614 protein-coding genes, 3 tRNA genes, 5 pseudogenes and 1 riboswitch (1 of these 623 cut by a window edge) are annotated in these 678,588 nt (G+C 70.7%); of the genes and pseudogenes, 349 read left to right on the forward strand and 273 right to left on the reverse strand.

The genetic code is table 11. The features are described 5' to 3' along the window. The 5 genes from ACH442_RS04250 to ACH442_RS04270 form a co-directional block, all read left to right on the forward strand. A protein-coding gene (locus ACH442_RS04250; RefSeq protein WP_396121127.1) for a hypothetical protein crosses the window boundary here: on the forward strand, nucleotides 1-496 show its 3' portion. It extends 329 nt beyond the left edge of the window; 496 of the gene's 825 nt are visible here — the last part of the coding sequence; its start codon lies beyond the left edge, outside the window; it ends in the stop codon at nucleotides 494-496. A gap of 192 nt (nucleotides 497-688) precedes the next feature. Then, nucleotides 689-762: transfer RNA gene (locus tag ACH442_RS04255), tRNA-Leu, on the forward strand. 19 nt (nucleotides 763-781) lie between these two features. Next, nucleotides 782-862 (forward strand) — tRNA-Tyr (locus tag ACH442_RS04260). An 18-nt stretch (nucleotides 863-880) separates the two neighbouring features. Further along, nucleotides 881-951, forward strand: a tRNA-Cys gene (locus tag ACH442_RS04265). 70 nt (nucleotides 952-1,021) lie between these two features. Then, nucleotides 1,022-2,365: a ferric reductase-like transmembrane domain-containing protein gene (locus tag ACH442_RS04270; protein WP_396121128.1), complete on the forward strand. Its 1,344-nt coding sequence runs from the start codon at nucleotides 1,022-1,024 to the stop codon at nucleotides 2,363-2,365. 354 nt (nucleotides 2,366-2,719) lie between these two features. On the opposite strand, the gene ACH442_RS04275 is transcribed toward ACH442_RS04270, so the two are convergent. Next, nucleotides 2,720-3,424 carry an SDR family oxidoreductase gene (locus ACH442_RS04275; RefSeq protein ID WP_396121129.1) on the reverse strand — a complete coding sequence of 235 codons (705 nt, stop codon included), beginning with the start codon at nucleotides 3,422-3,424 and terminating at the stop codon, nucleotides 2,720-2,722. A 101-nt stretch (nucleotides 3,425-3,525) separates the two neighbouring features. Between ACH442_RS04275 and ACH442_RS04280 the strand changes: the two genes are divergently transcribed. Continuing rightward, nucleotides 3,526-4,380, forward strand: a complete 855-nt coding sequence (locus tag ACH442_RS04280) for a LysR family transcriptional regulator (RefSeq protein ID WP_396121130.1) — start codon at nucleotides 3,526-3,528, stop codon at nucleotides 4,378-4,380. On the opposite strand, the gene ACH442_RS04285 is transcribed toward ACH442_RS04280, so the two are convergent. Beyond that, complete coding sequence (locus tag ACH442_RS04285) at nucleotides 4,381-4,701, reverse strand: hypothetical protein (RefSeq protein ID WP_396121131.1); 321 nt, start codon at nucleotides 4,699-4,701, stop codon at nucleotides 4,381-4,383. It lies immediately after the preceding gene. Between the two features lie 110 nt (nucleotides 4,702-4,811). Here ACH442_RS04285 and ACH442_RS04290 point away from each other — a divergent pair, with 110 nt between their 5' ends. The 5 genes from ACH442_RS04290 to ACH442_RS04310 all read left to right on the forward strand — a co-directional run bounded on the left by ACH442_RS04290 (nucleotide 4,812) and on the right by ACH442_RS04310 (nucleotide 10,060). Next, complete coding sequence (locus tag ACH442_RS04290; protein ID WP_396121132.1) at nucleotides 4,812-5,597, forward strand: TIGR02452 family protein; 786 nt, start codon at nucleotides 4,812-4,814, stop codon at nucleotides 5,595-5,597. 135 nt (nucleotides 5,598-5,732) lie between these two features. Beyond that, entirely contained in the window at nucleotides 5,733-6,188 is a 456-nt protein-coding gene (locus tag ACH442_RS04295) for a MarR family winged helix-turn-helix transcriptional regulator (protein WP_396121133.1), read from the forward strand. Between the two features lie 58 nt (nucleotides 6,189-6,246). Then, entirely contained in the window at nucleotides 6,247-7,827 is a 1,581-nt protein-coding gene (locus ACH442_RS04300) for an MFS transporter (protein ID WP_396121134.1), read from the forward strand. A gap of 68 nt (nucleotides 7,828-7,895) precedes the next feature. Further along, nucleotides 7,896-9,485 carry a methyl-accepting chemotaxis protein gene (locus ACH442_RS04305; RefSeq protein WP_396121135.1) on the forward strand — a complete coding sequence of 530 codons (1,590 nt, stop codon included), beginning with the start codon at nucleotides 7,896-7,898 and terminating at the stop codon, nucleotides 9,483-9,485. A 68-nt stretch (nucleotides 9,486-9,553) separates the two neighbouring features. Further along, a complete protein-coding gene (locus ACH442_RS04310; RefSeq protein WP_396121136.1) occupies nucleotides 9,554-10,060 on the forward strand; it encodes a GAF domain-containing protein in 507 nt (168 codons plus the stop codon). A gap of 163 nt (nucleotides 10,061-10,223) precedes the next feature. Here the strand turns inward: ACH442_RS04310 and ACH442_RS04315 are convergent, their stop codons facing one another. After that, on the reverse strand, nucleotides 10,224-10,844 hold the full coding sequence (locus ACH442_RS04315) for a hypothetical protein (protein WP_396121137.1): 621 nt from the start codon (nucleotides 10,842-10,844) through the stop codon (nucleotides 10,224-10,226). A gap of 66 nt (nucleotides 10,845-10,910) precedes the next feature. Between ACH442_RS04315 and ACH442_RS04320 the strand changes: the two genes are divergently transcribed. The 6 genes from ACH442_RS04320 (at nucleotide 10,911) to ACH442_RS04345 (ending at nucleotide 16,863) form a co-directional block, all read left to right on the forward strand. Then, entirely contained in the window at nucleotides 10,911-11,300 is a 390-nt protein-coding gene (locus tag ACH442_RS04320) for a hypothetical protein (RefSeq protein WP_396121138.1), read from the forward strand. A gap of 43 nt (nucleotides 11,301-11,343) precedes the next feature. Then, nucleotides 11,344-12,408 (forward strand): PfkB family carbohydrate kinase, encoded by a 1,065-nt coding sequence (locus ACH442_RS04325; RefSeq protein ID WP_396121139.1) that lies wholly within the window; start codon nucleotides 11,344-11,346, stop codon nucleotides 12,406-12,408. A gap of 145 nt (nucleotides 12,409-12,553) precedes the next feature. Continuing rightward, the gene (locus ACH442_RS04330) at nucleotides 12,554-13,447 is read left to right on the forward strand and encodes a carbohydrate ABC transporter permease (RefSeq protein WP_396121140.1); all 894 of its coding nucleotides are present in this window, start codon (nucleotides 12,554-12,556) and stop codon (nucleotides 13,445-13,447) included. Between the two features lie 3 nt (nucleotides 13,448-13,450). Then, on the forward strand, nucleotides 13,451-14,266 hold the full coding sequence (locus ACH442_RS04335; RefSeq protein ID WP_396121141.1) for a carbohydrate ABC transporter permease: 816 nt from the start codon (nucleotides 13,451-13,453) through the stop codon (nucleotides 14,264-14,266). Nucleotides 14,267-14,270: 4 nt separating this feature from the next. After that, nucleotides 14,271-15,548, forward strand: coding sequence for an ABC transporter substrate-binding protein (locus tag ACH442_RS04340; protein WP_396121142.1), 1,278 nt, complete (start codon nucleotides 14,271-14,273; stop codon nucleotides 15,546-15,548). Nucleotide 15,549: 1 nt separating this feature from the next. Then, on the forward strand, nucleotides 15,550-16,863 hold the full coding sequence (locus ACH442_RS04345; protein ID WP_396121143.1) for a 6-phospho-beta-glucosidase: 1,314 nt from the start codon (nucleotides 15,550-15,552) through the stop codon (nucleotides 16,861-16,863). Between the two features lie 168 nt (nucleotides 16,864-17,031). Here ACH442_RS04345 and ACH442_RS04350 read toward each other — a convergent pair whose 3' ends face one another. The 3 genes from ACH442_RS04350 to ACH442_RS04360 form a co-directional block, all read right to left on the reverse strand. After that, nucleotides 17,032-17,397 (reverse strand): hypothetical protein, encoded by a 366-nt coding sequence (locus tag ACH442_RS04350; RefSeq protein WP_396121144.1) that lies wholly within the window; start codon nucleotides 17,395-17,397, stop codon nucleotides 17,032-17,034. Nucleotides 17,398-17,572: 175 nt separating this feature from the next. Then, nucleotides 17,573-18,727, reverse strand: coding sequence for a fatty acid desaturase family protein (locus tag ACH442_RS04355; RefSeq protein WP_396121145.1), 1,155 nt, complete (start codon nucleotides 18,725-18,727; stop codon nucleotides 17,573-17,575). A gap of 42 nt (nucleotides 18,728-18,769) precedes the next feature. Then, a complete protein-coding gene (locus ACH442_RS04360) occupies nucleotides 18,770-19,876 on the reverse strand; it encodes a ferredoxin reductase (protein ID WP_396121146.1) in 1,107 nt (368 codons plus the stop codon). A 77-nt stretch (nucleotides 19,877-19,953) separates the two neighbouring features. On the opposite strand from ACH442_RS04360, the gene ACH442_RS04365 reads away from it, so the two are divergent. The 5 genes from ACH442_RS04365 (at nucleotide 19,954) to ACH442_RS04385 (ending at nucleotide 24,535) form a co-directional block, all read left to right on the forward strand. Then, nucleotides 19,954-21,147 carry a PucR family transcriptional regulator gene (locus ACH442_RS04365; protein WP_396121147.1) on the forward strand — a complete coding sequence of 398 codons (1,194 nt, stop codon included), beginning with the start codon at nucleotides 19,954-19,956 and terminating at the stop codon, nucleotides 21,145-21,147. Between the two features lie 90 nt (nucleotides 21,148-21,237). After that, on the forward strand, nucleotides 21,238-21,903 hold the full coding sequence (locus ACH442_RS04370; protein ID WP_396121148.1) for a hypothetical protein: 666 nt from the start codon (nucleotides 21,238-21,240) through the stop codon (nucleotides 21,901-21,903). Then, nucleotides 21,900-23,075: a sensor histidine kinase gene (locus ACH442_RS04375; protein WP_396121149.1), complete on the forward strand. Its 1,176-nt coding sequence runs from the start codon at nucleotides 21,900-21,902 to the stop codon at nucleotides 23,073-23,075. The genes ACH442_RS04370 and ACH442_RS04375 overlap by 4 nt, the downstream gene beginning before the upstream one ends. A 28-nt stretch (nucleotides 23,076-23,103) precedes the next feature. Beyond that, on the forward strand, nucleotides 23,104-23,763 hold the full coding sequence (locus ACH442_RS04380; protein ID WP_396121150.1) for a response regulator: 660 nt from the start codon (nucleotides 23,104-23,106) through the stop codon (nucleotides 23,761-23,763). Nucleotides 23,764-23,869: 106 nt separating this feature from the next. Continuing rightward, nucleotides 23,870-24,535 (forward strand): hypothetical protein, encoded by a 666-nt coding sequence (locus tag ACH442_RS04385; RefSeq protein ID WP_396121151.1) that lies wholly within the window; start codon nucleotides 23,870-23,872, stop codon nucleotides 24,533-24,535. A 59-nt stretch (nucleotides 24,536-24,594) separates the two neighbouring features. Here ACH442_RS04385 and ald read toward each other — a convergent pair whose 3' ends face one another. Continuing rightward, complete coding sequence (ald, locus tag ACH442_RS04390) at nucleotides 24,595-25,713, reverse strand: alanine dehydrogenase (protein WP_396121152.1); 1,119 nt, start codon at nucleotides 25,711-25,713, stop codon at nucleotides 24,595-24,597. A gap of 142 nt (nucleotides 25,714-25,855) precedes the next feature. On the opposite strand from ald, the gene ACH442_RS04395 reads away from it, so the two are divergent. Next, a complete protein-coding gene (locus ACH442_RS04395) occupies nucleotides 25,856-26,323 on the forward strand; it encodes an Lrp/AsnC family transcriptional regulator (protein ID WP_396121153.1) in 468 nt (155 codons plus the stop codon). 448 nt (nucleotides 26,324-26,771) lie between these two features. On the opposite strand, the gene ACH442_RS04400 is transcribed toward ACH442_RS04395, so the two are convergent. The 5 genes from ACH442_RS04400 to ACH442_RS04420 are packed head-to-tail and all read right to left on the reverse strand — an operon-like array spanning nucleotide 26,772 to nucleotide 31,562. After that, complete coding sequence (locus ACH442_RS04400) at nucleotides 26,772-27,410, reverse strand: hypothetical protein (protein ID WP_396121154.1); 639 nt, start codon at nucleotides 27,408-27,410, stop codon at nucleotides 26,772-26,774. After that, the gene (locus ACH442_RS04405; protein WP_396121155.1) at nucleotides 27,407-28,264 is read right to left on the reverse strand and encodes a carbohydrate ABC transporter permease; all 858 of its coding nucleotides are present in this window, start codon (nucleotides 28,262-28,264) and stop codon (nucleotides 27,407-27,409) included. The genes ACH442_RS04400 and ACH442_RS04405 overlap by 4 nt, the downstream gene beginning before the upstream one ends. Then, nucleotides 28,264-29,238 carry a carbohydrate ABC transporter permease gene (locus ACH442_RS04410; RefSeq protein ID WP_396337072.1) on the reverse strand — a complete coding sequence of 325 codons (975 nt, stop codon included), beginning with the start codon at nucleotides 29,236-29,238 and terminating at the stop codon, nucleotides 28,264-28,266. Before ACH442_RS04410 ends, ACH442_RS04405 begins: the two co-directional genes overlap by 1 nt. Nucleotides 29,239-29,243: 5 nt before the next feature. Next, nucleotides 29,244-30,527 (reverse strand): ABC transporter substrate-binding protein, encoded by a 1,284-nt coding sequence (locus tag ACH442_RS04415; RefSeq protein ID WP_396121156.1) that lies wholly within the window; start codon nucleotides 30,525-30,527, stop codon nucleotides 29,244-29,246. Between the two features lie 9 nt (nucleotides 30,528-30,536). Continuing rightward, nucleotides 30,537-31,562 (reverse strand): LacI family DNA-binding transcriptional regulator, encoded by a 1,026-nt coding sequence (locus ACH442_RS04420; protein WP_396121157.1) that lies wholly within the window; start codon nucleotides 31,560-31,562, stop codon nucleotides 30,537-30,539. A 207-nt stretch (nucleotides 31,563-31,769) separates the two neighbouring features. Here ACH442_RS04420 and ACH442_RS04425 point away from each other — a divergent pair, with 207 nt between their 5' ends. From ACH442_RS04425 to ACH442_RS04450, 6 genes are read left to right on the forward strand one after another with little or no spacing between them, the layout of a single operon-like run. Continuing rightward, nucleotides 31,770-33,059, forward strand: a complete 1,290-nt coding sequence (locus tag ACH442_RS04425) for a Gfo/Idh/MocA family protein (protein ID WP_396121158.1) — start codon at nucleotides 31,770-31,772, stop codon at nucleotides 33,057-33,059. Between the two features lie 35 nt (nucleotides 33,060-33,094). Continuing rightward, nucleotides 33,095-34,507 (forward strand): glucuronate isomerase, encoded by a 1,413-nt coding sequence (gene uxaC / locus ACH442_RS04430; RefSeq protein WP_396121159.1) that lies wholly within the window; start codon nucleotides 33,095-33,097, stop codon nucleotides 34,505-34,507. Further along, entirely contained in the window at nucleotides 34,504-35,958 is a 1,455-nt protein-coding gene (locus ACH442_RS04435; RefSeq protein ID WP_396121160.1) for a mannitol dehydrogenase family protein, read from the forward strand. The genes uxaC and ACH442_RS04435 overlap by 4 nt, the downstream gene beginning before the upstream one ends. Continuing rightward, nucleotides 35,955-37,046 carry a Gfo/Idh/MocA family protein gene (locus ACH442_RS04440; protein WP_396121161.1) on the forward strand — a complete coding sequence of 364 codons (1,092 nt, stop codon included), beginning with the start codon at nucleotides 35,955-35,957 and terminating at the stop codon, nucleotides 37,044-37,046. Before ACH442_RS04435 ends, ACH442_RS04440 begins: the two co-directional genes overlap by 4 nt. Continuing rightward, the gene (locus ACH442_RS04445) at nucleotides 37,024-37,359 is read left to right on the forward strand and encodes a cupin domain-containing protein (RefSeq protein ID WP_396121162.1); all 336 of its coding nucleotides are present in this window, start codon (nucleotides 37,024-37,026) and stop codon (nucleotides 37,357-37,359) included. The genes ACH442_RS04440 and ACH442_RS04445 overlap by 23 nt, the downstream gene beginning before the upstream one ends. Nucleotides 37,360-37,405: 46 nt before the next feature. Further along, entirely contained in the window at nucleotides 37,406-38,665 is a 1,260-nt protein-coding gene (locus ACH442_RS04450; protein ID WP_396121163.1) for a polysaccharide lyase family 1 protein, read from the forward strand. Nucleotides 38,666-39,115: 450 nt separating this feature from the next. Here the strand turns inward: ACH442_RS04450 and ACH442_RS04455 are convergent, their stop codons facing one another. Beyond that, nucleotides 39,116-39,829: a DUF1963 domain-containing protein gene (locus ACH442_RS04455; RefSeq protein WP_396121164.1), complete on the reverse strand. Its 714-nt coding sequence runs from the start codon at nucleotides 39,827-39,829 to the stop codon at nucleotides 39,116-39,118. 299 nt (nucleotides 39,830-40,128) lie between these two features. Between ACH442_RS04455 and ACH442_RS04460 the strand changes: the two genes are divergently transcribed. From ACH442_RS04460 to ACH442_RS04470, 3 genes are all read left to right on the forward strand, one after another. Continuing rightward, complete coding sequence (locus ACH442_RS04460) at nucleotides 40,129-41,316, forward strand: hypothetical protein (RefSeq protein ID WP_396121165.1); 1,188 nt, start codon at nucleotides 40,129-40,131, stop codon at nucleotides 41,314-41,316. A 421-nt stretch (nucleotides 41,317-41,737) separates the two neighbouring features. Then, nucleotides 41,738-42,121 carry a hypothetical protein gene (locus ACH442_RS04465; RefSeq protein ID WP_396121166.1) on the forward strand — a complete coding sequence of 128 codons (384 nt, stop codon included), beginning with the start codon at nucleotides 41,738-41,740 and terminating at the stop codon, nucleotides 42,119-42,121. Continuing rightward, a complete protein-coding gene (locus ACH442_RS04470) occupies nucleotides 42,118-44,415 on the forward strand; it encodes an MFS transporter (RefSeq protein WP_396121167.1) in 2,298 nt (765 codons plus the stop codon). Before ACH442_RS04465 ends, ACH442_RS04470 begins: the two co-directional genes overlap by 4 nt. A gap of 51 nt (nucleotides 44,416-44,466) precedes the next feature. Here the strand turns inward: ACH442_RS04470 and ACH442_RS04475 are convergent, their stop codons facing one another. The 4 genes from ACH442_RS04475 to ACH442_RS04490 all read right to left on the reverse strand — a co-directional run bounded on the left by ACH442_RS04475 (nucleotide 44,467) and on the right by ACH442_RS04490 (nucleotide 48,492). Next, a complete protein-coding gene (locus ACH442_RS04475) occupies nucleotides 44,467-44,910 on the reverse strand; it encodes a hypothetical protein (RefSeq protein ID WP_396121168.1) in 444 nt (147 codons plus the stop codon). A 346-nt stretch (nucleotides 44,911-45,256) separates the two neighbouring features. Then, the gene (locus ACH442_RS04480) at nucleotides 45,257-46,264 is read right to left on the reverse strand and encodes a LacI family DNA-binding transcriptional regulator (RefSeq protein WP_396121169.1); all 1,008 of its coding nucleotides are present in this window, start codon (nucleotides 46,262-46,264) and stop codon (nucleotides 45,257-45,259) included. A 256-nt stretch (nucleotides 46,265-46,520) separates the two neighbouring features. Further along, a complete protein-coding gene (gene gap, locus ACH442_RS04485) occupies nucleotides 46,521-47,513 on the reverse strand; it encodes a type I glyceraldehyde-3-phosphate dehydrogenase (protein WP_396121170.1) in 993 nt (330 codons plus the stop codon). Nucleotides 47,514-47,538: 25 nt separating this feature from the next. Continuing rightward, complete coding sequence (locus ACH442_RS04490) at nucleotides 47,539-48,492, reverse strand: GlxA family transcriptional regulator (RefSeq protein ID WP_396337073.1); 954 nt, start codon at nucleotides 48,490-48,492, stop codon at nucleotides 47,539-47,541. A gap of 209 nt (nucleotides 48,493-48,701) precedes the next feature. Between ACH442_RS04490 and ACH442_RS04495 the strand changes: the two genes are divergently transcribed. After that, the gene (locus ACH442_RS04495) at nucleotides 48,702-49,709 is read left to right on the forward strand and encodes a LacI family DNA-binding transcriptional regulator (protein WP_396121171.1); all 1,008 of its coding nucleotides are present in this window, start codon (nucleotides 48,702-48,704) and stop codon (nucleotides 49,707-49,709) included. Between the two features lie 141 nt (nucleotides 49,710-49,850). On the opposite strand, the gene ACH442_RS04500 is transcribed toward ACH442_RS04495, so the two are convergent. Next, complete coding sequence (locus ACH442_RS04500) at nucleotides 49,851-51,242, reverse strand: serine/threonine-protein kinase (RefSeq protein ID WP_396121172.1); 1,392 nt, start codon at nucleotides 51,240-51,242, stop codon at nucleotides 49,851-49,853. 127 nt (nucleotides 51,243-51,369) lie between these two features. On the opposite strand from ACH442_RS04500, the gene ACH442_RS04505 reads away from it, so the two are divergent. From ACH442_RS04505 to ACH442_RS04535, 7 genes are all read left to right on the forward strand, one after another. After that, a complete protein-coding gene (locus ACH442_RS04505; protein WP_396121173.1) occupies nucleotides 51,370-52,068 on the forward strand; it encodes a hypothetical protein in 699 nt (232 codons plus the stop codon). 366 nt (nucleotides 52,069-52,434) lie between these two features. Further along, nucleotides 52,435-54,279, forward strand: a complete 1,845-nt coding sequence (locus ACH442_RS04510; protein ID WP_396121174.1) for a diguanylate cyclase domain-containing protein — start codon at nucleotides 52,435-52,437, stop codon at nucleotides 54,277-54,279. Further along, on the forward strand, nucleotides 54,276-56,564 hold the full coding sequence (locus tag ACH442_RS04515) for a putative bifunctional diguanylate cyclase/phosphodiesterase (protein WP_396121175.1): 2,289 nt from the start codon (nucleotides 54,276-54,278) through the stop codon (nucleotides 56,562-56,564). Before ACH442_RS04510 ends, ACH442_RS04515 begins: the two co-directional genes overlap by 4 nt. 86 nt (nucleotides 56,565-56,650) lie before the next feature. Next, nucleotides 56,651-57,157, forward strand: coding sequence for a hypothetical protein (locus ACH442_RS04520; RefSeq protein ID WP_396121176.1), 507 nt, complete (start codon nucleotides 56,651-56,653; stop codon nucleotides 57,155-57,157). Between the two features lie 136 nt (nucleotides 57,158-57,293). Beyond that, complete coding sequence (locus tag ACH442_RS04525; RefSeq protein ID WP_396121177.1) at nucleotides 57,294-58,169, forward strand: hypothetical protein; 876 nt, start codon at nucleotides 57,294-57,296, stop codon at nucleotides 58,167-58,169. A gap of 48 nt (nucleotides 58,170-58,217) precedes the next feature. Beyond that, nucleotides 58,218-58,991 carry a hypothetical protein gene (locus tag ACH442_RS04530; protein WP_396121178.1) on the forward strand — a complete coding sequence of 258 codons (774 nt, stop codon included), beginning with the start codon at nucleotides 58,218-58,220 and terminating at the stop codon, nucleotides 58,989-58,991. A gap of 245 nt (nucleotides 58,992-59,236) precedes the next feature. Continuing rightward, nucleotides 59,237-59,509, forward strand: coding sequence for a hypothetical protein (locus ACH442_RS04535; protein WP_396121179.1), 273 nt, complete (start codon nucleotides 59,237-59,239; stop codon nucleotides 59,507-59,509). 11 nt (nucleotides 59,510-59,520) lie between these two features. On the opposite strand, the gene ACH442_RS04540 is transcribed toward ACH442_RS04535, so the two are convergent. Continuing rightward, nucleotides 59,521-60,681, reverse strand: a complete 1,161-nt coding sequence (locus ACH442_RS04540; protein ID WP_396121180.1) for a tetratricopeptide repeat protein — start codon at nucleotides 60,679-60,681, stop codon at nucleotides 59,521-59,523. A 216-nt stretch (nucleotides 60,682-60,897) separates the two neighbouring features. Between ACH442_RS04540 and ACH442_RS04545 the strand changes: the two genes are divergently transcribed. Then, nucleotides 60,898-61,509 carry a hypothetical protein gene (locus tag ACH442_RS04545; RefSeq protein ID WP_396121181.1) on the forward strand — a complete coding sequence of 204 codons (612 nt, stop codon included), beginning with the start codon at nucleotides 60,898-60,900 and terminating at the stop codon, nucleotides 61,507-61,509. Between the two features lies 1 nt (nucleotide 61,510). On the opposite strand, the gene ACH442_RS04550 is transcribed toward ACH442_RS04545, so the two are convergent. From ACH442_RS04550 to ACH442_RS04580, 7 genes are all read right to left on the reverse strand, one after another. After that, complete coding sequence (locus ACH442_RS04550) at nucleotides 61,511-62,638, reverse strand: ABC transporter substrate-binding protein (protein ID WP_396121182.1); 1,128 nt, start codon at nucleotides 62,636-62,638, stop codon at nucleotides 61,511-61,513. Between the two features lie 13 nt (nucleotides 62,639-62,651). Continuing rightward, the gene (locus tag ACH442_RS04555; RefSeq protein WP_396121183.1) at nucleotides 62,652-63,407 is read right to left on the reverse strand and encodes an ABC transporter permease; all 756 of its coding nucleotides are present in this window, start codon (nucleotides 63,405-63,407) and stop codon (nucleotides 62,652-62,654) included. After that, a complete protein-coding gene (locus ACH442_RS04560; protein ID WP_396121184.1) occupies nucleotides 63,404-64,177 on the reverse strand; it encodes an ABC transporter ATP-binding protein in 774 nt (257 codons plus the stop codon). The genes ACH442_RS04555 and ACH442_RS04560 overlap by 4 nt, the downstream gene beginning before the upstream one ends. Continuing rightward, nucleotides 64,174-65,016 (reverse strand): ABC transporter permease, encoded by an 843-nt coding sequence (locus ACH442_RS04565; RefSeq protein WP_396121185.1) that lies wholly within the window; start codon nucleotides 65,014-65,016, stop codon nucleotides 64,174-64,176. Before ACH442_RS04565 ends, ACH442_RS04560 begins: the two co-directional genes overlap by 4 nt. Further along, nucleotides 65,013-66,008, reverse strand: coding sequence for a TIGR03842 family LLM class F420-dependent oxidoreductase (locus ACH442_RS04570; RefSeq protein ID WP_396121186.1), 996 nt, complete (start codon nucleotides 66,006-66,008; stop codon nucleotides 65,013-65,015). The genes ACH442_RS04565 and ACH442_RS04570 overlap by 4 nt, the downstream gene beginning before the upstream one ends. 11 nt (nucleotides 66,009-66,019) lie before the next feature. Next, nucleotides 66,020-67,420, reverse strand: a complete 1,401-nt coding sequence (gene hydA / locus ACH442_RS04575; RefSeq protein WP_396121187.1) for a dihydropyrimidinase — start codon at nucleotides 67,418-67,420, stop codon at nucleotides 66,020-66,022. An 85-nt stretch (nucleotides 67,421-67,505) separates the two neighbouring features. After that, nucleotides 67,506-68,348, reverse strand: a complete 843-nt coding sequence (locus tag ACH442_RS04580; RefSeq protein ID WP_396121188.1) for a nitrilase-related carbon-nitrogen hydrolase — start codon at nucleotides 68,346-68,348, stop codon at nucleotides 67,506-67,508. A 200-nt stretch (nucleotides 68,349-68,548) separates the two neighbouring features. Here ACH442_RS04580 and ACH442_RS04585 point away from each other — a divergent pair, with 200 nt between their 5' ends. From ACH442_RS04585 to ACH442_RS04600, 4 genes are all read left to right on the forward strand, one after another. Then, nucleotides 68,549-69,913 (forward strand): PLP-dependent aminotransferase family protein, encoded by a 1,365-nt coding sequence (locus tag ACH442_RS04585; protein ID WP_396121189.1) that lies wholly within the window; start codon nucleotides 68,549-68,551, stop codon nucleotides 69,911-69,913. Nucleotides 69,914-69,923: 10 nt separating this feature from the next. Then, nucleotides 69,924-71,219, forward strand: coding sequence for an aspartate aminotransferase family protein (locus ACH442_RS04590; RefSeq protein WP_396121190.1), 1,296 nt, complete (start codon nucleotides 69,924-69,926; stop codon nucleotides 71,217-71,219). A 452-nt stretch (nucleotides 71,220-71,671) separates the two neighbouring features. Beyond that, nucleotides 71,672-72,916, forward strand: coding sequence for an anion permease (locus ACH442_RS04595; RefSeq protein ID WP_396121191.1), 1,245 nt, complete (start codon nucleotides 71,672-71,674; stop codon nucleotides 72,914-72,916). 11 nt (nucleotides 72,917-72,927) lie between these two features. Next, nucleotides 72,928-73,236: a hypothetical protein gene (locus tag ACH442_RS04600; protein WP_396121192.1), complete on the forward strand. Its 309-nt coding sequence runs from the start codon at nucleotides 72,928-72,930 to the stop codon at nucleotides 73,234-73,236. Between the two features lie 346 nt (nucleotides 73,237-73,582). On the opposite strand, the gene ACH442_RS04605 is transcribed toward ACH442_RS04600, so the two are convergent. Continuing rightward, complete coding sequence (locus ACH442_RS04605) at nucleotides 73,583-74,686, reverse strand: glycerophosphodiester phosphodiesterase (RefSeq protein WP_396121193.1); 1,104 nt, start codon at nucleotides 74,684-74,686, stop codon at nucleotides 73,583-73,585. A gap of 257 nt (nucleotides 74,687-74,943) precedes the next feature. On the opposite strand from ACH442_RS04605, the gene ACH442_RS04610 reads away from it, so the two are divergent. The 3 genes from ACH442_RS04610 to ACH442_RS04620 all read left to right on the forward strand — a co-directional run bounded on the left by ACH442_RS04610 (nucleotide 74,944) and on the right by ACH442_RS04620 (nucleotide 77,448). Beyond that, nucleotides 74,944-76,044 carry a sensor histidine kinase gene (locus tag ACH442_RS04610; RefSeq protein ID WP_396121194.1) on the forward strand — a complete coding sequence of 367 codons (1,101 nt, stop codon included), beginning with the start codon at nucleotides 74,944-74,946 and terminating at the stop codon, nucleotides 76,042-76,044. Next, the gene (locus ACH442_RS04615) at nucleotides 76,041-76,691 is read left to right on the forward strand and encodes a response regulator (RefSeq protein ID WP_396121195.1); all 651 of its coding nucleotides are present in this window, start codon (nucleotides 76,041-76,043) and stop codon (nucleotides 76,689-76,691) included. The genes ACH442_RS04610 and ACH442_RS04615 overlap by 4 nt, the downstream gene beginning before the upstream one ends. Nucleotides 76,692-76,788: 97 nt before the next feature. Then, nucleotides 76,789-77,448 carry a DUF2306 domain-containing protein gene (locus ACH442_RS04620; protein ID WP_396121196.1) on the forward strand — a complete coding sequence of 220 codons (660 nt, stop codon included), beginning with the start codon at nucleotides 76,789-76,791 and terminating at the stop codon, nucleotides 77,446-77,448. Between the two features lie 110 nt (nucleotides 77,449-77,558). Here ACH442_RS04620 and ACH442_RS04625 read toward each other — a convergent pair whose 3' ends face one another. After that, entirely contained in the window at nucleotides 77,559-80,492 is a 2,934-nt protein-coding gene (locus ACH442_RS04625; RefSeq protein ID WP_396121197.1) for a glycine--tRNA ligase, read from the reverse strand. A gap of 367 nt (nucleotides 80,493-80,859) precedes the next feature. Between ACH442_RS04625 and ACH442_RS04630 the strand changes: the two genes are divergently transcribed. Further along, a complete protein-coding gene (locus tag ACH442_RS04630; protein ID WP_396121198.1) occupies nucleotides 80,860-82,002 on the forward strand; it encodes an acyl-CoA dehydrogenase family protein in 1,143 nt (380 codons plus the stop codon). Nucleotides 82,003-82,107: 105 nt separating this feature from the next. Here ACH442_RS04630 and ACH442_RS04635 read toward each other — a convergent pair whose 3' ends face one another. Beyond that, a complete protein-coding gene (locus tag ACH442_RS04635; protein ID WP_396121199.1) occupies nucleotides 82,108-82,623 on the reverse strand; it encodes a hypothetical protein in 516 nt (171 codons plus the stop codon). 147 nt (nucleotides 82,624-82,770) lie between these two features. Between ACH442_RS04635 and ACH442_RS04640 the strand changes: the two genes are divergently transcribed. Both ACH442_RS04640 and ACH442_RS04645 read left to right on the forward strand, forming a co-directional pair. Further along, nucleotides 82,771-84,294: a diguanylate cyclase domain-containing protein gene (locus ACH442_RS04640; RefSeq protein ID WP_396121200.1), complete on the forward strand. Its 1,524-nt coding sequence runs from the start codon at nucleotides 82,771-82,773 to the stop codon at nucleotides 84,292-84,294. A gap of 187 nt (nucleotides 84,295-84,481) precedes the next feature. Next, nucleotides 84,482-86,260 carry a glycoside hydrolase family 6 protein gene (locus ACH442_RS04645; protein WP_396121201.1) on the forward strand — a complete coding sequence of 593 codons (1,779 nt, stop codon included), beginning with the start codon at nucleotides 84,482-84,484 and terminating at the stop codon, nucleotides 86,258-86,260. Nucleotides 86,261-86,826: 566 nt separating this feature from the next. Here ACH442_RS04645 and ACH442_RS04650 read toward each other — a convergent pair. Next, nucleotides 86,827-87,375, reverse strand: a complete 549-nt coding sequence (locus ACH442_RS04650; RefSeq protein ID WP_396121202.1) for a DUF3455 domain-containing protein — start codon at nucleotides 87,373-87,375, stop codon at nucleotides 86,827-86,829. A 63-nt stretch (nucleotides 87,376-87,438) separates the two neighbouring features. Next, entirely contained in the window at nucleotides 87,439-88,242 is an 804-nt protein-coding gene (locus ACH442_RS04655) for a hypothetical protein (RefSeq protein ID WP_396121203.1), read from the reverse strand. A gap of 375 nt (nucleotides 88,243-88,617) precedes the next feature. Here ACH442_RS04655 and ACH442_RS04660 point away from each other — a divergent pair, with 375 nt between their 5' ends. From ACH442_RS04660 to ACH442_RS04670, 3 genes are read left to right on the forward strand one after another with little or no spacing between them, the layout of a single operon-like run. Beyond that, nucleotides 88,618-90,315, forward strand: a complete 1,698-nt coding sequence (locus tag ACH442_RS04660; protein WP_396121204.1) for a translation initiation factor III — start codon at nucleotides 88,618-88,620, stop codon at nucleotides 90,313-90,315. Further along, nucleotides 90,312-91,790, forward strand: a complete 1,479-nt coding sequence (locus ACH442_RS04665) for an NADH-ubiquinone oxidoreductase-F iron-sulfur binding region domain-containing protein (RefSeq protein ID WP_396121205.1) — start codon at nucleotides 90,312-90,314, stop codon at nucleotides 91,788-91,790. The genes ACH442_RS04660 and ACH442_RS04665 overlap by 4 nt, the downstream gene beginning before the upstream one ends. Before the next feature lie 59 nt (nucleotides 91,791-91,849). Beyond that, nucleotides 91,850-92,371: a redoxin domain-containing protein gene (locus ACH442_RS04670; RefSeq protein ID WP_396121206.1), complete on the forward strand. Its 522-nt coding sequence runs from the start codon at nucleotides 91,850-91,852 to the stop codon at nucleotides 92,369-92,371. A 75-nt stretch (nucleotides 92,372-92,446) separates the two neighbouring features. On the opposite strand, the gene ACH442_RS04675 is transcribed toward ACH442_RS04670, so the two are convergent. Together ACH442_RS04675 and ACH442_RS04680 are read right to left on the reverse strand one after the other, a co-directional pair. After that, nucleotides 92,447-92,719 (reverse strand): hypothetical protein, encoded by a 273-nt coding sequence (locus ACH442_RS04675; RefSeq protein WP_396121207.1) that lies wholly within the window; start codon nucleotides 92,717-92,719, stop codon nucleotides 92,447-92,449. Nucleotides 92,720-92,729: 10 nt separating this feature from the next. After that, a complete protein-coding gene (locus ACH442_RS04680; RefSeq protein WP_396121208.1) occupies nucleotides 92,730-92,987 on the reverse strand; it encodes a PspC domain-containing protein in 258 nt (85 codons plus the stop codon). A 224-nt stretch (nucleotides 92,988-93,211) separates the two neighbouring features. Between ACH442_RS04680 and ACH442_RS04685 the strand changes: the two genes are divergently transcribed. Continuing rightward, nucleotides 93,212-95,047, forward strand: a complete 1,836-nt coding sequence (locus ACH442_RS04685; RefSeq protein WP_396121209.1) for a serine/threonine protein kinase — start codon at nucleotides 93,212-93,214, stop codon at nucleotides 95,045-95,047. A 245-nt stretch (nucleotides 95,048-95,292) separates the two neighbouring features. Here the strand turns inward: ACH442_RS04685 and ACH442_RS04690 are convergent, their stop codons facing one another. Continuing rightward, a complete protein-coding gene (locus ACH442_RS04690) occupies nucleotides 95,293-97,737 on the reverse strand; it encodes a Tex family protein (protein WP_396121210.1) in 2,445 nt (814 codons plus the stop codon). Between the two features lie 234 nt (nucleotides 97,738-97,971). Here ACH442_RS04690 and ACH442_RS04695 point away from each other — a divergent pair, with 234 nt between their 5' ends. The 3 genes from ACH442_RS04695 to ACH442_RS04705 all read left to right on the forward strand — a co-directional run bounded on the left by ACH442_RS04695 (nucleotide 97,972) and on the right by ACH442_RS04705 (nucleotide 101,640). Further along, a complete protein-coding gene (locus ACH442_RS04695) occupies nucleotides 97,972-98,691 on the forward strand; it encodes a PP2C family protein-serine/threonine phosphatase (RefSeq protein ID WP_396121211.1) in 720 nt (239 codons plus the stop codon). A gap of 50 nt (nucleotides 98,692-98,741) precedes the next feature. Further along, nucleotides 98,742-101,021, forward strand: a complete 2,280-nt coding sequence (locus ACH442_RS04700; protein ID WP_396121212.1) for a discoidin domain-containing protein — start codon at nucleotides 98,742-98,744, stop codon at nucleotides 101,019-101,021. Nucleotides 101,022-101,100: 79 nt separating this feature from the next. Further along, nucleotides 101,101-101,640: a GNAT family N-acetyltransferase gene (locus ACH442_RS04705; protein WP_396337074.1), complete on the forward strand. Its 540-nt coding sequence runs from the start codon at nucleotides 101,101-101,103 to the stop codon at nucleotides 101,638-101,640. A gap of 199 nt (nucleotides 101,641-101,839) precedes the next feature. Here the strand turns inward: ACH442_RS04705 and glgB are convergent, their stop codons facing one another. The 5 genes from glgB to ACH442_RS04730 form a co-directional block, all read right to left on the reverse strand. Beyond that, complete coding sequence (glgB, locus tag ACH442_RS04710) at nucleotides 101,840-103,990, reverse strand: 1,4-alpha-glucan branching protein GlgB (RefSeq protein ID WP_396121213.1); 2,151 nt, start codon at nucleotides 103,988-103,990, stop codon at nucleotides 101,840-101,842. Nucleotides 103,991-104,015: 25 nt separating this feature from the next. Continuing rightward, nucleotides 104,016-105,329, reverse strand: coding sequence for a maltokinase (locus tag ACH442_RS04715; protein WP_396121214.1), 1,314 nt, complete (start codon nucleotides 105,327-105,329; stop codon nucleotides 104,016-104,018). Continuing rightward, complete coding sequence (treS, locus tag ACH442_RS04720; protein WP_396121215.1) at nucleotides 105,326-107,083, reverse strand: maltose alpha-D-glucosyltransferase; 1,758 nt, start codon at nucleotides 107,081-107,083, stop codon at nucleotides 105,326-105,328. The genes ACH442_RS04715 and treS overlap by 4 nt, the downstream gene beginning before the upstream one ends. An 11-nt stretch (nucleotides 107,084-107,094) precedes the next feature. Beyond that, nucleotides 107,095-109,059 carry an alpha-1,4-glucan--maltose-1-phosphate maltosyltransferase gene (locus ACH442_RS04725; RefSeq protein WP_396121216.1) on the reverse strand — a complete coding sequence of 655 codons (1,965 nt, stop codon included), beginning with the start codon at nucleotides 109,057-109,059 and terminating at the stop codon, nucleotides 107,095-107,097. A 153-nt stretch (nucleotides 109,060-109,212) separates the two neighbouring features. Next, nucleotides 109,213-109,968: a spermidine synthase gene (locus tag ACH442_RS04730; RefSeq protein WP_396121217.1), complete on the reverse strand. Its 756-nt coding sequence runs from the start codon at nucleotides 109,966-109,968 to the stop codon at nucleotides 109,213-109,215. 93 nt (nucleotides 109,969-110,061) lie between these two features. On the opposite strand from ACH442_RS04730, the gene ACH442_RS04735 reads away from it, so the two are divergent. Further along, a complete protein-coding gene (locus tag ACH442_RS04735; RefSeq protein WP_396121218.1) occupies nucleotides 110,062-110,718 on the forward strand; it encodes a hypothetical protein in 657 nt (218 codons plus the stop codon). Nucleotides 110,719-110,989: 271 nt separating this feature from the next. Here ACH442_RS04735 and ACH442_RS04740 read toward each other — a convergent pair whose 3' ends face one another. Together ACH442_RS04740 and ppgK are read right to left on the reverse strand one after the other, a co-directional pair. Further along, nucleotides 110,990-111,457, reverse strand: coding sequence for a PPOX class F420-dependent oxidoreductase (locus ACH442_RS04740; protein WP_396121219.1), 468 nt, complete (start codon nucleotides 111,455-111,457; stop codon nucleotides 110,990-110,992). Then, nucleotides 111,457-112,299 (reverse strand): polyphosphate--glucose phosphotransferase, encoded by an 843-nt coding sequence (gene ppgK, locus ACH442_RS04745; protein WP_396121220.1) that lies wholly within the window; start codon nucleotides 112,297-112,299, stop codon nucleotides 111,457-111,459. Before ppgK ends, ACH442_RS04740 begins: the two co-directional genes overlap by 1 nt. A 241-nt stretch (nucleotides 112,300-112,540) precedes the next feature. On the opposite strand from ppgK, the gene ACH442_RS04750 reads away from it, so the two are divergent. After that, nucleotides 112,541-113,329, forward strand: a complete 789-nt coding sequence (locus ACH442_RS04750; RefSeq protein WP_396121221.1) for an RNA polymerase sigma factor SigF — start codon at nucleotides 112,541-112,543, stop codon at nucleotides 113,327-113,329. Nucleotides 113,330-113,741: 412 nt separating this feature from the next. On the opposite strand, the gene ACH442_RS04755 is transcribed toward ACH442_RS04750, so the two are convergent. Then, nucleotides 113,742-114,329, reverse strand: coding sequence for a general stress protein (locus tag ACH442_RS04755; RefSeq protein WP_396121222.1), 588 nt, complete (start codon nucleotides 114,327-114,329; stop codon nucleotides 113,742-113,744). Continuing rightward, nucleotides 114,326-115,231, reverse strand: a complete 906-nt coding sequence (locus ACH442_RS04760; RefSeq protein WP_396121223.1) for a phosphatase PAP2 family protein — start codon at nucleotides 115,229-115,231, stop codon at nucleotides 114,326-114,328. The genes ACH442_RS04755 and ACH442_RS04760 overlap by 4 nt, the downstream gene beginning before the upstream one ends. Before the next feature lie 165 nt (nucleotides 115,232-115,396). Between ACH442_RS04760 and gsmA the strand changes: the two genes are divergently transcribed. Continuing rightward, a complete protein-coding gene (gene gsmA / locus ACH442_RS04765; protein ID WP_396121224.1) occupies nucleotides 115,397-116,542 on the forward strand; it encodes a sporangiospore maturation cell wall hydrolase GsmA in 1,146 nt (381 codons plus the stop codon). 60 nt (nucleotides 116,543-116,602) lie between these two features. After that, entirely contained in the window at nucleotides 116,603-118,939 is a 2,337-nt protein-coding gene (locus ACH442_RS04770; RefSeq protein WP_396121225.1) for an ATP-binding protein, read from the forward strand. Between the two features lie 143 nt (nucleotides 118,940-119,082). Here ACH442_RS04770 and ACH442_RS04775 read toward each other — a convergent pair whose 3' ends face one another. Then, nucleotides 119,083-119,457 (reverse strand): response regulator, encoded by a 375-nt coding sequence (locus ACH442_RS04775; RefSeq protein WP_396121226.1) that lies wholly within the window; start codon nucleotides 119,455-119,457, stop codon nucleotides 119,083-119,085. 123 nt (nucleotides 119,458-119,580) lie between these two features. On the opposite strand from ACH442_RS04775, the gene ACH442_RS04780 reads away from it, so the two are divergent. The 5 genes from ACH442_RS04780 (at nucleotide 119,581) to ACH442_RS04800 (ending at nucleotide 126,633) form a co-directional block, all read left to right on the forward strand. Further along, on the forward strand, nucleotides 119,581-120,630 hold the full coding sequence (locus ACH442_RS04780; protein WP_396121227.1) for an LCP family protein: 1,050 nt from the start codon (nucleotides 119,581-119,583) through the stop codon (nucleotides 120,628-120,630). A 60-nt stretch (nucleotides 120,631-120,690) separates the two neighbouring features. Further along, nucleotides 120,691-124,605 carry an ATP-dependent RNA helicase HrpA gene (gene hrpA / locus ACH442_RS04785; protein ID WP_396121228.1) on the forward strand — a complete coding sequence of 1,305 codons (3,915 nt, stop codon included), beginning with the start codon at nucleotides 120,691-120,693 and terminating at the stop codon, nucleotides 124,603-124,605. An 82-nt stretch (nucleotides 124,606-124,687) separates the two neighbouring features. Continuing rightward, on the forward strand, nucleotides 124,688-125,056 hold the full coding sequence (locus tag ACH442_RS04790) for a DUF6401 family natural product biosynthesis protein (protein WP_396121229.1): 369 nt from the start codon (nucleotides 124,688-124,690) through the stop codon (nucleotides 125,054-125,056). Nucleotides 125,057-125,121: 65 nt separating this feature from the next. After that, on the forward strand, nucleotides 125,122-125,862 hold the full coding sequence (locus tag ACH442_RS04795; RefSeq protein WP_396121230.1) for a LamG-like jellyroll fold domain-containing protein: 741 nt from the start codon (nucleotides 125,122-125,124) through the stop codon (nucleotides 125,860-125,862). 522 nt (nucleotides 125,863-126,384) lie between these two features. Next, entirely contained in the window at nucleotides 126,385-126,633 is a 249-nt protein-coding gene (locus ACH442_RS04800; protein WP_396121231.1) for a hypothetical protein, read from the forward strand. A 540-nt stretch (nucleotides 126,634-127,173) separates the two neighbouring features. Here the strand turns inward: ACH442_RS04800 and ACH442_RS04805 are convergent. The 6 genes from ACH442_RS04805 to ACH442_RS04830 form a co-directional block, all read right to left on the reverse strand. Beyond that, entirely contained in the window at nucleotides 127,174-128,214 is a 1,041-nt protein-coding gene (locus tag ACH442_RS04805) for a B12-binding domain-containing protein (protein WP_396121232.1), read from the reverse strand. A gap of 16 nt (nucleotides 128,215-128,230) precedes the next feature. Next, on the reverse strand, nucleotides 128,231-129,913 hold the full coding sequence (locus ACH442_RS04810) for a PP2C family protein-serine/threonine phosphatase (RefSeq protein ID WP_396121233.1): 1,683 nt from the start codon (nucleotides 129,911-129,913) through the stop codon (nucleotides 128,231-128,233). Nucleotides 129,914-130,010: 97 nt separating this feature from the next. Beyond that, a complete protein-coding gene (locus ACH442_RS04815) occupies nucleotides 130,011-130,784 on the reverse strand; it encodes an exodeoxyribonuclease III (protein ID WP_396121234.1) in 774 nt (257 codons plus the stop codon). A 7-nt stretch (nucleotides 130,785-130,791) separates the two neighbouring features. Further along, nucleotides 130,792-130,917, reverse strand: coding sequence for a hypothetical protein (locus ACH442_RS04820; RefSeq protein WP_396121235.1), 126 nt, complete (start codon nucleotides 130,915-130,917; stop codon nucleotides 130,792-130,794). A gap of 305 nt (nucleotides 130,918-131,222) precedes the next feature. After that, entirely contained in the window at nucleotides 131,223-133,559 is a 2,337-nt protein-coding gene (locus ACH442_RS04825; protein ID WP_396121236.1) for a putative bifunctional diguanylate cyclase/phosphodiesterase, read from the reverse strand. Between the two features lie 40 nt (nucleotides 133,560-133,599). Then, a complete protein-coding gene (locus ACH442_RS04830; RefSeq protein ID WP_396121237.1) occupies nucleotides 133,600-134,427 on the reverse strand; it encodes a universal stress protein in 828 nt (275 codons plus the stop codon). Nucleotides 134,428-134,610: 183 nt separating this feature from the next. Here ACH442_RS04830 and ACH442_RS04835 point away from each other — a divergent pair, with 183 nt between their 5' ends. From ACH442_RS04835 to ACH442_RS04870, 8 genes are all read left to right on the forward strand, one after another. Further along, nucleotides 134,611-135,894, forward strand: coding sequence for a citrate synthase (locus tag ACH442_RS04835; protein WP_396121238.1), 1,284 nt, complete (start codon nucleotides 134,611-134,613; stop codon nucleotides 135,892-135,894). A 167-nt stretch (nucleotides 135,895-136,061) separates the two neighbouring features. Beyond that, entirely contained in the window at nucleotides 136,062-136,370 is a 309-nt protein-coding gene (locus ACH442_RS04840; protein WP_396121239.1) for an ArsR/SmtB family transcription factor, read from the forward strand. Beyond that, nucleotides 136,367-136,873 (forward strand): SRPBCC family protein, encoded by a 507-nt coding sequence (locus ACH442_RS04845; protein ID WP_396121240.1) that lies wholly within the window; start codon nucleotides 136,367-136,369, stop codon nucleotides 136,871-136,873. Before ACH442_RS04840 ends, ACH442_RS04845 begins: the two co-directional genes overlap by 4 nt. Nucleotides 136,874-137,187: 314 nt before the next feature. Continuing rightward, nucleotides 137,188-137,538: a VOC family protein gene (locus ACH442_RS04850; protein ID WP_396121241.1), complete on the forward strand. Its 351-nt coding sequence runs from the start codon at nucleotides 137,188-137,190 to the stop codon at nucleotides 137,536-137,538. Nucleotides 137,539-137,582: 44 nt separating this feature from the next. Further along, nucleotides 137,583-137,695, forward strand: a riboswitch (cobalamin riboswitch). Nucleotides 137,696-137,753: 58 nt separating this feature from the next. After that, on the forward strand, nucleotides 137,754-139,904 hold the full coding sequence (locus ACH442_RS04855; protein WP_396121242.1) for a VWA domain-containing protein: 2,151 nt from the start codon (nucleotides 137,754-137,756) through the stop codon (nucleotides 139,902-139,904). Between the two features lie 202 nt (nucleotides 139,905-140,106). Then, a complete protein-coding gene (cobO, locus tag ACH442_RS04860) occupies nucleotides 140,107-140,706 on the forward strand; it encodes a cob(I)yrinic acid a,c-diamide adenosyltransferase (RefSeq protein ID WP_396121243.1) in 600 nt (199 codons plus the stop codon). Further along, the gene (locus ACH442_RS04865) at nucleotides 140,700-142,070 is read left to right on the forward strand and encodes a cobyrinate a,c-diamide synthase (RefSeq protein WP_396121244.1); all 1,371 of its coding nucleotides are present in this window, start codon (nucleotides 140,700-140,702) and stop codon (nucleotides 142,068-142,070) included. The genes cobO and ACH442_RS04865 overlap by 7 nt, the downstream gene beginning before the upstream one ends. Then, nucleotides 142,067-142,561 carry a cobalamin biosynthesis protein gene (locus tag ACH442_RS04870; RefSeq protein ID WP_396121245.1) on the forward strand — a complete coding sequence of 165 codons (495 nt, stop codon included), beginning with the start codon at nucleotides 142,067-142,069 and terminating at the stop codon, nucleotides 142,559-142,561. The genes ACH442_RS04865 and ACH442_RS04870 overlap by 4 nt, the downstream gene beginning before the upstream one ends. 252 nt (nucleotides 142,562-142,813) lie before the next feature. On the opposite strand, the gene ACH442_RS04875 is transcribed toward ACH442_RS04870, so the two are convergent. The 3 genes from ACH442_RS04875 to ACH442_RS04885 form a co-directional block, all read right to left on the reverse strand. Next, entirely contained in the window at nucleotides 142,814-144,292 is a 1,479-nt protein-coding gene (locus tag ACH442_RS04875; protein WP_396121246.1) for a glutamate--cysteine ligase, read from the reverse strand. 196 nt (nucleotides 144,293-144,488) lie between these two features. Continuing rightward, nucleotides 144,489-145,010 carry a hypothetical protein gene (locus ACH442_RS04880; protein ID WP_396121247.1) on the reverse strand — a complete coding sequence of 174 codons (522 nt, stop codon included), beginning with the start codon at nucleotides 145,008-145,010 and terminating at the stop codon, nucleotides 144,489-144,491. Between the two features lie 3,894 nt (nucleotides 145,011-148,904). Beyond that, nucleotides 148,905-149,642, reverse strand: a complete 738-nt coding sequence (locus tag ACH442_RS04885; protein WP_396121248.1) for an ATP-binding protein — start codon at nucleotides 149,640-149,642, stop codon at nucleotides 148,905-148,907. Nucleotides 149,643-149,789: 147 nt separating this feature from the next. On the opposite strand from ACH442_RS04885, the gene secA2 reads away from it, so the two are divergent. The 5 genes from secA2 (at nucleotide 149,790) to ACH442_RS04910 (ending at nucleotide 155,131) form a co-directional block, all read left to right on the forward strand. After that, nucleotides 149,790-152,081 (forward strand): accessory Sec system translocase SecA2, encoded by a 2,292-nt coding sequence (secA2, locus tag ACH442_RS04890; protein WP_396121249.1) that lies wholly within the window; start codon nucleotides 149,790-149,792, stop codon nucleotides 152,079-152,081. Between the two features lie 376 nt (nucleotides 152,082-152,457). Next, complete coding sequence (locus tag ACH442_RS04895; RefSeq protein ID WP_396121250.1) at nucleotides 152,458-152,919, forward strand: winged helix-turn-helix domain-containing protein; 462 nt, start codon at nucleotides 152,458-152,460, stop codon at nucleotides 152,917-152,919. Nucleotides 152,920-152,922: 3 nt separating this feature from the next. Further along, on the forward strand, nucleotides 152,923-153,555 hold the full coding sequence (locus ACH442_RS04900) for a uridine kinase (RefSeq protein WP_396121251.1): 633 nt from the start codon (nucleotides 152,923-152,925) through the stop codon (nucleotides 153,553-153,555). Between the two features lie 187 nt (nucleotides 153,556-153,742). Further along, on the forward strand, nucleotides 153,743-154,165 hold the full coding sequence (locus ACH442_RS04905) for a TraR/DksA family transcriptional regulator (protein ID WP_396121252.1): 423 nt from the start codon (nucleotides 153,743-153,745) through the stop codon (nucleotides 154,163-154,165). A gap of 72 nt (nucleotides 154,166-154,237) precedes the next feature. Next, entirely contained in the window at nucleotides 154,238-155,131 is an 894-nt protein-coding gene (locus ACH442_RS04910) for a DUF72 domain-containing protein (protein WP_396121253.1), read from the forward strand. A gap of 23 nt (nucleotides 155,132-155,154) precedes the next feature. On the opposite strand, the gene ACH442_RS04915 is transcribed toward ACH442_RS04910, so the two are convergent. Further along, a complete protein-coding gene (locus ACH442_RS04915) occupies nucleotides 155,155-155,985 on the reverse strand; it encodes a DUF72 domain-containing protein (protein WP_396121254.1) in 831 nt (276 codons plus the stop codon). 293 nt (nucleotides 155,986-156,278) lie between these two features. On the opposite strand from ACH442_RS04915, the gene ACH442_RS04920 reads away from it, so the two are divergent. Continuing rightward, nucleotides 156,279-156,464: a hypothetical protein gene (locus ACH442_RS04920; protein WP_396121255.1), complete on the forward strand. Its 186-nt coding sequence runs from the start codon at nucleotides 156,279-156,281 to the stop codon at nucleotides 156,462-156,464. 5 nt (nucleotides 156,465-156,469) lie between these two features. On the opposite strand, the gene ACH442_RS04925 is transcribed toward ACH442_RS04920, so the two are convergent. The 5 genes from ACH442_RS04925 to ACH442_RS04945 form a co-directional block, all read right to left on the reverse strand. Further along, the gene (locus ACH442_RS04925; RefSeq protein ID WP_396121256.1) at nucleotides 156,470-157,171 is read right to left on the reverse strand and encodes a hypothetical protein; all 702 of its coding nucleotides are present in this window, start codon (nucleotides 157,169-157,171) and stop codon (nucleotides 156,470-156,472) included. 37 nt (nucleotides 157,172-157,208) lie between these two features. Next, entirely contained in the window at nucleotides 157,209-159,917 is a 2,709-nt protein-coding gene (locus tag ACH442_RS04930; RefSeq protein WP_396121257.1) for an FtsK/SpoIIIE domain-containing protein, read from the reverse strand. Between the two features lie 42 nt (nucleotides 159,918-159,959). Then, nucleotides 159,960-160,856 (reverse strand): hypothetical protein, encoded by an 897-nt coding sequence (locus ACH442_RS04935; protein ID WP_396121258.1) that lies wholly within the window; start codon nucleotides 160,854-160,856, stop codon nucleotides 159,960-159,962. A gap of 4 nt (nucleotides 160,857-160,860) precedes the next feature. Beyond that, nucleotides 160,861-161,121 (reverse strand): hypothetical protein, encoded by a 261-nt coding sequence (locus tag ACH442_RS04940; RefSeq protein WP_203738241.1) that lies wholly within the window; start codon nucleotides 161,119-161,121, stop codon nucleotides 160,861-160,863. Between the two features lie 592 nt (nucleotides 161,122-161,713). Next, nucleotides 161,714-162,088: a hypothetical protein gene (locus ACH442_RS04945; protein ID WP_396121259.1), complete on the reverse strand. Its 375-nt coding sequence runs from the start codon at nucleotides 162,086-162,088 to the stop codon at nucleotides 161,714-161,716. Nucleotides 162,089-162,355: 267 nt separating this feature from the next. Here ACH442_RS04945 and ACH442_RS04950 point away from each other — a divergent pair, with 267 nt between their 5' ends. Next, nucleotides 162,356-164,956, forward strand: a complete 2,601-nt coding sequence (locus ACH442_RS04950) for an ATP-dependent Clp protease ATP-binding subunit (protein ID WP_396337075.1) — start codon at nucleotides 162,356-162,358, stop codon at nucleotides 164,954-164,956. Nucleotides 164,957-165,191: 235 nt separating this feature from the next. On the opposite strand, the gene ACH442_RS04955 is transcribed toward ACH442_RS04950, so the two are convergent. Further along, nucleotides 165,192-166,166: a LysR family transcriptional regulator gene (locus ACH442_RS04955; protein WP_396121260.1), complete on the reverse strand. Its 975-nt coding sequence runs from the start codon at nucleotides 166,164-166,166 to the stop codon at nucleotides 165,192-165,194. Between the two features lie 128 nt (nucleotides 166,167-166,294). Then, the gene (locus tag ACH442_RS04960; protein ID WP_396121261.1) at nucleotides 166,295-166,852 is read right to left on the reverse strand and encodes a hemerythrin domain-containing protein; all 558 of its coding nucleotides are present in this window, start codon (nucleotides 166,850-166,852) and stop codon (nucleotides 166,295-166,297) included. 68 nt (nucleotides 166,853-166,920) lie between these two features. On the opposite strand from ACH442_RS04960, the gene ACH442_RS04965 reads away from it, so the two are divergent. Together ACH442_RS04965 and ACH442_RS04970 are read left to right on the forward strand one after the other, a co-directional pair. Beyond that, nucleotides 166,921-168,228, forward strand: a complete 1,308-nt coding sequence (locus tag ACH442_RS04965) for a M20/M25/M40 family metallo-hydrolase (protein ID WP_396121262.1) — start codon at nucleotides 166,921-166,923, stop codon at nucleotides 168,226-168,228. Between the two features lie 23 nt (nucleotides 168,229-168,251). Beyond that, on the forward strand, nucleotides 168,252-168,920 hold the full coding sequence (locus ACH442_RS04970; protein ID WP_396121263.1) for a hypothetical protein: 669 nt from the start codon (nucleotides 168,252-168,254) through the stop codon (nucleotides 168,918-168,920). A gap of 161 nt (nucleotides 168,921-169,081) precedes the next feature. Here the strand turns inward: ACH442_RS04970 and ACH442_RS04975 are convergent, their stop codons facing one another. Next, the gene (locus ACH442_RS04975) at nucleotides 169,082-169,273 is read right to left on the reverse strand and encodes a DUF5703 family protein (RefSeq protein WP_203379912.1); all 192 of its coding nucleotides are present in this window, start codon (nucleotides 169,271-169,273) and stop codon (nucleotides 169,082-169,084) included. A gap of 715 nt (nucleotides 169,274-169,988) precedes the next feature. Continuing rightward, a complete protein-coding gene (locus ACH442_RS04980; RefSeq protein WP_396121264.1) occupies nucleotides 169,989-170,984 on the reverse strand; it encodes an aldo/keto reductase in 996 nt (331 codons plus the stop codon). Nucleotides 170,985-171,121: 137 nt separating this feature from the next. Between ACH442_RS04980 and ACH442_RS04985 the strand changes: the two genes are divergently transcribed. The 6 genes from ACH442_RS04985 (at nucleotide 171,122) to ACH442_RS05010 (ending at nucleotide 176,383) form a co-directional block, all read left to right on the forward strand. Then, nucleotides 171,122-172,174, forward strand: a complete 1,053-nt coding sequence (locus ACH442_RS04985; protein WP_396121265.1) for an LLM class F420-dependent oxidoreductase — start codon at nucleotides 171,122-171,124, stop codon at nucleotides 172,172-172,174. Then, on the forward strand, nucleotides 172,174-172,866 hold the full coding sequence (locus ACH442_RS04990; protein WP_396121266.1) for a histidine phosphatase family protein: 693 nt from the start codon (nucleotides 172,174-172,176) through the stop codon (nucleotides 172,864-172,866). The genes ACH442_RS04985 and ACH442_RS04990 overlap by 1 nt, the downstream gene beginning before the upstream one ends. A 109-nt stretch (nucleotides 172,867-172,975) precedes the next feature. Further along, a complete protein-coding gene (locus ACH442_RS04995; protein ID WP_396121267.1) occupies nucleotides 172,976-173,566 on the forward strand; it encodes a DUF3090 domain-containing protein in 591 nt (196 codons plus the stop codon). After that, a complete protein-coding gene (locus tag ACH442_RS05000; protein WP_396121268.1) occupies nucleotides 173,563-174,378 on the forward strand; it encodes an SCO1664 family protein in 816 nt (271 codons plus the stop codon). Before ACH442_RS04995 ends, ACH442_RS05000 begins: the two co-directional genes overlap by 4 nt. A 178-nt stretch (nucleotides 174,379-174,556) precedes the next feature. Continuing rightward, nucleotides 174,557-175,795 carry a cysteine--1-D-myo-inosityl 2-amino-2-deoxy-alpha-D-glucopyranoside ligase gene (gene mshC, locus ACH442_RS05005; RefSeq protein ID WP_396121269.1) on the forward strand — a complete coding sequence of 413 codons (1,239 nt, stop codon included), beginning with the start codon at nucleotides 174,557-174,559 and terminating at the stop codon, nucleotides 175,793-175,795. Nucleotides 175,796-176,017: 222 nt separating this feature from the next. Continuing rightward, nucleotides 176,018-176,383, forward strand: coding sequence for a hypothetical protein (locus ACH442_RS05010; protein ID WP_396121270.1), 366 nt, complete (start codon nucleotides 176,018-176,020; stop codon nucleotides 176,381-176,383). Between the two features lie 321 nt (nucleotides 176,384-176,704). Here the strand turns inward: ACH442_RS05010 and ACH442_RS05015 are convergent, their stop codons facing one another. Beyond that, entirely contained in the window at nucleotides 176,705-177,211 is a 507-nt protein-coding gene (locus ACH442_RS05015; RefSeq protein WP_396121271.1) for a GNAT family N-acetyltransferase, read from the reverse strand. Nucleotides 177,212-177,260: 49 nt separating this feature from the next. On the opposite strand from ACH442_RS05015, the gene ACH442_RS05020 reads away from it, so the two are divergent. Then, nucleotides 177,261-177,833 (forward strand): TetR/AcrR family transcriptional regulator, encoded by a 573-nt coding sequence (locus ACH442_RS05020; RefSeq protein ID WP_396121272.1) that lies wholly within the window; start codon nucleotides 177,261-177,263, stop codon nucleotides 177,831-177,833. Nucleotides 177,834-177,852: 19 nt separating this feature from the next. On the opposite strand, the gene ACH442_RS05025 is transcribed toward ACH442_RS05020, so the two are convergent. Beyond that, the gene (locus tag ACH442_RS05025) at nucleotides 177,853-178,557 is read right to left on the reverse strand and encodes a response regulator (protein ID WP_396337076.1); all 705 of its coding nucleotides are present in this window, start codon (nucleotides 178,555-178,557) and stop codon (nucleotides 177,853-177,855) included. Between the two features lie 182 nt (nucleotides 178,558-178,739). Then, nucleotides 178,740-179,900 (reverse strand): sensor histidine kinase, encoded by a 1,161-nt coding sequence (locus ACH442_RS05030; RefSeq protein WP_396121273.1) that lies wholly within the window; start codon nucleotides 179,898-179,900, stop codon nucleotides 178,740-178,742. Between the two features lie 111 nt (nucleotides 179,901-180,011). Here ACH442_RS05030 and ACH442_RS05035 point away from each other — a divergent pair, with 111 nt between their 5' ends. After that, a complete protein-coding gene (locus ACH442_RS05035; protein ID WP_396121274.1) occupies nucleotides 180,012-181,397 on the forward strand; it encodes an alpha/beta fold hydrolase in 1,386 nt (461 codons plus the stop codon). Between the two features lie 123 nt (nucleotides 181,398-181,520). Here the strand turns inward: ACH442_RS05035 and ACH442_RS05040 are convergent, their stop codons facing one another. Beyond that, nucleotides 181,521-182,312 (reverse strand): GntR family transcriptional regulator, encoded by a 792-nt coding sequence (locus tag ACH442_RS05040; RefSeq protein WP_396121275.1) that lies wholly within the window; start codon nucleotides 182,310-182,312, stop codon nucleotides 181,521-181,523. A gap of 422 nt (nucleotides 182,313-182,734) precedes the next feature. Between ACH442_RS05040 and ACH442_RS05045 the strand changes: the two genes are divergently transcribed. From ACH442_RS05045 to ACH442_RS05060, 4 genes are all read left to right on the forward strand, one after another. Next, nucleotides 182,735-183,151, forward strand: coding sequence for a DUF6232 family protein (locus tag ACH442_RS05045; RefSeq protein ID WP_396121276.1), 417 nt, complete (start codon nucleotides 182,735-182,737; stop codon nucleotides 183,149-183,151). 138 nt (nucleotides 183,152-183,289) lie between these two features. Continuing rightward, nucleotides 183,290-184,222, forward strand: a complete 933-nt coding sequence (locus ACH442_RS05050; protein WP_396121277.1) for a helix-turn-helix domain-containing protein — start codon at nucleotides 183,290-183,292, stop codon at nucleotides 184,220-184,222. Between the two features lie 66 nt (nucleotides 184,223-184,288). Next, entirely contained in the window at nucleotides 184,289-184,483 is a 195-nt protein-coding gene (locus ACH442_RS05055; RefSeq protein ID WP_396121278.1) for a DUF397 domain-containing protein, read from the forward strand. Between the two features lie 73 nt (nucleotides 184,484-184,556). Continuing rightward, nucleotides 184,557-184,757, forward strand: coding sequence for a DUF397 domain-containing protein (locus ACH442_RS05060; RefSeq protein ID WP_396121279.1), 201 nt, complete (start codon nucleotides 184,557-184,559; stop codon nucleotides 184,755-184,757). 3 nt (nucleotides 184,758-184,760) lie between these two features. Here ACH442_RS05060 and ACH442_RS05065 read toward each other — a convergent pair whose 3' ends face one another. Beyond that, nucleotides 184,761-185,630, reverse strand: coding sequence for a PAC2 family protein (locus ACH442_RS05065; protein WP_396121280.1), 870 nt, complete (start codon nucleotides 185,628-185,630; stop codon nucleotides 184,761-184,763). Nucleotides 185,631-185,744: 114 nt separating this feature from the next. Between ACH442_RS05065 and ACH442_RS05070 the strand changes: the two genes are divergently transcribed. Genes ACH442_RS05070 through ACH442_RS05080 form a run of 3 tightly spaced genes read left to right on the forward strand, consistent with a single transcriptional unit; the run spans nucleotide 185,745 to nucleotide 187,127 of the window. Continuing rightward, nucleotides 185,745-186,299 (forward strand): hypothetical protein, encoded by a 555-nt coding sequence (locus ACH442_RS05070; RefSeq protein WP_396121281.1) that lies wholly within the window; start codon nucleotides 185,745-185,747, stop codon nucleotides 186,297-186,299. A 58-nt stretch (nucleotides 186,300-186,357) separates the two neighbouring features. Next, entirely contained in the window at nucleotides 186,358-186,687 is a 330-nt protein-coding gene (locus tag ACH442_RS05075) for a helix-turn-helix transcriptional regulator (protein WP_203738215.1), read from the forward strand. Next, nucleotides 186,684-187,127: an SRPBCC domain-containing protein gene (locus ACH442_RS05080; protein ID WP_396121282.1), complete on the forward strand. Its 444-nt coding sequence runs from the start codon at nucleotides 186,684-186,686 to the stop codon at nucleotides 187,125-187,127. Before ACH442_RS05075 ends, ACH442_RS05080 begins: the two co-directional genes overlap by 4 nt. 239 nt (nucleotides 187,128-187,366) lie before the next feature. Here ACH442_RS05080 and ACH442_RS05085 read toward each other — a convergent pair whose 3' ends face one another. Both ACH442_RS05085 and ACH442_RS05090 read right to left on the reverse strand, forming a co-directional pair. Further along, complete coding sequence (locus ACH442_RS05085) at nucleotides 187,367-189,901, reverse strand: ABC transporter permease (RefSeq protein ID WP_396121283.1); 2,535 nt, start codon at nucleotides 189,899-189,901, stop codon at nucleotides 187,367-187,369. After that, nucleotides 189,901-190,668 (reverse strand): ABC transporter ATP-binding protein, encoded by a 768-nt coding sequence (locus ACH442_RS05090; RefSeq protein WP_396121284.1) that lies wholly within the window; start codon nucleotides 190,666-190,668, stop codon nucleotides 189,901-189,903. Before ACH442_RS05090 ends, ACH442_RS05085 begins: the two co-directional genes overlap by 1 nt. Before the next feature lie 217 nt (nucleotides 190,669-190,885). Here ACH442_RS05090 and ACH442_RS05095 point away from each other — a divergent pair, with 217 nt between their 5' ends. Then, nucleotides 190,886-191,581: a neutral zinc metallopeptidase gene (locus ACH442_RS05095; protein WP_396121285.1), complete on the forward strand. Its 696-nt coding sequence runs from the start codon at nucleotides 190,886-190,888 to the stop codon at nucleotides 191,579-191,581. A gap of 97 nt (nucleotides 191,582-191,678) precedes the next feature. Next, nucleotides 191,679-192,311: an HAD family hydrolase gene (locus ACH442_RS05100; RefSeq protein WP_396121286.1), complete on the forward strand. Its 633-nt coding sequence runs from the start codon at nucleotides 191,679-191,681 to the stop codon at nucleotides 192,309-192,311. Between the two features lie 96 nt (nucleotides 192,312-192,407). Here the strand turns inward: ACH442_RS05100 and ACH442_RS05105 are convergent, their stop codons facing one another. The 4 genes from ACH442_RS05105 to ACH442_RS05120 form a co-directional block, all read right to left on the reverse strand. Continuing rightward, nucleotides 192,408-193,247 (reverse strand): DUF4097 family beta strand repeat-containing protein, encoded by an 840-nt coding sequence (locus tag ACH442_RS05105; protein ID WP_396121287.1) that lies wholly within the window; start codon nucleotides 193,245-193,247, stop codon nucleotides 192,408-192,410. Between the two features lie 32 nt (nucleotides 193,248-193,279). Then, nucleotides 193,280-193,795 (reverse strand): hypothetical protein, encoded by a 516-nt coding sequence (locus tag ACH442_RS05110; protein ID WP_396121288.1) that lies wholly within the window; start codon nucleotides 193,793-193,795, stop codon nucleotides 193,280-193,282. Nucleotides 193,796-194,119: 324 nt separating this feature from the next. Then, nucleotides 194,120-194,740, reverse strand: a complete 621-nt coding sequence (locus tag ACH442_RS05115; protein WP_396121289.1) for a LuxR C-terminal-related transcriptional regulator — start codon at nucleotides 194,738-194,740, stop codon at nucleotides 194,120-194,122. A 594-nt stretch (nucleotides 194,741-195,334) separates the two neighbouring features. Next, nucleotides 195,335-196,387, reverse strand: coding sequence for a RecB family exonuclease (locus tag ACH442_RS05120; RefSeq protein WP_396121290.1), 1,053 nt, complete (start codon nucleotides 196,385-196,387; stop codon nucleotides 195,335-195,337). Between the two features lie 99 nt (nucleotides 196,388-196,486). Between ACH442_RS05120 and ACH442_RS05125 the strand changes: the two genes are divergently transcribed. The 3 genes from ACH442_RS05125 to ACH442_RS05135 all read left to right on the forward strand — a co-directional run bounded on the left by ACH442_RS05125 (nucleotide 196,487) and on the right by ACH442_RS05135 (nucleotide 199,269). After that, nucleotides 196,487-197,638: a site-2 protease family protein gene (locus ACH442_RS05125; RefSeq protein ID WP_396121291.1), complete on the forward strand. Its 1,152-nt coding sequence runs from the start codon at nucleotides 196,487-196,489 to the stop codon at nucleotides 197,636-197,638. A 27-nt stretch (nucleotides 197,639-197,665) separates the two neighbouring features. Then, nucleotides 197,666-198,613: a tRNA (adenine-N1)-methyltransferase gene (locus ACH442_RS05130; protein ID WP_396121292.1), complete on the forward strand. Its 948-nt coding sequence runs from the start codon at nucleotides 197,666-197,668 to the stop codon at nucleotides 198,611-198,613. Nucleotides 198,614-198,678: 65 nt separating this feature from the next. After that, on the forward strand, nucleotides 198,679-199,269 hold the full coding sequence (locus tag ACH442_RS05135) for a hypothetical protein (protein ID WP_396121293.1): 591 nt from the start codon (nucleotides 198,679-198,681) through the stop codon (nucleotides 199,267-199,269). 14 nt (nucleotides 199,270-199,283) lie between these two features. Here ACH442_RS05135 and ACH442_RS05140 read toward each other — a convergent pair whose 3' ends face one another. Then, entirely contained in the window at nucleotides 199,284-199,571 is a 288-nt protein-coding gene (locus tag ACH442_RS05140) for a ferredoxin (RefSeq protein WP_396121294.1), read from the reverse strand. Between the two features lie 174 nt (nucleotides 199,572-199,745). Between ACH442_RS05140 and arc the strand changes: the two genes are divergently transcribed. From arc to ACH442_RS05190, 10 genes are all read left to right on the forward strand, one after another. Next, nucleotides 199,746-201,527, forward strand: a complete 1,782-nt coding sequence (gene arc / locus ACH442_RS05145) for a proteasome ATPase (RefSeq protein ID WP_396121295.1) — start codon at nucleotides 199,746-199,748, stop codon at nucleotides 201,525-201,527. Nucleotides 201,528-201,588: 61 nt separating this feature from the next. Beyond that, entirely contained in the window at nucleotides 201,589-202,842 is a 1,254-nt protein-coding gene (locus tag ACH442_RS05150; protein ID WP_396121296.1) for an acyltransferase family protein, read from the forward strand. A gap of 47 nt (nucleotides 202,843-202,889) precedes the next feature. Then, nucleotides 202,890-204,407 (forward strand): depupylase/deamidase Dop, encoded by a 1,518-nt coding sequence (gene dop, locus ACH442_RS05155; RefSeq protein WP_396121297.1) that lies wholly within the window; start codon nucleotides 202,890-202,892, stop codon nucleotides 204,405-204,407. A gap of 80 nt (nucleotides 204,408-204,487) precedes the next feature. Next, a complete protein-coding gene (locus ACH442_RS05160) occupies nucleotides 204,488-204,703 on the forward strand; it encodes a ubiquitin-like protein Pup (RefSeq protein WP_396121298.1) in 216 nt (71 codons plus the stop codon). 168 nt (nucleotides 204,704-204,871) lie between these two features. Continuing rightward, the gene (gene prcB / locus ACH442_RS05165; RefSeq protein ID WP_396121299.1) at nucleotides 204,872-205,714 is read left to right on the forward strand and encodes a proteasome subunit beta; all 843 of its coding nucleotides are present in this window, start codon (nucleotides 204,872-204,874) and stop codon (nucleotides 205,712-205,714) included. Between the two features lie 32 nt (nucleotides 205,715-205,746). Continuing rightward, nucleotides 205,747-206,541, forward strand: a complete 795-nt coding sequence (gene prcA, locus ACH442_RS05170; protein WP_396121300.1) for a proteasome subunit alpha — start codon at nucleotides 205,747-205,749, stop codon at nucleotides 206,539-206,541. A 339-nt stretch (nucleotides 206,542-206,880) separates the two neighbouring features. Continuing rightward, nucleotides 206,881-208,239 carry a Pup--protein ligase gene (gene pafA, locus ACH442_RS05175; protein WP_396121301.1) on the forward strand — a complete coding sequence of 453 codons (1,359 nt, stop codon included), beginning with the start codon at nucleotides 206,881-206,883 and terminating at the stop codon, nucleotides 208,237-208,239. 27 nt (nucleotides 208,240-208,266) lie between these two features. Beyond that, a complete protein-coding gene (locus ACH442_RS05180) occupies nucleotides 208,267-208,461 on the forward strand; it encodes a hypothetical protein (RefSeq protein WP_396121302.1) in 195 nt (64 codons plus the stop codon). 714 nt (nucleotides 208,462-209,175) lie between these two features. After that, nucleotides 209,176-209,826 (forward strand): O-methyltransferase, encoded by a 651-nt coding sequence (locus ACH442_RS05185; protein ID WP_396121303.1) that lies wholly within the window; start codon nucleotides 209,176-209,178, stop codon nucleotides 209,824-209,826. Between the two features lie 36 nt (nucleotides 209,827-209,862). After that, nucleotides 209,863-211,302 carry a GGDEF domain-containing protein gene (locus tag ACH442_RS05190; protein WP_396121304.1) on the forward strand — a complete coding sequence of 480 codons (1,440 nt, stop codon included), beginning with the start codon at nucleotides 209,863-209,865 and terminating at the stop codon, nucleotides 211,300-211,302. Here the strand turns inward: ACH442_RS05190 and ACH442_RS05195 are convergent. Then, nucleotides 211,299-212,405 carry a DUF3866 family protein gene (locus ACH442_RS05195; RefSeq protein ID WP_396121305.1) on the reverse strand — a complete coding sequence of 369 codons (1,107 nt, stop codon included), beginning with the start codon at nucleotides 212,403-212,405 and terminating at the stop codon, nucleotides 211,299-211,301. The two genes, ACH442_RS05190 and ACH442_RS05195, sit on opposite strands and share 4 nt — an antisense overlap. Nucleotides 212,406-212,416: 11 nt before the next feature. Beyond that, a complete protein-coding gene (locus ACH442_RS05200) occupies nucleotides 212,417-213,424 on the reverse strand; it encodes a cation diffusion facilitator family transporter (protein WP_396121306.1) in 1,008 nt (335 codons plus the stop codon). A gap of 68 nt (nucleotides 213,425-213,492) precedes the next feature. Between ACH442_RS05200 and ACH442_RS05205 the strand changes: the two genes are divergently transcribed. The 7 genes from ACH442_RS05205 to ACH442_RS05235 all read left to right on the forward strand — a co-directional run bounded on the left by ACH442_RS05205 (nucleotide 213,493) and on the right by ACH442_RS05235 (nucleotide 218,384). Beyond that, nucleotides 213,493-214,488: a helix-turn-helix transcriptional regulator gene (locus ACH442_RS05205; protein ID WP_396121307.1), complete on the forward strand. Its 996-nt coding sequence runs from the start codon at nucleotides 213,493-213,495 to the stop codon at nucleotides 214,486-214,488. Then, nucleotides 214,485-215,435: a helix-turn-helix transcriptional regulator gene (locus ACH442_RS05210; RefSeq protein WP_396121308.1), complete on the forward strand. Its 951-nt coding sequence runs from the start codon at nucleotides 214,485-214,487 to the stop codon at nucleotides 215,433-215,435. Before ACH442_RS05205 ends, ACH442_RS05210 begins: the two co-directional genes overlap by 4 nt. A gap of 30 nt (nucleotides 215,436-215,465) precedes the next feature. Beyond that, nucleotides 215,466-215,708, forward strand: a complete 243-nt coding sequence (locus tag ACH442_RS05215) for a hypothetical protein (RefSeq protein WP_396337077.1) — start codon at nucleotides 215,466-215,468, stop codon at nucleotides 215,706-215,708. A gap of 137 nt (nucleotides 215,709-215,845) precedes the next feature. Beyond that, on the forward strand, nucleotides 215,846-216,241 hold the full coding sequence (gene tatA, locus ACH442_RS05220) for a Sec-independent protein translocase subunit TatA (RefSeq protein ID WP_396121309.1): 396 nt from the start codon (nucleotides 215,846-215,848) through the stop codon (nucleotides 216,239-216,241). Nucleotides 216,242-216,250: 9 nt separating this feature from the next. Beyond that, complete coding sequence (tatC, locus tag ACH442_RS05225) at nucleotides 216,251-217,207, forward strand: twin-arginine translocase subunit TatC (RefSeq protein WP_396121310.1); 957 nt, start codon at nucleotides 216,251-216,253, stop codon at nucleotides 217,205-217,207. A gap of 37 nt (nucleotides 217,208-217,244) precedes the next feature. Beyond that, nucleotides 217,245-218,144 (forward strand): diacylglycerol/lipid kinase family protein, encoded by a 900-nt coding sequence (locus ACH442_RS05230; protein WP_396121311.1) that lies wholly within the window; start codon nucleotides 217,245-217,247, stop codon nucleotides 218,142-218,144. A 42-nt stretch (nucleotides 218,145-218,186) separates the two neighbouring features. Further along, on the forward strand, nucleotides 218,187-218,384 hold the full coding sequence (locus ACH442_RS05235; RefSeq protein WP_396121312.1) for a hypothetical protein: 198 nt from the start codon (nucleotides 218,187-218,189) through the stop codon (nucleotides 218,382-218,384). 249 nt (nucleotides 218,385-218,633) lie between these two features. Here the strand turns inward: ACH442_RS05235 and ACH442_RS05240 are convergent, their stop codons facing one another. Next, on the reverse strand, nucleotides 218,634-219,359 hold the full coding sequence (locus ACH442_RS05240; protein ID WP_396336648.1) for an HAD family hydrolase: 726 nt from the start codon (nucleotides 219,357-219,359) through the stop codon (nucleotides 218,634-218,636). Between the two features lie 86 nt (nucleotides 219,360-219,445). Here ACH442_RS05240 and ACH442_RS05245 point away from each other — a divergent pair, with 86 nt between their 5' ends. From ACH442_RS05245 to ACH442_RS05260, 4 genes are all read left to right on the forward strand, one after another. Then, nucleotides 219,446-222,205 carry a DEAD/DEAH box helicase gene (locus ACH442_RS05245; RefSeq protein ID WP_396336649.1) on the forward strand — a complete coding sequence of 920 codons (2,760 nt, stop codon included), beginning with the start codon at nucleotides 219,446-219,448 and terminating at the stop codon, nucleotides 222,203-222,205. A gap of 229 nt (nucleotides 222,206-222,434) precedes the next feature. Then, nucleotides 222,435-223,265, forward strand: a complete 831-nt coding sequence (locus tag ACH442_RS05250; protein ID WP_396336650.1) for an ATP-binding protein — start codon at nucleotides 222,435-222,437, stop codon at nucleotides 223,263-223,265. Next, nucleotides 223,262-223,615 carry an STAS domain-containing protein gene (locus ACH442_RS05255; protein WP_396336651.1) on the forward strand — a complete coding sequence of 118 codons (354 nt, stop codon included), beginning with the start codon at nucleotides 223,262-223,264 and terminating at the stop codon, nucleotides 223,613-223,615. The genes ACH442_RS05250 and ACH442_RS05255 overlap by 4 nt, the downstream gene beginning before the upstream one ends. Nucleotides 223,616-223,729: 114 nt before the next feature. After that, complete coding sequence (locus ACH442_RS05260; RefSeq protein WP_396336652.1) at nucleotides 223,730-225,670, forward strand: alpha amylase C-terminal domain-containing protein; 1,941 nt, start codon at nucleotides 223,730-223,732, stop codon at nucleotides 225,668-225,670. A 389-nt stretch (nucleotides 225,671-226,059) separates the two neighbouring features. Here the strand turns inward: ACH442_RS05260 and ACH442_RS05265 are convergent, their stop codons facing one another. Next, nucleotides 226,060-226,440, reverse strand: a complete 381-nt coding sequence (locus ACH442_RS05265; RefSeq protein ID WP_396336653.1) for a VOC family protein — start codon at nucleotides 226,438-226,440, stop codon at nucleotides 226,060-226,062. Between the two features lie 10 nt (nucleotides 226,441-226,450). Beyond that, nucleotides 226,451-228,217, reverse strand: coding sequence for an AMP-dependent synthetase/ligase (locus tag ACH442_RS05270; protein ID WP_396336654.1), 1,767 nt, complete (start codon nucleotides 228,215-228,217; stop codon nucleotides 226,451-226,453). A gap of 217 nt (nucleotides 228,218-228,434) precedes the next feature. On the opposite strand from ACH442_RS05270, the gene ACH442_RS05275 reads away from it, so the two are divergent. Then, the gene (locus tag ACH442_RS05275) at nucleotides 228,435-229,232 is read left to right on the forward strand and encodes an inositol monophosphatase family protein (RefSeq protein ID WP_396336655.1); all 798 of its coding nucleotides are present in this window, start codon (nucleotides 228,435-228,437) and stop codon (nucleotides 229,230-229,232) included. Between the two features lie 212 nt (nucleotides 229,233-229,444). Here ACH442_RS05275 and ACH442_RS05280 read toward each other — a convergent pair whose 3' ends face one another. The 11 genes from ACH442_RS05280 to ACH442_RS05330 all read right to left on the reverse strand — a co-directional run bounded on the left by ACH442_RS05280 (nucleotide 229,445) and on the right by ACH442_RS05330 (nucleotide 245,063). After that, nucleotides 229,445-230,791 (reverse strand): MFS transporter, encoded by a 1,347-nt coding sequence (locus ACH442_RS05280; RefSeq protein WP_396336656.1) that lies wholly within the window; start codon nucleotides 230,789-230,791, stop codon nucleotides 229,445-229,447. A 194-nt stretch (nucleotides 230,792-230,985) separates the two neighbouring features. Further along, a complete protein-coding gene (locus tag ACH442_RS05285) occupies nucleotides 230,986-231,819 on the reverse strand; it encodes an alpha/beta fold hydrolase (RefSeq protein ID WP_396336657.1) in 834 nt (277 codons plus the stop codon). Between the two features lie 99 nt (nucleotides 231,820-231,918). Beyond that, nucleotides 231,919-234,150 (reverse strand): ATP-binding protein, encoded by a 2,232-nt coding sequence (locus tag ACH442_RS05290; RefSeq protein ID WP_396336658.1) that lies wholly within the window; start codon nucleotides 234,148-234,150, stop codon nucleotides 231,919-231,921. A 98-nt stretch (nucleotides 234,151-234,248) separates the two neighbouring features. Further along, nucleotides 234,249-234,899, reverse strand: coding sequence for an FHA domain-containing protein (locus ACH442_RS05295; protein ID WP_396336659.1), 651 nt, complete (start codon nucleotides 234,897-234,899; stop codon nucleotides 234,249-234,251). Further along, nucleotides 234,896-236,161: a VWA domain-containing protein gene (locus ACH442_RS05300; RefSeq protein WP_396336660.1), complete on the reverse strand. Its 1,266-nt coding sequence runs from the start codon at nucleotides 236,159-236,161 to the stop codon at nucleotides 234,896-234,898. The genes ACH442_RS05295 and ACH442_RS05300 overlap by 4 nt, the downstream gene beginning before the upstream one ends. A 10-nt stretch (nucleotides 236,162-236,171) precedes the next feature. Continuing rightward, entirely contained in the window at nucleotides 236,172-237,470 is a 1,299-nt protein-coding gene (locus ACH442_RS05305) for a PP2C family protein-serine/threonine phosphatase (RefSeq protein ID WP_396336661.1), read from the reverse strand. Nucleotides 237,471-237,505: 35 nt separating this feature from the next. After that, entirely contained in the window at nucleotides 237,506-239,878 is a 2,373-nt protein-coding gene (locus ACH442_RS05310) for a tetratricopeptide repeat protein (protein WP_396336662.1), read from the reverse strand. Beyond that, nucleotides 239,875-241,056, reverse strand: coding sequence for a hypothetical protein (locus ACH442_RS05315; RefSeq protein WP_396336663.1), 1,182 nt, complete (start codon nucleotides 241,054-241,056; stop codon nucleotides 239,875-239,877). The genes ACH442_RS05310 and ACH442_RS05315 overlap by 4 nt, the downstream gene beginning before the upstream one ends. Continuing rightward, complete coding sequence (locus ACH442_RS05320) at nucleotides 241,053-242,015, reverse strand: glutamate ABC transporter substrate-binding protein (protein WP_396336664.1); 963 nt, start codon at nucleotides 242,013-242,015, stop codon at nucleotides 241,053-241,055. Before ACH442_RS05320 ends, ACH442_RS05315 begins: the two co-directional genes overlap by 4 nt. 26 nt (nucleotides 242,016-242,041) lie before the next feature. Next, a complete protein-coding gene (locus ACH442_RS05325; protein WP_396336665.1) occupies nucleotides 242,042-243,349 on the reverse strand; it encodes a hypothetical protein in 1,308 nt (435 codons plus the stop codon). Nucleotides 243,350-243,515: 166 nt separating this feature from the next. Further along, nucleotides 243,516-245,063 (reverse strand): long-chain fatty acid--CoA ligase, encoded by a 1,548-nt coding sequence (locus ACH442_RS05330; RefSeq protein ID WP_396336666.1) that lies wholly within the window; start codon nucleotides 245,061-245,063, stop codon nucleotides 243,516-243,518. Between the two features lie 160 nt (nucleotides 245,064-245,223). On the opposite strand from ACH442_RS05330, the gene ACH442_RS05335 reads away from it, so the two are divergent. After that, nucleotides 245,224-246,441 carry an EAL and HDOD domain-containing protein gene (locus ACH442_RS05335; RefSeq protein ID WP_396336667.1) on the forward strand — a complete coding sequence of 406 codons (1,218 nt, stop codon included), beginning with the start codon at nucleotides 245,224-245,226 and terminating at the stop codon, nucleotides 246,439-246,441. Between the two features lie 44 nt (nucleotides 246,442-246,485). On the opposite strand, the gene ACH442_RS05340 is transcribed toward ACH442_RS05335, so the two are convergent. Both ACH442_RS05340 and ACH442_RS05345 read right to left on the reverse strand, forming a co-directional pair. Next, a complete protein-coding gene (locus ACH442_RS05340; RefSeq protein ID WP_396336668.1) occupies nucleotides 246,486-247,064 on the reverse strand; it encodes a hypothetical protein in 579 nt (192 codons plus the stop codon). A 69-nt stretch (nucleotides 247,065-247,133) separates the two neighbouring features. After that, the gene (locus ACH442_RS05345) at nucleotides 247,134-247,979 is read right to left on the reverse strand and encodes a DUF1028 domain-containing protein (RefSeq protein WP_396336669.1); all 846 of its coding nucleotides are present in this window, start codon (nucleotides 247,977-247,979) and stop codon (nucleotides 247,134-247,136) included. Between the two features lie 121 nt (nucleotides 247,980-248,100). Between ACH442_RS05345 and ACH442_RS05350 the strand changes: the two genes are divergently transcribed. The 3 genes from ACH442_RS05350 to ACH442_RS05360 are packed head-to-tail and all read left to right on the forward strand — an operon-like array spanning nucleotide 248,101 to nucleotide 250,055. After that, nucleotides 248,101-248,427 (forward strand): ArsR/SmtB family transcription factor, encoded by a 327-nt coding sequence (locus ACH442_RS05350; protein WP_396336670.1) that lies wholly within the window; start codon nucleotides 248,101-248,103, stop codon nucleotides 248,425-248,427. 2 nt (nucleotides 248,428-248,429) lie between these two features. Beyond that, complete coding sequence (locus ACH442_RS05355; RefSeq protein WP_396336671.1) at nucleotides 248,430-248,918, forward strand: SRPBCC domain-containing protein; 489 nt, start codon at nucleotides 248,430-248,432, stop codon at nucleotides 248,916-248,918. A 21-nt stretch (nucleotides 248,919-248,939) separates the two neighbouring features. After that, nucleotides 248,940-250,055: a 5-methyltetrahydropteroyltriglutamate--homocysteine S-methyltransferase gene (locus ACH442_RS05360; protein ID WP_396336672.1), complete on the forward strand. Its 1,116-nt coding sequence runs from the start codon at nucleotides 248,940-248,942 to the stop codon at nucleotides 250,053-250,055. A 414-nt stretch (nucleotides 250,056-250,469) separates the two neighbouring features. Here the strand turns inward: ACH442_RS05360 and ACH442_RS05365 are convergent, their stop codons facing one another. Together ACH442_RS05365 and ACH442_RS05370 are read right to left on the reverse strand one after the other, a co-directional pair. Further along, nucleotides 250,470-251,936, reverse strand: coding sequence for a diguanylate cyclase (locus ACH442_RS05365; RefSeq protein WP_396336673.1), 1,467 nt, complete (start codon nucleotides 251,934-251,936; stop codon nucleotides 250,470-250,472). A 52-nt stretch (nucleotides 251,937-251,988) separates the two neighbouring features. Further along, nucleotides 251,989-252,567 carry a TetR/AcrR family transcriptional regulator gene (locus ACH442_RS05370; protein WP_396336674.1) on the reverse strand — a complete coding sequence of 193 codons (579 nt, stop codon included), beginning with the start codon at nucleotides 252,565-252,567 and terminating at the stop codon, nucleotides 251,989-251,991. A gap of 91 nt (nucleotides 252,568-252,658) precedes the next feature. Between ACH442_RS05370 and ACH442_RS05375 the strand changes: the two genes are divergently transcribed. The 4 genes from ACH442_RS05375 (at nucleotide 252,659) to ACH442_RS05390 (ending at nucleotide 256,715) form a co-directional block, all read left to right on the forward strand. After that, nucleotides 252,659-254,104 (forward strand): MFS transporter, encoded by a 1,446-nt coding sequence (locus tag ACH442_RS05375; protein ID WP_396336675.1) that lies wholly within the window; start codon nucleotides 252,659-252,661, stop codon nucleotides 254,102-254,104. 312 nt (nucleotides 254,105-254,416) lie between these two features. Then, nucleotides 254,417-254,890 (forward strand): hypothetical protein, encoded by a 474-nt coding sequence (locus ACH442_RS05380; RefSeq protein ID WP_396336676.1) that lies wholly within the window; start codon nucleotides 254,417-254,419, stop codon nucleotides 254,888-254,890. Between the two features lie 71 nt (nucleotides 254,891-254,961). After that, nucleotides 254,962-255,579: an MBL fold metallo-hydrolase gene (locus tag ACH442_RS05385; protein WP_396336677.1), complete on the forward strand. Its 618-nt coding sequence runs from the start codon at nucleotides 254,962-254,964 to the stop codon at nucleotides 255,577-255,579. 119 nt (nucleotides 255,580-255,698) lie between these two features. Continuing rightward, complete coding sequence (locus ACH442_RS05390) at nucleotides 255,699-256,715, forward strand: LCP family protein (protein WP_396336678.1); 1,017 nt, start codon at nucleotides 255,699-255,701, stop codon at nucleotides 256,713-256,715. Here ACH442_RS05390 and ACH442_RS05395 read toward each other — a convergent pair. Then, on the reverse strand, nucleotides 256,699-257,037 hold the full coding sequence (locus tag ACH442_RS05395) for a hypothetical protein (protein ID WP_396336679.1): 339 nt from the start codon (nucleotides 257,035-257,037) through the stop codon (nucleotides 256,699-256,701). The two genes, ACH442_RS05390 and ACH442_RS05395, sit on opposite strands and share 17 nt — an antisense overlap. Before the next feature lie 94 nt (nucleotides 257,038-257,131). On the opposite strand from ACH442_RS05395, the gene ACH442_RS05400 reads away from it, so the two are divergent. Genes ACH442_RS05400 through ACH442_RS05415 form a run of 4 tightly spaced genes read left to right on the forward strand, consistent with a single transcriptional unit; the run spans nucleotide 257,132 to nucleotide 261,133 of the window. Next, nucleotides 257,132-258,499: a ferric reductase-like transmembrane domain-containing protein gene (locus ACH442_RS05400; RefSeq protein WP_396336680.1), complete on the forward strand. Its 1,368-nt coding sequence runs from the start codon at nucleotides 257,132-257,134 to the stop codon at nucleotides 258,497-258,499. Between the two features lie 10 nt (nucleotides 258,500-258,509). Next, nucleotides 258,510-258,965, forward strand: coding sequence for an FMN-binding protein (locus ACH442_RS05405; protein ID WP_396336681.1), 456 nt, complete (start codon nucleotides 258,510-258,512; stop codon nucleotides 258,963-258,965). A 30-nt stretch (nucleotides 258,966-258,995) separates the two neighbouring features. After that, nucleotides 258,996-259,694 (forward strand): response regulator transcription factor, encoded by a 699-nt coding sequence (locus tag ACH442_RS05410; RefSeq protein WP_396336682.1) that lies wholly within the window; start codon nucleotides 258,996-258,998, stop codon nucleotides 259,692-259,694. After that, nucleotides 259,691-261,133: an ATP-binding protein gene (locus ACH442_RS05415; protein WP_396336683.1), complete on the forward strand. Its 1,443-nt coding sequence runs from the start codon at nucleotides 259,691-259,693 to the stop codon at nucleotides 261,131-261,133. The genes ACH442_RS05410 and ACH442_RS05415 overlap by 4 nt, the downstream gene beginning before the upstream one ends. Nucleotides 261,134-261,462: 329 nt before the next feature. On the opposite strand, the gene ACH442_RS05420 is transcribed toward ACH442_RS05415, so the two are convergent. Further along, nucleotides 261,463-262,152, reverse strand: a complete 690-nt coding sequence (locus ACH442_RS05420; RefSeq protein ID WP_396336684.1) for a GntR family transcriptional regulator — start codon at nucleotides 262,150-262,152, stop codon at nucleotides 261,463-261,465. Nucleotides 262,153-262,347: 195 nt separating this feature from the next. Here ACH442_RS05420 and ACH442_RS05425 point away from each other — a divergent pair, with 195 nt between their 5' ends. Together ACH442_RS05425 and lhgO are read left to right on the forward strand one after the other, a co-directional pair. Continuing rightward, the gene (locus ACH442_RS05425; RefSeq protein WP_396336685.1) at nucleotides 262,348-262,593 is read left to right on the forward strand and encodes a hypothetical protein; all 246 of its coding nucleotides are present in this window, start codon (nucleotides 262,348-262,350) and stop codon (nucleotides 262,591-262,593) included. 106 nt (nucleotides 262,594-262,699) lie between these two features. Continuing rightward, entirely contained in the window at nucleotides 262,700-263,893 is a 1,194-nt protein-coding gene (gene lhgO / locus ACH442_RS05430; RefSeq protein ID WP_396336686.1) for an L-2-hydroxyglutarate oxidase, read from the forward strand. 260 nt (nucleotides 263,894-264,153) lie between these two features. Here lhgO and ACH442_RS05435 read toward each other — a convergent pair whose 3' ends face one another. Genes ACH442_RS05435 through ACH442_RS05450 form a run of 4 tightly spaced genes read right to left on the reverse strand, consistent with a single transcriptional unit; the run spans nucleotide 264,154 to nucleotide 268,650 of the window. Continuing rightward, the gene (locus ACH442_RS05435) at nucleotides 264,154-265,755 is read right to left on the reverse strand and encodes a methyl-accepting chemotaxis protein (RefSeq protein ID WP_396336687.1); all 1,602 of its coding nucleotides are present in this window, start codon (nucleotides 265,753-265,755) and stop codon (nucleotides 264,154-264,156) included. A gap of 48 nt (nucleotides 265,756-265,803) precedes the next feature. Then, a complete protein-coding gene (locus ACH442_RS05440) occupies nucleotides 265,804-266,610 on the reverse strand; it encodes an ABC transporter ATP-binding protein (protein WP_396336688.1) in 807 nt (268 codons plus the stop codon). A gap of 28 nt (nucleotides 266,611-266,638) precedes the next feature. Continuing rightward, complete coding sequence (locus tag ACH442_RS05445) at nucleotides 266,639-267,628, reverse strand: FecCD family ABC transporter permease (RefSeq protein WP_396336689.1); 990 nt, start codon at nucleotides 267,626-267,628, stop codon at nucleotides 266,639-266,641. A 2-nt stretch (nucleotides 267,629-267,630) separates the two neighbouring features. Beyond that, nucleotides 267,631-268,650, reverse strand: coding sequence for a FecCD family ABC transporter permease (locus ACH442_RS05450; RefSeq protein WP_396336691.1), 1,020 nt, complete (start codon nucleotides 268,648-268,650; stop codon nucleotides 267,631-267,633). A 93-nt stretch (nucleotides 268,651-268,743) separates the two neighbouring features. On the opposite strand from ACH442_RS05450, the gene ACH442_RS05455 reads away from it, so the two are divergent. Beyond that, nucleotides 268,744-269,784 carry an ABC transporter substrate-binding protein gene (locus tag ACH442_RS05455; protein ID WP_396336692.1) on the forward strand — a complete coding sequence of 347 codons (1,041 nt, stop codon included), beginning with the start codon at nucleotides 268,744-268,746 and terminating at the stop codon, nucleotides 269,782-269,784. 71 nt (nucleotides 269,785-269,855) lie between these two features. Here the strand turns inward: ACH442_RS05455 and ACH442_RS05460 are convergent, their stop codons facing one another. From ACH442_RS05460 to ACH442_RS05505, 10 genes are all read right to left on the reverse strand, one after another. After that, entirely contained in the window at nucleotides 269,856-271,076 is a 1,221-nt protein-coding gene (locus tag ACH442_RS05460) for an MBL fold metallo-hydrolase (RefSeq protein ID WP_396336693.1), read from the reverse strand. Nucleotides 271,077-271,163: 87 nt separating this feature from the next. Further along, nucleotides 271,164-271,514, reverse strand: a complete 351-nt coding sequence (locus tag ACH442_RS05465; protein ID WP_396336694.1) for an MmcQ/YjbR family DNA-binding protein — start codon at nucleotides 271,512-271,514, stop codon at nucleotides 271,164-271,166. A gap of 113 nt (nucleotides 271,515-271,627) precedes the next feature. Then, nucleotides 271,628-272,257, reverse strand: a complete 630-nt coding sequence (locus ACH442_RS05470) for an SRPBCC family protein (protein WP_396336695.1) — start codon at nucleotides 272,255-272,257, stop codon at nucleotides 271,628-271,630. Further along, a complete protein-coding gene (locus ACH442_RS05475) occupies nucleotides 272,254-272,610 on the reverse strand; it encodes an ArsR/SmtB family transcription factor (RefSeq protein WP_396336696.1) in 357 nt (118 codons plus the stop codon). The genes ACH442_RS05470 and ACH442_RS05475 overlap by 4 nt, the downstream gene beginning before the upstream one ends. A gap of 128 nt (nucleotides 272,611-272,738) precedes the next feature. Continuing rightward, nucleotides 272,739-274,232, reverse strand: a complete 1,494-nt coding sequence (locus ACH442_RS05480) for a cellulase family glycosylhydrolase (RefSeq protein WP_396336697.1) — start codon at nucleotides 274,230-274,232, stop codon at nucleotides 272,739-272,741. Between the two features lie 96 nt (nucleotides 274,233-274,328). Beyond that, complete coding sequence (locus ACH442_RS05485; RefSeq protein ID WP_396336698.1) at nucleotides 274,329-274,775, reverse strand: hypothetical protein; 447 nt, start codon at nucleotides 274,773-274,775, stop codon at nucleotides 274,329-274,331. A 47-nt stretch (nucleotides 274,776-274,822) separates the two neighbouring features. Next, entirely contained in the window at nucleotides 274,823-275,842 is a 1,020-nt protein-coding gene (locus tag ACH442_RS05490; RefSeq protein ID WP_396336699.1) for an ABC transporter ATP-binding protein, read from the reverse strand. A gap of 73 nt (nucleotides 275,843-275,915) precedes the next feature. Beyond that, on the reverse strand, nucleotides 275,916-276,725 hold the full coding sequence (locus ACH442_RS05495; RefSeq protein WP_396336700.1) for an ABC transporter permease: 810 nt from the start codon (nucleotides 276,723-276,725) through the stop codon (nucleotides 275,916-275,918). Continuing rightward, nucleotides 276,695-277,615: an ABC transporter permease gene (locus ACH442_RS05500; RefSeq protein ID WP_396336701.1), complete on the reverse strand. Its 921-nt coding sequence runs from the start codon at nucleotides 277,613-277,615 to the stop codon at nucleotides 276,695-276,697. Before ACH442_RS05500 ends, ACH442_RS05495 begins: the two co-directional genes overlap by 31 nt. Beyond that, nucleotides 277,608-278,735 (reverse strand): ABC transporter substrate-binding protein, encoded by a 1,128-nt coding sequence (locus ACH442_RS05505; RefSeq protein WP_396336702.1) that lies wholly within the window; start codon nucleotides 278,733-278,735, stop codon nucleotides 277,608-277,610. The genes ACH442_RS05500 and ACH442_RS05505 overlap by 8 nt, the downstream gene beginning before the upstream one ends. 240 nt (nucleotides 278,736-278,975) lie before the next feature. Here ACH442_RS05505 and ACH442_RS05510 point away from each other — a divergent pair, with 240 nt between their 5' ends. Next, nucleotides 278,976-279,905 carry a hypothetical protein gene (locus ACH442_RS05510; protein ID WP_396336703.1) on the forward strand — a complete coding sequence of 310 codons (930 nt, stop codon included), beginning with the start codon at nucleotides 278,976-278,978 and terminating at the stop codon, nucleotides 279,903-279,905. A 47-nt stretch (nucleotides 279,906-279,952) separates the two neighbouring features. After that, nucleotides 279,953-280,486, forward strand: coding sequence for a GNAT family N-acetyltransferase (locus ACH442_RS05515; RefSeq protein ID WP_396336704.1), 534 nt, complete (start codon nucleotides 279,953-279,955; stop codon nucleotides 280,484-280,486). A gap of 164 nt (nucleotides 280,487-280,650) precedes the next feature. Here the strand turns inward: ACH442_RS05515 and ACH442_RS05520 are convergent, their stop codons facing one another. Then, entirely contained in the window at nucleotides 280,651-281,052 is a 402-nt protein-coding gene (locus ACH442_RS05520) for an SRPBCC family protein (protein ID WP_396336705.1), read from the reverse strand. A gap of 79 nt (nucleotides 281,053-281,131) precedes the next feature. On the opposite strand from ACH442_RS05520, the gene ACH442_RS05525 reads away from it, so the two are divergent. Continuing rightward, nucleotides 281,132-281,689, forward strand: a complete 558-nt coding sequence (locus ACH442_RS05525) for a hypothetical protein (protein WP_396336706.1) — start codon at nucleotides 281,132-281,134, stop codon at nucleotides 281,687-281,689. Nucleotides 281,690-281,903: 214 nt separating this feature from the next. Here ACH442_RS05525 and ACH442_RS05530 read toward each other — a convergent pair whose 3' ends face one another. Next, the gene (locus ACH442_RS05530) at nucleotides 281,904-282,701 is read right to left on the reverse strand and encodes a class I SAM-dependent methyltransferase (protein WP_396336707.1); all 798 of its coding nucleotides are present in this window, start codon (nucleotides 282,699-282,701) and stop codon (nucleotides 281,904-281,906) included. A gap of 84 nt (nucleotides 282,702-282,785) precedes the next feature. Here ACH442_RS05530 and ACH442_RS05535 point away from each other — a divergent pair, with 84 nt between their 5' ends. Continuing rightward, the gene (locus ACH442_RS05535) at nucleotides 282,786-283,193 is read left to right on the forward strand and encodes an FUSC family protein (protein WP_396336708.1); all 408 of its coding nucleotides are present in this window, start codon (nucleotides 282,786-282,788) and stop codon (nucleotides 283,191-283,193) included. Here ACH442_RS05535 and ACH442_RS05540 read toward each other — a convergent pair. Together ACH442_RS05540 and ACH442_RS05545 are read right to left on the reverse strand one after the other, a co-directional pair. Continuing rightward, nucleotides 283,094-283,549, reverse strand: a complete 456-nt coding sequence (locus tag ACH442_RS05540; RefSeq protein WP_396336709.1) for a hypothetical protein — start codon at nucleotides 283,547-283,549, stop codon at nucleotides 283,094-283,096. The genes ACH442_RS05535 and ACH442_RS05540 overlap by 100 nt on opposite strands. A 102-nt stretch (nucleotides 283,550-283,651) precedes the next feature. Further along, a complete protein-coding gene (locus ACH442_RS05545; RefSeq protein ID WP_396336710.1) occupies nucleotides 283,652-285,178 on the reverse strand; it encodes a M28 family metallopeptidase in 1,527 nt (508 codons plus the stop codon). 169 nt (nucleotides 285,179-285,347) lie between these two features. Here ACH442_RS05545 and ACH442_RS05550 point away from each other — a divergent pair, with 169 nt between their 5' ends. Next, a complete protein-coding gene (locus tag ACH442_RS05550) occupies nucleotides 285,348-286,793 on the forward strand; it encodes an ATP-binding protein (protein WP_396336711.1) in 1,446 nt (481 codons plus the stop codon). A 41-nt stretch (nucleotides 286,794-286,834) separates the two neighbouring features. Here ACH442_RS05550 and ACH442_RS05555 read toward each other — a convergent pair whose 3' ends face one another. Together ACH442_RS05555 and ACH442_RS05560 are read right to left on the reverse strand one after the other, a co-directional pair. Next, nucleotides 286,835-289,069, reverse strand: a complete 2,235-nt coding sequence (locus tag ACH442_RS05555) for a putative bifunctional diguanylate cyclase/phosphodiesterase (RefSeq protein ID WP_396336712.1) — start codon at nucleotides 289,067-289,069, stop codon at nucleotides 286,835-286,837. A gap of 30 nt (nucleotides 289,070-289,099) precedes the next feature. After that, complete coding sequence (locus tag ACH442_RS05560; RefSeq protein ID WP_396336713.1) at nucleotides 289,100-290,704, reverse strand: acyl-CoA dehydrogenase family protein; 1,605 nt, start codon at nucleotides 290,702-290,704, stop codon at nucleotides 289,100-289,102. Between the two features lie 84 nt (nucleotides 290,705-290,788). Here ACH442_RS05560 and ACH442_RS05565 point away from each other — a divergent pair, with 84 nt between their 5' ends. Then, entirely contained in the window at nucleotides 290,789-292,540 is a 1,752-nt protein-coding gene (locus ACH442_RS05565) for a methyl-accepting chemotaxis protein (RefSeq protein ID WP_396336714.1), read from the forward strand. Here ACH442_RS05565 and ACH442_RS05570 read toward each other — a convergent pair. Continuing rightward, nucleotides 292,537-293,034, reverse strand: a complete 498-nt coding sequence (locus ACH442_RS05570; protein ID WP_396336715.1) for a MarR family winged helix-turn-helix transcriptional regulator — start codon at nucleotides 293,032-293,034, stop codon at nucleotides 292,537-292,539. The two genes, ACH442_RS05565 and ACH442_RS05570, sit on opposite strands and share 4 nt — an antisense overlap. Before the next feature lie 142 nt (nucleotides 293,035-293,176). Here ACH442_RS05570 and ACH442_RS05575 point away from each other — a divergent pair, with 142 nt between their 5' ends. From ACH442_RS05575 to ACH442_RS05590, 4 genes are all read left to right on the forward strand, one after another. Further along, on the forward strand, nucleotides 293,177-293,812 hold the full coding sequence (locus ACH442_RS05575; RefSeq protein WP_396336716.1) for an FMN-dependent NADH-azoreductase: 636 nt from the start codon (nucleotides 293,177-293,179) through the stop codon (nucleotides 293,810-293,812). A gap of 314 nt (nucleotides 293,813-294,126) precedes the next feature. Next, nucleotides 294,127-294,816: a phosphatase PAP2 family protein gene (locus ACH442_RS05580; RefSeq protein WP_396336717.1), complete on the forward strand. Its 690-nt coding sequence runs from the start codon at nucleotides 294,127-294,129 to the stop codon at nucleotides 294,814-294,816. Then, the gene (locus tag ACH442_RS05585; RefSeq protein WP_396336718.1) at nucleotides 294,800-295,531 is read left to right on the forward strand and encodes a phosphatase PAP2 family protein; all 732 of its coding nucleotides are present in this window, start codon (nucleotides 294,800-294,802) and stop codon (nucleotides 295,529-295,531) included. Before ACH442_RS05580 ends, ACH442_RS05585 begins: the two co-directional genes overlap by 17 nt. Beyond that, nucleotides 295,528-295,854, forward strand: a complete 327-nt coding sequence (locus ACH442_RS05590) for a RidA family protein (RefSeq protein ID WP_396336719.1) — start codon at nucleotides 295,528-295,530, stop codon at nucleotides 295,852-295,854. Before ACH442_RS05585 ends, ACH442_RS05590 begins: the two co-directional genes overlap by 4 nt. A 128-nt stretch (nucleotides 295,855-295,982) precedes the next feature. Here ACH442_RS05590 and ACH442_RS05595 read toward each other — a convergent pair whose 3' ends face one another. Beyond that, nucleotides 295,983-296,600, reverse strand: coding sequence for a flavodoxin family protein (locus tag ACH442_RS05595; protein WP_396336720.1), 618 nt, complete (start codon nucleotides 296,598-296,600; stop codon nucleotides 295,983-295,985). 282 nt (nucleotides 296,601-296,882) lie between these two features. Here ACH442_RS05595 and ACH442_RS05600 point away from each other — a divergent pair, with 282 nt between their 5' ends. From ACH442_RS05600 to ACH442_RS05610, 3 genes are all read left to right on the forward strand, one after another. Beyond that, the gene (locus ACH442_RS05600) at nucleotides 296,883-297,398 is read left to right on the forward strand and encodes a MarR family winged helix-turn-helix transcriptional regulator (RefSeq protein WP_396336722.1); all 516 of its coding nucleotides are present in this window, start codon (nucleotides 296,883-296,885) and stop codon (nucleotides 297,396-297,398) included. 99 nt (nucleotides 297,399-297,497) lie between these two features. Then, nucleotides 297,498-297,686: a hypothetical protein gene (locus ACH442_RS05605; RefSeq protein ID WP_396336723.1), complete on the forward strand. Its 189-nt coding sequence runs from the start codon at nucleotides 297,498-297,500 to the stop codon at nucleotides 297,684-297,686. 110 nt (nucleotides 297,687-297,796) lie between these two features. Then, nucleotides 297,797-298,426 carry a VOC family protein gene (locus ACH442_RS05610; protein WP_396336724.1) on the forward strand — a complete coding sequence of 210 codons (630 nt, stop codon included), beginning with the start codon at nucleotides 297,797-297,799 and terminating at the stop codon, nucleotides 298,424-298,426. 222 nt (nucleotides 298,427-298,648) lie between these two features. On the opposite strand, the gene aceB is transcribed toward ACH442_RS05610, so the two are convergent. Further along, nucleotides 298,649-300,271 carry a malate synthase A gene (aceB, locus tag ACH442_RS05615; RefSeq protein WP_396336725.1) on the reverse strand — a complete coding sequence of 541 codons (1,623 nt, stop codon included), beginning with the start codon at nucleotides 300,269-300,271 and terminating at the stop codon, nucleotides 298,649-298,651. A gap of 33 nt (nucleotides 300,272-300,304) precedes the next feature. After that, nucleotides 300,305-301,591, reverse strand: a complete 1,287-nt coding sequence (aceA, locus tag ACH442_RS05620) for an isocitrate lyase (RefSeq protein WP_396336726.1) — start codon at nucleotides 301,589-301,591, stop codon at nucleotides 300,305-300,307. A 128-nt stretch (nucleotides 301,592-301,719) separates the two neighbouring features. On the opposite strand from aceA, the gene ACH442_RS05625 reads away from it, so the two are divergent. From ACH442_RS05625 to ACH442_RS05660, 8 genes are all read left to right on the forward strand, one after another. Next, the gene (locus ACH442_RS05625) at nucleotides 301,720-303,165 is read left to right on the forward strand and encodes a helix-turn-helix domain-containing protein (RefSeq protein ID WP_396336728.1); all 1,446 of its coding nucleotides are present in this window, start codon (nucleotides 301,720-301,722) and stop codon (nucleotides 303,163-303,165) included. A gap of 204 nt (nucleotides 303,166-303,369) precedes the next feature. Then, nucleotides 303,370-304,038, forward strand: coding sequence for a response regulator transcription factor (locus ACH442_RS05630; RefSeq protein ID WP_396336729.1), 669 nt, complete (start codon nucleotides 303,370-303,372; stop codon nucleotides 304,036-304,038). Beyond that, entirely contained in the window at nucleotides 304,035-305,528 is a 1,494-nt protein-coding gene (locus ACH442_RS05635; protein WP_396336730.1) for an ATP-binding protein, read from the forward strand. Before ACH442_RS05630 ends, ACH442_RS05635 begins: the two co-directional genes overlap by 4 nt. Nucleotides 305,529-305,613: 85 nt before the next feature. Beyond that, a complete protein-coding gene (locus tag ACH442_RS05640; RefSeq protein WP_396336731.1) occupies nucleotides 305,614-306,525 on the forward strand; it encodes an ATP-binding cassette domain-containing protein in 912 nt (303 codons plus the stop codon). Next, nucleotides 306,522-307,256, forward strand: a complete 735-nt coding sequence (locus tag ACH442_RS05645; protein ID WP_396336732.1) for an ABC transporter permease — start codon at nucleotides 306,522-306,524, stop codon at nucleotides 307,254-307,256. The genes ACH442_RS05640 and ACH442_RS05645 overlap by 4 nt, the downstream gene beginning before the upstream one ends. Nucleotides 307,257-307,514: 258 nt before the next feature. Beyond that, nucleotides 307,515-308,261: a lytic polysaccharide monooxygenase gene (locus ACH442_RS05650; protein WP_396336733.1), complete on the forward strand. Its 747-nt coding sequence runs from the start codon at nucleotides 307,515-307,517 to the stop codon at nucleotides 308,259-308,261. Between the two features lie 178 nt (nucleotides 308,262-308,439). Further along, nucleotides 308,440-308,565 (forward strand): hypothetical protein, encoded by a 126-nt coding sequence (locus ACH442_RS05655; protein WP_396336734.1) that lies wholly within the window; start codon nucleotides 308,440-308,442, stop codon nucleotides 308,563-308,565. Between the two features lie 72 nt (nucleotides 308,566-308,637). Beyond that, nucleotides 308,638-309,099 (forward strand): GNAT family N-acetyltransferase, encoded by a 462-nt coding sequence (locus ACH442_RS05660; RefSeq protein ID WP_396336735.1) that lies wholly within the window; start codon nucleotides 308,638-308,640, stop codon nucleotides 309,097-309,099. 173 nt (nucleotides 309,100-309,272) lie between these two features. Here ACH442_RS05660 and ACH442_RS05665 read toward each other — a convergent pair whose 3' ends face one another. Continuing rightward, nucleotides 309,273-310,199, reverse strand: a complete 927-nt coding sequence (locus tag ACH442_RS05665; protein WP_396336736.1) for a LysR family transcriptional regulator — start codon at nucleotides 310,197-310,199, stop codon at nucleotides 309,273-309,275. 71 nt (nucleotides 310,200-310,270) lie between these two features. Here ACH442_RS05665 and ACH442_RS05670 point away from each other — a divergent pair, with 71 nt between their 5' ends. Beyond that, the gene (locus tag ACH442_RS05670; RefSeq protein WP_396336737.1) at nucleotides 310,271-311,149 is read left to right on the forward strand and encodes a DMT family transporter; all 879 of its coding nucleotides are present in this window, start codon (nucleotides 310,271-310,273) and stop codon (nucleotides 311,147-311,149) included. A 170-nt stretch (nucleotides 311,150-311,319) separates the two neighbouring features. Here ACH442_RS05670 and ACH442_RS05675 read toward each other — a convergent pair whose 3' ends face one another. Together ACH442_RS05675 and ACH442_RS05680 are read right to left on the reverse strand one after the other, a co-directional pair. Next, nucleotides 311,320-311,958 (reverse strand): response regulator, encoded by a 639-nt coding sequence (locus ACH442_RS05675; RefSeq protein WP_396336738.1) that lies wholly within the window; start codon nucleotides 311,956-311,958, stop codon nucleotides 311,320-311,322. Between the two features lie 15 nt (nucleotides 311,959-311,973). After that, nucleotides 311,974-313,107 (reverse strand): sensor histidine kinase, encoded by a 1,134-nt coding sequence (locus tag ACH442_RS05680; protein ID WP_396336739.1) that lies wholly within the window; start codon nucleotides 313,105-313,107, stop codon nucleotides 311,974-311,976. A 149-nt stretch (nucleotides 313,108-313,256) separates the two neighbouring features. Between ACH442_RS05680 and ACH442_RS05685 the strand changes: the two genes are divergently transcribed. From ACH442_RS05685 to ACH442_RS05695, 3 genes are read left to right on the forward strand one after another with little or no spacing between them, the layout of a single operon-like run. After that, a complete protein-coding gene (locus tag ACH442_RS05685) occupies nucleotides 313,257-314,021 on the forward strand; it encodes an ABC transporter ATP-binding protein (RefSeq protein ID WP_396336740.1) in 765 nt (254 codons plus the stop codon). After that, a complete protein-coding gene (locus ACH442_RS05690) occupies nucleotides 314,018-316,525 on the forward strand; it encodes an FtsX-like permease family protein (RefSeq protein WP_396336741.1) in 2,508 nt (835 codons plus the stop codon). The genes ACH442_RS05685 and ACH442_RS05690 overlap by 4 nt, the downstream gene beginning before the upstream one ends. A 57-nt stretch (nucleotides 316,526-316,582) precedes the next feature. Then, nucleotides 316,583-318,898, forward strand: coding sequence for an N-acetylmuramoyl-L-alanine amidase (locus tag ACH442_RS05695; protein WP_396336742.1), 2,316 nt, complete (start codon nucleotides 316,583-316,585; stop codon nucleotides 318,896-318,898). Between the two features lie 7 nt (nucleotides 318,899-318,905). On the opposite strand, the gene ACH442_RS05700 is transcribed toward ACH442_RS05695, so the two are convergent. From ACH442_RS05700 to ACH442_RS05735, 8 genes are all read right to left on the reverse strand, one after another. Then, on the reverse strand, nucleotides 318,906-320,897 hold the full coding sequence (locus ACH442_RS05700) for a response regulator (protein WP_396336743.1): 1,992 nt from the start codon (nucleotides 320,895-320,897) through the stop codon (nucleotides 318,906-318,908). Then, complete coding sequence (gene cheB / locus ACH442_RS05705; protein ID WP_396336744.1) at nucleotides 320,894-321,961, reverse strand: chemotaxis-specific protein-glutamate methyltransferase CheB; 1,068 nt, start codon at nucleotides 321,959-321,961, stop codon at nucleotides 320,894-320,896. The genes ACH442_RS05700 and cheB overlap by 4 nt, the downstream gene beginning before the upstream one ends. Continuing rightward, the gene (locus ACH442_RS05710) at nucleotides 321,958-324,021 is read right to left on the reverse strand and encodes a response regulator (protein ID WP_396336745.1); all 2,064 of its coding nucleotides are present in this window, start codon (nucleotides 324,019-324,021) and stop codon (nucleotides 321,958-321,960) included. Before ACH442_RS05710 ends, cheB begins: the two co-directional genes overlap by 4 nt. Before the next feature lies 1 nt (nucleotide 324,022). Then, the gene (locus ACH442_RS05715) at nucleotides 324,023-325,477 is read right to left on the reverse strand and encodes a methyl-accepting chemotaxis protein (RefSeq protein ID WP_396336746.1); all 1,455 of its coding nucleotides are present in this window, start codon (nucleotides 325,475-325,477) and stop codon (nucleotides 324,023-324,025) included. After that, a complete protein-coding gene (locus tag ACH442_RS05720) occupies nucleotides 325,474-326,007 on the reverse strand; it encodes a chemotaxis protein CheW (protein WP_396336747.1) in 534 nt (177 codons plus the stop codon). Before ACH442_RS05720 ends, ACH442_RS05715 begins: the two co-directional genes overlap by 4 nt. Continuing rightward, a complete protein-coding gene (locus tag ACH442_RS05725; RefSeq protein WP_396336748.1) occupies nucleotides 326,004-327,377 on the reverse strand; it encodes a CheR family methyltransferase in 1,374 nt (457 codons plus the stop codon). Before ACH442_RS05725 ends, ACH442_RS05720 begins: the two co-directional genes overlap by 4 nt. Further along, nucleotides 327,374-327,850: a chemotaxis protein CheW gene (locus ACH442_RS05730; protein WP_396336750.1), complete on the reverse strand. Its 477-nt coding sequence runs from the start codon at nucleotides 327,848-327,850 to the stop codon at nucleotides 327,374-327,376. Before ACH442_RS05730 ends, ACH442_RS05725 begins: the two co-directional genes overlap by 4 nt. Nucleotides 327,851-327,987: 137 nt before the next feature. Continuing rightward, nucleotides 327,988-329,304 (reverse strand): acyltransferase, encoded by a 1,317-nt coding sequence (locus ACH442_RS05735; RefSeq protein WP_396336751.1) that lies wholly within the window; start codon nucleotides 329,302-329,304, stop codon nucleotides 327,988-327,990. A 301-nt stretch (nucleotides 329,305-329,605) separates the two neighbouring features. Here ACH442_RS05735 and ACH442_RS05740 point away from each other — a divergent pair, with 301 nt between their 5' ends. Next, complete coding sequence (locus tag ACH442_RS05740) at nucleotides 329,606-330,142, forward strand: CAP domain-containing protein (RefSeq protein ID WP_396336753.1); 537 nt, start codon at nucleotides 329,606-329,608, stop codon at nucleotides 330,140-330,142. 10 nt (nucleotides 330,143-330,152) lie between these two features. Here ACH442_RS05740 and ACH442_RS05745 read toward each other — a convergent pair whose 3' ends face one another. Further along, complete coding sequence (locus tag ACH442_RS05745) at nucleotides 330,153-330,605, reverse strand: SRPBCC domain-containing protein (protein ID WP_396336754.1); 453 nt, start codon at nucleotides 330,603-330,605, stop codon at nucleotides 330,153-330,155. Between the two features lie 95 nt (nucleotides 330,606-330,700). Here ACH442_RS05745 and ACH442_RS05750 point away from each other — a divergent pair, with 95 nt between their 5' ends. From ACH442_RS05750 to ACH442_RS05775, 6 genes are all read left to right on the forward strand, one after another. Continuing rightward, entirely contained in the window at nucleotides 330,701-331,306 is a 606-nt protein-coding gene (locus ACH442_RS05750) for a TetR/AcrR family transcriptional regulator (RefSeq protein ID WP_396336755.1), read from the forward strand. Nucleotides 331,307-331,520: 214 nt separating this feature from the next. Further along, entirely contained in the window at nucleotides 331,521-332,231 is a 711-nt protein-coding gene (locus tag ACH442_RS05755; protein ID WP_396337078.1) for a L,D-transpeptidase family protein, read from the forward strand. A 72-nt stretch (nucleotides 332,232-332,303) separates the two neighbouring features. After that, entirely contained in the window at nucleotides 332,304-333,635 is a 1,332-nt protein-coding gene (locus tag ACH442_RS05760) for an efflux RND transporter periplasmic adaptor subunit (RefSeq protein ID WP_396336756.1), read from the forward strand. Continuing rightward, nucleotides 333,632-334,306, forward strand: a complete 675-nt coding sequence (locus ACH442_RS05765; RefSeq protein WP_396336757.1) for an ABC transporter ATP-binding protein — start codon at nucleotides 333,632-333,634, stop codon at nucleotides 334,304-334,306. Before ACH442_RS05760 ends, ACH442_RS05765 begins: the two co-directional genes overlap by 4 nt. After that, a complete protein-coding gene (locus ACH442_RS05770; RefSeq protein ID WP_396336758.1) occupies nucleotides 334,303-335,487 on the forward strand; it encodes an ABC transporter permease in 1,185 nt (394 codons plus the stop codon). The genes ACH442_RS05765 and ACH442_RS05770 overlap by 4 nt, the downstream gene beginning before the upstream one ends. 3 nt (nucleotides 335,488-335,490) lie before the next feature. After that, a complete protein-coding gene (locus ACH442_RS05775; RefSeq protein WP_396336759.1) occupies nucleotides 335,491-336,375 on the forward strand; it encodes an EamA family transporter in 885 nt (294 codons plus the stop codon). A 156-nt stretch (nucleotides 336,376-336,531) separates the two neighbouring features. On the opposite strand, the gene ACH442_RS05780 is transcribed toward ACH442_RS05775, so the two are convergent. From ACH442_RS05780 to ACH442_RS05795, 4 genes are all read right to left on the reverse strand, one after another. After that, nucleotides 336,532-342,192 (reverse strand): hypothetical protein, encoded by a 5,661-nt coding sequence (locus ACH442_RS05780; RefSeq protein WP_396336760.1) that lies wholly within the window; start codon nucleotides 342,190-342,192, stop codon nucleotides 336,532-336,534. Between the two features lie 841 nt (nucleotides 342,193-343,033). Then, nucleotides 343,034-343,471: a hypothetical protein gene (locus ACH442_RS05785; RefSeq protein ID WP_396336761.1), complete on the reverse strand. Its 438-nt coding sequence runs from the start codon at nucleotides 343,469-343,471 to the stop codon at nucleotides 343,034-343,036. Continuing rightward, nucleotides 343,468-343,839, reverse strand: a complete 372-nt coding sequence (locus tag ACH442_RS05790; protein WP_396336762.1) for a DUF6292 family protein — start codon at nucleotides 343,837-343,839, stop codon at nucleotides 343,468-343,470. Before ACH442_RS05790 ends, ACH442_RS05785 begins: the two co-directional genes overlap by 4 nt. 4 nt (nucleotides 343,840-343,843) lie before the next feature. After that, nucleotides 343,844-344,359: a hypothetical protein gene (locus tag ACH442_RS05795; protein ID WP_396336763.1), complete on the reverse strand. Its 516-nt coding sequence runs from the start codon at nucleotides 344,357-344,359 to the stop codon at nucleotides 343,844-343,846. Between the two features lie 415 nt (nucleotides 344,360-344,774). On the opposite strand from ACH442_RS05795, the gene ACH442_RS05800 reads away from it, so the two are divergent. Both ACH442_RS05800 and mptB read left to right on the forward strand, forming a co-directional pair. After that, nucleotides 344,775-345,929 (forward strand): glycosyltransferase family 4 protein, encoded by a 1,155-nt coding sequence (locus ACH442_RS05800; protein WP_396336764.1) that lies wholly within the window; start codon nucleotides 344,775-344,777, stop codon nucleotides 345,927-345,929. A 160-nt stretch (nucleotides 345,930-346,089) separates the two neighbouring features. Further along, a complete protein-coding gene (gene mptB, locus ACH442_RS05805; RefSeq protein WP_396336765.1) occupies nucleotides 346,090-347,697 on the forward strand; it encodes a polyprenol phosphomannose-dependent alpha 1,6 mannosyltransferase MptB in 1,608 nt (535 codons plus the stop codon). Here the strand turns inward: mptB and ACH442_RS05810 are convergent. Further along, nucleotides 347,592-348,014 (reverse strand): pyridoxamine 5'-phosphate oxidase family protein, encoded by a 423-nt coding sequence (locus ACH442_RS05810; protein ID WP_396336766.1) that lies wholly within the window; start codon nucleotides 348,012-348,014, stop codon nucleotides 347,592-347,594. The genes mptB and ACH442_RS05810 overlap by 106 nt on opposite strands. Nucleotides 348,015-348,125: 111 nt before the next feature. Continuing rightward, nucleotides 348,126-349,547, reverse strand: a complete 1,422-nt coding sequence (locus ACH442_RS05815) for a DUF2252 domain-containing protein (protein WP_396336767.1) — start codon at nucleotides 349,545-349,547, stop codon at nucleotides 348,126-348,128. A 171-nt stretch (nucleotides 349,548-349,718) separates the two neighbouring features. On the opposite strand from ACH442_RS05815, the gene ACH442_RS05820 reads away from it, so the two are divergent. The 5 genes from ACH442_RS05820 (at nucleotide 349,719) to mmsB (ending at nucleotide 356,530) form a co-directional block, all read left to right on the forward strand. Continuing rightward, nucleotides 349,719-350,702: a LacI family DNA-binding transcriptional regulator gene (locus tag ACH442_RS05820; RefSeq protein WP_396337079.1), complete on the forward strand. Its 984-nt coding sequence runs from the start codon at nucleotides 349,719-349,721 to the stop codon at nucleotides 350,700-350,702. Nucleotides 350,703-351,042: 340 nt separating this feature from the next. Further along, nucleotides 351,043-352,530, forward strand: a complete 1,488-nt coding sequence (gene araA / locus ACH442_RS05825) for an L-arabinose isomerase (RefSeq protein WP_396336768.1) — start codon at nucleotides 351,043-351,045, stop codon at nucleotides 352,528-352,530. 26 nt (nucleotides 352,531-352,556) lie between these two features. Further along, nucleotides 352,557-353,681, forward strand: coding sequence for a multiple monosaccharide ABC transporter substrate-binding protein (chvE, locus tag ACH442_RS05830; RefSeq protein WP_396336769.1), 1,125 nt, complete (start codon nucleotides 352,557-352,559; stop codon nucleotides 353,679-353,681). Between the two features lie 69 nt (nucleotides 353,682-353,750). Further along, nucleotides 353,751-355,286, forward strand: a complete 1,536-nt coding sequence (gene mmsA, locus ACH442_RS05835; RefSeq protein WP_396336770.1) for a multiple monosaccharide ABC transporter ATP-binding protein — start codon at nucleotides 353,751-353,753, stop codon at nucleotides 355,284-355,286. After that, a complete protein-coding gene (gene mmsB / locus ACH442_RS05840) occupies nucleotides 355,283-356,530 on the forward strand; it encodes a multiple monosaccharide ABC transporter permease (protein WP_396336771.1) in 1,248 nt (415 codons plus the stop codon). The genes mmsA and mmsB overlap by 4 nt, the downstream gene beginning before the upstream one ends. A gap of 80 nt (nucleotides 356,531-356,610) precedes the next feature. On the opposite strand, the gene ACH442_RS05845 is transcribed toward mmsB, so the two are convergent. Both ACH442_RS05845 and ACH442_RS05850 read right to left on the reverse strand, forming a co-directional pair. Further along, nucleotides 356,611-357,804 carry a DUF1501 domain-containing protein gene (locus ACH442_RS05845; RefSeq protein WP_396336772.1) on the reverse strand — a complete coding sequence of 398 codons (1,194 nt, stop codon included), beginning with the start codon at nucleotides 357,802-357,804 and terminating at the stop codon, nucleotides 356,611-356,613. Nucleotides 357,805-357,806: 2 nt separating this feature from the next. Beyond that, nucleotides 357,807-359,198: a DUF1800 domain-containing protein gene (locus ACH442_RS05850; protein WP_396336773.1), complete on the reverse strand. Its 1,392-nt coding sequence runs from the start codon at nucleotides 359,196-359,198 to the stop codon at nucleotides 357,807-357,809. 115 nt (nucleotides 359,199-359,313) lie between these two features. Between ACH442_RS05850 and ACH442_RS05855 the strand changes: the two genes are divergently transcribed. Continuing rightward, on the forward strand, nucleotides 359,314-360,363 hold the full coding sequence (locus ACH442_RS05855) for an ROK family protein (protein ID WP_396336774.1): 1,050 nt from the start codon (nucleotides 359,314-359,316) through the stop codon (nucleotides 360,361-360,363). Nucleotides 360,364-360,751: 388 nt separating this feature from the next. Here ACH442_RS05855 and ACH442_RS05860 read toward each other — a convergent pair whose 3' ends face one another. Next, nucleotides 360,752-361,690 (reverse strand): exopolyphosphatase, encoded by a 939-nt coding sequence (locus ACH442_RS05860; protein WP_396336775.1) that lies wholly within the window; start codon nucleotides 361,688-361,690, stop codon nucleotides 360,752-360,754. Between the two features lie 184 nt (nucleotides 361,691-361,874). Here ACH442_RS05860 and zwf point away from each other — a divergent pair, with 184 nt between their 5' ends. Beyond that, nucleotides 361,875-363,365, forward strand: coding sequence for a glucose-6-phosphate dehydrogenase (gene zwf, locus ACH442_RS05865; protein WP_396336776.1), 1,491 nt, complete (start codon nucleotides 361,875-361,877; stop codon nucleotides 363,363-363,365). Nucleotides 363,366-363,440: 75 nt separating this feature from the next. After that, nucleotides 363,441-363,776, forward strand: a complete 336-nt coding sequence (locus ACH442_RS05870) for an STAS domain-containing protein (RefSeq protein ID WP_396336777.1) — start codon at nucleotides 363,441-363,443, stop codon at nucleotides 363,774-363,776. 411 nt (nucleotides 363,777-364,187) lie between these two features. On the opposite strand, the gene ACH442_RS05875 is transcribed toward ACH442_RS05870, so the two are convergent. Then, nucleotides 364,188-365,036 (reverse strand): DUF1775 domain-containing protein, encoded by an 849-nt coding sequence (locus ACH442_RS05875; protein WP_396336778.1) that lies wholly within the window; start codon nucleotides 365,034-365,036, stop codon nucleotides 364,188-364,190. A gap of 119 nt (nucleotides 365,037-365,155) precedes the next feature. Here ACH442_RS05875 and ACH442_RS05880 point away from each other — a divergent pair, with 119 nt between their 5' ends. The 3 genes from ACH442_RS05880 to ACH442_RS05890 all read left to right on the forward strand — a co-directional run bounded on the left by ACH442_RS05880 (nucleotide 365,156) and on the right by ACH442_RS05890 (nucleotide 367,107). After that, nucleotides 365,156-365,365, forward strand: a complete 210-nt coding sequence (locus tag ACH442_RS05880) for an RNA-binding S4 domain-containing protein (RefSeq protein WP_396336779.1) — start codon at nucleotides 365,156-365,158, stop codon at nucleotides 365,363-365,365. 117 nt (nucleotides 365,366-365,482) lie between these two features. After that, a complete protein-coding gene (locus tag ACH442_RS05885) occupies nucleotides 365,483-366,355 on the forward strand; it encodes a hypothetical protein (RefSeq protein ID WP_396336780.1) in 873 nt (290 codons plus the stop codon). 92 nt (nucleotides 366,356-366,447) lie between these two features. After that, a complete protein-coding gene (locus ACH442_RS05890; protein ID WP_396336782.1) occupies nucleotides 366,448-367,107 on the forward strand; it encodes a hypothetical protein in 660 nt (219 codons plus the stop codon). On the opposite strand, the gene ACH442_RS05895 is transcribed toward ACH442_RS05890, so the two are convergent. Next, nucleotides 367,101-367,469: an FKBP-type peptidyl-prolyl cis-trans isomerase gene (locus ACH442_RS05895; RefSeq protein WP_396336783.1), complete on the reverse strand. Its 369-nt coding sequence runs from the start codon at nucleotides 367,467-367,469 to the stop codon at nucleotides 367,101-367,103. The genes ACH442_RS05890 and ACH442_RS05895 overlap by 7 nt on opposite strands. Nucleotides 367,470-367,685: 216 nt before the next feature. Between ACH442_RS05895 and ACH442_RS05900 the strand changes: the two genes are divergently transcribed. The 5 genes from ACH442_RS05900 to ACH442_RS05920 all read left to right on the forward strand — a co-directional run bounded on the left by ACH442_RS05900 (nucleotide 367,686) and on the right by ACH442_RS05920 (nucleotide 371,782). After that, nucleotides 367,686-368,579 (forward strand): lytic polysaccharide monooxygenase, encoded by an 894-nt coding sequence (locus tag ACH442_RS05900; protein ID WP_396336784.1) that lies wholly within the window; start codon nucleotides 367,686-367,688, stop codon nucleotides 368,577-368,579. 140 nt (nucleotides 368,580-368,719) lie between these two features. Continuing rightward, nucleotides 368,720-368,995 (forward strand): hypothetical protein, encoded by a 276-nt coding sequence (locus ACH442_RS05905; RefSeq protein ID WP_396336786.1) that lies wholly within the window; start codon nucleotides 368,720-368,722, stop codon nucleotides 368,993-368,995. A 19-nt stretch (nucleotides 368,996-369,014) separates the two neighbouring features. Continuing rightward, complete coding sequence (locus ACH442_RS05910; protein WP_396336787.1) at nucleotides 369,015-370,409, forward strand: DUF4331 domain-containing protein; 1,395 nt, start codon at nucleotides 369,015-369,017, stop codon at nucleotides 370,407-370,409. A 68-nt stretch (nucleotides 370,410-370,477) separates the two neighbouring features. Then, complete coding sequence (locus ACH442_RS05915; protein ID WP_396336788.1) at nucleotides 370,478-370,783, forward strand: phospholipase; 306 nt, start codon at nucleotides 370,478-370,480, stop codon at nucleotides 370,781-370,783. A gap of 9 nt (nucleotides 370,784-370,792) precedes the next feature. After that, a complete protein-coding gene (locus tag ACH442_RS05920) occupies nucleotides 370,793-371,782 on the forward strand; it encodes an AraC family transcriptional regulator (RefSeq protein WP_396336789.1) in 990 nt (329 codons plus the stop codon). On the opposite strand, the gene ACH442_RS05925 is transcribed toward ACH442_RS05920, so the two are convergent. From ACH442_RS05925 to ACH442_RS05950, 6 genes are all read right to left on the reverse strand, one after another. After that, nucleotides 371,728-372,156 carry a hypothetical protein gene (locus ACH442_RS05925; RefSeq protein WP_396336790.1) on the reverse strand — a complete coding sequence of 143 codons (429 nt, stop codon included), beginning with the start codon at nucleotides 372,154-372,156 and terminating at the stop codon, nucleotides 371,728-371,730. The genes ACH442_RS05920 and ACH442_RS05925 overlap by 55 nt on opposite strands. Before the next feature lie 33 nt (nucleotides 372,157-372,189). Further along, on the reverse strand, nucleotides 372,190-372,876 hold the full coding sequence (locus ACH442_RS05930; protein ID WP_396336791.1) for an NUDIX hydrolase: 687 nt from the start codon (nucleotides 372,874-372,876) through the stop codon (nucleotides 372,190-372,192). Nucleotides 372,877-372,891: 15 nt separating this feature from the next. After that, nucleotides 372,892-373,776, reverse strand: coding sequence for a hypothetical protein (locus ACH442_RS05935; protein WP_396336792.1), 885 nt, complete (start codon nucleotides 373,774-373,776; stop codon nucleotides 372,892-372,894). Continuing rightward, nucleotides 373,773-375,494, reverse strand: a complete 1,722-nt coding sequence (locus ACH442_RS05940; protein WP_396336793.1) for a hypothetical protein — start codon at nucleotides 375,492-375,494, stop codon at nucleotides 373,773-373,775. Before ACH442_RS05940 ends, ACH442_RS05935 begins: the two co-directional genes overlap by 4 nt. Before the next feature lie 99 nt (nucleotides 375,495-375,593). After that, the gene (glgC, locus tag ACH442_RS05945; RefSeq protein WP_396336794.1) at nucleotides 375,594-376,826 is read right to left on the reverse strand and encodes a glucose-1-phosphate adenylyltransferase; all 1,233 of its coding nucleotides are present in this window, start codon (nucleotides 376,824-376,826) and stop codon (nucleotides 375,594-375,596) included. A gap of 58 nt (nucleotides 376,827-376,884) precedes the next feature. Next, complete coding sequence (locus tag ACH442_RS05950) at nucleotides 376,885-379,101, reverse strand: putative bifunctional diguanylate cyclase/phosphodiesterase (RefSeq protein ID WP_396336795.1); 2,217 nt, start codon at nucleotides 379,099-379,101, stop codon at nucleotides 376,885-376,887. An 81-nt stretch (nucleotides 379,102-379,182) separates the two neighbouring features. Here ACH442_RS05950 and glgA point away from each other — a divergent pair, with 81 nt between their 5' ends. Beyond that, nucleotides 379,183-380,376 carry a glycogen synthase gene (gene glgA, locus ACH442_RS05955; protein WP_396336796.1) on the forward strand — a complete coding sequence of 398 codons (1,194 nt, stop codon included), beginning with the start codon at nucleotides 379,183-379,185 and terminating at the stop codon, nucleotides 380,374-380,376. Beyond that, on the forward strand, nucleotides 380,373-382,004 hold the full coding sequence (locus ACH442_RS05960; RefSeq protein WP_396336797.1) for a glycoside hydrolase family 10 protein: 1,632 nt from the start codon (nucleotides 380,373-380,375) through the stop codon (nucleotides 382,002-382,004). Before glgA ends, ACH442_RS05960 begins: the two co-directional genes overlap by 4 nt. Before the next feature lie 81 nt (nucleotides 382,005-382,085). Here the strand turns inward: ACH442_RS05960 and ACH442_RS05965 are convergent, their stop codons facing one another. Further along, nucleotides 382,086-382,478, reverse strand: coding sequence for a hypothetical protein (locus ACH442_RS05965; protein WP_396336798.1), 393 nt, complete (start codon nucleotides 382,476-382,478; stop codon nucleotides 382,086-382,088). A 2-nt stretch (nucleotides 382,479-382,480) separates the two neighbouring features. After that, nucleotides 382,481-384,109 (reverse strand): ABC-F family ATP-binding cassette domain-containing protein, encoded by a 1,629-nt coding sequence (locus tag ACH442_RS05970; RefSeq protein WP_396336799.1) that lies wholly within the window; start codon nucleotides 384,107-384,109, stop codon nucleotides 382,481-382,483. A gap of 71 nt (nucleotides 384,110-384,180) precedes the next feature. Between ACH442_RS05970 and ACH442_RS05975 the strand changes: the two genes are divergently transcribed. Then, the gene (locus tag ACH442_RS05975) at nucleotides 384,181-385,743 is read left to right on the forward strand and encodes a diguanylate cyclase domain-containing protein (RefSeq protein ID WP_396336800.1); all 1,563 of its coding nucleotides are present in this window, start codon (nucleotides 384,181-384,183) and stop codon (nucleotides 385,741-385,743) included. Here ACH442_RS05975 and ACH442_RS05980 read toward each other — a convergent pair. Next, nucleotides 385,736-386,545 carry a PhzF family phenazine biosynthesis protein gene (locus ACH442_RS05980; protein ID WP_396336801.1) on the reverse strand — a complete coding sequence of 270 codons (810 nt, stop codon included), beginning with the start codon at nucleotides 386,543-386,545 and terminating at the stop codon, nucleotides 385,736-385,738. The genes ACH442_RS05975 and ACH442_RS05980 overlap by 8 nt on opposite strands. 113 nt (nucleotides 386,546-386,658) lie before the next feature. On the opposite strand from ACH442_RS05980, the gene ACH442_RS05985 reads away from it, so the two are divergent. Further along, nucleotides 386,659-388,083 carry a sigma 54-interacting transcriptional regulator gene (locus ACH442_RS05985; RefSeq protein ID WP_396336802.1) on the forward strand — a complete coding sequence of 475 codons (1,425 nt, stop codon included), beginning with the start codon at nucleotides 386,659-386,661 and terminating at the stop codon, nucleotides 388,081-388,083. A 2-nt stretch (nucleotides 388,084-388,085) separates the two neighbouring features. Continuing rightward, complete coding sequence (locus ACH442_RS05990; protein ID WP_396336803.1) at nucleotides 388,086-390,041, forward strand: VWA domain-containing protein; 1,956 nt, start codon at nucleotides 388,086-388,088, stop codon at nucleotides 390,039-390,041. A 4-nt stretch (nucleotides 390,042-390,045) separates the two neighbouring features. Here the strand turns inward: ACH442_RS05990 and ACH442_RS05995 are convergent, their stop codons facing one another. Continuing rightward, on the reverse strand, nucleotides 390,046-391,011 hold the full coding sequence (locus ACH442_RS05995) for an AraC family transcriptional regulator (protein WP_396336805.1): 966 nt from the start codon (nucleotides 391,009-391,011) through the stop codon (nucleotides 390,046-390,048). 86 nt (nucleotides 391,012-391,097) lie between these two features. After that, complete coding sequence (locus ACH442_RS06000; protein ID WP_396336807.1) at nucleotides 391,098-391,718, reverse strand: maleylpyruvate isomerase family mycothiol-dependent enzyme; 621 nt, start codon at nucleotides 391,716-391,718, stop codon at nucleotides 391,098-391,100. Nucleotides 391,719-392,028: 310 nt separating this feature from the next. On the opposite strand from ACH442_RS06000, the gene ACH442_RS06005 reads away from it, so the two are divergent. The 11 genes from ACH442_RS06005 to ACH442_RS06055 all read left to right on the forward strand — a co-directional run bounded on the left by ACH442_RS06005 (nucleotide 392,029) and on the right by ACH442_RS06055 (nucleotide 401,710). Then, nucleotides 392,029-392,973, forward strand: coding sequence for an RNA polymerase subunit sigma-70 (locus tag ACH442_RS06005; protein ID WP_396336808.1), 945 nt, complete (start codon nucleotides 392,029-392,031; stop codon nucleotides 392,971-392,973). 146 nt (nucleotides 392,974-393,119) lie between these two features. After that, a complete protein-coding gene (locus ACH442_RS06010; protein ID WP_396336809.1) occupies nucleotides 393,120-393,743 on the forward strand; it encodes a CDP-alcohol phosphatidyltransferase family protein in 624 nt (207 codons plus the stop codon). Next, on the forward strand, nucleotides 393,740-394,864 hold the full coding sequence (locus ACH442_RS06015) for a DUF881 domain-containing protein (RefSeq protein ID WP_396336810.1): 1,125 nt from the start codon (nucleotides 393,740-393,742) through the stop codon (nucleotides 394,862-394,864). The genes ACH442_RS06010 and ACH442_RS06015 overlap by 4 nt, the downstream gene beginning before the upstream one ends. After that, nucleotides 394,861-395,193 (forward strand): small basic family protein, encoded by a 333-nt coding sequence (locus ACH442_RS06020; RefSeq protein ID WP_203738020.1) that lies wholly within the window; start codon nucleotides 394,861-394,863, stop codon nucleotides 395,191-395,193. Before ACH442_RS06015 ends, ACH442_RS06020 begins: the two co-directional genes overlap by 4 nt. Before the next feature lie 34 nt (nucleotides 395,194-395,227). Then, on the forward strand, nucleotides 395,228-396,214 hold the full coding sequence (locus ACH442_RS06025; RefSeq protein WP_396336811.1) for a DUF881 domain-containing protein: 987 nt from the start codon (nucleotides 395,228-395,230) through the stop codon (nucleotides 396,212-396,214). A 14-nt stretch (nucleotides 396,215-396,228) separates the two neighbouring features. After that, nucleotides 396,229-396,609: a glycine cleavage system protein GcvH gene (gcvH, locus tag ACH442_RS06030; protein ID WP_396336812.1), complete on the forward strand. Its 381-nt coding sequence runs from the start codon at nucleotides 396,229-396,231 to the stop codon at nucleotides 396,607-396,609. 189 nt (nucleotides 396,610-396,798) lie between these two features. Further along, nucleotides 396,799-397,251 (forward strand): FHA domain-containing protein, encoded by a 453-nt coding sequence (locus tag ACH442_RS06035; protein ID WP_396336813.1) that lies wholly within the window; start codon nucleotides 396,799-396,801, stop codon nucleotides 397,249-397,251. A 68-nt stretch (nucleotides 397,252-397,319) separates the two neighbouring features. Then, nucleotides 397,320-397,988, forward strand: a complete 669-nt coding sequence (locus tag ACH442_RS06040) for a MerR family transcriptional regulator (protein ID WP_396336814.1) — start codon at nucleotides 397,320-397,322, stop codon at nucleotides 397,986-397,988. A gap of 124 nt (nucleotides 397,989-398,112) precedes the next feature. Then, nucleotides 398,113-398,577: a bifunctional nuclease family protein gene (locus tag ACH442_RS06045; RefSeq protein WP_189330985.1), complete on the forward strand. Its 465-nt coding sequence runs from the start codon at nucleotides 398,113-398,115 to the stop codon at nucleotides 398,575-398,577. Nucleotides 398,578-398,916: 339 nt separating this feature from the next. Next, a complete protein-coding gene (locus tag ACH442_RS06050; protein ID WP_396336815.1) occupies nucleotides 398,917-399,465 on the forward strand; it encodes a MerR family transcriptional regulator in 549 nt (182 codons plus the stop codon). Continuing rightward, nucleotides 399,455-401,710 carry an ATP-binding cassette domain-containing protein gene (locus ACH442_RS06055; protein ID WP_396336816.1) on the forward strand — a complete coding sequence of 752 codons (2,256 nt, stop codon included), beginning with the start codon at nucleotides 399,455-399,457 and terminating at the stop codon, nucleotides 401,708-401,710. The genes ACH442_RS06050 and ACH442_RS06055 overlap by 11 nt, the downstream gene beginning before the upstream one ends. Here ACH442_RS06055 and asnB read toward each other — a convergent pair. The 3 genes from asnB to ACH442_RS06070 all read right to left on the reverse strand — a co-directional run bounded on the left by asnB (nucleotide 401,698) and on the right by ACH442_RS06070 (nucleotide 407,178). Continuing rightward, nucleotides 401,698-403,698 carry an asparagine synthase (glutamine-hydrolyzing) gene (gene asnB, locus ACH442_RS06060; RefSeq protein WP_396336817.1) on the reverse strand — a complete coding sequence of 667 codons (2,001 nt, stop codon included), beginning with the start codon at nucleotides 403,696-403,698 and terminating at the stop codon, nucleotides 401,698-401,700. The genes ACH442_RS06055 and asnB overlap by 13 nt on opposite strands. Nucleotides 403,699-403,850: 152 nt before the next feature. Continuing rightward, nucleotides 403,851-406,685, reverse strand: a complete 2,835-nt coding sequence (locus ACH442_RS06065; protein ID WP_396336818.1) for a tetratricopeptide repeat protein — start codon at nucleotides 406,683-406,685, stop codon at nucleotides 403,851-403,853. A gap of 4 nt (nucleotides 406,686-406,689) precedes the next feature. Beyond that, nucleotides 406,690-407,178, reverse strand: coding sequence for a hypothetical protein (locus tag ACH442_RS06070; protein WP_396336819.1), 489 nt, complete (start codon nucleotides 407,176-407,178; stop codon nucleotides 406,690-406,692). Between the two features lie 39 nt (nucleotides 407,179-407,217). Between ACH442_RS06070 and ACH442_RS06075 the strand changes: the two genes are divergently transcribed. The 3 genes from ACH442_RS06075 to ACH442_RS06085 all read left to right on the forward strand — a co-directional run bounded on the left by ACH442_RS06075 (nucleotide 407,218) and on the right by ACH442_RS06085 (nucleotide 410,214). Then, nucleotides 407,218-407,649 carry a MarR family winged helix-turn-helix transcriptional regulator gene (locus tag ACH442_RS06075; protein WP_396336821.1) on the forward strand — a complete coding sequence of 144 codons (432 nt, stop codon included), beginning with the start codon at nucleotides 407,218-407,220 and terminating at the stop codon, nucleotides 407,647-407,649. A 70-nt stretch (nucleotides 407,650-407,719) separates the two neighbouring features. Next, on the forward strand, nucleotides 407,720-408,424 hold the full coding sequence (locus ACH442_RS06080; protein WP_396336822.1) for a response regulator transcription factor: 705 nt from the start codon (nucleotides 407,720-407,722) through the stop codon (nucleotides 408,422-408,424). Then, the gene (locus ACH442_RS06085) at nucleotides 408,421-410,214 is read left to right on the forward strand and encodes an ATP-binding protein (RefSeq protein WP_396336823.1); all 1,794 of its coding nucleotides are present in this window, start codon (nucleotides 408,421-408,423) and stop codon (nucleotides 410,212-410,214) included. Before ACH442_RS06080 ends, ACH442_RS06085 begins: the two co-directional genes overlap by 4 nt. A 250-nt stretch (nucleotides 410,215-410,464) precedes the next feature. Here the strand turns inward: ACH442_RS06085 and ACH442_RS06090 are convergent, their stop codons facing one another. Then, a complete protein-coding gene (locus ACH442_RS06090; RefSeq protein ID WP_396336824.1) occupies nucleotides 410,465-411,310 on the reverse strand; it encodes an aminoglycoside phosphotransferase family protein in 846 nt (281 codons plus the stop codon). Then, nucleotides 411,307-412,209 carry an alpha/beta hydrolase-fold protein gene (locus tag ACH442_RS06095; RefSeq protein WP_396336825.1) on the reverse strand — a complete coding sequence of 301 codons (903 nt, stop codon included), beginning with the start codon at nucleotides 412,207-412,209 and terminating at the stop codon, nucleotides 411,307-411,309. The genes ACH442_RS06090 and ACH442_RS06095 overlap by 4 nt, the downstream gene beginning before the upstream one ends. 94 nt (nucleotides 412,210-412,303) lie before the next feature. Here ACH442_RS06095 and ACH442_RS06100 point away from each other — a divergent pair, with 94 nt between their 5' ends. Then, a complete protein-coding gene (locus tag ACH442_RS06100; protein ID WP_396336826.1) occupies nucleotides 412,304-412,798 on the forward strand; it encodes a GtrA family protein in 495 nt (164 codons plus the stop codon). Here ACH442_RS06100 and ACH442_RS06105 read toward each other — a convergent pair. From ACH442_RS06105 to ACH442_RS06115, 3 genes are all read right to left on the reverse strand, one after another. Beyond that, entirely contained in the window at nucleotides 412,765-414,186 is a 1,422-nt protein-coding gene (locus ACH442_RS06105; RefSeq protein WP_396336827.1) for a B12-binding domain-containing radical SAM protein, read from the reverse strand. The genes ACH442_RS06100 and ACH442_RS06105 overlap by 34 nt on opposite strands. 93 nt (nucleotides 414,187-414,279) lie before the next feature. After that, nucleotides 414,280-415,065: a hypothetical protein gene (locus ACH442_RS06110; protein ID WP_396336828.1), complete on the reverse strand. Its 786-nt coding sequence runs from the start codon at nucleotides 415,063-415,065 to the stop codon at nucleotides 414,280-414,282. Further along, on the reverse strand, nucleotides 415,062-415,694 hold the full coding sequence (locus tag ACH442_RS06115; RefSeq protein ID WP_396336829.1) for a TetR/AcrR family transcriptional regulator: 633 nt from the start codon (nucleotides 415,692-415,694) through the stop codon (nucleotides 415,062-415,064). The genes ACH442_RS06110 and ACH442_RS06115 overlap by 4 nt, the downstream gene beginning before the upstream one ends. A gap of 53 nt (nucleotides 415,695-415,747) precedes the next feature. Here ACH442_RS06115 and ACH442_RS06120 point away from each other — a divergent pair, with 53 nt between their 5' ends. Then, complete coding sequence (locus ACH442_RS06120) at nucleotides 415,748-416,551, forward strand: ABC transporter ATP-binding protein (RefSeq protein WP_396336830.1); 804 nt, start codon at nucleotides 415,748-415,750, stop codon at nucleotides 416,549-416,551. After that, the gene (locus ACH442_RS06125; RefSeq protein WP_396336831.1) at nucleotides 416,548-417,291 is read left to right on the forward strand and encodes an ABC transporter permease; all 744 of its coding nucleotides are present in this window, start codon (nucleotides 416,548-416,550) and stop codon (nucleotides 417,289-417,291) included. Before ACH442_RS06120 ends, ACH442_RS06125 begins: the two co-directional genes overlap by 4 nt. 74 nt (nucleotides 417,292-417,365) lie before the next feature. Here the strand turns inward: ACH442_RS06125 and ACH442_RS06130 are convergent, their stop codons facing one another. Further along, entirely contained in the window at nucleotides 417,366-418,139 is a 774-nt protein-coding gene (locus ACH442_RS06130) for a carbon-nitrogen hydrolase family protein (protein ID WP_396336832.1), read from the reverse strand. A 509-nt stretch (nucleotides 418,140-418,648) separates the two neighbouring features. Here ACH442_RS06130 and ACH442_RS06135 point away from each other — a divergent pair. Continuing rightward, nucleotides 418,649-418,834: a hypothetical protein gene (locus ACH442_RS06135; protein WP_396336833.1), complete on the forward strand. Its 186-nt coding sequence runs from the start codon at nucleotides 418,649-418,651 to the stop codon at nucleotides 418,832-418,834. Nucleotides 418,835-419,031: 197 nt separating this feature from the next. Further along, a complete protein-coding gene (gene ileS, locus ACH442_RS06140) occupies nucleotides 419,032-422,118 on the forward strand; it encodes an isoleucine--tRNA ligase (protein ID WP_396336834.1) in 3,087 nt (1,028 codons plus the stop codon). Between the two features lie 77 nt (nucleotides 422,119-422,195). Here ileS and ACH442_RS06145 read toward each other — a convergent pair whose 3' ends face one another. Next, nucleotides 422,196-422,414 carry a hypothetical protein gene (locus ACH442_RS06145; RefSeq protein WP_396336835.1) on the reverse strand — a complete coding sequence of 73 codons (219 nt, stop codon included), beginning with the start codon at nucleotides 422,412-422,414 and terminating at the stop codon, nucleotides 422,196-422,198. Nucleotides 422,415-422,438: 24 nt separating this feature from the next. Here ACH442_RS06145 and ACH442_RS06150 point away from each other — a divergent pair, with 24 nt between their 5' ends. Further along, complete coding sequence (locus ACH442_RS06150; RefSeq protein WP_396336836.1) at nucleotides 422,439-423,596, forward strand: glycoside hydrolase family 27 protein; 1,158 nt, start codon at nucleotides 422,439-422,441, stop codon at nucleotides 423,594-423,596. 415 nt (nucleotides 423,597-424,011) lie between these two features. On the opposite strand, the gene ACH442_RS06155 is transcribed toward ACH442_RS06150, so the two are convergent. Then, nucleotides 424,012-424,449: a DoxX family protein gene (locus tag ACH442_RS06155; RefSeq protein WP_396336837.1), complete on the reverse strand. Its 438-nt coding sequence runs from the start codon at nucleotides 424,447-424,449 to the stop codon at nucleotides 424,012-424,014. A gap of 233 nt (nucleotides 424,450-424,682) precedes the next feature. Further along, complete coding sequence (locus ACH442_RS06160) at nucleotides 424,683-425,603, reverse strand: DUF6282 family protein (RefSeq protein ID WP_396336839.1); 921 nt, start codon at nucleotides 425,601-425,603, stop codon at nucleotides 424,683-424,685. Between the two features lie 95 nt (nucleotides 425,604-425,698). Between ACH442_RS06160 and ACH442_RS06165 the strand changes: the two genes are divergently transcribed. Both ACH442_RS06165 and ACH442_RS06170 read left to right on the forward strand, forming a co-directional pair. Beyond that, nucleotides 425,699-426,460 (forward strand): arylamine N-acetyltransferase, encoded by a 762-nt coding sequence (locus tag ACH442_RS06165; protein ID WP_396336840.1) that lies wholly within the window; start codon nucleotides 425,699-425,701, stop codon nucleotides 426,458-426,460. Nucleotides 426,461-426,488: 28 nt separating this feature from the next. Beyond that, nucleotides 426,489-427,112 (forward strand): alpha/beta hydrolase, encoded by a 624-nt coding sequence (locus tag ACH442_RS06170; protein ID WP_396336841.1) that lies wholly within the window; start codon nucleotides 426,489-426,491, stop codon nucleotides 427,110-427,112. Here ACH442_RS06170 and ACH442_RS06175 read toward each other — a convergent pair. Next, nucleotides 427,098-427,595 (reverse strand): flavoprotein, encoded by a 498-nt coding sequence (locus ACH442_RS06175; RefSeq protein WP_396336842.1) that lies wholly within the window; start codon nucleotides 427,593-427,595, stop codon nucleotides 427,098-427,100. The genes ACH442_RS06170 and ACH442_RS06175 overlap by 15 nt on opposite strands. Nucleotides 427,596-427,900: 305 nt before the next feature. On the opposite strand from ACH442_RS06175, the gene ACH442_RS06180 reads away from it, so the two are divergent. The 10 genes and pseudogenes from ACH442_RS06180 (at nucleotide 427,901) to ACH442_RS06225 (ending at nucleotide 438,000) form a co-directional block, all read left to right on the forward strand. Then, complete coding sequence (locus ACH442_RS06180; RefSeq protein ID WP_396336843.1) at nucleotides 427,901-428,626, forward strand: hypothetical protein; 726 nt, start codon at nucleotides 427,901-427,903, stop codon at nucleotides 428,624-428,626. 10 nt (nucleotides 428,627-428,636) lie between these two features. After that, nucleotides 428,637-429,977, forward strand: a complete 1,341-nt coding sequence (locus tag ACH442_RS06185; RefSeq protein WP_396336844.1) for a bifunctional 3-(3-hydroxy-phenyl)propionate/3-hydroxycinnamic acid hydroxylase — start codon at nucleotides 428,637-428,639, stop codon at nucleotides 429,975-429,977. Nucleotides 429,978-430,085: 108 nt separating this feature from the next. Next, a complete protein-coding gene (locus ACH442_RS06190) occupies nucleotides 430,086-430,586 on the forward strand; it encodes a hypothetical protein (protein WP_396336845.1) in 501 nt (166 codons plus the stop codon). Further along, entirely contained in the window at nucleotides 430,586-431,950 is a 1,365-nt protein-coding gene (locus ACH442_RS06195) for a hypothetical protein (RefSeq protein WP_396336846.1), read from the forward strand. The genes ACH442_RS06190 and ACH442_RS06195 overlap by 1 nt, the downstream gene beginning before the upstream one ends. After that, complete coding sequence (locus ACH442_RS06200; RefSeq protein WP_396336847.1) at nucleotides 431,947-433,257, forward strand: VWA domain-containing protein; 1,311 nt, start codon at nucleotides 431,947-431,949, stop codon at nucleotides 433,255-433,257. Before ACH442_RS06195 ends, ACH442_RS06200 begins: the two co-directional genes overlap by 4 nt. Nucleotides 433,258-433,280: 23 nt before the next feature. Then, entirely contained in the window at nucleotides 433,281-434,393 is a 1,113-nt protein-coding gene (locus ACH442_RS06205) for an AAA family ATPase (RefSeq protein WP_396336848.1), read from the forward strand. Beyond that, nucleotides 434,390-437,143 (forward strand): DUF5682 family protein, encoded by a 2,754-nt coding sequence (locus ACH442_RS06210; RefSeq protein WP_396336849.1) that lies wholly within the window; start codon nucleotides 434,390-434,392, stop codon nucleotides 437,141-437,143. Before ACH442_RS06205 ends, ACH442_RS06210 begins: the two co-directional genes overlap by 4 nt. A 374-nt stretch (nucleotides 437,144-437,517) precedes the next feature. Beyond that, nucleotides 437,518-437,745 (forward strand): GGDEF domain-containing protein, encoded by a 228-nt coding sequence (locus ACH442_RS06215; RefSeq protein WP_396337080.1) that lies wholly within the window; start codon nucleotides 437,518-437,520, stop codon nucleotides 437,743-437,745. After that, a pseudogene (locus ACH442_RS06220) lies at nucleotides 437,733-437,777 on the forward strand (hypothetical protein); the annotation flags it as partial. The gene ACH442_RS06215 and the pseudogene ACH442_RS06220, both read left to right, overlap by 13 nt. A gap of 76 nt (nucleotides 437,778-437,853) precedes the next feature. Continuing rightward, nucleotides 437,854-438,000 (forward strand): hypothetical protein, encoded by a 147-nt coding sequence (locus tag ACH442_RS06225; RefSeq protein ID WP_396336850.1) that lies wholly within the window; start codon nucleotides 437,854-437,856, stop codon nucleotides 437,998-438,000. Nucleotides 438,001-438,041: 41 nt separating this feature from the next. Here ACH442_RS06225 and ACH442_RS06230 read toward each other — a convergent pair whose 3' ends face one another. The 4 genes from ACH442_RS06230 to ACH442_RS06245 all read right to left on the reverse strand — a co-directional run bounded on the left by ACH442_RS06230 (nucleotide 438,042) and on the right by ACH442_RS06245 (nucleotide 440,845). After that, the gene (locus tag ACH442_RS06230; protein ID WP_396336851.1) at nucleotides 438,042-438,404 is read right to left on the reverse strand and encodes a DUF2203 domain-containing protein; all 363 of its coding nucleotides are present in this window, start codon (nucleotides 438,402-438,404) and stop codon (nucleotides 438,042-438,044) included. 37 nt (nucleotides 438,405-438,441) lie between these two features. Then, nucleotides 438,442-438,642 carry a DNA-binding protein gene (locus ACH442_RS06235; protein ID WP_396336852.1) on the reverse strand — a complete coding sequence of 67 codons (201 nt, stop codon included), beginning with the start codon at nucleotides 438,640-438,642 and terminating at the stop codon, nucleotides 438,442-438,444. Nucleotides 438,643-438,707: 65 nt separating this feature from the next. Beyond that, entirely contained in the window at nucleotides 438,708-438,836 is a 129-nt protein-coding gene (locus tag ACH442_RS06240; protein ID WP_396336853.1) for a DUF1203 domain-containing protein, read from the reverse strand. A gap of 155 nt (nucleotides 438,837-438,991) precedes the next feature. Continuing rightward, a complete protein-coding gene (locus ACH442_RS06245) occupies nucleotides 438,992-440,845 on the reverse strand; it encodes an FtsK/SpoIIIE domain-containing protein (protein WP_396336854.1) in 1,854 nt (617 codons plus the stop codon). 432 nt (nucleotides 440,846-441,277) lie between these two features. On the opposite strand from ACH442_RS06245, the gene ACH442_RS06250 reads away from it, so the two are divergent. The 5 genes from ACH442_RS06250 (at nucleotide 441,278) to ACH442_RS06270 (ending at nucleotide 447,534) form a co-directional block, all read left to right on the forward strand. Further along, nucleotides 441,278-442,678: a hypothetical protein gene (locus tag ACH442_RS06250; protein ID WP_396336855.1), complete on the forward strand. Its 1,401-nt coding sequence runs from the start codon at nucleotides 441,278-441,280 to the stop codon at nucleotides 442,676-442,678. After that, nucleotides 442,675-443,838, forward strand: a complete 1,164-nt coding sequence (locus ACH442_RS06255; protein ID WP_396336856.1) for an AAA family ATPase — start codon at nucleotides 442,675-442,677, stop codon at nucleotides 443,836-443,838. The genes ACH442_RS06250 and ACH442_RS06255 overlap by 4 nt, the downstream gene beginning before the upstream one ends. Then, nucleotides 443,835-445,025, forward strand: a complete 1,191-nt coding sequence (locus ACH442_RS06260) for a VWA-like domain-containing protein (protein WP_396336857.1) — start codon at nucleotides 443,835-443,837, stop codon at nucleotides 445,023-445,025. The genes ACH442_RS06255 and ACH442_RS06260 overlap by 4 nt, the downstream gene beginning before the upstream one ends. A 183-nt stretch (nucleotides 445,026-445,208) precedes the next feature. Continuing rightward, a complete protein-coding gene (gene murJ / locus ACH442_RS06265; protein WP_396336859.1) occupies nucleotides 445,209-446,729 on the forward strand; it encodes a murein biosynthesis integral membrane protein MurJ in 1,521 nt (506 codons plus the stop codon). Between the two features lie 28 nt (nucleotides 446,730-446,757). After that, entirely contained in the window at nucleotides 446,758-447,534 is a 777-nt protein-coding gene (locus ACH442_RS06270; RefSeq protein ID WP_396336860.1) for a hypothetical protein, read from the forward strand. A 43-nt stretch (nucleotides 447,535-447,577) separates the two neighbouring features. Here ACH442_RS06270 and ACH442_RS06275 read toward each other — a convergent pair whose 3' ends face one another. Both ACH442_RS06275 and ACH442_RS06280 read right to left on the reverse strand, forming a co-directional pair. Next, nucleotides 447,578-448,933 (reverse strand): FAD/NAD(P)-binding protein, encoded by a 1,356-nt coding sequence (locus tag ACH442_RS06275; RefSeq protein ID WP_396336861.1) that lies wholly within the window; start codon nucleotides 448,931-448,933, stop codon nucleotides 447,578-447,580. 233 nt (nucleotides 448,934-449,166) lie between these two features. Then, a complete protein-coding gene (locus tag ACH442_RS06280; protein WP_396336862.1) occupies nucleotides 449,167-450,402 on the reverse strand; it encodes a beta-ketoacyl-[acyl-carrier-protein] synthase family protein in 1,236 nt (411 codons plus the stop codon). Nucleotides 450,403-450,925: 523 nt separating this feature from the next. Here ACH442_RS06280 and ACH442_RS06285 point away from each other — a divergent pair. Beyond that, entirely contained in the window at nucleotides 450,926-452,236 is a 1,311-nt protein-coding gene (locus tag ACH442_RS06285) for a D-alanyl-D-alanine carboxypeptidase family protein (protein ID WP_396336863.1), read from the forward strand. On the opposite strand, the gene ACH442_RS06290 is transcribed toward ACH442_RS06285, so the two are convergent. Further along, on the reverse strand, nucleotides 452,149-453,117 hold the full coding sequence (locus tag ACH442_RS06290) for a DMT family transporter (protein ID WP_396336864.1): 969 nt from the start codon (nucleotides 453,115-453,117) through the stop codon (nucleotides 452,149-452,151). The two genes, ACH442_RS06285 and ACH442_RS06290, sit on opposite strands and share 88 nt — an antisense overlap. Between ACH442_RS06290 and ACH442_RS06295 the strand changes: the two genes are divergently transcribed. Further along, nucleotides 453,116-454,507, forward strand: coding sequence for a PLP-dependent aminotransferase family protein (locus ACH442_RS06295; protein ID WP_396336865.1), 1,392 nt, complete (start codon nucleotides 453,116-453,118; stop codon nucleotides 454,505-454,507). The two genes, ACH442_RS06290 and ACH442_RS06295, sit on opposite strands and share 2 nt — an antisense overlap. A gap of 50 nt (nucleotides 454,508-454,557) precedes the next feature. Next, nucleotides 454,558-455,946 carry a serine/threonine-protein kinase gene (locus ACH442_RS06300; RefSeq protein ID WP_396336866.1) on the forward strand — a complete coding sequence of 463 codons (1,389 nt, stop codon included), beginning with the start codon at nucleotides 454,558-454,560 and terminating at the stop codon, nucleotides 455,944-455,946. A gap of 478 nt (nucleotides 455,947-456,424) precedes the next feature. Here the strand turns inward: ACH442_RS06300 and ACH442_RS06305 are convergent, their stop codons facing one another. Continuing rightward, on the reverse strand, nucleotides 456,425-457,387 hold the full coding sequence (locus tag ACH442_RS06305; protein ID WP_396336867.1) for a polysaccharide lyase family 1 protein: 963 nt from the start codon (nucleotides 457,385-457,387) through the stop codon (nucleotides 456,425-456,427). Nucleotides 457,388-457,583: 196 nt separating this feature from the next. Here ACH442_RS06305 and ACH442_RS06310 point away from each other — a divergent pair, with 196 nt between their 5' ends. Beyond that, nucleotides 457,584-458,489: a nucleoside hydrolase gene (locus ACH442_RS06310; RefSeq protein ID WP_396336868.1), complete on the forward strand. Its 906-nt coding sequence runs from the start codon at nucleotides 457,584-457,586 to the stop codon at nucleotides 458,487-458,489. Here ACH442_RS06310 and ACH442_RS06315 read toward each other — a convergent pair. The 5 genes from ACH442_RS06315 to ACH442_RS06335 all read right to left on the reverse strand — a co-directional run bounded on the left by ACH442_RS06315 (nucleotide 458,464) and on the right by ACH442_RS06335 (nucleotide 464,132). Beyond that, the gene (locus ACH442_RS06315; protein WP_396336869.1) at nucleotides 458,464-458,619 is read right to left on the reverse strand and encodes a hypothetical protein; all 156 of its coding nucleotides are present in this window, start codon (nucleotides 458,617-458,619) and stop codon (nucleotides 458,464-458,466) included. The genes ACH442_RS06310 and ACH442_RS06315 overlap by 26 nt on opposite strands. Before the next feature lie 3 nt (nucleotides 458,620-458,622). Further along, entirely contained in the window at nucleotides 458,623-460,230 is a 1,608-nt protein-coding gene (locus tag ACH442_RS06320) for a diguanylate cyclase (protein WP_396336870.1), read from the reverse strand. A gap of 270 nt (nucleotides 460,231-460,500) precedes the next feature. Next, entirely contained in the window at nucleotides 460,501-461,490 is a 990-nt protein-coding gene (locus ACH442_RS06325) for an NADPH:quinone reductase (protein WP_396336871.1), read from the reverse strand. Between the two features lie 109 nt (nucleotides 461,491-461,599). After that, the gene (locus ACH442_RS06330) at nucleotides 461,600-463,369 is read right to left on the reverse strand and encodes a flavin-containing monooxygenase (protein WP_396336872.1); all 1,770 of its coding nucleotides are present in this window, start codon (nucleotides 463,367-463,369) and stop codon (nucleotides 461,600-461,602) included. A 91-nt stretch (nucleotides 463,370-463,460) separates the two neighbouring features. After that, nucleotides 463,461-464,132, reverse strand: a complete 672-nt coding sequence (locus ACH442_RS06335; protein WP_396336873.1) for a TetR/AcrR family transcriptional regulator — start codon at nucleotides 464,130-464,132, stop codon at nucleotides 463,461-463,463. Nucleotides 464,133-464,187: 55 nt separating this feature from the next. Between ACH442_RS06335 and ACH442_RS06340 the strand changes: the two genes are divergently transcribed. After that, nucleotides 464,188-465,138 (forward strand): hypothetical protein, encoded by a 951-nt coding sequence (locus ACH442_RS06340; protein ID WP_396336874.1) that lies wholly within the window; start codon nucleotides 464,188-464,190, stop codon nucleotides 465,136-465,138. Here the strand turns inward: ACH442_RS06340 and ACH442_RS06345 are convergent. The 3 genes from ACH442_RS06345 to ACH442_RS06355 are packed head-to-tail and all read right to left on the reverse strand — an operon-like array spanning nucleotide 465,052 to nucleotide 467,658. Beyond that, a complete protein-coding gene (locus tag ACH442_RS06345) occupies nucleotides 465,052-465,864 on the reverse strand; it encodes an ABC transporter permease (RefSeq protein ID WP_396336875.1) in 813 nt (270 codons plus the stop codon). The genes ACH442_RS06340 and ACH442_RS06345 overlap by 87 nt on opposite strands. Next, nucleotides 465,857-466,657, reverse strand: coding sequence for an ABC transporter permease (locus ACH442_RS06350; RefSeq protein ID WP_396336876.1), 801 nt, complete (start codon nucleotides 466,655-466,657; stop codon nucleotides 465,857-465,859). The genes ACH442_RS06345 and ACH442_RS06350 overlap by 8 nt, the downstream gene beginning before the upstream one ends. Next, nucleotides 466,654-467,658 (reverse strand): ATP-binding cassette domain-containing protein, encoded by a 1,005-nt coding sequence (locus ACH442_RS06355; protein WP_396336877.1) that lies wholly within the window; start codon nucleotides 467,656-467,658, stop codon nucleotides 466,654-466,656. The genes ACH442_RS06350 and ACH442_RS06355 overlap by 4 nt, the downstream gene beginning before the upstream one ends. Before the next feature lie 66 nt (nucleotides 467,659-467,724). Between ACH442_RS06355 and ACH442_RS06360 the strand changes: the two genes are divergently transcribed. Then, nucleotides 467,725-468,120, forward strand: a complete 396-nt coding sequence (locus ACH442_RS06360; protein WP_396336878.1) for a hypothetical protein — start codon at nucleotides 467,725-467,727, stop codon at nucleotides 468,118-468,120. 27 nt (nucleotides 468,121-468,147) lie between these two features. Here ACH442_RS06360 and ACH442_RS06365 read toward each other — a convergent pair whose 3' ends face one another. The 3 genes from ACH442_RS06365 to ACH442_RS06375 form a co-directional block, all read right to left on the reverse strand. Continuing rightward, a complete protein-coding gene (locus tag ACH442_RS06365; RefSeq protein ID WP_396336879.1) occupies nucleotides 468,148-469,128 on the reverse strand; it encodes a phosphotransferase in 981 nt (326 codons plus the stop codon). A 7-nt stretch (nucleotides 469,129-469,135) separates the two neighbouring features. Next, on the reverse strand, nucleotides 469,136-469,552 hold the full coding sequence (locus ACH442_RS06370; protein ID WP_396336880.1) for an integrase: 417 nt from the start codon (nucleotides 469,550-469,552) through the stop codon (nucleotides 469,136-469,138). Between the two features lie 73 nt (nucleotides 469,553-469,625). Further along, nucleotides 469,626-471,230: a methyl-accepting chemotaxis protein gene (locus ACH442_RS06375; protein WP_396336882.1), complete on the reverse strand. Its 1,605-nt coding sequence runs from the start codon at nucleotides 471,228-471,230 to the stop codon at nucleotides 469,626-469,628. A gap of 53 nt (nucleotides 471,231-471,283) precedes the next feature. Between ACH442_RS06375 and ACH442_RS06380 the strand changes: the two genes are divergently transcribed. After that, nucleotides 471,284-472,156 (forward strand): phosphotransferase family protein, encoded by an 873-nt coding sequence (locus ACH442_RS06380; RefSeq protein ID WP_396336883.1) that lies wholly within the window; start codon nucleotides 471,284-471,286, stop codon nucleotides 472,154-472,156. Here ACH442_RS06380 and ACH442_RS06385 read toward each other — a convergent pair. Both ACH442_RS06385 and ACH442_RS06390 read right to left on the reverse strand, forming a co-directional pair. Further along, nucleotides 472,089-473,342, reverse strand: a complete 1,254-nt coding sequence (locus ACH442_RS06385; RefSeq protein ID WP_396336884.1) for an MFS transporter — start codon at nucleotides 473,340-473,342, stop codon at nucleotides 472,089-472,091. The genes ACH442_RS06380 and ACH442_RS06385 overlap by 68 nt on opposite strands. Further along, nucleotides 473,339-473,875, reverse strand: a complete 537-nt coding sequence (locus ACH442_RS06390; protein WP_396336885.1) for a helix-turn-helix domain-containing protein — start codon at nucleotides 473,873-473,875, stop codon at nucleotides 473,339-473,341. The genes ACH442_RS06385 and ACH442_RS06390 overlap by 4 nt, the downstream gene beginning before the upstream one ends. Nucleotides 473,876-474,004: 129 nt before the next feature. On the opposite strand from ACH442_RS06390, the gene ACH442_RS06395 reads away from it, so the two are divergent. From ACH442_RS06395 to ACH442_RS06405, 3 genes are all read left to right on the forward strand, one after another. Then, nucleotides 474,005-474,616: a hypothetical protein gene (locus tag ACH442_RS06395; protein ID WP_396336886.1), complete on the forward strand. Its 612-nt coding sequence runs from the start codon at nucleotides 474,005-474,007 to the stop codon at nucleotides 474,614-474,616. A gap of 66 nt (nucleotides 474,617-474,682) precedes the next feature. Next, nucleotides 474,683-476,104, forward strand: coding sequence for a WGR domain-containing protein (locus ACH442_RS06400; RefSeq protein ID WP_396336887.1), 1,422 nt, complete (start codon nucleotides 474,683-474,685; stop codon nucleotides 476,102-476,104). Between the two features lie 16 nt (nucleotides 476,105-476,120). Continuing rightward, nucleotides 476,121-476,396, forward strand: coding sequence for a hypothetical protein (locus ACH442_RS06405; RefSeq protein ID WP_396336888.1), 276 nt, complete (start codon nucleotides 476,121-476,123; stop codon nucleotides 476,394-476,396). Between the two features lie 170 nt (nucleotides 476,397-476,566). Here ACH442_RS06405 and ACH442_RS06410 read toward each other — a convergent pair whose 3' ends face one another. Continuing rightward, entirely contained in the window at nucleotides 476,567-477,199 is a 633-nt protein-coding gene (locus tag ACH442_RS06410; RefSeq protein ID WP_396336890.1) for an AbfB domain-containing protein, read from the reverse strand. A gap of 354 nt (nucleotides 477,200-477,553) precedes the next feature. Continuing rightward, on the reverse strand, nucleotides 477,554-477,775 hold the full coding sequence (locus ACH442_RS06415) for a hypothetical protein (protein ID WP_396336891.1): 222 nt from the start codon (nucleotides 477,773-477,775) through the stop codon (nucleotides 477,554-477,556). 503 nt (nucleotides 477,776-478,278) lie between these two features. Here ACH442_RS06415 and ACH442_RS06420 point away from each other — a divergent pair. Next, nucleotides 478,279-479,514 (forward strand): PQQ-dependent sugar dehydrogenase, encoded by a 1,236-nt coding sequence (locus ACH442_RS06420; protein ID WP_396336892.1) that lies wholly within the window; start codon nucleotides 478,279-478,281, stop codon nucleotides 479,512-479,514. Here the strand turns inward: ACH442_RS06420 and ACH442_RS06425 are convergent. Continuing rightward, entirely contained in the window at nucleotides 479,487-480,971 is a 1,485-nt protein-coding gene (locus ACH442_RS06425) for a glycosyl hydrolase (RefSeq protein ID WP_396336893.1), read from the reverse strand. The two genes, ACH442_RS06420 and ACH442_RS06425, sit on opposite strands and share 28 nt — an antisense overlap. 202 nt (nucleotides 480,972-481,173) lie before the next feature. Beyond that, the gene (locus ACH442_RS06430) at nucleotides 481,174-481,614 is read right to left on the reverse strand and encodes a universal stress protein (RefSeq protein ID WP_396336894.1); all 441 of its coding nucleotides are present in this window, start codon (nucleotides 481,612-481,614) and stop codon (nucleotides 481,174-481,176) included. A 166-nt stretch (nucleotides 481,615-481,780) separates the two neighbouring features. On the opposite strand from ACH442_RS06430, the gene ACH442_RS06435 reads away from it, so the two are divergent. The 3 genes from ACH442_RS06435 (at nucleotide 481,781) to ACH442_RS06445 (ending at nucleotide 484,478) form a co-directional block, all read left to right on the forward strand. Beyond that, a complete protein-coding gene (locus ACH442_RS06435; RefSeq protein ID WP_396336895.1) occupies nucleotides 481,781-483,088 on the forward strand; it encodes a radical SAM protein in 1,308 nt (435 codons plus the stop codon). A 464-nt stretch (nucleotides 483,089-483,552) separates the two neighbouring features. Then, complete coding sequence (locus ACH442_RS06440; RefSeq protein WP_396336897.1) at nucleotides 483,553-483,864, forward strand: MazG-like family protein; 312 nt, start codon at nucleotides 483,553-483,555, stop codon at nucleotides 483,862-483,864. Further along, nucleotides 483,861-484,478, forward strand: coding sequence for a pentapeptide repeat-containing protein (locus tag ACH442_RS06445; protein ID WP_396336898.1), 618 nt, complete (start codon nucleotides 483,861-483,863; stop codon nucleotides 484,476-484,478). Before ACH442_RS06440 ends, ACH442_RS06445 begins: the two co-directional genes overlap by 4 nt. Before the next feature lie 306 nt (nucleotides 484,479-484,784). On the opposite strand, the gene ACH442_RS06450 is transcribed toward ACH442_RS06445, so the two are convergent. The 3 genes from ACH442_RS06450 to ACH442_RS06460 form a co-directional block, all read right to left on the reverse strand. Next, a complete protein-coding gene (locus ACH442_RS06450) occupies nucleotides 484,785-485,765 on the reverse strand; it encodes an AraC family transcriptional regulator (protein ID WP_396336899.1) in 981 nt (326 codons plus the stop codon). After that, nucleotides 485,753-486,229: a DUF1772 domain-containing protein gene (locus ACH442_RS06455; protein ID WP_396336900.1), complete on the reverse strand. Its 477-nt coding sequence runs from the start codon at nucleotides 486,227-486,229 to the stop codon at nucleotides 485,753-485,755. The genes ACH442_RS06450 and ACH442_RS06455 overlap by 13 nt, the downstream gene beginning before the upstream one ends. A gap of 77 nt (nucleotides 486,230-486,306) precedes the next feature. After that, nucleotides 486,307-487,788 (reverse strand): MFS transporter, encoded by a 1,482-nt coding sequence (locus tag ACH442_RS06460; RefSeq protein WP_396336901.1) that lies wholly within the window; start codon nucleotides 487,786-487,788, stop codon nucleotides 486,307-486,309. 13 nt (nucleotides 487,789-487,801) lie between these two features. Here ACH442_RS06460 and ACH442_RS06465 point away from each other — a divergent pair, with 13 nt between their 5' ends. The 8 genes from ACH442_RS06465 (at nucleotide 487,802) to ACH442_RS06500 (ending at nucleotide 494,595) form a co-directional block, all read left to right on the forward strand. Continuing rightward, entirely contained in the window at nucleotides 487,802-489,427 is a 1,626-nt protein-coding gene (locus tag ACH442_RS06465; protein WP_396336902.1) for a hypothetical protein, read from the forward strand. Between the two features lie 134 nt (nucleotides 489,428-489,561). Next, on the forward strand, nucleotides 489,562-490,260 hold the full coding sequence (locus ACH442_RS06470) for a hypothetical protein (RefSeq protein WP_396336903.1): 699 nt from the start codon (nucleotides 489,562-489,564) through the stop codon (nucleotides 490,258-490,260). Beyond that, nucleotides 490,257-490,673: a phage holin family protein gene (locus ACH442_RS06475; protein WP_396336904.1), complete on the forward strand. Its 417-nt coding sequence runs from the start codon at nucleotides 490,257-490,259 to the stop codon at nucleotides 490,671-490,673. The genes ACH442_RS06470 and ACH442_RS06475 overlap by 4 nt, the downstream gene beginning before the upstream one ends. Next, a complete protein-coding gene (locus ACH442_RS06480; protein WP_396336905.1) occupies nucleotides 490,649-491,275 on the forward strand; it encodes a DUF3618 domain-containing protein in 627 nt (208 codons plus the stop codon). The genes ACH442_RS06475 and ACH442_RS06480 overlap by 25 nt, the downstream gene beginning before the upstream one ends. A 71-nt stretch (nucleotides 491,276-491,346) precedes the next feature. Then, the gene (locus ACH442_RS06485) at nucleotides 491,347-492,396 is read left to right on the forward strand and encodes a YihY/virulence factor BrkB family protein (protein ID WP_396336906.1); all 1,050 of its coding nucleotides are present in this window, start codon (nucleotides 491,347-491,349) and stop codon (nucleotides 492,394-492,396) included. A gap of 113 nt (nucleotides 492,397-492,509) precedes the next feature. After that, entirely contained in the window at nucleotides 492,510-492,905 is a 396-nt protein-coding gene (locus ACH442_RS06490; RefSeq protein WP_396336907.1) for a hypothetical protein, read from the forward strand. A gap of 82 nt (nucleotides 492,906-492,987) precedes the next feature. Continuing rightward, nucleotides 492,988-493,662 (forward strand): DUF6766 family protein, encoded by a 675-nt coding sequence (locus ACH442_RS06495; protein ID WP_396336908.1) that lies wholly within the window; start codon nucleotides 492,988-492,990, stop codon nucleotides 493,660-493,662. 450 nt (nucleotides 493,663-494,112) lie between these two features. Then, a complete protein-coding gene (locus ACH442_RS06500; RefSeq protein ID WP_396336909.1) occupies nucleotides 494,113-494,595 on the forward strand; it encodes a DUF2267 domain-containing protein in 483 nt (160 codons plus the stop codon). 96 nt (nucleotides 494,596-494,691) lie between these two features. Here ACH442_RS06500 and ACH442_RS06505 read toward each other — a convergent pair whose 3' ends face one another. Both ACH442_RS06505 and ACH442_RS06510 read right to left on the reverse strand, forming a co-directional pair. Continuing rightward, entirely contained in the window at nucleotides 494,692-495,222 is a 531-nt protein-coding gene (locus tag ACH442_RS06505; protein WP_396336910.1) for a flavin reductase family protein, read from the reverse strand. Between the two features lie 87 nt (nucleotides 495,223-495,309). Then, nucleotides 495,310-496,335, reverse strand: a complete 1,026-nt coding sequence (locus ACH442_RS06510; protein WP_396336911.1) for a LacI family DNA-binding transcriptional regulator — start codon at nucleotides 496,333-496,335, stop codon at nucleotides 495,310-495,312. A 163-nt stretch (nucleotides 496,336-496,498) separates the two neighbouring features. On the opposite strand from ACH442_RS06510, the gene ACH442_RS06515 reads away from it, so the two are divergent. Further along, nucleotides 496,499-497,884 carry a DUF1996 domain-containing protein gene (locus tag ACH442_RS06515; protein WP_396336912.1) on the forward strand — a complete coding sequence of 462 codons (1,386 nt, stop codon included), beginning with the start codon at nucleotides 496,499-496,501 and terminating at the stop codon, nucleotides 497,882-497,884. 416 nt (nucleotides 497,885-498,300) lie between these two features. On the opposite strand, the gene ACH442_RS06520 is transcribed toward ACH442_RS06515, so the two are convergent. Continuing rightward, on the reverse strand, nucleotides 498,301-498,843 hold the full coding sequence (locus ACH442_RS06520; protein WP_396336913.1) for a DUF305 domain-containing protein: 543 nt from the start codon (nucleotides 498,841-498,843) through the stop codon (nucleotides 498,301-498,303). A gap of 137 nt (nucleotides 498,844-498,980) precedes the next feature. On the opposite strand from ACH442_RS06520, the gene ACH442_RS06525 reads away from it, so the two are divergent. From ACH442_RS06525 to ACH442_RS06535, 3 genes are all read left to right on the forward strand, one after another. After that, nucleotides 498,981-499,238 (forward strand): discoidin domain-containing protein, encoded by a 258-nt coding sequence (locus ACH442_RS06525; protein WP_396336914.1) that lies wholly within the window; start codon nucleotides 498,981-498,983, stop codon nucleotides 499,236-499,238. 468 nt (nucleotides 499,239-499,706) lie between these two features. Continuing rightward, complete coding sequence (locus tag ACH442_RS06530; RefSeq protein ID WP_396336915.1) at nucleotides 499,707-500,762, forward strand: spore photoproduct lyase family protein; 1,056 nt, start codon at nucleotides 499,707-499,709, stop codon at nucleotides 500,760-500,762. Between the two features lies 1 nt (nucleotide 500,763). Beyond that, a complete protein-coding gene (locus tag ACH442_RS06535) occupies nucleotides 500,764-501,216 on the forward strand; it encodes a 2'-5' RNA ligase family protein (RefSeq protein ID WP_396336916.1) in 453 nt (150 codons plus the stop codon). Here ACH442_RS06535 and ACH442_RS06540 read toward each other — a convergent pair. Beyond that, nucleotides 501,213-502,730 carry an MDR family MFS transporter gene (locus ACH442_RS06540; RefSeq protein ID WP_396337081.1) on the reverse strand — a complete coding sequence of 506 codons (1,518 nt, stop codon included), beginning with the start codon at nucleotides 502,728-502,730 and terminating at the stop codon, nucleotides 501,213-501,215. The two genes, ACH442_RS06535 and ACH442_RS06540, sit on opposite strands and share 4 nt — an antisense overlap. A gap of 127 nt (nucleotides 502,731-502,857) precedes the next feature. Here ACH442_RS06540 and ACH442_RS06545 point away from each other — a divergent pair, with 127 nt between their 5' ends. Together ACH442_RS06545 and ACH442_RS06550 are read left to right on the forward strand one after the other, a co-directional pair. After that, entirely contained in the window at nucleotides 502,858-503,439 is a 582-nt protein-coding gene (locus ACH442_RS06545; protein ID WP_396336917.1) for a TetR/AcrR family transcriptional regulator, read from the forward strand. Between the two features lie 86 nt (nucleotides 503,440-503,525). Further along, nucleotides 503,526-504,824, forward strand: a complete 1,299-nt coding sequence (locus tag ACH442_RS06550) for an FAD-dependent oxidoreductase (protein ID WP_396336918.1) — start codon at nucleotides 503,526-503,528, stop codon at nucleotides 504,822-504,824. A gap of 116 nt (nucleotides 504,825-504,940) precedes the next feature. Here ACH442_RS06550 and ACH442_RS06555 read toward each other — a convergent pair whose 3' ends face one another. Both ACH442_RS06555 and ACH442_RS06560 read right to left on the reverse strand, forming a co-directional pair. Further along, complete coding sequence (locus tag ACH442_RS06555; RefSeq protein ID WP_396336919.1) at nucleotides 504,941-505,519, reverse strand: hypothetical protein; 579 nt, start codon at nucleotides 505,517-505,519, stop codon at nucleotides 504,941-504,943. Nucleotides 505,520-505,589: 70 nt separating this feature from the next. After that, entirely contained in the window at nucleotides 505,590-506,381 is a 792-nt protein-coding gene (locus ACH442_RS06560; protein ID WP_396336920.1) for a PaaX family transcriptional regulator C-terminal domain-containing protein, read from the reverse strand. A gap of 135 nt (nucleotides 506,382-506,516) precedes the next feature. Between ACH442_RS06560 and ACH442_RS06565 the strand changes: the two genes are divergently transcribed. The 8 genes from ACH442_RS06565 (at nucleotide 506,517) to ACH442_RS06600 (ending at nucleotide 513,891) form a co-directional block, all read left to right on the forward strand. Then, nucleotides 506,517-507,686 (forward strand): ABC transporter substrate-binding protein, encoded by a 1,170-nt coding sequence (locus ACH442_RS06565; protein WP_396336921.1) that lies wholly within the window; start codon nucleotides 506,517-506,519, stop codon nucleotides 507,684-507,686. After that, nucleotides 507,683-508,447: an ABC transporter ATP-binding protein gene (locus ACH442_RS06570; RefSeq protein ID WP_396336922.1), complete on the forward strand. Its 765-nt coding sequence runs from the start codon at nucleotides 507,683-507,685 to the stop codon at nucleotides 508,445-508,447. Before ACH442_RS06565 ends, ACH442_RS06570 begins: the two co-directional genes overlap by 4 nt. After that, the gene (locus ACH442_RS06575) at nucleotides 508,444-509,103 is read left to right on the forward strand and encodes an ABC transporter ATP-binding protein (protein ID WP_396336923.1); all 660 of its coding nucleotides are present in this window, start codon (nucleotides 508,444-508,446) and stop codon (nucleotides 509,101-509,103) included. The genes ACH442_RS06570 and ACH442_RS06575 overlap by 4 nt, the downstream gene beginning before the upstream one ends. Next, nucleotides 509,103-509,942: a branched-chain amino acid ABC transporter permease gene (locus ACH442_RS06580; protein WP_396336924.1), complete on the forward strand. Its 840-nt coding sequence runs from the start codon at nucleotides 509,103-509,105 to the stop codon at nucleotides 509,940-509,942. Before ACH442_RS06575 ends, ACH442_RS06580 begins: the two co-directional genes overlap by 1 nt. Further along, the gene (locus tag ACH442_RS06585; RefSeq protein WP_396336925.1) at nucleotides 509,939-510,943 is read left to right on the forward strand and encodes a branched-chain amino acid ABC transporter permease; all 1,005 of its coding nucleotides are present in this window, start codon (nucleotides 509,939-509,941) and stop codon (nucleotides 510,941-510,943) included. Before ACH442_RS06580 ends, ACH442_RS06585 begins: the two co-directional genes overlap by 4 nt. Continuing rightward, a complete protein-coding gene (locus tag ACH442_RS06590; protein ID WP_396336926.1) occupies nucleotides 510,870-512,198 on the forward strand; it encodes a hypothetical protein in 1,329 nt (442 codons plus the stop codon). Before ACH442_RS06585 ends, ACH442_RS06590 begins: the two co-directional genes overlap by 74 nt. 84 nt (nucleotides 512,199-512,282) lie before the next feature. Continuing rightward, the gene (locus tag ACH442_RS06595; RefSeq protein ID WP_396336927.1) at nucleotides 512,283-512,600 is read left to right on the forward strand and encodes a hypothetical protein; all 318 of its coding nucleotides are present in this window, start codon (nucleotides 512,283-512,285) and stop codon (nucleotides 512,598-512,600) included. Nucleotides 512,601-512,613: 13 nt separating this feature from the next. Continuing rightward, the gene (locus ACH442_RS06600) at nucleotides 512,614-513,891 is read left to right on the forward strand and encodes an aminotransferase class V-fold PLP-dependent enzyme (protein ID WP_396336928.1); all 1,278 of its coding nucleotides are present in this window, start codon (nucleotides 512,614-512,616) and stop codon (nucleotides 513,889-513,891) included. Nucleotides 513,892-514,056: 165 nt separating this feature from the next. On the opposite strand, the gene ACH442_RS06605 is transcribed toward ACH442_RS06600, so the two are convergent. Next, nucleotides 514,057-515,232: an MFS transporter gene (locus ACH442_RS06605; RefSeq protein ID WP_396336929.1), complete on the reverse strand. Its 1,176-nt coding sequence runs from the start codon at nucleotides 515,230-515,232 to the stop codon at nucleotides 514,057-514,059. Nucleotides 515,233-515,290: 58 nt separating this feature from the next. Between ACH442_RS06605 and ACH442_RS06610 the strand changes: the two genes are divergently transcribed. Next, entirely contained in the window at nucleotides 515,291-515,974 is a 684-nt protein-coding gene (locus ACH442_RS06610) for a GntR family transcriptional regulator (RefSeq protein WP_396336930.1), read from the forward strand. 129 nt (nucleotides 515,975-516,103) lie between these two features. Here the strand turns inward: ACH442_RS06610 and ACH442_RS06615 are convergent, their stop codons facing one another. Continuing rightward, nucleotides 516,104-516,475: a hypothetical protein gene (locus ACH442_RS06615; protein WP_396336931.1), complete on the reverse strand. Its 372-nt coding sequence runs from the start codon at nucleotides 516,473-516,475 to the stop codon at nucleotides 516,104-516,106. 128 nt (nucleotides 516,476-516,603) lie between these two features. Between ACH442_RS06615 and ACH442_RS06620 the strand changes: the two genes are divergently transcribed. Both ACH442_RS06620 and ACH442_RS06625 read left to right on the forward strand, forming a co-directional pair. Continuing rightward, entirely contained in the window at nucleotides 516,604-517,347 is a 744-nt protein-coding gene (locus ACH442_RS06620; RefSeq protein WP_396336932.1) for an alpha/beta fold hydrolase, read from the forward strand. 287 nt (nucleotides 517,348-517,634) lie between these two features. After that, nucleotides 517,635-517,898: a hypothetical protein gene (locus ACH442_RS06625; protein WP_396336933.1), complete on the forward strand. Its 264-nt coding sequence runs from the start codon at nucleotides 517,635-517,637 to the stop codon at nucleotides 517,896-517,898. Between the two features lie 362 nt (nucleotides 517,899-518,260). On the opposite strand, the gene ACH442_RS06630 is transcribed toward ACH442_RS06625, so the two are convergent. After that, nucleotides 518,261-518,797, reverse strand: a complete 537-nt coding sequence (locus tag ACH442_RS06630; RefSeq protein WP_396336934.1) for a DUF1990 family protein — start codon at nucleotides 518,795-518,797, stop codon at nucleotides 518,261-518,263. Nucleotides 518,798-518,846: 49 nt separating this feature from the next. Further along, on the reverse strand, nucleotides 518,847-519,485 hold the full coding sequence (locus ACH442_RS06635) for a TetR family transcriptional regulator (RefSeq protein WP_396336935.1): 639 nt from the start codon (nucleotides 519,483-519,485) through the stop codon (nucleotides 518,847-518,849). Nucleotides 519,486-519,643: 158 nt separating this feature from the next. Here ACH442_RS06635 and ACH442_RS06640 point away from each other — a divergent pair, with 158 nt between their 5' ends. After that, nucleotides 519,644-521,551 (forward strand): HelD family protein, encoded by a 1,908-nt coding sequence (locus ACH442_RS06640; RefSeq protein ID WP_396337082.1) that lies wholly within the window; start codon nucleotides 519,644-519,646, stop codon nucleotides 521,549-521,551. 78 nt (nucleotides 521,552-521,629) lie between these two features. Here the strand turns inward: ACH442_RS06640 and ACH442_RS06645 are convergent, their stop codons facing one another. Next, complete coding sequence (locus ACH442_RS06645) at nucleotides 521,630-522,625, reverse strand: zinc-binding dehydrogenase (RefSeq protein ID WP_396336936.1); 996 nt, start codon at nucleotides 522,623-522,625, stop codon at nucleotides 521,630-521,632. A gap of 49 nt (nucleotides 522,626-522,674) precedes the next feature. Between ACH442_RS06645 and ACH442_RS06650 the strand changes: the two genes are divergently transcribed. Then, a complete protein-coding gene (locus ACH442_RS06650) occupies nucleotides 522,675-523,715 on the forward strand; it encodes an aldose epimerase family protein (RefSeq protein ID WP_396336937.1) in 1,041 nt (346 codons plus the stop codon). Beyond that, complete coding sequence (locus ACH442_RS06655; protein ID WP_396336938.1) at nucleotides 523,712-524,092, forward strand: TIGR03668 family PPOX class F420-dependent oxidoreductase; 381 nt, start codon at nucleotides 523,712-523,714, stop codon at nucleotides 524,090-524,092. Before ACH442_RS06650 ends, ACH442_RS06655 begins: the two co-directional genes overlap by 4 nt. 305 nt (nucleotides 524,093-524,397) lie before the next feature. Here ACH442_RS06655 and ACH442_RS06660 read toward each other — a convergent pair whose 3' ends face one another. Further along, nucleotides 524,398-524,520 carry a hypothetical protein gene (locus ACH442_RS06660; RefSeq protein ID WP_396336939.1) on the reverse strand — a complete coding sequence of 41 codons (123 nt, stop codon included), beginning with the start codon at nucleotides 524,518-524,520 and terminating at the stop codon, nucleotides 524,398-524,400. Between the two features lie 115 nt (nucleotides 524,521-524,635). Here ACH442_RS06660 and ACH442_RS06665 point away from each other — a divergent pair, with 115 nt between their 5' ends. Then, nucleotides 524,636-527,383, forward strand: coding sequence for a M14 family zinc carboxypeptidase (locus ACH442_RS06665; RefSeq protein ID WP_396336940.1), 2,748 nt, complete (start codon nucleotides 524,636-524,638; stop codon nucleotides 527,381-527,383). Nucleotides 527,384-527,428: 45 nt separating this feature from the next. Here ACH442_RS06665 and ACH442_RS06670 read toward each other — a convergent pair whose 3' ends face one another. Genes ACH442_RS06670 through ACH442_RS06680 form a run of 3 tightly spaced genes read right to left on the reverse strand, consistent with a single transcriptional unit; the run spans nucleotide 527,429 to nucleotide 530,514 of the window. Continuing rightward, nucleotides 527,429-528,175, reverse strand: coding sequence for a DUF429 domain-containing protein (locus ACH442_RS06670; RefSeq protein ID WP_396336941.1), 747 nt, complete (start codon nucleotides 528,173-528,175; stop codon nucleotides 527,429-527,431). Then, entirely contained in the window at nucleotides 528,156-529,544 is a 1,389-nt protein-coding gene (locus tag ACH442_RS06675) for a hypothetical protein (protein WP_396336942.1), read from the reverse strand. The genes ACH442_RS06670 and ACH442_RS06675 overlap by 20 nt, the downstream gene beginning before the upstream one ends. Then, nucleotides 529,510-530,514, reverse strand: a complete 1,005-nt coding sequence (locus ACH442_RS06680) for a hypothetical protein (protein WP_396336943.1) — start codon at nucleotides 530,512-530,514, stop codon at nucleotides 529,510-529,512. Before ACH442_RS06680 ends, ACH442_RS06675 begins: the two co-directional genes overlap by 35 nt. A 106-nt stretch (nucleotides 530,515-530,620) precedes the next feature. On the opposite strand from ACH442_RS06680, the gene ACH442_RS06685 reads away from it, so the two are divergent. Together ACH442_RS06685 and ACH442_RS06690 are read left to right on the forward strand one after the other, a co-directional pair. Further along, the gene (locus ACH442_RS06685) at nucleotides 530,621-531,220 is read left to right on the forward strand and encodes a TetR/AcrR family transcriptional regulator (RefSeq protein ID WP_396336944.1); all 600 of its coding nucleotides are present in this window, start codon (nucleotides 530,621-530,623) and stop codon (nucleotides 531,218-531,220) included. After that, nucleotides 531,217-531,585: a hypothetical protein gene (locus ACH442_RS06690; protein ID WP_396336945.1), complete on the forward strand. Its 369-nt coding sequence runs from the start codon at nucleotides 531,217-531,219 to the stop codon at nucleotides 531,583-531,585. The genes ACH442_RS06685 and ACH442_RS06690 overlap by 4 nt, the downstream gene beginning before the upstream one ends. A gap of 120 nt (nucleotides 531,586-531,705) precedes the next feature. Here the strand turns inward: ACH442_RS06690 and ACH442_RS06695 are convergent, their stop codons facing one another. Then, nucleotides 531,706-533,121, reverse strand: coding sequence for an NAD(P)/FAD-dependent oxidoreductase (locus ACH442_RS06695; protein ID WP_396336946.1), 1,416 nt, complete (start codon nucleotides 533,119-533,121; stop codon nucleotides 531,706-531,708). Between the two features lie 101 nt (nucleotides 533,122-533,222). On the opposite strand from ACH442_RS06695, the gene ACH442_RS06700 reads away from it, so the two are divergent. Further along, nucleotides 533,223-533,933: a TetR/AcrR family transcriptional regulator gene (locus tag ACH442_RS06700; RefSeq protein WP_396336947.1), complete on the forward strand. Its 711-nt coding sequence runs from the start codon at nucleotides 533,223-533,225 to the stop codon at nucleotides 533,931-533,933. 54 nt (nucleotides 533,934-533,987) lie between these two features. Further along, a complete protein-coding gene (locus ACH442_RS06705; RefSeq protein WP_396336948.1) occupies nucleotides 533,988-534,944 on the forward strand; it encodes an ABC transporter substrate-binding protein in 957 nt (318 codons plus the stop codon). A gap of 9 nt (nucleotides 534,945-534,953) precedes the next feature. Here the strand turns inward: ACH442_RS06705 and ACH442_RS06710 are convergent, their stop codons facing one another. After that, nucleotides 534,954-536,144, reverse strand: a complete 1,191-nt coding sequence (locus tag ACH442_RS06710) for an SGNH/GDSL hydrolase family protein (RefSeq protein WP_396336949.1) — start codon at nucleotides 536,142-536,144, stop codon at nucleotides 534,954-534,956. Between the two features lie 178 nt (nucleotides 536,145-536,322). Between ACH442_RS06710 and ACH442_RS06715 the strand changes: the two genes are divergently transcribed. Next, complete coding sequence (locus ACH442_RS06715; RefSeq protein ID WP_396336950.1) at nucleotides 536,323-537,339, forward strand: hypothetical protein; 1,017 nt, start codon at nucleotides 536,323-536,325, stop codon at nucleotides 537,337-537,339. Nucleotides 537,340-537,525: 186 nt separating this feature from the next. Here ACH442_RS06715 and ACH442_RS06720 read toward each other — a convergent pair. From ACH442_RS06720 to ACH442_RS06745, 6 genes and pseudogenes are all read right to left on the reverse strand, one after another. Then, nucleotides 537,526-537,807, reverse strand: a pseudogene (locus tag ACH442_RS06720) (ATP-binding cassette domain-containing protein); the annotation flags it as partial. Further along, complete coding sequence (locus ACH442_RS06725; RefSeq protein ID WP_396336951.1) at nucleotides 537,716-538,375, reverse strand: ThuA domain-containing protein; 660 nt, start codon at nucleotides 538,373-538,375, stop codon at nucleotides 537,716-537,718. The gene ACH442_RS06725 and the pseudogene ACH442_RS06720, both read right to left, overlap by 92 nt. Before the next feature lie 28 nt (nucleotides 538,376-538,403). Beyond that, nucleotides 538,404-539,675, reverse strand: a complete 1,272-nt coding sequence (locus ACH442_RS06730; RefSeq protein WP_396336952.1) for a phosphatidylserine/phosphatidylglycerophosphate/cardiolipin synthase family protein — start codon at nucleotides 539,673-539,675, stop codon at nucleotides 538,404-538,406. Nucleotides 539,676-539,803: 128 nt separating this feature from the next. Beyond that, entirely contained in the window at nucleotides 539,804-540,772 is a 969-nt protein-coding gene (locus ACH442_RS06735) for an SEC-C metal-binding domain-containing protein (RefSeq protein ID WP_396336953.1), read from the reverse strand. A 183-nt stretch (nucleotides 540,773-540,955) separates the two neighbouring features. Beyond that, entirely contained in the window at nucleotides 540,956-541,369 is a 414-nt protein-coding gene (locus ACH442_RS06740) for a VOC family protein (RefSeq protein ID WP_396336954.1), read from the reverse strand. A gap of 10 nt (nucleotides 541,370-541,379) precedes the next feature. Continuing rightward, nucleotides 541,380-541,859: a hypothetical protein gene (locus ACH442_RS06745; RefSeq protein ID WP_396336955.1), complete on the reverse strand. Its 480-nt coding sequence runs from the start codon at nucleotides 541,857-541,859 to the stop codon at nucleotides 541,380-541,382. A gap of 135 nt (nucleotides 541,860-541,994) precedes the next feature. Here ACH442_RS06745 and ACH442_RS06750 point away from each other — a divergent pair, with 135 nt between their 5' ends. Continuing rightward, a complete protein-coding gene (locus ACH442_RS06750) occupies nucleotides 541,995-542,873 on the forward strand; it encodes an alpha/beta fold hydrolase (RefSeq protein WP_396336956.1) in 879 nt (292 codons plus the stop codon). On the opposite strand, the gene ACH442_RS06755 is transcribed toward ACH442_RS06750, so the two are convergent. Further along, nucleotides 542,868-543,326, reverse strand: a complete 459-nt coding sequence (locus ACH442_RS06755; protein ID WP_396337083.1) for an NUDIX domain-containing protein — start codon at nucleotides 543,324-543,326, stop codon at nucleotides 542,868-542,870. The genes ACH442_RS06750 and ACH442_RS06755 overlap by 6 nt on opposite strands. A gap of 19 nt (nucleotides 543,327-543,345) precedes the next feature. Further along, nucleotides 543,346-545,619 (reverse strand): putative bifunctional diguanylate cyclase/phosphodiesterase, encoded by a 2,274-nt coding sequence (locus ACH442_RS06760; RefSeq protein WP_396336957.1) that lies wholly within the window; start codon nucleotides 545,617-545,619, stop codon nucleotides 543,346-543,348. Between the two features lie 210 nt (nucleotides 545,620-545,829). Between ACH442_RS06760 and ACH442_RS06765 the strand changes: the two genes are divergently transcribed. Together ACH442_RS06765 and ACH442_RS06770 are read left to right on the forward strand one after the other, a co-directional pair. Further along, on the forward strand, nucleotides 545,830-547,740 hold the full coding sequence (locus ACH442_RS06765) for a helix-turn-helix domain-containing protein (RefSeq protein ID WP_396336958.1): 1,911 nt from the start codon (nucleotides 545,830-545,832) through the stop codon (nucleotides 547,738-547,740). A gap of 95 nt (nucleotides 547,741-547,835) precedes the next feature. Continuing rightward, nucleotides 547,836-549,176, forward strand: a complete 1,341-nt coding sequence (locus tag ACH442_RS06770; RefSeq protein WP_396336959.1) for an MFS transporter — start codon at nucleotides 547,836-547,838, stop codon at nucleotides 549,174-549,176. Nucleotides 549,177-549,467: 291 nt separating this feature from the next. Here ACH442_RS06770 and ACH442_RS06775 read toward each other — a convergent pair whose 3' ends face one another. From ACH442_RS06775 to ACH442_RS06790, 4 genes are all read right to left on the reverse strand, one after another. Then, nucleotides 549,468-550,277 carry a hypothetical protein gene (locus ACH442_RS06775; protein WP_396336960.1) on the reverse strand — a complete coding sequence of 270 codons (810 nt, stop codon included), beginning with the start codon at nucleotides 550,275-550,277 and terminating at the stop codon, nucleotides 549,468-549,470. 56 nt (nucleotides 550,278-550,333) lie between these two features. Beyond that, entirely contained in the window at nucleotides 550,334-552,271 is a 1,938-nt protein-coding gene (locus ACH442_RS06780; protein ID WP_396336961.1) for an acyl-CoA dehydrogenase family protein, read from the reverse strand. A 251-nt stretch (nucleotides 552,272-552,522) separates the two neighbouring features. After that, nucleotides 552,523-553,443 carry a hypothetical protein gene (locus tag ACH442_RS06785; RefSeq protein ID WP_396336962.1) on the reverse strand — a complete coding sequence of 307 codons (921 nt, stop codon included), beginning with the start codon at nucleotides 553,441-553,443 and terminating at the stop codon, nucleotides 552,523-552,525. Beyond that, the gene (locus ACH442_RS06790; protein WP_396336963.1) at nucleotides 553,440-554,207 is read right to left on the reverse strand and encodes a TetR/AcrR family transcriptional regulator; all 768 of its coding nucleotides are present in this window, start codon (nucleotides 554,205-554,207) and stop codon (nucleotides 553,440-553,442) included. Before ACH442_RS06790 ends, ACH442_RS06785 begins: the two co-directional genes overlap by 4 nt. A 114-nt stretch (nucleotides 554,208-554,321) precedes the next feature. On the opposite strand from ACH442_RS06790, the gene ACH442_RS06795 reads away from it, so the two are divergent. From ACH442_RS06795 to ACH442_RS06810, 4 genes are all read left to right on the forward strand, one after another. Continuing rightward, on the forward strand, nucleotides 554,322-555,554 hold the full coding sequence (locus ACH442_RS06795; protein WP_396336964.1) for a saccharopine dehydrogenase family protein: 1,233 nt from the start codon (nucleotides 554,322-554,324) through the stop codon (nucleotides 555,552-555,554). Nucleotides 555,555-555,575: 21 nt separating this feature from the next. Then, entirely contained in the window at nucleotides 555,576-556,742 is a 1,167-nt protein-coding gene (locus ACH442_RS06800; protein WP_396336965.1) for a class I SAM-dependent methyltransferase, read from the forward strand. Nucleotides 556,743-556,850: 108 nt separating this feature from the next. Then, nucleotides 556,851-557,510 (forward strand): class I SAM-dependent methyltransferase, encoded by a 660-nt coding sequence (locus tag ACH442_RS06805; RefSeq protein WP_396336966.1) that lies wholly within the window; start codon nucleotides 556,851-556,853, stop codon nucleotides 557,508-557,510. Nucleotides 557,511-557,621: 111 nt separating this feature from the next. Continuing rightward, nucleotides 557,622-557,825: a cold-shock protein gene (locus ACH442_RS06810; RefSeq protein ID WP_396336967.1), complete on the forward strand. Its 204-nt coding sequence runs from the start codon at nucleotides 557,622-557,624 to the stop codon at nucleotides 557,823-557,825. A gap of 26 nt (nucleotides 557,826-557,851) precedes the next feature. Here ACH442_RS06810 and ACH442_RS06815 read toward each other — a convergent pair whose 3' ends face one another. The 3 genes from ACH442_RS06815 to ACH442_RS06825 form a co-directional block, all read right to left on the reverse strand. Further along, nucleotides 557,852-559,198 (reverse strand): FAD-dependent oxidoreductase, encoded by a 1,347-nt coding sequence (locus ACH442_RS06815; protein WP_396336968.1) that lies wholly within the window; start codon nucleotides 559,196-559,198, stop codon nucleotides 557,852-557,854. A 196-nt stretch (nucleotides 559,199-559,394) separates the two neighbouring features. Then, nucleotides 559,395-559,844: a response regulator gene (locus ACH442_RS06820; RefSeq protein WP_396336969.1), complete on the reverse strand. Its 450-nt coding sequence runs from the start codon at nucleotides 559,842-559,844 to the stop codon at nucleotides 559,395-559,397. A 20-nt stretch (nucleotides 559,845-559,864) separates the two neighbouring features. Next, the gene (locus ACH442_RS06825; protein WP_396336970.1) at nucleotides 559,865-560,545 is read right to left on the reverse strand and encodes an NUDIX domain-containing protein; all 681 of its coding nucleotides are present in this window, start codon (nucleotides 560,543-560,545) and stop codon (nucleotides 559,865-559,867) included. A gap of 57 nt (nucleotides 560,546-560,602) precedes the next feature. Between ACH442_RS06825 and ACH442_RS06830 the strand changes: the two genes are divergently transcribed. Then, complete coding sequence (locus tag ACH442_RS06830; protein ID WP_396336971.1) at nucleotides 560,603-561,358, forward strand: DeoR/GlpR family DNA-binding transcription regulator; 756 nt, start codon at nucleotides 560,603-560,605, stop codon at nucleotides 561,356-561,358. A 308-nt stretch (nucleotides 561,359-561,666) separates the two neighbouring features. Here ACH442_RS06830 and ACH442_RS06835 read toward each other — a convergent pair whose 3' ends face one another. After that, on the reverse strand, nucleotides 561,667-562,971 hold the full coding sequence (locus tag ACH442_RS06835; protein WP_396336972.1) for a hypothetical protein: 1,305 nt from the start codon (nucleotides 562,969-562,971) through the stop codon (nucleotides 561,667-561,669). A gap of 169 nt (nucleotides 562,972-563,140) precedes the next feature. Between ACH442_RS06835 and ACH442_RS06840 the strand changes: the two genes are divergently transcribed. Further along, nucleotides 563,141-564,130 carry a LacI family DNA-binding transcriptional regulator gene (locus ACH442_RS06840; RefSeq protein WP_396336973.1) on the forward strand — a complete coding sequence of 330 codons (990 nt, stop codon included), beginning with the start codon at nucleotides 563,141-563,143 and terminating at the stop codon, nucleotides 564,128-564,130. 26 nt (nucleotides 564,131-564,156) lie between these two features. Beyond that, the gene (locus tag ACH442_RS06845; protein WP_396336974.1) at nucleotides 564,157-565,344 is read left to right on the forward strand and encodes a hypothetical protein; all 1,188 of its coding nucleotides are present in this window, start codon (nucleotides 564,157-564,159) and stop codon (nucleotides 565,342-565,344) included. Between the two features lie 51 nt (nucleotides 565,345-565,395). Here ACH442_RS06845 and ACH442_RS06850 read toward each other — a convergent pair whose 3' ends face one another. The 3 genes from ACH442_RS06850 to ACH442_RS06860 all read right to left on the reverse strand — a co-directional run bounded on the left by ACH442_RS06850 (nucleotide 565,396) and on the right by ACH442_RS06860 (nucleotide 569,306). After that, on the reverse strand, nucleotides 565,396-566,274 hold the full coding sequence (locus ACH442_RS06850) for a HEAT repeat domain-containing protein (RefSeq protein WP_396336975.1): 879 nt from the start codon (nucleotides 566,272-566,274) through the stop codon (nucleotides 565,396-565,398). Between the two features lie 10 nt (nucleotides 566,275-566,284). Beyond that, nucleotides 566,285-567,931, reverse strand: a complete 1,647-nt coding sequence (locus ACH442_RS06855) for a UxaA family hydrolase (RefSeq protein WP_396336976.1) — start codon at nucleotides 567,929-567,931, stop codon at nucleotides 566,285-566,287. Between the two features lie 346 nt (nucleotides 567,932-568,277). Further along, entirely contained in the window at nucleotides 568,278-569,306 is a 1,029-nt protein-coding gene (locus ACH442_RS06860) for a LacI family DNA-binding transcriptional regulator (protein ID WP_396336977.1), read from the reverse strand. A 260-nt stretch (nucleotides 569,307-569,566) separates the two neighbouring features. Here ACH442_RS06860 and ACH442_RS06865 point away from each other — a divergent pair, with 260 nt between their 5' ends. From ACH442_RS06865 to ACH442_RS06905, 9 genes are all read left to right on the forward strand, one after another. After that, nucleotides 569,567-570,571: a LacI family DNA-binding transcriptional regulator gene (locus ACH442_RS06865; protein ID WP_396336978.1), complete on the forward strand. Its 1,005-nt coding sequence runs from the start codon at nucleotides 569,567-569,569 to the stop codon at nucleotides 570,569-570,571. Nucleotides 570,572-570,853: 282 nt separating this feature from the next. Continuing rightward, nucleotides 570,854-571,780, forward strand: a complete 927-nt coding sequence (locus tag ACH442_RS06870; RefSeq protein ID WP_396336979.1) for a carbohydrate ABC transporter permease — start codon at nucleotides 570,854-570,856, stop codon at nucleotides 571,778-571,780. Then, a complete protein-coding gene (locus tag ACH442_RS06875) occupies nucleotides 571,773-572,660 on the forward strand; it encodes a carbohydrate ABC transporter permease (RefSeq protein WP_396336980.1) in 888 nt (295 codons plus the stop codon). The genes ACH442_RS06870 and ACH442_RS06875 overlap by 8 nt, the downstream gene beginning before the upstream one ends. Before the next feature lie 38 nt (nucleotides 572,661-572,698). Next, nucleotides 572,699-574,009 (forward strand): ABC transporter substrate-binding protein, encoded by a 1,311-nt coding sequence (locus tag ACH442_RS06880; protein ID WP_396336981.1) that lies wholly within the window; start codon nucleotides 572,699-572,701, stop codon nucleotides 574,007-574,009. Next, a complete protein-coding gene (locus tag ACH442_RS06885; protein WP_396336982.1) occupies nucleotides 574,006-575,100 on the forward strand; it encodes a Gfo/Idh/MocA family protein in 1,095 nt (364 codons plus the stop codon). The genes ACH442_RS06880 and ACH442_RS06885 overlap by 4 nt, the downstream gene beginning before the upstream one ends. Next, on the forward strand, nucleotides 575,058-575,960 hold the full coding sequence (locus tag ACH442_RS06890; RefSeq protein ID WP_396336983.1) for a PmoA family protein: 903 nt from the start codon (nucleotides 575,058-575,060) through the stop codon (nucleotides 575,958-575,960). Before ACH442_RS06885 ends, ACH442_RS06890 begins: the two co-directional genes overlap by 43 nt. Beyond that, entirely contained in the window at nucleotides 575,957-576,622 is a 666-nt protein-coding gene (locus ACH442_RS06895; protein ID WP_396336984.1) for a cupin domain-containing protein, read from the forward strand. The genes ACH442_RS06890 and ACH442_RS06895 overlap by 4 nt, the downstream gene beginning before the upstream one ends. After that, nucleotides 576,619-577,842, forward strand: coding sequence for a Gfo/Idh/MocA family protein (locus ACH442_RS06900; protein ID WP_396336985.1), 1,224 nt, complete (start codon nucleotides 576,619-576,621; stop codon nucleotides 577,840-577,842). Before ACH442_RS06895 ends, ACH442_RS06900 begins: the two co-directional genes overlap by 4 nt. Before the next feature lie 52 nt (nucleotides 577,843-577,894). Continuing rightward, a complete protein-coding gene (locus tag ACH442_RS06905; RefSeq protein WP_396336986.1) occupies nucleotides 577,895-578,398 on the forward strand; it encodes a hypothetical protein in 504 nt (167 codons plus the stop codon). Between the two features lies 1 nt (nucleotide 578,399). Here ACH442_RS06905 and ACH442_RS06910 read toward each other — a convergent pair whose 3' ends face one another. After that, entirely contained in the window at nucleotides 578,400-579,563 is a 1,164-nt protein-coding gene (locus ACH442_RS06910) for an MFS transporter (RefSeq protein WP_396336987.1), read from the reverse strand. A gap of 849 nt (nucleotides 579,564-580,412) precedes the next feature. On the opposite strand from ACH442_RS06910, the gene ACH442_RS06915 reads away from it, so the two are divergent. From ACH442_RS06915 to ACH442_RS06940, 6 genes are all read left to right on the forward strand, one after another. Next, complete coding sequence (locus ACH442_RS06915) at nucleotides 580,413-582,059, forward strand: hypothetical protein (protein WP_396336988.1); 1,647 nt, start codon at nucleotides 580,413-580,415, stop codon at nucleotides 582,057-582,059. Between the two features lie 247 nt (nucleotides 582,060-582,306). Beyond that, nucleotides 582,307-583,218: a hypothetical protein gene (locus tag ACH442_RS06920; RefSeq protein ID WP_396336989.1), complete on the forward strand. Its 912-nt coding sequence runs from the start codon at nucleotides 582,307-582,309 to the stop codon at nucleotides 583,216-583,218. Between the two features lie 26 nt (nucleotides 583,219-583,244). Then, complete coding sequence (locus ACH442_RS06925; protein WP_396336990.1) at nucleotides 583,245-584,513, forward strand: hypothetical protein; 1,269 nt, start codon at nucleotides 583,245-583,247, stop codon at nucleotides 584,511-584,513. Then, nucleotides 584,510-585,079 carry a hypothetical protein gene (locus tag ACH442_RS06930; protein WP_396336991.1) on the forward strand — a complete coding sequence of 190 codons (570 nt, stop codon included), beginning with the start codon at nucleotides 584,510-584,512 and terminating at the stop codon, nucleotides 585,077-585,079. Before ACH442_RS06925 ends, ACH442_RS06930 begins: the two co-directional genes overlap by 4 nt. Nucleotides 585,080-585,196: 117 nt before the next feature. Beyond that, on the forward strand, nucleotides 585,197-586,063 hold the full coding sequence (locus ACH442_RS06935) for a hypothetical protein (protein WP_396336992.1): 867 nt from the start codon (nucleotides 585,197-585,199) through the stop codon (nucleotides 586,061-586,063). Continuing rightward, nucleotides 586,056-587,456, forward strand: coding sequence for a hypothetical protein (locus ACH442_RS06940; protein WP_396336993.1), 1,401 nt, complete (start codon nucleotides 586,056-586,058; stop codon nucleotides 587,454-587,456). Before ACH442_RS06935 ends, ACH442_RS06940 begins: the two co-directional genes overlap by 8 nt. Nucleotides 587,457-587,562: 106 nt before the next feature. On the opposite strand, the gene ACH442_RS06945 is transcribed toward ACH442_RS06940, so the two are convergent. Together ACH442_RS06945 and ACH442_RS06950 are read right to left on the reverse strand one after the other, a co-directional pair. Beyond that, nucleotides 587,563-589,068 (reverse strand): zinc-ribbon domain-containing protein, encoded by a 1,506-nt coding sequence (locus ACH442_RS06945; RefSeq protein WP_396336994.1) that lies wholly within the window; start codon nucleotides 589,066-589,068, stop codon nucleotides 587,563-587,565. Between the two features lie 708 nt (nucleotides 589,069-589,776). After that, a complete protein-coding gene (locus ACH442_RS06950; RefSeq protein WP_396336995.1) occupies nucleotides 589,777-590,979 on the reverse strand; it encodes a hypothetical protein in 1,203 nt (400 codons plus the stop codon). Nucleotides 590,980-591,122: 143 nt separating this feature from the next. Between ACH442_RS06950 and ACH442_RS06955 the strand changes: the two genes are divergently transcribed. Continuing rightward, nucleotides 591,123-591,263: a hypothetical protein gene (locus tag ACH442_RS06955; protein WP_396336996.1), complete on the forward strand. Its 141-nt coding sequence runs from the start codon at nucleotides 591,123-591,125 to the stop codon at nucleotides 591,261-591,263. 708 nt (nucleotides 591,264-591,971) lie between these two features. Beyond that, nucleotides 591,972-592,664 carry a hypothetical protein gene (locus ACH442_RS06960; RefSeq protein ID WP_396336997.1) on the forward strand — a complete coding sequence of 231 codons (693 nt, stop codon included), beginning with the start codon at nucleotides 591,972-591,974 and terminating at the stop codon, nucleotides 592,662-592,664. Nucleotides 592,665-592,828: 164 nt separating this feature from the next. On the opposite strand, the gene ACH442_RS06965 is transcribed toward ACH442_RS06960, so the two are convergent. Together ACH442_RS06965 and ACH442_RS06970 are read right to left on the reverse strand one after the other, a co-directional pair. After that, nucleotides 592,829-593,314: an HNH endonuclease gene (locus ACH442_RS06965; RefSeq protein ID WP_396336998.1), complete on the reverse strand. Its 486-nt coding sequence runs from the start codon at nucleotides 593,312-593,314 to the stop codon at nucleotides 592,829-592,831. 589 nt (nucleotides 593,315-593,903) lie between these two features. Next, nucleotides 593,904-594,050 carry a hypothetical protein gene (locus ACH442_RS06970; RefSeq protein ID WP_396336999.1) on the reverse strand — a complete coding sequence of 49 codons (147 nt, stop codon included), beginning with the start codon at nucleotides 594,048-594,050 and terminating at the stop codon, nucleotides 593,904-593,906. Nucleotides 594,051-594,925: 875 nt separating this feature from the next. Here ACH442_RS06970 and ACH442_RS06975 point away from each other — a divergent pair. Continuing rightward, the gene (locus ACH442_RS06975; protein ID WP_396337000.1) at nucleotides 594,926-596,395 is read left to right on the forward strand and encodes an ISL3 family transposase; all 1,470 of its coding nucleotides are present in this window, start codon (nucleotides 594,926-594,928) and stop codon (nucleotides 596,393-596,395) included. 20 nt (nucleotides 596,396-596,415) lie between these two features. Here the strand turns inward: ACH442_RS06975 and ACH442_RS06980 are convergent, their stop codons facing one another. The 3 genes from ACH442_RS06980 to ACH442_RS06990 all read right to left on the reverse strand — a co-directional run bounded on the left by ACH442_RS06980 (nucleotide 596,416) and on the right by ACH442_RS06990 (nucleotide 598,540). Further along, on the reverse strand, nucleotides 596,416-596,751 hold the full coding sequence (locus ACH442_RS06980) for a hypothetical protein (protein ID WP_396337001.1): 336 nt from the start codon (nucleotides 596,749-596,751) through the stop codon (nucleotides 596,416-596,418). Between the two features lie 284 nt (nucleotides 596,752-597,035). Next, nucleotides 597,036-597,815, reverse strand: a complete 780-nt coding sequence (locus ACH442_RS06985) for a DUF6551 family protein (RefSeq protein ID WP_396337002.1) — start codon at nucleotides 597,813-597,815, stop codon at nucleotides 597,036-597,038. A 104-nt stretch (nucleotides 597,816-597,919) separates the two neighbouring features. Further along, a complete protein-coding gene (locus tag ACH442_RS06990; RefSeq protein WP_396337003.1) occupies nucleotides 597,920-598,540 on the reverse strand; it encodes a hypothetical protein in 621 nt (206 codons plus the stop codon). A 399-nt stretch (nucleotides 598,541-598,939) separates the two neighbouring features. Here ACH442_RS06990 and ACH442_RS06995 point away from each other — a divergent pair, with 399 nt between their 5' ends. Continuing rightward, nucleotides 598,940-599,251 carry a transposase gene (locus tag ACH442_RS06995; RefSeq protein ID WP_396337004.1) on the forward strand — a complete coding sequence of 104 codons (312 nt, stop codon included), beginning with the start codon at nucleotides 598,940-598,942 and terminating at the stop codon, nucleotides 599,249-599,251. After that, nucleotides 599,248-600,162 carry an IS3 family transposase gene (locus tag ACH442_RS07000; protein WP_396337005.1) on the forward strand — a complete coding sequence of 305 codons (915 nt, stop codon included), beginning with the start codon at nucleotides 599,248-599,250 and terminating at the stop codon, nucleotides 600,160-600,162. Before ACH442_RS06995 ends, ACH442_RS07000 begins: the two co-directional genes overlap by 4 nt. Before the next feature lie 247 nt (nucleotides 600,163-600,409). Here ACH442_RS07000 and ACH442_RS07005 read toward each other — a convergent pair whose 3' ends face one another. Genes ACH442_RS07005 through ACH442_RS07020 form a run of 4 tightly spaced genes read right to left on the reverse strand, consistent with a single transcriptional unit; the run spans nucleotide 600,410 to nucleotide 603,308 of the window. After that, on the reverse strand, nucleotides 600,410-601,483 hold the full coding sequence (locus ACH442_RS07005; protein ID WP_396337006.1) for a hypothetical protein: 1,074 nt from the start codon (nucleotides 601,481-601,483) through the stop codon (nucleotides 600,410-600,412). Nucleotides 601,484-601,512: 29 nt separating this feature from the next. After that, nucleotides 601,513-601,917 carry a hypothetical protein gene (locus ACH442_RS07010; protein ID WP_396337007.1) on the reverse strand — a complete coding sequence of 135 codons (405 nt, stop codon included), beginning with the start codon at nucleotides 601,915-601,917 and terminating at the stop codon, nucleotides 601,513-601,515. 18 nt (nucleotides 601,918-601,935) lie between these two features. Beyond that, entirely contained in the window at nucleotides 601,936-602,712 is a 777-nt protein-coding gene (locus tag ACH442_RS07015) for a hypothetical protein (RefSeq protein ID WP_396337008.1), read from the reverse strand. Between the two features lie 47 nt (nucleotides 602,713-602,759). Next, nucleotides 602,760-603,308: a hypothetical protein gene (locus ACH442_RS07020; RefSeq protein ID WP_396337009.1), complete on the reverse strand. Its 549-nt coding sequence runs from the start codon at nucleotides 603,306-603,308 to the stop codon at nucleotides 602,760-602,762. Between the two features lie 974 nt (nucleotides 603,309-604,282). Between ACH442_RS07020 and ACH442_RS07025 the strand changes: the two genes are divergently transcribed. From ACH442_RS07025 to ACH442_RS07040, 4 genes are all read left to right on the forward strand, one after another. After that, nucleotides 604,283-604,984 (forward strand): hypothetical protein, encoded by a 702-nt coding sequence (locus ACH442_RS07025; protein ID WP_396337010.1) that lies wholly within the window; start codon nucleotides 604,283-604,285, stop codon nucleotides 604,982-604,984. After that, on the forward strand, nucleotides 604,981-607,014 hold the full coding sequence (locus ACH442_RS07030; protein ID WP_396337011.1) for a hypothetical protein: 2,034 nt from the start codon (nucleotides 604,981-604,983) through the stop codon (nucleotides 607,012-607,014). The genes ACH442_RS07025 and ACH442_RS07030 overlap by 4 nt, the downstream gene beginning before the upstream one ends. 82 nt (nucleotides 607,015-607,096) lie before the next feature. Continuing rightward, on the forward strand, nucleotides 607,097-609,250 hold the full coding sequence (locus ACH442_RS07035) for a hypothetical protein (protein ID WP_396337012.1): 2,154 nt from the start codon (nucleotides 607,097-607,099) through the stop codon (nucleotides 609,248-609,250). 383 nt (nucleotides 609,251-609,633) lie between these two features. After that, on the forward strand, nucleotides 609,634-609,894 hold the full coding sequence (locus tag ACH442_RS07040; protein WP_396337013.1) for a hypothetical protein: 261 nt from the start codon (nucleotides 609,634-609,636) through the stop codon (nucleotides 609,892-609,894). A gap of 62 nt (nucleotides 609,895-609,956) precedes the next feature. Here ACH442_RS07040 and ACH442_RS07045 read toward each other — a convergent pair whose 3' ends face one another. Next, nucleotides 609,957-610,403 carry a hypothetical protein gene (locus ACH442_RS07045; protein ID WP_396337014.1) on the reverse strand — a complete coding sequence of 149 codons (447 nt, stop codon included), beginning with the start codon at nucleotides 610,401-610,403 and terminating at the stop codon, nucleotides 609,957-609,959. Nucleotides 610,404-610,577: 174 nt separating this feature from the next. Here ACH442_RS07045 and ACH442_RS07050 point away from each other — a divergent pair, with 174 nt between their 5' ends. From ACH442_RS07050 to ACH442_RS07090, 9 genes are all read left to right on the forward strand, one after another. Beyond that, nucleotides 610,578-611,198, forward strand: a complete 621-nt coding sequence (locus ACH442_RS07050; protein ID WP_396337015.1) for a hypothetical protein — start codon at nucleotides 610,578-610,580, stop codon at nucleotides 611,196-611,198. Between the two features lie 67 nt (nucleotides 611,199-611,265). Further along, on the forward strand, nucleotides 611,266-611,856 hold the full coding sequence (locus ACH442_RS07055; RefSeq protein WP_396337016.1) for a hypothetical protein: 591 nt from the start codon (nucleotides 611,266-611,268) through the stop codon (nucleotides 611,854-611,856). Then, nucleotides 611,841-612,236: a hypothetical protein gene (locus tag ACH442_RS07060; RefSeq protein ID WP_396337017.1), complete on the forward strand. Its 396-nt coding sequence runs from the start codon at nucleotides 611,841-611,843 to the stop codon at nucleotides 612,234-612,236. The genes ACH442_RS07055 and ACH442_RS07060 overlap by 16 nt, the downstream gene beginning before the upstream one ends. Before the next feature lie 147 nt (nucleotides 612,237-612,383). Beyond that, nucleotides 612,384-612,899: an SLOG family protein gene (locus tag ACH442_RS07065; protein ID WP_396337084.1), complete on the forward strand. Its 516-nt coding sequence runs from the start codon at nucleotides 612,384-612,386 to the stop codon at nucleotides 612,897-612,899. Between the two features lie 487 nt (nucleotides 612,900-613,386). Next, the gene (locus tag ACH442_RS07070) at nucleotides 613,387-613,668 is read left to right on the forward strand and encodes a helix-turn-helix domain-containing protein (protein WP_396337018.1); all 282 of its coding nucleotides are present in this window, start codon (nucleotides 613,387-613,389) and stop codon (nucleotides 613,666-613,668) included. Nucleotides 613,669-613,797: 129 nt separating this feature from the next. Beyond that, nucleotides 613,798-614,100 carry a helix-turn-helix domain-containing protein gene (locus ACH442_RS07075; protein WP_396337019.1) on the forward strand — a complete coding sequence of 101 codons (303 nt, stop codon included), beginning with the start codon at nucleotides 613,798-613,800 and terminating at the stop codon, nucleotides 614,098-614,100. Nucleotides 614,101-614,316: 216 nt separating this feature from the next. Continuing rightward, nucleotides 614,317-615,150, forward strand: a complete 834-nt coding sequence (locus ACH442_RS07080; RefSeq protein WP_396337020.1) for a hypothetical protein — start codon at nucleotides 614,317-614,319, stop codon at nucleotides 615,148-615,150. Between the two features lie 156 nt (nucleotides 615,151-615,306). Next, the gene (locus ACH442_RS07085; protein WP_396337021.1) at nucleotides 615,307-617,124 is read left to right on the forward strand and encodes an ATP-dependent nuclease; all 1,818 of its coding nucleotides are present in this window, start codon (nucleotides 615,307-615,309) and stop codon (nucleotides 617,122-617,124) included. Further along, nucleotides 617,121-618,839 (forward strand): UvrD-helicase domain-containing protein, encoded by a 1,719-nt coding sequence (locus ACH442_RS07090; protein WP_396337022.1) that lies wholly within the window; start codon nucleotides 617,121-617,123, stop codon nucleotides 618,837-618,839. The genes ACH442_RS07085 and ACH442_RS07090 overlap by 4 nt, the downstream gene beginning before the upstream one ends. Before the next feature lie 151 nt (nucleotides 618,840-618,990). On the opposite strand, the gene ACH442_RS07095 is transcribed toward ACH442_RS07090, so the two are convergent. Next, complete coding sequence (locus tag ACH442_RS07095) at nucleotides 618,991-620,241, reverse strand: helix-turn-helix domain-containing protein (RefSeq protein ID WP_396337023.1); 1,251 nt, start codon at nucleotides 620,239-620,241, stop codon at nucleotides 618,991-618,993. 276 nt (nucleotides 620,242-620,517) lie between these two features. Between ACH442_RS07095 and ACH442_RS07100 the strand changes: the two genes are divergently transcribed. Beyond that, complete coding sequence (locus ACH442_RS07100) at nucleotides 620,518-623,199, forward strand: tetratricopeptide repeat protein (protein WP_396337024.1); 2,682 nt, start codon at nucleotides 620,518-620,520, stop codon at nucleotides 623,197-623,199. On the opposite strand, the gene ACH442_RS07105 is transcribed toward ACH442_RS07100, so the two are convergent. Further along, a complete protein-coding gene (locus tag ACH442_RS07105) occupies nucleotides 623,181-623,792 on the reverse strand; it encodes a DNA-binding response regulator (RefSeq protein WP_396337025.1) in 612 nt (203 codons plus the stop codon). The two genes, ACH442_RS07100 and ACH442_RS07105, sit on opposite strands and share 19 nt — an antisense overlap. 175 nt (nucleotides 623,793-623,967) lie before the next feature. Between ACH442_RS07105 and ACH442_RS07110 the strand changes: the two genes are divergently transcribed. After that, a complete protein-coding gene (locus ACH442_RS07110; RefSeq protein WP_396337026.1) occupies nucleotides 623,968-624,261 on the forward strand; it encodes a hypothetical protein in 294 nt (97 codons plus the stop codon). Nucleotides 624,262-624,543: 282 nt separating this feature from the next. Here the strand turns inward: ACH442_RS07110 and ACH442_RS07115 are convergent, their stop codons facing one another. Continuing rightward, nucleotides 624,544-624,792: a hypothetical protein gene (locus tag ACH442_RS07115; protein ID WP_396337027.1), complete on the reverse strand. Its 249-nt coding sequence runs from the start codon at nucleotides 624,790-624,792 to the stop codon at nucleotides 624,544-624,546. Between the two features lie 67 nt (nucleotides 624,793-624,859). On the opposite strand from ACH442_RS07115, the gene ACH442_RS07120 reads away from it, so the two are divergent. From ACH442_RS07120 to ACH442_RS07155, 8 genes and pseudogenes are all read left to right on the forward strand, one after another. Next, nucleotides 624,860-625,222, forward strand: a complete 363-nt coding sequence (locus ACH442_RS07120) for a hypothetical protein (protein WP_396337028.1) — start codon at nucleotides 624,860-624,862, stop codon at nucleotides 625,220-625,222. Nucleotides 625,223-626,067: 845 nt separating this feature from the next. Next, entirely contained in the window at nucleotides 626,068-626,802 is a 735-nt protein-coding gene (locus ACH442_RS07125; RefSeq protein WP_396337029.1) for a TnsA-like heteromeric transposase endonuclease subunit, read from the forward strand. Nucleotide 626,803: 1 nt separating this feature from the next. Beyond that, nucleotides 626,804-628,873, forward strand: coding sequence for a hypothetical protein (locus ACH442_RS07130; protein WP_396337030.1), 2,070 nt, complete (start codon nucleotides 626,804-626,806; stop codon nucleotides 628,871-628,873). 29 nt (nucleotides 628,874-628,902) lie between these two features. After that, a complete protein-coding gene (locus ACH442_RS07135; RefSeq protein WP_396337031.1) occupies nucleotides 628,903-629,994 on the forward strand; it encodes a TniB family NTP-binding protein in 1,092 nt (363 codons plus the stop codon). Continuing rightward, nucleotides 629,994-630,419, forward strand: a pseudogene (locus ACH442_RS07140) (TniQ family protein); the annotation flags it as partial. The gene ACH442_RS07135 and the pseudogene ACH442_RS07140, both read left to right, overlap by 1 nt. A gap of 720 nt (nucleotides 630,420-631,139) precedes the next feature. Further along, entirely contained in the window at nucleotides 631,140-632,705 is a 1,566-nt protein-coding gene (locus ACH442_RS07145; RefSeq protein WP_396337085.1) for a LysR family transcriptional regulator, read from the forward strand. 450 nt (nucleotides 632,706-633,155) lie between these two features. Continuing rightward, nucleotides 633,156-633,254 (forward strand): annotated as a pseudogene (locus tag ACH442_RS07150) (LysR family transcriptional regulator); the annotation flags it as partial. 81 nt (nucleotides 633,255-633,335) lie between these two features. Next, nucleotides 633,336-633,959 carry a LysR substrate-binding domain-containing protein gene (locus ACH442_RS07155; RefSeq protein WP_396337086.1) on the forward strand — a complete coding sequence of 208 codons (624 nt, stop codon included), beginning with the start codon at nucleotides 633,336-633,338 and terminating at the stop codon, nucleotides 633,957-633,959. Between the two features lie 342 nt (nucleotides 633,960-634,301). Here the strand turns inward: ACH442_RS07155 and ACH442_RS07160 are convergent, their stop codons facing one another. Beyond that, nucleotides 634,302-634,907, reverse strand: coding sequence for a hypothetical protein (locus ACH442_RS07160; protein WP_396337032.1), 606 nt, complete (start codon nucleotides 634,905-634,907; stop codon nucleotides 634,302-634,304). 64 nt (nucleotides 634,908-634,971) lie between these two features. After that, the gene (locus ACH442_RS07165) at nucleotides 634,972-635,661 is read right to left on the reverse strand and encodes a hypothetical protein (RefSeq protein ID WP_396337033.1); all 690 of its coding nucleotides are present in this window, start codon (nucleotides 635,659-635,661) and stop codon (nucleotides 634,972-634,974) included. A gap of 166 nt (nucleotides 635,662-635,827) precedes the next feature. Here ACH442_RS07165 and ACH442_RS07170 point away from each other — a divergent pair, with 166 nt between their 5' ends. After that, complete coding sequence (locus ACH442_RS07170) at nucleotides 635,828-636,007, forward strand: antitoxin (protein ID WP_396337034.1); 180 nt, start codon at nucleotides 635,828-635,830, stop codon at nucleotides 636,005-636,007. Between the two features lie 228 nt (nucleotides 636,008-636,235). After that, a complete protein-coding gene (locus ACH442_RS07175) occupies nucleotides 636,236-636,688 on the forward strand; it encodes an SRPBCC family protein (RefSeq protein WP_396337035.1) in 453 nt (150 codons plus the stop codon). Here the strand turns inward: ACH442_RS07175 and ACH442_RS07180 are convergent. The 4 genes from ACH442_RS07180 to ACH442_RS07195 all read right to left on the reverse strand — a co-directional run bounded on the left by ACH442_RS07180 (nucleotide 636,678) and on the right by ACH442_RS07195 (nucleotide 642,730). Continuing rightward, on the reverse strand, nucleotides 636,678-637,448 hold the full coding sequence (locus ACH442_RS07180) for a hypothetical protein (protein ID WP_396337036.1): 771 nt from the start codon (nucleotides 637,446-637,448) through the stop codon (nucleotides 636,678-636,680). The genes ACH442_RS07175 and ACH442_RS07180 overlap by 11 nt on opposite strands. A 250-nt stretch (nucleotides 637,449-637,698) precedes the next feature. Beyond that, entirely contained in the window at nucleotides 637,699-637,998 is a 300-nt protein-coding gene (locus ACH442_RS07185) for an STAS domain-containing protein (protein ID WP_396337037.1), read from the reverse strand. Then, complete coding sequence (locus tag ACH442_RS07190; RefSeq protein WP_396337038.1) at nucleotides 637,995-641,996, reverse strand: SpoIIE family protein phosphatase; 4,002 nt, start codon at nucleotides 641,994-641,996, stop codon at nucleotides 637,995-637,997. Before ACH442_RS07190 ends, ACH442_RS07185 begins: the two co-directional genes overlap by 4 nt. Nucleotides 641,997-642,070: 74 nt before the next feature. Next, a complete protein-coding gene (locus ACH442_RS07195; protein ID WP_396337039.1) occupies nucleotides 642,071-642,730 on the reverse strand; it encodes a LacI family DNA-binding transcriptional regulator in 660 nt (219 codons plus the stop codon). Nucleotides 642,731-643,265: 535 nt separating this feature from the next. Between ACH442_RS07195 and ACH442_RS07200 the strand changes: the two genes are divergently transcribed. Beyond that, nucleotides 643,266-643,769, forward strand: coding sequence for a hypothetical protein (locus ACH442_RS07200; RefSeq protein WP_396337040.1), 504 nt, complete (start codon nucleotides 643,266-643,268; stop codon nucleotides 643,767-643,769). Between the two features lie 107 nt (nucleotides 643,770-643,876). Here ACH442_RS07200 and ACH442_RS07205 read toward each other — a convergent pair whose 3' ends face one another. Together ACH442_RS07205 and ACH442_RS07210 are read right to left on the reverse strand one after the other, a co-directional pair. Beyond that, nucleotides 643,877-644,008, reverse strand: coding sequence for a 2Fe-2S iron-sulfur cluster-binding protein (locus tag ACH442_RS07205; protein WP_396337087.1), 132 nt, complete (start codon nucleotides 644,006-644,008; stop codon nucleotides 643,877-643,879). An 88-nt stretch (nucleotides 644,009-644,096) separates the two neighbouring features. Further along, on the reverse strand, nucleotides 644,097-644,807 hold the full coding sequence (locus tag ACH442_RS07210; protein ID WP_396337041.1) for a hypothetical protein: 711 nt from the start codon (nucleotides 644,805-644,807) through the stop codon (nucleotides 644,097-644,099). Nucleotides 644,808-644,961: 154 nt separating this feature from the next. On the opposite strand from ACH442_RS07210, the gene ACH442_RS07215 reads away from it, so the two are divergent. Both ACH442_RS07215 and ACH442_RS07220 read left to right on the forward strand, forming a co-directional pair. Next, nucleotides 644,962-645,288: a PCC domain-containing protein gene (locus ACH442_RS07215; protein ID WP_396337042.1), complete on the forward strand. Its 327-nt coding sequence runs from the start codon at nucleotides 644,962-644,964 to the stop codon at nucleotides 645,286-645,288. A gap of 429 nt (nucleotides 645,289-645,717) precedes the next feature. Further along, complete coding sequence (locus ACH442_RS07220) at nucleotides 645,718-647,028, forward strand: MATE family efflux transporter (protein WP_396337043.1); 1,311 nt, start codon at nucleotides 645,718-645,720, stop codon at nucleotides 647,026-647,028. A gap of 116 nt (nucleotides 647,029-647,144) precedes the next feature. Here the strand turns inward: ACH442_RS07220 and ACH442_RS07225 are convergent, their stop codons facing one another. Then, on the reverse strand, nucleotides 647,145-647,477 hold the full coding sequence (locus tag ACH442_RS07225) for a nuclear transport factor 2 family protein (protein WP_396337044.1): 333 nt from the start codon (nucleotides 647,475-647,477) through the stop codon (nucleotides 647,145-647,147). 99 nt (nucleotides 647,478-647,576) lie between these two features. On the opposite strand from ACH442_RS07225, the gene ACH442_RS07230 reads away from it, so the two are divergent. Further along, the gene (locus ACH442_RS07230) at nucleotides 647,577-648,008 is read left to right on the forward strand and encodes a PPOX class F420-dependent oxidoreductase (RefSeq protein WP_396337045.1); all 432 of its coding nucleotides are present in this window, start codon (nucleotides 647,577-647,579) and stop codon (nucleotides 648,006-648,008) included. A 42-nt stretch (nucleotides 648,009-648,050) separates the two neighbouring features. Next, on the forward strand, nucleotides 648,051-648,950 hold the full coding sequence (locus ACH442_RS07235; RefSeq protein WP_396337046.1) for a MerR family transcriptional regulator: 900 nt from the start codon (nucleotides 648,051-648,053) through the stop codon (nucleotides 648,948-648,950). A 35-nt stretch (nucleotides 648,951-648,985) separates the two neighbouring features. On the opposite strand, the gene ACH442_RS07240 is transcribed toward ACH442_RS07235, so the two are convergent. The 7 genes from ACH442_RS07240 to ACH442_RS07270 all read right to left on the reverse strand — a co-directional run bounded on the left by ACH442_RS07240 (nucleotide 648,986) and on the right by ACH442_RS07270 (nucleotide 656,509). Continuing rightward, nucleotides 648,986-649,678: an HAD family hydrolase gene (locus tag ACH442_RS07240; protein ID WP_396337047.1), complete on the reverse strand. Its 693-nt coding sequence runs from the start codon at nucleotides 649,676-649,678 to the stop codon at nucleotides 648,986-648,988. Between the two features lie 24 nt (nucleotides 649,679-649,702). Then, complete coding sequence (gene wecB, locus ACH442_RS07245) at nucleotides 649,703-650,848, reverse strand: non-hydrolyzing UDP-N-acetylglucosamine 2-epimerase (protein ID WP_396337048.1); 1,146 nt, start codon at nucleotides 650,846-650,848, stop codon at nucleotides 649,703-649,705. After that, nucleotides 650,845-653,115, reverse strand: coding sequence for an ATP-grasp domain-containing protein (locus tag ACH442_RS07250; RefSeq protein WP_396337049.1), 2,271 nt, complete (start codon nucleotides 653,113-653,115; stop codon nucleotides 650,845-650,847). The genes wecB and ACH442_RS07250 overlap by 4 nt, the downstream gene beginning before the upstream one ends. Beyond that, a complete protein-coding gene (locus tag ACH442_RS07255) occupies nucleotides 653,112-654,395 on the reverse strand; it encodes a glycosyltransferase (protein WP_396337050.1) in 1,284 nt (427 codons plus the stop codon). Before ACH442_RS07255 ends, ACH442_RS07250 begins: the two co-directional genes overlap by 4 nt. A gap of 41 nt (nucleotides 654,396-654,436) precedes the next feature. Continuing rightward, nucleotides 654,437-655,174, reverse strand: coding sequence for a PIG-L deacetylase family protein (locus tag ACH442_RS07260; protein ID WP_396337051.1), 738 nt, complete (start codon nucleotides 655,172-655,174; stop codon nucleotides 654,437-654,439). 6 nt (nucleotides 655,175-655,180) lie between these two features. Then, entirely contained in the window at nucleotides 655,181-655,723 is a 543-nt protein-coding gene (locus ACH442_RS07265; RefSeq protein ID WP_396337052.1) for an LPXTG cell wall anchor domain-containing protein, read from the reverse strand. A gap of 378 nt (nucleotides 655,724-656,101) precedes the next feature. Then, nucleotides 656,102-656,509 (reverse strand): hypothetical protein, encoded by a 408-nt coding sequence (locus ACH442_RS07270; RefSeq protein ID WP_396337053.1) that lies wholly within the window; start codon nucleotides 656,507-656,509, stop codon nucleotides 656,102-656,104. Between the two features lie 605 nt (nucleotides 656,510-657,114). Between ACH442_RS07270 and ACH442_RS07275 the strand changes: the two genes are divergently transcribed. Beyond that, entirely contained in the window at nucleotides 657,115-658,461 is a 1,347-nt protein-coding gene (locus ACH442_RS07275; RefSeq protein ID WP_396337054.1) for a PHB depolymerase family esterase, read from the forward strand. 196 nt (nucleotides 658,462-658,657) lie between these two features. On the opposite strand, the gene ACH442_RS07280 is transcribed toward ACH442_RS07275, so the two are convergent. Beyond that, nucleotides 658,658-659,677: a 5'-3' exonuclease H3TH domain-containing protein gene (locus ACH442_RS07280; protein WP_396337055.1), complete on the reverse strand. Its 1,020-nt coding sequence runs from the start codon at nucleotides 659,675-659,677 to the stop codon at nucleotides 658,658-658,660. Between the two features lie 9 nt (nucleotides 659,678-659,686). Beyond that, nucleotides 659,687-660,484: an SDR family oxidoreductase gene (locus tag ACH442_RS07285; protein WP_396337056.1), complete on the reverse strand. Its 798-nt coding sequence runs from the start codon at nucleotides 660,482-660,484 to the stop codon at nucleotides 659,687-659,689. Nucleotides 660,485-660,746: 262 nt separating this feature from the next. Between ACH442_RS07285 and ACH442_RS07290 the strand changes: the two genes are divergently transcribed. Then, nucleotides 660,747-661,475, forward strand: coding sequence for a hypothetical protein (locus ACH442_RS07290; protein ID WP_396337057.1), 729 nt, complete (start codon nucleotides 660,747-660,749; stop codon nucleotides 661,473-661,475). 50 nt (nucleotides 661,476-661,525) lie between these two features. Here ACH442_RS07290 and ACH442_RS07295 read toward each other — a convergent pair whose 3' ends face one another. Then, nucleotides 661,526-663,349 (reverse strand): family 16 glycoside hydrolase, encoded by a 1,824-nt coding sequence (locus tag ACH442_RS07295; RefSeq protein WP_396337058.1) that lies wholly within the window; start codon nucleotides 663,347-663,349, stop codon nucleotides 661,526-661,528. 373 nt (nucleotides 663,350-663,722) lie between these two features. On the opposite strand from ACH442_RS07295, the gene ACH442_RS07300 reads away from it, so the two are divergent. Next, nucleotides 663,723-665,687, forward strand: a complete 1,965-nt coding sequence (locus ACH442_RS07300; RefSeq protein WP_396337059.1) for a LysM peptidoglycan-binding domain-containing protein — start codon at nucleotides 663,723-663,725, stop codon at nucleotides 665,685-665,687. Here the strand turns inward: ACH442_RS07300 and ACH442_RS07305 are convergent. The 3 genes from ACH442_RS07305 to ACH442_RS07315 form a co-directional block, all read right to left on the reverse strand. Further along, nucleotides 665,650-668,748, reverse strand: coding sequence for a PAS domain S-box protein (locus tag ACH442_RS07305; protein WP_396337060.1), 3,099 nt, complete (start codon nucleotides 668,746-668,748; stop codon nucleotides 665,650-665,652). The two genes, ACH442_RS07300 and ACH442_RS07305, sit on opposite strands and share 38 nt — an antisense overlap. A 78-nt stretch (nucleotides 668,749-668,826) precedes the next feature. Next, nucleotides 668,827-670,158, reverse strand: a complete 1,332-nt coding sequence (locus ACH442_RS07310) for a hypothetical protein (RefSeq protein WP_396337061.1) — start codon at nucleotides 670,156-670,158, stop codon at nucleotides 668,827-668,829. Between the two features lie 31 nt (nucleotides 670,159-670,189). Then, a complete protein-coding gene (locus tag ACH442_RS07315) occupies nucleotides 670,190-670,852 on the reverse strand; it encodes a hypothetical protein (protein WP_396337062.1) in 663 nt (220 codons plus the stop codon). Nucleotides 670,853-670,917: 65 nt separating this feature from the next. On the opposite strand from ACH442_RS07315, the gene ACH442_RS07320 reads away from it, so the two are divergent. Beyond that, nucleotides 670,918-671,784 carry a dihydrodipicolinate synthase family protein gene (locus ACH442_RS07320; protein WP_396337063.1) on the forward strand — a complete coding sequence of 289 codons (867 nt, stop codon included), beginning with the start codon at nucleotides 670,918-670,920 and terminating at the stop codon, nucleotides 671,782-671,784. Between the two features lie 439 nt (nucleotides 671,785-672,223). Here the strand turns inward: ACH442_RS07320 and ACH442_RS07325 are convergent, their stop codons facing one another. After that, nucleotides 672,224-672,796, reverse strand: a complete 573-nt coding sequence (locus ACH442_RS07325; RefSeq protein WP_396337064.1) for a TetR/AcrR family transcriptional regulator — start codon at nucleotides 672,794-672,796, stop codon at nucleotides 672,224-672,226. A 115-nt stretch (nucleotides 672,797-672,911) separates the two neighbouring features. Here ACH442_RS07325 and ACH442_RS07330 point away from each other — a divergent pair, with 115 nt between their 5' ends. Continuing rightward, nucleotides 672,912-675,044 (forward strand): 2Fe-2S iron-sulfur cluster-binding protein, encoded by a 2,133-nt coding sequence (locus ACH442_RS07330; RefSeq protein ID WP_396337065.1) that lies wholly within the window; start codon nucleotides 672,912-672,914, stop codon nucleotides 675,042-675,044. A 375-nt stretch (nucleotides 675,045-675,419) separates the two neighbouring features. On the opposite strand, the gene ACH442_RS07335 is transcribed toward ACH442_RS07330, so the two are convergent. Beyond that, nucleotides 675,420-675,863 (reverse strand): hypothetical protein, encoded by a 444-nt coding sequence (locus ACH442_RS07335; protein ID WP_396337066.1) that lies wholly within the window; start codon nucleotides 675,861-675,863, stop codon nucleotides 675,420-675,422. A 269-nt stretch (nucleotides 675,864-676,132) separates the two neighbouring features. On the opposite strand from ACH442_RS07335, the gene ACH442_RS07340 reads away from it, so the two are divergent. Next, on the forward strand, nucleotides 676,133-676,588 hold the full coding sequence (locus ACH442_RS07340) for an HIT family protein (protein WP_396337067.1): 456 nt from the start codon (nucleotides 676,133-676,135) through the stop codon (nucleotides 676,586-676,588). A 27-nt stretch (nucleotides 676,589-676,615) separates the two neighbouring features. After that, nucleotides 676,616-676,882 (forward strand): hypothetical protein, encoded by a 267-nt coding sequence (locus tag ACH442_RS07345; protein ID WP_396337068.1) that lies wholly within the window; start codon nucleotides 676,616-676,618, stop codon nucleotides 676,880-676,882. A gap of 563 nt (nucleotides 676,883-677,445) precedes the next feature. On the opposite strand, the pseudogene ACH442_RS07350 reads toward ACH442_RS07345, so the two are convergent. After that, a pseudogene (locus ACH442_RS07350) lies at nucleotides 677,446-677,577 on the reverse strand (transposase family protein); the annotation flags it as partial. Nucleotides 677,578-677,743: 166 nt separating this feature from the next. Between ACH442_RS07350 and ACH442_RS07355 the strand changes: the two are divergent. After that, nucleotides 677,744-678,463 (forward strand): hypothetical protein, encoded by a 720-nt coding sequence (locus ACH442_RS07355; protein ID WP_396337069.1) that lies wholly within the window; start codon nucleotides 677,744-677,746, stop codon nucleotides 678,461-678,463. The last annotated feature ends 125 nt before the right edge of the window (nucleotides 678,464-678,588 follow it).

Raw genomic sequence — 678,588 nt, forward strand, 5'->3', positions numbered from 1 at the left:
CACCGCGGACAGCGGACCGCGCTACCAGAAGGGCAAGGAGCTGCTGAACACGCTGCTCGCGACGGTGCCCGGCGGTTACGACACGCCGACCGGGAAGGGCGCGAACGACGACGACCTCCAGTCGCACCAGGCGGCGATCGAGGATCCGGAGTGGACCTACCAGGCGCGCGTGACGCTCACGAAGGCCTCGGCGGCCGGCGAACTCGTCGTCGAGGTGCACGAGCCGGACAACGGGCTCCCGGAGGATCCGTGCGCGCTGGCGAAGTCGTTCTGGGAGATCGGGGGCCAGTGCCAGGTGGCCGACGCCGGTGGCAAGAAGGTGGGAGTCACGACGACCTCCGGTAGTCAGGGGTTGAACCAGGCCGCGGCCTACCGGTACGCCGACGGCACGGTCGTCTTCGTGGCGCAGGCCAGGAACTCGCTCGCCGCGCTGCCGTTCACCACCCAGGAGCTGGCGAGCCTGACGGTGAAGGAGTCCTTCCACATCCGCGCGTAAATGCGTTGCCGGTCCGGGGCGGACGGCATAGGTTCATGCACAGCTTCGAGCGATCAGGAGATCACCACCATGCTGTGTACGTATCTGTGTCTCACCCCGGACCGGTGGCGCGGCTGACAGTCGCTCGTGCTCTTGCGCCGCTGCTCCCGACGTACGGGAAAAGCGGCTTTTTTGTTCTCCGGATCTTGAGATGCCCTCGTAGCCCAATTGGCAGAGGCCTGGCGTTGAGGACGCCAGCGGTGCGCGTTCGAGTCGCGCCGAGGGCACTGCGTGGATGCACGCCACGCGGGCGCGCCGACGTCGGAGAGTCGGGCCCGGCTGTAAACCGGGTGCTTCGCTGAGCAGGTTCGAATCCTGCCGCCCGCACGAAGTCGTGACAAGCACGATCGCATGCCCGAGTGGTCAGGGAGCCGCCTGCAAAGCGGTGTACGCCGGTTCGAATCCGGCTGCGATCTCGTTGAACCGGGTTCGCCCGGTGCTGGTACACCCGGGTGACAGCAGCTCCCAGCCGGGGAGGAGACCGGGATGACCGCCGTGACCCAGCCTCGAGTCCTCACCTTCCGACGATCCGTCCGCGTCGCGCGCGTCGCGATCGTGGTCTTCATAGTGGTGAACCTGGTCGCCGTCCAGCTCATGTTCGTCGCCGCCGGCCCGGGAAAGAACTTCGCCGGTACGCTCGGACGTCTGCTCGGCCTCTACCTGGCGCTCGCGATGGCGCTGCAACTGCTGCTGGTCGCCCGCCTCGCGACGGTCGACCGGGCGTTCGGCATGGACCGCCTCACCACCTGGCACCGCTGGACCGGTCAGGCGATCTTCTGGCTCGTGCTCGCGCACCCCGCGTTCGTGCTGCTCGGCTTCGCCCGGCTGGACGGCATCTCGTTCCTGGCCGAGACCGCCGACCTGGCGAAACAGCTCCCGGTCCGGCTCGGCATGATCGCGGCCGTCCTGATCCTGGTGATCGTCGTGCTGTCGATCCGGGTCGCCCGGCGCCGGCTCTCCTACGAGACGTGGCACGCGATCCACCTGCTGCTCTACGTGGTCGTGCTGCTCGGCGTGCTGCACCAGGTCTACGAAGGCACCGCGTTCAAGGCCACCCTGTTCACCCAGATCTACTGGTGGGGGCTCTGGGCGTTCGCGATCGGCGCGCTGATCACCGGCCGGCTGCTCGTGCCGATGATCCGTAACGCGCGGCACCGGCTGCGGGTCGCCGCGGTCGTCGAGGAGTCCGCGGACACCGTCTCCGTCCACGTCACCGGCCGTTCCGTCGACCGGCTCGGTGCGCAGGCCGGGCAGTTCTTCCTGTGGCGGTTCCCCGGGCACAACGGGTGGTGGCAGGTGAACCCGTTCTCGCTGTCGGCCGCGCCGAACAGCCGGTCGCTGCGGCTCACCGCGAAAGGCGTCGGGGCGACCAGCGCCGGGCTGCGGGACCTGCCGATCGGCACACGCGTCTACGCCGAGGGACCCTACGGCGCGTTCACCGCGGCGCACCGCGTCCGGGCCGCATCGGTGCTGGTCGCGGGCGGGATCGGCGTCACCCCGATCCGGTCACTGCTGGAGGATCCCGCGCTGACCGGTCACGTCGTCGTCCTCTACCGGGTGCGCGACGCGCATGACGCGGTCCTTCTCGGGGAATTGAAGAACCTGGCTGACGTACGGCACGCGCGGCTGCACCTGCTCACCGGCCGCACCGGGAGCGACAACCAGCCGTTCGCGCCGGAACGGATGCTGGCGCTGGTCCCGGACATCACCGCGCGCGACGTGTACGTGTGCGGCCCGGAAGCGATGACGTCGTCGGTGCTGGACAGTCTGCGGCGGCTGCGGGTGCCGCGGCGGCAGGTCCACGCCGAACGGTTCCGGCTCGCCGGCTAGCTCATCGAGCCTTTGTTCGCCGGCTTCGAGTTCCGGTCGCCACCCGCGCGACCGGCAGGGACGGGGACCGTCCGGAAGATGCCCCCGGACGGTCCCTGACCGGAGGGTCCCGGGCGCTGCCTCGGTATGGGGGAGGCCGCACCCGGGACCTGTCCATTCCGGAACCTCGGTTCCCGCCGGCCGAACCCCCTTCGGACCTCGCGGCGGTGCGCTCGATCGCGCCGCCGGCCCGGATCTGGCCGGGGGACACGAGCCACCGGCTGGACCGCGCCCACCGACGCGAGTCCGGGGCGGCCGAGTGGAGATGCGTCCCGGTATGCCGGGTCCGGGCGGCGGGCCAGGGAGGGGCGGCGGTCAGGCGAGGCGGGCGCCCCCGTCGACGTGCAGGACCGTGCCCGTGACGTAGGGGCTGGTCATCACATACGAGACCGCACCTACCAGGTCGCCGGTCGTCCCCACCCGTCGCACCGGGTTGCGTTCGGCGACGTCGCGCAGGAACGCGGCTTTGCCGTCGCCGAGCCCGTCCCAGGCGCCGCTGTCGACGATCCCGGGCGAGACCGCGTTGACCCGCACGGGTGCCAGTTCGACCGCGAGCGCCTGCACCAGGAACGCCAGGGCCCCGTTGGTAGTGGCCATCACCACCCGTCCCGGTGCGGGCCGCCATGCCGCCACCCCGGAGAAGAACGTCATCGATTCGCGCGGCCGCAGGTGTTTGGCCAGCAGCATCGGCCCGATCACCTTCGCGGCGAACGCCCGTTCCACGGCGGCGCGTTCCAGTTCGCGGACGGGCCCGTTGGCGGGCATCGCCGCGGTCGACACCAGGTGATCGAATTCGCCCGCTTCCTTGGCGAGCCGCGCGATCGACTCCTCATCGGTGAGGTCGGCGTGGACCACCCTGGGAGCCACGGCCAAGGTCGACGCTGTCCGCTGGAGACGGTCCAGGTCGGGCCCGGTGAGCACCAGGTCGGCCCCCGCGGCGGAGGCGTCCCGCGCCAGCGCCGCACCCACGTGTGCTCCGGCGCCGACGATCACCAGGCGTTTTCCGGCAAGATCTTTCATGACAACTTCCTTCGTGTGAGACGAGAACCTGCCCCCATTGATCCCTCACCGGCTCGCATAGAGCCAAGACATACTTCTGATCGCTTCGATAAAATTTGTTCATGTCCACGCTGCGGCAGTTCGAGTACCTGGTCACCGTCATCGACACGGGGTCGTTCACCCGGGCCGCCGAGTTGTTGCACGTGAGCCAGCCCGCCCTGTCGCATCAGATCCGCGCGTTGGAGCGGGCCACCGGAGCGACCCTGCTCGAGCGGTCCCCGGTGCGTCCGACCCCGATGGGCCGCGCGATGCTGCCGCACGCGCGGGCCGCTCTGGCCGCCGCCGAGACCGCCCGGCTCGCCGCCCGGCGCGCCGGCGCCCTGGACGAGGGCGAGTTGCGGCTGGCCGCGGTCTATTCGGTCACGCTGGGTCTGCTTCCCGGGGTGCTGCGCGCGTGGCGGCAACGGCATCCGCGCGTGCGGGTCCGGGTCTTCGAGCACCGCCACGCCGACGAGTTGACCGCCGCGATGGCCGCCGGCCAGGCCGATCTGGCAATCGGCCCGCGACCGCCCGCGTCGTGGCCGGGGCGGGTGTTCACCGTCCGGCGGGAGGACTTCCTGCTGGTCAAGGCCCACGAACCGGATGCCGGCGCAACCACGATGGCGGCCTACGCCGAGGTGGACTGGGTGCTCTACGCCCCCGGTAACGGCTTGGCCGACGTGGTCGTGCAGGCGTGCGCCGCGGCCGGCTTCACCCCGCGCGCCGCCGTCCACATCGAGCAGACCGCGGCCGTCCCGCTGCTGGCCGCCGCCGGCCTCGGGGTCGCCCTGGTCCCGGCCGGCGCCGTCCCACCCGGTCTGGACGCGGAGCTGATCCGCCCCGATCCGCCGATCGTCCGTGACCTGGTCGCGTACGCCCGCGACGAGCCCGACCCGCTCGCCGCCGCTTTCGTAGCACTGCTCACGTCCGGGAGATGATCACCGCGATCGCCGTGGCCAGGAGGTAGCGCCAGGTGGCGATCGCGACCGCGTGAAGATCCCCAGCAGCCAGGCCCGCAGCCGTGGGCTCATCACGAGACAGCCCGTCACCCCGGCGACCGTGATCAGCGTGAGCCCGAAGGACAGCCCGAACGTCGTCGGCTTGCGCCACGAGACCGGGCCCTCCCACGGGCTGTCGTCGGCCAGGAACACCCCGAAGTGGATCACGCCGGAGAGCATCAGCACTGCCCCGACCAGGTGGGCGGCACGCTCCACCGGGCGTAGTGCGCCGATGCGGACGGCGGCGAGAACCTCGATCATGCCGAGGATCCTGCCGCGCCGTCGAGGCCCCTGTCGTCGGACCCGGGGAGTAGATGCCGGCGCCGTAAATGGTTCGCCCGGGGGATGCGCGACGCTGGATGATCACCGGCATGAGTGCCAGACTGCGGGCGATCGCCCAGGAGACGGTCGCGATCACCGAGCAGGGTCACTACGCGGGCCCGGCCGGTCGCGTCGACATCGCCGCGCAGGTCGCGCAGTCCGTCGAGGGCACCCGGCTCTACCTGCCGGACGACCCGCTGCCCGAGATCACCGTCGAGACGAGTCCGCGGATCGAGGTGACGCCGGAGTCCACGCTCTGGGCCGCCCGGCGACTGGGCAACAACCCGGCCGTGCTGAACTTCGCCTCGGCCCGCAACCCCGGCGGCGGCTTCCGCACCGGAGCCCAGGCGCAGGAGGAGAGCCTGGCCCGGGCCTCGGCCATGTACCCGTGCTTGCTGAAGGCCGGCGACTTCTACGCCTACCACCGCGCCGATCCGTCGCTGCTCTACACCGACCGGGTCATCTACGCCCCGTCCGTCCCGGTGTTCCGCGACGACAAGGGCCGGCTGCTCCCCGCGCCGTACCCCGCGTCGTTCCTGGTCTCGGCGGCGCCGAACCGGTCCGCGATCACCCGCAACCAGCCCGCGGCGATCCCGGGGATCAGGCCGAGCCTGGAGAGCAGGGCCGCCCGCGTCCTCCGGGTCGCCGCCGCGCACGGCCACCGCGTGCTGGTTCTCGGCGCCTGGGGCTGCGGTGTCTTCGGCAACGACCCGGCCGAGGTGGCCCAGGTCTTCGCGCGGACGCTGGCCGTGAGTCCATGGTTCGACCTGGTTGTCTTCGCCGTCCTGGATCGTGGCGGCAACATCCGGAAGGCGTTCGAGGACGCCCTGGGCTGACGCCGGGGTGAAAGTCACCATCGCAAAGATCAAGGGCCCTTTCCCGTACGCCGGGAGGGGCCCTTCGCGTAAGCGGAAGTGACCGAACTCCCTCCGGCTTGCGATAGGTATGCGCTCATACCTAATAATCGTCACGTGACCGACGACGCGATCGCCCTCATGCACCTGGCCCATCAGTTGCACCGCAGCCTGGACCGTCGGCTGCAGGGCGATTTCGTCCACCCCAAGCCGCCCGAAGCGCAGATCGTCGCGCTCTGGCAGGTGCGGCAGTCTCCGGGGATGACCGTGCGGGAGCTCGCCGACGAGTTGCAGATGCAGCCGAACAACGCGAGTGCCCTGGTCACCGCCATGGTCAAGAACGGGCTGCTGACCCGCGAGCCGGATCAGCGGGACCGCCGGGTGGTGCGTCTGCACGTCACCGAGCAGGCGCGCGAGCGCACCGACGAGGTGCAGGCGCTGTTCAGCGGCTACCTCGAGGCGGCGCTCGGCGAGCTCGGCGACGACGAGCGTGCGGCCGTGCACGCCGCGATCCCGGCACTGACCCGGATCGCCCGGCACGTCCGCGACGGCCGTCCACCCCGGGACGAATGACGCACGCGGTCGCGCGCTCACGACGTACCACAGCAATCGAAGCAAGGATGGAGCACAGATGACCTCGACCGTTTCCGCGGACGTCCCCACCCCGGCGCATTCGCCGCCGCCGACGGCGGCCGCAGGCCGGCGCGGCAACCCGTGGCTGAGTCTGATCGCCGTCGCGTTCGGCCTGTTCATGGTCGGGCTGGACGGCAGCGTGGTGTCGATCGCGAACCCAGAGATCGGCCGTGACCTGGGCGCCAGTACCGCCGAGCTGCAGTGGGTGACCAACTCCTATCTGCTCGCCCTGGCCGCCGCGCTGATCCTCGGTGGCAAACTCGGTGACCGATTCGGCCGGCGGACCTACTACCTGGTCGGGGTCGCCGGCTTCACGATCGCGTCGGTGGCGATCGGGCTGGCCGGGTCGATCGAGGGTGTCATCGCGTTCCGCGCGGCGCAGGGCCTGTTCGGCGCGCTGCTGATGCCGAACACGCTGGGCATCCTGCGCGCGGTCTTCCCGCCGAAGAAGTTCGGCATGGCGGTCGGCATCTGGGCGATGGTCTCCTCGGTGTCCACCGCGCTCGGCCCGATCGTCGGCGGCCTGCTCGTCCAGCACGTGGGCTGGGAATCCGTCTTCTACATCAATGCGCCGGTCGGCGTGATCGCGCTGCTCGTCAGCGCGTTCGTGCTGCCGGAGAGCAAGAGTTCCACCGGCCGGCACCGGTTCGACGTGACCGGGGTGCTGCTGCTCGCGGTCGGGCTCCTCGTCCTGGTGTTCGCCGTGGTCAAGGGCGAGACGTGGGGCTGGGGCTCGGCGCGGACGCTGGTCACGGCGGCCGCCGGTCTACTGATTCTGATCATCTTCGGCTGGTTCGAGACCCGGCTGGAACATCCACTGCTCCCGATGCGGCTCTTCCGCAGCCCGGCGCTCACCATCGGTGCGATCATCACCGCGATCAACTTCTTCACGCTGCTCGGATCGATCTTCTACATCATGCTGTACCTGCAGAACGTACGCGGGTACAGCCCGGTCTGGTCCGGGGTCCTGACCCTGCCGCTGAGCCTCGCCTCGGTGGTCGCCTCGCCGCTCGGCGCGGCGCTCACTGACCGATTCGGCCCACGACTCTCGATGCCGCTCGGCATGGTGCTGCAGGGCGCGGCGTCGTTCGGCCTGATGCTGCTCGGCACGCACTCCGGCTACGGGGCGATGTGGCCGTCGTTCATCGGCCTCGGCCTGGGCGTGGGCATGGTGATGTCCGCGTCGAGCGAGGCGATCGTCGGCAACGCCCCGGTCAAGGACGGTGGGGTGGCCGGTGGCCTGCAGGCGACCATGCTGCAGATCGGTGGCGCGCTCGGCACCTCGGTGCTGATCTCGATCATCAGCGGCCGGGCCGGCAGCACCCTTGTGAGCTCCCTGACCGGAGCCGGCGTACCCGCGCCGCTGGCCGGGGGTCTGACCGCGGCGAAGGACGCGGTGGCGATGGGCATCGCGCCGGTCAACGCCGACATGACCGAAAATGTTCGCGCCGCGGTGATCGAGGGCGCGGGCACCGCGTTCCTGCACGGCGTGCACGCCGCGGCATTGGTCTCCGGTGTGCTCTGCCTGCTCGGGGCGGTCGTCGCGATGGCCGGCATCCGGCGCGGCCGGCCCCACTGACCGCACGTCCGAGTGGCGGGGATCACCCCGCCACTCAGACAATCGGATCACCTGCCGAACACTTGGACATGAAGAGGTTCTGGGCGGATCTCAGCGTAAACATCAAGGTGATGACCGCGATCGCGGTCGCCGCCGTGGTGGCGTTGGTGATCGGGGTCATGGGGCTGCGGTCGCTCGGCGAGGCGAGCGCGTCGGCCAACCGGATCTACGAGGACAATGTGACCAGCTCGGTGGCGCTCGGCGAGGCGCAGAACGCGATGACGCAGTCCCGCCTCGACCTGACCAATCAGGCCGTCTACACGGACGCCGCCAGCGAGATGAAGTACGAGCAGCTGTTCACCGCCGACCTCGCCGCCGTCGGCGCCGCGATGCAGGCGTACGAGGCGACCGACCCGGCCGGGGTCGAGGCCACCGTCGAAAGTCTCAAGAGCGCCTGGGCGACGTACGTCGACGTGGCCCAGCACAGCCTCATCCCGCTGTCGCGGGCCAACGAGCTCACCGAGTGGCAGAGCGTCCGCACCCAGCAGGTCGCACCACTGGTCACGACGATGAAGGAAGTCTTCGCCGAACTCGGGGAGGCGGAACGCGCCGACGCGGCCCTGGCCGCCCGGACGTCCGCCGACAGCTACCGGGACAACCGCGTCGAGTCGATCCTGTTGCTGGTCATCGGGATTCTCGCCGCCGTCGGCCTGGGTGTCGTCGTCGCCCGCGGCATCGTCCGGTCGCTGCGCCGGGTGACCACGGTCTGCGAGAGCCTCGCGGCCGGCGACCTGACCCGGAGCACCGGCATCACCTCGGCCGACGAGCCGGGCCGGATGAGCCGCGCGCTGGACGCCGCGATCCTGCGGCTGCGCGAGACGGTCAGCACCATCGGCGACTCGGCGGCGACCCTGGCCGGCGCGTCCGAGGAGCTCACCACGGTCAGCTCACAGCTGGAGCGGGGCGCCGGCGACGTCGCCGAGCGGGCCGGGTCGGCGAGCGCGGCCAGCGAGTCGGTCAACGTCGGCGTGCAGTCGATCGCGGCCGGCGCCGAGGAGATGAGCGCCTCGATCACCGAGATCGCCTCGAACGCGGCCGAGGCGGCCCGGGTCGCCGGCGAGGGCATGACCGTCGCCGAACGCACCAACCGTCAGGTCGCCGAGCTGGGTGCGGCCAGCGCGGAGATCAGCGACGTGGTCCGGCTGATCACCACCATCGCCGAGCAGACGAATCTGCTCGCCCTGAACGCGACGATCGAGGCGGCCCGCGCCGGTGAGCTGGGCAAGGGCTTCGCCGTGGTGGCCGGGGAGGTCAAGGAGCTGTCCCAGCAGACCGCGAAGGCGACCGAGGAGATCACCGCCCGGATCACCGCGATCCAGGCGTCGAGCACGTCGGCCACCTCGGCGATCAGCGAGATCACCGAGGTGATCCAGCGGATCGGGGACTACACCACGACGATCGCGTCGGCGGTCGAGGAGCAGACCGCGACCACGGGGGAGATGAGCCGCTCGGTCGCCGAGGCCGCCTCCAGCAGCGGCGAAGTGGCCGCCACCGTGACGGGTGTGGCGGAAGTCGCTGCCGCGACGGCTGAGGGAGCGCGCACGGCGCAGCAGGCCGCGGCAGACTTGACGAGGCTGGCGGGTGACCTCACCGACCTGGTGGGTGGCTTCCGTCACTGAAGCTCAGATCAGGACCTGCCGTGTCGTCGTTACGGGGTAACGGCGCTTCATCCCCCGGGGAGGTACCGATGAAGACCGATTTCTACGACCGCCTGGCCGAGCCCGCGCGGCTGACCGAGCTGGCCCGCTACGACCTCGCCGATCCCACGCTGCGCGCCACCCTCGACCAGGTGGCCGAGCGCAGCGCCAAGCTTCTCGAGGCGCCCGTCTCGCTGGTCTCGGTGCTCGGCGCCGACGCGCAGCAGATCGTCGGCTCCTACGGCCTGCGCGACTGGGTGGCCACGCCACAGGGCGCCCCGGCCGAGTGGGCGGTGTGCAGCCGCACCGTGCTCAACGGTGAGCCGTACTGCGTGGCCGACTTCAGCGACGACCCGGTCCATGCGGCGAACCCGTTCCTGGCCAGCACCGGGCTGCGCAGTTACCTGGGTGTGCCGCTGGTGGCGCCGGGCGCGGTGATGCTCGGGGCGCACTGCGTGGTGGACACCCGGCGGCGCATCTACACCGACGTGGACCTGGCCGTGCTGACGGACAGCGCGGAGGAGGCGATGGAGGCGCTGCTCGCCTGCCGGCGTTGATCACCCAGCGTCGGCGACGCTGCCGGGGCTGATCATCCGGGGTCGGCGACGCTGCCGGGGCTGATCACCCAGCGTCGGCGACGCTGCCGGGCTGATCATCCGAGGTCGGGGACGCTGCCGGGGCTGATCATCCGGGTCGGCGACGCTGCCGGCGCTGACGGGCTCAGCCCTGCCAGCGCCAGGACGTCTGCCGCGGGTGGCCGGGCAGCTCCGTGCGGCCGGTCGCCCAGAGCAGCGTCGGCCACGGCTCGTCGCCCTCCGGCGCGTCCGGGAAGAGCCGGCGCAGGACCCGCGCGCACACGTCCGGCTCCGGCGACCACGGGAAGCCCAGTGTCCGTTGCAGGTCGTGCAGGTGGACCAGCATCTCGACGATGCCCATCGCGGCGAAACCACAGGCATCCGAGATCCCGTACGGATGAAAGCCCCGCCGCTGCGCCGGACTCACCTGCACCGTGGCGGCGAGCAGGCCCCCGGACGCCTCCAGCACCTGGAGCAGCCCGTCGGGGCCCCGCTCGGCATCGACGTGGACGGTGAGCGCGGGCGCGCCCTCGCGGGCGCGCGTGAAGCCCCACGGCACGTAACGGTCGAGGGGCGGCTGCTCGGCGGCGAGCTGACCCGCGTACGCGAAAAGGTCGTCGGCGACGTGCTCGACCGTTTCCCAGCAGGACCACTCCAGGTCGCCGGCCGGGGCCTGCCAGTCCAGCCCGGCGACCCCGCGCAGGGCCGTCACGGCCTGCGTGACCACGGTGCGAACGTCCCCGGAATCCACAAGCGAGTCACCCATGGCGCGGAAGCTATCGCAAAGTTGTCGTACCCCGCGCGCATTATCGGCGGTATGGGAGAAGCAGCCATGCCGATCCGACGCCGGATCGAGTTGTCCATCGCCGAGACCCGCCTGCGTTTCCAGCAGCTGGTCCGGCTCACCGGGCTGACCGGCCAGGTCACCGTCGTGGTCGACGACGGCCGGCCGATCGCCGCGATCGTCCCCGCCGCCGATGTCCTGGAGCCGCCGCCGGCCCCGCCGCCACCCCGTTCCGCGCCGGAGAGCAGCGCCGGCTGGCTGCGCCGCATCGAGAAGGTGCGGGAGGACGTGCGCCGTCAGCACGCCGGCCGGGTCCACGAGTTGTCCCAGGCGCTGGACGAGGCGTGGCACCTGCTGGACCAGCTCCATCCGCCCGGCACCGACCGGCACGTCGACACCCTGCGTGCGGCCCACGGAGACGTGCGCCGCGCTCGGTGATCAATCTCCACTTGACCTATCGGAGCGGAGGTAAGATCGCCGCATGGCGCGCCAGCTCGATCTGTTCGTCCCCGGGGTGGTGTTCCTCGACGTCATCTTCACCGGGCTGCGGGAGCTGCCCGGGCCCGGCACCGAGGTGCGGGCCTCCGGCATGGGGTCGTGTCCCGGCGGGGTGGCCAATCTCGCCGTCGCCGCGGCCCGCCTCGGCCTGCGCACCGGGCTCGGCACCGCGCTGAGCACGGATGCCTACGGCGAATTCTGCCATCAGGTGCTCAGCCGGCAGGAGGGAATCGACCTTTCCGCGTCCCGGCGGCTCGACGACTGGCACTCACCGGTCACCGTCTCGCTGGCCTACGACCGCGACCGCAGCATGATCACCCACGGGCATCCGCTCCCCGCCGACGACGAGGGCCTGGTCAACGGGCTGCCCGCGGCGCGTGCAGCCGCCGTCAGCCTGGGCGGCTCCGGCACCGCCTGGGTGCCCCGCGCCGGCCGCAACGGCACGATGATCTTCGCCGACGTCGGCTGGGACGAGACCGACCAGTGGGATTTCGACGCCCTCGCCGTGCTGCCCGACTGCCACGCGTTCCTGCCCAACGCCGTCGAGGCGATGCGCTACACCCGGACGGGCACGCCGGGCGCCGCGCTCGACAAGCTGGCCGGCCTGGTCCCGATCGTCGTGGTCACCGACGGCGGTGACGGCGCGCTCGCCATCGACTCGGCCACCGGTGAGGTGGCGACCGTGCCGGGTGTGCCGGTGGAGGCGCTCGACCCGACCGGCGCCGGGGATGTGTTCACCGCCGGCTTCATCGCCGGGACCGTCGGCGGGTGGCCGCTCGCCGACCGGGTCGCGTTCGCCAACCTCGTGGCCGCGCTCTCCGTGCAGCACTTCGGCGGGTCGCTGTCGGCGCCGGGCTGGGGCGACATCGCCGACTGGTGGCAGGCCACGCTGCGGGCCGCCGAGCAGCGGCATCCGGAGTCGAGCGAGGGCGAGCTGGCCCGGCGTTACGCGTTCCTGCCCGAGGTGATCCCGCCGGGCAAGCGGCACGCGGTGCACCGGGCGACGGCGACGATCGCCCAGCTGTCCGACGCGCACGCCGAGCGGTGACGGCGCGTTCCGTCCGCGCGCGGCGGTGGGGGCCGGCGGCGGCTTCCACCGGCGCGCGACGGCATGGGCCGGCGGCGGTTCCTGGCTGCGCGCGGCGGCGTGGAGTCACGGCGGCCTTTGCCGGCGCGCGGCGTGAGGTGGCGGGGTGACGGCGGCCGGCACGCGGGGGCGCGGGGCGCGGCGGCGGGACACGGTTGCGGGTTATGTGTTGCTGGCGCCGAGTCTGGTCGGGGTCGGCGGGTTTCTGCTGCTGCCGGTCGTGGTCGTGCTCGGCATCAGCCTGTTCCGGTGGGATCTGATCGCGCCCGCGCGCTGGACCGGCCTCGACAACTACGCGTCGATCCTCAGTGACCCCGCGTTCGGCCGGACGCTCGCCGTCACCGCGGTCTTCGTGCTGCTGGTCGTCCCGCTGCAGACCGCTCTCGGCCTGGCCGCCGCCCTGCTGCTGGACCAGCGGCTGCCCGGCTCCACCTGGTTCCGCGCGATCCTGGTCCTGCCGTGGATCAGCGCCCCGCAGGCGCTCGGCGTGGTGTGGCGCTGGCTCCTCGACCCGTCCGACGGCGCGGTCGACGCGCTGCTCGGGCGCCGCGTCGAGTGGCTGACCAGCCCCACGCTGGCGCTCCCGTCGGTCGCCGCGGTCACGATCTGGGCCAATGCGGGCTTCGTGGCGTTGTTCTTCCTGGCCGGGCTGGCCGGTATCCCGCCGCAGTTCACCGAGGCGGCCCGCATCGACGGCGCCGGGCCGTGGCAGGGACTGTGGCGGATCACGCTGCCGCTGTTGCGCCCGACCACGTTCTTCATCCTCACCACCGGCGTGCTCAGCAGCTTCCAGGTGTTCGACACGGTGTACGCGATGACCCGGGGCGGCCCGGCCGGGCGGACGGAGGTGGTGGCCTACGCGATCTACCGGGAGGCGTTCGTCGACTTCCGGATGGGCCGGGCCGCGGCCATGTCCGTCGTGCTGTTCCTGCTGTTGATCACGGTGACGATCGCGCAGCAGTCGTATTTCCGCAGGCGGACGACGTACGAGGTGGGGTGAGCCATGCGCCGTGCCGTGTTCACCTATCTCGCGCTGGGGCTCGGTGCGCTGGTGATCCTGGCGCCCTATCTGATGAGCGTCCAGACGTCGCTGACCACACCGCGGCAGTTCGCGCAGCAGCCGCCGCTGACCCCGCCCCACCCGCTGACCGGGGAGAACTACGCGCAGCTGACCGTCGGCGGGCACACCCTGGTCCCGCCGCTGATGATCACCGTGCAGGTCGTGCTGGTGGTCGTTCTCGGTCAGCTGGCCTGTTCGGTGCTGGCCGCCTACGCGTTCGCGCGCCTCGACTTCCCGGGGCGGGACGCGCTCTTCCGGATCTACCTGACGACCCTGATGGTGCCGGTCGCGGCCGTGCTCGTGCCCCGGTTCGTGCTGCTCGCCGAGGCAGGGCTGGTCAACACGTTCTGGGGGATCGTGCTGCCGTCGATGTTCGGCTCGCCGTATGCGATCTTCCTGCTCCGCCAGTTCTTCCGGGCCGTCCCGCAGGAACTGCTGGACGCGGCGCGGATCGACGGCGCCGGTCATCTGCGGGTGCTGCGCCACGTGATGCTGCCGCTGAGCCGTCCGGTTCTGGCCACTCTGCTGATCATCACGACGGTCACCCACTGGAACGACTTCCTCTGGCCGCTCGTGGTCACCAGCGGCGTGCGCTGGCAGGTGCTGACCGTCGCGGTGGCCGGGCTGCAGAGTCAGTACCAGGGCAATTGGACTCTCGTCACGGCCGCCACGACGCTCGCGACGATGCCGCTGCTGGTGCTCTTCACGGTCGTCCAGAAGCACCTCGTCACGTCGATCGCCCTCACCGGGATGCGGTGAGCTCGTGCGACGGGCGGCACTTCTGATCATCCTGCTGCTGGCCGGCTGCTCGATCGCCGGTCACGACGACGTGGACGGGACGACCACGGTCACGTTCCGGCTGTGGGACGAGGAGGTCGCCACGGCGTACGCGCAATCGTTCTCGGTCTTTGCGAGGGACCACCCCGGGATCACCGTCGACGTGCAGGTGGTGCCGTGGGCCGACTACTGGACGAAACTGCCGGCCGATGTCGTGGCGGGGACGACCGCCGACATCTTCTGGACGAACTCGTCGAATCTCGGCCTCTACGCGGACAACGGCAAACTGCTGCCGGTCGACGACACCGGGGAGTGGACAAAATCGGTCGTCGAGCTCTACACACGCGGCGGGAAACTGTGGGGCGTGCCGCAGCTGTGGGACTCGATCGCGCTCTACTACAACAAGGATCTGGTCACTGCGGCCGGCGTCGATCCCGCCGCGCTGAGCTGGGACCCGTCACTTCCCTCCGACCGGTTCCGGGCCGCGCTGCGGCGGCTGACGGTCGACAGCGCGGGCAAACACCCGGGTGAGGCCGGTTTCAACCCCCAGCGCATCACGACGTACGGGTTCAACGCCGCCCTCGACCAGCAGGCGATCCTGTGGGACTTCGTCGGGTCGAACGGCGGGGTGTGGCAGTCCGGTGACGCGTTCACGTTCGCCGGCGAGCCGAGGACCGCTCAGGCCGTACAGTATGTGGTTGATCTGATCAACAAAGACCACGTGGCGCCGTCCGCGGCGGACACGAACACCCGTGGCGACAAGGCGTTGCAGTTGTTCACCCAGGGCCGGATCGCGCTGTTCCAGTCGGGGCCCTACCACTTGAGGGCCGTCCACGACGGCGCCGGTTTCCGGTGGGGGATCGCGCCGCTGATCCAGGGCCCGGCCGGGCGGGTCAGTGTGGTGCACGGGGTGGCCGCGGTCGCGTCGGCGCGGACCCGGCACCCGGCCGCGACCCGCGAGGTGCTGAAGTGGATCGGCTCGGCCGCCGGGCAGCGGCCGATCGCCGCCGGTGGCTACGCGTTCCCGGCCGTCACCTCGGTGCAACCGGTGTTCGTGGACCATTGGCGGCGGCAGGGCGTCGATCCGCAGCCGTTCCTCGACGCGGCGGGCGGGGCGACGTTCCCGGCGCCGGTCGGCCCACGGGTCGGTGCCGGCGCCACGGCGTATGCGCCGGTGCTGGAGCAGGTGTTTCTGGGGCAACTCGGCGTTGCCGACGGTCTGCGGCAGGCGCAGGCGGCCGGCAACGAGGCGATGAGAGGGTGACATGCGGCTGACGATCCTCGGCGGGGGCGGGTTCCGCGTTCCGCTGGTCTACAAGGCGCTGCTGGCCGATCCGGAGCGGACCGTCAGCGAGGTCGTCCTGCACGACGTCGACCCGGCGCGGCTCGACGCGATCCGGCGGGTGCTGGCGGCGCTCGGCTCGCTGCCCGTGCGGGCCACCACCGACCTGCGCGAGGCCCTGACCGGGGCGGCGTTCGTGTTCTCGGCGATCCGGGTCGGCGGCCTGCGCGGGCGGGTCGTGGACGAGCGGGTCGCGCTGGCAGCCGGGGTGCTCGGGCAGGAGACGGTGGGAGCCGGCGGGATCGCGTACGGGCTGCGGTCCGTCCCCGAGTCCCTCCGGATCGCCGCCCTGACCGCCGAGGTCGCGCCGGACGCCTGGCTGATCAACTTCACCAACCCGGCCGGGCTGGTCACCGAGGCGATGTCCGGGCTGCTCGGCGACCGGGTCATCGGGATCTGCGACTCGCCGACCGGGCTGATCGACCGGGTGCTGCGGGCCCTCGGCGTCACGGCGGGCGAGGTGCGCGTCGACTATGCGGGGCTGAACCATCTCGGCTGGCTCTACGGGGTGCACGACAAGACCGGGCGGGACCTGCTGCCCGGGCTGCTCGCCGACGAGAAGCGGCTGCAGACGATCGAGGAGGGGCGCCTCTTCGACAACCTGCGCGAGCTGGGTGCGGTGCCGAACGAGTACCTGCACTACTACTACGACCCGGCCGGAACCCTCGACGCGGTGCGGTCGGCGCGGCAGACGCGCGGCGCGTTCCTCCTCGACCAGCAGTTACGGTGCTATCACGAGATCGCCGCACGGGAACCGCTGGAGGCGTGGCTGGACGCGTGGCGGGAGCGAGAGGCGACGTACATGGCGGAGAACCGTTCGCTGACCGGGGCGGACGAGCGGGAACACGACGAGTCCCGCCCGGCCGGCTACGAAGGGGTGGCACTGGCCGTCATGCGGGCGCTGGCCCGGGACGAGCCGGCGACGCTGATCCTCGACGTGCGCAACTGGGGGACACTGCCGGTCCTCGACGACGACGCGGTGGTCGAGGTGCCGTGCCGGGTCGACGCGCGCGGTGCCGTGCCGCTGCCGGTCGGGCCGCTGCCGGAGCACGCGGTGGGGCTGGTGCGGGCGGTCAAGGCCACTGACCGGCTGATCCTGTCGGCGGCCGCGACCGGGTCGCGGGAGGCGGCGGTCCGGGCGATGGCCACCCACCCGCTGGTCGGTGACCCGGCGCTGGCGGCCCGGCTGGTCGACGCCTATCGTGCCGAGCTGCCGGAACTCGCCTACCTGGCCTGAGCCCGGGGCGGAACTCGCCTACCTGGCCTGAGCCCGGGGCGGAACTCGCCTACCTGGCCTGAGCCCGGGGCTGTCCACCTGGCCTTCAGGCCGGCGCGTGCTCGTCCGGCGGGGCTGAAGGCCGGCGCGTGCTCGTCCGGCGGGGCTGAAGGCCGGCGTGGTGCCGGCTTACCTGGCTTCAAGGCCGGCGCGGGTCACCAGGGCGTAGACCTGGCTGCCGGCCGCCGCGCCGAGCAGCGCCCGCGCCACGTGGCCGGGCACGCCGGCGTCCACGATCGGCGCGGTGCCGAGCCACAGCAGCAGCGCCGTCACCGCCGCGGCCGTGACGGCGATCCGGCTGTGCCGCTCGTCGGCGCTGAACAGGGCGATGGTCGACCAGGTCAGCACGGTCACGTCGGCGAAGGCGCCGGTGGGGTGCCCGGCCAGGCTGATCACGACGCACGCCGCCGCGGCCAGGCCGGCACCGACGGCGGCCCGGCGCAGAGCGACCCGTCCGGAGACGGCGGACGCGACCGGGACGACATCGGAGAGCATCGGTTGATCCTGGTGCCTGGGGGTTTCCGCCAGATGTCCGGAAGTTGAACACGACTCACGAATGTCCGGGGCGGTCCGCCGCCGTGACCCCCGGGCGCTGCCGGGAACGCGGAGCTGAGCCGGAAACACGTCAGGCCGCGACCCGGTGTGGGGCGCGGCCTGGACGGGAGAGCGGTCAGGCGGTGGCGGGCTCGGTGGCCGGGATGCGGGGCGGACGCGCGTGGTCCGGCGCGGCGGTCGGTTTGCGGTTCGGCAGGGAGAGGCGGATGACCTTCGCCCACGCCGACGCCACCTGGACCGGGAGCGGCCCCGTCACGTACGGCAGATCGTATTTCTCGAAGAGTGCTCGCACCTTGACCGCGACCTCGGCGTAACGGCTGCTCGGGAGGTCGGGGAAGAGGTGGTGCTCGATCTGGTGGGACAGGTTGCCGGTCATGATGTGCATCAGCTTGCTGCCGGAGATGTTGGCCGAGCCGAGCATCTGCCGCAGGTACCACTCGCCGCGGGTCTCGCCCTTGATCGAGGTGCGCTCGAAGGTGGAGACGCCGTTCGGGAAGTGACCGCACATGATCACCGAGTGGCTCCACACGTTGCGAACGATGTTCGCGGTGAAGTTCGCGGCGATGGTGTGCAGGAACGACGGGCCGGACAGGGCCGGGTGGATGATGTAGTCCTTCAGCACCTGGCGGCGGATCTTGCGGCCGACGGCGCGCACGTTCGCCCGGAACTCGGGGTTGCTGCGGCGCTTCTTGGTCTTCAGGTTCTTGCCGAGCTCGAGGTCGTAGGCGGCGATCCCGTACTCGAAGAAGAGCGCGTTGATGAAGTTCCACAGCGGCTGGGCCAGGTAGAACGGGTGCCAGCGCTGGTTCTCGTCGACCCGCATGATGCCGTAGCCGAGGTCGTTGTCCTTGCCGATCACGTTCGTGTACTTGTGGTGGACCTCGTTGTGCGAGTGCTTCCACTGGTCGGCCGGCGTGACGTGGTCCCACTCCCAGGTCGTGGAGTGGATCTTCGGGTCACGCATGAAGTCGTACTGCCCGTGCAGGATGTTGTGGCCGACCTCCATGTTCTCGAGGATCTTCGCCACCGAGAGGCCGGCCGTGCCGACGATCCAGGCCGGCGGGAAGAGCGAGAACAGCAGGACGGCCCGGCTGCCCATCTCCAGGCTGCGCTGAACCTTGATCACCTTGCGGATGTAGGCGGCGTCGCGTTCCCCCCGGTTCGCGAGCACCTCGTCCCGGATCGCGTCCAGCTCACGGCCGATCGTCTCGATGTCCTCGGCGGTCAGGTGGCCGATCGGGTTGACTTCCTGGCGTTGCAGTGTCGTCACGAGTTCCTCTGTTCTCTGCTGGGGGGTCGTGATCAGAAAAGGTCAGGCGTCCAGGTGGCACGGCCCGGCGGCAGCCGAGATGCACGTCTGGACCAGAACGTTGTCGCCTTCGACGGCGGTGGTGATGGTGCCGTCCCGCATGTCGCGGACGATGCCCTCGCGCATCGGGAGCACGCACGAGTAACAGATGCCCATCCGGCAGCCGGACGGCATGAGCTGCCCGGCGGCCTCGCCGGCATCGAGGATCGACACGCCGCCGGGCGCCTCGACCGTCGCACCGGAACGTTCGAACGTGACCGTGCCGCCCTCGCCGGCGACCAGCACGGTCGGCCGGAAGCGCTCGACGTGCAGCCGCTCGCCGGCACCGGCCTCGGCCCAGTTCCCGGCCAGCGCGTCCAGCATCTCGCCGGGGCCGCACGCCCAGGTCTCCCGCTCGAAACGGTCGGGGACCAGCGTGTCCAGGTCGGCCGGCTTGAGGCGCCCGTCGGCGGCGGTGTGCCGCTCGATCAGCGTGATCCGGCCCTGCTCGGCCAGAGCCCGCAGGTCGGCGCCGAAGACCACGTCCTCCGCGGTGCGGGCGGAGTGCACGACGACCACGTCGCTGAGCTCGTGCACGAGGCTGCGCAGGATGCCCATGACCGGCGTGATCCCGCTGCCGGCGGTCAGGAACAGGCTCTTCGCCGGCCGCCGGCGCGGCACGACGAAATCGCCGGCCGGCAGGTCCAGGTTCAGCACCATGCCACGGCGGGCATTCTTCAACAGATAAGAGCTGACAACCCCATCCCGTACGGCGTTGACAGTCACGCTGATCCGCCCGGAAGGGTGGCCCGCCGGGCTGCTCACCGAGTAGGAGCGCCACAGGCGGATGCCGTCCACGTCGACACCGAGACGCACATACTGCCCCGGCTCGTGCGGCCGCCAGCCGCGACCCGGGCGGAGCTCCAGGGTCACCGCGTTCGCGGTCTCCCGGTGAACCGCCTCGACCCGGGCGCGCAGGACGTTCGGATTGCGCAGCGGAGCGATCACGTCGAGGTAATCGGTCGGCACCACCGGGGTGGTGATCAACTCGACGACGCGCCACGCACCGTTGCGGAATGTCTGTGTAACGGCCACGTGAACAAGCCTGCTGGGTCCGCCCGGCGAAAGCATGACCGGGAGAAGTGAATCGCAGGCACCATAATTGTTCGGCGGGGACAAGAATGGCGCTTCAAACGAGGGAGTCGTAGGTGATCGAGCCGCTGCGGGACGTTCGGTCGTACCATCTGCCGGTCGAGGTGGTCGCGCCGTTGCGGCAGGGCCTGCCCGAGGTCGCCGTGCAGACCATCGCGGCGATCACGATGGAGGTGCCCGCTTACGCCGAGGCCTTCGCCGGGGTGCTCGGCCACAAGATCGAGCGAGCGGTGCAGGCCGCGCTCGGAACCTTCCTGAGCCTGGTGGCCCGGCCCAGCGGCGCCCCCGGAACCCCGCTGGCGTCGGCGCTGGAGGGAGCGTACGCGCTGGGGCGCGGCGAGGCACGATCGGGCCGCAGCCTCGACGCGCTGCTCTCGGCCTACCGGGTGGGCGCCCGCGTGGCCTGGCGCGAGCTGGCCGCCATCAGCGTGCGCTCCGGGCAATCGGCCGGAACCATCGCCGACTTCGCCGAGCTCGTCTTCGCCTACATCGACGAGCTGTCCGCGGCGAGCGTCGCCGGGCACGCCGACGAGCTCGCCACGACGAGCCGGCAGCGGCTGCGCCACCTGCAGCAACTCGCCCAGGCCCTGGTCGCCGGGGAGGCCGCGGACGTGCTCCAGTCGGCCGCCGAGCGCGCCGAGTGGACGCCGCCGCAGACCCTCACCGCGATCCTGCTGCCGGAACGGTCGTCGCGTTCGCTGATCGACCTGCTCGACCCGCGCACGCTGCTGCTGGCCGGGGCGCTGACGGATCTCCCCGACACGGCCGTCCTGCTCGTGCCGGATCCGCAGGGTGCCTCCCGGCCGCACCTGAACCGGCTGCTGACCGGGCACAACGCGGTGATCGGGCCGGCCCGGCCGTGGCTGCGGGCGCAGTGCTCGGTCGAGCGGGCGGTGCGCGTGCATCAACTGCACACGCCGGCCGCGGGCGTGGTCGTCGACACCGAGGAACACCTGGCCGAGCTGGTCGTCACGGCCGACCCCGGAGCGCTCGCCGACCTGCGGGACCGGGCGCTCGCGCCGCTCGCCGGGGAACGAGGGTCGGCCGCGGCGAAGCTGGTCGAGACGCTGCGCAGCTGGCTGCTGCATCAGGGGCGGCGGGACGACGTGGCGGCGGAGCTGTTCGTGCACCCGCAGACGGTGCGGTATCGGATGGCGCGGCTGCGGGAGTTGTACGGGGAGAAGCTGAAGGATCCGCAGTGGGTGCTGGCGTTGACGATCGCGCTGTCCGTGCCGGTCCCGGAGGCGTAGCCGGCGTCTCCTGAAGCCCGATAGACCAAAGTCGGCGGGACCCTACTTTCGGCCGGTGGCAGGCGGACGGGTGCGGGCTAGCGTCGGGGCATGCACAGGGAGCTGGGCTTCACCCCACGGGACAGGGCGCTGGTCGCGGCCGGGCCGGCGGTTGCCGGGCTGCTGCTCGCCGGCGGGCTGCCGATCGCCGCGCGGTGGCTGCTCGGGCTGGACACGGCGTTGCCGTTCCGGCAGATCATCCGGCTGATCGGGGCGATCGACCGGCCGTGGGAGCTGGCGATCGAGGCGGCCGTGCTGGCGCTGGCCGGGCTCCTCGTCACCGTGGTGCTGTTCGAGCGGCTGATCACGATCGCGGTCGCGCCGGCCGAGGCCCGGTTCGGCGAGACGGTGATGTCGCGCAACGACGTGGCCGCGCTCTACCCGGAAGGGGACACGCTGGTCGTGCTGGACCGGGAGTCCCGGCAGGCGGTCCGGTGCATGCCACGGGCGCGGCGCAAAGCGCTGGCCGAGGCGTTCCAGCAGTTCGGCTATCCGTGGCGCGACGCCGATCCGTATGCGGATCTCTACCGCCCCTGGATCGCCGCGGCGGACGCCCTTCCACCGGCCGTCGATGCCGTCCTCTCGGCCCGGGCCGTCGCCGTGCGCAAGAAGGCCGCCAAGGAGGCCGGCGAGCTGCGGGCGACCCTGGAGAAGCTGGGATATGCCGTGCGCGACGAGGGGGAGAAGCAGTTCTGGCGTCCCCTGGTCCGGTCATGAACCGCGTCGAGCGGACGTTGACCGCGTCCGGCGAGCGGGTGTTCGACCTGGTGGCGATCGCGGCGTGCGGGTTCGGTGCGCTGCTGATCGCGTCGGACGCCGAGGCCAGCGGGCGGATCAGCGGGGACGCGACCTTCTTCTGCCTGCTCCTCGCGATCCCGGCGACGCTGTCGCTGTGGTGGCGACGGTCCCATCCGGTGACGATCGCCGCGCTGTCCGTGCCGGTCCTGGTGGTGACCGACTTCGCCGCCCTGGCCGCGCTGGTCGCGCTCTACACGCTGATCGTCCGGCGGCGCGGCCGGATCATCCCGGGGATGGTGGCGCTGCAGTTGCTCGCCACGGTGGCGTACAGCGTGATCCGGCCCGACCCGAGCCTGCCCCCGCCCTTGGAGCTGCTGTTCACGCTGGCGTTCCTCACCGCGACCGTGGCCGTCGGGATCGCGATGCGGGCCCGGCGGGATCTGATCGCCGTGCTGCGCGAGCGCGCGTCCCGCGCCGAGGAGGAGTCGCTGATCCGCGCCGAGCGGCTGCGCGCCCTGGAGCGGGAGCGGATCGCGCGGGAGATGCACGACGCGCTCGCCCACCGGATCTCCATGGTCAGCCTGCACGCCGGTGCGCTGGTGATCCGGCCGGACCTGACGCCGGAGGAGGTGGCGAAGGCGGCGACGACCATTCGCGACAGCGCCCACCAGGCCTTGGAGGACCTGCGGGAGATCCTCGGCGTGCTGCGTGTCGGCGACGGCGACGGGTTGCGCCCGCAACCGGGGCTCGAGCGGCTGGGTGAGCTGGTCGCGGACGCGAAGGCGGCCGGGGTGCCGGTGGAGTGGGCCGACGAGCTGGGCGGCGCCGCGACCGGGGCGGCGGTCGGGCGCACCGTCTACCGCCTGGTCCAGGAAGGCCTGACCAATGCCGGAAAACACGCTTCGGGTACGCCGGTCCGGCTCACCCTGGCCCGCTGCGGCGACGACACGGTGCACGTGCTGGTCGCGAACCCGTTGCCGCCGGCGCCCCCTCCGGACACGACCGTGCCGCCGGGTGCGGGCGCCGGGCTCGTCGGTCTCGCCGAGCGCGTCGCGTTGGCCGGGGGCCGCTTCGAGCACGGCATCCACCGCGGGCCGGACGGTGCCCTGACGTTCCGGCTGGAGGCCTGGTTACCCTGGCCGGCGACGTGATGAGGTGCGGTGGGGGAGGACGGCCGGCGTGGGCGGGGTGATCCGGGTGCTGCTCGTGGACGACGATCCGCTGGTCCGGGTCGGGCTCGGGATGGTGCTCGGCGCCGGGCGGGACCTGATGATCGTCGGCGAGGCCGGGGACGGCGCCGAGGCCGTCGAGCTGACCCGGCGGCTGCGGCCCGACGTGGTGCTGATGGACATCCGCATGCCGCGGATGGACGGGCTCGCCGCGACCCGGGAGATCCGGCGCGCCGGCCCGGAGCCGGCGGTGATCGTGCTGACCACGTTCGACACCGACGAGCACCTGCTCGGGGCGCTACGCCTCGGGGCGAACGGGTTCCTGCTCAAGGACATTGCGCCGGAATCGATCCTCGACGCGGTGCGGCGCGCGGCGGCCGGCGAGTCGATCCTCGCCCCGTCGGTGGTGCCGCGGCTGATCAGCCACGCGGTCGGCCGCGAGGAGGAGCCCCGGCCGCCTCGCGTGACGCCGGCCGCTCTGGACCGGCTCAGCGAGCGGGAACGTGAGGTCGCCGAGGCGGTCGCGACCGGCAGCTCGAATGCGGAGATCGGCGCCGAGCTGCACATGAGCGTGGCGACCGTGAAGGCGTACGTGTCCCGCCTGCTGGAGAAACTCGGCTGCGCCAACCGGGTGCAGGTCGCGATCCTCGTCCACGAGTCCCGCCGCTGAGACGGTGTGGCACGAAGACGTGACGTAGCGTCCGCAGGATCTTCATAGAGTCCTGTGCAGACAGGCCGCGACGGACGGCCGCGACAGACTCACGGGGACTGCCACCATGCGTACCAAAATCGTGTTCTTTGCCGGTGCTGCTGCCTTCGCCCTGCTCACCGCGGGGTGCGGCGACAAGACCACGCCGGCGGCAGCCCCCTCCGCGCCCGCTCCGGCCACCACCACGGCGGCCGCCCCGGCTCCGGCCGAGTCGGCGTCGGTCCCGGCCGCCGCTCCGACCACCTCCAAGCCGGCCGTGACCCCGGTGAAGACCACGAAGCCGAAGCCGACGAGCGATGCCGGTGACGGCGGGAACTGGCTCGCCGCGCTCAAGCCCTGCCCGAACAAGGGCCAGGAGGTCGACATCGAGAAGATGGCCACCGGCGACGTGACCGGCGACGGCCTCAACGACGTGATCATCGCCCGCAGCTGCACCGCGATCACGTCGTACTGGCCGAGCACCGTGGAGATCTTCGACGGCGCCGCCGGCGGCGAGAAGCCGAAGCGGATCGGCACCCTGCTCGGCGACCTCGGCGCCACGGACGGCCCGGCGGTGCAGACGGTGAAGGTCGACGGACGAGTCCTGACGATCACCGCGTACGGACTGAGCCCGAAAGCCGCTGTCGGGTGCCCCGACCTGAAGCTGACCTACCAGTACAAGTACAGCGGCGGCGGGTTCACCCGGACCAGCCGCAAGGCTGTCACCTCCGCGGACTGCCTGCCGATCCAGTGACCGCGCACCGATGCGCGCCCCCCATCAGGACGTGACGGAGGGCGCGCGGGGAGGTCGGATCAGGCCGCGAGGACCGAGCTGACGGACTCGGTGGGGAGGCCGAGCGCTGAGCCGACGAGGTCGTTGGTGAGCGAGCCGGCGTGCACGTTCAGGCCGAGGGCGAGCGCCGGGTCGGCCCGCAGCGCGTCCTTCCAGCCGAGATCGGCGAGGCGCAGCACGTACGGCAGGGTCGCGTTCGTCAGCGCGTACGTCGAGGTGTTCGGCACCGCGCCGGGCATGTTCGCCACGCAGTAGAAGACCGAGTCGTGCACGCGGTAGACCGGGTCCTGATGGGTCGTCGGGTGCGAGTCCTCGAAGCAGCCACCCTGGTCGATCGCGATGTCGACCAGTACCGAGCCCGGCTTCATCCGCTTCACCAGGGCGTTGCTGACCAGGGTCGGGGCCTTGGCGCCGGGCACCAGAACCGCCCCGATGACCATGTCGGCTGCGAGGACGGACTGCTCGATCGCGTACGAGCTGGACACCAGCGTCTTGATCCGGCCGCCGAACTGGGCGTCGATCTGCCGCAGTCGCGGGATGCTCAGATCAAGAACGGTCACCTCGGCGCCGAGCCCCAGTGCGATCGTCGCCGCGTTGACACCGGAGACGCCACCACCGATCACCGTGATCTTGGCGGGGGCGACGCCGGGCACCCCGCCCGGGAGGACGCCCCGGCCGCCGCTGTTGCGCATCAGGCTGTACGCGCCGACCTGCGGGGCGAGCCGTCCGGCCACCTCCGACATCGGGGCCAGGAGCGGAAGGGAACCGTCGGCGAGCTGCACCGTCTCGTACGCGATCGCGGTCGTCCCGCTGTGCAGCAGCGCCTTCGTGCCCTCGGCGTCGGCGGCCAGGTGCAGGTAGGTGAAGAGCATCTGCCCGGCGCGCAGCCGGTGATACTCCTCGGCGATCGGCTCCTTCACCTTGAGGATCATGTCGGCGGCGTCCCAGACGGCATCCGCGTCCGGCACGATCCGGGCGCCGGCCGCCACGTAGTCGTCGTCGGTGATCGCCGAGCCCACCCCGGCGCCGGCCTGCACGAGAACCTCGTGCCCGTGGCGCACGGCCTCCACCACACCCGCGGGCGTTATCGCCACCCGGTACTCGTGGTTCTTGACCTCTGTCGGCACACCGATGTGCATGGGGATGTCCTCTCGCCCGGCGCCGTGAGGATGACGCCTGATGCGGTTAGAGTGAAACGATGTGCAGTGAGCGGGCAAGTCGAGCGAAGAAGATTCTGCTCGCGCCCGCGAGCATGCAGATCCTTCGGATGAACGGTGCCTCATGACGGATCTGCCGAAGGATGTTCGAGGCCTGGATCACATCGACCTGGAGCTGCTGAGCCTGCTCCGCGCCGACGGCCGCATGCCCAACAACGCCCTGGCCGAACGGGTCGGCATCGCGCCGTCGACCTGTCTGACCCGGATCCGCCGCTTACGCGAACTCGGCGCGATCCGCGGCTTTCACGCCGATGTCGACCCGGCATGGATCGGCCGCCCCATCCAGGCGATGATCGCCGTCCGGATCCGCTCCGACGCCCGCGACGCCATCGGCAAGTTCGCGGAATCGCTCGCCGGGATCCCGGCCGTCCGCGACGTCTACTTCGTCTCCGGCAACTACGACTTCCTGCTGCACGTCGCGGCGGCCGACGTCGACGACCTGCGCTCGGTCATCACCGAGCGCCTCAGCGGCACCCGTCTGATCGCCGGCACCGAGACCTACCTGATCTTCGAACACCGCCGCGGCAACTGATCGGCGCCAGGCCGCCACGCGACTCCGGCTCTCCGGGCGCTTCGCGCGATTCGGCAGTACGGCGATGAGCACCCGGCCGGGCGCACCGTGTGAAGTCCCGGGCCCGGCCGGTCGCCGGGGCGGCGGAGGTGGACGCCGTGGAGGCCGTGGTGGGTAGGGACGCTGCGGGCGGGGAGCTGAAGGTATGCGCACCGGTCTCGTCGTTGCTCGTCGTGAGGGGGACGCCGGTCAGTGGCCGTCCCGCCCGCCCAAGTTGTCCGAAGTGGCCGCCGTCACCGGCTGACCCCGGCGGCCCGGGCCGCCCGGGCCATGCCGACGTTCTTCCTCCCGTGCGCCACGGCAGCTCCCGGGCCGCGTCGACCAGGGCGTCGCGGAGCCGGGTCCGGCCGGTCTCACGGTTCGTCGCGGCGGGCCCCATGGAAGCGGCGGGCCCCATGGAATCGGGATCCTATGTCAGGCGGTCGGTGATCATGTGGATGGCGAAGAGGTGGAAGCCGATCACCAGCGGGACGGTGACCGGGACGGCCAGGGCCAGGACGAACGAGAGCAGGTTGACCAGGGCCAGGGCCGTGGCGCACGCCGGCCGGTCCAGGGCTCGGCGGGCGGCCTCGCGCCAGGACGGCTCCGGCTCGCGGCCGAGCGCGGCCAGGGTCAGCGCCGCGACGCCGGAGAGCCAGACCGTGGCCGCTGCGGTGACCGCCAGAAGCGGCACGCCGCCCGGGACCCAGCCGCCGCGCACCGCGGCCAGATCCAGGATCAGGGCGAACGCGGCGAGCAGGGCCGGAAGTCCGGGCAGGACACCATGGCGGTACGTGCGCAGCGAGCGTCGCCAGGACGGGAGGCGGCCCTCCGCGTAGCGCGAACGGACCGCCGCCGAGCCGGTGGCCAGCGCCGCGGGGGCGGTCACCACCGGCAGGGCGAGGACTGTCACGGCGATCCCGATGAGCGCGAGATCGGTGGCCAGGGCGAACCGGTCACGCCAGTCCGCGCGGGCCGGCGGCGCTTCCTCCACCGGCCAGGCGGGCGGCTTCACCGCCGTACGGGAAAGGGGAATCGGCACTTGAATTTCCCGGTGCGGAGTCGTCATCCCTTCAATCCTGTCGTGTTGATGCCCTCCACCAGAAGGCGCTGGAAGGCGACGAAGAACAGGAAGACCGGCGCCAGGGAGAGCACTGACATGGCGAACATCGGGCCGACCGCGGATTGTCCGGTCGAGTCGATGAACAGGGTCAACGCCACCGGAGCGGTGTATTTCTCCAGGTCGGAAAGGTAGACCAGCTGGCGGAAGAAGTCGTTCCAGGTCCAGATGAAGGAGAAGATCGCCGTCGATACCAGTGCTGGGCGGGAGAGCGGCAGGACGACGTAGCGGAAGATCGAGTAGGCGCTGCAGCCGTCGATTTTCGCGGCGTCGTCGAGTTCGCGGGGGATGCCGCGCATGAACTGGACCATCAGGAAGACGAAGAACGCGTCCGTCGCCAGCAGGTGGGGCACGATCAGCGGGAGGTACGGCCACGGCCCGCCCACCCAGCCGAACGTGCGGAACAGGACGAACTGCGGCACGATCAGCACGTGGCTGGGAAGCAGCAGCGTCCCGATCATGATGGCGAACCAGAAGCCGCGCATCCGGAAGCGCAGGCGGGCGAAGGCGTACGCCGCCAGCAGGCACGACGTGCAGTTCGCGAGCACGGTCAGCCCGGCCACCATGAGACTGTTGAGGAAGAAGCGCCCGAAGGCCACGTCGAAGTGGGTCCAGCCGTCCGGATAGTTGGCCGGCGTCCACGTGCCCGGCAGCACCGAGACGTTGTTGAGGATCTCCTCGGGTGCCTTGAACGAGCTGCCCAGCATCCACAGCAGTGGGTAGAGCACGATCGCGGTGAGCACGGCCAGCACCACGGCGCGCGGGGTGATGAACGGCCTGCGGCCGGCGGTCACGGTGACCATCAGTCGTCTCCGTCCGAGTAGTGGACCCAGAACCGGCCGGTGCGGAACAGCACGACGGTGACCAGGCCGATGGTGAGCAGGAAGACCCAGGCCATCGCCGAGGCGTAGCCCATCTCGAAGTTCGCGAAGCCCTTGAGGTAGAGCTGCAGCGTGTACATCAGCGTCGAGTCGACCGGGCCGCCGGTGCCGCCGGAGAGCACGAACGCCGAGGTGAAGCCCTGGAAGCCGTGGATCGTCTCGAGGACCAGGTTGAAGAAGATGACCGGCGAGAGCATCGGCAGGGTGACGCTGAGGAACTTGCGGAAGCTGTTCGCGCCGTCGACCTCGGCCGCCTCGTAGAGCTCGGTCGGCACCTGCTTGAGCCCGGCCAGGAAGATCACCATCGGGGCTCCGAACTGCCACACGGCCAGCAGGATCAGGGTGCCGAGGGCGGTGCTCGGGTCGTTGACCCAGGCCTTGCCCTCGATGCCGAACCAGCCGAGGAACGCGTTGAGCGCACCGGTCCGGTCGAAGATGGCGCGCCAGATCATGGCGACCGCGACGCTGCCGCCGAGCAGTGACGGCAGGTAGAACAGGCCGCGGAACAGCCCGGAGCCGCGGAACGACTTGTTCAGCAGCAGCGCCACGCCGAGGGCCGCACCCAGTTTGAGCGGGGTGGCGATCAGCGCGAACACCAGCGTCACCTTGACCGCGTGCCAGAACGCCGGGTCCTCGGTGAACATCGTGCGGTAGTTGTCCAGCCCGACCCACTTGATGTCGGACCACTGGCTGAGGATGTCGTAGTCCGTGAAGCTCAGGTAGAGCGACACCAGCATCGGGATCGCCGTGACCAGCGCGAGCCCGAGCAGCCAGGGCGAGAGGAAGACGTATCCGGCGCGCCCGTCGTCTCGGTGCCGGGCGGGCCGGCCCCGCCGCTGGTGAGCGGCGGGACCGGAGCGCGGCCGGGGCTGGGCCGGCCGGGTGGTGACGGACACGCTGCTCACCCGGAGACCGCGGCCTGGGCGGCGCTGAAGAACTGCTCGGCGGCCGCGGCGGTGGTCGCCGTGCCGAACTGCGCGGCCTCGGCGGCCTTGATCAGCTCGGTCTTGACCTTGCTGTGGCCCTTCGGCGGGACGCTCGGCGACGGGCCGAACTTCTTGACCAGCTCGTCCTCCAGCGCGATGGACGCCTTCATGGCCGGGTCGGTCGTGGACGCCGCCACCTGCGAACGGATGTCCAGGTTGGACGGGAGGCCGCGGTCGGTGCCGAGGATCTTGCCGGCCTCCGGGTCGTTGGCCAGGAAGTTGATCACGTCGACCGCGGTGTCCTTCTTCTTGCTGCCGCGGTAGACCGAGAAGTACATCGAGGCGCGGGCCCACTGCGCGGACGGGTCACCGGGGTAGGCGACGACGCCGAGCTCGTCCTTGGTGTTCTTCTGGATGTCCGGCATCTGGTTGGCCCACACCCACGAGGTGAGCGCCTTGTTGGTGACGACCAGCTGCTTGGTGATGTCGGTGGCGTTGCCCTCGTGGATCACGTCCGCGCTCGGGGTGGCCTTCCCGTCGCGGGCGCCCTTCCACAGGTCGAACCACTTCTGCACGTCGCCGGAGGTGAAGCCGAGCTGGTTGCCGTTGTAGAACTGCTTGCCGTTCTGCCGCAGCCACACCCAGAACGCCTTGTAGTCGGCGCTCGGGTCCTGGGTGCCGGGGATCTTGGTCGCGGGGCCGGCCTTCTGCGCCCAGGCGATCAGGTCCTCCCAGCTCATGCCGGTCTTCGGCAGTTCCTGCTTGGCCGCTTCGAGCTTGGCCTTGTTGAAGACCAGACCCTGGGTGTTCTCCCCGAACGCGAGGCCGGCGAGCTTGTTGTCGACCACGCCGTACTTCCAGAGGCTCTCGGGGAACTTCGTGACGTCGAGCTTGCCCGAGTCCTTGTACTTGGTGAGGTCCTCGGTGACGTTACGGGTCGCGTACTCCGCCAGGTAGTTGTCGTCGATCTGGAAGATGTCGGGTGCGTCCGAACCGGCGGTCAGCGTCGCGAGCTTGTCGAAGTATCCCTGGTTGGCCTGCCAGGTGGTCTTGAACGTGACGTCTGGGTGCTTGGACGTGTAGAGGTCGAGCGCCTGCTGGGTCAGCTTGGCCCGGGCCTCGCCGCCCCACCAGAAGAAGGTGAGCTCGGTCTTGCCGTCCTTGCTACCGGAGTCGTCGCCACCGCAGCCGGCGAGGGCCAGCGGCAGGGCAAGAGCGGCGGCCATCAGGCCGCGCAACAACATTCGGGGTGCGGTCATGGGGATGGGTCACTCCTTGGCGTATGCGGCGACCGGTGTGGTGGTCGCGCCGGCCGGGGCGTAAGGCCCGGGCCCGGTGGAGTTACGGATGACCAGATCGGTCCGGAGCGTGACCTGTCCGGTGGCGCCGTCGTCGCCCTGTTGAAGCAGCATGTCGACGGCGGCGCGTCCGGCGGCCGCGGTCGGGTTCGCCACGGTGGTGAGGGTGGGGCGGACCAGCGCGCTGGTCGCGATGTCGTCGAAACCGACGACGCTGATCTGCTCCGGGACGGCGACCCCGCGGTCCTGCAACGCCTGGAGCAGGCCGATGGCCATCAGGTCGTTGTAGGCGAGCACCGCGGTGGCGCCGGTGGCGAGCACCGCCTCGGTCGCCTCCGCGCCGGCCTGGGAGACCGGCACGTGCGGACCGAGGACGGTGAATTCCGCACCGCCGGCCCGGGCGGCTGCCCCGGCGGCCTTGCGGATCTCCCGGTTGGTCCACGACCCGCGCGGACCGGACAGGTAGAGCAGGTGGCGGTGGCCCAGGTCGACGAGATGACGTACGGCCGAGCGTGCGCCCGTACCGACGTCCATCACCACCGCCGGAAGCCCGTCGATCAAGCGGTTCACGACGACCAGTGGCACCTCACGGCGCACCTGTTCGATCTGGTCGTCGCTCATCCGGGGACTGCAGAGCAGAATCCCGTCGACCTGCTTGGCCAGGGCCCGGACGAGGTCGGTCTCCACAACCGGGTCCTCGTCGGTGTCGGCGACGAACACGTGGTAGTCACGCCGCCGCGCATAGGTCTCGGCCGCCTTGATCATGGGCGGGAAGAAAGGGTTGGCGATGTCGGCCACGATCAGGCCGATGTTGTGGGTCCGTCCGGTGATGAGCGCCCGGGCGGCCCGGTTCGGGCGGTAGCCCAGTTCCTCCGCGGTGGCCAGCACCCGCGTACGTGTCTCGGGGTTGACCAGGTGCGGCGCCGAGAAGGTGCGCGAGACCGTGGAGATGTGCACTCCGGACGCCTTGGCGACGTCCCGGATGGTCACGGCCACTCTGCCTCCTCGGGCGAATGTGATCCGGCTCTCTCTGGTGGAGCCATTAATGCAAACGGTTGCTGAAGTGTCAACGCCCTTCGATGTCGCTTCTGTTGCCGTGGCATGACCCAGACGGTGTAAAAGTGGACATACTTGATACATGTATTGACTCGCGTCGTCATCTGATCCCTAATCTGTTGCAAACGTTTGCTGAATGGAGGCGCCTTGACTCGCTTCGCCCTCGTGGGGGCCGGCTCCCGGGCCGGAATGTTCGTCCGGGCGCTCACCACCGACCACGCCGACGTCGCGCAGCTGGTCGCCCTGGCCGACACCAATCCGGCGCGACCGGCGGTGTGGAAGAAACGATGCGACCTCGACCTTCCCGTGTACGACGCGGCCGACTTCACCGAGATGCTCAAGCGCGAGCGCGTCGACGTCGTGCTGGTCACCACCGTGGACCGCTACCACGAGAAATACCTGGTCGCGGCCATGGAAGCGGGCTGCGACGCGATCACCGAGAAGCCGATGACGACCGACGCCGCGAGTGCGCGTCGGATCCTGGAGACGCAGCGACGAACCGGCCGGGACGTCCGGGTCACGTTCAACTATCGCTACAACCCTTTGCACGAGGCGGTCAAGCGCGAACTCGCCCAGATCGGCGAGATCGGCTCGGTGCACTTCGAGTGGCTGCTCGACGTACGGCACGGCGCCGACTACTTCCGCCGCTGGCACCGCGAGAAGGAGAACTCCGGCGGCCTGCTCGTGCACAAGGCCGGTCACCACTTCGACCTGGTCAACTGGTGGCTCGACGACGCGCCCGACACGGTCTTCGCGGCCGGGCGGCTGTTCTTCTACGGCGAGCAGGGCCGGCGCCACGGCTACGCCCGGGACTACGAGCGCGCGCACGGCTCGGCCGCGGCCGAGGGCGACCCGTTCGCGCTGCGGCTGGCCGACGAGCCGGCGATGCGCGAGCTGTACCTCGAGGCCGAGCAGCACGACGGCTACCTGCGCGACCGCAACGTCTTCGCGCCCGGCGTGACCATCGAGGACGACATGGCGGTGCTGGTCCGCTTCGCCAAGGGCGCCTCGATGAGTTACCACCTCACGGCGTACGCGCCCTGGGAGGGCTACCGGGTGATGTTCAACGGCAGCAGGGGCCGCCTCGAACTCGAGGTCGTCGAGACCGACCACGTCGCGCCGGCCGCGGCCGCCGGGGTGAAGGGCGAGCCCGGCTCGGTCTCCACCGCCGAGCGCGGCTGGCGGCGGCTGCTGGTCCGCCCGTTCTGGGCCCCGCCGCGTGAGATCGAGGTGGACGGGTACTCCCGGCAGGGGCACGGTGGAGCCGATGTGCGAATGCTCGCCGACCTGCTCCGGCCGGACGCGCCCGCCGACCCGCTCGGGCGCACCGCGAACGCCGTGGACGGCGCCCGTGCCCTGCTCACCGGTCTGGCCGCCAACGAAAGCCTGGCAACCGGACAGGCCGTCCGCGTGCAGGACCTCCTGGAGCTGGGCTGATCCACCGGCCCCGCCCCTGATCCCGAGGAGATCAAGTGACACACCTGTTCCCGGCTGAGGCGACTCAGCGTGAGATCGCGCGTGAGCTCTACGCCCACGCCCGCGACCTACCGATCATCAGCCCGCACGGGCACGTCGACCCGGCGCTGCTGGCGAACGACGAACCGTTCCCCGACCCGGCCCGGCTGTTCGTGGTCCCCGACCACTACGTCACCCGGATGCTGGCCAGCCAGGGCATTCCGCCGGCGCGGCTGGGCGTGCCGAGCGTCGACGGCAGCGAGGTGGAGACCGACGGGCGCGCCGTCTGGCGACTGCTGGCGGCGAACTGGCACCTGTTCCGCGGTACGCCGTCGCGGCTGTGGACCGAGAAGGTCTTCGCCGACGTGTTCGGCGTCGAGAAGCGCTTCTCCGCCGGCACCGCCGACGAGATCTACGACCAGATCTCGGCGCGGCTGGCCGAGCCCGAGTACCGGCCGCGGGCGCTGTTCACCCGGTTCAACATCGAGGTCCTGGCCACCACCGAGAGCCCGATCGACGACCTCGCGGTGCACGCGAAACTCGCCGCCGACGGCTGGGGCGGCCCCGGCGGGCGGGTGATCACCACGTTCCGGCCGGACAACCTGGTCGATCTCGAGTGGGCCGGCTGGGCCGACCGGGTCGCCGCGCTCGGCGAGCTGACCGGGCACGACGTGGGCACGTACGCCGGATTCCTCGCCGCCCTCAAGGCGCGCCGCGAGCTGTTCGTCGCGGCCGGTGCCACCAGCTCCGACCACGGGCACCCGAGCGCCACCACCGCGGATCTCAGCGACGCCGAGGCGGCCCTGCTCTACCGCAAGGGGCTCGGCGGCGCCGCCGACGCCGGTGACGCCGAGACGTTCCGCGGGCACATGCTGGTCGAGTTCGCCAAGATGTCCCTGGAGGACGGCCTGGTGATGCAGCTGCACCCGGGCTCGGTCCGCAACCACAACCGGGCACTGCACGCGCGGCACGGGCGCGACGTCGGCGGCGACATCCCCTCGGCGACCGAATACGTTCAGGCGCTACGGCCGCTGCTGGACCGGTACGGCGACGACCCTCGTCTGCGGATCGTGCTCTACACGCTCGACGAGACCGCGTTCACCCGCGAGCTCGCCCCGCTCGCCGGTGGCTACGCCGCGCTCTACCTCGGTGCGCCGTGGTGGTTCCTGGACAGCCCCGAGGGCCTGCGCCGATTCCGGGAGACGGTCACCGAGACGGCCGGCTTCTACAACACGGCCGGGTTCGTCGACGACACCCGGGCGTTCTGCTCGATCCCGGCCCGGCACGACGTGGCCCGCCGGATCGACGCCGGATTCCTCGCACGCCTGGTCGCCGAGGACCGGCTGCCGCTCGACGAGGCCGCCGAGACCATCGCCGACCTGGCCTACCACCTTCCGAAGAAGGTCTTCCGGCTGGACGGCCGGGCATGACCGTGACCGCCACCCTCGGCCTCGCCGCCCTCGACGGGCTCGCCCCCGAGAACCGTCCCGCGGTGCGCCCCGGCGACGTCCGTCCCGGCATCCTGCACCTCGGGCTCGGCGCGTTCCACCGCGCCCACCAGGCCGTCTACACCGAGACCGCGGTGGCCGCGGCCGGCGGCGACTGGGGCATCCTCGGCGTCGCCCCACGCTCCCGCGACGTCCTGGACAAGCTGCAGGCGCAGGACCGGCTCTACAGCGTGCTCACGGTCGGCGGGGACGGCGGCGACCACGCCCGGACGGTCGGCATCCTGTCCGGATTGGATCACGCCGCGTCGAACCCGTACGGCGTCGTCGCGTCGATCGCCGACCCCGCGATCCGGATCGTGTCGCTGACCGTCACGGAGAAGGCGTACCGGATGGGGCCGGACGGGAAACTGCTGCTCGACGACGACCTGCGGGCCGAGCTGACCGGGCAGGCACCGCCGGTGAGCATCCCCGCGTTGCTCGCCCGGGCCCTGCTCACCCGGCAGGCGCCGCTGACCGTGCTCTGCTGCGACAACCTGCAGAACAACGGGCCGCGGATCCGGGGCATGGTCGAGCAGGCCCTCGAAGTCGCCGGCGCGTCACTGCCGGACGGGGTCGAGTTCCCGGCCACCATGGTCGACCGGATCGTGCCCGCGACCAGCGCGAACCATCTCCGCCGGGCGGCCATGGCGCTGGGCGCCTTCGACAGCGTTCCGGTGGTGGCCGAGCCGTTCCACCAGTGGGTGATCGAGGACCGGTTCCCCGGCGGGCGCCCGGACTGGGCCGCGGCCGGGGCCATCATGACGACCGACGTCGCGCCGTGGGAGATGCTCAAACTGCGGGCGCTGAACTCGGTGCACTCCGCCTGCGCCTACCTCGGTGCCCTGGCCGGCCGCGAGATGATCGCGGAGGCGCTGGAACTGCCCGGGATGGGCGGGTTCTTGCGGCGTTTCCTCGCCGACGACATCGCGCCCACGATCACCCCGCCGCCGGGCGTGACCGTTCTTGAATACGGCGAGACCGCGCTGCAACGCTTTTCCAATCAAGAGCTGGGCCACCGTACGCATCAGGTGGCGATGGACGGCACCCAGAAGTTGCCGCATCGGCTCCTCGGCACGATCGCCGACCGGCGCCGCGACGGTGACCTGCCGGTCTGGGGTGCGCTGGTGCTCGCCGGGTGGATGCGGTTCGCCCGCGGCTACGCGGACGACGGGGCGGCGCTGCCCCTCGACGACCCGCTGGCCGGGCGGATCAGGGCCGTGCTGGCGGCCGCGCCGGACACCCCGGAAGGGCTCGTCGACGCGCTGCTCGGGCTCTCCGAGGTCTTCCCGGCCTCGCTCGCGGACGACGCCGAGCTGCGGAAAGAGCTGATCCGCTGGTCGGGCGAGCTGGCTCGGCACGGCGCCGCGGCAACGATTGCGGCGGCGGGACTATGAGTCGCCGGGTTGCGCTCATCGGCGCGGGGGGACACGGGCACTCCCACCGCCGTACGCTCAAGGATCTTGCTGGTCGTGGGGTTCTGGAGATCGCGGCGCTGTGCGATCGCAACCCGGTCGAGCCCGAACCCGGTGTCCCGTTCTACGGTGATCACCAGGCGATGCTCGCCGCGGAACGCCCGGACGCGGTGATCATCTGCACGCCGCCGCACACACACCTGCCGCTCGCGCTGGACTGTCTCGCCGCCGGGGCCGACCTGCTGCTGGAGAAACCGCCGGTCACGACTCTCGCCGAGCATGATCGGCTGGCGGCGGCGATCGAGGCGAGCGGGCGCCGGGTCCAGGTCGGTTTCCAGGCGCTCGGCTCGGCGGCGCTCGCGGCCTTCCGGGCGGCGGTCGGGCCGGATGCGGCGCTGGTCTCGGCGGCCGGGGCGTGGTGGCGGCCGGACACCTACTACCGGCGGGCGCCGTGGGCCGGTAAGCAGGCCGCGTTCGACGGGGCACTGGTCAACCCGTTCGCGCATGCGCTGATGCAGGCGCTCGCGGTGGCCGACGGGTTCGCGCCGTCGCGGATGGCGATCGAACGGTACCGGACCCGGGACATTCAGACCGACGACTGCGCTTTCCTGCGGCTGACCGATGCCGGCGGGCGGCGGGTGGTGGCCGCGGTGTCCCTGGCGTCGGCCGTCTTCGTCCCGGGCGAGATCCGGGTCGGGGACGCCGTGCTGGAGTACCCGACGGACCGCGTGCAGCTGTCCGGGACGTTCACCGAGATACCCGGGCGAATCGGGCTCCTGTCCAACCTGCTCAGCGACGAACCCCTGGTCGTGCCGCTGGAACGGACCCGGACCTTCACCGCCGTCGCCGAGGCGATCGTGGCCTCGCCGCCCCCGGCGCGGATCCCCGTCACGACGCCGCACCCCGACGGCGGCGGCCTGACCCTGCCCGATATCGATCAACTCGTCCGGCAGGTCGCCGCCACCGGCCTCCTGCCGTCCGAAAGCGACATTCCGTGGGCGGTCCCGCCGCACGTCGTGCCGCTGTCACCACTGAAAGGAGCGACCCATGCGCAAGCTGAGCATCGCTGAACTCGAAGCCCACCACCGCGGGGCGACCTTCACCAGCGTTCTGCCCGGACACGTCGTGCAGAAAGGCGGTTTCCGGGTCTATGCGGAGCCGAACTTCCGGACCCACGACGAACCGGGACGCCACGTCCACACCGTTCCCGAGATCTTCGTGATCGTGCAGGGAAACGGCGCGATCGAGGTCGACGGGAACGAGGTGGAGAGATTCCGGGCGGGCGAGGCGGTGCTCTTCGAACCGGGCGAGGACCACCACCTGATCAGCCGGGGTGACGAGCCGCTGATCTTCGTGTGGATGCATCTGGAGCCCGTTCCCTGACCCTGTGGCTTTTGGAGTTACGTTGCTTCGAAGAACCGCTCTCGCGGTGACGTCCGGCCTCCTCCTCGCCGGCGTCGCCACCATTCCCGCATCCGCCGCGACGACCACCACCATTCCCGCGATCGCCCGGCAAGTGCTGCCCGCCGACGACGGGTGGGGCGCCGGGACCACCGGCGGATCGGCCGCCGCGGACGACCACGTCTACGTCGTCCGCACCCGCGACGAGCTCGCCACCGCGCTCGCCGCGACCGGCACCGCGCCCAGGATCGTGCTGGTCGCGGGCACCCTCCGGCCCGACGGCGACTGTGCGTCCTACGCCGACCCGGGGTACTCGCTCGACGCGTTCCTCGCCGCCTACCAGGGCACGACCACCAAACCGGCCGGCCCGCTCGAGGACGCCCGGGTCCGCTCGGCCAAGAACCAGGCCCTCGACGTGCAGCTCAAAGTGCCGTCCAACACGACCATTCTCGGATTGGCCAACGCCCGGCTCGTCGGGCTCAACCTGCTGGTCTCCGGTGCCGACAACGTCATCATCCGGAATCTGCGCCTCGAGGACGCCGCCGACTGCTTCCCGCTGTGGGATCCGACCGACGGCGCGAACGGTAACTGGAATTCCGCTTACGACCTGATCACACTGACCGGGGCCACGCACGTGTGGGCCGACCACAACACGTTCAGCGACGGCAACAATGTGGACTCGCTGCAGCCGGAATACTACGGGCGGCCCTATCAGGTGCACGACGGCGCGCTCGACGTGATCCGGGCCTCCGACCTGGTCACCATTTCCTACAACGTCTTCCAGGAACACGACAAGACGATGCTGATCGGCTCCACCAACACGGTCGGCGCGGACGTCGGAAAACTCCGGGTGACGCTGCACCACAACAAGTTCGCCAATGTCGGCCAGCGCGCGCCGCGCGTGCGATTCGGGCAGGTCGACGTCTATGACAACTACTACTACGAGACCGACGAGGACTTCTATCAGTACTCGTGGGGCGCCGGCGTCTACTCGGCGATCTACGCGGAGAACAATTTCTTCCTCCGCAGCGCCGACATTCCGCTCGACGCGGTCGTCTACAACTGGGGCGGCACCGCACTGACCGAGAAAGGCACCCTGACCCGGATCGGCACCGGCCCGGTCACCACGGTCGGCCTGCTCGCCGAGTACAACGCCACCCACGAGCCCGACCTGGGCACCGACGCCGGCTGGACGCCGACGCTGCGGCCCGGCCCGCTCACCCCCACCGCGCAGGTCCCGGCCGTCGTCAACGCCAATTCCGGCGCCGGGCGCCTCGGCCTGGAATAACGGAGAAGGACCGCCTGTCTGCCGCGGCGCAGGCGGTCCGCTTCCGCTTCCTTTTCCCGGTACGGCATCACCACCGCCCCACCGCAAAAGCGACGCCCGCCGTCCGGTCCGCGACGATTCCCGGTGCCGGCCCGCCCCGGCGCCGCCGCCATTCCGGTCGCGGCCGCCCGGCATCAACGAGTCCCGCACCGACCACTCGCGCGAGCTTCGCTGTGATCGGCATCGCGGCCGCGGTCACCGTTCCGGCTGGGGCTCGCGGACGGCAGCGCCACCGGCGCTCGGCGGCGGTGGGGCGGCGCCGGGGTGCGGTGAGGTCGGCGGGACGTTGCTCGGTGAGATGATGCCGCATTGGTGCGGCTGGGTGCGGTGATGTCGCATTGGTGCCGCTGGGTGCGGTGATGTCGCATTGGTGCCGCCGGGTGCGGTGATGCCGCGGCGGCGGGGTGGGATCTAGGCGACCTCGTAGGTGCGGCGGACGTCGGTGAGGACGCCGGCTCGCAGATCGGCGTCGGTGATCCAGAACGTCACGCTGACCACCTCGCCCCAATGCGTGCCCTCCTCGGCTTCGAGCTGCAGCAAGGGGCGGTGGCCGGTGACCTCGGGGCCCTGGTTGTCGTGGTGGCCGAGGAGGCGGTGGCGCGGGGCGCGGAGGAGCGGGGCGAGGTCCTCCCACAGGTCGATCAGGTCGGGGACGGGCAGGCCGAGCGCGTCGGCGTCGACGTGCTGCCAGCTGGGCAGGGCGGCCAGCGGGGTGGGGGTGAGGGGGAGGGGCGGGATCGTGCGGCGGTGGGCCGGGAGCGGGGCGACCGGGGAGTTCGCGACGTGCAGGACGCGGCAGCCGTCGTCACCCTGTGTTCCCGAGTACGGCGCGGCGAAGTCCTCGTCGTGGAAGAAGAGCAGTCGGCCGTCGTCAGTGAACGGCCAGGCGTCGCCCAATAGCTCGGCGGCTTCGGCGCAGTCGATCTGGGCCAGCATCAGCATGGGTGTGCCCTGGTAGGCGGGCCACTCGAACGCCGCGACGGACGGGTCGCCGCCGAACGCGCTCCAGCCTTCGTCGGCCAGGACGTAGCCGACCGACGGGCGGGTCATGTCCAGGTAGGCCGTCGCGGTCTCCGGGCTGAGACGGGTGCGGACGATCGCGCGGACCTCGGCGGGCAGATTCATGGTCGAGGAGTCTGACACAGAGTCACCGGGGGAGCGGTCGGTTCGGTGACCACGGCCACAGAGATGGCGGCGGCGCCGGGGCGGACCGGCACCGGCTGGACGTCGCGGATGCGGTGGCGGGCGGCGCTTCTGTGGTTGCCGGAGTTCCACGTCGTACCAGCGAAAGGGTTTTGTTAATAAGCCTTTGCTTAAGATCGCAAGACTCTTGATCCTTAAGTTTTCCTTTAGTTCGATCCGCGCTGGGAGCGTTCCCGTAAGGACGGGTTGAGAACGGCGATCCGAGCGAGAGGTCACACACAATGAAGCGCTACCGGAGTAACGCGGGGGGATCCAACATCCGGCGCTGGCGGGTTGCCGGCATCGCGGGTGTCGCGGTCGCCCTGGTCGGCGTGGGTCTTGGCGTCGCGAACGCGGCCACCTCCGACGCGGTGCCCACGGTGAACTGCCCGCAGGTCGCGCCGCAGCTGCCGGCCATCCCGGCCTCGGCCAAGGCCGAGGTCGAGCGCAATCTGGCGCTGCTGAACACCCAGATCCAGGAAGCTGACAAGCGGCTGGCCACCAGTCAGGGCCAGGGCGGCGCGAACTTCATCCAGAACGCGATCCTCGGCCCGCTGAAGGACAAGCGCGCGTCCACGATCGACCGGATCGCGATCTCGATCGGCCGGACCGCGGCCAAGCCCGACCTGCCCGTCGACTCGCTCGCCACCTGTGGCCTGAACCAGAACGGCGGCGGTAACGCGGCGCCGGAGCCGACCGTCGTGGCCGGTGCCACCGCGACCGCCTCGCCCGCCGCCGGTGGCGGTTCGACCGGGGGCGCGACCGGCGTCCCGACGGTGAACTGCCCGAACGTCGGCAACACCATCGGCGCCGTCCCGGCCCAGGCCCAGGCTGAGGTCGAGCGGAACCTGGCGCTGCTGAACACCCAGATCCAGGAAGCGAACAAGCGCCTGGTCGACACGGTCGGTCAGGGTGGCGCGAACTTCATCCAGAACGCGATCCTCGGCCCGCTGAAGGACAAGCGGTTCGCCACGATCAACCGGATCGAGACCGCGATCGGTCGCCGGGCCGCGAAGCCGGACCTGAACGCCGAGGGCCTCTCCACCTGCTCGCTCAACCAGAACGGCGGCGGCAACGCGGCGCCCGAGGCGACCGGTTCCGTGCAGACCCAGGACCCGGCCGCGGTCGCGGCGGCGGCCGGCAAGATCGTCTGCCCGGACGTGAAGATCGGCGTGGCGATCCCGGCGTCGGCGCAGGCCGAGATCGACCGGAACCTGGCCCTGCTGCAGACCCAGATCGACGAGGCGAACAAGCGCCTGGCCGGCTCGGTCGGCCAGGGTGGCGCGAACTTCGTGCAGAACGCGATCCTCGGCCCGCTGAAGGACAAGCGGTTCTCGACGATCAACCGGATGGAGACCGCGATCGGTCGCACCGCGGCCAAGCCGGACCTGCACGCCGAGGGACTGTCCACGTGCGCGCTCCAGAAGTGAAGTAGTACCTCGCAGTGAGAGAGGGGCCCTTCGGGGCCCCTTTTCCGTTTCGGCCCGTGAACAGCACATCGTGGGCGGACGGCTGCCGGCGGTGATCGCGTGCTGGGGCGCTGGTGGATCGCCACGACCGCGGCTGTGGCGGCCGCCACCTCACTGACTCATGAGTCGGTCAACCGGGAGCGGGGCCGGGACCGTCTTGAGGGGTGGCGGCGCGGTGGGCCCGGGGACGGGCGCTGAGGGTGAAAGCGGTGGTGCGCAGGGGTGAGGACGGCCTTGCGGCAGAGAGATTGCGGGAAGTGCGGGAGAGCATGCGGATAGCTATCGGATAGCACTGTGGTCGCGTGGCTTTTCGCGTGCGACCCCGGCTACGTGATAGAAATCCGCGTTCGCAAGAATGCTCCGACGACGAGGAGGGCCCGCCGTGCCCGGCAGCGCACGCACGATCACCGCCGGCAGCGTGATCGTGTACCTCGCGGTCAGTGTGCGGTCCCGGCTGCGGGCGCACGCCGCCGCGACCGGGCGGTCGCACACCCAGATCGTGTTCGACGCGCTGAACGACACGCACCCCCGTCTGGCCGAACTCACCGGCACCCCCATGCCCGAGGACGGTCTTTTCGTGGCCCAGCGTCCCGGCCGCCGCCAGCACCTGGAGGACCAGGTGCAGGTGTCGATCCGCCCGAACCAGGAGAACCTCGCCGTGATCGACGGACTGGCCGGCCGGCACACCGGCGGCAACCGGTCCGCGCTGATCGCGGCCGCACTCGACGCGTACCTTCCGGTTCCGATGAAGGGCCTCCCCGCATGAAGCAGTTGAACGAACAGATCGCCAACTTCTGGACGGACTACGCGGCGATAGCGTCGCTGGCCCTCGGTCTGCTCGGCGTCCTCCTCCTGATCAGCTTCGGGATCTGGGCGAAACGGTCGGGCAAGCCGCTGCGCCCGATCGCGCTGTCGTTCAGCATGAACCTGGCGCTGCTGCTCAACGCCGAGGGCATGTGGGTGATCGCCACCGAACAGCTGCATCTGCCGCGGCTGTTCGCCGTCCTGGTCTTCGCGGTCTTCGAGATCTGCTTCCTGACCGCCACGTCGCTCGCCGCCGAGCAGTACCGGAACACCACCGTGTACGGGCCGGACGGCAAGATCGAGACGCCGGGTCACCCCGGCCCGATGCTGTGGATCGCCGCCCTGATCGCGGGGGTCTCCGGCATCATCGTGGCCAGCAACGCGGTCACCGGCACCGAGAAGCTGCTGCGTCTGGCCGTGCCGTGCGTCATCTTCCTGATGTGGTGGGCGGCGCTGACCGCGGCCGGGCAGAAGGTGCGTCGCGGCCGGTTCGCGTACAGCCCGCGGCGGCTCGCCGAGCGGTGGGGCTGGTTGATCCCGGACGACGACCCCGACCTGGAGCGGATGGCGGCCGAGCGGCAGATGCGGCGCATGGTCGTCAACCACCACCGGGTGAGTTCGGGTCGCTGGCCCAAGTCGTGGTGGCGCAGCCGCCTGCTCAAGGACGCGCGGACCGCCGGGGAGCCGGTGGTGGGTGACGTGGTCGAGCAGCTGGCGCGGATCCAGCGGGTGATGGACCTGCTGGTGCCCGGCAGCAAGCCGGCCGTCGCGGTGGCCGTCCCGGTGGCCGCGGCCCCGGTCGAGGCGGCTCCGGTGGCGCCCGCAATCACCGCGGCGGCCGCTCCGGGCGGTGCCGAGTCGGTGATCCAGAACGGTCAGGGGCGTCCGGCGCAGCCGGTTCAGCCGGTGCAGTTCGTGCCGCCGGCCGCGCCGGAGACGCCGGTGTCGCCCACGGTGGCGCAGCTGGCGGCGTGGGTGAACTCGACGGCGGAGTCGCCGGTGGTGAACCAGGCTTCGCTGGGGGAGCGGCTGGCAGCGGCGGTCACCCCGGAGGAGATGCTGGGGATGCCGGTGCCGGGGCAGCAGAACGGCAGTCCGGTTGCGGCACCGCAGAACGGCGCTCCGGCTCCGGGTTCGCAGAACGGTGCTCCGGTTGCGGCGCCGCGGAACGGTGTGGTTTCCGGGGCGGAGGTTCCCGGGCCGCGGCGCTCGATCGAGGACCAGGTTCCGGGGATCTCCGGACAGATCCCGGTGGGAGGGAACGGCGCCGGCGGGCGGCACTCGACGGCCGGCAACGGTCAGCCCGAAGCCGCTGGTAACGGTCAGCCCCGCCAGCAAGTGTCCGGGAATGGTCACCCTCCGGCTGTCCCGGACGGCGGCGTCCCCGGTCAGAACCCGGTGCCGAACGGCGGCGTGCCCGGCGCGGTCCCCGCGGTGCTCGGCTCGATCGGTGCTGTCCCGGCACCGCGCCCCTTCGTCGCCCCGCAGACCAACGGCGGCAACGGCGCGAGTCCGCAGCCCTCGGTCCCGTCCTGGGCCGCCACCCCCACCGGCGCCCAGCGCGCCGTCACCATCGTCGGCTCCCCGTGGTGGCGTCTCGCCGTCGAGCGCCTGGCCCGCCTGGTCGCCGCCGAGATCACCCCGGACAACCTGCCCGAGATGACGTACAACCGGGTCGCCGAACTGGTCAAGAACCTCGCCCCGCGGGTCCCGGACCTCGGCGAGGGCGTCGTCCGCTCGTTCGTCAACGACTACGTCCGGGAGATGAACGGCGAGCCCGGCGACGCCGCGTTCCCGTGGCGTGACCTGCTGCCCGAGCCGGTGACCGTGCAGGTCGGCACGGCACAGTGGATGCAGGAGATCGAGGACCTGCGCGCGGCTCTCGTCGAGGAGATGGAGAGCAGCGACGAGACCGACCCGCGCGAGCTGGCGATCATGCTGAAGCCGAACTTCTCGCGGCTCGACGACGAGAGCGTGCGCGAGTTCGTCAACGACTACGTCTCCGCGCTCGGTGGTCAGCCGACCGGTTCTGATCAGCCGTGGCAGCACCTGCTGCCCCGGCCGCAGGGCGGTCGCGGGCCCCGCGACGAGGAGATCGTCGAGCAGTTCGGCCCGCAACTGCACGAGCACCTGCGCACCAACGGGAAGCTGACCCGCTACCGGGTCACCGCGGTGACGGGGGTCAAGAGTCCCGCACGGGCGGACCGCATCAAGGCGATCATCGAGGACCAGGCGGCCGAGAGCACACCCGCCTGAGAACCCGTACGGGAAGAGCGGCTCGGGAGAATGTCTCCCGGGCCGCTCTTCTCAATCCAGGAGCCAGGTGGTCAGGCCGGTGCCGTAAGGCGATGCCGCGAGAATGATCAGAATCAGCCAGATCGCGGTGAGGACGGCGATCCGGGTGAACGTGCGGCGATCACCGAGCCCCCACGTGTGCACCAGCGTCGCCGCGCCGAAGAGCAGCATCGCGAAGCCGAGCGGGTAGACGAACCAGGCGATCAACCGGCAGATCCCGACGATCCAGACCAGTGGATTCCATACCGAATCGGGCCCGATGAGCATCGAGTCCTTCGGATCGCCGAGCCGGTCGAGACCCGGGTGCAGCACCGCGCCGAGATCACCCGCGTGCACGGCGGCCAGGATCACAATCCCGAAACTGCCGATCAAGTACGCGATGAGCAGCGCAAACTGCGTCCAGAACACCGCCCGCCCGGTCGCCGGGGCACGGGGGACCTGCTCCACGTCAGTCACCCGCGCCAATGTACCGGTCCACCGATCGGTGGGGGCCACCTCCACCCGTCGCTCGTCGGATCGGGCGAGCCGCGCCGATCGTCGCGATCCCGGGCAGGTTCCCGCTCTGGTTCACCCTCGAGCAGGCCGCGTCCGGGCTGCTCCTGCTCCCGGCGGTGATCGGGGTCAACCGGCGCCCGGCAGTGCGCTTCCGGTGAGGCGCGGCCGGGCCCGGTTCCGCAAGTGCGGTTTCAGCGAGGCGCGGCCGGGCGGGGTTCCGCAAGTGCGGTTTCAGCGAGGCGCGGCCGGGCGGGGTTCCGGCAAGGGCGGTTTCAGCGGGGCGGGCCGATCGCGGGGGAGTGCGACCTCAGGCCGGTGCGGCGCAGCTCTCCCGCCAGACCAGCTCGGCCGGGGCGGGCTCGGAGACCGGCACCGCGTCGTCCCCGAGGGCGAGCGCCATCGCGCGCTCGCCCATCCCGACCAGCGGCAGCCGGACCGTGGTCAGTGTCGGCGTCATGTCCCGCGCGATCGGCATGTCGTCGAAACCGGTCACCGAGATCTGCCCCGGCACGGAGATGCCGCGCTCGCGCAGGGTCGCCAGGGTGCCGACGGCCATCGAGTCGTTCAGCGCCAGGATGGCGGTCAGGCCGGGGGCGGTGGCCAGCAGTTCAGCGGCTGCGGCGGCCCCGCCGTCCCGGGTGAAGTCGGCGTAGATCACGTGCTCCAGCGTCACGTTCGTCTCGGCGGCCGCGCGCCGGATCCCCGACAGCCGGTCGGTCGTGGTCGTCAGGCTGCGCGGACCGGCGATCACGCCGATCCGGCGGTGGCCCTGGGTGAGGACACGACAGCCCAGCTCGTACGCCCCCGCCTCGTTCGCCGGGAGCACGGCGCTGCCCACCAGCTCGTGCCGGCCGATCACGGCGACCCGGCCGCCGCCCTGCTGATACGCGTTGAGCTCGCCGTTCAGCCGGGCCGTGAACTCGTCGTCGTGGTAACCCGAACCGGCCAGGATCAGCGCGTGCACCTGCTGGGCGCGCAGCAGCGCCACGTAGGCCAGCTCACGCTCCGGCTCGCGATAGCTGTTGCAGATCACCAGCAGCCGGTCGTGCGCCGCCGCCTGCCGTTGCAGACCGCGCGTGATCTCGGCGAAGTAGGGGTCCGACACGTCGTGCACGATCACGCCGACCGCGGACTTGCGCGGGCGCGCGACGTTCTGCGCATGCGCGTTCGGCACGTAGTGCAACTGCGCGACAGCAGCCAGCACCCGCTCCCGGAGCTCCGGCGCGACCTTCTTGGCGCTGTCGTTGATCACGCGCGAGACCGTAGCGGGGGAGACCCCGGCCAGCCGGGCCACATCTGCCAGGGTGACCGCCATCCGCACAGCATAGAGAAAGCTTCGGCCCGGCGTGGCAGCGCCACTTCCGGTCACGATCTTTTTGCCCGTACGTCCGCGAGCCCCGCCCGATCGGCCCCCAGCCGCGCCCTCTCACCCCGCGCCCCGCGCCGCCCCCTCACCCCGCGCCCCGCGCCGCCCACTCACGCCGGCCGCGGCGCGGGGCCGAAGCCGGAACCAGGGCGGGGCTCGCGGAGGAGGCGACGGGCGGGCGGCTCACGACGTACCGGGGAAGGGGTCAGCGGCCGAGCAGGGAAAGCGTGTCGATGACGCGGTTGGCGAAGCCCCACTCGTTGTCATACCAGGCGACTACCTTGACGAGGCGGCCGTTGGCGCTGGTCAGGAGGGAGTCGAAGATGGACGATGCCGGGTTGCCGGTGATGTCGGAGGAGACCAGCGGGTCGGCGGTGAACTCCAGGACGCCGCGCAGCGGGCCGGCCGCCGCGGCCTCGAACGCGCTGTTGATCTCCTCGGCGGTGACCGGGCGTTCGACGATCGCGTTGAGTTCGACGAGTGAGCCGACCGGGACCGGCACGCGCACGGAGTAACCGGTGAGCTTGCCCGCGAGGCGGGGCAGGACGTGACCGATAGCGGTCGCGGCACCGGTCGTCGTCGGGGCGATGTTGATCGCCGCGTTGCGGGCCCGGCGCAGGTCGCGGTGCGGCCCGTCCTGCAGGTTCTGCTCCTGGGTGTAGGCGTGGATCGTGGTCATCGAGCCGGTCTCGATCGTGGCGAGGTCGTCGAGGACCGACGCGATCGGGGCGAGACCGTTGGTGGTGCACGACGCGTTCGACACGACGTCGTGCGCGGCCGGGTCGTAGTCACCGTGGTTCAGGCCGTACGCGATGGTGATGTCGGCCCCCTTGGACGGCGCGCTGACCAGCACTTTCCGGGCGCCTGCGGCGAGGTGGGCGCGAGCGTCGCCGGCGGCGGTGAAGCGCCCGGTCGACTCCAGCGCCACGTCCACGCCGAGATCTTTCCAGGGCAGATCATCCGGCGTACGGACCTTGGTGACCTCGATCCGGCGTCCGTCGACGACGAGGTGATCCTCGTGGGCCTCGACCGTCCCGGCGAACCGCCCGAGCGTGCTGTCGTAGCGCAGCAGGTGCGCGAGGGTGCCGGAATCGGTCAGGTCGTTGATCGCGACGATCTCGACGTCGCTGCCGGCGGCCGCGCGCAGGACGTTGCGGCCGATGCGTCCGAATCCGTTGATGGCAACTCGTGTGCTCATGCCTCCAGCCTGCTGTTTCGTTCCATCAGGCGGCAGGTGCGGGAGCGCCTGCTTCCGCAAGCTTGCCGCCAAACGATTTGCGGTACTCGCTCGGCGCCGTGCCGAGGATCCGCTGGAAGTGCATGCGCAGGTTCGCGCCGGTGCCGACCCCGACCCGCGCCGCGATCTGGTCGATCCCGAGGCCGGTGCGTTCCAGCATTTCCCGGGCCAGGTCGACGCGCGCCCGCAGCACCCACTGCATCGGGGTGTAGCCGGTGTCCTCGACGAACCGCCGCCCGAACGTGCGCGCCGACACGCCCGCGTGCCGGGCCATCGTCGTCACGGTCAGCGGCTCCTCCAGGTGGGCGAGGGCCCACTCCCGGGTCGCGGCGAAGACGTCGCCGAGCGGCTCGGGGATGCTGCGCGGCACGAACTGGGACTGGCCGCCGCTGCGGTACGGCGCGGCGACGATCACCCGGGCGATCGCGTTCGACGCCTGGACGCCGTGGTCGCGCCGCACCAGATGCAGGCACACGTCGATCCCGGCGCACACCCCGGCCGACGTCAGCACCTGGCCCTCGTCGACGAAGAGCACCCGGCCGTCGACGGTCACCTTCGGGTATTCCCGGGCGAGTCGCGCGGCCATCTGCCAGTGCGTGGTCGCCCGCAGCCCGTCCAGCAGGCCGGCCTGGGCCAGCGCGAACGCGCCACCGCAGATGGAGACCATCCGGGCGCCCCGGAACGCCGCCTCGCGCAACGCCTCCAGCGCCCGCGGGTCGACCGGTTCGGCGCAGTTGTGGTACCCCGGCACGATGATCGTGTCGGCCGTCTCCAGCGCCTCGAGCCCCGCCTCGACGTGGTAGCCGAGCCCGTCGCGCCCCGGGACCGGACCGGCCTGGAGCGCGCACGGGACGAAGCGGTAGTTCAGTTTGTGCCGCGGCGCGAAGATCTGCGCCGGGATGCCGACGTCCAGGGGCGCGGCCCCCGGGAGAAGAATCATTGCCACCGTATGTCCCCGCATGGGACCACTCTGCCGTCCGTCCCCGGGCACCCGGAAGTGGCGCCCGAGCCCGTATCCGCAAGGATTCAGCCACCGGTGAAGGCGAGAGCGCTCCCGCCGTAAGAAAGTCGACCACTAGAATCACTGGCCCGGCGGCGTGGCGGTTGTACTTTGTCTCCAGCCGGTGACCGTGGAAAGGACGGCTGGCGATGAGGGACAACAGCAACCGTTCGGCCGGGCGGCCGACCTTGGAAGAGGTCGCGGCCCGGGCCGGCGTCGGCCGTGGCACGGTCTCCCGGGTCGTCAACGGCTCGGCGCAGGTCAGCCCCAAGGCTCGCAAGCTGGTGCAGGACGCGATCGACGAGCTTGGTTACGTTCCCAATCGGGCCGCGCGGGCGCTCGTCACCCAGCGAACCGATTCGATAGCCCTGGTCGTCTTCGAGTCCGGGGAGCGGTTCTTCGCCGAGCCGTTCTTCGGGCGGATCGTCCAGTCCGTGTCGTCGGTGCTGGTCTCACGCAACCTGCAGCTGGTCCTGATGATCGCGCAGGCCCCGGAGGAGCGCCGCCAGCTGGAGGGATACCTGACCCGCCAGCACGTGGACGGCGCGCTGCTGCTCTCGCTGCACGGCGACGACCCGCTGCCGATGATCCTCGAGGAGCGCGGCGTCCCCACCGTCCGGGCCGGCCGCCCGGCGCACCCCGGGCCGTCCAGCCTCGTCGACGCGGACAACCGGGGCGGGGCCCGGGCCGCCGTCAGCTACCTGCAGGAGCAGGGGCGGCGTTGCATCGCGACGATCACCGGGCCGATGGACACGGCTCCCGGCGTCGACCGCTACCAGGGCTATCGGGACGTGGTCGGGGACGGGCCGGCCGCGGCCGGTGACTTCGGCGAGATCAGCGGCGCGATGGCGATGGAGTGGCTGCTGGCGAACTATCCGCAGCTCGACGCGGTGTTCGCCGCCTCCGACATGATGGCCGCGGGTGCGCTGCGGGTGCTGCGGCGGGCCGGACGGCGGGTGCCGGAGGACGTGGCGGTGGTCGGGTTCGACGACTCCGTCATCGCCCGGCACACCGATCCGCCGCTGACCAGCGTCTACCAGCCGATCGAGCAGATGGGGCAGGAGATGGTGCGGCTGCTGCTGGCGAAGCTGGACGGGGAGCCGGTCGAGCACGAGACCGTTCTGCCCACGCGCCTGATCCTCCGCGGCTCCGCCTGATCCTCCGCGGCTCCGCCTGACCCGGCGCGGGTGCCGACTGGTTCCGAGGGGTGTTTCCGGGCTCCGGAAGCACCCCTGAGGACCAGCCGAAGGCCCGGTGCCGGCGGGCGAGGCCTGAGGGCGCCCTCGCCGGGCGGCGGGTCAGGCCTGGGCTTTGCTGAGGTCGGTGAGGCGGTTCTGGAGGATGCTCGCCTGGTCGGACGTCAGCGCCCGCTCACTGAGCCGCTGCCGCACCTTCTTCCGCAACAACTCCACCTGCCGCTGAATGTCGGGATTGTCCTGTGTGGCCAACTGGCTGAGGATGTTCCGGAAGTCCTGCGCCACGTCGGAGCGGATCCCACCCGACTTCTCGCCCTGCTCGACCGCGCTCTGCACCCGCCCGAGAGCGGCCTCCACGGTGAGCGTCACCGCCGGCGGCGTGGTCACCTTCTTCGGCACCGGCGCCGGCGCGGCCGAGGAGACGGCCGGAGCGGGCGCGGAACTGGCCGCCACGCTGGACGGCGGGACCGCCCCGGGCGGCGGCGCGGCCAGATCGTCACCGGACCGCGTCACCACGTGGACCAGTGCCAGGAACGCGATCGCGGTGGCCCCGAGCGCCACCCCGACCGCGATCTTCCGGCCGCGCGTGGCCCGGCTCGGAGGATCGGGCGCCGTGACCCGGGCCTGTCCCGCGGGCCGCGCCCCGGGCAGCGGCACAGTCGGCGCCTTGTTCTCCTCGGACGGCGCCAGCTCGGCCAGGATCTTCCACGCCTGTGCCGCGGACGGCCGCCGTTCCGGGTCGTCGTCGAGGCAGTGATGGATCAGCCCGGTCAGCGTCCCCGGCAGCCCGGGCGGCAGGGGCGCCGGCCCGTGCCGGCGGGCGACGGCCAGTTCCTCCCAGGTGTCCACGCTGTACGGCGGCTCCCCGTGCACCATCTCGAAGAGCAGCACGCCCAGCCCGTACAGATCGGTCGCGGGCTCGGCCGGTTTCCCGTCGAGGCGCTCGGGGGCCGCGTACGCCGGAGTCCCGAACGTCGCCCCGGTGTCGTCGTCGTCGGGTTCGCCGACCCCGGCGCTGATCCCGAAGTCGAGCAGTTTCACCCCGCCCCGGCAGAGCATCACGTTGCCGGGTTTGATGTCGCGGTGCACCACCCCGGCGGCGTGCGCGGCGGCGAGCGCCCCGGCGACGGCGGCACCCACCGCGGCGGCGGCCGGCCACGGCATCGGCCCGTCGCAGAGCCGCGCCGCCACGGTTTCCCCGGCGAGCAGTTCCATCACCACGAACGGGACCACCGAGCCGTCCGGCCGGACCGCCTCCCGGTAGTCGTGGACGGCCGCGATGCCGGGGTGCGACAGGCGCGCGGCGAGACGTGCCTCACGCCAGGCCAGGTGCGCGGCCCGGATGTCGCCGGCCGGGAGCTTGACCGCGACGGGACGGTCGAGCAGTTCGTCGGTGGCCCGCCAGACCTGCGCCATGCCGCCCGTCTCCAGCAAGGTGACGAGGCGGTACCGCGAGACCAGAAGGGCACCCGGCGCCGGCCAAACATCGTGCATGCCCGGAACATTCGCCCAGCACGGGCCTGCGTGTCAACCGGCAACCGATCCGCACCCGGCCGAGCAGCCCGGCGGCAACCGTGACTGTCGACAGTAAGAACTCCCCCGATCACGAGGAGTTCCGCAGATGCGCATGCGTCGTATCGCTGTAGCCGTTGCCGTGGCCGCCGCCGTCACGGTTCCGGTCGCGACCACCGGTGTGGCCGCCTTCGCCGCCAAGCCGGCCTCGTCGCCGGCCAAGGGCAAGCCCGCTGCCCCCGTCTCCTCGCCTGCCGAGGGCAAGCCCGCTGTCCCCGTCTCCTCGCCGGCTCCCTCCCCGGCGCCCGCCAAGAAGAACCCGCCGAAGAAGGTGGTGAAGGTCGCCTTCGCGGCGAACGGCACGGTCACCGCCGTCGCCGCGGGCTCGGTCACCGTGGCGGTCAAGAGCGGCACCAAGGACGTGAAGGGAAAGACCGTCACGATCACGGTGCCGTCGGCCGTCCGGGTCTCGCTGAACGGCAAGCGGGTCGCGGTGACCGCGCTCGCCGCGGGCAACCAGGTCACGATCACGGGCACCCGGGTCGACGCCGTCTACACCGCGGCGAAGGTGGAGGCGCGGGGCAAGGCGGCTCCGTCCCCGGCCCCGTCCACTTCCCCGACCCCGGCTCCGTCCACCAGCACGACCCCGGCCCCGGCGCCGTCCACCAGCACGACCCCGGCGCCGTCGACCAGCACGACCCCGGCGCCGTCGGTCTCGCCCACCACGCCGCCGGCGGTCGACCCGAGCGAGACCGAGTCGCCGGCCCCGGACGACTCGGTCAGCCCGTCGGACGCCCCGACCGACTAGTCGACGGTCCTCGGCAGGGTTGCGGCGGCCTCGCGCAGCGCGGCCGCCGCGACGGCGTACCCGTTGCTGGGGTACGTCCGTGACAGCGTCCCCGGGGTCGTGAAGTACGCCGCCGACAGCTTCGCCGGGTCGGTCGCGAGTCCCCCGCGCGCAGGACGCCGTGGTCGCTGCCGTCCTTCTCGATCACCTCGAGCAGTCCTTCGCCGTCGTTCTCGTGCTGCGTCGCATCGGCTGTCCCCTTTGTTCAACATTCAGATACGTGAATCACAGGGGTGCTGGGTGAAACGATGGCCGCGGAAAACCTAAACGCGAGTGGCGACCCGCCGAACGATGGTCAGACGGAATCTTGTACTCAGCGGGGGAGTGATGGTGCTCTGGCGTGACCGGGTGCTGGCCCCGCTGCTCCTGATGACCGTGGCGGTGTGCGGCTTCTACGCGCTGGACCTGGGCGGCGACCGGCAGAAGCTGGTGCTGTGCTGGGTCGTCGCGCCCCTCACCGACCTCGGTACCTTCCTGCTCTCCCGGCGGCTCTACCGCAACCCGGACCTGCCCCCGGCGAACCGCCGCTTCTGGCGGGCGATGGGTGTGGCCGGGCTGCTCTTCGCGACCGGCGACAGCTACCAGCTGGGCTGGGTGCTGAGCCACCCCGGGCACGCCGGCTTCACGCTGACCGCGCCGCAGAGCCTGCTCGGCGTTCTCGGCGTGGTGCTGGTCTGCGGCGTCGGGCTGATGCACCCGAGCCGCTGGTGGTCGCGTGACGCGCGGATCCGGGTCGCGCTGGACGCCGCGATCATCCTGAGCGCCGCCGGGTCGGCGATCTGGTGCGTGCTGACCCGGTCGAGCATGGCTCACGCCGGCTTGGCCGGTTACGCGACCTCGATCTTCGGATGCGGGATCCTGCTGATCGGTGGGTTCCTCGCGGTCAAGCTCGGGCTGAGCGGCTCCAGCCCGATCGCCTGGCAGGCGGCCGTACCGCTGGTCGTCTGCTGTCTGGTGCAGGCGGTCGGCAACGCCCTGCTGCCCAGCGTCGGCCTGCACGGGCTGGTCCTGCCGTCGCTGCTGATCCTGATCCCGTGCGTGCTCACGCTCGTGGCGCCGCGACTGCAGACGCTGGCCGTCCGGTCCCGCGGCCGCGTGCCCGGCCGGGCCGCGGGGGCCGGCCGCCGCTACAGCCTGCTGCCCTACCTGGGCACGGTGATCTGCGCCGCCGCCCTGATCGCGGTGCTGGCCGGCCAAGGTCTCGGGGTGTCCGCCTGGGGCGCGCTGGCCGGGCTGCTCCTCAACGTGGCGCTGGTCGTCGCGCGCCAGATGCTCGCCCTGGCCGAGAACACCACGCTGCTCGACCAGCTCGACGAGAGCCTGGCCGAGATCCGCCGCCGGGAGCGCCGCCAGGAGGCGCTGCTGCGGCATGCCTCCGACATCACCGCGATCATCGGCACCGACGGCATCGTCAAGTACATGAACCCGGCCGTCGAGCGGATCATCGGCGGCTCGCTCGACGAGTTCGTCGACCGCAACTGGCTGGACCTGATCCACCCGGACGACGTCGAGCGCGTCGCCGCGGAGATGGACGGTGTGTTCGCCGAGCCCGGCGCCAAGGCCGCGTTCGAGCTGCGCGCCCAGCACGAGGACGAGAGCTGGCGCTGGCTGTCCGTGGTCGCGGTCAACCTCGTCGAGGAACGCGGCATCGGCGGTGTCGTGATGAACGCCCGGGACGTGACCGAGGAGCGGGAACTGCGCGAACGCCTGCGGTTCCAGGCCGGCCACGACGCGCTGACCGGGCTGGCCAACCGGCGCCAGTTCACCGATCGCATCCGTGCGGCCGGTGCCGCCGAGGTCACGGTGCTCCTGGTCGACCTCAACGGCTTCAAACAGATCAACGACACGTACGGCCACGCCACCGGCGACGCGGTGCTCCGGCACGTCGCCGAGCAGCTGCTGGCCGCCACCGGCGACGGCGACCTGTCCGCCCGGCTGGGCGGCGACGAGTTCGCGGTGCTGGTCGGCTCCGGAACTCAGGAGGCGCACGACATCGCCGAGCGGCTACGATCCGCGCTGGCCCGGCCGGTCGAGATCGGCGGGCAGCGTCTCGCGGCCGGCGCCAGCATCGGCGTCGCGGCTGGCCGCGCGGACCACCCGGACAACCTCCTGCACCTGGCCGACCTCCGGATGTATGCCGACAAGCAGCGCTCCCGGGAGTTCGCGTCTTGACCAGATCCTGGCGTCATGTCGCGCTCACCGGTGCGTTCGTCCTGCTCAGCACCCTCTGGTACGTGCTCTGGACGATCACCGGCCTCGGCCCGGTCTCCGTCGGTTACCTGTTCATGCCGCTCGCCAGCGGTGTCTCCGTCCTCGCGGTGCGCGCGCTGCGCCGGGCGACCACCGACCCGGTCGGCCGCCGGTTCTGGCGGGCCCTGGAGATCGGCTGCCTGCTGGTGACGGCCGGCTTCACGGTCCTCGCCGTGGCGGCCGTCGTCTCCACCCCGGCGCTGCCGGACATGCCGCCGGCCGGTGCCGTGCTCGCCGGGTCCGGCCTGCTCGCCGCGATCTGGGCGGTGGGCCGCGTGCCGCTGGGTGTGCACAGCCGCCGGCACCGGATCCGGCAGTGGCTGGACCGCACCATCGCGTTCCTCGGCTGCGTCACCGTGCTCTGGCACTTCGGTCTGCTCCCGATGATCGACTCGGACGATCAGTGGACCTCGTCGAGCCTGACCATCCTGATCCTCGCGTTCGCGTTCGCGGCCGGGGCGATCACCAAGGTCTCCTACATCGCGGGCGGCCCGATCGACCGGATCGCGGTCCGCACGGTCGCGGCCACGGGCCTGGCCGTCGGCGGGGTCGCGCTGCTCGACGGCAAGTTCGGTTACGACGGCATCCTGCCCGGCCAGGCGCTGTGCCTGCCGCTGATCCCGCTGCTGGTGACGCTCGGCGTGAACCTGCAGCGCCGCGCCGCCGGCCGGCCACCGCGCCGCCGGGGCAACGTCTGGCTGCCGTATCTGGCGGTGCTCGCCGTCGACCTGCCACTCGCCGACGTGCTCGTCCGCCCGGTGGTCCAGGACGGGATCCCGGAGGGCCGGCTCGTCGTCGGCTCGGCCGCCGCCGTCACCGTGCTCGTCCTGGGCCGCCAGTTCCTGGTCAACCGCGACAACGTCCGGCTGTTGCGCGAGCGGGAGGCCTCCGAGGCCCGCCTGCAGTACGAGGCGACCCACGACGCCCTCACCGGCCTCGGCAACCGCGTCCTGTTCAAGCAGCGCCTGGAGCAGGTCCTCACCGGCGGCGACGCCACGGTCCTGCTCGTCGACCTCGACGACTTCAACACGGTCAACGACTCGCTCGGCCACGACGTCGGCGACGAGCTGCTGATCGCGTTCGCCGACACGCTGCGCGCGGCCGCCGGCGAGGACGGCGAACCCGCCCGCCTGGCCGGCGACGAGTTCGCGGTGCTGATCACCACGCCCGGGCAGGACCGGGCCGTGGTCGAACGGATCATGACGGCGATCGCCGTCCCGATCAGCGGGCACCGGCTGCTGGTGCACGCCAGCGCCGGCATCGCGTCGGCGCCGGCCGGCACCCCGGCCAGCCACCTGCTGCGTGACGCGGACGCCGCGATGTTCACCGCCAAGCAACGCGGCAAGGCCAACTGGGTCCGTTACGCCCCCGGCATGGAGAAACCCGCCCAGGCCCACGCCCAGCTCGGCGGCGACCTGCGCCGCGCCCTCGACGCCGGCGAGTTCATGCTGGTCTACCAGCCGATCGTGCACCTGGCCACCGGCCGGGTGGCCGGCGTCGAGGCGCTGGTGCGCTGGTTCCACCCCGAACGCGGCATGGTGTCCCCGGCCGATTTCATCCCCGCCGCCGAACGCACCGGCCTGATCGTGCCGCTCGGCCGCTGGGTGCTGCGCGAGACGTGCCGCCAGGCCGCCGCGTGGATCGCCGAGTTCGGCCCCGACGTCCTGGAGAAGGCCGCTCCCAACGTCTCCGTCCGGCAGCTGCACGACCCGGATTTCGTGGCCGACGTGCGTGCCGCTCTCGCCGACAGCGGCCTGCCTGCCTGTCGCCTCGTCCTCGAACTCACCGAGTCCGCGGTCCTGCGCGGCCACCAGGTGCTGCGTGTGCTGCACGAACTGCACGACATGGGCGTCCGCCTCGCGCTCGACGACTTCGGCACCGGCGAGTCGTCCCTCAGCCTGCTGCGCGCGTTCCCGGCCGCGGTCGTCAAACTGGACAAGTCGTTCGTCGATCACATCGAACTGGACGAAATGGGCAGCGCCGCTGCCAACGCCCGCCAGGCCGTGGCCCGTGCGGTCGTCCAGCTCGCCGACGCGCTCGGCCTCGACACGGTCGCCGAGGGCATCGAGAACCAGGAGCAGGCGGATCGGCTGCTGAAGCTCGGCTACACCGTCGGCCAGGGCTACCACCTGGGCCGCCCGGTCAGCGCCGCCGAACTCACCGCCCGCCTCGCCGCTCAGCAGGACTCCCTCCCCGCCGCCGCCTGAAGATCAACTTCAAGGGCCTTCTGTCCCGCTGCGGACGTGGGACATGAAGAATTTGATCTTGATCGGGAACCGATAAGGTACCTGCGATGGACACCGCGGACGACGGCACGAGTACGGCGAACTCCCTGGCGGCGTGGCTGGCCGGGGTCGCGTTCGGGGAGCTGACCGAGGCGGAGGCGACCGGGCGGATCGTCGACGCGGTCGAGGAGTGGGCGAGTTCGCGGGGGTGGCGGGTCTACCGGCGGGCGCCGAGCGTGTTCCCGCTGCCGCCGCCGCTGCGGGGGAACTCGGTGCTGGACGTGGCGTGTGCGCGCCCGGCCGGGGCGGCGCCGATCGCGATCGAGGTGGACCGTACGGATCGGCAGCGCACCGTCGACAAGCTGCTCGCCGAGGCGGCCGCGGGCCGGCTGGCGATCTGGGTGCGCTGGGGGCCGGGGCCGTTCCCGCCGCCGCCGCTGCCGGTGCACATGGTGACCAGGGAGGTCGCGCGGCGTTCGGGTAAGTGGCATACGGTATCCGAACGGCCCGCTCCGGAACATTCCGGCGCCGCGCCCGTCGCCGTCGAAGCCGAGGAGCTGCCGTGGGAACCGTGACCGTGTCCGGCCGGGCCGCAGAGCCGCCCGCCGTGGGAACCGTGACCGTGTCCGGCCGGGCCGCGGAGCCGCCCGCCGTGGGAACCGTGAGCGTCTCGGCACCGTGCCGGGGAGCCGGGGAGCTGTGGTGGGAAGCGTGAGCGAGAGCCCGTCCCGGCTGGCCTGGCGGGTGACCGAGCCGCTGCACGCCCTGGCCTACCTGGTGCCGGAGGCCTCGGAGGTCTACGCCGGGCTCGGCCTCGACCCGATGGCGGGGTATTTCGCGGCGCGTGGCGCGGCGTTCGGGGAGGCCGGGCCGGCCCTGGTGGCGGCCACGTTCTACAACTTCAACCCGGCGATGGTCGCCCGGGCGCTGCCCGCCGCCTGGCAGGTGGTGACCCCCGATCGGATGGTCGCGGCGCGGCTGGAGATCGCCGACGGCGCGCTTACCCGTGCGCTGGGCGCCGAGACGTGCGCGTCCCGGGAGGTTGCCGAGGCGGCCGAGCTGGCCCGGGCGGCGGCGCTGGACGCGGCGACGATGCCGCACGGGCGGCCACTGTTCGCCGCGCACACCGAGCTGCCGTGGCCGGACGCGCCGCACCTGCGCCTGTTCCACGCGCAGACGCTGCTGCGTGAGTTCCGTGGTGACGGGCACATCGCGGCCCTGGTCGAGGCCGGGATCAGCGGCTTGGAGTCGATCGTCCTGCACGTCGCGACGGGCGCGATCGACGGACGGTTCCTGAAGATCACCCGGGGGTGGAGCGCCGATCAGTGGGCGGCGGCCACCGAGGGGCTGCGGTCCCGCGGGCTGATGGCCGGGGACGAGCTGTCCGAGGAGGGGCGGCGGCTGCGCGAGTCGCTGGAGGCGGCGACGGACCGGCTGGCCGAGCCGGCGTACCGGATGCTGGGCGAGCCGGGTTGCCTGCGGCTGGCCGAGCTGACCCGGCCGCTGAGCCGTACGGTCGTGAAGGCCGGAATGTTGAACCCGGCGAGCCTCACCGACGCTGCCAGTGAGCGTCAGCACGCCGCGTGATGCCCGAATCACTTGTCGTGACGTAGCTGTGGGGTCACTCTTGGTAGCGTGATTCGACAGCAGCGGCACCCGGCATCGTGGTGGGATCAGTTCCAGCAGGCCTCGGAGAAGTTCGATCTCGCCATCCTCACCGAGAATCTGGGCGACGAGATCGCCCCGAAGATCTCCTCACCGCTGCTGCGCCGGGAGGCGGAGATCGCCTTGGAGGTGATGGTCCGTCACCTGAACAAACCGAACAGCGAGGAGCTCGCCGAGCGGGCCCGCAAGGGCGTCGAGCGACTGATCGAGACCGTCGCGCGGCTGGAGGAACGCTCCGGCGACGGGTTCGAGCTGCGTGAGGCCCACGCCCTGATCCATCTGCTGGAGGGCAAGGCCGGCGACGCGGCGCACGAGGCCGAGGATTTCGTGAAGACCCAGGCGATCCTGAAATGCTTCGTCCGAGCGCTGCGGCTGGAGCGGTTCGACAGCAACCTCGCGGTGAAGCTGCTCGCGGCGGGGCAGGATCCGGCGATCGCGCTGCATTCGGGTCAGGTGATCGGGAAGTATGCGTGGTGGCCCAGCTGGCTCCTCAAGGTCGTGACCGAGCGTGCGCTGAACGGCCGGCTCGACGAGGAGACGGTGGTGGCCCTCGATCGCTGTGCGTATGCGGAGTTGAGCCCGGCCCAGGCGCGGATCGCGAAGCGTCTGCTCGACGGCGAGGAGGCGCTGATCAACGCGTCCGCGGTCCGGCTGGAAGGTCTGGGGGAGGCGCACGCCGCCGACAAGCTCCGCAGCGGCGACCTGGCCACCGTTGCGCTGGCCGCGCGGCTGATCCCGATCTAGTGCGGTGACGGGACCCATGGTGATCTCCTGGCCGGGTGACGTTGCCGGGCTTTCGCTTGCCGCCGGCGGTGGCAAGCGTGACCAGGCGATGGTGTGGTCGTCGTCCGGTCGGTGGCCGGGCCGGCGTGGTCCATGAGTGCCGTCCCCGCGGGACAACCGCCGCCATGCGGGGCGCGCCGACGCGAAGCTGGAAGTTATGCCGCTTCGGCTATCGTCGATCGGAGACGGGATCGAGGGGAGGCCGGATGCTCTACCGGAGCCCTGCCGATTTCTGCGCGGCATACACCGAAGCGCACCGCGGCGACAGATCCGGCGAGGCGGGCGAGATGACGACACTGGACGCGGTGACCGTCGTCAGCCAGACCCCGGATACGGCGCAGGTCGAGGCGAGGTGGTTCACGTACGGTCACTATCCGGACGCCGGGTACTACGACGTTTTTCACCGCACCGCTTTTTCCCTGATCAAGCAGGACGACGGGTGGTGCCTGCAGTCCGAGGAAGACCTCGGATACGAGTGACCGCGGCAGTATCAGCGCTGAGAGTGATCCCGTAGGCGCCAGTCGTCGGACAACTCGTCCACGCACCGGAGCACCACCTGCGGCCAGTACTCGGCCAGCACCGGCAACGGCACCTCCCATGATGACGCCACCGCCAGCACCTCAGCCAGCAGCCGACCGGCCCGGCCACGGTCGCCGGCGGCCGCGAAAGCCCGGGCCACCACGGTCAGCGCCTCTTCCCGCTCGCCCGGGTGGGTGATCGCGCGGGCCATGATCTCGGCCCGGCCGGGGTCGCCGATGGCCGCGACGACCTCGTCCACCGCAGCCGGGGACGGCGGCGGCCCGTACCGGTCGGCGATCGGGCGGGCCACGATTTCGGCGCGGTCGGCGAACTGCCGGGCCCGGCCGGTGTCACCGGCGGCCGCGACAGCTCGGGCCAGTGTGGTCAGTGCCCGCGCCTGCTCGTCCGGGGAGCTGGCCGAGCGAGCCGCGGCCCCGGCCTGTTCGGCGAGCTGCCGGGCCCGGCCGGTGTCACCGGCGGCCGCGACCGCCTCGGCCATCAGGATCAGCACCTCCGCCGTCCGGCTCGTGGGGACGATCGAGCGAACCACGGTTTCGGCCCGGTCATGGTCGCCGGCGAAGGTGAAGGCCAGGGCCACCCCGCGCAGCAACGACGACTGATGCTCCGGGACCGGGACCGCGCGGGCCACGGTTTCGGCCCGGTCGGCGAGCTGCCGGGCCTGGTCGAGGTCGCCGGTGGGCACCCGGTCCCGCCGGTCCGGACGGGTGATCGAGCCGGTGACCGCCTCGGCCACCCCGGCCAGCGCGTGCTTCCGCCGGTACGGGGAGATCGAGCGGACGAGGACCTCGGCGCGGGCGGGTTCGCCGAGAACCGTCCAGACCGCGGGCAGTCTGAGCGGGATGTACCGGTTGCGAGTGGTGAGACAGGTGCGACGGCTGCACAGCCGCAGCATCGCCTCGAGGTCGGGCTCGGCCGCTGCCAGGACGAGATCCTGGCAGGCGGTGATCTCGGCGAGGGCGGCGATGTCGCCGCCGGTCAGGGCCAGCATCCGGTCATGACGGGCCGGATCGACGACCAGGTCGACCAGGCGAGGCAGGTCGCTGGGGCCGATGAGCGCGCGACCGCCGTCGGCGGCGAGCAGGCCGAGCAGCTCCTGATCGGAGGGGTCCATCCGGCAAGAATGCCAGCACCGCCATCGCGCCCACCACGATGGCGATCCCCACGAGGACCCGCTCCTGGATCGCGTTGGCGGCGGCCCCGAAGACCGCCACGCCGACGGCGCTGCCGAGCGAGTGCGGGAAGGCCGTGCCGTGAACGCCGGCGCGTTCTTCGCGGTACGCCGTGGACCCCGGTAACACGTCGGAAACATGGGCCCTAGGCTCGACGGGTGACGTGGATTGATGTGGTCGGGTGGGCCGGGTCGGCGCTGCTCGTGTGGTCGCTGCTGCAGGCGCGCCTGCTCCGCCTGCGGGCGTTGAACCTGGCCGGCTGCCTGGTGCTGATCGGGTTCAACGCGTCGGTCGGGGTGTGGCCGATGGTCGGGCTGAACGTGGTGCTCGCCGTGATCAACGTCTGGTATCTGTGGCGGATGCTGGTGACCCGGCACGACGACAAGGCGTATCAGGTGGTCGAGGTGCGCGCCGACGACGGGTTCCTGGCGCACACGCTGCGGCTGCACCGCGACGACATCGTGCGGTTCAACCCGGGGTTCACCGCCATCGAGCCCGGTGCGGCCGCGTTTCTCGTGGTCAACGGGGACGAGGTGGTCGGGGTCGTGGTGTTCCGTGGGGACGGCGACGGTGTGGCCCGGGTCGAGCTCGACTACGTCACCCAGCGCTATCGGGATTTCACGCCGGGGGAGTTCGTCTACCGGCAGAGCCGGTATTTTGCCGACCGCGGGTGCCACACCGTCATCACGCCGCCCGGGATGAAGGCGCCGTACTACGACCGTCTCGGTTTCCGGCGCGAGGGCGAGTCGTACGTGATGGAGCTGGTCTGACTCAGGCGCCGCCCTCGGTGAGGGTGACGGTGGCGGGCTGGAAGCCGGACCCGGTGACGTCGACGCCACCGGCCTTGGCCTGCTCGATCGCCTGCTTGATGTAGTCGTTGGTGTAGGCCGGGCCCTCGGGCGCCTTCTTCAGCACGGTGTCCCCGGTCTGGTTCTTCGTGGTCAGCGAGATGTCGACGGTCTGCTTCCAGGCCGTCTCGTCGACCACGCCGATCCCGCCCGTGGACGGCCAGATCAGCTTGTTGACCTCGTTCATCTGCCACAGCTGGTGGCTCTTGCCGAGCTTGGAGCCCTTGGCGACGACCAGGTCACGGCACTTCTCGGCGTTGTCGCGGCAGAACGCCCAGCCCTTGATGGTGGCGGTCAGGAACTTCACGGTCTGCTGCTGATAGGCCGGGTCGTCGAGCTTCTCGGTGTTGGCCCAGACCGCGTCCTGCAGCATCGAGCTGCCCTCGGTCTTCCAGTCGATGATCGAGAAGTCGTCGGCGGTGTAGAGCTTGCCGGTCGCCGGGTTCTTCGCTTCGAGCAGCTGGGCGTACTCGTTGTAGCTCATCGCCTGGGCCGCGTCGATCTCCCTCTTCAGCAGCGCCTGCATGTCGAACTGCTGCTGGACCAGGGTGACGTCCTTGCCGGGGTCGATCCCCGCCTTGGTCATGCCGGCGAACAGCTCGAACTCGTTGCCGAAGCCCCAGTTGCCGGCCTTCTTGCCTTTCAGGTCGGCGGCGGTCTTGATCCCGCTGTCCTTCCAGGCCACCTGGTACGTCCCGGAGCGCGCGAAGATCTGCCCGACATCGGTGATCCCGGCGCCCTGCTCACGCGAGGCCAGCGCTTTCGGCACCCAGGCGACCGCGTAGTCGGCCTTGCCCTGCGCGAGCACGGTCTGCGGCACGATGTCCACGCCGCCCTCGAGCAACTGCACGTCGAGGCCCTGCTCCTTGTAGAAGCCCTGGTCCACCGCGGCGATGTAACCGGCGAACTGGGCCTGGTAGAACCACTGCAGCTGCAGCTTGATCGGGGTCAGGGCGCCGCTCGCGCCCGGAGTGGCGGTGGTGGGAGCGTCGGCGGTGCCGCAGGCGGCGAGGACGAGAAGGGAGGCGACGGCTATGCGGGAGATCTTCAATGCGGACTCCTGACTAGCTGATCAAACTTCGTTTCCATGGCATGGCCAGCCGCTCCAACAGGAGCGTGACCAGGTAAAAGGTCAAACCCAAAAGGCAGGCCCCGACGACAAAGGCCCAGGCCCGGGGGTACGCCGTGAAAGCCGCCGCCGAGGTGATCCGGGACCCGAGTCCGTCCTGCAGCCCGCCGAAGTACTCGGCCACGACGGCTGCGATCACGGCGAGGGACGACGCCTGCCGCAGCCCGGTGAACAGGTGGGACAACGCGCCCGGCAGCCGCACCTTGAGCGCGAAGGTCCAGCCGCTCGCGGCGTACGTCCGCATCAGCTCTTGATGTGTGGGGTTGATCTCCCGCAGACCGCGGAGCGTGTTCAGGAAGATCGGGAAGAACACGACGATCGCGGTGACGAGCCGGCGCGGGATGCTGCTGGTCGACTCGAACATGTTGTTGAGGATCGGGGCGAGCGCGATGATCGGCAGCGCGTTGAACAGCGCCGCGAACGGCACCGAGATCTCGCCGAGCGCGGCGAAGCGGCTGGCGGCGAGCGCGGCGAGGATCGCCATGAGCGTCCCGGCGATCAGGCCGATCAGCGCGTTCGTGCCGCTGGCCAGGGCGGCCTCGGCGATGTTGTCGCGCTGCTCGACCAGTTGCCCCCAGATCGCCGAGGGCGCCGGGAGGATGAACGGCGCGACCCGCCCGAGCTTGACGAACAGTTCCCAGAGCAGCAGCGCGAGGACACCTGTGATCACGGGCGGCAGGAGGCGTCTCATCCGCGCAGCGCCTTCCGTACCTCGGTGATCTTGTCGAAGAACGCGGGGGACTGGCGGCCGGCGTCGTCCCGGGAGGGCAGCTCCACGTCGATCGACGCGGTGATCCGGCCGGGGCGGGCTGACATCACCACGACGCGGTCGGAGAGGAACACCGCCTCAGAAATAGAATGTGTGACGAAGACTGTGCTGGTCCGTGTGTTGCTGGTCCCGGTCTTGGCGCAGATCGACAGCAGCTCGGACTGCAGGCGTTCGCGGGTCATCTCGTCGAGCGCGCCGAACGGCTCGTCCATCAGCAGCAGCGGCGGCTGGACGGCCAGGGCACGGGCGATGGCGACGCGCTGCTGCATGCCGCCGGAGAGCTGACCGGGGTAGTGGCCGGCGAAGTCGGCCAGCCCGACCAGCGCCAGCATCTCCTCGGCCCGGGCCCGGCGCTCCGATGCGGACACGCCCCGCAGTTCGAGGGGGAGTTCGACGTTCTTGCGGACGGTGCGCCACTCGAAGAGGCCGGCCTGCTGGAAGGCGAGGCCGTAAGCCTGCTCGCGGCGCGCCTGGCCGGCCGGCTTCCCGGCGACGGTGACCGTGCCGGAGCTCGGTGGGATCAGGTCGGCGATCAGCCGCAGCAGGGTGCTCTTGCCGCAGCCGGACGGCCCGATCAGTGACACGAACTCGCCGTCGCCGATGGTGAGATCGACGTCAGTCAACGCCGTGACCTCACCGGCCTTGCCTTGATTGAAGATTTTGTCCAGCTTTTCTATGACAACGGCGGTCATAGCGTCACCACCTCCACGTGGCGGCGGTGGCGCATCAGCGGCACCTCCAGCAGACTCACGGCGCCCGCGACGAGCAGGCCGAGCAGCGCCGCCCCGAGCATCGCGGTGTAGACCTTGGCGGGATCCGAGGTGGCCTCCCGGGAGTACTCGATGATCAGCCGGCCGATCCCGCCGCGGGTGCCGGTGGAGATCTCGCCGACCACCGCACCGACCACGGCGGCCGCCCCGGCCAGGCGCAGCGCCGGGAACAGATACGGCAGCGCGGCCGGGAAGCGCAGTTTCACCAGCGTGCGCCACCAGCCGGCGGCGTAGCTGCGCATCAGCTCCTCGCCGCCGGCCGACGGCGACTGCAACCCGCGCAGCATGCCGACCGCGATCGGGAAGAACGCCAGGTACGCCGCGATCACCGCGACCGTCGCCCAGGCCGGCATGATGCTCCCGCCCCAGCCGGCCACCAGCGGCGCGAGCGCCACCAGCGGCACGGTCTGGGACAGGATCACGTACGGCAGCAGCCCGCGCTCGACGATCCGGAACCGTTGCATGGCCACGGCCAGGAGCAGCCCGACCACGGCGCCGGCCACGAACCCGGCGGCGGTGATGCCGAGCGTGAACAGGCAGGCGCGCAGCACCACCGTCCACACCGGGTCACCGCCGGTCAGCTCGGGACGGCCGAGGCGTTGCGCGATGGTCCACAGGTGGGGCATGGACAGGTCGTCGGCGCGCGGCAGGATCCGTACGCCGAGGAGCACCGTCCCGTCGGGACTGCCGACCGCCTTGTAGCCCTCCCACAGCGCCGCCGTCACGATCAGGCCGGCCAGGATCGCGAGCGCGCGCCTCACGAGAAGGCCGGGATGATGTGCTCGCCGTAGGCGGCGAGGGTCTCGGCCTTGTCGTCGTGCTGCAGGTAGACCGCGAACTGGTCCACGCCCAGCGACTTGAGTTCCTCGAGACGCTTGAGGTGGTTCGACACCGGGCCCAGGATGCAGAAACGGTCGACGATCTCGTCCGGGACGAACGTGGTGTGGCTGTTGCCGGCCCGCCCGTGCTCGGCGTAGTCGTAGCTCTGCCGCGCCTTGATGTAGTCCGTCAGCGCCTGCGGGACCGCGCCCGACGACCCGTAACGCGCCACGATGTCGGCCACGTGGTTGCCGACCATGCCGCCGAACCAGCGGGTCTGTTCGCGCTGGTGAGCGAGGTCGTCACCGACGTAGGCGGGTGCGGCGACGCAGAACTTGATCGCGTCGGGGTCCCTGCCCTTGTCGGCGGCGGCCTTCCGGACCGCTTTGATCATCCACTCGGCGATGTCCGGGTCGGCGAGCTGAAGGATGTAACCGTCGCCGACCTCGCCGGTGACGGCGAGCGCCTTCGGGCCGTACGCGGCGACCCACACCTCCAGGCGGCTCTCCGCGGCCCAGGCGAACTGGATCTCGTTGCCGCGGACGTTCACCTTCTCGCCGTTGCCCAGCCCTTTGATCACCTGCACGCTCTCGCGCAGCTGGCCGAGGGTCTGCGGGGTGAGCCCGAGCACGCGGAGTGCGGAGTCACCCCGGCCGATGCCGCAGACGGTCCGGTTGCCGTACATCTCGTTGAGGGTGGCGAAAAGTGACGCCGTGACCGTCCAGTCCCGGGTGCCGGGATTGGTCACCATCGGACCGACCACGATGCGCTCGGTGGCGCCCAGGATCGCCGAGTAGACGACGTAGGGCTCCTGCCAGAGCACGTGCGAGTCGAATGTCCAGAAGTGACTGAAGCCGGCCGCCTCGGCCTTCTTCGCCCAGTCCACCAGCGCGAGCGCCGGTGGGTCGTTCTGCAGAACCACTCCGATGTCCATGTGCGCCCGCCTCAGACCAGGTAGTCCGAGAGGCCGCGCGGCACGTACTTCCCGCGCCCCGGACGCCCGGTGTACTCGCCGTTCCGGGAGATCACCTCGCCGCGGGAGATGACCGTGTCGACCTTGCCGTCGATCTCCCAGCCCTCCCAGGCGGAGTAGTCCATGTTCATGTGGTGTGTCTCGACGCTGATCCGGGTGCGCCCGTTCGGGTCGTAGAGCACGATGTCGGCGTCCGAGCCCGGCGCGATGATGCCCTTCTTCGGGTAGAGGCCGAACATCCGGGCCGGCGTCGTCGCGATCGTCTCCACCCAGCGGGCCAGCGACAGCTTCCCGTCGACCACGCCTTGATAGAGCAGGTCGACGCGGTGTTCCACGCTGCCGATGCCGTTCGGGATCTTGGAGAAGTCGCCGATGCCCATCTCCTTCTGGTCCTTCATGCAGAACGGGCAGTGGTCGGTCGAGACCACGGAGAGGTCGTTGGTGCGCAGGCCCTGCCACAGGTCGGCGCGGTGACTCTCCTTGCCGCTGCGCAGCGGCGTCGAGCAGACCCACTTGGCGCCGTCGAAGCCGGGCGCGCCGAGCTGGTCCTCCAGGGTCAGGTAGAGGTACTGCGGGCAGGTCTCGGCGAACACGTTGCGGCCCAGGTCACGGGCGTTGCGCACCTGTTCCAGGGCCTTCGACGCGGACAGGTGCACGATGTAGAGCGGACAGTCCGCGGCGACACTGGCCAGCCAGATGGCCCGGCTGGTGGCTTCCGCCTCCAACTCCTGCGGGCGCGTCAGCCCGTGAAAGACCGGGTCGGTTTCCCCGCGCTGGAGCGCCTGCTTCACCAGTACGTCGATGGCCGGCCCGTTCTCGGCATGCATCATGATCATCGCGCCGTTGTCGCGGGCCTTCTGCATCGCGCGCAGGATCTGCCCGTCGTCGGAGTAGAAGACCCCCGGGTACGCCATGAACAGCTTGAAGCTGGTGATCCCCTCGCCGGCCACGAGCTGGTCCATGGCCTTGAGCGAGTCGTCGTCGACGCCACCGACGATCATGTGGAAGCCGTAGTCGACGTGGCACTGGCCGGCCGTCTTGCCGTGCCACGCGGCCAGGCCGTCCTGCACCACCTCGCCGTACCGCTGGATGGCGAAGTCGATGATCGTGGTGGTGCCACCGATCGCCGCGGCCTTGGTTCCGGTGTCGAACGTGTCGCTGGCCTCGGTGCCGCCGAACGGCATCTGCATGTGGGTGTGCGCGTCGATCGCGCCCGGGATCACGTACTTCCCGGCCGCGTCGATGACCTCGGGGCCGTCCGGCGCACTGCCCGGCGCGAACAGCGCGACGATCTTCTCGCCGTCGATCAGCACGTCAGCGGCCACCGGACCGGTCGGGCTCACCACCGTCCCGCCCTTGATCAGCGTGCTCATGACAGTGCCTCCGTTGCCATGCTCTTCCGGCCCTCACGGATCAGGCCGCGGTCACCACGCGGTTCGCTCAGTTCGGTGCAGGCGATCATGGCTGCACCAGGCGGTCGTAGCTGTCCGGCCGGCGGTCGCGGTAGAACTGCCAGCGGTCGCGCACCGTCTTGAGCAGGCTCAGGTCCAGGTCTCGGACGATCAATTCGGGGTTGTGGGTGTCCGCGACGTCGCCGACGAACTTGCCCTCCGGGTCGACGAAGTAGGTCTGGCCGTAGAAGTCGTTGTCGCCCAGCTCCTCGACGCCGACCCGGTTGATCGCGCCGATGAAGTACTCGTTGGCCACCGCGCTCGCCGGCTGTTCCAGCTGCCAGAGGTACGACGACAGGCCGCGGCTGGTGGCCGACGGGTTGAAGACGATCTGCGCCCCGTTGAGGCCCAGCGCCCGCCAGCCCTCCGGGAAGTGCCGGTCGTAGCAGATGTAGACCCCGACCCGGCCGACCGCGGTGTCGAAGACCGGGTAACCGAGGTTGCCGGGGCGGAAGTAGAACTTCTCCCAGAAGCCCTTGACCTGCGGAATGTGGTTCTTGCGGTACTTGCCGAGGTACCGGCCGTCGGCGTCGATCACCGCGGCGGTGTTGTAGAGGACGCCCTCCTGCTCCTGCTCGTACATCGGCAGGACCATCACCATGCCCAGCTCGGCCGCGAGCGCCTGGAACCGCTCGGTCGTCGGGCCCGGGATCGACTCGGCGTACTCGTAGAACTGAGCGTCCTGGACCTGGCAGAAATACGGCCCGTAGAACAGCTCCTGGAAGCAGATCACCTTTGCGCCCTGGGCGGCGGCGTCACGGGCGTAATCCTCGTGCGCCTTGATCATCGATTCCTTGTCGCCGGTCCAATTCGTTTGGACCAAGGCGGCGCGGACGACTCCGGTCGTCATTTGCGGCCCCTCTCATGTGATCTTTCTCGGATGGCCAGCACGCGCAGTGCGCCACGACAGCGCCTGTGATCGTGTGTCTACTCCCTGCGATAACCCCAGCGCTAGACCTTGCCTCGAAGCGCCTGATGCCGTAGGACCTTAACGACACACATTCAAGCGAACAATTGCTGATACGTAACCGATTGTTTCGGAGAGGTAATTTGCTTCCGCTGATCACGGGGGCGGTCGAGGACCGCAGCGCCCGGGGAATCGCCGCGGCCATGAGCCGATTGATCACCGCCGGTCGATTGCCGCCCGGCGAGCGGCTGCCGACCGTGCGCGCCGTCGCCGGGTCGCTCGGCGTGAGCCCGACGACGGTCAGTGAGGCCTGGCGCAACCTCACCCTGGCCGGCGCGATCCACACCAGAGGCAGATCCGGCACGTACGTCGCGGGCCCGTCCCCGCCGCGCTTCACCCGCCTCGGAAGATCGCCCGTCACGCTCGCGCTCGACCTGTCCACCGGCGTGCCCGACCCGGCGCTGCTGCCCGACCTGAGCGACGCGTTACGTCGCGCCGGCGACGGCCGCTGGGCCGGCAGCTACCTCGACGAACCGGTCCTGCCCCGGCTGGAGGAGGTGCTCCGCGAGCGCTGGCCGTTCCCGCCCGAACGCCTCACCGTGGTCGACGGCGCCCTCGACGCGCTGGACCGGATCATCACGGCGACCCTGCGTTACGGCGACCACGTGCTCGTCGAGAACCCCACCTTCCCGCCCCTGCTCGACCTGCTGCAGTCCGTCGGCGCGACCGTGCTCGGCGTGCCGCTCGACGAGTCCGGGATGGACCCCGCCGTGCTGCGCACGCTGATCGCCGACCGGCGTCCGGTCGCGCTGTTCCTGCAGCCCCGGGCCCAGAACCCGACCGGCGTGAGCATGACCCCGAAACGGGCCGCGGCGATCGCCCGGATCCTGCGGGACGCCCCGCACCTGCTCGTCGTCGAGGACGACCACGCCGGGGACATCGCCGGCGCGCCGCCGATCAGCCTCGGGGCGTACCTGCCGCGGCGGGTCGTGCACGTGGCCAGCTTCTCCAAGTCGCACGGCCCCGACCTGCGCCTCGCCGCGATGGGCGGGCCGGCCGCCGTGGTCGAGCAGGTGATCGAGCGGCGGCTGCTCGGGCCCGGCTGGTCCAGCCGGCTCCTGCAGGGCGTGCTGCTCGACCTGCTCACCTCGGCGAAGGTGGCGGACCGGGTGGCGGCGGCCCGCAACACCTACGCGGAGCGACGGGTCGCGCTGCTCCACGCGCTGCGCGAGCGCGGCGTGACGGCCTCCGCAGCCGACGGGATCAACCTGTGGATGTCCGTTCCGGATCAGCAGAACGCGATGGTGACCCTGGCCGCGCACGGCATCGGGGCCGCACCCGGGACGCCGTTCCTGGTCACCCCGCTCGGCCGCGACCACCTGCGGCTCACCGCCGGACTGGTCGCCGGCGGGTACGACGACCTGGCCGGGGCGCTCGCGTCGGCCGCCATCCAACTCGGTCGCGGCAGCGGACCCCGTGGTCGCGGCCACCCCCGTGGACTGATGTGAGGTGTTTGCGATGTCCCTTCTGGATCGTCACCGCGCCGTCATGCCGGCCTGGATGCCGGTGTACTACGGCGACGACGCGCTGGAGATCGTCTCCGGCTCGGGCCGCCGGGTCACCGACGCGAACGGTCGCTCCTACCTGGACTTCTTCGGCGGCGTACTGACCACGATGATCGGTTACGACATCGCCGAGATCAGCGACGCGGTCCGGGCGCAGCTCGGCACCGGCGTCGCCCACACCTCGACGCTCTACCTGATCCGGCAGCAGGTCGAGCTGGCCGAGAAGATCGCCCGGCTCTCCGGGATCCCCGACGCGCGCGTGTTCTTCACCAACTCCGGGACCGAGGCCAACGAGTCGGCGCTGCTCTTCGCGACGAACGCGCGCCGATCCAACGAGGTCCTGGCGATCAAGAACGGCTACCACGGGCGTACGTTCGCGACGATGGCCGTCACCGGTCACCGCGGCTGGTCGTCGAGCTCGCTGAGCCCGCTCACCGTGCACTGGCTCGCCTCGGCCGACCGGCTGCGCGGACGAATGACCGGTATGTCCGACAGTGATCTGCTCGACGCGGCCGTCGACGATCTGCGGGAGGTGCTCGCGACGGTCACCGCGGGTGACGTGGCCGGGCTGATCGCCGAGCCGGTCCAGGGCGTCGGTGGGTTCGTCGCCGGGCCGGACGGGCTGCTCGGGGCGTACCGGAAAATCCTCGACGAACACGGCATCCTGCTGATCGCCGACGAGGTGCAGACCGGCTGGGGGCGGACCGGCGATCACTTCTGGGGCTATCAGGCGCACGGCGTCACCCCGGACCTGATCACGTTCGCCAAGGGGATCGGCAACGGGTTCGCGCTCGGCGGCGTCGTCGGCCGCGCCGAGATCATGAACGCGGTGGCGGCGAACAGCTTCTCCACGTTCGGCGGCAACCCGATCAGCGCCGCCGCGGGCAATGCCGTCCTCGACTACGTCCTCTCGCACGACCTGCAGGAGAACGCCCGCCGGACGGGCGCGATCCTGCTCGCCGGGCTGCGCGGCCTGACCTGCGACGTGGTCGGCGAGGTCCGCGGGCGTGGCCTGATGATCGGCGTCGAGTTCGTCCGCCCCGGCACCACCGAACCCGACCCGGCGACCACGGTCCGCGTCTTCGACCTGTGCCGGCGGGGCGGCCTGCTCGTCGGCAAGGGTGGTCTCTACGGCAACGTCCTGAGGATGGGCCCGCCGTTGACGCTCACCGAGGAGGAGGCCCGTGAGGGGCTGGCGATCCTGCGCGACGCGATAGCCGCAGCGGACGCGGAGTCCCGCATCGCCTGACCGATTCGGCCCGGCGCCCGGCCTGGTGCCGGGCGCCGGTGCGCATCCACGAGCCGTCCACCGGCCGTAACGTCCTGGCCGCGAAGATCCCCGTCCATCTGCACGACGAGGAGGGCGTCCAGGGCGTCGCCCACCGACCGCGGCAGGTGCTGCCACGCCGGCGGCGAGATCGATTCGACCGCTCGGGGAACCTGTTCCTCTCCACCGGCGACGACACCCGGGAGCCTCTCCGCTCCCGGCGCACGACCATGGCGGTGCCAGATTTGTCGGGATTCAGTGATGTCTATTATCCAGCGATTGTTCACCAATCCTTTGTTGACACACACGCAGAGTAGTTTGATCAACACTTAGAGTGACTGATTGGGAAACGCCAGGTTAACGACGGCGGAACCTTGTACATGTTCCGTTCGTGCTATGGCCGTGGGGTGGGTGGATCATTCACGATCACGCACGTGACTGAAACATCCGTGATCCTCGCACTGGTGGTCGTGACGGCACTCGCCTTCGACTTCACCAACGGGTTCCACGACACGGCGAACGCGATGGCCACCTCCATCGCCACCAAGGCCCTACGGCCCAAAACCGCCGTAGCCCTCTCCGGTGTTCTCAACCTGATCGGCGCGTTCCTCTCCGTGGAGGTCGCCCTCACCGTCACCAACGCGGTGGTGAAGATCCAGGACAAGTCCGGCGCGCCCAAAGCCGAACTGCTCGCCCACGGTGGGTCCGGGCTCCTGCTGATCGTGCTGGCCGGCCTCGTCGGCGGCATCGTGTGGAACCTGCTGACCTGGCTCATCGGCCTGCCCTCCAGCTCCTCGCACGCCCTGTTCGGCGGGCTGATCGGCGCGACCGTCGCCGGGCTCGGCTGGGCCGGCGTCAACTGGAACGGCGACGGGTCGAAGCTCGACGGAGTCGTCGGCAAGGTGCTGCTCCCCGCCGTCCTGTCACCGGTCATCGCAGCCGTCGTCGCGGCCGGCGGCACCTGGCTGATCTTCAAGGTCACCAACGGGATCGCGGCCCGCTTCACCGACCGTGGCTTCAAATGGGGTCAGATCGGCTCGGCCTCGCTGGTCTCGCTCGCCCACGGCACCAACGACGCGCAGAAGACGATGGGCGTGATCACGCTCGCCCTGATCGCCAGCGGCGACTGGAGCGACACCAAGAACATCCCGCTCTGGGTCAAGGTGGCGTGCGCCGTGGCGATCGCGGCCGGCACCTACCTCGGGGGCTGGCGGATCATCCGAACCCTCGGCAAAGGTCTGACCGACATCAACCCGGCGCAGGGCACCGCCGCCCAGTCCGGTGCGGCCGCCGTCATCCTCGCCTCCAGCCAGCTCGGCTTCGCGCTCTCCACCACACACGTCGCCACCGGCTCGGTGCTCGGCTCCGGCCTCGGCCGGCCCGGCGCCACGGTCCGCTGGGCCGTCGCCGGCCGGATGGTCGCCGCCTGGCTGATCACGCTGCCCGCGGCCGGCCTGATCGGCGCCGGGATGTGGTGGATCGGACACCTGATCGGCGGCCCGGCCGGAGCGATCGTGGTGTTCCTGCTGCTGGTCGCCGCGTCCGTGGCGATGTGGCTGCGCTCCCGCACTCAGCAGGTCTCCGCGGAGAACGTCAACGACGACTGGGAACCCGCGCCGGCCCCGACGGCCATCGACCCGGCCGTCACCGAAGCCGTCCGCGTCGTCGCGGCGAAGTGAACGGAGGCGACATGCACAACCTCGGATTCGCGCTGGACGGCGCGTGGCGCGTCCTGCTCGCCGGACTGGTCCTCGGCGCCGGGCTGCCGGTGCTGTTCGCGCTCGGCATCAGGTCCCTGGCCTGGGGCGCGGGCGAAGCGTCGGTCAACGCCAGCGGGGTCACGGCCGGGACACGGCGGCCGCTCGGGACCGCCCTCGGGTATCTCCTGTTCGCGGTCGTGGTCGTCGGCGTGCTGCTGGGGCTGACCTTCATCGTGGCCAGCGGTTTCGGCAACAAGCTCAGCTTCGACCACATCTACCCGACGATCGTCGCCAAGTAGGCGGGACACCTCAGCGCCGCGTGTCGCGGCCCGGGGCGGCGGCTCAGGTCGCTCTCCCCGGGCCGGGCGCGCGGCGTTCGTCGTTGCTCGCGGTGGCTGCCGCGCCCGGCCGGGGGCGTGAGGCGCGCCGGGGATGAGACCCGGCGCGGCGATCACGCTCGGCACGGGCTGGACTCGCCGCGGGCGGTCGGGAGGCTGCTCGGGCCGGGCTTGTCCGGGCATGGGCGGTCGGGTTGCCCCGGCGGGTGGGGCTTTCTCGGGCGGGTGGGTGGAAGGCCGTACCCGAGCCAGGGTTTGATCTTGGAATGGGGCCCGGCGGCGGACCGCCGGGCCGTGGGGGTGCGGGTCAGGCGAGGCTGCGGGCGAGCACGCCGATGTCGGTCTGGTCGGTGAAGAGGCCGTCGATGCCGGTGCGCAGGAACGTGATCTGCTCGTCGATCGCCTTGCCGTAGGCGTTCGGGTCGGTGCCGACCTTCAGCTCCGTCGGCAGGAACGTGTTCTCGGCGCGGAACGTGTACGGGATGACCTTGAGACCGGCCCGGTGCGCGTCCTCGACCAGGCTCGTCGGCGCGGCCAAGGTGCCGTCGGCGTTGCGCGGGATGATCTGGGACTTGTCCGGGCCGAGGCCGTCGACGTACTCCGACAGCTCCTTGAGACCGGCCGGGGTCAGGTAGTCCGCGTACGTGCGGGTGTCGTTGAACGGCGTGCCGGACGCGCTGCTCAGGAACACCAGCGGCACCTCGACGCGGTACTGGTCGGCGAGCGTCCTCAGGTTCTTCGCCTCGAACGACTGGATGAAGACCTTCGCGCCCCGGCGGTCCAGCCCGTTACGGCGCAGGATCTTGACGAGCGGGGTCTCCAGTTCCAGGCCGAGGTTGCGGAAGAACGTCGGGTGCTTCGTCTCCGGGAAGACGCCGATGTCCCGGCCCAGCTCCTTGTTCAGGCGCTTGCGTAGGTCCAGCAACTCCTGGAAGGTCGGCACCTCGAACCGGCCGTCGAAAAGCGTGTTGTGCTGCCGGGTGCCGGGGATCCGCTCGACGGCGCGCAGCGTCTTCAGCTCGGCGAGCGTGAAATCCTGCGTCCACCAGCCGGTGACGCTGACACCGTCGAGGACGACGGTGCGCTTACGGTCGGCGAACTCCGGGTGCGAGGCGACGTTCGTGGTGCCGCCGATCTCCGGCTCGTGGCGGCAGACCAGGACGCCGTCCTTCGTGCTGACCAGGTCCGGCTCCATGTAGTCGGCGCCCATGCGGGCGGCCAGCTCGTACGACGCCAGGGTGTGCTCGGGACGGTAACCCGAGGCGCCCCGGTGCCCGACGACCAGCGTGGTCCCCGGCTTGCGGCCGCCCGGCTCCTCGTGCGCGAGCGCGGGGGAGGCGAGGGCCCCACCCAGCGCGGGAGCGGCGGCGGCCACCGCGCCGAAGCGCAGCACCTGACGGCGATCTGCCACTGTTCCTCCACGGATTCCTGGGTCCGGCCTCGGTGGCCGGATTCACCGAGAGGAAGTCCAGGTGACGCATTCGTCGCCCGGGCGACGATCTCGTGGCGTGTCCACTAACGGCCGGCCAATGGTCGTTCGCAGTCACCCGCGATGCCTCGAGGAGATCATGACGGGTTCAGCACCACGGCATCCCGGCCGCGCTCGGTGACGGGAGCAACCTGGACAGCCGGTACGACAAGAACCGGCGCGATCGTACGATCGGGGGCGTGCCCGGCTCCCTGCGTTCGCTGCTCGCGGAACCACGTCCCCCCGGCGCCCCTCCCGCCGGGCCGCGGGACTGGTTCCTCGCGGCGGCATGCGCGCTCATCGCCGTACTGGAAGGAATTGCTCGTCCTGACCTTCCGGGTGGCCTGGTCGCGCCGGTGGTCGCGGTCGTGCTCGCACCCACCCTGCTGATCCGGCGCAGCCACCCGCTGCTCGCGGTGGTCATCGCGTTCAGTGCCACCCTCCTCGCGCCGATCGCCACCGGCAACGTGCCGCCGGAGGAGTATTCGCTGGTCTACCTGCTGTTGCTGCTCTACGCGCTGTTCCGCTGGGGATCCGGCCGGGAGGCGGCGCTCGGGCTCGCGGTGATCGTCGTCAAGCAGGTCGTGTCGTTCGTGTCCGGGCAGGTCGACGCCAGTGACACGATCGGCGGGACGGCGTTGGCGCTCGCCGTGCTGGCGATCGGCGCGGCGGTGCGCTTCCGGACCGGCGCGCGGGCCCGTGAGCTGGAGCAGGTGCGTCTGCGCGAGCGTGAGCGCCTGGCCCGTGACCTGCACGACACGGTGGCGCACCACGTCTCGGCGATGGCGATCCGCGCGCAGGCGGGCCTGGCCACGGCAGCGTCGGATCCGGACGCGGCGGTCGACGCACTGCGCCTGATCGAGAACGAGGCGAAGGAGGCGCTGACCGAGATGCGCACGGTGGTTCGCGCGCTGCGCACCGACGAGCAGGACGCGCCGAGGCTCGCCGACCTGCCCGGTCTGACGGTCGGCGCTGGGCCGAAGGTCGCGGTCGACGTCCACGGTGACCTGGACTCAGTTCCTCCCGCCGTGGGCGCCGCGATCTATCGGATCGCTCAGGAGGCCGTCACCAACGCGCGGCGTCACGCGCGGGGTGCGACCCGCATCCTGATCCACGTGATGTCCGATGATGATCAGGTGCGCCTTTCTGTCACCGACGACGGCACGACGGTCAACGACAAACCGATCAGGGGGTACGGCATCAGCGGCATGAGGGAGCGCGCCGAGCTGCTCGGCGGCACGTGCACGGCCGGCCCGGGCGCCGAGCACGGCTGGCACGTGGAGGCGGTGCTGCCGGCGTGACCGTGCGTGTTCTCGTCGCGGACGATCAGGAGATCGTCCGTAGCGGCTTGACCATGATCCTGAACGCCCAGCCGGACATCCGGGTGGTGGGCGAGGCGGCGAACGGTCATCAGGCCGTGGAGCTGGCCCGGCGCCTGCGCCCGGACGTGTGCCTGCTCGACATCCGGATGCCGGGCGTCGACGGCATCCAGGCCACCCGTGAGCTGGCCGGACCCGGCGTCGCCGACCCCGTCGCGGTCGTCGTGATCACGACGTTCGACCTCGACGAGCACGTGTACGGGGCGTTGCGTGCGGGCGCCCGCGGCTTCCTGCTCAAGGAGGCCGGCTCCGAGCTGCTCGGGCAGGCGGTCCGGGCCGCCGCGGCCGGGGACGCGCTGATCGCGCCGGTGGTGACCGCGCGTCTGCTGCAGACGTTCGCGCGAGGCGGTGCGGGCGGCGGCCTGCGGCAGCCGTCCGACGGGCTGACCGAGCGGGAGGAGGAGGTGCTGCTCGCCGTCGCCGGTGGACGGACGAACAGCGAGATCGCCGCCGACCTCTACATCAGCCTCAGCACCGTGAAGACGCACGTGGCCAGCCTGATGTCCAAGCTCGGCGCCCGGAACCGGGTCGAGATCGCGATGTGGGCATACGAGAGCGGCCGGCGGTAACCGGCCGGAAGTACGGTTTCGAAAACCGTTCCAAAGAACGGTGCCGGCCCTTCTTCCGGCCGGTGTCAGCGGCCTTTCCAGCCGTCACCATCGACGCATGACGACGAATGCGGTCCACTACCGGCGCGGCACCTGGCGGATCCCGGCGGCCCTGATCGCCCTCAGCCTGGTGCCCTCGATCGCCGGGGTGTTCCGGCTCGGCCAACTGGCCACGAACGCCCCGGTCACCGCGGAGAACGCGCGCTTCTTCGCCATGCCGCTGCCGGTCGTCGCGCACATCGTGGGCGCGATCCTCTACGCCGTCGTCGGGGCGCTCCAGTTCGCGCCGGCGTTCCGGCGACGACGACCGCGCTGGCACCGGCTCGCCGGCCGGGTCCTGGTCGGGGCCGGCGTCATCGTGGCCGTCAGCGGGCTGTGGATGGCGGTCTTCTACGACGTGCCGCCGGTCGACGGCCCGGCCGTGGAGATCGAGCGCCTGATCGTCGGCACAGCGATGCTCGTCTCGCTGGTCCTGGCCGTGGCGGCGATCCGCCGACGGGACATCGCGCGCCACCGGGCTTGGATGATCCGCGCCTACGCGCTCGCCCTGGGGGCAGGCACGCAGGTGCTCACGCACCTTCCGTTCGCGATCGCCGGCGTTGCCCCCGGGGTGACCGGCCGCGCGGTCGCGATGGGCGCCGGCTGGGCCGTCAACGTCGTCGTGGCCGAGTGGATCATTCGTGGCCGCCCGGGCCTCCGCGCTCCCCGCCCGGCGTGACCCGATGAGCGAGCTCGCGAGCCGATCGAAAAGAACAAGTTCTCCGGCTCATCGCGACGCCGGAGAGCAACGGAGGCGGCGCGACGAGCCGGGCGGAGAACATGCGAAGGTCAGAGGCGCAGCTGCGGCCAGTCGAGCAAGCCTTCACCCAGGTCCCGGACGGTGGCGAGCAACCCCAGCCGAGCCCCCCGGATGTCCGGGTCCTCAGCCATCACCAGCACGTCGTCGAAGAACGTGCCGATCGGCTCGACCAGCCCGGCGGTCGCCGCCACGAACCGCGGCAGGTTCGGGTCGGACGGCAGGGCAACGGCGCTGACCGCCTCGTGCAGCGCCAGCTCGGCCGGCTCCTTGAGCAGGCTCACGTCGTACCCCGCCGGGGTTCCGTCGGGGACGATGCGCCGTGCCCGCTGGATCGCCGCGGCGACCGAGGTGAACGCCGGGTCGGTGACCGCGTCGGCCAGTTGGGCGAGCAGCGTGTCCGCCACCGACGGCCGGGCGTAGTGCGGCAGTACGGCCCGCACCCGGTCGACCGGCCGGCCCTCCTCGGTCAGCGCTTGTTCCAGCCGCTTGGCCAGGAAGTCGCCGACCGCGGTCAGCACTTCCGCGCTGACCGGCACCGGCTGGGTGGCCAGGGCCAGCGCGTCGACCAGTGACAGGGCGGCGAATTCCGGCGTGGACCGGTGCACCGCGAGCAGGCCGAGCACCGCGCGCCGGACCGCGAACGGGTCGCTGGACCCGGTCGGCAGCCCGACGGTCGCGGCCAGGCCGGCCACCAGGTCGAGCCGGTCGGCCAGGGACAGCAGGGCGCCCGGGAGCGTACGCGGCAGCGAGTCCCCGGTGTTGCGCGGCAGTTCCGCCTCGAAGATCGCCTCGGCGACCGCCCGTGACTCCCCGGCATGCAGCGCGTACTCCCGCGCCATCACCCCGGCCAGGCTGGTCATCTCGGTCACCAGCTGGGAGCCGAGGTCGAACTTGACCAGCTCGGCGGCGCGGGTCAGGGTCGGGGACGAGAGGCCGAGCCGTTCACCGAGGGTGAGCGCGAGCGCGGCGATCCGGCCCGCACGGTCGGCCATCGACCCGAGTCTGTCGGTGAACGTGAGCCGGCTCAGCCGGGCTTTCAGGTCGGCGAGCGGCGTGTCCAGGTCGGCGCGGTAGAAGAAGCGCGCGTCCTCGTACCGCGCGCGCAGCACCGCCTCGTTGCCGGAGCGGACCAGCTCGACGTCGACCGGTCCGTTCGCCACCGTGACGAACATCGGCAGCAGCTTGCCGTCCTCGTCGCGCACCGGCAGGTACCGCTGGTGTTTGCGCATCACCGTGGTCAGCACCGCGTCGGGCAGCGTCAGGTAGCCCTCGTCGAACGTGCCGAGCAGCGGCAGCGGCTGCTCCACCAGGTCGGTGATCTGGTCGATCAGCGCCGCCTCGCCGGTCACGTCGACCTTGCCGTCCGGGTAGACCAGGTCCTGCGCGCCGATCACGATCAGTTCGCGGCGGTCCTCGTGGTCGGCGACGATCCCGTTGACGCCGAGCGTCTCCAGGAACGTCTCGGCCGACGCGATGTCGACGACCGGCGGGTTCGCGGTGCGCAGCAGCCGGGTCCGCCGCCCGGCGGCGAGCGTGGAGACCGCGACCGGCACCACGTCGTCGCCCCAGAGCGCGGTCAGCCAGCGCAGCGGGCGGCTGAAGGTCAGCTTCGGGTCGTTCCACCGCATGTTCTTGGCCGAGCGCAGGCCGCCCGCGACCTTCGCCAGGACCTCGGCCAGCACCTGCGGCGCGGCCTGCCCGGTCTCCTGCTTGCGCAGCACGTGGTGCTCGGCGCCGTTGATCTCCTCGGTCGCCAGTTCCTCGACGGTGACGCCCTGCCCGCGCGCGAAGCCCTCGACCGCCTTCGCCGGGGCCTGCGTCTTCGGCCCGCGCACGGTCCGGACGTAGTCCTCCTCGCGCGCCGCGACCTCGTGCACGACGGCGATCAGCCGGCGCGGCGTGCCGAACACCCGGACGTCGCCGTGCGCCAGCCGCGTCCCGGCCAGCCCCTCGGTGACCAGGCGCAGCAGTTGCTCGCGGGCGTTACGCAGCTCGGCCGGCGGCAGTTCCTCGGCACCGATCTCGAACACCAGCGTCCGCGGCCGGTCCCCGGTCTGCACGGCCGCCGCCGGCCGGGCCGGCGTCTTCTCGGCGGCCAGGCCGAGCGGATGTTCGAGCTCGGCGCGCCGGGACACCCACAGTTTCGCGACCTCACCGGCGAGCCGGCGCATCCGGCCGAACTCGGCGGCCCGCTCGGCGGTGGAGACCGCGCCGCGCGAGTCGAGCACGTTGAACGCCTGCGAGCACTTCAGCACGTAGCTGTGCGCGGGCACCGGCAGCCCGGCGTCGATCATCCGCTGCGCCTCGCCGGCGTAGAGGTCGAGCAGCTTGCGGTTCGCCTCGATGTCGGCGTCGTCCAGGTAGTAGCGGGACATCTCGTACTCCGCCTGGCCGAACACCTCGCCGTAGCTGACGCCCGGCGCGTACTCGATCTCCTTGAAGTGCTGCTTGTCCTGCAGCGCCATGATGATCCGCTCGATCCCGTAGGTGATCTCCACGGACACCGGGTCGAGGTTGATCCCACCGGCCTGCTGGAAGTAGGTGAACTGGGTGATCTCCAGCCCGTCCAGCCAGACCTCCCAGCCCAGACCCCAGGCGCCGAGCGCCGGCGAGGCCCAGTTGTCCTCGACGAACCGCACGTCGTGCGCCGCCACGTCGATGCCGATCGCGGCCAGGCTGCCGAGGTACAGTTCCTGCGGGTTGCCCGGGTCGGGCTTCAGGATCACCTGCAGCTGCGTGTGCGTCTGCAGCCGGTTCGGGTTCTCGCCGTAACGGGAGTCGTCGGGCCGCACGGACGGCTCGACGTAAACGACCCGCCACGGCTCGGGACCGAGCACGCGCAGGAAGGTGGCCGGGTTCAGGGTCCCCGCTCCGACCTCGGTGTTCATCGGCTGGACGATCAGAGCGCCGTGCTCCGTCCAGTAAGCCGTCAACCGGGCCAGAGCCTCCTGCATGGTGAGCATGCCGCGAAGTCTAGGGGGCGCGTGTCGACGCACGGTAAGCGATTACCTCCGGCGAGTCCGTGATCACCCCCAAGATCAAATTCAAGGGCCTTTTGTCCCCTCTCCGCTGAAGTCACCCTCCGCCGCTCCCGCGGGGACCCTTCCGGGCCTCGCAGGGCCGCGGGCGGCCCGGAACGCGAGGCCCGGAATGGCGGCCTCCGTGGCGGGTCGGGCTCAGGGCGGCAAACCGGCCCCACGGCGCCCGCCACCCGCAAGGCCGGCCCGTCGAAGCCCGCGAGCCGGGAGAGCGGGCCGCGCCGAGGAGTCTCCCGCGCCGGACATCGCGGACGGGCAATAAAGTTCCGCCTTCCGGGGAATACAGGCGGCCATGCTCGCCGGAGATCTTTACGCGTTTCAGGGACTGCTGTCCGACGACGAGGCCGCGACCGTGCAGCGGGTCCGCGACTTCCTCGAGGCCGAGGTCGTGCCGATCGCCAACGACTACTGGGCGCGGGCCGAGTTCCCGTCGCAGCTGGTCAAACGGTTCGCCGGGCTGGAACTGGCCGGGCGGGAACGGTCCTCGCTGCTCAACGGCTGGCTCGCGCTGGAGATGGCCCGCGCCGACGCGTCGATGGCCACGTTCTACGGCGTGCACGCCGGGCTCGCGATGGGCAGCATCCAGACGTGCGGCTCGCCCGAGCAGCGGGAACGCTGGCTGCCGGAGATGGCGGCGTTCGACCGGATCGGGGCGTTCGCGCTGACCGAGCCGACCGGTGGCTCCGACGTCGCCGCCGGGCTGCGCACCACCGCCCGGCGCGACGGCGACACCTGGATCCTCGACGGGCAGAAACGCTGGATCGGCAACGCCACCTTCGCCGACCTGATCGTCGTGTGGGCCCGCGACGTCGAGGACAACCAGGTCAAAGGCTTCGTGGTGCCCGGGGACGCGCCCGGCTTCACGGCCACCAAGATCGAGAACAAGATCGCGCTGCGGATCGTGCAGAACGCCGACCTCACGCTCACCGGCGTACGCGTCCCCGAAGCCGACCGGCTGCAGAACGCCAACTCGTTCAAGGACACCGCCAAGATCCTGCGCCAGACCCGCAGCGGCGTAGCGTGGGAGGCGGTCGGGGTGATGCTCGCGGCCTACGAGATCGCCCTGAAGTACGCCGGCGAGCGCGAACAGTTCGGCCGCCCGATCGCGAAGTTCCAGCTGGTCCAGGACCTGCTCGTGCGGATGCTCGGCAACGTGACCGGCGCGCTCGGCATGTGCGTCCGGCTGGCCCAGCTGCAGGACGCCGGCCAGTACCGTGACGAGCACTCGGCGCTGGCCAAGGCGTACTGCACCACCCGCATGCGCGAGGTCGTCGGCTGGGCCCGCGAGTTGCTCGCCGGCAACGGCATCGTCCTCGACTACGACATCGGCCGTTTCGTCGCCGACGCCGAGGCCCTCTACTCCTACGAGGGCACCCGCGAGATCAACACCCTGATCGTGGGCCGCGCGGTAACCGGCCACAGCGCCTTCGTCTGACCGTCCGCGACCCCGCAGCGCGGGCGGGGGTTCCGCCGGGCGTGGCCGGCCGCCCGGTCGACGTCGAAGATCAGTGCCTCGATCGGCGCCGGCGCAGTATCCCGGTCAGCGGGGTGGGTCGAGGCGGCGGGGGACGCAGTGGGGCGCCGGCACCGTCGCGCACCAGGCGGTCACCTCGGCCGGGCCGGCGAAGTCACCCAGCGCGACCGTCAGCCAGCTGCCTGCCTCGCCGGCCGGGTGTTTCAGGTCGGTGCTGCGGAGCAGGACCACCGGGTGCTCGTCGCTGGCCAGGGCCCGGCGCAGCTGCTGGTGCTCGGCGAGGACGGCGGCCGCGGCGGCCCGGGTGTCGGCCAGCTCGGCCGCGTATTGCCCGGTCAGGTCGATGCTCGCCAGGTCGTCACGGTGGGTGAACTCCAGCTCGGCCTGCGGGCCGGCGGCGTCGGGCCAGGGCTCGGGCCGCTGACCGAGGCCGGTGCGCGGCACGGCCGGCGGGGGCGCGAGCGACGCGGCGGCCGGCGCGCGGCCGAGCCGGGGCAGGACGACGGCGGCCACGGCGGCCGAGAAGAAGAGCGTGACCGCGGCGACGGTCAAATTTTTCCGGTACGCGATCACGGCGCTCACCTCGCCACCGACGGTAACCGCCCATCCGGTGGATCACCAGGACATACGCCGTTTTCAGTCGCACGGGAACCGGCTCGCACCCGAACTGCGACCACGCCCACCGCCGCCACGGCTCAACCCGGTCCGCTTCGTGCCGAACCTGGGGCCATGAGCGTGGGCAGCGGATTGGACACCGCGGGACCTCTGACCGAGGCCCCGGGTGGCATCGTCATGGAGCCGGATCGGCAGGTGCTGCTGCTGGCGGAACTGGTCGGCTTCATGACCAAGGACACCCCGTCGGTGCAGCACGTTCTCGACCTGATGACCCCGCATCTGCGGGAGATCGCCGGGCTGACCGCCGCCACGGTGTTCGAGCTCGACTCGGAGAGCGGCCTGATGGCCGCGACCGCCCAGTTCGGCGAGCCGGGCCGGCGTGACCAGATGGTCGCCGGCAAGGTGTTCCGCGCCGCCGCCGGTGGCCCGCCGGTGATCAGCGGGCAGCAGATGGCGATCCGGCTGCGCATCGGCGGCCAGACCGTCGGTGTGCTGCTGCTGACCGGGGACGCCCTGGCCGGGCTGCGCCCGGAGACCACCTCCACGGTCGCGCTGCACTTCGCCACCACGCTGCAGGGCCTCTTCGCCGAGAAGGCCCGCCAGTTCGTGGCGCACACCAGCGCGACGATCCAGGAGCTGTTCGAGAAGGGCATGACCGCGGGCAGTGTGGAGGAGGCGGCCGAGCTGCTGACCCACTCGTGCGCCACGGCGTTCCGCACCGAGCACGCCAGCCTGCACCTGATCGACAACGACGGGCGGATCCGGTACGTGTACGGCGTCGGCTGCCCCGACGAGCTCCTCGACCAGCTGCGGTCGAACCTGGTCGGCAGCCCGGCGATCGAGTCGGCGATCTGGCGCAGCACGATCGAGTCGGGTGAGCCGGTGCTGGTCAACGACGCGTCGACGGCGAAGACCCGGCCGGGTGGCGTGGCGAGGACGCTCGGGCTGGGTTCGTTCATCGCGATGCCGCTGATGACCGGGTTCGGAGCGGTCGGCATGGTGATGTGCGGTGACTCGTCGGGCCCCCGGGAGTGGAGCGGCCGGGACCGGATCCTGGCGCAGCAGCTCGCCGCCGAGGGCGCGCTGATCATGGACAGCGCCCGGATGCGTCAGGCCAACCAGCAGCACATGCAGGAGCTGACCCGGCAGGCGTTCCACGACTCGCTGACCGGGCTGCCGAACCGCAAGGCGCTGCTGGACCGCGGCGAGCAGGCGGTGGAGATCGCCATGGCGACCGGCACCCGGATGGCGTTGCTGCTGCTCGACCTGAACGGGTTCAAGCAGGTCAACGACACGATCGGGCATCACGCCGGCGACGTGCTGCTGCAGCTGGTGGCCAAGCGCCTGGACGCGCTGATCCGCAGGCCGGACCTGGTGGCGCGGCTCGGCGGTGACGAGTTCTCGGTGCTGGTCACCGCGAACCCGGACGACGAGGGCGCGGTGCGGGTCGGTGAGCGGATCTGTGAGCTGCTGCGCGAGCCGTTCGAGATCGACGGGCGCCCGGTGCGGATCGGGGCGAGCATCGGGGTGGCGTCGTTCCCGCGGCACGCGATCGAGTTCGGCGCGCTGATGAAGGACGCGGACGCCTCGATGTACCAGGCGAAGCGGGGCGGCGGGGGAGTACACCTGACCGCGTGAGACCCAGGTGAGGAACAGGGCCCGGCCGGCTGGCCGGGCCCTGTTGCGTTCCTGTTTCAGGCTCATTGCGCTGGGAGCGCTCCCATGTAATGCTGTCCGCGTCGGCCAACGATCCCCACCGATGTATACGGCCGTCGCTCCCATTGGCGCCGATCATTGGCGCCGCCGTACGTCTCGAGGAGTCCTGATGAGACCCATCTCCACCCGCGCCCGGGCGTTCACGGCAGCCGCCGTCGTGAGCGTCGTGGCCGGTGCCGGCGCGGTCGCGATGTCGACCGAGGCCAGCGCGGCCGCCGGCTGTCGTGTCGACTATTCGGTGAACCAGTGGTCGACCGGCTTCACCGGCAACGTGACCGTCACCAACCTCGGTGAACCGATCTCCGGTGGCTGGAACCTGACCTGGGCCTGGTCCGGAAACCAGACGATCACCCAGGGCTGGAGCGCCACCATCACCCAGTCCGGGACGAACGTCACCGCGGCGAACCCGTCATGGGCGGCCTCACTCGGCACCGGGGCCAACGCCAACTTCGGCTTCAACGCCAACTACTCGGGGACGAACACCGCGCCCGCGACGTTCAAGCTGAACGGCACCGCCTGCACCGGCACCGTGCCGAGCGGCTCGGCGTCCCCGTCGGCCTCGGCCTCGGTGTCCACCTCGCCGTCGACCTCGGTCAGCCCGTCGGTCAGCCCGTCGACCTCGACGAACCCGGGCGTGAAGGTGGACAACCCGTACGCGGGGGCCAAGGGCTACGTCAACCCGGAGTGGAAGGCGAAGGCCGACGCCGAGCCCGGCGGCAGCCGCGTGTCCAACAACCCGACCGCCGTCTGGCTGGACCGGATCGCCGCCATCGAGGGCACCGACGACAGCTCCTCGAACGGCTCGATGGGTCTGCGGGACCACCTGGACGCCGCCGTCGCCCAGGGCGCCGGCTACATCCAGCTGGTCATCTACAACCTGCCCGGCCGTGACTGCGCCGCGCTCGCCTCCAACGGTGAGCTCGGGCCGGACGACCTGCCGCGCTACAAGAGCGAGTACATCGACCCGATCGCCGCGATCGAGGGCGACGCGAAGTACAAGAACCTGCGGATCATCAACATCGTCGAGATCGACTCGCTGCCGAACCTCGTCACCAACACCTCCGGCCAGGCCGGCGGCACGGCGATGTGCGACACGATGAAGGCCAACGGCGGATACGTCCAGGGCATCGGTTACGCCTTGAACAAGCTGGGCGCGCTCAGCAACTCGTACAACTACGTCGACGCCGCGCACCACGGCTGGATCGGCTGGGACTCCAACTTCGGCCCGACCGCGGACATCATGCTGCAGGCGGCGAAGGCGTCCGGCAGCGTCAACAACGTCACCGGCTTCATCACCAACACGGCGAACTACTCGGCTCTGCAGGAGCCGTACATCCAGCCGACCGTGACCGTCGGCGGCCAGAACATCCGGCAGTCGAAGTGGCTCGACTGGAACCAGTACTCCGACGAGCTGACCTTCGCCCAGGCGTTCCGGACCAAGCTGGTCTCGATCGGCTTCAACAGCAACATCGGCATGCTGATCGACACCTCCCGCAACGGCTGGGGCGGCTCGGCCCGGCCCACCGCGGCCAGCACCTCCACGAACGTCGACACGTACGTCAACGAGTCGCGGATCGACCGCCGCATCCACGCCGGTAACTGGTGCAACCAGGCCGGTGCGGGCCTCGGCGAGCGCCCGAAGGCCGCCCCGGCCGCCGGGATCGACGCCTACGTCTGGGTCAAGCCCCCGGGCGAGTCGGACGGCTCCTCCTCGCTCATCCCGAACGACGAGGGCAAGGGCTTCGACCGGATGTGCGACCCGACCTACACCGGTAACGCCCGCAACGGCAACAGCATGAGCGGCGCCCTGCCGAACGCGCCGATCTCCGGCGCCTGGTTCTCGGCGCAGTTCCAGCAGCTGATGGCGAACGCCTACCCGGCGCTCTGATCAGCGGCAACTGAAAAAGACCGGACCCCCGCCCCGATCATGCCCGGGGCGGGGGTTCCTTTCTGCGTCGTCCCGGGCGTGCGACATCGGGGTGATGGGCGTCGAACGGCGGATCGGGGCACGCACCATCCGGGCGCGGCCGGGAGGGTGACCGGCCGCACCCTGACCGCGCTGACCGGGGCCGCCGGCGACGGGGAGGCGGCCGTGCGGATCACCCGGCCCGGCGACTCCCGGGCGTACCGTCTCCGCGGTGGCCTGCTCGAACTGCTCACCATGGAGCACACCATCGCCTGGCTCGGCCTGGTCCACGGCCGGTACGCGGCCGGCGACCCCGGCCGGCAAGCGCACGACGAACACCACCCCGCCGGTGGCCGGCTTCGCTGCGGCACCGGGTGGCGTGTGCGGGTTTGCTGCCTTGACCGTGCCCACCCACGGGCGTCGCCCTTCCGGGCTGAGCGTCCAGGGGCGCCCCGCGCCCCTGCTCGGCCCGGAAGGGTCCCCGCGGGAGCGACGGTCGTGACCACAGCGGAGACGGGCAATGATGAAGGTGATCTTGAAGCGGAGCGCTATGACGGCTTTTTCGTGAAAAATCGGAAGACGGCGCGGAACGGGACGGCGACCGGGTCGTTGCCGCCGCAGGAGGTGGACGGCGCGGCGCCGCCGGTCGTGTCGAGGCGCTGGATGTAGGTGACCGCGCCGAACAGGCCGCCGCCGCGGTTGCCGGTGGCCTTGTAGAGGATCTGCGGCGCGCCCGCGGTGGACGGCACGGTGACCGGGTCGATGCCCTGGACCATCGAGCCGTCCTGGTCGGAGACCCAGGCCGGCCCGCGGAAGTGGACGGCGGTGACCTTGCGGGCCGGGTCGACGGTGGTGCCGGTCAGGGACGCGGCCGGTTCGAGGGGCTGCCACATGCTGCGCTTGCACTCGTAGAGCTGGACGCCGCGGGCCTTGAGGACGGCGTGCAGCACGTTGCCGGGTGGCGGCTGGAGCGCGGCCGGGACCGGTGGTGCGCCGCCCGGAAGCGTGTCGTCGGCGGGGCCGGCGGACGACGCCGAGGCCGGTGCGGTGACGAGGACCAGGGCGAGCGCGCCCGCGAGGGGGGCGGTTCGAGGCACGGAGTTCTCCCGGTGGGCGGCGATGTCACCCGCACTCTAGCCCATCACGGTGCAAAACGCCCATCAGCGTGGCATCGTGTAGAAACCGGTCGGCAGGGTTTGGGCCTCGCGACGGGCCTCCTTCGTCCGGGAGCGCAGTCGCAGCAACAGGAGCAGGCCGAGGAAGAAGAACACCCCGCCGACGATCAGGCCCGGGCCCAGCAGGTTGCTCTGGTCGGTCGAGGCCGGGACGAGCGCGGTGGCGCTGGTCCGGTTCACCGGCGGTTCGGGGGTCGCCTCGGTCGGTTCGTCCTCGGCGGTGTCGTCCACGGTGGGTTTCGGCGACGGGGAGGCCGTGGTCCGGCTCGGGGCCGGCGACGGAGAGGCGGTGGCCACCTTCGTGGTCACCTCGGTGGTCGCGGTGTTCGAGGTCAGCTGCGTGTTCTGCTCGTCGGCGGCGCGGACCTCGAGGCGGATCTCGCCGCCGTCGTTGCCGCTGAAACGCATCTGCCACTTGCCGGTGACGGTCCGGTTGCGGCACAGCGTGCCCGGGTCGAGCTGCTGGTCGACGAGGGTGGCGGTGTTGCCGTTGACGCTGACCTGGGTCGGGAACTCGCCGGAGTCCTCGACCCGGGTGACCTGGATCCGGTTCAGCGGGACGTCGCCGGCGCGCACCACGAGCGTCCAGCGCACCTTGCGGCAGCGCACCTGCTCCGAGGTGGCGACCGCGGTCACCGTCTTGGCGTTGCCCCCGGCCTGGAACGTGGCGGGTGCGGTGATGGTGACACCGAATCCCTGCACGTCGGCCCGGGCCGGTGTGGTCAAGCTGCTCGCGCCCAGCGCGGCGCCGGCGAGCGTGACCCCGAGCAGCGCGGTGAGATGCCGCACGTCGATCCCCCTTCTCGTACGTCCCCTTCACCAGTAAGTTCGCCGCGCCGGGCCGAATGGTTCACCGGGTGGCGGCGGTCACTCCACCGCGCACCTTATTTCTTGCTTAAGAACCCGGGAAAAACGTCATTCTTGCAGGTCAGAAGGCATGTGCGAACGGTAGCGGGGCGATCACTGAAAAGAGTCGCCGAGAAATTTCGCACGCGTTCATCCGAAGCCCCGTCCGCCACGTAATCCGGGGAGGACACGGCCGGGGCAACGCAGGGGAAAGCACGCCACGGACGGGTCCGGAAGAACTTGAGCACGGGGCGTTCCCCACGAACGCCGGCGTCCCACCGCCCACGGGACGTGACCGTTGCGGAAAAAGAGGAGTCAATGGCCCGGTCGAAGAACAAAGAAGGTGCCGCGAGTAGGGTCGCGGTCGACATCGGCTCCACCGGCAGCCGGAACGTGCCCACCGGCGCGGTGATCCTGCTGGTGGTCAGCGTCCTGGCGGCAGTCTGGGCGGTCGCGATGATGACCGCTCCCGGCCGCGTGGGATACGTCTACTTCTTCATGTACGCGGAGTACTACATGGGTGTTCTCACCCTTGTCTCGCTCTCGATCACCATCATGGTCGGCCTGGTCTCCACCGACCGCCTGGTCCTCTCCATCAGGCAGCGGGTCTTCCTGCAGTCCACCCACCGGACGACCGGCGTGATGGCGATCTCGTCGCTGGCGTTCCACCTGTGGACGAAGACCGTCGAGTCCCACATCCGGGTGATCGACATCTTCATCCCGTTCATCACCCCGACCAACACGCTCTTCATCGGCCTGGGACAGCTCTCCGGGTACGTCATGGTGCTGGTCACCTGGAGCGGCATCGTCCGGGCCAAGTTCATCGGCCGCGGCAAGCCGTGGATGTGGCGCGCGATCCACTCGGTGTCGTACCTGATCTGGCCGCTCGCCCTGATCCACGGCCTCAGCGCCGGCCGCCCGGCGAAGACCTGGGTCATCGTCAGCTACGTCGTCTGCGTGCTGCTCGTGCTCATCGGCCTCGCCGTCCGGCTCTCGGTCAGCCTCAACCGCCGCAAGGACTTCTCCTCCGCGGCCGGGGTCGGCGCGGCCAAGTCGCAGACCAGCGCCGTCGTGCCGACCACCAGCGCGCCCCGCAACCGGTGGGGTGGCGGCGGCCAGAACCGCGAGCAGCTCGGCGCCGACCTGGTGCAGGCCGCTCCTCCGGTGAGCAACTGGGTCCCGGCCGCACCGCCGGCCGCCGCCCCGGTCAGCCCGGCCGTGGCGCCGATCCCGGAGCCCGAGCCCCGGGCGATGCGGGAGCTGGAGGCGCCGGCCCCGCGCCAGCGCCGCTCCGACGAGGACCGGTTCGACGAGCCGACCCGCGCGGTGTCGCGTCGTGAGCCCGACGACGACTTGTACGACGAGCCGGCCCCGCGCTCGCGCCGCCGCGACGAGGAGTACTACGACGACGGGCCGCGCCCGCGTGGCCGCCGGTTCGCCGACGACGAGGCCGAGGAGCCGCGCAGCCGCCGGTCCCGCTCGTCGATGGAGGACACCGGTGCCCGCCTGTCCCGCTCGTCGATGGAGGACACCAGCACGCGGATGCGCCGGGACGAGCTGACCGAGACCGGCACCCGGATGCGCCGGGACGAGGTCACCGAGACCGGCACCCGGATGCGCCGGGACGAGGTCACCGAGACCGGCACCCGGCTGCGGCTGGACGACACCCAGACCCGCATGCGCCGGTACGCCGACGACGACTACTACGAGGACGACCGCCCCCGTGGCGGTGGCCGCCGTCGCGCCGACGACGAGCCCCGCTACGAGGACGTCCCGCGGCAGCGCGCCCCGCGCTACGAGGACGACGACGAGCCGCGCAGCGGTGGCCGCCGCCGCGCCGACGACGGCCGGCACAGCCGCAGCCAGTTCGTCGACCTCGCCGACGGGCAGTACGCGGACGACGACACCCTGGTCGACGCCCGCCGTTCCCGCCGCGCCGCGGCCGAGGCCCCGCGGGGCCTCGGCCGTGACGACGACGACGCCTACTTCTCGCAGCTGCGTGGTGACCGGAATTGAGCACGGCACAGGTTCCCCCGGTCACGGCGATCGGCGTCCCGCGGATCACCGCGGGCTATGACGAGTACGGCCGTCTCGACCTGGCCGCGCACCAGGAGGTGCACGGCGGGTTCGCGGCGCTCTCCTCCGGTGAGCTGATCGGTCTCACCGACCGCATCGAGCTGCGCGGACGTGGCGGCGCCGGTTTCCCGTTCGCCCGCAAGGTGCGCGCGGTGATCGACTCCTGCAAGCGTCAGGACCTGCCCCCGGTGATCGTGGTCAACGCCACCGAGGGTGAGCCGCCGTCCTGGAAGGACAAGGCGATCCTGACCCGCAGCCCGCACCTGATCCTGGACGGCGCCGCGCTCGCGGCCGCGGCCCTGGACGCCGAGGAGATCGTCATCGGTGTCGCCGACGACGGCATCGGGCAGAACTCGCTGATGGCGGCGCTCGCCGAGCGGAAGATGCCCTGCCCGGCCCGGATCGTCACGGTCCCGCACCGGTTCATCTCCGGTGAGGGTGGCGCGCTGGTCCGCGGCATCAACGGCGAGGCGCACATCCCGCCCGGCCGCAAGGTCCGGTCCAGCGACAACGGCGTGATGGGTCTGCCCACCCTGCTCTCCAACGCCGAGACGTACTCGCAGCTGGCGATCGCGGCCCGGCTCGGCCCGTGGGAGTACAACTCGGTCGGCATCCCCGAGGAGCCGGGCACGGTCATGCTCACCGTCGGCGGCTCGGCCAGCTCGCCCGCCGTCGTCGAGGCGCCCACCGGCACCCCGCTGATGGACGTGCTCAACATGTGCGGCGCCGACATCGGGGCCGGCCTGCTCGTCGGTGGATACCACGGCAAGTGGATCACCAAGGCGCAGGCGGAGACCGTGATGGTCTCCCGCAAGGGCTTCGCCAAGGTCGGCGGCACGCTCGGCGCCGGCATGCTGATCTCGATCGGCTCGAAGACCTGCCCGATCGGTGAGGCCGCCCAGGTCGTGCAGTACCTGGCCGGCGAGTCCGCCGGTCAGTGCGGCCCGTGCCGGCTCGGCCTGCCCGACCTGGCCCGGGCGGTCACCCTGGTGTCGCTCGGCGGCAACGCGCTGGAGAACGTGCGCCAGGCCGCCGGCCTGGTCAAGGGCCGCGGCGCGTGCAGCCACCCGGACGGCACGTCGCGGTTCGCGCTCTCCGCGCTGGAGGTGTTCGCCAAGGACGTCGAGGCGCACGCCAACGGCGAGGGCTGCGGCAAACCGGTCCGCGGTGTGCTGCCGCTGCCGTACACCGCGGAGACCGGCGCCCGCAAGCTCGCCCTGGACTGGTCGCGCTGCGACGGGCACGGGCTCTGCTCGGCGGTCGCCCCGGAGATCATCCGGCTGGACCACAACGGCTTCCCGGCGTTCCCGCAGACGCCGCTGCCGCCGTGGCTCGAGGAGGGCGCCCGCAAGGCGGTCAACGTGTGCCCGGCGCTCGCGCTGCGCCTGATCGACCCGGCCACGTCCGCGCACTGACGATGTCGGCCGGCGGTCCCGCCCGGGGCCGCCGGCACCTTCCCGGCGAAGAGGTGGTCGTGAGCACACGTCGCGCGCTGCTGACGTTCCCGCTGGCCCTGGCCGCGCTGGCCGCCTGCGGCTCGCCGCCTCCGGCGGCCTCGCCCGCTGCTGCTGCCGCCGCCGGGCCCGCCCCGGTGCCGGCTTCGCTCGATTTCTCCGGTACGACGCTGGACGGCGCCCCCTACGACGCGGCGGCGCTCGCCGGGAAGCCGGCGGTGCTGTGGTTCTGGGCGCCGTGGTGCGCGACCTGCGCCGGGCAGGCGCAGTCGGTGCGCGACTTCGACGAGGAGTACGCGGGGCGGATCGCGTTCCTCGGGGTGGCCGGGATGGGCACGGCCACGGCGATGCGCGAGTTCGTGTCCGACATGGAGGTGGGCGCGGTGACCCACCTCAACGACCCGAAGCTCAAGATCTGGACGAAGTTCACGATCGTCGAGCAGAGCACGTATGTGCTGCTGGACGCCGCGGGGACGATCGTGACCCGCAGTTACCTCGACGACCTGGCGCTGACCGGGGCGTTGAAGAAACTGGCCGGTTGAGCGCGGGCGCTGCTCCTGCCGGCTGGTGGCGGGCGGCTTTCCCGGTTCGGGGCGGGTGGCTCACGACCGTACGCCTCAATCGGGGTTGATCTCCGTGAGGTGCAGCTGGCCGGCGGCGTCCCGCTCGACCCGGACCCGGGTGGTCAGACCCGGCCCGAGCCGGACCGGCAGCACCGGACCGCCGGCCGCCTGAACCCGGTGCGAGCCCGGCGCGAGGGCCAGCGAGAGCCGCTTGCCCGCCCGGACCTGGCCCTTGACCGCGCCGTCCACGGTGATCGGGACGGCGCGGATCAGGGTGGTGAGGGACCGTGGGGGTCCCTCGACGACGAGTGTCCCGACGATCGTCATGATGCCGGGGTCACCAGGTGGTCGGCGGGGCCGGCGGGGTGTGCTCGCTGTAGACGGTCTCCTCGGACGGCATCAGGACCCAGAGGACCGGGTAGATCAGGATCTGGCTGCCCGGGATCACGAACAGGATCAGCACGAAGAGCAGGCGGGCGATCCAGGGGTCGAGCCCGAATCGGCGGCCGAGCCCGGCACAGACGCCACCGAGCATGCGGCCGTCACGCGGGCGGACCAGGCCTTGGCGGGCCATCGTGTCGTGCACGGCGTTCATGGCGGGTCTCCCACTTTCCTTGGTTGCCCTCCTCGGTGAGGAGGTGATGACTCAAGAGTGCTACCCGGGTACGACACTTTCCATCCGGAGACGCCCGGATCCGACCCCGATCCAGGTTCTCAGGGTTGACCATGACGGTTACGTTCCAACCCGGCACCGGGACTGCTCCGGGTCGAAGCTCCCCGATACAGTTCTGCGAGCGCGAACCTGGGGGGCAGGAAAGCATGGTCGACAGCACGGTGCCGGGCGAACGGACGCAGCCGCTGCGTCCGCACGATCCGCGCGAGCTCGGCGACTACGACGTGCTCGGCCGGCTCGGCGAGGGCGGCATGGGCACGGTCTATCTGGGCCGGAAGAAGAAGAGCGAGACCCTGGTCGCGGTGAAGGTGGTGCGCCTCGACCTGGCGCACGACGACGAGTTCCGCCGCCGGTTCCGCAGCGAGGTGGAACGGGCCCGGCAGGTGCCGCCGTTCTGCACCGCCGAGGTGCTCGACGCCGACCCCGACCACGACCAGCCGTACCTGGTGGTCGAGTTCGTCGACGGGCCCACCCTGGCCGACGTGGTCGAGCAGCGCGGCCCGCTGACCTCGGCGAACCTGCACAGTGTGGCGATCGGGGTGGCCACCGCGCTCACCGCGATCCACGGGGCCGGCGTGATCCACCGCGACCTCAAGCCGCGCAACGTGCTGCTCGCGCCGGGCAGCCCCAAGGTGATCGACTTCGGGATCGCCCGGGCCATGTCGGCGACCAGCGGCAACACGCGGCCCGACCAGATGGTCGGCACGGTGGCGTACATGGCGCCGGAACGCTTCGACACCGACGCGGATGTGCCGGTGGTCACCCCGGCCGCGGACGTGTTCGCGTGGGGCGGCGTGGTGACGTACGCGGGGACGGGCAAGACCCCGTTCTACGCCGACTCGCCGACGGCCACCGCGGCCCGCATCCTCACCAAGCCACCCCGCCTCGACGGTCTCTCCCAGCCGCTGCGTGACCTGGTCGCGCACGCCCTGGAGAAGGACCCGGCGAACCGGCCCAGCGCCCGGGAACTGCTCGACCTGCTGCTCTCCGGCGACCGGCCGGTGGCCATCGCGGACGCCCTGGCCGACCAGCCCGCCCTGAAGGCCGCCGCCACCGAGGCGCAGGCCGTCACCGGTTTCGCCCCCGTCGAGAGGACCCGCGTCGCGGCGGCCGCCCTCGCCCCGGCGTCCGCGCTGGACATCCCGCCCGGCCTGGTCGGCTACAGCGAGAACGCGATCGTCACGATCCCGATCGAGGCGGTGCCGGAGACGGCGGCGCCCGCCGTCCCGCCCGCCGGCCGGCCGCGCCGCTCGGTGGTGCCGACGCTGCTCGCCGCCGTGACCGTCCTGATCATCGCGGCCGGGGTGGCGATGATCGGCTTCCTGCTGCGGGACAGGTTCGGCCACAGCACCGCGGCCGCGCCCTCGGCGAGCGCCTCGGCGCCCTCGGCCGAGGCGACGACGGCCCCGCCGAAGATCGCCGACAAGCTCGCCGGGACCGGCAGCCTCTGGCAGCCGACGGCACAGCCCGACGAGGAGGCGAGCTGCGCGTTCGCCGGGGGAGCGCTGGTCGCCCGCCGGGAGAGCGCCGGGACGTTCCGCTGCCGCGGCCCGAAGGAGACGATGGGCGGCGACCTGACCGCCGAGGTCGGGGTGCGGCTGGACACCGTGCGCAGCTGCGCCGCGATCTGGTTCCACTTCGACGACAAGGCGTTCGGCGGCAAACCGGGCGGCTACCAGCTGCGGGTCTGCGAGAAGTCGGCCTACCTGAGCGTGCACACCGACGACGACGTGGTCCTCAAGGACACCCTGCCGCTGGCCCGGCCGATCGGGACGTACGCGGCACCGGTCCGGATCGGGCTGCGCGTCACCGGGAACTCGCTCGAGGTCAGCCAGGACGGGCAGCGGGTCGGGACGCTGGCGCTGACCGAGCCGGCGCTGACCGAGGGACGGATCGTGCTCGGCGTCTACAACGACCAGAACGCGGCGAGCGAGACCGGGCCGTTCGAGGTCGCCTACACCGACATCAAGATCTGGTATTGAGGCTGGGTTCGATGGCCTCGCTGCGCTCGGCGGGCATTGCGCCCGGACAAGCTGAGTTCGATGGCCTCGCTCCGCTCGGCGGGCATTGCGCCCCCACAAGCTGAGTTCGATGGCCTCGCTCCGCTCGGCGGGCATTGCGCCCCCACAAGCCGATGGCGAGGCCACCGAAAACGACAACGGCTTCGCCTGGTCGTTTTCGGCGGCCTCGCCATCGGCGGGCGCAATGCGCTTCGGCTGCGGTTACGTCAGTCCTTGGCGAGGCCGGCCCGGCGCAGCGCGTCGGCCATCGCGCTGTTGCCGAAGCTGTTGCCGCCGCCGCCGGCACCGCGCTGGCCGCCGCCTTGGCGTGGCTGACCACCGCGCTGGCCGCCGCCCTGACCGCGCTGACCACCTTGGCCCCCGCGCTGGCCGCCGCCCTGACCGCCCTGGCTACCGCGCTGGCCGCCGCCGCCCTGACCGCCCTGACCGCTGCCCTGGCCACCGCGCTGACCGCCACGGTCCTCGCGCGGCGGCCGGTTCTTGTTCGGCTCGTCGGACAGGCGCATGGTCAGCGAGATCCGCTTGCGGACCGGGTCGACCTCCAGGACGCGGACCTTCACCACGTCACCGGACTTGACCACCTCGCGCGGGTCCTGCACGAACTTCTCGGAGAGCGCCGAGACGTGCACCAGCCCGTCCTGGTGGACGCCGATGTCGACGAACGCGCCGAACGCGGCCACGTTGGTGACCTGGCCCTCCAGGATCATGCCGGGTTTGAGGTCGGCGATCTTCTCGACGCCCTCGGCGAACGTGGCGGTGGTGAACGCCGGGCGCGGGTCACGCCCGGGCTTCTCCAGCTCCTTGAGGATGTCGGTGATCGTGGGCAGGCCGACCGTGTCGGTGACGAACTTGTCCGGCCGGATGCCCTTGAGCAGCGGGCTGTTGCCGATCATGTGCTTGACGTCCGTGCCGGCGTCCGCCGCGATCGTCCGGACCAGCGGGTACGACTCGGGGTGCACGCTGGAGAAGTCCAGCGGGTCCTCGCCGTCACGGATCCGGAGGAAGCCGGCGCACTGCTCGAACGCCTTCGGGCCGAGCCGCGCGACCTTCTTGATCTCGTTGCGGTTCTTGAACGGGCCGTTCTGGTCGCGGTGCAGCACGATGTTCTCGGCCAGGCCGGCGGTGATCCCGGAGACCCGGGTGAGCAGCGGCGCGGACGCGGTGTTGACGTCGACGCCGACCCCGTTCACACAGTCCTCGACGACCGCGTCGAGCGAGCGGGCCAGCTTCACCTCGGAGATGTCGTGCTGGTACTGCCCGACACCGATCGACTTCGGGTCGATCTTGACGAGTTCGGCGAGGGGGTCCTGCAGACGGCGGGCGATCGACACCGCGCCGCGCAGCGACACGTCCATGCCGGGCAGCTCCTGCGACGCGTACGCCGAGGCGGAGTAGACCGACGCGCCGGCTTCCGAGACGACCACCTTGGTCAGCTTCGCGTCCGGGTGCTTCTTGATCAGCTCGGTGGCGAGCTTGTCGGTCTCCCGGGACGCGGTGCCGTTGCCGATCGCGATCAGCTCGACGTTGTGCTTGCCGGCCAGCGCGGCCAGCCGGTGGATCGACTCGTCCCACTTGTTCTGCGGCACGTGCGGGTAGATCGTGTCGGTGGCGACCACCTTGCCGGTCGCGTCGACGACCGCGACCTTCACGCCCGTACGGAATCCGGGGTCGAGCCCCATCGTCGTGCGCGTGCCGGCCGGGGCGGCGAGCAGCAGGTCCCGGAGGTTGGCGGCGAACACGCGGACGGCCTCGTCCTCGGCCGCCTCGCGCAGCCGGACCCGCAGGTCGGCGCCGAGGTGGATGAGGATGCGGGTGCGCCACGCCCAGCGGACCGTGTCGACCAGCCACTTGTCGCCGGGACGCTTCAGGTCGGTGATGCCGTTGCGCCCGGCGATGCGGCCCTCGAAGTAGCCCTCGTCCTCCTCCGGGTGCGGCTCCATGGTGAGGTCGAGGACGTCCTCCTTCTCGCCGCGGAGCATGGCCAGGATGCGGTGCGAGGGCAGCTTCGAGTACGGCTCGGAGAAGTCGAAGTAGTCGGAGAACTTCGCCCCGTCGGTCTGCTTGCCGTCGCGCACCTTCGCGACCAGCCGGCCCCGCGTCCACATCTGCTCGCGCAGCTCACCGATCAGGTCCGCGTCCTCGGCGAACCGCTCGATCAGGATGGCCCGCGCGCCGTCCAGTGCGGCCTGCGCGTCGGCGACCCCCTTCTCGGCGTCCACGAACGCCTCAGCGGCCGCTTTCGGGTCGACGGTGGGGTCACCCAGGAGCCCGTCGGCCAACGGCTCCAGGCCCGCTTCGCGGGCGATCTGCGCCTTGGTGCGCCGTTTCGGCTTGAACGGGAGGTAGATGTCCTCCAGCCGGGCCTTGGTGTCGGCCTCCAGGATCTGCCGCTCCAACGCGTCGTCCAGCTTGCCCTGCGCGCGGATCGACTCCAGCACGGCGGCCCGGCGGTCCTCCAGCTCCCGCAGGTAGCCCAGGCGCTCCTCGAGCGTGCGCAGCTGGGCGTCGTCGAGCGTGCCGGTCACCTCCTTGCGGTAGCGGGCGATGAACGGGACGGTGGCCCCGCCGTCGAGCAGCTCGACCGCGGCGGTGACCTGCCCTTCACGGACTCCGAGCTCGGAGGCAATGCGCTGATGGATCGCTGTCGTCACGCCGACGATTGTTACCGAGGCCGCCGTGCGTTGTCGCGCCGCCCCGCACACACCGCCGTAGACGATCACCCGGGGGCCGCGTGCGACGCTCCCGGCCGATCTTCGGGTCCCGGGTGAACCGCCCGGCCGGGTGGACCGCTCCGACCTGCGGAAACGCGTTTGTTTTCCGCGCCGCGCGTGTCGAGGTGGACGTTTACTAGAGACAACCCTTGGTGGCTTTGGCATTGTTGCTACATGACGCTTGCTGTCCGGGCGGTCGCCGCCACTGATCAGGGCCTGGTCCGGTCCAACAACGAAGACTCGGTTTTCGTCGGAAATCGCCTCTTCGTGGTCGCGGACGGCATGGGCGGTTTGCCCGCCGGTGAGCTGGCGAGCGACATCCTCGTGCAGGTTCTCGGCGAGGTCGACCAGAAACCGGACAACGGCGAGCCGCTGCAGGATCTGATCGAGGCGCTCCAGGTCGCCAACAAGCAGATCGAGAAGTCCGTCGCCGAGGACGACGCCCGGGACGGCATGGGCACGACGGTGACCGCGCTGCTGCTCTCCGGCGACCGGCTGGCCGCCCTCAACGTCGGCGACTCCCGTTGCTACCTGCTCCGCGACGGCGAGTTCCAGCAGCTGACGCGCGACGACACGTACGTGCAGGCCTTGGTTGATCAAGGGGTTCTGACTCCGGACGACGCCCGGCGGCACCCGCAGCGCGCACTGGTCACCCAGGCCGTGCAGGGTGGCCCGTTCCGGCCCGCCGGGCGGATGATCCCGGCCCGGGTCGCCGACCGTTACCTGCTCTGCAGCGACGGCCTCTCCGACTACGTGGAGGACGCGGTGATCGCGCAGACGTTGCGCGACAACCCGGACCGGCGGACGTGCGCGGCCGAGCTGATCAACCGCACGCTGGAGAACGGCGCTCCCGACAACGTCACGGTGATCATCGCGGATGTGGTCGAGGTGTAAGTCATCCACCGGGCGCACGCTGTTTGATCGACTCCCGTAGATTCTGCGCCATGTCACGCAGAATCACGGGAGCTCTGACTGCCGGGGTCGTCGCGGCGGTGTCCGGCTGGATGACGTTGTCACCCGGCCCGGCCCAGGCGGCGCCCTCGAACGACACGACCTGCAAGACCCCTGTCAACAGTTCGCCCACCACCGACGTCGGCCCCAGCGCCACCGGCTACGTGCTGAACGTCGGCGACCTCGGCACGGTGTTCAGCGACGGCGCTCAGGCCGCGTTCCCCAAGGTCAGCGCACGCGACGAGGTGAACGCCGACGGCAGCCCGCGCCGGACGGTGACCACCACCTTCAGCCGGGGTCTCGACAAGGGTTCCGACCACACGCCGCCGGCCCAGGTCACCTCGGCCGACGGGGGCCAGACCTTCGCCGCCTCGACGCTCACCACGACGCCGGGCGTGCCCACCACGCAGCTGCGCGACGGCTCGCTGCTCGGCATCGACTTCGCCCCCACGTCGACCACCACGAGCTCCGCGACCTTCCAGGTCTACCGCTCCACCGACGGCACCAACTGGGTCACCTTCCCGACGATCATCCAGCTCAGCATTCCGCTCGACGGCGGCATCCGCACCCACGGCGCGCCGTTCCAGCTCGGTGACGGCACGGTGCTGATCAGCTACTACATCCAGTTCGGTGGCAGCCACCAGGCTCCCGGGCGGGCCGCCCAGATCTCCTCGTACGTGGCCGCGAGCACCGACGGCGGGGCGAGCTTCACCACCCGGGGCACGATCGCCTACGACAGCACCGGCGCCAACAGTTACCCCGAGGCGGCCGTCGCCGCGCTGCCCAGCGGCAAGCTGCTCTCGGTCATCCGCCACCACGTGTGGGACGGCAGCGACTTCGAAAGCCTCGACACCCCGCGCTGGACCACCTCCACCGACGGAGGGGCCCACTGGGCGGCCCTGCAGGATCTGACCGTCTCCTTCCCGAACGGCTACGACCAGTTCGACGAGGCGAAACCGAAGCTGATGGGCGTCTTCCCGCAACTGCAGCTGATGCCGAACGGTGTCATGGTGCTCAGCGCCGGGCGGCCCGACAACTGGGTGGCGATCTCCACCAACGGGCAGGGCACCGGGTGGGTCGGCCAGCTCACCTATCGCAACTGCCCGACCACCGGGTACCGCCTGCACGGTTCCACCGGCAACACCGCGCTGGCCTCGGTGGAGAGCAACCGCGTGCTGCAGGTCGGCGACAACTGTGAGAACACCTGGTCCTGCCCGGTCGGGGACAGCGGCTACACCGTCGACTCCGGGCGCCGCATCTGGCGCCGCTTCGCCGACGTGCTCACCCCGGACGTCGGCAAGATCGACCTGGCCACCAAGTACCGGCTCGGTCAGATCCAGGTCAGCACCGACATGACGGCCACCCCCGACGGGCACCCGCGCACCGGCCCGGCCGGCGCGTTCGACGGCAGCACCGACTACTGGTCCAGCGCCGCCCGGCTCGACGGCGCCGGCACGTACACGATCACCCTCGACCGGGAGTACCAGCTGACCCGGCTCGGTCTGAGCCTGCGCAACGGGACGCTCGCCTCGGGTCGCGTCTACGCCTCGGCCGACGGCGTCAACTGGGGCAACCCGATCGTCGACGCGGCGAACCGGACCCACCTGGCCCTGGAGTACTTCACGGTCACGGCCAAGGCCCGCTACCTGAAGGTGGTCGCCGACGCCGGCGCCGACGGGGCTGCGTTCCTCAACGAGCTGGAGCTCTACTCGAACATCAACTCGTTCGAGAACGACCCGGTCAACAACCGGCCGCGCGGCTTCACCGGACTCTCCCAGACCTGGGTGACGCGCAGCGGCGTGGACGGCAGCAGCCGGGCGCTGCGCCTCAACGACACGGCCAAGGACGCGATGGCCAGGGCGGTGTGGCCGGTGTCGGCGACCAGCCCGACCCGGACGCTGGAATTCCGGGCCGACCCGGTCACGCTGCCCAACGCCTTCCTCTTCGACGTGCAGGGCAGAGCCGCGGACGGTACGACCGTGGACGCCTACCACTTCGCGGCGCGTGCCGACGGCAGCCTGGCCCGCTTCAACGGCTCGGACTGGGTCGCGCTCACCGGGGCGGGCGTCGTCCCGGCCGGCAAGTGGAGCACGATCAAGGTGCAGGCCGGCACGACCAGTGCCACGGTCAGCGTCGGCGGCACCGTCGTCGCCGCCTCGGTCCCGCCGACCAGGGCGGGCACGACCGGGCTGCTCGGCTACTCGTTCGCCAGCAGCGGCACCGCCTCCGTCGGCGACCAGGTGGTCTTCGACGACGTCCTGTTCAGCTCCTGACCGCTCACCCGCGGGCCGGGGCATCCCCGTCCCGGCCCGCGGGCCTCAACGCCGTCTGACATATCCTCGGCGGGTGCTGATGGCGACGGAACGGCTGATCCTGCGGCGCTTCCGGGCGTCCGACGCGCCGGCCCTGGCGGAGTACCGGTCGGATCCTGACGTGGCCCGCTACCAGTCCTGGGATGCGCCGTTCGCACTGCAGAAAGCCGAGATTGCCGTCCGTAACTTCGCCGCCAGTTCGCCCGACGCGCCCGGCTGGTTCCAGTACGCGATCGAGCACTCCACCGAGCGCCGGCTCATCGGCGATGTCGGGGTCCGGCTGCACGACAACCTCAAGCAGGCCGAGATCGGGTTCACGCTGGCCACGGCGTACCAGGGGAAGGGTTTGGCGACCGAGGCCGTGAGTGCCGTGCTGGACCGCTTGTTCCGCCTGCAGGGCCTGCACCGGGTGATGGGCGAGTGCGACGCGCGCAACACGCGGTCGGCGGCACTGATGGAGCGGCTCGGGTTCACGCGTGAGGGCCTGCTGCGGCAGCAGACCTTCATCAAGGGCGAGTGGACCGACGACCTGTTGTTCGGTCTCCTCGCCCCGGAGTGGCCGGCCCGCGAGACCCCCTGACCGGTCCCGCCGCGAAGCGCCCCCGGCCGTCGGCCGCGCGAGCCCGGCCCGGTCCCGGAGGTGCTTCGGATGCGGCGAGGCATCCCCCGGGCGCCGGCCGCGCGAGCCCGGCCCGGTCCCGGAGGTGCCTCGGATGCGGCAAGGCACCCCGGGCGCCGGCCGCGCGAGGCTGGCCGGCGCCCAGAGGTGCCTCAGAGCGTCACTTCTCGAGTTTGAGCCAGAGCGTGCCGAGCGGCGGCACCCGCAGCGCCGCCGAGTGGTCGAAGCCGTGCCACGGGATGTCCTCGGCGTGGACCGCTCCCATGTTGCCGACGCCCGAGCCGCCGTAGAGCTCGCTGTCCGTGTTGATCGCTTCCTGCCAGCGGCCGCCGCGGGGCAGGCCGATGCGGTAGTTCTCGTGCGGTACGGCGGCGAAGTTGACGACGCACGCCATCGGGTCGCCGTTCGGGGCGAAACGGACGAACGAGAACGTGTTGTGCTGCGAGTCGTCGCTGGTGATCCAGCGGAAGCCGGACGGCTGGGTGTCCTGCGTCCAGATCGCCGGCGTGTCCTTGTAGACCCGGTTGAGGTCGGTGATCAGGCCTTTGACGCCGCCGAACTGCGGGTCGTCGAGCAGCGCCCAGTCGAGGCCACGTTCCTCGCTCCACTCCCGCAGGTCGCCCATCTCGGCGCCCATGAAGAGCAGCTGCTTGCCGGTGAACGCCCACATGAAGCCGAGCAGCGCCCGCGTGTTGGCCAGTTTCTGCCAGAGGTCGCCGGGCATCTTGCCGGTCAGCGAGCCCTTGCCGTGCACCACTTCGTCGTGGCTGATCGGCAGGACGTAGTTCTCGCTCCAGGCGTACACGGTGGCGAAGGTCATCTGGTGGTGGTGCCACTGCCGGTAGATCGGCTCCTTCTCCATGTAGGAGAGGGTGTCGTTCATCCAGCCCATGTTCCACTTGAAGCCGAATCCGAGCCCGCCGAGGTGGGTCGGCCGGGTGACGCCGGGCCAGGCCGTGGACTCCTCGGCGATGGTGACGACGCCCGGGTGGTTCTTGTAGACGGTCGCGTTCATCTCCTGCAGGAAGCTGATCGCGTCGAGGTTCTCCCGGCCGCCGTACTGGTTCGGCGTCCACTCCCCGTCCTTGCGGGAGTAGTCGAGGTAGAGCATCGACGCGACCGCGTCGACGCGCAGGCCGTCGGCGTGGAACTCCTCGCACCAGTAGAGCGCGTTGGCGACCAGGAAGTTGCGCACCTCGGTGCGGCCGAAGTCGAAGACGTACGTACCCCAGTCGGGGTGTTCGCCGCGACGCCAGTCGCCGTGCTCGTAGAGCGGGGTGCCGTCGAAACGGGCCAGGGCCCACGCGTCCTTGGGGAAGTGGGCCGGCACCCAGTCGAGGATCACGCCGATCCCGGCCTGGTGCAGCTTGTCGACCAGGTGACGGAACTCGTCCGGGCTGCCGAAGCGGGAGGTCGGGGCGAAGTAGCCGGTGACCTGGTAACCCCACGAGCCGCCGAACGGGTGCTCCATCACCGGCATCAGCTCGACGTGCGTGAAGCCGGTCTCGACGACGTAGTCGACCAGTTGCTCGGCCAGCTCGACGTAGGAGAGGCCGGGCCGCCACGAGCCCAGGTGCACCTCGTAGCAGCTGACCGGCTCCTGGTGCCACGCCTTGGTGGCTCGCGCCCGCATCCACGGCTCGTCGTGCCACTCGTACGAGGACTGGAAGACGACCGACGCGGTGGCCGGTGGCACCTCGGTGTGCTGGGCGAGCGGGTCGGCGTGCTCACGCCACTGCCCGTCCCGCCCGAGGATCTTGAACTTGTACTTCGTGCCGACGTGCGCCGACGGGACGTAGATCTCCCACACCCCGCTGGAGCCGAGCGAGCGCATCGGCCACCCGTCGTACGGCCCCCAGCCGGCGAAGTCACCGATCACCTGCACGCCGCGGGCGCCCGGGGCCCACACCGCGAACGCCACGCCGGTGCCACGCGGCTGGGCGCCGAGCACCTTCCACAGCTTCTCGTGCCGGCCCTCGCCGATCAGGTGCAGGTCGAGTTCGCCCAGAGTGGGCAGATGACGGTACGGGTCGTCGCACTGCGTCCCGTCCACGTCGAGCCGGTAGTCGAGAACCGTCCCGGGCAGCTCGGCCGCGAAGATCCCGTCCGGGTGGACCTGGGTCATCTCGTACCGCTGCTCCTCGTGCAGCACGGTCACCTGCTTGGCGCCCTTGCGCAGCGTGCGGATGACGGTGTGCCCCCCGCCCGGGTGCGCCCCGAGGACGGCGTGCGGATCGTGCGTGTCGCCGGCGATCACGGCGTTCATGGCCCGCTCGTCGGCGGCCAGGCGAGAGGTGGTGTGCCCGATCATCTTCGCTTCCTCTGACATTAGGGGGTCAGCCGACCAGCCGGGCGATGGAGCGGAGGGGGATCCGCAGCCACCCGGGCCGATGCCGGGCTTCGTAGGCGGTCTCGTATACCGCTTTGTCGAGTTCATATGCCGCCAGCAGCGCGTCTTCCGTGCGCGGGTCGAGGCCGGAGGCGTTCGCGTACCCGTCGCAGAAGGCCGACCGGTTGCGGTCGACCCACTCGCGGGCCCGGGCGGCCAGGTGCTCGTCGTCGTCCTGGTCGACCAGCAGCTGGTACGCCGCGTACTCGTAGGACCGCAGCACCCCGGCCACGTCCCGCAGCGGGGAGTCGGGCAGGCGTCGTTCGTCCAGCGGCTGGCCGGGCTCACCCTCGAAGTCGATCAGCAGCCAGGCCTCCGGGGTGCGCAGCACCTGCCCGAGGTGCAGATCCCCGTGTACGCGCTGGACCGTCACCTCCCGCCCGGTCAGCGACTCGAACCGCTCGGTGATGGCCGGCACGTACTGCTGCAGCTCGGGCACCGCGTTCGCGGCCGTCCGGAGCCGGGCGAGCACGGCGTCGACCGGGAACGGCGAGGGCCCGGCGCCCAGTTCCTGCGCGAGCGTCAGGTGCACCGACGCGACCGCCTCGCCGAGCCGGTACGACTCGCCCTGGAAGTCCCCACCGGCCTCGTCGGCCCGGAATTCCGCGTCGGCGAAGAGGTCCCGGGCCGACGCGGTCGCCATCGCCCAGCCCTCGGCCGAGTTCGCCGCGTAGGCCGTGACCATGCCGAGCGAGCACTGCCCGGAGTCGTCGGTCGTCTCGAACGAGCCGAGCAAGCGGGCCACGTGCGGGTTCCCCGCCCGCCCGAGCACCCGGTTCAGCTCGATGTCCGGGTTGATCCCGCAGGTGACCCGGCGGAACACCTTGAGGATGGCGTCCTGCTCGAAGATCACACTGGTGTTGCTCTGCTCGGCGTCGAACACCCGGGGCCACAAGTCCAGCGGCAGGTCGGCGCCCGGCTCCTTCTGGAAGGTCAGGTCACCGACCGGCTCGGACGCGTCCACCAGGCCGAGCAGGTACCGCGCGGCCTCGGGGGAGTAGAGGGCGTCGTACGCCGGCCGGCCGTCGTCGTCGGTGCCGATGGTGGCGACCGTGCTGTACTCCGGCAGCAGTTCCGCGCCCCGGCCGACGATCAGCTGGTAGCGCTCGGAACTGCCGTCGGTGTACGAGACGTCCAGCAGGACGAGCTCCAGATTCTCTCCCAGCGGGGTGCTGGACGCCTCCTTCAAGGAAGCGAGCACCCGGCTACGACCCGCGTACCAGCGTTGTTTCGGTAACCACTCGGCATAGGGCAGCGTCATTGCTTCTCCTCGGACCCGCACAACTGGAACCAATAGAAGCCGTGGCCCGGAAGCGTCAACAGGTACGGGAGCTGGCCGATCCGCGGGAAGTTCACGTGGCCGGTCAGTTCCACCGGGGTGTACCCGTTCCAGTGCTGCAGGTTGAGCTCGATGGGCTGCGGGAACCGCGACAGGTTGTTGACGCAGAGCACCACGTCGTCGCCGTACTCCCGCAGGTAGGCCAGCACCGAGGGGTTCGAGCCGCCGAGCTCGCGGAACGTGCCGACGGCGAAGGCCTCGTGCCGGCGGCGCACCGCGAGCATCGTCCTGGTCCAGTTCAGCAGGGAGGTCGCGCTGTCCCGCTGCGCCTCCACGTTGACCGCCTGGTACCCGTAGACCGGGTCCTGATTGACCGGCAGGTAGAGCCGGCCCGGGGTCGCGGTGGAGAAGCCGGCGTTGCGGTCCGGGGTCCACTGCATCGGGGTGCGCACACCGTCCCGGTCACCGAGCCAGATGTTGTCGCCCATGCCGATCTCGTCGCCGTAGTAGAGCACCGGCGAACCGGGCAGCGACAGCAGCAGGGCGGTGAACAGCTCGATCTGGTTCCGGTCGTTCTCCAGCAGCGGGGCCAGCCGGCGGCGGATGCCGACGTTGGCCTTCATCCGGGGATCCTTGGCGTACTCCGAGTACATGTAGTCGCGCTCTTCGTCGGTGACCATCTCGAGCGTGAGCTCGTCATGGTTCCGCAGGAAGATGCCCCACTGGGTGTTCTCCGGGATGGCCGGCGTCTGTGCCAGGATCTCCGAGATCGGAAAACGCGATTCCCGCCGTACGGCCATGAAGATGCGCGGCATCAACGGGAAGTGGAACGCCATGTGGCACTCGTCGCCGCCGGACTTCGGGTCGCCGAAGTACTCCACCACGTCGGCCGGCCACTGGTTCGCCTCGGCCAGCAGCACGCGCCCGGGGAACTCGTCGTCGATCACCTTGCGGCAGTGCTTGAGGAACGCGTGGGTCTGCGGCAGGTTCTCGCAGTTGGTGCCCTGCTCCTCGAAGAGGTAGGGGACCGCGTCGAGCCGGAAGCCGTCGATGCCCAGGTCCAGCCAGAAGCGCAGGACGTCGAGCATCGCCTCCTGCACCTTCGGGTTCTCGTAGTTGAGATCCGGCTGGTGGGAGAAGAACCGGTGCCAGTAGAACTGCCGCCGGACCGGGTCGAACGTCCAGTTCGACTCCTCGGTGTCGACGAAGATGATCCGCGCGTCCTGGTACTTCTCGCTGGTGTCGTTCCAGACGTAGAAGTCCCCGTACGGCCCCTCGGGGTCGTGCCGCGACGCCTGGAACCACGGGTGCGAGTCCGACGTGTGGTTCATGACCAGGTCGGTGATCACCCGGATGCCGCGCTTGTGCGCCGCGTCGAGCAGCGCCACGAAGTCGTCGACCGTGCCGAACTCGGGCAGCACCTTGTAGAAGTCGCGGATGTCGTAGCCGCCGTCGCGCAGCGGCGAGTCGTAGAACGGCGGCAGCCAGAGGCAGTCGACGCCCAGCCACTGCAGGTAGTCCAGCCGCTCGATCAGGCCGCGCAGGTCGCCGCCGCCGTCCGAGCCCGAGTCGTAGAACGCCCGGACCAGCACCTCGTAGAAGACGGCGCGCTGGAACCAGGTGCGGTCCGCCGGGAGGGCCCGGGCGTGGCCGAAGTCCTCCGAGGACGGGTGCTCCACCACGCCGTCCTCGTTGTGACTTCCCTCAGCCGGGTCGTGCTCGCTTGCCAAGTCCATCAGGTGTCCCCTTACCCCGCCTGCACCACGAAGATGTGCGCCGGTTCGACGTACGGGTCGATCCGGACCGCGTTGTACTGCCCCCACTCGTACGTCGCCCCGGAGATCTGGTCGACCACGGTGAAGCGGTCGTGCCAGTCGAGCCCGAGGGCCGGCATGTCGAGCGTGGTGTTGCCCCACTGCACGTTGCTGGAGTCGAACGAGACGATCACCAGCACGGTGTTGCCGGTGTCGGCGTCGCGCTTGGAGAAGCACAGCAGCGCACCGTTGTCGATCTCGTGGAAGCGCAGATTGCGGAGCCAGTGCAGGGCGGGGTTCTGCTCGCGGATCCGGTTCAGCTTGGTGAGGTACGGCGCGAGCGACCGGCCGGCCCGCTCGGCGGCGGCGTAGTCGCGGGGTTTGAGCTCGAACTTCTCGTTGTCGATGTACTCCTCCGAGCCCGGCCGCGGCACGTGCTCGAACAGTTCGTAACCGGAGTACATCCCCCAGGACGGGGTGAGCATCGACGCCAGCACCGCGCGGATCTTGAACATCGGCGGGCCGCCGTGCTGCAGCGACTCGTGCAGGATGTCCGGGGTGTTGGGCCAGAAGTTGGGCCGCATCCAGTCCACCGAGGTGAGCAGCTGCTCCATGTACTCGCGCATCTCCTGCGCGGTGGTGCGCCAGGTGAAGTACGTGTACGACTGCGTGAAGCCGATCTTGCCGAGCCCGTTCATCATCGCCGGGCGGGTGAACGCCTCGGCCAGGAACAGCACGTCCGGGTGGGTCTCCTTGACCTTGGGGATCAGCCACTGCCAGAAGTTGACGGCCTTGGTGTGCGGGTTGTCGACGCGGAAGATCCGCACGCCGTTGTTCACCCAGTGCATCACCACGCGGTAGACCTCGTCGCGCAGCGTGCGATAGTCGTTGTCCCAGTTGATCGGGTAGATGTCCTGGTACTTCTTGGGCGGGTTCTCGGCGTAGGCGATCGTGCCGTCGGCCTTCGTGGTGAAGAACTCCGGGTGCTCGGCGACCCACGGGTGGTCCGGCGCGGCCTGCAGCGCGAGGTCGAGCGCGACCTCCATGCCCAGCTCCTCGGTGCGCTCCCGGAACGCGATGAAGTCCTCGAGGGTGCCCAGCTGCGGGTGGATCGCGTCGTGGCCGCCCTCGTCCGAGCCGATGGCCCACGGGGAGCCGACGTCCTCCGGCCGGGCCACGAGGGTGTTGTTGCGGCCCTTGCGGTTGATCTTGCCGATCGGGTGGATCGGCGGCAGGTAGACGACGTTGAAGCCCATCTCGGCGATTGCCGGGAGACGGTCCATCGCCGTACGGAAATTGCCGTGTTTGATCGGGGTGGCGTCCGGACCGATCTCGGCGCCCTCGGAGCGCGGGAAGAACTCATACCACGCCGAGTAGAGGGCACGTGCGCGATCGACCCAGACGGCGAACGACCGCGTGGTGGTGACCAGCTGTCGCACCGGGTGGTGCCAGAGCAGTTCCTCCAGGTCGAGCGCCGGGGTGACCCGCGAGAACAGTGACCGCTGCTGATCACGCAGCGCACCGGCCGCGGCGCGGACCCGCTCCTCGTCCTCGGCCGGCACGATCTTGGTCGCCAGGTCCAGGATGTCGGCGCCCTCGGCGAGATCGTTGGCCAGGTCCTCGGCGCCTTGCCCGGCGCCGATCTTCTTGACCACGGCGTCCCGCCATGTCCGGTACGGATCGTCGAACGCCTCGACGGTGAACGTCCAGCGGCCCACCTGGTCGGGCCGGATCGTGGCGTGCCACTGGTCCAGCCCGGGCGAACCGGGGGTCATCCGGGTGAACGGCTTGGTCTCGCCGTCGGGGCCACGCCATACCACGTTCACGCCGAGCGCGTGGTGTCCTTCGCGATAGGACACCGCGGAAACCGGTACGAGTTCGCCGACCACCGCCTTGGCGGGGTAGCGGCCACCGGAAACGGCCGGCGTCACGTCTTCGATGGGGAAGCGACCGGTCATGATCTCCACCGTAGTCAGAGGGGCTCAGGAGGACTCGGCGACCGGAAAAACCACCGCCGTCGTCCTATGACTTCTCCGCTGTGGAGACTCTGAAACTTAGGGGCGCCGCGAAACGGCCGATCGCCGAAGCTTCTTCAACCTACCGGAAGTGCCCTATGACTCCGCATCCGTACGGGGCCGCGCGCCGCCGGAAAACACGACAAGTTCACCTTCCCGCAACAGGCGCTCCCCGCGACTCACCCTCAGCGAGGGAACGGCTCCGGCGAGCAAGATCAGGTTGCCGGCCCGGCGTCCTTTCAGCACCGCCGTCTCACCGAACACTGCGACCTCGTCGAACGCTGCCGCCACCGTGGCCACCCGGATCCTGGTGAATGCCGTCGGGGGCACATCGGTCACGTTCATCACGGCCAGCCCACCCGGCCGCAACACCCGTCGCAGATGTCGTGAGAACTCCACCGTGCCGAGATGTGCGGGCATCGCGGCGCCGTGGAAGACGTCCACGACGATCACGTCGTACCGCCGATCCGGTGTCGTCTCCAGAGCGTGCCGCGCGTCGCCGACGACGATCTCCACCGGGAACGCCGGCGGGATCCGCTCCATGACGACGTCGATCAGCTCACCGCTGATCTCCACCACGGTCTGCGCCACCCCCGGCCACCACCGGGCCGCCAGGCGCGGGACGGTCATCCCGCCCGCGCCCAGATGCAGGATCCTTCCCGGTACGGCGTGACGCGCCCGCAGAGCGCGTGCGATCAACCGGACGTAGGCGAGTTGCAGGTGCTCCGGGTCCGTCACGTCGACGTACGACTGCGGCACCCCGGCCATCATGAGCGTCCAGCCGCCCGGCCGGGCCGGATCGGGAACCAGCTCCAGGCCCTCGGGTGTCCCTCGGTTGCCGTGCGTTGCCATCGAGGAACCTTACTCAAGGGGCCGTCCGCGCGACCGAGTTATCCCTTCGACGCCAGCCGAACACCGGCCGGCGCCTGAGGCAAGGAGAACGTTGTGGCCGGACCGTCGACCGCCCTGTCCCCGGTGATCGCCGCCAGCACCCACTGGCTGGCCCGGGCGTACCCCGGTGGGGAGTCGAACACGGTCGCGCACACCCTCTCCGAGCTGCAGGCCCGGCAGGCCGTCACGGTCGCCGCGTGGCTGCGCTACCCGACCGAGATCGACGCCGCGCTGGTCGCCATCGCCGGGCCCGGCGGCTCCGCGCTGCTGGACTGGAAGGCCGGCAGCGAGCCCGAGGACGAGTTCGCCGAGGGCGAGGGCTGGCGCACCTGGGTCGACGAGGTCGTCGTCAGCTGGGCCGCGTGCCTGCTCGCCGACCCGATGCTGGCCCGCCGCGGCGTCGACGCGGTGATCGCCGCGATCCCGGCGCCCGCGCCCGCCCCGGAACCCCGCCCGCGCCCGCACGCCCGTCGGACCGGTGGCCTGCCCAGCGAGTTCCGCCGGCTGCTCTCGCCGGACGCCCGCGACCGCGAGGCCGCCACGCTGCTGCGCCACCCCGACCTGCTGGAGCCGGTCGCCGCGATGCACCGCGACACGCTCCTGTACCTGCTGGACGCGGAGACTGGGTCTGATGGCCTCGCTCCGCTCGGCGGGATCGCGCCCCTTGGGGTCGTTGTCGAGGACACCGGCATCGACCACGGCTTCGCCTAGCCGATTTCGGCGTCCCCGGCGACGACGGGCGCGATCCGCTGCGGTTCCGCTCAGACCACCCTCAGACCACCCTCAGCCCTCTTCGCCCGGTGCGCTGGGGCGTCCCCCGACGCCCGCCGGACAGCGCGCCTGACCCCCTGCGAAGAGGGATGGAACCGTACGGCCGGCACCCCGTTGTCCTCCTCGGGGTGCCGGCCGTACGGCCTTGCGCCATGGCCTCGCTCCGCTCGGCGCCCTCGGCGACGACTGGCACGATCCGCGCCGGCTGCCCTCAGCCCTCGGCGAGTCGCGCCGGGAAGCCGCCGGTGGCGATCGGGCCCCACGCGTCGATCGTGATGCGGATCAGGCACTTGCCCTGGTCGATCATCGCCTGCCGGTACTCGTCCCAGTTCGAGTGCTCGCCCGCGATCACGCGGAAGTACTCCACCAGGGGCTCGACCGCGTCGGGCAGGTCGATCACCTCGGCCGTGCCGTCGACCTGGACCCACGCGCCGTTCCACTCGTCGGAGAGCACGCAGACCGTGACCCGCGGGTTGCGCCGGATGTTGGCGACCTTCGCCCGCTCCGGGTAACTGGAGATCACGATCCGGCCCTCGGTGTCGACGCCGCACGTGTTCGGCGAGGACTGCGGGCGCCCGTCCTTGCGGACCGTCATCAGGATCGCGTGGTGCCGCGGCCGCAGGAACTCCAGCAGCTCCTCCCGGCTCGCCCTGGTGTTCGTGGCGATCGTGCGGGCCATCAGCGCGCCTCCCCGGCGTTCACGGAGTGTGCCTCGGCGGCCTCCGGCGTGCCGGGCCGGCTCGCGTCCACCGGGATCGAACCCGGGTGCTGCCCGCCGCGCCCGGTCGTGGCCTGCTCGGCCGAGACGGCCGCGCCGATGATGCCGGCGTTGTTCAGCAGCGTCGCCGCGACGACCGGGGTGCGGATCTCCAGCAGCGGGAAGTACTTGTCGGCCTTCTTGCTGACGCCGCCGCCGATGATGAACAGCCGGGGCGAGAGCAGCATCTCGACGTGACGCAGGTACTTGGTCACTCGATGCGCATACTTCTCCCAGCTCAGATCCTCCGCCTCCCGGATCCGGTCGGCGGCGATCAGCTCCGCGTCCTTGCCGTCGATCTCCAGGTGGCCGAGCTCGGTGTTCGGCAGCAGCACCCCGTCGAGGAACAGGGCGGTGCCGATGCCGGTGCCCAGCGTCACCATCATGATCAGGCCGGACTGGTCCTTCCCGGCGCCGAACGCGACCTCGGCCGCGCCCGCCGCGTCCGCGTCGTTGAGCACCGTCACCGGCTTGCCCAGCCGCTCGGAGAACAGCCGCGCGGCCGGCGCGTCGATCCACGACTTGTGCACGTTCGCCGCCGTGCGCGTCACGCCGTCGACGACCACACCGGGGAACGTCACCCCGACGCTGTCGAAGCCGTCGAACTTGGCCGCCACCTCGGCGACCGCGTCCACCACGCTCTCCACGTCGGCCGGCTGCGGGGTGGGCACGCGGAAGCGCTCGTCGAGCAGCTCGCCGCCCACCGTGTCGACCGGCGCGCCCTTGACGCCCGAACCGCCGATGTCGATGCCGAGGATGGTCATCCGTCTTCCCGTCTTCCTGCTGGTCACTACTGGCGTGCTGTCTATCACGAGGGTGCGACACCGCAACCCGGCGCACACCCCCGGGTGAATTCGATCGGTAGTTCCCCTATTTACGTAGAGTCACTCATACTTTCGGCTAGGCACGGCTAGTCTTGTCGGCTAGCGTGGCAAGTCAGGACGGATTTACCGAACGGTCGCCGAGCGCGGGCACGGCTCTCTGCCCGCTGATGGAGGACCACCCATGACAGTGATCGAGGTTCACGACAGGCAGTCGCTCAGCAGCACCCAGACCGCCGCGAGCGACCTGCTCAACACTTTGGCGGTGACCGCACCGGGCCACGAGCGGTCGCGGCTGCGCGACAAGGCGATCGAGGCGTGGCTGCCTCTCGCCCGCCACCTGGCCAACCGTTACTCCGGCCGGGGCGAGCCCACCGACGACCTGGTCCAGACCGCCACCGTCGGTCTGATCAAGGCGGTCGACAAGTTCGATCCCGAGCGCGGGGTCGACTTCGCGGGCTACGCGATCCCGACGATCATCGGCGAGATCAAAAGACACTTCCGCGACCGTACGTGGTCGGTGCGCGTCCCTCGTCGCCTGCAGGAGCTGCGTCTGGCGATCACGGAGGCCAACAGCACGCTCACGCACCAGCTGGGCCGTTCCCCGACCGTTCCGGACATCGCCCGGCACCTCGGCATCAGCGAGGAGGACGTGCTCGAGGGCCTCGAAGGCGCCCGTGCCTACAACGCCACTTCGCTGTCCACGCCGATCAGCGCGGACGGCAGCACCGAGCTGGGCGACACCCTGGGCGGCGAGGACCACGAGTACGAGCTGGCCGAGACCCGGGTCGCTCTCGGCCCGGCCCTGGCCACCCTGGACGACCGCGAGCAGCGCATCCTGACCCTGCGCTTCTACGGCAACTTGACGCAGTCGCAGATCGCCGACCAGATCGGCATCTCCCAGATGCACGTCTCCCGCCTGCTCACCAGGGCTCTCTCCAAGCTCCGTTCCCACCTCGCCACCGACCTCTGACCACCCGCGCCCAGCCCGCTGTTCCCGGCTGGGCCCCGGGGGTGTTCCGGCGGACCGGAAGCACCTCGGGAGGCCGGCCGGACAGCGGGGGCGCGCCGTTCCCGTGACCGAACGCCGACCTTGCGCCCCGACCGGCGAGCGCACGACGAACACCACCCCGCCCGCTGCCGGCCCTGCTGCAGCACCGGGCGTCGTGGGCGGGTTTGTTGCTCTGAGCGGGACCACCCACGGACGTCGCCCTTCCGGGCCGAGCAGGGGCGCCCCGCGCCCCTGCTCGGCCCGGAAGGGTCCCCGCGGGAGCGGCGGAGAGGGACCACGGCGGACGTGGGACAAGAAGCTCTTGAACTTGATCTTGACGTTGAGACGCCCACCGCAGGATCCTGCGGTGGGCGGCATCTCCGTGCGGGACGGGCTACTGGGCGCCGCTCGTCTGCCAGTTGAGGCGGACCAGCAGCGCCTTGGCCTCGTCGGCGACCTCGGCGTCGGCGAGGACCGCGTACTGCGCGGCCTGCAGCGAACTGCGGGACGTGAAGTCGCGGCGCCCGCCGGTCGCGGCGTGGGCGATGGCGCCGAAGATCGCGCCCCAGACCGCGCCGATCAGGACCGTGGTCAGGATGACCGCGAACCAGTTGGAGTCGCTGAACAGGCCGAACAGCACGCCGATGAACAGGCCGAACCAGGCGCCGCTGGCCGCTCCGGCGAGGGCGGCGCGGCCGGTGGTGAGGCGGCCGAGGACGTTCTCGACGAGGCGCAGGTCGGTGCCGATGATCGAGGTGCGTTCGACCGGGAACTTGTTGTCGGAGAGGTGGTCGACGGCCTGCTGGGCCAGTGCGTACTCGGGGTAGCTGCCGACGACGACGGTGGGGCCGGCCGGCCGGCCGGAAGCGCCGGGGGTCTGTGCGGGCAGCTGGGGGACGCCGGCCGGGCCGGGCGGGACGGTCCCGGCGGTCTGGGGCGCCGCGGCGGCCGGGTCGTCCTGCGGGGTGGTGGGGTTGGTCATCGGACTTTGCCTCCCTGTTCGGGCAACGGGTCACCGGCGGTGAGCCGAACCCAGAAATAGAACGTTCCGGCTGTGGCGGCCATGATCGCCGCCACACCGGTCAGGAACGCGAAACGGCCGGACACCAGATCCGGCATGACCCTTTCGGACATTGCCACCGAAGCGAGGCCGAACAGGCAAGCCGCCGTGCAGATGATGCCAACCATGGCGAGCGGGAACGTGGCGACGCGGGCGGGGGTGAGGGCCGGGCGCACGCCGGCGGCGCGGCGCAGGCGGATCACCCACATGACCAGTGCGCCGCAGGCCAGCACGATGAGCAGCGCCGCGATGGTGTCGCTGGGGCGGTGCCACTCGGCCCAGACGGTGGCGACCGCGACGATCGCGACGTAGGCCGCGCCGAGCAGGCCCATCGCCCCGCGCAACGCCCGCGGGAACGTCATGATCAGCACGAACGCGACGGAGGCGGCGGCCGCGGTGTGCCCGCTGGGGAACGAGTTGGACATCGCCGTGCCGTCCAGGTCGGGACGGTCCAGGTGGGCCTTGAGCTGCTGCGACACGACGTTCGCGGCGACGACCAGAACGGCCGAGCCGATCGCCAGGTCGATGCGCTTGCGCAGGATGCCGACGACGACGGCGATCACGCAGACGATGCCGAGGATGACGAACTGCGTCGCGTTGAGGGTCCGGCTGAGCACCTCGTTGACCTGCGGGTGGTGTATATCACCGCCGCGCATGGAGGCGCTATCTATCGTCTGGCCGAGCCCTGTACGGATGAAGACGCGATAGACCACGAACGCCCCGGCTGCTGCCAGCAGCGCCGTGACCAGGGGGGATATCGCGTGCCATCCGCCGGTCGCCGAGCTCTCGCGGACTCGTGCGCGACGTGTTGCGACCGCCGTCATCGCCTCTCCCTGATCTTGGCCGTTGGTCTGGGTGTGGACACGCCCTTTCCCCGTCCCGCGAATTTCCAAGCGTGGCAACCGGCACGCACCCGAGCACGTCCCTGCCCCGCAACGGTCGGACCGCACTGTCGTACGGACGCCGACCGGAACGAAGGGGACGTTTTCATGAGGCAGAGCTCCCGACGACTGCTCACCGGCACGCTGCTGGTGCTTGCCGCCGGGGCCGGGCTGGGCGCCGCCCCGCCGGCCGCCCAGGCAGCCGGCCTGACCGCGGTCGTGGAGGTGAACAGCCAGCTCAAGGTGCGGGCCCGGCCGTCGCTCGCGGCGGAGATCAAGGGCACCCTGCTCGACGGGCAGAAGGTGACCGTGGCCTGCTCGGTGACCGGTCAGAACGTGCGCGGCAAGCTGCGCACGACCGCCACCTGGGACCGGCTGGCCAGCGGGTACTACGTGTCCGACTCGTATCTGACCAGCGCCGGCAAGATCCCGTCCTGCCAGGCGGCGCCGGTGGCCGAGAAGGTCAAGGCGAAGCCTGCCACCGGCAAGACCACTGCTCCCGCGTACGTCGCCGGCCGGGTGCGGACCGCGGACGGCCCGGTGAACGTGCGGACCACGCCGTCGGCGACCGGGGTGCCGGTGCGCAAGGTGGTCGACGGGGCGGCGGTGCAGCTGGTCTGCACCGTGCCCGGGTCGAGTGTGAAGGGCACGGTCCGGACCACGACGTCGTGGGACCAGCTGAGCGACGGACGGTACCTGTCCCACGCGTACGTCGTCTCGGCCGGCCTGAAGCCGTGCGCGCCCTCGTCGGCCACCGCGCCGGCCACGCCCTCGGCGACGCAGGCGCAGTTCATCGCGGCGGCGGTGTCCGGCGCGCAGCTCGGCTGGCGCCAGTTCGGCGTCCCGCCGTCCGTCACGATCGCCCAGGCCATCCTGGAGTCGGGCTGGGGCAGGAGCGGGCTGGCCTCGGTCGATCGGAACTACTTCGGGATCAAGTGCCAGAACGGCGCGTACGGCACGCTCGCGAACGGCTGCCACGTCTACGCGACGACCGAGTGCGACAAGGCCGGGAAGTGCTTCCCGATGTCGGACGCGTTCCGGACGTACGCCACGATGGCCCACTCGTTCCGGGACCACGGCAACTTCCTGAAGGTCAACAAGCGCTACACGCCGGCGTTCGCCTACACCAAGGACGCGAACAACTTCATCTGGCAGGTGTGGAAGGCCGGGTACGCCACCGACCCCAACTACTACACCAAGGTCACCGGCATCATGACCGCGTTCAACCTCTACCGGTACGACACCTGGAAGTGATCATCACGCCCCTGTTGGCCGAACCCGGCCGACGGGGGCGTTTTGCGGCTTACGCTGCATATGGTGAAGAGGAGGGACGCCCGGTACACCGGCCCGGCACTGGCCACGGCCGTGGTGCTGTGCGGTCTGCTGGCCACGCTGCTCACCGTGGCCGGGCTGCGCGCCGCTCAGCGCGAGAACACCCGCCGGGTGATGGACCAGCGCGACCGGATGGCGGTCGCCGCGGTCCGGGCGGAGACCGACCGCTACCGCACCCTGCTGGAGACCGTCGCCTCCGGGCTCGCCACCGACGACGAGATCACCTGGGACGACTTCGACCAGGCCACCTTCCCGCTGACCTCGGCCGGCCTGCTCGGGGTCGTCGCGGTCGCCTACGTCGTCCCGGTCGGCACGGCCGACGTCCCGGCCGCGCAGGAACGCTGGCGCGCGGCCGGCGCGAACGGGCTGACCCTGCGCCCGGACCCGGGCACGAACGAGCACTACTTCCCGGTCTTCACCCGCATGCTCAACGACCAGGACACCCCGGCCGGGTCGGCCGGCGCCGACCTGAGCTCGGCGGCCCAGCCGGCCGATGCGCTGCAGACCGCGCGGCAGACCGGTGGCAGCACCGTCTCCGACACGTACGTGCTGCTCCGCGACCGGGACCGGCCGGCGGGCGAGCGTCAGCAGTCGTTCGTCTTCGCCGCCCCGGTCCGGACCCGCGCCAGCGATCCGGTCTTCCACGGCTGGGTCGTCCTCGGCCTGCGCGGTGGCGACTTCCTCACCGGCGTGCTGTCGACCGTCAGCCAGGGTCAGCTCGACGGCAGCCTGGTCGCGATCAACAGCGACGGCAGCCGCGCCGGGATCGCCGAGCTGAGCGTGCCCGGCAGGCCGGACCTGAGCCGGTCGGCGACGATCCCGATCGCCGACCACGTCTGGGAACTGCGCCTGCGGGCCGACTCGAGCCGGCTCCCGGGCGCCGGCGGCCACCTGCCGGTCACCGTCCTGGTCGGCGGGCTGACCCTCACCGGCGTGGTCGCCTGGCTCGTCTTCGCGCTGGCCACCGGGCGCACCCGGGCCCGGACGCGGGTCGACGAGGCGACCGCGGAACTGCGCGCCGCCGAGGAGGAGAGCCGCAAGCAGGCCGCGTTGCTCAGCGCCATCATGACGACGATCGGGGACGGGGTCAGCGTCGTCGACCACAGCGGCCGGGTCCTGCTGGAGAACCCGGCCGCGCAACGACTGATGGGTGTGACCGAGTCGAGCGACGACCCGCAGGCCTGGCAGGAGCACTACGGCGCGTACCGGGCGGACGGCGTGACGCCGATGGCGGTCGACGAGATGCCGCTGATCCGGGCCATGCGCGGCGAGCCGGAGGTCACCGGCGAGGTGCTGATCCGCAACGCCGGCCGGCCCGACGGGGTGCTGCTCGGCGTCGACGCGCGACCGCTGGACCCGAGCGCCGGACTGCGCGGGGCGGTCGCGGTCTTCCGGGACATCACCGAACTGCGGCAGTACGAGAAGGACCTGGCGATCTTCGCGGGCGTGGTCGCGCACGACCTGAAGTCCCCCCTCGCGATCGTGCGCGGGCACTGCGAGCTGGCTCTGGACGACCCGGACGACGCGGTCGAGGTGCGCACGTCGCTGCACCGGATCGTGCGCGCGGTCGACCGGATGGACGCCCTGATCGAGACGCTGCTGGCCTACAGCACCGCCCGCGACGCCCCGCTGCACCTCGCCGACCTGCCGCTGGAACCGCTGGTCGGCGAGGTACTCCAGGAACGGGCGGCGAGCCTGCGCAGCACCGGCGGGCCCGAGCCGGTCTGGACGGTCGGCCCGCTGCCCGCGGTCCGTGCCGACCCGGCGATGCTCCGGCACGTGCTGGACAACCTGATCGGCAATGCCGTCAAGTACGTGCGCCCGGGCGCCGTGCCGCGCGCCGACGTCACCGCAGTCGAGGCCACGCCCGGCTGGGTGCGGATCCGGGTGGCGGACGCCGGCATCGGCATCCCGGACGGGGACAAGACCCGGGTCTTCGACTCGTTCCACCGGGCGCCGGGCTCGGCCGGTTACGCCGGCACCGGGCTGGGCCTGGCCATCTGCCGTCGCGTGGTGGAACGGCACGGTGGCGAGATCGGCGTCGAGGACAACCCCGGTGGGGGCACCTGCTTCCACTTCACCCTGCCGGCCGCGGCCGGCATTGAGGAGACCGAGATGAAACACATTCCGACCGAACCGGTGGAGGAGGACGACGCGCAGGTGCGGGCCGCGCTGGAACGGGCGCTGGCCGAACGCGCCGCGATCATGGACAGTCGCCTGCCCGGGCTGTCGGCGTTGCCGGCCGCCGAGCCGTCGGCCCACGACCCGGCGGCCGCGCGCCTGCGTGCTCCCGTGCCCGACCACCAGCACAAAGTCTGATGGCTGGGTCTGATGGCCTCGCTTCGCTCGGCGGGCATTTCGCCCCTTGAGGTCGATGCCGGGAGCGCCGGAGAACGACTGCGCTTCGCTTGTCGTTCTCCGGTGCTCCCGGCATCGACGGGCGAAATGCGCTCGGGGCCGGGTTAAGTCCTGTCCGGAGTGTTCTGCGGGAGCAGGGCTGCGACCAGGTCCAGGAGTTGGGCCGGGACGAACGGCTTGAGCAGCGTGGCCGACGCGCCCGCCTCACTGGCCTGCGAGTCGCCCGGCATCAGCGATCCGCTCGCCACCAGGATCGGGATGTGTCGCAGATCCTCGTCGGCCCGGATCGCCCGGCACAGGTCGAGGCCGGTCATCTGGGGCATGTCGACGTCCGTGACGACCAGATCCGGCCGATGCTCCCGGATCGCGGCCAGGGCGCTCGCCCCGTCGGCGGCCACCACCACCCGGTGCCCGGCGCGTTCCAGGGAACGTTTGAGCACGTACCGGATGTCGTCGTGGTCCTCTGCGACAACGATCACCCTCGACCTCGATTCGGTTATTCGTATCCCGTCATCCGGAATATCGATTCAACCGTCCTGAGGACACGGGGTCGGACCGTTCGGATGATCTGTCCATCTTGACCATTCGGCACAGTGGGCCGGATGGAAGAAGATCGTCAGGACGTCGCCGAGCCGGAGCGCCGTGGGTGGTTCACGCGCCGGTCCGGCTGGCAGAAGGCCCTGATCATGCTGGGGGCGCTGGTCCTGATCGTCTCGTCCGGTGTGGCCGGTGGCGGCTACTACCTGGTCAACCGGTACACCGACAAGGTGGACCGGGTGTCGCTGCTGCCCTCGGCCGAACCGGCGGAAGCCGCCCGGTCCAAGGAGAACTGGGAGTCCGGCCCGCTGAACCTGCTGCTGCTCGGCTCCGACTCGCGGGCGGCCGAGCCGGGGGAGTCCAGCCCGATCGGTGAGCGCTCGGACACCATCATGCTGGTGCACATCGCGCGCAGCCGGGACAAGGCGACGATCATCTCGATCCCGCGCGACAGCTACGTCGACGTTCCCGCCGGTGGCACGTGGAAGGGCGGAAAGAACAAGATCAACGCCGCTTTCGCGTACGGAGGAGCCGCGCTCACCGCCACGACGGTGAAGCGGTTGACCGGCATCCCGCTGGACGGCGCCATGATCGCGAACTTCGCCGGCATCCGTGACCTGGTCGACGCCGTCGACGGGGTGAACGTCTGCATCCCGTACGACGTGAAGTCCACCTTCTCCGACCGGGAGTGGAAGCAGGGCTGCCACGACATGAACGGCGACCTCGCCGAGGAGTTCATGCGGCAGCGCTACAACGTGCCCGGCGGCGACTTCGGCCGGATCAAGAACCAGCAGCTCGTCGTCCAGGCCGTCACGAAGAAGGTGGCCGAGAAGAACCTGCTCTACAAGCCGCTGGAACTGGACACGCTGCTCGGCATCGCGGCCGACTCGCTGACCGTCGACCAGAATCTCGACCTGCGCGACCTGGTCTTCGCCGTCCGCGACATCCGGCCGGGCAGCATCGGGTACGCGACGGTCCCGTACACCTCGGCGGACCTGAGGACCCCGGCCGGCGCCGCGGTCCAGCTCGACACCGAGGCGGCGGCCGAACTGTTCGCCGCGGTGAAGAACGACACCGTCGACCAGTACCTGGCGGAGAACCCGCAGACGCCGTAGCCGAGGGCGTCGTTAATCACCAGGCGTTTCCGTCCGGATCCGCCTATCCTTGTCGGCGCCATGTCGACATCGCCTTCTGCCGAGCTCCGCAGCCGGATCTCCCAGCTCCTTCCCCGTGACGAACACCGGCTCGGCCGCCGCCTCGAAGGCACCAGACGGATCCGCGACGACGGTGCGAAAGCCACCGCCCTCGCCGAGATCACCTCTGAGGTCGAGGCGGCCGAGCTGCGCCGGGAGAGCCGGGCCGCCGCCGTGCCGCCCATCACGTACCCGCAGGCCCTGCCGGTCAGCGCCCGCAAGGACGACATCGCCGCCGCGATCCGCGACCATCAGGTCGTGGTCGTGGCCGGCGAGACCGGGTCGGGCAAGACCACCCAGATCCCGAAGATCTGCCTGGAGCTGGGCCGCGGCATCCGCGGCCAGATCGGGCACACCCAGCCGCGGCGGATCGCGGCGCGCACGGTCGCCGAGCGCATCGCCGAGGAGCTGGACCGGCCGCTCGGTTCCACGGTCGGTTACAAGGTCCGCTTCACCGATCAGGTCGGCGACGACACGCTGGTCAAGGTGATGACCGACGGCATCCTGCTCGCCGAGATCCAGACCGACCGGATGCTGCGGCGCTACGACACGCTGATCATCGACGAGGCCCACGAGCGCAGCCTCAACATCGACTTCATCCTCGGTTACCTGCGGGACCTGCTGCCCAGGCGGCCCGACCTCAAGCTGATCATCACGTCGGCGACGATCGAGACGCAGCGCTTCGCCGAGCACTTCGCCGACGCGGCCGGCAAGCCCGCGCCGGTGATCGAGGTGTCCGGCCGGACGTATCCGGTGGAGGTCCGCTACCGCCCGCTGGTGACCACCACCGTGATCGACGATGACGAGGTCCGCGAGGAGCCGATCGACCAGACCGAGGGCATCTCGGCCGCCGTCGACGAGCTGCCGATCGACGGCGACATCCTGGTCTTCCTCTCCGGTGAGCGGGACATCCGGGACACCGCCGACGCGCTGACCAAGAAGAACCTGCGCAACACCGAGGTGGTCCCGCTCTACGGCCGGCTCAGTGCCGCCGAGCAGCACAAGGTCTTCGAACGGCACACCGGCCGGCGGATCGTGCTCGCGACCAACGTCGCCGAGACCTCGCTGACCGTGCCCGGCATCCGCTACGTGATCGACCCCGGCACCGCCCGGATCAGCCGGTACTCGCACCGGCTCAAGGTGCAGCGCCTGCCGATCGAGCCGGTCTCGCAGGCCAGCGCGAACCAGCGCAAGGGCCGCTGCGGGCGAACCTCGGACGGCATCTGCATCCGCCTCTACTCCGAGGAGGACTTCGAGGGCCGCCCCGAGTTCACCGAGCCGGAGATCCTGCGGACCAACCTCGCCTCGGTCATCCTCCAGATGACCAACCTCGGGCTGGGGGACCTGCCGAAGTTCCCGTTCATCGACCCGCCGGACAAGCGCAACATCACCGACGGCGTCAAACTGCTCGAGGAGCTCGGCGCGCTCGGCGGCGGCAAGCTCACCCCGATGGGCCGCCAGCTCGCCCAGCTGCCGGTCGACCCGCGCCTGGCCCGCATGGTCATCGAGGCCGACAAGCAGGAGTGCGTCGCCGAGGTGATGGTGATCGCGGCCGCCCTGTCGATCCAGGACCCGCGCGAGCGTCCCGCCGAGAAACAGCAGCAGGCCGACGAGAAGCACTCCCGGTTCGTCGACAAGGAATCGGACTTCTTCACGTACCTGAACCTGTGGCGGTATCTGCGGGAGAAGCAGCAGGAACTGTCCGGGAACCAGTTCCGCCGGCTCTGCCGGTCCGAATTCCTGAACTACCTGCGGGTGCGGGAATGGCAGGACATCTACACGCAGTTGCGGTCCGTCGCCCGTACGCTCGATCTGTCCGTGAAAGAGGATTGGGAAGCAGGAGTCGCGCCGCAACCCGTGCACACCGCATTGCTCGCGGGTCTGCTCAGCCACATCGGCTTCAAGGATCCGGAGAAACGGGAGTATCTCGGGGCCCGCGGCGCCAAGTTCGCGGTCTTCCCCGGCTCGGTGCTCTTCAAGCGGCAGCCGAAGTGGATGATGTCGGCCGAGCTCGTCGAGACCAGCCGGCTCTGGGCCCGGGTGAACGCGCGGATCGAGCCGGAATGGGCCGAGAAACTCGCCCCGCACCTGGTCAAGAGCTCCTACAGCGAGCCGCACTGGGACCGGAAGATGGGCGCGGTGATGGCCTTCGAGAAGGTCACGCTCTACGGCCTGCCGATCGTCCCGCGGCGCCGCATTCAGTACGGGCGGGTCGACCCGGTCGTCTCCCGCGAACTGTTCATCCGGCACGCGCTGGTCGAGGGCGACTGGGAGACGCACCACAAGTTCTTCGACGCCAACCGGCGGCTGCTGAAACAGATCACCGAGATCGAGAATCGCGCCCGGCGCCGGGACATCGCGGTCGACGACGAGACGGTTTACGCGCTCTACGACGCGCGAATACCGGCCGACGTCATCTCGTCCCGCCATTTTGACGGCTGGTGGAAGAAAGCCGGCCGGGCGAATCCGGAACTGCTGCATTTCACCCGTGAGGATCTCGTCAACGCGGGCCGGGACACCGTCGACCCGAACGCCTTCCCGGACGCCTGGCTGGCGGCCGGCGTGAAGCTGCCGCTGATCTACGAGTTCGAACCCACGTCGCACGCCGACGGCGTCACCGTCCGGATCCCGCTCGACCTGATCAACAAGGTCGACGCCGACGACTTCGGCTGGTCGGTCCCCGGCTTCCGCAAGGACGTGGTGATCGCGCTGATCCGCGCGCTGCCCAAGGCGCTGCGCACCAGCTTCGTCCCGGTGCCGGACTGGGCCGAGGCGGTCCTCGCCCGGATCCCGGCGCGGCGCGGCGCGCTGCCCGACGCGGTCGGCGACGAGCTGCGGCGACTCACCGGCACGATCGTGCCGCGCGACACCTGGCGGCCCGACCAGGTCCCCGAGCACCTGCGGATGAACTTCCGGATCGTCAACGAGGCCGGCGAGGTGGTCGGCGAGGGCCGCGACCTGGAGGTGCTGCGCCGCCAGCTCGCGCCGAAGGTACAGGCCACCATCTCCCGCGCGGCCGGTGCCCTGGAACGGACCGGCATCACCACCAACGACTTCGGCGCGATCCCGCACCGGGTCGTGCAGAACCGCGGTGGGTACGACGTGAACGTCTGGCCCGCCCTGGTCGACGAGGGCACGAGCGTCGGCGTCAAGGTGTTCGAGACCGAGCCCGAGCAGCGCATCGCCATGCGGGCCGGCACCCGCCGCCTGCTGCTGCTCACGCTGCCGCCGGCCGCCCGGTTCCTGCAGGGACGCCTGGACAACCGCGCGAAGCTGGAGTTGTCGCGGGCCAACCCGTACCGGTCGATCGCCGACCTGCTCGACGACTGCGCGGGCGCGGCCGTGGACCGGCTCGTCGCCGACGCCGGGGGACCGGTCTGGTCGTCGGTCGAGTTCGCCTCGCTGCGCGACACCGTGCGGGAGGACCTGGTCGACGCGGTCGCCAACGTGGTCACGCAGGTGCAGGCGGTGCTCGCCACGGCGTACGAGGTGGACCAGCGGCTGCGGGCGTACAAGGACCCGATGCTGCTGGCGTCGCTCTCCGACATCCGGGTGCAGCTCAAGGGCCTGGTCTACCCGGGGTTCGTGACCGAGACGGGGTGGAAGCAGCTGCACCACCTGCCTCGGTATCTGCGGGCCGTCTCGTACCGGCTGGACCGGCTCGGCGGCGGCGTCGGGCGCGACCGGCAGCTCACCACCCAGATCCACGAGATCGAGACGGAGTACCGCGAGCTGAAGGCCGAGGCGCCGCGCGGCGGCCCGGCCGAGGACGGGTTGCGCGAGATCCGCTGGATGATCGAGGAGCTGCGGGTGAACTTCTTCGCGCAGACCCTCGGGACCGCCTACCCCGTTTCTGACAAGCGCATATTCAAGGCCATGGACGCCCTGCCGCTCTAGGACGGTTGCTGGTCGGTGCGCCTTCGGTGCCGTTGGGTCACACCCCTGTCGTGGCCCGGCGGCGCCGTTTAGGTTTCTCCGCATGACGAACGAGAGCATCGCCTTCGCCGCCACCGCCGCCGTTTCCGCCGACACCTACCTCGACGAGATGATGGCCCGCGTCGGCGTGGACGGGCTCACCGCCGCGTTCGCCGCGCCCGGGCTGCTCGCGCTGGTCGACCAGCACGCGGCCGCCGTCCGGGAGGCGCTGCTCGGCGCCGGCCGGACGATCGACGCCGAGGGGCTCGCCGCGTACGCGCGCAGCATCGTCGCCGGCTCGGTCCGGATGCGCCGCCCGCTGCCGTCGCCGGGCGCCGCGCCGACCACCGTCGCGGGCTGGGCGAACGCCGGGTGGCCGCTGCTGCGCCTGGTCGCGGTCTGCCTGGTCGCGGAGTCGGCCGGACTTCTCTGACCCGTACGATCTACATCGGCGGGTCGAATCCGCCGCAAATGGGCATGATCGGGCATCTTTGGGGCATGAGGATGCTCAAACTCTCTGCACTGGCTCTCCTGACAGTCCCGGCGATGGCCGCCCCCGCGGCCGCCGCGCCCGCCTTCCCGCGGGAGGCCGCGCCGCCGGTCCTGGTGGCGCGCTACAACTTCGACGGCGGCGCGACCGCCGGAAAGATCTCCGACCTCTCCGGCAAGGGGTCCAGCCTGACCGTCCGCGGCGCCGACAACGGCACCGTCGCGATCAACACCGAGGGTGCCGGCCGCTACGCCGCGTTCCCCGTTCCGTGCGCCGGCACCACGCCCTGCGCCCGCGCGATCCTCGAAGCGCCGAACTCCCCGGACCTCAACCCGGGCGTCCGCAACTTCCGCTGGGCCGCCAGCGTGCGCGTCACCGCCGCCCAGATGAAGGGCAAGGCGAACATCATGCAGAAGGGCCTGGCCGGCGCCGACAGCGTCTGGAAACTGCAGCTCACCGGCAAGACCGGACGCGCGCAGTGCGCCATGACCGGCAAGGGGACGACGCAGACCTACGCCGCGACGTCGTCCAAGCCGATCGCCGACGGCAACTGGCACAAGATCGTCTGCGAGCGCACGGCGACCACGCTCGGCGTCTCCGTCGACGGCGTCGCCGGCAAACCGGCCACCGTCCCGGCCACCCTCTCGGTCGACAACACGATGCCGCTGCGCATCGGCGGCCCGAACTTCGGCGCCTCCAGCGACATGTACCACGGCCAGCTCGACGACGTCTACATCCAGGTCGGCTGAGCTCCGCTTCCCCGCTGCGGGCCGGCTTCCCCGCCGGCCCGCTTCGATCTGCCCAGTACGCCGTGAGCCCCGCGATTAATTCGCTGGCGTCCCGTGCGAGCGCGGGCATAGGTTGTCCGCATGCTGTGACCCGCACCCAGGCACACCCCCCTGTCGCCCGCTGACGTCACCGGCCGTTCCGCGCCCGGTGCCGCGACGCCGCCGATCCGCCGATGCCTTCGGACTCCGGGTTTCCGGGCTCTCCGAGGTTCCGGGATTTCCGGTTCAGGATCCGCCGCGCCGCCGGGCTCCGGTCTGTTCCGCCGCCTTCGGCGTGTTCCGCCGGGCTCCGGTCTGTTCCGCCGGCCGATCGGGTGTGCCTACCGCGCCGGTCTTCGATCCGCCGATCGAGTCCCGCGCCGGGTGCGGACAGTCTCCGCCGACCCAGGCACGGTCGCTCGACGCTCGGCGCCTCCGTTCACCGGCTACCCCGCCCGTCCCCGAACCGGGCCCCGGAAACGAACACCTCCAGGAGGTAGCGGCATGCCCGAATTCTCGATCCACCCGAACCTCGACGACCTGGCCCGCCGGAACATCGCGGCGGCCCTGGCCCGCCCGTCCAGCACGGACGCCGGCCCGGCCCAGCCCGGCGCCACCGACACCGGCCACCACGGCGCCCACCAGGACGCCCGCGACACTCGCCAGGACGCCCGCCGAAGCTCCGGCCGCACCCGCTCCGGCCGAGCCGCCGCAGCCCAGTCCAGCCGCACCTACGCCTTCCGCCGCAGCTGACCGTCCGCGCGCTGCGGGCCACTCCGTGCCCCGCAGCGCGCCTTCCCTCTGCGGCCCGCAGCGCGCTCACCCCGTGCCCCGCGGTGCGCCTTCCCTTGCGGCTCGTAGCGCGTCTCTCCCCCTGCGGCCCGCAGCGTGCCCGCCCGCGGTGGACGCAGCGCGCCTTCACCCCGCCCCACCCCGGCCGACTCGTCCAGTCGCTCTGACTCTGCGCGCGTCAGCGCCCTCGTCGACGGCCCCCGGTCGCAGCTCGCGCTCGCTCCCGGCGGGTCGTCAGGGCTTCTTCGCGACGCCGAGGCATCTGCGACAGCCGGCCGGCTTGGCGCCCGGGGGTGTTTCGCGTCGCCGGAAGCGGCTCCGAAGGCCGGCCGGTGCCCATCGGCTGGTTGTCGGGGGGTCGTCCTCTTGACGCTGGTGCCGCTGGGGGCCGGCCGGCTCTTTCCGGGCGCTTTCCGCGGGTGAGGGGGCGCCGGGCGCAGTGGAAGTGCGACCCGGAGGCGCGGAGGCGCGGCCGGGGGTGTGGCTGCCGGTGGTGGCGGGTCAGAGGGCGGTCAGGGCCCGGGTGAGCGTGGCAGTGGCGTTGGGGAAGTCGATGAGCTGGTCGCGGACCAGGCGCAGGCCCGCCTGCAGCGCTGACACCGGAACCTCGCGCGAGGTGAGGACGCCGGCGGTCCAGGCGGTGAAGTCCAGGAAGATCTGCGGCTCGCCGACGTAGAGGGACGCGGCCAGGAAGTCGGCGATGTGGCCGAAGTCCTCCATCGTCGCCTCGAGTTGCTGCTCGTCGTAGTCCCGGACGGCCGGGACCGTCTCGGCCAGCCGCCGCATCGCGGTCTCGATCAGCTGGGGGCGGGAGCGGACCAGGTGGGTGTACTCCTCGTCGCCGAGGACGTCCGCGGGGTGGGCCGGGAACTCCGGGGCCGGTGGTGGGGGCCAGGCCGACGCGAGGCGGGTGACGGCTTCCTCGGCGGTGGCGGCCCAGGCGTCGGCGCCGAGAAGTTCGGCGTAGCGGCTGCCGGGGCCGAAGCCGCGGCCACCGGCGATCACCGGGATGCCGGCGGCGCGGCAGGCGGTGATGGCGGCGTGGGCGCGGGGGAGCCGGGTCGGGATCATGCAGCTGAGCGCGACCGCGTCCGGCCCGGTCTGGTGCAGGTGGGTGATCAGGTGTGGGCCGGGGACGCTGGCGCCGAGGAAGTCGACCCGCCAGCCGTCCATCCGGAGCAGCTCGGCGAGGATGCGGGCGGGCAGGCCGTGCCATTCGCCGTCGACGCAGGCCAGCGTGATGCGGCCGCGGCGGGGCAGGGTGCGCAGCTGACCGGCGACGGCGGCGAGGACGCGTTCGTTGACGGCGGTGGCGGCGTGTTCCCGGGCGACCGACCACTGGTTGGTCGCCCACAGTTCGCCGACGCGACCCTGGGTGCCGCCGATCAGGTCGACCATGATCTGCTGCGCGGGGACGCCCTCGTCGAGCAGCGACAGCGCCAGCTCGCAGGCGCCCTGCTCGTCACCGTCCCCGACCAGGTGCAGGTAGTGCTCGGCGAGGTCGGGGTCGTGCACGGAACGGGTCGGAGCCGACGTGATCATGCCGCAGATATACCCATCATGCGCGCGGACGGACCCTTCGATCGCCGGTCCGGGCGGTGATCAGATACGGCGACTGGTTCCGCGCCCCGCCGCCCCGCAGGCTGAGCGGGGGCCGGGTCTGCGCGCGGATGGCCAGCATGGCGATGTCGTCGCTGGTGCCGCCGTGCACCCAGTCGGAGACGAGCTGGCGCAGGCGTTCGAGGGTGACCGCGCCGGGCAGCCCCGCGCACTCGGCGAGTGCCCGCCGCAGCCGGGTCTCGCCGAACTGCTCGGCGCCGGCCGGGCCGCCCCGGGCCTCGGTCAGCCCGTCGCTGTAGAGCAGGCACAGCTCACCGGGCGCGAGCGCGACGGTGGCGGGCCGCACCGTCGTGCGCGGCATGACGCCGATCAGCGTCCCGCTGGCCGGCACCTCCTCGACCGTGCCGTCGGCGCGCAGCACCAGGGGCGGCGGGTGGCCGCCGCTGGCCAGTTCGAGCCGGACGCGCCCGTGCTCGGCCCGGGTGACCGAGCCGATCACCAGGGTGACGAACCGCTGGCGCCGGCCGGACTCGGTCAGTGCCTGGTTCAGCACTCGCAGCATCGTCTCGGGACCGGCCTTGACCAGCCGCAACGCCCGCAGCGTCTGGCGCACCTTGCCGGTCATCACGGCCGCCTCGGGCCCGGTGCCGCACACGTCACCGAGCGCGACGACCGTGTCCGGGCTGGCCTCGGACGGGCCGAAGACCTCGTAGAAGTCGCCGCCGATCTGCATGGTCTCGCGGGCCGCCTGGTAGGACCCGGCCAGCTCGAAGCCGTCGGTCTCGGGCAGGTCGGGTGGCAGCAGGTCGGCCTGCAGGACCGCGGCGGTGTCGACCTGCTCCTGGTAGAGGGTGGCGGCGGCGAGGGCGGCACCGGCCCGGCCGGCGAAGACCCGGGCGAGCGCCTCGTCCTCCGAGGAGAAGGTGGCGCGCTCGCCGGTCTTGGCCAGGATCAGCGCGCCGGCCGGCTCGGCGTTGCCCGGCAGCGGGGTCACCAGCAGCGCGCCGATCGGGCCGAACGCGGCCGGGAAGAGCCAGTCGGGGGCCTGCGCCGCGTCGAGCCAGCGGCTCGGGATGGGCGGGAAGCCGTCGATCACCTCGCGCAGGCCGGGCACCTCGGCGAGCCGGTGCTCCCCGAGCGAACCCTCCTCGATCGTGTGGCCGGGCAGCGCTCTGGTCCAGCCGCTCTGCCGTTTGTCCGGCGGGAGGATGATCACGGCGGCGTCGGCCAGGTGCTCGGCGGCGAGCTGCACGGTGGTGCGGCGCACGCGACGCAGGTGCAGCGAGGCGGAGAGCCGGCGGCCGGCGTCGGCGAGGAATGCGGCGCGGGCCCGCTCGGCCTCCAGGGCCGCTGTCCGCTCGTGCTCGTCGGTGTGATCCCGGAGGAACCACGCGTAGTGGTCGTCGTCGAGGGGGCGGCGCAACCCGTACAGAAATCGGCCCTGATGCTCTGAGCGGAAGGAATCGGCGCCGCCGGTCGCGGCCGCGGCCAGCTCGGGCAACGGGACCGCGTGCAGTTGATCTCCCGGCCGCAGGCCCGGGAGCACGTCGAGGGCCGCCGGGTTGGCCAGCAGGATCGTCTGGTCGGCGGCGGAGCAGAGCAGCACGGCCTCGGTGGCGACCGCGAAGGCGGCCTCCAGCAGGAGCGGCGTGACCACGGCGCCGGGCACACGCGATGCCATCGTCCCTCCCGTCTCCCCGCCGAGTCGTGCAGAGCCGCTCCCCAGCCTACGGGGTCCATCGGTGAACCGGCTCGTGCGCCTGCCCGGGCGGTGTCGTTCAGCGTTGCAGATCGACGACGACCGGGGCGTGGTCGGAGGGGCCCTTGCCCTTGCGGGCCTCCCGGTCCACCACGGCATCCGTCACCGCGGCGGCCAGCTCGGCACTGGTGTAGACGTGGTCGATCCGCATGCCTTTGTTCTGGTGGAACATGCCCGCGCGGTAATCCCAATAGGTGAACGGATGGTCGCCCTTCATGGCCCGGGCGGGCACGTCGGTGAGCCCGAGGTCGCGCAGCGCGGCGATCGCCTCCCGCTCGGGCGGGGTGACGTGGGTCGATCCGGCGAAGACGGCGGGATCCCAGACGTCGGCGTCGGTGGGGGCCACGTTGAAGTCGCCGGCGACGACCAGGGGACCGGTGGCGAGGTCGGCGGCGAGCGTCAGGCGCAGGGTGCGCAGCCACTCCAGCTTGTAGGTGTAGTGCGGGTCGTCCGGGGTCCGGCCGTTGGGGACGTACACGGAAATGAACTTGATCTTGTCGCAGACCGCGGTGATCGCGCGCGCCTCCGGCTCGGGGAAGCCCGGCTCGCCGGGGAAACCGCGGCGGACCTCGGAGATCCCGACTCGGGAGAGGATCGCGACGCCGTTCCAGCGACCTTGCCCGTACGCCGCGGTCTCGTACCCCAGCTCGGCCACCTCCGCGGACGGGAACGCGTCCTCGCCCACCTTGGTCTCCTGCAGCAGCAGCACGTCGGGGGCGGTGGTCGCCAGCCAGTCGAGCAGGCGGGGGAGCCGGGCCTTGACGGAGTTGACGTTCCAGGTGGCGAAGCGCATCAGCCCATTATCGGCGCGGCGGGAGCCCGCCGCGGGAGGCGGCGATCAGTGCCGCGGCGAGTCCGGCGGCGAGGGCGAGCAGCAGGGCGGCGAGCCAGAGCGCGCGACCCTCGGCGCCGATGAGTGCCGACATGCGCCACCTCCTCAGGTGATGGAGATCACCCCCCGGTAGATCTGTGAGCGAATAATGCCGGACCCGCCCGCACGGCACCAGAGGGCTGAGAGGTTTGTCGGGAAAGCCGGATACGACGCGACAGCGGCGCGCGATGTGAGTGGACGTCATGCCGGTGCTGCCGGACGACCTGCTGCACCGGGCCCCGGGGTTGCCACCGCGACGCGTTCGCCGGGCCGGCCGTCCTCGCGGTGAACCGGCACGTGCCGCACCAGGTGGAGTTCGACGACCCGACGGGCCACTCGACGCCGGCGGGCGCAATGCGCTTACTCGTCACGGCGGCGGTGGCGGCCCGAGCTGGTGATCGCGGTGACCGGCAGCGGGACCTCCGGGAGCGCCGCGGTCAAATGCCAGCGCTCGGCGAACTCCTGCGCCGGGACCGCCTTGCCCCACAGCCAGCCCTGCCCGTTGACCACCCCGACGTGGTAGAGCGCCTCGCGCTGCAACGGCGTCTCGACACCCTCGGCGATCACGCTCAGGCCGAGGGCGTGGCTCATGGCGACGACCGCCCGTACGATCTCGTCGTCCTGGTCGTTCTTGCCGAGCCCGGTCACGAACGAGCGGTCGATCTTCACCCCGGTGACCGGGAACTGGCGCAGGTAGCCGAGCGCCGAGAAGCCCGTGCCGAAGTCGTCGACCAGCAGCTTGGCGCCCAACTGGCGCAGCTCGTGCAGGACCCGGGCGGTGACGCTGGAGCCGTCGACCATCACCGACTCGGTCATCTCCAGGGCCACGCACTGGGCCGGGACGCCGAACCGGAACAGCTCACCGGAGATCACCAGGGGCAGTTCCGGCTCGCTGAGCTGACGCGGCGAGACGTTGACCGACAGGTAGAAGCTCTCCGACACCACGCCCTGCGAGCGCCACACCCCCAGCTGGCGCAGGGCCTCCGTACGCACGAAGGTCCCGATCTCGGAGATCAGCCCGGAGTCCTCGGCGATCGGGATGAACAGCATCGGCGGGATCGAGCCGCGCTCCGGGTGCTCCCAGCGGACCAGCGCCTCGGCCCCCACCGGCATCCCGGTCTCCAGGCGCACGATCGGCTGGTAGGCCACGTACAGCTGGTTGTCGGCGAGCGCCTGGCGCAGCGCCACCTCCAGTTCGATCCGTTCGCGGACCTGCTCGTGCATCGAGGTGTCGAAGACGGTGGACCGGCCCGGCCCCTCGCTCTTGGCGCGGTACATCGCCGTGTCCGCGTCGCGCATCAGCGCCTCGGCGGTCACCGCGGAGCGGGCCGGGTCGCCGCCGGCGTGCGCGATGCCGATCGACGCGCTGATCACCACCTCGGTGTCGCGGACCGGCAGCGGCCGGGCGAAACAGCCGCGGATGTCGTCGACCAGGCGCAGCGCCCCGGCCTTGTCGCCGACGAAGGCCAGCAGGAACTCGTCGCCGCCGACCCGGGCCACCGGCACGGTCTCCGGCACCTGGGCCCGCAGTCGCCGGCCGACCTCGATCACCAGCTGGTCGCCGGTGTCGTGACCCCAGGAGTCGTTGACCCACTTGAAGCCGTCCAGGTCGAGCATGTAGACCCAGACCCGTTCCGGCCCGTGCGAGTCGACCGAGGTGACCAGCCGCTCGATCGCGGTGGAGATCGACTGCCGGTTCGGCAGCGACGTCAGCGGATCGTGGGTGGCCTGGTGCTCGGAGTGCAGCTGCGCGGCGACCTGCGCCTGCACCGCCGAGATCGCCCGGAACAGCAGCAGCACCACCATCAGGGCGCCGGCGACCGCGATCAGCAGGCGGTGCGAGGCCGCGCTCGTGCCGGTGGTCAGCAGCAGCGCGAACGGCAGCATCAGGGCCGGCACCAGCACCGCGAGGCGCTGCCAGGACCAGGCCTGCACGGGCAGCCGGTCGGCGCGGCTCATCTCCACCACCGACGGGTGCAGGGCGGCCACCCCGATCGCGGTGTAGGCCGGCACGTACGGGATGTTGAGCAGCGGGGACGCGTAGATCCGGCCACTGACGCCGACGACCGCGTACGCGGTGTCGCCGATGAACAGCCCGACCATCATGACCAGCAGCCCGATCATGCTGACCGGCCACGTCTTGGTGGTGAAGGCCAGGTTGATCACCAGCAGGGCGAGCACCACGTCGAACAGGGGGTAGGTCCCCTGGATGATGGAGAGCAGCGCGGGCCGCCCGGCGATCGCCGCGGCCGGGACGGCGAGCAGCAGCGTGCTGGCCAGCCCGGCGGCCACGCAGACGATCAGCCCGTCCAGCACCGCGTGGCGTTCCAGGCTGCGCCGCGCCCGCAGGAGCATGAAGAGGAACGCGCCGAGCAGCAGGTAGCCGCTGAACGTCGTTACGTCGGCGAGCAGCGGCAACGGCATCGCGAGGTCGGTGACGACCGGCCGGATCAGCAGGCCGATCAGGAAGAGCAGGGCGGCCAGGGCCATCATCAGCCATGCGGCCGGGGGCTCGGCGCCCCAGCGGCGCGGCCCGAGGAAGCACGCCACCACGGTGATCACACCGAGCACGACCAGGCTGATCGACGCCAGGGGCGACGACGACCAGGCCGTGTAGATCGCGGTCGCGACGACCCCGATGGCGGTCATGATCTGCCATTGGCGGCGGGCGATGGCGGGCGGGAGCACGGAGGGCACCGGCCATTCCTCCCGTTTTGCCCTAAGACTTAGCTTTTGCTCACCGTAGCAACGGGGGCAGGTTGAGTGGCCGGGTTTCGACTCTTTGCCTTGCCGCGCCTTTTTGTCCCGCCGGTTCCCGGCGACCGTGTGCAAAAACGGTCGGACATCCGCCGTGCCGCAACAACTCGTACGCCACCGAACCGAATCGCGCCGCGCCCCCGGCCCCGCGCGGGCCCAGCGCGATCACCGTGGCCCGCCGGGACGCCCGGACCAGGGCCTCGGCCGGGGTGCCGGTCAGCAGCCGGCGACGCAGCGGCGGCAGCCCCGGCACCGCGCCGATCACGTCGTCGAGGATCTGGCGGGCGCGGTGCTCGCCGCCGGCGCCGAGCACGATCGCCACGTCCAGCGGGCGGCCCTGCCGGCGGGCCGCCTCGGCCGCGAACCGCAGGGCCAGCACCGACGGGCCGGAGCCGTCCACGGCGGCCAGCACCCGGCCGGCCGGCGGGCGCGGGCCGCGGGCCACCAGCACCGGGCACCAGGCCTGGGTGACCACTTCGAGCAGGTCGGATCCGGTCAGGTCACGGTCGCCGGCGACCAGGAGCGCCGCGGTCCGGCTCATCCGGCGCAGCACGCTCGCGACCGGTCCATCCACGAGTTGCCCCTGCACGTCGACGCCGGGTGTGGAACGCTGGGCGGTGCGTACCGCCTCGTCGACGAAGCGTGAGGCGGCCTGCCGGGCTTCCGCCGCGTCCCAGGTGAAAGCGTGTACGACCGACAGGGAGGTGCCGCGGGAGACCGCCTCCCGCGCGGCCAGGCGCACGGCGGCCAGGCCGGCCGCGGTCCCGTTGACCGCGACCGCCACGGGCGGCCGATTCGGGATCTGCATCGGTTCGGCCTCCGCTCCCCGTAACGTTCTCGCAATATACCGATCATTATCTATGGTGCAACGGTCCATAGGGACTGGTGACCAATGCCTCAACGGGTGGCCACCTGATGACCCATTCAGGTTGAGGGTTTACGGTGAACGGCAAAATCTTTGGGACATCTGCCGGTGAAGTGAGGGAAATACATGACGGATGTCAAGCTCGACCACCCCGGTGGCCAATTGTCGATGGGCGTACGCGAGGCCGTCGACGGGCCGGGCGGCATCGACGTCAGTGCTCTGCTGAAGGAGACCGGCTTCGTCACTCTCGACGTCGGTTTCGTCAACACCGCGTCGACCACGTCGGCGATCACCTACATCGACGGTGACGCCGGCATTCTCCGCTACCGCGGATACCCGATCGAGCAGCTGGCCGAGAAGTCGACGTTCCTGGAGGTCTCGTACCTCCTGATGAACGGCGAACTGCCGACCGAGGCCCAGCTGCGCGACTTCGCCGACAAGATCCGCGTCCACACCCTCCTGCAGGAGGAGATGCGGACGTTCTTCTCGGGCTTCCCGCGCGACGCGCACCCGATGGCGGTGCTCTCCTCGGCCGTCACCGCGCTCTCCACCTTCTACCAGGACGCGCTCGACCCGCTCGACGACGAGCAGGTCGACATCTCCGCGATCCGGCTGATGGCGAAACTTCCGACGATCGCGGCTTACGCGTACAAGAAGTCGATCGGTCACCCGCTGCCGTACCCGGACAACTCGCTCGACTACGTCGAGAACTTCCTGCGTCTGACGTTCGGCCTGCCGACCGTCAACTACGACGTCGACCCCAAGGTCGCGAAGATCCTCGACATGCTGTTCATCCTGCACGCCGACCACGAGCAGAACTGCTCCACGTCGTCCGTGCGGCTGGTCGGCTCGGCCCAGGCGAACCTGTTCGCCTCGGTCTCGGCCGGCATCAACGCGCTCTCCGGCCCGCTGCACGGTGGCGCCAACGCGGCGGTGCTCGAGATGCTCGAGCAGATCCGCAAGGACGGCGGCGACGTCAACTCCTTCGTCACGCGAGTGAAGAACAAGGAGAAGGGCGTCAAGCTGATGGGCTTCGGCCACCGGGTCTACAAGAACTACGACCCGCGCGCCGCCATCGTCAAGAAGGCCGCCCAGGAGGTCCTGGCTACCCTGGACAACCCGGACCCGCTGCTCGAGATCGCGTTCCAGCTCGAGGAGATCGCGCTCAACGACGACTACTTCGTCTCCCGCAAGCTGTACCCGAACGTCGACTTCTACACCGGCCTGATCTACAAGGCCATGGGCTTCCCGACGAAGATGTTCACGGTGCTGTTCGCGATCGGTCGTCTTCCCGGCTGGATCGCTCAGTACCGGGAGATGATGCACGACCCGGCCAACAAGATCGGTCGCCCGCGGCAGATCTACACCGGCGCCCCGGTTCGCGACTTCGTCCCGCTGTCGCAGCGCTGAGAATTCGGCGAAACCTCGGTTGGACCCGGCACGAACTCGGAGGCGGAGTTCGACGCCGGCACTGGCGGAATGGCTTTGCGAAAACGCCCCATCGGATTTCCGGTGGGGCGTTTTCGGATCCCTCACATGCCTTGACGGTTATATAACCATAGTGGCATGGTGAGGTGGTGGACGTCCTCGAGGTGCTCGCCGAACCGGCCCGCCGGCGCATCGTCGACGCGCTCCTCACCCGCGAGGCGAGCGTGTCCGACCTGGTCAGCGCGCTCGGCATGAGCCAGCCGGCGATCTCCAAGCACCTGCGGGTGCTGCGCGAGGCCGGCGTCGTCACCGCCCGGGCGCAGGCCCAGCAGCGCATCTACCGGCTGGAGCCGGGCCCGTTCCGCGAGCTCGAGGCATGGCTGCGGCCGTACCGGAAATTGTGGAACCACCATCTCGACGCGCTCGAGAAGCATCTCCGGGAAGGGGAGGAAACGTGACATTCGCCGACGCGAAGGTGGTCGCCGACGGTGACCGCTGGACCCTGATCCTCATCCGCGAACTGCCCCGGCCGCCCGCCGAGGTGTGGCTCGCCCTCGTCGACCCGGCCCGCCTCGACCGCTGGGCCCCGTTCTCGGCCGACCGATCACTATCGGACACCGGCCCCGCGACGCTGACCATGGTCGACGGCGACGAGCGGACCGCCCTGCCCGCCGTCGTGCACCGCGCCGAGCCGCCGCGTCTGCTGGAGTACACCTGGGGCGAGGACCTGCTGCGCTGGGAGCTGGAGCCGTCCGGCACCGGCACCCGGCTGACGCTGCGCCACACGCTCGCCGACCGCGACCTGGACGCGATGGTCGCCGCCGGCTGGCACCTCTGCGCCGACGTGCTGCAACGTCTGCTCGCCGGGGAGGCGGTGCGGGCGATCCGCGGCCGCGACGCGATGAACCACGGCTGGCCGGAGCTGCGCGACCGGTACGCCGCCCGGTTCGCCGGGTCCTGAGACCCTGAAGATCAACTTCAAGATCTTCATGTCCGGTCTGCGCCGTGGTCGCCCTCCGCCGCTCCCGCGGGGACCCTTCCGGGCCTCGCAGGGCCGCGGGCGGCCCAGAACGCGAGGCCCGGAAGGGCGGCCTCCGTGGCGGGTCGGGCTCAGGGCAACAGACCTGTCCACGGCGTCCCGTTCGTGCCTCCTGACCACCCGGGGAGCCGGCCGGTGGGGTGGGCCGGGTCGAGGGTCGGTACGGGCCGAGTTCGCGGGCAGTGGGGTGGGGCGGGGGTCACGGCGTACGGGAAGAAGGGGGTTAGGGTTTCGGGGTGGGTGTTGTCGGGCTTCAGCGGGTCATCGTGTCGGTGGGGGACCTTGATCGGGCGCTGCGGCTCTATCGGGACGTGCTCGGGCTCGGCGTGACAGCGCGGTCCGGGGACCTGGCGCGGCTGGACGTGCCGGGGAGCAGCACCGAGCTGATGCTTCATCAGCGGCCTCCCACGCCGGGTCCGGCCGGGGTGGCGATCAGTTTCCGGGTCGGCGACGTGGACGCGGTGACGGCCGCGGCGGAGAAGGCCGGGGCCACGGTCGTGGACGCGCCCGAGGACCAGCCGTGGGGTGAGCGGCAGGCCGTGCTGACCGATCCTGACGGGCATGTGATCTGCCTGATCGCTGTTTGACGGGCATACCGGCGGTAGGAAAGAGTGACCGTCGAGCGGTAGCGGAGGAACCCGGTGCGAGTCCGGGACGGTCCCGCCACTGTGACCGGGGAGCGATCCACCACACGCGGCGGCACGTCACGACGCGGGGAGCGGCGATCCGGGAGTCAGGAGACTCCGGCCGCTCGTGACAGCCGACGTGCGGGCGTGGACACCCGCCGGGAGGGAACAATCCTGTGACGACTCCGTACCCGTTCTCGGCCGTGGTCGGGCTCGACGACCTGCGCCTCGCCCTGCTGCTGACCTCGGTGTCACCGGCCGTCGGCGGGGTCCTGGTCCGCGGCGAGAAAGGTACCGCCAAGAGCACCGTCGTGCGGGCGCTGGCGAGCCTGCTGCCGCCGGTGACCGTGGTCCGGGGCTGCCGCTTCGCCTGCGACCCGGCCGCGCCCGACCCCGAGTGCCCCGACGGGCCGCACCCCGCCGACACCCCGGCCACGCACCGCCCCGCGACCCTGGTGGAACTGCCGGTCGGCGCGACCGAGGACCGGGTCGTGGGCACGCTCGACATCCAGCGTGCGCTGGCTGACGGGGTGAAGGCGTACGAGCCGGGGCTGCTCGCCGCCGCGCATCGCGGCGTGCTCTACGTCGACGAGGTCAACCTGCTCCCCGACCACCTCGTGGACCTGCTGCTGGACGCGGCGGCGATGGGCCGCGCACACGTCGAGCGGGACGGGGTGTCGGTCAAGCACGCGGCGCGGTTCCTGCTGGTGGGGACGATGAACCCGGAGGAGGGCGAGCCCCGGCCGCAGCTCGTCGACCGGTTCGGGCTGGTGGTCACGGTCGCGGCGCCGCGGGACGCCGGGATGCGGGCCGAGGTCGTGCGGCGGCGGCTGGCCTACGAGGCGGACCCGGAGGCCTTCGCGGCCCGGTTCGCGGCCGACGAACGAGACTGTGCGGCACGGATCGCCGCGGCGCGGGCGGTGCTGCCGACCGTCGAACTGCCCGACGCCGAGTTGGACCGGATCGCCCGGATCTGCCTGGCGTACGGGGTGGACGGCATGCGCGCCGACATCGTCGTGGCGCGATGCGCGGTGGCGCTGGCGGCCTGGCACGGGCGTGACCGGGTCACCGCCACCGACGTCGCGGACGCCGCGCGGCTGGCACTGCCGCACCGTCGCCGGACCGACCCGCTCGACCCGCCCGGGACCGACGAGGAGAAGCTGGACCAGGCTCTTGACGAGGCTGAACGGCAGGCTCAGGAGGACGCCGCCCGGGAGGAGCCGGAGGGACCCGGCGAGCCGGACGGGCCGGACGGCGGCGATGACGACGACGACCCGGACGGTGGGCCCGACGGCGGTGGACCGGGTGGTGGGCCGGACGGTGGGCCGGACGGGGGTGGGCGGCTGCCCGGTGATCCGCCGGTGGGCGGGGATGCTCCTGGGCCGGCCGAGGAAAGCGACGCCGGTCAGGGGAAGCCGGGCTCGGCGTCACCCGCGCAGGCCGGGGCGGCTTTCCGGCCGCGGGCGCTGCGGATCTCGGCTCGTGGGGACGGGGGGCATGCGGGGAAGCGGTCGCCTGCGTATGCGCGCCGGGGACGAGTCGTCGGCTCGCGCAGACCCGTGGGCAAACTGGCCGGGGCGCCGCATCTTCCGGCTACGTTGCGGGCGGCTCTCCATCGGGGGGCGCTGCAGGGGGCGGCTCCGGGTGGGCACGGTGCTGCTCATGTCGTACCGGAAAATCCGGGTTCCGGGGTCGGCGGCGGGCGCCGGACCGTCGGGGTGCAGCCGCGTGACCTGCGGGAGGCGATCCATGTCGGGCGTGAGGCGAACCTGGTGCTGTTCGTCGTGGACGCCTCCGGGTCGATGGCCGCGCGCAAGCGGATGACACTGGTCAAGACGGCCGTGCTGTCGCTGCTGCGGGACGCCTACCAGCGGCGGGACCGGATCGGGATGATCACGTTCCGGGGGAGCGACGCGGACGTGGTGCTGCCGCCGACGTCGAGTCACGAGGTGGGGGTCATGCGGCTCGCCGCGCTGCGGACCGGGGGCCGGACGCCGCTGGCCGCGGGGCTGCGCGCCGCCGCTCGCACGATCGCGACCGAACGCCGCCGTGACCCGCGCCGGCGCCCGCTGCTGATCCTGGTCACCGACGGGCGCGCGACCAGCGGGCCCGACCCGCTGCGGCTGGCGCCGGCCCTGTCCGGGGTGTCGACCGTGGTGGTGGACTGCGAATCCGGCCCGATCCGGCTGGGGCTGGCCCGCAAGCTCGCGGCGGCGCTGCGGGCCGAGGTCATGCCGCTCGAGCAGCTGGAAGCGGCCACCGGGCAGGCCCGGCCGGCCGCTGCCCCGGGCCGCTCGGGGGACCGAGCCTACCGCCGCGCCGCCTGATCGCGGGCATCCTCGAATCCGTCCCGATCCGCGCTTGACTCTGCCCCCGGGGCAAGGTCGAAGGTGGTTCCAGCGGGCCGGACGAGACGAGGAGAGCGACGTGGCGATGGTTGTTACCGATCGACAACGATGAAAGGCCGCTGACCGGAAATGGTCAGCGGATGCCTGGTGCGGGCGGATCCGCGTACGGGAGAGGGTTGAGATGCCGCAGGGGAAAGTGACGACCGTGCCCGACGACGGGCTGACGACGCGGCAGCGCCGGCGACAGGCGGTCTTCGCCGTGCACACCGGGCCCGGCAAGGGGAAGTCGACGGCCGCGTTCGGGATGGCGCTGCGGGCGTGGAGCGCGGGCTGGCCGATCGGCGTGTTCCAGTTCGTCAAGTCGCAGAAGTGGAAGGTCGGCGAGGAGTCCGCCCTCAAAGCGCTCGACGGCGTCAACGGCACGCCCGTGACCTGGCACAAGATGGGCGAGGGCTGGTCCTGGATCCAGCGCGCCGGGACGGAGCGGGATCACGCCGCCGAGGCCGCCGAGGGCTGGGCGCAGATCAAGCGTGACCTGGCGGCGGAGACGTACAAGTTCTACGTGCTGGACGAGTTCACCTACCCGATGAAGTGGGGCTGGGTGGACGTCGCCGACGTGATCGAGACGCTGAACGACCGGCCCGGCACGCAGCACGTCGTGATCACCGGGCGGGACGCGCACCCCGACCTGATCGGGGCGGCCGACCTGGTGACCGAGATGACCAAGATCAAGCATCCGATGGACGCGGGTCGCAAGGGACAGCAGGGCATCGAATGGTGACGACTCCACGGGTGGTGATCGCCGCGCCGGCCTCCGGGCACGGCAAGACGACCGTGGCCACCGGGCTGCTCGCGGCGTTCGCCCGGCGCGGCGTGCCGGTGGCGCCGTTCAAGGTCGGGCCGGACTACATCGACCCGGGCTACCACGCGCTGGCCGCCGGGCGTCCGGGGCGCAACCTCGACCCGGTGCTGGTCGGCGAGCACCTCGTCGGCCCGCTCTTCGCGCACGGCGCGCAGGGTGCCGAGCTGGCGATCGTCGAGGGCGTGATGGGGCTCTACGACGGGCGTACCGGGGCCGGTGAGACCGGGTCCACCGCGCAGGTCGCCGAGCTGCTGCAGGCGCCGGTGATCCTGGTCGTCGACGCCGCCGCGCAGGGCCGGTCGATCGCGGCGGTGGTGCACGGGTTCCGCAGCTTCGGCACGGTCCGGCTGGCCGGGGTGATCCTCAACCGGGTCGGCTCCGACCGGCACGAGCAGATCCTGCGCGACGCCTGCGAAGAGGTCGGCACGCCGGTGCTGGGCGCGCTGCGCCGGGCCGACGCCGTCGCGGCCCCCAGCCGGCACCTCGGGCTGGTCCCGGCCGCCGAGCGCCGCTCCGAAGCCCTGGCCTCGGTCGACGCACTCGCCGCCCTGGTCGCCGCCGCCGTCGACCTGGACGCGGTGGCCGCGGTCGCGCGGACGGCGCCGCCCCTGGACGCGGAGCCGTGGACACCGCAGGAGGCGGAACCGGTCGCGGGCCGCCCGGTCGTCGCGCTCGCGGGCGGGCCGGCGTTCTCCTTCGCCTATGCCGAGACGGCCGAACTCCTGGCCGGGGCCGGCGCCGAAGTGGTGATCGTGGACCCGCTGCGCGACGAGTCCCTGCCCGACGGTGCTCGCGCGCTGGTCGTCGGCGGTGGCTTCCCGGAGGTGTATGCGGCGGAGCTCTCCGCCAACGAGCCGCTCCGTAAATCGGTGCGGGAACTCGCGACGGCCGGGCACCCGATCGCGGCCGAGTGCGCCGGGCTGCTGTGGTTGTGCCGCACGCTGGACGGCGCTCCGATGTGCGGCGTCCTGGACGCCGAAGCGGCGATGACCCCCACCCTGACGCTGGGGTACAGGGACGCGGTGGCGCTGTCCGACAGCCCGCTCGCGCCGGCCGGCACCCGGGTGACCGGGCACGAGTTCCACCGGACCACGGTGCATCCGCGGTCCGGGGTGCTGCTGTCGCCGGCCTCGGAGGCGGCGTGGGCGTGGCGCGGGGCTGACCCGGAAGGGTTCGCGTCGGCGGCGATCCATGCCTCCTACCTGCATCTGCACTGGGCGGGGCATCGGGGGTTCGCCTCGCGGCTGGTGCGCGCGGCAGCGGGGGTGACGGCGCCGGAGTGATCGCTGTCGGAGTGGGGGCTCGGGCGGGCGTCGGCCCGGCGGTTCTGGTTGCCGCGGTTGAGGCGGCGCTGGCCGAGGCCGCGGTGGGGCGGGCGCGGGTGAGCACGGTGGCCACTCTTGATCGGCGGGCGGCTGAGGCGGGCTTCCGGTTGATGGCTGAGGGCTTCGGGTGGGGGCTGGTCGCGTTCACCGCCGCCGAGTTGGCCGAGGCTGTTGCCGGGTCGGCGGGGACCGCTGCCTCGCTGGGCGGCGGCGGCGCCGGGCTGGGTGCCGGTGATGCCGGGCCGGCTGGGGGTGCTGCCGGGCCGGCTGGGGGCGCTGCCGGGCGTGAGCCTGTGGTGTTGAGCGGGCGGGTGGCTGCGGCGGTGGGGACGCCGAGCGTGGCCGAGGCTGCTGCGCTGCTCGCGGCGGGGGCGGGGACCGTGTTGATCCTGCCCAAGCGGATTCTCGGCGGGGTGACGGTGGCGATCGCGGGATCGGCGGAGAGCTGAGCGGCGACGCCGGGCGGCGCTGGATGCGGCCGAGGCGGCCGCTGAGCGGCGACGCCCGGCGGCGCCGAACGCGACCGAGACGGCCGCTGAGCGGGCGCCGGGGGAGGCCGCCGGGGGCTTCGTGGCGTGGCCGCTGGACCGGGGTCGTGGCGCGGGGCCGGCGGCTCCGGCCGGTCGATCTCCCGGCACGGCGGGTGGGCTCAGGCCGTACCGGGAAATCGTGGTGAGCTCAGCCAGGAGCGGCCTCGGGCGTCAGGCGGAGATCGGCCACTCGTGGACCGGGATGTTCTCGTGCATCAGCGGGAGGTACCGCCGCAGCATCTCGTGCAGCGCCCGCTGCCGGTCGGCGCCCTGCTTCTCCAGTTCGTGCAGCGTGTCGACCTGCCACGACGCGCCGTTCTGCTGGCGCAGGCAGCGCTGCTCGATGATGCCCATCAGGCGGTCGCGCTGGTCCGGCGAGACGCCCCAGCGGTCGAGCCCGTCGGCCGCCTGCGGCAGCAGCCGGCGCAGCACCAACTCGGTCACCGGCACCGTGCCGACGCCGGGCCAGAACACGCTGGCGTCGATGCCGTGGCGGGCGCAGGCGTGGAAGTTCTCCTCGGCCGCCCGGAAGCTCAGCTGCGTCCAGACGGGGCGTTCGGCCTCGGCGAGGCTGCGCGCCAGCCCGTAGTAGAACGCGGCGTTCGCGATCGTGTCCGCGACCGTCGGCCCGGCCGGGAGGACCCGGTTCTCCACCCGCAGGTGCGGCCGCCCGTTGACCACGTCGTAGATCGGCCGGTTCCAGCGGTAGACGGTCCCGTTGTGCAGCCGCAACTCGCTCAGCGCCGGGACCTCGCCGCGCTCCAGCAGGTCGGCGGGGTCGTCCTCGTCGCAGATCGGCAACAGTGCCGGGAAGTACCGGACGTTCTCCTCGAACAGGTCGAAGACGCTGGTGATCCAGCGTTCCCCGAACCACACCCGCGGCCGTACGCCCTGGGCCCTGATCTCCTCCGACCGCGTGTCCGTGGCCTGTTCGAAGAGCGGGATCCGGGTCTCCCGCCACAGTTCCCGCCCGAACAGCAGCGGCGAGTTCGCGCCGAGCGCCACCTGGATCCCGGAGATCACCTGGGACGCGTTCCAGTACGCCGCGAACTGGGCCGGACTGACCTGCAGATGGAACTGGGTGCTGGTGCACGCCGCCTCGGGCGCGATCGTGTCGGTGGTGACCGCCAGCCGGTCCACCCCGTCGATCCGGATGTCCAGGTCCTCACCGCGGGCCGCGAAGATCTGCTCGTTGAGCAGTGCGTACCGCGGGTTGGCGGAGAGCGAGTCCCCGGTCAGGTGTTCCCGGCGCAGCGTCGGCAGGATCCCGATGGTGACCATGTGCACGCCGACGGTCCGGGCTTTGCCCTCGGCGTGGTTGAGGCTGGCCCGCAGGCTCTTCTCCAGGTCGGCGATGTCGTCACCGCCGAGCCGCCGGGGAGGCAGGTTGATCTCGATGTTGAACTGGCCCAGTTCGGTCTGGAAGTCGGGGTCGGCGATGGCACCGAGCACCTCGGAGTTCCGGAACGCTGGGTCGGCGTCGCCGTCGATCAGGTTGAGTTCGATCTCCATGCCGGTCATCTGCCGTTCGAAGTCGAAACGGGACTCGCGCAGCATCGTCGCGAACACGTCCAGACTCCGGCGGACCTTCTGCCGGTACCGGGTCCGGTCTTCCCGGGAGAATTCCGTCTTGTCGACTTTTTCGCCCACCGGGCACCACCTTCTTCAGCCGTCAGCGGTGAGGGAGAACGGGCGTCGTCGCAGCGGTCCCCCCGGACTCATGATTACCGCTGTCGATGCCTCTTCTCATCCTCGGAGAGCGGCATTTACGGGTGGTGGTTAACCGTGCGTCGAGCATGGACGCCCCGGTACCCGATCGTCACGTTTCCTACGCCCCGGCGTCCGGTCAGTGGAACAGGACGAACATCAGCGCGGCGACGACGGCAAGACCGGCGGTGGCCTGCAGCAACATTGCCGGGCCGAGGTGGGACCAGCGAGTCGGGATGCGCGGGGTGAGCGGCTGCATCGTGGTCAGGTTCACCACCTGGGTCAGCTTCACCGGCAGGGTACGGTCACTCTGCGGCTCCGTGCGCACCTGCACGAGATCCCCGCGGTGCAGGGCCGACTGTGGCAGCTGGCCGTGCATCTCGATCTCGTAGGTCTGCCCGAGATCGTCACGCAGCCGGACCGGCGTGACCAGGAACTCCGGGCCGCTGCGCAGCTCCCGCAGGCTGCGCCGGGCCGGTTTCATCCGCAGCAGCGAGGCCAGCAGCTGGGCGATGCCGGCGGTGAGGAACACCGCGATCGCCAGGGGCCGCCCGACCCGCACCTCCCGCGTGTACGAGGCCTGGAAGCCGATGAACCGGCCGGTGATGATCGGGCTGACGTGCCGGAGGATCCGCTCGCGCTGCAGCTCGGTGTCGTCCATGGGGGATCACCTCCTGGATGTTCCTCAATGTTACGGAGTGGGCTCGGATGCGCACCGTGAGTGAATGGTTAAATCCTGATCTTCTTCTCCTTACCAACCGGCGACGGGACCCGCGCCGGATACCGGGCAATTCCCGCCGACAACCCACCGATCTGCGGAAACTCGCCCTTCCGGGGTACCCGCCGGGGTGAACTGGACGACGAGTCTCGCGAAAAGTGCGGGCGGGGGGCGGAGACCAGTGGCACCGACGAACTACGTCAATCCGGACAGTGTGCTGGCGCGTACCGCGCGGGAGATGATCAACGCCCACCCTGTTGACGAGGGGCTCACCCGCTGCCCGGCCTGCGGAGAAGAGCCGCCGTGCCGATCCGGGCAGGCCGCGGCCGAGGTGCTCGCGGCCGCCGGGCTGATGGAGGCGTCCGGGCTGATCGCGGCGACCCGGGTGGCCTTCGCGCCGCAGGCGGGAGCACCGGCGTTCCGGCCCGGGCCGAGGCCGACCTCGCCGGATGCGTCGCTCGCGGAGTTCTCGCCGGCCTCCTTCGTCTCACCGGCTTCACCAGTTTCACCAGTTTCACCTGCGGAATCGTGGACCGAATCGCGGCTGGGCGGGCTGTTGCGCAATGCCGGGCCGAGCGCCGGGGGGATCGCGGGCGGTGGGGGACCAGGAGGCAATGCCGGTCCCGGTTTTATTTCGCAAACAGCGAGCAATGGTACGAACGGTGCACCGTCCGCGGGTGGTCCGAGGGTGCCGGAAGAGCCGCCGGCGCGTAGCGGGCGTCATGCCGGGCCGGAAGTCAACCGGACCCAAGGGTGGAGCGGGGAAGCGGAGAGCGGCCGGAGAGGAGCCCATGCGGCTCCGTCGTCGCCTGCGCCGTGGGCTGCCGGGGGGATCGGGCTCCCGGGGGTGGCGCCGTCCGAGGGAACTGCCGGGTTCGCCGGTTCCGGTGGTGATGACGGCGATTCGTGGCCGTCCGCCGGAAGCGGGCCGTTGTCGAGGACCGGGTTGTCGGCGGGGACCGGGTTGTCGGCCGGCAGTGGGTTCTCGGCGGGGAGCGGGCCCTCGGCCGGAAGCGGGCCTGAGGCGGGCGGCCGGCAGGCTTGGTCCGAGTCCGGCTCGGCTGCGTCCGGGTTCGGGGCCGGTGGGGGTCAGCTGGCCTGGTCCGAAGGTGGCAACGCGAGTGATCTGAGCAGCTGGCTGCCGCCGGACTCCCGATCCGCTGGGGTGGGGTCCGGCCGTGGGGACCTCGCGGCCCCTGGGGACGAGCAGGAGTCAGGGCTGAAGGCTTGGCAGGTCACCGAGCCGCCCGCGGCCGGGGAACTGAAGCCGTGGTCGGCGCCGATCGAGGCAGCGCCCGCGGGTGGCGGGCTGAAGCCTTGGGCTGTCTCGGAGCCTGCTGAGCCCCGGTCCGCGCCCTTGCCGCCGGCGAGTGAGGCGCCTGCGGGTAGCGGCCTGAAGCCGTGGCCCGCGGCTGACACCGGTGGCGAGGCGGCTTCCGGCAGTGGGTTGACGGCTTGGCCTGTGGCGGAGCCCGCTGGTGGTGAAGCGGCGGCGGGAAGCGGGTTGAAGCCGTGGCCTGCGGCGGAGCCCGCTGGTGGTGAAGCGGCGGCGGGAAGCGGGTTGAAGCCGTGGCCTGCGGCCGGGCCTGCCGGTGGTGACGAGGCTGCGGTCAGCGGCCTGAAGGCGTGGCCTGCCGCCGAGCCGCGTCCCGGCGAAGGGACTGCGGGGAGTGGCTCGAAGCCGTGGCCCGCGGCTGACGCCAGTGGTGAGGGGGCCGGCAGTGGGCTCACGGCTCGGCCCGCCGCGGAGCCGGCTGCGGAAGGGCTGCGGCCCTGGCCGGCGGCGGAACCGATGGCTGAGGCGGCTACCGGCAGCGGTCCGGCGCCGTGGCCGGCGGCGGGTCCGGATGCTGGTGAGGCGAGCACCGGGAGTGGCTTGAAGGCGTGGCCGCCGGTGGAGGGTGCCCCGGGTGCGGCACCGGCCGGTATCTCCGGTGGGCCAGCAGCGCCGGGCGGGACGGGGCATGCCGAGGCTGTGGGAATCGCCGGGATCGTGGGGCAGGCCGGTTCGGGGCTTCCGGGCGTGGGGCCCAGCGGGCTTGGCGAGCAGGCTGGTGCGGGGCCCGGCGAACTCGGCGGGCAAGCGGGTGCGGGGCTGAGCGGGGTGCCGTCGGGCGCGGGTGCGGGGCTGAGCGGGGTGCCGTCGGGCGCGGGTGCGGGGCTGAGCGGGGTGCCGTCGGGCCTGGGGCAGCCCGGTGCCGGCCCGAGTGGGATGCCGTCGGGCGGTGGGCCGCAGGGACCTGGTGCGGCCGTCGGTGGGGTTGAGGGTCCGGGGACGGCGCAGGCGGTCGGGACTGGGCCGGGTACTGCGCCGTGGGCTACCTCGCCGCCCGCCGAGGCTCAACCGGAACAGGTCTGGACGGCACCGGGAGGCGACCCGATGACGGCCGCTGGGCACGGTGGTGCCTCGGCGGCGGCTGCGGAGCAGGGTGGTGCACCCGTGGATCTCGGCGGGGGAGCGGCTCAGCCCCGGGCTGCGGGGCCGGTGGCGGGGGAGTCGTTCACTGCTGCTGCGCCGCAGGGTGGGGTGTTGCCGGGGTTCGATGAGAGGGTTGCTGCGCCGGGTTCGGCGTACAGCCAGCAGAACAGTCCGTTGGATGCGCCGCGCTTCGTCCGTTCTGCTCGGCCGGGCGGGGCAATGGCGCAGCCGGGCTTCCCGGGAATGGATCAGGGGATGCCCGCTGCGGTCCCCGGGATGGTGCCGCCGGGGATGCAGGGTGTGGCTCAGCCGCCGGGTGTCATGCCGCATCCGGCCGGTGGGGACTATCTGCCGTCCGCGGCTGTGATGACCGGGGCCGCGCCGCACGCTCCGGCTGGGCCGCCTGCGGCTGGTCAGATGCCGGCCGGGATGGGTCAGGCGCCGGCCGGGATGGCGCCGGGGATGGGTCAGGCGCCGGCGGCGACGGCTCCCGGAGCGGGCCAGATGCCGGCGGCGACGGGCCAGGGGCCGGCGGCGACGGGTCAGGGGCCGGCGGCGACGGGTCAAGGGCCGGCGGTGGGGCATGGGGCGGTCGGTCAGGTTCCGGGAGCGGGGCAGAACCGGCCGGGTCTGCAGCCGCCGGACATGGGGCAGCACAACCCGTCCGCGGCTGCTGCGCGGCCGGGTCTGCAGCCGCCGGACATGGGGCAGCACAACCCGTCCGCGGCTGCTGCGCGGCCGGGACTGCAGCCGCCGGACATGGTGCAGCACAACCCGCCGTCCGCAGGGGCGCCTGGTGCGCGGCCGGGTCTGCAGCCGCCCGACATGGGACAGCACAATCCGCCGGCGGCAGGTGGCCGGCCGGGTCTGCAGCCGCCCGACATGGGGCAGCACAATCCGCCTGCGGCGGGGCGTCCCGGGTTGCAGCCGCCGGACATGGGGCAGCACAACCCGCCGTCGGCCGGAGCGGGCCAGGCGGAGGGGGCCGGTGCTCCGGTGGACGATTCGAACGCACCGTCCGGGCTTCCGGGTCGTGGTGCCGCTCGTCCCGCCGCTGCCCCGCCGGCGGATGTCGCGGACAACGCGGCGCCGGACGATCCGACAGCCGCGCCCAGTGGGCTGCCCCGGCGTTAGAGCGCGCTCGGGAGCCCCGCAGCACGGACGACCGACGGCGGTGAACCTGCTGGTGAGGCTCGGCGGCGGGGCTGCTGGTCGCGGGTTGCCGGAACGCCGGGCGCCGGGGTTCGGGCTGACGGAGGGCCGGGCGCGGGGGCTCGGGCGGGGCTGACGGGGGCCGGGCGCGGGGCGCGAGCGGGGCTGCCGGCTGATTCGCAGGTGGGTCGTCCCGTGCTGGGGCACGGGCGTTTCATGGCGTACCGAAAAGGGATTTTGATCGGGAAATGTAGGTGCGGGCGGGGTCAGGCCAGGGCCGGGATCAGGTGGGTCCAGACGACTTTGCCGTCGCTGACCGGGAGCACGCCCCAGTTCTCGGAGAGTTCGCGGACCAGGCGCAGGCCTCGGCCGCCGGCGTCGGTCAGGCCCGGGTCGAGGGCTTTCGGCAGGTGGCGGCTGCCGTCGCGGACCGCCATCGTGATCCGGCCGTCGCGGTGGCCGAGGGTGAACTCCATGGTCGTGTGCGCGTGGCGGACGACGTTGGCGACGAGTTCGGTGGCGATCAACGCGGCCGTCGCGGTGAAGTCGGTGCGGTGCCAGCGGGCGCAGGCCTGGACGACGAGGTTGCGGACCTGGCGGCAGGCCTCGGGAACCGGGCGCAGGCGGACGCGGACGCGGTCGGGCTGCGGGGTGCGGCCGGCCTCGGCCAGGGCGGTGGCGCAGTCGCCGGCGAGCTCGACGGTGGCGCAGCCGGGGACGGTGGCGAGCGCGGCGGACGTGCCCGGATCAGCCCCGCAGACGACGATCGGCACGTTCGGGAACTCCGCGGTCTGGCAGACCACCGAGCCGAACGTGCCGAAGGCGAACGGGTCGGCCACCTTTAATCGGCTGACGTCGAGCAGCAGTTTCACCGGTTGAACGGCGAGACTGCGGCGCACCGCGGCACCCAGCGCGTCGCCGGTGAGATGGTCCAGGGTGCCGCTGACGGTCAGCACGGCCACCGGAAGGTCGCGTTCCGGCCGGCAGACAAGCTGGCTGGGCATCAGGCCTCCTTCCGGTGAGGTCGAGTCGAGAGAGCAGGTGCCCGGCGTGATGGGCAGGCAAACCACCGCTCGTGGGCGAATCTCGTCCGGACGGCGCGCGGGAGTCCGGCGGATGGGCACCAGCGAAATAAAGTACCGTTGCGCGCCATGGGTGTGTCGCAGCGTTTGAAGAACCGATTCCGCAAGTTTTTGCAGCGTCCCGGCACGACTGTGGACCTCGGCCCGCTGTCGAAGCGCCTGGACTCGATCGAGGCCCGCGAGGAGGCTCTGAAGGAGCTGGACGACGCGGCGCTGACCGACGCCGCGCGCGAGGCGTCGGATTTCACGGAGATCTGCGCGGTGGGCCGGGAGGCCGCTCGCCGGGCGATCAACCAGCGGCCGTACGACGTCCAGCTCCTCGGCGCGATGGCCCTGCTCTCCGGGCGGGTCGCGGAGATGGCCACCGGTGAGGGCAAGACGCTCACCGCCACGATCGCGGCCTACGGGCACACCCGCCTGGGCAACGGCCCGGTGCACGTGCTGACGGTCAACGACTACCTGGCCAAGCGCGACGCCGAGTGGATGGAGCCGATCTACACGCTGCTCGGCCTGACCGTCGGCTCGGTGACCGAGTCGATGACGCCGGAGGAGCGCCGGGAGGCGTACGCGGCGGACGTCACCTACGTGTCCGTCTCCGAGGCCGGCTTCGACTACCTGCGCGACCAGCTGGTCACCGACGTGGCCGACCGGGTGCAGCGCGAGCTGGCCACCGCGATCGTCGACGAGGCCGACTCGATCCTGATCGACGAGGCTCGCGTGCCGATGGTGCTGGCCGGCTCGACGAACACCGAGAGCGACCCGGTGCACGAGGCCGCCGAGCTGGTCAAGGGCCTGCGCAACGGCAAGGACTACGAGGTCGCCGAGGACGGGCGCAGCGTCGCCTTCACCGAGGCCGGCCTGAAGAACATCGAGGAGCAGCTCGGCGGCATCGACCTGTACGCGGACGACCAGGTCGAGCACCTGTCCGCGGTGAACGTCGCGCTGCACGCGCACGCCCTGCTGCGCCGGGACGTGGACTACATCGTCCGTAACGGTGGCGTCGAGCTGATCGACGAGATGCGCGGCCGTGTCGCCCAGCGCCGCCGCTGGCCGGACGGGCTGCAGGCGGCCGTCGAGGCCAAGGAGGGGCTGTCCGCGACCGCCGAGGGCGAGGTGCTGAACACCGTCACGGTGCAGGCGTACATCGCGCTCTACACCACGGTCTGCGGCATGACGGCGACCGCGGTGCACGTCGGTGAGCAGCTCCGGGAGTACTTCAACCTCGAGGTGGCGGTCGTCCCGTCGAACACCCCCAACATCCGTGAGGACGACCCGGACCGGATCTACTCCGCGCACGACACCCGCGACGAGGCGCTCGTCGAGGAGATCAAGATCGCGCACGACAAGGGCCGCCCGGTGCTGATCGGCACCCTGGACGTGCAGGCGTCCGAGCGGCTCGCCGAGCAGCTGGCCGAGGCCGGTGTGCCGAGCAACGTGCTGAACGCCAAGAACGACGCCGAGGAGGCGTCGATCATCGCCGAGGCCGGCGCGGTCGGCGCGGTCACCGTCTCCACCCAGATGGCCGGCCGTGGCGTCGACATCCGCCTCGGCGGCAGCGACGAGAAGGACCGCGACAAGGTCGTCGAGCTGGGCGGGCTGTACGTGATCGGCGCCGGCCGCCACGACAGCCGCCGCGTCGACGACCAGCTGCGGGGCCGGGCCGGCCGCCAGGGCGACCCGGGTGCCTCGGTCTTCTTCGTCAGCCTGGAGGACGAGCTGGTCTCCCGGCACGCGGGCGAGATCCTGCCGGCGTCGCCGCGGATGGACATGGACGGCGTCGTGCACGACGCGCAGGTGGACTACGCGGTCGAGCACGCCCAGCGGGTCGCCGAGGGCGTCAACCACGAGATCCACCGCAACACCTGGCGCTACAGCGTGGTGATCGAGCAGCAGCGCCTGCTGCTGGCCGAGCGGCGCGAGCGTCTGCTCACCTCCGAGGTGGCCGCGATCATGCTGCTGGAGAAGTCGCCGGAGAAGGCCAAGGAGACCGACGAGGACGTGCTCTCCGACGCGGCCCGGGCGATCGCGCTCTTCCACCTGGACCGGCTCTGGGCCGACCACCTGGCGTACCTGTCGGAGGTGCGGGAGGGCGTGCACCTGCGGGCGCTGGGCAAGCTCGACCCGCTGGACGAATTCCACCGGTCGGCGGTTCCGGCGTTCCAGGATCTGCTGACGAAGGTGGAGGAGCGGACCATCGAGACGTTCGAGGAGGTCGATCTCACCGACGGCTGGGAGCCGGATCGGGCCGAGATCGTCCGGCCGAGCGCGACGTGGACGTACCTGGTGCACGACAACCCGTTCGGTTCCGAGCTGGACCGGTTGATCGCGGCTGTGGGCCGCCGACTCACCTCGGGTGGCTGATTTCACGTTCGTTTGGTTTTCGGGGGCGTCGCGCGAGCGTGACGCCCCCTTCGTGTTGTTCCGGCCCAGCTCAGACGCATGAGGTTCGGCAATGCTTAATGAGGCTGACAGAAAGCGTTACCGGAATGCATTCGTGTTACCGGGAACAATATGGAACGTCTTTCTCACACTGTGGATCGTGGCTTGACCCGGAAAGCGGCCGACCGGAAATATCAGGCGCGCTTTACGCACAGTGATCACTCGTATTCGCTTGCCGTAACAAATTTCTTTGGGGGATCAATCAATGCCGGTCAGCGCATTGTCGCCGCGAGCCGATCGTCGATCTGCCGGACCGGGCCGCGGTCCGGGCAACCGGCGCTCCGAACCGGCGCTGACCGTGACGCTCGCCATTCCGCTCACCGGCGACGCGGTCTCCCCGCAGGCGCACCGCCTGCTCGCCGCCGTCCGTGAGCTCGTCGAGCTGAGCCGCGGCACGGTCACCGTGGAATCGGCCGCCGTGCCGGCCGAGCCGGAGCCCGAGCCCGTCCCCAGTGGCCCCGAGGTGCGGCTGCTGACCGGCTCCCGCCAGGTGCTGCTCGAAGGCGAGGCGGTCCCGCTCACCCGGCTCGAGTTCGACCTGCTGCTCTACCTGGCCGAGCGGCCGCGCCGGGTGTTCAGCCGGGCCCAGCTGCTCGCCGGGGTGTGGGGTTACGAGCGGGCCGGGGAACGCACCGTCGACGTGCACGTCCGGCGGCTGCGGCTCAAGCTCGGCGCCAGCGTGCCCGCGGTCACCACCGTCTACGGCGTGGGCTACCGGCTGGCCGACGACGCCCGGGTGACGATCATGCCGCACGATTGAGGCATGCGCGCCACACCCGTCTCGTTCGAGGTCCTCGTCCATGATCTGACGGAGCGGCTGGCCGGTCGGGAATCCGACAGGAGGGTCCGGGTGGCCGTGGACGGGGCCGACGCGGCCGGGCCGGACCGGCTCGCCGATGCGCTCGTCGACCCGCTGCGGGTCCTCGGGCGACCGGCCGTGCGCGTCGACACCAGGGACTTTCTGCGGCCGGCGTCGGTCCGGCTGGAATTCGGGCGGGCCAACCCGGACTCGTTCTACGCCGGCTGGTTCGACGAGGCCGGGCTGATCCGTGAAGTGCTCGACCCGGCCGGGCCCGGAGGCAGCGGGCGCGTCGTCACCCGGCTGTGGAACGCCGAGACCGACCGGGCCGCGCGGGAGCCCTACCAGGACCTGCCGCGGAACGCGATCGTGCTGGTCAGCGGGCCGTTGCTGCTCGGCTCCGGGCTGCCGTTCGACTTCACCGTCCACCTTGAGCTCACGGCCGCCGCGCTGGACCGGCGGACCCCCGCGGAAGCTCGGTGGACGTTGCCGGCGTTCGCCCGATATGTGGACGAGGTGGCCCCGGAAACGTTCGCGGACGTGGTGGTCCGCTTCGACGATCCACGGCGTCCGGCCCTGGTCACAGCCCTGGACTGACCCTGAGGGTGATCGTTGGCACAAGACCCGTGGGCCGAGTCCGTGGCGGAACCGACCACTGACAGTTATGCTCCGGTTACTTTTTTGCGGGGGTCTCGTTTGGGACCTCCGTCGGTGGGTATCAGGCGGCTCCACAAGCCGGACCGGGAACCCGCCGGCTGGGCTGAGGGAAGGGCAGGGGGACTGCATGCTCGTCAACGGAGCGGTTGTGGCCGGTAAGGGCGGTAGCGCGGTGAATCGACGTTCCACCGATGAGGTCGAGCAGATCCGGGTGCTCCTGCGGACCAGGTTCGAGGAGCTCGACGCGGAGTACGAGGAGGCCGTCGCGCAGAGCCATCGGCTGCGGCTGGTCGAGATCGGTGACTCGGCCGGGGACGACCAGGCCGACAGCGGGTCCAAGACGGCCGAGCGCGACGCGGCCGGGTCGCTGCTGCGGACGCTGCTCGACCGCCGGACCCAGGCGGAATATGCGATGCAGCGGCTCGAGGACGGGACGTACGGGAACTGTGAGGGTTGCTCGAACCCGATCCCGGTGGAGCGGCTCGAGGTGTTCCCGTCGGCGACCACGTGCGTGAACTGCAAGCAGGTCCGCGAGCGCCGGGCCAGCTGAGGCGTCCCGGCACCGTTCGCGGTGCCGGCGGGTGCCCGTTTCCGTGGGGGCGGGAGCGGGCACCGGGGAGGCATGGGACAGATCCGGATCGGGACGTGCGGGTGGACCGACAAGACGCTGATCGAGTCGGGGTGGTACCCGCCGGCCGCGGACAACCCGGAGCGGCGCCTGGCGTACTACGCGCGGCAGTTCCCGATCGTCGAGGTGGACTCGACGTACTACGGGCCGCCGAACGAGCGGACCACGCAGCTGTGGGCCGACCGCACGCCGGACGGGTTCACCTTCAACATCAAGGCGTTCAGTCTGCTGACCGGGCATCCGACCAGGGTTTCCGCGCTCTACAAGGACCTGCGGCCGGAGACGGACAAGAAGAACGTCTACCCCCAGGACCTCCCGCCGCAGACGTACGAGGATGTCTGGAGCCGGTTCCTGACCGCGCTCGACCCGCTGGCCTCGGCCGGCAAGCTGGGGGCGCTGCTGTTCCAGTTCCCGCCGTGGTTCGGCATCAGTAGGTCCAACAAGGAATACCTTCTGGAGGTTACGGCCCGGTGCAGGGCGTTCCGGCCGGTGTTCGAGTTCCGCAACGCCAGCTGGTTCGAGGGCGGAAATCAGGGGGAGACGCTGGAATTCCTGCGGGCTCACCACCTTCCGTACGTTGCCGTGGACATGCCTCAGGGGTACAAGTCGTCGGTGCCACCGGTGCTGGAGGCGACGGCTGATCTGGCGGTCGTGCGATTCCACGGGCACAGCGACAAGTGGACGAGCAAGGACATCCAGGAGAAGTTCGGCTATCGCTATTCCGACGAGGAACTTGCCGAGTGGGCGCCGAAACTGCGGTCCCTCGCCGATCAGGCGAAGAGCACGCACGTGCTGATGAACAATTGTCTCGGCGATTATGCCCAGCGGAACGCGACAACTCTCCTCGATCTGCTGGGCGACGGCGCCGAATCAGCGCCCGGATCCTGACGCGGTCAGCTCCTGACCCGTGATCAGCGCGGCGTGGCCGGGCGCGAGCGGACGTCCGGCACGCGGCTGACCGGGATGCCGCGCCGCACTGCCATCCGCGCCAGGACACCGGCGTCGATCACGGCGGCGCCACCGGGGTCGTTGTTGAAGAAGACGAACCACTCCCGTACGCCGTCGGCCTCCATCCGATCCAGCCACGTCCCCAGGGCGGACCGCCCGTAGCGAGGCCACGGCCGCGCCGCACCCTCGTGGAAGCGCAGATAGCCGAAGTCCGCGGTGCGCCACAGCGGCGTCACCGGGCGGCCCTTCCGATCCGCCCAGCAGAGCGCCGCCCCGTACCGCCGGAGCAGTTCTTCGCAGCCGGCGGTGAACCAGCTCTCGTGCCGTGGCTCGACGGCCACCCGCACCCCGGCCGGGAAGCGGGACAGCGTCTCGTCCAGCGCCCCGAGATCGGCCTTGAGGTTCGGCGGCAGTTGCAGCAGCACCGGGCCGAGCTTGTCGCCCAGCCCCTCGGCCCGGTCCAGGAACCGGGCCACCGGCTCGGCCGGCTCGCGCAGCCGCTTGATGTGCGTCAAGTAGCGACTCATCTTGACGGCGACGACGAAGCCCTCCGGTGTGCGCTCCCGCCAGGCGGCGAACGTCTCCCGCTCGGGCAGCCGGTAGAACGCGTTGTTCACCTCGACGGTGGCGAACCGCTCCGCGTAATGCTCCAGCCAGAGCCGCTGCGGCAGCGCCGCCGGATAGAGGAACCCGGTGTCCCCGGCGCCCTTGGGCGGACGCCAGTCCTTGTACTGCCAGCCGGATGTCCCGATCCACCACACATCGCTCGCATACCCATCCCTTCCCGGATCCATCCGCGGCGTTCTCCGCCGCTGCAACCAGGCTGAACCCTGCCCCTGGGGCAGAGTCAACCCCGCGTCAGCCGGCTCACACCGACCCGGGCCGGAGCCGCCGCCCGACCGGCGACTCCCTCCGGCGGGGGAGACGAACCCCCCAAGGGAATCAATCATCGTCGACATCCGACGAGTCCGGACCGCGAAGGCGCCACCACCGGGGCGGCGCCCACCGGAAGGACGGGAACCACCGTTCCCCGCCGAATCCGCGGGGAACGGTGGTTCCGGTGCCCGAGCGGGGGTAGAACGAGAACATGACCGATGCGCACGACGAGCCGGACACCCGCCTGCCGCGGCCGGGCGACACGACCGGTCCCGAGTTCGACACCGCCGGCGATCTGGAGTACGACGAGGCCCACGGCGCCGGCCGGCACCTGGACGTCCCGGCGGCCCTGGTCGAGGAGGCCGAGCGCCGCCGAGCCATGGCCCGCCCACGCTGACGAGGTCAGGGACCGGCGTACTGAACCGCGGTGAACAGCAGCATCGCCGTCACCAGTCCGGTGCCGAGCACGGTCACCACGGCCGAGGTGTCAAGCGCCGTCTTGCGCCGGTCGGCGACGAGTTTCGCCGCGACCACCGCGAGGACGGGGCAGGCGAGCAGCACCAGCAGTGCCACGACCGGCGCGGCCTCGTGCCAGTCACCGATCGCCGCCGCGCCGGTCTCGCGCAGCACCTGGTTGCCGATCGCGCCGAGGATCCCGCCGACCAGCCCGAAGATCACGAAGAGCACCTTGACGCCGAGCGTGATGGGGCGGGCCGGCGGCGTCCACTTGATCCGTTTCTCGACCTCGGCCAGGTATTCCTCGGGAGGCCGTTCGTCGGCGCGCTGGCGCGGGATGCTGGCCGGTGGCAGTTTCCCGAAGCGTTCGGCGACCGCTCCGACCCGGTGCACGTAGTCGGCCCAGAGCCCGGCCGCCCGCGCGTCGACCTCCTCCAGGTCGCGCCGCGCCTTCTTGACCGTCTGGCGGGCGGCCCGGACCCGCGTCTCGGCTTCCCGCACCGCCTCGTCGGCGATGGCCCGCTGCTCGGTGTGCCACTGCTCGGCCTCGGCGCGCAGCCGGGCGGCCCGCTGGTCGAGCGTGGTGAGCCGGCGCAGCACGGTCCGGTAGTCGGCCCGGTCGAAGTCGGATCGTTCGAGATCGCTCATGCCGCCCCTTCCGTGTCGCCGCGTTGAACACGGTCGCTCATGACACCCCGTACGGAATGATCACCTCGGCGCCGCGGTGCACCGAACGGTCGAAGTGGAGCGCCCGCCACGGCCGCGGATACCAGTTCGGCGCCCCGGTCCCCGGGTAGTACGGCGCCAGCTCGCTCCCGTGCACGTCCAGCGCCACCCACGCCCCGATCGGGTCGGTGCGCGACCCCGGCCCGCCGAGCGTGTCGCGCAGCAGCCCGGCCCCACGCCACCAGCCGAGCACGTGCAGCCGCCGTTCCGGGCCTTGCCGCAGCACGGTTCGCAGGTGGTCGAGCGTGGCCTTGCCGCCGGGGAGCGCGTCCGCGGCGTACAGGAAGATGAAGTGTGGCCGGTCGGCGGGCCACGCCGCGGTCGATTCGGCGGCCGCGTCCTCCAGGAGCCAGTCGACGTTCGACGCGTCGTACCATCCGCAGTCCGGGATCCGGGCGTGCAGCGCCTCGGCGGCGGCTCGTGCGTCCGGGTCGAAGCAGGCGATGGAGAAGCGCGCCCCGTCCCGCCCGAACTGGGCCGACAGCGACCGCCCGGCGGTGGCCAGCACCGAGCAGGCCTCCTCGACGCGGGTGCCGAGCACGGCCAGGTTGCGTCCGGGCGCGCGGCGCAGCACGGTCCGCGCGGAGCGGGACATGACGTCGATGGTCTCGCCGAGCAGCGCCACGGGGGCGGGCGAGTCCTCGGCGACCAGCGCCCGGAAGTCGGGGCTGTTGTCGAGTTTGGGTTGCCCGTCGCCGTCGAAGAGCCGGGGCGGCAGCTCGCCCGGGGGCAGCCGGCGCCACAGCCGGTGCTGCAGCGTGTTCCACTGTTCGCGGTCGCCGGCGGCCGGCACCCGGACGACTTGGTTCGCGTCGGTCGCCCCGGAGTCGGAGTTGACCACGGCGTGGTAGCGGGGGAGCGACTCGGCCGCGGTGTTCTGCTCGGCGAGCACCCGCCGGGCCCGGGGCAGCGCGATCCGGAGCGTGAACTGGGCGACCAGCGCCGGACGGCCCCACAGTGCCTCGATGCCGGAGATGTCCTGGCTGGCCAGGATCAGGTGGATGCCCTGGGAGCGGCCGCGCCGGGCCAGGTCCTCCAGCAGGTCGACGGCTTCGGTGGTGACCGCGTCGCGCCCGGCCAGCAGCACCTGGAACTCGTCGACGACCGCGACGATCCGCGGCCACACACCTTCCGGGTCTTCCGCGCGCAGCTCCGCCAGGTTGGTGACCTCGTGCTGTTTCGCCGCGTCGGCCCGGCGTCGCAGTTCGGCGCCGAGGAACCGGAGCAGGGCGAGGCCGAACTCGCGGTCGGTGTTGACGTTCACCCCGACCAGCCGGACGTGCGGCAGCCAGCTCTGGTCCCGGCGGCCGGGCGCGAAGCGGGCGAACGACACGCCCTCCTTGAAGTCGAGCAGGTAGAACGCCAGCTCGGCCGGGGAGTAGCGGGCGGCCAAGGCCCCCATCCACGCGTAGAGCAGGTTGGTCTTGCCGGTGCCGGACGGCCCCGCGATCAGCGCGTGCGGCGGGTAGTCGCTGAGCGTCACCTGCACCCGGGTGCCCTGCGGGCTGTCGCCGAGCGGCGCGGTCAGCCCGTTCGCCGAGCTCTCCCGCCACTCCTCGCTCGGGTCGGGCAGCAGACTGTCCAGCGCGACCGGGGCGGGACCGGCCGCGACCGCCTCGGCGATCTGCCGGCACGTGGCGGTGAGCACGGCCGGCGGCGGGCCCGGGTCGAGCCGGATCGGCAGGTCACCACCGCTGCTCATGCGCGCGTCGTCGCCGGGGACGGCGGTGACGCACTCGATCCCCGGCCCCGGGTCCACCCGCAGTCCGTGCACGATCAGGTGGACGCCGCAGGCCGCGCCCGTCCGCAGCAGCCGTTCCAGCTGGGTGCGCTCGTGCCGGTTGAGCTCGCCCGCGCCGAGCAGCACCGCGACCCGCCACGGCTCCGGCCGCCGCTTGGTCACCGCGTGCAGTTCGCGCAGCGACGAGTACTCCCCGGCCAGCACCGTCTCGTTGATCCGCCGGACGTGCCCGACCAGGTCGTCGAGGAGCGTCGTCAGCCCGTTCGGCGCGACGAACGTCAGCACCCGGGCCGGGGCGAGCGCGGCGAACCCGGCCAGCCCGCCGCCGAGGTGCTCCGGGTCGTACCCGGTCACCTGCACCGTGCCCGGCAGGCTCGTGCCGAGCGCCCGCAGCAGCAGCCCGGCCACCACGTCGTCGCCGAGTTTCCGGTCGCCCTGCACCACGACGTGCCCTTGGTCCAGCAACGGGACCAGCGCCGGCACCTCGGGCGCTTCCGGGGCCGGGGCCGGTTCGTCCTCCCACGACCAGGGGCGGGACGGCTCGGGCGGGGGCGGCGGGGCCGCGCCGGACGGCAGCAGCAGCCGCCCGATCCGCAGCTCGGCCGCTTTCGTCAGCGGGCCCGGCTCCCAGGAGTGCCACGGCTCGCCGGCCGCCCCGGGCGCCGCCCGGTCGGCCGCCCCGGCCGCGGCCCCGGCCAGGGCGCCCAGCTCGGTGCCGTGCCACTCGTCGACGGACCGCAGCCGCTCGTCGCGAGCCGCGGCCAGCTTCTGTTCCCGGCTCCGCGCCGCGGCGCGGATCCGTTCCCAGCGGGAGGTCGCGGCGGCCGCCTCACGCTCGGCATCGCCGAGAGCGTTCTCCGCGGCGCCGAGCGCGTGGGACAGCCCGGTGCGAATCTCCACGACCTGCTGTTTCGTGGACTCAGTCATGGCCCGCCGGAATCGTCGTCGTTGCCCTGCCGCGTGCGGTCATCAGCGCTGCTCACCGGCCTCTTCACGAGGACGTACGGGTTCCGGCGCGGCCGGGTCGAGCGCTTCCGCGTCCCGCCCGAGCCGGGCCAGCAGCACCCCGGTCAGCACACTCGAGGTCACCGCGCTGTCGGCCGGATGCGCGGCCGGGCGCTCGCCCTGATCGGTCGCCGGCACCCGGCAGATCCGCTCGATCAGCGTCTCCAGCACCGCCGGGGAAGTGCCGGGCAGCAGCGACCGGACCCGCCCCTCGGCGGCACTGCGCAGTCGCGGCACGTCCTCCGGGCGCGGCTCGTGGCCGAGCAGGTCACCGGCGAGCCGGTGCAGCACCGGCGGCGTCATCGCGGACAGCCCGAGCCCGGTCGCCGCGTTCACGCCGTGCAGCTCCCGGCCGAGGCGGGCGCGGTCACCGGCCCGGACGCCGGCCGCGACCCGGCGCAGCAGTTCCGCGGTGTCGGTGGTCTCCGGCCGCTGCTCGCCGCTCTCGGCCGGCGCCGGCTCACCGGTCAGCTCGGCGACCCGCGCCTGCCACCACGGGCCGAGACGTTCCGGGGTCTCCGGCGGTGCGCCGGACTCGGCGGGCGCCCGCGGCTCGTCGGGCCGCACCGACTCCCGCCACTCCTGCCCCCGGGGCGCGCCGGGCACACCGCCGAGGCCGAGCACGGCCAGGTAGGCCTCGATCGCGTCCTCCGCGATGCGCAGCGCGGCGGCCGCCCGCTCGGCGTGCTCGGTCGCGTTGCCCAGCTCGGGGACGCCGATCTTCTGCTCGGACGCCTCACGCACCCAGTTCAGCAGCTCGGTGGCGGCGCGCAGTTTCTCCATGGCCTTGACGACCAGCCCGTCGGGCAACTCGTCGGAGGCGGCCCGGAGCCGGGCGCCGAGTTCTTCCAGAACTGACATCGCGTCAGAGCATTGCCGTGTAGTTCTGGGCGGCCTCGATCGCGACCTGGGTAGCGCTGAAGCACTCCTCGAGCTGCTGGTCAGCCTGGGAGAGCGAGGCCTGAGCAGTGCCGACGGCCTCGTGCGCGCCACCCTCCAGCGCCGCGGCCAGACTCTGCTGAGCCTCGCCGAGTTTCTCCCGAGCTGCCTGTATCGCCGCCTGCCCCTCGTTCACCTGCTGGACAGCGGCGTCCACGGCCGCTCTGAGCTCGGCGACACTGGCCACTCGTTCGGCCTCCTGTAACTCAACCCACTAGCGACTCCAGCGTAACGCCCACGCCGGTTCCCGCTCGCCTCGGCCGCGCCTTTTCGCGCAACCCGGAGCAAAAAGACGCACCCCCAGTCCGACGATCGACAGCGGTGATCGCCCAGGTGGAGCGCGATTTCCCGGCACGTCCATTGTGGATCATGCCACCTTTTGCCCGGTCGCCGGCCCCCGCCCCCCTCTTACCCACAATCAAGATCAAAATCCTCATGTCCCACGTCCGCCGTGGTCGCCCTCCGCCGCTCCCGCGGGGACCCTTCCGGGCCGAGCAGGGCGCGGGGCGCCCAGAACGCTCAGCCCTCCAGGGCGACCTCCGTGGCGGGTCGAGCTCAGAGCAACAAACCCGTCCCCGCCACCCGGAGCCCGCGAGCCCCGCACGTGCCCGGCCCCGGCGCGGTCCGCACTCGCGGCTGGTGCTGACCGTGGTTGTCCGTGCCTCATGACAACGGTGCGGGCCGGCCGGGGGCGGCACTCCCGCTGCGGCCGCGGCCCCGGGCCGAGCGGGGCGCCGTCGTCACGGGAGTCGGGCGGCCGGTCCGTGGGGGCGCGGGGGCTAGGTGCGGGGGACTGCGGACGGGCCGAGAATCTCGGCGCCCAGGGCCACGGCGCGATCACGCAGGCCCCGGTCGGCGGTGACGACGACGATGCGGCGGGGGCGGGGCTCGCCCCGTACCAAATCGATGATCTTGTCGTCCCCGGAAGCGGAGGCCGGGGCGCGCTCGACGCGCACCCCGGGCGGGCCGTGCGGGATGTCCCGGGCCTTGCCCTCGACCACCAGGACGACCTCGACCGGCGCCGGGATGCCGCCCAGCCCGGTGGCCGGCAACGCGGCCAGACGGTCCCGCAGGCGGATCGCGGCGCCGGCCCGGTCGCGCCACCAGCCGTCCGGAACCGAGCCGACCACGTTGGCCCCGTCCACGATGATCAAGGGCGGAGACTCCGGTTCACCGGACACGGCCGCCTGTGATGTGGCTCCCTGAAACGGGGACTCCGGTGACGTGGGCACGGCTTCGGGAAAAGCGGGTTCCCGGAAGGACGGCGTCAGGGGGTCGGACATGAAGTTGAGCCTACCCCTGTCAACTTTTTGCGGAATCCGGGAATCACCGACCCGCCTCACGCGCTTCTACCAGTCGGTGGCGGGTATTCGGCCGCCGCTGGAGTACCAGGGGAAGAGAGACTGATGAGCATCGGACCGTTGGGGCCGGGTGGCCCCGGTCAGTGGGACGACCTGTTCGCGCGCTTCTTCGGTGCGGCCGAGCCGCGCCGGGCGTCGCAGCGCATCGACATCGCCCGCTACATGAGCAACGACGCACGCCAGGTGCTGGCCGACGCCGCCCGGCGGGCCGCGGACCAGGGGGCCGGCGACGGTGCACTCGCCGACCTGGACACCGACCACCTGCTCTGGGCCGTCCTGCAGCAGGAGCCGATGAAGCAGACCGTGCGCCGGGCCGGCACCGACCCGCAGGTCCTGCTCGGTGAGCTGGACACGCGGCTGAACGCCGGCCAGGACGCGTCGCGCGCCGCCGCGGCGAACCGGCGGGCCGACATGGGCGCGCCCGCCCGCGGTGACCACCCCGAGCAGGTCGCGCTGACCCCGGCGGCCAAGCGCGCGCTGCTGGACAGCCTGCAGATCTCCCGGGCGGTGGGCGCCTCCTACATCGGGCCGGAGCACATCCTGATGGCGCTGGGCCTGAACACCGACTCGGCCGCCGGGCGGCTGCTGGCCGGCCGCCTCGACCCCCGGGCGATCCCGAACCCGGAGACCCCGGCCGGCCCGAACGGTGGTGGCCAGGGCGGCTCCCGGGGTGGCGGGCGCGGCAGCAACGCGGCGACGCCGACGCTGGAGCAGTTCGGCGTGGACCTGACCGAGGTGGCCCGGCGCGGCGAGATCGACCCGGTGATCGGCCGGGCCGACGAGATCGAGCAGGCCGTCGAGATCCTGTCCCGGCGGACCAAGAACAACCCGGTCCTGATCGGTGAGGCCGGCGTCGGCAAGACCGCGATCGTCGAGGGCCTGGCCCAGCGGATCGTGGACGGCGAGGTGCCGCTGCCCCTGCAGGACAAGCGGGTCATCCAGCTGGACCTGGCCGGGCTGGTGGCCGGCACGCGCTACCGCGGTGACTTCGAGGAGCGCCTGCGCAAGGTGATCGACGAGATCCAGGCGTCCGGCGACGGCCTGATCGTCTTCCTCGACGAGATCCACACCCTGGTCGGCGCCGGTGGCGGCGGCGAGGGCGGCGGGATGGACGCCGGCAACATGCTCAAGCCGGCCCTGGCCCGTGGGCAGCTGCGGGTGATCGGCGCGACCACCCTCGACGAGTACCGCAAGCACATCGAGAAGGACGCGGCCCTGGCCCGGCGGTTCCAGCCGGTGCTGGTCGGCGAGCCGACGGTGGAGGACGCGGTCGCGATCCTGCGCGGGCTGCGCGACAACTACGAGGCGCACCACCAGGTGCGGATCACCGACGAGGCGCTGGACGCCGCGGCGGTGCTGTCCGACCGCTACATCACCGACCGGTTCCTGCCGGACAAGGCGATCGACCTGATCGACCAGGCCGGCGCCCGGGTGCGGCTGCGCGTGAAGACGCCCGACGCCAACCTGCGCGAGCAGGAGCGCCAGTTGGAGCAGCTCTCGCGGGACCGGGACCAGGCCGTGCACGCGGAGAACTACGAGGTCGCGTCGCAGCTGCGGGACCGGATCAACGAGCTGAAGGCGCAGATCGCCGGGGCCGGGGCGGGCGCCGACGGGGTGCCGCGGGTCACCGAGGCCGACATCGCCGAGGTCGTCTCCCGCGCCACGGGGATTCCGGTGGCGCAGCTGACCGAGGCCGAGCGCGACCGTCTGCTCCGGCTCGAGCAGCACCTGCACGAGCACGTCATCGGTCAGGAGGACGCGGTCAGCGCGGTCGCCGAGGCGGTTCGCCGCTCCCGCGCCGGGCTGGGCGACCCGGACCGGCCGGTGGGCAGCTTCCTGTTCCTCGGCCCGACCGGGGTCGGCAAGACCGAGCTGGCGCGTTCGCTCGCCGAGGCGCTGTTCGGGGACGCCGACCGGATGATCCGGCTCGACATGAGCGAGTTCCAGGAGCGGCACACGGTGTCGCGCCTGGTCGGGGCGCCGCCCGGATACGTCGGCTACGACGAGGCGGGGCAGCTGACCGAGGCGGTGCGGCGGCGGCCGTACAGTGTGGTGCTGCTCGACGAGATCGAGAAGGCGCACCCGGACGTGTTCAACCTCCTGCTGCAGGTGCTCGACGACGGGCGTCTGACCGACAGCCAGGGGCGGACGGTCAGCTTCAAGAACACTGTCCTGATCATGACGAGCAACCTCGGCTCGGACCTGATCAGCGGGACGACCCGCAGCGTCGGGTTCGGTGGGGCGGAGAACGGCCGGTCCCCGGAGGACGAGCTGCGGGACCGGATCGACCGGCGGCTCAAGGAGCAGCTGCGGCCCGAGTTCATCAACCGGATCGACGAGATCATCATCTTCCGGCAGCTGGAGACCGATCAGCTCCGGAAGGTCACCGAGATGCTGCTGGAGTCGACCCGGCGCCGGCTGCACGCCCAGGACGTGACGCTGGAGATCACGACGGCGGCGGTGGACTGGCTGTCGGACCGGGGGTACCAGCCCGAGTTCGGGGCGCGGCCCCTGCGCCGGACCATCCAGCGCGAGCTGGACAACCGGCTGTCGAAGCTGCTGCTCGCGGCGGATCTGGCGCCCGGGCAGACGGTGCGGGTGGACGCGCGGGACGGGGCGTTGACGTTCGACATCGCGTCGGCGTCACTCAGCTCCCGATGAGGTGATCGTGGTGACGGCGCCGGGCTTCGTGCCCGGCGCCGTCTTTCTGCGCCCGGGCGGCGTTCGCCACGGGCGGACGGGTCTTGTGCTCTGACCGTGCCCACCCACGGAGGTCGCCCTGGAGGGCTGAGCGTTCAGGGGCGCCCCGCGCCCCTGCTCGGCCCGGAAGGGTCCCCGCGGGAGCGACGGTCGGCGACCACAGCGGACGGGGGACATGAGGATTTGACTTTGGGTTTCAGGCTGCGGCCAGGTGGGTGCCACCGAGGTTGGGGTGGTCCTGGGTCCAGGCGACGTAGTCCTCGTTGCGGGAGATGACCTCCTGGTAGGCGTCGCGGGCGAGCTCCAGGACCTTCGGGGCGGATCGGGCGGCGGGGGAGTCGGGGTGCCAGCCGAGGATCAGGCGCCAGCGCAGCGGGGCGCCCTTCAGCGGGCGGGTGGCCAGGCCGGCCGGCGGGCGGAACGTGGGCTGGCACAGGCCGATCGCGACGCCCAGTTCGACCATGTCGATGCAGGCGCGGACGTCGGTCTCCAGGACGCGGCGCGGGGCGAAGCCGGCCCGGGCGCAGGCGGCGGCGAAGCAGGTCTCGAAGCAGCCGTCGCCGGGGGCGGCCGACCACTGCTCGGCGGCGAGCTCGGCCAGGTCGACCTCGGTGCCCTTGGCCTGCGGATGGTCCTCGGGCATCAGCACGCACACCGCGTCGACGGCAATGGTGTCCCAGACCAGGCCGAAGTCGGCCGAGGGCAGGGCGTCGCCGCAGACCCCGACCTGGACGAAGTCCAGCTTGCCGTTGAACGCCATGGTGGCGAGCTCGTCGACGGAGTACGAGGCGTAGGTCGAGATCTGCGAGTCGGGCTGGGCGGCGGAGAGCCGGTGCAGCAGGTGGGCGAAGACCGGCCCGCCGATCGCGCCCATCCGGTACCGCGACATCCGGGACGTGCCGCCGGCGGCCAGTCGCAGCGCCTCGTCCTGCAGACCCTTCATGGCCGGCAGCAGCACCCGGGCCCGGGACAGCACCAGCTCACCGAGGGCCGTGGGCCGGGCGCCGCGCCGGTCCCGGTCGAAGAGCGGGCCGCCGAGCGTGCGCTCGATCCGCTGCAGTTGGGCCGTCAGTGCCGGTTGGGCCAGGCCGAGTTGTGACGCGGCCTTGGTGACGCTGCCGGTCTCCGCGATGGCGCAGACCACCTTCAGATGCCGCAGCTCCAGGTTCATAGCGTGACGTTAGGACTAGAAACGTATCGAAGGCTAGCCCTGAAACGTGTGCGAAGATCGGTAGTTTGTGACAAACCGGTTAAGTAGCGGGACGTTCCCGACTAAACGGTAATTAAGTCAACGCCTGTTTACAGATTGCGCGCGTACGTCGTCCGTCCGGTCGCCACGTCCCGCAGCTTGTCGACCATGCCGACGAGCGGGTCGACCACCTTGTTCCACGGCGGCGTGACCGGAGTGGACAGGTGCGGGCGGGTCGGCGCGGCCTCCTGGGCGGTCTCGACGCGGTTGCCCAGGCGGATCATGTCGTCCGCCGGGACCATCTGCATCAGCAGCGGGAAGAGCTCGCTGCGGTCCGCGTCGACGTGCCGGTGCACGGCCGCGCCCAGCTCGTCCAGACGCGACCGGTCCTGCATCAGCTTCAGCAGCTCGCGATCCTCGGCCAGCTCACGGTCGGCGATCCGGTCACCGTCCGGGACGGCGGTGCGGACCGCGGGGTACAGGTACTGCTCCTCGGCCGAGAGGTGCCGGGAGAGGGTGGCGATCAGCACCTCGTGCGCCTTGTCGGACATGTCGCCGGAGAGCAGGCCGAGGATCTCACGGTGCTGCTCGTCCAGGACATCGACGACGTTGCGCCCGGACACGGCGCCTTCGACCGGCGGGAGCGGGGGAAGATTCACGTCAGACATGACCGCGCGGGTACCCGGTATGCCGTTGCTCTCAAACGCCGTTGACAACCAACTGGTAAGAAGGGCGGATGAACACCTCCGCCGTGGACGAGGTCGTCGGCCTCTGCCAGGACCTGCTGCGCATCGACACCACCAACACCGGAGACCCGCGGACCACCGTGGGTGAGCGGGTCGCCGCCGAGTACGTGGCCGAGAAACTCGCCGACGCCGGCATCGAGTCCCGCCTCCTGGAGTCGGCCCCCACGCGCGCCAACCTGGTCGCCCGGATCCCCGGCGCCGACCGCTCGCGCGGCGCGCTGCTGGTCCACGGCCACCTCGACGTGGTCCCGGCCGACAAGCGCGAATGGTCGGTCGACCCGTTCTCCGGCGAGATCAAGGACGGGTACCTGTGGGGCCGCGGCGCGGTCGACATGAAGGACTTCGACGCGATGGTGCTCGCCGTCGTCCGCGACTGGCACCGCACCGGGTACGTGCCGCCCCGCGACATCGTGCTGGCGTACACCGCCGACGAGGAGGCCGGGATGGAGTACGGCTCGCAGTGGCTCGTGCAGAACCACGCGGCGGAGTTCGAAGGGGCGACCGAGGCGATCGGGGAGGTCGGCGGGTACTCGTACACCGTCAACGACAACCTGCGCCTCTACCTGGTCCAGACCGCCGAGAAGGGCCTCGACTGGCTGCGCCTGCACGCCTCCGGGCGGCCCGGCCACGGCTCGTTCATCCACGACGACAACGCGGTCACCGCGCTCGCCGAGGCGGTCGCGGCGGTCGGCCGGCACCGCTTCCCGGTCGTCGTCACCCCGACCGTGCGGGCCTTCCTCGAACAGATCAGCGAAGCCCTGCACATCGACCTCGACCCGGACGACCCGGAACTGGCCATCGCCAAGCTCGGCCCGATCGCCAACCTGATCGGCGCGACCATCCGTAACACGGCCAACCCGACCCGCCTCGAAGCCGGGTACAAGGACAACGTCATCCCCGGCAAGGCGTCCGCCACCATCGACTGCCGGACCCTGCCCGGCGAGGCCGAGTCGTTCCTGGCCGAGTTGCGGGACATCATCGGGCCCGACGTGGAGATCGAACACGTGCACCGGCAGCCGGCCGTGGAGACCGAGTTCGGCGGGCCACTCGTCGAGGCGATGGGCGCGGCGCTGCGGGCCGAGGACCCGGGGGCGCGTACTGTGCCGTACCTGATGTCCGGTGGAACCGACGCGAAGGCGTTCAGCACCCTCGGCATCCGATGCTTCGGGTTCGCCCCGTTGCAACTTCCGCCCGACCTGAACTTCGCCGCCCTGTTCCACGGCATCGACGAGCGAGTGCCCGTGGAGGGTCTAAAGTTCGGCGTGCGTGTTCTCGACCGTTTGCTACGGAACAGTTAGATCCGGAAGGACCCCCAGACAACATGAGTGACCAGAACGCCGAGCTGGACGCCGCCCTCGAGCGGGTGGTGGAGGCGGCGCGGGCGCACCTCGCCGCCGTCAAGGCGGCCGCGGGTCGCATCGACGACGACGACGTCTGGCAGGCGTACGTCGACCTCAACAACGCCTCTTTCGCGTACGACGAGAAGCTGCTCGACGCCTTCGGCGAGGTCACGCCGTGGGACGTCGAGTCGATCGACCCCGACGAGGCCGACCAGCGCTTCCTCGCCGACCAGGCGGCCGACGGCGGGGCCGGTGACCCGTACCCGCAGGTCATCTCGGTCCGGCAGCGCCGCGACTACCGGGTGCCCAGCGTCTCCGCCCTGCTGAAGGTCGCGGAGACCGCCCGCCGCAGCTCCGTCCCCGAGGACGAGGAGGTCGGCCCGGTCGAATCCGTCGGCGAAGCGGTGCTGGAACTGCTCCAGGCCGGCGACGGCTCACTCTCGTCGCTGGACGTGCCGGAGCTCGAGCCGCTCGACGGGCTGCTCACCGTGACCGAGGTCGAGGAGCCGCTGGACCTGGAGGCGTTCGACGACGCCGACGGGTCCGGGCCGTTCGCGCCGGCCGAGGGCGACCAGCTCGTCGGCCGTCTCGACGAGCACCCGTTCCTGCCCGACGAGGAAGACGACCACGCCGGTCACCAGCATCCTTGATGGCCTCGCTGCGCTCGGCGGCGTCGCGCCCCTTCAGGTCGTCGCCGAGGGCACCGAGATCGACCACGCTGCGCTAGCCGATTTCGGCACACTCGGCGACGACGGGCGCAACGCGTGGTGGTCGCCCTCAAAGCAGAAAGCCCGCTCGCGAGCGGGCTTTCTCAGTAACTCAGGCCGGGCTGGGGAGTCGGCTGGATCCGGCGGCGGAGCATCACCTTGCGGCTGCCGTCCGCGAAGAGCTGGACCCGGGCGAGCTCCCACCCGGAGAACTCGGCCTGAATCGCGAGCCGCGCCGCGGCGGTCAGACGATCGACATTCGACGGCAACCGCAGCGGGGCGTATTCGTAGTCCATGCGATCCAATATGCCCCCGGTCGCGAGCGCGGCACCAGCCCTTCCGCCGGTTGAAACCCTCGTCACAACCGTTGCGTCCCGCTCGTCGGAACGTGGTCCGCACCCAGGCGACGCCGGTGGTGAACGCGACGAACAGAGCGACGGCTCCCGTCCGCGGCCAGGGGACGGACTGCCCTCTCCGGCCGGCGCCGATCGAGACGCTGATGCCGACCGCGATCCGGAGCATCAGCCACCTGAAATCGGTCAGCGCGTCGCGCCGGGCTGTCGACGTCCCAGTGGAGCCGGAGGCCGCCGGCCGCCGCGGCGAGCAGCATCGGCGTGAAGACGACGAAAGGGAACGCGAGCCGCCGGCGGAGCCCGACGGTCACCGCGGATCGCCGGCGGTGGGCCGGCTCGCGGCCTCGCGGGTCCGGAGAGCAACGGTCTCGGGGCGGTCCCTTCTGCGTGCGGCCCCGGCCGGGCATCGGCTGTGCCGGCCGCGCGAGGCGACCGCGCGGAGGGACGGCTCACCGTCCTTGCCCGGACGAATGCCGGCGAGGTGAGGGAGCAGCGGCTGGTGGGCAACGGGGGGTGCTCATCGACCTGCCTTCGGCAACGGAGGTGAACCTGAGTCGCGCCGGCTCGATGCCGGATGCCGATAGGGTTCGATGCTCGGACGGGTCCCGGACACCGACCGGGACGGCGTACTCCGGATTTCTTGAGACCCCGCGCCGGTTCAGATCGCGCCGTGCGGGTCGCCGGTGCCCTCGCGCTCCGGGTAGCCGACGTCGATCGCCGACACGTCCTCCAGCGCGAACGCGATCTCCGCCGGCAACGTCAGCTCCTCGCTGCGCAGCGCGCCCTGCAACTGCCCGGCAGTGCGGGCGCCGAGGATGACCGCGGCCAGCCCGGGCCGGTCGCGGACCCAGGCGAGCGCCACCTCCAGCGGCGACACGCCGAGGCCACCGGCGGCGATGACGACCGCCTCGACGATGCTGGAGCTGCGCGGCTCCAGATAGGTCTGCACGAACGGCGCGTAGTGCTCGGACGCGGCCCGCGAGTCGAGCGGCCGCCCGTTGCGGTACTTCCCGGTGAGCACGCCCCGGGCGAGCGGTGACCAGGCGAGCACACCGAAGCCGAGCGCGGCCGCGGCCGGCAGCACTTCGCGTTCGATGCCGCGTTCCAGCAGCGAGTACTCCATCTGGGCGGCGACGATCGGGGCGCGGTTCGGGTACGCCGACTGCCAGGTCGCCGCCCGCGCGGTCTGCCACGCGGCGAAGTTGGACACCCCGACGTAGCGCACCTTGCCGCTGCTCACCGCGTGGTCGAGCGCGGACAGCGTCTCCTCGAACGGGGTCTGCCCGTCGTAGCCGTGCACCTGCCACAGGTCCACGTAGTCGGTGCCGAGCCGGCGCAGCGACGCGTCCAGTGAGCGCAGCAGGTTGCCCCGGGAACCGTCGCGCGCCCGCCAGCCGTGCGGGGTGAGGCCGGCCTTGGTGGCGATCACCACCTCGTCGCGGGGGACGAGATGGTCGAGCAGGGAGCCGATCACCGCCTCGGCGTCGCCGTTGCCGTACACGTCGGCGGTGTCGATCAGAGTGCCGCCCGCTTCGAGGAACAGCTTCATCTGCTCGGCCGCGTCGTCGGGGTCGGTGTCGCGTCCCCAGGTCATGGTGCCGAGCGCGAGCCGCGAGACCGCTAGCCCGCTTCGGCCGAGCGGTCGCTGGTGCATGTAGTGAACCTTATTCAGACCTGGTCGACAAAGAAATCCTCCGGCTCGGCAGGGTGCGTCGGTTACCGGACGGAAACGTGACGGCTTCCCATCAGTAGGCTTGTGCCGGACTCTGATGATCTCGGGAGGGCAGGGCAGTGCGGCTCGGACTCAGCCTCGGCTATCAGACGGCGTGGAGCACGCCGGCCGACCATCTCGCCATGGCCCAGGAGGCCGACCGGCTCGGCTACTCGGTGGTCTGGGCCGCCGAGGCCTACGGGTCGGACACGGTGAGCATGCTGGCCTGGATCGCCGGCCAGACGGAGAGGATCGATCTCGGCTCGGCCGTGCTGCAGATCCCGGCACGGACCCCGGCGATGACCGCGATGACCGCGGCGACCCTGGACACGCTCTCCGGCAGCCGGTTCCGGCTCGGGCTCGGCGTCTCCGGCCCGCAGGTCTCCGAGGGCTGGCACGGCGTCAAGTTCGCCAAGCCGCTCGCTCGTACCAGGGAATATGTCGACATCGTCAAGATGGCGCTGCGCCGTGACCGGGTGCAGTTCGACGGCGAGCACTACCAGCTGCCGCTGCCCGGCGGCGCCGGCAAGGCGATCAAGCTCGGCTTCCACCCGCCGCGCACCGAGATCCCGATCTACCTGGCCGCGGTCGGCCCGAAGAACCTGGAGCTGGCCGGCGAGATCGCGGACGGCTGGCTGGCGATCTTCTTCGCCCCGGACGCCGCCGACGACCAGCTGCGGCACATCGCGGCCGGTCGCGCCAAGCACGGTCAGGGGCTGACCGGTTTCGACGTCGCACCCAGCGTGCCGGTCGTGGTCGGCGACGACGTCGCGGCCTGCGCCGACGTCGTCCGGTGGTATGCGGCGCTCTACATCGGCGGCATGGGCAGCCGCGAGCAGAATTTCTACAACCAATTGGCGGTACGGATGGGCTACGCCGACGAGGCCAGGAAAGTCCAGGACCTGTACCTCAACAAGCAGGTCGCCGAGGCGGCCGAGGCCGTGCCGCAGGAGTTCATCGAACGGACCTCGATCATCGGTGACAAGGCCCGGATCACGAAGCGGATCAAGGAGTACGCCGCGGCCGGCGTCGGCACGTTGTCGATCAGCCCGTACGTCGGCGATCTGCAGTCCGGCCTGGAGACGCTGCGCGTGGTCGCCCAGGCGTACGACGAGTCCGGCGTGGCCCGCTAGTGGCGACCGTTCTTCTCCTGCGGCACGGCCGGACCACCGCCAACGCGACCGGTGAACTGGCCGGTCGTCTGCCCGTCGAGCTCGACGAGACCGGTCGCGCCCAGGCCGCCCGGGTCGCCGAGCGGCTCGCCGGGATCCCGCTGGCCGCGGTCGTCTCCAGTCCACTGATCCGCTGCCGGCAGACGGTCGGGCTGGCCCTGCCCGGGGCCGAGCCGGTGCTCGACGACGGGCTGATCGAGTGCGGGTACGGCGAGTGGGAAGGCCGCCCGCTCAAGGAGCTCGCCAAGGAGCCGCTCTGGCCGGTCGTCCAGCAGCACCCGAGCGCCGTGACGTTCCCCGGCGGCGAGTCGATGGCGTCGATGTCCGCGCGCGGGATCGCCGCGGTCCGCGCCTGGGACGAGAAGGTCGCCGCCGAGCACGGGCCGGAGGCGATCTGGCTCGCCTGCAGCCACGGCGATGTGATCAAGGCCATCGTGGCCGACGCGATGGGACTGCACCTCGACCAGTTCCAGCGGATCGTCGCGGACCCGGCATCGATCACGGTGATCCGGTACACCCCGACGCGGCCGTTCCTCGTCCGGGTGAACGACACGGGTGAGCTGGCCTCGCTCGTACCGAAGAAATCGGCCGGGGAAAAGCCGGCCGAGAGCAGCGACGCGGCCGTCGGCGGGGGCGCCGGAGGCGGCGTCTGACGACCCTCCGTGATCGCCACATGGTCGCTGCGTGCACCCAGTTGCGCCCAGGGCGAACCGGGGTCGTCGGGCCGCGCGATGACGGCCGTGGGTGGATAGGGTTGGCTCCATGACCCACCAAGTGCATGCCTTCGAGCCGCCCGAGCGGTTCGTCGCCGGGACGGTGGGCGAGCCCGGGGACCGGACTTTCTTCCTCCAGGCACGCGGTGGCGGCCGGGTCGTCAGCGTCGCCCTGGAGAAGGTTCAGGTGTCGCTGCTCGCCGAGAAGCTCGAGGAGCTGCTGCTCGAGGCGAACAAGCGGTTCGGTGTGACGCTGCCGGAGGCGCCGCTGCTGGCGGTGCACGACAACGAGCCGCTGGACACCCCGGTCGACGAGGAGTTCCGGGTCGGGACGCTGGGGCTGGCCTTCGACGTCGACACCGCCACGGTGGTGATCGAGGCGATCGAGGCCGGGGAGGCCGAGGTCGAGATCTCCGGCGACCCGCTGGCCGACGACGACGTCGAGGACGATGACGAGGACGACGAGCCCGACGACGACCTCGATCGTCTCCGGGTCCGGCTGACTCCCGAGGCGACCAGGGCGTTCATCGACCGGGCCCGTCGCGTGGTGGCGGCCGGCCGCCCCCCGTGCCCGCTGTGCGGGCAGCCGCTCGACCCCGGCGGTCACCTCTGCCCCCGGCACAACGGTTACCACCGGTGACAGCCGAGCCTACCGAGGTGCTCACCGAGGCTGCCGCCCTGGAGTTGCTGGGGCGCGGTGCGATCGAGATCGAGGGTCGCCTGGTCGACGCCTCCAACACCACGCTGCGCGCCGAGATCACGCTGAGCGGGGTGACCCGGCGTTGTGTCTACAAGCCGGTGCGCGGCGAGCGCCCGCTGTGGGACTTCCCGGACGGGACGCTCGCCGGCCGCGAGGTCTCGGCGTTTCTGGTGTCCCGCGCGACCGGGTGGGGCCTGGTCCCGCCGACGATCCTGCGGGACGGGCCGCTCGGGCCGGGTGCGGTGCAGCTCTGGATCGACGAGCCGGAGGCGGCCGAGGGCCTGATCGGGTTCGTCCCGGCCTACGACGTGCCGCAGGGCTGGTTCTCGGTGGCCGCGGCCCGCGACGACGACGGCGACGCGTTCGCCCTCGCCCACGCCGACGACCCGCGGCTGGCCCGCCTCGCGGTCTTCGACGCCGTGATCAACAACGCCGACCGCAAGGGCGGCCACGTGCTTTACCCCGCCACGGGCGCCGTCCACGGCGTCGACCACGGCGTCAGCTTCCACGTGGAGAACAAGCTGCGCACCGTCCTGTGGGGCTGGACCGGCAAGCCCCTGCCGGACGAAGCGGTCGCCGTCCTCGAGTCGCTCCGCGCCGAGCTGGGTGGCGCGTTGGGCGAGGAGCTCGGGGAACACCTCACGCTCTCCGAGGTGCAGCACGTCGGGTTACGGGTGAAGCGGCTGCTGCGGGCCGGGCGGTTCCCCAAACCGCCGACCGACTGGCCGGCCATTCCGTGGCCTCCCATCTGATTCCCTTTCCCTCTCGCTTGCCTGTCGCTTCTCTTCCGCCAGGCACCAGCCTGAGCTCTGCCCCAGGGGCAGAGTCAAGCCCCGCCGAGCAGGTTTCTCCGGCGTCGCCATCCGGCTGATCCAGAGGTTTAGGTCACGCCCCGGAGTCTGTGTGACAAGTGCTGGATAGGCTCCGAACATGGACGCTTGGACCGGGCATGACGTGCCGACTCTGCCGGGGGATGCCCCCACGCTGAAGCTCTACGACTCGGCGCGCCGGTCGGTGCAGCCGGTCGCGCCGGGCGACACCGCGACGATGTATGTCTGCGGCATCACGCCCTACGACGCCACCCACCTCGGCCACGCCGCCACGATGATCGCGTTCGACCTGGTCAACCGCCTGTGGCGGGATGCCGGCCGCACCGTGACCTACGTGCAGAACGTGACCGACATCGACGACCCGCTGCTGGAGCGCGCCGAGCGCGACGGTGAGGACTGGGTGGTGCTGGCGATGCGCGAGACGGCGCTCTTCCGGGAGGACATGGAGGCGCTGCGGATCATCCCGCCGGCGCACTACGTGGGTGCGGTCGAGTCGATCCCGTCGATCGTCGAGCACGTGCGTGAGCTGGTCGCCAAGGGCGCGGCGTACCGTCTCGACGACGGCACCGGGGATGTGTACTTCGACATCACGGCTGCGCCGCACTGGGGGTACGAGTCGAACCTGTCCCGCCTGGAGATGACCGAGCTCTCCGCCGAGCGTGGCGGCGACCCGGCCCGGGCCGGCAAGCGTGACCCGCTCGACCCGCTGCTGTGGCGCGGCGCCCGGGACGGTGAGCCGGTGTGGGACGGGGGCGACCTCGGCCCCGGTCGCCCGGGCTGGCACATCGAGTGCGCGACCATCGCGCTGAACCTGCTCGGCGACACGATCGACGTCCAGGGCGGCGGCAGTGACCTGCTCTACCCGCACCACGAGTGTTCCGCCGCGCACGCCGAGGTCCTGACCGGCGCCGAGCCGTTCGCGCGGCACTACGTGCACGCCGGCATGATCGGGCTCGAGGGCGAGAAGATGTCGAAGTCCAAGGGCAACCTGGTCTTCGTGTCCCGCCTGCGCGCCGACGGGGTGGACCCGATGGCGGTCCGGCTCGGTCTGCTCTCCGGGCAGTACCGGAGCGACCGGGAGTGGACCGACGAGGTCCGCAAGACCGGTGAGCAGCGCCTTTCCCGCTGGCGTGAGGCGGCGGCAGCGCCGTCGGGCCCGTCCGGGGCCGGCCTGCTGGACGCCGTGCGCGAGGCGCTCTCCAACGACCTGGACGCTCCCGCGGCGCTGGCGGTCGTCGACGCGTGGGCCGAGGCGACCCTGTCCGGTGCCGGCGACGACGCGGAGGCTCCGGCGCTGATGGCGCGGACGGTCGACGCTCTTCTCGGGGTCCGGCTCTGACATCTGGTTGTCTGCGGCGGGGCGGTCCGATTCGGGCCGCCCCGCTGTCGTTCCCGCCGGGGTGACAGCTCGCCGCTTCGAACCTTAGTCCCAGGTCAGGATAGCTGTGGGCACTTCGCTGAAATAGCGCGCCTTCTGGTGTTATTCGGTGGAAATCCGTGCATTCTGGGCGTCGGCGCGACATGCTTTCGGAGGTCAAACCAACGTCCGAAAGGAACCATCATGCGTCGTCCGGCTATGTACGCTGCCGGCCTCTTCCTGGCCACCGGCGCGAGCCTCGCCCTCGCCGCCGGGCCCGCCGCTGCGGCCGGCTCCCACTGCAAGAAGCACGCCAGCGCTGCGTCGGTGCACGCCACCGGTCACGCCTCCGGCTACGGCCAGGCCGCCGGCGACAGCTGGTACCCGGTGCCGGTCCCGGTCGGCTACCCGGTCGGCTACGGCTACGGCGGCAACGGCTTCGCGAACGGCTTCGGCAACGACTGCAACACGTCGATCGCCCAGCGCAACACCCAGATCGGCCTGATCAACCTGAACGGCATCGCGAGCGGCGGCAACGGCGGCGGCCTCTTCGGCCTCGGCGGTTGCTGAAAACCGAATTCGTGGTGACCGCTCACCAGCCCTGACGGGCCGAGCGGTAGCAAGTCACAGGCCCGAGGTAGCCACCAGGCTCCTCGGGCCTGGGCTTTCTGCGGGTACGCCGGAACCGCGCGCCACCTCGGCCCCGGCGCCGGCCCGGTTGTGCGGCTCGCGGGGACCTCACCGCGGTGACCTCACGCTCACCGAACCCGGCCTCGGGCGGCTCCAACCGCCCGACACGGGGCACCCGACCGGACCGTCCGGCGCGGTCGCCGGTCGCGCTGCGCCTTGATGGCCCGGGGCTCGCGGCACCCGCGATCGTCCGGCGGCCCCTCACGCCTCGGCGCCGACCGGCATGAACTCCCGCAGATACGTCTGCCCCACCAGATCCGCCCCGAACACCCGCTGCGGCTCCTCCTTGATGAGCTCGAACCCGCGCCGCACGTACACGTGCCGTGCCCCCACCAGCGGATCCGTCGTCCACAACCGCATCCGTTCATAGCCTGCCGCCACCGCGAACGCCAGGCACTCGTCGACCAGCCGCCCGCCCAGCCCGAACCCCCGGGCCGACGGATGCACCAGTAGCACCCGCAGCACCGCGGTGCCCCGGTCGTCCCCGGCCACGCAGAGCACGCTCCCGACCCGCTGCCCGCCCGCCTCCGCGATCCACCCCGCTTCCCGCGCCGGATCGTGCCCGGCGGCGTAGTCCGCGACGATCCGCGCGACCAGTGCCTCGAAGCTGGTGTCCCACCCGTACTCCTCGGCGTAGATCTCGCCGTGCGCCTGCACCACCCAGCCCAGATCGCCCGGCTGCCCGAGTTGCCGGATCATCACGTTCATCACACCGCCTCCATAACTGAAACACTCGTTTCAGTCGGATACTAGCCCGATGGCCGACACCACGACAGCACCCTCGGCGCGCCGGACCGAGCTTCTCGAACTCGCCTACGCCTACGTCCGCCGCAACGGCCTCACCGAGCTGTCGCTGCGCCCCCTCGCCGCGGAGATCGGCTCCAGCCCCCGGGTCCTGCTGTTCCTCTTCGGCAGCAAGGAGGGCCTGGTCCGGGCGTTGCTGGCCCGCGCCCGGGAGGACGAACTGGACCTGCTCCACCGCCTCCGGGACCAGGCGCCGCCACCGGCCGGCCTCCCGGCGGCGGGGGAGCGGATCTGGTCCTGGCTGAGCGACCCCGCTCACCGTCCGCTGCTGGTCCTGTGGCTGGAGGCCTACGCCCGATCGCTGCTCGACCCCACCGGCCCGTGGGCCGATTTCGCCGCCACCACGGTCACCGACTGGCTCGGCGTGCTCGCCGCCGCCCAGCCCGAATCCGAGCGCGACACCACGGAAGGCCTGGCCTGTCGCACCGCCTTGCTCGCCCTCCTCCGCGGCGCGCTGATCGACCTGCTGGCCACTGGCGACCAGGAGCGCACCACCGCCGCGGTGCTCCGGCACCTTCAGGGCTGACCCCGGGTCGGCCGACGGGTCACAGGAGCTCCGCGTCGTGGACCAGCAGCGCGATCTGCACCCGGTTGTTCAGGTCGAGCTTGGTCAGCAGCCGGGAGACGTGTCCCTTCGCCGTGGGCAGGCTCATCCCGAGTTCCGTGGCGATCTCCGCGTTCGAATACCCCCGGCCGACCAGCACCGCCACCTCGGTCTCCCGGTCGGTGAGCGCGGTCAGCCGCGCCTGGGCCCTGGCCCGCCGGGTGCTCGCGGCCGGATCGGCCACGTGATCGATCAGCCGCCGGATCGCGCTGGGGGAGAGGATGGCCCGGCCCGAGGCCACGGTCCGCACCGCCGCCAGGATCTCCCGTGGCGGTGTGTCCTTGAGCAGATATCCACTGGCCCCGCCGCGCAACGACTCCAGCACGTAGTCGTCCGCGTCGAACGTGGTCAACATGATCACCTGCGGCGCGTTCGCCCGCTCCCGGATGCGCCGGGTGGCGACCAATCCGTCCACCCGCGGCATCCGCACGTCCATCAGCATCACGTCCGGCCAGTGCGCCTCGGCGACCCGGACCGCCTGGTCGCCGTCCCCCGCCTCGGCCACCACCTCGATGTCCGGCGCGCCGCCGACCAGGATCTGCAACCCGGCCCGCACGAGCGGGTCGTCGTCCACGATCGCCAGCCGGACGGGCCGCCGCCCGCCACCGCCGATCGGCTCGCCCGGCGCCTGCTCGACACTTCCGATCGGTCCGCCCTGCGCGTGCCTGCCATTGTCGATCGGGCCGTCCGGCAACTGCTTGCCATTGTCGATCGGTCCGCCCTGCGCCTGCCTGGCATTGTCGATCGGGCCGTCCGGCAACTGCTTGCCATCACCGGCCGGCTCGCCCGGCGCCTGCACCGGCAGGTCGCCGCCGCTGTCACTACTGTTCACGCCGGCCATGGCAGGTCCGCCTCCAGCCGGAAGACGCCGTCGTCAGAGCCGTAGCGGAAATTCCCGCCGGCCAGGTTCACCCGCTCCCCGATGCCGACCAGGCCCTGTCCACCGCCGGACGGGCAGCCATCGGCCGTACCGCGGAAGGGGTTGCTGATCGTGATGCGCAGACCTCGGCCCGCGGCACCCTCCATGAGCACCGTCGCGGCCGCGCCCGAACCGTGCTTGCGCGCATTGGTCAGGCCCTCCTGCACGATCCGGTACGCCGTCCGGCCGAGCACCACCGGCGGCCCGTCGACCGGCACCCCGTTGTCGAAGCCGACCGTCATCCCGGCCGCGCGCACGCTCGCCACCAACTCGTCGACGTCGGCGAGGCCGGGTTGCGGCGGCTCGGGGCGCCCCCGCGGCACCCCGATCACCGAGCGCAACTCCTCCAGCGCCTCGTGCGCGCTCGTGCGGATCGCCCCCGCGGCCAGTGACAGCTCCTCCGGCGGCAGCGAACCGCGCACCTCGAGCGCCCCCGCGTGCAGGCTGATCAGCGACATCCGATGCGCCAGCACGTCGTGCATCTCCCGGGCGATCCGCGCCCGCTCGGCGAGTTTCGCCTGTTCCTCCCGCAGCTGCTGCTCGGCCTCCAGCCGCGCGGCATGCTCGCGCAGCGAGGTGGTCAACCGCCGGTAGGCCTGCACGAACGACCCCCAGCCCAGCGCCGCGGCGGTGACCACACCGCGGACGAGGAAGTCGACCCACACGTCGTACACCGGCCGCTCCTGCAGCAGGTAATAAACGCCTCCGGCCACCACGTTGGCCATGCCGAGGAGCAGCACCACCGGAAAGCGCAGGCGGATCGCGGCCGTGAACAGGGCCACCACGATCGGCCCGGTCGCGGTCACCGAGATCGCCCCGAACGGCAGCAGCGTCACGAGGACGGCCAGCGGATGTCGCCGGCGGACCAGCAGCGCGGCCGCCGCGGCCACGCCCAGCGCGAGATCGACCGCCCACGGGACGGCCGCGCCGGGACGGGTAGCGTCACCGACCGCCGTCATCGTCGTCCCGTAGAGCAGCGCGAGGACGATCGCGATGGCATCGGCCAGCCGGTCCCGGCGAGTGGCCCGGGGGCTGCCGGGCGGCTCGGGCACCAGCAGAGGGAAAAGCATGCCGCCGACACTAGGTCGCCGCCGGAGGCCTCCGCACCCTTCCGAAGTATGGTTCGAGAACAGTTCTTCCGGCCGGTGCGGCGGCCGTCCTCCATGGAGCAATCTCGCCGCATGCCGATTCACGCGATCACCCGCAGCCTCCGGTCCCGCCGGCCGGCCGTGCTCCTCGCCGCCGCTGCCTGGGGCGCCGTCACCGCGGTCCTGACCCCTCGCGGCCCGTTGACGAACGCGCAGGCGCTCTGGTCGATCGCGATCAGCGCCGGCCTGGGCTTCGGCGCCGGCCGCCTGCTGCGCTCCCGCTGGTCTGTCCGCATAACCCCGTTGGCGTACGTCGTGAGCCTCGAACTCTGTCGCCTGAGCGTCTCCGGCCCGTCGGTCGACCCACCGCACCCCAGCCTGTTCGGCGCGTTTGCCCTGGTCGCGGGGCGGGGCGTGCACGGCCTGCTGTCGGTGCTCCCGATGGCGCTCGCCGCGGCGTACGGGTGCGGTTTCCGTCGCCGCCGTGGCCGCATCCTCGCCGGTGTGTGGACGGCGCTGCTCGCCCTGATCACGGTGGCGGTCGCGATCCCGGCTCGGACACCGCCCATCCCCGGCGGGGTCGCCGAGCTGACCCACGTCGACGTGAACGGTCACCACCTCGGCCTGATGATCCGCGGTCGTGACCCGGCCGAGCCGGTGTTGCTCTTCGTCCCGGGCGCGCCCGGCGGCTCCGAGACCGGTGCGATGCGTGCCCACCTGGCCGGCCTGGAGTCCCACTTCATCGTCGCCACGCTGGACCGCCGGGGCGGCGGCGCGTCATACGCGGTCCTCGACCCGGTGTCCACGATGACCCCGGCGGCGAACGTCGCGGACGTCCTCGCGGTCACGGACCATCTGCGCGCACGCTTTCACCGCGACAGGATCGTCCTGCTGGCGCACTCCGGCGGCTCACTGCTCGGCGCGCTCGCGGTCCACCAGCACCCGGAGAAGTTCTCGGCGTATGTCGGCACCGGTCAGGCCGTCGACGTCGAGGCCAGCGACCAGATCTTCTACGACGACATCCTCGCCTGGGCGCGGCGGACCGGAAAGACCAGCGTGGCCGACAGGCTGGAGGAACAGGGCCGCCCGCCGTATCCGAACTTCTGGTCCTACGAGACGTTCCTGCTGTACGAGAACGAGGCCTACGCCCAGCGGGCCGCCCCGCTGGGGATCGCCGGCCCGGAGTACACGCTGTTGCAGAAGGTGCACACGCTCAACGCGATCATGGACACCTGGGACGCGCTGTACCCGCGGGAGCAGGCGATCGACCTCCGGCGGGACGCCCCGGAGCTGAAGGTGCCGGCCTACTTCATCCAGGGCGAGGCCGAGATGCGAGGGCTGAGTGTGCTGTTCACCGCATGGTTCGCGGGACTGCGAGCGCCCGCCAAGCAATTGGTGACGATCCCGGGCGGCCACCGCGCGATGTTCGAGGAGCCGGACCGCTTCGTCGCCGCCCTGACCGGCCTCCTCAGCCCATGATCGCCCACGCCGGGCCTCAGGCCGGCGCCGGGTTCCAGGCCCACGCCGGGCCTCAGGCCGGCGCCGGGTTCCAGGCCCACGCCCGCCTCAGGCCAGTGCCGGGTTCCAGGCCCACGCCGGGCCTCAGGCCAGAGCCAGTCCAGGATCCGGGTCGGGCTCGGGCGCCGGCCCCGGAATGCGGTATTCCTCGGTCAGTGTCGTCATCGGACCGGGCCACGTCGCCTGCGCGACCTCGATCGGCTTCCGTGTCTCGTCGAACGCGACGTGCAGCAGATGCAGCACCGGCGTGTCTGGCCGGATCTGCAGGATCTCCGCCTCCTCCCGGCTCGGCTGGCGTGCGGTGATCGTGTCGGTGGCGCTTGCGTAGCGTCGCCCGAGCACCTCCTCCGCCTCCTGGTAGAGCGGCCGCCCGAACGACTCCGCGCGCTCCAGGCTCGTCCCGTTCGCGTCCGTCACCCGGAACCACGACGCGCCCAGCTCCACGGTCGCGTCGTCGGTGCGCACGACGTGCCGCCGCACCAGCATCTCCGTCCCGTCGCGAACCCCGAAGGCGTCGGCCACCTCGGGCGGCGCGGCCTCGCGTCCCACCCCGACGAGCTGCTGCCGATAGCGGGCGGCGAGGTCGGCGTGGTACCCGCGGTGCGCCCCGTACCGCCCTCGCGACAGCCGGTTCAGCCGGCGGCGGGTGCCGCGGACGTACGTACCGGATCCGGGTTTGGTGATCAGCACCCCTTCGACCCGCAACTGGTCGACGGCCCGCTGCACCGTCTGCTTCGCCACCCCGAACATCTCGGCGATGGCCGGGATGGAGGGCAGGCGCTCCCCGGGCTGCCATTCCCCACGGCGGACCCGTTCCTTCAACTGGTTGGCGATCTGCCGATGCGGAAACTCGGCAGCTCCCGGATTGATCGTCACAACGCCTCCCGCAGCCAACAAGGTGGATAGGTTCCTAGGATGCCTCACGCGACGTGCGCGCGGGGGTATCGACACGCCCGTGTCCCCGGCTTTGCGATCACATGGCGGTTGACCTGCGAACAAGTGGAGCAACTGCCCGATCAGGACACGAAGGTGCAGGTCCGCGTGCCGCATGACCTCATGAGTGAATCCGGCTATCAGCTATACCGCAGATAGATGTCTGGCGTGTACGTCCCTTTCGGCCCATACTGACGTCAGAAACACGAGTCATGGGGGGCCGAGCACACAACGAAAAAGGCGGCACTCAGTTCCCGCTGAGCGCCGCCTCAGGCCTCCGTCCCACAGGGAGGGGAGGACCTTGCCACCAGACATCTTTCGCCACTTCCCCTCCGTCCTGCAACCCCAGGAGGAGGGAGAAAGTCATGCCGGTCTTCTACCGAGGGCCGCGTGCGCTGATCACCCATCGGGTGATCGAGGTGCCAAGCCGTGCACGGCAGGCCTTCGCGCTGCGGCAGCTGAGCCGGATCCAGGCCGTCGAGGAGGGCCAGGATTCCGACGCGACCAGGTACAGGGCGGTCGGTGTCTCGGCCGTTTTCACCGTGATCGGGGTGGTGCCGGTGCTGGGCCGGGCGTCGGTGCCGCTCGCCGCCGTGGTGGCGCTCGCTCTGGTGGTGTGTGCGGGCGCCTGCCTGCGGGTCCGGCCCCGTTCGGCGTACCGTCTGCTGGCTCTGGTCGGTGGCCAGTTGGTCATTCTGGTGGAAACCGAGGACCGTCAGGAGTTCGATCAGATAGTGCGAGGTTTGATACGCGCCCTCGACTATCACGCCGGCGGTAATTGATCGGGTAACCGTTTTCGGGGTGTTGCGCACCACGATCGGGTGTGGAGTGTAAAGTCCGTGCGGCTGGCTGCGATGAGTCGGGCAGCCGCACAGCTGTCAGCTATGTAGCACTCTGGACGAGTCGGGGATGGGGAGGCCATGCCCAGCGGGCCGGGAGAGTCACCCGCCGTCGCGCGCCGACGGGTGCGGGTGGCGCTGCGCAAGGCCCGCCTCGCCACCGATCCTCCGCTCAGCCAGGGCGACGTGGCGGCCAGGCTGGGCTGGAGCCTCTCCAAGATGCAACGGATCGAGGCCGGCGAGGTCACCGTCTCCGGCACCGACCTGCGGGCCCTGCTCGACGTCTACGGTTCGTTCACGCAGCACGAGATCGAGGATCTGGTCGAGGATGCCCGGATCTCCCGCCGTCAGCGCTGGTGGACGCGCCCGGAGTTCCGCGAGCACATGACCCCGTCGATGCTCAAGCTCATGGCTTTCGAGACTGAGGCCGCGGAGATCCGGGTGTTCCAGCCGGGCCTGGTGCCGGGGATCCTGCAGACTCCGCGGACCGCGGAGTATGTGCTGAACGACTGGAATCTGAGTCTTTCGGCCGAGCGCCGCAAGGTTCGTCACGAGGTGCGGTTGCAGCGGCGGCGCGATGTCATCGAGCAGGCCGACGGCCCTCGGTACTACTTGGTCATCGACGAGTCGGTGCTGCTGCGTGACGTGGGTGGCCCGGAGCTGGCGGCCGAGCAGATGGCGGCGCTGGCCGCTGACGCCCGCCGGCCGTCGGTGAGGGTCCGGGTTCTGCCGTTGGCCAAGGGCGGCATCCTCGCGCTCGTCGGTCCGTATTTCATCGTCGACCTGAACGAGCATGAGGGCCGGGAGCCGGAAGAGGATGACGACGACGACGCGGTTCTCTATCGCGAGGGTTGGAATGCCGACGACCTGACCGATGATCCCAAGCTGGTTCGTCAGCACCGTGAGTACTTCGAGACGATGTGGCAGCAGAGTCTCGATGAGGAAGTCAGCCTGTCGCTGATTGCCGCCCGCGCGGCGGTCCTGCGGTCCGAGGTGGACCGGGGAAAACCTTGAGGCATGCCGCGGCGGTGGCAGGCCTGGTGCCGTCGTGGCGTGTCTCCTTGATCGGGAGAGCGAATCATGACCGATGCCACGACGAAGTGGTACAAGAGCAGTTTTTGCGAGGCCAGTGCGTGTGTCGAGGTCGCCCCTGCGGGCGAGCGGGTGATTGTCCGCAACAGCACCCGGCCGGACGGCATGCAGTTGAGAATCGATCGCGGCGACTGGCACGCTTTCCTTGACGGCATTGTGGAAGGCCGGTTCCGTCACCTCTGACGGGAGTGCTTTGGTGACACGGTGAGATGTTCGCCGTACGCTGGGTGATGGATTCCTGGGGAGGTGCCCACCGATGAGCGAGTTCGTTGACCACGATCTGGTCTGGCGGCGGAGCAGCTACTGTGCCGAGTCCGCATGCTTGGAGGTCGCGTTCCGCGGCGATGAGGTGCTGATCCGCAACACCGAGCGTCCATCCGAGGTGATCGTCGCCACGCGCGACGAGTGGAGAGTTCTGGTCGCCGGCATCCGTGATGCCGGCGACTTCTCCGTCTGACCCCTACCAGGAGCCGGCCGTCGGCCCCGCCGACCCGCCGCGCCGCCGCAGGTATTTCTCGAACTCGCTGGCGATCTCGTCCCCGGTCAGCGGCTGGATCCCCGCATCCCCGACCCGTTCCTCCAGCTCCCGCACGTATTCCCCGAGTTCCGCGTCCTGTTCCGCGGCCGCCCGGACCCGCTTCTCCCACTCGTCGGCCTGTTCGGCCAGGTCGGCCATCGGCACCGGCAGGTCGAGCACGTCCTCGATGCGGCTGAGCAGCGCGAGGGTTGCTTTCGGGCAGGGCGGGTTGTTCGCGTAGTGCGGCACGTGTACCCAGAACGACAGCGCGTCGAGCTCGGCCCGGGTTGCCGCTTCCTGCAGGACCCCTACGATGCCGGTCGGCCCGTCGTACCGGGTCGGCACCACGTTGTACTTCTCGGCGATGGTGCTGTCCGACGCGCTGCCGCTGATCGGGAGCGGCCGGGTGTACGGCACGTCGGCCAGCAGCGCCCCGAGCAGCACGACCCGGTTGACCTCGAGGCTGTGGCAGATCTCCAGCACCGACTCGCAGAAGGTGCGCCACCGCATGCTCGGCTCTATCCCCCGGATGAGGACCACGTCCCGGTCGCTGCCGGGCGGGCTGGCCACCATGAACCGGGTGGTCGGCCACTCGATCTTGCGGGTCTCCCCTTCGGCCATCGTGATGGTGGGCCGGCTCACCTGGAAGTCGTAGAAGTCCTCGGGGTCGATGCTGGTGACCTCGCGGGCCTCCCAGACCTGCTCGAGGTGTTCCACGGCCGCGGTGGAAGCGTCCGCAGCATCGTTCCAGCCCTCGAAGGCGGCGATGGCCACGGGGGAGCGGAGCAGCGGAAGGCCGTCGAACTCAGTCATGGGAGACAGCCTACGTGCGGTGCCGGAACTGCACCCGATGGCCGCGCCGTGGCCCGCCCCAGGTCGTGAGCGGTTTTCGTCATGAACCTGTGCATAACCCAGCATAATTTCGGGGTGACCAGCCACGTGGATCAGGTACTCGGGCCGTCCGACGACACGGTGTCCTTCATCCAGCCGCGCGCGATGTTCTACGTGACCGTGCTGTGGGTGGTCGCCGCCGCGTGGACCGTGATGCTCGGGGTCTACCTGCTCTTCTCGGTCGTCTTCGGGGCGCGTCCGGACGCCGGTGACATCGTCGTCTACGCCGAGATCGCGATGATCGTCCCGGTGATCGCCGCCGCGGTGCCGTTGCTGCTGTTCTACCGGCGGCTGGGCTGGTTGCACACGTCCGTGCACGGCATCGACTTCGCCGCCACCGGTCGTAAGGCGGTGCATCTGCCCTGGTCGGGGATCGCCTCGGTGGGCCTGCACGGGTGGGGGCCGTTCACCGAGCTGGTGGTGACGCCGATCGCCGGGGACTACGCGCGGGTCATCGACGGTCCCGGGTTCGCGCCGCGGACGCGCCATCGGGGCGAGGAGACGTCGTACGTCGTCGATGTGGGTCTGATGTCGCCGGGGCCGGAGGTTCTTCTGGCGGAACTCCACCGCCGGATTCCGTCGAAGGTTTGACGTGCTCCGCGTCGGAGGCTACGGTCTTAACCGCTCCGTTAATTAACGGGAGGGTTAAATGACCGACCGGCTCAGCGTGATCTTCGCAGCGCTCGCCGACCCCACGCGCCGTGCCATCCTGGCCCGGCTCGCCGAGGGTGAGGCGACCGTGACCGAGCTCGCCGAGCCGTTCGACATCAGCCTCCCGGCGATCTCCCGTCACCTCAAGGTTCTGGAGAACGCCGGTCTCATCTCGCGCAGCCGTTCCGCGCAGTGGCGCTCCAGCCGACTCGAGGCGGGCCCGTTGCGCGAGGCCACCGCGTGGATGGAGCGGTACCGCCGGTTCTGGGACGAGAACTTCGCACGCCTCGACGCCCACCTCAAGCGCCTGCAGGAGGAGAAACCATGACCGACCTCGTCATCACCCGCATCTTCGACGCACCCCGCGAGCTGGTCTACCGCGCCTTCACCGACCCCGACCAGATCGCGCAGTGGTTCGGCCCGGTCGGCTGGTCGGTGCCCCGCGACTCGATCGACATCGACGCGCGTCCCGGCGGCAAGCAGGTCTTCACCATGGTCAACGACGCCGACCCGTCGATGTCGTCGCCGGTCGACGCCACCTTCACCGAGGTGATCGAGAACCAGCTGATCGTCGGCGAGGAGGACGTCAGCCACATCCAGGACTTCGGCGCCGACAAACTCGTCATGCGCATCGAACTCTTCGACGAGGAGCCCGGTCGCACCCGCCTGGTCCTGACGCAGAGCCCGTTCCCGGCGGCCATGTCCGGCGGCGCCGAGGAGGGCTGGGGCTCCAGCTTCACCAAACTCGACAAACTGCTCAAGGCCTAACCCGAGATCAAACCCCCGCGACGGTACGAGCCGGCCCCGCCCCGACCGCACCCACGCCGTCCTTGGCGGTGGCCCGCGACCTCCGCCGGACACCGGGCCGCCCGGTGCGACCATCCGGGTGATCCCGGGGCCACGCGAGCCCGCCCCGCCCCGCGCCTCCCGCCGGCCGGGACCGCGCCGGCGGGACGGCAGTGAGCCCCGGCCGGCGCCGGCCGGGGCTCGGGTCCGCGCGGAGCGGGTCAGTCGTGGGCGATGGCGCCCAGGACGTCGAGGCGGGCGGCCCGGATGGCGGGGACCACGGCGGCGATCACGCCGACCAGGGCGGCCAGGACCAGGTAGGTGCCCATGCGGTCCCACGGCAGGACCAGTTCGGTGATGCCGTCGTTCTTCAAGGCGCGGGTCACCGCCGTGCCCATGCCGGCGCCGACCGCTACGCCGAGCAGCGCACCGAACACCGAGATCACCACCGCCTCGACCGTGATCATGCGCATGGTCTGCGCCCGGCCGAGGCCGACGGCGCGGAGCAGGCCCAGCTCACGGGTGCGTTCCAGGACGGACAGGGCCAGGGTGTTGACCACGCCCAGGATCGCGATCAGGATCGCCAGCCCGAGCAGGATCTGAATCATGGTGATGATCTGGTCGAACTGGGCCGCCTGCTGATCCACGAACGTCGCCGCGTCGGTGGCCGACACCTCCGGGCTGTCCGCCAGCAGCTGCTTGACCTGCGGCAGCACCGAGGAGACGGCGACACCGTCGTCGAGGCGCACGAAACCCATCGTCGGCTGGACGATGCCGAGGTCCTTGATCACCGAACCCGGCAGGATCAGGTTCCCGGGCAGCGACTGGGCGGGGAACACGTTCGCGATCGTGTACGTGTGCGGATCGCCGCGCGCGGTCTGGACCGTCACCGTCTGCCCGGCCGTCCAGTGCTTGTCCTCGGCCGCGTCGGCGTCGACGGCGATCTGGCCGGGAGTCAGCGTCGCCGCGGTCGTGCCGAACGCCTCGGCGAGCGTGCTCAGGTCCTGCGCCGCCGTCACGTACTGCTGCTTGCCGTCGACCGTGGCCAGATCGCTCCAGAGCCCGGCGGCGGCGCGCACCCCGCTGATCGCGGTGACCTTGTCGATCACCGCGGTGTCGAAGGTCGGCGGCCGGGACGAGTTCTGGTCCCCGCTGATCAGGATCTGGGCCTTGAGGCTCTCCTCGACCTGCGCCTTGAGGCTGCTCTTGGCCGAGTCCATGATCACGGTGACGCCGGTGACCAGCGCGATGCCGACCATCAGCGCGGCCGCGGTGATCGCCGTCCGGCGCGGGTTGCGCCCGGAGTTGAGCCGGCCCAGCCGGCCCGGCAGCGACCACGAGAAGAGCCGGCCGAGCAGACCGATCACCGGCTTGCTGATCAGCGGGGTGAGCAGGGCGACGCCGATGAACGAGACGAGCACGCCGCCGAGGATCAGCCACAGGGTCGCGCTGCCGCTCAGGTCGGCGAACAGTCCCGTGCCGAGCGCGGCGCCACCGGCCGCGAGCACCACGCCGCCGAACACGCTGAGCCTGGTCAGCGGGCGGTCCGGGATGCTGACCTCCTGCATCGCGGCGACCGGGGCGATCCGGGAGGCGCGCAGCGCGGGCAGCACCGCGGCGACCACGGTCACCAGCAGGCCGACCACGAACGCGCTGATCACCGCGGCCGGCGGGACGCCGATCGAGGCGAGCGTCAAGTCGGCGAACCTGCTGAACAGCGCGGCCAGCCCGGCGCCGGCCCCGACGCCCGCGGCCAGGCCGAGCACCGCCGCGATCAGGCCGATCATCACGGCCTCGACCAGCACCGAGCCGATCACCTGACGGCGGCTGGCCCCCATCGCCCGCAGCAGCGCCAACTCCTTGGTCCGCTGGGCCACGATGATCGAGAACGTGTTGAGGATCAGGAAGATGCCGACGAACAGTGCCACCCCGGCGAAGCCGAGCAGGATCTGGTTGAAGAACGCCAGACCTTCCTGGATGCTGTCGGCGCTCTCCTCGGCCAGCTGCTCACCGGTCCTCACCTGGTACTCCGCGCCCATCGCGGCGGCGATCCGGTCGCGCAGCTGCGCCGGGGTCACGCCGTCTGCGGCATCCACGGTCACCGAGGAGAACGCGTCGGCCCGGCCGAGCATCAGCTTCTGCGCGACCGGGGTGGTGAACGCGACCTCCTGCACGCCGCCGATGCTGTCGCGCCCGCCGGTGTAACCCCAGATGCCGACGAGCGTGAACTCCTTCTTCGGCTCCATGGTGAGCACGCCCACCTTGTCGCCGACGGTGAGACCGGCCAGTTCGGCGGTGTTGGCGTTGACCGCGATCTCGCCGGCTGCCGACGGACCACGGCCGGCGCGCATCTCCATCAGGCTGTCGGTGCCGGTCCAGTTCTCACCCAGTCGCGGCGGGCCCTGGGACGTGAGCACCTTGCCGTCGCTGCCGATCACGCGCGCGCCGTCGACGTCGATGCGGCCGGTTGCCGCCCGTACGCCGGAAATTGTCTTGATCTTCTCGACCGCCGAAGCCGGGAGCGGCGCGGCGACCTCCTCACCGTCCAACTCGGAGACCGCGACCTTGGGCTTGGCACTCACCGACACGTCGGTGGCGGCGAAGGCGTCGGCGAAGATCGAGTCGAAGGTGCGGTTGAGCGTGTCGGTGACGACGAACGAACCGGACACGAACATCACGCCCAGCACCACGGCCAGACCGGAAAGGATCAGGCGCAGCTTGCGGGCGAGCAGACTCTTCAGCGTGGCGCGCAGCATCAGAGCATCACCGGGTCGCCGTGCTTGTCGAGGCGCTTCATCGTGTCGAGCACCGTTTCCGCGGTGGGGTCGTGCAACTCGTCGACGATGCTGCCGTCGGCGAGGAAGACCACCCGGTCGGCGTAGCTCGCGGCGACCGGGTCGTGGGTGACCATGACGATCGTCTGGCCGTGCTCGCGCACCGACGAGCGCAGGAAGCCCAGCACCTCGGCGCCGGAACGGGAGTCCAGGTTGCCGGTCGGCTCGTCCGCGAAGATCACGTCCGGGCGCCCCACCAGGGCCCGGGCGCACGCGACACGCTGCTGCTGACCGCCGGAGAGCTGGCTGGGCCGGTGCGACAGGCGGTCCCGCAGGCCGACCGTGTCGATCACGACGTCCCACCACTGCGGGTCGGGCTTGCGGCCGGCGATGTCCAGCGGCAGCCGGATGTTCTCCGCGGCGCTCAGCGTCGGCAGCAGGTTGAACTGCTGGAAGATGAAGCCGATCCGGTCGCGCCGCAGCCGGGTCAGCGCCTTGTCGCCGAGCTTGCTGATCTCCGTGCCGCCGATGTGGGCCGTGCCCTTGTCGACCGTGTCCAGGCCGGCCAGGCAGTGCATGAGCGTCGACTTGCCGCTGCCGGACGGGCCCATGATCGCCGTGAACCGGCCCTGCCCGAACTCGGCGGTCACCCCGGCCAGCGCGGTCACCCGGGCCTCGCCGGTGCCGTAGACCTTCCAGATCTCGTCCGCGCGCGCCGCCACCGGGCCGCCGGCCTTCGTCGCAGTCACCGTTCGTCTCCCCCTGAAGATGGTCCGCCGGGGCAGAGTTCCCCGGCGGGCCGGCTCAGTGTTGCGGCGCAAACGGGTGGTGGCGTCAGCCCGGCGGTGTAGACGAACGCTGAGATTTCGCTGGGGGAGGCCACTTAGGGATCGTCAGGGTTGTCCCTGAGTGCTAGCGGGCATCGACGTTCTACCGTGGAACTCCCGGCCCTTCAGGAGGACCGTTATGCGCGCCCGAGTCGTCGCTTTCCTGACCGTGCTGCTGCTCGCCGGCTGCGGCCGGCTCCCGCTCCCCGAGGAGCCCGCCGACCCGCAGCCGACCGCCACCACCAGCTCGGACGAGCCCGACGGCACCGACACCCCCGAGGAGTTCGCGCGCGACATCAAGTCCGCGCAGACCGTCGCCGAGCGGTACTGGCAGGGCGTGTTCGAGCAGCAGGGGAAACGGTTCCAGCCGGTCAGCGAGGTGTTCCCGTACGAGCGGGAGGGCGAGGTGAACTGCGGGCGGGACCCGCTGCCCCGTAACAACGCGGCGTACTGCTCGGCGGGAGACTTCATCGCGTACGACGTGAACTGGGCCTTCGGGGTCTTCGGTCAGATCGGCGACGCGTTCATCTACTACCTGCTCGGCCACGAATACGCCCACGGTATCCAGGCCCGGCTCGGCATCCAGCAACAATTCACGATCCAGCAGGAGCTGCAGGCGGACTGCATGGCCGGCGCGTTCATCGGCGACTCGGCGCGCGCCCGGCAGCTCCGGCTCGACAAGGGTGACACGGACGAACTGGCCCGCGGTCTGCAGGCGGTCGGGGACGACCCCGGTCAGCCGTGGTTCGCCGAGGGCGCGCACGGCACCGCCGACCAGCGGATCAACGCGTTCGCCAACGGGTACCAGGACTCGCTGAAGGCTTGTGACCTCTGAGACAAACGGGCGGTGTTCGCGCCCGGGCACCGCAGAATAGGGGCTCGCAAAACGCTGACCCGGGGAGATTCTGCTGAGCGCGACACCACCGGCCGCGGTGCTCTTCGACATGGACGGCACGCTGGTCGACAGCGAGAAGTTGTGGGGCTCCGCGCTGGAGGACCTCGCGGTCCACGCCGGCAGCCGGCTCTCCACCGAGGCGCGACTCGCGATGGTCGGCACCAGCATGCCGGTCAGCATGGCGATCTTCCGGGAGGACATCGGCCAGCCCGGCCGTCCCTCCGCGCCCGACGTGGCGTGGCTGACCGAGCGGGTCGCCGAACTCTTCGCCGACGGGCTCGTCTGGCGTCCCGGCGCTCAGGAACTGCTGCTCGCCGTCCGCGAAGCCGGGCTGCCCACCGCCCTGGTGACCTCCACCGAGCGGCGGCTGGCCGAGGTCGCGCTGAAAACCCTCGGCGCGGAGAACTTCGACGTGCTCGTCTGCGGCGACGAGGTGGCACGGCCCAAACCCGACCCCGAGCCCTACCTGACCGCGGCCCGGCTGCTCGGGGTGCCGATCGGCGAATGCGTGGCGATCGAGGACTCGCCCAGCGGCGTGGCCAGCGCGGTTGCCGCCGGGGCGCGGGTACTCGCGGTGCCGGCCGAGGTGGAGTTGCCGTCGCACGACGGGATCCTGGTGCGGTCGTCGCTGGCCGGCATCGACCCGGCGTTCCTGGCCACGTTGCGGTAGCCGGTTCTCATTTCCCGGTACGGCGTGGGACCGCGGGCGTGACCAGCGGACGCGTCAAGGCGGACAGGTATCGGCGGGCGACAGTGAGACCGGGCATCAGGCGATCACGTCCGAACTGGTCATGTTCGTGGCGCCCCGGTCGGCGGCCGTTGCCCGATGAACGTGGATGTTGCCGCTGACCGTGCGGACCCGGACCTCCAGCCCGGCCGAGGGCGGGGCGGTGTCGCTGTGCGAGGCCAAGTCGGTGACGGTGCGCCCGCTGACCGTGTTCAGATCCAGCCAGACGCCCGTGCCGGGCGCGACGCCGACAGCGACATCACCCGACGCCGTACGCACCCGGGCCCGGCCCGTCACCAGCGAACCGACCGTGATCCGGCCGCTGGCGGTGCTCGCGTCCAGCGAACCCGCACCGGACGCGATCACCACATCCCCGCTCGCCGTGCCGACCATGACGTCACCGGTGACGTCAGCGACGTCGACCCGCCCGGAGGCGCTCTTCAGCTGAGCCGAACCGCCCACCCGGCCGGCCGACAGGTCGCCGCTGGCCGAACTGAGACGCAGATCGCCGAGCAGGTCGCTGATGCGGGCCGAGGCCGAGGCCAGCGTGAGGTGCACGTGCCGGAACAGGCCGGACGTCCGGACCTCGGCGGACGCACTGTCCCCGGCGACACTGCTGCCCTCGGGCAACCGGACCGTGATCCGCAGAGCGGGAGTCCGGCGCCAGAACCGCCGGTCCGAGGCCGGCGCGGCCACGATCAACGTGTCACCGTCGAGCGCGACCCGGGTGTTCTCGGCGGCCTGCGCGGCGGCCGGGTCGTCGCCGAGCGGAACGACCTCCACCTGGACGGACTCGTGGGGACCGGCGTGGATCTCGACGGTGCCGGCCGAGGCTCGCAGGGACAGGGTGACAGGTTCGGTGCGGTCGAACTGGTACATCACGTTGCTCCGTTCACGAGTGGAGGTGAGCATCAAGCCTGGAAATAGCCGGTGACCCGCTTGCCGGGCCAGGCCGCGCCGCCCGGGGGCGGAGGCGGAGGCGGCGGAGGACCCGGCGTGATCGGCCGGGCGCTGACCGCGGTCATGATCGCCCGGACGAGCCAGGCGTTGACCGAGATGCCCTCGGTCGCCGCCGTCTGCTCGACGTGCGACTTCAGCGCCTCCGGCATGCGCAGGGTGAGGCGGGCCTGGTCACCGCCGCCGTCGGCGAGCGGGGGCGGCGGGGCCGGCGCGGGCTCGGGCATCGTCACCTGCGTGACGACGAAAGCGGCCTCCCGGCCACGAAGGCGGACCTCCACGGTCGCGTCGTGCAGGCCGGTGGTGATCTCGGCGGCGGCGTCGGAGAGGGCCTCGAGCAGGGCCAGCCGGGCGGACGGCTCCAAGGAGTTGCTCAGCAGCTCGGCGGCCCGGGAGATCTCCGGGCCGCCCGGGGCGGCTGCGACCGCGAGATCCGATCGCAAGCCTTCGAGGTATGGCGTCAGGTCCATGCCACCATCATGACGCCATTAGTGACGTCATGCAAGGGCTAAGTGACGTCAGCTGGCTGAGCTGGGATTCTCCCTGGCGATGGTGGCCGGGGCGTCGTCCACAGTCCTGGTCTGCCCACAGGGGCGCGAGGTGATCTTCGGGGATCGCGGACAATGGCGTTCGAGGCGGTCTGCCCCCTCGGGAGGGTGGGGCCCTACCGTCAGCCGGCAGCGGTCGGCTCGGCGGAGGGCTTGCCCGAGCCGGTCGCGGTCGGCTCGGAGAAGGGCTTGCCGGAACCGGCCGCGGTCGGCTCGGACGAGGCGTCGCCGGTGGGTGTGAGCCGGTCAGATACCGGGGGTGACCAGGCCTATTTCGTAGGCGAGGACCACCGCCTGGGTGCGGTCGCGCAGCCGTAGCTTGGCGAGCATGTGGCCGACATGGGTCTTCACGGTGGTGTCGCTGACCCGGAGCGCTTCGGCGATCTCGGCGTTGGTGTGGCCGCGGGCGACGTGGATCAGCACCTCGCGTTCCCGGACCGTGAGGGCGCGCAGGTCCGCGGTGACGCCGGTGGACGGGGTCGAGGCGGCCGCCACGAAACGGGGGAGTGCGCGGGCCAGGGCCTGCGGGGTGATGACCGCACCGCCGGTGGCTACGGCGTGGATCGCGGTGACCAGCTCCTCCTGCGGGGCGTCCTTGCACAAGTAGCCGGTGGCGCCGGCACTCAGCATCTCGACGAGTTCGTCGTCGCTGTCCTGGTCGGTCAGCACCAGGATCCGGACCGGCAGGCGGGCGGCGGTGATCGCGCGGGCGACAGCGGCGCCGTCCATTCTGGGGAGGGCCGCGTCGGCGATCAGGACGTCCGGCAGGAGGCGCCGGGCCAGTTCGACGGCCTCGCCGCCGTCCCCGGTTTCCCCGGCGATGACCAGGCCGGCGCCGTCGCTCCTGGCCCCCGCACCGCCACCCACGCCGTGGCTCCCACCGTCCACGCCGCCAACACCGCGTGCCCCGCTGTCCGTGCCGCTTACGCTGCGTGCCCCGCTGTCCGTGCCGCTTACGCTGCGTGCCCCGCTGTCCGTGCCGCCGGCCGCGCTGTCGGTGCGGCTCATGCCGCGCGCGACGCCTTCTGGGCTGCTTACGCCCCGCGCGCCGCCCGCCGCGCCGGTCAGGACCGCGCGGAGGCCGGCCCGCTGCAGCGCCGAGGCGTCTGCGATCAACAACCGGACCGGCTTCATCGCACCCGCCTGTCGGGCCGGGCGCGGATCGCCAGAGGACGTGCCGGGGTGGCGCGAGCCGGTCGCCGACGTGCCCGAGCGGCGCGGGCCGGTCGGGGATGGGACCGGGTGGCGCGGGCCGGTCGGGGATGGGACCGAGCGGCGCGGGCCGGTCGGGGATGGGACCGGGTGGCGCGGGCCGGTCGGGGATGGGACCGAGCGGCGCGGGCCGGTCGGGGATGGGGTTGGGTGGCGCGGGCCGGTCGCCGACGTGCCCGAGCGGCGCGGGCCGGTCGGGGACGGGGCCGGGTGGCGCGGGGTGGGCCGGGCCGGGCCGGCGGCGGGTGGTCAGGCAACGGCGTCGTCCCGGGACGGGGTGGAGAGCCGGTCCGGCTCGGAGTCGGTGGGGGTGCCGGCCGCGGGCGCGGTCGGGAACGGCGGCGGGGTGCCGCCGAATGCGGGGCACAGGGCCTGGTGGTTGCACCAGCCGCAGAGACGGCTGGGTTTCGGGCGGAAGTCCTGGTCGCGTTTGGCGCGCTCGACGGCGTCGGAGAGGGCGATCAGGGTGCGCTCGAAACGCTCCAGCTCGCCGGCGTCGGGGCTGTAGTCGAGGACCTCGGCATCCTTCAGGTAGAGCAGGCGCAGGACGCGGGGGACGACGCCGCGGGTGCGCCACAGGACCAGGGCGTAGAACTTGAGCTGGAACAACGCGCGGCCCTCGAAGGCCTCGCGCGGGGCGCCGCCGGTCTTGTAGTCGACGACGCGCAGGTCGCCGGCGGGGGAGACGTCGAGCCGGTCGATGTAGCCCCGGATCAGCAGCTCCTCGTCGATCGTGGTGGAGATCAGGGTTTCGCGCTCGGCGGGCTCCAGCCGCTGCGGGTCCTCGACCGCGAAGTAGCCGTTGAGCAGATCGCGGGCACCACCGAGGAACGTGGCGAGCCGGGCCGCCTCGACCGCGCCCGCGGGCTCGTCGACCAGGGCGATTTGTCCGATCGCGTCGGCCTCCGCCGCCACCGCGGCCGGATCGCGGACGACGTCAGTGGCGTGTCCCACACCGGAGCTGTCGGCGGCGAAAAGAGCGGCCAGGTCGGGCTCGTTGGCGACCAGGCGCTCCCACTCCGGGGTGACCAGGGCGGCCGCGGCCTCGGGCGTGCGGGACGCGGCGGGCAGATCGAACAGACGCTCCAGCACGGCGTGCACGAGCGTGCCCCGCACCTGGTCGGCGGAGGGCTGCTCGGGCAGCTTGTCGATGGTGCGGAAGCGGAACAGCAGCGGGCAGGTCTTGAAGTCGGCGGCACGAGACGGGGACAGCGACGGCCCGGCCGGCCGGTCGCCCAGGCCGGGGCGCCCGGCGGAGGTGGCGGGGGACGCGGAGGCCTGTGGGGGAGAGAACGCCGTCATGCCAGCCAGGCTAGGGCAGGGGTACGACGAAACCGGCGCGAGACCCGGCGGCAGGATCAAGATCCACGCGGAACTGGACAGGTCCGTAGCATCGAACGGATGGAGGACAGCGCGACGCGCCGGCAGCCGGCACCGCGCGGCGGCCGGCCGGTGGGACGTGTGCTCGGCATCCCGATCCACGCCAACGGCTCGATGGTGCTGCTCGCGCTGCTGGTGACCGTCGTCTACGGCAACTATGCGAGCGCCGAGCTGGGGCTGGGGCAGCCCTGGGCGTACCTGATCGGGCTGGGTTTCGTGGTCTGTCTTCTCGGTTCGGTGCTGCTGCACGAGCTGGGGCACGCGGTGATCGCCCGCCGCAACGGGATCGGCGTGCGCCGGATCACGCTGGAGCTGCTCAGCGGGTGGACGGAGATGGAGCGCGACGCGCCGACGCCCCGGGTCGACGCGGCCGTCTCATTGGCCGGGCCGCTGGTGTCGCTGCTGCTCGGCGGGGTGGCGACCGGTGCGGCGCTGCTGCTGGCCGAGGACACCGTGCCCGGGCAGATCGCGTTCCAGCTGGCGGTCAGCAACGTACTGGTGGCCGTCTTCAACGTGCTGCCGGGTCTGCCGCTGGACGGCGGGCGGGCCCTGCGGGCGGCGATGTGGGCGCTGCTCAAGGACCGGAACCGGGCGACGGTGGTGGCCGGTTGGGCGGGGCGGGTGCTGGCGTTCGGGACGGCGCTCGCGGTGCTCACGGCGTACCAACTCGGGCTTTTGACCTTGTTCGGCATGGTTTTTGTGCTGCTGGTCACGCTGACCCTGTGGCACGGGGCCGGGCAGTCGATCCGGCTGGGGCGGATGACCGGGCGGTTCCCGCTGATCAATCTGGGGCAGCTGGCGCGTCCGTTGCTGCAGGTGCCGGCCGGCACACCGCTGGGTGAGGCGCAGCGCCGCCGCGCCGAGGATCCCCGGCCGGACGTGATGCTCGGGGTCGCCGACTCGGGGGGTACCCTCACCGCTCTGGTCGATCCGGTTGCCGCCGAGCGGGTGCCGGTCGACCGGCGGCCCTGGGTGAGCGTGGAGAGTGTGTCCCGCTCCCGGGACGCGCTGACCAGCCTGCCGGTGGGTCTCACCGGTGAGCAGGTGGTGCGTGCGCTGCAGGCCCACCCGGGTGCGCAGTACCTGGTGACGGCAGGCGAGGATGTCGTTGGCGTCCTGCGGGTCGCCGACGTCGCGGCGGTCCTGGAGCCGCGGCGCGCGCAACGCACCTGACGTAGACCTGAAGTGAGAGAAGAGTTAGTGACCACGACCCCGGCCCCCGCTGTCGAAGAGCTCGTCCCGGCCCACCGCGGCCCGTTCCGGGTGGGTGACCGCGTCCAGCTCACCGACCCCAAGGGCCGGATGCACACGATCGTGCTGGAGCCCGGCAAGGCGTTCCACACCCACCGCGGCGCGCTGGAGCACGACGCGCTCATCGGCCTGCCGGACGGCAGCGTGATCACCGCGACCAGCGGCACGCAGTACCTGGCGCTGCGCCCGCTGCTCAGCGACTACGTGCTCTCCATGCCGCGCGGTGCGCAGGTCATCTACCCGAAGGACGCGGCGCAGATCGTCGCGATGGGTGACGTCTTCCCCGGCGCGAAGGTGCTGGAGGCCGGGGCCGGGTCGGGTGCGCTGACCTGCTCGCTGCTGCGCGCGGTGGGCGAGACCGGCGAGGTGCACAGCTACGAGCTGCGGCCGGACTTCGCGGCGATCGCCCGTAAGAACGTCGAGGCGTTCTTCGGCGGGCCGCACCCGGCGTGGCACCTGCACTCCGGTGACGTGGCCGACAACGGCATCGAGGGTTTCGACCGGATCGTGCTCGACATGCTGACCCCGTGGGAAGCGCTCGACATGGTGGAGAAGTCGCTGATCCCCGGTGGTGTCTTCATCGGGTACGTGGCCACCACGCCCCAGCTGTCCGAGCTGGTCGAGGCGCTGCGCGAGCGCGGCGGCTGGACCGAGCCGCGCGCCTGGGAGTCGCTGATCCGCGACTGGCACGCCGAGGGCCTGGCGGTGCGCCCGGATCACCGGATGATCGCCCACACGGCGTTCCTGGTGTCCTCGCGCAAGCTCGCGCCCGGGGTCACCGCGCCGGCGCGCCGGCGCAAACCGAGCAAGGGCGCCGAGGCGTACGCGTTGAAGCGCGCCGCCCAGGCCGCGCTGGCCGCCGAACGTGAGGATCAGGAGGACACCTCCGGGGAGTGACCGGACCCGTGCGGTCCGGTAGTTTTCCTGAAGGCATCGATGGGAGGACCAAAGGAGTGGGCGCGATGAGTTCTCCACCGTTCGGCGGCAGCAACGAGATGCCGGCGGTGTTCCCGGACTGGTCGCCCTATCCGGACCTGGACTCCGCGGCCCGGGCCTACCTGCGCGACCCCGAGGTGGCCCTGGAGGCGCTCTTCGGGGTGCTGCGCGGCGCGTCGGTGCTGTGCTTCACGCTGGAGCGCTTCGTCAACGAGGTGAACGGGGTGTGGCAGGAGGTCGTCGTCTGCGACGGCAGCCGGCTGGTGCTCTGGCACGGGGAGGACGTGGCGCCCGGTGACGGTCCGGTCGGCTCGATGACCTCGTCGCTGCGGGTGGTGCCGCTCTCCACGATCACCGAGGTGGGCTGCCGGCGGCGCCTCACCCGCACCACGACCGGGCAGGCGCGCGTCGACAGCATCGACGTCTACCTGCTGCTGAGCTCGGTGGACGACGCGGTGCCGCCGCCCGGCCTGGCCGAGGAGGAGGGGCGGGCGTCGATGCGGCACGACGCGCTGCGCTTCGGCAAGACGCTGGACGACGGCGGGCCGGGCCAGATCGCCCGCCTGGAGGAGTTCTCCCGGGTGGTCGCGTCGCTGGTGGGCCGCCCGACCCTGTAAAGGTCTCCGGCCGGTCAGGCGGCGTCCGGGCCGGCCACTTCCACGTCGTCGCGCGTGCGGACGACGTGGATGCAGTCGCCCGGGCACTCCTTGGCCGAGTCGATGACTTCCAGGAGCAAATTTTTCGGTACGTGGGTACGTACGCCCGGATTTTGCAGCAACTCGCCCGAATTGTCCTTGACGTACGCCAGGCCGTCGACGTCCAGCTCGAAGACCTCCGGCGCGTATTGGACACAGAGTCCGTCACCGGTGCACAAGTCCTGATCGATCCAGACCTGCAGCTCATCAGTGTCCGACGACACCCCAACCTCCCACAACTGGTTGCGGCCGACGGTACCCGAACCCTGTCCGAGCGGCTCATGGGTGGTCGCACCAATCGATCAAGAGTCGGTGACGAGGGTGTTGCATGGGATGAAATCCGCTCCGCAGCAGCTAATGTTGAGCCAGGACGTTCAAGCCCCCCGGGGAGGTGGGACGTGGCACGTAGCGACGAAGCGGACTCCCGCGCCGCACGATGGGAGAAAGAGGCCAACGATCTCTCCAGCCAGGTCGCGTTCCTGCAAGAGGAACTCGCACTGGTTCGGCGGAAGTTGACCGAGAGCCCCCGACACGTCCGGCAGCTCGAGGAACGGCTTGCGGCAACGCAGGCGCAGCTCTCCCGAGTGACCGAGAACAACGAACGGCTCGTGGCGACCCTGAAGGAAGCCCGCGCCCAGATCGTCACTCTCAAGGAAGAGATTGACCGCCTTGCCCAGCCGCCCAGCGGCTACGGCGTTTTCCTGGCAGCCCACGAGGACGGCACGGTGGACGTGTTCACCGGCGGCCGTAAGTTGCGGGTGGCGGTCTCGCCGTCGCTCGCGGCGGACGAGCTCCAGCGGGGCCAGGAGGTCCTGCTGAACGACGCGCTCAACGTCGTCGACGCGTTCGGGTTCGAGCGCACCGGCGAGGTTGTCCTGCTCAAGGAGGTCCTGGACAACCCGTCCGGTGGCCCCCGCGACCGGGCCCTGGTGGTGTCCCACGCCGACGAGGAGCGCATCGTGTTCCTCGCCGACTCGCTGGAGATCACGAAGCTGCGCGCCGGTGACTCGCTCATGATCGAGCCCCGCTCGGCGTATGCGTACGAGCGGATCCCGAAGAGCGAGGTCGAGGAACTCGTCCTCGAGGAGGTCCCCGACGTCGACTACACCGACATCGGCGGCCTGCACTCGCAGATCGAGCAGATCCGCGACGCGGTGGAGCTGCCGTTCCTGCACGCCGACCTGTTCCGGGAGCACCAGCTGCGCCCGCCGAAGGGCATCCTGCTCTACGGCCCGCCCGGCTGTGGCAAGACCCTGATCGCCAAGGCGGTGGCCAACTCGCTGGCCAAGAAGATCGCCGAGCGCCGGGGCGAGGAGAAGCACACCAGCTACTTCCTCAACATCAAGGGCCCGGAGCTGCTCAACAAGTACGTGGGTGAGACCGAGCGGCACATCCGCCTGGTCTTCCAGCGGGCCCGGGAGAAGGCCGGCGAGGGCACCCCGGTGATCGTGTTCTTCGACGAGATGGACTCGATCTTCCGGACTCGTGGCTCCGGCGTCTCCTCCGACGTGGAGAACACGATCGTTCCCCAGCTCCTCAGCGAGATCGACGGCGTCGAGGGCCTGGAGAACGTGATCGTCATCGGCGCGTCGAACCGGGAAGACATGATCGACCCGGCGATCCTGCGCCCCGGCCGTCTCGACGTGAAGATCAAGATCGAGCGTCCGGACGCCGAGGCGGCGAAGGACATCTTCGCCAAGTACATCCTCTCCGACCTGCCGCTCTCCGAGGACGACCTCGGCGAGCACGGCGGGAACCGGGACGCCACGGTCGCCGCGATGATCGAGGCGGTCGTCCTGCGGATGTACACGGAGTCCGAGGAGAACCGCTTCCTCGAGGTCACCTACGCCAACGGTGACAAGGAAGTCCTGTACTTCAAGGACTTCAACTCCGGCGCGATGATCCAGAACATCGTCGACCGCGGCAAGAAGATGGCGATCAAGGAGTTCCTCACCTCCGGGACCAAGGGCCTGCGACTCCAGCACCTGCTGGACAGCTGCGTCGACGAGTTCCGCGAGAACGAGGACCTGCCCAACACCACCAACCCGGACGACTGGGCCCGGATCTCCGGCAAGAAGGGCGAGCGGATCGTCTACATCCGCACGCTCGTCTCCGGCGGCAAGGGCACGGAAGCGGGCCGGTCCATCGAGACCGCGTCCAACACCGGTCAGTACCTGTAAGGCGATGTAGAGGCGAGGGTGGCGGGGTTTCCCCGTCACCCTCGCGCTCGTTGCGCCCTGTGTGACCCGATCCCGCCTGGCCTGGCTCGACGCGCTCCGCGGGTTCGCCGCCGCGGTGGTCGCCCTGTTCCACCTCATGCCGACCGTGCTCGGCACCGAACGGCACCTGGCGATCTACCGGCACTTCGACTTCGGCCGGTACGGCGTGCTGCTCTTCTTCCTGGTCAGCGGTTACGTCATCCCGATGTCGCTGGAACGGCACGGCTCGCTGCGCCGCTTCTGGGTCGGCCGGGTCTTCCGGATCTACCCGGCGTACCTGCTCGCCACGGCGACCGGGCTGCTGCTGGTCGCGGCCGGCTGGCAGCGAGGGCCTGCGGGCGACCCGGTAACGGTGGTGCTGGGCCACGTCACGATGCTGCAGGACCTGCTCGGACTCAGTGGTGTGGTGCGTCCGTTCTGGACGCTCACCTACGAGATGACGTTCTACCTGATCGTCGCGGGACTGTTCGCGTGGCGGCGGCATCGGGACAGCGCGTGGTGGGCGGGCGGGCTGGCGCTCATGGCGCTGCTGGCCGGCCGTCATCTGCCGGACGCCCTGCTCGGCGGTTCCCGGACGGTGGCGCTGGTGCTGACGGGGGTCGTGGTGGGCGGCTTCACGGCGTACGCCATCGGCAGCCGGATCTTGATCTTCGGGTTTGCCCTGATCGGAATCGGCACGGTGCTGCTGCCGATGCTCAACGGCCAGGCCGGGCGGTACGCGATGCCGGGCAGTTCGAGTTGCGCGGTGCTGCTGCTCGCGGCGATGTTCGCCGGCACGGTCGTGTACCGCGTCCAGCACCACCAGATCGGTCGCGGCCGCGCGTTCGCCGCGCTCACCCTGGTCCTGATCGGCACCGGGCTGAACCAGTGGCTGCTCGACGGCACCCGGCTGCTGCGCGACTCCAGCGTCGCCGTGGCGGTCGCCGGCACGTTCGCGGTGGCGTTCCTGATGCGACGGCGGGCCGTCCCGGGCCTTCTGACCGGGCTCGGCGCGATCAGTTTCTCGGTGTACCTCTTGCACATTCCGGTGTTGCTCGTCGCCGCGCACGTGCTGCGCGGGCATCCCGCGGCGGTCGGCGTGGCGTTCGTGACGGGCACCCTCGTGGCCGCCTGGGTCAGCTTTCACCTGGTGGAACGGCCCGGCCAGCGACTCGGCCGCCGGGTGACGGGTCTGCTGGATGACCGATTCGGCCCGGACACCGCGGTGATCATTCCCACCACGGAAGGTGGCACGCCGGGTACGGGGAGCTTCGGAAAGCAACGTGAGAGCGTCTAGGCTCGATGCATGAGCAGGCTCGGCTTCGTGGCGGACAGGGTGGTCGCATGAGCGTTCGACGGATTATGGGCACCGAGGTGGAGTACGGAATCTCGGTCCCCGGCCAGCCCGGCGCCAATCCGATGGTCACGTCGTCCCAGGTGGTCAACGCCTACGGCGCCCGTCCGGAACTCAACCGCAACGGCCGCGCCCGCTGGGACTACGAGGAGGAGTCCCCGCTGCGCGACGCCCGCGGCTTCACCTACTCCGGTGCCGCCTACGACCCGGCCGAGGCCCTCGCCGACGAGGACCTGGGCCTGGCCAACGTGATACTGACCAACGGCGCCCGCCTCTACGTCGACCACGCCCACCCGGAGTACAGCACGCCCGAGTGCACCAACCCGCTCGACGTGGTCAAGTGGGACAAGGCCGGCGAGCGTGTGATGGCCGAGGCGTCCCGGCGGGCCGCCTCCATCCCGGGCACGCACCGCATCCAGCTCTACAAGAACAACACCGACAACAAGGGCGCGTCGTACGGGTCGCACGAGAACTACCTGATGCGCCGGCAGACCGCGTTCGCGGACATCGTCGCGCACCTCACCCCGTTCTTCGTCACCCGGCAGATCTTCACCGGGGTCGGCCGGGTCGGCCTGGGGCAGGACGGGTCCGGCTCCGGCTTCCAGATCTCCTCACGCGCCGACTTCTTCGAGGTCGAGGTCGGGCTGGAGACCACACTCAAGCGGCCGATCATCAACACTCGCGACGAGCCGCACGCCGACGCCGACAAGTACCGTCGCCTGCACGTGATCATCGGCGACGCGAACCTGTCGGAGATCGCGTCGTACCTGAAGATGGGCACCACCGCCCTGGTGCTCAACATGATCGAGGAGAAGGTGTTCACCGGCGAGCTCGGCATCGCCGACCCGGTGAGTGAGCTGAAGTCGGTCAGCCACGACCCCGGCCTCACCCACCTGATGCGGCTGCGCGACGGGCGCCGGCTCACCGCGCTCGACCTGCAGTGGGCCTACTTCGAGCGGGCCAAGGCGTTCGTCGACGAGCGGTACGGCGCCGACGCCGACGAGCAGACCGTCGACGTGCTCGACCGCTGGGAGGACGTGCTGGACAAGCTCGGGCGCGACCCGATGCTCTGCTCCGACACCCTCGACTGGGTGGCCAAGCTGCGCCTGCTGGAGGGTTACCGCGAGCGGGAGAACCTGAACTGGTCCTCGCCCAAGCTCCAGCTCGTCGACCTGCAGTATGCCGACGTCCGCCCGGAGAAGGGCCTCTACCACCGCCTGGTCGCGCGCGGGTCGATGAAGACCATCCTCGAGCCCGACGAGACCCGGCGCGCGATGTACGAGCCGCCGGACGACACCCGGGCCTACTTCCGCGGCCGGTGCCTCGCGCAGTATGCCTCCGAAGTGGTCGCCGCCAGCTGGGACTCGGTGATCTTCGATGTCGGGCGCGAGTCGCTCGTCCGGGTGCCGATGATGGAGCCCGAGCGTGGCACGAAGAAGCACGTCGGCGCATTGTTCGACACCTGTGAGAGTGCGAAGGATCTGCTCGAGGTGATCACCAGCCGGTGATGTGTTTTGTCACAGGCGCGAGGTAGGTTTTTCGTACCCGATGTTGCTGAGACTTCGGGTGGCTCAGAAGGGGGACTTCCATGGCAACCCGAGACACAGGTGGTCAGTCGCAGAGCGGTAAGAGCTCCAGCGACCAGGAGATCGAGGACGTCACCGTCGAGGCCAACCCGGAGGTAGCCGAGCGGCACGCGGAGATCACCGAGGACGTCGACGACCTGCTGGACGAGATCGACTCCGTCCTCGAGGAGAACGCCGAAGAATTCGTCCGCGGCTACGTGCAAAAAGGCGGCGAATAGTCGTAAATGTCCGATCAGCCGGGCGCCCGATGGGGCGCCCGGCTGTCGTAGACGGCCGCGACACGAAAATGAGAGATCATCGCACTGGATGGGTGTGCGGGATATGGTGCTTCAACCGCAGCGGCGGCCCTTCCGCGCCGGTGCGATCACGTATCTGAAAGGAACCACGTGGCGACGGGCTTTGATCCATCCGGGCGACTTCCGGATTTCTTTCTCAACACGGGGACGTCCTCCTTCACGCAGTTCCTGAGCGCGGCGCACCCCGAACTCCTCCCCGGGCGGCGGCCGCTGCCCCCCGGCCTGAACGCGGGCGACGTCGCGCCGCACGGGACCACGATCGTCGCGATCGCGACGGCCGAGGGTGTCGTGATGGCCGGTGACCGCCGGGCGACCATGGGCAACCTGATCGCCAGCCGGGACATCAAGAAGGTTCACCCCGCGGATGCCTACTCCCTCATCGGCATCGCCGGCACGGCCGGCATCGGCATCGAGCTGATCCGGCTGTTCCAGGTGGAGCTGGAGCACTACGAGAAGACCGAGGGCGCCATGCTCTCGCTCGACGGCAAGGCGAACCGGCTGGCCGCGATGGTCCGCGGCAACCTGGGCGCGGCGATGCAGGGGCTGGCCGTGGTCCCGCTCTTCGCCGGCTTCGACCTGGCGCCGGCCGAGGGTGTGCACGCCGGGCGGATCTTCAGCTTCGACGTGGCCGGCGGTCTCTACGAGGAGACCGGCTACGAGGCGATCGGCTCCGGCTCGCTGTTCGCCAAGTCCGCGCTCAAGAAGAAGTACCGGACGGGCGTCAGCACCGAGGACGCGATCCGGCTCGCCGTCGAGGCGCTCTACGACGCCGCCGACGACGACACCGCGACCGGCGGCCCCGACCTCACCCGCAAGATCTTCCCGGTGGTGATGACCGCGACCGCGAACGGTACGCATCGGCTCAGCGACGAGGACATCACCGCGGTGGCCGAGCAGGTCGTCACCGGACGCATGGAGAACCCGGGCGGTTGATCCGCTACACGCGAGAGAGGAAGTAGCCACCCGTGGCCATGCAGTTCTACGCATCGCCCGAGCAGGTCCAGCGTGACCGCTCGGAGTACGCCCGCAAGGGCATCGCCCGCGGCCGCTCGGCCGTGGTCCTGTCGTACGAAGGCGGCATCCTGCTCGTCGCCGAGAACATCACCACCCTGCGCAAGATCAGCGAGATCTACGACCGGATCGCGTTCGCCGCCGTCGGGCGGTACAACGAGTTCGAGAGCCTGCGGCGGGCCGGGGTGCGGATGGCGGACACCATCGGCCTCACCTACGACCGGCGCGACGTGACCGGGCGGGCGCTGGCCAACGCGTACACGCAGACGCTCGGTGCGATCTTCTCGGAGACCCAGAAGCCGTACGAGGTGGAGATCTGCATCGCGCAGGTCGGCGCCACCCCGGAGGCCGACGAGCTGTACCGCATCATGTACGACGGCTCGGCGCTCGACGAGCCCGGATTCATGGCCATGGGCGGCCAGGCCGAGGCGATCGCCAGCGTGCTGCGTGAGCGGCACGACGTGAACGCCGACCTGCCGACCGCGCTCGCCCTGGCCGCCGAGGCCCTCGGCAGCGTCGGCGGGGAGAACGGGCAGACCCGCACCCTCGCGGCCAAGCAGCTCGAGGTTGCGGTGCTGGACCGTAAGCGCACCGGCCGGACGTTCCGGCGGATCGCGGACGCGACGCTGACCAGCCTGCTCGGGCATCAGTCGGTGGCGGACGCGGACCTCGGGGAGACCGATGCCGCACCGCCGGCGCCGGCCGACGCCAAGCCGACCGAGTCGGCCGCCTCGGAGGACACCGAGTAACGGCGGGTTTCTGCACGGAACGGGCACGGCTGTCGAAGCCGTGCCCGTTCCGCGTCTCCGCCGTTCTGCGCGATCTCCGCCGTGGTCCGTGCCGCCGGGGCGGCGCGTCCGTCCGGCTGGTGCTGAGGGGTGTTTCCGGGCGCGTTCGACAGCCCCGAGTGCCGGCCGTGAGGTGTCGACCGGCGCTGAGCGCGGTTTCCCGGCGGGTTGGATCACCGTGAGCGCCGGCCGATCGCGTAGCTGGTCGTGACGCGGTAAGCACCGCAAGCGATGGCGAGCCTGATTCTTAGAGCCCCGTGGTGGCTGCCAATGCGCCCCGGATGAGGCTAGTGTTTCGTCATGGAACGGCGAATTTTCGGCCTCGAGACCGAGTACGGAGTCACGTGCACCTATCGGGGACAGCGGCGGCTGTCGCCGGACGAGGTGGCCCGCTACCTGTTCCGCCGAGTGGTGTCGTGGGGACGCAGCAGCAACGTCTTTCTTCGTAACGGCGCCCGGCTCTACCTCGACGTCGGTTCCCACCCGGAGTACGCGACGCCCGAATGCGACTCCGTCACCGACCTGGTCGCTCATGACCGCGCCGGTGAGCGGATCCTCGAGGGCCTGCTCGTCGACGCGGAGAAGCGTCTGCACGACGAAGGCATCGCGGGCGAGATCTACCTGTTCAAGAACAACACCGACTCCGCCGGCAACTCGTACGGCTGCCACGAGAACTATCTGGTCAGTCGCCACGGTGAGTTCGGCCGCCTGGCCGATGTGCTCATTCCGTTCCTGGTGACCCGGCAACTTATCTGCGGCGCCGGCAAGGTGCTGCAGACACCGCGCGGCGCCGTCTTCTGCCTCTCGCAGCGCGCCGAGCACATCTGGGAGGGTGTCTCCAGCGCCACCACGCGCTCCCGCCCGATCATCAACACCCGTGACGAGCCGCACGCGGACGCCGAGCGGTACCGGCGCCTGCACGTGATCGTCGGCGACTCGAACATGAACGAGGTCACCACCCTGCTGAAGGTCGGCAGTGCGGACATCGTGCTGCGCATGATCGAGGCCGGCGTGGTGATGCGCGACCTCTCGCTGGAGAACCCGATCCGCGCGATCCGCGAGGTCAGCCACGACATCACCGGCCGCCGCAAGATCCGCCTGGCCAACAACAAGGAGGTCTCCGCGCTGGAGATCCAGCAGGAGTACCTGGCGAAGGCCACCGAGTTCGTCGAGCGCCGCGGCGGCGACCCGGTCGCCAAGCGCGTCGTCGAGCTGTGGGGCCGGGTCCTCAACGCGATCGAGAGCGAGAACCTCGACCCGGTCTCGCGTGAGATCGACTGGGTCTCGAAGTACAAGCTGATCGAGCGTTACCAGGCGAAACACGAGATCCCGATGTCGCACCCGCGGGTCGCCCAGCTGGATTTGGCGTACCACGACGTGCGCCGCGGCCGCGGCCTCTACGCGCTGATGGAGAAGCGTAACCAGGTCGACCGGATCGCCAACGACCTGCAGATCTTCGAGGCCAAGGAAACCCCGCCGCAGACCACCCGGGCCCGCCTGCGCGGCGAGTTCATCAAGCACGCCCAGGAGAAGCGGCGCGACTTCACCGTCGACTGGGTCCACCTCAAGCTCAACGACCAGGCGCAGCGCACGGTCCTCTGCAAGGACCCGTTCCGCGCCTACGACGAGCGGGTGGAGAGGCTCATCGCAAGCATGTGACGCCGTCGGGAGTAGGCTGGCCGGGCTATGACGACCCACCCCGGCCAGCAGCCCGATCCCGAAGAGATCCGCAAGCTCAACCGCTACGACCGGCGCCGCGAGCGGATCCGCCAGCAGGTCCAACAGGCGCGCCACGGCCGCCACATCGTCCCGACCTGGCTGATGGCGGCGATTCTCGGCCTGTTCCTGGCCGGTTGGCTGTACCTGATCATCACCAAGTAGAAGACCCAGAAGATCAACTTCAAGATCTTCTTGTCCTACGTCCGCGGTGGTCCTTCTCCGCCGCTCCCGCGGGGACCCTTCCGGTCTGTGCAGGGCCGTGGCCGGCCCTGAACGCAAAGCCCGGAAGGGCGACGTCCGTGGCGGGGCACGGTCAACCCCGAACCCACCTCCGTGCCCGCCCGACCGGGGCGGCTCCCACGAGTGCGTCGCAGGGCATGGCACCTCGGACGCCCCGGCCACCCAACCGCGGTCGGCTCCTCGGGGTCCCTCAGCAGCGTTGGTGGACTCCTGACGCCCCGCCGCTCGGCCGTAGCCAGCTCCCAGGGATGTTTCGTGGGGTCCAGCGCCTCTGAGGCGACCGCGCGGGTGTGGCTGGTTCTCCGGGGCGTCTCGTCAGGGTGAAGCACCCCTGACGGACAGTTGACCGAGCGCGGCTGGGTCAGAGGCCGGGAAGGTGGCCGGGGTGGCCGGGGTGGCCGGGCTGGAGGTCCTCGTCGTCGCCAAGCGCGTCGTCGGCACGCATCCGGGTCGTGCGGGTCGGCGGCGATCGTGGCCCGCGGCGCGGATCCGGTCGAGGCGGCGGCGGAGCCCGCGGCGCGGATCCGGTCGAGGTGACGGCGGAGCACGCGGCGCGGATCCGGTCGCGGTGGCGGCGGAGCAGGAGGCGCAGCGTAATCCTGGCGGTCGCGACGGGTTTGGGGCAGGCTGCGTGGTATGACGCAGATTCTTGGGCCCGGCATCGGGGATTACCTGCTGGCGCACAGCGAGCCCGCGGATGACGTCCTGCGCGAGCTCGCCGCCGAGACCCGCGCCTCGCTGCCACCGGAGTACGCCGGGATGCAGGTCAGCCCGGACGAGGGCGCCCTGCTCACGCTGCTGGTGCGGCTGACCGGGGTGCGGTACGCGGTGGAGGTGGGCGTCTTCACCGGCTACTCGTCGATCTGCATCGCCCGTGGCCTGCAGCCCGGTGGCCGGCTGCTGGCCTGCGACGTGTCCCCGGAGTGGACCGCGGTCGCCCGGGAGTTCTGGGGGAAGGCCGGCCTGGAGGACCGGATCGAGCTGCGGCTGGCCCCGGCGATCGAGACGTTGCGCGCGCTCGCGCCCGACCCGGTGATCGACTTCGCGTTCGTCGACGCCGACAAGATCGGGTATCCGCAGTACTACGAGGAGCTGGTCACCCGGTTACGCCCGGGTGGGCTGCTCGCCCTCGACAACGTGCTGCGCGGGGGCCGGGTGCTCGCGCCCCGGGTGCCGGCCGACCGGGCCATCGCGGAACTCAACGACCGGATCGTCCGCGACGCGCGGGTCGAGTCGGTGATGCTGCCGGTGCGCGACGGGGTCACTCTCGTCCGCAAGCGCGATTGAACCCGTTCCGCAACCGAGCTGTCGTCTCCTGGATCGGTGACCAGGGGACGCTTCGCCGTGATGGCGGGCATCGCGATCGTGGCGTACCAGTTCCTGCCGGACACCGGGTGGTGGACGGCGGGCTGGCAGGTGGCGGTGGGGTGGGCCGCGGCCGGTGCCGTTCTGCTCGGCGCACGGCGTCAACCGCGCCGTGACCGTACCCCCTGGTGGTTCTTCGCCGCCGGGGTGTTCAGCAACGTCACCGGCATCGCGGTCGCGCACGCCAGCGAGGTGTGGTGGGGTCTGGTCGACCTGCCCACCCCGGCGGACCCGTTCTTCCTGGTGCTCTATCCGGCGTTCGCGGCCGGCCTGGGGCTGCTGGTCCGGCGCCGCGACGAGTGGCGCAACTGGACCGCGCTGGTCGACGCGACCACCATCACCACCGGGTTCGGCCTGCTCGCCTGGGTGTACGTGATCGATCCGATCAACCTGGCCGCGAAAATGACCCGGCTGGCGCACGCCTCGCAGGTCGCCTACCCGATCGGTGACCTGCTGCTGATCGCGATGATGACCCGGCTGTTGCGCGGCGGCGGCAACCGCGGCGCCGCCCTGTGGTGGATGTCCGGTTCCCTGGTGGCGCTGCTGTTCGGCGACAGCGCCTGGGTGGTGATGGACAACATGGGCGCCACCGGCCTGATGCTGGAGAACTCGCCCTGGGTCGGCCGCCTGCTGGAGTCGGTGTTCCTGACGGCGTTCTGCTGCGTCGCGGTGGCGGCGCTGGACCCGTCCGCGGCCCGGCTGGCGCACCCGGCCGCCGAGCGGACCGCCCGGCTCGGCCCCGGCCTGCTGGCGCTGCTGACCAGCGCTTCGCTGATCGCGCCGGGCGTGCTCGCGGTGCAGCTGCATCATGGCAGCGTCGACAACGGCTGGGCCGTCGTGGTCGGCTCCACGGCCCTGTTCCTGCTGGTCGTGGCGCGGATGGCGGGTCTGATCCGGGAGGTGGAGCGGCAGGCCCGGCAGGTCCGGGAACTGGCCCGCTCGGACGAGCTGACCGGTCTGCCGAACCGGCGCGCCTGGAACGACGAGCTGCCGCGCGCCCTCGAACGGGCCCGCCGCGACCACGAGCCGGTCGCCGTCGCGATCGTCGACCTGGACCACTTCAAGCGGTTCAACGACGCGCACGGCCACCCGGCCGGGGACCGCCTGCTCAAGGCGGCGAGCGCGGCCTGGCACGGCACGCTGCGCAAGGTTGATCTGATCGCCCGTTACGGCGGGGAGGAGTTCGTGGTGCTGCTGCCCGGGACGGACGCGGCGCACGGGCAGGAGGCGCTGACCCGGATGCTCGCGGCGACGCCGGAGGGGCAGACGTTCTCGGCCGGGCTGGCCGTGTGGGACGGGGAGGAGACCTCGGACGAGCTGTTGCAGCGGGCTGACCGGGCGCTCTACGCGGCGAAGGCGAGCGGCCGCAACCGCATCGAGATGCCGGCCGCCGCTTAGGTTCTGTCCCGCGGATCACGCGGGGCTGCGGCGTGGCCCAACAGGGCCGCCGCGTGGCGTCCGGCGGCGGCCGCGGCCAGGAAGTACTGATAGTCCTGGTCCAGCTTGCGGCCCATCGTCGACAGCGGCACCGGCGACGCCCGCAACGCCGCGTCGAGCCCCTCCACCGGCACGCTCACCACCCGGTGCCGGTCGCCGAGAAATTCCAGATCCGCGGCCAGGTCCGCCTCCAGCCCCTGCGGCACCGGCAGGTCCGCCCTGGTCAGAGCGATTTTCCCGTACGCCGTAAGACTGTGATGCGACACGCCGCGATGCCGTGCCCGCGCGTCCCCGTCGGAGATCCGCAGCGATCCCACCGGCCGCCCGCCGAGCACCCCGATCGCGTTGACCGCCTCGCCCAGCGCCACCCCGGAGAATCCCCAGGTCGTCCCGGTCCCCAGGTTGCCGGGCCCCTGCGCGACGATCGTCACGTCGGCGTGCAGCACGTGCCGGGCCGCCAGCAGCCCGGTGTGCACGGTGCTCGCCTCCAGGTCCCCGCCGAACGCCTGCCCGGTCGTGACCGTCCCGGCCAGGTCGCCGGCGAGGCCGTCGAGGGTGCGGGAGAACCAGGCCGGCAGTGCGCCGCCGTCGGTCATCACGTACGCCACCCGGGCGCCGGGCCGGTCGGCGCGGATCCCGGCCAGGATCGCCGGCAGCGCCGAGTGCAGGTCGGCGGTGACGACGGGCATGTCGTCGAGCGACTCGGCCGCCTCCATGACCGCTCGATGGGGCGAGGCCTCCTCGTCGACACCGAGCAGGATCGGCTGCAACGGCGTGTACCGGGCCTTGACCAGGTGACCGGAGTCGCGGCTGGTCCCGTCGTCGGCCGGGTCGGCCGGCAGCCGGTCGGGCAGAGCCACCACCAGCGCGTACCCCCCGGTGCCGAGGCCCATCACCAGCGCGCCGACGTTGAGCAGCACCCGGTCACCCGGCTCGGGAGAACCGACCAGCTCGGTGTAGGCGAGGGCCCGGGTCAGGCCGTCACCGGTCTCGACGTCCAGCTCGACGGCCCCGCGCCAGCCGCGTCGCACCGAAAGGACCGTCCCGGACCGCCACCGCACCATGGGAGTGGACCTTATCGGTCCAGGCCGCCGTCGATGTGGTCGCGTCCCGGCTGCCCGCGGGTCGGGTCGAGGAACACGTACCGGATCTCGGGGAACCGCTCCCGCAACCGCCGTTCCGCCTCGTCGGAGGCTGCCTCGATGTCCTTGCCGGGAGCGTCGTCGTCGAAGTCGACCTTGGCGGCGACCAGGATGTCGCCCGGCCCGATCTGCATGGTCAGCAGCGTCGGGATCCCGGTGACGACCGGGATGGAGCGCAGGTCGGCGGCGATCTGGTTGTGGACCCGGCGCGGTACCGCGCGCCCGACCAGCAGCGACACGTTGCTGCGGGCCAGCACGAACGCGACCACCAGCAACAGCAGGCCGATCACCACCGAGGCCAGGCCGTCCCACAGCTCCGAGCCGGTGAGCTGGGTCAGCCCCAGGCCGGCGGCCGCGACCACCAGGCCGATCAGCGCCGCCGAGTCCTCGAAGTACACGGCTTTGACCGTCGTGTCCGCGGTGAGCCGCAGGAATCGGCTCGGCGTCGTCCGCCATCGGCGCGACTCGTCGCGGACCTGGCGGCGGGCCTTGAGGAACGAGGATCCCTCGGCCACGAAGGAGACCGCCAGCACGATGTACGACGCGAGGTAGGCGCCACCCGACTCGCCCTCGACGATCGTGCGCACACCGTGGTAGATCGAGAACCCGGCGCCGCCGACGAACGTGAACAGCGCGGCGATGAACGCCCAGACGTAACTCTCCTTGCCGTACCCGAACGGGTGCTCCTCGTCCGCCGGTTTTCCCCCTCGGCGCAACGCGACGTACAGGAAGATCTCGGTGACCGTGTCCGCGAACGAGTGAGCGGCCTCGGAGAGCATGGCCGCCGAGCCCGAGAACAGGCCGGCGACGAGCTTGGCGACCGCGATGACCAGGTTCGCCAGACCGGCGAGGACGACCGTGCCGACGCTCTCGCTCTCGCCGCGCGGTTCGGTGTCGGGCAGCCCGGTGGGGGCGGTCTCGGGCTCAGGTGCGATTGTCACGTCCGGCATCGTTCCCCGCGGCGGTCACGAATAACGGTCGGGACATGTGAGCTGCTAGGTTTCGTGTCGTGTCGCGCACTCGTACCGAGCGCCTGGTGAACCTGGTGATCTGCCTGCTGTCCACGCGACGGTTCCTGACCGCCGCGCAGATCGCCCTGACCGTGCCCGGTTACGAGCACGATCCCGAGGATCCGAAGGACCACGAAGCCTTCCAGCGCAAGTTCGAGCGGGACAAGGCCGAGCTCCGCGAGCTGGGCGTCCCGCTGGAGATCGGGACCGCCAGCATCTTCGACCAGGAGCCGGGCTACCGCATCGCCCAGCGAGAGTACGCGCTGCCCGACATCCTGCTGGAGCCGGACGAGGCGGCCGCGGTCGGCATCGCCGCCCGGCTCTGGCAGCACGCCGGCCTGGCCGCCGCCGCGTCGTCCGGGCTGGCCAAGCTGCGGGCCGCCGGCGTCGAGGTGGACCCGCAGGCCACGCTCGGGGTCGAGCCGGTGGTCACCGTCGACCCGGCGTTCGGCCCGCTCACCTCGGCCGCCCGCGAGCGCCGCGCGGTCAGCTTCAAGTACCGGGTGCCCGAGGTCGACGAGCCCAGTGCCCGCCGCCTCGAACCGTGGGGCGTGGTCTGCTGGCGCGGCCGGTGGTATGTGGTCGGCCACGACAAGGACCGCAACGCCACCCGCTGCTTCCGCCTCTCCCGGATCGTCGGCGACGTCCGCGCGGCCGGCCGCCCCGACGCGTTCACCCCGCCCGCCGACGCCGACCTGATCAGCCACGTGGCCAGCACGTCCGGCCCGATCGCCCGCAACGGCCGGGCCACGGTGACCGTGCGTCACGGGCGGGCCGCGGGGCTGCGCCGGCTGGCCAGTCAGGTCATCCCCGGCGAGGAGACCGACGAGCTGCTCATCTCGTACGGGGATCCGGAGTGGCTCGCGTCGCGGATCGCCGGTTACGGCCCCGACGCGCGCGTGGAAGGTCCCCCGGAGTTGCGTGACGCGGTGATCCAGCACCTCAAGGAGCTCGTCGCGCGGTACGAGCCGGCCACCCCGGTGGTGGCGTCGTGACCACGCCCCGGACGTCCGCCGACCGCCTCGGCCGGCTGCTCAACCTGGTGCCGTACCTGCTGGCCCGGCCCGGGATCCTGGTCGCCGAGGCCGCTGCCGACCTGGGCGTCACCGAGAAGCAGCTCCGCGAGGACCTGGAGCTGCTCTGGGTGTGCGGCCTGCCCGGGTACGGTCCGGGCGACCTGATCGACATGGCGTTCGACGGCGACCACGTGACGATCAGCCACGACGCGGGCATCGACAAGCCGCTGCGACTCAACCCGGACGAGGCGCTCGCCCTGGTGGTGGCGTTGCGGATGTTGGCCGAGACCCCCGGCATCGGCTCCCGCGACGCGATCGAGCGGGCCCTTGCCAAGATCGAGAGCGCGGCGGGTGACCTGGCCGACGCCCCGGTCGCCGTGAAACTCCCGGCCAACCAGGAGAAGCTGAACCGGGTCCGGGCCGCCGTCGACTCCGGGAACGCGCTGCGCCTGACGTACTACACCGCCGCCCGGGACGAGATCACCGAGCGGGTGGTCGACCCGATGCGGATGCTGACCGTCGGCACGTTCGCCTACCTGGAGGCGTGGTGCCGCCGCTCCGAGGGCACCCGGCTGTTCCGGATCGACCGGATCGACGCGTTCAGCCAGCTCGACGAGCCGTCCCGGCCGCCGGTCGAGGCGGTCCCGCACGACGTCAGCGGCGGCGTCTTCCGCCCCGGGCCGGAGTTGCCGCTGGTCACGTTGCGGGTCGGCCGCGGCGGTCGCTGGATCACCGAGTACTACCCGGTCGAGCAGGTCGTCCAGGAACCGGGCGAGTGGCTGGTCACCATGCGCGTGACCGACCTGGTCTGGGCGCGCCGCTTCCTGGTCGGCCGCCCCGACGTCACCGTCGTCGGCCCGCCCGAGCTGGTCGAGCAGATCCGGGCCGCCGCCCACGCCGCGCTGGACCAGTACTCGGCGCCGTGACCGCGCTTTCGGTAGGGTGACGCGGTGCTGATGTGGGTCTGGATCGCCGTGGTGGCGGTCGCGCTGATCATTCTGGGGACGGCCGCGGTGCGGCTCTTCGGCCGGCTGCCCGAGTTGCGGCGGGCCGCCGGGCGGTTGCAGCGCCGGCAGGAGGAGGCGATGCGTCTCCAGGCCGGTGCCGCGAAGCTGGAGCAAACCCTGCTCGGCCTGCAACAGCGGGCCGAGAGGGCCCAGGAACAGGTGGAACGGATCCAGGCCGCCCGAGGTCGGTGAACTATCGCCGTTCAGGTTGCGTTGTCCGGGATGTAATGGGGTTCCAGCAGAATCTCGCAGCTTCCTGGGTGCTGCATCGCCGGAATTGACACGTACGATGGACCCCGCAACCTGATCCGACCGACTGGAGTCTCCCCATGGGCGCCCTCAAGCCATGGCACATCATCTTGCTCGTCGTCGTCCTCGTGCTGCTCTTCGGCGCGAAGCGGCTGCCGGACGCGGCGCGTTCCCTCGGGCGCTCGCTGCGGATCATCAAGGCCGAGACCAAGGGTCTCGTCGACGAGCACAACAACGAGAACCTGGCGGAGAAGGCCGACGCGCAGTACTCGCGCCAGCCGCTGCAGGGTGACGTCCAGCAGCCGGGTTACCAGCAGCCCGGTTACCAGCCGGGTTACCAGCAGCCCGGTTACCCGCAGCAGCCGCCGCCGGCGCCGCAGGGCTACCAGCCGCAGCCGCAGCCGGGCTACCAGCAGCCGCAGCAGCCGCCCGCGCAGCCCTACGTCGACCCGGTGCAGCGCACCAACGACCGCTGACCCGGCCCGATGGCTTCCCTGAGCCTGCGCCGTAACAAGGGGCCGAGCAAGTTCGAGCAGGCCTCCGACGGCTCGATGACGCTTATCGAGCACGTGCGTGAGCTGCGCAACCGGTTGTTCGTCGCGTCCCTGGGCGTGGTCGTCGGCCTGATTGTCGGCTTCATCATCTCCAAGTGGGCCTTCGACATCCTGAAGCACCCCTATTGCGTCCTGCCCAGTTCGCTCAACCCGAAGGGCAATTGCGAGTTCATCACGCTGGCGGTCACCGACCAGCTGATGCTCCGCCTCAAGATCGCTCTGTGGGTCGGACTGCTCATCGGTTCCCCGGTCTGGCTCTACCAGCTGTGGGCCTTCGTCGCGCCCGGCCTGCACCGCCACGAGCGCAAGTGGGCGTACGTCTTCGTCGGCATCGCCGTTCCGCTGTTCACCGCCGGCGTCGTGATGGCGTACATCGTGATCGGCCACAGCCTGCGCTTCATCATGGAGAGCGGCGTCCTCGGCGAGCCCACGAAGCTCGAGGTCACGTCATACGTCAGCTTTGTGATGAACATGCTGCTGCTGTTCGGCGCGGGATTCGAGTTCCCGCTGCTGCTGCTCATGCTGAACTTCACCGGCGTGGTCACCGGCCGCAAGCTGCTGAGCTGGTGGCGGGCTGTGGTGTTCCTGTCCTTCGCGTTCGCCGCGATCGCCACGCCCGACCCGGGCCCGTTCGGCATGACACTGCTGGCGGCCTGCATCAGCGCGCTGTACTTCGTGGCAGTCGCAGTGGCGATCATGAACGACAAGCGCAAGGGCCGCGGCAAGGAAATCTACGCCGACTTGAACGACGACGAGGTCTCGACGCTGGAGGAGGAACGGGTCCCGGTCGGCGCCTCCGACCCGATCGCCGCCCCCACCCCGGTCGAGGCTCCGGCCCCGGTCAACGCTCCCCGGCCGATCGAGCGCCGATTCGACGACATGACCTGATAGTTCGCCGGAGGGTGTCGCTGTACTCTCGGCGGCTGTGACGGGCGACTTCATCGCGGTGCTGGCCAACCCCCACGCGGGGCGCGGCCGGCACCGCGGTCTGCTTCCGGGGGTTCTTCAGGCGCTCGGGGCTTCCGGGCACCCGGTCCGGCTGCTGGAAGCGGACAGCGGGACCGGCGCGGAACGGGCGTGTCACCGGGCTGTCGACGACGGGGCGGTGGCGCTCGTCGCGGTCGGCGGGGACGGGACCGTGCACCGGGCGCTGCAGGCCGTGGCGGGACGGGCCGTGAGGTTCGGCGTGGTCGCGGCGGGTACCGGGAACGACTTCGCGACTGCCGTGGGCGTACCGGGAAATCCTCGGCAAGCGGCAGCCGCGATCACCGCGGCCCTGGAAGCGGACCGGGACCACCCGATCGACGCCGTCCTGGCGGCGGACGCCGCCGGACGCGAACGCTGGTTCTGCGCCGTGCTCGCCGCCGGATTCGACGCCCTGGTCAACGAACGCGCCAACCGGATGACCCGGCCGCGCGGTCCCCGGCGCTACGACCTGGCCGTCATGCTGGAGCTGGCCCGGTTGCGGGCGCGCGACTACACCCTCGAGATCGACGGCGAGACGCGGACCGTGCGCGCCGAGATCGTCGCCGTCGGGAACGCCGCCAGTTACGGCGGCGGGATGCGGATCCTGCCGGGCGCCGACCCGGCGGACGGGCTGCTCGACGTGATCTGGGCCAGCCCGCTCGGGCGCGGCGGGCTGGCCGCACTCAAGCCGCGGCTGCGGCAGGGCACGCACGTCACCGACCCGCGCGTCACCGTGCTGCGGGCCCGTCACGTGCGGGTCCACGCCGAGGGGATCGTCGGATACGCCGACGGCGAGCGGCTCGGACCGCTCCCGCTCGACTTGACAGTTGTGCCGGGTGCGATTCGGTTGCTCCGCTGAGCTCGCCGTCAGTTTCCCCGGGAACGGCCCGAAACAGAGGGCATGGCGATGAACACGGTCTCCGGTAACGCGTCCTCGGTCGTCTCGCTGGCCGGCTCGGTCCTGGGCAACGCCCGCGAGGCGCTCAGGGCGATGGCGGACGCGGCCACCAACACCACGTCCGACGCCGGCAAGGCGACGAACCCGCCGGCGAGCGGCAAGGGCGCGCGCCGCGGCACGGTCCTCGACCGCTACCTCTGAGCCTCAGCGCTCGCAGGCCCGGCCGCGCGAGGCCTGGCCTGCCGCGGGCTGCGGCGGCGTGTTGCGGAGGACCGGCTCGCGGGCGGCTCAGCCCCTCGAGGCTGCGGCTCGGCTCCCGGCTGGTTCTCGGGGGTGTTGTCCGGGGTTCTGACAACCAGCCGAGACCGTGAGCGCGGTGCGGCTCGAACGGCAGCGGCCTGGCGTGTGGTGGCGGCGGGATCGTGCTGACGGCGGACCCGGGAACGGGTTTCAGATGCAGCCGGCGAGGGCGAGGGTGGCGCTGAGGCCGTTGGTGTGGCCGGCGTCGGCGGCGGGCAGGACGAGGGCGGCGCAGCCGGCTTTGACGGCGCCGGCGTCGGCCGGGGTGTCGCCGACCATGAGCGTCCGTTCCGGATCAGCGCCGACCATGCCGCAGGCGCGCAGAAAGATCGCCGGGTCGGGTTTGGTGCGGCCGACCTCGTAGCTCAGGGCGAACGCGTCGACCAGCCCGTCCAGGCCCCAGTGGGCGAAGTGCGGGCGGATGTCGAACCCGATGTTGCTGACCACCGCGATCTTGATGCCGGCGTCGTGGAGCTTGCGCAGGGTCGGCTCGGTGTCCGGATAAGGCAACCAGCCGTCGGGCGCCAGCAACCGGTCGTAGAGCGCGTCGGCCAGACCCTCCACGTCGGTGTGCACGGTCGAGGCCAGGCCGGTGTAGGCAGCGCGGTGACTGTGCTCGTAGAGGTCCCGGTCGGCCCAGTGCTCGGCCAGCTGCGGCGGCACGCGGTGTGGTAGCGGACCACCGGCGCGACCGGCGGTGACCAGGCGATCGGCCAGGATCGTGGCCTTGGCGTGGTCGAGAGCGGCGCCGCAGGCCGCGGCGGCTGCCACGACCCAGGTGACCGGGTCCTCGACCTGGGCCAGGGTGCCGTGGAAGTCGAACAGGACGGCTTCCACGAGCCGCGCGGACTGGGGAGGTTCGGTGGCATGCGGCACTCGTGCACCTTACCGATGCCCGGTTCGCCTCCCGACGGCCACTACCGTGTCGCAAATTGTCACACCCGCGAACTAGTCTTCTGTTCATGACTAGTCCCGCCGAACGGTATGCGGAATCCAAGCGGCGGGCGGCGCGGGTCGCCACGTTCCCGGCGCTCGACGACTTCATGCTCGACGTGGGCTTCGACCTGGACGATTTCCAGCGCGAGGCGTGCGAGGTGCTGGAGCGGGGCAACGGCGTGCTCGTCTGCGCGCCGACCGGCGCCGGCAAGACCGTGGTCGGCGAGTTCGCGGTGCACCTGGCGTTGCGTTCGGGGGAGCGCAAGTGCTTCTACACGACGCCGATCAAGGCGCTGTCCAACCAGAAGTTCCACGATCTCGTCGATCGGTACGGGGCGGAGAAGGTCGGCCTGCTCACCGGCGACAACGTGATCAACGCGGACGCTCCCGTGGTCGTGATGACCACCGAGGTCCTGCGCAACATGCTGTACTCCGGCTCGACCCAGTTGAAGAACCTCGCCTACGTGGTGATGGACGAGGTGCACTACCTGGCCGACCGGTTCCGCGGCGCGGTCTGGGAAGAGGTGATCATCCACCTCCCGGCCTCGGTGACCCTGGTGTCGCTGTCGGCGACCGTCAGCAACTACGAGGAGTTCGCCGACTGGCTGGTCACCGTCCGCGGTGAGACCGAGGTGGTGGTCAGCGAGCACCGGCCGGTCCCGCTCTGGCAGCACATGCTGGTCGGCCGGCGCATGTTCGACCTGTTCCACGACGCCGACGCGGCGAAGAAGCACGACGTGCACCCCGAGCTGCTGCGCTACTCCCGCGAGATGGAGCGCCGCCTGGAGATGGGCGCGAGCGCCGGCGGGTGGAACGGGCGCGGTGGCCGTGGCCGGCGCTGGCAGCCGCCGCCGCGCGCCGAGGTGGTCGACCGGCTGGAGCGGGCCGGGCTGCTGCCGGCGATCCTGTTCATCTTCAGCCGCGCCGGTTGTGACGCCGCCGTGCAGCAGATCCTCGGCGCCGGCCTGCGCCTCACCGACCCGGAGGAGCGCGCCGAGATCCGGCGGATCGCCCAGGCCAAGGTGGCCGGCATCCCCGCCGAGGACCTGTCCGTCCTGGGTTACTGGGAGTGGCTCGACGGCCTGGAGCGGGGCGTCGCCGCGCACCACGCCGGCATGCTGCCCGCCTTCAAGGAGGCGGTCGAGGAGTGCTTCGTCAACGGCCTGGTCAAGGCGGTCTTCGCGACGGAGACCCTGGCGCTGGGCATCAACATGCCGGCCCGTTGCGTCGTGCTGGAGCGCCTGGTCAAGTTCAACGGCGAGGCGCACGTCGACCTCACCCCGGGGGAGTACACACAGCTGACCGGCCGCGCCGGTCGTCGTGGCATCGACGTCGAGGGTCACGCCGTGGTGCTCTGGAGTCCCGAGGTCGACCCGCGGCACGTGGCCGGGCTGGCCTCGACGCGGACGTTTCCGTTGCGGTCGTCGTTCCGCCCGTCGTACAACATGGCCGTCAACCTCGTCGGGTCGGTCGGGGCGGAGAAGTCCCGCGAGCTGCTCGAGTCCTCGTTCGCCCAGTTCCAGGCGGACCGTTCGGTGGTCGGCCTGGCGCGCCAGGTGCAGCGCAACGTCGAAACCATGCAGACGTACGGGGATGACGCCGCCTGCCACCACGGCGACTTCGACGAGTACTTCGCGCTGCGTGTCGCGATCGCCGACCGGGAGAAGTCCCTGGCCCGGCAGGGAGTCGCGCAGCGCCGTTCGGCCGCCAACGACGCCCTGGCGAAACTACGCGTGGGCGACGTGATCCGGGTTCCGCAGGGTCGCCGCTCCGGCCTGGCCGTGGTGCTCGAGCCGGCCGCCGGCGGGTTCGGCGAGCCCCGCCCGCTCGTCCTCACGCAGGATCGCTGGGCCGGCCGGGTCAGCCCGGCCGAATTCGGCGGCGACGTCGAGGTGCTGGCCCGGCTGCGCGTCCCGAAGAACTTCAACCACCGTTCCCCGGGCGCTCGCCGTGACCTGGCCGCGCAGGTCAGCGGCACCGGGCTGGACCGGCACCCGGATCGGCGCCGCGGCGGCCGGAGCAAGGCCGCCCCGGGGGAGGACGCCCAGGTCGCCCTGCTCAAGGTGCAGCTGCGGCAGCACCCGTGCCACGCCTGCCCGGACCGGGAGGATCACGCCCGCTGGGCCGAGCGCCGGCACCGGCTGCAGCGCGACACCGACCAGCTGCGCGACAAGGTGGCCGGGCGCACCGGTTCGCTCGCGCGCACGTTCGACCAGGTCTGCTCGGTGCTGACCGCCCGCGGTTACCTGTCGAACGACGGCGATGTCACCGAGGCCGGCCGGATGCTCGGGCGGATCTGGTCCGAGGCCGACCTGCTGGTCGCCGAGTGCCTGCGGCAGGGCGTGTGGGACGGGCTGACCCCCGACGAGCTGGCGGCCGCGGTGTCCATGGTGCTCTACGAGTCCCGCCGCGAGGGGGAGGACCGCGCCTCGGTGCCGAAGGGGCCGATCACCGGCGCGGTCGATGCCTGCGCCAAGCTGTGGGGCGAGATCGCGGCCGACGAGAGCGAGCACGGCCTGTCGCTGACCCGCGAGCCCGACCCGGGCTTCGTCTGGCCGATGTTCCGCTGGGCGCGGGGCGAGCCGCTGGCCAAGGTGCTGGCCAGCGGGCACAACTATGACGCCGACATGCCGGCCGGCGACTTCGTCCGGTGGGCGCGGCAGGTGCTCGACCTGCTCGGCCAGATCCGCGAGGCGTCGGCGGCGTCGCCGAGCGTGAAGGAGACCGCCCGCAAGGCCATCACCGCGGTGAACCGGGGCGTGCTGGCCTACCAGAGCGGCATGTGAGCCGGGCCCGGCGCGGCTGACCGCACGGTCCGCCGCGCCGGGCCCGTGCCCGTCCTGCCGGGGTCGGTGCGACCCACCTCCGCTGTCCGTTCGTGCGCTGCGGGGGCGGGGTCCGCCGGGCGATCATCGGCGCATGGTGAATCTGCGTTGACGGTGTCTTTGGGACAATTCAAGAATTGCTGGCGACAGTGATGGATGTCGCTGAGTGCGTCTGCCGGAAGAAGGGGACATGGCCGCGGACTCGCCGCATCTGATCGAGTGGTCCGGGGACGCACTGGAGGAGTCGGTGATGGCTGTCATCGACCCGGACACCGCGATCATCGAGGTGGCTCTCTTCGGGCCCTGGGACCGGCCGTTGTCCTGGCGGGCCCGGACAGTGCTGGACAAATGCCTGGCCGAGCACCCGACCGGCCTGATCGTCGACCTGCACCGGCTCGACGACCCGCAGGCGGTCAGTGCGCCGCTGTGGCTGACGCTGTGCGCGCAGGGCGCCGCGATGCAGCCGCCGATCGCGATCGAGGTGTGCCTGCCGGCGACGTTCCCGCTGGCCCGGCGGCTGCGCCGGCTCGGGGCGCGGGACTGGCTGGTCATGTACGCCTCGGTCCATCAAGCCCGCACCGCCCTCGCGCACCGCCGCCCGCTGATCGACCGGTTGCACCTGGCCCTCCCGCCCGACCCGGCCGCCGCGACGCTGGCCCGTTCGCTGGTCAGCGACGCGTGCCGCGGCTGGGACCTGCCGCACCTGCTGGAACGCGGCCGGCTGATCGCCTCCGAGCTGGTGGTGAACGCGGCCGAGCACGCCGGCACCGACATCGAGGTGATCGTGTCGCCGCGCGGGGAGGGTGCCGGCGCCGCCCTGCATCTGGCCGTCTACGACGGTGACCCGGCGTTGCCGCAGGTGCGTGACCCGGTGCCCGGACGGCTCGGCCCGTCGCTCACCGACCGTGGTCTCGGCCTGCGGATCGTGGGCGCGGCCGCGTCGGCGTGGGGTGCGTTGCCGGCGCGAGGCGGGAAACTGGTATGGGCGATCCTGCGCAACCGGCCGGAGGTTCCGTCATGACCCCTGATCCCAGCTTCGCGGGCACGAGAATCGCCGGCGCGCGTCACGGCGACCGGCTCAACATCCACCTGCAGGGCAGTCTCGACGCGATGTCGGTGACCGCGCTGCAGACCCAGCTCTACGACCTGACCACGGTGTTCGACGTGCTCGGCCTGACCGTTCCGGTCCGGCAGATCCACATCGACGTCGCCGAGGTGGACTTCTGTGACGCGGCCGGCCTGCGGATGCTGGTCGCGGCGCGCTGCGTGGCCGAGGCGCGAGACGCGACGTGCCACCTGCGCAATCCACAACCGCACCTGCGGTGGCTGCTGCGGGCGACCCGCGCCGGGGATCTGTTCAGCATGGAGTGACGCGGCTCACGGCGTACCGAATCAGGGTCGTGAATCAGGGTCGTGAATCCGGGTCTTGGCGGTCGAGTCGGGCAGCTGACGGCTGATGGCGGGCGGTGCTCCTACCGTGTGGGGATGGCGGCTTCTCAGGAACACCTCACCACCGGCCTGCCGCGCGGTGCGACTCTGATGAACGGTGGCGTGGCGTTCCGGTTCTGGGCGCCGGCCGCGAGACGGGTGTATGTCGCCCTCGGCGGCGTCGTGAACCACCTTCCCGGACCGGACGACGAGCTGGTGCTCGACCCGGCGACCGGTGACTGGACCGGGTTCTTCCCCGGCGTGGAGGCCGGCGCCAAATACCGCTACTACGTGATCGGCGCCGGCGGCGAAGGCTTCAAACGTGACCCGCGAGCCCGTGAGCTGGAACTCTACGGGTACCCGGAGTGTGACGCGCTGGTCGTCGACGACGGTGTCTACCCCTGGCACGACCAGGACTGGACGCCGCCGGCCGCGGCCGACCTGATCGTCTACCAGTTCCACGTCGGCGTGTTCTCGGCGACCGACGCGCAGGGGCACGATCGGCGCCCGCACCGGACGGCGAAGCTGCTCGACGCGGTGCAGCGCGTGCCCTACCTGGCCGGCCTCGGCGTGACCGCGGTGCAGCCGCTGCCCGTCAACGAGTTCCAGGGGGAGTGGAGTCTCGGCTACAACGGGACCGATCTCTTCTCGCCGGAGATGGACTACTGCGTCGATCCGCACGCGTTGCCGCCGTACCTGGATACGGTGAACGATCTCCTGGCGGCGAAAGGCGCGGGGCCGCTCAAGTTCGAGCAACTGGCCGGGCAGGCGAACCAGCTGAAGGCTTTCGTCGACGTCTGCCACCGGTACGGCATCGGGGTGATCTTCGACGTCGTCTACAACCACGCCGGTGGGGGCCTCGACCCGGAGAGCCTGGACTACATCGACCTGCCGGAACATCCGGGGGACGAGAACAATCCGTACTTCTCGCCGGAAGGGTGGGCCGGTGGGCGGGTGTTCGCCTTCCACCGGGCGGCGGTGCGTGAATACCTGACGGCGAACGCGCTGATGTTCCTGCGGGACTATCACGCCGACGGGCTGCGCTTCGACGAGGTCAGTGTGATCGATGCCAAAGGTGGCTGGGCGTTCTGTCAGGAAATGACCGGGGTGCTGCACGGCGCTCGTCCGGACGCGACGCTGATCGCCGAATACTGGGCGGCGATCCCGCGGCTCGCGGTGGAGCGGCCGCCGGGCGGGATGGGATTCGATCTCGCGTATTCCGACGGATTGCGAGATGTCGTACGGGCGGTGGTCGCCGACCGTGGCGAGGGAGTGGGCCGGCTCGCTGACGGGCTGCGGTCACCGGGATGGGCCTACAACTGCCTGGAGAACCACGACCTGGTCCTCGACATGGACGATCACCGCGCACCGCGGATCGCTCGACTGGCCGACGGATCGAACCCGCGTTCCTGGTACGCGCGGAGCCGCTCCCGAGTGGCGAACGGACTGCTGCTGACAGCGCCGGGCGTGCCGATGATCTTCATGGGGCAGGAGTTCCTGGAGGACAAGCTCTGGTCCGACAGTCCTGGGCGGACGGATCGGCTGATCTGGTGGGAGGGGGCCGTCGGGGTCGACCGGTCGGGGGCGGGCGGTGCGGTGGGAGCCGACAAACACATGTCGGATTTTCTGCATTTCTACCGGGATCTCGTGGCGGTGCGGCGTTCACTGCCGGGGTTGCGTGGCAGCGGGCTGAACGTCTACTCCGTCGACGAGGCGAACCGGGTCGTGGCGTTTCATCGGTGGGTGCCGGGAGTGGGCGGTGACGTGGTCGTCGTGCTGACGTTCAGTGAGTCGGCGTTGCCCGGCTATCGGCTCGGGTTCCCGCGGCCGGGGCATTGGAGTGAAGTCCTCAACAGCGACTACTACGACAATTACCCGAATGTGGACGTGATCGGGAACGCGGGGGCGGTCGTCGCTGACGGCCCGCCGATGCACGGGCTGGCCCAGTCCGCCACCCTCACGATCCCCGCGAACGCACTCCTCGTCTTCCGCTCATGACCCCGCCGGGAACCAGCCGGCGCCGAGCGTTGTCCCCGATCGCGCGACGCACCTCCCGCAGCCGGCCGCGGCGGCCCGGCCGGGTGCGGGCGGTGCTTCGGAGGGGGCGAGGCACCTCTGAGGACCGGCGGCCCTCGGCTGGTGCTGGGCGTCGTCCCGGGGCCGTGAGACAGCGCTGGGTGCCGGCCGGAGGGAATGAGCCGAGGCAGCCACGGGGGCCGGCGGCGGGCGGTGCCTGGTGAGCCGGGTGACCGCGGCCGGACAGGACGTGGGCTCGGGGCTGGAGCCGGCCGTGAGCGGAGTCGGGCTGGGCGGCGGTGCTGGGCGCGGCCGTCGGTCGTGGGCGGCCCCGGGCAGGACCGGTGGCGGGACTGGGTGGTGAGTGAGGGTCAGGGCCAGGACTGGGCGGTGGTGGTGAAGATGTCGGCGGGGCTCTGCACGGGGACGACGCAGAGCAGGTGCCCACCCGGCGCGCGGAGGATCTTGTGGCCGCCGTTGTCCGTCACCAGGGTCGCGCCGAGGGCCAGGAGCCGCTCCGACTCCGCCTGCACGTCGTCGGTCTCGATGTCGAGGTGGATCCGCGCCTGGTCGTCGACGGACTGGACGACCATCGCGAACCCGTCGACGGTCCCGGTGATCCGCGTGTATTCGGGCTCGTCCACGGACTGGTGCGCCGACCCGCCGAGCGCGGCCGCCCAGAAGTCTGCCGCGGCGGGCGCCGACGAGGCCGGGGTGTCGACGAGCATTCCGAACAATCGACTGCGATGCATGGCCCCGAGTCTACGCGTAGAGATCGTCCAGCACCGGGCGGTAACGCTCCTCGATCACCCGCCGGCGCAGCTTCATGGAGGTGGTCAACTCGCCGTTCTCGATGGTCAGCGGCTCGTCGAGGACCGCGAACCGCTTGATCGCCTCCCACGGGTTGAGCGTCGCGTTGAGCCGGTCGACGCCCGACTGCAGCACGGATCTCAGTTCCGCGGATCGGGTGACCGCGGACGGGTCGAGCCCGTGCGCGGAGGCGAACCTCGCGGCCTCGTCCGGGTCCAGGTCGATCAGCGCGGTGATGTATTTGCGCTGCTCCCCATGGACCACGATCTGACCGGCGAGCGGGCAGACGGCCTTGAACCGCGACTCGATCGTCTGCGGCGCCACGTACTTCCCGTTCGACGTCTTGATGAGGTCTTTCTTGCGGTCGGTGATCCGTAGTGACCCGCCCGGCGTGATCTCCCCGATGTCCCCGGTGTGCAGCCATCCGTCGACCAGTGTCGATCCGGAGTCGATCCCGTGGTACCCCCGCATCAGGCCCGGGCCCCGGAGGAGGATTTCACCGTCCGGCGCGATCCGGACGGAGGTTCCCGGCAGCGGCCGGCCGACCGTCCCGTACTCCGGACGGTCAGGCCGATTGAAGATCGTCGTCGCGCAGGATTCGGTGAGCCCGTAACCCTCCGCGATCGGCAGCCCGATCGCCCCGAACCACCGCGCGATGTCCGGCGACAGCGCCGCCGCCCCGGAGATGAAGAACCGCATCCGCCCACCGAACCGGGCCCGCACCCGCGACAGCACGAGCCGGTCCGCGATCCGGAACCGGAGGCCGGATCTGCGCTGCTCAGCGACTTTGACGGCCCAATTCAAGAGCTTGTTCTGTACGCCGTGAGCCGCGCTCACCGCCGCGTAGACCTTCTCGAAGATCCGCGGCACGGCCGGCATGATCGTCGGCTGGACCTCACCCAGCCGTTGCACGATCCGGCTCACGTCACCGTCCACCGCGAACGGGAAACCGACCGAGACCTGGCAGCTCAGCAGCGCCTTGCCGAACGCGTGCGACAGCGGCAGCCACAGGTAGCCGAGGTCCTCGGGGTGCACGATCCCCATCGCCTGGATGGCGAGCCCCTGGTAGATCCAGGCGCGGTGGGCGACCCGGACGCCCTTGGGCAGTCCCGTGGTGCCGGAGGTGTAGATCAGCGTCGCCAGGTCGTCCGGACGGACCGCCGCGACGGCCGCGTCCACCGACTCCGGCGTGCCGAGCGCACGCAACTCACCGAGGGTGAGCACGCGCGGGTCGTCGGAGGTGCCGGTGATCAGGACGGCGCGTTCCACGGTCGTACCGGGGAACAGGATCCTGGGAAGTGAATCGGGGCTCTCGACGACGGCGAAGCGGCTGCCGGAATCGGTCACGATGTGCGCGACCTCGTCGGGGGAGGAGGACGGGTAGACCGTGGTCGTGGCGCCGCCCGCGCACATCACGCCGAAGTCGGCCTCGATCCACTCGACCCGGGTGCCGCTCATGATCGCGACCCGGTCCTCCGGGCGCAGGCCGAGCGCGAGCAGCCCGGCGGCGATCTCGGTCACCGTTTGCGCGGTCTGCGCCCAGGTCTGCCGCACGAAGCCGTCCGGCCCGGGGCGCAGGTAGGCGATGGATTCCGGGGTCTGGGCCGCACGCTGCAGGAACATTGCCCCGAACGACTCCGGCTCGTGCTCCTGGAGTCGCGCCAGGGTCGACTCCTCGCCGGCCGGCGCGGTGCAGGTCTGCGTCATTCTCTCCGCCATGTTCCGCCAACCTTCCCATGCCGTTTCGCCGTCACCCGACAAGTGCTGGGCGGTCAGGGACGCGCCGTCAAACCCGATCGGGGCTGGGGCGTGGTCAGGAGCGCGCCTCGCACTCGGCGGCGGAGCGCCCGCATACCGCCCCGGTATGCGGGCCACCCTGCTGGCCGCACCGCGCACTCGGCGAACTTCCACCACGCGCCCTTGACAGGATGAACCGGTGGAGACAGATCTGGAACTGGCCCAGCGGGCCGCGCTGACCGGCGCCGCGGAGGCGCTTCGCCACTTCGCGGTGATCGCCGACCTGCCGCAGGAACGGAAGAAGGACGGATCCGTGGTGACCGTCGCCGACCGCGCGGTGGAGACCGTGATCCGCGAGGTGCTGACGCAGGCGCGGCCGGACGACGCGATCCTCGGCGAGGAACACGGCGAGAGCGCGGGCGGCACCGGGCGGCGGTGGATCATCGACCCGATCGACGGCACCGCGCTGTTCGTGCGCGGCGACGACCGGTGGCTGGTTCTGATCGCCCTCGAAGTGGACGGTGTGGTGACCGCGGGCGTGCAGATCGTGCCGGCTCAGGGGCTCGGATGGTGGGCCGGGCGCGGCCAGGGGGCGTACCGGGGAAGGGTCGTGAATGATCGTCTGGTCGACGGCGAGCGGATCCACGTCTCGAGCGCGCGACCGGAAATGAGCACGGCGCGACTCGGGGTGGTGCCGATCGACTGGGGGCGCGAGGTCGCGGAACCGCTGATCGCGGTGGCGGCCGAGGAGCCGTGGGCGGTGCATCCGCCGCTGCTGGTGGCGCAGGGCGATCTCGACGTGGCCGTGCAGACCAGCGGGCAGATCTGGGACTTCGCGGCCAGTTCGGTGATCATCCCGGAGGCCGGTGGGGTGTTCCGCGGGCTGGACGGGCAGGAGCGGCCCGGCGCCGGGCCGTTCGCCTTCGCCAGCAGTGCTGAGCTGCTCGAACAGGCACTGGACATCCTTCGTGGGAAGAATGCGCACCTCACCCGATAGGCCGGCCTGAAGCGGCTTGACGCCCTCTCCGGGCCGCTGCCGGTTCCGCTCCAGGCGGAGCGAGCCGGATGACGACGCCGGGCACCGGTCAGCGCCTCCCGGCCGGTGCCCAGCGTGATCATGAGGCCTCGTCACAACGGTGGGGCCCGGCGTGCTTCTCGCGGGTGGTGCTGAGCGTTTCCGGATCTGCCGGTCCGGGAACGCGTCCCTGTTCAGGGGCGGCTGGTCGACCGGCCGGCGAGCGACAACGATCGCCACGCCGCGGCGGTCACCGCGAGCATCGCGAAGGCCGCGATCCAGAACGGTGTCGTGACGTCCCAGAGCTGGGTGAACACCGCCCCGAGCAGCCAGCCGATCGCGGCTCCGCCCGTTTCGACCAGGCCGAACACGCTGCCGACGCGGCCGCGCAGGTGATCAGGAACGGTCCGCTGCCGGATCGCGGCGACGAGCACGCCCCAGATCATCGTGTGTACGCCGAAGATCACGATGATGCCGCCGGCGATCAGTGGACTGGTCGTGAGCGCGAGCGTGAGATGCGTGACGACCTCGACGATCAGACCGGCCCGCAGGATCGTCGCGGTGCCGGATCGACGGGCCAGGCGGGCGGCGATCCCGGCCCCGGCGAGACCGCCCACGGCGAACGTGGTCAGCAGGAAGCCGTAGCCGACATCGGTCAGGCCGAGGCGTTCCCGGGCATAGAGAACGAACACTGCGAAGGCCGCGCAGAAGGCGATGTTGGCGACGCCCATCGCGACGGCGAGCGCCCGTAGCAGCCGCTGACCCCCGAGCCATCGCAGCCCTTCGGCGATCTCCGGCCGCAGCCCGCCGCCGGGCCGAGCATCAGCCTGCGCGACGGACCCGACGGCCGCATCGAGAGCGGCGGGTGGAGCCTCGGCAGTCCCGTCGTCTGCGGGGGTGGGCGCACCGTGCGCGGCGGATGCAGTGTCGGCCGGACGGGACCCCGTAGGCCGATCGCGGTGCTTCTCGGATTCTCCCGGAACGAGATTGACGCGCGGAAGGCCGGCGATCAGCACCGCCGCGGCGACGAACGTGGCCGCGTCCAGCCCGAACGGCACCGCCGCCGCCACCCCGTAGAGCCACGCCCCGAACGGCTTGGCCACGAACTGGTTGGCGATCGTGAACGTCGCCCCGAGCCGAGCGTTGGCCCGTTCCAGCTCGGCCGCCGGGACCACCGCCGGCAGCAGCGCCCCGTAGGCGGTGTCGGCGAGCGTCTCCCCGACCCCGAGCAGAAAGGACGCCAGGTAGATCAGCGGCACGGACACATGACCGGAAGCGATCACCACGGCGAGTCCGGCGAGCACCCCGCCGCGCAGCAGGTCGACGGTGACGATCAGCCGGCGCCGGTCGAGCCGGTCCACAACGGCGCCGCTGACGAGCGAGAACAGTAACCAGGGGAGTTGCGCGGCGAAGGCTCCGCCGGCGATCAGCGCGGGCGAGTCACTGACGGTGGCGAGCAGCAACGGGCCGGCCACCACGGTGACGCCGTCGCCCAGGTTGGAGATCGCAGCCGCGGTCCAGAGACGGTTGAAGGGACGCAAAAGTGCTCCTCGGGCCAGGATGAACGGTCGGGTGGGACCGCTCGCGGCGAGGAGTCAGCGCCGAGGCGTTTTACCGAACGGCGCGCTCTCGCGGCGAGGCGGCGACCGTGTCCAGGTGAAGGCGCATGTGTATCCCTTCCGGAAAGCAAAGATCGGCGTGCGGGAATGTCACCCCGCACGCCGATCAAACTACCTCAGGCGGCGTAGCTGTTGAGGAACTCCAGCAGGTCCTGGCCCAGCTGCTCCTTGTGCGTGTCGGTGATGCCGTGCGGCGCCCCGGCGTACACCTTGAGCTCGGCGCCCTTGACCAGCGCGGCGGACGCCTTGCCACCGACCTCGAACGGCACGACCTGGTCGTCGTCACCGTGGATGACCAGCGTCGGGACGTCGAACTTGGCCAGGTCACCGCGGAAGTCGGTGGCCGAGAACGCGGCGATGCTCTCGTACGTGTTGTGGTGCCCGCCGGTCATGCCCTGCAGCCAGAACGAGTCCTTCATGCCCTGCGACACCTGCGCGCCGGGACGGTTCGCGCCGAAGAACGGGCCGGCCGCGAAGTCCTTGTAGAGCTGGCCGCGGTCCTTGAGGGAGCCTTCGCGAATACCGTCGAACACCGAGATCGGCAGGCCGCCCGGGTTGTCCTCGGTCTGCAGCATCAGCGGCGGGACCGCGGAGACGAGCACGGCCTGCGCGACGCGGGCAGTGCCGTAGTTGCCGATGTAGCGGGAGATCTCGCCACCACCGGTGGAGAAACCGACCAGCGTCACGTCCCGCAGGTCGAGGGTTTCGATGACGGCGGCCAGGTCAGCGGCGTACGTGTCCATCTCGTTCCCGGTCCACGTCTGGTCCGAACGCCCGTGACCGCGACGGTCGTGCGCGATCACCCGGTAGCCGTTCTGCGCGAGGAACAGCTGCTGGGCCTCCCAGCTGTCCGCGTTCAGCGGCCACCCGTGGCTGAGGACGACCGGACGGCCGGTGCCCCAGTCCTTGAAGTAGATGTTCGTACCGTCGGAGGTGGTCACGTAACCCATGGGAGTCCTTTCACAACCGGCGCGCACCCCGTCGGCGCGGCCGTGCTCCCATGCAATCAGTGCCCCCGCACGCGGACCACGCAGAACAATATGCAGAACTCAGAGCTCGGCGAGGTTCTGCCGCGCGATTTCGACCCTTTCCCGGTACGCCGAACCGCGCAACAACGCCACGACCTGCTGGAACGAGGGCCGGGCCTCCTCACGCCGCCCGAGCGCGACCCGCGCCCGCCCGATCGTGAGGTGCAACTCACCGAGGTATCCGGCGTAGCCGAAGTCGGCCGCGTCCGGCAGGGCGGTCTCCGCCTCGCGCAGCGCGTCCGCCCAGCGGCCGAGACCCGCGTACGCCTCGGCGAGGATGCACCGCGCGCTGACCCGCCCGCTCAGCGCCGGCCGGGCCGAGACCGGCCGGGTTGCCAGCTCGCGCAGCGCCGCCGTGCACTCGGCCACCGCCTCCTCGTGCCGGCCGAGCCTGGTGAGGATCCGCCCGATGCCCGGCCCGGTCTGCACGTGCCCGTCGTGGTCCTCGGCCGCGTCGAAGAGCACAAGCGCCCGCCGGTAGGTCGCGAGGGCCCGTTCCAGCATGCCGTCGGCGTGCCGCATCGCGTCCCCGGCGTAGCGCAACGCCCACGCCTGTTCCTTGACGTCGCCGAGTTCGACCGCGACCCGGTGCGCGTCCATCGCGATCTCGGCGCCTTCGTCGGGGCGGCCGGCGCAGTGCGTGGCCGCCCACGAGTAGTAGTTGATGTGGGTGACCTCCTGCCGCCGGTCGGGCAGTTTCGCGGCGGCGGTACGGGAGAGGCCGTACACCTCGTACCAGTAATCGGATCTGACGTATTTGTCGGAGTACCAGTGCATCGCCTCGGCCAGGTCCACCACCAGCTGGTACTGCCCGCTGCGGGCGGCCGAGCGCAGCGCGCCGAGCCAGTTCGTCCGCTCGGCCTGCAGCCACGCGTCGGCTTCCTCGGGGCCGGCCGGCGCGACCAGCCCGGCCCAGCCGTCGGGCAGGCTGCCGTATCCGGGCTCGAACCAGCGCCCGGCCACGATCGCGGTCTCCAGCAGCCAGTCCGCCATCTTCTTGGCGATCGCCGCGCGGGTCCCGGACGGCTCCTCGATCCGCAGCCGCTCCTGCGCGAAGAGCCGCAGCAGGTCGTGGAAGCGGTAGCGTTCCGGCCCGGACTGCTGCAGCAGGCCCAGGTCGACCAGTTCGTCCAGCCCGTCCGCGGCGTCGTCGAGGTGCCGGCCGGTGAGCACCGCCGCGACCGGGGCGGCGAAGTCGACCCCGGGCACGTGCGCCAGCCGCCGGAACAGTTCCCGGCCCGGATTGGTCAGCTGGGCGTGCGACAGCGCGAACGCGGCGGCCACCCCGAGGTCGCCGGTCGACAGGTTGGCCAGCCGCCGGTCGGCGTCGGCGAGCCGGGCGACCAGCTGCTCGACGCTCCACGCGGGGCGGGTGGCGAGCCGGGTGCCGGCGATCCGCAGCGCCAGCGGCAGGTGGCCGCACAGCCGGGCGACCGCCTCCACCTCGGCGGCCGCGCGCGGGTCGGCGGCCTGCACGGCGATGGCCCGCAGCAGCGCGGCCGACTCGTGCGGGGCGAGCGGGGCCAGCGCGATCCGTTCCACCCCGGCGAGACCGCCGAGCACCCGCCGGCTGGTGACCACGGCCAGGCTCTCGCCCTCGGCCGGCAGCAGCGGCCGGACCTGCGCCTCGCTGCCGGCGTTGTCCAGCACCAGCAGGCAGCGCCGTTCGCCGAGCACCGCGCGCAGCTGGCTGGAACGTTCGTCGTCGGTCTCGCCGATGCGCCGGGAGCCGACCTCGAGGGCGCGCAGCAGCCGCAGCAGCGCGTCGCCGGGAGTGACCGGTTCGGCGTCGGTGCCCCGCAGGTCGAGGTAGAGGATGCCGTCCGGGTACCGGTCGCGCAGCTGGTCGGCGAGCCGCACGGCCAGCGCCGTCTTGCCGAGGCCGGGCTGCCCGTGGATCACGGCGACCGGGGCCGGGCCGAGGCCGGCGAGCGCGTGCCGGCGCAGCCGGTCCAGTTCGTCGGCGCGGCCCACGAAGTCGTTGATGGCGCGGGGCAGCTCGCACAGCCGGGGCCGCCCGGCGGACCGGGTGCGCTCCTGGCGGGCGGTGTCCTCGAGGTCGCCGAGCTCGGCCGGGTCCAGCCCGAGCCCGCCGGCCAGGGCGGTGAGCGTGCGGGCCTGGGGCGCCTTGCTGTGGCCGCGTTCCATGTCGCTGATCGCGCGGGCGCTCACCCCGGCCGCCTCGGCGAGTTGTTCCATGGTGAGCCCTGCGGCTCTGCGCAACTCGCGCAGCCTGCTCCCGAACTCCGACACGGCCACACCAAAACACATGAGGGCGCGGGCCCGCAGCGGCCGGCGTCACGTTCGCGCGGGACGGGCCGGTCCGCGATCGGCGGGCCGGCCCGTCCCGGTCAGGCGCCCGGCGGGGCGTGCAGCGTCAGCGTGGTCCACACCCCGACGTGCACCTGGTCGCCGTCCTTCAGGGCCCGCGACTGCCCCGCGCTCAGTGGCAGGTCCTCCTCGTTGATGTACGTCCCGTTGGTCGACCCCAGGTCGGTGACCAGCCACACCCCGTCGGTGTTGAGGGTGAGCAGAGCGTGGTTGTGCGACGCCCCCGGGTCGGTGTCGGCCAGGTCGATCTCCGGGCTGGTGCCCTTGGTCGTGCTCTTGCGCCCGATCCGCACCTGCGGCGGGGCCAGCGTGACGATCCGTTCACCGGTGTCGGCCGGGAACGTCACACCGTCCACCTCGTTGAGCGCGAAGTACGCCGCGTCGGCGATCAGTGTCGCCGTCCACTCGCCGACCGGCGCGACCGGTTCCGGCAGCACCTCGGTGAGCTGCGGCATCTTGCCCGACGTGTAGTCGTACCCGCAGTCCTCGCAGAAGCGGGCCTGACCGGCGCGAGGCGTCGCACAGTTCGGACATTCCTCGCCTTTGGGCGTCGCAACAGCAGGGGCGGGCGAGGCCGCCGCGCTCGACGAGCCGTCGATCTTCGCGCCGCACGTGTCGCAGTAGTCCGCCTCGGCCGAGACGTGCCCGTTCGGACAGGGGTAGGAGCTCACTGCGACCGTCCCACACGCACCGTCTTGGTGCTCTGGGTGTCCAGCGCCATCTCGTCCTCGGCGTTGACCTTGCGCCGCAGCCGCACCGTGCCGGTCGCCGCGTCCTCGATCTCCACCACCTTGCCCAGCAGTTCCTCGGTGGCGGTGTTGCCGCTGGCGTGCGCGAGCTGCGCGGCGCGACCGAATTTGATCGTCGCGGTCCGGTCGTCGCCGGCGTCGCGGGCGGCGATGCCCTCCTGGATCGCGTCGGCCAACTCGGCCTGCCCGGTGTAGTGCGCGACCTGCCGGTTGATCCGGGTCGACAGCGCGGTGTCCTCGGTCCACACCGCCCGGACCAGGCTCTGCGCGTGCACGGTGTCGCCCTCGACCACGGAGATCCGGGCGGCCAGCATCTCGTCGCCGGCCTTGCCCGACGGCACGTCGATGCAGACGTGGTAGTCGCGGCTCTCCTGACCCCACGAGCCGAGCGGGTATCGAGCGGCGCGCGGCCCGTCCTCGACCCGCTTGCCGGTCAGGTCCAGCACCTGCGGCTCGACCTGCTTGACGAAGCGGACCGTGGCGTTGACCGGCGTCCACACCTTGAGCTGCACGTCGGCGCTGGTCTTGCCCATCGCGTTGGTGATCATCTGCTCGAACGCCGCGGTCAGCCCCTCCGGGTGGGCCACGATGTCGACCGTGCCCAGCATCGCCGTGGCGATCTTGCGGAGCTCGGAGACCTTCCAGTTGGTGCCGACACCGCGGCAATCGCAGATGAACCGGCCGGCGATCTGCTGCAGCACGCTCTCCAGGTAGCCGTACCGCTCACCGTTGTCACCGTCGGTGAGCAGGATGCAGTGCTTGATGTCGCCGGGGCGCTGCTCGAAGAGCTGGCCGGCCAGCAGCAGCCAGGCCCCCATCGCGGTGCCGCCGCTGGCCTGCAGCCGGTCGACGGCCCGCAGCGCGTCGGCCCGGGACTGCGGCGTCGCGACGGCGAGCTGACCCGGGTCGGGGAAGAGCTGCTGGGCGGTGCTGACCCCGGCGATGATCGCGAACCGGACGCCGTCGTCCAGCGCGTTCACCGCCGCCTTGGCGGCCTGCCGGGCGTTCGCCATCCGGCCCTCGGCCTGCATCGACCCGGACGCGTCCACGATGATGATCTCGGTGGCCTCGGCGGTCCGGCGACCGCCCTCACCACCCGACGAGGTGACCGTCACGATCGCGTTCACCTCGCTCGCCCCCATGGCGAGATACTCGTTCTGGAAAGCCTCGGCGCTGTAGGACACAGAAGACTCCTTATGCTTCGCTGGGCTCGTCGGCCGGGGTCTCGGCGTCGCCTTCGGCGTCCGCCACGGTCTGCGGGTGTACGGGCACGATGGCCACGGTGATGTTGTCGGCGCCGCCCGCCGAGTTGGCGTAGGTGACCAGCGCCCGCGCCGCCTCGAGCAGCGGCCGGGAGCCGGTCGCCAGGCCGAGCGCGGAGCGCACCGCCTCGCCGAAGTCCTCCGGATCGGTCAGGTAGTTCCACAGCCCGTCGCTGCAGAGCACCAGGTGACCGGGGGTGCGGGCGGTGAATGCGCCGAGGTGCGGGATGATCGGCCCGGCGTCCGCGCCCAGCCACGCGGTGATCGCGTGCGCCTTCGGGTCGTTCATCGCGACCCGCGGGTCGGCGCCCATCGCGATCACGTGCCGGGCCCAGGAGTCGTCCTCGGTGAGCTGCTCGGCCGGCCCGCTGTCGGTCACCCAGTAGGCGCGGCTGTCGCCGACCCAGCCGAAGCCGACGTGCGGCCCGCGCACCGCGGCGGCGACGATCGTGCAGGCCGGGTTCGACACCGTCCGCCGCGGGTCGCCGCTCTTCACCAGCTCGGCGACGGCCTGGCCGGCACCCTGGATCGCCATCCCGACCACCTCGGCGATCGGCAGAGCCGGATCGGGCGGCGTCGTCCCCTCCGCTCCGCTGCCGGCTTCCGGCTCGTCCACTCCCTGCGCTTCCCGCGCGATCGGGGGTACGTCCTCGAGCGGCACCGTAGCGTCGTCGTCGCCCTCCGCGCCGGCCGCGGCGGTCACCTCCTCCGGCGTCCCGGCGTGCGCGGCCGGACCGCACGGGTGCTGCGCCCGGGCGAGCAGCTCCCCGGCCGTCTTCGCGGCGATGTCGGAGGCCACGTCCGGGTCGAACGACGACGAGACACCGTCACAGACCACCACGTCGGCCGCGTCCGCCCCGACGGCGAGCCACATGGCGTCCTCGTTGCGGTGGTGCCGGCGGCCACGGTCGCTGACCGCGGCCGCTGCCACGTCACCGTCGGCCTCGGTGTGATCGCGGGGGCGCCCGGCGAGCAGGCCGCACTGCTCGCAGTAACCGTCCGTGTCGACGGCACCGGCCGCGCCGCAGTGCGGGCAGTCGCGCCCCTGGCCGCGGCCGGTTCCCGGGCCGGGAGCGGGGGCTTCGTCCGTACCCTCCATCGGGTTTTCCCCGCCCGCAGCGGAGCCGTCACCGGGCAGCGCGGTCTCGCCCAGCGGGCGCCCGCACGCCTCGCAGAACGAAGCGCCGGAGGCGCGCCCCTCGGCACAGGAGTCGCACTCGGTCAATATCAAGGTGCCTTCTCTCGCAGACGGTGCCATCAGTGCTCTCAGGTGCGTGTCCGCGGCCGGGCCGCGTTCGCCAGGTCGACCAGGCGGATCCGGTCCGGCCCGTGCGCGGCGCGGGCCATCTCGCGGTACGCGTCCTCGAGCGCGAACCGCACGTCCTTCTCCCCGGTCTCACCGGTCTTGGCGCCCCCCAGCACCGCCGCCGGAATCCTGGAACCGCCGCGCAGCGAGGTCAGCGCCTGCTCCAGCAGCTCGGCCCGCAGCTCGGCGAGCTGGGCCCGCTCCACCTCGAGCCGCTCGATCAGCGCCGCCGCGTCGGTCAGCGACTGCACGTCGACCTGCGCCACCGGGTGCGCGCGGACCAGTGCCCGCACCGCGCCGACCTGCGAGATCGCGTACGCCGACGAGGTGCCGGGCACCCGCTGGTAAGCCTCCACCGCGCCGGCCCGGTCCCCGTTCGCCAGCCGGCAGCGCGCCAGCCCGGCCGCCGCCGTCGTGTATGCCGGGTCGGTCCGGCTGACCACGTCGTAATACCCGGCCGCCACCTTGTGCCTGTCGTCCAGCTCCTCGGCGAACCCGAGCGCGAGCTGCGGCGCCAGTTCGCCCGGCAGCGCCCCCCAGACCGCGTCGAACCGGTCGCGGGCGGTCACGAAGTCCTTGCCGGCCAGTGCGAGCAGCCCGTCGTACCAGGCCAGGCGCCAGTCCTGCCCGTCGATCGCGGCGAACCGGTCGCGGGCCTGCGCGGCCGCCTCGAACACGCCGGTCCGCGCGCCCAGGTCGATCCGCGCCCGCAACGCCCGCAACCGCACCTCGACCGTCTCCTGCGGGGCGTGCTTGAGCAGCGAGAGAACCTCGGCCGGGTCGGTCACCGTGATCGAGGCGAGGAACCCGGCCGACGGGTCGGCCAGGTCGATCAGCGGGGTCGGCAGGTCCTGCCAGCGCGGCGCGTCCGACTTCAGGTCGGTGCGCAGCTCACCGGTGAACACCTTGGACGGCGCCGGTTTCGGCGCGCCCTGGGCGGCGACCACCTGCCGCAGCACGCCGAGCATCTGCTCCTGCATCTCGGCCGAGTCCACGAACCGGTCGTCCGGGTGCGGGCGGGTCGCCCGGTCGACCAGGCGGTAGAACGACTCGTGCCGCTGGTAGACCTCGAACGAGTCGCGGTCCGGCAGGCTCTCCTTGAACGTGCTCTGGTAACCGCGGAAGTCGGTGGTCAGCACGGCCAGGGTGCGGCCGATCGTGTAGAGGTCGGAGGCGATCGACGGGCCGTCGGTCGCCATCTCCGGCGCCTGGTACCCGACCGTGCCGTAGAGCGCGGCCTCCTGGTCGTCGATGTGCACGACGCCACCGAGGTCGATCAGCTTCATCTGGTCACCGGACTGGATCACGTTGTCCGGCTTGAAGTCGCAGAAGATCAGGCCGCGCTCGTGCAGATAACTGAACGCCGGCATGATCTCGATCAGGTACTCCAGGGCCTGGTCGAGCGGCAGCGGGTCGGCGTTCCCGCCGTTCGCCTCGCGGCGCTCCTTGAGCATGTCCTTCAGCGACTTGCCGCCGACATACTCCATCACGATGTAGCCGGCGCCGTCGTGCTCGGCGAAGTTGTAGATCTTGACGATGTTCGGGTGCTCGACCTGGGCCAGGAACCGCTGCTCGGCCAGCGCGGCGGCCACCGCGTCCTCGTCGGCGGAGTTGAGCAGGCCCTTGAGGACGCACCAGCGCCTCGACACGTTCAGGTCGATGGCCAGGTAGACCCAGCCCAGACCGCCGTGGGCCAGGGCGCCGGCCACCTCGTACTGCCCGCCGACGATGTCGCCCTTGACCAGTTTCGGGGTGAAGTTGAAGCCCTCGCCGCAGTGCGGGCAGAACCCCGACGTGCGGCCCGGCCGGTCGCCGCGCGAGCGGCCGACCGGGTTGTTGCACTTGGCGCAGTACCGCTTCGACTCCGGGACCTCGGGGTTCGCCATCAGCGTGCTCGCCGGGTCGACCGTGGCGATCGGGGCGATCTCGACGAGTCCACTGCCGAAGCGACGGCTCGAGCCGGTGCGGCCGCTTCCGCGGCGACTTCCGCCGGTACGCGTGGACAACGCCCCGGTCCCGGTGGTGCGCGACGAGCTCTGCGTGCCGGTGCCGGTCGTCTCCGTGCGCGGCTTCGGGATGTGCACCGGTGCGCTCGCGGCCGTGCCGGCCGTGCCGGCCGTGCCGGCCGTGCCGGCCGTGCCGGCCGGGGCGAGCCCACAGGTGTCGCAGTAGCCGTCCTCGATCGTGCCGGTGCACCCGTCCCGCCGGCACTTGTCGTCACTCGCCGCGACCTGCGGCGTTGCTTCGCTCGGCGCCGGTCTGGCCGGGGCGAGCCCGCAGGTGTCGCAGTAGCCGTCCTCGATGGTCCCGGGGCAGTTCCGCTGGCATTTCATGACCGGGCATCCCTCGCGATCGTGGCGGTCAACATTTCCTGGTACGCGTTGACGGCCGCGCGAGCCTGCTCCAGCTCGCACGGCGCGGTGTAGAGGAGGGTCCGGGCCCGCTCGGCGAGCGGGGTCAGCTGCGAATTCTCGCTCAGGCCGTGCCGCAGGGCCTTCGCCTGGTAGGCGCTGAGCCGCCCGCGCAGCTCGGCCCGGTCGGCCAGCAGCCGGTCGTTGTGCGTGCGGACGACCGTGAGCGCGGCCAGCCGCTCCTGCGCCTCCCGGCTCCACCGGGCCAGCCGCGGGCTGATCAGCGCCCACTGGCCGGCCGCGGCGAGCGCCTCCACCGCGGCCAGGTCGGGACGCAGGTTCACCGGGCGGATCGCGGCGATCTGCGACGGCGGGAAACGGCCGTCGACCCGGTCACGGGCCTCGCGCATCTGTTTCTCGGCCCGGTCCAGCTCGTCGGCCCGGGCCCGGGCGTCGGACAACCGGCGGTTCAACGAGTCACGCAGCTCGATCGCGGAGGTGCGTTCGGCGTCGGCGCGGGCGATCAGCTCCCGTACGCGATCGAGAATCGACGCGTCGGCACCGAGCGGATCGCCGGCCAGGGTGCTGGTCAACCCGCCGAGCAACCGGTCGGCCTGATCCAGCAGCGTCGCCGGGGAACCCGCGTCCCGGGCGTGCTTCAGCGCGGCCGCGGCGTCGGCGGCGGCCGGCAGCAGCCGCTGCCACGCGGCCGCGGCCCGGGTCGCCACGTCGATCGCGATCGTGAACGAGCGCTCCATCGCGGCCAGCAACTCGGCCGGCGAGCACGTGGTGGTGACCTGACCGGCGCCGAGCAGGCCGCGCTGGGCCAGCGGCACCGTGGTCGTGGAGAGCAGGATCGACGGACCCAGCACCTCGTGCACGAACTTCGCGCGGTCGCTGTCGCTGAGCCGGCGCTGCCCGCGCAACGCCTGCGCCCGCGCGATCGACTCGGAGAGCAGGCGGAACCCGTCCCAGAGCGTGGCCAGCGCGGCGCTGGCATCCGCCCACTCGGTCGCGGTGCGGCCGGTCAGCGTCGTGCTGTCCAGGTCGTGGCGGGCCGGCAGCTGGTCGAGCTCCACGAGGTTGCGGGACATCGCTTCCACCGCGGTCTCGAGGCGCGCCAGCTCGGCGTCGGCGGGAGCCACCGAAGGAGCCGTCATCGGTACTGCGCCACCGGTGGCTTCGGGGCCGTGCCACCCAGCCACTTCTCGTAGGTCCTGGCCCACGTGCCGTCCTGCGCCGCCTTCACCAGCACAGCGTTGACGAACTGGGTGAACTCCGGGTGTTTCTTGTTGATCGCCATCCCGTACGGCTCCTGGGTGAACCGGTCACCGATCACCATCGCGTACGGGTCCTGGGCCGCCATCCCGGCCAGGATCGTGTCGTCGGTGGAGATGGCGTCCACCTCGTTCTGCTGGAACGCGACCAGGCAGTCGCCGAAGGTCGGCCTCGCCACGGCGATCGGAGCGCTCTTCACCTTGCCGATGTTGTCGTACGACGTCGAGCCCGCCGCCGAGCAGATCTTCTTCTGGCCCAGGTCCTCGATGGTCTTGGCCGTCGAGTCCTTCCGGACCAGCACTTTCTGCCCGGCCTCGTAGTAGATCGCGGAGAAGTCGACGTCGTTCCACCGGTCGCAGGTGGCGGTCATCGTGTCCGCCACCAGGTCCACGTGCCCGAGCAGGACCTCGTTGACCCGCTGGTCGTACGCGATGACCTTGATCTCCAGTTTGTTCGGGTCGCCGAAGATCGCCTGGGCGATCAGGTGCGCCATGTCGACGTCGAAACCCTCGATCCTGCCGGTGAACGGGTTCCGTGAACTGAACAGCAGCGTGTCCTGGCTGGTGCCGAGGATCAGGCGGCCACGTTTGCGGATCTCGGCCATCCACGAGTCCGCCGGCATCTGCCCCGGCGCCGGCAGCGCGCCGGCCGGGCGCAGGCTCGCCCGCGGATTGCAGTTCGCGGCGGGCGCCGGGGTCGCGGCACCCGCCGCGCCGGGCTCGGTCACGGCCGGGGCGGCGGTCACCTCGTCGTAGCGCGGCGACGAGTCGCCGGAGCAGCCGGCCGCGCCGAGCAGCAGGGCGACGAGGACGGCGATCGGGGCCAGGCGCATGCGCGTCATCACCGCTCTTCCTCCAGTAGGGCGCTTCACCGGTACTCCTCCAGGCGGGCACGGATGCCGAAGAACGCCAGCGCGCAGATGCCGAGCGCGAGCAGCGGGCCGATCAGGGTCAGCAGGTCGAGCCACTCGCCGGCCGCGCCGATCTGCTCGGTGAACGCGGCCTCACGGTTGTCGATCGCGTCCTCCAGCGTGGTGCGCAGATCGCCGAACTGCTGCGACGCCTTGTCCCCGACGGCCAGCGCCACCGCACCGTCGTAGTCGCCGCCCGTGCTCAACTCGCGCACCTGGTCGTGCGTGGCCAGGTAGGCGTCGTGCTGCTGTCGCGCCGTCCCGGCGAAGTTCCGCGCCGGGTCCAGGCGCTGATCGTCGAAGTCGATCGTGCCCGTGGCCCGGTCGAAGTCCTGCTCCTTGTCCGCGGAACCGCGCGCCGCCAGGGTCAACGCCTCGTCGGCGCGCTCGGTCAGCACCGCGATGTGGATCCGGGCGAACGACGCCACCGGATCCGAACCCTGCCGGGCGGCGTCGCCGAGATGACTGCGCTGATTCGCGAAGACCGCCCCGGTCAGCAGGATCAGCAGCGCGAACAGCCCGGTCGCGGCGACCAGCGGGACGTTGAACGTGCGGTGCGTCGTCCGGCTCAGGTAGCCCTGGCTCCAGAAGAGCCCGACGCCGAGCGACACGACCAGCACCAGCAGCAGGATCAGCCACCACGAGCTGTGCGCCGACTCGTAGCCCGCGTCGATCTCGTCGGTCGCGATCCGGAACAGTGCCTGCGCCTGCGGCTGCAACGTGTCCCGGTTGAGCTGGGAGGCGGCGGTCAGGTAGGAGGCGCCGAGCGGCAGGCCCTGACGGTTGTCCGCGCGGGCGGTGGCGACCAGCGCGGCATATTTCGCGGTGCCGACCGCGAGCGCGTCGATCGCCTTGGCCGCCTCGCTGCCGGCCGGGACCAGCCGGGCCGCGCCGGCCAGCGAGGTGCCGGCCGCGGCCAGATCCGCGTCGTAGCGCTGGGTCAGCGCGTCCGGCTCCAGGCCGCCGGCCAGGAACGCCTGCGCCGCGGTGGTGTCCGCGTCGGCCAGCGCGGACCAGACCGACTCGGCCCTGACCAGCAGCGGCTGGGCCCGATCGCCGAGCCCGGCCGTGCCGGAACTCGCCGCGTGCGCGGTCAGCCCGGCGACCAGGCCGGTCAGCAGACCGAGCGTCAGCAGGACGGCCAGGATCAGCTGCAGGCGGCCGGGGGAGGTGCGGCGCAGGCTCGCGACCCGGTGCAGGAGTCCCCCGGACGGCGGTGCATACGCCGCGGCCGGTGGGGTCCGTTGCGCCAGGGCTGTGGTCACGCTTGCCTCCTGTACGCCGCGGGTGCCTGCCCGTCCACTGTGCGTCACGGATGCAAGCGATCACGGGGGGCCTCGCGGCCTCTTTCGTGGGTGCGAGTCTAGGGACAGCCGACGCCCGGCGGGATACCCCACCGGGCGTCGTTCTCGCCGCGTTCGGCCTGGACCGTCAGCTCAGCTCGCGCTTGAGCAGCTTGCCGGTCGCGGTCATCGGCAGCGCCTCGACGATCTTCACGATCCGGGGGTACTTGTAGGAGGCCATCTGCTCCCGTCCCCACGCCACCAGTTCCTCCTCGGTGACCGTCGCGCCCGGGTGCAGGATCACGAACGCCTTGACCTCCTCGCCGTGGCTGGGATGCGGCACCCCGATCACCGCGGCGAGCGAGACCGCCTCGTGCGTGATCAGCACCTCCTCGATCTCCCGCGGGTAGACGTTGAAGCCACCACGGATGATCATGTCCTTGGCCCGGTCGACGATGTAGTAGTAGCCGTCCTTGTCGCGCCGGGCCAGGTCACCGGTCCGGAACCAGCCGTTGTTCAGCACCTCGGCCGTCGCCTCGGGCCGGTTGTAGTACCCGTTCATGATGTTGTGGCCGCGCACCGCGATCTCGCCGATCTCGTCCGCCCCGGTGACCGTGTTCCACTCCGGGTCGATCAGCTTCACCTCGACGCCCCAGATCGGGATGCCGATCGAGCCGGGGCGCGGCTCGCTGTCCGGATCGCTGAACGTGGCGACCGGAGAGGTCTCCGACAGGCCGTACCCCTCGAGGATGGTGACCCCGAAGCGTTCCTTGACCGCTTTGATGATCTCCACCGGGAGGCTGGAGCCGCCCGAGACCGCGACCCGCATGTTCCGGGCGATCCGCTCCACGTCGACGTCGTCACCGAGGGCGTTCAGCAGCCCCCAGTACATCGTCGGGACGCCGGCGAAGAACGTCACGTCCTCGCTCTGCAGCAACTGCACGGCGGCCTTCGCCTCGAAGCGCGGCAGCAGCACCAGCGTGGCCGCGACGGAGAAGCCGGCGTTCATGTTCACCGTCGAGCCGAACGAGTGGAACAGCGGCAGCACCAGCAGGTGCGTGTCGGTGCCCGGCTCCGACTTGAAGAGCCGGTTGCAGGTCAGCGCGTTCAGCACCAGGTTCGAGTGGGACAGCTCGGCGCCCTTGGCCTGACCGGTCGTGCCACTGGTGTAAAGGATCACCGCGGCGTCGGTCTCGGCGCGCAGCACGGTCGCGAAGACCGGTCCGTGACCGGCCAGCGCCTGCCCGAGCGTCTCGGCGCCCTCGATCGGCGAGGCCGCCGCCGGGTCCGCGGTCACCAGGAAGAAGTGCTCGCAGCCGTCGGCTCCGGTGAAGCCGGCGTGCCCCTCGGCGCCCATCGGCAGGTCGGGCGTGCCCTGGAAGCAGAAGTACGCCTTGGCCTCGGAGTCCTTCAGGTGGTACGTGATCTCGCGCCCCTTGAGCAGCACGTTCAGCGGCACCACGACCGCGCCGGCCTTCAGGATCCCGTAGTAGATCACCGGGAAGTACGGAAGGTTGGGGCAGGAGAGCGCCACCTTGTCGCCCGGCTGGATGCCCCGCGCCACCAGCATGTTCGCCACCTGGTTGGCCGCCGCCTCCACCTGGGCGTAGGTCAGGCGCTGCGGGCCGAGGACCACCGCGGCGCGCTCCGGGTGGCGGCGGGCGCTGTCCTCCAGAAGAACGGAGAGGTTGAGCATCCGGTGGAATCCCTTCAAATGGTGCTGTGACGGCGGTCTCATCCCAGCACGCGAGGCGCGTCCGCGGAACCCACCGTTTCGCCGAGGTTTCCTCGCGGCGACTGACTGTTTTCCTGCGCGGATTCGTCAGGTCGCCGCGATTTGTGCCGATGGCGACGGCGTGGGAATTCCGGTGATGGATGCGGTGCACGTCGGTCGTCAACCGATCTTTGACGCCTCGGGCGCCGTCGTCGCGTACGAGCTGCTCTTCCGCGGCCGCATGGACGACGTGGCGTCCGGCCGGCAGGATACTTATGCCACCAGCACGGTCATGATCAACGCCTTCACCGAGTTCGGCATCGCCGAGGTCGCCGGGACGCGTCCGTGCTTCATCAACCTCACGCGCGAGTTCGTGACCGGGCGGCTGCCGTTGCCGTTCGGCCCCGAGCAGGTGGTGCTCGAGGTGCTGGAGACCGTCGCGGTGGACGACGAGGTCATCGAGGGGATCACCTCGCTGGCCGAGGCCGGTTACCGGATCGCCCTGGACGACTTCGTCTGGGGTTCCGGGCACGAGCAGCTGCTCGGGCTGGCCTCCTACGTCAAACTCGACCTGCTCGACGGCGACCTGAGCCGGCTCGGCGAGATCGTCGCGGCCTGCCGCCAGTACGCCGGGATCCAGCTGGTCGCGGAACGGCTGGAGACCGCGGAACAGATCGCGATCGCCGACCGCTACGGCATGGAACTGCGCCAGGGGTACGCCCTGAGCCGCCCCCAGGTGCTCACCGCGCCCAGCCTCTCCCCGTCGCGGTTGCGGCGCCTGGAGCTGGTGGCGGCCCTGATGTCGCCGGACGTCCCGCTCGAGAAGATCACCTCGATCATCGTGAGCGACCCGGCCCTGGCCATGCGCGTCCTGCGGGTCAGCAACTCGGTCGCGGCGGGCGTGGTCAGCCGCATCTCCTCGGTCCGTCAGGCGGTCATGCTGGTCGGTCTGACCCGGATCCGCCGCTGGGCCACGCTGATGGTGGTCGACGACGTCGCCGAGGCCCCGGAGGAGCAGCTGCTCACCGCGCTGACCCAGGCCCGTCTCTGCGAGAACCTGGCCCAGCGCTTCAGCGCCGACCCGGGCGCCGCGTTCGTGGCCGGCCTGGTCACCGGCATGGGCCGCCTGATGGGCTTCACCGCCGAGCAGATGGTCGAGCACCTGCCGCTGACCGCGGACGTCTCGGACGCGCTCACCCACGGCACCGGCCGCCTCGGTCAGGTCCTGAACGCGGTCCGCTCCTACGAGGCCGGCGAACCCGGCTCCGAGGACCTCGCCGTTCCCGCGCTGGACGCCATGCGCTGGTCCACCCTGACCCTGACCGCCGCCCACCGGTTCAACCCGAAGCGCCGTCGCTGACCGGGAGGCCGGGCCCCGGCCCGGTCATGCCGTGGCCGGCCGGTTCAGCGTTCGGTGACCGCGCTGATCGTCACCAGCAGGCCCGCGGTCAGGTCGTAACGGTCCCGCGGCACGACCCGGGGGATGCCGGTGGGCGCGGGCGGCGGTGACAGCGGTTCCGGATTCCCGCGGTAGGCGGGCAGCGCCGCCACCTGTGTCGTCAACGGCCCGGGGAAGTGCAACCGGCCGGTGTCGCGCGAACCGGCCAGGTACAACGTCAGGTCGATCCCGGCCGGGACGCCCGGCTCCCAGCCGGGGAAGACCGTCTTGAACTCGGCGTGACCGTGCGGGTCGGTCACCTGGGCGCCGTGCAGGAGCGGACCCGCCGCGCCGGGCGCCCGGTGGGAGATCGCCAGGACGGCACCGGGGAGCGGCCGGTCCACCGCGTCCAGCACCCGTACGCGCAGCATCATCGGGATCCCGGCGTCCGCGGGGGCGAGTTCCCGCCGCACCACGAACCGCTCCTCCGGGCCGGGCTCCGCGGGCTCGAGCCGGCAGATCGCCGGCATCGTCCCCGGGAGATCGAGCGTGATGATGGTGCGCCGGCTCAACACCGGCGCGGTGGAGCGATCCTCTGATCCCATTTGTCCCGCCGTCCCCCGACAGTTACGTCCCCGTAAATGATCATTCCAGGGCGGAAACGACGGGATGCACTATTTGCCGGAAATGGTGGCGGCGCGAAGATGCGCCAGTACCAGCGGGTCGATGGAACCGGGAACGATCCGCATCTCCAGGTTCTCGATCCCGGCCCACGATTCCAGGGCCGCGTCCAGGTCGGCGTCCTGATGCCCGAGGTCGGCGAGGCGCTGGAACACCTCGGCGGCGACCGGGCCGGTCAACGGGATGAGCACCGCCGGATCGGGCCGCTCGAAGTAGAGCGTGTGCATGGTCAGCAGCCGGGACAACTCGGCGACCGGATCGGGGTGATCGTCGACGCGCAGATCGACGAGGACGTCGCTCGTGCCGCCGTACCCCTGGCCCCTGGCGACCACCAGCAGCGCCGCGCTCTGCCGCCCACGCCGATCGCCGCCGGCCTGATCCCCGGCATGCAGCGCCTCGACCAGCCGGTATGCCAGCCGTGACTCGTGGCCGGACGCCAGCCACGCCTTCTCCATGTCACCGACCACAGCCGCGCCGGCCAGCATGTTGCCCTGGATGGCATACCCGTCCCCGGCCGTCCCGCCGGCCCACGGATGGCAGTCGTCACCGGTGAACGTCGCCCCGTTCCCGCCCGTGCCGACGACCCCGACCTGGCGGTGCCCGACCGGCCCGTCGTCCGCGGCGATCAGCGCTCGGACCGCGAAGTCGGCGGGCACTCCGGACGAGAGCAGGGCGAGACCCTGCGGCCGGTAGGCCAGATTCGCGTACGACTGCGTCGCCACCGCCCCGACGTCGGCCAGCGCGGCCGGCACCGCCGCGCCGACGCCGAGGAATTTGCTGGCCACCGCGACACCCAGGGCCTTGCCGTCCGCAGACCGGCCCACGATCGAGAACGTCATGGGCGCACGTTATCCGACCGACGTCATGGCCGCATAAACGGATAAAAGCTATTAAAAAGGACAAATTTGGGAATGGTGAACGGCTTGTGATCATGGCGGGTCGCGACTAACGTACAACCACATGGTTGTAGGTGAGGGCGGCGAGGATCGGATCTTCCACGCGCTCGCCGACGCCACCCGGCGCGACATCCTGGCCCGCGTCTTCCGCGCCGGCATGTCCGTCACCGCCCTGGCCCGGCTCTATCCGATGAGCTTCGCCGCGGTGCAGAAACACGTGGCCGTCCTGGAGCAGGCCGGCCTGGTCACCAAGGAACGGCGCGGTCGCGAGCAGATCGTCCACGGCGAGCCCGACACGCTGCGCGGTGCGGTCGGCAACCTCATGGACGCGTACGAGCAGATCTGGCGGCACCGGGCCGCCCGGATCGCGAACATCCTGGAGGAGGAGTAACCATGCCGGTCACCGAGACGACGAAGAACACCGAGGAGTTGACCCTCACCTTCGTCACCGACTTCGACGCCCCGATCGAGCAGGTCTGGGCCGTCTGGGCCGACCCGCGCAAGCTGGAGCGCTGGTGGGGCCCGCCGACCTGGCCGGCGACGTTCACCCGCCACGAGTTCGTGCCGACCGGTTCCGCGCGCTACCACATGACCGGCCCGGACGGGACGAAGGCGCACGGCTGGTGGACGATCACGACGATCGAGGCGCCGTACCGGCTGGAGTTCGACGACGGGTTCGCCGGCGACAACGGCGAGCCGATCGAGGGGGACCTGCCGGTTCACGGCGTCGTCACCCTCGACGAGGTCGGCGGCCGGACGCGGATGACCGTCGTCAGCCACTTCCCGGACGTGGACACCTTCGACCGCCTGAGCAAGATGGGCATGGAGGAAGGCATGCGCCTGGCCCTCGGTCAGATCGATCGAGTTCTTTCCAACGGCTGATCCAGGGTGTTGAGTGGGGGGATGACGCCACCGTTCCGGGCGGATCATGTCGGCAGCCTGCTCCGCCCGCCCCACCTGCTCGAGGCCCGCACCAAGCGCGCGACCGGCGAGATCACCGCCGAGCAGCTGCGCGCGATCGAGGACGACGCGATCCGGGACGTGGTCCGGATGCAGCGCGACGTCGGTTTACGATCAGCGACCGACGGCGAGTTCCGCCGGACCGCCTGGCACATGGACTTCATCTACCGGCTGGGCGGCATCCGGCCGACCGACGAGAAGATCCAGGTCCACTTCCGTAACGCGGACGGCGAGCTGGACTTCGAGTCCGCGGCGCTCGCCGTCGAAGCGCCGATCCGGCTCACGGAGACCATTTTCGGTCAGGATTTCGCGTTCCTGCGGGCCGCCGTCGGTTCCGACGTCACCGCCAAGCTGACCGTCCCGTCGCCGAGCATGGTGCATTACCGCGGTGGCCGGGCCGCCATCGACCCGGCGGTCTACCCCGACGAGGAACGGTTCTGGGCCGACCTCAGCGCCGCCTACGCCGAGCAGGTCCGCCGCGTCGCCGCGATGGGCTGCCGCTATCTGCAGCTCGACGACACCAGCCTCGCCTACCTCAACGACCCGGACCAGCGCCGCCGGCTCACCGAGCGCGGCGACGACGCGGACCACCAGCACCTGCGCTACATCCGGCAGATCAACGCCGCGATCCAGGACCGCCTGGCCGGCCTGCGGGTCACCACGCACATGTGCCGCGGCAACTTCCGGTCGTCGTGGGCGGCCGAGGGCGGCTACGACTTCGTCGCCGAGGCGCTCTTCAGCGAGCTGGCCGTCGACGGGTTCTTCCTGGAATACGACGACGACCGCTCCGGCGGGTTCGCGCCACTGCGCTTCGTGCCGCCCGGCAAGATGGTCGTTCTCGGTCTGGTCACCACGAAACGCGGCGCACTCGAATCCAAGGACACGCTGAAGCGCCGCATCGACGAAGCCGCGAAATACGTCCCGCTCGACCAGATCTGCCTCTCCCCGCAGTGCGGCTTCTCGTCGACGGTCGAGGGCAACGCGCTCACCTACGACGAGCAGGTGGCCAAACTCCGCCTCATCGTCGAAACCGCGTCAGAAGTGTGGGGCGGCCGATAGGGATCACGCCGTGCGGTGGCCGCTGACGACCTCCGCGACCGGCCAAATCAAGATCAAATGCCTGGTGTCCTACGTCCGCCGTGGTCCTTCTCCGCCGCTCCCGCGGGGACCCTCCCGGGCTGAGCAGGGCCGTGGCCGGCCCTGAACGCTCAGCCCGCGAGGGCGACCTCCGTGGAGGGGCACGGTCAGAGCAAGAACCCGTCCAGGGCCCGGAGCCGGTCGAGGACCCCGGCCGGAAACCGGACGCGCCCAGCGGCCCGGTGCGGGCAACTGGGCACGTCCGGTCGGCAGGGGACCGGCCGGCTCGGTGGTGACTGGCTGAGCCGGGTGGTGAGCGGCCGGGCCGGCGGGCCGGTCGGGCGCATGGTGACCGGCCACCACGCGGGGGGACTCGCGTGGTGGCCGGCGGGGTGGTCAGGCGGCGGCGGCGGCCACTCGGTCGCGGCCGGCGTTCTTGGCGGCGTAGAGTGCGCGGTCCGCGGCCAGGACCAGTTCGTCCGCGTCGCGCAGGGCGGGCAGGCCGGCGGCGCCGATGGAGACGGTGACGCTGCAGAGCACGCCGTCGCTGACCGCGATCGGAGCCGCGGCCACGCCCCGCCGGATCCGTTCGGCGACCTCGAGCATCTCCTCGGGGCCGGCGCCGGGCAGCAGCATCGCAAACTCCTCGCCGCCGTACCGGGCCGCGAGGTCGCCGGGCCGGACCAGTTCGCGCAGGCGGTGGGTGACCTCGATCAGCACCCGGTCGCCGCCGCCGTGCCCGTACGTGTCGTTGACCTGCTTGAAGTGGTCGATGTCGAGCAGCAGCAGCCCGACCGGCTCCCCGTGCCGCCCGGCGCGGTCCACCTCGTGGCGCAGGGTCTCCTCGAAGTAGCGGCGGCTGCGCAGCCCGGTCAGCCCGTCGGTGATCGCGGCGAGCCGCTGCAGTCGCACGAGACCCGCCATCCGGGCCAGGACCAGCAGGAACAGGACGATGCAGACCGCCGCGGCGACGACCACGTGGGGCTTGCGTCCGCTGAGGTGCTGGATCAGCAGGGACGCCGGTGCGGTGACCGCGGCCACGGCCAGGACGATCAGGCGCCCGGTGGTCGCGTCGGGCGTGTCCGCGTTGGAGCGGACGACCAGTTTCGGGGCGGACGGGTGCAGCAGCGCCGCGGCCATCATGAACCCGGCGGTCATCCAGATCGCGTCGAGGTAGTTCGCGACGTGGTACGTCCCGTTGAGCGACTGGATGCTGTAGATCGTGTCGGCGAAGAGCACCAGGGCGAGGTAGCCGCCGATCAGGCGCAGCGAGAAGCTGCGCGGTCCGGCGCCGAGGATCAGCCGGGCCCCCACCATGATCAGCATCAGGTCGCCGACCGGGTAGGCGGCCGAGACCAGCTGGGTGAACGTGCCGGAGGTGATCTGGACCGTCGGCGCGATGATGTGCTCGAAGACCAGGTAGCCGGCGCCGACCGCGACGATCGCGGCGTCGATGGCGCTGGCGCCGTCCCAGCCGGGCGTGCGCCGCCGGATGATCAGCAGCAGGCCGGCCGCCATCAGGGGGTAGGCGGCGAGGTACCCGATGTCGGCGACGCTCGGGTAGGCGACCTCCCCGTCCACCAGGGCCAGGAAGTAGAACGTGATGTCGGCCGCCACGCTGGCGATCCCGGACGCGGCGAGCAGCAGCATGATCGGGCGCAGTTCACGGTCGCGCCGGGCGACGACCAGGGCGGACACGGCGAAGGCGGCGTTGGCGCTGACGTAGAGGGCGACCTGGGTCCCCGGCAGCGCGCCGAGGTGGACGAGAAGGTAGTACGCGGCGATGGCGACCGGCGCGGCAGCCAGGCAGAGGTGCCACGCTGCCACGCGCCGGGCCGCCACCGCGCTCACGGCATTGCTCATGGTGCAACAGTGCCGACCGGGGGGTTCATGTCCGGAGCGGCTCGGGTGCGGTTCAGGTGCCGGCTGCGTCCAGAATCGCTTCGAGGTGGGCCATCGGGTCGGGCAGCCCGCCGCGCAGGCAGTCCTCGTACCAGACCCGGAACGCCGCGGTCGCGCAGCCGACCACGAGCCGCCGCCGCCAGTCGTCCGGGTCGGCACCGGGGTGGCGGGCGGCGAGCAGCGCGGCGATGTTCGGGTCGCTGTCGGTGCGGACCACGACTTGGGAGACCTTGAGATGGGCGGACTGCTGGGCGACCGTCCGCAGCGCGGTGAGCAGTTCACGGCGTTCGACCACGAACCGCGCGACCCGGGTCATCGCCTCCCGCATCACGGCCCGGTCGTCGTCCCCGGCCGGCGCCGCGGCGATGTAGTCGGTGGTGATCGCGGTCATCTGCCGGACCGGCTCGGCGACCACGTCCTCCTTGCCGGCGAAGTAGCGGTGGAACGTCCGCGGGGCGATGTCCGCCTTCGCGCAGATGTCGCCGACCGTCACGTGGTCGTAGCCACGTTCGATGAACAGCTCCCAGGCCGCCCGCACGGTCGCGATCCGGTTCTGTTCACGCTTGCGGTCCCGAAGGCCGGTGATCTCCATCTCACGCATTCTCCCGCGTTGCCCATCGGCAACCAACTCGTGGCACGCTCTGCCTCGTGGCAGAGTCTGCCACGAAGTTGAAGGAGCCCTCATGTCCCAAGCCGCTGTGGCGCGGTCGCAGGAGCCCGGCGCGAAGCCGGAAGCCTCCTGGACCGGCAAGCAGATCATCGTCCTGCTGGTGATCGGCACCGCCGCGCTGATGGTGTCGCTCACCCAGTCCCTGCTCGTCCCGGTGCTGTCGGAGCTGGGCGTGGACCTCAACGCCGGCAGCGACGGCATCGCCTGGCTGCTCACCTCCACCCTGCTGGTCGGCGCGGTCGCGGTGCCCGCCTTCGGCCGCCTCGGCGACCTCTACGGCACGAAGCTCATGGTGCTCGTCTCGCTCGGCGCCCTGATCATCGGCTCGCTCGTGTGTGCGCTGTCCGACTCGCTCACCCCGATGATCGTCGGCCGTGCGATCGTCGGCCTCTCCGTCGCGACCGTCCCGCTGAGCATCAGCCTGGTCGGCGTCACGCTGCCGCGCGAGCACTCCGGCGCCGGCATCGCCCTGATCAGCGCCATGCTCGGCGTCGGCGGCGCGCTCGGTCTGCCGCTCTCCGGCCTCGTCGCGGAGTACGCGGACTACCACGTCCTGTTCTGGATCTGCGTGGCCGGCGGCATCCTGGCCGTCCCCGGCATCGTCGTGCTGGTGCCGAACCCGCCGCGCGCCGGCAAGGGCAGCATGGACATCGTCGGCACGATCCTGCTCGGCGGCGCCATGCTGTCGCTGCTGCTCCCGCTCGCGCAGGGCTCGAAGTGGGGCTGGAGCGACCCGCTGACGATCGGCCTGCTGGTCGCCGCGGCCGTGCTCCTGGTGGTCTTCGTCCTGGTCGAGCTGAAGCTGAAGTCCCCGCTGGTCGACGTGCGCACGACGGCCCGCCCGGCGCTGCTGCTGACCAACGTCGCGTCGCTCTTCGTCGGCTTCGCGCTGTTCGCGACGCTGATCGGCACCGCGACCTACGTGCAGATGCCGGCCGTCACCGGCTACGGTTTCGGCAAGTCGATCCTGGTCGGCGGCCTCTGCATGCTGCCCGGCGGCATCATCATGCTGCTGCTCTCGCCGCTCTCGGCCAAGCTGGCGCCGCGCACCGCCCTGATCATCGGCTCCCTGATCATCGCGGTCGGTTTCGGTTCCCGGATCTTCCTCACCGGCAGCCTGTTCGAGGTGATCCTCGGCGCGACGATCGCCGGCGCCGGCACCGGCATCGCGTACGCCGCCATGCCCGGCCTGATCTCGCACGCCACGCCGCTCTCCGAGCTCGCCGCGGCGAACGGCCTCAACGCGCTGTTCCGCAGCGTCGGCAGTTCCCTCGCGAGCGCTGTCGGTGGTGCGATCCTCGCGGCCAAGACGCTGGACCTCGGCGGCCACGAGCTGCCCACCCTCGGCGCGTACCAGCTGCTCTTCGGGCTCTGCGCGGGCGCCGCGATCCTCGCCGCGCTGCTCGCCCTGGTCATCCCGAAGCACTCGGCGACGGCCGACGCGGCGCTGCCCGAGTAGTCCGGGCACTGCCCACCCTCCCCGGAATCGATACGGCCGGCGGCCGGGCGCCGGCCGCGTCCCCCGCGGTCCGCTCGTTCCTCACGCTCAGGACAAGGTGCGCGTACGCGGGTCGGAGCGCGGCTTCACGCCGTACGCGCCAGCCTGTGATCTTGGCCGGAAGCGTGAGCGCGGGCCGCGGCCGTGACCGCACGCCGGCTGCCGGACATGTTGCGCGGTCGATGCGAGGGTTGGCACGAAAGCGGTATGTCGCAAGATCAATGCCTCGTTACGCTCGCCCGGCACAACGACGTATTGAGCGTAAGGAATGTCGTGCGAAGCATTCACGGGGTAGCACTGTCATCTGTTCTGGTCCTGGCCGCACTCACCGCGTGCGACCCGGCCACCGAGCCCGCGGCCGCGCCCGTCGCGCCCGGGGCGTCGTCCGCCGCGGCGGCCGCCACCACCGGGGCCTCCGTGGCTCCGGCGGCCGACGCCGCCGCCACCAAGACGGCCTGCACCAAGCTGATCAAGGCCGTCGACGAGACCGCCAAGGAGGCCGCCGCCTCCGAGAAGATCGGGCCGCCGGTCGGCTACATCGCGGTCTCCACCCAGTACATCGCCGGGTCGACCGCGATGTCGGAGTACTCCCGCGGCGCCAGTGCCGAGGTGACGGCCGCGGCCACCGAGGTCAAGGCCGCGATGGACGAGCTGGACGAGGCCTGGAACGCCAATCCGAAGAAGGCGCCGAGCAAGGCGAAGCTCGACGCCGCGGTCAAGAAACTCAAGACCGCCTGCGCCGCCTGAACCCGGTGCCCCGGCCGGCCCGTCCGCGGGTCGGCCGGGTCCGGCCGGGGCGGGCAGGGCAGAATCGGGGCATGCAGCGCGCTCGGATCGATCATGGTGTGGTCAGTGGGACGTTCAGCCTCGACGGGCAGACCTTCGACGTCGACAACAACGTCTGGGTGGTCGGCGACGACACCGAGTGCGTGGTGATCGACGCGCCGCACGACGTCGACGCGATCCTGGCGATCGTCGGGGGCCGTCGCGTCACCGCGATCGTCTGCACCCACGCGCACGACGACCACGTCCGCGTCGCCCCGGCCCTGCGCGAGCGCACCGGCGCGCCGATCCTGCTGCACCCGGCCGAGCGGCCGCTCTGGGAGCTCACCCACGGCAGCGCCGTCACCTGGGACGAAGACCTCGGCGACGGTGACCGGGTCGAGGTCGCCGGCACCGCGCTGACCGTTCTGCACACGCCGGGGCACGCGCCGGGCGCGGTCTGTCTGTACGCACCCGCGCTGACCAGCGTCTTCACCGGTGACACCCTGTTCCGGGGCGGGCCGGGGGCGACCGGCCGATCGTTCTCGGACGCGGAGCTGATCGTGGCCTCGATCCGGGCCAGGCTGTTCGCGCTGCCGGGGGAGACGGTCGTGCACACCGGACACGGCGCGGACACGACGATCGAGGCGGAGCGTGCCGCTCTCGGAAGCTGATGCCGGCCGGTTTGCCGCCGGTCCACCCGTGGGGGCTGATCCCGGGGAAAACTCCCACTGCGCCCGATTCGCTGCGTAATTTTTACAGCGGCATATCGGACGAAACGGGAGGTCGGGCGATGAGGCGACGGTTCTGGGCGTGGTTCGCGGTAGCGGCCGGATGCCTTCTGGTCGCCCCGGCCGCGGTGGCCGCCACCGTCCCGGCCGGTCCGCTGAACCTGCTGCTGGTCGGGATCGACCCGCGCAACGACTACACCGCGCCGCTCGCCGACTCGATCATCGTGGCGCACATCCCGGCCGACCGCAGCGGCGCGATCCTCTTCTCCGTCCCGCGTGACCTGGTCGTGCCGATCCCGGCGTTCCCGAAGTCGGGCAGCCCGGCCCAGCGCACCAAGATCAATGCCGCGATGGCGCTGGGCAGCCGGATCGGTGAGCGCAAGTACAGCGCCGCCCAGGGCTTCGAGTTGCTGGCCCGGACCGTAGGGGACGTGACCGGCATCCGGCGGTTCGACGGCGGCGCGGTGCTCAACTTCGGCGGCTTCCGCAAGTTCGTCGACGCGATCGGCGGCATCAGCGTGCCGGTCGACCAGGACGTCGTCTCCGAGCACCGCAAACCGGACGGGAGCCTGCGTGACCGGCTGCCGCAGTGCCCGGGCCACGACGACTGTCACCGGCCGTACATCGGGGCACAGAAGGCCTACCCGAAGAGCGACGAACCGGTGCACTTCAGCGGCTGGGAGGCGCTCGACTTCTGCCGGCAGCGCTACGGGCTGCCGCACTCCGACTACGACCGTCAGCGGCACCAGCGGCAGTTCGTGAAGGCGCTGGCCAAGAAGCTGAAGCGCACCGTGATCAGCGATCCGGCCAAGCTGGCGCAGGTCACGGCCGGCGTCGGCCGCTCGCTGACGTTCGTCGGCGGGGGCCGGGGCATCGCCGACTGGGCGCAGGCGCTCAAAATCCTGAGGATCAAGGACCTGACCGGGGTGGGACTGCCGGGGGAGGCGCTCTTCGAGGGCGGTGTCTACAAGGGCGAACAGCTTCCCGGTACGGTCGGCCCGTTCTTCAGCGCGGTGGTACAGGACCGGGTCGGGCCGTTCCTGCGGGCCAACCCCGGCGTGGTCACCGTCGACCGCTGACCGCGCCGCTCGGCCGGGCGCCGGGGATCGTTCCGACGCGTCGAAACCCCGCTGGATGCCGGCCGGACCCCACCGGCCGGCATCCAGCGGGGTTTTCCGGGTCGTGAAACGCCTCGGAGCGCCGGCCGGGCGCCGGGCCCACCGCGGTGATCGCGGGTGGGTCAGCGACGACCGTGCCGCCGAGCAGCCGTGCGACGTGGGCGCGCCGCGCGGTCTCGTCGGTGTGCGCGGCGTCGAGGTGGACGACCTGGTGGCGGTAGCGCTTGAACAAGCCCGGGTGGTCGCCGAGGAAGAGCGCCGCGATGATCAGCGCCGTCCGCACGCCGGTGACGGCGGGCGCCGAAAGATCGCGCTCTTAGCGAACACTTACGTTTTCACTGCTCCAGGTCTTAATCGGGTTGCCGAACCTTGGTGACATGACCGCTACAGCCGTGCCCGTGCTAACCACCCCGCCCCGAGCCACGCCCCGGTGGTACGCCGACGTGGGTGGCGTCGCGGCCGCGATCAGCCTGCTGATCGTCGTGGCGCTCTGGGTCGCCAACCGCGGGCTGCAGGACTTCGGCCTGACCTCGGCCGGGCGGCTCACCGGGCTGATCGCCTCCGACCTGCTGCTCCTGCAGGTGCTGCTGATGGCCCGGATCCCGCTGGTCGAGCGCGCGTTCGGGCAGGACCGGCTGGCCCGCTGGCACCGGTGGACCGGGTTCACGTCGTTCTGGCTGATGGTCGTGCACATCGTGACGATCACGCTGGGGTACGCGGCGGCGTCGCACGCCAACGCGTTCGCCGAGCTGTGGGACATGATCTGGACGTACCCGGGGATGCTGCTGGCCACGGCAGGCACGCTGCTGCTGGTCCTGGTTGTGGTCACGTCGATCCGGGCGGCGCGGCGCAAACTGCGGTACGAGTCGTGGCACCTGCTGCACCTGTACGCGTACCTCGGGGTCGGGCTCGCCCTGCCCCACCAGCTCTGGACCGGTACGGACTTCGTCGGCTCGGCGGCGTCGCGGCTGTACTGGTGGACGCTGTACGCCGGGTCGGCGGGGGCCGTCCTCGCGTACCGGATCGGGCTGCCGGCCTGGCGCAACTGGCGTCACCGCCTCGTCGTCACCCGGGTCGTCCCCGAAGGGCCGGGGCTGACCTCGGTCTACCTGACCGGTCAGCGGCTCGGCGAGCTGCCGGCGCGGGCGGGACAGTTCTTCCAGTGGCGGTTCCTGGACGGGCCGGGGTGGACGCGCGCCAACCCGTACTCGTTGTCGGCGACGCCGTACGGCGACCGGCTGCGGATCACCGTGAAGAACCTCGGCGACGGCAGCTCACGGGTCGCCGGCCTGCGCCCGGGGACGAAGGTGCTGGTCGAGGGGCCGTACGGGAAGCTGACCGGGGAGACCTACACCGGTGGGCCGGTCGTGCTGATGGCCTGCGGGATCGGGGTGACGCCGCTGCTGTCGTTGCTGGGCGAACTCCCGTACGGGCCGGGTGAGGCGACCTTGATCTACCGTGCCCGGACCGAGGCGGAGCTGGCGTTCCGCGACGAGCTGGAATGGTTCGCCACCCATCGCGGGGTGCGGATCGTGACCCTGCTCGGGCCCCGCGGCGCCCAGCCGTCGTGGCTGCCCGGGAACCTCGCCGGGCACACCGACGCACTCCCGCGGCTCGTGCCGGAGATCGCCGGCGCCCACGTCTACGTCTGCGGGCCGGACGCCTGGACCGAGTCGGCGCGTGCCGCGGCGCAGGCCGCCGGAGTCCGTGCCGACCGCCTGCACACCGAACTCTTCTCCTGGTGAAAGGACTCTGATGCGCCGCATCACTCTGTGGATGCTCTCGACCGTTGCCGTGCTGGTGCTGCTGTTCAGCTATCGGACCAGCACGAACAGTTCGGGGGCGGCGACGACGGCAGCGGTGTCGCCGGTGTCGGACGACACGTCCGGCTCGTCGACGACTGGTTCCAGCGGTTCCTCCGGCTCCAGCGGCGGCAAGACCTACACCGGTTCCACGGCGTCGACGCGCTGGGGTGACGTGCAGGTCCAGATCACCGTCGCCGACGGCAAGATCACCGCGGTCACGGTGCCGGTGTACCCGACCGAGAACGGCCGTGACCAGGAGATCAACGCCTACGCGATCCCGCGGCTGGTCCAGGAGACCCTGGCCGCGCAGAGTGCGAAGATCGACACCGTCTCCGGCGCCACGGTCACCAGCGACGGCTACCTGCAGTCGCTGCAGTCCGCGCTCGACGCCGCCCACCTGTCCTGATCGCCGGGGGGTGCTGGCAGGGTGGAGGGCATGCGGATCCTGGTGGTGGAGGACGACGCGGCGGTGCGCGACTCACTCGCGCGCACGCTGCGCTTCGAGGGATATCAGGTGGAGATCGCCGGCGACGGGCTCCAGGCCCTCGACGCGGTCCGGGCCGGCGAGCCCGACGCGCTGATCCTCGACGTCAGCATGCCGCGGATGGACGGGCTGGAGGCCTGCCGGCGACTGCGGGCCGACGGCGTGCTGCTGCCGGTGCTGATGCTCACCGCCCGCGACAGCGTCGGTGACCGGGTCGCCGGTCTCGACGCCGGCGCCGACGACTACCTGGTGAAACCGTTCGCCCTGCAGGAGTTGCTGGCGCGCATCCGCGCGCTGCTGCGCCGCTCGGCGCTGACCGTGCCGCCCGAGGCCCCGGTCGAGACCGAGTGGCTCGTCTTCTCCGACGTCCGGCTCAACCCGCGCACGCGGGAGGCGCAGCGCGGCGGGCGGTCACTGAGATTGACGCGTACGGAGTTCGACATCCTCGAGGCGTTCCTCCGGCACCCCCGGCAGGTGCTGACCCGGGCCGCGCTGTTCGAGCAGGTCTGGGGTTACGACTTCGGCGAGCAGTCCAACAGCCTGCACGTCTACCTGGGTTACCTGCGCCGCAAGCTGGAGTCCGAAGGCGAGCCGCGGCTGCTGCACACCGTGCGCGGGGTCGGGTTCGTGCTGCGGGAGGAGCCGCTGTGAAACTGCTTCCGGGGCGGTGGTGGCGGGCGCGCACCCTGCACGCCCGGCTGTCGCTGCTGGTCACCGGCGCGGTCGGGGCCGCGGTGCTGCTCGTCGCGGCCGGCGCGTGGATCGCCGTGCGCGAGATCCAGGAGCACCAGGTCATGCAGGAACTGAGCAGCGACGCCACGTCGATCGCGGCGAACCCGGACCAGTGGCTGGCCACCGAGTCCTCCCGTACCCGCGACACCGGCGGCCACCCGCCGTGGGGCAGAGGCGGGCCCGGCGGTCACGGGCGGGAAATCGGCCCCTGCTGGCAGATCCTCGACTCGACCGGCGCCGCGGCCGGAGGCAGCCGGACCACCCTGCCGGTCACCGACACCGCCAAGCAGATCGCCGCCGGGGCCCTGGTCGAGGCGGCGCAGGAGAAGATCACGCTCGGCCCGGATTCGTACGTGATGCTCACCCTGCCGCTCACCGGGGGCGGCGCGGTCCAGGTCGGCATGGACGAGGACTCCAGCTCACGGGTGCTGACCGCGTTCGCGGCGCTGCTCACGCTGGGCTGTGCGGCCGGGATCGCGGGGGCGGCATTCCTGGGGCGTACGGTCGCGCGGGCCGGCCTGGCCCCGGTCGAACGGCTCACCTCGTCGGTCGAGGACGTCGCCGTCACCCAGGATCTCGACCATCCGATCGAGGTGCAGGGCGACGACGAGATCGCCCGGCTGGGACGGTCGGTCAACGCGATGCTCGCCGCGATCGACGCGTCCCGCCGCGCGCAGCGGACCCTGGTGGAGGATGCGGGGCACGAATTGCGTACGCCGTTGACCAGCATCCGTACCAACGTGGAACTGTTGCTGGAGCTGGAGCGCCGTCCCGAGCTCGCGCACCGGCTCCCGCCCGAGGAACGGGCCAAACTTCTCGCCGACCTCGACGCCCAGGTGCAGGAACTCGCCACGCTCACCACCGAACTGGTGGAACTGGCCCGGGAGGAGGCGACCCGGGAGGTGATCGAGCCACTCGACCTCGCCGACGTGGTGTCGGCGGCGCTGGACCGGGTGCGGATCCGGGCGCCCGGGCTCACCTACGACACCGCGCTGGACTCCGTCACGATCCCGGGGCGCCCCGGCGAACTGGAGCGCATGGTGGTGAACGTGCTGGACAACGCCGCGAAATGGAGTCCGCCCGGTGGGACGGTCCGGGTGCGGCTCACCGCCGCGGAACCCGGCTGGGCCGAACTGACCGTGACCGACAACGGCCCCGGGATCGCCGCCGAGGATCTGCCGTACGTGTTCGACCGCTTCTACCGGGCGACGGCGGCGCGCTCCATGCCGGGCTCCGGGCTGGGCCTGGCGATCGTCGCACAGACCGCCGGCCAGCACGGCGGCACGGTCACCGCTGCCGCCGCGGAGAACGGGGGAACGGTGATGACCCTGCGCCTGCCCGGTGGGCAGACGTCGTAGGTGAGCTGGGCCGGGCCGTTGCCGAACCGGCGTTCCCGCCGCAGCGACAGCGAGGTCCGCACGTCGGCGGGCAGTCTCGGCTGCCGGCTCGCGGGGCGGCAGTGACCACCTGCCTGGGTCGCGGACTCCGGCACGAGGGGCTTCGGCAGGTGGTTTGCGCTTGTGGACGGGTCTGTTGCTCTGAGCTGGACCCGCCACGGAGGTCGCCCTTGCGGGCCTCGCGTTCTGGGCCGCCTGCGGCCCTGTGAGGGCCGGAAGGGTCCCCGCGGGAGCGGCGGAGGGTGACCACCGCGGAGGTGGGACGAAAGGCTCTTGAAGGTGATCCCTGGTCAAGCGGGGCCGAGGTAGTCCATGGAGCGGAGGGCGTCGATGACGCTGGAGATGTGGTCGCGCATGGCGGCTTCGGCGGCTTTCGGGTCGCGTTCGCGGATCGCGGCGATGATGCGTTCGTGCTGGGGGAGTGACGCCTGCGGGCGGCCCGGGAGCAGCGACAGCATGTACTGGTGGCGGACCAGCTGGCCGCGGAGGGTCTCCACGATGCGGTCGGCGGTCTGGTGGCCGGCGATGCTGCGGACCAGGGCGTGGAGGCGGACGTTGAGGTCGCTGTAGCGCCGGTACTCCCCGGCGTCGACGGCGCGGCGCATGAGGACGCCGATCTCGTCGAGCTCGGTGGCCTGTCCGGGGGCGACGCGTTCGGCGGCGCGGGCGGCGATCAGGCCCTCGACGACCATGCGGACCTCGGTGATCTCGACGGCCTCGGCCATCGACACCTTGCGGACCTGGGCGCCGCGGTTGCGCTGCACCTCGACGAGGCCCTCGGCGGAGAGGTCCTGCAGGGCGGCGCGGACGTTGAAGCGGCTGGCCTGCAGGCGCTCGCACAGCTGGGCCTCGACGAGGCGCTCGCCGGGCAGGTATTCCCCGCGCAGGATGGCGTCGCGCAGCGTGTCGCGGGCCTGGGCCGCCGTGGTCGGGGCGGAGACGCGCGTCGCTCGCCGTTCGGTGTCGTGCTCGGACGCCATCGGTGTTAGTCGTCTTCCTGTCGATGCCTGTTCCGGACCACTCATCATGCCTGAGCGGCGCCGATTCTCGCAGCTCCGGGGTGGATCGATGTCCCGGAGTCCGCCCAGCACTCACAGGATCGTCAACAATCATCTCCCCGGGAACACCGTCCGTCGGAGGGGGCCACGCCGGTGGGTGCCCGGGAAGGGGGCTCGGTGCTGGTCGAGTTCACTCATGCTGCGGATTCGGTCCCGCTGCCGGCCGGGCGTGTGGTCGACGAGGTGTGCGGGGTGGCGGCGACACTGATCGCTTCGGTTGTGGTGGTGGCGGCCTCGCCATGGGGGGTGAGCGGGTCCGGGACGCCGGCTCGCCCCGAATACGACCACGGGCTGTGCGCCCGCGTCGAGGCGTTGCGGATGAAGGAGGGGCCGATGCTCGGGCGGGGTGACGTGTCCGTCTGACAGCAAGGGGCAGGGCAGCGAGGCATTGCGGTTCTATACCAAGGTCAAGACGTTCGCCGTCCACTTCGGCTGAACGCGACGACCTACCGGAAGAGGCGGGACATTGATGGCTGACGAGACGATCGGGATCGTCGGGGCCGGCATCGTCGGGCTGGCGATCGGCCGGGAGATCACGCTCCGGCGGCCGGGCACCAAGGTGGTGGTGCTGGAGAAGGAGAACGACGTCGCGCTGCACCAGACCGGGCACAACTCCGGGGTGGTGCACGCCGGGATCTACTACCCGCCGGGCAGCCTGAAAGCGCGGTTGTGCACGCGCGGGCGGGCCCTGCTCAAGGAGTACTGCCAGGAACGGAACATCGCCTACGACGAGTGCGGAAAACTGGTCGTGGCGGTGCGCGCCGACGAGCTGGGCCGGCTCGACGACCTGGAGAGACGGGCGCGGGAAAACGCCGTACCGGGATTGCGGCGGGTCGATCCCGCAGGGATCCGTGAGATCGAGCCGCATGCCGCCGGGCTGGCCGCGCTGCATTCCCCGGAAACCGCGATCACCGATTTCCCCGGGATCGCGCGGGCCTTCGCCGACGACATCATCGCGGCCGGGGGAGAGGTCCGCCTCAACTGGCCGGTCGACGGGATCCGTGCGCAAGGCAGCCGCACCGAGGTCACCTCGGGGCAGAACCGGCTGGTCGTGGACCGGTTGATCGTCTGCGCCGGTATTCACTCGGACAAGGTGGCCCGGCTGGCCGGTGACCGGCAGGAGCCGATCATCATCCCGTTCCGCGGCGAATACATGCGGGTCAAGGAAGCGAAGGCGGACATGGTCCGGGGCATGATCTACCCGGTTCCGGACCCGCGGTACCCGTTCCTCGGCGTGCATTTCACCCGCCGCGTGACCGGTGTCGTCGAGGTCGGCCCGAACGCGGTTCTGGCCACCGCGAAGGAAGGCTACCGACGCTCGAACTTCTCGATCGCCGATCTGGCCGCGCTCGCCGCGTGGCCGGGCGCCTGGAGAATGGCGAGACAGCACTGGCGCACGGGGGTCAAAGAGGTGCGCGGCTCGCTCTCCAAGAGCCGTTACATGGCCGAGGCGATGCGATATGTCCCGGAGATCGGCGCCGCTGACGTCGTGCGCGCCGGCGCGGGGGTGCGCGCCCAGGCCCTGGACCGCGACGGCAGTCTCGTCGACGACTTCCGCATTCACCGGCTGGGCGCGGTCACGGCCGTACGCAATGCGCCTTCACCTGCGGCAACGTCGTCCCTGGCGATCGCCGAGCACGTGGTGTCGGCGATCCTCGACTGACGCACCCCCGAGGATCAGCCGAGACCCGGGGCCGTGCTGCTACTCGGACCGTCAGTGGCGCCGCGGGCTTCGGCCGGCGGGACTGCGCGGCCGGCTCAACGGCCTCGACCGGGCTGTTGCTCTGAGCTCGACCCGCCACGGAGGCCGCCCTTGTGGGTCTCGCGTTCGGGGCCGCCCGCGGCCCTGCGAGGCCCGCAAGGGTCCCCGCGGGAGCGGCGGAGAATGACCGCAGCGGACAGGGGACAGGAAGAATGCGGTCTTCATCGGTAGCTGAAGCGGCTCACCAGGCGGTTGAGGTCCTCGGCGAGGGCGGCCAGTTCGGACGCCGCCTGCCGGCCGGCGGCGACCGTCACCGTGCTCTGCTCGGCCGCGCTGGAGACGCCGTTGATGTTGCGGGCGATCTCGGAGGCGCCGGCGGCGGCGGTGGCGACGTTGCGGTTCATCTCGGCGGTGGTGGCGGTCTGTTCCTCGACGGCGGAGGCGATCGTCGTCTGGAACTGGTTGATCTTCTCGATGACCTCGCCGATGCGGGCGATCGCGGCGACCGCGCTCTCGGTGTCGGACTGGATGGCCTGGACGCGCTGGGAGATGTCCTCGGTCGCCTTGGCGGTCTCCTGGGCGAGTTCCTTGACCTCGCCGGCGACGACCGCGAAGCCCTTGCCCGATTCGCCCGCGCGGGCGGCCTCGATCGTCGCGTTGAGGGCGAGCAGGTTCGTCTGCTCGGCGATCGACGTGATGGTCTTGACGACGGCGCCGATCTCCTGGGAGCTGGCGCCGAGCTTGCTGACGGTCTCGGTGGTCTGGGCGACGACCGAGACGGCTTCCATGGTGACGCCGGCGCTGGCCGTGGCGCTCTGCGAGATCTCCTGGATGGCCTGGGCCATCTCGTCGGCGCCGGTGGCGACGGTCTGCAGGTTGAACGACACTTCGGCGGCGGAGCCGTTCGCGGCTTCGGCCTGGTCGGTGACCGCGCGGGAACCGGAGACGGTCTGGTCGTTGACCCGGGTCAGCTCCTTGGAGCTGCTGGCCAGCAGTTCGGCGCCTTCGGCGAGGGCGGTGACGGTCTCGCGGACGGAGGTGGTGGCGCGGTTGACCGAGCGGGCCATCGCGCCGATCTCGTCGCGGCCGGTCGCGGGCACCTGGTGGTTGAGGTTGCCGGCCGCCATCGCCTCCATGGCCTCCGCGACCGGGTGCAGGCGGCGGGTGATCGAACCGGCGACGAGCAGCGCGAACGCGATACCGGCGAGCAGCGCCAGGGTGAGCGTGATGATCACGTCGCGGCGGGCCGACACGTAGTTGGCGTGGGCCGTGTTCAACGCGGCCACGGCGTTGTCGTTCTCCAGCCGGGCCAGGTCGTCGACGGACTGGGACATGCCGCCGACCGACGTGTTGAAGATGTTCGGCGCGACCGGCTTGCCGGACTGCGCGTCGCTGAGTGCCTGCTCGAACTGGGTGACGAAGCCGGTGAGTTTCGCGGTGGCGACGGTCGCCTCGGCGGTCTTCGGCTGAGCCCGGTACGCGTTGAGCGCCTCGTCGAGCTTCCCGACGGCCTCGGCGGTGCCCTTCTGCGCGGCGGCCCGCTGGGCGTCGCTGGCGCCAGATCCGGACAGAGCGGCATTGTGGGCGATCTCGGCCTGCGCCGCGCGGATCTTGCCCAGCAGGTCGATGCTGACCATGTTCTGGCTGCGCACGGTCGTCATGCGGTGGTCCATGTCGCCCATCCGCAGGATCGCGAGGACGCAGGCGCAGGTGACGACGACGGCGATGAGCAGGACCGAGGCGAGGATCTTCGACCGGACCCGCAGGTCGGTGAACCAGCGGGCCAGGACGTTGCCGGTCTGGGCGGTTTCGGCGGAGGACATCAGTGGTCTCCCAGGTCCGATCGAACGGGGGGTGTGATACCCCTTTCGTCAGACTTCCGCGTCGACTGAGGTTTTCTTCCTCGCGGCCGGTACGACCAGTGGTGTCCCGGTCTCCGGATCGTCGATCACCCGGCACGGCAGCCCGAAGACCTCCTCCACCAGCGTGGCCGTGAGCACCTCCCCGGGCGGGCCGGAGCGGGCCACCTTCCCGTCGCGCATGGCGATCAGGTGGGTGGCGTAACGAGCCGCGTGGTTCAGGTCGTGCAGCACGGCGACCAGCGTCCGGCCCTGCTTCTCGTGCAGCTCGGCGCAGAGGTCCAGGACCTCGATCTGGTGGGCGATGTCCAGGTACGTCGTCGGCTCGTCGAGCAGCAGCAACGGTGTCTGCTGGGCGAGTGCCATCGCGATCCAGACGCGCTGGCGCTGCCCGCCGGAGAGTTCGTCGACGCAGCGGTCGGCCAGGTCGCCGACGCCGGTGGCGGCCATCGACTCGGTGACGATCTGCTCGTCCCGCACGGACCAGCGGCGCAGCAGGCTCTGATGCGGGTAGCGGCCGCGGGCGACCAGTTCGGCGACGGTGATCCCGTCCGGTGCGGTCGACGACTGCGGCAGCAGGCCGAGCGTCTTCGCGACCGTCCGGGTCGGCAGGGAGTGCACGTCGGCGCCGTCCAGCAGGACCGTCCCGGAGGTCGGCTTAAGCAGGCGGGACAGGGCTCGCAGCAGGGTGGACTTGCCGCACGCGTTCGGGCCGATGATCACGGTGAACGAGCCGTCGGGGATGTCGACGCTCAGCTGTTCGGCGATGACCCGCTTGTCGTACGCCAGGGTCAGGTCGCTGCCGCTCAGTCGGCTCATTCTCGTACTCCCGTGGTGAACGTGGTCATCAGATGCGGCCCGCCTTGCGTTCGCTGATCAGCAGCCAGACCAGGTAGGCGCCGCCCAGCCCGCCGGTGACGACCCCGACCGGCAGCGGGTAGCCCGAGTGCATGGCCAGCCAGTCCGCGGCGACCGTCAGCAGCGCGCCGATCGCCATCGAGGGCAGCAGGTTCGGGCCCGGCGCGCGGGTGACCCGCCGGGCGATGTTCGGTGCGATCAGCGCCACGAAGTTCACCGGGCCGGCCGCCGCCGCGGCGCACGCCACGACCAGCGAGGCGACCAGCAGCGCGCCGTTGCGCAGCCGCTTGACCGGGACGCCCAGACCGGCCGCGACGTCGTCGCCCATCTCCAGCATCCGCAGCCCCGGCCCGCAGGCGACGGCCAGGATCGGGATCGTGACGATCAGCACGCCGAGCAGCGGCAACGCTTCCTCCCAGCCGCGGCCGTCGAAGCTGCCGGTGAGCCAGAGCATGGCCCGCGCGTTCTCCATCTGCACACCCTTGGTCAGCAGCCAGCCCATGATCCCGTTGAGGATCGCGGTCATGCCGACGCCGATCAGGATGAACCGGTAACCCTGCAGGCCGCGCCGCCCGCCGATCAGCTGGATCAGCAGCGCGGTGGCGAGTCCGCCGGCCACCGCGGCCAGCGACAGCGCGGTGCTGCTGCCGCCGCCGAGGATCACCACGGCCAGCGCCGCCGCGCCCGCGCCGCTGGTGATGCCGAGGATGTCCGGGCTGCCCAGCGGGTTGCGGGTGATCGACTGGAAGACCGCGCCGCCGGCGGCGAGCGCCATGCCGACCAGGATCGCGGTCACGACGCGGGGCAACCTGAGCTCGTTGATGATGAACGCCTGCGCGGCGTTGCCCTGACCGGCGAGGGTCTTGACCACGTCGGCGGGGGCGATCGGGTACTCGCCGGTGCCGAGCGTGAGCACGGCCACGGCGGCCATCGCGATCAACGCACCGACGCCGATGATCACGGGGCGCGAACGAGGCATGATCATTTGGCAACTCGCACCAGGTAGAGGAACAGGGGGCCGCCGAGCACCGCCGTCACCACGCCGACCTGCAGCTCACCGGGGCTGCCGAGGACCCGGCCGAGCACGTCCGAGCCGACCAGCAGCACCGGCGCGAGCACCGCGGTGTAGGGCAGCATCCAGCGCAGATCCGGCCCGGTGAACGGCCGGACCAGGTGCGGGATCAGCAGGCCGACGAAGACGATCGGGCCGCACGCCGCGGTCGCCGCACCGCAGAGCAGGGTCACCGCGACGATCACCATGGCACGGATCAGGCCGGGCCGGGCGCCGAGCGCGCGCGCCGCGTCGTCACCGAGCGACAGCGCGTTCAGCGGGCGGGCCGACAGCAACGCGATGATCACGCCCGCCGCGATGAACGGGGTCAGCCGCTCCAGCGTGTCGAAGTCCGCGCTGGCCAGGGATCCGACCGTCCAGAATCGTACCTTCTGGATCGATGCGGTGTTGCCGAGCAGAACCGCGCTGACGTACGAGTAGAGCGCCGCGTTGAGCGCCGCACCGGCCAGTGCCAGCCGCGCCGGGGTGGCCGCGCGACCGCCACCGACGGCGTAGACCAGCGCCGTGACCACGGCCGCCCCGCCCAGCGCGAACCACACATACCCGGAGAAGGTCGCGACGCCGAAGAACGCCGCCGACGTGGCGACGGCGGCCGACGCCCCGGCGTTGATCCCGAGCAGCCCCGGGTCGGCCAGCGGATTGCGGGTCAGCGCCTGCATGATCGCCCCGGCCAGGCCGAGCGCCAGCCCGACGAGCAGGCCCAGCAGCGTCCGCGGCAGCCGCATCTCGTGGACGATCCGGTAGTACGGCGAGCCGGCGTCGACCAGGCCCGACCACACTTCGGCGGGGGAGAGGAGCCGCGCCCCGAAGCCGATGCCGAGCACCAGCACCGCGGCGAGCGCGGCCAGCGCGACCACGAGGCCCGCAGCGCGGCGGACGCGCAGGTCGGGAAGGGTGTCTATGGTGGACAGTGGGGTGCTCCCGTTCACATCCGGCGGATCCTGGTGACGCGCTTGCCGGTTCGTTAGGTTAGCCTAACCATTCAGTCGGTCGAGTGACCGGCCCCTTGTCCTGCGAAAGATGTGAGCATGTCTTTTTCCTCTCTGCCCCTGTCCCGTCGCGGCCTGCTCGCCGCCGGTGGCGCCGCTGTCGCCGGCGCGGTGCTGAGCGCGTGCGGCAGTAAGGACGACGACACGTCCGCGCCGGCCTCGACCGCCGCCGCCTCCGGCCCGTGGACGTTCACCGACGACCAGCCCAAGGAGCTGAAGGCGGACAAGGCGCCGGCCAAGATCGTCGCGTTCACCGGCACCGCCGCCGCCCTGGCCGACCTCGGCCTGCAGGACAAGATCGTCGGCGTCTTCGGCGAGACCAAGAAGGCCGACGGCACCGCCGAGGCGCAGGCCGGCTCGCTCGACATCAACAAGGTCCAGATCGTCGGCAACGCGTGGGGCGAGTTCTCCGTCGAGAAGTACGCCGCGCTCACCCCCGACCTGCTGGTCACCCACCAGTTCGACCCGGGCGCGTGGTGGTACGTGCCGGACGAGTCGAAGGACAAGATCCTCGCCGTCTCCCCGAACAACGCCCTGATCACTGTCGGCCGCGTCCCGCTGAACAAGCCGATCGAGCGCTACGCCGAGCTGGCCAGGTCCCTCGGCGCCGACCTGAACGCTCCGAAGGTCGCCGAGGCCAAGGCCCGCTTCGAGAAGGCCGCGCAGGACCTGAGCGACGCCGCCAAGGCCTCCGGCGGCATCAAGGTCCTCTTCGGCTCCGGCGCCGCCGACGTCTTCTACGTCTCCAGCGCCGCGGTCAGCTCCGACCTGATGTACTTCAAGGAGCTCGGCGTCGACCTGATCATGCCCGAGGTCAAGGGCCAGGACTACTACGAGTCGCTGAGCTGGGAGAACGCCGACAAGTACCAGGCCGACATCATCTTCCTGGACGCGCGCACCGGCACGCTTCAGCCGTCCGACCTGGCGTCGAAGCCGGCCTGGAACGCGCTGCCCGCGGTCAAGGCCAACCAGGTCTTCCCGTGGCAGGCCGTCCCGATCTACTCCTGGAACGGCGCGGCGCCGCTGGTCGAGGCGATCACCGCCGCGATCAAGAAGTCCAAGAAGCTCGCCTGATCCCTCCCCTGTGGCCGCCGCCGGTGCTCCCTGCTCCGGTGGCGGTCGCCGTATTGCCGGCCGGGTCGCGGTCAGCCCGCGCGGGTCACCACGTCACCGGACCAGTGCAGCGCGCCCCGATCGGCCAGGTAGCGCACGTGCGCCATCGTCTCGGCCACCGCGCCGACCCGCATCGGCCCGATCTCCGCCCACGGCCGTGACCAGGTCAGCTCCGACGCCAGCGCCCAGATCCCGGGCGCGCCCAGCCGCTCGACCGTCGCCACGATCTCCGCACAGCGCTCCTCGTGATGCGCCCGCAGCTGCCGCGCCCGAGCCGCGACGCCCCGGAACCGGTACTCATGAGCGGGCAGCGCCTCCACCTCGTCGTACGCGGCGACTTTGCCCAGCGACTCCAGGAATGCCTCCAACGGTGACGAACCGGGCCGCTGCAACCCGATGTTCGGACTGATCCGCGGCAGTAGATGATCGCCGGTGAGCAGCACCCCCGCCTCCGGCTCCAGCAGGCAGATGTGCCCCGGCGTATGTCCCGGCGTCCACACCACGGTCAGCTTGCGTCCCTTGACCGGAACCACGTCCCCGTCGTCGAGCAGCACATCCGGCTGGGCCGGCGCCGCCAGCCGATGCCGCCCGATCGTCCCGGCCAGCACCGCGATCTCGTCCTCCGGCACGTGATGCGCCCGCAGCCACTCGGCCGGCGAACCACCCGGGGTCAGCGCATCCCGCTCGGCCGGGTGCATGGCGATCCAGGCGCCGGACTGCTGCAGCCGCTTCGAGAGCCCATGATGATCCGAGTGCACGTGCGTGACCACGACACCCCGCACGTCGCCGACCCCGCCACCGGCCGCGGCCAGGCCGTGCTCGAGTGCGGCCCAGCCCTCGTCGCTGTCCCACCCCGGATCCACCACGACCAGCCCGTCGTCCCCGGGAATCAGGTAACACAGCGTGTACCGCAAAGGGTTGTGCGGAATCGGCACCGGCACCGACCAGATCCCACCGCCCACCTGCCCCGCCCCCGGCAGCCCCGCCCCCGACACCCCACGGCCCTGCCCGGCCCCGATCCCGCGATCCCCTCGCCCGGTCGCCGTCTCGCGGCCGGTCTGCCCGGTGGCGGTCCCGCGGTCGTCCTGCTGGGTCACGTTCCCGTGGTCCGGTCGCCCGGTCGCGGCCCGTGACGTCCAGACGCCGTCGGCGAGGTGCTCCACCGGCGGCAGCTCGCGCACTTTCCAGGCCTCACGCTGCGCGACACCGGTCACGACGATGGCGTCGCCGCCCGCACGAACCACCGCTGCCATCCGAACCCCGTTTCCTAGACGACTCTTGTCTAGGAAACCGACCCTATGCTGATCAAAACCCGCACGGCAACGAAGGCGGCCCGCGACCTACTCCGCGGCGGGCCGGTCCTTCTTCGGCAGTGTTGCCACGACCGCGTCGTAGGAGGCGTCGACCGCTTCGAGGATCTCGTCGTCGGGGATCGCGCCCCGCAACTGCAGCGTGTTCCACCCGTGCCGCCCGATGTAGGCGCTGGCCGTGGCGTCCGACGGGTACCGCACCAGCCACTCGTCGGCCAGGTCGCGCCCCTTGCCGCATTTCACGCCCACGGTCGTGCCCGTGCTGCCGAGGAACGCGAAGATCTTCGTCCCGACCTTGGCGACGAGGTCCCCTTCCCAGGGTTCGTCCGGCCAGGCGCCAGGCTTCGCGAGACAGTACTGCCGCAGTTTCTCCCCGTCCATACCGCACGGCTTACGCCGTCCACCCCGCAGAATCAACCCCGGGGCCGCCGGAAGTGGTGACGGGCTCGCGCGGGATTGTCACGGGCGGCACTTCGGCGACGTACGCGCAGGAATCAAGAGCCGGTGTAAGCGGCGAACGTCGCGGCAGCACGCGTCTCCGCCTCCGCGGGTGCTGTCCCCGCGGCGACGTCGGCCGCCGCCCACGCCGAACTGCTCAACCGGATGAAGCGTTTCCCCTCGTCGGACACCATCCACGCCATGATCGCCTCGTTGTCGCGCGGTGCGGACGGCGCCGCGAGGTGCATGGCGAGGCCGAGCAGGCCGGAGTCCCAGCCCACCCCGACCGCGCCAGGGCCGAACCGGCCCCAGTGGTCGTCGACGTGCGCGGTGTGTTCGAGGGTGAATCGGGTCCGCCCGTCGCCCTCGGGCGTCAGGCGCACCTCGACCCAGCTGACGCCGCCGCCGAACTCCCAGGTGGCGGCGTACGAGTTCGGCTTGTCGCACGCGGTGATCGTCCCGCCGGCATTGCCCTCGAACTGGTACTTCCCGCCTTCGCGGAGCTCCCCGCTGATCGGCAGGAACCAGCGTTCGATGCGGTCGGCGACGGTCACCACGTCCCACATGTCGTCGAGGCCGGTGTCGTAGACCTGGCTGATGGTCAGCACCCGGGCCTCACCGGCTTCCAGGGTCCGGTCGCCGAGGGTGCGCTGGACGTTGCTGATCTGCTCGGTCACGTCGATCATCGATGCTCCTCCAGGGTGTCGGCGGCCAGTCGCCGCTGCCGTTTGCCGCGGGCGACCTCGGTGGCCATCGCGGTGAGGTGCGGCGTCCAGAATCGCCGGAATCGGCTCAGCCATTCGTCGGCCTGTCGCAGCGCGGTGTCGTCGACGGCGTAGAGCCGCCGGGCGCCGGCCGGCCGGACGGTGGCGAAGCCGTTGTCCCGCAGCACTTTCAGGTGTTGCGACACGGCCGGCTGGGAGATGCCGAACTCGGCGCGGATGACCGCGGTCACGGCGCCGGACGTCTGCTCACCGTCGGCGAGCACTTCCAGGATCCGGCGGCGAACCGGGTCGCCGAGCACGTCGAACGCATGCACAGGAACACCCTATCAGAGTGGACTTATATAAGTAGCGTCTTAGTAAAAGTCGAACCGGGCCGAGGTAGGGTCTCGGCCCGGTTCCGATGATCCGCACGCAGGGGAGGGCGGATCAAAGATCAAGATCGTCAGAAGTCATCCGCCGTACGGATCCGGGAGCGGATCAGCCGGCCCGACTCGGTGAGGACACCGGTGCCGGAGAACGTCCCGGAGGCGCACGCGCCCGGTTTCAGGATCGAACTGCCCTCACTCTTGTCGGCGAAGTTCCAGTTGGCGTAACTGATCTTCAACTTGTCCAGCAGGTCGAGCCAGGCAGTGGTGCCGGCGGTGTCGACCGCGCCGTCGCCGGAGGCGCTGACCGTGCCGAACTCGGTGACGAACAGCGGGAGCCTCGCCGCCGCGCTGGTGACCTCGGCCCGGTAGTTGTCCTTGTGCGACGCCGCGTAGAAGTGGAACGCGTACATGATGTTGGACGCGTTCACCGGGTTGCCGACGATCTCGGCCGACGACGAGCCCTCGGAGACGCCCAGCGACGACCAGCCGCGGGTGCCGACGATGACGATGCCGTCCGGGTCGTTCGCCCGGATCACCGGGATGACCTGCTCGGCGTAGCTCTTGATGCTCGCCCAGGAGACGCCGTTCGGCTCGTTGGCGATCTCGTAGATCACGTTCTTCTTGTCCGCGTTGCGCGCGGCCACCTTGGCGAAGAACTCCTTGGCCCGGGCCAGGTTGTAGTTCGGGTCACCGGGGTTGAGGAGGTGGAAGTCGATCAGCGCGTACATGCCGCGCGCCTCGGCCGCGTCGACCAGGCTGTTCACCCTGCTGGTCTGTCCACTCGGGTCGGACTCGTAGCCGCCCTCCTGGACGTACATCGCGATCCGGAACAGGTCGGCGTTCCAGTCGGTGGCCAGCGCGTCCAGCGCCGAGCCGGGGTAGCAGCCGGGGAACCAGTGGATGCCGTGGCTGCTGACGCCGCGCAGCTGGATCTTCTTGCCGGAGGCGTTGCACAGGTTCGTCCCGCACACCTTGAGCTGCCCGTTGATCGCCAGCGGGGTCGAGCCCGCGGAGGTGGCGGCCGGCTCGGGGAAGGCCGAGGTGGTGGTCGGCCGGGGGGAAGCCGAGGTGGTGGTCGCGGCGGGAGAGGGCTGGGGGGAGGCCGGCGTGGTGGTGGGCGCGACGGTCGGTGACGTGGTGGAAGCGGTGGCGGACGGGACCCCGGTGGACCCGGTGAGGCCCGTGCACGCCACGCCGTTGACCGTGCACGACGTGGGCCGCCCGGTCCCGTTCACCAGGAAACCGAAGCCGGCCGACGCCCCTGCCGCGATCGACGCGTTCCACCCGGCCGGCGTGAACGTGAACGTCTGCCCGGAGGCGGCGAGTGTCGCGTTCCAGGCCTGGCCGACCGTGGACCCGGAGGGGAGCGTCAGCTCGACCTTCCAGGTGCTGATCGAGGAGGACGACGGGTTGCTGACCGTCACCTCGCCCTGATAGCCCGAGCTCCACGCGTTCGTCACCGTGAACGAGGCGGCCTCCGCGCTCGCCGGCAGGGCGAAGAACGCCACTCCGGAGACAGTGGCGACGGCGCACGCCGAGGCCAGGATAAGCTTGAGACTACGCTTCAACGCTTCGTCACCTTTGGGGGAAGGTCATGGGAGCGCTCCCATGCGGGGGTGACGACTGTAACCCGCCCTCGGACACGTGTAAACAGCGCCCCCGGATCAATCACATCGCCACGGCCGGCGCGGCCGTGGCGAGTGGGCCGGGGCGGGAACGGCAGCGGCCGCCGCGGCGAGGGCCGCGGCGGCCACTCCCGCGTCCTTGAGATCGGCCGGGTCCCGGGTCACCTGGTGACGCAGCAACAGCGACTGCCACTGCCGCCGCCAGGCGCGCACGGCCAGCTCGGTCCCGGGGTCGGCGACGAGCACCATGCACCCGGCCGCGTCCACCAGCGCGTCCCAGTCGGCGAGGTCCCCGGAGGCCTCGGCCCGTTCCTGGAGCAGGTCGAAGAGCACACCCCACCCGATGACCAGGTCGGGATGACCCGCCGGGGCCCCGTGCAACAGCCGGTAGATCTCGTCAATGGCGTGCTGGAGGCCCCGCGGGTGTCCCGAGTCCGCCGTGAACGCCACGACGAGGGCCGTGTGGATGAACTCCTCGCCGTCCATAACCAAACGGTAGACGTGGATACGCCCGGGTCAAGCCCTATGTAGATTCACTCGGCGGCGACCGGGACCGGACGCAGCTCCAGCCGCACCGCGGTGCCCGGGGCCAGTTCGGGCAGCTCACCACTGGCCACCTGGGCAACCACCAGTAGATCACCGACGGTGACCGTGACCCGGCTCGTCGGGCCGAGGAAGCTGGCCGTCAGCACCCGCCCGGCCCCGTCCGGATCAGGCACGACGCCGATCGACTCGGGCCGGACCAGCGCCGTGGCGGCCCCGCCGGGGTGCGGCGCGACCAGCGGCAGGCGGCTGCCCAGCACCTCGATCGCCGTGCCCTCGACGGTGCCCGGCAGCCGGTTGCTGAGCCCGACGAAATCAGCCACGAACGCGGTCGCCGGGCGCAGGTAGACCTCGGCCGGGGCCGCGAGCTGCTCCAGTTTCCCGGCCTTCATCACGCCGACCCGATCGGCGACGGCGAGCGCCTCCTCCTGGTCATGGGTGACGAACAGCGTGGTGGTGCCGACCTCGGTCTGGATCCGGCGGATCTCGTCGCGCAACTGCAACCGCACCTTGGCGTCGAGCGCGGAGAGCGGCTCGTCGAGCAGCAGCACGGTCGGCTCGATCGCCAGGGCCCGGGCCAGCGCCACCCGCTGCTGCTGGCCGCCGGAGAGCTGGCTGGCGTACCGGGTGGCGTGCGTCGAGAGCCCGACCAGGTCGAGCATCTCCTGGGCGCGGCCGGCCGCCTTCTTCCGGCCGCGCAGGCGCAGCCCGAACTCGACGTTCTGCAGTGCGGTCAGGTGCGGGAACAGGCTGTACGCCTGGAACACCATGCCCATGTCGCGTCTGTTGGCCGGCAGCCGGGTGACGTCCCTGCCGTCGACCAGCACCTGCCCGGCGTCCGAGTCCTCCAGCCCGGCGAGCACCCGCAGCGCGGTGGTCTTGCCGCAGCCGGACGGGCCGAGCAGCGCGATGAACTCGCCCGGCGCGATCTCCAGGTCGAGGTCGTCGAGGGCGTGAACGGTGCCGAACGTACGGCGAAGCCCCTTCAGATGTACGGCGACGCCACTCATGCTGTCACCGCGGCTGCGCTCCGGCGCCGGCATGAGTGGGGAACCGAGCGTGATGATTCGCTCGCAAGCTCGCTCATTTCTTTGCCTTTCGCGAAGAGCCCACCAGAGAAAGCAGGAGAAGCAGGACGAACGCCAGCAGCAGCGCGGTCAGCGAGACGGCGACCGACACGGTGGCGCTGCTCTTGCCCAGGAACTCGATGGCGACCTGCAGGTTCGTACGGTGCAGGAGGGAGGCGATGGTGAACTCGCCGAGCACCAGGGCCACGGTCAGGAACGCCGCGGACAGCACCGCCGAGCGGATGTTCGGCAGCACCACCCGCCACATCACCGTGAACCAGCCCGACCCGAGCCCCCGGGCGGCCTCGGCCAGCGTCTTCACGTCGATCGCGGACAGTCCCGCGTCGATCGCGCGATAGGCATAGGGCAGAACCAGAACGGTGTACGCGAACACGAGCGTCAGTGACGATCCACCGACGAAGTAGTTGACCCAGGCGTAGACCGGCGCGAGCCCGACGACCAGCACGATCGCCGGGATCGTCAGCGGCAGCAGGCACAGGAACTCGACGAGCCGGCGGATCCGGGGCAGTCGCAGCCGCACCCAGATCGCGGTCGGCACCAGCAGCACCAGCATCAGCAGCGCGGTCAGCGCGGCCTGCTCCAGCGACGCGACGATGCCCTCGGCCAGAGCCGGGTACGTCTCGTTCAGCTTCGTCCAGTTCGCCAGCAGCGACCAGGTGCCGGGCTCGCGGGTGCTGAACTCGACCATGGCCGCCAGCGGCAGCGCGAAGAAGACGCCGAGCAGGACCAGCACGACCCAGCGGAAGGCGCGTTGCCTGGCCGCCCGGCGGGCGATCACCCCAGCCCCCGGTCCTGGTCGAGCCATCGCGCGGTCCTCTTCTGCAGCAGGGAGTAGAGGGTCATGACGACCGCCACGACGATGACCATGCCGAGCGCCATGGCCTTGCCGAGGTTGGCCTGACCGAGCACGACTTCGCTGGTCAGCGCACCCCGGATCTGCAACGGGATGATCGGGCTGCCTTGGCTGACCAGGGCGGCCGCCGTGGCGTACGCGGAAAAGGCATTGGCGAAGAGCAGCAGCGCGGAACCGAGGAAGGCGGGAGCCAGCAGCGGGCCGGCCACCCGGGTCCAGTACTCCCAGGTGGTGCCGCCGAGGCTCTCGGTCGCCTCCCGCCACTGCGGACGGATGCCGTCCAGAGCCGGCAGGAAGACGATCACCATCAGCGGGATCTGGAAGTACGTGTAGACCAGCACCAGCCCCGGCAGCTCGAACAGCCAGACGCCGTTGGCGAAGATGTTCAGCCCGGCGTGGTCCTGCAGCCAGATCGTGACGAAACCGGAGAGCCCGATGGTCGCCAGGAACGCGAACGCCAGGGTGACGCCGCCGAACTGGGCGAGCACGCCGGAGAGGGCGGTCACCGTGCGGCGCAGGACGCCGTCGGGGCGGGCGGTGCTCACGGCGTACGCGAGAAGGGCTCCGAAGACCGCGCCGAAGAGCGCGCTGAGAGCGGAGAGCAACACCGAGCGGCCGAAGGCCTGGATGATGTACGCGTCACCGAGGGCACCGATGTTGTCCACGGTGAAGCCGTGGCCCCCGTCGCCGGTGAACGCCCCGATCGCCACCACCAGGGTGGGGATGATCAGGAAGATCGTCACGTAGGCGAAGAACGGGACCGTGCCCAGCAGGGAGGCGGCGCCCCGCAGCCGCGACCCGGGGGCCACGCGCTGCGGAGCGGCTTGCGCGAGCTCAGCCAACAGTCTTGGCCCAGTTCGCGGCCAGGTAATCCTTCGCCTTCTTGGTCTGCTCCTCGGTCGGGACGACCGGGGTGCCGGTGACCTGCGGCAGCGCCGCGAAAGCGGTCTTGTCGATCGTGCCGGCCTTGTTCATGGCCTCGGCCCGGACCGGGCGGGCGCCGCCCTTGAGCCACAGGTTCTGGCCCTCGTCGGAGAAGAGGAACTCCTCCCACAGGCGCGCGGCGGCGGGGTGCGGGGCGCCCTTGTTGATCGCCTGGTTGTAGTACGAGCCGAGCACGGCGTTGTCCGGGACGACCACCTTCCACGTCGGGACCTTGGCGGTCTGCGCGGCGTTCAGGTAGTCCCAGTCGAAGACGACCGGGGTCTGGCCGGACTTGATCGTCGCGTCGGTCGGGTCGACCGGGAGGAAGTTGCCGGCCGTCTTCAGCCGGCCGAAGAAGTCGACACCCTTGGCGATGTCGTCGGCGGTGCCGCCCTGCGCGATCGAGACGGCCTGCACGGCGCCGAACGCGGAACCGGCCTGGGTCGGGTCGCCGTTGAGCGCGACCTTGCCCTTGTAGTCGGGCTTGAGCAGGTCGGCGACGCCGGTCGGGGCCGGGACCTTGGCGCTGTCGTAGCCGATCGACATGTAGCCGCCGTAGTCGTTGACGTAGAGGCCGGTCGCCTCCTTCTGCGAGTCGGCGATGTCGGCCCAGGTCGCCACCTTGTAGGGGGCGAACCGGGCGGTATTCGCGGTGGCCACCGAGGCGCCGAGGTCGAACACGTCGGGCGCGGTGTCCTGGCCCTTGAGCTGGTCCGCGGCGTTGATCTCGTCCTGACTGGAGCCGTCCGGCTGCGCGGAGTTGACCTTGATGCCGTACTTGTCGCCGAACGCCTTGATGATCTCGCCGTAGTTCGCCCACGTCGGGGGCAGCGCGATCACGTTCAGCGCGCCCTCCTTCTTGGCCGCGGCGACGAGGGCGTCCAGGCCACCCAGGTCCTGGGCGCTGGTCGCGGTGGCGGCGCCGGTCCCGCCACTGGCGGCGTCGTCCGACTTCTTCTCCGGCGGGGAGCAGGCGGTGACCGCGGTTATGGTGACGGCCGCCACGGTGACGACGACCGAGCGATGGAGCTTTCGCACTGTGTTCCTCCTTCTGCGGTGCCGTGACCGGACCGCGCTGGTGGATCATGAAAGTGCTGGGTGGAGGGAAGGCGTACGCGGCAAGGCGGCTCGGCGACATCTTCACAGCTCCCCGGGTCTCGATTATGCGTGCGCGATCACCTGATCGAAAGCGGTCTCTGAGTACGGATTCCGGGTGATCGATCGGTGATTCATACTGAGATCCGCTCGGGCCTACCTGTGACACGGGGAAATATGAAGATGAACCAGCACGACGACAGCGATCCTCTGGCGAGCCTCGAGGACTGGGCCCGCAAGACCGAGCGCAAGGTGCGGCGGCAGCGGCGTCTGGGCGGGTTCGCGGCAAAACTCCGGTACGTCGTCCCGGCCGCCGTCCTCGTGGCCCTGATCGTAGCGGCGGTCCCGCTGGTCCGCTCGGTGTGGCCGCAGGAGAAGGCCGCCGCTCCGGCGCCCACCGTCGACGGCGTGACCGCGACGACCTCGGCCGGCGCGGCGCCGACCGGCCCGTTCGACGGCACGGCGGCCGCCGGTTACCCGATCGGCGCGAAGGGGATCACGCTGCCGGCGGCCAAGGAGGTCACCGGGTTCACCGCCGTCGAGGTGGGCGCGGACCTCCGGAAAGTTCGTGACGCGCTGGTGGCCGGGCGGTTGGACCCGCACATGACGGTGGAGCACCGGGCCGACGAATTCCTCGCGCTGCTGGCTCCGACCTCCCGTGCGCAGATCGCGAAATGGTTCAAGAGCAGTGCTTTCGCCACCCTGGCCACCTGGATCGACCCGAAGGTCAAGCTGGACCCGGTGAACCAGCCGCGGGTCAGCGGGCGGGTGACCTACAAGTCGGTGTCCGAGAACGGCCGGAACACTCTGCGGGTGACGACCAACTTCGTCTGGGTGTACGCGTTCCAGGGCGAGTTCGCGTGGCGTCCGCTCGCCGTGCAGCACGACGAGATCACCTGGGACTTCCCGGAGACGGGCAACCTGCGGGCCGCCGACAAGGGGATGTGGGTCCACGGAACCCACAGTTACGGCGCCTGGATCGACTGCGCGGCGGCCGACAAGGGGCTGGTCGCGCCGACCCCGAAGGGTGACGGCGGCGGGGTGAACACGGAGGATCAGGACTCCCTGGCCGAACCGGACCACCCTCTCGACGTCGGCGACGACTGTCACTGAGTTTCCGGTTCTTCCCGTTGCAAGCGTTTGCGGGTCTAATGGGAAAGATGGGTGACAGTACAGAGTGGACGGACATCCGGCGGGGCGGCGCTGATGACGTCGACGCCGTGATGGCGCTGCTCGACGGCGCGGTGCAATGGCTCACCGCGCGCGGGCGCACCGGTCAGTGGGGCAGCGAGCCGCTCTCCGGCAGCCGCCGGCTGACCACGCTCATCTCCGAGATCGCGGCCGACGGGGGACTGCACCTCGCGGTGCGCGGCGAGACGATCGTCGGAGCGCTCGGGGTCGGCCAGCCACCGGCGTACGTGTCTCCGGCCTCCGAGCCCGAGCTCTACATCGTGCTGCTGGTGACCGATCGCGATCACCGCGGCGAAGGGCTCGGGCGGCGGCTGCTGGCCTACGCCCGGCGGCTCGCGGTCGCCTCCGGGGCCGGCGTGATGCGCGTCGACTGCTATGCCGGGGACGACCGGGCGCTGGTCGGCTACTACGAGCGGCAGGGATTCACCGCGACACAGCGGTTCACCGTGCCGCAGGGTGACCAGACCTGGCCCGGCCAGGTCCTGGAACAGCGCCTCGGCTGACCCCGTCAGGCGACCCCGGGGCGGGTGCGGCGCAGGCCGGGCCGGACCAGCCGGATGCCGGCGACCCTGCCGGGCCGGCACAGCGGGCCGCGCGGTGCTCACCTACCTGCGCGACAGCGCCCTGCGCCCCTGGGCTCAGCCCCGCGTGATCCGCGGGACAGAACCTAGCTCTCCAGGATCCGTTTGAGTGCCGCCAGGTCGGTGGCGACGGCCGCGGCATCCCTGTCGAACTCGTCGTCGGTCATGCCCGGCGCGCGGCGCACGGTGAAGACCACCTCGGCGTTCTCGCCGTCGGCGACCACCCGGAACGGGATGTGGACGATCCGGCCGCCGGGCAGGTGCACCTCGTGGTCGAGCACCCCGAGATCGTTGCGGCCGGTGAAGACCACCTCGGCCGTCCCGCCGCCCCCGGGCACGTCGACGAACCAGCGGCCCTCCTCCTGCCGCACCGAACCGCCCAGACCTGGCGCCCAGTGCGCGAGGTTGGCCGGGTCGGCGGCGTACTCGTACACCACCCGGGCCGGGCGGTCGATGTGCTCGGTCACGTGCCGGGACTCGGTAGGCATCACCTGATCCTGCCACTCAGGGGAACTGAACAGCGGGCGGCCGGTTCCCTACTCACCGGTTCGGTGCGAGGATGCGCGCATGCACGTCGTGTTCGTCCGCGGCCCCACCGGATCGACCGTCGCCACCGTGCACCGTGCCGACGGCGTCTCCCTCCTGCTGCCCGGCTACGACCGTAAGTTCCGCGTCCCGCACGACCTCGCGCACTACGCCACCGAGCGGGCGCTCGAGATGTCCGGCGGCGTGTTCGGCGCCATCGCGGCCGGCGGCGTCTTCGACAACATGCGCGTGATCGCCGGCAAACCCCGGCACGACGCGGCCGCCCGCAGCAAACGCGTCCTCGACGCCCACCGCCACACCCTGACCCTGGCCGAACTCCTCGCCGGCGCCGTCCACCGCGCTGTCGAGGACGAGGCCGTCGACCTCCTCCCGGTCCTGCTCCGCAACGCGTGGAACAGCCGCGGCACCGACCCGTTCCCGTGGACCGACGACCACGTCCGCGAGGCCGGCCGCACCCTCACCGACCTGGCCGTCGAGTGGGAGGCCCGGAGCACGGTCAAGGTCACCTGGCCCGAGCACCTCGTCGCCCGGCTCCCCGGGGCCCGCGGCATCCACCGGGGCCGCCGCGGCCGCACCTGACCGCCTCCACCCCGACGACCTTCCCACCCCCTTTTCCCGTACGTCCTCCCGGCGCGGCGATCCACTCCGGACCCGGCGGCGCGGAGTGGCCGGTGGTGTCCCGCCGGCCGCCGAGCCGAACGGCCGCCAAGAGCGGAGCAGGGGCGCCGAGTGGCCGGTGGTGTCCCGCCGGCCGCCGAGCCGAACGGCCGCCGAGAGCGGAGCAGGCGCCCCGTCAGCTCTTCGTGCCGAGGACGAGGAGGTGGGCGCTGACGCCGACCAGGTCGGGTTCGGTGCTGTAGACGCGGGCGAGCTGGAGCGCCGCGTCGAAGATCTGGGCGGCGGCCGGGCCGGTCTGCGCCGCCTCGGCCGCGGGCCACGCCGGGCCTTCGACGCCGTGGATCGTGGCGTCGGGGAGGCCGGCCTCGCGGCACTCGTCGCGGAGTTCGGCGACGCGGTGGAAGTAGGCCTCGGTGAAGCCGATCGTCGTGTCGTTGACGCCGTCGCCGGTGAGGCGGCGGGCCTCGGCGACCGTGCGGTGGTCGAAACGGCCGGTGGCGGCGAAGTCGATCGGGCCGGCGAACCGTCCGATGGCCGCGATCGCGACCGGGCCGCCGGCGCGGGTCACCCGGATCGCCTCGCGGATCGCGCGGACCCGGTCGGCCCGCTCCTGCAGGTGGTAGAGGGGGCCGAGGAGCAGCGTGGCGTCGTACGACCCGTCCGGCTCGGGCAGCTCGCGGGCGTCGCCGACCACCGCGTCGATCGGCGGTGCGCCGGTGCGGGCCTGCTCGACGTGGGCCGGCACGATGTCGACCAGGCGGACCAGGTGACCGTCCTGGATCAGTTCCCGGGCGTACGCGCCGGGGCCGCCACCGACGTCGAGAATCCGGGCCGGCGCGGCCGGCAGCACCTCGCGCAGCAGTTCCAGCGTGCGGATCCGCTCCAGGCGGGCCTGGGGGCGCCGGTCCAGGCGCCTCGCCTCGTCGTACCGGCTCTCGTAGAAATCGATGATCTCCGTGGTGACCTTGTCCATGGCAGCATCCTGGCGGACGCCGCAGCACCCGGCGACCCCATGACGACGTGCGACACGTTTCCACTGGCCGGAAGGAATGACGGGTTGCGCACCCGGGGGCGGCCCTGTCGTGCGTGCGGGCCGGTGGTCGCGGCCGGGGTGCTGGCGCTCGACCTGGACGCGTACCCGGCGGTGCCGGTCCTCGCCGTCCTGCAGATCGCGACCGAGCTGGTGATCGGGCGGCACCGCGGGGTGGCGATGGTCGTCATCACGCCGCCGGCCCTGCCGATGAACCAGCTGGCGGCGCCGCGGCCGATCGGTCAGCTGCTGTGGGACCGTGGGGTGGAGACGGTGATCGGCGCGGCCGTCGCGTGCGCGGTGATCCTGCTCGCCGCCCGGCAACGCCCCGCCGATCAAAGACTTTCGATCCGCCTACGGATGTCGTCCTCGGCCGCGAGCAACGCGCGTGGCGGCCCCGGGCTGAACACGCCGCCCGGCCGCCGGAACACGTAGCACGGGATCACCTCGAACGTCCGCTCCCCGGCGCGGACCCGGAGGAACCAGCGGTAGTAGTCCCCGTCCCGCTCGATGCCGGTGATCTCGTCGAGCGGGATCCGGTAGCTGCTCGTGATCCAGTGCTGGGTCACCGCCTCGTCGTCGACCACGGTCCGCCGGCGCAGACTCAGGACCGGGAAGGCGACCAGCACGACGTAGACCAGGATCAGGAACGGCGCCTTGGTCGCGGCCGCGATGGCCTCCTCGCCGAGCACCTGGGCCAGGGCGCCGCCGAAGGACGCGGTCAGGACGACGACGATGACGGCGAACTGCCACGAGACGTACCGATGGATTCGTGTCCCGGTCGCCGGCATGGGCCCATCCTGCCGCACCGGGGCAACGGGACCGGCCCCCGCCGGACGGGGCAGGGACCGGCCCCCGCCCGGTCGGGGCAGGGGCCGGAATCTCGATCGGGGTCAGCCGACGAGGTGGTCGCCCTTGTACGGCAGTTTCTGCGCGGCGGCCCGAGCCGCGGCCCGCAGGCTGCCGTCCGGGTAGAAGCCGGTCTTGGTCAGCGCCAGCGTCAGCACCGCGTGCGCGGCACCGTCACTGAGCTGGGACAGCACGGTCGGGTCGAGGTTGTTGATGTTGTCGCAGGCCTGGTGGTAGCAGGAGTCGTACGGCGCGCCGGCGACCCCGCCGTACACCGTCGCCTGCTCCGCCGTCTTCTCGCCCTCGGCGCCGCTGAACAGTCCACCGGCCGGAATGCCGGCGTCGATGAACGGCCCGTAGTCGCTGCGCCCGTCGAACGCGGTCGGGTCGGTGGCCAGCCCCTGGCCGGTGAAGTACTTCGTGAACAGCGCCTCGATCTGGTCCGAGCCGTACGGCCCGGAGGCGCCGGTGGCCGAGCCGTCACCGTCGTAGACGAAGCGCACGTAGTTCGGCGATGCCACCATGTCGAAGTTCAGGTTCGCGAAGATCTGCGTGAGCTCGGTGTCCGACAGGTTCGCCACGTAGTGCTCCGAGCCCAGCAGCCCGGACTCCTCGGCGCCCCAGAACGCGAACCGGACCTTCTGCCGCGGCTTGATCTTCAGCTTGGCCATCTGGACGGCGATCTCCAGGTTCTGCGCCGAGCCGCTGCCGTTGTCGTTGATGCCCGGCCCGGCCACCACCGAGTCCAGGTGCGAGCCGACCACGAGGACCTTGTCCGGGTTCCCGCCCGGCGAGTCCGCGATGATGTTGCTGGTGGTGGCGTTCGCGTTGACCTCGGTGCTGGTCCGCACCCGCAGCGTCACCGCGCCGGCCGCGACCTGCGCGGCGAGCGCGCTGCCGTCCTCGAAGCTCAGCCCGACGACCGGGATCGCGCCCGGACCGCCGAGAGTGCCTTGGAACAGTTCGGTCCGGCCGGGCTGGCCCTCGTTGAAGATGATCGCCGCGTCGTACCCGGCGGCGGCCGCGTTCGCCGCCTTGACCGCGAAGTCGCAGCCACCACGCTGGATCAGCGCGATCTGCGGCGCGGTGGCCGAGGCCGGTGTGAAGTCCTCCGGCTGGCACCCGGCCGTCGAACTCGGGGCCGGGGCCGGCGGCAGGACGTTGTCGAGCGCGGCCACGACCTGGCCGGTCACGTCACCGGTGGCCGAGTAGTCGTAGGTGACCGTGGTGTAGGCGGGCCCGGCCGGGGAGACCCGGGTGAGCTGCGCCGGGGCGAGTTCCCGGTAGAACGGGAAGGTGAACTTCTGCTCGGTGACCTTGTAGCCGGCCTTCTTCAGCACACTCGAGACGTACGCGGCGCTGGCCGCGAAGCCGGGCGTGCCGGAGGCCCGGGTGCCGCCGTTCTGGTTCGCGATCCGCTGCAGGACGCGCTCGTGGCCGAGGATCCCGGCCACCGTCACGGCGTCACGCAGCTTCTTGGTGCTGATCTCGTCCACCGCGCTCGCCTGCTGAGGGATCAGCGAGACGACGAGGGCGGCGGCGAGTGGGACGGCAAGTGTCCGTTTCCGCAACGTTCTTCCTCCACATTCGACAACTGCGACGGCCGTGAACTGCCGCCGGGGTCGCCGGCCGCGCCCACGGCATCGAGGGTGATCAGCATCGGCAGATTAACCGAGATGAATGGGCATGTGGAAGCGCCGGCGTGTCACTCTGGGGAAAGTCGGAAAGCGGAGGAAATCCATGCACGACGAGATTTTTGAGTACGCGGGAGCCACCGTCACCCTGGTCGACGCGTCCACGGTCCTGGCCGCGGCCCGCGTCAACCCGGTCGAGCTCGTCCACCACGCCGACTGGCCCTCGCCGGTCCAGCGGGTCGACGTGACCGTGTCGAGCCTGGAGACCACGGCCGGCCCGATGCACGTCTTCGTCGCCCGCATCCATGCCGGCGCCGAACCGATGACCACCGAGCGGATGCGCAGGATGGTGCTCGGCCACGACCCGCTCGGCGTGCTCCTCTCCAAACGCATCGCGGACGGCGACCCGGTCGCGACCCGCATCGTCGACGGCGTGGGGTCAGCGGCCGCCGCGGCGTACCGCAAATTGGGTCTGGACAAGCCGACCGGCCCGGCCGGGAACCGTGGGCCGGGAACCTTCGCCGACGCCGGGGTCGGTCTGCAGGCCGAGACCGGCGTCGAAGCGAACGGCGACGTGATCCGGCTGCGCTCCGAGGTGCCGCGCGACGAGGTGACCGCGAACCACCTGCGCGCGTTCGTGACCCTCACCCTGCAAGCGGTCAGTGAACTGACCGAGCCCGGGGCGCTGCGCGGCCGCCGGTACGTGTTCAGCCGCGAAGCCACCCCGCCACCCGCCCCCGTCACGACGCAGGAGGTCACGCTCGACATGGTCGGCGGGCTCGCGGACCTCGTCGGTGAGCTGCGCCAGATCGCCGTGTCGTTCCGGCACCCGGAGGCGATGGCCCGGTGGGGCGCCCGCCGTCCGCAGGGCATCCTGATGTACGGCCCGCCCGGTACCGGCAAGACGATGCTGTCCCGGGCCCTCGCCAACGAGATCGGCGCCGACTTCCGCGAGATCCGCACCCCGGAAATCCTCGACAAGTGGCTCGGCGGCTCCGAACGCAACATCAAACAGATCTTCCGCGACGCCCGGCGCTACCGGGTGCCGACGCTGATGCTCTTCGACGAGTTCGACTCGATCGTCAGCTATGCCGGAGCGGGTGGGGACGCGGCCAGCCAGGCCCTCAACGCGGTCGCCGGCATCTTCAAGCAGGAGATGAACGACCTGTTCGAGGCGAACCCGAACGTGATCGTGGTGGCGACCACGAACTTCCCGCAACGGGTCGACGAATCACTGATCAGATCCGGACGCTTCGACATCAAGATCAGTGTGCCGCGGCCGGACGAGGTGAGCCGGTCGGAGATCTTCCGCAAGATGATCGAAGGGTTGGTAGCGGCGCACGAACGTGGCGGCTTCCGGATGTTCGCGACGGATCTGGATGTGGCGGCGCTCGGCGTGGCCAGCACCGGGATGACCGGAGCGGACATCAAAGAGGTGCTGCGGCGGGTGCAGATGACCAAGGCGATGCAGGAGGCCCGGACCGGCTCGGCCGAACCGATCTCCCAGCAGGAATTGCTGGCCGCGGTCCGTGACCTGCGTGGGCACGTGTAGCCGGCTGGTGTGCGGGGGCGCGCGGCGTCGGCCGGGGCGCGTCAGGCGGAGGTCGGCAGGCCGAGCCTCACCTGCGTGAACGGGTCGGGGACGGGGCGGCCGAAGTGGTAGCCCTGGGCGCGGCGGTACCCGAGCCGGTGCAGCGCCTCGGCCTGCTCGGCGGTCTCCACTCCCTCGGCGACCGCGATCAGTCCGAGGCCGTCGGTCAGCTGAATCAGCGATGAGGCGATCACCGCGTGCCGATCGGAAACGGTCACGTTCTCGACGAACGACTTGTCGACCTTGAGGATTGTGACGGGGACGGACTGGAGGACGCCGAGCGACGAGTGCCCGGTGCCGAAGTCGTCGAGGGCGATCGCGATGCCGAGTTCGTGCAGTTCCCGGACGGCCCGGACGGCGACGCCGCCGCCGAAGACCGTGGTTTCGGTGATCTCGACGACGAGCTGGTGCGGGCTGACCCCGGTCTCGGCGAGGATCGCGGCGACGGAGTCGACGAAGCCCGGTTCGGCGAGCTGGCGGGCGGAGACGTTGACGCCGACGTGCCGGGGCGCGACGCCGCGGGTCAGCCACGTGCGGTACTGCCGGCAGGCCGTCCGCAGGATCCACTGGCCGAGTTCGATGATCAGGCCGTTGCGTTCGGCGACGGGGATGAAGTCGGCCGGGCTGACCAGGCCGCGTTCCGGGTGCTGCCAGCGGATCAGGCTCTCCACGGCCACGGCGTCACCGCTGGGCAGCTCGACGATCGGCTGGTAGACGAGGAAGAACTCGCCGCTGCCCAGGGCGGCGCGCAGATCGGCGCCGAGGCGGGCCTCCTCGCCGGCCTGGGAGTCCAGTTCGGCGGCGTACCAGCGGTGGCGGCGACCGCCGGCGGCCTTCGCGGCGTACATCGCCACGTCGGCGCGGCGCAGCATCTCGTCCTGGTCGACGTGCAGCTCGTCGCTGCCGGTGATGCCGATGCTCGCGCCGACCAGCAGGTCGTGGCCGCCGGCGTGGACCGGGAACCGGATGGTGGTGTGCAGCCGGTCGGCGAGTTCGTCGCACCGGTCCTGGTCGCAGCCGGGCAGCAGGATCGCGAACTCGTCGCCGCCCATCCGTGCGACCAGCGCGCTGTCCGGGAGCGTGTCGGCGATCCGGTGCGCGATCACCACGAGCAGTTCGTCGCCGACCGCGTGCCCGAACCGGTCGTTGACCGCTTTGAAGCCGTTCAGGTCGAGGAGCAGCACGTACGGCGAGCCGGCGGCCAGCGCCGTGGTGAGCCGGCGTTCGAAGCCGCGCCGGTTGGCGAGCCCGGTCAGCTCGTCGTGCATGGCCAGGTCCTCGAGCTTGCCGGCCTGCCGCTGCACCTGCTTCACGAAACCCCAGGTGCGGGCGACGACCAGCAGGAACAGCACCATCGCGCCGGTGCCGATGCCGGCCCACGCGATCTTCGCCGGGTCCTGCAGGCCCTGCAGGAAGAGCAGGCCGGGCGCGAGGAGCGTGCAGGCGGCGAGCACGGCGAGGCGGCGACCCCCGACCTGGTACGGCTCGATCCCGGTCTGCGGGCGCTGCCGCATGCTGGGGTGAAGGGCCGAGGCACCCCAGCAGATGTACGCCATCAGGAACCCCGAGTCGACGAAACCACCCGTGTACTCGGCGGTGCTGGAGGCCGTCGTGTAGAACAGGTCCCCGGTCAGCATGATGCAGGACCCGAGGCCGAGCAGGCGCAGGCTCGGGGTGCGGTTCTCGGGGCGGGTGAACATCCGGGCGGCGGCCACGGTCAGCATCACGTCGCAGAACGGGTAGCCGATGGTGACGAACCGTTCGAGGATCGGCGTGCCGTGACCGGTGAGGGCGGGCCCGACCACGAACACCCAGTAGATCAGGCCGATCCCGGTGGCGATCACGGCCACGTCGAGCAGGGCGCCCCGGTCGCGGTCGCGGTTGCCGCGGCTGAGCCGGATCATGCCGGGGACCAGCAGGAACGGGTACGCGCAGAGGTACATCGCGTCGGCCCAGAACGGGTACGGGTACTCGCCCAGGCGCAGCTCGGTGACGTCGTACGTGATGTCGCCGGCGACCATCAGCGCCATGCCGGAGGCGAACAGCAGCCACGGCCGGCGGTGCTCGGGCCGGTTCCGGAAGATCCCGAGGAACGCCATCAGCACCGACGAGACCCCGACGGTGTTGACGTAGATCTTGGTGGGCGGCGTGTCGTCGGGCAGCAGCGGGAAGCACAGGGCGGCGACGGAGGCGAGGCCGAGCCACACCGCCCACAACCCGAGCCGCTTGTTGCGCACGTTCTGACATCGGTCCGGCGGCGCCCGAATTTAGGGTGCGGCGCGTTCCACGATCGCCGCGGTGTCCGTTCCCGGGGGAAGTGTCCCGAACGTATGACCCCAGTTCCCGTCGAGGCGGCTGGCGCAGAACGCGTCGGCGACCGGGGCGGGGGAGTGCCGGAGGAGCAGGGACGCCTGGAGCACCACCGCCATGCGCTCGATGAGCCTTCTCGCCCGTACCTCCCAGTCGTCCTGGTCCTTGAATTGATCTTTGAGCTCGCGCACGGCGGGGTCGAGGCGCGGGTCGGCGCCGACCTCGGCGAAGAACGCGTCGAGACTCTCCGGCGACCGCTGGATCGCGCGCAGCGCGTCGAGGGCCTGCACGTTGCCGGAACCCTCCCAGATTGAGTTGAGCGGCGCGTCGCGGTACAGGCGCGGCAGGCCGGACTCCTCGACGTAGCCGTTGCCGCCGAGGCATTCGAGGGCCTCGCCGACGACGGCCGGCTGCCGCTTGCAGACCCAGAACTTGCCGACCGGGATCGCGAGACGCCGGAACGCCTGCTCGGCGGCGTCGCCGCGGACGGCCCGGTCGACCGACCCGGCCAGCCGCATCGCGAGGACGGTGGCCGCCTCGGACTCCAGGGCCAGGTCGGCGAGCACGTTGCTCATCGCCGGCTTGCCGATCAGCGGACCGCCGAACGCCGACCGGTGCCTCGCGTGGTGGATGGCCTGGACGAGCGCGGCGCGCATCCCCGACGCGGAGCCGATCACGCAGTCCAGGCGGGTCATCGACACCATCTCGATGATCGTCCGGACGCCCTGACCCTCGCCGCCGACCAGCCAGGCGACGGTGTTGTCGAACTCCGGCTCGCTGGAGGCGTTGCTCCGGTTGCCGAGTTTGTCCTTGAGGCGCTGGATGCGGAACGGGTTGCGGGTGCCGTCCGGCAGCACGCGCGGGACCAGGAAGCAGGAGAGGCCGCCCGGCGCCTGCGCGAGAACGAGGAAGACGTCGCACATCGGGGCGCTGGTGAACCATTTGTGGCCCGTCAGCAGCCACTGCCCGTTGCTGAAGGTGGCGGTCGTGGTGTTGGCCCGCACGTCCGAGCCGCCCTGCTTCTCGGTCATGCCCATGCCGGCGAGCAGGCCACTCTTCGTCGCCGGGGTACGCAGGCCGGGGTCGTAGGAGCGGCTGGTCAGCAGCGGCTCGTAGACCGCGGCGAGCTCGGGGTTGTCGCGCAGGGCCGGGATCACCGCGTACGTCATCGAGATCGGGCATCCGTGACCGGCCTCGGTCTGCGACCAGGTGAAGAAGGCGGCCGCCCGGGCCACGTGCGCACCCGGCCGTGGGTCGGCCCACGCCGCCCCGGCCAGGCCTTTCTCGACGGCGACCTGCATCAGATGGTGCCACGAGGGGTGGAAGTCGACCTCGTCGATCCGGTGACCGTACCGGTCGTGGGTGAGCAGGCGCGGCTCGTGACGATTCGCCTCGCCGGCCCAGCGCAGCGCCTCCTCGCTGCCGGCGCGCAGCCCGATCTCGTGCAGGTCACCGGCGGCCCAGCCGGCACCCTCACGCTCCAGCGCGGCGGTGAGCGCGGCGTCGGCGGCGACGTCGAACCCGATCAGCGGCGGCGGCTGGTTGAACACCTCGTGGGTCACGCCGGAAATCTACTCCTCGGTAACCGGGGATCGGGAGACCCGCCAGGCACTCAACCGGGGGCGCGACCTGTCGAACGGAATGGTGTGACTCGTGCCGATCAGCAGTTCCTCGCCTGGTTGCGTGCTCCGGGCCGGGTACCGCTCCTGAGTCTGATCGCGGTGATCCTGCTCGTCACGTTCGTCCCGCTCTGGGCGATCACCATCCGGGCGTTCGACAACCTGGAACAGCGCGAGAACATCGGCGAGGCCGAGGAACTGCGGGTCGCGATCGGCGCGCAGCTGCGCCGGCTCAGCGACTTCGGGCTGACCAACGCGATCTGGACCAGCTCGTACGACGACATCCGGCTCGGCGACCGCGACGGCTTCCACGTCGACCTGCCACCCTCGGTGCTCGGCCCGCGCTACGGCATGACCGCGGCGGTCGGCACCGACCTGGCCGGCAACGTGACCGTCGGCGGATCGATAACCGGTTCCGCGTACGGCGATCTGCCCGCCGCCCTGCGTGACCCGGCCACCCTGCGCACCCTGTTCACGCCGGACGCCGCCGCGGGCACCGGGACGTGTGGCCTGACCAGCGCCACGGGGACGCCGACGGAGTTCTGCGGTTTCCCCGCCTACCCGGACGCGGGGACCGCCGGCGGCCCGTCCGGTGGACTGCTGCTCTTCCGGGAACTGGACGCGGACGCCGTCACCGAGATCGTCGCGCAGACCGGGGACGACCTGTCGGTGCGCTCCGAGCCGCGAGCCGGCAAACAGCAGGCGGACCTGCAGGCCCCGTACGGGCGGATGGCCGTCCGCACCGCCGTCGTTGACGACCGGGTCGCCGTCGACTGCACGCTGATCGGGGTCGACGGCATCCCGGTCACCCTGGAAGTGCTGGTCGGACGGCCGATCCGGGCACTGGCCCAGCAGACCCTGGTGCTGATCGGGGTGATCCTGCTCGCCGCCATGGTGATCCTCAAGGTCGCGGCCGGGCGGATCATCCGTGGCGGGGTCGGCGCGCACGTACGGCCGCTGCGGCGGGCCACCGAGCAGATCATGAGATCCCGTGATCTGCACCTGCGGGTGCCCCACGCCGGTCACCCGGACATCGACGAGCTGAGCGACTCGATCAACGAGATGCTCGGGGCGCTGGAGGCCGGCGAGGGGGAACTGGCCGTCGCCCGGGAACGGCAGGAACGCGAACGCGTCGCACAGCTGGCCGCCCAGGAGCAGGAGCGGGAGGCCGCGCTCCAGCGGGTGCAGGCCGAGTCGAACCAGATCATCGGCGGGGTGGCGTACCAGCTCGGGGACGCCGTGCGCGAGGTCGACGCGGTCCGCGCCTCGGTGCACGACATCAACGCCGGGGCCGTCGCCGCGCACGAGGCCACCGAGCAGATGGCCGAGCACGCCACCCAAGCCGACCGGGCGGCCGAGGCGCTCAGCGTCAGCCTGCCGGCGACCGGCGAGATGGTGAAGATGATCGCGTCGCTCGCCGGGGAGACCCGGATGCTGGCGCTCAACGCGACGATCGAGGCGGCCCGGGCCGGGGAGGCCGGGTTCGGGTTCGCGGTGGTCGCCGACGAGGTGCGCAAACTGGCCGACAACACCGCGGAGAGCGCCGAGCGGATCACGGCGACGCTGGGCGCGCTGACCACCTCGGCGACCGACGTGTCCCGCGCGGTCGCGACGATGACCGACACGATCGACAGCGTGCGCACGGCGATCGGGCAGGTCCGGGCGGTCGCCGACGGTCAGCAGCACACCATCAGCGGCCTGGTGAACCAGGTGCAGAACGCGATCGGGCAGATCGAGAACCTGGGCGACCGGCAGCCGGTCGGCACCGAGATGTTCTAGCAGGGACCCTTGGCGTGTTCGCCCAGGCACGGCTCGGTGCCGATCGCGTCGTTGACCCGCTCGCTGATCTGCCGCAGCTGCTTGTGCTGCGCCTTGGAGAGCGCGTCGATCAGCAGCCGGCGCACCTCGGCGACGTGCCCGGGCGCGGTCGCCACCACCTTGTCCCACCCGGCGTCGGTGAGCACGGCGAGGGTGTAGCGCCCGTCGGTCGGGTCGGGCACGCGGTAGAGCCAGCCCTTGGACTCCAGGCGGCGGGCGGTGTGCGAGAGGCGGGACAACGAGCTGGCGCTGAACTCGGCGAGGTCGCTCATCCGGATCTTGCGGTCCGGGTTCATGGAGAGGCCGGCGAGCACCTGGTACTCGAAGAACGAGAGGTCGGCGTGACGTTGCAGGTCGGCGTCGAGCGCCGCGGGGAGCCGGGTGAGGATGCGGTGCAGGGCCAGCCAGGCGGCGCTCTCATCGGCGTCCAGCCAGCGTGGCTCCTCGGTGTTCATGGCGACCACCTTAGCGTGGCGGAGCCATTGTCCGAGTGACCTATCCAACTTGAACCGTCAACTCATGCGACTTGACGGTTCAAGTGATATCGCCCTACCTTGAGTTGACGGTTCAAGTCCGAAAGCAACGGGAGCAGTACTGATGGCTATCCTCCGTATCGACGCCAGCATCCTCGGTCCGAACTCCGCGAGCAGCGCTCTCGCCGACATCGCCGAGGCCGCGTGGCTCGAGACCGCGCCGGACACCAAGATCGTCCGCCGGCACCTCGGCAACGAGCCGCTGCCGTCCAACGCCTGGCAGCTCGCCGCCACCGCCGGCTGGGTCCCCGAGGCCGACCGCACCCCCGAGCAGAAGCAGGCCGTTGCCCTGGCCGGCGAGCTCGCCAGCGAGCTGCGCGACGCCGAGGGCGCGATCCTCGCCCTGCCGTTCTACAACTACGGCGTGTCCCAGCACGTCAAGACCTGGTTCGATCTGGCCATGGCCGGCGGGGAGAACGGCGAGAAGTTCCTCGACGGCAAGCCCGTCATCGTCGTCACCACCCGCGGTGGCTCGTACGGCCCGGGCACCCCGCGCGAGGGCTGGGACCACAACACCGACTACCTGCGCCGCGTCGTCGGCGACATCTGGGGTGCCGACCTCACCGTGGTCGAGCGCGAGTTCACCCTGGTCGGCCAGAACCCGGCGCTGGACCAGTTCACCGACATCGCCGCCGGCATGAAGGAGGCCGCGCACAAGGCCGCCGACGAGGCCGCGCGCAAGCACGCCGCCGCTCTCTGACCTCCCCGCCCGGCCCGGTAGGAGAACCAGGCGGCGGCCAGTCCCGCCGCCTGCCCGGCGCACTCGATCGACGTCCGCAACCCGCTGCTCACGACCATCGCGGCGATCACCGGGACGCTGCGCCCGGACCGGCCGCTGCCGGCTCACCGCGAGTTCCTCGCCGGCGGCCTGGGCGACGGCCGCGGCGGAACGGCTCGCCTCGACCGGCGGGGCCGATGAGGTGGCCGCGTTGCCGGCCCGGCATCCGGATCCGGCGGTGGCGGTGCCGGGCCGTCCGCTGTCATAAGAACTGGTGGATCGGGTAGTAGCTGGTCATGGGGCATGAGCGGGAAGTGGCGCTCGGCATGCGGACCACCAGGACCGTGGGGCTGGCGGTGGGGCTGCTGGTGCCGTTCGGGGTGCTGGCGGCGCTGGTCATCGGGAAGGCCGGCGCGGTGCGGGAGCTGGACGTGCACGTGGCCGACCGGCTGCACGCGGTGATGGTCGAGCATCCGGCGCTGGTGGACGTGGCGGTGTGGTGGAGTCTGCTGCTGCATCCGAACACGTTTCGAGTGGCGGCGCTCGGGCTGGCGATCTGGCTGGCCCGGCGGCGGGAGGTCGTGCTCGCCTGGTGGGTGGCGGCGACGATGACCGCCGGGGGAGTGCTCGGCGGGGTGTTGAAGTTGCTGTTCGGGGTGCACCGGCCGGACTTCCTCGACCCGGTGGCGCGGGCCACCGGGTACTCGTTCCCGTCCGGGCATGCGCTCAACGCGGCACTTGGCGCGGCGGTGTTCCTGCTGGTCACGCTGCCGCGGACGCGGGGACGGGTCACGCGCGCGGCCCTGGTGGTGGCCGGGGTGGCGGTGCCGCTTCTCACGGCGTACGCGCGAATTGCTCTCGGTGTTCATTGGACGAGTGACGTGATCGCGGGGCTGTTGCTCGGAGTCGCTGTGCCGGCGATCACTGTCGCAGTGTTCCAAGGGCGGCGCGTTCGGGTAGAGAGCGACCGTGTCCACTCTCGTTAAGCAGGCGTTCACGCGGATCGTTCTCCCCGTCGCCGCCATTCTCTTGCTGATGATCGGGCTCGGGCTGCTGTTCACGCACGTCCTCGAGCACGACTGGCCGTTCACTGTAGAGGACGGCGTCAACCGGTACTTCGCCACGCACCGCACGCCCGACGAGACCGGCGTGTCCTGGTGGTTCAGTTTCATCGGGAACACGTCGTCGGTCATCGTGGTGACCGCGGTGATGGCCGTCGTGCTGCGACTGACCCTGCACCGCTGGCGCGAGCCGATCTTCCTGTGCCTGGTGGTGATCGCGCAGGCGCTGGTGTTCTTCTTCACCACGCTGGTGATCGACCGGCCGCGGCCCGACGTGCAGCGGCTCGACGCGTCGCCGCCGACCTCGAGTTTCCCGTCCGGGCACACCTCGGCGGCGTTCGCGCTCTACGTCGGACTGGCCGTGCTGCTGGCGTCGCTGGCCCGGCCGGGCTGGCTGAAGGCGCTGTGCTGGCTGCTGGTGCTGATGCCGGTCGCGGTCGCGTTCGGCCGGCTGTACCGGGGCATGCACCACCCGAGCGACGTGCTGTCCTCGTTCCTGAACGGCACGCTGTGCCTGATCGTGATGACGCGGGGCGTGCTGTCCCCCCGCGTACCGTGGAAGATCTCTAAGGTGGGTTCATGGTCCCCTTCGACCTCCCCTGCAGCGGGCGCGCACCCCACGGGTACAGCAGCGTCGTGACCACCGACTCCGGCGCCCGTCTGGTGTGGACGCCGGGGCAGGTCGCCTCCGGGCCGGACGGCGTGGTGCCGTCCGGCTGGGAGGAACAGACCCGCCAGGTGTTCCGCAACCTCGCCGTGGCGCTGGAGACGGCCGGGGCGGGCTGGGAACACGTGGTGAAGCTGACGTTCTACGTGGTCGGCACCGACGAGCTGCCGGTCGTCCGGGCGGTGCGGAACGAGTTCGTGAACGCCGCCGCCCCGCCGGCCAGCACCCTGGTCGAGGTGGCCGGGCTGTTCCGCCCGGAGTTCCTGATCGAGGTGGAAGCGGTCGCCGCGGTGTGACCGCCGCCCCGCCGCCGCCGGGCGAGCAGGTGTGATCGCGCGGCTCGCCGGGGTTGGGAGAGCAGGTGTGACCGCCGACCCGCACCGCCGACCGGCCCAGGCCGGGAGAGCACGTATGAACTCCCGGCTCAGGCGGCCGCGGGCTGCGCCGGCTCGGGCTCGGCCAGCCGGCCCCGGGTGTGCCGGAGAGTTACCTCGGCGACCCGGCGGCCAAGCGCCTCGGCGGTGCGCAGATCGCTCGGACAGGGCCCGAACTCGGGGCCCTGGTCGTTGTTGGACTGCGCCATCGCGCCCAGCCAGCTGCCGAGCCGGTTGACGTCGTCGATCGTGCCGGTCGACGTGTTCCAGCCGGAGAACGCGGCCAGCCCGACCCAGATCATGCCGTGCTGCGCGGCGAACAGGGCCAGTTCGGTGAGCGTGTTGAGCTTGTCGCCGCTCATCGACCCGCTGTTGGTGAAGCCTGCCGCGATCTTGTCGCGCCACCGCAGGTTGTCGGCCCAGCGGGCGCTGGTGGCCTCGACGAAACCGCGGAACACCGCGCTTGCCCCGCTCATGTAGGTGGGCGATCCGAAGATGATCGCGTCTGCGGCGTCGAGAACCGGCCACGTCTCCTCGGTCAGATCCGGGATGGAGATCAGGTCCACCTCGGCACCGGCCACCTGCCGTGCGCCGGCGGCGACCGCCTCGGCCTGCTTGGCGGTGTGCCCGTAGCCGCTGTGGAAGAGAACCGCGACTCGCAGCTGCATGTCGACTCCTCGTTGATAACTTTTGTGAAAGCTTTTGAGAATGCTTTCTGGAAAGGTAATCTAGCGAGCTTCGCCGGGAGCCGCAATCCCGCCCTGGCGGAGAACCGGCGGTGTCGCGCTCCGTGGTTGCCGACGGTCCGCGAACAGTGCGCCCGTCCAGACCGGGGCTGCCGTGTGGGCTGCCATAGACTGGGGGCGGGGAGGGCCGGCGCCGCCGCCGTCTCGGACGTCGATCGCACGGGCTGTTCGAGCGATGTCGATGTGGCGATGCGGAGGTGGACCATGAAGCCGGACGAGGTCGACGACATCCTCGAGGCCTGGCGCGTCGAGCTGCCCGACCTTCCCCGCGAGCCGCTGGAGATCGCGAAGCGGATCGCACGGCTCTCCGGGGTCCTCGACGCGGCCGCCGCCGACGAGTTGCAGCTGCTCGGGCTCACCCGCGCGGAGTACGACGTGCTTGCCACCCTGCGCCGCTCCGGCCCGCCGTTCCGGATGCGCCCAGGCACTCTGACCAGCTCGTTGCTGCTCTCCTCGGGGGGCACCAGCAATGTCATCCGCCGGCTGGCCGAGGCGGGTTACGTGGCGCGTCACGCTGCCGAGCAGGACGGCCGCGGAGCGCTGGTGGAGCTGACCGACGAGGGTGTGCGGATCGCGGAGAAGGCGGTGCGGGCGGCCACCGGCGCGCAGGCCGCCGTGCTCGGCCGCATTCCGGCCGCGGTCCGGGGCGACCTGGTGCAGGTCCTGCGGACGTCTCTCGACGCGATCCGGGGCGAGGCGCCCCGCCGATCGGTGCGCTGACAGCGCGTCCCGCCGCGGCGGGACGCGCTGTGCGCGGGCCTCAGCGGGTCGCGGCGGGCGGCGCCGGTTCGGCTCACAGGAAGCCGAGCAGACCGGCCGGTGCGGCCGGATCAGCAGCGCGCCGATGAGTGCGATCCCGGCCGCGACCAGCAACAACTGCTCGACCAGAGCGGTGCCGTCGTCGCCATGCGGCGCGACGGCCGGCCGGCCCCGGGCGGCGGTGTCCACGTCGAGCATCGATCCGGCAAGCGTCAGCAGGGTCAGCCCGGCGATCGTCCGGCCGTGTGACCGGGGGACTCGCGGTGGCCGAGGGGGCTCGGCCGCGGGTCGGAATCGGGGCACGGCAAGTCGGAGGCCGGGGCTGCGGGATGGGCGCGGGGCGCGACAGCATGAGGGGCATGACGAAGCTGAGTGGGCGGGAGATCGCCGAGCGGGCGCCGGAAGGGTGGGTGTATCTGCTCGGCGGGCTGCAGACGCGGGTGCGGACCGGGGGCTTCGCGAGCGGGCTGGCGCTGGTCGGCGCGATCGGGGCGGCGGCCGAGGAGATGGACCATCATCCGGACCTGGACCTGCGGTACGGGTATGTGGACGTGCGGACCAGCAGCCATGACGTGGGGGCGGTGACCGGACGGGACCTGCGGCTCGCGGAGCGGATCACCGAGCTGGCGGCCAAGGCCGGGGCGACCGTGTCGGCGGCCGGGCTGGCGCGGCTGGCCCTGGCGCTGGACACGCCGGCCGCGGAGCGGATCAAGGGCTTCTGGGCGGCGGTTCTCGGCGGGCAGGTCCAGGGGCCGGACGTGCGGGACTCGGCCGGGGTGCTGCCGCCGATCTGGTTCCAGGAGTCCGGGGCCGAGCCGGGGCGGCAGCGGTGGCATCCGGATCTGTGGGTGGACCCGTCCGAGGTGCGGCCCCGGATCGACGCGGCCGTTGCGGCCGGGGGCTCACTGGTCACCGAGGAGTACGCGCCGAGTTTCTGGGTGCTCGCCGACCCCGAGGGCAACAAGGTCTGCCTCTGTACGTGGCAGTAGCGCGGCTGATCAGGTTTTGCTCCGACCGTGCCCCTCCACGGAGATCGCCCTTGCGGGTCTCGCGTTCAGGGCCGGCCACGGCCCTGCGAGGGCCGCAAGGGTCCCCGCGGGAGCGACGGTCGGCGACCACAGCGGAGATTGGACCTGAAGCATGTGATCTCGATCTCCGAAAAGCGGTGAAGCGGGGCAGGTCGGAGGGCTGCCCCGCTTCACCTCACTCGCTCAGGCCGCGACAGTAGCCTGAGCAGTGACCGGAGCTGATCCTCCCGACAGGTGCCGTAGATATGCCGGGAGGGTCAGGAATTCCGGGCACGTCCGTTCGGTGAGCAGGACCGTGAGGAGCGTGCGGGCCTGGCCGAAGAGCCGGGCCGTCTCCTCGTCCAGCGCACCGGTCTCGCTGAGGACGTCCAGCTCCTCGCGGAGCATGCGGGTGACCATGGCGGCCGTGACCGGGACGCCGTAGTCGGTGGGGGTGCCCGACGAGATCCACTGCCACAGCTGGGCCCGGCAGATCTCGGCGGTGGCGGCGTCCTCCATGAGGCCGCCGAGTGCGACGGCGCCGCGTCCGCCCAGCCAGGACGCGATGTAGCGGAGCGCGACGCTGACGTTGGTGCGCAACGCCACCTCGCTCACCGACACCTCGGTCGCCTTGACGTCGAGCAGCTCACGGGCGCCGACCCGCACGTCGTCACGCTTGCGCACGATTTGGTGCGGTTCGTCGCCGAGCCACTGGTCGAACACCTCGCGGCACGTCTCGACCAGGCCCGGGTGCGCCACCCAGGAGCCGTCGAAGCCGTCGCCGACCTCGCGGCGCTTGTCCTGGCGAACCTGGTTGAGCGCGCGTTTCGCGGCGACCGGGTCACGGCTGGGGACGACCGCGGCCATCCCGCCGATCGCGTGCGCGCCGCGCCGGTGACACGTCTTGACCAGCAGTTCGGTGTAGGCGCGCATGAACGGTGCGGTCATCGTGACCTGGGACCGCTCGGGCAGGACCACGTCCGGCCGGTTCTTGATCATGCTGAACAGGTAGTCCCAGCGGCCGGCGTTCAGCCCGGCCGAGTGCTCGCGCAGCTCGAACAGGATCTCGTCCATCTCGAACGCCGCGTTGATCGTCTCGATCAGGACCGTGGCCCGGATCGTGCCGCGCGGGATGCCGAGCAGTTCCTGGGCGAAGACGAAGACGTCGTTCCAGAGGCGGGCCTCCAGGTGCGACTCCAGCTTCGGCAGGTAGAAGTACGGGCCGGAGCCGCGGTCGATCTGCTTGCGCCCGCAGTGGAACAGGTACAGACCGAAATCGAACAGCGACGCGGAGACCGCGCGGCCGCCGATCCGCAGGTGACACTCCGGCAGGTGCCACCCGCGCGGACGGACCATGATCGTCGGCAGCTGCTCGCCGACCTTGTACTCACGGCCGTCCGGAGCGGTGTAGCCCAGCGTGCCGTCCAGCGCGTCCTTCAGGTTGATCTGCCCGAGGATCACGTTCTCCCAGGTGGGGGACGTGGAGTCCTCGAAGTCGGCCATCCAGACCTTCGCACCGGAGTTCAGCGCGTTGATGGTCATCTTGCGCTCCGGCGGGCCGGTGATCTCCACCCGGCGGTCCATCAGGTCCGGGCGCGGCGGGGCGACCTGCCACGACCGGTCGTCCCGCACGTGCTCGGTCGAGGGCAGGAAGTCCAGGTCGGTGGTGCGGGTGGCCCGGCGGCGCCGGCGGCGCTCCAGCAGCTGCACCCGGCGTGCGCCGAACTCCCGGTCCAGCGCCGCCACGAACTCGACAGCTTCGGGGGTCAGGATCTCGGAGTATCGGTCTGCGGTGGTTCCGGTGATGGTGATCTCTTCGGCACCCATGATCAGATCTCCCTGCCCATCTCTCTTACGGGATCAGAACTGCTCGGCCTCGGTGCTGCCGGACAGCGCCGTGGTGGAGGAATCGGGGTTGAGGGCGGTGGAGACGGCGTCGAAGTAACCGGTGCCGACCTCGGCCTGGTGCTTGGTCGCGGTGTAGCCGTCCGACTCGGCCGCGAACTCGGCCTCCTGCAGCTTCACGTACGCCGTCATGCCGGTCTCGGCGTAACCGCGGGCCAGCTCGAACATCGAGTGGTTCAGCGCGTGGAAGCCGGCCAGGGTGACGAACTGGAACTTGTAGCCCATCGCGCCGAGCTCCTTCTGGAAGCGGGCGATGTCGGCGTCGTCCAGGTTCTTCTTCCAGTTGAACGACGGCGAGCAGTTGTAGGAGAGCAGCTTGCCCGGGTGCACGGCGTGCACGGCCTCGGCGAACTTGCGGGCGAACGCCAGGTCCGGCTTGCCGGTCTCGACCCAGAGCATGTCGGCGTAGTCGGCGTAGGCGATGCCGCGGGCGATCGCCGCGTCGTCGCCCGGACGGACCCGGAAGAAGCCCTCGGCGGTGCGCTCGCCGGTCAGGAACGGCTGGTCGCGCTCGTCCACGTCGGTGGTGAGCAGGTCCGCCGCCAGGGCGTCGGTGCGGGCGATGACCAGGGTCGGGACGTTCGCCACGTCGGCGGCCAGACGCGCCGCGTTCAGCGTGCGGATGTGCTGCTGGGTCGGGATGAGAACCTTCCCGCCCAGGTGACCGCACTTCTTCTCGGACGCGAGCTGGTCCTCCCAGTGCACGCCGGCCGCGCCCGCCGCGATCATGCCCTTCATCAGCTCGAACGCGTTCAGCGGGCCACCGAAGCCGGCCTCCGCGTCGGCGACGATCGGGGCGAACCAGTCGCGTTCGTACTTACCGTTCGAGGTGTCGATCTGGTCGGCGCGCAGCAGCGCGTTGTTGATCCGCCGGACCACCGCGGGAACCGAGTTCGCCGGGTAGAGCGACTGATCGGGGTAGGTGTGCCCGGAGAGGTTCGCGTCCGCCGCGACCTGCCAGCCGGACAGGTAGATGGCCTTCAGGCCGGCGCGCACCATCTGGGTCGCCTGGCCGCCGGTGAGAGAACCGAGCGCGTTGATGTAGTCCTCGGTGTGCAGCAGCTCCCACAGCTTCGCGGCACCCCGCTCGGCCAGGGTGTGACGCTCCTGCAGGGTGCCCCGCAGACGGACGACGTCCTCCGCGGTGTAGGTGCGCTTGACACCCGCCCAACGAGGGTCGCTGGCCCACGCCTGAGTGAGGTCCGCAGCGGTACCGCCCCTGGTCTCGGCAAGCTCAGTCATCGGTATATCCCTTTCGTGCCCTGTCGCGGTCTTCCGTTTGGAAGAACTTCACTCTCAGGGATCCCGGTGGGCCCTCAGAAGGGCTTTGTGAGGAGAAGAATCGAGAAAATTCTGTTAACGTGAAACCCGTGACCGCTTCACCTTCCGACTCTGTCGATCTCGTAACCCTTGGGCAGCGTCTGCGGCATTTGCGTCGCAGCAGGGGCATGACCCTCGACCAGCTCAGCGAGGCGGTCGGGCGGGCGCCGTCCCAGCTCTCGCTCATCGAGAACGGGAAGCGGGAACCCAAGCTCTCGGTGCTGCAGGCGATAGCGGCGGCCCTCGGCGTGACGATGCAGGAGCTGCTGCGGGCCGAGGCTCCCTCGCGGCGGGCGGCGCAGGAGATCGAACTGACCCACCTGCAGAAGAACGCCGCTTATTCCGCGCTCGGGCTGCCCGTGGTCAAGGGCGGGCGGCGGCTGCCGGCGGACGCGCTGGAGTCGCTGATCGGGCTGCACCGCGAGCTCAACCGGGTGCTGACCGAGCAGAGCGCGACGCCCGAGGTGGCCCGGCGCGCCAATGCACAACTCCGGGCTGACATGCGGAAACGCAACAACTACTTCGCCGAGATCGAGTCCGCGGCCAACAAGATCCTTCTGTCCGTACGGCACCCGACCGGCCCGCTGTCACAGCGCGGGATCCTGGACATCGCCGCTCAGGTCGGGTTCACCCTGCACTACGTGAACGACCTGCCGAGTTCCACCCGGTCCGTCACCGACCTGAAGAACCGCAGAATTTATCTGCCGCAGGTCGCCAGCGGCAAAGGACACGACCCGCGCGGCGTCGTCCTGCAGACCCTCGGACACTTCGTGCTCGGGCACAACGACCCCGCCGACTACGGGGACTTCCTGCGGCAGCGCGTCGAGGTCAACTACTTCGCGGCGGCGCTGCTCATGCCGGAGAAGTTCGCCGTCGACTTCCTGACCGCGGCAAAAGCCGACCGTGCGCTCGCCATCGACGACTTCCGGGACGCGTTCGGGGTGTCGTACGAGACGGCGGCCCACCGGTTCACCAACCTGGCCACACAACACTTCGGGATCCCGGTGCACTTCGCCCGGGTGCACGAGAGCGGGATCGTCTACAAGGCGTACGAGAACGACAACGTCCGCTTCCCGTCCGACGTGACCGGGGCGATCGAGGGCCAGCCGGTCTGTCGCAAGTGGGCGTCGCGGACAGTGTTCGAGGCGGAGGATCCGTACTCGTCGTTCTACCAGTTCACCGACACGACGGCCGGGACGTACTGGTGCACGGTTCACGTCGAGTCGACCCGCTCCGGCGAGTTCTCGGTGACGGTCGGGACGCCGTATGAACACGCGCGCTGGTTCCGGGGTGGGGACGTGTCCGGGCGTACCGTCTCGAACTGCCCCGACCCGGACTGCTGCCGGCGGCCCCCGGCCCAGCTCGTCGACCGCTGGGCCGGAAACGCCTGGCCGTCCGCCCGGGTGCACTCCCACCTGCTCGCGGCGCTGCCGCCGGGCACGTTCCCCGGCGTCGACAACCGCGACGTGTACGACTTCCTGGAGCGCCGCTCCTGAACTCCTGAACCGGCCCGATGCGGCGACTCGCCCGGCTGGACGGGCCACCCGGGTGCGGCGAGTCCACCCTCGCCCGCCGGCTCGCGGCCGAGCACCCGCTCCCGTCGCCTACCGAATTTCCTCGGCGGCCTGACGCACCCGGCAGTCTGAGAGTTCTCTCAGCGGGGCCGGGTTTTGTCGGAGGGCCGTCATAGGGTTTCGGGCATGCAGCGGCTGTTGGTTGTGGACGACGAGGCGACCGTGCGGGAGCTGCTGTCCGAGGCTCTGCGGTTCGCCGGGTTCGCGGTGACTTCGGCCGCGACCGGGGCCGAGGCGGTCGCGGCAGCGGTCCGGGAGCCACCCGACCTCGTTCTGCTGGACGTGATGCTGCCCGGGATGGACGGGTTCGAGGTGCTCCGGCGGCTCCGGGCCGCCGGGGTGCGGGTTCCGGTGCTGTTCCTCAGCGCGAAGGACGCGCCCGACGACAAGATCACCGGCCTGACCGCCGGTGGCGACGACTACGTGACCAAGCCGTTCCACCTGCGGGAGCTGATCGCGCGGATCAAGGCGGTGCTGCGCCGGGCCGGCGACGGCGCGCTGGTCGTCGGCGATCTCACGCTCGATCCCGACAGTCAGGACGTGAGCCGGGGCGGCCGGCCGGTGCGGTTGTCGCCGACCGAGTTCCGGCTGCTCAAGTTCCTGATGGCGAACGCCGGCCAGGTGGTGTCCAAGGCCCAGATCCTCGGCGAGGTGTGGCGGTATGACTTCGCCGGCGACACCAGCATCGTCGACACGTACATGTCGTATCTGCGGCGCAAGGTGGACACCGGCGAGCCGAAACTGATCCAGACGCGGCGCGGCGCCGGCTATGTCCTGCGAAGGCCGCGCCCGTGAGATTCCGAGGATCTCTGCGCGTACGGCTTCTGGCCGTGTCCCTCGGCCTGCTCATGGTCGGGATCCTGGTCAGCGACGTGCTCGTGCTGCGCGAACTGCGGATGCACCTGGTCGACCGGGTGGATCGGCAGGTCACGGCGTTCGGGCAGCTCATGGCGCGGCTGAGCCCGGGGTTGCTGGCCACGTCGACCCCGGCCGGGGGTGAACAGGTGCTCGCCGGGCTGGATCTGATCAACGACCTGACCGTCACCTATCTCGATGACTCCGGACGGATCGCCGGCTCGGCGACGGCGATTGGTTCGGCGGTCACACCGCCGGCTGCGGCGACGCTCCGCGACAAAACGGCTGTGCCGGCTTTCGGTGCCGGCGGCCCGGACGGGTCCGGGTGGCGGATGGTGGTGGTGCCCCGGCCGGGCGGAGGCATCGTCGTGGTGGGGTCGTCGTTGGAGGCCGTCGACGACATCCTGGTCCGGCTGCTGGTGTTCTGCCTGATCGCCGAGGCGGCGCTGGTCCTGGTGCTCGGGGTGGCCGGGTGGTTCGGGGTGCCGGCGGCGCTGCGGCCGCTGCGCGCCATCGAACGGACCGCGACCGCGATCGCGGCGGGCGACCTGAGACAACGCGTGCCGGTGAAAGGGCCACCCGGCAGCGAGGTGGCCCGGCTGACCGGGGTGCTCAACGACATGCTGGAGCGGAACGAGCGGGCGTTCGCGGCGCGGGCGGCGTCCGAGGCGCGGATGCGGCGGTTCGTCGCCGACGTGGGGCACGAGCTGCGGACACCGCTGTTCGGGATCGCGGGGTCGGCCGAACTGCACCTGATGCGGGAGTCGTCGTCGCCGGGCGAGATCGACCGGACCATGCGGCGGATCGACACCGAGGCGCGGCGGCTCACCGGCCTCGTCGAGGACCTGTTGCTGCTGGCCCGGCTGGACGAGTCGGCGGCCGGGCCGGTGCTGGAGCCGGCGCCGATGGACCTGCGGACGCTGGCGGCGTATGCGCGGGATCAGTTGGCGGCGCTGGATCCGGCGCGGCCGGTGATCCTGACGGGCACCGGCACCGGCACCGGCACCGGCACCGGCACCGGCACCGGCACCGGTGGGGCCGGGCCGCCGGGGGCGGCGCCGGTGCTCGGGGACGAGGCTCGGCTGCGGCAAGTCGTCGTGAACCTGGTGGGTAACGTGCATGCACACACCCCGGCCGGGTCGCCGGTGCGGATCGGGGTGGGGCTGGTCGGTGAGCAGGCGGTTCTGGAGGTCGCGGACAGCGGGCCGGGGATTCCGGCGGGGGAGGAGGAGCGGATCTTCGAGCGGTTCCATCGGGGGGAGACGTCGCGCGATCGCAGCGGTGGGGGCGGGTCGGGGTTGGGGCTCGCGATCGTGCGGTCGCTGGTCGGGACGCACGGCGGGAGCGTCCAGGTGTGCAGTCCGCCGGGTGGGGGAGCGGTGTTCCGGGTCGTGCTGCCGGCAGTCACGGAGACGCGGCCGGTGGCGTGACGGCCGCGGTGCGGCTGCGGGTGGGGCACAGGCGGTGTTCAGGGGGTCTGCGGGAACGGTCAGCTGAGCAGGGCACGGTCGGTTCATGCTGGAGATTCGAGGGCTGACCAAGAGGTACGGCGAAACCGTGGCGGTGGACGGGCTGACGTGCACGTTCGAGCCGGGGCGGGTGACCGGGTTCCTCGGTCCGAACGGGGCGGGGAAGACCACCACGATGCTCGTCGCGCTCGCGCTGCAGCGGGCCACTGCCGGGGGCGTACGGGTCAATGGCCGAAGTTACGCGGACCTCCCGGTGCCGATGCGGGAAGTCGGGGCGCTGCTGGACGCGCAGGCGGTGCACCCGAACCGGGCGGCGCGGGCGCACCTCGACGCGCTCGCCGCCAGTAACCGCCTGCCGCGGCGCCGGGTGACGGAGGTGCTCGACCGGGTCGGGCTCGGTGAGGTGGCCGGGCGGCGTGCCGGGACGTACTCGCTCGGCATGAAGCAGCGGCTCGGGATCGCGGCCGCGATGCTCGGCGACCCGGGGATCCTGCTGCTGGACGAGCCGATCAACGGGCTCGACCCGACCGGGATCGCCTGGGCGCGCGGGCTGATGCGGGAACTCGCCGCGGAAGGGCGGACCGTGGTGCTCTCCAGCCATCTGATGACCGAGATGGAGCTGACCGCGGACCACCTGGTCGTGATCGGGCGTGGGCGGCTGATCGCGGACACCTCGCTCACGTCGTTCCTGGACCGTGCCGAGCCGGCTGAACTGCTGGTCCGCGCCGAGGCCGGGAGCGGGGCCGGGTTGGCCGAGGCGCTGCGGGTGGCCGGGGGAGTGGTCCGGGAACGGGCGGACGGTGCGTTGCTGGTCAGTGGGCTGGAGGCGGGCGTGGTCGGGCGGGTCGCGCTGGCCGGGCGAGTGGTGATCACCGAGCTGAGCCCGCGACGCGGGTCGCTGGAGGACGTGTTCATGTCGGCCACCGCGGACGCGATCGAGTACGGGGGGCGGCGATGATCCGGTCGGAGTGGATCAAACTGCGGTCGTTGCGGTCGCCGGTGTGGTGCCTGATCGTGCTGCCGGCGGTCAACGCGCTGTTCGGGGCGATGATCGCGACGGCTCAGGCGCGGCAGTGGGACGGTACGCAGGCGTGGGACCCGATCCGGGCCTCGCTGAGCGGGGTGATCGTCGCGCAGATCGCCGCCGCGGTGTTCGGGGTGCTGGCGTTCACCACCGAGTCGCTGCGGATCAGCCTGGCCGCGACCCCGCGCCGCGCCCGCATGCTGGCCGCGAAAGCGCTGCTCGTCACCGGGTCCATGCTGGTCACCGGATTCGTGGCGGGGCTGGTGGCGTTCGTCGCGGGGCAGGCGGCGATCCGCGGCCAGGGCGTTCCGGACGCCTCGCTCGGCGACCCGGGGGCGTTGCGGGCGGTGGCCGGCACCGGGTTGTACCTGGCCGCGGCGTCCCTGATCGGCCTGGCCGTGGGGGTGCTGACGCGTTCCACCGCGGCCGCGGTGACCAGCGTGATCGTCGGTGGGCTGCTGGTTCCGGTGTTCGCCAACGCGATGCCGGAGGCGCTGGCCCGGTTCGTCATCGGTTACTGGCCGACGGCGGCCGGGCTGCGGATCCTGGCGACGGTCCCGGACCCGGCGATGCTCGACCCGTGGCCGGGGTTCGGCCTTCTGGCCGGGGCCACCGCCGTGCTGCTGGTCGCGGCGTTCTCGACGTTCCGGCGGCGGGACGTGTGAGGTGGTGAGAGCGAGCGTGTGAGGGCGGGAGGCGGAGACGGCGATGCGCCGGCGCGCCGCCGCTGGTGACGGGTGTGTGGAGCGGCGACGGTGGTGCGCGCTGCCGCGGTGGCGGGCGGGTTCACGGCGTACCGGGAAAGCGGGTTTTGACCTGGTTCGGGACTTGCCCCAAAGAATCCTTAACACTGTTTACTGTTAAGACGATTTCATTTACGTTGATGAACACGTCGTCCCCTCGTTCTCAGCAAGGAGTCCCTGATGAGACGTCGTTTCACCCTGCCCGCGCTGACCGTCGCGGCGGTCCTCGGGTCGCTGTTCGTGGCGGCCAGTCCGGCGTTCGCGCACGGCTACATCTCGTCCCCGCCCAGCCGCCAGGCGAACTGTGCCGGCGGCGCGGTCGCGAACTGCGGCGACATCGTCTACGAACCGCAGAGCGTCGAAGCCCCGAAGGGGTCCACGCAGTGCAACGGTGGCGGCAGCCGTTTCACTGTGCTCAACGACAACAGCAAGAGCTGGCCGGCGGCCGGCGTCGGTCAGACGGTCACCTTCAACTGGGTGATCACGGCGCGGCACTCGACCGCGACCTGGGAATACTTCATCGGTAACACGCTGCTGGCATCGTTCAACGACGGCGGGGCGCAGCCGGGGGCGACCAAGTCGCACACCGTCAACATGAAAGGGTTCACCGGGCGGCAGACCGTGCTCGCCCGGTGGAACATCGCGGACACGGTCAACGCGTTCTACTCCTGCGTGGACCTGAACATCGGCGGCGGGTCGACACCCACCCCGACGCCCACGCCGACGGTGCCGGCCTCGCCGACGCCGACGGTCACGCCGACCACGCCGGGACCGACGTCCGGGGCGACCACGTGGGCGGCGGGGACCACCTACCGGGTCGGGGACGTCGTGACCTACGCCGGGAAGTCCTACCAGTGCCGGCAGCCGCACACGGCGCTCGCCGGGTGGGAGCCGCCGAACGTGCCGGCTCTGTGGACCGCGCTGTAGTCAGGTTCTTCCTGCTGAAGCGGAGCGGCTCGGCTCGCCGGGCCGCTCCGGTCCGATGTGCGTTCGCGTCCCTGGTCGCGGCGGCCGCGACGGTGCTCCTCGCGGAGCTTGCCGCCACGCCGGGGGCGGACTTCGACCGTACGCTGATAAGCCTTTTGCCCGGAATCTCCACAACGGCATGGAGATCCTGCGGACGGAGTCCGGCTCCGGCGCCTGCCCGCCGGCGCGAAGCCTCGCCACGAAGATGATCGAAACCCGTCAGGCCCAGATCCAGCGGCTGCTCCGGCTGGCCGCCGGTGGATAAGGTCGGCGGCATGCCTGAGTTGATCCGCCCGACCGCGCGGCTCCGGGAGAGCTGGCTGGAGTCGCGCGACGAATGGGTAAAGACGTCCACCAGGACGGTGCCGGGCTGCGCCCCGGGGTCGAACTGGACAGCCCCGACGGGTTCGCCGCCTGGGTGGACGGGCTGCTCGCCGCCGAGGACCACGCGAACCCGGTGCCCGACGGCTGGGTGCACTGCACGTTCCGGTGGATCGTCGAAGGTGATCGATACCTGGGGGCGATCGCGCTGCGGCACGAGCTCAACGACTTCCTGCTGCGGGCCGGCGGGCACATCGGCTACGGGGTGCGGCCGTCGGCGCGGCGGCGGGGGCTCGCGTCGTTCGCTCTGGGTGAGATGCTCGGCGAGGCGCGGCGACGTGGACTCGGCCGGGTGCTGGTCACCTGCGACGTCGACAACGCGGGGTCGGCGCGCACGATCGAGAAGGCCGGCGGCGTTCTGGAGGACGTCCGGGACACCGAGATCGGAAAGATCAAACGTTACTGGATAAGCCTCTGAAAACCGATTTTCCCGTACGTCGCGGGCTCGGCCGCTGGTCACGCCGGCGGCGCGGCCCGCTCCTGCGGCTGGTTCTCCCGGTGACGAGGCCCGGACAACCACCGTGAGAACCGGCCGGGGCCTGGCGCCGCCTCGCGACCGGGACCACCGGCGGACCTCGCGTGGCGGGCCGGTCAGCGGCGGGTCAGCGGGTTCGGGGGAAGCTGGGTCACGGCTTCCCGCAAGGTGCGCACGAGGGCCAGGGCCAGCGTCGACGGGCGGCGTTTCGGGGTGGCGACGCCGATGTGGCGGCACGGGCCGGGCGGGCGCATCGGGACGGCGACCAGGCCGGTCGGGTCGGTGGTCAGCGCGACCTCCGGGATCGAGCTGATGCCGACCCCGGCGCGGACCAGGGACTGGGCGAACTGGTAGTCCGTCCCGCGGCAGGCGACGCGCAGCTCGACGCCGGCCAGCGCCGCGTAGTGGTCGAGCATGTCGCTCTGGCCGACGCAGCCGTGCACCCAGCGCTCGCCGCCGAGATCCGCGATGCCCAGCGACGGCGAACCGGCGAGGCGATGGTCGGCGGGCATCACGACATACATCGGATCGTCGAGGATCGGCGTCCATGTCAGGCCGGAACGGTCACCGTCGGTGACCGGGGGCGGGCCGGTGAAATGGTACGCCAACGCCAGCTCGGCGGCGCCCGAACGGACCAGTGGCAGGCTCTCCTCCGGCTCGCTCTCGATCACGGTCAGCTCGACACCCGGGTGCGCCGCGGTGAACCCGGTCAGCGCGGCCGGCAGGAGCCGCTGGCCGCCACTGGTGAACGTGGCCACGCTCAGCTTCCCGGTGCGGGCCGTGGCCAGGCGGTCGATCTCGCGCTGGGCGGTGAGCAGCTCGGCGCTGATCGCCTCGGCGGCGTCGATCAGGACCAGCCCGGCCTCGGTCAGCTCGACCCCGCGGGTGCTGCGGCGGACCACGGGCGTGCCGAGACTCCGTTCCAGAGCGCTGATCTGCTGACTGACCGCGGACGGGGTCAGCCGCAGCTCAGCCGCCGCCCGGTTGAAACTTCCATGCCGGGCGACCTGGGCGAGCATCTGCAACCGCCGTGAGTCGATCATCAGATTTCCTTAGTACGTCTTCACCAAGTCGGTACTACCGCTAACTACCGTACGGGAGAAGGCTTGTCGTCGTGAATCGTCGTGCCTGGCTCCTGTTCGTGCTCGTGTCCGTGCTGTGGGGTGTCCCGTACTTCCTGATCAAGATCGCCATCGACGACCTCTCGCCCGTGCTCGTCGTCGCCGGGCGGTGCGCGATCGGCGCGGCCACGCTCGTGCCCATCGCGCTGCTCCGGGGCAGTCTCGGCGCGTTGCGGGGACGGCTCGGGGTCGTCGCCGGGCTCGCGGCGGTGCACATCGTCGGGCCGTTCCTGCTGATCACGTACGGGGAGACGCACATCAGTTCGTCGCTGACCGGCATCCTGATCGCGATCGAGCCGGTCGTGATCGCGCTGCTGATGGCGAACACCGAGCCGATCACCGGCATCCGGGTCGCCGGCCTGGTCACCGGGTTCCTCGGTGTGGTCGTCCTGGTCGGGCTGGACGTCTCCGGCGACCGGTGGGGGCTGATCGGCGCCGGGATGGTGTTGCTCGCGGCGCTCAGCTACGCCTATGCGACGAAGCTGGTGCAGCAGCGCCTGTCCGCGGTGCCGCCGGACGCGCTGACCGCGGCCACGACCAGTATCAGCTCGGTGGTGCTGCTGCCGTTCGCGCTGTTCCGGCTGCCGTCGCCCGGGGCGGTCGGCGCGGACTCGTGGCTCGCGCTCGCCGGGCTCGGCCTGCTCTGCACGGCGCTGGCTCTGCTGGCGTTCTACCGGCTGATCGCGCTGGCCGGGTCGAACAAGGCGGGCCTGGTCACGTATGTGAACCCGGTCGTCGCGGCGCTCCTCGGCGTGACCCTGCTGCACGAGCCGCTCGGGGCCGGCACGGTCGCCGGCTTCCTCCTGATCGTCGCCGGCTGCTGGCTCTCCACGCGCCCCGCCCGGACCCCGGCCCTGGTCAACGCCGCCTGACCCGCCCGCCCGTCGCCTGCGGCCCGCCGTCAGGGCCCCGCGGGGGCGACGACCCGGACCACAGCGGAGCGGGGACCTGAAGAAGGTGATCTCGATTCGGCCGGGACGGATCAGCGGCGATCGGGCGGCGGCGCAGCGCGGCAGGGCCATGCCACGGAGCGCGGAGGTGGCTAGCTGACGAGGCGGTGTTCCCAGGCCCAAGCGGCGACTTCGACACGGTTGCGGAGGCTGATCTTGGATTGGACGCTGCCGAGGTGGGTCTTGACCGTGCCGACCGAGATGAACAGTTCGGCGGCGATCTCCGCGTTGGTGCGACCGCGAGCGATCAGCCGCACCACCTCGAGTTCGCGTGGGGAGAGGCCGCCGTCGTCGCCGCGGGGCGCGGGCTGGGACAAGTGTTCCAGCAGGCGGACGGTGATGGACGGGCTGATCAGGGCGTCGCCGGAGTACGCCGCGCGAACCGCCTCGATCAGCAGCGCCGGGCCGGAGTCCTTCAGCAGGAAGCCGGCGGCGCCGTTGCGGAGCGCCTGGTGCACGTATTCGTCCAGGTCGAACGTGGTGACGACGACGACCTTCACCGGGTCGGTGACACCGGGGCCGGCGAGCAGGCGCAGGGCCTGGAGGCCGTCCATCCTCGGCATGCGGATGTCGAGCAGCGCCACGTCGGGGCGCAGGCGGCGGGCGGCTTCGACGGCGTCGACACCGTCCGCGGCCTCGCCGACGACCTCCATGTCCGGCTGCGCGCCGATGATCATGCCGAAACCGGTGCGGACCATGGCCTGATCGTCGGCGACGAGCACGCGTATCACTGTGGGTGACTCCTGTTAGAGAGGGAAGACCGCGTCGACGACCCAGCCGCCGTCGACCCCCGGCCCGGAGGTGATCCGGCCGCCGGCGGCGCGGACCCGTTCGGTCAGGCCGACCAGACCGTACCCCGGCCGGTCCAGTGACGGGCGTGGTGCGGGACCGTCGTTGGCGACCCGGATGAGCAGCTGATCCTGGGCGCGGCGGACCCAGATGTCGACGGCGGAGGCCTGCGGCGCGTGCTGGCGGGCGTTGGTCAGCGCCTCCATGACCACGCGGAACGCCGAGGTGGAGACCTCGACCGGCAGCCCGTGCGGGTCGCCTTCCAGGTGCAGCCGGGCCGGCGGGCCACCGGCGGCGGTGAACTGCTCGGCCAGCGCGCCGAGCTCGGGCACGCCGGAGACCGGGGCGAGCGGCGCGTCCGGGCTCGACTCGGGGTCGCGCAGGACGCCGACCATCCGGCGCATCGACGCCATCGTCTCGGAGCCGGCCTGCTCGATCTGCTCCAGGGCGAGCAGCACGCGTTTCGGGTCCTGCTCGGCGACGAACCGGGCGCCCTGCGCCTGCACGACGATGCCGGTGACGTGGTGGGCGATGAAGTCGTGCAGGTCGCGGGCGAACTCGGCGCGCTGCTCGGCGCGGACCGAGTCGAGCGCGCGCTGCCGGTTGGCCGCGGTCATCCGCAGGGTCACGCCGAGCCCGATCGCGCCGGCCGCGGCCAGCGCCTGGACCAGGCAGAACGTGCCGTAGATGGTGCTGTGCCCGGCGCGTAGCGGCATCACGCTGACCGCGGCGCCGGCGGTGACCAGGGCCAGCACGGCCCAGTCGGGCCGGGCGTTGCGGGCCACCAGCAGGAGTAGGAGCAGCAGGGCGGCCGACTCGGCGATGCCCCACAGCTCGCCGTACGGCTCGGTCACCGCCAGCCCCGCGCTGACCAGCAGCGACAGGCCGGACACCCCGATGGCGGCCAGCGGCAGCACCGTCGAGCGCGGCTTGTACTGGAACAGGCAGACCGCGGCGACCGCCATCGCGAGCACGACCTGGATGCCGAACGCGGGGCTCGCGGTCATCCCGGCGCTCACGTCGACCAAGCCGAGCAAGGCCATCGCGCCCAGCCCGGCGACCTGCAGCAACCCGAACAGAATGCGGTTCATCGTGACCCAGCGTAGGCGGCCGCGGACCGATCTCCATCGGCCGAAAGTTAGAGACGCCGGAACCTGAAGCCTGCCTGTGAGCCGATGTGGCGGCCGGGGTGATCGATCAGGATTTCGTCGTCCGGTTCCCCGCTTCCTTGGAGCTTTTGATGCAGACCCAGTCCCCACAGGCCGGCCACGACGCCCTCGCGGCGGTCGCGGCCGTCGACCTGGTGAAGGTGTACGGCTCGGGCGACACCGCGGTACGTGCCCTCGACGGGGTCACGGTCGGCTTCGAGCGCGGCCGGTTCACTGCGATCATGGGCCCGTCCGGGTCCGGCAAGTCCACCCTCATGCACTGCCTGGCCGGGCTCGACACGGCCACCTCGGGGCAGGTGCTGCTCGGCGGCAGCGACCTGACCAAGCAGTCCGACAAGGTGCTGACGAAGGTGCGGCGGGAGCGGATCGGCTTCGTCTTCCAGTCGTTCAACCTGCTGCCGCAGCTGACCGCCGTGCGCAACATCACGCTGCCGCTGGACCTGGGCGGCAAGAAGCCCGACACCGAGCTGCTGGACCGGCTGGTCACCACGCTCGGGCTGGCCGGCCGCCTCGGGCACCTGCCCAGCGAGCTCTCCGGCGGCCAGCAGCAGCGGGTCGCGCTGGCCCGCGCGCTGGTCTCCCGCCCGGAGGTGCTCTTCGCCGACGAGCCGACCGGCAACCTGGACTCCCGCTCCGGCGCCGAGGTGCTCACCCTGCTCCGCGACTCGGCTCGCAACCTGGGCCAGACGATCGTGATGGTCACGCACGACGCGGGCGCGGCCGCCTACGCCGACCGGGTCGTGCTGCTCGCCGACGGCCGGCTCGCCGGGGAGCTGCACAACCCGGACATCGCCTCGGTCACCCACGCTCTGCAGTCCCTGGCGGCGGCCCGATGAACACCATTCTGCGTACGCAGTTGGCGGGCGTCGCCCGTCGTCCCGCGCGACTGCTGCTCACCGGGCTGGCCGTGCTGGTCGCCTCGTTCGTGGTCTACGCGACCGTGCTGGCCGACCAGGTCACCCAGCGCAGCGTCCTGGCCGGGCTCAGCGGCACACCGGAGGCGGCCGACCTGATCGTCCGCAACGGCACCGTCGACGACAAGCAGCTCGCGGCGATCACCGCGGTACCGGGCGTCTCCCGGACCGCGGCCCGGCTCGAGATCGGCGTGCAGCTCGGCGGGCAGTACCTGAACATCACCGCGGACCCCGGCAGCGGCCCGCTGGCGCTGGTCAAGGTCACCGAGGGGCGTTATCCGAGCGCGGCCGACGAGATCGCGGTCTCCCCGCGGACGGTGAAGCTGCTCGGTCTGACGGTCGGCTCGACCACCACGATCGATCCCGGGACCGGCAAGAAGGTGCCGCTCAAGATCGTGGGCGTGGTCGACCCGCCGCAGGACTTCGGCTACGACGGGTTCGCCCCGGTCGCCACCGTGCTCGGCCTGACCGGCGAGCACTACATCCAGCAGGTCGACATCGACGTGGCCGCCGGGACCGACGCCGGCCCGATCGCCGACCGGATCACCGCGCTGTTCGCCGGTGTGAAGCAGGACGAACGACCGGCCGTGGCCACGGGGGCCGACGTGCGGCTGCAGGAGGCGCGCGCCGCCTCGTCCGATATCGATCAGATCTTCGCCGTGGTCGGCGCGTTCGTCGGGATCGCGGTCGCGGCGGCCGGCCTGATCGCCGCGAGCACGTTCCGGATCGTCTTCGCCCAGCGGATGCGGCAGCTCGCGCTGCTGCGGGCGGTCGGTGCCGGCCGGGGTGCGACGTTCCGGGCGCTGGCCGCCGAGGGCGCGCTGACCGGCCTGGTCACCGGCCTGGTCGGGGTCGCCGCCGCGCAAGCCGCCGGATACCTCGTGCCGGCCGCGCTGCGCGGGTTCGGGATGGGGGTGAAGAGCCCCGGGTTCCCGCTGCTGTGGGCGCTCGGCACGGTGCTGCTGGCGATCGTGATCTCGGTGGTGGCGGTGCTCGCCCCGGCGGTCTCCGCGTCCCGGGTGGCGCCGCTGGAGGCGCTGCGGACCGCGGCCGGCACCGGTGCGCGCACCGGCATCGGGGTGCTGCGCTGGATCGCCGGGCTGCTGCCGCTGGCCGCAGCGCTGGCCCTGGTCGCCTACGTGGTGTCGTCGCTGCCCGGCCCGGACGAGGAGAACTACGACGCCGGCACCATGGTCCTGACCGTGGTCGCCTCCGGCGCGCTGGCCTTCGTCGCGCTGATCGCGCTCGGCCCGGTGCTGGTCCGGCCGGTCCTGGCGGTGGCCGGCTGGCCGCTGCGGCGGATCGGACCGGTCGGCCGGCTCGCGGTCGGCGGGGTGGGCGGCAGTGCACGGCGGGCCGCGGCGGTGTCGGTGGTGGTCGCGCTCGGCGTGACCCTGGTCGCCGGGGTGCTGGTCGGGGCGGCGTCGATCCAGGCGCTCGGCGAGCGGGAACTGGCCGCGAGCGCCCCGGCCGACTTCGAGATGACCGGCTCCGAGGGCAGCACGCTGCCGGACACGTTCGTCACCACGGCCAAGGGCAGCAGGGAACTGACGCGGGTGACGGCGTACCGGCGGCTGACCGAGGCGCAGGTCGCGCAGTACGACCACCTGGCGGTCACCGATCTGGACGTGAACGCGCTGCCGCGGCTGCGGGACCTCGACGTGCGTACCGGTGCGGTGGACGACCTGCGGCCCGGAGCCGCGGTGATCAGCCGGATGCTGTCGGAGATCAACGGCGCCGGGGTGGGCGACACCGTGCAGGTCCGGAACGGGAAGAAGTCCGTCTCGCTGACGGTGGTGGCGGTGCTCGGCGACAGCGCGCCGCTGCACACCGAGATGCTGGTGACCCCGGGCGACCTGACCGCGCTCGGCGCCGGGCCGCAGGCGTCGGGCCTGCTCGCCGACGCGTCGGCCGACGGCGCGGACGGGCGCACCGAGGCGCTGCGGGCGATGCGCGCGGCCGGCGGCAACAGCACCGACTACACCGTCGACGTGCTCGCCGACCAGCGCGACGAACTCAACTCCGACCTGAACACGCTGCTCGCGATCGGTCTCGGCCTGATCGGCCTGACCGTCCTGATCGCCGTCGTCGGGGTGGGCGCGACCACCGCGCTGTCGGTGGTCGAGCGGGTCCGCGAGTCCGGGCTGCTGCGGGCGATCGGGATGTCGCGGGGCAGTCTGCGGGCGATGCTCACCGCCGAGTCGGCCCTGTACGGCGTGATCGGCGCGGTGCTCGGGCTGGTGCTCGGGGTGCCGTACGCCTGGCTGGCCGTGCAGGCGATCGGCGTGAACGCCCCGCTGGCGGTGCCGGGCTGGCAGCTCGTGGTGGCGTTCCTGGCCCTGGTGGCGCTGACCGCGCTCGCCGGGGTGCTCCCGGCCCGCCGGGCGGCCCGGGTCAGTCCGGTAACCGCCCTCGGTACCGATTAGACCGGGATTTCCGGTACCCTTCCGCCGCTAATCGAAAGATCGCGCGGGGGAGACCGAATGAATCGGCGGAAGTCGGCAGTGGCGGGCACGGCGGTGGCCGTGCTCGCCGCGGCGGGGGGCGTCACTGCGCTTCTCTGGCCCTCTGACCAGGGCGGACAAGCAGCGGCGGCGCTCACCGTGGCGGCCGTCCCGCCGGACCCGGCGGCGCAGCAGCCGGAGCTGCACGCGGAGCTCGACTCCCTCGACCTGGCGACCACCCCGAACGGGGGAGCGGAGCTGCCGCAGCGCGACACCCGCAAGTTCAGCATGGTCAGCGTCTCCTGGAACGACCCGGCCGTCGCCCCGCAGGGCGCGATCGAGGTCCGCACCCGCAGCGTGAAGACCGGCTCGTGGTCCGGCTGGGAGACGCTGGGTGTGGCCGAGCCGGCCGCCGACCGGCCGGACGAGGTGGCCCGCACGCACGGCGCCACCGACGCGATCTGGACCGGCCTCTCCGACGGCGTGGCCGCCCGGATCGCCGGTGGCGGCACCGTCCCGGCCGCGTTGAAGATCAACCTGATCGACACCGACGCCAAGGGCGGCAAGGGCGGTCAGGGCGGCGGCGAGGAGGTCTCGCCGTCGGCGCAGCCGTCGGTCTCCGACAGCGCCGAGCCGGCCGGGGACGAGATCACCGAGTCGCCCGACCCGCAGGTGTCCGACCTGCCGACCGAGCCGGCCACCGAACCGGTCCCGGACGAGACGTCCCAGCCCCCGGCCACCACGGCGCCGCCGGCCGGCACCCCCTCGACGGGCACCGGCCCGGCGCCGGAGTCGACCTCCGCGGTGCCGGTGCCGACCTCGACGGTCCCGGTCAAGGCCCAGCTCCCGGCGTACGTGTCCCGGGCCGGCTGGAATGCCGACGAGAGCCTGGTCAAGTACGCGATCGAGTACACGAACGACGCCCGGATGGTGTGGGTGCACCACACCGGCTTCGGCAACGCGTACACCTGCGCCCAGTCGGCCTCCGTGGTCCGGGGCATCCAGGTCAACGACGTCAAGGTCAAGGGCCTGTCCGACATGGGCTACAACTTCCTCGTCGACGCGTGCGGGACGCTCTACGAGGGTCGCAAGGGTGGTGTCACCAACGCGGTGATCGGCGCGCACACGGTCGGCTTCAACACCGGCTCGGTCGGGATCGCGCTGCTCGGCGACTACACCACGCTGAAGCCGTCGGACGCGGCGATGACCACGATCGCGCAGGTCGCGGCGGCGCGGCTGGGGGCGTACAACCACAGCCCGACCGGCATCGCGTCGATGACCGAGGGCGTCGCCAACCGGTACTGGAAGCAGGGCTCCACCGTCACCTTCCCGGCGATCTCCGGGCACAAGGACGGCGAGAAGGGCACCAACGGCGGTTACCTGACCGAGTGCCCCGGCACCAACCTCTACAGCCAGCTGAACACCATCCGCGCGCGGTCGGTGCAGCAGATCACCGGGCTGGCCGGCAAGTCGCTGGCCGGTGGGCTGTCGGTCGGCGGCATCTTCTACGTCCGCAACGCGGTGACCTTCGACTGGGTCGTCTCCACGCCGTCCGCGCAGATCGCCAAGTTCGAGGTGCAGATCGACGGGCAGACCGTGGCCACGCTGCCCGGCACCGCCCGCACCAGCGGGAACATCGCCGTGCCCACGGGCAGTCACTGGATCCGGGTGCGGGCCACCCACGTGGCCGGCGGGACGGCGCTGACCGGGGCGTACAAGGTGGTCGGCGACGTGACCGCGCCCAGCCTGTCCGGGCCGGCGATCGTGACGCGCACCGGCACGGTCACCGCGACCTCGGTGCCGATCGCGGTGACGTACAAGGCGAGCGACGCGGTCAAGCTCTACACGGTGACCGCGACCAAGCCGGCCCGGACGAACCTGGTGCCGACCGGAACTGCCTGGAAGACCACCGTGAAGCCGGGCGTGAACACCACGTACTCGCTGACCGCGCGGGACGCCTCGCTCAACGGCCGGACCGCGGCGGTGACCACGAGGACGACGCTGGTGGCCGAGACCGCCGGCAAGAAGACCGGCACGTGGGCCACCCGGAAGGCGACCGGTCACCTCGGTGGGCGGGCGCTCGCGGCGACGAAGAAGAACACCAAGCTGACGTACGCCTTCACCGGCCGATCGGCGTCGCTGATCTTCTCCCGCGGGACGACGACCGGCAAGGCCGACATCTACCTGGACGGCAAGAAGGTCGCGACCGTCGACACGAAGTCCGGTTCCACCTCGTACCGCCAGGCGCTGTGGAGCAAGTCGTTCAAGGCCGGCAAGCACACCGTGGTGGTCGTGGTCGCCGGTACGAGCGGACGCCCGGCCGTCATCACCGACGGTCTGGCCTACGTGAGCTGACCGCCGGTCATCCGGAGCGGCGGGGATGTCCTCGCCGCTCCGGGCCGCCGAACGTCTCCGCGGCCGGCAGCGTGAACCAGAACGTGGCGCCCCGGCCCTCCTCGCCCTCGGCCCGGATCTCCCCGCCGTGCCGCTCGACCGCGCGATGCACGGTGGTCAGGCCGATGCCGGTGCCCGGGAAGTCGCGGGCGTCGTGCAGGCGGGCGAACGGGCGGAACAAATCGCCCGCTTTACCGGCCGGGAAGCCGGCGCCGTTGTCGCGTACGAAATAATTCTTCTGATCGCATCCGACGGTGATCACGGGTTGCTCGACCTTGCGCGTGAACTTCACCGCGTTGTTGATCAGGTTCTCCAGGATGACCCGGACCAGCCCCTCGTCGGCGTCGGCGGACATGCCGTCCTGCACCTGGAACTCCACCTTGTGCTGCGGGTCGCGGGCGGCCACGTCGGCGCAGACCTGATGGGCCGTCTCGGTCAGGTCGAACGTGGCCCGGCGCAGCTCACCCCGACTGGCCTGGGCCAGGATCAGCAGCGACTCGACCAGGTCGGCCATCCGCAGCGCGGCCGCGTGGATCCGGGTGATCCGGTGCCGGGTCTGCTCGCCGAGCGTCTCGTCGTCCGCCTCGTCCAGCATGTGCTCGGCGAAACTGCTGATCACCTGCAGCGGGCCGCGCAGGTCGTGGGAGACCGAGCCGGAGAACGCCTCCAGCTCCCGGTTGCGCCACTCCAGCTCCTCGACCATCGCGGCCCGGGTCTCGGCCAGCTGCCGCGCGGCGCGCTCCGCGGCCGCGTCCAGCTCGCGGCGCATCAGCTCCTCACGGATCCGGCGGGACTCGTCGTGGGTCTGCTTGCGGCGGATCTGGGCGCGGACGTGCACGCGCAGGCCCTCGGGGATGTCGCTGGTCTTCACGTAGTCGTCGGCGCCGGCGGCCAGGCAGTCGAGCATCGCCTTCTCCTCGCCGGTCACGATCAGCGGCACCTCGCCGACCTGCGGCACCTCGCGGATCCGCCGGCACGCCTCGTGGACGCCGGGAAGGTCGAGGCCGAGCACGACGCAGTCGGCGGGCTGCTCACCGAGCAGCTCCAACGCGTCGCCGACACCGGTGCAGGAGACGATGTCGTACGACTCGGTGCGCAGCGCGTCGGCCCACTCGTCGAGGGTTTCGCGGGCGGGGCTGACGGTGAGGACCTTGCCCGGCCCGTGCAGGCTGCCGATCGCCTCGATCGGCAGCTGCTCGGCCGACTGGCGCAGCACCGCGGCCAGCTTCGCCAGCACCACCGCGAGGTCCTGTTGCTTGCGGACGAACGCGTCGGCGCCGGCGTCGAGCATCTGCATCTCGGTGGCGTAGTCGTCGGCGGCGGTCATCAGCAGGCACGGGGTGTCGCGCAGGGCCGGGTCGAGCCGGATCCGGCGGATCACCGTGGCCCCGTCGATGCCCGGCATCACGCCGTCGACGATCACCGCGTTCGGCCGGCGGTCGGCCGCCATCCGCAGGCCCTCCTCGCCGCCGGACGCGGTCAGCACCGTGTACCCCTCGGGTTCCAGCAGCTCGCGCAGTTCCTCGCGGAACGTCATGCTGTCGTCGATCACCAGGATGACCGGGGCGCCGTCACCGGGCCGGGCCGTGTGCCGGTCGCCGAGCAACTGCCGGGTCCGGGCGACCACGTAACCGGCGTCGTACGGCTTGCCCACGTACTCGTCCGCGCCGGTCCGCAGCCCGGCCAGCCGGTCGGCGACCTCGCTCTCCACCGACAGCAGCATGGTCACCACGCCGGCGTGTTCGGCGTGCCCGCGCAGCTCGGTGAGCAGCTCCAGACCGTCCGCGTCGGGCAGCAGCACGTCGAGGATCGCCGCGTCGAAGGCGGCCGAGGCGAACGCCGTCCGGGCCTCGGCCCCGGTCGCGCAGAGGATGGTGGCGAACCCGTCGTCGGAGAACGCGTCGTTGAGGTCCATCCGGACGGTCAGGCTGTCGTCGACGATCAGCACGGTCGGGATCATCGCCGGCCCCCCGGATGCAGCTCGCCCAGCCGCTGCGCGATCCGGTCCGGCGGCAGCACGTGCATCGCGGCGCCGATCAGCGCCGCCTCGCGCGGCATGCCGTAGACGGTGCAGCTCTGCTCGTCCTGGGCGAACGTGGTCGCGCCCCGGGCGCGCATCTGCAGCAGCCCGGCCGCGCCGTCACGGCCCATGCCGGTCAGCAGGCAGCCGGCGGAGAGGTTGCCGTACTCGGCGGCGATCGACTCGAACAGCACGTCGACCGAGGGACGGCAGGAGTGCCGGGGTGGGCCGTCGGAGAGCCGCAGCACGTGGTCGCGGACGTACAGGTGCCGGTCCGGCGGGGCGAGCAGCACCTGGCCGCCGATCGAGCGGACCGGGAGGCCGTCGGTCGCGTAGCGCACGTTGCGCCCGGTCTGCCCGGCCAGCCAGTCGGAGAACGCCACCGCGAACTGCTCGCTGGCCGCGATGTGCTGCACGCACAGCACCGGGGTCCGGAAGTTCGGCGGCAGTTCCCGCAGCAGCGTGGTGAGCGCGGCCGGCCCGCCGGTCGACGAGCCCACCGCGACCACCGCCATCGTGTTCGTGCCCAGCGGGGTCGCGGCCCCCGGTGCCACGGGCGGCGGCGCGGAGGTCCGGGCGCGGCCGTCGAGTCGCGCCCGCGGATGAGTGATCACCCGGATCCGGGAGACCATCCGGAGGGTACGCCGTAACCGCGGTGACCAGTCCACGTCGGAGTCGTCCCCACGGGGCTTCTCCATCACGTCGACCGCGCCCGCCGCGAGCGCGTTGTACGTGCTGAACAGCTCCTGCCGGTCCGCCGACGAGACCACCAGGATCGGGGTCGGGTGCTCGGCCATGATGTGCTCGGTCGCCTGCAGGCCGCTGATCCCGGGCAGCATCATGTCCATCGTGATCACGTCGGGGCGCAGCCGGCCGGCCAGTTCGACCGCCTGCTCCCCGGTCACCGCCTCACCCACCACCTGCAGCTCCGGGTCCTCGGTGAGCGCGTCGCGCAGGTAGTACCGCATGGTCGCGGAGTCCTCGACGACCAGCACCCGGATCACGCGCGCACCACCAGGCGACGGATGTGGGTGAGCAGCTCCTCCTGGTCGAACTCACCCTTCACGACGTACGCGCCGGCCCCGGCCCGCATCCCGCGCTCCCGGTCCTCGGCACTGGACCGCGAGCTGACCAGGATCGCCGGGACGACGGCCAGCTCCGGATCGGCCCGGGTGCGCTCGACGAACGTGAAGCCGTCGATGCCGGGCATGTCGATGTCGGTGAGGAACAGGCCGTACCGTCTCGACCGGGCCCGGTCCAGCCCCTCCTCACCGGACGCGGCCAGGTCCACCTCGTAACCGGCCGACTCCAGGATGCTGCGTTCCAGCATGCGCGTGGTCAGCGAGTCGTCCACGACCAGGATCGGCAGCGGCGCCGCGACCGTGACGGCCGCGGCCCGTCCGCCGTCGCCCTCGGCGCGCAACATCTCGCCGGCCAGCCCCTCCGGGTCGAGGACCAGGCGCGGGTTGCCGTCGGCGTCCACCGAGACGCTGCCGATCGCCCGGGTCGACGGGGCCAGGTCCGGCAGCGGCCGGGCGACCAGCGCGTGCGTGCCGAGCAGCCGGTCCACGCCGACCGCGACCGTGTCGCCGCCGGCCTGCAGCATCACGGCCGCACCGGGCCCGGCCGCGTCCGGCACCGGCCGCCCGGTGTAGAGCGCCTCGACCAGCGGCCGGAACGGCGCGGCGGTCTCCTGATAGACGAGTTTGCCGGTGGCCGCCGCGGTCGCCGCCTCGTCCGCGCTCAGGCGCACGCACGCGCGCACCGAGTCCAGCGGCACCGAGGCGACCGTCCCGCCCGCCTCGACCAGCAACCCGGTCATGCTCAGCAGGGCGAGCGGCACGACCAGCTCGACGGTCGCGCCGGCGCCGGCCGTGCTGCGGATCGACACCTCGCCGTGCAGTTGCGCCGCGGTGTCACGCAGCACGTCCATCCCGATCGCCCGCCCGGCGACCTCGGTGACCGTCGTCGACGTGCTCAGCCCGCCGTGCATCACCAGCTCCAGGACGTCCGCCTCGGCGGTCGCGGTCAGTCCCCGGGCCTGCGCCTTCGCCCGCAGCGCGGGCACGTCGAAGCCGCGCCCGTCGTCGCTGCAGCGGAACGCCGCGAACCGGCCGCGCCGCTCCACCGCGAACGTGACCGTGCCCTCGGCCGGCTTGCCGGCGGCCCGCCGCTCGGACTCCGGCTCCAGCCCGTGCACCACGGCGTTGCGCACCACGTGCGAGAACGCGGCGCCGATCGGGCCGAGCAGGTGGGAGCCCATCCGCACGTCGGCACCGGCGGTGTCGAACCGGACCCGCCGGCCCTCGCTCTCGGCGGCGTCGCGGACCGCGCGGCGCAACGCGGTGAAGATGCTGCCGGCCGGCACCAGGCGTAACCCTTCGGCCTTGGCCCGGACGTCGTCGAGCTCGCGTTCGACCCGGTCCACCGCGTCGATCAACCGCCGCTGGGCCGTGCCCAGCTCGCCGGCGAGCCGCTGGGCCGACGCCCGGGTCAGGGTGACCGGGGTGCGGCCGCCGCGCATCTGCTCGGCGAGCGTCTCGGCGCTGCGGTGCAGCCGGTCCAAAGCGTGGCAGCCCTGGCGCAGCGGCGCCATCCGCGCGTTCGCCTCGCCGATCGAGTCCAGCAGGTCGTCGAGGTCCGCGGTGGCGGCCCGCGGTGCGATCGGGTCCTCCTCGCCCAGTTCCGGGGCTGCCTCCGCCGACGGTCGCGCCGGGTCCGCCGACGGTCGCGCCGGGTCCGGCGAGGGCTGGGACAGCAGCGCCACCTGCGCGCTGATCATGTCGTTGAGCCGCAGCAGCTCGCGCATCTCGCCGGCGGCCAGCCCGGCCGGGTCGCCCCGGTGCGGGACCAGGATCTCCTCGAACTCGTGAGCCCGGTCGGCGATCTCCTTCTGCCGCACCACCCGGGCCGCGCCCTTGAGCGTGTGCGCGACCCGCAGCAGCTTCGCGACCGGTTCCGGCCCGGGCCGCTGGTCCAGGTCGAGAACCCCGGAGCTGATCTGGTCCACCAGCTCCTGCGCCTCGATCCGGAAGTAGCGCAGGGGATCGCGCTTCTCCGCCATCTCAGTGGCTCCGGGTCCCGACCATGTCCAGCAGCTCGCCGGAGAGGTTGCTCAGGTGCGCCGCGGTCTGCTTGGTCTGCACCGCGCTGGTCTCGTTGTCCCGGGACACCCGAGCGGTGTCCGAGACCGCGACGTTGACCTGCTCGACGGCGGTGGTCTGCTGCTTGGTGGAGAGTTCGATCTCCCGGGTCGCGTCGTTGGTGGTGGCGACGAGCTGCGCGATCTCCCGGAAGCTGCTGGTGGCGTCGTCGAACTGGCGTGACCCGGCGTCGACCGCCTTCGCGCCGATCTCGGTCGCCATCACCGTGGTGTTCACCGCGCCGCGCACGTCCTCGATCAGCGCCCGGATCTCCTTGGCCGACGCGGCGGTGCGGTCGGCGAGCTTGCGGATCTCCTCGGCGACCACCGCGAACCGGCGGCCCCACTCGCCGGCCCCGCTCGCCTCGATGGTCGCGTTGATGGCCAGGATGTTGGTCTGCTCGGCCAGCTCCGAGACCAGGTCCACCACCGTGCCGATCTGCTGCGACTTCTCGCCCAGGGCCAGCATGTGCTGGACGATCTGGTCGACCTGGGTGCGGATCGCGGTGATCGACGCCCGGGTCTGGTCGATGGTGTGGTCGCCGTTGCGGGCGGCGGCCTCGGTCTCCTCGGCGATCTTCGAGACCCGCTGGGCGCTGTCCGCGATCTGCCGGGACGTGATCAGCAGCTCGTTGATCGTCGTGGTGATCTCGTTCATCGCGCTGGCCTGGTCCCGGCCGCCGTTGACCTGCTGCGCGGCCGCCGCCTCGAGCTGCGCCGACGAGCTCTGGATGTGCCCGACCGCGGCGCCGACCTCCCGCCGCAGGTCCCGGCTCAGCCGCCAGGCCACCATGATCGCGCTGCCGGTGGTCAGCAGGCCGAGCCCCATGATCACCGCGATGGCGAGGTTCGCCTGCCGGGACGAGTGCCGCTGGTCGGCCTGGACGTCGGCCCGGACCCGGTTGATCAGGTCGGTCAGCGCCGCTTGCACCGCCTGGCGCGCCTGCAGGGCCTGACTGCTCGTGGCCGGGTCGGCCTTGGTGTTCGCGGGCAGGGCCATCAGCCCGTCGACCATCGCCGCGTGCGCCTGCTCGGTCTCGGAGACCCGCGCGATCAGGGTCTTGATCGTCCCGTCGGCGCTCGACCCGAGATCGTTCAGCTGGCTCCGGAAGTCGATCCGGTCCTGCGCGAGGGCGTCGGTGAACTCCTGCGTCCGCCAGAGCATGAAGCCGCGGAAGTCGGCGAGCCGCCTCTCCATCAGCCGGTTCAGGTTCTCCGCGCCGGTCAGCTCCTGGGTCGCGGCGGTTATCACCCGATCCTTGGCCTGCACCACGAACAGCATGCAGACCACGGAGACGATCACCGAGAGCATCGTCAGGACACCGGTGATGCCGACGCCGACGCCCATCTTCCGGCCGAATGTGTGCCCCTGCATCATGGGGTCCCCTCCGTGTGTTCGTGCCCGGCGACCCGGTGGGCCAGGGCTCGGATGGCCGGCACGTCGACGATCGGCCGGTCGCCACCCGGCAGACGGACCATGCCGCGCAGGCAGCCGCGGGGCTCGGCGGCCCCGGAACCGTCCACCACGTCGGCGGCCGGCACGCGTACGTGGTGATCGAGCTGATGGAAGGCGAGCGCGAGCGGCGGCGTGCCGGCGGCCAGAACCAGCCAGCGCGGCTCGTCGGCGATCGGGTGGCCGAGCAGGGCGGCCAGGTCGTAGACCGGCACCACCACGTTGGCGAACCCGGCCAGCCCGCGCAGTGCCGGCACCGAGGTGGGCAGCGGCGTCACCGGCCGGTCCGGGAAGAGGCCCGAGGTCTGCGACAGCCGCATCGCGTACGCGCGCCCGCCCGCCCCGACCGCGAGCAGCTCCACCGAGTGGTCGTCCAGGGTGCGCAGCGGCACCGAGAACGAGTGATCGAAATCGGCCCGCAGCCGGTCGACCCGGGTCCGGATGCGATCGGTCATCGCCGGGTGTCCCGCGACATCGCCGCCTCCAGCTCGGTGCGGCACAGCGAACTCAGCGTCAGCCGCCCGAACCCGCCGCCGAACAGCGTGATCCGTTCCTCGGTCTCGCGCGGCAGCAACTCCAGCGCCACGGCGAGCTCGTCGGCCGCCGCCCGCCCGTCGCCGCGCCGCCGGGCCAGCAGACCCGTCCGCAGCCGGGGCATCGCGAACCCCGGATCGAGGTAGGCCGCCAGCCGGTACTGCGCCTGCGCCCGCTCCGGGTCCTCCACCTCCAGGCAGAGGCCGAGCAACTGGTGCGCGTCCGGGTGCGGCATCCCGGCGTCGATCAGCCGGTGCGCCAGGTCACGGGCCTCCTCGAGCCGGCCGAGCTGGGCCAGCAGGACCCCGCGCAGCACCAGGTCGTCGTCGGCCACCACGTCGAGCGCCGCCGCGAACCGCTCCTCGCCCAGCAGCTCCAGCGCCCGGGCGTGCGGATCCTGCCGCGGGCGGCGGGCCTGCGGCGGCCGCTCCCGGACCCGCGGGCGGGGATCCGGCGCGGGAGCCGGGGTGCGTGCCACCCGCCGGTAGTAGACGGTGTCGCCGAAGTGCTCGACCGTGTACCCGTCCGGGTGGCTGCCCAGCGTGTCGGTGTGCCCGAGGAACAGGGCGCCGCCCTCGGCGAGCGAGTCGGTGATCCGGCCCAGCAGCGTGGCGGCGGTCCCTGCGGTCAGGTACATCAGCAGGTTCCGGCAGAAGATCACGTCGTAGCGCCCCGGCTGCCAGATGCCCGGATCCTCCGGGCCCGCGACGTTGTGCTCGGCGAACCGCACCGACGCGACGATCTCGTCGCTCACGGCAAGACCGGCGTCGGTACGGCGGAACCACCGTTGCCGTACGTCGGCGGGAGTCTCCCGCAACGACCACTCGGAGTACTGCGCCCGCCGAGCCCGCCGCAGCATCTCCTGATTGGCGTCGACGCCCAGCACCGAGATGATCCAGTCCTGGGCCGGCCGGGCCCGGTGCGCCGCGATCGCCAGCGAGTAGGTCTCCTCGCCGGAGGAACAGCCCACCGAGAGCAGCCGCAGCACCCGTTGACCGGCCCGCGCCTCGAGACGTTCCGGGAGCACCCGCCGGGTCAGCGCGCGGAACTGGTCACCGTGCCGGAAGAAGTAGGTCTCGGTGATGCTCAGCCGCTCGGCGAGCACCCGCGTCTCGTCCGGCCAGTCCGGCCCGGCCAGCCGGTTCAGGTAATCGGTCTCGGACAGGCGGCGGGCGGCGGCCCGCTCGGCGAGCACCGGCAGGATCGGCACCGCCTCGACGTCCGTGGTCGTCCACCCGAGCCGTCGTTCGAGGATCCCCCGGAACCGCGCCAGGGGCAGTTCGGTCCTCACGCCGCCGCCCCCGCGCCGGTCGTCTCCTGAGCCGCGGCCTCCCACACCTCGTCCGGCACGGTCCGGATGCTGCGCAGCACCAGCAGCGGCTCGGTGCCGAACCGGCCGACCGCGGCCACCAGCGATCGGGACGCCCCGGTGAACATGGTGCTCGGGCCCTCCGGCGGGGTCGCGTGCACGTTCTGCACACCGAGCACCGGCCCGGTCGCGCAGGCCACCGGCCCCCGTCCGGCCGGCACCGCGACGTACCGGTCGATCTCGCCGGTCACCCCGGTCAGCAGCCGGGTCACGTCGATCACCGGGGACGCCTCGCCGCGCAGGATGGTCAGCCCGAGAACGTAGTGCGGTGTCCCGGCCAGCGGGCGGGTCGGCAGCGGGCGCATGGTCTCGATGACCTCGGACAGCGGGAGCGCACAGAAGAGCGGCCCGGCCTGGAAGACCAGCGCGTCCACCCCAGCCTCTTGCTGCCCCACGGGTTCAGGCTAGCGAGGGATCTCTTCGCTTTCGCGAGCTTTGCTCGCTTCGACAGACCTTTACGGCCCGGCGGGCGGTGGCCCGGGGGCCGGCTCCGGTGGACGGCCGCCCACCGCGCACCGGAGCCGGCGTCTGGTCACTCCTTGGTGGCCCACCAGGTGGGAATCAGGGAGTTCTCGTCCCGCTTCCTGCCCTTCGACAGCTCGATCTTCTCGGTCGGCGCGGCCGCGGTCGTGGCACTGTGCCGGGGCGGGGCCGGGGGACGCCCGGCGACCGGCTCGCCGTCGCGGACCTCGGCCCAGCCGGCGTGCGGCAGCCCGTCCGGTCCGAGCTCGGGCCAGCCCGCCGGCACCGGGCCGTCGCTACGGGGAGGGGGCGGCTCCGCGGCCTTCGGCGGGGTGGGCGGGGGAGTGGTGTCCGGCCAGAGCTGTGGACGACGGCGGGCCGCCAGATCCTCGACCCAGCCGAAGAGCACCACCGCGACCGCGGTCAGCGCGACCGTCATCGTCAGCGTCACCGGCTTCTCCAGGTCACCCAGGTCGTCGAAGGCCAGGAACGTGAGGATCGGCCAGATCGCCGCGATCGCCAGGTTGTGCCAGAGGTAGACGGTGACGGCGCGGGCGTTGAGCAGCGTCACGGCACGGTCCAGCACGGGCATCCGGCCGAGCCAGGCCATGCTCGGCTGCCAGCGCAGGAACAGCAGCACGAACGCGAGCGAGTAGAGCGACTGGGACTCCGACACGTCGTTCAGGTCCCAGGCGTCCTCACCCTGGTGGCCGCGCTGATACCAGAGGGCCACGCCGGCCAGCGCCACGGTCAGGAACACCACCGTCGCCGGAGCCAACCGGCGCAGCCGGCCGTCGCGGTGGGCGAACCCGGTGATCCAGCACGCGGCGTACGTGACGAAGTCCCACATCACCACGTCGGCCGTCTCCGGCAGCTCGAAGCCCGACCTGTCCAGCATCATGATCGCCACGAACGGGGCCAGCACCAGCAGCCAGCAGGCCGGCCCCATCCTCTTCCAGAGGAACCAGAGCACCGGCGAGGCGATGATGAACCAGACGTACGCCCGGATGTACCAGAGCGGTTCCCACGAGTCGACGCCGAGCTCACTGCCGGGCGGGTCACCGAGCGGCAGGATCCAGAAGGCCAGCTTCCACCACGTGAACGGGTGCTCGCCGTCCTCCTCGTGAGCCCAGCCGAAGGCGATCATCACCGGCACGGCCAGCAGGCCGAGCAGCCACAGCGGTGGCAGCAGCCGGCGCAGCCGGGACGTCACGACCCCGGCGGCCGGGCGCTTCTCCAGCGACGCCGCGGTCAGGGACCCGGCCAGCGCGAACATGACGCCCATGGCGGGCATCACGATCGACAGCCAGGACCAGCCGAAGAGGTGGTAGACGATCACCCGGAGGATTGCCGCGGCACGGAGCAGGTCCAGGTATCGGTTGCGCACCGGGGAACCGTAGCCACGTGATGTCCCGGTCTGACACGGTCGGACGGTTGACAAGACCGCCTTACCGGATTACCCCGATAGCGGGAAGTCTGCCGGATCCCGGTGCGATTGTGCGACGCCCGTGCTCGGGCGTGATCGTGCCTTTGCGCTGCTCACGACGTACGCACCAAGGGTCTTCGATCTTATGGTCCGAAATGGCCGGCCCGGGGGCGAAGTGACCGGCCCGCGGCCTGTGACGTTGGTCAACCGCGGGAGCGCCCCATCGCCGGCGGGGCGCGCGACGGAATGGGTCCACGACGTCATGCGCAAGTCACTGGTGGTGCTCGGACTGATCGCGGTCGCGGGCGGGACGGCCGCCACGCGCGCCGCGGCACGGGAACCGGCGGTGGCCGACCCGATCGCCGCGTCGCACACCGCGGTCACCGCGGCCAGCATCTCCGACAGCCCCGCCGCGCCGGTCCAGCAGCAGGTCCTCGCGCTGATCAACCACAACCGGGGGAAGGCCGGGTGCTCGGCGGTGACCGTCGACCGGCGGCTGATCGAGGCGGCCAACCGGCATGCGGCCTACATGGCCCGCAACGACTACTTCGCGCACAGCACTCGCCGTGGGCAGGATCCGGGGGAACGCGTCACCGGGGCCGGGTATCGGTGGAGTCTCTACCGCGAGAACCTCGCGCTCGGGCAGGACAGCCCGTGGGACGTGGTGGCGGGGTGGATGACCAGCCCGGAGCACCGGGCGAACATTCTCAACTGTCAGTTGCACCAGATGGGGATCGGGCTGGCGATCAACGCCAAGCGGACACCCTACTGGGTCCAGGAACTGGCCAGCCCTCTCTAGTCTCCGTGGGTCATGCCTGCTGAATCCGGTGGTATGCCGCGAGCACGGGCGGCAGGCCCTCGGTGAGCATCTTCTTGCGGACCGAGCCGAGCAGCTTCGACATCGCGAACCCGCCGGCGCCGGTGAAGCCCGTGTGCCTCCAGGTGAAGCGGGTGCCGCCGGGGATCTCCTGCAGCAGATAGGTCACGTCGGTCACCGCGTCCGCGTCCTCGTCGCCCCTCCACGTGTAGTGCATCGAACGTGGCGCGTCCACGGACATCACCTCGCAGTGGACGACGCCGGCCCAGCCCATGGTCGGCTTGCCCATGAATCGGAACTTCGTGCCCGGCACGGGTGCGAAGTCCTCCGGGCGCCCGCCCTGCCCGGTGGTGGTCCACCGCGCCACCTGCTCCGGGTCGGTGAGGACGTGCCACACCTCGTCGACGGGGTAGGGGTACTCGCGGATCACGGTGTACTCACTCATCACGAATCTCCTCGGATCGGGCGTCCCAGCCGGGACGACAGCAATCTACCTAACGGTAGGTAGGCAGTCAACCGGCCGGTAGGTAGGCTTCCCGTATGGCCACCCCACACCGGACCCGCACGGCAGGACGCCGCGACGGAGCGGAGACCAAGGCACTCGTACGCCGGACCGCGCTGCGGCTGTTCACCGAACAGGGCTACGAGGCGACGTCGCTGCGGCAGATCGCCGACGAGCTCGGCATCAACAAGGCGTCGCTGTACTACTACTTCGACGGCAAGGAGGCGATCCTCCGGTCCCTGTTCGACGAGCGCGGCACCGAGGCCGAGCGGCTGGTGGGCTGGTTGCGGGAACAGCCCCGCACCCCGGAACTGCTCGCGACGGCGGTGCTGCGCTGGGTGGACTCCTTCACCGCCGAGAAGCTGCAGGGCCTCCGGTTCATGAGCGCCAATCCGCTCCTCGCCCGCACCCTGACCGGCGGACCCGGCGGGAACCGGGTCGGGGCCGGCCTGAACGACTTCGTCGACGAGCTGACGACCCTGCTGCCCGACCCGTCACCGCAGAACGTGCTGCTGTTGCGTATGGCGGTGCTCAGCATCAATGCCGCCGTCCAGGCCGCTGCTCCCACCGGCACCGGCGACGAGGTCGTCGTCGCCGTCGCCCGGCGGGCCGCACGGGCCGCCCTCGGCGAGATCACGAAATGAGCTGACGGCCGGACGATCCGGCCGGTGACCGAATCACAACTCTCCGGAACGTCAAGCGCGGCACCGGGATGCCGATCGGCATCCCGGTTTCATGTCACGGTCCCTCCCTCGATCGTTTTCGCGGGGCCGTTGTGCTTCGATGTGCGGACGACACTCCTGGGGAGGATGTGATTTGGCAGTGAAACGTGTTACCGCACGTCTCGCGACAGCGGTCATGGCCGCCGTGGTGGGCGGCGGTCTCGGCGCGTTCGCCTTGACGCCGGCGAGTGCCGGTGCAGCGGTGAAGAGCGCGCCGGTGGCCACCACGGTGGTGACCAAGGCGGCCGCCGCGTCTTGTGCGACCGGCAAGTACCAGAAGCAGGTCGAGACGTACCTGAAGAAGCTCGGTGGCTACGGCACCGTCACGGTCGACGGCAAGCAGTCGGCCGCGGACTGTGCCGCGATCAAGAAGTTCCAGAAGCGGTTCGGCATCCAGCCGGCGCAGGGGCTGGCCGGCGCCACCACCTTCGACGTGGCCAAGCGGCTCGCGGCGACCAAGACCGCGGCGTGCAAGGCCGGCAAGAAGGGTGTCACCTTCTGCGTCGATCTGACCAACCAGACGACGTGGGTGATGAAGGACGGCAAGGTCTACGTCAAGCCGACCATCACCCGTACCGGCATGAAGAACTACCGCACGCCGGCGGGCACCTTCAAGATCAACAAGCGGACCCGCAAGGAGTGGTCCGACCCGTACCACGTCTGGCTTCCCTACTGGCAGCGCTTCATCGGCGGCCGTGGGTTCCACCAGACGACCACGTACATCCACGACAAGTGGCGTGGTTCGCACGGCTGCGTCAACCTGCTCCAGCAGGACGCCGCCAAGTACTACAGCATCGGCAAGATCGGTTCGACCGTGAAGGTCTTCGGGCGTCGTCCCGGTACCTGATCCATCGATGCAGGAACGGGCCGTCCCTCACCGGGGCGGCCCGTTCCGCTTTCCCGACATAGAGTGGCCTCTGTGTCTCGCACCCACTCCCGGGGAGCGCTGATCGTCGGCGGCATCCTGGTCCTGCTCCTGCTGACCGCGGCCTCCTGCGATGACGACGACACCGGCGTACGCCTCGGGTCGGCGACCGTCGGGACCGTCGACGAGATCGTGGAGGCGCCCGGGTCGGTCACCGCCCGGACCGCCGCGACCGTGGCCGCGCCGGCCGCCGGGACCATCGGCGAGCTGCGCGTCGAGCCGGGGGATCGGGTCTCCCGGGGTGACGTGCTCGCGGTGATCGACTCGCCCGAGCTGCGGCAGCGCCGGGATGCGGCGTTGAAAGCGCTCGATGCCATCCCCCGTGGCCGGTCGTTCGGAGGCGGCGCTGATGTCGTGCAAGTCCAGAAGAAGACCGACAGAAAAGCGGCCGATGCGTTCGACCAAGCAGCTGATGCCGCCGAGAAGATCACCGATCCGGTGCTCCGGGCGGCGTTCCAGCAGCAGGTGAACGCGGCCCGCGAGCAGTACCAGGCGGCCTCGGACGCGGCTGCCGCCGCTGTCCGCGCCGTTCAGCACGGGGTCTCCTCGCTCGGCCAGGCGGTTTCCTCACTCTCCGCCGCGCAACGGCTTCAGGCCCAGCAGGCGTACGACCTGGCCGACGCGGCCGTCGACGCGCTGACTCTCAGGGCGCCGGTCGCGGGTGTGGTCCAGTTCGGCGGCCCGGCGCCCGCCGCGCCCGTCGACTTGTCCGCCCTGGCCGGCGCCGCGGGCGCCGGGTCCTCGACCTCCTCGTCCTCCGCCGAGGGGGTCGACTCCCCGGTCTTCAAGGGCGCCTACGTGACCCCGGGGACACCGCTGCTCACCGTGGTGGACGTGGGTAAACTCGGCCTGACCGGCGAGGTCGACGAGACCGACGTGCTGCTCGTCGAGCCCGGCGTGAAGGCCGACGTCGAGCTGGACGCGGCCACCGGGGCGAGCTACCCGGCGACCGTGCGCTCGGTGGACCTCCTCCCGACGACGTCCGCGCGCGGCGGAGTGTCGTACCGGGTGCGGCTCGACCTGGGCGCCGGGACGCTCACCGACGGCAGCGGCGCGGCGCCCACACCCCGCCCCGGGATGAGCGCGGTGATCCGCCTGAAGGTCCGGCGGGCCGCCGACGCGGTCACCGTCCCGGCCTCGGCCGTGGTCAGCGCCGACGGGCGCGACACCGTGTGGGCGGTGCAGGACGGGCACTACCAGGCGGTGCCGGTGCGGCTCGGTGTGCAGGGGGACGAGAGCGTACAGGTGATCTCGGGAGTTTCCGCCGGTCAGCAGATCGTCGTGGCCGGCACCGACCGGGTGCGGCCCGGCGACGAGGTCCGGTGACGACCGCCGCGATCGTCGCCACCGACGTGACCCGCACCTACCAGCTCGACGGCTTCGCCGTGCCGGCGCTGCGCGGGGTGTCACTCACCGTCGAGGAGGGCGACTACGTGGCCGTGGTCGGCACCTCCGGCTCCGGCAAGTCGACGCTGATGCACCTGCTCGGCGGCCTGGACCGGCCGACCAGCGGGACACTGCTGATCGGCGGCCGGGACGTCGGCGCGCTCACCCCGAACGAGCTGGCCGAGCTGCGCAACACGACGATCGGGTTCGTCTTCCAGTCGTTCCACCTGCTGGCCCGGACCACCGCGCAGGACAACGTCGGGCTGCCGCTGGTCTACCGCGGGATCGGACGCAAGGAGCGCCGCGCCCGCGCGGCCGCCATGCTGGAACGGGTCGGGCTCGCACACCGGATCACCCACCGGCCGAACCAGCTCTCCGGCGGGGAGCAGCAGCGGGTGGCGATCGCCCGGGCGCTGGTCACCGACCCGTCGCTGCTGCTGGCCGACGAGCCGACCGGGAACCTGGACTCGGCCACCGGGCAGTCCGTCCTCGCGCTGCTGGAGTCGCTGAACGCCGACGGGGTCGCGGTGGTGCTGGTCACCCACGACCGGGACGTGGCGGCGCGGGCCCGGCGGCAGATCGTGATGAGAGACGGGTTGATAGTGCCTTGAGAGTCGCCGAGGCGTGGCGGGTCGCGCTCGACGCGCTGCGGGCCAACCGGCTGCGCAGCCTGCTCACCATGCTGGGCGTGGTCATCGGCGTCGCCGCCGTGGTCGCCCTGGTCGCCATCGGGACCGGGACGAAACAGCAGATCGAGCGACAGGTCGAAGGGCTCGGCAGCAACCTGCTGATCGTCGTACCCGGAAAGTTGACCGCCGGGGCCGCGCCGACCAGCTCACCGATGACCCTGGACGACGCCGACGCGGTGAGCCGGGTCGTCGGCGACCGGTCGCGGGTCGCCGTCACGATCGCCTCGGGGGAGACCGTGCGGGCCGGCAAGCTCGCCACGTTCGCCAGCATGCAGGGCGTCCTGGAGACCACACCGAGCGTCTTCGTCCGCAAGCTCGACCGCGGCGCCTACCTGACCCGCACCGACGTCAGCACCGGCCGCCGCGTCGCGGTGCTCGGCGCCGGCGTGGCCCGGACCCTGTTCGGCGAGAAGGACCCGATCGGCCGGCAGATCACCATCGGCGGCGTCCGGTTCCGCGTCGTCGGCACGTTCGAGCAGCTCGGGCAGAGCCTCGGCGTCGACCGGGACAACGAGGTGCACGTGCCGGTGACCGCCGCGCAGCGGCTGCTCGGCACCGACCGGATCGACGGCCTCGCGATCCGGGCACCCGACCGGGACACCATCGACCAGCTCGGCCGCGACGTCGTCGCCACGCTCACCGACCGGCACCCGGACACCGACTTCAGCGCGGTCACCCAGGAACAGATCCTCGGGGTGCTCGGGGACATCCTCGGCGTACTGACCGGGGTGCTCGCCGCGATCGCCGGGATCAGCCTGCTCGTCGGTGGCGTCGGCGTCTCCAACATCATGCTGGTCTCGGTGCGTGAACGGACCAAGGAGATCGGGCTGCGCAAGGCGGTCGGCGCCCGCCCGCGCGACATCAGCGTCCAGTTCCTCCTCGAAGCGGTGCTCCTGACCACGACCGGGGGAGTGCTCGGCATGCTGCTCGGCGCGACCGCGGCACTGCTGGTGGACGGGCTCAGCCCGGTCCCGGCCGCGCTCACCTGGTGGTCCATGGCCCTGGCCTTCGGGGTGTCGGCCGCGGTCGGCATTATCTTCGGCGTCGTCCCAGCCCAGCGGGCCGGCCGGCTCGACCCGGTGGTGGCCCTGCGAACGGAGTAACACATGAAACGGGTACCCGCGCCGATCCTCGTCCTGGCCGCGATCGCCTCGGTCCAGTTCGGCAGCGCGGTCGCCCGCACCCTCTTCGACGACCTCGGCGCGGCCGGGGTCACGTTCCTGCGGCTCGCCATCGCCGCGCTGATCCTCGGCGTGCTCACCCGGCCCCGGGTGTGGACGTGGTCGCTCGCCGCCTGGCGGGCCGCGGCGCTGCTCGGGCTCTTCATGGCCGGCATGAACCTGGTCTTCTACTACGCGATCCAGGACGTCCCGCTCGGCACCGCCGTCACCGTCGAGTTCCTCGGCCCGCTGCTGCTCGCCCTGATCCAGACGCGGCGCCTGCTCGACCTGTTCTGGGCCGCGCTGGCCGGCACCGGCGTCGTGCTGCTCGGCCTGCACTCCGGCGGGACCGCACCGATCGGCGGCCTGCTGCTGGCGCTCGCGGCCGGGCTCTGCTGGGCCGGGTACATCGTGTTCAGCGCCCGGGTCGGCGCGCTCATCCCCGGCACCAGCGGGCTGACCGTGTCCCTGGCCATCGGTGCGGTGCTCGTGGCCCCGTTCGGGCTGGGCCGGGCGACTGCCGTGCTCGACCACCCGCACCTGCTGCTCGGCGGGACCGCGGTCGCGCTGCTGTCGTCGGTCATCTCGTACGGGCTGGAGCTGCACGCTCTCCGCCGGATCCCCACGCGCGTCTTCGGCATCCTGATGAGCCTCGAACCGGCCGGCGCGGCCCTGGCCGGTCTGCTCGTGCTCGGGCAGCGGCTCGGGCCGGTCGAGATGGCCGCGCTCGTGCTGGTCACGCTGGCCAGCGTCGGCGTGACGCTGGCACGCCGGGCGCCGGTGGTGCAGGCACCGCCGTCCTCGAGGAACAGGCCGGCTCCGACGCGCTGACCGGAGCGGCCAACCGGCGTGCCTTCGACGAGGCCCTGCACGAGGCCGTCCGGCAGGCCGTGCACGGCGGCGAGCCGGCCGCGGAAGACCTCCAGCGGGTTGCGGATGCGGCGCTCTACCAGGCGAAAGACGGAGGACGAGGCCGTACGTCGGTGGTCAGCCTCGCTTCTTGACCACCTTCTGCTTGGCGGTCGTCTCGTCGAACGCGTCGCCCTGCTTCTCCGGCTGGTGATCCTGGTCCTCGTCCTTACGGCCGCTCAACGGCGCCCGGATCTCCTCCGGCCGCCGCGGATACGGACCCCAGCCGTCCCGCAGCACGTGGATGTAGACCGCCTCCAGACACACCCCGATCCGCTCCACCAGATCCGAGTCGTCCGACGCGCCCAGCCGGATCGCCCGCGCGAAATGATCCAGCGCCTCCATGTGCCGACCCTGATCAAAAGCGGACCGCCCGGCGTTCTCGTGCACCACGCTGCGCACCGCCGTGGAGACATCCGCGTCGACCGCCCGCTGGAACAGCTTGTCGGCCTCCATCCAGTCCCCGCGCAGCCGCAACACGTGCGCCAGCTCGGCCTGGGCAATCACCATCGACTGCTCGTCCTGCGCCGACTCGGCGTGCGCCAGCGCCAACCGGCTCGCGGCCGCCGCCATGCCCAGCTCGCCGAGCAGCCGGTACACCTCCGCCCGGACACTCAGCAGCCCCGCCTTGACGATGTTGTCGGCCTCGTCGGCGAGCGGACCGTCCAGCCGTTCACCCAGCTCACGCAGGGCATCCCGGTCGTCGACGACCTCCCGCAGGGTGCCGCCGTCCAACCGCCAGCGGATCGCGTCCAGATCCGCCGCCGACAGCGGCAGGTGCTTCCCGGGCTCCTCGGCGCCCCTCTCGTCGTTCTTCGTCTCCGCAGTACGGTCACTGCCCCGCTCGTCCGCGGCGTCCCCGGCGCCCGCCACCTCGGCCTCCTCCGGTGCGGGCGTCTTCGCGACGAACCAGCCACTGCCGAACGCCGGGTCGGAGTAACGCCGCGGCTCCTGATCAGGACCGGACACCGCGAGGCGAGCGATCGGCTTCAAGTTGTGCAGCGTGCCGTCCGGGTCCATGTACGGGACGGGCTCGCCGTCCGGGCCCAGCGGCGACTCGTCGACCGGATGCCGCTGCGCAGGCACCGCGATCCCACCCGTTGCCGCGGCGGCACCGGCGCCGCCGTTGCCGCCCGTTGCCGGGGCAGAACCCGCGGTGGCGTTGCCGCCCGTCGCCGCAGCCGGCCCGGCGGTGGCGCCGGCCACCGTGGTTCCGCTCGTAGCGGGAGCGGCGCTACCGCCTGCGGGGCCATTGCTGTCAGCCGTGCCGAGGTGCGCGGGACCGGTGGCGCCGGCCGGGCTGACCTGCGCGGGACCGGTGGCGCCGGCCGGGCTGACCTGCGCGGGACCGTCGGTGGTGGCTGGGCCCGCAGGTGCGGGGCCGCTGCCGCTGACCGGGTCGGCAGCTACGTGGCTGCCGGCGCCGGCCGGGCCGACGGGCGCGGGGCCGGCCGGGGATCCCGGGCCGGTGATGCCGACGGCCGGGCCGTTGTCCTGCGACCGGCCGCCATCGGCCGGGTTGCTGTCCTGCGACCGGCCGCCACCGGCCGGGTTGCTGTCCTGCGACCGGCCGCCACCGGCCGGGTTGCTGTCCTGCGACCGGCCGCCACCGGCCGCAGGAGAATTCGTCTCGGGAGCCGGCGCGCTGCCCGGACGCGGGGCAGGCAGCCAGGCCTTCGCCGACGCGGGCTGCGCGGGCGAACTCGGCGCGGCCGACGGCTGCCCCGGAGCAGGAGAGACCGGCCGATGCCCGGCCCGTGGCCCCCAGCCGTCGTCGTCCGGATGCGCTACCTGCGGCAGCTCTCCGGTCGGGCCGTCGTCCTCCCGGAAACCTCCTGGCGACACCGGCACGTTCGTCGTCTCGGCGGCGCGATGCCCGGCGCGGGGCGTCCAGCCGTCGTCGGCCCCGGCGGTGTGAGGCGCCACCCCGTGGCTGTGCGTCGGCAGCGCCTGGTGCTGCCCGGTCGTCTCGTGACCGTGCGTCGGCAGCGCCTCGTGCCGCGCGGCTTCGCCGTGGCCGTGCGTCGGCAGCGCCTGGTGCTGAGCGGCGTTCCCGTCCTGAACCGGCGCAGGTCGCGGCTGGGCAGCGGGTGTCCGCATGGGCACGGTCGGCTGCCCGCTGAGGCGTTGCGGTCCGGCCTGGACGTTCCCGGGCTGCGCGGGATCCCACTGACCGGCAAGCGATTCCGGCCGGCCCGCCTCCTGCCCCCACGAGCCCGCGGGGGAGGAGACGGGTCGCGTCGCCTCGGGCGCCGGCGGCTGCCCCTGCCCCCACTGCGCAGCGGGAGAGGAGACCGGCCGTGCGGCATCCGGGCCCTGTCCCCACGGTGCGACAGGGCCGGATACCGGCCGCGTTGCGTCGGGTGTCTGCGGCCACTGGGCTGCGGGGGAGGAGACGGGGCGTGTGGTTTCCGGGGTCTGCGGCCACTGGGCCGCGGGGGAGGAGACGGGGCGTGTGGTTTCCGGGGTCTGCGGCCACTGCGCGGCGGGCGACGAGACGGGTCGCGTGGTGTCCGATGCCGGGGGCCGGCCCTGGCCCCACTGGTCAGCGGGAGACGAGACCGGCTGTGTGCCTTCGGGTGCTGCCGGCCGGCCCGGCGCCCACTGCGCGGCGGGTGCGGACACCGGTCTTGCGACTTCGGGTGCCTGCGGCTGCCCAGCCGGTGCGGAGACCGGTCGTGCGTTGTCGGCGACCGGAGCCCACTGCGCGGCCGGGGACACGGGTCGCCGGTTGCCGGGCTGCAGGCGACGCGGCGCGGATTCCTGCTGCTCGGCGAGGGAGTTCGGCCGTCCCTGACCAGCTGTACCGGCCGGCGGCACGTTCCCGGCCGGCGGGGACGCGACCAGCCCGGGCGGCGGCGCGGCCGGTTGAGGCGGCACGCGACCGGGTGGCGTAGCCGACTGAGGTACCACCGGCCGAGGCCCGACCGGTTGCGGCGTGACGAGACCCGGCGGAGGCCCGACCGGCTGCCCCGCATGGGCCGCGCCCGGGACCCCCGGCTGCGCAGGCATCTGACCGGCCCCGGAGGTCGGGACAGCAGACCGATCGCCCGGAACGGGCCCACGGCCGTCGGCGGGGATCGGCCCACGTCGGTCGGCCGGGACGGTTCCGCGCCCGTCGACGGGGACCGGTCCGCGAGCATCCACCGGAACAGGGCCGCGCCCGTCGGCGGGGATCGGTCCGCGTGCATCCGCCGGAACAACCCCGCGGCCGTCGGCTGGGAGCGGGCCGCGGACCGGGACGCCGGGGCGGCCGGTGGCGTGCGGCGGCATCGGCGGAGCGTCGTCCGGAACGATCGCCCACGGACCGTCGCCGTCGGCGAGGAAGACGTGCGCCGTGCGGGGACTGCGTCCGCCGCGCTGCTGCGGGACGTTCGGCGGCGGCCCGGCCTGCCACGGGTTGCCGCCGGCGGCCTGCGGGTCGCCCGGCTGCGGGTTCGTGGCCTGCGCAGGCTCGGCACCCGGACGATCAGGACCGGGCGCCTGCCCGGCGCCACCGGACTGCGGAACGACGCCTGCCCGGGAGGCTGCGGGTCCCGGCTGAGCACCGGAGCCCTGTACGAAGCCGGGGGCCGGCGGAGACGGGGGGAAACCGGCGGCCGGGGCGGCGGGTGGCTGTGGGTAGCCGGCGGCCGGGGCGGCGGGTGGCTGTGGGTAGCCGGCGGCCGGGGCGGCGGGTGGCTGTGGGTAGCCGGCGGCCGGGGCAGCGGGCGGCTGGGCGTAACCGGTCGTCTGCGGAATGCCCGGGTTCTGCGTGGCGGCGGGCGCCTGCGTGGCGGCGGGCGCCTGCGTGGCGGCGGGCGCCTGCGGGGTGGCCGGCGCGGGGTGGCCGGTGTCCACCGAGGGGGCGCCGGACGTGGCCGGGGCCGGCGGGCGGCCCGGTTCGGGGGGCGCCATGGGCGTACGCGAATCGGGGGAAACCTCGGCTCCCTCCGGCCCGGCGCCGGGCCGCGGAGCGGAAGCCGAAGCGGCGGCGGCCGGGATCTGCGGCCCGGCCGGGCCGATCACCCGGGCCGGAGCGGTCGGCTGCGGCGCGGCGACAACCCGCGGCGCCACCGGCGGCTCGCTCTTGAGGACGCGAGGCGCGGGCGGCGGCGTGGCCCGGCTCACCACCTTCGGCTGTACGGGCGGATCGGCGCGCCGGAGCACGCGCGGCTTGCCGTCGGCGCCGGTCGATGCGGTCGCGGCCGTCTCGTCCGGCGTCTCGTAGTACTCGCCGTCGAGCACGACCGGACGCTCGTCGCGGTCGTCGCGGTCGTCGCGCTCGTCCCGGGGCCGGGAACGGTCGTCGGCCGCCCAGTCCTCCGGGGTGCGGTCGTCGCCGGTCCAGTCCGCGTTCGCGGGCGCGGTGGCCCATTCGCGAGCTTGGAGGTCGACGGGTTCTTCGTCCCAGCCCGGCCGGTCGTCGCGGGAACGGACCAGTTCGTCGTCCCGGCCGAGGGTACGTCCCCGGCCGTTGCTCGCCGCGAACTCGTCCCTGACGGCCCCGTTCCGGTCGAAGCCGTCGCGGTCGAAACCCTCGCGGTCGAAGCCGTCGCGGTCGAAACCGTCCCGCTCGGAGCCGTCCCGGGCGCGCCCGTCGCGGACCTGGTCCTCGTCGCGCACCGGGGCGCTTCCACGGACGAGGTCCTCGTCGCGCACCGGGGCGCTTCCACGGACGAGGTCCTCGTCGCGCACCGGGGCGCTTCCACGGACGAGGTCCTCGTCGCGGACCCGTCCGCTGCCGCGGTCGAAGTCGTCGCGGATTCGCTCGCCGCCGCGGTCGAAGTCGTCGCGCGGACGGCCGTTCCCGCGGGCCGTTTCCGCGTCCTGCGGGCGTGCGCGCCCGTCGTACCGGTCGTCGCCCGGGATCTGCGCCCGCCCGGCCGCGGCCGGGCGTTCGGGGCGCCGGGCCGGACCACGCCGCGGGTCCTCGTCCTCGCGCCGCGGCCGTCGTCCGCCCGGCGGCCGGATCGGCCCGAAGTCGTCCTCCTGCCACGCCTGGTCGGCGAACTCGCGCCGCGCGGCCGGGTGCTCGGCCGCACCGGCGCCACGCCGTTCCCCGGCGCGCCGACGGTCGTCGTCGGCCCAGCGCCGGTCCATCCCAGCGTCGGCGGGACGCCGGTCGGGGCCACCGTCGATCAGGCGGCGGTCGGGACCGCTGTCGATGGGACGGCGCTCCGGCCCGGTCTCGGCGGGACGGCGGCGCGGGTCACGGCGGTCGTCGTCCCAGCGCTCGTCGCGCCGCTCGGCCGGGCGCCGGCCGCGGGAATCGTCGCGCCGCTCGTCCCGGCCGCGGTCCCGGTCGTCGGCGAGGTCGCCGCGGCGGGTGCCGTACCGGTCGGCCGGGCGCCCGTCGGCCTGCTGGCGGCGCCGCTGGCGTTCCGGGTTCTGCAGGGCGGCCGGGTCGACGATCGGGAAGTCCGGCTTGTCGAAGTCCATCCCGAGTTCGGGACGGTTGAAGTCGACGTCGTCGAAGTAGGGCCCGGACAGGTTGTCGACCGAGGTGTCGATCGGGACGAAGTTCGGGTCGTCCAGCCAGCTCGGACGCTTGTCGTCGAACGATACGGCCGGTTTCTCCGCGTTACGACGGGAACGCCGCGCGGCCGGTCCGTCACCCTCCGCGGGGCGTCGCGTGGGAATGACCGGATCAGGCGTCGTGCGTTTCTCGAAATGGCGTTCCTGAGCCACGGCGTACTTCGGCATGAAGGAGTATTCGTTGTACTCCTCGTCCCAGTACTCGTCGTCCTCGAAGCTCATGACGCGGCTCCGTTACGGCTGGGGGAGTTCCCACCGTCCCGTCGCCGCATCTGTGCCACCGTCCTCACCCTGGACCACCTCCGCGCCCCCCGGCGCCCGCCCCTCGCGCACCCGGACTCACCCGCCGCCACGTGGTGGATGTGGAAGGTTAATCACGGATTTGCGTGGTGCGCCACCGCCCTGCGGATCCCCCTGACCTGACCCGCGCAGGCGCCGCGGGCGGTGACCGGCCCGGCGCCGCAGCCCGCCGGGTGTGTTCGGTCGAGAAAGGATACGTCCGTCGGCCGCTTCCGGTTCAATGTTGTGAGCAGTCACTATGCCGGGATTTCGGCGGGCGCCCGTGCGGCGCGCCGGAACACGTTCCCATCAACCCGGATGATTGCTTTCCGGTTACGGCGGGCCGGTCGATTTAAGCATTACTTAAGGTCCATTTCAGGAGAGCTAAGGACTTGCGGGTGACCCTGAACAGGTGACGGAACGTGGCGAAGGACACCCTTGCGTTTTGCGGATCATGGGGGTTGAGCCTGGCACGGTTGGTGAGCGGCCAGGTCCACTGCGGACCGGCCGCCCTGCTGCGGGCGACGGAGTCCGCGGCGGGGATCAGCCCACGAGCTCCCCGGCCGAGCGGCCGTCGCCCCCCAGTTATCGGCGGCCGCTGCACGGTGCCCTCGAACGACCCGCCCGGGGAACCGCCCCCCGACTCTCCGGGCGCTCGGCGGATCAGGGCCCACCAGGCCGGGACGAGAGACGGCGGCGGGAGCAATCCCGCCGCCGTTCTTGTGGGCCGAGGACAGTGCGTCGGATGCCGCCGCGGTTCTGTGGTGCAGGGCAGGGCAGCGCGTCAGATCCGGCCGTCAGTGGTGAAGGGGCAGGCGCGGGCCGGTAACACCAGCCCCGCGGCCGCGAGCGCGGTGAGAAGTGCCGACAATTGCGTACGGGTGAGCAGCCCCGTCCCGTCCGGCCGCGGATGCGGCACCCCGAGCGCCGTCGCGGCCTCGATCGCCCGCCCGCCGATCGCCGCCTCGACCGCCCACACCCGCTGCGCGCAGAGCGCCGGTCGCGCGGAGGCGGTCAACTCCCCGTGCAGGCGCAGCAATCGGCGCAGGTCGGCGGCGAGCCGCTCGATCGGCAGCCCGTACGGCCTCGGCTCGGCCGGTTGTCGTTCCGCCACCCGGTCGGCGAGCGCGCGCCACCACCGCGGCGCGTGCTGGGCCGCGACGATGACCAGCGGTGGCGTGGCGATGACCAGTGCGATGCGACTGGCGTCCAGAAGGGTCAAGGCGACTCCAGGCGGGTGTCCTTTCCTCGACCCTGCGCCCGAGTCGGCACCTCGTCAACGCCGTTGTGTGCGACTTCCGTCTGGCGAAAATCCAGGACCGCGGCGACCACGGCGGACGGTTCCGCGCCGGCGGGGACGGGCAGCGGGTGGGACACCCGGCGTCCCGGTGACGTGATCAGCAGCAGGTACCAGCCACCGGTCCGGGACCAGCCGAGCCCGGCCTGGTCGTGGTCCCAGGTGACGACCGACGGGCGGGCGCGGTCGAACGGGATCCAGCCCTCGTCGTTGTCGGCCCGCCAGTCGGCGACGGCCACGCCGGCCGCCTCCAGTGCCTCGGCCACGGCGCGAAGAAGGTTCCAGGTGGTCACCGTCTCAGATGACCACACGGCGGGCGATCTCGAACAGGCCGTGACGGTTCCCGAACGTACGCCGGACCGCCGTTCCCATCGTCTCGAAGACCGCCTCCCCGCCGAAGTCGCAGCCCTCCGCCTCCCCGAGGAGCAGGTGCACGGCGAGTTCGTCGGCCGGTCCGTCGGGCTGGTGTCCGCCGCCCGGCAGGTCCGTCCCGAACACCCGGGCGGCCAGCGCGGCGTCGCCCTCGGCGGTGTCCGGCTCCCCGGCGTGCAGGTAGAGCAGCGCCGCCGTGGCCGGCCGCAGCAGCCGCTGGAAGACGCAGGGCTCGAGGTCGGGTACGTCGGCGAGCGCCCCGCCCCAGAAGTGCTCACCCACGGTGAAGCCGCCGGCCGCGAGTGCTGTGGCCGCGGTCCACCCGCAGGGCCCGTCCTCCCAGGTCACGGCCGGCGGGAAGGTGTTGCCGACGCGCGGGTGCAGATCCGGCACGGCACCCAGAGTGGCCAGCAGGCGCAGCGTTCCGGGCGTGGGCGTCACCGGAGGATCATGACGATCGGCGGTTGCGCAAGTAAAGGCGCGGCCGTGACCCCGCCCGGATTCACAGCATTTTCCCGGCAAACCCGAAGAAACCCGCCCTTGGGCCACCGCCCGGCGCACCGCGCCCTCCCGGCTGGTTCTCCCGGGCGCCCTGAGGGACGAACAACGCCCGGGAGAACCGGCGCAACCGTGACCGCGACGCATGCCGGTCCCCGGAGCCGGTCGCGTTCCCGGCCGGCGAAAGCTGCCTGTGGGTAGCTGGGCCGGAGACCGGCGCGGCTGCGCGCGAGCGTTCAGGAACCTCCTCGCCACGGGTGGGCAACGCAGAGACGAACATCAGTGATGTCAGCCACGCTTAAACCGTTCGTCACGGGAGCGTTGCCCGCCGGTCCGGGCCCGGCCTTCCCCTGGGGGCATGCGCATCGCGCTGGTCACAGAGTCGTTCATGCCGGACGTCAACGGCGTCGCCCATTCAGTGGTACGGACCGCGGAGCACCTCGTCCGCACCGGCCACGAACCGATCGTCATCGCGCCGGTGCCCGCGCCGGGGCCGATGCCCCTCACCCTGCCGTATCCGGTCGTGCGGATCCCGTCGATCCCCATGCCCGGGTACCCACAGATCCGTCTCGGCCTGCCGGTTCCGGCGCTGCGGGCGGCGATCCGGGCGCACCGGGCCGACGTGGTCCACCTGGCCAGCCCGTTCTTCCTGGGCGCGTGGGGGCAGAGCGCGGCGGCGTCGCTGGACCTGCCGACGGTGGCGGTCTTCCAGACGGACGTGGCGGCGTACGCCCGGATCCGTAACCTCGGCGTCGCCGAGCAACTGTCCTGGCAGTGGATCCGCCGCCTGCACAACGGCTGCGACCGCACCCTCGCGCCGTCGACCGAGTCGATCCAGGCCCTGGAACGGCACGGCGTCGAGCGGGTGCACCTGTGGCGCCGCGGGGTCGACGACGTCCGCTTCCAGCCGGGCCGGCGCAGTGCCGGGGTCCGCCGGGCCCTCTGCCGCGACGGCGAGGTGCTGGTCGGATTCGTCGGCCGGCTCGCCGTGGAGAAGGAGGTCGACCTGCTCGCCGGGGTGTCGGCGCTGCCGGGCGTGCGGTTGGTGATCGTCGGGAACGGGCCGGCCGAGGCGCAGCTGCGCAAGGCGCTCCCACGGGCCACGTTCCTCGGGGCGCGGCACGGCGGCCAGCTCGCCCGGATCTACGCGAGCCTGGACGTCTTCGCGCACACCGGGCCGTTCGAGACGTTCGGGCAGACCCTGCAGGAGGCGATGGCCAGCGGCGTGCCGGTGGTCGCCCCGGCCAAGGGCGGGCCGCGTGACCTGGTGCGGGACGGACAGACCGGCTTCCTGGTGCCGCCGCACGAGGCGGACGGGTTCACCGGCGCGGTCGCCCGGCTCGCCGCGGATCCGCTGCTGCGCCGCCGGATGGGTGCGGCCGGACGGGCCGCGATCGGCGGGCGCAGCTGGTCGGCGGTCGGTGACCAGCTGCTCGGCCACTACGCGCAGGTGCTGGGCGGGGAGCTCACCGCCGTACGGGAAATCGACAGGCTGAAAGCCGAAGCGGCCTGAACCCGGGCGCATGGTTTTGCGCGACTTGCGGGATGTCGCGCTTTACGTTGTCATGGCAGCCTGCAATTGCCGGCGCGAATCCGGCCGGCAGGGCTGACGGGGGCGAGGATGAACGGGGGCGAGGATGAACAGTGAGCGAACCGGATCGCCCCATCGCCTGATGGACGCCTCCCGTTCTCCCCGGCTCGGCCTGCTGATCACCCGCTGCCGCGACCATCTGCCGGTGTTGAGTTCCCGGGCCCTGCGCTGGGCCGGTTTCGGCGGTGCCGTCCTCCTGTTCGTCGCGGGCCTGTTCGGTGGGGCACTGCCGGCCAAGGGCAACCACAACCTTCCGGTCACCTCACTCTGGGTGCTGGGCACGGCCCTCATGGGGTACGCGTGGTGGACCGGCCGTGATCGCGAGCACAGCCCCCGGTGGGTGCTGGTCACGATCGCGCTGTGGACGGCGCCGTTCCTGTTCCTGCCGCCGGTCGGCAGCCGGGACTTCTACTCCTACAGCTGCCAGGGCGAGTTGTACACGCACGGCCTGAGCCCCTACTCGGCCACGGCGGAGACGCTGCCCTGTACATGGGTCGGCGCGGTGCCGCCGATCTGGCGGGACACGCTCACGCCGTACGGGCCGCTGTTCGTCCTGCTCGCGGCCGCGATTCTCGCCGCCGGTCAGGCCGTGCCCCTGGCCCCGGCGATCGTCGACGCGCTGCCGCCGCAGCTCGGCTCGCTGGTCCTGCCGCTGGTGTTGTTCCGCCTCGTGGCGCTGGCCGGTGTGCTCGGGATGGCGGCCGGGCTGCCGGTGCTGGCCCGGCGCTGCGGGGTGCCACCGGCGCGGGCGCTGTGGCTGGCGCTGGCCGGCCCGCTGATCGGTGCGCACCTGATCGGCGGCCCGCACAACGACGCCGCCATGCTCGGTCTGATGATCGCCGGGCTGGCCGTGATCGTCCGCTCCCCGAAGCACCCGGTCGCGATCCTGGGCGGCGGCGCGCTGCTCGGCGCGTCGCTGGCGGTCAAGGCGACGTCGCTGGTCACGCTGCCGTTCGCGGTGCTGATCGTGGCGGCGGCGTGGGCGAAGGCGCGCACGATCGACGTCCGCGGCCTGGTGATCGGGACGGCCGGCGTGGTCGGGGCGGCCGCCGTGACGCTGGCCGGGATCACGGTGGCCGGTGGCCTGGACTTCGGCTGGATCGCCGGCCTGCAGGACAGTGGCGAGCTGGTCCAGTTCAGCTCGATGCCGACCGCGGTCGGGATGACCGTCACGTACGTCGGTCAGCTCTTCGACCCGGACTTCGACGCGGTCCCGGTGACCCGGGCGATCGCCTACGCCGTGCTGGCCGTGGCGCTGGTGGCGATCTGGGTGCGGGCGCTGCGCTCCACGACCGACCCGGCCAGGGCGGCGCTGGTCGGCGCGTCGGCCGCGGTCGTCGCCACGGTCGCGCTGGCCCCGGTCTTCCTGCCCTGGTACGCGCTGTGGCCGCTGACGCTGCTGGCGGCGACCGGGTTCCGCACCAAGGCGGTCATGGTGATCACGATCGTGGCGTCGTTCTCGGTGCTGCCGGACGGCTCCGGGCTGGTGCGGTCGCTGAAGTTCCCGGGCGCGCCGCTGGTCACCCTGTACCTGATCTACCTCGGTGTCCGGTACGTGCGGCGGCGCTCCCGGGAGCGCGGGCCTCAGGCGATGGTGACCGGGGAGGACGCCAAGGACGCCGATCCCAGTACGCGGGAGATGGCCACCTCGATCACGACCCGTGCCGGGTTGGGCCGCGGCGTCCGGTAACGGCCGGCGTAGATCCGCTCCGCCTCGGCCACCGACTCCGGGTCGTCCCGGATCACCGCGAGGCCCTCGACGGTGCTCCACCGCGGCCCGTCCACCTGACAGATCGCGACCCGCTGCTGGCCGCGCCGGACGTGCCGGACCTTCGCCGACTCGCCCGACGCGATGACCCGGGCCAGCCCCGCCTCCGGGTCGAGGGTGGCGCCGACCGCGACCACGTGCGGGGAGCCGTCGGCACGCAGCGTGGTCAGGGTGCAGAGGTGCCGCTCGGTCCAGAACGTGCGCAGGGCCGCGGACTCCAGGGGGATGATGCCGCTCACGCAGCCTGCCTTTCATGGGTCGGTGCTCCCGGTGGCGGGAGCGGGTCGGGTTGGTGCTGCACGACGAGCTGATCGACACGCCCGGTTGCGTGATCCATAGGTGAAAAGATTTCAGGCGGTCTCGGCGGCCAGCTCGCCGCGGCGCACCGCGTCCACCAGCGCCGCGTGGTCCTGCTCGACCTGGTCGGCGTAGAGCCGGGCGAACCGGGCCAGCGAGTCGTCCAGCTTGTCGCCGCTGCCGCAGTATCCCGCGATCATCGACGCCCCGCTCGTCCGGGCGTGCGACTTGGCCAGCAGGTACCCGCAGATGCCGGCGTAGTCGGCCAGCGCCCCGGCGTTGATGTCCTCGACGACGATCGCGCCCTTCATGTCGCGGAACTGCCGCACGTAGTACTGGTGATCGCCGACGGTCGCCCAGCCCAGCAGCGGGTCGCTGACCGTCTGCAGCGCCTGCTGATATTCCACGACCCGCTGACCCTGGTGCCGGTGCCAGGCCAGCGCGCCGTGCTGGTGTTTCGCGATCACCGAGCGGCGGGCCTGCTTGAGCTGCAGGAACACCACGTCCTCGGGATCCGAGCCCTCGCACAACGCCACGTACGCCCGCAGGCCGACCGACCCGACGCCGACCACCTTGTGCGCCACGTCGACGATCCGGTATCCACCGAGGATGCGGGCCCAGTGCGGCTTGAGCGTGTTCAGGTACCCGTCCAGCGCCTCGTCCAGCAGCTCGCGGTCGCCCTCCGGGGGCCGGGTGATCACCGGCGGCTCCTCGACCAGCCGCCGGGTGCCGTCGCGCTGCTCGGTGAACCGGGGCAGCGCCCGGTCACTGGTGCGCCGCCGCGCCCGCCGGGCCGCCCGCTCGATCTCGTCGCGGAAACTGGCCCGGCTCGCGGCGCTGCGCATCGTGTCGACGTCGAGCTGGTCGAACGAGCGGGCCAGCAGCGGGCGGGCAGCCAGGTGGGCGATCTGCTCCCGGTACTCCGCGACGCAGTGCTGGACGGCGCCGGCGCAGGCACTCTCGCGGAAGCCGTTGACCCGGCCGGCCACGTAGACGCTGACCACGAGGCGGCGCAGGTCCCACTCCCAGGGGCCGGGGTGCGCCTCGTCGAAGTCGTTGAGGTCGAAGACCAGCTCCCGCTCCGGGGAGGCGTAGAAGCCGAAGTTGCCCAGATGGGCGTCACCGCAGATCACCGGAGTGATGCCGGTGTGCGGCAGGGCGGCGAAGTCGTCGGCCATCAGACCGGCGGTGCCGCGCAGGAACGCGTACGGGCTGGTGATCATCCGGCCGATGCGGACCGGCACGAGCCAGGGGATCCGGCCCTCGTGCGACGCGACGACCTGCTGCACCGGGTCGAGCCGGGCGGGGCCCGGACGCCACTGCGCCATCTCCGAACGGGGGGACCTCTCGCGCAACGAGCGACCGATCTCGTATCGTTCGGCGCGCGGCCGTGCGGGCCGGCGCAGGGAGCTGAAGCCCTCGTCATCCGCCGGGCCGGGCACGAGGTGGCTGCTGACCGTGGGTGTCGCGTCCATCGCTGCCGAGAGTACGGGGCTCGCGGCAACCCCCGCCGCGGGGCTCGCGGCGCGAGCATTGTTATCGATAACATTTCCCCTGTGGGAGACGCGCGGCCTGCCGCTACGCTCCATCAGATCCGGACCTGGCGAGGTGCGCAAGTGGAGACCAAGGGATCCCGTTCCCCCGCGATGACGGACGTGGCACGACTGGCCGGGGTTTCCCACCAGACCGTCTCCCGCGTCCTCAACGACCATCCCAACGTCAAGGAGCAGACCCGGCTCCGCGTCCGCGCCGCCATCGCCGAGCTCGGTTACCGGCCCAACCGGGCGGCTCGCGCGCTGGTCACCGGCCGTTCGCAGCTGATCGGCGTGGTCGCCCGCAACAGCATGCTCTACGGCCCGGCCTCGATGCTCACCGAGTTCGAGCAGGCCGCGGCGGATGCCGGCTTCGCGGTCAGCGTCGGCAGCGTCCGCGAGCTCGACCGCGACTCGATCTCCGCGGTGGTCGACCGTCACCTGGACCAGCGGGTCGCCGGCCTGGTGGTGATCGCGCAGGTCGCCTCGGCCACCGAGGCACTCGCCGAGATCCCGGCCGAGGTGCCGGTGGTCTTCATCGACGGCGACCCGGCGGCCGGCCGTGCGCTGGTCACGGTGGATCAGGTCGCCGGGGCCCGGGCTGCGGTCCGGCACCTGCTGGAGGCCGGGCACGAGACCGTCTGGCACGTCTCCGGGCCGACCGAGTGGTTCGACTCGGCCGGGCGCATCCAGGGCTGGCGGCAGACGCTGCAGGAGGCCGGGCGGGAGGTGCCGCCGCTGCTCAGCGCCGACTGGTCGGCCGCCGAGGGGTACCGGGCGGGGCAGATGCTGGCCCGGATGCCCGAGGTGACCGCGATCTTCGCGGCCAACGACCACCTGGCCCTGGGCGTGCTGCGGGCGCTGCACGAGCGCGGGCGCCGGGTGCCGCACGACGTCAGCGTGGTCGGTTTCGACGACGTGCCGGAGGCCTCTTACTTCATCCCGCCGCTGACCACCGTGCGCCAGAGCTTCGGCGACGTGGCCCGGGCCGCCCTGACCCTGCTGCTGGGCCAGATGAAAGACGAACCCGGGGCAGCGGACACCGTGATCGTTCCGGCACACTTGGTGGTGCGTGAGAGCGTGGCGCCGCCCGCCTGAGAGCCTGCCAGGGCCGGGTTAAGCGGCCGTTACTTTGTTGTTGCCAAGAGCCGTTGACAGCTCAATTGTTAGCGATAACACTGGGTTTCTCCCCGCTGGGTGTGGCGCCTGCCACGTCCCGGCTCCTTCTGTGGAGGTAGACCCGGATGTCCGTCGGACCGCGCCTGACCACCGCCATCGGCGGGGGTCACGTCAGCCTGAGCGGTTCCTCCGAGGCATCCTTAAGCGGTCAAGATCTACGACCGGCTCTTCGCCGAGCGTCTGGTGCTGCACGATTACTACCAGTGACGCCTGACCGGGACCGCTGAACAGCACCACCATCGACACCAAAGGAAACACGATGAAACCGCAGATCTGGTTTCTGACCGGCAGCCAGCACCTGTACGGGCCGGAGACGCTCCAGCAGGTGGCCGACCAGTCCGCTGAGATCCAGCGCACCCTGGCCGCCGGCCTCGGCGCCGAACTGGTCACCCGCCCGGTGCTGACCGACTCGGGCGCGATCAAGCAGGTGATGCTCGACGCGAACGCGAACCCCGACGTCATCGGTGTGATCGCGTGGATGCACACGTTCTCGCCGGCCAAGATGTGGATCTCGGGCCTGGACGCGTTGCGCAAGCCGCTGCTGCACCTGCACACGCAGCACAACACGTCGCTGCCGTGGGAGTCCATCGACATGGACTTCATGAACCTCAACCAGGCCGCGCACGGCGACCGCGAGTTCGGGTTCATCCAGGCGCGGCTGGGCGTGCCGCGCAAGACGGTCGCCGGGCACGTGTCCGACCCGTCGGTGGTGGCCCGGATCGACGGCTGGGCGAAGGCCGCGGCCGGCCTGCAGCGCCTGCGGACCCTGCGGCTGGCGCGCTTCGGTGACAACATGCGCGACGTCGCGGTCACCGAGGGCGACAAGGTCGAGGCCGAGCTGCGGTTCGGCGTCTCGGTCAACACCTACGGGGTGAACGACCTGGTCGCCGTCGTCGACGCGGTCGACGAGAAGACCGTCGACGACCTGATCGGGGAGTACTCGGAGCTCTACGAGCTGGCCCCCGAGCTGGCCGTCGGCGGCGAGCGGCACGACTCCCTGCGGTACGGCGCGCGGATCGAGGCCGGCCTGCGCCAGTTCCTCACCGAGGGCGGCTTCGGCGCCTTCACGACGAACTTCGAGGACCTCGGCGGCCTGCGCCAGCTGCCCGGGCTGGCCGTGCAGCGCCTGATGGCCGACGGTTACGGCTTCGGCGGCGAGGGCGACTGGAAGACCTCCGCGCTGCTGGCCACCGTGAAGGCGATGGGGGCCGGCGACGACCGCGGCACCTCGTTCATGGAGGACTACACGTACCACTTCGGTCCGGGCGAACCGAAGATCCTCGGCGCGCACATGCTGGAGGTCTGCCCGACCATCGCGTCCTCCCGGCCCCGCGTCGAGATCCACCCGCTGGGTATCGGCGGGCGGGAAGACCCCGTCCGCCTGGTTTTCGACGCCGCGCCCGGTCCCGGCGTCGTCGTCGGTCTCGCCGACCTCGGTGACCGGTTCCGCCTGGTGGCGAACGTGATCGACGTCGTCCCGCCGGACGAGCCGCTGCCCAATTTGCCAGTTGCCCGTGCGGTGTGGAAGCCTGCGCCGTCGCTGTCGACATCGGCCGAGTGCTGGCTCACCGCGGGGGGACCTCACCACACCGTTCTCACGCAGGCGATCGGCGCCGAGGTCCTCCGGGACTTCGCGACGATGGCCCAGACCGAGCTCCTGCTCATCGATGACCGCACCACGACCGACGACTTCGCCGATCGAGTGCGGTGGAACCAGGCGTACTTCCGCCTGGCCCGCCCCCTGTAACACCGCTCTCAAAGAGGAGAACCACCGTGAAATACACCCGGCTCATGGCGGCCCTGAGCGCCGCCACGCTGGTCACGACCATGGCCGCCTGTGGCTCTTCGGAGAAGACCACGGACAAGGAGGCGTCCAGCGGCAGCGCCGCCGGCGCGCTGATCGGCATCACCATGCCGACCAAGTCGTCGGAGCGCTGGATCCACGACGGCGACAACCTCAAGTCGCAGCTCGAGGGTCTGGGCTACAAGGTCGACCTGCAGTACGCGGAGAACGACATCCCGACGCAGACCCAGCAGCTCGACTCGCAGATCACCAAGGGCGCCAAGCTCCTGATCATCGCGTCGATCGACGGCACCGCGCTCTCCACCCAGCTGGACAACGCGAAGGCCGCGAACATCCCGGTCATCGCGTACGACCGCCTGATCCGTGACAACGCGAACGTGGACTACTACACCACGTTCGACAACTTCAAGGTCGGCGTGCAGCAGGCCACCTCGCTGCTGACCGGTCTCGGCGTGCTCAAGGCGGACGGCAGCAAGGGCGACGCGAAGGGCCCGTTCAACATCGAGCTGTTCGCCGGCTCGCCGGACGACAACAACGCGACGTTCTTCTTCAACGGCGCCAAGAGCATCCTCGACCCGTACATCAAGGACGGCACGCTGGTCGTGCAGTCCAAGCAGACCGACTTCAAGACGGTCGCGACCCTGCGCTGGGACCCGGAGACGGCCCAGAAGCGCATGGAGAACATCCTGACCGCCAACTACAAGGGCGCGGTCAAGGTTCAGGGCGTGCTCTCGCCGTACGACGGCATCTCGATCGGTATCCTCTCGGCGCTGAAGTCGGCCGGTTACGGCACCGACGGCAAGTACCCGGTCGTCACCGGCCAGGACGCCGAGCTCGCCTCGGTCAAGTCGATCATCAAGGGTGAGCAGTACTCCACCATCTACAAGGACACCCGTCAGCTGGCCAAGGTCACCGGCGAGATGGCCGACGCCATCCTGAAGGGCCAGACCCCGCAGACGAACAACACCACCGACTACGACAACGGCAAGAAGGTCGTCCCGGCCCAGCTGCTCCAGTCGGTCGTCGTCGACAAGGACAACTACCAGAAGGTCATCGTCGACGGTGGCTACTACACCGCTGACCAGCTGAAGTGATTTGAATCCGCGCCCCGCCCGCTCGTCGCGGGCGGGGCGCGGACTTCATCGGCCCATAGGAGGGTCTTCATGACCGACACGATCCTGCGCATGAGCGGCATCACCAAGACGTTCCCGGGCGTCAAGGCGCTGCAGGACGTCGACATCGAGGTACGCAGGGGCGAGATCCACGCCATCTGCGGGGAGAACGGGGCCGGCAAGTCGACCCTGATGAAGGTGCTGTCCGGGGTCTACCCCGCGGGCACCTTCGAGGGCCAGATCGAGTTCGACGGCGAGCCCGTGCACTTCTCCGGCATCCGCGACAGTGAGCACAAGGGCATCGTCATCATCCACCAGGAGTTGGCGCTCGCCTCGAACCTCTCGATCGCGGAGAACATCTTCCTCGGCAACGAGCGAAGCAAGCGCGGCTGGATCAACTGGAACGAGACGAACGCGGCGGCCGACGAGCTGCTGCGCCGTGTCGGCTTGCAGGAGAAGGCTGTCACGCCGGTGGTCGAGCTCGGCGTCGGCAAGCAGCAGCTGGTGGAGATCGCGAAGGCGCTCTCCAAGGACGTGAAGCTGCTGATCCTCGACGAGCCGACGGCCGCGCTCAACGACGACGACTCGGCGCACCTGCTCAACCTGCTCCGAGGCCTGCGTGACGAGGGCATCACCTGCGTCATCATCTCGCACAAGCTGAACGAGGTGATGGGAATCTCCGATCGCGTCACCATTCTGCGTGACGGCAGGACGATCTGGACCAACGACATCGAGAACCTCACCGAGGACAAGATCATCTCGGGCATGGTCGGTCGCGACCTCGAGCACCGGTACCCGGAGCACGAGCCGACCATCGGCGACGAGATCCTGCGGATCGAGGACTGGACCGTCCACAGCCCCACCCAGCCCGACCGGGCGCTGGTCCGCAAGGCGAACCTGACGCTGCGCCGCGGCGAGATCGTCGGGCTGGCCGGCCTGATGGGCGCCGGCCGCACCGAGCTGGCGATGAGCGTCTTCGGCCGCTCGTACGGGGTGAACATCTCCGGCCGCCTGATCAAGGACGGCAAGGAGATCCACGTCAGGTCGGTCCGTGAGGCGATCGATCACGGCATCGCCTACGCCACCGAGGACCGCAAGCGCTACGGCCTCAACCTCATCGAGGACATCAAGCGCAACATCTCGGCGGCCGGATTGACCAAGCTCGCCAAGGGCGGCTGGGTCGACGGCAACGAGGAGTTCAAGGTCGCCAACGAGTACCGCGCCAGCATGAACATCAAGGCGCCGGACGTCGGAGCGGTCGTGGGCAAGCTCTCCGGCGGTAACCAGCAGAAGGTCGTACTCTCGAAGTGGATCTTCACTGACCCGGACGTGCTGATCCTCGACGAGCCCACCCGAGGCATCGACGTGGGCGCGAAGTACGAGATCTACACGATCATCAACCGGCTCGCCGACGAGGGCAAGGCCGTCCTGGTCATCTCGTCCGAGCTGCCCGAACTGCTCGGGATCTGCGACCGTATCTACACCCTCTCGGCGGGCCGGATCACCGGTGAGGTGCCGCGCGCCGAGGCCACTCAGGAGAGCCTGATGACTCTCATGACGAAGGAAGAACAGGAGGTGGCGCCGTGACCGTCGCACCCACCAATGCCGATCTGTCCGTGGACAAGGGCCCGGCCGGTGCCCAGAACAAGGCGACGCGCAAGGTCAACTTCGACATCAAGTCGAGTGGTATCTACATCGCGCTGGCCCTGCTCGTGGTCGGTTTCACCGTGGCGACCGGTGGTGACCTGCTCGCGCCGCAGAACCTCAGCAACATCATCGTGCAGTACTCGTACATCCTGGTGCTCGCGATCGGCATGGTGCTGATCATCATCGCCGGCCACATCGACCTCTCGGTCGGCTCGGTCGTCGCCGCGACCGGCGCGTTCGGCGCGGTCATGATGGTCAACTGGCACGTGGCGTGGCCGATCGCGGTGATCGTCACGCTGATCTTCGGCGCGCTCATCGGTGCCTGGCAGGGTTACTGGGTCGCCTACTTCGGCATCCCGGCCTTCATCGTCACGCTCGCCGGCATGCTGCTGTTCCGTGCGATCACCTACATGATCCTGGGCAACAAGGGCATCGGCCCGTTCCCGGACGAGATCCGCACCCTGGCCAACGGCTTCACCCCCGGCTTCATGGGCAACATCGGGCTCGGCGGGCTCGGCGGCGCGGACCTGTTCAGCATCATCGTCGGTGTCCTCGTCGTGGTCGCCATGGTCTTCGTGCAGTGGCGGGCCCGCTCCGGCCGCGTGCGCTACAACCAGGCCGTCGACCCGATGTGGCTGTTCATCCTCAAGGTCGCCGCCCCGGCCGCGCTGGTCATCTTCCTGGTCGTGCAGCTCGCCCGGTTCCGTAACCTGCCGTGGGTGCTCGTCCTGCTGGCCGTGCTGGTCGTCGGCTACACCTTCGTCACCAACCGGGCGGTCTTCGGCCGCCAGATCTACGCGGTCGGTGGCAACCTGCAGGCCGCGACGCTCTCCGGCGTCAAGGTCAAGTCGGTCGTGTTCTGGCTGTTCGTCAACATGGGCGTGCTGTCCGCGGTCGCCGGTGTCATCTTCGCCGGCCGCCTGAACCTGGCCGGCCCGACCGCCGGTAACAGCTTCGAGCTGGACGCCATCGCGGCCGCCTTCATCGGTGGCGCGGCGGTCCAGGGTGGTGTCGGCAAGGTGGTCGGCGCGATCACCGGTGGCCTCATCATGGGTGTCATCAACAACGGTGCCGGCCTGCTGGGCTGGGAGACCGAGAAGGTCATGCTGGCGAAGGGCATCGTGCTGCTCGCCGCGGTCGCCTTCGACGTGTGGAGCAAGCGCCGCACCGCCGGCGCGAAGTGACGCACTCCCTCCGGTAGGACAAGCCGAACGGCAGCCGCGCGGATCTCCGCACGGCTGCCGTTCGTCGTTGCGAGGGCGGGTCAGGAGCGGGCGGCGGCCAGGCCGAAGGTGGTGGGCTTGACGCCCGGGAAGACACTCTCCAGCGAGCCGAGACCGCAGCGCTTCTGCAGCACCTCGCCGATCACCGCGCGGTAGTCGCTGGTCGCCGCGAGGTCCCCGGCGACCAGGGCACCGGGGGAGAGGCCGGGCCAGTTCGCGTACACCTTGCCGCCCCGGATCCCGCCGCCCAGCAGCAGCATCGCGTTGCCGTGCCCGTGATCGGCGCCGCGCGACGAGTTCTCCTGCACGCGCCGGCCGAACTCGCTGATCGTCAGCACGGTCACGTTCGCCGTCGCGGCACCCAGGTCGGTGGTGAACGCGGCCAGCGCGGCGGCGAGATCGGCCAGCTCGTCGTACATCCGCTGGCCCTCGACCGCCGGGCCGAGCCCCTCGTGCATGTCCCAGTCGCCGCAGTCGACCGCGGCCGTGACCAGTCCGGCCTTCGCCTTGATCAGGCGCGCGACGTCACGCAGGGCCCGGCCGAGCTCGGTCTCCGGGTAGGGGCTGCTCACGGCGTACGCGCCGGATTTGATCTTGCCGACGGCGGAGAGGGCGCGATCGGCGGACCTCGCCGCGGGATCGTCCCCGTACATCGCGCGCAGGGCCGCGGCGATCGGCCGCTTCCCGTCCCCGGCCAGCGTGAAGTTGTCGATTCCGGTCATCGCCACGTCGGCGGACGGGCCCATCAGGATCCGCGACGGCATCGCGTGGCCCATCGACACCCCGGCCAGGGGCGCGGTCGCGCCGGTCAGGCCGAGCATCCGGTCAAGCCAGCCACTGCGCAGGGACGTGCCGGGCGCGGCGTTCTCCAGCGCCTCCATCGCCGCGAAGTGCGATCGCGTCGGGTTCGGCTGGCCGACCGCGTGGACCGCCGCGAGCTTCCCGCTTTTCCAGAGCGGGGCAAGCGCGGCCAGCGCCGGGTGCAGGCCGAAGGTGCCGTCACCACCGATGACTTCTTCCTTGGGTACGGCGATGGCCGGCCGCGCCGCGTAGTAGCCGGGATCGCCGATCGGGGCGATCGCGGAGAGGCCGTCGAAGCCGCCGCGCAGCGAGATCACCACCAGGGTGTCGCCGGTGTAGCTCTGCTCCATGGCGAAGGCCATCTTCGTGCTCAGCATCGTGCCGGCCAGCCCGGCCAGCGCACCACCGAGGAGCGTGCGACGGGACGTTTTCATGATCACCTCAGCTGGAAGGACGGCGCGTCGAGGACGAGCGCGATCAGGTACGGGGCGTGGCCGGCGAGATGCTTGTCGTTCGCGTCCAGGACAGAGTTCGGCGACTTCTGCGCGACGCTGAGCACCGCCGCGGTGTGCGCCGCCGGCAGCGGGGCGCCGATCAGGCGGGTCGCGAGGGCGTCGACCAGAGCGCCGTACGTCGCCGGCAGCACCGGGACCAACGACCGCAGCAGGTCGGCGGGGCGGGTCAGCTGCTTCGGATACCAGCCGGTGGCCAGGTTCAGGTGCAGGTTGCAGCGCACCAGGAACGCCGACGGCGACGCCCAGACCGCGGCGACGTCCGGGAAGCCGTTCGGCGCCGCCCACCGGAACGGGGCGTTCCCGGCCTGCACCAGCACGTCGTAAAGGGCGTCGAGGCCCGTCACGCCGTCCGCGCCGGGGCGCAGGCCCAGTGCCCGTACGGCTGCGATGAGATCCTCGAAAGGCGTGCGGACCTTCTGCCCGGCGGAGGCCGCGAACTCGGCCGAGGTGAAGAGCGCCCGCAGCACCGGGACGATCGCCGTGCCGTTGTCCAGGTAGACCTGGGCCAGCCGGGTGACCAGGGCGGCCGGCGGCTCGTCGGCGACGAACCGGACACAGAGCTTGCGGGCGATCGTCCGGGCGGTCTCCGGGTGCGTCGCCAGGTGATCGAGGAAAGCCAGCGCGGCCGGCTCGCCGTCGGGTTTGTCGTTGGCGTGCCGGAAATCGAGGATGCCGACCCGTCCGGTGGCGTGCTTCGACGCGTCGTAGACGTAGCCGCCGGCCTTGCTCACCGTCATCCCGGTCAGCAGCCGCGCCGCGTCCCGGACGTCCGCCTCGTCGTAGACCAGGCCGACCGTGTGCAGCTCCATCAGCTCGCGGGCGTAGTTCTCGTTCGGGTGCGTCTTCGCCGACGAACGCTGGTCCAGGTAGGTGAGCATCGCCGGGTGCCGCGCCGAGGCGCGCAGCAGGTCGGTGAACCGGCCGAACGCGTGTTTGCGGATCACCTGGGCGTCGTAGTCGGCGCGGGAGTCCCAGACGCCGCCCGACGGGGCGGCCACGTGCAGGTGGTTCGCCCAGAACGCGACCACCGACTCGAAGAGCTGGCGCTCGCTCCAGGCGGCCCGGGCGACGGCGGCCCGGCCCAGCTGACGGAACGCCTCGTAGGAGTCCTTGGGCAGCGCGGCCCGGACGGCGGCGGTCGAGGCACCGGCCAGCGGCAGGCGCTCCAGCAGCTTGTCGCAGGCGGAGTCGTCGATCCGGGCCGGGTTCAGCTGGCGCTCCAGCCAGCCGTCGGCGCCCAGCCGGGCCGCCTCGGCCAGCGAAGCCGGGGTGGGGCCGAACGTGGCGCGGCGGAGGAGATGAGCGAGCGTCATGCGGTTCCCTTCGACGAGACTGTCAAACGTCATCGCGGCGGCAACCGTGACTAACGAGTCCGCAATCCGGGCGCACCCGTGACCGGACACCGGTGACGGACGTAGGCTTCGGATCGTGGATCAGGCTGAAGCGGTACGTACCCCGTCGTCCTGGGTCGTCGTCGGTCTCGACAACGGTGGGACCTGCAACAACGCGACCGTTCTGGACGCGACCGGTCAGTTCCTGGTGAACAACCTGGTGGAGAACCCGTCCCGCGTCCTCGACGGGCCCGAGTCGGCCGTCGAGTCGCTCGCCGAGGCGTTCACCGGCATCCTCGACCTGACCAGCACCCCGCTCTCCCTGGTCCGCGCGGTCGGCCTGGACACTCCCGGCCCGGCCAGCGCCAACGGCGTGATCTCGTCCAAGGGCGCGACCAACTTCAACCAGGTCTCCTGGCACGGCTTCGACATCCGCGGCGCGCTCGAGGCCCGGCTCGGGCTGCCGGTGATCTACAACAACGACGCGAACGCGGCCGCGCTCTACGCCCACCACCGGCACTTCGGGGCCGCCGCGCTGGAGACGTCCTCGGTCGCGGCGATCGTCGGCACCGGCCTCGGCGGCGGCGTCGTCGAGAACGGGCGGGTCGTCAAGGGCGCCGCCGGGATGGCGGGCGAGCTCGGGCACGTGCAGATCCCGCTGCACGGCGTCCTCGAGGACGATCAGCCGGTGCCGGCCTGCAACTGCGGCTTCGCCGGGGACGTGGAGGCGATCGCGTCACTGACCGGGATCAAGAACAACCTGCTGCCGTACTGGTTGAAGCGATTCCCGGATCACCCGCTCGCTGCCTTCCCCGTCGAAAAAGCGGCAAAGATGCTTCGGGGGTACGGGGAGAAGGAGGACCCGCTCGCGATGGCGGTCTTCGGCCAGCAGGCGAGGGCGATCGGCAAGCTGTTCACGATCGCGGCCAACTTCACCGACCCGGCGGCGTACTTCCTCGGCGGCGGAGTCGTGGAGGCGGCGCCGCACTTCCGGCAGTGGTTCCTCAACACGGTCCGTGAGCACACGCAGTTGCGGGACGAGCAGGCCAAGGCGGCGTCGTTCGCGCTGGTCGCCGATCTGGACATGGCCGGCGCCCGTGGCGCCGCCGTCGCCGCCCTCGACGCCGTCTCCACCGCCACCCGCTGACCCCGTCCGCGCCGCGGCGCAGCGGCGCGGCTCGCGGTCCCGGCCGGTTCCCGGCGTGCGTGGTTCGGGTCTGATCACCACGGTGAGAACCAGCCGGGGGCGGCAGCGTGTGGCCGGCTCGGGTTGACGCGGAGCCGGCGGAGGTTCACCGGCGGGCGTTCCTGCGCACGGTCGGGCCCCGGCCACCCGCGCTGCGCGGGGCCGGGCCGTTCGGGGGCGGGACCCGTGAGCGGGTCTTCTGCTCTGACCGGGACCGCCCACGGAGGTCGCCCCGGAGGGGTTCGCGTTCGGGGCCGGCCACGGCCCTGCGAGGCCCGGAGGGGTCCCCGCGGGAGCGGCGGAGGGCGACCACGGCGGACGCAGGACCTGAAGATCTTGATCGTGATCGTCAGACGGGAACCACGCGCTCGGTGCGCAGGGCGTCGATGATCTCGCGTTCGACGCGGTCGGACTCGTCGTGCGGGACCTGGCAGGTGCCGGCGGCGATGTGGCCCCCGCCGCCGTAGCGGAGCATGACCTCGCCGATGTCGACCGGCGACGAGCGGTCGAGGATCGACTTGCCGCAGGCGAAGACGGTGTTGAGCTTCTGGCGGCCCCAGATGATGTGGACCGAGACGCGGGCCTCGGGGAAGAGGGCGTAGACCATGAAGCGGTTGCCCGCCTCGATCGTCTCCTCGTCGCGCAGGTCGACGACGATGACGTCGCCGTCGAGGTGGCTGACGCGGTGGAGTTGCTCGACGAAACGGGCCGAGCACTCGTGGAAGAGGGTGGCGCGTTCGGCGACGTCGGGCAGGGCGAGGATCTCGTGGACGTCCTGGTGTTCGATGCAGGCGTCGATGAGCTGCATCATCAGCTGGTAGTTGGAGATCCGGAAGTTGCGGAAGCGACCGAGCCCGGTGCGGCTGTCCATCAGGAAGTTGAGCAGCGTCCAGCCGGTCGGGCTGAGGATGTCGGTCAGTGAGTAGTCGGCCGAGTCGGCCTGGTCGACGGCGATCATCAGGTCGTCGGAGACCTTCGGGAAGCGTTCCTTGCCGCCGAAGTGGTCGTAGATCACCCGCGCGGCCGACGGCGCGTCGGCGTCGATGACGTGGTTGCTGCGGTCGCCCTCGTCGCGCAGCGTCTCCGAGTGGTGGTGGTCGTAGACCTGGTACGCCCGGGCGTCGTAGGGCAGGTTCGTGAGGATGTCCCGGTCGGTGATGTCGACGACGCCGTCCTGCACGTCCTTGGGGTGCACGAACATGATGTCGTCGATCATGTCGAGGTGCCGCAGCAGCACGGCGCAGACCAGGCCGTCGAAGTCACTGCGGGTCACGAGCCGGTACTTCACGGGGTCCCCCTCGGTTGCCAGACCTTTGCGCCCATTTTGCCACTTTTATCGGTTAGGTCTTTGTCGCATTCAGAGAAGCGGTCGCATTGTGCTCGGCGGCACACGTCATGGTGAACCATCAAGGGGGGCCGCTGCGTAAGGTTCAAACGGACGGTAACAACGCGGTCGGAGGACACGGACAAAGATGGACCAACCTCAGCTCATCCAGGAGCGCAGCGCGCCGCCGGCCACTCTGGTGATCTTCGGCGCCTCTGGTGACCTCACCCGTCGCAAGCTGCTGCCGGCGGTCGACAGCCTTGCCCGGCACAACCGGCTGCCCGACCAGTTCGCGCTGGTCGGCGTGGCGCGGACACCGATGTCCGACGAGCAGTTCGCGGAAAGCGCCCTCGGCGGCCGCAGCCTGAGCGAGAAGCGACAGCTCGCCGGCGGCATCCGCTACGTGTCGGGCGGGTACGACGACCCCGACACCTACAAGCGTCTGGCCGAGACGCTCGACGAGCTCGACGCGCAGCGGGGCACGTCCGGCAACCGGTTGTTCTACCTGTCGACCCCGGCCAACGCGTTCGAGCCGGTGATCTGCGGGCTCGACGGGGCCGGGCTCAACCAGGCCCGGGAGGGCTCGTTCGCCCGCCTGGTGATCGAGAAGCCGTACGGGCGGGATCTCGCCACGGCCCGCGAGCTGGACGGCGTCGTGCACGCCGCGTTCGACGAGGCGAACGTCTTCCGGATCGACCACTACCTGGGCAAGGACACGGTTCAGAACGTTCTGGCCCTGCGCTTCGCCAACTCGATCTTCCAGCCGATCTGGGACCGTTCCTGGGTCGACCACGTGCAGATCACGGTGGCCGAGACGCTCGGCGTCGGCACCCGCGGCGGCTTCTACGAGTCGGCCGGCGCGATGCGTGACATCGTGCAGAACCACGTGCTCCAGGTTCTCGCGCTCGCGCTGATGGAGCCCCCGGCGTCGTTCGGCGGCGAGGGCCTGCGCAGCGAGAAGGTGAAGCTGCTCCAGGCGATCCGGCTCCCCACCGACCGCGACATCGCCGACGCCGCGGTGCGCGGGCAGTACACGCGGGGCGGCACCCGTGAGGAGCTGATGGCCGGCTACCGCGAGGAGGTCGGCGTCGACCCGCTGTCGCGCACGGAGACGTATGCGGCGCTGCGCCTCAACGTCGACAACTGGCGCTGGGCGGGCGTGCCGTTCTACGTGCGCACCGGCAAGCGGCTCCCGGCCCGGGTCACCGAGGTCGCGCTGCAGTTCCAGCGTCCGCCGCACCTGCCGATCCCGACCAGCCAGCTCACCGAGCTGGACGCGGACGCCCTGGTGCTGCGCATCCAGCCCAACGAGGGCATCTCGCTGCGGTTCGGGGCGAAGGTGCCGGGCCACTCGTTCCGGGTGCGGACGGCCAGCATGGACTTCTCCTACGACCAGACGTTCGTCGAGGAGTCGCCCGAGGCCTACGAGCGGCTGCTTCTCGACGCCCTGGTCGGCGACGCGTCGCTCTTCATCCGCAGCGACGAGGTGGAGCAGTCGTGGCGGGTCGTCGACCCGATCATCGAGCACTGGGCGAAGGACCGGTCGCCGATCCCGACGTACGAGGCCGCCTCGTGGGGCCCGGCCGACGCGGACCGGCTGATCGGGCGCAACGGCCGTAAATGGCGCAACTCGATCTGAGAACTGCGGGTGTTGGCGGGCTCGCATAGGGTTGCCTGTACGAGTCCGCCCCCCGACCCGAAGGTTCACAGCACAATGCAGGTATCGGTCGCGCACCACCCACCGAACACGGCCGTCCTCGTCCTGCGCGGTTCCCTCGACATCGACACCGCGCCCGCGCTCAAGGCCAACCTCGGCCGCCTCGTCGAACGACCCTCGCCGCGCGTCGTCGTCGACGTCGCCGGCCTTGACTTCTGCGACTCCATGGGCGTCGGGGTGCTGGTCACGGCGCACGGCCGGGCCATGGAGCGAGGTGGCTGGGTCCGCCTGGCCGCGCCGTCCGGTTTCCTCCGGCGCCTCTTCGACACGCTGGGTCTCAGCGACTACCTGCCGATGTTCGCCGACGTCGCGACGGCCTTGAAAGACGATTGAGACCCCGATGTCGTACGACGGGCCGACAGCCCCCGCGGGTCGGTCCGCGACGCCCGGCCCGCACCGGGCCGCTCCGGCGCCGCCGCCGGCCCGGTCACCCCTGAGTTCCCGGAGAGCGCCCGGCCCGGCACCGCCGTGGCCGGCCCCGATCCCGGTGAGAGCGCCCGTCCCGGCGTCGCCGTGCGTCGGCCCGGCCGGAGCCGTCGGCGAGCTCGCGGACCGTCCGGGGGCGGAACGCATGCAAGCGGGTGGGGAGTCGCCTCCCCACCCGCCTGTCGTGCGGATCACGGGCCTTGCCCGGGGCCCCACCCGCCTGTCGTGATCGGCGCCCCACGCGCCTCACCCGACTGCCTCACGCCCACCCGCGTGAGGTTTCCCGCTGCAAGGACCCTGCCCTGCGGGGAGTCTTGGTCAGCCCTTGAGGCTCCAGCGTCCGGCGGCCACGGGCTCCTTGCCGGTATCGGTCTCCGCGGTCGCCCGCACCGAGGCGTCGGCGTCGTCGGAGGCGATGGACTCGTCGTCCGGGGCCGGGGACTCGTCGGGTTCCTCGCCGGCGCGGTGCCGGTTGCGCAGCACCGTCACGCCGGCGCCGGCCAGGGCCAGGAACGCGACCACCCAGCCGAGCACGGCGAGGGCCGACCCGCCCCGGGAGTCGTTCTGGGCTTCGGCGACCGCCTGCTGGAACAGGGCGTCCTCGCCGGTGCCGGTGTCGGTCCCGGTGGCGCCGTGCGCGGCGTGGCCGGCCGCGGCGACGGAACCGTCCGGGTCCGGGGTGAGCGCCAGGCTCGTGGTCATCGCGGGCGCGTCCTTGCCGTCGGCGTACTTGCCGGTCAGCGAGAACGTGATCGAGCTGAGCGTGGGCAGCGGACCCAGCGCGACGCTGAGGTCGGCCGCGCCGCCCGGCTTGATCTCCTTGCCGGTCATCGCGATCCACGTGATCGACTTGGGCGCCTCGGTGACCGGGGTGCCGCCGTGGATCGTCTTGAGCGGCTCGGTGAGCTGCTGATAGTCGATCTTCGGGGCCCAGTCGTCGACCGAGAGCGGATAGACCTCGGCGATCGGGCTGTCCGCCGGGATCAGCAACGTCACCTGCGACACCGGCTGGGTGCCCTCGTTGACGTAGTGGTAGGTCAGGTTCTGCCCACTGCCCTGCGGCACGCTGGCCGGGCTGACGGTGACGTCGGCGTACGCCGGGCCGGCCGTCACGCCGAGCACCCCGGCTGCCGTCACGAGAGTGAGCGCGGTTACCGAATACCTCACGGAAGTTAGTTCGGATCACGGGCCCCGATGGTTCAACCGCGGTCAGAAAGTTTTCGAGTTCTTTTCGACGGTGCCGCCCTGCCGTCGGCGGCCGCCCGGCGGTGCCGGATGATGTGCGGATGCGCGACGTGCCGATCGACGGTGACATGATCCGGCTGGGCCAGTTCCTCAAGCTGGCCGACCTCATCGACACCGGGGGCGAGGGCAAGATCCTCATCGCGTCCGGTGACGTCACCGTGAACGGCGAGGTGGACACGCGGCGGGGCCGCCAGCTGCACCCCGGGGATGTGGTGTCGGTGCTCGGCAACAGTGCCCGGGTCGTACCTTGATCGGCTTTTGATGGGGAAAATCGGGCGGGAGGCGCGGCCGGGCCGCAAGATCCATCCTTTCGGCGGGTTTGTGCCGCCGATGCGGAACCGCCGGGCCGGGCGTCTCGTCGAACCGGTATGACCCGAACCCGCGGCCTGCTGACCGCCGCCGCCGTCCCCCTGATCATGATGGCCGGGTGTGCCCGGTCCGGCGAGGCCGGTTCCGCGCCCGCGGCCGAGCCGATCGCCGAGAGCGCCCCCGCGAACCCGGTCGTGCTGGTGCGGATCGCACAGCAGGGCGGGTTCGTCCCCGCGAACTTCGCCTACGGCCGGTTGCCGGAGATCACCGTCTACTCCGACGGCCGGGTGATCAGTAACGGTCCGGTGCCGCTGAGCTATCCCGGCCCGGCACTGCCCAACCTGCTGGTCTCCCGGATCACGCCGGCGCGCGCCCAGCAGTGGGCCGACGACGCCGTCAAGGCCGGCGTGAAGTCCGGTGCCGACCTCGGGACGCCCGGCGTCACCGACATCCCGGACACGGTGCTCACCGCCACGTCGCAGGGGAAGACCGAGACGGTACGGGTGAACGCGCTGCGCCAGGCCCGGCCGGACGACCCCTACCTGACCGCGGAGCAGCGGGCCGCCCGGAAGAAGCTCGCCGCCTACGCCGACGAGCTGACCGGGTTCGCCGACTCGGTGAGCTCGCCGGCGCCGGACGTCTACCGGCCGCTCGGTGTGGTGGCGCTGGTCGAGGCGTACGTGGCCGGTGACGTCGAACAGCCGGAGAAGGCCTGGCCCGGCCCGGCGCTGCCGGGCGAGGAGTTGAACGCGGGTACCGGGCTGCACTGCGTCGCGGTCACCGGCGCCGAGAAGGACACGATCCTGGCCGCGGCCGGGGCGGCGAACCAGCTCACCCCGTGGACCTCGGGCGGCAAGCAGTGGAAGGTGACGTTCCGTCCGCTGCTCCCGGACGAGACCGGTGGCTGCGCCGCGCTGAAGGGTGCCCGGTGATCCCCATCGACGAGCCCTGGCCGCCGCTACCCGAGCCCGGCGACGACTCTCCGATGTGCGGTTGATTCGCGTTTCTACTAGCGTCGAGGGGCGTGAGTGGAACGGGGATGGAAGCCGCCCAGATCTCGCTCGCGCTGCTGCTCTTCGCCGTGCTGGCGCTGGCTGGGATGGCGATCGTCGCCGGTCGCCGCTCGCCCGGCCCGCCGGCCCCCGAGCCGGCTCCGGAGGTCGTGGAGCTGGAGAGCGGCGCCGGTGAGGTGTGGGCTGCGGCACAGCGGGCGGTGCGGGCGGCGGACGAGGCGCGGGAACGGGCGACCGAGGCGAACGGGGTGCGCGACGAGGCCGAGGAGCACTACCAGCAGGCCCGGTGGGACGCGTGGACCGGCCCGAAGGACGAGACCCGCACGCTGGTCGAACGGGCGGCGCTCGAGGCGTACCGCCGGGGGGATCTCTCGGTCGATCAACTGAACCGGATCTGGCGGCAGACGCGGCCGGACGAGTCCGAGGTCGAGCGGATGGACCAGGACATCGCCGAGGCCAAGCGGCGCTACGAGGAGTCGCTGCTCGGGGCGGTCGCGGAGCGCAAGAACGCGCACGTGGCCGAGGTGGCCGCGGAGGTGCTGGCCGAGGAGGCCCGGATCGCCGAGGAGGAGGCGGCCGCCGCGCGCCTCGAGGCCGAGGCCGCCGAGGGGCTGTCTGGGCTGCTGCAAGGGCCCGGGGAGACCCCCGGGCCCGCACAACAACGTCAGTGAACCTCGACCAGGTCCACCACGAAGATCAGGGTTTCGTGCGGCTTGATGACGCCGCCCGCGCCGGACGCGCCGTAACCCAGGTGCGGCGGGATGGTGAGCTTGCGGCGGCCGCCGACCTTCATCCCGGCGACACCCTGGTCCCAGCCGGCGATGACCTGCTGGCCACCGACGCGGAAACCGAGGGCCTCGCCGCGGTTGTAGGAGGCGTCGAACTCCTTGCCCGTGGACTGGGCCACGCCCACGTAGTGGACGCTCACGTACTCGCCGGGCTTGGCCTCCGGGCCGGTGCCCTCGACGATGTCCTCGATCACGAGATCGGCGGGCGCTTCGTCGGGGATGTGACCGACGTCGGGCTTGTTCATGGATCCTCCAGGATGGGCTTACCTGACTGGGCCGCGTCTCGGGACTCGACCGGGGCTGCGGCGTGGTCAGGAGCGCGCCTGGCACTCGGCCGAGTCCCGAGACGCGGCCTAGCCATGCAATCACAGCCGGGCGGCGGCTGAACGAGCGGTGCCGGATCTCCGTATCCCCGGGTGACCGGGAACGTCCCGGTCGTGTGACATGCCTGGGAGTGTCCCGTGTCCGTCCGCCGCCTCTGTGCCGCCGCTCTGCTCACCGCGGCGGCCACGGTCGTCCTGCCGTCCGCGCCCGCCTCCGCCCACGGCGCCCCGATCACCCCGATCAGCCGGTCCGCGGCGTGCGCGGGCAACGGGGTGAAGACGTCGGCGGCGGCGTGCAAGGCGGCGAAAGTGGCCACGAACGGGTTCATCGGGGCGTTCGACAACCTGCGGATCGCGAACGTGAACGGCAACGACCGGAAGGCCGTGCCGGACGGGAAGCTGTGCAGCGGAGGGCTCGACAACTACAAGGGACTCGACCTGCCCCGCGACGACTTCCCCTCGACCACGGTGACGTCAGGTCAGAAGCTTCCGATCGCGTACGAGGGAACGATCCCGCACCAGGGACAGTTCCGGATCTACCTGACCCGGCCCGGTTACGACTCGTCGCGGCGGCTCACCTGGGACGACCTCGGGAGCAAGCCGATCGGGACGTTCACCGACCCGCCGCTGACCGGAGGGTCGTACCGGATGTCGGTGACGCTGCCGCAGCGGACCGGGCGGCAGATGCTCTACGTGGTGTGGGAGACGTCCAGCACGCCGGACACGTACTACTCCTGTTCCGATCTGGTCTTCCCGGCCGCGCCCGTGGTGAAGAAGACGACGACGGCGCCGGCCGCGCCGGAGAAGTCGAGCGTCCCGGTCGCCACGAAGAGCGCCGCCGCGCCGGTCGCCGAGGCCACCACCGTGACGCCGGAGGAGACGACCGCCGACCCGGTTCTCGCGGCGGCGACCTCGCCGGAGGAGAAGTCCTCGGTCACGATCGGTCACTGGTTGATCGGCGGAGCGTTGGGCGCCGGAATGGTCGCGCTTCTGGTCGCTCTCGTGACCCGCCGGCGCCGATCCAGCCTTTGAGCAGCGGATAACGCGCCTATTGCGAGGTCCTGAGAGGTGCCTGGAAAAAATGTTTGAACTCCTGGATCTCCAGTCCCGTAATCACCGGCGTCGACAACAATGCAACGCCCGTCCGGCCCCCAACAGACGAAAGGCCCAGCATGAGTCGTAGTCGCTACCGTGCCCAGGCGTTCCCGCGGTTCAACCGCCGCCGGATGCTCGCGCTGACCGCCGCAGGTGTCGGCGTGTCAGCAGCCTCGGTCGCCGGGCTCAGCCTCGCCTCGGAGAACGAGACCACGTCGTCCTCGGACGGATCCGCCCTGGTCATCTCCGTTCGTGACGCCAAGAAGGGCGAGATCGACATCTTCTCCGGTGAGAAGAAGAAGACCGTGACCGACAAGAAACTCGTTGCCCAGCTGCTCAAGGCCGCTCGCTGACCCGGAGGAACACCTAACAATGTCTTCTCACCGCGAAGCGCCGGAAATCAGCAAGGACCCGGTCGCCGACAGTTCTGACCTGTACGCGTTCGTCAGCCCTGACGCCCCGGACACGGTCACCATCATCGCGAACTACGTCCCGCTGCAGATTCCGGCGAGTGGCCCGAACTTCTTCGAGTTCGGTGACGACGTGCTGTACGAGATCCACATCGACGCGAACGGCGACGCCCGCCCGGACATCACGTACCAGTTCCGGTTCACGACCGAGCTGCGCAACGACAAGACGTTCCTGTACAACACCGGCCCGATCGAGTCGCTGGACAGTGAGAACTGGAACCGGCGGCAGTTCTACTCGGTGACCAAGGTCGACAGCCACGGCAAGCAGACGGTGCTGGCCAAGAAGCTGCCCTGCCCGCCCTGCAACGTCGGCAAGATCTCCATCGCCGACTACGAGGGGCTCGCCGCCGACGCCGTGCACAAGCTGAAGAGCCGCGAGACGGTCTTCGCCGGCCAGCGCGCCGACGCGTTCTTCGTCGACCTGGGCGCGATCTTCGACCTGGGCACGCTGCGCCCGTTCCAGGACAAGCACCTGGTCGGCCAGAAGCTGTTCAACTACGCCGGCAAGGCGGTCAACGCGACCGACCAGACCAACGTGCACAGCATCGCGATCCAGGTCCCGCTGGACATGGTCCGCCGCGACGGCAAGAAGCGCGTGAAGGCGTCCGACGCCGGCGCGGTGATCGGCATCTGGACGTCGGCGAGCCGCCGCCAGGTGCAGGTCCGCAACGGCGACGGCAAGGCCGACGACGTCTACGTGGGCCCGCAGGTCCAGGTCTCCCGGCTCGGCAACCCGCTGTTCAACGAGGTCATCGTCCCGATGGCGCAGAAGGACAAGTGGAACAGCCTGCCCCCGAGCGAGGACAAGCGGTTCGCCGAGTTCGTCGCGACCCCGGAACTCGGCGGGCTGCTGCCGGTGCTCTACCCGGGCCTGTTCGACAACCTGGCCGCGCGGAACAAGCTCAAGAAGGACCGGGCCGACCTGCTGGCGATCCTGCTCACCGGCATCCCGAGCGGCCTGATCGACGGCTTCCAGAACAACACCGGCAAGGTGCAGGCCGACGTGCTGCGGCTGAACACCGCCATCCCGCCGGCGGCCAAGCCCAACGCGTTCGGCGTGGTCGGCGGTGACATCCAGGGCTTCCCGAACGGGCGCCGGATCGCCGACGACGTGGTCTCCATCTCGCTGCGGGCCATCGCCGGTGTGACCCTGCCGCTGGTCGACAAGGAGTTCAAGCCGGACGCCGCGGCCGCCCTGGTCGAGCAGGGCCTGAGCATCAAGAACGTCAGCTCCGGCCTGCTGAAGAAGTTCCCCTACCTCGGTACGCCCTTCGACGGATTCTCGGTGCCCTCATGAGTCACGGTCATCATCACGGACACACGCATCACCACCACACCCTGGCGCCCTCGGGACAGGGGACCGTGATGCTGAACATCGGTGGGACGATCGGCGCGCTGATCATCGACACCTCGGCCAGGTTCCACGGGCACGAGATCGAGATCAGTCCGGCCGGCGCCCCGGATCAGCGGCAGCACGCCGCGGTGCGGGCCCGGTACGTGCGCGGCGGCGTGACGTACTGCGTGGTCATCGACAACCTCCCCGAGGGCCGGTACGCGATCTGGGCCGACGGCGAGGAACCGCTGACCGAGGTGGACGTGCGGGGTGGCGCGGTCGCCCAGTTCGCCTGGCCGGAGAACGCCGTACCCGGAAGGACGCTCCTCACCGTCTAGGGTGGAGCGATGGGGGGCCTCCCGGTCGACGTTCCGGTCCACGTCGCGCTGCACACCACCGACGTGGAAGAGGCCCGCGCGTTCTGCCGCAAGCTCTACTACGCACCACTGCGGATCGAACCGGTCGGTGACCCCGGCCGGTTCGACTTCAGCGCCGACGTGGTGGAGCTCGGGCCGATCACGGTCGGCGAGGTCGGCTACGGCACCGACATCCGGGTCACCATCGCCGGCCTCGAGACGGCGTACCACGTGCTGGTCCCGCTGACCGGGGTGCTGCGCTCCCGGCATCACGGCACGATGGTGCTCGCCGACCCGACCCGGGCCGCGGTCTTCCGGCCGACCGGGGACATCGAGCTGGAGTGGCCCGGCTCGTGCCGGCTGCTCAGCGTGAAAGTCGAACGCGCCGCCCTCGAACGCGAACTCGACGCCGCTCTCGACCAGCGAATCGTCTCCCCGCTGCTGCTCGGCGCCAGTTTCGACCTGGCCGACGGCCCCGGGCGCACGTGGGTGGCGCTGGTCCGGCTGCTGCTCGCCGAGCTGCGCGGGACGGACGGCCTGGCCAGCCAGCCCCGGATGGCCGCCCGCTGGCGCGACATGGTGGTCAGCGGGCTGGCGTTGACGGTCGAGCATCCGTACGGCGAGGAGCCGGCCGGGCTGCCGGGGCCGTACCGTCCGCGGACCGTGAAACGCGCGCTCGACGCGATGCACGCCGACCCGGCCCGGGCGTACACGTCGAAGGATCTCGCGGCGATCGCCGGTGTCGGGGTGCGGGTCCTGCAGGACGCGTTCCGTCAGCACGTCGGGATGTCGCCGATGACCTACCTGCGCCGCCTGCGGCTGGACGGTGTGCACGCCGAGTTGACCCGCGCCGATCCCGGCACCGCCAGTGTCAGCGAGGTCGCGTACCGCTGGGGGTTCACGCATCTGGGGCGCTTCGCCGGGGCCTACCGGGCGCGGTTCGGCATCTCCCCGTCGGTGACCTTGCGCGACCGTTCCTGATCAGCGAGCGCGGTCAGCACCCGGCCCCGGAACAACTTCCACTGCGCCCTGATCCGGCGCGGCCCGTCCACCGGTGGCGCATGCAGTTCCGCGCCCGTGACGATCTCCTCCGGGCGGAACTGGCCGGCGGTGAGGTCGACCTCCCGGCCGTCGGGCAGCCGGTTCCACCAGTGGTGCCCGACCGTGGCCCCACCGACCAGCACCTCCCCGAGCACCAGGTCGCCGCCCAGCAGTTCCTGCACGACCAGCGCGGTCACGCCGCACTGCCCGCGGGACGGGTTCCGCGGCGTCCAGACGGGCAGGTCGTGGGGGTCGCAGGTGTCGCGGGCCCACGACGTACGCACCATCGGGGTGAGGTCTTCGATCGTCAACATCGGCTCAGCGTGCGGCCTCGACCAGGTCGAGGGTCAAGCCGGACGTTGCAGGGGCGGGTTCAGCGCGGTCGCGGGGCCTCGGCGGTAGACGGCGGCCGGGCGGCCGGTGTGCGGGCTGCGCATCTCGCCGGTCGGCACCACGAAACCGGGCAGACCGGTCACCTTGCGGTGGAAGTTGCGCGGATCCAGCGCGACGCCCCACACCGCCTCGTAGACCGCGCGCAGCTCGGCGATGGTGAACTCGGGCCGGCAGAACTGAGCGGCCAGCGGCGTGTTCTCCAGGCGACGGCGGGCCTGCTCGACCGCGTCGACCAGGATCGTGTCGTGGTCGAAGGCCAGCCCGGGACTCCCCGCGCGGACCGGCTCCCAGCGGGCGCCGGCCGCGTCGGTCCCGGCGGTCGGCGCCGGCAGATCGGGCAGAATGGCCAGGTGCGCGACCGTGGCGATCCGGCCCCGCGGATCCCGGTCCGGCGCGGCGTAGGTGCGCACCTGCTCCAGACAAGGATCGATCCCGCGGATCCCGGTCTCCTCGGCCAGTTCCCGGACGGCGGCGTCGAGCAGATCCTCGCCCTCGCGCAGGAAACCGCCGGGCAGTGCGAGCCGTCCCCGGAACGGCTCGACACCCCGTTCGATGAGCAGCACCTCGAGCCGCGTGTCCCGGACGGTGAGAACCACCAGGTCCACGGCGAGTCCGACGGTGAGATGCGGCCGAGCGATCACTTCGTGGAGATTATTTCATTCGCGTACGAGGTAGGGGGCGAGCGCCAGCATCACCGTCGCGGCGTGCCGGGACGCCAGATCGTGGAACGCGTCGTCCTTCGGCTTGCTGACGTCGGCCAGGTCGGAGATGCCGCGGACGGTGAGCCACCCGTACGGCCCGGGGTCCTGGTGGAACGCGGCCGCGACCCCGGCTGCCTCGGTCTCCACCGCCAGCACCTTGTCGTGGAACGATCGCAGCCAGGTGCGGATCTCCGACCGGGCGTCGGTGACCACCGCGTTGCCGGAGCCGATCGGGCCGACGTGTGTCCGGAAAGGTACACCGTCCGGGCCGGTCAGGTCGGCGCCGGTCGCGGTGCGGAACGTGTTGAGCCGGTGGCCGAGCTGGGCCGCGACCGTCTGGGCCTGACCCCGGCGGCGCACCCCGTCCGGGGTCTCCTTGCGGGCGTCGTACGAGATGATCTCGTCGGAGATGACCACGTCACCGATCCGCAGCTTGTCGGAGATGCCCCCGGCGATGCCGACCAGCAGCACGAAACCGGGGGAGTAGCGCTCGACCAGGGTGCGATGGTCGAGCGCGGCCGTGGTCAGGCCGGGTGCCAGGATCTGCATCGCGGCGATCCGCAGGGGGCGGCCGTGCGGGGTGGTGAGGTGGGCCTCGTAGGCGGTGGCGCCGGAGGGCAGCAGGACGGTGCGGAAGCCGGAGAGGGACTTGAGAGCCTCGACCACGGCCCGGGTCTCCTGCTCCAGGACCGTCAGCACGCCGATGTCGGCCTTCTCGGCGCCGCCGGGCCCGTCGGCGGTCCGGGCCTGGTGCACGGTGATCTGATCGCCGCCGACCGGGTTGTCGTATCGATTGTTCGAGCCGCCGTAGACGCTGCCGCGGACGTTGATGCCGCTCATGACTTGTCCCCACCCGTCTTCGAGTCGCCACCGATCGGGTTGGTGTACTGGTTGTTCTGGCCGCCGTAGACGCTGCCGCCGATGTTCCAGTTGTTGACCCGGTTGCGGTACTCGGTGGTGTCCACGCCCCGGCTCTCCAGGAAGTCGAGGGTGGCGGCCTGCACGCGGCGCTCGATCAGGTTCCGGTACTTGACGATGTCCAGGTACTGCGTGAAATTGCGCGCGCCGTCGAGCCGGGTGCCCAGCTCGCGGACGCTGATGAGCGCGCCGCGGTTCAGGCCCCGCCGCATCGGGTTGCCGCCGCCGGTGAAAGCCGCGGTGGCCAGGGCGCGGGCGACGTTGCGCGGCGCCCGGCCGACCGTGGCCGGGGTGTTCACCACGGCCCATCGCAGGGCCCGCCACCAGGCGACCGGCCCGGTCCCGTCGACCGTGGAGACCTGACGGTAGACGTCGGCGGTCGGCAGCAGCGCGGTGGTGCTCACTTCGAGATAGAGCGAGCGGCCCTGCACGGCGACGTGGACGTGGACCGTGGTGACCAGCTCACCGCCCCAGGACACGACCTGGCAGTCCAGATGGTGCCGGGCCGGCGTGGTCGGGAAACGGATGACCCCGGCGACGGTCTCCGCAGGCAGGAGCGGGTTGAGGTCGGCGACCTCGGTGCCGGCCAGATAGACCCGGTCGGTCACGGTCAGGGTGCCCAGCAGGTCTTCCGGCCCGGGGTATCCGCGGCCGTCGTTCGGGCGATACATGCTCAGGTCGGTCAGGTGCGTGCGGAGGTGGTCGATCAGCTCACCGGCGGCGAACGGGACGACGTCGAACTCCCGCTCGCCCTCGCTCGCAGCGCGGCGGCCGTCGGTGGCGGCGTGGCGGGCGCCGTCACCGACGAGAGCCTCGGCCACGTCATCGGACGGGGGCCGCACCAGACGCTGCGCGAAACCCCACGTGCCGACCAGATCGCCGGCGCCGACGAACGGATCGAAATCGCCGTAGATCGCCGTGTTGCCCTGCTGCTGGGCCACGATCTCCTGCAGCCGTTGGGTGTTCTTGGGTACGGACGGGATCTGCCGGGGGCCCAGGCCGTCCAGTTGGTGCCGGCGCCACAGCGACCAGCCGACCGCGATGCCGAAGAACAGCAGGCCGAGGGCGAACACGGCGGCGAAGTTGGTGATCATGGTTTCCACCGCACGGGTGCTACCGCCGGTGAGCGCCGATCCGGCGAGGTCGGCGAACTGCTGGAACGCGCCGAGGAAGAAGATCAGGCCGGCGGCGGTCCAGGCGATCGTGAGCAGAAGGGTCCGGCCGGCGAGCGCGCCGAGATCGATCGAGGTGCCGGTGCGCATGCCCCGCACCACGTCGCGGGCCAGGCGGGCCGTGGCGACCACCGCATGGAACGCGATGAGCAGGCCGATCAGGGTGATCGTGGGGCCGCTCGCGGCGCACAGCATGATCAGGAGCGTGGCCGTGATGACGCCGTCACGCCAGATGGCGATCGACCGGGCGTGCAGACAGTGGGCCAGGACCGGGATGAGATGGAAGCCGTGTGACGGGGCGACGGCCCGGCGCGGCTGGTGGTAGACCTCCCGGAGGGCGGTCTCGCGGAACTCCTCGTCGAGGTAGGCCGCTGCGCACAGGTGCCGCGTCGCGGTGGTCGGGTCTTCCGGGAAAGGTGGCGCGGCGGCAGGTGCTTGCTCGCCGGTTCGCTGGTACGGCGGTGGCATGCTGATCCTTATCGTCGAGCTGACGATAAGGGATGCTACGGGCCGATCGGAGTTATCGTCCATCCGACGTTTAGTCGATCGGCCCGTCGATGATCGTCGTTACAGCTCGACCCGTTGGCCTTTCCCGATGACGACGACGCCGTTGTCGCTGACCGTGTAGAGCTTGCGGTCCCGATCGAGATCGACGCCGATCTGCGCACCCTCCGGAATGGTCACGTTCTTGTCGATGATGGCGTTGCGGATGACCGAGCGACGGCCGACCGAGACACCCTCCATCAGCACCGCGCCCTCCACGTGCGCCCACGAGTTGACCCGCACGTTCGGCGAGATGATCGAACGCTCGACGAGGGCGCCGGAGACGACCACCCCGGGGGAGATCATCGACTCGATCGCGCGGCCCTGCCGGTCGTCGTAGCCGTGGACGAACTTGGCCGGCGGCCACGAGCCGTAGTTCGTGAAGATCGGCCAGTCGTGGTTGTAGAGGTTGAAGATCGGCAGCGTGGCGATCAGGTCCATGTGGGCCTCGTAGAACGAGTCGAGCGTGCCCACGTCCCGCCAGTAACCACGGTCGCGGTCGGTCGCGCCGGGCACGTCGTTGTCGCGGAAGTCGTAGACGTTCGCCTCGCCCCGCTCGACCAGCATCGGGATGATGTTGCCGCCCATGTCGTGCTTGCTGTCCGGATTCTGCGCGTCCAGGCTGACCGCCTCGCACAGCGCGCGGGTGGTGAACACGTAGTTGCCCATCGACGCGTACACCTCGTCGGGGGAGTCGGCGAGACCCTTGGCGTCGCGCGGCTTCTCCCGGAAGGCCTGGATCTTCTTACCGTCCGGACCGACCTCGATCACGCCGAACTGGTCGGCCAGCGACAGCGGCTGCCGGATGCCGGCGACCGTGACCGCGGCGCCCGAGGCGATGTGGTCGTTGACCATCTGCTTCGGGTCCATGCGGTAGATGTGGTCGGCACCGAAGACGATCACGTAGTCCGGCGACTCGTCGTTGATCAGGTTGAGGCTCTGGTAGATGGCATCGGCCGAGCCGGCGAACCAGCGCGGGCCGAGCCGCTGCTGGGCCGGCACCGGGGTGACGTAGTTGCCGAGCAGCGTGGACATCCGCCACGTCTTGGAGATGTGCCGGTCGAGCGAATGGGACTTGTACTGCGTCAGCACGACGATCTTGAGATAGCCGGCGTTGGCGAGATTGGAGAGAACGAAGTCGATCATGCGATAGATGCCGCCGAACGGGACACCGGGCTTGGCCCGGTCCGCAGTCAGGGGCATCAGGCGCTTGCCTTCTCCACCGGCCAGAACGATCGCAAGCACCTTGACAGCCATGGCAAGGACGCTAATGTCCCGGGTGGCCGTTCGCCACCCAAAGCAGACCGAAGTTTGGTCAAGCGAGCGTGGCGTGGCTCTCTCGGATCAGCAACTCGATGATCTCCGGGTCGGCCGGCCGTCCGAAATGATAGCCCTGGACCAGATCGCAGCGCATCTCCCGCAGCTGCGCCGCCTGGGTGGCCGTCTCCACGCCCTCGGCGACCGTGATCAGGTCCTGGCTGCGGGCCAGTTCGAGGATCGCCCGGGTGATGCTGGCGTCGTCGATGAACGAGCGGTCGATCTTGAGGATGTCCACCGGCAGCCGCCGCAGGTAGGCAAGCGACGAGTACCCTGTGCCGAAGTCGTCGATCGCGATCCGGATCCCGTGCTCGCGCAGCCGGACCAGCACCGCGGTGTCCGCCGTGTCGATCAGTACCGACTCGGTGATCTCCAGGACCAGGCCCGCGCCCGGCATCGACGTCTCGGCGAGGATCGCGAGCACGGTGTCCGCGAACGACGGGTCGCGCAGCTGGTGGGTGGAGACGTTCACGGTCACGTAGACGCCCTCACGCCGGAACCAGTCCCGGGCCCGGGTACAGGCCAGCCGCAGCGCGTACGTGCCGAGCTCGCCGATCAGCCCGCTCTGCTCGGCGACCGGGATGAACACCGCCGGCGGGACCAGCTCGTCGCCGCGGCGCCAGCGCATCAGCGCCTCCACCCCGGTCATCCGGCCCGACACCGGGTCCACCACCGGCTGGTAGTGCAGGAACAGCGACCCGTCGGCGAGCGCCTCGCGCAGGCCGGCGGTGGTCCGGGCGCGCTCGGTCTGCTCGGCCCGCAGCGACTCGTCGAAGAGCGCGAGCGCGGCTCCGCCGGCTCGTTTGGCCTTGCGCAGGGCGAGGTCCGCGTCACCGAGCACGGCCGACGGCGGATTTCCCGGTACGGCCGTGGCCAGTCCCGCACTCGCGGTCAGCCGGATCCGCCGGTCGTCGACGACCACGGGCGCCCCGGACACGGTGTCCAGCACCCGGGCGGCCAGTTCGGCGCCCGCCGCGGGGTCGGTCAGCAGCAGCCCGAACTCGTCCCCGCCCAGCCGCGCCACCAGCGCCACCTCGGGCGCGAAGAGCAACAGCCGCCCGGCGAGCCGGCGCAGCACCTCGTCGCCGACCGGATGCCCGTAGGTGTCGTTGACCGCCTTGAACCCGTCCAGCGAGCACAGCACCAGGCTGTGCACCCGGTCCCGGACGGCCGGCCCGCTCAGCTGTTCGAGCAGCAGCTCCCGGTTGGCCAGGCCGGTCAGCGCGTCGTGCCCGGCCCGGTACTGCAGGCGCCGCTGCAGCGCGGCCTGCTCGTCGACCGCGACGCGCAGCGCGGCAGCCTGCCGGTCGGAGTCCCGGGCGTGCCGCCGGGCGATCCGGGCCAGCAGCCAGACCCGGAGTACCAGCAGCCCGCAGAGCGTGGCGGTGAGCAGCGCCGGAACCCAGCCGGCGGCGCTGTGCCGGGTGGCGAACAGGGGCAGCAGCGGCGCGACGATCGCAATCGTCACGATCGCGGCCAGCCGGCCCCGGCTGATCCGGTCGCCGCCGTGGTCATGGGTGCCGAGCCGGGCCGCGTCCGGGTGCAGCGCGGCCGCGGCGGCGAGGACCCCGGCGTACTGGATGAACAGGAACGATCCGCCGCCCGGCAGGAACGGGCCGGGCCCGGTGCCGTTGGTGGCCGCGTACCACAGATGCGCGCCGAGCATCGCCAGGCCGGACGCGCCGAGCAGGCGCGACGGTGCCCGCCAGGGGTGGGCCAGCCCGCGCAGCGCGGTGGCCAGCAGCGCCAGGTCGACCACGGCGTAGAGCGAGGCGAGCGCGTTGTCGACCTGCTGGTACCCCGGCGCGTCCAGGTACGGCAGCACCACGAACGACCAGGCCAGCATCGCCAGCCCGACGACCACCGCGCCGGCCTCGACGCCGAGCTCGGCCAGACTGCCGGGCAGCCGCCGCCGGCGGGTCAGCAGGAGCGCGGCGACGCCGAAGAGCGCGTACTGCGGGACGAGGACGAGCCCGCTCAGGGTGTTCGTCGGCGGGACCGGGCCCACCGACCACCACAGGATCGACGACAGGGCGGCCGCCCGCGCCGTGGTCAGTACCCACCAGCCCGGCCCGGAACGCACCCGGACCGTGATCACCAGACCGGCGGCCTGCACCGCCACGAACACCGGCCACGCGGCGAACAGGTGGGCGGCGGTGACCGCCACCCCGCCGATGATCAGGGCGTACTGCCACGCCGGTCGCCTGTTGAGCACTCGGACATTGCAGCCGCGGGCGGTTGCGGGCGGGGTGCGGGACCCGGTCGTGAACGGTTGCGGTCGGCTATTGTGCGGGGCGTGGCTCTGCGTGTGGACCTTCTGACCCGTGAATACCCGCCGGACGTCTACGGCGGCGCCGGCGTGCACCTGGAATATTTGACCAGGGACCTGCGACGCCTGGCCGACGTGCGGGTGCACTGCTTCGGCGCACCCCGCTCGGAGGAGGGCGTGACCGCGTACCCGGAGCCGGCCGAGCTGGCCGGGGCCAACGCCGCGCTGCGCACCATGGGGGTGAATCTCGCGATGGCCGACGGCTGCGCGGGGTCGAGCATCGTGCACAGCCACACCTGGTACGCGAACTTCGCCGGCCACACCGCGAAACTGCTGCACGGCATCCCGCACGTGATGACCACGCACAGCCTGGAGCCGCTGCGGCCGTGGAAGGCCGAGCAGCTCGGCGGTGGGTATGCGCTGTCCTCCTTCTGCGAGCGGACCGCGATCGAGAACGCCGACGCGATCATCGCGGTGAGCGCCGGGATGCGGCGGGACGTGCTGAAGGCGTACCCCTCGGTGAATCCTGACAAGATCCAGGTGGTCTACAACGGGATCGACACCGAGCTGTACGCCCCGGATCAGGGCACCGACGTGGTCGACCGGCTCGGGATCGACCGCAACCGGCCGAGCGTGGTCTTCGTCGGGCGCATCACCCGGCAGAAGGGCCTGCCGTACCTGATGCGCGCCTGCCGGGACCTGCCGTCCGAGGCGCAGATCATCCTCCTGGCCGGGGCGCCGGACACGCCGGAGATCGCCGCCGAGGTGACGTCGCTGGCCGACGAGCTGCGGGCCGTCCGCGACCCGCAGGGCGTCGTCTGGGTGCAGGAGATGCTGCCCAAGCAGGAAGTCATCCAGGTCCTCACGCACGCCACCGTTTTCGTCTGCCCGTCGATCTACGAGCCGATGGGCATCGTCAACCTGGAGGCGATGGCCTGCGAGACCGCGGTGGTCGCCACCGCCACCGGCGGCATCCCGGAGGTCGTCGCCGACGGCGAGACCGGCCTGCTCGTCCCGATCGAGCAGGTCGAGGACGGCACCGGCACCCCGGTCCACCCGGAGAAGTTCGTCGCCGACCTGGCCGCCACGCTCACCCGGGTGCTCAACGACCCGCAGCTGGCCGAGCAGATGGGCAAGGCCGGTCGCCGCCGGGCGGTCGAGCACTTCAGCTGGGCGCGGATAGCCGAGGACACCCTCGACGTCTACCGGTCGGTGCTGTGACCGGGGTTCAACGTCTCCGCCTCGGGCTGCTCCTGTCGGTCGTCCTGATCGCCGCGCTGGCGATCGGCGCGGGACTGGTCCGGGCGGCGTTCTACCAGGCCTCCGCGGCGCCGGCGATCAAGGGCGACACGTTCGCCGCGCCGGCCGCCGCGCCCGCCGGGACGACCGGTCAGTGCGCCGGGCAGCCCGCCCAGGCGACCCGGGAACTGCGCGGCATGTGGCTGACCACGGTCTACAACCTGGACTTCCCGAGCAAACCAGGACTGAGCGAGGCGCAGGTCAAGGCCGAGTACCTGGGGTGGCTCGACGTGGCGGTCGCGCAGAACCACAACGCGATCTTCGTGCACGTACGACCCAGTGGCGACGCGTTCTGGCCCTCCGACTACGCACCCTGGTCGAACTGGCTCACCGGCCGCTTCGACGGACGGTCACCCGGGTGGGACCCGATGGCGTTCATGGTCACCGAGGCACACGCGCGCGGCCTGCAGTTCCATGCGTGGTTCAACCCGTACCGCGGAACGCAGCCGGCCCCCGGCGGCGGTGTCGGCACCGATGCGGCCAAACTCGCGCCGAACCACCCGCTGCGCCTGCACCCGGAATGGCGGATCGCCTATCCGAGCGGCAAGACCGGCCGTTTCTACTTCGACCCGGGAATCCCCGAGGCCCGCAAGTTCGTCGAGGACTCGATGCTCGAAGCGGTCCAGAAGTACGACGTCGACGGCGTGCACTTCGACGACTTCTTCTACCCGTACCCGGAAGGCAGCGGGGAGGACTTCCCGGACGCCGCCTCGTTCGCGAAGTACGGTGCCGGGAAAGCCAAGGCCGACTGGCGCCGGGAGAACGTGAACACCCTGGTCCGCGAGATGCACGAGCGCATCCAGCAGATCAAGCCGTGGGTCAGTTTCGGGATCAGCCCGTTCGGCATCTGGCGTAACCGGACCACCGATCCGCAAGGCTCGGCCACCAGCGGCCTGGAAAGCTACGACACCATTTACGCCGACACCCGGAAATGGGTGCAGAACGGCTGGCTGGACTACATCGCGCCCCAGTTGTACTGGACGATCGGCTTCGACAAGGCCGATTACACCACCCTGCTGAAATGGTGGACGACCCTGATGAAGGGCACGAACGTCCAGCTCTACATCGGCATGGCCGACTATCGGGTCGGTGAGAAGGGCGACTGGAGCAGACCCGCGATGCTCGATCAGGAGATGACCCTCAACCGGCAGTACGGCGTGCAGGGCGAGATCCATTTCAGCGCCGCCCAGGTCCGTGGCGACAAGCAGGGTGCGGTCACCCGGTACCGCAAGGCGCACTACGCGTCGCCGGCGTTGCTGCCCCGCCTGGCCCGGCACGCCGCCACCGCCACGCCGGCGACCCCGCAGCTGACCGCGGCCCGCAAGGACGCCACCGGGAAACTGGTCTTCACGCAGAGCGGCGTGGCCACGACGAACTGGGCGCTGTACCGCACCACCGGCGGGCCGGCCGCGCTGGTCGCCACCGGTCGCACCGGCGCCGAGATCGCCGACCCGCACCCGGCCGCGAACAGCACGTACTGCCTGAGCGCCGTGGACCGCACCGGCACCGAGAGCCCGCTCAGCCCCGCGTTGACGCCGCCGGCGGCTTGATCGAAGTTCCGGGCGGAACGCAGCAAAGCGCCGCGCTGCCCCGGTGTCCGGGGCGCGCCGCCGCGCTGCCCGGGTGAGCGGTCAGGCGACCTGGCAGTAGAGCTTGCGGCGGGATCGCGCCAGCGCCGCCACCGCGTCGATGATCTTGCGGGCCTGCGCCGGGTCGAGCGTCTCGCCGTCCTGAGCGCGGGCGGCCACCCAGCGCCGGGTGAGGTCGGCCAGCGCCGCCGGGTTCGCCGCCGCGAGCGCCTTGGTCAGCCGCGGCAGGAAGCCGAGGATGATCGGCGACTCCTCGTCGTTGACCTGTTCCGGCCCGTCGACGTCGTCCATCGAGCGGTCGAGCAGCAGACTTTCCCACTCCTCGAGGCTGGCGAAGACGTCGAAGTTCCCGAAGACGACCTTGTCCCGGCCGGGGCCCTGATCCTCCGCGGCGGCGTCGTCGGCGGCGGTGTAGAAGGTGATGATCGTGCTCATGTTCAGCCGGTGACCTTGCCGTCGGCCACCTCGAGGTGGCGGTTCGTGTCGACCGCGGAGAGCATCCGGCGGTCGTGAGTGACCAGGAGCAGGGTACCGGTGTAGGACGACAGCGCCGACTCCAGCTGTTCGATCGCCGGCAGGTCCAGGTGGTTGGTCGGCTCGTCGAGGACGAGCAGGTTGACCCCGCGGGCCTGGAGCAGGGCGAGCGCGGCGCGGGTCCGTTCGCCGGGGGAGAGCGACTCGGCGGGCCGGGTCACGTGCGCCGACTTGAGGCCGAACTTGGCGAGCAGCGTGCGGACGTCGGCGTCGGGCCAGTCGGGCACGGCGTCGCCGAACGCGCGGACCAGCGGCACCGAGCCGAGGAACAGTCCGCGGGCCTGGTCGACCTCGCCGACGACCACGCCCGGGCCGAGGTGCTGGGTGCCCGCGTCCAGCGGCAGGCGGCCGAGCAGCGCCGCGAGCAGCGTGGACTTCCCGGCGCCGTTGGCCCCGGTGATCGCCACCCGGTCGCCCCAGTCGATCTGCAGGGTGACCGGCCCGAGCGCGAACGACCCGCGCTCGACCACGGCGTCACGCAGCGTGGCCACCACGGCCCCGGCGCGCGGCGCGACGGCGATCTCCATCCGGAGTTCCCACTCCTTGCGGGGCTCCTCGACCACCTCCAGCCGCTCGATCATCTTCTCGGTCTGGCGGGCCTTGGCGGCCTGTTTCTCGCTGGTCTCGCCCCGATGACTCTTGGCGATCTTGTCGTTGTCGGGGGCCTTGCGGCGGGCGTTGCGCACGCCCTTGTCCATCCACGCGCGCTGCATGCGGGCGCGTTCCAGCAGGTCTTCCTTCTTGTCGGAGTACTCCTCGAAATGGTCACGGGCATGGGCCCGCGCCCGCTCGCGCTCTTCGAGGTAGGAGCCGTAGCCCCCGCCGTACAACCGGATCTGGTTCTGATGAAGATCCAGTTCAAGGACCTTGTTCACGGTACGGGTGAGGAACTCCCGGTCGTGGCTGACCACCATCACGCCGGCGCGCAGCCCCGTCACGAAGCTCTCCAGGCGTGCCAGCCCGTCCAGGTCGAGGTCGTTGGTCGGCTCGTCGAGCAGGTACACGTCGTAGCGGCTGAGCAGCAGCGACGCCATGCCGGCCCGGGCCGCCTGGCCACCGGAGAGCGCCGTCATCGGCAGGTCCAGGTCGATCGCGAACTCGGCCGCCAGGGGTTCGGCGCGTTCGTCGAGATCGGCGCCACCGAGGTCGAGCCAGCGTTCCAGCGCGACCGCGTACCGGTCGTCGGCGCCGTCCGTGCCCGTGGCCAGTTCCTCGGCGGCCGCGTCCATCGCGGTCTGCGCGTCGGCGACGCCGGTGCGCCGGGCCAGGAACTCCCGCACGGTCTCCCCGGCGCGCCGCTCCCGTTCCTGCGGCAGGTAGCCGATGTTCGCGGTGGGCGGGCTCAGCGAGACGGTCCCGCCCTCGGCGGGCAGGATTCCGGCGAGGGTACGCAGGAGCGTGGTCTTGCCCGCACCGTTCACGCCCACCAGGCCGATCACGTCGCCGGGCGCGACCACCAGGTCCAGCCCGGTGAAGAGGTTGTGGTCGCCGTGCCCAGCGGCGAGGTCCCGGGCGATCAGTGTGGCGCTCATCGGGGTGACATCCTACGCATCCGGCACGCTGAAACCTTCATGACGGGCGGTCACCCGCCGATCACCTCTTCGTGACAAGGCTGGCGTACGGGCGAGAAGCGTGGCAAGCATGGCGCCGTGACCCGGCGATGCTGGCCGCGATCACCTGGACCGTGCTCGCCGGGGTGCTGCTGTTCAGCGTCGACGGCGCGAACACGCAGGTACGCCTGTTCTGGATCTTCCAACCGCCGCTGGACCTGCTGCTGGCCTGGTCGTCGTGGCAGGTGTTCCGGGTCGCGAAGCACCCGATGCGCCGTTTCTGGCGGCTGATGGCCTGCGGAGCGGTGCTTTTCACCATCGGTGACACCGTGCAGGCGGCGCTGTCGATGACCCGCCAGGACCAGTGGTCGACGGGCGGGGGCACGGTCCAGTCCGCCTGCTTCGCCGTCGGCCTCTCACTGATCATCATCGGGATGCTGATCCACCCGCACCCGAACCGGACCCGCCGCGAGTCGCTCGCCTTCTGGCTCGACTCGGCGACGGTCCTGGTCGGTGGTGGGGTGGTGGCCTGGTGCTTCGCCGTCGACTCGGCGCACCAGGACGCCAACACCAGTCTGGTCGGCTCACTCGCGGCCGGCGCGGTCGTGCTGACCTCGTCGTTCGCCGCGGTCAAGCTGGTCCTGTCCGGGAACGCGCCGATGAACAAGGCGGCCGCGATCCCGATGATCGTCTCGGCGGTGGTGAACAGCGTGGGTCTGTTCGTGGCGCCGCCCTCGGCCGGCGAATCCCTGCCGCCCTACGTCTACCTGGTCCGGCTGCTCCCGTCGCTGCTGATCGCGATGGGGCCGCGCACGCAGGAAATCATCGCCCGGTTCGACGAGACCGCGTTCGGGGCGCGGCGGCGCCGGCCGTACAGCCTGCTGCCGTACGGCTCGATCGTGGTCGTCTTCGTGACGCTGCTCTACGTCCTGCCGCACAACCAGGGGCGCACCGACGCCCAGCTCTGGGGTGTGGTGGCCGGCTTCGGGGCGATCATCGCGCTGGTCGTGGCCCGGCAGCTCGCCGCGTTCCACGACAACACCCGGCTGATCGACCAGCTCGACACCACGCTGACCGAGCTGCGCGAGCACGAGCAGCGGCTGCGGCACCAGGCGCTCTACGACGAGCTGACCGGGCTGGCCAACCGCGCGCACTTCCGCGAGGAGACCACCACCGCCCTGGAGAAGGCCGAGGCCCGGCCGGGCAGCGTCGCGCTGCTGCTGGTCGACCTCGACGGCTTCAAGGCGGTCAACGACACCCACGGTCACCAGGCCGGTGACCTGCTGCTCGCCGGGGTGGCCGAGAAGCTGCGCCAGTCGGTGCGCTCCGGTGACCTGGTGGCGCGGCTCGGCGGCGACGAGTTCGCGGTGCTGCTGCGCGACTGCACGGTCCGCGACGCCGAGCAGACCGCCCAGCGGATCCTGCGCTCGATGAAGGAGCCGGTCGACGTCGGTGACCTCGCGGTCTTCGCGAACGCCAGCATCGGCATCGCCTGCGCCGAGGAGAGCGACGACGTGCGCACGCTGCTCCACGACGCCGACATGGCGATGTACGCCTCCAAGCATCAGGGCAAGGGCACCTGGAACCGTTTCCAGGACGGGATGGTCCTCAACTGATCGGCACCGCCGTCCCGCTGACCCGGACGCCCGGCTCCCCGGCGACCAGGCGCACCGTGATCCGGCTCGGCCGCCCCAGGTCGTCACCCTGCCGCAGGTGCAGCGTCGCGTCGCCGGCGACCAGGCCCAGCTCGCGCAGGTAACCGCCGAGCGCCGCGGCCGCCGCGCCGGTCGCCGGGTCCTCGTAGACGCCGCCGATCGGGAACGGGTCCCGCACGTCGAACGTGTCCGCGCTGTCGCGGAACACCAGCTGGACCGTCGTCCAGCCGTGCTCGGTCATCAGGGACTTCAGCGCCGGCACGTCGTAATCCAGGTCCGCCAGGCGCTTGCGGCTGGTCACGGCCAGGATCGGATGGTACGCACCGGCGTACGCGACCCGGGGCGCAAGCGCCGGGTCCAGATCGCCGGAGTCCCAGCGCAGCGCGCCGAGCAGCGCCCCGAGCTCAGCCTCGGGAAGCGCGGAGACCGCCGGCGGGACGCTCGTCAGCGTGGCCACCCCCTGCGTGTCGACCGTCACGGGAACCTCCCCGGCGTTCGTCACGAAGAGGTGGTCGCCCGGGCCCAGCGCGACCGCGGTGGCGACCGTCGCGTGACCGCAGAACGGGATCTCGGTCAGCGGGCTGAAGTAGCGCACCCGGAGACGGTCACCGTCCCGCTCGGTCACGAACGCTGTCTCGGAATAGCCCAGCTCGGCCGCGATCTCCAGCATGCGGGCGTCGGTCAGGGCGGAGGCGTCGAGGACCACGCCCGCGGGGTTGCCTCCGGACGGGGTGTCGGTGAATGCCGCGTACCTCGAAATCATGGAACGAAGCGTCCCGCGCGGCCGCGGCCGGGGGCAAAAGCCAATCCCGCGGCTCTGGCCGCGTTCCCGATCACAGTCGCCGGTTGTCAGGTCTGCGGAGTAGCGTTCCAGCGGTGACAGAGGGTTCTACCGCGATCATCCTCGAAACTCCCGCCGACCTGCCGCGCACCCTGGGCGAGCTGCGAGCCTCCGGGCACGAGTTCCGCACCGTCAAGGAGGAGCTGCGCGACAACCTGCTCCACAAGTTACGCACCGGCGAGACCCGCTTCCCCGGCATCGTCGGCTATGACGACACCGTGCTGCCCGAGGTCGAGCGGGCGCTGCTCGCCGGCCACGACATGGTCCTGCTCGGTGAGCGCGGCCAGGGCAAGACCCGCCTGATCCGCGCCCTGACCGGGCTGCTGGACGAGTGGACGCCCTACATCACCGGCTCCGAGCTGCACGAACATCCCTACCACCCGCTCACCCCGGCGATCCGCCGGCTGGCCGCCGAGGCCGGCGACCTGCTGCCGATCTCCTGGCTGCACCGGTCGGAGCGGTATGGCGAGAAACTCGCCACCCCCGACACCAGCGTCGGTGACCTGATCGGCGACGTCGACCCGATCAAGGTCGCCGAGGGGCGCGCCCTGGGCGACCCGGAAACGATCCATTTCGGTCTCGTCCCGCGCACCAACCGGGGCATCTTCGCCGTCAACGAGCTGCCCGACCTGGCCGAGCGCATCCAGGTGTCGCTGCTCAACGTGCTGGAGGAGCGGGACATCCAGGTCCGCGGCTACCAGCTGCGCCTGCCGCTCGACGTCCTGCTGGTCGCCTCGGCCAACCCGGAGGACTACACCAACCGGGGCCGGATCATCACCCCGCTCAAGGACCGGTTCGGCGCCGAGATCCGCACCCACTACCCGGTCGACCTGGAATTGGAGACGGCCCTGGTCCGGCAGGAGGCGGCGCTGGTCGCGGCCGTCCCCGAGCACCTGATCGACGTGATCGCGCGCTACACGCGGGCGGTCCGCGAGTCCTCGTCGGTGGACTCGCGCTCCGGCGTCTCCGCGCGCTTCTCGATCGCCGCGGCCGAGACCGTGGCGGCGTCCGCGCTGCGCCGGGCCGGGCTGCGCGGCGAGCGCGAGGCGGTGGCCCGCATCTGCGACACCGTCTCGGTCACGTCCACGCTGCGGGGCAAGGTGGAGTTCGAGAGCGGGGAGGAGGGGCGGGAGACCGAGATCCTCGGTCACCTGCTGCGCGTCGCGACCGCCGAGACGTTCCGGGCCCGGCTCGCCGGTCTCGACCTGTCCGGCTTCACCGACCTGGTCGCCGAGGGCGCGATCATCGAGACCGGTGACCTGGTCAGTGCGGAGGAGCTGCTCACCCAGATCGGCACGGTCCCGGGCCTGGCCAAGGTCCTGGAACGGCTCGGCCTCGGCGACGCCCCGAGCCAGGGTCAGGCCGCCTCGGGCATCGAGTTCGTCCTGGAGGGCCTGCATCTGACCCGCCGGCTGGCGAAGGAGCTGACCGACGACGGCCGCACCATCTACGGGAGCTGACGATGGCTCGTAACGTCTTTCGGTACGGCGCGTGGCGGGACGGGCCCGACCCGCTCGCCCCGCCGTATGACGTGCGTGCGGCCGTCGACGAGATGGGTGAGCGCGTCATGCAGGGCGACAGCCTGCGCGACGCGCTGCGTGACCTGATCCGGCGCGGTCCGCGCGACGGCCGGGGGCTGGACAGCCTGCGCGACCGGGCGCGACGGCTCCGGCGGGACGCGCTGCGCCGGGGCAATCTGGACGGCGCGGTCACCCGGGCCCAGCAGATGCTCGACCAGGCCCTGGCCACCGAGCGGGACACGTTGCGCGCCCGCGACGACATGGATGCCCGCTTCAACGAGGCCGTCCTGGACAACCTGCCCCGGTCGACGTCTCAGGCGATCTCGGAACTGTCCGAGTACAACTGGGCGTCGCCGGAAGCTCGTGACATCTACCAGCAGATCCTCGACGGACTGAAGCGCGAGGTCGTCGAGCAGCGCTTCGCCGGCATGCGCAACGCCCTGCAGAACGGTGACTTCTCGGAAGTGTCGGCCATGGTCGGCGACCTCAACCAGCTGCTGGAGAAACACGCCCGCGGCGAGGACACCGACGACGCCTTCCGTGACTTCATGGACAAGCACGGCAGGTTCTTCCCGGACGATCCGCAGAACATCGACGAGCTGATCGACTCCCTGGCCCGCCAGGCCGCGGCGGCCGAACGCCTGATGCGGTCGCTGAGCCCGCAACAGCGCGAGGAACTGCAGAACCTGATGGATCAGGCGCTCGGCGACGGCCCGCTCCGGGGGCAGCTCGCCGAGTTGACCGACAACCTGAAGGCGCTGCGCCCCGGCATGAACTGGGGTCGCGGCGAGCGGATGCGGGGCGGGGAGGACCTGGGCTACGGCGACGCGGCCGAGGCCCTCGGCGAGATCGGTGACCTGGACGGGCTGATCGATCAGCTCGGTCAGGAACATCCCGGCGCCACCCTCGACGACGTCGACGTGGAGGCGGTGGAACGGCAGCTCGGCCGGTCCGCCGCCGACGACCTGCGCCGGCTGCGTGAGCTGGAACGCGAGTTGCGCCGGCAGGGCTGGGTCCAGCGCGACGACGAGGGGCTCACCCTGTCGCCGAAAGCGCTGCGCCGGCTCGGCCGGACTGCGCTCTCAGCGATTTTCCGCGACATCACGGAAGGCAAGCGGGGCGAGCACGACATGCGCGACGCGGGTGCGGCCGGTGACCTGATCGGCTCGTCCCGGCGCTGGGAGTTCGGCGACGACCAGCCGCTCGACGTGGTCCGCACACTCGGCAACGCGGTCCGCCGCCGGGCCGGCTCGCGCGGCACGGCCACCCTGCCGGTGCGGCTGGAGCCGGAGGACTTCGAGGTCGCCGAGACCGAGCGGCGCGCGTCGGCGGTGGTCGCCCTCTGCGTCGACCTGTCCTACTCGATGTTCGCCGACGGCCGCTGGGGCCCGATGAAACAGACCGCCCTCGCGTTGTCGCACCTGGTCGCGACGAAGTATCCGCAGGACGCGTTGCAGATCATCGGCTTCGGGAAGTATGCGATGTCGCTCTCCCAGGGCGAGCTCGCCGCGATCGAACCGACCATGGAGAAGGGCACGAACCTGCAGCACGCCCTGAAACTGGCCGGCCGGCACCTGCGGCGGCACCCGGGCGCCGAGCCGGTCGTCCTGGTCGTCACCGACGGTGAGCCGACCGCGCACCTGGAGGACGACGGCGAGGCGACGTTCTGGTGGCCGCCCCTGCAGGAGACGGTCCAGGCCACCGTGCGCGAGGTCGACCTGCTGACGCGGTACGGGGCCACGATGAACGTGTTCATGCTCGGCGACGACCCGGGCCTGCAACGGTTCATGGACGCGGTGGCCCGGCGCAACGGCGGCCGGGTGTTCAGTCCGGACGCCGCCGAGCTGGGCCGTTACGTGATCGACGACTACGTGCGCGCCCGGCGCGGCCGTCGATGACAGGTCACTCCCGCAGCGTCTCCGACGGCGAGACGGTGTACCGCTCGCGGTAGGCGGCGGCGAAGCGGCCCAGGTGCGTGAACCCGTAGCGGTACGCCACCTGGGCCACCGTCGTCGCACCCGGGTCCGCAGCCCGCAGGTGGTCGTGGACCAGGGCCAGCCGCACCTGACGCAGGTAGGTCATCGGCGGCATACCGACGTACCTCGCAAAGCTCTGTTGCAGTGCCCTCGAACCCACCCCGGCGATGCCGGCCAGATCAGCCACCGTGAACGGGCGGCCCGGCTGCGCGCGCATCGCCTCGACGACGCGCCGGATAGCGCCCGGAGCGGCGAGCGCCGGGCTCTGCCGGTCCAGCGGCCCCCGATAGCGGTGATCGGTGGCCAGCAGCAGCCCGGTGACCAGTGCTTCCTTCATCCGGGCGCCGATCACCGGGTGCTCGGTCAGCCCGTCCGGCCCGCTGGCGTCGGCGGTGATCACCTCGACCAGCCGGGCCCAGCTCGCCCCGGCCCCGCTCGAGATGTCCAGCTCGGGCCCGAGGTCGACCGGACCGCGCAGCGGACGGTCCAGCATCCGCTCCAGCTGGGTCTCCAACTCACTGCGCCCGATCTTGACGGCGAGGATCCGGCTGTCCCCGGACCAGTTGTCGACGACAGTGTCACCGATCGGCTGGAACACCGCGGCGGACACGCCGGCCCGGGCCAGACGCGTCCCGTCACGCCCCTGATGCCAGGCCATGGTGCCGGTCAGCGGCAGGTTCACGTGGTAGGCACCGAGCTCGCCGGCCCGCACCCGCACGTCCACCCCGAAATTCAGGTCACCCAGAGTGATCGACTTGCAGCCGCCGACCGCGAACCGCGCGGTCCAGTCCTCCGCGGGGCGCAGCACCTCCACATCCATCGTGTAGAAGGTCCGGCGCAGGATGTCCCGGGCCTCGTCGACGTCGGTCAGATGAAAACTCGAAGCGTGCACGCTTCACAGCTTGACCCCTCAATTGGCACCGCGCCAATCCGAACGGAATCCACCTCCCGCAACCTGATCAGGCGCTTTGTCGTCGGTCATGCGGTGTACCGCCCTGCGCCCGGCCCGGTCAGCAGACCCGTCGGGAGTCGCCGCCCGCAGACCACCATCAGCAGGTCCTGGCCCCTCCCGCGCACCGGTTCACCGTCGCCGAACGACCATTCCAGGTCGGTCGCGACCAACCGGACGCCGGATAGATCGGTGCCGAAGTAGCCGATGCTCCGCGGGGACATGCCGTCGAGCACCGCCGCCAACCGGCCGGACGGAACCGACCGTTCAGGGAACAGCGCAAGAGTGATGTCCAACCCGTGGATCACGTCGTGCGACAACGCCCCGGCCGCCCCGCCACCCGGTGGCGACCACGGATGCTCCACGTTGTCGCGTACCTGAGCCAGCAGTTCGGCCGTGCTCATCGCCGCCGCGTCCCGCCGCGCCACCCGATCCGCCATCCGGTCGAACCGGCCCCCGGCCCGCGCCAGATCCAGGAAGAAACGCGGCGCGCGCGTCCGGAACGGATACGTGATGTGCGCGACCACCTCCCGCACCCGCCACCCCTGGCACAGCGTGCCCGCATCCCACTGGTCGCCGGTCAACCCCGCGAGCATCTCCGCCAGCTCGGCCCGCTGCGCGGCGATCTCCCTGCGCACGTCGGTCTGCATCGTCGTCCTCCTCGGTCAGCTGTCACTCCGGAAGAGATACGGCGGTGCCGCCCCTGATTAATCGGTCCGATGTCCCCGTACGTCGTGAGCCCGGTCCCGCCCGGCCCCGCGCGACCCCCGGCCCGCTTCCCGCCGGCCCGCGCCTCCCGCCCTTCGGCTTCGCGTGGGCCTTGTTCGTGCCTCATTGCACCCATGAGCCAGCCGGTGGGGTGAGTCGCGTCGCGTGCTCAGCTCGGTGCGGGGCTCGCGGAGGTCCGCGCCGGGCTGAGCTGCCGGCGCGGGGAGGGCCGGGGGTGGCTAGGGTCGGGGCGTGGAGGAGGTGCTGGCGGGGCTGCGGACGGAGCTGACCGGGTACTGCTATCGGATGCTCGGCGCGGGGAACGAGGCCGAGGACGCGGTGCAGGACACGTTCGAGCGGGCGCTGCGGGCCGCGGACCGGTATGACGCGGCGCGCGGTTCGGTGCGGACCTGGGTGTACCGGATCGCGACCAACGTCTGTCTCGATCTGCTGCGCGGGGCGGCTCGGCGGGCCTTGCCGATCGACTTGAGCGTTCCGGGGAAGGCGGGGGAGCCGTTCGGGGCGTTGCTGCCGGCCGGGGCGGAGGTGCGGCCGGTCCCGGATCGGCTGGTGCTCGACCCGGCGCAGGATCCGGCGACGCTGGTGGTGCGGCGGGAGAGTGTCCGGCTGGCGTTCGTGGCGGCGTTGCAGCATCTACCGGCGCGGCAGCGGTCGGTGCTGATCCTGCGGGACGTGCTCTCCTGGTCGGCCGCCGAGGTCGCAGAGTTGCTGGACACGTCGGCGGCGTCGGTGACCAGCGCGTTGCAGCGGGCGCGGGCCACGTTGCGGACGGTCGCGCCGCGGCCCGGTGACGTGCTGGACCCGTCGGACGCGGGGCAGCGGGAGTTGCTGGCGCGGTACTGCGCGGCGTTCGAGAACCATGACGTCGCCGGGCTGGTGTCGCTGCTGCACGAGGATGCGACGACGTCGATGCCGCCGTTCGCGTGGGGTTTGCTCGGGCGGGAGCAGATCGGGCTGGCGATGGCCGCGCCGGAGGCGGCGTGCGTCGGGCACAGGCTGGTGCCGGTGGTGGCTTCCGGGCAACCGGCGTTCTGGCAGATGCGGCCCGCCGGCGACGGCTTCGTGCCGTTCTCGCTGGTCGTGCTGGACATCGCGGACGGCCGGGTGATCAACACCACGACCTGGCTGGAAGTCCCCATGGCGGCGTCGCTCTGGCCACTGTTCAACGCTTCCTGACCCGGCCGCCGGCCACTTACCTAGCCTCCTAGGAAGCATTAGGGGGTGTGGCGAGCGTGACTGGGCGACGGCACCCGGTAGGCAGGTGGTTATAGTGCTCGGCGAGCGTGTGCGACAGGCATGTCGCACTAGAGGGGGAGAGGAAGATGCCGCAGCAGCCTGCGTCGTCCATCGAGACCTCCGACCGGATCTTCACGATTCCGAACGTGATCAGCTTCATCCGGCTGCTCGGGGTCCCGCTCTTCCTCTATCTGCTGCTCGGCCCGCATCACGACGTGGCCGCGGTGATCGTCCTCGCGATCGGCGGCACCACCGACTGGGTCGACGGCTACGTCGCCCGCCGGATGAACTCGGTATCCCGGCTCGGTGAGCTGCTCGACCCGTTCGCGGACCGGCTCTACATCCTGGCCACGCTGATCGGTTTCACCATCCGCGACGTCGTCCCGTGGTGGCTGACCGGCGCGTTGCTGCTGCGTGAGGCCGTGCTCGGGGTCGCGCTGCTGGTCCTGCGGCGGCACGGCTACGGGCCGCCGCCGGTGCACTACGTGGGCAAGACCGGCACGTTCGTGCTGCTCGCCGCGTTCCCGGTGATCCTGCTGGCGAAGGCGGTGCCGTCGATCGACGGCTGGGCGCAGCCGGTCGGCTGGGGTCTGGCCTGGTGGGCGCTGGGTCTCTACTGGGCCGCCGGTGCGCTCTATCTGATCCAGGCCACGCGTCTGCTGCGTGCCGATCGGGCCGACCCGGGCCCGTCCCGGGCGGTCGCGCCGTGACTCGTCCGGCGTCGCCCGAGGAGACATCCGGAAAAGCCACGTCGAGCCCGGCCCCGCCCGAGCAGACGCTCGGCAAAGCCAGCTCGAGCCCGGCCCCGCCCGAGCAGACGCTCGGCAAAGCCACCTCGAGCCCGGCCCCGCCCGGGGGTTCATCCGGGACAGCCACGGCGAACGGTAAGTCGTCGACTCCGGACCCGGACGGGACCGCGGCCGGCAAACGCACCTACGGCCCCGACTTCCTCACCGCGCTCTTTCAAAACCCTCTCGATCCGGGGTATGCCGATGCCGCCGCCCGGCGAGCGACCGGTTACCGCCGGACCGGCGCCCGTCGCGGTGCGACCAAGGCGCTGGCCTCGGTCACCATGGTCGCGATCGGGTTCCTGCTGGTGATCGGTTACCAGCAGACGGTCGCCGACGAGCCGAGCCGCACCCAGGCCAAGGACGCGCTGATCCAGCAGGTGGAGAGCCGGCGCGAGCAGACCGAGCAGTTGCAGGTCCGGGCGGATGCGCTGGCCGGCCAGGTCGAGAAGTTGCGCGAGCAGGAGCTGGGTGGGGCCGAGACGGCCAAGCTCGACAATCTTGAGGCGGCGGCCGGGCTGGCCGCGGTGCGCGGGTCGGGGGCGCGGATCCGGCTGGTCGACGGGCCGGCGACGATGGACGCGGTGACCGGTGAGCGCACCACGGACAACCGGGTGAAGGACACCGACCTGCAGCTCGCGGCGAACGCGTTGTGGGCGGCCGGTGCGGAGGCGATCGCGATCAACGGGCAGCGCCTGACCGCGACGTCGACGATCCGGCAGGCCGGCGAGGCGATCCTGGTCGACACGAGGCCGGTGACGACGCCGTACGAGGTGATCGCGCTCGGCCCGGATCATCTGGCCGAGGATTTCCGCAGTGGGTACGCCGGCAAGTTCTTCGACAGCCTCACGCAGACGTACGGCATCTCGTTCGAGGCCGCCAAGGTCCGCAACGTCACCCTGGACGCCGCGCCGGAGCTGAAGCTGCGGTCGGCGGCGCCGAGCACTCCTCCGCCCGCTCCGTCGGGCGCCTCGTCCGTGGCCGGTTCCGGCGTCCCCTCGGGACCGGTGCCGACTCTCTCACCGTCGGAAGGCGGCCGATGATCGCCGTACTCGCCCTGATCGCCGGTGTCCTGCTGGGCATCGTGTTCCATCCGTCGGTGCCGCTGGAGCTGGTGCCGTACCTGCCGATCGCGGTGATCGCGGCCCTCGACGCGGTGTTCGGCGGCTTGCGCGCGAAGCTGGACGGCATCTTCGACGACAAGCAGTTCGTCGTGTCGTTCATCTCGAACGTGCTGGTGTCCGCGTTGATCGTCTACGTCGGTGATCAGCTCGGCGTCGGCAGTCAGCTCTCCGTCGGTGTCGTGGTCGTGCTCGGCGTCCGGATCTTCGGTAACGTCGCGGCGATCCGCCGGCATCTGTTCCGCGCGTGACCGTGACTGCCGGGTGTGACTACGTGGGGACTCGATGACCGATCGCGAGGATGACAGGCGCGACCAGACGCCGCCGGATTTCGAGCTGCCGACCGCGGGGCGCAAGCCGCCTGCCGTCGACGCGCCGGCGAGCGCCGCGGATCGCACGCCGCCCGCTACGGCCGTACCGGGAAATCCCGAATTTGATCTTGGCGGTGACGACACTCGCCCGGGTGACGTGGCCGTGGAGGAGATTTCCCCCACGTCACCCGAATCGTCGATGTCCGACACGCCCGAGCCCGCCGTCGACGGAAGTGATCTTGAAAACAGCCCGGCGAGGCAACAGAAGCCGGGGCTGAAACGTCCGGCCCCGGCCGGGACGCTGATCTGGGTGCTGCTGGCCCTGCTCGGGTTCACGCTCGTGGTGCAGCTGCGCAGCAACGACGCCGACAGCGGTCTGTCGACCATGCGGCAGGAGGATCTGGTCCAGATCCTGAGTGATCTGGAGGCCCGCGACAGCCGCCTCAACACCGACATCGAAAGCCTGGAGCGTACGCGTCAGCAGCTCACCTCGGGCGTCGAAGGCCGCCAGGCGGCCCTGGAGGAGGCCGGCAAGCGCAGCCAGGAGCTGGGCCTTCTCGCCGGGACGATCGCCGGCCGCGGCCCCGGGCTCGACATCGTGCTGGACAAGGTGAAGGCGTCCGACGTGCTGAACACCGTGCAGGAGCTGCGCGGCTCGGGCGGTGAGGTGATGCAGATCAGCGGGTCGGACGGCTCGGCGGTCCGCATCGTCGCGTCCACCTATTTCGTCGATGCGGCCGGTGGTGGCATCATCGCCGACGGTGACCGGCTGTCCGGCCCGTTCCGCCTGCTCGTGATCGGTTCTCCGGAGACGATGAGGACGGCGCTGCAGATCCCGGGCGGGGTGGTGGCGTCGGTGAAGAGCGACGGCGGTAGCGTGACCATGGATTCGCAAGCCATGGTCGAGGTGACCGCGGTGCGTAAGGCGACTGCCCTGCAGTACGCCCGTCCGGTTTCGTGACTACGGAGGAAGTGTTGATTCCTGAGGATCTGCGGTACACCGCGGAGCACGAGTGGGTGTCCGGCGACGGCACCGGCCCCGTGCGGGTGGGGATCACCCACTTCGCGCAGGACGCGCTCGGTGACATCGTCTACGTCCAGCTGCCCGAGGAGGGCACCGAGCTCGCCGCCGGCGACTCGATGGGCGAGGTCGAGTCGACCAAGAGCGTGTCGGAGATCTACGCGCCGATCGCCGGCACCGTGGTGGCCCGCAACGACACGCTGGGTGACGAGCCCGAGTTGATCAACGCCGAGCCCTACGCGGCCGGCTGGCTGGTCGAGATCGCCCCGGCCGACCCGGCGGCGCTCGAGGGCCTGCTGGACGCCGCGGCGTACCAGGCGTTGACCGAAAGCTAGTCCCGAAGCATCGACCCGCGAGTCTGGTTGCCCCGCGATATTGGCGCTGACTAGGCTCGCGGGGCACATGTAGAACTGTTATTCCTTCGCAACCGATAGTCGCGCGCCGGGCCTGACGGCCTCGGTGAGGTCGCAACATCATGACCTTGCCGGTCGAGGCGACGACCAACTGATCCGTGAGGTGGTCCGATGACGCGCCCAGACGACGAGTTCCCCCCGCTCGACGTCACGTCCACGCTGAACCTTGGCGCCCTTGACGAGGTGCTCGAGGGTCCCGAGACCGACGTGGTGCCCGCCCGGATGTCCGGCTCCCTGCCGCCCGGCATGGCTCTGCTGGTGGTCCGTCGCGGACCGAACGCCGGTGCCCGGTTCCTGCTGGACCATGACGTGACGACCAGCGGGCGGCACCCGGACAGTGACATCTTCCTGGACGACGTGACGGTTTCGCGCCGCCACGCCGAGTTCCACCGCGACGGGGGCGTGTTCACCGTCCGCGACGTCGGTTCGCTCAACGGGACGTACGTGAACCGCGAGCGGGTCGAGGCGGCGACGCTGAGCAACGGCGACGAGGTCCAGATCGGCAAGTTCCGTCTGGTGTTCATCGCCGGCCCGCGGCCGGAGGGCGAGGGCGGCCGGGCGTGAACCCGTCGGGGGCAGCCGCACACGACCCGGGGGCCTCGCGTCCCCAGGCCGGGCGCGAGGGTGCGCTGATGAGCATCGGGGAGGTGCTGGCCCACCTGCGCACCGAGTTCCCCGACACGACGATCTCGAAATTGCGGTTCCTGGAGGCGGAGGGTCTGGTCGACCCGCAACGCACCGCCTCCGGGTACCGCAAGTACTCGTGGAACGACGTGGCCCGGCTGCGTTTCGTGCTGACCGCCCAGCGTGATCAGTACCTGCCGTTGCGGGTGATCCGGGAGCAGCTGGACCGGATGGAGCAGGAGCCGGTGGTCCCGCAGCGGCCGACGCTGGTGGCGGTCGGCTCGCAGCGGGCCGCCGACCCGGCCGACGCCCGCATCCCGAAGGACGATCTGGTCGAGCGGACCGGCATCGACGAGGCGCTGCTGGCCGAGCTGGAGCAGATCGGCCTGGTCGTCGCCCGCCCGCCGGGGTGGTACGACCCGGATGCAGTGATCATCGTCGAAGCCGTGGTGGGTCTCACCAAGTTCGGTCTCGAGGTGCGTCACCTGCGTGCGTTCAAGAACGCGTCGGACCGTGAGGTGGGCCTGTTCGCCCAGCTCCTGGCGCCGATGGTGCGCCAGCAGGACCCGGCGGCCCGGGCTCGGGCCAGCGACACCGCCCGTGAGCTGCAGGCGCTTTCGCAGCGGCTGCACGCGGCGTTGGTGCGCACCGGTCTGCGCGGCGAACTCGGCCGTTGACCCGGTTCGGCCTACCCTGGGCGGGGTATCCCGCGCGGGGCAGATCGGCAGGGAGTGCGTGTACCGTGCAGGGTAAGGGGCGGGCCGTCTGGGGGCGGCGACAACAACGAACACGGAGGCGGCGGTGCGCGAGCTGAGCGTGGTCGGGGTCCGGGTGGAGCTGCCCAGTAACCAGCCGATCGTGTTGCTGCGAGAGGTCGACGGCGACCGTTATCTGCCGATCTGGATCGGTGCGGTGGAGGCGACCGCGATCGCCTACGAGCAGCAGGGTGTGAAACCGGCCCGGCCGCTCACCCACGATCTGCTGCGCGACATCCTGGCGGCGCTGCAGCAGCCGCTGAAGGCGGTCGAGATCACCGAGTTGAAGGACAACGTCTTCTACGCCGATCTGTTGATCGGCGACAACCTGCGGGTGTCCGCGCGGCCCAGCGACTCGATCGCGCTGGCGCTGCGGGTGGGTGCGCCGATCCGGTGCGCCGACCAGGTGCTGACCGAGGCCGGCATCGTCATCCCGGACGAGCAGGAGGACGAGGTCGAGAAGTTCCGCGAGTTCCTCGACCAGGTGCGTCCCGAGGATTTCGCGGGCTGAAGCGAGCGGCGCGGCGGAGGGCTTTCCTGGCCCTTACGCCGGCCGGCGCCGGTGCTGCTCGGTGCTCCGGTGACCTTTACGCCGGCCGGGGCCGGTGCGGCGGGGTGCGGCGATTTCGCTGGGGCTTTTGCTGTGTTGCGGCCGGGGATTCGCCGTTAAAGGGCGAAAACCCCCGGACGCGCCGGAGAGTAACGGCGTGTCGGCGTGTCGCTCGTCCGAACGCGGCGTGTCGTGCCGTTACCTCCATGTTTCACCCGTGACTGAGATATACGCTCGTGAAGTCCAGGTGAACCGGCACCGCCCAGATTCCTTGATCATGGGCAGCGGGGAGGTAGTCGCGTGCACGAGCAGCCTCTGGAAGGCCCACTCGTCGGCGAGGACGGCTCGGTCGGCTATCGCGGAGTGACGGCTTGCCAGGCGGTCGGCATCAGCTACCGCCAACTCGACTACTGGGCGCGCACCACACTCGTGGTCCCCAGCGTGCGGGACGCCTCCGGCTCCGGCACGTCGCGGCTCTACTCCTTCCGTGACCTGGTCGTCCTCAAGGTCGTCAAGCGGCTGCTGGACGCCGGTGTCTCCCTGCAGAACATTCGCCGGGCGATCGACACGCTGCGCTCCCACGGTGTGGAGGATCTCGCCGGGATCACCCTGATCTCCGACGGCACCACGGTCTACGAGTGCCGCTCGCCGGAGGAGGTCGTCGACCTGCTGCAGGGCGGTCAGGGCGTGTTCGGCATCGCGATCGGCGGTGCGTTCAAGGAGATCCAGGGTTCGCTGTCGCACCTGCCGGCCGAGCCGGCCGCGCCGCAGCCGGTCGCCGAGCAGCCCGAGGAGCCCGCGGCCGGCGACGAGTTGGCAGCGCGGAGGGCACGCCGGCGTGCTGGCTGACCCAGAGAGTCACCACCTGATCCAGGTCCGCGGGGCACGGGAGAACAATCTCCGGAACGTCTCGCTGGACATCCCGAAACACCAGCTCACCGTCTTCACCGGCGTCTCCGGTTCGGGTAAGTCGTCCCTGGTCTTCGGCACGATCGCGGCCGAGTCGCAGCGGCTGATCAACGAGACGTATTCGGCGTTCCTGCAGTCGTTCATGGGCAGCCCGGCCCGGCCCGACGTGGACGCGCTGCACAACCTCAGTGCCGCGATCGTGGTGGACCAGGAGCGGATGGGCGCCAACGCGCGGTCGACGCTCGGGACGGTCACCGACGCGTACACCCTGTTGCGGATTCTCTTCTCGCGGCTCGGCGAGCCGAGCGCCGGCAGTGCACTCGCCTACTCGTTCAACGCCGAGGGCATGTGCGCGAACTGCGAGGGGCTCGGCCGGGTGTCCAGCATCGACGTCGACGGCCTGGTGGACCGCGACAAGTCGATCAACCAGGGCGCGATCACCGTCCCGAACTTCACGCTCGGCGGCTGGTACGTGCGCGGCTTCGCCGACTCGGGACTCTTCGACCCGGACAAGCCGCTGCGCGACTTCACCGACCAGGAGTGGGACGACTTCCTGCACAAACCCGCGGTCAAGATGCGGATCGCGGGCGTCAACACGACGTACGAGGGTCTGGTCCTCAAAGTCCAGCGGATGTACCTGTCGAAGGAGCGGGAGTCGGCGCAGCCGCACATCCGGGCGTTCATCGACCGGGTCGCCACGTTCACCACCTGCCCGGAGTGCGCCGGCACCCGGCTCAAACCCGCGGTCCTGGAGTCGCGGATCGCCGGGAACAACATCGCCGAGTGCGCGGCGATGCAGGTCAGCGACCTCGCGGCGTTCCTCGGCACGGTCACGGACGCGTCGGTGGCGCCGGTCGTGCGCAACCTGCGGCACACGCTCGACTCGCTGGTCGAGATCGGACTCGGCTACCTGTCGCTGGACCGCGAGTCGGCGACGCTGTCGGGTGGCGAGGCGCAGCGGGTCAAGATGGTGCGCCACCTCGGGTCGGCATTGACCGATGTCACGTACGTCTTCGACGAGCCGACCGTCGGCCTGCATCCGCACGACATCCAGCGGATGAACCGGCTGCTGCTGCGACTGCGGGACAAGGGCAACACGATTCTGGTCGTGGAGCACAAGCCGGAGACGATCGCGATCGCCGACCATGTGATCGATCTCGGTCCGGGCGCGGGCCCGGACGGTGGCACCATTGTGTTCCAGGGGGACCTCGCAGGGCTTCGCGCTTCTGGTTCCTTGACCGGCCGTCACCTCGGTCATCGCATCGCACTCAAAGACACTTGTCGCGAGAAGTCCGGTGCCGTCGCGATCCGTGGTGCCACTGCGCACAACCTGCGCGATGTCGACGTCGACATCCCGCTCGGCGTCCTCACCGTGGTGACCGGTGTGGCCGGCTCGGGCAAGAGCTCCCTGCTCTACGGCTCGCTGCCGAGACGCGACGGGATCATCGTCGTCGACCAGTCCGCGATCCGCGGCTCCCGGCGCAGCAACCCGGCCACCTACACCGGCCTGCTCGACGCCGTCCGCAGCGCGTTCGCCAAGGCCAACAAGGTCAAGGCCGCCCTGTTCAGCGCGAACTCCGAGGGCGCCTGCCCGAACTGCAAGGGCATCGGCCTGGTCTACATGGACCTGGCGATGATGGCCGGCGTCGCCGGCGTCTGCGAGGAGTGCGAGGGCCGCCGCTTCACCGCCCGCGTCCTGGAGTACAAACTGCGTGGCCGGGACATCAGCGAGGTCCTCGCGATGCCGGTCAGCGAGGCGCTCGAGTTCTTCACCGAGAAGACCGCGCGGGCCATCCTGGAACGCCTCGCCGCGGTCGGCCTCGGCTACGTGACGCTCGGCCAGCCGCTCAACACCCTCTCCGGTGGCGAGCGGCAACGCCTCAAACTGGCCGTGCGCATGGGTGGCAGCCCGGCGACGTACCTGCTCGACGAGCCGACCAGCGGCCTGCACCTGGCCGACGTCGACCAGCTGTTGTCGCTGCTGGACCGGCTGGTCGACACCGGCAACACGGTGGTGGTGATCGAGCATCACCTGGCGGTGATGGCCCACGCCGACTGGATCATCGACCTCGGCCCGGGCGCCGGCCAGGACGGGGGCCGGGTCGTCTTCACGGGTACGCCGCACGAGCTGGTCGCCAAGTCGGACACGCTCACCGCGCAGCACCTCCGCGACTACGTCAGCTGACCGGCCGGGGGAGTAGAAGCGGCGCCGCCACCCACGGGGAGGCCGGGCGGCGCCGCGGTCCAGAAAGCGCCCGGGATCAGCAGGCGTTCGTTGTCGACAGGTGACTGCACCGGCCTCGGCACCGCGATCGTGCGCTCCACGTTGATCGCGTGCCACAGGCAGAACATCGCCACCGTCCACACCTTGCGGGACCGGTCGGCAACCCCGGCCCGGTGCTCGGCGAGCAGTCCCCGCGCATACTCCAGGTCCAGCAGATGGCCGGTCTGCGACGTGGCGAGCAGGTGGTCCACCCAGTCACCGATCATGCCGCGCAGCCACAGCCGGGTCGGGGTCGGGAAACCCAGCTTGGCCCGGTCCCGCACCGACTCGGGGACGATCCCGCGCATCGCCTCCCGCAGCGCCACCTTCGTCGATTTCGTGCCGTGCGGCAGTTTCAGCTCGGTCGCCAGGCCCGCGGCGGCCGCGTACACCTGCTGGTCGAGGAAGGGCACCCGCAGCTCCAGGCTGTGCGCCATCGACATCCGGTCCGCCTTGACCAGGATGTCGCCGGGCAGCCAGGTGTGCAGGTCCACGTACTGCATCGAGGCGACCTCGTCCACGTCGGCCGTCTCGGCGTACAACCGGGAAGTCATCGCCGTGTGGGGTTCGGCGGTGAACCGCATGAGCCGGGCCTTCTCCTCCGGGTCGAAGATCCGCGCGTTGCCGTAGTAGCGCTGCTCGATCGGCGTGGTGCCGCGCTCCAGGAACGAGCGGCCCCGCACCCCCTCGGGCAGCACGTGCGCGAGATGTTTGAGGCCGCGCTTGACCCCGCTGGGCAGGCGTTCGACGCCGGCCAGGGACAGCGGCTCGCGGTAGATCGTGTAGCCGCCGAACAGCTCGTCGGCGCCCTCACCGGAGAGCACCACGGTGACGAACCGGGACGCGGTGCGGGCCAGGAAGTAGAGCGGGATCAGCGACGGGTCGGCCACCGGGTCGTCGAGCAGCTGCACGATCCGCGGCAGCTCGGCCAGCACCTGCTCGTCGGAGACCACGGTCGGGGTCAGCGGGATGCCGAGCTGGGTCGCGGTGTCCTGCGCGATGTCGATCTCGGAGTAGCCGTCGGCGGCGAACCCGGCCGTGAACGCGTGGATGCCCGGGCGCGCCTCGGCGGCCAGCGCGGCGACCGCGGACGAGTCGACGCCGCTGGACAGGAACGTGCCGACCGGGACGTCGGCGTGCAGATGTGCCCGCACGCTGGCCCGCAACGCGTCCTGAATGGTCTGGTGGGCGGCCTCCGGCTGCAGGCGCAACGGTCGCAGCGACGGGCGGAACCAGCGCTGCTCGCGCACCCCGCCGCCCGGCGTCCAGGTCAGCCGGTGGCCCGGCGGGAGCCGGCGGATGTGCCGGTGCAGAGTGATCGGGTCCGGCACGTACTGGAAGGTCAGGTAGTGCCCGACCGCGTCCTGGTTCAGCGCGGTGCCGGCCGGCGCGGCGAACGGGTCAAGCGCCTTGCGCTCGCTGGCCAGCCACAGCCCGTCCGCGGTCTCCAGCAGGTAGAGCGGCTTGACGCCGAACGCGTCGCGCGCGGCGTGCACGGTGCCGGTGCGGTGGTCGTAGGCGACGAACGCGAACATGCCGCGCAGCCGGGGCAGCGCCGCCTCACCCCAGTAGTGGAACGCGGCCGCGAGAACCTCGGAGTCACCCTCGGTGGCGAAGCTCGCGTGGTGCTCGCGGATCAGCTCGTCGCGCAGCTCGCGGTAGTTGTAGATCTCGCCGTTGAACACCACCGACCAGCGGTCCGCGTAGTGCAGCGGCTGGGCCGAGTGGTCACGGTCGATGATCGCGAGCCGGTTGAAGCCGAGCGCGTAGCCGTCGCCGTACTCGATCCGGGTGTCGTCCGGACCCCGGTGCCGCATGCTCTCCAGCGCCGCGGCGAACGCCGCCGCGGTCGACTCGTCCACCGGTCCGGCATGGGACCGGCTGCTGAAGTACGCACTCAGACCACACATCGCGCGCCCCCTCGTTTCCTGTTCGAGGAGGCGACCGTAGGTTCAGGATGTGAAGAACCTGTGCGGATCCTGCGGGCTTCCGTTCACCCACGACTTCCGGTGAGACTTCTTCACAGGTTCCTCAAGATCGAGGGGCACATCATCGCCCAGCGTCACGACCCCATCTCGAGAACGACCTTGTGGACGTGCAGTGACCAGTCCAGATCCGCGGCGAACGCTTCCGGTGACTTCTCCGCCAGCTGGTGACGGATCGTGAGCGCCTCCTCGATCGCCGCGAGCGCGGGCGGTTTCTCCCCGAGCACCGCGTGCCGCACCGCCAGGTCGGTCAGCGCCGCCGCCAGCCCCGGCAGATGCACGTCCGGCCGCTGCGAGGCCAGCTGCCGGCGGATCGCCGCCGCCTCCTGCGCCGCGACCCGGCTCTGCTCGTCCCGGTCCAGGCTGCCCAGGCTGATCCCGAGCACGCTCAGCGCCGCGGCCAGATCGGGCCGGAACGTGTCCGGCCGCTGCCCGGCGAGATGCCCGAAGATCGCGACCGACTCCTCGATCGCGGTCAGCGCCGGCGGGAACCGCTCCAGCGCGCCCAGCCCCAGCGACAGGCTCATCAGGGATTTCCCCAGCTCCGGCAGGTACGTGCCGGGCTTCCGCTCGACCAGCCGGCGGTAGAGCGCGGTCGCCTCGTCGATCGCGGCCAGCGCCGGCTCCGGCTGCTCCAGCTCACCCAGCCGCACCGACAGATTCCCCAGCGACCGGGCGAGATCGGCCTCGAACATCTCCGGCGCCTCCCCGGCCAGCCGCCGGTGGATCAGCACCGCCTCCTCGATCGCGGCCAGCGCCGGCCCGTGCCGGCCCAGGTCACCGAGCCGGATCGACAGGTTGTTCAGCGCCGCGGCCAGCTCCGGCATCCGGCCGGCCCGGCGGTGCTGGTCCGCGATCCGCTGCGCGATCTCCATCGCCAGCGGGCTGAGCCGGGGCAACCGGTCGGCGATCAGCGCGAGCCGCTCCACCGGGACGTCCGGGTCGGCGACGATCTGCTGCAACGCGACGAGCAGCGGCTCCGGCCGGGCGACGCTGATCGCGGTCTCGACAGTGGCCTGTGTGAGCCGGTCGGCGTGCCGGACGCAGAGATCAGTGAGCGACGCGGCATGCCCCGCGGCCCGGGCATAGACGGTCAGCATGCGGCGCCGCTGGCTCTCCGTGACGACCGGTATCAACGGCTCCGGCAACACCGGCGACTCGGCCAGGCGCCGCCCGGCGAACCACTCCGCCAGCCGCTCCGGCTGCAGGGTGCCCCACGGCCGGCCACCCGCACCCGGGTAGAGGTCGGCCAGCCAGTTCCGGACCGTGTCACGCAGCTCCCGCGGCGCTCCGGCCAGCGCCGGGACACCGCTGAGCAGCCGATCCGCCTGATCCGGGCCGGTCGGGCCGAACAGCGCCGCGACCGCCAGCACGTCCTGCAGTACCGGCTCGTCCAAGGTCAGGCCGTGCCAGGCCGCGGTGAACGACCAGTAGCGCTGCTCGTGCGCCAGCACCCGATCCTCGGGCGTCTTGCGGACCGGCACCGCCGGGCCCGGCCACATCGCGTCGAGCAGGTCGGCCAGGGCCAGGGTCTGCACGGCCAGCGCCCGGCCGGTGGTCTCGCGCGGCTCGGCGGCCAGCCGCGCGGCGACCGGCGCCCAGTGGTGCATCGCATACCCCGGCACCTGCGGCAAGGCGGTGGCCAGCGCATATACCGAGGCGGCGTAGAACCCGGCGTCGTCCAGCGGCGCCAACTCCAGCACGGACGCGCCGTCGAGCAGCCGCTCGGCGATCAGGTCACTGCGCAGCAGCCGCCACCAGTCGCCGGCCGTACGCGCCAGCATCAACACCCGCAACGGGCGCGAACCGTCATGCCGCGCACACGCCCGCAACAGGGTGCGCAACTGCTCCGGCCGGCTCTCCGCGGCGTCGACCACGATCAGCAGCGGCGCCACCACGTCGGCGACCGCGGCGACCACCACGTCCGGCGCGGTCTCGTCCAGCCACAGGGTCGCCCAGCCGCCCGCGGTCAGGCGGCCCGCCAGCTCGTACCCGATCCGGGACTTGCCCTCGCCGGCCGGCGCGTGCAGCAGCAACGCCGCGAAACCAGCCCCGGAACACCAGGCGCCGAGCTCGTCCATCACGTCGTGCCGCCCACGGAAACCGACGACGCGCGCGCCGGCCCGCAGCAGCGCCACCGGCGAACGTGGCTGATCGGACTCGGTCAGCTGGGCCTCGGCGAGCTCGAACGGCCCGAGCGCGGAGACGGCCGCGGCGTCGACGAACCCCGCCGCCCGGCACAGCTCACCGACGGTCACCACCTCGTGGTCCTCGCCGACGAGCCCGACCAGCAGCTCCCCGCCGAAAACCACCGCCCCCACCGGCGCCGCCCCCGGCTCGCCGTCGTGCCGGATTTCATCGTTGTCCGAGTCATTTGTGGGCGGCTCGTCCTGCCCGGCACCGCTTCGGCGCAGCCCATGCTCGTCGGCACTGCTCTTCTGCGGCTCGTGCTCGTGGACGTCGCTTTTCTGCGGCTCGTGCTCGTGGACGTCGCTTTTCTGCCGCCCATGCTCGTGGACGTCGCTTTCCTGCGGCCCATGCTCGATGACGAGCCGCAGCCGGTCGCCCTCGGCGCTGACCGACCCCGCCGCTCGCCAGACCTCCACCGCCCCGAACCCGACGACCTCAACCGGCAGCCCCGGCCGCTCGGTGACAACCCGCCCGAACCTCGTGACCGGCCCGTCCACCTCGATCCACGCCGGATCGTCCACCCGGACCAGCGCCGCGCCACCCGGCCCGCGCCACGTCACCACCCCGGCGAACGGCCGCCCGGACACCACCGGACGCACCGTCACCTCCGTGCCCGCCTCCTGAACCGCGTCGGCCGTGGTCAGCACCAGCCGCCCGGCGATCAGCCAGCCGGAAACCTGGCGCCCGGGCGCCTCCACACTCACCACACGTCGGGCCTGCACGCGGTCAGCGCCCCAGGTCCGCGGCCACGACAGCATGACCCAGCTCGATCTTCACGCGCTCACTGTTCCATGCCGTACCGGCCGCCCGCACCGGCCTACCGGCCGACGTTTCCCCGCGCTGCCGTTCCCGGCGTCCGCTCGCCAGTTCCTTCTCACCGAGTCGCGGCGTACGCCCACAAGCCGCCCGCTCCCGGTAGTGCCACGACCCCAGCCCCCGGCTGGGTGTCAGTGTTGTTTGCGGCCCGAACAACGACGCTCGGCGCCGGCCGGGCCGGCCGGCGGGCCGGGCGTCAGCGTCGTATCGGGCGGTCAGCCCACCCGGGCACGCCCCGAACATGCCGCCGAAGCCGGAGATGGTGATCAGGATCGACAGCCGCACCTGCACGTTGGCGAAGACCCGGAACTCGCGCAGGGGACGGGCGTCGCGCGTACGAAGCGATGGGTACGGAACTCCTCCAGCACATGCAATATTCAGCGTCTGCAATAGTTGCATACGCGTTATACCCGCGCAAGGCGGTGTAGAGTGAGCCCCATGGGGATCGGCAACGACGCGGTGGAGATCCGCGCTCAGGGCTGGCGCCGGCTCGCCGCGCTGCACGGCCTGATCGAGGCGGCGCTGGAGAAGGAGCTGCAGGCGACCTACCAGCTGTCCGTGGTCGAGTTCACCGTGCTCGACGCGCTCAGCCGGCAGGACGGCTGGCACATGCGCATGCAGCAGCTGGCCCGTGCCGCCGCGCTCTCCAGCAGCGCCACGACCCGGCTGGTCACCCGCCTCGAGGACCGGGGGCTGCTCACCCGGATCCTGTGCGCCGACGACCGCCGTGGCATCTACACCGAGCTCACCCCGGCCGGGCAGCAGTTGCTCGCCGCCGCGCGCCCGGCCCACGACGGGGTGCTGGAGGCATCGCTGTCCCAGGCGGAGCAGATCCCCGAGCTGGAGAGTCTCGTCAAAGCGCTGACCTGACTCGGCGTACGGGAAATCGGTCTTCATAGGTTTCGCACAATTCTTGGGCTGGTGGAGTCACTGAGCCAGAATGCGAGCCGTGACCGCGCGTATCCTTGTCGCCGACGACGACCCCAAGCACGCCCAGCTCATCCGGCTCTACCTGGAGCGGGAGGGGCATCAGGTGCTCACCGTCGGCGACGGCCGGGCGGCCTTGGAGCAGACCCGCGCGCGACGCCCCGACCTGCTGGTTCTCGACGTGATGATGCCGCTGGTCGACGGCCTGGACGTGTGCCGGATCCTGCGCGCCGACGCCGACCCGGGGCTGGCCGGCGTCGCGATCCTGCTGGTCACGGCCCGGTCCGCGGAGAGTGACATGCTGCTCGGGCTGGACATCGGCGCCGATGACTACTTGAGCAAACCGGTCAGCCCGCGGGAGCTGACCGCCCGCGTCCGTGCGCTGTTGCGCCGCGTCGTCGGCACCGAGAACCGGGAGGTGCTGCGGGTCGGCGACCTCGAGGTGGACGCGCCGCGCTTCGAGGTGCGGGTCGCCGGCAATCCGGTGCGGCTGACGGCCAAGGAGTTCGCGATCCTGGAACTGCTCGCCCGCGAACCGGGGCGGGTGTTCACCCGCGGACAGATCATCGACAAGACGTTCGGCTTCGAGAACGACGTCTCCGAACGCACCGTCGACGCGCACGTCGTCAACCTGCGCCGCAAGATCGAGGAGAACCCGGTCGAGCCCCGTTACGTGCAGACCGTTTACGGTCGCGGCTATCGCATGGGTGAACGATGAGTTTCCGGCTGCGGATCTTCCTGCTGGTCCTGATCGTGGCCGGCACGGCGATCGGCGCCACCGCCTGGCTGACGCTGAGCCTGACGACCCGCGAGGTGGACCGGCTCAACGCCGCCCGGCAGACGCACGAGGCGGAGATCACCGACGAGATCCGCCAGTTCGGCATCACGAACGGCCGGTGGAACGGCATCGACCGGGTCGTCGGGGAGCTGTCGCAGCGCACCGGACTGCACATCCGGGTGGAGACCGACGGCGAAGTGCTGACCGATTCCGATCGCCTGCGCAACGAGGCGGTCGGGCCGATCCAGACCGGTTACACGACCGTCGACCCGTACCCGGAGATCGACCCGGTGATCGCGCAGGAGGCGGAGGCCCTCGCCGCGGCGGCGGTGAACGACCCCGGGGAGCAGCGGCTCACGGACCTGTACCGCAAGGATCCGAAATTGCGTCTGTCGTCGCGGCCGGTGCCGTCCCTGCCACGACTGCCGGTGAAGTTGTTCACCACCACCGCGGCCGCGGCCGGGCTGACGACCCCCGAGGCGGCCACGTTGCTGCAGGTCGTGCAGTACCGGGCGGCCCTGGTCGCGGCCCGTTGCGCCGTCGAGCGCAAGCTGCTGCCGAAACCGGCGACGGGTTCCGTGACCGCGCCCTACCTGACCGCGCCGCAGCTCGCCGCCGCCCCGGAGTGCGCCGAAGCCGGCCGCGTGAAGGTCTACGACGACACCGGCTGGCTCGACCAGTGGTGGGAGTCGCTCGGGCGGTGCCGTTCCCAGCCGATGGCGTACTTCAAGGACTGCCTGTCGTTCGAGTTCTCCCAGGCGGTGTCGTCCACCTCGGCGCAGCCGGTCCGGGTCTTCTTCGGGGCCGGCCCGGCCGGGTTCGGCGGCCTGCGTCAACCGGCGGTGATCGGCGCGGCCGGGCTGTTGCTGGCCGCCGCGATCGGCACCGCCTGGATCGCCCGGCGGGTCAGCCGCCCGGTCCGCGCCCTGACCGGCGCGTCGCTGCAGCTCGCGGCCGGGCAGCTAGACGTGCGGGTGCCGACCCGCGGCAAGGACGAGCTGGCGTTCCTGTCGTCGTCGTTCAACGCGATGGCCGAGGCGATGCAGCGCAGCGAGGAACGGCAGCGCCGCCTGGTCGCCGACGTGGCCCACGAGCTTCGGACACCGCTGTCCAACCTGCGCGGATACCTCGAAGGGCTCGCCGACGGCGTGATCGAGCCGACCCCGGAACTGTTCACCTCGCTGCACGAGGAGACGCTGCTCACCCGGCGGATCCTCGACGATCTGCAGTACCTCGCCCTCGCCGAGGCCGGTGACCTGGTCTACCACCCGGAGCCGCTGGACCTGTCCGAGCTGGCCGAGACCGCGGTCACCGCGCACCGCGCCAACGCCGCCAACGCCGGACTGGAAGTGATCATCGACGCGCCTGAGGCGATCGAGGTGCACGCCGACCCCGGACGGATCCGCCAAGCCCTGGGCAACCTGCTCAGCAACGCGATCCGCTACACCGACGCGGGCGGCCGGATCGAGGTCCGGGTGTCGCGCGACCCTCTCACCGCGATCCTGAGCGTGACCGATACCGGCGTCGGGATGACCGCGGCCGAGGTGTCCCGCGTCTTCGACCGCTTCTGGCGCGCCGACCCCGCACGGCAGCGTGCGACCGGCGGCTCCGGGCTCGGTCTGACGATCACCCGGCGCATCGTCGAGGACCACGGCGGCAGCGTGAACGCGACCAGCGAACCGGGGCTCGGCTCGACGTTCACCATCCGCCTGCCTGCTCAGATGGACTGACCGGCGCCTGTCTTGACGATCACGTTCAAGAGATTCATGTCCCCTCTCCGCTGTGGTCCGGACCGTCGCTCCCGCGGGGACCCCTGCGGGCTTCGCAGGGCGCAGGGCGCCCAGAACGCGAAGCCCTCCGGGGCGGCCTCCGTGGCCGGTCGAGCTCACCCCAACCCCTCGCCCCCGGTTCTGATCATCCGGACGCAGTGGTGAGTACCAGCCGGCGGCTGGCACTGGTGGCTGATTTCGACCAGCGGAGTCAGTCGGCCGTGGTGATGCGGTGCAGGGTGCTGCGGCCGAGCCGGGCCATCAGCGGATTCGTCTCGTGGTAGTGCCAGATCAGGCCCATGACCTGCTCGAACGCCCAGGCGCGGCCACGTTCCCAGGTCAGGTCGCCGGCGCCGACCTGCGCACGGAAGACGTCACGGGCCGGCTGGTCGAAGAGGTGCCACGCACCGATCAGGTCGAGTGCCGGATCGGCCGGCCCGAGACCGCCCACGTCGAGAACGCCGACGAGGTGATCACCCGAGGACAGCAGGTTGCCGGGGATCAGGTCACCGTGGGTCATCACGTCCGGTGACTCGCGCGGCAACTCACGGAAGCCGGCCCAGAGTTTGCGCAGCACCGGGACGTCGAGCAGGGTCTCGCTCTCGCGGAAGCACGTCTCCATCCACCCGTCGTGGTCGGGCAGATGACCGCCGCGGCCGTGGCCCCGGAACGGCCGCCCACGGGTGTCCAGAGCGCGGACGCCACGGATGAACTCGCTGAGGTCGTACGCGAGAGCCTGGTTGTCGGCATGTGAATTTTCGCTGGTCATGGTGCCGGGAAGCCAGGTCTGGACGGCCCACGGGTGGGGGAAGCCGAGCGCCGGCGACCCCATGGCGACCGGTGCCGGGGTGGCGAACCGGGTGGCGCCGAGGAGTTCGCGCGCGGCCGCCGCCTCCGCCGCGAGGTCCTGCTCCCGCATCGGGAAGCGCGCGGTCAGGTGCTCGCCGAGCCGGAAGACCGCGTTGACCGTGCCGTGCGCGCCGATCCGTTCCAGCGGCAGGCCACGCCACTGCGGGAACTGCGATGCGATCAGCGCGCGGGCCAGTTCCGGCTTCACGGCAACCTTCCGTAGCGACGAACGGCGTCCGGATCCTGCCGGGCGGCTTCGGCGAGTTCGTCGGCCATCATCACCCGGAGGGCGGTCGACGCGGACGGCCCGAACGCGTCGAATTGCGGCGGATCGCCCGGCCGGCCGGCCGCGGCCCACGCCAGCCACGCCTCGTCGAGTGACCGGTCTTGTTCACCGGCGCGCTGGGCCGCACCCACGAACGCGAACGCCGCGATCAGCGACTCCTGCGCTTCCGGCCCGAGGTGATCGGCGTTGCGGACCAGGTGGTAGTCGTGCGCGATGTCGAGATCCCACAGCTCGCGGTGCAGCCGCTCGGCGCCGTCGTGCATGTTGAAGACGTCCCGGTCGCCGCAGCGCAACAGGATCGGCAGGTCACTGGCACGGACCGCGTCGGCGTTGGCCCGCAGCCGGCTGACGATCGTGTCCTCGGGGCGCATCTCCGCGGCGAACTGCGCGAGGACACTGAGCGTGTTCCGCGGCGACGGGCCGGCGGTGAGCAGGGCGGGGGAGACCGCGGCGACGGCGGTGAACCGCTCCGGCTCGGCGAACGCGATCCGCAACGCTCCGTAGCCGCCCATCGAGCTGCCGAGCAGGGCGATCGGCCCGGCGCTGAACTCCGAGGCGAGGTGCGCGGGGAACTCGGCGGCGACCAGGCGCTCCCAGCGGCCCAGGTAGAACCCGCCCACGGTCGGAGTGGAGATGCAGGCCACGAGCGTACGAGGAAGGTCGCTCTTCTCGATGATCGGCTGCATCATCGCCAGGACGTCGGCGGACGAGTTCGCCCCGTGCAGCACCAGGATCAGCGGGAGCCGTTCCGCGCGGGTCCAGCCGTCCGGAGTCAGCACGGTGTAGTTGTGGTCGTCGAGAGCACCGCGTACGAGGTCCATGGTGGGCAGCCTTTCAAGTGGGCAGGATCGGGGTCGACCGAATAAACTCCGCCGGATGTGGCTGAGGCGATTGTGGGAAAAGCATCACGAAGCGGTGAAGTTCCTGGTAGTGGGCGGGGTCTGCTTCGTCGCCACGGTCGTCGTCAACTACCTGCTGAAACTCACCGTCCTGCATGAGAAACCGGTCACGGCGCTGGCCTTCGCCACGATCGTCGCCACGATTTTGTCGTACGTGCTGAATCGCGAATGGTCGTTCCGCAGCCGCGGCGGCCGTGAGCAGCATCACGAGGCCGCGCTCTTCTTCGCGGTCAGCGCCATCGGCGTCGGCCTGAACCTGGTCCCGCTCGCGATCTCGCGCTACGTGCTGCACATCGAGGTGCCGGACGTCACCCGCCCGGTCCAGGAGATCGCCGACTTCGTCAGCGGCAACGTCCTGGGCACCCTGATCGCGATGGTGTTCCGGCTGTGGGCCTTCAAGAAGTTCGTCTTCCCGCACGCCGGCGCCCGCCCGGCCCGGCCGTCGCGCCGTGGCCCGCGCAGCAACCGGTTGCTGCGTCACGAGACCCGCTCGCGCACTCGCCGTCGCTGACCCGCACCGCGCTCCGGGCGTTCCCGGTGCCGCAGGCCCAGCGCGGTCTCCAGCAGCGGTAGAGCCCGCAGCACCTGGCGCGAGCGGATCAGCGCGTCCCACAGCGGCTCGAACTTCTTCCAGCCGCCCGCGTACGCGAGGTGTCGCAACCGGTCGGGCAACGGCTTGCCCTTCGCGCCCCGCCAGATCGCCGGCCAGCGGTAGAAGTCGCGATAGGCGCGCCAGTAACCGTCCTCCAACTGCTCCGGTGTCATGCTTCTCGGGCGGAAGACGACCTGGCGCGTGTCGTAACGATCCCAATCACGGTGGACGATGCGTCCGGCGTCGTCCATGCGCCGGAAGAGGGCCGTTCCCGGGTACGGCGTCATGATGTGAAAAGTGGCCGTCTCCAGGCCCACGTTCACGGCCCATTCCACCGTGCGGTCGAAGACGTCGGGGCGGTCGTCGTCCATGCCGAACACGAAACTCGCGTTGATCATCGCGCCGGCGGCGTGGACCCGGCGGGCCACCTCGGCGTAATCGCGGTCGACGTTCTGCCGTTTGCGCTGCGTGGCGAGATTCCCGGCATTGATCGTCTCGAAGCCGACGAACACGCTGCGCATCCCCGACTCCACCGCCTTCTCCAGCAGGCCGGGGCGCAGCAGCGCGTCGACCGTGCTGGCCGCCTGCCACACCCGGTTCATTCCCCTCATCCCGTCGAACAGCGCCTCGGCGAACCGGCGATTGCCGAGCAGATGATCGTCCAAGAAGTAGAGATGCTTCCCGGGAAGACGGTCGATCTCGGCGAGCGCGTCGTCGACCCGCTGCGTGTAGAAGCTTTTCCCGCCCTCGAAGAAAGCGTCCTTGTAGCAGAAGTCGCAATGGTGCGGGCAACCCCGGGAAACCACTATCGAGTTGGGTACGAGATAACGCTCGCGCCTGATCAGATCCCGACGCACCGGGGGCAGGCCGGCGAGGGTCCGCTCCTTCGACACGTACCGCCGGGAAGGCTCGCCGCGGCGGAAGTCGTCGAGGAACGCCGGCCAGGTGTCCTCACCCGGGCCCAGGAAGATCGCGTCGGCGTGCACGGCCGCCTCCTCGGGCAGCGACGTCACGTGCAGACCGCCCAGCGCCACGAAGACGCCCCGCGCCCGGTAGGCGTCGGCCAGCTCGTAGCTGCGCCGCGCCGACGTGATGTAGACCTGGATGACCACGATGTCGGGCTGATCGCCGGCCACGACGTCGTCAATGCGTTCCACGTGCTCGTCGAGGATCCGCACCTCGTCGTCCTCACGCAGGTAGGCGGCGAGGGTCGCCAGCCCCAGCGGCGGGAACAGCGAGTACTTGATCGGGCGGAACAGGGGGCTGGTCGCTTCGGTCAGCGCCGGGAGGATCATCGTCACGCGCATGGTCCTGGACGCTAGGGACGGGGTGTGGAGAAGTGGTGCCCGCGCCGGTCAGATGCGGTGAAAGCGCGGCGCGCGCTCGATGTCGCGGGCTGCTCAGATGCGGTGAAAGCGCGGCGCGGGCCCGATGCCGCACGCCGTGAACCCGTGGTCGAGCAGCGTGCGCCGGCTGCGCTCCACCGCCTGGCGCCCGCCGATCGCCACCGGACAGCCACCGGTCCGGTTCGCGTAGAGCACCATCGTCACGGCGTGACCCACCGTGACACCCGGCAGTGCGGACCAGACCGCGGTCACCGCCGAGTCCAGCGAGTGCGCGGGATCGGCACCCAGGTGCAGCACGTCGGTGACCGCGCCGTCCAGCAGGTGCGGCGCGGGCGCCGGCGGGTCGTCGAGCTGCACCGTCGGCCACAGCTCGTCGACCAGGCGCGGGACGTCGACGTCGGCGCGGAAGTCCCGCCCGGCCGGGCGCGGGCTGCTCGCCACCGGGTTCTGCGCGGGGAACCGGTCACCGAACAGGTGGTTGCCCTGCCGCGCCAGCTCGCCGGGACGTTCGGCGGCGTGCACCAGGTTCGCGAACGGGCCGTTCGCATAACGGGAACGGATCACGCGCTTGACCCGCCGGGCCGCCTCGAACGCGTCCGGGCCGGTCACCAGCCACGCCTCCGAAGGGCCGTCGCACAGATAGCGGTCCAGGAAGGCGCGCATCAGGACGTGACCGTCGTCGGTGTACTCCGACCACAGGACACGCACGTCGTTTCCGGTCAACTGCACCGGGCGGCGGTACGCGACCCGGAGCCCCTCGGCGGTGACGGCGGCTGCGACGGGGGCGGTCCGGGCCGTACGCAAGCAATCGGGTTTGAGAAGGAGAAAGGCCGCACTCACCGGGCAATTCTGCTCTCCACGAGCACGATCATGTCGGTCAGGTTGGCCCGGAACTCGGCGTCCCAGTCGACCGGACCGTCCAGCTCGGCGGCGAGCGCGTGATGACCGGGCAACTCGCCGGGCGGCAGCTGGGCCCGCCGCGCCGCCGGGTCCAGGAGGCCGGCGCTGAAGCGGCCACTGACCTCGGACAACACGTGACCGATGACGAACGTGCCGAGCGAGCGCTCCAGCCGCGGAACCTCGGACGGCGGCACCCCGGCGCTGAGCAGCGCCTGGTAGAGCCAGTCGATCAGGCGCAGCGTGGCCGGGCTCACGGCGGGGCGGGTCAGGATCAGCGGCATCACGGTGGGGTGACGCTGGGCGACGGCGCGCATCCCGTACCCCAGATGGGTCAGGGTCTCTCGCCAGCCGGCGCCGTCCGGTGGTGCGTCGATCTCCTCCAGTAGGCGGCCGAGGATCGCGTCGAGCAGCTCCTCCTTGCTGCGGAAATAGCCGTAGAGGGCCATCGGTGTGAGCCCGAGCCGCTGGGCGACCGAGCGCATCGAGAGCGCGTCGAGACCACGTTCCGTGACGATCGCCAGTGCCGCGTCGAGAATCTCCGGGCGGCGGGCGTCCTTGAGTTTCCGCACCCGTGCAGTCTACGGTGTAGACCTCAGTCTACGCCGTATACCGGAGGGTCACGATGCTCTGTGCGCAGAATTTGATCAAAAGGTATGGCGAGGTCCGCGCCCTCGACGGCTTCACCCTCGACGTCGCGGCCGGCGAAATTGTCGGACTGGTCGGGCACAATGGCGCCGGGAAGTCGACCTTCGCCGACGTGATCGCCGGCCTGGTCCGCCCCGACGCCGGCACGCTCTCCGGCGTCGGCCGCGGCGACATCGGGATCGCGCCGCAGCACCTCGCGCTGTACCCGAGCGCGACCGCCCGCGAGCACCTGCGGCTCTTCGGGCGGCTCGCCGGGCTGCGCCGCCGGGCGCTGGACGCCGCCTGCGACGAGGTCGTCGCCGACCTGATGCTCGGTGACTTCCTCGACCGACGGACCGGGCTGCTCTCCGGCGGGCAGCAGCGGCGGGTCCAGGCGGCGATCGCGCTGCTGCCGCATCCCCGGCTGCTCGTCATGGACGAGCCGACCGCCGGCGCCGACCCGCAGACCCGGCAGTCACTGCTCGCGGCCCTGCGCCGCCGCGCCGCCGACGGCTGCGCCGTCCTCTACACCACCCACTACCTGCCCGAGCTGACCGAGCTGGGTGCTTCGGTCGCGGTCGCGGCCCGGGGCAGAATCATTGCCCGGGGTACGGCGCCGGAGCTGCTCGGCGACCTGCCGAGCGAGCTGCGGATGCGCGCCGGGACGGCCCCCACGATCTGCGTGCGCACCACCGACCCGGCGACGGCCCTGGTCGGCCTGCTCGGCTCGGCCACCGGCCCGGTCCACGAGATCGACATCCGCCGCCCGACCCTCGACGACCTCTACCGGTCGCTGTCATGATCGGCCCGCTGTCCCGGATAGCCGCACTGGCCAGGCTCAACGCGGTTCTGCGGCTGCGGGACCCCGGCCAGTTCCTCAGCTACCTGCTGATGCCGATGCTCGGGATGATCGCGCTCAAACCGCTCTACCTGCGCGCGATGCCCGGCGGGACGACCCAGGTCGCGACCGGGCTCCTGGTGATGTTCTCCGCCCTGGCCCTGCACATCGTCGGCGCCGCCATCCTCACCGAGCGCGGCTGGCACACCTGGGATCGGCTCCGGGCCACCCGGGCCACGACCGCCGAGTTGCTCCTCGGCAAAGCCATTCCGGTGTACGCCGTTCTGCTCCTGCAACAGGCGATCCTCGCCACGTTCGGCGTCCTCGTCGTCGGCCTGCGGGCGACCTGGCTGCTCCCGGTCGCGGTCGCCGCGTGGGGCGTGACACTGCTCGCCATCGGCTCCGCACTGGCCGCGGTCGTCCGCAGCCACGGCGAACTGCACGCCATCTGTGACATCGGCGCGCTGGTGGTCACGACGATCGGCGGGGCGCTGGTCCCGGTCGCGCTCTTCCCGCCGTGGCTCCAGGCGGTCGCGCCGTTCTCGCCCGGCTACTGGGCGCTGACGATGCTGCAGTCCGCGGCCCGTGGAGACGCGCCGTCGACCCTTACGTCGGCCGCCCTGCTCCTGGCCGTCGCGCTGGTGGCCGGCACGTTCGCATGCCGGCGCCTGTCCCGCGGCTGGACCCGGGCCACCCTCCTGTGACCCGTCCCGGCCGCTGTGACCCGTCCCACGACGGCCGCGTGTCTTCTGCGGCGGGAGGTTTCTGCGACGGGTCGTTACGCGAGACGGATCACGTCGGTCCGGCGCTGCCCCAGGTACCAGTCGCTGACCTCGGCCAGGTCGATCGTGTGCCGCAGCAGGCCCGGCGCGCCCATCGGCAGGTCGGCGACCACCTCGCCGCGCGGGGACACGATCATGCTCGGGCAGTGCTGAGCCGGGTCCGGGATGTTCGCGGAGACCACGAACCGCTGGTTCTCCGCGGCCCGGCTCACGAGGTGGCTGCGCCAGACCCCGTCCGGCTCGCTGGGATTCGCCGCGTTGGTCAAGTAGAACAGCACCCGGGCTCCACTCGCCGAGAGGTGCTGCCACTGCTCCGGGAACCGGATCTCCCGGCACAACTGCATCGCCGCCACCTCGGACTTCCCGCCGCTCCGAAGCCCGAACGTCGTCAACCGATCCCCGGCGCGCAACGTCTTGCGCTCGTTCATCGCCAGGTTGATCTTCCGGTAGACGTGGACCGGTCCACCGTCCGCGGCGAAGTACAGCCCCGCGTTCACCCAGTCACCGTCCTCCGGCAACAGCGAGCCGCACAGGATGTGCACCTTGCTGTCGCACGCCAGTTCCCGAAGCTCGCCGACCGCAGCCGCGAGCTCCCGCGCGTCGAGACCGCCGAGCGGGCCCAGGTCCTCGCCGTACCCGGAGAGCAGCCCCTCCGGCAGCACGACCACGTCCCCCTGTCGCGCCTCGCTCACCACGTCCCGGGCGGTAGCAAGATTCACCCGAACGTCCCACACCGCAGGCACCTGACCCACCAGGATCGACAGTCGCATCTCCCCATCCTGCCCGCCCGCGCAACCCTGTCGGACCGCCCGGCGGTGAGCGGGCCACTACCGAGCCCGGCTGCGACCGCCACCCGCCTCGCCCCGCGCCCGCCCCGCCTCGGGCCCGCCCCGCCTCGGGCCCGCCCCGCCTCGGGCCCGCCCCGCCTCGCGCCCGCGCCGTGCCGCCCCGCGCCGTGCCGCCGGGTGCCGTGCCGGGCCGGGCTGTGCCGTTCCGGGCCGCGCTGCTCCGGCTCCGCGCCGCGGGGCTCTGTGTCGTGCCGTGCCGGGCCGCGTCTGAGCTGGGTCGCGCCGAAGCGGGACCGCGCTCTGAGCGCCGGGCGGGCTTGCGCGAGGTGGCCGGGGTGGAGCACGTGGCGCGGTGCTGGGTGAGCCGCGCGAACGACGGGTCGGCGGTCATGCCCGGGAAACCAGCGGGACCCTCCGGCGAAATCCGGCCCGGGTCCCGTACGCGAAAATCGCCGACAGACAAGGCATCGCCAACGCTCTATGTTCGAGCCGTGGAAACGACGTTCTACGCCCGCATCGGCGGGCGGACGGCGGTGACCGCCGCGGTCGACGCGCTCTACCGGGTCGTGCTGGGTGACGACCGTCTCACCGATTACTTCGACGGAATCGACCTGGCCCGTCTCAAGGAGCACATGGTTGCGCTGCTCAGTCAGGTTCTCGGCGGCCCCGCCGAGTAATCGGGGCGCGATCTGCGCGGCGCGCACTTCGGCCTGGGCGTCATCGCGGAGCACTATGACCTGGTCGGGGCGTACCTGATCGGCATCCTGGCCGGTCTCGGCGTGGACGACGTGGTGCCGGCCGCGGTCCGCGCGGTGCTGCGCGAGTCGGCGGCCGACGTCATCGAGTGACGGGAGGCTGAGTAAAGTTCCGAGACATGTATCGCCCGGTTCCCGCTCAGGTCGACCTTCCCGCCCTTGACCACGACATCCTGCGCTTCTGGCAGGAGCGTGACGTCTTCGGACAGAGTCTGCGGCAGTCCGCGGGCCGTCCCGAGTGGGTGTTCTACGAGGGGCCGCCGACCGCGAACGGCATGCCCGGCGCGCACCACATCGAGGCGCGCGTCTTCAAGGACGTGTTCCCGCGCTACCGGACGATGAAGGGTTTCCACGTCGCCCGCAAGGCCGGGTGGGACTGCCACGGTCTCCCGGTCGAGCTGGCGGTGGAGAAGGAGCTGGGCTTCTCCGGCAAGCAGGACATCGAGGCGTTCGGGGTCGCGGAGTTCAACGCGAAGTGCCGCGAGTCGGTCACCCGGCATACCGACGCGTTCGCGAACCTGACCCAGCGTATGGGCTACTGGGTCGACATGGACGACGCCTACCGCACGATGGACCCGGAGTACATCGACTCGGTCTGGTGGTCGCTGAAGCAGATCTTCGACAAGGGCCTGCTCGTCGAGGACTTCCGGGTCGCCCCTTGGTGCCCGCGGGACCAGACGACGCTCTCGGACCACGAGCTCGACCAGGGCTACGAGATCGACGTCGACCCGTCGGTCTACGTGCGCTTCCCGCTGACCTCGGGCCCTCTCGCCGGCACCGCGTCGCTGCTGGTCTGGACGACCACGCCGTGGACGCTCGTGTCGAACACCGCGGTCGCCGTGCACCCCGACGTGACATATGTGGTGATCACCGACGGCAAGGAGCGGCTGATCGTCGCCGAGCCGCTGATCCCCGAGGGCTGGACGCCGACCGGCGAGAAGTTCCAGGGCAAGGAGCTGGAGCGGTGGACCTACACGCCGCCGTTCGCGCTGGTCGACGTGCCGGACGCGCACATCGTCATCCTGGCCGGCTACGTGACGACCGACAGCGGCACCGGCCTGGTCCACCAGTCTCCGGCGTTCGGTGCGGACGACCTCGCCAGCTGCCGCGCCTACGGCCTGCCGATGGTCAACCCGGTGCGCCGTGACGGCACGTTCGAGCCGGAGATCGACCTGGTCGGCGGCATGTTCTTCCGCGAGGCGAACTCGCCGCTGGTGGAGGAGCTGAAGGAGAGCGGCCTGCTCTTCAAGCACGAGCCGTATGAGCACAAGTACCCGCACTGCTGGCGCTGCCACACCGCGCTGATCTACTACGCGCAGCCGTCGTGGTATGTGCGGACCACCGCGGTGCGGGACGCGCTGCTGCGGGAGAACGAGAAGACGAACTGGCAGCCGGGCAGCATCAAGCACGGGCGCTACGGCGACTGGCTGACCAACAACGTGGACTGGGCGCTGTCCCGGAACCGTTACTGGGGGACGCCGCTGCCGATCTGGCGCTGCGCCAACGATCACTTGACGTGTGTCGGCAGCCGGGAAGAGCTGGGCCGCCTGACGAATCGTGACATGTCCGGTCTCGATCCGCACCGGCCGTTCATCGACGAGGTCACCTTCGACTGCCCGGAGTGCCAGGAGCAGGCGACCCGGGTGCCCGAGGTCATCGACGCCTGGTATGACAGCGGCTCGATGCCGTTCGCCCAGTTCGGCTACCCGTACCGGAACAAGGAGCTGTTCGAGAGCCGCTTCCCGGCCCAGTTCATCTCCGAGGCGATCGACCAGACCCGCGGCTGGTTCTACACGCTGATGGCGGTCAGCACGCTCGTCTTCGACAAGTCGTCGTATGAGAACGTCGTCTGCCTCGGCCACATCCTCGCCGAGGACGGCCGGAAGATGTCCAAGCACTTCGGCAACATCCTCGAGCCGATCCCGCTGATGGATCAGCACGGCGCCGACGCGGTCCGCTGGTTCATGGCCGCCGTCGGCTCCCCGTGGTCGGCCCGGCGCGTCGGTCACAACGCGTTGCAAGAGGTGGTCCGCAAGGTCCTGCTGACCTACTGGAACACGGTCGCGTTCCAGGCGCTCTACGGGCGTACCGCCAACTGGGTCCCGTCGGCTGAGCCGGTCCGGCGCACCGCTCTCGACCGCTGGGTCATCTCCGAGTTGCAGCAGCTGATCAAGAAGGTCGACGCCGCGCTGGCGGCGTTCGACCCGCACGAGACCGGCAAACTGATCGCCGCGTTCATCGACGATCTTTCCAACTGGTACGTGCGTCGCAGCCGCCGCCGCTTCTGGCGCGGTGACCCGGCCGCCCTCGCTACGCTGCACGAGGCGCTACGCACCGTGACCCTGCTGATGGCGCCGATCACGCCGTTCGTCACCGAGCGCGTCTGGCAGGATCTGATCGTCCCGGTCGACCCGCAGGCCCCGTCGTCGGTGCACCTCGCCGCGTTCCCCGAGGCCGACGAGTCGTTGATCGACCACGAGCTCTCCGCGCAGATGGCGACCACCCGCCGGCTCGTCGAGCTGGGCCGCACCGCGCGCGCCGAGTCCGGTCTCAAGATCCGCCAGCCGCTCGCCCGGGCGCTCGTCTCCGGCGGCGCCGACCTGCCCGCCGAGCTGCTCGCCGAGATCTCCGCCGAGCTCAACGTCAACGCCGTCGAGGCCCTGGCCGGCTCCCTGGTCGACACCACCGCCAAGGCCAACTTCCGCGCGCTCGGCAAGCGGTTCGGCAAGGCGGTCCAGCAGGTCGCGGCGGCAATCCAGGCGGCTGACGCCGCAAACCTCAAACACGATTTGCGTACGACCGGAGCCGCCACCCTGACGGTCGGGGAGGAGCAGATCGTCCTCGCACCGGACGAGGTCGTGATCACCGAGACCCCGCGCGAAGGCTGGGCCGTCGCCTCCGACTCGGGCGCGACCCTCGCCCTCGACCTGCACCTGACGCCGGAGCTGCGCCGCGCCGGCCTGGCGCGGGATGCGATCCGTCAGATCCAGGAGGCCCGCAAGGCCAGTGGCCTGGAGGTCTCCGACCGGATCCGGCTGCGGTTCCGGGCCGGGGAGGACACCGCGCTGGCCCTGCGCGAGCACGGTGAACTGGTCGCCGACGAGGTCCTGGCCACCGACTTCGCCGCCGGCGAGCCGGACTGGGCCGACGTGCGCGAGTTCACCGACGAGTCCATCGACCTCGTCTTCTGGATCACGAAGGCGTAAGCGCCACGATCGCGCGTTCCCGCCTCTCGCGGAACCGCGCACGCTCGTCGTGACCGAACGCGGCGGCCGTCCGGGCCTCACCCCGGACGGCCGCCGCGTCGGCTCACCCCGGACGGCCGCCGCGTCGGCTCACCCCAGGCGGCGTTGCCGGCCGGTCTGAGCAGGTCGATCACCAGTTTCTGGTGCAGGGGCGAGGGCTCGCGGGCGATCAGCCCCTTCGCCTCCAGGTCGGTCAGGACCGCCGCCGTGGTCCGCGGCGTGACCATCGACTCGCGGGCGAGCTGGGGCGGCGGCACAGGTTCGGTGGGTAGTTTGCCGGTATGGCACGCCCGCGGTCCCTGCTCGCCGTCATCGTCACTACGGCGTTGGCGCTGGTGACCTGGCCGGGGACGACACTCCCGGCCGCGGCCGCCGCGCCGACGCCGCCGATGGGTTTCAACGACTGGAACGCGTTCGGCTGCGACGTCGACGACCAGGTGATCCGCGAGACCGCGGACGCGATGGTGGTCAACGGGATGGCGGCCGCCGGCTACCGCTACGTCAACATCGACGACTGCTGGTCAGTGCCGGAGCGCGACACTGCGGGGCGTCTGACCCCGGACCCCCGGAAATTTCCGTACGGCATGAAGGCCCTCGCCGACTACGTCCACGCCCGGGGGCTGAAGCTCGGGATCTACGGCGATGCCGGTACCAAGACGTGCGCCGGGTATCCGGGCAGTCTCGGGCACGAGCGGGTGGACGCGCAGACCTGGGCGCAGTGGGGGATCGACTATCTCAAGTACGACAACTGCTACAACCGTACGGACGGCTCCCGGGCCGACTACCTCCGCCGCTACACGAGGATGGCAGCGGCCCTGCGCACCACCGGGCGTCCGATTCTGTACTCGATCTGCGAGTGGGGCGAGTCCCAGCCGTGGACCTGGGCACCGGGCGTCGGCCAGCTGTGGCGCACCACCGGCGACATCACCGACACCTGGGTCTCGGTGAAGTCGATCATCGCGCGGAACCTGCCGCTGGCGAAGTTCGCCGGGCCGGGGCGCTGGAACGACCCCGACATGCTCGAAGTCGGCAACGGCGGGATGACCGAGACGGAATACCGCACGCACATGAGCATGTGGGCGATGATGGCCGCCCCGCTGATCGCCGGCGCCGACCTGCGGACGTTGAGCCCGTCCGCGCTGTCCATCCTGACCAACCGTGACCTGATCGCCATCGACCAGGATCCGCTCGGCGAGCCCGCCGTCGCAACCGGGAACGTGCTGGTCAAGCCGCTGGCCGACGGCGACCGGGCGATCGCCCTCTACAACAGCGGCGACACCCCGGCCCGCCTGACGGCTCCGATCAACCGGCCCGCGGCCCCGGCCTACCGGCTGCACGACGTCTGGACCGGCACCGACGTCACGGTGACCACGTCGATCACCGTCACGGTTCCACCCCACGGCACCGCCGTCTACCGGGTCCACCCACTCCCGTTCTGAGCTTCGCGCACGCGAGGCCCGGCCGCGACCTGCTCTTGCCGTTGTCGTGGGGCACGAATGACAACGGTGGGAACCGGCCGGGGCGGGGCGCGGCGGCAGCGGCGATCAGCTGCCCACCCCGCGGACTCCGGCGGACGGGACTCCGGCCGGGGCGCTCGAGCGCGTCGACGGGCGACGGCGACGGGAGCGGGGCCGAGAGGTGGGAGCTGTGGACGGAGGGCTGCTACGGGAGCGGGGAGGAGGCGGGGCGGGGGAGGGGTTTTGCTCTGGGCCTTACCCGCCACGGAGGCCGCCCTTCCGGGCCTCGCGTTCTGGGCCGCCCGCGGCCCTGCGAGGACCGGAAGGGTCCCCGCGGGAGCGGCGGACGGTGACCACGGCGGACATGGGACATCAGGATCTTGAATGTGATCCTGGGTCAGACGTGTTCGGGCTCCCGGACTGCGGGCGGGGAACTGCGGCGGGTGGTGATCAGCTCGTCGAGGGACCAGGCGCCGGGGCCGAGCACGGCGATGAGCAGGAACGTCCACGAGTAGAGGGCCGGGGTGACGCCGCCGTTCTGGATCGGCATGAGGCCGTGCGGCTGGTGGACGACGAAGTAGGCGTAGGCCATCGAGCCGGAGGCCAGGATCGCAGCCGGGCGGGTGAAGAGGCCGACCAGGACGAGGAGGCCGCAGACGAGTTGGATCAGGGCCGCGTACCAGCCGGGCCAGGTGCCGACCGGGACGGATTCGCCGGTGCCGCCCTTTCCGCCGAAGAAGCCGAACAGGCTGGACAGCCCGTGGCAGGTGAACAGCAGGCCGATGACGATCCGGAACAGCGGCCAGACGATACGGGTGACGCGCGGGGATGACAATTGACGCTCCTCTGCCTGATCGGGGCTAATCAGACATCCGAGATTATGGATGGATTCTGAGAGAAATCTCAGAGTGGCCGACCGGTTACGGCTTACGCCGGACCGACCGCTGTTCCACGCGACGTAAACCAGCGAGAACTCGCCGGGGATGCGGGTGGTTCGCCATGTCCCCACGGTGACCGGGAGGGCCGGGCCGTGCCGCGCAGCTGGATGGGCGACCGGGCCGTCGGACCTCAGCGCCCGAGAACGCGGCGGGTGTTGGTGACGGCCATCGTCCGTACCTCGTCGTCGGTGAATCCGGCGTCGAGCAGCCGGTCGGCCAGCAACGCCAATCCGTCCTCCACCGGTGGATTGAACGGCTGTCCGAGATCACTGCTGAGAATCGAGTTCTCCGGCCCCGCCTCGCGAATGTGCCGGAAGAGCAGTTCCCAGGAGACCTTCTTCGTGTACGCCGTGGTGAAGCACCGTTCCAGCAGGGCGCCCCGCGACGCCAGGTGCCGCTGGGTGTCCGGGTCGAGCTGCTGCGAGGTGAACTCGGGGTGGGTGACGATGATCCGCCGCACCCCGGCGTCCGCGGCGGCGTCGACCGCGGCGACGATCTCCGGCGCGCTCAGGTGCCCGGTGGCCAGGACCATGTCGTGCCGGGCGATCACCGCGAAGACCTCGTGCAGCGCCGGGACGATCTGGCCGGCCCCGTCGACCACCTCGATGGCCGGCGCGACGATGCCCTGCGCGGCGAGTTCCTCCTGCAGTGCCGCCCACATCGGCAGCGTGGCGCCGGGCGGCAGCGAGGAGACGCCGGCCCGCTCGTTCGCGCAGTCCACGGTCGGCAGCCAGACCACGCGCGCACCCTGCCGCCCGGCGATCTCCACGGCGACCGGGTTGAGGCCGCCGACCGAGCCGTTCAGGGTCAGTGCGCCGAGTGCCTCGACCTCGGGCACGACGCCGCGCACCACCTCGGCCCGCTCGGCGGTCGGGACATAATGCGATTTGAGTACGAACCCGGCCAGCCCCACCTCGGCGAACCGCCGGGCGAGGGTGACGTCGTCGATCCGGCGTTGCATCACGTCCGGCGCGACGTGCACATGGGTGTCGTAAGCGCCGGTCACGAGCGCACGGGCGTGGTCGGTGGGGGTCGGATGATCAGCGGCCATGCGTCATCTCCCGTCGTCGTCCCGACCCTGGCAGTGATTGACATCATTGTCAACAATCGAGCAGGATCTCTGTCGGTTGACTTCGAGTCGCCTTCATGTCCGAAGCTGTACAGGTGGACGTGAACGCATACCTGGACCGGATCGGAGCGGCCCGCCCGGTGACCGCCGACGACGCTGCACTCCGTGAGCTGAGCCGGGCGCACCAGACCGCCGTGCCCTTCGAGAACCTCAGCATCCACCTCGGCGAGCGGATCTCCCTCGACCCGGGCGCGCTGTTCGACAAGATCGTGCGGCGTCGCCGCGGCGGGTTCTGTTACGAGCTGAACGGGCTGTTCGCGCTGCTCCTCGAGGAGCTGGGGTATCCGGTCGAGCGGGTCGCCTCACGGGTGCACCGCGGGGAGGCCGGGTTCGGGCCGCTCTTCGACCACCTGTCGCTGATCGTGGACGGGCGCTGGCTGGTGGACGTGGGCTTCGGGCGGCACTCGTCGTATCCGCTGCGGCTCGCGCCGGGCGAGCAGGTGGACCCGGGCGGCCGGTTCGAGGTGATCTTCGGCGACGGCGGTGACCTGGACGTCCATCGGGACGGCGAGCCGCAGTACCGGATCGAGCGCCGCACCCGGACCCTGGCCGACTTCGAGCCGACCTGCTGGTGGCAGCAGACCTGGCCGGAGTCGCACTTCCGGGCCAAGCCGGTCTGCTCGCGCCTCGACGGCCGGTCCCGGATCACGCTGAGCGGCCGTTCCCTGATCCGGGACGGCGTCACCACCGAACTGGCGTCGGACCAGGACGTGCTGGACGCCTACAAGACCCACTTCGGGGTCGAGCTAGATCGCGTCCCGACGCCACCAGGAAGTTGATACTTCAACCATTTGCTACCGTGACGGCATGGCCTTCCCACCGGCGGTGACAGCGAGCGCGGGCTCGACCGACCCGGCGGCGCCCCTGGTCGTGCTCCTGCACGGGCGCGGCGCCGACGAACAGTCGATCCTCGCGCTCGCTCACCACCTTCCCGATCATTTCCGGTACGTCGCGGTCCGCGCCCCGATCGCCGAGGGCGGCGGCTACGCGTGGTTCGCCAACCGCGGCATCGGCCGGCCGTTACCCGGCTCGCTGCGCGCCACCATGGACTGGTTCCGGGCGTGGCTCGACTCCTCGGACCAGCCGGTGACCCTGATCGGCTTCAGCGGCGGGGCGGCCTTCGCCGGTGGCCTGCTCCTCGACGACCCGGCGCGGTGGGCGGGTGCGGCGATCCTTTACGGGACCCTGCCGTTCGACGCGGGTGTGCCGACCACTCCCGGCCGGTTGGCGGGCGTGCCGGTCTTCCTCGCGCACGGCACGCACGACACCGTCATCCCGCCCGAGCTGCAGGCCCGCACGTGGTCCTACCTGCACGAATCCTCGTCGGCGGAACTGACCGCCCGGCGCGACCCGGTCGGCCACGGCCTGGCCGAGCCGGCCGTCACCGCCCTCCACGACTGGCTGGTCGCGAACAGCTCACAGGTGTCGTAGGGCCAGATGCCAGGGAAAGTCGGCGGGCTGCGGATAGAACTCCCCGTCGCCGGGCAGCACCTGAACACCCTCCGAGCGCAACTGGTCGACACTGCGCCGGAACGGTGCTCGCCCGGCGAGGGCACCGTTGACGAAGGGCAGGACGACCACCGGGATTCCCAGCCCCGGTGCTTCGGCGAGCAGCCCGAGAGCGTACGTGTCGGCGATGCCCTGCGCGAACTTGTTCACCGTGTTGAAGCTGGCCGGGGCGGCGACGATGGCATCCGCCCGGGAGGGCTTCGGCTCGGACGGCTTGCGGTAACGGCTGCGCACCGGGCGGCCGGTCTGCGCCTCCAGAGCGGGCACGTCGACGAAGTCGAGCGCCGACGGGGTGGCGACGATCTGGACCGTCCAGCCCTCGTCCTGCGCCAGGGCGACGAGCCGGCCGACGTCACCGGCGGGGCCGGCCGCACACACGATCACGTAGAGATCCTTGCCCACCACGGCGTGCCCCCTCCCGGCTGATCGGCGCCCACGCTACCGGTGGCTGGGCGGTGGTGCTCACGGCGTACCCGATCGGGAATGTGATCCTCAGGGGTTCGCCGGTGGCCGGCCGAGGCCGAGGCGGTGCCGGCGGCCGGGTCGCCGGGCCGATCCGGCCGGCCCGCAGCGCGGCCAGCTCGGGATGCGCGGCGGCCGGGTCGAGGAGCACATGGTCGAAGGACACGCCGGAAGGATCCGTCCGTGCGGTTGCGAAACGGGTGCGATCGATGGATTGCCCGGTTGCCCCGTCGCTCTACGTTGACCATGTGGTGACGATCGCAACGATCGGCTTCTGTCTCGGCGCGCTGCTCCTGGGCGGTGCCGCCGTCTTCCTCCTCCTGCACCTCGGCACCATCCGCGAGGCCCGTACGCTGCGCCGGGTCACGCCGTCGCCGATCGGCTCGTGGGGCCGTGGCCGGGTCGCCGCGCAGGCCCGCACCGAGTACGGCACGGCCGGCCCGCAGGTCGGCCCGGTCAGCGGCGAGGACTGCGTCTGGTACCACGTCCGGCTGACCCGCGAGCCGAGCCGCCGCAGCTCCGACGACAGCCACGATCTGCTGCTCGACATCAGCGCACCGGCGTGGCCGGCGATCGCCGACGCCACCGGCCGGGTGCCGGTCGACCTGGACCGGCTCGACGGGCGGCTGCGCGCCGACCCGGCGGCGGTCGAGACCACCACGGTCGTCTACCGCCGGTCGGCGCCGGTGCCGCTGCCCGCGGTCGTCCCGCCGGACATCGTCGACGGGCTGAAGAAGAACGAGGTCCTGGAGCTTACCGAGGCCCGGCTGTCGCGCGGGGTCGAGGTGTTCACGCTGGGCCGGGCCGGCGGCGAAGGGCTGGCGCCGGTGTGGTTCACGACACACACGCACGCCGAAGTGCTCGCCGCCCGCGCCGACGACCTCGGGCTGGGCCGCCGCCTGATCGTCGGGTTCGGGCTGGCCGGGCTGCTCCTGGCCGGTGCGTCGGTCGCCGTTCTGCTCGCCCTGTCGTAGGTTCGGACCCGTGCATCGCGAGGGACCGCCACCGGAACACGTGCCGGTGGTGATCGTCGGGGCCGGCCCGACCGGGCTGACCGCCGCGATCATGCTGGCTCGCCGCGGCGTCGAGTGCGTCGTGCTGGAACGCTTCGCCGAGCCGTATCCATTGCCCCGCGCCGTCCACTTCGACGACGAGGTGTTCCGGATCCTCGCCGGGCTCGGGCTCGCCGCCGGCCTGCGGGAGATCTCCCGGCCCGCTCCCGGCATGCAGCTGGTCGACCCGGCGCTGCGGCCGCTCGCCACGTTCACCCGCGACCCTGTCGGCCCGCACGGGTTCCCGCAGGCCAACATGTTCCACCAGCCCGATCTGGAACGCGTGCTCCGCGCCGCGTTGCGCGAGCTGCCGCGCGCCCGGCTTCGATCCGGGATACAGGTGTACGCCGTCGAGCAGCCCCCGTCCGGCCCCGCGCTTGTCCGTTACCGATCAGCTGCGGGCGACGGTGTGCTGACCGCCGCCGCGGTCCTCGGCTGCGACGGGGCGAACAGTCTGGTCCGCGCCGCGATCGGCACCGGCTGGGAGGACCTCGGCTTCACCCAGGAATGGCTGGTCGTGGACGCGGTGTCGGCGGAGCCGCTCGACGTCTACGACGGCGTGCAGCAGGTGTGCGACCCGGTCACCGCGGCCACGTTCATGAGGGTCACGCCGGGGCGTTACCGCTGGGAGTTCCTGCTCCGCCAGCCGGTTGACGCCCGCGAGCGGATGCGGCCGTGGCTGCGCGGCGCCGCACCGGAGATCGTGCGGGAAGCCGCCTACACGTTCCGCGGCGCGGTCGCCGGGCGGTGGCGTGACCGGCGGGTGTTCCTGCTCGGCGACGCCGCGCACCTGACGCCACCGTTCATCGGGCAGGGCATGTGCGCCGGGATCCGCGACGCCGCGAACCTGACGTGGAAACTGGCGATGGTGCTGACCGGGGACGCCGAGGAGCGGCTCCTGACGACGTACGAGAGCGAACGGAAGCCGTACGCGAGAAGCATGATCCGCACGGCGGTACTGGTCGGCCGGCTGATGACCGGCGGACCGGTGCCACGGCGTCTGCTACGGACCGTGAGCAGGCTGCCCGGCGTCGAACGGCGCGCCACCACGATCGTCCGGCCGGTGCTGCGCCGCGGTCCGCTGGTCGGCCGCGGCGGGGGCCGGTTGTGCCCGGCCGCGCTCGATCCGGTGCTCGGCGCCGGCTTCGCACTGCATTCCCCGGGTACGCCCGAGGCCCTCCTGATCCGCCCCGACCGTGTCGTGGCAGCGGCCGGCCGCCGGGCCGACCCACGGATGCTGGCCGCCGCGGGAATCCGAATTTCTGGCCTCTGAGCTGCTTCTACTCGACCGGCGACACGATCGCCGCCGGTTCCACCGACGTTTTTGTCGTAGGTCTCCGATACAACTACCTCCACTCGACGCCACGAGGGAGGGACTGTTGTGACAACGGATGGCATCGCCTACGAGCGGCGGAGCGCGGCACCCGTGATCGCGCCCGTGCAGCCACGGAAACTGGCCAAGGTGCCGTTCGTGGAGCTGGCCGGCGGGCGCCTGCAGGGGGTGGTCTCCAGCGGCTCCGACGCCGAGCGCGTCTACGTCTCGTCGATCACGGCCGGTGACCACGGGTTGAGCTGCAACACCAACAACAACCGCCCGTGCGGTGGCCTGGCCGGCGGCACCCGCGCCTGCGGCCACCTGCGCGCGCTCGCCGACGCCGCCGTCGCGCAGTACGGGGCGGAGCGCGTCGCTCGCTACCTGAAGGCCGACCTCGGGGAGACCGGCGACGATCTCTGGGCCGGCCTGCACCCCACCACCGCGCCGAACCGGGCCGCCGAGGTGTTCGCCGGCTTCCTGCGCCACCTCTCCTACCTGGAGGTCGCGCCCAGCACCGATCCGCTGCCCGAGCTGCAGTGGTTCCCGGCCCCGGCGGCGGTGCGCTGATGCTCGCCGATGCCCTGAGAGCCGAGCCGGCCGGTCTCGCCGAGGCCCTCGCCCTGGTCGACGCGGTCGACGACGCCCTGGTCCACGGCCTGGCCCGCCTCGACGAGGAGCGCGCCGCGGCGTGCGAGTCGCTGGCCGCCGCGTTCGCCGGCTCGCCCCTGGCCGAGCGGGTCGCCGACGCCGTCGGCAAGATCATCGCGGGTACGGTCACCGACGAGCACCTGGCCGCCCTCGCCGGGGCGCGGGCCGCGCTGCTCGGCGCCGCGCACGACGCCCTGCAGTCCGCCCTCGACACCGCGCTGGGCCGGTCCCGCGACACCGCGCCCGCCGCCACTGTGACCGATTCCGGTCATCTGCTGGCCGGCAGCCGGTCGTGGCTGCGGGAGCTGGCCATCGCCGGCTGGCGCGGGGTCGGCCACGAACTCGCCGACGGCGCCGCCCAGCCCGTGCAGGCACTGCTCGCCGACCCCGGCACCCGGCGCCTCGCCGTGCTGCTCGACGGGTTCGCCGCCGAGCTGCGCTCGGCCGCCCCGGTCGCCACGCTGCCGCACCTCCCGGTGCGCCGCTGGGCCGACCTGTGGACGCGGGCGATGCTGCTCTCGCAGGACGGTTACCCGGCCGTCGGGACCACCCCGGTCGACGGGCGGCTGGTGATCCTCGGCGCCGACCTGCACGAGCACCCCACGGTCTTCCGCGCGCAGGCGCACGCCCTGCTGGAGACCGCCGGCGGCCCGGTCCGGCTGGTGCGCACCAGCGTCGCCGCGGCCAAGGTCGACACGATCAGCGGTCCCTCCGCGTGGCGGATGCTCCGCGCCTTCCCGATCTTCCGCGGCGCCCTCGCCGAGCACCGCACGGTCGAGGTCACCGGCATGGGCCTCACCCCGGGCGGCGACCTGATCTGGGACGAGACGAAGGCCGCGGCCGGTGAGCCGGCCGACCCGTTCGCGGCCGCCCGGGTCCGGCTCGGGGCGGCCGGCGCGCTGCCGGTCGCGCCGCTCGACCGGCACCCGGCCACGCTCGCCGAGCCGGTGCTGCTGGAGGGCTACGGGCACGCCGACGGCGCGTTCGACCTGGGCGGCGGCGTGACCCTCGCGCTCGACCTCGACCGGCTGCCGGCCGCCGGGCCGCTCACCCCCGCCCTGGCCGGGGCGTCGACCGCCTGCCTCGGGCTGCTGCGGTGGGACGGGCGGTGGCTGCTGCAACCCCTGGCCGTGCAAACCCTGGTGAAGAAGAAACCGGTCACCGTCCACGGCGGGGACTGGGCGCTCGGCCCCACCGAGGCGAAGGCCGCGAAGGCGGAAGCGGCCGCCGGCACCGCCGTCGACGTGCTGCGCGAGCGCGCGGGAAGGTTGCTGCGCAAATGAGCGACCAGGCATCCGCGACCCAGCGGCAGATCCTCTACTGGCGGCTGCTGGCCCGGCTCTTCGACCCGGAGGAGCAGGCCGCCCTCGAGTCCGGCAGCATGGCGATCGTCGACGACCTCGGGCTGCCCGCCGCGCTGCTCGACCCGGCCGTCTCGGTGGACAACCTCGTGCAGCGGTTCCCGCAGCTCGCGGCCGAGTTCGACGGCCTGATGAGCGACCCCGGCGTCGACCGTGACGGCGAGGTCCGCCGCGCCGCACTGGTGTCGAAAGTGCTGCTCAACGTGTTCGCCACCGGCTCCGGCAGCGTCACCGCCGGCCAGTTGCAGGGCTGGCAGGCCGACGCCGGCTGGCTCGAACGGGCCATGGGCTGCGAGCCCGGCCAGTTGCGCGGCCGGGCGACCGGCGACGAGGACGGCCTGGGCAAGGTGCTGGCCGGCATCGAGGGCGACCTGGTCAGCCGGATGCGGCTGCGCGAGGTGCTCGCCGACCCGCGGCTGGCCAGACAGCTCACCCCGAGCATGTCGCTGATCGAGCAACTGCTGCGCGACAAGGACAACCTGGACGGGCTGGCCCTGGCCAACGCCAAGGCGCTGATCCGGCGGTTCGTCGACGAGGTGGCGCAGGTGTTGCGCACCCAGGTCGCGCAGGCCAGCGCCGGCACGATCGACCGGACCGTCCCGCCCAAGCGCGTCTACCGCAACCTCGACCTGGACCGCACCGTCTGGAAGAACCTGCCGAACTGGAGCCCGGAGGACGAGCGGCTCTACGTCGACCGGCTCTACTACAAGCAGACCGCCAAACGCGTCCAGCCGGCCCGGCTGATCGTGGTCGTCGACCAGTCCGGGTCGATGGTCGACTCGATGGTCAACTGCACCATCCTCGCCTCGATCTTCGCGGGCCTGCCCAAGGTGGATGTGCACCTGATCGCGTACGACACCCGGGCTCTTGATCTGACGCCGTGGGTGCACGACCCGTTCGAGGTGCTGCTGCGCACCAACCTGGGCGGTGGCAACGACGGCCCGATCGCGATGGCCCTGGCCCGTCCCAAGATCACCGACCCGCGGAACACCGTCCTGGTGTGGATCTCGGACTTCTACGAGTTCGACCGCTCCCAGCCGCTCTTCGACGGGATCGAGGCCGTGCACCGCTCCGGGGTCAAGTTCATCCCGGTCGGCTCGGTCAACAGCTCCGGCACGGAAAGCGTCAACCCGTGGTTCCGCCAGCGGTTCAAGGACCTGGGCACCCCCGTGATCTCCGGTCACATCCGCAAGCTCGTCACCGAGCTCAAGAACTTCGTCACCAGCTGATTGCTTTTGAGGAGAGACCTTCGATGTCTGACATGCTGCGCGCCCCGGCCGAGGTCAAGTACGCCGAGGAGCTGGACTGGCTGGAGTCGGTCGACGACGGCCCCAAGCCGTTCTCCTGGCGCCTGAGCCCGAAAATGGTGCGCCTGTTCATCCTCGGCTCCGAGCGCGCCGACGGCCTCGACCGCCGGATCGAGCAGAAGTGGTACGGCGACCGCAGCTTCGTCGAGCGCTCCATCGTCACCCTCGCCTCCGACCGCGGCCTGCTGCTGATCGGTGACCCCGGCACCGGCAAGAGCTGGCTCGCCGAGCTGCTCGCCGCCGCCATCAGCCGCAACTCCACCCTGGTCGTGCAGGGCACCGCAGGCACCACCGAGGACCACATCAAGTACTCGTGGAACGTCTCGATGGTCATCGCCAAGGGCCAGTCCCGGGCCTCGATGATCCCGTCACCGATCATGACGGCGATGGAGGGCGGCGTGATCGGCCGTTTCGAGGAGCTGACCCGCTCGACCGGCGACGTGCAGGACGCGCTGATCTCCATCCTGTCGGAGAAATACGTGTCGATCCCGGAGCTCGACGACGACAACATCGTCTTCGCCAAGCCCGGTTTCAGCATCATCGCCACCGCCAACAGCCGCGACCGCGGCGTCAACGACCTGTCCTCGGCCCTCAAGCGGCGCTTCAACTTCGTCCGCATCCCGGTCGTGACGAACAAGAAGAGCGAGGCCGAGATCGTCCGCTTCCGCACCGAGGAACTGCTGCGCCGGCACAACATCGAGCTGGAGGTTCCGCCCACCCTGCTCGACGTGCTGCTGCAGAGCTTCGCCGACCTGCGCGCCGCGTCGGCGTCGGCGACCAGCGACGACGAGCGCCTGGAGTCGGCGCTGTCCACCGCCGAGCAGATCGGCGTCCTCGAGGACGCGATCCTGCACAGCAACTTCTTCGGCGCCCGCGCGCTCACCGCCGAGACCCTCGCCTCCTCGCTGGTCGGCTCGCTCGCCCGGCGCAGCCCGGAGGACCTGGCCATCCTCAACAAGTACTGGCACGGGATCATCGAGCCGCGCAGCAAGGAGCAGTCCGGCGAGTGGACCGGCTTCCTGGAGGGCGGCCGCCAGGCGATCGCCACGTTGTCATGACGTTCGAGTCACTGCGGGAACAGCTTCTGAGCGCGGCCGAGGCGCTCGGCGGTGGGCCGGCGGTGCTGCCGGAAATCCTGGCCGGGCTCGTCGACGACGTCGACCACGCGCTGCGCGAGCCGCTGGAGATCTTCCCGGTCTGCCACCACTCACCGGCCTCGGCGCTGGCCATGCTGCGGCGGCTGCGCGAGAAACAGCCCAAGGTCGTCTACCTGGAACTCTGCGAGGACCTGCGGCCGCTGCTGACCGAGCTGCGCAACTGCCGGCTGCCGGTCGCGCTGCAGGCCTTCGCCTCCCAGCTCGACGGCTTCCCGAAGGAGTCGGCGCCGCTCTCGGTGATCGCGCCGGTCACCGAGTCGTCCGCGGAGTACCAGGCGATCGCGTACGCGCTGGACACACCCGGCGTCGAACTCGTCCTGGTCGACCGTTCCACCGACCACGTCTTCCAGTGGCAGCCGGAGGGCCCGGGGGGGAAGACCGAGGCGGAGGAGGATCTGCACGGCGACGCGGTCGGCGTCGAGATCGGCGACCTGCGGCCACGCTTCGCCGAGCTGGAGGAACACCTGCTGCACCACGGGCGGGTGCGGCACTGGTCCGAGTGGTGGGACCAGTACGTCGAGCAGCCCCTGGCCGGGGCCGACCACGAAACGTACCGGCAGGTCATGACCATGATCGGGAGCCTCTTCCGGCGGCTCGCGCCGCACGACACCCGGCGGTTCGCCACCGACGAGGACCGGGAACGCTACATGTGGACCCGGATCCGCGAACACCTCGCCGCCACCGGCACCGACCCCGCCGACGGCCTCTACATCTGCGGCGCCTTCCACGCCGCCAGCCGCCTGCCCGAGGTCGGCTCGGCGCCCGGCACGCCGGGCTTCGCGATCACCCCGCGCACCGGCACCACCTGGCTCTACGGGCTGATCCCGTCCAGCCACTCGGCGATCGAGGCACAGTTCGGTCTCGCACCGGGCTCGGTGTCGATCGCCGCCACCACGTGGCAGAAACAGCTGACGAGACTGCGGCTCACCCCGTTCCGGCTGGAAGGACAGAAAGGCGGCAAGAAGGGCAGGAAAGCGCTGCCGCTGCCGGTCGCCACGGACGGGCCGGTCACCGACCACCTCACCGGGTACCTTGCCGGGCCACCCGTGCTCGACGGGCTCGACGAGGAAGAACTGCGCGGCTGGTGCGTCGACATCGTCCGGCTCGCCCGCCGCAACGGATACCTGGCCAGCACCGCCGACGCGATCGCCATTTTCGAGACGTCGGTGCTGCTCGCCGGGATGCGGGGGCGGGCGCGGCCGACGCCGTACGACTTCCAGGACGCCGCGATCACCTGCATCGAGAAGGACATCGTCCCCGGCCGGCGTGACGTGCGACGCCTCTGCGAGATCCTGCTCGGCGGCGACCGGATCGGCCAGGTCGGCTACGACGCCCTGCCGCCTCTGGCCCGCGACGTCTACGACCGGCTCGCCCCGCTCGGCCTCAACCTGGAACAGCGCAGCATCCAGCGGGCGCTGCTCGACCTGGCCGCCCACCCCGAACTGGCACCCTGCTCCCAACTGCTCTGGATGCTGCGCTACCTGCTGCCCGACCAGGCCGTCCGGCCGATCATGGGCAGCCGCAAGCTCGGCGAGAAACACATCCAGGAGAGCTGGGACCTCGACCTCGGCCGCCACCAGCGGACCGTCATCGAACTCGGCTACGAGGGCGTCACCGTCGAACAGGTCCTCGAACAACGGCTGCGCCGCGACGCGTGGCACCCCGAGGCCACCGCCGCCACCGCGCTCAAAGCCGTCGAACATTCGATGCTGTTCCTGCAGAGCCCGCGGCTCACCGACGAACTCGGCGCCCGCTCGGTGGAACTGCTCGCCGCCGAACGCACCGTCGACGACGCACCCGACGTGCTCCAGCGGATCCGGCGGCTGCTCGGGCACTACCGGGCCACCGCACCCGTGCTGCCGGCCTGGTGCGAGCGGTTCGTGACCGCGGGCTACGCGCACTACTGCACCCTGCTGCCCACCGCGTTCGTCGAGGACGAGACCGGCGTACGGCAGGTCGGCGCCATGCTCGGCTTCCTGTTCAGCCTGGAGAGCCTGGCACTGTCTCTCGGCTGCGACCGCACCCAGCTGGAGATCGCGGTCCGGCAGTCACACCCGGAGAGCCCGGCCAAGCTAGCCCTGCTCTGGGCCGCCCGTCACCAGCTCGGCGACCTGCCCCTGGCCGAACTCCGCGCCCTCGTCGACGACCTGCTCGGCAACCCGCTCGTGATCCCGGCGGTCCCGCAGTACGTCAGCGGCTTCGTCCAGGCGCTCGAACCGGTCCCGCGGATGGCGCCGTTCGTGGTGGAGACACTCTCCAAGGCGTTCGGGCAGCTGCCCGACGCGGTGCTGCTCCCGTGGCTGCCGACGCTGATCACCACACTGCAACGGCAGGGCGCCGACCTCGTGCCGGTGCTGACCAAGGAGGCCGGGCGCACGTTCCCGGGGACCCTCGCCGCGATCGACGGGTGGACGCCGCCATGGCATTCCCGTCGCAGCCCGGCCGTGACGACCGGTGGGCCGGCCCCCGCCCCGGGGCCGGTCACCGGACTGCTGGCCGCGCATCCGGCGGGCACCGATGCGGTGGCCGGGCTGCTGGGGTGCACGGGGGAGTGGGTGGCCGTCGGCGACGTACCGGGAGCGGGTCCTTCGCCCCTGATCACCGCGTTTCCGGTCACTGCTGGGGCCGTGGCGGCGCTGATCGGCCCCTGACCCGGCGGGTCCGGCGGCTCGGCGCTCGACCGGGCGGCTCGGCTCACCGGGCGCCGGTTCGGTGCCGGCTTGCCGGCCGGCTCTCAGGGGTGCTTCAGAAGGCCGGAAGGACCTCCGGGAGCCGGCGCGGGTCGTCGCGCTGCTCGCGGTCGGCTGGAAACAGCGCGTCGCCTCGGTCAGCGACCTGCCCGCCCGGGCGGTCGCGCTGCTCGCCCGGGCGGTCGCGCTGCTCGTCCGGGCGGTCGCGCTGCTCGTCCGGGCGGTCGCGCTGCTCGTCCGGGCGGTCGCGCTGCTCGTCCGGGCGGTCGCGCTGCCCGCCCGACGAGACCGCGCTCGCCGTGCAACACGAGCGGCTGCTGTCCCGGCCGGAGCAGATGGCTTACACCGACACGCTGACCGGCCTGTCGAACCGGCGCGCCCGTCAGTCGCGCTTCGCCGAGATCATGCTCGGCTCGAAGGTCGAGGGGCACCCGCTGACCGTGGCGATCGCCGACCTGGACCGGTTCGAACGCTACAACGACACGCACGTCACCTGGCCGGCGACGACCTGCTGGCCGCGACCGCGGCGGCGTTCCGGGCCCAGCGCCGCGACGGTGACCTGATCGCCCGGTGGGGCGGGGAGGAGTTCGTCGTCGCGCTGCCCGACTGCGGCGACGCCGAGGCCGCCGTGATCCTGGACCGGTTGCGCGCGGCGACGCCCGGGCGGAGACGTGCCGCATCGGGTATGCCGTGCCGTGTGGAACGGCTCGGAGCCGGCCGGGCGGCTGCTGGAGCGGGCGGACACCGCGCTCCACGCCGCGAAGTCGGCCGGCCGCGATATGGTCCTCGGCGCCGCGGCCCTCGCCGTGGCCTCCTGAGCGGCTGCGCGCAGTCAGTCCCTGTCTCGGCGGGGAACGGGTCAGGGCAGCCGGCGCCGGCCGGCGATTCCCAGGTCCGGCCGGTGATACCAGCCCAGCTCGGCCTCGCCTTCCAGCCAGCACAACAGCACCGGCACGCCGTCCAGATCGGAGGAGAAGTCGAGCAGGAGCGGCGCGACGCCCTTCAGCTCCGCGCCGGACTCCTGCACGACCGTCATCAGCTCGTTGAGCCGGGCTTCGGCCGCTTTGCGCTCGGGCAGGCCGCCCAGCCCGGTCGGCTCACCGCCCGGGACCAGCGCCGCGGACAACTCGACCATGTCGGCCCGCCGGGCGATGATCTCCTCCAGCACGGGCCGGAGCCGCTCCAGCTCGGCCTGTGCTTCTTCCCGCGTGAACAGCCCCATGGCGACAGTTAACCAACCGCCGCCCGGCCGTCGCTGATCAGGGCGGCGACTCCTCCGGCCGGGTCACCCGCTGCTGATAGATCCACAACTCGATGTCCTCGATCAGCCAGACCCGGCCCATGGCCAGCTCGTCATACGGCTCCGGCCAGTCGTCACGCTCGGCGAGTTGCTGGACACGCTGCCGGCTGAGCCCCAGCCGTTTGGCGATCTCGCCCGATCCCATGAGATGTCGTGGCACGCGACAAGCATAGTCAGGCGTCACCTTGTCGTACGATAGCTAGTCACGCGATCGATACCTCATCGTCATCCGGCGCGACGCGTGACGGCGAACATGAAGCAGCCGTAGGCGACGTTCCGGCTGTGCACCCGAACTACGTCCGGGTCGGCGAAGACCGGGGTCAGCGCGCCTTCCGGGTCGGTGCCGTCGTGCACCCGCGTCCCGGCCGGCCGCGGCCGGCGGGACCAGCGGTAACAGGTGCCCCTGCAGCGGAGCGGCGACGAACACGATCCGCACGACGGGTCTCCTCGAAGCCGGGCCGCCTCAGCGCCGGCGGGCTCACATGCCGGCGGGTTCAGCAGCGGTGAACTCAGTGCCGGCGGGCTATGTCCTGCAGATGATGGACGATCTCGTGGACCGTGTGGCGGCCGACCCACAGCAGGTCGCGGGTGGTGGTCCCCGGCCGGTTGTCGACGCACGGGCGGGCCAACTCCGCCGGACTCAGCGCCGCGAACGCCGCCGCCAAGGACTCGGCGGCCAAATCAAGATCAGTCAGGACGACGTACGGATCCTGGCCGTTGCAGTCGTCGCGCAGCGCACGCTCGTCACGGCCCATCGGCGTGAATGCCGGACTGTCGGTGCGCAACGCCGGATCGAGCCGGTCGCGCTGGACCCGGAGCATGTCACGGACGTGGCAGGTGTACTCCAGCGGCGACCACACGTCCGGCTCCGGGCGCCGGCGCAGATCCGTGGCAGCGAGCAGGGCGGCCGCGTACAGCGAACCGGCGGCACGCAGCCGCGCGGGCAATTCGGCCGGCGGCACCGACGTATACGTGAAACCGCACTCCGCGCAGTGGTCCGTGCCCAGCGAACGGATCAGCTCGTCGTGCGGCGTCGACGACAACTCCGGGCGGGCGGTCAGGAAATGCAGCGGACCCGACGGGGAATCGACGATCCCACGGCCCGGCTGATGCGCGGGAACGGTCACGGCCGCCGCCGGATCGATCGCGGAGACCTCCACCCGCAACTCCAGGCGGGACCCGAAACGGTCGGCCAGGCGCGGATCAAAATCGGACCAGCGGGTGGCTGCCGCGATCAGGTGCACACCCCGGGACTCGCCGCGGCGAGCGATGTCGACGAGCAGATCGTGCCACTCCGGGCGAGTCGCCCAGAAGTCCGCCCAGTCGTCGATCAGCACCACCGTGTCGCCGCTCGGGGCGTCCAGACGGGCATGCAGGTCGCGCATCGCCTCGACGCCCGGATGCGACCGGCCGACGACGCCGTGGACCAAAGGAATCCGCAGGTAGTCGGCGGGGACGGACTCCGGGGCGACGATGCGGAGCTGGGCCGGGGAATGCGACAGGGCGAGCGCGGCCATGGCCGTACGCAAGAACGTGGATTTGCCGCTGCCCGGACCGCCGGCGACCGCGACATGACCGGCGACCGGAAGCCAGATGGTGTCACGGCGGTGCTCGCGAGGCTTGTCGAGCGCGGCGATCGGGATCTGCAACGTGCCGTGCAGAGACCTGTCGGCGAAACGGGGGAGCTGATCGATCACTACCGGGCCGGCGAGGTCGTCGAGAGCAGGGGAGCCGTCGAGAGGCGGCAGCCAGATCCGGTGCGCAGGCGGGGGCTCGGCGGCGGACGGGAACGGCGGCTCGTCCGACAAGGTGAACCGGCGCGGAGGCTCGTGCGGGCCGGCGCTCAGCCGACCCGGCGCCTCCGGCGACGGAGCGACGATGCGATAAGCGAGGTAGCCGGCCAGGCCCTGAATGTCCGGATCGGTGAGCTGGGACGCGGTGAGGATCAGGTGGATGCCGCGGGCGCGGCCCAGCCAGCCGATGCGGCGCAGCAGATCCAGGAGCTGCGGGTGGCGGTCGAGCAGGGACAGGACCTCGTGGCAGACCAGGATCAGCGCCGGCATCGGGGGGCGGGACGCGGGGTGGCGGAGGTACTCGCTGTGGCTCGAACACTTCGCGGCGGCGAGGAGGCGTTTGCGGCGGGTCAGTTCGCCCTCGAGGACCTCGATCAGGCGGGGGACCAGATCGGGCCGGTCAGGAGTGAGGACCAGCTCTGTGTGCGGTAGGCGGCCCAGGTCGGTGAAATCGGGGAGGTGCTGGGGGAAGGCGGTCGGGGAAGCGGGGGGAGGGGCGGTGAGCAGGACGAACGAGGCCTCGTCGGGGGAATGGGAGGAGGCCAGGTTCAGGATGATATTTCGGATCAAAAGGGGTGTGGAGGGGCCTGTGATCAATCCATGAGGGCCGATTCCTTTGTCCGCAGCCTCCTTCAAGTCCAGGAGAACCGGCGTAAGGTCGGGGGCCAGACCGATCACCGTCCGAAGACGGTCACCAGCAGGGATCCGGCGCCCGTCCCCGCCGGTGAACCGCTGCGGATGGTGGGCTGTCGCTGAGGAGTCGCCCTGGTCGCCGGAGCCGGAGGCGTCCTGATCGTCGTGGCTGGGGACGGGCACGGGGTCAGGCGGCCGGCGAACAGGCGGTCGTGCGGAAAGGGGGGTGGGGGTGGGCCCTTCTTGATGCACCACCGCACCGTAGCCCAGAAAATCGGGGATGCCGGTCCCGCTCGGATCCGCTAAGCTCCCCGCGATGCTTACCTCATCTTCCGGAGAGGGGGCCATGTCCACAAGAAGTGAGTGCTGATGCGCTCCGTTGTGGACGGCGACCCCCGTCTTCTTGCCTGGCAGCGCGTGCGCGAGTTCGCCGTGCCGCCCTCGATGATCGACACTGCTACCGCCCGGCGGCTCGCCGGGGACTGGGCCGGCGCGTGCGCGGCCGCTCGGCTGGATCCCAGCTTCGGTTCGTGCCCGACGACCGTGGATCCGGATCTGCGGAGCATTTTCCGCAGGCACGGCGCCGAGCTTGCCGCAGCGCTTCGAGCGGATCTCCTTCACCTTGCCCCTGAGCTGCTGCGATGGCATCTGCCCCGGGTCGAGAACGGGCTGTTGCGACCGGGCTTGACGGTGTCGCTGGCGGTCTACGGGCCGGGCCTGTATCTGGTTGCGCGCACGGCTCCCGGCTGGGCGGACGCGGATCAGCGGATCACGCTGGCGCTGTGGGACGGCGATGTGACGGGGGTGCATCCGCATCCGCGGCCGCATCGACGGTTCCGCTTCGACCTGCATCGCCACCTGTGGGACGTTCGGCACGCGGCTGAGCTGCGGGAACGTTCGGGTGCTGAGGCCTGGCCGGGGGACGGGACCGCGGCTGTCCACCGGTGGCGGGCGGAGGCGGAGATCGTTCGTGAGGCGGAGGGCAGGTCCGGCGACACCGTTTTTGTGCGGGTGAATGCGCGTGACTACTTCGCGATTCCATCTGCTGATGACGTTCCGGAATGCCGTGGCGGAAGCAGCCACGGCGGTCCGGCGTATGGCGGCCCTGGTGACGGTGGGCCGGGAGACGGCCGTGACCCGGGTGGTCGCGGCGGGCGGACAGGTGGCCGCGCGGGCGGAGCCGGCAGACGGGGGAATGGTCGCGGCCTGCCGCGGGGTTCGCTGCTGCTGCCCGACGCGGCCACCTGGGTGCTCCCGGACCTGGAGCTGCTCCGGGCCGGCCTGATCACTCCCGGTCAGCTGCACCCGCTGGTCGCCGACGCCCTCGTGCCGGGGCACGCCCGGACGCGGGCGGATCGGGATCCGGCCGGCCCGCGGTTCGTCGACTGCCGGGGGCAACGGCACCGGATCGGCCTGGTCGACGGGGTCCTCTCCCCGCTGGATCACGGCCCCGAGGAGCTGCGCCGCGAGGCGGTTCTGCTGGCGTTCGGCGGCATTCCGTTGCCGTGCCTGCGGGTCATCGACGATGCCGTTCGCCGCCCGGAGTCACTCGACGACATCCGTGCGCGGCTCGACCACGGCGATCTACCGGGCGCGCTGCAAGCCGTGGAGGCGCTGCTCGGCCCGCGCGCGGTGTTGCGCGACGGGCCGCTGCGGGACGAGCTGGCCCGTGTCGAGCAGCGGCATCACACGTACGAGCTGTACCGCTCCGGGCTGGCCGGCCCGGGCCCGACCAAGCTTCCCCGACGCCGCACAAAGGTGAATTCATGACTCTTGATGTTGCCGCCGACCTGATCGGCCTGCTCGCCGACACCACCACCGAGCCGCACCCCGACACCCAGTTGGAGGCGCTGACCCTGGCCGTCGCCGCGGATCTGCCGGTGCTGCTCTGGGGTGAGCCGGGGATCGGGAAGACCGCCGCCCTGACGCAGCTCGCCGACAGCCTGGACCTGCCGCTGACCACGGTGATCGCGAGCGTGCACGAGCCGACCGACTTCTCGGGGCTGCCGGTCATCGGCGTTGATCCGGCCGTGCACGGTGTGCCGATGGCCCCGCCGGACTGGGCTGTGCGGCTCGCGCGGACCGGCCGTGGCCTGCTCTTTCTCGACGAGTTGTCGACCGCGCCGCCGGCCGTGCAGGCCGCGTTGCTGCGGCTGGTGCTGGAGCGGCGGGTCGGCGCGCTCACCCTGCCGCCGGGGGTGCGGATCGTCGCGGCGGCGAACCCGCGCGGGTCGGCGGCGGACGGCTGGGAGTTGAGTGCGCCGCTGGCGAACCGGTTCGTGCACCTGCAGTGGACGTTCGAGCATGCGGTGGTGGTGCGGGGGCTGGGCGGGACGTGGCCGCGGGCCGCGTTGCCGTCGCTGGACGCGGGGCGGCTGACGGACGCGGTGGCGTACGCCCGTCGGGGCGTGACCCGGTTGCTCGACGGCCGCCCGAGGCTGGTGCACCAGTTGCCGCAGTCGGAGACGAAGCGCGGCGGACCGTGGCCGTCCCCCAGGACGTGGGAGATGGCGGTGCGCCTGATCGCGTTCGCCACCGCGGCCGGTACGTCCCGTGAGGTGCTGTCCATGCTGGTCCGTGGCGTGGTCGGCGACGGACCGGGGCTGGAGTTGCTGGCCGTGCTCGACCGGATGGACCTGCCCGATCCGGAGGACCTGCTCGCCGACCCGTCCCGGGCGGTGTTCCCGCAGCGCGGGGACCTTCGTCAAGCCGTACTGGAGGCAATTGTCGAAGCGGTCCGGAGGGAAGCGGGCCGTGAGCGTTGGGAGGCGGCCTGGACCCTGCTGGTCCGGGCCTTGGCCGGCGGCGCGCCGGATCTGCTGGTGGTGCCGGCGCAGGAGCTGGCCGAGTTGCGGCGCGACGACTGGCCGATGCCGGCCGGGATCGAGCGGCTGGCCGGAGCGGTGAGCGTGGCGAAGCTGGCGGCATGACCTTGGACTTCGAGAAGTTGTACGCGGCCCGTCTCTTCGCCGTCCGCGCCCGTCCCTACCTCGCGTCGGCCCTGTTCGCCCTGCATGTCGTCGAGTCGCCGCGGACGCCGACGATGGCCGTCGACCGGCACTGGCGCTGTTACGTCTCCCCGGATTTCGTGGCCCGGACCGCGATGCAGGACCTGGCTGCCGTCTGGGTGCACGAGGTCTCCCATCTGCTGCGCGACCATCACGGGCGCGGGGACCGCTACGCGCGCAAGCACGATCTTCGCGGCCCGGGGGAGCGGTTGCGGATGAACATCGCCGCCGACTGCGAGATCAACGACGACGTGTACGGCGACGGCCTGCCGTTCCCGTCGGGCGCGGTCCACCCGTTCCAGCTGCGGATGGATCCCGGGCAGCTGATGGAGGACTACCTGGGACTGTTCCGGCTGGGCCCGTTCACCGACGGGTACGCGTGGCTGGACTGCGGCAGCGGCGCGGACGGCGGCGAACGGGAGTGGGATCTCGGGCCGGGCGACGCGCACGGGCTGACCGATCAGGAGCGCGACGCGGTCCGGTTCCGGGTGGCGGAGGCGATCAACGGGCGTCCGGGGCGGGCGCCGAAGGGCTGGCAGCGCTGGGCGGAGGAGGCGTTCCACCCGCCGCAGCCGTGGCGGGAACTGCTCGGCTCGGCGGTGCGGGCGGCCGCGGGGGCGTCCGGGTCGGGCGGCGACTACTCGTACGGGCGACCGGCCCGGAGGGCGGCGGCGCTGCCGGGCGTGGTCCTGCCGTCGTTGCGCCGCAACCCACCCCGGGTCTGCGTCGTGATCGACACGTCGGCGTCGGTCAGCGACGAGGAGCTGGGCACCGCGCTGCTGGAGGTGAGCGCTGTCGGGCGTGCGGTCGGCGGCCGGTCCCGGGTCAGCGTGGTCTCCTGCGACGCGGCGGCCCGGGTGGCCCATCCGCTCTGCCGGGCCGAGGGGATCACGCTGATCGGCGGCGGGGGCACCGACCTGCGGACCGGGTTCCGCCAGGCGGAGCGGACCCGGCCGGACGTGATCGTGGCGCTGACCGACGGCTGGACGCCGTGGCCGTCGGCCCGGCCGCCGTGCCGGACCGTGGTGGGCCTGTTCCGCCGGGAGATCGAGGACGAGGAGGACTTCGCGTTCCCGCCGCCCTGGGCCCGGACGGTCAGGATCGGATGAGAGCGAGACGCCCCGCATCTGCCGCTGGACGGGCGAGGCGTGGCATCAGGTCGATCACGATGAGTGCGCTGCGCGCGGCCTCGATGGTCACGGCCGCGAGCGTACGCGTCGTTGTCGTACCGCTGAGGCAGGATGGGCCTGTCGAAACGACGAGCGGGGGCGTGGATGGCGAGGACTTCACGGATGGCGTTCGCGACGCTGGCGTCGCGCGCGGCCGGGTTCGTGCGTGTGCTGGTGCTGACCGCGGCGCTCGGGCTCGGCACCCGCCTGCTGGACGCCTACAACGTGGCGAACACACTGCCGAACGCCGTCTACGAGCTGCTGATCGGCGGGGCGATGGCGAGCGTGATCGTGCCGCTGCTGACCCGGGCTGCGCTGACCGATCCCGATCACGGCGTGCTCTACACCCAGCGGCTGTTGACCCTGATGGTGTACGGGTTGAGCGCCGTCACCGTGCTGGCCCTGCTGCTCGCGCCGTGGCTGGTCGATCTCGTGGCGCCCGGCTTCACCGCCGAGCAGCACGAGATGGCGGTGGTCTTCAGCCGGTACTTCCTGCCGCAGATCCTGTTCTACGGGGTGAGCGCGACCGCGGGCGCCGTGCTGAACATCCGCGGGCGGTTCGCGGTGGCCGCGTGGGCGCCGCTCGGCAACAGCCTGGTGGTGATCACGGTCGGCCTGCTCTACGTGGTGTCGCGCAGCTTCACGCTGCTGGCGATCGGGACCAGCGTGGGCGTGTTCGCGCAGATGGCGCTGGTGGTGTGGGCGCTGTCCCGGTCCGGTTTCCCCGTGCGGCTGCACCTGGATCCGCGCGGCATCGCCGTCCGGCGGATCGGTGCGCTGGCCGGCTGGGTGCTGCTCTCGGTGCTCGGCGCGCAGGCGTTCCTGGTCGCGGCGACGCGGGTGGCGTCGTTGAGCGGGCCGGGCGGCGTCACGGCGTACCAGAATGCTCTGGCGGTCTTCCAGGTGCCCTTCGCGGTGATCGCTCTGTCGGTGATGACCACGATGCTGCCCCGGCTCAGTCGCAGCGCCGCGCGGCGGGACCACGACCGGATCGTCCGCGACCTGTCCCTCGCGGTCCGGGTCGCGGTGGCCGTCATGGCACCGATCGCGGTGGCGATGGTGCTGCTCGGGCGGCCGATCGCCACGGTGCTGTTCGATCACGGGAGCAGCGCGCCGTCGACGGTGCGGACGCTCGGGACGGTGCTGGCCGCGTTCGGCCTGGCACTCGTGCCGTTCAGTGCGTATTCGATTCTGCAGCGCGGCTTCTACGCCATGCAGGACACGCGGACGCCGGCGCTGATCACGGCCGGGGTCGCGGTGACCGGGATCGCCGGGTGCACGGTGTCCGGGTTCGTGCTGCCCGCGGCGTCGATCGTGGTCGGGGTGCCGGTCGCCTACGCGATCGCGTACACGGCCGGGCTGGCGGCGACCGTCGTCGTGCTCCGGCGCCGGCTCGGCTGGATCGACGGCCGGCGCCTGATGCGGACCCACGTCCGGGTCACGCTCGCGGCCGTCGCCGGCGCCGTCTGCGCCTTCGGCATGACCTTCCTCGTGGGTACGTCGATGCCCCTGCTCACCATCGGCGCCGCGGCCGGGATCGGCGCCCTGGCCTACCTGGCCAGCGCGAAACTGCTCCACATCGGCGAGCTGCGCCTGGTCCTCGCCACCACTCTCGGCGGTCTTCGTTCCGGCCCCGCGGGGTGACCCGCGCCGCCGGTGGCTACGGTGAGCCGTGCCCATCGAACGTCTCGGATTCAGCGTCGCCGCCGCCCGCGCCACCCCGGACGGCTGGCATCTGACCGGCGAGCCGGAATACCATCCGCGGCACCGGCCCCGGCCGGGTGAGCGCTTCGACCGGGTCCGCAACGACGGCGACCGTGAGCTGCGCGAGGTCGACCTGGTCGTCACCGAGTGCTCGGCCGGGCACGTCCTCGTCACCGGCGCCGGCGGCGACTTCCTGGTCCGTCATCAGGACCGCTACCTGGTGGTGACCGGTGAGCGCACGGTGCCGTCCGTCCCGCTCCCGCAGCCCGGCGCCGCCGGCCTGGCCGCGATCCTCGGTGCCGAGCCGGAGCCGGTCGAGGTGGACTGGCCGTCGCTGGAGCAGGCGTTGAGGGCCGAGCTGCCCGCCGACTACAAGGAGTTCGTCGGCACGTTCGGCGCCGCCTCGATCGACGACCACGTCAGCGTCTGCGAGCCCGGCCGGCTGCTGGAACACCATGCCTGGGTGCGGGAGTGCCTCGCGATCGACGAGGACGACCGGCCGGACTGGTTCGCGCCCGGCGACCGCGTGATCTCCTGGGGCTCGACCGAGAACGGCGACATCCTGGGCTGGCTGGTGTCGCCGGGTGCGGCGCCACCGGCGTGGCCGGTGGTGTTCAAGGAGGAGGGGCCGCTCTGGCAGCGGTTCCCGGCCGGCTTCACGACGACGATGGCCGGGCTGCTCACCGGTGACCTGCAGTCCTGGTACCTGAGCTCCCGTCTCGGCGGTGACCACTCCTACCGGTAGGGCGTGTCGCAGCCCTGGTCGAGTGCCGGGAACAGACCGCGCGCTACCGCGGGACGGTCTGCCGGTTGAGGGCGCTGACCAGGCGGTCCACCTGTGCGCGGATCTCCGGGACGGCGGTCGTCTCCCACGAGTGGCCGCGCCGCAACGGGCCGGCCAGCCACAACCCGTCCTGGATCCGGCCGTCCCGGTCGGTGTCGACGCCCAGCCCGTACGGCCCGGGCCGCACCACTCCGTCGCGGAACAGCGACGCCAGGAACGGGTTCGCGGAGCCGGGCAGCGCGCCCGGCCCGGTACAGCTGATCACCGCGCCGAACCGCCGCGGCTCCTGACCCTCGACCGTTACGACCAGGCCGCCGCGCGGGTCCGGTTCGATCGACCGCAGGCGCCCGGCGGCGAACCGCAGTGTGCCCCGGTCGCGCAGCTCGGCGATGCGGGCAGCGATCGGCGGGGCCATCCGGTGCCGGTGCACGTCCCAGAACCGGACCACGTGCCGCAGGAATCGCTGCCGGTTGCCGTCGTCGAAGTCGTCCCACAACCGGTCCGCCTGGTGACGCAGGGTGTCGATCACGGCGACCCAGTCGGCGCCGGCGACGATCGAGAGGCGGACCCGGCGGAGGAGTTCGCGCAGGCTGAGCCCGCCGTCCAGGATCAGGTCGGGGTGCGCCGACGACGGCGGCAGCTCCGGGTGCGCGAGGGGCAGCAGGCCGCGGCGGGACAGGGCCTCGATCGGGCCGCGGTGACCGGCCTCGGTCAGGGTCAGTGCGACGTCGACCGCGGTCAGGCCGGTGCCGAGCAGCAGGACCGGCTCGTCGGCGTCCGGCTGCGGGTAGGCCGACCACGGGTCGGTGACCAGGTGCGGGCCGGCGTAGGCGGCGTCGCTGATCCCCGGCAGGCGCTGCTGCTGCGGGTTGCCGACGGCGAGGATCACCTGCCCGGCGCGGACCGGGCCGTTGTCGGTGAGCACCGCGTACCCGTCGTGGTCCTGGTGCAGCGCGGTCGCCGTCGCGACGTGGTGCCGCAGCCGGCCGCCGGACGTGGCGAGGATCGTGGCGAACTGGTCGGCCAGGTACTCCCCGTACAGCGCGCGCGGCAGGAAGTCGGTGCCCTCGATCGCGTGACCGTGCGCCCGCGCCCAGCGGACCAGGTGCATCGGGTCGTCGGGGCAGATGCTCATCGAGCCGGCCCGCGCGTTCAGGACGTGCCACGGCTGGGCCGCGCCGTAGGCCACGCCACGCCCCGGGGAGGCCTCCGGGGAGATCAAGACCACTTCCCGGTCCGTACGGAGGATCAACGCCCGTGCGAGCAGCGCGCCCGTGGCACCACCGCCGATGATCGCCACCGTGCGGGCGCCCGCGGCGTCCTGGTTGGTGGACGCTACCAATTCGACGAGGCTCGACATCTTACTCTCCCGCAGGTCGACGCTGTGGCCAGCAAACCACAATACCTACAGAAATTGTAGGTTGAAGCGGCGCGCGAAGCAGACTCTACGGCCTGTCGTCCACCTCTGCTGACACCTGCGGTTGCAGCTTCCGTCACAGCCCTCGGCCGGCGCCCGGCAATGCCTCCACCCCCGCCGACCACCCGCTGAGCCCGGCCGGCCAGGGCGGGCCGCAGCGGTGGTTCGAGGTGTGGTCAGGCGGGGGTGAACAGGAGAGAGACGTTCTGGCCGCCGAAACCGAACGAGTTGCAGATCGCGGCGCGGATCTCCCCGCGCCGGGGTTCCCCCGCGACCACGTCGAGCTCGACCTCCGGCGCCTTGTCGTCCAGGTTCAGCGTGTGCGGGATGACCCCGTTGCTGATCGACAGCATCGTGACGATCCCCTCGACCGCCCCGGCCGCCCCGACCAGGTGCCCGAAGCTGGACTTCGGGGCGGTGAGCACCACGTCGTCCCCGAGCGCGGCCCGGATCGCGACGGCCTCGCCGACGTCGCCGACCACCGTCGACGTGGCGTGGCAGTTGACGTGGTCGACGTCGGACGGGGACAGGCCGGCCGTCCGCAGCGCGGTCCGGATCGCCCGGATCTGCCCGGCGCCGGTCGGGTCCGGGCCGGTGATGTGGTGAGCGTCGGCGGTCACGCCGTACCCGGCGAGCCGGCCGAGAATCCGGGCGCCCCGGGCCGCGGCGAAGCCGGCGCGTTCCACGATCACGACGCCGGCGCCCTCGCCGAGGACGAAACCGTCACGACCGGTGTCGAACGGGCGGGAGGCGCGTTCCGGGTCGTCGTTGCGCTTCGAGAGCGTACGGGCCTGGGCGAACCCGGCAATGGTGAGCGGCGCGATGCACGCCTCGGCCCCACCGGCGATCACCACGTCGGCCTCGCCCGCGCGGATCAGGCGCGCGGCCATCGCCAGGGCCTCGGCGCCGGACGCGCAGGCCGACACCGTGGCGTACGCCCCGGCTTTCGCCCCGAACTCGATGCTCACCCAGCCGGCCGGCCCGTTCGGCATCATCATCGGCACGACCAGCGGGGACACCTTGGACGGACCTTTCTCCTCGATCAGGTCGTCCTGCCCGAGGATGGTGGAGACACCGCCGATGCCGGAGCCGATCACGGCCGCGAGCCGTTCGCCCTCGACCTCCGGGCGGCCCGCGTGCTCCCAGGCCTGCCGGGCCGCGACCAGGGCGGCCTGTTCGCAGCGGTCGAGGCGGCGGGCCTGTACGCGGGGGAGCACGCTGTCGGGTTCGACGGCCATCGGGGCGCCGATCAGGGTCGGCAGCTGCTCCCAGTGGGGGTAGTCCTTGAGCCGTTCGTCGATCCGGCGCACCCCGGACCGGCCGGCGAGCATGTTGGTCCAGAGGGTCTCCACGTCCCCGCCGAGCGGGGTGGTGGCGCCCCATCCGGTGATCACGACTTCGGTGGCACTCATCCGGTTCCCCCTCACAGCGGCGACCTGGCACCCGTAGTGGAACGCATGCAAATCCATCATGTCCATGTCCACCTGCCGACAAACCGGAACGGCCGGCGAACGGGATCGGCAATCGTGGTTTCCGGCATCTGGCCTGACCACCGTCGGGTTACAGAGATTTGAGCAGCTCAGGAATACTGGTTCCGGCATCCGGGCGGTCCGGGGCCGTGGAGGGGGCTGACTGATGACGCAGACGGGGGAGCCGGGCGAGGGCATGCCGGAGGCCGGTGGTCGCCCGGCGACGGGGTCGGCGCGGGTGCCCGGGCCGCGACCCGGTGACAACGCGGTGCAGCACAGCCCGCCCGTTCCCGGGTCGCGTCCGGTGACACCGGGCCGGGCGTCAGTGCCGGTGCCGCAACAACAAGGAGCGCCACCACAAACGCCCCAGCAACAGCTGCCTCAGCAGTCCGGGCGCGCGTCCGTTCCGGTCCCCGCGCGGCCCGGGGCGACATACGATGCGGCGACCCGACAAGCGTCGTTCTCCGTGCCCGTGACCGATCAGCCGCCTCTCACCCCGCCCCCGCCGGCGACACCGTCAGGTCCGGCGACGTATCAGGGCGGCCAGAACGCCGTACCGGACCAGAAGCGGGGAAGGCGGCGCCTGACAGCGGTCCTGGTCGCCCTCTTCCTGGTTGTCGCCCTGCTCGGTGGCGGTGCGGCGGCGCAGCTCAGCCGGGATCTGCCGGCCGCGACGCTGACCACGGCGATCGCGTCGACCCTGAAGATCCCGGGCACGTTGCCCAAGATCCCGTGGCCGGCGCAGGGGTCGGCCGAGCTGATGGTCGAGGGGCTGGGCCGGATCGGCGGTTCGGGCGGTGACTCGGCCGAGCCGATCGGCAGTGTCGCCAAGGTGATGACCGCTTACGTCATCCTCAAGGAGCACCCCATCCAGGGCGATGACGAGGGCCCGGACCTGACCGTGACCAGCGCGGACGTTGCCGACTACCAGTCCCGGATCCCCAGTGGCCAGTCGCTGGTGCAGGTGGTCGCGGGCGAGAAACTGACCGAACGTGACGCCCTCGAGGCGCTGATGCTGCCGTCCGCGAACAACATCGCGCACCAGCTCGCGGTCTGGGATTCCGGCAGCGTCGACGGCTTCCTGAAGAAGATGAACGCGGCCGCCGACGAGCTGGGCATGACCACGACGGAGTACACCGACCCGTCCGGTTTCCTGCCGACCACCACCAGCACCGCCGCGGACCAGGTGAAGCTGGGCCGGGCGGTGCTGGAGTTCGACGTGTTCGCCGAGATCGTCGAGCTGAGGAGCGCGCAGATCCCGGTGGTCGGCACCATCAAGAACTACAACGACCTGCTCGGCGTCGACGGGGTCTTCGGCATCAAGACCGGTTCGACCACGCAGGCCGGCGGCAACCTGCTGTTCGCCTCCCGGATCCAGGTCGGCTCGAAGACGCTGGTGCTGGTCGGCGCGGTCTTCAACCAGCCGGGCGCGCACACCCCGGAGCAGCTCGCCGCCGTCAACAAGGTGGTGCGCTCCCTGCTGGCCTCGGTCCGCAAGACCGTGAAGGAGTACGAGCTGCTCGCCGCGAAACCCGTCGGCAGTGTCGAGACCGCCTGGGGCTCGACGTCGACGGTGTCACCGGTCACCGCGTTGAAGGTGATCGGCTGGCCCGGCCTCGCCGTGAAGGTCACGACCACGACGACGAAACCGGGAGCGCAGGTCACGGCCGGTCAGCCGGTGGGCCAGGTTCAGGCTTCGGGGGAGCGGGTGGATCTCGCCACCGACGCTGCCACGAGCGAGCCCTCACTCTGGTGGAAGCTGACCCGCAAGCCCTGACGCGCCCGCTGGGTCAGGACCACGCAGCCCAGCACCACGACCGCCGCCACCAGGGACGCGGGCGTGACCGGCTCGCCCAGCAGCAGTGCCGACCAGACGATGGTCAGCACGGGCTGGGCGAGCTGGATCTGCCCGACCGTGGCGATGCCACCCTTGGCCAGTCCCGCGTACCAGGCGAAGAACCCGAGGAACATGGAGATCACCGTCAGGTAGCCGAACGCCGCCCAGCTGCGTGCCCCGGCCGGCCCGGGCAGCGTGACCAGGGTGATCGGCAGGGTGACGGGCAGCGCGGCGAGCAGCGCCCAGCAGATGGTCCGCGCCCCGCCGAGTTCACGGGCGAGCACCCCGCCCTCGGCGTACCCGAGCCCGCAGAGCACCACGGCGGCCAGCAGGTACAGATCCGACAGGGTCAGCGCGCCGCGCACCGCCCCGGTCGTGATCAGGAATGTCAGCACCGCGGCCAGCCCGGCCGCGCTGGACAGCCAGAACACCAGCGGCGGGCGCTCGTGCGCGCGGATCGCGGCGAACACCGCGGTCATCGCCGGCAGCACGGTGACCACGACGGCACCGTGCGACGAGGTGGAGCTGGTCAGCGCCAGCGACGTGAACAGCGGGAACCCGACGACCACGCCGAGCGCGACGATCGGCAGCCGCCGCCACTGCGCCCGGGTCGGCCGCGGCGACCGGGTCAGGAGGAGGAAGGCCGCGGCGAGCACGGCCGCGCCGACGGCCCGGCCGAATGCCACGAACCACGGGTCCAGCTCGTGCACCGCGACCCGGGTGGCCGGCAGCGACATGCTGAACGCCAGCACGCCCACGGCCCCGAGGGTCAGACCCGCTGTTACCGTACTGCGGTCAGTAGCGCTACTGTCGTCTCTCATGAATGACGGTAACGCAGCGGCCCGCGTTATCCAAGATCTTCGGATCAGGGTCACCGGCGCGGTCCCGGGGACCCGGCTGCCGTCGGTGCGGGAGCTGACCGCACACCACAGCGCGTCGCCGGTCACCGTGGCCGAGGCGATCCGTTCCCTGGTCGCGCAGGGTCTGGTCGAGGCCCGTCCGGGCAAGGGGACGTTCGTCGCGGCGCGCCCGGAGCCGGTGCGCGTGCCCGACCTGTCATGGCAGACGGTCGCGCTCGGCCCCGGTCGCTTCGGCGAGAGTGAGATGCAGGCGTTACTGGCGTTACCGCCGGAGGGCGCGATCCCGCTCTCCGGGGGCTACCTGCACGCCGACCTGCAGCCGACCGCCGCGCTCGGGACGGCGCTCGCGCGGGCCGCCCGGCAACCGGCCGCCTGGCAGCGCGGGCCGGCCGAGGGTCGCGAGGACCTGCGGGACTGGTTCGCCCGTTCCTCCGGTGCCCAGCTGCGAGCCCGTGACCTGGTGATCTGTCCTGGCGGGCAGGCCGCGCTGTCGTCGGCGTTCCGGGCGCTGGCCGCGCCCGGCGACACGCTGCTGGTCGAGTCGCCGACCTACCTGGGGGCGCTCGCCGCCGCCCACGCGGCCGGCCTGCGCGTGGTGCCGGTCCCCGCCGACCAGGACGGCGTGCTGCCCGGCCAGCTGGCAGCCGCGTTCGCCCGGACCGGGGCGCGGATCTTCTACTGCCAGCCGCTCTACGCCAACCCGAGCGGCGCGACCCTGGCCGCGCACCGGCGGGACGCGGTGATGGCCGCGGTGCGGGACAACGGGGCGTTCCTGATCGAGGACGACTACGCCCGTGACCTGGTGATCGACGGCGAGGCCCCGGCGCCACTGGCGGCCGGCGACCCCGACGGGCACGTGGTCTACCTGCGCTCACTGACCAAGTCGGCGGCGCCCGGGCTGCGGATCGCCGCGATCGGGGCGCGCGGGCCGGCCGGGGCCCGCCTGCGATCCGCCCGGCTGCTCGACGACTTCTTCGTGGCGGGGCCGTTGCAGCAGGCCGCACTCGAGTTCGTCACCGGGCCGGGGTGGGGGCGCCATCTCCGTACGCTCCGCCGGGAACTGAAAATTCGACGGGAAGCGCTCCTGGCCGCCCTGGAGCGCCGGCTGCCGGCCCTGGTCCCGGCCGCGATCCCGCGCGGCGGGCTGCACCTCTGGGTCCGGCTGCCGGACGGGAGCGACGACGTCGCGCTGGCCGGGCGCGCCGCCGCCGAGGGCGTGGTGGTGTTTCCGGGGCGGCCCTGGTTCGCGGCCGAGCCGACCGCCGCCCACCTGCGGCTGACCTACGCCGCGGCGCCCGCCGAGCTGATGGACGAGGCCGTTACGCGGTTGACGCGCGCGTTTCAAAAATGACACGCCGACAGATTTACAAATCCACAACGCATAGCCCCTACGATGCGCGCGTGCAACCGAATTTCGGCCTCGGGGCCGGCATGCGACTGGGCGGCCGATACCGCCTGGACAACCGGCTCGGCGCCGGCGGGATGGGCGAGGTCTGGCAGGGGTTCGACGAATCCCTGAACCGGGTCGTCGCGATCAAGACCATGCTGCCGGCGGCAGCCCAGGACCCCGACTTCGTGCAACGCTTCGCCGCCGAGGCGCACGCCATGGCCCGGGTCAACCACCCGAACGTGGCGGCGATCCACGACGTCGGTCAGAACGGTGGGCGCACCTACCTGGTGATGGAGTTCATCGACGGAGAGTCACTGGCGCAGCGCCTCGTCCGTGAGGGCCGGCTCAGCCCGGCCGAGACCAAACGCATCGTCATCGCCGCCGCCGAAGGCCTGCAAGCCGTCCACGACCAGGGCATCCTGCACCGGGACGTCAAGCCTGCCAACATCATGCTGCGCAGCGACGGTGGCGTGCTGATCACCGACTTCGGCATCGCCCGGCACCTCGGGTCACCCGGCGTGACCGCCACCGGCGCGGTCCTCGGCACGCCCGGCTACCTCGCCCCGGAACAGGTGCTCGGCCAGCCCGCCGACCGGCGCAGCGATGTGTACTCGCTCGGCCTGGTCGCCTACGAATGCCTCGCCGGGCAGAAGCCGTTCGTCGGCGACAACCCGTACGCGGTCGCGCTCCAACGCATCCAGCAGGAGCCGAGAACGCTCGGCGCCGACGTGCCGCCGGCCGTGCTCGCCCTCGTCGAACGGGCCTTGCAGACCGACCCGGAGAAGCGTTTCCCGTCCGCACTGGCCATGGCCGAAGTGGCCCGGCAGGCCGACCTCGCGTCGCCGAGCGGCACCGGTCGTACCGCGGGGAAGAAGAACCCCCGCGTGCTGATCGGCGCCGTCGCCGCCGTCGTGGTCATCGCCCTCATCGTCGCCGGGATCGTCGCCCGCGGCGGCAACGACGACCCCAGGGGCGCCGCGGCCGCCGGCGAACCCACCGCGACCGCGGCCGCCGGCGGCGCCCCGACCGGCTTCACCGCCTGCGGCGACGCGTTCTGCCCGGACGAACCGCTCTGCTGGGCCGGCCTCACCCAGATCGGCACCCAGGCCGTCGCGCCGGTGTCCCGCTACTGCCCCGGCTCCCACGTGTGGGAGACGTTCGCCGCGATCACCCTGCCCGCCGGGCCACCGGTGCTCGACTCCACGTCACCACTGATCAAGCAGCCCGACGTGGCCAAAGCCTGCTCGGCGCAGGTCATGGCCGCGCAGAGCCTCGACCCGGCCACGACCAAGGGCTGGCGGCGCGACGCGTGGCCGGTCCAGGGCAGCAACGGCTGGCTGCTGCACTGCATGGCCCAGCCCGCCAAGGGCTCGTCGGTCGGCGCCGCTTTCAAGAAGTGACAGACGCCCGGGTCCGGGAAGCCCTGCATCCGGGCGTTTCCTCACTTCGAAGTCAGGATCTTCATGTCCTGCGTCCGCTGTGGTCCTTCTCCGCCGCTCCCGCGGGGACCCTGGTGGGCTTCGCAGGGCCGTGGCCGGCCCGGAACGCGAAGCCCACCAGGGCGGCCTCCGTGGACGGTCCCGCTCAGAGCAACAAACCCGTCGTGAAGTAACCCCGCCGGGAGAGTCCCGCGCGCGTCGCAGTTCGCAAGCCGGGCTTGAGGGGTTCTCGCGCTGGTCGAGGCACTGCTGGGAGCGAGCCGGCCGGCGGTGGCCGGGGGGGGTGTCTCGTGGGGGTCGGGGCACCGCCGGGGCCGGCCGGTGGGCGTGACTCGTGGCTGGGCCGTGACGGGCAGCGGGGCCGCGTCGTGCAGGGCGGTGGAATCGGGGGACGGCGCCCGCCTGGGGATGGGTGGCGGGCGCCGTCAGATGTGGAATGTCAGATCTTGCCGGTGCCGGCCCCCGCGGTGACCGTGGCCTTGACGGTGCTGTTCGCCTCGGGTGAGTACGAGTACGGGATCGCCGCCACGGCGGCCCCGTTGCGCACCTGCTCCGTGCCCGAATTGACCTTGTAGTTGTTCAGCACCTTCAGGTTGCCGGAGGCGGAGTCGCCGGTCTGCGTGACGGTGGGGTTCGCCACGTTCTCGAAGTAGTTGCGTTCGACGTAGACGCCCGCGTTCTCCGTCGACGCCACCCCGTACGACCCGATGTTGCTGTAGTAGTTGTTGAGCACGTGGACCGGGTTGGCGAACCGCACGCGCGGGTGCCGCTGGTTGGTCCCGTCGAACCAGTTGTGGACGTAGGTGACGCGCAGATGCCCGAGGTCCTGGGCGCTGTTGTCGTCACTGTGCCCGAGCAGCATGGACTTGTCGTGGTTGTGCAGGTGGTTCCAGGAGACCGTGAGGTAGTCCGAGCCGCGCTTGATGTCGATCAACCCGTCGTACCCGTTGGACAGGTCGTTGTGGTCGATCCAGATGTTGGTGCTGCCCTCCTGCACGTTGATCGAGTCGTCGCCGGCATTCTTGAACACCAGGTTCCGGATGATCACATTTTTGACGCTGGACAGGTTGAATCCGCCGCCGGTGACGCCGGAGCCGGAGCCGACGCCGAGGATCGTCTTGTTCGAGGCGACGCTGTACATGCCCGAGATCGTGATCAGGCCGGAGATCTTGACGGTCTGTGACGTGCTGGAGCTGAGCGCCGACTTGAGGGCGGACGCCGTGGTGACGGTGACGACGGTGCTCGACGATCCGCCGGTGGTGCCGCCGTTGAGGCTCGCGAATCCGACCGGGCTGGACTCGGCGGCGAACGCCGGCCCGGCCTGGGCGGCGACGAGGCCACCGGCGGACGCGAGGACGCCGGCGGTGGCCGCGGCGAGGACGGTGCGACGTGACGGGGACATGGGGATTTCCTCCGTTGGGGGACGGGGTAATGGGTCCACGTGCAGGTAAGCGCTTTCCTCGGGCTGAAGCTAGGCCTGACATCCAACTCTGTCAATAATTGATTTCCGGCATGTTCTTAACCGGTTCACGCTGACCTGCGAGTTCATCACCCGGCAACACTCGCCCCGCTCGTGCAGCATCTGTAGAACGGGGAGCATGCTGATCTACCTCGACTGTGACACCGGCATCGACGACGCGATCGCCATCGCCTACCTGCTCGCGCACCCGGACGTGACCCTCGCCGGCATCGGCACGGTCAACGGCAACACCACCGCTGCGCAGGCCGCGGCCAACACGCTCGGCGTCCTCGCACTGGCCGGCGTCACCGGCATCCCGGTCGCGGTCGGCTCCGGCGAGCACCCCGGGTCGGTGGTCCCGGTCCACGGCGGCAACGGCGTCGGCGGGGTCACGCTTCCCCGCGGAGAAGATCCGATCTCCCGTACGGCCGTGGAACTGCTCCTCGATCTCGCCCGGCAGAACCCGGGTGAGCTGCATGTCCTCGCCACCGGCCCGTGCGGGAACCTGGCCGCCGCGCTCAGCGGCGAGCCGCACCTGCCCGGGCTGCTCGCCTCGGTCACCGTGATGGGCGGGGCGGTCCGCGTCCCCGGCAACCGTCAGCCGCACGCCGAGGCGAACATCGCCCACGACCCGGCCGCCGCGGCCACCGTCCTCGCCGCGCCGTGGCCGGTCACGCTGGTCCCGCTCGACGTCACGATGCGTCACCGGTGGACGGTCGCCGACGTCGACGCGCTGCGCACCGCGGGGACCCCGCTGCAGCGGGCACTCGCGGACATGACGCCGGTCTACTTCGACAGCTACGAGCGGCGGCTGGGCGTGCGCGAGATCCCGCTCCACGATCCGCTCGCCGCCGCGATCCTGCTCGGCGACGTCACGCCCGACGAGGCTCCGCAGCTCACGGTCGACGTGCAGGGCAATGGCCGTACGGCGGAAAGGGGTGTGGGTTCGGTCCGGGTGGTTCTCTCGTTGACGCAGCCGGCCGGGCCGATCCTGTTGGACCGGCTCCTCGCCCGAGGAGTCAGGGGCCGGCCGGCAACCGGGTGACGCCGTGCTCGAAGCGGTCGTCGAACGACTCCTCGGTCAGGAACGGGAGCACGCGCTGTAACGCCGGCCGGTCGCCCACCCGCAGCTCGTGGGTGAACCGGCCGGGCGCGGCCCGCTCCTCCTGGGTCACGCCTCAGTGGGCGTGGACCCGGTTGCGCCCGGCCCGTTTCGCCTCGTAGAGCCGCTGGTCGGCCAGTCCCATCCCGAGGTCCGCGCCGGTCGCCTCGGCGATCCCGAAACTGATCGTCACGCTCAACCCCTCGGCGACCTGCTCCCACGGGTACGCGGCCACCCGCGCCCGCAGCAGGTCGCAGGCCGCGCGGGCGTCGCCCAGGCCCGAGCCGCTCAGCGCGACCAGGAACTCCTCGCCGCCGAGCCGCGCCACCATGTCGGTGTCCCGCACACCGTCCAGGAAGATCGCCGCGATCCGGCGCAGCACCTCGTCGCCGACCGGGTGCCCGAACCTGTCGTTCACCTGCTTGAACAGGTCCACGTCGGCGACTGCCACGGCGAGCGGCGCGGCGCCGGCGGCCAGCACGGGCAGCCGTTCGTCGACCGAGCGCCGGTTCGGCAGACCGGTCAGCGCGTCCTCGGTCGCCTGCCGCTGCCACACCGCGTTGGCCGCGGCGAGTTCCATGTTGGACGTGCGGTGCAGCTCGGCTTCGAGGCGCGCGTTCTCGGCCTCCAGGCGGGCGTTGTCCAGCTCGAAGTAGTGCGCGGCCATCCGGGCCTTCGCCGCGGCGACCTGATTGTGCAGCTCACGCTCCAGGTCGTGGAACCCCCGATAGCAGCGCAGGGCCTCCCGGAAGTCGCCGATCTGCTCGTACGCCTCGGAGAGTTCCCGCAGGATCTCCATGACCATCGGCTTCTCGCCGGCCTGCCGCGCCCGGTCCAGCGCCAGGAGGAGCCCGTCCACGGCCGCGTCGCACTCACCGCGCAGCAGCCGCAGCCGCGCCTGGTGCTGCAGCGCCGACGACTCCAGCGACCAGTACCCGGCGTCGACCGCGATCACCCGCGACTGCTCCAGGTGCCCGGCCGCGGCGTCCAGATCCCCGGCCAGCCCCAGCAGCACCCCGTAGTTGTCCAGGCTCAGCGACTCCCGGAACGGGTTCCCGGCCGACCGCGCCAGCCGCAGCGCCTCGGCGACCCAGATCAGGGCGTTGCCCAGCATCTGCTCGGCGCGGTCGGTCTCACCGAGGCGGCGCAGGCGCGGCACCTCGTACGTGGCGTTGTCGCCGATGTTGTTGAGGATGCAGAACCGGGCCTCGTCGTCCATCCCGGTCGCCATCGTCAGCGCCTGCGACAGGTACACGTTGCTCAGCTCGTGATCGCCCATGCTGCCGTGCACGACCCCGGTCCGGTTGTGCACCCAGTAGAGCAGGTCCCGGTTCCCCAGCGCCTGCGCGATGTCCCGCGCCCGCGCCAGTACCTCCAGGGCCTCCTCGTGCATGCCCAGGTCCCGCAACGGCATCGCCTGCAACGTCAGCACCTGGCAGAGCCCGGCGCCGTCGTTCAGCGCCTCCAACTCGGCGACCGCCTGCCGGCACGCGGTGACCGCCTCCTCCTGCCGCCCGATCCGCAGCAGCTGGTTCGCCAGCGACCGCAGCGCCTCGGCCTGCCCGGCGCCGTCCCCGCCGGCCCGCGCCAGATCCGCGGCCCGCTGTGCCGTCTCGCACCCGGCCCGGTAGTCGCCGGCCCGCCGCAGCTCCTCGGCCCGGGCCAGCAGCAGCTCAACGGTCATCCGTGCCTCCTCCTGCGAGCTGTGATGACCATCGGTCCGCTCCCTGCGATTCTGAGAACAACCGGATGCTAGCCAAAGATCAACGTCAACAGCATTCCTCGGTACGACCGTTGCCCACCCCCTGGGAAGCAGTCCGCGATGCCCAGCCGGTGCCGGCCCCACCCCGGCGCCGCCGCCACCCCGGTCCCACCGCCCCCGTCCGGCCCGGACCTCCGGCAACCGCTCACCCGGGTGCGCGCCGCACCGCCGTCCGCTGTCGTGAACGGGGAATCAGTCGAGGGTGATGAGGACCTTGCCTACGATGGACTGTTCAACGGCGTCGTGGGCGGCCGCCGTCTCGGCCAGCGGGAAGTGGTGCAGGGGGAGGCCGTGCTCGGCGCCGACGGGCAGGGCGCCGTCGCGCAGTGCCGCCCCGATGTCCTCGGCCGCGGCCTGCAGCGCCTCTTCGCCGACGGTGTAGAGGATTAGGAACTGGACACGGGCGTTGATCATCATGTGCGGGCGGATGTCGAACGCCGCGGTGGCCCCGCCGTTGTCGGCGTAGATCGCGATCGTCGCGTGGTTCGCCGCGACCGCCTGGTTCAACGCGCCGTTGCGGGCGGCGGCCACCTCGACGATGATGTCGACGCCGTCCGGGGCGATCGCCCGGATCTCCGCCGCGGCGTCACCGTGCTTGTAGTTGACGACGTGGTGCGCCCCGGCCGCGGTGGCCAGCGCCGCCTTCTCCGGAGAGCTGACCGTGGTGACGACCGTCGCGCCGGCCCAGCGGGCGAGCTGGATCGCCGCGTGCCCGACCGCTCCGGCGCCGCCGGCGACGAGCACGGTCCGGCCGTCGAGGGCACCCGGGCCGAGCCGTTCCGGGCCCGCCTCGGCGACGGTCAGCGCGCGGTGGGCGGTGACGGCCGGGACGCCCAGGGCGGCTCCCACGTCGTACGGGAAAGGCTCGGGAAGTGGAAAGGCGTGCGCGGCGGGAACGATCGTGAACTCGGCCGCGGTCCCGTGCGGGCCGGTGTGTGCGGCCAGCATGACCCAGACCCGGTCACCGGCGTGGTGGGAGAGTACGCCCGGCCCGACCGCGTCGACGAGCCCGGCGCCGTCCATGTTCGGGACGGCCCCGGCCTCGCTCGTGGGCCGGCGTTTCCAGTCGGTCGGGTTGACGCCCGAGCGCAGCACCCGGACCCGGATCTCGCCGTCGCCGGGCTCGGGGACGTCCTTGTCGACGAGTTCCAGGCCGGTGCCGCTGATGGTGATCGCCTTCATGCCCCCGACTCTACGAGCGTGCCCGCGGTGAGGGGCGCCGACTCCACGAGCGTGCCCGCGGTGAGGGGCGCCGACTCCACGAGCGTGCCCGCGGCGAGGGGCGCCGACTCTACGAGCGCAGGACCTCGTCCATGCCGCCCTCGGCCCGCCACGTGCGCAGCAACTCGTGGAAGACGACCGGGCCGGGCCCGAACGACGTGTTCACCGGGCGCGGCTTGCCCTCCCCGTTGTAGTACCCCGGCGTACATTCGGCCCGGAAGTTGAAGTTGACCGGCGCGGTGTCGCGGATCGTGTCGACCCAGGCCTGTTCGGCCTCCGCGGTCGGTTCGATGCGCTGCGCGCCGCGCTCGGTCGCCGCCTTGACCAGCTCGCCGATGTGGGTGGCCTGTTCCTGCAGCACGTGGGTGAAGTTGACCGCCGCGGCGTTCTGCAGCGAGCCGAGGTGGAACAGGTTGGGGAAGCCGTGGCTGTAGAAGCCGTGCAGCGTGCGCGGCCCCTTGGCCCAGTGCCCGAGCAGCGGCAGGCCGCCGCGGCCGGTCACCGGCAGCGTCCCGGAGACGACGCCGGAGATGCCGACCTCGAAGCCGGTCGCGAAGATCACGCAGTCGACCGCGAACTCCTGGTCGCCGACCTTGACGCCGGTCGCGGTCATCGCGGTGATCCCGCCGAGGTCGGCGGTGTCGACGAGCGTGACGTTGGGCCGGTTGAACGCCTCGAGGTAGTGGTCGCTGAACGTGGGCCGCTTGCACATGTAGCGGTACCACGGCTTGAGGATCTCGGCGGTCGCCGGGTCCTCGACGATCTCGGCGACCCGGCCGCGGATCTCGTCCATCTTGCGCGCGTCGGCCAGCTCGTCGAGGTAGTCGCGTTCCTCGGCGGTCAGGTTCTCGTCGACGGTGCCGGTCAGCATCTGCCGCTGCAGTTTCGCGGTGGCGGTCCAGCCGTCGTCGATCAGGTCCTCGGCGACGTGCCCGCCGGTGACCAGGGTCAGGAAGTTCTCCATGCGTTCGCGCTGCCAGCCGGGCTTCAGCGTGGCCGCGAACGACGGGTCGATCGGGCGGTTGCCCCGCACGTCGACGGTGGACGGGGTGCGCTGGAAGACGTAGAGCTGCTCGACGTCCGGGGCGATCGACGGCACGATCTGGATCGCGCTGGCGCCGGTGCCGACGACCGCGACCCGCTTGCCGGTCAGGTCGTAGTCGTGGTCCCACCGGCTGCTGTGGAACGTGTGCCCGCCGAACTCGTCGAAGCCGGGGATGCCGGGCAGTTTCGGCTGGCTGAGCGTGCCGGAGGAGATCACCACGTACCGGCTGCGGTACTCGTCGCCGCGGTCGGTCGTGACCGTCCAGTCGGCGGTGTCCTCGTTCCAGCTCAGGCCGGTGACACGGGTGTGGAACATGGTGTCGTCGTACAGGCTGAACTGTTTCGCGATGGCGACGGCGTGCTGACGGATCTCCTCGCCCGGGGCGTAACGCCACTTCGGGACGTAGCCGACCTCCTCCAGCAGCGGCATGTAGACGGTGGCCTCGATGTCGCAGTGCACACCGGGGTAGCGGTTCCAGTACCAGGTGCCGCCGAAGTCGCCGCCCTCGTCGACCATCCGCAGGCTCTCGACGCCGGCCTGGCGCAGTTTGGCCCCGGTGACCAGGCCGCCGAAGCCACCACCGATCACGGTCGCCTCGACCTGGTCGCGGACCGGTTCACGCTCGGCCCACGCGGTGTAGGGGTCCTTGGCGTAGGAGCCGAACTCGCCGGCGGCCCGCCGGTACTGAGCGGTGCCCTCCGGGCGGATCCGGCGGTCGCGTTCCGCCTGGTACTTCGCGCGCAGCTCGGCGAGGAGCGCGGGCGAGTAGCGGCGCGGCTGAAAGGTCGGGGACATGGGTGGTCCTTATGGGTGGAACCGGAGGGATGGCCGGATCAGCTAAGCCGCGTCGGGTTTTTAAGTCAAGTGATTGCCGAATGAATGTTGATCATTGTGGAGGCTCACGCCGGGTTGCCGGTGCCTGATACAGCCCCTCGATCGCGTCGATCAGCCCGACCGTCGTCGCCGACCACACCGTGGACGCCTCGGCCGGATCCTCCGGCAGGCTGCGTTCCCGCTGCGCGCACAGATGCGTGATCAGCGTGTGGGCCATGTCGTCGCGCTCGTTGCACACGGCCGGCGGCAGGCCGGGCAGGCAGGCGTGCAGCGACTCGGTCACCTCGATCAGGTGCGTCGCGCCGGCGAACTCCAGCGCGGCCAGCTCCCGCAGCTGCGGCTCGGTGATCAATTGCGCGGCCAGCCGGGCGTAGCGGCACGGCGACCCCAGTGAGGCCAGATGATCCGTGTACGGCCGGACGACGCACGTCACCCAGTCCCGCAGCCGGGTGCTGCCGCGGTGGCGGTCGAGCAGCTCGGCCCGGATCTGTTCCATCGGCTCGGCGTGCCGCTGGATGATCGCCCGGACCAGGTCGGCCTTCGTCCCGAAGTGGTAGTTAACCGCGGCGTTGTTGCCCTGCCCGGCGGCCTCGCTGACCTGCCGGTTGGAGACGGAGAAGACGCCGTGCTCGGCGAAGAGCCGCTCGGCGGCCACGATGATCCGCAGGCGAGTGTGCTCCACCTGCTCGTGCCGGCGGCTGCTCTGGTGCGCGGTGACTCCCATGTCACGGCCAGGATAACGGTTTGCCCGGATGCGGCCACCGGCAGACGATGGCGGCGTGCGATCACCGTTGCAGGGCGGGCTGCCGCCGTCGGGCGTGCCGGCCGGGGACGTGGTGGAGATCGCCTGCGACGAGTCCGGCTTCTCCGGCACCAACCTGCTGAACTCCGGCGCGCCGGTGATCACGCACGCCGGGGTGGACCTGACCGGGGAGGAAGCCGCCGCGCTGATCGCCGGGCTGCCCGCCGGTTCGCCGCACGAGCTGAAGTCCGGCCAGTTGCTGCGCCGGCCCGGTGTCGCGCTGGACCGGTTCTTCGCCGCGCTGACCGGCCGCGCCCATGTGCACCGGATCGACAAGAGGCGCTTCCTGCTGACCCGGATCGTGGACCTGCTGCTGGCCGAGCCGTCCTACGCCGCCGGGACGAGTCTCGCGCGCGACCCGCGGGCCGACGCCCTCGCGCGTTATACCGGGCCGGGCTGGGACGCGTTCCTGACCGCTTTCACCGAGCTGGCGCGGACCAAGCGCCCCGGCCCGATCGGTCCCCGCGTCGACCGTTTCTTTCAGACCCGGGATCTGCTCGTACGGGGCACGCCCGCCGACCCGGTTCTCGACGCGCTGCACCCGGCCCACGTCCGAGCCGTGGTGACCAGGCTGGACGCCGAGGACAGGTCGATCCCGCCGCCGCTGGAGCCGCTGCTCCCGGCGCTGGCCGAGACGGTCCTGTTCTTCTCGCGCGGCGCCCGGCGCGTGCTGGTCGTGCACGACGAGCAGAGCGCGCTGACGGCCGGCCGCCTGACCCGGTTGCAGCGCGCGCTGGCCGGGCCGGACGGGGTGTCCCCGCTGGCCGGCCTGGTCACCGTCGACTCCCGGGACGACCCGCGCGTCCAGGTCGCCGACCTGCTCGCCGGGATCGCCCGCCGGTCAGTGCCCGACGCCTTGATAGAAGCGCAGCTGATGGCGCCAGAAACGGTAGGCCAGCGCGAACAGCCCGGCCCCGACCAGCGGTGAGAGCAGGCCGAGCCAGGCCGGCACGGCGAGCTGACCGGTCCGGCCCAGCACCACGCTGGCCGGGAGGAACGCGATGAACGCGATCGGCAGCGCGTACGTCAGCACCCGTTGCACCCCGGTCCCGAAGACGCTCAGCGGGTACGACCCGAGCGTGTCGATCGTGTCGAGCATCATCATCCGGTACGCCCACGTGTCGAGCACGCGCACCGACAGCCCGGCGATCACGATCACCGCGGACCCTTCGAGCAGCGCGCCGCCGATGATCGCGAGCACCAGGAAGACGATCGAGGCCGGTGACCACTGCACGTCGGCGACGACCAGCGCGACGCCGAACACCACGATCGCCATCGACAGGTCGCCGAACGGCAGCAGCGACCGCGTGTACGTGGACATCTGCGACAGCACGTTCGCGGGCCGCAGCAGCATCCGGTCGAGTTGACCCTCGCGGATCAGGAAGTCGGCCTGACCGACGCCGTCGATGGTGACGAGCCACAGTGCGTGGGAGAGCAGCCGCATGCCGTACAGGAAAGCGATCTGTCCTAATCCCCAGCCGGCCACGGTGCCGAACGTGTGCAGCAGCACCCAGACGAAGGCGAAACCACTTCCCTGGTACGCGGCGCCGGCCAGCACCATCATCAGCAGATTGCCGCGGTACTGGAAGACGCTGCGCAGCGACGCCCCGCGCAGCAGCAGGTAGAGCCGGAACTCACGCTTCAGGTCAGCCACCGTGCACCACCACCCGTCGATGCGAGCGCTGCCAGACCAGGGCCAGCAGACCGGAAAGGATCACGATCCAGACGAGGGCGAGACCGAACCCGGTGACCGCCTCGCGCGCCGGGATCTGACCGATGTAGATCGCGGCCGGCTCGTAGACGATGAACCGGAACGGCAATGCCTCGGCGACCGCCCGCAGCGGCCCGGGGAAGAACGCCAGCGGCACGCCGGCCCCGGCCAGGAACGTTGCCACGAACCGGTACAGCACCGAGATTCCCAGGTTGTCGACGGTCCAGAACGCGGTCAGCCCGACCAGCAGCGTCAGCAGCGCGTTCAGCACCCAGCCGAACAGCAGCGCCACCGGGTACAGCAGCCCAGCGGCGGCCCCGGCCGGCGCGGACAGCCCGCCGAGCAGCGCGGCGAACGGCGCGACCACCACCGTCACCGCGATCTGGATCATCGACTGGCCGGCCTGCAGGGCCAGCATCTGACCGGGATAGCCCAGTGGCCGGCTCACGTCGAAGAGCACCTCGCCGGAGCGGACCCGGCTCGCCATGATCCAGGTGATCGGCGTGTTGACCACGACGGCCTGCAGGTTGGCGAGGGTCAGGTAGACCACCGTGCTCTCCAGGGTCAGCCCGGCGACCGTGTCCCGCCCCTGGTAGGCGGCCGACCACACACGCGTGACCAGCACGATCCACAGCAGGGTGACCGCCGTCGACGCGAAGATCATGCTGCGGTACTGCAGGCGCATGGCGATCGCCGTCCGCACGTACGCGGTCCAGGCTCGCGTGCGGACCCTCACGCCGGCCGCCGCTCGCGGTAGAGCTCCTTGACCACGCTCTCCAGGTTCGACTCGACCACCGACAGGTCGCGGATCCGGTGCCGGTCCCCGGCCGCGGTCAGCAGCCGATGCACCGGCTCGTCGCGCCCGACCCGGAACCGCCACCGCCCGTCGTGCTCCCGCTCGCCGACGAAACCACCCAGGTCCAGCCGCTCCCCGCCGGGCTGCTCGCCGTCGAGGCGGACCAGCACGTCGCGGTACGGCGCGTACCGCGCGATCAGCCCGTCGACCGCCCCGTCGTAGAGCACCCGTCCGTGATCGATCAGCAGGATCCGCCGGCACAGCCGCTCCACGTCGTTCAGGTCGTGCGTGGTCAGCAGCACCGTCGTGCGCCCGCTGCGGTTCGCCTCGTCGACGAACGACCGCACCGTCTCCTTGGCCAGCACGTCCAGCCCGACCGTGGGTTCGTCGAGGTAGAGCACCGGCGGGTCGTAGAGCAGTGCGGCCGCGAGGTCACCGCGCATCCGCTGCCCGAGGCTCAGCTGCCGCACCGGCGTGTGCAGGAACTCGTCCAGGTCCAGCAGTTTGCGCAGGCGCGCCAGATTGCTCCGATAACGATCATCCGGTACGTCGTAGAGCGCCCCGACGAGGCGGAACGACTCGACGAGCGGCAGGTCCCACCACAGTTGGCTGCGCTGGCCGAACACCACACCGATCCGGTACGCCAGTTGCTTGCGGTCCCGCCACGGCACCACCGGCCCGTCCGGCCCGGCCACCTCGACCGTCCCGCTCGTCGGCCACAGCACCCCGGTCAGCAGTTTGATCGTGGTCGACTTGCCGGCCCCGTTCGGCCCGAGATAGCCGACGATCTCCCCCTCGTCGATGTCGAAGTCGATGTGGTCGACGGCGAGAGTGCGTTCCTTCTCCCGGGTGAAGAGCGTCCGCACCGCGGCGAACCGGCCCTGCACCGGTTGTGCCCGCACATACTCCTTGGTCAATTCCCGTACCGTGATGAGGGCCATGGGACGGGTCTACCGAAACGGCCGAATCCGGGTCAACCGGATTCCCGGCCCGCCATGATCAGTGGCATGAACGTGATCGACGCGGTGTGGAAACGAGCCTGCGCCCACCAGGGCGGCGGCCCCGGCGACCGGCACCTGAGCGCGTTGCTGCTGGTCCACGGCACGATGCTGAACGGCGGGGCGGCGGCCGCCGCGGTCGGCTTCGAACCGGACGACCTGGACGCGGCCGTCGAGGCCTGCGAGTACTTCGGGCTCAACGGATTGGCCGGCGTCTTCCGCGAGCTGCCCCTGGCCGCCGACTCCGAGTGGGACGAACGGCGCCTCGACATGGCATTCCAGGACATGGACCCGGAAGGCATCATGATTCCCGCCGCCTTCGAGGACCGTTACGACGCGACCCCGGAGGACTTCGACCCGGTGCCCCGGCGCCGATTCGGCCTGGGCCGGCTGACCCGCCACTGACCGGCGCCCGGCTCGGCGGGACCCGGCTCAGCGGGACCCGGCGGCGAGGGCCGCACTCACCTCGCGGCGGTGGCCGGTCCACCAGTAGAGGTAGCCGCCGCGCCGGGACAGCAGGTGGTCGCACGAGGAGTCGCCGGCGAAGTGGCGTTCCAGCTGCCACGTCTCGGTCGCCAGGGTCCACCAGCGGCGGTCGGCGGCGTCGTCGAGCCCGATCGGGACGCGGCCCCGGTACCCCTGCGCGAACGCGGCGATGCGGTCCAGATCCTGGCCGAACAGGATGGTGGCGGTGCGGACGACCTCCAGCCCGTACGGCCGGACGCCGAGCCGGTCCCAGTCCAGCAGGCCGACGACCGCACCGTCGCGGACCAGCAGGTTCAGCGGATTCAGGTCGCCGTGGGTCCAGCCGCACGGAGTGACGTCGCCGGCCGGTGGCTGCTGATCCTCGACGGTGTCGAGCAGTTCCAGGCGGCGGGCGATCTCGTCGCGGGCGAAACCGTCGGACTCCGCCGACAGGCGGGCGAACCGGTGCAGCTCGGCCCGGGCGTGAGCAGCCGTGGACGGCTCGTCGGGCAACTGCCGCGGCGCGGGCGGGCACAGCTCGGTCAGGGCCAGGTGCAGCCGGCCGACCAGGTCACCGAGCGCCGTGCAGGCGGCGCGAGGCAACTCCGGGCCGGTGGGATGGGTGCCGAGGATCCAGTCGTTCACGGCGTACGCGGCATCGCCGATCGTGAGAATGGCGTCGCCGGAGCCGGTCAGGCGGGGTGACGCGACCGGGAAGCCACGCTCGGCCAGCCGTGGCAGCAGACTCTGGCCGACCCGGACGGCCTCCGGTGAGCGGTCGGTCAGGCGCTTGACGGCGAACGTGCCGCGGTCGGTGGTGAACTGCCAGTTGAGGTTCATCACCCCGGTCTGCACCGCCGAGCAGCTCACGACCCGTCCCAGCCGGAACTCGTGCGCGACCGCGGCCTGCACCTCCGGGGCCAGCGGCGGCACCCGCGACGACGTCATCGGCCTCTCAGCCCCGCTGGCGGGCGTGGAAGGCGAGCACCCGGTCGGTCGGGTCGGCGCCGTGCGGTGTCCGCAAGCGATCAGTCAGCACGAAATCCGGCAGAGCGAACGCGTCGGAATGCTGCGTCTCGGTCAGCGCGAACGTCCCGCCGCGGCGGGACGGGTCCCACCCGGTGCGCAGGGCGAACAGGATCAGCGCCCGCACGTCGGCCGGAGTGGGGTAGGAACCGTCGGTGGCGCAGCCCCACGGGCCCACGAACAGCGACAACAGGTCGGCCTGCAGTGCCTGCCCGGCTTTGCCGGTGCCCCAGACCCGCACCCGGACACAGCGGTGCCAGTCCCGGTCGCCGCGGACATGGTGGATCTCGGCCCGCCAGGTGAAGACCCGGGAGCCGTGCCGCAGCTGCCGTAGCCGAGTCCTCACACGCCTCACCTCCCGACCGATCCTGCCACAGCCCGCCGGGCCGGGTCCGCCCGCAGGCCCGCCCGGGCGCGACCTAGTGACGGAAGGTGGTGACCAGTCCACTGAGCTCGGTGGAGAGCCGGGCCAGTTCATCGGCCGCCTGCTGGGACTGCGCCACGCTCTCGCTGGTCACGCGGGCCGCCTCGGCCACGCCGCTGATCGTGGTCGCGATCTCCGACGTGCCGTTCGCGGCCTCGCCCACGTTGCGGTTCATCTCCGCGGTGGTGGCCGTCTGCTCCTCGACCGCGGACGCGATGGTGGTCTGGAAGTCGCTGATCCGGCCGATGACCTGACTGATCTGCTCGATCGCGGTGACCGCCCCGGCGGTGTCGGTCTGGATCGTCTCGACCCGCCGGGAGATGTCCTCGGTGGCCCGGGCGGTCTCCTGGGCGAGATCCTTCACCTCGGAGGCCACCACGGCGAAGCCCTTGCCGAGCTCACCGGCGCGGGCCGCCTCGATGGTGGCGTTGAGCGCCAGCAGGTTGGTCTGCTCGGCGATCGCCGTGATCACCTTGATGACGTTGCCGATCTCGGCCGAGGACTCGCCCAGCTTGCTCATCGTCGTGGTGGTGGTGGAGGCCAGCCGGACGGCTTCCCCGGCCACCTGCGCCGCCTCGGCGGCGTTCTGCGAGATCTCCCGGATCGAGGCGCCCATCTCGTCGCTGCCGGCCGAGACGGTGGCGATGCTGCGGGAGATCTCCTCGGCCGCGGCCGACACCGACTGCGCCTCCGTGGCGGTCCGGTCCGCGGACGCGGCGATCTGCACCGCCACCCCGGACATCTGCTCGGTCGCGCCGGCCAGTGAGGCGGCCGACTCGTCGATCGTGGACACGGTCTGCCGCAGCCGGCCGATGGCGGTGTCCAGCGCCCGGCCCATCTGACCGGGCTCGTCGCGGGAGGTGAGCCCGCTGGTGTGGGTGAGATCGCCGGTCGCGAGGGCGTCGCAGACCGTCCGGACCCGGGCCAGCGCCCGCATGATCGCCGAGGCCACCAGCACGCCGAGGCCGAGCGCGAGTGCCAGGCCCAGGACCAGCAGCGTGATGGAGAGCATCCGGCTGGACGACGACCGGGACCGCGCGGAGGCGGCCGAGGCGGACGCGTCGTCGCGCTCGGCCTTGCTCAGCGCCGCCACGTCGGCTTCCAGCTTGGCGGCGAGCGGCCCGATGGTCTGCTCGTTGATCTGCGTCCAGGCGGCGTAGTCGTTGTTCGCCGCGGCCGCGGCCTGCTTGTCCTGGGTCGCGGTGACGAACGCCGCCCAGTTCGCGTTCAGGTCGTCGACGACGACCTGGTCAGCGGCGAAGGTGCCGGCGACGTAGCTGTCGATGGCGGCCTGCACCGTGGCCAGGTCCGCGGTGTACGCCTTGTTGTACTTGATGCTGGTCGCGTCGTCCGGCGCGACCGCCGCCGTCGCCAGGTCGAGCCGGGCCCTGGTGATCGCCGTGTCGATCTGGCCGACCTGATCGATGTTGGCGACGTTGTTGTCGTAGATCGCCTGCGCCGAATCCGCGGCCCGCTTCAGGGCGACCAGCGTGACCAGCCCGACCACGAGGGCCACCAGGGAAGCGGTGACGATGGCGGTCAGGATCTTCGTCCGTACGCTCAGATCGCCGAACAGCCGGCGGGGCGATGCGCTGCTCATGATCTTACGGTAGGGCGCACCCGGCGGGCCGCGGTGAAGGATGCGGCAGACTGATGCCGATGTGGCGTGAGTGGGTGGAGAGAGAAGCGCTGCCCGGCCGGCGGGTCGTCGAGGCCCGCGAGCTGACCGGCGGCTACAGCAACCAGAACGTCCGGCTGACCATGGACGACGGCAACGCCTACGTGCTGCGGACGATTCGCGGCGCCGACACCGGTCCGGTCGAGGCGGCGCTGGCCCATAGACTGGCCGGGGTCGTCCCGGTGCCCGAGGTGATCGCCACCGGCGACCGGATCCTGCTGGCCCGCTTCGTGCCGGGCCGGATGCTCGGCGAGGCGCTGGCCGGAGACGGCGATGCCGCGGCGCTCGGCCGCGCGGTGGGGCAGACCCTCGCGCGGATCGGGACGGTGACGTTCGGGGCGCCGGGCTTCTTCAGCGGCGCGACCCTGGAACCCGACGGGACCGAACCGGCCGAGGGGCTCGACCGGTGGGTCGACCGCTGCCTGGCCGAGGGGAACGCGGACGGTCACCTGACCGCGGCCGAACAGCGGGCGCTGCGCGATCATGCCGCCCGGAACGCCCCGTTGCTGGAGGCGGTGCACGGCTCGCGACAGCTGGTGCACAGCGACTTCAATCCGAAGAACCTGCTGGTCGTACGCAATGAAGTGGTTGCTGTTCTGGATTGGGAGTTCGCCTTCAGCGGACCGCCGCTGACCGATGTCGCGAACATGCTGCGCGACCCGCGGCCGCCCGGCTTCGCCGAGGCGTTCCTCGAGGCGTTCCGGGGCGAGGGAGGCTTTCTGCCGCCGGACTGGCGGGAGCTTTCCCGGACGATCGACTTGTACGCCGTGGCGGACTTCCTCAGGCGTCCCCCGTCCCACCGATACTTCCGGCGGTCGATCGCCCGGATCCGGGATCTGCTCGCCTGACCGACCGCAGACCGCGGCTCGTCGCCGCGACGACGGTGGCGACGGCGACCGCGAGGGTGAAGACGAGCGTCGACGCGGCGCCGCTCGCGTGGGTGACCAGGGTGCCGGCCAGCAGCGGGGCGGCGGCCTGCGCCGAGCCGGCGCCCAGGAAGATCACGCTGAGCACGCGTCCCTGCAGGTGGTCGGGGGTGGTCGCGGCGAGATGGCCGAAGAGCGCGGCGTTGGCGGCCGGCGCCAGCAGCAGCGTGACCGCGACCGGTGCGGCGGCCGTGACGCTGCCGGTCAGCAGCGCGCTGACCAGGAAGAGGGCGGTGGCGGCGGCGCAGATCGTCCGGGCCAGCGGGGCCAGCCCGAACCGGCGCTGCAGGACCGGGGCGACGAACGCGCCGACCAGCCCGCCGACGCCGATCACGGTCTCGGCCAGGCCGATCACCGCCGGGGCGATGCCCTGGCGCTGCAGGGACACGACGATCGTGAAGATCACGCCGGTGACCGCAAAGTTCAGCGGCGCGGCGATCAGGAGCACGGCCCGCAGGAACGGCTCGCGGGCCACGAACGCGACCCCACCGGCCAGCGCCGACCGGAGACGCTCGGGCTGCGGGGGCCGCTCGTCCTGGAGCGGGCGGCGGATCAGGGTGACGCCGACCATCGAGGCCAGATAGGACACCGCGTTGCCGACGAACGGGAGCGCGTGACCGATCCCGAACAGCAGGCCGCCGAGCGGCGGGCCGGCCAGCGACACCCCGTAGCCCCGGGCCTCGTTGCGGGCCACCGCGCCCGGCAGCTGGTCCGCCGCGACGATGCTGCGCAGCGCGGCCTGCTCGGTCGTGCCGAAGACGGTGCCGGCGCCGGCGTCCACCACCGCGACCACGATGATCACCCACAGGTGGGCGTGACCGGTGACGATCAGCGCGGCCAGGGCACCGCAGGCGAGCAGCCGGGCGGCGTCGGCGGCGAGCATCGCGCGGCGGCGGTCCACCCGGTCGGCCAGCACGCCGGCCGGCAGGCGGCAGACCAGTGAGGTGACCTGACCGACCGTGCCGACGACCCCGGCCTGCACCGCGGAGCCGGTCAGGAAGAGCACCAGCAACGGCAGCGCGAACCGGGCGACCGCGTCACCCAGCTCGGAGAGGACCTGGCCGCCCCAGAGCAGGTTGAACTCGCGGTTGCGCCAGAGCGAGGTCACTCCGCTGTCCGATACGGATAGGCCTGCACGGCGAGCACGACCGTCTCGGCGCCCGGCGCGTCCGGCCCGAGGTCGTGCTCGTCGATCACCCGGCGCACCTCGGCGCGCAGCGCCGCCAGCCCCTCCGGGGTGGTGCGGATCGCCTGGTCACCGAAGCCGGCGGCCTCCTGCCACGGGGCCGGCCAGTCCTGCGCGTGGAATGTCTCGGCCAGGTCGCTCCAGACCGCGTGCGCGGCGCGATTCAGCGCCGTCATCAGCTCGTCGCCCTGACCCGGCAGCGTGGTCGTCGGCTGCGCGGCCTTCCACCAGCGCTCCCGGCCGCGCACGCCCCGGCCCAGCTCGGGCGCCTCGTCGACGAACCCGTGCTTGTGCAGCATCCGCAGGTGATGGCTGGTCTGACCGGAGTCGGTGGTCAGCCGCCGGGCCAGGATCGCCGAGGTGGCCGGGCCGTCGAGGCGCAGCGAGCCGAGGATGCGCATCCGCATCGGGTGGGCCAGCGCACGCAGCGCCTCGACCGGCCGGACGTCCGTCATGAATGCAAAGTAATTGATGCATAGGACGCTCTGCAATGACCGATCGACTTTCCGACATGTCTTACGGAAAGGGGATACCGGTCGATAGGCTCGGGCCGTCCACAAAGGTCCCGACGATCAAGGATCTCGATGTCCGGCAACGGGGTGGCCGTGCTGGCGGTCGCCGTTCTGCTCCTCGCCGCCTGCTCCGAGCCGCAGGTCACTCCCGAGGTGGCCACGACGGCACCGGCGCCGCCCGGGGCCTGCGGCGTGACCGGGTCCGTCCCCGGCGGGGCGACGCTGGTGGCCGCGGACGTGCCGGTCGACGGGCGCACGAGCGTGCAGTACACGGTGCTCGGCGCCGACACGTGCGGTGGCGGGGTCGCGGGGCGGCCCGACCGGTGCGGGACGTTTCCGTGGACGACCGAACGGAACCTGTACGCGCTCGGCGGGCGCGGATGGTTGCAGGTGGCGGTGGGCTCGGCCGTTCGCGAGCAAATCGTCTTCTCGGCGGCGGGAAGCAGTTTCGCGGATGCCTATGCGCAAGCCGCCCAGGACTGTGGGTTCTCGACGTTGACCGTGCTCGACGGTGATCCGGTCACTCTGGAGCGCAGCCGGGACGGGCGCGCCGAGATCGTCTATCTGACCGGGCGCTCGGTGATCTGGACGGCCAGCACCGATCCGGCCGTCGACGTCGCCGGGCTGGTCCGTCTCGCCGGGGTTGCCGAGCAACGATCCGCCCTGGTCACGACGCCGTCCTAAGTTTTGTCAGACCCTCTCGCTACGGTTTCCGCATCTTCCGGCCGACCATGGCGAAAGGTGGCACCGATGCCTGCCGACACGACGTACCTCGAACTCTCCGAAGACGGCGGGAGTGCGCACAAGTTCTACGAGGTGACCGTCGACGACACCGAGGTGACCATCCGCTACGGGCGGATCGGTGACCAGGGCCAGACCAAGCGGTCGTCGTTCACCACACCGGAGAAGGCGAAGGCCGAGGCGTCGAAGAAGATCGGGGAAAAGGTCCGCAAGGGGTACGCGACGGCGGTGCTCGGCGGCCGGCAGAAACGTTCCGTGTCACGGCGGCACATCGTCAGCACCCGCTCGACGGCGACGCGCGCGCCGATCCTGTGGCGCTACGCGTCGGGCAGCCCCGCGTTCGGCATCTTCGTCGACGACGACGTGTGCATGGTCGGCAACGAGAGCGGCCTGATCACCACCCTCGGGCACGACGCCACCGTGCGGCAGCAGTTCCGCCTGCCCGACGGGGTGAAGTGCATCGTCGCCGACGACGGCTGGATCTACGCGGGCTGCGACGACGGCAACGTCTACGACCTGTCGGGGAAGGTGCCGCGCCTGGCCTACCGGATCGCCCCGGAGATCGACATCTACTGGCTGGACATCCATGACGGCGTCCTCGGGGTCTCCGACGCCAACGGCGGGATCTCCGCGATCGACCACGAGGACGAGTTCCTCTGGCAGCGCCCCGGCCGCGGCAACTCCGCCTGGATGGTCCGGTGCGACGCGACCGCCGTGCACCACGGGCACTCCGGCGGGGTGACCAGCTACGACTGGCGCACCGGCAAGGAGAGGTGGCACACGAAGACCGGGCCGGTGCTGTTCGGCTGGCAGGAACGGGACACGCTCTACGCCGGCACGTCCACCCGGCAGGTCGTCGAGCTCGGCAAGGACGGGCGGGAGCGCCAGGTCTACCGGTGCGACGCCGCGGTCTACTCCTGCGCCACCGTGGAGGACGGGCGCTACGTGTTCGCCGGCGACAACTCGTCGTCGATCTACTGCTTCGACACCAACGGCACCCGGCTGTGGAAATTGTCCACGGGGTGCGGGTCCGCGTTCTCCATGCAGTATCGGAACGAGCGGCTCTACATCGTCACCACCGACGGCACGCTGGCCTGCATCGACGCCGGCGAGGCGGCGATCCGGGCGGCCGTCGACGGCACCGTCCCGCAGGCGGTGGACGTGAAAGCGCCGCCGCGCATCGAAGCGGTCGCGCCGTCGACGACGGTCGAGGTCGTCCACGACGCGGCCGACGGGGTGCTGGTCGAGTGCGTCGAGGTGGGCGGGCGGCTGCGGATCCGGGTGCTGTCCGCGGGTTACCACCAGGACTGGCAGGTGCAGTTCCCGAAGGGGATCCGCGAAGCCGGCAGCCGGTTCGTGGTGAGCGGGGTGCGGGAGGCCGCCCGCGGTGGCTTCTACCGCGCCTACGGCGATGTCCGTCGCCTGCTCTGACCTTTGTCGTTCGGCCGTGCGTCGCAGCCTCTTCGTCGATGTCACCTTCGAGACCCTCGCCGGCCTCGCGGCCGTCCTGGCGGCGCTCGGCGCGGGCGGCGTCACGCTGGAGGTCGACGTCGAGCGGGACGGCACGGCCCGGCCGGCTGCCGGGGATGACCGCGTGCTCTGTGTGAGCACCGACGGCGACTACACCTGGGCGGTCCGGCGGCCCGGCGAGCGCGACGCCGTCCTCGCCGAGATGGTGCGGACGATCGGCGCGGGGCTTCCGGTGACGTTCCGCCCGGCGTGACCCGGCGGTGAGCCGGGCGGCAGCTTCCTGCCGGCGCCCGCCCCCGCCCTCATCTCGTTCGCGCCCTACGCCGACTCGCCGGTGGGCCTGGGCTGGTATCTCGACGAGCTGGAAGCGCTGCTCAAGCCGCTGCGGCCGGTGCCGATACGGGGCCGGGAACGAGCCTCGACTCAGGAGACGGCCGGAGCCTGGAGGGTGAAGGTGCTGTCGGCCTCGAAGGAGTCGCCGGACGGTTTGTCGATGTAGAGGTCGGCGTCGCGGCGGTGCAGGAAGTAGTCCGGGTAGTTGATCGAGCGGACGCGGAACGAACCGGCCGGCTGGTCGTCCTCGGCGCAGAACGTGGCGTCCTTGCGGAACAGGTCTGAGTCGTCCTTCGCGTCGAAGCGCAGGCGATAGTTGAAATGCCGGAGATACTTGCCGTCGCCGTCGCGGAACGTGAAGCACGAGTCGTCGGCGAGACCCGCGACGATCGTCAGCGGCTCGGCGACCTCGGAGAACGTGGCGAACTCGCCCTTCACGGTGAGGTAGGACTCCTTGTCGCCGGCCGGGGAGACCAGCCACGAGCCGGTGGCCAGCCCGCCCGGTGCGGTCCGGCTCGGCGCCGCGGCCGGTGACGACGCGACCGGGGCGGAGGAGGCGGCGGCCACAGGCGTCGGAGTGGAGGGCGGCGAAGGGGAGCGCATGACGAAGTAGACCCCGGCCGCCACGACAGCCACCGTGGCCGCGGCCACCAGGGCCAAAACGCCGGGGTGCAGGCGGCGGCTGTCCCGGGCGTTCACGCCGCCTTGGCCGTAAATGGTCATCGCTGTTCCTCCTGGTGCATGCGCGACCGACCACTCTACGGTCCCGCCGCGAGCCGGCCTGCCGTGAGTCGGGCCTGCCGTGAGTCGGGCCTGCCGTGAGTCGGGCCTGCCGTGAGTCGGGCCTGCCGTGAGTCGGGCGGTCGTGAGCCCTGCCGCCGTGAGCCGGGCGCCTGCGAGGTGGGGCAGTGCGGGGTCGTGCAGTGCGGGGGTCGGGGTGGCGCGGCCGGGGTGGCGCGGCCGGGGTGGCGCGGCCGGGCTGGCGACGGTGGGGCACCTGGGGGATACCCCACCGCGGGCATCAGCCGGCGTCGGCCAGGACGGCGAGGGCCCGGGCCGCCCGTGAGGGGGCTCGGCTCAGCTGGCGTCGGCGAGCGCGGCAAGCGCCTGCGCGGCCTTGAAGTATTTGTTCCGGCCGAGCTCGCCGATGGTCTTGACGCCCAGCGCGTCACGGATCGACTTGCCGCCGGCGGCGCTGACGCCGGCCAAAGCCTCGACCGGGGCGTCGAGGATCTCCTCGAGGGACTTGTCCTGCCAGGCCTTGTCGAGAACCTTGTGCAGGTCGGCGTTGATCGCCATGTTTCCTCCGCGTATGGGACCGATCCACTCCATAGTGGATCTTGCTGGCCGCGGAGTCTAACGGATCGGATTCCCCGGTTGCCCGGGGCGGCGCGCAGTCGCCACGGTTCGCCGGAAACACCTCGGCCGTGCCGTCGGCGAAGGTCACTGCGAACACCGGACGCCTTCGCGGACCCCATGCTCGTCGCGTTCTTTCCGGTCGCTGTGCGGGGCAGGCGCGCGGCGGGCCTTTCCTCCGGGGCGAGATCGCGACGGTGCTCCACCCTTTCGGCGTGATCATCGCCGAGGTCAGCGGCGACCTCACCGACGACGGGCTCACCGATCTCGCCCGGGCCGGCGCGAACTGCGCCTCGCCGTGTCGCCGGGCGGCGGCGCGTTCACCCACTTCGGCGTGGTGTTGCCGGACTTCGCGGGCTGGGCGCGCCAGACGTTCCCGGACGTGCCGACCCGGCAGCCCGCCCGTTCGCGTGGTGCCCACCGCGACGAGTCAGTACCGTCGCAGGATGAACTCGGTTGTGCGTGGCCTTCTGCCCGGCATCGCCGGGCTCGTCCTGGTCGGTTGCACCTCCACGTCGGCCGCTCCGGCGGCCCCGACGCCCCCGGCGGCCGGCCCGCTGACGACGATGACCGTCCGCGGGACCGATCACCGGATCCAGGCCCCGGCCGGCTGGTCGGTCGCGCTCTGGGCGAGCCTGCCCGGGGCACGACTGCTGGCCTGGGCGCCGGACGGCAAGTTGCTGGTGTCGCGCCCGAAGTTCGGTGACGTCGTCGCGTTCACCCCGGGTGCGGCGCCGCAGCAGACGACGCTCGTGCAGGGGCTGAACCAGCCGCACGGGCTGGCGTTCCAGGGCGACACGCTCTACGTGGCCGAAAGCGATCAGGTCAACGCCTTCACTTACGCCGCCGGTGCGGTGTCCGGGCGCAAGGTGGTGGTCGGTGGCCTGCCCGACGCGAAGAGCCCTGAGCTGGGCGGCGCCTACGCGCACGCGTTGAAGAGTGTCGCGATCGGCACGGACGGCTCGATCTACGTGTCGGTCGGCTCCACCGGCAACGTGTCGGCGCAGGATCGTGCGGCCGGCCCGGAGCGCGCGACGATTCTCAAGGCCCCGCCCGGCGGTGGCACTCCCACCGTGTTCGCCCGGGGCGTGCGCAACGGGACGGGGCTGGCGATCGCCCCGGACGGCGCGGTGTGGACGGCCGTCAACAACCGGGACAACATCGCCGACCCGGCTGACGGCAAGGTGAAGCCGGACTATGTGAACGACCATCCGCTGGAACCGCTGGCGAAGTTGACGCAGGGGCGGGACCTCGGGTGGCCGTACTGCAATCCGGATCTTGATCTTGACTGGGACCGCGATGTTCAGCTCAACCGTGACGGCTCCGAGCTCGACTGCGCGGCGCTCCCGCGGATCGAGCAGGGGATGGGGGCGCACTCGGCCCCGCTCGGGTTGAGTTTCGCGTCGCTGCCGGCGCCGTTCGGGGCGGGCGCGCTGGTCGGCGTGCACGGCTCGTGGAACCGGAAACCGCCGCGCGCGCCCGAGGTGTCGTTCTTCGCCTACGCGGACGGGAACCTCGGCCCGCAGCGCACACTGCTCGGCGGGTTCCAGGATGCCGGCGGCAACCGCTGGGGCCGCCCGGTCATGGCAGTGCAAGGCCCCGACCGGGCCATCTACGTGAGTGATGACCTGGCCGGGGCGATCTATCGGGTCAGTCAGGACATCGCCACGTCGTCGAAGTAGACGATGCCCGAGTTGTCGGCGGACTTCAGGTGCAACTGCACGCTGGCGGCCCCGGCCGGGGCGACCGTGTCGACGACCAGCTTGGTCCAGGTGGTGTTGCCGACCGGCAGACGGTTCGAGGTGGTCTCGCTGAGCCACTTGCCGTTCGCGTCGAACCAGCTCAGCGAGATCTCGGTGATGCCGGTCGCGTTGAAACCGCGGGCGTAGGCCTCGGCCCGCCACTTGTAGTTCGGCTGCACCGGCGTGATCGGGGCGGTCCGCATCGACGGCAGGCCGGCGCTGGTCCGGGTGGTGCCGGCGAACTTCAGCGAGTACGTGCCGGTGCGCGCCGTGCCGGTGACGACCGTGCCGACCCCCGCGTCGGGCTGGTTGACCTTCCAGGTCAGCTCGTTCGCCGGCGCCTCGAAGCCCAGGTTGAGGTAGGAGTTCGGCATCGTGCCGGTGGTCCACGCGGTCCGCACGACCGAGGCGGCGAGCTTCGCGGTGCCGTCGGCGCGGTACAGGCCGAACGTGTACTGCGCCGGGATCGTCGACACGATCGACTGTGCCGGGATCGCGCCGTCCGAGAAGTCGTTCAGCGTCCACGGCGCCACCGAGCCGACGCCCGCCTCGGTCGCCGCGCGGAACACCCGGGCCAGGTAGGCGGCCTGCTCGCCCTCACTGGTCGCGCCGCTGCTCACGCCGGTCTCGCCGATCACGATCGGGCTGGGGGAGACGGCGGCCTGCGCCTTGCGGATCTCGGCCAGCGAACGCTCCGAGTTGCCGTAGAAGTGGAAGTCGTAGTAGTCGAGCGGAGTACTGACCAGCGACGACTTGATCTTCGCCATGCCGGCCGCGCCGGTGCCGCCGTCGACCGAGAGCGTCAGCGGCATGGTCGGGGCGACCGCCCGCACCGCGGGAATGATCTGCTTGACCCAGGTGACGGCGGCCGTGTCGTCCGGCTGGAACTCGTTCTTCACCTCGACCGCGATCACCCGTGGGTCGTCGGAGTAAGGGCCGAGGATCGCCTGCGCCCAGGCGACGCTGCGGGCGACCTCGCTGTAACCGGCCCACCAGTCGAAGAGGGTGAGCTTGACCGTCATGCCGTAGGAGTCCGCGATGCTGACGAACTTGCGCAGCCTGTCGGTGTACTCGACCTTCGGCGTCGGGTAGCCGAACGCGTCCGGGAAGACGATGACCCGCACGTTGGTGGCGCCCAGCTCGGCCGCCTCGGCCAGGTCGGCGTCGACCTTGACGGCGTCGAAGTTCGTCCACATCGCCGACCAGCCGGCGTCCGACGGGTAGTAGTTGATGGTCTTGGCGACCTTGACCGCGGCCAGGCGATCGGCCAGGGTCGGCGCGGCGGCGTCGGCGGTGACCGCGGCCTGCGCCGGCGAGGCGATGCCGACGGTGCCCATCAGCAGCGAGGACGCCACGAGCGAAGTCGCCAGGAGGGTGGCACGGAGTCGGTTGTGCATCGGGGGGAGCCTCTCGCCAAGGTTGCTTTTCGGGGGCGCCCTTTTCGATCGGCGGGTCTCACCCCGGTTGCAGACCTTGGCTGAGGGCAAACAAGTTGCAGAAGGGGAGCGTGGATTCCGGGCGACGACCCGGATCGGGGCCCCTGTGGACCCTGGAGTTGCGACTCGGTTGCGACCGTTTCAGATCAACATCAAGATCCGCTTACGGTACGACCGTGACCGGCCACTTCCCACATCGGACGAGCTTGCCGGCGAGCGACCCGGCGATCCGGTGCAGCATGCCCGCCGAACGCCCCACGATCACCGCGTCGGCCCGCGCCTCGCACGCGGCGGCGGTCAACTCCGTGAACGGCTCGCCGGTGCGCACCACCAGCTCCGCCTGCACGCCGAGCTGCGGAAGGTACTCGTCGAACGTGCTGCGCAGCTCTTTCTCCACCGCGTCCTGCGCCTCGATGGCGGTGGTCGTCGCGCACCCGCCGGCGTCGCCCAGCGGCAGCAGCGCCGGGGGATTGGCCCGCACGTAGACCGCGATCAGCCGGCAGCGCTGCCGGCGCGCCATGCCCACCGCGTACGCCGCCGCGCGCAACGACGGCGTCGACCCGTCGATGCCCACCAGGATCGATCCCGGTCCGTCCCCGCCCATAGCCGGCCACCTATTAAATGAACGTGCAGCGTTCAGTTAAACAGACTGTATCCCGACGGAAACCGTTCAGCAAAGAGCGGGAGCAGCATCACGCTGGTGACAGGGCCGTTCGTCACGCGATCACGGGCGGCCTAGCCTGGGGGTGAACCGAGCGCCAGGAGGAGCCATGGAGTCACGCACCGACCTCATCGAGGACTTGATGAGCCGCTTCCCGCACGTCCCCCGGGAAGCGGTGATCAAGGAGGATCTGCTGCGTGGCGGGCTGGCGTTCGACGACTCGGCGCTGACCGACAACGAGAAGGGCGACGTCAAGCCCAAGTCGTACTTCATCTTCTCGTTCGACCACCGCACCCTCCCCGAGCTGGGCGAGGCCGCGCTGCGCCGCCCGCCGGAGGAGATCGTGCTCACCGGCGGCCCCTATGACCTGCGTCGCACGGTGGTGTCGGTGCGGACGAACCCGTCCTCGCCGTACCGGGTGAAGCCGGACGCCGACGGCCGGCTCACCCTCTTCCTCGACGACCGGCCCATCGCCGAGGTCGGCCTTCCGCCGATGCCCGAGTACTACCGGCACACCCTCGCCAACGGCAAGCAGGTGATGGAGGTCGCACCCACCATCCAGTGGGGCTACCTCGTCTACCTCACGGTGTTCCGCGTCTGTCAGTACTTCGGCGCCAAGGAGGAGTGCCAGTACTGCGACATCAACCACAACTGGCGCCAGCACAAGGCGGCCGGCCGCCCCTACACCGGGGTCAAGCCGGTCGACGAGGTCCTCGAGGCGCTCGCGATCATCGACAAGCACGACACGCTGAAGACGTCGACGGCGTACACGCTGACCGGCGGCAGCATCACCTCGCAGGTCGGCGGCAAGGCGGAGGCCGACTTCTACGGGCAGTACGCGCAGGCCATCGAGGAGGCGTTCCCGGGTCGCTGGATCGGCAAGGTCGTCGCCCAGGCCCTGCCCAAGGCCGACGTGCAGCGCTTCAAGGACTACGGCATCCAGATCTACCACCCGAACTACGAGGTGTGGGACAAGCGCCTGTTCGAGCTGCACTGCCCCGGCAAGGAGCGTTACGTCGGCCGCGAGGAGTGGCACCGCCGCATCCTCGACTCGGCCGAGATCTTCGGCCCGCGCAACGTCATCCCCAACTTCGTCGCCGGCATCGAGATGGCCGAACCGTTCGGCTTCCGGACCGTCGACGAGGCGATCGAGTCCACCACCGAGGGCCTGCAGTACTTCATGTCCCGCGGCATCACCCCGCGCTTCACCACGTGGTGTCCGGAACCGACCACGCCCCTGGGCAAGACCAACCCCGACGGCGCCCCGCTGGAATACCACATCCGGCTCCTCGAGGCGTACCGCGCGACGATGGAAGCCAACGGCCTGACCAGCCCGCCCGGTTACGGCCCGGCCGGCGCCGGCCGCGCCGTCTTCTCCGTCAGCTCCTTCATGGACAGCCTCCCGGCCGAGAACTAGATCAAATTCAAGACCCTTTTTGCCTATCTCCGCCGGGGTACGGACCGTCGCTCCCGCGGGGACCCTTCCGGGTCTCGCAGGGCCGCGGGCGGCCCAGAACGCGAGACCCGAAAGGGCGGCCTCCGTGGGTGGGCACGGTCAGAACGCCACACCCGGACGACCGGTTCAGGCTGTCCGGACCCCGTGGGCGAGGCCCGAGCCCGTCGACCGGTTCGGCTGTTCCCGGGTTCGTGACCGGGCGCGGTCACCCCGGCGCGAGGTCCGCGGCTGGGTCGCGGAAGGCCCGCGCCGGCCGGGACCGGGACCCGCGCCGGCCGGGACCGGGACCCGCGCCGGCCGGGACCGGGACCCGCGCCGGCCGGGACGGGGACCCGCGCCGGGTGCTCGGGCCGGGCCGGAGCTCGCGGACCGGGTGGAGGCGAGCCGGTGCGGGGTGGGGGAGCAGGGCGGGCATGATGGCGGGCGTGAGTGATGACCTGATCTGGGCCGAGGCCCGCCGCTGGCGTGCGCACCTGGACGCCAGCAACGGCACCGACCCGAACGAGCTGACCCTGCGCATCCTGAAGATCACCGAGGAGGCGGGCGAGGCGGCCCAGGCGTGGATCGGGGTGCAGGGCCAGAACCCGCGCAAGGGCGTGACCCACACCGTCGACGACGTGGTGGGTGAACTCGCCGACGTCGTGTTCAGCAGCCTGGTCGCGATCGCCAGCCTGGGCGCCGACCCGCATCAGGCCGTGACCGCCGTCGTGCAGAAGGCGTCGGGGTACCTCGAGTGATCACCCTGCAGCCGTTCGACGGCGAACTGGAGCGCGACGAGGACTACACCGGCATCCACCTGGACGGCGGCGAGTTCGACGACGCCGAGGCCGGCAACACCCGCTTCGACGAGTGCGCGTTCACCGCGACCACGTTCACCGGCGGCGACCTGGGCAGCGCCCGTTTCGCCGACGTGCGGATGACCCGTACCCGCTGGATCGGCACGACGTGGTCGGAGGCGGACCTGCTCGACGTCACGATCACCGACAGTGTCCTGGCCGGCGTCCAGGCGCACGGCGGCACCTGGCGTCGCGTCGTCCTGCAGGGCTGCAAGCTGGACAGTCTCAACCTGCGCGCGACCCGCCTGCACGACGTCGATTTCCGTGACTGCGACCTGACCGAGGTGGACTTCGGCTCGGCGACGCTGACCGGGGTCACCTTTCCCGGTTCGACGATCTCCCGGGCCCGGTTCACCCGCGCGGCCGTCAAGAAGCTCGACTTCCGCAAGGCCCGGTCGCTGGACGTCGCCGAGGGCTGGGACTTCCTGCGCGGCGCCGTGATCGACCATGACCAGCTGCTGGAGTCCGCCGCGGCACTGGCGCAGACGCTGGGGATCCAGGTCCGGGATCGTTGACCGCCCGGGATCGTCGGCTGCGATGATGGTCGATGTGAGCAGGGCGGCCCGATCCTCGCCGCCGCCCACTTCGACACCGCTCTGACCAGCCTCGACGAGATGCTCACAGCGCGCCGGGACCACCGGTCGCGGTGACGTCCCCGCGAATCCGGGCGAGCGTGGCATCCGGGTTCAGCGCCCGCACGACCGCCTCGGTGAGGGTCGCCGTCGATCCGCGACCGGTCGTCCGGTGTGACCGCGAGCAGGCCGGTCAGGGGTCGCCGTCGATCCGCGACCGGTCGTCCGGTGTGACCGCGAGCGGGCCGGTCAGGGGCGGGCGAGGACGACGACGGGGGACGACGTGGGGGCGTACGCGGTGAAGTGCTCTTCCGGGGTCTGCCGCCGGAACTGCTGCGGGCTGACGCCGTGCTCGCGCTTGAACGCCGCGCTCAACGCGAAAGCGCTGCCGTAACCCACTTGCCGGGCCACCGCCTCCAGGGTCGCGTCGGGGGAGCGCAGCAGGTCGGCGGCGAGGGTGAGGCGCCAGCCGGTCAGGTACGCCATGGGCGGCTCGCCGACCAGTTCGGTGAACCGCCGCGCGAGCAGCGAGCGCGACACCCCGGCCCGCGCGGCGAGGGTGGCGACGGTCCACGGCTTGTCCGGTGCGGAGTGCAGCAGCCGCAGGGCCGGCCCGACGATCGGGTCGCGCCCGGCGCGGTGCCACGCCGGGACGCCGTCGTCGGGGCCGGCCAGCCAGGCTCGCAGGACCGAGACGAGCAGCAGGTCGAGGAGTCGGTCCAGCACCAGCGCCTGACCGGGATCATTTCCGGACATCTCGGCGGTGAGCAGCCCGACCAGGGTCCGGTCGGTGCCGGCGGCCGGCTGGACCAGGACGGCCGGCAGCGCGCCGAGGAGGCGGCGGCTGACCTCGCTCTCCAACTGGTACGTCCCGGTGATCATCTCGGTGCCGGTGCCGACGGGGTCGCCCCAGCTGCGCACGCCCAGGTGTGCTTTGGGCACGCCGTCCACGGTGGTGCAGACCTGACCGGGGCCGATGATCGTCTGCCAGGGTGTCGACGGGTCGTCGGCGACCGTGTACGGCTCCGGCCCGCGGATCACCGCCACGTCGCCCGGGCCGAGGCGGACCGGCGAGTCGTGGATGATCTGCGCGGATCCTCGCACGAGTGTGACCAGGGTCAGCGGCGCCCGATCCTGGATGCGCAGCGCGAACGGCGGCTCCAGCACCGTGCGCAGCAGGAAGGCGCCGCGCGCGCGTGGCCCGTCGAGCAGCCCGGTCAGCGTGTCCACCTCGCAACCATCGCACAGCCCAGGCCGAGCAGCGCCAGCGTGCTCAGCACCGTGCGAGCGTGGTTGACCGGCACCCACGTGCCTTCGAAGTCCTGCCGGGCGCGCGTCGCGTCGGCCAGCGACGCCGCGGCGAGCTGGTCGTTCAGCGGCACCGCGACCGCGACGGTGAGGATCAGGACCATCAGGTAGAGCCCGGCCGCGGCGATCGTCCACCACATGGCGGCGCGGTCGCCGGAGCGGTAGAACAGCGCGGCGGCGACCACCGGGAACACCAGCGCCCCGAAGAAGACCAGGAAGAACACGCCGTTCTGGATGGACGCGTTGAGGTGCTGCATCGCGGTGACGAACGTCCGGTCGTCCACGGTGCGCAGCCCGGGCATCACCGAGGTGGAGAAGGCGAAGAAGACCCCGGCCATCAGTCCTGTGGAGAGCAGCGCGGCCAGGAGGAACAATCGCTGTGTCATGTCCCCAGTCCACCGTCGTCCGGCCGGACGGACCATGGCCGCGCATCCCCGATGCATACGCGAGCGTCCACGGGGCGCTAGCGCGCCGCGACTTCCTGATCGTGGTGCCGGCGCCCGGCCAGGACGTCGGTGCCGGCGGCGACCAGCGCGGCCAGGACGAAGGCGATCGTCACCGTCAGCGACGTCCGGAAGGCGAGTCCCCAGTCCCCGTCGTGGTGGGCGAGCCGGTTGAAGAAGACCGCGCCCACCCCGGCGATCCCGATCGCGGCGCCGATGCGCTGCCCGGTCTGCAACACCGCGGCGGCGCTCCCGGCCCGGCGCACCGGCACCTCGCTGAGCGTCAGCGTCTGGTTGGGGCTGATCACCAGTCCGCTACCCAGGCCCGCGACCAGCAGCGGGACCACCGTGGCCCAGCCGGCGGCGCTGCCCGTGACGACGTACAGGACGACGACCGTGCCGGCCAGGCCGAGCGCGACCGTGATCAGGCCGGCGGCCACGAGCGTACGGCCGGTGTGGTCGACCTTGCGCCCGCCGATCGCCGCGGTGACCGCGGATCCGAGCGCGAACGGCGTGATCGCCAGGCCGGCCTGCAACGCGGTGTAGTGCAGCCCGTTCTGCAGGAAGAGCGTGTACGTGAAGAAGATCGACGTGAAGCCGCCGAAGTAGAGCACGCCGACGAGGGCGCCGAGCGCGTACGACCGTACCCGGAAGAGGTCCAGATCGATCACGGACGTGGAGTGCCGTCCGAAGCGCCGCTCCCAGGTCCAGAAACCGGCGAGCACCGCCGCCGCCGCGACGACGAGCAGCCACTTGCCGTTGCCCGGCCACTCGCGTTCCTGCACCAGCGGCAGGAGCAGCAGGAAGACGCCGACCCCGAGGAGCGCCACGCCGATCGGGTCCAGCGAGTCGTGGGACCGCTCCTGGCGGGGCCGCGCCGGGATCCACCGATGACCGAGAACGATCGCCGCGAGCCCGATCGGCACGTTGATGTAGAAGATCCACCGCCAGCCCTGCTCGGCGCCGAACACCTGGATGAGCAGGCCGCCGAGCAGCGGTCCGACCGCCGTGGAGATCCCGATCGTGGCGCCGAGCAGGCCGAACGGCTTGCCCCGTTCGTGCGGCTCGAACAGTTGCTGGATCAGGCCGGAGACCTGTGGGTTCACCACTCCCGCGGCGGCGCCCTGGACGAGCCGGGCGATGATCAGCCACAGGGCGCTGGTGGCCAGCCCGGCGGCCGCGCTGGCCAGGGTGAACACGGCCAGGCCGAGCATGAAGGCGTTGCGCCGGCCGCGGGCGTCGCCGTAACGGCCGGCCGGCACGAGCAGCAGGCCGAACGTGAGGGCGTAGCCGGAGAGCACCCACTGCAGCTCACCGGAGCCCAGCTGGAGGTCGGCGCGGATCGACGGCAGCGCCACGTTGACGATGCTGACGTCGAGCAGGGTCATGAAGCCGGCGACGAGGGCGACACTCATCGCCTGCCAGCGGTTCTGCGAGGTCACCACCGGCGGGTTTCCCGGCTCCGGCCCCGGCAAACGAATATCTCCGTTGCTCGATGTCATTAGGGTGACGCCCATGACTTCCAACGCGCGATGGCGCCTCGTCGCGGCGCTGGTCGCCCTCGGTATCGGGTGGCTCGGCTGGCTGATCGTGAGCAGCAACACCCATTCCCGGGATGAACTCGTGCGTGAGTCCCGGCAGCTCATCCAGGAGTATTCGCCGCAGTGCGACGGCAAGGTGATGAGGCCCGGCGACAACTGCATCGCCTGGGGCCGCGGCTCGGACGCGGTGCGCGGCACCTACGAGGAGCGGGTGCAGCGGTTCTCCGACGAGAACCAGCCGGAGGACCTGGCCCGCGGCGACAAGTACTGGCGGTGGGCCGGTTACGTCCTGCTCGGCATCGCGGGGCTGCTGCTGCTCTCCGCGATCCGCCGGATGGTCGTGGTGCTGCGGACCCCGGCCGGCCGGCGCGCGGTCGCCGGCCGCCACAACTGGGTCTACGTCAAGTCCGACCCGATGGGCGCGGCGAACGCGCATCTGCCGGCCTACGTGCAGGGCGACCCGGCCGCGCGGGACATCGTCACCGGGCAGCGCGACGCCGTACCCTTCCAGCTCTTCTCCTATCTGCGGCCCGGGCGGGAGGAGCAGGAGGCGTGCGTGGTCACGCTGCCCGTCCCGGTGCCGCGGATGGTCGTGACCCAGGGCGAGAACGACCCGTTCAGCGCTGACACCGGGCCGGAGGCGCGCGCGTTTCTCATCGCCCGGTTCGGGGTCAAGCCGAAGGACTACTCGGTGCCGGCGTTCGCGGCGGACGGCAACCGGCTGGTCCGGGCCCGCGCGCCGCAGTCGTCACCGGCGCGGATCGAGAGGTTCGTCGACGAGACGGTCGAGCTCGGCCGGCGGCTGGTGACCGCGCTGACGACCGAGGACCCGGCCGCCGAGCAGGCCCGCGTCGACGACTACCGGCGAGCCTCGGCCGGCAGCCCGGCGACGCCGATCGCCCCGCCGGCCACCCGGCCCGCACCGCTCGGCGTCACTGAGCCGCAGGCACCGATCCGGGCCCGGATCGTCTGCACGGTGATCGGCGCCGCGGCCCTCTACGGCGGCGTCAGCCTCGTCCTCGCCGATCACCCGGTCTGGGGCACGATCGTCTCGCTGGCCGGCGCACTGTTCTTCTTCTGGGGCCTGGCCTGGATCGTCTCCAGCGTCCGGGTGCGCCGCGGCCGGCCCCGGTTCGCCGCCGCGCACGCCACGACGTTCCAGCGCCGCGACGCCGATCTGATCACCCGGCTCGGCCTGCCGATCCTCGACGCCGGCTCGCCCGGCGCCGCCTACCTGGCGTCGGGGCAGCGCAACAGCCGCGAGTTCCACGTCTTCGAGTACGCGGAGACGGGCGGCTCGCCGGGCACCGCGTTCGCCGTCCGGCACCCGACCGCCGGGCTGCCGCTGCTCTCGATGCGCGCGCTCGGCGACCGCCGCAAGGAGAGCTCGGAGGAGGGCCGGTTGCTCCTCACCGATCAGGTGATCGCCCGGCTCGACGAGGTGAAGGCCGGAACGTTCTTCGCCGCGGGCGACTGGATCGTCGGCAAGAATGACGACGTCCTCGCTCCCACCTCAGAAAAGACGCTGTCCAGATTGGATGCACTCGCCCGGGCGGCGGACATTCTGACCGCCGAGGCACGTCGCCGGGTCGCCGGATAAAGCGGAGACACATACCCCGAAAAACAAAGACCACTCCATTTAGTACGTCGTGAGAACTGCCAAAAATAAGCCGGATTGAACTCCCTGCCGGTGGGCATTCGAGTTGTCGAATGACCCGCTTACAGGGAGGCATCGTGAGTGATCTGAGCATCGGCGCCCACTCTTCGACGGCGAAGCAGGTCGCCACGGAAGGTACGCAGGCGGCCGGCCAGGCAGCGTACGAAGTGAAGGACACCGCCAAGGAGCAGGCGCAGCGCGTCACCGCCGAGGTCGGCGCGCAGGCCCGCAACGTGGCCGGCGAGGTCCGTGACAAACTGAGCGAGCAGGCCCGCTCGCAGAACGACCGGCTGGTCAGCGGCATCCGGGAGACCGCCGACCACCTCGACGAGATGCGCGGCGACCGGTCCGGCACCCCCGCCGCGGCCGTGGTGTCCCGGGTCGCCGACGGCGGCCGTCAGCTCGCCGACTACCTGGACCGCAACGGGCCCGAGGGCGTGCTCGCCGAGGTGCAGGACTTCGCGCGGCGTCGTCCGGGCGCGTTCCTGGCGACCGCGCTCGCGGCCGGGTTCGTCGTCGGACGTCTCGGCAAGGGCATCGCCAAGGCCGAGTCCGGCACCGACAGCAAGCCGGTCGGTGACGCCTACTCGGCCGCGCCGACCCCGGCTCCCACCCCGGCACCGCTGACCACCCCCGTGGTGCCGCCGGTGACCGCCCCGGGCTCCGACTACGCCGCCACCACCGGCGCCGGCGCCGACTACATCGGCACCGGGACCGGCACGCCGCTGCTGGTCGAGGAGGAGTACCCGATCGGGACGCGGGAGCCGCGGCCGTGACCACCCCCTACTCGCAGGATCACTCCGATCAGGTCGAGCAGACCTCGATCGGTGAGCTGATCGGCAACATCAGCGACGACCTGTCGCAGCTGTTCCGCCAGGAGGTCGAGCTGGCCAAGGCGGAGATCAAGCAGGAGGCGGCGAAGGCCGGCAAGGCCGCCGGGATGCTCGGCGGCGCCGGCTTCGCCGGTTACCTGGCCCTGCTGCTGCTCAGCTTCGCCGCGGTCTACGGCCTGGACGCGGTCATGCCGGCCGGCTGGGCCGCCCTGATCGTGGCCGCGATCTGGGGAATCATCGGCGCCGTCCTCTACACGAACGGCAAGAAGAGGCTCAAGACCGTGGACCCGATGCCGCGGCGCACCGTCGACACGATCAAGGAGGACGCGCAATGGCTGAAGAACCCGACCGGCTGAGGAACGACATCGAGCGGACCCGCGCGTCGCTGACCCGCGACGTCGACCTGCTCGCCGAGAAGACCAGTCCGAAACGAGTCGCTGCGCGGCGGTGGACCGCGGTGAAGGAGAAGGTCATGGGAAGCGCCGATCACGCCCGGCACGCGGTCAGTGACACCACCTCGTCGGCGTCCGGCACCCTGCACGAGGCGGCCGGCACCGTCCAGGAGAAGGCATCGCAGCTCGGCAACACCGTCAGCGAGAAGACCCACGACGCGGCCGGCGCCGTGAAGAGCGCCCCGCGCATGGTCGCCCAGCAGACCGCCGGCAGCCCGATCGCGGCCGGGGTCATCGCGTTCGGCGTCGGCATGCTCGCCGCCGGCCTGCTCCCGGTCACCGAGGTGGAACGGCGGGCCGGTGCGCAGCTCAAGGAGAACAGCGGCGACCTGACCGACAAGGTCAAGGAGGTCGCGGCCGAGGTGAAGGACGAGCTCACCGGCACCGTCCAGCACGCCGCGCAGGAGGTCAAGGGCACCGCTCAGGAGGCCGTGCAGGCCACCAAGGAGCAGGCTCAGGACTCGGCGCACCGCGCCAAGGAACAGACCCGGCAAGCCGCTTCCTGAAACACCCCTGCTGCCCGCCGGTGACTCCCGGCGGGCAGCATCGGTTTTACCCGCATCCCCGGAGGAGAACCATGAGCCGCCGTGACCACGAGACCGGCGTCGACGCGGCCGCGACCACCCGCACCGGCGAGGACAAGCCGACGCGGCTGTCCACCGTCCCGCCCGAAGCGGGCCCGGACAGCCCGGCGCAGCTGCGCGGCCGGGGACTGTTCGCGGCGTTGCGCCGGACCGTCAAGCAATTCTCGGCCGACAACCTCAGCGACTGGGCCGCGGCACTGACCTACTACGGGGTGTTGTCGATCTTCCCGGGCATCCTGGTCATCGTCTCGCTGCTCGGCATGCTCAGCGACGACGGCCAGAAGGTGGTGCAGGACGCCGCCCGCCAGCTCGCCCCGAACGCACAGCTGCAGCAACTGGTCGACACCGTCCTGACCCAGGTCAAGGACCCCGGAGCGGCCGGGCTCGCCGCGATCCTCGGTCTGCTCGTCGCGTTCTGGTCGGCGTCCGGTTACGTCGCCGCGTTCATGCGCGCGTCGAACGCCGTCTACGACGTGCCGGAGGGCCGACCGATCTGGAAGACGCTGCCGATCCGCGTCGCGGTGACCGCGGTGGTCGGCGTGATGCTGATCCTCTCCGCCGCCATCGTGATCTTCACCGGCGACCTGGCCCGGCTCGTCGGCGACCGGATCGGGCTCGGCGACGCGGCCGTCACCACCTGGAGCATCGTCAAGTGGCCGGTGCTGCTGATCCTGGTCAGCCTGATGTTCGCGATCCTCTACTGGGCGTCGCCGAACGCGCGGACCGGCGGGTTCCGCTGGGTCAGCCCCGGTGGGCTGTTCGCCGTCGTGCTCTGGATCCTGGTGTCCGTGGCGTTCGCGATCTACCTGGCCAATTTCGCCGACTACAACAAGACGTACGGCACGCTGGGCGGCGTGATCGCATTCCTGGTGTGGATGTGGATCACCAATATCGCGATTCTGCTCGGCGCCGAGCTCGACGCGGAACTGGAACGTGGCCGCGCTATCGCGGCCGGACACGATCCGACCGACGAGCCGTTCCTGGAATTGCGCGACGACCGGAAGATCAAAAAGGGCAGCGAAAAGGGTCTCAGCGTCGATTGATTCCAGGGCCCGCAGTGCCGCCGGTGATCAGCGGCCCGGCAGCCTCGGGCCCGTTGCCAGGTCGAAAATGGTTCACCGATTGAAAATCGGCCCCGCGGGGAATGCGTGCCGCCATGAAACGCACGCTGATCATGGCGGCCGCTCTGCTCGTCCTCGCGGGTTGCGGTGACGCCGGCGGCCGCGCCGAGGCCGCCACCACCGTCGCGACCCGCCTGCTCGACGCCGCCGCCGGGCACGACGGCGCGCTCGCCTGCTCCTACCTGGCCCCGAGGACCACCTCCGCACTGGAGGAACAGGCCGGCAAGCCGTGTCCGGAAGCGATCCTCGACGAAGACCTGCCCGCGCCCGGCCCGGTCGCGGGCACCTCCGTCTACGGACAGTGGGCGCAGGTCACACTCTCCACCGGCACGCTCTTCCTCGGTGTCTTCCCGTCCGGCTGGCGCGTCGTCGCGGCCGGCTGCACCCCCGACGGCGACGGGCCGTACGACTGCACCCTGCAGGGGAGCTGACCATGCGCGCACTGTTCATCCTGCTCCTGCTCGTGATCACGGCCGGGCTCGTCTACTTCACCGCGCTGGGGGTGTTGCACCGATGAGGCGTTTTCTGCGGGAGAACTCGCTCGGACTGGTCTTCGGCGGACTGTTCCTGATCGTGCTGATCGGTGAGGCCCTGGCCGGGCACGCCGACTTCAACCAGCAGCAACTCGTCGAAGGCCTGCCGCCGATCACCCTCGGCCGCTACCTCACCTCGGCCAGCTTCGGCGCCGACGTCCTGGAGAACTGGCAGTCCGAATACCTGCAGTTCTTCCTCTACATCTGGTTCACCGTGTGGCTGCTGCAGAAGGGCTCGCCCGAGTCCAAAGAGCTCGGCAAAGCCGGCCGGGAATCGGATCGGGATCAAAAAATTGGGATGTACGCCGGTGAGGACTCGCCGAAGTGGGCCCGTGAACGCGGACTCCGTCTGTGGCTGTACTCCAACTCGCTCGGTCTCGTGATGGGCGTGATCTTCCTGCTCTCGTGGCTCGGGCAGTCGATCGCGGGGCACGCCGCGTTCAACGAGGAGCAGCTCGGGAACCTGGAGGACCCGGTCTCGTGGCCGCAGTACCTGACCGAGCCCGACTTCTGGAACCGCACCCTGCAGAACTGGCAGTCCGAACTCCTCGCCGTCGCGTCGATGGCGATTCTGGCCATCTACCTGCGCCAGCGAGGCTCCTCCCAGTCCAAGCCCGTGGGTTCGCCCCACACCGCCACCGGCGTCGAGGGCTGATCCCGCTCCGGCGCGTCATGCGCGTCGGCCTCCCGCCCCGCGCCCGTCCGCGCCAGCCGAACGCGGCGCCGCCGCGCCTTGGCGCTGCGGCGCCCCGGCGCCCCCGCGCCCCGTGCTCCGCGGACCCGAGCCCCAGCGCTGCGCGCCCTCGCGCTGCGCGCCCTCGCGCTGCGGACCCGAGCCCCGCGCTCCGCTGTGGCCCGGGCCGCGCCTTGCGTGCCGGCCGGGTGCAGTGCCGACGTCGCGTGCGGCCGGACGGGGCGGGCGGTGCCGTGGGCGAGATCATCAGCGGCCATCGCGCGAGGTCTGACAGGAGAAGGGGCCATCCGCTCGGGATGATCCCTTTTTCGGTGAAGTACCCGACAGTGCCGTTTGGAGGGCAAACCTCCGGGTACCCCGGTGCGCCCCGGCACGGGAAGGCCGTGATCGGGGCGCGAGGAGGCACGACCGATGGACCAGCATGACCTGCTGACCCGTATTCAGGAGAGCGGCCGCTTGCACGGCCGCAACGAGAGCCGCCGGGTGACCGCCACGGTGCTCGGTGTGCTGAGCGAACTGCTCCCCGCCACGGCGTACCGCCGATTGATTCTGAATGTGCCGGAGGAACTCCGGCGAGCCCTGCCCGTGCCGGAGACGAACCGGATCGTGGAGATCGTCGACTGCCGCCGTTTCCTGGCGCGGGTGGCGGACCGGCTCTACACCGACAGCGGTGACGTGGCGTTCCTGGCCCGGGTGGTGCTCTCCGAGCTGAACGCGGGGGAGCGCGGGGTGACCCCGGCCGAGCTGGCGCATCTGGTGCCGATGGATCTGCGTCCGCTGTTCCGGTCCCGGCCGTTGATCCCGTGGACCGGCGACTCTCGGGTGGACGTGCTGGTGCCGGCGACGGTACGGCCGCTGGGCGCGACGGCCGAGTCCGGCGTGCCGGGGGCCTGAACGTTTCCGGGACGCCACTGGCCCGGATCGTTCAGCAGCGAAGCGGCCGGCCGGTGGCGGGACGCGCCGAGAAGGCGTACTGAGGTAGGGCTGTTCTCAGTCCAGGCTGAGGCGCCCGAACGAGGAGCGGTGGAACACCAGCGGCCCGAGTTCCTCGGCCTGGTCCGCCGGGTGGTCCACCCCGTGCAGCCGGAGCAGCACGATCGTGTGGTCCCCGGCCTCCACCTCGCGGTAGATCGAGGTGTCGAAGCGGGCCAGCCCGTCGTCGATGGTGACCGCGCCGTCCTCGTTGACCGACGCCTGGATGCCGTCGAACCGATGCTCGACCGGCCCGGCGAGCTGGCGGCAGATCGCGCCGTGGTGCGCGGCGAGCACGGTGACCCCGAGGTGGCCGGCGCGGCGCAGGTCGGGCCAGGTCTTCGAGGTGTTGGCGATGGAGAAGGACACCAGCGGCGGGTCGATGCTGACCGAGGTGAACGAGCTGGCGGCGAGCCCGACGAGCCGGCCGTCGACGGAGGCGGCGACGGCGACGACCCCGCTGGGAAAGACGCCGAAGGCCCGGCGCAGGCGGATCGGGTCCAGGTCCTGGTTGGTCACGAAGGCCGCGGGGGTCTGCGAGATGGTCATGTGAGGTGTCCTTTCCGACGACCGGCCCAAATCTATACTGGGCCTATAGGTTTTCGGAAGTATCGGAGACGTCACAGTACGCATCGATCACGCCGACTGGCGGCCCACCAGGGTCGGCTCGTATATGACCGAACTTACCCGGCCCGCCGGATCCTCAACCCGGGCCATCAGCAGTCGCGCCGCCTCGGCCGCCATGTCCTCCAGCGGATGCCGCACGGTCGTCAGCGTCGGCCGGGCCGCCAGCGCCGCGCTGCTGTCGTCGAAACCGACCACCGCGACGTCCTCCGGCACCCGCCGGCCCGCGTCCCGCAACACCAGCAGCGCACCGAGCGCCATCAGGTCGTTCGCCACGAAGATGCCGTCGAGCCGCTCGTCCAGGAGGGTGCGCATGGCCCGTTCGCCGCTCTCCTGTGTGAAGTTGCCCGCCGCCGACGGCACCCAGGCGTGCCCGTGCCGGGCCATCGCGCGGTGGAACCCGGTGATCCGGTCCTGGCTGGCCGGCACGCCGGCCGGGCCGGAGATCATGCCGATCCGCCGGCAGCCCCGCGCGACCAGGCACTCGGCGGCCAACGCGGCGCCGGTCTCGTTGGCCAGGTCGACGTAGCTGATCGGGACCGGCTCGGCCGGGCGCCCGATCAGCACGGCCGGGATCCGCGCGTCGGCGAGCAGGCCGGGCAGCGGGTCGCGGGCCGGCAGGGACAGCACCACGGCGCCGTCCGCCTGACCGTTGCGCAGGTCGCCGACCAGGCGTTTGTGCCCCTCGACGCCGACCATTTGCAGCCCCAGCTGGATTCCGGCCGGTCGCAGCACGCTCATCAGGCCGCCGACCACCCGCCCGAAGTACGGATCGACGAAGAACCGGCTCATGAACGGGTCGTCGTCGTGCGTCTCGGAGTCGGAGACGATCAGGGCCACCGTGCCGCTGCGCCGGGTGACCAGTGATCGGGCCAGGCGGTTCGGCACGTAACCTGTCTGCTCGACGGCACTCCACACCACCTCGTGCAGCTGCGGGTCGACGTTGCGGACGCCGTTGACGACCCGCGAGACGGTGGCGCGCGAGACGCCGGCCACGCGGGCTACGTCCTCGAGCGTCGGTAGCCGCTGGCTCTGCATGCCCGTGTTTATAGCACGGGCGGAGAGCGCTTTCCGCCGCTGCCTCGCGACGGGCGATTCGCCACGTTCCGGAACCCCAGACCATTGACGTACGTGCCCACGCGCTCGAAGACTGGAAAGCGCTCTCCAAGCGTTCCGTCCTCCAAGCGTCGGGAGATCCCCCGTGCACAAGAGAACCCTGCTGGCGCCGTTCGCGACGCTGGCACTGGTCAGCGCCGTGCTGACCGTCACCCCGTCCGCCTACGCCGCCGACACGCTGCTGTCCCAGGGCCGGCCGGCGCTCGCCTCGTCCACCGAGAACGGCGAGTCCCCGGCCATCGCCGCGGTCGACGGGCGCTCCGACACCCGCTGGGGCAGCCAGTGGGCCGACCCGCAGTGGCTGCGCGTCGATCTGGGCGCCACCGCCACGATCACACAGGTCAGACTGCAGTGGGAGGCGGCGTACGCCAAGGCGTACCAGATCCAGACCTCACCCGACGGGAACAGCTGGACCACCGTCTACAGCACCAGCGCGTCGACCGGCGGCGATCAGACCCTCGCCGTCAGCGGATCCGGCCGCTACGTCCGGATGTACGGCACGCAGCGCGGCACCGGCTACGGCTACTCCCTGTACGAATTCCAGGTCTACGGAACGTCCTCGGTCACGCCGCCCACCGACGGCCCCGGCTACGTGACGGCGAACCCGCCGGTCACCGGCGTCGTCCCGTCGACCAAGGTCCCGCCCGCACAGAACCCGCCCGTCACCCACCGCGAGTTCCAGGCCAACTGCTCGGTGAGCCGGACGAACCTCAACGACGACCCGATCGTCCTCCCGAACCTGCCGGGCGCGTCGCACTCCCACACGTTCCTGGGCAACCGCACCACGAACGCGGCCACCACCCTCGCGTCACTACAGGCCGGCACGACATCGTGCATCACACCCGGTGACCGCACCGGCTACTGGATGCCGACCCTGCTCAACGGCGACACCCCGGTCCAGCCGGACGGGCCGCAGGTCATCTACTACAAGAGCGGGGTGATCGACTACACGAGCGTGCGGCCGTTCCCGCCCGGCCTGCGCTACGTCGTCGGCAGCCCGAGCGCGACCATCGACGAGTTCCGCAACAACCCGGGCGCCGTCGAAGGCTTCGAATGCGGGGACTCCACTCGCAACTGGGACATTCCGGCCACGTGCGTCGCCGGGTCCCAGCTCAACGTCCGGCTGCAGGCCCCGAGCTGCTGGGACGGGTTGCACCTGGACACACCCGACCACAAGAGCCACATGGCGTACCCGATCGTCGGCGTCTGCCCGGCCTCCCACCCGGTCGCCGTCCCGATGATCGAGTTCAAGATGGCGTGGCCGGTCAGCGGCACCATGTCCGGCGTCCACTTCGCCAGCGGCCGGGGCTACTCGTTCCACTACGACGTCTACAACGCCTGGGACCCGGCGGTGCTGGCGGCGCTCACCACCCACTGCATCAACGGCGGGTTGCAGTGCAATCCGCGAGGCTTCGACCAGTACAAACCCGACCGTGGGGCCGCCCTCAACGAAAACTACGAACTCCCCTGAACCGCTGACCGGGGTACGCCGTAAGCGTCCCACTCCGTTCCACCCCCGGCCGGGGCGCCGGCACCGACTGCTCCTGGCCGGGGGTGCCGGCACCGCCCGCCCCGCCGCCGGGCGTCAGCACCGACTGCTCCCGGCCGGGGGTGCGGCACCGCCCGCCCCGCCGCCGGGCGTCAGCACCGACTGTCCCTGGCCGGGGTGCCTTCCCGGCGAATCGCCCGGCGACCCGAGCCGCTGCCGGCACATCCGATGCCGGCCGCAGGGTTGTCCACACTGGCGCTCTGTCCACAGGCCACCCGGCCAAGATCGCCACCGTCGGTCACACTGGCACAGGGATCGCCCCCCTGGGAGCGGCGGGGACTGTTTTGGGGTGGGGGGACGTCGCGGGCGAGGTTCGATAACGGTTTTCTTGAAATTGGTCAGAAATCTTTTGGCAGGTTCTTCAGGGTGGACTTGCGGGTCTCGATAATGCGGCCTGCCAGTTCCTTGGTCCGGGATTCTGTGCCCGCGGACAGTTCGCCGGCGGCCAGCTTCTGGCCCTGCTCCAGATGTTCCCGGATGCTGTTGGTGAGCACCTCGTCGAATGCCTTTCCGCTCAGCGCCTCGGCGGAGGCGAGCACTGCCGGTGTCACCATGCCGGGCATCGGCATCCCTTTGTGCGGGTTCTCCGCGGGCAGCGCGGCTTCGGCGTGGAGTTGCCGCAGCGTGCCGAGTTCGTCGTTGGTGAACGCCCTGACCTGCTCTGATGCGGCTTTCAGGCTTCCGGAGCCGGCGTGGCTGGGGGCGAGGTCGAGCAGGGGTAGCAGTTCTTCGTCCATGGCGATGATGATTTCGATCCATGCGGCGTCGGTGCCGCCGAACGCCGGGGTGGTGGGTGCCGGTGGGGTGGGCGGGTCAGGGGTGCCGCAGGCGGTGAGTCCGAGGGCGAGGGCGGCGGCGAGTAGGTGGGGATTCGCTTTCACGAGCGGGAGCTTGCAGTTCCGGAACCAGTTGTGTCAATGGTATGTATTGACCGTCGGCAACATAAGCGAAACAATCACCTTCTCTTGGAGAGCGCTTTCCATGTTTCCGGAACCACCTTCCCCGTCGGGGTGTGATCATGAGTCAGCCACTCGCGCCCGCTCGGCGCCGACCTGTCGCCGCGGCGGTCCTCGCGCTGCTGCCGGGTCTCGCCGCGGTCGCCGTCACCACAGCCGCGCGCGCCGCCGACACGCTGCTCTCGCAGGGCAGGCCGGCCACCGCTTCCTCGCAGGAGGGCGGTAACGCCGGCCCGGACAAGGCGTTCGACGGCAACGCCACCACCCGCTGGTCGAGCCGGTTCGCCGACCCGCAGTGGTTCGCGTCGACCTGGGCGTGACCGCCACGATCAGCAGGGTCACGCTGCAGTGGAAGGCGCCTATGCCAAGTCGTACCAGATTCAGACCGCGGTCAACTCGTACGGCGCGATCGACACCGTCAAACGGGACTGGGTCGCGGGCGGGCACACCAAGCCGTACATCCTCACCGAGGGCGGGCCGGCCGGTGAGTGGGAGGTGCCGAACGACGCCAACGGGGTGCCGGACGAGCCGTCCGACCTGCGGAAGAAGGCCGGTTACACGGACAGCTCCCGTCACCGCCTCCACCTATCAGCCGGCCGGGACGAACGGGCCGCAGCTGCCGGCGTACGCGGGCGACGGTGGTTCCGACACGCTCCCGGTCTCCGGTTCCGGGCGTTACGTCCGGGTCGCCAGCACCGCGAGAGCTACTTCTTACGGTTGTTCGCTCTACGAGTTCGGCGTGTACCGCTCCTGACGAGCCGGGATGCGGCGGATAGTCTTGACCGGTCATGGACCTCCTGGACATCCGCCGCATCTACGTCGAGCCGGCCGCCGCGGAGCTGCCGCGCGGCAAGGAGATCCTCGCCCGTTTCCCCGATGCGGAACGCGTCGAGGTGGAGAGCCACCACCGGATCCCCGAGCTCTACGGCGACGAGACGAACGTCAACCGCTGGGTCCGCATCAAACGCGAAGCCCTCGTCCTCGGTGTCAAGAAGACGCTGACCGCGCGGCCGAACGGGCGTTCCGCCGATTTCATCGCCCCGTCCACCGCGAACGGCTGCGCCATGGCGTGCGCCTATTGCTACGTGCCCCGCCACAAGGGATACAGCAACCCGATCACGGTCTTCGCCAACATCGACAAGATTTGCGCGTACGTGTCGAGGCACGCCCACAAACAGGGAGTCAAGTCCACCCCGAACGAGTGCGATCCGGCCGCCTGGGTCTACGACATCGGCGAGAACTCGGACTGCAGCGTCGACGCCCGGCTCAGCGACAACGTCTACGACCTGGTGGACCTTTTCCGGTGGCTGCCGAACGCGAAGGCGTCGTTCGCGACCAAGCACGTGAACCGTGACCTGCTGGACCGGGACCCCCAGGGCCGTACGCGAATCAGGTTTTCCTTGATGCCCCAGCGCGACGCCAAGATCCTCGACATCCGCACCTCACCGATCGCGGAGCGGATCGCGGCGATCGACGATTTCGTGGCCGCCGGCTACGAGGTGCACGTGAATTTCAGCCCGGTCGTGGTGCGGGACGGCTGGCTGGCGGACTGGGCGGAACTGCTCGACCAGCTCGACGCCGGAGTCGGCCCGGCCGCCAAGAAGCAGCTGGCCGCCGAGGTGATCTTCCTGACCCACAATCGGGACCTGCACGAGGTGAATCTCGGCTGGCACCCGAAAGCCGAGGAACTGATCTGGCGCCCCGACCTGCAGCAGCCGAAACGCTCGCAGAACGGCTCGTGGAACGTCCGCTACCGCACCGGCGAGAAGGGTCGTCACGTCGCCGCGCTGCTCGACGTGATCGCCACGCGCACGCCGTATCTCCACGTGCGCTACGCGTTCTGACGTGCACACCGTCGAGCTGCTTCTCGATCAGGAGCTGGAGGACGCCGTACGGCGGCAATGGTCCTGGTTGAGAAATGCCGGATTGCCGAGCCTGGCGGATCATCCGCACCCGACCAACCGCCCGCACCTGACAGTGATCCGGGCGCCGTCGCTGACCGGGCTGCCGTCGCTCACGTTGCCGCTGGTCGCGGAGCTGGGGCCGGTGCGGAGGCTCGGCCGGGCGCTGGTCCGGGAGGTCGTCCCGACGCCGGAATTGCGCGAGTTGCACCACCGGATCCGGTCGGCGCTGCCGGACGCCTGGCCGCCGCCGCAGGAGTGGACTCCGCACGTCAGCCTGGCCCTGCGGTTCCCGGGGACGACGACGCCCGCGATCCCGGCCGGTCGGGATCGCGGGCAGTTCGCCGCGGCGAGAACCTATGACACCGTCACCCGCATGGTGCGGGAGCTGGCCTAAGCCGTCTGCAGTTCGGCCTCCACGGCTTCCGGCTTCGGCGCGTCGGCGAAACCGCGCAGCGGCACGTGCTTGATGAACAGCGAGACGATGATCCCGGCCGCCGCCACGATCGCCGCCCAGACGAACGCGTTGTGGACGCCGTCGGACACCCCGGTCTGGAAGGCGTGCCGGATCGGCTCGGGCAGGGCGCGCAGCATGGCCGGGGTCATCGCCGCCGCCGATCCGGCACCGGTCGCTCCGGCCGCGGCCGGGCCGGCGCTCCCGGTGAACGAGTCGAGCAGCGTGTTGATGTAGAGCGTCGAGAGCAGCGAGACGCCGAGCGAGCCACCCATGTTGCGCAGGAAGGTGGCCGCGCCGGTGGCGGCGCCGATCGCGTTGAGCGGCGAGCTGTTCTGGGCGATCAGCATGGTGGTCTGCATCAGGCAGCCCATGCCGGCGCCGAGCACGACCATGAACAGCGCGGTCGTGGTCCGCGAGGTGCCGGTGTCCATGGTGGCGAACAGGGCCAGGCCGCCGGCCATCAGCACGGTGCCGATGATCGGGAGCGCCCGGTAGTGCCCGGTGCGGGTGATCACCTGGCCGCCGATCAGGGAGACCGTCATCGCGGCGAGCATCATCGGCATCAGCAGCAGGCCGCTGTTGGTGGCCGAGGCACCCTGCACGTACTGCTGGAACTGGGGCAGCAGGGTGATGCCGCCGAACATGGCGAACCCGACGATCAGGCTGAGCGCGCCGGCCAGCACGAAGTTGCGGTTGGCGAACACCGACAGCGGCATGATCGGCTCCTTGGCGCGGCGCTCGACCATCACGAACGCGGCGAACGCGGCGACGGTCAGCGCGGTCAGGCCGAGGATCTGCGGGGAGGCCCAGTCGTATTCACTGCCGCCCCACGTGGTGATCAGCACGAGCGCGGTGATCCAGACGCTGAGCAGCGCCGCACCGAACCAGTCGATGGTCGCCCGGCCGGCGCCGCGCGGCAGCTTGGCCAGGACGAACCAGCAGACGGCGAGCGCGACGACGCCGAGCGGCAGGTTGACGTAGAACGCCCAGCGCCAGTTCAGGTTGTCGGTGATGAAGCCGCCGACCAGTGGGCCGCCGATCATCGCGACCGGCATCACGGCCATCATCACGCCCTGGTACTTGCCGCGCTCGCGCGGCGGGACGATGTCGGCGAGGACCGACATGACGCCGACCATCAGGCCGCCGGCGCCGAGGCCCTGCAGTGCGCGGAACCCGATCAACTCGCCCATGTTCTGCGACATGCCGCAGAGCGCCGAGCCGACCAGGAAGATCGCGATCGAGGTGAGGAACGTGATGCGCCGGCCGAGGAGGTCGCCGAGCTTGCCCCAGATCGGGGTGGCGACCGTGGAGGCGAGCACGTAGCCGGTCGTCACCCAGGCCAGGTGGTTCAGGCCGTGGAGATCACCGACGATCGTGGGCAGCGCGGGCGCCACGATCATGTTGTCGAGCATGGCGAGCAGCATCGCGATCACGAGACCGCTCATGGTCACCATGATTTCGCGATGGGTGAAGCGGGCGGGTTGGGTCACGGCGGACTTCTTTCGGTAGTCTTACTTACCGGCCGGTCAGTAGCCTACTTGCCGCCCGGTAAGTTTGGCAAACGAGAGGGGACCGACAGCGATGGCTACGGCAGGGCAGCGGCGGGGCGGCGACACGAAAGCGGAGATCCGCAAGGTGGCCATCGAACTCTTCACCGAACGCGGCTACGAGGCGACGTCCCTGCGTGAGATCGCCGAACGCCTCGGCATCACCAAAGCCGCGCTGTACTACCACTACAGCAGCAAGGAGAACATCGTCCGGTCGATCTTCGACGCGCACATGGACGCCCTCGCGGAACTCGTCACCTGGACCCGCGAACAGCCCCCCGGCCCCGACCTGCGCGCCAAAGTCGCCGACCGGATGATCGAACTCACCGCCGGCAGCGGCATGGCCGCGATGAAATTCGCCATGGCCAATCAGCACGTCGTCCGCGAACTGCACTCCGACCAGGGCCGGCAGAGCGCCTTCGACCGCCTCGGCGAACTGTTCGACCTGCTCATCGCCCCCGACACCCCGATCGAGGAGGCGCTGCGCGTCCGCTCGGCGCTGCTCAGCATCAACGTCGTCCTGATGTCCGCCCGAGGCCTCAAGGCCACCGAAGCCGAGATCACCGCCGTCGCCCGCGAGATCGCCCACACCCTGATCGACACCAAAAACCCATAAAACCCGATTCGCGCGTACGGCATGAGCGCGCGACCCCGTCAAAGCCCCTGGCGCAACCGGGTGGGAGCGTTGATAACCTCCGCCCCATGTCGATCAAGGTCACGCTGCTCGGGTCCGCGGTCTCGCACTGGGGTGAGGACCCGTGGGCGCGCGGCTCGTGGAGTCTGATCGGCCGTCACGGCTCCCCACAGGACCGGATCGCCCTGGGCCGGCCGGTGTCCGACCGGCTGTGGATCGCGGGGGAGGCCACGCACCCGACTCGCGCCGGGATGACCCACGGCGCGTTCGAGCAGGGCCGGGCTGCCGCGGCCGAGGCGATCGAGCGGGGTCACGCCACCGTCGTGGTGGTCGGCGCCGGGATGGCCGGGCTCGGCGCGGCGGGCCTGCTCGCCGAGCACGCGCTCGAGGCCGAGATCTGGGAGGCACGCGACCGGATCGGTGGCCGCACCGCCGGCGTCGAGGTCGCCGGTGGAGCGTTCGACCTGGGCGCCAACTGGCTCCAGCAGTACGACGAGAACGTCCTGGCCCGGCTCGCCGAGCGGTTCGGTCTGCGAACGTTCGTCACCGACTTCGACGACCCGGCGGTCCTGACCGGCGAACCGTTCCCCGGCGGCCTCGAGGACGACCTGCGTAAACGGCTCGCCGCGGCCGCCCCGGACGCGAGCCTCGCCGACGTTCTCGACGACTGGCTGCGGGACCCGGCCCCCTGGTCACCGGCCGAGATCCACCGCTTCGTCGACGCCGAGATCGTCATGGACACCGGCGCCCCGCTGTCCTGGCTGAGCGCCCGCCACGGCTTCGAGCCGGGCGTCGGCGAAGGCGACCGCTGGATCGCCGGCGGTTACCGCCGGCTCACCGAACACCTGGCGAAGGGCCTGCGCATCCTGCTCAACCGACCGGCCGCCGGCATCCTGATCGCCGACGACGGCGTCACGGTGTCCGGCGACGATCCGGAAGGCGGGCAGTGGTCGAGGAACGCCGACGCCGTCATCGTCACGGCGCCGCTGCCGGTTCTGGCGGCCGGCGCGATCACCTTCGACCCGCCGCTGCCGGAGCCACACCGAGCTGCCCTGACCCGCCTCGGCGCCGGGCGCGTCGAGAAGGTCATCCTCCGCTTCGACCGGCGTTTCTGGCCGGAGCACGGCTACTACCGCGTCCACGGCCCGGCGCAGACCTGCATCAGCGAGTGGCTCGACGCGACGGCCGCCGACGGCACCCCGACCCTGGTCGGCCTCTTCGCCGGCGACTGGCTCGGCACTCTCTGGACCGGCACCGACGCCGAGATCGCCACCCGTGTCGCCGGCATCTTCCGGAATGCGGTAGCGGAGTCGCAGGCGGTGCACTGCCGGCCGCCCGCGCCGCCGACACCTCCCGGAACGCGATAGCGGAGTTGCCGGCGCGTCCCGGCCCGGTCCACCACCTCGACGGCACCTGATGGCGGCCCGCCACCTGCACCTCGCCTCGCTCAGGCGATCGGCCGGACACGACCGGCCGCGCGAGGTCAGAAGAGCGGCTCGGCTCCCATCGACGGCACCGGGCGCCACCGGGACTCCCGCCGCGGTGGCAGCCGGCCCGGGGCGGTCGCCGGACCGGTCACCAGCGCCTCCAGCGTGGCCGCCGACTCCGGGGCCAGCCGGTAGATGCCCTGCACGCTGAGCGCCCGGGTGAGCATCCCCTGGTCGTCGACGTGTTTGATCGGCCGGGGCCCGCGCCGCGGCAGGTAGGTGATCGTCTTCAGCGTCGCGCCGGGCACGGCTCGGTCACCGAGGATCCGGGTGCCGTCGTCGACGTGCACCACCTCCGTCGTGCAGGTCGGTGCGAGGAACCGCCACCGCCGGAACCGGTCCCGCTCCGACCCGTCGGCCTCGGTGATCTCGCGGACCCGGGCACGGCCGAAGACGTGGAGCACCTGCTGCCAGACGCCGATCGGGTACAACACGTCCCCGGCCTTGACGGTGGCACGCACGAAGCTGGGCAGCGACGTGTGCGGACCGCCGAACAGCACTTCGAGCGGCGCGGTCGTGTGAAGCGCCGCGAGCCACCGATCCTGCGGCCAGTAGACCGTGAATGCGTCTCCCACGGCCCGGACCGTACCGGCACCCTCCGACAGAATCGCGGCCCCGGGACAGGGCACGTTCCCGGCGAGGCCGTCAGTCGTCGGCGGGGACGGTGTCGAGCAGGGGGGTGGCCAGTTCGGCGGCGGGTTGGGCGAGGCGGCTGTTGAGGTCGAAGAACAGTTCCTGGGCGGTGGCGGCCGGCCAGTCCGGGGGCAGGTGCGGGATCGGCAGCCGCGGGTCCTGGCGGATGATCTGCAGCCAGTCGGTGACCAGGTGCAGTTTGGCGGCGAGCGGATCGTCGGGGAAGGCCGGTGACGCCCACCGCCGGCGGAAGTCGGTGTAGCGGGCGGCGAGCGCCGGCAGGTCGTACGCGTGGGAGATCATCTCCGTGATGTCGGTCGCCGGGTCGGCCGAGGCGCGGAAGACCCGGATGTGTGGCCCGAGGCCGAGGTCGGCGAGGACGGGCGTGACGTCCGGCGTGCCCGGCGCGATCCACAGGCCGCCCTGCACCGGCCCGAATCCGGCCCACGCGAGTTGGGCCCGCAGGTCGTGGCGTTCCCGGCGGCGTTCGGCGGGCAGCGAGAAGGCGAGCAGCGTCCACGTCCCGTCCCAGTCGTGGTTGACCGCGCCGGTCTTCCAGAGCCGGACCGATCCGTCGCGCAGGATGCGGGTGGACCGGTCGGTCAGCCCGAAGTACATCCGCCGCCCGTGCCGTTGGCGGCGCAGCAGCCCGCGTGCGGTGAGCCGGGTCAGGGTGGAGCGGGTGGCCTCCTCGGAGATCCCGGTCCGGCCGAGGACGTCGATGACGCTTCCGGAGTAGACGCAGACGCCCCGGTCGAGCAGGTGGTCGCCGAGGAACGTGAGCATGAGCGAGGTCGAACGCACGTACGCACGCTACCGCCGCTGTTGGCGGCATGTGAATCGATGTCGGGCAATTTCTTGACCAGCGTCAGATCCGCGCCTAACTTGACGACGAACAGGCATCCATCGGCCTTGATCAATAAAGTGAAAGCGGGCGACATGAAACGTCTCCTGTCATCCCTCGCCGCGCTCCTCCTCCTGACCACCGCGTGCAGCGGCGACAACAGCGGCGACAGTGCGAAAACCCTGAAGGTCGGCGCGATCCTGTCGCTGACCGGCAACTATGCGCCCCTGGGCAGCGAGGACAAGAAAGCCGTCGAGCTCGCCGTCCAGCAGATCAACAGCGCCGGCGGCTTGCTCGGCCGGCAGGTCGAGCTGCTCGTCCGCGACGACAAGAGCCAGCCCGAGCAGTCCGTCCTCAGCTTCAACGAGTTGAAGGGCGGCGGTGTGGCCGCGGTGATCGGCTCGCCGTTCTCCAACTCCGCGCTCGCGACGATCCCGCAGGTGGACCGCGCGAAGATCCCGTACGTCTCGCTCACCCCGGCCGACGAGCAGGTCACCCCGATCCATCCGGACGTCTTCGTGGTCCCGGCGACCTCCGCCACCTACGCCGACCGGATCCTGCAGTACTACCAGGCGCAAGGTTTCACCAAGGTCGCCGTCGCGCACGACTCCCGCAGCTCCTATGCGAACGCCGGGACGGCCGGCATGAAGAGCAAGGCCGCGCAGTACGGGGTCACGCTCGTCGCCGACGAGGAGTTCCAGACGACGACCACCGAGTTCAGCGCGGTTCTCAACCACGTCAAGGCGTCCGGCGCGCAGGCGCTGACCGTCTGGTCGACCGGCGCGCCCGCGGTCGCCTTCGCCAAGCAGTACGCGACCGCCGGTGCTGGCCTGCCGCTGATGTTCACCGGCTCGCAGGCCAGCACGCTCTGGCTCAAACCGACCGGGCCGGCGGCCGAGGGCGTCTTCGTCGCCAGTTCCATCGCCGTCGTCGGTGACGCGCTGCCGGCCGGCCCGCAGAAGACCGCGATCGAGGAGCTTTCGAAACCCTTCACCTCGCAGTACGGGTATCCGCCGCCCCAATTCGCCGCGGACGGCTACACCGGCGTGAAACTGCTGGCCGCGGCCGTGACGAAGGCGAACAGCGCCGAGCCGGAGAAGATCCGCGCGGCGTTCGAGGGCCTGACGTTGCTGACCCCGAACGGCACCTACAAGTACAGTGCCACCGACCACGCCGGGCTGACCGCCGACCACATCTCGATCAACGTGGTCAAGAACGGTCAGTTCGTCGCCACGGACTGGGCCAAGCAGAAGTTGCCGGCGTGACCGCGCTGCTGACGGTCGAGGGCATCACCCGCCGGTTCGGTGGCGTCCACGCGCTGCGCGACGTGCACCTCGACGTGCGCGAGGGGGAGACGCACGCCGTGATCGGCCCGAACGGCGCCGGCAAGTCGACCCTGTTCAAGCTGATCGGCGGCCAGCTCGCGGCCACGGCCGGCACGATCACCTACGCCGGTCGGCGCATCGACCGGCTCGCCCCGCACCGGCGGGCGCGGCAGGGCATCGCCATCGCGTTCCAGGACGCCCCGGTCTTCCACGGCATGACCGTCGCCGAGAACGCCATGGTCGGCACCCACGCGATCACCTCGGCCGGGCCACTCGCCGCGGTTCTGCGCCTGCCGCGCCATCGACGAGAAGAAATTCTTGCCCGTACGGCGGCCGCCCACGCCCTGCGCCGGGTGGCCCTCGACGGGTTCGCCGACCAGCCCGCCGAGTCCCTGCCCCTCGGCCGGCAGCGCGCGCTGCAGGTGGCCCGGGCGCTGTGCGGGCGGCCGCGGTTGCTGCTGCTGGACGAGCCGGCGTCCGGGCTGCGCGGTCCGGAGCGGTCGGCCCTGGCCGCCCTGATCGAGGATCTGCGCGGCGAGGGGATGTCGATCCTGCTGGTCGAGCACGACGTCGCGTTCGTGGCCCGGCTCGCCGACCGGGTGACCGTTCTCGACCTGGGCCGGGTCATCGCGACCGGAACCTACCAGCAGGTGCGGACGGATCCCGCGGTGATCGCGGCCTATCTGGGCGGACACGGATGATCGCCGAGGTGCGGGACCTGACCGTCCGCTACGAGGCGGCGACCGCCCTCGACGGGGTGAGCCTGCACGTCGGCGAAGGGGAACTCGTCGCGCTGATCGGACCGAACGGGGCGGGCAAGTCCACCCTGGTCAACGCGGTGTGCGGGATCCTGCGCGCGGCGGGCGGCTCGGTCGCCGTACGGGGGAACGTGGCTCTTGTTCCGGAGGGCCGGCATCTGTTCGGGTCGCTGAGCGTCGACGACAACCTGCGGCTCGGGGCTTGGCGCCGACGGCGGCGGGACACCGCGCACATCTACGGTTTGCTGCCTGAGCTGGAGAAACTGCGTGATCGCCCGGCCGGTCGGCTCTCCGGCGGGGAGCAGCAGATGGTGGCGCTCGGCCGCGCGCTGATGGCCCGCCCCGACCTGCTGGTCATCGACGAGATGTCGCTCGGCCTGGCTCCCAAGATCGTCGACGGTCTCGCCGCCCACCTGCGCGAACGCAACACCGTGGACGGCCTCGCGGTGCTGCTCATCGAGCAGAACGCGCGGCTGGCCCTGGATCTCTGTTCCCGGGCGTACGTCCTGGAGGCCGGACGCGTCGTCGCCGAGGGCCCGTCCGCGGAGCTGGCCGGCAGTCCCGAGGTCGCCGCCGCCTACCTCGGTCTGGAGGCGTGATGACCGAACTTGTCCAGTACCTGATCACCGGGGTCGGAGTCGGGTGCGCGTATGCGCTCCTCGGCAGCGGACTCGTGGTCGTCTATCGGGTCACGCGGGTGGTCAATTTCGCCCAGGGGAGTTTCGCGGTGGTAGCCGCGCTGACGGTCACCACGCTGCTCGCGGCGGGCCTGCCGCACGGGCTCGCCGAGGGGCTGGCCGTCCTGCTGGCGGCCGGGATCGGGCTGCTCACGGGACTGGTCGCGACGGGCAAGCCGGGCACCACCCCGCAGTCGGCGCTGATCGTGACGCTGGGTCTGGGCGTGTTCGCGTACGCCGTCGACATTCTCTTCTGGGGTGATCAGCCGCGGTCATTCCCGGGGCTGTCCGGCACCGTCGCCGGGGTGCAGAGCCACTACCTGCTGATCGCCGCCGTCACCGCCGTGGTCCTGGCCGGCACCGCGCTGCTGTTCGCCCGCACCGACCTGGGCCGGGCGCTGACCGCGACCGCCGAGGACCGGTACGCGGCCCGCGTCGTCGGCATCGACGTGGTCCGGATGGGGCTGCTCGCGTTCGCGGTCGGCGGCGCGCTCGGCGGTCTCGCCGGGGTGCTGATCACACCGGTGCAGCAGGTCACGTTCGACAGCGACGTGGCGCTGGTCGTCAACGGGTTCTCCGCGGCCATCCTCGGCAACCTGACCCGGCCGGGTCTCACGCTCGCCGGCGGGCTGCTGCTCGGCGTGGTCCAGGCCCTGGTCGGCGGCTACGGCAGCACGTCCTACCAGACCGAGGTGGCGCTGGTCCTGATGCTGGCCGTGCTGATCGTGCGGGCCGGCGCGACCCGGGTGGAGACGGCATGAAGTGGGTCCCGTTCGTCGTCGCCGCCGCGATCGTGCCGGTGTTCCTGGGGCCGGGGCAGCTCACCGTCTACGTCCTGCTCGGGCTCGCGGCGATGGCCGTCGTCGGGTTGTCGCTGCTGATGGGCTACGCCGGGCAGGTGTCGCTAGGGCAGGCGTCGTTCACCGCGATCGGCGCCTACACCGCCGGGCTGCTCGCCGTGCACGGCGTCCCGCCGCTGATCGGGCTGGCCGCGGCGCCGGTCGCGGCGGCTCTGGCGGCACTCGTCGTCGGCGTGCCGATCCTGCGGCTGCGCGGGCACCAGCTCGCCTTCGCGACGCTCGCCCTGCAGCTCATCCTGCTGTCGGTGCTCGGCGACGCGGACTGGGCCGGCGGCGCGATCGGCCTGCAGGGGCTGCCCTACCTGTCGGTCCCCGGCTTCGAGCTGAACCAGGACCGCCACTACGCCTACCTCGTGCTGGCCGGCGTCGTGCTGACCGCGGTGGTCGCGTCGGCACTGGTCCGGTCGCGCGTCGGCCGCGGGTTGCGCGCGCTGGCCACCGCTCCGGTCGCCGCGCAGGCCAGCGGGGTGCCGGTGGGCGCGTACCGGCTGCTGGTCTTCGCCGTCTCGGCCGCCTTCGCCGGCCTCGCCGGCGGCATCTACGCCTTCTTCGTCGGCTACCTCGCGCCGGGCTCCTTCCCGGTCCTGCTCTCCATCGAGTACGTCGTGATGGCCGTCGTCGGCGGCCTCGGCAGCATCGCCGGGGCGATCCTCGGCGCGACCCTGATCACGCTGGTCGTCCAGGCGCTGACCAGCCTCGCCACGCAACCCGGCATGCCCGGTTACGCGCCGGGCGTCCTCTCGTACGCGGTCTACGCCGTGCTTCTGATCGTGACCGTCCTCTTCGTCCCCCGGGGCGTCGTCCCCGCGCTCAGCCGGAGGTTCCGCCGTGAAACGTCTCCTGGCCGCCCTGCCCCTGTCGATCGCGCTCCTGCTCGGGCCAACCCCGGCGCAGGCCGCTGACACCCACTACACGGGTTCGCTGCCGGACGGCGCGACCTGGATCGCCGACATCCCCGCCGACTGGCACGGCACCCTGATTCTTTTCAGCCACGGCTTCGGCTCGCTGACCGCGGCGGACGCGCCGGGCGAGGAGGCGAAGCGGGCGCTGCTCGACCGCGGGTACGGCCTCGTCGGCTCCTCCTACGACCCGAACGGATCGCTCTGGGCCCTCGAGAGCGCGGCCCGCGACCAGTTCGCCGCGCTCGCCGCCATCGAGGGCATCGTCGGGCCGGCGCGGGTCACCATCGCCTACGGCCAGTCGATGGGCGGGCTGGTCAGCACGCAGGAAGCCGAGAACGCCCGAGGCGGCCTGGACGCGGCGGTCTCCACGTGCGGGCTGCTCGGCGGCGGCATCGACCTGAACAACTACCAGCTCGACGGCGAGTACGCCCTCGCGCGGCTGCTCGCCCCGGACGAGGACATCCGGCTGGTCGGCTACGCGTCCCCGGCCGACGGCGCGGCCGCCGCCGCCCGGCTCGTGTCCCTGGCGACCGACGCCCGGGGCACGGCGGCCGGGCGGGCCCGGGTCGCGCTCGGCACCGCCCTGCTCGCCATGCCGACCTGGTCGGCGGCGCAGGCCACGCCGCCCGCGGACGCGGAAGGGATCGCACAGGCCCAGTTCGACTGGTTCACCGCCGCGGCGCCGTTCATCATGCCGTCCCGCTACTTCATCGAGCTCAGCGCCGGTGGCAACGCGTCCTGGAACACCGGCGTCAACTATGCGGAGCTGCTGGCTCGATCGCCGTACCGGAAAACGGTCCTGGATCTTTACCGCGCCGCGGGCCTGGACCCGCGCGCCGACCTGGCCGACCTGACCCGGCACGCCTCGACCCGCGCCGACCGGGCCGCGGTCGCCGACCTGACCCGCAGCTCCACGCTGACCGGGCGGCTCGACGTGCCGATGCTGACCATGCACACCGTCTACGACCAGCTGGCGCCGGTCGAGTACGAGAACCGGTACGCCGAGCAGGCGCGGACTCCGCTGCTGCGGCAGTCCTACGTCGCGCGGCGCGGTCATTGCGCGTTCACCCCGTCCGAGCAGATTGCGGCAATCCAGGCGGCCGAGCACAGAGCGGTCACCGGGCGCTGGGACGGGACCGCCACCGCACAAAATCTTCAGAAGGCCGCCCTCGCCCTGAATCTCGGCGACACACCCGCGTTTACCGGCTTCCGGCCTGGGCCGTTGGTCAGCCATCGTCGACTGTGGATCGACTGAACGAACCCGGGCGGCTCGGCGAATCGCCGTCGACATCCCGGCTCGGGGCTATTACCTGCAACAATCTGGCCCTACAGTACGCGCGTGGCAATGATGGACATCAAGAACAGCGGCACCGGGTGGCTCGTCATGTGGCTCGAGCCGCTCGGTGAGGACCGCTGGCTCAAGCCCGGTGAGAAGTTCCGCGTCCAGGCCGACTACACCGGCACGGAGTCGCCGTTCACCGTCGACCACTGGACCGACCCGGCCGACCGCGCCGCCGGCATCGAGCACATGTCGGTCTGGATCGAGTACGGGGACTGCTACGCCAAGGTCACCGACGAGGCCGGTGCCGTGATCGAATGCGGACACCAGCGGCCGGCCGCCGTCGACCACGAGTGGGCCGACGCGCGCGCCGCATAGCAGACTGGGGCCCATGGTCCTCGACGTCGCCGCACTGCGGTCCCACTTCCCTTCCCTCGACCACGGCCTGGCCTTCTTCGACGGGCCGGGCGGCACCCAGACGCCGCGTCCGGTCGGCGAGGCGATCGTCGCGACGATGACCGGGCCGATCTCCAACCGCGGCACGATCAGCACTACCGAGCGCACCGCGGACCGGGTCGTCACCGAGTTCCGCGCCGCCTACGCCGACCTGCTCGGCGTGCCGGCCGGCGGGATCGTGCACGGGCGCAGCGCGACCCAGCTCACCTACGACTTCTCCCGCCACCTGGCCAGGACGTGGCAGCCCGGGGACGAGATCGTCGTCAGCCGGCTCGACCACGACGCCAACGTGCGCCCGTGGATCCAGGCCGCCGAACAGGCCGGGGTCACGGTGCGCTGGATCGAGCTGGACGGCGCGTCGCTCGATCTGGACACGTACCGGCCGGGGGAGCGCACCCGGCTGGTCGCGGTCACCGCCGCCTCGAACGTGCTCGGCACGAAACCGCCGCTGCCGGAGATCGCGGAGCGGGCCCGGGCGGCCGGTGCGCTGGTCTGGGTCGACGGGGTGCACTACGCGGCCCACGACCTCGTCGACGTGGACGCGCTCGGGGCGGACTTCTTCGTCTGCTCGCCGTACAAGTTCTTCGGGCCGCACTGCGGCGTGCTGGCCGCTTCGCCGGCGCTGCTGGAGACGCTCCGGCCGGACAAGCTGGTGCCGTCGACGAACGCGGTGCCGGAGCGCTTCGAGTTCGGCACGCTGCCCTACGAGCAGCTGGCCGGTGCGACCGCCGCCGTCGACTTCCTCGCCGCCGTCGCCTCGGTCTCGGCCCGCCCCGCTCCCGCCTCGGTCTCGGCCCGCGCCGTTTCCCGCCCGGCCCCGGCGGCTGGTGGCGCCGGTGGTTCGCCGGCCGGTCCCGGATCGCGCCGGGATCGGCTGGCCGCGTCGTTCGCGGCGATCCACGAGCACGAGCTGGCGCTGCGGGCGCGACTGGAGGAGGGGCTGCGCTCGCTCGGCGACGCGATCACGGTCCACTCGACGGCGCCCGACCGCACCCCGACGACGCTGATCACGCTGGAGGGGCGCGACGCCCGCGAGGCCCAGATCCACCTCGCCGGGCTGGGGGTGCTGGCGCCGGCCGGTTCGTTCTACGCCTACGAGCCGTTCCGGGCGTTGAAGCTGACCGACCCCGCGCTCCGGGTCGGCCTCGCCCCCTACAACACCCCGGAGGAGATCGACCGGTTCCTCACCGGGCTCGCCGGCTTCCTGCGCTGACCAGATGGTCCTCACCGTGATCATGAGGCACGAACGACCACGGTGAGGGCCGGCCGGAGGCGGGACCGTCGGCGCGGGACTCGCGGCTCGGCCTTGCGTGCGGGGCGTCGGGGGTGCCGGGGCGTGCTCACGACGTACTGAGGAAGGGCCTCGACTGTGGTGGGGTCACCCCGCGTGCTGGTCGGCGGGCGGGACCAGCGGGATCGAGGCCAGCGGCGTCAACGCGACGAGTCCGAACGTGATCGGGTAGCCGACCGCCGCCACCAGCGCGCCGATTCCCGGGCCGACCGCCGCGGCGACCAGGAACTGGCCGGTGTTCTGCACGCCGAGCGCCTTGCCGGACCAGCCCGGCCCGGCCGCCTCGGCGACCGACGTGAACGCGAGCCCGTTGTCGGCGACGCTGACGGTCGCCGCCGCGATCAGCACGATGCCGGACGCGACCGGCCAGTGCAGCGCGTCCGCCGCGGCCAGCGCCAGCATCACGACGACGCCGGAGACCGCGACCCAGCGCAGCACCCGCACCCGGCTGCCGACCTTGTCGCTGAGGTGCCCGACCGCGATCCGGCCGAGGGCGCCGACCGCCTGGGAGGCCGCGACGACGGCACCGGCCACCCCCGGCGCCCAGCCGGGCCCGGTGATCAGCCAGACCAGCCCGAACGTGGCCAGGGTGAACTGCGGCACCACCAGCAGTGCGGAGATCACGTGGATGCGGGCGAGGAAACCGTTGCCACGGTACGGGTTCGGCGCGGGTTCCGCGGTGGCCGGTGGGCGCGGCGGGTCGGTGATGCCGACGGCGCACGCGGCGGCCAGCAGCGCGGTGAGAACGGCGGCGACGACGAACGGCGCCGGGATGCCGAAGTGCCCGGCCAGCGGCGGGACGATCACGGCGGCGATCGCCACGCCCAGCGGCTGGGCCATCTGCCGGATGCCCATCGCCAGCCCACGCCGTGACCGCGGGAACCAGCCGGCCACGACCCGCCCCGACGCGGCGTTGCTGCTGACCGACGCGGCGCCGCCGAGCAGCAGCGCGGCGCCGAGCAGGGGATAGCCGGTCGCGACGGCGGCGAGCAGGGCGAAGCCCGCGGTCAGGGTCAGCCCGCCGGCGATCACCCAGCGCTCGCCGTAGCGGTCGGCGAGCGCACCCCAGAGCACCAGCGTGAAGACCGTCCCGAAGTTCGGCGCGGCGGCGAACAGCCCGGCCTCGGCGAGTGTCAGCCCGCGGTGCAGATGCAGCAGTGGAATGAGGTACGCCGGGGTGCTGACCAGCATGGCACCGGCGGCCTGGGCGGCGACCGAGAGGGCGAGCATCCGCCAGGCGGCGGGTGGGACGGTGTGCGGCATGACGGTCCCCTTCTCCTGGGATACCGAAGCAGGATACCAATCTGGTATACCAGTAGGCATGACCCGTCCAAGCAGTGAGAAGGACGCCTACGAGCGGCTCCGGTCGGCCATCCTCACGCTCGACCTCGTCCCTGGTGAACGGCTCAGCGAGCGCGGCCTGGAAACCCGGCTCGGCGCCTCCCGCACCCCGATCCGGGCCGCGCTGTCGCGCCTGCAGGGAGAGGGCCTCACTGAGCGTGCCGGTTCGGGCTGGCAGGTCACGGCGATCGACATGACCGAGATCCGGGCCGTGGTCGAGTACCGGGCGGCGATCGAGACCGCCGCGGTCGCCCTCGCCGTCGAGCGCGCCTCAGCGGAGGAACTCGCCGCGCTGCGGACACTGGCCGAGACCCACGGCGACACCCGGGACGACACCGCCGACCTGCGTGAACGCACCGACTTCCACGTCATGCTGACCGGGCTGGCCGGCAACCGGTTCCTGGCCGCCGCGGCCGTGGACGCGCTCACCCGGCTGGCCCGGACGCGCTGGCTGGGCGTGCACACCGCCGAGTCGCGGGTACGGTCCCGAGCCGAGCACCTGGAGATCGTCGCCGCGGTCGAGGCGCGGGACGCGGGGCGGGCGGTGGCGCTGCTGACCGCGCACAGCCGGGACTCGGGGGAGCGGCTGCTGGCCCACCTCGCCGAGGAGCGGCGGCGGTTGCGCGGTCACGGCCTGTCCATCGTCGACTCGAGCGGCGCCTGACCGCATCGTACTCAGCTCACCGCCAGCCTCCCCACCTCGCAGTGGCATGCCGCGCCGAGTGCTGATGCAGCTGGACGACGGCTTCGAGATCACCGCTGAGCCCGGCCGGGGGCGGGTGCGCCTTCGTGCCTAGGCATGACCTCGCCATTCGCACAGGATGGCCCAGCCCTCGACCGCATGATTCACCCACCGGTCCTTCCTGGCGCCCAGCTCGCGTTCAGCCGTCGACAAGGCTTCGGCCTCGTCGTGGGCGACGAAGTTCATCGGCAGGTCCGCAGCCGCGACCAACTCCGGCACGCCGTGCTGTTCAAGCGCCCGGATGTCGACCGCGAGGTCGTCCTCGTGGGCCGACACCAGGACGCCCGGTGCATCGGCGAGTGGGTCGACACGGACCCATCGGACTCGCCATACCCCGTCGCGCCGGACCGTTCCGAGGCACTGGTCCACCGCGGTCATCCACATCAGTGCCATGACGGGCGAGGTCGGCTCCAGATACCTCACGGACTTCAGGATGACCCACGGAATGGTCAACGCGGAAGCTCCATGTCGCCGGCCAGGCACCAGAAGAAGGGCGCCGAGCCCCGCCGCACTGGTCGAACGACGGACGGGACGGTGGCACACTTCGGGGAATGGATGAGGGGCTTCGCGCGCACGGCGGCGGCACCGGCGAGCCGCTGCTGCTCCTGCTGCACGGTCTCGGCGCGACCGGCGACGTGTGGTCGGCCTGGTCTCCGCTGCTGGAGAAGCACTGGCCGGGCCGCTGGCTGGCCCCGGACCTGCCCGGTCACGGCAACTCCCCGCCGCTGCCGGAGTACTCGTTCGACGCTCTCGCCGAAGCCGTCGCCCCGCTCGTCGAGCCCGGCCGCACGGTCCTTCTCGGCCATTCGCTCGGCGGCGTCGTGGCCTTGGCGCTGGCCGCCCGGGTGCCGGTGACCGCGGTCGTCGGGCTCGGCGTCAAGGCCGTCTGGACCGCCGGCGAACTGGCCCGGGCGCAGGCTCTCGCGCAGCGTCCGGTCACCTGGTTCGGCACCCGCGAGGAGGCGGTCGCCCGGTATCTGCGGGTCTCCGGGCTGGCCGGTCTGCTTGCCGAGGACGACCCGGCCGCACTCGCGGGCGTCCACGAGCGGGACGGCCAGTGGCGGCTCGCGCTCGACCCGCGCGCGTTCGGGGTGGGTGCGCCCGACCTGCCGGCACTGGTGGCCCGCGTGCGGGTGCCGGTGACCTTGGCGCGGGGCGAGCACGACCCGATGAACTCCGATGAGCAGTTGGAACAGCTCGGGGTTCCGGCCGTCACGGTGCCCGGATCGGGTCACAACGCGCATGTCGAGGACCCGGATTCATGCGTACGCCTATTGATGAATTTTGATTCCTGAAAGTCTCCATCGTCACGGTGGGCCGCCTGTTCCTGCCTGTTCCCGCCTGTTCCTGCCTGTTCCCGCCGGTGAGCGACGCGGTCGCGGAACTCGCCTCGATCGACCGGTGGACCGGCGTACTCCCGCCGGCCAGCCGTGCCCTGCCCGGTTCTGATCGCCGGGGTCGACGCCACGCCGCCACTCCTCCTGGAGTACCACCCCGGATCCACCGGCTCGTCGCCGCCGGCTGAACCGGTTCGCTCCACACGGTGTAGTCGTCCATGGCTGGGTTTCCACCCTTGGAGGCCATGATGATGACCGACCTGATCACCAACCTGCGAGACGTCTTTCCCGACCTGCGGATCGAGCGACTGCCGGTCATCGGACGGCGGGCCGACGACGACACCGTCTGGTACCTGGGCCGCCGCGGCCACCGCGACGAAGTCGAGGTCGACACGAAACCGGGCGGCGCACTGCCGTTCACCCTGGTCAGCCGACAGGTCCGCATCGACGCCGAGAACGTTCGCGACGCCGTCCTCAAAGTCACCGAATGGCTGGACGTCGACGCCTGATCAGCGTTGCAGCATCACCGTCACGGTGGTCTGCTCGATCTGCGAGAACGGGCAGCCCGGGCTCCCGGTGACCGGCGCCGGTGTCGATCTCCTCCCCGGCTGCGCCCCGCCATCGCGGCATGGATCTGTCCTTCCTGGCCGAGCGCTCCCTCGCGGCCGACCCGGTAGCGCCCCGGCCCCTGCGGCGGCTGGATGCCCCCGATGGTGTTCCCCATGTCGTCGCCCGCTTGGAGACGCCCGGACGAGCAATCCCACAGGCCCGGCCTCGACAACCGCGGTGCGGGCCGGTGGAAACCGCCGCGCAGTCACCTGCTGGATCATGGGGGCCACCTGTGCCACCGGCCGGCACTCGAACCGGAATCTCAGCAACCCGTCACCCCGAGGTGCCGGAGAGCGGAAACGTAACGGTCGGTGACGAATGCCTGGACGAGCCGCGTGACCGGTCCGCCGGCCCGTGCCAGCAGGGTCGCCGGCCGGCTGAAGGCGCGGATCCGTGCCCGGACGTCACCGTTCTGTTCCAGCGTGACGAGGAACGCCTCTTCTCCCTGTTCGGGGTGGCCGGGAAGGGTTCCGTAGGCGAATCCGCGGCGGGTGTCCGTCTCTTCGAGATAGACCACCTGGCAGGGAATGGTGAGGCGCAGCGGCCCGAGACCGGCGTGCAGGGTGACGACAGCGCCGACGACGGCTCGCGGAGCGTCACTGACCGGTGCGAGGCCGGCTTCACGGTGCATCTGCCACCGGAACAGCCCGTCGGCTGCTTTCTCGAAAGTGGCCCGGCCGCGCCCGATCACGACGTCGCGGGCCGCATGGCCGTATCCGCTCGGCAGCGAACCGTCACGCGTCGCGCCGACCTCGGGATACGTCAGGTCGGGGAGGGTCTTGTCCGACGGATCTCGCATCGGACCCACGATACTGGCGGATCAGCCTCGGGGCTGAGTCGCGGCGGGTTCAGTGGAAGGTGAGGCCGGCGCGGAGCTGGGCGAACGCCCGCTCGGCGGCCTCCACCGCGACCGGGTGCAGCGCGTCGGCCGATTCCCCGCCGGACAGCCGCCGCCAGTTCTCCCGGGCCAGGACCCGCTGCACGGCCAGGATCTGCGCCGCCGCCAGCCGCGCGGTCAGCGCGTCGGCAACGGCCGGGAGCAGCGCTTCGGCCAGGCTCTCCTCGTCGCGCGCCTGGAACTCGTGCACCCGCGTCGCCAGGCTCGGCGTGGAAAAGACAAGATCATGAAAGGCCAGGATCTCCCGTACGTCGTTGAGCCCGGTCACCGGGTCGCGGGCGTCGAGCCCGGCCCGGAAGTGCCGGTGCAGCGCGTCGACCGGCGACTCGCCCCGGGCGCGGGCGGCGACGACGCGCGCGGGCTCGCCGGAGTGGTCCGCGATCCGGTGCAGGACCAGGTCTTCCTTCGACGCGAAGTAGCGGAAAAGGGTCGGCTTGGAGATCTCCGCGGCGGCGGCGACATCGTTCACGGACACGCGGTCGAAGCCCTGCTCCAGGAACATCGCGATGGCTGTCTCGGACACCGCGTCGAACGTCCGCCGCTTCTTCAGCTCCCGCAGACCCGGCCCGGCCGCACCCTGCTCACTCACGGCGCGACTCTATCACTCGGTTAAATTCGTAACCGAGTAACGTTTATGACTGAGTTACGCTATTGTCGGCGGCTCAGGCCGTACGCGGGAAGGGTTGTGACGTGGATCTGGATCTCGAGTTGGCCTTTCTCGACCGAGTTCATGCAGCTCAGAGCTGGATGCTCGACCACGCTCGGGTGCGCGTTGCCACCGGCGCGGAGGTGGCCGGCGATCGCTACACGGCGGAGACGCTCGGGCGGATGCTGAAGAGCCACGTGAAAGAGCTCGCCGAGGAGCCGGACGGAGCTCCCTATTTCGGGCGGCTCACCTTTGACGACTCGGACAGCGCCGGTGATCATCGCGGGCAGCGGTACCGCATCGGGCGGCGGCGGATCACCGAGGAGCAGGGGTCGCCGCTGGTCATCGACTGGCGCGCGCCTGTCTCGTCGCTCTTCTACCGGGCGAGTCCGAGCGATCGGCGCGGCGTCGCGGTGCGCCGGCGCTATGGCTGGACCCCGCGTCCGCCGATCCGCCTGACCGGTTTCGAGGATGAGCACCTCGACCTCGGCGAGCAGCTCGGCACGTCCAGCCGGCTGCTCGCCGAGGAGATCGAACGTCCCCGTGTCGGCCCCATGCGGGACATCGTGGCGACCATCCAGCCGGAGCAGGACGAACTTGTCCGGGCCCATCTCGATCAGTCACTGTGCGTGCAGGGCGGCCCCGGCACCGGCAAGACCGCGGTCGGGCTGCACCGCGCGGCGTACCTGCTCTACGCCCACCGCCGCCAGTTGAAACGCACCGGTGTCCTGGTCGTCGGCCCGAACCCGGAGTTCCTGCGCTACATCGCCGCGGTGCTGCCCGCGCTCGGCGAGGTCGACGTCCAGCAGAGCACCCTCGAAGGTTTGCTCGCCGAACAGGCACCCGTCGCCACCGACAGTGACCAGACCGCCCGCCTCAAACACGACGTCCGGATGGCTGAGGTGATCCGGCGTGCGCTGAGCGGCCTGATCAGCGACCCCGCCGAGGGCATCGTCCTCGCCGACGGCTCGTTCCGGCTGCGCCTCCCGGCCCCGGCGCTGCTGCGGGAGATCGCCAGGATCAAGACCGAGAATTTGCCGTACGGCGTGGGCCGTGACCGATTCCGCACCCGCATCGTCGCGCTGCTGCAACGCCAGTCGGAGTACCACGGCGAGTCACCGAACCGGAAGTGGCTCGACCGGATCGGCCGGGCCCGTCCCGTCGCCGACCTGCTCGACGCCTGCTGGCCGCGGATCCGTCCGGCCGAACTGCTGACCCGGCTGCTCGGCGACCCGGCGTTCCTGCACCGCGCCGCCGACGGCCTCCTGACCGATTCCGAGCAGTCGGCGCTGCTCTGGGCCAGGCCGCCGCGCAGCTTCAAGAGCGCCAAGTGGACGGCCGCCGACCTGGTGCTGCTGGACGAGATCGCCGGCGCGATCCACCACCCCGACGGGTTCGGGCACATCGTCGTCGACGAGGCGCAGGACCTGTCACCGATGCAGTGCCGGGTCCTCGCCCGGCGCAGCCGCCACGGGTCGCTGACCGTGCTCGGGGACCTGGCCCAGGGCACCAGCGCGTGGGCCGCCGCCGGTTGGCGGGCGCAGCTGGCACACCTCGGGAAGCCGGACGCGCCGGTCACGGCGTTGACGCTGGGCTTCCGGGTGCCGGCGGTCGTCCTGTCGTACGCCAACAAGCTCTTGCCTGATCTCGGTGCCGACGTGCCCGAGGCACGATCGGTGCGCTCCGACGGCGAGCTGTGCGTCCGGGCGGTCACGGATCTGGCGACGTCCGTTGCCGATCATGTCGCGGCGGCGCTGGAGGCGGCGGGCTCGGTCGCGGTGATCGCCGCGGACAGCCGCGTCGCGCGGCTCGGGCCGTTCGGCAGCGACCGGGTGACGCTGCTTCCCGCGAGCCTCGCCAAGGGGCTGGAGTTCGACCATGTGATCGTCGTCGAGCCGGCCGAGATCGTCGCCGCCGAGCCGCGCGGGCTGAACCGGCTCTACGTCGTGCTCACCCGGGCGGTCTCCCGCCTGGACGTCCTGCACACCGGCCCGGCCGGCCCGGTCTGACGCTCACCGCCGGCTTGCCGGCACCGCCGGCCCCGCTTTCGGGTCGGCCCGGCTCTGGTGCCGGCCCGGCCCGCGGTTTCAGCGACGTGGATCGGCTTGGAACTTCGGGCCGGGGCCGGCGTCACGCGGGCGTTCGCCGGCCAGGACGTCGACGATCTCGTCCAGGCCGACCGTGGCGGCGACCAGCGGACGAGGGTCGGCCTGCCTCTCCGCGTACGCCGTGATCGCGCCGGCCAGCCCCGCCGACGCCCCGAGGATCCCGACCGTCGTCACGTCCTTCAGCACGATCGCGCGCGTGTCGACCATGCTCGGCGCGCCCGAAAGTCCGATATAGACCACCGTGCGGCCGGGTTCGACCAGGTCCACCGCGAGCCCGGGCATGACCGCCGCGTTGGTCGCGTCGACCACCCCGTCCCACGACAGGCCGGGCAGTGTGTCCCGGGTCCAGACCGGCGCCTGGGCCAGGGGCTCGGCGGTCAGCCCGAGCAGATGGACCTCGGCGCCGAGCGCCGTGCCGAACATCGCCGCGAGCAGCCCGATCGTGCCCGTGCCGAGGATCAGCAGCCGCTCGCCGGCAGCCACGCCGGCGGCCCGGACCGCCCGCAGCGCGTTCCCGCCCGGCTCGACCAGCGCGCCCAGCGTGGCGTCGACCGAGTCGGGGAGCGCGTGCAGGTACGCCGCCGGGAATGCCAGCCGCTCGGCCAGCGCCCCGGGCAGGCCGTCGCGGCAGCCCAGCTCGTGCCGCTGCGCGCAGACGTGGTGGCGCCCGCCCCGGCACCGCGCACAATGACCGCAACCGATCATCGTGTCGCCGGTGACCCGCCGTCCCCGCCAGCTCTCGTCGACACCGTCCCCGGTGGCGATCACCGTGCCCGACCACTCGTGGCCGGGCCGCAGCGGGTAGGAGGCCAGGCCGGTGTGCAGGTAACTCATCGCGCCGGTGAACAGCTCGACGTCGGTGCCGCACACGCCCGCCCGCTCGACCTCGACGATCACCTGCCCCGGGCCGGCCTGCGGCTCCGGAACGTCCCGGACCTCGGCCCGGCCGGGACCGGTGAAGACCAGTGCGCGCATCGTGGGCCTCCGTTGTCAGGGTGCGGCACACCAGCGTAGAACGGAGATCATGACGAGAATCGACAGCACTCCGTTCGGTGCGTTGGCCGACGGCACCGTGATCGAGAAGTGGACGCTGACCAACGCGGGCGGGGCGTCGGTGTCGATCCTCACCCGGGGTGCCACGATCCAGTCCGTGATCGTCCCCGACCGGGACGGCACCCTGGGCAACGTGACGCTCGGCTTCGCCGATCTGGGTGGGTACACCGATGCCGCCAACCCGTACTTCGGCTCGACCATCGGGCGGTACGGCAACCGCATCGCCGGCGGGACGTTCACGCTCGGCGGGCAAGTGCACAAACTGACGCAGAACGAGGGTCAGACGACACTGCACGGTGGGGTCCACGGTTTCGACAAGCGCGTCTGGTCGGCGGAGGCGACGGCTGACGGCGTACGGCTCAACTATCTTTCGCCGGACGGCGAAGAAGGCTTCCCGGGCACCGTCGACGTGGCCGTGACCTTCGGTTTCGACGACGAGAACCGGCTGCGCATCGACTACCGGGCGACGACCGACCAGGTCACCGTGCTGAACCTGACCAACCACGCCTACTGGAACCTGGCCGGGGAGGGCAGCGGCACGATCAACGACCACCGGCTGCGGATCAACGCCGGTCGCTACACGCCGGTCGGCGAGACGCTGATCCCGACCGGTGAACTGGCCCCGGTGGACGGCACGCCGTTCGACTTCCGGACCGCCCACGCCATCGGCGAACGGCTGCGCGACGACCACCCGCAGCTCGGCTTCGGCCTCGGGTACGACCACAACTACGTCCTCGACGGGCCGGCCGCCGCCGTCGTCGACGACCCGCGGACCGGCCGGCGGCTCACCATCGAGACGACCGAGCCGGGCCTGCAGTTCTACTCCGGCAACTTCCTCGACGGGAAACTGCGCGGCCCGTCCGGCCGGCAGTACCGTCAGGGCGACGGGTTCGCGCTGGAGACGCAGCACTTCCCGGACAGCCCGAACCAGCCCGGCTTCCCGTCGACGGTGCTGCGGCCGGGGGAGACGTACACGTCCAGCACGACGCACACCTTCTCCGTACACGGATGACCCCGGCGGAACGCTTCGCGAGCGTCCGGGTCGCGCGCCTCGCCTCGGTCACCCCGGACGGCGCGCCGCACCTCGTGCCGATCGTGTTCGCCCTGGTCGGCGACGTGATCCACACCGCCGTGGACGCCAAGCCGAAGCGGCACCGCAACCTGCAGCGGCTCGCCAACATCGCGCATGAGCCCCGCGTCAGCGTCCTCGCCGACTTCTACGACGACGACTGGTCCCGGCTGTGGTGGGTCCGCGCCGACGGCCGGGCCGCGGTCACCGACTCGGTGGAGCCGGCGCTGATCGCGCGGTATCCGCAGTATGCGGTCCAGCCGCCGCCCGGCCCGTTCCTGCGCATCGGCGTCACCGCCTGGCACGCCTGGTCCGCGTGACGCGTCCGGGTGCTGTCACGTAACGGCGACAGCACCCGGGCGCGTCAGGACGCGGGCGGTGACAGCACACCGATCTGCTCGTCCAGGATGCGTATGTCGTCGCCGGAGTGCGGCGTGCCGTCGAGCTCGTCACGCAACCGTCGCACGGCCGGTGACCGCCGAGCTGAGCACCGGGAGCGGAAAGTCCGTCCAGTCCCGGTCCGGGAAGTCGGCGCCGTGCGGGGTCAGTCACACCGCGCCGGTGACCACCCCGTCGGCGCTCCGCCGCGCCGTCACCCCGGCGACCTGCCAGACCGCCGTGTCACTCACGTGGTGCTCTTCGGATAGATCGTGCGCATGATCGCGGTGTCCATGTCGATGATGAACTCGTCCAGCTTGCCATTGACCCGGGCCTGGGCCGACGCCGCGTCGAGCACCGACCGGCGCATCACCAGAAGTTATACAAAGTGGTCAATAGGTAATGGCGACATGCGTTGACCGTCGTAAATGGCGGGTCATAGGCTGCGGAAATTCGACAATTCCCGGGAAGGGAACGAGCACACGATGCGGATTCCGAGACGCCTGGCCGGTGCCACGGCGATAGCCCTGGTCACCACCTTGAGCCCGGCCCCGGCGAGCGCCACCCCCGCGCCCGCCGGTTGCGCCGCCGACCCGTCCACCCACCTCAGCACCGTTCCGAGCCCGGAGACGTTTCTTGGTTTCCCGCTCGGCACCGGCCAGCCGCGGGTGGTCACCAACACCGAGATCCGGAACTACCTGAGCGCCGTCGACCAGTCCTCCGACCGGGTCGTCACCGGCACGATGGGCACGAGCGTGCTGGGCCAGCCGCTGAACTACGCGGTGGTCGCCAAGCGGAAGACCGACCTGGACGAGGTCGCCGCCGAGATCCGCGGCCTGCGCGACCCGCGGCGGTCGAGCGCCGACCGGGCGCGCCGGATCGCCGCCGGCAAACCGGCCATCGTCTGGATCGCCGGCAACGTGCACGGCGGCGAGACGAGTGGCGCCGACGCTTCCCTCAAGACCCTCTACGAGCTGGCCGCCGGGCTGTCCTGCGCGGTGCAGCAGCGCAACGACAACCTGATCACGGTGATTCTGCCGACCCAGAACCCGGACGGGCGGGACGCGCTGCGACGCCAGAACGAGTTCGGTTTCGACCTGAACCGGGACTGGTTCGCCCGCACCCAGCCGGAGACCGACAGCAAACTGCAACTGCTCCGGAAATACCCGCCGCAGGTGTTCGTCGACGCCCACGAAATGGGTGGGCAACGGTACTTCTTCCCGCCGAACGCCGACCCGATCCACCACGAGATCGCCGACGCCCCGGTCGACTGGATCAACCGGATCGGGGAGGCGAACAAGGCCGGTTTCGGCTACAACGGCGCCTGCTCGGAGACCGTCACGACCGAGTGCTATTTCAACTACGACACCTACGACCTGTTCTACATGGGATACGGGGACACCGTTCCGGCGACCGGGTTCGGGGCGGCCGGAATGACGTACGAGAAAGGCAGTGCCTCGGCCGTCCAGGACCGGGTCCAGCAGCAGTTCAACACCCAGTGGGCGACACTGGGCTGGGCCGCGGCGAACAAGCGCGAGGTCCTGACCGGCTATTACAAGATCTGGGTGGATGCGCCGGCCGAGGGGCGGGCGGGTGCGCTCGAGCCGAACGAGGTGGTGCAGCCGGAGAACACGGTGCAGTTCCCGGTGCCCGACGTGACGATCCGGTCCTATTTCCTGCTGCCCGGTCGTCAGCTCGGCGACGTCCGGCAACTGGTCGAGCGACTGCGGAGAATGGACGTCGAGGTCTATGAGATCCGAAAGCCGATCACGGTACGGAACGCGCACGTCTTCGGCGGACGAAACGCCAAGAACGTCGCCGTGCCGGCCGGGGCGTACTGGATTCCGATGGCGCAGCCGCAGAAGCACTGGATCCAGGCGACACTGGGCGAGGACCCCTACGTGCCGTTCCCCTATTTCTACGACGTCTCCTCGTGGAGCAACCCGCTGCTGATGGGCATCGACGCCATGTACACCGGTGACGCCGTACGCCCGAAAGCCGATCTGGTCCGTCGCATCGAGGGCGGCAAGTCGGCGACCGCGCGCCGCAGCGGCTCCTACACCTACGCCCTGGACTCGGCGGCGGCCGCGCAGCTGACCTTCCGCCTGCTCGGCCAGGGCGTCGCCGCGGTCCGCGACGGGGGCCTGGTCCGGTTGCCGGCCACCGCCGTCACCCCGGCCGTCGACCGGCTCGCCCGATCACTCGGCGTCACGCTGTCCGTTTCCCGCAAATCCTCGTCCGGGACGGCCCTGAGCCGCCCCGACGTCGGCCTGTTCCGCGGCACCGGCGTCTCCACCACGGCCGGGTCCTACGGCGAGGCTCGTTACGTGCTCGGCCAGAAGTGGGGGCTGAACCTGACGCCGATCACCACCGCCGACATCAACGACAACACGCCCGCGTTCACCGGACGTACCGTCCTGATGGTGCCGGACGGCAGCAGCGCCACCGGCGGCCTGACCACTACCGGGCAGGCGAACCTGCGGAACTGGATCGCGCAGGGCCACACCTACATCGGGTTGCGCAACGAGGGCACGCGCGTCGCCCGCGCCGCCGGGCTCACGTCCACCACGGAGAAGGCGAAACCGGCCGACTACCTGGTGATCGGCTCGCACCTGCGGGTCGACGTGGACACCACCAGCCCGGTGGCGGCCGGCCGCCCCGCCGAGGACTTCCAGTTCAACAACGGAGACCCGATCCTCACGCCGAGCAGCACCGGGACGAACGTCGTCACGTACCCGGGCGACGACACGTTCTGGCACAACGGCTACACCGTCCAGGCCGACACCCTCAAGGGCACGTCCGTCGTGGTCGACGAGCCGGCCGGGGCCGGGCACGCGGTGCTGTTCGCGTTCAACCCGCTGTTCCGCGCGTACAACGAAAACGGTCTCGAGCTGGTGGCGAACGCCCTGCTCAACCCAGCCGGAACCCAGTCGGCGCAGCGCACGCTCGGTCCTGACCCGGCCCGCGCGGCCGCCGCGGCCCAGCCGATCCCGCCGAACCTGGGCGGCGAGTGGCGCCCGGCCCGGATCGAGGTGGCGGTGACCGACCTGGCTCGCACTCAGGCCGTGGTCAGTCGCTTCACGGCCACGGCCACCAGTGCCATCGCGGGTGACTCCGCCTACCTGACGATTCCGAACCCGGACGGCCTGCCGGCGGACGAACACCCGTACCTCCGGGATCTTGTCTCTGCTCTGACCGCGGACCGGATCCCGCTGCGTTCAGTCGTGGGCTGACCACATCGGTGATGCCGGCCGATCAGCCGGCACCACCGGTGACCGTCAGGGGAGCAGCGTGTCGAGCGCGCCGGCCGGCAGGGCGATCCAGCCCTCGGTCCGAGCGGCCGCGAGCTGATCGGGCGCGGGCCGCGTCGCCACGCCGATCGCGGCCGCCCGGGCGGCGAGAGCGGCCACCACCGCATCGAGAACGTGATCGCTGCGGACGCACAGCCCGGCGAGATCGCCCAGGTCCAGCCACGGCGCCACGGCCCGCAGCCGATGGACGAGCGCCTCACGGACCGTGGCGCCGGCCGGCCCCTTGTAGCCGCGCACCGGCAGACCCCAGATCTTCAGCGACGCCGCCGGATAGACCTCCACCACGACCCCGGCGCCGCTGCGGTCGACGGGTTCGCCCAGGTCGGCGAGCCGCGCCTGGACGGCCGCGCACCGCATCGCCGTGTGCGCGATCCGGTCCGCCGCGACGCTGAGCGGCACGATCCCGGTCGCCTCCCGGACCACCTCATCGGTCAGGCGCCACGCCAGACCACGCCGCCACGACTTGTCCCGCGCCTGACCGACACCGGCGACCGCACCCGCACGGTGCCCGGCGACGAACGACACGAACGCGTCCGGCCAGCCCAGCGGGCAGTCGACGCCGGCCTTGCCCGCCGACTGGATCGCCGCCACCACCGCGTCGTCGTCGGCCGGATGAACCACCTGCCGGAGGCGCGCCGCGGTGGCGGACCACTCCACGGCGGCGATCGCCGTGCCGGGCGGTTCCGCGGCCAGATCAATCCCGACAGTCAGCACAGCCCACGGTATCCCCGCCGCCGCCGGACATCTTCCCGGTAGGTAAGGGTGTGCCGTCCCAGGGGTCGCCGGTTGCGGCATCCCAGCGGCGGACGGTGGAGCCGTCCGCACTGAACAGCGTGGGTCTCCCGTCGACCACGCCGGCGGTGACGCCGGTGATCTGCCTGCGGTGGCCGTTCAGGGGCGGCCCGGCCGGGAGGCCGGAGCAGGCGTCGAAGCGGTGGACCTGCCGGCCCTCCCCGATGGCCAGGAACGGATGACCGTCGACCTCGTAGGCGCAGCCTGTCCCGGCCCGCGGCGCCGGGATCGGGGCGCCCGCCTCCTCAGCGGTCTCCGCGTCGATCCGGCGCAGACGGTCGCCGGACCGGAGGACGAGGCCGCCGCGATACCAGGTCAGGAAGCCGTCGACATTCTCGATCGACGGTTCCAGGACGACCCCGCGTGTGAGGTCGAGCCGATGCGCAGTCTTGTCCGCGAGCAGTACCACGCAGCGGCGGTCCTCGATCCGGAACGGGTGCAAGCGGTTCCGGTATCCGCCGGGCACCTGGACCGCGGGCCCGAGTTGCTCGCCGGTGCCGGCGTCACACCGGGCGACATCGCCGCGCGGCGTCCGTACGTACAGGTCGCCGCCGTCGACGGCGAGCGCCGTGACCACGCCGCGGACCCGCCCGGCCGACCAGACGCCGTCCCGGTGATGCCACACCCGGACCCGTTCACGGTCGCAGGAGAACCATCCCGGCGTGGCGACCACGACGCGGAGGCCGTCGAGCGGCAACGCCCGCGACTGCCGTGGACGCGCGGGGAAGTCCGCGACGACCGCACCGCTCCGCGGGCTGATGAACCTGTCGACACCGCGGAACGTCCCGACGGCGATCAGCGCCCCGACAGCCGCCACCTCAGATCCGGACCCCTGCTGGAGAGGTCGTGCGATTCCTCGCCAGCGCGGCTCGTGAGCACCGGATCCCCGCGGCAGCGCGAGCCCCGCGAGAGTCGTCCCGTTCTCCTCCAGCGCCGCCCGCACCGCGTCGACCTTGGCGTCCAGCTCCGCGTCGGATGCGCCGTGCCGCTCGATCGGGGCGTTGACCAGGGTCTCGATGAGCTGGAAGCAGGCCCCGCGGGTGAGGTCGGAGACCGGCGACGCGGCGATCCGTGCCAGGAACCGGATCACCAGTGCCGCGTCGATGCCGTACCCGCTGTCCTGCCCCCACTCGGTGGAGGAGTAGTCCGCATCCTCGATCAGCAGGTCGTCCAACGCCACGGTGCTACCGCGGTCGGCGGCCAGTTCCCGCAGCTCGGCGACGACCGCGGCACCGTCTACCGACGACCAGGTCACGTCATCGAGACCGTCCAGCGGCCGCTCGCCCGTCATGATCGCCATCATGCCGGGCGCCCGCATACGCCTCGGCGACGGCTTCGAAGGCGGCTTTCGGTGACCAGTTCCGGTCGTCGACGGCCTCGACGATGCCGTAGCTGGCCAGGTCCAGCTCGCCGACGTGGTCGAAGAGGGCGAAGGTGAACACGAACGCGCTGTCTATGCCGGCCGCCTCGAACTCGGCCAGGTTCTCGCGCAGGTATTGGGCCTGGCCCTCCTCGTCGCGCTCGAACTCGCCGTTGAGGAGGACCGGCGCGCGGTTCTCGTCGTACTCGACGATCTCCAGGCCTTCGGCCCCGCGGTCGGCGGCGCCGCGGTACGTCGCGCAGCCGAACTCGGTGATCGCCACCGGTTTGCCCTGGGCGACCAGGTGACGCAACGCGCCGGCGTACTGGTCGGCGACGGCTGCCGATCGGTACAGGTCGACGGAGAGGAAGTCGAAGGGTGCCCAGTCGACGCGTTCGAACGGCACCGAGGCGTACGTGATCGGCCCGTGGAAGTGTTCCCGGACGGTCGCGACCGCCCTGGTCAGGAACGCGTTGACGGCCGCACCGACCGTGCCGAGGTGTGCGCGGATCCCGGCGATCCGCTCGTGGATGTCCTCGCCGGGCAGGAAGCCCCGGTTCATCAGGCTGATCTCGGCGCCCGTCACGAACACGACCTCGGCACCGCGTCGTCGCAGCCGTTCGGCGCGCCGGGCGCAGTCGGCGAAGAGGTCCAGCATCTCGCGGTCGTTCAGTTCGAGGGGGTACGGCGACAGCCACACCTCGAGCCCGAGGCCGGCCGCGACCCCGGCGGCCAGTTCGATCCGCCCCGGGTCACCTCCCATCACCCGGACGGCGGTGCAGTGCAGGTCGTCCCGGACGGCGCGAAGGTCCCGCTCGCAGGTCGCGTGGTCGAAGCCGGGCCGGCCGATCCGGTCACCGACCACCCAGCCGGTGTCGTAGCTGATGCCACGGGCGCGCATCGCCCACCTCCTTAGGGTACGGAACGTACCCTAAGCGCACGTCGTCGCCGGAAGCGAGCGCGATCCTGAAGGTACGATCCGTACCGGAATCCGGCGGGAGGCAAGGATGACGGGACAGACGCGGCGCCGTGGCGCGGCGCTGGAGGACGCGATCCTGCGGGCGGCCGCCGATCAGCTCGGCGAGACCGGGTTCGCCGGGCTGACCATGGACGCGGTGGCGCGGCGGGCCGGCACCAACAAGAACGCCATCTATCGCCGCTGGCCCGACCGGCTGGCCCTGGGCATCGCGGCGTATCGGCAGATCGCCCGCGCGGTCGACCCGCCGGACATCGGTGACCTGCGCGAGGACACCCTGGAGATGCTGCGCCGGGCCAACCGGCACTGGAGTTCCCCGCTCGGCCTCATCCTGCGGGAGTTGATGGCCGCGGCCGGTGGCGCCCAGGAGCTGATGGGCCGGCTCGGCGACCAGTCGGCCGAGGCGGTGGCCGCGCCGTGGCTGATCATTCTCGGTCGTGCGGTGGCTCGTGGGGAGGCCTCGCCGGAAGCGCTGCACCCGCGGGTCGCGACCGTCGCGATGGTGCTGCTCCGCAACGAGTTCGTCACCCGGGGCGCGCCGACCGCCCCCGACGAGACGCTGGTCGAGATCGTCGACGAGGTCTACCTCCCGCTGATCCGCCGTCGCGGCGAGCAGGCCGGGCGGTCATGAGCGTTCTCTTCGACCGGGCGGTGCGGGACGTCGAGGTGCGGGCCGGCGGGCCGGGCAACTGCGGCGGCGTCGCCCGGATCCTGGCCGATCTGGAGCCCGCGGACAGTTTCGCGTTCGTGGACGCCCACGACGGCGGGTGGACGAGAGGCTGGAAGGACGAGCTGGCCGGCTGGTGCGTGGCCGCGGTCCGGCAAGGCGTCGAGGAGGAGCTGATCCGGATCGGGGCGGGCGAGATGCCGCCGGTCCGGTTCGTGCTCCGGCGGATCATGCTGAATCTGATCGACTCGAACGAACCGTGCAACCGGGAAGCCGGGCGGAAGGCCGTCGCCGAGGCGGTCCGGCGCCTGACCGCGACGACGGAGTAGGCGGCCGGCGGCGGACAGCCTGACCGCGACGACGGAGTAGGCGGCCGGCGGCGGACAGCCCGGCCGCGACGACGGAGTAGGCGGCCCAGCGGCGAGCCACCGGGCCGTGAGCGGCGAGGATCAGGAGTCGAAGGAGAACCCCAGCAGGTTGGCGGTCTTGAGGATCACGCCGTCGCGCCCGCCGTTGCGGTCGGCGCGGGCGATGGCCCGCCGGATCACCTGGACCGCAGGGTAGGCGATCGGCTCGGGCGGGATCGGCAGCGGCCGCTTGGTCGCCATCCGCAGCCGGGTGCGCGGCGTGTCCGCCCCGGCCAGCAGGTCCAGCATGACCGAGCCGGCGAAGCGGGTCGCGGCCACGCCGAGGCCGGTGAAGCCGCTGCTGTAGGCGACCTTGCCGCCCATCGCCAGGCCCTGGAACGCGGCCAGCTGCGTCGACATGTCGATCATGCCGCCCCAGGCGTGGGTGAACCTGATGTCGCCGAGCTGCGGGAACGTGCGCAGGAAGTGGTCGGCCAGGCGCGCGAAGGTCTCCGGGCGCTGGTCGAACTCGGGCCGGATGCCGCCGCCACGGTGGTAGACCGCGTCGTACCCGCCCCACAGGATCCGGTTGTCGGCGGTCTTGCGGTAGTAGTGGAACTGCCGCGAGCAGTCGCCGATGCCGAAGTTGCCCTTCCAGCCGATCTCGTCCTGCTGGACCGGGGTGAGCGGCTCGCTCATCAGCACGTAGTCGTAGATCGGGATGGTCAGGAACCGGTTGCGCCGCAGCAGCGACGGGAACCCGTTGGTGGCCAGCACGACCTTGCGGGCGCGGACGGTGCCCATGCCGGTGGTCGCGCGGACCGTGCGGCCGCGGTCGGCGAGGCGGGTCACCGGGGTGTGCTCGTAGATGCGCACGCCCAGCTTGCGGCACGCCTCCTTGAGTCCCCAGGCCAGTTTGGCCGGGTGGACGAGCGCGGCACCGGTCTCCCGGTGCACGCCGGCGCGGTACAGCGGCGAACGTACGAGCGTGGCCAGCTCGTCCTGGTCGTAGAAGCGGCCGGGAACGGCCCGCAGCTCGTCGACCTGGTGACGTTCGGTGGCGACCTCCAGGGCGCCCTCCTCCTGCCACTCGGCGTCGATGCCGTGCTTGACCAGCGAATCCCGGAACGCGGCGAAGTTCTCCTCGGCCAGGGTGCTCAGCACGTCCAGTTCGCCGGCGAAGTTGCGCTGCCCGTTCTCCGGGCCGTGGGTCAGGCTGGCCTCGACGAATCCGCCGTTGCGGCCGCTGGCGGCCCAGCCGATCTCCTCGCCCTCGACGAGCACGACGTCGCGGCCGGGATCGTTCTCCTTGGCCTGCAGTGCGGTCCACAACCCGCAGTAACCACCGCCGATGATCAGCAGGTCGGTCTCGATGGCGCCGATCAGGGCGGGCAGCGGAGCGGGGCGTCCCGGGTCCTCGAGCCAGAACGGCGTCCGGGCGGCGTCGGCGAGAGCCGCGCGGATGCGCTTCTCGTCGGTGCGGATATCGAGGTCGTAGGCCGGTGTGTCCGCCTGCATGCTGATCCTCCCTGGTCAGGGCCATAGGAAAGCGCGTGCGGTACGCTTAGGTCAATGCGTTGACATAACTAGGTCAATGCGTTGACATAAGGAGCGTCGAAATGACGACCACACGAGGCGCCGCCGATCGAGTCCGGCGGCGGCCGACGCGCAGCGGCGTGGTCCTCGAGCCATCCATGATCATTGATGCGGCACTGCGGTTGATCGAGGCGCCCGGCGGCAACGCGCTCACGGTGCGTCGCCTCGGCGTCGAGCTGGGTGCCGACCCGTCCGCCGTCTACCGCTACTTCCGGGACATGGACGCGCTGCTGATCGCGGTCGCCGACCGGCTGATCAGCGAGACCCTGGCCGACTTCGAGCCGGGGGCCGACTGGCGCGAGTCACTGCGCGAGATGGGCCGCGGCGTGCACGACTCGATGCTGCGGCACCCGCGCCTCGCGCAGCTGCGGGCGATCCGGTTCACCGCCGGCCCCAACGAGCTGCGGGCCGACGACATCGGCATCGGCCTGCTGCTCAGCGCCGGGTTCGCGCCGGCCGACGCGGTCCGGCACTTCCGCGACTTCATCGACGCGGTGCTCGCCCTCGCCGCGATGGACGCCATCGAGCTCGGCCCCGGCCAGGAGGAGGCGGACAAGCTGGCCCTGGCCGACGTCTACGCATCCTTTTCGGACGAGGATTATCCGAATCTGGCTACCGTTCGCACCCACCTCACCCAGATCACCGCCTCACCATTTCCGGGCGTGCTGGACAAATTGATCGACGCGCTGGCCGCGGCCGCCCCGAAGAGGAAGCGCAAGAAGTCTGATCATTGACGTGATCAAATGGCTGCCATATCTTGCGGTGACACCGAAGAATGGGGTTCCAGCATGCCTCGATCCCGGCTCTCCGCGGCCCTGGCCGCCACGATTCTTCTCCTCACCGCCTGCAGCGACTCCGGCGGCCAGAGCGACACCGGGGAACAGCTCGACAAGGTCAACGCCGGGGTCATCGCGATCGTCGACGTGGCGCCGATCTTCGTCGGCCGGGCACTCGGCTTCTTCGAGGAACAGCACATCGACCTCACGCTGACCACCGCGCAGGGCGGCGCGGCGATCGTCCCGGCGGTGGTCGGCGGCGAATATCAGTTCGGCTTCAGCAATACGATCTCGCTGTTGCTCGCCGCGTCCAAGAAACTGCCGATCAAGGTCGTCGCGAACGGCACGAATTCGACCGGCGTCGACGGCAAGGACTACGCCGGCCTGTTCGTCGAGGCGGACAGCCCGATCACATCGCCCAAGGACCTGGCCGGCCGCACGGTCGCGGCCAACACCCTGAAGAACATCGTCGAGACGAGCGTACGGGCGTCGGTGCGCAAGGGCGGCGGCGACGCGGCGGCCGTCAAGTTCACCGAGCTCGCCTTCCCGGACCAGGTCCCGGCGCTGGAGAAGGGGCAGGTCGACGCGATCTTCGTGGTCGAGCCGTTCCAGCAGGCCGCGGTGCTCGCCGGCGCGCGCAGGATCGCCTCCAGTTACGTGGACGCCGCACCCGACCTGACCGTTGCGATGTATTTCACCTCGAACCAATTGCTGTCCACGAATCCCGATCTCGTCCGGCGTTTCACCGAGGCGATGAAGAAATCGCTGGCTTTCGCCGACAGCCATCCCGACCAGGTGCGCGAGGTGATCGGCACGTACACCAAGATCGACCCGGCGGTGCGGGCCGCGCTGGTGCTGCCGAAATGGCCGGCGGAGGTGAATCGGGCCTCGGTCGACACCCTCGCCGGCCTGGCGGTCACCGACGGACTGCTGACCGAGAAACCCGACCTCACCGCGTTGTTGCCCTGACCGATCGGATCAGAGGAACAAACCATTCCTGAGGTACGTCGTGAGCGTCCCGGCCAGGATCGCATGGTCGTGCAGGGACGGATGCCAGTCGCAGCCGAGGAGGTCGAGACCGAGCGCGTTGTTGTCGTAGTAGAGCGCGCTCACCCGGTCGTGACGCTCGCGCACGATCTGCTGCACGGATTCGGCGAGCGCCGTCGTCCGATAACTCAGGTCGGGGTAGGTGAGCACGAAGTGCGTCGCCGGGCCGTACCGTTCCCGCAGCTTGTCCAGGAACCCCTGATAGGCGGTGACATAGTCGGCGGCCAATGCGGCCTCGTCGGCCCACTTCTCACCCGGGTTCAGCGGCGTGGAGAAGTCGTTGATGCCCAGACCGATGACGACCACCTGCGGGTGCCAGGACGCGGGCCGCTTCCACACGGACTCGTCGACCGCCTGCAGGGCGCGGTCGTAGTACGTACGGTAATCGGTTCCGGGGCTGCTGCCGTTGTAGTTGCGGACCATGCCGATGCCCGACCAGGCGTTGATCTGGTAATCCGCCCGCAGAGCCTTGGCCGTGCGCGCGCCGAAGGCCTGGTCGGCGTTGCTGCTGCGGGTCAGCACGCCCGCGCCGGAACAGTCACGGCTGCTCGACATGTCACCGTAACCGGCGGTCCAGGAGTCGCCGATGAACTCGATCTGCCGGTGCCGCGCGGCCGGCGCGGCCAGGATCCGCCCGCCGGGGCCGGCTACCAGGCCGCCGAACTGCGCCCGGTTCCACGGGCTCTCGGTGCGCTTGACCAGCCGTACGGTGTGATCGCCCCGGGACAGCCCGGTGATCCAGTGCGTGGTGTCGCCCGGAGTCACCAGCGTCGTCGGCGCGCCGCCGTCGATCTGCACGTCGTAGTCGTTGACGGCGTCGTTCAGCGCGAGCCCGACGCTCGTGCCCCGGAACCGTCCCTCGAAGTAGACGCCCGGCCAGGTGAACGCCACGCCCGTGCCCCCTTCGACGGTCCGGCCGGCGGTGTGTACCTGACGGGAGACCGGCACGACCCCGTGCCCGGTGGCCGGGGAGTTGCGCCCGGAGCAGGTGGGCGCGTCGTCGAGGAAGAGGGCGGTGTGCCCGTCACAGCGTGGAGTGGCGGCGGCCGGGGCGGTGATCGTGAGCAGGCTGCCGCCGAGCAGAGCGATCGTTGCGAGGCGGGTGAGGGACGTGAGCGGCATGTAGTGACTCCTGACCTTGCAGGACATATTTAAGTCAATCGATGAACAATCTAGGATCCCGGAGCGCCGGGCGCAATGCGGGTGGACCCCCGGTCGGGTGATTCCGCGCGATTTTCTGGCACTGAGCGGACTTATGGTTCAAAATCGGCGCACGATGGACTTTTCTCCGCTTCCCCCAGTGCCCCGGCCGCGGCCGTGGCTCACCGTGCTGTTCGCCGCCGTGCTGACGTTGCTGGCCGGCCTGCCGCTCGGCATCCTCCCGCTGGCCCGGGCGTCGTTCGAACCCGCGGCGCCACCGGACGGGCACATCCCGCTGGCCGCGCTGCGCGAGGCGGCACTCGACGTCCCGCCGTGGCCGGCCGACAACGTGCAGGGACCGTCCGGGCCGCTGCACTTCCACGACGGGGCCGTGCCGGTCGAGCCGCACACCGTGCCGGACGGGCAACCGCCGTACGGGGATGCGGTCCTGATTCTCTCGGTGACCTACGGTGACGTCGACCATGACGGGGCGGACGAGACGCTCGTGCTGCTCGGCTGCATGATCGAGGGCGGCAGCAAGCAGCTCGTCGCCTACGACCGCGACCCGGCCGGGCACATCGTGTCGCTCGGCCCGATCGTCGCGACGACCGGGCAGATCCGCGACATCCAGAGCTCCGGCACGAAGGTCGCCGGTGGGGTCGTCACCGCGATCGTCGGCGACTACCAGCGATGCTGCGCCGACCGGACCCCGCAGATCTGGCAGACCCGGGGGTACGCGCGACGAGCCGGCCGGTTCGAGCAGGTCAGCGGCGAGCGGCGGATGCCGTTGAACCCGCACGTGACCGAGATGCGGGTCACCGCGGGCGACCTGGTCCTCGGGCCGGCGCGCGGCGGATACCGCACCGGGAGCGTCGACGTGACGGTGCGTCACGTCCGTGGCGGTCACCCGGCCAAGGTGACGATCCTGTTCTACGCGCCGGAAGGGCTCGAACGGGCCGGGAACAAGTGGCCGGCCGTCAAGGCGCAGGCGGGCTCGTTCTCCGTGACCGAGGCGGCGCCCACGGCCGGTGGCAGCGTGACGTACCGGTTCGCGTTCCGGCGCAAGGCGGCCGTGTCCGGTGGTGAGCTGTCGATCGACCTGGCCACGGTGCCGTGGATGAGCGAGGCGGTGCCGTGGAGCAGCGCCGTCACGGTCCCGGTCCGTACCGGAAAATGATCCTCTGACCGGCAGAGGTTCCCGGCTGGTTCGCACCGTGGCCAGACCGACCATCTCCGGCAGCATGTTCACCCGCGCGCGGCTCGCGCCGGCCGGCATCGCCTGGGTCAGCAGGTGTGCCCGGCCGAGCTGCCCCCGGGTGGCTGATGCCCTGCTCCTGAACGGCGCCGACCTCGCGCAAGGGTTTTTCAGCTCGCCGAACGGCCGGCCGTTGATCAGCGCGGTGCCGGACGTCGGCCGGGTCAGGCCGAGCAGCATGCGCAGCGTCGTGGTCTTGCCCCGACCGTCGATCCCGAGGAATCCCGTCACGCGGCCCGGCTGGGCGGTGAAGGGGATGCCGTCGACCGCCCGGACCCGGCGGTACGCCTTGGTCAGGTCAACGGTCTCGATGATGGTCGGGAACTGTCCCGCACGCCCACGACATTCCGCGCTCCGTGATGGTCCGGGTCTGCGGAACCTGCAGGTCAGCGGGGCTGTGACCGAGTGTGCTGACGAAGACCCGGCCCGATCCGAAGTGGCGCGTCCACGCGACCGGCATGACGGCGCCGGCCGTCTCCGGGGCGCCGTGGTCACCGGTGAAGGTGGTGCTGGCCAGGACGTCGAGGGTGGGATCGACGTGCATGAAGTACTGCTCGGTGTGGACCGGGTAGGTGCTCAGGCCGTACGCAAGCGGATGCCGGGTGTTGATCTTGATTTGATGATCGACGAAACCGCCGGGATGACAGAGGAATCGCCCGCCGACCATGAACTGGTAGGCGGGCGCCTCGTAGCCGGTGGCGACGACCCCGCCGTGCCAGCCGGCGAACCCGGCGCCCGCGCGGACCCGCTCGACCAGGGCCCGCTCCTGCTCCTCGGTGAAGCGGGCCCCGGTCCAGCACTGGACGATCAGGTCGAAGTGGTCCGGGTCGAGATAGGCGTCGAGCGTGTCGGCGGTGCGCAGGGAGAACCCGTTGCGCTGCAGGAAGTCCCGGAACAACTCGGTGCAGGCGACCGGCTCGTGACCCGCCCAGCCGCCGCGCACGATCAACGCCCTCATCCGGCCAGCTTAGGGCCGACCGGCCCGATCAGCAGGTCGCGGCCGCGCCGTTCGCCGGCTTGTGGGTCGCCGCCGCCGCCACCGCGTTGTACTGCTGGACGTAAGCGGCGTGCACCGCCGGGTCCTCCATCTGCAGCATCACCTCGTCGGAGCCGCGCAGGCTGCCACCCTTCCAGTTCAGGCTGCCGGTCCAGACGATCTTGCGGTCGCCCTTGCCGTAGTAGTTGCCCTCGATGGAGAAGTTCTTCGAGTGGATCCAGATCGGGTCGCTCTCGCAGTAGTAGCGGACGATGACCCCGTTGTACTTGTCGGTGGTCTTCGCCAGCAGGGTCTTCAGCGCGGTCGTCTGGTAGGAGTTGTCCGGGTCGAAACGCAGGTTGACCAGGACGTAACAGCCTTCCTTGTCCAGCGCGACCAGCCTGTCGGCGATGTAGTCCAGCGCGAACTCGGTCACCGTCACCCGGATGATCGTGCGGTGCGTGCCGTCGCTCTGCACACCGACCGTCGTGTTGCCGAAGCACTCGGTGTTGTTGAGGATCGTCATCACGGTGTCCTCGGACGGATCGCCGTAGAGGGTGTCACCGGCGCGCGGGTAGTAGAACACCTTGGCCGCGCCCGACTGCACCGGCACACGGGTGTCGTAGTAGTTGTTGTTGATCTTCTTGGCCACCAGGTCGGTGAAATATCCGGTGTACGACGTGAACAGCGCCGCGTTCCCGGTCACCTCCAGCGCGTCGTTCCAGCCGGTCCCACCGTCCCGCCACGCGGTGCCGCCCATGTTCGCCGAGGTCTGCACCACCACGTTGCTCACACCGAGAGTCCGGCTGAACAGGAAGAACTTGTTGTGGTTGATCGAGTAGTCGTAGCCGGCGATGCAGCCACGGCCGCTCGGGCACGTCGTGAAGAACGACCCCTGCGAGGTGTCGGTGCCCAGCCCGGTGCGCAGCACGTCGTAGCTGGCCGTGTTCGCCACCGTCTTGACGTCCGCGACCACGCGCACGTTCACACCCCGGCTCTTCGCCGCGACCAGCGCGTTCGGGATGGTGGTGGCGAAGAAGTAGTACATCGACACGCTGATCGTGGAGCCCGCCTCGGCGCCGTCGACCAACTCCTTGAGCCGGGTGTAGATCCGGTCCTTGGCCGCGGTGTCGCCCGTCGGATCGGTGAAGATCCCATGTGTGTACGGCGTGTCGGCCGCGGCCGCCGGACCGGTCGGCACGGTCGCCACGGTGATCCCCGCGAGGACGGCCGCGGCGACCGCGAGCCAGCGCCGCAGACGTTGACTTTTCTTGATGTTCACGCGATGCCTTCCTGACATCCATGGAAATGCCCCCGGTCGATGCCACCGCAGCGTCGATCATCGATCGCTCGCTGTCAAATGAAGGTGACGGACCCGGCCGGGGGCCGGCGGATGTCAGCGGCCGCGGATCAGGCGCGACCCCGCGGCAGGCAGCACTTCTTGTACTTCAGGCCCGAACCGCACCAGCAGGACCCGTTGCGCTCCGGCGGCCAGGTGATCGACGACGGCTTCACCGCCAGCTGGCGGGTGTAACCGGCGCGGGTCTTCGCCTCGGCCGGGTCCTCGTTCAGACCGGCGAACGCGGCCAGACCGTCGGCGGTGCCGGGCCGCGGCGCCGGGTTCGACGCGGCCTGCCGGAGCAGCTCACGCTCCAGGCGGGCGCGGTGCTCGTCCCACGTCGCACCGTAGGCCGCGGTGAGCGCCGGCCACTTGGTGATCACGCGATCGAACTCGGCCTGCGGGAAGAAGAGCAGCTCGTCGCCGACCGCGGCCGCCGACGCGTTCGCCAGCCGGGTCTCCAGCCGGTCGGCCAGGTTGTCGTGCGCGTCGTGCGGCAGGTTCAGCGCGTGCCGGATCCCGTGCCGCTGCTGCAGCAGGAAGAACAACAGTCCGGCATCCTCGGCCGAGGACGGGTCCGACGAGCGCTCGGCCAGCGCTGCCTGGACCGCCTCGGTCAGCCACTCCTCGGCGAGCCGGTGGCGGCCGCCGACCGCCAGGGCCGCGGCAATGTACGCCGGGGCGTCGTTGCTGCTGGTCAACTGCGCGCGCAGCGGCTCCAGCTCAGCCATCGCCTCGTCGGCGCGGCCGGCGCGGAACAGCAGACGGGCATGCAGGGCGCGCGCCTTGGTGTCGTCGCGCTTCGCCTCCGCGTCGAGGGCACGATCGGCATAGCGCAACGCGGCGTCGTGCTTGGCGCGGCTCTCGGCGATCTCCGCCGCCAGGATCAGCGCCTCACCGGCGATCTCCGGGTCGGCCAGGCGACCGGCCTCCACCGCATCGGCCAGCCCGGCCGCGAGGCCGAGCGGATCAGCCTCGCCGAGCGCGGTCTTGCGGATCCGGTCGAGGTCGGCGCTGGTCAGGTCCGTGGTTGTCAACACGCCGTGACGATACTGCCGTGCAAACCCGCGCGGCCCTTGATCTGAATCTCATTTCTCGAACGTGTCGCCGGGAATAGTTTCGGCTCGAAGAAGTCAGATGTCCGCTCCGGCGGCTCCGTGGGCGAGCCCGGTGCCGTGGGCGGAGGTCGTTCGACCGCTCCGCGGACGTGCCGCGGGGCGCGGTCAGGAGTCCGCCTCGACGGCGAACGTGTTGCCGTCCGGGTCCTGGAACCAGGCGATCCGGCCGCCGCCCGCCCGCGGAGTGATCCCGCGAGCGTCGTGCTCCAGCCCGTCGTAACGGGCGAACTCGACGCCGGCCGCGGACAACTCGTCGACGATGCCGTCCAGGTCGTCGACATACCAGGTGGCCAGCGTCGCCCGGGTCGCTCCGGCAGTCGCCGACTGGTAGACGTTGAGCGCCGGGCCGCCGCCCGAACCGTAGACGCGTCCGCCCTCGGGGATCGTGGCGCTCGGGCCCGACCACAACGGCTGCAGGCCCAGTCTCCCCTCGTAGAACTCGACGGCGCGGGCGATGCCGGAGACGGCGATCGAGGTGCGGAGGTGATAAGCGCTCAACGGCATGAACCACCATCTCACGCCGGGACGATCAGAGCCGGTTCTTGAACAGCGGCGCGGAGATCTCGACCGGGCTGTCCACCCAGTTCCGCAGCGAAGCCGAGAGGCGCCCGTCGCGGACCGCGCCCTCCGGCTCCGCGACCACCACCACGTAAGCGATGAGGACCTGACCTCCGCCCGCCATTCCCGCGGGAACCCGGCGCTCCGCCAGCACGACACGCTCGTCCCGGCCGGAGAGAAGGACGAATTCCTCGTACGGCGTACCGTCCAGGAAACGCAGGCGCCGGAAACGGTTCACGACCGTGCGGAGGAAAAGGTCCTCGATCTCCGCCGATCCGCGACAGTTCTTCTTGTCGCTGCGCCGGGTGAACTTCGCCACCGGAGCCGCACCGACCCCGAGCTCGCGACGCAGCAGGCCGCAGACGACGCCGAGCTCGCCGGCCGAGGCCAGCGGGGCCACGCACACGGCGTGAGCCGACCCGTGCCGGTGACTGCCGGCCGCGTTCGCCATGGATCGGAAGACCTCCGCCACCTCGTCGCGGGCATCGACGCGCGGCGGTGGCAGGGGAGCGCCGTAGCCGAACTCGTACTCGCCGGCGAAGCGCCTTCCGCATTGACGGGGCGAGCCACTTCGTATGGTGGTGCGATGGAGTATGTGGATGCCGGCGTGTTGTCCGTCGCCTGTCTGCAGGACGGCCCGGCCGACGGCTGGCCGGTGGTCCTGTCGCACGGCTTTCCCTACGACGTCCACGCCTACGACCGGGTCGTCCCGATCCTGACCGCGCACGGTGCCCGCGTCGTCCGCCCCTACCAGCGCGGTTTCGGTCCCACCCGGTTCCGCTCCACGGGTACCGTCCGTAGCGGCCAGCAGGCCGCGCTCGGTTCGGACCTGGTCGCGCTGATCGACGCGCTCGGCCTTCAGGCCCCGATCGTGGCCGGCTTCGACTGGGGCGGCCTGGCGTCCTGTGTCGCGGCCGCGTTGTGGCCGCAGCGGGTGGCCGGCCTGGTGGCGCTGGCCGGCTACGACATCATCGACGTCGAGCGGCAGCGGCACTCGTTCGACCCGGCCGTCGAGCACGCCGTGTGGTATCAGCACCTGTTCCAGACCGAACGGGGCCGGGAGACGCTGGCCGCGCACCGCCTCGACCTGTGCCGGATGCTGTGGCGGCAGTGGTCGCCGCGGTGGCAGTTCGACGAGGCGACGTTCGCCCGGACGGCGGGCTCGTTCGCCAACCCCGATTTCGTCGACGTGGTCGTCCACGCCTATCGGCACGCGCTGGGCCAGGTCGCCGGCGATCCGGCCTACGACGATCTGGAGGCCCGCCTCGCGACCCGCCCGAAGATCACCGTGCCCGCGGTGACCCTGGACGGCGCCACCGACACGCTGAAGCCGGGCGGCACCGCCGGCCACGCCCCGATGTTCGTCGCCGGTCACGAGCACCGGCTGGTCGACGCCGGTCACAACCTCCCGCAGGAGGCACCGGAGGCCTTCGCCGACGCGGTGCTGACCGTGCGCCGACTATGACAGGTAACCGGTGGCCCGCAGCAGCGCCCGGCCGAACCTGTTCAGCTCGATCCCGGACAGTTCGGCCGGCGTGAACCAGCCGAGTTCGCTGATCTCCTCCTCGTCGGGGGCAGGCGTCCCGCCGATCATCTCGGCCCGGTAGATCGAGGTCACGTAGGCGACCCGGTCCCCGTTCGGGTAGGTCACCTCGAAGTCGGTGCCGCCGAGCACGTCCACCAGCCGCGGCGGCCCGATGCGGATCCCGGTCTCCTCCCGGATCTCCCGCACCGCCGCGTCGACCGGGGACTCGCCGATCTCGACCGCGCCGCCGGGCACCGCCCAGCCTTCCCGGTGCCCGGCGTGCCGCACCAGCAGGAGCCGCCCGTCCTCGCCGGCGACGAGGACCGCCACCGACGGCAACTGGATGAGCTCGTGGCCGATGATCGCCCGGAGCCGGGCCAGATGCGAGGACATACCCACCCGGGAAGGGTAGCTAGGCCGCGGCGAGCAGCGAAGCGGTGATCTCCTGGGCCGGGACGGGCCGCGCGAAGTGGAACCCTTGCGCGAACCGGTATCCGAGCACGTGCAACCGGTCGGCCTGGTCCTGCGTCTCCACCCCTTCGGCGACCGCCCGCAGCCCGAGCGTCGACGCGATCCCGCTCAGCGAGGCCGCGATGGCCTCCTGCTCCGGCCCGCCGTTCAGTTCGTCGATGAACGACTTGTCCACCTTGAGCGTCGTCACCGGGCAGGTCCGCAGCAGGGTCAGCGACGAGTGCCCGGTCCCGAAGTCGTCCAGGGCGATGCCCACTCCGAGGTCGCGCAACGCGCGGACGGTGTGCAGGGCCGGTCCGCCCGCGAACACCGCGGTCTCGGTGATCTCCAGCGTGACCTGTTCCGGCGGCAACGCGTACCGGCGCAGCACCGACGACACGAGGGCCGGGAGTTCCGGGTCGAGCAGCTGACGGGCGGAGACGTTGACGCTGATCCGCGGGGCGGCCTCGCCGTGCCGGTCACGCCAGGCCGCCGCGTCGGCGCAGGCCGTGTCGAGGATCCACGCGCCGAGGTCGACGATCAGTCCGGTCTGCTCGGCGACCGGGATGAACTCGGCCGGCGACACCGGCTTGCCACCTCCGGGGTGCCAGCGGACCAGCGCCTCGACCGAGTGCAGCGTGCCGAGGGGGAGTTCCACGATCGGCTGGTAGACGACCCGGAACTCGCCCAGTTCCAGGCCGCGACGCAGGGCCGCGGCGAGGTCGGCGTGGTGCTGCGCGGAGGCGTCGAGGTCGGCGGTGTGCTGCTGGTGCCGGTTCGCGCCGACCCGCTGGGCGGCCTGCAGCGCGAGTTCGGCCCGGCGCAGCAGGTCCGGTACCACCTCGTCCCGGCCCGCCGCCGATCCCACGGTCACGGTGACGAGCAGGTCGTGGTCGCCCACCGGCAGCGGCGCCTGGAACGCGTGCACCAGTGCCTCGGCGAGCCGGGTGCCCCCGGCGAGCGGGTGCTCGGCCGGCAGCAGCACCCCGAACTCGTCGCCGAGCAGGCGCGCGACCTGCGCCGATCCGCCGACGGTGAGCAGGATCCGCTCGGCTGCCTGCCGCAGGATCTCGTCACCGGTGTCGTCGCCGAGCCGGTCGTTGAGGGTGGTGAAGTCGTCCAGGTCGCAGACCGCGACGGTGGTGCCGTCGGTGCGCTGGTGCAGCGTGCCGGTGAAGAAACGGCGGTTCGGCAGGGCGGTCAGGTCGTCGTAACCGGCCTGGTCGGCGAGCCGGTCCGCGAGCCTCCCGTTGTCGCGCAGCGCGGCGTGCTGGCGGACCAGGACGAGCAGGATGAGCACCACGGTTCCGGCGGCCAGTCCGGCCGGCAGGGAGCCGTCGCGCAGGGTCACGGCGATCAGCATCGCCGCGGTGGCCGCGACCGACGCGTACGGCACCCGGCTGATCACCCGGTGGTGTGCGTCCCCGCGGCGTTCCGCCCGGACCTCCTGCGTCATCGTCGTGCCGCCGGCGTCCGAGCGCACCTGCGCGCGGGTCGAGAAGCCGACCAGCACGGCCAGCATCGGCAGCACCGCGGTGGTCGGGGCCAGGCCGGGGCGGCCGTCGAACGCCGACGCGAGCAGCATGGCCAGCGGCCCGAGCAGCCCGACCGGGCTCAGCGCCCAGAGCGCGCGGGCGGCCACGTGCCCGGCGCCGCTCATCCCGACCTTGACCACGGCGACGACGGCCGCGCAGGCGACGCCGAGCACGATGCCGCGCAGCGCCGCGGCGAGCGGCCCGTCCGGGACCGGCACCGGCATGACGTCGAGGCCCTGCATCATCACCATGCCGGACGCGACGCCGACGATCGCCACGTCCATCCCGAGCGTCACCCGGGCCGGCCGGGTGCGGTCGCGACCGGGCAGGCGCAGCAGCGCGACGACGGCCAGCAGGACCGCGACGAAGTACAGCGACCCGGTGACGGCGCTCATCGCGACCGTCTCGTCCGGGTGCCGCGCGGTGTCGACGGCCTGGCCGATCGAGCCGAGGGTGAGCACCGCCAGCGCGCCGCCGAGCCGCCGCCAGAAGGCGCGACCCTGGTCGGTTCCGGTGCGCGCGGCCACCAGGCACCCGGCCACCGACGTGATCACCGCGCACCACGCGACCGGCCACATCACCCAGACGGGCAGGGTGACGACGGTGCCGAGCCCGCCGAGGAGCACGGTGGCCAGCATCCATCCGCACGCGGCGACGACGATCAGGCCCGCCGCGCGGACGGATCGAGACGGTGATCGCATCGAGCCAGGTGGCCTTTCCGGTCAGGGGATGTCCGACCATTGCTATCGGCCGGCGCACGCCCCGGAACAGGCAAACCTTCAAGATCAAATTCAAGCCCCGATTGCCGTACGCCGGGAATTGTCTTCTGTCGGGAATCCCCGTCCGGGAGGGTCGCGGCATGGCGGTCACCCACATGTGTCCGGCCCCCACCGGCCCGTAGGGTGGCGCACATGTCCCGGGGACTTGCATATCTCGATCTCCTCGCGCGCGAGGCGGCCCTGGTGGAGTTCGAGCGCCCGCTGATCGCGGCCCGGGCCGCCGGTGCGCCCGCCGGCGAGCTGGAGGAGCTGGAGCAGGCGAAACTGCTCGCGTTGAAGACCCGTGCGCTGCTGGAACGCCGGCGCCGCCGCGAGGAGGAGCTGTCCGCGCTCTACGACACCGCGGGGGACCTGGCCGGGTTGCGGGACGTCGACGCGGTGCTGCGGGCGATCGTGCACCGGGCGCGGACCCTGCTGAACGTGGACGTGTCGTACATGACGCTGAACGACGCCGAGCGTGGTGACACCTACATGCGGATCACCGACGGCTCGGTCGCGGCCAGTTTCCAGAAGCTGCGGCTGCCGCCCGGCGCGGGACTGGGCGGGCTGGTGGCGCAGACCGGGACGCCGTACGCGACCGCGAACTACCCGTCCGACGCCCGCTTCGCGCACACCAGCGACATCGATCACGGGGTCGGCGACGAGGGCCTGATCGCGATCCTGGGCGTGCCGATGCGGCTGGGCTCGGCCGTGATCGGCGTGCTCTTCGCCGCGAACCGGGCCGAGCGGCCGTTCGCCCGCGAGGAGGTCGCGCTGCTGTTGTCGCTGGCCGCGCACGCCGCGGTCGCCCTGGACACGGCCCGGCTGCTCACCGAGACGCAGACCGCGCTGGCCGAGTTGTCCGCGGCGAACGCGACCATCCAGGCGCACAGCGCGTCGGTGGAACGCGCCGCCGACGCCCATGACCGGATGACCGCCCTGGTCCTGCGCGGCGGGGGAGTCGACGACGTGGCGGCCGACCTGGTCGACGTGCTGCGCGGCGCGCTGCTGGTGATCGACGCGCACGGCCGTACCCTCGCCACTGCCCGGACCCCGGGAAGTGCCGTGCTGCTGCCGGAGCCGGACGAGACCACCGCCGGTGAGGCGGTCGCGGCCTCGCGCGGGGAGGGCCGCAGTGTCCGCCGCAACGACCTGATCATCGCTGCGGTCGTGGCCGGCGCCGACAACCTCGGTGCGCTGGTCTTCCGCCCGGATACGCCGCTCGGCCCGGCCGACCAGCGGATCCTGGAACGCGCGGCCCAGGTCACCGCGCTGCTGCTGCTCTTCCGGCGGACCGTTGCCGAGGCCGAGGCGCAGGTCCGCGGCGACCTGCTCGACGACCTGATCAGCCGCCCGGTGCGGGACCCGGACGCGGTCCGCGACCGGGCGGCCCGGCTCGGGCTGGACCTCGACGCGCCGTACGTGATCGTCACCGCCGGCGACGGGACCGGTGACGGCCTGCGGCAACGCGCGGTTTCCGGGGCGCGCAGCTTCGCCGCCGGCCGCCGGGGTCTGGCCATGACCCGCGACGGGCGGATCACGCTGCTGCTGCCGGGGGAGGACCCGGCGGGCACCGCCCGTCAGGTCGCGAAGGAGCTCAGCCGCGCGCTGGGTCGGCCGGTCACCGCGGGCGGCGCCGGGCCGGCGCGTGGGCCGGTCGCGGTCGCGCCCGCGTACCGGGAGGCCGACCAGTGCCTCAGCGCGCTGATCACTCTCGGTCGTGCGGGCTCCGGGGCCGGCACCGAGGAACTGGGGTACGTCGGCCTGCTGCTCGGCGAGCGCCGGGACGTGACCGGGTTCGTCCGGAGCGTTCTGGGTCCGCTGATCGACTACGACGCCCGCCGCGGCACCGCGCTGGTCACCACCCTGCAGGTCTACTTCGACCGGGGCGCGGGGCTGGCGAAGGCGGCCGAGGCGCTGCACGTGCACGTCAACACGGTCACGCAGCGGCTGGAGCGGGTCGCCCAGCTGCTCGGCGACGACTGGCAGCACCCGCGCCGGGTTCTCGATCTCCAGTTGGCCCTGCGGCTGAACCGGCTCTCCCTGGGGGCCGGCCCCACATAGCGGGAGTGGGATGTGTGGATCTGATCCATGGGCTTCGTGGCCTGCGCGGACGTAGCGTCCCCGTAACCTACGTCACACCTTTGGAGAGGATGCACATGCCGACCACCGCACGCGCCCCGATCGTCAAGGTCGTCTTCGCTTCCCTGGTCGGTACCGCCGTGGAGTGGTACGACTTCTTCCTTTACGGTTCCGCCGCCGCCCTCGTCTTCGGCACGCTGTTCTTCCCGAAGTCGGATCCGGTCACCGGCACGCTCCTCGCGTTCGGCACCTACGCCCTCGGTTTCGTCGCGCGCCCGCTCGGCGGGGTGGTCTTCGGCCACTTCGGTGACCGGGCCGGCCGCAAGAAGATGCTGATCGTGGCGCTGATGATGATGGGTGCCGCGACGATCGCGATCGGACTTCTTCCCACGTACGCGTCGATCGGCGTCGGCGCCCCGATCCTGCTCCTGATCTGCCGGCTCGCGCAGGGCTTCGCGGTCGGCGGCGAGTGGGGCGGTGCGGTGCTGATGGCCGCCGAGCACGGCGACGACGCGCGCCGCGGTTTCTGGTCGTCGTGGCCGCAGGCCGGCGTCGCGCTCGGCAACCTGCTCGCCACCGGGGTCCTGTGGCTGCTCGCACTTGTCCAGTCCGAGGAGGCGTTCAACTCCTGGGGCTGGCGCATCCCGTTCCTGCTCAGCGCGGTGCTCGTGCTGGTCGGGCTCTGGGTGCGGCTCGCCGTCGAGGAGTCACCGGTCTTCCGGGAGGCGCGGGCCAAGCTGCCGGTCAAGAACCATCAGCCGCTGCTGGAGGTGATCAAGCGCTACCCGCGGGAGATCATCCTGGCGATGGGCATGCGGCTGGCCGAGAACATCGGGTACTACCTGGTCACCGTCATCTCGATCACCTACCTGACGACGTTCGCCGGGACCAGCGCGGACAAGGGCAAGATCCTGACCGCGCTGCTGATCGGCTCGGCCGTGCAGTTCGTCGTCGTGCCGCTGCTCGGGGCGCTGTCGGACCGGATCGGACGGCGGCCGCTCTACCTCGCCGGTGCGATCGGGATCGCCGTGTGGTCGTACGTCTTCTTCGACCTGGTCGGCAGCCGGTCGGAGCCGAAGATCATTCTGGCCGTGCTCGTGGGTCTGATCCTGCATTCCCTGATGTACGCGCCGCAGGCCGCCTTCTTCGCCGAACTGTTCGGCACGTCGGTGCGGTACACCGGCGCGTCCGTCGGCTACCAGCTCGCGTCGATCCTGGCCGGGGCGCTCGCGCCGATCATCGCCCTCAAGCTGCTCGGCGACGTGCACCACCCGAACACCACGGCGGTCGCGATCTACATGACCGTCGCCTCGGTGCTGACCGTCCTCGCGGTGCTCGCGTCGCGGGAGACCGCGCGATCGTCGCTGCGGCACGACCGGGTCCTGTCCGTCGAGGAACCGGCCGAGTCGCGCGTGTGATCCGCCTGAGCCGCCTCCTCGACGCCGCGGCACGTCCCGTGATCGTCGCCGGTCACCTCGTCGCTGCGACTCCCCGACGACACCGTCATGATCGGCCAGCCGATCGGGAACTCGATCGGCTACGCCCTGCCGGCGGGCGCTCGTCGAGGCGGAGCTCGACCGGTACGACGTCCCGCCGCTCCTGCGCGCACTCGCCGAACGCAACGCGACCCTCAAGAAATGAGCCCCCGGTACGCACGGCTCAGCGATCTCACGCTACGAGAATCTGCCGGGGCCACGGTAACGAGTCGCTCACGCTGCCCAATCCGCCGTGGAGTACCGCAGCGTCATCTCGGTCTTGGTGGCCTGTTCCTCCGACGGCGAGACGCCGTGCGCGCTGAGGATCGCCGTGAGCCGGGTCGCGACCTCGGGTGCCTCGCCGACCGGGCAGCGGGTGGACAGTTCGAGAACGGTCGAGTCGTCGGGGAACGCCCACTTCTCGGCGCAGAGCCGGCGGTCGAACCCGGCCGGCTGGAACTTGTACTTGCGGACCTCGACCGGCCCGAAGACGACCAGGTCACCGAGGGACAACCCGTCCGGCCCGCACGCGGCGAGGAGCCGGCGCTGCGGCTGGGCCAGCAGTTTGGCCAGCGGGCGGCCGGAATCCCAGGTGCGGGCGACGACGCCGCGGCCCAGGCGCACCTTCAGCGAGCCGGAGCAGACCCGCTGCCCGGGCATCGCGTCGATCTCCACCTCGAGCGCGTTCTTGCGGCGCAGCCACTTGGGCACGGTGTGCGAGCCCATCGGCCGCAGCTTGACCACCGTGTCGTCGGGCCGGTCGCCGAGGTCACGGACGCGCACGACCAGCCCGTGGCGGTAGAGCGCGAGGCCGGGGGTGTCGAGGAAGAACACCCGGCGGGTCTGGGCCCGCCCGCGTTCGATCTCCAGCGAGCGGCACTGCCGTTCGCTGGAGACCACCTTGAGCTCGACGCGCTCGGCCTGGTCGGCGAGCTTGAGGGTGCGGCCTTCCGGGGGCACCCAGTAACCCCACTTGCCGATGTTCTTGGTGTGAGGACGGTTCCCGGGGCGGGTGCGCGGCAGAGCATGATCTTTGGCTGACACCCCGGACGACTCCCCTGTTCCCCTGTCGGTTAACCCTCGGTTCACCTGGGGTCAGTCTACTGGCCACCTCCTCCAAGATCGGCAGACGATCGGCTCGCATCGCCCTGACCTGAGGGAATACGTCTGCGGACATCGTCGGCGGTGGACGGACCGGCCTGCCAGGGGGCCACCCAGGGGGCATCGGACGACGGATTCACGACACCTTCCTCGAGAAACGCGTACCGCCCGTCGAGGACCCGTTTTGCCGCTTTCACATCGATGCTGTCGGTGTTGTCCCAGAGCGCGGCGAACAGGGCCTCCGCACGGATCCGGGCCTGTCGGCAGAACAGATCGGCCAGCTCCAGCTGCGGCTGCTCGCCCGACGCGTTGGCGCGCACGCAGGCGGCCGACATGGCGAACAGTTCCGCCCCGATGTCGACGATCCGGCCGAGGAAACCCTGCTTGCGCTCCAGCTTTCCCTGCCAGCGCGACATCGCGTAGAACGTCGAGCGGGCCAGTTTGCGGGACGCCCGTTCGACGTACCGCAGATGCGCGGCCAGCGGCCCGAACGAGGCGAACTCGGCCGGGTTCTGCCCCTTGCCGACCGCGAGGGTGGGCAGCCAGCGGGCGTAGAACTTCCCCGCCCGGGCGCCGGCGCGAGCCTTGCGGGCCAGGTCGGCGTCGGGGTCGATGATGTCGCCGGCCACCGACAGGTGCGCGTCGACAGCCTCGCGCGCGATCAGCAGGTGCATGATCTCGGTCGAGCCCTCGAAGATCCGGTTGATCCGCATGTCGCGCAGGATCTGCTCGGCCTCGGCGGTGCGCTCGCCACGCGCCCGCAGCGACTCGTTCGTCTCGTAGCCGCGGCCGCCCCGGATCTGGACCAGCTCGTCGGCGATCCGCCAGCCCATCTCGCTGGCGAAAAGTTTCACCAGCGCGGCCTCGATCCGGATGTCGTTGCGCGCGTCGTCGGCGATCAGGCAGCAGAGGTCGAGCATCGATTCCATCGCGTACGTCGTGGCCGCGATGAAGGAGATCTTCTCCGCGACCGCCTCGTGGCTGCCGACCGGCCGCCCCCACTGCACGCGGTCGGCCGACCATTCCCGGGCGATCGTCAACGCCCGCTTGCCGGCCCCCACACACATCGCCGGCAGCGACAACCGCCCGGTGTTCAGCGTGGTCAGCGCGATGCGCAGGCCCTTGCCGAGCCCGCCGATCACGTTGCCCTCCGGCACGAACACGTCGTGGAACCGGGTGAGGCTGTTCTCCAGGCCGCGCAGCCCGAGGAACGCGTTGCGCCGCTCGACCGTGATCCCCGGCGAGTCGGCCTCGACCACGAACGCGGTGATCCCCTTCCCCGGCACGCGCGCCATCACCACCAGCAGCGTCGCGAGCGTCCCGTTGGTCGCCCAGAGCTTCACGCCGTTGAGGCGGAAACCTCCGTCGACGGGCTCGGCGACGGTGCCCAGGCGCGCCGGGTCCGACCCGACGTCCGGCTCGGTCAGCAGGAACGCCGAAACCTCACCCCCGGCCAGACGAGGCAGAAATTCTTGCTTCTGTACGGCGGAGCCGAACAGTTTCAACGGCTGGGGCACGCCGATCGACTGGTGCGCGGAGAGCAGCGCGGCCGTCGAGGCGCTGACCGAACCGATCAGCGTGAGGGCCTTGCAGTAGTGGAGGTTGGACAGGCCGAGACCGCCGAACTCCTTGTCGATCTTCATGCCGAACGCGCCGAGCCTCGCCAGCTCGTGGAACGCCTCGTCGGGGATGCGGGCGTCGCGCTCTATCCGCTCGCCGTCGAGCCCGTCACGGACGTACGCGCCAAGTCTTTGAAGGAAGTCGTCGGCCTCGGGGCTCTGCGGTGGCCGGGGCCACGGATCGATCAGGTCGAGGCGGAACCTGCCGAGGAAGAGCTCCTTGCCGAAGCTCGGTTTTCGCCACTCGGACTCGCGGGCGGCCTCGGCCACCTGGCGGGCCTGCTTCTCGGAGACGTCTTTCCCGTGCGTGGTGGTCATCGACTCACACCCTCCGCCGTCGGAAGTGCCTGGGCGCCACGCTACGCCGCAGTGTTACCGGTTGGTAGCCCTGCGCGATGATCGACAGTCGTCAGGGCGGGCGGACGGGCCCGGATCGGGAGGTGCTCGCTGGGACATCGGTGGGCGCGACGGTACGTGTTCATCAGCGTCGCCGCCGGCGTCGACATCGACCTGATCCGGCTCACGGCCGGCGCCCTCCGCGCGGGGCGCGGCGCAGGCGGCCGGGCGCGTCACCGGTGCGGGCCGGGCCGGCGGATCCGCGTCGGGAAGGCGTACCACCGGATCGCGACCTCGCGCGTGCCCGAAGCGGGCCCGGATCGCAGCAGGCAGTACCGGGCGATCAGGTCCTGGTAGTCCTGGACGAAGCCGGCCAGTTCCGCCGCGCTCAGGTGGGTGACCGCTCGCTCGCCGTGGCCCCACCGGCCGAACTCCGCGTGATGGTCGACGGCCCAGGCCAGCAGGTCCAGTTCGGCTCGGTGCTTGGCGTCGAGGAATTGCCGCACCTGCTCGCGTTCGTGGTCGTCACCGGCGGAGTCCAGCGAGGGCAGCCGCAAGTTCTGATGAGCGGGCAACGCCCAGAGGCCGCCCCGCTGCCGCCGCACCAGGCTCAAGTGCGCCGCCTCGCGCAGCCGCGGCTCCATCGTCGCCTCGTCGGCGCCGATCGCCCGGGCCAGGGTCCGGGAGTCGGCCGGCCCGCCGTGGTCGAGCGCGGCCATCGTGCGCTCGAACCAGGGTTCGGAGCGTACCCGCAGGTGGCGCGGGGTGAGTGGGGTGCTGCGCAGGCCGCCGCTGATCAGGCGGCGGGCCCAGGCCAGCAGCAGTACGCCGAACGGGACCTCGACGAGCAGGGCGAGCACCACGCTGACGGCCAGATCGGGCGAGGCCCAGTCGAGCGAGATGTCGAACCAGGCGTCGCTGAACAGCAGCGCGGCGGTCGCGGCCAGCAACGGGACCGCCGCCCGGCGCCGGCGTAGCCCGAGCACGAGGCCCAGGGCCAGGCAGCCGGCCAGGGCGAGGTCGAACCCCACCCACGTCAGTCGCCACTGGCCGGTGGCGTGCTGGTCGGGCAACGTGCCGGCGAGGTACAGGGTCCACGGCAGCAGCAGCACCGCGGACGCTCCGAGGATCGCGAGCAGGATTCGGCGCGTCACATCGCGACAGTAGGTGCCGCACCGGGCCGGGCGGATCGGGAACTTCCCTGATCCGTCCCGGAGATCGGCGCCGACAGGCGGGCGGCGACGGCGTCGAGGAGCAGGTCCAGCGAGGAGGGGTAGGCGCTGTTGACCATCTCGGTGGCCAGCAGCGGCGCGGCGGCTGCGATGTTCGGGTGGGTGGTCGCCGGCAGGTGGCCGTAGGTGGAGCGCCATACCTCGTCCTCGGCGCGCAGCGCCGCGTTGGGCAGCGCCAGCGACGCCGCGTCGAGGGCGGCGAAGGCCAGGGTCTGGTCGATGAACGCGTGGTAGACCCGGACCGCTTCGCCGACCGGCAGCCCCGCGGTCCGCAGGACGCCCAGCACCGCTTCGTCGGCGGCGAGTTCGTTGGCGCGGCCGGTGACCCGGCTGGTGGTGAGCACCGCCGCTTGGGGGTGCGCCACGTACGCCGCGTGGATGCGCATCCCGAGCCGTCGAAGGTCCTCCCGCCACGCGCCGGTCGGCCGCCACCCGTCGAGCGCCTGCCCGATCAGGGTGTCCCCGATCGCGAGGGTCAGGTCGTCCATGCCCCGGAAGTATCGATAGAGGGTGCTGGCGTCGCAGTCCAGTGCCAGGCCCAGCCGGCGGGCGCTCAGTCCGGTGCTGCCGTGCTCCCTGAGCAGGCGTAAGGCCGTGTCGATGATCAGCTGTTCGGACAGCACGATGCCACTGCGGGTGGGCCGTCTCCGGCGGCGTCTTTCCTCGCTGACCACTGCCTTCGGCACGGCGTACCCCTCATCTCTTATGCCAACACAGTTGACCTTACGCCGCCCGGGACAGTTTGATCTGTGCGGGGCCCCTGATGATTTTGATGCGAAAGGCAAGGAAAGGAGCAGGTCATGCGTGTCCTGCTGGTGGGTGCGGGCGGCGTCGGCACGGCGATCACCCGGATCGCGGCGCGGCGGCCGTACTTCGACGAGATGGTGGTGGCCGACTACGACCCGGGCCGGGCGCAAGCCGCGGTGGCATCGGCCGGTGACCCCCGCTTCCGGGCCGAGCGGGTGGACGCCTCGGATCCGGCCGCGGTGGTCGCGCTGCTCGGCCGGACCGGCTGTGACGTGCTGCTGAACGCGACCGACCCGCGCTTCGTGACGTCGCTGTTCGAGGCGGCGCAGGAGGCCGGGGTGACCTACCTGGACATGGCGATGTCACTGTCCCGGCCACACCCCGACGCGCCGTACTCGAAGACGGGGGTGAAGCTCGGTGACGCGCAGTTCGCCGAGCAGACCGTGTGGGAGCGCAAGGGCGCGCTGGCCCTGGTGGGCATGGGCGTGGAGCCGGGGCTGTCGGACGTGTTCGCCCGCTTCGCGGCCGACGAGCTGTTCGACGAGATCGACGAGATCGGCGTACGCGACGGGGGGAATCTGACCGTCGACGGTTATGACTTCGCGCCGTCGTTCAACATCTGGACCACCATCGAGGAGTGTCTGAATCCACCGGTGGTGTGGGAGGCCGATCGGGGCTGGTTCACCACCGCACCGTTCAGCGAGCCGGAGGTGTTCGACTTCCCGGAGGGCATCGGCCCGGTCCAGTGCGTGAACGTGGAGCACGAGGAGGTGCTGCTGATCCCGCGCTGGGTCGGCGCCCGCCGCGTGACGTTCAAGTACGGGCTGGGGGAGGACTTCATCCGCACCCTGCGGACGCTGCACCAGATCGGGCTGGACTCCACCGACGGCGTGATCGTGCCCGGCCCGAACGGCCCGGTGACCGTCTCCCCGCGGGACGTGGTCGCGGCCAGCCTGCCCGACCCGGCCCAGCTGGGGGAGCGGATGCGCGGCAAGACCTGCGCCGGCACGTGGGTGCGCGGGACGAAGGACGGCGCGCCGCGCGAGGTCTACCTCTATCACGTGGTCGACAACGAGTGGTCGATGAAGGAGTACGGCAGTCAGGCCGTCGTCTGGCAGACCGCGATCAACCCGGTCGTCGCGCTGGAACTCCTCGCCACGGGGGTGTGGACCGGTGCCGGCGTGCTCGGCCCGGAGGCGTTCCCGCCGCGGCCGTTCCTGGACCTGCTCACCGAGTACGGATCGCCGTGGGCGATGCGCGAGCAGAACGCATTGATCGCCGCTTGATCCTGGTGGCAGGATCGCGGTATGAGGCGGCGTTCCCTGGCCGACGTCTTCAGCCGGCGTTACGACGAGTTCTTCCGTGACCGCACCCCGATTCCCTTCGAGATCCTGACCCGCGACGGCGCCACCCTCTCGTACGGCGTCAGCGAGTTCACTCCGTCCAGATTCTGCTTCGTGGTCCGTGACGACGCGGGCCACGACGCACTGGCGTCTCTCGATCAGTTGCAGGTCGCCGTGGCGTACCTGCGTGGGCATCTCGACGTCGAGGGTGACCTCGGCGCCGCACTCAACATGCGCAGGTTCTTCTCCGACATCCACCCGGTCGCGTTCGCCGGGCGGTGGGCGCCGTCGCTGTGGCGGGGCAAGACCGACCACGACCGGCGCGCCATCTCGCAGCACTACGACGAGGAGTCCGAGTTCTTCCTCACGTTCCTCGACGAGCGGCACCGCTGCTACACGCAGGGCGTCTTCGCCGGGGACGACGAACCGCTCGAGGACGCGGTCACCCGCAAGCTCGACATCGCCCTCGACGACATCGGGGTGAAGCCGGGTGACCGGGTGCTCGAGGTCGGCGGCGGCTGGGGCGCGTTCTCGGAGTACGCGGCCCGGCGCGGCATCGACGTCACCACGGTCACGCTGGCGGTGGAGTCGGAGAAGTTCCTCAACGACCTGTTCACCCGTGAGAAGCTGCCGGTCACCGTGGTCCGGGAACACATTCTGAGGTACGAGTCGGAGCAGCGCTTCGACGCGATCGTCAACATGGGTGTCACCGAGCACCTGCCGGACTACGCGGCGACCCTGAAGACGTACGCGCGACTGCTAAAGCCGGGCGGGCGTGTCTATCTGGACGCGCTCGCGATGCGGCGCAAGCACACCGCGTCGACGTTCTTCAAGGAGTACGTGTACCCCGGCCGCTCGGCCCCACTGCTGCTCCACCAGTACCTGCACCAGGTCGCGCGCTCCCCGTTCGACCTGCTCAGCGTGCAGGACGACCGGCACAACTACTACCTGACGTGCCGCGAGTGGGCGAAACGCCTGGACGCCCGGCGCGAGGAGATCGTGGCCCGGTGGGGCGAGGAGCTCTACCGTCGCTTCCGGATCTTCCTGTGGGGTTCGGCGTCCGGTTTCGACACGCGCCTGGTCCAGGCGTACCGGTGGACGTTGCAGTACAACCCGGCGCAGACGGCCTGAGCCCGATCCGGGCCGGTTCGTACCCGTACGTGTCGTCTGTGACGACCTCGCCGGGTGCGGCCCGGCCCGGTCGCGTACTGTCGGGTCCAGCCATGACAGGAGCGTGCCATGCCGGGGCTGTCCCGATTTCTCACCACCAGCCCCGAGGACTACGACGGGCTGCGCCTGGTGCGCCTGCCGTTCGTGCCCGAGGTGCGCCTGCATCTCGCCGACGACGCGATCGTGCTGGAGGCCCGGCTGGAGATCCAGTCCGGCATGACGTTCCACCCGTTCTGGGCGAACGCGTGGGCCGGCGGTCAGGCGCTCGCCCGGTACGTCCTGGACCGCCCCGAGCTGGTGACCGGCCGCCGGGTGCTCGACGTGGCGTGCGGCGGCGGGGTGGCGGCGATCGCGGCGGCCCGGGCCGGGGCGGCGCACGTGACCGCCAACGACATCGACCCGTACGCGTGTGCCGCCGCCGCCCTGAACGCGGGCGTCAACGCCGTGACCCTGGACCTGGTCGAGGGCGACCTGCTCGACGGTGACGGCGGTGACGCCGAGGTGGTCCTGGTCGGGGACGCCTACTACGACAGTGGCCTGGCGGCGCGGATGACGGTCTTCCTGCGGCGGGTGTCGGCCCGCGGCGCGACGGTCCTGGTCGGCGATCCGGGCCGGGGTCACGTGCCGGAGAACTGGCTGCACCTGCTGCGTACGTACCGGATCAGCGGCCTCGGCGCGGCTCAGGACGCCGGAATCACCGAGGTTTCGGTACTCGGTTCCGTTCGCTGAGTGCGCGTCGTGCTACCGTAACGACGACACACGCGCCTGACGGGTATCTCAAACCGACAGGCGTTTTTGCTTTTCGACCGGTGTTCTCATAACACCGAACAAGGAGTGGTCATGGCGACCGGCACCGTCAAGTGGTTCAACAACGACAAGGGCTTCGGCTTCATCACCCAGGACGACGGCGGCCCGGACGTGTTCGCGCACTTCTCCGCCATCGCCAGCTCGGGCTTCCGCAGCCTGGAGGAGAACCAGCGGGTGGAGTTCCAGGTCACCCAGGGCCAGAAGGGCCTTCAGGCGGAGAACATCCGCCCGCTGTGACGTGACAGCGGGCGGATGTCCCGCTGTCAGCTGTTGGCGATCGAGGTCATCTCGTCTCGCGGGACGACCTTGATCCGCTTACGCCCCTGGGCCTCGCCGAGCGCGATCTCGTGCGCGTCCAGCTTCTGCCAGCCCTGCCATGTGGTGTAAGGCAGGCCGCGCTGCTCCAGGTAGGCGATGACCTCGGCCGGGTCGTGCTGCGGCGCCTGCTGCAGCTTGTCCAGGTCGTCCAGCAGGCTGGAGACGGTCTCGCCGGAGCAGCCCTTGGTGTGGCCGATCAGGCCGACCGGGCCACGCTTGATCCAGCCGGCCACGTACATGCCGGGGATCGGTTCGCCGTCCAGGTCCAGGACCCGACCGGCCGCGTGCGGGATCGTGCCGGTCTTGGTGTCGAACGGCAGATCCGGCAGCGCGCTGCTCAGGTAACCGACCGCGCGGTAGACGGCCTGCACGTTCCAGTCGGTGAACTCGCCGGTGCCGCGGACCCAGCCGTCACCGGTCAGCTCCTGTGTCTCGGTGCGCAGGCCGACGACCTTGCCGTCCTCGCCGAGCACCTCGACCGGGGCCTGCAGGAAGTACAGGTGCAGGCGGCGCGGGCGGTCCCGCGGGTCCCGCACGGCCCAGTTCTGCAGGATGTCGACGCACATCTTGATGTGCCGGGTCTGGCGCATCGCCTCGAGGCTGGCCTCGTCGAACTCGATGCCCTCGGGGTGGACGATCACCTCGACGTTCGGCGAGTGGTCGAGCTCGCGCAGCTCCTGCGGGGTGAACTTGACCTGCCCCGGGCCGCGGCGGGAGAACATGTGCACGTCGGTCACCGGGCTGTTCTTCAACGCCTGGTAGACGTTGTCCGGGATCTCGGTGACCAGCAGCTCGTCGGCGGTCTTGGCCAGGATCCGGGCCACGTCGATGGCGACGTTGCCGGCGCCGATGACGGCGACCTCCTTGGCCTCCAGGGGCCAGTCGCGCGGCACGTCCGGGTGGCCGTTGAACCAGGACGCGAAGTCCGCGCCACCGAAGCTGCCCTGCAGGTCGATGCCGGGGATGTCCAGCGACCGGTCCTTCTCGGCGCCGGTCGCGATGATCGTCGCGTCGTAGAAGCGGCTCAGCTCCTCCGGCTTGACGTCCACGCCGTAGGCCACGTTGCCGATGAACCGGATCCGCGGGTTGTCCAGCACGCGGAAGAGCGCGTTGATGATCTCCTTGATCCGCGGGTGGTCCGGGGCCACGCCGTAGCGGATCAGCCCGTACGGGGTGGGCAGTTTGTCGAGGATGTCGACGGTGACGTCCGGGTTGGCCTTGATGAGGTGGTCGGCCGCGTAGATGCCGGCCGGGCCGGCTCCGATGACGGCAACCCTCAGGGGGCGGTCCATGGTCGCGATCCCTCACTCACTCGTATCTGCGAATCCGGCTCAGCCAAGATCGACGTCCGGGCGAAGAGGAACTGTAAAACTTCAACCTAGGTTCAGATCAAGTTTCGTCCTGCCGGTCGGGATCGCCCCGTACGGACGTTTTCGCAGGTAGAAGTGGTTGTAAGGCTCGCCTAACCTCTACGGAGCGTGAGGTGTTTCACGATTCTGCGTCCCCCGGAAGGACGGCGGTCTCGTTGTAGAACCTCTTGATCTTGAGAACGGCGGCCTCGAACCCGTCGAGATCCATGGGCTTGGTGACGAACGCGTTCGCGTGCCGCGTGTAGCTCGCGGTGATGTCGGGAAGCGCGGTCGACGTGGTCAGCACCACCACCGGGATGCTCTTGAGCTGGTCGTCGCTCTTCACCTCGGCGAGCACCTCGTGCCCGCTCATCCGCGGCATGTTCAGGTCCAGCAGGATGAGATCGGGCCGCGTCGCGTCCGGGTAGGCCCCGCGGCGCCGCAGGTAGTCGATCGCCTCGCTGCCGTCGGCGACACGGTGGATCGCCGGTGGCGGCGAGGCGGCCAGCAGCGCTTCCTCGATCATCAGGGTGTCGGCGTCATCGTCGTCGACGATCAGGACATCCAGGACGCGCTCGGTCTTTGCCATCGCGCAAATATATGGCACTCCTACCGAGCCGCTGGGGCGGCCTGCCGGAACGGGCCGCGCAACGCCGCCCACTGCAGCAACATGATGGTCTTGGCGTCCGCGATCTCGCCGGTCTCGATCTGTTTCACCGCGTGCGCGAACGGCAACTCGACCGCGGCGATGTCCTCGCCGTCGTCGGGCAGCCCGCCGCCCGGCCCGACCCGCGACGCAGCGGTGTAGGGCGCCGCAAAGCAGTGAACTCTTTCGGTCACCGAGCCCGGGCTGGTCCACACCGCGAACACCGGCTCCAGCTCGCCGATCACCACGCCCAGCTCCTCGCTCGCCTCCCGCCGGATCGCGGCCGCCGGGTCGTCGCCGTCGAGCAGCCCGGCCGCGGTCTCCACCAGCATGCCGTCCGGGTGGCCGTTCACATACACCGGATAGCGGAACTGCCGCGTGAGCAGCACCGTCTCGCGCTCCACGTCGTAGAGCAGCACCGTCGCGCCGTCCCCGCGGTCATACGTCTCCCGCTGCTCGCGGCTGACCGTGCCGTCGCTGCGCCGGAAGTCATACGTCGTCCGCCGCAGCACGTGCCACGCCGCGGCCAGCAGCTCGACGTCGAGAACGGTCACGTCCGGGTTGCCGGTCAGGTCACGGCCGGCCTGGTCGAGGCCGGTGCGGCCGCGCGCGTCGGGGATGTCGATGCCGGGTCGAGAAGTCATGGCGCTAACCTAGCCCCAGAAACGCGCAACAGTCGACAACAATGAGGAGTAACACGGATGCTGGCGGCGGAGCGTCGTGACGTGCTGTTGTCCCGGCTGCGCACGGACGGCAAGGTGATCGCGAAGGACCTCGCTCTCGCGCTCGGCGTCACCGACGACATGATCCGCCGTGACCTGCGCGAACTTGCCGCCGCCGGGCTCTGCCAGCGCGTCTACGGCGGCGCGCTGCCGGTCTCCCCGGCCGTCGCCGACTACGCCACGCGGACCACGCTCGCCGTCTCCAGCAAGGAACGCGTCGCCCGAGCCGCCGCTGCACTGATCCGACCCGGTCACACGGTCCTGCTCGACGGCGGCACGACAGCACTCGCGGTCGCATCCGCACTCCCACCCGACCTGACCGCCACGATCGTCACGCACAGTCCCACCGTCGCCGCGGCGCTGGTGACCCATCCGTCGGTCGACGTCTATGTCCTGGGTGGTCGCTTGTTCAAGCACTCGGCCGTGACCTGCGGCGCCGCGACCGCCGAAGCCGCCCGGACCATCACCGCCGACCTCTTCCTGCTCGGCGTCACCGGGGTTCACGAGCAGGCCGGCCTCACCACGGGTGACGCCGACGAGGCCGCCATGAAACGCACCCTCGCGTCCCGCGCCGCCGAGACGTATGTCCTGGCCAGCGCCGAGAAGGTCGGCACCGCCTCACCGTTCACGGTCCTGCCCCCGGCCGCCGTCACCGCCGTCGTCACCGACGCCGACCCGGCCCACCCGACGGTGCAGGCCCTCCGCCGAGCCCAGGTGACGATCATCCGAGCCTAGAACCTTCAGGTCCTGTCTCCGCTGTGGTCCGAGTCGTCGCTCCCGCGGGGACCCTTCCGGGCCGAGCAGGGCGCGGGGCGCCCAGAGCGCTCGGCCCTACAGGGCGGCCTCCGTGGCGGGGCACGGTCAGGGCAGCAGACCCGCACTCGGGCCGGAGCCCGCTGCCGAGTCCCGCCCGACGGAGCCCGCAAGGCCGCCGAGACCAGCCGCGACCCCGGGTGAGGGCGGGCGTCGTCGCCGGTCGGGTGCGCGTCGGGGCCGGCCGCGGCTCGCGGGTGCGGGCGTGGCCGGCCGTGTGGACGGGATGGTCAGCAGTTGCGCAGGCAGCGCCGGTAGAGATGCTGGCCACCGCCGCCCGGACCGACGCCGAGGTCGGTCGCGGTGGATCGGAACACGACGCGACTGCCGTTGGCGGAGGCGACCGTGCCGGAGCTGTCGCCGTTACTGGTCGTGCCGGCCGGTGTCACGCTGATCGCGGTCGTCCGGCCGGTGTTCAGGTCCCGCAGGAACACATCACGAGCCGGCCCGTTGACGTCGCCGGCGACGAGATCCGTGGCTATCGAGGTGAACACCACATGGCGCCCGTCGCCGGAGATCTCGGACTCGGAGCTGATGTCGTTACCGGCACCTGTACCGCTCTGGTTGAAGCTCACCAGCGTGGTGGTGTCGGTGATCAGGTCACGGACGTAGACGTCGACCGTGCCGTTGGTGTCGGCCGGCACATACGGGTCGCCGGTGACCAAGCCCACGCGGGTGCCGTCCCGGCTGATGCTGGGAATGGCCGCGCCTCCGCCGGCCGGGACGTCGGCGCGGACCGTGACCCGGGACGCCAGGTCGTGGACGAAGATGCCACTGTTCGTCGCGCCGTCGCCGATCCAGTCGCCGAGGCCCCTGAACACGACCCGCTTACCGTTGCCCGAGATGGCGGCATTGAGCACCTCCAGGTTGGTGCCCCCGTTGGCCTGCCGGCTGGCCCTTGTGGTCCGGCCGGTCTGGCGGTCGTGGACGAACGCCGTCGAACTGTTGATCGGCAACCCCTCGTCGTCGGTGCCGGCGGGCGGGCCGGTCACGAACGTGACGTAGCGGCCGTTGTCGGAGATCGTGGGGGTGACGCTGGTTGCCGGGATCTGCCGGTCGCCGGCGAAGACGCTGACCCGGGTGGTCACCCCGGTCTGCCGGTCGCGCACGAACACGTCGAGCCGGTTGTTGGTGTCGCCGGTGACCAGATTGGGCGCCAGGGAGCTGAAGGCGACGTACCGGCCGTTGCCGGAGATCGCCACCTGGGTGTCGGCCGCCCCGAGCCCCGGCTGTCCGTTCGGGGCGCCGCTGACGAGGGTGGTCGTGCCGCCGACCGTGTCGCGGACGAAGACGTCGGTGACGTTGTTGACGTCACCCGGCACCAAATTGCTCGCGTTCGAGGCGAAGGCGACATAGCGCCCGTCGGCCGAGATGTCGGCGAAGAAGGCTGCGGCGTTGGCCGGTGTTCCGTCGGAGGCGACGTCGACCTGAATGGTGGAGCCCGAACCCGCCGCGGCGGCGGGCGCAGACGTGAGTAGTAGCGTGGCGGCCCCCGCGGCGGCCACAAAGGCGCATGTGCTCAGCGAGGTATGCATGGCCGCGACGCTAACCATTCACCAACATCGACTTTGCAGGTCAGATGACGTCTGGCACGTATTGGCGAGGTCCCGCGCCAGTTCCCTCACGACCACCCGGCGTGGCATCAGGACGGGTGGAGCGGGACGCGCGGCACGGGCTCGAGCGGTGGGGTGCGGGGTGGTCGTTATGCTGGCGCGAGCCGAGGACGGGGGCCGATACGTGGTGCGCACGACCGTGCAGGACGTCGCGCGGGAGGCGGGCGTCTCGGTGTCGACGGTGTCGCGGGCGCTGACCGGGGGCAGCGTGAGCGCCGCCACGCGGGAGACCGTGCTGGAGGCGGCCACCCGGCTGGGCTATCGGGTGAACCGGGCTGCCCGGGGGCTGATCACCGGCCGTACGGGAAATCTGGGGTTGATCGTCCCTGATCTTCGGAATCCGTTCTTCGCGGACGTGGCCAAAGGGGTGAGCGCACGAGCCCGGGCCGTGGACTGCGGCGTGTTCATCACCGACACCGACGAGGACCCGGTCGCCGAGCTGGAGGCGATCGCGACGCTGGGGCGGAACACGGACGGGTTGTTGCTGTGCTCGCCGCGGGCGTCGGACGCGGAGATCCTCGCCGCGGCGGATCCGGCGACGACCGTCCTGCTGCATCGGCAGGTGCCCGGGATGTCGTCGGTGGTCGCCGACATCGCGGACGGCATTCGCCAGGCGGTGGGGCATTTGCGGGCTCTGGGGCACGGGCAGATCGCGTACGTCTCCGGGCCCGAGGGTTCCTGGGCGACGCGGCAGCGCGTCGAAGCGCTGGAGAGCCTGTCGATTCTGCCGCTCGGGGCGGTGGCGCCGACGTTCGAGGGCGGGCTGCTCGCCGGTGACCTGGTGCTGGCGAGCCCGGCGACGGCGGTGATCGCCTACAACGACCTGGTCGCGCTCGGTCTGCTGCACCGGCTCGCGGCCCGGGGCGCGCCGGTGCCGGGGCAGGTCAGCGTGGTCGGGTTCGACGACGTCAGCCTGGCCGGAATGAGCCATCCGCCGCTGACCAGCGTCGCCGTGCCGAAGGATCGGGCCGGGGTGGTGGGGCTGGACCTGCTGCTCGGGCGGACCGGGGCGGGCGGCGGCGAGACGGTGCTGCCGACGAGCCTGGTGGTCCGGGCGTCGTCCGGCGTGGCCCCCACTTGATCTTTCATAGCGGCTAGCATCGCCCGGTGCGACATCGACGGGTACTTCTGGGCGGCGTGTTGAGCCTGCTCATGGTGGGTGCGTGTTCGGCCGGGGACAAGGCGGGCGAGCCCGTCGACGTCGTCGCCGGGCCCACCTCGTCGGGCCCGCTTCCGGCCGAGTCGGTGGCGCCGTCCACGGCACCGCCGGTCTCCGCGTCGCCGGCGCCCAGCGCGACGAGGACGCTCGACGAAACGTTCCTCCCGAAGCCCGGCAACCCGACCGGCAAGGCGACGATCCCGAGCGCGGCCAAGCCGGTGAACACCGGCAAACCGGACCGTACGGTCGGCACCGGCACCCCGGCGAGCTGTACCTCCGCCGCGGTGGTGAAAGCGGTCGCGGCCGGCGGGATCATCACGTTCGACTGCGGCCCGGCCCCGGTCACCATCACGATGACCGCCACCGCCAAGGTGAAGAACGCGCACACCACGCTGGTCCTCGACGGCGGGAACAAGGTCACGCTCAGCGGCGGCGGCAAACGCCGGATCCTCTACATGAACACGTGTGACCAGGCGCAGGGCTGGACCACCGCGCACTGCCAGGACCAGGACACCCCCCGGATGACGATCCAGAACCTCGCGTTCACCGGCGGCAACAGCACCGGCGACGCCACCGAGGGTGGTGGCGGGGGCGCGATCTTCGTGCGCGGCGGTCACCTGAAGGTCATCAACTCACGCTTCACCGACAACAAATGCGATCGTACGGGCCCCGACCTGGGTGGCGCCGCGATCCGCGCCCTGGAGCAGGGCGGGGACACGCCGGTCTACATCGTCGGCAGCACGTTCACCGGCGGGGTCTGCTCGAACGGGTCCGCGCTGAGCAGTATCGGCGTCTCGTGGACGGTACTGAACAGCTACTTCTCGGGGAACTCGGCGGTCGGCAAGGGGGCGAACCCGGCCCGTTCCGGCACTCCGGGCGGCGGCAGCGGCGGCGCGATCTACAACGACGGCGACAAGATGACGCTGACCCTGGACGGCACCGTGATCGAGAACAACAAAGCGGTCGAGGGCGGTGGCGCGATCTTCTTCGTCAGCAACGACCGGACCGGGACCGTGGTGATCCGCAACTCGAAGCTGCGCAGGAACCCGAGCGCCGGGTTCGAGACGACCGGGCTGCCGGGCATCTTCTACCTGGGCGCGGGTAACCCGAAGGTCACCCGCTCGAGCCTGTCCTGAGGCTCGCCGGGGCGGATCACCCCGGCGCCGCGTGATCCACCCCGACGGGCTCTAACCGTTGCCGGCGCCGCGCAGAGTCTCCCGGACCAGCCAGTCGGTGTCGTCGGCGACCGCGTTCAGCGCGTCGAGAGGCTCGCCGAGCTCGCGGATCCCGCGTACGGCGTTCGCCCGCGTCGCCGGGTCGGGGTCGGCGATCAGCTCCCGCAGCGCCGCCGCGGCTGTCGCCGTGCGGTCCGAGCCCTTGGCCGCGCGCCCGATCGCCCCGCCCATCGCCGAGCGCGCCTGCCGCGCCAAGCCTGGCTCGTCGAGCCTGGTCACCAGGTGGTCGACCACGGTCGGCGGCCCGCCCCAGCCGAGAATGATCACGGCCTCGCGCTGCACCCAGCCGTCCGGGTCGTGCAGTGCCGCGACCAGGATCTGATAGACCTCCGGGTCGTCCGTCACGGCCGGCAGCGAACCGATGGCGGTGTGCCTGACCCACCGGTCGGGGTCGGTGAGTGCGGCTCGCAGCAGCGGCAGGTCGGACCGCTCCGGGACGAAGCCGATCGCCTGCAGCGCGGCCCGCCGGACGATGGGGTCAGAATCGGTCAACCGGGGCAGGATGACGGCCCGTGCACTCGCCGGATCGGCCGTTGCCGCCTGGTGGAGGGCCTGGTTCATGGTGTCCAGGTCGCCAAGGCCCTCGCGCCGGATCGCGTCCGCGTGGACGTCAAGAAGCAGCGGAAACGACGCCGCCCCGTCCAGACCGGCCACGACCAGGGCCATCAGGTCACGACCGTGGCCGTTGCGTGCGGCGACGTACTCTTCGAGCGCCTCCCGGGCCGGCTCGACCGCCGAGCGGTCACCGCTCGCGACCAGCTCCCGGACCAGGTCGTAGTAGTCCAGGTCCAGATTGCCGTCGGCGGCCTCACGGATGTCGGCGAACGTCATCACGGCATTATCAGGTGACCGCGCCCAGCTGCCAGGGCACGAACTCGTCCCGGCCCAGATCCAGGTCCTCGCTCGCGGTGACCTTCCCGGAGGCCACGGCCAGGATCGTCTCGAAGATCTCCGTGCCGACCGCGCCGATCGTGGTCGATCCGGTGACGATGCCGCCCGCGTCGAGGTCCATGTCCTCCCGCATCCGCTCGAAGATCTCCGTGTTCGTGGCGATCTTGATGACCGGGGCCGGTTTGCCGCCGAGGACCGAACCGCGGCCGGTGGTGAAGCAGACGACCGTCGCCCCGCCCGCGACCAGGCCCGTCACCGACACCGGGTCGTAGCCGGGCGTGTCCATGAACGCGAACCCGGGCTCGGTGATCCGCTCGGCGTACTCGTAGACCGCGGCGAGCGGTGCCGCCCCGCCCTTCGCGACCGCCCCCAGGGACTTCTCCAGGATCGTGGTCAGCCCGCCGGCCTTGTTCCCCGGGGACGGATTGTTGTCCAGGGTGCCGCCGCCGGCCTCGACGTACTCGTGCCACCACGCGATCCGGTCGAGCAGCCGCTGCCCGACGTCGCGGCTGACCGCGCGCCGGGTGAGCAGGTGCTCCGCGCCGAACACCTCGGGTGTCTCGGCCAGCACGGAGCTCCCGCCCTGCGCGACGAGCAGGTCGGAGGCGTGACCGAGGGCCGGGTTCGCGGTGATCCCCGAGTAGCCGTCGGAACCGCCGCAGTTCAGCCCGAGGACCAGTGCGGAGGCGGGAACCGTCTCGCGGCGGCGCTCGTTCAGCCGCTCCAGCATGGCGCGGACCACGGTCGTGCCGGCGCGGACCGTCGCGCGGATCCCGCCGGTGTCCTGGATGGTCAGCCGTTCGATCAGCGTGTCGGCGGGCGCGCCGAGATCGGCGAGCAGCGTCTCGACGCCCAGCATCTCGCAGCCGAGACCGAGAACGATCAGGCCACCGATGTTCGGGTGGGTCGCGTACCCCCGCAGGGTCCGCCGCAGGATCCGGCCGCCCTCGCTGGCCGGGACCATCCCGCAGCCGGAGTCGTGGGCGAGCGCGACCACGCCGTCCACCTGCGGATACATCTCCATGATCGGTCCGCGGAACTGGTCGGCGATCATCCGGGCGGTCGAGGCGGAACAGTTGACGCTCGTGACGATCCCGACGAAGTTGCGCGTGCCGACCCGGCCGTCCGCGCGCCGGAACCCCTCGAACGTCCTGGTCGTGGCCGCCCGCGGGATCGTCACCACGCCCGTCCCGAACTCGTAGTCGTGCTCGACCGCATCCATCCCGAGGTTGTGCGCGTGCACATGCTCGCCGGCCCCGATCGCGGTGGTGGCACGGCCGATGACCTGCCCGTACTTGTGGATCTGCGCCCCCGTGGCCAGATCCCGCAGCGCGATCTTGTGCCCGCGAGGTATCGCCGCCGCGACCGTCAGCTCCCCGCCGTCGTGCCGCAGCACCCGCCCCGGCGCCAGCTCCTCGGTCGCCACAGCCACGTCATCCCCGTCCCGCAGCAGCAAAGCCACGTCCCGCAGGAACGCCCCGCCCTGCGGCAACGCCCCGTCCTGCGGCAACGCCCCGTCCTGCGGCAAGGCCGGCTCCCGCGGCGAGGGCACTTCCTGTGGCAGCGCCACGTCCCGCAGCTCGGCGTGATCCGGCATGAGGCCCTCCGATGCGGTCCGCTGGAATTTCGTGGAAACGTTTCCATCGACATCCTGACACGCCGATCAAACCCCTGGAAACCCCCACCCTTCCCCCGTACGTCATGAGCAAGGTCCCGTGGCTCGTCCCCACGCGAGCCCGCCTCACCGCCCGGCGCCTCACCCTCCCGGCCGGGTTCTCACCGTGGCCATGAGGAACGGACGACCACCGTGAGAGCCGGCCGGGAAGCGCGACCCGCGTGGCTCGCCGGGCCCGCGGATCAGGTCGCGACCTGCGAGGCAGTGCACCCCGGGCGACCACGACCAGGCCGCCGGCCGGGGAGTGGCAGGGGTGCTGGGCAAGGGCTCAGCGGCGAGGTGGGGTGCTGTCGCGGAGGACGACCTGGGTGGGGACGGTGACCGTGTCGCGCGTGTCGGAGGTGAGGGCCAGGTGGAGGGCCCGGCGGCCGAGGTCGTGGAGGGGGACGCGGACCGTGGTGAGCGTCGGGGTGACGTCCTGGGCGGGGGCGATGTCGTCGAAGCCGGCCACGCCGACGTCGCGCCCGGGGACCAGGCCGGCGGTGCGCAGGGCGGACTGGACACCGATCGCCATCACGTCGGTGACGGCGACGATCGCTTCGATGCCGTCGAGTCCGGTTCGGATCAGGTCGGTGGTGGCCTGTTCGCCGCCGTCGCGGCTGAACGCGGACGGGACGGGGAGCGGGGCGTCGAGTCCGGCGGCGAGGAGGGCTTCGGTGAAGCCGGCGCGGCGTTCGCGGGAGGTGAGCAGGCGGTCGTCGCCGTGGACGAGGGCGAATCGACGGTAGCCGCGCTCGATCAGGGCCCCGGCCAGTTGGCGGGCGCCGCCGTGGTTGTCGACCGCGAGGGTCGCGAACGGCAGCCGCGGCTGGGTGAGCAGGGTGATCCGGCCACCGGCGGTGCGGTACGCCTCCAGTTCGGCGATCAGGTCCGGGGCGGAGGGGGCGCCGTCGACCCGGGTGCCGGCGATCAGGATCGCGCGGGGGCGCTGGCCGCGCAGGGTCCGGACGATCTGCAACTCGAGGTCGGGGGAGTGATCGGAAACGGCCAGCGTGAGGATGATCCCGGCCTCTTCGGCGGCCGCGGTGGCGCCGGCCGCGATCGTCACGAAGTACGGGTCGTCGATGCCGTTGACGACCAGTGCGGCCGTGCCGTTGGAACCTTTGGCGATCGCCTGCGCGGGGAGGTCGGGCAGGTAGCCGAGTCGGGCGGCGGCCTCGCGGACACGGTCGGCGTTCTCCCGGCGTACGCTCCGATCGCTGCCGTTGAGAGCGCGGGACGCGGTCGCGTAGGAGACGCCGGCCTCGCGCGCGACATCGTGCAAGGTGACCCGTCGCCGGCCCGGTTCCTGCTCCACGGCGCCGATTGTGCCAGCCGCCGGTGAGCGCCCGCCGTCGCGACGGACAGTATTCTCGTCGCGGCGACCCGAGGCAACTCGACGGCAGCACGACGAGCGCGACGCGCACGGCGGCATACGAGGCGCGACGCGCACGGCAGCACGACGAGCGCGACGCGCACGGCAGCACGACGAGCACGGCGGCATACGAGGCGCGACGCGCACGGCAGCACGAGAATCCGCAGGGAGGGGGAGGGGTGCCGCATCCGGCGAGACCGACCGTGACCCTCCACGATGTCGCGCGCGCGGCCGGCGTCTCGCTCGCCACCGCCTCCCGCGTCCTCGGCGCCAGCTCGCGCAAGGTCGCCGCGGAGTACGAACGCAGGGTCCTCGCCGCCGCCGCCGAGCTGAACTACACCCCGGACCTGTCGGCGCGGGCGATGCGCGGGCGCACCGACACGGTCGCCCTGGTCGCCGACGACCTGACCACGCCGTCGATCGGGATGGTCGTCGCGGCGATGGAACGCCAGGCCCGGACGGTCGGGGCGTTCGTCAGTGTCGCGCAGACCCGGGGTGTCCCGGAGCGACAGTTCGAGACCGTGCGCACGTTGTGCGCGTTTCGCCCGCGGGCGCTGGTGCTGACCTCGACGCGGGTCGAGGGCACCGCGCGCAATGTCCGGCTGATCGAGGAACTGCGCGCGTACGAGCGCAGCGGCGGCCGGGTGGTGATCTACGGGAGTGTCGATCTGCCGTTCGACTCGGTGCGTTTCGACGACCGGGCCTCGGCCCGCCTGGTCGGTGAGCACCTCGCCGCCACCGGGCATCGAAGAATCCTCATCCTTTCCGGTACGCCGGATCGGGCCTTCGCCGCGGAACGTCACGCCGGGTTCGTGGCCGGTCTGGCCGGTGGCGACATCGACGCGGTCGAGTGCGAGGTCAGCCGGCAGGGCGGTTACGACGCGGTGATGACCGCGCTGGCCGCCGGCCGTCTGGACGGGGTCGACGCGGTCGTCGGCGTCAACGACGTGGTGGCGATCGGCGCGCTCTCGGCCTGCCGGGACGCGGGGATCGCCGTGCCGGGGCGCCTGTCGGTGACCGGTTTCGACGACGTCCCGCTGGCGTCCGACGTGACCCCGCGCCTGGCCACGCTCGCCCTCCCGCACGCCGCGAGCGGTGCCCGCGCCGTCGAGATGGCCCTCGCCGAGGTAGTTCCCGGGCGGGCGCCGATCCGCGAGGTGGTAGTCGGAACGTTCCTCCCCCGGGAGAGCTGCGCCCCGCGCCGCTGACCCCCGCCGCGGCCGTGGTGCAGCCCGGCCCGATCACGACCGTGAGCGCCGGTCACCGTGCGGGGCGTGGTGGGGCGGTGGTCCCGGCGGGCGGGACTCGCGACGTACGGGAAAAGGCTCTTGATCTGCTCATGGGGGTTGAGACGGGCATGGGGGACCGTGGGCCGGCTGCGGGTTCACATATCGATGAGTTTGCTGTGATCCGGCGGAAACACTTGACGTGTGGCGGGCGGCACATTCAGACTCTGGAATACGTTTTCCCACTGGCCGGAAGGAGGGTGCGTGAGCAGCCTCGGCGAGCTCCAGCGACTCGGCGCCTCCACGGCCGGCCCGCCGCGCAGACGGGACAACCGGGCCGCGTTCTTCTTCCTGTCACCCTGGTTCGCCGGGCTGATCCTGATCACCGCAGGGCCGGTCGCGGCTTCGTTCGTGCTCGGCTTCACCGACTACAACCTGATCCAGCCGCCCGAGTTCAACGGCTTGGAGAACCTCCAGCGGATGCTCCACGACGAGCGGCTGCACCACGCACTCGGCGTCACTTTCACGTATGTCTTCGTCTCCGTCCCGCTGCAACTCGCCTTCGCGCTCGGCCTCGCGCTGCTGCTCGACCGCGGGATGCGCGGGCTGGCGTTCTACCGTTCGGTGTTCTACCTGCCCAGCCTGCTCGGCACGAGCGTCGCGATCGCGGTGCTGTGGCGGCAGATCTTCGGTGCGGACGGCCTGATCAACCAGGTGCTGGGCTGGTTCGGGATCCACGGGCAGAGCTGGATCTCCGACCCGGACACGGCGCTGTCCACGTTGATCGTGCTGAACGTGTGGACGTTCGGCGCCCCGATGGTGATCTTCCTGGCCGGGCTGCGGCAGATCCCGACGATGTACTACGAGGCGGCCTCGGTCGACGGCGCGTCGAAGGCCCGGCAGTTCCGCAGCATCACGCTGCCGCTGCTGTCGCCGATCATCTTCTTCAACCTGGTCCTGCAGATCATCCACGCGTTCCAGTCGTTCACCCAGGCGTTCGTGGTTTCCGGCGGCACCGGCGGGCCGTCCGACTCGACGATGTTCTACACGCTCTACCTGTATCAGCGCGGTTTCCACAGCTTCGACATGGGATACGCGTCCGCCCTGGCCTGGCTGCTGCTGGTGATCATCGCGATCTTCACGGCGATCAACTTCTGGGCCTCGAAGCGATGGGTCTTCTACGATGACTGACCTGAAGGAACGCGTGGCCCCGGTGGTCGAGGAGGCCGTGCCGATCAAGTCCCGGCCGGTCGCGAGCAGCATCGCGAAGCACGCAGGCTTGATCGTGCTCGCGCTGATCATGCTCTATCCGGTGCTGTGGATGGTCGTCAGCTCGCTGCGGCCGAACAACGAGATCTTCCGCTCGCCCGGCCTGATCCTGAGCGGCCTGCGGATCGAGAACTACTCCGAGGGCTGGACCGCGCTGGCCTCGCCGTTCGGGCACTATCTGATCAATTCGGCGATCGTCGTGGCCGGCTGCGTGATCGGGAACCTGGCCTCCTGCTCGCTGGCCGCCTATGCGTTCGCGCGGCTGGAGTTCACCGGCAAGAAGGTGTTCTTCGCGATCATGCTCGGCACGATCATGCTGCCGATCCACGTGATCATCGTGCCGCAGTACATCCTCTTCTCCCAGCTGGGCTGGATCAACACGTTCCTGCCTCTGGTGGTGCCGAAGTTCCTGGCCACGGACGCGTTCTTCGTCTTCCTGATGGTCCAGTTCATCCGTGGGCTGCCGCGCGAGCTGGACGAGGCGGCCCGGATCGACGGCGCCGGCCATCCGCGGATCTTCCTCCGGGTGGTGCTGCCGCTGATGCTCCCGGCGCTCGCCACCACCGCGATCTTCACGTTCATCTGGACGTGGAACGACTTCTTCAGCCAGCTGATCTACCTGACCGACCCGGACATGTACACCGTGCCGGTGGCGCTGCGGTCCTATGTCGACGCGACCGTGTCGACGAGCTGGGGCTCGATGTTCGCGATGAGCGTCGTCTCGCTGCTGCCGGTCTTCCTCGCCTTCCTGCTCGGCCAGCGCTTCCTGATCAAGGGAATCGCCACGACCGGCATCAAGTAGATCTCCCGTATGGCCTCTTCCTAAGGACGTGGTGAGGTATGAAACGATTCACGCGCCGAGAAGCCCTTGTCACCGGCCTGTCGCTGGCTGCCGGCACCGCCCTCGCGGCGTGCGGCGGCAGCGGAGGCGGCAGCGCGAACGGCGACATCTCCGATGAAGCGGTCACGCTGCGGTTCACCTGGTGGGGCTCGGACGCCCGCCACAAGCGCACCCAGCAGGTGATCGACGCGTTCACCAAGGCCCACCCGAACATCACGATCAAGGGCGAGTTCAAGGACTGGAACGGTTACTGGGACGCGCTCGCCACCACCGTCGCCGCCAACGACGCGCCCGACATCATCCAGATGGACGAGCTCTACCTCGCGTCCTACGCCGAGCGCGGCGCCCTGCTCGACCTCAAGACCGCCGACAAGCACCTGACCACCGCCGACTTCGACGCCAAAGCGCTGGCCACGGGGGCGATCGACGGCAAGCAGTACGCGATCCCGACCGGTCTCGCCGCGTACTCGTTCGTGGTCAACACCGACCTGCTCGACAAGTACAAGGTCGCCGCCCCCGACGACGCGTCCTGGAGCTGGGACGACCTCAAGAAGGTCGCCGACCAGGTGTCCAAGGCGTCCGGCGGCGAGGTCACCGGCACCCAGTCGCTCGGCTTCGACATCGGCGGCGTCAACATCTGGGCCCGTCAGCACGGTGCCGCCCTCTATTCGCCGGAGGGCAAGGTCGTCATTCCGCCGGACCTGCTCGCCTCGTTCTGGCAATACCAGGTCGACCTGGCCCAGGGTGGCATGGCGCCACCGGCCTCGGTCAGCGTCGAGCGGGCCGGCGCGGCGCTCGACCAGTCCGGAACCGCGACCAACGTGTCCGCGTTCGGGTCCTGGTGGAACAGTCAGCTGACCTCGCTCGCGGCGGCCAGCGGGCAGAAGTTGAAGCTGCTCAAGCTGCCGGGGGAGGCGCAGGCCGCGTCGCCCGGCGCCTACTACAAGCCGTCGATGTTCTGGTCGATCTCGTCGCGGTCGAAGCAGCCGGCCGAGGCGGCGCTCTTCATCGACTTCCTCGCCAACAGCCAGGAGGCGGCCGACATCCTGCTGACCGACCGGGGCGTGCCGGCGAACACCAAGATCCGCTCGGCGCTGGTGCCGAAGCTGACCGGCAACGACAAGGCGGCGGCGGAGTACCTCGACGCGATCAAGGTGGGCGACTCGCCGCGCGTCACGCCGAACGGTGCCAGCGACGTCGAGCAGATCCTCAAGCGCTACACCGAGGACGTGCTGTTCGCGCGCAGGACCCCGCAGGACGCGGCGACCGGCTTCATCAAGGAGCTGCAGGCCGCGATCGATGCCGCATGAGGTATCGCGCGGCGATCGTGGGGACCGGGGCGATCGCGACCGCTCATGCCGAGGCGCTGCGTCAGCACGCTGACCGTATCGAGCTGGTCGCGGTCGCGGACGTGGTGCCCTCGCGGGCCCAGGCGTTCGCGGAGGCGTGGGGCACCAAAGCGGCATATCCGGATCTGTCGGAGCTGTTAACCACCGAGGTGCTGGACCTGGTCCACCTCTGCACCCCGCCGTCCACCCATGCTCCCATGGCCCGCGAGTGCCTCCGCGCCGGAGTGAACGTGCTGATGGAGAAGCCGCCGACGCTGTCGTTGAACGAAATAGACGCTATCTCCGAGATCTCGGACAAGGCGGCGACGGTCTTTCAGCATCGCTTCGGCTCCGGCGCCGTGCGACTGCGGAAACTCATGAAGACCGGCGCGCTGGGACGGCCGCTGTTGGCCACCTGCCACACCCTCTGGTTCCGCGACGACGAGTACTACCGGGTCCCGTGGCGCGGCAAATGGGAGACCGAGGGCGGCGGCCCGACCATGGGTCACGGCATCCACCAGTTCGACCTGCTGCTCTCCATCCTCGGCCCGTGGGAACGGGTCACCGCCATCGCCGCCCGCCGTTCCCGTCCGGTCGAGACCGAGGACGTCTCGATGGCCCTGGTCGAATTCGCCGACGGCGCGGTGGCCTCGGTCGTCAATTCCGTCGTGTCACCCCGGCAGACGTCCATGCTGCGATTCGACTTCGAACACGCGACAGTCGAACTGGAGCACCTCTATGGCTACAGCGACGCCGACTGGACGATAACCCCCGCCCCCTCGTACGACGACCTGGCGCACTCCTTCCCCCGGGAAAGCGCGGCGAGGAGCAGCCACGCCGACCAGCTCGCCGCGATTCTCGACGCTCTCGACGCCGGCGAACCCTTACCGGTCACGCTGCCCGAAACCCGCCTGACCATGGAGTTCATCGCCGCCCTCTACGCCTCGGCGGCCACCGGGAAACCGGTGCGCCGGGGCGAGATCGGCCCGGATCACCCTTTCGCCGCTCGCATGAACGGAACCGGAATCACATGGCAGAACTGCGCGTCGACCACGCTCTCGAACGGTCGGTGACGGTCTCGGCCGGAGACGCCGAGCTCTTCACGTACGTCTACCGGCCGGACACCGTCCAGCTGGAGTCGCCGAAGCCCTATCTGCACCCGATCCGCACGCTCGCCGGGGACCTGGTCTCGCTGTTCCGCCCGCACGACCACGTCTGGCACAAGGGCATCGCCTGGTCGCTGCCGCACGTCGGTGAGCACAATTTCTGGGGCGGCCCGACCTACGTCCACGGTCAGTTCTACGTGCAGCGGCCGAACAACGGCAGCGCGGTACACCGGCGCATGCTGGAACTGGACCGCGGCCGCCTGGTGCACGAGCTGGACTGGCTGTCGCAGGCCGGGGCGCCGGTGATCGCTGAACGGCGTGCGCTGACGTTCCGGCTGGCCGACGACGTGAGCTGGGCTCTGACGTTCGACACGTCGCTCACGAACGTCTCCGGTGCGACTCTCGCGTTCGGGTCGCCGACGACGAAAGGGCGGGAGAACGCCGGTTACGGCGGACTGTTCTGGCGCGGCCCGCGTTCGTTCACCGGCGGCGTGATCCGGTCGCCGTCGGCCAGTGGCGGGGATGAACTGCGCGGGGAACGAGCGGAATGGTTCGCGTTCCGGGGAAGCCACGACGGCAGCGACCGGCGGTCGACCGTGCTGCTCGTCGACGACACCGCGAATCCGCATCACCCGCCGCAATGGTTCGCCCGCAGCGAGCAGTTCGCGTGCCTCAATCCGGCGCCGTTCTTCAGCGAGGAACTCGACCTGCCCGATCAGAAGACGGTCCGATTCCGGTACGCCGTCGTGGTCGCGACCGGTGAGCCCGAAGCGGAGAAGCTGGCCGGGCACGGTCGCGCGGCCCTGCACGCGGCGGCGGCCCCGTGACCACGTTCCCCGGCGGCACGTCCGTGACCCGGGTGTCGGTCTACGACGAGGGCGGCACCCCGCACCTGCACACCACGTCCACCGAGGCGTACGTGGTGATCGCCGGCACCGGCGCGGTCCAGACGCTCGACCCGTCCGGCTTGCGCGAGACGCCCCTGGAACCGGGCAGCACGGTCTGGTTCACGCCGGGCGTGATCCACCGCGCGATCAACCACGGCGGCCTGGAACTGCTGGTGGTGATGTCGAACGCGGGGCTGCCCGAGTCCGGCGACGCGGTGATGACCTTCCCCGCCGACGTGCTTGCCGACCCTGACCGTTATCGGTCGGCAGCGCTGGTGCCGGCCGACGACGCGGAGAACGCGGTGCGAGCCCGTCGCGTGCTCGCCCTCGACGGGTTCGCGCGGCTCGAGCCGGCCGGCCTGGCGGACCTCTACGAACGGGCGGCGGCGCTCGTCCGGCCGCACGTGGAGCAGTGGCGGGAGATCGTGCGCGCGCAGCCGCCCCGATCCGACGCGGTGCTCGACGCCCTGGCCGCCGGGGACAGCCGTCACCTGGGGAAAGCCGCCGTCTTCAGTGCCCCCGAGAGCGATACCCGGGGGTGGGGGATGTGCGGCCGGCTCGGGACTCACGACGTACGCGATCCGAAGGGAAGTGATCGATGACACGGCGCTATGGCATCGTCGGGCTCGGACACCGGGCGCAGATGTACCTGGACGCCCTCGCCGGCGAGTGGCGCGACACCGGCCGGATCGTCGGCTTCTGTGATCCGAACCGGACACGGATGGCGCACTACAAGGATCGGCTCGGCGTGCCGGTGCGTTTCTACCGCCCGGACGAGTTCCCGGCGCTGCTGCGCACCGTCGACGCGCTGATCGTGACCAGCGTCGACGCTACCCACGCGGACTACGTCTGCGCGGCCCTCGACGCCGGGGTGGACGTGATCGTCGAGAAACCGCTGACGATCGACGAGGAAGGGTGCGCCCGGATCGCCGCGGCGGCCACGCGGAGCCCGGCGAAACTGGTCGTGACGTTCAACTACCGCTATTCGCCGCGCAACTCGGCGGTGAAGGAACTGGTGGCCTCCGGGCGGATCGGGCGGGTCACGGCCGTCCATTTCGAGTGGTTCCTCGACACTGTCCACGGCGCCGACTACTTCCGGCGCTGGCACCGGCGGCGCGAGTTCTCCGGCGGCCTTCTCGTGCACAAGTCGACGCACCACTTCGACCTGGTGAACTGGTGGCTCGGCACCGCGCCGGAGCTCGTCTTCGCGCAGACCGGGCGGCATTTCTACGGCGCCGAGAACCGGCCTGCCGACGCCGGGGACTTCACGATCGACCTCGCCGGCGATCCGCGGCTCAAGGCGCTCTACCTGGACGCGCAGCACGACGACGGATACGACCGGAACCAGGACGTGTTCGGGGACGGGGTGGACATCGACGACACGATGTCGGTGCTGGTCCGCTATGCCGGGTCGGCCGTCATGACGTACGCGCTGAATGCCTATTCGCCCCGCGAGGGATACCGCGTGACCATTTCCGGCACCAAGGGCCGCCTCGAACTCGACGTGTGCGAACGGGCGTGGGCGCCGCCGCGGTCGGCGATCGACCCCAGTGCCGACCGCGGCGCCTACGAGCGGCTGACCGTTCAGGATCACTGGCGGCCGATCGAGGAGATCCCGATCGTGCCGGGCGCCGGGGCGCACGGCGGTGGCGACGCGTTGCTCCTCGACGACGTGTTCCGCGGGCCCGGTGAGGACCCGCTGGCGCGGCAGGCCGGCTGGCGCGACGGGATCCGCAGCGTCCTGACCGGCGTGGCCGCCGATCGCTCGGCGCGGACCGGCCGCCCGGTGCGGCTCAGCCCGGAGGGCCTCACGCCGGGCTGACGACGCATCTATGATCACGCCTCGGCGGAACGTGACGACGGGGGAGAACCGAGTGGGTGTGCCGAGGTGGATCCGGCTGGGGGCCGGTCCGGTGGTGGTGCTGGGCGTGATCGCCTACGGGCTTCTCGGCTCCCGCTATCTCCCGCACGACGACGGCACGGCGGTGGCCGACGCGGTCGGGAAGTGCGCGACCAGGCCGGACACCGTGCGGGACATCCTCGCCGAGCCGATCCTGCAGAAGGCGCCGCGACCGGACCGGTTCGGCGAGGCCGACGACAAGGAACTGCTCTGCTCCGGGTCCGGGTTCCTGGCCTCGGTCAGCCTGCCGCTGAGCGGGTCGGTCGAGCGGGACGAGGTGCTGGACTTCTACCGGAAGCTGGCCGAGGGGACGGGGTGGCGGCCGGTCGACCGGGACTACGGGATCTACTCGGCGCTCAAGGACGCGCCCGGCGGCTGCCCGTGGTGGTTCTCGATGACGACCGAGCCGTACGGATTCCACCTGCGCGTGGTCTACCTGCCGAGCGGCGCCCCCGCGGACAAGTGCGCCTGGAAGTGACTCAACCGCCGGCCGGGACCAGGATCGGGACGCGACGCAGGGCACCGGCGAGGACGCCGCTCACCGCCACGAACACCGCGGCCAGCATGACCACTCCCGGCCAGCCGGCGGCGGACCAGGCCGTACCGGAAATGCTGGAGAAGATCGACGAACCGGCGTAGTAGGCGAAGAGGTAGAGCGACGCCGCCTGCGCCGCCGGAACGTCACCGGCGTGCGCCCGCACCGGAACCCAGCCGCTGGCCAGGCCGTGCACGCAGAAGAAGCCGGCGGTCAGCACGGCCAGTCCGGCGATCAGCACCGGCAGCCGGTCCGGCAGGGTCAGCAGCAGACCGAGCAGCATCAGCGCACACCCGAACGGCAGCACCGCCCGCCGTCCGAATCGGTCAGCGAGCCGCCCGGCCAGCGTCGAGCTGAGCGTGCCGGCCGGGTAGACCAGGAAGACCGCGCCGGCCGCCGCCGGCCCCAGGTCGAAGGGCGCGGCGGTCAGCCGGAACCCGATCGCGTTGTAGACGGCGACGAACGCGCCCATCGCGCATGCGCCGACCGCGTACAGGCTGATCAGGGCCGGGTCGGTGAACGCCCGCCAGGTCATCGCGGCCGACCGTCGGCGCGTGAAATTGCCCGACGGCGGCAGCGTCACCAGCACGAACACGGCGCAGAGCAGACCGAGGAGGGCGACCGCGGCGAGCGCCCAGCGCCAGCCGAACGCCCCCGCGACCGTGCCGGTGACCAGTCGCCCGGCCATGCCGCCCAGTGCCGTGCCACCGATGTAGAGCCCGGCGGCGCGCGCCTGGACCCCGGCCGGCAACTCCTCCCGCAGGTAGGCGGTGGCGACCGCGGGCAGCCCGGCGAGCGTCACCCCCTGCAGCAGCCGCAGGCCGAGCAGCACATGCCAGCCCGGCGCGACCGCGCAGCCCAGCCCGACCAGCGCGGAGAGCATCAGCGACAGGTGGATCAGCGGGGTGCGGCCGACCTTCTCCGACAGCGGCCCGGTGACCAGCAGCGCGACGCCGAGCCCGACCGTGGCCAGCGACAGCGACCACGCGCTCTGCGCCGGGGTCACGCCGAACGCGGCGGAGAGCTCCGGCAGCACCGCCTGCGTGCTGTAGAGCAGGGCGAACGTCGCCACACCGGCGGCGAACAGGGCGAACGAGGTGCGTCTCACCGATCCAGCTTCGGCACCGGAAGCCGATGCGTCCAATGCATGACAGTCATTGACACAATGCGTGGGACGTATGATGAGCGTCGTGCAGATCGAGGACCTCCGCGGACTCCTGGCCCTGGGTGAGCATCGCCACGTCACCGAGGCCGCCGCTGTAGGTTTCCGTCTCGGATGACACTTTCCCAAGATCTTTTCACCGACAATGTCACTAACTTCAAGATGTTGTCATCTGAGAGCTCGACGTCTCCGAGATCGATTTATCGCTACAAGAGTGATCGGGGGACTTGCTGTGCCGCAGCCTCGCTGTAGGCGTTGGCGCGGGGCATGAAGGTTGAGGCCGCCTGAAGGGATCCGTGCCGGTAGGGGCCTCTGAGCGCGACACCGACCGAATCGATTCTCGCCAACCAGAAGAGGCCTAACACTAGGCGCCTGGGTTAACTTTCCATCCCCATCTAGTAAACCTTCGCGCGGGTGCGGCAGTTCTGCCGTCTCGCCGTGTGACGGAAACACCGCTCCGATGCCCATGCATGACCTTCGTCAGTCTCTGGCTGCGCCATGGTCTGCTGGCGGCGCTTGAGTAACTGGACCTCGTCGAAGATCGCGTCAGGAGCTCTTAGCGCTGCCTCCCGCTGCTTCCGGCTGGGGTGCTTAACCGTACCCAGGAACTTGCCGGAACAGGATCGACTCTATGGGGGTGTTGTTGAGGAGCGTGGCACCAGCTGCAGACAAGAGAGTTTCGGCAGATCAATAGCTTGACCTGATGATGAATGTCGGTGCGCGTGGCGGCTGGCGATCGAGGTTCCGTGGGCGGTGCAATGCAGGTCGCTGTTGACGAGGGTGAGGGCCCAGCTGGTGATCAATGCGAACGCAGAGTTCGACCGTGCACGCATCGAACTGATCTTTCAGGACGAGGGGTTGCCGTCGCTAGTGCGCGGTTGGCATCTGAGTACCCGGGTGCTGCCGCGCATGATGCCGTTCCTGTTGCTAGTTGCTGTTGGATCCTGGTTGCTGGCCTACTTGCTGCTGCACGGCACGTCCGCGGCGTGGTTTCTGGCGGGTGAGCTGACGTACATCAGCGGGACCTTAGCTGTCGCGGTGGTGACCCACCGGTCGGTGCAAGTCGGAATGGTCGTCGGCTGCGTGGTCGCGTTCAGCTGGCCGGCCGCGGTCGCCTTTGTAAAGGTCGCCGCTGACCCGGTCAACGGCGGCTTCGGCCCCAACGCGCAGGCAGCACTTAAGCTGACAGCGTTGCTGGCGGCGGCGCTAGCCGCTGTCTTTGTCGTCGCGTACACAGTCACCGCGCTCGGGGTACTGCGGCTGGTGCATTTGGCGGTCACCGATCTTGCCCAAACCGGTCTAAGTCGGACGGTAATGGCCGCTCCGCTGCTGATCCTATTGACGGTGTTCCTGCTGTTGAACCCGGATGTGTGGCAAGTCGCTCACGGTGTCGGCCTGGGGCGGCTGGCCGGTGCGTTCGCCGTGTTTGCCGCGATCGCGGCCTGGACTGGTGTCGCCCGAACCCGAGAGTTGCTCGACCGGCGCGCTGACGAGACTGGCCGTCCATTAATCCCGTGGCCGCGGTATACCGCCGACGGCGTACCAGTCACCGACGAGCACCGGCGCATTCCGAGGCTGACCGACCAGCAGATCATCAACATCGCCGTGGCCCTGACCGGGCGGCTGCTGGCGCAGGCTGCGTTGATTAGCTTCGTGCTGGCAGTGGTCCTGCTGTTGCTCGGCACTGCGCTCGTCACCCGAACTACAGGTGAGGCGTGGATCGACCAGCCGGGCGGCGATCACTACCTGCACCTGCTTGGCGTTGCGGTGTCGGCGACGCTGCTGAAAGTGACCCTGCTGTTGACCGGTTTCAACGCCCTCTATTTTGTCGTCGTCGCTGCCGTCGACGGGCAGTACCGCAAGGCTGTCTACGACCCATCGACCTACCGTCTGCTGCGGTTATTGCAGCTGCATGCCGCCTACTGCGCGCATGTCGGTCAGCCGGTCAGCCGTGTAGAGCAGGATCTGCTTCCCGCCCTTAAAGAAGTCCTACGCAAAAGCTTCCGCTCGCAAGATCCCCTTAAGGCGCCGCGGGCGTCATTGTGGCCACTCAGCCTAGGGATCGGCGTAATCATCGAGCTTCCAGTCGGCCTGGCCGCGCGCGTTGTGGCTGACCTGATCATCGGCCGACGCCGGCAACAGACTCGCCGCAGCGGCGGGCCGGGGGGCCGAGACTGGTCGACAACGGTGGCGGAGGTCCTCGTCGACCGAATCCGGGTGTTCGTTGATAGCCTCAGGCCGCAGGAGGACAGTCGGCTCCCGCAGCGGTGGGACCCCGACACTGATCCGCTGTTCCAACAGGCGCCAAGCGGCCCTACTTCGATCCCTGAGGCGCAGACTGATCCGAAGCCGGTTAACCGTCGCGAACCTTGTGCGCCCGGTCGCAGCTCTTCATGGGAAGAACCTGATGATCCCGGGAATGGTCAGCGGCAGAGGTCGTGAGCCGCGTCCTCGTGCGTTACCGGTCAGACGGTGCGTGTCTCCGTCTGACCGGATAAGGATTATGCCGACGATCGCAAGCAGCGTGCCTGACCGGCTGACGATGCGCATCGCAACCCCACCGCCACCGTCCCGGACCTGTGGAAGGCCTGCCTTGGGAGAGATCCAAGGAGAACTCAACACTGGCGCACACGGGTGATACCCACACGCGAACCTTGACGTCCCCACATCTTCACCACATGATTACCTCATGCCTTCTATAGCCGGTTCGTCCGCCGCCGAGGAGTACACGGTCCTAGCCCGCGCAGCCCGCGAGCTCCGGCAAGCGCACGACGAGCTGCTGCTCGACCCGGCGGCGGACCCGGCGGCCGTAGACGCCGCGGACCGACAGGCCCTAGCGGCGGAGAACCTGCGCAATATGAAAGCGGCCGAGGTGCGTAAAGCCCGGGAGCGATCGGCGACGGTCGAGCAGGATCCGCCCGGTGCTTCTGCTGCGCCCCCGCCAGCTCCCGTCCGGGCGCCGGCTGTGCGGGGGCTGGCCGGTGGTAGCCAGCGTGACGTGGTCGCAGACGTGCTGATGCTCGTAGGAGCTCCGCTGCGGACCGCGGACCTGAAGACGGCGGTACTACTGCTGGAGCACAAGACGTACACCGCTGCGCAGTTCGGGCAGCTGCGACGCGAGGAGCAGCGGCAGTTCGACCGAGCCTTGCGGAGCCCGTCGTCGGCAAAGAGGACCTGGTACGTGGTGCCGTGCCTTTCCCCGGACACTCTGGCCGCGGTTTCGGGGACGTACGCGCTGTCATCGTGGCCGGTGACCGACCGGCTGGTCACCTCGTACGCGGCGCAGCTGTGGTCTGCGAAAGCGGTGGTGAACCTCGGCCGGGCAAGCCTGGAACGGGCCGGCGCCGGCGGTGACCACGCCGGACTCGACCGCCTGTTGCAGACGGTCGCGCGGGGCGTGTCGTGGACGTCCGGGCCGATCGACGTGGCCCAGGTGATCGCCGACGCGAGCGCGTACATCACGCGGAACCGGGACAAACACTCCCAAGAGGCGGCAGTAGCCACGGAACAGATCGCGGCGCTGGCCGTGCAAGATCCACGGGTCGCGTTCTGGGGCAGCGACATGCCGGCTAACACCGAGGCACTGGAGCGCAGAGCGTGAGCGGCGAATCAGGTGACCGTTACCCTGTGGTCCGGGCTCTTGGCCGCGAGCTGCAACCGTCGGGGCTGGACACGCGGGAGATCGACCGGGCGGCGGGGAACAAGACGTGCCGGATCCTGCCCACAGCCCGGGTCATCGGTGTCTCGATGGATTTCCTCGCGGCCCGGGCCGCTGAGGCGGACCTCGGACCTGTGACCGCGCGGGGGATGAGTCAGAACGCCCGCTTGCAGGGGGAGACGTACGACCGGAACATGCTTACCACTGGCATACCGATCGGTCAGGCCCTGGCCAGCGACGGATGGATCGACGGGCCCGACCTGCAGATCGTTAACATTGCGGATCATTTCACCCGGCCATCGAAGCGCCGGGCGCGTGACGAGGCGGAGGAGGCGCAGCAGCAGGCCCAGTGGCGTGCGTTTCACCGGCGCCGGGCCCGGTACACGACGAAGGAGGCGGCCGAGGCCCTCGCCCGGACCGACACGCCGACGTTGCTGCTGCGCGGGGTGGTTGAGACGACCCCGTTCGCGGGCACACTGCGGCGCTCGCACGGCGAGTTCGACTGCGCGCTCGTCCTGCCACCCGGGCTCGTCACCGCCCGCGCGATCCGGGCAGCCGGACGGGCGATGCCGCACGGGATGATCACGTTCGGAGACGCGAAGTCGTGGCGACGCCGGGGCCGGCTCGACGACGGGGACAAACGCGCGGCAGTCGCATTGCAGGTCGCGTTGTACGGCGAGGCCGCAAAACTCGCGTGGGGTGACCGGCTCGCGGCGGCAGTCGGCCCGGTCGGGCTGGTGGTGAACCCGCCGGCGAGCGGCGGTCTGTCGATCGCGAAGCTGACAGTGCTGGACCTGTCCGAGATGACCGCCGCGCTGCACCAGATCCGGGAACGGGCCGACGCTGCGGTCAGGGCCGTCGACGCGGGACTTGCCCCAGACGTCGCGGCCGGTGCACGGCTGTCCAAGCGGGACCCGGCCGCGAACCGGGCGGCGGTGAAGGCTCTGCTGCGGTTCGGTGACTGGAACGCGTCGTGCCTGCAGGCGTGCCCGATGGCGCAGGCGTGCCGCCGGCATGTGGAGGACACCGGTCAGGTCACGCGTATTGGGCCGGCGGCGGCGCAGGCCGCGCCGGTTACCAGCATCGACCGGCTCGCGCAGCTGAGGGAGGGGGCCGCGCCGACGGTCGCTGAGGACGACGTCGCGGAACAGATCCGGCGCGCGCGGGACTTGCTGGGGCCGCCGGTCGCGCTGCCGTGGCAGCGGCCCGCTGGCGGGCAAGGGCGGGTGGCGGCATGACGGTGGTGATCCCGGCACCGTCCGTGGCGATGCGGATGACTCTGGCCGAGGAGGCCGTGACGACAGGTGTCCCGGTACCACTGCTGCAGTTCCGGCACGTGCCGGTCAACGCGGACGCGGTCGTGTTGTCGGTGGTCGGAATGACCGCGGACAACCTCGTCGCGGGTTTCGCGATCGGCCGGGTCGACGATGATGAGCCGCGCCGGATTGTGGTCGTCGGAGAGCCCCGGGACCCGGCCCTGTCGGTCCGGGCCGGCGCGGCGCTGGCCGACATCCTCGACCCGTTCGTGAGGAGGGCCGCAGCTGGCGGTCCGATGCCGCAGATCCTGGTCGACGGTCCGAACACACTGGACGCGGTGATGGGCTGGGCGTGGCGGCTGCGCCAGCCGTGGCTACCCGGCCCGTACGCCGATGATCCGGAGCTCGTCGCGCTCGCCGATCGGTGCCAGGACGCATATGCACTGCTACGGGCGTTGACCGGCGTGGCGAAAATCCCGGACACCGACGTGATCGTGACCGCTGTCGACGCGTTGACCGGTCATCTGGTATTCCCTCTGGCCGGGTAACAGGAGGAGCAGCAGCTTTCGGTCCTGCTGACGTGTCTCGCCGCAGCCGGTGCTTCGGTCACCGGGATCCCCAGGCCGAGTGGCCGGCTGATCCACGCGATTGAGGCGGCGGAGACGATGAGTTTCTCCGCGGCGACCGACCCGCAGTGGGACAATCGGTCGCTGTTCCCGGCCCTGGCCCGGATGAAACGGCTCCGGCGGGCCGCGGCCGGCCGTGACCAGATTCGGGGTGCGTCACCGAGGGTGGCCGAGCAGGCCGCTGTCGCCTCTGGGGTGTGGGATCTGGTCGCTGGCGCTCTACGGGACCGGCACCAGGCCGTCGCGGACTCGTTCCGGATCTTGCGGGAGATCCCGGAGGTGCCGGGCCTGGAGCAGCGGCGTGCCGCAGTCCGCGCCGACGCGCAGTGGCTGATGGCCCGTGGTGCGGAGCATCTCCGCGGGTGGTCGGATTTCGGGCCGCTGAACCTGGCCGCCGACGAGCTCGAGGTACAGGAACGCGCCGGGACCGCCGCTCGGATCGCAGCGATCACCGCGGACCGGCGGGCGTTCGCGTTCGCTCAGGCACGCAACGAGGCAGTGTTCGCTTGTGCGGTCCGGGTATCCGGCGGCCGGCGGGTGGATCTGGAGTTCGACCGACCGTTCACCGGCCGGACTCTGGCGGACTGGTGGTGGGTCGACGATCCGGGCCGGAATCCGATCATCGGGGACCTCGACGTCGCTGCGGACGGGCTGACCGCGACGTGGATCGTGACCGGTCAGACACGGCGTCTCGGCCCGGAGCCGCAGCTACTGACTGGACCCGACCGAATCCGTATCTCGTGCCTGCCGCGAGTGTTCCAAGGCCGGCCGTGGAAACCCCCGGTCGGTTTCCCGGCACCGCCGCCGTCACCGGCGATGATCGAGACGATCGGACCGGACGGGCAGCTGGTTGTGCGGTGGAGGATCCCGCCTGATCTCGATGGATTGGACTCTGACGATGCCTGACCTGTCCATCGCCGAAACCGCGCAGCGGGTCACCGACACGGCGATCTCGCACCTGGCCCTATTCCGCAGCGTCGTCATCCGGGCGCATGCCGGTGCCGGGAAGACTGGCGGGAGGAGCTCCGGAACCGTCAGGGTCGCGGCCAAGGCGGTCAGCAGCGGCCTGCGGGTTCTGCTGCTCGTCGCGCAGAACGATCAGCTGGCCGAGACGACACTGCGGCTGTGCCGGGACTGGCCGGCGATGACCACGACCCTGATCCCCGCGACCCGATCGTGGCCGCAGGCGATGCCGGGCTGGATCACCGACCCGCGGCAAAGGCCGGCGAACTTGCTCGTCGCGGACCCAGACTCCGGCGACGGCCAGGCCCGGAACAGGTTGCAGGACCAGCCGGGCCTGTTCGTGATGACTCTCGCCAAATCCGGCTACCTGCGCGGGCGATGGTCGGACACTCGCACCGGGGGTTTCATCCCCGTCGATGCATTCGATGTGATCATCGTCGACGAGGCGTGGATGGTCCCCGCGTCCGAGTGGCGGCATCTACAGCACCTGGGCCGCACGTTCCTGCTCATCGGAGACCCGGGGCAGATCATGCCGTGGGCGCCGGAGAGCGAGTACTACCCGGGGATGCAAGGGTCACCAATCGAACCGCTGCCGGAGCTGCTGCTGCGGGAACGACCCGGCACGGTCGAGCTGGAACTACCGGTCACCCGCCGGAACCCGTCCCACACGACTGACATTACCGGGCGGCTACCGGCGTATGCGGGCAGCCCGACCCGGCCGATGTTCACCGCCGCCGAAGTCCCGATCGTGCCTACCGTGGCCAGGATCAGCCGTGAGCCGGCCGACCCGGCGATCGACGCGATGCTCGGCGCCGGGATGAGCCTGTACCGGCTGCCGGGCGGCCTGGCAGGCCAAGACGACCGGCTCACCGCAGCCGGGTGTGCCAGTGCCGCGGCGCGGCTCCTTGGCCTCGGCCCACAGCTCGGGCATCCGTCCGGCACCCGGCCGCTGACCGGCGACGACATCGCGATCATCGTCACCCACCATGACCAGCGCGCCGCAGTCCTGCGGGAACTCGCCGCGGCCGGGCTTGCCGGGCCGGCGCAGCCGCGCGTCGCTACGTTCAACACCATCCAGGGCGCGACCGTCGCCGTCACGATCATGTGGCACCCGCTATCCGGGCGGGAAGACGTGAGCTCGTTCCACGCCGACGCTGGCCGGCTCACCGTCGGCCTGACCCGGCACACCCACGGGTGCCTGCTCGTCAGCCGCGATGGTGTCGGCGACCAGGTCGCCGCAGCGCCGGTCACCGGCGATCTGGAAGGCGACGCCGTCGACCTGCGGTACGCCGGGCTGCGCGCCCATGAACTCGTCTGGTCCCACCTGACCCGGTGACTCGGCCGTACAGCTACAGGAGTCTTGTTCTATGTCGGGGCCGCGGCGATCTTGCACGATCATGGTGTGGACTTCACCGGTACGCCCGCCACCACGGGGCGCGTTGTTAGATCGAACGCGGCTCGGCTGCATCCTGGCTCCCCAGTACGACCTGGGCAGGTGTGCCCGTAGCGTCTGGGACCCAACCGATCAAGGCAAATACGCCCTCAAGGGAGTCGACTGGTAACGCGTTGTAGATCCAAGCCTCGGTGTACCCGTCGAAGCGATCCTCGTCGTTAGTCTCGTGGCGACGCTGGCGGATGCCCGTGCTGCTGAGGACGGCAAGAAACTCACGCTCGACCCGCTGCGCTACGGCACCCGCGAGCGCTGGTGACAGTTCCAGGACTTGCCAGCCGTTTCGGCGATGTTGAGCCAAACGGATTTGAGGCACGTTCGTGATGCCGATTTTGCGCTCTTGCACCAGGAGTCCGCGCTTGAGCAGGTAGACAAACCCAGGTAGTGCGGCGTTATACCCGTACTGTGCGCATGCTGGGCATCCGCTGCGCATGTGGGTGCGGCTGTCGAGGCTGGCTCGCCAGGTGTGCTCGGGGTTGGCTTTACATCGCCACCAGACTTTCTGGATACCGCCGGAGACGATCTGGTCGGCTGTCAACCCACCGTTGAGTGCGGGTTCCAGTTCAGCCGCGAGGTCTTTGAACCGTGCGGCGAGTGAGTTCGTGACCGACAGTTTCTTCCCGGCGCAGCAGGGGCAGCCGTGGTTGTGCCGGGTACGGTTCGACACGATCGCCTGCCACTCGTGGTCAGGCCCCTTATTGCATCGCCACCATACGAGGTCGCTGCTGCCACTAGCGATACGGTCGGGTGTCCGTTTGCCATTGCGTTCGGGATGCCATTCGCTGGCAATCCGTGGGTTGAGTGCGGCAAGCGAGTTGGTGATCGAGGGCTGCTTACCCGCACAGCTCGGGCAACCGGTGCGCGAGCCGCCGGTTCGAGCACTGACCTTGGCCCGCCAGACGTGGTCGGATGCCTTCGGGCATCGCCACCACGCCTTGTCGCTGCTACCGGCGAGCACCTGGTCGGGCGTCAGGCCGCCGTTGAGTTCACGGTCCAGTTGAGCCGCCACTTCCGGGTTGCGGGTCGCGAGCGAGTTGGTGACGGATAGCTGCTTACCGGCGCATGCGGCACACCCGGTACCTCTGGCGGTTCGGTCAACGACTGCCGCCAACCAAAGGTGGTCAGGGCCCTCAGGACACCGCCACCAGAATCTCTTGTTGCTGCCCGCGACGATCTGGTCTGCGGTCTGGTCGTTGCCGTGCGGATCTAACTGAGCGGCGATCTCTGAGTACAGCGCCGCGAGCGAGTTGGTGACCGACGCTTGCAGGCCGGCGCAGCTAGGACAGCCTCGGCCGCCTTTGCTGGTCCGATTGTTCGGGCTGGCGTTCCAGTGGTGGTCCGGTCCCTGGCTGCAGGTCCACCAAACCCGGACCGCGCTGCCGTAGCTGAGGGCCCCAACACTGAGATTGCCGTTGCGGGTGGGATGCACTTCGGCCAGCAGGTGCGGGTGGGTTTCCCTCAGCGGGGCACCACGACGGGGACGTGGAGGAGTCGTCATTTGATCATGATCGCCCTTGGGTATGACGCTTTCGCGAGCCGGCCCCTGCGACCATGGCGACGGTCTCCAGATCGAGACCCGATGTCGCCAATCTCTGGAATACCCCAGAATATGACGTTCGGATGTCTACGGCGCGAATCTTTGCCGAACTGGACCAGCTCTGCAGGTTTGGTCGACCATTGACGACGCCCGGACGCGGGTAGAGGTCGACGGTAAGCGCAAGTCTCACGACCCGGATACCGCGCCGCATTGCCAGCCGCCCCGATACCTTCCCGAAGCGATTAGCTGTGCTGGCCCGCCTCAAAGTCACCAGACAACGCTTCCGCATCTCTCGACTCACTGCTGAACTCGTCACCTGACTTCCTAAGAACTTTGTCCTTTATGCTTTCCAAACCGGGCACAACCTTCTCATCCAGCAGCATCTTGGCGCAGGGAGCCGCCTTGTAGGCGCCGTAAGCCGACCCGCCAGAGCAGCAACGACAGCAACCTTTTCCAGTCGACTGCCCCATTTGTGGCGCTATCGGCGACGGCGCCCGCCCCGGCGCCGACTTCATCGACGATCTCGGTCGCTCGCTTCGCCGCCCTCGCCACAGAGACCTTTTCCTGAGCCTTGAGCTCCAGATTGTCGGTAACTTGGAGGTGGTCGACGATGTCGTCAGACCAGCCGACGCACCTGCACCGTTTCGGCGCCGCTCGGATAGAGCCACGTCACGGTAGCCCGAAGGCATGGATGGAGCCGACTTCGACGATCACCCTGTCGAAGGGATAGTTGGCGAAGGCTTGGGGCAGGACGAAGTGCGTCCAGAGGTGCCGTTGGTCGGCGATGCCAATGAAGTTGAAGTCTCGCGCAAGCTGGCAGGCACGATAAAGCCTCTCCGACGCGGAGGATGCCACAGGCGAGAGCAGCGCACCGATCTCCATCAGCTCAGGAGAGTTCAGCAGGATCTCGCGCGGCACGTAGGCTCGAACTCCGCCTCGACCTCGGCCAGCGTCGAAGCCCAGCTCAATCAAGTCCTTCACGGCGTACCCAAAGGTGAACGCCGCCATCTTGTCGAGGTCGAGCGGATGCGGATAGCCGGGATGATCGGTGCCCGACAGGAGACCGTTGACCTTGAAGGACAGCGCCCGGTTCAGGATCGTGCGGATCTCGGCGTAGCTGTAGCGCGCGGCATGCGCCGCACGAGCAAGCCGGACCAGTTCCGGTCCCAGCCTTTCCGACCAACCCATTGCCATCCGTACCGAACGCAAGATCTGCGTCTTCACGTTGTCATCCGGAATGTCGAAGGCGGAACGTCGGGTGAGTTCGGCGTTGAGCCAGTTGGTCAGCAACGGTACTTCGACGTGTACGGACTCGATGGCACCGGATAGTTCGAACGCGACGTCGTCGCCGAGCATCGGGTCCCAGTCGGCGACGAACAAGTGCCCAGGGACCTCGTCGGTTTCCGGGCGGGCGGAGATGCCCGCTGTGTCGGCGGCTGCCGAAGGTTTTGGGGCGGAGGTGTTATCGCTGGTCTCGTCTCGCGAGGGCCCTGGTGGCTGATCGGACGAGTGAATCAGCTGGGTGACCCGATCTGCGATCTTGTACCTATCCTCGCCACAGGCCAGCGCGAGCACCTGGGCGACCGAGCGGATGTCATCCAGGCCCGCCGGCCCACCTCGGGAGATGATCCGGCGAATCACGTCCTTCTTCGGTGAACCGTCGAGGCGGTCATCGCCAGCGATCCGCTTCTCCAGATCCTCCAGCGCGGGCCTACCCGCTCTTTCGCGCAGGTCGTATAGCAGATCGCGGACATGCCGCTCCGGCCCTGCGTCGAGATCGGGGCGGGCCAGCGCCCGCGGACGACGCACCGGAACGCGCTTGGCAGCCGCCGCAGAAGGGCGGGGCACTCGTCGTGACTTGTCGGCATCCATCGCCGACCGATGATGCCCCACTGCTAGCTGGCCATGGGACTGCGGGCTCCCGTCGGCACTCAGGTCGTCCTCTCCGGGATGGCTCGAAGCTGAGGGTGCAAGCCGGCGCCGGCACTTTCGTCTCTGACACCAGGGAGCATTCGATGACCCGATCCCCGCAGCACCCCGACGGCCCTCAGCCGCGCCGCACCCGGATCATCCTCGCCGCGATCACCGGCATCCTCGGCGGAGCCACCCGAGCACTGACCACCTGGCTCCTCGAACAGCTGACCGCCAACAACTGACTCTGCCCGGGCCGGATCCTGCGCTGTACGGGCGGGATCCAGCGCCCCACTTACCCCTTATGTGCAGACCCCTTATGTGCAGAGGAGCGGGGGAAGACCGTGCAGACGACTTCGGGGATCGACAACACGGTGTTCGAAAATATCCAGCCCGGCGACGCGCTCACCGTCGTCTCCTTCGACCGGCTCGGCGCTCCTTGAAAGATTTGGTCACCATTGTCGGCCGACTCAAGCGCCTCGACGTCGGCTTCTAGTCGCTGAGCACTCAGGGCCGAGCCGGCGGACGCAGGCCACGCTCCGCAGGCCCGGCCGGCAAAGGCCGACAACGGCAAGGAGACCTTGAGATACAGACGATCATGAGGTCCCAGTGGTTCAACGCCTCTACGAGGACGGCATGCTGAGGACCGACGGGAAACTCGACCACGCTGATGGGGAACGTTCGCCCTCAGGTTCCCTGACGCGGCCCTGCTGCAGGTGCCCGACGACGTGTATGACGAGGTCCCCGCCGGTGAGCGCTACTCGGCACGCTCCGACGACTTCCCGGTGCACCGGTGCACATGCCTGCGCTGACCCGCTCCACGAGACCTACCTCATCCGCTGCCGGCGGAAGATACCCCTATCGCAAACACGCCTACCAGCGCAAACCCGCGCCCGCAGGTCCTAACCGGACAGCCGTCATGGGGTCGCCCGATAGCGGTGTTCAATGGCGGGATGCCGAACACAAAGATCACCAAGACGGCACTGGATGAACTGCTCACCGCGGCGCAGGCCGCCGGCGTCGACCCGAAAACCTGGCTCGCGACCGCGGTGCACACTCAGGCGGTCGCCGACGAAATCAAACGGTCGAACAACGCCGATCGCGTGCTGCTGGTCCCGGTCAGCCGCGCCGACAGCACCGTCCTGGACCGCGAGACCGACCGGACTATGTTCCGTGACTGGTCTCTGGCAGCCAGGTACGTGCACCAGGTTGCGGCGGAGATCGCCGACGACCCTGACGGGGTTCGCCGTGCCTGGGAGGCGACCTTGGCCGACCTCGACGAAATGACCGCCTCCAAGCAGCAGCGTCATTACCTTCGGCAGGCCCAGGCCACCGACATCGTCGGTAGCACGGTCCTGATCGACGTACCGGACGCGTACACCCGCGACGTCATCGAGCTGCGCCTGCGCCCGGCACTGGCTGCTGCGATGAGCCGGCACCTTCGCCGTCCGGTCCAGGTCGCCGTCACCCTGCGCCCGGAACCCGATCCCGACATCGTCGGGACCGTCACCGACCCGAGCCACACCGGTATCACCGAGTCGGCAGGCACACCGAGCAGCATCGGGCAGGAGCAGCTGGTGCAGCTGCTCACCCGCCCGGACGTCGCTTCGAGAGTCGCGGCTGTCATCGCCGCAGCCAACGGCTGACCGCCAGCATCACGCGGGCTAGCACCTTCCGGTTGCCGCGCAGCAGAAGCTGTGCGGCAACCGCACCCCGCGCCGTGGCGGCTGACCGACTACTGGCCTCGCCGGCACTTAGTGACATCAAGATCAAGCAAGTCACGCCGGCTTCGGATCTCAGTCATTCCGGTTCAGCTAACAAACCTCACGATTGTTCGCGACCGTCGTCGTGGTCGGTTCAGCTCCTCTTCCAGGCGGTTGGTCTTCCATGAGTTGCAGAACCAGTGCGCGCACTGCGTGTTATCACGACGGTGCTTGCCTCCACGTGACAGCGGGACCACATGGTCGAGGCTAACTGACATCGGGTGAGGGAAGATTAGCGTCCGGTCGACGGGGCGTTTGCAGATGCCGCAGTTCCATCCGTCGCGTTCGTAAATCTCGATGTCTTTGAACTTCTCGGACTCGGGGTCGCGCCGCGCCAGGCGACGGTTGCGCTTGTTGTTGCGGTTTTTAATCCGGCGAAGCTCCGGACGGTCTTTAAGCCATTGGTGGGACTGCTGTTTCTGAGCCTGCTCGGCGCATGCTGGGCAGCGCTTCCGAAAGTTGCCGTTCCGGCCTGTCTGCTCAATGGTCTTGCCGCAGCCCTGGCACGTCGTGCGCCACACCGTCTGCGGCATCGCGTTCGCATCTCGGCGAGCCTGTTCGGCCCGGCGCGCATACTCCGGCCGACAACCCGGGCAGCAAATCGGGATCTGGCCGTGCCGGGCGACTGGCTTCAGCTCGGAGCAAATGACACAAGTGAAGACGTTCGGCCGTCGCGCGCTCGTCGCTGCCCGTCTTCTGATGCCTTCACGCTCTCGGAGCCGCAGCGTCGTGCATGCGACGCAGCGGCTGGGAGGGTTGCCCCCGCGAGCCGACCAAAGGAACTCAGTTTGGCAGGCACTACAGCGGTGGACCGTCGAGCGCTTCGGGTAGTTGTCGGCGTAGTACTGCCGCGCATACTTGATACGCCGCTGACGATTATGGATTTCAGCGCATAACGAACAGCGGGCGGGGCGCTTTCCAGGGCCGTCGATCTGAGGTAAGGCGCCGTCGCAGTCGATGCACCGACGTTCGAGCTCTGCCTGCATGCGGGCCGTTCGCTCTGGCTCCCGTACGCGACGCTGGGCATCACGAGTCTGTTGGCGTTTGCGCGTCAGCTTGCAGTTGTCGCACCGCGGGGAGTGGCGGCCGGGCCCGGACACCGGTGGGAGTTCATCCCCGCAGTCAGCGCAGGAGCGGACCTTCGTATCCACTGGCATGTGGTCCCTTCGTGATCCCGGTTTGATAGCTGAGGTTGAAGCGTGTGTAGCGCCGGGTGGCCAGCACGCCGTCACGGTCCGCCCGGCCGCCCCGGTACCACTCGTCTGTCATCGATGCTCCTCGTAGGCGGGTTTATGACGAGAGGATAGGCGGAGGGTACGACAGTTTCAGACTGGTGAGTCCGAGGCAGCGCTAGACCGGGGTCCGCGGCCTTGTTGCTCTGGCAGCTGGGGAAACTGTCACCGCGATGGTCACCATGCTCGGTCGTCTCCGATTACTACAGCAACACCGATGAGCCATCGGTCGTGGGTCGGCTGGCAGCAACGTCTTGGCTGAAGCGGTCGTACCGGGTAGTTCGTCGGCGAGTGAGCCGTAGCGGATGACTGCAGAACTGGCCCCGCGTTGAACGTCACTCCGGCGTGAGTGCCAATGTTCGTGCCTTCTGATGACATCTCTCGGATGCCGTTTCTCGCCCCTTGGCCAATACCATCTGGCTCAATCGGTCGGTTGTCGTTGAAGGCTATACAGGCCGAACATCCTGAAGCGGAGAAAGTGGGATTCGAACCCACGAGCCCCTCCGGAGTCGCGCCGATTCCAGCGGGGCTTCCGAAACCAGGCCGACTCTTCCAAAGTAAACGAACGCCGTGCCCCAGCGTCGGATTTCACCTGGTCACGCCACGCTGTCCACGCGAACGACTGGGATCGGCCGAACACATGCGTTCGGCCGGCGCTCACGTCGGCATGTCGGTGCGCCGCTTCGCGCTCGTCGACAGCTGCCTGTAGCCGCTGCCACCCAACCTTGCGGTTCACGTGCTGGCTGCTGGTTTTGTTCGCGAGTTCGGGGTTCTGGCGCAAACTGTGTGATTGATCTTGAGCGATGAGTCGTTGTTCGGTTGTGCGATGCCGTCGAGAAGCTTCTCCCTCATCTGGCCGGCATCGAGATCGAAGAGGTGCACGCTGGCGCTGAACTGGTCCTCGTAGCATCCGTGCGTCAGGACGAAGGAATGTGTCCTGCCTGCTCGGCGTCATCGCCACGAGTCCATTCGCGGTATCAGCGGACCTTGGCCGATGCACCGGTGGCGGGGCGGCTGGTACGGATCTTGCTTAGGGTTCGGCGGTTCTTCTGCGAGAACCCGGAGTGCCGGAGTAAGACCTTCGTCGAACAGGTCGACGGGCTGACTCGCCGCTGGTCACGCATGAGTGAAGGGCTCCGGCGGATGCTCGCGGCGATCAGACTCGCGTTGGCGGGGCGGGCGGGTGCCCGGCTGGCCTCAACGCTGGGCATGCCGTCCGGCCGTGATCGACTGCTTCGACTGGTCCGCGCGATGCCCGATCCACCCGTCGGTGACATCACGGTGCTCGGCGTAGATGACTTCGCGATCAAACGTGGTCACCACTACGGCACCGTGCTGATCGACTGCGAGACCCGTAAGGTCGTGGACGTGCTGGTCGGCCGGGATGCCGAACCGGTGACGGCCTGGCTGCGGGAGCACGCCAAGCCGGCGGTGATCTGCCGGGACCGGGCCACCGCATACGCCGAAGCGGCCCGGACTTCGGCGCCGGAAGCGGTGCAGGTCGCGGATCGATTTCACCTCTGGCAGAACCTGGCCACGGCCGTGGAGAAATGCGTCGCCCGCCACAAGAACTGCCTGGCCGAGCCCGTCGGCACAGTACTCGGTGAACCTGGCGACGTGGAGGCTGTAGAGCCGACCGGGGCGATGGCCGACCGTCGCCGCGCCCATCACGCCCTGATCCACGAACTACTGGAGCAGGGCGCCGGCTTCCGGCAGATCGCCAGGCATCTCGGCTGGTCGCATCGGACGGTATCGAAGTATGCCCACGCCGCCACTTGGCAGGAACTGGCGGTCGGGCAGAAGCCGCGGCCGAGCCTGGTAGACCCGTTCAAGCCCTACCTGGCCCGGCGCATCGGCGATGGATGCCTCAAGGCCAGCACCCTCTACCGGGAGATCACCGCAAAGGGATTCACCGGCAGTTACGCGCTTGTGCGCAAGTTCGTCGAGCAGTACCGCAGCAGACCCGATCTGACCCGAGCGCCCCGGCCGCCGTCGGTCCGGCAGGTGACCGGATGGATCTGCCGGCACCCGGACAACCTCGTCAGCCGCGACGCCGCGCGGTTCCAGAAGATCCTCGACCGCTGCCCGGAGCTGCGATCCGCTGTCGATCTGGTTCGCTCGTTCGCCGACATGATGACGCATCTGCACGGCGAACGTCTCACCGCGTGGATCACCGCGGCCGAACGAGCCGGCCTGCCCGGTATCAGCCGGTTCGCCGTCGGGCTGAACGCCGATCTCGCCGCGGTCACCGCTGGGCTGAGCCTGCCGTTCAGTTCCGGGCCGGTCGAAGGCAACGTCAACCGCATCAAGATGATCAAACATCAGATGTACGGCCGTGCCGGCTTCGAACTGCTCCGCAAACGGGTGCTGCTCTGCGGCTGACAGTGCCGGAAGGAGAGCGATCAGAAGATCTCCAGCTGGCCCGGATATGGAGCCAGAGGATCAGGTTCCGGCTCCCTTGGCTCGGGCAGATGGTTCACAGCCATCGCTGCAAGACGGTTGACCGCTTCCACCGGCATGGTCATGGCAATCTGCCATGTCTCGTCGTCATGACCGATCAGCGTGGTGACGGTGCCGTCATTGAAGGCCCAGAAAACTGAGACGCCGAATACTGTGCCCACCCGCAGGGCGCGTCGGGCCGCCCAGTCCGCCTCGCGGATCGAACGCAGCATGACCAACTCTTCGGGTGACGCCAAGATCTGGAGGGTCCACGTTCCCTGCTCCAAGATCACCTGCATGACCCCGGGGTCGTCACCGTCTGGCGACATCGATACCTGAACCACTAAGACATGATCACACGCGAGCGACGCGGAACCGAGTAGACGTCGCGAAGACAAGATCAATCACGGAGTTCGTGCCAGAGCCCCAAACTCGCGAACGAAGCCAAGCTGCCTCAGTCCACGGCGTCACGACAATCCCGGAAGGAAGATGGGTCGACCGGATGACGGTTACAGGCGAAGCGCATGTGCGAGGGTCCCGCACCGACGAAGCCTCCGCCGCACTCGACCCGCCATCGTCCGGGTTAAGGCTTGGTGAGCATGCGTGCGGGGCTCAGGCGCCGGCTGTACGCGTCGAGGATGTCGCGGGCCAGCGGTGTCGACCGGGACGTCGATCCTCCACCGCCGACGCTCACCCCGATCGCGCCTGCTTTCCACGAGCTGACCGTCCGGGCCTCGAGGGTTCGGATCAGTCGCGTCTCGTCGACAGCGTTCCAGTTCAGGTCGAGGACGACGGCGAGGGCTTGCAGCATCATGTTGTCCCAGGTCAGCGAGGTGCGCCCCCACGCCCGCTCAGCGACCTGCAGGGTCAGGGTGACCAGCCCCCGCCGCTTGTCGGCGATCGTCTTGAGTTTCTGGACCGCAGCGACCCTGTTCGTTGACGGGCTGCCAGCGATCTCCAGCCCGCACGCGGTGACTTCCTCGGCCACCTGGACCGCGGTCGGATCTCCGGCGGTCAACTCGACCCGGTACGTGTCGTACGGCCGGACGGATTTCCGGTCACGGTTCGCTGCCAGGAACAGCTGCGCTTCCTGCTGCAGTGTCAGACCTTCGTAGACGACACAGTCGCGCAGGAAACTGTCGCCGTGTCTGAGGCGTGCCACGTGACAGCTGTGCTGGCCGTCGATCAGGTAGTAGCAGCCGTCCGCGCGTAGCGACACGATCGCGGGCAGCAGTAGGTCCGGGTTCCAGATCCGGGCCAGTTTCCGGGCCCAGCCTTGCTGGAACTGCCGTTGCGAGTCCAGAGCCGGGTCGACCTTCAACAGTCCGACGGGGATCTGCCGGAACGACTTGGTGAATGGCATCGGGTGGGTACTCCTTCTGGGGAGGGGGCTGGGCAGCGTTGATCGCGGCATGCCGCGGGTATCGGCTGCCGTGAACGGGAAACGAGAGCGGTGGGCCTGCGCGGTCAGGCGAGGTTGAGCGTGCGCAGGTAGCCGATGCGGTGATACGCGCCCGGGTCAAGGGTCGCGATCACACACCGATAGGGAAGGGCGAGCAGAGCGGTGTGGGTGACATCGGCCGGTTCCGTGCTGCTGATACCGGCCAGGACGGTGACGTCGTCGAGGTCCAGCGCCGGGATGGTCAGCACCGGCTCGACCGCCGGGTCGGTCTGCAGTGTCACCAGGCGCCGTAGGCGTTCGGCGCCGACGGTGCCCCACGCTCGGGCGGCCGCGTTCAAGTACGACAGCGGCGAGGTGATGATCCGGCAGCTGGGGTCGGTGACAGCGTCGATCAGCGCGGCGCCGACCGTTTCGCTGTCGAGCCGGGCGTACGACAGCAGCACCCCGGCATCCACGACCAGGTACGGCCACGGCACAGGCGAGAACGCGAAAGTGGCTCCGATGATCCGGTGAACGGTCTCGGCGAGCGACCCGATGTCGTCGGGTCGTGGGTCGCTCTCCCGATGCTCGCGCAGGTGGGGGAGCAGGTTCTGGTAGAGACCGTCGAACCAGCTCCCTGCGGAGTGATACTCGCTGATGATGCGGCTGGCCTGATCAGCCCGCCATTGCTGGTGCCGTTCTGTCACGGCCGAGACGATAGGCAGCGTCCGGAGGCGGTGACAACCATGCCGCGTGCGCGTTCGAGCCGCTGTTCACCCGCCCGCCGACCGGATGTCGTCGGCAGTGCTGCCGGAGGCTGCTGGCAACACTGCCAGCAGCCCGAAAAGTCACCGGTGTCATGATTTTCGGCGCTGGCAGGGCTGCCGGTACCCGTACCGGCTCCGGCAGCCCTGCCGACAACCTCCGGCAGCCCTGCCAGCGACCTCAAACCGCCAGAAAATCAACTTCAAATATCCCGGATAGTGAGACAGTGTCGGGCACGAAGGATGCCACCCCGCCAAGAACCCGCCCCGCGCCCAGTGAGTTCCCCCCGGTTCGGCGGAGCTTCTCAAGCATGATCGACTGATCATGGGGAGGAAGTATCCGTGGCCGCACCGAAGAAGTACCCCGACGAGCTCAGAGCACGTGCCGTGCGCTTGTATCGCGAATCGGACCCGAAGCCGACGATCCGGCGGCTGGCGGAGCAGCTGAACGTGCATCACGAGGCGCTCAGGAACTGGATCCGGCAGGCGGAGGCCGATGCGGGCGAGCGTCATGACCGGCCCACCAGCGAGATGGCCGAGGAGAACCGCCGGCTGCGTGAAGAGGTCGCTGAGCTGCGCCGGGTCAACGAGATCCTGCGCGCGGCCAGCAGTTATTTCGCGTCGGAGTTCGGCCCGACCCGGCGACGGTCATGAGGTTCATCGACGAACACCGTGACCGCTTCGCGGTCGCGCTCCTGCTACGGGTCCTGCAGATCGCCGAGTCGTCCTACTACCAGTGGGTGAAACAGGCGGAACAGCCCTGCGACCGGGATCTGGTCGACCTGGGCCTGCTTTCCAACATTTATGAGATCTGGGAGGCTTCCGGCTTCACCTACGGAGCTGACCGGGTGCATCGGCAGCTGCGCCGTGATGGCATCCGGGTCGGCCGCAAGCGGGTCGAGCGGCTGATGGCCGGCCAGGGCTGGCACGGGGCGTTCCTGCGTCGCGGTTGGCGCGGCGGCTCCACGAAGCAGGATCCGAAGGCCACGCCGGCGCCGGATCTGGTCAACCGTGACTTCACCGCGCAGCAGCCGAACCGGCTGTGGGTCGCCGATGCCACCCGCATCCCCTGCGGTGAGGGCGTGTTCTGGCTGGCCGCCGTCCGCGACGTGTTCTCCCGCCGGATCGTCGGCTGGAAAACCTCCGACCGGTGCGACACCGATCTGATCCTCGCCGCCCTCGAGTACGGCATCTGGTCTCGTGATGTCCGCGGCGGCCAACTCATACATCACAGCGACCGCGGGTCGAACTATACGAGCTTCCGCTTCTCACAACGCTTGCAGGACAACGGAATCCGGCCCTCGATGGGCTCGGTCGGCGACTCTTATGACAACGCCCTGATGGAGAACTTCGGGTCGACGCTGAAGATCGAACTGGTCTACCGCAAGTCGTGGCGGACCCGCGATGAGGCCGAGAACGCGATCTTCGAATACATCGACGGCTGGTACAACACCCGCCGCATCCAGAAAGAACTCGGCTACCTCAGCCCCGACGAATACGAAGCGGCCTGGCACGCCCAGACCGAGCCAGATAACCTCACCCCTGCCCCGACCGGAAGCAGGTAACCACCGCTCCGTCGAAACGGGGAGAACTCACAGTGACACCCCGCAACGACCAAGCACCGATAGCAGGCGAACCAGGGCAACGTCAGCATGCCCTCGGCTGCTCGTCGAGCCCCATCCGATCAGGTATCGCCCGGGTACATCTCGTCAAGGTTCCATAAACCTCGCTCGAAACTGAACTCGGACACCCTCCACAGACCATGGAGTTCCGCCCGTTCTGCGGCTTCCACCAGACCGAACAGTTGGACTACTAACCGGGGTAAAAGCCGTAGTTGCTGCCGGGGTCTTGGATGGCGGCCACCGGCAGGCTCGCGGCGGTGGTGAGGTCGTGCGGAGCACGAAGCACAGCGAAGTCCCGGTTCCGTTCCAGGGCTGCGGTCACCTTACTCATTGCCTGGGCCACGACCCGTTCCTGCTCGTCGACGGCGGTGCGGACCCGGTTCAGGGCTGTCGCCATGCCGTCGAGGATTGGGGGGACGGTGGCACCTTCGATGTTCTGTTCGGCCGGCTGGTTGATGGTGGCCATCGAACTCATGATCGTCGCCGCACTCTGCACGGACTCCACGGCGATGGCGGCCACACCGTCGGTGATGACGTAGGCGACGGCGGCGAGCGCACCGACGATGGTCAGCTTCGCGACCTCTTTGGCGGAGTGGCTGCACCAGCCGTCGAGTTGGTCGAGGGCTTTGTAGGTCAGGTTTCCGATCGTCCAAACGTCGGTGATCATTGCTTGGCGGATGTCGGTCATTGCCTCCAGGCCGTTGGCCAGGTTGACCGCGAGCTGTTGCTGGAGCCGGGATGCGGTGTTAAGCCCGCCGAGATAGACCTCGAAGGCATTTGCGGCATGCCCCTCCCACCCTTTCAAGTGGGCGTGCATGGTGTTGACGCTGGTCTCCACTGGTGCGACTGCAGGTCGCCCGCTGACGAGCATCGGTGTGGTGATCTTTGTACCATCGGCCTTGATCTCCAGCGAGGGACTTAAGGTCACGACGGTCTGGTAAAGCGTGTCGATGGTCGACTGCATCGTAGCCGGATCCGGCACGGCGAACTGCGTGAACATCTGCGGGAGCTGGGCGTACATGTCATGGACGTACGCGCTTAGGTTGCCGTGGTCGTCGGCCTCGCCGGTGGCCGGCGGGTGGTAGTTCACCGATCGGGTCGGCTGCCCGGTCTGATAGCGGGATTCGTCGTTGTTGGCTTCCCGTTGTGCCTGCTCGTACGACTGCTGCTGGTCGAGCGTCACCTTGATCGCCTTGTCCCGGATCTTCTCACCGAGCCGCTGCAGATCGTCCAAGCTGCGGTACTGATAGTCCGCCCTGGCCATAGCCGTCTCCCCGTGGTCGCGCCGTCAGGTCAGTGCCGGTACCGCGGCTCCGGGTGCGGGCCCGCAACGATGTACTCACCGTCCAGCAGCGGTGGTGTGGAGTTCGTCCAGGACCGGCTCAGCGCGTCGGCGGCCTCGTCGTCGGTGGCGGCGTAATGGTCGACGATGCGCAGCAGGGCGCCCCCGGCCAGGTCGATGTTCTCCGACATCTTGCCGAGGACCTCCTGGTACGCGCTCCGCAGCTCGTTCCACGGCTCGTAGACCTGGCTCCACCCGCCGGTCGACCAGGAAAACGCGGCGGCGTCGTTGCCCGCGGTGTCGTCGATCATGTTGTTGAGCGCCGCATACGTGTAGGAGATCGCGGGCAGGTCGACCTGGCCGACCATCCGGAGTTCTGACAGTTCGGCGGCGAGCCGCCATCCGGTCTCAGGCATGTTGTCTCCCTCGCATCGTCACTGGCAGGTCAGCTGCTGCGTGTTGACCGTGCCGAGCGGCGGTGTCCCCATCGCGACCGAGATCTCTGCCTTGGCCCAGTCAATCCCGGACGGCAGACGTTCGTCGAAGGACGGCTCGCTCCCGGTCGCCGCCGCCCCGTAGATCAAGGTGCCCGCGCCGTTGCGCAGCAGCAAGTAGTAAGTCGGATCGCACGGCTTCGCCGTGCTCGGGTCGGTGACCACGGTGCCGGTGACTTGGGTGTGGCCGGACGAATCCGGGCCTGAGTGTTTGATGTCGGCGACGTGTACGGTCGGCCAGGACGAGAACGCGTCCGCGGGTACGTTCTGCGTGTTCGAGACGCTGACCCGGATGTTCTTGATCGAGGCGTTGATGTCGACGAGCAGTTTGCCGCCCGCGCCGAGACGCTGACCGGGAAGAACCGCCGAGAGGAAGATGCGGGCCTTCGCCTGGTCGCCCGTCAGCTCCTTGCCGTCGGTGCCGATCGCAACGACATCCAGCTGGCTGGCGACTGCGGCCTGCGGGCAGTCGCTGGTGACGACGATGCCGAAGTTGACTAGCCCCTGCCGGATGCTCTGACCTGTCTCGGCAACCTTCGGTGCACAGACCGGACCTGCCGGTGCGCTCGCTGTCGGAGCTGTGGTGACGCCGTCGGCCTTGTCGTCGGGGTCCCGGTCGCGGCGCGTCACCGTAAAGATGCCGACGACCAGCAACGCAACGATGCCGATAAGCAGCCAGTGCCCTGATCGCAGCCGCTTAGGCTCAGGGTCGGTCACACGCACTCCTTGTCGATCCCGGCTGGTGCCCGGCTCGCGAGTCGTCATCAGCGACCCAGCCGCGCGTCGGTCAGCCACTTCGGCACACCGATGTCGTAGATCTCATTGGTCAGCAGGGCCGTCTGATTCCGCCAGTCGCGGAGAACCTCGGCGACCAAGCTGTTCGCCTCGGCCAGAAACTCCGACTCGGACAGCGAGGACACCGTACCTTCGGTGACGGTCACGTCCCAGCGCAGCAACGCGCGCGTGCTGACTTCCAATCGGCCTCGAGCCGACCGGCCACGCACCACCAGCGCGGCCTGGCGCTCGCGGAAGGTGGCTTCCTGGAGGCTCTCGTATCGAACGTCGCCGGCTTCCGCCGGCAGGTCACGATAGGCGGACAGGATCTCGTCATACTCACGCCGGTAACGGACAAAAAGCACTGCGGCGAGTTGCCCGAGCTGATGCCCGAGGTCGCCGTCGGAATACTGGCGGTAAGCACGGTCGCGGAAGCTGATGTTCGCCTGCGGCGGGCTCTCAACCGAGCCGACAATCTGCCCGTCCGGTGACTCCGCGCGAACTGACAGCACCGACAGTCGGTCAGCGAACTCTCCCATCGGACCTCCCTGTCGCGGTTACAGCAGAGATTATGACTACAGTCGTCGATGTCCGTGTGTCCGTGTGTCCGTGTGTCCGCCGAGCCGGCGCAGGCCCCACCGGGTAGAGCCACCAACACAGAACCTCGCCCCTTCGTCTATCTGTACGCCTGCGTCTGTTGACCGGTTCAGTCACTGGCGTCACTGCTGCTTGACAGCGGAACACCCTGGCTCAAGCCGTGGCGAAAAGCCGTCATACCTCGGGCCGAGGACGGATGACGGATGACGGATGACGGATGACGGATGACGGATGACGGAACAGAGTAACCAGAGTGCCCCTCCGGACGGAATCGGTGACAAGGGACGAGCGCAGGCCGCTGTCGCAGCGTCTCGGCGCGGACGGTGTCACCGGCCAGCACCCTCCTTCGAGTTGATCCAGTCGTGACAGAGCCACGATCGACGGAAACGGAGATCGCGCTTGAACCGAGGTTCTGCGACAACGAGTTATGTTGCCACAACACGCAGCGACCGTATGCTGTGGACATGGAGGTCGGAGACATCCGCGTACGGATGCTGGTCCACGACAACAGTCCACAGTCCTGGAGCCGCGCGATCCGCCGATGCGATAACTCCATTTCGGGCGAGAGCCAATGAGGTGCTCGCCAACCTCTCATGACAGACATCTAGGGCACGGTTCCGTGACAGGCACAGACACTGAGGACTCGACTGCCGGGCTCCGCCGCCCTGGCGGGCACGAACGCATGATCGGCGTGCCGTGGTCCTCATCGACTGGCGAGAGATCACCGCTCACGGAAGACATGAATCAGGTTGCGGCTCGCGCCCGTTTTGGCGACGCGACCTGCCGCTTCGTCGCTCCTGTTCGAGACGAACACCCGTCGATTAAACCCCTGCTGGGATGTCAACTAGGCGTGGCCAACGCTACGGAATGCCATAACTGTCGTTACACGAGGACGAAAAGGAGCGCAGAAGTCGCTATGACGCAGTCGGGTGTGGGTGGTCCGGTGGTCCGCCCGGAGGCAACCGTGATGCAGCACGCCATCCGGCTTCTGGTCATCTTGAACGCGTGCGGCGAGCCGATAGCCGTGAACGATCCGGCGATGTGTGTCGCCGTTATCCGAGCAGAGCTTCGGTTGCAGGCTCTCGACTTTTGGCTACGCAACCCGGACTACCTGGCTGGAGAACTGCTCACAAAGGTCGAGCGCGGCGAGTTGGCGCTGGATTACTTGGCTGTAGTCGAGCACCTTCTCGACAGCTCTGAGCCTGATCTGCACTGGTACCCCATGCCGCGCTGGCATCATGGCGCCTACGAGGCAATCGATGATGCGTTCTCCGTGCTTAGTGCTTATGGGCTGGCGGCAGTACGACGGCAAGGCGGCGTCATGAAGACCGCTCGCAGCCAGTTCTTTCTGACGGAGGCGGGACGGACAGCGGCCGAGAACCTTGCAAGGGAACCAGTGCTGTCCTGGTACACCGAGCAGGTGAAGCTGGTCGCCTCGGCGGCAGGAGGGGACAACGGGAGCACCCTAAAAAAGCGGCAGTATCAACAGGCGGAGTACGCGCGCACGAAGCTCGGCGTGAATATCGCCCCTATCCACTCCGCTGTTCGCGAGCGTCTTGGTGCGCTCAAGGTTGCGGTCGGCCCGTCGCTGGTTCCTGTCGCAGGAGGTCAGGCATGAGCAAGCTTGGTGATGAGGTCGCGCGTGATCTCGCGCGCCGGGGAGTCGAGGTCGAGCAAGACCGCGTCGAGAAGATCCTGCTCACTGCCGGTGTTTCCTCCATTGCCTCTCGCGGTGTACCCGCCCGGCTTCGCGTGCGCCGGCTCCACGTAACGGGGACGAAGCGGTACCTGGAGAAGCAGGACGTTGATACCGATGAACCGAACGTCGAGATGAAGACGGAGCCCATCAATCTGGACTGGCGACCCGGGGACGGCGTCAACGGTGTAGGCAGCGAGCGGAACCTCCGCGGCAAGTCGTCGGTCCTCCACTTCACCATGTGGGCGTTGACCGGGCGCAGCCATCTGCAGGCGGACGTTCTGTTGTGGGTCGACCATGTCCTCGCGGAGTTCCACGTCGATGGGGTCCCGCTGTTTGTCGAGTTCGATGTGCGGGATGGGGTACCACAGGGAACCGTTGCCCAGAAGGTTCCCTCAGGCCGTGCGGTTCTAGGCTCCTTCTCTAGCCACGCCGAGTTCGAGTCGCTAATGGGGTCGGTGATGCTCGATCGATTGCGCCTCGATGTGATTTCGGTGTTCTCCAAGGGTGTCGAGACGGAGCACGCGTGGCCGTCGTACGCAGCGGCGCTGACCGTTCACGCTGACAAGCTTGATCCGATCGTCGGTAATGAGAACACGCTGAAGACGCGAATCCTGCAGATGTTCGTCGGCACAAGCTGGGCGGCGGTGGACGCGCAGGCGGCAACGGCTCTGAACGGGTTGAACTTCGAGAGGGCCAGCATCGCAGAAACCCGGCAAACGGTGGTATCGGCAACCACCTCCGCCTTGGGGCAGGCGCGCGAGCGTGCCACGGCCGCAAGGGCTGCGCTGGATGGGATTGACCCAACGGCACCAGACGTGGATGCCATCTTCACGCTAGCAGCGGCTGCCTCAGCGCGTGCACGCGAGGCTCATGACCTGTCGTTGCAGCTCATGACCGCGAATACCGCGCTATCCGAGGCCAAGTCCCAGTTGCGGACTGAGGAGATTCGGCGCCAGGCAGCCGCGGAGGACGCGGTAGCGCGACGCTTGTTCAACGGGATGGCGCCGACAGCGTGTCCTCGATGCGCGACGGCGGTGACAGCCGAGCGATACGCGGCTGAGGCTACCGACCACGAATGCTCAATGTGCAAGAGCGGGCTCGAACTAGCCGACCAGGCCAAGGTAAACGTGTCCGTATCGAAGGCAAGTCCTGAAGGTGCTAGCACGGCGCTCGGCCTAGCCGAAGAGGACGAGGAGGACGAGGAGGCTGTCGACCCGGTAGACGCCCTGCGCGCGGCTGTCCGAGAGGCCAGAACAGGCATCAGCCAGCTTGAAGACCGCTTTCGTACAGCCGATCGGTCTCGCGTGGAAGCGGAGGCCGCTGCACAAAAAGCGCGCAGCAGCATGGACATTGCTCGATCGAGACTGCAGGCCGAACTCGAGTTGGCCCGGGCTGAGAGCGCTGTAGAAGCTTTGCAAGCAGCGTCACTACCACAGCCTTCGACAGCGGTCGAAACTGAGGAGCCTCTCGTACTCGGAACTGCCTCAAGACTGACGAAAAAGTGGGTACAAGTCGACCAAGGTCCCCTGCTCGAGGCCGTATCAGCCACGATCGCCCGCCTCGCCCGCAAGTTCGGGTTTAGCGCCGTTACCGCGGTAAGGCTCAAGGGCAACGGCAACATGGACGTGTACAAGGGTGGAGCTGTCACCGGCTACAGCGACCTGGTGAATGGTGAGAAGCTACGCATCAAGCTAGCCGCAGCGATCGCATTGATCGAGATCGGCCACACCCATGGCGTCGGCCGTCACCCTGGCCTCTTGTTCGTCGACTCTCCGGCCGCCGAGGAGATCCCCGAAGACGACCTACGGACCATGCTCCAGGCGTGGACTGCGGTGGCGAAAGAGACAGACCTGCAGATCGTCGTCGCGACCACCCATGCTCGAATGTTGAGCGAAGTCCTTCCTGCGGAGAACCTGCTGATCGCTACCGGATCCGACTTTGTCTGGTGACACTCCATGCCAAATCCGTGAGCCAAGCTGGTAGACAGGCACCGTAGACCCGACAACTTCGACGGGACCTGGAGGAGGAGCGGTGCCCGACCTGCTCGACCCAACTGCCGTCGGTGCCGAACTCCGCCGCAACCTGACCGGCGGGCCGCCGCCGGACGACCTGGTCGACCGGATCGGGGGGTGGGACGCGATTAGAGTCTTGGCCCCCACCCTTGTTGACGAGCCGCTTTTGACAGTGGCTATATCCTTGCTCGCCCGTGATGCTGCCCGAGCGGACGCGATCGGCGCAGATTTGACACCGATCCAGCCGGCCGCGGCCGCGCTAGCCGAAGCGGTGCTTGGGTCAAAAGACCCGCTCCAGTTCGCCCAGAACATCGACACCATCTGTGCTGACGCTGTCCTCGCCAAGATGATTGGGCAGAGGGTCGCGACGAAGTGCCTCAGCCTCGCCGTTCCACCACGCGCCGACGGGGACGATCCCCCTCAAGCTGCCGTCATCCGCCACGCAGTCGCGTTAGAGGCCGTCGCCAGGCTGGCCGTTCAGGGACTGGCATCCAAGAACAAACTCTTGGGCGTGTTGGAAGACGTCTCGGAGCCGCAACCGCGCCGGTATGCGCAGGCTGTGGTGAGAACTGTCGGTCTGGCATTCGATCACTGGACGATCGACGACGATGTCGCGGATGTCATCGACATTCTCACCGGAGTCAGGCCGCCCGCTTACCAGTCGGCTCCCGAGCCCGACGTTCTCGCGCGCAACGACGAATATCACCGCGACATCGCACCGGATGCCATGTGGACGAAGGCGAACGTCGAGGTGGCCCGAGCGCTACGCAGCGCCCAGAAGGAAGAGCTACTCGACCGAATCAGCGCAGCGCTCGACGCGCTGGAGATCGTCACGACGCTGGATGACAGAGACGACGCTGCGATGCTTCGCTCAGCTCTGCGTCTGGTCCATAGCCTGCTGCGCTCGCTGACCGGAATGACAACGCCACAGGATGCTACGAACTGGCAGGCGTCACTCACTGAGGCCGAGCAGATCACCCGCCAAGCCGGGCAGTTCGCAATCGGCGCCTACGGTCTCAACCACTGGAGCGGCGACCGCAAAGCTGCTGTCCTACGAGGCTGGAATCGGCTCACCGACGACTTGGCCTGGCTCCGCGACCAACTTACCCGTGACAGCCTTTACGAAGCAGCTGTGATACTCGACGACGTCCTGGCCATTTATTCTGCGTCCCGATCCTACGATGTCACGCGCAACTCTCACGGCGCGGAAACCGTCATAAAGGTGCTACGTCCATCTATCGCCGGCGGTATCGCATATCGGTTCGGACTTCTCAGGAACCTCAGTGATCACGCCGATCATCTGCGCAAGCGCATCACTGCCACAGTCGCGTCGGGCGATGATGCCTCAGCTCTACATGCAAGACTGGCAACAGCCGAAGCGGTCCTGACGAGCGCCCGCGCGGGCATAGCGGAAGCCGGGGAGCCGCCGGGAAAACCTCAGCAGCAGGCGGCGGATATCCCGCCCCTGCTGGCCGAACTTTTTAGTCCCTATCCGATGCTCATGGCGTCCCTTGCCAGCCACGACCCGATCGATCTTGCAGAGCTGGCCGCCGATCTCGCCGACCGACAGGCCGCAGCCGACCCCGACCCGGATGTCACCGTCACCAGCGTCCGCAAGCAGATGCTCGCCGCACTGTCCACCTCTGAGGACTTCAGCGGCGACGTCGTCCCCGCCGTAGGTATCGTCCTCGATCAGCTCATCAAGTTCGTCGCCCGCCGGCTGAACACCCAGAAATCAACCAAGGCGTATCTGTTCAAGGCGGACGCCGATGAACAGGACCTACACAACGACCTGTATGACTGGCTGTCGCAAGGACAGCTGGCCAGCTCTACGAACGTGGAAGTACACGAAGTCGGGGCTGGCCGTACCGACATCCAGATCACCTTCGCGACATTCCACATCTACCTAGAGCTCAAAGCTGATGGGACCGCCGTACCGATCGCCGAAAAGGCTGCGTACATCAAGCAAACCGTCAGCTACCAGGCCTCCGACGTACGCATCGGCTTTCTCGTCGTCCTTCGGCTGAAGAATCCCAAGGATAAGAGCCCCTCCTTGCACTTGACCGAACTTGTATCGCACACAGTCGTGGAAATCCAAGGGAATCCGGTAGCTCGACATGTCGTGATGCTTGAGGTTCCTGGCAATCAGACGAGCCCAAGCAGCGTCCACTGACAGGTCGCGACTCACGCCGCGGGCTATTCCCGACCGAATGGGATACCGCAACAGTCATCTTCTCGAAGTTCGTCTCCTGATCACCCGAACAGGTGAAGGTCTTAGCAAGAACTTTTAGCCATTGGTGCCGCCTAATCGGCCACACGATCACCCATCCGACCGGTCCGCTAAGAACGAACGCGACCGGCAGCACTGAACTTCGACCAACAGTGGGCACTTATCGATGCCCCGATGTTTACGCGTTGCCGTAAGCGCCACATCGGAGTGCAAGGCGATCGATTCCGACACGGTGAGCATCACCTGGCGGTCGTGGCCGAGCCTATCCGGAGCGGGGCCGGTGCGGCTTCCTTGTCCGCCAGCCCTCAGCGTGACAGCATTTGCGCGTGGGCATCTTTGACTCCATCGCACGCGGCTTGGGTAGCCTTCGCCCCCTGTCCTACGCGGAGCTCGAGGACGAGCGCGAGGCGTTGCGGCAGCGCTACGTGTCCAGCGACACTATCCGCGAGTCGTCGATTCTCTACGACCGGCTGCGCCGCTACGACATCGAGATGACGCGCCGTGCCAATGAGGTCTACGAGCGCGACAACCCGGACGCAACCACCAGGCACCGCGAACACGGCTGGTACCTGCCGAACGACGACTAGTGCGTTGTCAAAGAGGGTCAACTCGGCTTGACGAGCGCAACAACTAGGACGCGGGCACACTCTTAAGACTGCGGGACGGCTCGCCAGTGGGAACTGCCCGGGCGGAGCAAGCTCGCATGGACGTGCTTGCAGTAGAGGCGGCGCCGGTACTGCCCCGGGTTCCGATGCTCGACGTAGCGCCAGAACTCCTCGGAGCCGGTGAGCTGGCGGCTGGTGACCCAGGTGTAGTCCGGTGCAAAACGGCGTGATCGCTCAATCATCCAGGAGGCGTAGCGACGGCGCTTCCACGCCTCCGCTGTCCGGATCTTGAGGACCATGCCGAGCCGGCACAGGTCACAGATTCGGTAGTCCATATGCGCCACCTCGTCGTGCCCCGGATCCCACGCGGCCCGGGACTGGCGGGCCAGCAGCGTGATCTCACGTGGTCCGAGCGGGCTCTGGGCGATCGAATGCCGGGCGAAGACGTCACGATCGACGTCGTCGTCGTTGAGCCGCCATCGGCCAGCCAAGAAGCGGATCTGGTGACGGACGGCGCTCCGCAGCGGAATGACCACATGTCCGCCCTGATCCACCGCGTCACCGTTCCCAGGAGCCCTGACGCACATCCCCGACTAGACTCCACTCTATTGGCCGGGCGGCTGCACGACAGCGTCGTGTCGGTGCCATCTCATAGAGTAACGAACATGTCTATTGCCGGGCCTGCCGCCGCCAGCTTCTGGAGTCAGCAGCAGACCACGCTGTCGGAGTTACTGATGCGGGCGGGCAATCAGCGGGCGGCTCGGCTGCTCTCCTTGGTGCCGGCCGCTGAACTACGGGACGCAGACCCGCAGAGCCCAGTTCCGGTGGTGCTGCTGGTACGGCCGATCTTCCTGGACTCGTTCCGGTCGACGGACCTGCAGGCCATCGCCGAGCAGATGAACCAACTTCGAAGCTGGGACACCATCACCGGGCACCTGGTCACCGTGGAGCCGATGCTGGCCGATCCATTTGCCCGCGCAAACCTCGGCGGCGCCGGCACCATCACCATCCAGCTGCGCGAGGCGATCGCCGACGCGCTGTACCCCGTGAAGTCGTACGATCTGCCCGAGGTGTGCCGGGCGCTCGGGCTCAGCGACGGCGGCGACGACGAGGCAGGTGCCAGCAAGCGCAGCTACGTACGCCACCGCATCCTGGACTACACCGAGAGCCAGCTGGTGGATCTCGGCACCCGAGTGGTCGAGCAGCACTACCTGCCGGAGCTGTGGGGGCTCTGCAGGTCGTCGGCACCCGCCAGGGCGGCGTGCGTACCCCGTTCCGCAATCTAATCTTCGCCGCCGACGGCCCGAAGCCCGAACTAGTGCTGTTGATGCGGTCAGCAACACCATTGAGATCGTGAAGAACGCGAAGTTCTGCCTGATCTCCGATCGCCCGCTCGGTGAGGGCGGGCTGAGCTGGGCGGACCTAGGCTCCTGGTGGATGGACGCCCAAGCGCCGTCGGGTAAGAGCGAGCAGGACGCCGCAAAGCAGCTGTACCGTCGCCTGGCTCGCTCCCTCGACGCCGGCCGGGAGCCGTCCTCGGAACCCGGCCCCGAGCGGCAGATGTTCCGGGCGTACGCCGAACTGTTCGCGGAGTATGGTTTCAGCCCGCCAGCGTTGATCCCGCAAGTCTATTTGCACTACGACCCGTACACCCGCGGTCGCCGAGCCAACGCGGTCTGGCCATTGCCGCGTCAGCGCATGGACTACCTCATGCTGCTGCGCGGGCGCCGCCGCATGGTCGTCGAGATGATGCGGGAGGACCGCGCGCTGCGGCTAGACGGCTACGGGTGCGAGCCCTTCCTGCGTGAACGTTGCCGAGACCAGCCGCGCATCGGACATATGTTCGATACCATCTCCGCATGGGTGAGCTCGATGCCGTTCGGCACCGCATCAGGCAGCTGCGGAATCCGGACGCCTTCACGAAGCGAATGCTGGACGAGCTGAGTCGTCAAGAACGGGCCGACGCCCAGTACCCCGCGTTGCATCGGCGCCGTAAGGCCTGGGCGAGTCTCGATCCGGACGTTGCGCGCCGATACGCCGAGGCCATCGCCGAGCCTTGGGCCACTGCAATGGCCCTATTGGTGCCTGATCCTGAGTCGCAGGCACGAGCCGCGTGGACCCGCCAGCAGCTGGACTATTTGAGGCGCGGCACGCCGGAGGCGGTGGCGCGGCGGGCCGCCCATCGAGTTCGGTGGGCGCAGCATGTCGCCGAGTGCAGGGCTCGCTGGGAGCAGGAGCGTGTGGAGGTCCGCGACCGCATCGTGGCTGCTGGCCTTACGTTCCGGGAAGATCTTTTCCTCCTGGAACACCTTCCCGGCCGGTGAACCGGGACCGCCGATGGCCGTTAGATACTGTGCACGAGCTGAGGATCGTGGCCTGGCGCCGCGTCACCGTGCCGCCTCTCCGGTGCGCGACGGCCTTGGCGGCGGCCTAGCGCCTCGGCGGGCCAGGAGACGGCGATGACTTTTCGGATGAGTGATCCCCGGGTGCTGGTCTGCGGGAGCCGCCGATGGCCGTGGCCCGCGACAGTGCACGCGGTACTCAATCGACTCGCCACCCGATACGGTGAACACCTCGTCGTCATCGAAGGCGCAGCTTCTGGCGCTGACCGGGCGGCCCACCAGTGGTGCCTCGATCGCAGTCTGGGAGCGCGCCACCGCTGCCATCCGGTTGACTGGGACGCGATACGGCGCTCCCGGCCGGACGATTGGCGCCGGGCGGGCCCGGAGCGCAATACCCGGATGCTGCTAGGCGAACGTCCGCAACTGATTGTTGCGTTCCATAACGCCTTCGATCCAGCACGAGGGGGGACCTCCGACATGTGTCTGAAAGGCGTGCTCTGCGCAGTACCAGTCTGGCTCGTTCCCGGCGCCGACCTGCGGGCAGGGCGGTGGCTCAGCGCGAAAACGTTTCCGCGAGGGCGGGTCGGTCGAGTCGATCGTGAGCTCGGGAACGGGCCGCCGCTATCGGACTATTCGCCGCAGTAGACGGGGTATGGTAAGAAACGTTTCACTAACCGCGTTCAAGCGAGTTCGGGCAGCTCAGTGGCCCGCCTGTAGCTTCCAGCGAAAAACAGAGTTTAGTGGAGCCCCGCCCGTCGGAGGCCAATGCGTGATGCCAAGATCCCCGCCTACGGCACGCCCCCCTTACCTTTTGATCGTCCCCAGATGGGGGCTGCTCAGTCGCTCCTTCCGGTATGACGTACTGCCCTGTCGAACGTGCCGTTCGTTCACGGAATGTGGTCCGGTTATTGGTCGAGAGTTCCACCGAGTCGATCACGGCTTGATCGGGTTGGTGTAGCTGCAGCACCTGCCCGTCACTCCGACATGCGATGCCATCCAGCGGCCAAGAGCTGATGCCGGCCCGAGGGCGCTAGGCACCCCCTGCTGTGGGAGGCCGGCAGACATCGTGCACGGCAAGAACGTTGGTGCCCGGTGGCTCATGCCAGCCGATGGGGAAGTATATTTCCCCAACATGGAGTCGGATGAGGGTCCTGCTGGCGTCGGCTCCGGCACCACTGCTGCTGACGGGGCGCTGCTGGGCGTCTCGGTGGGAGCCGCGTTTTGGCGCACCCGCGAGGCTGCTGGACTCACTCTTGAGGATCTTGAGCGTCGCAGCAAAGTACCGCGGGAAGTGCTTGCCAAGCTGGAGGTGTCCGCCGGTGACTGCAAGGTCGATGTGCTTCATGCCGTGGCGCACGCGCTGGCTGTTCCGCTGAGCCGCCTGGTCGCCGACGCGGAAGCTGGACGCAGCTGACGACACCGTCGCCGCCTGTGGCAATGCGATGATGTCTGCGCTGGCTGCTGCGGCGGCCCACCAAATCGCGATCCCGTACGATGGCGGCTCAGGCATGATCGTGCAGTTGAGGTGCCATAGGACGCATACGTGAGCAACCAGGACGCGCCGTACAGCCCGGAGGCTGAGTTTCCACCGGCTAACCTGACGGCGTTCGGTAAGGCCGTTCGTGACGCCCGCCGTGAGCACGGGTTGACGTCTGAGGCCCTGGCCCGACGGGCCGGCATGTCGCGCCGGATGCTCACCGAGATCGAGGCCGGGCGAAGTTCTGCAACGCTCAGCAAACTGCACGCCATCAGCCACGCCCTTTCGATTGCCCCGACCAAGCTCGTGGAATACCTCTGTGAGGGGCACGATGACGGCTCGACGTGTTGCGATCACTCGCACGGATAACCGCCGTGCACCGTCTGCCGGGCGCGACGCGTACCGACACCGCCGGACGACGGGGAAACATATTGCCCGTTTTTTGGTATGCTGGGCGAGTAGTCCGGTTCTGTGGAGCCGACTGCGCATGGTGCACCTGCATCGCGCGTCCGCGGCGCCGGGTCATCTCACCCCGGCCAGGGGAATGGCAGACCGGTTAGCCGCAACGGAAAGCCAGAGCTGATCATGAAAGACACTCATCACGAGCCTGTGGTCGTCCATTTCCAGGGCGTCGAGTTCCCGGACATCGTCCGTGCCCGATGGGCGCTGTGTTTCGAGGATCTGCGGATGTCCTGGTCATACCGCCCGAGGAGGTTCGAACTCAGCGACGGGGAGTACGAACCCGACTTTTGGCTGAATGAGCATAAGATCTGGTTCCAGGTCGGCGACGTCCTGCACGATGCCGATCATCTGCGCTGGCGACGATTCGCCGCACGCGTCGCTGAAAACATGTCTCCCGCGGCCTCCGGTTCACGAGTGCGCGACCACCTCCGGGCGACAGGATGGCCTCTGGTCACGGAAGCGGCCCTATTCAGCGTCGGAGGTATCCCTCGCACCCCAGCAGAGGCAACCGGAGGACCCAGGCCTCGCCCAACATTGGGTGCGGCGATGTACTCGGCCGACGGCAGCCGCTGCCGGTGGGTGTCCTGCTTCGCCTGCGGCTGGATCGGCGCCGAACCGTACGCTCGGGACGGCGCAGAACCACGTCATGCCCATGACGTCCGAGCGGACGCTCCGCGCCTGCTCGCCGCCTACCGTCTCGCTCGGCAAGCGAACCCGGCAATGGAGATCAACGGCAACGGGTGTGCCCGGTGCCGTGCTCCGCTGGCGCTCGGCGACCTCATCGCCGCAGGCAGCAAGATCAACAATCGTCGGTGGTACCACGCCATGTGTTTGCTGCAGAGCAGGCGGGAACGCTACGGCGAGCGCGCCCTGCCAGTCGAACCCGACCCTGACACGTCTCGGGTACAGAAATCCGTACCAATGCACGGCCGAGGCCGCGGAACCAAAGCGGCCTGACCGCGGCGAACCTGCCGCCACGCACCCAACCATGCGCATGAGGCCACGCCGACGGCGCCACCGCGCGACCGGTGGCCGCCGCAATCCTGGCGTGCCGATCCTGCGCGATGACGCGCCGTAACCAACGGCCAGACACACCGAGTCGAGGGAGACCTCATGTATGTGTCCGAGCTGGGCATCGAAAACCTGCGAGCGTGCCGGCAGTCCTTGGTCCGGCTGCGCCCTGACGTGACGGTCTTGACCGGCCGCAACGACACCGGGAAAACGATCGTGCTCGACGCTCTGCGCCAACTCACCGATCCGGTTGACGGCCACCGAGGCCCCGCGCTTTCCCAAACCGATCTGACCCACGATGCCCGACCCAATGCCCACATCCGGTTGCACGCCGTGCTCTCGGACATCCAGCCGGAACACGCCGGCACCTACCGCGACGCGCTGCTCCCCGGCGCCGACGACACCGGGACTCGGCGCGCTCGATGGTCGCTGACCTACACCCCGCCGCCAGCGGGCCGCCGACGCGGCATTATAACCTGGCACGTCGGCGAGGGTCGTGAAGCGGCCGGGGAGCCGGCCCTGCGTACCGCCATCCGTCACGTACACCTGCCTGCGGGCCGTGACGCGGTGAGGGAGCTGTCCGGTCCGGCTGGTGCTGCCCGGGTTCGGGTGATGCTGGAGGCGCTGCTGGCCGAGCCAGGCCAGCTCGATGCGTTCCTTGGGCGTACCGCCCTTTCGATGATGGATGTTTCCGGCGACCCTGCTGTACGCCAGGTCAGCGCTGCGGTCAGCCGGCCGCTGGCCGCGATCACTGCCGCCGCCGACGACCGGCAAGCAGGACTGGCTGCCGGTGGCGCGGGCCTGCACGAACTCAGTCGGATCCTGCGAATGACCAGCTGGCCGCCCGGAACAACGGCCACCGCGGCCGTGAGGTCCGGGCACGGGTACGCCCATGCGCTGTATCTGGCGACGGTCCTCGCTGAACTGCAGACCGTCCGGGAGGCCGACCTGACCCTCTTGCTCATCGACGGCCCGGAAGCGCATCTGCATCCGGCGGTGTACACCGTGCTGCTCAACTACCTGTACGAGGCGGCCCAGATATCGCGGCGCCGGGAACAGCAGGATCCGGCCCAGCCGGCCGGGTACCTGCAGGTCGTGGTGAGCACCCACGCGCCTGCACTGTCGGCTGCGGTGAGCACCCGCGACATGGTCGTCATGACCAGACACCAACCGCAGCAGGTCCGGGCCGTAGCAGTCGCCGACCTGGGAATGGCTGATCGAGCGGTGCAGAGGCTCGACCGGTATCTGGCGGTGACCCGATCGCCGCTGTTGTACGGCGCACCGGTTCTGCTGGTCGGCTCGATGGCCGAGGCACTGCTGGTGTCGGCCATGGCTGACGTAGTCCTCGCCGGTTCGGGAAGTGACAGGGAGCAGGCACGCCGGGATGTGTCCCGGTTCCGGGCGGCGGCCGTTGTCGCGACCGACGATGTGGACGTCGATCTGATCCTGACAGTCTTGCTTACCGAGATCGGTGGAACCCGAATCGGACGCCGGATCGCTGTGCTCGCCGGCGCGTTTTCCGGCACTCCAGGGGAGGCGCAGCCGTCCAGGTGGGCGGCGCGGTGCAGCGACATGTCCAGTGCCGGCGCCGACTATGTCCGGGGCTTCGCCGCCGGTGAACAGCTTTGGCATACCCTGATGTGCCCTGCCAACGAACCGGTACTGCGTGCAGCGCTGCTGGAATCCGTCGCGGACGGCAAGCAACGATGGCAGGAAGTGGAGGCAGAAGAGCCGATCGAGCGGCCACGGATCTTCCAGAACATGTTTAGCCCTGGCCTCGGTGGCGAACCGGTGGTGTCCCCGATCCGGTACGCCAACGCCCTCGCTGACATTCTCGCCGACGGAACCGAGTTCGCAGTGCCCGCCCCGATCGCCGACGCGATCCGCTACCTCGCCCACGCCGACACTGCGGCACCGTGAATACCGCCGCCGAACAGGCCGTCGCCGCCCAGCAACAGGCGATCACCACACCGGCGCCGTTGTTCGTGCGAGCCTGCCCCGGGGCAGGTAAGACCCACGTGATTGTCACCCGGCACCTGCGCGGTCCGGCCGCCACCCTGCGCGGTGGCCGTGCCCTGCTGTCGTACACCCGCGCGGCCGCCCAGCAGATCCGCGACCGCTGTCATCGGCTTGGCCGGCCCGATGCGACCGAATACCCCCACTACATCGGCACGCTGGACGGATTCATCTGGAACCATCTCGTCATCCCGCACCGGCCACCGGACCGGGCATTGCAGCTACTCGACTCGTGGGACCGGGTGAACGCCGCAGTCACCCTCAACCACCGCACGGTGCCGCTGAGCGCCTTCACCTTCGTCTGCCGGACGGGAACCTTCGCCGATGACATCCGCCGGGATCTGCTACCCCCGGCCTACGCCAGCCTCATCCAGTCCAGCGGCCGCTGCTGGGACGATTGGGTTCGCGAGGTGTACACCGTCCGACGTGCTTACTGCACCCGGGGATACGTCACCGGCCATGAAGCCCGCCAGCTGGCGCTGCAGTACCTGGACCGCGACCCGGACCTGGTCCACACACTGCGGTCGAGGTTCGCTGAGATCGTCGTCGACGAAGCTCAGGACTGCTCCGCCACCGACCTGGAAATCTTCGACCGGCTCCACCGACTCGGCCTGCCCCTGGTCGTCGTCGCAGATCCGGACCAGATGATCTACGGATGGCGCGACGCCGACCCGGCCAGGCTCGCCGACCTGGAGAACGGTCTGGGCACCACGATCACCCTAGACGGCAACTGGCGCTCCACCAGTACGGTGTGCCAGCTTGCCAACACCCTGCGCGCCGGCACGCGGCCACCCGATATCGCCGTCCAGACCACGGCCTCGGATCCGCCGGTGATTCTGCTGCCCGCCGTGTTCACTCGCACCGGGAACCGCCACCTGCCCAGCGGCCGTCCGATCACTGAGATCTTCCTGCAGCATGCGCGTCACCACGGGATCAGCCCGCAGCAGTGCCTGACGACCGCTCACCGTCGATCACATCTGCCCACCGCCCGCCGCCCGATCGGCGGGAACCCTGCGACCCGGCTCGCGCATGCCTGGCGCGTGCTGCACTCGGCGACCGCCGATCCGGGCCTCGTTGACGGCGCCTACCGCGCCGGTGCCCGCGTGCTGCTGCGTTACTGGTACCCGCACCTTGACCAGACCTCCAGCCTCGAAGATCAGTGCGCCGCCGTCGGGATTGATACTGACGTGGTCGCTCGGCACGCGTTCGCCTTCCTTTATGCGCTGCCGGAGCCCGGCCCTAGATGGCCGAAGAGCGTCAACGAGTGGCTGAAGAATGGGCCCCGCCCAGCCGGGGCTGCGCCGCAGCGCACCATCGGTTACCTGCGCGGTGCAGTTGCCTACCCGCCCGGCACCGGACACACCGGCGAACCGTGCCCGACCGACAACGTCCACCAGGTCAAAGGCGCCGAGTACGAGGCTGTACTCCTGTTGGTTCCCGACGACGATGTCGGCAGCCGGTGGGTCGACGGTGACCCAGCAGCCGACGAACAACTGCGCACCTGGTACGTGGCCGTCACCCGCGCCCAACGGCTATTGGCCATCGGCCTGGCTGCCGAGCAACTACCCGCGATCACCGAGCACCTGCGTCACCGAAACGTTCCGGTTCGTATCGGATGAGCCGAATGCTCAGCGATCAAGTCATAGACACCGGGTACGGGCTGGTGCAGGCCGCCGATTCGAACGACTGTCGGCTCGGCTTCGTTGGGCTGATGACAGCCGAGCCAGGTGCGGTGTCCGCTGAGGCCGTCGCTCGGCGGGTGCTGTGACGCTAAAACAGGGCTGTGGGTTGCGGGACGTATCGGCTGGTGATCTCCGGGAGCCGGGCCGGGACAGTGTTGGCGCCGCGGCGGAGATAGAACTCCGGTTTCTCCCGGCTGTAAACGTGCCAGCCGCCGCCGGCGGGGACCTCGACCAGCAGCACTGTCTTACCCTCTACCTGAACCGGCCGCACGATCACCCCCGGGTCGGGCTCGATGGTGCTGCGGATCATGTTGTGCAGCTGGAGCATCAGGTCGTCCAACTTCGTCGCGTCGACACCGGCGATCCGCGCGTCGTCGGCGACTCCGATCAGGATGGTTCCGCCATCGCCGGAAGCGAACGCGGCCACCGTCTTGAGCATCTTCCTCCGGTGCTCGTTCTCGGGGATCTGCTCCTTGAACTCGACGTACTGCGACTCGCCGCCAGCGATCAGCACACTTGCGTCCGCGCCGGGCAGCTCCCAGGTCACCGAGCGGTCGGTGTTGCCGGCCGGCCCGGGTGCAGGGAAGTAGCGGAAGTCGCGCCAGTCGTCGTCGGTGCGCAGCATCAGCAGGGTGGCCGGGGCCAACCCGTGCGGGAGTCGGAACCGGATCCGGGCGGTCGAACCGACCGTGCGAGCCTGCTGGCTGTCCGGGGTGGACAACTCCAACCGGGAGCCGGCGAGTTCGGTGCCCTTTATTCGTACCGTTAGTGAGTCTGCGGCGATCGCGACCTGATGGATCCAGGCGCGGCGGTCGGCCTGGACGATGCGCCACAGCAGGTGCGTAGGGCGTGGGCTACTCTCGGCTGCCGTCGCGTAGAAGAAGGCATTGAACGCGGCCTCGGCGTTCAGGAAGCAGGGCCCGTCACCGACCAGCACCCGCCGCGGCCGGTTCGGTCTCTGCCCCGCCGGTGAGCTGATCGACCATTCGGTGCGCGGCCAGGGCAATACGGCATTGTTGTAGTTCACCTGGCCGGCGATCCGCTGGAAGCTGCCGCTGTCCTGCACGGACGCGGCGGCCACCGTCATCTCCGCGACCTGCTGCGGCGTGCCGCGCACCAGGTCAGCGGCCAGCGTGCCAGACAAGCGGCGTTCGATGAACGCGTCCTCGCGGTAAGTCCAGGTGCGCTCCCGCACGGGCTCGTCAACGTCGACGAGGATCTCGCCGTAGCTGATTTTCCAAGCGTCCTTGTCGAGGTAGAGTGCCAGCCGGACATCGACGGTGGCGCTGGTGGCGATGATGTCGGTCAAGTCGCCGAGGTTGGTCATGCCGCTCTCCATAGTTGGCACCTTCCCACGCCGCCATCATCTCGACGCGGGCGCCACCCACCAGGCTATTTCACGTGCTTGACGCGGTCTGCGCACCGACCCGATGGACGGGATCAGCCGTGCAGCCGACCATCACGCGGTCAGGTGGGCCTCGGCCGGCCCGGCAGGGCCTCTCGCAGGCAGGATGTCCGTCTCGGCAGGTGGGAGCACGACACCACACATCGATGATCATTCGTATCGGCTGAACAGGGCATACCCTTGCCAGCGCGCCCCGGTCATGATGCGGTCATGGCTGGGTTGACACGTCGCCGAGCGCTGGTCGTGGCTGCCGTGGTTGCGCTGCTGATTGGCGCGTTCTTCTGGTTCGGCGACCGGCTCGGATTCTGGGCAGCGCCGTCAGGCGGCCGGGCGGGAGGCTCGACCGGAACCGGGTTGAGCGACGTGCTCGACAGCGCTGACAAGATCTCCAGTATTGCCAGTTTCCTGCTGGCCGTTGGGCTCGCCGTAACTGCCCGCCGGAGTCCGGCGGCTACCGGTCACGGAGCAGGTGCGGGCAGCGGCATGGTCACCCGTACCCTGGTCGATCTGGTGGATCGCAAGAAGGAGAGTCGGCGGCTGCGCACGGCGTTACGCAGCCGCCGGTCACGCATCATTCTGGTCTCCGGCGATCCCGGCGTCGGCAAGAGCGAGCTCGTCAGCCGCGTTCTGCAGGATCTCAAGATCGACCCGCTGTGGACGACGGTGACGGCGCTGAATCATCCCGGTGTCCGCGCCGTCATCGCGGCGGTTCGCGGTGCCGGCGATCCAGGATCCGCTTCGGCGCCGGGTGGCGACAACTCCTGGCAGGGCGAGTTGGAGCTCGCTCTGAGGGCGCTCGGCACCACGCCGCTGGTCATCGTGTTCGACGCAGCAGAACATCTGCTGCTTCGTGATGGGCAACTCCACGACCTCGCCCTAGATGAGGCGTTTCAGCTGCTGGTGAGTGGTCCAGCCCATCGTCTCAAGATCGTCTTCGTGACGCAGCGGGAACCTGTGGCCTATGACGGAGATTGGGTCCAGACCGCCACCCGGATCGCGGTGACCGGGCTGCCGCCGCGCTACTTCCGGCAGTTCGCCCAGGAACGGTCGGTGGGACGGTCCCGCAGTCTTGCCTCGCTCGGCGATGCCCGGATGAACGATCTCTGGCCAGATCTTGATGGCCGGCCACGGCTGGTGCAGCTCTTTGACGCCGTACTCGACAACGACGACCACACCGATGCGGGCGATCTTGCGGCTGAGGTGCATGGCTGGGCAGGGTCGCAGCGTGACGTCACCGCGGTCTACGAGCACCTGCTTAACAAAGTGATCACCACGCTCAGCGACGACCGCCGTGACATCTACCGGGCGGTCGCCGCGCTCAATACGCCAGCTACCGCCGCGTTGATCACCCAGCTGGTCAACCGTCGGCGCGACAAACACCACCAGCTATCGGTCGGCAGAGTGCGCACTGAACTCGAAAGCCTCAGCGGGCACGTGATCTACCGCCTCGGCACTGAACCCAGCGCCCGATACGGTCTACCTGCCCTTGAGGCGCATCGAGCGCTGTCGCTCAACGCAGAAACCCAAGACGAGGATCAAGCCCTGCTTCTGGAGGCAGGCCAACTGTTGAGGGAGCAGCGCCGTGCAGGCCACCGGTCAGCGTCTGACGATCCGCAGTCCGCCGTCGCCGAGGTGGACGCTCTGATCCGGGGTGGCTTCGTGGTGCGCGCCTACCGGTCGATCACCGAGCTGGACACCGCTGCTCAGACCGGCAGTCCGTCCGCCGTCTTCTGGCGCTTCCGTGAGCAGATCGCACCGTTGTTGACCGGCGCCGACCGCCGCGAGGACAACTACCTGGCCCTTGGCTATCTGTACTTCGCCAACGGCGATTTCGCCGCCGCGAGGACGGCCTACCGTGAGGTCCTCGCCCGAGAGTCCGGCCTGGGGCCCGTCGAGGCCAAGGCCTATCTCAATCTCGCCTGGGTGTCCTGGGAGCAAGGCCTGATCGAAAGCGCCCGCTCTGACTTCGAGCGAGCGCTCCGACTGGAACCGCAGGACCCCGCTGTCGTGGCGGGCGCGTTGGAGGGAATCGGGCGCTGTTGCCGGCGCCACGGCTTGTTCGAGGAAGCGCTGAGCATGATGGTCAAAGCGAGGGAGGCTGCCGAGCCGTACTCGCCGCAGGCGTTGCGGATCATGGTTAGGATTTTGCGCCTACACCTCGACCTTGGTCGGATCCGCCAGGCCGAGCTGGTGCTCGACCGGATCGAGGAGATCGCCGACCACCATCCGAACCGAAACCTGCACGCCATCCACCTCGACGCGTGCGCCGACTTCTATTTGGTGCAAGGGCACCTCGATCAGGCTTTGTCCACCGCGCAGGACGCGGCCGAGCTCGCGTTGCGCGGACATGATCCGGTCACTGCGTTCCACGCGCAGACCACCATCTGCATGGTCCGGCTACGACAGCAGAAGTGGAGCCAGGCCGCCCGCGAGGCGGCCCGCGCTGAGCGGCATGCAGGCGCCGGGCGTGGCGCGCCCGGAAGCGGGCTAACAGAACGGTCCTTGCTCGGCACCGCGCTCCGTGCCGTGGCCTGTCACCGGGCAGGGCGGCCGGACGAAGCACACCACGCGGCCCGGTACTTGCTGGAACAGTCCACCCTGCGCGGCACCAACGACATCCGGGACTTCGCCACCTGGGAGTTCGCGGCCATTGCTCAGTGCGTGTTGCATCTACAGGGCCAGGCGGGCATCGAGCTTGCGATCGACGCCCTGCAGAAGGCCAACCACCACAGCCGTCAGCCCGCCACGGAGGTCACCAACCGAACCGTATTCCTCCTCAAAACTCTGGACGCCGGAGAACATCGGCTACGCCCCGCCCTGGACGCGCTCACCCCACCCGGCAACGCGACACCGGCCGGGTTGCCCGTACACGATCAGAACGCCGACGGCTGATTCGTGTCCCACCAGCCCTCCTGCTGCGCCCGAACTACCGCCTCGATCCGGGTTCGCACCCCCAGCTGCCGGTAGAGCCCATGAAGAAGTCGAAACATCGCCCGTTCGGAGTACCCGGCCTGCCGGGCCAACTGGGCGACGGTCATCCCCGTCGCCAGATGCTTCAGCCACGTCAGCTGGTGTGCTGACAACTGCGCAGGCGGTGCAGCGTCGCCGCGTGCCCCGGCAGCGAGCGCAGTTGCTACCGCTGCCGGCATCACGGCCTGCCCGGCGAGAGTCGCTGCCACCGTACTGAGCAGCACGGTGGCGCTCACATCCCGTTCCAGCACTGAGCGAGCACCGGCCCGGACTGCTTGAGCGCCGAGCCGTGCCGCTTCTGGCGCCACCACGGCGATCACCAAGCCCTCGCGCAGCTGGCCCAGCAGATCCCAATCCGGATCGCTCTGCAGCGTCAGCAACACCAGCCCGGCCAGTTCCCGGTCCTGCCACTTGACCGGATCGTCTATCACGCGCACCTTATGGCCCGCTGCGGACAACACCGCGACCATTCCCTGCCGGTACATCGGCAAGGGATCGATCACAGTGACAGGCATGGCGCAGATCGTAGGCAGTGAACAGACGCCGGTCCGCTACCGCGCGCCGCATACCCACGACGGCACGTTCCTGCCCCACATCTGGCCAGGTTTCACCGCGGCAATGTCATGGTTCTGCCCCGGCCGATGGCCATAGCGTCGAGAGGGGCTTTCGCGCCGCAACCAGGGGGAAATCATGGTCGTTGACCGGGATCTAGGCGGAGATTCGTACGTTCACCTGACCGACCGAGACAAACAACTCCTGCGGGCACGGCAGGAGGGCACCTGGAAGCTGTTACCCGGGGAGGCCGAACGGATTGCTGTCGCGGTCGCCGCCGTCGGGCCGTACACCGGACGCACTAAACAGGACGAAGAGGATTACGAGCTGAACGTCCTCGACCAACTGGTGAAGACGCTCCCGGCGAGCCTGGTGCCGGCGGAGCCGTCCATTCGAGTATTCCTCGCGCAGCAGCGGACCAACGTCATCTGACCTGGCCTTGACTCAGCGTGCGGCTGCCGGATGCCCCGGGCAGCGGACTGCCGCTTATCGTGCTGACCGGCGGGACGGCGAGCTACAGATCTTCGTCGGAGGTGGTCTGAAGATCTTGGATCACGTGTCCCGTCCGGACGTTCGTCGAGCAGATCAGCGGGCTGACGAGCCGGTATGCCCGGCGGAGCCCACCGGCAAAAGCAGCGCAGAAAATCTGCGGGCCGCCGACCTTCGGCCGCAGATGTAGATCACTCGCCACCCCGGCTCGTCAGCCTCGCAACGCTAGCGGAGATTCGACCAGATAGCTTTCCTGCCGCCGAGCAGGGCGACCGCTCCACCGACAAGGATCACCGCGGCTGCCGTCTTACGCAGGTCCCACCGGTCGAGGAGAACTTTGTTCCTGCCGTCCACCGCAGTCGCCATCTCCGCGGCCTTCACACGCATCGTGAGGAGCGTGGCCCGGCGCTCCAGTTCGGTCTCCCTCTCCAACTCCCGGTCGATCGCTGCCCCGGTCTCCTTCCAGATGCTCATCACGTCGTCCTGGCCTGCTGTTCGCAGCAAGCGTCGCCGTGTGCAGGCTGCTGAGCGTGCTGGCCGCGTGGGTGATCAGCTGGGCGACCTCGGGGAACTTCTCGGCGATCCTGCGCTGAGTCTCGTCATCCAGGTCTTCGACGAGGTCGAACACATTGCCTTTGGACAGGTGATGCCAGTTGGGGATGCCCAGCATCTGCTTGAGCTTTTCGTCGCGGTCCATGGCCACCTCACCGGCGCAAGAGAAAGTCAGCGCCAGGCAGTGTATCCGCGCAACGCCCATCGCAACGCCCTTGATGCTACGGCGCCGGCCGTCCTGGTCACGCCAGCGCTGACCCACCTGGTCGGCACGTCCGGGATACAGCGAAGGTCCCTCACCCGTCAGGGGGATCGCAGCGGGACTTTGATAGGGGCGGGCACGCGGTCTTAAGTCACCGGTCGGCCAAGCTTCGCGAGTTGCGCGAGAGCTTCCGGACCCGCGCGGAGCCGGGTACTCAGCTCACTGCGGTTGGTGCCTTTGGGAGCTGGGCTATAAGCCGGCGAAGACCTCGATAGCGGGAGTAACACCGTCACGCAATAGTTGCTGTGAGCAGGCGTAACTATGGAGTGAGGGCTGTTGCTCACGGGGTGACAGTAGGAGTGACACCCTTACGCAACAGCCGCTTTTATCGGCGTAACAGTGGGAGTGACAGCTTCACGTAACAGTCACTTCTAACAGCGTGACAGTGGGGTGGCACCATCACGTAACAGTTGCTGTGAGCAGGCAAAACTGTGGATTGATGGTTGTTGCTAACAGCGTGACAGTAGGAGTGACACCCTTACGTAACAGTCACTTCTAACAGCGTGACAGTGGGGTGGCACCATCACGCAACAGTTGCTGTGAGCAGGCGAAACAGTGGGCTGAGGGTTGTTGCTAACAGCGTGACAGTAGGAGAAAAGCCGGCACGGAAACTCACCACCAAAACTGAAACGAACTTGGCGTTACAGCCCGCCGTAACAAGCGAACCCTACGACTCGTAGCTACAACTACGGCGGTTGCTTTATCAGCCGAAAATAGCTAGCGTGACCTCCGCCGCGACGACCTCGTGCCATCGGGCAGCCGAGCCTTCCACGATGTACCAGAACATGCTTAAGGTTGAGGGTTCCAAGTTGTCAAAAGAAGTGTGTCCTTCAGAAGTCGGCGAAGTGAGTGCGCCCGTGCTCACGTTGCGGATGGATCGGGATCAACGTAAATAGCATTAGATCAGTCTCAGTGTCGACCTGCGGAGCTCAGCCGTGACCGTTTATCGAGACGAACCTAAAATCAAGTACCGTCGGGCGGACGGCAAGTACCTGGACACGACCTTAGATCGCGTACAGGTTGCCGAGATTGCCAAAAGTATTCCTGTTCGGGATTTCCGTTCCTATAAAGGGCGCAAGAACTACTCCGGCCTATACTGGTCGTCCAAGATGATGGGCCATGTGGCATATGAGAGTCTCTTGGAGAAGAAGCGGATCCTTCTCGCGGACTTTGACGAGTCTGTCTCCGCTATAGCTGCCCAACCTTTCCTTCTTTGCGGAGAGGACGGCGGCAGAATCCGAAAGCACGTCCCAGACCTAATGCTTGTCACCAAAGGTGGCATTGTAACCGTGGTAGATGTCAAGCCTGCACGCAGGCTTCATGATCCAGAGGTAGTGGCGGTGTTCGGATGGACCGAACGGTTGATCGCCCGTCGAGGCTGGGCATTCGAAATCTGGACCGGTGCAGACGAAATGCTCCTCAAAAACGTTAGATACCTAGCTAGATACGCACGGAGATCCGTCATCCGCACCGAGCTACTGCCAATCGCTGTCGATTTATCAGGCTCGTGTCGAACTATCGGCGAACTTGAGCACGCCCTCAGTAAATACGCGGATATCGGCCTGGCAAGGCCAGCCGTTCTGCACCTGCTATGGACACGGACGCTCCGTGCGCCATTAGATGCGCCGTTGCAGGCCGAAACTCCAATATTTCTCGGCAATAAGGGCTGATATGAGCTACCCGACATTCGACCTAGGCCTGGGGGCCCAGTTCGTGTATGACGGCGATCTCGTAGAGGTCATAGAGATCGACCAGGCGAACGTCCTGATGCGAAGAGTGCGAGACGCAAAGTCGCTACAAGCCACGCTCTCTACTGTTGTCAGGCTGGCCAGCTTTCCCATCAAGTCGACAGCTGGCACCGACTCGGTCAGTATCATGTTTGCATCTCTGACTCCCGAAGAACGCAACAACCTTAGTGAGCTTGCTGGACATATCCGTGAGGTTATAAACGGATACCGTTCAGGTGATGCTAGTCGTGCTGCTCCCGGCGAGCCGAGGCCCGAGTACGCCCCCAGCGTCAACGCGACTGACCGATATAACGCCAAAGCTATCGAGCTGGGTGTCTCATATCGTACGATACTGCGTCATGTTGCGAAGTACCGGGAATCTGGCGAGGCCGGCCTTATCGTTAAGAAACCCGGAAGCGCTTCCAGCGTCGATCCACGATGGATAGCGGCGGCAAAGGCGGCCCTTCGGCGACGTATTTCCGACTCTACGATGACGATCTCAGCGGTACTTTTCGAAGTCGAGAGGGAACTCGAAAAAGATCCTGATTTTAATCACGAATCCTTGCCTTCTCAGTCGACCGCATATAGGCAGATCGCCGAGCTGGCTAAAGGTACCAATGCCTTCAAGGGGAGCGCCAAAGGACGACGGGAGATTGCTGATCGTCCGGAGCTGCCGTATGGCCGTCTGCGGGCGTCAGGGCCTGGAGAATACATCATCATGGATTCTCAGGATCTCGATATATATTGCATGGAACCCGTGACGCATCGCTGGGTGAAGGTAGTCCTCACGGTAGCGCTAGACCTCTGGTCGCGGTGCGTCGTCGGATTGCGGCTCACCCCAGTCTCGGGAAAGGCCATCGATGTAGCTTCGGTATTGTATGAATGCGCAGCTGGCCGCTACCAAGCTACATCGTTGCCGAAGGAGGGAGAGTTTCCGCACCACGGTGTTCCCAAGAACATCGTTTTCACCGAAGTCGTCCAGCCCGAAAGCCTGAAGTGCGCGCCCGAAACTATCGTGATTGACCACGGTAAGGCGTTTATGTCCGATCACGTCATCAGCGTCTGTGTCAAAATGGGAATATCTATTCAGCCGGCGCAACCCCGAACTCCAACAGACAAAGCCACCGTCGAACGATTTTTCCGTACACTTCGCCAAGGTCTCATTCAGTATCTACCCGCGTATAAGGGGCCAGACGTATACTCTCGCGGTGAAAGGGTAGAAGAAAATGCATTCTATTTTTTACACGAGCTTGAGGACTTGATTCGAGGCTGGATTACAACTGTCTACCACGTAGGAAAGCACCGCGGGATTTCAATACCTGAGTGGCCGTCGTTGAGACTATCCCCGCTGGAGATGTGGCATGCCGGGATTGCCAAACAGGGATCATTGAGATTCTTGGCAAATCCGCACTTGGCGCTGGAGTTTCTTCCCGTCTTTCCGAGGACCCTCCAGCACTACGGTGTCGAGATCGGCAAGTTCCGATACAGTGGCGGTTTCCTGCGGGGCCGTGCCAACACTAAAAGCCCCTATGGCGGCAAGCTGGCTGGGAAATGGCCCATCCATCTTAACCCGGACGATATTCGCTTCTGCTGGATCCAAGATCCAGAGAAGAAGACGTGGCATCGCCTGGACTGGGAACACCTGCCGATGCTCAATACTCCCTTCTGCATCGACTCCGCTGCCTACGCCCGCAGACTAGCTGTGGCATCGAACGGGAGTGTCAACGAGAGGGAAGCTCTTAAGCGGCTGCTGGGGAACTTCGAAGCTGGCATAGTTTCCAATCGCGCCGAGCGTCGAATGGCCGTTCGGAGATCGGCAGAATACAAAGCAATACCCGTAGTCATCGACGGTGATTTTGAAGTCGACGAAGGTGAATCGTCTGAGGAGCTGGCATCGTCCTTTCCGGCCATTGCGCTAGGAAGCTCGGACGTATCGATCCTGGGCGACGATGACAACGATGACGACTTTGATGATAACGAGGATGACGAAAAAGAATATGAGATTCTAGATTGAAAACTTCAGCAACGCTAAGGATCTACGACATGTCCAAAAAGGAGGGTTGGCGGCGCTATGTCGATGATACGCCGCGCGTCATGCCTGAAAAACTGACGCGGGCTGCTATTTCTAAACTGGGCGCTGATGCTCTCGTAGATTACAATGAGGATCGAAAGGATTGGCATGCCAATCTTCCGGTGATGGAAACGCCGCAGGTGAAGGCGGGCTTGAAGGAGATTACTACAGTAGTCGATAGCAACCGAAATGATCCGGGGAGGCCGCGCTCAGCAGCCGTTATAGACTCCTTGTCTCAGCTTGGTAAGACGACGCTTGCAGATCATTACGGACGCATCTTTGATCGATTCCAAAGAAGACGTTTTGGAACAGAAACCGTGGTTGGTAATCAAAGACTCCCCGTATTTCGTCTCAGCTTGAGGGAGGGCATGACTACGATAGGTCTAGGCAGGCGCATTTGCAGGTTTTACGGCCATCCTGGCGCCGAGATTGGCGACGGCGATGCGGTCCTTGAACGTGTTAAAGACTGCTTCACGTCGTGTGAAACTCAGCTAGGAATCATTGATGATTTGCACTTTGTGAATCCACGCCACAAGTCTGGCGTGGCTCTCTCGAACTACCTTAAATCTCTTTCGAACGACATTCCTATAACATTCATTTATACTGGCATAGGCTTATATGAGCGCGGCTACTTCGATGAAGGGCTACCTGCAGAGGAAGTTAGCCTTTCCCAGTCAGGGCGGCGGTGGGTGCCCGTATTGTTGCGCCCTTTCGACATTACGAACGACGTCGGCCGTAGAGGCTGGAGTCGGCTCTTGGCAACGATTGAGAAGCAGCTCGTTCTTGCTGATGCGAGGCCTGGGATGCTAAGCGAAATGAGTGACTATTTATTCGCACGAACCACCGGATACATCGGTTCTTTTATGGACCTCATAAAACGAGGCTGCCGCGAAGCGGTCGAACAGAAGCGTGAGTGTCTGACGATGGACCTTCTCGATGAGTGCCCGGTCGACAGCGCCGCCATGAAATCCGAACGGGAGCTCCTCGCAGCCTTCGGTGCTGGCCGGCTGAGTACCCAGGTCCGGCGAGGGAGAGGGGCCCGTAACCGAGTGGAGGCATCCTGATGCGACGTAGTCGTCCATTGCCCGAGTCGCTTCCAACCGGCTTAACCGAAGAAACCCGCGCCTTCCCGATACGGGTTCCCTTGTTTCCGGGAGAGTCCTTGGGCTCCTTCTTGAGCCGATCCGCGCGTCGCAATGGTATTTCCACATTACAGATGACGATCGTGGCCGGTATCCGTCACGGTCGGTCATCGCGGCCCGTTAACAACACCATCGATAGCTTAACTCCAGATGCGCTAAGGAGACTCGAATCCCGGTTCGGTCTTTCTCTAGGCGTGCTCGACCGAGCAGTGCCGAAGGCATACGATAGCCTTCAGTGGCCTCGCGTCCGAGGCAGCAGATACTGTCCCGAATGCCTAGATGGGCATCCGGATTATCCATGGCCCTTATGGTGGCAACTCGCATACTATTTCGCCTGCACAATACATTCCTGTTTGCTCAGCAGCGTGTGCCCCACTTGCGGCAATGAGCCACACCGATTTTGGTCCAAGCATGACGGCCTGATGCCCCTGTACCAATGCAGTTCGAACTCGTCACCGGGCGCAACAGTATGTGCCGGCGACCTTCGTGCATCCCCCGTAGCAAAGCTCGCTGTAGATGACACGCGGCTCATTGCCCAACAATGGATTGCGCATCGGCTCGAACGTCTTCTACCAACCGACATCGCCGACCTACGAGATTTGCATCACTTCTCTCGTCTGCTTTGTATAACTTGGGGAAGGGCCGCGACGCCTCATGCCAAGAAGCCGGATACCGCAGATGTCAGTCGCGGAAATCGTGGATTTCGTGAATATTCGGTTGATGTCGAGCTGACGGCCGCGGCCGCGTCTCACGCCGTAAGGCTTCTGGTTAGTGAGGATAACGCCGATCGCCTACGGCTCGTTGCTCCGATTCTTGGAGCTACCGAGGAAAGGGGCGGTTGGAAGCTGCCAACCATTGTTGCTGAGCGTCGCCTTAGGCCCGTCAGTCCGCATCGCATGGGTCCGATCCTACGCAGCTGTGATCGCACGCTGCGCGCCGTTGACCGCCTAGTGTACCGAACATTCACGAACGAACCGAGCTTGCCCAATAACGAGTCAAGTCGTAGGGCGGCGAGTAGGACGCAGGCGCTGCCGCAAAGGCTGTGGCCTGATTGGATTGTGCGCCTTATGCCCCTTAACGGCGTCAACGCGGACGTCGTAGGAGCGGCCATTCCGCCTGCGATTCTGTTGCCTGGAAATGGAAGTGTGCGGAGTAAATCGGCTCAAAACTTCTTTGGGTGGGGTTTAAAATCTTCCCGCCCCCTAGAGGTGTTGGCCAGCTTTGATGTTGACGTTCTCCGAGCAGTTTGCGCGCTTGCAGATTACATTGACGAGCACGGTAGCCCCATTGACTATGAGCGCCGGCGCGCGATTTTTACTGATGTCGTCTTGAGTCGCACGCAATGGGAGGATATCTGCTTTCGTGCAGAAGAACATCCGGGGCGCGATCAGAAGATTTCGTATGCGCGTCGCTTTGTATTTCAACTTTTGACCGGCGCAGACCTGCGCGACCCGTCTCATTCTCTTGCTTTTACCTCCATTACTGACAAAAGTCTATACTTGCAACGGTTCGAGCAGAATCTTTCCTCGTCGCTTCGCATGAGGCTTCGAGAGTTCGCGATGATGCTGCTTTCCCGTCAGGGTATCGATGAGCCGCTCACGTGGTCACCGCCGCCAGACTGCGTGGCTGGCCTGAGAGTTCCGGGAAGACTTGGCGATGTAGCGCCAAGTGCCATCGAGGATGCGATCCGAAAAAGAAATAAAAGCATTTCTGCTGTCGCTAAGGAATACGGCATTACTGCTGAGCATGCTCGTTATCTGCTGCTCCAAACCGATGTGCCGACTAAGCCACCTATAAAGTGGACGCCGTCACTCAGTCGGCAGCGGGCAGACGTCATACTGACACGGGACTTCTTTGAGCTGGAGCATTCCAAGGGTGGCAAGAGTCTGCTTACTTTGATCGCCGAAACGCGATTGCCAAAGTATCTGATCGTCGAGAAGGCGTCGGCTCTCGGATTCGATGTTTGTCGGACACCTGGCCAGTCCGAGAAACATCGGCGTTTGAAGGAGCTCCCGATGATCATAAAATCCATCCTCGAAATGGATCCCGCGGCGGTGGATTTGTTGGCTTGGTTTCAGAAGTGTGTCGAGTACCCTAGCTTTTCGGCCGCAGAAGCTGCGCTCGGCTGCGGCGAAGGGGGACTGGGTCAGAGAATGCGTAAGCTTGAAGCTTTGGCTAAAGAGCCGCTATTTCGGGTAAGTGCAAAGGGCGCCCGAAGTTCGAAGCTCACTGCCGCAGGTGAGCTTTTGGCAGTCGCGGCGCAACGTACGGAGGTAGTCGGCTTCGTCCGTGCTTACTCGCGGGTCCCCGCGTCGTCTTTAGAGCGTCCTGCAGCTCTTGGCGATAGTCTGATTGATAGAGTCCAAGAAATGATTCTGAAATCCCGTCGTTCCGTTATTGGGCTCCAGCGGTTCAGCGCGTGCGTGAATCATGCGACCCTGCGGGATGCTGCTCAGGAACTCGGGCTCACTCTCGGTCGACTCTCTGGACAGATTTCTCGGCTTGAGCGGACCCTGTGTGTTCGTCTCTTTGAGCGTGCCCGCGCTGGAAGGCCTTTAATGCTTACTGAGCAGGGCGACGAGCTGCGGACCTGGCTTCTTGGCCAAGACCTCAACAGACTGGGGTCCCGCTGACCAACTGCCCATTCCGTATGGTCCCCCCGTTGATCTGGGGCTGAACATTTGGCTGGCTTATGTCATAGGCCCGGGCATTTATCCTAGATTTTGTGGAGTGGTCGGAACATACAGTCCGATACTTCTGCGGTGATGCTAGGTTGCGCGGACCTGCGCGGCGCATTAATGCGTTGCTTTGGCTGACGGAACACTTGTCAGTGGCCCATACGCAGGTGTTTGCGATACTTAGCGTGGTTAACTCGCGATTACCTGCTGTGACTGGCTATCGAGCTACTGAAGGTGGCGAACCCGATGTGAGGGATTCGGTTGGGTTGGCGCGGCTTCGCGGGAGGTAGGAAAGTGACACGATCTTGAAGATGGTCGGGTGTCACGATCATGGAAAGCGGGTGTGTCTTCGCAGGTCAAGTCATGGTCAAGTGACATCTCCAATGGTGCCCTACAGCCGCGGCCCTCGGCACCAGCCAGCCGACCCTGTCCCGGCTGCTCTCCCGGGTCGAGACCGAGCTCGGCGCGCGCCTCTTCGAACGCGACGCGAAGGGCGTGCACCCCAACCCGCTCGGCGACGTCGCCCTTCTCGCGGCCAAGGACCTGATCGAGCGGTACGACCGGCTCCGGCGCGACCTCGCCGGCATGCTCGACCCGGACGCCGGCACGGTCCGGCTCGCGTTCCTGGACTCGATGGCCACCTCGCTCGTCCCACGGATCCTGCGCGACCTGCGTGGGCGCTTCCCCCACCTGCGGATCGAGCTGCGTCAGGAGCCGAGCCACGAGATCATGCCCGACCTGGACTCCGGGGTCGCCGAGCTCGCCTTGAACTGGGGGCCGCAGCCGGGGCCGTACGCGTGGCTGCCCCTGCAGACGCAGGCCCTCGCGCTGGTCGTGCCCCCGGGACACCGCCTGGCCGGTCGCCGACGCGCACGCCTGACCGACGTGGCCGGTGAGGACTTCGTGACGATCCCACCCGGGTACGGGTTCCGCCGCCTGATCGACGACCTGTTCGCGGCGGCCGGTGTCACCCCGCGCGTGACCCTGGAGATCGGTGACCTCGCCACCGTGGAGAGCCTGGTCGGTGCCGGGCTCGGGGTCGCGCTGGTGCCGGAACGGTTCGTCGGCGCGTCCGGCACGGTCGGGATGCCGCTGGCCACGCCCGGGGGCGAGCGGGTGGTCGGGCTGACCTGGCGGGCCGACCGGCGCCTGACCCCGGCCGCCGAGCGGTTCCGCGATTTCGTGGCCGAGTCGGCGCCCTACGACTGAACGTGGGCCGAGCCGTGGCCGGCCATTGAAGTTCCTCAGTGGCGTCCGGTGCACCGAGTTGTCCGCGTACGCGAGCGACGAGCACGCGAAACTGTTCCGCGGTGCCACAGCCGGGGAACCGGAGCGAACGCCGGCCGACGGCTGCACCTGCCGTCACCGGGAGCGGGGACCGGCGGCGACGGCGGTCGCCGGACGGGCCGGCACCGGGACCAGGTCGCGGGCCAGGACCGGGGGCCGGCGAGTGCGGTCGAGGGGTGGGCCGGGTCGTACCGGCAAAGGGTTGTCGAAGAAGACGACGAGCTGAGGCCCGGCACCGGTGAGCCAGTGCCGGGCCGCTACTCACTACGCCGGGTTCATCGACACCGGGGCGACCCGGGCCCACTCGACCGTGGCGCGGTGCGCGAACCGGTAGACGTCCGAGTCGGTCACCGTCCGGCCGTACGCGTGCTCGTGGGCGTGCGCCTCGGCGGTCATCACCAGCCGGATCACGTCGGCGACCGAACCCGGGTGCTCGCGGCACAACCGGGCCGCCACCGTCAGCTGCCGGTTGCTGACCTTCACCAGGAACTCCGGCATGCCGGCCCGCCACGCCGCCGGGTACACCAGGTAGCCGGCGGGCAGGTTGCCCGGGCCGCCCAGCACGTCCAGGATGCGGATCGGGTCGACCTTGGGTTCCGGGGCGTTGAGACCGGCGTACAGCAGACCGGCGGCGGCGAGCACGACCACCACGGCGATCGCGAGCATCGGGTTACCGGTTCCGGCCGCCAGGATCACGCCGAGAATCATCAGAACGAGACCGCCTCCGAAGAACGCGGTCATGCTGCCGGACTCCGCGTTCCGGCGGTACGCCTGCTCGATGCACTTGTGGATCAGCCCGTTGAGTATCGGGTCGTCGGGTCGCCAGCCGTCGGCGCGAGCCGGCACGCGACGTGGGGCATCCTGCTCCATGTCTCCTCCTTCCGTGGTGGGACTGCCGCGAACATCGGTCCGCGGCCCCACGGGTTGAGGAAACCTAGGCCAGGAGGCACTCCCGCATCTGCTTGCCGGGGTTCCACTGGCCGACGATCCGGCTCACCGCCGGGTCCAGCACGTTCACGCTCTTGTTGCTGCGCATCTGCGTCCGGGCCGGCTGCGGCAGCGGCGGCGGGTCGGACATCTCGCCGCGCAGGGCGGTCGCCGCGGTGATCAGGTTGACGGCCAGGGTCGCGCCGTTCACGTCGACCAGCACCCGCCCGTACTCCCAGCCGGCCAGGGTGAGGTCCAGCACCTCGAACATGTGCGAGAGCATCGGCAACGGGTCGACGACCTGCACGGCCACGGCGGCCTGGGCGCCGACCACGTTGACGGCGGCGGCGACATGCACGTACGGATGAATGCCGCTCGGCGTCGCGAACAGCGGCGACCTGATGCGCTTGCCCGCGCTCTCCCACAACTCGCGGTAGTTGCGCCGGTCGGCGGTCATGCCCAGCGCCGCACTCTGCTGAGCGAAGTTCGCGAAAGCCGCGTCGGCGAACTCGCGCAGGACGATCGCGGCGACCGTCACCCCGTCCGGGCCCTCCATCACCGCGGCCGCCCGCACGGCCTGATCGGCGAGCTTGCCGAACCCGTGCGGCCCGAACTGCCGGAGCTCGCGCAGGAGCTCCTGCTGCCGGGCGGGATCAAGCTCAACCCGTTTTTTACCGAGCCCTCGCAGCCAGCGCATGTCGCCTCGTCTCCACACCGCGTGCCGAACCGTCGCAAATGCTAGAGGGCGACGATGCGGCCGTTTCTGTCACCCTTCTTATTGCGTACGCCATCAACGGCGCGTCCGCTCGCAGCCACGCGGCGTGCGTGTTTGGCTCGATCAACACCACCGAGGGAGTAACCACATGAGTTTCCTGGACAAGGCCAAGGATTTCATCGACAAGCACGACGAGCAGGTCGACAAGGCCCTCGACAAGGTCGGCGAGCAGATCGACGACCGGACCGGCGGCAAGTACACGACCCACATCGACAAGGCGGTCGACGAGGCTCAGCGTCGCACCGGTGACGGCGACACCCAACCCTGAGATCAACCCCCTTCGCCCGTACGTCGTGCGCCCGCACCCGCCCGCAGCAGACCCACGGCCCGGACCCGTTGCCACGCCGCGAGGGGCCTGCGGACGGGTGGCGAGCCGGGGTGGGCCAGGGATCGGCACGGGGGTCACCAGGGGCCGGCACGGGCTCGAAGGGGAGGGGTCACCGGGCAGTCTTCTCGTTGTCAGCGAGAGCACGGCCCGACCGACAGGGAGCCAGCAATGTCCACCATCCACTTCACCGAGATCAGCACCGCCACCCCGGAGCAGCTCCTGGCCGGCATCACCGACTTCGGCCCGGGCCGCCAGGAACTCTTCGCGAACAGCTCGGACGCCGGGCTGACCGTCCACGCGACCGGCCCGGACTGGGCGGACGTCACCGAGGGCGGTGGCGGCGTCTGGGAGCGGCTGCGCTACGACTGGTCGAACCCGCGCCGGATCGTCATGACGACCACCGACTCGAACCTGTGGGGCGGCGCGTCCGGTCACGTCTACACGCTCACCCCGCAGCCCGACGGCACCACCCGCCTGGACGCCGAGGTGATCCGCGAGGGCAAGAACGTCAAGGGCAAGGTGACCGGCGCGCTGCTCGGCTCGGTCGCGAAGGGCGCGCTCGGCAAGGCCCTGCACAACACCGTGAAGGCGATCGAGACCCGGCACGCGGTCACGAGCTGAGGGCGCCGCCCGTGCACTGCCGGGTGAGCACGGGTGTCCGGGTCCGGCGGACCGGGCCGTGGCGCGTGTGCTCCCCGTGACAGAGGCCACCCCGGACAGCGACGGGGATGCCGGCGAGGGCGTCCCGGCCGAGGGCGGCCAGCCGGGGTGCTCGGCGGGCGTCGTGGCTTGCGGGGGCGATGATCACCGCGTACCGGAAAGCAATGGTCTGATCGGATCTCAGGGTGCGTGTCCCGGTGTCGAAGGGCGCCGGGCTCAGGCCGGCCGACCAGCGCGGGGGATGCGCGAGGTTGGCGCTGTCGTCGACGACGACCACGGTGCCGCCGGCGAGACGGGCCGCCTGCCACTCCGAGCGGGCGGCGGACGGTGCCGCGACCACCCGGAGGGACAGCGACGGGCCGGCCAGCGGCAGAGCGCGGCCCGAGACATTGGTGACCGTGTTCTCGAAGAGCAGCAGCCAGGTGTCGTCGCCGGTCAGCACCGCGGTCAGCGAACGCCACTCGTCGACGGCGGGCCAGCGCAACCGGTGCCCGATCGTCGCGGTGGACGTGGTCGCGGAGAGCTCGGTGAGTGCCCGGTGGGTGGCGGCGCCGGGCTCGGCGTGCGGCGGGGACCAGGCGATCGTGCCGCGCACGGCGACACCGGCGCGAGTTCGCAGCTCGGTGGCGTGCGGGCGGGGAGCGCCGAAGTCGTACCGGAAAAGGGTGGTGTCGCCGGAGGTGACCGTGACCGACCGGCCTGCCGTGAGGGTCGCGCGCATCCGGGTCATGCGGCCGGGGGCCGTCCGGAGATCTGGGGTGGCACGCGTCTCCTCCTCGCAGGTCCGGCTCATTGTGGAGCGCACAAATTCCGACGCGTTCACTCACGAACAGTCAGAGTCAACCCTGGCTATCGGGGCGCGTCAAGGCCGCCCGCGGTATCGGGTGGGTAACGAGGGCGCGGGGGAGTGCGATCAAAAGGTCACCCGAAGTAACTGTTCGTCATCCGAACAAGAACGAACAAGTCGCCGGTCAGAGCGTCCGTACAGTGGTCAGGTCGGCCAGACCGGAAACGGTCAGCAGCGGAGCCAGCAGCGGCCCGATGACCACCTCGATCCGCTCCGCCTGGTGGAACAGGGCGGCCAGACCGGCGCTGTCCAGGTACTCCACCGCGGTCAGGTCCACCACCAGTGGCCGGCCCGCCGACGGCACCGCCTCGACCAGCGCGGCCGCGAACGTCTCGGCGTTGCTCATGTCGATCTCGCCGGCCGCGGTCAGCACAGCGGCGCCGTCGGGGTCCCGGCTCGTGGTCAGCGTGAGCGCCGTGGTCATGACGCGATCCTCGTCTGCATGTCGATGATGGTGCCGGTGGTGCCGGTGGTGATGGTGACCTCGCCCATGAAAGCTCGCATCAGCATGATGCCGCGACCCCGGTGCGGGTTGTCGCCCGGCCGGGGGATCCGCCAGCGGCCGCTGTCGGTGACGACCAGGCGCAGCGCGTCCGCGGTCGCCGCCGCGCGCAGCCGGATCAGCCCGCCGGTCACGTCGCGGTTGCCGTGCTCGATCGCATTGGCGCACGCCTCACCCGCCGCGACCAGCACGTTCTGCACGGTGACCGGGTCCACGCCGCAGCGTTCCAGCCAGCCGCGCAGGGCGCTGCGGACCGGGGCCAGCCGCGTCGACTCGGCCGGGAACTCCAGCTCCAGCGGCCCCGGCTGGCGGTAGAGCAACAGCGCCACGTCGTCGTCGTATCCGCCCGCCGGCGCGAGACGTTCCATCACCTCGGTGGCGAGATCCTCGACCGGGGTACGCCGTCCCGACCGCACCGCCGTCACCGCCGCGGCGATGCCCGTGGTCAGCGGCTGCCGGCGTCGTTCGACCAGCCCGTCGGTGTAGAGCAGCAGCGTGGTCCGTGGCGGCAGGTCATAGGTCGCCTCGTGCCGCGGCTCGTCCGGCCGGATCGCGATCGGCCGCGAGCGGCCCTGTTCGAGCAGGTGCGTGGACCCGTCGGCGAGCGCCACGATGGGTGGTGGGTGACCGGCCGCCGAGTAACGCAGGTGCCCGTTCGCCGGGTCGAGCACGCCGCAGAACACGGTCGCGCAGCTCGCGCCGGGCAGCAGCGCGGCGAACCGGTCCAGGGCGGCGAGGGCCCGGGCCGGGCTCGACTCCTGCAGCAGCACCGCGCGGCAGGCCGAGCGCAGCTGACCCATCACCGTCGCCGCCTGCAGGCCGTGGCCGACGCAGTCGCCGACCACGATGCCGATCCGGCCGTCGGGCAACGGGATCGTGTCGTACCAGTCGCCGCCGACCTTCAGTGGGCGGGTCGCCGGCTCGTACCGGACCGCGAAACCGGCCGGCAACTGGGCCGGGCCGAGGATCGCGCGCTGCAGGGCCAGGGCGGTCTCCCGCTGCTGGTCGATCCGGTGCACCCGGCGCAGCCCCTGCCCGAGGTGCCCGGCGAGCAGCGCCAGCAGCGTCTGGTCCTGCTCGGTGAACGGGCGCCGCGAGCTCGGCTCGACCCACAGCACCATGGTGCCCCGCGGGTGTTCCAGCGCGATGCCACTCCCGTGCGGGGTCAGCAGCGGGCGGTCGCGCAGCGCCAGCAACTGCTCCTGGGGAAGGCTCGCCCAGGTCAGAGCCGGGTCGGTGGCGGTCAGGGCGGGCGTCGCGTCATCCTCGAAGAGCAGGGCGAAAACGTACGACGCCTGCCACAGCTCCCGCAACTCGTCGAGCGCCCCGCCGAGCGCGTCCCCGAGGTCCTCCGCGTCGGACAGGCGCAGGCTCAGCGCGGCGACCGCGGTCTCCCGCTGACTCGCGTAGTACTCGTCGGTCACGTCCCGGAACGTCCCTACGATCACCTGGCGCCCGCTCTCCGGGTCGCGTACGTGGTTGAACGCGGCCGCGACCCACAACTGGTGGCCGTCGCGGTGCCGGACCGGAGCCGTGAAGTGACCGTGCCGCTGCTCCACGAGCTGATCGAAACCAGCCTGCACCTGGCTGAACGCTTCGGCGTCAGTGGACGGATCCGGCCACCACGGCTGGACCGCGGGGTACGGGAGATCCTCCGGTCCGTATCCCAGAGCTTCGGTGAACGCCGCGTTGATCTCGATGACGGCGCCCTGGTCGTCGCAGACGAAGAACGCCTCCTGCAGCGAGTCGACCAGCGCCGTCCGCCACCGCGCGTGATGGTTGCGCAGGCGGGCCAGCTCGACGTTGGCCCGGACCCGGGCCAGCAGCTCGGCCGCCGAGAACGGCTTGAACAGGTAGTCGTCGGCGCCCGCCTCCAGGCCCTCGATCGACGCCTCCTCGCCGGCGCGCGCGGAGAGCAGCAGCGCCGGCACCCCGGCCGTGCGGGTGTCCCCGCGCAGTGCGGCGACCAGCTCGAGGCCGGTCATCCGGGGCATCATCACGTCGCTGACCACGAGATCGGGCGCGTGCGCGCGAACCGCTTCGAGCGCCCGGCGGCCGTCGCCGACCGCGGTCACCCGGTGCCCGGCCGAGCGCAGCAGCCGGGTCAGGTAGTCGCGCATGTCCGCGTTGTCGTCGGCGACCAGGACGTCGGCCGCGTTCCCGGCGAACTGGGCCGGCGCCTCCGCCTCGACCGGGTCGTCACCGGGCAGCCAGCGGGCGGCCTCGGCCAGGAACGGCTCGGCGGTCGCCGACACCGACGTGATCTCCCGGGCCGGGACCACCGCGTCGGCGGGCAGATGCGCGGCGCCGAACGGCAGCCGGATCGTGAACGTGGTGCCCCGGCCCGGCGTGCTGTCCGCGGTGACCGTGCCGCGGTGCAGCCCGATCAGCTCCTTCACCATGGCCAGGCCGATGCCGCTGCCCTCGTTGGAGCGCGACCGCGCGTTGTCGATCCGGTGGAAGCGCTCGAACAGCCGCGGCATCTCCTCGGCCGCGACCCCGATGCCGCTGTCGGCGACCGTGACCACGGCGAACCCGTCCTCGGCGCGCACGGCGACCCGGATCGAGCCGTCGAAGGTGAACTTCAGCGCGTTGCTGAGCAGGTTGAGGACGACCTTCTCCCACATGCCGCGGTCGACCAGCACCGGCTCGGGCAGCGGCGGGCAGTCCACCTCGAAGACCAGACCGGCCCGCTCGACCGCGGACCGGAACACGCTGGCCAGCTCGCCCGTGGTGGCGGCCAGGTCGACCGGCTCGTAGCGGGCCTGCATCCGGCCGGCCTCCAGCCGGGAGAAGTCCAGCAGCGCGTTGACCAGCTTGCCGAGCCGCAGCCCGTTGCGGTGCATCACCTCGAGTTCGTCGCGGATCTCCTGATCGGCGTCGTCGAGGCGGGTGCGCAGCTCGTCCAGCGGGCCCATGATCAGCGTCAGCGGGGTACGGAACTCGTGGCTGATGTTGGAGAAGAACGTGGTCTTGGCCCGGTCCAGCTCGGCGAGCTCCTCGGCCCGCCGCTCCTGGGCCTGGTAACTGCGGGCGCCGGCGAGCCCGGCGGCGATGTGACCGGCGGTCAGCTCGACGAAACCGCGGTAGGCGTCGCTCAGCGGGCGGTAGCGGTTCAGGGCGGCGACGAAGAAGCCGTCCGAGGCGAGCGGCACCACCAGCGCCTGCCGTGGCGGATCCGGCCAGTCCCCGGCCGGCAGGTCCGTTCCGGTCAGGTCCACCACACCTTCCCGGCCGTCGAACGTGGCGGCCAGCGGATGGTCCGCCTCGATGCCGGTGGCCGAACGCACCCGGGGGCGGCCGTCCTCGTCGTACAGGTAGGTCAGGGTGAACGGCAGGTCACGCCGGTTCTTCTCGAGCTGCCGCGCGGCGAACGCGAGGGTCTCCCGCTCGGTGCGGATCACGCTCGGGTCGGAGCCGAGGTCCCGCAGCGTCGCCATCCGCCGCTCGGCGATCACCCGGTCGGTCTCCTCGCTGACCACGCAGAGCATGCCGACCAGGACACCGTCGTCGTCGCGCAGCGGGCTGTAGGAGAACGTGTGGTAGCTCTCCTCCGAGTAGCCGGAGCGCTCCAGGAACAGCAACAGACTCTGATCCCAGGTGGCCTGACCGGTGTCGAGCACATTCCGGATCCGTGGCCCGATGTCGTTCCAGATCTCCGCCCACACCTCGCTCGCCGGCCGGCCCAGCGCCCGCGGGTACTTATCACCCAGGGTGTCCCGGCGGTAGGCGGCGTTGCAGAAGAACGTCAGCTCCGGGCCCCACGCCATCCACATCGAGAACCGCGACGACAGCAGGATGCTGACCGCTGTCCGGAGGCTCTGCGGCCAGCCCTCCGGCGGCCCGAGGGGCGTGGCCTCCCAGTCGACCGCGGCCAGGTCGCGGCCGACCTCGGCGTCCGCGGTGAAGACGTCGTTCACGGTACGAATATCTCCTCACCGGCCCAGATCGCACTCAAGATACGCACCCGCCACTACCCACTCCCACCGCGGTCCTACCCCGGGACGGCAGTGGTACCGCGCACCACCAGGCGGGGAGCGACGACCGTCTCTCGCTCACCGACCGGTGTGCCCCCGGCCCGTTGCACCGCACGGGTGATCGCGTGGCCGGCCATCGCGGTCACGTCCTGCGCGATCGTGGTGAGGCCGAGGTGGCCGAGACGGCTGAACGAACTGTCGTCGTAACCGACCACACTCAGCTCACCCGGCACCTTCCGCCCGTGCCCGCGCACCACGTCGAGCAGCCCGGTGGCCGCCAGATCGTTGAACACGGTCACCGCCGTCGGCGGATCCTCCAGCAGGCCCGCCGCGGCACGAGCGCCCTCTTCCTCTCCAGAACCACCGGAAATTATGCGTACGTGTTCCGCCGGCCCGTGCCTGCGCATCGCCTCCTGATAGCCGCGCCGTCGTTCCGCCGCGTCGTAGAGCCCGGTCAGCACGTCCACGTGGAACGGGTGCCGCACGTCGGACGTCACGCCGAGCAGCTGGCTGCGGCCGCTGCGCAGGAGCCGGGCGCGCGTGTCGGGCCGGTAGCCGAGGCGGCGGGCGACCTCCAGGACGCGTTCGCGGGTGGCGGCTCCGGCGCCGGGCGCGCCGCGCATCACGATCGAGACGAGCGCGACCGACACGCCCGCCTCGGCGGCCACGTCGGGCATGGGCCTGCTCCCCGAGATCGCCCAGGATCTACCTCCTTCGCAGTACGCGGTGTCGCCGCCCGACGCGGTCGCCCGCGCGGGGTGGATGATCACGACGTACGCGCTCGGGGTCGTCGCCGGGGCACCGACCATCGCCGCATTGACCGCCCGCGTCCCGCGCCGGCACCCGGTCCTCGGCCTGCTCGCCCTGATGGCCGCCGGAACGCGTCGTCCGCGAGCCGGGCCCGTTCGTCTCCACCGGGCGCGGGCCGAACCGCCGGTCCCGCAGCCCGCCGTGGCTGGCTCGCGTGCCGGTTCGCGCGAGGTCCGCATCGGCCCGGGCATGCGGCGCGGCTCGCGCTCGCGGCTGGTCCGCACCGTGGTTGTTCGTGCCTCACGACCACGGTGCGCCACAGCCGGAAGGCGAGAACCACGCTGCTGCCGGTCCTGGGATCGGCTCACGTGGCGAGGTGCGGGTTGACGGTGAGGTGACGGGTGGGATCTTACGGTTCGGGGCATGGGGTTTCTGGTGCGGAAAAATGACATGTCTCGAAAAATGCTTACTTCACTGCTTCTGGTCCTCGCGATCACCGGCTGCCACAAGGCCGAGGAACCGGGTGTGGCCACGGCCAACCCCAGCGCGACAGCGGCCGGCGCCGCGACCGCCGAGAACCGCGACCCGCTCGCCTACTCCCGGTGCATGCGTGACCAGGGGCTGACCTGGTTCCCCGACCCGGACCCGCAGGGCGGGCTGACCGTGCACAACCCCGACGGCGTCGACCAGAAGAAGGTCGAAGCGGCCGAACAGGCGTGCCGCAAGTACGCGCCGTGGGAGGGCAAGAGCGACCCGATGCCCGCCGACGACCTGGCGAAGCTCCGCGACGTCGCCCAGTGCATGCGGGACCACGGGCTGACGAACTGGCCCGATCCCGACGCTGACGGCAGCACCGCCATCGACGCGAAGAAGCTCGGCATCGAACCCGGCGACCCCAAGGTGACCGCGGCGCAGAAGGAGTGCCATAAACTCGCGCCGACACCCAAGGGCAAGCCGGCGGGGTGAGCTGTCACGGGCCTGTCCGAAGCCGAGCACCGGGCGCTTGCCGACTGCGGGACAACCGGAGGAACATCGTGTCGTTCGAGGCCCGCTCCTCCGGCGTCAGCAGGTGATCACGAGGCTCGGCCCGGCCTCGACGAACGGGTCTCGCAGCGGCCGCAGGTGCCCTCGCGGCACGAGAACGACACGTTCACCCCGGCGTCGTCGGCGCCCCCCAGGAGCGACCTGCCGGCCGGCCCGGTCAGCGTGAGACCGTTTACGTACCCGCTTCACCTGGAGAACTCTCGTCCACGCCCCCGGTCTCACCAAGATCACCCCGCCGCGGGCGCACCCTCAGCCTGCGGTTCTCAGCTCGGCGCCGTTGAGCGTGATGTACCAGTCCGAGTCGGTGAAGTTCGCGCTGGTCTCCGGGCCGATGTAGGCGTCGATGTGCTTCCGGCCGCCGAGACCCGGGGTGAACTCGTCGGAGATCTTCCAGGCGCCGTCCCGCAGCGCGGCGCAGACGGCTTCCTGCGGGGCGGAACCGTCGTCCTGCGTGCCGCACGCGGTGATCGTGAAGCCGGTGCCCTGCGGCAGCACGTCCGGGTCGGCGGCGGCCGAGACGAACGCGGTGAGACGCTCGCCGTCGCTGGTGCGCGGCTCCGAGTCGAGCCAGAAACCGATGTCGTACGACCAGTTCAGGTACTGCCCCGACGACGTGCGACCGGTACCCTCGTCCTTCACCGCGTCGACGAAGTCCGACGGGTAGGAGCCCAGATCGTCCCGCCCGTCCTTGCAGTCCAGCTTCGCGCACCCGGTGACCGGGGTGTCCGCGCCGTCGTGAAAATCCTCGACCGCCGTGTAGTAGACGGTGATCTCCCAGCCGCTGCTGGTGTTCTTCGATACCGCGGTCGTGCGAGTCGCTGTCGCTGTCGCCGTAGCTGTTCCCGAGGCCGCCGGTGCCGCGCTGCTGACCGCCGGGCCGGGCTCGGCGACCGGCTCGTCCGTGCCGCAGCCGGCCACCGCGGCGACGAGGAGGACGGCGAGCACGGGACCGGTGCGCATCCCGTGAGCATCCCAAGTTTCCGGCCACGGCCTGATCACTTCCGGCAATAGGGGTGGACGCGGGCCGGTGTGGTTGGCGCCGCGCAGCGGAATCTCCTCGCTCGTGCCGTCATGATGGTCCCGGGGGACGACATTCCGGAGGTACGTGATGCGGATGATCACCGTGAACCGCGGGGAGGAGGTCCTCGACGTCGTCCAGGCGGCCGTGACCACCACCGGGACCGTCACCGGCGCGATCACGCTGATCGGGGCGGTCGAGCACGCCACGGTGTCGGTGATGCGCACGGACGACGCCCTGACGGACCTGATCCGCTCCTACGACCAGCCGTTCGAGCTGACCGGCACCGGCGAGGTCGTCGACGGCCGGGTCCACGTGCACGTCACCCTCGCGGGCGAGGACGTGGTCGTCGCCGGTCACCTGCACCGGGCGGTGGTCGGTGACTTCTTCGTCCGGGCCTACCTCACCCCGGTCACCGAGTGACGGCCGTGGACCGGGCGCTGCACGCCTGACTCATCGAACAGCGGAGGTACGACCGGCGGGAGTCCCGGCGTGGCCGCCGGCACGCTTACACCTCGCGCGTTCCGCGCCGGACCGCCCTGCTGGTGGAGAAGACGGCGGCCGGGTAGCGAGGCCGGACGGCGCCGGCTGTGCCGGGTGCGGGTGCCGCGGCTCTTCTCGCCGGGGTCCGGACCTCGCGCGAATCAGGGCTTGACTCTCACACCGTGTCAGGCCGAAACGTACGAGCACGACGCGCGCTGTCGAAAGCTCGGCCGGCCGGCCCGGCCGTCGATGCGCGGTCCGGTGTGCCGGCCCGGACTCCAGCAACCGCCGGGCTGGGCGGGCCGGGGACAGCCTGCCGCTGCTGACGGGCCGCACGACGGAGACGGCAGCCGAGAAGGGATCAATTTCTTGATCGACGAAGAAGATCTCACCGTCGCCGGAAAGACATCGTTGGTCGTGCCGGCGATGCGTTCTTCCGCGTCCATTCTGGTGGGGCTGCTGGCCGGCCTGGTGCTGCAGATCTTCACCCTGACTTTCCTGGGCCGGCTGGGCGAGGACGCGCTCTACGTACGTGCGATATATACCCCGATCGGATTTCTGATCCTGGCCGTCACCGAAGGGCTCGTGGTCGCCACACAGGTATCAGCGGGAATCGCGACGCGCGCCGGGCGGCGCGACACCCTCCGGCCGTTGCCGACCTTCCTGGTGCTGGGCACCGGCGCGTTGATCCTCACCGCCGGGGTGTTCGCCGCCGCGGCGACCCCGATCCTGAACGCGCTCGAGGTCGATCCGGCGGACCGCGGGGCGGTGCTGATCTTCGTGGTCGCGGTCTGTCTGGCTACCGTCGTGAGTCTGGTGCCGCTGGCCGGGGGCGCGGTGCTGCGAGGCATGGGGCGCACGGTCGCATCGTCGGTCCTCTCGGCCGGATTCACGTGCATGTCCATCGGGGCCATGGTGGTGCTGCGGGCCCGGACCGGCCTGGGCATGCTCGCGGTGCCGGGCGGCACGTTGATAGCCGGCGCGGTCACCGGCGCCGCGTCCGGGTGGCTGCTGCGCGGGCACACAGCCGCCGGTCCCTGGTTCCGGCGGGACGCGGCGGCGGAACTGTGGATGCTCGGAGCACCGGTGGCGGTCACCTTCCTGATGCTGTCCTCGGTGAACTTCGGTTACCTGCGGGTGCTCCGCAACGCCACCAGCGCGGACATCGCCGGGTTCAACCTGGGACAGGGTGCGAGCGCCTTCTTCATGGTGGTGGCGATCGCGGTCGGGTCCGGTGCGGCCGTTGTCGCGAATCTGCGACAGGGGGAAGTGCGGCGGCCGATCGACGCGGCCGGCCTGAGCGCCACCGTCCGAATCTCCCTTCCGGCCTACGCGGGGATCGGGATCCTGGCCTTCGTGTTGCGCGATCCGCTGAGCCGGCTGCTCGCCGCGGACGAGGACGTGGCCCGGACGACCGCCGACTACTTCCTGTGGATGGGGCCGACGTACGCGGTCTTCGGCGGGACCCTGGCCGTGCTCACCTACCTGGAACAGGTCGGCCGGGCGCGGACCGCGCTCCTGCTCAACGCCGTCTATTTCGCGGTGCTGTCGGTGGCCGCGTTTCTGCTTCCGCAGCCGGTCGGCAGCGACACGCTGACGAAATTGCTCGCGATCGGCAACGCCGCCGGGTTCCTGACCTGCTGGCAGAGTGCCCGATACCTGATCAACCGTGCTCTGTGAGGGGGCATCCGGCGTCCGGGACGCGCCGCGCTGGTGCGGGCGATCACTGCGGTGCGCCCGTCCACGAGCGAGCGCAGATCGTCGATGAGGACCACCGTCATCCGCCGATTATGACGTCAGCGGATCTCCATGCCGGCCACGAGTTCGCCGTCGAGCCGGTACACGTGCGTGACCGTGGACTCCGCCAGGACCTTCCCGCCGAGGTCACGGACGACCTGCGCGACGGTGACCGCCACCCGCCCGTCCGGCTCGGTCGCGTAGCCGACCGGTGTGACCTCGGGGTCGATCTCCGTCCACTGGCGCCGCCAGTACGCGGCCACCTCGTCGCGGCCGCGGACCGTGCCGCCCTCGAACGCTTTCGGCCAGGTCACGTCGGTCGTCATCCGCTCCAGCACGGCGGGCACGTCCCGCCGGTTGAACGCCGCGTAGATGTCCTCGAACAGTTGCATGGTGCCCAGCCAAGCACTCCGGCCGGGGAACCCGCGCATATCTCTGCGCACGGCAGAACCCGGGGAATACCGGCCCGGAGTAGGGACTTGGCGAAAATTATGACGACCGTATTCGATCCGCACGCGCTGATCGCGGAAAGCCGCCTCGGCATCCTCGCCACGATTCGCAAGGACGGGCGGCCGCAGCTGTCGCCGATCACTCCGTTCTACGACCGGGACGCGGGGACGATCTTCGTCTCGATGACCGAGGGGCGCGCCAAGACCACCAATCTGCGCCGTGATCCGCGCGCGGCCATCGAGGTGACCAGCGCGGACGGGCGCGCCTGGGCGACCGCGGACGGCGACGCGACGCTGATCGGCCCGGGCGGCGACCCGCACGGGCCGGAGGTGGAGGCGCTGGTCGACTACTACCGCCGGGCCGCGGGCGAGCACCCGGACTGGGACGAGTACCGCGCGGTGATGGTCGCCGACCGTCGCGTGCTGCTGGCGCTCAAGGTGACCCACGTCTACGGCCAGAATCTGAACTTCTGAACCCTTGACCCGGACCCTGGGGTACGGGTTTAGGGTTCCGCCATGCGGGTGGGGGAGCTGGCGCGCCGGACCGGGACGACGATCCGGGCGTTGCGGTACTACGAATCGGTCGGTCTGGTGGTGCCACGGCGGCTGAGCAACGGCTACCGGGAGTACGAGCCGATCGCGGAGCGCCAGGTCGCCCAGATCCGTGAGCTGATGACGCTCGGGCTGGCGGTCGAGGAGACCCGGCCGTTCGTCGAGTCGATCGCCGACGGTGACGAGGATGTCTGCGCCGCGGCGTTGGCGACCTTCCGCAGTACGGTCACGGGCCTGCAACAGCGCATCGGTGAGCTGACCGCCCAGCGGGACGCGCTCGACGCCCGCATCGACGACGCCGCCCGTCGCGTCGTCACCGCCGCGCCGCTGACCGAAGGTGATCCGAGTCGGCTGGTCGGCTCGACGCTTCCGCCGCTGCGCTTCTACGGCAGCGACGGGCGTCCGGTCGACCTCGGTGATCTCGGACCGGGGCGGACGGTCATCTTCGTGTACCCACTGACCGGACGTCCCGGCGTGGACCTGCCGCGCGGGCTGCTCGAGGTGCACGGCGCCCGGGGCAGCACCGATCAGGCCATCTGGCTGCGGGATCACCACGCCGAACTGCTCGCGGCGGGCGCCTCCCGGGTTTACGGGCTGTCAGCGCAGTCGACCGGATATCAGCGGGAGCTCGCCCATCGGCTGCGACTGCCGTACCCGCTGATCCCCGACCCGAAGCTGACCCTCGCCGCGGCGGCCGGGCTTCCGACCCGTACGTCGGGAGATCTTGCCCTGTATGACCGACTGACTCTGATCATCGCCGACGACGTGGTCGAGCACGTGTTCCACCCGATCCCGGACCCGGCGTCGCACGCCCTCGACGTGATGTCGTGGCTGACGAAACTCAGGCCGAGGCGCGCACCGTGACCCCGACCGGCAGCGCCACCCCGGACGGGTCGTCGCTAGATCAGCAGGGCAGCGGCGGCCGGGAGGTCGGCGACCACGGCGGTGGCGGCGGGGGAGTCCGGAACGTGGGCGTACTCGCCGGTCTGCACGCGGATCGAGCGGGCCCCCAGAGCGGTGGCTATCGCCACGTCCTTGCCGGGGCGGTCGCCGATCACCACCAGGTCGGCCGGGGACACGCCGAGGATGGCGGCGGCCCGCTGCAGGCCGCTGGGGTGGGGCTTGCGGGTGGCCCGGCCGCCCAGTTCGTCGGTGATGACGATGGTGGTGAACGCCTCGGACAGACCGGTGGCGGCGAGCTTGGCCCGCTGGATGACCGGGTTGCCGTCGGTCAGGCAGGCGAGGGGATACCGGGAACCGAGCTGGGCCAGGGCCTCGGACACGCCCAGGTAGCGGGGGAGACGCCGGGGGCGGTAGGTGGTGAACGCGGCCACCAGCGTGGGGACCAGATCCGTGGCCCGATCCGGTCCGATGCCGTAGGCGGCCAGGGCGCGGTCGATGGTGCCGCCCCGATCGGAGCCGGCGAGGAGTTCGCGCCGGACGGCCCGGCCCAGACGGATCGGGTCGAGGCCCGCGGTGGCCCCGGCGCGACCCACCGCGCGGGCCGCGCCGTAGAGGTACGCGGCCTGCGGGTAGAGCGTGTCGTCCAGGTCGAGGACGACCGCGGCGGGTGGCGGGCCGAAATCGGTCATGCGGGTCTCCCTGCAGTCGGCGGTTCAGGCGACCCAGGGAAGGGTGCCGTCCGTGTAGTCGGGTTCGTCCAGGGCCAGCAGCGGGGTGATCGCCGGGCCGGCGAGGAGGCGGGCGATGCGGGTGCCGGTGCGACCATCGCCGTACGGGCAGGGGAGTCGCGCGATCCGGGCCAGCTCGGACGGGGTGCTCAGGCGGTGGGCGGCGTCGACGGCCCGGGCCGCTTCGGCGTCGGAGGAGATGCCGGTGAGGACGGCGGCGCCCGTTTCCACGCCCTCCCAGCGCGGGGTCGAACGGCGCAGCACCACGACCGGCACACCCAGGTAGGCGGCTTCCTCCTGCAGGCCGCCGGAATCCGTGACCACCACTCGGCTCTGCGCCAGGGCGTGCAGGAGATCGTCGTACGGGAGCGGGTTTTTGCAGGTCAGGCCGGGTAGGGCGGTGAGCTGGGGCAGGAGGCCGTGCTGGGCCAGCCGGTCCCTGGTGCGGGGGTGGATCGGGAAGCGCACCGGACCGATCCCGGTCAGGCGGCCGAGGACGTCGACGAGGCGCCGGAGCCGCGCCGGGTCGTCGACGTTGGAGGCTCGGTGGGCGGTGACGAGGACGCCGGTGCGGTCCGCGGGCGGCACCGGGCGGATGCCGTTGGCGCGCAGCGCGTCGATGACCGGGTTGCCGACCACGAAGATCCGCTCGGCCGGTACGCCCTCACTCGCCAGGAACGCGGCGGCCCGCGCAGTCGGTGCGAAGTGGAGCTGGGCGGTCGCGGCGGCCACCCGGCGGTTGACCTCCTCCAGGCTGCGCGGGTTGAAGCTGCGCAGGCCTGCCTCCAGATGGGCGAACGGGATGCCGGCGCCGCGGGCGGCGAGAGCGTACGCGGGGACGGTGTGGGTGTCGCCGAGAGCGAGCACGAGGTCGGCCGGGTGGGCGGCGAGCGTCTGCGTGGCGCCGGTGATCAAGGCGGCGAGGCGGCTCGGGCCGTCCGGGAGGGGGAGGCGTACGTCGGGGAGCAGGCCGAGGGCGCGCTGGACGTCGCCGCTCATCGCGGCGTCCTGGTGCTGACCGGTATCGATCGTGGTGACGTGGTGGCCCTCGTCGCGCAGGGCGTGGACGACCGGGGCCAGCTTGATCACCTCGGGGCGGGTGCCGAAGGGGACCATGACGTGTCGCTTCATCGGGTCGCTCCCAGGTCGGTCGCCATCTCGGCGCTGAACGACGAGATGTCCGACATCGGCGAGGCCGGAGTGGGCGCGGCGTCCGTCACACCGGGATAGTGCGGAGCCGTGACCGGGGTGCCGTGCGTGGTCGTGGCGGGCGCGGGAAAAGCGGGTACGGCGTCGTCCGGAAGTGCCGGAGCGTCGTAGAACACCTCGGAGAAGTGCCGCGCCATCCGCAGGTTCGCCCGGAACCCCAGCGACGGCAGCGCCGCGTGCGGATTCAGGATCCCGTGCAGGTACGTGTTCACGACGTCCGCCCCGGCCGCCAGCGTCAGCGGCAGCCCACCCGAGAACCGCGGGTTGACCTCGACGATCGTCACGTCCCCGAGCTCGGAGACGAAGCCCTGCACGTTGGCCGGCCCGGTGTGCCGGACCGCGCGCAGCGTCGCCGCGACCACCTCGGTCACCGCCAGTGACGCGAACGTCGTGCCCTGCACCGAGATCCCGCCGCGCGTCTCCTCCCGCCAGCGGGGCACGCACGCGACCATCCGCCCGTCCCGGTCGACGAGCGCGTCCGCGGTGAACTCGCGCCCGGTCAGCCGGGTCTGCACGATCGCCTCGGGTACCTGCGCGAACGCGTGGGACAGGTCGCGCGGGTCGTCGACGAGGATCACGTCGCGGCTGCCACGGCCACGGGCCGGCTTGACGACCCACGGGCCGGGCACCTGGTGTGCGGTCTCGGCGGTCCAGGCGGTGACCGGGTGCGGCACGCCGGCCTGGTGCAGCGTCGTCGCGAACGCGATCTTGTCGAGGCAGATGCCGGCGTGTTCCGGGATCCAGGTGCGGGTGCCGAGTTCGGCGAGCGGGCCGGTGAGCGGGATGAGCGCGGCGTACTCCTCGGCAACGGTGCCGATCAGGGCGGCCGGGTGGTGCCCGGCGATCACGGCGAGCAGCGCGGCGGCGTATCCGGGCTGGTCGGCACGGGGGAGCACGGCGGCGTGGGCGGTGAGTCGCAGGCCGACGGCGTCGGGGTTGGCGTCCAGCGCGAGCACGTTCTCGCCGGCCGCCTGGAGGGCACGGATGACCGCGACCCCGGCGGGACCGCCGGCGCCGGTGACCGCGACGAGCCGCCCGCCCGAGGTGACCGAAATTGCGGAGATCGGCGCCGAAGTGGCCGACGCGGGCGCGCCTACGGCCGGGCCGGCGGTCGACGCGGGCGCGCCGGTGACCAGCCCGGCAGTCGACGCGGGCGCGCCGGTCGCGGAGCCGGGGGCCGAAGCGGGCAGATCGCCCCCGGCCGCCGCCTGCATCAGCCACGCGCGGGCCCACAACCGCAGCGCCACCACGTCACCCGAGTGCACCGGCTCCCACTGCCGTTCCGCCACCGCCGCGGCCAGCGCGTCCAGCACCGAAGCGTCCGTCTCGTACGACGCCACCGCGAGCAGCGTAGCCGTGTGCACCCCGAGCCCCTTGGCCGCCAGCTCCCGGATGATCTGCGCCCGCCGCGCGGGGTTCTCGTGCCCCACCCGGTAGTCGATCCGCCGCTGCTCGCGCCGCTTCGCGAGCCGCCGCGACAGCGCCTTCGGCAGCACCCGCCGGTGAACGAAAGCGGCCACCTGCACCCGCGGCGCCGCGGGCTCCTTCTCGACCGGGACCCGGTGACCCAGACCCGGCTTGGCCCACGCGGCGGGCCGGTCGGCGGTGTGCCGTCCCGAGCGGTCCTGCTCGGCGCGCTGTGCGTCGTACATGGTCAGTCCGATCATGATGAGCAATCCGAATAGGGTGTACGCGAAGTTGATGACCGCGCCGATCCAGTCGTGGAAGAAGATCAGCGCGTCGACGGCCAGGTAACGTCCGGCCAGCAGGGACAGGACGAGGCGCAGCTGGTTGGCGGCCAGCACGAACACGCTCGCGGCGACGAACCCGGGCAGCACCTGCGGCCGTTGGCGCAGCGCCACGCCGGCGAGCGCGGCCAGTGCCAGGACACTGCTGAGGATCGTGCAGCTCCCGGTCATCTCGGCGACGACCGGTTCCATCCCGGGCCCGAAGACCACGAACGAGTCGCCGAGCACGCCGGAGATCCGGTCGACCCCGATCAGGTCGATGATGCGGGACGCGAGTGCCACCTCGACATGGCGGGCGTAGTCGACGAACAGGACGTAACCGCCCACGCAAAGGCCCACGGCGGCGAGCATCTCGACGAGGACGAGCCGCCGGCGGCGTACTGTCGCCGGGGCTTTCCGGCGCCGGGACTCGCGATCCAGCCGGCGGGTGAAACGGCTCATGTCACCCCTGACCGGGCGGTTTTCACCCAGGCGTAAGTGGTGCCCCACATGCCCTCGAAATACGCTTTCGTCGCGGTCAGGATCGACATGCCGAACGCCGGGATGAACCCGACGAGCATCCACACCGCACGCCGTTCCACCCGGCCCAGCACGAGACCCACCGCCAGTTCGCAGAACGGGCCGGCGAAGAGCAGCGCCGACAGCGACACCATCTGGATCGCCGACGAGTCCCCGATGCCGAACGCGTGCAGCGCGATCAGCAGAAGTCCCAGCCCGCACAGCACGGGGACGTGGTAGACCCAGAGGAAGAGAATGGTCTCCAGCTTTTCCATGGGCGACAGATGAGGCGTACGGAGAATGGGCCGCCAATAGTCACGAAGGCATTTCTGGTGTCCGCGCGCCCACCGGTACCGCTGTTTCCAGAACCGCTGCGACGAGAGAACGGCCTCCTCGAAGTCGACCGCCGAGGGGTCGTACCGGACGCGGTAACCGTCGAGCAGCAACCGCAATGTCAGATCGGTGTCCTCCGTGACCGTTTCCGGGTTCCACCCGCCCAGTGCCCGGATCAGTGACGTGCGTACGGCGCAGTTGGCTCCGCCGTACGCGGGAAGCTCGAAAAGTGCTTGGCGGCCGTATTCGTTGACCAGGTAACCGGACAGATAGTCGATGAAGATGGTCGACGCCAGCGACGATTCCACGCCGTTGCGCACCACGCAGCGCCCCATGACCGCGCCGACCTTGGCGTCCCGGAAGTGGCGCACCAGCCGGCGCAGCACGTCCGGCTCGGGCTGATGGTCGGCGTCGAAGATCACCGCGATCTCCGAGTCGGTCAGCGCCAGCGCGTCGTTGAGCGCGCCGGACTTGCCGCCGCCCGCGCCCGGACGCCGGTGCAGCACGCGCAGCCGCGGGTCGGCCGAGGCCCGGGCGTCGAGCCGGGCGCCGGTGCCGTCGGTCGAGGCGTCGTCGACGACCACGACGGTCAGCCGGTCGGGCGGGTAGTCGAGCGAGAGCAGCGCCGACACCATGCCGTCGACCACGAGTTCCTCGTCCTTGCAGGCGACGAGGACGGCGACGGCCGGCGTGAACGACTCGACGCCCACCAGGGGCGCGTTCAGGTCACGCTCGGCCCAGCGGGCGGCCGAGACGGCGAATCCGAGGTGCCGGAAGAAGAAGATCAGGAAGATCACGTTGAGCGCGGTGGCAACCCAGCCGAGCGTGCGGTCGACGCCGAACAGCGCCAGAACTCCCACGAACACGACGAGGTGCACGGCCAGCGCCACTCGGAAGTGTGTCCGCGGAGGCCGGTGGCGTCCGCCTGCTCTCATGCCACCCTCTGATCCCCAAGGGCCGACATATCGGAAGAAGCGACCTCGAAGGCCGACGCCTCGGAAGCAGCGGCCTCGAACGACGGCATCTCGGTCGTGTAGAGGCCCAGCTGCGGCGGCGGCGCCAGATCCCAGACGAACCGGGACGGCACGAACGCCTCCGCGAACCGCACCCGCGCCTGCGCCCCGAAGTGCCGCGCCGACGCCGCCACCACCTCCGGGTCGACCATCGCGGAACTCTCCACCTGGCTGCGGTGACAGGCCAGGGCGGCGAGTTTCCGGTCGAGGTGGGCGGAGATGTCGACGTACAGGGAAGGCTCGAACTTGATCGTCGAGGGGCTGCGATAGTGCAGCACCCGACGGCTGTGACGGGCCGCGGAGAGCGTCGCGGCGGCCACCGCGCGATGATCCTGGTGCGAGTCGTCCGGCGCGTGGACGTAGACGACGTCGGCCTCGGTCTCCCGGATCGCCGCCTCGATCAACGCGATCGTGGACGCGTCGGCGGGCACCGCGCAGTCCTGCAGCCGGCCCCAGATCAGCAGGCAGTCGAGCCGGCGCGCGGCCGCCTCGGCCTCGGCACGGCGGGCCGAGATGTCGCCGGGACCGTTCTGACCGCCGGTGACCACCAGCATGGTCACCGCGTCGCCGGCCGCCCGGTGCGCGGCGAGCGTGCCGCCGCAGCCGAGCTCGATGTCGTCGGGATGAGCCCCGATCGCGAGAACGTTACGCATCATCTCCGGTCAGGCCGCCTTGCGGCGCTTGCGCCAGAAGACGAACGCGGCGACCACACCGGCCATGATCAGCGCGATCAGCGGACCGCTGCCGTTGCCGCTGGCCGGCAGGCTGACGTCGGCGCCGCAGGTCGGCTTGTTCCAGCTCGCGGTGACCGTCTTGCCGCCGACGGTCCAGGTCGCGGCGGTGTCCTTGGCCAGCCAGCCGGTCGCGAACGTCGCCTTGTGCGTGCCCGGCTCGAACCGCGTGGTCACCTCGGCCGCGGTGCTCCGGGTGCTGCCGCCGTTGAGCACGACCTTGTTGTTGTCGCCGGCCGCGATCGTGCCGGCCGAGTTCGCGGTGCTGACGTAACCGAAGATCGCCCGGTACGTGTTGTCCTTGCTGTTCTGCAGCACGCAGTCGCAGGTCGGAGTGCCGGCCAGGGTCTTCCAGGTCGCGGCGGCCGCGCCCGTGTTCACCATCAGCGCGGCGGTGATCGCGACCACCAGCGCGGCGGCGCCGGCGGCGATCAGGGCCCCGCGGCGGCGGAGCGACGATCGTACGGAACGCATGGTGGTACCTCCGCGGTCGGTGGTGGTCGCGATCTCTCCGATCGGTCGCATCCCCCGGCTGCTGAGGCCACCCCGGTTGCTTCCCGGTTCCCCCGGTTACGTCGCCACGGTCACCGGGCGCCCGGCGCGTTCCCGGGCGACCGGCCGGAACGGGCGCTCGAAGAGCCCGGCGAACAGCGTCGCGGTCAGCACCGCGGCGGGCACCGCCAGCACGGACCACCCGCTGCGCCCCCGGCAGCGCCCGCAACGCACTGAGCACCACGTCGGCGGTGTCCCGCCGGTCCGCGAAGTCGCTGCTCACCGGTCGCTCCGGCAGCACCGCCGCGGGAACCTCGAAGCGCCACAACCGGCGGCCGGCCCGCCAGGCGGCCCGGACCATCACCTGCCGCGTGTACGCCTCCGGATCCCCGTCCGGATGCAGCCGGCGCCACGCCCGATACGTCTTGACCAGCGCGCCCTGCGCCAGATCCTCGCCGTCACCACCGTCCACCCCGCCGGGATCGGCAGCTGCATCGCGCCGGCCACCATCATGCCGTTCTCGACCCGCGGCGTCGCCGACTGCTCGATGCCCGCGTTCGCGGTCGGCAGCGGCGCGCTGCCCAGCATCCGCTGCCCGGTCACCAGACCGCCCACGAGCAGCCCGAACGTCACGACCCCGGCCAGCACCGTCGCCGTCCGCCGCCGCGCCGCGCGCCCACGCCGGACGACCGCCCCGACCGGGTCCCGGTCCTCCGGTTCCAGCCCGGCCACCGCCTCGTCCAGCAACTGCCTGATGCGTTCCGTCACCGCTCACCCCACGCGTCGTCCGCCGCCCGTCCCCCTCTCGAAAGACACCAGCCCCGGCAAAGGTTCCAGCGGTCCATCAACAAGATTCAAGATCAACCGCGGTTTCCGGTACGCCGTGAGGCCGCGCCCGCCCAGCCCCACGCGACCCCACCCCGGGTCCCTCGCAGCCGCGCCTCACCCTCCCGGCCGGCTCTCACAGTGGTGGCGTGCCCGTCCACCGCTGCCGATCATGCCCATCTCGGCCTTGCCCCCGCCCGCCGCGGAAGTCCGGAGCGGCTCGGGGCGTAACCGGGATCTGAGATCAACGGCCGGATCCGGCCGTTCCTGGGGCAACCCTGAACTTCCCGGATCGCATCCACGACGAAAGATCACCGCATCGGCTCGTAAATACGGCCACTTCTATCGAGCGAATCACCGAAACTTCCGGAATCTAACCTCGCGTGCCCGCAGGCATTGTCGCTGCTCGATTCGGGCGATCGAAGATCGATTGCCGCACCGAGCACATATTGAGTGTTGCAATTGCCGAAACATGCTTGTTACGTTCCGGTCCGATCAGGATCAGTCCGGCGGCCCCATCCCCATCCCCTCCCGCTAAGGAACCGTTCATGAGAAGACACTGGCGCCAACTGCTGGCCTCGGTGGCGGCGATCCTCGCCGCCCTGGTGGTGACCACCACGCTCGTCCCCGCGTCCCCGGCCTCCGCGGCGTCATTGACCGAGGTCACCGGTTTCGGCACCAATCCCACCGGCATCCGGATGTACCTGTACGTCCCCGACCGGCTACCCACCAGGCCGGCCGTGCTGGTCGCCGTGCACTACTGCACCGGCTCCGGCCCGGCGTTCTACTCCGGCACCGAATTCAAAACCCTTGCTGATCAGTACGGTTTCATCGTCATCTACCCGTCCACGGTCCGCAGCGGCAACTGCTGGGACGTCTCGTCGGCGGGCGCGCTGACCCACAGCGGCAACAGCGACCCGGTCGGTATCACCTCGATGGTCAAATACGTCCAGCAAAGGTACGCCACCGACCCGTCCCGTACCTTCGTCGCCGGCGCCTCGTCGGGCGCCATGATGACAAACGTCCTGCTCGCCGACTACCCGGACGTGTTCGCCGCAGGCGCCGCGTTCATGGGCGTGCCGGACACCTGCTTCCAGGCCACCGCGGGCAACCCTGCCGACCCCACCCAGCAGGCCGGCTGGAACAGCGCCTGCGCGAACGGCCAGGTCAGCAAGACTCCCGCCCAGTGGGGCGACGCGGTACGCAACTCCTACCCCGGCTACACCGGCCGCCGCCCGCGCATGCAGCTGTGGCACGGCACCGCCGACACCACGCTGAACTACAACAACTTCGGCGAAGAGATCAAGCAGTGGACCAACGTGCTGGGCGTCAGCCAGACCCCGGTCAAGACGGACACCCCGCAGTCCGGCTGGACCCGCACCTGGTACGGCGACACCTCAGCCCAGCCGCCGGTCCAGGCGATCAGCCTCGCCGGCGTCGGACACTCCCTGCCGATGTCCGGCCAGGCCAGGATGGCGATCACCTTCTTCGGCCTGGACAGCACCTCGGTCCCGCCGTCCTCATCGCCGTCGTCCCCGTCCCCGTCCTCGTCCCCGTCCTCGTCCCCGTCGTCCTCTCCCCCCGCGTCGTCGCAGCCGCCGCTCCCCTCGGGGTGCACCGCGTCGATCTCGCTGAACTCGTGGACCGGCGGCTACGTCGCCACGGTCACCGTCACCGCGGGCTCCTCGGCGATCAACGGCTGGACCGTCGGGACCACCCTCCCCTCGGGCTCAGCCGTCACCAACTCGTGGAGCGCCACCGGCAGCAGCACCACCGGCGCCGTCACCTTCACCAACGTCGGCTACAACGGCACCGTCGCCGCCGGCCAGAACACCCAGTTCGGTTTCCAGGGCACCGGCACCGGACCGGCCTCCGCCACCTGCACCGCCCGCTGAGCAGCCACTGACCGGCAACGTCATCTGACACCGGCGGATACGCGCCACCGTATCCGCCGGGCTCGGCGACGCCCGCAGGCATGCCACGTCGTGGCCGCATGCTGCTGGACGGCGGCGGTCACATCCGCCTCGGACCTGGTCTCCGCGTCGCGCGCGGCGACCAGCCGCGCGCCGCGGCCCGGACCGCGGGCAACCGCTAGAAGAGGGCGGTCTGGCCGGGGATGGGGTCGCGGCGACCGGACATCGAGCCGTGCAGGACGCGTGGCTTCAGCGTGTGCGCCCACGCCGGCAGCGGCTCGGGCGGTGCTTCCGGCAGGGACTCGATCGGGGCGTCGCCGCCGACCAGGGACCACAGGGACGGGCCGAGGTTGATGCCGTGCTCGCGCAGGGCGCGGCGGATCACCAGGTAGTCGAGGGGGAGCCGGGCCGATTCGGGGCTGGGCACGGGCAGGTCGTGGCGCATCGCCATCAGCCGGCGGTTGCGGGCGACGATCTCCCGGGACACCGGGTCGCGGAAGCTGGTGGCGGCCTGCTCGCCGACGGCATCACGCAGAGTAGCGGGATCGACCTCCCAGGCGGCGTCGACCGAGCCGAAGACCTCGAGCAGGCGGGCGGCGGTGCGGGCGCCGAAACGACGTACCCCCGGAAGGTTGTCGGAAGGATCGCCACGCAACGCGGCGAAATCCGTGTACTGCCAGGGGTGAACGCCGTAGAGGCCGGGCAGGGACTCGGCGTCGACGAGGACCGAGCGGTCGAAGCCGCCGTTGCGGATGCGCAGCACCGACGTGGTGTCGTCGATCAGCGCGAACGCGTCCCGGTCGCTGGTCATCAGCACCGAGCTCCAGCCCAGCGCCCGGGCGGCCGCGGCCGAGCTGGCCAGGACGTCGTCCGCCTCGTAGGCCGGGGGCACGACCGTGCCGACGCCGCAGGCGCGCAGCAACTCCGGGGCGAGCGTCAGCTGGCGGGTGAGGTCGGCCGGTTTCGGCGGGCGGTGCGCCTTGTAACCCGGATGGTCGACGCGGCGGGCCGAGTCGTGCGGGCAGTCGAAGCCGACCACCACCGCGTCCGGCCGGAGCTGGGCGGCGGCCCGGGCGAGGTAGCCGATCAGGCCGCGCAGGGCGGGCGCGGGCTCGAGCGAACCGTCGCTGGCGTGGAACGCCCGGTGCAGCAGACTGTTCCCGTCGAGAACCAGCAGCAACCCACCCGTGTCCGGCACCCGATGAGCTTACCGGCTCAGGTCGTGCTTACGGTGAGTGATCTTTTCCACCAGCCGGACCGGCGCGAGACGCTGCATGGCGAAGGCGAACGGGGCGTTGCTGCCGACGGCGTACCGCTGCTTCGGTTTCTCCGCCTCGATGGCGGTGACGATGGTCGCGGCGACGCGCTCGGGCGAGGTGCCGTCCTTCTCGTTGCGATCAAGAGCGGTCAGCATCCGCTGGAACTCCGGCCCGTGCGGCGAGCCGGGAGTGACGTACTGCGTGCGGCGCTCGCTGATCCCGGTGCTGATCGAGCCCGGTTCGACGGTGGTGAGCCAGACACCGTACGGCGAGTACTCGTGCCGGGCGCCGCTGGCGAAGCCCTTGATCGCCGCCTTCGACGCGACGTAGGACGAGCGGTAGGAGAGCGGGAACGACGCCAGCATCGACCCGATCATGACGACCCGGCCGTAACCGCGCTCGCGCATCCCGGGCAGCGCGAGCTGGGCCAGCCGCACCGGGCCGAGCACGTTCACCTGGAACAACCGTCGCAAGGCGTCCATCGGCAGCTCCTCCAGGGGGCCGGACTGGCTCTCCCCGGCGTTGTTGACCAGGACGTCGACGTCCTTCAGGAGCACGCCCAGGTCGTCGATCGAGTCGTCCGACGTCAGGTCCAGCGCGACGTACTCGACGCCGGCGACGCGTGTGGTGATCGACTCCGGATGCCGGCTGGTGCCGAGCACCCGGTAGCCGCGCCGGGCCAGCGTGGTGGCGGTGGCGAGGCCGATTCCCGAAGACGCTCCGGTGACCAGTGCGGTGCGCTGCATCGCAGCACCATAACCGCTCCCGCGGCGTCGGCGGTGAGAGACGCGCGCGGCGAGAGATCGAAAGCCGCCGTTTCTCGCGCCACTGCCCACAAACCGAAAATCACTGCTTGCGTACGCCGTGAGCCGGCTCGCCGTCCCGCGGCGGTGGGTTCTGTCACAACGTGAGCGCCGTTGCCGGAATGTTGTGGAAAAGGAGCTTTCCCATGATCGGTAGGGGCGTTAGAGTTCCCCGCTCACCACCATCACGGGGGAAAGACCCATCATGAACGTCATCAAGCCGGCCGTCGTCGCCGCCGCCGGAGTCATGCTGCTCGCCGGGTGCGGCGACCAGACCACCACCAGCGCTCCGGCCGCCCCCGGCGCCTCGGCCGCCGCCTCCACGTCGACCGGTAACGGGATCGCGGACCTGTCCGCGGCCGAGATCCTGGCCCGCGCCGAGAAGGCGGTCACCGACGCGAAGTCGTTCCACGCCGCCGGCACGGCCAAGCAGGACGGGGCGAGCATGGCCATCGACCTGAAGGAATCCGGTAAGAACCTGCTGGCCACGATCAGCATGAGCGGGATGAAGCTGGAGATCCTGGCCTTCGACGGTCAGTCCTACGTCAAGGCGGACCCGAAATTCCTCGAGTCGGCCGGCGTCAAGCTGCCCAAGGTCTCGGCCGACATCCTCGCCAAGTCGTGGATGAAGCCGAGCGCCGACGACACCACGTTCTCGGACATGACCGACGGGTTCGGCCTCAAGGAGCTGCTGAACCCGTCCGGCGAGCTGACCAAGGGCGACGTCACGCAGCTCGACGGCAAGCCGGCCGTCGTCCTGAACGACTCGAAGGGCGCGGGCAAGATCTACGTGGCCACGACCGGCGAGCCGCTGCCGCTGAAGGCGACCGACTCGGACGGCGCGGACATCACGTTCTCCGAGTTCGGTGCGGAATTCCCGGAGATCAAGGCCCCGGCCGCGACCGAGATCATCAAGCTGCCGGGCAAGTCCTGACGCGGGCCGGGCCGGTGCGGACGTCCGCACCGGCCCGGGTCGCCGGCGGGTTACCAGGAGACGGTCTTGCCGCCGATGGTGACGACCAGGACACCGGTCGAGGTGTAGGACCAGGCCAGGGCGCCGCTGTAGTTCGCGCAGCGGGAGCCGTTGGTGCCCGACCAGAACTGGTTGGAGCTGTCCGAGTCGCCGATGATCCGGTCGTTGGTGCCGCTGCTGAACCGGCACGACGTGTTGTTGCGGAACACCGACGTACCGGCGTCGAAGTTGAAGTTGCGTTCGCCGTTGTCGATGCTCAGGTTGTTCGAGATGGTCAGTGAGCCCGGGTTGCTGTTGTAGGTGAACCCGTGCTTGCCGTTCTGGTAGGCGATGCTGCGCCGCACGACGTGGTTCACCGCGATGTCCTCGCCGCCGAGCTTGTAGCCGTTGCGGTCACCGGCGCCGGCCTGCGAGCCGTCGGTGAGGGTGCCGTTGCCGTAGGAGAGCGAGTCCTCGATCGTCACCGGTCCGATCGGCCCGGTGTCGGTCTTGGTGTAGAGATCCCACCCGTCGTCGATGTTGTTGTGTGACACCGCGTAACGGAACACGTTGCCGGTACCGACGGTCAGTTTTGCCGCGAAGCCGTCCGCGTCCTCGCCGTCGGAGTCCGCGTTGTCGTGTGACTCGGCACTGAGCACCAGGTTGTTCGACGGCCACTGCGAGCTGGGCGTGTCCGACGCGATCCGCGAGATCTGCAGGCCGCTGTCACGGTTGAACCTGGTCACCGTGCGTTCGATGGTGTTGTTGCTGCCGCCGACGAAGATGCCGTTGTCGCCGGCGTGCTCGACCACGATGCCGTACAGGTGCCAGAAGTTGCCGTTGAGGGCGAGTCCACGGTTCGCCGAGTTCTCCGTCTGAGCCGAGAAATTCAGGACCGGAACTTCGCCCGGGTACGCCGTAAGAGTCTTGAGCGCGGCGGCCGTCCCGTTGTTCCCGGCCGCGATGGTCACCGTCTGTGCGTAGTTGTAGGTGCCGCCGCGCAGGTAGATCGTCCCGCCCGCCGCGATCCGGGTCAGTGCCGAGGTCAGCGACGTCGGCGCCGACTGCGTGCCGGCCGCGCTGTCGGTCCCGCTGGGGGAGACGTAGACCGCGCCGGTCGTGGGCGGCGTGGAGGTCGACGGGCCGGGAGAGGCCGGCCCGGACGGCGACGAGGACGGCGACGAGGACGGCGACGAGGTCGGCGAGCTGGTCGGCGTCGTCGAGCCGCTGTCGTCCACCACGATGTCGTCGAAGCGGCCCGACGCGTACTCGGTGAGCAGCCCGATCCGCCCGCTGGAGATCGACGAGTCGGTGGCGCTGCCGACGCTCGTGCCGTTGACCGAACCGCTGATCGTCGTCCCGTTCACGGTCAGTCTCAGCGTGTAGAACGTGCCGGTCGAGATCGTCTGACTCAGACTGGCCAGGACGGTGATCGCGCTGCCGTTCATTGCCTCCAGCTGCACTTTGTTGCTGCCGGTCAGCGACAGCCGGTACATCTTGGTCGCCCCGGCGGCCCGGGCCGTCAGCGCGACCACCCCGCTGCCGGAGCCGAACGCGGTCGCCTTGACCCGCGCCTGCACGGCGTAGTTCGTCCAGGACGTGGTGCCGGCGAACTCGCGGGCCCGTTCGCTGGTGGTGTCGGACTGCTGCAGGACCTGCGTGCCGTCGGTGACGACCGACCAGGTGCCGCCCGATTTCGACCAGCCGCTCGTCGAACCGGACTCGAAGTCGGCGCTGAACAGGGTGGCGGCCTCGGCGGTCGCCACGGTCACGGCGAGCCCGGCGGTGACCAGGGCGGCCAGGGCGGCCGCGCCGGCGAGCCGGCGGCGGCGACGAGGGCGTACGGATGGTGCCATGCGATTTTCTCCCTGTCGGAAAGAGATCCCGCCGGCAATTCCGGGCGCTGCGAATTAATGTGCGGGCATTTGCCTGGCGGCGTAGCTCTGACCTGCGCCGAGGCCCGGATTAAGGGGATGAACAAGCCGGCGGTACCGGGGGAACGGAAGTGGTGCCGTGACCGAATCTCCCACCACGGGAAGAGGCGAGTCAACGATTCTCATTTGCAGGTTTGTTGCAGGAGTGCCGAGCCGGTCGATCAATGTCGCGAATGTCTGACCATTTCCAATTGTCTATTTCGCGACTCAATGTATCCGGAAACCGGGCCTATGGTGTGGCGTCGCGACATCACACCCGCACGGTCACGCACCTCCGAAGGGGAAGGGGGCGGCCATGCCGCGTCTCCTGCACGGACGAATCGTCACCGAGGAAGAACTCAAGCGCGCCGCCGGCGAACTCGCCGCGTTCAGCGCCCGGTCACCGGCGTACTTCGCGGTGACCCCACCGACCGACACGCACCACTTCGACTTCCTGTTCCCGACCCTGCAGGAGGACGAGGCGAACCTCCTGCCCGAAGCCGGCAACACACCCGAGTTGCTGAAGAACCTCGGCGCGTCCATGGTCGACACCGACGTATCCGGCGAGGACAGCCCGATCCCGGCCGCCTACACGTACTTCGGGCAGTTCGTCGACCACGACATCACGCTCGAGTCCGGTGCGTCGGCGACCATGGACCAGCTGCTGCACCCGGACATGACACCGCTGTCGCTCACCGAGATCCGCACCGCACTGCGCAACCTGCGCACCGGCGAGCTCGACCTGGACAGCGTCTACGGCGCACCGGCCCCGCGGGACCCGGCGAACGTCGCGAGGATGCTGCTCGGCAAGGTCCACCCGCTCAACGGCACGGCCAAGCCGGTGCTGCGCCCGCCGGGCAAGGGCGACGACAACGACCTGCCGCGCGAGCCGGAGTCGGCGGACGTCGAGCACGACCGCGCGGCCCTGACCGGCGACCCGCGCAACGACGAGAACCTGATCATCGCCCAGATGCACGTGGCGTTCCTCAAGGCGCACAACAAGCTTGTCGACCAGGGCTTCTCGTTCGGCGAGGCGAGCCGGATCCTGCGCCAGCACTACCAGCACGTCGTGGTGCACGACTTCCTGAAGCGGATCGCCGAGCCGGCCGTCGTGGACGACATCGTCGATCACGGCAACAAGTGGTTCGACTACACGGCCGAGCCACTGCGGATGCCGCTGGAGTTCTCGGTCGCCGGCTACCGGCTGGGCCACACGATGGTCCGGGCCAAGTACGACTTCAACCTGAACTTCAACACCCGGCCCGGCGGGATCCCGGCCACCCTGGAGCTGCTCTTCTCGTTCACGGCGCTCGGCGGGCAGGTGGGCGGCCCGGCCAACCCGACGCTCCCGGACAACTGGATCATCGAGTGGGAGAACATCATCGGCGGCACGGACGTCATGCACGCCCGCAAGCTCGACACCAACGTCGCCGCCGTCGGTGACAAGGCGCTGTTCGCCCTGCGCAAGGTCGACGGGACGCCGGAGAGCCCGCCGGACGCCGGCCGGTTGCCGGTGCGCAACCTGCTGCGCGGCTACCGCCTGCGGCTGCCCACCGGTCAGGCCCTCGCCCAGCACCTCGGGCTGCCGGTGATGACCAAGGACGAGGTGCTCGCCGCGGCGGGCAGCCCGCAGCAGATGACCGCGTTGCAGGCCGGTGGCTTCGAGTCGCGTACGCCGTTGTGGTACTACGTCCTCGCCGAGGCCAGCCACGCCCACGGCGGGCAGCGGCTCGGCCCGGTCGGCAGCACCCTCGTCGCCGAGGTGCTGATCGGACTGATCCGGCGCAGTCAGGACTCGATCCTGGCGCAGCCGGGCTGGGCACCGTCGCTGACCTCGGCCAAGCCGGGCACGTTCGAGCTGGCCGACCTGCTGCGCTTCGCCGGCGTGCTGTCCGGTGGCACGACGCAGCAGCCGCCGACGCAGCAGCCGCCGCAGCCCACGACGTACACGGTGAAGAAAGGCGACACCCTCAGCGGCATCGCGAAATCGCAGCTCGGCGACGACAAACGGTGGCCGCAGATCTTCGTGCTGAACCGGGCCGTCATCAAGAACCCGAACGTGATCTTCCCCGGTCAGGTGCTGCACCTGCCGCCGAAGTCGCCGGTCGGCCCGATCCCGCGGATCTACACGGTCAAGAAGGGCGACACGCTCTTCGGGATCGCCAAGGCGCTGCTCGGCAACGGCAACCGGTGGCCGGAGATCTTCAAGCTGAACGGGGCGATCCTCACCAACCCGGACCGGATCATTCCCGGTCAGGTCCTGGTGATTCCAGCGAAATGACGAACCGCGAGCCGCCCGACGGGCTCGGCTCGTGCCGGATGTCCCCGTGGTTGGCCTGCGCCAGCCCGCGGACGATGTAGAGGCCCAGGCCCGTGCCCTTCACCGAGGTCGCGTCGCGGTCGGCGCGGGCCAGCCGCTCGAAGAGACGGTCCCGGAACTCCTCCGGGACACCGGGCCCGTCGTCCTCGACCGCCACCTCGACGTGCGACGGGGTGACGGCGACCCGGACCGCGGTGGCGCCGCCGCCGTACTTGCGGGCGTTCGAGAGCAGGTTCACCAGGATCTGCTGCAGGTGCCCGGGGTGGCAGAGCACCCGCGCGGGCGGCCCGGAGACCGGGATCGTGGCGTCGGCCGCCCACAGCGCCCGGCTGATCTCCTCGTGCAGGTTCAGCTCCCGCCGGTCGGCGCGGATCTGACCCGACTCGATGGTCACCATCGCGAGCACCTCCTGGACGATCTCGTCCAGCGTGCCGGCCTGGCGGGCGATCGCGTCGATGGCCCGCGCCCGGCGCTCGTCGGTCAGCGCCGCCCAGTCGTCGGTGAGGATCTCCGCGTTGCCCCGGATCGACGTCAGCGGGTTGCCGATCTCGTGCCCGAGCATCCCGATGATGTCGAGTTTCAGTTGGTTGGCCGCCTCCAGCTCGGTGTTGCGCTCGGCCAGGGCGGCCGACGCGGCGTCGCGCGCCTGCTCGGCGGCGCGCCGGGCGGTGATGTCGGTGAGCACGCCCACCACCAGTTTCGGGTTGCCGGCCGGGTCACGGACCAGCGAGATCGTCGCCTCGACCGGCACCCAGTGACCGTCGCTGTGCGCGATCCGCGCCTCGGTCGTGTAGGACTCGGCGTCCCCGGCGAACAACCCGGCCAGCAGCGCCCGGTGCGCGGCCAGGTCCTCGGGGTGCAGCAGGTCCCGGTCGTGCAGACCGGCGAGCTGCTCGCCGGTGCGGCCGACCATCGCCGCGTACGCCCGGTTCGCGCTGATCAGCGAGCCGTCCAGCGCCGAGATGGTCTGCCCGACGCCGGTGTTCGCGAACTGGGCGCGCAGCCGTTCCTCGCTCTCGGCCAGTGCCACCTCGGCCGCACGGGCCGCGGTCTGGTCCGCGTTCACCTCCAGGACCTGCGCGTGATCCGGGTCGAGATGGTGCAGGACCTGGCGGCTCAGGACATTGACGGTACGGCCGCTCGCCGTGATGTGGTCGAGCTGACCGTTCCAGAAGCCGTCGCGGCGCAACGCCTCCTCCTGGTCGGGGAAGCTGCCGCCGTACGGGAAGGTGGTGTGCAGCAGCCGGTGGGCGGACCGGCCGGAAGCCGCGGCGAGCGGCCAGCCGTAGAGCCGCGTCGCGCCGTCGTTCCACCAGCGGATCGTGCCGTCGAGGTCGCGCACGATCACCGCGGCCGGGATCAGCTCGAAGAGCCGGGCCGTGCGCCGCAACTGCACGTCCGCCTCGTGCGCCGCGGTGATGTCCTCGACCTGGTTGACCACGTACCGGGCCCGGTCCTGCTCGTCGGTGATCAGCGCGACCCGGACCGACACCCAGATGGTGTGCCCGTCCCGGTGCCGGTAGCGCCGTTCGACGGTGACGGCGTCGAGTTCCCGGTCGATCAGGCGTTTCGCCAGCTGCCGAGTCTCCACCACGTCGTCCGGGTGGGTCAGCTCGGCGAACGTCATCCGGGTCAGCTCGTCCTGCGTCCACCCGGTGATCGCGGTCATCGCCGGGTTCGCCTGCAGGTAGCGCCCGAAGTCCTCGGGGCGCAGGCTGCACAGCGTCAGGCCGAGCGGCGAGTTGTCGAAGATCAGCCGGAACCGGTGCTCGCTGACCTCCAGCGCCCGCAACGCCTCGGTGTTGCGGGCGGCGTCGTCGGCGTGCCGCAGCGCCGCGCTCAGACCCTCGGCCAGCAGGGCGAGCTGCTGCTCGTCGGTGTCGTGGAACGCGCCCGGCCGGTCGCTGCCGACCATCAGCACGCCGAACGTGCCACTGTCCGGGGCCCGCAGCGGCGCGACCACCATCGAGCGCATGCCGGTGACCCGCGCGATCATCGGGTTGACCCGCGGGTCGGTCGTGGTGTCGTCGGAACGGGCGGTCCGACCGCTGGTGATCGTGAGCCCGGCCAGCGACCGGGCGACCGGCAACTCCGGCAGCGGATGCCCTGCCGTGGCGGCCGGGCGCAGCACCGTGGCCGCCGGATCCAGCAGATGCACCGACGCGACCGTGCCCGACGGCAGCACCTGCAGGGTGCGATCGGCGATCAGCCGGAGCAGGGCGTCCCGGTCGGTCACCGTGCCGATCTCCCGTTGCACGGCGATCGTGGTGCTCAGCCGTTCCTGGTTGCGGCGTTCGGTGGAGACGTCGGCCAGCTGGGCCAGGAGGCGCATCGGGGTGCCGGACTCCGAGGCCAGCGGCGTGACGGTCAAGCGGCACCAGAGGCGGTGACCGTCCTTGCCCACGTACCGGAAATCGCCCTCGAACGTGGTTCTTCGCCCGCTCGCCATGTCGCGCAGCATCGCGGCGCAACTCGTCCGGTCGTCCGGGTGCGTGACGTCGGCCAGGGTCAGCGCGGCCAGCTCGGGACCGGTCCGGCCGAGCATCGCCGAGACCGCCGGATTCACCCGCAGCCAGGCGCCGTCGGTGTCGAGCACCGCCATCCCGATCGGCGACGAGTCGACCAGCGTCCGGAAACGCGCCTCGCTGTCGGCGAGGACCTGCCGCCCGCTGCTCTCGACGATCTCGGCGAACAGGAACGGCAGGCCGTCCCGGTCGTGGACCAGCAGGTTCTGGCTGACTGTCCAGACCCGCGAGCCGTCGCGGCGGATCAGGATCCGCTCCATCGCCATGACGGTCAGGTCACCGCGGACCATCGCCTCGGCCAGTGCGGTGACCGGCCCCAGCCGGTCCGAGTCCAGCAGCATCAGGGCCGGCTGGCCGAGCAACTCGTCGCGGGACCAGCCGACCAGGTCGCAGAAGGCGTCGTTGACCGCGGTGAACCGACCGCAGTCGTCCGGGGCGAGGCTCAGCACCAGCTTCGGGACCGGGCTGCGGTCGAAGGCGTGCGCGAGCAGCTCCATCGGCCGGCCTTGTGGCCGCGCCCGGAACCCGACACTCATATTGCCCTGATCGGCCGATCCGGCCGATCAATGAGCGGCTCAGAGCCCCCGGACGTACGCCGTGCACTCCTTGTCGACCACGGACCACCGCTTGCCGAACGCGGTCTGCGCCGCGCTGTCCAGCCCGATCCCGTACTGGACCGCGCCCTGGAAGAACTGCAACGTCCTGGCCTTGCCGTACTTCTCGAACAGGAAGGTCAGCGTGTAGAAGCCGACGGCGTAACGGCTGTCCGCGTCGGTCAGGCCGGCGTGGTCACCCGGAGGCTTGACCGCGACCGAGCGCAGCGGGCCCTGCCTCAGCAGACTGCCCAGGGCGTACCGTTTGCGGTAGTTCGTCACGCCCGGCCGCTGCCGCTGCACGAAGTCGGCCATGCCCTCGACCAGGAACCAGACGTCGTCGCGGCCGTAATAGGTGTCGTCGCGCAGGGTGGCCACGTGCGCCAGCTCGTGGGTGAGCAACTCGTCGGAGAAGTCGGCGGTCAGCTCGGACTCGTGCACCTCGACCTCGATCCGGTTCGGCCCGGTGGGGAACGCCTGGCCGGCGACCCAGGTGCCGGGTTTGCCGTCGTACCAGCGCTGCCACGAGGCGTCGTCGGCGACATAGACCTGGTAACGGTCGGGTTTGCCGTCGCCGACGGCGTACCGGTCGGCGACCGCGGCGGCCTTCTCCGCGCGCCGCGACAGGTCGGCGAGCCGGCTCCGGTACTTCGGCGGTACCGCGACCAGCGTGCGAGCGCCGGCCTGCGCCACCAGCTCGGTGGTCTCCCAGGGGCGGCTCAGCGGCAGCGATCCGTAGTCGGCGCAGGACCAGCACGGCGACTTGCGGTCATGCCGCGGGAAGCCGGCCAGCCGCAGGCCGTCCGGCGTCTCCACCCACGTGGTGTCGAAGACGGCCTCGTCGGTGGCGCAGTCGGTCTCCACGAAGCAGTGGTTGACGATGTGCACCACCTGCCAGGTGCCCTTCTTGGCGCCGACGTGCGGCTGGGCGTCGATCCGCTGATCGAAACGGGTCACGTGCAGCGCCCGCAAGGTGCGGAACCGGCGCTGCAACTCGGCCAGCACCGCCTTGTTGCCCGGCTGGGCGGCGACGGCGAACTTGTCGAAGTCGCCGCTGAGCAGACCCTCGGTCTCGGTCTTCAGGGCGGCGCGCACCTCCTGGCCCACCCAGGACTGGAACTCCGAGGTGGGAGCGCCGGCGCCGGGACGCGGCAGGGGCGGGGCGGTCGCTTCCGGGGACGGGGTTGCCAGGGCCGGCGCAGACGTCGCGGCGCCTGCCGGCGCGGTCCCGCTCCGGCAGGCGGTGAGCCCGCCGACGGCCAGCAGAACCACGGCGGCCGGCGTGGTCCACCGCCACCCGAGATCTCTCATCACGAGCGCGGAGCATAGACGCCGGCAAGATCCTTCAGTCCACCCGCCGCCGGTAGGCCTCCTCGACCGAGCGGGCCCCCGTCTCGGTGCCGATCGTGGCGCGGGCCGCCGGGAAGGCGCAGTAGTACCAGAGCGTGAAGTCCAGGAAGTCGCGGTCGATGTTCAAGCGCTCCGGGCGGATCTTGATCGGTCCGCCCCAGCCGGTGCGCTTGCGGAGGAGCAGGTTGCGCACCGTGATCCCGTCCGGGCGCAGTTCCAGCGCGGGCCGGCCGCTCACCGAGATCATGACGGCGACGATCAGGCCCAGCAGTGCGAACGTCAGGAGGACGGCGTTCACCGGGTCGAGGGCCATCAAACGGGCGGCTTTCGTCCCCGGCGTCGCTTCGACCGGGATCGCGCTGCCGCTTATCCAGGCGATCAGGATCGCCGTCCGACCCGCCCAGCGCGGCAAGGCGTCCACCGAGAAAGCCGTTCGCCACTCGGCGGGCTGCTTCTCGACTCGCCGGATCAGCAGCAGGTAAATGCCCAGCGGGACGACCATGGTGGCGGCGAAAGCGACGACGGCGACCACCAGGCTTCCGGCGGTCGAGTCCATCCGCCAGGTCAGCGGCTGGACCCAGAATTTCAGCACGAGTTGGAGGAGAAACGCCAGCACTACGAAGGGAAGGGAGAGCAGGCGCGCGGCGCGAGCGGACACGGCCGACAGTGTAGATCCACGCGACCACTTTTATGTCCTAGGACAAAGCTGGTAGCGTCCGTGGGGTGATCGACTCCAGGTTCACCGGCCTCAATGCCTTCCCGCTCACCCCACTCGCCGGGGACCGCCTCGACGAGCAGTCCTACGCCGGGCTGATCCGACGCCTCGCCGGCGCCGGTGTCGACTCGATCACCGCGCTCGGCTCGACCGGGTCGTATCCGTATCTCGAGGCCACCGAACGGTCCCGTGCGATCCGGATCGCGGTCGCGGCGGCCGGGCCGACTCCGGTCTTCGCCGGGATCGGGGCGCTGCGGACCTCGCACGTGCTGGCCCACGCCGCGGACGCGCAGGCCGCCGGTGTATCCGCGGTGCTGCTCGCCCCGATGACGTACCAGCCGCTCACCCCCGACGACGTCTACGGGCTCTACCAGGACGTGGCCGCGGAACTGTCCGTGCCGCTGATCGTCTACGACAACCCGGGGACGACGCACGTGACCTTCACCGACGAGCTGTACGCGGCCATCGCCGCGCTGCCGAACGTCGCCTCGCTCAAAATTCCCGGGCCGGCCACCCCGGAACGCGTCGCTGAGCTGCGCAAACTTCTTCCCGATCGGGTGGCGGTGGGCATCTCCGGTGACGTGCACGCGGCCGGCGGGCTCGTGTCCGGGTGCGACCTCTGGTACTCAGTGGTCGGCGGGACGCTGCCCGCGGCGGCACTGGCCATCGCCCGCTCGGTGCCGGGTGCGCCGGCCCGTCTCGCTCCGCTGTTCGCCTTGTTCGCCGAGTACGGCAGTCTGCGCGTCACCGCGGCGATCGCCGAGTATCTCGGGCTGGCCCAGCGGTCCTGCCTGCCCCGCCCGCTGCGAGGACTGGACGATGCCGCCCGTGCCCGGGTGGCCGAGGTGATGACGACCTCGAACCTGACGTCATGATCACCTCGTCCGTGCGTGTCGGCGGGCGCGGCTCCGCCGTACGCGCGGATCTTGCTCGTTATGTCCTGGCGGCGACGATGGCGAGGTCAGCGGACGGCGGCGCGGTAGCAGCGGTCGTCCTGATGGTCACCGTGAGCGGCGCCCCGGGCCGGCTCGCCGGCGTGCTCGGCGCGTGCGTCACCGCACCGCACCTGCTCGGCCCGTTCGTGGCCCGCCGCCTGGACACAGCCCGTGACGGCCGCACCGTGATCGCCGGCGCCTGTGTCGCGCACGGCCCTGGAACGCCGGGGAAGCCCGTCCCGTCCGGCCCGCGCGTTCTGAGAGCGGCACCACCAGCATCAGGCGCTCTTACCGGCCCGGCCGAAGAACGAGCGCGCTCCTTGACTGAACGAGGCGCTCGCCGCGAGAGGGCTGCGGCCTGGAGCTGTCGCGCCGCGGATCACCGGTCGCCGTGCAGGTAGCGGGTCACCATGTCGACCAGCTCGGCGGCGAAGACCTCCTCCGGGATGGTCTGCGGCGCGGCCATCAGCTTGTGGGTGTTCAGTTCGACCGTGGTCACGATCAGCTCGGCCGCGGTGTCGAGATCGGTCACGCCGACGTCGGGGTGGCGGGCCAGTAGGTCGCGAACCTGGGCGACCCGGCTCCGGCCGTGGCGTTCCATCGCCTCGACGAGTTCCGGCGAGACCCGGGCCTCCTCGATCATCATGCGCAGCAGGGCCGGGTCGTCGCGGTGGTTCTCGATGGCGTCGCGGACCAGCGCGCGGATCGCCGCGGGCAGCGAACCGGGGGAGAGGTCCACCTCGTCGGCACCGGTCCAGTCGCCGCGGTCGAGGTGCCGCACCAGCAGCGCGGCCAGGATCGCGTCCTTGTTCGGGAAGTACTGATACAGCGAGCCGATCGAGATCCGGGCCCGCTCGGCGATGCGGTTGGTGGTCCCGGCGGCGTAGCCGTGCTCGGCGAAAACGTGAGCAGCGGCAGTCAGGATGCGTTGCCGGGTCAGCTCGGCGCGCACCTGTCGGGGCCTGCGACGTGGCTGTAGACGGCGGTCGGCCGGCGGCATGCGGTGGTCCTCCCGGGACGCGAAAAGCGAGTAGCCAAAGAGTTGAGCTATTGCTCACAATAGTGCCGTGAGCTGGAAAAATAATACGCTGAACCGACTGTCGACGGCGGCCGGGTTGGAGGCGGTCGTGGGACGGCCGGCGTCGATGATCGTGCGGAAGGAGATCAGCGCCCTCGATGCCGGCTGCCGGACGATCCTGGACCGGAGCCCGGCCGCGGCCTTCGGCTACCGCGACGGCGATGGTACGAGCCGCACCACGTTCATCGGCGGCACACCGGGATTCGTCCGGGTCCTCTCCGACACCCGGATCTCGTTCCTCCTGCCCGAGCCGGGCGAGCCGGACGGGCCGGTGTCGTTCTTCTTCCTCCTACCGGGCGTCGGCGAGGTCCTGCGGGTCAACGGCTCGACAGCCGGACGCAAAGGCACGCGCGTCACCGTCGGCGTCGAGCAGGCGTACGTGCACTGCGCGCAAGCCGTCCTGCGGTCGCGGCTGTGGCAACCGCCGGCTCCGCCCCCGGCCGGCCCACCGGCGCTCGCCGACGACGCCGGTCCCCTGTGCGGGCCGGGAATAGCCGAGTTCCTGGCCGCAGCACCCTTCCTCGCCCTGTCCACCTGGGACTCCACCGGCGGCAGCGACACCAGCCCGCGCGGCGACCAGCCCGCGGTGGTGCGCGTCCTGGACGGCCGCACACTCGTCCTCGCCGACCGTAAGGGCAACAAGCGCGCCGACACGCTGCATAACCTGCTGCACGACGACCGGCTGTCGTTCGCCGCGCTCGTGCCGGGACGCAGCGGGGTGCTGCACGTCCGCGGTCGCGGCGCCATCACCGACGACGCCGCGTTGCTCGCGACGATGGCGCTGCGCGGGATGCCACCGCATCTGGCGCTGGTGATCGACGTCGAGCACGCCGAAGTCAGCGGCAGCGACGCCATGGCCCGCGCGCGGCTGTGGTCGCCCGGCACCCACCTCGACCGGGACACCGCACCCGACCTGCTGGCGATCGCCGGCGCGCACCTCGCCGGCGAATCGGCGGCCGCCGGACGACTGGTCCGGTCCATCAAGGCGATTCCCGGGATGAGCCGCCTGCTGCGGCGGGTGATGAACCGGGCCTACCGGTCCGGGCTGGGCAGGGAAGGCTACGAGGAGATCGGGCCGGGCGGCCACGAACCGGCCGCCGACGGCCTTCCCGAGCGACCGGTACGCGTGGTCGAGGTGCGCCGGGAGACACCGAGCACGGTCACTCTCGTACTGGCGGACGCCGGCCCGACGCCGGGCTCCTTCGACTTCCGGCCGGGCCAGTTCTTCACCCTCATCGCCGACATCGACGGCCGGCCGGTGCGGCGGCCCTACTCGGCCTCGTCGGCTCCCGGCTCACCTCACCTCGAAGTCACCGTCAAGCACGTCGACGGCGGACACTTCTCCGGCCACGTGCATCACGGCCTGCGAGCCGGTGACCGGCTCGCCGTACGCGGACCGTCCGGATCGTTCCACGCCGGACCGCACCCGCTCGTGCTCATCGCCGCGGGGAGCGGCGTCACCCCGATGATGAGCATGATACGTACGCGGCTCGCCGACCCTGCCGCGGACGGCCGGATCGACCTGCTCTACAGCAGCCGCCGCGCCGAGGACACCATCTTCGCCGCCGAGCTGAGCCGGCTGGAGCGGGCGAATCCCGGCCGGCTGACCGTCACCCACGTGCTGACCGAGCGGGAGGGACGGCTCGGCGCGGAGGGCGTACGCCGCTGGCTCGGCCGCCGCGCCCCGGCCGACGGCACCCACTACTACCTCTGCGGACCGGAACCGCTGATGGAGGTGGCCCACGCCGTGCTGACCGAAGTCGCCGTGCCCGGCGAACGGGTGCACCGAGAGCGATACACCAGCGCGGCGAACGGCGGGAGAGCGGCGACGGTGCCGCAGGAGATGACCGTCGAACGGGACGGCCGGCCGCTCGGCACGGTGGTGGTCGATCCCGGGCAGACGCTGCTCGACGCGGGTCTCGCGGCCGGCCTGCCGATGCCGTACTCCTGCACCGTCGGTAACTGCGGTGACTGCATGGTGCGCCTGCGCGACGGCGACGTGGCGCTGAACGAACCCAACTGCCTGACCCCCCGGCAACGGGCCGCGGGCTACGTGCTGGCGTGCGTCGGCTGCCCACTGTCGAAGGTCACCCTGGACATTGCCGAACCTGGCCCGGAATGACGCGATGTCTCGACCTGACCGGACACGTCGCCGCGTCAGCCGTCGGGCAGCGCGCGGGCACGGCGGCTCACGCCAGTGAGAACGGCGCCGGCACCAGCTCCGCACCCGGGCGCTGAAGGTCAGCCCGAGACGGCCACGGCGTCCGTCTCCACCAGCATCCTGTACATCGTGGACGGGGCTGGGCACGGTTCGCCGACGATCGCGGCGGACGTCGCGTCCGTTTCCGCCCGGTGAACGGCTTCGGTGAGGTGGACCTGTGCGCCTCGGATTCGTCGAATTGATACTCGGCCGAATTGCTGTGGCGCGCGACTCACGGCATGAGCGGACGCCGCCGGAGACGTCAACGGTCTTACGATGACGTGCGGATTTTCGATGCTAGCGGAGTCGCGCCTGGTGCGAATTCACGAACGGCACGACGACCGGGTCGTTGAGCAGCAGAAAATCGACCATGCCCCAGAATTCCGGCAGCAGAGGACTCTTCAAGGCGGCGGGCCGATCCAGTTTGGTACCGAAGATCGGGCTGTCGTCGAACACACCACCACCGGTTGTCAGCGAACACATCGGTCGATCGTGGCCCTCCACGGCACCCCATCGGCAACCGAAGGTGACGTGATCACTGACGTCGCCCGTGCCCCAAGTGCCGATGATGACGTCGAAAAAGACCTCGCCGCCCTGGGCGTGGTGGTAGCAACTTGCAAAAAACGTGGCACGCGTGAGGCCGTCGTCATCCAACTGCGCCCAGGTGCGGTCAACGGTGGAGTTGCAACACTGGCATGGGAATTGGCGTACTTCGCGGTCGCCACTGAAACTGAGGGCCACGGGCAAGATCATTACAGATCAGGTGATCCGCCGCTACATGTCGGCCCCGACCTGTCGCCGCAGGGCAGCCACCGGCATGGTCAGCGGGGGTCAGACACACCCGGTTCGGCCGAACGTCTGTACATCGGCAGGACGAGGCGGCGGGCCGTTGCAGCCGACCACCGGTCGAACGGCGGCAGCCGGGCCGAGCGGACAGCGACAGACGCGATCGTCGCTAGAGCGCGGATCGCGGCATGACAGTGTGATTCGCCGCTTCTACGATCTGCGTTATGAGCTGCTACGCCTGCCAGAACAACGACTTGTTCGACGACCTGCCGCCGCGCGAACGGATCGCCGGCGACGACTGCTGGCGGGTGGCGCATGACTTCACCAGCAGCTTGCCGGGATGGCTGGTCCTGGTCCCGCGGCGCCACGTGACCTCGATCGCCGACCTGACCGATAAAGAAGCCGGCACGCTGGGTATCTGGCAGGTACGGCTTTCCCGGGCGCTACGAACGGTCACCGGCTGCGTCAAGACCTACGTGGTCCAATTCGCTGAGAAGGAGGGCTTCGCGCACGTCCACTTCCACATCGTGCCGCGTATGCCGGACCTGCCGGCCGACCGCCGCGGGCCGGGAATCTTCCAGTACCCGGATCGGGGCGCCACCGATTCGCGCCTTCCCGAAGGGCAACGCGACGACCTCGCCGTTGCCATCCGAGCCGCGCTTGCTATTGAGTCCAGTTGACCGGGCCGAAGATGCCGTGGATGAGACGTGACGCACGGACAGGCCACGTATACCGAAAGTAACCACCGCATCGGCGGCGCGCATTGGCCGCAGCAGAAGAGGACGTCGCACCGCATCACCAACGGTTGGAACGCCTTGGTCCTGCGAACCGGCGACAGAACAACCGAGGAAGCTTCCGCCGTGCTGCGAAATACCGACGTCGTCGGCGGTGCTCCCTGCGTAGCCGCGGATTTGGTAGCCACGCACCCAAGTCTGGTCGCTCATGGCACGACGCAGCAGCGCTACCAACTGTGATCGATCGACGCATGCAGCTGGGAGTAGTGGACCACGCATTGCAGAGCGTGGCCCGGGTCTGGGCGCGAGGCGAAACCAGTGCTTGTTTGATCCGGGGGAGCACAACTTCTGGCACTCTGCGTACCCGCGGCCACGAGCGGTCCGGCCAGGATGACCGGCATTTCCGCGCACCGCCGTGGTGCGGCACCAAGGCGACGAAATGACAGCTAAGGCGGACACACGCCATGCGTAAACGGTCAGAGCCTCTGACACGTACGTGTCAAAGGCGGAGCAGTCATAACTTGCTAAGAAAGCTTAGTCGGGTTTTTTTTTGAATGCTCGCCCGGCTCAATGCCGTAGCCGAGAACACCTGCGAAGACGCAGGTGATCGTCAGTGTGGCCGTTTGGAGCGCCGACGGAGGTCCGTTGTAACCGGCTACGATTTTCAGCGTCTCGGTCAGTGCCGTCAGAGCGGCGAATCCCGCCGCACGCGCCGTCCGCCGGTGCGGGGGGCCGATTCGGCGCGGCAGTCGAGACACATCCCCAACTGTAAATGACCGTAGCAATGAGCCTTTGTCATCCTGCGTGGCCGTTCCGACCCCGAAGCCGGCAGCGAGGCAGGTGTAGGTGTCGCCGTTGCGCAGGTGGGCCAGGGCGAGCAGGGCCTGCCGGCGAAGTCGGCAGCATCGTCGTCCTCGGACGGTCCGACGCCCACGTGCCCATCGCTTGCCGACGACCCATCTCGGCAGGGATCTTCCGCACAGCGGCGTGCTACAGGCGGCTTGACATCCACCCGCAGCAGAGCGCGGGCGGCGACATCGCCAGCCTTCTCGGCGGCAGAGGGGACGTTCGGCTTGGTAGCCGCTTTGCGATCATGATTTCATGTTGAATCGTGACGAGGCGGTCGACTATTTGAACAGCCTCGACGGCATTGACCCCGAGGTGCTGCAACCGGAACTCTTGTCTGACGGATCCTGGCTGCTCGCACGGCGAGAGTTCTGGGCAAGCCTGCTGTACGACGGAGCTGATGAGGAACTCCTCGACGCCTTGTTCGGCGGCGAGCAGGGCGTCTCTGGCCAGATGAGCGATCTGTGGGAAGAAATCGAGCGGACGGGTACGTGGCCGGTCCTGAGGCTCGGAACCCGAGCCGGAGACTTCGCGTTGGCGATCTGGCATGTGGCCGACGAGACGGAGGGTCACGATTTCATGGTCTTGCCCGGAGATGGCCGTTGCATCGCCGTGGCAGCTGTCGCGGCACACTCCTACGGACCTGGCGTGTCCTGGCCGGAGGCGCAGAGGCTGATCGAACGGGGCAGTCGGGGATCACCGGCGCAGCGCCTACTGCTGCTGGTGCGCGCCTTGGGGGACGGCGATTCTATGACTGACATGGTGGAGCAGGTAGCTGACGCACTCCTGGCCGTCGGTAATGCCGCGTGTCCCCGCGAGACAGCTGTGGAAGCCGCTCGACAACTACTCGAAGACGGCGGGGGGAACTGGTCCATGCACGGTGACGTACTGGTTTGCGACAACGAGAATGCGGCTCGACGGCTCGGCGGGCTTCCGCCCGAAGATCTGCTCAAAGTTACGCAGGCACTTCAGTAAGCTTGTGCTTTAACCCGTGCGGCGGGGTTTCAGGGTCATTGCGTTGTCGGGTAACTGCTGGTCACGGCGGTGATCAGGTCGTGTGAGCGACGGTTGGCTTGGCGTATGGCGCGGGCGATGTTGGT

Source organism: Actinoplanes sp. NPDC020271 (genome assembly GCF_044388125.1).
Classification (GTDB): Bacteria; Actinomycetota; Actinomycetes; order Mycobacteriales; family Micromonosporaceae; genus Actinoplanes.

Bases quoted from the DNA above. Each gene is read 5' to 3' on its own strand.
- ACH442_RS05365 (WP_396336673.1), bottom strand. From the start codon at position 251,936: ATGAGCAATGCCGTGAGCGCGGTGGCGGCCCGGCGCGTGGCAGCGTGG.
- ppgK (WP_396121220.1), bottom strand. From the start codon at position 112,299: ATGACCATCCTCGGCATCGACATCGGCGGTTCGGGCGTCAAGGGCGCG.
- ACH442_RS05695 (WP_396336742.1), top strand. From the start codon at position 316,583: ATGAATCGGCGGAAGTCGGCAGTGGCGGGCACGGCGGTGGCCGTGCTC.
- ACH442_RS06125 (WP_396336831.1), top strand. From the start codon at position 416,548: ATGATCGGCCCGCTGTCCCGGATAGCCGCACTGGCCAGGCTCAACGCG.
- ACH442_RS06935 (WP_396336992.1), top strand. From the start codon at position 585,197: ATGAGTTTCTCCGCGGCGACCGACCCGCAGTGGGACAATCGGTCGCTG.
- ACH442_RS04270 (WP_396121128.1), top strand. From the start codon at position 1,022: ATGACCGCCGTGACCCAGCCTCGAGTCCTCACCTTCCGACGATCCGTC.
- ACH442_RS07300 (WP_396337059.1), top strand. From the start codon at position 663,723: ATGCCGCGTCTCCTGCACGGACGAATCGTCACCGAGGAAGAACTCAAG.
- ACH442_RS07000 (WP_396337005.1), top strand. From the start codon at position 599,248: ATGAGGTTCATCGACGAACACCGTGACCGCTTCGCGGTCGCGCTCCTG.
- ACH442_RS06665 (WP_396336940.1), top strand. From the start codon at position 524,636: ATGCGGATTCCGAGACGCCTGGCCGGTGCCACGGCGATAGCCCTGGTC.
- ACH442_RS04375 (WP_396121149.1), top strand. From the start codon at position 21,900: ATGAACCGCGTCGAGCGGACGTTGACCGCGTCCGGCGAGCGGGTGTTC.
- ACH442_RS04820 (WP_396121235.1), bottom strand. From the start codon at position 130,917: ATGTCGGCACTCATCGGCGCCGAGGGTCGCGCGCTCTGGCTCGCCGCC.
- ACH442_RS05370 (WP_396336674.1), bottom strand. From the start codon at position 252,567: ATGGAGATCACCGGCCTTCGGGACCGCAAGCGTGAACAGAACCGGATC.
- ACH442_RS07025 (WP_396337010.1), top strand. From the start codon at position 604,283: ATGACGCAGTCGGGTGTGGGTGGTCCGGTGGTCCGCCCGGAGGCAACC.
- ACH442_RS06945 (WP_396336994.1), bottom strand. From the start codon at position 589,068: ATGACGACTCCTCCACGTCCCCGTCGTGGTGCCCCGCTGAGGGAAACC.
- ACH442_RS05410 (WP_396336682.1), top strand. From the start codon at position 258,996: ATGCGGATCCTGGTGGTGGAGGACGACGCGGCGGTGCGCGACTCACTC.
- ACH442_RS05775 (WP_396336759.1), top strand. From the start codon at position 335,491: ATGAAACGGGTACCCGCGCCGATCCTCGTCCTGGCCGCGATCGCCTCG.
- ACH442_RS06165 (WP_396336840.1), top strand. From the start codon at position 425,699: ATGTCCGAAGCTGTACAGGTGGACGTGAACGCATACCTGGACCGGATC.
- ACH442_RS04590 (WP_396121190.1), top strand. From the start codon at position 69,924: ATGTCCCTTCTGGATCGTCACCGCGCCGTCATGCCGGCCTGGATGCCG.
- ACH442_RS06130 (WP_396336832.1), bottom strand. From the start codon at position 418,139: ATGCGACTGTCGATCCTGGTGGGTCAGGTGCCTGCGGTGTGGGACGTT.
- ACH442_RS04470 (WP_396121167.1), top strand. From the start codon at position 42,118: ATGAAGCAGTTGAACGAACAGATCGCCAACTTCTGGACGGACTACGCG.
- ACH442_RS04500 (WP_396121172.1), bottom strand. From the start codon at position 51,242: ATGCACGATGTTTGGCCGGCGCCGGGTGCCCTTCTGGTCTCGCGGTAC.
- ACH442_RS07165 (WP_396337033.1), bottom strand. From the start codon at position 635,661: ATGCGCTGGCTGCGAGGGCTCGGTAAAAAACGGGTTGAGCTTGATCCC.
- ACH442_RS04620 (WP_396121196.1), top strand. From the start codon at position 76,789: ATGACGACGAATGCGGTCCACTACCGGCGCGGCACCTGGCGGATCCCG.
- ACH442_RS07050 (WP_396337015.1), top strand. From the start codon at position 610,578: ATGTCTATTGCCGGGCCTGCCGCCGCCAGCTTCTGGAGTCAGCAGCAG.
- ACH442_RS05520 (WP_396336705.1), bottom strand. From the start codon at position 281,052: ATGCCTACCGAGTCCCGGCACGTGACCGAGCACATCGACCGCCCGGCC.
- ACH442_RS07130 (WP_396337030.1), top strand. From the start codon at position 626,804: ATGAGCTACCCGACATTCGACCTAGGCCTGGGGGCCCAGTTCGTGTAT.
- ACH442_RS05345 (WP_396336669.1), bottom strand. From the start codon at position 247,979: ATGACGTTCTCGATCGTGGGCCGGTCTGCGGACGGCAAGGCCCTGGGT.
- ACH442_RS06605 (WP_396336929.1), bottom strand. From the start codon at position 515,232: ATGCCGCACACCGTCCCACCCGCCGCCTGGCGGATGCTCGCCCTCTCG.
- ACH442_RS05755 (WP_396337078.1), top strand. From the start codon at position 331,521: ATGGCCGCCGTGGTGGGCGGCGGTCTCGGCGCGTTCGCCTTGACGCCG.
- ACH442_RS06795 (WP_396336964.1), top strand. From the start codon at position 554,322: ATGCGTGTCCTGCTGGTGGGTGCGGGCGGCGTCGGCACGGCGATCACC.
- ACH442_RS04675 (WP_396121207.1), bottom strand. From the start codon at position 92,719: ATGACGATCGTCGGGACACTCGTCGTCGAGGGACCCCCACGGTCCCTC.
- ACH442_RS06255 (WP_396336856.1), top strand. From the start codon at position 442,675: ATGACTCTTGATGTTGCCGCCGACCTGATCGGCCTGCTCGCCGACACC.
- ACH442_RS05135 (WP_396121293.1), top strand. From the start codon at position 198,679: ATGAGTTCTCCACCGTTCGGCGGCAGCAACGAGATGCCGGCGGTGTTC.
- ACH442_RS06955 (WP_396336996.1), top strand. From the start codon at position 591,123: ATGACCCGATCCCCGCAGCACCCCGACGGCCCTCAGCCGCGCCGCACC.
- ACH442_RS06875 (WP_396336980.1), top strand. From the start codon at position 571,773: ATGACTGACCTGAAGGAACGCGTGGCCCCGGTGGTCGAGGAGGCCGTG.
- ACH442_RS06585 (WP_396336925.1), top strand. From the start codon at position 509,939: ATGAAGTGGGTCCCGTTCGTCGTCGCCGCCGCGATCGTGCCGGTGTTC.
- ACH442_RS04600 (WP_396121192.1), top strand. From the start codon at position 72,928: ATGCACAACCTCGGATTCGCGCTGGACGGCGCGTGGCGCGTCCTGCTC.
- wecB (WP_396337048.1), bottom strand. From the start codon at position 650,848: ATGAAGCGACACGTCATGGTCCCCTTCGGCACCCGCCCCGAGGTGATC.
- cobO (WP_396121243.1), top strand. From the start codon at position 140,107: ATGCCGCAGGGGAAAGTGACGACCGTGCCCGACGACGGGCTGACGACG.
- ACH442_RS05660 (WP_396336735.1), top strand. From the start codon at position 308,638: ATGGGTAAAGACGTCCACCAGGACGGTGCCGGGCTGCGCCCCGGGGTC.
- ACH442_RS06850 (WP_396336975.1), bottom strand. From the start codon at position 566,274: ATGACGTTCGCCGACATCCGTGAGGCCGCCGACGGCAATCTGGACCTG.
- ACH442_RS06505 (WP_396336910.1), bottom strand. From the start codon at position 495,222: ATGACCATCTCGCAGACCCCCGCGGCCTTCGTGACCAACCAGGACCTG.
- ACH442_RS04540 (WP_396121180.1), bottom strand. From the start codon at position 60,681: ATGGACCCCTCCGATCAGGAGCTGCTCGGCCTGCTCGCCGCCGACGGC.
- ACH442_RS06205 (WP_396336848.1), top strand. From the start codon at position 433,281: ATGTCTGACATGCTGCGCGCCCCGGCCGAGGTCAAGTACGCCGAGGAG.
- ACH442_RS06900 (WP_396336985.1), top strand. From the start codon at position 576,619: ATGACACGGCGCTATGGCATCGTCGGGCTCGGACACCGGGCGCAGATG.
- ACH442_RS05270 (WP_396336654.1), bottom strand. From the start codon at position 228,217: ATGGCGGAGAGAATGACGCAGACCTGCACCGCGCCGGCCGGCGAGGAG.
- ACH442_RS07030 (WP_396337011.1), top strand. From the start codon at position 604,981: ATGAGCAAGCTTGGTGATGAGGTCGCGCGTGATCTCGCGCGCCGGGGA.
- ACH442_RS05595 (WP_396336720.1), bottom strand. From the start codon at position 296,600: ATGCAGCTGCGAGTCGCGGTTCTCTTCCACAGCGGCTACGGGCACACC.
- ACH442_RS05750 (WP_396336755.1), top strand. From the start codon at position 330,701: ATGGCCACCCCACACCGGACCCGCACGGCAGGACGCCGCGACGGAGCG.
- tatA (WP_396121309.1), top strand. From the start codon at position 215,846: ATGGGCGCCCTCAAGCCATGGCACATCATCTTGCTCGTCGTCGTCCTC.
- ACH442_RS07355 (WP_396337069.1), top strand. From the start codon at position 677,744: ATGTTGAATCGTGACGAGGCGGTCGACTATTTGAACAGCCTCGACGGC.
- ACH442_RS04520 (WP_396121176.1), top strand. From the start codon at position 56,651: ATGGACACCGCGGACGACGGCACGAGTACGGCGAACTCCCTGGCGGCG.
- ACH442_RS06855 (WP_396336976.1), bottom strand. From the start codon at position 567,931: ATGCCGGATCACGCCGAGCTGCGGGACGTGGCGCTGCCACAGGAAGTG.
- ACH442_RS04495 (WP_396121171.1), top strand. From the start codon at position 48,702: ATGAGGGACAACAGCAACCGTTCGGCCGGGCGGCCGACCTTGGAAGAG.
- ACH442_RS05870 (WP_396336777.1), top strand. From the start codon at position 363,441: ATGCAGGTATCGGTCGCGCACCACCCACCGAACACGGCCGTCCTCGTC.
- ACH442_RS05800 (WP_396336764.1), top strand. From the start codon at position 344,775: ATGCGCATCGCGCTGGTCACAGAGTCGTTCATGCCGGACGTCAACGGC.
- ACH442_RS05375 (WP_396336675.1), top strand. From the start codon at position 252,659: ATGTCCCAAGCCGCTGTGGCGCGGTCGCAGGAGCCCGGCGCGAAGCCG.
- mptB (WP_396336765.1), top strand. From the start codon at position 346,090: ATGGACGCCTCCCGTTCTCCCCGGCTCGGCCTGCTGATCACCCGCTGC.
- ACH442_RS06275 (WP_396336861.1), bottom strand. From the start codon at position 448,933: ATGTCGAGCCTCGTCGAATTGGTAGCGTCCACCAACCAGGACGCCGCG.
- ACH442_RS07200 (WP_396337040.1), top strand. From the start codon at position 643,266: ATGCTTACTTCACTGCTTCTGGTCCTCGCGATCACCGGCTGCCACAAG.
- ACH442_RS04625 (WP_396121197.1), bottom strand. From the start codon at position 80,492: ATGCTCACCATGCAGGAGGCTCTGGCCCGGTTGACGGCTTACTGGACG.
- ACH442_RS05640 (WP_396336731.1), top strand. From the start codon at position 305,614: ATGCTGGAGATTCGAGGGCTGACCAAGAGGTACGGCGAAACCGTGGCG.
- ACH442_RS07170 (WP_396337034.1), top strand. From the start codon at position 635,828: ATGAGTTTCCTGGACAAGGCCAAGGATTTCATCGACAAGCACGACGAG.
- ACH442_RS06530 (WP_396336915.1), top strand. From the start codon at position 499,707: ATGGACCTCCTGGACATCCGCCGCATCTACGTCGAGCCGGCCGCCGCG.
- ACH442_RS05940 (WP_396336793.1), bottom strand. From the start codon at position 375,494: ATGCCACCGCCGTACCAGCGAACCGGCGAGCAAGCACCTGCCGCCGCG.
- ACH442_RS05035 (WP_396121274.1), top strand. From the start codon at position 180,012: ATGCCGATTCACGCGATCACCCGCAGCCTCCGGTCCCGCCGGCCGGCC.
- ACH442_RS04960 (WP_396121261.1), bottom strand. From the start codon at position 166,852: ATGTCTGACGTGAATCTTCCCCCGCTCCCGCCGGTCGAAGGCGCCGTG.
- secA2 (WP_396121249.1), top strand. From the start codon at position 149,790: ATGGGTGTGTCGCAGCGTTTGAAGAACCGATTCCGCAAGTTTTTGCAG.
- ACH442_RS04680 (WP_396121208.1), bottom strand. From the start codon at position 92,987: ATGAACGCCGTGCACGACACGATGGCCCGCCAAGGCCTGGTCCGCCCG.
- ACH442_RS06230 (WP_396336851.1), bottom strand. From the start codon at position 438,404: ATGGGGCTGTTCACGCGGGAAGAAGCACAGGCCGAGCTGGAGCGGCTC.
- ACH442_RS06365 (WP_396336879.1), bottom strand. From the start codon at position 469,128: ATGACGTCGTCGCGGGTGCCGCCGCTGGCCCCGGAGGTGCAGGCCGCG.
- ACH442_RS04995 (WP_396121267.1), top strand. From the start codon at position 172,976: ATGACCCACCAAGTGCATGCCTTCGAGCCGCCCGAGCGGTTCGTCGCC.
- ACH442_RS04405 (WP_396121155.1), bottom strand. From the start codon at position 28,264: ATGGTCACCGTGACCGCCGGCCGCAGGCCGTTCATCACCCCGCGCGCC.
- ACH442_RS05030 (WP_396121273.1), bottom strand. From the start codon at position 179,900: ATGCTTTTCCCTCTGCTGGTGCCCGAGCCGCCCGGCAGCCCCCGGGCC.
- ACH442_RS06105 (WP_396336827.1), bottom strand. From the start codon at position 414,186: ATGCGCGTGACGATGATCCTCCCGGCGCTGACCGAAGCGACCAGCCCC.
- ACH442_RS07155 (WP_396337086.1), top strand. From the start codon at position 633,336: ATGCTCGACCCGGACGCCGGCACGGTCCGGCTCGCGTTCCTGGACTCG.
- ACH442_RS06485 (WP_396336906.1), top strand. From the start codon at position 491,347: ATGAGCCGCCGTGACCACGAGACCGGCGTCGACGCGGCCGCGACCACC.
- ACH442_RS06355 (WP_396336877.1), bottom strand. From the start codon at position 467,658: ATGGCCCTCATCACGGTACGGGAATTGACCAAGGAGTATGTGCGGGCA.
- ACH442_RS07145 (WP_396337085.1), top strand. From the start codon at position 631,140: ATGCCCCTTAACGGCGTCAACGCGGACGTCGTAGGAGCGGCCATTCCG.
- ACH442_RS04275 (WP_396121129.1), bottom strand. From the start codon at position 3,424: ATGAAAGATCTTGCCGGAAAACGCCTGGTGATCGTCGGCGCCGGAGCA.
- ACH442_RS05600 (WP_396336722.1), top strand. From the start codon at position 296,883: ATGAAGCCGGACGAGGTCGACGACATCCTCGAGGCCTGGCGCGTCGAG.
- ACH442_RS06150 (WP_396336836.1), top strand. From the start codon at position 422,439: ATGGCACGCCCGCGGTCCCTGCTCGCCGTCATCGTCACTACGGCGTTG.
- ACH442_RS06035 (WP_396336813.1), top strand. From the start codon at position 396,799: ATGACGCGCCCAGACGACGAGTTCCCCCCGCTCGACGTCACGTCCACG.
- ACH442_RS05085 (WP_396121283.1), bottom strand. From the start codon at position 189,901: ATGCTGCGCGCCACGCTGAAGAGTCTGCTCGCCCGCAAGCTGCGCCTG.
- ACH442_RS04305 (WP_396121135.1), top strand. From the start codon at position 7,896: ATGAAGAGGTTCTGGGCGGATCTCAGCGTAAACATCAAGGTGATGACC.
- ACH442_RS06080 (WP_396336822.1), top strand. From the start codon at position 407,720: ATGCGAGCCGTGACCGCGCGTATCCTTGTCGCCGACGACGACCCCAAG.
- ACH442_RS06950 (WP_396336995.1), bottom strand. From the start codon at position 590,979: ATGGATGCCGACAAGTCACGACGAGTGCCCCGCCCTTCTGCGGCGGCT.
- ACH442_RS07210 (WP_396337041.1), bottom strand. From the start codon at position 644,807: ATGCGCACCGGTCCCGTGCTCGCCGTCCTCCTCGTCGCCGCGGTGGCC.
- ACH442_RS07080 (WP_396337020.1), top strand. From the start codon at position 614,317: ATGAAAGACACTCATCACGAGCCTGTGGTCGTCCATTTCCAGGGCGTC.
- ACH442_RS04725 (WP_396121216.1), bottom strand. From the start codon at position 109,059: ATGACCGGTCGCTTCCCCATCGAAGACGTGACGCCGGCCGTTTCCGGT.
- ACH442_RS06425 (WP_396336893.1), bottom strand. From the start codon at position 480,971: ATGCACAACCGACTCCGTGCCACCCTCCTGGCGACTTCGCTCGTGGCG.
- ACH442_RS05440 (WP_396336688.1), bottom strand. From the start codon at position 266,610: ATGAGCCGACTGAGCGGCAGCGACCTGACCCTGGCGTACGACAAGCGG.
- ACH442_RS04790 (WP_396121229.1), top strand. From the start codon at position 124,688: ATGACGAACGAGAGCATCGCCTTCGCCGCCACCGCCGCCGTTTCCGCC.
- ACH442_RS05690 (WP_396336741.1), top strand. From the start codon at position 314,018: ATGAACACCATTCTGCGTACGCAGTTGGCGGGCGTCGCCCGTCGTCCC.
- ACH442_RS05970 (WP_396336799.1), bottom strand. From the start codon at position 384,109: ATGAGCGCCACACTGATCGCCCGGGACCTCGCCGCTGGGCACGGCGAC.
- ACH442_RS06920 (WP_396336989.1), top strand. From the start codon at position 582,307: ATGCCTTCTATAGCCGGTTCGTCCGCCGCCGAGGAGTACACGGTCCTA.
- ACH442_RS05245 (WP_396336649.1), top strand. From the start codon at position 219,446: ATGACTAGTCCCGCCGAACGGTATGCGGAATCCAAGCGGCGGGCGGCG.
- ACH442_RS04935 (WP_396121258.1), bottom strand. From the start codon at position 160,856: ATGTCAGTTCTGGAAGAACTCGGCGCCCGGCTCCGGGCCGCCTCCGAC.
- ACH442_RS05310 (WP_396336662.1), bottom strand. From the start codon at position 239,878: ATGAAATGCCAGCGGAACTGCCCCGGGACCATCGAGGACGGCTACTGC.
- ACH442_RS04640 (WP_396121200.1), top strand. From the start codon at position 82,771: ATGAGCGTGGGCAGCGGATTGGACACCGCGGGACCTCTGACCGAGGCC.
- ACH442_RS04630 (WP_396121198.1), top strand. From the start codon at position 80,860: ATGCTCGCCGGAGATCTTTACGCGTTTCAGGGACTGCTGTCCGACGAC.
- ACH442_RS07265 (WP_396337052.1), bottom strand. From the start codon at position 655,723: ATGCGTTCCGTACGATCGTCGCTCCGCCGCCGCGGGGCCCTGATCGCC.
- ACH442_RS04440 (WP_396121161.1), top strand. From the start codon at position 35,955: ATGAGTCGCCGGGTTGCGCTCATCGGCGCGGGGGGACACGGGCACTCC.
- ACH442_RS06575 (WP_396336923.1), top strand. From the start codon at position 508,444: ATGATCGCCGAGGTGCGGGACCTGACCGTCCGCTACGAGGCGGCGACC.
- ACH442_RS06305 (WP_396336867.1), bottom strand. From the start codon at position 457,387: ATGTCCCCGTCACGTCGCACCGTCCTCGCCGCGGCCACCGCCGGCGTC.
- ACH442_RS05935 (WP_396336792.1), bottom strand. From the start codon at position 373,776: ATGAGCGGCATCAACGTCCGCGGCAGCGTCTACGGCGGCTCGAACAAT.
- ACH442_RS06085 (WP_396336823.1), top strand. From the start codon at position 408,421: ATGAGTTTCCGGCTGCGGATCTTCCTGCTGGTCCTGATCGTGGCCGGC.
- ACH442_RS04580 (WP_396121188.1), bottom strand. From the start codon at position 68,348: ATGACGACCGGAGTCGTCCGCGCCGCCTTGGTCCAAACGAATTGGACC.
- ACH442_RS06070 (WP_396336819.1), bottom strand. From the start codon at position 407,178: ATGCAACTATTGCAGACGCTGAATATTGCATGTGCTGGAGGAGTTCCG.
- ACH442_RS06310 (WP_396336868.1), top strand. From the start codon at position 457,584: ATGCTGATCTACCTCGACTGTGACACCGGCATCGACGACGCGATCGCC.
- ACH442_RS05045 (WP_396121276.1), top strand. From the start codon at position 182,735: ATGCCGGTCTTCTACCGAGGGCCGCGTGCGCTGATCACCCATCGGGTG.
- ACH442_RS06490 (WP_396336907.1), top strand. From the start codon at position 492,510: ATGAAACGCACGCTGATCATGGCGGCCGCTCTGCTCGTCCTCGCGGGT.
- ACH442_RS06395 (WP_396336886.1), top strand. From the start codon at position 474,005: ATGTCCGGCAACGGGGTGGCCGTGCTGGCGGTCGCCGTTCTGCTCCTC.
- dop (WP_396121297.1), top strand. From the start codon at position 202,890: ATGAGCGTTCGACGGATTATGGGCACCGAGGTGGAGTACGGAATCTCG.
- ACH442_RS06820 (WP_396336969.1), bottom strand. From the start codon at position 559,844: ATGGCAAAGACCGAGCGCGTCCTGGATGTCCTGATCGTCGACGACGAT.
- ACH442_RS05610 (WP_396336724.1), top strand. From the start codon at position 297,797: ATGACGAAGCTGAGTGGGCGGGAGATCGCCGAGCGGGCGCCGGAAGGG.
- ACH442_RS06360 (WP_396336878.1), top strand. From the start codon at position 467,725: ATGAACGTGATCGACGCGGTGTGGAAACGAGCCTGCGCCCACCAGGGC.
- ACH442_RS04810 (WP_396121233.1), bottom strand. From the start codon at position 129,913: ATGGCATCGCGTGTGCCCGGCGCCGTGGTCACGCCGCTCCTGCTGGAG.
- ACH442_RS05180 (WP_396121302.1), top strand. From the start codon at position 208,267: ATGACGACCCACCCCGGCCAGCAGCCCGATCCCGAAGAGATCCGCAAG.
- ACH442_RS06260 (WP_396336857.1), top strand. From the start codon at position 443,835: ATGACCTTGGACTTCGAGAAGTTGTACGCGGCCCGTCTCTTCGCCGTC.
- ACH442_RS06545 (WP_396336917.1), top strand. From the start codon at position 502,858: ATGGCTACGGCAGGGCAGCGGCGGGGCGGCGACACGAAAGCGGAGATC.
- ACH442_RS04905 (WP_396121252.1), top strand. From the start codon at position 153,743: ATGCTCGTCAACGGAGCGGTTGTGGCCGGTAAGGGCGGTAGCGCGGTG.
- ACH442_RS06565 (WP_396336921.1), top strand. From the start codon at position 506,517: ATGAAACGTCTCCTGTCATCCCTCGCCGCGCTCCTCCTCCTGACCACC.
- ACH442_RS04360 (WP_396121146.1), bottom strand. From the start codon at position 19,876: ATGCTTTCGCCGGGCGGACCCAGCAGGCTTGTTCACGTGGCCGTTACA.
- ACH442_RS06940 (WP_396336993.1), top strand. From the start codon at position 586,056: ATGCCTGACCTGTCCATCGCCGAAACCGCGCAGCGGGTCACCGACACG.
- ACH442_RS06610 (WP_396336930.1), top strand. From the start codon at position 515,291: ATGACCCGTCCAAGCAGTGAGAAGGACGCCTACGAGCGGCTCCGGTCG.
- ACH442_RS06890 (WP_396336983.1), top strand. From the start codon at position 575,058: ATGGCAGAACTGCGCGTCGACCACGCTCTCGAACGGTCGGTGACGGTC.
- ACH442_RS06095 (WP_396336825.1), bottom strand. From the start codon at position 412,209: ATGGACCTCGTACGCGGTGCTCTCGACGACCACAACTACACCGTGCTG.
- ileS (WP_396336834.1), top strand. From the start codon at position 419,032: ATGTATCGCCCGGTTCCCGCTCAGGTCGACCTTCCCGCCCTTGACCAC.
- ACH442_RS06010 (WP_396336809.1), top strand. From the start codon at position 393,120: ATGCCGCAGCAGCCTGCGTCGTCCATCGAGACCTCCGACCGGATCTTC.
- treS (WP_396121215.1), bottom strand. From the start codon at position 107,083: ATGGACTTGGCAAGCGAGCACGACCCGGCTGAGGGAAGTCACAACGAG.
- ACH442_RS06680 (WP_396336943.1), bottom strand. From the start codon at position 530,514: ATGCGCGCCCGTGGCATCAGCTACGACACCGGCTGGGTGGTCGGTGAC.
- ACH442_RS06770 (WP_396336959.1), top strand. From the start codon at position 547,836: ATGCCGACCACCGCACGCGCCCCGATCGTCAAGGTCGTCTTCGCTTCC.
- ACH442_RS06880 (WP_396336981.1), top strand. From the start codon at position 572,699: ATGAAACGATTCACGCGCCGAGAAGCCCTTGTCACCGGCCTGTCGCTG.
- ACH442_RS06320 (WP_396336870.1), bottom strand. From the start codon at position 460,230: ATGACCGTTGAGCTGCTGCTGGCCCGGGCCGAGGAGCTGCGGCGGGCC.
- ACH442_RS06885 (WP_396336982.1), top strand. From the start codon at position 574,006: ATGAGGTATCGCGCGGCGATCGTGGGGACCGGGGCGATCGCGACCGCT.
- ACH442_RS05745 (WP_396336754.1), bottom strand. From the start codon at position 330,605: ATGAGTGAGTACACCGTGATCCGCGAGTACCCCTACCCCGTCGACGAG.
- ACH442_RS07100 (WP_396337024.1), top strand. From the start codon at position 620,518: ATGGCTGGGTTGACACGTCGCCGAGCGCTGGTCGTGGCTGCCGTGGTT.
- ACH442_RS05530 (WP_396336707.1), bottom strand. From the start codon at position 282,701: ATGGACAAGGTCACCACGGAGATCATCGATTTCTACGAGAGCCGGTAC.
- ACH442_RS04645 (WP_396121201.1), top strand. From the start codon at position 84,482: ATGAGACCCATCTCCACCCGCGCCCGGGCGTTCACGGCAGCCGCCGTC.
- ACH442_RS06375 (WP_396336882.1), bottom strand. From the start codon at position 471,230: ATGAGCAGCGCATCGCCCCGCCGGCTGTTCGGCGATCTGAGCGTACGG.
- ACH442_RS05120 (WP_396121290.1), bottom strand. From the start codon at position 196,387: ATGACGGCGTTCTCTCCCCCACAGGCCTCCGCGTCCCCCGCCACCTCC.
- ACH442_RS06710 (WP_396336949.1), bottom strand. From the start codon at position 536,144: ATGCCGCTCACGTCCCTCACCCGCCTCGCAACGATCGCTCTGCTCGGC.
- ACH442_RS04310 (WP_396121136.1), top strand. From the start codon at position 9,554: ATGAAGACCGATTTCTACGACCGCCTGGCCGAGCCCGCGCGGCTGACC.
- ACH442_RS04955 (WP_396121260.1), bottom strand. From the start codon at position 166,166: ATGAACCTGGAGCTGCGGCATCTGAAGGTGGTCTGCGCCATCGCGGAG.
- ACH442_RS04815 (WP_396121234.1), bottom strand. From the start codon at position 130,784: ATGCGCTTCGCCACCTGGAACGTCAACTCCGTCAAGGCCCGGCTCCCC.
- ACH442_RS04490 (WP_396337073.1), bottom strand. From the start codon at position 48,492: ATGATTCTTCTCCCGGGGGCCGCGCCCCTGGACGTCGGCATCCCGGCG.
- ACH442_RS05990 (WP_396336803.1), top strand. From the start codon at position 388,086: ATGGCTCGTAACGTCTTTCGGTACGGCGCGTGGCGGGACGGGCCCGAC.
- ACH442_RS06390 (WP_396336885.1), bottom strand. From the start codon at position 473,875: ATGACGGACGTCCGGCCGGTCGAGGCGCTGCGTGCGCTGGCCCACCCG.
- ACH442_RS05010 (WP_396121270.1), top strand. From the start codon at position 176,018: ATGCGTCGTCCGGCTATGTACGCTGCCGGCCTCTTCCTGGCCACCGGC.
- ACH442_RS04285 (WP_396121131.1), bottom strand. From the start codon at position 4,701: ATGATCGAGGTTCTCGCCGCCGTCCGCATCGGCGCACTACGCCCGGTG.
- ACH442_RS06480 (WP_396336905.1), top strand. From the start codon at position 490,649: ATGGCTGAAGAACCCGACCGGCTGAGGAACGACATCGAGCGGACCCGC.
- ACH442_RS05215 (WP_396337077.1), top strand. From the start codon at position 215,466: ATGTGGGTCTGGATCGCCGTGGTGGCGGTCGCGCTGATCATTCTGGGG.
- ACH442_RS07010 (WP_396337007.1), bottom strand. From the start codon at position 601,917: ATGCCTGAGACCGGATGGCGGCTCGCCGCCGAACTGTCAGAACTCCGG.
- ACH442_RS06460 (WP_396336901.1), bottom strand. From the start codon at position 487,788: ATGACATCGAGCAACGGAGATATTCGTTTGCCGGGGCCGGAGCCGGGA.
- ald (WP_396121152.1), bottom strand. From the start codon at position 25,713: ATGCACATCGGTGTGCCGACAGAGGTCAAGAACCACGAGTACCGGGTG.
- ACH442_RS04315 (WP_396121137.1), bottom strand. From the start codon at position 10,844: ATGGGTGACTCGCTTGTGGATTCCGGGGACGTTCGCACCGTGGTCACG.
- ACH442_RS05845 (WP_396336772.1), bottom strand. From the start codon at position 357,804: ATGAAAACGTCCCGTCGCACGCTCCTCGGTGGTGCGCTGGCCGGGCTG.
- ACH442_RS05570 (WP_396336715.1), bottom strand. From the start codon at position 293,034: ATGAACACCGAGGAGCCACGCTGGCTGGACGCCGATGAGAGCGCCGCC.
- ACH442_RS05400 (WP_396336680.1), top strand. From the start codon at position 257,132: ATGACCGCTACAGCCGTGCCCGTGCTAACCACCCCGCCCCGAGCCACG.
- ACH442_RS06410 (WP_396336890.1), bottom strand. From the start codon at position 477,199: ATGACCATTTACGGCCAAGGCGGCGTGAACGCCCGGGACAGCCGCCGC.
- ACH442_RS04685 (WP_396121209.1), top strand. From the start codon at position 93,212: ATGGTCGACAGCACGGTGCCGGGCGAACGGACGCAGCCGCTGCGTCCG.
- ACH442_RS06160 (WP_396336839.1), bottom strand. From the start codon at position 425,603: ATGGCCGCTGATCATCCGACCCCCACCGACCACGCCCGTGCGCTCGTG.
- ACH442_RS04350 (WP_396121144.1), bottom strand. From the start codon at position 17,397: ATGCTCTCCGATGTCGTCCCGGTCGCGTCCGCCGTCTCCGGACGGGTC.
- ACH442_RS05550 (WP_396336711.1), top strand. From the start codon at position 285,348: ATGCACGACGAGATTTTTGAGTACGCGGGAGCCACCGTCACCCTGGTC.
- glgC (WP_396336794.1), bottom strand. From the start codon at position 376,826: ATGGCTGTCAAGGTGCTTGCGATCGTTCTGGCCGGTGGAGAAGGCAAG.
- aceA (WP_396336726.1), bottom strand. From the start codon at position 301,591: ATGACTGAGCTTGCCGAGACCAGGGGCGGTACCGCTGCGGACCTCACT.
- ACH442_RS04835 (WP_396121238.1), top strand. From the start codon at position 134,611: ATGACGGATGTCAAGCTCGACCACCCCGGTGGCCAATTGTCGATGGGC.
- ACH442_RS06830 (WP_396336971.1), top strand. From the start codon at position 560,603: ATGCTGGCGGCGGAGCGTCGTGACGTGCTGTTGTCCCGGCTGCGCACG.
- ACH442_RS06400 (WP_396336887.1), top strand. From the start codon at position 474,683: ATGCCTGCCGACACGACGTACCTCGAACTCTCCGAAGACGGCGGGAGT.
- ACH442_RS06430 (WP_396336894.1), bottom strand. From the start codon at position 481,614: ATGGGCGGGGACGGACCGGGATCGATCCTGGTGGGCATCGACGGGTCG.
- ACH442_RS05185 (WP_396121303.1), top strand. From the start codon at position 209,176: ATGACGCAGATTCTTGGGCCCGGCATCGGGGATTACCTGCTGGCGCAC.
- ACH442_RS04925 (WP_396121256.1), bottom strand. From the start codon at position 157,171: ATGAGCGATCTCGAACGATCCGACTTCGACCGGGCCGACTACCGGACC.
- ACH442_RS07225 (WP_396337044.1), bottom strand. From the start codon at position 647,477: ATGCAACTGTTCGAGGACATCTACGCGGCGTTCAACCGGCGGGACGTG.
- ACH442_RS05740 (WP_396336753.1), top strand. From the start codon at position 329,606: ATGCGCAAGTCACTGGTGGTGCTCGGACTGATCGCGGTCGCGGGCGGG.
- ACH442_RS04730 (WP_396121217.1), bottom strand. From the start codon at position 109,968: ATGGCAACGCACGGCAACCGAGGGACACCCGAGGGCCTGGAGCTGGTT.
- ACH442_RS05465 (WP_396336694.1), bottom strand. From the start codon at position 271,514: ATGGACGGGGAGAAACTGCGGCAGTACTGTCTCGCGAAGCCTGGCGCC.
- ACH442_RS06495 (WP_396336908.1), top strand. From the start codon at position 492,988: ATGAGGCGTTTTCTGCGGGAGAACTCGCTCGGACTGGTCTTCGGCGGA.
- ACH442_RS05340 (WP_396336668.1), bottom strand. From the start codon at position 247,064: ATGGGATCAGAGGATCGCTCCACCGCGCCGGTGTTGAGCCGGCGCACC.
- ACH442_RS07175 (WP_396337035.1), top strand. From the start codon at position 636,236: ATGTCCACCATCCACTTCACCGAGATCAGCACCGCCACCCCGGAGCAG.
- ACH442_RS06970 (WP_396336999.1), bottom strand. From the start codon at position 594,050: ATGACAGACGAGTGGTACCGGGGCGGCCGGGCGGACCGTGACGGCGTG.
- ACH442_RS04760 (WP_396121223.1), bottom strand. From the start codon at position 115,231: ATGACGGCGGTCGCAACACGTCGCGCACGAGTCCGCGAGAGCTCGGCG.
- ACH442_RS05320 (WP_396336664.1), bottom strand. From the start codon at position 242,015: ATGACGCGCATGCGCCTGGCCCCGATCGCCGTCCTCGTCGCCCTGCTG.
- ACH442_RS04335 (WP_396121141.1), top strand. From the start codon at position 13,451: ATGCGCCGTGCCGTGTTCACCTATCTCGCGCTGGGGCTCGGTGCGCTG.
- murJ (WP_396336859.1), top strand. From the start codon at position 445,209: ATGGCGTTCGCGACGCTGGCGTCGCGCGCGGCCGGGTTCGTGCGTGTG.
- ACH442_RS06985 (WP_396337002.1), bottom strand. From the start codon at position 597,815: ATGCCATTCACCAAGTCGTTCCGGCAGATCCCCGTCGGACTGTTGAAG.
- ACH442_RS06700 (WP_396336947.1), top strand. From the start codon at position 533,223: ATGACGACCACACGAGGCGCCGCCGATCGAGTCCGGCGGCGGCCGACG.
- ACH442_RS06295 (WP_396336865.1), top strand. From the start codon at position 453,116: ATGAATGACGGTAACGCAGCGGCCCGCGTTATCCAAGATCTTCGGATC.
- ACH442_RS04910 (WP_396121253.1), top strand. From the start codon at position 154,238: ATGGGACAGATCCGGATCGGGACGTGCGGGTGGACCGACAAGACGCTG.
- ACH442_RS06435 (WP_396336895.1), top strand. From the start codon at position 481,781: ATGGAGTCACGCACCGACCTCATCGAGGACTTGATGAGCCGCTTCCCG.
- ACH442_RS05160 (WP_396121298.1), top strand. From the start codon at position 204,488: ATGGCAACCCGAGACACAGGTGGTCAGTCGCAGAGCGGTAAGAGCTCC.
- ACH442_RS07070 (WP_396337018.1), top strand. From the start codon at position 613,387: ATGGAGTCGGATGAGGGTCCTGCTGGCGTCGGCTCCGGCACCACTGCT.
- ACH442_RS06810 (WP_396336967.1), top strand. From the start codon at position 557,622: ATGGCGACCGGCACCGTCAAGTGGTTCAACAACGACAAGGGCTTCGGC.
- ACH442_RS06040 (WP_396336814.1), top strand. From the start codon at position 397,320: ATGAGCATCGGGGAGGTGCTGGCCCACCTGCGCACCGAGTTCCCCGAC.
- ACH442_RS04395 (WP_396121153.1), top strand. From the start codon at position 25,856: ATGACGGATCTGCCGAAGGATGTTCGAGGCCTGGATCACATCGACCTG.
- hydA (WP_396121187.1), bottom strand. From the start codon at position 67,420: ATGAGCACGCTGATCAAGGGCGGGACGGTGGTGAGCCCGACCGGTCCG.
- ACH442_RS04560 (WP_396121184.1), bottom strand. From the start codon at position 64,177: ATGACCGCCGTTGTCATAGAAAAGCTGGACAAAATCTTCAATCAAGGC.
- ACH442_RS06525 (WP_396336914.1), top strand. From the start codon at position 498,981: ATGAGTCAGCCACTCGCGCCCGCTCGGCGCCGACCTGTCGCCGCGGCG.
- ACH442_RS05195 (WP_396121305.1), bottom strand. From the start codon at position 212,405: ATGGTGCGGTGGCGGTCCGGGACGGTCCTTTCGGTGCGACGCGGCTGG.
- ACH442_RS07250 (WP_396337049.1), bottom strand. From the start codon at position 653,115: ATGAGCCGTTTCACCCGCCGGCTGGATCGCGAGTCCCGGCGCCGGAAA.
- ACH442_RS06120 (WP_396336830.1), top strand. From the start codon at position 415,748: ATGCTCTGTGCGCAGAATTTGATCAAAAGGTATGGCGAGGTCCGCGCC.
- ACH442_RS07185 (WP_396337037.1), bottom strand. From the start codon at position 637,998: ATGACCACGGCGCTCACGCTGACCACGAGCCGGGACCCCGACGGCGCC.
- ACH442_RS06745 (WP_396336955.1), bottom strand. From the start codon at position 541,859: ATGGCGAACGCGGCCGGCAGTCACCGGCACGGGTCGGCTCACGCCGTG.
- ACH442_RS07065 (WP_396337084.1), top strand. From the start codon at position 612,384: ATGAGTGATCCCCGGGTGCTGGTCTGCGGGAGCCGCCGATGGCCGTGG.
- ACH442_RS04970 (WP_396121263.1), top strand. From the start codon at position 168,252: ATGAGTGACCAGAACGCCGAGCTGGACGCCGCCCTCGAGCGGGTGGTG.
- ACH442_RS04325 (WP_396121139.1), top strand. From the start codon at position 11,344: ATGGCGCGCCAGCTCGATCTGTTCGTCCCCGGGGTGGTGTTCCTCGAC.
- ACH442_RS06650 (WP_396336937.1), top strand. From the start codon at position 522,675: ATGACGAGAATCGACAGCACTCCGTTCGGTGCGTTGGCCGACGGCACC.
- ACH442_RS05885 (WP_396336780.1), top strand. From the start codon at position 365,483: ATGACCCGAACCCGCGGCCTGCTGACCGCCGCCGCCGTCCCCCTGATC.
- ACH442_RS05470 (WP_396336695.1), bottom strand. From the start codon at position 272,257: ATGATCGACGTGACCGAGCAGATCAGCAACGTCCAGCGCACCCTCGGC.
- ACH442_RS06675 (WP_396336942.1), bottom strand. From the start codon at position 529,544: ATGACGGGCGAGCGGCCGCTGGACGGTCTCGATGACGTGACCTGGTCG.
- ACH442_RS04830 (WP_396121237.1), bottom strand. From the start codon at position 134,427: ATGCAGATCCCGAATCGGCCGCCCGTGGCGGTCGCGGTCAACGGGACC.
- ACH442_RS06800 (WP_396336965.1), top strand. From the start codon at position 555,576: ATGAGGCGGCGTTCCCTGGCCGACGTCTTCAGCCGGCGTTACGACGAG.
- ACH442_RS06290 (WP_396336864.1), bottom strand. From the start codon at position 453,117: ATGAGAGACGACAGTAGCGCTACTGACCGCAGTACGGTAACAGCGGGT.
- ACH442_RS05260 (WP_396336652.1), top strand. From the start codon at position 223,730: ATGGCGGCTTCTCAGGAACACCTCACCACCGGCCTGCCGCGCGGTGCG.
- ACH442_RS05405 (WP_396336681.1), top strand. From the start codon at position 258,510: ATGCGCCGCATCACTCTGTGGATGCTCTCGACCGTTGCCGTGCTGGTG.
- ACH442_RS06630 (WP_396336934.1), bottom strand. From the start codon at position 518,797: ATGCGAGATCCGTCGGACAAGACCCTCCCCGACCTGACGTATCCCGAG.
- ACH442_RS04975 (WP_203379912.1), bottom strand. From the start codon at position 169,273: ATGGACTACGAATACGCCCCGCTGCGGTTGCCGTCGAATGTCGATCGT.
- gap (WP_396121170.1), bottom strand. From the start codon at position 47,513: ATGAGCACACGAGTTGCCATCAACGGATTCGGACGCATCGGCCGCAAC.
- ACH442_RS06250 (WP_396336855.1), top strand. From the start codon at position 441,278: ATGCGCTCCGTTGTGGACGGCGACCCCCGTCTTCTTGCCTGGCAGCGC.
- ACH442_RS05780 (WP_396336760.1), bottom strand. From the start codon at position 342,192: ATGAGCTTCGAGGACGACGAGTACTGGGACGAGGAGTACAACGAATAC.
- ACH442_RS05540 (WP_396336709.1), bottom strand. From the start codon at position 283,549: ATGCCGGCGACCGGGACACGAATCCATCGGTACGTCTCGTGGCAGTTC.
- ACH442_RS05820 (WP_396337079.1), top strand. From the start codon at position 349,719: ATGACGGACGTGGCACGACTGGCCGGGGTTTCCCACCAGACCGTCTCC.
- ACH442_RS05815 (WP_396336767.1), bottom strand. From the start codon at position 349,547: ATGGACGCGACACCCACGGTCAGCAGCCACCTCGTGCCCGGCCCGGCG.
- ACH442_RS05850 (WP_396336773.1), bottom strand. From the start codon at position 359,198: ATGACGCTCGCTCATCTCCTCCGCCGCGCCACGTTCGGCCCCACCCCG.
- ACH442_RS05255 (WP_396336651.1), top strand. From the start codon at position 223,262: ATGACCCCTGATCCCAGCTTCGCGGGCACGAGAATCGCCGGCGCGCGT.
- ACH442_RS04320 (WP_396121138.1), top strand. From the start codon at position 10,911: ATGCCGATCCGACGCCGGATCGAGTTGTCCATCGCCGAGACCCGCCTG.
- ACH442_RS04280 (WP_396121130.1), top strand. From the start codon at position 3,526: ATGTCCACGCTGCGGCAGTTCGAGTACCTGGTCACCGTCATCGACACG.
- ACH442_RS07110 (WP_396337026.1), top strand. From the start codon at position 623,968: ATGGTCGTTGACCGGGATCTAGGCGGAGATTCGTACGTTCACCTGACC.
- ACH442_RS06620 (WP_396336932.1), top strand. From the start codon at position 516,604: ATGGATGAGGGGCTTCGCGCGCACGGCGGCGGCACCGGCGAGCCGCTG.
- ACH442_RS06755 (WP_396337083.1), bottom strand. From the start codon at position 543,326: ATGTCCTCGCATCTGGCCCGGCTCCGGGCGATCATCGGCCACGAGCTC.
- ACH442_RS07240 (WP_396337047.1), bottom strand. From the start codon at position 649,678: ATGACCGATTTCGGCCCGCCACCCGCCGCGGTCGTCCTCGACCTGGAC.
- ACH442_RS07305 (WP_396337060.1), bottom strand. From the start codon at position 668,748: ATGGAGCTGCTCGCGCACGCCTTCGACCGCAGCCCGGTCCCGAAGCTG.
- ACH442_RS04660 (WP_396121204.1), top strand. From the start codon at position 88,618: ATGGCCCGGTCGAAGAACAAAGAAGGTGCCGCGAGTAGGGTCGCGGTC.
- tatC (WP_396121310.1), top strand. From the start codon at position 216,251: ATGGCTTCCCTGAGCCTGCGCCGTAACAAGGGGCCGAGCAAGTTCGAG.
- ACH442_RS05925 (WP_396336790.1), bottom strand. From the start codon at position 372,156: ATGTTGACGATCGAAGACCTCACCCCGATGGTGCGTACGTCGTGGGCC.
- ACH442_RS05720 (WP_396336747.1), bottom strand. From the start codon at position 326,007: ATGACCGATCGCATCCGGACCCGGGTCGACCGGCTGCGGGCCGATTTC.
- ACH442_RS05020 (WP_396121272.1), top strand. From the start codon at position 177,261: ATGGCCGACACCACGACAGCACCCTCGGCGCGCCGGACCGAGCTTCTC.
- ACH442_RS04570 (WP_396121186.1), bottom strand. From the start codon at position 66,008: ATGGACATCGGAGTGGTTCTGCAGAACGACCCACCGGCGCTCGCGCTG.
- ACH442_RS05910 (WP_396336787.1), top strand. From the start codon at position 369,015: ATGTCTTCTCACCGCGAAGCGCCGGAAATCAGCAAGGACCCGGTCGCC.
- ACH442_RS04400 (WP_396121154.1), bottom strand. From the start codon at position 27,410: ATGACGACTCCGCACCGGGAAATTCAAGTGCCGATTCCCCTTTCCCGT.
- ACH442_RS05075 (WP_203738215.1), top strand. From the start codon at position 186,358: ATGACCGACCGGCTCAGCGTGATCTTCGCAGCGCTCGCCGACCCCACG.
- ACH442_RS05435 (WP_396336687.1), bottom strand. From the start codon at position 265,755: ATGTCCTCCGCCGAAACCGCCCAGACCGGCAACGTCCTGGCCCGCTGG.
- ACH442_RS05105 (WP_396121287.1), bottom strand. From the start codon at position 193,247: ATGTACCAGTTCGACCGCACCGAACCTGTCACCCTGTCCCTGCGAGCC.
- ACH442_RS04370 (WP_396121148.1), top strand. From the start codon at position 21,238: ATGCACAGGGAGCTGGGCTTCACCCCACGGGACAGGGCGCTGGTCGCG.
- ACH442_RS04770 (WP_396121225.1), top strand. From the start codon at position 116,603: ATGGTGAAGAGGAGGGACGCCCGGTACACCGGCCCGGCACTGGCCACG.
- ACH442_RS04505 (WP_396121173.1), top strand. From the start codon at position 51,370: ATGCGCATGCGTCGTATCGCTGTAGCCGTTGCCGTGGCCGCCGCCGTC.
- ACH442_RS06455 (WP_396336900.1), bottom strand. From the start codon at position 486,229: ATGACACAGCGATTGTTCCTCCTGGCCGCGCTGCTCTCCACAGGACTG.
- ACH442_RS04535 (WP_396121179.1), top strand. From the start codon at position 59,237: ATGCTCTACCGGAGCCCTGCCGATTTCTGCGCGGCATACACCGAAGCG.
- ACH442_RS06690 (WP_396336945.1), top strand. From the start codon at position 531,217: ATGAGCGTTCTCTTCGACCGGGCGGTGCGGGACGTCGAGGTGCGGGCC.
- ACH442_RS07020 (WP_396337009.1), bottom strand. From the start codon at position 603,308: ATGGGAGAGTTCGCTGACCGACTGTCGGTGCTGTCAGTTCGCGCGGAG.
- ACH442_RS06760 (WP_396336957.1), bottom strand. From the start codon at position 545,619: ATGCGATCACCGTCTCGATCCGTCCGCGCGGCGGGCCTGATCGTCGTC.
- ACH442_RS04865 (WP_396121244.1), top strand. From the start codon at position 140,700: ATGGTGACGACTCCACGGGTGGTGATCGCCGCGCCGGCCTCCGGGCAC.
- ACH442_RS06600 (WP_396336928.1), top strand. From the start codon at position 512,614: ATGGTCCTCGACGTCGCCGCACTGCGGTCCCACTTCCCTTCCCTCGAC.
- ACH442_RS05095 (WP_396121285.1), top strand. From the start codon at position 190,886: ATGCGCGCCCGAGTCGTCGCTTTCCTGACCGTGCTGCTGCTCGCCGGC.
- ACH442_RS05285 (WP_396336657.1), bottom strand. From the start codon at position 231,819: ATGGGTTACGTGACCACCTCCGACGGTACGAACATCTACTTCAAGGAC.
- ACH442_RS04755 (WP_396121222.1), bottom strand. From the start codon at position 114,329: ATGACCAACCCCACCACCCCGCAGGACGACCCGGCCGCCGCGGCGCCC.
- ACH442_RS06835 (WP_396336972.1), bottom strand. From the start codon at position 562,971: ATGCATACCTCGCTGAGCACATGCGCCTTTGTGGCCGCCGCGGGGGCC.
- ACH442_RS04920 (WP_396121255.1), top strand. From the start codon at position 156,279: ATGACCGATGCGCACGACGAGCCGGACACCCGCCTGCCGCGGCCGGGC.
- ACH442_RS04915 (WP_396121254.1), bottom strand. From the start codon at position 155,985: ATGGATCCGGGAAGGGATGGGTATGCGAGCGATGTGTGGTGGATCGGG.
- ACH442_RS06280 (WP_396336862.1), bottom strand. From the start codon at position 450,402: ATGAGTGCCACCGAAGTCGTGATCACCGGATGGGGCGCCACCACCCCG.
- ACH442_RS06500 (WP_396336909.1), top strand. From the start codon at position 494,113: ATGGACCAGCATGACCTGCTGACCCGTATTCAGGAGAGCGGCCGCTTG.
- ACH442_RS05715 (WP_396336746.1), bottom strand. From the start codon at position 325,477: ATGATGCAGGGGCACACATTCGGCCGGAAGATGGGCGTCGGCGTCGGC.
- ACH442_RS05700 (WP_396336743.1), bottom strand. From the start codon at position 320,897: ATGATCCCGACCGTGCTGATCGTCGACGACAGCCTGACCGTCCGGATG.
- ACH442_RS04705 (WP_396337074.1), top strand. From the start codon at position 101,101: ATGGCGACGGAACGGCTGATCCTGCGGCGCTTCCGGGCGTCCGACGCG.
- ACH442_RS07235 (WP_396337046.1), top strand. From the start codon at position 648,051: ATGCGGGTGGGGGAGCTGGCGCGCCGGACCGGGACGACGATCCGGGCG.
- ACH442_RS06805 (WP_396336966.1), top strand. From the start codon at position 556,851: ATGCCGGGGCTGTCCCGATTTCTCACCACCAGCCCCGAGGACTACGAC.
- ACH442_RS06685 (WP_396336944.1), top strand. From the start codon at position 530,621: ATGACGGGACAGACGCGGCGCCGTGGCGCGGCGCTGGAGGACGCGATC.
- ACH442_RS05060 (WP_396121279.1), top strand. From the start codon at position 184,557: ATGAGCGAGTTCGTTGACCACGATCTGGTCTGGCGGCGGAGCAGCTAC.
- ACH442_RS06465 (WP_396336902.1), top strand. From the start codon at position 487,802: ATGACTTCCAACGCGCGATGGCGCCTCGTCGCGGCGCTGGTCGCCCTC.
- ACH442_RS05965 (WP_396336798.1), bottom strand. From the start codon at position 382,478: ATGAGCACGATCATCACCTTCTACACCGCCGCCGACGACGCCGCCGCG.
- ACH442_RS04300 (WP_396121134.1), top strand. From the start codon at position 6,247: ATGACCTCGACCGTTTCCGCGGACGTCCCCACCCCGGCGCATTCGCCG.
- ACH442_RS06780 (WP_396336961.1), bottom strand. From the start codon at position 552,271: ATGACCACCACGCACGGGAAAGACGTCTCCGAGAAGCAGGCCCGCCAG.
- lhgO (WP_396336686.1), top strand. From the start codon at position 262,700: ATGGCTGACGAGACGATCGGGATCGTCGGGGCCGGCATCGTCGGGCTG.
- ACH442_RS05330 (WP_396336666.1), bottom strand. From the start codon at position 245,063: ATGCTCAACCTCTCCGTTCTTCTGGAGGACAGCGCCCGCCGCCACCCG.
- ACH442_RS05265 (WP_396336653.1), bottom strand. From the start codon at position 226,440: ATGCATCGCAGTCGATTGTTCGGAATGCTCGTCGACACCCCGGCCTCG.
- ACH442_RS06765 (WP_396336958.1), top strand. From the start codon at position 545,830: ATGTCCCGGGGACTTGCATATCTCGATCTCCTCGCGCGCGAGGCGGCC.
- ACH442_RS06335 (WP_396336873.1), bottom strand. From the start codon at position 464,132: ATGGGAGTCACCGCGCACCAGAGCAGCCGCCGGCACGAGCAGGTGGAG.
- ACH442_RS06325 (WP_396336871.1), bottom strand. From the start codon at position 461,490: ATGAAGGCGATCACCATCAGCGGCACCGGCCTGGAACTCGTCGACAAG.
- ACH442_RS05250 (WP_396336650.1), top strand. From the start codon at position 222,435: ATGGCCGCGGACTCGCCGCATCTGATCGAGTGGTCCGGGGACGCACTG.
- ACH442_RS05445 (WP_396336689.1), bottom strand. From the start codon at position 267,628: ATGCCTCGTTCGCGCCCCGTGATCATCGGCGTCGGTGCGTTGATCGCG.
- ACH442_RS06000 (WP_396336807.1), bottom strand. From the start codon at position 391,718: ATGCAGACCGACGTGCGCAGGGAGATCGCCGCGCAGCGGGCCGAGCTG.
- ACH442_RS07195 (WP_396337039.1), bottom strand. From the start codon at position 642,730: ATGCCCGACGTGGCCGCCGAGGCGGGCGTGTCGGTCGCGCTCGTCTCG.
- ACH442_RS04980 (WP_396121264.1), bottom strand. From the start codon at position 170,984: ATGCACCAGCGACCGCTCGGCCGAAGCGGGCTAGCGGTCTCGCGGCTC.
- ACH442_RS06930 (WP_396336991.1), top strand. From the start codon at position 584,510: ATGACGGTGGTGATCCCGGCACCGTCCGTGGCGATGCGGATGACTCTG.
- ACH442_RS05350 (WP_396336670.1), top strand. From the start codon at position 248,101: ATGGTTGTAGGTGAGGGCGGCGAGGATCGGATCTTCCACGCGCTCGCC.
- mshC (WP_396121269.1), top strand. From the start codon at position 174,557: ATGGACGCTTGGACCGGGCATGACGTGCCGACTCTGCCGGGGGATGCC.
- ACH442_RS07085 (WP_396337021.1), top strand. From the start codon at position 615,307: ATGTATGTGTCCGAGCTGGGCATCGAAAACCTGCGAGCGTGCCGGCAG.
- ACH442_RS05880 (WP_396336779.1), top strand. From the start codon at position 365,156: ATGCGCGACGTGCCGATCGACGGTGACATGATCCGGCTGGGCCAGTTC.
- ACH442_RS06200 (WP_396336847.1), top strand. From the start codon at position 431,947: ATGAGCGACCAGGCATCCGCGACCCAGCGGCAGATCCTCTACTGGCGG.
- ACH442_RS07135 (WP_396337031.1), top strand. From the start codon at position 628,903: ATGTCCAAAAAGGAGGGTTGGCGGCGCTATGTCGATGATACGCCGCGC.
- ACH442_RS05655 (WP_396336734.1), top strand. From the start codon at position 308,440: ATGGAGATCCTGCGGACGGAGTCCGGCTCCGGCGCCTGCCCGCCGGCG.
- ACH442_RS05385 (WP_396336677.1), top strand. From the start codon at position 254,962: ATGCAGCGCGCTCGGATCGATCATGGTGTGGTCAGTGGGACGTTCAGC.
- ACH442_RS06640 (WP_396337082.1), top strand. From the start codon at position 519,644: ATGCTCGACCACGCTCGGGTGCGCGTTGCCACCGGCGCGGAGGTGGCC.
- ACH442_RS06330 (WP_396336872.1), bottom strand. From the start codon at position 463,369: ATGTCCCCGACCTTTCAGCCGCGCCGCTACTCGCCCGCGCTCCTCGCC.
- ACH442_RS06020 (WP_203738020.1), top strand. From the start codon at position 394,861: ATGATCGCCGTACTCGCCCTGATCGCCGGTGTCCTGCTGGGCATCGTG.
- ACH442_RS04880 (WP_396121247.1), bottom strand. From the start codon at position 145,010: ATGGACGACACCGAGCTGCAGCGCGAGCGGATCCTCCGGCACGTCAGC.
- ACH442_RS06510 (WP_396336911.1), bottom strand. From the start codon at position 496,335: ATGCAGAGCCAGCGGCTACCGACGCTCGAGGACGTAGCCCGCGTGGCC.
- ACH442_RS06840 (WP_396336973.1), top strand. From the start codon at position 563,141: ATGCTGGCGCGAGCCGAGGACGGGGGCCGATACGTGGTGCGCACGACC.
- ACH442_RS05015 (WP_396121271.1), bottom strand. From the start codon at position 177,211: ATGAACGTGATGATCCGGCAACTCGGGCAGCCGGGCGATCTGGGCTGG.
- ACH442_RS05645 (WP_396336732.1), top strand. From the start codon at position 306,522: ATGATCCGGTCGGAGTGGATCAAACTGCGGTCGTTGCGGTCGCCGGTG.
- ACH442_RS07060 (WP_396337017.1), top strand. From the start codon at position 611,841: ATGCTGGACGAGCTGAGTCGTCAAGAACGGGCCGACGCCCAGTACCCC.
- ACH442_RS05055 (WP_396121278.1), top strand. From the start codon at position 184,289: ATGACCGATGCCACGACGAAGTGGTACAAGAGCAGTTTTTGCGAGGCC.
- aceB (WP_396336725.1), bottom strand. From the start codon at position 300,271: ATGGGTGCCGAAGAGATCACCATCACCGGAACCACCGCAGACCGATAC.
- ACH442_RS05905 (WP_396336786.1), top strand. From the start codon at position 368,720: ATGAGTCGTAGTCGCTACCGTGCCCAGGCGTTCCCGCGGTTCAACCGC.
- ACH442_RS05315 (WP_396336663.1), bottom strand. From the start codon at position 241,056: ATGACGGCTCCTTCGGTGGCTCCCGCCGACGCCGAGCTGGCGCGCCTC.
- ACH442_RS04805 (WP_396121232.1), bottom strand. From the start codon at position 128,214: ATGATCACGTCGGCTCCGACCCGTTCCGTGCACGACCCCGACCTCGCC.
- ACH442_RS05710 (WP_396336745.1), bottom strand. From the start codon at position 324,021: ATGGCGGAGAAGCGCGATCCCCTGCGCTACTTCCGGATCGAGGCGCAG.
- ACH442_RS06660 (WP_396336939.1), bottom strand. From the start codon at position 524,520: ATGCGCCGGTCGGTGCTCGACGCGGCGTCGGCCCAGGCCCGGGTCAAT.
- ACH442_RS05525 (WP_396336706.1), top strand. From the start codon at position 281,132: ATGCACGTCGTGTTCGTCCGCGGCCCCACCGGATCGACCGTCGCCACC.
- ACH442_RS04510 (WP_396121174.1), top strand. From the start codon at position 52,435: ATGGTGCTCTGGCGTGACCGGGTGCTGGCCCCGCTGCTCCTGATGACC.
- ACH442_RS05050 (WP_396121277.1), top strand. From the start codon at position 183,290: ATGCCCAGCGGGCCGGGAGAGTCACCCGCCGTCGCGCGCCGACGGGTG.
- ACH442_RS05685 (WP_396336740.1), top strand. From the start codon at position 313,257: ATGCAGACCCAGTCCCCACAGGCCGGCCACGACGCCCTCGCGGCGGTC.
- ACH442_RS06645 (WP_396336936.1), bottom strand. From the start codon at position 522,625: ATGCGCGCACTGGTCTTCACCGGTCCCGGCCGGGCCGAGGTCCGGGAC.
- ACH442_RS04715 (WP_396121214.1), bottom strand. From the start codon at position 105,329: ATGACGCTGCCCTATGCCGAGTGGTTACCGAAACAACGCTGGTACGCG.
- ACH442_RS05065 (WP_396121280.1), bottom strand. From the start codon at position 185,630: ATGACTGAGTTCGACGGCCTTCCGCTGCTCCGCTCCCCCGTGGCCATC.
- ACH442_RS07215 (WP_396337042.1), top strand. From the start codon at position 644,962: ATGATCACCGTGAACCGCGGGGAGGAGGTCCTCGACGTCGTCCAGGCG.
- hrpA (WP_396121228.1), top strand. From the start codon at position 120,691: ATGTCGACATCGCCTTCTGCCGAGCTCCGCAGCCGGATCTCCCAGCTC.
- ACH442_RS04345 (WP_396121143.1), top strand. From the start codon at position 15,550: ATGCGGCTGACGATCCTCGGCGGGGGCGGGTTCCGCGTTCCGCTGGTC.
- ACH442_RS05895 (WP_396336783.1), bottom strand. From the start codon at position 367,469: ATGAACAAGCCCGACGTCGGTCACATCCCCGACGAAGCGCCCGCCGAT.
- ACH442_RS05485 (WP_396336698.1), bottom strand. From the start codon at position 274,775: ATGGACGGCGAGGAGTTCATCCACACGGCCCTCGTCGTGGCGTTCACG.
- ACH442_RS07180 (WP_396337036.1), bottom strand. From the start codon at position 637,448: ATGCGCGCGACCCTCACGGCAGGCCGGTCGGTCACGGTCACCTCCGGC.
- ACH442_RS05650 (WP_396336733.1), top strand. From the start codon at position 307,515: ATGAGACGTCGTTTCACCCTGCCCGCGCTGACCGTCGCGGCGGTCCTC.
- ACH442_RS05665 (WP_396336736.1), bottom strand. From the start codon at position 310,199: ATGATCGACTCACGGCGGTTGCAGATGCTCGCCCAGGTCGCCCGGCAT.
- ACH442_RS04415 (WP_396121156.1), bottom strand. From the start codon at position 30,527: ATGACCGCACCCCGAATGTTGTTGCGCGGCCTGATGGCCGCCGCTCTT.
- ACH442_RS06705 (WP_396336948.1), top strand. From the start codon at position 533,988: ATGCCTCGATCCCGGCTCTCCGCGGCCCTGGCCGCCACGATTCTTCTC.
- ACH442_RS07115 (WP_396337027.1), bottom strand. From the start codon at position 624,792: ATGAGCATCTGGAAGGAGACCGGGGCAGCGATCGACCGGGAGTTGGAG.
- ACH442_RS06695 (WP_396336946.1), bottom strand. From the start codon at position 533,121: ATGCAGGCGGACACACCGGCCTACGACCTCGATATCCGCACCGACGAG.
- ACH442_RS07260 (WP_396337051.1), bottom strand. From the start codon at position 655,174: ATGATGCGTAACGTTCTCGCGATCGGGGCTCATCCCGACGACATCGAG.
- ACH442_RS05915 (WP_396336788.1), top strand. From the start codon at position 370,478: ATGCTGAACATCGGTGGGACGATCGGCGCGCTGATCATCGACACCTCG.
- ACH442_RS04780 (WP_396121227.1), top strand. From the start codon at position 119,581: ATGGAAGAAGATCGTCAGGACGTCGCCGAGCCGGAGCGCCGTGGGTGG.
- ACH442_RS06540 (WP_396337081.1), bottom strand. From the start codon at position 502,730: ATGGTGACCATGAGCGGTCTCGTGATCGCGATGCTGCTCGCCATGCTC.
- pafA (WP_396121301.1), top strand. From the start codon at position 206,881: ATGGAACGGCGAATTTTCGGCCTCGAGACCGAGTACGGAGTCACGTGC.
- ACH442_RS07340 (WP_396337067.1), top strand. From the start codon at position 676,133: ATGAGCTGCTACGCCTGCCAGAACAACGACTTGTTCGACGACCTGCCG.
- ACH442_RS06980 (WP_396337001.1), bottom strand. From the start codon at position 596,751: ATGCAGGTGATCTTGGAGCAGGGAACGTGGACCCTCCAGATCTTGGCG.
- asnB (WP_396336817.1), bottom strand. From the start codon at position 403,698: ATGTGTGGTCTGAGTGCGTACTTCAGCAGCCGGTCCCATGCCGGACCG.
- ACH442_RS06725 (WP_396336951.1), bottom strand. From the start codon at position 538,375: ATGAGGGCGTTGATCGTGCGCGGCGGCTGGGCGGGTCACGAGCCGGTC.
- ACH442_RS06815 (WP_396336968.1), bottom strand. From the start codon at position 559,198: ATGGACCGCCCCCTGAGGGTTGCCGTCATCGGAGCCGGCCCGGCCGGC.
- ACH442_RS07095 (WP_396337023.1), bottom strand. From the start codon at position 620,241: ATGGAGAGCGGCATGACCAACCTCGGCGACTTGACCGACATCATCGCC.
- ACH442_RS06025 (WP_396336811.1), top strand. From the start codon at position 395,228: ATGACCGATCGCGAGGATGACAGGCGCGACCAGACGCCGCCGGATTTC.
- ACH442_RS06210 (WP_396336849.1), top strand. From the start codon at position 434,390: ATGACGTTCGAGTCACTGCGGGAACAGCTTCTGAGCGCGGCCGAGGCG.
- ACH442_RS07290 (WP_396337057.1), top strand. From the start codon at position 660,747: ATGAACGTCATCAAGCCGGCCGTCGTCGCCGCCGCCGGAGTCATGCTG.
- ACH442_RS04445 (WP_396121162.1), top strand. From the start codon at position 37,024: ATGCGCAAGCTGAGCATCGCTGAACTCGAAGCCCACCACCGCGGGGCG.
- ACH442_RS04460 (WP_396121165.1), top strand. From the start codon at position 40,129: ATGAAGCGCTACCGGAGTAACGCGGGGGGATCCAACATCCGGCGCTGG.
- ACH442_RS06075 (WP_396336821.1), top strand. From the start codon at position 407,218: ATGGGGATCGGCAACGACGCGGTGGAGATCCGCGCTCAGGGCTGGCGC.
- ACH442_RS05495 (WP_396336700.1), bottom strand. From the start codon at position 276,725: ATGGCTCGACCAGGACCGGGGGCTGGGGTGATCGCCCGCCGGGCGGCC.
- ACH442_RS07295 (WP_396337058.1), bottom strand. From the start codon at position 663,349: ATGGCACCATCCGTACGCCCTCGTCGCCGCCGCCGGCTCGCCGGCGCG.
- mmsA (WP_396336770.1), top strand. From the start codon at position 353,751: ATGACCGACACGATCCTGCGCATGAGCGGCATCACCAAGACGTTCCCG.
- ACH442_RS05360 (WP_396336672.1), top strand. From the start codon at position 248,940: ATGACGCCACCGTTCCGGGCGGATCATGTCGGCAGCCTGCTCCGCCCG.
- ACH442_RS05235 (WP_396121312.1), top strand. From the start codon at position 218,187: ATGGCGATGAACACGGTCTCCGGTAACGCGTCCTCGGTCGTCTCGCTG.
- ACH442_RS05515 (WP_396336704.1), top strand. From the start codon at position 279,953: ATGGGTGACAGTACAGAGTGGACGGACATCCGGCGGGGCGGCGCTGAT.
- ACH442_RS04385 (WP_396121151.1), top strand. From the start codon at position 23,870: ATGCGTACCAAAATCGTGTTCTTTGCCGGTGCTGCTGCCTTCGCCCTG.
- ACH442_RS04435 (WP_396121160.1), top strand. From the start codon at position 34,504: ATGACCGTGACCGCCACCCTCGGCCTCGCCGCCCTCGACGGGCTCGCC.
- ACH442_RS06550 (WP_396336918.1), top strand. From the start codon at position 503,526: ATGTCGATCAAGGTCACGCTGCTCGGGTCCGCGGTCTCGCACTGGGGT.
- glgB (WP_396121213.1), bottom strand. From the start codon at position 103,990: ATGATCGGGCACACCACCTCTCGCCTGGCCGCCGACGAGCGGGCCATG.
- ACH442_RS04290 (WP_396121132.1), top strand. From the start codon at position 4,812: ATGAGTGCCAGACTGCGGGCGATCGCCCAGGAGACGGTCGCGATCACC.
- ACH442_RS04480 (WP_396121169.1), bottom strand. From the start codon at position 46,264: ATGGCGGTCACCCTGGCAGATGTGGCCCGGCTGGCCGGGGTCTCCCCC.
- ACH442_RS04885 (WP_396121248.1), bottom strand. From the start codon at position 149,642: ATGCCCAGCCAGCTTGTCTGCCGGCCGGAACGCGACCTTCCGGTGGCC.
- ACH442_RS04800 (WP_396121231.1), top strand. From the start codon at position 126,385: ATGCCCGAATTCTCGATCCACCCGAACCTCGACGACCTGGCCCGCCGG.
- ACH442_RS06750 (WP_396336956.1), top strand. From the start codon at position 541,995: ATGGAGTATGTGGATGCCGGCGTGTTGTCCGTCGCCTGTCTGCAGGAC.
- ACH442_RS05355 (WP_396336671.1), top strand. From the start codon at position 248,430: ATGCCGGTCACCGAGACGACGAAGAACACCGAGGAGTTGACCCTCACC.
- ACH442_RS04700 (WP_396121212.1), top strand. From the start codon at position 98,742: ATGTCACGCAGAATCACGGGAGCTCTGACTGCCGGGGTCGTCGCGGCG.
- ACH442_RS04695 (WP_396121211.1), top strand. From the start codon at position 97,972: ATGACGCTTGCTGTCCGGGCGGTCGCCGCCACTGATCAGGGCCTGGTC.
- ACH442_RS07105 (WP_396337025.1), bottom strand. From the start codon at position 623,792: ATGCCTGTCACTGTGATCGATCCCTTGCCGATGTACCGGCAGGGAATG.
- ACH442_RS05460 (WP_396336693.1), bottom strand. From the start codon at position 271,076: ATGGCAGCGGTGGTTCGTGCGGGCGGCGACGCCATCGTCGTGACCGGT.
- ACH442_RS04740 (WP_396121219.1), bottom strand. From the start codon at position 111,457: ATGGCCCGCACGATCGCCACGAACACCAGGGCGAGCCGGGAGGAGCTG.
- ACH442_RS05580 (WP_396336717.1), top strand. From the start codon at position 294,127: ATGGGGCATGAGCGGGAAGTGGCGCTCGGCATGCGGACCACCAGGACC.
- ACH442_RS05420 (WP_396336684.1), bottom strand. From the start codon at position 262,152: ATGGCGTCCGAGCACGACACCGAACGGCGAGCGACGCGCGTCTCCGCC.
- ACH442_RS05490 (WP_396336699.1), bottom strand. From the start codon at position 275,842: ATGAGTGGCGTCGCCGTACATCTGAAGGGGCTTCGCCGTACGTTCGGC.
- ACH442_RS05630 (WP_396336729.1), top strand. From the start codon at position 303,370: ATGCAGCGGCTGTTGGTTGTGGACGACGAGGCGACCGTGCGGGAGCTG.
- ACH442_RS05980 (WP_396336801.1), bottom strand. From the start codon at position 386,545: ATGATTTCGAGGTACGCGGCATTCACCGACACCCCGTCCGGAGGCAAC.
- ACH442_RS06170 (WP_396336841.1), top strand. From the start codon at position 426,489: ATGGCCTTCCCACCGGCGGTGACAGCGAGCGCGGGCTCGACCGACCCG.
- ACH442_RS07005 (WP_396337006.1), bottom strand. From the start codon at position 601,483: ATGGCCAGGGCGGACTATCAGTACCGCAGCTTGGACGATCTGCAGCGG.
- ACH442_RS04965 (WP_396121262.1), top strand. From the start codon at position 166,921: ATGAACACCTCCGCCGTGGACGAGGTCGTCGGCCTCTGCCAGGACCTG.
- ACH442_RS06965 (WP_396336998.1), bottom strand. From the start codon at position 593,314: ATGCCGCAGACGGTGTGGCGCACGACGTGCCAGGGCTGCGGCAAGACC.
- ACH442_RS07230 (WP_396337045.1), top strand. From the start codon at position 647,577: ATGACGACCGTATTCGATCCGCACGCGCTGATCGCGGAAAGCCGCCTC.
- ACH442_RS04930 (WP_396121257.1), bottom strand. From the start codon at position 159,917: ATGACTGAGTCCACGAAACAGCAGGTCGTGGAGATTCGCACCGGGCTG.
- ACH442_RS06625 (WP_396336933.1), top strand. From the start codon at position 517,635: ATGATGATGACCGACCTGATCACCAACCTGCGAGACGTCTTTCCCGAC.
- ACH442_RS05125 (WP_396121291.1), top strand. From the start codon at position 196,487: ATGGAGGACAGCGCGACGCGCCGGCAGCCGGCACCGCGCGGCGGCCGG.
- ACH442_RS04795 (WP_396121230.1), top strand. From the start codon at position 125,122: ATGAGGATGCTCAAACTCTCTGCACTGGCTCTCCTGACAGTCCCGGCG.
- ACH442_RS04900 (WP_396121251.1), top strand. From the start codon at position 152,923: ATGCGCGCCACACCCGTCTCGTTCGAGGTCCTCGTCCATGATCTGACG.
- gsmA (WP_396121224.1), top strand. From the start codon at position 115,397: ATGAGGCAGAGCTCCCGACGACTGCTCACCGGCACGCTGCTGGTGCTT.
- ACH442_RS04455 (WP_396121164.1), bottom strand. From the start codon at position 39,829: ATGAATCTGCCCGCCGAGGTCCGCGCGATCGTCCGCACCCGTCTCAGC.
- ACH442_RS06960 (WP_396336997.1), top strand. From the start codon at position 591,972: ATGCCGAACACAAAGATCACCAAGACGGCACTGGATGAACTGCTCACC.
- ACH442_RS06825 (WP_396336970.1), bottom strand. From the start codon at position 560,545: ATGACTTCTCGACCCGGCATCGACATCCCCGACGCGCGCGGCCGCACC.
- ACH442_RS05575 (WP_396336716.1), top strand. From the start codon at position 293,177: ATGGCTATCCTCCGTATCGACGCCAGCATCCTCGGTCCGAACTCCGCG.
- ACH442_RS07275 (WP_396337054.1), top strand. From the start codon at position 657,115: ATGAGAAGACACTGGCGCCAACTGCTGGCCTCGGTGGCGGCGATCCTC.
- ACH442_RS06420 (WP_396336892.1), top strand. From the start codon at position 478,279: ATGAACTCGGTTGTGCGTGGCCTTCTGCCCGGCATCGCCGGGCTCGTC.
- ACH442_RS07285 (WP_396337056.1), bottom strand. From the start codon at position 660,484: ATGCAGCGCACCGCACTGGTCACCGGAGCGTCTTCGGGAATCGGCCTC.
- ACH442_RS05110 (WP_396121288.1), bottom strand. From the start codon at position 193,795: ATGGACCTGACGCCATACCTCGAAGGCTTGCGATCGGATCTCGCGGTC.
- ACH442_RS05680 (WP_396336739.1), bottom strand. From the start codon at position 313,107: ATGAACCGCATTCTGTTCGGGTTGCTGCAGGTCGCCGGGCTGGGCGCG.
- ACH442_RS04750 (WP_396121221.1), top strand. From the start codon at position 112,541: ATGACAGTGATCGAGGTTCACGACAGGCAGTCGCTCAGCAGCACCCAG.
- ACH442_RS06215 (WP_396337080.1), top strand. From the start codon at position 437,518: ATGGCTTACACCGACACGCTGACCGGCCTGTCGAACCGGCGCGCCCGT.
- ACH442_RS06380 (WP_396336883.1), top strand. From the start codon at position 471,284: ATGCCGATGTGGCGTGAGTGGGTGGAGAGAGAAGCGCTGCCCGGCCGG.
- ACH442_RS06415 (WP_396336891.1), bottom strand. From the start codon at position 477,775: ATGGCGATCAACGCCGACCTGCACAAGGTTCTCGACAAGGCCTGGCAG.
- ACH442_RS05510 (WP_396336703.1), top strand. From the start codon at position 278,976: ATGAACCAGCACGACGACAGCGATCCTCTGGCGAGCCTCGAGGACTGG.
- ACH442_RS06580 (WP_396336924.1), top strand. From the start codon at position 509,103: ATGACCGAACTTGTCCAGTACCTGATCACCGGGGTCGGAGTCGGGTGC.
- ACH442_RS05920 (WP_396336789.1), top strand. From the start codon at position 370,793: ATGGGGGGCCTCCCGGTCGACGTTCCGGTCCACGTCGCGCTGCACACC.
- ACH442_RS04555 (WP_396121183.1), bottom strand. From the start codon at position 63,407: ATGAGACGCCTCCTGCCGCCCGTGATCACAGGTGTCCTCGCGCTGCTG.
- ACH442_RS07160 (WP_396337032.1), bottom strand. From the start codon at position 634,907: ATGGAGCAGGATGCCCCACGTCGCGTGCCGGCTCGCGCCGACGGCTGG.
- ACH442_RS06655 (WP_396336938.1), top strand. From the start codon at position 523,712: ATGACCCCGGCGGAACGCTTCGCGAGCGTCCGGGTCGCGCGCCTCGCC.
- ACH442_RS05390 (WP_396336678.1), top strand. From the start codon at position 255,699: ATGAGGCGACGGTTCTGGGCGTGGTTCGCGGTAGCGGCCGGATGCCTT.
- araA (WP_396336768.1), top strand. From the start codon at position 351,043: ATGAAACCGCAGATCTGGTTTCTGACCGGCAGCCAGCACCTGTACGGG.
- ACH442_RS05080 (WP_396121282.1), top strand. From the start codon at position 186,684: ATGACCGACCTCGTCATCACCCGCATCTTCGACGCACCCCGCGAGCTG.
- ACH442_RS06195 (WP_396336846.1), top strand. From the start codon at position 430,586: ATGCTCGCCGATGCCCTGAGAGCCGAGCCGGCCGGTCTCGCCGAGGCC.
- zwf (WP_396336776.1), top strand. From the start codon at position 361,875: ATGGACCAACCTCAGCTCATCCAGGAGCGCAGCGCGCCGCCGGCCACT.